The sequence below is a fragment of the Thiocapsa rosea genome (assembly GCF_003634315.1).
Classification (GTDB): domain Bacteria; phylum Pseudomonadota; class Gammaproteobacteria; order Chromatiales; family Chromatiaceae; genus Thiocapsa; species Thiocapsa rosea.
The window spans coordinates 4741432-5664177 of the sequence record NZ_RBXL01000001.1 but is presented as its reverse complement, the minus strand read 5'-3'; the positions used below and the strand labels follow the sequence as shown (position 1 = coordinate 5664177).

Sequence of the window (922746 nt, the reverse complement as noted above, 5' to 3'; positions counted from 1 at the left end):
GGCGTCGCTTGGCCCTGTCGCCGAAGAAGGAGGTCATGCTCTACGTTCACGGCTTTAACGAGACCTTCGCCACGGCGGCCTTTACGGCCGCGGAACTCTGTCACTTCTTCGGTCGCGAGCAGGTCTGCAGTTTCTTCACCTGGCCGGCATCCTCGACCGGGAACTTCCTGATCTCGTATACCACGACCACTGAATCCGCCGAGTACGCGGTCGACCATCTCAAAAAGAGCCTGCGCATGATCGCGGGGACGCCCGGTGTGGAGCGTATTCAACTGCTGGCGCACAGCCGCGGGACGGCTGTGCTCCTCAATGCCTTGAGGGAGTTGATGATCGAAGCGATCGCCTTGGGAGTGGACCCCGCCGATGCCTACCGAATCTATAACGTCGTCCTTCTCTCCCCCGATATCGACGTGGACATTGCCGGGCAGAAGATTACCGGATTCGTATCGGATCCGGACCTGACCCGCGCATGGCCGGACGATGCGTTGCCGCGCCTCCTGAATGGCCGGCTAAGCATCTATGCCTCGCCGGACGATCGTGCGCTGAGCGTCTCGCGGATCCTCTTTCGCAGTCGCAACCGAGTCGGCCAGCTTCGCCCGGAGGACATTGCTCCCGCGATGCAGACCTATTTCGGAACCTTCGGCCGGATCGATCTGATCACCTTCTCGGGTGAGCGCACCGATCTGTTCGGTCACTCTTACTTCACGACCAACCCCAAGGTCAGCTCGGATCTCGTGCAGTTGATTCGGTTCGGGAAAGGCCCCGGCGATCCTGGACGTGATCTTCTACGCACGGGACCGGCAACCTGGGAGTTCAGGGCCGAGGGCGATTCGCGGTGAACGCTGGAGGCTGCGAGCCGGAAAATCAGCCTGATCTCGCTAGCGCTAAACCGCGCCCAGAGCGAGATGCTGATTTCCGAGTGAGCTCGACGTTTGGCGCATCCACAACGCTGAGCGTGGGCGCGGCTTAAAATAGTATATTTTTTTGAATATCTTAAACCGCGCCTGCTCCAGCGCGCGTTAAGTCTGCCGGGGCCGACCCCATCCAAAAACATCGCATACTGCACTGGGCGCGGTTTAAGCGGGTGTCAGCTCTTCCATCGGCCAACGCGCCCTGGGCTTGAAGGCGAGGGGCTCGAGATGGCCTGCGCGCAGGCGCTGCCAGCCGGCGTAGGCGATCATGGCGCCGTTGTCGGTGCACAGGGAGGGTCTGGGGTAGAAGGTCTCGCCGCCCGCGGCAGCGATGGCGGTGTTCATACGTTCGCGCAGTCGGCGGTTGGCGCTGACGCCGCCGGCGAGGATCAGGCGCCGATGGCCGGTCTCCTGCAGGGCGCGACGACACTTGATCACCAGGGTGTCAACCACCGCCTCCTCGAAGGCACGGGCGATGTCGGCGCGGGTCTGGTCCGGGTCGAGCGCCTCGGGAACGGTCTCGCGAACGGTATTGAGTGCGAAGGTCTTGAGCCCGCTGAAACTGAAATCGAGCCCCGGTCGGTCGGTCATGGGGCGAGGGAAGCGGAAACGCTTGGGGTCACCGTGCTCGGCGAGCTTGGCGAGCTCCGGGCCGCCGGGGTAGGGGAGATCGAGGATCTTCGCGGTCTTGTCGAAGGCCTCCCCGGCGGCGTCGTCGAGCGATTCGCCCAAGATGCGGTAGCGGCCCACGCCGGTCACGTCGACCAGTTGAGTGTGTCCGCCCGAGACCAGGAGTGCCACGAAGGGGAAGGGGGGCGCCGGATCTTCGAGCAGGGGTGCGAGCAGATGTCCCTCCATATGATGCACGCCGACCGCCGGCACACCCCAGGACCAGGCGAGGCTACGACCCAAGGCGGCGCCGACTAGGAGTGCGCCGACCAGACCGGGACCGGCGGTGTAGGCCACGCCGTCGATCGATGCGGGATCGAGCCCCGATTCCTCGAGGACCTGTCGGATCAGCGGCAGTGTCTTGCGCACGTGATCGCGCGAGGCCAGCTCCGGGACGACGCCGCCGTACTGGGCGTGGATCTCGATTTGACTGTAGACAGCTTGGGCAACCAGACCGCGTTCGCCGTCGTAGACGGCCACTCCGGTCTCGTCGCAGGAGGTCTCGATCCCGAGGACACGTCTTACGATCCTTTTGGGCACATGATCACCGGTTTGTTGGTGCGTTGTGCCGGGCGGGAGCGAGGCACAACGAAGCTGAGATACCTATTGTGCTTCCTGCGCCAGCACAACCTACAGAGTAAGGAACGATTCAAAAACAACCGAATTACGCATACCGCACCGGGCGCGGTTTAAGCGGGTTAGCGCGCTGCATCGACCGCGTAAGGGGCAGGTTCCAGGATGGGTGTGCGCCCCAGCACAAGATCGGCCGCGAGCCGTGCAGAGGCCGGGCCGGTGACGAGACCGTTGCGGAAATGTCCTGCGTTGATGAACAGCCCGTCGACGCCCGGATAGGCGCCGATAAAGGGGATGCCGCTCGGCGAGCTGGGTCGCAGCCCCGCCCAGTGGTCTTCGATGGGCGTGCGCTTGAGGACGGGAAACATCTCGAAGGCCGCACGGTAGAGCGCCTCTTTGACCTCGGCGGTCGTCGTCTTGACGAATCCGCTGTGCTCGAGGGTGCTTCCGAACAACATCCGCCCGTCGCGCCGCGGAATGAGATACTGCTCGCGGTGCAGGGTGATGTGGTTGATCTGACCGGGCTTGCCGTAGAAAAGGATCATCTGACCGCGCACCGGCGCGATGTCGGGCGTTTCGCCAAGCTGCTCGAGCAGCTTGGCGGTCCATGCGCCGGCACAAATGACGACCCGGCGCGCCTCGATCGGCCCGTCCGGCGTCCGTACCCCGGTCACCTGACCGCCGTCGACCAGAAGCTCCAAGACCTCTTCGTTTTCGCGCAGCTGGATGCGGTCTTCCACCGAGCGGCGAACCGCCTTGCTCAAGCGCGGCGTGCGTACCTGCGCGATGCGCGGGAGCAGGAGTCCACGCGTGAGACCGGGTCCGAGCTGGGGCTCGATCTCGTGCAGATGTGCGCCTTCGACCGCCTCGATCGGGTGGCCATGGCGCTCGGCCCAGGACACGGCGACCGAGTGCTCGTCCATATCCAGCACCAGCATGCCGCTCAGGGTCAGCTCGGGATCGATCCCGGTCTCCTGCACGAGCGCCTCGGCCAGCTCCGGATAGGCGTGCTGGCTCCAGGTCGCGAGTGCGGTGACCGCCTCCGGATAACGCCAGGGGTAGATCGGCGAGATGATGCCGCCGCCGGCCCAGGATGATTCGCGGCCGGTCTCGCCCATCTCGATCAAGGTGACCTCGGCCCCGGACTCGACCAGCTCGCGTGCGGTCAGGAGACCGATGATGCCGCCGCCGACGACGAGGACATCGCTCATGATGCAGCCCTCTCCCCGAGCTCGCGCGGCAAGGGGAAGACGACCTGCTCGCGGATGCCGTCCTGCTCCTCGACCCCGGCGACGCCCCATGCTTCGAGCTGCGCGATGACCTGCTCGACCAACACCTCGGGGGCGGAGGCCCCGGCGGTGAGCCCGACCCGCGGCGAGGCGCCGAGCCAGTCCCGGCGGATGTCCTCGGGGCCGTCGATCAGATAGGCGGTGCAGCCCTGCTTCTCGGCCAGCTCGCGCAGCCGGTTGGAATTGGAACTGTTGGCCGAGCCGACCACCAGCAGCAGATCGCAGCGCGCGGCGAGATCACGGACCGCGTCCTGTCGGTTCTGGGTCGCATAGCAGATGTCGCTCTTTTTCGGCCCTTGGATCTCGGGGAAGCGCTCACGCAGTGCGTCGATGATCCCGCTCGTGTCGTCCACCGAGAGGGTGGTCTGGGTGACGTAGGCGACACGCGAGGGGTCCTTGATCCCAAGCCCGGCGACATCGGCGACCGACTCGACCAGGTGCATCGCCCCGCCGTCGCTTACACACTGACCCATGGTGCCCTCGACCTCGGGATGGCCGGCGTGCCCGATCAGGATGACTTCGACACCGTTCTTACAGTGCCGTGCGACCTCGAGATGGACCTTGGTCACCAATGGGCAGGTCGCGTCGAAGACGCGCAGGTTTCGCCCTTGCGCCGCGCGGCGGACCTCTTGGGCGACGCCGTGGGCGCTGAAGATCAGCGTGGCCCCGTCCGGGACCTCGTCGACCTCCTCCACGAAGACGGCGCCGCGCCGTTTGAGGCCGTCGACGACGAAGCGATTGTGCACCACCTCATGCCGGACATAGACGGGCGCGCCGTAGAGCTCGAGCACGCGCTCGACGATCTCGATCGCGCGGTCGACACCGGCGCAGAACCCACGGGGATTGGCAAGAAGGATGTTCATAGAGTCGAAGAATAGGGGATCGGTCGGGAAAATTCACGCCTCGGGGCCATGCTTGAACCGAGGCTCGGGTTCGGGACCGGCCACGGACAAGACGCGGACGCGGATCGTCAAGGAACGCCCGGCGAAGGGATGGTTGAAGTCGACCTGCACGCGATCGGGCTCCACCTCCAGGACGACCCCGCTGGTCTCGTGACCGCCGGGTGTCTCGAAGGCGACGACCAGACCGGGTATGGGCGCGATCTCGGGCGGGAAATCGCCGCGCTCCATCCAGTGGATGTTGGCCTCGTCATAGGGCGAGAAGAGTTCCGAGCCATGGGCGACGACATAGGTCTCGCTGCCGGGAACAAGGCCGAGGAGCGTGGACTCGAGCTCCGGCGTCAGGGTCCCGTCGCCGATGGTGCAGGCGATCGGCTCGGCGTCGAAGGTCGAGAGTGCGACGAAGCCGTCTTGAAAGCGGACCTCCAGATGCAGCTCGACGGCACGTCCGAGGGCGAGGAGTGCGGCCGTCTCGTTCGCGGTCTTGTTCGAAGGCTCGTTCGCAGGCGGCGTCTCGGGCGGGTCGGCGTCGGTCACGGCGTGGCTCATGCCTGCTCGGCGGCGATCGCGTGCAGGACCGGCAGGTCCAGACCATGCGCCTCGCCGTTGCGAATGGCGCGGGCGAGGCGGGCCGGTGCGCTCCGACCCATGCAGGCGTGCTCGGGGTCGCCCGCGAAGGCGATGCCGAGCGCGGCGAAGAGCGCATCGCGATCGAATCGACCCCCGGTCATGGCCTCCTGAAGATCGATCACCTCGTGGCCGACCTGCTCGGCAAAGGCACGATGCCGCGACCACAGGGTCTCGACCGTTCCGCCCGTGCGCAGCCCGGCGATATTGGTCGTCAGGATGAAGAGGTTCTTGAGCACCAGCTCGAAGACGAGCTCATCAGGACTGCTCAGGCGGTGTGTGGGGATCGCCAGGGTCGCCAGCGCATCGGCCAGCAGATCCGCCTGAGGCCCGTACACCGGGGAGGGGATGATGACCTTGTGGTCGCGCCCCGGTTTCTTCTCGAACCAGACCGAGATCACCGTCGGGTCGACACACTCGGCCCAGTCGCTCGGCAGCAGCTCGTTCTGCAGCAGGCCGAGACGCCCCCGCCATTGCGACGGAACAGCGGCGAGGGTCGCGGCCAGGTCGGCCTCTCCGACCGCGATCAACACCAATTGCGGCTCGGGCAGCTGGGCTGCTGCCGTGACCAAAGAGGCACCGCGCAGCACGGGGAAGACGGGATGGCCGAGCTTGAGAAGGCCGCGCGCGAAAACGCCGCCCATCTCGCCGACACCGACGAGCACGACAGGATGTTTCATCGTTCGGTAAAGCCTCCGGCCGCCAGCTTCCAGCCGCCGGCCTCAATCGCAGATAGGTGATGCCGGCACCCGTGATCGCGCGCCGTCACAATAGCTCTTGCGTCACGAACAGATAGCCGAGTGCGGTGACCACCACAAAGATGGTGGCATAGATGAGCAGGATGCAAACCCCCGGGAGATCATTGCAGACCTTGCTGTATCGACAGAGTTTACATCCTCTCATCCGGCTCCTGCTGCCTTGTTTCGGCGGGATGGCCTCGCGGGTGCGGGGCGGGGTCTGGTGAATGATCGGGTTTCTCAATCCTGAGTATCCTCACCCAGATCGAAGGCATGATCAAGAGATGTCGATCGGCGATGTAATGGGTCGGCGCTGCTCTCGGTCGAGTCGCCGGATCCGTGTCCGGGACCCTGTCGGGCGCGAACGCCCGAGGTCATCGATCGATCCGCGCCCTTGGAATCTTAAAAAATAGATCATACTAAACCGCGTCCCCGCTAAAGGCTGTGGAAGCACCAAACGTCGAACTCACTCGAAAGTGAGCATCTCGCACTGGACGCGGTTTAGAGCCTCCCGCTGAGGTCTCGGATCGAGAAGCCGCAAAGCGCCTCTTCGATCCCCTTCGTCAGGCCCATGACCTTGAACCGCTCCCCCATGATCGTCGGCAGGAGCAATTGTTTCGCGCCCTGGGTCAGCTCGAAGGCATCGGGCGCCTCGGACAGGATCCGGTCGATCCCGCAGCCGATCAGGAAGTTGGCCTGGGTGGTGAACCCGGCGAGATCGAAGCCCGCGGCGACACCGGCCTCGGCGACCGCGGTAAAATCCACATGCGCGGTGATGTCCTGCAGTCCGATATGGGTGTAGGGGTCGCCGTGGGCCTTGTGGCGCAAGTGGCACATGAGTGTCCCCATGGTGCGGTCGGGCTGGTAATAGGCGGGGCGCGGATAGCCGTAATCGACCAGCAGGACGAGGCCGGTATCCAGCGCGGGACTCAGCGCCTTCATCCAGGGCGGCAGGCGCAGGTTGATCTCCGAGCCGTAGCCCGGTGCTTGGGCCAAGCCCTCGGCGTGCAGCGCGCCGACGGCGTCGGCGAGTCCGGGCGAACGTGCCGGCGCGGTGACCTCGCGCAGATCGCCGGCGCGCTCGGTGACGAAGACCTCGTCGATTCCGCCGTCATCGCGGATGCTGAAGCGATGCACCGGCATGGCGTCCAGCACCTCGTTGGCGAGGATAACTCCGCGCAGGGCCGTCGGCAGACGGGTCAGCCATGCGCAGCGTTCCGCCAGATGCGGGGCCCGCTCCCGAATCAGTGTCTGTTGGCGCTCCTGAAGATCCGGGCTCGGCTCCAGGATCAGGTAACGGCCGGGCAGGGCGTCGAGGTGCTCCAGGGCTCCAAGCACCTCGACCGCGAGTGTGCCGGTGCCGGCGCCGAACTCAAGCAGATCGCCGCCGCCGAATCGCTCCAGCACCTCGGCACACTGGGCGGCAAGACAACGCCCGAAAAGCGGCGAGATCTCGGGCGCGGTCACGAAATCGCCGTCCCGTCCGAGCTTCACCGCACCGGCCACGTAGTAGCCGAGACCCGGCGCGTAGAGGGCCAGATCCATGAAGCGGTCGAAGGGCAGCAGGCCGTTGGCGGCCGCGATCTCCGTGCGGATGAGCTCGGCGAGTCGGGCCGAGATCTCGGTCGCGCCGGTTCCATCGGGTCCGCGGAGCTTGTCGGTCGTATCATCCATCGCGATATCCTCGTTCGTGCTTTTTCGCACGGCGACACTATATCGCCGGGAGGCCGTCGATCCTCGGACGGACGACGAAACAAGAGAGACAGACAGATGAGCAACGACGACAAAGGCGTGCTTCACCGCGGTGGTGCGCACAGTTCACCCTATCCGGTCAGCCGCTTGGCCCCGGCCTTCGATTCCGGCGAGCTGGCGAGCGAGGTCGCGCGGGCGGAGTCGATGTTGAGCGCCCGCACGGGTGCGAAGCTTCGCGTCATCGCCGACCAGATCAAGCTGCTTCAACAGGAGGCACGCAAGGTCCTCGCGGACGCCAAGGAGGAGCAGACGCTGACCCGTGCGCAGTGTGCCTTCAAACGCATTCCGGGGCGGACCTATCACCTCTATCGCAAGGCGGTCGGCGAGCCCTTTTTCTCGATGCTCGCGCCGGCCGAGTGGGGCGGCGAGGTCCCTTACACGTTTCTGGGATCCTACCGGCTCGAAACGGATTATTCCTGGACACCGGCCGACCGAGCCGATCAGCCGGACGACACCGGCGAGCTGGTGACGCAACTGCTGCGTATCGGCGGCTTGGCTTCGCGAGGCGAGGGATGAAGATACTCCTCTTGATCGTCGGCGCGGTGGCGGTGCTCGGCATCGTCGCCATGGCTGTCTTCGTCTTCGTGGTTCAGAACGTCGAGACCCCGGAGTATGTCGCGGTGGAGAGCGACGGCGCATTCGAGATCCGGGATTATCCCGCTTTGGTGGTCGCCGAGACGACGCGCACCGGTGCGCGGCGCGAGGCGCTCGGGGCCGGGTTCGGGCCGCTCGCGCGCTACATCTTTGCCAAGGAGCGTGGCGGGGAGAAGATCGCGATGACCGCACCCGTCATCCAACAGCGTCCCGATGCGCCTGCCGAGCGGATCGCCATGACCGCTCCGGTGATCCAGTCGCAGACGGGTGAGGACGCCTGGTCGGTGCGCTTCATCATGCCCTCCGGCTACAGCCTGGAGGCACTCCCCGCGCCGGGGAACTCCGAGGTGCGTCTGCGTGAAATCCCGGCACAGCGGCGAGCGGCGGTTCGCTTCAGCGGCTCGACAACGGACGACGCGCTTGCGGAGCAAGGGGCGGCGCTGCGCGCTTGGATGACCGCGCGTGGCCTAGCCGCCACGGGTCCTGCCGTGTTTGCCTATTACAACGACCCCTTCACGCCCGGTTTTCTGCGCCGCAACGAGGTCCTCATCGACATCGAGGCTCCCTGAACCGCGCGAGGCCGGCCGCGTTCGTCGGACCGAGAAGCCAAGCCTTTAGGGGCTCGTGAGGTCCTGTGAACGCGACCGGCCGGAAGGCTGGACGAGCGCCATATCGGCGCCATATCCGTAGGGTGGACGAGCGAGAGCAAAGTCCACCAAACCCCGCGCCGAGGCTGGTGGACTGCGCTGCGATTGTCCACCCTACGGCTACGACGGTGCGTCGCGCCATGCTGGACAGCACACGGGGCGCTCCATGGGCCATTCAACCCCGACTGCCGCGCTTGATCAACACGCCCACGTCCACGCCTTCGCCGACGGCGCCGGGCTTACTGAGCGTGAGGCGCACCCAGGGGATCCCGAACTCCTCGCGCAGGATGGCCGCGCAGCGCTCGGCAAGCGTCTCCACCAACTCGAACCGGCTCTCCGAGACGAATTGCTCCAGTCGGCGCGTGACGGCCTCGTAATCCAGCGCGTCTTCGATGCGATCCGTGGCGGCGCCGCGCGCGATGTCGCTGGCCATCTCCAGGTCCAGAACGACGGGGCGCCGGATGCGCTTCTCCCAGTCGTGGATGCCGATGGTGGTGTCGATCTTCAGGCCGCGAATGAATACGGTGTCCATGCTAGACCGCGTTCGCAGGGACATGTGATGGTGTCGTGTTGGCGGGCGGTCGGAGCAATCCGCTGTCGTTGTCGTGAACGCGGTTTAGGAGGTTGTATGTCTTCATATTGGCCCAGCTCTATCTGAATGTTTGGGTGATTTCCGGAAAAGGATCTACCGGAAGCGCCGCAACCAGGAAAAGTGGTCGAACGCTCTACTCGTTGTCGTTGTCGTCATCGGATTCCGGACGAGCACGACAACGACAAAAGCACGAGGCTGCGGCCGCGGCGTATCCGCCCGCTTGACCTGCACGGTCTTCCCATGTCCAATTGCGGCCCATGATTACAGCCTCGCTCCTCATCGTCGCCGCCTACCTGCTGGGCTCGGTCTCCAGCGCCATCATCGTTTGCCGTTTGATGGGGTTGCCGGATCCGCGCACGCAGGGGTCGAACAATCCCGGTGCGACCAATGTGCTGCGCATCGGCGGCAAGAAGGCCGCTGCGATCACGCTGGTCGGCGACAGTCTGAAGGGTTTGATCCCGATGGTGGTCGGTCATCTCCTCGGCGCTGCTCCGGCGGTGCTGGCGGGTATCGGTTTGGCTGCCTTCATCGGCCACCTCTTTCCGGTCTTTTTCGGGTTCCGAGGAGGCAAGGGCGTGGCCACCGCCTTGGGCGTGCAGATCGGGCTCTTCTGGCCGATCGGCCTCTCGGTGGCCGCGATTTGGCTCTTCGTCGCCAAGGTGCTCAAGATCTCCTCCCTGTCCGCCCTGATCTCCATGGCACTCGCCCCCGTCATCGTTTGGTTCTTCTGGCCCGACAACGCCTTGATCGGGATGCAGCTCATCATCACGGGCCTGCTGTTCTGGCGGCACCGCAGCAACATCCGAAATCTGATCACGGGCACCGAAGACCGCATCACCCGCTAAACCGCTGCTAAACCGCGTCCCGTGCCATATGAGTTCGCGTCGGGTTGTGTCGATGTCGGACGCTCTCTTCAAGGTTGGAGCCGACGCGGTTTAGGATAAAAAACAGAAAAATCAATTAAAAACCTAAACTGCGTCGGCGCCGACTTTTGTGGGGAGCGAGGCATTCCGATCGACCGGCAACGCTGCATGCCGCGGGGAGACGCAGTTTAGCTGACCAGGCTTGTGGTGGCGCCGACCCGCGGCTCGTCCGGCGGCCGGAACCAGCTCAGCTTCTCGCGCAGTTTTACGACCTCGCCGACGATGATCAGGGTCGGTGGTTGCGGAGGATCCGCCTTCACCAGTTCAACGATGGTCTCGAGCGTGCCCGAGTAGACGCGCTGCAGGTGCGTCGTCCCCTGCTGGATGAGCGCGATGGGCATCTGCGGCGAGACGCCGTGTGCGGTCAACCGGTCGACGATGATCGGCAGGCCTGCGAGTCCCATGTAGAAGACAACCGTTTGGCTTGGTTGCGCGAGTGCGCTCCAGTTGAGATTCATGGTGCCGTCCTTGAGATGGCCGGTCACGAAGGTCACGGATTGGGCGTAGTCGCGGTGGGTCAGCGGGATGCCGGTGTAGCTGGCACAGCCGGCCGCCGCAGTGATGCCGGGCACCACCTGGAAGGGCACGCCCTGCGCAGCGAGGGTGTCGATCTCTTCGCCGCCGCGTCCGAAGATAAAGGGATCGCCGCCCTTTAGGCGCAGCACGCGATGTCCGTCCTTGGCGAGATCGGCAAGGAGTTGGTTGATCTCCTCCTGCCGCATCGCATGGTGGTTGCGCTGTTTGCCGACGTAGATGCGGCGGGCATCGCGGCGCGTCATCTCGAGAATGGGCTCGGCGACCAAGCGGTCGTAAACGACGACATCGGCCTGTTGCATCAGGCGCAGGGCGCGGAAGGTCAGGAGGTCCGGATCACCCGGGCCGGCGCCGACGAGGTAGACCTCGCCCATATCGGATTCGAGCGCATCGTGGGCCAATTCGCGCTCGATGACCGCCTCGGCCTCGGCGAATTGCCCCGCGAAGATGCGCTCCGCAACCGCGCCTTCCAGCACCCGATCCCAGAATCGACGCCGATCGGGCAGGTCGCTGAAGCGCTCCTTCACCCGGTCGCGATACCGGGCGCAGAGTTCTCCGAGCCGGCCGTAGCCTGCCGGGATGATGGATTCGAGCCGGGTTCGAAGAAGCCGCGCCAGCACGGGCGACGCCTTGCCGGTGGAGATCGCCACCACAACGGGCGAGCGATCCACGATCGAGGGCAGCAAGAAGGTGCAGGCATCCGGGTCGTCGACGACATTGACCGGGATCTCGTGCTCGCCGGCGAGCTCGGCGATGCGTCGGTTCACTAGACGGTCGTTTGTTGCTGCGATCACGAGCCGGTTGCCGATTATATCGCGGGGCTCGAAGCGTCTCGCGAGGTGACGGATCTCGCCTGCATCCGCGCGTCGGCGCAGCGCGTCGAATAGATCGGGCGAGACGACGCTGACTGCGGCGCCCGCGCGGAGCAAGCTGCCGACCTTACGTGCCGCAGTCGCGCCGCCGCCTACCACCAGACAGGGTTTCGCCCTGACGTCTTGAAAGATCGGAAGGAAATCCATGGTCATGATCGGTATGGGTAACCCACGAGGGTCGTTGAGTTGCTCGTCAAAAGTCCTTAATATACTTAAATACTTAGGTTTGTGGTAGGACGATTGATGTGATCAACGAGATCGACTCCGAATCGCTGCACGGCCGCATCGCGGGCGGCGAGGATGTTTTGCTTGTGGATATTCGCACTCCGGCCGAGATCGCCCAAGGCGCAATACCCGGCGCCATGCAGGTCCCGATGCACCTAATTCCAATTCGAATCAGCGAATTGCCTAAAGATCGCGATGTCGTTTTGTACTGCCGCAGCGGCGCACGCTCCTACCAGGCGTGCGCCTACATGCTGCAGCAGGGGTACGACCGCGTCTTGAATCTGCGCGGGGGGATCATCGCCTGGGCGCGGCACGGCTACCCGATCGCATAAGTCGTGGCGACGCGCCTCGATCACGGCGGTCGCGACTGCCCGATCGGGGCTTTCAGGCACCTCTCGGCACCTTGCCTTTTCGGCCTGTTTCGCCTATAAAACCGAATTCTTGTGTCTACTGATATTCTAAAACAGCACCCGACCGGAGGTACTCCATGGCAGATTTTGACCAAGAGCTCGACGCCAGCGGCCTGAATTGCCCGCTCCCGATTTTACGTGCGAAGAAGACGCTGAACGCGATGGATTCCGGCCAAGTGCTGCACGTTGTCGCCACCGATCCTGGTTCCGTCAAGGACTTCGATGCCTTCGCCAAGCAGACCGGCAACGAGCTGATGGAGTCGAAGGAAGACGGCGGCAAATTCCATTTTTTGATCAAAAAGGGCTGACGGCCCGAGCCGTCTCGCCGAACCGAAACAACCCGCGAGCCGATCGACCCGCGAGGAGGACACACGATGGAAGAAAAGAAACTCGCCATTATCGCCACTAAGGGCTCTCTGGATTGGGCCTACCCGCCCTTTATCCTGGCCTCGACCGCATCCGCGCTCGGCTACGAGACGCAGATCTTCTTCACCTTCTACGGGCTCCAGCTCCTGAAGAAGAAGCTCGCCCTCGAGGTGACCCCGCTGGGCAATCCCGGAATGCCGATGCCGATGGGCATGGACAAGTGGTTCCCGGTCCTGGGTCTGACCTTGCCCGGTATGCAGGGCATGATGACCTCGATGATGAAGAAGAAGATGAAGGACAAGGGAGTGGCCAGCGTCGAAGAGCTGCGGGATCTCTGCCAAGAGGCAGAGGTCAAGCTGATCGCCTGTCAGATGACGGTCGATCTGTTCGATATGAATCCGGGCGAGTTCATCGACGGTGTGGAATACGCGGGTGCGGCAGCCTTCTTCGAGTTTGCGGGACAAAGCGACATCTGTCTCTACATCTAAACCGCGCCCGGTGCGGTATGCGTCATTTGCTGGAATGGCTTGGCCGCGCCAGCTCCGACGCGTGTCGGAGCTGGCGCGGTTTAGAGCATTAAAAACGCTTAAATTTTGAAGCGCGCCCCGCGCCACACGCGCGGGTCTCGCTCGACGCGTGTCCGGGACGCAGTTGCCTCGCTCCGGGTTGGTCACGAAGAACGCCGCCCTCTGGGCGGCGTTCTTCGTCGGATCTCTCCCTGAAATCCCTCTCGGCGTCGCGGGGCCTTGATGGTGCTGCGACTTAAGTTCTTATTTTTATGATTTTTAATCTTTAATATTTTAAACCGCGCCAGCTCCGACGGTCGTCGGAGCTGGCGCGGCCAATCCATCCCGGCAAATGACGCATATCGCGCCGGGCGCGGTTTAAAATGCCTTGACGATCCCGAGTCCGATGAGATGCGCGTCCATCTCGTAATCACCGTTGATCGCATCGGTCCCGTTGATGTCTCCTCCGCGATACGGGGTGTCGCTGCGGATCCTGCGATCGTTGGCCTTGACGTACATGTAGCCGGCTTCGATGGACAACCCGTCGCCGAGGAGATATGCGACCCCGATGCCGAAGAGGTGGCGGTCGCTGTCCGGAACGCGCGCACTGAAATGGGTGTCTTCTTGCCCTGTCTCGTCGTAGGAGTAGCCGAAGCGAAGCTGGGTGTCCGGCAGAACCTCATAGGTGACGCCGACCCGGTAGGCGTTGCTGTCTTTCCAGTCATTCGTGTCGGTAAAGATCGTCTCCCCTGTGCGGGTGCCATCGACCTTGAGCGTGCTGAACGCGCTCCAGCCCGTGCGCGACCAGTCGAACTCGACGGCTAAGGCGTCCGTGAACGCATAGCGCGCGCCGAGCTGCAGGCGCCAGGGTAGGTCGACATCCACCTTCGCGTTTTGTCCGGGCGGGAGCCGGCCGATGGCCACCAGGGTTGGGCTCAAGGGCTGGTACTTCCCCGAGAGCCCGACGGTTGCGCCGGAGCGAAAGGCGGCGCCGAAGCTCCATGCCTCGTAACGATACAGCGCGCTCAGGTTAAAGCCGAGATCGGCGCCATCGCCGCTGAGCCGTCCCGCGGTCGAGTCGAGCTGGGCGTTCTTCACCCAGTAGATATCCAGGCCCCCGGACAGGCTGAGATTCTCATTGACGCGATAGGCGACCGTCGGAGAGAAGTCGAGGATCTCGAGCTTGCTTGCCGTGGGTTGTCCGAGCGGCACGTTCGGATCCAGTGGCGGCGGAACCGGTATGCGTGCGGTGCCGCTCAGGGCGGGGAAGGTTCCGTCTTTCCAGCGGGTCTCGAGCCCGAAAGGGGCCGTGATCCCCAGTCCGATGCGCCAATCCTCGTTGATCCGCAGCGCGGCCTGGATCATCGGGGCTACTGTCCAGTCGGCGCCTTGGCTGTCGTGTTGCCCCGAGGCGGTCCGGACACTGAAGTTGGGATTGATCAGGAGCGCGCCAAGCGAGACGCTCGAGGTGTCGTGAAATCCCATGGCCGCCGGATTGTAGGCAAAGGCGCCGATCTCGTCGGGATTCGCGACCAAGGCGTTCGCGAGTCCGATGCCTGTGGTCGATGCCTCCGGAAGTGAAAAGCCCGCGGCGAGCGATTGGCCGGCGGCGACGAAACCACCGGCGGCAATGGCGGTCGCAATCGTGCGAGCGATGTGTCGTTTCATGCGCGAGGCTCCTCGTCGTGTCGTGTCCGTTGTTTTTCTGCGGCGCACTTTAGGCGAAGGTGCCACGTTTATCCAGAAATTGTTGCGAAAAAAATCGGTCTCCGAGATCACCCTCGATGGTCGCGTTTTCGGCTTCTTTTCGATCGGTATCCATTGTCCCCGCGGCGCTACCCCCACGTCCCGTGATTGTGATATAAGTCCGGTTTATTTCGCTGTCGTCATCTCGACGTGGTCTCCGGATGGCAGATCGCAGGCTTCAGGTTTTTCATACGGTCGCTCGGCTGCTGAGCTTCACGAAGGCGGCCGAAGTGCTGCACATGACGCAACCGGCCGTCACCTTTCAGGTTCGTCAGCTGGAGGAACACTTCAACACGCGCCTGTTCGACCGGACGCACAACCGGATCAGCCTGACGGAAGCGGGGAAAACGGTATTCGGCTCGGCGGATCGCATCTTCGAGCTCTATGCCGAAATGGAGAACGCGGTTCGCGAGATTACAGGCGAGATCAGCGGGGCGCTCGCGATCGGTGCGAGCACGACCATCGCCGAGTATATGCTCCCGACCCTTCTGGGTGATTTCAAGGAGCGCTATCCGGATGTGATCATCCACCTGAAGGTCTCCAACAGCGACGGGATCGTCTCGATGGTGGAGAACAACGCCATTGATCTGGGAGTGGTCGAGGCGCCGGTCGGGAACAAGAACTTGGTCGTGGAACATTGCAAGCGCGATCAACTCTTTGCGATCGTTCCGCCCGGTCATCCGCTTGCCGGCTCCGAGATGGTCACCTTCGAGCGCCTCCTTGAGTATCCTTTCATCTGCCGTGAAGAGGGTTCGGGAACGCGCGAGGTGATCAACGATTACCTGAACCTGCAACACGACTGTCATTCGGTGCTTAAGGTCTCCATGGAGTTGGGAAGTCCCGAGGCCGTGAAAGGCGCCGTCGAGGCTGGAATGGGCGTGTCGGTGGTCTCGGGGGCGACGATTCAAAAAGAGCTCAAGCTGGGAACGCTCGTTGCGCTCAATCTGGATCCGCCTCTGGACCGCCCTTTCTCCTTCGTCCATCAGAAACAGAAATTTCGGTTGCGCGTCATGGAAGAGCTGCTGGAGTTTGCGCGGGCCTACTGCCGTGAGCACGACGACTGACGCCGAAACGCGATGGACCCCTTAACCACTCCTCTGCGAGCGACTGCGAAGCCGCCGATGCGCTGCGGCTATCCCCGGACCCGACCCTCGAATCTCCACTGAGCCATTTCCCGTGATGAGTCGAATTCAAGGACCGGAGTCGGAGCGCCGTCTCGTGCGGTCGTTTCGTGCACTCGCTGCCGAGGAGCGTGAAACGCTGCTCGCATTCGCCGAGTTTCTCGTGCAGCGCGGGGCCGAGGCGCCTTCGCCGCATCGCGGGCCACGCGAGCCGATTCCGATGCCGCGTCCGGCCGCGGAAAGCGTGGTCGCCGCGATCAAGCGTCTATCGAAGACCTACGAGATGCTCGATCGCGGACCCATGCTCAACGAAACCTCGGCGCTCATGTCCGCGCACGTCCTGCAGGGTCGTCCCGCAAACGAGGTCATCGACGATCTCGAAGCGCTGTTCGCCCGTCACTACCGCGATTACCGAGCCAAACACCTCTCGGAAGGCTGATCCAGTCCACATGAACATCGTCGCGAACTGGTTTCGGCGTTATTTCTCCGACCCCCAGATCATTTTCCTGGCCGTCCTGCTGCTGATCCTGTTTGCCGTGGTGATTACCATGGGCCGCATGCTCATGCCGGTCTTGGCCAGCATCGTCATTGCCTATTTGCTCGAGGGCCTGGTCGGGCCGCTCGAGCGTCGCGGTTTGCCGCGGTTTGCGAGCGTCATGGTGGTATATGTCGCCTTCTTGGCGTTCGTTGCCTTGGTGTTGGTGGGCGTTTTGCCCTCGGTGTCGCTTCAGGTCACCGAGCTGGTGCAGCAGTTACCCTCGATGATCTCGGTCGCCACGACGGCGCTCCTGGATCTGCCGGAGCACTACCCGGAGTTGGTGACCGAGGCCCAGGTCGCCGAGTTGATCGGGGTGATCAGGGCCGAGACCGTCATGTTCGGGCAACGTGTGCTCTCCTGGTCGCTTGCGAGCGTCGTCGGGGTCATCACCATCCTGGTTTATCTCATCCTCATGCCGCTGCTCGTGTTCTTCTTCATGAAGGACAAGAAGTTGATTGTTGGCTGGTTTCACCGGTTCCTGCCGAAGCATCGTACGATCGTCACCGAGATCTGGAGGGACGTCGATCGCCAAATCTCCAATTATGTCAGGGGCAAGGCATGGGAGATCCTGGTCGTCTGGCTGGTCAGCTACGCCACATTCCTCGGCTTCGGGCTCAAATATGCGATGCTCTTGTCGTTGCTGGTCGGCTTTTCGGTCATCATTCCCTACATCGGTGCTGCCGTGGTCACGGTGCCGGTGTTGTTGGTGGCCTGGTTCCAATGGGGCTGGACTCCGGCCTTCATTTGGCTTGCAGTCGCCTACTTCATCATTCAGGCGCTCGACGGCAATGTCTTGGTGCCCCTTCTGTTCTCCGAGGTGGTAAATCTGCATCCGGTCGCGATCATCGTGGCTATTCTGGTGTTCGGCGGAATTTGGGGTTTTTGGGGTGTGTTTTTTGCGATTCCGCTCGCGACCCTGGTCCAAGCCATTCTCACGGCCTGGCCGATTCCGCCCGACGAGCAGGGCGAAGCGGCCGCTTGAGTCCGGTGCGTCGAACGCAGCGGTCTCGGGTCAATCCTCGCGTCAACCATTAGAATCCAAGCGGTTTTTCGCCACAGCGCATCCATGCACGCCTTCGCCCTCAGTCGCTTCCTCTTTTGGTTCGTCATCTTCTTCCTGATCGCATTGGCGAGCCGGCCCTGGATCGAGGATCTCTTCATTCGGTATCAAGCCGAACCCCGCGAGATCATGGCGCGGGGTGAGTTGGCTGCCGACGAGCAGACGACCATCGCGATCTTCGAGTCGGTCAGTCCGTCGGTCGTCTATATCACCACCTCCGGGCGCGTCATGGATCTGCTGTCGCGCAATCTCCTGGAGGTCCCGCGCGGCACGGGCTCCGGGTTCATGTGGGACCGACATGGTCATGTCGTGACGAATTATCATGTGGTTGCCGACGTGCAGGCGGCCTATGTCAGGCTGTCCAATCAGCGCGTCTACGAGGCGGCGTTGGTCGGCGTCAGCCCGGAGCACGACATTGCGGTGTTGCGGATCGACAGCGGCGCGGGCGGGCCGCCGCCGGTGGCGATCGGCTCGAGTCACGATCTGAAGGTCGGGCAGAAGGTCTTGGCGATCGGCAACCCTTTCGGGTTGGACTATTCGCTGACCGGCGGGGTGATCTCGGCGCTCGATCGGACGATTCCGTCGGATGAGGGGCGCAAGATCGAGCATCTGATTCAGACGGATGCGGCGATCAACCCCGGAAACTCGGGCGGCCCCTTGATCGACAGCGCGGGGCGCGTGATCGGTATGAATACGGCGATCTTCAGCCCGTCGGGAAATTTTGCGGGTATCGGCTTTGCCGTGCCGGTCGATACCATCAATCGCGTCGTGCCGCGCCTGATTGCCTACGGTCGTTACGTGAGGCCGACGCTCGGCATCGTGACCGATCGGGATCTGAGCAGGAGCTTACTCGAGCGCGTCGGGGTTGCCGGTGTATTGGTCCTTCGGGTCCAAGACGGATCGCCTGCTGCGCGAGCGGGGTTGAGGGCTGCAGTCATCGGCAGCGACGGTGAGCTCGCCGCAGCGGACATCATCGTTGGGGTGGACGGACGCGAGGTCGATTCGGTCGAGAGGTTGGTGGAACTGCTCGACGCCTATCGGGTCGGGGATAAGGTCATCCTGCGGGTTTATCGCGACGGACAGCCGATCGAGGTCGATGTGGTGCTCGGTTAAACCGCGCCCGGTGCGATATGCGATGTTCTTGGATGGGATCGGCCCCGGCGGATTTGACGACCGCTGGAGACGGCGCGGTTTAAAGTATTAAAAAATATATAATTCTAAACCGCGTCCCCGCGAAGGGCCGTGAATTCACCAAACGTCGACCTCACTCGAAAGCGAGAATCTCGCTCTGGACGCGGTTTAGCTCCGGACGCGGTTTAGTTGAGGCCGCACATCCCGCCCGGGCAGCAGGCCCCGGTAGAGCAAGCGGGGGCGTTGCCGCTGCCGAGACTTCTGCTTGAGATGACGTTTCCGCCGGTCGCGAGACGATGCACGGGCGCATCGGCCGGCGTATCGCCGAGTGCGGTGCCCGTGCGTGCGCACAACTCGCCCCAGCTCGCGAGGCTCTCGCTCATGCGGTGATTGACTTCGAGGACGCGGTCGTTGGCTTCGCAGCGGTAGTCATAGGTCGGCATCGTGCTTCTCCAGAGAATATCGATGAATGCTTATGGACATGATTATATCCAGGCGCCGAGTTCAGGCAAGATCTCTCTTAAACCGCGCCCCCCGCTAAGGGTCGTGGATGCACCAAACGTCGAACTCACTCGACGATAAGCCTCTCGCTCTGGACGCGGTTTAAACCGCTTCGCGAGGCGATCCGCGAGGACGCACCTCAGCCGGCGTCCGAGAGTGCGCGCTCGGCACGCTTTCGAAACACCCTCATCTCTTTTGCGGCCTGGATGTCGCCTTTGGCCTCGGCGACCGCGATGCCGCGATCGAGCGCATCGATGGCCTCGGCATGGCGCCCGAGTGCCGAGAGCGCTTTGCCGAAGAGCTTCCAGGCGGCGGAATAGCCGGGGTCGAGGCGCACGGCCTCGCCGAGATGTTCGAGTGCCTGCTCGGTCTCGTCCGCCTTGAGATATTCGGCACCCAGGCTGTAACGCAGCAGGGCCGAATCCTGGCCGCGCTTCAGCATGGCTTCGAGGTTGTCGACGATGCTCATGGCGTCGCTCCGCTGTGTCTGTCGGTGAATACAGGCCGATCCGTGCCGAACCCTTGAGTCGATGCTCGGCGCGCCGGGCATCCGCTCGGAGGTTCTGCCGCGTCTGCTCAGCGCTGCCAGAAGGCGGGCGTCAAGATGACCAGAAGTGTAAAAATCTCCAAGCGTCCCAGCAGCATGGCGACACAGAGGATCCACTTCGCCGGGTCGTGCAGGTTCGCGTAGTGGGGTCCGACCTGGGCCAGCCCCGGTCCGAGGTTGTTGATGCAGGCCGCGACCGCGGAGAAGGACGTGAGCAAATCCAGGCCGGTTCCGGCGAGCAGAAGGTACATGATGACGAAGCTCGCGACATAGAGCGAGAAGAATCCCCAGACGGCATCGACGACGCGGTGGTTGACGCTTTTGCCGCCGACGCGCACGGGGATCTGGGCGCTGGGGTGGATGAGGCGCTCGATCTCGCGGATCCCCTGCTTGATGAGCAGGAGAAAGCGGATGACCTTGATGCCGCCGGCGGTCGAGCCGGCACAGCCGCCGACGAAGCTTGCAAACAGTAGCAGAATCTCGATGAACGGCGGCCAGTAAAAGAACTCCGCCGTGGTGAACCCGGCCGTCGTTCCGATCGAGACCGCCTGGAACAGACCATGGGTGAAGGCGTCGTCCCAGGTAATGTAGGTGTCGGTATAGAAGAGGGCCAGCGTCGTGATTGCGGTCACGGTCGCCATGATGAAGAGAAAAAACCGTAGCTCGCTGTCGCGCCGATAGACACCGAGATCGAGTCGATGAAAGGCGACGAAATGCAAGGCGAAGCTCATGGCTGCGATGAGCATGAAGAGCACGGCGATCATCTCGATCAGGGGGCTGTTGAAATAGCCCATACTGGCGTCGTGGGTCGAGAAGCCGCCGATGGCCACGGTGGAGAAGGCGTGGCCGATCGCATCGAAGAAGGTCATGCCGGCACCCCAATAGGCGAGCGTGCAGGCGACGGTCATGGCGACATAGATGTACCAGAGCGCCTTGGCGGTCTCGGTAATCCTGGGCGTGAGCTTGGCGTCCTTCACCGGGCCCGGCATCTCGGCACGAAACAGCTGCATGCCGCCGATTCCGAGCATCGGCAACACCGCCACCGCGAGCACGATGATCCCCATGCCGCCCAGCCATTGGAGTTGCTGACGGTAGAAGAGGATGGCCTTGGGCATGTCGTCGAGCCCGACGATCACGGTCGCGCCGGTCGTGGTCAGACCGGACATGGATTCGAAGATCGCGTCCGTCACCGAGAGTCGGGGCAGCTCGGCCAACACGAAAGGCAATGAACCGGCCAGCCCGAGCCCGGTCCAAAACAGCACCACGACAAGGAATCCGTCCCGGATGCGCAGCTCTTGTCGGAGCCGCATCACCGGGAGAAAGGTCAGCAAGCCGACGCCGAGGATCAGCAGAAAGGCGGCCAGGAACGGCCAAACCTCGCCGTCGCGGTAGATCAATCCGACCACGACGGGCGGAAGCATCGTGAAGCTGAACAGCGTCAAGAGCAGGCCGACGACCTTCTGAACGGCGAAGAGTTTCATCGCGCTCTCGGATGCATCGCCCGGCCGCGGTCGGACATCACGGCGCGAACCCCTGTCGAGCGGGGCGCTCCGATACCGGAGGAAAGACACCTACAATGGATCTCGCGGGCAGCCTCATCGCAATCTCCCTTCTGCTACTGATCGCAATCGGCGTCGCGGCACTTTTTCTTGCCGGAAGGGACAGTCGCTCGTCCAACGAAGACGATCCGCCGCCGCCGGGCTGAACGCCGGCCCGGCGTGCGCAATGCGCCGAAAAACCCACGTGCGCTCGGTGGATCGTCATCGGCGGGTGGTGCAGTCGCCCAGGCGGCAATGCACCTGCAGCGAACGGCCGTCTCGGCACTTGACCCGATGTTGCTCCCACTCCGGCCCCGAGGCTTCAAGGACGGTTTCCGCGTCCGTCAGCACGCAGCCGCGGCTCTCGGCGTAGCGCTCCGCATAGTAGGCCCAGGTGCCGACCGGTCCAGCGCCCGTCTGCGCTGCCCTGTCGACCGATTTGTCGTGCGTAGCCGGTGCTCGGGCGGACTCCCGAGTCCTGCTCGCACCGGTGTCGCGGTGTTCGTCCCACTTGCTCCTGAGCGAGCTCAAGGCGTTGCCGAGATTCTCGGCATAGCGTTCGGTGACATCCGTCGACCACTCCTCGCCCGTCGCCGATGTTTGGACCTCTCGCGCGCGCAACAAGACGCGTGTTCCGGAGTCTTCGGGGACGAAGACGGCCGAGATGCGGATCAGTCGCCGCGGGGCAAGGGGATCGTCGGGATCGCTCTCCTCAAGGATTTGCTCGATCTCGACCGTCGTCTCGCCGACCGCGGGGATTCCCCATCCGCGCCTGTATGCCGAGGCGACCGCGAAGTCTCTAGCCTGCTCCGGGGTTGCCCCGTACAAGAGGACGCCGGGCGCAGGCGCTGCGGCGACGAACTCGAACGCGAGCACCCCGAGCGCGACCGGAACGATTCGGACCATCCGTGCGGGGAGCGATCGCCGTGTCGTGCAAGGTGGCATTCGCCTGCGGGTGCCGAATCCGGTCGGTCGTCCGGGCGATGGGCAAAGATCATCCATGGTGACGCCGTCAGCTGGAACCCTGCGGACACGCGATCCCCATTGCGGTGGCTACAGAAGACCGCGGCAGTCGCCGTTTTGGCATTGCACCAAGACGCTGTCGGCACCCGCGCACGGGACCTTGTGGATCTCGCCGTCGCTGCGCGAGTCGATGAGGATCGACCCGCTCGGCTCGACATTGCATCCCCGAAGCCGCGCATATTGTTCCGCGTAGTAGGCCCAGCTGACGCTCCCGGGCAGCGGCGAGAGCGCCATCATGTTCTCGCTGTTCGGAATCGTCTCGGCGGCGGGCTGCGGGAGCGGCTCGGGGAGCGACATGGGTTGCGTTGCGGAACCGGGCTGCGTCCGCGTGAGGACCGGTCTGGTGTCGACGATGGGGGCAGGGCCGCTTGAGGGCCTGCGCGGCTCCGGGGTCGGCCTCGCGGGCGTGGCGGCGACAGGGGTCGGTGCCGGCGGAGATGCCCGCTCGGATAGACTCGGCGCGGGAGTCGCTGCAGCGGGCGTTTGGCTGGACATCAACGGGGCTGTCGGCGCGGTTGGCGTCGTCTCGTCGCTCCAGGCTGCCGGAGGGCTTGTACCGCTGTCGGCGAGCGCCGCGCCATCTGCGTTGCCCGAGTCACGCGTTTCGCCGGCCCGTGCAGGTCCCGAGGGCGGTGCTGCACGTGCAACCCTGGCGCGATCGCGTGACCAGGTGGAGTGGAGCGAGCGAAGGGATTCGTCCAATGACGGGCGAAATGCCTCGGTCACGTCGGTGCGCGTCGGCTGGCCGTCCGGCAGCTTCGAGACCAGCGCCGCGTCCAACGCAACCTTGACGCTGCCGCGGTCATCGAGGAAGTAGGAGGTGACCTCGACGAGACTGCCTGGCGCGGCCGTAGCCGCTGCCTGACCAAGTTCGCGCGCGAGAGGTGAGCCCGGATCGAGCGGCCGCCGAGCGACGACACGATCGTCCGTCGTCTCGGCAATGACCCAAGCCCGGCTCCTCGCCGAACCCATCGCCAGCGCCTTCACCTCCGCGCGGGATGCGCCGGGAAACACCATCTGCGGACGGTCCCCGACCTGGAAGGTTTCGACTTGAGGGTCGAACGTGCCCGTTCTCGGGCTACTGGCGCAACCGACCTGCAGGACGCCGACGGCGCTCAGCGAAACAATCAAAGTGACGGAATGCAGGTTCACGGCAAACCCCTCGGGATGAGAACAGGGACAACTCGGGCGATAGACTTTGGGACTCCGAGCAACGCCCGTCGGCACCAGGCTTGAGGCCAAGCGTGCCACACCCCGGAACCCGAGGCCAGCCTCGGCGCGCGGGGCCTGTGTCGAGGACGGCAAGCCAGCGCCGCACCGGTGCGATGCTTCGGAAACGACGCTTGGCCGACGCAGAAACAGCAAAAGCCGGCATCGTGCCGGCTTTTGCTGTTGTCGTAGAGTTTTTGGAGCCGATGCGCGGATTCGAACCGCGGACCTACGCATTACGAATGCGTTGCTCTACCGACTGAGCTACATCGGCGCCGAGCCGCGAAGTATAGGGCGATCGCCGGATCGTTTCCAGCCCCGCTCGAGCGATTTCGAGCGCCACGCGGAAATCTTTGCAATCACCGGATGGATTCCGCTAAAATCCCAGCGCTTAACTTCGACCATCCGCCCTTGTCCGGAGCCAACCTTAGGGATTATCCATGCCCAGCGTGCGTGTCAAAGAGAACGAGCCTTTCGAAGTCGCAATGCGGCGTTTCAAGCGGTCCTGCGAAAAAGCAGGTGTGCTCGCCGAGGTCCGTCGTCGCGAGTTTTACGAAAAGCCGACGTCCGAGCGCAAGCGCAAAAAGGCGGCTGCTGTGAAGCGGCACCAGAAGAAGCTGCAGCGCGAGTCGCGTCGCTGGGAGCGTCCGTACTAAGGTCGTACCCTTAAGATGCCGGTCCCGCGTTCGTCGGGGCCGCCGCGCGCATTGCGACGCCGTCGCAAGTCTTCCTTTCCGTTTCGCTGCGGTTTCAACGCCTCACCATGCTCAAGCTTCAAATCCAAAGTGATATGAAGACCGCCATGAAGGCGGGCGACAAGACCAGGCTCGGGGTAATCCGCCTGATGCTCGCGGCCATCAAGCAGCGCGAGATCGACGAGCGCATCGAACTTGACGACGCTCAAGTGTTGGCCGTCCTCGACAAGATGGTCAAGCAGCGTCGCGACTCGATCAGTCAGTACAGCGGTGCCGGCCGTGAAGATCTCGCCGAGATCGAGCGTTTCGAGGTCGAGGTCATCCAGTCGTATCTCCCGCGCGCCCTCACCGATGAGGAGCTCGCGTCCCTGATCGATGCGGCGATGGCGTCCACACAGGCGAGCGCGATGAGCGATATGGGCAAGGTGATGAACCTGCTGAAGCCCCAGATTCAAGGCCGGGCCGACGTGGGCAGCGTCAGTGCCCGCGTCAAACAGCGCCTCGGAGGCTGACTCCGGCATCGTCGCTCAACGGTTTGCCGAGGCACATGGCCGGTCGCATCCCCCCCGAGTTCATCGACGAGCTTCTCACGCGAACCGATATCGTCGACCTCGTCGGCACGCGGATTCAGCTGCGCAAGGCCGGTAAAGACTACCAAGCCCGCTGCCCCTTCCACGACGAGAAAACCCCGTCCTTTACCGTCAGCCAGGATAAGCAGTTTTATCACTGTTTCGGCTGCGGTGCGCACGGCACGGCGATCGGCTTCCTGATGGAATATGACCGCCTCGACTTTCGCGAGGCCATCGACGAGCTGGCGCAGCGTGCTGGATTGGCGGTGCCCGACGGGGTCGACGCGGGTCGGCCCGGCCCCGATCACGGACCACTGTACGCCCTTCACGAGCAAGTGGCCGAACTCTATCGCGAGCAGTTGCGGGTCCATCCCGAGGCCCGGCGTGCCGTCGACTATCTCAAGGCCCGCGGCCTCACCGGCGAGGTGGCGGCGCAGTACGGGCTTGGTTTCGCCCCGCCCGACGGTCGCCTGCTCCTGTCGCGCCTCGGCGAGAGCCCTTCGGGACGCGAGCGTCTGCTCGGCTGCGGGCTGATCTACGACGAGGAGGGGCGGCGACGCGACCGCTTCCGTGATCGGATCATCTTCCCGATTCGAGATCGACGCGGCCGGGTGATCGGTTTCGGCGGGCGCCTACTCGGCGAGGGCAAGCCGAAATATCTGAACTCGCCCGAGACCCCGATCTTCCACAAGGGCCGCGAGCTGTACGGCCTGTTCGAGGCGCAAAAGGCCAAGCGCAAGCTCGATGCCGTCCTCGTCGTCGAAGGGTACATGGATGTCATCGCCCTGGCGCAGTTCGGGGTGACGAACGTCGTCGCGACCCTCGGCACGGCGACAACCGCCGAGCATCTCCAGCTGCTTTCGCGCACGGCCCCCGAGGTCGTATTCTGCTTCGACGGCGATCGTGCAGGGCGCGCCGCGGCCTGGAAGGCATTGGAGGTCACGCTGCCCTCGGCGACCGGCCGTCAGTCGATTCGCTTTTTGTTCTTGCCCGACGGGGAGGATCCGGACAGCCTGATCCGTGCCGAGGGCGCCGATGCCTTCCGTGCGCGCATGACGCAAGCGCAGCCTCTGTCTGAGTTTCTGTTCGAGCAGCTCTGCGATCAGGTCGACATGAACAGCATCGACGGGCGGGCGCGGTTCTCCCTCTTGGCGCAGCCGTTGATTCAGGCGGTACCGCCCGGGATCTACCGCGACATGCTCGCTGGCCGCATGGCCGCGCTGGCGGGGTTGCCGACGCCGGCGCAGCGGCCGCCCGTCCGCGCGCGTGGACGCGCGCGGACGGCGTATCCCACTCGGCCGAGCCTGATCGCACAGGCGATCGCCTTGTTGCTCGATCATCCGGAACTCGCGGGCGAGGTTGAGGAAGCCCCTGACGACTGGCGGCGCTCGGCCAATCCAGGTGCTGCGATTTTGGTGCAACTGCTTGAAACGATTGCGGCACACCCAACTATCAGCAAAGGTGCGTTAGTGGAGCGTTGGCGCGATCGGGAGCACTTCGCCTACCTCCAGCGACTCAGCGTCGACCCTTTCCTCCGCGGAATTCCGCCCGACGGGGTTGCGGCTGAGTTTATCGGTGCCTTGACGCGCATCGGCGACGAGGTTCTCAAGGAGGAGCGTCAACGGCCCTTGACCGAAGCACGTGCCGGCGTCTCGGGCGAGGAGGTCCGGGCACAGCTTGAACAGGATGCCGCTCCCACGCATCCGCGCGCAGACATTGACTGGAGTTAACGCCACTTGACGTGCTAAACTGCGTAGTTCGCCTTTTAGTGGCCATCCGCCGTAGCAACCAGGGTATCCCATGGATCAAGAACAGCAACAGTCCCAGCTGAAGCAACTGATCGCCAAGGGCAAAGAACAAGGTTACTTGACCTACAGCGAGGTCAACGATCATCTGCCTCCCGGGATCGTGGAGACCGATCAGATCGAAGACATCGTTCGCATGATCAATGACATGGGGATCATGGTCCACGAGTCCGCTCCGGATGTCGTCGATCACACCCTGAGCGACTCCGCCGTCTCCGACGACGAGGCGGCCGAGGCCGCCGCGGCTGCCTTGGCGACGGTCGACAGCGAGTTCGGCCGCACCACGGATCCCGTGCGCATGTACATGCGCGAGATGGGGACCGTCGAGCTGCTTACGCGCGAAGGCGAACTCGTGATCGCGAAGCGGATCGAAGACGGACTCAACCAGGTCCTCAACGCGCTTTCGGTCTATCCGCGCTCGGTCGAGAAACTGATCGAGATCTTCGATCGCGTCGAGCGCGAGGAGACGCGTCTGACCGACGTCATCTCGGGTTTCAACGACGGCGACGAAGAGCCGGTTGCCACTCCCGCACAGGTGACCAGCGAGAAGGCGAAGGACGATGCCGACGCGGAGACGGACGTCGATGACGACGACGATGCGGCCCCCGTCGTGGACACCGGACCCGATCCCGAGGACGCGGCGCGGCGCGCACAACTGCTGCGCGAGCACTTCGCCGTGCTTCGCTCCGCGCTGGAACAGTACGGGCGTGACGACGAGCGCTCGCGCGCCGCCATGGCGAGCGTCTCCGAGGTGTTTCTCCAGTTCAAGCTGGTCGCGCCGGTCTTTCAGGAGCTTGCCGAGATCCTGCGTCGCACCATCGAGCGGATTCGCGGGCAAGAGCGCGTGATCATGAGCCTGTGCGTCGAGCAGTCCGGCATGCCGCGCAAGGTCTTCATCGATACCTTCCCGGAGAACGAGACCAATCCGCAGTGGCTCGAACAGCAGCTGGCGAGCGGCAAGCCCTATGCCGCACGGCTTGCCGAGGTCTCCCAGGACATCCGCCGTGCCCAGCGCAAGCTCCAGGAGATGGAAAAGGAAAACATCCTGACCATCAGCGAGGTCAAGGACGTCAACCGCAAGATGTCCATCGGCGAGGCCAAGGCGCGCCGGGCCAAGAAGGAGATGGTCGAGGCGAACCTCCGCCTCGTCATCTCGATCGCCAAGAAATATACCAACCGCGGCCTGCAATTCCTGGATCTGATCCAGGAGGGCAACATCGGTCTCATGAAGGCCGTGGACAAGTTCGAGTACCGTCGCGGCTACAAATTCTCGACCTATGCGACCTGGTGGATTCGCCAAGCGATCACGCGCTCCATCGCCGATCAAGCGCGCACCATCCGCATCCCGGTCCACATGATCGAGACCATCAACAAGCTCAACCGGATCTCTCGGCAGATGATCCAGGAGATGGGGCGCGAGGCGACGCCCGAAGAACTCGCGCAGCGGATGGACATGCCGGAAGACAAGGTCCGCAAGGTCCTGAAGATCGCCAAAGAACCGATCTCCATGGAAACCCCGATCGGCGACGACGAAGACTCGCATCTCGGCGACTTCATCGAAGACTCCGGCGTCATCTCCCCGGTCGACTCCGCCACCGCCGAGGGCCTGCGCGAAGCGACCCAGAACATGCTCGCCAGCCTGACCTCGCGCGAGGCCAAGGTGCTGCGCATGCGCTTCGGCATCGACATGAACACAGACCACACCCTCGAGGAGGTCGGCAAGCAGTTCGACGTAACACGCGAGCGCATCCGCCAGATCGAGGCCAAGGCCCTGCGCAAGCTCCGGCATCCCACGCGTTCGGACAAGCTCCGCAGCTTCCTCGACGCCGACTAGTCCTGGACTTCAGTCGCCATGGATGGCGCCGTTTCCGCAACAACCATCTCAGAGAAAAACGGGCCGTTAGCTCAGCGGTTAGAGCAGGGGACTCATAATCCCTTGGTCCTAGGTTCAAATCCTAGACGGCCCACCAACAAATCTATGATTTAAAAGTAATTTTAGGATCGTTTCCGGGGTGGTTTCTGGCGGGGTTTCGGCGGTTCTATGCCGGTGCTATGTGGCGAATCCATCGGGGCGTTTTCGGTGCCCGCTCCGGGGTAACGCCGTGGGCAACAATCGCCGGGCATTAGGGTGCTCCGGGGGATCGCCAACAGCGAAACCCTCGCGCTACGCCGACAGCGTATCGACGGCTTGGGTGTAGCGGCCGTCGCGCTTGATGGTTGCGGGACTGACGTTGTACTCGTTGGCGGTTTTGTCGGCAGTGCGTTCAATGGTCTCATTTTGATCCCGTTGAATCGCGCGATTCTGGTTTCCTTCTGGCGCGCCTTGCGCCTTTTTCTCCAGGTTGTACCGCTTGCCCCGCAGGTAGCTTGCCTGATCCGGGTGCAGATTTCGGCGTGCTCGACGACGGCATTGGCTTGGCCGTAGGTCTCGCGGTTGCCGAAAACGGCTTCTTCTGCGGTGATGACGTCCGATCGTTGGCGTGAGAGTCCGCCGATTGCTGGCGAGTCTCAGGCGCAGCTCAGATTTGCGCGCTGATCGCGCATTACGCGCTCTTGCTGCTTGGTCGTATCATCGGCATTGGTTGCACACGTCAGCGCCTCACAAAGCAGGCTGGGCGGGAGCATCATCACGGGTCGTATGGTTCCGCTGGCGACGTCCTCCGCAAAAGCAAGGTAGTCGTAGTCATCTTGCCGCCGCAGGTCGAGCCAGCTATCGGTGGTTAAGGCGCCGCCCAAGTGGCCTAAATAGAAGCCTGGATATGGATCCCCGTGATAGCAAGGCGGAGCTTTGGGCCGGCTATGCTGGCGACTGGTGAGTAACCGGAAGACGATGTCTCCGTCTCCCGTGCGTGCCAGCGTCAGAAGGAACTTGGTCTGCCAAGCTCCGTCGGCATCGCGGTAGAAACGGCGGTGACGGTAGATCTGTCCCAGGGTCGCCGCGGTAACCACTCCCGTCATCGCGACGCGGCAGACTCGGCGATAGCTTGGTACTCATAAGCCGCCTCCATGATGGCCGGACGGATCGGGTCGTCATCCGCCAAGGACAGCTTGTAGTCGATTGTCCGATCATTTCCAGCGCCATCTTTCCAAACCTTGCCCCAAGCGCCATTCTCCGCATGGGTGACGTCAATCATCTTTGGCGACAACTCATCACGATAAATGCTCGCCAACTCTTCCATGATCCGCAATTCTCGTTTCGAGAAATGGCTGTCGTCGAATTCGGCCTGCGGAATCACGGTTTCGCGCACGAAGTCGTAGACTCTCTTCGGTTCAATCGCAATCGCTGCCCTCAAGTCTGGCTCAAGGTCCTCCCATTCCTGCATCAGCCTGATGGGGACCGGCCCAAATTTCCACGCCCGATATTCCAGGCCCGTGACGCTGCGCCCAGTTTGCCGAAAGTGCTCGAAGTCAAGCAGGTATAGCAGCTTAAACAGTTTGATCTTGCCTGGGGCGCGCGTGTTCTTCGCGAAGTAAATGATCGCGTTGATGAGCTTTTCACGCTCGTGCGTAATCAACATAGTGTGTCGTCGGATCGGCTGTGGCGCCGAATCGGGAGATTGCGATTGGGTGACTCGGCGGAACTATAGACCATCCAGCCGAAAAATAGTGCTGGATCCGGCTCATTTTCCGCGCACTAGGTCGAATCCCGCTTCCGGCCTCTGGCTGAAGAATCCGCATGTGGGGTTAGTTTGTCACAAGGGGGTCGCGTCTGGCGACCCCTCTAAATCCAGGCCCCGCCCGAATCTTCACATGCAGTCGCCCGGTAAAGGGATCGCTTCGGCCTAAGGCCGGATTTTGTGCCTACTGCCAATCATCAGGTTGCGCGAGTCAAGCAAACGTTGCGCCCGATAGGCTGTGACGATGCGACACGGTGCGTCGGATGCGTGCGAGCGGGTCGGCGACGATGGCGGGCCAGAAAACCCGGCCGGCTTGGGGGTCACCATTTAGCTGACCCCGATCAATGGCACGACCTCTTTTCTCGCACCCAGGCACGCTTGTGTCGGTCGGGAAGTGCGACATCGGTACCGCCAACGCGCCCGCGGTTCTCATTGAAAGGTCGCGGATTCACTCCGATCCGCGCCAGTCACCCTTCTGGATCAAGGCGGTGGGGCTGCTCCGTTGGGAGTAGACACCCGGCCCCTGGCTCTTGCGAGCCCCAGAAAATCGTCGGTGCCCCACCAAGGTCCAAGTGGACCACGGAGGTGGGTGCGGGGCGGGGGCGCGGATCCCTAAAAATCCAGGCGTCCCCGCCCCGCACCCACCGGGCCGCGGGATCACAGATCGCTGGCTCGGTGCCATGTCGGCACCGTCCAACCCCGTGCTGGCTCGATGGCAGAGGCGTCTCGGTCACGCTCGTTGCTCCCTGACGGATGTGGGCGGGAGATGTGCCGGCGGCCAATCAGATCTGAAGGTTGTCCGCCAACCCCGTGTTCTGGCTCGTCGGCGCATCGCCCATCACCTTTCAGGCAAAGGCCCGATCGACATCGAAATCGGTGCCCTCGCGCAGCATGTAGTAACAGGCCCGTGCCAGCTTGTGCGCCACCGTCTTGATGGCGACCACGCCATTGGTCTTGGCGCGCTTGCGCTGGTAGTAGCGCTTGATCGCGGGGTTGTAGCGCACCGCGAAGTTGGCCGCCTCCAGATAGGCCCAGGCCAGATACTTGTTGCCGCTCTTGGTGTTGCCCCGGCCCTTGCGTTTGCCGTTGGAGAGCCGCTCGCTGCCGACGAGCCGGCTGTAGGACGCGTAGTTGCCGACCCGGGCAAAGCGCTCGATGGGTCCGGTCTCCAACAGGATGGTCAAGGCCCGGCCCGGTACCTGCACCCTCCTCGGAGGAGCGTTTCGCTCGTGGTCGCTGGGACGTCAGGAAACTGGCCATCCGAGTCACTCAAGACCGATATCGACCAAAACGTATTCAAGGAGGCAATATGAAACCGACGCTGGTTGAATGGGATGAAGAATCCGAGGACTGGAAGGAGGTCTGGACGCCTGAATCGGAGGCCGAGTTCTGGGCCGACGAATTGGAGCGATGCGAGGAAAAGTTGCGGGCGCCCGAAAAATCTGTTGCGTTCGGGGCGTCGACACTGCTCGACGAGATGAGCGAGGACAGGCAACAGCAGTGGGACGGCGGAAACGCACCAGACGGATTGGTGGGGGCGCTTGGCAACAACTCGCTCGGTAACGCCACGGTGGTTGCTGATTTGGTCGGGAAATTCGTTTCCGACATTCACGCACTCTGCGGAGAAGTGGTTAGCGGCGAGGCCGCCGAAGACGACATCGACGCAGTCATGCGGGAAGAAAGCCTGAAGATGGCCGATATCTTCACCGGTAAGGTCGCAGGCTATCAGGCGACGACCTGGCTCACGGCGGGTATGGGCGGGCTGAAAACCAAGGCCCGCGGCTTTGTTTCGGCGCACGAAATCCATTACGACGTGGATTTCGACGTCGACGGCAACCCAGTGGCGGGGTTGTTCTATTCACTGGCGAACGAGGCTGCAAACGCCTATGTGGCCGCGCATAGCGGAGAAGGCGACCATTCGCTTCCTAAGGCGATGCAGAACGTTATCGGCATGCTGCTCGGCTACCCGGACAAAAAGTCATGATTGCCCTACTCAAGGCCGTCGCCACGGTGGCGAAGACCCTCGAGAATGAGCCTAAGGAATCGCTTCATACCTACATCGATCAGCGCGTGTTCAAGGAGGCAAGGGCATGAGCGATAAACCGACACTTGCTGAGTGGGACGAAGACGCCGAGGACTGGGAGCCGGTCTCCACGGGCGATGACGACGAAGAGTTTTGGGAGGACGCTCGCGAGAAGATTTTCAGCAAGAAGGATGAAGAAACCGAATAACCCGTGCAACTGAAGATCCGCCTGCCGACGGCTGGGCAGTCGATCGCTTCAACGACGCTGAAAAGGCACGCGCGTGGTCGTCGCCCAAGCCTTCGGGACCGGCGTATTGCTCGCTCGCGGTTCCCCGAATACCCGACCAGATCAGAAAGCCTCTGCCGTTAGGGCTTGCTGAACATCAACGAAAGGACTACTACAATGCCCAGGAAAATGATGGAAGACGCCAAGAAGGCGCTGAAGGAAGTGCAGGAGAACCGGGAGGCTTTGCTCTCGCGGGCGAAGGCGAAGAAAAAACCGGAGCCGAAGCCAACGGACGATAAGACTTCTTCGAGCTAGCAAAGGTTTTCAAGCGAGTCCGACCATCCGCTCGGCGTTGTCCTGCAGGATCTCGCCCAGCTCTTGGCCCACTTCCTCGTCGGTCATCTCCTTGGTCGCCATCGCCTGCGCCGCGAGAGACCTGAAATAGCCTTCACCGGGATCGTCTTCCTGATTGATTTCCTCCTGATACCAGGCGCGCAGCCGCGCCCCGAGGCGGTGCGGAGATTGCCACGGGGCGAGACGATAATGGGCTTTGCGCCCCATCAGGATATCCCCGTACTCGCGCGCCATTGCTTCGATCTTCGGAATGACGACGTCGCCGTCTTCGCGCCCCTGCAGGAAGGGGTCGTAAGCCGTCATCACGCGCCGCACGTACTCTTCGAGCAGTCCGCGCATGGCGGGCACGCTCCCGAGATAGTGCTTGTCGTCCTCCGGGAAGTCGACCGTCAAGTTCCCTTCGCTACTGGTCATGCGTGCCATGTCATTGCTCCTGAAGACAGGGGAAAAGGACCGGACCAAATGCTACGGCTGGTAAACTGTCAGATTATTTGTCGGTTGTCAGGCGTCATTTTCGTCCTTGAGGCTGCGGCGGGGGAGGTGAATCATCGACACCTTCGTGTTTCTGTCCCGCCGAACTCGAACGCCTCACACGTAAACCGCTTCCCTCCGAGCATTCCCGTCGTGGTCGTGGTACCGCCGAATGTCGTGCTCTCGGAACGGAACCGCTCGCCGTCAATTTCGCCCGTTGTGGTCGTCGTCCCTCCAAATTCCGTCGTCTCAAGCCGCGCGCCTTGGCCGATGCCGGGAGCGCCGGGGTACCACGGCTCGGATGCGGTAGCGGGACCGACGGCTAGTACTCCTGCCAGTGCGAGATAGTGATGGTGCATTTGCATCTCCTGTCATTGAGGATGTCGTTGGAACCGAATCTCGGCCTTCAATTCCTCGCGGTCGTCGTCAAAACGACAGCTCATTGCCGTGTTGCACTCACGAAATCGGCATTCGACCGCGCAATCAATCGCCGAGTGCCGGCATGGATCGGGGCCAAGTCTTCAAGTTCGGTAACGCTCTCGGTGGTCTTGGCGAGGCTGCGCCACTCGGCCAAAGTCTCGCGAAGATCCGCGACGGTTTCCTTGATCCATGCCGCGTCGGCGCTGGATTGTCCGCTTGCGAGTCGGGCAGCGCATTCGGCGCCGGCGGGTTCGTGTTGGGCTTGGGCGATGATTTCGTTTAGGTCGGCGGTACTGATGGTCATGTCTCGGTTCTTTAGAGGTGAGGTGCGGTGCGGTGTTCGCGAACATCGATCAGACGCTCGGGTCCGAACCGCAGGGTTAAGGCGTGCCGTGCCTCGTCCAGATCGCATCCGGGCGCGAGCACGATGAGCCAGCGGTTGGGCTTATCCGCTAGCCGGTACTGAAAGACGCGCATCCCGGCCGCGACCTCGCGTTCGGCGACCTCGCGCGGTTCGCCGGCCTCCTGCTCTCGGATCGCCTCGTGGCCGGCGTCGGACAGCGGCGGCGGTGCGTGCGGGTTGGCCTTGCGCAGCAGCGCCAACAGTTCGGGCTTGTTGGCGCGGATCGCCTCACGAAGTTGTTCCGTCAGTCGAGAGACCGGCCGCACGGTGAGATTTTCGCCGACGATCCCGAGCGCGAATCCGCCGTTGACAAGGAGGTGGAAGGTGGTTGATGCGTCGATCAAAACACCTCCGTTTCTTCGTCTTGTTCTGCGGGGAAAACAAAATCGAATACCGGCGCAGATCCAGCACATTCAGCACTTCCAGCATTGGCGAGGGTTTGCGGGCGATCCGATCCTACATCGGTGTAGGATGATCCAGCACTTCCTACACTTGGCCCGCTAGTGCGCCATGCCGATGGGGCCTCGTCCGGAAGTTTCAGGCGCAATCCCTGGACGCCTTGCCCAGGGCCTCGGCGGGCGAGCAGAACATCCGCTCCGAGCGTCTTTGCCATGTCCACGACAACGGCGCTGAAGCGACGGACCGAAAGCGATTCCCTGCCGTTGCGCAGGCACCAGTCCAGATAGTTCGGGTAGAGCTTCGTTTCGGAGTCCAGAAAATAGACGGCGCCGTCGTCGCGCTCCCGACGTTGTTTTTTGTCGCCGACTTGGGTCCATGCGCCCGACTCCGGTACGCAGCATTGCATCAACCAATCCAATGCAGGATTGCCCGCGCGCATGGCTTCGTGGTTGGCTTCGATGGTCCTTACCGGAGGATGCGAGATCCAATGCTCCATCTCTGCGACGGACATCTTGAGCACCCAATTCACGACGCCCGGTAGCTCGGAGTGTAGGACGGCATCCTCGCCGCCTGCCTCGCGCCACGCGGCTTTGTCTGCTTCGGTTGCTCGGCTCTCGAACGGTACGGTGACACGGCGGCGCTCCAGACCGGAGGTGTAATCCGTTTGCGCCAGGCAAAGCCTGGGAAAGGGGGAAGAATCTCATGAAGGATCGTGAGCCTCGGAAACCTTTCGTAGTGACCCGCTGGGCGAAAGTCCCGGACCGGTAAGGGCTAGCGACCCACCGGAATCGAGTGTTGCGTGGACCGGGAGCGATCCCGGCTGCGAAGCGTACACAGAGGGCGTGTAGGCCGTGTGATTGAGCCTCGAAAGATTCAGATGCGGAGCCGACGCTGTACGGATGGCGGAAGGCAACATCAGCTGCATCGTATCGCTTGATGCAGGTGATCCGCCGGGGTCGGTGAGCAGGGCATGCACGCAAGGGTCACCCGGGAACCTGGGAGGGCTCAGCCGTTCCTTGTCGCAGACGCGGTGCGGGCGCCGCGCAAGAAGCCGCCCGGATCGCCGTCGGAAGGGTCCGACCGACGGTTGCGAACAGGACCACAGACAAGGTAGCGCCAAGCGAAGGCAACGAAGTGCGGTGCGATGGCGGCTGAGTCGTCGGAGTCGGCTGATAGTACCGAGGACGGTGGGGAACTCACCCGAGAGGACCCATCCGAGGGAAGCGGCCGACCGGTCTAAACACACGTCTGGAGGGACAGATGACGCGGGCATTGGATCGCGAGATCATCTCAACGCGACGACAGGCGATCGCGGAATTGGCGAGCGAGGCACCGCAGATGGTGCTGTTGACGCTGGCACACCACATCGACCTGGTGTGGATGGAAGAGGCGTACCGGCGCACGCGCAAGGATGGTGCGGTGGGTGTGGACGGCGTCACGGCCGAGGCGTATGAGCAGAGGCTGCACGAGAACCTGAGCGACCTGCTCGAGCGGTTCAAGAGCGGTCGCTATCGTGCGCCGCCGGTCAGGCGCGTGCATATTCCCAAGGCAGGGGCGAAGAACACAACCCGGCCCATCGGCATTCCCACCCTGGAGGACAAAGTGCTTCAGCGGGCGGTGCTCATGGTGCTGGAGCCGGTGTACGAGCAGGACTTTTTGGACTGTTCCTACGGTTTCCGCCCGGGGCGCAGCGCGCATCAAGCGCTCGAAGCGCTCTGGAAGGGGCTGATGGACATCGGCGGAGGCTGGGTGATCGATCTCGACATCCGCTCCTTCTTTGACAGCATGGACAGGACCCATCTCAATGCCTTTCTCGACCAACGGGTGCGTGACGGCGTGATCCGCCGCGCGCTGGGCAAGTGGATGCAAGCCGGGGTCATGGAGGACGGGGTGATCAGCTATCCCGAGCGGGGCAGCCCGCAAGGGGGCGTGATCAGCCCGCTGGTGTCGAATCTCTACCTGCACGAAGTGCTCGACCGCTGGTTCGAACACGAGGTCAAACCCCGCCTGCGTGGACGGGCTTTCATGGTCCGCTTCGCCGATGACGGGTTGCTGGCCTTCGAGCGGGAGGACGACGCCCGGCGGGTGATGGACGTGCTGCCCAAGCGCTTCGAGCGCTTTGGGCTGACGCTCCACCCCGAGAAGACCCGACTGGTGGACTTTCGTCGTCCATCACGGACAGGCACGCAGTGTGGCTCCCGACGGGAGCGCAGTTTCGACCTGCTCGGCTTCACCCACGACTGGGGGCGCTCCCGGAAGGGGCGTTGGGTGGTGCAACGCAAGACGGCCAAGTCCCGTTTCAGCCGTGCGTTACGGCAGATCGGACAATGGTGCCGGAACAACCGTCACCGACCGGTGCCGGAGCAACAGCAGGCGCTGAGCCGCAAGCTCAAGGGCCACAATGCCTACTACGGCATCACGGGCAACTCACGAGCGCTGTCGCGATTCCGCTTCGAGGTCCAGAGACGCTGGCATCAGTGGCTCAACCGCCGCTCGCATGCGACGCGCCTCGATTGGCCGGCGTTCAACCGTCTGCTCAAGCGTCATCCCCTCCCGCCCGCGCGTGCGGTCCATAGCCTCTATGCCACGTAGCGAATGTTTAGGCCGAGGAGCCGGATGCCCGAATTGGGCACGTCCGGATCTGTGGGAACCGCGGGTGAGCAATCACCCGCGGTCACCCGGCCGTCGCCAGCGCTTCATTCGACGCCATAAACACCAGACCCTCGAACGTGAAGGTTCCGGCCTGCTGAACGTGTTTGCGCTCAAGGCGGATCGGATCTTGTCCGGTGATCCCCTTCAAGACGTTGATTGATCCACCGTACTTATCCGAGTCGCCGATCGTCGCAAGCCGCTTGCCGTAGAGCGTCGCCGCCTCGAATCGGTTTTGCTCCAACTGCTTCAGGTCCGTCGAGACGGTATTGCAGGCGCCGACCAATGCCGTAGCCAGCCGGAAGAACGTCCCTTTACCGGACCCTCCGGGGCCGATCAGGTGCAGGAAGCGTTGCAGATGCGCGCCTCCGCGGATCAGTGCCGCCAGGAATGCCCGCAACAGCTCGACGGTATCGGCGTCGCCACCGACAGCTCCGAGCAACCACGTTTTCACGCGCGGACAGTCGCCGTCTTCGTCGTAGTCATAGGGCAGTCGCCACGTTGCCGCGTTGTCGGGTGTGATCGCCCTCAGTTTCCCCGTAGTCAGATCGAGCATGCCGTTTCTGAACGGGGTAACGCCGGTGCGCGGCTGCGGGAGCGCCAACATGTTGGCACGCTGGATCAGCGTCAGAATCGAATCCTGATACCGCGGCGTGAACCCCGCGCCATCTGTCGCCGGGTATAGCCAGCGAGTCAGGGCCTCGTGCAGTTGAGACGGTTGCAGCAGCGGCTCCCAATGCGCGTCGCGGAAGGCGTGCCACATCTCCGCCATCGGGCAGTAGCTGTACCTGCCCCGCATGACGCCCGAGACGGTCAATGCTGCGTCGGATGCGATTACCAGGCGAGGGCCGTGGTCGGTCTCGCGCACCAAGGCGCAAGGGGCATCAGGTAGGGCCTCAGTGCTGGAAGTGCTGGATTGAAAGGTCTCCGTGTAGGATGAAACCGCCTCCGAAGCCGCGTCAGTGTTGGAAGTGTTGGAAGTGTTGGATTGAGAATTTAGTTTGGTTTTTTTCTTCCCGGAGACACGTTTGTTCCGTGCGTTGACCGCTACGTCAATCTCCGTCTTGGTCGCCCCGGCCTTCTTGGCGAGATCCCGCAACCGGAGGTATTCCGCCTGACTGGCGTCACGCACCACATTCCATGCCTCGATCGCCTCCTCCTCGAAGACTGCGCCGGCATCGTCCGGTTGGCGCTCAATCGCAGCCATGATGACGGCTTTGGCGCCGGCGAGTCGTTCGGCCGCGGGGTCGGTCGCCTTGCTCAGCAGATCGTTGCCGATGTCGTCGGTAGAATCCGGGATGGCCTCGTCGGAGATCGCTTCGGGCAGCGCGGCGAGCTGGATCCCGCGTCTCGACTTCTTTGCTGCGGCAGTCATACCTTTACCCTCCCGGCCGCCCGCGCGAGCCGATACCAGTCGTTCCAATCGGTTGGCTTAGAGTCGAGATCCATGTCGGCGAAGTCAGGGAACAGCACCTTGGCGCCGATCTCCAACGCGGCGGATCTAGCCTTGGCGCGTCCGGGATTGCCCTCGGTCCATCGGTCGTCGTCACCGAGGATGATGATGTCGGCGTGCGGATTCAGGCGCCGAATCGTCTTGGAGACCGGGAGCAGATTGCCCGCGTTGAAGGCGACTACGCCGGGTGATCCCGTGACCTCTGCCATCGTCGCGACGGTAGCGAAGCCCTCGCCGATCAGGATCGGACTCTCGGGTCCATCGCCCTCGATCGGGCACCAGCAACCCGCGATCCGGCCGCCCGTGAGGAACCGCTTCGAACCGTCGGCGGCGATGAATTGCAAGCTGGTGAGCGCCGATCCATCGCCGATCGGTAGGGCGATGCGGTTATCGGAGGCGAGGCGCGCGACGTGTGGACCGATTTCCTTCTTGAGCAGATATGGATGGTCGGCAGGTGCTGGCGGACACGTCGGCCATACCGACGCAGCGGTATAGGCGGCTCGCGTCCACGTCGCCTGTTGCTCGGCATCGCGCTGTCGGCGTGCCGTCTTGATCATGGCACGGAAGTCGATCAAGGGCGCTGTGCCGGCCTCCGTCTTCGCGCTCCACGTTTGGGTGAAGCTGAGCTTCCAGCTCCCGAAGACGCCTGCGGGATGGCGATCAAGGTGAAGCAGATACCAGCCCGAGCGTGACCCGGCCTTGTCGTCGTCGGTTCGGAAACGATGGATACGCCCATCGGCGATGATGTCGGGCGTACCGAGTCCGGCCACGGCGATCGCTGCGGCGAACTCGTCGATAGCGCGCCATGTGGGTTGGGTAGTTGCGTTCATGACAGGCCCCCAACAACCTCGGCGATGTCGAGACACCATGTGGAAAGCGCGACGGCTGCGAGACAGGCGGCGAAGGCGACAGCGGGCGCTAGCCGGGCAAGGTAATTAGATGGTGCAGTGTTAATCATGTGTCGGTCTCCGAAGTGCTGGAAACCGACCGGATAGCCGGGCAGCAGCAATTCTAAATTTGCCGCCGTTGTCCGGGCGATCGACGCTTGGGCGGCGGCCTCGCGGGCTGCAGGGCCTCCAGCATGAAGTCGAAGAGGTGATCCCAGGAGGTAAAGGGCATGTACAAGGTGAGCGCGCGCAGATGTTCGAAGAAGGTGCGCCGCGAGGGTAGGTTCCGGCGGATTGCGCGATAGCGTTGGTCGAGCAGATCGAGCACGCTGTGGGTGAGGAAGGCCAGCAGCATCAGGCTTGCCAGCAGCGAGGACAGGTGCTGTTTGCCGTGGCTGTAGTTGTGCTCGAAGTTGTAGCCCTTGGTCTTGAGGGTATTGTTGTTCTCGTTCTCGATCTTCCAGCGGCTGCGCCCGTCGGCGACGAGTTCGACGACGTTCTCCCGGGTGACCGGCACGGAGCTGGCCCAGGCGTTGCGGTAGAGCACATTGCCCGCGGCATCGGTGGTCGTCAGCTCGCACCAACCGACCTTCAGGGCATCATCACCGTCGCGCAGCGGCAGATCATTGAGCCAGCGATAGGTCTCGGTGAGGCGCTGCTTGCCCGTCCAGCATGTGTTCACCAGGGTCGGCACCGCGCCGATGCGCTCGAAGTCCGCAACCCATTCATACAGCAGCGTGTGCGACGGTGGCAGGCAGACGAACAAAAACGCACAGCCCAGCGCGAGCACCTGCTCGCAGAACGGCTGATGACAGTACAGATCGTCGCCCAGCATTGTGGTGCGCCACGGCGCGATACGTGCACCCCACTGCAGCAGCCACCGCGTTGCAGCATTGAGCTCGCAGTCCTGCTTGGCCTGCCCGTCTTGCGGGCGCACGAATGCCGGTGGCAAGGCAAAGACCTGCGCTTGCCCCGGGGCGACGATCACCGGTGTGACGGCAACATGGTAATACTGAGTCTTGCCGTTACTCAGCGTGCGCGTAGAGCAGTGCTCGCAGTGGATCGACTCGGAACAGTGGTACTGAGTCCCGTCGAGCGCAATCAGCAGGCGTGCGTCGACGCCGCGGTGCGATGCCAAGGCGCCGTGCCGATGCAGCGCCTCGATGAGTTCGAAGAACACCGGCGCGAGATGATCCGCCGAGACCGGGTCGAGCAGATTGCCGATCTGCTGCGTGCTCGGGATCTGATGCACGCCGAACAGCGAGCTGGCGTTGTTCTCCCCGTGCTCTTTCTGCATGCGCCGCTGGTAATCCAGAAACGACGGACTCTGCAGGAAAAACGCCGAGAAGGCACTCAGCGCAGCGTCGCCGATGGCATAAGACTGGTTGTTGCCGCCCTTACGGTGATCGGGCAAATCAAACAAGGCCTCGCGAATCCGCTTCACCAAGCCGGTGACCGAGAACACGTCCGGCGCAGGATCACTCTGGGCAACGGCAGGCTTGAGGACCAAAGGACTCTCCAGTAGCTTCTTAGGAGTCCCTCATAACATAATGGTCTTAAATTTAGAACTGCTGGCCGGGCAGGGCGATAGACGACAGGCGCACGTCTGGTGCTGTATCATCGTATCGTCTGCGCTCGGACTCTAGCCAGTCGGAGCTTCTCACGGGTTGGTCGCCCATCTCAGCGCCTCGCGGGCGGTCACTCGCGGAGCGTTTTCGTTGTGCTGCGATTTCATTTCTGCTTCTTGATGGTGTGCGGGCTAGGCTGCGGAGGGGCTGCGCTTGGCGATCCATGCATCCAGATCGGATTTCCGATACTTCACGCGACGGCCGATCCGAAGGAACGGGAGGTTGTAACGGCCCGTCGACGCCCAGCATTCCAGCGTGCCTGGCACGACTCCGAGATAGAGCGCGGCGTCTTTGCGGTCGTAGAGCGGATCGGCGGCGCGGACTTCTGCGGCGGTTTGCGCGGTTGGGCGGCGTGTTGCGGTCTGTTGCATCGGTGATCTCCATCGTGGGGTGTTCGATGGCGAAAGGATGCGGCTAGCCTGGATGTCGGGGGGTACAAACGAATCGGGATTCGTTTGCTCTGCGGGGTCTACTCCGGGAGGAGTGCGCGGACGTGCTCGTCATACGCCAGATCCGCGAAAAACTCGATGCTCGGGGCCTCGGTCGCGTCGGCCCACGTCAGGATTTCGGCTGTCCAGTCGGGGTTGAGGCGTTGCACCTCTGCCCCGAAACGCTTCCACGCCTCCTGAATTGTCCGCTCGCGATCTTGGGCGCGCGACCACGCCCCGGCCGTCAACCATGCCGCGCTCTTGTCCTTGAGGTTTTCGGCGACGTTGGTCGCTGCCTGCTTCAATGACCCGGTGCGCTCCTTCTCGCGCAGCACCAGGGCGGCGAGGAGCATGTCGCGGTTGCGGATCTGCGGCGCGTCCCGGTCGATCTGGCTGCCACGCTGCCGCTTGAGGTTGAGCGCGTCCTCGGGCGTCTCGCCTTCCAGGATCTCGGTGAAGGCGGTCGCGACGTAGACCACGATCTCCCGAACCGGGGTGAAACCAAGCTCGACGGCTCGGGTGTACTCGCACATCAACCAGCGTGCCGACTCCCGATCTCCCGAGCGTGCGGCTCCGATCCGGTCCAGGACGACGCGCCTCCAGCGTAGGGCGCGCTCCTCGGGGGTCATGCCGACTCGGCCCGTAACGTAACGATTTCCGCGCTCGGGACGACGCCCGCGGCCTTCAAAATGTAGTCGGTGATCCGCTGCATCGGATCGCGTAACCGCTCGGTGTCGATGACCAGATAGCCCCCGGTCACGTCTGCCCCGGACTTGTGATTCAACAGCCGCTTCAAGGCATATGCCGGGATGTCGAGAGATTCCGCGATCGTGATAAAAGTTCGACGCAGATCGTGAGGCGTGAAACTGACTCCGCTCGCTTCGGCGACCGCGGCCATGCTGTGACGCGCGTCGTTGAGGTGTCCGTCCTCGTCCTTGTTGGCGCGACGCGGCCCGACCGGAAAGACGAAGCGCGAGCCTTCCGAAGACTTGGAGCGACGACGGAACAGCTCGACTAGGTAGGTTGAAAGGGGCAGGGTGTGCGGGCTGCGGTTCTTGGTGTCGGGGGCGGTCAGGGTCCGGCCTTCAAGGTCGATGTCCTTCCATTCCAGCCGGGCGCATTCCCCGCGTCTGAGCCCGGTCAGAATTAGCACCCGCAGATAATCGCGGATGGTCTCCGACTCCAGGGCATCGACGGCGCTCCACCATGCCGGGAGCTGCGCGGGTCGGATAAGCGTTTGCCGGCGCTCGACGCGGTACCAGCGGCGCGTTGCCGAAAGCCTCTTGGTCGGGATGTCCAGGATGATCGGCTGTCCGTTGGCGTTTTCGTATTTCCCCGCGGCGAAGTTCAGGATTGCCCGGAGTACCCGCATAGCCCCGTTGGCGCGGGCCTCGCTGCGCTCCCCGAGCTTGGCATGCTTGCGCTCGACCATATCGCGCGTGATCTCGGTCAGGCGGCGATCCTGCCAGTCGGGGAACGACTCGACCATGTGCCGCTTGTAGTCGTGGACGGTGCCGGGCTTCAGATCCCGTGAAGCAAGGTATTCGGCGAAGGCTTCCTTCAACGTCACTGACTCGGCTTTGATCGCTCGCTTCTCCGCGGCGGGGCTCTTCCCCTCCGCGATCGTCCCGAGCACCTTTCTCCTGAAGTTTCCCGTCTTCCTCAGGCGACCAGCCGCATGACTGCAACGATGAGGGGATTTCGGGTGCCTTGGCCGGGATCGTCGCAGTCGACCCCGAAACCCACGTCGGCGAGATCATGTGCAAGCGCTCGGCGCACATCGGCGAAGGCATATTCGGTCCGACGCGCAGCGGCGTAGCGCCGTGCGGGGGCTTGCTCCAAGCTGGCCGCGTAGATCCAGGTAATGGTGGTGGCCACCATACAGAAGTGCAGATGGTTGGTGACCGCATCGGGATTGCGGGTCTGCGTCTGGGCACTGCCGATCTCCTGCTTGATTTCCCTGAATCCGGCTTCTATTTTCCAGCGCGCGCCATAGATTTCAATCATTTGTTCAACGGATAGGGTCAGGTCGGTGGTCACCAGCGCGATCCATTGGGTACGCCGGTAGACCCACACCACGCGCACCTGGCAGCGCAGGGACTTGAGCATCACCACCTGCTCGGCGGCCACGACGTCGCGAACCCGCCCGTAGAGGTTGAGTGAATAAGTCCGCGCGGTGGCCCGCAGTGCGGTCTGCATCGCCTTGACACTGCCCAGACGCTCCCCGTACTTGCGGGGTCGTCCGGCGCGTCCCGGCACGGCCACCGGCAGGTCATGGAGCACCGCGTTCACGCGCAGACGCGAGAGCAGATGGGCACGGGAGCCGAGCGCCCGGCGCAAGGGTTTGAGCAAGCCGTTGTTGCCGAACCAGCTGTCGGTGACCACCAGGATCGGCGCCCGCGGAAAGACCCCGGCGAAGCTCTGGATCAGGCGCACGGCTTGGGTGAACTTGGTCTCGAAGGTGAGCACCCGACCGCGGATGCGCACGCTGCGCAGCGCCAGGGTCGCCCTGCGCAGGTAAAAGGCGAAGGCCAACGGCAGGCAACACCAGCGCCCGTGAATGACCTTCAGCAGTCCGAGCGTGACGATGGTCTGCGCCCACGGAAACGAGCTCTGATTGGTCTTGGCGGCATGGTCGAAGCTGCGCTGGCAGGCAAACACCTTGGTGCCGGTCTTCGGATTGATCGAGTCGTCCAGCACCACCAGCAGGCGCCCGTCGGTGAGGGGGTCGGGGATCGCCCGCCAGAGCACCGCCCAGATCCGCGTCCACGGCAGCTTCACCGAGGCCATGAAGGTGTAGTACCTGGCCTCGCCGATCACCACGCCGAAGAGCGTGGCGATGGTGCGCAGCAGGTTGGAGGTACGCGAGGCGGTGATCGGCAACAGGATCGCCTGCAGCGTGAGAATGAACCAGCGGGCGCGTTCTCGGCCGTGATCGGAGCTGGGGAAAAGACTCTGGAATTGGGTGGCGAGTACGGGTAGGATCGGCATCGAATGCGGCTCGTATATGGTTTCTAATCATGGACTTAAGCACCTTTGATTATACGCCGAAGCGAGCCTGCATTCATCTTCAACTGCTTGTTTATTCACCGAATCGTCCGCGTTTTTCACACGCGTTCGGTCATCGTGGCAGCCTGGATTTCATCAATAAGCTTTCACTAATATGCGCGCATATTCGTGGTTGCTTATATTATGATATGGCTGTATGAAACTGAGAAACTTCAGCTTTCTCGTCTCGCGCTGCGCCTGTTCGACGGTCATCGCCGGGAACGTGCCGAGGCGGATCTTCTCCGGCTTGCCTCCGACCCATCGATAGACATAGAACGTCTTGGTGCCGGATCCTGTGACCTGCACGGATAACCCCGGCGTGTCGGCATCGTAGTAGAATTTGCGCTTTCCGGCCTCTGCGGGGCCTAGTGCATCGATGCGGGTCTTGGTGAACCTGAGCTTGTCGGACATTGGCGCCCCCGGTGCTATGTCGGCGTGTTGCCGATCCGGTATCGCTCCGCGTCTCTGCTGGGTTGGCGACACGATGCCGGTGCTATGCCGGTGCTATGCGGGGGGTTGAAAATCGTCTAGTTCCGCATAGCACCGTCAAGCCCAGTATGCTGCTAGGTGCTTGTTCTGTAAAGCTCTATCAAGCTCGGTTAGTCCCGAGGGGGTCGTTATTTTTGGAACTCATAATCCCTTGGTCCTAGGTTCAAATCCTAGACGGCCCACCAACGACTGCTCATGATGGCGTACAGGCTCACCTGTGGCGTTTTCTCGTAACACCGCGTCGACGTGCCTTCGGTGATGGCCTGCCACTAAGCGTCGGAATCGATCCTGAGAATGCCGTTTTTTGTCATCGCGGTTGACAGATGGATTTGTGATCGAGTTTTGTTTCGGCTCTTACTTGACGGTCCTAGGCTCGGCATAACCGTTTCGAGCATTCACCTGTTTCTCCCTAATTTCGTTAGGCATCTAAACCGCGTCCAGAGCGAGAATGCTTATTTCCGAGTGATTTCAACGTTTCGTGCATCTACAGCCATTAACAGGGGACTCGGTTTAAAAAGATATATTTTTTAATATTTTAAACCGCCCCGGCTCCAGCGATAGTCAAGTCGGCCGGGGCCGATCCCAGCCAGAACATCGCGTACCGCGCTGGGCGCGGTTTAATTGCTGTTTCTGCGGAACATGCAAAGATCGCTGACGTTGGTCACAATGCATCATCGGCACGGCGAGCGCCTGCTGCCCAGTCTAAAATCCCGTTGGTGCGGCATTTGCAAGATCTGAGTCGTACTTCACCGCGACCTCGAACGGTTGTCCCGGCTGTAGCTCTCGGTCCTGATATCAGACAAATGTGTGTAGGCGATCCATCGGGTTGAAGGCGGGCGCCTGAACTTTTTACCGCACGTGGAGATCGTAAATGTCGACAGTTGGTGTTTCGCCGAAGACCGGTTTGACATGTCGAGACCTCGACGGGGAACTCATCGTTCTTGATGCGTCCGGGGGCTTTGTACACCAACTTAACCCAACAGGTGCGCTCATTTGGGCCCTTTTGGATCAAGGCGTTTCGGTTCCAGCAATCGCAGATCGTCTTGCCGAGACGTTCGAACTCGACGCGACGAATGTCGATCAGGATGTGAAGCGTTTCATCGCTGATCTAGAGCGCGTCGGACTCCTTGAGAACAGCACGAGTGGAGAATCAGTCAATGGCCCAGGATGAATCACGTCGGCATTTCCTAAAAAAGGCAATTTATGTACCACCGATTCTCTTGAGCTTCAAGGCCGTGCCCGCATTCGCGCGTCCGGGCTCAGTGGTCGAGCAAGCTAAAGGTAGAGTGGCGATGACCGACGATCTGCTCGGCGGCCGGCTTAGTCGCGATTCCGAGAAGCCAGGCCAGAGAGCGTTCAGTCAAGACGGTGCGTCACATGAGCCTGTCAAGCCCGGCCATGCGGAACGACGTGACATTGTGGAAACCGGAGAGAAACTCCGCGAGCAGAGGACTGGATTGAGCCTGTCCGACGACCAACCTATCAGAGCCGCCGACGTCATGAGTGGTCCGATTCCGGCTCGCGAGGGACCCAGTTCGTAGGCTTTGCCGATGTATCTCTGGCCTTCTATCGGCTCCACTAAGGCGATTTACGGGAACGAGTATTCCGATTGCGCATGCCCGGCAAAACTTTAGTGTTTGTTTGGGCCGTAGTGTAGGGGCGAATTCATTCGCCCCTACACGCAGCTAGATCTTTTGCCGTGAAACACTTTAGAGCAAGGGGAAATATGCTGTCGGTTTGCGGGAGTCACTTCGGATGAGGCATTCTTCCCGCCAGCAAGCTACGACATTGCCCGGCAGATTGTGCTTCAACGTTCTCGGTTGCAGCGTTGAGGTTCGATGGTATCGGCATGACTTCGGCGATGCAGCCGATGCGGCCTTCAGGGGGTTCGCGCCCTTTTGCTCAAAGGGCCGGGCGGAACTATGCTATAGCGTCGACACCGACAACCTCGGCGGGGACCAGTCGGTCGTGCTGCGCGATCACGAGCCGATTGCAACGGCGCGGGACGTCGGGCTGCTTTTGTTTGAGGTGCAGCGGGACTTAGTTGTCACGCTTCAGCGCCTACGCCCTGACCTCTTGTTCTTTCACAGCGCGGTCCTGCAGCGCGATGGCGTAGCGATTCTCCTAGCGGCACCATCGGGTAGCGGAAAGTCCACGACCTGCTGGGGGTTGCTTCACCACGGCTTCGATTACATGAGCGACGAGTTGGCTCCGATCGACCCTCAAACAAATTTGGTATATCCATACCCTGTTGCGCTTACCCTTAAATCGGCACCCGCGAAACCATACTGCCTTCCCGTCGACGCATTTCAGACAGCGCGAGCAGCCTACGTTCCGGCGGATGTTTTGCCGGCTGTGCAGAGTCAGGAGCCAATACCAATCGGCGCAGTTCTCTTCGTGAGGTACTCGCCCCTAGAACAGAAGCCTCACCTCCGATCGTTGACCGCCGCGGAAGCAACAGTGTTCCTTTATCCAAACTTACTGAATGCGTTAGCGCACGAGTCTATGGGACTTGACCAGGTAATCCGACTGACAAGCTCAGTACCTTGCTATGAGCTGGTATCCGCGGGGTTGAAAAGCACGGCTTCCTACGTAGCCTCGTATTTTACAACGGGACTATCTTAAAGTGCTTTGCGTCCGAAAGTCCCGCTGCTCAGTCGCGGCCTCGCTCATTGTGCCGTTGCGCCAGGCAAAGCCTGGAAGGAGAGGAAGATAGCGAACGGATAAGCCAATCGGAAACTCCTTTTTGCGACCCACCGGGTGCAAGTCCCGAGCCGGTAAGGAGTGGCCATCCACCGGAACCGAGTGTTGTGTGGTGCGGGAGCGATCCCGCCTGCGAAGCGTACACAGGGGGCGTGCAGGCCGTGTGATGGAGCCCCGTTACTGAGTTCAGCGGAGCCGACGTATTCGGAACACCGGAAGGCAACAGTTTCGGCATCGTAACGGCCTGATGTCGAGACTCCGCCGGGGTCTAAGAGCAGGGCATGTACGCACGGGTCGTCCAGGAACCTGGGAGCGCTCAGTTGCTCCTTGCCCGAGACGCGGCGCGGGCACCGCGTAAGAAGCCGCCCCGGCCCGACGGCGCTGGTCCGGCCGACGGGAGCGAACAGGACCGACGGCAAGGTAGCGCCAAGCGAAGGCAACGAAGTGCGGCGCGATGGCGACTGAGCAGTCAGAGTCGGCTGATAGTACCGTTGAGCGTGGGGAACGCACCCGAGCGGACCCATGGGAGGGAAGCGGCCGATCGGTTGAGACACCTTCTGAAGGGACGATGGCGTGAACATCGAGTCACCTGACCATCTGAACAGAACGACAGGAGATCGCGACATGGGCTGAATGGTCCATCGGGTGTGCGACAGTTGTCGTGCAGCGAGCGCTCAACCGAGGAGCCGGATGCGGTAGTCCCGCACGTCCGGATCTGTGGGAGCCGCGGGTGGGTAACCACCCGCGGCCACCCGGTGCCACCCAAGACGACAGTCGCTCGTGACACCCGCTCTGTGCCAGCACGATGAGCGCAGTTACGAACAAGGCATCATTCGCGGAATGGGTTCGCGTCCGGTCTCGGCCGCGGGATGCGCGATAGGCAACGTCCAAGTAACCAGAAAGGACGGCGGAGTCGCCAAAGAGGGTATTGTTGCTGGGCAAGACCGAACATCACTTCATCTTCCGGTCTCGGTAGCGTCAAGGCTCGGCAGAGGTACCGCATTCTTAAAGACCAACCTCCGCAGAGCCTTAGATAGATCGGGTTGATTCCAAGACAGCCGAGGGCGCGCGGTCTAGGTGTCCCCGGGCGAAATAGAACCTCTAGGATTGCCGAGAGATCCGCTTCGGACGATCTTCCCTTTGCAGAAGCGAATCTGCTGGTTGGGATTGGTGTGTCAAGAAGTAGTTGGCTGAGGTGTAAGCCGAATGTGAGAATTCTGTCGGAACGTGAGGCGCTCGCAAGCTCTTTCAATTGGACCCAATCAAGATCTCCCTCGGAGCGAACAAGTCGATCAATATCCACGACCCACTTTAAGGTGCGCCATCTGTCTTTGGCTGCATGAATACAAATATTGAGTAGCTGGTGCTCCTGAGAGAGGGTGAGCACAGTATGACCGTTCAGCGAGGCTGTACGGATACCACCCCAAATGCCTGCCAGATCCGGAGCCGAAGGGTAAAGCCGAGGAGATAATGCCCAGTGTAGGTCGATCTGCATCAGATCGTCACGACTTTGCAGCGTGAGTTCGTGATAATACCGGTCGTAAATCCGAGTTTGGTTAAAGCTAAGTTCCTGAACCCGCGGATCGGTCAGCATTCCGGGAGGATATACCGGACGATAGTCATGTTGTTGAAGAAGGCTTCGTGCTTTGGGGAGTTGGTGCTGCTGGATAAGAATATCGATGTCGCCGAATTGCCTGAGTGCGGGGTGTTCGTAAATCGCGTAGGCAAGCACGATGCCCTTAAAAGCAATGGCGGGTATCCTCTCCGCCTTGAACATCTGTTCGCATTGCGATAAGGTGTGCGCCGCTAACAGGTTTCTCAGGTGGCTAGCTCGAAAATTGTCGCGAAGGAAGGTCAATACTTCCGGAGGCGCTTCCGTGTCCCCCATCCTCTTTATTCCCCAATGCAATATTGGTAGAAGGCTGTGGTACTCCGAAAATGAAAACAAATAGTTCCAGTCGATATCCCTGATAAGTTCCGACTTTTGATCGCAAAGCTGGGCCTCACTGGCATGCTGCATGCATGAGAGAAGCAGTGCCCATTCTTTCGTCTTTAGGAGTTCATCCTTCAGGTTCATGAAAATAGCCTAACACTTTAGCTTGTGATCTTGTGAGCGAGCGGCGCGGATCCTGATGCAGCGCGGACGCGCAGACGACGTTCCCGAACCATAGGGTATAGGGGGAATCTAGGATGTTCAATTTGCCTGCTCGAGCCCATGTTCCGCTCACGCACTTCTTGTCCGACTCTAACAAGAGGTATTTGCTAGCACGGTCCAAATCTTGCTTAACTCAAAGACAGCGTTTCTCCGGCAGGGGGGCCGCGGAACCGAAAAGTGCGTGAAAACCGTCAGATTGAACTCTCTAGGGTGAATTTGGTCGCGAACACGGGGGGATCTCCTTTTTTGATCAGGATCTATATGCTTAGGGCGCCAGGTAGATCACCTCAAGGAGATCTTCCGCGCTTTGCTCTCTTGCTATTCATGAGCGATGCGAGAGGTTGCCCCTTATCGCGCGCCTCGTTACACTGCACGATATGTGAGGCAGTTCCGCGACACAAAGTTTGATCGCGCTCGCGCAGACTGGCGAGGATGGTCCGAACGAAACGCGGTTTTAGCGCTCGACCCAAGCGTTCCGGTTCTGTCTACCACGAGTCAGTGACGTAGCGACAACCAATCTACCCTTGCCAAACAGGTTGATCAGAAGTTCAACGTGGTTCCGTAAAATCGCCGTCGGATGAGGCTCGGACGGAGAGGGGCAAACGACATCTTGCCGCCTTCTGAACGGAATTGTAGGATGATTCTTTTTTTCGGGATTGGCTTGTGCGTCGACGGGCGATGCAGAGGCAGCTTTAGGCACTGACTCGACCCACAGACTCTCATTAGGTAACCGTGTCATGAATAGAAGGCCAGAGGAGTTTCGTCGGTTTGTCGGTCGTCTGGCGACAGCTGTGGTGTTCGTGAGTATGTTCGCTGCTTCGGCGCCGGGCATAGCAGGCTCCTTGATACCTCATGATGGATACCGACTTGCTCCGGGCGATGTCGTCGCGGTGTCGGTTTGGCAGGAGCCCGGACTTGAGCAACTCGTCCTAGTCAGGCCCGACGGAGGAATTTCGTTCCCGCTCGCTGGCGATCTTACGGCTCAGGGTTTGACTGTTCAAGAGTTGGCTGACGCTCTAAAGAATCGACTCCTCAAGTTTATCCCGGATCCTGTCGTGACGGTGACTCTCCAAGAGATCCCCGGGAATCGAATCTATGTCATCGGACAGGTCAATAAACCGGGAGATTTCGCCATCATAGCGAGGGATGTTACGGTAGTGCAGGCACTGGCAATGGCGGGAGGTCTTACGCCTTTTGCAAAGGAGAAGAACATTCAAATTCTTAGGAAGGAGGGTGGCAGTCAGCGATCAATTCCATTCGACTATCGCGAAATCAAGCGAGGCGGCTCCCTGACCCAAAATGTCACTCTTCAAGCCGGTGACGTGATCCTTGTACCTTGAAATGAGCCATTGCAGTGCATTCAATAAGGATGGCACGGAATGATTACGGGCCATGAAATTAGATCGCGTAATCGCAGCGCTACAAGAGCGAGCCGCTTAGTAGCCGCCGGCTTGTCGTTTTTATGGTCCTCGATAGCTTTCGCGGAGCAATGGTATTTTCTCCCATCCTTCAACTTGAAAACGTTTTACGACGACAATGTCCGACTTTTGATCAATAATCCGCAGGGGTCGTTCGGGACAGAGGCAGTTGCAAGACTTGCTGCTGGTCGGGCAACCGACATTTCCGACGTGTCGCTTCGAGCGGAGATCAATCCGAAATGGTATTCGGAAATCTCAAGTTTCGACCGTACCGACGCACGTTTTAATCTCGCGAGTTTCCGACAGCTTGAGCGTAATCGTATCGGTTTTGATGCACGCCTCGAATATGAATCAACAGATACAAGTGAAGAGCAGACAACCGGAATCGTTCAAGTCAATAAAATGCGAACGAGAGGATTTCTTAATCCCAAATGGCGCTACACGATCACCGAGCGGTTCTACTTGAATTTGAGTGCAAGTTATACCGACGTTTCATATGAAGATGTTGGTCTCGTACCTTTATACAACTACACGCTATCTCGCGGCGACGGCGGCGTCCTTTACCGTTTTAACGAACGTCTCAACCTCTTTACCAACATTTCCTATGAGCATTACGAGGCGAAGTCAATCGACAACTCTTCGGACACTTACGGGGTTGCAGTCGGTGCCGATTACGAACTTACTCAGACCACGAAGGTTCGTGCGTCCGGCGGTTTCTGGAGTTCTCGCGCCGACTTTCCAGTACGCGGAGGCATCGAAAGTAGCGACACGACCGGGATGTCAGGCCAGATTCGCCTGACCAAAGAATTCGACGTCGGTAAGCTGATATTGCAAGCCGACCAAGGTCTCATTCCAAGCGGCAGCGGTTCGCTTTTGAATAACACGGCGTTGATGTTCCGTCTAGACTATCCGCTCACGCCCCGGTGGAGCCTGAATCTGGCAGCGCGCGTCTACCGTAACGAGGACCCTGGCGGGGGAACAAATTCTTTTGGGCGTGATTTCGTTCGGGCGAGCCCAACGCTGGTCTATCAGTTGACTCGAAGTCTCGATGTTGACCTAGGGTATCAGTATCGGTACCAGGATCGCGAGAATGTTGCGGGTTCCGCAACATCCGACACGGTTTTTCTAACTCTTCGATATAACGGACGCAGGTTGCCTGCTGAAGATTTTGTGCCGTTTTGACCGCGATGGTATCTGCCATCCCTTCGGAGTCTTGGCGAGTTCACGCGTCAATTGGATTTTGATCAAAAGCCTAGGGCCGATCAGAATAGGGCTATTGTACGTCGGTTGCGGATGTCTGGCCGGAGTCCGCGGGTGAGCGCAAACATATCGTTTGGCGTTTTAGATTCCGCTTGAACGTTTTTCAATCCGTCCCCGGCGACCGATGTCCATCAGGTTTCAGGTGGCTTCCCTGCCTGCTCTCAAACACCACGATGCGGCGTGCACAAGAATGTCTGATCAAGCCTTATCCTTAGATGACTATATAGCAATTATAAACCGCCGAAAGTGGCAGTTTATCCTGCCTGCTTTTCTAGTGATGCTTGCGGCTGCGACGATAGCAATGACCTTGCCGGCTGTCTACCGTTCAACGGCGACGATTCTCATCGAGCAACAAGAGATTCCTGCGGATTTGGTTAGATCCACAGTTACCAGCTATGCCGGAGAACGTATTCAAGTCATTAGTCAGCGGGTAATGACAACTGAGAATTTAGGTCGGATCATCGAAGCATACGACCTCTATCCGGATTTGAGGCGTGACCTGGATCTTGGGGCCGCGGTCGCGAGGATGAGGAGTGATATTGTCCGTGAGATGATCAACGCTCAATTTGCGGATCCGAGGAGCGGACGGCCTACATCAGCGACGATAGCGTTTTCCGTGTCTTTTGATTCACCGTCTCCACTGCTCGCACAGCAAGTCGCACAAGAGATTGCTTCATTGTATCTTGAGAAGAATCTCCGAGAGCGAACGCGAACAGCGCAGGAGTCGACGAGTTTCCTTGAACAAGAGTCGCGGAAGCTCGCCGACGAGGTTGCCGAGATCGAAGAGCGTCTAGCGCTTTTCAAAGAGGAGCACGGAGATCGGCTACCGGAGTTGATGAAATTGAATCTTGATCTTATGCAGCGAACCGAGGATCGGCTGCGGAGTACCGCGCATGAGATGACGTCTCTGGACGAGCAAGCGATCTACCTTGCCTCCGAACTTGCTCTGATGGATCCATACTCGGCCGTTTATAGCTCAAGCGGCCAACGGGTTATGAAGCCAGCTGACCGACTGAAAGCCTTGGAAGCAGAGTATGTCGGAATCGCATCGAAATATTCCGCCGCCCATCCCGATCGGATCAAGATCGAACGGGAGATGGCGTCGCTGCGTGGAATCGTCGGCAGCACGGACTCACGGGACCTACGCCGCCGCCTAAACGAGCAGCAGTCCGAACTCAGTTCGCTATTGGATCGCTACTCGCCGGGGCACCCCGATGTGAGCCGACTTGAGCGCGAAATTGGGCTAACGCGACAACGATTGTCGTCCTATGGTGCCGGATCTGGAGATACGCGGGTACCCGACGCGGATAACCCTGCCTATATACAGTTGCAAGCGCGTTTGTCGGCGACGGAGTCTAAGCTGGCCTCACTCCGGCGCGTTCAATCCGAACTTGAGTCGAACCTGCGGGATTACGAACAGCGTATCCTTCAGAGTCCTCAGATCGAGCGCGCGTATAGTTCTCTTGTCCGCGATCATGAGCAAGCAGTCAACTCATACAAAGACATCAACGCCAAACTGAACGCGGCACGACTTGCGGAGACATTGGAGACGGAGAGCCGAGGTGAGCGCTTCTCCTTGATTGACCCGGCTAGTTTGCCCGGACAACCGTACAGCCCGGACCGCATTGCAATATTCTTTTTTGGGTTTGTTCTGGCGATCGGAAGTGGGGTCGGAAACATCGCCTTTCGAGAGGCTACCGATCAACGCCTTTACGGGCCGCGAAGCGTTCAGGCGATTACCGGATCCAGTCCTCTAGCGCTTATACCGCTAATCATAACGCATGAAGATCGCGCTGCTCGTTCCAAAAAGATTCGGGCCATCGTGGCTTCTGCAATCGTCGCTGTTGTCATGTCATTGCTCATCGTTCACGTTTTTGTGGTACCACTGAACTCGCTATGGTTGAATTCCAGCGGCGATACTGAGGCTCGGGAATCTTCAGGCACGGGGTGAATCGATACACTTCTACGGGGACCAGCAGCTTGACCCGAAAAATGCGAAAGGTAAGCCTTAGGGGCACGTCGTCCGTCAGCATTGGGATTGGCATGCGATTCAGTTTTGTGACCTTCATCGGTGAGCAAAATTACCACATTTTCCATGGGGCGTTCCCTGAGTTCCAATGCTCGTCGAGAATGTTTCGATCGCGCAGTGTATCCATGGCGTACCAGAATCCTTCGTGCCGGTAGGCTGTCAATTCACCATCTTCGGAAAGTTGGGCAAGGGGTTCGATTTCCCAGTAAGTTTCATCGCCGGAGATGTAGTCCAATACCTTTGGTTCAAGAACGAAGAATCCGCCGTTTACCCAAGCACCATCGCCTTTTGGTTTCTCCCGAAAACGAGATATTCTGGTGCTGTTAGGCGATAGTTTGAATGCGCCGAATCTGCCAGGTGGTTGCACAGCGGTCAGTGTGGCTAGTGTTCCTTCGTTTTTGTGAAATTCGATCAATTGATCGATTGCGATATTTCCCACCCCATCCCCATATGTCATACAAAATGTGTCACTTCCGATATGATCGGCAACGCGCTTGAGACGACCTCCAGTCCCGGTCAACGCACCTGTGTCGACAAGAGTGACCTTCCACGGTTCAGCTGCATTCGAATGAAAGTTTACTTGGTTCTTGTTGATATCTATAGTTACATCGGCTGCATGAAGAACATAGTTCGCAAAATATTCTTTGATCATATATCCACGGTAGCCGCAACAAATGACAAACTCATTAATGCCATGTGCGGAGAATATCTTCATGATATGCCAAAGAATAGGTCTCCCGCCAATCTCGACCATCGGTTTCGGTCGACTTACGGTTTCTTCGGATAGGCGAGTTCCCAAACCACCGGCTAGAATCACGGCTTTCATCGGTTATATTTTCTCGTCAATTATGTAAAAAGCGGATGATGAACCTGATCTGCTCTTTGTCATCTGAGCAATGCATGGCGAAGACGCTTATCTCAGGTCACTTGGTCTGTTCTTACTCTGTTTAGATTACTACGCTCGGCGATCATAGGCGCAAGCACAGTATCTATAAAAAGCCCGTATGTATCGGAAAAGCGTTCACGGGTATGATACGCGCGCGCTTGCTTCCACGTCGCGAGTGATAAAGCTCGTAGCTCTTCTTCGGGTTTCGCTGATAGGTCCTCAACTGCAGCACGGATCGCGTCTACGTTACACTGATCCAACTCGATTCCTGATCCGTTTAGATCTACGCTGCTAGACGGCGTCAAAATTGGGATAACTCCGGCATGCATGCACGATAACACGCTTCCGCCACCACCTTCGGCGCACGATGGATATACAAGACTAATAGCGTTGTTCATCTGATCCCGAAACGACGCAGATTCAACATCGATCCAGCCATACGCATGAATGTTCTCGGTTTCATAGAGCTCGCGATGAAACGCTCGGCAAAAATCCGGCTCACTCTCAAGCGGGCCGAAAACAGTTAATTTGTGCTTGGGGAGGCCAGCGAATGCTTCTAGGACTAGATCGAGTCCTTTATGTACGAAACCCGCGCTTCCGAACCAGATAAAATTCAAACGACAGTTTGAGAAACTCTTGGTTACGGGCCAGTCGTAAATGGCGGGCGTCGAAATGGGGATCCGATAGATCGGCTTCTTTGCATAGCGATACGTTGCAATAGTATATTCATTGCCAAGAGCGGTCGCGATATCCGCGTGCTCAATGGCCCAGCTTTGTTCGAAGAGCTTGGGATCATGAAGAACTATTCCCCTGCGATGCTTAAGATCATTTAGGCGTCCGTACGCAGCTCTGTTATTCTCGATCCAGTGAGCGGTATCGAGATGTGCGACCTTGATGCAGTTCGAATTCAGGCGTTCGGCGATTTGCTGTAGATTCGTGCGCGCGGAAACGAAAACGTCATAAGTCCGATTAGGCATAAATGACGTGTTCCGGTAGCTGATGACGTCAATTGCGTAATCGCGTTCTAAAAAAAGTCGGCCGATTTCTGCCGATTCCCAATGGTGGGTATGGCCGTTGGCAATTTCCTCTCCTGGCCGGAGTAGAAATGGATCAATAATATAAGATAACAGAACTCTGCCGCGAGGATTGTTTCTTGGTGCGAGCGATACGGATCTCCGGTGTTGATCCCGAGCTCTTATAATGCCTAACGCGCGGAAGAGGCGTTGAACCGCAAGTCGTGACGAATGTGAAATGCTGCGTGTGATCATCAATGCGCTCGTGTGCCATGTGGTGAAGCCTGATGTCGACACGGTGGGGCTAAATGGGATGTGTCTTTATAAAGATACAACGCGAAGAATCTTAAAGATTTGATACGGAGTTCAAAACCGTGCATAAGCTGCGGACCGTATGGACGCCTTAAAATCGAGCTATCCATTTCGGAGTCGTTTAACAATTCGGGACAGTATGTGCGGCCGCGCTGGGCGCGGTCGTAAACCGAGTCGTAAGACATTAACGGGAAAATTACCGCCGACTGTGGTTGACGTCGTAGCCGAAACAAGATCGGAGTCAAGGAAGAACGTTTCATGCGTCGGCCACACATAATCGTCGTACCATGTCCAGCAGTCGTAGTCGCGATATAGCGCAGCCAAGTCATATGCCAGGGTGAGGTTAGTATTCATGGTTGTGTAGGTGTGAGAAAACCCCAGAACGGATTTCTGCATTAGCTGCCAGGATCGGTCGCTGACGTATCCGGGATACCAAATTTGGAACCCATGCTTGTGTTGAGCCGCCGCTACGGCGGCATAGACCTGGACATGGTCCTCGTGGCCGTAATCCCCCCAAGGGCTGTGTGTCAAAACGACTTGAGCGTTTTTAAGGGCTTCGTCGAGCAGCGTGGCAAGGCGTTCGTAGTTATGCCGATAGGCGTCGCGGACAGTCAAGGGGGCAATGAGTTCAAGCCCGTACGCGGAGCGCCGAGCGTTTGGCCAGCCTGCCGTGTTAAATGAGCGGCACTCGGCAAGGCCAATTAGCTCTGCCGTATCAAGAGGATACGCCGCGAAAAGCTCGTCTCGCTTTTGACCGAGACCTGGATCGTTAGGGTTTTCGGAGTAAACGACGATGACCTTGCTAACCTCGCCTACGACTGAACTGAACCAGAGAATCTCGTCGTCAGGATGGGCGACCACGAGTATCGCATCCGCCAGCCGCAGCGTGTCTTCCGCATCGTTGGCGCCGCTTGGATCGTCTCCAGGGAGGGCCGACCTAAACGGGCCCGCGTTCATTGGGTGGGATTCACTTCGCGGACTTTGGGAGGAAACGTCCACGAGCGAATCTACCAATCCTCCCCTTCAAATAAGCGATTTTATGGGCCATGTTCTTCTCCTGCAAAAGGAAATATAATTCTGCCCTGAGGTGGTCGCGAGTTGACCAGGTCGATTTTGGCTTGATCGCCAGCGACCAGGGAAAAACAGATAGAGCAGATGGACCCGAGTGGCTCACCTCGTCGGTGGCCGCAATCAAGGGGTAAGAGTAACCCAGAGCATTCAGGGTGTCGGATCCGAGGTCATTCAGATAGGACTGCGCAAAGTGATTTGCCTGTGGATCGTGAAGCATCCATTTCCATTTGTCTATGCCATCGGAGTTCGGAGAGCTGTGGCGGTGTATCCCAATGGGGTCGTTCATCCGTCCAATTGGAGCGGGGGTGAGAGAGTAATCAAGCATAGTCGGGTAAAATTCAATCCCTAACCGATCGCACAGACTTCGCAGCTGAGTCTCGGGATCACGCACGAACTCTTCATAGGTCACTCGAATAGCGTCTTCACCTAATAGTTTCAAGCCATCGATGATCAGTCCCGGCGCCCGCCGTAAGTCCGGCTCGAAGCGTTCGATTATTCCCCAATTGCCTCGAACGTACGTTTGTAATTCCGAGGCGAGTACCGCTAGTGGGTTTCTAATCAGGAAAATAAATTTAGCTTCGGGAAATACTCGCCAAAGTTCTGGAATAATAAAAAAATATCTTGGGGTTTTGTCGAGAAAGACGATCTTGTTGGAACGCGCCATCGCATTGCTATAGACAATGCGAGCCATCTCGCGTAGCCCTTTGATGTAAATCTCGGCGCCGTCAGTATAATTCTCAAGGAACTCTTCTACTCCGCAACGCGCCCAGCGATGGTTAAATTCGGTAGTTATACCGTCAGCCTTAAGAGCGTAAAGCGGATGGAGAAGAAGCCACGTTTCGGCCGAAGTTTGAATGTCGGGGTGTCCGGCAAGAACGCGTTGAAGTAGAGTCGAGCCGGAGCGCGGCTGCGAGATGATGAAGATCAATCCTTGCCCGCGAAATTCGGCCTCGATCATCGTTTGGTCCGCCCAGCCGACGGGAGCATGGTATCTCGGCGTAAGGCGCTGATTAGCAAGCAAAGATCGGCCCTATCTCTACGTTTGCACTGGGTTTTGGACCAAGCGATGATCAAGGCCCGAAATTCCTCTTTCATAACTAGGCTCGTCCCGTTCAGACAACTATCCAGTCACCTGTTGATGCGATAAGACTTGGCGGCGATTTCATTTCGACAGCAGTTCTGGGTAGGAACGTAGATATGGTGTGCTCCGGGCAAAGCTGGATCACTGAATGTTTTACTGGGAAAATCTATTCAACGGCGACCATCCGAGTTGATGTGCCGCAGTCATCAATGAGTAGGCATACGCTCTAAGAAAGGCCGGCCGGCCCATCCGCCGACGAATATCTAAAACTCCTCAGTTCGAACGTGAGTATTTTAACCCCAAGTATCGGCTTACCACAACTACTGAGACAGGCTTGTCCCTTTGCGAGCAAGCACAGGGAGCATGCCCAGAACACGAGCAACAGCGGGTAGCTTCGCGGGTGTCGTATGCGCATCGGCCCGTTGAAGCCCGCAAGGACATGTGCGGCGAGCGTTTTTTGCGGCAGGTCAATCAGGTTAGAAATTTCCGTCTTGTTGTGCCCCTTCGGAACGAGGATCGCAACTTGCTTCACGACAAGTGTTGGTGGAGATCGGATTTAACGGATACACTTTGCCGAAGAGGTATCGAGTATCGTCTTGACTTGTGCGCCATGGCATAGTTGTATTTTACGTGACGGGAATCAGTCACTGGATTCTTTCGTTGTTTCAAAATGTTACGTAGGTCCGTAGCCTTTGGTGACGTCGTTCCGCAGGTTTCCAATTCGCGAGGGGAGCGGAGGGGCATTGCCGAGTTGCCGACCGAGAAAGGGTCCTGGGACCGAGTATCTGGGCCTGTGCGAATGCCGGCGGCTATGCTTTGGTGTCGGTTTGTAACGCCAGTCACCTGAAGGCAGCTATTGCTTGTATAGTGTACTGTATATAGTGTCGACAACACATCGGCTCAGTGAAAAGCGTGACTGTGCCGGGCCATTCGATGAGACTCGGTTTTTTTGAACGTGAGTTAGGTGGAGGTTTCAATGAGATCCGCTCAAGATGTTATCGCTGCCGATCTGGACTATATTTGCCGGGGCCTAGACGACGAGTTGACCACGATGGCCGGTAAAGATCTGCTCATCGTGGGTGGCGCGGGGTTTCTGGGATACTACTTAGTTCAGGCGATATTGCATTGGAATAAAGTTGGGGGCTTTACTCCGATTCGGCTGACAGTATACGACAACTATGTTCGCGGAATGCCTGACTGGCTGATTAGCCTCAAAGATGACCCCAATCTAAGGATTAGAAAGCATGATGTAACTGAGCCCCTTCCAAAGGACTTCGGAGATGTCCAGTTTATTGTACATGCAGCCTCGATTGCATCCCCGATGTTTTATAGAAAGTATCCCATCGAGACAATGGATGCTAACGTCAACGGATTACGCATACTGTTGGAGTATTGTAAATCCCGGCTGCAGAGTGATCGACAGGTAGAGGGGTTTCTTTTTTTCTCGACCAGCGAGATTTACGGCGATCCACCACCTGAGAGTATTCCAACACCGGAGACTTATCGGGGTAACGTATCCTGTGTTGGACCAAGGGCATGCTATGACGAATCGAAGCGCTACGGAGAAACCCTTTGCGTGAATTTTGCGCAACAGTATGGAATCCCAATCAAAGTTGCTCGCCCGTTCAACAATTACGGACCGGGCCTGAAGATAAGTGATCGCCGCGTAATTCCCGATTTCGCGCGAGACGTGCTCTCGGGTCGAGACATTGTAATGCTCTCCGATGGTTCACCGACCCGGACCTTCTGCTATATCGCAGACGCGATCATCGGATACTATAAGATTCTGGTTAAGGGGCGGGCCGGAGAAGCTTACAATATCGGCATTGAAGAACCTGAAATTTCAATGGCCACGATCGCCGATAAGATCGTTGCGATTTCCAGTGAGTTGTTTTCTTATAAAGGAAAGGTTGTGCGCAAGCAGAGCGAAGATCTTGCATACCTTACCGACAATCCGAACAGAAGATGTCCGATAATCGAGAAGGCGCGTGCGGAGCTCGGGTATCACCCGAGGGTTTCGATTGATGATGGGCTGCTCAGATCCCTCGTTTGGTACCAGGCCAACGCGGTCGGGGAGGATGCGTGATGAACGTTTCGGTAGTGGGAACCGGTTATGTCGGATTGGTATCCGCCGTGTGTCTCGCGGAGAAGGGCCACCAAGTTATTTGCGTCGACGTGGACGAAGCGAAGGTAGATCAAATTAATCAAGGTATTTCCCCGATCTATGAGGACGGTCTTGATTCGCTTTTGGAGAAGAACGTTGGCGTAAGGGTTTTGGCTACCACAGATCTCCGTCGAGCTGTGCTCGACTCGGATCTCTCGCTGATCGCGGTCGGAACACCGTTCGACGGGAACGAAATTGATTTAAAGTATGTCCGTATTGTGAGTGAACAGGTCGGGTTGATTCTCAAAGAAAAGAGCTCCTACCATGTTGTTGTTATGAAAAGTACGGTGGTTCCGGGTACAACCGAGGAGGTTATGGTGCCGATTCTGGAAAAGGCATCGGGTAAGCTGGTGGGGCGGGATTTCGGTGTCGGTATGAACCCGGAGTTTCTTCGGGAAGGAGAGGCGATTCAGGATTTCTTGTATCCGGATAGAATTGTGCTCGGGGGGGTAGACAAGAGGAGTGTCGATGCGTTAGCTGCGCTTTACGAAGGTTTTCCAGGGGTCGATTTGATTCGGACGAACACCAAGACCGCTGAGATGATCAAGTACAGCTCGAACTCCCTGCTGGCGACGCTGATCTCGTTCTCGAATGAAATCGGAAATCTATGCGCTAAGGTGGGCGTAGATGTGGTCGATGCGATGCACGGGGTGCATTTGGATCGGCGATTGTCACCGATTCTTGCGACTGGAGAGAGAGTTTACCCGTCTTCGCTTACATATCTTGCAGCGGGTTGCGGCTTTGGGGGTAGCTGCTTTCCGAAGGATGTAAAGGCACTGATCGCGTACGGAAAGCAGGTGGGAAGCCCAATGGAACTGCTGCAGGCTGTCATCGATATAAATTCGGCGCAGCCGCAGCGAATGTTGGATCTTGTCAAAGAGCAGTACCCTAATCTCGATGGGGTGAAAGTGGCGGTCCTCGGGATGGCGTTCAAGCCGGGTACTGACGACATTCGAGAGTCTCCCTCGTTGCCTGTGACAGACATCTTGGTGTCCGAAGGCGCGTTAGTCAGCGCGTTCGATCCGATTGCCCGGCATGAAGCAGAAGGGCGTTTCGGAAGCGCTGTACGGTTCTCCGATGACCTGGAGGGTGCGATCGAGGGCGCAGATGCCATTCTGGTGATGACGCGCTGGAAGCAATTTGAGCGACTGCCGGAGTTAGTTGCGGGGATGGCAAAGGCGCCTCTAGTTGTTGACGGTCGGCGAATGTTGGCGAAAGACAGCGTTCCGAGATATCGTGGAATCGGGCTCGCGCCGGATGCAAGCCTATCGGTGATCGATCGATGATCGAAGTACTTTGTGCAATGCGGCGAGTGGCGGGGGTTTCGGCGACTGTTAAAAGCATCTGGTCTCGACGAGGGAGAAAAGAGGCTTTTTAGGTCGATGGTGGATTGCGGAGACCTGAAGGCGCGGCGCCTTTTGGGTGTGACAGACGCCGCGCTCGTTTAAACGACTTTTGGCGCCGGGATCGGGATCAAGAACCGGCCGCCTCTGGAGCGGTATTCTGCATTTTGCTTTAGGACTTCATCAAGTAGATTCCACACGAATAGCACCATGACGTCTGGTTGCTCCTCAAGGATACGATCCGGACTCACGACCGGGACTCGAACGCCGGGGATGCATCGACCTTGTTTGTGCGGATTAGCATCGGCCACCCATATTGGGAGTCGACCGGATACTCCTAATGAGTTGAGTAGGACTGTGCATTTTGCGGCCGCGCCGTAGCCGGCTATAGTCGCCCCGTCGCGTTTAAGATCCTGAAGCGTCGCAATGATGGATGTGCGTATCGCGTCGGTATTCTTTCCGAATGTTCGGTAAGTCTCGGGATCCCCGAGGCCAGAATCTAATTCGGAAGTGAGTTGGGCAGCTACGCGTGAGGTCGGCTCCTGGCGACCTGGATGCGCCGCGGTGATTCTCAAGCTCGTCCCATGCACTGGAATGAGCTCCACGTCGATTACCTCAAGTCCCACCTTGCTTAGCAGCGAACTGAAATTCGTGAGCGAGTGCACGAACACATGCTCGTGGTAAATGGTGTCGAACGCCAGCGTCTCAAACATCGTTTGAAGAGATGGTGTTTCAACCACAAAGATTCCGTTTGGTCGAAGGATTTGCGTGACGCCGGCCAAGACATCAAGGATATCGGGGACATGAGCGATAACGTTATTCGCGTGCACGACCGATGCCTTGAAACCTTCTGAAGCTAGGTTTGCCGCCGTGTCACTTCCGAAAAACGCGACATGCGTTCGGACGCCGGCCTGTTCGGCGACGGCGGCTACATTTCTTGCCGGATCCACGCCGAGTACGGGGACACCGCGGTCGACGTAGTGCCTTAGCAGGTAACCGTCGTTCGATCCAATTTCCATGGCGAGATCGTCTGGTCCGAATCCACGCTCGCTAACGATTCGTTCGACCAATCCTCGAGCGTTCTCGACGAGCGCGCCAGCAAAAGACGAGAAATAGAGGTACTCGCTGAACATCGCGTCGGGTGGAATGGTGACGGACAGCTGGACGAGACCACAGTGACCGCAGCGAACGAGTTCAAGGGGAAAGTGCGCGTCGGGCTGATCAAGCGCCTCTCGCGATGTCAGGTGATTCGCCAGCGGCTGCTTTCCGAGTGAGACGAACATCTCCAGATCGGTGGCTCCGCAGCCTCGACACTCCATAAGCGGGGTTGCAATGGTTGTCACGCCTGTTCCTCTTGGTCGATTTCTTCGACCAGTTGATGTTGTTCCAAAAGACTGGCCACGGATTCGAGCTCTGCGACCGGAATGCCTGAGCGTTCCGCAATCTCCAACAGTCCCCGTTTCCCGTCGCTCTGGTTGAGCAGCCAGAGCATGGCCATCTGCGCCTCTCCAGGATGTGGAAGCGCCCCGAGCGAGTTGTAGAGTCCGCGTCGACCCAACTGGGGTTCGCCGTAGGGCGCAAGATTCTTCCATCGCCTATCTTTGTCTATTTCGAGCAATATCCGCTCGGCGACCAATAGGGCTTCTGCGAGCGCGTTCGGCTGCACGAAATCCGGAGTGTCCAAGCTTGTATGATACTCGGCATAAGTGCCGTGAATTCCTCGTGATAGCCTGCCGATCGCCAGGTCAAATCCGGGGGAGCAGTACTGGCGCTCGTCGTATCCGTAAGGCGAGAAGTCGAGCACCTTGTTGTCTGCGCCCAGCTCTCGAAGTATACGGGAGGCGGTGCGGTCGATCGCCGTGTCGCCACGACGTGAACGCTTCCAGCTGAGTGGTGCCGGATCGCCGAGACCCGCAAGGACCATTCCGTGATGGATCGTGCCGACCCGTTCAAGGTTCAAGGCAAGCCAGGTGATTGCACCGATAGTGGCGGGGCAGAAAACGATACGGTAGGTGTAGCGTGGCCTTGGACCGGAGAGCAGACGATGAGCTAATTCCACCGCGATCGCGATACCCGAGCAGTTGTCGTTTGCCATGGCCGGATGGCAGGTGTGCGTTGAAATCAGCACAGTGTCGTCAGTCTCGCCTGGAATTTCTATCTCACCTAGGGTGAGACTACCCTGCGAAAGGGTGGCATCGAGCAAGACCCTATAAATGCCGTCTGGAAGTTGTTTCCTGACGGAGTCTGCGATGCAGAAGCCCCAATTGTCCGCCCAGTAGGTCGTGCGGTACGGAATAACGTCCGGTTGATGGGGCAAGCTATGTAGATGCTTATCCAACTCGCCGCGGCTTAGTGCAAGATCTACTGGGCGACTGTAGCCGACAAGATGAAGAGGATGACGAGCGAGGTCGACGATTCGCTTTCCCAGGGGGTCCGCGATCCATGCTTCACGAACCGTCCACTCCAAGGGCACGGTCCAATCGAGCACTTTCGTTCCGGATGGAATCTCGGTTACGGTCAGAGGAAGCTCTTCGGCGATAATTTGCAGCGTCTCGCGTAAGCCTTGGCCCGTCAAACTCCGAGCCAAGGGAAAAAGCCGCCTGACTCGACTGTGTAGGCGAAGACCGAGTTCTTCATTCACCGTGCAAGTTCCTCTCTCCAATAAGCTACCGTCAGGCGTAAGCCCTCTTCGAGTTGAGTGCTCGCTTGCCATCCGAGGCTCTCGATTGCAGCGTTTGTGTCCACGATCCTTGGCTCCTCGGCCACGCGGTCATCGATCGCTCCGATCTCGACACGGCCGGAGCCTTCAAGCTCCGCCTCCAGGAAACGGGCGATCTCGGCAACACTGACGCCACGCCCTTGGCCGATATCAATGCTTGCGCCCTCTATTCCGTCTCTGACCAGTGCTGCAACGATAGCATCAACACAATCTTCGACGTAAAGCCAATCCGTGATGCGGGATCCCGAACCAATCCGGGCGACCTTTCCCGCAAGCAGATGACTGATCAAGTAAGGGATGATACGGTTGGGATCGGATGGCCCAGGCCCGTAAACGTATGACGGATTGAGGTAGACGACCCGAAGTTCGTAGAGTAAGGAGCAGGTATGCAGGTATGCCTCTGCCGCTTGTTTAGCCGATCCATATGGGCATGGCGCGACATTGTCGGGGCCCGGGCGCATGATGAAAGACCCGATATGTATGAATCGCCTGAGGGTTGTCAGCCGACATGCCTCGGTGACCAAATTGACGGAGGGCAGAAGCGTGCCTAGGAAAATGTCTCTTGCCTTATCGAGTTTTTGGCTTCCTTCGACCGCAGCGGCTAGATCGACGACGTAGTCTGGCCTTACCTCGGCGAAGATACGTCGAGCGATGGTGTCATCCGTAAGATCGCCACAGTGGAGCCTAAGCCCGGGTTCGGACACCTTGCGCGCTCGCCGTGCAACAGCGTGCACATCGGCGCCGGCGGCAACCAGTCTTCGGCACAATGGAACTCCAATCATGCCTGTGCCGCCCGTCACTAGAACACGGGATCCTGAAAGCTGCGTGGGCATCGATATTCTCGGCGATAAATTGAGATGACGAAAAAATCCGAAAGCGGTTCTAAGATAGGCATAACTGACGACGGATCGCCTTTAGAATCTGCTCGAACCCATCGTCACGCTGCCGGTGCCGACCGGGTCTGTCACGATATCGGCATTTCAGTACCTTCGGTAAGGGCTGCCAAAAGTGTTGCACGAGGCCGATCCGTACCTTGGCACCGCGGAATTCTAACACGCCAGGACGATTCCCTCGGCAGTGCAGACACACGCTACGCGAGGTGCCTACTCCAGTCAATGGCCATCCGCCGAGGACGGCAAGATGCTTAACGTCTAAGCTAGGCCCAGATCAGCGGCTTCATCTTATCGACCGTCGCTTCCATCAAATATCTGGCTTCGGATTGCCTTAATCAAATTCTCTGGTGTTCCGATATCGATATAATGACCTTCCGAGAAAATTTCGGCTTCGACACGCATTCCGTCATGAATAGCAGAGTGCATAACATCCCCGATAGATAGTTCTTTGTAAACCGGTAAGTGTAAGAGGTTGTGAGAAGGTTGGACGCCGATAAGTAGCTTCAATTGACGCTCCACGAATTCATGAAGGAATCTCGTGAAGCTCGGGCGCCAAACGGCAATCGCCCACATGTAACGAAGTTGGATATGATTTGATTTTTCATAGATCCCGACGACTTGCCCGTCAGAGCCAAGATCTACAACACCGACTTTGTGCGGCTCGTCCGTTGGAAACAATCCCAGCACGATATCCGCGTTCCCTTCAATGAGGCGTTTCAGCAAGGTTCGATGCGCCCCTTCAGGCGATATCAAGATGTCCGGAAACCCAAGCGCCACGATGTTTTGCTGTATGAACGGATAGGCTTGATCCAGGGAGAAAGGGACACCGAATGGAACATGTACAGTCAAATATGCAAGGCGCATGCCGAAAGCGGAGCCATCTCCGAAATAATTTGGAATATCCCACTTCGATGGTCGGAGTATAAAGAATCCCTCGGTGATACCCGCGGCGCGAAGCCCATCCAAAAGATAATGGCAGGCGACTTTAGGGTAAACGGACCTCTCAGAACCTGTGATCTTTTCCGCAAAGCCGATGGGAAATAGCTCCTTGCTCATTGGCAAAGGGGAAAGACGTGTGCCGTGGCCGGCGGCGGGAATAAGCGCGACGGCTTTGAAGGAGTTCGTCATGTTTGCTCGCAATCAAAACCCGCGGATCCGGCGGGTCACGGCATTTTCGCTACTAGGTGGGAGCCTTGGTTCAGGTTTTGCGCCGGTGGGTCCGTTCTCTAGAGTCCAAGGCATTGCGTGCGGATTTCGTAGAATAAGTTGTTGGTCTAGTCACGGGCAGTAACCGAGGCGCTGCCGTACCTGAACAGCGTGTCGACTTGCGATGCAGATAAGGCTCGATCGTAGACTCGCACCTCGTCGATCAAACCAGCGAAGGTTCCGACGACGTCGTAAAGCACGCTGCCGTTTTCTTCTGCGCCGATCGTGATCGGATTATCGTCGACGCGTATCGTCCCTGTCATCGGGACGGATCCGATTTCGACCCCATCGACGTAGAGTCTCATAGTTGAGCCGTTATAAGTTCCCGCAAGATGAATCCAGCGATTTGAGTCGGGGCTCCCGCGATAGATGTTGCCCTCGCCGGAGGTTGTGCCGATCTCCCATTTGTATCGCATGATTCCATTCTGCGGTCCAAAACCCAAATAGAACTGATCCGGATGCGCGATTGTACCGATTTGTCGGTTCACGACCGCGACGAAACCGGAGATGGGTTGTGTCGGAAACGCCCATGCAGAGATCGTAATCTGATCCGTGAATGCGTTAAGGGTCGAAGAACCTGGAACGCTGACATGCGAATCGTTGTTGCCGCTGAGTGCGACCGCCTGACCGTACCTACCGGTACCCCAGGTAGAGTTGATTAAGATCCCGTCATTTCCGTTTCCCGATGAATCCTGTGCAGCGGACCCAGCGCCTTCATCGAACGTCCAGTGTCCAACCAGTCCGATCGGCTCAGGCGGCGGCGGACTTGTCGCCCCCTGCAGGGCGGCGGCCTGGAAGGTGACGTTGCCGCCGCTGCGGTCCTGGAGGTAGCGCAGGGTCAAGGTCTGCCCGGGGCCGGCGGCACGGTAGGTGACGGCGAGACGGCGATCGAACGCGGTGGCGAGATCCTCCACGGTCTGGACGTAAGGCGCGACACTGCCGTCGCTGAGCGTCACCTCGATGCGCCCGCGGGTCTTGTAGCCGCCGAGATAGACGACCAGGGTGCGCGCGTCGGTGTCGGCGGGAACGGTGAGCGTGTAGCCCTTGCCCAGTCCGCCGATGTAGAGACCGGCACCGGTGGTGGCGCTCGCGGTCGGGGTTCCGTCGGTCCAGGCATAGCGCAGGCGCGGGCCGGTATCGTTGAAGCGCAGCGCACTGCCTCCGATGACGCCGAGGGTGCGCGGGATCTGAGCGGTGACCCCGGCCTTGGCGGTGACGCTGGCGGCGCTGATCAGCCCCCAATGCACCCAATCGCCGCTGCCCTCGGTGCTGAGGTTGGCGGTGCCGCTCGGGACGGTGAGGAGCGGATCGAGCTGCGCATCGCCCGGATCGGCGGGCAGTACGGTGACGGAGAAGCTTGCGCTGCCAGTCCTGCCGCCCCCGTCGGTCGCTCTGACGGTGATGTTGTAGGGACTGCCCGCGACATCGCTTGCCGTCGGGGTCCATCGCAAGGTTCCGCTGCCGCTGCCGTTGTCGGTGAAGGTGGCGGTGCCGGGCAGTGGTGCTGCGGCGAGCGCCAAGGGTACGGGACCGTCCGGATCGCTCGCGTTCACGCCGACGCTCAAGGCGGTGCCGACCTGCACCGTCCGATCGGCGATCGATGCCACCACAGGCGCTTGATTCACCGGCGGCGGACTTGTCGCCCCCTGCAGGGCGGCGGCCTGGAAGGTGACGTTGCCGCCGCTGCGGTCCTGGAGGTAGCGCAGGGTCAAGGTCTGCCCGGGGCCGGCGGCACGGTAGGTGACGGCGAGACGGCGATCGAACGCGGTGGCGAGATCCTCCACGGTCTGGACGTAAGGCGCGACACTGCCGTCGCTGAGCGTCACCTCGATGCGCCCGCGGGTCTTGTAGCCGCCGAGATAGACGACCAGGGTGCGCGCGTCGGTGTCGGCGGGAACGGTGAGCGTGTAGCCCTTGCCCAGTCCGCCGATGTAGAGACCGGCACCGGTGGTGGCGCTCGCGGTCGGGGTTCCGTCGGTCCAGGCATAGCGCAGGCGCGGGCCGGTATCGTTGAAGCGCAGCGCACTGCCTCCGATGACGCCGAGGGTGCGCGGGATCTGAGCGGTGACCCCGGCCTTGGCGGTGACGCTGGCGGCGCTGATCAGCCCCCAATGCACCCAATCGCCGCTGCCCTCGGTGCTGAGGTTGGCGGTGCCGCTCGGGACGGTGAGGAGCGGATCGAGCTGCGCATCGCCCGGATCGGCGGGCAGTACGGTGACGGAGAAGCTTGCGCTGCCAGTCCTGCCGCCCCCGTCGGTCGCTCTGACGGTGATGTTGTAGGGACTGCCCGCGACATCGCTTGCCGTCGGGGTCCATCGCAAGGTTCCGCTGCCGCTGCCGTTGTCGGTGAAGGTGGCGGTGCCGGGCAGTGGTGCTGCGGCGAGCGCCAAGGGTACGGGACCGTCCGGATCGCTCGCGTTCACGCCGACGCTCAAGGCGGTGCCGACCTGCACCGTCCGATCGGCGATCGATGCCACCACAGGCGCTTGATTCACCGGCGGCGGACTTGTCGCCCCCTGCAGGGCGGCGGCCTGGAAGGTGACGTTGCCGCCGCTGCGGTCCTGGAGGTAGCGCAGGGTCAAGGTCTGCCCGGGGCCGGCGGCACGGTAGGTGACGGCGAGACGGCGATCGAACGCGGTGGCGAGATCCTCCACGGTCTGGACGTAAGGCGCGACACTGCCGTCGCTGAGCGTCACCTCGATGCGCCCGCGGGTCTTGTAGCCGCCGAGATAGACGACCAGGGTGCGCGCGTCGGTGTCGGCGGGAACGGTGAGCGTGTAGCCCTTGCCCAGTCCGCCGATGTAGAGACCGGCACCGGTGGTGGCGCTCGCGGTCGGGGTTCCGTCGGTCCAGGCATAGCGCAGGCGCGGGCCGGTATCGTTGAAGCGCAGCGCGCTGCCTCCGATGACGCCGAGGGTTCGCGGGATTTGAGCGGTGACCCCGGATTTGGCGGTGACGCTGGCGGCGCTGGTCAGCCGCCCCCAATGCACCCAATCGCCGCTGCCCTCGGTGCTGAGGTTGGCGGTGCCGCTCTGGCTGGTTAGGGTGGGCGCGAGTTGCCCCGAGCCGGCATCGATCGTTTGAATCCAGTCCTCGAGGACAGCAAGTCCGGCCGAATCGGGTAGATCCTTGGCGAGCGGTGGCATAGCGTAGGCTGTGCCGACCTCCCGAGCCCGGACGTGGGCGATCGATCCCTCGGGATCGCCGGGATGGATCAGGTAGGCCCCGGAGATCCCGAGATCGTCGCTGACTCCACCCCAAATCAAGCCACTCTGCGCCAACGGAGTTGTGAGGCGCGTATCGAATGTGGCTCGGTTGCCGGTCTCTGGGCGATGACAATAAGAGTAGTTGGTATCCAACCAAGAGCGGGCCCGATGCTCCACGGATGCAGTCAATTCGTCTAGCCGCGCCCCAGCGAGATATCCACGGATGTCAGACTCCTTAAGGGCCGGGGTGAAGATTCCCAGGTGATTCCAGGTGCGCAGCTGGTTGTCCGTTCGACCGGTCGATGGATACAGAAGGTCGCGATTAAGTTGGTGCGTGCGCAATCCCAAAGCGCCGCCTGCGCCGGGATTGTGGCAAAGCAAACAGGCGTCTCTCGAGGGATAGAGCCAAGTCTGGTCACGAACTCCATCCGGTGTGAGGACCGAAAACTCCCGAGTCTCGGCATTTAGTAGGAGATCCGCATCGGAGAGATCCTCGCGCCAACTATATGTGATCCCGTACCATTCGTTGTCCTCTCCGAGCACCAGGAAACGTGTCTCGATCGGTATTGCCGAATCCGCGTCTCCCTCTTCGAGCGGGAGCTCGAAGTGCTTGACGAGCACTGTTCCGATCGGAAAGCCCCAGTTACCGGTTTCCGAAAACTCAATCCGCTCCCCCGCAACGTCGAAGAGACCATTTCCGTTCTCGTCCGGGAGGAACACCCAGCGCTGCTTCATCGCGCCGTCGGACCAAAACGGAACCAGATCATATGGAATTCCGGCCGGATGAATCTCTCGCGACGTCAGATCGACGAACGCTCCCGTGTCGGACAGATACGGAGGAGGCTCGGGACGCCCGGGATCCGCGCGGGTCAATTGCTGCAAAGGAATGTTCGACGCGACGCTCCCTAGGAATACTTCTCCCTGATTATCCTGGCCGAAGGTACTGAGCGCCCCCGGATCGAATGTCCCGATGGGTGCTTTAGTGGCAGTCATTCGATTCCGGTCTAGGGTGATGGCCCAGAGATTCCTCGTGATGTAATCCCCGGCAATGAATTTGCCAGCGAGTTCCGGGAATCTAGTCCCGCGGTATACATAGCCACCGATAACGGCCTTGGCCTCGGTGCGGTTGAAGTCGATGACCGGATCCGTCAACTGACCGAGATAGGACGCAGGCTGAGCCCTCGGGCCTGCGACCATGCCCTCACGGAATGGCCAGCCATAATTTCCTCCGCGACGGATGACGTTGATCTCCTCGCGCGTGCTCTCACCTACCTCGCCGGACCAAAGATCGCCGGTCACCGGGTCAAGCGCCAAGCGATGTGGCGAACGGTGACCGATAGAAAAATACTCTTCGAAGATAGCCCCTTGCTCGCTTAACCAAGGATTGTCATCGGGAATGCAGTAAAAACGGCCCGACATCTCGTCCGAGTTGGAGAAAGCATCCTGGAAACGCCGTCGCGGAGTGTGGCTCTGAGGAGGGCATGTCCAGGATTGCGGTCCGGTTTGGACGATGTCTACAGCAAGACGCAGGACCCCCCCTTCAAGGGTATTCACGATGTCCTGTGCCGTTTCCCAGCGTCGTTGATCTCCGATCGTGAGATAGAGGTAGCCATCGTTTCCAAACGTGAGCCCGCCGCCGCGATGCGTGAAGTTGTAGAGACGAATATTCAACATCGGCGACTCGCTGTCTTTCAGGCCGCGCCAAGTGCCGCTGGTACTATCCCATTCCGCCTGAAAGCGCGACAAACGCAACCATGTGTTGAAAAAGCCACGTGCATCCGAGCCTTGAGGATATGCGGGATTGCATCGACTAAAGTCGATGGTGTCACCGAGGGCCGTCGGCGGGCAGTAGGCCGAATAGTAGGCATAGAATGTTTTCTCGTAAGGCGAGCTTGGGTTCCCGAACTCCGGATGAAAGACCATTCCGAGGAAACCACCGTCCCATACCGTAGCGACGCGGTCGGTTAGATCCAGGAAAGGCTTAACCTCTTGAGGAGTCGCATTTGAACGGTTTGGAAATGAGGTGACGATGCCGGCACGGGAGCCCACATAGAGGCGATCCAGGCCTGGGGTCCGGTCTGCTGGGTTGGGCGCGACAACCAGCGTGTTCGGTTGCGAGATGTTCGGAAATGCAGGGGCGACGCGGTATGTGGATCCAGATCCGGGTGTCAGGGGTGGGAACACGCCGTCAATAAAAGGACCCACGCTTCGCGTCAGCGACGGATCCAAGCCGTAGGGCTGAGCTTCGGCGACATTTATAGGGAAAAACGTTAGGACCCAAGAGGTCAGAACGGCGATACCGAGACCCAATAAGGCCCTTGAGGCGCAAAAATGATTTATTAAAACGCGTGTCGCTGAACTCGTGTCCATAGCGCCCCAATGTCAAGATGTGGAATTTTCTCTTCTGCCCGAAGGCATCCGGTGAATTGCCTCTGTTGACGCTAGAGCACCAAGGCTCTGACAAACGCAAGAGCAACAATTCGCGGGCGAGAATACGCGGATCAGGACCGGTCGTAAACAGCGACAACTACGTAGGACCTGCCTTTTAAACCGCATCTCGGAATGAGGAGGAAAGGTTATGCGTTCGATCGAGAAACGGATAGGGTTGAACGCTTCGTCACGCCAAAACGGTAATGGGGCATGAGCGTTCGGAGGATCGGCGGTCCAACCTCTAATGAGCGTTTCCCTGATGCGCACGCTTTGAGCCCTCGAAAATGCGCAAACCTCACCACTAGCGAGGCTTCGCCTCAGACCGACGAGTCATGGGGTGAGCCCCGGCGTTGGGCGGCCCCGGTTGAGCAACGGAAGGCTAAACTTCCGATAGTAGCCGCACGTAGCGGCGTGTGGCGCGTGGCCAAGATGTCAACCGGGGCCTGCCATCATGTTAGACCAAACCGTCGGTGAGTTGCTGAACGATCGGGTCACGCTGGATCTCGAAGGAATCGACCGGCTGTATCTCAACCTGTATCAACCGCGGCTGCAGACCGGCGGCGGGGTAGCCAACTTCTTCAAGGTCCATCGTGGTGCCAAGGTCGCCTCCACGGTGTTGATGGCCCCGATCAGTCACGCCTTCGTCAAGGCGATCGAGGGGTTTGCGCAACGCGAGGGCGTGGAGATCGTGACCTTCGCCAAGGGACAGCGCAAAGACGACATGACCCGCGAGCGGCTCCGCGACTTCGCTCAACCCGAGGGTGTCCTGTACATCGGCAAGGCTCAGGAACGGTTTGCCAGCTTCCGCATGATCAAGAAAATCAGCACCCACACCGGCCAGCCGTACCCCTGGTTCACGCGCGGGACGGTGATGTGCAACCATTTCTACTTCTATCTGGTGGATGCGGACTTCGGCCCCCTGTTCATCAAGTTCTGCTCCTACTTTCCCTACACCGCGCGGGTCTGCCTCAACGGTCATGAGTACGTCAAACGCCAGTTGGCCAAGGCGGGCATTGCCTTCGAGGCGCTGGACAACGGGTTGCTCAGCTGCGCCGAACCGGCCCGTGCGCAACGCATCCTCGATGACCTGAACGAGGCGACGATCGCCGCACTGGTGGCCAAGTGGTTGGGACGGCTCCCGGATCCCTTCACGGCGGAAGACCATGCCGCCGGCTACAATTTCCAACTCTCCATCCTGCAGGCGGAGTTCGCCCGCACGCAGGTGTTCGACCGACCGCTGTCCGGACGCCATCTGTTCGAGGAGGTCATCCGCGAGAACCTCGACTTGGGACGGCCCGAGAAGGTCAGCCTGATCTTCAACCGGAGGATCACCAAACGCACGCCGGGGAGCTTTCATACCCGCGTCATCACCCAAGGGGTTATCCCTTCGCTGCATGTCGGCTACAAGTCCTCCAAGATCAAGCAGTACTTCAAGGAAGGTCGGGCCCTGCGCACCGAGACCACGATCAACAACACCCACGACTTCGGCATCGGACGGAATTTGAACAACCTGCCCGCCCTGCGGGCCATCGGCTTTGCCGCCAACCGTCGCTTGCTCGAGGTCGAGACGCTCAGCCAGGACTGTCTGCTGGCCGAGGGGGTGTTCGATCAGGTCACCCAACCGCAGGTGGTCGGCGGGCAACGCGCCCCGGGGCTGCACCTGGACGATCCGCGGGTCTTGGCGCTGTTCACCGCCCTGTGCCTGTTCCTCACCCTGCCCGAGGGCTTCCGACACGCGGGGATGCGCACCTGGATGGCCCAAGCCTTGGGGGTGCCCGAGGACGCCTACTCACCCGGACGCATGACCTACGATCTGCGCCGACTGCGCCTGCATGGCCTCATCGAACGGATCCCGCAGAGCCATCGCTACCGGGTCACCGATGCCGGACTGCGGGTCGCCCTGTTCTTCACCAAGGTCCACAGCCGCATCCTGCGACCGGGGTTGTCCCAATTGTTCGACGGCTGCCCGAAGGCGCCCAACCGGCCCATCGCCACCGCCATGAGCCGGCTGCAACAGGCGTTCGCGGACCTGTTCGAGCAGGCCAAACTTGCGCCGGCTTAAACTTGACTCACGCGCGCAGAAAGTTGTTCGTCAAGGCTTCCTAGAGCGTTCGCGGGAAACAACCGCCCTCTGATCGCAATTGGAAAAACCTTACGGGACGACTTCAGAGTCGACGATTCTCATCTGGCTGGATTCACCAAGTCGCTCCAAGGTGAGGCGTTGGCGAATCTTTTCCGTATTGTCGAGCCAGATATCGACATTCACCGCGATGCCGCCGGATTCCAGCATTTCGTAGTCGGTCACGACAAAATCCGCGTTGCCGTAGGTCTGAACGAGGGTGAAGCGATACTCGGGGTTACGAAGGAGGCGGGCTCTCTTGGAGCGGAGCTCGCCGCCGAGTAGGTTCCCCATGTGGCTGAGGTTGCCGACCCTCAGGGCCGAAAAATAGCTGTTCAGCACGACGTCGGCCTCCTCGACGGAGACCGGTTGCGCAGGAGCGGCACAACTGCCGATCGCGAGGACGAACACAACGAGCACTGTCCGCGCGCGTTCTCGAACGCGGCCTCTGCTGTGGGCGCGGCTCATAGTCCCTTACCTCTCACGGACGATAACAACATAGTTGGCCTTTGCCCCGAGTGCGGAGCCATTCAGATTACCACCCAGCACGACCTCGCCGGCCGAATAAAATTTACGGTAGATGCGCAAACTCGGGGCGTTTGCGTTTGTTGTCGTTACGTTCTGCCCGGTGTTCTCGAAGTTGGACAACCAACCCGGCAACGCTGATGCGCCGGCATCGTAGGCGACAAAGACGTCTGCATCGCGATCGATCGAGAAACTCATGTACGTCGAGCCGGTACTGTTTCGGTCGGCAGTCGCGTTGGAGGTCATGATCCACCGACCCTCGTCGAGGAACACAGGAGCGCTGAGCAACGTAAACGCAGCGTCGATGTATAGCCTGTTGCCGGGCTCAAGCAGGTTCTGTTGCGCTTGTTTGCCGGTGGAGAGGGAAATCCCGTCGACGACGAACGGCAAAGCGACTTGCGCTGTCGGGCTCAAGGCGTTGTGCCACAGGCTCGACATCACGCGGTAGCCAAGTCCGTTGGGGTGGAGGGTATCGGCAAACAGGCTGCGATAGTTGCTGGTCGGGCTCGGGAGGAAGTAGTCGAAGAAATCCGGTCCGACAACGATGCCGGCGATCTCGGACACAATCACCTCGATATACTCACGAATGAGATTGTTCGTGGACGACTGATAGGGAGTGGTCGAATTCCATGTCGGTGGAGGTAGCGCCACGATTGGTGTGACGCCGGACGCCACCGAGTTGGTCGGATAGTTTGCCCATCGAATCTTGTCGACCAAGGTTTGGAGGTTTGCCTTGAAGGTGCCGCCGCAAGCCGAGGTGCCGACGCAACCCAAGCCCGACGGAATCGGGACGTTCGCGTCGTTCGTACCGACCATGATGAGTGCCGTATCCATGGCGCCGTGCCGGGCTTTTATGGAATCAACTCGCCAAAACGCGGCTTCGAAGCTCTCGTCTCCGCCGATGCCTTCGTTGAAGACCAGGTTCGCCGGAGCGGTATTCAGTGCCGGCGCGGAGGCATCGAGGAGGTCGGTCAATACGGCCTGGTAGCCCTGAAAACCGACGACTCGGCCCCGTTCTGATCGGTTGTCGAGCGCGTAGTTGTCGCCGATGCCGTTGGTGATGCTGTCGCCGATGCCGACCAGATACTCTCCGCCGAGGCCCACGACAACGTTGGTGTCCCTCGCAATTTCCGCTCCGGACGCATTGCGCAGAATCGCCGTGACGGTGTGATTGCCGGGGCTCACGGATGGAATCTCGATTTGAAATGGCGCGCTCGCATCGACCGCCGCTAGATTGCCGTTCAACAAAAATGCGACCGCGGCGCCCGTGGGTGCGTTTGCGGCGATGGCGGCGGCCTGAATCGTCGTCCCGGAGGTTGTCAGATAGGCCAAGGGCTGTCGCAGCACGACAGCTGGCGAGCTCGCGGGTGTTTCGATTCGAACGTTGTCGAATCGCGCTTGATCCTGGGTGTAGAGTCCAATTGTCCCGAAGCTATGGCTAGTGTCCGTCACGGCGAACAGTGGGTCTGCGTTGCGCAGGATCAGAATCTGCGATCCTCTCACCTCGACCTCTAAATTAAGCAATTCATCTCTCGAGTAGCCGCGCGAATCCGTCGCCAGAGCGCTGAAGACCCCGTTGACGCGTTTCTCCAGGCGGGTGAAGCCATACCGCGAGTTGATGCTGAGTCTGTAGTAGTTCTCGGGGTCGCGGAAGCGAAACAGGATCCCGATATCCTCCGCCAAGCCTGTCGCAAGATACTGAGCATCCACGCTGAAACGATAGTCGGTCAGCGCAAGCCCCGCGCCGAGGTAGGCGTAGGAGCCGAGGTGATAGGTCTGGTCGAACGCCTGTTTTGACTCGATACGCCAATTCTGGCGGAGCCATCCGCCGGACACCGACCAGTCGGAGGGTTGGTTCGTCTCGTCGACGATCGACCAACCATTCATGTTCCCGTCGGAGAAATCATCCAGGAAAGGCAACGTGAACCCCGGGTCGGCAGCACCACCCACGAGGGTCGCGGCCTGGAAGGTGACGTTGCCGGTGCTGACGTCTTGGAGATAGCGCACGGTGAGGGTCTGTCCGGCACCGGCGGCGCGGTAGGTGAGGGCGAGGCGCCGGTCGAAGGCGGCGTCGAGGTTCTCCACCGTCTGGGAGTAGACCGGGGCACTGTTGTCGCTGAGACTGACCTCGATGCGCCCGCGGGTCTTGAAGCCGCCCAGATAGACCACGAGGGTGCGTTCGGTGGTATCGGCCGGAGCGGTGAGGGCATAGCCCTTGTTCACGCCCGCGATGAAGAGGCCCGCACGGGTGCTGGCGGTTGCCGTCGGCGTGCCGTCGCTCCAGGCATAGGCGAGGCGCACGCCGCTGTCGAGGAAACGCGATGCGCTGCCCCCGATCGCGGTCAGGGCGCCGATCCGCGGCGTGACGCCGGCCTTGCGGTTGACACTGGAGGCGGTGGTCAAGCCCCAATGCACCCAATCGGTACTGCCCTCGGAGCTGAGGTCGGCGGTGCCGCCGGGCGTGGTGAGGGTCGGTGTGAGCAGCCCGGTGCTCGCGGCCGTCACCGTCACGGCGATGGTCTCGCTCGTCGACAGCCCGGCCCCGCCGGCGTCGGTGGCCGTGAAGGTGATGCTGTAGGGGCTGCCCGCGAGGGCACCCGAGGCGGGCGTCCAGCTGAACTGGCCGGTCCCGTTGCCGTTGTCGACAAAGCTGGCCGCGGCGGGCAGCGGTGCGGCGGCGAGCACCAAGGGCGCCGGCCCGTCGGGGTCTGTGGCGCTGACCGCAATGCTCAGGGTGTTCCCGACCTGCACCGAGCGGTTGCCGATGGGGGCGAGCACCGGGGGCTGATTCACCGGCGGCGTGCCGCCACCCTGCAGCGTGGCGGCCTGGAAGGTGACGTTGCCGCCGCTGCGATCCTGGATGTAGCGTACGGTGAGGGTCTGCCCGGCACCGGCGGCGCGGTAGGTGAGGGCGAGGCGCCGGTCGAAGGCGGCGTCGAGGTTCTCCACGGTCTGGGAGTAGACCGGGGCACTGTTGTCGCTGAGACTGACCTCGATGCGCCCGCGGGTCTTGAAGCCGCCCAGATAGACCACGAGGGTGCGTTCGACGGTATCGGCCGGGGCGGTGAGGGCATAGCCCTTGTTCAAGCCCGCAATGTAGAGTCCCGCACGGGTGCTGGCGGTTGCCGTCGGCGTGCCGTCGCTCCAGGCATAGGCGAGGCGCACGCCGCTGTCGAGGAAGCGCGATGCGCTGCCCCCGATCGCGGTCAGGGCGCCGATCCGCGGCGTGACGCCGGCCTTGCGGTTGACACTGGAGGCGGTGGTCAAGCCCCAATGCACCCAATCGGTACTGCCCTCGGTGCTGAGGTCGGCGGTGCCGCCGGGCGTGGTGAGGGTCGGTGTGAGCAGCCCGTCGCTCGCGGCCGTCACCGTCACGGCGATGGTCTCGCTCGTCGACAGCCCGGCCCCGCCGGCGTCGGTGGCCGTGAAGGTGATGCTGTAGGGGCTGCCCGCGAGGGCGCCCGAGGCGGGCGTCCAGCTGAACTGGCCGGTCCCGTTGCCGTTGTCGACAAAGCTGGCCGCGGCGGGCAGAGGTGCGGCGGCGAGCACCAAGGGCGCCGGCCCGTCGGGGTCTGTGGCGCTGACCGTAATGCTCAGGGTGTTCCCGACCTGCACCGAGCGGTTGCCGATGGGGGCGAGCACCGGGGGCTGATTCACCGGCGGCGGCGTGTCGCTACCCTGCAGCGTGGCGGCCTGGAAGGTGACGTTGCCGGTGCTGACGTCTTGGAGATAGCGCACGGTGAGGGTCTGTCCGGCACCGGCGGCGCGGTAGGTGAGGGCGAGGCGCCGGTCGAAGGCGGCGTCGAGGTTCTCCACGGTCTGGGAGTAGACCGGGGCACTGTTGTCGCTGAGACTGACCTCGATGCGCCCGCGGGTCTTGAAGCCGCCCAGATAGACCACGAGGGTGCGTTCGGCGGTATCGGCCGGAGCGGTGAGGGCATAGCCCTTGTTCACGCCCGCGATGAAGAGGCCCGCACGGGTGCTGGCGGTTGCCGTCGGCGTGCCGTCGCTCCAGGCATAGGCGAGGCGCACGCCGCTGTCGAGGAAACGCGATGCGCTGCCCCCGATCGCGGCCAGGGCGCCGATCCGCGGCGTGACGCCGGCCTTGCGGTTGACACTGGAGGCGGTGGTCAAGCCCCAATGCACCCAATCGGTACTGCCCTCGGAGCTGAGGTCGGCGGTGCCGCCGGGCGTGGTGAGGGTCGGTGTGAGCAGCCCGGTGCTCGCGGCCGTCACCGTCACGGCGATGGTCTCGCTCGTCGACAGCCCGGCCCCGCCGGCGTCGGTGGCCGTGAAGGTGATGCTGTAGGGGCTGCCCGCGAGGGCACCCGAGGCGGGCGTCCAGCTGAACTGGCCGGTCCCGTTGCCGTTGTCGACAAAGCTGGCCGCGGCGGGCAGCGGTGCGGCGGCGAGCACCAAGGGCGCCGGCCCGTCGGGGTCTGTGGCGCTGACCGCAATGCTCAGGGTGTTCCCGACCTGCACCGAGCGGTTGCCGATGGGGGCGAGCACCGGGGGCTGATTCACCGGCGGCGTGCCGCCACCCTGCAGCGTGGCGGCCTGGAAGGTGACGTTGCCGCCGCTGCGATCCTGGATGTAGCGTACGGTGAGGGTCTGCCCGGCACCGGCGGCGCGGTAGGTGAGGGCGAGGCGCCGGTCGAAGGCGGCGTCGAGGTTCTCCACGGTCTGGGAGTAGACCGGGGCACTGTTGTCGCTGAGACTGACCTCGATGCGCCCGCGGGTCTTGAAGCCGCCCAGATAGACCACGAGGGTGCGTTCGACGGTATCGGCCGGGGCGGTGAGGGCATAGCCCTTGTTCAAGCCCGCAATGTAGAGTCCTGCACGGGTGCTGGCGGTTGCCGTCGGCGTGCCGTCGCTCCAGGCATAGGCGAGGCGCACGCCGCTGTCGAGGAAGCGCGATGCGCTGCCCCCGATCGCGGTCAGGGCGCCGATCCGCGGCGTGACGCCGGCCTTGCGGTTGATACTGGAGGCGGTGGTCAAGCCCCAATGCACCCAATCGGTACTGCCCTCGGTGCTGAGGTCGGCGGTGCCGCCGGGCGTGGTGAGGGTCGGTGTGAGCAGCCCGTCGCTCGCGGCATAAGCGGGCATAGCGACGATTCCCGACAAGCTTACCAGGATGATGCCGAAAATCGTCGAAAACCGTCCGCACGGAAATAGTCGGATCCTACCGAAACAGCTCGCTGTATTGACGCCCATAATCCTATAACCCTGCTAAGTGAATCGGCTTTGCTATCTCCCGGAGCCGCCTTGCGACGTACTGCGGTTTCTTTGCATGCAGTCGTTTTTATTGTGCGAGATTACAGCCGATTACGAAAACTACCAAGCGGCCGAGTCCCCTGGTTACCATATCGAAGCCTGCACAAAGACGAGCGGACCGGCGACGCATCTGTGGTTTGAAGGAACGAAAAAACGTTACGGGACGACTTCAGAGTCGACGATTCTCATCTGGCTGGATTCACCAAGTCGCTCCAAAGTAAGGCGTTGGCGGATCTTCTCGGTGTCGTCGAGCCAGATATCGACATTCACCGCGATGCCGCCGGATTCCAGCATTTCGTAGTCGGTCACGACGAATTCCGCGTTCCCGTAGGTCTGAACGAGGGTTAAACGATACTCGGGGTTACGAAGGAGGCGGACTCTCTTGGAGCGGAGCTCGCCGCCGAGCAGGTTCCCGATGTGGCTGAGGTTGCCGACCCTCAGGGCCGAAAAATAGCTGTTCAGCACGGCGTCGGCTTCTTCGACGGAGGCCGTTTGCGCAGGAACGCCACAACTGCCGATTGCGAGGATGAACGCAAAGAGCACTATCCACGCGCGTTCTCGAGCGCGAACTCTGCGGTGGGCGCTGTTCATAGTCCTTTACCTCTCACGGACGATAACCACATAGTTTGCCTTTGCTCCGAATGCCGTGCCGTTCATATTACCACCCAACACGTCCTCCCGAAGCCGTCCTGCGACGTACTGCAATTTCTCTTATGCAATCGCTTATATTATGCGGGAATTCAGCTGCTATGGAAATCTACCAAGCGGCAAGATCTCCGCGTTACCGTAACAAGGACATCCGTGTCGACATCGTGAGTTTGGCTCTTGCTGTACCCTTTCGATCAGCCCGCGGTCATCACGAAGCACCGTTCCCTTTGATGACGTGCGGATGAGGCCGGTTGGTGTCGCATTCAATCATTAAGTTCTCTCCGCCCATGATTTCTTCAGGTAAATTACCAAAGGATACGAGCCCCATGTTTAGGGGTTTCGATTTTCAATGGGATTAGGCTGCATCAAAGGCGCTCAGGTCGACGACGCATGCGGAATGGGTCAAGAATAGGCCGTTCTTTGGGCAGTCGGTATCGGCAACCGGGCGGTCGGAACTTCTGATTCTCGAACCGCCGATGTTGTGCCTCGTGTTTCAGCTCTCCGTGTTGAAAGGTGCGATTGTTCCGACCGCCCTGGGAACGACCTCGCTGTTGACAATGAACATCTGCACGTAAGCTTGCGCCTCTTTGTTAGCGGGGTCGGCTCCGTTGATGGCGTCCGCCATGTGGTTGGACATCGGTGCGAGCATCGTCGGCATGCTGACGGTCGAGCCTCCGCCATCTAGGACGGCGGCCTGGAAGGTGACGTTGCCGCCGCTGCGATCCTGGATGTAGCGTACGGTGAGGGTCTGCCCGGCACCGGCGGCGCGGTAGGTGAGGGCGAGGCGCCGGTCGAAGGCGGCGTCGAGGTTCTCCACGGTCTGGGAGTAGACCGGGGCACTGTTGTCGCTGAGACTGACCTCGATGCGCCCGCGGGTCTTGAAGCCGCCCAGATAGACCACGAGTGTGCGCTCGACGGTATCGGCCGGAGCGGTGATTTCGAAACCTTTGCCGAGGCCGCCGATGTAGAGTCCCGCGCCGGTATTTGCACTCGCTACGGGGGTGCCGTTGCTCCAAGCGTAGGCCACGCGTGCCGAATTCTCAAAGCGCAGCGCACTGCCCCCGAGGGAGTTCAGGGTGCCGATTTGCGGCGCGACGCCGTTCTTGCGATTGACGCTCGCAGCGGTGTCGAGACCCCAATGCGCCCAGTCGGCGTCACCTTCGGAGCTGAGGTCGGCGGTGCCGCCGGGCGTGGTGAGGGTCGGTGTGAGCAGCCCGTCGCTCGCGGCCGTCACCGTGACGTCGACGGTCTCGCTCGTCGACAGCCCGGCCCCGCCGGCGTCGGTGGCCGTGAAGGTGATGCTGTAGGGGCTGCCCGCGAGGGCGCCCGAGGTGGGCGTCCAGCTGAGCTGCCCGGTCCCGTTGCCGTTGTCGACGAAGCTGGCCGCGGCGGGCAGAGGTGCGGCGGCGAGCACCAAGGGCGCCGGCCCGTCGGCGTCGGTGGCGCTGACCGCAATGCTCAGGGTGTTCCCGACCTGTACCGAGCGATTGCCGATGGGGGCGAGCACCGGCGGCTGATTCACCGGCGGCGTGTCGCTACCCTGCAGCGTGGCGGCCTGGAAGGTGACGTTGCCGCCGCTGCGATCCTGAATATAGCGCACGGTGAGGGTCTGTCCGGCACCGGCGGCGCGGTAGGTGAGGGCGAGGCGCCGGTCGAAGGCGGTGCTGAGATTTTCCACCGTCTGGGTGTAGACCGGCGCACTGTTGTCGCTGAGACCGACCTCGATGCGCCCGCGGGTCTTGAAGCCGCCCAGATAGACCACGAGGGTGCGCTCGACGGTATCGGCCGGAGCGGTGATTTCGAAACCTTTGCCGAGGCCGCCGATGTAGAGTCCCGCGCCGGTATTTGCACTCGCTACGGGGGTGCCGTTGCTCCAAGCGTAGGCCAAGCGTGCCGAATTCTCAAAGCGCAGCGCACTGCCCCCGAGGGAGTTCAGGGTGCCGATTTGCGGCGCGACGCCGTTCTTGCGATTGACGCTCGCAGCGGTGTCGAGACCCCAATGCGCCCAGTCGGCGTCACCTTCGGAGCTGAGGTCGGCGGTGCCGCTGGGCGTGGTGAGGGTCGGTGTGAGCAGCCCGTCGCTCGCGGCCGTCACCGTGACGTCGACGGTCTCGCTTGTCGACAGCCCGGCCCCGCCGGCGTCGGTGGCCGTGAAGGTGATGCTGTAGGGGCTGCCCGCGAGGGCGCCCGAGGTGGGCGTCCAGCTGAGCTGCCCGGTCCCGTTGCCGTTGTCGACGAAGCTGGCCGCGGCGGGCAGCGGTGCGGCGGCGAGCACCAATGGCGCCGGCCCGTCGGCGTCGGTGGCGCTGACCGCAATGCTCAGGGTGTTCCCGACCTGTACCGAGCGATTGCCGATGGGGGCGAGCACCGGCGGCTGATTCACCGGCGGCGTGCCGCTGCCCTGCAGCGTGGCGGCCTGGAAGGTGACGTTGCCGCCGCTGCGATCCTGGATGTAGCGTACGGTGAGGGTCTGCCCGGCACCGGCGGCGCGGTAGGTGAGCGCGAGACGCCGGTCGAAGGCGGTGCTGAGATTTTCCACCGTCTGGGTGTAAACCGGCGCACTGCCGTCGCTGAGACCGACCTCGATGCGCCCGCGGGTCTTGAAGCCGCCCAGATAGACCACGAGGGTGCGCTCGACGGTATCGGCCGGAGCGGTGATTTCGAACCCCTTGCCGAGGCCGCCGATGTAGAGTCCCGCGCCGGTATTTGCACTCGCTACGGGGGTGCCGTTGCTCCAAGCGTAGGCCAAGCGTGCCGAATTCTCAAAGCGCAGCGCACTGCCCCCGAGGGTGCTCAGGGTGCCGATTTGCGGCGCGACGCCGTTCTTGCGATTGACGCTCGCGGCGGTGTCGAGACCCCAATGCGCCCAGTCGGCGCCACCTTCGGTGCTGAGGTCGGCGGTGCCGCCGGGCGTGGTGAGGGTCGGTGTGAGCAGCCCGGTGCTCGCGGCCGTCACCGTCACGGCGATGGTCTCGCTCGTCGACAGCCCGGCCCCGCCGGCGTCGGTGGCCGTGAAGGTGATGCTGTAGGGGCTGCCCGCGAGGGCGCCCGAGGCGGGCGCCCAGCTGAGCTGCCCGGTCCCGTTGCCGTTGTCGACGAAGCTGGCCGCGGCGGGCAGAGGTGCGGCGGCGAGCACCAAAGGCGCCGGCCCGTCGGCGTCGGTGGCGCTGACCGCAATGCTCAGGGTGTTCCCGACCTGCACCGAGCGATTGCCGATGGGGGCGAGCACCGGGGGCTGATTCACCGGCGGCGTGCCGCTGCCCTGCAGCGTCGCGGCTTGGATGCTGATGTTGCCGCCGCTGCGGTCCTGGATATAACGGAAGGTCAGCGATTGTCCAGGGCCGGCAGCCCGATAGGTCACGGCCACGCGCCGGTCGAAGGCGGCGCCGAGGTGCTCGACGGTGACGGCATAAGCCGGAGAGCTCCCGTCACTGAGATCAACCTCGATGCGTCCGCGTGTCTTGTAACCGCCGAGATAGACCACGAGGGTACGCTCTTCGGCGCCGGCCGGGGCGGTGATCTCGAACCCCTTGCCGAGGCCGCCGATGTAGAGTCCCGCGCTGATATTCGCGCTTGCCGTCGGGGCCCCGTCGCTCCACTGGTAGCGTAACCTCTCTCCGCTGCCTTGGAATCGCAGCGCGCTTCCGCCGATTGTAATCAGCTCGCTGATTTGATGCCCTACGCCGCTTTTCCGATTCACATCCGTTGCCGTGGAGCGGCCCCAGTGGACCCAGTCCGAGGTCCCTTCCTCGGTCAGATCCGCTGTTCCGGTCGGTGCGGTAACGATCGGTACGCCATCAACAAATCCAATCGCGCGGGTGTTCGCTCTTAGGTCGTCGTTGCGAGCCTGCGCTTCCGCCCGCAAGTCAGCAACCACTGCCGGGTAGAGCGCGCTGACGTCCGTCGATTCGCCGACATCCGCCGACAGATCGAACAGCGCCCCTGCGACCACCGTCGTGCCGGACATGGTGACATGCAGTTTCCACGGACCTTGACGGAGTGCGCGCAGATTCAGGGTTTGATCGGAACCGAAGACGTCGCGCGCGTTGCCCGATCGATAAAATAGCAACGAATCATGCGGCGATGTTGCTCCAGGCTGCTGTGTCATCAGCGCACGGATGTCTTTGCCGTCAATAGGATTATCCGGCAGGGTGGCACCCGCTAGCGCCGCGAGTGTCGGATAAAGGTCCATATGGGTCGCCGGCTCGGCCGACACCGATCCCGGGGGAATCATGCCTCCCCACCGCATGAGGGTCGGGACCCGGATGCCGCCTTCGAAGACCGTGTGCTTTCCGCCGCGAAGCGCCCCCGCCGAACCGCCGTCGATACCGTACGCAAGCCAAGGGCCGTTGTCCGAGGTAAAGATCAAAAGGGTGTTTTCAGCAAGGCCCAGCTGGTGGAGCCGGTCGTCGATCTCGCCCACAAGCGAGTCAAGCTCTTCTACCACATCTCCATATAGATCAGCATCCGAGGACCCTAGGAACTCCGGCGACGGGAACAGCGGAACATGCGGCGCGTGAGGCACGAGATAAAGGAAGAACGGCTCATTCTGCTTGGATTCGATAAAGGCAATTGCCTCGTCCTTGAATCGGCTCAGAAGTGTCGTTTGGTCCGAGTTGACCTCGACGACGGTGCCGTTTCGATAAAGCGGGAGATCGGGAAAGGTCCCCACCGGGATGCATGTGCCTCGATCGTATCCGGTCAGCGCAGCGCGTGCTCGCGCCTCGGTTAGGCGCGGGTCCTCGTCTTCATGCGGGCAAATCTTCGGGTTGAAGGGCCACATGTCGTTCGAATACGGGATCCCGAAGAACTCGTCGAACCCGTGGTTGAGCGGAAGGAACTCGGGGGCATCGCCCAGATGCCACTTCCCGATGATCTTGGTCGCATAACCGGCCGATTTCATGAGCTCGGCGAGGGTCGTCTCGTCTTGGCTAAGTCCCGACGGGGCATTCGGAATGTGACTGAAGTTCAGAGATACCCGCGGCGCCAGGCTCCCCGTCATCAGCTGCGCGCGATCCGGACCGCACGCGGGCGCGGCGTAAAAATCCGTAAAACGCAGGCCTTCCGATGCGATCTGGTCGATATTCGGCGTTTGAATTGTGGCCGAGCCGAAGCTGCTCAGGTCACCGAATCCGAGGTCATCCGCCAAGATGACGATGATGTTCGGTTTTGGCGCTGGACCAGGCGGAACGGCACCGACAACCATTGTGGGCAAGCACAAGGGAATCGCTAACCACGCCAGTGCCAGGAGTAACCGCGACCGAAAATTAACCGGGGGTGTAGTTGCAGTTAGGAATCCCGGCATGTCCGTTTCCCCATGAAAGTACGTCATCTTCGACCCCGAAGGCTCTTGTTTATTAGCCACAACGATAGATTTTCACGTCGACCTGCGCAAATGCCGTTCGTCGGCTTCTCCCCCTTCCATCGGGCCGATATCCGCCCTGACCGACAACGCCGATGAAATCGAGCGGCTCAAGGAGGTGTCGCGGGCATCATCGAGGTGCGTGCGGGCGAGGAGTCGACCGCTAAAGCGCAGCGTTGTTGCGATCTCTACCATGAGCTTTTCCGCGCTCCTGGCGTGTTACTGCGAAAATCTGGTCGGAATGTGCGATTTCTGACCGATCGTGAAGGACTGCGGTCCCGAAATCCCTGCACTCACCACCCTTGCCACAAAGAATAAGCACATAATGTGCCAACACTGCGTTATTCGGCGCTCCCGTCCAGGTGGCATCGACAATTCAGACGACATTGATCCCGGAACTCCAATGGGACGATCGTGAATCCGCGATTCGAGACTTGCATCACGATCTGCTTGATTCATTCGTGATAGCTCTTGCAAGCGCACTCCCGAATCGACGCCTTACCGCAGAGATATCATCGTTTCCAATTTAGAATCGACCCTCGCCGTTCGCAAAGCTGTTTGACTCGGCTGCAGAGCTTCTCATTCTGTGACCCACCGCACATTCTCCGGCCTTCACCCCCCACTCTAGCCGCGTTTTGATGCGTGCATCGCAAATTCTTCTCGCCGTACCTGGTTAAGTAACCGCAAAGGATCTGGAGCCGGTTAAGTGCCCGTTTGTAGATGGGCTGCCCGATCCAGTTTTCAGGCTCTCAAAGCCCCTGCAGACGTTCCGATAGGCGAAGGGATTTTGAGCCCAGGTGTCGGCGATTAATTAAGAAACGGTGAATGCCATGTTACGTACGCGGACTCTCCCTGATCATCTTGGAACAGATGCTCGGTTCGGATTAATTCTGTTGCTCCAGATCGTGACCTTCTTTATTCTCTCATGGAGCAGCGGTGTCTCGCAGGCATCCACCGGCCAAATCCAATTGGCGTGGAATCCGGTGGAAGACAGCCGGGTCGCGCGTTATGAGCTGCATTACGGATCCGCCAGCAAGAGTTATCAGTCGCAGGTCCAGAGCACAACTGCGGCGGTCGTGGTTGCGGGCTTGGAGAGCGGATCGACTTACTTCTTCGCGGCACGCGCATGCACGAGTGATGGAAGCCTGTGCAGTGCCTTTTCGAACGAAGTCGTTGCCTCCGTCCCCTACGCACCGCCGGTCGCGGGATTCAGCGCTACCAATCTTTCCGGCGTCGCACCGCTTACGGTGATCTTCTCCGACACATCAAGCGGCGCGATTTCGGGCTGGACATGGGACTTCGGCGACGGCAGCTCAAGCACTGCAGCCTCGCCGACGCACGTGTACGGCGTTCCGGGCAAGTACAACGTTAGCCTGATCGTTACAGGTCCGGGCGGCCAGGACACCGAAACACGAAGTGGTTACGTCAGCGTGGCACATCCTGCCCCGATCGCGGATTTCAACTCCGACGTGGTCTCCGGGGTTGCGCCGCTCACCGTGCGTTTCTCCGATTCGTCCAGCGGAGCCGTCTCCGGCTGGGCCTGGGACTTCGGTGACGGCAACTCCAGCTCCGAGGCTTCTCCGACCCATACTTACACTATCCCCGGGACCTACTCGGTGAGCTTGGTTGTCGCAGGTCCCGGCGGGCAGGGAACGGAGACACGCAGCGGCTATATCCAGGTCGGATCCGAACCGATCGTCGATGTCGGTGAACCGAAGCTTGACTCCGAGCTTCTCGTCCCGGCCGGCGTCGCCGATCTGACGTCCGAAGGCGTGACGGACTGGGTGCATTGGGGTCTCGACAACGCAACCAGCGTGAACCGTAAATCCGGCGCATCGCCGCAGATCGGGGATCTGCTCATGATCGGCGGAACGCCGAAAACCTTCGCCTCGACGTCGCGGCTCAACTACGCCTGGACCGACGGTATGCCGAAGGCGAGCGTGACGACGGGAGCGGGCCTGTACATTGCCGGTCTGAACAATGGTTATGAGATGAGAGTGCCGGCCGACACCAACGAGCGGAACCTCGTCGTTTATCTCGGCGGCTACAAGACCCGCGGTCAACTCGAAGTGCGTCTGAGCGACGATAGTGCACCGGCTTATACCGTCGCGGTCGAGGACCTCAAGACTGCCTTCGATCGGCGCCTCGCACTCTCATACCGTGCAGCGAAACCCGGTCAGGAGCTGATCGTGCGCTACACCCAAACCCTCAGCAGCGGCAACATCACCATGCAGGCCGCGACGCTCAAGGGGAACCTAGTCAACCAAGCCCCCGTGCTGGCGGCGATTGGCGACCGCACCCTTCAGGTCGGCGAGCCCCTTACGATTGATGTCAATGCCACGGACGAAGATCCCTCATCCCTGGTCATGGCTGCCTCGCCGCTGCCGGGCACCGCGACTTTCGAGGACATGGGCAACGGCTCCGGCCGCTTCATTTGGACTCCGAGCGCTTCGGACGTCTCCACCAATGCCTACAGCATCACCTTTACGGCCACCGACACGGGCGGCAAGGGGCTGTCGACGAGCGAAACGATCGCCGTCACCGTCAGTTCTGCGCCAATCGTTCCGGAGCTCACGCCGTCCTTGACCACTCCGACGGGCACCGCGGATCTCACCGCTGAGGGCACAGCCGACTGGACGCATTGGGGCATCGACACCGCCTCGAGCATCAGCCGCAAGGCCGGTGTGGCCACCCAGATCGGTCCCTTGGGCACGGTCGGCGGAACGCCGCTGCGCTTCAACGACTCCGGTGCCCGGTTGGCTTACAGCTGGAATGACGGGACACCCAACGCCAGCACCACCACGCGTGCCGGTCTGTATATCAGCGGCCTGAACAAAGGTTACGAGCTGAAAGTGCCGGCCGACACCAGTGCACGGACCTTGACGCTCTACCTCGGCGGCTTCAAGACGCGCGGTCAACTCGAGGTTCGTCTGAGCGACAACAGCGCCCCGGCCTATACCGTGGCGGTCGAGGATCTCGGGACTGCCTTCGATCGGCGCGTCGCCCTGACGTACCGGGCGGCAAGCGAGGGTCAGCAGCTGATCGTTCGCTACATGCAGGTCCGCAGCGGCGGCAACATCACCTTGCAGGCCGCGACGCTCAAGGGGAACCTAGCCAACCAAGCCCCGGTTCTCGCGGCGATCGGCGATCGCACCCTAGAGGTCGGCGAGTCCCTGACCATTGATGTCAACGCCACGGACGAAGATGTTTCATCCCTGGTGATGGCGGCATCCCCGCTGCCCGGCACCTCAACCTTCAAAGACTTGGGCAACGGCATCGGCCGCTTGACCTGGACTCCGACTGCCTCGGATGTGTCGATCAACGCCTACAACATCACCTTCACGGCCACCGACACCGGCGGGAAGGGGCTATCGACGAGTGAAACGATCGCTGTCACCGTCAAGCCGGCCCCGATCGTTCCGGAGCTGACACCGTCCCTGACCACCCCGACGGGTACCGCCAATCTGACTGCTGAAGGCGCGACCGACTGGACACATTGGGGCATCGACACCGCCTTGAGCATCAGCCGCAAGGCCGGTGTGTCCTCCCAGATCGGTACCTTGAGCACGGTCGGCGGATCGGCGCTGCGATTCAACGACACCGGCGGTGCCCGGCTGGCTTACAGCTGGAATGACGGGGCACCCACGGCCAGTGCCACCACGCGAGCCGGTCTGTACATCAGTGGTCTCAACAAGGGGTACGAGCTAAGCGTCCCGGCCGACACCAGCGCCCGGACCTTGACGCTCTACCTCGGTGGCTACAAGACGCGCGGTCAACTCGAGGTGCGTCTGAGCGACAACAGCGCCCCGGCCTATACCGTGGCTGTCGAGGATCTCGGGACTGCATTCGATCGGCGCATCGCCCTCACCTACCGGGCGGCAAGCGCGGGTCAGCAGCTGATCGTTCGCTACATCCAGGTCCGCAGCGGCGGCAACATCACCCTGCAGGCGGCGACCCTGCAGAGTATCTCGGCCGAGACAGCCTTGGCAACGGCCGAAGCGCCGGTCAACGCGAACCTGGCGGGCAGCACCCAATCCGCTACCGCCACGGGTGCCGAAACCACTGGGCCGGCGATCGAGATCGGTGAAGTGGAGATCAACCAGGAATGGCAACGGATCGAGTTCCAGCGCGAGTTCAACGACCCGATCGTCGTCGTCAAGGCCCTAAGCGCCTACGACACCGAGCCGGCCGTGGTCCGGGTCGATGCGATCGACTCCAAGGGCTTCTGGATCCGCGTGCAGAGGTGGGATTACCTCGATGACGCGCATGAACTGGAGCTGGTCTCTTACCTGGTGGTGGAACGCGGGCTGCATGAGCTGTCCGACGGCACCTTGATCGAGGCGGGTTCTTTGGAGACGGGCGTGACCCAGGCGTTCCAACGTCAGTCCTTCGGTGCGCCGTTCGAAGAAGCCCCCGTGGTCTTCGCCGCAGTCACGAGCTTCAACGAAAGCGACGCCGTGACGGCAAGGCTCCACAATATCGACAGCGATGGCTTCGACGTCGGGATGCGCGAACAGGAGGCGAACGCGCAGCAGCATCTGCCCGAGCGTATCGACTACATCGCCTGGGAAGTCTCCTCGGGCGTGGTCGACGGAATGAGATACGAGGTCGGCCGCACCGGCACCAACGTAAGTCATAACGTCTACAACCATGTCTACGGAACGACCTTCCAACGGCCCCCGGTGCTGGTCGCCGACATGCAGACGGCCCATGAAGACGACACGGCAGCCCTGCGGTGGCAGAACCTGAACGTCGAGTCGGTTGACCTTTGGGTCCAGGAAGAACAGTCGCGTGATCTGGAGATGACGCACGTCCCCGAGGATGTAGGCTACTTCGTGGCCGACGTCGAATAGGCCCAAACCGGACTGAAGTCCGAGCCCGAAGCCGCGGTGCCCCGAGGTAGGCACCGCGGCTTTTTTTCTCACAGAATCCCCCCACCAAAAAACCCGCACCTGAGATCGACAACACGCTAGCGAGGCTTCGCCTCAGACCGACGAGTCATGGGGTGAGCCCCGGCGTTGGGCGGCCCCGGTTGAGCAACGGAAGGCTAAACTTCCGATAGTAGCCGCACGTAGCGGCGTGTGGCGCGTGGCCAAGATGTCAACCGGGGCCTGCCATCATGTTAGACCAAACCGTCGGTGAGTTGCTGAACGATCGGGTCACGCTGGATCTCGAAGGAATCGACCGGCTGTATCTCAACCTGTATCAACCGCGGCTGCAGACCGGCGGCGGGGTAGCCAACTTCTTCAAGGTCCATCGTGGTGCCAAGGTCGCCTCCACGGTGTTGATGGCCCCGATCAGTCACGCCTTCGTCAAGGCGATCGAGGGGTTTGCGCAACGCGAGGGCGTGGAGATCGTGACCTTCGCCAAGGGACAGCGCAAAGACGACATGACCCGCGAGCGGCTCCGCGACTTCGCTCAACCCGAGGGTGTCCTGTACATCGGCAAGGCTCAGGAACGGTTTGCCAGCTTCCGCATGATCAAGAAAATCAGCACCCACACCGGCCAGCCGTACCCCTGGTTCACGCGCGGGACGGTGATGTGCAACCATTTCTACTTCTATCTGGTGGATGCGGACTTCGGCCCCCTGTTCATCAAGTTCTGCTCCTACTTTCCCTACACCGCGCGGGTCTGCCTCAACGGTCATGAGTACGTCAAACGCCAGTTGGCCAAGGCGGGCATTGCCTTCGAGGCGCTGGACAACGGGTTGCTCAGCTGCGCCGAACCGGCCCGTGCGCAACGCATCCTCGATGACCTGAACGAGGCGACGATCGCCGCACTGGTGGCCAAGTGGTTGGGACGGCTCCCGGATCCCTTCACGGCGGAAGACCATGCCGCCGGCTACAATTTCCAACTCTCCATCCTGCAGGCGGAGTTCGCCCGCACGCAGGTGTTCGACCGACCGCTGTCCGGACGCCATCTGTTCGAGGAGGTCATCCGCGAGAACCTCGACTTGGGACGGCCCGAGAAGGTCAGCCTGATCTTCAACCGGAGGATCACCAAACGCACGCCGGGGAGCTTTCATACCCGCGTCATCACCCAAGGGGTTATCCCTTCGCTGCATGTCGGCTACAAGTCCTCCAAGATCAAGCAGTACTTCAAGGAAGGTCGGGCCCTGCGCACCGAGACCACGATCAACAACACCCACGACTTCGGCATCGGACGGAATTTGAACAACCTGCCCGCCCTGCGGGCCATCGGCTTTGCCGCCAACCGTCGCTTGCTCGAGGTCGAGACGCTCAGCCAGGACTGTCTGCTGGCCGAGGGGGTGTTCGATCAGGTCACCCAACCGCAGGTGGTCGGCGGGCAACGCGCCCCGGGGCTGCACCTGGACGATCCGCGGGTCTTGGCGCTGTTCACCGCCCTGTGCCTGTTCCTCACCCTGCCCGAGGGCTTCCGACACGCGGGGATGCGCACCTGGATGGCCCAAGCCTTGGGGGTGCCCGAGGACGCCTACTCACCCGGACGCATGACCTACGATCTGCGCCGACTGCGCCTGCATGGCCTCATCGAACGGATCCCGCAGAGCCATCGCTACCGGGTCACCGATGCCGGACTGCGGGTCGCCCTGTTCTTCACCAAGGTCCACAGCCGCATCCTGCGACCGGGGTTGTCCCAATTGTTCGACGGCTGCCCGAAGGCGCCCAACCGGCCCATCGCCACCGCCATGAGCCGGCTGCAACAGGCGTTCGCGGACCTGTTCGAGCAGGCCAAACTTGCGCCGGCTTAAACTTGACTCACGCGCGCAGAAAGTTGTTCGTCAAGGAACCCTAGAACCGCGTAGGATGGGTAGAGCGAAGCGAAACCCATCCTCCAAACCACCAAGGCCGCAGCAAGTAGCGCGTAGGATGGTTCGAGCGCAGCGAAACCCATCCTCCAAACCACCGACCGCATCTGCCAAACAAACGCATCCTCGACAGCCCCAACCCAAATTGAAAGCCCTCGCCCGTAAGAGTAGCATCGCGCGCTCACCCACTGGCCTCCAGGCAACGGCACACGGCTCTGCTCTCGCGACCACGGACCTCCCTCAGACCGATCCCGGCGCAACGGGCCACAATCGGGGATGTTGCCGAGCAACGCGTTGACCTTCGACCCAACCCGACGCGAAGGCTTGAGAGCAATCTAGGCAGGCTGATCACACGTAGGCTGGGATGAGCTCGCGACCCCCGGCCTTCCGGGCCCGCCCATGCCGGGGTTCGCAAGCCACCTCAGCCCGTTCAGGTCGTTGTGAGTTGCGCCCAACACCCAGCAGTCTTCCACACCCATCCTCCGGGTATGTACTGCCGATTCAGCACGAGAAATCGCCGTCATGACGCTCAAGGACAAAGCCGTTAAAGGGGTCTTCTGGTCCGCCGCTGAACGCTGGAGTGCCCAGCTTCTGTCCACCATCGTTTTTTTGATACTGGCGCGTTTACTCGGTCCCGAGGATTTTGGCCTCGTGGCGCTCGCCATGATCTTCATCGCGTTCGCGGGGATCTTTGTCGAAGCGGGCTTCTCGCAATCCATCGTTCAACGCGAGGATTTGCGGAAGAGCCATCTCGACACGGCCTTCTGGTCGACAATCGTTCTCGCGCTGCTGCTCGGCACCGTCATGTTCGCGCTTGCACCGATCATCGCCGCACTTCTGAAGGAGCCGCAGCTCGAAGACGTTATCCGCGCCCTCTCGCCGGTCTTTCTGTTCTCTGCACTATCGTCCACCCAAGGTGCGATCCTACGCCGGGACTTCCGATTCAAGTCGCTCGGTGTGCGCACGGTGGTCGCGAACCTCTGCGGCGGCGTCACGGGGATCAGTTGTGCCTTTGCCGGTTTGGGCGTCTGGAGCCTCGTCGCCCAGACCTTGGTCGGCTCGGTGGTCGGTGTCCTGATTCTCTGGTGGACAAGCACCTGGCGTCCGGGCCTCGAGGTGTCGTCGCGATCGTTCAAGGAGCTCTTCTCCTTCGGCGTCAACATCACAGCGATCTCAATCCTGAACTTTTTCAACAAAAAGGTCGATCGATTGCTGATCGGAACCTTCCTGGGCACGGCTGCACTCGGGTACTACACGATCGCGCGACGCTTCACCGAAATGGCTGCCGACCTCCTGCTGAGCCCCATTGGGAAAGTCGCGATGCCGACTTTCGCGCGTATGCAGACCGACCGCCCGCGGCTACGGGATGCCTTCTATCGCATCACGAAGGTCACCTCGGCCATCTCGTCCCCGGTTTTCGTGGGCATGATCTTGGTTGCGCCGGATTTCATCCCGGTCGTGGTCGGTCCCCAATGGGAGGTCAGCGTGCCCGTCCTGCAACTCCTGGCGGGTGTCGGACTCACCTGGGGGCTCACCTTCCTTACAATGCCGTCCATGCTGGCGGCTGGATACAGCCGAGCTGCCGCCGGATTTCACCTCATCAACACGACGGCGAACGTGATCGGATTTGCCATCGCCGTCCAATGGGGCATCGTTGCCGTTGCGGCCGCCTTCCTCGTCCGCGGGATTCTGCTTGCGCCGCTTCCGTTCTGGTTCATGCACCGGCATCTCGGCATCGAGTATGGTCGCATCCTCAGAGATGCGCTCGGTGTTGCTCTGTCGTTGCTCCTGATGACGGCTGCTTGTCTCACGACGGCCTTTCTCCTCGCAGAGAGCGCTGACTGGATTCGGCTGATCGCGACCGTGGCCGCCGGCGCCTTGGCTTACCTGACGGGCCTCGTGTTGTTCGACCGGGGTCTGCTTGCCGAGGCTCGCTCGATCCTGAAGATTCGATAGCTCGTTTCGCTAACTCGGGTCATGGCGCAGCCGAAGGCAAGCGTGGCCTCGTCGAGGCATGTTGGGGTTTTGCTGAACCTCGCTGTCCGAGAGCCCTTTGCGCTGTCAGTAAGTTACTGAAGCAACAGGCTGCACCGGGTCGAGACATTTTCGTTTACCCCGGTTCCGGCCTCGGCATCGACGATCGATCAGTAACTTACGTGCGCGGGGCCGGGCGGTGAGCGAAAAGTCACCCCGGCCTCGCGGGGCGTGCAAAGAGGCGGCCGCCAAGGGATCATAATCGTTGTCGAGACGATCCTTTGCAGGAGGACCCCATGGCGACCATTGAACCGAGTTTGTTTGACTGGCGGGACGTGGAAGCGCGCAGCGACTTGGATCGCTTCTGTTTGGCACGGGATCATCTCCCGGATGCGCGGTTGCTGCAATACCTGGAGGTCATGCGCGGGTCGGGGCGCGACGACTATCCGGTGGCGGCGATGTGGAACGCGCTGATCGCCGGGGTGGTCTTCCAGCACCCCTCGGTGGAAGCGCTGCTGCGCGAACTGGCGCGCAACCCCGCGTTGCTGAAGGCGTGCGGCTTTGCGGTCTTGCCGATCCAGCGCAAGCCTGTGACACGGTTGGTACGCGATGCGGCAAGCGGACGCCTGCAGGCGGTGCGCGAGGCGCCGGCCGATCCACGGGCGGCGGTGCCCACCAGCTGGAGCTTCTCGCGTTTTCTGGCCAACGTCATTGAATTGGAGGAGACGTTGGGGATGGTGACGGAGATGATCGGGATCCTGCGCGAGCAGTTGATGGCGGCGTTGCCGGATTTCGGCTGTCATCTCGGCTATGACGGCAAGGCCATCGAGAGCCACAGCACCGGGCGGGCCAGTCGCGCCACCGGGACGACCTCCGATCCGGATGCCGATTGGGGCAAGCACGAGAGCAGCGGGATCGATGCGCGCACCGGCAAGGCCTGGAACAAGGTCAAGAGCTGGTTCGGCTACGGTCTGCACCTGATCGCCGACACCCGTTACGAGATCCCCGTGGCGATGCACCTCACCCCGGCCTCCCACGCCGAGCAGCCCGAACTGCGGGCAATGATCAAGGAGCTGTTTGCCGAGACCCCCGCGTTGGCGCAGCGCTGCGGCGACTTCAGCGCCGATCGCGGTCTGGACAGCGCCGAGACCAAGGCGCTGTTGTGGGATGACTACGCCATCCGCCCCTTGATCGACACCCGCGAGCTGTGGCGCGAGGAGAAGCAACACCCCGACTACGATCCGTCCAAGCCGATCACGCGACCCCTCTTCCCCGAGCGGGCCGACACCATCGTGCATACCGAAAAGGGCAGCGTCCACTGCGTCTGCCCGCACACCGGCGTGCAGCGCGACTTGGCCTTCCAGGGTTTCGAGGCCGATCGCAACGCCCTGAAATACCGCTGCCCGGCCGCCGCCTACGGGCTGGACTGCCAGGGCCGCGACGCCTGCCACCAGGCCGGCGGCGTCTCACCCGGCGACTACGGGCGCATCGTGCGGATCAGCCTCGACGACCACGATCGGCGCATCTTCGTGCCCACGCCTCACGGCAGCCCGAGTTGGCAGCGCGGCTACAACCGGCGCAGCGCACTGGAGCGCATCAACAATCGCATCGACAACAGCTTCGGCTTCGAGCGGCACTTCATTCGGGGTCGGGCGAAGATGACCACACGCGTCGGCTTGGCCCTGGCGGTCATGATGGCGATGGCCTTGGGGCATGTCCGGCAGGGGCGTCTTGAACAGATGCGCTCGTTGGTGCAACCGATCCCCGCTACCGGCTAGCCGATCCTACCCCGGTCCTCCCGGTCCTCCCGGTCCTCCCGGTCCTCCCGGTCAGGCCGCCGATGCGTCGCCTGCGGGCGCGGCTGTCCGTCGTCCGACGTTACTGCGAGTGAGTCTTGTTTAGAGGCGTCGACGCGCCGCCGTGCGTCCGCGACGGCGTGGAAAACCCGCTGCGCCGGCCGGCTCGACCGTTGGCGACACTCGACGGGTTCCGGAAAAACGCTGCAGCGCAAATGGCTCTCCGAGAACGGCGTTGCTCATTTGGCTCCTCTAAGCCACGCTTCCCTATTTTCCCTATGCTCTCCTCCGCCATAGCTCGCGGCAAGTCCGATTCGCATCGGCCTGGGGCCGCCACGGAGTCGGCGGCAGAGCAGGTGCGGAACCACCCATCTTCGGCGTAAACTGTCGCGGTGGAAGACAATTGGCTTTAGGGTTGGCTAGGGATTATGGAACGCATCAAGCAGGCGATCGATCGCGCGCGCGCGGAGCGGGGCAACGCCCCAACACCTCCCGTGAAACCAGAACATGCGGAACGCCACCGTGACTCGCCGCCACAGACAAGCGCAAAGCCCGTGGCGAGCGACGTCGTCTACTGGAGCACAAAGACCATCGCCACGGATCCGGAGTACCTGCGAACTCGACGCGTCCTCACAGACGTAGTGGATGATCCGGCGGCCGGTGCTTACAAGGTGTTGCGCACCCACATCCTACAACGGATGCGGGCCAACAGTTGGACCACACTCGGCATCACGGGCACGCGAGAGGGTAACGGAAAAACTCTCACCACCATCAACCTCGGCATCAGCTTGGCGCGAGAGGTCAATCAGACCGTCCTCCTGGTGGATTTCGATCTGAGGCGCCCGCGTTTGGCCAGTTACCTGGTTGAGGAAAAGCTTCCCGGGATCAGCGATTATCTTCTGGGTCGGGTGGAAGTTTCCGACATCCTATTTCACCCCGGCTTCGACCGCCTGGTGGTGCTCCCTGGGCATGAGTCCGTGTTGAACTCGTCCGAAGCGCTTTCCAGCCCGACCGTGGTGAAGCTCGTCGAGGAGCTGCGGACACGCTACCCGGATCGCATCATCCTATTCGACCTACCCCCCTTGCTGGTGGGGGACGATGTGATCGCCTTCGCACCTATCATCGATGCTGTTATGCTAATTGTGGAGGAAGGCCAGACAACCCGAGCGGACCTCCGTCGAGCTTATGAATTGTTGAGCGGTCAAAGGATAATCGGAACTGTGCTTAATAAGGCTGATCCGCTCTCTGTTTCACATGTGCATGGCTATTATTGATTGCAAGGCGAAACGTCTATTCGACTAAGCCCAATTTCGCGATGGGAGCAGGCTGTGGTAGCGATGCATGAAAAGTCATTTGAGACGTCGACTCGTCAGCTAAAGGCTTGTTTGGCAGATCGATTCCCTATAAGAAAGGCAAGATCGGCCCGTTTCCGATGTTGGAAGGCAACCATCGTGGTTCACGTGTTCCTGGGATGACCGATGTCCGAGAGCAATAAGCTTGGAATTGAGTACGGTGACACGCCCAACCCGAGTCGGCTTTCAATTGCCTTATGCGCTCCATCACTAGGTCAGGGTGGCGCTGAACGTGTAGTGTGTTGGCTCTGTGACGGCTTAGCTAACCGTGGCCATGACGTTTTGCTCGTGACGAGGGCCAGTCGGTCGGAGGATTTCTATCCGGCCCCGGAGCGGGCCCGACGTATAAGCTTGATAGATGACTTCAGGGTCAAGTCCGGACCTTTACAGCTTCTTGCGCTATACCGGGTATTGAAGTCGCTGCGACCGGACATCACTATTTCTTTTCTGCCTCGCACCAATGTGGCTTGCGCACTGACCGCCTCAGTTCTAAAATGCCCTGTTGTCGTATGCGAGCGCGCCGATCCGCGGAGCGAACCTTTACACTGGACTACGAGCGCGGCCCGAGTATTGGCCTATCCGCTCGCTGCGGGTATCGTGCTTCAAGCCGACACAGCGCGCACATGGGCCGCCAGGCGCGTGCGCGGTGGTGTCGTCGGTGTGATTCCGAATCCGGTCAGACCTTTGCTGCGTCCTCCGCACGTCGTGGGCGGCCCCATTCTCTTGGGCGTAGGTCGACTCTGCCCGCAAAAACGCTTCGATCGTTTGATACGCGCTTTCGCATCCGTTGCACCCGATTTTCCGGACTTGAATCTCCGAATCATCGGCGATGGTCCGCTGAGGAACGAGTTGCGCGATTTAGCGGATGCGAGCGGGTTTGGAGCTCGGATAGCCCTACCTGGGGCAACGCTAGATATCGAGGCCGAGTATGCGAGGGCTCGGCTTTTTGTCCTGACGTCGGATTTCGAAGGATTTCCGAACGTTCTCGTGGAGGCGATGAGCTTGGGCCTGCCGGTCATCGCATTGGACTGCCCCACGGGTCCCGCTGAAATCATCCGAGATGGCGTGGACGGCATCCTCGTCCCAAAAGGGGATGAAATGGCTTTAACACGTACGCTAAGGATGGTCTTGAGCGATGATCAGTTGGCGGCTCGTCTTGGCCGTAAGGCTGTGGAGATTCAATTGCGGTTTGCGCCGGAAGGGGTCCTGGATCAATGGGAGTCCTTCCTCTGGAATCTCTCCACGGTCTAGATTGATAGCGGAGAGAGCACGTCACTGGATATGCAGCCCATCAGCTTCGTCCGCCACGCCAGACATGGCCGCTAAGGACCAATCCCGCAATGTGGGCAGACATAACATCTTCGGTTGCAGATCGCGATGCGCCTTGACGGATTCAATGTGACCGAAGTGCGGCAGAAGGTAGAGGCCGTGGGTGTCCCGGAGCGTTGCAAGCCTCGAGAGTGATTCCTGAATTGCAACTGGGGCCAGCGAAGCCACCGCTAATTGACAGCAGATTGTTGCGGCATCGAACCTGAGTAGGGGGCAAGCTTGAATCGCTACGAGCCTAACCGTTCTCGGGTTTGCGCTGATGGGGACTTCTCTCGTAGGGTTGTCACCATCTAAGCCGGACGCCCCGTCCGGTTGTCGCCTGAGGGGATGCGTCCTTATCGACGGCAATGCTGGCCGGTCGATTCAACCCTGTCCCTCCCGAAATCGTGGGCGGCGGTGGACTGCATTGTTTGTAGTGACTCACGACCTCAAGGCCGTGCATCCTGCCCGATACGACAGTTTGTGGCCAAAATTATAGGACCACGACCTACTGGGCCCGGCTAGCAGTCTGTCGGACTTTCCCTGTGTCGGGCGGTGGAGCCGCCCTGTAGAATAAGTGCAGCACACTTGGGGGCCTGAGCCGATGAGCCACTTCCGTCCGATCCTTCGTGATGTTGACTTTCTGCGACCGCTCTCGGTGCAGAATTGGCTGCCGGAAGGGCACTTGGCGCGCTATGTGGTCGAGGTCGTCGCGGGGCTGGATCTCGGCGCGCTGGAACCGGCCTACCCCGGGCGGGGCAGCCTGCCCTACCACCCCGCGATGTTGCTCTCGCTGCTGATCTACGGGTACGCCACCGGCAGCTATTCCGGCCGCACGATCGACCATGAGGCCCAGCTCGCCGCCCGCGCGGCCGAGGCGGCTGCCACAGGACGCAAGCCGGGCGGTAAACCGCCCAATGCGCCTACCCCCGGCCCGAGTCCCGAAGACCAGATGAGCCTCACCGACGAAAAATCCCGCATCATGCCGGTCGCCGGTGGTGGCTTGGAGCCGTGCTGCAACGCCCAAGCGGTGGTCGATTCCGAGACCATGCCGGTGCTCCTCCCGCAGGTCATGCAAGCGGCCAACGACAGGAAACAACTCGCCCCGATGCTCGAACAGCTGCAGGCTCTGCCGAAAGAGATCACCCGGGCGGAAGAGGCGTTGGCCGATGCCGGCTACTTCAGCAAGGCCAATGTGACGGCCTGCGAAAGCGCCGGCATCGAGCCGGCGGTCGCGATCAAGCGGGACGCGCACCACCCCCATTGGTCGGAACGCTTCGAGAGCCCGCAGGCCCCGCCCGCCGAGGCGACCCCGGTCTACCGCATGGCCCACCGACTGAAGAGCGCCAAAGGCCGGGCGACCTCCGCCTTGCGCAAACAAACCGTCGAACCGGTGTTCGGCATCATCAAATCCGTGATGGGGTTTTCGTCAGGCCCTCACCCGCGGTCTGGGAAACGTCCAAGAAGAGTAGACCCTGGTGTGCCTGGCGTGGAACTTAAAGCGCACGGCCGCATTGCGTCGCGGTAAGGGGGATGATGGGAAAACCTCGCCCTTCATCCAAAAAAAGCCTCTCTTTTACGCAACAAACGACCCTTCTAGGCTCCGATACAGGTTATCGCGAGAGTCAAGTCCGACAGGTTGCTCGAAACATTGGGAAGGTGTTCGCAAGGGGTCGTAACGAGCCGGCCGGATCTCTCCGCTCCGATGACGCGTTTCATGCGGTCCGTGATGTCGCGCCAAGGCTCACTTAGATTGGTAGATTGGTAGCTAGGAAGCCGTTTTGTACGGCCGAGCGGCATTAGCTGTCGGGGCAAAAAATTTCCGTATCGCCTTCCTATTTAACCGGCAACTTCAAAGATTCACGCGGTGAATATCTTTGCATTGGACATCACTGCGCACGCCTTTGATCGTGCATCGTCCCAATCGTAGAAAGAGACCTATTGGACAGAACCGGATACGGCTAGAAAAATGGTCTTCCCAGTACTGAACAGTCGAAAATGTTGGGATTCCCGAGCATGATAAGGAATAAATTGACATCGTCACTTTTATTTTTTGTTCTCGTTATTACGGCGAGCGCCGCTTCCGCACAGGAAACTCCCGTTTCGTCGTCTGTTTTTATGGCTTCTTTGGGGCTTGGCGCGCTTGCTGCGTTCGTCCTCAGTCTCAACCCTATCGTGTTGCTATGGTTTGCGACCATAATGACCCTTCTTGTGGCCGGAACGGTTGGTTACTTTGTACCTAGTCTCTCGCAAATTTGGTGGGTCAGCTACGGTGCTGCCGCGCTTCTCTTTGTGCCGCCACTACTCGGCTTTATCGCAAGATCGAATCGTCCGGTCAATGAGAAAGCCCCGCTGATCTATTGGTCTTTGCTGGTATTTGTTTTCAGTGCCCTATTGTCTACTGCGTGGGCGAATCCGTCATTAAAGCAGGTAATTGGAGCGTTTAAGGACTGGATCATGTTCGGTGGACTTTGGTTCTTCTTGGCCAACACCTTTGTTTCCGTTCAGCAGATCCGGTTATGGCTCCGCCTCCTTCTTGGAATTGGCCTGTTTCAGGTGATCCCGGTCCTTTATCAGTTTATCGTTATCGCGGGCGGCCGGGTGAGTGCCTCACCGGATAATCCTGTTAGTGGGATATTCGCGGCGGATTCGGTAGTAGGTACCTTCGGGGGCAATCCGGCTGGTGGCGGGCTTTCTGCGGTGATGGCCTTGTATTTGATCTGCGTCATCGTGCTGACCATCTCCTACCGCAGGCATGGTTTAATGGATCAGAAGTTTGCGTATACGGTCTTGTTCGTCGCTGTGATCCCTTTGGCCTTATCGGAAGTAAAGGCGATCTTTATCTATTTGCCAATCGCCCTGATCCTACTTTTCGGCGAGGAGCTAAGCCGGCGGCCTCTGATCTTCGTCGGCATGATGGCGCTTGGCGGTGTGACATTGTTCAGTGTTCTTTATGCGAATTATCTCTTTTATTGGTCTCATGATCACGGTTCGCTGGGCGAGAGCTTGGGCATGTTCACATACAGTTTCCGAGGTAACGAAGTCATCGAGACTTCGCGCTGGAACGTTCTCACGCACTGGTGGGAGAATAACATGAGAACGTTTGCTTTTGAGACTTTGTTCGGCCATGGCGCTGGAGCATCCCGTGTGTCGGGCGGTCTTACTGGTTCACTTTCGGAAGTATACCAAGATAGGGTGATCGATTACACAGGTGCCTCCACGATCCTTTGGGACTATGGTCTAATCGGCCTGACGAGCCTCGCAGGTATTTTATTCGGTACTTACCGTCTGCTCACGCGGGTTAAGAGGAACAACGAAAGATATGATGCCGAAACAAGAGCCACGGCAGCGGGTATGGCATCTTTGATCCCCGTTATTGCGCTGTCGCTGTTCTACAGGAGCGATATTCCCTATATTGCGCCGATGATGTTTATGGTTATGATTTCTTTAGGGCTAGCTCTCGTGCTCGCTAGGCGAAACGCCCATGCTACGGCCGATCGGCTGAAACCTGTCGGTTTGGGGCCAGGGACGGTCGCGGGCCCTTGAAGTGGGATCCCGGCCGATTGCATTGCGTGGATTAGTCCAACTAAGGATGTTGCGGGGAACGCGGATCGTTTTCAAATTTCTGAAAGAGGTTGCTCGCCAGGGATTTCTTGCAGCGATGCGCGAATAAGAATGGGAGGTCTCCTCGTATTATGATGTCAAATTCCGTCTCGATCCGGCCGGATTTCCCATGATTGTATTATTTGGTATCCGGTTCCCATGATTTGGTGGCAGGTCAAATGGCCGAGCACGCTCTTCGGATTCTGGCCTTCTCAATAGACTCTATAGACTAGGATACTACGCCGATTTTTTCTTTTGCCGATGTCCGCTCGTGGATTTAGCCGATATCTGTTAAATGATGCCCTCCCCGGATCAAAATATGCGAATCGTACTCCTCCACTTCTATTCGAGAACTCCTAACCCAATATATGACCAAATTTCTGCGTCTCTTCGGCGCCGCGGTCATTGCGTATGGGTTGGGCAACCTGGGTTCGAGGACGACTTTGTGTTTCGGGACGCTTCCGGAATTGTGGCGAGCATCAAAGGATTTTCTCGCCCCCTCACCTACAATATTCCGCCGGCCTTTCTTCGGCTGTTAAATGGTGCCAGAAAGCGTTTCATTGGCGCTAGGATGTTACTGCGAATCGCGCGATTTCTCAGAACAGAACGCTTTGATATCATCCAAGTAAACCTAACTTCAATGGCTTGGATTTTGCGCGCGTTTTCTGGAGGTTCGGCACATTATGTTTATGACGTACGCCAAATCAACGAAAAGGTGCGACCATATAACTGGTGGCAGAACATTCATGAAAGACTCGTTGGCACGGAGATGACTATAAACGCGGGGTTTGTTTTTGACCACGCATGTTTCTGTCATGCCGATGCGGCCCGGCGTGTTCTAGGAGAAAAGTGGGAAAGCCGCGGGACCGTGGTGCCCGTTGGCGTTGACGGAAGATTTCTAGGGTACCCTTTAAGGCGACTTAACGGTGACGCGTCTTTGAATGTCGTGCGGTTTGTATATATTGGGGGGCTCGACAGAGATCGAACCCTCGAGCAGCTTTTGGAAGCCGCTGATGCGCTACGCAGAACCACTGAACGCTTTCATCTAGACCTGGTAGGACCTGATCTATCTTCCGGGTACTATGCCCAACTGATACAGAGTCTTGGTCTTGGTGCCTATGTTGGGACCAAAGACGCAGTCAAATATGGTGAGATACCTGAGCTCCTTGCTCACTATGACGTAGGTGTTGCATATGTTCCGGATCGCCCTACTTGGCACTATCAGCCTGCGACAAAGGTGATCGAGTATCGTGCGTTTGGACTTCCAATCATATCGACGGACGTGTCGTCGCATCGGGAGTATGTTCAGGACAATGTGAATGGGTTTTTGGTGGCGGATTCACCTGAGGCAATCTCACGCGCAATGGAACGCCTTGTTGTGGAGCCTAGCACTCTTCCGCGATTGAAGAAAAATGCCAGTGCAATGCGCAGCGGTGTAACCTGGGATGACATAGGCGCCATGTACGATGAGGATGTCTATCGGAGACTTGCTCGCGGAAAACTTTCTTGCGACGAGTGAATAAAACGGGTAATACCCCTAGCTTTGCCGGGGTGACAGTAGTTTGACATTTCCGGGAGTCCATCGGGGACACTCCGCAGCGTGAACCGCCAAGCACACGCTTGTGGAGAGTCCCGATGGACGATTTCGAGAGCCTAAGTCACTCCAAATGGAAGTGCAAATAACATGTTGGTTTCATCCCGAAATATCGCCGCCGCGTGCTCTACGGGCGACTGCGGTCGCACCTCGGGGAAGTCTTTCACCGGTCGGCCCGGCAAAAGGAAAGCCGGATCGACGAGGTGCATCTGATGTCGGACCATGTTCACATGCTCATTTCGATTCCGCCGAAGTATGCCGTGTACCAGGTGACCGGCTTAATCAAGGGCAGAAGCGCGATCCATCTGGCGCGCGTCTACGGCGAGCGCTAGCGCGACTTTACGGGGCAGCACTTCTGGGCTTGGGGATACTTCATCTCGACCGTCGGTCGGGATGAAGCGACGATCCGAGAGTATATCCAGCACCAAGAGAGCGAAGACCAGCGCCTGGATCAGCTCAAACTGTGGCGCTGATTTGCCGCCTTTAGGCGGCCCAAGAACCGTTGGGCCGCGTTAGCGACGCCTTGCCGCTTTGAGCGGCTCACGACTTCAAAGCCCCCGGCTTTGCCGGGGGATGGTTACTGGGAGACGATGAAATGCCAAGGCGAAAGAATGACTTGGACAGCCAAAATGTCAAATTCACCGTTTTTACCCCGACCTACAACCGGGCACACACGATTCATAGAGTGTACGATAGCTTGAAACAACAAACCTATCGAGATTTCGAATGGTTGGTCATCGATGACGGCTCGACCGATAAGACATCCTCTTTGTTGCGGGAGTGGGAAGGACGGGGCGACTTTCCGATTAGGTATGTTTGGCAGGAAAACGCGGGAAAGCACCAAGCGTTTCGTCGGGCGGTGGAACTAGCACGCGGTGAGTTATTTTTGCCGATCGATTCGGATGACGCTTTTACGAGCGACGCTCTGCAAACGATGCTAGCTCATTGGAACGGGATTCCGGTGTCAGTCCGCAATGGTTTTACAGGCATTGTCACCCGAAGCCAGGACTCCAATGGTAAAGCTTATGGACGATCTTTTCCGAAAAGCCCGCTGGATACTAATGCGCTGGATTTGCGGCACAGGATTAAGGTGCGTGCTAATCTTTGGGGTTTTCATCGCACGTCAGTGTTGCGCGAGTTCCCGTTCCCGGATGACCGAGATGTACGGTACGTTCCAGAGAACATTGTATGGGATGAGATTGCTCGGAAGTATCAGGTTCGTTGCATAAACGAGTATCCGAGAATTTATTATCAAGACTCTGGTAACCAGCTAACAAAGGCAAGCCCGCGAGAGACGGCGAAGATTTCGAAGTACATATTGCAAATGGTCGATCAAAATTTCGACTATTTTCGTTACGATCCCCCAACATTTGCTTGGAGGGCTGCGTTATATGTGCGTTATAGCTTACATCGCGGCGATCGGGATTTCTTAAACTACGCTCTTTTCTCAAACCTCGGCGCGTATTTCCTGTGCGCGTTGGCCGTAGGTCCTGGGCTTTTACTCTATGGGTTGGACCGCTTACGAGAGGTGGCTAATAGCAGTTCAAGAACAAACTAAACATCTTTATGAGTCACCCACTGCTGGCAACAGAACTCCGAAAGATCGTCAGGATGAATTCGGAGGTTCCCTCGAGAGCGGTTCTGAGCCCCGCTTCACCGTCGCACAGTGGGGTCAGGATAGAGTGTTGTCGAATCTATTTGGGTTTAGTGCCGTCCGGCAGAGGTCCTATTTTCCAATCGGCCTCGTATCCGAACGCAACAGTCGTGCATAAACGTCCGCGGTTTCGGCTGCCAGCTTCTTGTAATCATGTGAGTTTACGACATAGTTACGGCCCCTCTCAGCCATTTCCTTAAGAGCGACCTTATCACTCAGCATCGAGACCAGTGCACCGCCAAGGTTAGCACCACTCAGTTCTACGCATAATCCGGCCCCGCTTTCCCGAATGATATCTTCAACAGCAGGGCTGTCGTTAGCCAATACTGGTACACCGAGCGCCATATACTCAAACACCTTTGTAGGTGAAGAGGAATCAAGGAGGAAGCCTCTTGGAACTGGTGAAACACCAACCTCCGCAGCCCTCACATATCGCCAACCTAAGTCTGGTGAAACCCACCCTACCCACACGACGATGTCGGACACTCCGAGTTCTTGCGCCAGGCGGTGTAATGAGTCGCGCCGGCTTTGATGATAAGAGTCCCCAACCAGAACGAGAGCAAGTTCCGGTATGCTTCGCCGCGCTACTGCGGCCATTTCCAATAAAACCTCGATTGGGCGTTCATCAAACGTGCCGAGATACAAAACAACACGTTTTCTTATGAGTCGATCATCATGGATTCCCGTAATCTTCTCTGGATCTGCCAGCGTCGTATCTACACCCATAGGAACCGCCGTCATCTTTGCGATTGGGACGCCTCGTTCCGCAAGGTCGGACGCCATACGGGCACTCTGAACAAAAACGTGATCAGCTCTCTTCAAGATCACCTTGTAAAGTAGGAACTTACCCAGGTGTCCCTGCATCATTGGTAGAAAATAACGGAACCCGGCGGTCCAACCACGTCGGGCGGCTCTAAAAATCTGGCCCTCCGAGTGCGGAAACGAAATCCAATAGTAGAACTGTGCACCTGTCAGTCGACAGAACCAAAGAGCGAACATAGCGTGAACCGGCATGTTCCGCACTTGCACGGCATCGTACTTTTGTGTCCTAACCCTCAGAAGTACGGTCAGCGTGTGAAAAAACCTCCACGGTGTATCAGGCACTGCTCCGGCCGGGGCTCGAAAGAAAAGCGTACGGCCAGCGTTCCAGCTTGCACCGGAATCATCTCCGTCCGTCGCAAGGTCAACCGTTAACCCGTACTCCGCTAAATACTTACCAAACAGGACGGCAATGTCAGGACGAAATGTCGGCCAGCTTTCTGGAATGAAATATAGGATGCGCATCTTCGGGTTCTCCAGGTTTTCCGGAGCTATGCTCGATTCTGGTGTATGAGCGGGGACTGATAGAGCTTGAGCAGGCGGCGCACCGTTGCCGACAATGTGGTTGTCAAGACCCAAAGCAGCAACGAGAGAGGTGCGCCATGAGCGACGATACGAGTACGGGGGCCCGCAGTGCAAGAGGGGATCGGGGCGAGGTGCTGGCCGAGCTGGGCCTGCCGCTGGAGGAGCTGGTGCGCCGCGGGGCGCGCGACATCCTGCAGCGAGCCATCGAGGCGGAGGTGGAGCAGCTGCTCGAGGAGTTTGCCGCGGTGTCGCTGACGGACGGGCGCCGGGCGGTGGTGCGCAACGGGTATCTGCCGGCGCGCGAGATTCTCACCACGGTGGGTCCGGTGGAGGTGCAGGTGCCCAAGGTGCGCGATCGCTCCGGGGCCGGGGTGAAGTTCAACTCGGCGCTGGCCCCGCCGTACGTGCGCCGCAGCGCGCGGGTCGCCGCGGCGCTGCCGTGGCTCTATCTGAAGGGGATCTCCAGCGGCGATCTCGGGGAGGCGTTGGAGGTGCTGGTGTGAGAGGACGCCAAGGGGCTCTCCGCGGCGGCGCTGTGCCGGCTCAAGGCCGCGTGGGCCGAGGAGTACAAGGATTGGACCCGGCGCAGCCTCGAAGGCCGCCAGTACGCCTACTGGTGGGTCGACGGCATCTACACGACGCTGCGCGAGAGCGACGATCCCAAGCTCTGCCTGCTGGTGATCATCGGGGTAAGGCCCGACGGCACCAAGGAGTGGGTCGCCATCAGCGACGGGTTGCGTGAATCCACCGAATCTTGGCTCGACGTGCTGCGCGATCTGAAGGCACGTGGTCTGCAGGCGGGTCCGCGCCTGGCCGTCGGCGACGGGGCGCTGGGGTTTTGGGGTGCGCTCGATCAGGTCTACCCCGAGACCGTGCATCAGCGCTGCTGGTTCCACAAGATGGGCAACGTGCTCAATGCCTTGCCCAAGTCGTTGCACGGCAAGGCGAAGGCGGATCTGCAGGCGATCTGGATGGCGCCGACCCGCAAGCAGGCCGACCAAGCCTTCAAGCGCTTCATCAACCGCTATGGGGCCAAATACCCCAAGGCGACCGAGAAGCTCGAGAAGGACCGCGAGGCCCTGCTCGCCTTCTTCGCCTTCCCGGCCGAGCACTGGGTGCACCTACGCACCACCAACCCGATCGAGTCGACCTTCGCCACCGTGCGCCATCGCACCAGCCGGACCAAGAACTGCGTCACCCGCGCGACCTTCCTCGGCCTGGCCTTCAAGATGAGCGAAGAGGCCGCCAAGACCTGGCGGCGCATCCGTGCCCCCGAGAAAGTGTAACTTCTCAAAAACTCAGGGCGTCGCCGAAGCGGCGAGTGCACGTTCGCGGATGACGTCGGGCAACAGCGGAACCGTCCCGAGCTGTTTGATGCGATCGCCCAGGTAGTCCCAAAACGAGATCCCCAGCTTGCGGCAGGTTTTCTTCAAGCTGGCGAAGCCGTCGCGACAGTCCTTGCCGAGGTCGCTGCGGGTGCCGCCGCTGATTTTTCGCCATTTCACGTAGCCGCGGATATCGCTTTCGCTGCCGTTGGTGTGCAGAACCAGATCGGGGCGTTCGAGGACCAACAGCAGCTCGCTCTTGTGGGTATGCAGGCGGTTGAGGGTGCGGTCGAGGGTGATATAGGAGGTGCGCTGGGTGAAGATCGTATCGAAGCGCTCCTCCAGGCCGGGGCGCAGGGCCGGATCGGGGTTGCGGCGATAGGCCTTGAGGTCGGCGTAGAGATCCCAAATCTCGCCGCGCACCCGCGCTTGATCGGCACGCTGGCGGTCGTTGAGGGGGATGAGCTTATGCACCAGCCGTTCCGCGTGCACCCAACACAAGGCATGCAGCAGGATCGCGAACTGTCCGGCGCCGTCGCTGATGATCGCCAGATCCAGGGAGAACCCCATCTGGATCAGTCCACCCAGCAAGGCCCCTTCGGTGGCGATGCGCCGATGGCGCTCGCGCGTGATCCCGAGGGCGTCCAGATGCGCCTCCCAAGCCGGCACGGCAAATCTGTTCTAGCCCGCCGGCGCCAGCCGGACCGGCGGGCGCCGGCGGGAGTTCTCGGTCATGCGCAGATAGTCGAATACCAGGCGGAGGTTGCGCGCCAGACGCGGGATGGTGGCGGAGACGGTGTCGCGGGACTTCGCCTTGATGACGCCGATGGCGAAGCGGCGTAGCGCGGTGATGTTCGCGGGGCCATGGCCGGTGCGAATGGTGCAGCGGTCCTCGTCCCAGTTCCAGTCCAGGGAGTAGTGACAGCCGTTTTCGATCGTCCAGTGGCCGCGATTCAAGCCCAGTACCCGTGCGGCATCGGCGGTGTCGCGGGTATGACTGGTCACCCCGTAGACGGTCTCGGTGGAGGTCTTGCCGGTCTTCTTCTCCACGGTGTGGCGCTCGATGAGGAAGGCCTGTCCGACACCGGGAAAATCCAGGTATTCATTGAGGCGCTCGGAGGTCCAGATCGCGCGGCTCTCGATGCGGCCATGGCCCGGGGTGGGCGGCTCGCGGAAATCGGGTTGACCGCGGTCCTTCTCGAAGAACAGGCGAAGATCGGCGTGCAGGTTCGGCTGATTGTCTTTGACGGTGAAGACGTCGTGGGCGTCGCGCGCACGCAGGTACTCGGCGAGCTTGCGCTGGGTGAGCAAGGCGTCGGCGGTGATGGTCTTCCCGGTGATGTCCAGGGTCTCGAGGACCGGGATGACCATCCCGATCTCGTTGGTTTGCTTGGCCTCGTCGCGACCCTCTACGGGCAGGGTGCCGACTTTTTTTGGGTGTAGCAGGTCTGACTGCGGTGGCCGACGACGCCGAGGATGTGGGTCTGACGGCCATCGGCGTCGATGGCATTGCGCATCGTCTTGCCGTCGACGGCCAAGTCCTCGTCCTCGGCATGCTGGAGGTTCCAGCGTTGCAGGGCGCTGTTCAACGCGTCGGGGTCGACGCGCACGAGCACCTCGCGGATGACGGTGCGGCTGGGAACCTCGTAGCGGCGGTTGCGCCAGCGGCAGCGAAAGCGCGCCCGCGCTTGCTGGCTTAAGTCCTGCGCCCATAGGCTGATGGCCTTGTAGCCGCGCATCCCGCACAGGGTGGCTGCGGCGGCGATGGCCAGCACCGTGGGCAGGGGATGGCGCCGGCCCTGACCGCGACGCGGATCGGGAATGCCGGCGAAGAACTCGGGCAAAGACAGCATCTGATCGGCGCTCAACATGATGTGCGGGGCTCCGTGACGGTAACGGGGATCGAGGACGGGATGAGACAGGCAGGCACGGGCGCGGGCGTGCAGGGGGCGGACAAAGACACGCTTGGCGGGGCCCGTCGCGGCGCTGTAGCCGGTGCGGGTGCGCCGATAGCCGCGGGTCTCGCCCACCTCGTGCCAGTTGGCGGCGCGGTAGATCGTGCCGTGAAACCGCTGCGGGTCGACAAAGGTCTCCAGCAACAGCAACGGGTAACCGAAACGCGCCGGCCAGTCGGTGGCCAGACGCCGTTCGCTCAGCGCCAGCACCCGCGAGGCGAGGTTCGCCACATGGTGCTCGGGCAGGATCAGAAACCGGCTGTTGTTGGCGATCAGGTGCAGACGATCGTATTGATGGCGAAAGTCCCAGCCGATCCAGGCATCGCGCGCGGCACACTTCCAGGCCGCGGCCGAGAAGCTCAACAGCGCCAGCCACTGTCCCTGCCAGGTGGCGACATACCACAGCGTGTCGCCGATCTTCGGCAACGCGCCCAGATAGTGATGGGCCGCCATGAGGCTCCGGAAGCGAGCCTCCTCGGATGCGGCGACCGGTTGTAGGACGACCTCGCGCAGGTTCACGCTCGGGTTCTCGGGTGGCGGCTATTCCGGCGCTTTATACCCGTGCTGCCGGGAGTTGTTCAGAGTCGAGGACAACCGCACGGCAAAACAGTGAATCTGGGCTAGAACGGTTCCGCCCTGCCCAAGCCGGCGTTCCCGTGATCGTGGTCAGGCTCTGCAGTTGCCGGCGCGCTGCCGCGGGCAGGCCCTCCTCGCACCAGTACTCCAAGGCATGGGCATTGAGGGTGTAGCACCGCTCGCCGGCCTGCAGCAGCTGCAGGAAGTTGATCCGGCTCTTGCTGTACGTGCTGGAGAACCAGGCAAACCAGTCGTTGCCGATCTGCGTCACGTCGCCGTTGCGGCCCTGATGCCGGGCACCGGAATCATCCACGCTGATCCAGCGACTGACCTCCAGTGCGGTGGTGAGCAACTGGTCCTTCTCGGCCAGAAACGCACCGGTGTGACCGGTGAGCAGGGCGTCGATCTGCCCCACCGAGATGTCGATGCCCCACTCGCGCAATTGCTCGTGCAGCAACGGCTGGGTGACCTGACAGTGATGGTGTTGGTAGAGCACATAGCGGCGCAGATCGGCACCGAAGTGACCGCCGTACAGATCGCTCGGCAACGTCCCGACCAGGCACTCCCCGTCCGGGGTCTGCCAGACTTCCAGGCGATAGCGGGTGTTGTGCGCGGCGATGCGCAGATCCTGAACGACGAAGTCGCGGTAGCCTTTGAAGCGCGATCCCGCCGGCAGTTCCACGCCGGGGGGGACCCCGACGCTCGCGTGGATGGTGAGCTGCGCGGTTTTAGGCCGCTTCGCCGAGCCCGGTCGCTTGCGCGATCCACCGGTGCCGTCACCGGCTCCGGTGTCACCGTCGGCGTTACCCTCGGGGCTCTCGGGCTCGGTCTGCTGCTCCATCCCGCTCGGCTTGAACTTCGGTCTCGCCTTCTCGCCCTTGAGGAGCGCGATCTCGTCGCGCAGCTGCCCGATGAGTTCGGCCTGCCGGCGCTGTTCTTCAAGCAGCTGCTCGATGCGCGCCAGCAAAGACTCGACCAGCGGCGTGCGCTCCGCTTCGGGAATCTCCGGCAGTGGATTCGGGTCGGTCATGCTCGACAGGTGAGGACGTCAGGAGTCGGATTGCGTGCTGAACGGGAGCTGATTGTCGTAGCTCACTGGTATCGTTGCCACTACTTTTTGAGAAGTTACGAGAAAGTGGCCGAGCTGCTTGGTGGAGCACGTTACGAAGACGGGATTCCGGTGTCCGACGACCCGCCGGAGACCCAAGAGGAGCAACGGGAAGCCGCCTGATCAAACTCTGGCCCTATGGTCATACCAGCAGTTCTAAATTTAAGACCATTATGTTATGAGGGACTCCTAAGAAGCTACTGGAGAGTCCTTTGGTCCTCAAGCCTGCCGTTGCCCAGAGTGATCCTGCGCCGGACGTGTTCTCGGTCACCGGCTTGGTGAAGCGGATTCGCGAGGCCTTGTTTGATTTGCCTGATCACCGTAAGGGCGGCAACAACCAGTCTTATTCCATCGGCGACGCTGCGCTGAGTGCCTTCTCGGCGTTTTTCCTGCAGAGTCCGTCGTTTCTGGATTACCAGCGGCGCATGCAGAAAGAGCACGGGGAGAACAACGCCAGCTCGCTGTTCGGCGTGCATCAGATCCCGAGCACGCAGCAGATCGGCAATCTGCTCGACCCGGTCTCGGCGGATCATCTCGCGCCGGTGTTCTTCGAACTCATCGAGGCGCTGCATCGGCACGGCGCCTTGGCATCGCACCGCGGCGTCGACGCACGCCTGCTGATTGCGCTCGACGGGACTCAGTACCACTGTTCCGAGTCGATCCACTGCGAGCACTGCTCGACGCGCACGCTGAGTAACGGCAAGACTCAGTATTACCATGTTGCCGTCACACCGGTGATCGTCGCCCCGGGGCAAGCGCAGGTCTTTACCTTGCCACCGGCATTCGTGCGCCCGCAAGACGGGCAGGCCAAGCAGGACTGCGAGCTCAATGCTGCAACGCGGTGGCTGCTGCAGTGGGGTGCACGTATCGCGCCGTGGCGCACCACAATGCTGGGCGACGATCTGTACTGTCATCAGCCGTTCTGCGAGCAGGTGCTCGCGCTGGGCTGTGCGTTTTTGTTCGTCTGCCTGCCACCGTCGCACACGCTGCTGTATGAATGGGTTGCGGACTTCGAGCGCATCGGCGCGGTGCCGACCCTGGTGAACACATGCTGGACGGGCAAGCAGCGCCTCACCGAGACCTATCGCTGGCTCAATGATCTGCCGCTGCGCGACGGTGATGATGCCCTGAAGGTCGGTTGGTGCGAGCTGACGACCACCGATGCCGCGGGCAATGTGCTCTACCGCAACGCCTGGGCCAGCTCCGTGCCGGTCACCCGGGAGAACGTCGTCGAACTCGTCGCCGACGGGCGCAGCCGCTGGAAGATCGAGAACGAGAACAACAATACCCTCAAGACCAAGGGCTACAACTTCGAGCACAACTACAGCCACGGCAAACAGCACCTGTCCTCGCTGCTGGCAAGCCTGATGCTGCTGGCCTTCCTCACCCACAGCGTGCTCGATCTGCTCGACCAACGCTATCGCGCAATCCGCCGGAACCTGCCCTCGCGGCGCACCTTCTTCGAACATCTGCGCGCGCTCACCTTGTACATGCCCTTTACCTCCTGGGATCACCTCTTCGACTTCATGCTGGAGGCCCTGCAGCCCGCGAGGCCGCCGCCCAAGCGTCGATCGCCCGGACAACGGCGGCAAATTTAGAATTGCTGTGGTCATACACCAGATTTGACAATAACTCGTTTTCCGCAGCAGCGGGCCATTCAACTGGTCCACGGTCAATCCGTGGTCTTGCTGGATCATAGTACTCGGCGGAACGCTTCGAAACCTTTGTATCACCCAATTTCAGTAAGTCTCGTGATATTCGTGCAGGCGGTAGGTATGGGTTGTTTCCGCACCGCCGGTACGAAGCTGCATTGCGGTCAGGGCCGTTCCGAGGGTCGATGCCGCGGAAGGAGGCGAGCCTTTCGGTGACAACGATGCTGCTGGTGTGGATCGACTTGGCGGCCGAAGCCGCCCGCTCCGCCTAGAACAAACAGTGCGCGAAAGCGCCGGCATGTTCCAGGGACTCCTGGACAGCTACCCACAACGAACCCAAAGGCCCTCCAACGGACGCTGCATCATTGCGGGAGTAATCGGTTGGCCAATCGCAAGCTCGCCGCGGCCAGGGCCGTGCACGAAATTCATTTAGGTCGCGTGAAGGACGGGGCCACCGCCGAGAGCCCCTTCGGGCGGGCGAGCCCCGCGCTTAGCGAGCAACCTCCTCCTGCGCATGCCCTTACCGTCATACCATTACCCACAACTCGCCCCGGCGCTCCTCACCGCCTCGATCGCGAGCACGAAATCGGGGATGCGTTGCAGCCCGATCCAGAGCGTTTTCGGGCCGGGAAAGCCATCGCCCTTGCGGTTGAGGAAGCCGCCGAGGGTGGCGATCATGCGCACCATGGTGTCGAGTGACGGCGGCGCCTCGGGCGGCGGCATGCGCTGGGTCACCAAGTAGACGGCCTTCCATTCCTCCTCGGCGAACACCGCATCGCAGGGCATTTCGGGGCAGTCGCGCCCGAGCATGGTGAGGTACAACACGCGCCAGGCGATGATCATGTAGAAGGCGAGTGCCGGCTCCAAGCGGGCGCGTGTCTCCAGTTGGAGCTCCTCGATCCGACAGCCGCTCTTCAAGACCTTGAAATAGACCTCGATACCCCATCACGAAAACCGCCGTAGATGCGTTTTTGACAACCCCCGAAACGTCACCAATACTGGATTGTAGGGCGTTGTTGGAACTTGCGAAATGGCTGGATCACCGGCATGACGCGCAAGGCTCCGATCGATTGGAGCACACTGCCGCCGCGGCAGCGAGAGCGCCTGATTGTCCTGCTGAGCCGCTTGGTCGAACATCGGCTGAGCGCAGCCGGGATGGCAGAGGAGAACGCCGATGAGCGCCGTCCTCTCGCCCGTGTACCGTGCGCCGGCCAACTCGACGTACGGGAAGATCCAGTCCTCGCATCTGCAGCGCCAAGCCGTGGTCTACGTGCGCCAATCCACGCTGCAGCAAGTGGAGCGCCACCAAGAGTCGACCCGGCTGCAGTACGCCCTGGTGGATCGGGCGGTCGAGCTGGGCTGGTCGCCCTCGCAGATCCTCCTGATCGATGAGGACCTGGGCCGTTCCGGGGCGAGCGCCGAGGGCCGGCCCGGCTTTCAGCGGCTGATGGCCGAAGTCGGCCTGGATCATGTCGGCATCGTCCTCGGCATCGAGATCTCGCGCTTGGCGCGCAGCTCGCGGGACTGGTATCAATTGCTGGAGGTCTGCGGACTGTTTGCGACCCTGATCGGGGATGCCGACGGGATCTATGATCCGCAGACCTACAACGACCGGTTGCTGTTGGGACTGAAGGGGACGATGTCGGAAGCGGAGCTGCACATCCTCAAGCAGCGCATGCTCGAGGGCAAGCGCGCGAAGGCACGCCGCGGAGAGCTGCACGCGCTGCTGCCGCGCGGCTATGTCCGCGCGCCCTCCGGAGAGGTGATCAAGGATCCCGACGCGCAGGTTCGGGGCGTGATCGAGACGGTGTTTCGGCAGTTCCAACGGTGCGGCACGATCAACGGGGTTCTGCGTTATCTGGTGGATCAGCACATCCAATTGCCCGATCGGGTGCGCAGCGGTCCGCGCACCGGCGAGCTCGACTGGCGTCGCCCCAACCGCGTGACGCTGAGCAACCTGCTGCACAACCCCATCTACGCCGGTGCCTACGCCTACGGGCGTCGCCCCACGGATCCACGCCGTCGCCAGCCGGGACGTCCGTCGAGCGGGCGCACGGTCGCGCCGCCGCAGCAGTGGGAGGTGCTGATCAAAGATCACCTGCCGGCCTACATCGACTGGGACCAATACGAGCGGAACCTGCGCCAGCTCGCGGCCAATACCGCCCAAGCCGGCGGCGTGGTCCGTGCGGGCCCCTCGTTGCTGTCGGGTCGCCTGATCTGCGGTCGCTGCGGTCTGGCCATGGCCACGCAATACACCAACAGCGGATCCGGATTGCGCTACAGCTGCAGCCGCGAGGCGGTCGACTACGGGGCGCCGCTGTGTCAATCGCTCAGCGGTGGGCCGCTTGACGCGTTGATCGGCCGGTTGGTCCTGGAGGCGCTGCAGCCGGCGGCGTTGGAGATCAGCCTGCAGGTCGCCGAGGACCTCCAAGCCGAGCGCGCGCGCCGGCACGCCCACTGGCAACAGCGTCTGGAGCGCGCCCGTTATGACGCCGAGCGTGCCGCGCGGCAGTATCGCGCGGTCGAGCCGGAGAATCGGCTGGTGGCGCGCACCCTGGAGCAGGATTGGGAGGCGGCCCTGGCCGCGGAGGATCAGCTCAAGGCCGAGTATGCGCGTTGCATGGCGAGCGAGCCGACCGCGTTGTCGGCCGAGGAGCGCGCGCGGATCCGCCGACTCGCCGGCGACCTTCCGGCCCTCTGGAACGCCGAGACCACCGGCAACGACGAACGCCAAGCCATCGTGCGACTGCTCGTGGAGCGGGTCATCGTCACGGTCATCGACGACAGCGAGCAGGTCGCCGTGGAGGTGCACTGGATCGGCGGTCACCGCACCCGGGAACGCCTGACCCGTCCGGTGGCGCGTCTGGAGCAGCTCAGCACCTATCCCGAACTGGCGGCGCGTGTTCTATGCTTACATCAAGAGGGGCAGACCTGTGCGCAGATCGCGCGGCAACTCAATAACGAGCGGTGGCATCCGGCGAAACGGCGGCAGACCTTCAATGCCGCGATGGTGGCAACCTTGCTCGCCCGTCAGGGCGTTTCGGCGGGTTCGTCGACGCGCCGACAAGCGCCTTGGGTCGATCGGCAGGCCGACGAATGGAGCATCAGCGAGTTGGCGCTGGAACTGGAGATGCCGTCGGTCACCCTGTTCAGCTGGCTACGCAAAGGCGTGCTGCAGGCCCGCCGGGTCGAGCGGGGCGGTCACCGCCAATGGTTGATTCGCGCCGACGCCGCCGAGATCGAGCGCCTGCGTGCCCTGCGCAGCGTCCCCCGCCGCTGGGCGCGGCATGTCCGCGTCGGGAGCGACGATCCCTCCGTCGACCCTGCCTGAGTGATTTATGGAGGCACCATGTCTGGTCAATCTCGATCTGCCATCGGCACAGGTACCAAGAGAGCTTCTCGATAGCCTGCTCGGGGGTCTCCACCGGGAGGTTGGTCAACAGCATCCAGTCGAGGGGATCCTCGTCGGCGGGCGGATGCAGCTCGATGGCGAGCAGCGCGGTGACGGTGACGTCGGGCAAGGTGCGATCGGGGCGCGCGGGCGCCTTGAGGGTGACGCGCACGACCTTGATCTGTTGATGGACCGTGCGCGCACGCCGGCCCTTGGCGGGCGGTCGCTCGAAGGTGATCTCGGTGAGGACGGGGGCGGCGTCGAGGACCGCGCGCAGCTTGCGTCCGTCGGCAAGCAGGCGCTCGCGGTGCTGAACGCGCACCAGCCAATCGGCGCCGTGCTCGGGACACGGGGCTTCCACGAAGAGATCGTAGAGGTCGCCTTCCCGATCGGCGATGTAGGTGAGGCGCGTCTCGGTGAGGCGCTCGGCCAATTCATTGACCCGCGCAAAGCCGTCGACCCAACGCACGCTCTCTTTGTCTTCGAGCGCGCGCTGGGCATCCTTCTCCTGACCCAAGCTGCCGGGCTCGCGTGCCCAACTGTATAGATCGAGCAACCCGAGCGGAACGCGCTCGGGGGTGACGGCCAGGGTCGGATGCAGATACAGGCCCCAACGGCTCTCGTAGTTGAGCGGACCGAGGTCGGCGATGCCCTTCTTGGTGGTGTAGTCCAGTTCGGTGGTGTCTTGGATGCACAGCACCCGGGGATGCGCACGCAGGCGCGTCTCGGTACAGGCGATGTGCGGGGCGAGCACGCGCTCGGCGCTGACCTGCGGATGGTCGAACAGGCGGTAGGCGGCGCGTGTTTCGCCCCAACCTCCACACGCGGCCGGAATACTCACTGTCGGCTTGTCTCCGAGTTTGGCCAAGAGCCGGCGCGCGCGCCGGTTCAGACGTTGGTCCCCGAGGTGAATGCCGTCGAGTTCCGCGGCCAGCGCGCTCATGCCCTCACCCCCAGCACGGCGCGGAAGTCCGCCGTCAGCGGGTAGACATAGACCGCCTTGCGCGGCAGGGCCGCGCGATGGGCGCGATCGCATTTGCCGCGACCGGCTGTCTCTCCCACGTACCGCCAGTTCGCGGCACGGTAGCAGGTGCCGGCGAAGCGCGGCGTCTGTACGTACGTCTCGAGCAACACCACCGGCTCGCCGTAGCGCGCGGGAAAATCCTCCGCCACCCGCGCGGCCGCCAGCGACAACACCTTCGAGGCGAGGTTCTTCACCCCCACCCAAGGCAGGATCAGGAACCGGGCATTGTTGAGCACCCGACCCAGTCGGGCCTCGCGACAGGGGGCATCCCAACCGATCCAGCAGTCGCGTGCCGCCACTTTCCAGGCCGCCGCGCCGAAGCCGATGGCGCCCAACACCCCGCCGTCGTGGTGGATCAGATACCGCAGCTGCGCCCCCGGCAACGGGGTGTAGCCCAGATAGTGATGGCGCGCGATCAGGCCGTTCCACAGGCGCGAGGCGTGCGGGTCGCGCACCTCCTCCAGCCGCAGCCCGCCGAGCTGTCCCACCGTCCCCGCGACGGGTCGCGGCTCGGGCCAGACCTCCGGGCCATGGATCAACCCCCGACCATTGCCGTTGCCGCGGCTCGGCGGCGGCAGCGCGATGAGCCCGGCCCGATGCAGCCGCAGCAGACCCACCCGGGCGCTCATCAGCTTGGGACGGCCCAGGACGTCCGTCCAGTCCAGCGCCCGACACACCCGTCGCGCAATTTCCGAGCGCTGCGGGGGATCCGCCGCCACAATGGCGCGGCGAATCCGCTCCAGGTCCGCCTCCGTGAAGGGCCGTCCGCACAGCTTGCTCGGAATCCGCTCGTCCATCTCCCCGCACCCCATCGGTTGTGATGGCGCCGGATTTCAACAGATGCGGCTCAGCGTGTCCAGCCCAGGCCATCTCTCACCACGCCGAAATATGGGTAATGCTATGCCTTACCGTCCCGGGCCGATGTCCGCCCACCTCGAGACCGGCTGTCCATGCCTGTCGCGGCGTCCGAGTGGTGACCGGGATAATGAACGAGGTGTTCGCGATGTTTCCAAGTTCCCTTCCTCTAAGGAGAAGACTCGGCAGACGCGCTATTCCGCGGAAATGTTATCTTTGCGATACCTCGACATTCGGTTGCGATAATTAAACGGGGAAAATGATCTTTCCACTCCCGCAAAACACGTTGTTCGCTCGGTCGGTTGATATCGTCGACGTACACACGCGCGCCGTCCTTCAGGAACGGTATGACCTCAGGAAGGGCTCCGTTTCGTCCCACAATCGTGCTGATGGGTCCGTCGACGAAAACTAGATCGAAAGGGTCGCCCTGCGACGATAAGTCAGCCGCATACCACCAATACGAATCACCGTTATCATATTCTCTTCGGCGGAAGTTACATATTTGAAGTGTGACTCTGTCGCTGAAAGGAGTCCCATCCAGCAAGTGCCTAACGTACTGTACTGAGGCCTTGTGGTTCTCCAAAGAAACAATCTCGAAGCCGTATCGGTGTGCCAAAGCTGCGAACAGAAGTGTACTGCTTCCGGCACCTACCTCGAGCATCCGTTTTGGAGGGCGCGTTTCTATTTGGCCGATCAGATACTCTGCCCGATAAGGTAGGAATGTCATTGCCCCTCGCCATCCGATCTTTCCCATATCGACACCGAGCGATCTCATTTTGTCCTTGAAATTCTGGCTGTACGGCTGGCGATGAGGCTTGCGGAGGCGATCGATGTGCTGGATGACGTGCGTTTGCAGAACGCGGATGCCGGAGGTGAAGATGTGATCCGCAGCTGTGATTTTGACGTTAGGTTCAATAACCTGCATTCTGTGTTGCTCCGTCGTGGATACTCTGGGTCCGGAATAATGACGACACTGCAAGCGGCCTAACTCATACGACATCCTCCTCGCGATGACCGCCCTATAATCCAGTATTGGCTTGCTTGGAGAATTGTCGAAACCACATCTATGGAGGTTGTCGTGCTTGGGTACCGTGAGGTTTCCTTCGACACGCGGAAAATTGACTTGGTCAACCACAGATTGGGACAAAAAACCGGCGACCACCGAGAATCGAGAGCGACTGGCGATTGGAGGGTAATCCTGGCGGCCTTGACTCTGCGATCGGTCTCCAGTCGCAAGGGCTTGAGGGACGATGTGGCGACAGGTCAAGCGCTAGCGTGAATCCGTCGACCCGTCCGCCAAGCACTGTCGCGGTTGTTCGCTACATCCCCCGGGCCAGCCAGCATCTCTTGCTTTATCAAACACTGTTTTCTCAGTCCAGATTAGCCGGCACTCTATAAGCGGGAAACGACGTCCATGGTGATGGCGTGTCTGCATCGAGCGGGCACCTTTGGGGGGTGGGCATTGCTTATCAAACTCAAAGCGTGCTGAGTAACTAGAACGCCGCGTGAGACGGTCCTCGATACGGGGTCGGCTCTACTTGCTTGTTTGAAGCGCACGTGATCAGCAACCCCTGCTAACTTGGAAAATAGTTAAAGCGCATTGACACCTCGATCATAAGCAGCTCGTCTAACCTGCTCTCGTCGCGCAGACCATAATAGACAAGTATTCCATTTGATTCTTCTTGTCCGAAAACATCTTGCTCATCCCGGAATAGCAGTCTTCGGTATTATGAAGATTGCCAACTGGCGTTATCGTGAGATTCGTCCAGCCTAATTTTTCAAATATTTCTTTGTATTGAAACGGGCGAAGCCGATTTGGAATTCCGCGAAATCGGAATCTATCGTAAATCCATTGTGGATACCTATAGATATTATTTGGGTCTTTTTTGCGAATCCATCGAGAGTGGGTTTTCAGGTCTATTTCGGCTACCAATATTGCACTAGGTTTACAAACTGTGCTTAGGATGGAGATAGTTGTTTTAACGTCGTCAAAATGCTCGAACGCCGCGTGGCTAAAGACGAGATCGACTGTAGATTCTCCAAATGCGGATGCGATATCGAAATCGTCGCGGACGACATAGTTAAGGCGTGAATGGCCTTCCGTATTGGCATTGTTTAATTGTTCTCTTAGAAAGGCTATGTCCGCGGAAGCGTTCATTGCCTCTAATCTTAGGAAAAGCTTTTCATAAAATTCATTAGGGGTAGAACTCATGAGATTGTTTACGTCACAAGCGTTATATTGGGAACATCCCTTCGCAAGAAGGTAAATTCCAATGCCTAAATCAGATCCCGGCCCGAGTTCAAGAACATTCTTTCCGGCAAGGGAGTAGGCGCCTTGCGTATACCCTTCAAGGTAAGTTAACCATTGTTCGACAATCTGAATATCATAGTCAATGCAGCGATCCGACTCTGAAAAGTCAAATGGTTTTGGCGAGGAATAGCCTTTCAGTAGAAATTTCGCTTTTGCCAATGCCAAGAAGCCGATTCCGGCTAGGTAGAAAAACATATGCTTCATACGCATTCTGGTTTCTCGATTAAAGTCTCGGAGCAACTTTCCATGAGCTGGCCGGGCACGTCGGCTACATCAAGGCAAGGGTGCGAGCCGCATCGCGCTGAAGTTCGCGAGTGGGCAAAGGAAACCTTACCGGCGAGAACTTCTGGGCTCGCGGCTAGTTCGTTTCGACGGTCGGTCTGGACGAGAGTATGGTTCGAGCCTACATCCGAGAAAAAGCAAGAAGACGATCGCTGCCCAGATGAAGCTCGGAGTCGAGCCAGCCGCCTTGGGCGGCTCCCGGTGTTGTTCCGCCTTCGAGGCGGTCACCAAATTCGCTCGCGGCTCTGCGGCAGGGTAAGGCAATTTTAGACCAAGCGCGGGCGCGGTTCTACCCTGAAGTTCGAGGCCCGGCCGGAGCATCGTTCATGGCGCGGCGCACACGCTTGGTCACATCCCGCCAGTCGAATAAGCATGGTTCAATGGCCACCATGGGTCGGGCGCCTCTTCGCACGCCCCGCAAGGCGGGCGCGACTTTTCAATTACCGCCCGGCCCCGCGGTAACTTCTCAGAAAGTCGTCGAGCTGTGCCGCGGTGTGCTCTACCAACACCATCACTGTCATGTCAGCCGCTGCTGCACGCGCAAATGCGCGAGTGGGGCATCGACATCTCCGTGGCAGACTGGGCTTCGGGCCCTCCGACCGTATCCGATTGGTCGGAGCGCTTTACCGAAACATCTGCCCCGGCGGCCGACGCGACCCCTGCACAGCGCATGAATCACAGCCTGACGACCCGCAGCGTGGGCCCTACGCAAACAAACCGTCGAGCCGGTGCTCTCAGCGATGGTCGAGACGGAGACCGTATCCCGCCAACGGCTCCTTTGGGCGGGCACGCTATGCCTTGTCCGAGCAACTCCGCTTGCGCGTGCCCGTGCCGCATCGACCGCGCGGACCGAAACCGACCTGTCTGATGCCGGTCGCGGCCTGAGAGCGGTGCCCGGAAAATGAACAAGAGCCTGAATGCGATCGTTTCACTGCGGCCGCCGACGGCTAATTGGTGATCCGTAACTCCCCAGGCGCAGGTAGGCTCTGACCTGAGCTGTCACGAATGTTCTGCGGGACGTTGGTGTTAATGCGACCTTTCTGCCTTGTGATTTCGTTGAGGACGTCGAACACGTTGTATTTTCCGGTCGTGTCGGTGCGATGAGCCCACATTACAAAATTCGAGTGTGCCACATCAACTGCATAGTTCAACGAGGTTTCAGGGTCAACCCCAAGATCATAGCTCATCCACTGATGGTGGGGTGCGATCGGAGCAACATTCTGATACTTATCATACATAAAACCAAAAGGCTCACGAAGTGTCATAGGAGTCTTGGCGAGAATAACATCGGGAGTTCCTATTCCACCGTTATTCTTTTCTGCGATTTTCTCGATGAACTCTTCGGCAAGGGCGCGACGCTGTTCTGAAGTATTGCCCCCCGAAAAGGCATAGTTTGCGAGCTGAATAGATACTCCCTTCTCGAATGCAGAAGCCAGACCGGCGAAAATTCGGACCATCCCGTCTAAATACGACTGGTGGGTGTAGTCCGGCAAATCTTCTATACCAGCTACGGATGTCTCCTCCGTCATCACGCCCGCTAAGGCAGGGTGATCGTCGATTGCCGAAGCCAACTGTTGGTAAAGTGCGATCATATAATTTTGAAAACAGACATTATAGGGCTTCGACTTCCACCCCATTGGCACTCCATTTAGGGTGTTGTACATCGCTTTGCACTCATTGACGATATACTGCGGCACGGGCAAGGGATGATTCGCGTTGAACTTCCGGTCCATCACCATGACCCAAAGTTTCTTGCCGTCCCTTTGCGCAGTATTAAGGTCGGCGATAACTTTTGAGAAATCATAATTGCCTTTTGTAGGCTCTAAGACTACCCAATCATACTGAACGAAGTAACCTCGAACGTAAGGGTTCGATTTTGCAGCTTGATATAGTGTTCCAGTAGGGACAAGTCCGGTATATGTCCCATCGATTAGAAAGATGTAATGCCCAGGAAACCAGTTCTTAGCCGTCTCTTCGGCCGCCGTCGCACGTGGTGAAGTCGCGAGCGCCCCCGCAAAGAATACCACTGCTGGAATCAAAAGCACTCCGATAAGTCGTTTCATTGTAGACATAACGTGTCGCCTCTTCGTAGAACCTGTCAAATGATGATGTCAACTAAAGAGCTCTTATTGGGGAGGTGGACGTCGAACAAGACCTAGGCATGGACTCACCTGGTGTACCTCGCACGAGATCCAAAGTTGCCACCACGCGCTTGGTCGAAACTGGCCCAGTTGGCCTTGATCATCGTTTGGTCCAAGATCCAGCGCAAGAGCAAGGATAGCTGCGACCTTGGCCTGCAAATCAGAACCTTACGCTTGGGTGCCGTACTCTCGCCGGCTAGGTGGACCAAACGATGATCGAGGCCGCCCAGTTGATCAATCATCTAGACACAACTTTCAAAAAAAGCCAGCGTGAGCCGCTCGACATGCTGATATTACACCAACGACGCCTAAAGAATTGAGATGAGCCTCACAACTGCTGGACGGCATTTAGATCCGCAGTTTGGCAACGAGGTACCCGCCGCGTTGCCGCACCTTGCCCGTTGTGTGTCCCATTGCGAACGGCACTGCGCAGCACTCTAAAGTGCAGGGTTATCGACGTTACTAGGGTTCCTTGACGAACAACTTTCTGCGCGCGTGAGTCAAGTTTAAGCCGGCGCAAGTTTGGCCTGCTCGAACAGGTTGCGTATTCCGGCCCAATCCGGCCACCCATTCTGATTGAAAGCGGCCACCCATTCTGGTTCAAACCGGCCACCGATTCCGGCTGAATCCGGCCACCGATTCCGGTTGATCCGGCCACCCCGGCCGGGGTCTCGCCACACGGGATAACCCTGCGTAGGGTGCCTCCTCTTTTCAGGAGGTGCTCAGATGCCAAGACAGAGGTTATCCATGCGAAAAGTCGAAGAGGTGTTGCGGTTGAAATGGGGTTCCGGGCGGTCGGTGCGGGAGATCGCCCGTGCGCTCGGTATCGGGCGAACAACGGTGTCGGAGTACTTGGATCGGGCCGAGGCGGCAGGGCTGTCCTGGCCGTTGCCCGAGGGTCTGAGTGCGGGCGAGTTGGAGCGGCGGCTGTTCAAGCCGGGCGGGCGCCCCGCCGAGCGCGGGCTGGTCGAGCCCGACTTCGATGTCGTTCACCGGGAGCTGCGGCGCAAAGGCGTCACGCTGTTCCTGCTCTGGCAGGAGTACCGCGAGCGCCATCCCGAGGGCTATTCCTACAGCCAATTCTGCGCCCGCTACAGCGTCTGGAAGGGTCGGGTGGATGTGGTCATGCGCCAAACCCATCGGGCCGGGGAGAAGCTCTTCGTCGACTACGCCGGGCAGACGGCGGCGGTGATCGACCCCGACAGCGGGGAGATCCGCACCGCGCAGATCTTCGTGGCGGTGCTCGGGGCCTCCAACTACACCTATGCCGAGGCGACCTGGACGCAGACGCTCCCCGACTGGATCGGCGCGCAGGTGCGCGCGCTGAACTTTCTCGGCGGTTGCCCGGACATCATCGTTCCCGACAATCTGAAAAGCGCCGTCAGCAAGGCCCACCGTTACGAGCCGGATCTGAATCCGACCTACCAGGATTTCGCCGCCCATTACGGGCTGGCGGTGATCCCGGCACGGGTGCGCAAACCTCGGGATAAGGCCAAGGCCGAGGGCGGCGTGCTGTTGGTCGAACGTTGGATCCTGGCGCGCCTGCGCCATCAGGAGTTCTTCTCCCTTGCCGAGCTCAACGGGGTCATTGCCACCCACCTGCAGGCGCTCAATACCCGTCCCTTCAAAAAGCTCGACGGCTCGCGCCTGAGCCAATTCGAGGCGATCGATCGCCCGGCCCTGCGCGCGCTGCCGGCAACTCCCTACGAGTACGCCGAATGGCGCAAGGCACGGGTGGCGCCGAACATTCACATCGAGGTCGACGGGCACCACTATTCGGTCCCGCACGCCCTGGTCAAGCGCCAGGTCGACGTGCGCATGACCACCACCACAGTGGAGGTCATGCACCAAGGCCAGCGGGTCGCCAGCCATGTCCGCAGCGCCCGTCGGGGCGGCTATACCACGGTGACCGACCACATGCCGGAGCGCCATCAACGCGCCCTGGAGTGGACCCCGGAACGCCTGCAGCGCTGGGCGCACACCATCGGCCCGGCCACCGCTGCCGTCACCACGCAACTGCTCGGCGCGCGGCGCCATCCACAACAGGCCTTCAATGCCTGTTTCGGGGTGCTGCGCCTGAGCACGGCCTACAGCGAGGCCCGCCTGGAGGCGGCCTGTGCACGCGCGCTCACCCTCGGCACCGTCAGCTACAAAAGCCTCGCCACGATCCTGGAGAAAGGGCTTGATCAGCGGCCCTTGCCGACCCCCGATCAGCAGAGTTTGCCGCTGGATCACGCCAATCTGCGCGGCGCCGACTACTACCACTAACCGTCACCATGACCCCGTCGAACGACGGGGTCCTCACCCGTTACGGAGACCAGCGCCATGTTGCTTCACCCCACCCTGGAGACCCTCGCGCAACTGCGCCTCGACGGCATGCTCAAGGCTCTGCAGGAACAACTCGAGATGCCGGAGATTCAAACCCTGAGCTTCGAGGAGCGCCTCGGCCTGCTGCTCGATCGCGAGCTGAGCACGCGCGAGAATCGACGCCTCAAGACCCGGCTGAAACAGGCCAAGCTGCGTGAGCCGGCCGCCATCGAAGATCTCGACTACCGCACGCACCGCGGCCTGGACAAAGCCCTGATGAGCCGCCTGGCGACCGGTCAGTGGATCGGCGAGCACCTCAACGTCATCCTCACCGGGCCGACCGGCGTCGGAAAAACGTGGATCGCGTGCGCACTGGCCCACAAGGCCTGCCGCGACGGCTTCACCGTGCGCTATCTGCGCCTGCCCCGGCTGCTGCAGGATCTGGCGATGGCCCGCGCCGAGGGCCGCTACACCAAGCTGCTCGCCGAACTGGCGCGCACTGAGCTGCTGGTCCTGGATGACTGGGGATTGGCCCCTTTGAACGACGAGCAGCGGCGCGATCTGCTCGAAATCCTCGACGACCGCTTCAAGACGCGCGCCACCCTGGTCACCAGCCAACTCCCGGTCGCCCTTTGGCATGACTACCTCGGCGATCCGACCCTCGCCGACGCCATCCTCGATCGCCTCGTGCACTGCGCCTACAAGATCAATTTGACCGGAGACTCGATGCGCAAACACTCCACCGGGTTGACAGACGATCCCGCCCTCGCGTAACTACACCCATCCCGTGTCGCGGGGCCGCTTCGGACCGGCCGCTTTCCTTCGGACTGACTGGCTGGATTGAATCAGAACCAGTGGCCACTTTCCTTCGGACCGGGTGGCCACTTTCGCCGGAATACGCAAACAGGTCCGCGAACGCCTGTTGCAGCCGGCTCATGGCGGTGGCGATGGGCCGGTTGGGCGCCTTCGGGCAGCCGTCGAACAATTGGGACAACCCCGGTCGCAGGATGCGGCTGTGGACCTTGGTGAAGAACAGGGCGACCCGCAGTCCGGCATCGGTGACCCGGTAGCGATGGCTCTGCGGGATCCGTTCGATGAGGCCATGCAGGCGCAGTCGGCGCAGATCGTAGGTCATGCGTCCGGGTGAGTAGGCGTCCTCGGGCACCCCCAAGGCTTGGGCCATCCAGGTGCGCATCCCCGCGTGTCGGAAGCCCTCGGGCAGGGTGAGGAACAGGCACAGGGCGGTGAACAGCGCCAAGACCCGCGGATCGTCCAGGTGCAGCCCCGGGGCGCGTTGCCCGCCGACCACCTGCGGTTGGGTGACCTGATCGAACACCCCCTCGGCCAGCAGACAGTCCTGGCTGAGCGTCTCGACCTCGAGCAAGCGACGGTTGGCGGCAAAGCCGATGGCCCGCAGGGCGGGCAGGTTGTTCAAATTCCGTCCGATGCCGAAGTCGTGGGTGTTGTTGATCGTGGTCTCGGTGCGCAGGGCCCGACCTTCCTTGAAGTACTGCTTGATCTTGGAGGACTTGTAGCCGACATGCAGCGAAGGGATAACCCCTTGGGTGATGACGCGGGTATGAAAGCTCCCCGGCGTGCGTTTGGTGATCCTCCGGTTGAAGATCAGGCTGACCTTCTCGGGCCGTCCCAAGTCGAGGTTCTCGCGGATGACCTCCTCGAACAGATGGCGTCCGGACAGCGGTCGGTCGAACACCTGCGTGCGGGCGAACTCCGCCTGCAGGATGGAGAGTTGGAAATTGTAGCCGGCGGCATGGTCTTCCGCCGTGAAGGGATCCGGGAGCCGTCCCAACCACTTGGCCACCAGTGCGGCGATCGTCGCCTCGTTCAGGTCATCGAGGATGCGTTGCGCACGGGCCGGTTCGGCGCAGCTGAGCAACCCGTTGTCCAGCGCCTCGAAGGCAATGCCCGCCTTGGCCAACTGGCGTTTGACGTACTCATGACCGTTGAGGCAGACCCGCGCGGTGTAGGGAAAGTAGGAGCAGAACTTGATGAACAGGGGGCCGAAGTCCGCATCCACCAGATAGAAGTAGAAATGGTTGCACATCACCGTCCCGCGCGTGAACCAGGGGTACGGCTGGCCGGTGTGGGTGCTGATTTTCTTGATCATGCGGAAGCTGGCAAACCGTTCCTGAGCCTTGCCGATGTACAGGACACCCTCGGGTTGAGCGAAGTCGCGGAGCCGCTCGCGGGTCATGTCGTCTTTGCGCTGTCCCTTGGCGAAGGTCACGATCTCCACGCCCTCGCGTTGCGCAAACCCCTCGATCGCCTTGACGAAGGCGTGACTGATCGGGGCCATCAACACCGTGGAGGCGACCTTGGCACCACGATGGACCTTGAAGAAGTTGGCTACCCCGCCGCCGGTCTGCAGCCGCGGTTGATACAGGTTGAGATACAGCCGGTCGATTCCTTCGAGATCCAGCGTGACCCGATCGTTCAGCAACTCACCGACGGTTTGGTCTAACATGATGGCAGGCCCCGGTTGACATCTTGGCCACGCGCCACACGCCGCTACGTGCGGCTACTATCGGAAGTTTAGCCTTCCGTTGCTCAACCGGGGCCGCCCAACGCCGGGGCTCACCCCATGACTCGTCGGTCTGAGGCGAAGCCTCGCTAGTGATCCGCTGTAGAAATCCCGAGACCGTTTGAGCGCCTAGGCCGCCAAGGGCTTGCCCTGATAGGTCCATCGGAAGGGCTTGGCCATGGTCTTGTTGAAGAAGTCGATGAAGCTGGAGATTTTCGCATTCAGGTCCTCAACCGAGGTGAAATTGCCGCGACGGATGACTTTGCGCGCGAGGATCGAGAACCACATCTCGATCTGGTTGAGCCAAGAGGCATGCTTGGGGGTGAAGTGGAAGACGATGCGGTGGCTGGGGTCGCGGAGGAACTTCTCACGCGTCGCCATCGATTGGAGAATGCCGCACTTGCCTTTGAGGCCGAGGTCACCGTTGAAGCCGATGGCCTCGGCAACCAAGCGCACGACCGCTTCGGAGCAATGGATGTTGAGGTTGTCCATCACGAGATGCCAGTGGGTTTCGGGCGAGCGCGTGGCCAACAGCTTGGCGAGGTACTGTGCGTAGTCTTCCTCGGTCCGGGTCTGGCCAAGGTGGTGACCGACCGTACCGGTGGCTGCGGGCTCGTAGGTCGGCGGGGTCCCCGGACGCGGCGCATCGCACAACCGTTCGGCGAACGCCCGCCCCTCGCCGGCAAGCCAGCGTTTGCGCCAGCGCTGCACGGTTGCGCGCCCAATGTTCAACTCCCGAGCCGTCTCGTGCACACCGACACCCGCGTCGGCAAGAAGGATGATGCGCGCACGCATCACCAAGCTCTGCGCCGCATGGTGTTGTCGCACGATGGCTTCAAGACGGTGGCGGTGTTTCGTAGACAAATCGACGGGGACAGCAGCGCAGCGGGCCATGGTGAACAGGTGAAAGCACAGGAAAGTGAAACTGTTCCGCATCATGCCGCATTGACCTGAGAAACGGTATCAGGATTTCCACTCTGGACCACTAGCGTCAGCGAACGATCCATGCGAATCTTCGGATCGATGTTCTGCTAAATCAGCGCGGGTAACAGTGGCTTTCGGATCTAATTGTGCCGTAGATCCTGGGCCGTGCGCGTCAAAGAAACCGAAGGCCAATTGACTTTGGGACTCGAACAGTTCACCATCCGAGTGGATACACAGCGGCCTCAGATTTCCGTCTTGCGACCAGGTAAACCTCGAGTCTTTGCATCTAACGAAAATCGATTCCTAATGTTGCTGAGCCGACTGAGCATCTGTTCTTGACGCTGCCCACGAATTCCTTCTGAACTCAGGCGAGGTTCGGCTCTAAGGGCATTTTTAAGATCCCGCACAAGCATTCGTTCGAACAAATATGAATGCATTTCAATCCGTCTTTTCAACTTAGCGACGTCCTCTTTCTGGACTCGTCGGAGTGTAAGATTCTCGTCACTGTGGTTGCTGCCGCTCACCCGACTACGTGACGTCTTAGTAGTCGTGAGAAACCGAGAAAGCATCCGCCTCTGCTTCAGGAGGAACAAGTAGATCTGCTTCAGCTCATCGAGCGCGATGAAGGGGTCAATTCTGACGTTCATGCTCGACCCCCAATCACGCCACTTGAAGTGATTGAACTGCTGGCCGATCGCGATTGGGATCCACGGGACTCCGAAAGCATCCGCGACGATTGCTCCATGCATAGATTCTGATACGACGAGCTCGGCATGGCGAATTCGCTCTATGACATATTTTGAGTCGTCGCAAGGTGAAAGATAAGTGAGGCCGATTCTTTCCGAAAGCGCAGCCCAGTCTATATTCAGTTTTGAAGTACTATGATGAGGGATCAATAATCTCGATGTTTGCTTTCTTGTGGCACCCTTGAACTCCTCAAGCTCGGATAACAGGTACGCGGGATCGGTTAAAGCATCTTGCTCTTGGAGGCCAAGTAAACTCGCTGTCAAAGGACCCCGAACCCAGCCAATATCGAATCTTGATCGGTCGAGCGGTGTTGTTGGTCGATACCCGGTACTACCGCTTCCCATGATGAGTAGCTTCCTCTTCCCTCGGAAGCAATTTTCGTCTAATAGCGTACCAATCCCAAGCATCGTGTACGTCTCATCCCATCCTGGGAACTCTGGGATGATCTGATGCCAAAACCACTCGTTCATATCATCGCCGAAATTGCCTTCTTCGGCTTGAAAATATAAGAGCTGCATGGTTCGTCCTATATTTAGCGCATTTTAGTTTTGCATTCGATTTAATCGCCGAGCATCACGAAGTGCTTGGTGATTGATGAACGCATTTAATCAAGATGCAGATGGAAATCTCGATGGGTAATTAGCCAGAAGTAAGTATCGCCATTATACAGCGTCGTCTTCTTGATTAGCTCCCGTGACTGCTCGATAGGGTTCAACTTCGGGGCGTACGGAATATCACGCCAAGTCGGTGTGCGGATCCATGTTGTGCTTCGGCGTTCCTTTCATGCATCAATAGCAATGTTTGATGAAAAAGGTACGTGCGCATGAGCATGAGCATAAAGAACGCGGGTGTCTCCGGGCGAACGAGAACCATCGGCATGCAGGTCGGACTCAAGTGGTCTGCCTGGGGTCGATCGGTCCTGAGTGGTCAAACGCAATGACGGACCCCCTCTGCCAGTGCCCGAATTGCTTCGGATTCAGGACGAGTTGCCATAAAACTGGCACCCAGGGTGCTGCATCCGGCAACTCGCGGTCATTTGGAGACCGCCTTACCGGGGATCATAAAGCAACGCTGCCGGTGATTGGCCGACAGGCACAAAGTGCCGACTCGGTGTTCCGGCTGTTCCGGCTGTTCCGGGTGCGCCTGCGCGCGCCATCTCGCAACTCGGCACGGCCTTCGCGTTCCCTTTAGGTCACTGACAACTGGTTTAGAACATTCGCGCCGGCATTCTCGAACGGATCTTTGTACGTTTGGCACTTTCCCAAGTCACGCCGTAAAAGAAAGAATCGGCAAGATTCCGCCTCCTCAGTGCCTGCGATTCCAAGCTAAGCAAAGGCAGCGTCGAGGTGGCGGACGCTGAGAGCCCAGCCCGCAAGGCCAAGGCCTGCGGCACCGTACGCAGCCTCATCACCACAGCCTATTTTGTCGCAGGCAACTGCCCGCAACTTTCGGCCTGCTCATTATAATGGCAAAAAGCGTGAAGGGTATCGGCATGACCTGGGGTACCTGGACGTCGGGTAGCAGGGTGACCTTACGGTCACCCGCCCCGGCCTTGATCATCGGTTGGTCCAAAACCGCGTGTTTCGGTAGGCGATCAAGCACCCTGAAGGAGTGGCAGGAGCGCCGGGGAGGCGTACCCTTGGAAGTGCAAACTGACCGAGGGAAACGCCGTTGTCCGATGCTCCTGCCTGTGTCGACTCTAGTGCAGATCGACGCCCCACGCCAATCCACGATCGCTTGGATCGCGCCAAGCATCGGCATGCGGTGGCGCAAGCCCGGCAGGATGGGCAGAGTCAACGCGCGGCGGTCAGCGGCGCCGGCGTGGCGCGCAGCACCCTGCGTCACTGGAGCGCGCCCCCTGCGCCATCGGCGCCGTCGGCGCTGTCGGCCTTCGTCGAGACGCCCGAAGGCGTGGTGTGGCTGCGCCGGATCCTGGTTGCCGCGCACTGGAGCATCGGCGAGCAGGGCGGCGCGGGCGTGCGCGTGGTCTGCGATTTTCTCGAGCGCAGTGGGCTGTCGGCATTCATCGGCGCCTCCTACGGTGCGCAGCAGGCGTTCCATGCCGGCTTGGAGGAGCAGATCGTCACCGCCGCCACCGAACTGCGCGGGACGCTGGCCCAAGCCATGCCCCATCGCACACTGAGCATCGCCGAAGATGAGACGTGGAAAGACGGCATGCGTTTGGTGGGCATCGATGCGGTCTCGAACTTCATCCTGCTCGAGCACAGGAGCGATGAGCGCTCGGCGGCGGCCTGGACACGGGCGCTCGAGGGTGGACTCGAGGGGCTGAATGTCACGGTGGTGCAAGGCACCAGCGATGAGGCCAAGGGGCTGTTGGCGCATGTCGAGCGTGATCTGGGCGCGCATCATTCCACAGACCTGTTTCATCTGCAGCATGCGGTCAGCCAGGCGATGAGTCTGTCGCTGAAGCGCGCCGAGCAACAGGCCGAGACGGCGGAGGCCGAGGCGAAGGCGCGCTGGCAAGACGAATGCGCCGCCGAGCAGGCCTATCATCGGCGCCGCCACGGCCCCGGGCGCCCGCCGGCGTTCGCCGCGCGCATCGACGAGGCGCTGAGCGCTTACGTCCAAGCCAGCCTTGCGCGCGAGCAGGCCCACGCGCACCGCGCCGAGGCCAAAGCCCTGATCGGTGCGTTCAGCGAGGTCGACCATCCCTACGAGATCCAACAGGGACAGGCGCAAACCCCCGAGCAGTTGGAGGCGCGTCTGGGAACGCTGTTTGCTCGCCTGGAGGCGATCGCCGAGGAAGCGGATCTTTCCGAGCGTCTCTGCGCACATCTGGCCAAGGCGAAGCGCCTGACTCAAAGCCTCGTCGCCACGCTGACCTTCTTCTTCATGATGGTCAACACCCGGGTGCAGGCGCTGGACTTGGCACCGGCCATCGAGCAGGCGATGCTCGACGACCTGATCCCGGCGCTTTATCTGGAGCGCGTCGCCGCACGCAGCACCCGCGCCGAGCCCCGTCATCGACTCCGGGCACTGAGTGCGCAGCGTCTCGCCCCGCTGAGGCAGCCCTCGCACCCGATCCAGTCGCTGGATCCGCAGACCCGTCACCATCTCGAGCAGGTCGCCGGGGAGTGTGCCGATCTGTTCCAGCGCAGCAGCTCCTGTGTCGAGGGACGCAACGGCTTCCTCGCGCTCTATCAGCATGGGCATCACCGACTCAGCCCGCGCAAGCAGCAGGTCTTGACCGCCCTGCACAACTTTGCGATCAAGCGGCCCGACGGCACCACGGCCGCCGAGCGCTTCTTCGCTCAACCCCACCCATCCTTGTTCGAGCAGGTGCTCGAGCGCATGCCCTGGCCCGCCCGACCGGCCCGACGACGACCGCGCCCGGCAAGGCAGCCTTACCTCGTTCCTGTGGCGGCTTAGCAACAGTGGACCAATCGATGATCAAGGCCCCCGCCCCCTAAGGTAGGGTCGAGAACTGGCGCGCCGAGGTTAGGGTCCGGTGGATCCTCCAGCGCTTTCGCGCTGGCCCTCAGTCCGGCTCCCATGATCACGTTTCCAGCCCCCGCCACGTCAAACCCGGCGTGCCGTTTTCCGGCACCGGGCTTTCCTGCCGACTTCACATCCAGGGTTATGAGACCGCTTGCACTGGGAGCGCTTTCGGCTTACGCAGCCCGATTCGGTACCCGTCGTAGAGCCCGAGCACCTCGTATAGCCACGTCCTACTCCACCTCTTCCAGCCAAAGCCCTGACGCTGCCGCGCGCGCATCAGATGGCGCCGAATCTTCTTCTCCACCCAATCTTGGACATACCCGAAACAGCGACTGGAGTGCCCCACCCGAAAGTAGCCTACCCACCCCCTGAGGATCGGATTGATCAAGGCGATCACCCGATCGATCGGCTGCGAGCGGTAGCGGCGGAACACGTCCTTGAGGCGTTGTAGGATCGCGGTACGCGCCTTCATCCGTGGCGTGTAACGCGCGCCCCAGACCCCGCGCCGAGTCTTGGCCCGGCGGAAGTCAAAGCCCAGGAAGCTGAATGCCCCTCCCCGGCTCAGGTCCAGCCGTCGTGTCTTGTCTTGATTGAGTTGCACATCGAGCTTGGCCAACTCCTCGACCAAGCGTCGCCAGGCCGCGTCCTTGAGCCAGTTCCACCGGCGATACCCATCGACCAAGATCACCAGGTCATCGGCATAACGGGCATACTCGATATAGGTATAGCGTCCGTTGCGGGTGACCTCCTTGGCCCGCTCCAGCATCCGGTCGACCTCGTTGAGGTAGAGGTTACTGAGCAGGGGTGAGATCACACCGCCTTGCGGAACGCCCCGCTTGCCACTGGCCTTGAGGATACGCTTGAGCAAGCCCAAGACCTGATCATCGCGGACCCGCTCCGCCACCTTCCCCAAGAGGAGATCGTGACGAACCGTGTCGAAGTAAGACGCCAGGTCCACATCAATCACATAGGTCTTGTTGCTCACAATGGCCTCGGCCACGCGCTGCACGGCTTGATGCGCCGTGCGCTTGGGTCGGTATCCATAGCTTCCATCCTGGAAGTCAGCCTCGAAGATCGGCTCCAGAATCAGCTTGAGCGCCCCCTGGACCACGCGATCGCGAATGCAGGGAATCCCCAGGACGCGCATGCGCCCGTCTCCCTTGGGAATCTCCCGGCGGCGATTCGGTTGCGGTCGGTAGGTTCCGATGACCAGCTCATCCCGGATGCCTTTCAGAAACGCCTCCACGCCAGCCGCCTCGATGGCCGCGAACGTCACCCCGTCACTGCCGGGGGCACCGTTGTTCGCTTTCGCCATCGCATAGGCCGCGTGCAGGGTCTCCTCTTTGCACACGTGGACGTAGAGTCCCCAGAAGCGCCAGGCCGGTTCAGCCTTCGCCTTGATGTAGATCCTCTTCCTCAGGTCTTGCAGATCGATGGGCGTCGTTGTCATCTCGCCCCTGCCTCCCATCTTGTTCAAGGATTGCCAACAGTAGGGCGCCTTCGCTCCACGGACATTACCCCGCTTCAGCGCTACTACGCGCCCATCCGCCACCCGCTCGCCTTCGGTCCACTTCCCGGTGTCGCCGGTTATAAGACCTACCTTGCTCCGGGGATTTCGCCCCGGGGCGAGACGGGCTTCTCCAGTTGCTTAGCGTGCCCTTGCCACCATGCCGTCGCTACTCACCCCGCCGAAGTGGTCGGATCGTCTCGGTCAGATTTCGACCCGCCATGCTGCCTTCGCCCCACGGTTGCAGGCTCGGCCTTCGGAGCTACGCATTGTCGAGGCCATCATTGCGTTCACTGTTGTTACGGCCTGGTGACTCGCCACCTCCCCAAGGAAGGTGCTGTCGATCGGCTTCAGAGTCTTGGTCTCCCGCCACCCTGCGATCCAAGCTACGGGGCTCCTGACTGTTACCCCGGCAGGACTGTCTCCTGCTGAACACGCCAGCCTTCGCTGGACACACAACCGTGCTTGCGACTTTCACCGCACACGGCTCAAGCCTTGAAAAGGCACCGTGAAGCACCCGGCGATCAACGGGGGTTCGGCTAAGACGCGTCACGCGACGAGCCATGCAGGAGCCTGCACGGGTAGCCGTCCCCGCTGACGCCCGCGACGCTCGACGAAATAGTCGGCCTGTTGCGGGTCGTAGGGGTTGGCGTCGCCGCGGATCTTCACATGGCGTCGAATCGGGATACTCGCCATCCGAAAGAGCGTGACCGATCCGTCCGTGAACACCCAGTCTCGGCCGTCCTTGTGGGCATAATAGCGATCCTTGAGCCACTTGCGGCCTTTTTGGGGATGTCGTCGTTTGGCCCAATTCCATGTCATGCACCAGATCGCGTGATCGATGTCGCTGAAGGTCTCCTTGCTCACGACATGGCGGTAGTAGAAACCCCATCCCCGAATGACGGGATTGAGGCGCCGGATCAACACATCCTGCGACAGGCTGCCGCCCGCTTCGAGGAGGGTCCGGACCTTTTCCTTAACCGCGGCGATACTGGGTTTGGCCGGTGTGATGAGCAGTTTTCCATGATACTTGCGCAGATTGAAGCCGAGGAAGTCGAACCCGTCGTCGATATGCACGATCCGGGTTTTCGCTTCGGACAGCTCCAGGCCTCGCTCCATGAGGAACTGCTGCACCAGGGGTTTGACCTCATCGGCCAGCAGCGCCAAGGACGCGCCGGTGATGATGAAGTCATCCGCATAGCGGACCAGGTTGACCTTGTCACGGGGGTGGAACCGCGCACGCAGGCGCTGCTCCAGCCCGTCGAGGGCCATATTGGCCGCCGTCGGGGAGAGGATCCCCCCTTGCGGAGTGCCTTGCGTCGTAGGACGGAAGACCCCGCGTTCCATGAAACCGGCCTTGAGCCAGCCCCGCAGCTTCCCTTGGTTCGTCGGGACATGTTCGAGGAGCCACGGATGTGACAATTCATCGAAACAGGCCCGGATATCCCCTTCCAGAATCCATTCGGCGCAGTTGCGTCGACACAGTGCGAGAAAACACCCGGCGATCGCATCATGCGCCCCGCGCGCCTTGCGAAAGCCATAGGAGCACGGGTCGGCCAGGGTTTCCGACACCGGATCCAGCGCCAGCAACTCCAGGGCCTGTTCGGCCCTGTCGGCGTGCACCGGAATGCCGAGCGGGCGGCGTTTTCCGTTTTTCTTGGGGATGTAGATCCGTCTAAGCGGTTTTGGCCGGTAGTCCCTTGCATTCAACCGATGGGCTTGTCGCCACTTGCGCGCGGGGGTATTCAACAGCGCACCATCGACCCCCGGCGTGTTCTTGCCCCGATTGGAACTCACCCGCTGCACCGCCAAGAGTTTGGCGGCGAGCGAGTTGGCGAGCAGGCGTTGCAGCGACCGCACGCGGTGCCACTTGCCGGCTCTGACCGCCTTCACGATTCGCGCTTGGAGTCGGCCGACGAGACGACGTATCCTGGACCAGTCGATGGCAAACCAGGGCGCCGTCCCATCCCGAGGGCCTTCAATGATGCCGAGGGCAATCATCGTCTAAAGAAACCCGTCGGGTTGAGCCTGTCGCAGGCGTGTTTCGTGAGTCAAGACCCGCCGGAAGTCTGCCCCCTTTCGGGGTAGGGCAAAGCTTGAACCCCTATCCGACCCATTACGGATCGGCATTCGCTTTCTCCGGCATCCTTTACCCGCTCGCCCGCGGGTCGACCCTTGCGGGCCGCTGTCCACCGTCCTTGTGGGAGCGATCGGGCTTACCACGTTTCGCATGTGTACCATTCCCGAAGGGGTTAGGCTCCGCCTCTCCGCCGGCAGCGCGACATCTGCGCGGGGCCAACATTGGAAGCCCCGACCTGACTGCCCACCTTTTGGTCCATGCCTGGTCAGCCTCTTTGGCATGTTCTTAGTAACGACGGCTCAACAGCGATTCACCTGAGTTAGCCTTGCCCTTCAACCCCGGCTCCCGACCGCCTCGAGGCTGGCAGTCGCGACCTCCCCTCGCGGTTTGGTCGCCCGTCTGATCGACGGAGGCTACCGTGTCCCGGACGCTTCGCACCTCGGGGTTACCCCCGACGCACGGCCCGGTAGGGTACCGGCGGCAGAACGCCGGATCTCTTTGATCTCCTTGATAAATACACATGCGACCTCGTGTCGCACCAATGCCATTAAGTTAAGCCCTAGCGGCAGCGCTTGTAGTTGGGATGGAAGCGTTTTGGCTTCGTGGACTTGATGTTACGCGGGAACGACCGATCGGGCCGGATCGCCTCCACCTCCAGTGCCATGGCACAGAGGAGCCGTTCAAGGAGGCCGGGCGGTGGCTCCAAAGAGAGCAGGCGCACGACGTTGTCCTTCATTTTCGACAGTGCATTGGCGAAGTTGACCTGATAGCCGCGTCGGCGCTCCTGATACAGGCGCGTGGTCATCCATTGCGCCACCCACACCAGGATCGCCGTGAGGTTGAGCGTCAAGATCTTGGCGAGGACGTCCTGCTTGAGTGCGTGCACCGTGCGCCCGGAGAAGTTCTCCACCTCGACCCGGGATTTTTCCGTTTTGTACCCCTCCTCGATACCCCATCACGAAAACCGCCGTAGATGCGTTTTTGACAACCCCCGAAACGTCACCAATACTGGATTGTAGGGCGTTGTTGGAACTTGCGAAATGGCTGGATCACCGGCATGACGCGCAAGGCTCCGATCGATTGGAGCACACTGCCGCCGCGGCAGCGAGAGCGCCTGATTGTCCTGCTGAGCCGCTTGGTCGAACATCGGCTGAGCGCAGCCGGGATGGCAGAGGAGAACGCCGATGAGCGCCGTCCTCTCGCCCGTGTACCGTGCGCCGGCCAACTCGACGTACGGGAAGATCCAGTCCTCGCATCTGCAGCGCCAAGCCGTGGTCTACGTGCGCCAATCCACGCTGCAGCAAGTGGAGCGCCACCAAGAGTCGACCCGGCTGCAGTACGCCCTGGTGGATCGGGCGGTCGAGCTGGGCTGGTCGCCCTCGCAGATCCTCCTGATCGATGAGGACCTGGGCCGTTCCGGGGCGAGCGCCGAGGGCCGGCCCGGCTTTCAGCGGCTGATGGCCGAAGTCGGCCTGGATCATGTCGGCATCGTCCTCGGCATCGAGATCTCGCGCTTGGCGCGCAGCTCGCGGGACTGGTATCAATTGCTGGAGGTCTGCGGACTGTTTGCGACCCTGATCGGGGATGCCGACGGGATCTATGATCCGCAGACCTACAACGACCGGTTGCTGTTGGGACTGAAGGGGACGATGTCGGAAGCGGAGCTGCACATCCTCAAGCAGCGCATGCTCGAGGGCAAGCGCGCGAAGGCACGCCGCGGAGAGCTGCACGCGCTGCTGCCGCGCGGCTATGTCCGCGCGCCCTCCGGAGAGGTGATCAAGGATCCCGACGCGCAGGTTCGGGGCGTGATCGAGACGGTGTTTCGGCAGTTCCAACGGTGCGGCACGATCAACGGGGTTCTGCGTTATCTGGTGGATCAGCACATCCAATTGCCCGATCGGGTGCGCAGCGGTCCGCGCACCGGCGAGCTCGACTGGCGTCGCCCCAACCGCGTGACGCTGAGCAACCTGCTGCACAACCCCATCTACGCCGGTGCCTACGCCTACGGGCGTCGCCCCACGGATCCACGCCGTCGCCAGCCGGGACGTCCGTCGAGCGGGCGCACGGTCGCGCCGCCGCAGCAGTGGGAGGTGCTGATCAAAGATCACCTGCCGGCCTACATCGACTGGGACCAATACGAGCGGAACCTGCGCCAGCTCGCGGCCAATACCGCCCAAGCCGGCGGCGTGGTCCGTGCGGGCCCCTCGTTGCTGTCGGGTCGCCTGATCTGCGGTCGCTGCGGTCTGGCCATGGCCACGCAATACACCAACAGCGGATCCGGATTGCGCTACAGCTGCAGCCGCGAGGCGGTCGACTACGGGGCGCCGCTGTGTCAATCGCTCAGCGGTGGGCCGCTTGACGCGTTGATCGGCCGGTTGGTCCTGGAGGCGCTGCAGCCGGCGGCGTTGGAGATCAGCCTGCAGGTCGCCGAGGACCTCCAAGCCGAGCGCGCGCGCCGGCACGCCCACTGGCAACAGCGTCTGGAGCGCGCCCGTTATGACGCCGAGCGTGCCGCGCGGCAGTATCGCGCGGTCGAGCCGGAGAATCGGCTGGTGGCGCGCACCCTGGAGCAGGATTGGGAGGCGGCCCTGGCCGCGGAGGATCAGCTCAAGGCCGAGTATGCGCGTTGCATGGCGAGCGAGCCGACCGCGTTGTCGGCCGAGGAGCGCGCGCGGATCCGCCGACTCGCCGGCGACCTTCCGGCCCTCTGGAACGCCGAGACCACCGGCAACGACGAACGCCAAGCCATCGTGCGACTGCTCGTGGAGCGGGTCATCGTCACGGTCATCGACGACAGCGAGCAGGTCGCCGTGGAGGTGCACTGGATCGGCGGTCACCGCACCCGGGAACGCCTGACCCGTCCGGTGGCGCGTCTGGAGCAGCTCAGCACCTATCCCGAACTGGCGGCGCGTGTTCTATGCTTACATCAAGAGGGGCAGACCTGTGCGCAGATCGCGCGGCAACTCAATAACGAGCGGTGGCATCCGGCGAAACGGCGGCAGACCTTCAATGCCGCGATGGTGGCAACCTTGCTCGCCCGTCAGGGCGTTTCGGCGGGTTCGTCGACGCGCCGACAAGCGCCTTGGGTCGATCGGCAGGCCGACGAATGGAGCATCAGCGAGTTGGCGCTGGAACTGGAGATGCCGTCGGTCACCCTGTTCAGCTGGCTACGCAAAGGCGTGCTGCAGGCCCGCCGGGTCGAGCGGGGCGGTCACCGCCAATGGTTGATTCGCGCCGACGCCGCCGAGATCGAGCGCCTGCGTGCCCTGCGCAGCGTCCCCCGCCGCTGGGCGCGGCATGTCCGCGTCGGGAGCGACGATCCCTCCGTCGACCCTGCCTGAGTGATTTATGGAGGCACCATGTCTGGTCAATCTCGATGCCCCAGCGCAGATGGTACAAGTGCTTGAACAGCGGCGTGGGGAATGCCTCCTCGTCGAGCAGCGAGGTGATCAGGAACTCCTCCTCCCCGCTCTTCAGGTGCACCCGAATCAGGCGCAGCCGCAGCGCCTCGGTCGGCAAGCCAAAGGCTTGGCATTGGCGACGCGCTTCATCGCAGGGCGTCAGCTCAATCACGGCGCTGCGCGCGCCACCGGCGGCAAACGCCTCCACCTCGGTGCAGAAGGCGCGCGGCACACGGACACAGAAGTGGCGTTGCTCGACGGCGTGGGAGGCAAACAGCCAGAACGCCGGATAGCCGCGATCGTAGAGCAGCAGATCATCGACCCGGGTCGCCGGCAGATACTCGCCGGCCAGAATGCGCTCGCCGACGCTCAACGGCTCGATGTCCGCCGCCACGATGACACGATTGAGGACGTCGTAGAGCCGCGAGAAACGCGCCTGCGGCGTGACCTCTCCGGTTTGCCCGAACGCCTCCACGATCGCCGGTTCCTTGGGCAACAGAAACGTCGACCCGTCCACCGCCAGCAGCCGAAAACCATGCCAGCGGCGCATCGGCAGCGTACGCATCGCCTCGTTCACCAGCACATCACTGAGTTCGCTGAACGCCTCGGGACGCAGCTTGGCGCGGGCTTGGGTCAGAGCCGACTTGGAGACACTGTCGGCCAGCGGTTGCTCGCACACGACCTCGAAGAAGCGATCCAATTCGTCCTGGTTGGCACCTTTGCGTAAGTTCAGCAAAAACCTCACCAGTTGCGGCAGCGGCAGCTTACGATCGCGCGTGAACGCTTTCTCCCCGACCCGGTGGCGCTCCATGAAGTCCGACGATGCCAAAGTATTGCTTATAGCCCTATAGATAGAAGAAAATCCCCGTTATGTGTGCGATTTCAGTGGGGGTGAAGTCAGTCGCCTTGGGTTTGAGTACCATTTGGGTGCCCTCGCATCGGGTTGTGAATACAGAACTATTCTAACATTGTCAGAGGGTTATGATTCAAAAAACGCTAACTTAACGACATTCGTGCGACACGATGTCGCATGTGTATTTATCAAGGAGATCAAAGAGATCCGGCGTTCTGCCGCCGGTACCCTACCGGGCCGTGCGTCGGGGGTAACCCCGAGGTGCGAAGCGTCCGGGACACGGTAGCCTCCGTCGATCAGACGGGCGACCAAACCGCGAGGGGAGGTCGCGACTGCCAGCCTCGAGGCGGTCGGGAGCCGGGGTTGAAGGGCAAGGCTAACTCAGGTGAATCGCTGTTGAGCCGTCGTTACTAAGAACATGCCAAAGAGGCTGACCAGGCATGGACCAAAAGGTGGGCAGTCAGGTCGGGGCTTCCAATGTTGGCCCCGCGCAGATGTCGCGCTGCCGGCGGAGAGGCGGAGCCTAACCCCTTCGGGAATGGTACACATGCGAAACGTGGTAAGCCCGATCGCTCCCACAAGGACGGTGGACAGCGGCCCGCAAGGGTCGACCCGCGGGCGAGCGGGTAAAGGATGCCGGAGAAAGCGAATGCCGATCCGTAATGGGTCGGATAGGGGTTCAAGCTTTGCCCTACCCCGAAAGGGGGCAGACTTCCGGCGGGTCTTGACTCACGAAACACGCCTGCGACAGGCTCAACCCGACGGGTTTCTTTAGACGATGATTGCCCTCGGCATCATTGAAGGCCCTCGGGATGGGACGGCGCCCTGGTTTGCCATCGACTGGTCCAGGATACGTCGTCTCGTCGGCCGACTCCAAGCGCGAATCGTGAAGGCGGTCAGAGCCGGCAAGTGGCACCGCGTGCGGTCGCTGCAACGCCTGCTCGCCAACTCGCTCGCCGCCAAACTCTTGGCGGTGCAGCGGGTGAGTTCCAATCGGGGCAAGAACACGCCGGGGGTCGATGGTGCGCTGTTGAATACCCCCGCGCGCAAGTGGCGACAAGCCCATCGGTTGAATGCAAGGGACTACCGGCCAAAACCGCTTAGACGGATCTACATCCCCAAGAAAAACGGAAAACGCCGCCCGCTCGGCATTCCGGTGCACGCCGACAGGGCCGAACAGGCCCTGGAGTTGCTGGCGCTGGATCCGGTGTCGGAAACCCTGGCCGACCCGTGCTCCTATGGCTTTCGCAAGGCGCGCGGGGCGCATGATGCGATCGCCGGGTGTTTTCTCGCACTGTGTCGACGCAACTGCGCCGAATGGATTCTGGAAGGGGATATCCGGGCCTGTTTCGATGAATTGTCACATCCGTGGCTCCTCGAACATGTCCCGACGAACCAAGGGAAGCTGCGGGGCTGGCTCAAGGCCGGTTTCATGGAACGCGGGGTCTTCCGTCCTACGACGCAAGGCACTCCGCAAGGGGGGATCCTCTCCCCGACGGCGGCCAATATGGCCCTCGACGGGCTGGAGCAGCGCCTGCGTGCGCGGTTCCACCCCCGTGACAAGGTCAACCTGGTCCGCTATGCGGATGACTTCATCATCACCGGCGCGTCCTTGGCGCTGCTGGCCGATGAGGTCAAACCCCTGGTGCAGCAGTTCCTCATGGAGCGAGGCCTGGAGCTGTCCGAAGCGAAAACCCGGATCGTGCATATCGACGACGGGTTCGACTTCCTCGGCTTCAATCTGCGCAAGTATCATGGAAAACTGCTCATCACACCGGCCAAACCCAGTATCGCCGCGGTTAAGGAAAAGGTCCGGACCCTCCTCGAAGCGGGCGGCAGCCTGTCGCAGGATGTGTTGATCCGGCGCCTCAATCCCGTCATTCGGGGATGGGGTTTCTACTACCGCCATGTCGTGAGCAAGGAGACCTTCAGCGACATCGATCACGCGATCTGGTGCATGACATGGAATTGGGCCAAACGACGACATCCCCAAAAAGGCCGCAAGTGGCTCAAGGATCGCTATTATGCCCACAAGGACGGCCGAGACTGGGTGTTCACGGACGGATCGGTCACGCTCTTTCGGATGGCGAGTATCCCGATTCGACGCCATGTGAAGATCCGCGGCGACGCCAACCCCTACGACCCGCAACAGGCCGACTATTTCGTCGAGCGTCGCGGGCGTCAGCGGGGACGGCTACCCGTGCAGGCTCCTGCATGGCTCGTCGCGTGACGCGTCTTAGCCGAACCCCCGTTGATCGCCGGGTGCTTCACGGTGCCTTTTCAAGGCTTGAGCCGTGTGCGGTGAAAGTCGCAAGCACGGTTGTGTGTCCAGCGAAGGCTGGCGTGTTCAGCAGGAGACAGTCCTGCCGGGGTAACAGTCAGGAGCCCCGTAGCTTGGATCGCAGGGTGGCGGGAGACCAAGACTCTGAAGCCGATCGACAGCACCTTCCTTGGGGAGGTGGCGAGTCACCAGGCCGTAACAACAGTGAACGCAATGATGGCCTCGACAATGCGTAGCTCCGAAGGCCGAGCCTGCAACCGTGGGGCGAAGGCAGCATGGCGGGTCGAAATCTGACCGAGACGATCCGACCACTTCGGCGGGGTGAGTAGCGACGGCATGGTGGCAAGGGCACGCTAAGCAACTGGAGAAGCCCGTCTCGCCCCGGGGCGAAATCCCCGGAGCAAGGTAGGTCTTATAACCGGCGACACCGGGAAGTGGACCGAAGGCGAGCGGGTGGCGGATGGGCGCGTAGTAGCGCTGAAGCGGGGTAATGTCCGTGGAGCGAAGGCGCCCTACTGTTGGCAATCCTTGAACAAGATGGGAGGCAGGGGCGAGATGACAACGACGCCCATCGATCTGCAAGACCTGAGGAAGAGGATCTACATCAAGGCGAAGGCTGAACCGGCCTGGCGCTTCTGGGGACTCTACGTCCACGTGTGCAAAGAGGAGACCCTGCACGCGGCCTATGCGATGGCGAAAGCGAACAACGGTGCCCCCGGCAGTGACGGGGTGACGTTCGCGGCCATCGAGGCGGCTGGCGTGGAGGCGTTTCTGAAAGGCATCCGGGATGAGCTGGTCATCGGAACCTACCGACCGCAACCGAATCGCCGCCGGGAGATTCCCAAGGGAGACGGGCGCATGCGCGTCCTGGGGATTCCCTGCATTCGCGATCGCGTGGTCCAGGGGGCGCTCAAGCTGATTCTGGAGCCGATCTTCGAGGCTGACTTCCAGGATGGAAGCTATGGATACCGACCCAAGCGCACGGCGCATCAAGCCGTGCAGCGCGTGGCCGAGGCCATTGTGAGCAACAAGACCTATGTGATTGATGTGGACCTGGCGTCTTACTTCGACACGGTTCGTCACGATCTCCTCTTGGGGAAGGTGGCGGAGCGGGTCCGCGATGATCAGGTCTTGGGCTTGCTCAAGCGTATCCTCAAGGCCAGTGGCAAGCGGGGCGTTCCGCAAGGCGGTGTGATCTCACCCCTGCTCAGTAACCTCTACCTCAACGAGGTCGACCGGATGCTGGAGCGGGCCAAGGAGGTCACCCGCAACGGACGCTATACCTATATCGAGTATGCCCGTTATGCCGATGACCTGGTGATCTTGGTCGATGGGTATCGCCGGTGGAACTGGCTCAAGGACGCGGCCTGGCGACGCTTGGTCGAGGAGTTGGCCAAGCTCGATGTGCAACTCAATCAAGACAAGACACGACGGCTGGACCTGAGCCGGGGAGGGGCATTCAGCTTCCTGGGCTTTGACTTCCGCCGGGCCAAGACTCGGCGCGGGGTCTGGGGCGCGCGTTACACGCCACGGATGAAGGCGCGTACCGCGATCCTACAACGCCTCAAGGACGTGTTCCGCCGCTACCGCTCGCAGCCGATCGATCGGGTGATCGCCTTGATCAATCCGATCCTCAGGGGGTGGGTAGGCTACTTTCGGGTGGGGCACTCCAGTCGCTGTTTCGGGTATGTCCAAGATTGGGTGGAGAAGAAGATTCGGCGCCATCTGATGCGCGCGCGGCAGCGTCAGGGCTTTGGCTGGAAGAGGTGGAGTAGGACGTGGCTATACGAGGTGCTCGGGCTCTACGACGGGTACCGAATCGGGCTGCGTAAGCCGAAAGCGCTCCCAGTGCAAGCGGTCTCATAACCCTGGATGTGAAGTCGGCAGGAAAGCCCGGTGCCGGAAAACGGCACGCCGGGTTTGACGTGGCGGGGGCTGGAAACGTGATCATGGGAGCCGGACTGAGGGCCAGCGCGAAAGCGCTGGAGGATCCACCGGACCCTAACCTCGGCGCGCCAGTTCTCGACCCTACCTTAGGGGGCGGGGTGACCGTAAGGTCACCCTGCTACCCGACGTACCTGGACAGGTTACGCAAAATGAACCTACGAGCGTCAAATCATCGCTTGTATATAGGCTTCGAGTGTTAGTTGTGCGACCTTGTCCCAGTTGTAACGTTGCAAGACCCATTTTCGGATGGAAGTGCGTTCCTCAAGTGATAGTGGGCGAGCAGTTAGTCTAATCATAGCATTTGCCAGTTCTCCTACATCATGTACTGGAAAATAGCGCTCTGCGCTGAGGCGAAGCTCAAGATGCGGAGGAATGTCGCTCGACAGTACGGAGAGCCCATAGCTTAACGCTTCCAGTAGCGCAATTGGGAGCCCTTCATGCGAAGAAGGAAGCACGAACAAGCCGGCGTGGGCATAAAGTTGCCGCAGCGCCTCCCCGGTCTGAAAGCCTGTCATGACGACATTGGGATTGGTGTTGGCGGCTCGCGCAACTTTGTCTGAATGGAGTCCAGGATGATCGGCACATCCAACGATTGCTAGCTTCCAACCGGGGAGTTTTGCAATGCCGAAGGCTTCGATAAGATCCTCGTGTCTCTTTTCCGGTACAATACGACTTACAATCAGGATGTATCGAGCTGGTTCCAAGCCAAAAGTCGCTAGGTGAGACGTCGACGTGGGCATCTCCGGGAGGTCCACGCCGTTAGGGATAAGTGATGGCGTACAACCGTACTCTCTTTCAACGGCCGTTTGAATGGTACGAGAGATCGCAATCGCGCAATTGGCATAACGCATCCCGAATGCCTCACCCTTTTTGAGTATAAGGCTTGCAAAACGGCCCCATTTTTCGCGGACGTAGTCAGGGCCATGGTTGGTTACTACGACTTTGAGCCCGAAGAGTCGGGCGAGCGGGGTCAGGAGGGCAGGCCCGACTGCCTGGATGTGTAGAATATCCGGTCGCTTAAAAATTGCGTAAAAAACCGCCAGGACCGTGTGAGTAATGGCTTCGAGGTTTTTTGAGCGGGGCGCCCAAAGAGTGACTAGATTGACCCCACGCCAATGTTTGTTATTGTGCGCCGTAGAGTATGTCGAGCGGCAGACAACGGTAACCTCGCATCCCAGCGCTGCGAGTCGCGGGCAGATGTGCTCGGCATGACTTTCGACGCCCCCCATGATGTCGGGTATTCCGCGTAACCCGATCCAAACTGTCGACAGCTTCCGTTTTCCTGCAGGCTTTGGCATCACGCTGGACTTCCGTTGGATTGAGGCTCTTTGGCGCAGGTGAGAGTCTATCGCAGTAGCACCCGTGTGTCCCTAAGGGGCATTGCAAATCTGATGGTTGCCTCGGTCTTTCGTCTTTCATGGGCAGGGGATCGTGCTACCTGTTCTCTCCCTGAAGTTTCTCGTTTTTCTCAGGCGACCAGCACCATGACAGCAGCGATGAGGGCATTTCGGGTGCCGTGGCTGGGATCTCCGCAGTTGACCCCGAAACCCGAGTTGGCGAGATTATGTGCGAGCGGTGGTTCGGTACGAAGCGCGGGGAATTTTTTTTAAGCGGGCCCGTAGATCCAGGTAACGGTGGTGGCCACCATGCAGAACCGGAGATGGTTGGTGACGTCATCGGGGTTGAGCGTTTGCGTCTGGGCACTGCCGATCCTCTGCTTGATTTCGCTGAATCCACGCTGCAGCGAGTGGAGCGCCACCAGGAGTCGACCCGGCTGCAGTACGCCTTGCTGGATCGGGCGGTCAAGCCGGGCTGGTCTCCCTCGCAGATCCTCCTGATCGATGAGGACCTGTGCCGTTCCGGGGCGAGCGTCGAGGGTCGGCCCGGCTTTCAGCGGCTGATGGCCGAAGTCGGTCTGGATCATGTCGGCATCGTCCTCGGCATCGAGATCTCGCGCTTGGCGCGCAGCTAGCGGGACTGGTATCAAATGCTCAAGGTCTGCGGACTGTTTTCTTCCAGCGTGCGCGGGCTCCTTGCATAAGGGGCATCAGGTTGCTGTTGTCCACGGGGATATCGGTCACCCAGAAGAAGTGGACGATATTAACGTCGGGGGCGTGCTCGGAATACTCGAGGACGTTCACCTCGAGGTCGAAGTTGGCGTCGTTCAACGGGACGCCGTTGAGGTAGCGTAAGGGGTGGCGGAATCCGTTCTCCTCGCTGCGCCTCGCTTCGGTGGTCGGCGCGCTGCTGGCCGCCACCCGGTCGAACAGATAACGTATGGTCACTCTGTTTGGCGCCGAGAATAAAAAGTAGATCAAGCGCTTGTAGATGGCGAATCTGCGGACCATTGGAAGCCAACGCGTCTTCCATGACGATCAGCTTCGGATGCGGGTGTTCGCGGCGCAGATCCGTGAGCAGGCGCTTGGCGGCCTTGCGCTCGCAGTCGTTTTTCTACGCCCCGTCGGGCTTGAGGATCGGCTCGGGGGCGAGCGGGGAAACCTCCGCGCCGTCCGGATGCACCAGCATCGCCCCGAGCAGCTGGTGATAGGAGGCGCCGTTGCGATGGTGTTTCTCGGCGCACTGCGCACAGTGGATCGTCTGCGAGGAGAAGTAGCCCGTGCCTACGAGCGAGAGCAGATAACTGTCATCGAGGCAGGCAAACCCCTCCAGCCCCTTTCGCGCTGCAACTCGGCGAACAGTGTCCTGTACAGCGGACGCAGGTGGTTCGGATCCACCGCATCAAGGCGGTCGCGAAAGGGCGTGTCGCTCGGGGCGCGCTCCACGCCGGAGAGTGCTTGGAGATTCGCCCTCGTCGTCTCTTCCCGGCAGTCGTGCTCGAACTGCAACAGCGAGGGATACTTCACCCGAACAACGCAAGCCCCAACGTCAGCTGATCGACCAGCGCAATCGCGTTGCCGGGCGTATCTGGGATCGTCCCGAACACCCGCCGCGCTGTCTGTAGCAGGCCTACGGCGCTCAGTTGTTTACGGACGAAAGGCGCACTCATCGGAATCCGCCTCGCAACCTTAGATTTGCGCGGCAGTATACTGATTCTTTTCTGAAAGTTTATGAAGACTTTTTTCGAGACTGCGCTAACCTACTGTTGCCTATAGGGGACGTTTTTCGGCGGGAATTGCTGCCGAAGTTCCTTCTGAAACGGCCCGTTGCAGGTCAGAACATATCAGCTCTAGAACTTGTGAGGTTGCCATGATGTTTATTGAAAGAGTCAAATGCCCAACTTGCGGAAACAGTTCAAAAATCACGTTGCTCTCTATTCCATTTTCCAACCCAGAATTGCTTCGGTGGTTAAATAGCTATTACCGGAACCGCATTCCAAAAGGGTCTCTTGATGGCATGGATTATATCCTCGATCAATGCGCAGCTTGTGGGCTCATCTGGCAGCGGCAGGTCGGTGACGACGATCTACTTAATAGCCTTTACGAGATTTGGATCGAGCCTAAAGATTCGCAAATATACAATGAAGGACGAAGATCCGTCCAGCAGGCTCTTGCCTACGTTTCAGAAGTTGTTACGGTACTTAGCTACCTCGCGATAAATCCAAAAGATGCGAACTTTCTCGATTTCGGAATGGGGTGGGGACACTGGTGCCAAGTGGCTAAGTCGTTTGGTTGCCAGGTCTATGGTGCCGATCTTTCTGAATCCAAGATGGCCCAAGCACACGCAAATGGCATTCCCATGATTGACCCATTTTTTTTAGATTCGGAAACTTACTTTGATTTAATCAACACCGAACAGGTATTTGAGCATCTTGCCAATCCACATCGGATTTTAACTGGCCTAGTACGCAAGTTGAAACCCAATGGCCTTCTGAAAATAAGCGTGCCAAATGGCACTGGCATGGAAAAACGAGTGCATCGTATCAGCTGGGACGTAACTCCATCATCAAGACCTCTATTAATGCCTGTTCAGCCGCTTGAGCACATAAATTGCTTTCATCGAAAATCACTTGACATATTTGCAGCGTCAGTAGGGCTAGTGCCGGCAAAGATTCCACTTAAATATGAGTTCCGGTATGCTGCCAACATGAGCAGTTTAAAGAACGCCGCTAGAGGGCTGTTAGGCATTACATACAAGAACAGGTTATACCCAACGTACCGTTTTTATCGACGTGGAGGTGTCGATCATCCTTTCGGCCACCCCCAACGCGGCGACGGGTAGGGGCGATGGTGTCATAGGGGCGACGGGTTTACCATTTGTTGGACGAAGGCGCTTCGAGGAGAAAGCCCATGCGGCGTCTTCGGCTGTAAAGTGTAACCTCACGCCCTCGCTTACCCTGTCTATTGCCCACACCGAACACAGCTCCTAAGGTCTGGCCGGGATCGGCGGATGAAAGATCGAAAATGTTTCGGTGATATCGGACAGTCGCGCGAGGCCGCGCCAGAGTGCGGTGGCGCCAGGTCGGCCGTCGCACTTACGCCCAAGAAAACCGCCGAGCTTCGCCACCTTGTGCATGGCCTCGCCGAGTGTTGGCGGTATGTCAGGCGTGTTGGGTGCGCAGTGCCGGGTGCAGACCTCGCTGACGTCCGAAACCCTGCGTGAGAGCTCAAAGCTGCGGGTGACCAAGTGCTTGCAAGCCATGTATACCTCATATAGGCACAAGCTCGCATTTCTTGAATGCCTGGAATTTCAGCGTGAGTAAAGAGTCCAGCTCCTTCTTGTGCGTGGTGTGCGTTTGTTTTAGGCAGTCGGTGATTGCATCTCGGAACTCGGCGAAATTGGGATAGTATTTCGAGTAAAGGACTTGGTGATTAGCGTCGTGCCTCAGCCAGAGCATTTCACGCCGTGCGGACGGCGCCCTGGCGCAGCCATTTCTCGGGGCTGGGCGGGGTGCGGACGCTGGCATGGAGGAGTCGCCCGACCAGCGAGGGCAGATCGAACCGGCGGTTCAGGCGATACTGCGCCTCGGCGAGGTAGCGCGCCAAGTACTTGTGGACGTTGACGTGGTGATAGGTGCCCCGGATCGCGGTCTTGAGGTTGGAGATGACGGTATTGACCCAGCGGAACGCATCGATCTCGCTGGATTTGCGCGGGCTGACCACGATCGCCCCGTAGGCGGCGACTTCTGCCCCGGCGCAGCCGAGGCTCGCGAAGGCGTCGGTGACGAGGTGTGCGTCGGGATCCAGCGCCTTGCGCACCCACGCGCGCAGCGTGTCGCCCTTCAGATCGGGGAGCGGGTCGAAGCGCACGTGTCGGGGATGACCGTCGTCGCCGACTTCCACCGCGGCGATGAACACGGCCTTGCCTTCGGAGCCGCGTCCGCGTTTGCCGCCGCGGCGCTTGCCCCCGACGACGGCGTCGTCGGCAACAACCACGCCGGTGAGGAGGCGACCGGACTCGCGCTCGGCCATGGCTTCGAGGAGTTTGTGCTTGAGCCGCCAGGCGGTGCGATAACACACGCCGAGATGGCGTTTGAGCGACAGTGCCGAGAGGTTGTTCTTGTTCTGCGTCACCAGGTACATGGCTTGAAACCATTTGGTCAGCGGCAGCTTGGAACTCTCGAACAGGGTCCCGCACGTCAGCGAGGTCTGCACCCGGCACTGCGCGCACTGCCAGTAGGTGCGCCCGTCGGCGTGGAAGCGACTGTGCGAGGTGGCTCCGCAGTGCGGACAAACGAACCCCTGCGGCCACCGCGACGCCTCCAGGGCCGCGGCGCACTGGGCTTCGGTGCCGTAGCGTGCGAAGAAATCGTCCAGGGACATGCCCGGCTGGAATTGAATCGGGTTCTGCGGCATCGCCGTCGGCCTCGCTGCGGGTGGAGATGTCCGACAGTATGCGCCCGGGGGTGGCTCACTCCGTGAGCCTGCCGGCTCGAAAATCGCTGGCTGAGGGACGACGCTAATCACCAAGGACTTTTTTCTTGACGAACTTCCACAGCCGCTCGATCAGGTTTAAATTCGGTGAATAGGCGGGAAGATAAAGCAATTCGATATTCAGTTGCGAAGCCAGCGCTATAACGATATTGCACTTCTGGTAGCGCGCATTATCCATAACCAGCGTGATAGGCACGTCGAGATTCAGCATGGCAATGCGTCGCAACAGGTCGCAGACGCTGTCCGCGGTGATATAGGTATCGTTCGTAACCATCACCAGTTCATGTGTGATCGCGTTCAACGCACCGAGCACGTTGAAACGTTTTCTCCCGGCGGAAGTCTTTACAAAGAGACGGGAGAATGACCACAGAATACCGAGAAAGGCACCCAATACAAAGTGAGCAGCATCGACAAAAAAATAGCGCGTTTACCCTGTCTGGCTTCTTCGGGGCGCGGCTCTAACTTATTGATACGAAAATGTTCTTGCTCCTCAGGGTCGGCTTTCGAGGGTATGGTTCCGACTCTTCTCGGAGCCATGCCGAGCGAATTGAGAAACCGCCCCACGGCGCTCGGACTGCGCTTGATTCCCGTCAGCTCCTCGATCATGGTCGCCGCCTCGTTGATGGTCGCAGGCGGATGCTTGCGAAAATAGACGGCTTCGAGTCGATAGCGATGCTGCTCCAACTCGCTCGTCGGGGCGTAGAAGTTGAGCTCCATCAGCTTCTTGATACCACCGGACTGAAACATCCCGAGGTACTGCCGTAGGGTGTTGCTGGAAATTCCCGCGAGCCGACAAATCTCCCGGTGCGCAAGGCCCTGGCTCTTCAGCCACAGCACCTCCATTCGCCTGCGCACCCTTGGGTGTGGATGCGCGTAACGGGCCTTGATCATCGTTTGGTCCAACTGCTGGCGATCCTTGCGTCGTCAGGGCTTCCAGCCCTGATTCCGTCAGGCCAGGATGGCCTGACGACGCATTCGGTGGCCGCTGTGGGCGAAGGGATGATCGAGGCCGCGTAACGCAACTGCTGTATTTTCTTCAAATCCTGCTCGGAGAACTCGATTCTGATCATCGTCGCAAAAAAACTACAAGACGGCCCATCGGTAGTGTCAAGTCTAACTCGAAGTCAGAATGTTATCGAGCATTGCTGAGAGTCGACATGAGGAAAGTTGAGTTTATGCCTATAAGAGGTATAGATCACGAGAGGCGGTCGTCCGGGTAGTCCCTGTGCCAGTGTCCGGAGGCGCAACCGCTTGGTCAGACCATAGTGTCTTCGGAAAATGCGTTCGATCTGTTTCTCGATGAATGCCATGCGCTGATTCCGGTAAAGGTTGGGGCTTGACGAAGGAGCGTTTTCGAAGACATCGATGCGGATGCCAATGCGTTTCGATATCCGGTAGGTTTTCTTCCGGAACAGTTGGAGAGTCCGGACGGCTTCGGGTCGATTTGACGGGTGGCAGTTGGACCGATGTGGCCGCGAGTCCCCTAGGAGCCGAGAGTTCCGGATGCTCCCCAAGATCATAGTTCGGCTGTCGAGCGATTCACGTTGCGCCCGGCCTTCCGGCGACGCCACGTCTGCGGCTCTGGAAGTCTGGGGAAGAGACCAGCGCACCGTAGAACGCTGAAGCTTGGAAAATATACCGGTGATCCGCTCGGAAGCAAGCTTCGGGGTCGTTTCCAACTTGAGCTGACAGGGAATCGGGCACTGGCGCAGGTGTAGGAACGCGGTGTAGGTGAGTCTCGCGTTCGGACGCCGGATCCATAGTGCGCCCGGCGTTACAATGAGGCATGAGGTGCGAAGATCGCGACAGGTCGGCAAAGGTTAGCTTCGTTTCGCAATGCGGCTTTTGGATGTTGCGTTTTCACGACCGCGACCGTCAGGCAGGACGAGACGCGGATCCTAGTACCTCATTCCTCCTTAAGTTGCGGATATAGGCGCTTGAGCTTTATGCGTGCATTGTCGGTCGTGAACTGCCAGTCGACAACGGCCCCGGAAGCATTGCGGCGATCCGCCCAGGCCTTGGCCTCGCTGCGCAGGGTGTCGATGTCGTCGATGCGCCGATCCAGACACTGCTTGGTGAAGACGCTGAGTTCGATCTCGGCGATGTCGAGCCAGCTGCTGTGTTTGGGGGTGTCGTGAATCTCCAAGCGGTCCAGGAGTCGACGCGCTTCCTGCGGTGGGAATGCCTTGTACAGCGACGCCGGTGCATGGGTGTTGAGATTGTCCCAAATCAGAACGACCTTTTCGGCCTTGGGGTAATCGACGTCCAAGGACGCCACGACACAATACCCACCACCACTTCGACGGCACCCCCGAGCGGGTGACCGTCCGGCGTAGGCTCTCCCGGATCTCAGGGAACGCCAAGTTTAGTAAAATCAGTGTTCTACGCAGCCAATCTTGGTAAACTTCCATTCGAACGCTTTTAACTCAATGGAAAACCGATGATTGACCAGAGCCAACTCCTGCGCCTGCTCGGACTGCCGCAGATCGCCATCGACCGCGTCGAGATCACGGACGCCGCTGTGCTGGAAATTCATGTGCACAGCACCGAGGAGGGCACGCAGTGCCGGAGCTGCGGCCGACGCATCACTGAGCCGCATGGACTCGGTGAAGAACGGCGGTTGCGCCATCTGTCGATCTTCGAGCATCGCACCGAAATTCTCATTCGTCCCAAACGGTATCGCTGCCCCGATTGCCGGGATCATCCCACCACCACCCAACGGGTGGACTGGTACGACCCGCGCAGCGGCTTCACCCGTGCGTTCGAACACAGCCTGATGCGCGCCCTGATCAACAGCACCCTGGAAGACGTCGCGCACAAGGAGGCCGTCACCCCGGAGCACCTCGACGGTATTCTCGATCGGTGCGTCCCGAGCCAGATCGACTGGACGACGCTCACGGCGCTGCCCGTGCTCGGGCTCGACGAGATCGCCTTGACCAAAGGCCACGGCAATTTCGTGGTGATCGTCAGCGCCAGGGTCGAGGACACCCTGAGCATCCTCGCCGTGCTCAAGGACCGTAAGCGCGCGACCATCGAGGCGTTTTTGCGCACGATCCCAAAATCCTTGCGGCGCACCGTTCGCGTCGTGTGCACCGACCTGTACAGCGGCTTCATCGGTGCGGCCAAGGCCGTCTTCGGCACGCACGTCGCCATCTGCGCCGATCGCTTCCATGTCGCGCGTTTGTATCGCGACGCCGTGGAGACGTTGCGCAAGACAGAACTGCGCCGGCTCAAGCGCGACCTGTCGAAAACCGAGTACGGCGGGCTCAAGAACGTCCAGTGGATCCTGCGCAAGCGCGAATCCGACTTGAGCGCCGAGGAACGGCGGATCCGCGCCCGGTTGTTCGCCTATTCCCCGCAACTCGCGCAAGCTCATGCCCTCAGCCAAGCCCTCACCGAGGTCTACGACATGCCCCTGTCCAAAGGTCAGGCCAAGCGCAAACTCAGTGGCTGGATGCGACGGGTCAAGAACGCCGAGATGACGTGTTTTCAATCCTTCCTGAAAACGTTGCGCCGTCATTGGGACGAGATCACCAATTATTTTACCGAACGACACACGAGCGGTTTCGTCGAAGGTCTCAACAACAAGATCAAAGTATTAAAACGGCGGTGCTATGGCTTGAGCAACCTGCGCCGGCTCTACCAGAGGGTGTACCTCGATCTGTGCGGTTATCGGGTTTTCGCGCGCTGATCAATGAAAAACAACCGCTTAAAAATGGCTTGGACGGGGTGCGTCCAGCGATATTTTCAACCAACGTGTTCGGTCAAAATGACTACAACGTCATGTTTTTAAATATTTTAGCGCTTTCCCTGAATTCCGGGAGAGCCCCGGCGTACCCGCCATCCCTTTGACGGCCAGTCACTTGAAGTCTTCAGCGCCGTCACCCTCCAAGGTGAACTCAAGCTCGTCCTGGTGCTCCCGGACGGGACGCGCTTGCGCGTTCCGGCCACCTGGACCGATCTCGACGGCCCGCCCGCGCCGCGTCCGGCGGTGCTGGCCTCGGTGACGCAGTTGCGTCAGCTCCGCAGCGTTGTTAATGGGCTCCTTCGCCGTGCGCAGGCCGCCGAGTCGGCCGCGCCAACCTCACCGAAGGAGCCGAGCGATGCCCGAGCAGTTGACCTTCCTGCAGCCACCACCGCCTGCCGGGGCCGTACCGGCGTGGGAGACCCTCCGACCCGAGCAGCAACAGAGCGTTCGCGCACTGCTGGCGCGTCTGATGCGCCGGATCGTGCTGGCCCGGCGTGCTCCACAGCCGCAGGAGCATCCCGATGACTGAGCTCGGCAAAATCACGCCCTCGCATCGCGCGCGTCTCGCGGTGGTCTACATCCGCCAGTCCACCAGCGCACAGGTCGAATCCAACCGCGAGTCCACCGCGCGGCAATATCAGTTGCAGGCCTTCGCCGCAGAACTCGGGTGGCCGGCGGCGCAGATCCGGGTGATCGATCAGGATCTCGGCCTCTCCGGGTCGGGCCTGAACACCCGCTCGGGCTTCGCCGAGCTTGCCGCCGAGGTGGCGCTCGGTCATGTCGGGATCGTGCTCGCCTTGGAGGTCTCGCGACTCGCCCGCAACAATGCCGATTGGTACCGCCTGCTGGATCTGTGCGGGACGACCGATACGCTGATCGGCGATGCCGACGGCCTCTACCACCCGGGGCTGTTCAACGATCGACTCGTGCTCGGCCTCAAGGGCACCATGTCCGAGGCGGAATTGCATGTCCTGCGTGCCCGCCTCAATGGCGGTATCCGCAACAAGGCGGCGCGCGGGGAGCTGCGCCGGGGTCTGCCCATCGGGCTGGTGTGGGGCGAGGCCGACGGGGAGGTCCGTTTTCACCCCGACGCGGCGGTCACCGGGGCGATCCGCGCCGTCTTCGAGCGCTTCGCCGAGATGGGCTCGGCACGGCGGGTCTGGCTGTGGTTTCGCAGCGAGGCGCTGCCCTTCCCCACGCAAGCGAGCGGGTGCCGCGACATTCAATGGGGTACGCCGAGCTACACGAAAATCCACCAGGTGCTCACCAATCCGGTCTATGCCGGCGCCTACGTCTACGGTAAAACCCGCCAGGAGCGCTATATTGACGAGCATGGCGAGGTGCGTAAACGCCTCAAGCGCTTACCACGCGCGGATTGGAGTGTCGTGCTGCATGATCATCACCAGGGCTTCATCGACTGGGCGACCTTCGAGGACAATCAGGTGCGCCTAGCCGCCAATACCCGCCCGATCCGCCACGACGGCGGCGGCGCCCTGCGCGAAGGGGCGGCCCTGCTGCAGGGCCTCGCCCTCTGCGGTCATTGCGGGCGCAAGCTGGTGGTGGCCTACAGCGGTCGCAACGCCGCCCCGACCTATGACTGCCCCGGCGACAACCTCGCCAACGGGCGCGGCGAGGCGTGCCTGCGCGTTGGCGGGCAGCGCCTCCACCAGGCAGTGGCCGCCGCCGTCCTCGCGGCGGTCCAGCCCGCCGCCCTAGTGTGCCCGACATGGGCATGTACTTGTTACCTGAAAGGAGGTAACCGCGAAGAGTGACGAGAAGCGTAGCGAAACCCAAGGTGGACGCCGCGAGGCCAAGCTGAAAGCAGGGTGTAGCCAAGACACGACCGTAGGAACACGAACAGGCAGCGAGGCCGGATGCGGGCGATGAGCGTGCTAGGGAACGCGAAATCCAACCGTCACCGAAAGACGTCTCCGGTAGAGCCTGGCGGCACGGGTCGAAAGTACATGTTCTTACTCGGGGAGATCTGGCCCGTGAGAGCGGTCCAGAAGTCAGCAGAGGCCGTAGTAGCGTTGAGGCCCGGTGAAAGTCGGGAGGAGTGAAGGGCCGAAGAGTCACGAAAGAACCACAGTCTGCATCCGATCCGGAAGGCGGGCAGATGGGCGACACGCACTCGGCGTTGCAACTGCGGCAGCTACCGGGACGGCGAGCCGAACCGAACGGGTGGATTCCCGCATGGGGGAGGTCCGCGCTCATCAAGTCAACCGTGATCGCGAGCACAGACGCAAGAAGGGGTTCAATGAGCAACACGGTTGAGATCAGTCTGGAGGCGGTGCTCGACACCGTCAACATGGAACGGGCCTGGGCGGGGGTGAAAGCCAACGCCGGGTCCGGCGGGGTCGACGGCAAAGGGATCGCCGAGACCGAGGCCCACCTCAAGTGCCACTGGCCGGTGATTCGGGAGAAGCTCCTTCGGGGCGATTACCGCCCGGCGGCGGTGCGCGCGGTGGACATTGCCAAGCCGGGCGGCGGGACACGCCGCCTGGGCATTCCCACGGTGCAGGACCGGCTGATCCAGCAGGCCCTGCACCAAGTGCTGAGCGCGGCTTTCGATGGCGACATGAGCGAGCACAGCTGGGGCTTTCGCCCCGGACGCTCGGCCCATGACGCCGTCACGGCCGCACGCGGGTACGTGGCCGACGGCAAGGAATGGGTGGCGGATATTGATCTGGCGCGCTTTTTCGACCAGGTCAACCACGACCGCCTGATGCACCTGCTGGGACAGCGGATCAGCGACAAGCGGATCATGACGCTGATCGGGCGCTACCTGCGCGCACCGATGGACGAGGGCGATGGACGGCACATTCGGCGCAGCCGCGGCACGCCGCAAGGCGGGCCGCTGTCGCCGCTGTTGGCCAACCTCTACCTCGACGTGCTGGACCGGGAGCTGGAGCAGCGGGGCCTGTCGTTCGTACGCTACGCCGACGACATCGCCGTGTTCGTGGCCAGCGAACGGGCCGCCGAGCGGGTGCTGGAGCGCCTGACGCGGTGGCTGCACACGCACCTGGACTTGGACGTCAACGCCACCAAGAGTGGCGCACGCCGTACCGAGGAGAGCGCGCTGCTGGGCTTTCGCATCCACCCCGGTGGACAGGTGAGTCCGGCGCCGAAGGCCATCGAGCGGTTTAAGGATCGGGTGCGCGAACTCTGGGACGCCCGGCAAAGCCTCACCAGCGAGCAACTGCGTGAACAGTGGCAACGCTATGTCACCGGATGGTGGAACTATTTCGGCTACGCCAACTGGCGCCGCGAGGTCCACGCCCTGTCGGGTTGGGTCAGGCGGCATATGCGCAAATGCTTCTGGCTGCGCTGGCACGATCGCCACGGACGGTTCAACGCGCTGCGGCGCCTCGGCGTGCGCGGACGTGCGCTCGGGGTGGCCGGCTGTCGGCGCGGTGCCTGGTTCATGGCGCGTCATATCGTCGTCAACCAAGCATTGAAAACCGCAACACTGAATCGACACGGATTCACTCTACCGTGGACGCTTGCGGGCTAAGCCCGCTGGGCTCAACCGCCGGATGCGGAAAACCGCATGTCCGGTGGTGTGGGAGGGCTGACGGGCGCAATCCCGTCAGCCCGACCCGATCAAGCAGCCTTGGATGCGGCCGAGGCCGGCGACAGCGCCGCGCAGGCCGCCCGCGTGCAATGGCAGCATCAGCTCGAGCAGGCGCGCTATCAGGCACAGCTGGCGCAGCGCCGCTATCAGAACGTCGACCCCGACAATCGCCTGGTCGCCCGCGGCTTGGAAGCGGCTTGGGAGAGCGCCCTACACGCCGTGCAGGCCGCCGAGCAGCAGTTGCAGCGCGCCGAGCAGCAACATCCAGAGGCGCTCTGCGCGGCCGAGCGCGAGGCCCTGCTCGACTTGGCCGAGGATTTGGAAGCGGTTTGGTCAGCGCCTTCCACCAGCGATCGCGACCGCAAGGAGCTGTTGCGTGCCCTCCTCGAAGAGGTTCTGGTCACGCACGACAAGGACGCGCACGCGGTGCACGTCACCCTGCGGTGGCATGGCGGCTTGATCAGCGATCTCAGCATCGCGTTGCCGCGCACCCGCGCGGCCACGGTCCGCACCGACGAGGACACCGTGGCGCTCATTCGCCGCTTGGCCGCGTATTATCCGGACGCCGTCATCGCCGGCGTACTCAATCGCCAGCAGCGCACCACGGCCACCGGCTTACCCTTCACCGTCAACCGCGTCGGCAGCCTGCGCACCCACTGGGGCATTCCCTGCTTCGTGCCGCCGGCACAGCCCGTCTGCGGCGAGCCCCTGACCATCCGGGACGCCGCCGCCGTCCTCGGGGTCGCGCCCTCGACCCTGCACCGTCAGCTCAACGACGGGCTCATCGCCGGAGAGCAGGTCACGCCGGGCGCGCCCTGGCGCATCGTGATCACCGCGGCCTTGCGCGCGCACTTCGCCGGCGAGGCGCCCGAAGGCTTTGTCCCCATCGTCGAGGCCATGCGCCGGCTCGGCGTGTCGCGCCAAACCGTGTTGCAGCGTGTCAAGCGTGGCGAGCTCGAGGCCATCCATGTCTCGCAAGGCAACCGTAAGGGATTGAGAATCAAGGTTTCAGAACCGACTCCGGATCTTTTCGACGACCGCAAAACAGCCAGGGGGTAGTATGAACAGCGATCCAACAATTCCTTGATCTCATGCGCGAGATCGAGTGCGGTTTTGGTGGCGCGGACGCTGACCTTGCGCCAGCCGGCCAAGGGTTCGACGATCATGAAGTTGTTGGCGGTGCCGATGCGTTCGTATTCGTAGTCGTAGCGTTGCGGCTGCCCGGGTTGCAGCGGAATCGGCATGCGGGTTTCGCCGATCAGCTGGGTCGGCTGCTCGTCGAGGCAGATCACCGGGCGCTGTGGATCGTAAGGACGGTGATAGACCTCCAGCACGTCTTCCATGCAGGCCACAAACTCGGCGTTGTGCTCGGGCGGAATCACCCAGCAGGTGCGCAGGTGCGGTTTCAGAGCGTTTTTTTAAGCGTGCGCATGACGGTTTGCGGCGAGATGGCCTCCACGACCTTCAACTCGACGAGGCTGTCGGCCAACAGCGCGAGGGTCCAGCGTGCCTGTCCTTCGGGAGGCGCCGAGCAGGCGATGCGCAGCAGCTGCGCCTCGCCCGCGCCGTCCAGAATCCGTTCACGCGGCGGGTGTTCTCGCTCCTTGCGTTCCAGTGCCGCCTCCAAGCCGGCCTCGACAAAGCGTTGTCGGATGCTGAAGACCGTGCGCAGGCTGCAGTCGAAGGCGTCCGCGGCTTGCACATCGCTCCAACCCGGCCCATCGGCATCGAGCTTGAGCAGCACGTTTGCATGTTTGATCTTCCGGGCCGCCGCCTTGCCTTTACCGATCACCTCCGTGAGCGCCGTCCGTTCCTCTTCGGTGAGCCGTACAACATACTTGATCATAGGGAGTCTCTCCTGATAGCCAGCCTTAAGAAATACTCCTACGATCATGCTTACGCAAGATTAGGCGGAACGGGGTACTAGAAGGCTGTCGGACTTTCCCTGTGTCGGGCGGCGGAGCCGCCCTGTAGAATCAGCGCAGCACACTTGGGGGCCTGAGCCGATGAGCCACTTCCGTCCGATCCTTTGTGATGTTGCCTTTATGCGACCGCCCTCGGTGCACGCTTTGCTGCCCGAAGGGCACTTGGCGAGCAACGTGGTCGAGGTGGTGGAGGGGCTGGATCTCGGCACGCTGGAACCGGCCTACGCCGGGCGGGGCAGCGTGCCCTACCAGCCCGCACTGTTTCTCTCGCTTCTGATCTACGGTTACGCCACCGGCAGCTATTCCGGCCGCAATATCGACCATGAATCCAAGCTCGTCGCCCGCGCGACCGAGGCGGCTGCCACGGGACGCCAACCGGGCGGTAAGCCACCCACGGCGCCCACCCCCGACCCGCGTCCCGTAGACCAGATCAACCTCACCGACGAAGAAGCCCGCATCGTGCCCGTCGCCGGTGGTGGCTTGGAGCCGTGCTGCAACGCCCAAGCGGTGGTCGATTCCGAGACCATGCCGGTGCTCCTCCCGCAGGTCATGCAAGCGGCCAACGACAAGCAACAACTCGCCCCGCTGCTCGAACAGCTGCAGGCCCTGCCGGAGGAGATCGTCCGGGCGGAACAGCTGTTGGCCGATGCCGGCTAATTCAGCGAAGGCAATGTGGCGGCCTGCGAACGCGCCGGCATCGAGCTTTCGATCGCGATCAAGTGGGACGAGCAACACCCCCATTGGTCGGAGCGCTTCGAGAGCCCGCAGGCCCCGCCCGCCGAGGCGACCCCGGTCGAACGCATGGCCCAACGGCTCAAGACCCAAAGGCCGGGCGACCAGCCCTTTTAAGGTGCTAGCAACATACTGTAATATCTAGCAACATACTGTAATATCTAAAGATCTTCAACATTGCACACGTGCCCGATTGACCATGTTTGGTGAAATCCTCCAGAAGTTTGTCGAGAAGAGTCCGACCACCGTCATGGTGCGCGTCCTGCTGGAGCGGTTGCTGAACCCCGAGAAACTGGACCGCTGGTTCGAAGCGACACGCCAAACTCAGTACACACGCAATATTCTGTTCTCGTCGCTCGTCGGGCTGATGCTGCAAGTCGTGTGCAGGACCCAAGCAAGCGTTCACGCAGCGTATCGACAGGCCAACATCGCGGCCTCCATCGTCGCCGTCTATGCAAAATTGCAAGGGGTCGAACTGACCACCTCCCAAGCACTGGTCGGCGAGATCGCGCTGGAGGCGCGGGACATGATCCTCGCGATGAACGGAGCGCGTCCTTCGTTACTGCCCGGATATCGACTGAAGTACCTGGATGGCAACTGCCTGGCTGCCAGCGAACATCGCCTGAAACCGCTGCGCGCGACGACCGCCGGCCCCTTGCCGGGGAAATCGTTGGTTGTCTTCGATCCACAACTGGACATTGCCGTAACGGTCGTTCTCTGTGCCGATGGCCATACCCAGGAGCGCGCGTTGCTGGATGCGGTGATCCCCACGGTCGAAGCGAATGATGTCTGGCTGGCAGACCGGAATTTTTGCGTTTCGCAATTTCTGTTCGAGATCCACCGTAAGCAAGCCTTCTTCATTATTCGCCAGCATAGCAACCTCGTCGCCAAGCCATTGGAAAAATTTAGATTTATTGGCGCTTCGGCGAGTGGCGACGTGTACGACCAAGCCGTTCAATTGACGTCCACGAGCGGCGAGACCCGGGCGCTGCGCCGCATCACCGTCAATCTGAAGACGCCGACCCGCAATGGCGATACGAAGCTCGTCCTGTTGACCAATTTACCGTCTGCGGTCGCTGACGCCCCGACGATTGCGGCCTTGTATCGGATGCGCTGGGGTATCGAGACGGCCTTTCAAAAACTCGAGAAACACCTCCATTCCGAGATCGCCGCGTTGGGCTATCCGCAGGCCGCGCTCTTCGGCTTTTGCTTGGCACTGGTCGCGTTCAATCTCTATGCCGTCGTGATGGCCGCGTTGCGCGCGGCCCACCCGACCCGGGACATCGATCAGACCGTGTCGCAGTTCTATCTCGCGGGTGAGATTGCGACCACGATGACGGGTCTGACGATCGCCGTGCCGGAACACGAATGGGCGCCATTTGTACACGCGACTACGGAGCAGCTGACCGAGTGTTTGCTGCGCTTGGCGCAATTCGTGGATTTACACAAACTCCGGAAGAGTCCGCGCGGCCCGAAAAAACCGCCCATCCCGCGCACGAAATACAAAGGTCACACACATGTCTCAACCGCTAGATTACTCGCCGGCATAGAGCCGAACACAAAATGACACCTTAAAAGGGCTGGCCGGGCGACCTATGCCCTGTGCAAACAAACCGTCGAACCGGTGTTCGGCATCATCAAACCCGTGAGGGGGTTTCGTCAGTTCCTCATTAACGGTCTGGACAACGTCCAAAACAGATGGACCCTAGTGTGCCTGACGTGGAACTTGCGGCCCATGGCCGCGTTGGACCCGCAGCAAGGGGAAAGGTCAGGAAGACCTCACCTTTCATCCAAAAAGCGTCTCTTATGCGCAACACGCGACCCTCGAGACTCCGATTCAGGTCATCGCGAAGGTCAAGTCCGACAGGCTGCTAGTGATGGACCTCTGATTTGTGCATCCTTGAGCAATGAGGAACCGAGGTAGGACTTTCGTCGCGGTTTTATTGCGAGCAGGAGAGTGTTATGGAAGCTCTGGCATTGTACCTTGGCCGCACGGATGCGTTCTGCGGACTAACCGACCGCCGACGATCACGGCTTCGAGCGTCTGATGGACACCCGTGATCGGAGCTGGTGGGGATGGGAATCGAATCAGTATGCGTTCTGCAATCTGGAGAGTATTGCGGTTTGGTTAGGGCTCGCGGCTACGGCGGTCATCTCGACTTTCTCGGCAGTGTAGGAGCGTTCCGCCTACGCCTATGGCTCGCTGAAGGTGTACGTTTGGGGAGGCCTGCACGCCGCAAGCCGAAGCTCAAAGGCTGTCGATCGGACGAACTTCGGGTTACGCTGCGCTAACCGGCTTCCGCAACTTTGCCTGCCTTCTCGATTCGTATCTTGAGAGGTAAGTGTCGCTCGGAGGGGCCGGGAGCTTTTAGCTGGACGAATTTACGCGGAGGTAACTTCAATCGTCCTCGGATAGCGAGCACGTGTTTTGATGGTTTAGGGAGGCAATATGGCGTTACGAGTACGGGAACCTTGGGGACGTTTCTGGATGAGGCTTGCGGGTCGGAGTTTTTTCGGACGGTTGGCCTCCGGGATTGCTGGATGGGCTTACCCGGGTTATAAGGGGCGGCATCGCCTCGCGCGTTTGGGAGTAGCCGGCTATATCGCCCCGTCGGCGCTCCTTTCGCATTCCACTCTCATCTTGGGCCAGCACGTTTTCATCGGGGATGGCGTCATTCTTTTTTCGAGAGGGCGTGATACGAAGGTTCGGATTAGCGACGAAGTCTACATCAACCGGGGATGTATCATCGAGACGGGTGACGGTGGTTCACTGAGCATCGGAAGCCGAACGACGATACAGCCTGGATGTCAGTTCTCCTGTTATAAGGGATCACTCACGATAGGTCAGGACGTTCAGATTGCTCCGAGGTGCGCCTTCTACCCTTACAACCATGAAATGGCGGCCGGTGAATCGATCAAGAGTCAGCCACTTGTAACAAAGGGTGGGATCATGATCGAAGACGACGTTTGGCTGGGATATGGTTCCGTCGTGCTCGACGGGGTTACGATCGGACGGGGGGCTGTTATCGGCGCGGGCTCGGTCGTAACAAAAGACATCCCTTCCGGCGCCATCGCGGCAGGCGCACCAGCCAAAGAGTTAGGGCGACGTGTCGACCGGGCTAAGGCTTCGCGGTGTTCGTCCCGCGGGTCGAAACCGACGTGAGACACACGGCCCCATTTCAACAGGTGTTGGCCAAGTTTGACGGACCGCGTGACGAACGGTCGGCCTCGCTCGTGACTCAGGACAAACCTGCACGTGGCGCATAGCGCCACGGGGTATGCGTGACACCGCAGAGCGGGTGTTACGAGCCCTTTCAAGGTTCGGGTGGTTGGTCTAACGAGCGAGACGGTGCCTCGTGGTCATGTCTGTGCGGCAGTCTTGGAACAGTTCTTAAGGATTCATCATATGTCGTATCAACCTCTGGTCAGCGTCTGCACGCCGGTATACAACGGAGAGAAGTTTCTTGCCGAATGCATCTCGGGTGTGTTGGCGCAGCGCTACGAGAATTTCGAGTACATCATCGTCGACAATGCGTCTACGGACGCAACCCCTGACATTATCGAGGAGTTCCGTAAGAAAGATCCTAGGATCAAGGTCTTTCGCAATCCGGAGACGGCTTTTGTTATCGATAATCTGATGGCGTGCGCGACTCGCTGCTCCAGTGAAAGCGCCTGGGTCAAATATGCGCTCGCGGACGATTATCTTTTCCCGAATACCTTGGAGGAGATGGTTCGCGTCGGGGAGATGTCGCCGGATATCGGTCTCGTGTCTGCTTACAGGATGTACGGTATGCAGTGGACGAATGTCGGGCTACCGATGGACCAGTCTGTCTTCAAGGGTTCGGAGATCCTTAAGCGGCAGCTTTTGAGAAAGCTTCATGTCTGTAGCAGCTCGCCGAATACGATTCTATATCGTAAATCGGCGTTCGACGCGGTGGGCGGCTTGGACCGCCGTTACCTGCACGCGGACACTGAGCTCGCCCTGAGGCTACTCGATCGACACGATCTGGGTTTCGCCCATTGTGTGTTTACAAAGACCGGGCTCCATGACGCACGTCAGGAAAAGGGATCCGTATACAGCGGGCTGGTCATTCGGGAGTATCTGGATTTCGGATTTCGTAGGTTGGGGGAGTACCGCAGCGTGAGCTTTACAGCTAAGGAGCGCGAAGAGCTTGCAGACTACTACACGAGGAGCATCTGGGAGTTTTTTGGAAAGAAGACGGCTCATTTCGACATAAAGAACATCAAACTAATGCTCGACAGCTGTCCGGAGGAGGTGCGATCGAAGCTAGTTCGGGCCTTGTTTAAACGGCCTGGGCCGGTACTAAAAGGGTTTGTTCGGGAGCTTTTTAGGGTGAAGAAGGGACGCGTTTGATGGGTTTGATCTGGTTTCCCGCCACGGCTTGCTTGGGGGGCGAGACTGGCGGTGCTCCTGTGAAACGGGCACCTCGCTGATGGGATCAGTGGGGTTGACAAGCACAGACCAACTCCGGTGGACTTCGCTCTTGGTCGTCCAGACTGCTAAGCCGCGCCAGCTCCAAAACTCGTCGGAACTGGCGTGGCCAATCCACTTCCGTAAATTACGCATACCCGCACCGGGCGCGGTTTAAGTTATTGACACGAGTTTTCAGAAGTCCGTACTTTTTCATTGTCTGACACGCATCCCAGGGGTAATCGAGTGACGGTTTTCGAGCTGATGGAGCGAGGGGCGAGGGGCTTCCTGGACCGCCAGTTGCCGGACGGGTCCTTTCCTCCGGGACACAATGGCCCTTACTACGATCAAGAATTGCCGGTGAGGAACACGGCGCACGTCATGATTCTTCTGCTGCGCGTGCACGAGATCACCGGTGAGCAGAGGTTTCGTGACGCTGCGTTGCGTGCGCTAGGCTACGTAACCGCCGCTGAGCGGCGTCCGATGGGTGCTGCGTACTGGATGCGAGAGAATCCGCAGAAGGACTTTTCCAATGGACTCATCGGTCCGGCTTGGATCATCGAGGCGCTGGTTTTCGCCGGCAGGGCGTTGGAGGATTCCCGATTAACGGATCTTGCAGGGACGCTTTTTCTGCTGCACCCGTTCGACCCCTCGACGGCGCGATGGGAAACCGTGAATGTGGACGGGAGCTACGCGGGTGTCGATCGGACCTTCAACCATCAACTTTGGTTTGCCGCGGCAGGGGGCCTGCTCAAGAGCAACGGCCTTGTTGCCGAGCGCGTCGAGCGATTTCTGGATGCCTTAGGGGATAATCTGAAGGTGTACCCCAATGGGTTGATCATGCATCCGCTCGGAGGGATTTCCCGTCTCTGGGTGCGAGGCGAGATCAAGCGCTTCGCGAAACGGCTCGCGAAGCGGTCGAACAGAAATGCCGTTGACCCGGTTGTCAACAAGGCAATCGGCTATCATGCCTTCAATACCTACGCCTTCGGCCTTTTGTCCAAGTCTTTTCCGGGTAATGGTTTTTGGTCATCCGAGCGGTTTGGGCGTTTGGTCGGTTTCCTGAAGGACCCCACATACTTGGATGGCTTGGAGGTCTTCTGCTGTGCTGGCGGGGGGAATGGAAAGACGCTTCCGTTCAATCGATTCGGGTACCCCTACAACCCGCCGGGAATCGAGGTCGCTTTCACGATACAGTCCTTCGGTAGCCTATTCGGGGAGGAGGGACCTAGGCTGATCTCCGAGTGGATCGGTCGGCAGTTGGAACGGACATACGACTCGCAGGTCGGTCTCATGGTCAGAAACACGGATGATCCGGCGACGCTTTCCGCGCGGGTCTACGAGGCCGTGCGGTTGGAGGATCACGCTGTCCTCGGGGGTGGAGCCCGATGATCTCGGTTGTCGTTCCTGTCTACAACGCGGAGCCCTATATCGAGCGAGCGTTGCGCTCCGTCCTGCCGTTCGACGCGGTCACGGAAATTCTGCTGGTCGAGGATGGGTCGACCGATCGGAGCCTCGCTCTCTGCGAGGATTTGGCTAAGGCCGATGCGCGGATCAGGCTCGTTCAACACGAGGGCGGTGTGAATCGCGGCGCAGGTGCGACACGGAACCTTGGCCTTCGCAAGGCCGCCGGGTATCTGATTGCCTTTCTCGACGCGGATGATTACTACCTCGAGAACCGGTTTGAGGCCGACCTCCGGATTCTGACGGAGGTTCCGACATGCACCGGCGTCTATAACGCGATCGGAGTCCATTTCTACAGCGATGCAGCCCGGGAGAGCTTCAGATCCAAAGGGTTCGAGTCGGATCTCACGAGCATCAGTGAGCCGGTGCCGGGATCAGAACTCCCCTTGGTGCTTCTCAATCGACACCCCACGGCGAGGGGGCATTTCCACCTCGACGGTCTGACGATTCGCCGGCAAGTCATCGAGCGCGTCGGGTATTTCGATGAGAGACTGCGTTTGCACCAGGATTCCGAGTGGATGTTTCGTCTTGCGTACCTGGGTGACCTCTTGCCGGGTAGCCTTGAGACGCCCGTGGCGGTTCGGGGGGTCCACGACCAAAATCGGATTACCTCCGATGATAACGGTTTGCGCTCCCGTAAGAAGCAGTTTGAGGTGATGGCTGACTTCGTCCGAGCCCAGGGTGAACCCGGAGTGATCCGCGATGCCATCTTGATGCGTGATGCCTACTATCGATGGAAGACGGCGAGCGGGCCTGGACGGTATCTCGCGCTGGCGCGCTATCGGTTTTTGAAGGCCAAGGTCGGAAGGCTTCCCCGCGGGTAGTTGCTCGGTTAACCGCATGGCCGAGGCGACCGATGCTTGTGGCGCCGAGCTGAGGCATGGCGAAGCCGCCGGGACCTGTGTCGGGGGCGGGGTTGTACGACATGGCCGGGGGCTGGCCGCCTACTGCGTTCGCGCGAGGGATCGCGTTTCTGTCCGGAAAGGGATGTCCGGCGAGGTCGTCGGAGTTGTCGCGCTTTTGGAGGGGCGTTTGTCATTATGATCATTCACCCGGTCGAGATCATATTCCATAATGGTCGGGTTCGGATTACCGCTTCGGTCAGTTGTCAGGCACAGGGCATTTCATGGCCCGAACAGCTTTGGTATGAGCTCCCTCGAGAGCTGGAAGACCGCTTAAGTCTGCGTGCGGACGGCTTTTTGGTCGCCCTGCTTCTTCAGGCGATGAGTCTGGGGGAGGATATCCATGTCGAGGGCGCGGTGTCGGGGCGGCTGTTGAGAAATCTGGAAATCTACCAGTCTGTCTTCAGTTCTTGGTTTCCCGCGGCATTGCGTCCCGTTGGGTTCATCCCGCGGGACATCATCGCTCCTCCGGCGATTGTCGGTCCTCCGGCGGTTGCCGCGGCATTTTCAGGGGGCGTGGATTCCACCTTGACTCTTTTGGACCATTCGGGGTTGGCCGAGACGGACGCGGCCTATCGGATCACCCATGTGCTTTTCGTCCACGGCTTCGATATCCCGCTCGCCGCTCCGGAGATCTACGACGCGTGGGCGGGACGGTTTCGCGCGTCCCTGCTGCCCTTGGGTGTCGAGCTGATCGAGGTGCAGACCAACGTTCGGCAGTTCGTCGATCGTCTGCCTTGGATTTGGACGCACGGGTCGGCCTTGGGGAGTGTGGCTTTGATGCTCGAGGCTATGTTGACGAGGTTCTATATCCCCGCCTCGTCGCCCTATTCGGACCTGGAACCATGGGGTTCTCATCCGATCACGGATCCTCTGATGTCGACGGAGACGATGGAGATTCACCACGATGGCTGTCTCCCGCGAGTCGACAAGATACTGCGGATCGCCGATTGGCCCGGCTCCAAATCAGGGCTGCGCGTCTGCTGGGAGCATCCGGATAGCTCTCGCAATTGTTGCCGCTGTCACAACTGCGTTATGACTATGATCGGGTTGGAGCTCGCAGGCACTTTATCGCACTCTACGACCTTTCCTGAGTCATTGGATTATCAAAGGGTATCTGAGCTCATCATCCCGATAGGGGAGATCCAGGAGTGCGAATCCACGATCGCTCGGGCGGTTAACTTGAATCGCGGTGATCTTGCGTCGCCTCTCGGGGCGGCGCTTCGGCGGAGCCGTCGGGAGGCTCGTATCGGGCGGGCGGCACGACATTTGAAGCAAATGAGAGAGGGTTTATGGCGTCGGCTTTTCAGATCGTCCGGAAACAGTTGAAAGGAGCAAGGATCATGCGGGAAGTGTCGGTCTCAGTGCTGGTGGATCGAGTGAAAGGACGCCTCCGGCGGTTGCTCAAGCGTCCGCATAGACGCGTGGATCTCGGCGACCTTCGGCGCACGGAGCCTTTTTGTCGTCGTTACGGTTTCAGCCGAGGGTTAGCGGTCGATCGTCGCTACATCGAGGATTTCATCGAGACGCAGCAGGCTTCCATCACCGGGCGGGTGCTGGAGGTGCTGAACAACAACTACACGCTTCGTTTCGGGGGCGATCGGGTTACTCGCTCGGACGTACTCGACATCAATCCGGCGAATCCCTCGGCGACTATTCGGGACGATCTGAGAAGTCTATCGACGATTCCGGATGAGGTGTTCGATTGCGTGATCTTGACACAGACCCTGCACCTGATCGACGACGACAATGCTGCTATTCGACAGGTTTATCGGATCCTCAAGCCCGGCGGAGCTTTACTGTTGACGGTGCCGTGCATCTCGAAGGTCGGCATGCATCCGGATGACTGTACTTGGTATCGGTTCTACACGGATGCCGGGATTCGGTATCTCTTGGAGCGGACGTTTCAGCCGTCGATGTTGTCCGTGGAAAGTCATGGGAACGTTTTGACGGCCGCAGCATACCTTTACGGCTTGGCTGTTCGAGATCTTGAGTCCGAATACTTTGAGGTGAATGATCCGGAATATTCTTTAATCGTTGCCGTGGCTGCTCGTAAGCAGTCGAGTTGAGATCAATGCTTGAGAAACACTGACAAGATGTCCCCGTCGAACTCGCATTGGCGCATTTCCGGGAACTGTGAGAAGAGACTTAATCAGGAATGCTTGCTAGGAAAAAACCGCAAAGCATCTCTGCGTGCACAGTTGGTGTTGTTTTTTACAGCACCAAAATTGCGGCCCGTCAGGGTGTACAGCGATTGCAGTGCGGGTCTTTTGTAGGGTCGCTTCGATCAAAAATCCGAAGCTCGTCTCGTTGGTTCGACGGTTCACCCACCTGGTCGGCCTTTTAGGTTCCTGGTAACTGTTCAGGTCGCTTGCCAAACAATCCCCTGGGGCGGTAAGTTAGCAACATGCCTCAGCCGCCATCGACAACCGACAGGCTCGACAGCAGTAAGCGTCCAGCGAACTACATCTATCCCGCGCACTGCGCGATCTGCAAGATGCCGCCATGTTCCACGCACCGAGGGGAAGAGCATGGCAGAGAAGCGGCGCAGTCGCGAGCAGTGGCGGGAGTTGGTCGGGGGCTGGCCGGGCAGTGGTCTGACGCAGGCGCAGTACTGCGAACGCTACGGTATTTCGACCGGGAGTCTATCGCGGTGGCGGGCCGTCTTCGGCCGGGAGCACCAAGCCGGCGGCGGGCGGGCGCGATCCCGCGCCGAGGCGCCGGTACGCTTGCTGCCGGTGGCGTTCAGCCAAGCCCTCGAGCCGCCGCGCAGTGATCGGGTGCTGACCGTGGTCTTCGGTGGCGGCGTGCGCCTGGAGGTCCCGCCCGGATTCGATGGCGCAACACTCGCGCGGGTGGTGGATGTGCTCGCGCAGCGTACGGCGGCATGATCGGCTTCGGCTTCGGCGCACGGACGCAGGTGTATCTGGCTGCAGGGGCCACGGACATGCGCAAACAGATCGACGGTCTTGCGGCCTTGGTGGTCGATGTGCTTCAGGCCGACCCGTTCTCGGATCATCTGTTCGTATTCTGTAATCGGGGCCGCGACAAGCTCAAGATTCTCTATTGGCACAACAACGGCTTTTGGCTGTGGTATCGGCGTTTGGAGCGCGAGCGGTTCTGGTGGCCGGCGCCGCAGAGCGTCGCACCGGTGATCCTCTCGATCCGCGAATTGGGCTGGTTGCTCGAAGGGCTCGATCCGCGCCGTGTCAAAGCCCATCGGCGGGCTGAATTCGATCTGCTTTAAACGCGATCACGCTCGAATCAAGGTCGGTATTCCGGTATCATTCACGCCATGGACGGCCCGCTTCAAACGCTTCCGAATGACCCCGAGATGCTCCACGGGATCATTGGCCGGTTGAGCGATCAACTGGCGCAATCCGAGCGCGAGCGGGCCGAACAGTCGCTGCGGTTGGAACAGCAATCCAATACCCTGCAGCAGCAGACCCGGCGCATTGATCAGTTGCTCGAAACCATCGAGCTGCTGCGACGCAAGCGCTTCGGCCGCAGTGCCGATCGCATTCCCGACAGTCAGCTCGGGCTGTTTGACGAGACCGAGCTCGAGGCGCTGATCGCCGAGCTGGAAGCCGAGCTACCGGCCGACACCCCGGCGCCGGCGACCACCGCCGCAGACACCGTCGCGCCGCCCAAGGGCAAGCCGGTGCGCCGGCCCCTACCGAGTCATCTGCCGCGGGTCGAGCGTCTCCTGGATCTGCCCGAGGCGGAGAAAGCCGCCATGGGCGAGGACTGGGTCTTGATCGGCTACGACAGCTCCGAGCAACTGGCGGTCATCCCCCGTCAGACCTACGTCATCCAATACAAGCGCGCCAAGTATGTCGCCCGTGACGAGGACGTGCCGGGCGCCGAGGCGGGGGTGAAGATCGCCCCGCGTCCGGCGCAGATCATCCCCAAATCCATCGCCCACAGCTCGCTGCTGGCCTCCATCGTGACGGCCAAGTTCGTCGATGCCCTGCCGCTGTATCGTCAGGAGAAGATCTTCGCACGCGAGGGCATCGCGCTCGGGCGCCAGACCATGGCGGGCTTGCTCATCCAACTGCAGGCCCCGCTGCAACCCGTCGCCGCGGCACTGCAGGATCTGCTGCGCCGGGGAGCGGTGGTGCATGTGGACGAGACGCCGGTGCAGGTCCTGCGCGAGCCCGGTCGCGAGAACACCCAAGACTCCTACATGTGGGTGTTCTGCGGCGGGCCGCCGGAGCAACCGGTGCGCTGGTTCGAGTATGCCCCGAGCCGAGCGGCGGAGGTTCCCCGTCGGGTGCTGTTCCCCGCCGACGTCGATCCGCCGCCGCTGCCCTTTTATCTGCAATCCGACGGCTACAGCGCCTATGGTGTCCTCGCCGGTGCGCCCGGGATCATCGGCCACGCCGGATGTTGGGCGCACGTGCGGCGCAAGTTCGTCGATGCCGCCAACGGACGCAACGCCGGTGCCGCGCAGCAGATGGTGGCCCTGATCGGCGAGCTCTATGCGGTGGAGCGGCGCGTTCGCGACGCCGATCCCGAGACCCGGCTGCGCGGGCGTGCCGAGTACAGCCGCCCGATCCTCATGCGCATCCGCCGGTGGCTGGATCGCACCGCCACCCGCGTCCTTCCCAAGAGTTTGCTCGGCGAAGCCATCGGCTATGCCCTCGGCCAATGGCCGATCCTCATCACCTTCCTCGAGGACGGACACCTGGACATCGACAACAACACCGCCGAGAACGCCATCCGGCCCTTTGTGCTCGGACGAAAAAACTGGCTCTTCGCCGGCAGTCCGAAGGGTGCCGAAACCAGCGCGCTGCTCTACAGCCTGATCGAAACCGCCAAGGCCAATGGCCTGGAGCCTTGGGCCTACCTCAATCACCTCTTCGAGCACCTGCCCGGTGCCAAGTCCCCGGAGGCGGTCGCGGCGCTGCTGCCTACAACCTGAAAATGGACGACCTCAAAAGGGAAGGGTCAATCCGGTAGTTCGCCGGACGCTTACCGACAGCAAAGATGTCGAACTGGTCCGGTTGCGCGCGCAGAACGCCGAGCAGGCGAAACAGATCGCCGAGCTGCTCCAACGTATCCGCGAGCTGGAAGCGCGCTTGGGCAAGGATAGCCACAACTCCAGCAAGCCCCCATCCTCGGATCCGCCGTTCAAGAAACCGCCGCCGCGCTCGCGCCGCGTGCGCAGCGGCAAGAAGCCCGGTGGTCAGAAGGATCATCCCGGCGCCACCCGAGCGCTGGTCGAGGATCCCGAGCACCGCATCGTTGTGCCCCTGGAGGGGCTGTGCAGCTGCGGGCGCGACTGCGCCGAGGTGGCTGTCGAGGTCTTGCCCGAGCGCCGTCAGGTCATCGATCTGGTGGTGCACCGCGAGGTCACCGAGTATCGCACCGCGACCGGCGTGTGTGCCTGCGGCCAGGTGCATCGCAGTGTCTTCCCGGACGCGGTCGGCGCCCCGGTGCAATACGGCCCCGGGCTGTCGGTCTTGGCGGTGTATTTGACCGACTACCAAAACCTGCCCTATCGGCGCAGCGCCGAGCTGATCGGTGTCTTGGCGGGCATCACGCTCTCCCCGGCCACTTTGGTCAGCATGGGTCGCAAAGCGGCGGCGCGCCTGGCGGCACCCGTGGCGGCGATCGGTCAATCCATCGTGCGCAGCGCCGTGGCCCATGCCGATGAAACGGGGATGCGCGTCGCCGGCGCCCTGCAGTGGCTGCATGTGCTGAGCACCTCGGTGCTGACGTTTTACGCCGTGCACGCCAAGCGCGGCGCCGCGGCGTTGACCGGCATCGGCCTGCTCGACGGCTTTCGCGGCATCCTGGTCCACGACCACTGGCGGGCGTACTTGAGCACCCCGGCACAGCATGCCTTCTGCAATGCCCATCACCTGCGCGAGCTTATCGCCCTGGCCGAAGCCGACCCCGTGCTGTCCTGGCCCAAGCGGCTGATCACCCTGCTGTGCGAGGCCAACGACGCCACCATCGCCGCCCGCGCGGCCGGGCTCGACGCCCTTCCCGATGGGGTGGTCGCCGACGTCTTCACCCGTTACGACACCATCCTCGCCGAGGGGGCCTTCTTTCATCCCCAGCGCCTGCCGCCACCGGGCAGTCGACGACGGGTCAAACAGACGCCGGCCTACAACCTGGTCGCGCGCCTGCGCACCCACCGCGACGAGGTCATGCGGTTTGTCACGGACCTGCGCGTCCCCTTCGACAATAACCAAGCCGAACGCGACCTGCGCATGCCCAAGCTCAAGCAGAAGGTCTCGGGCTGTTTCCGCGCGCCCGAAGGTGCCGCGGCCTTCGCCACGGTACGCTCCTATCTGTCCACCCTGCGCAAGCAGTCGATCGATCTCTATCCCGCCCTGGTGATGACCTTCCGGGGTCAGCCTCCAATGCCCCGCCTGCCGTAAGGCAGTTGGCTACCTGAACAGTTACAACGATTCAAGATCAACCTGAACAGATTGGATGGGCAAAGCGCGTCGGCGCAACTGCTCGCTTTGATGCCGGCGCGGGGTTGGGCGCGCTATGCAATCTCACAACCGGCTTAAGGCGTCAAGCATCTGTATGCTTTGTTTCTGAATCACTTACCTTGGACGGTCGAACTCTGCTACGAAGCTCTCTCCTCGCCAACCCCGCCAAGGCGACTCCTATGATTATCCCCATCGCGGGACCGATGGTTGGAATTGGAGTAGATGTCGGGGGCGGCGGACAACTATCCCCGTCGCGAACCGCCCAAGCGTAGCTCAAAAATTGACTCGTCTTAAGACCATAGCCTTGACGGCCGCCAAACGACTCCTGCGGCGGTTGATCAAAGAATCTTCCCGTGTTGAATCCATACGCCCGGTTCTCATCGAACTCTGTACCTAACCAATAGTTATCGTTCTGCATGTTTATAAAAAAAACATTCAACTCGTCACTCAAGTTGATATACATCCCGGAAGCATCGTCGCAAGTTTGACGTGGGGTGCAAGTAGCGGGCACGTTTTGGAGGTTTGGGCCTCCGAGCGCGTACCATAGGTGCCCCATTTCGCTTTGATTACAGCTGTAACTTTTATTCGGACAAATGACGCTAGCGTCTCTGTTTGTCGCCGACGGTAGCCGCCAGTCGCTGAAGCCAGCAAACTCCAGCTGATCGGCCCACGCTGCAGCCTCGCCCCAGGTCATCAAGCCGTCGGAGTCGTATCCCGACGTTTGAGCATAGTTGGCATCTTGGAGCCAAGTCAGGTCGAACTCCTCGTCGTAGATCATGCCGGACCCGCAGCTTCTGAGAGCCGCGTCGGCCGAACCGAAGGCGATTGCGAAGATAATGCTAGTGGCGATTGTGGCCGAGGCCCGATAAGATCTGAACTTAGTATTCAATGAGAAACTCCTTGTCGCTGTCGATGCCATAGTTATGCAGGGTTGTTGCTCAGGTCACTAAGTGCGCCGCCTCCTAGCCGCGACTAGGTTGAAGCCGGCACCCATTCGGACGTGTACGGTCCGCTGCAGTCGTTACGAGGATCGAGGCTATCGAAAATTTGGGTATTATTCAAGTCTCTTGATTCCAATCTCGCGCACATTTTGCATACCGAGAAATATTCCGTTTGAGCTAGGTTAGGCGCCGATGATGCTCGGCTTCGCGTATGCTCACGCCCGTACGAGATCGAAATAACGGCTTCGCATTGACTAAGCCGGATGAGAACCGCTCGGCGCGGCATTTCCTCTTCGCAGGCCGGTGGAAAATGCGAGGTCAGCCGGGGCGCTGTTCTCGGGGCGTCCCCGGGTACATGGCACTAAGAGCCGAACTGGATCGCGCCCAGCGCGTTATGCGGCGTTTTGGGATGGGATCGGCTCCGGCAGGCATGACCGCTAAAGTTGGCGCGGTTTAAGGTGTGGAAAAATATATTATTTGAAGCCGCAATTACGATAAGGGTTTTGGATGCACCGAACGTCGAACTCACTCGAAAATGAGCATCTCACTCTGGAAGCGTTCTAAACGTGTCGCCTGTTTGCCGTGGTCAGGGATCTCGGAGATGATTGTTCACCTTACAACCGTCGAGGTGGCAGATCAGAAAGCGGTGTCCGGCATGAGAGTCCGTCTCTTCTTCACACGCGATCTGAGAGCATCCACAAGCACAGCAGGCGCGGTACAAGAGTCGAAGAGGGTCCTGTGCGCTTCGAAGATCGGCAAGCCCTTCGGATGAAGCAACTGCTACAGGTTTTATACGGATGCCGGGATTCGGTATCCTTTGAATGCGACGTTCCGGCCGTCGATCTTTTCTGTGGAAACGAGCCGACGAAGATCCTGACGTTAGACATTCTTCTCCTTTTGCTCTCGTTCCGTTTCTTCCGGTACCCTCGACTTCGCCGATGATTTTGGTTTTCTGCACGTCAAATGCTCACTCTTCGCGGCGTTGGCTCTGAGTCACGCATCGGCAACAATAGTCGCAGCTATTTATGCGAACAGCTCTTTTGGAGATATTTTGTTTCCGGTTTCGATCGTCTTTTATGCTTCTACGGCTCTTTTTTGTATGCTCTGGATGCGCCGGTTTCTGTTCGGTCCGATGGAGTGAATTTGGAGGACGCTTCTGTACGGACGACATCAAACTATGTTGCGGGACCATCGGTAGTATCACGCAAGCCAAGTCGTCGTTATTATGTATTTTTAGCCAGCCTGCCATCGGCGGAAGTTGGGCTTTCGATGATCAGCCCAGCGTACGGGTATCGACGTTCCCGGTAATCGCCTTAGGAGATTTCCGGGAATAAGCATCCCGACTGCGAATGCCTGGGCGACCTGAAGGGCTGAGCGTGCGAATAAATTCGCACTTACACGGCGTTAGCCCATTTCCGGAAATCATCTTAAGACCATGGTCGACGGCGCGCCCATTTGACGGGGGCCAAGAGTGCGTTTCCGATTCGGCAGGGTAGGGAGCGCATTGCGATCCGGCTGGCTTGCTCGGTGATGACGGCGTCGCGCCCCAGCTCCATCCGAAAGATGACATCAGCAACCCGACTACGATAGGTTTCCAGGTGATTCTCGACGATCTTTTTCATAAGGTCAGGGCGATGCCGCTTCGCTGTTTTCAGTAGCGAGCCGGGTGTATCGCGATAGTCGAAGAGGACCTCGGGGATGGCGTGGATTCGCCAGCCATGCTCGGTTACGCCGATCCAGAAATCCCAGTCTTCGAAGCCACGTAGTTCCTCGTCGTAACCGCCGGCATCCTCCCAACATCGATAGCGGAAGAGGGCATTCCCGCAGCAGTTATTCTCGATCAGAAAATCGCTGACGGTCCCGCCCTTCGGTCGCCAAATATGGCCGTCGAGTCCGGTTTTGGAGCCGAACCGAATGACGTGACAGGTGACAACGCCGACGTCCGGATTGTTCTCGAGGATAGGCACTGCCTTTTCGAGAAAGGTGGAATGGAAGCGATCGTCGGCGTCAAGGGTCAGGATGAGCTCGCCGCGACTGCGTTGAATCCCGTAGTTGCGTGCTGAAGCTAGGTGGCCGTTGCTCTTGCGATGGATACTGACCTGCGGTATCCGGATGGCCTCGAGCACGGCGAGGCTTTGCGGGTCGTCGGACCCGTCGTCGACGACAATGACCTCGAAGTCCCGATAGGTTTGGGCCAAGATGCTGTCGATCGCCTCCATCAGAAAACGGCCGTGGTTGTAGAAGGGGATAACCACGCTTACGAGTCCCGGCTTTCTATTCATCCGTCACCTATCATGTTTCAAGACGGCGGCTACTCCGGACGCTGTGTGCCGTTTTCCGAGATGCGCGTTCGGGTCGTCGGGAAGATGCGGTTTAACGGGGCCGCAAGCCGTAGAAGGCGTCGTCGCAATGCAGCATACCGCGGCCTTTGTAGTGTTAGGAAACGCTCGCGCGTCAACCGACGGATCCTCGGGTCGGTCTTTGTCGAGGTTGCGAGGTAATGGTCGAGCCACCGCAGGAAGGCGATGCGTGATTTCTTGTCTTCGCCGCTGTACATGGATCGGTGCCAGCAGGAGTCCTCGCGCTGCCGATAGCGCTCGAGATAGCCAGACTGGACCCAGACCGTTCCGATGCAGAACAATTTCGCCAGCAATACCTGGTCCTCGTAGAGGCGTCCGATGGCGTGGTCGAAGCCGCCGATACGGTCCATGAGTGAACGCTTGGCCACGAAGCTGCAGATGCATGGAACGGCCCCCGCACCGCCGAGGAGGATCGGGACGAGCGTCGGCGGGCGAACGAGTGTATCGGTTTGGATTCGAAAGGTGGGTAGGTGATCTTTCTCGGTATTTTCCGGCTTTCCGGTCCAGCTATGCCAATATAGGGTATTCCCGAAAACCATGTCGGCTTCTGGATGACCTTCCAGGACAGCGAGCTGCGTCGCCAGCTTATGCGGAAGGAAGACGTCGTCGGCGTCGATGAAGGCAACGAAGTCGCCTGTCGCTGCGGCGAGGCCGAGGTTCCGCGATGCCCCCTGACCCCGATTGGCATGATTCGGGTGAGCCAGGTAACGGATCTGTTCCGGATGTTGCTCTGCGTAAGCCTTGGCGATTTGAGTGCTGCCGTCGTCCGAGCCGTCATCGATCAAAAGAAGCTCCCAATCACAATAGGATTGGGCGAGCACGCTTTCGATTGTTTCCGCGATGAATGGCGCTGCGTTGAAGAAGGGCGTGATGACGGACACTCGGGCGCGCCTCGCGATCCCGTTGACGCCAAGGCGTTCCCTGGTCTCCGTCGAACTCCTCCTCGCGATCCCCAGGGCGACGGGGACGCGGTCGGTAAAAAAGCGCTGCCATCTTGCGGCGTCTTGGCCGGCTTGGGTGGCCAACCTGGCGCGCAGTGCGACGTCGTCGAAAATGGCGACCATGTCCTGGATCTGTCTCGGCTGCGATAAAGGCCAGGCGAGTCGTTGGTCATCCCAGTAGGCGGCAAGCCCCAGTGCCTTTTGGCGGTAGTAGTCACCGTCGTAGAGCGCGATAGCGGGCACGCCGTGCTGAAGCGCGAAGGTGCAGAAATGATAGGAGACGCCGAGCGCGCCGAAAGCCTGTCCGAGGAGGGCCTTCGCGAGAGAGGGAGTCCACGAGACGTCGTGGAGGATCTGAATGCCCCCTTTCGGAGCGTACTCGGCGAGTCTTTGCCCGCTGGCGAGGTCGCTGTCGCCCGGATCGAGAGCGATGGGGACAACGAGGACGGGCATTGCGTAGTGTCTGCCGAGCGCGCTCGCCTGGCTGGCGAGCGTGCGGAGCGATTGCTCGGCGACCGGAGAGTAGAGGCTGACGCGGATGTTGACGGCGATGAAGCGTCCCGACTCGATACCCTGTGCGTCGAGGAGGGCGCGGACCTCATTCGACTCGGCGTCCGGAAGCCCAAAGGTGTCGTCGCCTACGACCGGATAACGTCCCGGATCCAACTGTGCCATGCGACAAATGCGCACCGATTCGGTCGGCTCGCGAATCCCGATCAGGCGGACCTTGCGCAGGGCGCGCGCCAGTGCTTGCCGACTCGCCCGGTGCCGGATCGGACCGATCTGCTGCCCGCTGAGGACGATGGGTTTGCCGAGGGCGGAAAAGCTATGAATAAGGCAGGCTCGTTGCCAGATCTCGTTGTCGAAGACATCGTTGAGATCGCCGCCCCCGGCGACGAAGAGCGCATCGAATCGGGCAACCCAATCGATCGCCGCCATCCGCGTTCCATCGACATCCACGCGTGCTTGCTCCGGGTCGGTCAGACCTTGAGCGAGCAGGAACAGATAAAGCAGGCGTCGATTCTTGGGGGAGAGGGCGCGGAGGAGACGTGCACGGATGCCTCCGCCGCGACGTGGAATTTTGTAGGGTGGCGGCAAGTGATAGTCGACTCGCTCGATGCCGGGCAGGTTCCAGATCCTGTCATCGAGCGGACAGTCCTTGACGAAGAGCTGGATCTCCGTGCCATACGCGCGAAGCTGGTGTAAAGCGGCCTCGAGCATGCCCAGGTCGCCGAGATTATCATAGGCGCCGTGATCGACGAGTAGCTTCATCGTATCCTCTGGGTTGATCCCTCACTCATTCCGCGCCTCGGGTCGGTGGCTCTTCTGGGGATCGAGGATGCGTCAACCGATTAAAAGCGACGCGCATTCGTTTGCGTGCGCCCCGGATCCAATGACGTGGGCCTTTGCGTAACTGCGCAATCCAAGGGTAGCGATAGGGCACGAGTTCGCGGAGCAGTGCAAGCCGGAGCCAAGGGTCCCGAATGCCTTCCGATGCGAAATAGCCGTCTGCCCAGTCGAGGAGCGGCAGTCGGAGCGCTCTGGAAACGCCGCTTCGTTCGGCGACGGCGCAGCAACTTTCCTCATGCTGGCGATACCAGGCCCAGCATGCGTCGGCGACATAGACTGGGTGCGAAAGACAGAGTTTGATGAAGAATGCTTGGTCCTCGAACATGCCACGAAAGGCTTCCTGGAAGCCTCCGACCTCTTCATAGACTTGCCGACGAATCAGCGCATTGCAGGTGGTCGGTGTTTGGACGCGGTTCTCGAGCATGAGGAACACCAGGCGTGGCGGCTCGATCAGGCGATCGGGTTCGACGCCTAAGTCGTAGACATGATCCGCCGACACGTCCGGGTTTTCAGTCCAGCTATACCAAATGAGGCTGCGCCCATAGAGCATTGCGGCCCGCGGATGTGCCTCTAGCAATGGGACCTGCTCTGTGAGCTTTTCGGGAACCCAGACATCGTCGGCATCCAGGAAGGCTAGATAGTCGCCGCGAGAGGCTCGAGCCCCGAGATTTCGCGAAGCACTCATGCCGCGATTGACGTGGTCGGGGTGCTCGAGATAGCGGATTCGGTCCGGGTGCTTGGATGCGACTTCCCGCGCGATCGCCGTCGAGCCGTCGGAGGAGCCGTCATCCACAAGGAGGAGCTCCCAGGTGTCGTATGTCTGCGCGAGGATACTGTCGATCGCCTCGCGCAGAAACCGCTCGGCGTCGAGAAAGATGATGATGCAGCTCACCAGCGGGCGTGTGTCCATGGCGGGCCTCTCGGTCTCGACTCAGTGACGGGCGGGTTTACCGCGCCGGAGTTCGGCAAGGTGTCGGGCGAAGATCTCGCCGTTCCAATCCAGGACGCCGGCGCGGGGCAGGCGGAAGGGGTCGCTGCGATTGGTGACGAGGTCGCGGCGCGTGCTGCACGCCCCCAGAAATCCGGCCTCCCGGACTAGGCCGGCGGTTTGGGAATCGAAGTCGCCGTGTGGATATGCAAAGCTTCCGATGCGATGCCCGGTGATCTCGGCGAGGCGATCGCGACTCTGAAAAATCTCGAGTCGCTGCGTCTCCGGCGTGCAAATCGGCAGGGAAGGATGTGTGACGGAATGGGCACCGAGCTCGACCACGCCGCCTGCATCGAGTCTTCCGAGCTCCTCGGCCGTCATCGGGCGGACGCCGGGCCTCGCCTGCTTGGTTGTTCCCGCCCAAGCTGCCAAGTTGCGGAGGGCGGTGGTGCGGCTCTCCTGCGGACTCCGATAAAGGCATCCCCAGATATCGTGGAAGAAGGCGTGGCGCGGTGTCGGATACGGCTCCGGAATCCTCCATGCCCGACTGGATGCCACCTGCTCGGGAGTGAGCGTTCTGGCCTCCCCGAGCTCCCAACTCCTCTTGAACTCCCCGAGGTCGAGATCGAGCCTATCCGGCAGTGTGCCGGGCTGGAGAAGGAGACGTTCGATGTCGTCCCACCAATACTCGCGTGAGCTGCCGATGTATCCGGTGGCGACGAAGATGGTTGCGGGTATGCCGTATCGCTCGAGCAGCGGAGCGGCCTGCTCCAGGTTGTCGATGTATCCGTCGTCGAAGGTCACGGCCACGGCGTTGCGGGGCACACGTCCGGATTGGACCGCTGTCGCCAGTTGGGTCAAGTTCAGGACAGGCCCATGACTGGACAGGACGTCGAGTTGTTCTGCGAAATGCTGCGGTGAAACACAGAGGCCCCACGGGTCCGAGTCACTCTCGGCGATGCGGTGATACATGAGGACCAGTGCCTTGGGGGCGATGCGATCCCTGACTCGTCGAGCCCAGGAGCGTGCCTTACGCAGTGCGGTGCTCATGTTCCAGTACTGTCCGTTTTCAGTAGGGAAGAACTCGTCGCGGATCCATGCGGTGTGGGCATGCTGACGAAGCCGGAGGCGGTCGAGACCGGATGCTCGGCGACAATTTGCCGAATGATAGACGTAAAGACAGCCTTGTAGTTTTCCGGGGAGTAGGTTGATCGCGCAATCCTCCATGACTCGACCGCCATGTCTTTCAAGGCGTCGGCGGGTTGGCCGGCGATCCGACGTGTCGCTTCCATCAAAGATTCGACCGTGACCGACCCGTGCATAAACGACCCGAGCATGAGACCTAAGCTCTCGTCGATGTCAATGCCGGATTCGCGACTGATGATGGGAATCAGTCCGGCCTGCATGCAGGTGACCACGGCGCCGGCCGCACCCTCTGCGCAGGAGGGGTAAATCAGTCCGATACATTCGTTTGCGAGCTGCTGAAACTCGTGCCCGCCGACATCGATCCAACCGTGCGTCCTGATGTTCGGTGTTTCGTAAAGCTCTTTGTGAAATGCCTTCGCAAAGTCGGGCTCCTGGCTGATCGGTCCGCAGACCGTGAGTCGATATTCGGGCATCCTCGCGAAAGCGGCGAGAACCAGATCCAGGCCTTTCTGGATAAACCCCCGGCTTCCCAGCCAAATAAAATGATGACGGACTCTCCCTAGATCCTTGTTTATCGGGCATGGATAAAGGCGAACGGCCGGGTTGGGCAACTGGAAGACCGGTGTATTGCCAAATCGGTAGGTTTCGTAGGTCACCTCATTACCGAGCAGGGTGGCATAGTCCGCAGAATCTATCGCCCAAGTCGGCTCCAACAGCTTGTAGCTGGCGAGTGCTACGTGGCGTTCACGGCGCACCTCGAGGCAGCGGTTCAACGCCGCCGCGTTGTTGTGCAGCCAATGCGCGGTGTCGAGATGAACGATCTTGATGGTCTCGCGCGGAAGACGCTTGGCGATGAGCTCGAAATTGACGCGTGAGGAGATGAAGAGGTCGTAGCGGATGTGCGGGTGAAAGGTTGTATTCCGATAGCTGATGACGTCGACGGCGTAACCGAGCTCCAGCAATGCGTCGACGATCGCGACGGCTTCGGCGAAGTGGTTGTGGCTCGTGCGCAGGGAGTCTGGCGTTCCGCGAATAAATGCTTGAACGATGTGGGCTAGCAGTACACGACCTTGCTGCGGACCGGGCGGACGAAACGAGATGAATGCGGTTTCATGAGGCAAGACATGCCTTTGAAGACGTGCACAGATCCGTCTGATCAGGTTGCGCATAATATCCGGTTCGGTGTTCCCGATTGCCTAGTCGATTAGTGCCATCTTTCTGAAGATCTCGTTTCGGAATGCTAGCTCTTCGAAGCGACCCTGGTCGACGATGCGCCCGTCTTGCATGAAATAGATAATGTCGCAATCCTGCACTGTCGTCAGCCGATGAGCAATGATGACGATCGTCTTGGTTCCGGAGAAATCGTGGATCGCGTCCATGATGAGCTGCTCGGTGATGCCGTCGAGTGCGGCCGTCGCTTCGTCTAAGACAAGCAAATCAGCGTCGTGGTAGAGCGCGCGGGCAATACCGACACGCTGGCTTTGGCCTCCGCTCAATTGGACGCCCCGCTCTCCGACCTGAGTCTCCAACCCGAGTGGCAAGGAGGCGAGCAGCTCGTCGAGATGGGCCATTCGCGCGGCGTTTCGCACCCGCTGATCGTCGATCCGCTCGGCCGGCACGCCGAAGGCGATATTCTCGCGAATGCTCGAGTCGGCAAGAAAGATGCGTTGCGGGACGAAACCGAGGCCGCGCTGCCAAGCAGGCAAATTCGATGCCTGTAGCGCTTGTCCGTCGATTTTGATCTGTCCCGCGTTCGGGGAGACGAGGCCAAGCAACAAGTCTACGGTGGTTGATTTGCCGGAGCCGGACGGTCCAACGAGTCCGACCACCTTCCTTGCAGGTATACGCAAATCGACACAATCGAGCGCAAATGTCGTTTTGTTCGGATAACGAAAGCTGACCTGCTCGAAAAGGATCTCGGATTGAGCCGTCAGGCGTTCATCGGATGAAACCGGTTTGTCGGTGGGGGCTGCGCGGACTGCTTTGTCTGCGAGGCAACGGCGCAGATCCTCTTCGATGGAACGAAAGGCCGGCAGTCCTCCTTGGAGCGTCGCGAGACCCCGATAGATCTGCTGGAAGGCAGGCAACAGCTTGTAGGCTGCGAAGGCATATACGGCGAGGGTCGGCAAGACCCGGCCCATGTCTCCGTCCTTCGCCGACAAGAGGTAAAGAACCAGCGCGATCAAAGAGCCGAAGGCGGCCAGCTCGATGGCATACTTCGGCGCATCACTCAAGGTGGCGTTCTGAACCTGCACTCGCGCGAGCGAATGGCTGGATTCACGAAAAGCGTCGACAAACGTCTGTTGGCGACCCAGCAGCATCAGCTCCTTGACTCCGCCGAGCGCCTCCGTAATCAGCTTGTAACGGAATTGATTCGTTCGACTGAGCTCAATGCCGCCGCGCTTGAGGCGCGCGCGAACCCAATAGAACAGAAGCCAATAGCAGCCCCCGAAGACGGCAACACCCACAAGGGCGATAACCGCGTCGTAGATCACAAGACCGCCGACCATCAACACGGCGAATACCGCCGCAGCGTTGGTATACAGTAAGGAGGAGACGACATTGCCGGTAAAGCGCGGTAACTCCCCGGCGAGCTTGTGGATGAGGACGCTGCTCGGGACGGAGGCGTGGTAGAGCCAAGGACGATTCAGATAATAGGAGAAAAGCTGGGTACTGAGCTCCGCGCCGAGTTTGTGGGAGTACTTGGATATCGTCCAGGTACCGTACATAGAGATGAGACTGCTCACGACAAGGATCAGAAGGATCGCGATGCCGAGGTACAGGAGAAACTGGTTCGGTGTTTGGAAGCCGGTAAGCTCGTATAGCCGCGCGAGCATCCCTTCGCCCTCCAAGCGGGACATATCGGCTACGACGCTCATAAATGGGGCGATGGCGACGACACTTGCGATCTCCACAAAGGCCATCAGAAGGACAAGAGCCTGGATACCGAGCACCTGCCGGACTTGTGCAGGCGAGAGGACTCGGTTGATGTCTCGAAGCAGTCGAAGCATGTTTTGCGGCTCACTCATCGTTCGTTGCTCGACCGCAGCCCAGACCTTTGCCCGGGCGTAGGATGCTGTCAGAAACGCGCGTATTGCGACCCTGCATTGCCTATTCGGCGTCGAGGGGTGCTGCGGAGACCTCGAGCTCGATTCGGCGATTCACCCAGGGTCCTTGAATCCGTTCCTGATCCGCATCGATCTTAGGCTCGGCGTGTCCACGCCCCTCGTGGTCGAGACGCTCGTCCGGTATGCCTTGGTCGGCCAGGTATCCGGCGACCACACCGGCGCGTCTGCCCGACAACCACTGATTCACGGATTCGGTCCCGGAGCTGTCGGTATGGCCGACGACCCTGATCTGAATTCCACCGGCATCTTTGAGCGCATCCGCGACCTGCCTTAGGTTCCGCCTTGCTGCGGCGTCGAGCTCGGAGCTTCCGTCCGCGAACTGGACCGATCGCCCGAGATTCGCAATCAAACGATCGCCGTTCCGCTCGGTTTCGAATGAGAGTTGCTCGAATCGGCGTTCTAGCGACGCGAACTGTTCGTTCTCGTTTTCGCCGGGCTGAAGTGTGTCGGCTGCGGTCGATTCCGGTGCGGCGTCCAACGCCTGATCCGGAAGCGGGTAGGTGGCCGGAACTGCGGGTCGGGTTGTGGTGCCCTCGAAATCACTCGACTGGTTGACCGGTTGGTCATTTGCGATCGGTGCCGCCGATGCGGGTACCGCTTCGCCCGGCAGCTCCGCCTCGGGCAAAGCATTCTCTGCGTCTTTGGCCGGACTATCGCTGCCAGCGGAGCGCGCCTCACCTTCTAGACGATCCGGCGAGTCGTCGATCGAACCAGGCGGGCGCTCGACGCTGGATGCGGGCTCCGAGGGTTGCTCCGGCCGGGCTGCCGGCACCGCCGGTGTGTCGGACGCCGGGCTGACCGGGCTTCCCGTCAGGGGATCCGCCTGATCTGTCGTCGGTGCGGTGGTGACCTTTGCCTCATCCGGCGGCTGTTGGGTCGGTTCAAGCCATTCGATTATTGTGGTTCGCACTTGCTCGCTCACGCTGGAGCCCCCGAACCAGACCGCAGCAGCGACGATGGAGAGCAGGATTGCCGTTGCGGCTAGGACTCCGGGCCATCGACTGCGTTTTTTGTCCAGTGATGAGGGCGGCGGCTCGCCTACGATGAATAGCCGATTGGGCGATCCGCCAGGTGATTTTGCTGCCGATGTCTCTGCCGGATACGGCTTACTCGAACCGGCTCCATGTGCTCCGGCGATCCCCGTTTGCATCGTCGGCGCAGGAACGTCGGGGATCTGCAGGGCGCTCGCGGTCGAGGGGAGTAACTCCTCGTTAGCCGAAGCCCTTGGGTGAAGTGGCGTCGGCAGGGGTCGATCAGGCTGTTCGGTGCTCGAAAGCCTCGATAGCGCGTCGGTCTGCATTGGCGAATGCCTTGCGGCTTCCACATCGGCGGAAGCCGGAGTCTGCGATACCGAAACCGGGTTGATCTCGCCTCCTTGCGCCGTCGTTCCCGCATCCGCTAGGACAGCAGACTTCCTGCCCGCATCGATGTCTTCCTCGTTTGCGTCCTCATCCGGGTCATCGAGCCGTTGGCGGGGTACCGGGTGTTCAGACGCATCCCGGTCGATCGGTATCAAAAGGTGATTGGCATGGGACGCGATGAATTCATCGATCGCGGTTCCGGTGATCTTTTTTTCGCCTGCGCCGTAAGCGTAGACCAAGGCGGTATCGCAAATCAGGTTGATGATGCGGGGGATGCCGCCGCTGTAGTGCTGAACGGCGTGACACGCATCATTGCTGAAGATGGGATATCTACCGCCAGCGATAAAGATGCGATGCTGGATGTAGTTTTTTGTCTCTTCAGCGTCAAGTCGGCCTAAATGGTAGGAGGCGGAGATGCGTTGGACGAACTGCTCGAGGTCGGAATGCCTCAGAAGGTCTCGCAGCTGCGGTTGGCCCAAGAGCATGAGCTGGAGAATGAGGTCTTTGCCTGAGTTGATGTTGGAAAGAAGGCGAAGCTCCTCAAGTTTCTCGACGCCGAGGTTTTGAGCCTCGTCGACGATGAGAAGAACGCGCTTGCCGTTTGCATAGCGATCAATAAGAAAGTCGACGAATGCCTGGTGCAGGTCGAGCTTGGTGCCGCCGGAAACACGAATGTCAAATGCCAAACATATCCAATGGATCAGGTCGCCGAGCGATTGATGGGTGTTGGAGATGAGCCCTACGGTGACGTCCGTGTCCAGCCGATCCAGCAAATAGCGCATCAGTGTGGTCTTACCGGATCCAATCTCGCCGGTAAGGACAATAAAGCCGGCTTGGTTCAGCAAGCCGTATTCGAGGAGAGTGAGCGCCTCTTGGTGCTTATGGCTTAGAAATAGAAAACCGGGATCCGGGAGAAGCGAGAACGGCTTCTCGTGAAGGTCGAAAAAGGCTTCGTACATCCTCGGGCTCCAACTGGATTCGAACGGCTTCCATATTGCGGCGCGCGCTGCGGGTCTGCAGGCGCGCCGCACCGTCACCAGTTTAGCAAAACGCGAGGCGGTCTGGCGTGCATCGATTGTGGATCCCGGAAGTGTCTCTCGCGCTCGACCATGTCGGTGCCCGAGTTCAGGCCACTCGGGCCGGGCGCGGCATGCCGTTCAGCGCTCGATCATGATGTAGCCGCCCACTTCGAGCGTGTGTCGGGTCTCGGCGTCCAGCGACTGCTCTTCGACGACGCGAAGCTCGACTTCGCTCGAGGTCTTGTATCTCCAACGCAAGGTCGAAGGATCGGGACCGTTGAAGGTTTGCATGTCCGCGATCAGCACCGGGGGTTCCGAGAAGTGTCCTCGGTAAGTGATCCGATAGGGTCGATCCGTGAGCACGTTGCCGGTTCGATTCACGACGTAACGAGCCCCGCCGACTTCGCCCGAGGAGGGCTCCCAGGCGACGTAATCGATGGTCTCGGCGCCGTGCTTTCGAGTGCTCGACTCTTGCTCGGTCATCCCGATCTTGAAGCCGCTGCGGGAAACGTCAGCCGTCCTGGTCGTCACTGCCATGTGATCGCGATAACTGGAGACTGATGCCGCGACGACGGGGGGCGTCGTGAAGTCTGACGTAAACGATGTCATCCGTTGGGTGCCTGTGACGTCGGTCACAATCCGGCCTGCCTCGACTTGGGCGCCTCCTGGCAATCGGTGGCGTCCGCGCTCGACTACGATGTAACCTACGCGCTCCGGTTGCGCCGGTCGCGGAAGATAGTCCCAAGCTTGGAGTCGGATCCAGAAACCGCTCGGCTCGACACCGTCGATTCGGATCACGGACGGATCCCTGCCGTCTTCGCTGCTTGTGGTCGAAACAACAATGGGATCCGAGAAGCGCTGGTTAAAACTGACCCATTGCCAGGCGTCGCCGACCATCGCCTCGCCTGACTCAACGATTGATTCGACGGTCTGTCCGCCTCCGGAGATGCTGACCTCCGTGGAAAAGGCGCTGACTAAGGACCGATCTGCATTTCGCGAGCGCACCACGAAGTAGTAGGTTGTCCCGGTGTCCGGGGCGTCCAGCGTCAGGCGATTGGTCGATGCACCATTGGAGGTTGCGTCCCTGCGCCATTGGTAGCGGCCGCTGGAGGTTCCGAAGTGGACCTCGTAGCCGACGATACGCGGGTCGTCTCGCACCGGCGTCCATTCAAGGGTCACGCTTGAAGACGCGAAACTTGTTGGAGGTGCCCAAAGACAAAGGGTGAGAGTGAGCGTGAGAGTGAGAGTGAGGGCTGAGCGTAATCGCTGTCGGCTATCGCGTTTCGTGGACTCGGACAAATGCGTCGGAGTGCTGGTTCGTCGCCAAACAATCATGTACTTCCCCAATACGGCTCGCGCTTCCGCTTCGCGATTTCGGTCATTAGTTCGCGCGCTCATCGTGAGCGGTTCAGGAGGCGCAGCCGCAATCCTCGGCAACAGTTCCGCCGCAGGTGTTTCCCTGCTGTTAGATGGCGACCCGGCCAGGATCAGGACTTGCGAATGGACGAAAAATCTGATGAGAGCACTCGTGTGATGATTGAGTGCCGTGCTTCGGGCCAGTCTGTCGGATTGCTTTATCCGCGAAGATTGCGGATTGTAAAGCTCAGTATTGATTCGTATGCCGTAGTGATCAGAAGTATCAGGTCTCCAGCTCAATGGTCTCCAGCTCAATCTCAGGTTAAAGTCTACAGAAGCTTTGCTTTCGGGTAAACCCTTGGTTGCTGAGTGATGGTGGTGGGCTTGAATTAACGTCGGGGTTCGGAACCTGTTACGCTCGGTCCAGGATCAATTTCACGGAGGTATAACGAATGAGGGCTCGTCGATCAATAGGGCTAGGATGCAAGATTATTGCGTTCGCTGTGATGGTGGGGCCAGCGCTTGCACTTGAGCCGGAACCTGTCGGAAGCGGAGGTGGCGGAGTCGGGCCAGCGCCGTTAGGGGCCGATGCCGAGGCGTCTGCCTCGGCCCTCGCGGGTCTAGCGCGAGGCTCGGTTGCCGAACTGAGTGTTGAAACTGTGGAAAACGGTCTGCCGAAACCGCCGGGCGGTGCTCCCCCTTCGCGCACGGAAATCCTGGCGATGGTCGAGCGGATGGCAGGCCGCCATGGCCTGGATCTCGATCTTGTTCATGCGTTGATCCGGGCCGAGTCGGCATACGACGCCCATGCCGTGTCCCCCGCCGGGGCGGTTGGTCTCATGCAGGTGATGCCGGCTACGGCCGCCGACTACGGCGTCTTTTCGGTCGAAGCGCTCTTTGATCCGCCAACCAACCTCGATACCGGGATGCGGCATTTGAAGCGGTTACTCGAACGTTACGGCAGCATCGGCCCCGCAGTCATGGCCTACAACGCCGGCGAGGGGGCCTTGGAGCGAAGCGCAGGATTCGTAACCTATCCGGAGACGCAGCGGTATACCCATGCCGTTCTTGTCGCCTATCTTCGAAAGAAGGGCGTCCAGCCCTACACAGCGCAGGCGAAGCAGTTGGTCGGAATGGCCGTGACGCCGGCAATGGCCAATGCGGCTGTCGCTAGCGGCGGGCGCTCGGCTGATGTCAATACAGAGGCGGTCTCGTTGATCGACTCTCAAGAGCGCGCACCTTTGACCCGGCTTAGCTCGCGCTTATCCCCGGCCCTGTCACGTCGTTCCGAAGCGGAGTCCGCCGCGCGCGCAGCCAGTCCCGCGGTGGCTCAAGGTGTGCTGGAGCGGAATCGAATGCGGTTTGCGCGTGAGTCCAGGTGAGCCGTGACGGCTGTTGATGCAGATCATTCGGAGAATGCAGCCGCGGCTAGGATAATGACCGGCTACCTCATGACAATCCTCTTGGTACGAGAACCCGCCATGCCCGCTGCTCAACGTTTGCTATTTCCCCTGACCTTACCCCTGCGCCTGATCCCAAGTGTTCTGCACAGCCAAACGCTGGCGACCGTGTTGAACCAGGTCATGAAGGAATCCCTCGCTGAAGGCGAGCTGGATTTTCTGGACGGCCGTCGGGTCGGTATCGAGATCGACGATATCGGGGTCCGCTACTGCCTGGGTGTGAGCGGCGGCCATATTCGCGGATACGGCAAGGATCAGCCGCCGGACGCGAGCGTTGCCGGCGGTTTGCGCGAGTTCATGTTGTTGGCTGCGCGGCGCGAGGACGCGGATACACTGTTTTTTCAGCGCCGCTTGCGGATGTCCGGGGATACCGAACTGGGGCTCTATCTGAAGAACTTTTTGGATGCATTCGAGCCGCCGGAGCGCTGGGCGCCGCTCACCCGAGCGCTTGATCGTGTGGCGGGGTTGCGCTTTCCGGGACGTTAATGGTTGCTGCCGGGCGTTTTCACAGGCGTAGGTTGTGCTGACGTTGGGAAGCACAACGTCCGCCGACGGTTGGTTGTACCCCGCACGGCTCGGCACACCCCAAACCCCAAGGAACTCGTGACACCCGCTCCGCGGTGTCACGCGTGGCGCTCTGAGCCACGATGGCCGGAATTAAAACGAGTGAAACGACGAGGCTAAACCCGTCGCTCCATCGGGCTGTTCGCGATCCCGGCCTGCCCCGTCCAATACCCGTCGCAAAGGCCCGAGGGGGTCCAGTCGCGAAGCTTCGACATCCCGGACGCGAGATCCATGTCGCCGGTCAGACAGGCGGCGAAGACCTCGATAATGCCCGCGGTGTGTTGAGACTGCGGGCTGATGCGCAGCAGATCCACACCCATGCGCGTGACCTCCTGCAGTGAGGGGAGCAGATTGTGGGTGCCGGCCGATTGGGTCTGGATCCCGTTGAGCGCCAGGAAGGGCTCACCGTCCTGGGTCGCGACCAGCAGGCCATCCGGGTAGTCGGCGCAGCAGAACCGGCAGTCGTCCTTGGGCAGATCGCGATTGTAGGCGGTGAAACAGCGCGCCGAATAGGCGAGCGGCAGGCGCCCGAAGGCGAACAGCTCGCATTCCACCCCGTCCGCGCGCGCGGCCAGCAGGTCGGCGGCGGTCTCGCGGCCGAGTTCCACCGGCAAGACCCAGCGTTTAAGGCCGCGGGCGACAAGGAAGGATAGGGTGCGTTGGTTGTAGAGGTTGATCGAGTGACCGGCCACGAACGGACGCCCTTCGAGAAACTCCAGTGCGGCCAGATCGTTGGCCTCGACGAGAAAGCGCTCGTCGGCACAGATGCGTTTGAGGGTCTTGAGCTCGCCGTCGGATTCGATCAGGGCCAGTGTCGAGATCACCGCCTCTTTGCCGGCGGCAACGATCCGCTCTGCCAGCTCCCAGTAATCCTCCGGGCGCAGCAGGCGACGCTTCGAGCAGATGGTCTCTCCGAGATAGATGACGTCGACCGGGGTCTCGAGCATCTCGGCATAAAAGTCGAGAACCTGCTCGCGCGACCAGTGATAGAGGATCGGGCCGAGTGAGAGGCGCGGGCGTGGCGTTTGGCTCTGCATGGAATCCATTGTCATCGTCGTTCCGGATCAAAACGCATCGAAGGTTCAGGTGTGTTCAAGGAATCGACCGGCGTTCATGGGCGAATCAATTCGCCCCTACAGGTCGCGGGCTCGGTCTAGGGGAGCAGTTCAGAGATCCGAGACCATCCGAGATCATTTCCGTTGTCGTTGTCGTTGTCGTTGTCGTTGTCGTTGTCGTTGTCGTTGTCGTAATCGTGGTCGTTCTTCGATGGTCGATTACGACAACGATAACGACAACGAACGTACTTGACACATTGGCCGTGCTGCACTAGTGCCAAGGCCGGTGATAAGGGCCGATGGTTGTCTGCGCACCTTCCGAGACCTGAGCAAGGGTTTGATGCCAGCTCTCTTTCGCGCGGAACGCCTGCGGATTGCGTTTGCAGGCATCGATCGCCTCGCGCCACACCCCGGTGACCTGCGAGACATAGCGAGTGCTGCGCTGACGCCCTTCGAGCTTGATGGCGCTCACGCCGGCTGCGAGGATGCCCGGCAGGATGTCGAGCGTGTTCAGGCTGGTCGGCTCCTCGATGGCGTGACGGATCTCGCCTTCGACCGTAAAGCGTCCCTTGCAGAGCGTCGGATAACCGGCAGGCTCGCCGTGGCCGCGCCGCTCGATGAGGACGCCGCCGAGCCGGGTCTCCTGGCCCTGCGGGGTATCGCGCCATTCGACATGCGCGGCCGGCGAGCAGGCGCCGAAGGTGTTGGGCGACTGACCGCTGGCGTAGGACGACAGCAGGCAGCGCCCCTCCACCATGACGCAGAGGCTGCCGAAGCCGAAGATCTCGACCGGGACCTCGACGTTCTCGATCAGGTTTGCGACCTGGGCCAGCGAGAGCACGCGCGGCACCACGACGCGACGGATCCCGAAATGGCGATGCATGAAGCCGATCGCGGCCGGATTGGTCGCCGAGCCCTGCACCGAGAGATGCAGATTGAGGTTCGGATGACGCTCGGCGGCATAGTCGAGCACGCCCATGTCGGCGAGGATCAGGGCATCGACACCCAGGTCCGCGGCCCGATCGACCGCGGCGGTCCAGCGCGACCAGCCGCTCGGCTGGGCGTAGGTGTTCACGGCGACGAAGACCTTGACCTTACGGTCGCGGGCGTACTTCAGACCCTCGCGGATCTGTTTTTCGCCGAAGTTCAGGCCGGCGAAGTGACGGGCATTGGTGTCGTCGCGAAACCCGATATAAACGGCATCGGCGCCGTTGTCGACGGCGGCCTTGAGCGACGGCAGATTGCCGGCAGGACAGACGAGCTCCATACAGGGTGGTCTCCGAGGGTCAGGCTGTACTTGCGAGTTGTTGATGGGAAGCGGGCGCGGCGTGATCGCCTTGATGCGAGCCGCGTCGGTACAGCTCCGCTTCGATGGCGTTCAGGACCGCCCATTTGCGGTTGCACCACGCAGGTGCGAGCAGGACATCACGCGAGGCGGTGCCGGTGAGGCGATGGAAGGTCACCTCGGGCGGCGTGCGCTCGACCATGTCGGCGCAGATGTTCACGTAGTCGTCGAGCGCGAGCGGTGTGTAGTCGCCGCGTCGCCAGTCGATCGCCAAACGGGTGTGGCGCACGACATGCAGCGGATGGATCTTCAATCCCGCGACGCCGGGCTCGAGCACCCGCTCCAGGCTCGACAAGGCCGCCTCGCGCCCCTCGCCCGGGAGTCCGACGATCAGGTGTGCACAGACCGGGATTCCGCGACGGCGTGCGGCCGCAACCGCGGCTCGGAAGTCCGCGAAGTCGTGCCCGCGATTGACCCGTTCGAGCGTGCGGTCGTCCGCCGACTGAAGGCCCAGCTCGAGCCAGATCTCCTTGCCGCGTGCGCGATAGCGGGCGAGCAGGTCCAAGACGGCTTCCGGGACGCAGTCCGGACGTGTGCCGACCGAGAGCCCGATCACGTCCGGATGGACGAGTGCGGCGTCGTAGCGCTCGCGCAGCGTCTCGATCGGGTCGTAGGTGTTGGTATAGGCCTGAAAGTAGGCCATGAAGCGGCGCGCCCCGGTGCGTTTGGCGATGACCGCGCGTCCGGCATCGAGCTGCTCGGCGATCGGTGCCGGTTCCGTCGCGTTGGGGCTGAAGGAGACATTGTTGCAGAAGGTGCAGCCGCCGATCCCTTTTTGACCGTCGCGATTGGGGCAGGTGAAGCCCGCGTTCAGCGCGAGCTTGTGCACCCGCTGACCATAACGGCTCAGCAGGTACTGACCGAAGGTGTTCACGCGAGCGCTGAGGGTGCGGTGCTGGGTCGGGGGGGCAGACATCCGCGCAAACCTAACCGGGATCGAGTTTCGGCCGTTTGACCCAAGTCAATGGAAGGTCAATCGGCGTTTCCGACGACCCTTAAACCGCGTCCAGAGCGACTCGGCCACATCGGCAGTGTCCAGGTCGCCGACCGCGACCGCCCGGGTACGCCGACTTCAGTCGGCCTCCCCGAGCACACCCGCACGGCGGACTGAAGTCCGCCTCCCCGGGGGCCGACTGAAGTCGGCGTACCCGGGTGTGGGGCCGAAGTTTTGCGTCCGGCTTGGGGGACCTAAGAGGCATGGACGAGAGGATGACCAAAGCATCGTTGTCGTTGTCGTAATCGTGGTCGTGGTCGTATCGCTGGTCGGTCACGACAACGACAACGACAACGACAACGACAACGACAACGACAACGAACGATCTCGAACCGCATCCTCGACACGCCGAAACAGCTCGACCCTGCGGGCAGCCTCGTCAACCGCATGGCCATGATGAGTGGCCTTTGCTGTACCATTTTGTGCAGTGCAAGAAACTACCGCCGATGACCGAATCGATATGACCGCCGCCGCCCAGCAACGGATCCGCGAGATCCCCTATAACTACACCTCTTTCTCCGACCGGGAGATCGTGATCCGCTTCTTGGGCGAGCCCATGTGGCGCCTGATCGAAGAGCTGCGCGGGAGCCGCCGGACCGGGCGTTCGGCGCGGATGCTCTTCGAGGTGCTCGGGGACATGTGGGTGGTCACGCGCAACCCTTATCTTCAGGACGACCTGATCGACAACCCGGAGCGTCGCAGTCTGCTGCTGCAGGCGCTGACGCATCGGCTCGATCAGTTCGAGCTGCGGCTCAACGACAATCGCCAGGCCGGCGAGCTTCTCGCTGCGGCGCGTGCGGCCGTGCAGCGCTTTGCGGATTGGTTCGAGGAGGAGAAGGCGCAGCGCGCGCGGTTGCGCAAGGCGCTTGCCGGGATCACGCACAAGGACAACCTGGACTTCGGTGGTCTGGCGCGGGTCTCGCACGCGACGGATGCCACCGACTGGCGCGTGGAGATGCCCTTCGTGGTCATCTCGCCCGACACCGAGGCTGAGATCGCGCCGATCGTGCGGGCCTGTATCGAATCCGGTCTGACGCTGATCCCGCGCGGCGGCGGCACGGGCTATACCGGGTCGGCGGTGCCGCTCAAGGCGATGACGGCCGTCATCAACACCGAGAAGCTCGAAGATCTCTCGGGCGTGGAGCGTATCGCGCTGCCCGGCGTCGAGGGCGCGGTGCCGACGGTGCGCTGCGGCGCCGGGGTGGTGACGCGTCGGGTCTCTGACCTCGCCGATCGGTCCGGTCTGGCCTTCGCCGTCGACCCGACCTCACAGGATGCCTCCTGCATCGGCGGCAACGTGGCGATGAACGCGGGCGGCAAGAAGGCCGTCCTCTGGGGCACGGCGCTGGACAATCTGGCCTCTTGGCGGATGGTGACGCCCGATGCGGATTGGCTGGAGGTCGAGCGTCTGGATCACAACCTCGGTAAGATCCACGAGCAACCGCTGGTGCGGTTTCGCATCCGTCGTTTCTTGGCCGACGGGGTCACGCCCAAGGGCGAACCCGAGATCCTCCAGATGCCCGGCTCGGCCTTGCGCAAGGCGGGACTCGGCAAGGACGTGACGGACAAGTTCCTCTCCGGCCTTCCCGGGGTCCAAAAGGAAGGCTGCGACGGGATCATCACCTCGGCGCGCTTCGTCCTGCATCGGATGCCGGATCATGTGCGCACCGTCTGTTTGGAGTTCTTCGGGACGGATCTGGATCTGGCCGTGCCGGCCATCGTCGAGATCAAGGACTATCTCGAAGCCCTGCCGGGCTTACAGATGGCCGGGCTCGAGCATCTCGACGAGCGCTATGTCCGCGCGGTGGATTACACCACCAAGGCCGCACGGCGCGAGCTGCCCAAGATGGTGCTGATCGCGGATCTGGTGAGCGACGACGAGGCGTTGGTCGACATGGCCGCCGCTCAGGTCGTGACACTCGCCCGGGCGCGCGACGGGGAGGGTTTCATCGCCGTCAGCCCGGAGGCGCGCAAGCGCTTCTGGCTCGACCGCGCCCGTACCGCCGCCATCTCGCGCCACACCAACGCGTTTAAGATCAACGAGGACGTGGTCATCCCGCTGGATCGCCTTGCGGACTACAGTCGCGGCATCGAACGGATAAATATCGAGCAGTCGATCCGCAACAAGGACGCCATCATGGCGGCCGTGCTCGAGTATCTCGCCGGGGATCTTGGCAGGGATCTCGCCAGGGATCTTGGGTGCGCGCGCGGGGAGGGCGACTATCAAGACTCGGTCGAGGCCGTCGCCATCCTGAGTGCCAAGCGCGACGCGGCACGCGAGGCGGTACAAGCGGCGCGGCAACGCTGGCAGACCATCTTGAGCGGCTTGGACGAGGCCGCCGAAGAGCATCTGGATCGACTCGGCGACACGGAGAGGGCCCGTATTCGCGAAGGCGATACGCTGCTGTCCATGATGCTCCGTCGAGACCTCTGCCAGTCTTACCGCAAAGAGATCGCAGAGCGTCTGGACGAGATCTTCGGCGGCAAGGATCTGGCGCGCGTGCGCGAACGCTTGACCGAGATCCACGCCCAAGTCCGCGACTCGCGCCTCTTCGTCGCCCTGCACATGCACGCCGGCGACGGCAATGTGCACACCAACATTCCGGTGCATTCATCGGACTACCTCATGCTCCAGGAGGCCGACCGCCTGGTCGCCCGCATCATGGCGCTGGCAACCGATCTGGGCGGGGTCATCTCGGGCGAACACGGCATCGGCATCACCAAGCTGCAGTTCCTGGAGCGCGAGAAGCTCGACGCCTTCGTCGTCTACAAGCAGCGTGTCGACCCGCACGGGCGCTTCAACCCAGGCAAGCTGATGCCGGGCTCCGGGCTTGAAGGCGCCTACACGCCGTCGCTGCGATTGGTCCAGCAGGAGGCCATCATCCTGGAGGAGACCGAGCTCGGCGCACTCAACGACGACGTCAAGCACTGTCTGCGGTGCGGCAAGTGCAAGCCCAAGTGCATGACGCACGTGCCGCGGGCGAATCTCAACTATTCGCCGCGCAACAAGATCCTGGGCACGGGGCTCATCATCGAAGCCTTCCTCTACGAGGAGCAGACACGTCGCGGTCTCTCGCTGCGTCACTTCGAGGCGATGAACGACGTGGCGGATCACTGCACCATCTGCCACAAGTGTCTGAATCCCTGCCCGGTGAACATCGATTTCGGCGATGTCACCATGCGGATGCGGCGCATCCTGATCGATCGCGGGAAAAAGCGGTTCAACGTCGGCTCCTGGGCGGCGATGCAGTTCCTGAACGTCACGGACCCGCGCGCGGTGCGACTGCTCCGCAAGGGGTTGGCGCAGTGGGGCTTTGCGGGGATGAACCTCGGTCATCGCGTCGCCAAGGCGTTGCGATTGACCGCGAAGCGCACCGCCAAGCCGGGCGCGACGAGTCATCGTCCGGCGCTGGCGAGCCAGGTGGTGGATCTGGTGAGTCGTCCGATCCGGGTCGAGCTGCCCAAGCGGACCTTTCGCCAGATCCTGGGGCTGGAGGACAAGACGCAGGTGCCGATCCTGCGCGATCCTCGGGTGGCTGCGGAGGACGCCGAGGCGGTCTTCTACTTCCCGGGCTGCGGCTCGGAGCGACTCTTCTCCGATGTCGGGCTGGCCACACTCGCGATGCTCTATGAGCAGGGTGCCCAAACCGTGCTGCCGCCCGGGTATCTGTGCTGCGGCTATCCGCAGCGCTCAGCCGGGCTCGAGGAGCGTGGACGCCAGATCACGATGGAGAACCGCGTGCTTTTCCATCGGGTTGCCAATACGCTGAATTACATGGATATCCGGACGGTCGTGGTCTCCTGCGGGACCTGCATGGATCAACTGCTCAAATACGAGTTCGAGCGCATCTTCCCCGGCTGCCGCCTGCTCGACATCCATGAGTGGCTGATGGAGAAGGGCATGAGTCTGGACGGTGTCGAAGGGGTTCAGTATCTCTATCACGACCCCTGTCACTCGCCCATGAAGACCCATGCGCCGCTCAAGGTCGCGGCGAGTCTGATCGGCCAGACGGTCATGCTCTCGGATCGCTGCTGCGGCGAGGCAGGCACGCTCGGGACCGCGCGGCCGGATATCGCCAATCAGGTGCGGTTTCGCAAGCAAGAGGAGTTGACCGCCGGGATTCATGCGCTTACCGGACTGGATGTTGTTCGGGCCGGCGAGGTCAAGCTCTTGACCTCCTGCCCGGCCTGCCAGCAGGGTTTGGCCAAGTACACCGACGACACGGGTCTGAAGACCGACTATATCGTCGTCGAGATGGCCGGTCGGATGCTGGGCGAGGGCTGGCAGCAGCGGTTCTTGGATCGGGTGCAGGACGGGGGGATCGAGCGGGTTTTGTTGTAAGGCTGAACCGCGTCCGGTGCCTCCTGAGGTGGCCACTGCATTTGGCCTGCGTTGGAGCTAATCTCTAACTCGGCGAGACGCGGTTCAGGATGTCTGAAAAGACGATTCAGAGACAAGGCGAACATTTTAGTTGGACGCGTAGGATGGGTAGAGCGTCAGCGAAACCCATCCTCCAAACCGCCGCGTTGCCGGGTTTCTGTCTGTAGAGCGTCAGCGAAACCCATCCTCCAAACTTTCCTTGGCGAGGGCTGTGACCGGGATGTCGTGTAATCTTTTTCAGGACCTTCCCCAGATCGATCATGGCGAGGCGTTCGAGGAGCTGTTGCGCTGCTCCAACGTCCGGATCGAGCGCATCCTGAGCAGCGATCGACCCGAGTCCGTCCTCTACGATCAGGTCCAGGACGAATGGGTCTGCCTGCTGCAGGGCGAGGCGGAGCTTTGGGTCGACGGAGAGACGCTCACCTTGCGGCCCGGCGATTATTGCTTCATCCCGGCGGGGACCCCCCATCGCGTCCTCAAAACCTCGACCGAGCCCCGTTGCCTTTGGTTGGCGATCCATATTCACGGTCAGGCGACCGAAGCTTGAAGGCGGTTTGATGGACTCGGCAATCAACTTGATCCCGGATCACGCACTGCGACCGCTCGTGGATCGTCTGCTGCTCGAGCAGGGGCGGCTCGATCCGCTCGAACTTCTGCTTGCGGCTGATCTGCTTGCTTACGAGGATTACGCCGCCTGGCGGACCGGTCGTCGCTCCGAGCTGCAGGGCACGCTCCGGGCGGCACCGGAGGTGGTTGCGGACTTTCTGGAAGAGGCAGGTGCCTATGCCCGCCGACAAAAGCTTGTGGCCGTCGCGCTTGAGCACACGGCTTGGGGCGATCGGGAGCGCCCCTTGTGCATCGGTCCGGATGCGGAGCTGACCCGCGCCTGCGCGTTGTCCTATGCGCCGCCCCCGGAGCGTTGCCAACTGGACCTGTTCCAGGACAGCACGGCGGTCCTGCTCGAGGAGGATGTTCGCACGGCCCTGGTCGAGCACCGCATCGATCGCGCACGCGATCAGGTCGCCCGGTTGATGCATCGCGAGCCAGGGCATCCGCGACTCGGCGGCTTTCTCCGATTGATCCAGGCCCTCGACGATGCCGATGCGAGCGTGCACGGCGGGCGCGTCGAGGAGCGATGGCACGAACTCGAAGAGATCGGTCCCTTGGCCGGACAGCTTCTGGGCCATCGGGCGCGCGATTTCCTCGGAACTCTGTGGGCGGGCTTGGCGGAGCGGCTGGCCGGGCGTTCTTTCGGCCGGGGTTCGGGCGAATGTCACGCGGCGATCGCCTGGACCCGGGCAGGGCGGTGGGAGCGCGCACGCGAGGCGATCGAGGCGGAGCGCGATTGGCGCGACCAGCCAGCTCTTGTCCTCGTGCATGCGGAGGCTTGTTGGCGAGTTCATGATCCGTTCGGTGCGCGTCGAGACTGGTTGTGGCTCTGTCGCGAGTCTCCGTCGGCGGCCGAGCGCGCCTTGCGTGACCCGGCGTTTCCGGATCGTCGCCTGGCCGACCTTTGGGCCGTGTTCGGCGATCTCGATCTCGACGATGACTTGGTGACGGAGGATTTTCCGGCGTGGCTCCTGCTGCAGGATCCCGGCGCCTTTGCGGCGATCCCGCCGACCGAGACGTCGACTGACGATCGCGACACGGCGTATCGGCTCCTGCATGGGTTGGTGACCGGGGAAGACACGATCGACCGGCGTCGCGCGCTGGGCGAGATCCATCCGGATCTGCTGCGGCAGTTTCTGGTGTCTCGACGCTGCAGGTGAGGCGGGAGGTCTTCGCCTGCTCCGAGGGGCGTCTCGACGGGGAGGATGGGTTTTGCTTTGCTCTAGCGGTGCCGGGACCGAGGTGTTGGAGCCTGGAGGATGGGTTTCGCTTTGCTCTAGGGGTGCCGGGACCGAGGTGTTGGAGTCTGGAGGATGGGTTTCGCTTTGCTCTACCCATCCTACGCTGCGTTTGTTGTGGGGGTGATTAGGGGCATGGGGCGAAGAAGGCGTTGTTGATGGCTTCTTCGCATTGTTTTCCGCTCTCGGTGACGAGGCTCGGGTCGGCGCCTTTGAGCCATTCTTCCTGTTCCATCTCCCGCAGTTGGCGTGCGGCTTCGCAGGCGGGTTCGCGCCAGCAGGTGCGGGCGGCGCCGCACACTTGGAGCACCAATTGCTCGCAGGGTGAGGCGCCGGTGAAGCGGTCTCCGGTCAGTGGCTCGGTCGTGCCTTCGGTCGCTTCGGCAGCTTTGGCCGGGTCGGCATCGGGGGTTGCCGACTCGCTCGGCGCGCCGCTCGGGGCCAGCATGTCCGTCGTCGGCACCACCCGGCCGCCCTCGATGCGGATGACCGAGCCGTCTTCGAGTCGGTGCACGCCGTCCCAGAGTTGGGTCCGGCGACCGTCCTGATCGAGGACCGGGCGGTTGGTGCGCGGATCGACCTCGACCTGACCGCCCCGTTGCAGCGGCGCGGTCCAGGTCGCGTCGGCGTGGGCGTGGACGGCACAGAGCAGCAGGATCGCTGGAACTGCGCCGAGGCATGCCGACCAGGGCAGTCTTTCGGTGTTGTGCATGGTTACCTCCGATCAGAGCCGATTCTCCATCACCAGAAACCAAGGCCGGCGCGGTACAGGCTTGAGCCGTCCTTGGGCGTCGAGCTCGAGGATGCTTTTGGAGACCGAGTTGCGGACGTTCCCGCCGATGACCTCGAGTGTTTGGCCGCTTTTGCCGACGACCAGATCGCAGTGGGTCTCCGCGCCCTGGAGCATCCCGGCGCTGATGTAGCCGTCGATCGGACGCACCGGGGTGCGGCCTCGCGGTGCGCAGACCAGGTCGCCCGGCCGGGGACTGTAGTCCTGAATCCGCCGGGGAACGAAATAGCGACCCGGATAGCTTGCCTCCTCGACCATGGCGGAGAGATAGACCCAGTGGGCGATCGCCGGGCGGAACTGGCTCGTGGGCACGCCCGCGCTCTGCATGACCCAGCTGATGAAGGCGGCCGACCAGGGCTGGCGGCAGTCCAGGCCATCGAGCGCGGGCTTGTTGACCGCGCGCCAATAGACGTTGACCCGACTGAAATGGGTGTAATCGTCCTCCCAGGCGCCGACGTGGGGGATGCTTTCCTCGGCGCCCTTGAAGACCACGACCTGCCGATCAAAGTACTCCCACTCGCGGGTCGCGCGTTGGATCATCGCCTGTTTGAGCCCCGGGTTGGGCGAGGGCGCCTGCCCGATGGGGCGTCCGGCCCAGGTTCCCGGCGCCTCGCCGGGGCGCGGGGCAGGGGCTCCGCAGGCGACCAGGGTCAGGCAGAGCGCGACAAAGGCGATTCGGAGCAGGACCTGCTCGGCCGGATGCGGCACGGAGGAACAACTCGGCATGGGACGGACTCCGTTTGGGTGCAGCCGGGCGTTGGTGTTGGGTGCCTATCATCGGGCGTCGAGGTGTCTTGTGCTACCGCGGAGGGCGGACCGTATCGCGGAACCAGGGGCGATACTCTTCCATGCGCGCACGCTGGTCAGCCGGCGCCGTCCGGCGACAGGTGGTTTCATCCGGGGTGCCGGGGGATGCGCCCCAGCGTCGCTCCACGCAATCGTTCGGGTTATAGGCGATCTCGAATTCGGCGCGGCGGTTGTAGATCTCCCCGAGACTCAGCCGCCAGGGTGTGCCGTCGCTGCGGGTGTAGGTCACGAAGCGCTCGTCCATCCGTTGCGCGTTCAGGCGTTCGATGTGGGCGGCGGCATCGCTCGGCGAGCGGCCTTGCAGAACGAAGAGCTCCGGGTAGCGACGGATGCGCTCCGGCAGCTCCGCGAGCACATTCATGGCGATCAGTAGACGCATGTCGCGCGACGGGGTGGCGTAATCTTCCCAAGGACCTGTGGTTTCGAAGATCGCCGGTCCGCTCGGCATCGGGACAAGGGTCCCGGGTCGGTTGCGCATGTAGGCCTCGCCGTTGTCGACCGAGGTCACGCGTGTTTCGAGCTGCTCCATCAGGGCGTCCAGCGTTGCGGCGTAGGCGACCTCTGGCTCCAGGCCCCGCGGGTTGATGAGCTGATGCATGCGTGCGTAGAAGTCGGCCGGCGAGAGTGCGGCTTGCTCGAGCGAGAAGGGCGGCAGACCGGATCGCCCGTCGAGTGCGCTGTTGGGCAACTGGCGCACGCCGCCGCTGGTGTGCACCACCGGTCGGAACGCCTTGAAGCCCGGCCCCGCGCTCGGGGTTTGCGCGAACAGGAAGGTGCCCTCCCAGAAGCGCTTGCGGGTCACCGAGTTGTCGGGTTGGGCGTCGACCGCGAGCAGGAGACCGCTCTCCCGGCCCCGTTGGGGAAGCCATTTCACGATCACCATGATGTGACCGTAAGGGTCGGCGAAGATGGTCCCGGGCCAGAGTGTCGCGCGATCGAGCGCGACGGGATAGACATCGGTCGCCTCGTCGCGCAGCGCGGTGCGTGCGCTGCCCGAATGCACCGTGTTCATCATCGTTCGGCTGGCCTCGCGAAAGGTCTCGGCGGAGGCCCTGCTGCCGATGAATCGCGTCTCGGCAACGGGTGACTGACAGGTCGGGGGGCTGCTTCGACTCCCGCGCGTGCAGGGTCGGTAGGCGATCGGCAGGCCGAGCTTCCAGGCGAAATAGGTCCGCAGGAAATAGGGCAGGTCCGCGCAGTCCGGCTCGGCGGGGAGCCGGCTGTCCTCGCCGTCGCCGAGATAGTTGAAGAGCAGGTTGCGCTCGGGGTCGCGCAGCACCGGGCCGAGCGAGTCGAAGCTCAGCGATTGCTCGGGTGGCGCCTCGAAGAGGTGCTCGATCCAGGCCGCGTAGAAGGCCTCCGTCGCCAGATCCCACTCGCCGCTCCCGCGGTCGCCGCCACCTCCGCCGACCGTCACCTCGGTGCAGCCCGCGACCCGCCCGGCGCGTGTGGTCTCGATGCGATAGGTCCCGGCGACCGGGCGAAACTGCGTCCCGTAGAGACTCCAGGGCGGTCCGCCGGCGCGGGCGGTGCGCAGGCTGGTCTGGCGGCCGGCGGGATCCGTGATCAGTACGTCATCGAGATCGGCGTCGGTGGCGACCGCGATGATCTCCAGTGGTGCGCCCGGGCTCGGTTGCAGCGGTGCGGTCCAGATTCGCACCTCATCGCCTTGTCGGCACGCCTCCGCAGCTTGCGCTGTATCGGCGAACACGACCCCGACCAGCGAGAGGCCGACGATGGTCGACGAGGCGATCAGCGATCCGATGGAGCGAGGAGTCGACATGGACACGTATCCGGCCCGGCCCGAGGTGTGTTGAGTCTATCCCGAGCGGGCCGCCGATGGGAGTAGTCGCGGGCATGCCCGAGATTTTGTGCGGCTGTCGGCACCACCGCGCGCGAAATGCCTCCGGTCACCCCTCGCAAGACCTGCGCTCGGTATACTGTGACGCCGCGCCGACCCGGGCGCCCACAAGCCACTCTCCCGACAGCGGTGACGTTGATTCGGCGCCGAGAGGCATCGATCGACGCTGATGGGGAAAGAGAAAAGATGTGCGGAATCGCCGGCATAATCCTGCGTCGCGGTAGCCCGGATATCGCGTCACTGACGCTCGCGGCCGCCAGGCTCGGCCATCGCGGTCCGGACGACAGCGGGGTCCATTGCGTCGACTCGGTCGGTCTGGCCCACACCCGTCTCTCGATCATCGATCTCGGCGGCGGGCATCAGCCGATCCTGGATACCGACGGTCACTATGCCCTCGTGGCCAACGGAGAGATCTACAACTTCGTCGAGCTGCGGGCCGAGTTGGAAGCGGACGGGTGCCGTTTCCGCACGCACTCGGACTCCGAGACGATCCTGCACGCCTACGACCGCTTCGGGGTGGCGGGTCTGCAGCGCCTCAACGGGATGTTCGCGTTCGCCCTGTACTCGACGCGTGATCGCACGTTGATCCTCGGGCGCGATCGGCTGGGGATCAAGCCGCTCTACTATGCCGTCTTGCCCGATCGCGTGGCCTTCGCCTCCGAGATCAAGGGGCTGCTGCCCTTGCTTCCGCGGGTGCCCGAGATCTCGCCCGAAGCACTCGCGCGCTTCTTCGAGATCGGCTTCAACAGCGGGGCCGAGACCATCTTGCAAGGCATCCGCAAGCTGGAGCCGGGCACCGCGCTGGTGATCGACGAGGGCCTGACGCCTCGACAGATCACCTACTGGTCGGCGCTCGACATCCCGCAGCGGGAGCTCGCTCTGGAGGAGGCGTGCGAGGAGCTCGATCCGCTGTTCGATCAGGTGCTGCGCGAACACATGCGCTCGGACGTGCCCTACGGCCTCTTCCTCTCGGGCGGACTCGACTCCGGAATCCTGATGGCCCGCCTGTCCCGGTGGGGCAACGCGCCGCTGCGCACCTTTTCGGTCGGCTATGCAGGCACCGACGAGGGGAACGAGCTTGCGGATGCGCTGCGCGTGGCGGAGCGTTTCGGCAGCGACCACACCGAGCTGCGGCTCGACATGATGGATGTCTTTCGCGCGCTTCCGCTGTGCGTCCGTGCGGCGGACGATCTCATGTACGACCCGGCCTGTCTGCCCTCGGCCCTGATGGCACAGGCCGCCGCCCGCGAGCTGAAGGTGGTCTTCACCGGCGAGGGCGGCGACGAGGTCTTCGCGGGTTACGGCCGCTATCGCCGCTCGCCTTTGCAGCAGATCATGAAGCAGATCCTGCATCCGCGCACCGGCAACTACCGCCGCGGCAGCCGTTGGCCGGAATCGCTGCGCCGGTCCGGCTTCGGCGATACCTTGGAAGCCGGGCGCAAGTGGCTCTACGGTCCCGTCGAGTCCGCTTGGGCAGAGACCCCGCGCGGCTGGGGTTTCCTGCGTCGCGCCCAGTACACGGATATTCGCACGGAGCTTGCCGACAACCTGCTGGTCAAGGTGGATCGCACCCTGATGGCCTTCGGGCTGGAAGGGCGGGTCCCCTATCTGGACCACCGCATCGTCGAGTTGGGTCTCTCGCTTCCGGACCGGCTCAAGGTTCAGGGTCGAGTCGGTAAGCGGATCCTCCGGCACTGGGCGGAGCCGCTCTTGCCCCAAGGGCAGTCGGAGGGCAAGAAACGCGGCTTCGGTGTGCCGATCGGCGAGGTGCTTCGCGGGGATCTGCTCGAGCGCCTCGGGGGGAAGCTCGCCGCAAGCCCTTTGATTCGCGAATGGCTCAGACCCGAGCTCGTCCCCGCCCTCGTCGCGTTGCAGCGTCGCACCGGCACGGGGGCGACCGGCCCTTTGCTGCAGCTCATGCAGCTCGCACTCTGGGGCCGATTCATCCTCGACGACCCCGACGCATGCCCGAGCGCGGAGGAGGATCCGCTCGATTGGATTGGTTGACGGCCTCGCTGGTCACGGCTCTCAGCGACGATTCAGAAACCTGAACAAGGTGAACACCTTGATCAATGCGTAGGATGGGTAGAGCGCAGCGAAACCCATCCTCCAAACCACCGCGTTGCCGCATTGCCGGGTTTTGGTCTGATGCCCTTGGCGCGGGCTGGATGGGTTTCGCTTCGCTCTTCCCATCCTACGTCTTTCGGTTGTTTTTGAACCGTTCCTTAGCCTCGACGCAGATCGCGGTCGACCAGGGCCGCGACGACCAGGTCGCCCCAGACGTTGACGGCGGTGATGGGGTAATCGAAGAACCGGTCGACGACGAGATAGAGCGCCAGATAGGTCTGCGGCAGGCCGAGCAGGTCGAGCATGAAGGCCATCAGGGCGATGCCGCCGCCGGGAATGCCTGCCGTGCCGGCGGAGGAGGCCATGGTGAGCAGGACGATGAAGAGTGCTTGCGCGGGACTGAGATCGACCCCGGCGAGCTGGGACATGAAGATCAGCAGAATCGATTGGTAGAGGGCGGAGCCGTCCATGTTGAGCGTGGCGCCCAGGGGTAGGCTGAAGGCGGTGACCCGCTCGCTGACACCGTTGGCTTCCAGGGCCTGCTTCGAGACCGGATAGGTCGCGGCGCTCGAGGCGGTCGAGAGGGCGGTCAGAAGCGGTGCGCGGCAGGCAACGACGAAGCGCCAAGGTGAAAGCCCCGTACGCACACGAAACAGGGTCGGCAGGAAGACCCCGGCGTGCAGCACCGCGGCCAGGGCAACCGCCCACACGAAGGCGTGCAACTGGAAGACCTCGGCCCAGTCCATCCCGGCGAGCCCGTCGTAGATCAGCGCCGCGATCCCGACCGGCGCAAGTGCGAGCACCCCGCGCAGGACCTGCATCAGCAGGGCGTCCATGGCGCGGGCTCCGCCGAGCAGGGTCTCGCGATAGTCGCCGGCGATCCGCCGCGAGGCAATCGCCAGGACGATGGCGACGAAGACGATGTGCAGGATGTTCCCGTCCGCGAGCGAGGCGAAGAGATTGCTCGGGATGAGATTCGCGACCAGGTGCTCGACACTGAAGCGCGCCGCGCCCGGCTCGACCTGCTCGAGTTGGAGCAGCCCCGCGGGGAGATCGCGCGAGAGCGCGAGTCCGATCAGCGTTCCCAGCCCCGCGGCGACCGCGGAGGTGGTCAGGTAGTAGAGCAGGGTCCGCCCGCCGATCCGTCGCAGCTCGCGCCCGCCCGAGAGCGAGGCATAGATGGAGACCAGGATCAGCGGCAGGATGAGAAGTTTGAGGATGGAGATGAAGATCTGCCCGATCCAGGCCACGTAGGGCGCACCGTCGGGAACCAGCAACGCGAGCGCGATGCCCAGCAGCAGACCCACGGGGACCGAGTAGAGTCGGCGCAAGGGCACAGTGATCGGCATGTCGATGCTCGTCGACCTGCGTCAGGCCCAGCCGAGACGGATCAGGTTGCGCTCGATCTCGTCCTGATCGCTGTAGGGCGTCTTGCGGCCTTTGGCGTCGAGATAGCGCTCGTGACCCTTGCCGGCGACGAGTGCGACCCAGGGCTCGTCCTCCGGGCGTTCGGCCAGGAAGTCGAACAGACGGGCGATCGCGCGTGGTCGCTCGACCACCACCTCGCGACCCGCCTCGGGCATGCCCGTGAGGATATCCGCGATGATGCGCTCGGGGTCCTCGAAACGCGGGTTGTCCGAGGTCACGATCGTGTGGTCCGAATGACGGGCCACCGACGCACCCATCAGCGGGCGCTTGAAGCGATCGCGATCGCCCCCGCAGCCGAAGAGTGTTGCGACACGCGCTTGGGGGAAGGCATCGCGAATCGCGGTTAGGATGGTTTCGAGTGCGTCCGGGGTGTGGGCGAAGTCGACCACTAGGGTGCGATTGCCGACGACGCGACACTCGAAGCGCCCGTCCACCGCGCTCAGGTGACGCCAGTCCTCGCGCGCTTCCGGTCCCAAGACCCCGTCCGCCAAGGCGATGGCGAGGGCATAGTTCCGACGGTTGTGGGCCAATGCAAGGAAGGGCTTGGCGGCGAGCGCCTCGGCGCCGAGCGTCGCGGCAGGCAGGACCTGGACGGGGACCCGCGGCTGGCCATTCTCCGACAGACGCTCGGCGACATCCGAACTGGTCGTGTAAAGACGGCCCCCGTCCGCGATCATGTCCAGGATGCGCGCCTTGGCTGCGAAATAGGCCGCCTCGCCGCCGTGATAGTCCAGGTGGTCCTGCGTGAAGTTGGTCCAGGCGGCGTTCTGCAGCGGGATGCCGTGCGCACGCCCTTGATCCAGGGCGTGACTGCTGACCTCCATCGCGACCACCGCATATTGGTCGCGATGGGCGTGCAGCAGACGGCGCAGCTCGATCAGGGGCGGGGAGGTGAATCCGGTCGTGGCCAGCGGCTCGCCCGCCAAAGAGAGGCCGAGCGTCCCGACCGAGAGGACGGGCCGGCCATGCGCAGAGAGGATCGCCTCCAGATACTTGACCGTCGTGGTCTTGCCGTTGGTGCCGGTGACGCCCAGAAAGGTCGTGCCGTCGGTGTCCAGCGGATAGACGCGATCGCAGAAGCGGCCGACGACCTCGGCCCAATCGCCGGGGTGCGTGACATAGATCCCCTTGCCCTGCAGTCGCTCGATGCCCTCGATCATGCGGTTGGTGACCAGCACGGAACAGGGGCTGTCGGCGAGATAGCGCTCGATGATCTCCGCATCGGTGCGCCCGTCGTCGAAGCGCTGGAAGAAAAGGATCGAGCCGGCATCGCAGGCGTTTGCACGCCATTGGATGTTGTCCAAGGTGCAGGGCTTGGCCGGCTCGCGCCGCCAGGCGAAATCGAGCGTGGACAGCAGATCGGAAAGGGCGTGATTCGGCATGGCGTTCGGGTCGGATGCAGAGAGGATCGGAATGATACTTTACCCCCAACCCCTGTGGCCGCTCGTGTGGATAAGCTGTTCGCGCGTGCCTTAACCCGCGGGTGGCTCACGGCGGATTCGTAGCCGGTCAAGGATTGCCCGGCTGTGGCTATTCGGCTTCGATCGCCCGGTCGCGCCTGCTCCTCCGAGCCCCGGCCTCGGATCGCAAGTATACCGGGCGCACGTGGGTTTTTCGGTCAGCAGGGTGCGTCCCGCGCGCGTTGGGACAAGGCGCGCCGACGAGGCGTAGCGGCCCCTACGGCGAGGAGGCGCAACGCCGGCCCGGCGTGCGCGGGGCGTGCAATGCGGCGAAAAATCCGCGTGCGCTCGGTATATCATGTCGGTTCAAGAGCCCGAACACAGAGTCATCTCCCATGCTCGTCCTCCGTGGTGCCCCCGCCCTTTCCGAGTTCCGTCTTCAGAAGCTTGCTGGCAGGCTGCGCGAGCAGATCGGCGTGCCGATCGAGGTCTATGCGGAGTATGTCCACTTCGCGGATCTCGCGGGTGACTTGACCGAGGATCAGCGCGGGATCCTGGAGCGGCTCCTGCGCTACGGCCCCGCCTTGCCGAGCCATGCGCCGGTCGGCCGGCTCGTGCTGGTGGTGCCGCGGCCGGGCACCCTCTCGCCCTGGTCGTCCAAGGCGACCGACATCGCGCACAACTGCGGACTCGCGGGCATCCAACGACTTGAGCGCGGCACGGCCTACTACCTTTCGGGCGAGTTCGGCGCGAGCGACGCGGCGACCGTCGAGCAGGCCGCAGCCATCCTGCACGACCGCATGACCCAGGTCGCGCTCTTCGACCTGGCCGATGTGCAGCGGCTGTTCGCACACGCCGAACCGCGTCCGGTGCGCCGTGTCGCGCTCGGCGCTGACCCGGAGGCGGCGCTGGCGCAAGCGAACCGCGAGCTGGGCCTTGCGCTCTCCTCCGACGAGATCGCCTATCTGGCCGGCAGCTTCGAGGCGCTTGAGCGCGATCCCACCGATGTCGAGCTGATGATGTTCGCCCAGGCCAACTCGGAACATTGTCGGCACAAGATCTTCAACGCCCGCTGGGACATCGACGGCGAGCCGCAGGCGCACTCGCTCTTCCAGATGATCCGACACACCACGGACATCTCGCCCGAGGGCGTGCTGTCCGCCTACAAGGACAACGCCGCCGTCATCGAGGGCTGGGACGGGCGCCGCTTCCTCGCCGACCCCGTGACCGGGATCTACGGCGAGCATGAGGAGCCGATCGCGATCCTTATGAAGGTGGAGACCCACAACCACCCGACCGCGATCGCCCCGGATCCGGGTGCGGCGACCGGCTCGGGAGGAGAGATCCGCGACGAAGGCGCGACCGGACGAGGTGCGAAGCCCAAGGCCGGTCTCTGCGGCTTCTCGGTCTCGGACCTGCGCATTCCTGGGTTCCGCCAGCCCTGGGAGCCGCTGGAGGCCGATTACCACGGCAAGCCGGGGCGTATCGTCTCCGCGCTCGACATCATGCTCGAAGGGCCGATCGGCGCCGCCGCCTTCAACAACGAGTTCGGCAGGCCCAACCTGACGGGTTATTTCCGCACCTTCGAGCAGGCCATCCCCGGACCGAACGGCTCGACCGAGCTGCGCGGCTATCACAAGCCCATCATGCTCGCCGGCGGTCTCGGCAACATCCGCTCCGAGCATGTCGCCAAAGACAGCTTCCCGGTCGGTACGCCGCTGATCGTGCTCGGCGGTCCGGCGATGCTGATCGGGCTCGGCGGCGGGGCGGCCTCGAGCATGGCCTCGGGCGCCTCGGCCGAGGACCTCGATTTTGCGTCGGTGCAGCGCGCCAACCCCGAGATGCAGCGTCGCTGCCAAGAGGTCATCGACCGTTGTTGGGCGCTCGGCGAGGACAATCCCATCCTCTTCATCCACGACGTCGGCGCCGGCGGGCTGGCCAATGCCCTGCCCGAGCTGGTCCATGATGCCGGGCGCGGCGGACGTTTCGAGCTGCGCGCAGTGCCCAACGCCGATCCGGGCATGTCGCCGATGGAGATCTGGTGCAACGAGGCGCAGGAGCGCTATGTCCTGGCGGTCGCGGCGGAGCGGTTGGAGCAGTTCGAGGCAATCTGTGTGCGCGAGCGGTGTCCGCACGCCGTCGTCGGGACCGCGACCGAGGATCAGCACCTCCTTCTCGGTGACGCGCACTTCGGCGACACCCCGATCGACATGCCCATGTCGCTGCTCTTCGGCAAGCCGCCCAAGATGGAGCGCGATGCCGTCTCTGGGCACCCGCCGCGCCCGGCCTTGCGTACCGCCGACATCGACCTGCACGAGGCCCTCGATCGCGTGCTGCGTCTGCCGACGGTCGCCGACAAGTCCTTCCTGATTACCATCGGCGATCGCAGCATCACGGGGCAGGTCGCGCGCGATCAGATGGTCGGACCCTGGCAGATCCCGGTCGCCGACTGCGCCGTGACCATCAGCGACTATCGCGGCGTCACCGGCGAGGCGATGGCGATCGGCGAGCGCACGCCGCTCGCCCTGCTCGATGCCCCGGCCACCGGACGCATGGCCGTCGGCGAGGCGATTACCAACCTCGCTGCGGCGCGGATCGAGGCGATCGGCGACATCAAGCTCTCCGCGAACTGGATGGCCGCCGCCGGCGATCCGCGCGAGGATGCTCGGCTCTACGCCACCGTCCGCGCCGTCGGTCTGGAGCTCTGCCCGGCACTCGGGATTGCCATCCCGGTCGGTAAGGACTCGATGAGCATGAAGACGGTCTGGGAGGGTGCGGCAGGTGTGCGTCACGAGATGTCCGCGCCGCTCTCGTTGATCGTCTCCGCCTTTGCCCCGGTGCTCGACGTGCGCGCGACGCTCACACCGCAACTGCGGACCGATCAGGGCGATACCGACCTCATCCTGATCGATCTGGGCCAGGGTCGGAACCGTCTCGGCGGGTCGGCGCTCGCGCAGGTCTACGGCCAGCTCGGGGATGTCGGGCCGGACCTGGATTCGCCGGACCTGCTCAAGCGCTTCTTCGCCGCCATCCAGGAGCTTCAGGAGGAGGAGCTGATCCTCGCCTACCATGACCGCTCAGACGGTGGACTCATCGCCACGCTCTGCGAGATGGCCTTTGCCGGGCGTTGCGGGATCGACGTGGATCTGGCCGCGGTCGGCCCCGATGACCTCTCGGCCCTCTTCAGCGAGGAGCTGGGCGCCGTGATTCAGGTGCGTCACACCGAGACGGACGACGTGCTGCAGATCCTCGAGTATCACGGTCTGGCCGAGTACAGCCCGGTGATCGGCATGCTCGACGATAGCGACCAGATCCGCGTCTGTCGCCGCTGTTGTCCGCTCTTCGCGGCCAGTCGGGCGGAGCTGCAGCAGGTCTGGTCTGAGACGAGCTTCCGGATGCAATCGCTGCGCGACAACCCCGCGTGCGCGGCCGAGGCCTATGCGCGCATCGCCGAACCGGATCCCGGTCTGCATGCCGAGCTGACCTTCGATCCGGACGACGACCTGACCGCGCCCTATGTCGAGCGCGGCGCCCGTCCGCCGATCGCCATCCTGCGCGAGCAGGGCGTGAACGGACAGGTCGAGATGGCCGCGGCATTCCATGCGGCGGGCTTCGAGTGCGTGGACGTGCACCTATCGGACATCATGGCCGGGCGCGTCGACCTCTCGCGCTTCCGCGGTCTCGCCGCCTGCGGTGGCTTCTCCTACGGCGACGTGCTCGGGGCAGGGGAGGGATGGGCCAAATCGATCCTCTTCAACCCGCGCGCACGCGATCAATTCCAAGCCTTCTTCGCGCGGCGCGACACCTTCACGCTCGGCATCTGCAACGGCTGCCAGATGCTCTCCAACCTGCGCGAGCTGATACCGGGCGCGGACCACTGGCCGCATTTCGTGCGCAACCGCTCCGAGCAGTTCGAGGCCCGCACCCTGATGCTTGAGGTTCGGGAGACGCCGTCGCTCCTGCTTGCCGGGATGGCCGGCTCACGCATGCCGATCGCGGTGGCGCATGGTGAAGGTCGGGCCGAGTTCCGCGATGCCGAGCATCTCGCCGCGGCGCGGTCCTGCGTGGCGACGCGCTACATCGAAAACGACGGCCGGGTCGCCGAGCGTTATCCCGCCAACCCCAACGGCTCGCCCGAGGGCATCGCCGGCCTGACCACGCTCGACGGGCGCGTCACCATCATGATGCCCCACCCGGAGCGCGTCTTCCGGTCCGTTCAGAATTCGTGGCACCCGGATGAGTGGGGCACGGACGGCCCCTGGATGCGTCTATTCCGCAATGCGCGTGTTTGGGTGGATTAAACCGCGCCCCGAGCGGTATGCGTCTTTTGTTGGATTGGCTTGGCCGTGCCAGCTCCGACAACTGTCGGCGCTGGCACGGTTTAAGGCCCACCGCGGAGGCACCCTCGTCCGACTTCCGGTTCGTGACGCAGCTCCCGCGGGGCAGGGTCTCATGAGACCGACCACAGAACCCACTGGCGCGCTCGTGACACCGCTCCTGCGGTGTCACGCATCTCCTGGCGCTCCGCGCCACGTACGCTCGGTATAGAATCGCATCATGTTGCAGATCTCCAACCGTATCCGCATCGACGAGACCGAGCTGAGCGAACGGTTCATCCGTTCGCCCGGACCCGGCGGTCAAAACGTCAACAAGGTCGAGACGGCCGTCCAGTTGCGGTTCGATGTCGCGCGCTCGCCGTCGCTACCCGATGACGTGCGCGAGCGTCTGACGCGCCTCGGCGGACGGCGGATCGATTCCGACGGCGTCTTGATGATCGAGGCACACCGCTACCGCACCCGCGAGCGCAATCGAGCCGATGCCCGAGCGCGTCTCGCCGCCCTCATCGCACAGGCGGCCGTGCGGCCGAAAGCGCGCATCGCGACCCGACCCACGCGGACTTCGACCGAGCGACGCCTGGAGACCAAGCGCAAGCAATCCAGCAGCAAGCGTATGCGGCGTGCTCCGTCGGATCACGATTAAGCTCGGGTTGCGCCGAGCGATGCACATCGACAGCAGGTTTACGCCGCGCTTCGCTGATTCGACCCGCCCGATCCAGCATGCAGCACCCTCAACGCCTTCGACGGAAGACACCGGTATGCCCATCGCGCCACTATTCCTCGCCCTGCTGCTGCGGGCCTTCGCCGTCGAGGCGGACAGCGACGCGCGACAGCTCGTGGAGCTCCCGCCCCCGATGAGCGAGCACATGCTGGCGAACATGCGCGACCATCTGCTCGCCATCGAGCAGATCACCCGATCGCTCGCCGACGGCCGCTACGAGGAGGCGGCCGAGATGGCAGAGGAGCGACTCGGGATGACGGCCATGCGCATCCACGGTGCGCACCACATGGCCCCGCATATGCCGGAAGGCATGCGGGCGATCGGCAGCGCCATGCATCGAGCCGCGAGCCGCTTCGCGCTCGCGGCCCGCGACGCCGAAGTCAGCGACGATCTGGCCTCGGCCTTCGCCGGACTCTCGGAGGTGATGGGACAGTGCGTGGCCTGTCATAGCGCCTATCGCGTGCATTGAGCGCGAGCAGGCATTAGCTCGCCGGGCGTTGCAGTCGGCGTCAGGGCGGGGGAAACAGAAAGAAAGTGAAAGTGGCGAGGCTCGATCACGCGCTCCCGCTTCAAGCCAACCCGGTTTCACAAGCTCGGTTGTTTGTCGTTTCCGGTTTTCTCGAGACGGGGAACCTTTACGGGCTGGTCCGGCGGCCTATCCATGGATTTGCGCCACTGAACGACGTTTGCGCGAATCTCTTCCACGGTCTGGGCAAGCTCGGGCCCCATCCGCTTGAAGTCGTCTGCTCTGGATTCGCCGAGTTCCGCGAGGAGGGCGAAATAATGAGGTTTGAATCGATCCTTGAAACGGTACGCGGCGAACGCTTCGTCTTCGAACAGCCGACGGACGTAGGCGGTTTGCTCGGCGGCGAGAAGAAGTGTCAGAAGAAGGGTGATGACGGATGCTTCTGCGTCTAGATCCAAGCTCGCAAGCCTCGATTCCAGCATTTCGAATGCCTCGGTGAATTCCTGACCCCAGACGCGCAACATGGCTAGTGCGAGCACCGTATCCCTGATCGAGAACTTTCTCAGCATCGAGTTCAGCTCAAGGATCGAGTTCCGAATATCCGCTGTTCGTCTAACCATCCACTTCCGGAACTCAACAATGCCTGGATATATGTCGTACCTCTCAGGTGCTACTAGATCTTCAAGCATTTCCAAGTGAGCCGACTCTGCGTCAAGATCCCCGCGCTCAAGGTGACCTAACATCGGAGTTACAATGGCTGTCATAGTCGATACGATTTCGTCAAGCAGCTTGCTTGCATTCGTGACGTATTCGATTAGCTCGGGCCGGTCCATCGCTGCCATACGTTCTCTGTCAAAGAGCGGGCGAAAGTCCGAGGGAAGATCGCTTTCTCGTTCTTCGACCAACTCAGCGATGGATGGCCCGAGGTGACCCCGTAGGTCTTCGGGTAGGTACTCCCGAGTCGCCTTCACCAACCGATCCTCGGTATCCAGGTCCAAACCCGCCCCACGTAGTGCCTCGGTCATGAACCAGGCGTGCTCCGGGGCGAGGAGCGCGTCGGCGAGCATGGCGAGGTGTCCAAAAGCACGCTCGCGCAGGTCATCCGGTGAGCACCAGATCTCCAGAAACCGCACAAGCCACAGCGCCCGGCGTCGATCGCCGGGCCGCCCGTGGCGCATCAGGTACCAGATGTTGAAGAAACGCTCGGCGAGCCGGTAGAGGTTGTTCTTGGTGCTGGTGGGTTCGCGGTGGATGACGTTGGAACGCTCCAACTGTTTGAGCTGGGCCGCGACCTGCTTGCTGGGGAGGCGCGTGGCGCGAGCGATCTCCCCGGTGGACAGCGCATCCCATCCCAGGGCAACCGCGTCGACGATGGCCTGCTGCTGCGTCGGCAGGTCGTCCATCCGATGCTTGTACAGCGGTGTGACTCGGTCGAGCAGGAGTTCAAGGTCGCGGAATGCGTTTCCATCCCGGTCGAGCAGGATCTCGAACAGCAGCACGAGGGTGCGCGGGACGCCGGCGGTAAGCCGTCTCAGGGTCTCGATCCGCTCCGGGGTTTGCGAAATGACCTCTTCCATTCGCGCCTGCTGCTCCGGGGTGCCCAGGTGCCTCAGCAGGGTCAGAGCCTCCTCCCCGGAGAGGCCGGGGAGATTGATCTCGCGGAAGAATTGGTAGAAGGGCGCGCCGTGGTCGTAGTGCTGCTCCAGCATCGCGGTCGATGCGCCGACGATCTGGATACGTTTGGTGGTGTGTAGGATCTCCCGCAGGCGCTGCTGCTCCGGGCGTTTGAGTTTGCCGAACAGGTCGCCGATATTGTCGATCAACAGGACCAGTCGCACGCCTTGGTCGGCTAGGGCGCGGTCCAGCATGAGGTAACAGTCCTTCTCGTAGTGGGGCGTTTCCCAGACGGACTCGATCGCATCCGGAAGTCCTTCGAAGCCCGGTCTGCCGCAGAGCAGGGTTGCCGCCTCCTCCCAGAGTCGGCAGAGGCTGGTGACACCGTAGAGCTCCTCCCTGAACAACAGCGGGATCAGCCAGTCGCACGTTTCTTGGTTGTCCCGGAGCGCGATCTGGATGCGGCGCAACAGGCTGCTCTTGCCCTGTCCTCGTTGGCCTTGGACGATCGTGTGCTCCGGGTCGTCCTCCGCTCCGCTGGCCAGAATCATGCGCAGGAGCTTATCCGTCAGCTCCAGACGGACGGAATAGCGGCCCAGAAATTCGTTTTCCGGGATCGCCTGTGGGTTGTAGATCCCACCCAGTGTCTCGTTCATCGCACTTACCCGCCTGCCGTCAATTGGCGACGTTGCGCCACCACCATTCCCGGATCACAGGCGAGTTGAAGCGATAACGTGCCGGATCTTCCTGGTTGTTGAGATAGCCGTCGTGCTTGAGGATGCCGACGAGATCGACCTGATGCTCCAGGAGCCCATGCTCCACCGCGAGGTTGGTCAAGGATCGGCTGTGAATACCGTTGTTGCGCGGGTCTGCGGCGTAGCCGAGCATTGCTTTGACGAGCTGAAGCTCCCCGGGATCCAGGGTCATTCGCAGCCGGCCGTACCAGTGCTCGAACAGGTTCTGGTGGGTCAGCAGCGTCGTGAATGCCTGATCCACCGCATCCGGAGTTGAGGCATCGGGAGGCAGCTCCTCGGCGAGGCGCTTGATGAAGATGGGTATCAGCCAATCCCACCCGATCCGCCCGAGCAGGTGCTCGCGTACTTGCTGTGGGATGTGCGCGAGGCCGAGGCGAGTCAGCTCCGCGTTTAGGAAGGCGCGACCCTCGTCCGGGGTGAGCGGAGGGATCCGGACCGTCGTCAGATCGTTGATGTGCTTGGTTGCACCGAGGGACGCCGCGACGTTCTCCAGTCCGATGGAGCCGGCGAAGACAAACTGGATGCGCTCCGTGAGTGCGGGATCGTGGCGGCAGTCGCGAAGTGTCTGGAGCATTCGAATGGCTTCGCGTCGCTCTTGCTCCGATTTGCTGCCCAGTGTGTTCTCCACTGCCTGAGGGAGCTCGTCGACCATCAGGAGGATGCGCCCGTCCAGCTCCAGAGTTCGGCAGAACCGGATGAACTCATCGAGGTGATCCAACGGCCCGACGGCCCCGAACCGCACCTTGGAACCGATCTCCTCGATGCGAATCTGTCCGACCCAGGTGGAGAAGCGCCTGGATGCGCGGCTGAGTCTACCCACAAATTCCTGATCCAGGAGTGAGGACAGGAGCTTTCGATACAGTTCATCGACGGAATCGATAGACTCCACGAAGACATAGACGGGAAAGAAGTCGGTGCGGGGCTGAGCGAGCGCCTGCTTCAAGAGCGTTGTCTTGCCGATGCGCCTGGGTCCCGGGAGCAGCAGGTGGCTGCCGGACTCCAGGGCTCTCCAAAAGGCGTCTTCGAGGTTCGGACGTGGGAAGGTCGACATGGCGCGAGCAGAAACTTGGCAACGAAAATGTTGCCAAAGTAGATGACAAAAGATTCGTTGTCAAACGGCATAAGCGCAGCCTCCCATCCGCCGCAACGGATGAAGAAGCAGTTCGACGTTCCGGCCGGACTGATGCTGTCTTCGCAGGGATGCGACGAGCGTGCCCTGTCCGGATCCAGCCGCTTGCCCTTGATGGCGCTGGTCGCGAGGTCGCACGGGCCGGAATGGTCGCCACCGATTCAAGGGCGAGGTCTGCATCGAGAAGCCGAGCCGCCCCCCGGATACTTCGCTCCGCGCCAGCCGAACGCTGGCCCCTACGCCTCCCTCGCTCTACTCGTCCGCCTCGACCACCGCACCCGTACCGTCCGGCCCGATGACGATCACCAGTTTGCCCAGCGTCGGGTGGCGCGCAGTCACCACGGTGAATGCGGGCAGGCGCATCTCGCCGATCAACTCGCTTTCATCCTTCAGATCTGAGATCAACGCCGCTTCGGCTTCCACTAGACGCATCTGTCACCCCCGATCCTGTTGTAGGCGCTAAACCGCGTCGGGCGCGATGTGCCATGTCTTCAGCGGGGTCGAAAGCCTCTGAAGATCCCTGGCACGCCGTGCACGACGCGGTTCGGAATTTCCCGGATGATTCCCCATCCTGAACCGCGTCGCGCCGAGATCCTTTGTCGAACCGAGGCCAATAGCACCTCGGTCCAACCCAAATCCGACCGGACGCGGTTCAGCCCTACATCGCCATATCCAGATCGTCCTGGATCTTGGCGATCCCGGCCAGGGCGCACTCCTCGTCGGTGTCGCCTCCGGGTGCGCCGCTGACACCCACCCCGGCCACCAGCGACGAGCCGCCGACCAGCACGGGGACCCCGCCTGCGGACATCACCAGTCCCTCGACACGCCCGATCGGCGTATCGGCGCGATCGACCATGGCCGAGGTCGCGGCGTTGAAGTTCACCGCTGTGAACGCCTTCATCTTGCTGATCGGCACCGTGATGGGCGCGGCGATGGTGTCGCGGAGGGTCACCTGCACCGTGCCTTCACGGTCGACCACGGTGACCGCGATCTGGATGCCCTTCTCGCGACATTCCTCGATCGCCCCTTGGGCGATCTTCACGGCCGCATCCATTGATAGACGCTGTAACGGTACGACCATCGGACCGTCGGCGATGGCCGGTCCGCAGATCAATGCAGCGGCGATGACAGCAGGAATCGTTTTTTTCATATCTCCTCCTTATTTATTTTAGGGCAATGGTTTACCGAGCATCTTCATTCGGCGTCGCGCCGGGGTTTTTCTCCCGAAATCACCGAAGCCGACTCGCCCGTCACGGCGCCCGATAATGGGTCTCGATATAGTCGTCGACCATGCGCTTGAACTGCTCGGCGATCCCGTCGCCCTTGAGGGTTGCGACCTTCTCGCCATCGACATAAACGGGTGCGGACGGGCGCTCGTCGTTTCCGGGCAGGCTGATCCCGATATTGGCGTGCTTGCTCTCGCCGGGTCCGTTCACCACACAGCCCATGACCGCGACCTGCATGGTCTCCACGCCCGGGAAACGGGTGCGCCACTCCGGCATCTGCTCCCGTAGATAGGCCTGAATATCTTGTGCCAGGTGCTGGAATGTGTCGCTGGTGGTGCGTCCGCAGCCCGGGCAGGCGGTGACCATGGGTGCGAAGGAGCGCATCCCCATGGTCTGCAGGATCTCCTGCGCGACCACGACCTCGCGGGTGCGTGCCTCGCCGGGTGCCGGGGTGAGCGAGATGCGGATGGTGTCGCCGATGCCCTCCTGCAGCAGCACGGACAAGGCGGCGGTGGAGGCAACGATCCCCTTCGAGCCCATGCCGGCCTCGGTGAGGCCCAGATGCAGGGCATAGTCGCCGCGGTCGGCCAGCATGCGATAAACGGCGATCAGATCCTGCACGCCGCTCATCTTGCAGGACAGGATGATGCGATCGCGCGGCAGGCCGACCTGCTCGGCGCGTTCGGCGCTCGAGATGGCGGATTCCACCATCGCCTCGCGCATCACCTGCTCGGCATCCCGCGGCTCGGGCGAGCGCGCGTTCTCGTCCATCATCCGCACGATCAGGTCCGGATCCAGGCTGCCCCAGTTGACCCCGATGCGCACCGGGCGGTCGTAGCGGCAGGCGATCTCGATCATGGTCGCGAACTGGCTGTCCTTCTTCTCTCCACGCCCGACGTTGCCCGGGTTGATGCGGTATTTCGCGAGTGCCTCGGCGCACTCCGGATAGTCCGTGAGCAGGCGGTGACCGTTGAAATGAAAGTCGCCGACCAAGGGCACACTGCACCCCTGGGCGTCCAGTGCCTCGCGGATCACCGGGACCGCGCGGGCCGCGGACTCGTGATTGACCGTGATCCGCACCAGCTCCGAGCCCGTGCGTGCCAGCTCCGCGACCTGCCGGACCGTAGACTCGATGTCCGCGGTGTCGGTGTTCGTCATGGACTGGATGACGATCGGGGCTTGGCCGCCGACCGTCACCGGGCCGATGCGTACGGGGACGGTTCGGCGTCTTTGAATCGGGAATCGAATTGAGCTCATAGTGCCTTTGCCGCCGCAGCGGCCCTGTCAGTTGGTCGGAGTCGGGCGTTGATCCGACGAGGGCAATGGGGAACGCAGCCCCTGGACGATCGCGACATACTGCGGGTCGTCCTGTGGGATCAGTCCGTGGCGGATCAGAAAATCGATGATGACCAGGTTGCAGTTGAGTTTGAAGTCATCGGTTTCGCGGACGATCTGCGCGACCTCCTTCACCGGAAGGCGATAGAAGGTTTCCACCTCCCCGTCGGTGCAGCGCGGCTCGAAGTCCTCCGGAAGCTCCAGATCGTAGCAGAACATGACATCCGGCTTTAGCCCGCGCTCCGAGTCGCGACAGTAGGTCACTGCGCCGACAGCCACGGCGAGGTCGGCAAGGGCAGGGGGCATGCCCGCCTCTTCCGCGCACTCCTTGCGCAGATTCTCGACCAGAGCGATACCGTGGGGCAACCCACCCGCAACAAGGTTATCGAGCCGCCCGGGGTAGAGACGGCGATCGGCGGAGCGTTGACCGATCCACATCTCGATCCCGCGCGCGGTCCGCACGTAGCCATTTAGATGTTGGCCGAAGGCGCGCATCCCGAAGAAAGGCGCGCAGGCCCGGTCGACCAAGCAGCGTGCCGCCTCACGCCCGCCGGCGGTCACGGGGTACTGCTCGCCGTGCAGATAGGGAATGACGCCCTCGTCGACGAGTCCACGAGCGACCTCGGCCAGCGCCAAGGTGCAGCCTTCGAAATCATCCGGCGTCTCGATCCACTCGACCGCCGTCTGCGAGACACGAAACCGCGTCGGCCAGCGCCGCAGCTCTTCGGCTGCGCTGCGCCGCAGGCTCCCGAGACGCTCGCCCCGTCGGATGAAGGAAACAAACGCAGAGGGCTCCCAGGCATTGCAGGCATAGATCTTATCGAGATAGCTCATTGATAAACCGCGTCTTGGAGTTTCATGCGACCGATGCGGGTCACGCCTGCCGCCCCTCCCTCCAGTACCTCGGCAGGACGCGGTTTAGTTGATAAAAAATCTTAAAACCGCGCCCGCTGCAGCGCCCGTTGGTGACTCCAGTCGCAGATCCCGATGACGACCGAGTCTATCGCCAAGAGGCGCGGTTTTAACGCTCCTCGGATTTGATGAGATTCCACAGCCGCTCCATCTCCGCGCGTGCCGCAACGCTCGGCGCCTGCCCGCCTGCACGCAGGCAGACCTCGACCCGCCCGAAGCGTCGCTCGAAACGGTGGTTCGCCGCACGCAGCGCCTGCTCCGCATCCACGCCCATGTGCCGGGCCAGATTGACGCAGGAGAACAGCAGGTCGCCGATCTCGTGCACCCGCTCGGTCGGCTCGGCGTGCGCACGCAACGTCTCGCGACACTCCTGCAACTCTTCGAGCACCTTGTCGAAGACCTCTTCCATTCTGTCCCAATCGAAGCCGACGACCGCTGCGCGTTTCTGCAGCTTCTCGGCCCGAACCAAGGCGGGGAGGGCTTGGGCGACCCCTTCGAGCACGCTCCCGATGGGCCGCTGGCGCTTACTCGCCCGCTCGGCGGCCTTCTCGCGCTCCCAATTCGCCCGCACCGCCTCCTCGTCTTCGAGCTCCGCGTCGCCGAAGACATGCGGATGCCGGCGGATCATCTTCTCGCTGATCGACTGAACCACGTCGGGAAAGGCAAAGCTCCCTTGCTCCTCGGCGATCTGCGCGTGATAGACCACCTGAAGCAGCAGGTCGCCCAGCTCTTCGCGCAGCTCCTTCATGTCCTCGTTCTCGATCGCTTCGGCGACCTCGTAGGCCTCCTCCAAGGTGAAGGGCAAGATGCTGCGGAAGGTCTGCTCCTGATCCCAGGGGCAGCCGTCCTGCGGGTCGCGCAGGCGCGCGACGATGGCGATGAGATCGGCAATCGAGTCGTGTCGGTTCATGGTTCCGGGTCGTCGAATGTTGGACGGAGGAAATGGCCGAGGCGACCCGCGGCCGAGCGTGGTGCGCCGTAGGACGGATTCTCAGACGAATCCATCGAATGCCAGACCGAGCAGAATCGAGCCGATTCCGCCCCATTTCCAATAAGCGCGTGGAATGCCGATGATCTCGTCGGGTCTGGAGCGGCTCGGATCCCGCACGATCGCGTAGAGATGCGGACCGGCCAGGAACCAGGGCAAAAACCCGAACAAGGTCGGCACGGCGAGCCAAAGGGGCACAGGCTCGTTCAGGAAGAGCGCAATCGCTATGACCGGCCAAGCGAGCAGGTAAGCCGCGGTCAACTTAGCGTCGAGCGATTTGCTGGAAGTCGTCGCGAAGGTCAGGAGCGCGATGATGCCCCAAGCGGCGACGATCAGGATGAGGATGATACGCATGGTCTGACGCCGAAGGATGATGGTCGCTGCAAAACGCCGGCACGACAATCCGAACTCGGGGTCGTCTGCCCTTCGATTCAGGGATCCGGACCGCGCCCCGGACTCAAAGAAAGCGCGGCCCGGCTCCGAAGCGTTTCCCCGGGGCCGATGGTAGCGGATGCCCGGGGCAGCGGTCCAGCAACCGCGTCGACCCGGACTCGGCCGAGGCCGAGTCTGCCGTTCTTCCGCCCGCACGCGCGCCGAGCCGGCTTTGTGTCGAAAGAGCGCCGGAGGCGCTTGACAATGACCCTCCGTATCCGGAAGATACGCGGCTCGGTGGTGACGGCGACAATCGTCCCGCCAACACTCAATCAGTCCGCAGGCATGCCGGACTGGATAGAGCCTCCACGGATGGAGCGCCATACTTAAAGCGCCCGTAGCTCAGCTGGATAGAGTACCTGGCTACGAACCAGGTGGTCGGAGGTTCGAATCCTTCCGGGCGCGCCAACAAGAACAAAGGCTTAGCATCTATCAATGCTAAGCCTTTTTTCGTAAAAGCCGTTTGAGCAGAGTTTACCCCTACCTTTGTCCCCACTTCCGGGATGGCTTGACTGCGGTCTCCGAGGACGAGTGGTCGTTTCGCGGGTTCACGTCCATTTCGCGAAACAAATCACCCCTCGACATCCAGATCGTCCAATAGCCCAGCCCGCCCGTTCTAGATCAGTCGCAGCTGCCCGACCATTCCGACGAACGACGAACGACGAACGATGAACAGAACAGGGCCTTGCTGACTCTTCAGCCGCTCGAAGGTTTGTCGGTTGAGTTCCTTCGAGCGACTGCCGGCAGGTCGAGGATGCCGGGCTTCTGGTCCAATCGCCGTCCGCAGCCAGCCGCCGGAAAGAGGAGTCAAGGACGTGATCCGGCACAGGTGCAGGCGGTACGATCCAAGCGGGACCGCGTACCCAATCGGCGGCCACCCACCGTCCGCGCGTCGGTGCCTGCAGCTTTAGGTCAGCTTCTCGGCTGCCGTCCGGCTGAAGGCGATCTCTCGCCATGTTGTCGGTGGCTGAAAGCGAGCTTGACGGACGCGTTGCCGTTCTTCCGAATGGGAGAATGGGACCGGGGTTTTGATCGCGAGAGCCTTTACCGGTAATCTACTCAGACTTCTGCCAAGCCGTATACCGGATCGACCGGGCGCTCTTGGACTTGTGTAATCCCATTGGCGGGGGCCTCGGTTGCAGTCTTTCAGCTATTGGATCGGCATCGCGGGAATCACCGCCTTTGCCGTCACGGCGGTGCTCGTTTTGGCACCGAAAGGGATCGATCTCTTCAGCGCCGTCGTGCTTGGCATTATCACGGCGGTCGGCGGCGGTACCATCAGGGATCTGATCTTGGATGTTCCGGTCTTCTGGGCTTCCGATCTAAACTACCTATGGGTCGCCATCGGTGCGAGCCTGGTCACCTTCTTTGCCGAGTCGTTGTTCACGCGCAGAGAGATCTACCAACTCATGCTGTATATCGACGGCCTCGGTGCCGCCTTGTTCGCGATTCAGACCGTCGACAAGGCATGGGCTATGGACTTCGGTCGCCCGCTCGCCCCGATCATTCTGGGTATCGTCACGGCTATCGGCGGAGGCCTGCTCCGAGATGTACTGTCAGGTCGCCAGACGCTCTTGATGACGCGCGAGCTCTATGCCACGCCGGTACTGATCGGTTGCACGCTCTACGTCGCGCTGCTGACCTGGGCCCCGGAACATCAAGCTGCCGGTGCGCTCTGCTGTGTCGCAATTATCTTCGCGCTGCGCGCGGCAGCGATTCGCTGGGATTTAACCGTACCTCATTGGTTAATCACGAAGGCGAAGGCGGACTGAGGTCCACACCTTGGGAGAACGGTGCATGCAGACAAGCGATGTGTCATCGGGCCGGTACGCCCCGCTTGATCCGCTCCCCCGGTCATCTCCCTCGGGAAAAAAGATTACATCCCAGCTCTCTGGCGATCGTCGCCACCGCCACCTGCCCACGCACGCTATTGCCTGCCTCATCCAGCGGTGGGGAGAACGCGGCGATGGCCATCTGCCCCGGCACCACCGCGACGATGCCTCCGCCCACCCCGCTCTTGCCTGGAAGGCCGACGGTGTAGGCCCAGTCGCCGGAGGCAGTGTAAAGACCCTCCATCATCATCTCGGCGAGAATGGGCGCCGTATGGACGTCCGCGACCACACGCTCGCCGGTGAGCGGATTCACACCACCCGCGGCCAAGGTTGCGCCCATCACGGCAAGATCCACGGTGGTGATGAGGGTAGAGCACTGGCGGGTATAGATATCCACGGCACAGAGGGGATCGCAGAAGCATGATCCTGCGCTGTAGAGCAGCCAACCGATGGCGCGGTTGTGGAAATTCGTGGCTTGCTCGGAGTCGTTCACCTCGGGGCTGAGCGCGATCGGATGGCCGGCGAACCGCCTTTGACACTCAAGGATCGCCGCCCAGCGTGCCTCCGAGTCGCTGCCCGGCACCAGGCTCGCGGTGGCGATCGCGCCGGCGTTCACCAGGGGAGATAATGGCTTACCCTGATGAAGCTCAAGCGCCAGCACCGAATTGAAGGGTAGTCCCGTGGGGTCGGCCCCGATCTTCTCGCGGACAGCCTCGACGCCGATGGTCTCCATCACCAGGGCGAGCGTGAAGACCTTGGAGATCGATTCGATGGCGAAGGCATGGTCGGAGTCGCCGGATTTGAAGATGCATCCGTCGGTGGTGACGACGCAGACACCCAAGAGATCCGACGGGACCGAGGCCAGAAAAGGGATGTAGTCGGCGTTCTTTCCGCCCTTTGCACCTTTCGCGGCCGCGTATCCGGCGGCAACGGCTGCTTGGATCCGTGGTTTCGACACGGCTGTCCTCCCGAGATGCGCGGGCGGGGAGAAAGCCAAGGACTGGCATCTCTCCGCCCGAGTTGGTGTGAAGCCCCTAAAGCACGTCCAGAGCGACATGCGTCGTTTTCATTGTGTGTCGGGCTCAAGGATGTGTCCGACCTTTGCGGAGACGCGGTTTAGACTTTGAAATTATTTAAGATTTCAAACCGCGCCAGCTCCGACAGTCGTCGGGGCTGGCGCGGCCAAGCCATTCCAACAAATCACGCATACCGCACCGGGCGCGGTTTAAGCGGTGTCCTCGCGCGCGTCGAGCGGCACCAGGATATGGGTACCACGGGCCCGCGGATGAATCGCAAAGTGGCCGACCGGTGCGTTGTGGTGGTTGATGTGCACCAACCGTCCCGGCCGGTTACCCTGCAACGCGTAGACGAGGAAGGGGATCATGACGACCACCAGGAAGCTCACCAGCAATAGCCCCACGTAGATGTCGGTGCTCTCCCCGCCCGGCAGACCGCTCGGCGGAAAAAACGACACCACGAAGGCGAGCAACGAGACCAGGAAGCCGGAACTGGCGACCAATAGCTTCACCACCTTGCCGCCGGGAATGTTGAAGCCGCGCTTCTTCTCGGGGTGCTTGAGCACCAGCGTCATATAGCCGAGAAACAGCATGAAATAGGTCATGAGATAGAGCACGACCGTGAGCGCCAACGCGATCAAGAACGACATGTTGTTGCCGCCGCCGGTATTGGTGAGCACGACGATGGCGACAGTGGTCAGCAAGAGCTGGAAGACAACCAGCGGCACGGGAACGCCGTTTTTGTTCACCTTGGCCATGGCGGCCGGCAGGATCCCCTTCTCGGCCGTCACATACATGCCCCGCGAGGGTCCCACGATCCAGGCCGCGATCTCAGCCAGCACACCGAGCAGCAGCAGCGCGGCGATGATCCGGACCACCCATCCGAGACCGGTCCCGCCATGGGTGAGGATGAGCTGATGGAACGTCTGGACAACACCTGAGCTCAAGTTGATCTGGTCATGCGGGATCACGGCCGCGACCGACAGACCACCAATCGAGCTGAGCGTGATCGCCGCGAGCATCAGCAAGAAGATCGCAAGCGGATAATCCCGCCCGGGGTTGCGCATCTCATTGACATGGGTGGCCGACGCCTCGACCCCCATGTAGCTGAGGATAAAGGCCACGAACACCACCATCGTTCCGATCTGCGTGAAATTGGGGAAAAAGGTCGACGCGTCCATGGTGATTTCCAGCTTCGCCCCGCTCGCCAGATGCAGGATCGCGAGACACACCAGAATGAGGGCGGGCAGCAGAATACCGCCGAAAAAGCCGGCCTTGGAGATCTTTGCGGTGTATTTCGTGCCGCCGAGCTGGGTCGCGGCGAGCGCCCACAAGATGACGAGGGCGGCGATGGTCTTCACGACCGGGTCCGTGTTCAATTCCGGCCAGGCCAGGATATAGGACAAGGCCCCGAGTACGAAGTAGAGCATGGGGACAAAGCCGACCGCGATCTGCAGGTAGGTGAAGGAGATCGCCGCGAACCCCCAGCGCTCGCCGAGGGTGTTGGACACCCAGGCGAAGACACCACCCTCTTGCCAGCCTTCCACGGTGGCCATCTCGGCCGCGCACAGGCCGACCGGGATGAACCAGAGCAGGCCGCCCAGAAGCAGGAAGAACACCAGGCTGAAGCCGGAGGTGGCGAACGCCGGATATTCATAGACCGCCATCACCATGGAGGCCGTGATGGCGAAGAACCCCAGTAACGAGAGCTGTTTCGATTGTGTGTTTGCGGTATTGGCAGCCATGTCGAAAGTCTTCTCCAGATCATCGAGTCCAAAAGCCGATTCCGGGCAGTGCCCTGTGTCCGCCGGCTCCGCTCTTGAGGATTGCAGCCCCCTCCCGCCATGCCGGCGCCGAAGGGTCTGCACGCCAGTGGAGACCTCGGGCGTTGCACGTCCTAGTGATGGAACCCCGATGCCTCTTTGCTCGTGAGCGACTCCTGAATCGGATGCGCGTCGATATGGCTCAGGGCCGCCTTCATGTGATCGACGAGCAGCGTGCACAGGTCGCGACTCACGCCGTTGCGCACCAACACCCTCTGGATCGCCTGGTCTTGACAATTCGCCGGCAAGGTATAGGCCGGCACCTGCCAGCCGCGGACCCGGAGCCGATCGGCCAGATCGAACAGGGTGAAACCCGGATCGGTGCCGTCGATGAGCTTCCAGGACACCGCCGGGATGCCGCGCGCCATGTCCCCGCCGAAGACGATCTCGAACGGCCCCATCTTCGCGATCTCCTCGGCCAGGTATTCCGCGCTGCGATAGCAGGCGGTATGGACCTTTCGGTAGCCCTCGCGCCCGAGGCGCAGGAAGTTGTAGTACTGACACACGATCTGCCCGGCAGGCCGCGAGAAGTTCAGCGCGATATCGCGCATGTTGCCGCCGAGATAATTCACCCAGAACACCATGCTCTCGGGCAGATCCTGTTCTTCGCGCCACAGCACCCAACCTACACCGAGCGGGGCGAGGCCGAACTTATGGCCCGAGGCGTTGATCGAGCGCACCCTCGGCAGGCGGAAGTCCCACTCCAACTCGGGTGCGCAGAAGGGGGCGAGGAAGCCGCCGCTGGCGCCGTCGACGTGGATCGGAATATCGAGACCTGTGTCGGCCTGGAGTGTATCCAGCGCATCGCTGATCGCCTTCACCGGCTCGAACTCTCCGGTGAAGGTCACGCCCAGCGTCGGCACGACGCCGATGGTGTTCTCGTCGCAGCGGCTCAGGACCTCTTCGGGCGTCATCAGGAGCCGGCCCTTATCCATCGGGATTTCGCGGTGCTCGATATCCCAGTAGCGGGTAAATTTGTGCCAGCAGACCTGGACCGGCCCGGTGATCAGATTGGGCTTGTCGGTGGGCTTGCCCTCGGCACGGCGACGCGTCTCCCAGCGGCGCTTCATGGCCAGCCCGCCCAACATGGCGGCCTCGCTGGAGCCGGTGGTGGAGCAACCGACCGCCTGCTCGCCGGCAGGTGCGTTCCACAGACCGGCGAGCATCTGCACACAACGTGATTCGATCTCGGCCGTTTGCGGATACTCGTCCTTGTCGATCATGTTCTTGTCGATGCAGTCATCCATCAGTCGATGGATCTCGGGCTCCTCCCAGGTCTGGCAGAAGGTCGCGAGGTTTTGACGCGAATTCCCGTCGAGCATCAGCTCGTCGCGGACCGCGGCATAGATGCGTCGCGGATCGCGTTCGCCATCGGGGAAGGTCGACTTCGGGAGCCCCGTGGCGAGCTCGGTCGAACCGTAGGTCTCGTCGTTGGCATTCTCGACCTCGTCGTTCAGAGGATCCCGATCGCTGCGACCCGTTGGCGTCTTGACGTCCTGCTTCGGCATCGTTGAATACTCCTCGGCAATGGAAAAGGGGAAAATCGAACCCCCGACGATATCGGCCGCTCGGCCGAACAATCGACCGAGCGGAACGACAATCTACTGCTTCAGTGCGGAAATTCCGTTGAGTGGGAGATAACGTGTATGCATGGCCGTTTGGTGAACCGGTGAATCAGAACATCAGCGTTGCGCGCAGCGACAACGCCCAGACGCTGTCGCGTCCGGTGTCGGTGGCCGGATTGCGGATGTACTGCACGTCCGGCGTCAGGAGCAATCCACCAAAGAACTCCCAGTTCCAGTACGCTTCCACAACCTGTTCGTCCCGAGTACCCGGTGGATTCACAGGTGAGCCTGCCGCTTCGGCATATCCGATCGCCAAGCCGATCTGGTCCAACCTGCTGCGACCGAGCGGATTGTTCATGGCCCCGCCAATCGCGTAGGAGGCCCGTATCGGTGTCTGGTAGCCCCAAGCGCCGTTGGCGCGACCGAAGATCGCCCAAGTGTCGTTTAGGTTTTGGCTGGCGTTGACCGACCATCCGGTGCTGCTGTTGGGCTGCGCCGGTACCTCGGGCACATCGTAGTAGGTGAATGCATATTGTGCGGTGCCTAGACCATGAAACGTTGGCGTCCATTGTGCGTATCCGAACCACGCGAGGTTGTCTTCGCCAAAACCAGTGGTTGTGATGTCCGCACCGGTGATGTCGGTCGCATTCTGGAAGCCACCGGCAAGCTGGACCGTACTGGTCAGGTTGACTTGCGTGTAGGCGCCAAGACCGGCGGTCGGGTAGGTCGAGCTGCCGTTCTGAGCGAACACGTAATTGTTGAAGTTCTGCTGCTGATCGGCCAGATACGGGTTGCCATCGAAGTTGTAGAACGGATACTGACCGATCGACAGCAGCAGCCTGTTGCCGGGCAACGCATGGGTATAGGTCAGTTGCGGGAAGGAATCCTCCCCGTTTCCAGGGAAGTCATTGATCGGCGTAATGATCCCGAGAGTGTCGGCGATGTCTGCCGCAGTCTGGCGCCAAGGGTATTGCACCCAGGTGTAGGCCACCTGCAAGGAGCCCGCACCAAATGTCTCGCTGTGGAACATCGCCCAATCCAGTCCGGGCGTTGCCAGGATCTGCCCGGCCGTCGAGCCGCCGTCAGGCGTGCCCCATTGCTGCAAATAGCTCACCGGCATGCTCCACGACAGGCCGGTGTCCTTCTTGACCCGGTTCTTGAAGCCTGAGTAGGCGCCATAGGCGCCGGTGAGGTCGCGGTTCAGCGCTTCCCACCAGGTTGCTCGCTCGATGCGATCGTGCAGACGGCCGATCTTTCGGACCTCGGAGACGTCGGTCGTTCCCAACAGGGGGGGTTGCCGGTCATTGGCCTGCGCGAGTGCAGGTGTCCCGACGACGATCAGCAGAATTCCGGCGACGTGCCTTAGCATCACGAGACTCCTTACTCTATGATCGAGACGCCCCCGCAGCTCGATGGTCGCGATGCCGATCTCGGAGGACGGAATCGTTGCCGCAATCGCGAGGTCGTGTTGACGTCAAGTCAGCGAGATCGACAATGCGTGGACGGCAACGGACGCTTCGTAGGGGCTGTCGCGTGACCTGCAACAGGTTGCGATCCAAGCTAAACCGCGTCCAGAGCGAGATGCTCACGTTCGAGTGAGTTCAACGTCTTGTGCGTCCACCGCCCCTTAGCGGAGACGCGGTTTAAAATTGTATATTTTTTGATACCTTAAACCGCGCCGGCTCCGGCAATGATCGGAGCCGGCGCGGCCAAGCCAATCGGACACACTACGCATACCGCGCTGGGCGCAGTTCAAGCGATTGATAAAATAGAAGCGATCAAAAAAGTGGCTGTTTCCGTCGATGTGCAGATCAAAGGTGCGCGCATCGGTCCGAATGGTTTGCGATCCCGACCGACCGTAGAATCGACGCAAAACACGTGTACCCTGCGGCATCAGCCACGCAAGCGGTCACGTCGATCATCAATGGGTCCATAGCCTTGCCTCTCCCGCACATTTTCCAGCGGGCGGAAACGCGCGTCAATGTCCTAAATTGGATAAAAATTGCCTCCAGTCCCCCAGTCGCGCTGCTCCATTCATGAGTGATGTCCAAAGGCATGTTCCGAGATAGTGTCGATTTACCGAGGAGGTTGGATCCCGATGAAAGCGCAGACGCAGGTCCTAAGCGAAACCATCGAGGCGATTTACGCGGCAGGTCTGAACCCTGAGCGATGGCCTCATGCGTTGGAATGTATCGGAGACTATTTCAATGGGGAAGGCAGCATCATCCTGTTCTACGAAACCCAGTCGACGTCGACCTTTATCTATCCGGAAAAGCTGCGCTCGGCAGTGAACATCTACTTGGATGAGCAGTGGTGGAAGCGTGATTTACACGCGCAGCGCGCGATCGCCTTGAACATGCGCGGCTTCGAGGTGATGAGCGATCAAACCGTCGCAAGCGAATCGGAGATACGGAGTCATCCGATCTACACGGACTTTTTTCGGCGCGTGGGCTTCGGGTGGCTGATGTCCTGCATCATCCTCCCGGATCGTCACGATCTGGTCGTGGTGTCGGTGCCGAGAGCCAAAGCCAAGGGACCCTTTACCTCCGAAGAAATGCAAACCTTGGGGCTTCTCGGGCGACACGTCGAGCAGTCTTTGCGGATCTCGTTGCGCCTGTCGAACATGGGAAGCATGGAGACAGCCCTGAAACAGGCACTCGACGCCATTGATGCAGGCATGCATACGCTGAGCGCGGACTGCCGCATCCTATTCAGCAACCGAGCGGGCCAATCCCAATTCGAGGACTATTTCTATAATGACGACGGATACTTGATAGCGAGGGTTGCCGGCGAGCGAGAGAAGCTCGAGAACTACCTCGCCAAAGCCCACCTCGCCATATCGGAGTGCAAGGCACCGAAGCCCTGCGTGCTGATCGGCACGAACGGAGCCCAGCTTGTCGTGTGGGCAACTCCTGTCGGCAATGATGCGCGCGCGAGCTTCGGGCGCTGGTCCGCCCCAGCGACTATCGTGTTTGCGACGCCGCTCATGCGTGATACGCAGGTTGATCCGGTGGTGCTTCGAGACTGCATGGATTTGACCATTAGCGAGGCCAGGCTCGCATCCCTCATCGGTTGCGGCATGCCAATTGAAAAGGCTGCCGAGAAACTGGGGATTACGGTTGGAACAGCTCGGAATGTACTCAAGACCGTATTTCGCAAAGCCGGGGTGAATCGTCAAGTGCATCTTGCCCTAAAGATTTACAATCTAGGACGAATATCGTTGGATTGAAACCCGCGAGGTGAGCGGACGAGCCGCATGCGTGGCAGGCCGGAGATATTGGCAGGTCGCAGAAGGGTCAACGTGTGCTCAGTCATTGATCGCCTCCGGTGATACCTTGCCACGAAAGATCCAGTAGACAACCGCGGTGTAGACCATGATGACCGGCAGCACCACCAGGCCGATGCCGTAGAACAGGAAGCTCAGCGAGGAGGTTGGAGCCGCGGCCTGCTCGACAGTCAGGTGATAGGGGACGATCCAGGGCCAGAAGCTGCCGGCGAGCATCGCGAACGCGGTGACGAACAGCGCCGAGGCCATCAGCCAGGGCTGCCAGTCACGCCGCGCCTGGACACCGCGCCAGAGACCCCAGGCGGCGGCGCTGGCGAGCAGCGGAAACGCAAACAGCCAGGGCTGCGCGAGCCAGCGTCGGACGACCTCGAAGTCCCCGACGAGCGTTGCGGTCAGGGCCAGGACGACGACACCGATTACCCCCGCCAGGAGCCGCGGCAGCCAAGCATAGGCCCAATCGCGCAGGCCGCCCTCGGTCTTCAGCACCAGCCAACCGGCGCCGAGCAGCGCGTATCCGACGACTAACCCAAGACCGCAGAGGACTGAAAAGGGACTGAGCCAATCGAAGGGGCCGCCGATGAAGCGTCCGTCCTGGACCGCGATCCCGGCCACCATGGCGCCAATCGCCGCGCCCTGTATAAACGCGGCGATCACCGAGCCGAGGACGAAGCCCAGGTCCCAGAGCCAGCGGTGGCGCTTGTCTTTATAGCGGAACTCAAAGGCGACGCCTCGCAGGATCAGGGCCACGAGCAGAAGCGCGACCGGCAGGTAAAAGGCCGCGAGGAAGATCGCATAGACCACCGGGAAGGCGCCGAAGAGGGTGGTGCCGATGAGCACCAGCCAGGTCTCGTTGCCATCCCAGACCGGCGCAATGGAGCCCATCATCTGCTGGCGGTGCGTCTCGTCTCTGTCGAGTGCGAAGAGGATGCCGACCCCCAGGTCGAAGCCATCGAGCAGCACATAGACCAAGATCGCAAAGGCCAGCACCACGCTCCAGAATAACGGCAGCGAGAAAGAGATGTGCTCGATCACGTTACGCCTCCGTCGAGGCCGGGTCTGTGGTGAGGTTGCGCGGCCCCGGGTTCGGCGCTGTTGCCTTCCGTATCGCCCGCCGCTTGGCTGCTGGAATGGGGCCGCCTACCGCGAGTGGTCGACCTGGATTGAGGTCACCGAGCGCTGCCGGCCGAGCGCGAGACGATGGGCCGCCTTCCGACTCAGGCCCATCCTCGAGCGGCCCCTCGCGCAGGAGTCGATACAGGTAGAGGGTGCCCGCCGAGAAGATCAGTGCGTAGACCAGGAAATAGGCGGTCAACGAGGCCAGCGCGGCGCCGCTCGACAGACTCGGGGTAACGGCCTCGGCGGTGCGCATGACCCCATAGATGACCCAGGGCTGCCGGCCGACCTCGGCGGTGAGCCAACCGGTGAGCACGGCGATGAATCCGCTTGGCCAGGCAAGAAAGGTCGCCCGGAGGAACCAGCGCGGCCCCGGTGTCGGCCCGCGAAAACGACCACGGAGCGTCAGCCAGAGGCCGACCCAGGATAACGCCAGCATTACCAAGCCCAACCCGACCATGATGCGGAACCCATAGAAGGGGATCAGAAAGGGCGGGCGATCATCCGCCGGCACCGTCACGATGCCGGGCTCTTTTGCGGTGAAGTTACCCTGATCGACGAAGCTGCCGAGAGCGGGCAACGCGATCTCGAAGCGGTTGCGCTCTTCGGCAATGTCCGGCCAGGCGAACAAAATCAGTCGCGCCGGCTGTTCGGTCTGCCAGCGCCCCTCGATGGTGGTGAACTTGCCGAGTTGGTGCTCGGCCGTGTATTCGCCGTTGAGATGGCCGAAGAGGATCTGGGCGGGGATCAGCACTGCGGCGATGCCAAGCCCCATGCCGAGCATGACGCGCGCCTCGCCAAGGTGTCGGTCGCGCAAGAGATACCAGGCCCCGGTGGCCGCAACGCAGAAGGCCGTGGTCAGGTAGGCGCCGAGCAGCATGTGCGGGAATCGGACCCAGAGCACCGGGTCCAGCAGGATCTCTGCCCAGTCCCGCGGCGTGAAGATGCCGTCAACCAGATCGTAACCCACCGGCACCTGCATCCAGCTGTTGTTGGCCATGATCCAGAACGCCGAGAAGGTTGTGCCGAGTGCGACCATGAGGGTCGAGAGGAAGTAGGCCCACCTGGGCACCCGGCCGCGACCGAACAGCAAGACGCCGAAAAAGGTCGCCTCCAGCAGGAAGGCGGTGAAGGATTCGTAGGCCAGCAACGGCCCCTGAATCGGGCCTGCGCGGGTCGAAAGCTCGCCCCAGTTGGTGCCGAACTGGAAGGCCATCACCAGCCCCGAGACGACGCCGAGGCCGAAGGCAACAGCGAAGACCTTGAGCCAGAAGTCGAAAAGGCGCCGGTAGAGAGTACGACCGGTGACGAGCGACAGCCCTTCCAGCGTCGCCAACCAGGCCGCGAGGCCGATGGTGAAGGCTGGAAAGATGATGTGAAAGGAGGCGGTAAAGGCGAACTGCAGCCGCGAGACCGAAACGGGATCGATATCCATGATGGCGCCTTGCGAAGTCGATTAGCTGAAGCTGTCCGCTCATCTGAATTGTCCAGTCGGCGAACGCGACTGGACGGGCATGGTTAGATTTTGACTGTCTCGGCAGACCATTCGGCCAGCGGCAGTCCCCAGTTCGGCATGCGGCCATGGTTGGCGAAGAACATTTCCTTATAGGCCAACTTCTGCGCATAGGGCAGATGTCCCATCCGCAACTCTTGGATATCGCCACCGAACCATGAGGTCGCGTGGATGTAGAAGGCCTTGCCGCCTCCCATATCCCCGATGCAGACAACCGCCGGCATCCATGGCTTATCGGCCTCCTCGGGCGTCATCTTGCCGACCCGCTTGGCGATCTGTCGACCGACGACCTCCGTCTCCTGATGGCCGATTGCGCCGAGCTTCGGGACCGTGAGCGCGGCGGCATCGCCACAGGCAAAGACCTCCGGGTAATCGGGATTGGACATCTGCATGTCGGTGACGATGAAGCCGACCTCATCGGCAATCGGCAGGCACTTCAGGAATGCGTGGGGCTTCCAATTCGGAAAGACGATCTTCAACTCGGCCGGCAATTGGCGGCCGTCACGGAACTCGATCCCATCCGCGGTGAGTCGCTGGATGCCTTCGGTCTTGTTGACGTACCCGAAGCCCATCTTGCCGGCGACGTCGAGAAGTTGCCCGACGACCTTCTCGCCGGCATCTTCCGCGATCAGTCCAGCCGGCGTAAACATGGTGATGTTTTTGGCGCTGCCCTTGCCGTGCTGGGTCAGCCAATGGGCCAGCGCCAACGAGACCTCGACCGGTGGCCCCTCGCAGGCCGCCAGGGCAGTCTTGAGCCAAGCGGGCCGCCCCCGCTTGCCCTGCTCGAAGCGATCGGAGCCGACCACGATTGGTCCGCCCTGATAAGCGTTCCTAAGGTAGCTGATCAGCCGGTTCGCATGGAAGGCATCGGTGACGGTATGCCCATATTCGGCGAACCCCTCGATCTCGTCGAATGCGAGTCGAGCGCCAAGGGCGATCACCAGAAAATCGTAAGTCAGATCATAGGCCGGCGCGCCGGGCCGTTCACTCGGACGCACCTCGACCCTCCGGCTCTCGAGATCGATCCCCAGAACCTCGGCCTGCTGGAAGCCGATCGCATCCCGGGCGAGGGTCTCGACGAGAGGCATGTTCATCGTCACCGCCGGATCGCGGCCCTCGAAGATCTCGAGCGGAATATTCGGGATATAATCCAGATAGGCTTTACGATCGATGACCGTCATCGCGACCGAGTCGCCGGCGCAGTCCCTGATCTTCTGGGCTGCGCCGAGGCCTGCGAAGTTGCCGCCGAGGATTAACACGTGAGGTTTATTTGCCATCGTTATTCGCTCCGGTCATGGTCGCTGATCGAAATTTCTATCGTTGGCCGTAACACACGCGACGATTGATTGATGCCTGAACCTGCGCGAGGGCATGTCGCCACGGCGCTCATCAACGCCCGCTTTAGCGCATCATATCAACAGTGCCCGACCGTCCAGTAAGCGAAGCCTCTCGACGCCGAAGAGATCACCAATCAGCATGACCAGATGGTCGACCGAGATCGGCTCCTCGTTTCACGATCATCGTTCAGCATGGGAGAGCGCGCGTCAATGTCCTATTTTGGATAAAGATCGCCCCTGGATACCCACTCGCGCTGCTCCATGCTCGAAGAGCCGGAGACACGTGTGGGCGTAACGTGACTGACGACCCGAGCGCGCCGACGATCGTTACCGCACCATCTGTCGCGCCGGCCCGGAACACTCACTCTTCGGCCCGTTGTCGCCGGGCGATGCTGCCTGGCGAGCGCAGGCCGCTGAGATCAGGCCGCAGCTGTTCGAATCTCTGCCGCGGATTCCGAACCTTGACCTCACCCAGCACCACAGCTATCGTATTCATTCAGCGTATACCTAACGATCAGCGGCGCTTGGCGTTCCCGCTCGTTACAGAGAAATCGGAGCCGCCGTGCGATGACGGAATGGTTGTTATCGACAGTTCGCGACAATGTTGAAATCCCGCTCTTTCTGTCGCTACTTATCGGCTATTCGGTTGGCCGGGTTCAGATCGCCGGCATCTCTCTGGGAGACGTGACCGCCACGCTGCTCGCCGCGCTGTTGATCGGTCAAATCGGCATCACGATCTCTGCCGATGTGAAGACCATCTTCTTCGCGTTCTACCTCTTTGCGGTTGGCTACAGCGCTGGACCGCAATTCGTGCGCGGCCTGTTTTCGGGCGGGTTTCAGCAGGCGCTTTTCGCCGCTTTGGTTTGCGTCTTGAGCCTTGGCTCCGTCTATCTGGTGGTCAAGCTTGCTGGCTATGATGTCGGTATCGCGGCAGGCCTTTATGCCGGATCCACAACGACGTCGTCGGCGCTTGGGCTGTCACAGACCGCAATTGAGCATTCCGCGCTTGCAGATTCCGTCAAAGCCGATAGCATCCACATGCTGCCCGCCGCCTTTTCAATCAGCTATGTCATCGGCACATTCGGCTCTGTCATCGTTCTTGGCCTTCTCGGTCCAAAGCTGCTTCGGATCGACCTCCCCGCGGCCTGTCGTCACTATATAAAACGTGTCGGTGGAGAAACGGATCGAAGCGGTCGAGGCACAGCATGGCACCAATTTGTCGCACGCGCCTATCGTATTGATGCTGATTCAGCAATGGTCGGGCTCACAATCGTGCAGGCCGAACACTTCTTTGAAAATCACCGCCTATTTATCGCACGTCTTCGTCGCAAAGACGCGATCATCGAAGCAACGACGGCCACTGTGCTCGAGGCAGGCGATGTCATCGCCATTTCAGGCTCGCGCAGCATCCTTCTGGAGAATGTCGGTCAAGTTCTCGCGGAAGTGGATGACCCGGAGCTTCTTGGTGTTCATGTCGAGGGCACTGACATCCTGATCACGGCGAAAAATATCCACAACCAGACGCTCGCTGAGCTCGCTCAACTGCCGGATACGCGCGGCATCTTCTTAACCGCGATCCGCAGAGGCGCGATGTCGGTGTCGATCCCGATTCTTCCAGACACAAGACTCTATCGCGGAGACGTGGTTTCGGTGATTGGCCGCCCGGCGGATATTTCGGCTATTGCCGGAAAACTCGGTTATCTCGACCGCGAGACCGAGCGTGCCGATATTGCCTTCATCGGTGCAGCGATCACCCTTGGTGCGCTGATTGGCGCGCTGACACTGAACGTTGGCTCGATACCGCTGACACTGTCCACGGCGGGCGGCGTGCTTCTGGTCGGCCTGCTCTTTGGCTGGCTGCGCTCTGTCCGGCCTGCTTTTGGTCGGGTGCCGCGGGCGACGACCTGGTTTATGAGCTCAATCGGCCTAAACATGTTTATTGCCGTTGTTGGTCTTAGCGCTGGCCCCGGCGTCATTGACGGGCTGAAAGAACTGGGGTATGTGTTTGTGCTGTGGAGCATCGCTGCAGCAGCCGTGCCCATGCTGCTATCAATCTATATCGGAAAGTATCTATTCCGCTTCGATGACGCGATCCTGTTCGGTTGTTGTGCGGGTTCACGCACCGCCGCCGCCGCGCTCAGCATGATTACAGACAAGTCGCAAAGCGACGTGCCAGCCATTGGCTATTCCGTCGCCTATGCGACCTCAAGCATCATCCTGACGCTGTTCGGCATTGTGATCGTGTTGCTCAGTTGAGCGCGGGTTGCGAGAGGGGTGCCGATGGCCCTCGCCCCGCATCTGTCCGACATGCCCCCACCCCGATCCATTGCTCCGCAACGCGCGCGAAGAGCAGAGGACAGTGCGCGCGGCTGGTCCGCCCTTTTTTCGGGCCTTGACCTCTCACCCCACCCAAGCAGCGCACCTTGGGGACTGGGTGACTGGGTGACCGTGGGACTAGGGGCGATCTTTATCCCATATAGGACATTGACGCGCACTCCCGCACGTTGGACGATGATTAAGAAACTGGTTCAGCATCAACCTGTGAAGACGATCAGGGCGACTCAGATTTCCCATCTGTCGTAATTGACAAGTAGGAAACTCTTCACATTAAATATTCCGGACTGGAACCTTCCGCAGAAGCGATTCTTCGGATCAATGTCCCTGATGCCTGGAGGGAGAAATGCACCTTACGCCCCGTGAGTTCGACAAGCTCATGATCCACATGCTCGCCGATGTCGCGCTGAAGCGGCAGGCGAGAGGCATAAAGCTAAACCATCCGGAGACCGTGGCGGTGCTCTGCCACTATGTTCTCGAGGGCGCGCGCGAGGGCAAGACCGTGGAAGAGGTCATGGATGGCGCGCGCTCTGTACTGACCTCGGACGAGGTGATGCCGGGGGTGCCCGATCTCCTGCCGCTGATCCAGGTGGAGGCGGTGTTCAGCGACGGCAGCCGTCTCGTCAGCCTCCACAACCCGATCACATAATGCCTTCCCGACCGGTTCGGAACTGCGTCCTACCAGACATGTGAGGAACGAGATGGCGACTGACTCCGATAAGCACCAGCATCCACAGCCCAACCATGAAAAGACGCAGCATAAGGCTGTTCATCCACTCGGCGGGTATGTGTTGAAGCGCGAGCCGATCGAGATCAATCCGGGCCGCCCGCGCACCGCGATAAAGGTCCGGAACACCGGAGACCGCCCGATCCAGGTCGGGTCGCATTTCCACTTCTTCGAGGTCAACCGCTACCTTCAGTTCGACCGCGAAGCCGCGTTCGGCCAGCGGCTCGACATTCCGGCCAACACCGCCGTCCGCTTCGAACCCGGCGACGAGAAGGAAGTCTCGTTGGTCCCCTTCGGCGGTAAGCGTTTCATCCTTGGCTTCAACAACCTTGTCGACGGTTGGACGGGAGACGGGCCGCACCCGGATTATCGCCCCAACCTCGACGCCGCGCTCGAACGGGCGTCGAAGCTCGGATTCAAGTCGATGGCGTCCGACGCCGACTCGGCGAAATCCAAACCGAAATCCAAGTAGATCGAGGGCGCTCCGATGACACAAATGTCCCGCCGCCAGTATGCGGATCTTTATGGCCCGACGAGCGGAGACAAGATCCGGCTCGGCAATACCGACCTCTACGTCGAGATCGAAAAGGACTACCGCGCGGTCTATGGCGATGAGTTGCAGTACGGCGGCGGCAAGACGCTGCGCGATGGCCTCGGGTCGGACAACCAGTTGACTTGGGAGGCCGGCTGCCTCGACCTGGTGATCACGAACGTGACGATCATCGACGCAATCCAGGGCGTGGTGAAGGCCGACGTCGGCATCCGGGATGGCAAGATCGTCGGCATCGGCAAGGCGGGCAACCCGTCGACCATGGATGGCGTCACGCCCGGCCTTACCACCGGAACGTCGACGGACGCGATCTCAGGCGAGCATCTGATCCTGACCGCGGGCGGGATGGACACCCACGTTCACTACATCTCGCCACAGCAGGTCTATGCTGCACTCTCGAACGGCATCACCACGCTCTGGGGCGGCGGTATCGGTCCTGTCGACGGCTCCAACGGGGTGACGACGACGAACGGCCCCTGGAACCTTGCCATGATGCTGCGCGCGGTCGAGGGCCTGCCGGTAAACTTCGGGCTTTACGGCAAAGGCAACTGCACTGGCCGCGCCCCTCTGGTCGAGCAGCTCAAGGCCGGGGCGGCGGGCTTCAAGGTCCACGAAGACTATGGTTCGACCGCGTCGGCCATCCGCTCGGCTCTAACGGTCGCCGACGATTTCGACGTTTCGGTCGCAGTCCACACCGACACGCTGAACGAAGGCGGCTACGTCGAGGATACCATCGCCGCCTTCGACGGACGGACGATCCACACCTATCACTCCGAAGGTGCGGGCGGCGGACATGCACCCGACCTCTTGAAGGTCGTCTCTCAGTCGAACGTGCTGCCAAGCTCGACCAACCCCACGCTGCCCTGCGGTCAGAACTCGGTGGCCGAGCTGTTCGACATGATCATGGTCTGCCACAACCTGAACCCGAAGATCCCGTCAGACGTCGCCTTCGCCGAAAGCCGTGTGCGCGCCGAGACCATCGTGGCCGAAAGCGTGCTGCACGACATGGGCGCGATATCAATGATCGGGTCGGACAGCCAGGCGATGGGGCGGATCGGCGAGAACTATCTGCGCGCGGTCCAGACCGCCGACGCGATGAAGCAGGCGCGCGGCAAGCTGCCGGAGGATGCGTCGGACAACGACAACTTCCGCGTGCTGCGCTACATGGCCAAGGTCACGATCAACCCGGCGATCGCTGCAGGCGTGTCGACCTACATCGGCTCGATCGAGCCCGGCAAGATCGCCGACCTCGTGCTTTGGGAGCCCGCCTTTTTCGGCGCAAAGCCAAAGCTCGTGGTGAAGGCCGGCGCTGTCGTCTGGGCGAACATGGGCGATCCCAACGCATCGCTGCCGACACCACAGCCGATGTACTATCGTCCGATGTTTGGCGCCTTTGGCGGCATGCTCGCCAGAAGCGGGTTCAGCTTTGTATCCCGCGCGGCAATCGACGAGAACATCGGCAAGAAGTACGGGCTTGAGCGTCCACTCCTACCGGTCACGCAGACCCGGGTTGTCGGTAAGCCGCACATGGTCCGGAACAGCTACATGCCGGAAATCGAGGTAAACCCGCAGACCTTCGCGGTCACGGTGGACGGCGAGCACGCGACCGTGCAGCCGCCCAAAGACATCTCGCTCAACCACCTCTATTTTTTTAGCTGATGCCCATGATCCTCGTCGAAACAATTGTCGGAAACTTGAAAGACCCCGAATGGAAAGGCGCCATCGACGGCGCCGAGATCGACATTTTTCCGCTGGACCAGTGGGAAGCGCAGAAAAGCAGGCTTCGGAAGAGCACGGTCGGCGGCGTGGAACTAGCGATGTCTCTCGACCGGACAAGTCACCTGCGTGACGGAGACATCCTGGTTTGGGATGAAGCCGCACGGAGAGCCATCGTCGCCCGCATTGACCTGAACGACGTCATGGTCGTGGAGATCGAAGGCGAAGCGTCGGCTGATCTCGAAACCGCGTCGCGTACCTTGTTCGAGCTGGGCCACGCGCTGGGCAACCAGCACTGGCCGGCAGTTGTGAACGGAACCCGTATCTTTGTGCCGGTTACGGTCGACCGCAAGATCATGGCGTCGGTCATGAAGACCCACGCCTTCCCGATGATCCGGTATGACTTTCGCCCCGGCCTGGAGGTCATTCCCTACATGACGCCGCACGAAGCCCGGCGGCTGTTCGGGGGCGCCAGCGCGCCGTCGCACGCCCACGGGCAAGGGCACGGGCACGGGCACGGGCACGATCATGGCCATAACCGCACTCACCACGGGCATGACCATTCGCATGACCACGATCACACGAAGGAGTCGGGCCAGGCCCATGAAGGCAATCGTGTCGCCTGACGGCAACCCGATCGAGCATCTGAGGGCTCGGCGGTCGATGGCCGATCTGCTGCGTCTGCTGCAGTTCGGCGACTCGGCGCTGCCCATCGGGGGGTTCTCGTTCTCAAGCGGTCTGGAAACGGCGACCGAAATCGGTCTCGTCCACAACGTCGAGACGCTGGAAGCCTTCCTCGATGCGGCCTTGCGGATCTCGGCTTCCGGCGATGGGGTGGGGCTGGTCTGTGCCTTCCGCGCCTTAGAGGCGCAGGACCTCGACGCGCTGTCCGCTGTGGACGAAGAGATCAACGCCCGGAAGCTGAACGAGGAGACTCGGCTCATGTCGGTGCGTATGGGGCGCAAGCTGGTCGAATTGTCGGCCCACGTGGTCGGTGACCCGATCAACGTGGAATGGCTGGGGCGCATCCGCGACGGCCGGACGCCGGGAACCCACCCCGCAAGCCTTGCGGCGACAAGCGCCGGTGTCGGAATTCGCTCCGACGAGGAGGCCTTCGCCCTTCTGAATTACAGCCTCGCCACGGCGATCCTCGGCGCGGCGCTTCGCCTGATGCGCGTCTCCTTCGTCGAGACGCAGAGCATCCTCTGGCGCAGCATGGAGAAGGTCCCCGAGGCCTATGCCGCCATCGAAGGCGCAACGCTCGACGACATGGCCGGTTTCGCGCCGGTGACCGATATCCTCGCGGCCTTGCACGTGAAGGGCCATCTACGAATGTTCATGAACTGACGGGAACGCGAAATGAAAAGGATACCTCGCATCGGTATCGGGGGGCCGGTCGGCTCCGGGAAGACCGCGATCATCGAAGCCATCACTCCCATTCTCGTGGATCTCGGGAAGCGCGTGCTTGTTGTGACGAACGACGTCGTCACGACCGAAGACGCGAAGCATGTCCAGCGCACGCTCAAGGGCATCCTTATCGAGGATCGCATCCTCGGTGTTGAAACGGGTGGCTGCCCGCATACCGCCGTACGGGAAGACCCCAGCATGAACCTCGCGGCTGTCGAAGAGATGGAGGCCAAGTTTCCCGACTCGGACATATTGCTGCTCGAGAGCGGCGGCGACAACCTGACCCTGACTTTCAGCCCCGCGCTGATCGACTTCTTCATCTACGTGATCGACGTTGCCGCCGGCGACAAGATCCCGCGCAAAAATGGCCCCGGCATCACGAAGTCGGATATCCTCGTGATCAACAAGACCGATATCGCCCCCTATGTGCACGCAAGCCTCGAGGTCATGGATCGCGATGCGAAGCTCATGCGGGGAACAAAGCCCTTCGTCTTCACCAACTGCATGAAGGGCGAAGGTATTGAAGATCTTGTGCGCCTAATCCGCCAGAACGTGCTTTTCGACGAGTTCGATCCGCAGGCCTGACATGCGCAGTGCGGCGCGCGAACTTTCGCGTTTCCAGGACGAGCCAAGGCAACTCCCGTCGGGCTCGTTCGGAAAGTCGGCCTTCCTGCGGCTCGGGTTCGAGCCGCGGGCTGATCGCACGGTCCTGTCGACGCTGCATCGGCGAGCGCCGTTTATCGTCCAGCAAGCCCTCTATTGGGACGAGGAGATGCCGGGCCTGCCGTGCGTCTGCATGATCTCGAATGCGGGCGGGGTGCTCCAGGGCGACCGCAACCGCATTGAGATCGACCTTGCGCCCCAGTCGCAGGCCCATGTCACGACGCAGTCAGCGACCCGTATCCAGGAGATGGACACCAACCACGCCACCCAGACCCAGACAATCCGCTTGGGAGCAAATTCCTACCTCGAATACATCCCGCATCCTGTCATTCCGCACCGAAACTCGCGTTTCGCCCAAGAGACACTGATCGAGATCGACCCGACCGCGACGCTTGTCTACTCCGAAGTGCTGATGGCCGGACGCAAATACTATGGCGAGCGCGGCGAAGTCTTCGCCTATGACCTCTTCTCGTCTTTCGTCCGCGCGGTACGGCCGGGCGGACGTCTGCTCTTCGCGGAAAAATTCGTGGTCGAACCCGGCCGCGGGCCAGTTGACGTGCTGGGGATAATGGGTCCGTTCCACATGTTCGGAAACCTGATCGTTCTTGCGCCGAAGCCGGTCGTCGACACCCTTTTCGACGCCGCCGCGCCGACCTACGACGAGGCGCTTGGAGTCGCCTTCGGCGCAAGCCGGTTGCCAAACGATGCCGGGGTCATCGTCAAGGCGCTGGGCATGGAGGCGGCTCCGGTGGTCGCCGTTCTGCGTGAGTTCTGGCGCCAGGCGCGCCTCGCGGCTACCGGCTGCGCATTGCCCGACCGTTTTCTTTGGGCGTGAGGTCGAAATACATGGACAATACCGTGCGATGGATGAGGATCGTCGAAGGCAATGCCTTCGTCCGATTCATCGATGTCAACCTACGTGGCGCGGGTCAGGTCATTTTCCAGAACAACCCGCTGACCGGCCTGTTCTTTCTTGCCGCGATCACCTGGGGCGCCATTTCAGGCGGCGCGCCGCAGATCGCTATCGGTGCCTTCGTCGCCCTGGTCGTCGCCACCGTCACCGCGATGCTCCTCGACGCCGACGAGGACTCGCTGCGACAGGGGCTCTTCGGCTTCAATGGAATGCTCGTCGGCTGCGCCGTTCCGACGTTCATCGAACCCTCGCTGGCCATGTGGGCGCTTCTCGTGATTGGCGCAGCGACCTCGACCGTGGCGATGCTTGCCATCGCCAATGTGATGAAGACCTGGGGTACCCCGGCGCTGACCTTCCCCTTCGTCCTGACGACCTGGTTCTTGATGTTGGGAGCGTATTCGTTCGGCGCTGTCACCATTGATGGAATGGGGCCGCCAGCCCTGCCAAACAGTATGTCGACTTCTCCGTTCTCGACTGCCGAGGCGGCAAGCCAAGCCCTGCCGCTGCTCGAGGCCTGGCTGAAAGGCCCGGCGCAGGTCTTCCTGATCGACGACTGGCTTAGTGGCATCCTGGTCGTGATCGGCCTTGCGGTCTCGTCGCTTTGGGCTGCCGGCCTCGCGCTTGCAGGCGCGGCCATCGCACTCGTCACTTCGCTCGCCCTCGGCGCCAGCCTGTCGGACATCTCCGGGGGCCTCTACGGTTTCAGCGCCGTACTGACGGCGGTCGCACTGGGCTGCGTCTTCTATGCGCCGTCGTGGCGCGTGGCTCTTTTCACGCTCCTTGGGACGATCTTCACGGTGATCGTTCAGGGGGCGATGGATGCCGCTTTCGCACCGATCGGTATCCCCACCTTCACGGCCCCCTTCGTGTTCGTGACCTGGCTGTTTCTTCTGCCTAAGGCAAATCTCAAGCCGCATCCGCACGACAAGATCGCCAATGGTGTCGTCGGAGGCGATGCGGCCAAGTGAAATCGGATCGCAGAATCAGAGGGTTGAGCATGCTACAGGTATTTCACAAATGACCCCGGTTGATGTTCTTCTTGTCGGAGTCGGCGGCGGGCTGGGGTCGCTGTTACGCTGGGCTGTCGGCAAGGCAGTCGGCGAGCATTGGCACAAAGACCGCTTCCCCCTTGGCACGTTCCTGGTCAACGTCAGCGGGGCCTTCGTAATCGGCTTCCTCGCGACGCTCTTCGGGCTCGATTTCACCGTCCGATATGGTGATGTGCTCACTTCGGGCGTGCTGACCGGATTTCTGGGGGGCTACACAACGTTCAGCAGCATGCAACTCGATGCGGCGACACTGGCGACGAAGTCGGGCGCGCGCTACGCCGCGCTCTATCTGCTCGCGTCGGTCGTGGTCGGCGGGATCGCGGCCGCGCTGGGCATCCTTCTGGGCAATCTCGTGGGGGCGGCATGATCAACACCGTGATGTTTGTCATGATCGGTGGCGCCGTCGGCGCGCTTCTGCGCGAGTTCCTGATGCTGACCGTGGGCACGGGACCTGACGGGTTCCCGCTGGATATCTTCACCGCCAATGTGGTGGCGTCGTTCCTGCTTGGTCTCGGCTTCTCCCTCCATCGGCGCAAGCTGCTGAATGACGGCCTCTATGTCCTCATCGGTACGGGCGTGATGGGAGGATTGTCAACCTTCTCGAGTTTCGTTCTTGCCGCCGTGCAACTCATGGACAGAACGGGGCCTGGACCGCTTAGCTCGGTCCTCTATGTCGGGCTAAGTCTTGCCGTTGGCTTCGGCGCGGTAATTCTTGGCTTACGCGCCGGCAACCTCGGAGCAGCACCCGCAGATCGCGAGCCTTAATGTAACGAGAGGAACAGGACAACAATGGAAACGATTAACTCCGGCGATACCGCCTTCGTGCTCATGTGCACCGCACTAGTCTGTTTGATGACGCCGGCGCTTGCGCTGTTTTACGGCGGCCTGGTGAAACAGCGCGACGTCCTGTCGATCATGATCCAGAACTTCGTCTGCATGGGCGTGGTCGGGATGATCTGGGTCTTCGGTGGGTTCAGCCTGGCCTTCGGACCAAGCATCGGCGGTGTCATCGGCGACATCCGCACCTACTTCGGGATGTACCACGTCGGTGTCGAACCGAACCCGGAGTTCGCCGCGAACGTGCCGTTCATGCTGATCTTCGGCTACCAGATGATGTTCGCCATCATTACCCCGGCGCTCATTACCGGCGCCTTCGTGGGCCGGTTCCGCTTCGGTGCCTATCTGTTTTTCATCGCGATCTGGACGATCCTGGTCTACCTGCCGGCGGCGCACTGGATCTGGGGCGGCGGTTTCCTGTCGAAGCTTGGCGTGGTCGACTTCGCGGGGGGCATTGTCATTCACACCGCGGCCGGGTTCTCGGCGCTGGTGACCGCGGCCTACCTCGGCAAGCGAAAGACCGCCCCGGGCGACGGGCCGGGCCACCCGGTCAGCCTTGGAATGGTCGCTCTGGGGGCGGGCCTTCTGTGGTTCGGCTGGTTCGGCTTCAACGCCGGCGGCGCCTATGCCGCGAACGCGCTGGCGACCTACGCCTTCACCAACACAATGCTTGCAGGCTCGGTTGCTATGCTGGTGTGGATGTTCTGGGAGTGGCGGAAAGATGGCCGGACTAGCTTTTCGGGCGTTCTCGTTGGCGCCGTCGCAGGCCTTGCGACGATCACCCCGGCATCCGGCTACGTCGAACCCAGCGCTGCGGTTGTGATCGGCGCGGTCGGGGCTACGATCTGCTATCACGCGAAAGCGGTGCAGAGCTGGCTCAAGATCGACGATACGCTTGAGGTCTGGCGGGCACACGGCGTCGGCGGCATGACCGGCGCGCTGATGATCGGCTTCATGGCGAGCTCCGCCATCAACGAAGTCGAGGCCAGCTTCCGCCAGCTCGGTGTGCAAGCCTTCGCCGTCTTCGTAGTTGCCGCCTATGCCTCGATCGTGACGTTCATCATCCTCAAGGCGATCGACATGACGGGCACATTGCGAGTGGCGGAGAAAATCCAGCGCGAGGGGCTTGACCAGGCAATGTTCGGTGAAGATGCCTTTGATCTCTGGGGCATTGACCGCACCCCCCGGAGCTGACGGACGAGCCGCGGCAGGCCGGTCGGCCTGCCGCAAACTTCCTGTATGCTTTTTCGCAACCGGACCCGCCCGTAGCCGAGCGACCCCTTGCCGCTTTGAGCGGCTCACGAATTCCACCCCCGCTTTGCCGGGGGATGGTTACTCGGGTTCTGCGGCATCGCCGTCGCCTCGCTGCGGGTGGAGATGCCCGTAGTGTGCGCCGGGGGGTGGCTCAATCCGTGAGCCCGCCAGCTCGAAAATCACCGGCTGAGGCACGACGCTCATCACCTTTTTTAATACTTTTCACTGCGCCAGCTCCAACGGTCGTCACGTCTGCCGGTGCCGATCCCATCCAAAAACATCGCATAACGCGCTGGGCGCGCTTTAGTGGCTTGAGGTCCGGACTCCAACCAAGCGTGCGAGAAACACCGCGACGAACATCGGGCCGACAACGGCCTCGATCATCGCGAACGACTTGGCCGGCGGCGTCAATGGAGTGATGTCGCCGAAGCCCACGGTGGTCAAGGTCGAGAAGCTGAAATAGATCAGCTGACTCTCGATCTGCGGGATGCCGACCGGGGCATCATGCGCGAAATAAAACGAACCCGGTACAAGTATCTCCAGGAGCATGAACACGAGCGCAAAGCAGTAGCCGAGCAGGATGTAGACGCAGATGCCGCCGTAAACCGTGTCGTTGGTTGGTGATCCGCGACGCTGGATGTAGAGGAAGAGTGCGCCTGCATTGAATCCGGTAAACAGCAGCGAGAACAGGATCGAGATCGGCGCCAGCGCCGAGGCTTGGAGCCAGAAAAAGGTCCAGCGGGCGGCGAGTGCCGGCACCAAAAGCACGCAGCCGACAACGAGTAGTATCCGGTTGTGGTACATCGAGGCCAGTCCGGCGAGCAGGACCGCTGATGCAGCGATGTTGCCCAGTACTTCCCCAATGCCGATGGTCGCAAAGCCGCTGCTGGCGCCGAGAACGAGCAGACTGAAGAGCAGGATGGCGAAGCGGACCGGGCGCTCTTCGGGTGCGGAGTCGCGCATGAAACTGCTCGTTGCTTGATTCCCGCGATGTATATTGAACATGCGATGGACCTTGCGCAGAACGCTTAGGCAGTTATTTGCGTTTCGGCGGTCATGAAGGCGCCTTCCAGGGGTCCGCAAGCAACTTAACCCAGCATTAAAAATCTTAAATCCTAAACCGCGTCTCACCGGGATCGAGGATATCTCGGAGGCCAAACGCACACTAAAAACGACGCATGTCGCTCTGGGCGCGGTTTAGGGCAGACTCTCGCGCGAGGTCAGCGAGCCGACCGCAAAGGCGAGGTTCACCGCGCTGATCAGTGCAGCCGCATGCGCCTCTGCCTGAGCCTCGCGTGCATCGAGCAGCGCAGTGTCGGCCGCTGTCGCCGCATCGACCGTACCGACGCCATTGCGGTAGGCCGCGAAGGCGGCATCATAAGTGGTCGAGGCGGCACCGACGAGCGCCGTGGCGGCACGGTGCGATTCGAGCGCGGTCCGCAGCGCGTTGCGGGCCGCAACGATTTCGGTTACTGCTGCGGTCTGCACCCGTTGAAACTCATCCTCGGCCATCTCGGCCCGGGATTCAGCCTCTTTAACCTGAGCCGTCCGCAGACCGGAGTCGTAGAGTGGTACGGTCACCCCCACGAGCAGGCCCGTACCCGAGCCTTGCTGGCCAATCGAGGGCAAACCGGACACATCGAAGTTGCCCGAGCCCGAAGCGATGTTGCCGCCGGCATAGACCTTGGGAAGATAGTTCGCCTGCGCGGCTTTGACACCGGCCTTGCTGGCTTGCATCGCCGCGTAGCTTGCCGCAACGTCGGGCCGCTGCGAAAGCGCCAGTTGGATCGTCGCCTCGAGCGATGCAGAGGCCGGCGCCGGGAGCGGCCGGCGGGCGGCACTCACCGCATCGACCCTCACATCGGCGTTCACGCCCACGGCGGCGAGCAGGTTCTGATACGCATCGCGCTCTCCCCCGTCGGCTTGGACCCGACGTAACTCGGCCTGTGCCACGGCTTGGCGCGCCTGTGCCGTCTCCACGCTGGTGGCGAGCCCCTGCGCCTCGCGCGCCTCGACAGCGGTCCGGACCGCTTCGGCGTTGCGCAAGGCCGTTTCGGCAAAGCCGCGTCGCTGGATCGCGGCGCCATAGACGTAGTAAGCCTGCGAGACGTCGAAGATCAGTTTTTGATGGGTGCCGTTGAAGAGGACGTTCGCCGCGATCGCCGCATGCTTAGCCGCAGCCGCGAGTGCCTGGCGCTGCCCGAAGTCGAAAATCAGCCACTGCAGCGCGAGAATCTGCGCCGTACCTTCTTCGGTAGTTTCGAAACTGAGACTTTCGCCGAGCACCTCCGGCAGCGGCGTCGTCAGGTCCTGATACCCGCCGATCACACTCGCGGTGATGACGGGCAGGTAGGTCGCCTCCACCATGCCGACGGCCAGCGCCGCCTGCCGAGCCTGCTGCCAGGCGGCTCGGGTCGCCGGGTTCGCCCGCTGTGCCAGATCGATGAGCTCGGGCAGGCTATAGACGCGTGCCGGATCGATCCCCTCGGGCTGCGCGAGTTGTGCGCGTGCCGAATCCGCGGGGATTCTGAAGTTTGGAGCCCCATCCTCCGGCGCAGGTTGCGCAGCGGGCGCGAGACTCCACAAGCCTGTCTCCTCGTCGCCGCGAGGCGTCCAAGGCTGATCGGCCGACGCGGAGGTCATGTTCGCCGCGTTGGAGGCGCAGCCAGCCAGCGCCAGCGTAAGCACTGCAGCCCCGGCGACGCGCGCTAAGGAATGGCGGACCCTCATCCTGCGGCTCCCTGGAGTTGGTCGAGTGGGCGGGTAAAGGGGCCGGCGATCGGCGCTGGAGCGGCAGGCCGAGCCGGCGATGCCGAAGGACCGAAGCCGGCGTGGGGTTCGGCTTCTCCGACAGGTCCGCGAAACCGCTCAGCGAGACGCTCGAGCTGCCTGGCGGTGTGCTCGAGGTCAGCATCGCGACTCAACCAGATGGTGCGATTGAGCGCCTCGATCTGCGTGACCGCGCCATAGAGCGCCGTCTCGCGCGCGGGTGTGGGCCGCAACCCACGGGGCTCGAAGGGCAGCACGCGCAGCGCTTCCTCGGCCTTGCCGGCGAACGCTTCAACCGCAGCGGCACTGCTCACGGCATTCGCTCGACGCTCGGGTGCAAGCCGCGCCATCCGCGTCAGCTCCGAGAGCGCTTCGGCAAAGAAGGTACGGACCTCGCCCTCGACGGGCGCCGGCCAGATGCGTGTAAAGATGAGATAGACCACGAGATTGCCGAGCAGAATGCCGAAGATCCTGCCCTGTGCGGTGTCGAGACTGACACTCGGCCCAAAGCCCTGCAGCACCGTCAACAGGAACGCGAGCGCAATCTGTACACCGGCGTAGGCGATGCGCTCGGGGCCGGTCGAGACCCATGCGCCGACGAGGCAGCCGAGGAACACGAGGGCCATCAACCCGCCGATCCCGTCGATGTGGGGAATGACCCAGAAGATCGCAGCGACCCCGATCGCCGCACCGATCAGGCACCCGGTGATGCGCAACGCGAGCTTATGCACGGTCTCGCCGGTGGTGGCGAGCGCGGCGACATAGCAGGTGATCATCGCCGTATGGATCCCCTGCCAGTCGATCGCCGTATAGATGAGAAAGCAGATCACCGCCGCCGCCGTGGTCTTGAGTGCGAAGCGGGTGTAGGCGGGATTGGTCAGCGCATCGGGGGCGATGAAGGGCGTCTTGGGTGCCGGCACGACCTCGGGCTCGGGTGCTCCGGCGAGCACGCCCAGTGCGTCCCATGCCGCGCGCTCGGCCGGATCGGCGTTTGCAGGCGGATCAGGCGGCATCGGCGGGGTCTCGCCCTCGCCGAGCGCGGTGTGGGCCGCACGGATGTGGTCTGCGAGCGCGACGCGACGGCTCGACTCGAGATCCTTGGGAAGCGCCGACACCGCGAGCATCAGTGCAAAGCCCGCCCGGACATCCGCCGCGATTTGCCGTGCGGCCGCGTGCGGAACGAACCGCAGCACCCGCGCCGCCAGCGCCTGCGGGTCGAAGGGCGCGTTCCCTTCGCGCAGCAGCTCACGCAACCGTGCCGGATCGCCCGTCTCCAGCGCCTGCGCGGCGGCGGCCAGCCGGGCTCGGAGCGTGTCGCGCAACAGCGTCACGGGCGAAAAGCCGAGGACGAGATTGAAGCCGATCATCAGGATCATCGGCAGTGCGGCCATCGCCCAGGCCTCGCGCAAGGCGAAGGTTGCCGCGTCGCCGAACGGCGCCTGGACGATCAAGGTCAGCACGAAGGCGATGATCAGCGCCGCAACACTGCCCTGCTCGCCCAATTGCGTCGCCGCGCCGAGGTAGAGCAACAGGCAGGAGGTGATGACGATCGCCGCCATGATGTGCAGGGTCGAGCCGCTGGTCAGGTTCACGACCCAGACGAGGAAGGCGATGAGTCCCGGCAGCAGCACCAGAAAACCGATGCCGGTGCCGATGTTCACCACCGCGTCGGGTTTCATCAAAAAGATGATCAGGTAGCAACTGATCGCCGCCTCGGGGATCTCGAACATCATTGCCGCACCGGTCACCAGCGCGCACAGCAACGCGACCCGCCACGTCATCCCGGCCCGGCCCGGAAACGGCTGCAGGTCCTCCAGCGCCTGGCGCCAGAGCGACGGCGGCGCTTCGACAGCGTCACTCGGGTGCGACGACGCCACAGTCTTCGCCATGCCGCACCACCGCAACGGCCGACCCGCCCAATCGCATCAGCGGCGCGGGTGGGTTGTCGAGCCTGATCCGCACCGGGAAGCGCTGGACGATGCGCACCCAGTTGAGCGACTTCGGAACATAGGGCACGCCGCGGGGCAGATTCACCAGATCTTCGGAGATGACCCCCCAGCCGATGCTTTCGACCCTCCCGAGGACGGGACGCGAACGATCGGCCAGCACATAGACGGTCGCGCAGTCGCCGATCGCGATGCGGGAAAGCTCGGTCTCGGGGAAGGTTGCCGAGGCATACCAATGTTCGGTGTCGATCAGCGTGAAGAGCGACTGACCGGGTGCGACGATCTCGCCGGTCGAGACGGTCAGGCCGACCACCAGTCCATCATGGGGGGCACGTACATGCGTCGCAGCCAGGTCTCGCTCTGCGATCGCCAGCGCCGCCCGCCGGGCGGCGACCAGCGCATCCGAAGCCTCGAGCGTGGTCACCAGCGCATCCGCGGCGTCGGCCTGGCGCAGTGCTTGATCGAGGCTGGATTGTGCGTCGTCGCGCGCGGTACGGGCATCGTCGACCTGCTGGGCAGTGACATAAGCCTTCGGCGCCAGGGGCAAGAGCCGGGCGAGCGTCGCCTCGGCGAGCGCGAGGTTGGTGCGGGCGCGCCGAACCTGCTCGGCGGCGACGGCCGCGTTCGACTGCTCGGCCGAGATCGTCCGACGCTGAGCGTCGCGTGTCGCCTCGGCGAGTCGCAGGTCCGCCGTGACCTGCGCCACGGCGAGTTTGTAAGGCTCGGGATCGATCGCAAACAGCAGATCGCCCGCGGCGACACGCTGGTTGTCCACCACGGCGATGGTCACGACCCGTCCCGCGATGGTGGCGGCGACGTTCACCACACTCGCCGTCAGTACGGCGTCCTCGGACATGGGATTGTTCGCGGCGCGTTGAAAGTACAACCATCCCGAGAACACCGTTCCGATGACGATCACCAGCGCAACGATGATGCCGCCAACCGTGTATTTTCGCGCATAGGCGGACTTGGCCATGCATTAGCGCCCGAAGACGGTTGCTGCGACAGCAAAGGCAATCAGACAGGCGAGCGCGATATACACGAGCGTCCGGAACGGCATTCCTTCGTCGATTCCCAACCGTATCAGGAGAGTGCGCACGAGCACGGAGCCCAACACGCCAAGGGCGGCGCAGAACAGCCAGTAGGGGAAATAGGCACCGTAGAACGGCAGCGATGGGCTCGCAGTGTATCCGCAGCCTTGCAGCCCGAGCAACAGGGGCGCAGGGAGAGCGAGTCGCCGCGCGGCTGTGCCTCCAAGGATGAGGCGCGAAGCGAGTTCTTGACGACGCATCGCGTTCTCCCCGATCAACCCGGGCTTCACGCCGCCTTCAGCGTCGCCGTGCCGTCTGCCGCATCACCGCCAAACCGCTGAAACGGCAACACCAGTAGCTTGTCTGCTCCGGCGAGCGCCGTGAGGTCGAAGCGCGTGTAGTTGCAGGCGTCGTAAGACCGCAGAAAGAAGAGCTTGCGGTCCAGGTCGGAGAGGCTCGTCCAGCAGGTGAACTCGGTGGCCGCACCACCGCCCGGCCCATCGAGACCCTTCACCTCCAGATGACTGATCCCGGCCTCGGGAAGATCGATCGTCACCCCCCGCGGCCGGTCGAAATTGTTCATCACATGGGCGAGTGTCGTCACGGCCCTGTCCGGCGTATCGGCCTTCTCGGTGTACTGGGCGTAGAACGCGGCGCGCACGAAGCGCCCGACCGATGTGTTGGACGCCGGCAAGCCCGTGGTGGCGACACCCGAATCCGGCTGAGTCGCCGCATAGTCACCGAAGGTCGCGGTCGGCCGATCCACGTTGCTGAGGAACGTGTAGTTGTCGAGATTCGTCAAATGCCAGTCGAAGCGAGGCCCATTGGTCATCACCCGCACGGGATTGTCGTAGACCGACATCTCACCCTTGTGGAACTCGATCACGAAGGAAGCGCCGGTGGCGTCGTTCACCAGATAATGGAAAGGAGACACCACGCCGCCCAGCATGGCGAGGGCCTCGAGCTTCACTGGCTGCGTGGCGAGCGCCGCTTTGACCTCGGCAACGGAGCCGAACTGCCCCAGCGCCCAGAGCCCGAGATCAGACGCCGAAAGGACCGCAGTCTGGCTCGGAACCTGCGCCTCGGCCCCGGCAGCCATCGGATAGGACAGCAGACTGAAGGTCAGACCTTGATCGTTCAGCCCTTCAAGAACCTTGAGGTCCGCCGGACCGATGGGGTCGTCCTTGGTCGGGATCCGCGCCGGCATGGTGATGGCGAGCACGCCGTAGCGGGTCGTGAAGCTGACGGGCGGATGATCCGCGACGTGCGAACTCATGGCGTAGCCCACAGGAAACCAGGCGACCCGATAGGGCAGATCGACCGTGAGCTCGAGCGTCCGCCCGAAATACGACCTGCCGGCCGCGTCACGATAGACGAGCGATGTACACATAACGATCTCCTGACTGTTTCGGCGCTGGTGTCGTTACCGATTCCGCGCTCCACATCCGGCCGATACACCGACGCAACCGAAAGCATCGGAAGCCCGTTTTCGCTTCATTCATGGGGTACGAGACCGGATACGGCGCAAAAGACCTTGAAGGTGCGTTTCATGTCCACGATCAATGGGGGGATGATAGCCGATGCCGAACAGAACGGGAACAACAAGCACATCCGGAATACCGATAACCGCAATCGGGCCACCTATCGCGATACAATCAATACGGTAGACCCAGACTCAAACAGCTTCGCTTTGGCACGATGCTCTCGCACGAAAGGCCACTTCTCGAGCACGAATCGGAAGCGTCGCGCATGTAGCGGGCGAATGGATCAGGCATGAACAACCCTTTTTTCCGCACGGCCGTGTCGCCGTCGGCATCCGTCGTCCGGCTACTGTTGATCTGGATGCTGTGCTGGACACCGGGCATGGCGTTCGCCGACGCGACCGGCATGCTCGGCCCGCCCGACACCACCTCGCCGCGCGCCACCTTCAGCGGCTTTCTCGCGCTCACCGACACGATCGCCGAGCGCTATGCCGACTACCGAACGGCGCCGAGTGCCGAGACCCAGCGGGCGTTCCTGCGGGCAGTGGAGCAAGGCATGCACTTGATGGATCTCAGTGGTGTCGCGCCGGCCGCGCAGCATGAGATTGCCACCGCGACGATCATCTGGCTCTGGGAGGTGATCGCGCGGGTCGAGCTCCCGCCCGTCGAGGCGATCCCGGATGCTGCAACCGATACGAGCACGGTTGCACCGGCCGACCCATCCCCGCGATGGCACCTGCCAGGTACGGGCATTGTCATCCAACGCGTCGAGCAAGGGGAGCGCGCCGGGGCGTTCCTGTTCAGCCCCGAGACAATCGCCTCGGCACGAACCTATGCCGAGCGGGCGCGCGAGCTGCCCTATCTGCGCCCCTCGCGCATTGAGGATGTCCAAGACCTGACCGGAACCGCACTCGGGTTCTCGGGCTGGATGCTGCCGCCGCGCACGATCGAGCGACTGCCGGAGTGGGCGCGGCGCCCCATCGCCGGTCAAGTCGCCTGGAAATGGGGCATGCTGCTGGCGAGCCTGGCCTCGACGCTGGCCCTGATCGTCGTGGTGGTTCGCTGGTCGCGGCGCCGCGCTTGGGATGCCCGTGTCGGGACCTTGCTGAGACGCTTGGTTGCCCCGCTCGCGATGCTGGTGTCGATGCAACTCTTGCGCGCCTTTCTCGACGACCAGGTGCAGGTCACCGGAATGGTAACCGCTTGGCCGGATTACCTCGCCGAGTTGGCCTCCGGACTGGCCCTGATTTGGACGATCCTGCTGTTCGCGCGCTGGATTCCCGATGCTCTCAACGCCATGCCCCCGAGCGGTCACAAGCACCTGGATCCGAGTCTGGTGCGCTGGAGCGCGCGCGTCGTCACCCTGCTCGCCATCCTGGTGCTGTTGTTCTCCGCGGCACAGGATCTCGGCATCCCGGTGTACGGCCTGGTGGCCGGCGCCGGTGTCGGTGGCCTGGCCGTCGCGCTCGCCGCCCGCCCGACGTTGGAGAACTTCATCGGTGCGCTGAACCTGTTTGCCGATCGGCCCATCCGCGTCGGCGACCTGATCCGCTTCGACGAGCGTCACGGCGAGGGCTGGAACCCGGTCGGCAGGGTCGAGGCCATCGGCCTGCGCTCCACCAAGATCCGCCAGCTCGACCGCACCCTGATCACCATCCCCAACGCCGACCTGGCCGAGCGCAACATCGTCAATCTCAGTGCCTGCGATCGGTTCTTGTTGCAGCAGCGTTTCGCGGTGCGCCACGAGACCGGCGACGATCAACTGCGTTACCTGCTCGCCGAACTGCGCGAGCTGCTGCATGCCCACCCCAAGACCATCCATACCGCAGAGGAGCCGATCCGGGTGCGCTTTGTCGGCTTTCGCGACCATGCGCTCACCGTCGAGCTGCGCGCCTACATCCGCACCACCGGCTATTCGGAATTCCTCGCCATTCAGGAGGACATCATGTTGCGTGTGATGAAACAGGTCACGCAGGCGGGAACGGGCTTCGGACTTCCCGCGCAGGTGGTCTACATGGCGCGCGACGCGGGACTCGACACGAACGCGCGCGCAGCGGCGGAGCAGCAGGTGCGCGAATGGGCCGCCGCCCACGAACTGCCCTTCCCGGACCTGGACGAGACGCAACGCAAGCGTATCAGCGACACGCTCGACTATCCGCCCGAAGGCTCGCCCGGCGCAGATCGGGGTTGAGGCGACGCCCCCATTCACAGCCGACCGTTGCCGACAAGCCATTGCAGACCGTAGGGTGGTAGCTGGATGCGACCGCTCGCATCGGTCGACGGATTCCCGTCGATGAGGTCGGTGAGCTCTCCGGTGAGGCCCGCGTGACGCGGTAGATCGCCTTGCACGCTTTGTGGGTCTTCGCTGAAGTTGGCGAGCACCAAGAGATGGCCATCATTGCGGTGGCGGGCGAAGGCGAGCACGTGGACGTTGTCGCTCCATAGGGGATGTAACAGACCGAAATTGTGCGTGTGTGGATGGGAGCGCCGCGCCTCGATCAATCGCTTGATGCCCTCGAACAACCGCCCTTCGAGCGAGCGCGGATCATGACGTCGTTCGGCCTTTGTCCAGTCCATTCTCGGGCGATGGAGCCAGCGACTGTCGTGGGCCTGCTCCGGATCGTCCCGATAGCTCGGATCGTTGAGCATGCCGATCTCATCGCCCATATAGATCAGCGGAATCCCGGCTCGCCCCAGGATCAGACCATACAGCAGCAGGATCCGGCTGACGGCCAAGTCGATTTCGGCCGGGTCGCCGATCTCGATCGCCCGCTCCAGCCCTGCGAGCGACGCCGTGGTTCCGCTGATACGCGCGTCTCCGGAGGCTGGGTCGAACTGAAAATAGGCCCCGCGCGCGAACGAGCCGGGAAAACGCCCGGTGTAGAAATCATTGAGAAAATGACGGTGCGCTGTCGGATCCTCGCCGATCTCGCGAAGGGTCTCGTCGCTCATTCCCCAGCCGATGTCGTCGTGGCAGCGCACATAGTGGATGGCCGTCGCACCAAGCAGCAGCCGCGGTGCCATGTGCATGGCCGCGGTGGCCAGGGTTGCCTTGCGGGTTGCGAGACCGCTCCACAAATTCACCATGAACTGGTTGTTGTAGGCCAGCTCGCAGCGCTTGCCGGCATTGGCGTCGACCCCGATGTAGCGCAGCAGGTCGTCGGGAGGCACGATCGCTTCGGCCTTGAAGATCACGCCGGGCGCAACCACGCGCATCAAGGCTCGGTAGGCCTCGATCAGGAGTTGGACCTCCGGCTGATTTTGGCAGTCGGTGCCCATCCGCTTCCACAGGAAGGGTGCGGCATCGAGTCGAAGCACATCGACGCCTTGATTCACCAGGAAGCACATGATGGCCAGCATCTCGCGAAAGACCGCCGGATTGCTGTAGTTCAGGTCCCACTGAAAGCGGTTGAAGGTCGTCCAGACCCAGCGCCCGTGATCGGCCATGTCCGGAACAAAGGTAAAGTTGCCGGGTGCCTCGTCGGGGAAAACCTCCGGCAAGCTTCGCTCGAAGGCATCCGGGAGCTCGCGGTCACTGAACGTGTGGTAGTACGCAAGATACTTCGGGTCGCCGCTGCGCGCCCGCTCCGCCCAGTCGTGCTCTGCGGCCGTGTGATTGAGCACCAAGTCCGCACAGAGTGCGATGCCGCGCCCGTGCAGCGCAGAGGTTAGCGCCCGGAGATCCTCGAGCGTTCCGAGCTCCGGGGCGATGGACCGATAATCCATGATGGCGTAGCCGCCATCGTTCTCGCCGGGTCGCGGCTTGAGCAGCGACATGATGTGCAGGTAGCTGATGTGCAGCTCCTGCAGGTAATCGAGTCGGTCTTGTACATCGCGCAGGGCTCCGGCAAAGCGCTGCGGATACAGCACATAACCGATCATATCCGGCCGCTCGAACCAATCGGGTGTGAGCTGCCGCTCGAGGTCCAAGAGGCGCAACGACTCAGGTCGTGCCAAGTAACCGTCGACCACGCAATCGAAGATGGCATCGGCTTGTGCTACGGCGTCGTCACGGTCGCCGTAGAGGGCGAGAATGGGCCGGCGTGCATCCTCGAACCAGCGCTCGATCCTCAGCCAAAACATGTCGGCATCGCGTGGCTCGAAGCGATCGGCGAGCTTCTCGGCATGCCGACCCCGGAGCCGCACGAATGCCGCGCGACTCTCTGGGCTCATCCGCAGCAGATTCTGCATCGCTCGTCCTACCTCGGGGGATATGGCTTGGTGACGTAGGGCTTATTCACGGGCAAACGTCAGACCGTCTAAACCGCGTCTCACCGAGATCGAGGACATCCCCGAAGCCACACGCAAAGTGAAAATGTCGCATTTCGCTCTGGGTGCGGTTTAAACCGCACCCAGCGCGGTATGCGTAGTGTGTTGGATTGGCTTGGCCGCGTCGGCTCCGATCGTTGTCGGAGCCGGCGCGGTTTAAAGTATTAAGAAATATAAATTTCTAAACCGCGTCCCCGCTAAGAGCCGTGGATGCACCCAACGGCGAACTCACGCGAAAGCGAGCATCTCGCTCTGGACGCGGTTTAGATTCCAAGCGTTTAAGAAATCGAGTTTTATGCCGATATGGAGAATAAACGGTCACGCTGGCATACTCAACCCATGGATGCTATGAGTGCTCGGCTTTCAGCAGTCCAAGTCACATGCGACCGGCTTTGGCAATTCGAGCTTGAAGAGCGCCGCCGAGCGGTGCCTCACTCCCCACGGCGCAATACGACCAACACCACAGCAAACTCGACGCGGAGAATCGTCCATGGCGCTATACACACCGATCATCGAAGCGATGCTCCTGCTGGTGCTCTTGATCATCGCTGCCCTCGTACTGCGGCGCGCGGGCGCCCTCACCGAGGATCACGCTGGGGTGTTCTCTCGGGTGATCACGCTGCTGATTCTGCCCGCGCTCGTCTTCAATCACCTCTCGGCGCATCCGATCAGCGCGGACATGCTCAAGGCGCCGACGATGCTTTTCCTGAGCGGGCTCATGCTGATGGCGCTCGCTTGGTACGTCGGTACGCGGGTGCTCCACCTGGGGCGGTTACAACTTGGTGCGTTGATCCTATGCACCGGCTTCGGTTCGGCGACCTTGGTCGGGATCCCGCTCGTGGAGATCGCCCATCCGGAACTGGACCTGCAGGAGAGTATCTTGATCGGGGTCTTGGGCGTTGAGCTGCCGCTCTTTATTCTCGGCCCGTTGATCGCGTCCTACTACGGCCGGCGCGACGGATTGTCGCTCGGTGCCGGGGCCCGGGTCGTCCTGGGTTCGCCGATCGTGCCTGCCGTGATCGCCGGAATACTGTGGGGCCAATTTGAGCTTCCGCGCGGCGGAAACCTAGCGCTGGATACCCTGTTTCTGACGCTCGATCATCTGGAGGCGGCTTTGCTGCCCCTCGTCGGCCTTGCGATCGGTCTGATGCTGAAGCCGATCACCATCGCCAACCTGTTGCCGCTGTTCGCGTTCGTGGCTGCCGTTCAGCTCGTGCTGCAGCCGACGTTGTTGGCCGTCGGCTCCTGGCTCTGGTCGTTGCCGGAGTCGATCACCGCAACCCTGATCTTGCAAGGCGCGGCACCGGTGACCGCGTTGTCGGCGATCTTCGTGCGGCAGTCCGGATGTGACGGGACACTTGCCGCATCACTGATTCTGTTCACGACACTGCTGTCGCTGCTCACGATTCCGTTGATGGTGATCGCGTTCGGGTGATCCGGCCGTGCCGCAAGATACGCTTGCCCGGTTCTCCGACATCCTGCTGGTTGCGACGGCGATACAGATGTTGGCCAAGTGGCTTGCGTAATTCGTCGTCGTCGGCGCGCCGTCGGGAGCCGCCGTTCTCGCCGTGGGGGTTGCATGACTGCATCGAATACCATCAATGTACGCCGGCCGACGGATCCTTCGGCGCTTTCCATGGCTCTGTTGGTCGCAGTGCCCGGCCTGTTCTACCTGATGTCGATGATGCTGCGCAATTCGATGGCGGTGGTCGAAGTGGAACTGGAGCGCGCATTCGCGCTTTCAGCCACCGAGGCGGGTATGCTCGCCGCTGCGCTGTTCGTCGCTTTTGCCATCGCTCAGATCCCGCTGGGGATTGCGATGGACCGCGTTGGTCCGCTTAGGGTACTGGGGTTTTCGATTCTGATGCTGGTGGGTGGGGCTCTGGCATTCGCGGCCGCCGAGGGGTTCGCTGCCCTGTTGGGCGCACGGATCGCAATCGGCATCGGCGCCGCGCCGATCTATGTCGCGATCATGGGCCTGATTTCTGCCCGTGTCAGCGCAGATCGCTTCTCGACCTATTCCGGCGTCGAATCCGGTATCGGGCGGCTGGGCTTTTTGGTCGCCGCAGCACCCTTTGCTTGGCTCGTGGCTGCGGTTGGGTGGCGCACCGGCTACGGCCTGTCGGCGCTACTGACCGTCAGCCTCGGGGTGGCGATGTTGATCTCGCTGAGGCATGCGGCTTGGACGCCTGGCGAAGCGACCAACTCCTGGCAGGCCATGCGGACCGGTGTGCGGCGGGTTGCACGCGCGCCGGGTGTTGCAGGGTTGGTCGCATTCCAGATCGGCATGACCGGTGCCTCCGTCGTGCTCTTTGCCGGCTGGGGTGCGTCTTGGCTGCGGTCCGTCTATGCATTCACCGGGGTCGAAGCGGCGCAGTTCCTGACGCTGGCAGCCTGCGCGTTTGCCGCAGGCTCCCTGGCCTGGGGTGCCGCGCCGAGACTTGCGATCAGTGCCGTGACTCTGTCCCTGGTCGGCGGTCTGGTGCTGGCCGGGCTGCTTGCGCTGCCGGCGGCTGGCCTGCTCGGGCGGCCGTGGCTTCCGATGTGGCTCATCCTGTTTGGTCTCGTCAGCGCCGGCTATCCGCTAGCCGTGGCCCAGATGCGCGAGTGGGTGCCGAAGGAGTTGCTGGTGAGGGGGATAACGCTGCTCAGCTTTAGTGCCATCGGCGGCGCGGGCGTCCTGCTGGCGGCCTCCGGCGCCTTGATCGACGTGTTTGCCGATGCTCCCGGGGAGCATCCGCCGGAGTCTTTCAATGCGATGTTTGCATTGTTGGCCGGGGTCAATCTCGTCACCACGCTTTCTTATGGCATCGCGACACGTCGACGCTCCGTCACGCGCTGATCCCGGCGAGCTTCTCGGTCGCCCTATAACATCGGAAAGGTCCGAGCGTTGACCCGGTGCAGTCGGCCCAACGCTGCGTTGCCTGGGGCTGCACTCGTCCGCCTCTTCAGCCTTGCTTGATCGTGCGATAGAAGGGTTCGACCGGCCCACTGACCACAGACGCCCCGACCGGGCCTGCAGCCTGCTGAAAACGCGGGTCGATATGGGAGTTTTCGTGATCGTAAACGCTCTCCCACACGCCGTGCATCAGGTAGGCGCGCAGATCGCCGTCGGGATAGGCATTTTGCAGGATCTCGGTGGTGACCGCCTTGCGGTAGTGGTGGTTGTCCTTCGATCCTTCCCGACCGTCGGGATACGCATCGTCATAATCCGCATCGTTCACGTCCGGGCGGCACGTCTCCTGCGCAATGCTCAGTAGGACCTTGACCTTCTCATTGAACTGCGCGACCTGTCGGTCGTTGATCATGACGTGATTCTCGACCGTGACAGAGGCATTGCCCACCTCGTCGGACGGATGCGCGAGAAAATGGCGAATCTCGTGCGGGGTCGTGTAAATGGCGCTGCGGTCACCGGCGGCAACGGTGATGAAAACGCCCTTGAAGACCTCCAGAGCGATCCCTGTCTTGGTCGGCGGTTTCGTTGTCCCGCTGTAAGCGAAGAGCGACGGGGCGATGTTCTCTTCGAACCACGACTGGATACCGGATGATTCGAGTGCCTCAAGATCCGCGAAGCGCACGAGAAGCGAGTAAACACCGGGGACCTTCGGGTTGTCGATATACCCTTCAGCGAGCACGCCTTTGAGATGTTCAGGATAGTTCTTGACCATCGTCGACTCACCTGTCATCTGCTTCAGCGAGAGGCTCAGATAACCGGTTTTGCCTTGCATGAAGGCAATCAGCGCATCGATCTTATCGATGACCTTCGCTTGTTCCGGATTCGGAACGCGGATTTCATAATAGAGTGTGACCGGCCCTTCGGGGTTTGGGTGGGTCTTCGGCAGCCTGGTCGTAGTGGATTCGGTCATGGTGTTTTCCTCCGCTTGAAACTTGACCCGGCGAATGCGCGCATCGCCTCATGAACTCGGCTTTCACCCAGACTGCGACACTTCGGGCGAGTCTGACGAAAGGCGCACTTTGCGGCCCACGATGTTTGCGGCGATCAATGCCGTCCACCCGCACTGGTGCGAAGCACCCAGGCCTTCGCCGGTCTCGCCATGGAAGTATTCGTAGAAGAGGATCCGATCGTTCCACTGCGGATCACCGCGAAACGGCTTTCTGGCCCCGAAGACCGGTCGTTCACCATTGGTGTCGCGCACGAAAATACCGAGCAGACGGCGCTCGATCTCGTCGGCCACCTCGCCGAGATGCGCCAGCCGACCCGAGCCGGTCGGCAGCTCGACCCGGACGCGCTCCCCGAGGCATCGGTGCAGATGCCGCAGCGATTCGATGGCGAGAAAGTTCAGTGGAAACCAGATCGGCCCTCGCCAATTGGAGTTGCCGCCGAACAACGCCGTTTGGGATTCACCGGGCTCGTAATCCAGACGCAGCTCGGCCCCATCCATCTGCAGGACGAGCGGATGCTCGCGGTGAAAGCGCGAGAGCGAGCGAAGCCCATAAGGCGAGAGAAACTCGGCCTCGTCAAGCATCGGCGCCAGCACGCGCTTAAGCCGATCCTCGTCGACCAGACAGATCAGCTCGGGGAAGCGCCCCGTCCTGAAATAACGCAGGAAAGCGGTCAGCTCGGGTTTGTTGTCGATGAACCAGCGTGCCCGCTTGCGGAAGGTGGGAAGACGCTTCCAGAGCGAAGCCGGGAGCTCGACGGCGGCGAAGATCGGCAGCAGACCGACCATCGAGCGTGAACGGATGGTCGCAACCGTGCCGTCCGGCTTGCGCAGGCGGTCATAGAAGAACCCGTCCTGCTCGTCCCACAGCTCCCCCATCGCCACGGCGATCGCTGCGAAATGCTCGAAGAACTTGAGCGCGATATCCTCGTAGGACGCGTCGTGATTGGCGAGACGCAATGCCATCTCGAGCATATTGAGGGAGTATTTTGCCATCCAGGCCGTGCCGTCGGATTGCTCCAGCAGGCCGCCGCCCGGCAGGGTCGCGGAGCGGTCGAATGGCTCGATGTTGTCGAGACCCAGGAACCCGCCCTCGAACACATTATCGCCGATCGCGTCTTTGCGATTGACCCACCAGGTGAAGTTCAACAGGAGCTTATGGAACATGCGCCCGAGGAAGTTGAAATCGGTGCCGCCGTCGATGCGAAACACCGCCAGCGCCGCCCAAGCCTGAACCGGGGGGTTGACGTCCCCGAAGGCCCATTCGTAGGCGGGGAGTTGTCCGTTGGGATGCATGTACCAGGCGCGGCCGAGGAGCAGGAGCTGGTGCTTGGCCGCGGCCGGATCGATGTGGGCGAGAACGACGCAGTGAAACGCCAAATCCCAGGCCGCAAACCAGGGGTACTCCCATTTGTCGGGCATGGCGATGACATCGTGGGCGTCCAGATGCTGCCAACCCGCGTTGCGACCGGTGTGTCGCGTCTCCGGCGGCGCCGGTTGCGAGGGATCGCCGGCGAGCCAGCGTGCGACGTCGAAGTGGTAGAACTGCTGGCTCCAGATCATTCCGGCGAAGGCCTGGCGCATGACTGCGGCCTCCTCCTCGGTGGCGTCCTGCGGCCGTAGCATGTCGTAATAGGCGTCCGCCTCGCGACGGCGCGCCGTCATGGTGTCCGTGAACCCGGTGCCGAGATCCAGGGCATCCTCTGCCGCGTCGCGCGAGAGTCGTAGGCGCAGCTCGACCGACTCCCCGGCACCGACGTGAAGCGGGTAGCGAAAGGCCATCTTGGTCCCGCGCCGGTCCGGATTGACGGTTGCGGCGCCCGCGACGATATGATCGTTGATGCCGTCCTTGGGGTAGGGCGGACTGTCGGCACTGCCGAAGAGACGCGCGGTATTGGTCTCGTTCTCGCAGAAGAGCGGCTCGGGGAGGTTGCCGTCGGGGCCGGCGCCGGCGGCCAGGTTCCATCGCCCGATGACCGGATCGTCAGCCGTCACGCCGGCAAGGCCCGCGGCGGCGGCCCCGGCGGCGAGCAAGGGTCGCTCATCGCCCTGACCCCATGACCAGCGGTTGCGAAACCAGAGCGTCGGCAGGATGTCGATCTCAGCCGGATCGGGCCCGGCATTGCGGACCTTGATGCGAATGCACAGATCGAACGGGGTCGCCTTCGCGTATTCGACGACGATCTGCCAATAGCGTCCATCGTCGAAGACCCCGGTGTCGCCGAGCTCGAACTCGGGGTCATGGCGACCGCGGCGCGCGGCTTCGTCCCTTAGCTGCTCGTAGGGAAACGCGGACTGCGGATAGTGGTAGCGCCAGGCGAGCCAGGAGGCCGTCGGCGCCCCGTCCAGGTACCACCAATACTCCTTCACGTCCTCGCCATGGTTGCCTTCGGGTCCACTCAGCCCGAACAGGCGTTCCTTGAGGAAGGCGTCCCGACGGTTCCAGAAGGCCAGCGCAAAGCACAGGTGCTGGTCACGATCGCAGATCCCGGCGAGCCCGTCCTCGCTCCAGCGATAGGCCCGGGAGCGGGCGTGGTCGTGGGGGAAGTAGGCCCAGGCGTTGCCGTCCGCGCTATAGTCCTCGCGCACCGTCCCCCACGCGCGTTCGCTGAGGTAAGGACCGAGCACCTTCCAGTCGCTCGGATGATCCGGGGTCTCGTCGGCAAGTCGATCGCGCTCCGCGTTGTTCATCTTGGCTCCAAATGCGCGGTCTGCGGCGCTCGGGCCGTCCGCGCAGCGAGTATGACGACGGAGCGTGGCTGGATTGACCTGCGCCTATTCCTCGCCAAATCCCTCTCGCAACTTTGCCTCTTGCTCGTTGGTCAGGTTGGATTTGATGAGCGTGCCGATGTGGCCCTTGAGCTCGTCCTCGACCTTGTCCAGCGTCACGTGTCCGGTGAGCAAAAACAGGCCCGATGTCCCTTCCGTGATCTGATCACGAACTGACTTGATGAAATCATCGTCGATGCCGTAATCGCTAAAATGGCCAGCCAAAGCCCCCATCGCTGCACCGACCGCTAAACCAAAGAACGGAACGAAAAACAGCAACCCGAACAGCATGCCCCAGAAGGCGCCGTTGAGTGCTCCTGCCCCGGTCAGGTTCGTCACTTGCCTGGTCTTCGGCCTTTTCTTGCCTTGCGGCCATTCAACAATGGCGGCATCGGAGACCTCGATCAGGTGCTGCTTTTGCAGGCTCTGCAGCTTGGTCAAAGCATCATTCGCACCAGTAACGGAATCGAATTTCCAAACGGTTAGAGTTGCCATAAGATTGCCTCATAACAGTGGATCGTTAATGCCAGAGTCTTGCAGGTCAACACTTCTTCTTGCCGTTCTTGAACGTTGCGCGCGCCTCAGCGAAGGCCGAGACCCGGGTATTCCAGGCTTGCGCGGTGCCTTTGGCCATCGAGTCCCAGACGCCAGCCGTCGCCTCCTGCAGCTCCCCATAGCGGGCCATGGCCTCATGGCGCGTGCTGCGCATCTGCTTCAGTGACTTGCTGTACGGCAGCTTGATGTCTGCGTGTGCCTCGCGGGCCTTGGCCTCCAGTCTGTCGATGTCCGCTCCCATTCGGAGATAACGGATACGGATAGATCACCGCAATCTGTTACAGCTACAGCCAAAGATGAAGGTCGTGCGTCTCCTTGATTCAGCTGCAAGCACAGTCGGTTTATTGAGTTGCGGCGGTCTCGAATGCCGAGGCGGGATGAGTTGGGCAGGCATTCACTTTGCGCCACTTTTGTACCATGAGCCTCATCTTCCATCTATGTCCCATTTTGGACATCCGGGGTCTCGTCGGCGAGTCGGTCGAGTTCGGCGTTTTTCATCTTGGCTCCAAATGCGCTGTCTGCGGCGCAGCGTGCCGTCGGCCGCCGAGAGGGGCTGGCACTGTCGTTCGGGCCGACCTGGGGCAGTGACGCGAGCAGGCGTGGCCTGCAATCTCCTCCCAAGCCGTGCCGAAGCGCGTTCCGGCAGATCGTCGTGCGCGCCGTAGCCCTGCGCCAGCGCGACGAAATCCAGGCCGGGGGTATCAGTCGTCAGCCAGGGCTCCATCAGCAGCATGTCGCGCGTCTGATTGCCGGCGGTGACGATCAGCGGCGTGCGGTTCTGGTAGGCGGTCAGGATGTTGCTCATCGCGTTGGCGAGGCCGGCTGAAGTGTGTACGTTGACGAGCGCCGGCCGGCGGGTGGCCTGCGCGTCGCCGTCGGCCGCGCCGACGGCGGCGGCTTCGTGCAGCGTCAGCACGTAGCGGAAATCCGCCGGGAAATCCTTGAGGAAGGTTTCCTCGGTCGAGCCCGGATTGCCGAAGATCGTCGTCAAGCCCAACTCGCGCAGCAGTTGGTAAGTCACATCGCGGATCGTCGGTGTGGACATGCATGCACCTGAAGATCATTAATCTCAGCGGAAGAGGTTGGATCGGCCGAGTTGCAGCAGTTCGTCGCCCCGACCGTTCAGGATCGCGTCCAGGCTGTAGAGGGCGAAGCCCTTCGCTTGCTCGATCCCGATCGCGGGCGGCATCGACAACTCCTGGCGGTTTGAGACGACGTCCACCAGTGCCGGGCCGTCATGGGCGAAGGCCTGTCGCAGCGCGCCCTCCAGATCCTCCGAGCTTTCGACCCGGATCCCCATCAAGCCGATGGCCGTGGCGACTCGGGCGAAGTCCGGGTTCTCGAGGCCGACGTTTTCAGGCAGGTAGCCCGCGGCCTTCTGCTCCATCTCCACGAAGCCCAGCGTGCCGTTGTTCAGCACCAGGATCTTGATCGGCAGTTTCAGCTGCACCGCCGTGATGAGATCACCGAACAGCATCGACAGCCCGCCGTCACCGGACATGGAAATCACCTGCCGGCCGGGATAGGCCGCCTGGGCGCCGAGGGCCTGGGGCATGGCATTGGCCATGGAGCCGTGGTTGAACGACCCCAGCAGCCGCCGCTTGCCGTTGGTCTTCAGATAGCGTGCGGCCCAGATCGTGGGGGTGCCCACATCGACGGTGAAGATGGCATCGTCGTCGGCGATCGCGTCGACCATGCGCGAGACGAACTGCGGGTGCAGCGGCTCGCCGTGTTTGCGCGGTGTGGCCAGCTCATCCAGATCGCGGCGGGCATGGGTGTAGTGCTTGCGCGCCTTTTCGAGAAACGCGGCGTCTCGCCCGGGACGCAGAAGCGGCGGGATGGCGTCGGCGAACTCGGCCACATCGGCCTGGATGCCCAGCGTCAGGTTGATCCGCTTGCCGAGCTGCCCGCCGATCCGGTCCACCTGGATGACCTGCGCATGCTCGGGGTAGAAATGCCGATAGGGGAAATCGGTTCCCAGCATCAGCAGCGTGTCGCAGTCCCTGATCGCGTGATAGCCCGAGGAGAACCCGATCAGCCCGGTCATGCCGACATCGAAAGGATTGTCCCATTCCATGTGTTCCTTGCCGCGCAGCGCATGCACGATGGGCGCCTTGAGCACATCGGCGAGCGCGACGACCGCATCATGCGCCCCGGCCGTGCCGGAGCCGGCCAGGATCGTGATCCGGTCGGACGCATTGAGGAGACGGGCGGCCTGGTCCAGCTGGTCCTGCGCGGGCACAATCCGCGGCTGGGCCGGCGGCGCGAAAGGCGGGATCGCTCCTTCGAAGGGCAGAAGCGACACATCGCCCGGCAACACGACCACGGAAACCGTGTTGCCGCTGATGGCCGTACGCAGCGCGCGGTGCAGAACGCCCGGCATCTGTTCGGGCTTGGTGACAAGCTCGCAGAAATCGCTGCACTCGGCGAAGAGCTGGGTGGGATGGGTTTCCTGGAAATAGCCCAGCCCGATCTCGGTCGAGGGGATGTGCGAGGCAATCGCCAGCACCGGCACGCGGTTGCGGTAGCAGTCATAAAGACCGTTGATCAGGTGCAGGTTGCCCGGCCCGCAACTGCCGGCACAGACCGCGAGCCGCCCGGTGACGGCGGCGTCCGCACCCGCGGCAAAGGCGCCGGCTTCTTCGTGCCGGACATGCATGAAGGCGATCTTTCCGTTGTGGCGCAGCGCATCGCCGAAACTGTTCAGGCTGTCGCCCGTCACCCCCCAGATCCGCTCGACTCCGGCCGCCGCCAGCGTCTCCACGATCAGCCTTGAGATAGTCGTCACAACGCGTCTCCTCTCCAAACACTGTCTATGCGCAGGCCAGACGACCGTACGCATCCCACCACCACACCCGTTTCCGACCGATCCACAGACGACACAACGCCTCTTCCTGGTTTGGCATGCGCCTCGGTTCCACTCCTCGCGGGTCGGCCCCGCGTTTCTCCCTGCGCCCTATCCACTTGCCAGAACGACTGTCAGCGAGCGCACGCCCTGCGCACCGTGGATCAGCACACCTTCGATGTCGGCCGTGGCCGAGAGGCCGGTGTGAAACGCCAGGTAGGCGTGGGCGGCCATCTCGGGGCGGCGATAGGCGTCCTGCACCGTCAGCAGGATCTCGGCGGGGTCGACCAGGACGACGAGATGCTGTGCCAGATAGGCCACCGCATTCACGCCGAGCACCGCATCGGGCAGCGCCACCGTGCCGGTCTCGGCAATCGCAAACCGGGCGCGGGTGACGGCGACATCGATATCGGCGAGGTCGCGCGGATGGCCGACCGCAGCCAGATCGCGATTGCCCGCCACCTCGGGCACGGTGGAGGCGATCTGCTTTGCATCGGGAAACCGCGCGCCCAGCACCTCATCGGGCCGCCCGTCGAAGACTTTCCCGCCCATGGATTTCAGCGCCGCCAGGAAATAGCCGGTGCGGTCGCCCCCGTCGTCGAGCGGGAAATTCGGTAGTTCGGGCAGGGGATGCGCGCCCACGGGTCGGTTGCTGCGCAACGCGCCCAGGATGGGCTCTCGCGCCGACATCGCCGCGTCTGTCATCATTCCACCCCCGTCTTGCCATGGGTACGCTGATACCAGCTGTGGAAGGTCTCGGGCGGGGCATCCGGCAGGTCGCGACCCTCTTTCGTCCAGGTCATGCCCCATCTTGACCGAGACCGCGGGCTCGAACACCGAAAAGGTGCCGCCGAAGCCGCAGCATTCGTCGGGACGCGCCTTTTCGACGATCTCGATTCCCTTCACCTTGCGCAGGAGGTCGAGCGGCTTGGAAAAGGGCGCCTCGCGCAACTCGGAAGCCGCGCCGTGGCAATGCCCCGCAGGGCGTTGCAGTTGTTGTGATAGCTGACCTTGTGGGGAAATTCGGCCCAGGGGAAGGCCTCGACCTTGAGGATATCGTGCAGGAATTCCACCAGCTCATAGGTGCGCGCGCGAACCGCGCGGACCTCCTCGGTCTGTTCTACCGAGGTCATGTGATAGCGCACCTGATGCGCGCAGGAGCCCGAGGGGACGACGATATAGTCGCAATCCGCGAAGGTGCGGGCAAAATGCGCCTCGGTCGCGGCGGCCTCGGCATGGCAGCCGGCGTTCACCATGGGCTGACCGCAACAGGTCTGGTCGAGCGGATAGGTGGGGTCGATGCCGAAGCGGCGCAGCAACTCCAGCGTGGCGATGCCGACCTGCGGCTCGAAGACGTCGATATAGCAGGGGACGAAGAGAGAGACGCGCACCGCAGGGGTCTCCTAATTCTGGCGGGGGGCCGCTGATGGCGCCGTAGCGGAAAGACGCAGCGGGATGCGCAGGCCTTCAGGGCCTGCGCATTTGGGTTCCGTGCCGGACGCCTTGCCTTGGGTCAGATCGCTTCAACGGGGCAGTAGACCGGCCACCATTCTGCGGTTCGCACCGCTTCGGTGATGTCGTCGATGTCGACGCTCGAGAGCCCCTGCTCGACGGCCGTGCGTGCGACATTGATGGCGACCACGCTCGACGTCACCCGCAGATCGGCGTTCGAGGGCAACAGCGAGGCACCGGGCGAGACGTCTGTGGCCTGACCGGCCACTGCCTCGGCCGCCGCGAGCAGCATCTCGTCGCTCACCATCGAGGCCCGCGAGACGATCACGCCGAATCCCAGCCCGGGATACAGGGCTGCGTTGTTGGCCTGGCCGATCTTGTAGGTCACGCCGCCCTGAACCACGTCATCGAAGGGCGCGCCGGTGGCGACCAAGACCTTTCCGTCCGTCCATTCCAACAACTGCGCAGGCGTCGCCTCGTGCAGCACGGTGGGGTTCGACAGCGGAAAGATGATCGGCCGCGCGACATGGGAGGCCATGTCGCGCACGATCGACTCGGTGAACATCTGTGGCTGGGTCGAGGTGCCGATCAAGATCGTCGGCTTCACCGCCGCCACCACCGTCGCGAGATCGATGATGCCGCCCTTCGCGGCTTCGGCCCTGCGCAGGGCCGCCATTTCCGGCCAGCGCGCCGCGGCACTGGCCGAGACCTCGCAGGGCGTGCGGGCCAGGCCTGCGACCTCGTCCATCGGCCGTGCATAGGGGCGCTGGAAATCCAGCAGGCCGTCGGTCATCTCGGCGGTCAGCAGGCCGGGCAGATCGACAAGCCAGACCCGGCGCGTGGCCTCGTCCTGCGAAAGGCCCTTGCGCACCATCTGGTCACGGATCTGATCGGCGATCCCGACCCCGGCCGTGCCCGCACCCAGCACCACCACGCGCTGCTCCGTCCAGGGGGTGCCCGCGCGCGCCACGGCATTCAGGGCCGCCGACATCACGATGGCCCCGGTGCCCTGCATGTCGTCGTTGAAGGTGGGCAGGTGGGTGCGATGCCGATTCAGGATGCGCCGCGCATTCGTCGAGCCGAAATCCTCCCAATGCAGCATGGCCTTCGGAAAGAGCTTCCGTGCCGCCGCCACGTAGGCATCGACGAAATCGTCATAGGCCTGACCGCGGACGCGGCCGTGACGATAACCCACGTAAAGCGGGTCGTTCAGCAGCTTTTCGTTGTCCGTGCCGACATCGAGAATGACCGGGACCACCCGATGCGGGTCCACACCGGCCGCCGCCGTATAGACCGCAAGCTTGCCGATCGAGATGTCGATCCCGTTCGACCCCCAGTCGCCGATGCCCAGGATCGCCTCGGCATCGCTGGCGACCAGTAGATCGATGTCGTCGGGCCCCGCGCCGAAGGCCGCCAGCCGCGCCTCGATCTCTTCGGGGGCGTCGATGCTCAGGAACACGCCGCGCGGGCGGGTCATCACCTCGCTGTACTTCTCGATCGACTCGCCCACCACGGGGTCGTAGACGACGGGCAGCATCTCGATCATGTGCCGCTGCAGCAGCGCGTAGAAGAGCGTCGCGTTGTTGTCGTGCAGCCGCCACATGTAGATGTGCTTGTCCAAATCCGTAGGCTCGGCGCGATAGGCCATCAGCGCGCGCTCCAGTTGCGGCTCCATGTCGGTCGTCACGACCGGGGGCAATAGCCCGTTCAGGCCCAGCGCCTGTCGCTCCGCCGCCGTGAAGGCCGTGCCCTTGTTGAGCGCGGGGTCGCGAAGAACCTCATAACCGCGCGCCTTGGTGCGGATCCGGCGCCCAACGGAATCCTGGACCACTTCTGCCAGTCTGCTGAACATGATGCTGTCCTCATTAAACCGCGCCCGGTGCGGTATGCGTCGTGTGTGGAATTGGCTTGGCCGCGCCGGCTCCGACGACTGTCGGAGCCGGCGCGGTTTAAGGTTGCTGCGTTGGCCGATTGCCGCTCAAGCGAGCTGCTGCGTGATACGTGTTGTCCTGGCCGGTCCGGACCCGCTCAGGCGCCGCCCACTCCGGCCCCCACCATGTTGGCCGGGTTGACGATCTCGTCGAATTTCGCCGCGTCGATGAAGCCGGACTTGATCGCGGCCTCGCGCAGGGTGGTCCCTTCGTCGTTGGCCATGTGTGCGATCTTTGACGCCTTGTCATAGCCGATCACCGGCGACAGTGCCGTGACCAGCATCAGCGACTGGCTGACCATCGCATCGATCTTCGCCCGGTTCAGCTCGGTGCCTTCGACCGAGAAGGTGCGGAATTTCTCGCAGGCGTCACCGAGGATGCGCATCGAATGCAGCATGTTGTTGATGAGGATCGGGCGCATGGCGTTGAGTTCGAAATTGCCCTGGCTGCCGGCGATGGCCACGGCCGTGTCCTCGGCGATCACCTGGATGCAGACCATCACCATGGCCTCGCATTGGGTTGGGTTGACCTTGCCGGGCATGATCGAGGAGCCGGGCTCGTTGGCCGGCAGGATCAACTCGCCCAGCCCGCAGCGCGGCCCCGAGGCCAGCCAGCGCATGTCGTTGGCGATCTTCATCAGCGCCACCGCCAGCAGCCGGACCGCACCCATGGCGGCCACGATCGCATCGAGCGAGCCCTGGGCGGCAAACTTGTTGGGGGCGGTCACGAAGGGCAGGCCGGTGAGCTGGGCGATCTCGGCCGCGATGTCGGCGCTGAAGCCCTTCGGTGCGTTCAGCCCCGTCCCCACCGCCGTGCCTCCGGCCGCGAGCCGGTAGAGCCCCCCCTTCGATGCCTCCAGCCCCGCCAGGGCATCCTCTAGCTGCACCACGTATCCCGACCACTCCTGACCGACGGTCAGGGGCGTGGCGTCCTGCAGATGCGTGCGCCCGGTCTTGACCACATCCATCCAGGACTGCGCCTTGGCGTCCAGCGCGTCCTTCAGCGCCGCCACCCGCGGGATCAGCACCCGGTTCATCTCCAGCACCGCGGCGATATGCATGGCGGTGGGGAAGGTGTCGTTGGACGACTGGCCCATGTTGACGTCGTCATTGGGGTGCACGGGCGTCTTGCTGCCCAGCTCGCCCCCCAGCAACTGGATCGCCCGGTTCGAGATCACCTCGTTGACGTTCATGTTCGATTGCGTGCCCGATCCGGTCTGCCAGACATAGAGTGGGAAGTGATCGTCCAGATCGCCGCCGATGACCTCGTCGGCGGCGGCGACGATGGCCGCGCGCTTCCACTCCGGCAGCCGGCCCGCCGACGCATTCACTTGCGCCGCCGCCTTCTTCACATAGCCATAGGCGTGATAGACCGGCTTGGGCATCCGATCGTCCCCGATCGAGAAATGGATCAGCGACCGCTGGGTCTGTGCGCCCCAGTAGCGATCCGCGGGCACGTCGATTCCGCCCATCGAGTCGGTTTCATGGCGCACCCCGCCGGCAGCGATGCCGATTGGAATGGGCCTCATCTGCGGGGTGTTGTCTCTATCTGGCATGGCGCAAATCCGATTGTGGAATGTCGCGGCGACGAACTGATGAGTCGCTCGGCCTTAGGATTAAAAATGGTCAAGAAAACGGAGTCGAGCGTCTATGTCCAATATAGGACAAAGATTGCCCCGGATCCCGAGTGAGATTCCCCTGAAATCCCCAAGGTCATCGCTCTCGCGCTGGTGATTGAGACCATTGGCAACGAGGCTGACGCATAGGAAATCCAAGCCATCCTGAGCGTCCAGGTTGGCCCAAGACAGAAGGCTAGCCGGGGTGGGATGCGCCGTTAAACCGCGTCCAGAGCGACATGCGTCATTTTCATGTTGCGTTTGGCTTCGGAGATGCCCTCGATCTCGGTGAGACGCGGTTTAAAATTTGTTATTTTTTTAATATCTTAAACCGCGCCGACTCCAACGCTCGTCAAGTCCGCCGGGGCCGATCCCATCCAAAAGCATGGCATACCGCGCGAGGTGCGGTTTAACCGGCCACCACCGGGTTGACCCAGCCCTCCGGTGGCGCGACCTGCTCGGTCTCTGGCGGACCCCAGGTGCCGGGCGCGTAGTCGTGCACCGGCGTCCCCGCCGTGAGCACCGGATCGACGATGCGCCAGGCTTCCTCCACATAGTCCTCCCGCGCGAAGAGGGTCCGGTCGCCGCTCATCGCGTCGGTCAGCACACGCTCGTAGGCATCCATTTCGTTCGCCTCCGCGTGCCGGCTTGCCAGCAGCTCGGTGGCTTGTCCCAAACCCTTCTCCTCGGCGTCCATGACCGTGAGTCCGAACGCCATCTCGTTGGCCGGGGAGATCCGGAACCGGAAGTAGTTGCGGTGAGGCCGGCAGTCCGGGAAGACCCGCGGTGCCCGCTTCAGATGGGCAACGACCTCGGTGCAAGTGACCGGGAGCGATTTGCCGGCGCGGATGAAGAAGGGCACACCTTCCCAGCGCCAGTTTTCGATCTTGAGACGCAGCGCCGCGAAGGTCTCCGTGGTGGACTCGGGGGCGACACCCGGTTCGTCGAGGTAGCCGCGGAACCGACCGCGCACCAGATCGGCCGCCGTCAGGGGTGGGATCGCCTTCAGTACCTTGACCTTCTCGTCGCGCATGGACTCGCTGTCGGTGCGCGCCGGCGGCTCCATGGCCAGATTCGCGAGCACCTGGAACAGGTGATTCTGCACCACGTCGCGGATCGTGCCGGTCTGGTCGTAGAAGGCGCCGCGGCCCTGCACGCCGAAGTCTTCCGCCATGGTGATCTGCACGCTTTTGACGTGCTCGCGGCTCCACAGCGACTCGAGCAGCGGGTTGGTGAACCGAAAGAACACCATATTGTGGACCGGTCGCTTCCCCAGGTAATGATCGATGCGGAAGATGTGGTCCTCGTCGAACGTGGCCAGCAGGATCGTGTTCAGTGCGCGCGCCGAGTCCAGATCGTGGCCGAAGGGCTTCTCGACCACGACGCGGGTGCCCGGGGTCGTGCACCCGGCCTTCGCCAATTGCTCCACCACAGCCCCGAACAGCACCGGGGGGATCGCGAGGTAGTGTGCGGGGCGCCGGGCGTCGCCGAGCCGTTGGCGTAAGGTCTGAAAGGTCGCGGCGTCGGCGTAGTCGCCATCCACGTATCCGAGCAGATCCATCAGTCGGGGAAAGGCCTGCGGATCGGCCCCGCCGCCGTGCTCCTCGAGACTCGCCTTGGCGCGCGCCTTAAGCTGTTCGAGGTCCCAGCCGGCCTTCGCCACGCCGATCACCGGAACCGTCAGCGTGCCGCGCTTCACCATCGCCTGCAGCGCCGGGAAGATCTTCTTGTACGCGAGATCTCCGGTGGCGCCGAAGAAGACCAGTGCATCGGATTGCAGCTCGCTCATGGTTGCCTCGCTTAGGTAACGGTTATGCCGACGGTTTCTCGTTGTGTCCGCCGAACTCGTAGCGCATGGCCGACAGCAGCTTGTTCTGGAGTTCGGCGTTGCCGCGGGAGCTGAAACGCTCGTACAGCGCTGCGGACAGCACCGGGGTGGGCACGCCCTCGTCAACGCCCGCCTTGATCGTCCAGCGCCCTTCGCCGGAATCGGACACGCGCCCCGCGAACTTGCCGAGCGTGGGGTCCTCGCTCAGCGCGCCTGCGGTGAGATCGAGCAGCCAGGACGCAATCACGCTGCCGCGGCGCCACACCTCTGCAATGTCCGCCAGGTCGAGGTCGTACCGGTAATGCTCGGGGTCGCGCAGCGGTGTCGTCTCGGCATCGATCTCATGCGTCTGCTTGCCGACGTTCGCGGCGGCGAGCACGTTGAGCCCCTCGGCGTAAGCGGCCATGATCCCATACTCGATGCCGTTGTGGACCATCTTCACGAAGTGGCCAGCGCCGTTCTGCCCGCAGTGCAGGTATCCCTGCTCGGCGGTGCCCTTGGCCGGGTCGCGGTGCGGCGTGCGGTCGATGTTGCCGATCCCCGGCGCAAGCCGGGCGAAGATCGGGTCGAGGTGCTTCACCGTCGCCGGCTCACCACCGATCATCATGCAGTAGCCGCGCTCCAGGCCCCAGACGCCGCCGCTCGTTCCGACATCGACGTAGTGGATGCCCCGGGCCGAGAGCGCCTTAGCGCGACGGATGTCGTCCACGTAATAGGAGTTGCCGCCATCGATCAAGATATCCTCCGGCGCAAGGTGCGGCAGCAGCGCATCGATCGTCTCGTCCACCACCGCGGCGGGGACCATCAGCCACAGGGCCCGGGGCTGTTCCAGTTTCTGCACCAGATCTTCGAGTGAGCTTGCCCCGGTCGCACGCTCGGCGACCAACTGATTCACCGCATCCGGCGAGCGGTCGAACACCACACAGTCGTGTCCCCCTGCGATGAGCCGCCGCACCATGTTGGCGCCCATTCGGCCGAGGCCGATCATTCCGAGCTGCATCGTTTTACCCCTCTGATTGATCAAATGAGACGTTGATGTGTCGGGTCACTGACCCGGTTGGAAACGCTGAAATCTTCAGCGCGACCGGCGTTGCGATGGATTGCGATCCGTGGGTGGCTCGATGCGAGGAAAGCGTTGGATGCATCGCCTCGATCCGGACCGCCCGCCACTCGCCCTCATGTCATGGACGCCTCGAAGATCGCCTGGATAGACTCATCCAGGGTCGCATCGAAGTCTGCATCGGACTGCCGAGCTGAAAGACCCTCGACCAAGGCGCGGGAGAAACTCGCCACCACCCCGGGGTTGCGGCACAGGCGCAGGTTGCCTTCCGATCGGGCGTAGCCGCCGGAGAGTGCGACGACCTTTAGGACCTGCGAATGCGCAACCAGGTCGGCGTAGAGGCCGTTCTGTTCCGGTAGGGTCAGCTTGAGCATCAGCTGCTGGTCGGCCGGCAGCCGTTCGAGCGCGGCGAGCAGGGCCGCCCGGAGCAGCGTCTCGGCGGAGCCCTTCTCGGGGCAATGGATGTCGACCTCGGGCTCGACGATCGGCATTAGGCCCGCGTCGAGGATCCGGACCGCCAGATCGAGCTGCTGATCCACGATGGCCGCGATTCCGACGGGGTCGGCTTGGAGGATCACCGAGCGCATCTTGGTGCCGAAAATGCCCTTGGCATTGGCCTTATCGAGCAGGTCATCCAAGCCCGGTATCGGCTTCATCAGCCGAGCCCCGTCCCGCTGATCCGCAAGACCCTTGTCCACCTTGAGGAACGGCACGACGCGTTTTCGGCCCCAGAGATAGTCCGCGGCGAGCTGCCCTTCGATCTGTCGATCCATGGTGCCCTCGAACAGGATGGCCCCGAAGACGCGGTCGCCGTTGAAACAGGGGCTGGTCACGATGCGGGTGCGCATGCGATGCACCAGAGCGAACATCTCCTCCTCGGTGGACCAGGCCCCGTCATCGATCCCATAGGCGTGCAACGCCGTGGGTGTACTGCCGCCGCTTTGATCCAAGGCGGCAATGAAACCGCACTGGGTCGCGATCTTGCGGCGCTGCTGCTCGTTCACGGTCAAGGTGCTCATCGCGGACCTCGCAACTGTCGGTAGCGACGGATCAGGGCGTTGGTGGAGCTGTCATGCGCAAGCTCGGGCTCGGCGTGTCCCAGCTCCGGCAGGATGCGTTTGGCCAGCACCTTCCCGAGCTCCACTCCCCATTGGTCGAAGGAGTCGATGTCCCAGATGGCCCCTTGCGTGAAGACACTGTGCTCGTAGAGCGCGACCAGCTTGCCGAGCGCGGCCGGTGTCAGCCGTTCAAGCAAGAGCGTATTGGAGGGCCGGTTGCCTTCGAATGTGCGGTGCGGCACCAGCCACGCCGGCGAACCCTCGGCCGCGACCTCCTCGGGTGTCTTGCCGAAGGCCAGGGCCTCGCCTTGGGCGAAGACGTTGGCGAGCAGCATGTCGTGATGCGGCCCAAGCGGATTGAGCGACTGCCCGAAGGCGATGAAGTCGCAGGGGATGAGTCGGGTGCCCTGATGAATGAGCTGGTAGAACGAATGCTGGCCGTTGGTTCCCGGCTCGCCCCAATAGACCGGACCGGTATCCGCGGCGACCGGTACGCCGGCGAGGGTCACGTGCTTGCCGTTGCTCTCCATCGTGAGCTGCTGCAGGTAGGCCGGGAAGCGCTTGAGGTATTGCTCATAGGGCAGTACCGCGATGGTCTGGGCACCGAAGAAGTTGTTGTACCAGAGCGCGAGCAGTCCCATCAGGACGGGCATGTTCCGCGCGAAGGGCGCCGTTCGGAAATGCTCGTCCATCGTGTGGAAGCCGTCGAGCATGGCCCGGAAGTGCTCCGGTCCGATCGCCAGCATGGTCGAGAGCCCAATGGCGGAATCCATCGAGTAGCGCCCGCCGACCCAATCCCAGAAGCCATACATGTTGGCGGTATCGATGCCGAACTTCGACACCTCTGCCGCATTGGTCGAGACCGCGACGAAATGCTTCGCAACCGCCGCCGAGTCCCCGCCCAGGCCCTGCAACACCCACTCGCGTGCCGCGTGCGCATTGGTCATGGTCTCCAAGGTCGTGAAGGTCTTGGAGGCGACGATGAAGAGGGTCTCCGCCGGATCCAGGTCGCGGGTTGCCTCCACGAAGTCCGTGCCGTCGATATTGGACACGAAGCGGAAGGTCATGGAGCGGTCGCTGTACGACTTCAGCGCTTCGTAAGCCATCACGGGACCGAGGTCGGAGCCGCCGATGCCGATGTTCACGACGTTCAGGATTCGCTGACCGGTATGTCCCTTCCATGCGCCGCTGCGGACCTGCTCGGCGAATTCGGCCATGCGATCGAGCACCTGGTGCACCTCATCGACGACGTTCACGCCATCGACGAGGATCGACGCGCTGCGCGGGGCGCGCAGGGCCACATGCAGAACGGCGCGGTCCTCCGAGACGTTGATGCGCTCGCCGCGGAACATCGCCTCGATGCGCTCGCGCAGTCCCGACTCTTCCGCGAGCTGCACCAGGAGCGCGAGGGTCTCGTCCGTGGCGCGATTCTTCGAGTAGTCGAGATAGACTCCCGCGGCCTCGAGCGAGAGGCGCTCGCCGCGTCCCGGGTCGTCTGCGAACAGTCCGCGCAGCGTCAGCGGGGCGATGACATCCCGGTGGGCGCGGAGCGCTTCCCAAGCGGGGCGCTCGGTTAGATGTGGCTGAGTGGGTTTCATGCGCACGGCTCCTCTGGGCATTCAACCGCGCCTAACGCGGTATGCGATGTTTTTTGGATAGGATCGGCACCGGCAGACGTGACGACCGCTAGAGCCGGCGCGGTTTAAGATTATAAAATATATAGCATTTTAAACCGCGTCTCCGCTAAGGGCTGCGGATGCGCCGAACGTCGCGCCCACCCGAAAATTTAGCATCTCGCTCTGGACGCGGTTTAGGGCCTCGGGCTTTGTAATTCTGACGTCGACGGCGATTCATCGGCGAGCGTGGCGAGCGCTGCTTGCGGGCCGGTCTTCGGCTCCCAGACCCGGAACCCGCCGACAAAGGCGTTGGCGTTGTCTCCCAATCGACAGCCTGCGGGCAGCTCGGTCAGGCGTTTCGCGTTGCCGCCGCCGAGCACCACATCGTCGGGCTCGAGAGCGGCCACCAGACGCTCGACCACGTCCGCCACAAAGGCCCGCCATTTTTTCTTGCCATGTCGCTGGAGGCCGCGCAGCCCGACATAATCCTCGTAAGTCCCCTTGCGGTAGGGCAGGTGGCCCAGCTCCATCGGCTCGATCTGACCCGCCACGATCATCGTGGACCCGAGCCCGGTCCCGAGGCCGAGAAACAGCATCTTCCCGCCCCGATAGCTCCCGAGTGCCTGCATGGCCGCGTCGTTCATCACCTTGACCGGCTGACCGAAGGCGTCGGCGAAATCAAACGCGACCCACCCCGAGGAAAGGTTATGGGGCTCCGCCACCGGGCGGTTGTGCAGCACCGGACCGGGGTAGCCGACGGTGACCCTGTCGTACGCCCAGTCTGCAGCCAATGCCTTGACCTGCTCGACCATCGCGGCAGCGGTCAGGGTGGGTCCGGATTCGAACTCCCGGCGCTCGCTCTGCCCGCTCGCGAGAATCTTGACGTGGGTTCCACCCACATCGACAGCGAGGATTTTCAACTTGGACCCCTCCGCACCATCATCTCGACCTCACCGGGCGGCTCACAGCTCACCCGGGCCGGTTCATCGCACCACCTTTTGCGGCGATGACGGCCATCAGCTCGCTCCAGGAGGCGACGAAGGAGGCCGCACCCTCGTCCTGTAGTCGCTGTGCCAAGGCATCGATGTCGACCCCTGCCTCGGCGAAGTCCGCGAGCACCGTCTCCGCGTCGTCCGCCTCCGCACCGCGGCCGGCATCGGACACGCCGTGATCGGCGAACGCCTTGAGTGTCGCCTCGGGCATGGTGTTGACCGTCAGGGGTGCCGCCAAGCCCTCCACATACAGCACATCCGGTGCCTTGGGATCCTTGGTTCCGGTGCTCGCAAAGAGCAGTCGCTGGGGCCGGGCGCCCGCGTTGAATGCACGCTGCCAGCGGGGCGTTGCAAGCAGATCCCGATATGCTCGATCGGTACGCCGGCCGATGGCGAGCCCGAGCCTGTTGGCCATCGCCGCGGGGACCGTGTCGGCCACCGCCACGTCCCACCGGCTGATGAACAGCGATGCCACCGAGCCTACGTTCGGGCACAGCCCGGCGGCAATGCGCCGCTCGACGCCGCGCAGATAGGCCTCTGCGGCCGCCAGGTACTGTTCGCGCGAGAAGAGTAGGGTCACGTTGACCGGGATTCCGGCGTAGATCGCGTCCTCGATGGCGGGCAATCCCTCGGGGGTGCCGGGGATCTTGATCAACAGGTTCGGCCGGTCGGCCCGGCGATGGAGATCCCGGGCCATGGCGAGTGTCGTCTCGGTGTCGTGGGCCAGGGTCGGCGAGACCTCCAGCGAGACCCATCCGTCCACTCCGGACGTCCGCTCGTGGATCGGGCGAAAGAGATCCGCGGCCTGACCGATGTCCTCCAAGGCGATCTCGAAGAACAGCTCCTCGGTCGGCAGGCCGGTCACGAGACGCTCGCGGATGGCATCGTCATAGGCGGAGCTGTTTTTGATCGCATGATCGAAGATGGTCGGATTGGACGTGAGACCCGTCACCGCCAGTTCGTCGATGTAGCGTTGCAGCGTCCCTTTGGTGAGAAGGTCGCGGGTGATGTTGTCGAGCCACAGGCTTTGGCCTGAGTCATGGAGCCGCTGAGTCGGGTTCATCGCTTCTTCTCTTAAATTGTCTGAAAAGTTGCTTGGGTGAAGGGCCGTGGAAGAAATGCGTTCTCGACACCTGCGATCGCGAGAGCAGCAGCGAATTGTTTGGCGCTGGACGTCATCTTCCGCTGCCGGACGACTGTTGCTCGAATACTGAGAGTGGCACTGAACGCTGTTGGCACTCGTGATGGACGTCGACCCACCGAAGCATCGACGGCAAGCGCATGCGGGCCAGTCGTGATTGCCACGCATGTTCCAATGTGCTGGCGCGCGCGTCCATGGCCAAAATGGGACAAAGACGCATGTCGCTCCGGACGCGGCTTAGGTCTCTGGCGTTGTATTCTCACGCTGAAGGCGATTCATCGGCGAACGTGGGTAACCCGGCTTGCGGGCCGGTTTGCGGGTCCCGGGCACGGAGCCCGCCGACACAGGCGTAGGAGTTGTCCCCCGATCGACAGCCTGCGGGCAGCTCGGTCAGACGTTTCGCGTTGCCGCCGCCGAGCACCACATCGTCGGGCTCGAGAGCAGCCAACGGACCCTCAACCTCCCGGGGCGGCTCACAGCTCACCCGACCCGTTTCATTGCACCACCTTGTGCGGCGTTGATGGACATCGGTTCGTGTCATCCCAGAAACGGATGACAGGCTCGTCGAGGTCGTGCTCGTAACCCAACGCGCTCAAGCTCGCGGTGAGGAGCATAAAGAATCGGCCGGCATCGGGCGCCAACCCGAGCCAGCGCGCAGCGAAGACACGCAGAAAATGGCCACTCGAGAACAGGAGCACGTTTCCCTCGGTCGCCCGAACCCTGGCGATGACCCGATCCGCCCGCTCACCGACCTGATCCAACGACTCGCCCCCGGGGCAGCCGTCGCGAAACAGCCGCCAGTCGGGGCGTCCGGCTCGAATCTGTTGCGTGGTCTGCCCTTCGTAGTCGCCGTAGTCCCATTCGACCAGGTCTCGATCGATCTCGGCCACCGCACCGAAGCCTGCCAGCTCGCAGGTGCGGACGGCGCGGATCAGGGGGCTCGCCAAGACCTTTCGAAAGGGAATGTGCTCGAGCCGGTCCGCGAGCAACGCTGCATTGCGCTCGCCCTCGGTGCTCAACGGGATGTCGGTCAGACCCGTATGCTGGCCGGATCGGCTCCACGCCGTCTCGCCGTGGCGAGCGAGATAGACCATCGGGAGCTCCATACTCGTGTGCCCTCCAGTCCTGCCGGGCTTGCAGACGCGCCCCGCACGGGTTAACGTTCGACGCGCACAAGCATACACGGGGTTCTCCTCAGGCGTCACCTGGCTTCAGAGGCAGAGCCCTAACGATGTCGCATCGGCGCAGGTCTCCAACACCGCTTGCTCGACCTCGCGATGGGCTTGCTGACGGCGCACCCTTCCCGGTGCGTATGAACCAAACGCTAACCAGGACACAGCGACATGGCGACAATCGAAGAGATCGAAATCGGCCGTTATGCCAAAGAACTCGAAGAGGACGTGCGTCACCTCCTGAAAAAGTACAGCCGCATCATGGGCTGGGATGTTCCTGATCTGGACGAGCAAGCCGCGCGGAAGCTTATCCTCGATGCACTCCAGGCGTCGGTCGTACGCGTGGGGTCCGAGACCTAAAGACCAAACTCCTCGGGGCCGGCCTTGCCGAGCCCCCCTCGGGCGATGACACCTTGCCCGGGATCTGTCGTGTGCGCCATCACGTTCGGTCCGTTCACCTTGGTCGGCGCATCCTGCCGGACCGATGCGGCCGGCCGGTCGCCGCTGACCTTCAACCTGTATCAACCTGCCGTGCGACTTCAAAGCGGGAATGACCTCTGATGCCGATGCCCGAAACAGATCTGCAGCGTCTCGGTGGGCGCTTCGTTTGGATCGTCCTGGTGTTCTTGCTGACAGTCGCAGTCGCTGTTGCGGCTTTCGGCGTCGGCCGCTCTGCGTATGCGCAACCGGCCGACGCATCGGCGCAGCAGCCGGCGGAGCTGCATCGCAGTGGCGAGCGAAAGCTCGATGAGCAAGCGCACCGGCTTGCAGAAGCGATTACGCACGATATCGAGCGTGTCGAGCCCTACCTGGAACGCTACGGCTACTGGGCGGTATTCGCGGCGGTCGGGATCGAGGGCATCGGGATTCCGGCACCCGGCCAGACACTCTTGGAGGCCGGCGCCTTGGTCTCCGCGGCTCCCGGCAGCAAGCTCAACATCTACCTGCTGCTGTTCGTTACCATCGTGGCGACCTCTCTCGGTCAGACCCTCGGCTATCTGATCGGGCGTTCGGGCGGGCGCGCGGTACTCGATCGGTTGCCGATCTCCAATCACGGCATCGAGAAGATCGAGCGCGCATTCAATCGCTATGGCGGCTGGCTCGTTGTTTTCGGTCGCTTCGTCGATGGGCCGCGCCAGCTCATCGGGCTCTTTTCCGGGGTCCTCAAGATGCCTTGGGGCCGTTTCATGCTCCTCAATCTTGTCGGCGCGGTCCTTTGGGCAAGCTTCTGGGCGCTCGGGGTCTATTATCTCGACTTGCATTTCGATGTGATGGTCACTGCGCTGCGTCAGCTCAACCCGTGGATCGCCGGTCTCACCATCCTTGGCGTCGTCCTTCTGCTGTTGTCCATGCTGATCGCCCTGATACGACGGCGGGGCCGGAATCACCCGAAGTAGGTCGGTCGGCGCCCGGTGATGAAGTTTCCTTGGCGGCTTTACGTTGCAGCGACCCTCGTCGGCGTCCTCACCGGATTGATCGGCGCGGCCTTCCATGCGCTGCTGGATCAAGCCGCCGCCAGCCGCGGTGATTTGAAGGCGTTTCTCGATGCGGCACCCGTACCCGGTTGGCTGCTGCTGATGCTGCTCGGTGCCTTGGTGCTGGTCACGGCGATGTGGCTGGTGCGACGTTTCGCCCCGGAGACCGCGGGCAGCGGCGTGCAAGAGGTCGAGGCCATCCTCGCCGGCGAGCGCCAATTGCGCTGGAAGCGCGTGCTGCCGGTGAAGTTCGTTGCCGGTGCCTTGGCGGTCGGCTCCGGTTTGGTGCTTGGGCGCGAAGGACCGACCATCCACATGGGTGCGGCGCTTGGTCAAATGGCCGGCGAGCGCATCGAGCCGCGACCCGGCGCCAATCGCGCCCTCATCGCAGCCGGAGCGGCGGCCGGCTTGGCAACCGCCTTCAACGCGCCGCTCGCCTCGATCGTCTTCGTCACCGAGGAGCTGCGCGAGCACTTCGAGTATCGCTTCGCGACGATTCAGTCCGTCATCCTCGCCTGCTGCGCCGCCGTCATCGTGAGCGGCTGGATGCTCGGACAGGGTCCCGATATGGCGATGCCGGACCTGAACATGGCACCGCTGGAGGCGCTGCCGCTGTTTCTGGTCCTGGGGATCCTCATCGGCGCTCTCGGCGTGCTGTTCAACGGCCTGGTGCTCGGCTCGGTGGCGTCGTTCCGCGCGCTCGGGACCCCCGGGGCCTATACCGCCGCGGCCGTCGCAGGTCTGATGCTCGGTGCGCTGCTGTGGTTCGCGCCCAACACCGTCGGCGGCGGGGAAGGTTTGGTCGAGAGCCTGGTGCACGGCCAACCGGCGTTGCTCTTTTTGGTCGTGCTGCTCGCGGTGCGGCTGCTGACGTCCATCGGCTCCTACGGTCTGGGTCTCCCGGGCGGCATCTTCGCGCCGATGCTCGCGCTCGGCACCATCTGCGGCGCGGCCTTCGCGGCCCTGATCACGCTCGTGGCGCCGACACTGGCGCTCGCCCCGGAGATGTTCGCGGTCGCGGCCATGGGCGCGCTCTTCGCGGCCACCGTGCGCGCACCGCTCACCGGCATCATCCTGGTGATCGAGCTCACCGGCGCTCAGGCCCTGGCCCTGCCGATCATCATCACCTGCCTGGCCGCCACCTTCACGGCCGAGGGCATGGGCGGACGGCCGATCTACAGCGCTCTGCTCGGACTCCAACAGCAGTCACCACCGCGCGCACCGGCTCGGCGCATCCTGGCCGCCGCGATGCTCTTGGTCGCGTTCATCGCCATCGAGCGACTCGACGTCGCGTTTCAGGGGACGGGGATGGAACCGGGCAAGACCCTGGCCGAGGTCAAGCCGCCGAGTCCGGACGTGGCGGACCAACCGGCCGCAGTGTCCGGGACGAGTGCTGATCAGCCTCTGGTTGCGTCGAGCGCCCCGGCAGCGCCTGCCTTGGTCACGTCACCGCCAACCGCCGTTGAATCCGCCCCGTCACCCGAAGTCGCCGGTTCCGATTTGACCCTCAGCCCAACAGGCGAGCGCCGGCCGGTGACCGAGGAGCGGCTGGCTTCAGCAGAGCTGCCGGCGCCGCCGATATCCACCGAGTCCGCGACGGCGCGCGCTGCTGACCCGGCTCCGGCGGACGACCGGGCGACGTTGGACCTCGTCGCGACGACGTCGGCGCCAAGCGATCAAGGGTCCACCATCGAGGCAGACGCCCGTTTCAGCATTCAGTTGATCAGCTTCCGTAATGCCCGCAGCCTTGTGCGTTTCGCCGAGGACGAGGGGCTGCTCGGTGAGGCATTTAAGCTGCAGACGAACGGACAAGGTGCGCGTTGGCATCCAGTGTTGCTCGGCGCCTATGCCGACCGCACCGCGGCCGAGACAGCACTGGCGAACCTGCCAGCCCGCTTGCAGCGCCTCGCCCCGATGATCCGCCCCCTGGCACCCGACGAGCGCCTGGTCCCGATTGAGTCACGCTAAACCGCGTCCAGAGCGAAATGCTCACTTTCGAGTCAGTTCGACGTTTGGTGTATCCATAGAGTCCTTAGGAGCGACGCGGTTTAAAATGATAAATTTTTTAATACCTTAAACCGCGCCAGCTCCAGCGGCTGTCAAGTCTGCCGGGGCCCATCTCATCCAAAAACATCGCATACCGCCCCGGGCGCGGTTTAAGGCGATTTCCGGGAATCGACATCCCAACTGCGCAGAGGATCGGCCGGCGGTGATGCCGACGTTGCTTCCGGCCGATCGGATGTGCAAGGAAGGATCGGTTCGTCCGGAATCCGATGACGACAACGACAACGAGCAGGATAGAAGGCGGACAGGAAGATCGCATAGACCACCGGAAAGGCGCCGAAGAGGACGGTGCCGATGATGACCAGCCAGGTCTCGTTGCCGTCCCAGACCGGAGCGATCGCGCCCATCATCTGCCGGCGGTGCGCCTCGTTGCGGTTGAGCGCGAAGAGGACGCCGCCCCCGAGGTCGAAGCCGTCAAGCAGCACTTAGATCAGGATCGCGAAGGCGAGGACCCCGGCCCAGAACAACGGCAGCGAAAACGGGAGCGACTCGATCATGTCGCGCCTCCATCCAACAAACGACACAGATCGCATCGGGCGCGATTTCGATTGCTGCGGGTGCCGCCGTTGATCAGGCGGGGGTCGCCGTGAAGGTGGTCAGGCTCAACGCAAAGCCTTGACCTCGGCGCTCTGCACGGGCGCAGCGTCATTGCCCCAGGCCGCACGAATGTAACTTGCCAGAGTCGCGATCTGTTCGTCTGTCAGGGTCGATCCGAAGGCGGGCATTACGACATACGGCGAGAAGGCATCGGACGGGTCGGCTGGTGCTCCGAGCAAGAGGGTCTTGACGACGTCGTTGGGCTCCTCGATCGTCACGGCGGGATTGCCGCGCAGTGCCGGAAAGTAGGGTGCGAGGCCCTGCCCGTGGTCCTGATGGCACGCACTGCAGTGGGTCGTGTAGAGATCTCGGCCGCTCTCGAAATCCGCTTGGCTCAGCAGCGGCGGCACCTGCGGTTGATGGGTCGGTGCGGTCTTTGCGGGCAAGTCAATGAGATAGATCGCCATCGCGTAGAGGTCTGCTTCAGTGAGCTTGGATAGGCTGTCATGCACCACTTCGGCCATCGGGCCCAGCGCCTCGGTCACGGGTGCGTCACCGGCGTCGATCGCGTCCGAATCGTGGGCGGTCTTGGCAATCCCGGTGCCGAGAAATGCTGCGAGCTCATCGACGCTCCAGCGTCCGAGCCCAGCGTCCAGAGCGTCGGTCAGATTGGGGGCGTACCAGCCGTCGATGACGGCGCCCGTCATGGCTTTGGACGGTTCGGTTGCGCCGGCGAGGTTGCGCGGGGTGTGGCACTCCCCGCAGTGTCCCAGACCTTCGACGAGATAGGCCCCCCGGTTCCAGTCGTCGCTGCGATTCGGGTCCGATTGGAACCGCCCTGCTTTGAAATAGACTTCCTGCCAACCGAACATCAGGTCCCGAATCGAGAAGGGCCAGCGCAAGTGGGTTTTGGGTGGCTGGTAGCTCGACGGCTCCACGGTCATCAGATACGCCTTGATGGCCAGCAGATCCTCGTCCGCGACCTTGGTGTATGAGGTATAGGGAAATGCGGGGTAGTAGGGCGAACCGCTCGGCGAGATGCCGTGCTGCAGTGCCCGCAGGAAATCCCGGTCGCTGAAGGCGCCGATACCATAGTCTTCCGACGGCGTGATGTTCGGCGTATAGATGGTTCCGAACGGCGTGTCGATAGCAAGGCCACCCTCGAATGGCTTTCCATCCGGTCGGGTATGGCAGGCCGCGCAATCGCCGGCGGCCGACAAGTACTGCCCCGGATTTACTTGGTCGTCCAGGGATGCGCTGGGTCCCGGTGTGCCCGAGCTAGGCACCCGGGCGGGTAAGGCCGAGGTTGCGGGCGCACCTTCGATCGCCGGGAGCGGGGTAGTCAGGGGTACCGTCGCGCGCTCGGGCCCGTGATCACGATCGCGGGACATGAATCCGAGACCGACCGCTCCTGCGGCGAGCAGTGCGATCATCACCGATTGGGAGGGCATGCGCATATTGTATTGCTCATTTTCGATGGACCGGGCAACAGTCTAGTCGGGCGATACACTGAAAGCACGCTGTTCGCATCTCTCGCTCGGCATGGTTCAACGCGTGCAGATTCCGAGCAGGTTCCTCACACGTTTCCAGGGATGCAGGGTCACCGGAGCCTGGCCGGCGCTGCGGTCGAAGTAGAATCCCGTCGAGGATCCGCCGTCGAGGTTGATGGCGCGATCGACCCGCCAAGGTGTCATGGCGTCCGGGGAGGCAAGGATTGCCCCGAGCTCGGCGAGGGTGAGACTGCTCATGCTCGCGCCGATGACCCAGTGTCCGCGCCAATCCGTGGCGATGAAGGTACGCCGCCGCGGATCGGAGGCGGACAGGCCCCGCACCGGGCGTCCGTCTTCCACGAGATAGGGTCCGGTCTGCAACAAGGCGTTGATGCCCTTGTGATCTTGGAACCGGCCGCGCCGGACGAGGTGGATGCCGCGGTCATCGTTGTAGATGACGCCGCTCAGGAGTTTCGCGGTCTCGAAGCGGTTGATCCGCCGTCCTTTGGAGATCACCAGCCCGGATGGCTGCCAATCCGGGTGGAAGAATCCGCCGTTGACCCCGGCCACGCAACCCACGGCGCGAAAGGCCGCCTCCAGTGTCGGGTAAGCCGGTTCGGGGTCGGCCCCGAGATCGATCACCTCCAGGCGGAATGCCCGCGAGGTGAAGAAGGCGAGATGTGCGGTGATCCGTTTGCCGTCGGACGGACGCACCGCGGTGCGCTTGGCATAGGCGAGGTCGGCGCTGATGTCCTGACGCTCCGGCTCCCCGGCGGGCGTCCATTCCGCGGCGAGCGCGCTCGTGGCAGGCAGCAGAAGCGCCCAGAGCAACAAGCCGGAAGACGCCTGACGAGGGCTCCAGGACCTCCGCACGCGACCGGTCTGTCCTTGTCGGATCGGCGTCCTCATCGGTCTGGCTGCCGGAAGTCTTTCAATGGTGCTGCATCATGGCGTCGAGCGGCTTCCAACTCTGGTAAAGGCGTTGCCGATGGAGGGTCGGCCGGGATCGGCGGATGCCGCGGGCAGCGAAACATGCTCGGTCATGCCCGCGCGAGACGGCGCTTGGTCGCAGGCGGAAGCTCGTTTGTCGTTATCATAATCGTAATCGGATTCCGGACGAACACAACGACACCGAGTAGATCCTTCGACCACTTTTCCTGTTTGCTGGTCACCGATGGGTCCATGAACAGGGGCCGCAAGCGGTCCATCAGGCGATCGACGCGGGTGTGAACGATCGCGCCAGTATGAACCCGCTCGACGGTCAGGCCGAGCGCGGTTCCGGCAAGGGTCGCGATCCTCCGCGCCGATCAGCTCCCCGGGGCCGACTCCTCCAGCACCACGTCGAACAGCTCCAGTACAGGATGGCCCGCATAGGTTCCCTGAGGCGCCTTTGCCTGCGCATGGGCCTTGTGGAACGCCTCGGACTCGCGCCAAGCATCGAAGTGGCCGCGCGATGCCCAGGTCGTGTGGGAGGCGTATAGCGTGGTCTCCCCGTCGTCAGGCCCCTTGAGGAGCCGAAAGGTCACGAAGCCCGGTACCTGCGCGAGCCGGGATTGACGCTCCCGCCAGAGGCGCTCGAAATCGGCCTCGAAACCCCGGTTGATGTGAAAGCGATTCATAGCGATGAACATCGATTCGATACCTCGTGCGGTGAGAGTGAACGAGCAGTCGATCCGGCCTGGCCGGTCGATTGATCGCGCCGGGGCAAACCAGCCCGGCTGACTGTACCCCCGGATAGGCCGCCGATGCCACGCGCAGCGCTGCCGAACCTGCCGGTTGGTCCGGTCCGGCAGCATGCCTGTGGTGGATCGACCCGAGACGGTCGTCGCCGCACTCGAAGGGGTCTTCGCTGAACGGGGCCGGAGTGCCTGCCCCCTGTCTTGCTCGGCGAACGGACCTTGCCTCATGATGAGCCATCGACCTTGCCCGGCGTCACCATGGCGTTTATTCTCGGGTTTGGCACGGCGCATACCGACGACGTCCGAATGCCCCGTTGTCGGGCCGGGCGCCGAAGCCACGAACGCGGTACGGCAAAGGCATTCGAGAGAGGATCGACCATCAACCGGATCGGATCGACCGGATCCATCCACCGATTGCCCCGCCCGTACGAGGGGGCGTCAAAGCCCGGAACCGAGGCAAAACAATGGCTGAGATCATCACTGCGGTTTATCAATCGCACACCAGTGTCACCAACGTCGTCGATGACCTCGTCGCGACAGGCATCCCGCAAGAAGAGATCCGCACCCGAGAGCACGAGGGGAAGCATGAGGTCCAAGTCTTGACTCCGAACGTAACCCAATCGGAGATCACGGAGATCCTGCAACGGCATCAGCCCCTGGACTTGCGTGTCACGGAGCGCGCCGATTAGGCATCGGGCGTCGATCGTTCGATCGACTGCGCAGTCGATCGATTCGAGTCGTCCCCCGCTCGGCCCTGTCGCGGCCGAGCGGAGTTCGATCGAGTCGTTGCCCAAGGTCCGGCGCCGGCCCGCCAAAGCGATCGGCTGATGCATGCCGGCATCGGCGGTGTCGATCTTCTCGTGGTCGCGCGCGATGTCGCGCTCCAGTGCCGCCGGCTCGCACTCCCGCTGGTGTTTGTTTCTGATGCCGGTGTCGCATCCGCAGGACCGATCCGTGCGACGTCTCCCCAATCCTGTGTCTGCCCTTAAACGCCTAAACCGCGTCCAGAGCGAGATGCTAAATTCTGGTGAACGACGCCAGCGGCGGCTTCCTCGCCCCCTACTGCGCACCCGAGCTGGAGTGGGACTTCCGCCTGCCGAGGGTGCGCTCGATCAACGCCTCGGGCCATAAGTTCGGCCGTTGCCGTGGCGCGAGGCTTCAACATTCCCGGCGGTCAGGTGACGATGCTGCCGGCGGCCCGTTCCGGTTTCCTCGTCTCGGCCTCACGCTCGCCCCGGTGATGGCGGCCATAGGCATGGAGGCGGTGCGTGTGAAGCTCGGCGCCCCCGAACCAGGTCCAGCACCCGTCGTATGAAAATGACCGATATTCGGCGTTCTATCCGCAGTCCGTTTGTTTCGCGCGTTGTTCAAAGACTCGACGACGGGCATGAACTGGTTTTCCTGTCGAGGCGTCACCGAAAGCAACTGCAGCCGTTCCACCTGAGTCCGGATGGCGTGCGGCTGCGCCTGTCGCTTTCGCAAGCGTCCTGGTTCCGGTTCTGGGCGCCTCGGCGCTTGGCCTGGTGGATTGCGCTGATGTTTCTCATCGGGTCCGCCTGCTTCGCCTATGGCAGCTTTGCCGCCAACTGGTCCGCGTTGCTGAAGCCGGACATGGCCACGGCATCCTTCATCGGTGTCGTGTTCTTCGTCGGTTCGTTGTTCTTTACCGCGGCCGCCGGTCTGCAACTGCTCGAGGCGATCAACGGGGATATCGCCGATCTGGGAACGGGTCCGTCCGGTCAGCGCCGGGCTTGGCGCTGGTGGGCGTGGAAACCTCGCAACGCAGGGTATCTGTCCAGCCTGATCCAGTTTGCGGGCACCTTGCTGTTCAATCTCAATACCGGAAACGCGCTGCTCAGGGGGCTCGGTTGGGTGCAGGAGGATGTGCTGATCTGGACCCCCGATATGATCGGGAGCATCTGTTTTCTGGGCGCCAGCTACTTGGCATTGATGGAGATCTCGCACGGTTGGTGGTCGTTCGAGCCGCGCCAAGTCGCCTGGTGGGTGGTCATGATCAACGTGGCCGGCTCGATCGCCTTCCAGGTCTCGGCCCTGTACGGATTCTTCCCGCCGCCGCCGGATGCAAGCTGGAGTTGGAATGCAAATCTATGGACCTTCGTCGGTGCCCTGTGCTTCTTTGTTGCGAGCTACCTGATGATCCCGGAGCTGTTCGATGCCGATGCCGACAAGGCGGTATCCTTGTCTCCGGACGAGCGACTCAGCGCATAAGCGTCGTGCGCGAGCAGGCGCAGATGTTGTTCGGCCAGTCCCGCGGTTCGGCTGAGTCGATTGACAGGCGGGCGCCCCGTGCGGCCCAATGCGACGCGTGCGAAAGCGGAGTCGAGGAACCTTCGGAACCGGCGGGGACTCTACCCTGCGGCCGTTCCTTTTTTGAGCCCAACCCTTTGACCGGAAGGAGAATGTTCAGTGGATCCCAATGAGCAGAGCATGATCGGCGACCTCTTCGCCAAGCTGAAGCAGGCCGAGCAACAGGCCGGCCCGCGCGACCCGGCTGCGGAGCAGGAGATCGCCGCTGCCGTGAGCCGCCAGCCGGCCGCTCCTTACTACATGTCTCAGGTCATCTTGGTTCAAGAGCAGACGGTGCAGGCGCAGAACCAACGGATTCAGGAGTTGGAGAGGCAGCTTGCCGAGCGTCCTGCCGCGGGTGGTGGCTTCCTCGGCGGTCTGTTCGGGGGCGGGGCGGTTCCGGGTGCAAGCGCTGCGCGGCCCGCGGCCACGCGCACGCCGGCCATGACTCCGGGCAGCACGCCGGGCACGGCCCCCGGCATGGGATTCGGCAAATCAACGGCCCCCGCAGCACCGAGTCGAGGGTGGTCGCAGCCGACACAGCCCGCCGGGGGCGGTTTCATGGCATCGGCCCTGACGACCGCCGCCGGTGTCGCGGGCGGCATCATGATGGCCAATGCCTTGACCGGCCTGTTCGGCGGCAACGAGGCCGAGGCGTCGGAGACACCGGCGGAGCCCGAGGAGGCGCCGTTCGAATCCGAAGAGACCTTCCTGGACGATGGCGGCGACTTCGAGTCCTTCGAGGAGTTCTGATCCGCGCCGGGCGATGATGGTCTCTGCTCCGAGCGCTGATGGATGATGGTATGACGATTCGACGTTTCGGACAGCTCCCAACCGCGCTTGTCTGTGCCCTGTTGGGTACCCTATTCAGTGCCCTGGCAGATGCGGCCTGTCTGGATATCGACGCCGCATCCAGTCCCTGTCGATATCCGGCGGGTGATGCCTGGTGCGCCCGCAACGATGGCGTCAATCTTTACGCCTACTTGGACGGTTGCGTCGACGAAGGTCAGCTGACGCAATCGGAAACACCTGCACGCGCGCGGGTCAGGTCCGCCCCGGGGGATCCCGTTGCCGTCTGGGACTGCGCCAAGGCCAGAACCCCCGTGGAGCGCTTGATCTGCGCCAACCCCGATATTCGAGCCCAGGACGCGAGAATGGGCGTCCTCTACACCGAGTTGCAGGCACTCGGCCTATCACCCGAGCGGATGCAGAAAGCCTGGCTCAGAAACGAGCGCGCCGCCTGCGGTGACGCGGACTGTCTGCGCGCACTCTATTCCGAACGCCTGCGCTACTTCGAATCGCTTGTGCGGCCGAGTGATGCTGCGCGCGAGACGGTCCAGGTCGCGTCCGAACCGGATCCCGTTGCGTCGATCGCCGGTGCGCCAACGCCCGAGACCGAGGTCGATCCGAATCCGGAACTGCCGCTCGCAGGCGAGCCGGCATCGACAGACGCGTGGGCAACGAGCCCCGAAGCGACAGCGCTGACGGATGACTTCGTGGCCTTCCTCCCCGAGCTGCCGCAACCGGAGTTACCCTCCGCATTCTCGGGGTACGACCCGGCGGTCGGGGGTGTGCCCGTCTCCTCAAACGGTGATCCGGGCCACCCCGACCATCGGTCGTCGCCCTCATGGATGGGCGCCGGACTTCTCGTGTGGGGCGCAGCCGCGCTGATCCTGGCGAGCGCTCTGTTCGCTTGGCTGAGACGCTCCCGGATCCGCAGCGCCGTTGTTGTCTCCCGCGATCGCATCGCCATGCTGATCCGGGGTTTGCGGACGGTGTCGGCGGGCAGGCTCGCGCAGATGCGGCGACGCCGTGCCCCCGTCCGGGTCCGCACCCCGCGTCCCGCTTCCGCGAGGGTCGCGGAGGAGGCATCGCGCCCGGCTGATTGTCGTCTGCCGGAGGAGATCCTCGCGCGCTTGCACGCGCTGGCACGGCCCCGGGAACCGCTGTCGTCCGTTGTCGCACGCGCGGTTGCCGCGCTGGAAACCGCCTCGGATCCGTCTCGGGAGACGGGCGTCGTCTCACGCATGGAGGCACTGGAGGCCCGTTTGGCAGACTTGGAAGGCCGTCGTTCGACGCCGAAACACCCCTGAGCGACTGCGGTTGGATCGGTCGCGGGTTAAAGTACCGGCCCGCACTCCAATCGGGATCCTCCCTCCGCAATGCCGCGTCGCCCGTCTCGCAAATCGCCTCCGCCCCGAGCGGCAACCCGGCTCTCGGGGCTTTCACGCCTGCTTCCGGTCTTGCGCCGGAGCTTGATTGCGCTCCGGGATCTCGGGATCGGGCTGATCGTGATCTGCGTCGTCTCATTTCTGCCGACGACACTGACGCAAAGTTGGCCGGAACCTGCGCGGCGAGCGCTCGAGATCACACGCGACATTCGCACCCTGTTGTTCGACGTGGTGCGCGAGACGGCCGTCGGCTTGGGATCCGGGTTTTCGTCCGGCGATGCGGGTGACGCAGCACCGGCTCGTCCGAAGGCCGAATCTGCGGCTGGGTGGTGGCCGCTCGATCTGCGGGTGTTCGGTGCTTCGGCTGTGTCGGATCGTCCCCGGCCCGGGATTGCCGGCAGCTTCGACGAGGCCCGAGCGCTATTGCTCGACACCGTCTACGAGGATCGGCGGCGCACCTTCTTCTGCAGCTGTCGCTACGACCCTCGGGGTCGGGTCGACCTCGAAGGCTGCGGATTGGGCAAACTCGTCGGTAGCCGCCGGGCGGAGCGTGTCGAGGCGGCGCATGTCGTGCCGGTGTCGCAGCTCGGCGGGTCGCGACGCTGTTGGCGCGATCCGGCGGCGTTTCCCGTGTGTATGGGCGAGGCGGGGACGCGCCTCGCGAGGTCGGCCTGCTGCGAGCGGGTGGATCCCGACTTCGCCGCCGCCTATAAGGATCTGCACAATCTCGTCCCGGCGGTGGGCGCGATCACGGCCGCGCGCTCGGATCATGCCTGGGGTGAGCTGAGCTCCGGACAACGCCTGGGCGACTGTCCGATCCGTTTCGATCCCATTCTGCGTCGGGTCCAACCCCCGGAGGGCGTGCGCGGGGACATCGCCCGGACGTTCTTCTATATGCGCGACACCTACGGCGTTCGCCTCAGCCGGCAGGACGTGCAGCTCTTCAAAGGCTGGAACAACGCCGATCCGCCCGATGCGCGGGAGATCGAGCGCAATCGACGGATCAGGCGCGTGCAGGGTAGGGGAAACCACTATGTGGAAGACGAGCGGCGGTTGTGAATGACGTCGCGATCGCGCGGAGCGCGGTGCCTAGTACCCCGTTCCACCCTATTTTGCGAGCATGCAAAATAGGGTGGAACGGGGTACTAGGGTTGAGTCGGTTTCCGCAAAGAGTCATTTTTGGAAACGTGGTTCGGCCGTCAATCGTGCCAGCTCCGACAGTTGTCGAAGCTGGCGCGGCCAATCCCATCCAACACACGACGCATACCGCATCGGGCGCGGTTTATTTGAGATTCTTCTCCCGCAACCGCCACTGGAAATGGCTCAGAAGCTTGGAGCGCACCTTCTTTTCCTTGTGCTTGGCCGCCGCGGCGAGACGCTTCTCGGCGACACCGATCAGGGTCTCCTGAGCACCCTTGGCGTTTTCGTCTTCCGGGATGCGTTGGGTGTAGTTGCCGTCCGAATCCATGTCCCAGGCGGAACGGGTGTCGGCGAACTGCACGTCCAGGATGAGGCGCAACTCTTGGCGTAGCTCGGGGTTCTCGACCGGCGCGTGGACCTCGACGCGGCTGTCGAGGTTACGGCCCATCATGTCGGCCGAGCCGATGTAGTACTCTTCGGCGCCGCCGTTCTTGAAATAGATGATGCGTGCGTGCTCGAGGAAGCGTCCGACGATGCTGACGACGCGCCCGGTCTCGCTGATCCCGGGCAGTCCGGGTCGGTAGCGGCAGGTGTCGCGGATGATGAGGTCGACCTTCACGCCGGCGCGGCTGGCCTTGTAGAGCGCGCGCGTGATCTCGGCGTCTTCCAGCGCGTTCATCTTCATCTGGATGAGTCCGCCGCCGTCACGCTTGTGATGCTCGATCTCGCGGTTGATCTTCTCGATGATCCCGCGCTTGAGCGTATAGGGCGCGGCGAGGATCTTGCGATAGCTCGGGGGCGGGGAATAGCCGGTGAGATAATTAAAAAGCTCGGTGAGGTCCTGGCCGATATCCTCGTCGCAGCCGAGCATGCCCAGATCCGTATAAAGCTTGGCCGTGCCGGAGTGATAGTTGCCGGTGCCGATGTGGTAGTAACGGCGCAGTTGCGAGTAGTCGCGCCGCACGACGAAGATGAGCTTGCTGTGGGTTTTGAGGCCCATCACGCCGTAGTTGACGTGGATGCCTTCGGCCTCAAGACGCCGTGCCCAGACGATGTTGGCGGCCTCGTCGAAGCGCGCCTTGAGCTCGACCAGCACCGCGACCTGTTTGCCGTTGCGTGCGGCCTGCATGAGCGAATCGAGGATCGGGCCGGCCGAGGTGCGATAGAGCGTCATCTTGATGGCGAGCACCTTGGGGTCTTCCGCTGCGGTGCGCAGAAAACGCTCGACCGAGGTGCTGAATGCCTGATAAGGGTGCTGGAGCAGGAGCGGCCCGTTCTCGCGGATGATGTGGAAGATGTTGCGTCGATCATTGGCCAGGAGCGGATGGTCGACCGCGCGATGGGTCTTGTCGTGCAGCTCGGGCTTCTCGATCCCGGCGACCTCGAAGAGGTCGCGCAGGGCCATCATGCCCTCGACCTCGAAGACGTCCTCGTCCTCGTTCAGACCCAGCTCCGCGGCGAGCATGCCGCGATGGATCCGTTCCATGCCGGGCTGCACCTCCAGACGGACGATGGGCGCGAAGTGGCGCTCGCGCAGCTCGGTTTCGATCATCTCCAGCAGATCGTTCGCCGCCTCGGCATCCGGCTCGACGATGGCGTTGCGGGTGATCCGGAAGAGGGCACAGGAGTCGATCTCCATGCCCGGGAAGAGCATGTCGAGGTTCTTCACCATCAGGTCTTCGAGGGTGACGAAGGTGGTGGTGCCGTCGATGGCGATCAGACGCCGCGAGACGTCCTTGCTCACCGGCACCTTCACACGGGCCATATAGACCTCGCTGCCGCCTGGGAAACGCAGGGTGACGAGCAGGTTCAGCGTCAGATTGGAGATGAAGGGGAAGGGATGCGCCGGATCCATCGCCAACGGGGTGAGCATCGGAAAGATGTTGGCGCGGAAATAGTCGCGCAGCCGCTCGCGTGCATCGGACGGCAGATCGTCATGCAGGACGATGCGGATGTCGTGTTGCGCGAGTTCGGAGATCAGAATCGAGTAGATTCGCTGCATCTCGGTCTGAAACTCGCGGACCGCGGCCTGGCATTCCTTGAGCTGCTGCGAGGGTGTTCGGCCGTCCACGCTCGGGGTATGCACGCCGGCGGCGATCTGCTGCTTGAGCCCGCCGATGCGTTTCATGAAGAACTCATCGAGGTTGTTGCTGACGATCGCCAGGAACTTCACCCGCTCGAGCAACGGGGTGCGGCTGTCGTTCGCCTCGTTGAGGACGCGACGGTTGAACGCGAGCCAGGTCAGCTCGCGATTCAGATAGAGTGACGGGTCGCCTAAGTCGATCTCGTCCGGGATGCTCGGGGCAACACCCGGGGCCGGGTCGACGTCCTGCACGAAATCGGAATCCTCGTCGATGGCTTGTTGGATCTCGTTTTTATTCATCATGTTGCGTTCCCTTGGACGGCAGGTCGGCATTTGAATGGGCGGGGCGGGTATTCTAGCAACCGCGCATCGGTCGACGATGGCGGTTTCATGGCGTGACTCTGCCTTGCCTTGGGTGTCGCTGCAAGCCTATTAAACCGCGCCCACTGCGGTATGCGATGTTCTTGGATGGGATCGGCGCCGGCGGATTTGACGACCGCTGGAGACGGCGCGGTTTAAGATATTAAAAATGATAAAATTTTAAACCGCGCCCCCCGCTAAGGGCCGTGGATGCACCAAACGTCGAGCTCAATCGAAAGCGAGCATCTCGCTCTGGGCGCGGTTTAGAACAGTGATCGAGGATGCGAAGTTTGACGATGAACGAGCCCGATGACCTTTTCGACCAACCGAGCGCGCCGGTCAAGCCGTTCGAGTTCGATGCCGATGTCGCCCGGGTCTTCCCGGATATGGTGCGTCGTTCGGTTCCGGGATATGCCGAGCTGGTGGGCCTCACCGGACTCATCGCACGGCGCGTGGTGCAGCCGGGAACGCGCTGTTACGACTTGGGGTGCTCCATGGGGGCGGTCACCCGCGAGCTGCTGCTGCAGACCCCGGCGGATGTGTCCGTGATCGCCGTCGATGCCTCGGAGGCGATGATCGAGGGCATGGGTGCGCGGCTTGCCGGTGTTCCAGGGATCGACCGACTCGTGCCGCTCTGTGCCGATCTGGAAGCCGTCGAGATCGGCGGTGCCGGATTGATCGTCTTGAATCTGACGCTCCAGTTCATCCCGCCCGAGCGGCGCGACGCGCTTATGGCTCGTCTGCGTGCCGGTCTGGTCCCGGGCGGCATGCTGGTGCTGGCCGAGAAGGTCGAGATCCCGGATGCGCAGGGCGGACGCCTGATGCGCACCCTCCACGAGGACTTCAAGCGTGCGAACGGCTACAGTGAGCTTGCGATCAGCCGCAAGCGAGCCGCGCTCGAGCGCGTACTCGTCCCGGAAACCGTTGAAACCCATGAGCGGCGTCTCCGGGATGCCGGTTTCGCCGGCTCCGTGCGCTGGTTTCAGAATCTCAACTTCGTGGCCTGGGTCGCATGGACCTGACGCCCTTCGAACCCTTCCTCGATCGGCTCTCGCAGACCGGTTTGGGCGCCTGGCGCGATGCGCTGGCCGAAGGCACCGCGCGCCGGCTGGGTGGACGGGCACATGGGGATCTGCCGACATGGGAAGCGGCGTTGGCGCGGCTGCCGGACCTACCGAACGGTCGGCCCCGCCTGGACCGTCCCTGTGTCGGAATCGAAGGTGCCCGGCCGCTCGACGCCGATCTCGAGCGGTCTCTGACCGAGGTGCTGATGGCCTTGCACCCCTGGCGAAAAGGTCCGTTCTGTATTCAGGGCGTGCATATCGACACCGAGTGGCGCTCGGATCTCAAATGGGAGCGCGTGGCCGGAGCCATCGCGCCGCTCGCCGATCGGCTTGTGCTCGACGTGGGATGCGGCAACGGCTATCACGGCTGGCGGATGCTCGGGGCCGGCGCCCGGCTCGTTCTGGGGATCGATCCGACGCTGTTGTTTGTGCTGCAGTGGTTGGCGATCAACCGCTATTTGGTGCGCGACGATCTCGCGGTTCTACCGCTCGGCATCGAGGACCTGCGGGGCGATCTGACCGGCTTCGATACGGTCTTCTCGATGGGCGTGCTCTACCACCGGCGCTCCCCGATCGACCATCTGATGGACCTGTATCGACTGCTGCGCCCCGGCGGCGAGCTGGTCCTGGAAACACTGGTCCTGGAAGGCGAGGGCGAGCGCCTGCTGGTCCCGCCGGGACGCTATGCCGCCATGCGCAATGTCTGGTTTATTCCGAGCGTGGATGCGCTCGCGATCTGGTTCGGTCGCTGCGGATTCACCGGGATTCGGGTGATCGACGTGACCCGCACCGGCCCGGAAGAACAACGCTCGACCGATTGGATGCGCTTCCAGTCGTTGCACGATCATCTGGATCCGGCCGATTCGAGCCGCACTGTCGAGGGACACCCGGCGCCCGTGCGCGCCGTCCTGATCGCGAACCGACCGGAGCCCAGCCCATGACCGGATTCGTCGATAAGCTCAAACTCAAGGAAAAGGCGGAGGAGGATCTCTACTTCGCCCGGCGGGACGCGGAACTCCTGGCGGCACGCAGGTCCGTCGAGGGGGGTGATATGCCGGTGCCCGAGGCGGGCATTCGGGTGGTCTCGGGAGGTCAGACCGGGGTCGATCGCGCGGCGCTGGATGCCGCCATCGCACTGGGTTTGCCGATCGGCGGCTGGTGCCCGCGCGGGCGTCGCGGCGAGGACGGTTCCATCCCGGAGCGCTATGCCCTTCGCGAGACCCCGAGCGCAGACTACGCGGAACGTACCGAGTGGAACGTCCGCGACAGCGACGCGACCCTGATCCTGCATCGCGGCCCCCTGAGCGGCGGCACGCGTCTGACCGCGGACCTGGCGCGCCGGCTCGGCAAACCCCTGCTGGCGCGCGACCTCGCGGCGCCGATCGATGTTCGGGCGATCACCGACTGGCTGGTCGCGAACCACGTCCGGGTCCTCAACTGCGCCGGGCCCCGCGAATCCGGCGCGCCGGGGATCGGCGAGGAGTCGCAGCGGCTCTTCGCGGCGGTCTTTCGCGTTTGGCCTCGGCTTAGCGAGGATCCGCGTCCCGTCGCCGCGTCAGGAGACGCGACAGTTTCAGGATAAGCAGGACCCAAGGGGTTAAATGCAGCAGCAGGTCGAAAATGTCGATCGGCTTCACCAGGGTTCCGTCGGCCAGCATCTTGAGCTTTTCCCAAAGATGCGGCTCCGGGAAGAAGGGTGATAGACCCAGGGTCAAGGCGGCGACAACAAAGAGGTAAAGCGGAAAGCGGTCGGTCCAGCTCAGCATCGGATCAATCCTGTGTGTGCCCGGAGGGCGGGTAGACAAATGCGGTAGGGTCATGGACAAGCGCAAGGGTGGACAAGCGAAGCGCAGTCCACCAGCGTCGGCGCGGGGTTCGGTGGACTTCGCTCTCGCTCGTCCACCCTACCGGCCAGCTCTAATGGTTCGCAAGCAGGATGCGTAAGCTCACCCCAGCCAGTGAATGAAGGCGTTCGCCTTGCTTTTGATTCGTCTCCTATCGTGGCGCGTCCTCTGCCCAGATCGGATGATGCCAGCCGAAGTAGCTCCCGAAGAGTCGATTCTCCTCGCGGCGCTCGTAGGGTTTGAGCTCCTCCGAATACAGCACCTTCATGCGCGTGCGCAGAGGCGGAAGACCCAGCGCAGTGAGTCCGCGCGCTTGCGCCTCATGGATCAGCGCGTAGCGGGCGAGCTTCTCGGCATGAAACGTCTGCAGCCGCGGGATGTCGCGCGCGATCTTGGGGACATTGGAGACCGCGAGCAGCGCGGTCAGACTGACGGCCGAGACCAGGCGGCGAATCGACATCCTGTTCGGGTAAAGGCGATCTCCGAACGCCGATCGCAGCGCCGCCATCGTCGGAATCAGGACCAGCGTGCCGAGCAAGACGCTGATGCTCTGCACCCGTCCGGGCGCCTCCGCCCCTTTCGCCCAGGCAGCCGGGAAGAAGAGCAGGACGAGCAACCCGATAAACGCCAGTGTGAGCAGGATCCGGTCCGTTGCGGAGAGACGCCCGAGGATGCCGTCGAAGCGCGCGAGACCCTCGGCAAGGAGCGTACGAACGCTTCCGATCTGAAGAAAGACCAGGGCAAACAAGACCAGCTTCAGCGCGGTTACGAGCGCGTGGGACACCGAGATCAGCAGGCTGCGCCCCGGGGATTCGTTACCGACCTCGCCGATAATCTCCATGCGCACCTCATGGCCGGGAGCGAATGCGGCGATCGCGCCCAGCACGGAGATGACGATCAACGCAGGCAGCCACACCCCGACCCGAGGCCCTCGCAGACGCAGTACGACCATGGCCATCAATGCCGATAACCCTGCCGTCACCAACATGATCGTCTCGTTCATCCCGGCGATCAGCGCCGCGAGTGCGGCCAAGATCAGGCCGAAACGCAGATCGCGGGTCTGCGTCGACGGACCGCCGAAGTAATCGGCCCAGACCCCGACGAAGACGAGAAACAAGGCGTTGCCCGCTTGGTAGGTTGCGGCCCCGGCCAGCCAGTAAAAGGCAGTGTCGAGTCTCGGGATGAACAGCACGTAGAACAGGAAGGCAAGATGACCGAGCATGAGTGGACGGCCGATCCCGACCAGCCGACAGAGTGCGCGAACTGCGTAGAGAAAGGCCGCATAGAGGGTCAAGAGGCTCGCGGCAGTGACCGTCCAATAGGACTGCGCGAGATCGACCCAGCGGCCGAATGCGAGCGTGATGGCCGCGCTCCCATAGCGACCGCTCCAGTTCTGATAGAAATGGATGACCCCGCCAAGGACGCCATGCTCGCGGGCGACATAGGCATAATCGAAATCGTCGCTTGTCGGATGGGCGTAAAGCCCCAGGGCAAGCAACAGGGACAGCAGTGCGAGACAGGCGAGGACGACGCCGATCCCGACCCGTCGGGCCTGAACATCGGATGGCGCGCTCAAAGCGCGACCGCCGAACGGTCGCCGAGCCGATGACTGCGGATCGGGCCGACGCAACAAACGGAGCGTTCGGTGTCGTGGGTTCTCGGCGGGCTGGGCAAGGAGGAATACCGGCGTCTGAGTGTACGGATGAGGTTCCGGCAAGATGCCGGCGCCGCAGTATACTCGTCGGGTCGCAAAACACCCGAGCCCGGTGTGCTCCGGCCGCCACGGCTCTTGTCGATTCTTCGAGGTCACGATCATGAGCAACGCAAAGATGATTGCCGTTTTCGGCGCGACGGGGGCACAGGGCGGCGGTTTGGCACGCGCCATTCTCGACGACCCGGACGGGGGTTTTGCCGTGCGTGCCGTGACGCGTCATGTCGACTCGGACAAGGCCCAAGCGTTGACCGAGATGGGCGCGCAGGTCGTCGCGGCCGATCTCGACGACGAGGCCAGCGTACGCCGCGCCCTGGACGGGGCCTACGGGGCCTATTTCGTCACCTTCTTCTGGGAGCATTTTTCTCCCGCGAAAGAGAAGGACGAGGCCCGGAACATGGCCGCTGCAGCGAAGGCCGCCGGTCTGCGCCACGCCATCTGGTCGACCCTCGAGGACACCCGCCTGTGGGTGCCGCTCGAGGACGCGCGGATGCCGACCCTCATGGAGCACTACAAGGTCCCGCACTTCGATGCCAAGGGCGACTCCAACCGCATCTTCACCGAGCTGGGCGTGCCGACGACCTTCCTGCTGACCTCCTTCTACTGGGACAACCTCATCCACTTCGGCATGGGGCCACGGCGCGAGGCCGACGGTCGTCTCGTCTTCACGCTGCCGATGGACGACAAGAAGCTGCCGGGCATTGCCGCCGACGACATCGGGCGGTGCGCGTACGGCATCTTCAAGCAGGGCGAGAAGTACATCGGTCAGACGGTCGGTATCGCAGGCGAGCACCTGACCGGCGAGCAGATGGCTGCCGCCCTCGCCGACGCGTTCGGGGAGGCGGTGGACTATCGAGCCATCCCGCCGGAGGTCTACCGCGGCTTGGGTTTTCCCGGCGCGGAAGACCTGGGAAACATGTTCCAGTTCAAGTGCGACTTCGAAGCCGATTTTTGCGGTGCGCGCGATCCGGCAGTCGCCCGCGCACTGAATCCCGCATTGAAGTCGTTCCGAAAGTGGTTGGAGATCAACAAGGATCGCATCCCGCGGGGCGGCGAGCCGTCGCCGGATCAATGACCGTCGCCGGGACCGGTGAGCCGTTTGACGAGGTAGTAACCCCCGATCAGCGTGCCCAGGAGCGCAGCCAGACCGAACATGTACATGGCCGGATCACCTTTGCTTTCCAGATCCAAGACGACCACCTTGCGGGTCAGCGCGGTGATGGCGATCAACAGCATGATCTCGACGTGGACGGACTTGTCCATCATGTACATGTAGACGCTCGCCATCAGCTCGATCGCGATCAACACCATCAGGAACATGCCGAAGACTTCAAACAGCTCGTTTAAGTCCAGAAGAAACAGACCCTTCTGGCTGACGATGTCTTTGTATAGTACGAAGCAAAGCTCGATGACGGCGATCACGGCGACAACCGAGATCAACACCAGCAGGACCGCGGCCAGCGCCTTCTCGAAATGGTGAAACAACCGGTCGAACATGGATTTCGGCCGAGTCCGGGTCTGATTCCGGTTCGCACCCTGTCCCGACCACCCGAACGGATCGAGGGAGAGAGGAGCCGGCGCACGTTCGTTCGAGGCAGGGACGATCCGAATCAGCGCGCCGGCTTCACGGAAGGCGCTCTGGTAGCGCGCCGCGGTCTCGCTGTCGACACCCCGCCTGACCGTGACCGGCGTGCCGCCGAAGAGGTGACCGACAGCCGCGTCGGAGAGGTTGAACGTGTGCTGGATCCGCTGCCGAGCCGCGAGCACGTCGGTCCCGGGAACGAGGTCTCCACTGAATTGGATGTCGAATCGGTTTCTGTCCATGCCGTGCATCTCTCCGAGGCATCTACCGAGCACGCAAGGATAGGCGATCAGGTTATCGGCGAGTAGATCCCGTCCTGGTTTCCGGCCATGGGTTCGGCAGAATCCCTTCCCGAACGCTATCGCCAGGCGCGATCCGCCGCGATACCCGTGAGTGCAGAGGGTGTGTGCGAGGCCGGGTGGATGCCTCGTTTATACTGGGACACACGGGTTGGAGTGGAGCGCACGATGACGACCATCAACTATGACGCAGACGTTGTTGCCTGGGCGAACGAGCAAGCGCGCCTGATCCGCGCGGGTCGGTTGGATCAGCTGGATCTGGAACACATCGCCGAGGAAATCGAAGACGTGGGCAAGAGCGAACAACGCGAGCTGGCGAGCCGCATGGCTGTGCTGATGGCGCATCTCATCAAATGGCAGTACCAGCCCGAGCGCCAAAGCACGAGTTGGCGGCGAACGATCAAGGAGCAACGCAAGGCCCTGGCATTTCATCTCAAACAGGTGCCGAGCTTGAAGCCGAGACTGGCCGACGCCGAACGGCAGGGGGCGATTTGGGCCGATGCAGTCACGCTCGCGATCAACGAAACGGGAATGGGTGCTTTCCCGGACGACTGCCCGTGGACAATCGAGCAGATCCTCGCGGATGATTTCTTGCCGGCTTAAACCGCGCCCAGCGCGGGATTAGGATGTTTATGGATGGGATCGGCCCCGGCAGACTTGACGACGGTTGGAGCCGGCGCGGTTCAAGTAACGGTCGGGTGGACGAGCGCGAGCGAAGTCCACCGAGGCATGCACCGGCGCTGGTGGACTGCGCTACGCTAGTCCACCCTACGACGCTTGTCCAGCTTACGACGATTGTCCACCTTATGGGCGCTTGTCCACGCGTCCGATCTCGTGAACAAGGCATTCCCCGACACAGGCGCCCCTGATGACCTTGTCTGCCGAACGTCAATCATCAACCACGGAACGTTTGCACTCCAATGACACCGAATCTGTCCACCGCCGAGCAGGCATTGCGCGACGCCGCTCGGGAGTACCACCGCAGCCCGACTCGCGGCAAGATCGCCGTCACGCCCTCCAAGCCGCTGTCGAACCAGCGCGATCTCTCCCTGGCCTACTCGCCGGGTGTCGCCTATCCCTGTCTCGATATCCAGGCCGACCCGGCGCTTGCGGCGGAGTACACCTCGCGCGGAAATCTGGTGGGGGTGGTGACCAACGGCACGGCCGTGCTCGGCTTGGGCGACATCGGCCCCTTGGCTGCAAAACCCGTGATGGAGGGCAAGGGTTGTCTGTTCAAGAAATTCGCGGGCATCGATGTGTTCGACATCGAGCTGGCCGAGCGTGATCCGGACAAGCTGGTGGAGATCATCGCCGCGCTCGAACCGACGCTGGGCGGCATCAACCTGGAAGACATCAAGGCCCCGGAATGCTTCTACATCGAGCGCCAGCTCAGCGAGCGTATGAACATCCCGGTGTTCCATGACGATCAGCACGGCACGGCCATCATCTCCGGCGCCGCGCTGCTGAACGCCTTGGAACTGGTCGGCAAGACCATCGATACCGTGAAGATGGCTGTTTCGGGTGCCGGTGCGGCAGCGATCGCCTGCGTCGACGTGATGGTCGGTCTGGGGATCCGGCGCGAGCATGTCTTCATGGTCGATTCCAAGGGCGTGATCTACGAGGGCCGTCCCGGCGGGTTCGACGCCTCCAAGGCCCGCTATGCGCAGCAGACCGACGCGCGCACCCTGGCCGATGTGGTCGACGGCGCCGATGTCTTTTTGGGTTGCTCCGCACCCGGCGTGCTGACCGTGGAGATGGTCAAGACCATGGCCGATCGGCCCATCATTCTGGCCCTGGCCAACCCCGAGCCGGAGATCCGTCCGGAGCTGGCCAAGCTCGCGCGGCCCGATTGCATCATCGCCACCGGACGCTCTGACTACCCCAATCAGGTCAACAATGTCCTGTGCTTCCCCTATATCTTTCGGGGTGCACTCGACAGCGGCGCCACCAAGATCACGGAGGAGATGAAGCTCGCCTGTGTTCGCGAGATCGCCGATCTGGCCAAGAGCGAGAGCAGTGCCGAGGTGGCGACGGCATACGCCGGTCAGGACCTGGTCTTCGGCCCCGATTATCTGATCCCCAAGCCCTTCGACACGCGTCTGATCCTGCGCATTGCGCCCGCCGTGGCTCAAGCCGCGGCCGACTCGGGGGTGGCCATGCGCCCCATTCCCGACATGCAGGCTTACCGAGAGAGCCTGATGCTCTTCGTCTCCCAAACCGGCATCCTGATGCGTCCGGTCATCAATGCCGCCAGGGCCTTGCCCGATACGCGGAAGCGCGTGGCCTTTGCCGACGGCGAGGACGAGCGCGCCCTGCGGGCCGCCCAGATCGCGCTCGACGATCGCCTGGCTCGGCCCATCCTGATCGGACGTCCTGCCGTGATCCAGGCCCACATCGAGAAGGCCGGCTTGCGCATGCGTCTCGGGGACGATGTCGAGAACGTCAACCCCGAGCAAGATCCGCGTCTCAACCAGTACCGGGAACATTACCAACGACTCATGGGCCGCAACGGCGTCACGCCCGAGGTGGCCGCGGCGGCGGTGCGTCGCTCCAACACCATCATTGCCTCGCTGATGGTCGCCCTGGGCGACGCCGACGCCATGATCTGCGGCCTTGCCGGCAGCTACGAGACCCATCTCGAGCGCATCCACAGCATCATCGGCCTGCAGCCCGGCGTGAGCAATTACGCGGCCCTCAATGCGCTGATGACGGAGCGCGGCGGGCCGCTCTTCATTGCCGATACCTACGTGAACGAAGACCCCGGCGCGGAACAGCTCGCCGAGATCGCCTGGATGGCCGTGCAGGAAATTCAACGCTTCGGCCTGCCGCCGAAGGTGGCCTTTCTGTCGCACTCGAGCTTCGGCTCATCCAAGCGTGCTTCGGCCAAGAAGATGCGTCTGGCGCGTGACCTCTTCGTGGCCAGCCACCCCGAGATCGAATGCGACGGGGAATTGCACGGCGATGCCGCGCTGGAAGAAGACATCCGCAGCCGATACCTGGCCGAGACCACCCTCGGCGGCTCGGCAAACCTGCTGATCTGCCCGAACCTCGATGCCGCCAACATCCTCTACACCGTGCTCAAGACCACCACCAGCGGCGGTGTGACCGTGGGTCCGATCCTGATGGGGGCGGCCGCGACGGCCTGCATCCTTACCCCCGCCGCCACCGTGCGACGCACCCTGAACATGACCACCCTGGCTGTGGCGAGCGCGGCCGCCGCGCGTGATTTGCCGGACTCCCGTCACGTGCAGGTGGCCGAGGGTCCGTCGGCCGCATCCATCGAGGGTGCCCCGCGCGTCTTGGGATAAGCGTTCGCCTTGGATCCGGCCCGCCTTCCAGTGCGTGCGGCCATCGACGCCCTGACTCGCGCCGACGAGGCGGCTTGTGTTCGGGCGTGTCTCGCGGATCTGGACCTCGCTGCCGACGCCTTGGAGCGGATCGACACGACGGCCCGTCGGCTCGTGGAGTCGGTTCGTCTGAGCGGCGGGCGGCTCGGCGGGCTCGACGCCTTTCTTCAGGAGTACGGCCTCTCCACGCCGGAAGGCGTGACGCTGATGTGTATCGCCGAGGCCCTTCTGCGCATCCCGGACACCGGCACGCGGGACCGCCTGATCCTGGACAAGCTGGCCCCGGCCGACTGGGACCGCCACCTCGGCCAGTCGCAGTCGCTCTTGGTGAATGCCTCGACGCTTGCCTTGATGCTGACGGGGCGTGTGGTGAAACTCGGTCGCACGCAAGACGACAGCGCGGGGACCTTGATCGGCCGACTGGTGGGTCGGCTCGGCGAGCCGGTGGTGCGCGAGGCGCTTGCTCAAGCGATGCGGAACTTGGCGCTGCAGTTCGTGATGGGCTCCAGCATCGACGAGGCATTGGATCGGGCGCGGACGGGCGAGGCCAAGGGCTACACCTATTCCTACGACATGCTCGGCGAGGCCGCCTGCACCGCCGCGGATGCCGAGCGCTACTTCGGGACCTACCGAGACGCGATCCGCACGATCGGCACCGCCGCCAAAGGGCGCGGACCGGTGGCCGGACCGGGGATCTCGGTCAAGCTCTCGGCGCTGCACCCGCGCTACGAAGCCGCCCAGCGAGGGCGCGTGATGGCCGAGCTTCTCCCGCGCCTGCTCGCATTGGCGCAGGCTGCGGCCGAGCTCGACATCGGCCTGACGATCGACGCGGAGGAGGCCGATCGGCTCGATCTCTCGCTGGATCTCGTCGCCGCCCTGGCGGGCGATCCCGCGCTCGGCGATTGGCGGGGCCTCGGGGTCGCGGTCCAGGCGTATCAGAAGCGCGCCCCGGCGGTGATTGACTGGCTCGGCGCGCTTGCGGGACGGCATCGGCGCCGACTGATGGTCCGACTGGTGAAGGGTGCCTATTGGGACACCGAGATCAAGCGGGCGCAGGAGGGTGGCCAGTCGGGCTATCCGGTCTTCACCCGCAAGGCCGCCACCGATGTGTCCTATCTCGCCTGCGCGCGTCGGCTGCTCGCGCGCGCGGATCGGCTCTACCCGCAGTTCGCGACCCACAACGCCCACACGATCGCGGCCGTGCTCGAGTTGGCCGGGAGGACCCGCGGTTTCGAGTTTCAGCGTCTGCACGGCATGGGCGAGGCGCTCTATCAAAGGGTCGTCGAGGACGGTGATCTCGGGGTCGGTTGCCGCATCTATGCCCCGGTCGGGCGCCATGAGGATCTCCTGCCCTATCTGGTGCGCCGGCTGCTGGAGAACGGGGCCAACAGCTCTTTCGTCAATCGTCTTCGCGACGAGCGCCTGCCGATCGAGGCGATCGTGCGGGACCCCGTTGCGCAGATGCGCACGCACGCCGGCCAGCCGCACCCGCGGATCCCGCTACCTCGGGCGATCCTGCTGCCCGAGCGGACGATCGCGCGAGGTCTGGATCTCGCCTCGCCGGGCGAGCTGATGCTGTTGCGCGATGCCATGTGCGCCGCGGACGGACCCTGGACCGCGGCCCCGATCATCGACGGCACGATTGCGGAGGCGGGATTGCGGCCGGTGGTCTCGCCCGCCGATCGCACACGCGAGATCGGCGGGGTACGCGAAGCCGACCCGGCCGAGATCGAGCGGGCGCTCGACCTTGCCGCGAAGGCCGCGCCCGCGTGGGCGGCGCGTGACCTCGAGGAGCGCGCCACCTGTCTCGAACGCGCGGCCGACGCACTGGAGGCCGATCTGCCTGCCTTCATGGCGCTGGCGGTGCGCGAGGCCGGCAAGACCCTGCCCGATGCCCTCGCCGAGGTGCGCGAGGCGGTCGACTTCTGTCGTTACTACGCCGCCCGGGCGCGGGCCGGAGGCGGTCCCGAGCCGGCGTTGCAGGGATCGATGTCCGGGCGTGCCGCGAGAGTCGAGGGCGGCGTCTTTGTCTGCATCAGCCCCTGGAACTTCCCGCTCGCCATTTTCATCGGGCAGGTGAGTGCGGCCCTGGTGGCGGGCAACGCGGTTCTGGCCAAACCCGCCGAGCAGACCCCGTTGATCGCCGCGCGTGCGGTCAGGCTTCTGCATAGGGCCGGTGTGCCGGGTGCCGTCCTGCATCTCTTGCCGGGGGAGGGGGCCCGCGTCGGGGCGGCGCTGGTCGCCGACCCGAGGATCGCCGGGGTCTGCTTCACCGGATCGACCGAGGTCGCGCATTCCATCAATCGGCAGCTCGCTGGCCAGTCCGACCGCCGCCGCGTGCTGATCGCCGAGACCGGCGGGATCAACGCCATGATTGTCGACAGCACCGCCCTGACGGAGCAAGTCATTCGCGACGTCCTGGCCGGTGCCTTCCGCAGCGCGGGCCAGCGTTGCTCGGCCCTGCGTTTGCTCTTTCTCCAAGAGGACATCGCCGAGCACACGCTCGACATGCTCGCCGGGGCGATGGACGAGCTCAGACTGGGCGATCCGGGCCTGCTCGACACCGACGTCGGCCCGGTGATCGACGGCGCGGCGGCGGCGATGCTGGAGGCGCACGCGCAACGGATGGAGCGCGAGGCTCGACTCATCCAACGCGTCGCGCCTGGCCCCGGGACCGAACAGGGCTGGTTCGTCGCCCCCGCGGCCTACGAGCTGGAGCATGCCGGCCAGCTTGAGCGCGAGGTCTTCGGGCCGCTCCTGCATGTGGTGCGCTTCGCCCCGGATGCGCTCGATGCGGTAGTCGACAGCATCAATGCCAAGGGCTACGGGCTCACACTCGGTGTGCATACCCGTATCGACGCGACCTGGCGCCGGATCGCGGCGCGCGCCCGAATCGGCAACATCTATATCAATCGCAACCAGATCGGCGCCCTGGTCGGCATCCAGCCCTTCGGCGGGCGCGGGCTCTCGGGCACCGGACCCAAGGCGGGTGGACCCTATTATCTGGAGCGATTGGTCGCCGCCAGACCCGCCGCCTGCGTCTTGGGCGATGTGAGCCGGGGCGGCACCGAGGTCGGCCGAACGGATCGCCTGCAGGAGGCCGGCACCCCTGGGCCCCGGGCGCCGACGGGTCCGCTGACGGGTCTGTCGCGCCGGGATCTGGAGGAAGCCTTGCGCCGAGCCGATGATGCCCTGCCGCCGGATCTCAAGACGCGTGCGACGATTCTCGATCGGGTGGCAACGCGGGTCGAAAGTGCGGCCGGCCCGGCCCTCATCGCCCTCGCGGCCCGGGCGCGTGCCATGCTTGCCGCCCCGCTGACACTCGCGGGCCCGACGGGCGAGGAGAACCAGCTCCTTCTCGAACCGCGCGGGCGGATCGCCTGCGTCGCCGAGGATCCGGCCGTGCTCGCCGTTCAGATCGGCGCAGCCCTGGTCACCGGCAATCGCGTCATCGCCGTCGGATCGGATGCCGATCGGACCGCGCAGCATTTCATCGACGCCGGGGCGCCGATCGCGTTGTTTGCCCTGATCCCGCCGGGAACGGATGCGGACCTGGATGACCTCGCCGCTGACCCGCGTCTGGACGGGCTTGCGTTTCACGGGACGGATGCCCTTGCCGCCCGGCTCGACGCCGCACTCGCCCGCAGCGAGGGACCGATCCGTCCCTTGATTCTCTGGGCCGACGTCGGCGCCGGCATCGGCATCCCGCCGGCCGGCAGCCCTGGTTGGATGCGCCGATTCTTGACCGAGAAGACCCTGTCCCGCGACACCACCGCCTCGGGCGGGAATGCCTTGCTGCTTGCGGCCGCCGAGGACGAGGGCGGTAGAAGGCCGCCGCCGATTCGTCCTTCGCGTCCTCCACTAGACTGAACGCGGCAATTTCCGAGCGGGCGGTACGTTCGAGCGCGTCGGCCAGAAGCACGCCGCCGAGACCCTGCCCGTGGAAGCTCCGATGAACCGCTAAACGCCCCATGCGAACGGCCGGCACGGAGGGGTAACGCGGCAGTTTTTTGGCGGCGGCCGGGAGGTCGGCAAGCAGGATGCTCGCCGAGGCCAGGGTGTAGTACCCCGCTATGCGCGTCTCATGGGTAACGGCGACGAAGCAGGCGGTCACCCTGCGGCGAATATCCTGCGTGACCTGGTGGCGGAAGTAGCCGTCCAGCGGTGCAGAGCCGCTTTCAAAGGTCGTGCGGTCATGCGCGGTTTCAAGCGGTACGATGCGAAATGGCGCGCCGCTCACTCGGCCACCAGCCTACGGCGGCGCTCAAAGGCACGCTCCAAGGCAGGGGTTGGCCGGGGCGGCGACAATAGGGCCTCCGCAAAGCGTTGCGAGTCGGCCTGAGACAGCCGGATGACTTCGGCTTGCTCGATGGCGCGCTGGGCGGCCTCCTGGACGGCCGAGACCACGAAGTCGGTCATGGTGCGACCCTGGATCTCCGCGGCACGCTTGAGCAAGGCGTGCAGCTCGGTGCTGATTCGGGCCTCTAGGCGAGCGGTCGAAGTAGCTGATGGCATAGAAGGTTCTTCTTTGTCTTAAGGTACGGCAGATTGCCGTAAAATTCCATTCATCAAACCCGCACGAGATCCGCGGGAAAAAGGAGCCGGCCGTGGCTCGCTCTGCTCGTACGATCCCATTTGTTAGGCATCGCGTTTCGCCTGTTCGTACGCAGCGTTTTTTAAACCGCGCCAGCTCCGACAGTCATTGAAGCTGTCGCAGCTAAGCCATTCCAACAAATTACGCATACCGCACCGGGCGCGGTTTAACCACTTTTCCTCTTCTCTGCGGCCTGCGGGCCCAGCGCGGCCCGGAGGGCCCATGCAGATTCGCCTCTCGACGCTCCTCACACTTGGTCTGCTCTCCGGCCTGACGCCCTTTGCCATCGACATGTATCTGCCGAGCCTGCCCGCGATCGCGCAGGACTTGGACTCGACGATCGAGCTGGCTCAGCTGAGCGTGACCGCGTATCTGGGCGTCTTTGCTCTGGCCCAATTGGTTTTGGGACCGGCCTCGGACGTGCTCGGACGGCGGGCGACCATCGGTGGTGGGTTGGCGCTCTTTTGCGTGGGGGCGCTGATGTGTGTCTTGTCCGAGCGGATGGAGACACTGCTGTTGGGGCGCGCCGTTCAGGGGCTTGGCGGCGCGGCGGTGGCGGTGACGGTGCCGGCCTTGGTGCGGGATCTCTTCGAGCGCGATCACTATGCGCGGGTGATGAGTCTGGTGATGCTGACAACGGCGCTCGCACCCCTGCTGGCACCGTCCATCGGCGGGGCCATCGTGTCCTATCTGGAGTGGCACTGGGTCTTCGGCGCGCTCTTGTTTCTGGGCTTGACGGCGAGCGGGCTCTTCTTTCGGCTGATCCCGGAGACCCTTCTGCACGCGGATCGCCACCCGCCCGAGCTGGCTCGGGTCTTACGCAATTATCTGACCTTGCTTCGACATCGGGTCGGCCTGGGGTATCTGCTGACCGGGGCCTTCTCTTTCGGCGGCATGATGACCTATATCGTGACCTCGCCCTTCGTCTATATCGAGCTGCACGGGGTGCCGGTAGGTTGGTTCGGGGTCTTCTTCGGGGCGAACGTGGCCCTGGCGATGGTGGTGACCGGCCAGAATGCCCGGTTGGTCGTCCGGTTGGGGGCGGAGCGTCTGCTGCGTTTGGGTCTCGGAGTGCAGGTCGTGTCGGCGCTGATTCTGCTGGGGCTGGCCATCTGGGGGACGCCGCCGCTGTGGGCCATCGTCGGCGCGACCTTGCTCTATCTCGGGATGGCGGGGGTGGTGCTCGGCAACTCCATGGCGGGGTTTATGGCGCACTTCGCACGGATGGCGGGCACGGCATCGGCCTTCTCCGGGGCGTCGCGCTTCGGGCTCGGTGCTGTGATGGGATCGCTGGTCAGCCTGCTGCATACGGGGGATGCGAGGCCGATGCTCTTCGGTATGGCGATCTGCGGTTTGGCGGCGGGCGGGAGCTATTGGCTGCTGTGCTGCTCGTCTGTGAGTGATGGTTCGGAGGTTGGGTGAGCGGGGTGGTTCATGGGGTCGGGGTGCGTGTGCGAGCTTCGGTTGGGGGTGATGCGGGAGAGAATGGGGTTCGCTGCGCTCTGCCCGGTCGGAATTGAGACGATGGGGCGGGGAGGATGGGTTTCGCTTTGCTCTACCGGGCCGGAATTGAGACGATGGGGCGGGGAGGATGGGTTTCGCTTTGCTCTACCCATCCTACGTTTTGGTTGGGGTTTTGGGGGTGGGTCAGAGGTGGACGGGGTCGGCGGTGAAGACGATGGTGAGCCATCGGTCGGGTCCGGCACTGCCGATGGCGGTGCCGATTTCGGCGCGCAGGGCGTCGATCTGGGCCACGGGTAGACTGAGGTCGGGCGGGACCAGGACGGAGATCTCGATAAATCGGGCGCGGCCGGCCTTGGAGAGATAGCTGCGATAGTCCGAAAAGCCGTGACGGGCGACGAAATCCGTCATGACCGAACGGACGTGTGCATCCATGTCGGGCGGGCTGATCATCAGGATCTCGCCGAATGACTCGCGCGCTTCGCGGAAGGGCAATGGCAGGAGAAAGAGTGCGACGATGGCCAACACGACGGGGTCGACGTAGCGGATGAAACCCTCCACGTCGGTGCCTTTCATCGCCAGCGCCGCGCCGAAGGCAATCAAGAGCGCGGTGGTGATCAGGGCCGACATCAGCCATGCCTTCACATCCAAGCGCACGAGCCCCGAGTCGATCCGCTCGGCTTGGCGGCCCATCCACCACCACATCCCGTAGCAGATGAGTGCGACCGCACCGGCGTACAGGAGCGCGGTGCCGAATTCGGGCTCGTAGCCGCCCTTGAGGATGCTGTTCACCGCACTCAGGAAGGCGTAGGCGACCAAGACGATGAGCACCGATGCCTTCAAGGCGATGACCATCGGCTCGAGATGCCAGAAGCCGTACTGGAAGCGGCGATCGCCTTGGCTGGCGACCAACCGCGCAACGACAAGGGTCAACCAGGTGACGGCGACATCGACGAACGAGAAGACTCCGTCGAAGAGAATGGCGGTCGACCGGGCCAAGAGACCGAAGAGGATGCCGAGCCCGGCGATCACGAGGGTTGCGCCCAACGAGATCCACAACAAGCGCGCTTCCAGCTCGCTCCGCAACCGCATGACGCGCTCGATCGATGCCACGGATACTCTTCTCCATTGTCGTCGGTCACCCGCCGCGCCGTCGGGGTCGCGGATTTGGTTGGTGTCCCGGCTGTTGCGTTCGCCGGGGTCGGGCGATTATAGGCGAGCGTCGCGGAGCAGGGCAGGCTGTTTGAGTCAACGTCGACACCGATGCGATACAGGGGAATCAGGATGCATCAACAGCGGTTCTCAGGTTCGATCCGGCCGGCCGATCTCGATCGATCCGACGACGCGCACGCCGTCGTGACCCTGCTGAACGCCTACGCCCGGGACGCCATGGGTGCCGGCGAGTCCCTGCCGGAGGACGTCACACAACGGCTGGTGCCGGCCCTGCGGCGCGTGCAGGATCATCTGGTGCTTTTGGCCCGCGACGGCGAAGACGCTGTCGGGCTGGCGATCTGCTTCCAGGGTTTCTCGACCTTCCGCGCCCGGCCGCTGCTCAACATCCACGATCTGGCCGTACTCCCGAGCCATCGAGGCCGGGGTATCGCCACCGCGCTGCTGGCGGCGATCGAGGCGGAGGCGAGGCGTCGCGGTTGCTGCAAGCTCACGCTCGAGGTGCGAGAGGACAATCCACGTGCCGAGGCGCTCTATCGCGCACTTGGTTTCGGCGCCGGGAGTGCGGGCGAGTGCTCCGTCCAATATCGCTTCATCGAGAAGCGCCTCGGGTCGAGCGCTTGAGAATGTGCGAAGCGTGAGAGACTGTCCGGAGTTCTCGACCACTTGACCCGGGAGTCACCATGTCCGCTCTGTTCCAACCCTTCAGTTTGAAGGACGTGACGCTGCGTAACCGCATCGCCGTGCCGCCCATGTGCCAATACTCGGCGATCGAGGGAGTCGTCAACGACTGGCATCTGGTGCATCTCGCCGGTCTGGCACGCGGCGGCGCCGGTCTGGTCATCGTCGAGGCGACCGCCGTGTCACCGGAAGGGCGCATTACGCCCAACTGCACGGGTCTGTGGAACGATGAGCAGGCGCAGGCGCTCGTGCCCGCCGTCGAGGCCATCAAAGCGGCCGGCGCCGTGCCGGGCATTCAGATCGGTCACGCCGGCCGCAAGGCGAGCGCGAACCGCCCGTGGGAAGGCGATGACCATATCCCGGAGGGCGACGCGCGCGGCTGGCAGCCCATCGCGCCCTCGGCGATCCCCTACGGCGCGAATCTCCCGAAGGTGCCGCAGGCGATGACGCCGGAGGACATCGCGCGGGTGCGTTCAGACTTTACGGCCGCGGCACGGCGCGCGCGGGACGCCGGGTTCCGGTGGCTCGAGCTGCATTTCGCGCACGGCTATCTGGGCCAGAGCTTCTTCTCCACGCATTCCAATCAGCGCGACGATGCCTATGGCGGGAGTCTGGAGAACCGTTGCCGTTTCCTGCTGGAAACCCTCGATGCCGTGCGCGAGGTCTGGCCCGAGAATCTCCCCCTGACCGCGCGTTTCGGCGTGATCGAATACGACGGGCGGGATGAAGAGACCCTGGCCGAGTCGATCGAGCTGGCCCGGCAGCTCAAGAGCCATGGCCTCGATCTCCTGAACGTCAGCATCGGTTTCTCCGCGCCGACCGCCCGGATCCCTTGGGCGCCGGGTTTCCTCGCGCCCATCGCCGAGCGGGTGCGGCGCGAGTCGGGTTTGCCTGTTGCGTCCGCCTGGGGGTTCGACGTCCCGGAGATCGCGCAAGGGGCCGTGGCAAACGAGCAATTGGATCTGGTGATGATCGGGCGCGCGCACCTGGCGAACCCGCATTGGCCTTACGAGGCTGCCCGTAAACTCGGTGTCGAGCGTCCCGCTTGGATACTCCCGGCGCCCTATGCGCACTGGCTGCAGAGTTACGAGGGTGGGAGCTGATTTCGGGGTCGCGGGCAGCGATCGGCCGCAATTGACCGAGCTACCACAATCGCGCAACGCCGAAGGTATCGAACAGGATCTCGTTGCTGACCAGGGTCAGCCCCTCGATCTGCGCCTGGGCAATCAGCATCCGGTCAAACGGGTCCCGGTGTGTGCCGGGCATCAGGCCGGCACGCCGGGCGTGGTCGACGCCGACAGGAAGATGGAGGAAGTCTTGGGAATCGAGGATCTCGGGAAGGTGCTCGATGACGTGAATGGCTCCCGGCAGCTTACCGATCCGCACCTTGGTGGCGATTTCCCACGCCGAAGCAGCACTGACCAGGACGACGGTTTGTTGGTTTGCGATGGCTTCGCGCGCCGGCAACGACAGCTGCACATCGCCGTCCAGCCACCACAGGAGGGCGTGGGTGTCGAGCAGGAGTCGCATCTTGCTCATTCCCAAGCGCGCAGCTCTTCCTCCGGCAGTGGATCGAAGAATCGTTCATCCACCTTTGCCTTTCCGCGCAGCGCGCCGAAGCGCCGACCGCTCGGCTGTCGCTCGATCGGGGTCAACCGCACCAGCGGTTGACCGGCCTTGGCGATCACGACCTCCTCTCCGCGACAGGCCCGGGCAATGATCTTGGAGAGTTGAGTTTTCGCCTCGTGGATGTTGACTTGGAGAGCCATCGCTGTGCCTCCGTTAGCTAAGGTTTAGTGACCGAGTCTAGTCTGCGGGGACTCCGGGCTGCAATGCACTCCCTCCAGCCCCCGGCTCGGGTTTGTTCCGAGCCGCTTCTTGCCGCATCATGCGCGACCGCGGATTCAGTGAGCGCAAGACGACGGCATGACCGAAACCACGACCTACAACGCGGAGGGCCTCGAGCGCCTGCCGCTGAAGGATTTCACCGAAAAGGCGTATCTGGACTATTCCATGTACGTCATCCTCGACCGCGCTCTGCCCCATGTGGGCGACGGGCTCAAGCCCGTGCAGCGGCGCATCCTCTACGCCATGTCGGAGCTCGGGCTCTCGGCGGCGGCCAAGTTCAAGAAATCCGCGCGCACCGTCGGCGACGTGCTGGGCAAATTCCATCCGCACGGCGACTCGGCCTGTTACGAGGCGATGGTGCTGATGGCGCAGCCCTTCAGCTATCGCTATACGCTGGTGGACGGACAAGGCAACTGGGGCTCGCCGGACGATCCCAAGTCGTTCGCCGCCATGCGCTATACCGAGTCGCGCCTCACGCCCTATGCGAGTCTGCTGCTCGACGAGGTCGATCAGGGTACGGTCGACTGGCAGTCCAACTTCGACGGGACGCTCGAGGAGCCGAAGCTGCTGCCGGCGCGTCTGCCGAATCTGCTGCTCAACGGTGCGACCGGGATCGCCGTCGGCATGGCGACCGATATTCCCTCGCACAACCTGCGCGAGGTGGCGCGGGCCTGCATCCATCTGCTCGATCATCCGGATGCGACACTCGATGAGCTGATGCGATTCGTTCCGGGGCCGGACTTCCCGACCGCGGGCGAGATCGTCACCCCGCGCGAGGATCTCGCGAAGATCTACCAGACCGGCGGCGGGAGCCTGAAACAGCGCGCCGTCTACGAGGTCGAGCGCGGCGAGATCGTGATCACCGCCTTGCCGTATCAGGTCTCCGGCAGCCGTGTGCTCGAGCAGATCGCGCAGCAGTTCAACGCCAAGAAGCTGCCGATGATCGAGGACTTCCGCGACGAGTCAGATCATGAGTTTCCGACCCGATTGGTGATCGTGCCGCGTTCCAATCGCGTCGATGTCGACCGGGTCATGTCGCACCTCTTCGCCACGACCGACCTGGAACGCAGCTACCGGGTCAACATGAACGTGATCGCGCTGAACGGTCGGCCGCGCGTCATGACGCTGCGCGACATCCTCGTCGAGTGGCTGATGTACCGCACCGAGACGGTCCGGCGACGCTCGCAACATCGGTTGGACAAGGTCCTCGAGCGTCTGCACCTCTTGGACGGCTTGCTGATCGCCTTTCTCAACATCGACGAGGTGATCCGCATCGTCCGTACCGAGGACGAGCCCAAGCCGGTGCTCATGGAGCGGTTCGCGCTCTCCGAGGCTCAGGCGGACTATGTGCTGAACACCCGGCTGCGCCAGCTCGCGCGTCTGGAAGAGATGAAGATCCGCACCGAGCAGGCGGAGTTGGCCGAGGAGCGCGACGGGCTGCAAGCCATCCTGGGTGACGAGTCGGCGCTCAAGCGGCTGATCTCCGAAGAGATCACGGCCGATGCCGAGAAGCACGGCGACCCGAGGCGCTCGCCGCTGGTTGCAAGGGCCAGCGCGGCGGCCATCGACGAGATCGATCTGACCCCGAGCGAGCCGGTGACCGTGGTGCTGTCCGAGAAGGGCTGGGTGCGTGCGGCCAAGGGCCACGAGGTCGATCCGGCCGGGCTGAGCTACCGGTCCGGGGACCGGTACCTCATGGCGGTGCGGGTGCGCAGCAGTCAGGCCGTCGTCTTTCTCGATTCGACCGGGCGCAGCTATTCCTTGCCGGCACATAGCCTGCCCTCGGCGCGCGGGCAGGGCGAGCCTTTGACCGGGCGACTGGATCCGCCCGCCGGTGCGCGTTTCGTGGCGGTGCTGGGCGAGGCGCCCGAGAGTCGCGTGCTGATGGCGTCCGATGCCGGATATGGGTTCATCGCCCGGATCGAGGACCTCTATGCCAAGGCCAAGGCCGGCAAGGCGGTGCTCAGCCTGCCCAAGGGCGCCGAGGTCTTGGCGCCACTTGCGCTGACCGGGGAGGAAGGTGGTCTGGAAGGCGCCCGGCTTGCGGCCGTCACCACCGCGGGCCATCTGCTGCTGTTTCCAGTCTCGGAGCTTCCCGAAATGCCGCGGGGTAAGGGCAACAAGATCATCGGCATCCCCTCGGCCCGCGTCGCGGCGCGGGAAGAGTTGGTGATTGCGCTCGCCGTGGTCCCTCAGGGCGGGAGTCTGCTGCTGCTTTCGGGCAAACGGACCTTGACCCTGAAGCCGGCGGATCTGGATGTCTATCAAGGGGAGCGTGGTCGCCGCGGGCGGTTGCTGCCGCGCGGATTTCAGCGGGTGGACGGTCTATCGGTGGCGTAGGTCGAAGCGGCGAGGTCTAAAACAGAAGCCCCGATTGAGTCCCTTACGCCGCACGTTCTGAACAAACCGACGTAGAACTCTTCGTTGTCGTTGTCGTTAGTCGTAATCGGATTCCGGACGACAACGACAACGACAACGACAACGACAACGACAACGACAACGACAACGACAACGACAACGACAACGACAACGATCACGGATTTCGAGCAAGTGTCTTGGTGCCGTAGCCGTTCCATGCCAAGACCGACGCATACCTTTCCGGACGCGGTTTAGCTCATATAGCTCAAGGCTTCATCCCCGGGATGCGGCAACCCCGCGATGCGCCACGCCTGGCGGCAGGAGCCGAAGAGCCGACGCACCGCGTCACGCTCCATGCCGTGTGTGCGGCAGATCTGCGACACGGGCGGGATGGCGCCGTAGGTCATGCGGTGCTCGCGCAGATAGTAGATGATCGACCAATGGTCGCGGCCCAGGGGGCCGATCTCGTCGAGTTCCGCCATGACACGGGCCATGCCGGCGTTCCAATCCGTCGGGTCGATCAGGAATCCGTCCTCGTCGACGGGAAGAGGACGGTGATTGGGAGAGGTTTGGTTGCGGACGGCGGTTTGGGTCATCGTGATTATCCCTGGTCTTTGGTGGATCAGTATTTTTTATAATGATATTAGTAACGCTCACACTGACGTATATAGTCGGAATTATCGGCGCGTCAACCCCCTGATTCGCGAATCGATTCTTTGAGGCCATCCAGGTGTCCGAGCTAACCTTACCGCTTGCGCTCTTCAACCTCTTGCCGGTGATCTTCACCGGGTTCGCCTTATGGTTTCTCACCCGTCTGGTCGGGGACCTCGTCCCGCCATGCCGGACCATGGCCCGGGCGGGTGGTGTGTTGATCGTGCTGGGTGGACTCTCGAAGGCTGTCTGGAAGCTGATACTCGTCACCACCGGTCAGGATCTGGCCTGGCTCGCGAGTGCGCTCTTTCCGTTGATGGCACCTGGATTCGCGCTGCTGGCGGGGGCGGCGCTGGGTGTCTCGCAACGGCTTCGGGGGCGGGGCGAGGTTGCTTGGATCCAGCATGCGGTTGCTGCCGCCATTTTGGTCGTTGTCGGTGCCGTGGTTGTGCGTACGCTTGGAATGGGGATCCAGCGGGGCTGGTTCTTGCCGTTGCTGGGGCTCACGAGCGTCGCCAATCTGGTGCTGAGTCTTGTCTTGATTGCGAGCGCGCTGCGACTCGGCCGCAAGGATGCGGCGCTGCTCTTCGGGGTGAATTTGGCGATGGTCTTCGCGCTGCCGCCGATTGCCATGGCCTCCCCGGATACGCTCTTCATGCACTGGTTGGAGCAGATTCTGACGGCGATCGGGACGGCGGCGTTTGCGCTCGGGGCCTATTGGCTTTGGAGATCCGCTTGCGCCTCCGCGGTTCTTGATCTGCGTCGGGCTCGGTGAGGTCGAGAGGATGGGTTTCGCTTCGCTCTACCCATCCTACGCCGTTTGACACTGGGTTGAGGGGATTGGGAGGGGTGGGTTAAACCGCGTCCAGAGCGACATGCGTCATTTTCACGTTGCATTCGGCGTCGGGGGCTTCCTCGATCCTGGCGAGACGCGGTTTATAGCTGAATCTGGTGATGTTTTAGGGGGTAGCCTCGATCGCGGTAGTAGCGGAAGCGTTCGCGGCCGGCGAGGCGGGCGGCTGGGTCGTGGTCGATGGGCTCGCAGAGACGCTCGAAGCGGCCGAAGAACTCGGGGACTTCGCTCGAGAGGTTGATCAAGACTTGATCTTCGCTGTCGGGCGAGCCGTCGCTGCTGATGAGAATGGGGGTCAACTCAGGATCGGTTTGACCGACGCGTCCGTGGGGCAGGAAGCTGTCCTCGCGGAAGGTCCAGAGCAGACGATCCAGATGTTGGGCTTGCCCGGGGTCGGGACAGTGGATCAGCACGCGTGCGCCGGTCGCGCGGATGCGCTCGACGAGGCGACAGACGAGGAGGAAGCGATCGCCGCCGCTGCTGCCGTCCAGGCTGTAGAAGTCGATTCGGGTCATGGGTTAAGGCGCGTCTGATTTGCCATGCGTTATTGTCGTTGGTGTCCGGCTTTGCGGGAGTCCGCACGCATCGGCGCCGACGCGCCTTAAGTGTGAAGTCGTGATGTCATTGCTCTCGGGCGTGCTTCGGCACGGGATACCGCTGCGGTCTTGCCCGAGCTGCCGCGAAACGGCCTTTTTGCGGTCGGATTGGGGTTAGTATACCGGCAGCATGTCGCTTCTTCGCGGGGTTGTGTGACCCGCGCGCCGGAGGCAACCGAACCAGCCTCGATTTGCACGGACCACCGAACAGACGACCGAGCACCCATGGCCCACGATTCGCTTACCGCCTGTCTGGAATGCGGTCTGCTCCAGCGCATCCCGGAGGTGCCGCCGGGCGGATCGGCGCAGTGCGTGCGCTGCGGCGGCACGATGCACCGCAATCGACCGGATAGCCTCAACCGAACTCTGGCACTCACGATCGCCGGACTCGTCCTCTTCATCGTCGCCAACAGCTTCCCCTTTCTGTCGTTCGAGATGCAGGGCAGGGGGACCCAGACGACATTGATCACGGGCGTGGTCGATCTTTATCAAGCGGGCGATTGGCCGATTGCCGCGGTGGTGCTCTTTACCAGCATCCTTGCGCCCGGCCTGCAGTTGGCACTCTTGCTGATTGTCCTGGTCCCGCTGACCTTGAACCGGATGCCGACCTGGTTGCCGACGCTTTTTCGATGGATTCGGACCCTGGTGCCTTGGGGAATGATGGACGTTTTCATGGTCGGAATCCTGGTGGCGGTGGTGAAGCTCGCCGACATGGCGTCGATCGTGCCGGGGGCCTCGCTCTTCGCACTCGTCGCGCTCATCTTTGTCCTGGCGGCGGCGCAGGCGGCCCTGGATCCGGATCTCGTGTGGTCGCGCGTGCGCATCAACGGTGCTCGCACACGCCCGCTGCGCCATGGCGAGGATCATGTCTCCTGCGACGTCTGCGAGCTGGTGGTTCGTCCCTCCGAGGCCATGCGCGACGGCGAGCAGCTGCGCTGTCCGCGTTGCACCGACGTCCTGCACCGGCGCAAACCTCAAAGTCTGCAACGGACGTGGGCGCTTTTGATTGCGGCGATCGTGTGCTACATCCCGGCCAATGTCTTGCCGATCATGTCGGTGACGTCGCTCGGACGCAGCCAATCGGATACCATCTTTTCCGGCGTGTCGTTCATGCTGGATCACGGGATGTGGCCTCTGGCCCTTGTGATCTTTATTGCAAGCATCTTCGTTCCGCTCCTGAAGCTGTTGATCTTGATCTTCCTTCTCGTGTCGGTTCAACTGCGCTCCGCGTGGCGGCCGCGTGAGCGGACCCGCCTCTATCGTGTCGTCGAGACGATCGGACGCTGGTCCATGGTGGATGTCTATGTGGTCACCATCCTGGTTGCCTTGGTGCGGCTCGGGAATCTTGCGAGCGTCCAAGCGGAGCTTGGTGCCATCTTTTTCTGCGCAGTCGTGGTCTTGACCATGCTCGCAGCTATGTCGTTCGATCCCAGGTTGATCTGGGATGCACTGGAGCCGGGACATGTCGGAGATCGAGAACGCCGGTTCGGGGCCTCCCTTACCGGATCCCCTTGAGGGCGCGCACGCGGCGGTCGTCAAGCGCCGCAGCGGTGTTTCGCTCGTCTGGTTGATCCCGATCGTGGCCCTGTTGATCGGCGGTTGGCTCGCCGCCAAGACCTATGCCGAGCGCGGGCCGACGGTCAAGATCGAGTTCAGGACGGCGTCGGGGCTCGCCGCCGGGAAGACCAAGGTCAAGTTCAAGGATGTCGACATCGGCCAGGTCACCTCGATCGACGTGAGTGCGGATCTGAAGAGCGTCATTGTCACCGCCGAGCTCAAGCACGGATCGGAGCAGTTTCTGACCGAGAAGACGCGTTTCTGGGTCGAGCGCCCGCGGGTGACCGCCAGCGGTATCTCGGGTCTGGAGACCCTGCTGTCGGGCTCCTTTATCGCGATCGATCCGGTGCGCGGCGGAAAAGAGGTTTTTCAGTTCAAAGGTCTCGAAGAGCCGCCGCTGTTTACGACCTCGGAGGCGGGGACGCGATTCGCGTTGCGCTCGCAGACCTTGGGGTCGTTGAACGTCGGTGCCCCGGTCTATTACCGCAAGATTCAGGTCGGCCAGGTTGCGGGCTTCTCGCTGGACGACGACGGGGAGGCGGTCAGCATCGACGTCTTTATCTTCGCGCCGCATGATCGGTTGGTGTCCACGAGCACCCGGTTCTGGAACGCCAGCGGGATCGATTTTTCGTTGAGCGCCGCCGGTGTGACGGTGGATACCGAGTCGTTGATGTCGGTCTTGATCGGCGGCTTGGCCTTCGATACGCCGGACACCATCGATGCGCCGGGCGAGCCTCCGAGCGCGGATCATGTGTTTCCTCTGTATCCGAGCCGCGACAACGCCCACGAGAAGATTTACCTGCACAAAGAGCGCTATCTCCTTTTCTTCGAGGGCTCGGTGCGCGGCTTGAGCGTCGGCGCACCCGTCATGCTGCGCGGGATCACCATCGGAAAGGTCCTCGATATCCAGCTTCAGCTCAGTGTCGATGACCTGCAGTTTCACATCCCGGTTCTCATCGAGGTCGAGCCCGAGCGTGTGGCGGTTCGCGGTGACCGCCGGGCGCTCGACGAGACGGGCATGATCAGGCAATTGGTCGCCAAGGGTCTGCGGGCTCAGCTCAAGACCGGCAGCCTGATTACGGGTCAGCTCTATGTCGAGCTTGATTTCTACCCGGACGCGGCACCCGAGGTGCTCGCGAAAGAGGGTGACTACGATGTCCTACCGACGATCCCCGGCTCGCTCGAGGCCCTGACCAACAAGGTCACGGAGATCCTCGATCGTCTCCATGCCTTTCCGTTCGATCGGATCGGCAAGGATCTGACCGACACGCTCGCCGGGGCGAGCGAGATCGTGAACTCCGCGGCGCTGAAACAGGGTATCGTGGAGCTAGAAGAGTCGCTGGCCCAGATCCGTGCGCTGGCCGAGCAGCTCAATACGGGCATCGCGCCCGAGCTGGCCGAGACCCTGCGTCAGACCACCGCGACCTTGCGGGGTGTGCGTCAAATGATCGAGGAGGGCTCGCCCATTTCCGTGGAGCTGCGTCGTTCGCTCAACGAGGTCTCGGGTGCGGCGCGATCGCTGCGCGTGCTGACGGACTATCTCGAGCGTCACCCGGAAGCCCTGTTGAGGGGCAAAGGAGGAGGTCGATGAAGGTGAGAGCATTCGGGTTGGCCGTCGCGGTCGCCGTCCTGGTCACAACGGGCTGTGCGACCTCGCCGCCGTCGAGCTTCTATACCCTGACGCCGATGCGTGCGCTGCCCGACTCGGGTGGTCCGCCGAGCACGGCGTTGGGCGTCGGGCTTGGTCCGGTCAACTTTCCGCAGTTTCTCGATCGACCTCAGATCGTGACGCGCGATGCCGGCAATCGCTTGGCCATCGACGAGTTCCATCGCTGGGGCGGGACCATCCAGGACGATTTTCTGCGGGTCTGGATTGAGAACATGTCCGCCTTGTTGGGTACGAGCAGCGTCTTCGGCTTTCCCAACGAGGTCCGCTATCCATTGGACTTCCGGGTGACGGCCGACGTGCTTGCCTTCGAGGGGACCTCAGATGGATACGCCGTGCTGCGGGTGCGTTGGATCGTGCTCGAGCACCGTACAGATCAGGTCCTGCGCGTGGAGGACACGCGCTACCGTCGTCCGCTGGCCGAGCCGAAGGACGAGGGCGCACTCATTGCTGCGATGAGCGAGACCTTGGGGGATTTCAGTCGGGATGTGGCGGTGACCTTAAGGCAGCTCCCCAAGCCGAAGCCGCCGGCACCTGAGCGTCCGGAGGATCGGGACGGTTTGCTGCGTATTCCTTGATTGCTGCTCGGCATGTTGGTTGTCTGCACTGATTGACCTCGACTGTGATGTGGAGCAGGTCGTCCATGCCGGAGAGTAGGCTGCGGTAGTGCTCCACCGGGTGCGGATTGTGGGTGACGAGCGACAGGATGCAGGCGCGTCCGGCGGGTGCGATCCTCCAGACGTGCAGATCCGCGACCTGGTTGTCTGCGTCGGACTCGATACGTCGGCATATCTCCTGCTCGATTGCGCCGTTGTCGCCTGCGTCCAACAGGACCTGTGCGCTCTCGCGCGCGAGTCCCCACGCCCATCGGCCGATCAAGACGGCGCCGACGATGCCCATCAGCGGGTCCATAAAGGCCCAGCCATAGAGCAGGCCCATCGCCAATGCGACCAGCGCCAGGACGGAGGTCAGGGCGTCGGCGATCACATGCAGATAGGCCGCCTTGAGGTTGTGATCCTGGATGTCGGCAAGCCCGCGATGATGGCCGTGCCGATGATGCTCGTGTGCATGGTCGTCGTGTGCATGATGGCGATCGTGATCATCATCATGCCCATGATGATGGTGCCCGTGTCCGGAGTGACCCAGCAACCAGGCGCTGAGCAGGTTCACGGCCAGACCGAAGGCCGCGACGATCATCGCCTCCTCGTAGCGGATCTCGACCGGATCGACGAGGCGGCTCAATGATTCGAACAACATCCAGAGGGCGCCCGCGGCCAGCAGGAGTGCACTCGTATAGCCCGCGAGCGAGGACACCTTGCCGGTTCCGAAGGTGAATCGCCGATCCGACCCGCGCTGCCGCGCGAAGGCATAGGCATAGGCGGCAATCCCGAGTGCTGCGGCGTGACTGCCCATGTGCCAGCCGTCCGCCAGCAGGGCCATCGAGCCGGTGATCCAGCCGGCGACCAATTCCACGCACATGGCTGCGAGGGTAAGACCGACGACCCAGCGCGTCCGACGCTCTGCATCCCCTTGGTCGGCGGTGGCGAAGTCGTGGCTGTGACCCCAGTCGCTGATGTCGTGTGTGTGCATAGGCATCCCGTCTGTGAACGAAGTCTCGCCGCCGAATCCGAGCTGTTGGCTGTTAAACCGCGTCCAGGGCGACATGCTTCATTTTCATTTTGCGTTTAGCTTCGGAGTTGGTTGTGTCTCGTACGGCTCGACGCCTACACCGAGAGAGATGGGGTCGAGGGCATCGATCGCGATGGCTCGACCGGCAGGCGTTCTGTTTGGTGGAAACGCTAGTATCGCCCGGCCACAATTGCAAATGATTCTCAGGTTTGAGTCCCTTGGCTGTAAAGATGTGGCGTCATCGGGTCGGTCGGCGGCCGCCAATGGTTTATCCTATCTCGACTAAGGTGCTCGCACGCGTGAAGGGAGGGCAGGAACATGGATCTCGGGTGGCGATCTCGGCGTTTTTTCAAGGTCCCATCGTTGGATACACTGCGGCTGCGTCCTTACGGCGACAGCCTTGCCACGCCGGCCGTTGCGGTCTGGCTCGGTTTCGCTTGGACCATCATCCTCCTGATGGCCACCATCGAGGGCATCGTCTGGGGTTTCGTCGGTGCCTCGATCGTCCCGCAGGCTGCGGCCTGGCTCCGGCCGGTCGCCGGTCTCTTCATGTTCGTGCTCATGTTCGCGGTCATCTGGATCGTCGACGCCTCCCTGATCATGTCCGAGCGCCCGACCCGTGCCCGAGGTGCGCCAGGGGGCGGCCTTCGGGACGCTCGGCTTGCGGAACGCGGCGCGGGTACACGCTGGTTCTTCGGTCTGCTGGTGCGGGTCCTGATCGTGGCGGTTTCGCTCTATGTGACCGCGCCTTTTCTGGCTAAGCTGATCCGCGCCGACGACATCGAGAGTTACCACCAGCGTCTGGTCGAACACTACTACGCCGGGCGCGATGCGGAATTCCAGGCGCAGGTCGCCGTGCGTGCCCAAGAGATCGAGGCGCGCTACGGGGGTCTCATCGCCCCCTTGGAGGAGGAGGTCGAGCGTCTGAATCGATCGCTCGACGCCGAGCGGCAACGTCGGGATCAAATCGCGGCCGAATACGGACCGGAGGTCACGGTGCTGCGCACCGAGCTGGCCGCTGCACAGGAGCGCCTCGGCGACGAAATCCACGGACGCGGCGACCGTCCCGAGGGCTATGGGCCGGAGGCGCGCAGATGGGAGGCCCGGGCCAATACGCTCGTCGCCGCGCTGGCCGACAAACAGGCCGAGATCGATCGGCGCATCGCCGAGGTTGCGCAGACGATCGCGGATCAGGAGGAGCGCCTGCGCGCGCGCACCGACGAACTCCAACGCATCCGCCTGGAGCAGCAGGAGCGCATGGACCGTATCCGTGCCGAGGTGGCCGCTGCGCAGCCCGAGGAGCTGCCGCCGCGGTTGACCTTTGCTGCACGCTCCAAGGCCTTGCAGGCGCTGCGGATGAGTCCGGACGAGGCGGGCGTGCCGCATTTCGAGACGGTCGACGGCTTTGCGCAGGCGGCGCTGGCGATCCTCTTCTTCTCGCTGATCGCCCTGAAGTTGTTCGAGCCGGCCGCGGTGCGGGCCTACTACAACGAAGCCTTGCAGTTCCAGTACCGCAAATATCTCGACGGTGCATTGGCCGGGATCCCCGGTTTCGCCTGCCCGGAGGATGTCGCACAGCGCCTGAGTCCGGTGGAGTTCGCGCGCCTGTGGGAAGGCTACGAGCGCGATCCGGAGGGTCATTTCGCCGAGCAGCAGGCCCGGCTGGCGGCCGCCGAGCCGATGCGGACGCGTTTGGCGGACGAGTCGTTCGCCGAGACCCTGATCGAGCGTCGTCGCGAGAACCTCGATCGGGAGCTGGATCTGGTCAGCCGCCGCCGCGAGATCGAGGTCGCGGCCTACGAGAACGAGCAGCGTTTGCGCGCCGGCGAGCTGCGGGCTCAGTTGGCCGACGAGACGCGCGCCAAGCATCATCATCGACGCGAGGAGCTCGAGCACGAGCTGCAGCAGGCGCGCGAGTCCTGGGCGTTGCAGAAGGCCCACGACGAGGAGGATCTACGCGAGCGCATGGCCGCCTTCGAGCGCTCCGTCGAGCTGGCGCGCGAGGACCGGCGTTTGCGCGAGAAGGAGATGGAGATCCGCCGTACCCAGCGCGAGGAGGAGCTGCGTCAGGCCGATGTGCAGCGCCTGCACCGTCATCGGGTCGAGATCGCCGAACTGGAGGCCCGGCGGCGTCGCGAGGAGCGTCTGGAGCGTCTCGCCGGGATGCGCGACGAGCTGAGCCGTCTGCGTGAGCTGGAGACGCGCGACACGGCCGAGGCCGCAGCACTGCGCGAGGCCGGCTATCGTTTGAAGGACGCGATCGAGACATTGAGCGGGAAGATTGCGTCGAGCGAGCGTGAGCTGGCATCGGCCGGCGCACGGATGACCGAGCTGAAGCGGATCGCGGACGGCCGGGACGCGGATCTCGGTGAGGGCGCACGGTCCTCCGTCGGCGGCTTCTGGTCGCGCTCGGGGCGGCCCGAGGACGGCAAGAGTGCTCGCGAGGCGAAGCGGGAGATGAAGGCGCTCGAGAAGTGGCTCCGCGAGGAGGGAGAGCGCCTCGTCGCCTTGCGCGACGAGCGACGCGCCTTGGAGGTGCGCCGGATCACGCACGAGGATCAACTGCGCGCCATCGAGGAGCGGCTCTCCGGCGTCCGCTCACGCATCCTCTTCCACGAAGATGCGATCGGTACTCTGTTGGCTTCGGAGCGAGCGACGACCGACGACGCCGAGGTCTAAACCGCGTCCCGAGCGAGATGCTCACTTTCGAGTGAGTTCGACGTTTGGTGCATCCACAGCCCTAGATCAACAGCGCTTTGCCGGTTCGACATCCATGACGACGCTCGACAGCTACGATCAAATCCCCTACGAGAGCTTTGCGATCCCGGAGACACATCCGGACTTTCTCGCGACGCTCGGCCGGCTGCTCGGTCTGACCACGGCGGATCCGGAGCGCTGCCGGGTGTTGGAGCTGGGCGCGGCGAGCGGCGGGAATCTGATTCCCATGGCCTTTCATCTGCCGTGGAGCGAATTCGTCGGGGTCGAGCTCTCCGCCGAGCAGGCTCGGCGCGGTCAGGCCATGATCGCCGAGCTGGGTTTGACCAATCTGCGCCTGCTCCATCAGGACATCCTCGATGTCGACGAGACGCAGGCCCCGTTCGACTTTATCCTGGTCCACGGTGTCTATTCCTGGGTCCCGGACGCGGTGAAGGAGCACATCCTGCACCTCTGCGGTCGGCTCCTGAGCGAGCGCGGGATCGCCTATGTCAGCTACAACGTCCTGCCGGGCTGGCGTCAGCGCGGTATGTTGCGCGACATGCTTCTGTTCCACTGCCGCGGCGCGACGGCGCCCGGCGAGCGTTTGAGCCGCGCGCACGATCTGCTCGATCGGCTCGCCCGAGGGGTTTCGGCCAAGCATCCGGACGGTCAGCCGCGACCCGAGGCCGAGACGCTGCGACGCGAGGTCGAGTATCTGCGCACCGCCCGCCCGAGCTATCTCTATCACGAGTATCTGGAGGAGACGAACAGCCCCGAGCTGTTCAGTGATGTCATGGCACGGGCGCGCCGTCACGGGCTCGCCTTCCTTGCCGAGTCCAAGCTGCACACCATGTTCGCCTCCACACTCGGGGCGGCGGCCGAGGCCGCGCTCGACGGGCTCGGCGATCAGGTCGTGCAGGAGCAGTACATGGACTTCCTGCGCCTGCGGGCCTTCCGACAGACCCTCTTCGTGCGCGCAGACGCGCAGCCCTGTCTGGAGATCGATCTGGAGCGACTCTACGACTTTTCGATCCATGCCGATCTGACCCCCTTGCAACGGGTCCATCTGAACCGCGTGAAGCGCCAGGACTACGCCACGGCGGACGGCGGTCGTCTGCAGGTGGAGCATCCCCTCACCAAGGCCGTTCTGGAAGGTCTCGCGCTGGTCTATCCGAATGCGATGCCGTTGGGACCTCTCATGGACGCGGCCTCAACAGAGGTCGCCGGGGCCGGCGGTCGGCGCTACGCGAACGACCGGGACGCCTGCTTGGGCGAGCTCTTCAACCTCTATATCTCGCAGGGGATCGGTCTGACCCGGCGCACCGCCCGTTGGCCGCACCAGGTCGGCGCATGGCCTCGGGCCACGCCCTTGGCACGCGCGCAGGCGGCCTCCGGTGAGGGGCATGTCGCGAGCGTGCGCCACCGCAGTCTCGGGCTTGATGCTTTGTCCGCCCGACTGCTTATGCTGCTCGACGGCACGCGTGATCTGAACGCCTTGTTGACGGACCTCGCAGCCGAGATTCGGACTGGCCCGGACTTGGCCGCGGCGTTGGGGTCGGCGGGCGAGGGCGAGGGCGAGGGCGAGGGCCGTTCGGAGCAGATTGCACCGGCCAGTCTCGAGCGTCTGCTCGGCATCTTTGCGCGCGCCGGGCTGCTTGTTGCGGACGCGCAGCCGCGCGGGTCCGAGCCCGTGGCGCAAGGCGGAAACGACGCGACGGACGGCTGAAAAAGGAGGTTTCGCCGTGACAAGGCATGCGAGGTCTCGGTGAACGGCGCACTGATCAAGACGCTTGTGGCCCTCGGTGCCGTTTTGCTTCTGTTGACGGGCGGCCGAGCGGGGTTGGACGCGCTGATCGAGACCTCGACGCCGCCGAGCCTGGCGCCGGGGCTGGTGGACGGCGCTGCGCTTGTCCACCTTGCCGATCCGATCGGCGATGTGGACGGGTTGACGCGCCTCGCGGACATGCGGACGGCGACCTCGACCCTGATGCTGGATCGCGACGGGCGTCTGCTGCGCGCCTTCACGGTCGCCGACGGACGCTGGCGTCTGCCGGTCGACCTGGATGCGGTCGATCCGACCTATATGGCGATGCTCTTGGCCTACGAGGATCGCCGGTTCGCGTCGCACCCGGGTGTCGATGCACTCGCCCTCGTGCGCGCCGGCTGGCAGCTCCTGAGCCAGGGACGTATCGGTTCCGGCGGATCGACGCTGACCATGCAACTGGCTCGGCTTTTGGGTGCGCGCTCGACACGGGATGCAGGCGGCAAGCTCCGGCAGATTCGCACCGCACTCTGGCTGGAGCGACGCTTCGACAAAGGCGCCATCCTGCAGACCTATCTGACACTCGCCCCCTACGGCGGCAACCTCGAAGGTGTGCGTTCGGCCTCGCTCGCGTGGCTCGGCAAGGAGCCGCGACGCCTGACACCGGCCGAGGCCGCGTTGCTCGTCGCATTGCCCCAGTCGCCCGAGACGCGCCGGCCGGATCGGCACCCCGAGGCCGCCCGTCGGGCGCGCGATCGGGTGCTCGAGCATGTGCGCCTTGCCGGCGTCATCGACGCGGACGAGGCGGCCGCGGCCCGCGCCGAGCCCGTCCCGAGGGCACGCATGGATGCCCCGATGCTGGCGGCGCATCTCACCGATCGACTCAGACGCGCGCAGCCCGAGCGCGCGGTCCATCGCCTGACGCTGGATGCGGGTCTGCAGGGACGCCTCGAGCAGCTCGCGAACGCGCGTGCCGCCGCACTCGGTCCGAGGGTCTCGATGGCGATCCTGGTCGCCGATCACGGGCGCGGCGAGATCCTGTCCAGCGTGGGTTCGGCCGGCCTTTTCGAGACCGCTCGGCAAGGTCATGTCGACATGACCCGCGCGGTCCGATCGCCGGGCTCGGCGCTCAAGCCGCTCATCTACGGGCTGGCCTTCGAGGACGGTCGCGCCCATCCGGAGAGCCTGATCGAGGATCGCCCGAGCGCCTTCGGCGGCTATGTCCCGGCCAATTTCGACCTGGGTTTTCAGGGGACGGTCACGGTGCGTCGGGCGCTGCAGCTCTCGCTCAACATCCCGGCGGTGAAGCTGCTGGACGCGGTCGGACCGGCGCGGCTGGTCGCTCGGATGCGCCGCGCCGGTGCACAGCCGGTGCTTCCCGATATGACGCCGCCCGGGCTCGCCGTCGGCCTAGGCGGGGTCGGTGTGTCCTTGACCGACCTCGTCGGCATCTATGCCGCCATCGCGCGCGGCGGGCGCCCGGTGATCTTGCGGGACATCCTCGACGAGAAGGGCGTGGACCCCGGATCGTCTGGCATCGCCGAAGATTCCGGGGCGCCCGTGCTCGAGGCGCGTGCGGCCTGGTATGTCGCCTCGATCCTTGCCGGTGCCCCGGCACCGACCAACAGCGCGCCAGGTGTGCTCGCCTACAAGACCGGGACATCCTACGGCTATCGCGATGCCTGGGCGATCGGGTTCGACGGGCGCCATGTGGCAGGCGTTTGGGTCGGTCGTCCCGATGGCGCTCCCGTGCCGGGACTCGCCGGCATCGATGCCGCGGCGCCCGTGCTGGTCGAGGTCTTCGCGCGTCTCGGTCAGACGACCCCGCTCCCGCCGTCACCACCGGGGATCCTGAGCACGACCTCGGCGGAGCTGCCTCCGCCGTTACGTCGCGTTCAGGATTCGCGTGCCGCCTCGCGCGGCGGCACCCACGCCCCGCAGATCGCCTATCCGCCCGAGGGCGCACGCGTCGAGCTGGGTCTCGGGCGAGGTCGGGCCGCCGATCTGGTCCTGCGGGTTCGCGACGGTGTCCCGCCCTTCACCTGGTTTGTCGACGGTGCGCCGGTCGTGCGCGAACCCTATGCCCGAACCGCCCGTTGGACACCCGACGGCCCCGGATATGTCGCCATCTCGGTCGTCGATGCCCGCGGCGCAGCAGCCCGAGTCAATGTCTTTCTTGAATGATCTGGCGTTCGGGAGGATTCACCCTCACACTTCAACTGATTCCAGGTTGGCGCCCGCTCCGGAGCCCGTCATCATGTCGCAATCGCTTTACGACCAGGATCTGTACGACTGGACCATGCAGACCGCTCGCCTGCTGCGCGAAGGGCGCTATGGCGAGATCGACACGCTCGATGCAACCGGCCATGACTGAGACCTCCTCGCCCCGGCGCACCACGGCCCTGCTCTGGGCCGTTGCCGGCCTGCTGCTCGTCGCGGTTGTCGCGGTCGCGCTCTACAAGGCGTGGCCGCTGCTGAACCCGACGCTGGTCGAGGTCGCGCCGCTTGATCCGGGCTGCGATCTGCGCGCCGGACCCTGCGATGCTCGGTTTGCAGGCGGCGGGAGCCTGCGCTTTGCGATCGAGCCGCAGACCATCCCGGTCGTCACGCCGCTGCGGCTTGCGGTGCAGACGAGCGGCTTGGACGTCCGCGCGGTGGAGATCGATTTCGCCGGTGTCGACATGAATATGGGCTACAACCGAGCAGCGCTGGAGTCGGCTGGTCCGGGCGTTTACGAAGGGCAGGGCACCTTGCCGGTGTGCGTGCGTGCGCGCATGGAGTGGGAGGCGAGGGTGTTGGTCCACACGGCAGAGGGGATCTTGGCTGCGCCGTTTCGATTCGAGACACGGAGGGATTGAATCGCGTTCGGGGTTCCCGGGTCGGCAAGATGTTTCAGCCACACCCGTTTGGTCGTCGAAAGGTCGGCGCATCTGTCCTTTCTCGGTTCCCGAGAACACCATTCCGGTCGTTGGTCTCGGCGGACTGAAGTCCGCCTCCCCGGGGCCGGTTGAAACCGGCGAACCTGAAGCCCGGCACGCCGACGTCAGTCGGCTCCCGGGTACGCCGACTTCAGTCGGCTCCCCGGTACGCCGACTTCAGTCGGCTCTTCGCCGGGCCGGTCATCGGTCCCGATAGCGACGAGTCAGGTCGCCGTAAGCGTCGATGCGGCGGTCGCGCAGGAAGGGCCAGAGTCGGCGGACGTTCTCGGTGCGAGCCGGGTCGATCTCGGCAAGCAGGATCTGCGGGGTTTGATCGCCGGCTTGCGCGATGATCTCGCCTTGTGGACCACAGACGAAGGAATGCCCCCAAAATCGCGCTCCGGCCGTCGCGCCGCTCGGATCCGCCTCGAACCCAACACGATTGCAGGCCGCGACGGGCAGGGCGTTCGCGATCGCATGGCTGCGCTGAATCCCGATCCATGCCTCGCGCTGGCGGGCTTGCTCTTGCGGCGCGTCGTTGGGATCCCAGCCGATCGCGGTCGGGTAGAGCAGGATCTCTGCACCGGCCAACGCCATCAGACGGGCGGCCTCCGGATACCACTGATCCCAACACACCAGCACGCCCAGGCGCCCGACCGAGGTGTCGATCGGCTCGAAGCCGATGTCGCCGGGCGTGAAATAGAATTTCTCGTAGTAGCCTGGATCGTCCGGGATGTGCATCTTGCGATAGACGCCGGCGAGCCGTCCGTCGCTGTCCAAGACCACCGCGGTGTTGTGATAGAGCCCGGGGGCGCGGCGCTCGAACAGCGAGGCGACGATGACCACACCCAGCTCGCCGGCCAAAGCGCCGAGTCGCTCGGTGCTGGGACCCGGGATCGACTCGGCGAGATCGAAGTTGGCGGGATCTTCGGTCTGGCAAAAATAGGTGCCGTTGTGCAGCTCCTGAAGCAGAACCAGACGCGCACCGCCCTCGACGGCCTCGAGGATTCCCCGCTCGCAGGCATCGAGATTGGCCGCGACGCTTCCCTGATCGGTTTCCTGCACAAGTGCGATGGTGAAAGGGGTCCCCGACATGACGCCAACCTCCGAAACAGTGGATCCAGGTGTGTGTGACTGCTTGTGATCGCGGGGCCGTGATCGACCCGGCCACGTCGTTGATCGAAGCGCGGCTCGGATCAACCGAGCGGTTGCCAGTGTTCAAAGGTCGCCGCTTGCCCGAGTTGCCGTCCCTCTTGATCGATCAGGTTCCAGACGACCGCGCTCTCGATCCGAAACCGCCGACCGCTCGAAGATACCCGCACCCCACTGTAATGGTCGATGAAGCCGTTGGCCGTCACCTGCGCGAGCAGGCGCGCGCGCGCCTCCCGGTCCGGTGCCTCGGCGGTCAAGCGCGAGGGCATCCGCGTCAGCGTCTCCCAATCAAGCTCGAACAGATCCAGGACTATTCGGTTGCCGTAAGTCAGGATCGGGTCCGGGTCGGCCGTGTGCGACAGGAGCGCGAAGGGCGCTGCAAACAGTCGCCGGGCGGCCTCGCGGTCGTCCACGCCGGGATCGATCAGATCGCGCCCGGTCAGGTGTCGATGGCTCGTGCGCAGGAGTCGGGCATGGTCGCACAGGAAGTCATTGGACGGGTCGGGGTAGGGTAAGGGCATCGGCTCATGATCCAGTCATAAATCGAAGGGGCAGGCTCACCGTTTGAGCCTCCGCCCTGTTAGTCTCTGCCGGATTCAGGGCGGCAATCAGGCCCCTCTGTTCCCGGACCCACGATCGCGCATGGCCAATTTCCAGACTCATCTCAACGGCGGCATCTTCGTGAGCGTTGCCACGGTGCTCGGTTTGCACGGCGCCGGACTGGTCGAGCAGGGCGCGACACTCGGCTATTTTGCACTGGGTGTCGCCGGGAGTCTCCTTCCGGACATCGATGCCGACGCCTCCAAACCGGTGCGTGCCTTCTTCAATGTGCTCGGGGTTGCGGTCGCCTTCGCGATGACCCTACCGCTGATCGGGCGGTTTCTGCCGCTGGAGGTCGCGCTCATCTGGATCGGCGTCTTTCTCTGCGTGCGCTATCTGATCTTCGAGCTTTTTGCCCGGGCGACGGTCCACCGCGGCATCTGGCATTCCTGGCTCGGGATCGCGGCGGCGGCGTTGGCGACCGTCAACATCGCCTACTGGATGATGGATCGGTCCGCGGAATCGGCCTGGATCGCCGGCCTCATGGTCGGGATCGGCTACCTGACGCACCTCGTCCTGGACGAACTCTACAGCGTCGACCTCCTGAACAGTCGGGTCAAACGCTCGTTCGGGACCGCGCTCAAGCCCTTCAGTCTCGCCGATCCTCGGAGCAGTCTCGCGATGCTGGCCGTTGTTGTTGCGTTGGCGTGGTTCGCGCCGGCGCTCGATGGGGGTTTGCTGCCGGCGGAGGATCTGTCTCGGACGATCGTCGTCGCCGCCGAGCGTCTCGTGGAGACGTTCGAGGGCCTGGTCGACGGGGCCGGTGTGCTGGTGCAGTCCCTGGTCGACTGGATCCGCACGGGGGCGGCCAACCTTTGAGCGCCGGGCGGGCACATCGGACGAAGCCTCGGCCAACGCGTCGGCTTGTTGGCGTCGACGCTCGCGAGTAGCATCGCGTTCGGCTCGGCGATGCGCCGAGCCCTCTGTCGTTGAGCTAAACCGCGTCCAGAGCGAGATGCTCGTTTTCGAGTGAATTCGACGTTTGGTGCATGCACGGGCCTTAGCGGGGACGCGGTTTAAAATCATATTTTTTTTAATCTCTTAAACCGCGCCGTCTCCAGCGGTCGTCAAAACGGCCGGGGCCGATCCCATCCAACAACATCGCATACCGCACTGGGCGCGGTTTAAGATCGAGGTAACCACGCAATGAAATATTATCTCGGAGCAGTCTGCCTTCTGATGGGTGCCTGGTTGGTCTATCAAGCGTTGGCCCATCGACGCGCCGTGCTCGGGGCTCGCGAGCGCGCCGCTGCGCAGAACCGCGAGCAGAAGATCCATCAGCATCTGGAAGGTATGCGGCTTGGCCTTGCACCTCTTTATGTGATGGGGATCCTCTTCACGGGGACGGTTCTGGCTGCGATCTGGTTCGTCGTCGACCGTGAGCGGGTTTTCTCCGTCCTCGACATCCTCGGGTTCCTGATGGTCCTTGCGGCCTACGCCTTTTGGATGGCCGTGCGGATCCAGTACAGCCCGATCGGGCTGGACGTGAAGCAGACCGAATGACGCGATGATTGCACGTCGCTTGCATACCGCTGAATCGAGCGTCCGGACGCCACCTCCGCTGGAGCACGGCGGGCGTCTGCGCGAGGCCGCGGCGCGTTACCGCATTCCGGTGCCGGATTGGTTGGATCTCTCGACCGGCATCAATCCCGACGGCTGGCCCGTGCCCGAGGTGCCCGGTACCGCATGGGCGCGGCTGCCCGAAGAGGACGACGGTCTGGAAGAAACGGCCGCGCTGTGTTACGGCGCACCCGGTCTCCTCCCCGTCGCCGGTTCGCAGGCCGCGATCCAGGCGTTGCCCGATTTGCGGATGCCCGGACGCGTCGGGGTGCCGACGGTCGGTTATCAGGAGCATGCGCAAGCATGGCAGCGCGCCGGTCACACCCTGGTCCGCCTGGCCGACGGAGCGCCGGGCGGTGACCATGGCGCGGGTCTGGACGACCTCGATGTCCTGGTCGTGATCAATCCGAACAATCCGACGGGTAGACGGTGGTCGGTGAGCACCTTGCTCGATTGGCACGCACGGCTCGCCGCACGCGGCGGCTGGCTTCTCGTGGACGAGGCATTCATGGACACGACCCCGCGGGACAGCCTCGCCCCCTACACCGATCGACCGGGTTTAATCGTCCTGCGGTCGTTGGGCAAATTTTATGGACTTGCCGGGGTGCGCGTCGGGTTCGTGCTCGCGACGGCCGATCTGCGCGTGGCGCTGCATGCGCGGCTCGGACCTTGGGCGCTGAGCGGTCCGGCCCGCCATGTCGCCCGGCTCGCCTTGACCGATTCACCCTGGCAGGAGGCGACCCGCGCGTCGCTGCGCCGGGCCTCCGCCCGGCTTGCCGGGCTGCTGTCCGACGATGGTCTCGTGCCGACGGGCGGTACCGAGCTGTTTCAATGGGTCTGCACGTTGGAGGCCCCCGCCATCCAGGATCGACTGGCACGGCAGGGGATCTTGGTACGACGATTCGACGCACCCTCGAGTCTTCGTTTCGGACTGCCGGGTGACGAGGCCGGCTGGGCGCGGCTCAAATCCGGGCTGTGCTGTCCGGCGCTGTACCCGCCCGCAGATGCATTCCGGCAAGCAGTGGGCGAGACCCCCGATAGGTATTTTTCATCGGCTGCTCCGACGCTCGCCTCCGCCTCCGCCCCCGTTCCAGGCACCCTCACCGGAGTTTCAAGATGACCGCGGTGACCCTCATGGTCCAGGGCACGACCTCGGATGCGGGCAAGAGTGTCCTGGTGGCCGGTCTGTGCCGCTGTTTCAGCAGACGCGGCGTCAAGGTCGCACCCTTCAAGCCCCAAAACATGGCCCTGAACAGCGCCGTCACCGCCGACGGCGGCGAGATCGGCCGGGCCCAGGCGGTGCAGGCGCAGGCCTGCGGGATCGCGCCTAGCGTCGACATGAACCCGGTCCTGCTCAAGCCCAATTCGGACCGCGGTGCCCAGGTCATCATTCAGGGTCGGGCCGTCGGCAATATGGACGCCGTCGCCTATCACGACTACAAGCGCATCGCGCGCGCAGCGGTACTGGAGTCCCATGCCCGGCTCGGCGCGTCCTACGATCGCATCGTCGTGGAGGGTGCCGGCAGTCCCGCCGAGATCAATCTGCGCGAGCACGACATCGCCAACATGGGGTTCGCCGAGGCGGTGGACTGTCCGGTGATCCTGATCGCGGATATCGATCGCGGCGGGGTCTTTGCCCATTTGGTCGGCACGCTGGCATTGCTCGCGCCGAGCGAGCGGGCGCGCGTGGTCGGATTCGTCATCAATCGCTTCCGAGGCGATCTCGCGCTCCTGAAGCCCGGTCTGGACTGGCTCGAGCGCGAGACCGGCAAGCCGGTGCTCGGCGTCTTGCCCTATCTGCACGGCCTGCATCTGGAGGCCGAGGACGCCGTCGCCGTGCGCCAGTCCGACAAGCCGAGCGACGCCCTGCGGGTGATCGTCCCGCGGCTGCCGCGCATCAGCAACCACACCGACCTCGATCCACTGCGTCTGCATCCTCAGGTCGACCTGCGCTATGTCTTGGCCGGAGAGGTTCCGCCGCCTGCGGATCTCATCATCCTCCCGGGGTCCAAGTCGGTGCGCTCGGATCTGGATTGGTTGCGTCGCGAGGGCTGGGAGCCGGTGATCGCGCGGCATCTGCGCTACGGCGGCCGGCTGATCGGGATCTGCGGCGGTTTCCAGATGCTCGGCACCCGGATCCTGGATCCATTGGGTCTGGAAGGCGATCCGGGCGACGGGCCTGGACTTGGTTTGCTGGATCTGGAAACCCGGCTCGCGCCCGAGAAGACCCTGGCCAACGTCTCAGGCCGGCTTAGGCTGGAGGACGCCGCGGTTACGGGATACGAGATCCATGCCGGCCGGTCGAGCGGTCCGGCACTCGATCATCCGGCCGTGCTCCTGAACGATGCACCGGGCGAGCGGCCGGACGGTGCGGTTTCGGAGGATGGACAGATCCTGGGGACCTATCTGCACGGACTCTTCGAGTCGCCCGCCGCTGCGTCGGCCCTGCTGCGTTGGGCCGGTCTGGCGGTGCACGAGACCCCGGACTATCGTGCTCTGCGCGAGTCGGCCCTGGAGCGGTTGGCCGACAGCATCGAGCAGCATCTCGATCTCGGACAGATCGAGCGGATTCTGTGCGGCGCTATGCCGAGCAGCGGGACCGAAGCCTCTTGAGACCGGGCTGGTTGAGCGTCCCGGCGGCGCATCGCGATCGCCTCGGGGGGGCGCATGCATCCGATGACGGTTGCAGTCGTGGCGGGCGATCAGGCTCGGTCGGCAGCAGCGGGTCGAATGATCTCGGTGCAACTCGAATGGACGCTCCGGTGTGCGTCGATTCCACGCTGTGGCGCGCGAGCGGTTCGCGGGTTTTGCTTGTCGAGCTCGATTCCGAGGCCGGCGCGTTTTTCTTCTCGGGCGAGGATCAGATGCGGGTCGCGGTCTGCAGCCGGTCCACCGTCGCGGATCACCTGAACTGTCCCGAAGACGACACGGACCTCGAGATCGAGATCCTTCGGCTTCGGGTCGACCTCGAGATGTGTTCAAACGGACGCGCCCGGGTTCATCCATGGATCTGTGGCGAGCATCCTCGGTGTCGGCTGACCCGCCCACTCGACAAACACCGTTTGGATGTCGCCTTGAGCGCCGGCCGCCACGCGGCCGAGCGCGCCAAGCTCGCAGGGGTCGCGCACCTGATCGGTGTGGCCCCGTCGGTGCGCCCTGTGCCCCGGTGGTGGCTGCGCGCGACAGATGCGTTTGCACCCTGTGCGGGGTATGAGTTCCCCTGTCTCGATCGATGTCTTGGGGAGCCCCCCTTTTGCTTCGACCCCTATGATGCTCTGCGCTGCCGCGGACGTCCCGAGATCGCCGCATTGGTCGGCGTTGCCATTGCGGCGGCACAGATGGGAATCCCGTTCTGCCTACCGGATCCTGCGGGCGAGATCGCGGTCGACGCGGCGGTCGGATTGAACCCCGGCGTGCGCGCCTGGCTCGACCCGATATCCGCCGACCGTCCTGGTTCGGTACCGGCCCCGATGCGTCCGCGCAGCCTCTGCGCCCTTTAAGGAGGTTGCGCCGCGCGATGCGGCCCCCGCTTCATCCCCGCGATGATGGCGGCGACGGACGCGTCGCACGCGAGCGCGCCGCGACAAGATCCCCGATCAGGAACGGCAGGTAATAGATGACACTCGACACCAGCGCCAATCCGGCCAGGCTCAAGATGTACCAAGGCCAGGGGCCGAGATAATCCATCAAGGACGCCTGCTCGGGTTTGCTGCAGAGGAAGAGATAGTTCGTCCCCAACCAGAGGTTGAGGGGAGCAACGACGGCGACCACGAGCAGCAAAACACCGATGGATTTGAAGATGGATGCGAGTCTCGGTCTGAAACGATAGACCAAGGTGGCATAGAGGACGCCGACGATGACGAGCCCATGCCCGAGAAAAAAGGCGATAAAGGCCGGGTCAGGAAATCCCCTGTCCAGATCCGGTGTGATGAGTGCCTGAAGGGTCCCGCCCCACGCCCAAAAATAGACGATCTCATAAGCGGAATAGGATCGCGCCGCAAGAACCCAGGCGGTCAGCAGCACCGACAGTCCGCACAGATGCAGAGGCAGCAGGCTGCTCAAGAGCTGGTCGTAACGGTTTGCCAGCAGCCAGATATGAAAACCCTCCTGCCCGATCAAAAGGGCCGCGATCAAGAGCCCCACTCGGTATTGCGCCGCGATACTCAGCGTTCGGCGCGCCAGCAGGGGTAACCCGACACCGATCGCTGCGATGACGAGCACGCTGCTCAGATGTGCCGTACCGAAAAGGATGAGTGGACCCGCCGTGCTCATTGATCGACTCCGTCTTCGTGTGTGGGTGTGCGCGTCTGCGCCTCGACCGACGCTTTGATTTCGAGGCGTCGCTCTTCGTTCATCATCCCGATGGATCGACATGATAACGCAGTCACCGGGTCTGTCTGACGCTTTTGATCGGCAGAGACTTCGGGGAGAATAGGTTGCGCACTCCGCGCGACTGCATATTCACCTTGGCCATTCGAACGGCTCTTTCAATCCAGCCTTTTCGAATAACCACACCTCATTCATTGAATTCGCGTACTCGGATTGAGAGCAATGTCCATCTCAATAGCTCCACCGTATTCGATTTTACTAATATGATGGAATAGTCTTTATGAAGTTCGCCGATAAAATTATTTTGGTCGGACGCTTGACACCATTCCTGTCAACACTACATCCTTGTTACGTCAATAATGACGATAGGTGATAACGACTAAAGCGATAGAAATTTCCGCTCGGATGATCGCAGGTTGGAATCCTGTGAAATCGCTTCGCTCGGTCAGACGCAGCTCATTGCCCTGTCGATGCGTTGAATGGATCTTGGACACGTGACAACACTATCGGCGCTGTTCAGAAGACGCCAACAACGAGGTGGAGACAACAATGTCTGACATTGTAGATCACAGCAGAAGGCAGTTTCTGTCGTTTGCCGGCAAGGCCGGCTTGACGACTTTGGTCGCGCAGGCGGTCGGAATCAATCTCGGCGTTGTCGATATCGTCCGCGCGCAAACGGGTAAGCGGGGCGTCGAGCCATTCCGATTCGCCATCATCAGCGACGCGCATCTCTACAGCATGCCCGACCACAAGTTCGACCAACAGCTCGCAGAGGCGGTAGCCCAGGTCAATGCGATGACGCCGCTTCCCGACTTTGTGCTGTTCGGCGGCGACGTCGCACAAAACGGAACGGAAGACCAGTTGGTGAAAGGGAGCAAGATCCTCGCGGATCTGAAGATGCCGATGAAGATCATCCCCGGCGAGCACGATTGGTATCTCGATATGGGTGATGCGTGGCGGGGGCTTTTCGGCGACGAGACCTGGTCGTTCAATCACAAGGGGGTGCATTTCATCGGCCTCAACTCCATTTTGGTTCGGGACTTTTGGACCGGAGCCGGAATGACCCCGCTCGAGCGCATGACGGTCATGGAAATGCTCGAGAGCCCGATCCCCGGTCCATGGGGCGTGCACGAGAAGCAGCTCGAATGGCTCGCCAACGACGTCAAGGACCTGGCGCCGGACACGCCTGTTGTGATCTTCACGCATTCGCCGCTGTGGGATTACTACCCGCGCTGGAACTTCCAAACCTCGGACGCGCCCGAAATTCGCGAGATCCTGTCGAAGTTCGACAACGTCATGTCCTATCACGGTCATGTCCATCAGACGCTATACAACCGGATCGGAAACATGAGTTCCGTTGCGGCCCTCGGAACGGCCTGGCCTTGGCCTTATCCCCCTGTGGAACTTGCTTTCCCCGAGACTCGGATGAATCGGGCGGATCCGTCGATCTCGACTGACGGGATGGGTACACAGGTCATCGATCTGAGCGAATCTTTCGAGGGTCTGGTCCAGTACCAACCGTTCGAAGACTCGCTGACACCATTTATGAGAGACGGGTTCAAGGTCTAAGGGGAGCGATCATGACGAATAAGATGCTGAAGATCGACCGGATCTTGGCGGTGTCGGCGGTCGCCGCGGTTCTTGCGGCAGGGACCAGTTTGGCACGTGCGCCCTTTACGGATGAAGAGCTTGCAGAGCAGAAGGCGGCTTTGGTCGAATCGATCGCCTTGGGGTATGACCTTTGGCACGGCAGCCGTGCGGATATGACGACCAATGGTCTCGCCTGTGGAAACTGTCATCCCGATACGGCTGCGTCCAATCCGCAAACCTTTCCGAAGTACATGACGATGTACGGCAAGGTCATTCCCTTTCGTGAGATGGTGAATTGGTGCATCGAGAACCCCCAGGCAGGGGCGAGGCTCGACGTCGATGGAGACGACATGACCGCCATGGAAGCCTACGCCTTCTATCTGCATCGCGGCAAGGAGATCACCCCCGGTCTGGCAAGCGAGCAGACGACACCGATTGTCGTCGAATACGGCACCGGTTTCGCACGAACACCGACCGGCATCGGCGTCGACACCAAGCCCTGACCCGACTTGAAATGACGGGCCATCGGCAGGTCTCTCTTTGAGGTTAGCCTGCCGATGGATGATGTGCGGTGTCGACAATGTCGTGTCGACAGTCGCGTGTCGTGATTCTTCAGTCTTCGAGGCTGTATCCGATGATGCCGGGCAGAGCTGCATTCGTTTTGATGATCGTTCAAGGCGTCCTCGTCGCCCCGAGCTTCGCCGAACAAACCTGCGACACCAGCCGCTATCCGTTGTCGTCGCCGACGGAACGGTTCAGCGACAACGGGGACGGCACCGTGACGGATGAGGTCGCCCAGCTGATGTGGATGCGCTGCTCCACAGGACAGAGCTGGTCCGGCAGTACGTGTGTCGGGGAAGCAGCCGTTTATGACTGGCCGGGGGCTCAGGAGCTTGCGGCAACGACGAACGCGAGCGGAGTACGTTTCTTCAACGACTGGCGCGTGCCGCAACTGCGCGATCTCGCAATGATTGCCGAGAGGCAATGCGAGAACCCGCGAATCAACCTTGCTGTGTTTCCGAGCACCCCGCCGAGCCTCTTCTGGACTGCTTCGTTGCGACCGGGCGAAGGCTTCGAGGACCACGCATACGCCCTGAGCTTCGGACCGGAGGGCGTGCAGCATGTGGCGAAAACCGAGCGACATGCGGTCCGCCTCGTGCGCACGGCACCATGATCTCCCGGCTCGGACACAAACACGCTGTCGATGCGGCGCGGCCTCACGCCACGGCTGTTTCGATCGGGACGGACGGGACCGAGGACGAGGCCGACGTCGATCGTGATCGGCGCGGTTTGATCGTGACCGGTGGCCTGTTTTGGGTGTTGTTGCAAAGCGGTCTGCTCGGCTCCGTTCACGCGCAGACACCGCAATGCGCCGACCTCTTCTCAGCCACGACGATGGACGAGGCGCTCGCCATTCTCGGGAGCACCTCGGCGAATGACACAGTTGTCGATGTGACCTTGCCCGGCGTCGTCGAGGACGGGGCCGTCGTGCCCGTGACGGTGTCGAGCACACTCGATGGAGTCTCGGAGATTTACGTCCTGGTCGCGAGCAATCCGTATCCGGCCGCGGTTTGCTTCGAGATTCCGAGCGGGACCGATCCATTCGTCTCGGTACGCCTGAAGCTGGCGCAAAGCGGTCCGGTATACGCGGTGGTGAGGGCGAGTGGTCGTCTCTACTCACGGGTCGCGCAGACGCGTGTCACGGTTGGCGGATGCGTTTGAGCATCCGAGCCCCGAGGAGGGGCCTCTTTCGGGGGCGAACGAGAGTGAAACAGGATGGCTGATCCGATACGAATCCGCGCAAGAAGCAACGACGGCATCACCGAGGTGATGGTCTTGATGCCGCATCCAATGGAGACAGGACTGGGGTTGGATGCATCGGGGAAGGGGCGCCGCGCCCACTACATCAGCGATGTCGAGGTCAAGCTCGGCGATCGCACGGTGCTACAGGCGCGTTTGAGCATCGCCGTTTCGAAGGATCCCTTGATCGCGTTTCGATTCAAGGGCGGCGAGCCGGGTGATCGCCTCAACGTCACCTGGACGGACAACGTGGGTGACCTGGGAACCGGTTCGGCCTCGATCCTGTGACGTCGATACCGGACGGCAGCGGCGCTGGAACATCCGATCGTGTCTCCAGTCGGGGCAGCGATCGGGGAAAGCCGGCCTAACGGGTTTCGTTTCCATGACGGAGCCCGTTGCAACGTGACACACACCACCAAACGAACGAGGGCAAACACCATGAGCGAATGCAATCGCCGGACCTTCATGCTTCAACTCGTGGCGGGAGGGTCCGCACTCGCCCTGAGTCGCTGGAGCCTTGCCGAGGAAGCGAAGACGGCTGTCTTGACCGAAGACGACGCCTACGCGAAGTCAATGGGTTTCCGCTTGGATACCACGCAGGTCGACCAGGCCAAATACCCCAAGCACACGGTCGAGCAGAAATGCAGCGAGTGTCAGTTGTTCTCCGGGGAGCCGGGCGAGCCGCTCGGACCCTGTTCCTTCTTCGGTAAACGTTTGGTGCCGGTCGACGGCTGGTGCCGAAACTTCAAGCCCAATGCCGCAGCTTAGACCGATGCGCCGACCGACAAGAACAGTGACGGGTCGGCGCAAAGATACCGGTTCAGCCGGAGCGGGCTCGATCGACGCGACAGGGCTGCACGCTGCACTCGGGCCAAAAGATCGATGGACCCGGAGACACGGGCCGGAGACCGGGGCATTGGTCTCGCCATCACGCCACTAAAACAGAGCCGATCGTCCGGTGCAGCCGGACGCAGGGCATCGAGCATTGGAGGTCACAGCGATGAGGTGTCCCGCAGGCACTTCGGAGCACGCGTGGGTGCACGTTGCGCACCGGCGCATGCAGCGGATCGACCGGCAAACGGCCATTGGCGCTGTGCCGTCGTCAACCCTAGACAGTTCCATTCATTCGCATCGCGCATCGACTCGCAGAGGCTCGACCCGGGTGGTGACCGGTCTGATGGTGTGCAGTCTTTTGAGCCTGGTCGGTTGCGATCGCACGGAGAGCGTCCAGTGGGGAGAGCGCGGCACGTCGATGATCCACATCGATAAACCCGGTCGATTGATGGCAGCGGCCGATATCCACAGCATTCCCGAACCCGAGCCTCGCGATCCGCCGGACCCCGCGATACCCCTCGCGACGGAGGTCAATGAAAACATCCAGGTGCTCACTGACCTGGATGCACTCGAACTCGCACGCCTGATGCAGGCGATGTCGACTTGGGTCGCTCCCAAAGAGGGCTGCGAATACTGCCACAACACCGAGAACTTGGCCTCGGACGAGAAATACACCAAGGTTGTCTCGCGGCAAATGCTGCAGATGACACGGGACATCAATTCGAATTGGAAGTCTCATGTCGCGGGGACCGGTGTCACCTGTTGGACCTGCCACCGCGGCCAGGCGGTCCCCTCCGGTACCTGGTTCACCAACCTCGGACCTACGACCCCGTCGGCCGGGATAACCGGCGTCAAGGCGGGCCAAAACACGTCGGGCATGCGGACCGTCGGTAACTCGTCGCTTCCGTTTGATCCCTTGACGCCGTTTTTCGACGGCGACGCTCAGGTCTCCGTTCAGGGATTGACGGCACTGCCCTCGGATAACCGAAACTCGATCAAGAAGGCGGAATGGACCTACGCCTTGATGATGTATATGTCTAATTCGCTGGGCGTGAACTGCACCTACTGTCACCAAACCCGGGCGATGGGTGTTTGGGAACAGAGCACGCCGCAACGCGTCACCGCGTGGCACGGCATTCGGATGGTGCGCGAGCTCAACGGCGACTATCTCAATCCCCTTAAGACCTTGTATCCCACGGAGCGACTGGGGCCCACCGGCGATGCACCTAAGGTGGCTTGCGACACCTGCCACAAAGGTGCCTTCAAACCGCTGCTCGGGGTCAGTATGCTAGGCGACTACCCCGAGCTGGCTGGATATCGCACGGAACGACCGGGGGTCGTGCCGGAGGAGCCGGCGGTGCTTGCGCTTGCGGAGCCGGGTGCGGAAAGCGCGCTGATTGCGGCACTGGATGACACGCAGGCGCCGATGCAGGAGGACGTGGCGGAGGTCGCGCTCGAACCAGCGCTTGAGCCTGCTGTCGCGTCGGACGCCGGACTAGCCGAAACCGAGCGCACTGCACTGCTTCAAGAACTGGAGAGCGTTCGCTCGCAGCGCGACGCCGCGATCGCCGAAGCCGAGACCGAGATCGCCGAACGCGATCGCCGGCATGCAGCGACACTGAGTCAAGGCGAGGGGGATCGCGCGGCTGCGGATGCCAGGTTGCAGCAGGAGCGGATTGCTCTGCAGCAACAGCTTGCGGTGGTTCGCGGGCAGCGCGATGCGGTCGCGGCCGATTCGCAGATGCAGGCCGCCAAATTGACCGCAGAGCGAGCGGCGGCTCTGAGGGCTGCCGGGGCGAGGCTCGATCAGGAGCGTACCGCGCTGCAGCAACAGCTTGCGGTGGTTCGCGCTCAGCGTCATGCGGTTGCGGCCGAGGCCGAGTTGCAGATCGCGAAGCTGGGCGAAGAGCGGGCTGCGGCTCTTCGGGCTGCAGGCGCGAGGCTCGATCAGGAGCGCACCGCCCTGCAGCAGCAGCTTGCGGTGGTTCGTGGGCAGCGCGATTCGGTTTCGGCCGAGGCGCAGGGGCAGCTCGCCAAGCTGTCGGATGAACGGGCCGCGGTCCTGCGGGCTGCCGGGGCGAGGCTCGATCAAGAGCGCACCGCCCTGCAGCAACAGCTTGCCGTAGTTCGTGGGCAGCGCGATGCCGTTGCGGCCGAAGCCGAGAGGCAGATCGCCAAGCTGGACGAAGAGCGCGCAGCGGCGCTCCGGGCCGCCGGAGCAAGACTCGATCAGGAGCGCGTCGCCCTGCAGCAGCAGCTTGGCGTGGTCCGCGCGCAGCGCGACGCCGCCTTAGCGGACACCGAGTCCGAGTCGCAGATCGCTGCCTTGACGGAGGAAATGGATGCCTTGCGGGCAATGCTCGCCGAGTCGGACGCCGCCGCCGCGGATCTGCGGGCACGCAAGCAGGCTGCGGCAACGGAGCATGCGCACGAGCTGGCCGAAGCCAAGGAGTCGATCACACGGTTACGCACGCTTTATGAAGGTGCGGCCGAGGTCGGCGGACGAATCACCCCGGAGGGCATTGTGGTCAACCTCGGCGGGGAGGAGCTTCGGTTCCCGAGCGGCAGCGCCGTTCTGCCGGCAGGCGCGCTGCCGATGCTCGACCGTATCGCCGAGATGCTTGCAGCAAGATCCGACCTGAAGGCGAAGATCGCCGGGCACACGGACAGCCTGGGCAACCCGGAGATCAATCAGGCCCTGTCTCGGCAGCGTGCGGAATCGGTCATGCAGGCTCTGATCGAGCGCGGGGTGGATCCCGGCCGACTCAGCACCGAGGGCTATGGTGCCGAACGGCCGATCGCCGACAACGCGACCGATCGGGGGCGACGCGAGAATCGGCGCGTCGAGATCGTCATGATCGAGCAGACCGGCAACGACGCGGTGAGCAACCTCACCGACAGCTGAGCGGATCGGTCGGCGGGAACGGCGACCTAGGCTTGGTGATGCGCCAACATTGGTGGATCCGCGGGTTGCGGGCAAAGTCGCGAGGGATGGTCTCGCGGCTGATATCCTGGATCTCGAGATCCGCCAGATCCTCCGCGTACAGCCGAAACCGGCGCAGATTGTTCGAAAACACCAGCAGACCGCCCGGCTTGAGCAGCCGGGTGGTGGCTCGAATCAGGCCGACATGGTCGCGCTGGATGTCGAGCGTCTCCGTCATCCGCTTGGAGGTCGAGAAGCTGGGAGGATCCAAAAAAATGAGGTCGTATTGGCGTTTGCCGGCGGCCTCTTCCAGCCACTGCAGACAGTCCGCCTGAACCAGTTCATGGCGCTGCATCGGGATCGCGTTCAGCGCGAGATTATCGCGCGCCCAGTCCAGATAGGTCCGGGACATGTCCACCGTCGTGGTGCGGGCCGCGCCGCCGTTGGCGGCATAGACCGTCGCTGTTCCCGTGTAGGCGAAGAGATTGAGGACGCTCTTGCCCTCGGCCAGTTCGCCGATCATGCGGCGAATGTCGCGATGATCCAGGAAGAGCCCGGTGTCCAGATAGTCCTCGAAGTTGACCAGGAATTTGAGTCCGCCCTCCTTGACCGCGTGAAAGCGGCGCGTCTCGGCGAGCCGCTCGTACTGGGCGTTGCCCTTCTGCGGTCGGCGGACCTTGAAGAACATCCGTGATTCCGGGATCTCCAGCACCTCCGGAATGACGCTCAATGCCTCGCGCAGCCGGTGGCGGGCGCGTTTGGGGTCGACGCTCGTCGGCGCGGCGTACTCCTGCACATGCACCCAACGCTGCGGCGTATCGCCTTCAGGCTCCCCTTCGTAGACATCCACGGCCACCGCGTACTCGGGGAGATCCGCGTCGTAGGCCCGAAAGCAGTCGATCTGCTCCTTGCGGCGCCATTTGCCGAGCGCCTTGAGATTCTTCGCGAGCCGGTTGGCGAACATGGTCGCGCCGTCGCTGCGCTCGGTCGGCTCGAGCGTGCGCGGCCGATTGGTCACGAAATCGCTCGACTCGATCCGAAAGTGCAGCAGCTGGCATTCGATCGGGCCGTTGTAGAGGTGGTGAATCCGGTGTGCGCGCAGGCCCATGTGCTTGCCGAGGTCCGGGCTGCCGGTGAAGAGTGCGGCGCGCCAGCCTTCGAAGCGTTCCTTGAGTACCGATCCCAGGCGCGCGTGAAGCGCAGGCAGCTCGGCATCGGAGCCGAGCCGCTCGCCGTAGGGTGGGTTCACCACCACGAGACCGCGGTCGTCGTCTCGACCCGGCCGGCAGTCGGCCAGCTCGCGTCGCTCGAAGTGCGCGAGACCGGCCAGTCCGGCCCGCGCCAGGTCTTCGATCGCGATGCGGATGGCGCGCGGGTCCTGATCGTAGCCGCGCAGCGAGCCGAGACGTTGCAGCCCGGCGCTGCGCCGGATTTCGGCCTCGTCGAGCAGCCGCTGCCAGGCCGCCGGGTCGTGCTGCAGCCAGCCCATGAACCCGAAACGCTCGCGCAACAGACCCGGTGCGATGTCCGCCGCGATCAGAGCCCCTTCGATGACGAGTGTCCCGGAGCCGCACATGGGATCGAGCAAGGCGCCTCCCTCGGCCGCGATAGCGGGCCAACCCGCGCGCAGCAGGATGGCGGCGGCGAGATTCTCCTTCAGCGGCGCCGAGGTGCCCTCGCTGCGGTAGCCGCGTCGGTGCAGGGATGTACCGGACAGATCGATGCTGACCGATGCCTGATCCTGATGGACATAGACATGGATCTGAAGGTCCGGCGACTGGGCATCCACATTCGGCCGGTAACCCAGGAGACGGGTGAAACGATCGGCGATCGCATCCTTGACCCGCAGGGCGGCATACTGCCCGTGCGTGACGCCCTTCACGATGCCGTCGAGCTGAATGGCGAAGGTGCTCTCGGGCGAGAGATGCTCTTCCCAGTGGATCTCCTCCGCCCCGGCGTAGAGCTCGTCCGGTCCCGCCGCCGGAAACTGTGCGAGCGGCAGCAGGATGCGGTTGGCGACCCGCGACCAGAGACACGCCCGATAGGCGTCTTGCACCTCGCCGACGAACCGTGCCCCGCCGCGCGCCTCGACCGCCCCCTGAAGGCCGAGTCGAGCCAGCTCCTCCGCGAGTAGACTTCCCATATGCTTGGGTGCGGAGGCGAAGAAGGTGTGCTGGGGCATCTTGGGCGGCAGGTCGTCGGGGGATCGGGTCACGCAGTATATACCGGCCGCGCAGCGGTCTTTCGCCGCCCAAGGTGTTTGAACCTAGATCCGGCAGTTGACCGCTTCGTGCTTCATGCAAGGTCTTGACGGCCTTGACGATCGTGCTCGTTAGTCCCCTACGCCGTAAGTCTTGAGCAAACCGTCGCAGAATTCTTCGTTGTCGTTGTCGTTGTCGTAATCGGATTCCGGACGACGAACACGACAACGACAACGACAACGACAACGAGTAGATCCTTCGACCACTTTTCCTGGTTCCGGCTCTGCCGGTAGATCCTTTTCCGGAAAAAGGCTCGTTGTGTCTCCCGTCAGCCTTCGGCCCGGCGCGGGCGACGGACACCCGCGACGGGTGTCGCCCGTGTCGGATCCTCGGGCCAGGCGTGTTTGGGGTAGCGCCCGCGCAGCTCCTTGCGGACCTCCGCGTAACCCCGCGCCCAAAAACCGGCGAGATCTTGGGTGACCTGGATCGGGCGACGCGCGGGCGAGAGCAGGTGCAGGAGCAGTGGGACGCGCCCGCGACCGATTCGCGGGGTCTCGGCGAGGCCGAAGAGCTCCTGCAGTTGGACTGCGAGGATCGGGGTCTCGCCGACGCAATAGTCGATCGCGCGCTCGCGGCCTGCCGGGGTCTCGATCCGGGTCGGTGCCTCGCTGTCGAGGCGCTGTCGCTGACCCCAGTCGAGTCGCGCGGCCAGGATCGGCATGAGGTCGAGCTTTTGGGTCTGCACGAGCCGCGACATCCCGCTCAGATAGGGCGCCAGCCAGACATGGAGATCCGCACGCAGGGCCTCGGGCGAGAGATCCGGCCAGTCGCCCTCGGGCTCGAGTCGGCGCATCAGGGCGACACGGTCGATGAATTGGAGCGCGGCATCGCTCCAAGCGAACGCCTGGTCGAATCGGGTCGCGATCTGTTCGAGCAGGATGCCAGCGACATCGTCCATCGCCTCCAAAGGCACCGGCTGCGCCCGCAGGGTGATGGCCTCCAGACGCTCGACGGCACGGGCGGCCACCGCCTCGCGCTGAGTGTCCCAGGACAGGCGGCGGCTCACCTCGATCCGCTCGGCGAAGCACGCGCGGATCTCGGACTCGGCAATGGGGAGCGCCGACTGGATCCGGCCGTCCGCGCCCCCTGCGTCGAGGCTGGCGATGACCAGATAGGGATGGATCCCCAAGGCGTCGTCCTGAGGCAAGAGCGCACCGGAGCCTCCGGCCAGACGATAACGCCCGTCGGTGCCCTCGCGGCGCTGTGCGATGCGCTCCGGGTAGGCGAGTGCGAGCAGCTCGGCAGTCGACCGAGCCGATCCCGGCCCAGCGGATCCGGTTTGGGCCTTTCGCGTCAGCCCCTGCAACTGTTGCGAGACCCGATCCGCGGCGGCGAGCCGACGTGGATCGGCCCCCGGCACCGAGCGCCGTTCACGCCAGGCGTGCAGGGCTTGCAGACGCAGACCCAAATCGGCTGGGCGGCGTCGTCTGGGCGTATCGAGCAACGGGTCGCGCTCGGTGATCAGCGCGCAGAGATCGGCGGCGTCGCCGCGGGCCGACTCGGCGGCGCCGAGCAGCATCACGGCTAGTCGCGGATGGACCGGCAGCTCCGCCATCCGCCGGCCGAGCGGGGCGATGGCGCCGCGTGAATCCAGTGCGCGGAGGCGCGTCAGGAGTACGACGGCGGCCTCCCATGTCGGGCCGGGCGGCGGATCGACCCAACGCAGTCCGCTCGGATCCGCCACGCCCCAGAGGCGCAGCTCCAAGACGAGCGATGTCAGATCGGCCTGAAGGATCTCGGGCGTTCGATGCTCGGGCCGACCTTGCTCCTGCGCGCGGGTCCAGAGCCGATAGCAGACACCCGGCCCCAACCGCCCGGCGCGCCCGGCGCGTTGCTCGGCGGAAGCGCGCGCGATGGGCTCGGTCACCAAGCGTGTGAGCCCGGAGCCCGGATCGAAGCGCGGCTTGCGGCTCAGGCCGCTGTCGATTACGACCTGGATACCCGGGATCGTCAGGCTGGTCTCGGCAATATCGGTCGAGACGAGCACGCGGCGCTCTGGCCCCGTGTTCTGGACCAGGGCCTTTTCCTGCTCCTCCGTCGGGAGACTGCCGTGCAGCGGCAGGATCCGGGTTCGCTCGTCCAGCAACTCACGCAGCCGCGCAACACAGCGATTGATCTCGCCCGTGCCGGGAAGGAATGCCAGAATGTCGCCCGGATGGCTCGCAAGCGCCGAACGCACGCCCGAGATCACCGCAGCGACCGTATCGGGGCCGGATGCGCGCTCGGCATAATGGACCTCGACGGGAAAGCTCCGTCCCTCGCCGCGGATGACGGCCGCATTGCCCAAGAGCCCGGCCAGCGGCTTGGTGTCGAGGGTCGCGGACATCAGCAGCAGCCGCAGATCCGGGCGAAGACCGGCGACCAGGTCCAACGCGAGTGCGAGCCCCAGGTCCGATTGCAGACTGCGTTCGTGGAACTCGTCGAACACCAGGAGTCCGACCCCTTCGAGCGTCGGATCGGACTGGATGCGTCGGGTCAGGATGCCCTCTGTGATGACCTCGATGCGGCTGCGCGGGCCGATCCGGCGCTCGAAGCGGATCTGGTAGCCGACGCGTTCCCCGAGCGGCTCGCCCAGCAGCGCGGCCATCCGCGCGGCGATCATGCGTGCCGCCGGCCGGCGAGGTTGCAGCATGAGAATGCGGCCGGCACCGAGCCAGTCTTCGTCGAGCAAGGCGAGCGGAACCCGCGTGGATTTGCCCGAGCCGGTCGGCGCTTGGAGCACGGCGTGACCGCGACGCAGCGCGGCGCGCAGGTCGTCGAGAACGGGCTCGATCGGCAGTTGTTCCATCAGAGAGGATCCATCAGGGTCGAGTAGGCACAGCCTTTGCTGTGCTTTGCTCCAGCGTTGCTCGAGTTCAGCCCGACCATGCGACCAACACTCGGACGTATTGCCGCCGTTCGGTCATCCATGGCCCGGAGCGATCGCCGACGCCACTGCGCCGCGCCGATAGCCGAGTGACATTCCTGACCATATCGGACCTTGCCCGACACGACACCGGAGTCGATCGACGTGCCGATCACATGCCTGCTTGAATCGGCCTTCAAATGGCTCTTCCTCGCCAGTCTCGTGCTGCTCGCGGTGACCTATTGGCAGAAGGATGCTCTCCCGGCGCCCGAGACCTTCGATCGCAGCAGGCTCGAAGCGCCGCTTCAGACGCCGACGGATCGCGAGCCCTTCACGGTGCGGGTGCGCGATCAAGAGTACCGGATCGAGCCGAAGGCCGAGTACGCGCTCGACGGGGTCGTGGTTAGCTACAGCAATGCCGATGCGATGAAGAACATCTGGCACCACAAGAGCTGGCAGGATTTTCTCAACCTGCGGGATCTCTGCGTCGTCTGGGGCGAGAACGTGGCGTCGGGCGTCTATCGCGACATGCGGTTCCGCAACGACAGCTGGACCTGCTGGGCCTCGTGGTCGGATCCCGCGGTCACCGCCAGGTTCAAAATGAACGCACTCTCCAACAACCATCTCCTGACCGACGATCGGGCCATCAAGAATGCCCTGATGTCCGCCGAGCCGGGGGATCAGATCCGGTTCAAGGGGGTGCTGGCCGAGTATGTCAACGTGGGCAACGGCTATGCGCGCGGCACCAGCCTGACACGCGACGACACGGGCAACGGTGCCTGCGAAACCGTTTATCTCGACGAGTTCGAGGTGCTCCACAAGGCCAATCTGAGTGTGCGTCGGCTTTTCGGGTTTGCGACCTGGATGGCCCTGGTCACGGGCCTCGGATTCTTGATCATGTTGCCGATCGCACCCGTGCGCATCCGGCGACGGATCTAAGCCGAATCGGTGTGGTACGCAAGCGCCGTAGGGTGGACAAGCGCAGCGCAGTCCACCAGCGCCGTGCGGGGTTCGGTGGACTTCGCTCTCGCTCGTCCCCTACGGTGACGGTGCCGTTTGGGTTACTCGGCGGCTGCGGTCTCTTCGGCCGCTTCGGGTGCCGGCGGCGCCTTGGGCCGAAGGCGCGTGATCAACTGCTCGTCGAGCAGGACCTTTTCCTTCTCTTCGCCGTGGAGCCATTGCTTGCCCTTGGCCTGCACGGCATAACGACCGGATTTCTTTTGATAGATTCGATACTCGGCGGTCTTCTTGACTTCGTTCATCGTGGTTCTCTTCTGTTGTCTGGCGGTTGTTTTCGAATCATTTTTAACACTTTAAACCGCGCCAGCTCCGACAGTCGTCGGAGCTGGCGCGGCCAAGACACTCCCACAAACGGCGCATACAGCGCCGGGCGCGGTTTAATCGTCCTGGTCGATGTCGCGCGGGTTGCGGAATCGCTCCGGGGGATCGCGCAGGATCTCGACGCGGAACTGAGCGATCAACGCGGCCATGGCGGCAAGTGCAGCCAATACGGGCGCGAGGAAGGTCAAGAGGGCGGCAACGCCGACCCCCGCCGTCAGCGGGATCTCCACCAACGCCTCCCCGCTCGGGCGACGGATGATCAGCCGGCGAACGTTGCCCTCTTGGATCAGCTCTTTAACCTTCTCGACCAGCGCACTGCCCATCACGGTGATCTCCTCGGTCGTGCCGCGTCCGCTTCGGTTGCCGGTCTTGTCGTTTCGCATGGTCGGGATCCGCGGTCTTGTTTGGCCGGGCATCCTAGCGGGTTCGAACCGATTCGTCACTCGTTTCGGGCGGTTGGGACGGCCCGAGCGAGCCGATGAAGGCCGCAAGGCTGCGTTCGTAATCGGGTTGGCTGGCAAAAAAACCGCTGTTGTGGTCGCCTCGCAGATCGACGAATCGCTTCGGCTCGCGCGCGGCATCGAACAGCTTCCGGCCTAAGGCGTAGGGCACGATCTCGTCGTCCGGGCTGTGCAGGACCAAGACCGGAGCGCGCACGCGCGACAGCCGCTCGGCGGCATCGAAGTCGAAGCGCAGGTACAAGACGTGGTGGAGTCCGGGATAGAGATGCCGTGCCATGTCGCGTGCCGAGCTGAAACCGGATTCCAGGATGACCCCGCCCGACGGGGCGCGCGCGGCCAGATCGGCGGCGACGTTTGCACCGAGCGAGCGTCCGAAGATGAGAATCGACGCGGGGTCGACCCCGCGTACCTCGACCAAATAATCCCGGGCGGCGCGTGCATCGAGATACAGCCCTGCCTCGCTCGGGCGTCCGGCGCTGCGCCCGTAACCGCGATAATCGATGATCAGGACCGACAGCCCCAGCCGGTTGAAGATGGCGATCGACTCGCCCCGATGGCTGATGTTGCCGGCGTTGCCGTGGAAGAAGAGCAGGGTATGGGTCGCGTCAGGGTGCGGGATGTACCAGCCGTGGAGCCGGGTGCCGTCGTCGGCCGTCAGCTCGACGTCCTCGAACGCGAGACCCCAATCGGCCGGTGTCGCCGCGAGCGTAGGGGTCGGATAGAAGACCATACCGGGTTGGAGCAGCCACATCGCGGCGTTGAGCAGCAGGATCGCCGATGCAATCCAACCGAGACCGGAGACGGGACCGGAAACGGATGTCGGGAGCTCGAGCATACTTAGGGCGCCTCGGCGGTCGATCGGGATTCCGGACGTATCAGGGCGGACTCGCCCACAAAGGCCCTTCCTCCATCGCCGCGATCTGCTCGCGCAACTGCAGGATGTGATCCTCCCAGAAACGCGGGGCGCCGAACCACGGGAAGGCGGCGGGGAACGCCGGGTCTTCCCAGCGCCGGGCGAGCCAGGCGGCGTAGTGGATGATGCGCAGGGTGCGCAGCGCCTCGATCAGATGAAGCTCGCGGTAGTCGAGCTCGAAGAAGTCCTCGTAGCCGGCCAGGACGTCGGCGAGCTGTCCGCTCATCTCCTCGCGATCACCCGAGAGCAGCATCCAGAGATCCTGGATGGCCGGACCCATGCGCGCGTCGTCGAAGTCGACGAAGTGCGGCCCGGCGTCCGTCCAGAGCATGTTGCCGCGATGACAGTCCCCGTGCAGCCGAATCAAGGCCGGTGAGCCGGCGCGTTCGTAGCAGGCGCGCACGCCGACGAGTGCCTGCTCGACGACGCTCTCGTAGGCGGGAAGCAGGTCCTTCGGGATCCAATCGTGCGCCAACAGAAAGGCCCGAGGCTCTTCGCCGAACGTGTCGATGTCGAGCGTCGGGCGGTGCGCGAAGGGCTCGAGTGCACCGATCGCATGGATGCGCCCGAGCAGACGCCCCAGCCACTCGAGGACGCTCGGGTCGTCGAGCTCCGGCGTGCGGCCGCCGCGCCGAGGCGTAAGCGAGAAGCGGTGGCCGGCATAGGCGTGCAGGGTACGGCCGTCGATGACCGACGGCGGCACCGCCGGGATCTCATGTTCGGCCAGTCTTTGGGTGAAGCCGTGCTCCTCGAGGATCGCCGCGTCGCTCCAGCGTCCGGGCCGGTAGAACTTGGCGATGAGCGGCTGCGCATCCTCGATCCCGATCTGATAGACGCGATTCTCGTAACTGTTGAGTGCGAGCATGCGACCGTCGGTGGCTAGCCCGACGCTCTCGATCGCGGTGAGCACGAGGTCCGGGCTGAGATCGGCGTAAGGGGTGGGATTGGGCGTTATCATGACTCGATTCTAAACCGCGTCCAGAGCGAGATGCTCACTTTCGAGTGAGTTCGGCATTTGGTGCATCCACGGCCCTTCGCGGGGACGCGGTTTAGAATACGATATATTTTTTAATATTTTAAACCGCGCCGTCTCCAGCCGTCGTCACATCTGCCGGGGCCGATCCCATCCAAACACATCGCATACCGCGATGGGCGCGGTTTGGGTTCAAGGGAACCGCTGGAGCACTTAAAGTCATGTATCGACATCCGAAAGGGCTTGGCGTTTGGCCGGCCGCTCTGCTCATCCTCCTGAGCGTATCGTCCGCCCGGGCCGAGACGCTGCGCTTCTTCGCGGCGGGCGATCTGCCCTATTTCTCCGCCGAGACCGAACAGCTTCGCGATCTCTTCGACACCGCCGAGACCGAAGGGACGTCCTTCCTGATCCATGTCGGCGACATCAAGTCCGGCAGCAGCCCCTGCACGGACGCCAACCTCAAGACGATCGCGGATCTCTTTCGGGTGCGGGCCGTGCCTGTCGTCTTCACGCCCGGCGACAACGAATGGACCGATTGTCACCGCGAGCGCGCCGGTGCCAAGGACCCGCGGGAGCGTCTCGCGCGGGTGCGCGAGGTCTTCTACGGGGATCCGGGCGTGCTGCGGCTCGATCGCCTCGGTATCGTCCGGGGCGAGGGTGCCGACGCGACCGACTATCCGGAGAACTACATCTTCATCCGCGAGGGGGTCCTCTTCGTCACGGTCCATGTCGTCGGCAGCAACAACGGCTATGCACCCGATGACCCGGCCGCGGTCGCCGAGTTCGAGGCGCGCGATGCCGCGAACGTGCGCTTTCTACATCAGGCGACTGCGCTGGCCTCCGAGCGCGACGCGGCCGCGATGGTCATCATCTTTCACGCGAATCCGCAATTCGAGAAGGCCCGGCCGGCGCGCGGGTTTGTTCGCTTTCGGCGCGCACTCGTCGAGCTGATGGGCGCCTATCCCGGGCCGGTGCTCGTGATCCACGGCGACACGCATCGCTTCAAGCACGATCGTCCGCTGATCGACCCGGCGACGGGCGAGCCCTTCAAGCGCTTCGTGCGCACCGAGGTCCCGGGCTCGCCCGTGGTCGGCGGGGTTTGGATCAGTGTCGATCCGCGGGCGGAGGAGCCGTTCGGGGTCAGCGCGATGTATCCGATCTCGCGGGATCGGTTGATGCAGTGAGGCATGCTGCGCCGCCGCAATTGAGTTTGACTGCCACGGCGTTTATGCTTCGCGATTCGTTTTTGTTTCGAGGCCGGAGCCATGGGTGCCAAGACCCTCTACGCTAAACTTTGGGACGAGCATGTCGTCCATCTCGACGAGAACGGCACGGCCCTGCTCTATATCGACCGCCAGCTCGTTCATGAGGTGACCTCGCCGCAGGCCTTCGAGGGGCTGCGTCTGGCCGGTCGGCGTCCGTGGCGGGTCGCGGCGAATCTGGCCGTGCCGGATCACAATGTCCCGACGCGCGATCTCGCGGCCGGCATCACGGATCCGGTCTCCAAGATTCAGGTCGAGACGCTCGACAGCAACTGTGCTGAGTTCGGGATCACCGAGTTTCGGATGTCCGATCCTCGCCAAGGTGTTGTGCACGTGATCGGCCCGGAGCAGGGCTTTACCCTGCCGGGCACGACCGTTGTCTGCGGCGACTCCCACACCTCGACCCACGGCGCCTTCGGTGCGCTCGCGTTCGGGATCGGCACCTCCGAGGTCGAGCATGTGCTCGCGACCCAGTGCCTGATCCAGCGCAAGTCCAAGACGCTTTTGATCAGCATCGACGGGCAGGTCGGGCCGGGCGTCACCGCCAAGGACATCGTGCTCGCCATCATCGGGGAGATCGGCACGGCCGGCGGGACCGGCTCGGTGATCGAGTTTGCGGGCGACGCCATCCGCGCGCTCTCGATGGAAGGGCGCATGACCGTCTGCAACATGGCCATCGAGGCCGGCGCGCGCGCGGGTCTGATCGGAGTCGACGAGAAGACGATCGAGTACCTGCGCGGCCGTCCCTATGCCCCGACCGGTGAGCTCTTCGAGCAGGGCGCCGCCCATTGGCGCACCCTGGTGAGCGACCCCGATGCGCACTTCGATCGTGTGGTCCGGATGGACGCGGCTGCGATCCAGCCGCAGGTCACCTGGGGCACATCCCCCGAGATGGTGGTCCCGATCGACGGCGCTGTCCCGGATCCGCGCGACGAACAGGATCCGGTGCGGGCCGAGGGCATCCGCCGCGCGCTCGATTACATGGGTCTCGAACCCGGCACCGCGATTCGGGACATCCGTCCGGACAAGGTCTTCATCGGATCCTGCACCAATTCGCGGATCGAGGACCTGCGCGCCGCCGCCGAGGTCGTCAAGGGCCGCAAGGTCGCCGACGGCATTCAATTGGCGCTGGTCGTTCCGGGCTCGGGCCTGGTCAAGGCGCAGGCCGAGGCCGAGGGCCTGGACCGGATCTTCACCGATGCCGGTTTCGAGTGGCGCGAGCCCGGCTGTTCCATGTGTCTGGCCATGAACGCCGATCGGCTCGAGCCGGGCGAGCGCTGCGCATCCACATCCAACCGCAACTTCGAGGGCCGGCAGGGTCAAGGGGGTCGGACCCATCTGGTCAGTCCCGCGATGGCCGCCGCCGCTGCGGTGACCGGTCACTTCGTCGACGTGAGGGAGCTCTGATGGAACCCTTCCAAAATTTCACCGGCATCGTCGCGCCGCTCGATCGCTCGAACGTCGATACCGATGCCATCATCCCGAAACAGTTCCTGAAGAGCATCGCGCGCACCGGGTTCGGGCCCTATCTCTTCGACGAGCTGCGCTATCTGGATCGCGGCGAGCCGGGGATGGACTGCACGCACCGGCCGCTGAACCCGACCTTCGTGCTGAACGACCCGAGATACGCAGACGCGCAGATCCTGCTGGCCCGCGAGAACTTCGGCTGCGGCTCCTCGCGTGAGCATGCACCCTGGGCGATCGCCGATTTCGGGCTGCGTGTCGTCATCGCCCCGAGCTTTGCCGACATCTTCCACAACAACTGCTTCAAGAACGGTCTTCTGCCGATCGTTCTGGCCTCCAAGATCGTCGATGACCTCTTTGCCCTGGCGAACGGGGCCCAAGCACTGCGGATCAGCGTCGATCTTCCCGAGCAGGTGCTCATGCTGGACGACGGCACCCGCATTGCGTTCGAGGTCGACGCAGGCAACAAGGAACGTCTGCTCAAGGGGTTGGACGACATCGGCGTGACCTTGGAGCAGGCGGATGTCATCCGTGCCTACGAGGAGCGCCGTCGGCGCGAGGCGCCCTGGCTCTTTTCCGTGCCGCGGCCAAGCCTCTCCAACACATGACGCATACCGCACCGGGCGCGGTGGAAGAGCAGTACACCACGAGACTTGATTGAGCGAGAAACCATTGAGCAAGAAGATATTGGTGTTGGCGGGTGACGGGATCGGCACGGAGATCGTGGCCGAGGCCGTTAAGGTCCTGAATGTCCTGCAAGCGGAAGGGGCCATCGATGTCTCCATGCAGGATGGATTGGTCGGCGGTGCGGCCTACGATGCCGCGGGCGACCCGCTGCCCGAGGAGACGCTGGAGGCCGCGCGTGCATCGGACGCCGTCCTGCTCGGCGCGGTGGGTGGACCCAAATGGGAGCCGCTGCATATCTCCAAGCGTCCCGAGAAGGGTCTGCTCGGCTTGCGTTCGGGGCTCGGTCTCTTCGCGAATCTGCGCCCGGCGATCCTCTATCCGCAGTTGGCCGATGCCTCCACACTCAAGCCCGAGGTGGTCTCCGGGCTCGACATCATGATCGTGCGCGAGCTGACCGGCGACATCTATTTCGGCCAACCGCGCGGGGTCGAGACCCTGCCGTCGGGCGAGCGTCGCGGCTTCAACACCATGGTCTACACCGAGTCCGAGGTGGAGCGCATCTGTCGCGTCGCCTTCGACATCGCGATGAAGCGCGGCAAGAAGGTGTGCTCGGTGGATAAGGCAAACGTGCTCGAATGTACCGAGATGTGGCGCGAGGTTGCGATCCAGACCGCGCGCGACTATCCGGAGATCGCGCTGTCCCATATGTATGTCGATAATGCCGCCATGCAGCTTGTGCGTGCGCCCAAGCAGTTCGACGTGATGGTCACGGGCAATATCTTCGGCGACATCCTTTCGGACTGTGCGGCCATGCTGACCGGCTCCATCGGGATGTTGCCATCGGCCTCCCTGAACGAGAAAGGGCAGGGCATGTACGAGCCGATCCATGGCTCCGCACCGGATATCGCCGGCAAGGGCGTGGCCAATCCGCTCGCCACCATCCTTTCGGTCGCGATGATGCTGCGCTATTCGCTCGACGCCGCACCCGCCGCCGAGCGCATCGAGGCCGCAGTCTCCAAGGTCCTCGACCAGGGGCTGCGCACCGCCGACATCATGTCGAGCGGCATGCGTCAAGTCGGCACCGCCGAGATGGGCGACGCAGTGGTGGCGGAGCTTTAGGGGCCGCCGGCCGTCTCAGCCGCCGGCCGTCTCAGCCGCCAGCCACCAGCCACCAGCTTCGGTTTAGCTAGTGCAGCACGGCAGATGTATCGAGACCGTTCGTTGTCGTTGTCGTAATCGTGGACGTAGTCCTATCGATGGTCGATTACGACAACGACAACGACAACGAACATGATCTCGGGCGGTCTCGGAATCTCTGCAGCGATACACGAGCGGCAGGCCGCCGCCAGCCTTGAAACACATACACCAACGACTACGGAGTACATCCCATGAAGCGTGTTGGATTCATCGGCTGGCGTGGCATGGTCGGCTCGGTCTTGATGGACCGCATGCGGGCGGAGGGCGATTTCGATCTGATCCCGGAGGCGGTCTTCTTCACCACCTCGCAGGTCGGTCAGCCGGGTCCGGACGTCGGGCGCGGCGCACGCCGGCTGCAGGATGCCGAGTCCATCGATGCCCTGCGCGAGATGGACCTCATCCTGACCTGTCAGGGCGGGGACTACACCAAGGCGATCTACCCTAAGCTGCGTGCCACCGGGTGGGACGGCTATTGGATCGACGCGGCCTCGGCGCTGCGCATGGATCCGAATGCGACCATCATCCTGGATCCGGTCAACCAGCCCGTGATCGATGTCGCACTGGAGCAGGGCAAGCGCGACTTCATCGGCGGCAACTGCACCGTGAGCCTCATGCTGATGGCGATCGGCGGGCTGTTCCGCGAGGGTCTGGTCGACTGGGTCAGTGCCATGACCTATCAGGCGGCCTCCGGTGCGGGTGCGAAGAACATGCGCGAGCTGCTCTCGCAGATGGGCGCGCTGCACGGTGCCGTGTCGCCGCTCCTCGATGATGCTGCATCCGCCATCCTGGAGATCGACCGGCGCGTCACCGAGACCATGCGCGACACCGCCTTTCCGACCGAGAACTTCGGAGCCCCTCTGGCCGGTGGTCTGATCCCCTGGATCGACACCGCCCTGCCGAACGGTCAGAGCCGCGAGGAATGGAAGGGCATGGCCGAGACCAACAAGATCCTCGGTCGCGAGGGTGATCCCGTGCCGATCGACGGTCTGTGCGTGCGTGTCGGTGCCATGCGCTGCCATAGCCAGGGGCTGACGATCAAGCTGACGCGTGATTGCTCGATCCCGCAGATCGAGGAGATCATCGCGGCTTCCAACGACTGGGTGCGGCTCATCCCCAACGATCGGCAAGAGACCGTGCAGGGCCTGTCTCCGGCTGCGGTGACCGGCACCCTGACGGTCCCGGTCGGTCGACTGCGCAAGATGAACCTGGGCGAGCGCTATCTCACGGCCTTCACGGTCGGCGATCAGCTGCTCTGGGGCGCGGCCGAACCCCTGCGACGCATGCTGCGGATCTTGCTCGCGCGCTGATCCGGTCGCGCTCGATCTCGGGCGGATAGCCGGATACAGCGTTCTTGGTGTGCACGGACGCGTTCGGATATAGTCCGGTTGCTTCAGGGGTAATACGAGCCGGACGAGCCATCGGTCGCCGGCTCTCCCGATTCCGGCGGTCCGATGCCGCCAGCGCACGAGGGAGGCGGATGTCTCGTCAGGTCATTCAGGCGTCGCTCATTGTCTTGGCCCTGATGGGCTCCGACGCTTTTGCCCTCGGCCTCGGAGGATTACGCACCGACTCCGCCCTCAACCAGCCTTTCGTCGGCGAGATCGATCTCTTCGACGTCAAATCCGACGAGCTCGACACCGTCAAGGCATCACTCGCGGGCCCCGATGCCTTTGCGAAATCGGGGATCGAGCGATATCACTTTTTGACCGGGCTCGCCTTCAAGCCCGAGGTGTCCGCACGCGGCGGTGCGGTGATTCGTGTCACGAGTCGCGAGCCGATCCGTGAGCCCTTCATGGACTTCCTCGTCGAGGTCGTCTGGCCGGCCGGCCAACTGACCAAGGAATTCACCGTCCTCTTGGACCCGCCGTCGATGTCCGAGCGGCGTGCCTCCGCCGAGGTGCGCCCGCCCGCCATCACGGATCGCCGACCGGCGACGCCCCCTTCGCCACCGCGATCGGCCGCGCGCTCCGACCCGGCACCGCCGCGCAGCGATGCTGTGGATCGGCCCCCGTCGCAGCCGGTCCGCCGGATCCCGAGCGGGCCGGATGGATTCCCCGCCTACTTCGGTCCCGTGCGTTCCGGCACTGGGCTATTGCGACTGGCGCGCGGGGCTCAACCCGCGGGCGCGACGACGGCCCAGACCGCTCTGGCGCTGTACCGAAACAATCAGGACGCCTTCATCAACGGCGATATCGACCGTTTGATCGCCGGCAAGACCCTCGTTATCCCCACGCGCGCTGAATTGTTTGCGCTCGACGAGGCCGCCGCGGCGGCGGAGCTTCAGGCGGCACTGCAGGGCGGTACGGTGCGGCGCTCGCCCATCACCGAGGTTGCGCGGATCGACGACGCGGCAGCTGCGGAGAGCGCGCGTCTGCGCATCGCGGGCGCAGCCGCCGGTGCGGTCCCCGGCACCGTCGAGGCGGCGCCGGCGCCAGCCGACGATGACCCCGACCGTGACCCCTTGAGCACGCCGCCGTCGCCGGCGACCGATCTGGAGCAGGAGCTCCTGCTGGTGATCGAGGCGAGCGAATCGGCCCGTCAGGAGACCGAGGAGCTTCGCGAGAGGGTCCGTGAGCTGGAGACGCAGCTCGCCGACATCCAGACCCTGCTGCAACTGAGAAACGCCGAGGTGGCGCGACTTCAGGGGGGAACGCCGGAGGAATCGGTCGCAATCGAGATCGATTCGGAACCTTCCGGGGAGACGCCCGATCAGGTGGTCGCGGAGACCGAGATCGCCGCAGCCGACGGTGAGGAATCGATCTCCGAGGAGGTCGCGACGGCCCCGAGCGAAGAGGCACCGGACGTCGATGCGGGCGCCGACCCGAGTCTCGCCGAGGTCGAAACCGAAACAGAGGCATCCCCGGAGGTCGTGGGCGAGGAGCTCGAGACTGCGGTGGATGCCGCTCCCGCGCCCACCTCCGCCTGGCATGCCTATCTTCTCCCGCTGGCTGGTTTCGCAGGGGTGACCGCCTTGGGGGTACTCGCGTTTTCATTGGTCTCGGCGCGTCGTCGTCGCGAGCAAGAGGAGAATGAAGACGAGTGGAGTATCGACTCCGCTGTCGTCACCCTCCAGGAGCCGGAGTCCGAGTCGGAGTCCGAGCCGGTTGCGCCCGAACCCACGCCGGCCGGGGTTGCGGACCGGACGCCGGCCGACGCCGCCCGCGTGCCGCCGAGCGAGCCGGAGCCGGCAGCGCCCGAGCCGACGGATCAAGAGCCGCAGAGCGACTCCGGGTTGCTGGCGCCGTCCTCCCAGCTCACCGCGTTCGGACATTTCGAGGCGGAGACCGACGAGGCCGATGCGCTCTCCGAGGCCGACATCTATATCGCCTACGGTCGTTACAAGGAGGCCGAGGAGCTGCTCAAGCGCGAGCTAAAACGCTTCCCCGAACGTCTCGATGTGAGATTCAAGCTGGCGGAGGTCTATGCCGGATCCGAGAATCCGGAGGCGTTGCGCAAGCTTATGCAGCACCTCAAGGCCACCGGAGCGGACACCGCCGAGCCGGCGCGCTGGCAACGCCTGAGCGCCATCGCCGCGGTGGTCGAGCAAGGCGGTACCTGGGACCCGGGCGCCACCATGCCGATTACGGAGGCGACCGGTATCCCTGCGAAGGAAACCGATCCGGATCTTCCGGCGTTGGATGATGCCTCCGATGCGTCCTTCGGCGAGCCTCGCGAGGACGAAAACGACTTCTTCACGCTCGATCTCGACGAGTTTGAGTCCAAACCTCGTCCCGGATCGACTCCCGCTCCCGTTCACGGTCCCGCTCGCGGAACGGCGGCACCGTCCCCGGTGGCCGAGACGTTGTCCCCGCCGTCTCAGGACGAGGATCTTCCTTTGTTGTTCGACGATTCCGCATTGGACAGTCCGCTTGAGCTGCCCGAGTTGTCGGCTCTGCAGGATCCGGCGGCTCCGTCGGGCACCGAGGATCTGAATCCTCGGGACGGGCTTCCCGAAGAGTCCGACTTAGTCCTGACGCTGGACGATCTTCGCGACTCGCGCGATTTGGATCTCGATGCCTTCCTGGACGCCGGACCACCGCCCGTGGTCGGGTCGAGGGCGCAGCCCGAGGAGTCGCTGCCGAGCCTGACGCTCCCGAGGAACGCGGTGGCTCCTTCTGCGGGCGATGCGCCCGGCGGCGACCCCTTGCCGGATGTGCTCGAGCCCCCGGACGAGGGACTCGCCGAGCAATGGGCGATGGACTCCGGGATCTGGGACGAGAATGCCACCAAGCTCGATCTCGCGCGGGCCTACATCGACATGGACGACGTCTCCTCCGCGCGGGAGATCCTCCAAGAAGTCATCGCGGACGGTCGCGAGGAGCAGCGCGGCGAGGCGCGGGACATGCTGAGGACACTCGCCTGAATGCCGAGATGGAGCCTGTGCCGATAAGGGCGCCGATCAGGGTGCCGACAGCGACGCCGACATCCGAGCCGAGGCCGGATTCCGCGCCGGATTCCGCGCCCGAGCCCGACGCATCGGGGCCGATCGTTGCGGGGAACCCGCAACGGATCGCCATGGGGATCGAGTACGACGGCTCGGCGTTTCGCGGGTGGCAGATCCAGGTCGGCGTGCGCAGCGTACAGGCGACGCTCGAAGAGGCGATCGGCCGCGTCGCCGACCACAGGATCCGCGTCCAGTGTGCCGGGCGCACCGATGCCGGCGTGCATGCCGACGAGCAGGTGGTGCATTTCGACACCGCGGCGCGGCGCAGCGAGCGCGCCTGGGTGCTCGGAACCAATGTCAATCTTCCGCCCGATGTCGCCGTGCGCTGGGCCTGTCCGGTCGACCCGCAGTTTCATGCCCGTTTCGACGCGCAGGCCCGCCACTATCGCTACCTCATCATGGTGCGCGCGACGCGCTCGCCCCTGCAGCGCGATCGCGCGGTCTGGAGCCACCGGCCCTTGGACATCGAGCGCATGCACGAGGCCGGACAGGCACTCGTCGGCGTGCACGACTTTTCCAGCTTCCGCGCGGTCGCCTGTCAGGCGAAGAGCCCGATCCGCCATCTGCACTATCTGGAGTTGAGCGCGATCGATGGCCTCGTTCAGTTGCGGGTTGGCGCCAACGGGTTTTTGCACCATATGGTGCGCAACATCGCGGGTGTGCTGATGACGATCGGCCGCGGCGAGGCGCCGGTCGACTGGACGCGAGAGCTTCTGGAGCTGCGCGACCGCCGCCTCGGCGGTGTGACCGCACCGCCCCAAGGGCTCTACTTCGTGCGCGCCGAATACCCGGAAGGCTTTCGACTCCCGCCCGGTCGGGAACCCGCACCATCGACGGATCAGCACAATGTCCCACGTTCTTGTTTGTAATCACCTGAACCGCGTCGACTTGACGCTGGCATGTCGCCCCGACGCGCGATGCTCCAACCCCCGTCGTTCTGTTGCTCAGAGACGCGGTTCAGCCGGCATTCGCCAATCATGAGAACCCGCGTTAAGATTTGCGGTTTGACGCGTCGGGCCGACGTGGATGCGGCGGTTGCCGCGGGGGTCGACGCGGTCGGCTTTGTCTTTCATCCGCCGAGTCCGCGCGCGGTGTCGCCACAGGACGCGCGCGACCTCTGCGCCGGGTTGCCGCCCTTCGTGACGGCGGTCGGGCTCTTTGTCGATGCCTCCCCCGAGCAGATCCGCGCGACCCTGGACCAGGTTCCGCTCGAGCTGCTGCAATTCCATGGCGAGGAAGCCCCGGAATTCTGCGCATCCTTCGGGCGGCGATGGATCAAGGCGATTCGGATGCGTCCGGGCTTGGATCTCGCCGAGGAGCAGGGACGCTACGGACAGGCCGCCGGGCTTCTGCTCGACACCTTCGATCCGGCTCGCCCGGGCGGGACCGGACAGCGCTTCGATTGGGAGCGGATCCCGACGGCCCTTGCGCCCTCGATCGTCCTCGCGGGCGGTCTGGATGCCGAGAATGTGGGGGAGGCGATCCGCCGGGTCCGCCCGTTCGGTGTCGACGTGAGCGGCGGTGTGGAGGCGTCCAAGGGCGTCAAGGACCATGACAAGATTCGTGATTTCATGCAGAGGGTGAACGATGTCGACATCTCCCGATAACTTCGACTGGGATTTTGCCGGTGCCGCGAGTGCGCGGCGCTCGCATCCCGGGGCCTATGACTTTCCGGACGCCGGCGGTCATTTTGGACCCTACGGCGGGATGTTCGTCCCCGAGACCCTCATGCACCCGCTCGAAGAGTTGCGCACCGCCTACGAGCGCTACCTGGCCGATCCGCAGTTCCAGGCCGAGCTCGATGCCGACCTGCAGGACTATGTCGGCCGGCCCTCGCCCCTCTATCACGCCGAGCGCTGGAGCCGCGAACTCGGCGGCGCTCAGATCTTTCTCAAGCGCGAGGATCTGAATCACACCGGCGCGCACAAGGTCAACAACACCATCGGTCAGGCCCTTCTGGCGCGACGGATGGGCAAGACCCGCATCATCGCCGAGACCGGCGCCGGTCAACACGGGGTGGCGAGTGCGACCGTGGCGGCACGGCTCGGGCTGGAATGCGTCGTGTATATGGGCGAGGTCGATATCGCCCGCCAGGAGGCGAACGTCTATCGCATGCGCCTGCTCGGCGCGCGCGTGGTCTCGGTCACCTCCGGCTCGCGCACGCTCAAGGATGCGCTCAACGAGGCGATGCGCGACTGGGTCACCAACATCGACAACACCTTCTATATCATCGGCACCGTTGCCGGTCCGCATCCCTATCCGGCGATGGTTCGGGATTTCCAGGCGGTCATCGGTCGCGAGGCCCGTGCACAGATCCTTGCGCGCAGCGGGCGTTTGCCCGATGCCTTGGTCGCCTGCGTGGGGGGCGGCTCCAACGCCATCGGCCTCTTTTACCCCTTCATCGGGGACGAGGATGTGGCTATCTACGGTGTTGAGGCCGCGGGCGACGGCCTGCAGACCGGTCGCCATGCCGCGCCGCTCTGTGCGGGCCGACCCGGCGTGCTGCACGGCAACCGCACCTATCTGATGGAAGACAACCACGGCCAGATCGTCGAGACCCATTCCATCTCGGCCGGGCTCGACTACCCGGGTGTCGGCCCGGAGCACGCCTGGCTCAAGGACAGCGGACGCGCCCTTTACGACTCGGTCACCGACGACGAGGCTCTGCGCGCCTTTCATCACCTGACCCGAACCGAAGGGATCATCCCCGCGCTCGAGTCCAGTCACGCCTTGGCCTACGTGCACAAGCTCGCCCCGACCATGCGCAAGGATCAGACGATCATCGTCAATCTCTCGGGGCGCGGGGACAAGGATATGCACACGGTCGCCAGTCACGACGGGTTGGTCTTATGAGTCGAATCGCCGCACGTTTCGAGCAGCTTCGCGAGCGTGGTCGCACCGCGCTCATTCCCTTCGTGACCGCAGGCGATCCGTCGCCCGCCGTGACCGTCCCTCTGATGCATGCCATGGTTGCTGCGGGCGTGGATCTGATCGAGCTGGGCGTGCCCTTCTCCGATCCGATCGCCGACGGTCCGGTCATTCAGCGTGCAACCGAGCGGGCCTTGGCCGCAGGCGTCTCGCTCGACGACGTGCTCGATATGGTTCGGCAGTTCCGCGAGCGCGACACCGAGACGCCCGTCATCCTCATGGGTTATCTCAATCCGATCGAGGTCATGGGGTACGAGACCTTCGCGGTTGCGGCGCACGGGGCCGGACTGGACGGCGCACTGATCGTGGACGTGCCGCCGGAGGAGGGCCACGCGTTGGTCGAGATGCTGAAGTCGCAGGGGCTCGACTTGGTCTATCTCCTGGCTCCGACCTCGACCGAGGCGCGCATCGTGCGGATCGGCGAGGTCGCATCCGGGTTCGTCTATTACGTCTCGGTCAAGGGCGTGACCGGGGCCGGGAACCTGGACACCGCCGCGGTGGCGGAGAAGGTCGGTTTGATCAAGTCGCTGATCGGGCTCCCTGTCGGGGTCGGGTTCGGAATCAACAACGCCGAGACTGCAGCTTCGGTCGCCCGGGTCGCCGATGCGGTCATCGTCGGCAGCGCGATCGTGAGTCGAATCGAGGCGCTCGCCGCGACCCCGGAGCGGATCCCGGAGGCTGTCGCCGAATTTCTCACCGGTCTACGTCAGGCCATCGACGAGGTGGATGCCCATGTCGCCTAAGCCCCCCAGCCGGGTTCGCCACGCGCTGACGCGTTTGGATAAACCATCCACGCCCGCCGCGAGCCCACCCGGGAAATCCGCGCCCGGCCAAACCAAGCCGGGCCAAACCGCAGACGAGCTCAAGGGCGACCGCACGGCCACCATCAAACAGGCCATGGACAAGAGTATGAGCTGGTTCGAGAAGCTGATCCCGAGCCGCATCCGTACCGACGCCAGCACCAAACGGGCAGTCCCCGAGGGCGTCTGGGCCAAATGCCCGGGCTGTCAGGCCATCCTCTATCGGGCGGAGCTCGAGCGTAATCTGGAGGTCTGCCCCAAATGCAGCCATCACAACCGTTTGAGCGGGAGACGCCGACTCGAGACTTTTCTCGATCCGGAGGGCCGCGAGGAGATCGGGCTCGACCTCGAGTCTCTGGACCCGCTCAAGTTCAAAGATCTAAAGAAATACAAAGACCGACTCGTTCAGGCTCAGAAGCAGTCCTCCGAGAAAGATGCCTTAATCGTGATGCGTGGTCGGCTCAAAGGCCAGCCGATCGTTGCCTCGGCCTTCGAATTCAGTTTCATGGGCGGGTCCATGGGCTCGGTGGTCGGCGAGCGCTTCGTGCGGGGTGTCGAGGCGGCGCTCGAGCAACACTCGCCCTACATCTGTTTTTCGGCGAGCGGCGGCGCACGCATGCAGGAGAGCCTTTTCTCGCTGATGCAGATGGCCAAGACCAGCGCGGCCTTGGGACGCTTGCGCGAGCATTCGCTGCCCTTCGTCTCCGTGATGACGGATCCGACCATGGGAGGCGTCTCGGCGAGTCTCGCGATGCTCGGTGATCTCAACATCGCCGAGCCCAACGCCCTGATCGGCTTTGCCGGCCCGCGCGTCATCGAGCAGACCGTTCACGAAAAACTGCCCGAGGGCTTCCAGCGCAGCGAGTTCCTGATCGAAAAAGGCGCGCTCGATATGATCATCGACCGACGTGATCTACGCGAGCGTATCGCCGATCTGCTCGCGATTTTGACGCATCGGCCGCGGTATGTCCGCACCGTCGTGCCGGTCTGAATCGCGTCTCGTGCAGTTTGGACGGATTCTGTTTGGGGGCCGGATCGTGTGTGCCTGCGAGCCTTGGAGTGGACGCGATTCAGGATGTGGGATGCGTGTAAGAAGGTCGGTGTGTCTGGCCCTGAGAGGTCCGGGATGCCGGTCGGCGCGGCTGTGTGATCCGGCAGCGGGACTGCCGACATGACTCGTTTCGACACCCTCGATGCCTGGTTGAGCTGGCAGATGCAGTTGCATCCGAAGGCCATTGAACTCGGGCTCGAGCGGGTGGGTGCCGTTTGGGCACGGCTGGGACCGGCGTCCTTGCCGTTTCCGCTCGTCACGGTGGGCGGGACCAACGGCAAGGGGTCCTGTGTCGCGATGGCGGAGGCGATCTGTCGTGCTGCCGGATATCGCACCGGGGTCTTCAGCTCGCCGCATCTGCTGCGTTACAACGAGCGGGTGCGAATCGACGGGGAGGACGTCTCCGATGCGCTCCTCTGCGAGTCGTTCGAGCGGATCGACCGGGCGCGCGGCGAGACGGCGCTGACCTATTTCGAGTTCGGCACACTCGCGGCGCTCGATCTCTTCGTGCGCAGCGTGCCCGATGTGGTGATCCTCGAGGTCGGTCTCGGCGGGCGTCTCGACGCGGTGAATCTGTGGGACGCGGATGTCTCGGTGGTCACCTCGATCGGGCTGGATCACATGGCCTGGTTGGGCGATTCCTTGGATGAGATCGCCTACGAGAAGGCCGGGATCTTTCGTCCCGGCCGTGCGGCCGTGATCGGGCAACGCGACGCCCCGGCGCGGCTGCGGGCCGAAGCGGAGCAGCGCGGGAGTCTGCCCCTACAGCTCGGTCGGGAGATCGACTGGACCCTCGGCGATGGCGGAGGCTGGATCTGGAGCGCGCCCTCGGGCCAGCGTTTGGCCTTGTCCGAGCCGGCGATGCGCGGCCCGTTCCAATACGACAACGCCTCGGCGGCGATCGCAGCGCTTCGCGCCTTGCATACGCGCTTGCCGATCTCGGTCAACGCGATCCGGGCGGGGTTGCAGCGGGCGCGCTTGCCGGGCCGGTTTCAGGTCTTCCCCGGAACGCTGACCTGGATCCTGGATGTCGCCCACAACGGCGAGGCGGCGCAGGCATTGGCCGCGAATCTGCGGGCCTTTGCCTGTCGCGGTCGGCTTCGCGCAGTCCTCGCAGTCCTCGAGGACAAGTCGCCCGAGTCGATCGTCGGGCCGCTCCTGCCGTTCGTAAGCCATTGGTATCTCGCGCAGAGCACGGATCCGCGCGCCATGCCCGTGGAGGTGCTGAGCAGGCGCTTGGATGTGATCTTGCCTGCACCTGCAGCGGTGTTGCTTCCGGATCTGGATGCCGCGCTCGATGCCGCGCAGTCCGCATCCGAGCCGGGGGACGCGCTGTTGGTCGTCGGCTCGTTCACGACCGTCGGGGTGGCGCTGCGTCGGCTCGATCCCGGGCGCGGCGATCGGGGCTGAGCCTCGGCTCCAGGTCTCCGAAGCCCCTGCGCGGCGTTTGCCGTGGTCCGGCGTGCGTATATTATCCGATTGAAATCAATAGCGATATTTCAGGCGTGCCGGTATGGTTTCGGCTCGGCCATGCTATACTGCCGGCCTTTCGAGGCCGATCGATAATCATGATCTCACGGGTGCCGGCGATTCGCGCGGTGTCCGACATTCGGGTGGCGATTTATGCAAGAAGGCGCAAAGAAGCGGTTGGTGGGGGCGATTGTAATCGTCACGCTGGCGGTCATCTTCGTCCCGATGCTGTTCGAGGATGAAGTGGTGACGGATCTTCCTCCGTTGCCGACGGTGATTCCCGAGCAGCCGATCGTCGACGATCGCTTTCGGTCGGAGTCCTTTCTGACGCCGGCCGATTCGGGCGTCGGCGGGCTTCCCGAAGAGTTCTGGATCGATCCGGCGACCTTGGCGCTCCCCGCCGTCGAGGAGACCGAGCCCGTGTATGAGGCTGGGTACGATGAGCCGGCGGGAGACCCGGCGGCGGCCCCGCCGGTCGCAGCGCCCCGCACGGCGTCGGACGCGACCGCTCGGGTGCCCGAGGCACCGCCGCCGATGGCGCGCGACGACGGGATGCCGTCCTATGTCACCCAAGTCGCGAGTTTGGGGACTTCGGCAAGCGCGCAGGAGTTGGCGGCAAAGCTTCAAAACGAGGGCTATTCCGCCTTCGTCGAGTCGGCCGTGGTCGGCGGACGCACCTATTTTCGCGTCCGTGTCGGACCCGAAGCGGACCGATCGAGCGCCGAGAAGACGGCCGCCAAGCTCCGCCAGAAATACAAGGATCCCTTTGTTCAGCGTTATCCCTGAGCAGATCCCGGTGCGCGCTGCGTTTTCCTCTAGTCCGGTGCGTCGGAGCTGATGATGAATTGGGTCGATTTCGCCATCCTCGGGGTTGTCCTGCTGTCCGCTTTGGTCGGGCTCGGACGCGGTCTGATCCGCGAGGTGTTGTCCCTGGGGGTCTGGATCGCCGCGATCCTGATCGCTTGGCTGTTCCACCGCGAGGTCGCCGAGCTGCTGGTGCCTTACCTGTCGCAGCCCTCGGTGCGTCTGGCCGCGGCTTTCATCGGCCTGATCCTGGGCACTCTCGTCCTCGGCGCCCTCTTGGGCGCCCTGCTGTCGGCCCTGATCGAGAAGACGGGTCTCGGTGTCGTCGATCGGATGCTCGGATTGGTCTTCGGCGCGGCTCGCGGTGTGGTGATCGTGGCGATGGCGGTCTTCCTGGGGGCCCTCACACCCATGCCGGAGGATTCCTGGTGGCAGGAATCACGGCTCATCGGCCAGTTCCAAGCGGTGGCCGGCTGGCTCATCGATCTGGTTCCCGAAGAGGTGCAGGCCAGGGTCAAGAGCCTCTGAAGGATTGCGTTGATCGGGTTTTTTCGGCCTCCTGCCTCCTGCCTCCTGCCTCCTGCGATTGGTTAGTTTCGGTGGTGCGCATCGGGAGATGTGGCCGGCGCGGGTTGCGCGGCTGAACCTTGGATCGGGCGATCGGTCGTTCGATGTTGTCCCGGATCAACCTCGCGGGGTATAGTCCGCTGTTCCCAATCAGCAGCATCCGTCTCGGACTCCGGGGCTGGAGGCGGGCGAGGAAGTCATGTGCGGCATCGTCGGCATTGTCGGTAAAAGTCCGGTCAACCAAGCGCTTTACGACTCGCTGCTGGTGCTCCAACACCGGGGACAGGATGCCGCCGGCATCGTGACCTGTCAGGGCGACAAGCTCCATTTGCGCAAGGACAACGGTCTTGCGCGCGATGTCTTCCGAACCCGACACATGATCCAATTAGGCGGCAACATGGGTGTCGGACATGTCCGCTACCCGACCGCCGGCGCGGCCAGCTCGGCCGAGGCCCAGCCCTTCTACGTCAATTCGCCCTACGGCATCGTGCTTGCCCATAACGGCAATCTCACCAATGCCGATGACCTCAAGCGCGACCTCTTCGTCGAGGATCTTCGCCACCTCAACACCGCGTCGGATTCCGAGATCCTGCTGAACGTCTTTGCCCACGAGCTGCAGCTCCAGGGCAAACTGCGGATCGACGAGCACGATGTCTTTCGCGCGGTGTCGGGCGTACACCGACGCTGTCGAGGCGGCTATGCCGCGGTCGCGATGATCCCGGGCTTCGGCGTCTTCGGCTTCCGCGACCCGCACGGGATCAGGCCCCTGGTCTACGGACGTCGCGAGACCGATCTGGGCACCGAGTACATGATCGCCTCCGAGAGCGTGGCGCTCGACACCATCGGCTTCACCCTGATCGCGGATGTCGCGCCGGGCGAGGCGGTCTGCATTACCGTCGACGGCCAGATCAACACGCACCAGTGTGCCGCCCAACCGATCCTGTCGCCCTGCATCTTCGAGTTCGTCTACTTCGCCCGCCCCGATTCCATCATCGACAACATCTCGGTGCACAAGGCGCGTTCCCGAATGGGCAAAAAGCTCGCGGCCAAGATCAAGCGCGAGTGGTCGAATCACGACATCGACGTCGTGATCCCCATCCCGGACACCAGCCGGACGGCCGCACTCCAGCTGGCCAATCAGCTCGGCGTGCCTTACTCGGAAGGCTTCATCAAGAACCGCTACATCGGGCGCACCTTTATCATGCCGGGCCAGCAGGTCCGCAAGAAGTCGGTTCGGCAGAAGCTCAATGCCATCGATCTGGAGTTCCGCAAGAAGAACGTCCTGCTGGTCGACGACTCCATCGTGCGCGGCACCACCTCCCAGCAGATCATTCAGATGGCGCGCGAGGCCGGGGCGCACCGGGTCTACTTCGCCTCGGCAGCACCGCCGGTGCGCTTTCCCAACGTCTACGGGATCGACATGCCCGCGGCCAGCGAACTCATCGCCCACGGCCGGACCGAGGAGGAAGTCGCGCGCGAGCTGGGTGCCGACCGACTCATCTTTCAAGAGCTCGATGATCTGATCGACGCGGTCCAGAAGAAGGGCAAAAGCCACGTGGACCGCTTCGATACCTCGGTTTTCGACGGTCTTTACGTGACCGGGGACGTGACCCCCGAGTATCTTCAGGCGCTCGAGGCGAATCGCAACGACGTCGCCAAGACCGCCTACGGCTCATTCAGCGAGAACGTCATTGACCTCTACAACTCCGCCTGACGCGCGATCGAGCGCGGACGAGCCGACCGCGTCCCAGTCTTCGGCCGCACCGGGATTCGCGACCCGTGCCGTGCGGGTCGGTCACCACCGGACCCCGGAAGGCGAGCACGGCGAGCCGATCTTCACGACCTCCAGTTTTGTCTTTCAAAGCGCTGCCGAGGCCGCCGCACGTTTTTCGGGCGATCAAGCGGGCAACATCTATTCGCGTTTCACGAACCCGACGGTCTCGGCCTTCGAGGAGCGTCTGGCCAGTCTCGAAGGCGGCGAGCGCTGTGTCGCGACCGCCTCCGGCATGTCAGCCATTCTGGCCGTCTGCATGGGGGTTCTGGAGTCCGGCGACCACATCGTCGCCTCTCGGAGCCTGTTCGGCAGCACCACGCTCCTCTTCAACAAATACCTCTCCCGGTTCGGCATCGCGACCAGCTATGTGACGCTCGGCGACCTGGAGGCATGGGACGCGGCGATTCGCCCCGAGACCCGGCTTTTGTTCTGCGAGACGCCGTCCAATCCCTTGACCGAGATGGTCGACATCCGAGGGCTCGCGGAGCTTGCGCATCGCCGGGGCTGTCTCCTGGCGGTCGACAACTGTTTCTGCACCCCGGCCCTGCAACGCCCGCTCGAGTTCGGCGCGGATCTGGTGATCCATTCCGCCACCAAGTACCTGGACGGGCAGGGGCGTTGTGTCGGCGGCGCCGTCGTCGGCGATCGCAAGTCGGTCGGCGAGGCGGTCTTCGGCGTGTTGAGAACGGCCGGCCCGACCATGAGCCCCTTCAACGCCTGGGTCTTTCTCAAAGGACTCGAAACGCTGAAGCTGCGGATGCTCGCCCATGCGCAATCCGCGGCGGCACTTGCACAATGGCTGCTCGTGCAGCCGGGGATCGAGCGTGTTTATTATCCCGGACTCCCGGACCACCCCCAGCACCATCTGGTCGGCTCCCAGCAGCGCACCGGCGGAGGCATCGTCGCCTTCGACGTGCGCGGCGGTCGCGCCGGTGCCTGGCACCTGATCGACTCGACCCGTCTTCTGTCCATCACGGCCAATCTCGGCGACGTGAAGACCACCATCACCCATCCGGCGACGACCACCCACGGTCGGCTCACGCCGGAAGAGCGCGCCGCCGTCGGCATCGGTGAAGGTCTCGTTCGGGTGGCGGTCGGGTTGGAAGAGATCGAGGACATTCAGGCGGATTTGGCGCTCGGTCTGGAGATGCTTCGCTCCCGGGGGTGATGCCGGGGAGGCACGTTAAGGTAAGGTAATTTCAGGGAAAGGAGCTGCCGAAGCGTAGGTGCGCATCAATTCGCACCATAAAACCCTTCAATACCCAGAGTTGGTTGTACCTCGCACGGCTCGGCATCACCCACGGCCGCAATGCCGTTCGGATGCGGCAACCGCCGGGATGTCTGCGTCAGCCCATCGACCGGATGGCGACTGGATGGCGACCAGATGACGATCAGATGGCGAAGGTCGCGGGCTTTGCACATTCATCCACAACAGGCATGTTGCAGTTCGGCGTGTATCAGGTTGTGAAATACAGCGTGACCGTTGTGTTGTTGACTCCATCGTCCGCACGCATGATGACGCTGAAGGTCTTCTTGTTGCCGTTTGGCGTGAGAATGTCTTGGGTTGCTTCAGCGGAACTGGTGTTGAACGTCATCGAGCCGGACGTTGCCGCTCCGTTTCCCGATGCGGTGATAGTGAGGTTTCTGGCCGATAGTGCCGTGTCGTCGGTCACGATAAAGCTCGGACGGATGGTTGTATTCTTTTCGACCTCGCAAGGATTCGAGCTGCTCACGCACTGCGTGTAGGGGCTGTTGACGCTGATCGTCGGCGGGAGTCCGCCGCCTTTGGGTGGGGGCGGTAGTTCGGGATCCTGGCCGATCGTCTCCAAAGCCATTGCTGCCGACTGCGCAATGAATGTAGTGAGGGTGACGGAGGAGGAGTCCTGATCTTCGGAGCCCTCGCCCGGACGGGTCCAGCGGGTCGTCACCGAGACCTCTCTGTAGGGAGGGTCTATCTTTGGTTTGACGGTCCAGGTCCGCGTGAAACCGGCCGTGCCGCCAGATTCAGCTTGAACGGTATCTTTTCCGCTCACAACAGCAGCATAGCTCTCGCTGCGAAGCTCCTCTATTTTCTCTTGAGCGATGTTTACTGCCGCCGTTCGCGTCTTGCTGTCGGCGGTTTCCGCCATGACGCGGGTTTGCATCTGCATCAGCCCAAAGAGTCCGAGCGAAAGCACGACAAGTGCGATCAATGACTCGATGAGAGTGAATCCGTGTGTGCGTGAAGGTCGGTTTTGTGAGCGCATCGGTTGACTCTCTAATCCCAATCGCGCCAACTACCCGGGATGCGACTGGTCCAGGTTTTCTGAGGGGCTGCAGGACCACCGCCCTCGCTCGTCGGCTGCGTATTCCAGTTGTATAAGTCGCTATTCGCGGTGAATTTGTCTAAGCTGCCTTCGAAGACGACTGATCCATAGATGGTCGCGCCACCCCATCCCTGACTGCGACACGCTGTCGGGCTTTCGAAATAGACAACGCCATAGATATCGCCGCCGAGCTTCGGGCAGCCGGCCGTAGAGTCGAATACGAGATAAACGGGCTTTTTGGCGCTTCCAAAATTCTTTGCCTTCTTTGCGTCGTATGCCCAGATGAATTGAGGATCATTCGGGTCATCGGCCTCCGCTAATGCCTTGAACCTGTCCTTGCTGATGCCGAACACATATTCCCAAGCACTGCTCGCGAAGGCCTTCGCCCTGATCTGGTCATCATCAAGCGGATCCTTTTTATTAAAATGACCCTCTTCTATGTCGCTCCTTTCGGCCGACGAGACAATGGCAATGGATTCACAGTCTTTCGCGGAAATCTCGTCGTTGCAGTCGGCCGGGTAGATGTCCGGGTTTCCTGTAACCTTTTGGATTCCTCCGTTGACGACCAGTGGCGGCATGCTTTTTCCAAAGCCCTTGTGATTAAAAAGACTCTGCCGCTGAAAGCACTCTGTGGCAACTGCCTCGATGCTGTCGTCCCCGCGTGCACCGGCTCGGGATGAAACACAGATCTCATTGTCGCGTTCGCTTTCGGTCAAGACGATGTCGTAGGTGATGTTGCTGGTCGCAGTGACCGGTGGCGGGGTATCGATATTGTTACCCTGGCCGATTCGGGCGAGCGCATAATCAAGTCCTGCCTGTGCCGCCTGCTGCGCCTCTTTTGCACGCAACTCATTGTTCGCGATCCGCTGTTCCATAACGCCAACGCGAACGGAGCTGAGCGTGAGCATGGTCGAGCCCATAAGCAGCAATAAACCCATCATGAGCGTCAGCGCGCCGCGCTGACGCTCGATCTTTCGCGAGGTCGTTTTCCGCGAGGTCATTGGTCTCCTTCATCGGCGGATGCCGATCACTCCTTGACGAAATAGCGGTCATTCCGCACGGCGACGGTCGCTTGTAGCCTTTGGCGTACGGCCTTGTCGTTACGAATCTGACCTTCCATTAGGATCGCGACCCTTCGCGTTTCTCGGCAAAGCTCGTTTCTTTCGCAGCCGGAGTCTTCCTTTCCGGGTGCCAGGCTCGTCTGCGCGGGTGTGATGGTGAATTGCAGGGTCGTGATGCGCACATCCTCACTGGTGATCCTCTCCCAGCTGCCGCTGTTGCAGGTGAATGCATCGTCCGCTGCGTTCCTGCGGCCGGTGCGCATCCGCACGGCTTGACCTTGGAGTTGAAAGCCGAACATCTCCATGGTCTCCTGGTCATAGTGTTCCGAGGCGAACTTCGACCCCGTCCCGACACAATCCTCATCTTTTCTTTTCGCGCACACTCCAATGAGGCTTGTTCCGTCCACGTCATAGCTGTAGAGCAGGCAGCTCTCTTCGGGCTCTCCCGAGAGGTTGCCGGTGCGAAGTGCATGGTCAATGCCGCCAATTTCCCTCTGGAATGGGTTCTCGTCGATCTTCGGGTCTTCGGCCGCCGAGTAGTCCCAGTAACCGGCGCGACGGATATCCTGTTGCATCATCTCGAGCACGGCGCGCATCTCTTGGTTCAGACGGGCCTGCTCGACGTTCTGCCCGGTGGCGCGAGCACCGAGGACATAGGTGGTGGAGATCCCGATGAGGACCAGCGCACCGACGGTCGTGCCGACCAGGAGGTCGGTCAGGGTTACACCGGCCTGCCGACGGAGCGATCCCTCGGCGATGTTGATCGATGCAGCAGGCAGGCTCAGACGCATTTGCGGAATCCCGGGACGGACTGATCCGGAGAGCACATCCGCACACGCCCGATCACGCTCAGGACGACCCGAAGCTGTCCCCCGTGCGCGTTGCTGAAGGTGACACTCCCGTTGCCGTGCCGCTTCGAGCCTGCCGACCCCGAGCCCATGCGCATCGTGGTGCCGCGTCTTCTCTCGAAGCCGGTTACCCCTTGATCGAAGGTGGCCGTCGCGCTCACCCCGGCATAATTCGCGGCATCGAGGTGCTTGAGCACCTTCGTGTCGTTGAACAACAGGGTGCAGGCATTTGGGTCGTTCGGATCAGTGATCCGACAGTTGCAGGCGCTCGCCTCGCTGATGCCCCAACACCACGGCGAACCGGCATCGAAGATCAGATGCAGATCCCGATTTCGCCGAATGGCCTCGCCGCGAACCCATTGCAGGTCCTCTGCAAGGGCTTGGGCTGCGCCCTTTAGCCGGTTGCGTTCGAACATCTCCTGCATCGCAGGAACGCCCAAAGACGCCAGGATGGCGAGCACCGACAGCGTGATCATGAGCTCGAGCAGGGTGAACCCGGGCGCGTTTTTCGGCGGAGCAGTGCGTCGGGAGCTGGCGGTGCTCGGTCGTCCTTGCGTGCCTGCTCTGCGGATGCGTGTGACGGCGTCCATTAGGTTGCGTCTCAGCGCCAGCATTCACGCGGCGTCTTCGCGCCGTCTTGGTCGATCGTCAAGACCGTGCAGGCGACGCCGCCTGCGCGATCGGCGGCTTGGGCCTTTTGGGCCGTGGCGACGGCGGAGAAACCGGCGGCAGTGGCCTGGTCCAGACTCAGTGTGTACCAGCCCTCGGGGCTTTCATCCGCAAGCGGCAGGCTGTAAACGGGAGCGTCGCAGACCATGCCGGGTTTGGCAGCGTTCAGGGTCAGTGCGTAGCGGCTACAATTGGCGCGAAAGCGCTCCTGAGCCATCGCCATGCCGAGGAGGGCTGTTTGTCCGTCCGAGCGTCGTGCCTTTCGGATCTGGTCCTGATAGGCGGGGAAGGCTACGGTGGCCAGGATGGCGATCACCGCGATGACGATCAGGAGTTCGATGAGCGTGAAGCCGGTTCGGTGTTCTACGAGTGTCCTTGCCAATTGTGCGTCCTTGCCGTCGAGGCGGGTGGTGCGAGTGACCGCGCCGAGGGTGTCGGGAGGTCGGTTGCGGTGTCATCGTGTGTACGATGAAGTATGAAGGCGTTTCGTGGAATTTTCCAGTGCCGGCGAGCGTTGTCGACCGTCCGCTCGGCATGATCCCGGCGTGAACTCGGCGGCGCTCGCCACTATATTGCCCCTAAGAAGGCAACGAACCGGGACCAGACTCATGACTGCGAACACCCTGATTCGATCAACCGTCCTCGGCGCGTTGGTCGTTCTGATCGGGGGTTGCCAAACCCTCGTGCGTGAATCCGTGGAGACCGGCTGGGTGGAGATCCCTGCGGGCAGCACCCTGACGCTGAACCGACCGGTGTCCATCTCGCCCGGGCGGGCGCGGGTCTTTCTCATGGATCGCGGCACGCGAGGTGCGGGTGGCGGCGGGACGAGCTGTGTCCTCGAGGTCCGACGGATCGATGACGAGGGCACTCAGACCATCCCGGCCGGGGAGATCTCGATCACGCGTGTGCAGAACTATCTCGCCTTGGTGTCCAGCCGTGTCCCGACACCGACCCTGGATCGGGGCGTTCGCTTCCAACTTGCCGGTCACGGCGACAGCGGCGGGTCGCAGATGATCCGTCCCGGTTATCACTTTTGGCTCGACGACAGTCATGACCCGAACCTCATGCGCATGACTTGTCTGGGGCGGCTTGATGATCCGGCCTATACGCGGGCTCCGACGCTTGCCGAGATCCGAGCCGTGCTTGGTGATCTGGCGACCTTGGAGGTCGCGCTGCCGACGGCGCCTTGAATGCCGGAGGTTAAACCGCGTCCAGAGCGGAATGCGTCATTTTCATGTTGTGTTTAGCGTCGGAGACTTCCTTGATCTCAGCGAGACGCGGTTTAGCCGCTCTTTCCTGACTGGCAGGCCGGGCACCAGTAGGTTGATCTTGCATGTTGCCCGAGACGTTCCCGCAACAGGCTCGTCCCGCAGCGAAAGCAAGGCTTTTCGGCCCGGCCGTAGACCCAGAGGATGCCGCGACCGTCGTCGGCGGTGCGCGTGATCCGGGGACCGCCGCCGAGGTTGCTCAGGAGAAGGCGTTCCGCGGTCCGGTAGAGCGCGGCGAAGGTCTCGTCCGAGATGTCGCCGAATCGAGTCTTCGGTGCGCAGCGCTCGAGGAAGAGGACCTCGGATTTATAGACGTTGCCGATGCCGCTGGCGATGCGCTGATCAAGCAGTAGATCGACGAGTTCGGTCTCGGGGCTCGAGAGTGTACGGGCGCGATGCAGCAACGACTCGGCGCTCGGTGCATCGCGGCTCAGATCCGGTCCCAGGCGGTCTGTCCGATCGCGTCTGCGCAACCCGTTGGTGTCGAGGATCTCGACCTCTTTTGCGTTGAAACAGACGTAATCCTGTCCCGGGATACTCAAGACGAGCGTTGCCCGGCGCGCGGGCTTCTGCCATGCCTGTCCGACCGGGTAACGGTGCCAGGAGCCGTACATCCCGAGGTGAACCCGAAGCGAGGCTCCGCCCTCGACGTCGATGAAGAGATGCTTGCCCTTGCTGGTCACTCGCAGGATGCGACCCTGCTCGAACGCGGCGATGGTGCGACCCTGCAGTCGGGCACCGTCGAGACGCCGGCCGACCAAAGCGCCGGACAGAAAGGTCGCGAGCTTGTGGATGGTGTCGCCTTCTGGCATGCGTCGAACCTGCATCCGGCAGACAAAAAGATGCCCCGCGATGCGGGGCGAGCGAACTAAGGAGAACTCATCGTTGCAATCCCTTCGAGTCTGAAGGCGTCGAAGGGTTCCCGAATGCATCGGCCGGACCCGGGCCCGGATCGGCAAGGTTGGACGGATGCTCCGTCACGTCAAACCGCGTCCAGAGCGACATGCGTACTGCTCATTTTGTGTTGGGCGCTAAGGATTTGTCCGACCCATGTGGAAACCCGGTTTAAGGCGGTTGTAAAGCCCTGGTGGGGCACAAAAAAACCCCGCCGACGGCGGGGAACACGACAAGGAGTCAGAGAGCCTCCGAGGAGGCTCGCCAGCTTCGAGGCGACGGCGGTTGAAAAGTTCGACAGAACCTGGTCGGAATTTCCATGGAGTTGGTGGTCATACTTTTGTGAGCCGCCAGCCGCCAGCCTTGAGCGTCACGGCAATCCCTGGTTGCGCCGTTCCCGAGATCGGACGCTCAGGGCTGCATGCAATACGGCCGAACGCGTCTGGGCTCCTTCGTTGCCTTGCTTTTCGGGGCGCCGAACGCCATGATCCCCCGCGAGCGAAAGCATCGCGTTGTGTCCCCTCCGATTCGGAGCCCCATCCGACAGACGTTCTTCCGCACCGCTCGCCCTCACAGACCGACCCGGACCGAACGAGGCAGCCTCGATTGCCCGCTTGGGCAGGGTCTTCGGAGATTCGAAGAGTATGCTGATCAAAATCGGCGGGGATACCCTCGCCTTGGACGGAGATATCCGCCGTCAAATCGAGACGGAAGCGGCCAAACTTGCGGCACGCTTCCCCGGCGAAGACTTGGAGGCTCACGCCAAGATCCAAGAGGAGTTCGACCCGCTCCACGGACATCGCGTTCGGTGCGAGCTCTCCGCCAAAATCGCCCACGGGCGCCAAATCGTCGTCCGAGACGCACGCAAGACAGCGAAAGAAGCGATCGACGAGGTCTTCGGGCTCGCGCGCCGCAACCTGCGGCGGATGCGCCGCCAAATCAGTCTCCCCCGCACCCCCCCGCACGGCGCCCTTAGCACGGGAACGCACGCGGTCGGCGGTTGATTCCCGACTTTTAAACCGCGACCAGTGCGGTATGTGATGGTTGTGGATGGGATCGGCCCCGGCAGTTTTGACGACGGGTGGAGACGGCGCGGTTTAAGTTATTAAAAAATGCATTATTCTTAAACCTCGTCCACGCTAAGGGCCTTGGATGCACCAATCGTTGAGCCCACTCGAAAGGGAGCATCTCACTCTGGACGCGGTTTAAGCAGGCGAGGCTCCGAAGCGGTTCCTTCTCTGACCGGCCCGCTTCGGATCGCATCAGCCGGTTCTTAAGGTGGCCAATCCGGCATCGACTCGGATCACTTGGCCCGTTGTCATGCGGGCGTCTTCCAGCAGCCATAGCGCGGCACCCGCAACGTCTTCGGGCTCGCCGATCGTTCGCAAGGGGTGTCGGTCGGCCGCCGCGGTGCGCTTTGACTCGTTTCCGATCAAACGTTCCGCAAGCGGCGTCGCCGTCAGTGTCGGCGCGACGGCGTTGACCCGGATGCGCGGGGCGAGCTCGGCGGCAAGGGATCGCGTCAGGCCCTCCACCGCGCCCTTGGCACTCGCGATCGAGGCGTGAAACGGCAGCCCGGTTCCCACGGCGACCGTGCTGAACAGCACAATGCCGGCAGACTCCGCCGCCTTCAGAGCCTTCATTGCACCCTGCAGCGCCCGCACCGCACCGAGTAGATTGATCTCGAGGTCTTCCATCCACTCCTTTTCGCCAAGCCGCTCGAAGGGACGAAGCCGGATGGTGCCGGGGCAATAGACGAGCCCGTCGAGTGTCGTCGGCAGCGCATCCGCGGGGAAGTCGTTGGTTCGGACGTCCCAGTGCAGGCTGGTGACGGCCGGGTGATCCGGCGCCGCTTCCGGGTGACGCGACAGTTGGATCACCTGATGTCCGCGCGCGAGAAGCTTTCCGAGCAGCGCGGCGCCGATGCCGGACGTGCCGCCGACGATCAAATAGGTTTTTGACATTTCGAGCCCCTATGAAGCGGGTTGAGGTGTACGAGGGCAGGTTCAGGCGGGACGAAAGTTTTACAAGACCTGGACAGTATGCCTTGCGATCCTAGACAAAATACGCACCTTTCGAAGGAAGGCGTCGAAGGGACTCGTCTCGGTTCGGATCGCCCCGATATTCTCGATCTAAACCGCGCCGGCTCCGACGATTGTCGGAGCCGGCGCGGCCAAGCGAATCCAACATACGACGCATACCGCACCCGGCGCGGTTTAGGCCGGATGACGGCCGGTTGTTCGCTACACCCATCAACGCGAAAGGAGGCTCATATGAAGGTTGCCATCATCGGCGGTACCGGTTTTGTCGGCACCAACATCTCTCGGCACTTGATCGACGCCGGTCATCGGCCTCGGCTTCTAGTCCGGCCGGGCAGCGAGCAGAAGGTCGCTCAGCCGGAGCATTGCGATATCGTCCTGGGCGACGTGGCCGATCCGGTTGCGCTCGAGCGTTGCCTGGAGGGTTCGGATGCCGTGATCTATCTGATCGGCATCCTGCGCGAGTTTCCCAGCCGAGGCATCACCTTCGATGCGCTGCAGCGCGTCGGTGTCGAGGACACCATCGCGGCGGCGAAACGGCAAGGAGTCGATCGGTTCGTCCTGATGAGCGCCAACGGGGTCCATGTCGAGGGCACGCCCTATCAGCGCAGCAAGGCGCTTGCCGAGGCGGCGCTCAAGGCATCCGGGCTGCGCTGGACCATCTTCCGCCCCTCGGTCATCTTCGGTGACCCGGACGGTCGCATGGAGTTTTGCTCCCAGCTCAAGAAGGACATCATCGACAGCCCGATGCCGGCGCCGCTCTTCTACAGCGGGCTGATTCCCAAGGATGCCGGTGGTTTCGAGCTGGCCCCGGTCCATATCGACGATGTCGCCGCGGCCTTCGTGCTGGCCGTAAACGAGTCGCGTACCGAGTCCCAGACCTACAGCCTGTGCGGCCCTCAGCGCATGAGCTGGAAGGCGATCCTCACGACCATTGCCGCGGCATCCGGCAAGACCAAGCTGATGCTGCCGGCACCGGCCATGGCCATCAAGGCGACTGCGAGTCTGCTCGACCGCTATCCATGGTTTCCCATCTCGCGCGATCAGATCCAGATGTTGATGGAGGGAAACGTCTGCTTCGAGAACGACAGCTTCGCGCGACTTGGTCTGACCCCGACTCCCTTCGGTGTCGATCAGCTGGGGTACTTGAATCGGTAGGTCGGCACGTTCACGCGTCGGTTGTGCCGAGCGAGAGCGAGGTCCAACGTTTGCCGCCACGCGAACCGCCGAGTGTTGTGCTTCCTATCGTCAGCACAACCTACGTGGCGGGCGCGCTCAGAGCTTCTTGAGATAGGACACGCCGCCGAGCTGCGCCATCTGACGCTGGATCCAGGTGGCGCGGCGCTTCACGGTCGATGAGGGTGTTTCGAGTCGATAGATGTTTGGATTCGGCAGCACGGCGGCGATGAGGGCCGCATCCGAGGCGCTCAGCGCCATCACCGGGCGGTCGAAATAGCGCCAGCTCGCAGCCCCGACGCCGAAGGTGTTCGGGCTGAGCTGGGCGATGTTGAGATAGACCTCCAGGATCCGTTCCTTGGGCCAAAGCGTCTCGATCAAGAAGGTAAACCAGACCTCCAGTGCCTTGCGAATCGGATCCCGGCCGGACCAAAGGAAGAGGTTCTTCGCCGTCTGCTGGCTGATGGTGCTCGCCCCGCGCAACCGTTCTCCGGCACGATAGCGCTGCCACGCGCGTTCGATCTCGATGGTGTCGAAGCCGCGATGGCCCGGGAAGCGCTGGTCCTCCGCGGCGATGACGGCGAGCTTCACGGCCCCCGGAATGGCGTCCCAGTCGACCCACTCATGATAGACATAAGGCGGCTCGCCGGGCTCTGAATGGGCGGCGATCCAGCGTTGAATCATGAAGGCAGAGGTGGGCGGGTCGACCCAGCGCAGGACCAAGACCAGCACGACCGACAGCGCCATCAGGCCAGCCAGAACGAGCGCGATCCGGCGCAACAGGACTTTCCGAGAGCGTTTTTTTCGAGCGGCCATGATGGTCGGTAACGTCAGCGGGCGATGCGAGCGGGTGAAGGGACCGCCGTCGAGCGATCCGTCCAAATCGTGTCGCCGAAGTATCCGGACCCTGATTCGGCGGGTCAAACCCGACCTAAACCGCGCCCGGCGCGGTCTGTGTTGTTTTTGGATGGGATCGGCCTCGGCAGACTCGATAATCGTCGGAGCCGGCGCGGTTTAGAGTTTTAAAAAATATACAATTTTAAACCGCGTATCCAACAAAGTCGGTGACATCCCCAAGGCGAGTACACCATGAAAACGACGCATGTCGCTCTGGACGCGGTTTGACGTTAATCCGGCCTAAGATTCCCGGGCGCGCCGCCCAGCGCCGCTTCGAGCATGTCGATAAAGGTGCGCGTCTTTGCCGGCATCAGGCGGCGGCCGGGGAACACCGCCCACGCCGTCTGTGCCGGGAGTGACCACGCGGGGAGAACCCGACGCAGTCTGCCTCGTTCGACATCGCGCGCCGCGTAACAGTCCGGGACGGCGGCGATCCCGGCCCCGGTGCCGGCCAGGCGGATCAGGATGTCGGGCGAGTTCGCGGCGATGCGGCCCTCGGGCAGACCCTCCCAGTGTGCCGTCGCGGCGGTCAGGGTCCAAGGCGCGGTTTCCCCGTCGCGCCCGACGAGGCAGAGGACTCGGTGACGGAGCAGATCTTCCGGGATCGCCGGATCTCCCTGCTCGGCCAAATAGCGCGGGGCCGCATAGAGGCCGATCGGGAAGAGCGCGAGACGGCGCGCGGCCAGCAGTGCATCGTCCGGCAGCGCACCGGTGCGCACCGCAATGTCGAATCCCTCGCCGAGGAGATCCACGCGTCGCGGGGACAGATCCAGCTCCAGCATGACCGCCGGGTGGCGTGCGATGTAGGCCGCCAGCATCTCGCTCAACAGCAGGGTTGCGAAGTCGCCCGGCATGGAGACGCGCAACCGTCCCGTGGGGCGGGCTTGGCGATGCTCGGCGAGCGCCCGCACCGCGTCGACCTCGTCGGCGACCTGGCGGGCGTGCGCGAGCAGATGCTCGCCCAGCTCAGTCAAGGTGAGGCGCCGCGTCGTGCGCAGCATCAGTCGCTCGCCCAGCCGGTCCTCCAGCACGGAGATACGCCGCGAGACCGTCGATTTGGGCAGGCCGATCCGTTCGGCGGCACGGCTGAAGCTGCCCGCCTCGGCGACATGGGCGAAAATCAGGAGGTCGTTGGGTTCAAATTGTTCCATAGGCGGGACAATGTTATCCGATTCGACGACTACTCTAACCGTTTCGGCATCAATATATCGGCTATCAGATGAAACCCGATGCCGAGAGCGACACCATGAACATCCTGCAGATCAATGCCAGCGCCCGCCGCGAGGGCGCCAACTCCACCCGAATCGCCGATGCCGTCGTCGAGCGCCTGCGCGCCGAGAACCCGGCGGCGCGCGTGCAGGTCCGCGATCTGGCGAGCCAACCCCACCCGGTGCTGGACGAAGCGGGCCTCGCCGCACTCTCGACGCCGCCCGAGCAACGCACGCCCGAGCAGGCCGCCCGCGTCGCGCTCGACGATGCCCTGATCGCCGAGGTGCAGGCGGCCGACGCGATCGTGCTCGGCGTGCCCATGTACAACTTCGGCGTACCGGCGCAACTGAAGCACTGGATCGACGCGATTGCTCGCGCCGGCGTGACCTTCCGCTACACAGAGCAGGGGCCGGTCGGTCTGCTCGCGGGTCGGCGCGTCTATGTCGCGCTGGCGCGCGGCGGTCGGTACCGCGATACCCCCGCCGACAGCCAGGTGCCCTATCTGAAGACGCTGCTCGGGTTTCTCGGCATGACCGATGTGCGGTTCATCTATGCGGAAGGTCTCAACATGGGTCCGGAGTCGGCCGAGCGGGGTTTCGCCGAGGCCGAGGCGGATCTCGAGGCGGCTTTTGCCTGAGCCGGAGTTGTTCACAAGCCCGACCTGTAGGGTGGACGAGCGAGAGCGAAGTCCACCGACCCCGGCGCCGGCGTTGGTGGACTGCGCTGCGCATGTCCACCCTAAACCGCGCCAGATCCAGCGGTCGTCAAGTCTGCCGAGGCTGATCCCATCGAAAAATCCTCGCATACCGCACTGGGCGCGGTTTAATTCAGGAGTGATCCAGATGACAGAAACCACTTTTCAAACCGATTCCGTGCGGCAGTCCCGCACCATCGAGCGTCTGGTCGCCGGCCAGGCAACCACCGACGGTGCCGGCGTGAACCTGATCCGGGTGCTGACCCAGCCGCTGCAGCAGCGACTTGACCCTTTCCTGATGCTCGACGCCTTCGGAAGCGACGATCCGGACGACTATATCGCGGGCTTTCCGAATCATCCGCACCGCGGCTTCGAGACCGTGACCTATATGATTGCCGGGCGCATGCTGCATCGCGACAGCGCGGGCCACGAAGGGTTGATCGAGACCGGCGGCGTTCAGTGGATGACCGCGGGCAGCGGTCTGGTCCATTCCGAGATCCCGCAACAAGCGCAAGGGCGGATGGAAGGCTTCCAGCTCTGGCTCAACCTGCCGGCGCGCGAGAAGATGATTCCGCCCTGGTATCGAAACTTCACCGCGAGCGAGCTGCCGCGCTTCCAGACCGAGGCGGGCGTGGCCGTCACGGTGATCGCCGGTCTGACCCACGGCGTGACCGGCGCGGTGACGCGCGAGACGACGGCGCCGCTGTTTCTGGATCTGCATCTGCCGGCCGGCACGCGCTTCGAGCAGGCGCTTCCGATCGAGCAGAATGCCTTCATTTACGTCTATCGAGGAGAGGTCGCTGTTGCCGGACAGTCAGTCCCGACGCAGCGTATGGCGATCCTCGCCAACGCTGCGGACGCCGACGGCGTGGTCGTCGAGGCTATGAGCGAGCTAGCGGGAGAGGCACGGGTCCTGCTGATCGCGGGGCATCCTCTGCGCGAGCCGATCGCCCAGCATGGTCCCTTCGTCATGAATACGATGCAGGAAATTCAACAAGCGGTACGTGACTACAGTGCCGGCCGTCTGGCCTGAGCGACAAGCACGCGCCACAACGGAGCCTACGCATGCAGAACTTTGTCTTCCACAATCCCACCCGAATCCTCTTCGGCGAAGGTCAGATCGCAGCAATCGGCCCGGAGATCCCGAGCGGCGCCCGCGTGCTGATCACCTATGGCGGCGGCAGCGTCGTGAAGACGGGCACCTTAGCCGAGGTCAAGGCGGCGCTGGGCGAGACCGACTATCTGGAATTCGGCGGCATCGAGCCGAACCCGACCTACGAGACCCTGATGCAGGCGGTCGAGCTCGCCCGCTGCGAGAAGGTCGACTTCCTGCTCGCCGTCGGCGGCGGCTCGGTGATCGACGGGACCAAGTTCATCGCCGCGGCCATCCCCTTCGAGGGCGATCCTTGGGACATCCTCGCCAAGCAGGCGCCGATCACCTCCGCGGTGCCCTTCGGCAGCGTGCTGACATTGCCGGCGACCGGCTCCGAGATGAACGCGGGCTCCGTCGTCACGCGGCGCGCCACGCACGACAAGCTCGCCTTCATCCACCCGCTGGTCTTCCCGCGCTTCTCGGTGCTGGATCCGACCAAGACCTATACGCTCCCGCCGCGTCAGGTCGCCAACGGTGTGGTCGATGCCTTCGTGCACATCGCCGAGCAATACCTGACCTATCCGGCCGATGCCAAGGTGCAGGACCGCTTTGCCGAAGGGTTGCTGCTGACCCTGATCGAGGAAGGCCCCAAGGCGTTGTCCGAGCCCGAGAACTACGCGGTGCGCGCCAACCTCATGTGGACGGCGACCCTCGCGCTGAACGGGCTCATCGGTGCAGGCGTGCCGCAGGACTGGGCGACCCACATGGTCGGCCACGAGATCACCGCGCTGCACGGGCTGGATCATGCCCAGACCCTGGCCGTCGTCTTGCCGGCGATGTTGCAGGTCAGGCGGTTCGACAAGCGCGCGAAGCTTCTGCAATACGCCGAACGGGTCTGGGGTCTGCGTGACGGCGACGAAGATGCGCGCATCGACGCGGCCATCGAGCGCACCCGCGACTTCTTCGAGTCGCTCCAGGTCCCGACACGCCTCTCCGGCTACGGGATCGGCGCCGAGGCGATCGCGCCGCTGGTCGGTCAGCTCGAGCGTCACGGCATGACCGCGCTCGGCGAGCGGCAGGATGTGGATCTCGCACGCTCGCGACAGGTGCTTGAGTTGGCGCTCTAAACCGCGTCCAGAGCGAGATGCTCACTTGCGTGTGAGCTCGACGTTTGGTGCATCCACAGCCCTTAGCGGGGACGCGGTTTAGAATGATATATTTTTTAATATCTTAAACCGCGCCGACTCCGGCGGCCGTCAAGTCTGCCGGGGCCGACCCCATCCGACAACATCGCAGACCGCGCTGGGCGCGGCTTAGCCTCGCTCGCCAGTTCCCGGGAGCGTCGACGTGCAGTCGACCCGCTGGCCTGAAGGCCGGCGAAAGAGGTCGACTGCACGTCGACGCTCCCGGGGTCGGTGCTTTGCCGCACATGCCCATCGCCCCCCGTGTCTGCTATGATTCGCCCTCATTTCAGACACCCGCTCGCGCGCCCGGCCGACCGAATCGGCTTGCGTGCACGCCTGCCGCGCGCTCTTCACCCTATCCCCGGGCGACCTTCAGCTTCATGACAGACCTCAGTCATATCCGAAATTTCTCGATCATCGCTCACATCGATCACGGCAAGTCGACCATCGCCGACCGCTTTATCCAGTTCAGCGGCGCCTTGACCGATCGCGAGATGTCGAGCCAGGTGCTCGATTCGATGGATCTGGAGCGCGAGCGCGGGATTACGATCAAGGCGCAGAGCGTCACGCTTGACTTCAAGGCGCGCAACGGCGAGATCTATCAGCTGAACTTCATCGACACGCCCGGGCATGTCGACTTCTCCTACGAGGTCTCGCGCTCCCTGGCCGCCTGCGAGGGCGCACTGCTGGTCGTGGACGCAGCCCAAGGGGTCGAGGCGCAGAGCGTCGCCAATTGCTACACCGCCATTGAGCAGGGGCTCGAGGTCCTGCCGGTGCTCAACAAGATCGATCTGCCCTCGGCCGAGCCCGAACGCGTCATCAAGGAGATCGAGGAGATCATCGGTCTCGATGCCGAGGATGCGCTTCGGGTCAGTGCCAAGACGGGGGAAGGGATCCCGGAGCTGCTTGAAGCCCTGGTTCAGCGCATCCCGCCGCCGCGCGGAGACGTGAACGCACCTCTGCAGGCGCTGATCATCGATTCTTGGTTCGACCCCTATGTCGGGGTGGTCTCGCTGGTGCGTGTGGTCAACGGCGAGATGCGCCGTCGCGACAAGATCCTGATCATGTCGACCGGGCGCACCCAACAGGTCGACTCGGTCGGCGTCTTTACACCGAAGAAGACCGAGCGCGATCGCCTTGGCGCGGGCGAGGTCGGGTATATGATCGCGGGCATCAAGGAGATCGACGGCGCGCCGGTCGGCGACACCATCACCCGTCCCGACGCCCCGGCGCCCAAGCTGCCGGGCTTCAAGGAGGTGCGCCCGCGGGTCTTCGCGGGTCTCTACACCGTCATCTCGGACGACTACGAGGACCTGCGCGAGGCACTGGGCAAGCTGCGGCTCAACGATGCGGCGCTGAACTACGAGCCCGAGGTGTCCCAAGCGCTGGGCTTCGGCTTTCGCTGCGGTTTCCTCGGGATGCTGCACATGGAGATCATCCAGGAGCGACTCGAGCGCGAATATGACCTGGATCTGATCACGACTGCGCCGACGGTGGTCTACGAGGTGCTGCGCTCGGACGGGGAGTTGATCAAGATCGACAATCCCGCCAATCTGCCGGACCCCGGTCAGATCCGCGAGGTCCGCGAGCCCATCATCGAGGCGCATATCCTGGTGCCGCAGGATTATCTCGGCTCGGTGATCACGCTGTGTATCGAGAAGCGCGGGGTTCAAAAGCAGATCCAGTATCTCGGCGGTCAGGTGCAGGTGAGCTACGAGCTGCCGTTGAGTGAGGTGGTGCTGGATTTCTTCGATCGACTGAAATCGGTCAGTCGCGGCTATGCATCGTTTGAATACGAATTCAAGCGCTTCCAGGCCGCCGACTTGGTCAAGCTGGATGTGTTGATCAACGGCGACAAGGTGGACTCGCTTTCCTCGATCGTGCATCGCGCACTCTCGCAGAGCCGAGGTCACGATATCACCGTGCGCATGAAGGATCTGATCCCGCGCCAGATGTTCGAGGTGGCGATTCAGGCCGCGATCGGCACCAAGGTCATTGCACGCACCACGGTCAAGCCGCTGCGCAAGAACGTCACGGCCAAGTGTTACGGCGGCGACGTGAGCCGTAAGCGCAAGCTGTTGGAAAAGCAAAAGGCGGGCAAGAAGCGCATGAAGCAGGTCGGCCGTGTGGAGATCCCGCAGGAAGCGTTTCTTGCGGTGCTCCAAGTCGGCAAAGATAATTGAACCGCGTCTGGAGTGATAGGCGCTGGTTTGTGTTGGGTCGGCCTTGCAGGGCGAATGAACGTTTGAGTGGACGCGGTTCAAGTGATTAGGGGATTTTTTAAGGCGTCGGATCGGAGGCGGTCGGTATTCTCGAATCCGAGATGCCTATAACCGGTAGGGTGGACGAGCGAGAGCGAAGTCCACCGAACCCAGCTCCGGCGCTGGTGGACTGCGCTGCACTTGTCCACCCTACGGCTCTGAGAACGAAGAACCGAGAACCGATCGCAGCGTCATCTATGGATCACCGAGAGACCTTATAAACCTACCCATGAATTTCGATTTCCCTGCCTTTTTGGTGTTGGCGTCCGCCGTGACCGGCGGGATCTGGCTGGTCGATGCGGTGATGTTCGCGCCGCGTCGGCGTCGGCTCGCTGCCGTCGGTAGCGGCACGGTCTCCGACCCGGCGAAGCCGGTCTACAAGGAGCCTGTACTGGTCGAGTATGCGCGCTCGTTTTTTCCGGTGATCTTCGCCGTTTTGGTATTGCGCTCCTTTTTGGTCGAGCCCTTTCGGATCCCGTCGAACTCCATGATGCCGACGCTGCTGACCGGGGACTTTATCCTGGTCAACAAATTTGCGTATGGGCTGCGCTGGCCTGTACTCAACTCCAAATTCCTCGAAATCGGCGACCCTCAGGTCGGCGACGTGGTGGTCTTCAAGTTTCCGCAGGACATCTCGGTCGACTACATCAAGCGTGTGATCGGTGTTCCGGGCGACGAGATCGCTTATCAGAATAAAACGCTCTATCGCAACGGCGAGCCGGTCGCGCAGTTGCCGATCGGTCGCTATACGGGTGTCGGATCGGGTGCGGAGATGACCGGCGCGCGCGAGGCGCTCGAGCAACTCGGCGAGGTGGAGCACCGGATCCTGACCCGACAAAACGCGCCCGATTTGCCGCCGGGGTGTCGGGTGTTGGCCTATGGTCCGATCCAGGTGCCCGAGGGCCAGTACTTCGTGATGGGCGACAACCGCGACAACAGCAACGATAGCCGCTGCTGGGGTTTCGTGCCGGAGGAGAACCTGGTCGGCAAGGCATTCGGAATCTGGATGCATTGGGACGGGCGTCGCGACGGTTCCCCGATCGCTTGGGGTCGTCTCGGCAACGGGATCGATTGAACGGATCGCAATGGGTCCCCGGATCATGGCATCCGGTTCCCGCGGAGGTGCTTGTGAGATCGCGATTGCACGGCCGTCAAGGCGGAGCGGGGATGTTGTCGATCCTCGTCATCCTCTCGCTGGTCATCTTTTTCGTGACCCTGCTCTTCAAGCTGGGTCCGGCCTATATGGGATTCTGGACGATCAAATCCGTCATGGACAATGTCGCGGAGCAATCGACACCGATCAGCGGCGGCGCGCGCGAGATCGCCAATCAGATCGGCAAGCGGCTCGACATCAATAACGTGGACCAGGTCAGCGCCAAGGATTTCAAGATTCGGCGTACCGGCGAGAACCTCTACGAGGTGACCCTCGATTACGAACAACGTCAGCACGTCTTTTTCAATATCGATACGGTCTTGACCTTCGCCTATCAGGTGGAGGTGAAGGGCCAATGACGGATGATCTTACGAAGGTCGATCCGTGAACGCCGATCCCCTCAGGCTCGCCCGGCTCATCGGACACAAGTTCGCGCGCGAGGAGCTCCTGCTTCAGGCGTTGACCCACCGCAGCGCAGCATCCGCCAACAACGAGCGCTTGGAGTTTCTCGGCGATGCCTTGATTGGTTTCGTGATCGCCGAGGCGCTGTGGCAGCGCTTCCCCGAGGCCGATGAAGGGACCTTGAGTCGCATGCGCGCCTCGCTGGTCAAGCGCGAGACCCTGGCTGCATTGGCGCGCGGACTCGATCTCGGCGACTACCTGCATCTGGGCGCCGGGGAGCTGCGCACCGGAGGCTATGCCCGCGACTCGATCCTCGCGGATGCCTTCGAGGCGCTCTGGGGCGCCGTTTACCTGGACGCGGGATTTACGTCCACACGCGAGCTGGTCCTGCGACTGTTTGCCACACGCCTGGCGCAGACCAGCGCGACGCATGCCGGGAAGGATCCCAAAACACAACTCCAGGAATGGCTCCAGGCGCAGCGCCGGCCACTCCCCGAATATGCGGTCGTGGCCACCGGCGGCGATCAACATGCCCAAACCTTTGTCGTCAGTTGCGCGCTCGCCGATGCGGATCTCAGTACCCGCGCCGAGGGCGGCACCCGACGCGGTGCCGAGCAAGCGGCGGCACATGCCATGCTGGAGCAGCTCAAGAATGTCTGAACTCATCGCCGGTCGTTGCGGGACCGTGGCCATCATCGGACGGCCGAACGTCGGCAAGTCGACCTTGCTCAATCGGCTGATGGGGCAGAAGCTCGCCATCACCTCGCACAAGGCGCAGACCACGCGCCACTCCATCCTGGGTATCAAGACGCGTCCCGAGGGCCAGATCCTCTTCGTCGACACCCCGGGCATTCATCAGCGCGGGGCGAACGCACTCAATCGCTATCTGAATCGCGCAGCCCGCACGGCGATCAGCGATACCGACTTGGCGCTTTTCGTGGTCGAGGCGCTGCGCTGGACCGATGAAGATGCAGCGGCGCTCGAAGCCATCGCAACCGCGGGCGTGCCCGTCATCGCGGCCGTCAACAAGGTCGACCGCATCGCGAACAAGGAGGATCTGCTGCCCTATCTGCAGGATCTCGGTCAGCGTCACGCCTTCGTGGACCTGATCCCGGTCTCCGCGGCGAACGGGGATCAGGTCGAGGTGCTCGAGCTCGCCTTGCTGCGCGGTTTGCCCGAGGGCGAGCCGGTCTTCCCCGAGGACCAGGTCACCGATCGCTCCGAGCGCTTCTTTGCCGCCGAGCTGGTGCGCGAACAACTGGTGCAGCGTTACGGCGAAGAGCTGCCGTACCGCACGACCGTGGAGATCGAGCGCTTCGAAGAGGTCGGCGGGCGCTACAAGATCAACGCGTTGATCTGGGTCGAGCGCCAGAGCCAGAAGGCGATCATCATCGGCAGGCAGGGCGAGGCCCTGAAGGCCGCCGCCACGCAGGCACGCCTGGAGATGCAGAAGGTCTTCGGCTGCCCCGTGCACCTGGAGGTCTGGGTGAAGGTGAAGAAGAGCTGGTCGAGCGACGAGGCCGCCTTGGGGCGTCTCGGCTACGGAGACGGACCCTTGGACGGGCGCGGGGGTAGTTGAGCCTTGCCGTGAACGCTCACGGGTCTTTGTTTCAGGCCTTCGTGCTGCATCGGCGCGATTACGGCAACACCAGTCTTCTGCTCGAGGTCTTCGCCGCCGGGCGAGGGCGATTCCCCGCGATCGCCAAGGGTGCCCGCCGAGCGCGCCATTCGACCAGTGCCTTGCTCCAGCCGTTCCAACCCCTGTGGTTGGATGCGGTCGGTCGCGGCGAGGTCTTGACCCTGACCCGGATTGAGGCTGCCGGGCCGGCGATCGGTCTGCTCGGGCGCCCGCTGCTGTGCGGCTTCTATCTCAACGAGCTGTTGGTTCGTCTGCTCGGTCGCGATGATCCGCACGACCCGCTGTTCGTCTTTTATCATGCCGCGCTGACGGGCTTGGCGAGTGGCGAGGACGTTGAAAGCCTGCTCCGGCAGTTCGAGATTCGGCTGCTCGACGAGCTGGGCTATGCGCTCGCTCTGGATGTCGAGGCCGACGGCGATCGGCCCGTCGTACCCGACCGAGCCTATGTGCTCGTCCCCGGGCATGGCATGCGGCATGCGCCCGCGGATGATTGTGCCGATCGCATCTCCGGCGCGACCTTGCTTGCCTTGGCGCAGGGCGAGCGGTTGGCCCCGCATCAGCTGCGCGAGGCGCGGGCACTTCTGCGACACCTTCTGGAGCCCCATCTCGGTGGACGTCCGCTGAAAAGCCGTGAGCTCTTTCGGCGCTTTGTCGTCGCGTCCGCCCCAGTCTCGGGATCGGGATCGGGGCTGGCGCCGTGCATGTCTCGCGACTCGACGCATGTCGAAATCACGAATCGGAGTCTTGAATCTTGACCAGTCAAACCGCTGCCGGGGTCCTGCTCGGCGTCAATATCGATCATGTCGCGACCATTCGCCGAGCGCGCGGGACCCGTTACCCGGAGCCGATCCAGGCCGCCCTGGTGTCCGAGCAGGCGGGCGCCGACTCGATCACGCTGCATCTGCGCGAGGATCGTCGCCACATCCAGGAGCGCGATGTCGAGCTGCTGTGCGGCATCCTGCAAACCCGCATGAATCTCGAAATGGCGGCGACCGCCGAGATGGGAGAGATCGCCTGTCGTCTGAAACCGGCCGATTGCTGCCTCGTGCCGGAGCGTCGCGAGGAGCTCACTACGGAAGGCGGCTTGGACGTTCGTGCGAATCGGTCGCACCTTCGGGAGTTTTGCGCACGCCTGGCCGAGTCCGGTATCCGTGTTTCGCTGTTCATCGACGCCGATCCGGACCAGATCCAGGCAGCGCACGCCGTCGGTGCACCCGTGATCGAGATCCACACCGGTCATTATGCCGACGCCGAGACCGCTGCTTCACGTGCCGACGAGCTGGCCCGCATTCGGCGTGCGGTGAACCTCGGGATTTCGCTCGGCTTGCAGGTCAACGCCGGACACGGTCTCGACTACCACAACGTGAAGGCGATTGCGGCCATTCCCGGCGTGCGCGAGCTCAACATCGGACATGCCATCGTCGCCCGCGCCATCTTCTCGGGCCTCGATCAAGCCGTGCGGGACATGAAGGGCGTGATCGATGCGGCGGTCGCTGCGGGACCCTGATGCGCGTGCGTCCACCGTCTCGATCAATCCATTCGGGGCAACATGAATGGGTTGGTCGGGCAAAGCGAAGCGTGCCCAACTCGCGCCAGGCATCTCAGGGAGCCGCGGCACGCTTGAGATCCCGAACGGTCGCGGTCATCACGCCGGCCACGCCTGTGCATTTAGCCGCGGCCCTTCGCGGGAACGCAGTTGAAATGTTATAATTTTTAATCTCTTAATCTCTTAAACCGCGTCCAGAGCGACATACGTCATTTTCATGTTGCTTCTGGCTTCGGAGATGTTCTCGACATCGGTGAGACGCGGTTTGAGATTTAATTTTTCAATACTTTAAACCGCGCCGACTCCAGCGGCCATCAAGTCCGCCGGGGCCGATCCCATCCAAAAACATCGCATACCGCACTCGGCGCGGTTTAGACTGTGCGGCGGGACGAGGGGTCCCGTCGGTGATTCCGCTGCGCTATGCCTACCGAGACGCTTATCCTTGTCCTTGCCATCGATCGCGGCGCGGGTCCTGCTCCGCTGACGGAGCACCGCACGAAGGCGGCAGTGCCCTTCGGGGGCAAGTTCCGTGTGATCGACTTCACCTTGGCCAACTGTCTGCACTCCGGCTTGCGACAGGTCTTGGTGCTGACCCAGTACAAGAGTCATTCGCTGCATAAACATCTGCGCGATGGCTGGTCGATCTTCAATCCGGAGCTGCGCGAGTTCATCACCCCGGTCCCGCCGCAGATGCGCGAGAGTCAGGAGTGGTACGCCGGTCCCTTCGACGCCATCCGTCAGAATCGCTATCTGATCGAGCGCAGCCGTGCCGGGCAGATCCTGGTCTTGGACGGGGGTGCGGTCTACCGCATGGATTACGCCGAGCTGGTGCGCGCGCATGCGGAGTCCAAGGCCGAGATCACGGTCGCGGTTCGCGCGGTCAACGGGCGTGGCTCCGGTACACAGGCGCGCGTCGAGCTGAACGAAGGCGAGCGTATCGCCGGGTTCAGTCGACCGGCGCCGACGCCGGTCGAGGATACGCTCGCCGCGCCGACGCCGGACGAGACCGAGCGCTTGGAAACCATGGGTGTCTATCTCTTCGACCGCGATTTTCTGCTCGAGGAGATGGCGCGTCTGGATCAGGTGCGCCGTCATGAAGGTGCGGTTGCCGATACGGATCTGGCCCTGGATATCGTCGCCCCGGTCGTCGCCGATCACCGTGTCGTGGCCTATCGATTCGGCCAAGACCGCGGGCGCGTGACCCCGGATCGCTACTGGTGCGATCTGGCCTCGATCGACGCCTATTACCAAGCGAATATGGCCCTTTTGCGGGCCGAGCCGCCTCTGGATCTCTATCAGGCCGACTGGAACATCCACACCTATCAGGGCCAGTATCCGCCGGCCCGCACGGTTCCGGGTGCGACGAGCGGGAACGAGGGCATTTTCGTCAACTCCATGTTGGCCGCGGGCACCGTGATCAGCGGCGGCGGGGTCAATCATTCTGTCCTCTTTCCGAAGGTGCGGGTGCATGACGGGGCCATCGTGGAGGCATCCATCCTCTTTACCGGCGTGACGGTCGGGCAGGGCGCGCACCTGCGCAACTGCATCGTCGAGAAGGACGTGGAGATCCCGCCTCGGATGCAGATCGGTCACGATCCGAAGGCCGACCGCGAACGCTTCACCGTCTCCGAGAAGGGTGTGGTGGTGGTCACCAAGATTCCCTGAGTGGACGCGGAGACGCTGCGAGCTGTCTATGCGCGGCTGCTCGACGCCTTCGGCGAGCAGGACTGGTGGCCTGCGCAGACGGCGTTCGAGGTGATGATCGGGGCGATCCTGACGCAAAATACGGCCTGGACGAACGTCGAGCGCGCATTGGAGCGCCTGCGCTCGCGCATCCCGCTCGACGCCGAGTCGATCCTCGCCCTGGATCCGCCGGAGCTCGCCGATGCGCTGCGACCCTCCGGGTATTTCAACGTCAAGTCGCAGCGGGTCCGGGGCTTGTGCGAGGCGTATCTGCAGGCCGGCGGCCATCGGGGGCTGGATGCGCTGACGACGCCTGAGCTGCGCGCTCGGCTCCTGGCGATCAAAGGGATCGGCCCGGAGACGGCGGACGACATCCTCCTCTACGCCTTCGATCGCCCCGTCTTCGTCGTCGATGCCTACACCCGACGGATCTTCGAGCGACTGGGTCTACTCGCCGGCGGGGAGACCTACGAAGGCATTCGTCGCGCCTTCGAGCAGGCACTCGGTCCTGACGTGCCGATGCTCAAGGAGTACCATGGGCTCATCGTGTCGCAGGGCAAAGAGGTCTGTCGGACGCGTCCCGCATGCGAGCGTTGCGCACTGCGCCGGACCTGCGCCGCGGCAGCGGCGAGTCCCTCGGATTCATCCACTCCATCGCGCCCGTCGCAGCAGCGTCGGCGCGGGACAACAGCATCAGAAGAGACCCCATGATCGAGCTTCGGACCTACGTCTTCATCGATTCGCTTCAGCCGCAGCTCGCCGAGTATTTAGGCACCGTCTCGCAAGGCTTCCTGCCGGTGCCGGGTGATGCCTGTCTCTGGATCGAGGTCGCGCCCGGGATGGCGGTGCACCGTCTGACGGACATCGCGCTGAAGGCGACGCGGGTGCATCTGGGGCAGCAGGTGGTCGAGCGCGCCTTCGGATCCATGGTCATCCACCACCGCGATCAGAGCGACGTCATGGACGCCGGTCGCGCGGTCTTGAATGCGCTCGACACGACCGAGGGCGCGCGCAAGACCTGCCGGATCGCCTGGAAGGAGACGATCCGTTCGATCACGCCGGACCACGCGGTCCTGATCAATCGGCAGGATCGACGCGGGTCCATGATCCTGCCCGGCCAAAGCATGTTCTTTCTGGAGACCGAGCCCGCCGGCTATGTCGTGTATGCAGCCAACGAGGCGGAGAAGGCGTCGAACGTGACGCTCATCGACGTGCGCGCGGTCGGCGCTTTCGGGCGTCTGACCTTAGCCGGACGCGAGGCCGATATCGATGCCGCCGGGAAAGCGGCCGTCGCGGCCATTCATAACCTTTCGAGGGTTTGACGCCGCCGATCCCATGGCGTGGCAAGGTCGTCGCCCAATCGGTTTCCGGCGGGCTGCGATGATCAACTCGTTGCGCGGGTTGACATTGATTCGAAAAGGTTTCCTCTTCAAGCGGCGTCGGCCACCACACGCTCGATCTGCAGCGGATAGATGCCGCTCTTCTTGGCGTCCAGGACCGTGATCTCACCGATCCCGCTCGCCGTATACCCGATGTTGACGTTCCAGTCCACAGACTCATCGCGAACGATGTCGCCTTTCCCGAACTCGATGAACAGGATGTCGTCGTCTTCGTAGTACACAATCTTCATGGAATACTCCTCACTGTCCAGTTGACCATGACAGTCTTTACAATGACCGCATCACCGTTGAAGATCGCAGCGCATATCAAGTTGTCGTCGCGCGCGTCGCATTGATGGCTGATCCAGCCGTGACGATCCGTTTTCGGCAGGTAGGTGCCTTGCTCGATCAATGTTTTGACCTCGTCCAGCGTAACACGGCGTTTCGCCATCGATTCGATGGCGTGGTTGGTGAGCCAGACCTTCTTACCGAATCGGTCGCTGTGGAATGTGTCGCTCATCGTTACCGCTCCAATCGAGTCACGGACCGACTGCATCTGCGCAGCTGCCTGTCAGGGGCAGCGTTCGTGGCGTGGCAGAGCGATCCCTCGATCGGCATATCCTTCGGCCCCTTGGCCATTAGGTCTTGCCTCGGATCTCAGACACAAGAGGCGCGAGCGCGGCGTACAACCTCTCCATGCCATCAACGGCCTGTTCAATGGCTTGAGGCCAGGTTGTTTCGTCGACCCAACCGCCCCGGACGGACGTACTGATTCGGCAAGCGCGTTTGTCGTCCAACCGTTGCCAGAGCAAAGGGCCTCAGAAGGCGCTCTCGATGCCGGCCTTTCGGGTGATGAGCGTGTCGTACAGCGCCCTGTTCCGTGATGGCTCAGGGGAGTCGATATAGAACTCTGCGCGGGTCTCGTCCTGCACGACGGTATCGTTCCACCACATTCCTTCGCGGCATCTGCCTATCCTGCCAGGCGTACTCGCGCTGGTAGAAATCGATCGCGTACTTGGCTTTGTCCAGCAGCTCCCGGACGGTGCGGGCGCGACCGTCGATGGACTTGACGGGTTCCTTGGGGTAGCTGCTCATGCACGGACCTGGTTGGAATAAGGCCCCGAACTTTCGCGATGACCCACCCGTCGGATCCAGCATGGCTTCGGGAGTTTACCGTCCGAGAGCGCTTCTGTCCCGGATGTGGGCCATGGGCGGCGCTTGTGCCGCCAGCAGATCTCTGCCTCTGGCCGACTTCAGGTGGTACTGGGTAAGGTTTGGCAATAAAGAAAAGGGGCTAGGCTTTTAACCTAGCCCCTTGTTTTTTGGTACCGAGGGCCGGACTCGAACCGGCATGGGATCGCTCCCGTCAGATTTTGAGTCTGATGCGTCTACCAATTTCGCCACCCCGGCAACGCAGCTGCGCAGTATACCCGCTGTCCGTGTTGATGGGTACCCCGTCGGGCGAAGGGCGTGGATGTGGCCCGATCGGACTTGGTCGCGTCGGCGTTCAGCAGTGCGGGTCCCTCGGCCTGCATCAACGTTCGTCGAAACCGGCAAGCCGATAGAGCCGGTTGGCCTCGTCGAGATCCTTCTCCACGCCGTGGCCTTGCTCGTACATCATGGCGAGCGTGGTCAGGGAGCCGACGAGACCCTGCTCGGCCGCCTTCTTGAACCAAAGCACGGCCTTCTCCGGATTCTTGTCGGTGCATTCGCCTTCCATGTACATGAAGGCGAGCCCGTGCTGGGCGAGGGCGAGGCCGGCCTCGGCCGCGCGCTTCATGGAGGTGTAGGCGAGCAGCGGGTTGGGCAGCATGCCGAGGCCGTTTTGGGCCATGATGGCGACCCGATACTGGGCGTCCGGTATGCCTTGCTCGGCGAGCGGGGAGAGAAGACCCGCCGCGCGCGAGAATTGTTTGTATTCGAACGCGGTAATCCCGCTCGACAGGGCCATGTCAAGGTCGCTGATCTCTTCAGACATCGAGGGTTCCTCGTCGTGATGTGATGGGTGGATGCGGGCGTGGCCGCGGCCGCGCGATGCTGTGTTCCGCTCAGGCCGCTTGCATCGGCAGGTCGATGAAGTCGAGCCAGCGCTGCAGCAGTGCGTCGTCTGACGCCGCGACGGCGAGTCTCGGGGACAGGTCGAGATGGGTGGCCTGCGTTGCGCCTCCATCGGCGTAAAGCCGTGATGCGGCGCCGGCCTCGGAGGCGATCAGGTGCCCCGCGGCATAGTCCCAGAGCTTCTGGCCGCCATGCAGATAGAGTTGGTAGCGACCCGCGGCCAACCAGCACCAGTCCAGCGCGACCGATCCCAGGTTTCTTTGAGAGCGGAATCCGCCGCGCCGAAACAGCGCTGGAATGCGCTCGGGCGGGAGACGTTTCATGTCGATCATCGCCAGGCAGTCGCCGAGATTCGGGCCGGGGGCGAAGGGGCGGATGGGATCGCCGTTGAGCGTCGCACCGCCTCCGCGCACGGCGGAGAAACACTCGTCGCGCACCGGGTCGAAGATGACGCCAAGCGTTGCCTGTCCGCGCTCGACGAAGGCCAAGGAGATTGAAAAGCCGGGGAAGCCGCTGGCGTAGTTGCCTGTGCCGTCGAGTGGATCCAGGATCCAGACACCGGTGTCGGCCTCGGCGAGGAGGCGGCGTTGATCCTCCGCGGTCATCTCCTCTCCCAATAGCGGCGTGCTCGGGAACTCCCGTGCGATGGCCTCGACGATCCGTGCCTGGGTCGCGAAATCCGCCTCGGTGACCAAGCTTCCGTCGGCCTTCCGCTCGGCGAGGATGCTGTGAAAGCGCGGCATGATCTCGGTCGCTGCGGCGTCGCGCAGGATGTCGCCGATCAGATTCGGGTCGGGTGTCATCTTGGATCTCTGGTTGGCTCGGTGTTCATTCGTATGTCCGAGGGCAGTTGCCCAAGACACGCCTTGGTGGCTCAGGTGAGGTGGTCGCGGGGAAGATGCAACCGCGCGGGATCCGTCCACCGGGGAGAGCGATGCGCTTGGCGGACTTGGCGAGCGTACGCCGCTGCGACGCGCCGGCCCGACGACGATCGAGGTCGAGCACACGTCTTCGGAGGTCGAGGCAGCCGAATTGAGGTAATCTTGGCTTCTCTAAACCGCTTCCAGAGCGAGATACTGACTCTCGTGTGAGTTCGACGTTTGGTGCATCCACTGCCCTTAGCGGAGACTCGGTTTAAAATTTTCTATTTTTTAGTAGTTTAAACCGCGCCGGCTCCAACGGTCGTCAAGTCTGCCGGGGCCAACCCCATCCAAAAACATCGCATACCGTGCTGGGCGCGGTTTAGACGATCCGGAATTCTTGACCAGGAGTGCGTCGATGCCATTACAACCCGTCATCCTCTCCGGCGGCTCGGGAACGCGGCTTTGGCCGCTCTCGCGCGAGGCCTACCCGAAGCAGTTTCTGGCGCTCACCAGCGAGCACACCATGCTGCAGGAGACGGTGCGCCGGCTCGACGGTCTCGACGAGGAGCATCCCCGCCAAGCCGTCGGCCAGATCGATCCCATCGTGGTCTGCAACGAGGCCCATCGGTTTCTGGTCGCGGAGCAATTCCGGGTAATGGGACGCCGTCCGGCCGAGATCATCCTCGAGCCCAAGGGCCGCAATACCGCGCCGGCGCTGACCCTGGCGGCCCTGTCGGCGATCCGAGGCGGGAGCGATCCGGTCCTGCTGGTGATGCCGGCCGACCATACCATCCGCAACGAGGTCGGTTTCCGAGCCGCCGTGGCCGATGCCTGCGTGATCGCGCGCGATGGCGCGGTGGTGACCTTCGGAATCGTTCCGAGCAAGCCCGAGACGGGTTATGGCTATATCCGGCAGGGTCGGGCCTATGAGGTCGAGGGGCTGTCCGGGAGCGCCTATCTGCTCAACGGCTTTGTCGAGAAACCGGATGTCGAGACGGCCGCGGACTATCTGGAATCCGGTCAGTACCTCTGGAACAGCGGCATCTTCGTCCTGCGTGCGTCGCTCTGGATGGCCTTGATCGAGCGGTTCCGCCCGGATATCGCCCAAGCCGTGGCGAACGCCTTCGAGGCGGCCACGCACGACGGAGACTTTCTCCGTCTTGATGCCGATCACTTCGGCGCCTGTCCGGGCGACTCCATCGACTACGCCGTGATGGAGCCCCTTGCCCGCGACACCGGGGGTGCCGGTCCGCCCGCGGTCGTCGTGCCCTTGGATGTCGGCTGGTCCGACGTCGGCGCTTGGTCGGCACTCTGGGAGGTTCGCGAGCAGGACGCGGCCGGCAATGTGCTCGACGGCGATGCCTTCGTCCACGACGCCCGCAACAACCTCCTGATCGCCCATCACCGCATGATCGCCGCCGTCGGGGTCGAGGACCTGATCGTGGTCGAGACCCCGGATGCGGTCCTGGTCGTGTCCAAAGAGCACGCGCAGGACGTCAAGGCGGTGACCCAGTTCCTGCAGCACGAGCAGCGCAACGAGTATCGCCACCACCAGCGGGTCCATCGTCCCTGGGGCTCCTACGAGGCGATCGGGCAGGGGCCGCGCTATCAGGTGAAGCGACTGATCGTGAAGCCAGGCGAATCACTATCGCTGCAGATGCACCACCATCGCGCCGAGCATTGGATCGTCGTTTCCGGGACCGCGCGCGTGACCTGCGACGAGAAGTCGTTTCTCCTGACCGAGAATCAGTCGACCTACATCCCGGTCGGCTCCTCGCACCGTCTGGAGAACCCGGGCACCATCATGCTCGAGCTGATCGAGGTCCAATCCGGTGGCTATCTTGGCGAAGACGACATCGTGCGCTTCGAGGATCGCTACAACCGCGGGGCGAAGGAGACGCACTGACCGGCCGCGCTCAGACCGTTGCGTCAGGCAAAGTGAAATGACGCATTTCGCTCTGGACGCGGTTTAGCTCGTGACACGCGCTCTGCGGTGTCACGCATGCCCCGTGGCGCTCTGCGCCACGTGCCACGATGGTCGGGGTTTCGAGCAAGGCCACTCATCCTGAAAACCGCGGCGAGGACGCCCCGGCTCCTGTAGAATCGTGGGTTTTTCCGAGCGGACCTTCACAGCCATGGGATTCAAATGCGGGATCGTCGGCCTGCCCAACGTCGGTAAGTCGACCCTCTTCAACGCCCTCACCAAGGCGACGATCGCGGCGGAGAACTATCCCTTCTGCACCATCGATCCGAACGTGGGTGTCGTCCCGCTGCCGGATCCGCGTCTCGACGTCATCGCCGCGATCGTCAAGCCCCAGAAGATCCTGCCGACTACGATGCAATTCGTCGACATTGCGGGTCTGGTCGCGGGCGCGTCCAAGGGTGAAGGTCTCGGGAACAAGTTCCTCGCCAACATCCGCGAGACCGATGCCATCGCCCACGTTGTGCGCTGTTTCGAGAACGACGACGTGGTGCATGTCGCCGGGCGCGTGGATCCGCTCGACGACATCGAGGTCATCAACACCGAGCTGGCCCTCGCGGATCTGGACTCGGTGACCAAGGCCCTCGATCGGGCCGAGCGCATGGTCAAGACCGGAGACAAGAAGATCCTCGCGCGCAAGGCCCTGCTCGAGCAGATCCGAGATCAACTCGACACCGGCAAGCCGGTGCGCGCGATGGGTTTGGATGCGGAGGTGCTGCGCGAGGTCCGCGATCTCTTCCTGCTGACGGCCAAGCCGACCCTCTACATTGCCAACGTCGCCGAAGACGGATTCGTCGACAATCCGATCCTGGATAAGGTCGTCGCGCTCGCTGCCGCGGAAGGCGCCGAGGTCGTGCCCGTGTGTGCGGCCATCGAGGCCGAGATCTTCGATTTGGAGGATCAGGAGCGCGACGAGTTCTTGGCCGAGCTGGGACTGACGGAGCCGGGCCTGAACCGCGTGGTGCGGGCCGGGTACCGACTGTTGGGCCTCGAGACCTATTTCACGGCCGGCCCGAAAGAGGTCCGTGCCTGGACCATCCCGGCCGGCGTGCGCGCCCCGCAGGCGGCTGCCGTCATCCATACCGATTTCGAGCGCGGCTTCATCCGCGCCGAGGTCATCGCCTACGACGACTTCGTCGCCTGCAAGGGCGAGCAGGGCGCCAAAGAGGCCGGCAAGCTGAGGTCCGAGGGCAAGGAGTACGTCGTCAAGGACGGCGACGTGGTCCACTTCAGGTTCAACGTTTAAACCGCGCCCATCGCCCCCTATGCGCTGTTCTTGGATGGGATCGGCCCGGCAGACGTGTCGACCGCTGGAGCTGGCGCGGTTTAAAGTATTAAAAAATATAAAATTCTAAACCGCGTCCCCGCCAAGGGCCGTAGATGCACCCAACGTCGAACTCACGCGAAAGTGAGCATCTCGCTCTGGACGCGGTTTATGTCAAACTTCATGGCTCGATCAGATAGATCTCGATCCGACGGTTGCGCTCCCGCGCAGCGATGGTCCGATTGTCGGTAACAGGTCGGATTCCGCCGAGACCTGCGGCCTGAATGCGGTCGGGATCGATGCCGTCGTCCAATAATGCCTCTCGCACCGATTCCGCTCGGTCTTGAGTCAGCTGTTGGTTGCGCTGCGTATCTCCCTTGCTGTCGGAGTGTCCCTCGATCCGCGCGAGCATGTGCTCGTAGCGCATGAGCACCTTGGCGATCTCCTCGAGGACGCCGGGTGGCTCGGAGGCGAATTCGGCCTGGTCGGCCTTGAACGAAAGCTCGGGTTCTCCGAGCGTGATCAGGTGACCCTGCTCGGTCGCAAGGGCGCCAAGGTGCGCGAGTGCCGCGTCCAATCCGGCGCGATCAACCGCCGGAACCGCGTCGACGGGTGCGGAAGACGTCGTCGCCGACAACGGCTCCTGTGGGCTGCGATTCGCCTGCCGGATCAGGGCATCGTCGATCCGCTTGCGTTGCTCCTGCAGGGTCGCGACGTCGTCTTCGAGCTGCTGGATCTTGTTCTGCATGTCGGTCAGCACGGCGTCCATCGCCGCTCGATCCGCCTGTTTGTCGATCACGTCAGGAGGTGTCTCGATCGCGCTCGTGACGGGGATGTCGGCTGTCTCGTTGGTTTGCTCGGAAACCACGTCGATCGCGCTTGCGACAGGAATCTCGGCTGACTCGTTTGTCTCCTCGGAAACCACGTCGACCGAACGCGTCACGGGGATGTCGGCTGTCTCGTCGGCCTCCTCGGAAATGACGTCGACCGAACGCGTCACGGGGAGGTCGGCTCTCTCGTTGGTTTCCTCGGAAACGACGGGGATTGCCGGTGTGTCCGTCTCTCGGCCGACGTTCAGCAGGAGACCGGCAAAAACTGCGACACCGAGAACGATCGATGCGAGCACCCATGCCGATCGCCTTAATGGGGTTCTATCGGACATGCTGGCTCCTCGGGAGGTGGGTCGGTGCGCAACGCGGCATCGAGTGCGGCTTGGGGCGCGTTGGCCCTCGACCCGCGAAGAATAACAAAAGACTCGGCCGACGCGAATGTCTTCGCCGAGGCATGCCTTGATGCCGGGGCCGAACGCCCACCGGAGTCATCGTGCCAACGGGGATTCGGTCACGGTCACGCCAAGGCGCGCGCATGTCCGACGAGCGCGCGGAACAGTGTGCGCTGATGCGACACATAGATCAGAAACTCCGGATGCCATTGCACGCCGACCAAAAAGTCGGCTCGCGGATCTTCGATGGCCTGGACGATGCCGTCGAGATCTCGACCGCTGACGCGCAAACCCTCACCGAGTCGGTCGATGGCCTGGTTGTGCAGGCTGTTGATGCGCCGGCGACCGGTCCCCAGAAGGCGTCCGATCACCGAGGCCGCGTCGTCCACGCAGAGGGTCTTCAGCGGAAGCACCGTCCAGCGATGAGAGGTCTTGCACCGATGCGAGTGCAGGTCCTGGAACAAGGAACCGCCACGGCAGACATTGAGCAATTGCGCGCCCCGGCAGATCCCGAGCAACGGCAAACCGCGGTCGAGTGCATCCCGGATCACTTCGGTTTCGAGCGCGTCGCGTGCCCTGTCGTAATTCGGCTCGACCTCGGGCTCCGCGGCATAGAGTACGGGCTCGACATCGTGACCGCCCGTCACCACCACGCCCTGATAGGTCAATGTCTTCGGTGCGTCGCCCGGGCGAACCTGCAGGGGCCGACCGCCGTAGAGGCGCACCGCGAGTGCGACCAGCAGGCGCGGGCCGAAGGCGCCGCGCGCGGGGCCGGTGATGGCGATTAGGGGCGCTCGAGCCACTCGGCCTCCAGAACGTCCTTCCACGCGTCGAGCCAGCGCTCGAGCGGGCGATCGAGAAAGGCGCGATAGGCCGCGCAGCAGCCGTTCAGACGTTCCGAGTCCGCAGCCAATCGCTCCACCTCCACCCAGTCGTTCCAGGCGAGATACAAACCCCAGTCCGGTTTGTGGATCTCGCAATCGGGCAGACGGTAATGAAAGGTAGGCCGCGCCTTCACGAGCGGATCCTGCGTGACCTTGCGCACACGCTCCTCGTCGAGAAAGAGAAACAGCGGCAGCATGTCGAGCATGCGATTGCGGGTCGGGTTGTCGGCAAGGTAGTCGTCGATCAGGACCGACAGATCGGGACGGTAATCAGGTGCGATCACCTTGCGGATGTAGTCCGCCGGGAAGGGATCGACATAGCACGTGACCCTTCGTGCGAGATCGATGTCCGCACGCGCGACCAGCCAGTCGGACAGACACAGGAACGCCTTCAAACAGGCCGTGATGGTGTCCGGATCGGTGCCGGGCACCTCCGGGTTGAACTGCATGCCGAAGGCGTTGACGAGACTGTCGGAGGTGCCTTTCGCGCCCGCCTCGCGCAGGCAAACGATGAGCCCTTCGACCTCCCCGAGCCGCTCCAGCGGCAGCGGCGGGCCGACCACCTCGACGGGAACGATCGCCCCGGCGACCCGGGCGAGGGCACCTTCGGCCGCCTGAGCGATCTCTCCCTCCAAGGTGTCCTCGGCGTAGGTCTCGCGGCCGAGCCGTTTGAGCAGGTCGTAGTCCAGCTCGACGACCCAGTCGCCCGCCGGATCGCCCTTGAGCACGCGCTCGTAACGCCCGCGCGATTCAATCTCGAGGGCGAAGAAGCCGGCCACACCCGCGGCCAGCGCATCGAGCCCGAGCCCGCTCATTTCCAGCTCGACGCCGACCCGCCGCATCTTGCCCTCGGTGTTTTGCAGCCACGGCGGCTGCTTCAACTGGCTCATCGCTTCACCTGTATCTGTGCCGGAGCGCATTGCCGATCTGTCCTGCGGCCAATCGCGCCCGGACCAATCGCGTGCGAACTGCCAGGCCGTGCGACCGCTGCGCGAGCCGCGGCGCAAGGCCCACTGGAGTGCGGCCCGCTCGAGCGTTTCGTGTGCCTCGGGTGCAGCCACTTCGGATGCGCGGCCGAAGCGGGCGAGCCAGTGGCGGACGAGGGTCAGGTACTGGATCTGGCTGAAGGGGTGAAAGGCGACCCAGAGCCCGAACCGATCCGAGAGCGAGATCTTCTCCTCGACCGCCTCACCGTGATGTAGCTCGCCGTCGACGAAACGGGCCTCCCGGTTTTCGGAGTGGAGTTCCGGCAACAGATGGCGGCGGTTCGAGGTGGCGTAGATGAGCAGGTTCTCCGGTGTTGCCGTGATGGAGCCGTCCAAGGCGGCCTTGAGCGCCTTGTAACCGGATTCGCTGGCCTCGAAGGAGAGGTCGTCGCAGAAGAGGATGAAGCGCTCCGGGCGATCGCCAATCAGCTCCAGGATCTCGGGGAGTTGAATCAGGTCGTCCTTGTCGACCTCGATCAGGCGCAGTCCCCGGTCGCGCATCGCATTGAAGACCGCTTTGATCAGCGAGGACTTACCGGTCCCGCGCGAGCCCCACAGCAGGACGTTGTTGGCCCCGCGGCCGGCGAGGAACGCAGCGGTGTTGCGCTCGATCTCGGCCTTCTGCCGATCCAGACAGAGCAGATCGTCGAGAGCGATCCGATGCGGAGCGGGCACCGCCTGCAACCAACCGTGATCGCCCCGGCGGCGCCACCGAAAGGCGTGGGCGGTCCAGTCCGGAGGCTCGGTGCCGGCCGGCAGCACGTCCGCAAGACGCTCCAAAAGGGTCTCTGCACGTCGGAGGAGTCGTTTCTTGGCACCCATCTCGCTCTTCGTCCTGTTTGTTAAAGGTCCTGTTCGGTGAAACTCGGTGCTCGGCGGATCGCACCGTTGCGCCCCACGCCGAAACCGCGACCAGAGCGAGATGCTCACTTTCGAGTGAGATCGGCGTTTGGTGCATCCACGGCCCTTCGCGGGGGCGCGGTTTAAAGCGCGACCGAGCGAGGCAGGACATCCGCCGCAGCCTGCGCGGATGCATCCTGTCGCAAGGCGCGATGCAGCCGAAGATCCTCGAGCCGCAACGGCCGTCCGACCGCGAAGCCTTGGGCATAGTCCACGCCCATCGTGCGAAGGCGCTCGACAAGCTCCGGGGTCTCGGCCCATTCGGCGATCGTCTTCATGCCCAACACATGTCCGATATGGTTGATGGAGGAGACGAGCGCGCGATCGACGGGGTCGGTCTCCAGATTGCGCACGAAGCTCCCGTCGATCTTGAGATAGTCCACCGGCAGGAACTTCAGATAGGCATAGGAGGCGAAGCCCGTTCCGAAATCGTCGACCGCGAAGGATGTCCCGAGTGCGCGCATCTCCTGCATAAAGGTCCGGGCGCGGCGCAGATCCGCCACGGCGGCGGTCTCCGTGATCTCGAAGCAAATGCTGGCGTAGGGGATCGCGTACTCGGCGAACTGACGTTTGAGATACGCGGTGAACCCGTCGTCCATCAGCGTGGTCCCGGACAGATTGATCGCAAGCATGAAGCGATCCGGAACCGCCTCGTGCCAAGCGGCAAGTTGCTCGGATTGGCGGGAGAAGACATGCGTGACGATCCAGCGGTCGATCGTCGGCATGAGGATGTGACGCTCGGCCGCCGCGATGAAGGTGTCCGGCACCACGGCGTTGCCCTTCTCGTCCTGCATCCGCGCCAGGATCTCGTAGTGAATCGGCTCATTGGTGCCGTTGAGCGCTCGGATCGGCTGAGCCATGATCCGGAATCGCCCGTCGTTCAGGGCGCGCCCGATCGCGGGCACCAAGGCCAGATCTCCGCGGTGCCGGATGCTCTCGGCATCGCGATGGCGGTAGACATGCATTCGATCCCGACCCTGTGTTTTGGCGGCACGGCAGGCGATATCGGCCTGTCCGAGCGCATCGACGGCTCCGACCTTCGCGGGATCGAACACGACCAGCCCGATGCTGAGCGTGATGTCGAACGAGCGCTCCTGCCAGGTGAAGAGAAAGTTGCGCGTCGTTCGAATCAGATCTTCGCAGAGCGCCTTCGCCTGGTTTGCCGCGTCGCCGACGAAAAGGGCGACGATCTCGTCGCCGCTCAAGCGGGCCAAGGCGGTCGAGGCCGCCAGCTTGGTCTTGACGATTTGCCCGAGCTGCTCGAGGACCTTGTTGCCGGCGGCGTGACCGAAGGTGTCGTTGATGACCTTGAAGCGGTCGATATCGATCAAGCAGAGCGCATGCTCGGGGCGTACGTCGCCGCGCAGCGGCGTGACGGCAGCGAGGATACGCTCGAAGGTCGGTCGGTTTTGAAGCCCCGTCAGCGGGTCGCGCTGCTCGAGGAATTCCAGACGTTGCTCGCTGCGCTCGGACTCGGTCATGTCTTCGGCGATCAGCAGCCGGAACTCCTCGCCGTCGAGCGTCAAGGGACGGGTCAACAAGCGCATCGGGAACTGCCGCTCGTCCGCGCGCACGCCGTAGAGGTGAAGCACGCGCGGCCCGAGTCCGGGGTTTGCCCGGGAGCTCTCGGCGACATCCGACAGCCGCAGATCCGGGATCAGGATCCCGATCGGCAAGGCCAGGGTCTCTTCGCCGAGGCGTCCGAAGAGGATCTCGGCGGCTGGATTGAACAAGCGAATCCGGCCGTCGATGTCGGTCAGGATCACCCCGTGCGAGACGGTGCCGAGCAGGGCGCGCAAGGTCTCGCCGGCGGCGTCCAGATCGGCGAGGTCGTTCAGCTCGGCGCGAGCGAGCGTGCGGAAACGCAGATAGAAGAGCAGCGCGAGCGTTGCCGTTGCCGTCGCGACGATCAGCGCCAGTGCCAGCGTGACCCCGAGTTCGGTGTGTGGTCTGCTCGAATCGTCCGCGATCGCGGACATTCGCTCGCGATAATCCCAGGCCACCAAGCCCAAGGTCATAAGGCTGCCGCTCAGGGCGACCAGATAACCTCGTGTCGCCGAGCGCGTGGAGGCGGGAACAACCCGCCAGGGTTTCCAGTGATGCCGAATCAATCGGTTCAGACGCAGACTCATGGTCGGGCGCAGACGGCCCCGTGGCCGTCTAGGCGGTAAGCCTCCGATATTTGAGCCGGTGCGGCTGATCCGCCTCGGTGCCCAAGCGGCGATGCCGGTCGGCCTCGTAGTCGGCGTAGTTGCCTTCGAACCAGGTCACCTGCGAGTCGCCCTCGAAGGCGAGGATATGGGTCGCGATGCGATCCAGGAACCAGCGATCATGGCTGATCACCACCGCGCAGCCCGGGAAGGTCAGCAGTGCCTCTTCGAGTGCGCGCAGGGTCTCCACATCCAGGTCGTTGGTGGGCTCGTCGAGCAGCAGGAGGTTGCCGCCGCTCTTCAAGAGCTTGGACAGATGCACCCGGTTGCGTTCCCCGCCGGAGAGATCGCCGATGCGTTTCTGCTGATCGGTGCTCTTGAAGTTGAAGCGGCTGCAATAGGCGCGCGAGGACATCTCGTAGCGACCGACCACGATGTTGTCGGCCCCGTCGGAGATCTCCTCCCAGACGGTCTTGCTGTCGTCGAGCGAATCACGGCTCTGATCGACATAGGCGATCTGAACCGTCTCGCCGATGCGCAGGTTGCCTGCGTCGGGCGTCTCCTGACCGGTCAGGATGCGGAAGAGCGTGGTCTTGCCCGCGCCGTTCGGGCCGATGATACCGACGATGCCGCCCTTGGGCAGGGTGAAGGAGAGGTTGTCGTAGAGCAGATTGTCGCCGTACGCCTTTTTCAGCCCCTCGGCCTCGATCACCATGTCGCCCAGACGCGGGCCCGGCGGGATGTAGATCTCGTTGGTCTCGTTGCGGGACTGGAATTCCTGTGACTGCAGCTCGTCGAACCGGGCCATGCGCGCCTTGCTCTTGGCGTGGCGGCCCTTCGGGTTGGAGCGCACCCACTCCAGCTCGTGTTTCATGGACTTGATACGCGCCTGCTCCTGCTTCTGCTCCAGCTCCAGGCGCTGCTCCTTCTGCTCCAACCAGGAGGAATAATTGCCCTCCCAGGGGATGCCGTGTCCGCGGTCGAGCTCCAGGATCCAGCCGGCGACATTGTCCAGGAAGTAGCGGTCATGGGTGACCGCCACGACGGTGCCGGGATACTCGTGCAGGAAGCGTTCGAGCCAGGCGACGGATTCGGCGTCCAGATGGTTGGTCGGCTCGTCGAGCAGCAGCATGTCCGGTTTGGACAGCAGCAGACGGCAGAGCGCGACCCGGCGGCGCTCGCCGCCCGAGAGCTTGGTGACGTCCGCGTCCCAGGGCGGGAGGCGCAGCGCGTCCGCGGCGACCTCCAGCGTGCGCTCCAGGTTGTGTCCGTCGGTGGCCTCGATGAGGTTCTCGAGATCGGCCTGCTCCTTCGCCAAGGCGTCGAAGTCCGCATCCGGCTCCGCGTAGGCGGCATAGACCGCGTCGAGCCGTTCCAAGGCCGCCGTGATGTGGCCGAGCGCCTCCTCGACATTGCCGCGCACGTCCTTGGTCGCGTCGAGACCCGGCTCTTGCGAGAGGAAGCCGATCTTGATGCCGGGCTGCGGACGCGCCTCGCCCTCGATCTCGGTGTCGAGACCGGCCATGATCTTCAGTAGGGTCGATTTACCCGAGCCGTTCAGACCGAGCACGCCGATCTTGGCACCCGGGAAGAAGGATAAGGAGATGTCGCGCAGGATCACGCGCTTGGGCGGCACGATCTTGCCGACCCGATTCATTGTAAAGATGTATTGAGCCATGGATTCGGGGGTCTTTTCTTCGGGACGATGTCGTCGAGGAACAGGAATTCGCGAGGAATGCGCGGTGGTGCGCTGCGTCGGTCGTGACCCGGATAGTGGCCGACCGCTTCTGCGCGACATTCTGCGCCGCCCTTCGAAAAATGTCCAAGGCGTGGGCGCGGTTCACGCCTTTAAACCGCGCTCAGCGCGGTATGCGTCGTATGTCGGATTGGCTTGGCCGCGCAGGATCCGATCATTGTGGAGCCGGCGCGGTTTAAAGGATTAAAAACTATAAAATTCTAAACCGCGTCCCCGCTAATGGCCGTGGATGCACCCAACGTTGAACTCACGCGAAAGCGAGCATCTGGCTCTGGACGCGGTTTAGACCGAGCGCGCGGGGTTTTTCGGACAGCGGGGTGCGTTCTGCACGCGTCGAGACACGGCGCGCCGACGCGGCGTCGAGGCGTGCAACGCGGCGAAAAATCCGCGTGTGCTCGGTATAAAATGCCGACGAACAGGCGCGCGTCGAAGCGGCGATGCCGTCTCCCATGCGCACCGAGGATCAAACCGATGGGCGAGACAATCATCCCCGTGGTCGGCTTCGTTGCCCCGAGTGGGTCGGGCAAGACCACCTTGGTTCGGCAAGTCGTCGCCGTTCTCAGCGGTCGAGGTCTGCGTGTCGGCTACCTCAAACATGCACACCATCGCTTCGACCTGGACGTGCCCGGCAAGGACAGCTACGAGGTGCGCGAGGCCGGTGCGCATCAGACCCTGCTCGCCTCCAAGGCGCGCTGGGCGTTGCAGGTCCAGAATCCGGTGCAGGACGAGGACCCGGATCTCCATCGGATGCTCGCGCGGTTCGAGCTCGACAGACTCGATCTCGTCCTCGTGGAAGGCTTCAAGCATGCGGACTATCCGAAGATCGAGGTCCATCGCCCGACCACCGGGGAGGCCCCGCTCTACCCGGGTGATCCGGGAATCATCGCCGTCGCCACCGACGCGCCCCTCGCGGTCGAGCCGCCGCTCGTCGTCCTCCCCCTCAACACCTCCGAGGCCGTCGCCGATTTCATCCTGTCCCGCCTCCAAGACATCCGCTTACGCATCCCCCCGGCCCCAAAAACGGATGGGTAGAGCGAAGCGAAACCCATCCTTTATTTTTTAATCTCTTAAGCCGCGCCTGCTCCAGCGGTCGTCGAATCTGCCGGGGCCGATCCCATCCAAAAACATCGCATACCGCGCTGGGCGCGGTTTAACCCGCGAGATGCCTACTTCTCCGCCGTCAGATAAGCGATCCACCCGGCGTCCGGCTCCCCGCTCTCGACCGGCACGAAGACACCGTCCGGTTTTCCGTCCGGATCCCATCCCTGCCAATAGACCATCACACGCGAGAAACCGGCCGTCGCCAACAGTTCGCGGATCTCAGGCAAGGTCCACAGCCGCCAATCGTAGCTGAAGGCACGCGGCCATTCCGATCCGTCGTCGAACCGAAAATGAATATGACAGACCAGCCTGCCGGTGACGGGCTCGTACAGGGCCTGCTCCCAGATGTAGGTGAAGCTGCCGCCCTGCGGATCCTCGACGCGTCGCTCCTCGGTCAACAGGCGAAAGGTGTCGTAACCCCCGAAGGCGTCGAGAAAGAAGATACCGCCCACGGCCAAGGCGTCACGCACCCGCTCGAAATAGCGCAGCAGATGGCAGCGGTCGCGGAGCAGCCAATAGCTGCAATTCATCGCCAACACGATGTCGGGGGAGGGCGTCTCGATCTCGCGGACATCGCCCTCGATCAAAGCGATCCGCCCCCGTTCCGCCGCGTCCAGCGCAGGGAGATTATGACGCCGCCCCCAGGCCAGGACATCGGGATCAAGGTCGACACCGCAAGCCCGATTGCGTTTGCGTCGACCGACCCACTCGCAGCACACCGCCGCCGTTCCGCAGAAATCCTCCCGCAGCACGCGGGCGCTTCGTCCGCGTAATTGCCGAAAGGTGCGGTCGACAAAATCGATCTCCGTTCGCGGGTTCTGGACGGCAAGCTGATAAAGGCGGTAACGATCGGCAACATCGGACATCGCCGGACGCCCCGGATCCTTTCGGGAAATCATGTTTCGGTGGGTTTCTCGCTGAGTGGCTTTCGGGGGGAGGTGGATTTCGGACAGGACATTTCCCGTCGCCGAGGCATCGTCGATCCCGTTTTTTCAAGCCTGATTTGAACGCAATCATACCTTCCTGTATTCTTCGCGGCTCGCAGATCGGGGCCATGGCGACCGGAGAGCAAGTCTCCCGCGGCTCGATCGCGATTTCCCGCGGAGAGGTGTCCGAGTGGCTTAAGGAGCACGCCTGGAAAGTGTGTATAGGTTAACAGCCTATCGAGGGTTCGAATCCCTCCCTCTCCGCCACTAATCTCGTTCAAGATGTTGTTTTAGAAAGAAAAACAATAACAGTTTAGTTGGCATACCCACAAACGTACCCACAAAATGCTCCGGGCTTTCACAAGCCGTCCTTGGACAACGTAGCCGATCCCGAACGGCCGCAGTCGAGAATACATCCTCTCTTCGTTCACTGGGTGATCTTCCATGTGAGATCGCCGCACCTCGTCGAGACCGCCTCGACGTCTGCTTCCCGTGTGTGTCGCAATTGTCCCGGCTGATGGTTACCCCCCAATGTCGATGCCGATTGCATACCGACCAAGCGACCCCGCGGGCTGAGCGACACGCGCATCATGTTGGTCGCGACGGCCCACTTCTCCGATCGCGCCTTGTTGTTGTCGCGGGTGTTGGATGAGGGTTTGCACGAGACAGCGCCATGTCGACGCGGACGTGCGCGATCCGCCGCTTGCAGCCGTCGGTCGACCTCGCAGATGGCGATAGGTGCCGGTGCCCGAAGGTGCATCACGGCGTCGGAGCGTCCTCGGCCACGTTCGTTCCGGTAGCCCGGTTTAGGCTATACCCGGCGCGTCGCCGATCGCGCCGGCGGCTCGACCACCCAAAGGCGCATCCCGTACTCTCAGAAGACCCACTAGCGCCATCGCGTCTTAGGCGACACCGCGGGCGGTCGAGTCGAATGCGCCGTCGAGGAAGATCACACGGGCCGCCTCCGCTCGCCGTCACGGGAGGGCAGTGTGTGCGCGATCCGCACCGGTCCGCCGTTGCTTCGCACCGAATCGGAAAGACGCCGCCTGTTTCAGCCTGCTCTGCGCACCGCGTGCGACTTTGGACGGGGCGAAGACGCGACGGTCGCGCCACCGACGGCGCCGGAATCGCCGCCGAGTCCGAAGGTCGATCGCTGTGTATGAAGACCGTCGACCAGGGTGCGCAGGTCCTCATCGTCGATCGTACGGATCAGCGCGGCGATCACCGCGTCGATCTCATGCTCGGGCCAAGCGGACGCGCGCGCACCGAGCGCGATCGGTCGCGGAAACAACCCGGCGGCGATGCGGGCATAGAGTCCGGAGCGACTGTAGCCGGTACGCTCCAAGACAGTTCGTAAACGCAGGACGCAGGTTGGCATGCGGGATCTCCATGATGTGATCGGTTCGTTGCGCGTCAGCGAGCACCCGCAGTGTCGCGAGTCCGAATAGCGTTCGGCTGAATCTAATTGCGCCCGTCGAGAAAAGCGGTTCGTGGTCAAGAGTGTGTTTTCGCGTCTCGATTCGGTTTGCCTTGCTTGGCCGCCGAGGAGGCGAGGGGCTCCGTCGGTGCGTCGTCCTTGCGGTCACGCCCCGTCCGAGACACCTTCAACGCGCAGATCGGGCAATCCACGGACCGGCGCGAGAACGCCCCGGCCACGTAGGGGATCGCGCAGCGCTCGCAGGTGCGGAAGAGCACGAGCCCCGTGGTGAGGTCGCGAGCGATCACCCAGCCATGATTGATGTCGAGGGGTGGGCCGAGCGTGTCGGATCCCGTCAACCCCGCCATCTGTTCCAGATAGAGGCGGTGCCCCGTGAGCAGCGCCTCGACGTCGATGCTCCGCTGAACCGCCGTGCCGCCGAAGGCCCGATACAAGCCCGCGAACAGCGATGCGTTGGCCTGCCGTCGCGCCGTGCCGAGCAGACTGCCGGTGCTCGGCAGCTGACCGGGCAAAGGCTTGCAGCCGTGGATCTCGTGGTGCAGTTCGCGCAGCACGGCCGGCCGCAGACCGCTGATCCTCCCCACAAGCGAGGTGCGCATGCCGCGCCGGATCAGGGCGATCGCCAGCTGCGTTCTGGCGTGATGCCGAAGTCTCATGGCTGCGCGACCTCCTCGGCGGCGAGCAGAATCACCTGCAGCCCCAACCCGAGTGCGGACGGCCCGGTCGTGCGAAGACGGTCCTGCAGCCAGCACACGCGAAAGCGCGGTCGAAACAACAGTACGCCCGAAGCGGCCAGTTCGCGCAGCATCGCGAGCGAGGCGTGCCGCAGGATGTCCAGCACTTCCGGGTCGAGACCATAGACCAAGACGGCCTTTTCGGCGTCCGAACGGGCAAGTTCGCGGGCACCGAGCAGCCACATCAGATTCAGGGTATCGACCTCGCAATCGAGATGGGGCGAAGGGTCCGGTCGGTCCGGTCGCACGCCGGGGTCTGAGGGTATGTCCGTCATCTTCGTTCTCACGGCAGAAAAACAGGTTGACGGTGCTATAATCGTGCGTATAAAACGAACTTGTCAAACAAAAACGCTCAATAAGCGACTTTGATCGTCTTATCACGCGTTTTCTCGGCGCTCGACTTGAGTGATATGACCATGACGATGGACAAGCAAGATTCTGATTTAGATTGCGAAGTCTTCTGGGATGCCGCCGGATTCGCGACGCGCCTGGCGCGGGCCAAGGGTGTGCTGTCCACGAATGCATTCGCGCAAAAGTGCGGAATTTCCGAGAGCATCTTCCGCAAGTACCTCGCGGGCGCGAGCGTTCCCGGGGCGGACAAGCTGGTCGATATCGCCCGCGTAGCCGGTGTGTCCCTGCTCTGGCTGGCAACCGGGCAGGGGCGCGCCGAGGACGGCACGGACGCGATGGTCCGGGGTCCGGTCGACGTGGATCTGCTGGAAACCCTGCTCGAGTCGGTCGAAGGCGGACTCGACGAGATCGGCGCGACCTTGACGCCTGCGAAGAAGGCCAAGCTGGTCGCGGCGCTCTACAGCCTCTATCGCAGCAGCGAAGACGTCCGCAAGGCGCCGGTGTTGGAGCTCGTCAGGCTGGCGAGCTGAGCGTGACCGAGTTCACGGTTCGGCGAATCCGCCCCGGAATGACGATCGCAAGACGCGTTTTTGCGTTGACGCGGTCGATGCGCCGGGCGACGATCCGATGCGTTTGATATCAGGTGGATACTTCGGATCACGGAACAGCGGAGGTTGTTCGATGCTCGACAAGAGTGATGAAATCCGTTCGACAATTCGCGGGATCATGGGCGACAGCGTGCCCAAGCCGAGGCCGTCGGACGTGGCGATGCCGTCGTTGAGCATCGATATCGGCGGCATCAATCTCAAGAATCACAACGCGTTCGAACACCCGCATCCCGATCATCGAATCGATCTTCCCGCGATGGCCGCTGCGCCGCCGGCGGTCCAGCGCTGCCACCGCCAGCAACGTAGCCTGTTGCGGGTGCTCGGCTCGGTGCTGATGTTCGCCGCCATCGCCCCGCTCTACCTGGTGGAGTTCCTGTCGGAGATGCCCGACAACATCCTTTTGACCATCGGATTCGTCATGCTGATCTTGAGCCTGATCAGTTTTACGATCGCGACGATGCTCGAATCCTCCTGATTCGAGGGCGGCCGCTCGTGCGCGAGCGTCCACGTCTCTGCGGAAACACACCGACCGCTGCCGATGCAGCGCGATCGTGACGGGGTACACGCACGGCCCCGCGCGCCCTCGGCAGGGCCCACCTGCCGGGGATTGCGAGGACGATCGGGCCTTCCGTCCAAGCAGCGACGATGGACCGGCAGAAATCGCCAAGCCCGCGCCGGCCATCCTCCCGCTGTCCGTCTCCGACTGCTCAGGTGTCGGGCCGCTCCGGCCCGGCGCTGCGCCACCTCGCTCCCGATTGCCGACAACAAAGCGCAAAACACGCGAAAGACGTCGAAAAGCGTCATCTTGAGCGGCTTCGCTGCGCTCGCGATCGGCCTATCATCTGTCCAGCGTTCGAGGACGCTTTCCGCACCGGCCAACGCTTCGGCCACGCTGCCTGCGGGACGGTCTCGAGCGCGTTCCATGTCGGCGGCGGCAGCGTCACGGTTTGCCCGGCGCGCCGGCCCGGATATGACAGACAGCGATTCGGAGCCCCGAATGAACAGCACCATCGGAGGAAACCTCCGTCACCTGCGCAGGCGATCGGGTCGGACCCAAGCCGAAGTGGCCAAGCGCGCCGGGGCCTCGCAAGCCTGGATCTGCCGCATCGAGACCGGCGACGCCAACCCGACCCTCGCCAGTTTGCGCCGCATCGCCCGCGCTCTGGATGTCGAGGTCGTGGATCTGCTGCAACGTCGCCCCGACCATGGGCGGCCGATATGAGCCGAGCGGCACGCGATTGGGCTTGGGACTGCCGTGGACTGACGCCGGCACAGCGCTTGGTCCTGTTGGCGTTGGCCGAACATGCCGACGAGGCGGGCGGCTGCTGGCCGTCGTTGTCGCGCCTGGCCGCGCGCGCCGAGGTCGATCGGCGCACCGTCACGCGCTCTCTGGCGGCACTCGAGGCGCGCGGTCTGCTCCAGCGCGCGCGCAGCCGGCCGCAGCGCACCCTCTATAGCCTTGCGGTCGGCACATCCCCCGCGCAGGTGCCGACCCGCGATGGGGAGACGGCGTGGGTGAGTGAACCCATGCCCCTCGACGACGGACCTGCGATCGTCTTGGATCCGCTCGACCCGACGGTGCCGAATCCCCGAACCGGAGGCGTCACGCCCCTGCACCGGGGGCAACAGACCCCGAAACGCAGACCCGATCCGGCGCGCCCGATTCCGCCCGACTGGGGTCCCGGTGCGCGGGTCCTGAGTTGGGCCGCCAAGCAGGGCATCGCACGCGACTGGGTCCAGGACCAGGTCGCGGAGTTCGTCGCCTACTGGTCCGACACCGGGTCGCGCCGCACGAGTTGGGACGCCATTTTCATCCAGCGCCTGCAGACCCTGCAGGCCCGCACGACGCAGAGGCCACCGCATGAGCCGACCGGACGACTCGCCGACAAAGACTACGCCCGCGGAGCGACCCCGCTCGATCGCATCCCCTGGCTGCTGCCGGCTGATGTCGCTTGAGGAGCTGGCGGAGCATGGACGCCGCGAGATCCGACAACTCCTGGCCGCACGCCGGGACGAGGCGCAACGGCGGCTCGAATCGGCCGTCGGACGCTGCGGAATCCCCCCGCGCTTTCGCGCGAAGACCTTCGATAGCTATCGGGCCACGACGCCGCAGCAGGAGTTGGCCTCGAGGGTCTGTCGCAGCTACGCGGCGCGCTTTGCGGCCGGCGCCCGTCACGGCGACAGCCTGCTCCTGCTTGGCGGTCCCGGTACCGGCAAGACCCATCTCGCCTGCGCCATCCTCGCGAATGTGATCCGGGCCGGCCACACGGGGCTGTTCATGTCCGTCCCGGCCGCGCTGCGCACGGTGCGCGACACCTATGCGACGCGGGCGGCGTGCTCGGAGAGCGAAGCGCTGGCCATGCTGACCGACCCCGACCTGCTGGTGCTCGACGAGGTCGGACTGACGATCGGCAGCGACGACAAACGCCGCGCGATGCTGTTCGACGTGCTCGATACGCGTTATGCGAACCTGCGTGCCACGATCCTGATCGGCAACCTGACCGACGAGGAGATGGAGGGTTACCTCGGCGAGCGGATCATGGACCGGCTCTGCGAAGGCGACTCCGCCGTGGTGTCCTTCACCTGGCCGAGTTATCGGCGCAGCGGGGGCGGCGTTTGATGCGGTCCGGGATCGGGTGCGTGCGGATCTTCTCCGGGGAGGTGACTCACGCTGTTGCGCGGAGGGCCCTTCGGGAGACGCCGCGCATGCAACGCGGTCAACGGGCGCATGATGCACGTCGCCCGCGTGCTCCGACCGTCTGTCGCGGCGGAACGCGTGGCTTCGATCGCTGCCGCGGTGATACCGATGGCGATGCCGCCCGGTCGATCGCCCGGGTCCGGTCAGCTTGAAAGCCGACCTCGACCGCTACGCCGCGCTGCAGGTGCGGATCGATGGCGAGCCGGTCGATACAATGACGCTGATCTCGCACATGCCGGAAGCGTTCAGCGCACGGGAGGAGTCCGGAGAGGCAAGGGGGGAGGGTAGCCGGGGGCATCTCATGCTGGATGACACAACGGGTGATTGGGGTTGCTTGAATAAATTGTCGTTGTCGTAGTCTGGCTACGACTGGGAGTATCAGATCAACTCGACTTGAGCCAATCTTAGGATCGCCTGCTGGAGCAACTCGCGGCGACCGGCGCTTGGACGAAATTAGGACCATCTCCTCCTCGGGCCTTGAGTTGACGTACTTCTCCTCGGCCCAAATCGTGCTCTGCACGAGGGCCAGGCAATCGGAGAAGATGGCGTGGGCTTTGAGGCACCTGCGCCGGCAACATCCCGAGCAACAGCCCCAGCAGAATCCGCGCCCCTTGGCGCGACGACCAGCGCGCCCGATTCAGCACCCGATGCTAACGCTCGAAGCGCCGCTCCGCGCTCAGCCCCTCGCCCGCAGCACCGCAATCACCGTGCGCGGCCCTAGCGCCAGCAGCGTTCCCATCAGCAAGACGTGCAGATGCGCCAGGGTCGGCGCGGTGAACAGGCCGGCAAAGGGCTGCAGAACAGGGACAATCGAGGCTGGCAGAGGGAACATCCGCGGGCATGTCCGAGGTTTTGGTCGACATCGGACGATACCACCCGCAGCCCTCCCGCCGAGGCTCGGAAATGGCCAAAGTCGAGACTAGGTAAGGTGGCGGAATTCGCCACCACCAACGCGGCTTCATGAGCCGGTAGGTCCCGTGCGGCAGGAGTCCCCCCGGACCCGACGACTCCCTGGCTTCGAGCTGTGCACTCGGCTCGATCAGAATTCGGTCGTAGGCTGTGTTCAGCTTGCGCCCGCGCTTGGCCCCCGTTTTCTGCCCCAGGCCCCGCAGGCGCTTCTCCAGGTCCCTGCGCTCGGTCACGCGCGGCTCCCTCGCCATCGGGCTTGGCTGCCCCGATGGGCGCTGTTTGCGGTCGGACGGATGTCGGTCGCGGCACTCCCGATCTATACGCGACGGCAGCGTCGGTGATGTTATCCACCTGAGCCTAATCCTGAAACCGGTATCTCCTCCGCAAGAGGACCGTCTCGGCGCCGACCCCTAAAGTATCCTATTCCGTCGCCCGACGGCTGGCCGAAATCCGCTTGATCCGGATCGCGGGAGTGCTGTTTCGCCAAGAGGAACTGCGGTTCGTCCAAAAAGGTTCTTTAACATCCTCTCAATTGACTTCGTCGGTAGACGAGTAACATACTCCCCGCCGATAATAGGGTATTGGCTGAAGCTGGCTGAAGCGCTCATTGAATATTGCGTCATCGTTGTGCAGTACAGTCAGGATTGATTCAATGCAGCTATGGTTATTAAAAAAGAACTTAAGCAATTAATGAAATAGTCGCCATCGAATCCAAGTCCGGTTCCGGTCCGTATCCACGTCAGGCGAGGCTCGGTGAACAGGACTGGAAAGTGACGACCCGCACCAAAGGAGATCCCGATCCATGCAACTATCCCGTCGAGGTTTTTTTCGCGTCTGCGCGGCAGGGGCCGGAGCCTCCAGCCTGGCGGCGCTCGGGTTTTCGCCCGCGCCCGCACTGGCGTCGGCCCGTGCCTTCAAGCTCGACCGTACCATGGAGACACGGAATACCTGTCCCTACTGCTCGGTGAGTTGCGGCGTCATCATCTACACCCTCGGCAGCGGTGGGAAGAACGCCAAGGCGGACATCGTGCACATCGAGGGCGATCCGGATCATCCGGTCAACCGCGGCACACTCTGCCCGAAGGGCGCGGGCCTGCTCGATTTCGTCCGCAGCGAGAACCGTCTCCGCTATCCGGAGTACCGGGCCGCCGGCTCGAGCGAGTGGCAGCGCATCTCTTGGGACGATGCCTTCGAGCGAATCGCGCGCCTGATGAAGAATGACCGCGACGCGCACTTCGCCATGACCAACGCCGATGGCGAGACCGTCAACCGCTGGCCCACCATGGGTCTGCTGGCCAGCAGCGCGGTCAGCAACGAGGCGGGCTACCTGACCGCCAAGATGACACGCGGACTCGGCATCGTTTCCGTCGATACCCAAGCACGCATTTGACATGCCCCGACGGTGGCCAGTCTGGCTCCGACGTTTGGGCGTGGCGCGATGACCAACCATTGGGTCGACATCAAGAATGCCGATCTGGTGCTCGTCATGGGCGGCAATGCAGCCGAGGCACATCCGTGCGGCTTCAAGTGGGTCATCGAGGCCCAGACACGCCGTAAGGCCAAGCTCGTGGTCGTGGACCCGCGTTTCACGCGTTCCGCGGCTGTCTCCGATTTTTATGCACCGCTGCGCAGCGGCTCGGACATCGCGTTCCTGGGCGGGGTGATCAACTACCTGCTCGACAACGACAAGATCCATCACGAGTACGTTCGCCGGTACACGAACGTGTCCTACCTCGTGCGGGAGGATTTCGCCTTCGAGGACGGGATCTTCTCGGGCTACGACGCGGCACAGCGCAAGTACGACCGCGAGTCCTGGGACTACGAGATCGGGGAGGACGGCTTCGTGATCTCCGATCCGACCCTGACTCACCCGCGGTCGGTCTACCGGCTCATGAAGCAGCATTACGCCCGCTATACACCGGCCTTGGTCAAGGACGTGTGCGGCACCTCGGAGGAGGACTTCATCACGGTCTGCGAAGCGATCGCCGCGACCGCGACGCCGGACAAGACCATGACCATCCTCTATGCCTTGGGCTGGACGCAGCACACCACCGGATCTCAGACGATCCGGGCGATGGCCATGATCCAACTGCTGCTCGGCAACATGGGCCGAGTCGGCGGCGGCATCAATGCCTTGCGCGGTCATGCCAACGTCCAGGGCATCACGGACATGAACCTGATCACCAACATGCTGCCGGGTTACCTGCGGCTGGCCTCCGACGGGGAGCAGGATTGGCAAGCGTATCTCGACGCCCGCTCGCCCAAACCACTGCGTCCCAACCAGATGAGCTTTTGGCAGAATTTCCCGAAGTTTCGGGTCTCGCTGGCCAAGGCGCTTTACGGCGGGGCGGCCACCGCCGAGAACAACTTCCGCTATGACTGGTTCCCGAAGCTCGACAAACCCTACGACGTGTTGCAGATGTTCGAGAACATGCATCAGGGGAAGATGAACGGCTTCATTTGCCAGGGCTTCAATCCCTTGGCGGCGGTGCCCTGCGTTCAGAAGGTCGGCGAGGGCCTGGCGAAGCTCAAGTTCATGGTGGTCGTCGATCCGCTCGTGACCGAGACCTCCGAGTTCTGGGCCAACTACGGCGTCTACAACAATGTCGAGCCGAGCGGCATCGAGACCGAGGTGTTCCGCCTCCCCTCGACCTGCTTCGTCGAAGAGAACGGCTCCTTCACCAACTCGAGTCGGGTGTTGCAGTGGCACTGGAAGGCTGCGGATCCGCCGGGGGAGGCCAAGAGCGATCTGCAGATCATCGCGGGCATCTTCTACCGGCTGCGGCGTCTCTACGAGCAGGAGGGCGGCACCTTTGCCGATCCGGTGACGAACCTGACTTGGGACTACGGGCAGCCTTTGGCCCCCAGCCCCGAGGAGCTCGCCAAGGAGTTCTCGGGACGCGCCTTGGCTGATCTGCCGGACCCCAAGGATCCGACCAAGATCCTGGTCAAGGCCGGGGATCAGCTTGCGGGCTTCGCCCAGTTGCGAGACGACGGCACCACCGCCTCCGGCAACTGGCTCTATTGCGGGAGCTGGAGCCAGGACGGCAACCTGATGGCACGTCGCGATACCGCGGATCCGTCCGGTCTCGGCTTCTATCCGCAGTGGGGGTTCGCTTGGCCGGCCAACCGCCGCGTGCTCTACAACCGAGCCAACTGCGATACCGCCGGCAAGCCTTGGGATGCGACCCGCCAGACCATCGCCTGGAACGGGACCCGGTGGGCCGGCAACGACGTGCCGGACATGCGACCCGACGCGGCCCCGGAGCTGGACGTCGGTCCCTTTATCATGCTGCCGGACGGCGTGGGCCATCTGTTCGCGCTCAAGGGCATGGCCGAAGGACCGCTTCCGGAACACTACGAGCCTTTCGAGACGCCGCTCGGCATCAACCCGCTGCATCCGGAGAACCCGCTCGCGACCAGCAACCCGGGCGCGCGCCTGTTCGAGTACGACGCCAAGCAACTGGGGAGCGCGGAGGACTTCCCCTATGTCGGCACCACCTATCGCGTGACCGAGCATCAGCACTTCTGGACCAAGAACGTTCGCTCCAGCGCGGTCCTGCAGCCGTCGCAGTTCGTCGAGGTCGACGAGGAGCTCGCGGCGGAGAAAGGCATCGCTGCCGGTGACTTGGTGAAGGTGACCTCGAAGCGCGGTCGGATCCTGGCGGTGGCCGTGGTGACCAAGCGGCTGCGACCCTTGGATGTCCACGGCCGGCGGGTACATACCGTCGGAATCCCGATCCATTGGGGGTTCGTGGGGGTTGCCAAGCCGGGCTTCCTGGCCAACCGGCTGACGCCCTTCGTCGGCGACGCCAACTCGCAGACGCCGGAGTTCAAGGCGTTCCTCGTCAACGTGGAAAAGGTCTGAGGAGGCGGTCATGACCATGCAATCCCTCGCCGTCGAGGCCCGCTCGGCCACGACGACACCGCCCCCCGGGGTTCGCCAACCGCTCGAGGTGGCCAAGCTGATCGATGTGACCAAGTGCATCGGCTGCAAGGCATGCCAGGTGGCCTGCGCGCAATGGAACGACCTGCATCCGGCCATCGGCAACAACGTCGGTGTCTACGACAACCCGGCGGACCTGGGCGACGCCTCCTGGACGGTGATGCGCTTTGCGGAGGTGGAAGTTCAGCCCGGTCGGTTGGAGTGGCTGATCCGCAAGGACGGCTGCATGCACTGTGCCGATCCGGGCTGCCTGAAGGCGTGTCCGGCACCCGGTGCCGTCGTGCGCTATGCCAACGGTATCGTTGACTTCAATCAGGAGCACTGTATCGGCTGCGGTTACTGCATCACCGGTTGTCCGTTCGACATTCCCCGGCTCTCCCCGGTCGATCAGAAGGCGTACAAGTGCACGCTCTGCTCGGATCGGGTGGCCGTGGGTCTGGAGCCGGCTTGCGTCAAGACCTGTCCGACCGGGGCGATCGTCTTCGGGTCGAAGGACGACATGGCCCATTACGCCGAGGCACGCGTCGGGCAGCTCCAGGAGCGGGGATACATGAACGCCGGGCTCTACGACGCTCCGGGGGTCGGCGGAACCAACGTCATGTATGTCCTGCAGCATGCCGATGAGCCGGGACTCTACTCGGGTCTTCCGAAGAATCCGACCATCGATCCGCTGGTCGAGCTCTGGAAAGGCTTCGCCAAGCCGCTGGCCATCGGCGCGCTGGCGGCCGTCACTCTGGCGAGCCTCTTCCACTATATCGCCAAGGGCCCGAACGAGGTCTCGAAAGAGACCGAGAAGGAGTTCGAGAAATGAAACGCGACCCGAACGACCTCATCCGCTACACCACGGGAGAGCGCGTCAACCATTGGGTGGTTGGCATCACCTTCATCCTGCTCGCACTCTCCGGTCTGGCCCTGTTCCATCCGGCCTTCTGGCCGCTGACCCAACTGTTCGGAGGGGGGGTGTGGACACGCATCCTGCACCCCTATGTGGGCGTGCTGATGTCCGTTGCCTTCCTGTTTATGATGATTCGCTTCTGGACTCTGAATCTCATGGGTGCGAAGGATTGGGCATGGCTGCGTCGTATCGGCGAGATGGCCGAGGGCGACGACCACAAGATGCCGGCACAGGGCAAATACAACGGCGGACAGAAGCTGCTGTTCTGGTTGTTGGTGATCTGCATGATCCTACTCACCCTCTCCGGCATCGGGCTGTGGCGCAGTTGGTTCAGCTTCTCGGTCGAGCTGGTCCGACTCGCGGCCGTGGTGCATGCCGCGACCTCGGTGGTTATGATCGCGCTCATCATGATGCATATCTATGCCGCCATCTGGACGAAAGGGACGATTCGGGCCATGTGGTACGGGACCGTGACGCGCCCCTGGGCGAAACAGCATCACCGAGATTGGTTCAACGAGGCGACCAAGGAGCCATGAGTAGCCGCCGATAGCGGAGGGGCCGATCCGTTCGGTGTCTCCGGCAGGGTCCGATGCGCGGCGAGCGGGCTCACCTCGAGATCCTGAAACCAGCCCCTGTGCCGCAACGGCACAACGGGCGCAACGACAGGGTGGCCGAGGTCCTTCTCGCGCCGCGTTAGCGATACCAGACAGGGGTCATCCTCGATGCCGAGTGCCTTACTGCAACCTGAATTGATCGGCGCCGTTCGCGAGATTCCCGCGCTGCGTCTCCCGTCGCCGGACCTGTTCGCCCGGCGGGCAGGGCGTGCGAGGGCCTTGGCCGAGGGCCACGACCTGGGGGCTTTCCTCCGCTTTGCCGCAGTCCTCGCCGAGGCGCAGCAAGATGTTTTGGACCGGTCGACGGCCTCGGGTCGTGACTTGCGCGCACTCCTGGATCAATGTCGGATCGGCGGGATGCCGCCCTTGGCGCATCCGGGCTGGCAACCCGATCCGCACTGGGCCGCACTTGCTCGGAGTCTTGCCGAACACCTGACCGCGGCGTCGCCCGATCTATTGCCCGATCAGGCGAAGGCCGCCTGCGCGCGCATCCTAGCCTCCGGGGATGTCTGGCTGGCGGAGCAGGGTCACCTGCTGCTGGATCCGGACGCCACCGAGCTGCCCGATCTCGCCTGCGCACCCTTGATCGGCGCTGCAATGCAGGTCGCCTGGACCTCGCAGGCCGCGCGCCTGAACCCGGATGATGTCGGACCGCCCGCCGGTGCCGGTCTTTGCCCGGTTTGCGCTAGTCCGCCGGTTGCCTCCATCGTGCGCGTCGGCGGTGCCGAGGACGGTGCTCGCTATCTGCATTGCGGACTCTGCGCCAGCGAGTGGCGTTTGGTGCGCAGTCAATGCAGCCAATGCAACAACAGCCGGGGCATCACCTATTTGGGCCTCGAGTCCCGGGGCGAGGCGGTCAAGGCCGAAGCCTGTCCCGAGTGTCGCAGCTACCTGAAGATCTGCAGGATGGACAAGGATCTCGGGGTCGATCCGTGGGCCGACGATCTGGCAACCATGGCCCTGGATTGGCTGGTGGATCAGGAGGGGTTTACCCGGGCGGGCATCAACTTCATGATGATCCAACCCGAGGCCCCGGCGACTTCCGCCTAGTCCGGCCGGCCCCAGCCTCTCGTCCCTCTAAGGATCGTCTTTCTTGGATAGCCTACCCGCGCACCAGCGTCCCCCGTCCGTCGATCGTATCCTGGGCTGGCCCGCGCTCGTCCCGCTGTTGGCCGAGTACGGCCGGCCGGCCGTGCTCGCGGAGGTGCGTACGCAGCTCGCCGAATGGCGTGGCGGCCCCGGCGATGGTTGGCCGGCCGACGATGTCTTTGCCCAGCATCCGTTCGCGGCCGGGTTGGCGGCAGCTCTGGCACGCAGCCATGCCCCGCGGCTGCGTCGGGTCTTCAATCTCACGGGGACCGTGCTGCATACCAATCTCGGGCGGGCTAATCTGCCGGAGGAGGCAATCGAGGCCCTGACGTCGGCGGCACGCGAGCCCTGCGCACTGGAGTACGACCTGGACGACGGACGCCGCGGCGACCGGGACCGGGTCGTCGAGGGCTGGCTCCGGGAGCTGACCGGGGCCGAGGCGGCTACCGTCGTCAACAACAATGCTGCGGCGGTGTTTCTGTTGCTCAACAGCCTGGCGTCGCGCAAAGAGGTGATCGTCTCGCGCGGCGAGCTGGTGGAGATCGGCGGCGCCTTCCGTATCCCGGACATCATGACGCGCGCCGGTGCGCGTCTCAAAGAGGTCGGCACCACCAACCGTACCCACACTCACGACTATGCGGATGCCCTGGGTCCCCGCACGGGCTTGCTGATGCGGGTGCACACCAGCAATTTCGCGATCCAAGGGTTCACTGCCCGGGTGTCCGAGGTCGAGCTGGCCCGCATCGCCCGGGGGCACGGCGTCCCCTTCGCCGTGGATCTGGGCAGCGGGACACTGGTGGACCTGGCGCGCTTCGGCCTGCCCGCGGAACCGACGCCGCAGGCTGCTTTGCGCCAGGGTGCAGATCTGGTCACCTTCAGCGGCGACAAGCTTCTCGGCGGTCCGCAGGCCGGGATCCTGGTCGGGCGTGCCGACCTGATCGCCCGGATCAAGAAAAACCCGCTCAAGCGGGTCCTGCGGGTGGGCAAGATTACTCTTGCGGCCCTCGAGGCCGTCCTGCGGCTTTATCGAGATCCCGAGCGTTTGCCCGAGCGGTTGCCGACGCTGCGACTGCTGACCCGTACGGCCGAGGAGATCGCGGCGCAGGTGGAGCGGCTGCTGCCCTCCATGCAGCAGGCCCTGAGTGGTTGGCCGTTGGCCTTGAGCAGCGAGCCGACCGGGAGTCAGATCGGCAGCGGTGCGCTGCCCCTGGAGCGGCTCCCGAGCCGGGCGATCGCCGTACGTGCGCCTCGCCGGCAGTCTGCGGTGCTGCGCGAGCTGGAGGCGGCTCTGCGCGGCCTGCCGACCCCGGTCATCGGGAGGCTCGAGGGCGGTGTCCTCTTCCTCGACCTGCGCTGCCTGGACGACGAAGCGGGCTTTTGCGCCCAGCTCGCCGGGTTGTGCCGGCCATGATCGTCGGAACGGCCGGACATATCGACCACGGCAAGACCGCACTGGTGCGGGCGCTGACCGGCGTGGACACGGACCGGCTGCCCGAGGAAAAGGCCCGCGGCATCACGCTGGAGCTGGGCTACGCGTATCAGTCGCGCGAGACCGGCGGGATTCTGGGCTTCATCGACGTCCCCGGTCACGAGCGACTGGTGCACACCATGGTCGCCGGTGCGACCGGGATCGACTTCGTCCTTTTGGTGGTCGCCGCAGACGACGGGCCGATGCCGCAGACGCGCGAGCACTTGCAGGTCTTGGATTTGCTGGGCCTGGAATGCGGTGCGGTCGCCCTGACCAAGACCGACCGAGTCTCGGCGCAGCGTCTCGCCGAGGTCGAAGTCGATGTGCGGGGTCTCTTGAGCCGGACCGGTCTGGCCGCCGCTCCTCTGTTCCCGGTCAGCGTTGTCACGGGAGAGGGAGTCGCCGACCTGCGCACCCATCTGCATGCCGCCGTCCCGCCGCGCTCGGACCGCATCGACGACCGGCGGTTTCGCCTCGCGGTGGATCGTGCCTTTACCCTGTCCGGTACCGGAATCGTCGTCACCGGTACCGTCCATAGCGGCCATGTGCGACCGGGCGACCTGCTGCGACTGACCCCGTCGGGCCGCGAGGCACGAATCCGGGGTCTGCATGCGCAGAACGAACCCGCCGAGATCGGAGTCGCCGGTCAACGCTGTGCTCTGAACCTGGCCGGCTCCGAGCTCCATCACACCGAGATCCGGCGCGGGGAGTGGGTCGTCGCGCCGGATCTGCATCTCCCGACTCGGCGTTTCGACGCGCGCCTCCGCGTTCTGCCCGATGCCGCCCGGGCCCTGCGTCACTGGACGCCGGTGCACTGTCACCTCGGTGCCGCGCACCTGACCGGCCGGGTCGCCGTCCTGGAGGGCGATGTCATCGAGCCAGGCGGTATCGGGTTGGTCCAGCTGGTGCTCGACGAACCGGTCGGCGCCTTGCGCGGGGATCGTTTTATCCTGCGGGATCAATCCGCCCGGCAGACCTTGGGCGGCGGGCGCGTCCTGGATCCCGAGCCGCCGACCCGCGGGCGACGCCGGCCGCAGCGGCTCGCCTTGCTCGGTGCCTTCGCCGAACCCGAGGTGACGACGGCCGTCGCGCGTGCCCTGCCGCTGGCCAACGAGGGCCTCGGCCTTGACCGACTGGCCCGACACTGGAACCTGGATCCCGCGACCTTGGCCGACCTCGCCGCTTTGCCCGAGACGGTCGCCGTCGGTGCGTCCGCCGGCGGCATGCTCTTCTCGGTCGACGTCTGGCAGGCGTGGCAAGCGCGGATCCTGCAGACACTGGCCGAGGAGCACGAGAAGGCCCCGGAACGACTCGGGCCGGATCGCGAACGCCTGCGCCGGATGGCGGCACCCCGCTTGGCACGTCCGGAGTTTGCTGCCCTGTCGGACGCCTTGATCCGTTCCGGGCGGCTCATGCGCAGCGGCCCCTACATGCATCTGCCGGATCACGCCGTGCGCCTGTCTCCGGAGGCGGAGCGTCTGTGGCGCGAGCGGATCTTCCCGCAGCTCGACGCACAGCCCTTCAACCCGCCGCGCGTGCGGGATCTTGCCGGTGCGCTCGGCAGCGACGAAAATGCGATCCGTCGATTGCTCAAGCAGCTCGCCGGCATGGGCGAGGTCTTTCAGGTGGCGCACGACCATTTCTTCACGCGCTCGGCGGTCGCGCACATGTCGACGCTGGCGCGCGACCTGCAGGAGCGCGAGGGTGCCGCCCGGGCTGCGGCCTTCCGCGATGCCCTGGGTATCGGGCGCAAGGTCGCGATCCAGATCCTCGAGTTCTTCGACCGCATCGGCTACTGTCGCCGCATCGGCGACGAGCATCGGGTGTTTCGCGACAGCCTGTTGGATCTGGATGCGCCTTCGAGCAGCAGGCCGACGACCGATCACGCTCGATAGATATCGATTTTGGAAGGGCTTCGCTATCCGGTGAGGCGGCCGGACTTCAAATCCGGTTGGGGCCGTCAGGCGGTCCCGGGTGGGTTCGACTCCCACGCCCTTCCGCCATTTGTCCTGGCTGCCGCCTTGGGAGGTGAGCGGTCGGCTCTGTCGCCGGTCCGGCGCGGAACCCTGATCCTCGCCATTGTCCCATGGAGGCCAGCGCGCCATGTCGCCGTCCGCAACCGCCCATTCCGATTCCATTGATCCCGGCCCCGCCGAGCCGATTCGCCTGACAACCCTGTCGCACGGCGGCGGCTGCGGCTGCAAGATCTCGCCCAAGATTCTGGCGGAGGCCCTGCGTGGGGTCTCCACCGGCTTTGCGCATCCCGACCTCCTCGTCGGCAGCGCCACCGCGGACGATGCCGCCGTGCTGCGCCTGACCGACGACCTGGCCCTGGTCGCGACGACCGATTTCTTCATGCCGATCGTCGACGACCCGTACGATTTCGGGCGCATCGCTGCCACCAACGCCATCTCGGACATCTATGCGATGGGCGCCACGCCCGTCTTGGCCCTGTCGATCGTCGGGATGCCGATCGATCGCCTGCCGCTGTCGGTGATCCGACGTATCCTGGATGGCGGGGCGTCGGTCTGCGCCGAGGCCGGGATCGCACTCGCCGGCGGGCACTCGATCGACGCACCCGAGCCCATCTACGGTCTGGCCGTGATGGGCACCGTCCATCCCGATCGGCTGAAATCCAATGCGACCGCCCGGGAAGGCGACTGCCTGGTGCTCGGCAAACCGCTCGGTATCGGCATATTGAGCGCGGTGCTGAAGAAGGGGCTCCTCGACGCCGCCGGCTATCGGCGCATGCTCGATCTGACCACCCGCCTGAACCGGCCCGGCACCACCTTCGCCGCCTGGCCCGAGGTGCACGCCATGACCGACGTCACCGGCTTCGGACTCCTGGGCCATCTGCTCGAGGTCTGTCGTGCATCGCGGACCGGGGCACGGCTGCACTTCGCCGACATCCCCATGATCGAGCAGTCGGTCGCCTTCGCTCGCGAGGGTCATGGTCCGGGCGCCATCGAGCGCAATTGGGACAGCTACGGCGCGGAGGTGACCCTCGCCCCCGACCTGCCGCACTGGGCATTGCGGCTGCTCTGCGATGCCCAGACCAGTGGCGGACTCCTGGTCGCCTGCGCACCCGATGCCGTCGAGGCGGTGATCGCACGGTTCCGCCGCGACGGATTCGAGGAGGCCGCCAAGATCGGCGAGCTGATCGACGGCGCAGGCGGTGTAACCGTCTCCTGATGCACGTCGGCCGAGCCGCATTCCCTGGGTCTGAATGATCTCCGCGTGTCCGATATGCAGCCTTCGGAGGTTGCCGCGTGTTCCGTCACCGGTCCGGTGCAGTCCATGCCGTTCAACCATCAACAGATAGAATTCGAAGGAGTGACCATGACGATCGATCGACGCGATTTCTTGAAAGGCGGCATCGGTGCCGCTGCAGCTGCGGTCCTACCGGTCCCGCTCGCCCATGCGGTGGCACCTGTCGCGCCAACCCTGATTACAGGCCGGATGTCGGCACTGCTGCCGAGGTCGCAGGCAACGCGGGTCGTGGTCTGCGGGGGTGGTTGGGGAGGACTGACCGCAGCGAAGTACCTGAAACAGGAAGCCCCGACGCTCGACGTCGTGCTGTTGGAGCGCAATCCGATCTTCTTTTCCTGTCCGATGAGCAACAAGTGGCTGGTCGACCTGCTCGACACCTCCTTCTTGACGCACGATTACCTGACCCCGGCGGCCCGGCACGGGTATCGATTCATCCAGACCGAGATCATGGGCATCGAGCGCGACCGCAAACGGGTCGCTACCTCCCACGGTTATCTGGATTACGACTATCTGATCCTGTCGCCCGGCATCCGCAACAATTATGGGGCCTGGTTCGGAGATGACCTGGATGCCGCCTATCATACTCGGATCCACTTTCCGTCCGCCTACATCCCGAGCGCGGAGCATCTGACGCTCAAACAGAAGATCAAGTCATTCAAGGGGGGAACCCTGGTGATGACGTTGCCGCCTCCGCCGCATCGTTGTCCGCCCTCGCCGTACGAGCGGGCCTGCCTTCTCGCTTGGTACTTCAAGCGCAACAAGGTGCCGGCCCGGATCGTCATTCTCGACCCGAAGGATGGGATCCGCCCCATCGGTCCAGGCTTCAAGGCGGCTTTCGACGAGTTGTATCCTGACATCATCACCCATGTACCGAATGCGCGGGTCGAGTCGATGGACCCCTATGCGAAGCGCATCAAGACCACCGCCGGTGAATGGGAGTTCGAGGACGCGATCCTGATGGTCCCGCACCAAGCCGGCGAGCTGGTCTGGATGGCGGACCTGATCGCGCGGGGCGAAGATGGCCGGCCGCTCGGCTGGGCCGACGTGGATCCACTCCAACTCGTGGCCCGCAATGACCCGGACGTCTATGTCGTTGGCGATGCCGTCGGGGTCGTGTCCCCGCTGTTCCAGCACTATCCCAAGAGCGGCCACGTCGCGAATCGACTGGCACGCATCGTCGCCAAATCGATCGCTGCCCGGGCCGTCGGCCGGGAGCCAGACCCTGGTCTGCCGGACAACCTCTGCTTCATGTGGGTCAAGGGTGATCCGCAAGAGGCGATTGCCGTCGAGTTCGAGTATTCGATGGAGGCGGACCTGATCGTCCAGAAACAGATCGACCTCAATGACCGGAGCCCGGATCTGGTGGCCCGCGACTTCGAGTGGGTCGGCGGCATGTATCAAGATCTGTTCGGCTAGGTGCCCTTTAGAGCCGCGTCCGACGACCGGCGGCGGGAGTGCGAGCGACCCGCGATCGACTCAAATATCGAACGCGCTGCCCCCGCCGGCCAGGGTCCGCTCCACCACCGCGCGCGTGAGATGTGGAGCGAACCGCTCGATGAAGGCGTACACATAACCCCTAAGCCAGGCGTTCTTGCGGATGCCGATGCGGGTGGTGCTCGAATCGAAGAGATGTGCGGCGTCCAGCATGCCTAAGCCGGTATCCAGGCTCGCATCGTAGGCCATGCGGGCCAGGATCCCGATGCCGAGTCCCATGCGGACGTAGGTCTTGATGACGTCGGCGTCGGACGCGCTCAGCACCACCCGGGGCTTGAGGCCGCGGGCCAGGAAGGCGCGGTTGATTTGGCCGCGGCCGGTGAAGGCGCTGTCGTAGGTCACGATCGGCCAACGCGCGACCTGCTCCAGGGTCAGCGCCTGCGTCTGCAGAATCGGATGGCCCAAGGGTGCGACGATGCAGCGATTCCACTGATAGCAGGGGAGCATCAGCAGCGTCTCGTAGTCCGCGATCGCCTCGGTGGCGATGGCGAGATCGGCGTCGCCTGCCAAGACCATCTCGCAGATCTGTCTCGGTGTGCCCTGGTGGAGCGAGAGTCGGACCCCGGGGTAATCCTCGATGAAGCGGCGAATCGCCTCGGGCAAGACATAGCGGGCTTGGGTGTGCGTGGTGGCGATGGCCAATCGACCGGCGGTCTCGTCGCTGAATTCCTTGCCGACCCGGCGCAGATTGTCCAGATCCCCCAGCATGCGTGCCGCGATCGCCAAGACTTGGCGACCCGGCTCGGTTACCTCCACGAGGCGCTTGCCGTGGCGGACGAAGATGTCCACCCCGAGCTCGGTTTCGAGCTGTCGGATCTGTTTGGAGACGCCTGGTTGGGAGGTGAAGAGCGCTTCGGCGGCCTCCGAGACGTTGAGCCCGTGGCGGACGACCTCCTGAATGTAGCGCAGCTGCTGCAGGTTCATCTGGATTTTCGAATAACAAATAACCGATCGCTATATCAATCTAACTTTAAATTCCTTCTGTGGCAAAAAACGACTCGCTAGGATGTCGTCGATACGCCGCTCGGGCCGGCTAAAGTCAGACGGCCCGCGGCATCCCGACAATCAGACCATCGAGACAGCGAGTGCCGCTATGGACCGAGACGACGACGAGCAACGGAGGATGAACGATCGGGTGGCCGAGTTTGTCGCCCAGATCCGGCGTTTTCGCGCCGGGGAGCTGACGGAGGACGCGTTTCGTCCGCTGCGCCTGCAGAACGGACTCTATGTCATGCGGGAAGCGCCCATGCTGCGGATCGGCATTCCCTACGGCGTGCTGTCGAGCGTCCAGCTGCGTCGTCTCGCCCGGATCGCCCGCACCTACGACCGTGGTTACGGCCACTTCACGACACGCCAGAACTTTCAGCTCAATTGGGTCGCGTTCGAGGATGTTCCCGAAATTTTGGTCGAGTTGGCCGCGGTGCGGTTGTACAGCGTACGCACCTCCGGCAACTGCATCCGCAACATTACCTCCGACCCCTTCGCCGGGGTCGCCGCCGACGAGCGGATCGATCCGCGCCCCTGGTGCGAGATCCTTCGCCGCTGGAGCCGGCTCCACCCGGATTTCGGTCGACTCCCGCGCAAGCTGAAGATCGCGGTCACGGGTGCGCAGCAGGACCGGGCGCTGATCCGGGTGCACGACATCGGACTCGAGATCCTGACGAACGATCTCGGGGAGACGGGTTTCCGAGTCTTGGTCGGTGGCGGCCTGGGCCGTAACCCTGCGCTCGCCCAGGAGCTGGAGCCTTTCCTGCCTTGGCGTCATCTGGTGAGCTTCTGCGAGGCCATCGTGCGCGTCTACGATCGTCACGGGCGCCGCGACGACCCCTATAAGGCCCGTCTTAAAACCCTGGTCGGCGCGCTCGGAATGGCCGAGCTCAGGCACTTGGTGATGCAGGAGTGGGCGCGGCTCGCGGATGGCCCCTTGACCCTGACCGATGCCGATCTCGAGCGGGTCGGATCGCGGTTCCCCGAGCCCCCCTATCAGGACCGGCCCGAGGACGATGTCGCGCACCGACGCCGGCTCTCGGGCAACCCCGCGTTCGCGACCTGGGTGCGCCGGAACACCCATCCGCACCGGCGTCCCGGATATGCGATCGTGACCCTCTCGACGAAGCACGCGGAGACGGCCTCGGGCGATCTGTCCGCAGACCAGATGGAGCAGGTAGCCGACTGGGCCGATGACTACAGCTTCGGCGAGGTGCGCGTCACGCACGAGCAGAATCTGGTCTTGCCGCATGTGCGCAAGCGCGATCTCTATACCTTATGGGAGGCCGCCCGTGCGGCAGGCTTGGCGTCGCCCAATCGCGGCCTGCTCACGGACATCATCGCCTGCCCGGGCGGGCGATATTGCGACCTGGCCAAGGCCGATTCGATCGGCCTCGCACAAGCCATCCAGGCCCGCTTTGCCGACCCAGGCGTCGCGCAGGACATCGGCGAGCTTGCACTCAATGTCTCGGGGTGCGTGAACGGCTGCGCGCATCATGCCGTCGCCCACATCGGCATCCGCGGCGTGGAGAAGAACGATCGTGCTTGCTATCAGATCAGCATCGGCGGGGATGCGGGTTACGCGGCAGGTTTCGGCACGGTCATCGGCCCGGGCTTGGCCGGCGAGGAGGTCCCGGCGGCCGTCGAGCGGTTGATCGGGACCTATCTGAGCCACCGTCGCGGCGGCGAGCGCTTCGTCGAGACCCGGGAGCGCCTCGGCACCGAGCCTTTTCGTAACTCCGTTTACGGCGAGGAGCAACCGATCGCCAAGGTCGCCAACGGTTGAGCTCTGGACGGAAGGTTGGAATGCCCGCGGGCGCGGTCCGAGCCGGACCTGATAGACTCGAAGCCCTGTATCCCCCACCCCGAGCATCCCGTCCCGTCGATCGGACATGCCCGGAGGACCCATCCGCGATCCTCTTTGCCACCGGCCTTGGTTAGGACTCGATGACGACTCTCACACACCTGCAACGTCTGGAATCCGAAAGCATCCACATCATGCGCGAGGTGGTCGCCGAGGTGGAGCGCCCCGTGATGCTCTACTCGGTCGGCAAGGATTCCGCCGTCATGCTCCACCTGGCCAAGAAGGCCTTCTATCCGTCCACACCGCCCTTTCCGCTCCTGCATGTGGATACCACCTGGAAATTCCAGGACATGTACCGGCTGCGCGAGAAGGCGGCGCGCGATGCGGGGATGGAGCTGCTCGTCCATCAAAACCCGGAGGCGCTCGCGCGCGGCATCAACCCCTTCGATCACGGCTCCCTGCACACCGATCTCTGGAAGACCGAAGGGCTGAAGCAGGCGCTCGACCAATACGGCTTCGATGCGGCCTTCGGCGGCGCGCGGCGCGACGAAGAAAAGAGCCGTGCCAAGGAGCGCGTCTTCTCGTTCCGCTCGGCCAATCACCGCTGGGATCCGAAGAATCAGCGCCCCGAGCTCTGGAAGCTCTACAACGCCCGCAAGGCCAAGGGCGAGAGCATCCGTGTCTTCCCGCTTTCCAACTGGACCGAGCTCGATATCTGGCAATACATCCATCTCGAGCAGATCGAGATCGTCCCGCTCTATCTCAGTGCCCCGCGTCCGAGCGTGATCCGCGATGGCTTGATTTTGATGGTCGATGACCATCGCTTCCCCTTGGCGGACGGCGAAGAGGTCCGCATGCGCTCGATCCGCTTCCGCACGCTCGGCTGCTATCCGCTGACGGGCGCGGTCGAGAGCCAGGCCACGACCCTGACCGAGGTCATCCAGGAGATGCTGCTCACCACGACCTCCGAGCGCCAAGGCCGCGCCATCGATCACGACCAGTCCGCCAGCATGGAAAAGAAAAAGCAGGAGGGGTACTTCTGATGGCCAGCGACATCTACAAGACCGACGAGCTGATTGCGCGCGATATCGATGCCTATCTGGAGAAGCATCAGCACAAGACGATGCTGCGCTTCATCACTTGCGGCAGCGTGGACGACGGCAAATCGACACTCATCGGCCGACTCCTCTACGACAGCAAGATGATCTTCGAGGACCAGCTCGCCGTGCTCGAAGCGGATTCCAAGCGCGTCGGGACCCAGGGTCAGGAGATCGATTTCGCCTTGCTGGTCGACGGCCTGGCCGCCGAGCGCGAGCAGGGCATCACCATCGATGTCGCTTATCGCTTCTTTGCGACCGACCGGCGCAAATTCATCGTCGCGGACACGCCCGGCCACGAGCAGTACACACGCAACATGGTGACCGGCGCCTCGACTGCGGACCTTGCGGTCATCCTGATCGACGCGCGCAAGGGCGTGCTGACCCAGACACGGCGCCACAGCTATCTGGCCCATTTGGTCGGGATCCGCAACATCGTGCTCGCGATCAACAAGATGGATCTGGTCGACTACGACCGGGCCAGATACGGCGCCATCATCGGCGACTACCGTGCCTTCGCGGACCAGATCGGGATCGACGGCTTTCAGGCGATCCCGATCTCGGGTCTGAAGGGCGACAACATCACGTCCAAGAGCGACGCCACGCCCTGGTATGAAGGCCCGACCCTGCTCGAGTATCTGGAGACGGTCGAGATCGACCAGACCCGGATGATCGAGCGGCCGTTTCGCATGGCGGTGCAATGGGTCAACCGTCCGAACCTGGACTTCCGCGGCTTCTCGGGCCAGATCGCGAGCGGGCGCGTCAAGCCGGGCGACGCCGTGCGCATCCTGCCCGGCAGCACCACATCCACCGTCGCGCGCATCGTCACCCTGGACGGCGATCTGAGCGAGGCCGGCGCAGGCCAATCGGTCACCCTGACGCTGGCCGACGAGATCGACTGCTCGCGCGGCCAAGTCATCACCCCGGCCGACCAGCCGCTCGAGGTGGCCGATCAGTTCGAGGCGACCATCGTCTGGATGGCGCAAGAGCCGATGATCCCGGGTCGCGCCTACATCATGAAGATCGGCACGACGCAGGCGACGGTCACGGTGACCGACGAGAAGTACCAGGTCAACGTCAACACCATGGCCCACGAGCCGGGCAAGACCTTGGCGCTGAACGGCATCGCCGTGTGCAACATCGCCACGAGCAAGGCGATCCCGTTCGAGCCCTACGCCGAGAATCCGGACCTGGGCGGCTTCATCCTGATCGACCGGCTGAACAACGCGACCGTCGGCGCCGGCATGATCCATTTTGCCCTGCGACGCAGCCACAATCTGCCCTGGCAGACGATCGACGTGGACCGCACCGCCCATGCCGCCATCAAGAATCAGGAGCCACGACTGCTCTGGCTCACCGGGCTGTCGGGCTCGGGCAAGACGACCATCGCCAACCTGGTGGAGAAGAAGCTGCACGCCATGGGGCGCCACACCTTTCTGCTGGACGGCACCAACGTCCGTCAGGGGCTGAACAAGGATCTGGGGTTCACCGATGCCGACCGGGTCGAGAACATCCGACGCATCGGCGAGGTGGCCAAGCTGATGACCGACGCCGGGCTGATCGTCTTGACGGCCTTCATCTCGCCCTTTCGCAGCGAACGGCGCATGGTCCGGCAGCTCTTCCCGAAAGGCGAGTTCGTGGAGATCTTCATCGATACGCCGATCGAGGTGGCCGAGCGCCGCGATCAAAAGGGTCTCTACGAGCAGGCGCGTCGCGGCGATCTGAAGAACTTCACCGGCATCGACAGCGCCTACGAGCCGCCCGAGGCACCCGAGATCCACATCGATACGACCCGGCTCTCGGCCGAGGAGGCGGCGGAGGCGATTATCGAGTCCTTGTCGATGTCGCTGCAATCGGGGAGTGCGCCCATCCGTTGAGGCCGCGTAGGTTTGGCCGAGCCGAAGCGCGGCCCAACCTCCGGCACTCCGGATCGCTGCGAACGCCGGGCCTCGCTCGCGCTCGGCCCGACACGCCATCGATCAGCGAACGCTATAGATTTGGTCGAAGATTCCGCCGTCGGCGAAGTGTTTCTCCTGCGCGGCCTTCCAGCCGCCCAGGTCTTCGATCGTCACCAGATCGACCTCCACGAACTGATCCTTGTATTGTGCGGCGACCTCGGGGTCGGTGGGACGATAGAAGTGTTTGCCGGCTAACTCCTGTCCTTCCGGCGAGTAGAGGAATTCCAGATAGGCCGTCGCCACGGCGCGGGTCCCCTTCTTGTCCACGGTGCGATCCACCACCGTGACCGGCGGTTCGGCGAGGATCGACAGGGATGGGACGACGATCTCGAACTTGTCCTCGCCGAACTCCTTCAATGCGAGGAATGCCTCGTTTTCCCAGGAGAGGAAGACATCGCCGAGCTCGCGCTGCACGAAGGTGGTGGTCGAGCCGCGGGCACCCGAATCGAGCACCGGGACATTCTTGTAGAGTCGTGCGATGTAGTCCTTCACCCGGGCCTCGTCGCCGCCGTATTCCTTCTCGGCCCAGGCCCAGCCCGCCAGATAGTTCCATCGCGCGCCGCCCGAGGTCTTGGGATTGGGCGTAATCACGGCGACTCCCTCGTTGACCAGATCTCCCCAGTCCTTGATCCCTTTCGGATTGCCCTTGCGGACCAAGAAGACGATGGTCGAAGTGTAGGGCGAGCTGTTCAGCGGCAGTCGCGACTGCCAGTCCTCGGCCAGGAAACCGGTCTCGGCGATGGCATCGATGTCGTAGGCCAGCGCCAGGGTCACGACATCGGCTTCCAATCCGTCGATCACCGCGCGCGCCTGCTTGCCGGCCCCGCCGTGCGACTGTTGAATCGTGACCTTCTCGCCGGTCTTCTCCTCCCAGTGTTTGCTGAAGGCCGGGTTGAATTCCTGGTAAAGCTCGCGCGTCGGATCGTAGGAGACATTCAGCAGGATGGTCTCGGCGTGTGCCATCCCGAGGGTCGACAGGCCGAGCACGGCGGCGGCGAGTATGGATTTCGGGGTCAATGTGACGATCATGGTCTGGTCCTTTTGGCTGTCGAAAGGGAATCGAGACCGGGATTGAATCACCATCGTCGAGCCGCGCCTAACAACGAAATCCGCAAACCTTATCGACGAAATCGCGTTCTGTGGTGGCGCGAGCGCGTTGGCTCGGCCGTGCGGGTATCACGGGCGGTGCAGCAGCCGTGGTTCGGCGCGATCCTGCGACAACAGTCCTTATCGCGAAACCTGATAACCAAAGCATGATTCGACGGTTCCGGCGAGGTGCGTCTTGCACTAGCCTGGTTGTTCTCCGAATCTCGAGACAAGCCGCCATGACACTGGATTCCAAGCCTGTTGCCGATGTCGGCACCCTCGGCCCCACCCCGGTAAAGCCATAATGGGCGTTGCGACCTTCTTTAACCCCACGCGTCAGACCCGCGTGCTGCCCGGCTTCGGCCTCGCACTCGGCTACACCTTGGTCTATCTGTCTCTCATCGTGCTGATTCCGCTGTCGGCGGTCTTCATCAAGACGGCGACCCTGTCATGGGGCGAATTCTGGGCCATTGTCTCCGCCCCGCGGGTGGTGGCCACCTACAAGCTCTCGTTCGGTGCGTCGCTGCTGGCGGCGGCGATCAACGCGGTCTTCGGTCTGATGTTGGCTTGGTCGCTGGTTCGGTACAGCTTCCCGGGCAAGAAGCTGATCGACGCGCTGGTGGATCTGCCCTTCGCGTTGCCCACCGCGGTGGCCGGCATCGCCCTCACCGCGCTCTATGCCGGCAACGGCTGGATCGGCAGCCTCCTCGCACCGCTCGGCATCAAGGTCGCCTTCACGCCGCTCGGTGTGCTGGTGGCTCTGGTATTCATCGGCGTTCCCTTCGTGGTGCGCACCGTTCAACCCATCCTCGAGGACCTGGAGACCGAGCTGGAAGAGGCTGCGGCGAGCCTGGGCGCCAACCGCTGGCAGACCTTCACCAAGGTGCTCCTGCCCATCCTGCTGCCGGCGCTCCTGACGGGCTTCGCGCTGGCCTTTGCTCGGGCCGTCGGGGAGTACGGGTCGGTCATCTTCATCGCCGGGAATATCCCGATGGTGTCCGAGATCACGCCGCTCATCATCATGACCAAGCTCGAGCAGTACGACTACACCGGCGCGACCGCCGTCGCCCTGGTCATGTTGGTCTTTTCCTTTCTCATGCTGCTGGCCATCAATCTGTTGCAGGCCTGGAGTGCGAAGCGGACCGGGAGGAATCGCTGATGGGTGTCGCTGTCGTCCATGCCCGCACGGATGCTCGCCGCTATGAGGCCAGCGCGGCCACCCGCGAGGTTCTCTGGGTGAAGTGGCTGATCCTGTTTGCGGCACTGTCCTTCTTTGTGCTGTTCCTGCTGTTGCCGCTCCTCGCGGTCTTCACGGAGGCGCTGCGCAAGGGTTGGGGCACCTATCTTACGGCAGTGACCGAGCCGGACGCCTTGGCGGCGGTTCGCCTGACCTTGCTCGTTGCCGCCATCTCGGTGCCTCTCAATCTGGTGTTCGGGGTCGCAGCGGCCTGGGCGATCGCGAAGTTCGAGTTCCGCGGCAAGCGTTTTCTCACCACCCTGATCGATCTGCCATTCTCGGTTTCGCCGGTGATCGCGGGCCTGATCTTCGTCCTGCTGTTCGGCGCCCATGGCTGGTTCGGCGCCTGGCTGTTCGAGCATGACATCAAGATCATCTTCGCCGTCCCCGGGATCGTTCTGGCGACCGTGTTCATCACCGTTCCCTTCGTCGCCCGCGAGCTGATCCCCTTGATGGAGGCGCAGGGTCGCGAGGAAGAAGAGGCCGCCGTCGTGCTCGGCGCCAACGGTCTTCAAACCTTGTGGCGCGTGACGCTCCCCAACATCAAATGGGGCCTGCTCTACGGGGTGATCCTGTGCAACGCCCGCGCGATGGGCGAGTTCGGCGCGGTGAGCGTCGTCTCCGGCCATATCCGCGGTCACACCAACACCATGCCGCTGCATGTCGAGATCCTCTACAACGAATACAATTTCGCTGCGGCCTTCGCGGTAGCCTCGCTGTTGGCGCTGCTGGCGCTGGTGACCTTGGGGCTGAAGACCTTCATCGAGTGGAAGGTCGAGCGAGGCCTTCGGGACACCGTCTAAGGACCAATCCATGAGCATCCAAGTCAAAGAGATTCATAAGCAATTCGGCGCGTTCGTCGCGCTGGATCAGGTGTCGCTCGATTTCCCGACCGGTGCCTTGACGGCGCTGCTGGGACCTTCGGGGTGCGGCAAGACCACGCTCTTGCGCGTCATCGCGGGCTTGGAAACAGCCGACTCCGGTCGCGTCATCCTGGAGGGCGAGGATGCCTCCGACACCCATGTGCGCCAACGACGGGTCGGGTTCGTCTTCCAGCACTATGCGCTCTTTCGTCACATGACCGTGCTCGAGAACGTCGCCTTCGGGCTGCGCGTGAAGCCACGACGCGAACGTCCCGACGACGCCGAGATTCGCCGGCGGGTCCATCGCCTGCTCGATCTGGTCCAGCTCGACGCGCTGGCCGAGCGCTTCCCGGCGCAGTTGTCCGGCGGTCAGCGCCAGCGCGTCGCGCTGGCCCGTGCCTTGGCCGTCGAGCCGCGCGTTCTGCTGCTCGACGAGCCGTTCGGTGCACTCGATGCCCAGGTGCGCAAGGAGCTGCGCCGCTGGATGAGGCGATTGCACGACGAGCTTAAGGTGACCTCGATCTTCGTCACGCACGACCAGGAAGAGGCCCTCGAGGTGTCGGATCGGGTGGTCCTGATGAACCGTGGCCGCGTCGAGCAGGTCGACACCCCGACCGAGGTCTACGAGCACCCGGCCACCCCCTTCGTCTACGGGTTTCTCGGCGCGGTCAATGTCTTTCACGGACGTATCGAGGGGCCGCATCTGCGCGTCGGCGAGGCGACCCTGCCGCACCAGCAGACACAGGTGATCCACGGCGCCGAAGCAGTGGCGTTCTCGCGCCCCCACGAGCTGAGGATCGAGACCGATCCGGACACGCCGCACGGGGTCGCGGCCGTCGTGGAGCGCGTCCTGATCTTCGGCGCCGACGTCCGGGTGGAACTCGACAGTCTACCGGGTGCCGCGGTGCGCGGAGAGCCGGCCCATTACGAGGTCGTTATGCCGCGTGCGCAGGTCGACGCCTTGGCGCTGACCCGCGGGCAAATGGTGCGGCTGGTCCCGGCCCGGATTCGCGTCTTCCCGAGTCAGGCGGCCTGAGATGAACCTCCAACAACTGCGGATCGTCCGCGAGACGGTCCGGCGCAACTTCAACCTGACCGAGGTCGCGAACGCGCTCTATACCGCTCAATCCGGTGTCTCCAAACACATCAAGGATCTGGAGGACGAGCTCGGCATGGAGCTGTTCGTGCGCCGCGGCAAGCGGCTGCTCGGATTGACCGAGCCCGGCAAAGAGCTGCTGCCGATCGTCGAGCGCATCTTGATCGACACCCAGAACATGAAACATCTCGGCGAGCAATTCGCGCAGCAGGATACGGGTCACCTGGCCATCGCGACGACCCACACCCAGGCACGTTATGCCTTGCCTGCGGTGGTGACCCGATTCAAGCAGGCGTTTCCGAAGGTCTATCTGGAGCTCCACGAGTGCGGACCGGGGGAGATCGTCAGCCTGCTGCGCGACGGTCGGGTGGACATCGGGATCGCCACCGAGGCGCTCGGGAGCGAAGAGGATCTGGTCAGCTTCCCCTATTACCGGTGGCGGCATGCGGTGATCGTCCCGATCACCCATCCGCTGGCCGGGGTCGCGCCCCTGACCCTCAGCGCGATTGCAGACTATCCGATCATCACCTACTACCCGGGCCACACGGGCCGTGCGCGTATCGACGCCGCCTTCGCCCGCGCCGGACTGGCCCCCGATGTGGTCATGTCCGCGCTCGACGCCGATGTCATCAAGGCTTACGTGGAGCTGGGGCTGGGCGTCGGCATCATCGCGGCCATGGCCTTCGACCCCGCTCGCGATGCGGGCTTGTGCCTGCTCGACACCCCGGACATGTTCGACGTCAATACCGCCCGCCTGGGCCTGCGGCGCGGTCACTATCTGCGTGACTATGCGGTACGCTTCATTTTGGAATGCGCCCCGGCACTGACCGCGGAGCAGGTCAAGGAGGCGGTGTTCCCCAAGGCAGCGCTGCCCTGATCCCGGACGCGAAGATCAGGCGCCGCTGCGATAGAGCTGCGGGGGCTGATCCGCCAGGTAGCGGGCGATTGCGTCCTCGATCGACACCGTCGGCTCGACCGCGCGGCGTAAGACGAACGTCGGCCGCTGCCGGACGGGTGGGGTACGGACACTCCTGGCCGCGAGACCTCTGCGTGTCCGCATGATGCCGAGCACGCTCGTCTGTGCGGGATGCTGGATTGAAGAGGTGTTCACGGTTCGCGCTCCGGCTGTTGCCTTGAAGTGGTTGGTCGCGAGGAGTCGCGACCTTGGGTGCAAGGTAACGCAGGAGTGCTGACCAAAGGCTGACTGCGCCTGTCAGCAAGCTGGCAGGTGGGCAGTCAGTGCTCGGCAAACACCTGCGTTTTCCCCTCGGCATCGAAACTTATTACCTGATAGGACTCGGCGGGGTAGGCGCCTTCCATGCCCGGCGAGCCGAGCGGCATGCCGGGGGCCGAGATCCCGATCGCCGACGGGCGCTCGGCGAGCAGACGCCGGATATCGTCAGCCGGGACATGACCCTCGACGACATAACCGCCGACCCGGGCGGTATGACAGGAGGCCAGAGCCGGGGGCACCCCGGCGTCGCGCTTGATCGAATCCATCTCACGGGTCGCGATCTCTTTCACGCTGAAGCCGTTCGCGCGCAGATGCTCGGCCCACTGGCCGCAACAGCCGCAGTTCGGATCCTTGTGCATCAAGACATCCTCCTCGGCGGCCAAGGCGGCGTTGAAGGTCAAGGTTGCCGCGCAAACCAAGCCGGAGAGCAGGTTTCGAGGAAACAGTGTGGCGGTATCGGGCAGCATGGGCGCTCCTGTCGATGTCAGGTGGAAGACAAGAATTGCGAATGATCGCATAGCGAGGCCAAACCGACCTGACTGAGCGCTGTCCTCGGTCAGCCATCCTTCGACCGCGACGAACCGCGAAAAACTCAGCAGAAAAAATTGGTTTGGATGGCTGCGGGTCTCTTGCACGCTTGCGCCCCATCAAGGCCATTCGGATTCAACGCATGTCGACACCGCTCCTCTCCGCGCGCGGGCTCGCCCTGAGCTACCATTGCGGCGCCCCACCCGTCTTCACGGGCGTGGATTTAGCCGTGCGTCCGCGTGAGATCGTCGCCCTGGTCGGCGAGTCAGGCTGCGGCAAGTCCTCGCTGCTCGGTCTGCTGGGCGGACTGGCCAGCCCCTCGGCGGGCGCGATCCATTTTCGCGGCACACCGGTCCAACGCACGCCGGGCGAGGTTGCGGTGGTGTTCCAGGATCCCTGTCTGCTGCCCTGGCTGTCGGTCGAGGGCAATGCCGGCTTTGGCCTGGGATTCCGCCGTCTCGGGCTGCCGCGCGCCGCGCGTCGGGCGCGGGTCGCTGCGGCCCTGGCCGATGTTGGACTGGCCGAGCACGCCCGACGCTACCCGCATCAGCTTTCCGGGGGCATGGCCCAGCGTCTGGCGCTGGCCCGTGCACTGGGACGCCAGCCGGCCCTGATCCTGCTCGACGAGCCTTTTTCCGCGTTGGACGCCATTACCCGCGAGGCGATGCAGGCCCTGCTGACCGAGCTGGTCCATCGGCGCGCGAGCGCGGCCCTGTTGGTCACCCACGACATCGACGAGGCCCTGCGGGTGTCGGATCGGGTGCTGCTGATGGGCGGACGCCCCGCCGGAATCGTCGGCGAATGGGGCCTGCTCGGCGTGTTGGGACCGGCCCCGCGGGCGCGGCATACCCCCCGGATCCTCGATCTGCGGGGTGAGATCCTCGACGCACTGACCCGGCACAGGACATCGCAGGTCCCCGTTCATAGCGTGTCGGCACGCCCCGCCTCATACCGTTTACCCCTCGACCCCCTGGCGATATCGGAGACTCCATGAGCACGACACTCGATCTCTCCCGGCGCGAGTTCCTGCGCCTGTCCGCGCTGCTCACCGCCGGCGCGACCCTGCCGACCTGGGCCGCGCCCGCGGACGACACGGTGCGCATCGGCTACCTGCCGATCACCGACAGCTCGCCGTTGTTGATCGCCCATGCCCGCCAACTTTTCGAGGCCGAGGGTCTCACGGCCGAGTCGCCACGGCTGTTCCGATCCTGGGCGCAGATCGTTGAGGCATTTATGGCCGGGCAGGTGAATGTGGTCCATCTGCTGTCGCCGATCACTGTTTGGGCACGCTATGGATCGCATTTCCCGGCCAAGGTGACGGCCTGGAATCACATGGCCGGATCGGCACTGACCGTCGCGCCGTCGATCGAGTCGGTCAAGGATCTCGGTGGCCAACAGGTCGCCATCCCCTTCTGGTACTCGATCCACAACGTGGTGCTGCAACAACTGCTGCGCGAGGCCGAGCTGACCCTGGTTACCCGCCCCAAGGGGAAGCTGGCACCGAACGAGGTCGCCCTCACGGTCATGGCCCCTGCCGACATGGGATCGGCGCTGGCGAACGGCTCCATTGCCGGCTTCATCGTTGCCGAACCCTTCAATGCCGCGGCCGAGATCCAGGGGATCGGCAAGATCCTGCGCTTCACCGGCGATTTCTGGAACAACCACGCCTGCTGCGTCGTGTTTCAGCATGAGAAGGACCTTCAGGAGCGACCCGAGTGGTCGCAGAAGGTCGTCAACGCCGTCGTCAAGGCCCAGCACTGGATGCGCGGCCACCGGGAGGAAACCGCCGCGTTGCTCGCCCGCGACGGGCCCGGTCAATACACCCCGTTCCCGCAACCCGTCCTGGAAAGGGTGCTGGTACCCAACGCCGAACGCGACCGCGAATATCTGGCCAGCGGCGCCAATCGCCATACCGACTGGAACCGCGAGCGGATCGACTTCCAACCCTGGCCCTTCCCCTCCTACACGGAGGCCTTGGTGCGGGCGCTGAAGGAGACGCAGGTCGAGGGCGACAACGCCTTTCTGGCCGATCTGGATCCGGCCTTCGTTGCCGGGGATCTGGTCGACGACCGCTTCGTGCGGAACGCGGTCGAGTCCCTCGGCGGGCTGACGGCCTTCGGCGTGGTCGGTGGTTGGGAGCGCACGGAGAGGATCGCGGTGTGAGCGAGGCCAAGGAGATCACGGAGGCCCAATCCCTGGCGTCGTCCACCCCGCCCGCATGGCCTGGTCGGCTCCACGCCCAGTTCCTGCTGCCGGCCAGCGGACTTGTCGTGACCCTTCTGCTCTGGTGGCTGGCGACCCAGCCTGGCCTTGGCGCTTCGGCGATGGCTGCGCGCTTCTCGCCGGCAGCCACATGGGAGGCGATTGCAACGCTCGCGAACACCCGCGAGCTTTGGCCGCACACGGTCGACAGCTTGCGCCGTGTCATTGTCGGGCTCGCCTTGGCACTGGGCGTCGGCGTGCCGATCGGGCTGCTGGTCGGCGTCTCGTGCGCCTTCGAACGCTCCACCACGGCGACCTTTCAGTTCCTGCGGATGATCTCGCCGCTGTCCTGGATGCCGCTGGCGGTAATGGCGCTGGGTATCGGCGACGCGCCTGTCTATTTCCTGCTCGCTTTCGCTGCCGTCTGGCCCATCGCGCTGAACGTCGCCGCCGGGGTGCAGGCCATCGACCCGCGCTGGCTGCGCCTCGCCCGCAGCCTGGCCGCCCGGCGTCTGGAGGTGCTGATCGGCATCATCATCCCGGCCATCGTCAGCCACCTGCTGACCGGCGTGCGTTTGGCCATCGGGCTGATCTGGGTGGTGCTGGTCCCGGCCGAGATGCTCGGCGTCCACGCCGGACTCGGCTATTTCATTCTGGATACCCGCGATCGCATGGCCTACGGCGAGCTGATGGCCGTGATCCTCTTCATAGGCATGCTCGGCTATCTGCTCGATCTCGCTGCGCGCCTGGCTCATCGTGCCTGGGATCGGCGGGATTGAGCTGACTCATCCATAGGCCCGATGGGCCATCTACTGGAGCGAACACTCATGTGCCAAACGCCACCCAGCGAACCGATCGACGCGCGATCGGCGCGTCCCGATGTCCAGCATCCGTTGTCGCACCACCACCGCTCCGGTGCGAGTCGTCGTGGCTCGAAGGCCACCATGCCAGCCGCGAGCGCCCATCCGCTACGCATCGCGATCGTCGGCAAGGGCGGCGCTGGTAAGACGACCGTGGCTGGTGCGCTGGCGCGGACATTGGTAGAACAGGGTCGGCGCGTGCTGGCGCTGGATGCCGATCCGGATGCCAATCTGGCCTCGGTCCTGCCGCTCGATGGCGCGGAACCTCCGCAACCGCTCGCCCGTCAGCACGATCTGATTCGCACCGCTGCCGGCGTGGGCGCCTTGCCGCTCGGGTTCTTCCAGTTCAATCCCGACACCGGCGATCTCCTGCTGCGGGGAACCGTGACCTGGGGCTGCGGCAATCCGCTGGTGGCGCTCGGCTGGGGCAAGGCGGGCGGCGAGGGTTGTTATTGCGCCGAACATGCCGTTCTGCAGCGTCTGCTGTCCGATGCCTCGGCGCTGCCCGCCGATATTACGCTGATCGACAGCGAGGCCGGGCTGGAGCATCTGAGCCGGGGCACCATTGCCGGGGTCGATCTGGTGCTGGTGGTGGTGGAGCCGGGACAGCGCAGCCTGGAGACCGCCGCAGCGGTGCGGCGGCTCGCCGCCGATCTCGGAATCGCGCGCGTCCATGCCGTGGTGTGCGGCTATCGGAATCACGGGGAATTGCTGAAACTGCGCTGCTCGCTCGGCGACTGGCCGCCGGTTGCCGCCTTTCCCTACGATGAACAGGTGCGCGAGGCCGATCTGGCCGGCACCCCGCCACCTCTGACGGGCGAGTTCCTGCTTGCCGCGGAAACCCTAACGGCCAACATCCTGCAGCTGGCCGGCGATCTCGAGGCGGCGGTGAGTGCATGAGCTCACGGACTTCCAAGGATGCGCGCAAGGGATTCCCCACCAAGGCCGATGTCATGGCGCAGACCCCCGATCCGGCGGTGCGCCAGATGCTGGTGCAGATGGAGACGCTCGGCATCGAGACCGCCTTCGACCGCTTCGATGCGCAGAAGGCCCACTGCGGATTCGGGCTCGACGGCACCTGCTGCCGCATCTGCAACATGGGCCCATGCAAAGTAACGGCACGCAGCCCGCGCGGGGTATGCGGAGCGGATGCCGACCTGATCGTGGCACGCAACATCCTGCGCTGGGTCGCCGCCGGCGTCGCCTCGCACGGCGCGCGCGGACGCGAGGTCATGCTGACGCTCAAGGCCGCCGCCGAGGGACGCGTGGCCCTGCCGATCCGGGGCGAGGCCAAGGCGCGCGCCATCGCCCGCGCCTTCGGCATTGACGATCCGGCCAAGGGTCTGCCCGAACTCGCGGGCGAGATCGCCGACATCCTGCTGGAAGATCTGTCGCGCACCGTCCCCGGCGCGCACCGCACCCTCCAGGCGCTCGCGCCGCCGGAACGTCTCGCCGTCTGGAAGGCGCTCGATATCCTGCCGATCGGTGCCTATCACGAGGTCTTCGAGGCGCTACACCGCACCGGGACAGGCACCGACGGCGACTGGGAAAACGTCATGCGCCAACTGCTGCGCTGCGGACTTGCCTTCGCCTGGAGCAGCGTGCTCGGCTCCTCGATCGCCATGGACATCCTCTATGGCCCGCCGCGCCGCGACCGCATCGCCGCCAATCTCGGCGCACTCGACCCGGACACGGTCAATATCGCCATCCACGGTCATTCGCCGGTGCTGCCGATGGCGATCGTCACGGCGGCCGACGACCCGGATCTGCGCGCGCTTGCCGCCGAACGCGGTGCGACCGGTATCCGCTTCTACGGCATCTGCTGCTCGGGCCTCTCGTCGCTGTATCGTCACGGCGGCGTCAGTCCGCTGGCCAACGCCATCGGCGCCGAGCTGGTGCTGGGCACAGGCGCGCTCGATCTCTGGATCGCCGATGTCCAGGATGTCTATCCCGGCATCATGGACGTGGCGCGCTGCTTCCACACCCGCGTCGTGACCACCAGCGACTCCTGCCGCCTGCCGGGGGCCGAGCACATCGGCTTCGACCATCATCACGCGAACCTCGCCGAGGTCCATGCGCTGGCCCGCCGAATCGTGCGGATGGGCGTCGATCAATTCCCGCTGCGGCGTGCCGCCAACGTCTTCGTGCCGCGTCAGGTGATGGAGGCCGAGATCGGCTTCTCGGTCGAAAGCATCACAGAATCCTTCGACGGGCTGCCGAATCTGCTGGAGGCGCTGGCCGATGGCCGGATTCACGGCATCGTCAATCTGGTGGGCTGCAACAATCCCAAGGTGCTCTACGAAAAGACCCTGTGTGAGGTCGCCGATGCGTTGTTGGCAGCGGATTGTCTGATCCTCACCAACGGCTGCGCCTCCTTCCCGTTGCTCAAGCTCGGCTACTGCACCGAGACGGCGCTGGAGCGCACCGGCCCCGGTCTACGCACGCTGCTCGCGGAGCGCGGGCTGCCGCCGGTGTGGCACATGGGCGAGTGTCTCGACAACGCGCGCGCCTCGGGACTCTTTCGGGCGCTGGCCGATCTGGCCGGGCGACCGATCAGGGACATGCCCTTCGCCTTCGCCAGCCCGGAATGGAGTAATGAGAAAGGCGTGGGCGCGGCGCTTGGTTTCCGGCTGCTCGGTGTGCCCTCCTATCACTGCGTGCCCGCACCCATCGGCGGCTCGGCGGCGGTCTCGCGGTTCTTCCACGAGGACACGGCGGAGATGTTCGGCGCCGCGATGGTCGTGGAGCCCCGGCCGCACCTGCTCGCGGAACGTATCCTGGATGACCTGGGGCGCAGGCGATCGATGGGGTCTTGGTCCGCGGTGCGGACAGGCAATGAGGGGGGCGCGAGATCCGGACGATGAAACGCCAGCGTGATTTCCTTATCGGCAATTCTTGGTTCCCATGCGCCGGTTGGCTTGCCACCCTTTGCTGCGGGCATGCGCTTCGTTTCGCTTGGTTGTGCGAAGACGAAGAGCCCCACACTCAAACCAACCAGTCTGTCCGGAGAACCCATGAGATCCATTATTAAAGCTGCCATGCTCGGCGTGACCTTGACGCTGCCTGCGGCAGTGACTCAAACCGCATCCTCCGATGATCGGGTAGATGGCCAGGTCCGTGCCTGGGCCGCGTCCTGCGCCGCCTGCCATGGGACCGATGGCCGCGCACAGAAGGGCATGATCGCACTGGCCGGTCGTGATCACGAGGAACTCTACGTGGCGTTGCTCGAATTCAAGTCGGGAGATCGGCCGGCCACGGTCATGGACCAGCACGCCAAAGGTTATACGGACGACGAGCTGGCGGCCCTTGCTGCCTGGTTTGCGGCCCAACCGAAGGACTGAGGCACGAGACATGAACATGAATCGACGCACCTTTCTTAAAACCTCGGCCGCTCTCGCCACGACGCTGGCTGCCGGCCCCGCTGCATTCGCCGCCGGTAATGTACAAGGACGCGTAGTCGTCATCGGCGGCGGATTCGGTGGCGCGACTGCGGCGAAGTATCTCAAGAAATGGGCGCCCGGCCTCGATGTCACCCTGGTCGAGCGCAATTCCAATTTCGTCTCCTGCCCCATCAGCAACCTGGTCCTGGCCGGAGTCAAGGACATCGAGGACATCACCCTCGCTTATGACGGACTGGAGAAGTATGACATCCGACTGGTCCACGACGAGGCCGTCGCCATCGATCCGGACAAGCGTGAGGTGCGCCTGGCCAACGGTGACCCGCTGCCGTGGGACAGGCTGATCGTCGCGCCCGGTATCGACTTTCTTTACGACCGCATTCCGGGTCTCGACTCCCCCGAGGCCCAGTCACGCGTGCTGCATGCATGGAAGGCCGGTCCGCAGACGGTGGAGTTGCGTAAGCAACTCGAAGCGCTGCCCGACGGCGACACCTTCGCCATCTCCATTCCCGCGCCGCCTTACCGTTGCCCACCCGGACCCTACGAGCGCATCAGCTTGATCGCCAATTATTTCAAGCAGCACAAGCCGCGCAGCAAGGTGATCGTGCTCGATGCCAACCCGGAGATTACCTCGAAGAAGGGCCTGTTTCTCGATGCCTGGGATAGCCTCTACAAGGACATTATCGAGTACCGACCCAATAACCAGGTGGTCGATTTCGAGCTTGCGGAGAATCGGGCGATCCTGGAATTCGAAAGTGTCAAGGCCGATCTCTTCAATGTCATCCCGCCGCAACGCTCCGGGCTCATCGCGACACCGCTCGTGACCGCCGACGATCGTTGGTGCGGGGTCGAGTATCTTGGTTTCGAGTCGCTGGCCATCCCCGGCATCCATGTCATCGGCGATGCCATTGTTGCGTCACCCGGCATGCCGAAATCGGGCTTCATGGCCAACAACCACGTGAAGGTGGCTGCCGATGCGATCATTGCCCGGCTCGCCGGCGCCGAGCCAAATACCGCGCCGATCATCGCCAATACCTGCTACAGCTTCGTGTCCGACACGCAGGCCGTCCATGTCGCAGGCGTCTACACGTTCGACGCCGAGAAGAGCACGCTACTGCCCGTGGAAGGGGCCGGCGGTCTCTCGCCGGAGCGTAACCGACTCGAGGCGGATTACGCGTTGGCATGGGCGCGCAACATCTGGGCCGATGTATTGACCTGAGCCCGAGACGCCGGGCTCGATGTCCGGTGTCCAAGGGCGGTGGGATTGAGGTTTTGCCTCGGGGAAGTTGTGTACGACATCTCCGTCGGCGGGCGGGTCGCGATCGTCGATCGGGCGCTCGTCGGCGGGGGTTTCCCGTGGGTTGCACCCTCGATGGGCCTGACCGGTTTGTGCTCGCTCGTATTGTCGGCCTTGATGGCGTTCCCGGCCATCGTCGTCGGTGGTATCCGGTCATAAAGCACCCTGGGCATCAAGCACCTGGAAAATGTTGGGCTGACCTAACCCCCATCGGGTCGACCTTCGCGTGACCGTCTTGCTCCATGCTCGATAGCGGATTGCTGGGACGCTTTATTTCTGTCAGGTATAAATAAATCGTTTCATATTCTTTTTGTTTCTCCCCGTTCGGCGCTATCGTCGATCTCAGTTGTTTTCCCGGCGTTCCGAGGGCCTCCGCAAGGCCACGACGCTGAGCTGCTCTGTTCCTTGACTCGACGAGAGAGAAACCACCGCCATGCCGCTGACTCAGGTCGTCGAATATCTCAACGAGCGCCTGCACCAACTGCATCCCGCAGCACGTTTGCGCAAGCAGGCGGGTTTCCGGTATCGCAACGGCGTCCTCACCGCAGGTGTCGCGAGCTTTCGACTCCGGCCCGACCAAGTCCCGGTGGTCCGAGCGATCGACGGGGAGCGGGTCGCCTACAGCGCTCGGTGTGTCGTGGAGACCGGCCGCGGCCTTCCCGTCCGCGCAGAGGCACTCTATGTCCAAGCCTGGGATCCCGAGGACGTCGTGTTCCTCGACCGCTTCCTGCGGGTCTTTCACGCGCTGCACCATCTCGGGTGCGGGCATGAGCCCGGGGCCAGTTTGGCTCTGGATGTGCACCTGCGCCATGTGAGCGCGGTCCCCGAGCAGCACGGTCAGGTGTTCGAGGATCTGCTGGCTCGGCTCGGCCTGATTCCGAGCCAGATCCTGCTGCGCCTCGACGGCCGGGCGCTGCAACGCGATCCGCACGTCCAGGATGCGGCCCACAGCTTTGCACGTCGGGGCTACCGACTGGTGGCGACGCGACCGGATTTCGGCGAGACCGATTGGGATCTCCTGCACCGCATCGGCGTGCGCTGGGTGCTGCAGGATGTCGCCGCGCTTCGATGCCTCCGGGACCAGGACGTCCTGAACGACTGGCTCGCCCGGGCAGCGGCGCAGGGCCTCGGCATCTGGCTCGACAAGATCGCCCACCCCGGCGATCTCACCGAGGCGACCGCCTTGGGGGCCGAGCTGGTCGAGGGGGATTGGTTCCGAGACCCGGTGTCCGTGCCGACACGGGCGCCGACACGGGCGGCGTCCTGAGATGGAGACGACCACCCTCATCATCCCCGGCTTCCGCGGCAGCGGCCCGGACCACTGGCAAACCTGGATGGAGCCGCTTGTATCGGGTGCCCGCCGGGTCGAGCAGATCGATTGGGACGCACCCATGCTCATGACCTGGGCCGACGCCGTGGCCGTGGCCATTCGCGGGTCGTCCCGGCCGGTTTGGCTGGTGGCCCACAGCTTCGGCTGTCTCGCCGCGATCACCGCAGCCGCGGGTCTCTCCTCGCGGATCGCCGGCGCCTTGCTGGTGGCGCCCGCCGACCCGGAGCGCTTCTCGCTTCTCGGGTCGAAAGAGGCGGGGCGGGACGACGATCTTCCCTCCATCGCAGCCCATCTGCCGCGCGAAGCGCTGAGCTTTCCGAGCCTGGTGGTGGCGAGCGCCAACGACCCCTGGATGAGCTCGGCCAAGGTCGCCGAGTGGGCGCGGTGCTGGGAGAGCGTGGTCGTCGACATCGGCCGGGCCGGGCACATCAATACCGAGTCCGGTTTCGGACCCTGGCCGGAGGGGTTGGACCTGCTCCGCATGCTCCAGAGTACCTGGCTGCCCGGCAGTACGGCGTCGGCCGACCGGATACGGCAGCGCCCGCGACGCGTTGCCGCGCGGGACCGCATACCCACGGCACAGCCCTATCCCGCCAACAAACGTTAAGGAGTCAGACCGTGACCGAACCGAAGTCCAACTATCGCTTTGAAACGCTCCAGGTCCACGCCGGGCAATCGCCTGCTCCCGGCACCAACGCGCGGGCGGTGCCCATCTACCAGACCACCTCCTATACCTTCGACGATGCGGGCCATGGTGCACGTCTGTTTGCGCTGAAGGAGTTCGGGAACATCTACACGCGGATCATGAATCCGACCACGGATGTGTTCGAGCAGCGGATTGCCGCCCTCGAAGGCGGCGTGGCCGCGGTGGCGACCAGCTCGGGACAGGCCGCCCAGTTTTTGGCGCTGACCACACTTGCCCAAGCGGGCGACAACATCGTCTCGACCAGCTATCTCTACGGCGGAACCTACAATCAGTTCAAGGTAACCCTGCCGCGCCTCGGGATCGGCGTGAAGCTGGTCGAAGGTGATGATCCGGAGGTCTTTCGCCGCGCGATCGATGCCGACACCAAGGCACTGTACGTCGAGACCATCGGTAACCCTCGCTTCAACGTGCCCGATTTCGAGGCGCTGGCCAAGCTCGCCCACGATCATGGAATCCCGCTGATCGTGGACAACACCTTCGGGGCGGCGGGTTTCATCGTCCGCCCGATCGACTTGGGAGCCGACATCGTCGTGGCCTCCGCCACCAAGTGGATCGGCGGTCATGGCACCTCCATCGGCGGCATCATCGTGGATTCGGGCAAGTTCAACTGGGGCAATGGTAAGTTCCCCCTCTTCACCGACCCGGCGCCCGGCTATCACGGCCTTAACTTCTGGGAGGTGTTCGGCAGCGGCGGCTCCTTCGGGAATATCGCCTTTGCCGTCCGCGCCCGGGTCGAAGGCTTGCGCGACATCGGTCCGTCACTCTCGCCCTTCAACGCCTTCCAACTCCTCCAAGGTGTCGAGACCCTCTCGCTGCGCGTGCAGCGTCATGGCGACAATGCGTTGGAGCTGGCACATTGGCTGCGCGCCCATCCCGAGGTGGCGTGGGTCGAGTATCTCGGTCTGCCGGACAACCGTTATCACGCGAACGCCAAGCGCTACCTGCGCAACGGGTTCGGTTCGGTGCTCAATTTCGGGGTCGCCGGCGGTGCCGCGGCGGCCCGACGCTTCATCGACTCCGTCCGGTTGGCCAGCCACTTGGCCAACGTAGGCGACGCCAAGACTTTGGTCATCCATCCGGCCTCGACGACGCATCAGCAGTTGTCCGACGAGGAGCAGCGACAGGCCGGGGTCCGCCCGGATCTGATCCGGGTCTCGGTCGGGATCGAGCATATCGAGGACATCAAGGCCGATTTCGACCAAGCCTTGCAGTCTGCCGCATTCGAGGATGCCGCGTGACGCGATTCGCGCTCGATGACCGGACCCGGCGACTGACCCTCGATCGACCGTTTCCGCTGGAAAGCGGGGCGGTTCTGCCGCAGGTCACGGTCGCCTACCGGACTTGGGGCACCTTGGCTCCGGCCGGCGACAACGCAATCGTCGTCTGCCACGCCCTCACCGGATCGGCCGACGTCGATGTCTGGTGGTCGCCGCTGCTCGGCCGCGGACGTGTCCTGGATCCGGATCGGGATTTCATCCTCTGCAGCAACGTCCTGGGCGGTTGTTACGGCACCACCGGGCCGACCAGTCCGGATCCCGGGGGGCGACCCTGGGCACGGCGCTTCCCGGTCGTAACCATCCGGGATCAGGTGCGTCTGCAGGTCGTGTTGGCCGACGCCTTGGGGATCCGGCGGATCCGCTTGGTGCTCGGTGGCTCGATGGGCGGGATGCAGGCACTGGAATGGGCTTTGCTCGACCCCGTGCGAACCGCTGCCGTCGTCAGCATTGCCGCGTGCGCTCGTCACTCGCCCTGGTGTATGGCCTGGAGCGAAGCCCAGCGTCTGGCGCTGGCCGCCGATCCGAGGTACCGCAACGGCGACTACGACCCGCGGGATCCCCCGCAGGCAGGCTTGGCCGCCGCGCGTGCCATCGCGATGGCGACCTACCGCAGTTCCGGATCGCTGACCGGTCGCTTCGGGCGACGGCGCGGGGCCGATGTTCCCGGTCAAGGTTGCGAGGCCCAAGGGGATTTCGCAGTGAAAACCTGGTTGCGCCATCACGCTCGGATGCTCGTGGAGCGTTTCGATGCAAACAGTTATTGCGTGCTGCTCGACGCCATGGATACCCATGACCTGGCGCGCCGGCGCGGCGACGACGAGGAGGTCCTGCGCCGCATCCGCCAGCCTGTCCTGGTCGGTTCGATCGACACCGATGCCCTCTATGTCCCGGCGGATCAGCATGAGTTGGCCCGTCTGCTCCCCGACGCCACACTCCTGGCGATCGACTCCCCCCACGGGCACGATGGGTTTCTCATCGATGCCGCCCGTTTTCAGGCGGACCTGCTGGCCTTCAAGCATCAGAGCGCCGACGCATCCGCACCGGACCCTGTCGACTCGGTCCCCAGCGAACGCCTTCATGCGCGCGGGGTTTGCCCGGAGGCAGGTCTTTGTTCCGGGGTCTGAGCTCCCGAGTCGTTTGCAGTCTCGCTGCATAGCATCGGACTTTTTCTTGGTTCGGATCCGTGCGGGCGATCGTTAGAGTGCACAAGCAATTTGAAGTGTGGCGCGGCGCTGCACCATTGGCCAGGCCGACACGGCTTGAGGAGGATTCGATGTCCAGTTGGTTTGCAGACAATGCGCAATCGATCGGTCACACGCCGTTGGTGGCGCTCAACCGCGTCACCGATGGGGCTCCGGCGCGGGTGCTGGCCAAGATCGAGGGCCGCAATCCGGCTTACTCGGTGAAGTGCCGCATCGGAGCGGCCATGGTATGGGATGCCGAGCGGCGGGGATTGCTCGGGCCGGGCAAGGAGCTCATCGAGCCGACGAGCGGCAACACCGGCATCGCGCTGGCCTTCGTCGCCGCAGCGCGGGGGATCCCGCTGACGTTGACCATGCCCGAGACCATGAGCCTCGAACGGCGCAAGCTCCTGGTCGCCTTCGGTGCCAACCTGGTGTTGACCGAAGGGGCCAAGGGGATGGGCGGCGCCATCGCCAGGGCCGAGGAGATCGCCGCCTCCGATCCCGAGCGCTATGTCCTTTTGCAGCAGTTCAAGAATCCGGCCAATCCGGCGATCCACGAGACCACGACCGGCCCGGAGCTCTGGAAAGACACCGACGGGAAGCTCGACATCTTCGTCTCGGGTGTCGGCACGGGTGGAACCATCACGGGGGTCTCGCGCTATTTCAAGCAGACCCAAGGCAGACCGATCCTTTCGGTTGCGGTCGAGCCCGAGGCAAGCCCGGTATTGACCCAGGCCCGCGCCGGCGAACCCATCAAGCCCGGCCCGCACAAGATCCAGGGCATCGGCGCCGGTTTCGTCCCCGATGTGCTCGACCTCGAGCTGGTCGATGCGATCGAAACCGTCAGCAACGAGGACGCCGTCCGCTACGCGCTGCGCTTGGCACGCGAAGAAGGCATCCTTGCCGGAATCTCCTGCGGGGCCGCCGTGGCCGTGGCGGTGCGCCTGGCGCAGCGGCCGGAGCATGCCGACAAGACCATCGTGGTGATCCTGCCGGACTCCGGTGAGCGTTACCTGAGTTCGATTCTGTTCGAGGGGCTCTTCGACGCCACGGGTCTGGCGCTGTGAGCCGGCCGGACAACATTACCCCCCTCAACAACAGCGTCCAGGCGACGTGGAATCCTGACCCCGTGGCGGTCCCGACGGGGACCTAATCCCCGCCGAGGTGGGGCAGTGGGCGCGAGCCGGAGCTCGACGCCGCTCCGGGGGCATAGTTCGGCCGCCGTTGCCGCGGAGGCCGAGTCCCTGACTCCGGGGTTCGGTGCGCCGGCGACCGAGGGGATTGTCCCGGTCATCCGTCCGGTTTCGGCCAATGGTCTGCCAGGGATGCCCGCACCCGGTCTGCCGACCAAGCTCCCCGACGCCTTGACGCTAAGTCGCTGAGGCTGCCTGGGGACGACGATCTTCAACGCCTGTTGGTCGGCTTCGACAGGCGCCCGTACCGTTTTAACGATGGGTTGCCCGGCCGCTCAGTCCCACGGTTCTACTTCCTGGACCGACCGGCGGTCTGCTGGTGGTCCAGGAGGCCATGGGAAGGATCAGGCACACCTCCCACGACCGGGTCACCCGTTCGGCCGATGCTCCGCGCCCGCAGCCAGGGGCGGGGCAGGCGGAAGATGACCGGTCAGGTACATATTTGCCCCCAGCCGGGGGTAACGACATGTCGGCCCGGTGCCTGTGCCGGCCCGCATCACTTCAAGAGGTCATGATGGCTCAGCAGATAAATCACCACGCACTCGGCGACACCGCCGCCCGACAACTGGCCAATGCCACCAAGACGGTTCCGCAACTCGTCACCATCACTCCGCGCTGGCTGCTTCACCTGCTGCCTTGGGTGCCGTTGGAAGCGGGCATTCTGCGCCTGAATAAGGTCAAGAATCCGCAACAGGTCGAGGTCGCGCTCTCGCACCGCGACGAGGCCGAGCTGCCGGAGACCTTCGTCGATTTCGAAGAGAATCCGCGCGAGTACGTCCTCAATGCACTGACTACGGTCGTCGATATTCATACCCGGGTCTCCGACCTCTACCGCAGCCCGCACGAGCAGATCAAGGAGCAGCTGCGCCTGACCATCGAGACCGTCAAGGAGCGCCAGGAGCACGAGCTGATCAACAATCCGGATTACGGTCTGCTCGCCAGCGTCGATCCCGGCCAGAAGATCACCACACTTGCGGGTGCGCCCACTCCGGACGACCTCGACAACCTTCTGGTGAAGCTGTGGAAGGAGCCCGCCTTCTTCCTCGCCCATCCGCTGGCGATCGCCGCGTTCGGCCGCGAGGCGACCCGCCGCGGGGTGCCGCCGCCGACGGTCAGCCTGTTCGGCTCCCAGTTCATCACCTGGCGCGGGGTCCCGCTGATCCCCTCGGATAAGCTGCCCGTGGTCGACGACAAGACGCAGATTCTGGTCCTGCGCGTGGGCGAGGCCCGGCAGGGCGTGGTCGGGCTCTTCCAGCCCGGCCTGGTCGGCGAGCAGGGGCTCGGGCTGTCGGTGCGTTTCATGGGGATCAACCGTCAGGCCATCGCCTCCTATCTGGTCTCCCTGTACTTCTCGCTTGCGGTCCTCACCGAGGACGCCCTGGCGGTGCTCGATGGCGTGGAGGTAAGCAAGTTCCATGACTACGCACATACCTACAAGTGATCGGTTAGCCGGGCTGACGGGGCTCATCGCGGGCGCTCTGCCGCCCCAAGGTCTGGATGAAGGCTTGCTGGACCGCCTGGCCGCCATGGCCACGAGCGCCTTGGGCGCCACCGCCGAGGCGACATTCGCGCTCCCCGCCCGGGTCTCGGGCGGGCCGACGGCCGCGCAAACCGCGATTCCCGCGGGGGGCGGGGCCGAGGTTCCAGGGTTCGAGACCGTCCCGGTACCGAGCACGGCCGGCGCGATCGCGCCCGCGGATCTGACCACCGGCTTCGTCGCTGATACATTGTACCAATTGCCTCCAGGGGCATTCACGGCACAGCTTCCGGGTCGTGACCAAACCGGTCGGTCGGGCACCCTTCCCGGTCTCCTCATCCCACGCACCTACGGGCTGCCGGAGGAGGATGAGCTCAGGGACCGGCTGGCCGGGGTCGGGAGGTCGCCGCCGCGGTCGACGGAGGCGCCGCAGGGACGGCAGCAGCCCTCGCTCTTCTACTTCGTGGACCCCCACGCAGCCGCCCCGGACGAGCGCGCCTTGGGGACCCTCGTCGGCGAGGCGCATCCCGGGTTCGATATCCGGGCGGTCCGCCGCGACTTCCCCATCCTGAACGAGCGGGTCCACGGCCGACCGCTGATCTGGTTCGATAATGCCGCCACGACCCAGAAGCCCAACGCGGTGATCGAGCGCCTGGCCGAGTTCTACCGCCACGAGAACTCCAACATCCACCGCGCCGCGCACGAGCTGGCGGCGCGGGCGACCGAGGCCTACGAGGACGCCCGCCGGACGGTCGCGCGCTTCCTGGGGGCCTCATCGGTGGACGAGATCGTCTTCGTGCGGGGGACCACCGAGGCCATCAATCTGGTCGCCAAGGCCTGGGGACCCCGCCACGTCGGTCAGGGGGACGAGATCGTCGTCTCGCTCCTGGAGCACCACGCCAACATCGTGCCCTGGCAGCAGTTGGCCGCTCAGGTCGACGCGCGTTTGAGGGTCATCCCGGTGGATTCGAGCGGTCAAATCCGGCTCGACGAGTACCGGAAGCTGCTGAACGACCGCACCAAGCTGGTGGCCATCAGCCAAGTCTCCAACGCGCTCGGGACCATCACACCGGTGCCCGAGATCATCGAGCTGGCCCATCGGGTCGGGGCGCGGGTCTTGGTGGACGGTGCCCAGTCGGTCGCCCATCTGGCCGTCGACGTGCAGGCCCTGGACGCGGATTTCTTCGTCTTCTCCGGTCACAAGATCTTCGCTCCGACCGGCATCGGTGCCCTCTACGGAAAACCGGAGGTCCTCGAGGCGATGGAGCCCTGGCAGGGCGGCGGCAACATGATCGCGGACGTGACCTTCGAGCGCACCCTCTACCAGCGCCCGCCGGCCCGCTTCGAGGCCGGTACGCCCAACATCGCCGATGCGGTCGGACTGGCCGAGGCCCTGAGGTACGTGGAGCGGCTGGGACTGGCCAACATCGCCCGCTACGAGCACGATCTCCTGCAGTACGGCACCCAGCTCCTGCAGGCGGTGCCGGGGCTGCACCTGATCGGCACCGCGCGGGAGAAGGCGAGCGTGCTCGCCTTCGTGCTGGACGGCTACAGCCCGGCGGAGGTGGGGGAGGAGCTCAACCGCGAGGGGATCGCGGTGCGTGCCGGTCACCACTGTGCTCAGCCGATCGTGCGCCACTTCGGGCACGAGGCGACGGTGCGGCCCTCCCTTGCCTTGTACAACACGGTGGATGAGCTCGACAGCCTGTCGCGGGTGCTCCACCGGCTGGCCAAGGGCCGGCGGACTCTGGTCACGCCGGGACCCGAACGGGTCCAGGAGTTCCCCAAGCGCCGGCTCTTCGGGGAGTAAGCCGGCCCCGTGTTCACTCGCCTGGATGCCGATTGGCCTGACGGCGGGTCAGCCAAGATGAAGGAGCCAGCGCCTCCCGGCCGGGGGCGTGGCCTTGGAGGGCCGAGATACGACCTGCGCGGCGCGGTCCCTCTCCCTGCAGCGGGAGAGGGATCGAAAGGGAACCGGTCTCGGGCCGCGTTCGCCTTCTCTCGATCAAGGGTATTCAGCGATTCGGCCGGTTGATCGCACCGGCCACGGAAATCACCCTTTTCGAGCCCGTGATGACACCGACTTGAGGTTTAAGAATCCGTGACACATTCAAGGTTGGCCCGTCTGGCGCTTGTTCCGCTGGATCAGCCGGAGCAATTTTCCGACGCACTCTGGAGCCGGCTGCGGCGCGAGGCCCAGGAGGCCTATGTCGCGTCGCCTATGCTGGCGCCGCTGTTCTTCGATTCGATCCTCAACCAACCGAACTTCGAGGCGGCGGTGTTCCACCGCATCGCCGCCCGGCTGAAGAACGACGTCATCCCGCTGTCGCTGATCGTGCGGGCCTTCCACCGGGCGCGGATCGCAGAGCCAGCGATCGCCGAGGCGCTCAAGGCCGACATCTCCGCCGTCTTCGAGCGCGACCCCGCCTGCGAGCGGTTGATCGAGCCCTTTCTGTATTTCAAGGGATTCCATGCCATCCAGGCGCACCGGCTCAATCACTGGCTGTGGTATCGCCACGAGCGGGATTTCGCGCTCTTTCTGCAAAGCCGATCCTCCGAGATCTTTCAGACAGACATCCACCCGGCCGCGCACATCGGGCAGGGGGTCTTCCTCGACCATGCGACCGGCCTGGTGGTGGGAGAGACGGCGGTCATCGAGGACGACGTCTCGCTCCTGCAGGACGTCACGCTGGGCGGCACCGGCAAGGAGGCGGGCGATCGGCACCCCAAGGTGAGGCGTGGCGCCATGATCGGCGCGGGGGCCAAGATTCTCGGCAACATCGAGGTGGGTGAAAACGCCCGCGTGGCCGCGGGCTCGGTGGTCCTGCGCGACGTGCCTGCTTACTCCACGGTCGCCGGGGTTCCCGCCAAGGTCGTGAGAACCGCAACGCCCGACGAGCCATCCCGCGGCATGGACCAGGAGCTCAGCGACCTGTTCTACACGTCTTTTTCATGGACGATCTGAGACGGATCAAAGCGTCGGGCGCCAATAGGCGAACGGAGTCTCTTCATATCCCCGCTCGGTGACATAGCGACCCATCCGGATCCAAAAATCCGGTTTGGCCTTTCCGCCGATCTTGCGTACGAGCGGGATGCCATCGAGGCCAAAGAGCACCATCGTCGGCAACGCAAACACCCGTTGTCCGCGCGCGAGCTCCGCTGAGGTGGTTGTGGTGCCGTCGAAAGTCCGCAGTGGTCGAGACTCATCGGCATACACGCCGATGGTAACGAAATGTCGCTGGTAATAACCGCGCAACGCGGGATCGGTCAGGACACCGGCACGCAATCTGGCGCAGTCGCCGCAGCCGTTCATTTCGAACAGCACGGCAACGCCGGAACGGCCCTCGCGATGCGCCCTCGCGACGGCTTCGGCGAGATCGTCGCCGACTGGAAAAAGTGCGTTCCCGGGGACCGGCGTCGTGGCTTCGGCATGTGCTGCGTGACCATCCCCTTGCGCCGCAGCGCCTCGAGTTAAGGCGACTGTAAGCAGCGGCGGGAGGATCAGCCCAATCAGGACCATCAGGATCATCAGGGTCAATGCTTCGCTTCCAAGCGAGCCGAATGTCTTTCTCCTGCGGGGTCTCATCGTGGTCTCCTCAAGGTAGCCAGAATAGTGCGCGGTGGCGCAGGCGTTCGAGCAGGGTCATGGCACCCGGGTCACGACGCCGGTATATAAGGATGCCGGCGACCATGCGGGATAGTGGGCGTCGTCGGCGCAGTACCGGACAAAGCGGCCCAGTCCCGCGTCGGAGCCCCATCCGCATGCCGAACGAGATGCGGTGCAGACGCGCCGGAAAGCCCGGCCCTACGCGGCGTGCAATGCTGCCGCGGCTTCGCACGTTCCAATCCGCGTACCCATGGAGACCGCTTCTCGCTTTCGTCCATCAAGGCGTAATGGCGCAATGATGGATGGCAGTGCGTCCGCGAACCAACCAATCGGTTGCGATAATCAAATCAAGAAAAAGGCATTAGACATTCCGCTGCGCACGCAGATCGGGCGTCATCATGAATCCGGAACTGGAGAGGGTATTGCAGGTACTTGCCGACCACCGGGAGGTGATGGATGTCCGGAGCGCCGGGAGCGGCCAGAGGCCGGGCGTCGCCGATCCCGAAGAGCTCAAGGGTCCGGGGACTCTGGATCGGCTCGGCGAAGGACAGCTATAGCCCGGCGGAGGTGGGGGATGAACCTAATCGTGAAGGAATCGCGGTCCGTGCCGGCCATCACTGCGCACCGCTCCTCCAGCGCATCGTTCACGAGGCGACGGAGGCCCTCGCTCGCTTTCAACAACACCCACGAGGAGATCGACACCCTGGTCCGGGCGCTTCGACAGCTTTCCCGCCTGACCTTGTCGATCAGAGGGCGTTGAGCCTCGGTTGGTGACGCCGGGTTAACGCGGCTTCCAAAGGGCTCGCGCGGTTCGGGCAGAGATGCCCGGGATCGCGTGCGCGTGCGTAGAGCGACTGCGCGATCACATGCAAGCGACGGCACAGCCGCGCTAATGCATCACTTCCGATAAGCATTTCGCTATATGAGAAAAGGCGGATGCGGCCGGGTTGTTAGACTTTGTTGCGTTGCAGCATGACGCCGTAACCGGGTTCGACCTAGGCAATCCGTCTCACATCTCGAGAGTACATTTATGTCCGCAGACCCATTCTCCCTTCACGGCAAGACCGGCATCGTGACCGGTCTTGCCAACGCCGACAGCATCGCCTACGGATGCGCGCGCGCCCTGCACCAGGCCGGTGCCGAGTTGTTGCTCACCTACGGAAGTCCCAAAGCCGACAAGCATGTGCTGCCGCTGGCAGCCGAGCTCGGCGACGCCGAGGCGCTGCTGTGCGATGTGCAGGAGGATGCCGGGGTCGATGCACTGTTCGCGCGCGCCGCCGCACGCTGGGACAAGCTGGACTTTCTCATCCATTCGATGGCTTTTGCCCTCAAGGACGACCTGCACGGGCGGGTCGTGGACTGCTCGCGCGAGGGCTTCGCGCTGGCCATGGATATCTCCTGCCATTCCTTCATCCGGCTGGCGAAGCGCGCCGAGCCGCTGCTGAAGGAGGGCGGAACCCTCATCACCCTGTCCTACTACGGGGCCGAGAAGGTCGTGGACAACTACAACCTGATGGGGCCGATCAAGGCCGCCTTGGAGGCATCGGTGCGCTATATGGCGGCCGAGCTGGGTCCGCGGGGAATCCGCGTCCATGCCATCTCGCCCGGTCCGATCAAGACCCGTGCCGCCTCGGGCATCGCACATTTCGATCAGCTGCTCGAGAGCGCCGAGTCCCGCGCCCCGCTGCGCCGCTTGGCGACTAGCGAGGACGTCGGTCGCACGGCCGTCTACCTCGCCTCGCAGGCCGGCAGCGGTCTGACCGGGAGCACCACCTATGTCGACGCCGGCGTCAACGTGAGGGCCTGAGCCATGGATACCGGAGCCGAAAAGACCTTCATCGAGAACCGGACCTTCGACGAGCTGCAGATCGGCGACAACGCCAGCATCGAGCGTCGTCTCACCATGGACGACATCAAGCTGTTCGCCGTGATGTCGGGCGACGTGAACCCGGCCCATGTGGACGAGGATTTCGCCAAGAGCAGCCGCTTTCAGGAGGTGATCGCCCACGGCATGTGGGGCGGCGCGCTCATCTCCACCGTGCTCGGCACCGAGATGCCCGGCCCCGGCACCATCTATCTGGGTCAGACGCTGCGTTTTCGTGCCCCGGTTGGGCTCGGGGATGTCATCAAGGTCACGGTCCGCGTCTTGGAGAAGGACGCCGAGAAGAAGCGTGTCACCTTCGATTGCCGCTGCACCAACCAGAACGGTCGCGATGTGGTCGAGGGTGTCGCCGAGGTGTTGGCGCCCGTCGAGAAGATCCGCCGAGCACGCACGATCATGCCGCGGGTGCGGATGGCCGAGCGAGCGAAGCTGCATGAGCTGCTCGATGCCGCGACCCAGCCCGAGCCGGTGGCGATGGCGGTCGTGCATCCGGTGGACGCCCAGTCGCTGCTCGGTGCCTACGAATCCGCCCGGGCGGGACTCATTGTTCCGGTTCTGGTGGGTCCGGAGGCGCGCATCCGTCAGGCTGCCGACGAGGCGGAGGTGGATATCGCCGGCTTCCGGATTCTCGACGTCCCCCACAGCCACGCGGCCGCCGAGCAGGCTGTGGCGCTCGCCCGCAGCGGTGCGGTGCATGCCATCATGAAAGGCTCGCTGCATTCCGACGAGCTGCTGCGCGAAGTGGTGCGGCGCAACTCGGGTCTGCGCACCGAGCGACGCATCAGTCATGTCAGCGCCTTCGATGTGCCGACCTACCCTCGACCGCTGTTCATCACCGACGCCGGCATCAACATCGCCCCGACCCTGGAAGAGAAGATCGACATCGTGCAGAACGCCATCGATCTGGCGCATGCGGTCGGTATCGCCTTACCCAAGGTCGCGATCCTCTCGGCAGTGGAGACCGTCAACCCCAAAATCCGCTCGACCGTCGAAGCGGCGGCACTCTGCAAAATGGCGGAGCGCGGCCAGATCTGCGGCGCGCTGCTCGATGGTCCGCTGGGCTTCGACAACGCCGTGTCCGAAGCGGCGGCGGCGACCAAGGGCATCGTTTCGCAGGTCGCCGGGCAGGCCGACATCCTGGTGGCCCCGGACCTCGAATCGGCCAACATGCTCGTCAAGCAGCTCACCTATCTGGCGGACGCCACCGGCGCCGGCCTGGTGGTCGGGGCACGCGTGCCCATCGTGCTCACCAGCCGCGCGGACGACGCCATCACCCGCCTGGCATCCTGCGCCCTGGCCCTGCTGCTGGCGCAGTACCAGTTGAAGAAGGCTCCATGAGCGGCGATCTGCTGGTCATCAACAGCGGTTCGTCGAGCATCAAGTTCGCCGTCTTCGGTCAGGACGAAGGGGAGGGCATGGATGCCTTGGCGCCCCGCTACCGCGGGCATTTCTCCGGGCTTGGCGACCGGCCTCGTCTGCTCATCAAGGACGGCGCCGGCAGCACCCTGACCGATGAGGCACCGGCGGCGGAGTCGGCCGAGTCGGGGCGCTTCGGTCATGCGGCCGCAGTGCAGCGCTTGCTGGCCTGGTTGGACGGGCAGCCCGGTTTCGAGCGGATACTGGCCATCGGTCATCGGGTGGTGCACGGCGGACGGGAGCATCGCGAGCCGGTGGTCCTGGACGCCCCGACCCTTGCCCGGCTCGAGGCACTGACCCCGCTTGCGCCCCTGCATCAACCCCGGAGTCTGGCTCCGGTGCGTTTGTTCAACGCGCTCTGTCCCTCGGTGCCCCAGGTCGCTTGCTTCGATACCGGCTTCCATACCAGCCAGTCCTGGGTTGCTCAAGCCTATGCGCTGCCGCGACGTCTGAGCGAGGCCGGCATTATTCGCTATGGCTTCCACGGGCTGTCTTACGAGTATGTCAGCCGCCGATTGGCGCAGCATCTCGGCGGGCCGCAGACCGGACGTGCGGTGATGGCCCATCTGGGCAACGGGGCGAGTCTCTGCGCGGTGCACGACGGTGTGAGTGTCGCCTCCAGCATGGGCTTCACGACCCTGGATGGCCTCCCGATGGGCAGCCGTTGCGGTTACCTGGATCCCGGCGTGGTGCTTCACCTGCTGCAGCAGGAAGGTTTGACGCCGGAGCAGGTCGGCAAGCTGCTCTATCGGGAATCCGGTCTGCTCGGGGTCTCCGGCATCAGTGCCGACATGAGCGTCCTGCTCGCGAGCGGCGAGCCTGGCGCTCGCGAGGCCATCGAGTTGTTCGTGCATCGCATCGTGCGCGAGGTGGGGGCACTGACCGCGGTGCTCGGGGGCTTGGATCACCTGGTCTTCACCGCCGGTATCGGCGAGCACGCCGCGCCGGTGCGTGAGGCGATCGGCAAGGGTTGCGGCTGGTTGGGGTTGACGCTCGACGCGGCCGCGAACGCCGCCGGGATAGACCGCATCAGCAGCGCCGACAGCCGCGTGGGAGCCTGGATCATCCCGACCGACGAAGAGTGGATGATCGCCCACCACACCCGGCGTCTGTGCGCCGGGAGGCCCGGCTAAGCCGAAGGGCGCAAAGACTGAAACCCGGAGGGGGTCGGATGACCGACCAGATTTCCCTGCACGGCGTCCGCCCCCGTATCGCGTGCCAGGGCCAGCTGCTCGAATGTCTCGATTCCCTCGAAGACCGTCAGTGCGCCGGCATCGTGAATGATGCTGAACAACCCTGGGAGAAGCCGGCGCATGCCGGCGTTCTCGCTTGCGGCCGCGATCAGGTTTCTGTCCAACTTGACATGGTCGGGCTGGAAGCGCCACAGACGATCCAGTTTGGAATATTGCCGACCGAAATCGACGATCGCGATGCGGTATCCCCGTTCTCGATAGTTGTTCATGGCCTGCTCAAGATGCGGCACATCGTCGAGACCGCTTTCCAGGATTTCGAGAACGACCCGCGTCGGCGATAGCCCGCAGTGTTCGAGGATGGAATCGAAGAATGCCCCGTGACCTTCGGAGACGGTCCGAAGGTGTTGTGGATAGAGGTTGAGATAGAGGTCGCCTTCATTGCTCGGTCGCCGGCGGCTGAAGTTGACCGCATGCAAGGTGCGGCACAAGCGGTCGAGCCGAACCATTTGCTCGGGATCGTCGGTCAAGGCAAAAACCGCTTCGGGCGCCAGAGACCACCGATCGTCGGCGCGGGCGCGCAGGAGTGCCTCATACCCGATCACGCAGCCGGAGTCGGCATCGGCGATCGGTTGGAAGGCGCTGGTGAGGCGCACCCCCATGAAGTGCGCCTCCAAGTGTCCACCGACCTCTCGGAATGGCTCCTCCAGAGCGATCCCTGCGCGCTCCAGCAGATCGTGGAGCGAGTCGTCCTGCGTGTTCGGCTTGGCTGCCGACATGGCACTCTCCTCATTCAGGGTTTAGGCCGCAGTCTGCCAAGCCGCACGCGCTGCGCCAACGAACAAAATCTTCGAAGGTTATTCATTCCGCCAACCGTCGACCGGGTGCTGTAGCCGGGTCGACGCCTTTTATGAAAAAGGGTCATATGTAAATAATTGCATATGCATTCCATTTCTTATCCTTCGGCTGCAGACTCCTGCAACGGGTCGGATCCCTAAAATGAGATTCCGGCCCCGAGCCCTCGCGACATTCGAGGGGATTGCAAATGGGACTGCCCGGATTCTCCCTATGACTGATCAGCCGATCCTTTTCCATCGCGACGACGACGCCCATGGTGCCTTCGTATGCGTGCAGTCGAGCAACGCCCACCTCGAGTCGCTCGATGCGCAGGCGCGCGTCGCCTGGGCCCTGGGGCATCTACCGAGCGCGCATGTGCTCTCGTCCAGCTTCGGCGTGCAGGCTGCGGTCATGCTGCATCTGGTCACCCGGGTGATCCCGCGGATCCCGGTGATCCTGATCGATACCGGCTATCTCTTCCCGGAGACCTACCGCTTCGTCGATGCGCTTGCCGAACGGCTGGATCTCGACCTGAGAGTCTACCGCCCCGACATCTCCGCGGCTTGGCTGGAAACACGGCACGGTCGACTCTGGGAGGGAGGCCGTGAGGGCATCGAGCACTACAATCGGGTCAATAAGGTCGAGCCCATGCAGCGTGCCCTGAACGAGTTGGGCGTCTCAACCTGGTTCGCCGGACTGAGACGGGTGCAGGCCAGCACGCGCAGCGCGTTGCCTGTGCTCCAGGTCAAGGACGGACGCTACAAGGTCCATCCGATCGCCGACTGGACCGACCGCGACGTCTACCGTTACCTGAAGCGCCACGATCTGCCCTATCATCCCTTGTGGGAGCGTGGCTATGTCTCGGTCGGGGATTGGCACTCGACCGATCCGCTGCGCCCCGGCATGTCGGCCGAGCAGACCCGCTTCTTCGGACTCAAGCGCGAGTGCGGTCTGCATGAGTAAGCCACAGCCCCTCAACGCTCCCGCCACACCGTCTAATAGAGATCGTGCCGGCGGTCCTTTAGATTCTAGTTGCGCGCGGCACGCAGCGCCTCAAGGCGTAGATCGGCGAAGGCGACGGTCTCGACATTCGGCGTGGTGTCGGCCGCGATCCCGTCGCGCGCGAAGTGAAGTCGCAGGGCGTGAGGATGCAGCTCTAGGCGTACTGAATGTCCATGTTGTGGACCTTCGGCAGGTTGCCGACGTTGCCGGACATGACGACATAGCATTGGTTCTCGATGGCGCGGGCTTGGGCGCAGTAGCGCACCCGCAGATAGGACTGGCGCTCGTCGGTGCAGAAGGGCACGAAGACGATGTTGGCGCCCTGATCGACCAGGTGACGGCCGAACTCGGGGAACTCGGCGTCGTAGCAGATCAGGACGCGGATGGGACCGCAGTCGGTGTCGATCGCGTTCAGGGAGTGGCCGCCCTCGATGTTCCATCAGTTGACCTCGTTCGGGGTCGGGTGGATCTTGTGCACCTCACCGCTAGACAGACAGACGCAGACGTTTTCGACCCGACCGTTGGGCATTCGCGTAGGGGTAAGTGCCCTTCATGGCGATCTTCACGTTGCCGAGGATGGTGTTGCCCCACTTGCGCTCGGGCAACTCGACGCCGCCCGCGCCGCTGCCGGTCACCATTGCCTGGTGCTCGATGCCTGGCATCGGCGATGCCGCGGAAGCAGGCGAGGCCATCGCTGACGGCGATACTGTAAGGGTGGACGAGTTTGGCGGACCATGCCGCCTGCTCTGTCGTGCTGAACCCCTCGACCACGTTCATGCGCAGCGCGATCGGATGCCCGTCGTGGTTCTTGGCCACCTGCAGACTCCGGGCGTTGTTGGACAAGACCCAAGTATATGCGCCCGCCGTTGACTCAAAAGCTGAGCCTGCTCTACCCGGATGACCTCCCGACCGACCGTAACGTGACGCATCAGCTATCGCACCAGCGTCGCCGCCCAATGATGAGGACCGGCAGCAGCATGGGAGCCAGCGTCGGAATTGCCCACCAGGACATCAGCGCGCTGTCCTCGACCCCGAAAGCCTCGATATCCCAGGGCAGCGAAACCATGAACAGGAGAGACGGCGCCACCATCAGCCGCCAATATCGGGGCCGGGGATAACGCCGCGGACGGACGAATCTCTGTGCTCGGTCGCTGGGGGAGATCGCGCACGCCGAACTCCGCCTCGGTCTCGATGCCGATCGCGGTGACCCTGATCTGCAAGGCGTGGCCGAGACGCACGCTGGTCTCGACGAGGGCCGGCGCTCGCACCACGCAGCCCAAGCCATGCACCAGGGTCCGGTTGATCTCCTGAGCTTCCAACCGCAGGTCTTCGTCGTTGAAGCGCTGGAGGATGAGCGCACGGCCGGGCTCAAACACGGCTCTGCCAGGGTCGGCACCGAAAGCGCGAGTAGCAAGAGGCAATGCCCAAGGAAAACGGCTCCCCGCGACTGCTTCGGGCGCTCCGCCAAGCGAACGGCGACATCGAGATCTCGGGTCATCGCGTCGGCTATGGAGCCTGTGTGCGGTGTCGTCGGGGGCGGATCGCTTTGCTTAGTCTCAGCTGTTGAAGAGGTAACGTCCCCCCGGAGCCGTGTCCAGGCCGGTCGATGCCTGAGCCGATAGCTTATGTCGAAAGAGCGCGAGACGTCCGATGGGCTCGCCTGAGCTGCGCTGGAGTGGTCACTCTGCCGAGCCTTGTCAACGCAATCGGTAGGCGATCGGGACCACAATCTCAAGCCTGGACTGGCCCATGCTTGCCGGGATAGCAGGCATCGGGGACGCGCGTCTGAGCAGCTCCGATGCGGCATGATCGAGCGCGGTATGGCCCGAACTCGTTTCGATCTGATGCGAGATGACCTTCCCACTGCGATCGATCACGAAGCGGACCCTGACGATGCCTTCCTGACGCAGTTTCCGGGCTTGGGAGGGGTAGCGTTTGTGACGTTCCAGCCAAGCCGCGAGCTCTGCGTAGTAACGGTCTTTGGACGTGCCCCCGTCGCCCTTTCCGGCCGTTCCGCCGCCGCCTGCTCCGGTCGCGGACGGGGCACCTGCGCCGGCCGCGCCCTGTTTGCCGCTGGCTTTACCGGTTGCGTTCGCATCCACGGATGCTGTCTTGGCGGAGGTCGGTCGGGGGTTTATCGCTTGTGGTCCCGACTCGGTTTTGGGCTTGGGCGCGGCCCGAGCGCGAGCGATCGGTGGTGGCGGGGTCTCGCGGCTGCGGACCGCCTTGGCCTTCGGCTTCGGACTCGATGGCTCCACGGCGGTGATTGGGGGAGGCGGTGCGGGCTCGGCAGCCCGGACGGTTTCGTTGGCCGTGGCGAGTGTCGGGGCGAGCGTCGGGGAGAGGGCGGGGGCGCTGACGGCCCGGATCGCGGTCGCATCCACAGTCGCGGTCGGTAGGGCGTCCATCTCGATGGTTTCCACCGCGTCGGCTGCGCCGTCGCCTCCGGCAGGTCCGGCCCCTCCGAGCGAGATGCGGATGCCGGGATCGTGCAACTCGATCGGCGCCGACGGCTCGAGCAGCTTCGCGAGGGCGAGATGGGCTGCGAGGGCGAAGAGGAGCGCGAGGACCCACTGATAGCTTCGCGGCTCAATCATTCATCTCGCGCCAAGGTCAGGAGGTCGATGTCTTCGGCTCCGGCTGCGCGCAAATGCTCGAGCAAATCGACCAAACGAAGCGCTTCGAGGGTCGCGTCTGCCTTGATCTGCAGGTGCGGAGGGACGTCTGCGACGATTTCGGCAACCCGCTCAGCGAGAGTCGTGTCGTCGACCATCTCGCCGTTGAATCTGATCTGCCCCGTTCGGTCGATCAATATGACCAGCGGCGTCGCTCGAGCGCTCTGCGGGCTGACGGAGCGCGGGGGTTCCAAGACGATCGACTCGGTCGGTGCAAGCCGACCTGCCAACATGAAGAAGATCAGCAGCAGAAAGACGATATTGATTAGCGGAATCAAATTGGCCTCGCTGTCGGCTGCTGGCTTGGGACGTTTCAATCGCATGAGGATTCAGAGGCGTAAGAGGGTCAGGTGCCTTGCCCCGGCGTCGCGCAAGAGGTCTAACACGTCGACCAGCTGCTGCAGGCTGACGCCGGGCGCCGGCTGGATCAGGATACGCTGCGATGGGTCTTCGCCGATCCGTGTCGCGACCCGTTCGGCAAGATTTGCTGCGGCGATCGCCTCGGCGTTGAGGTCGATGCCTTCGGGCTGCACGCGCACCAACCAAGACCCAACCACCGGCGTCCCGGCGGTCGCGGAGGCCGGCGCGCCCATCTCGACGGCATGCCATCGAATCAGGCTGGAGGCGAGCATGAAGAAGACCAACAGGATGAACACCACGTCGATCAACGGGGTCAAGCTGATCAGTCGGCGATGCTGCGCGGGCGAATCAAAGCGCATCGGGAATCCTCGGCGTGGCCAACGGCCTTGGTGGTGCGACGACCGGTTCTTCGAGCCGAAGTCCCCCGGTGAAGACGCGGGTGACCTGATCCTCCAAGCGACGGGTCACACCTTCGAGGAGTCGCTCGAGCCAATTCAGTGCAACGACGGTCGGGATGGCGACCGCCAGCCCCGCGGCCGTGGTCAGCAAAGCGACCCAGATCCCGCCGGAGAGCACCGATGGATCGACCTGATTGCCGGCCGCCTCGAGTGCACGAAAGGCGTCGATCATCCCGATCACGGTTCCCAGAAGACCCAGCAGCGGACCAAGGCTCGCGATCACCTCTAGCCCGCGTAGATGGCTGCGCAAGGCCGTCAGCAGGTGTGCAGCCCGGCGCTCGATCTCTTCGCGCAGCGCCGCCGGATCATTTGGGTGGAGACTCCCGAGCATGGCGGACCGAACCACCTCGGCGAGCGGATTACGTGCCTGCGCGAGCCGCTCGACTGCCTCGTGACGTCGACCGGCCCGCCAGTCGCGCAGCGCGGGCTCGACGGATTCGGCACCGCCGTTGCGCAAGCGGGCAAACTGCCAGAGCTTGATCAGGACGATGGTCAGGGCGAAGACCGACATCGCCGCCAGGATCAGCATCACCGGACCCCCGGCGTCGAACAGGGCGCGCAGCGGCTCGGGGATCGCGGCCGCGATCGGGGACGGCACGATCATGCCGAACCAGGATTGCGTTGCCGTCACTGGATCCGGCATGTCGGCCGCCGCGGCGGTCATCGGAGCAAGTGCGGCGGCATACGCGGTTTCAGACATGGGGTCTCTCCTAGGCGCGGTGCGGCGTCATCGGTCACTTCACCAGCTGCATCTCGGCGCACGTCGAGAATGCCAAGCGCTCGATGCAAACCGCCTGCGGACTCGGACTCGGCGTCGCGACACTCGAGAACCTCGTTGATCAGGATTCGGCGGATGTCGACGCTGGCCTAGTTCATCCGACCGATCTTGCGATACAGGGTGTTGCGGTTGATCCCCAGGCGCCGAGCCGCAGCCGATACATTCCCGCCGAGTTCGCGCATCACCGCGCCGATCGCTTCGAGCTCGATCTCGTCCAGGCTGCGACCACGCCGATCGAAGCGATCAAATTTTCAGGAATAGCTGCGCAGTTCAGGGCCACGAAGGGACCATCCTGGCGCGGTCCGGAAAAGTGGAAGGCCCGCGCGAACAGTTCCTTGCCCGCGGCGGATTCGCGCGCAATGCCGGTGTGCCGCGCAGCCGCGCGTAGACCGGCTCGCCGCCGCGGGTCTCAGCGACTGCAGGGCGAAGGGGGCGCGGGTGCTGCGATCCATGAATTGCCCTCGTTCGAAGAACTGCTGCCGCGCCTTGAAGAGGCGTAGCTCATGCGGCTCGCGGCCCATCGTCGAATCGTTCATTACTCCTCCGGCTCTCGTCTCGGGGAGTTGTTCTTCTTCTTCAAGTCTGTTTCGAAAATTAACACCTGCTGGGAATCGAGACAATGGCCGTGACCGAGCAGGGTTTTAAATCGAGGCAAACGACTTGCCATACCACGAAGTGGAGGTGGATGCGCTGGCGCACTGTTTGCTTTCGGAGTCCCCGATACGGGTGCGGGAACACTGCGACCGGAATGCATCAACCATCAGCGACGAGGTGACGAGAACGTGGAGCACAGGCACAACGAGGAGACCCGCGGCACTCGGAGAGTCGACAGGGGCGTCTGCGCCTTTCCGGGGCCGGCGGTGCTCGGCTGCCAGCGGCCGCTATCGGCCGGACGGAGCGGCAGCGGTGGTCCGCACTTGCTCCACACCTGAACACCCTGTTTCATTTAGGATCAGATCCATCTTGTGTACTCACGCGCGACAGGGCGGAGTTCAACACAGATTCGGAGGGAAGCGAAGCAATGGAAACTTCACCGGAGAATCGAGGGCGCCTGGCCTTTGCGTTTGCGGCTGTTTTTTTGGGGAGCGCCTCGGCGCAGGAGGTCCAGACGCTTGACCCGGAGGATGAGATCGTTCAACTCGGGCCCCTGGTGGTCACGGCCACGCGCGTGGGCGAAAGCACCTTCGATCTGCCGGTCGCCATCGACGTCCTGGACAAGGCGATCATCCAGGATCAAAAGCCCATGGTGCTGATCTCCGAGGATCTGCCGCGTGTCCCCGGAACGGTCGTGACCAACCGCGGGACCTATGCGCAGGAAGAGCAGATCATGATCCGCGGCTTTGGCGGACGCTCCCAGTTCGGGACACGCGGGATCAAGCTGATCGCGGACGGCATCCCCGCCAGCACGCCCGACGGACAAGGCGGACCCGGACTCTTCGATCTCGGCTCGGCGCGGTCCATCGAGGTGATGCGCGGCGGGTTCTCCGCCCTCTACGGCAACCACTCGGGCGGCGTCGTGCAGGTCTTCACCGAGGACGGCCCACCCGAGCCGACCCTGTCGGTGCGTCTGATGGGTGGCAGCGACGGCACCTGGATCGCCGGATCCAAGCTGGGTGGCGAGGCCGGGCGCCTGAACTATGTCGTCGATCTGTCCCGCGCGCAGACCGACGGCTACCGCGATTGGAGTCGCGCCACCAAGGAGCAGGGCAACACCAAGCTCAAGGTCGCGCTCGACGGCGGCGGTACCCTCAGCCTGATCGCGAACGCCTTGAATCTGCCGGAGGCCCGAGATCCGCTCGGCCTGACCGCGGAAGAGCTCAAGCGCAATCGCCGTCAGGCGTCGCCGGCCGCGCTGACCTTTCAAACCCGGCGCACGCTCGACAACCTCCAGGGCGGGGTCGTCCTGGATCAGCCGCTGAGCGCTGCGGACGACCTGCGCGTCATGGCCTACACCGGGACACGCAGCAACGAGCAGTACCTCGCCATCCCGCTCGCCAACCAGAACGCCATCACGGCCTCGGGCGGCGTGAGCGCGTTCGATCGGCGTTTTGCCGGCGGAAACCTCCTGTGGACCCATTCGACGACACTCGCCGACGGCCCCCTGACCTTGATCCTGGGCGGGGAATACGATCGGTCTTCGGAGGAGCGCAAAGGTTATCTCAACGTCTTGGGCGAGCGTGCCGCGCTCAAGCGCGACGAAGACAATACCGTGGCGAGTTGGGGAACCTTCGTTCAGGGCACCTGGGGGTTCGCACCCCGCTGGAGTCTGGATCTGGGGTTACGCTACACCGAGGTCCGCTTCGACTCCGACGACGGCTTCATCTGCACCCCCGATCGCGTGACCGCACCCGGCACCCGGCCGGGCACCTGCAGCGGCTCGACCGTTCCGATCACGGCCGCCAACCTCAACCCCGACGACAGCGGCAGTCGGACCTACGGCGCATGGACGCCCGCGCTCGGCCTCCTCTACAGCCTGACGCCCTCGATCAATCTCTACGCCAACCTCGGCAAGACCTTCGAGACGCCGACCTTCACCGAGCTGGCCTATCGCCCCGACGGCGGTGCCGGCCTGAACCTGGGTCTGGATCCCGCCGTGAGCCGGCATTACGAGATCGGCGCCAAATTTCTGCTCGGCGCGGACGCCCGGCTGAATCTCGCACTCTTCCAGATCGACACCGACGACGAGCTGACCGTGGCGACCAACGGGGGCGGACGGGCGACCTACCGGAACGCGCCCGCGTCGCGTCGCCGAGGTGTGGAGCTGCTGCTGGAGTCACCTCTCGGCCGGGGTTTTGCCGGCTATCTGGCGGCGACCTACCTGGACAGCGCATTCACCGAGAGCTTCCCGGCCTGCGCGGGCATTCCGTGCCGCACCGTCGCGCCGACCCTCAATGTGACAACCGTCGAGTCGGGCAACCGCATCCCGGGCGTCCCCGCGTTCACGCTCTTCGGTGAGCTCTCCTACGCCTACGAGCCCCTGGGCTTCGACGCGGCGGTCAGCCTCTACGGTCAGGACAAGGTCTACGTGAACGATCGCAACAGCGAGACGGCGCCCGGATACTGGCTCGCCAACCTCCGCGCGGGCTTTACGCAGGACCTGGGCGGACTCCGGCTCTCGGAGTTCGTGCGCATCGACAATGTACTGGACGAGTCCTACATCTCCGCGGTGAGCGTCAACGACGCGAACGGCCGGTTTTACGCGCCCGGCCCCGGCACCAGTGTCCTGATCGGCATCACGGCGAGCTACAGCTTCTGAGTCGTTTCGCGGGAACCGGGCGGCTCCGTCAGTCGCCTCTGTGCTCGACCTGATCCAGGCTCGTCGCACGTGCTGTCGTTCTCCTGAGAACCCTAAACCCGGCAAGGCCCGATTACGCCACGAAGAAAGTCGGGTGGCCGAAGCCACCCGCAACTCACTTCCATGAGGACGGAGGAAACGAAGGTCGCCCCGAGCCGTGCTGCTTGGTATCCGATCAGAAGAAACACATTGCGTTCTAGCTATATGAAGGCCTTCGACGCGACCAACGGCACGGAGCTTGGGAAATTCCAGACCGGCTCGGGCATCGTCTCCATACCCTGGTTTGTCGGTGCCAAGCTGATCAGCGCCAACCCTCAGGAGGCCAAGTTCAATACGGTGAACTTCACCGACGCCGTGATGGAAGGGTCCGTGAAGCGATTCACCATCTTCCCGACGCGACCTTCGACAACTGCCGCGGCTGTCCGACGGATTGGTAGCCCGACATCCTATGGACACGGGACTCGTCGACGGAATTCCGGTCTTCCATATCGAGACCCTCGAGATCACCGACAGCGACGGTCGGCTACTGATGGCCATCCACCCGGGCGAGCCGGCCGCCGAGAATCCGCTTTTCTCCCTTGATGTCCCGGACGGTGTACTCGGCAACGGACCGAGCTGGACTAGTCGAGATGCTCGGCGATGCGCCGTGCCAGGAATCCCAATCGCTGCTCGACGGCGACCGGGCGCATGCAGAGGTATTCGATTGAACGTTCCCGCTCGTCGAAGACGCGTTGCTCGATCTCCATCCGCTCGGTGAGCTCGGCGAGCCGGGCGGCGGCGGCATCGGAAGGATCCTTCTCGAGACGGACCATCGCGTCGAGCTCGGCCCCGATGGCCTCGGCGCGCCTCGACTGATCGCGGGAATAGCGCTTGATGCCTTCAACCAGTTTTGCCCGATCGCGATTCAAGGTCTCGAGGACTCCGGCGAACGCGAGGGTGAGGACCCGATCCTTTTCCTCCGCGCTCAACCCGGCCGCGAAGGCCGCGATGGCCGAGGCTGCCGTCTCCTCGTTGGAGAGGGGCGTTGTGATCGCGGCGACGAGCGTTGCCACCCGCGGGTCGTCGTGCCAGTCCGAAGTTTCGGTGCCGACCGGCGGGCCATCCCAGACCACCGCTGCTGAGACCTGCGGGACCAAAATCTGCTGACAGGGCCAGTCATTGCTCTCGGCGGATGCCGACTGGAACACGATGACGGCAACCATGGAACAGATGACCTGGTAAAACGATCGCGACGATCTCATGAAACCGGCTCTCCGGATGACTCTGTTGGGTTGGGCGGGGTTGGACGGTGCGCATCAGCCTCCGCCTTGTTTGAATTGCATCATGCCTCGGGCCGGGTCATATCCGTAGATGGCCGCCATGAGAAAGAGGGCGAGCGTGACGACGACCGCCCCCAAGGCGACCCAGTCGATCTGCGCGTAGAGCGAGAACCGAATCAGCTCCACCGCAGCGGTGAAGGGATTGAAGCGGCAGATTTCGTATAGGATCGGACTGGATTCGCGGATGCGCCACAGGGGGTAGAGGGCAGACGAGGCGAAGAACATGGGGAAGATGACGAAGTTCATGACACCGGCGAAGTTCTCGAGCTGGCGGATGACCGAGGACAGAAACAGGCCGAGGGCTCCGAGCATGAGCGCCGAGAGGACCAAGGCGGGAAAGACCAGGACGAAGCCCAACGGAGGCGGCTTCACGTCCCAGAACCAGGCGATGGCGAGGAACAAGTAGACCTGGATGACCGCGATCAGGGCGCCCGCAAGCAGCTTGCACAGCAGCAGATACCAGCGAGGGAAGGGGCTCACCATGAGCAGGCGCATGCTGCCCATTTCGCGATCGTAGACCATCGAGAGCGAGCTCTGCATGCCGCTGAAGAGCAGGATCATCGCCGCGAGACCGGGGACGATGTACTCCTCGTAAAGGATGTAGGTCTCGTAGGGCGGGATAATGGACACCCCGAGGATTGAACGGAACCCGGCGGCGAAGATGAAGAGCCAGACCAGGGGCCGAACCAGGGCACCGAAGAAGCGTTCGCGCTGGTGCAGGAACCTCAGTCCCTCGCGCGCCAGGATTCCGAGCAGACACACCAGATACTGACGACGACTCATGATTTTGGGCCGCCGCCCGTCAGCAGGCTATAGGCCTGGTGAACGGTCTTGCTGCCGGTCTCCGCCAGGATGGCCGAGGCGATGCCTTGTCGGACCACCCGGCCCTGGTGGAGAACCACCAGTTGGTCGTGCGGCTCGACCTCGTCGACCAGGTGCGTCGCCCAGAGCACGCCGACGCCGCGGCTGCCGCAGCCCTCGCGTACCCGCACGATGATGTCGCGACGGCTCTGGATGTCCAGACCGACGGTCGGCTCGTCGGCCAGCAGCAGGCGCGGGTCGTTGAGAAGGGCGCGTGCCAGCTCCAGTCGCCGTCGTTGGCCGCCGCTGAGGTGCCGCACTTTTTCGCCGGCACGCTCGGCCAGATCCGCATCGCACAGGGCCTCGCGGATCCGCGTCCCCATGATGCGATCCGGATGTCCTTGGAGGGCGCCGTAATAGCGCAGATTCTGGTCGACGCTGAGATCCAGATCCAGGGTCGGCTGCTGAAACACCACGCCGAGTCGGCCCAGTGCCTCGCGCCCCTCCCGTCCCAGATCGTGCCCGAAGATCCGGATGCTGCCAGAACGACAGAGAAAGAGGCGCGTGATCAAGGAGAAGAGCGTGGTCTTGCCGGCGCCGTTGGGGCCCAGCAGCACGCAGAAGGCGCCCGCGGCGACCGTGAAGGACACCTCCTGCAGGACCGGCCGACGGGGATAGGCGAACGAGACCGAATCCAGCTCCAGTGCCATGCCCTCCGGAGTCGCGACCTGGCTCATGGACCCGTCACGACCCCCCAGGGCAGACGTCCGACCGCCACCGTCTTGCGGACACGCAGGGGATCCAGATCGATCACGGACATATCATTGCTGACCCCGTTGGTCGTGAACAGGCGTGTCTCGTCGGGGGAGAAGGCGAGGTTCCAGACGCGCTGCCCGACCAAAAGGTACTTCTCGACCTCGAGACTGGCGGTGTCGATGACCGCGACACGTGCCGACGGTCCCAAGGCGACGAAGGCGCGTCGCCCATCGCGCGTAATGGCGATGCCGACGGGTTGAATGGCCTCTTTCTGCATCCCGGGGATCTCGAAGCCGATGACCTTGACCTTCTCCTTGGTCGCGGCATCGATCACGCTGACGGTGCCGCCGATCTCGGAGGAGACCCAGACTTGCCGTCCGTCCGGGGTGAACTGCGCGACCCGCGGGCGCTGATCCACCAGGACGTTGGCCTCGATCTCATAGGTCTCGAGGTTGATGAAATGCGCCATGTTGCTGGTCTCCGAGGTATTCACCAGCCACTTGCCGTCCGGGCTGACCCCCATGCCCTCGGGTTCCACTCCGACCTGGATCTCGGTGACCTTGGATCGCTTCTCCTTATCGATCACGGTGACCATGTTGTCGTCTTCGTTGGCGACGTAAATAAAGCGCCCCTCTGGCCCCAAGGCCAGCAGCTCCGGATCAGGTCCGGAGGGTAGGGTATGGGTGACCTTGCGGGTCTCCAGATCCATGACTTCGATCTGATCGGCATCGCTGGCGCAGATATAGAGTGTCTTGAGGTCCGGATCGAGCGCGATCCCGCGGGGCCGTTCGCCGACCTTCACGACCTCCCGGATCTCCAGGGTTTCGCCATCCACGATCGTGATGGTGTTGTCCTGCTCGCTGGAGACATAGACCGAATAGGCGTGAACGGCGCTGGCGGGGACCAGGAGCGCCAGGCCGGTCGCCAGCGCAACCCCGAAGAGGCTCCGAGCCGGTCCGGTCGGGGCCGTGCCGGGGGACGACTTTCCAATGGGATCGGGCATCGTATCGTTACCTCTTGCAGCGGGACTCGGGGCGATCGTAGCCCAGTGTGTCCAGGGTTGAGTGTTCGTGCAGGAATCCTTCCTGCGGCGAGACCGATACCAACAGACGTGGCGAGGTGATCAGGATCGGTTGTCGAAGCTGGCCGTTCCAGTCGCGATACGAGACCGGGACACCCTTGAAGGCGGCGAGCGCAAAATCCGGTCCGAGCAGGTAGTCCCGCAAGCGGCGCGGGTCGTGCGAATCGGTGCGGGTGACGGCCTCGCCGATGCTGCGCACCGCAAGCCATGCCGCGTAGTCGCGCGGCGTCATCCAACGGCCGGTCTCTTGATGGAAGCGGCGTTGGAACTGGGTACCGCCCCACTGCTCGTTGACCCCGCTCCAGGCCGTTGCCGTCAGGCCCTGGGTGCCGCCCAAGGGACGAGGACGAAAGGTTCGGTAATTCAGATACTCGCCGAACACATCGGACTCGTCGGCGACCACCAGGATGTCGTAGTCGGCGACTTGGGTAAAGAGGTTCGCCGCCGCCTTCTCGTTGAAATGGCCCGAGTCGGTGCGCCTCGCCCCTGCCTCGAAGGTCCAGGTCTTCTCCACCTCGATCTTGGCTCCGAACCGCTTGGCCGCGCGCTTCAGGGCGGCGGCGAAGGCCTGATCTTCTGGTGACTGGCCCGCGACGAGAAACCACCGAGTCCAACGCTTCCAAGCGAGGTACTGTGCCAGCGCGTCCGCCAACATGGCGCGACTGGGCGCGGTATGGAGTAGATTCTCCCGGCACTCGGAGACCCGCAGCGCGTCGTCCGGTGCGCCGATGTTGAACAGGATCGATTCGGCGGCCTCGGGCAAGTCGGCCAGGGCCAGGAGATCCGCTGCGGGTAGGTCGACCAGGACCAGTCGGATGCCTTGCCCCGCCAGCTCGCGCAGGGCCGCCACCGGCGATTCGTCGGCCTTGACCTGGATCTGGACGAACTCGAAGTTGTGGCCGGTGAAGCGCCCCGTCGTGTTGTTGTCCCGAATCCCCTGGCGCGCACCTTCGGCCCCATCGTCCTGGATTGCCGGCTCGAGCGCCGACAGCGGAACATGTACCTCGGAGACTTGCCCGATGAGGCCGATGCTGATTCGGGTCTCCTCGGCCGGGACCGACATTGTCCAGGTCAGAGCCAGAAGGACACCGGCGAACCGGCGAAGAGCCAAACCGCCTTGGTCCGAATTCGATCGGCCTTCCGGGCGATCAAAGGGGACGGCAAACGAGTGGAGCGAAGTCACAATTGAACCAGGCATACGTCTGTTCCTGTCGGCGATCGGTACGGACGGTCGAGGCGGACGCGAGGGCGGGACCGAGTGTCCGTGCGGGCAAGCCGGAGGGAGTGGCCATCTGCCGCAGAGAAGACGGTCGTCGGAGTCGCGTTGATGGACCCGGAAGTCGAATCCGAGTTCGGTCTGTACGCTATGTTCGACCCACCCCGAGTCGGCATGTCCAGGTGGTCTATCAACAACCATGCCGGTGTGACTCATCTGCAGGCCTCGCGTCGTGCTGTGGTCCGAGATATCCAGACTGACTCCGGCCTCCGCAATGACCCCCGCAATGGAGGTGGCCCATGCTGCACGGCCCATCCCGTCCGACCTCTGCAACACTGCGTGTCACTTCTGACACGCCCGCTTGTTTGTGCCGCCGACTCCAGCCGCCCGTTGGCGCCTGACCGCCCGAAGCAGGGCGCGCGCCGCAGCGGCATGTCGATTGCATTAGTGCTCGGCGCGCAGCCATCCGGTGGACTCCGATCGTATTCAAACCTGCAGACCCATCCCGTACGGCGGGCGCCGGGCCGCGCGAGGAGACGCAGATCCTCCGTTTTCGACTCCGACAACGAATCAACGAGCCACTTAACCAAGGAGCCGCTTGTGGTGAACAGAATGCCCAACGGACGACGTCCCCTCTTGTCGTTTCTCGGCTTGCTGCTGTGGGGAAACATGGTGGCCGCCTCCGATTGTCCGGCGCCGCCGGGCGTGGCGCCGGCGCCCTATCCGACCGCCGTCATCGCCGACTATGTCCTCGGTTGCATGGTCGCCAACGGACAGAGCCTCGAGACGATCAGACGCTGCTCCTGCAGCTTCGACTTCATCGCCGCTGCCATCCCGTACGACGACTACGAGACGATCGAGACCCTCATGCGGATGCAGCAGATTGAGGGTTCAGGAAGGAACACGGCGTTCAAGGGTGCGCCCTGGGCCAAGCAGGCGATTGCCCGTTTCAAGGAGGTCCAGGCCGAATCCACGTTGCGCTGTTTTTGAGCGGCGTCGGGAGCGAGTCTTGACGTTTTTGTCGGCCCGATCGCCTCGGCGAAACCAAGATCCCGAGGCTGGACGCGGGTTGAATCGTTTGAAATCCGAGGAGGCAATGATGAACAACAAGAAGACACGCGGCGGGATATCGACCACCACGGCCCTTGTGGCCGCTCTCTCCGTCGGTTCTGCCGACGCCGTTCAGGCCGCCGATGGCGCGACTCTCTACCAGGAAAAGGTCTGTCACAGTTGCCATGGCGCAAACCCCGACGAGCCGACGATCCCCGCCTATCCCAAACTCGCGGGTCAGAATGCCGTCTACTCCCTGCAACAGATGAAGGATATTCGTGACGGCAGACGCACCAACGGGCTGTCGATCGCGATGAAAGCCGTTGTCGGAAGCGTGACCGACGAAGAATTCCAGATCATTGCGGAGTGGTTGCAAACCCAGTAGTGGCAAACATGCACGAGGGCTCGGATTCCGCCGATCTGCGTTGTCGTCGGATGAGTTCGGCCTGCTCCGACGGCCTGCGGCATGACATAACCTGTGCGGTGCCGACCCGCGATCGCCGCCGCATGCTCAGTTGCCGATCCGTCTTCGGTGCCGGGATATCAAGGGGCTGATTCGGGCGGCTGCGCGGAATCGCGGATACTCTCGGGCGGCTCGAGCTGACGGATCGCCTGGGTGACAATCTCGCTCAACCCCGCCCCGTCGGTTTCCTCGACATGGGCGATCATCCGGGCGCGCATCCGCGGGTCCCAGAATCGCTTCAGGTGGCTGGCGATCTCGTCGCATGCTTCCTGTTGATCAGGCCAGGCGCCGAAGAAGTCGCCGATCTGATTCGCCATCTTTACGAGATTGTGGATATCCATGCTGAACCCCTGGACAGAGAGCAAGATCGACCGCGGATGGGTGTAGACCGACATCCGTTCGCCACGGGCGAACCCGACGAGTGTCATTCCAGCCGCCTCGGCCAGCCGCACGGCGGCGCCGGTCGGGGCCGAGACGGCGACCAAGAGACCGACGCCGGCGCTCATGGCCTTTTGGACCATTTCGTAGCTTGCGCGGCTGGTGCAGATGATGAAACCCGCGTGCGGGGTGAAACCGCGGCGCGTGAGAGCCCCGATCAGCTTGTCGAGGGCATTGTGCCGGCCGACATCCTCGCGCACCAGCTGGACATCTCCATCGGCATCGATCCAGGCCGCCGCGTGGCCACCGCCGGTCTCGCGAAAAAGACGCTGGTAGACCGGTAGCACAGCGACGGCCCGTGCGACGGCGCCGGCGCGGGGCACGCAGGTCCGGGACACGGGAACGACGGGTCGGGACAATGCTTTCAGACTCTCCACGCCGCAGAGCCCGCAGCCGGTCCGTCCGGCCAGGGTCCGTCGACGCTCCTTGAGCTCGGCGAAGCGCCATCCGACCACGGTCATTCGGATCTCGATGCCCTCCGGGACACCGACGGGCTCGCAGTCCAACAGCTCTCCCGGCGACCTCAGGATGCCCTCGCCGAGACTGAAGCCGAGGGCGAAGTCTTCCAGGTCCGTCGGGGTGGCCAGCATCACCGCGTGGGAGATGCAATTGAAGACCAGCGCGATCGGCACCTCCTCGATGACGCGATCGCGACGCCGGGTCGATCGCACTCTGTCGAGTGCGACGACCTCGAGCGCGTATTGGTCCGGCCATTCGATGATCGGGGCTCGCTCGTCCGGGGCGTCCTCCGTGCTCGCAAAGGGCAGTGGACATTCCATAGGACGTTATCCCGATGCGATCTCGGCGCTCGCCTGCTCGCCCTCCTTCGGCAGGAGATCCAGTTGCCTCTTCGAGAACCGCTGGAAGCGCTCCTGCCATTCGGAGGGGTGGTCGACGCGCACCGCCTGAACGGCCGTGACCTTGTATTCCGGGCAGTTGGTCGCCCAGTCGGAGTTGTCCGTCGTGATGACGTTGGCGCCGGACTCCGGGAAGTGGAAGGTGGTGTAGACCACGCCCGGCTGCACCCGCTCGGTGATGGTCGCTCGCAGGACAGTCTCCCCGGCGCGGCTCCCGACACCGACCCAGTCGTCCTCGCGGATGCCGCGCTCCTCGGCGTCGTGGGGATGGATCTCGAGGCGGTCCTCGTCGTGCCAGAGCACGTTTGCGGTCCGCCGGGTCTGCGCCCCGACGTTGTACTGCGACAGGATCCGTCCGGTGGTCAGCAGCAACGGGAACCGCTGGTTTACGCGCTCGTCCGTCGGGACATAGCGGGTGATGATGAAGCGTCCCTTGCCGCGGACGAATGCGTCGAGATGCATGATCGGCGTGCCCTCGGGACTTGCGTCGTTGCAGGGCCATTGGATGCTTCCGAGTGTGTCGAGTCGCGCGTAGCTCACGCCTTGGAACGTCGGGGTGAGGCGGGCGATCTCGTCCATGATCTCGGACGGATGGGCATAGTCCATCGGATAGCCGAGTGCCTGCGAGAGGGCGAGGGTGGCTTCCCAGTCGGCGAGACCGGACAGCGGGGCCATCACCTTGCGCACCCGAGAGATCCGCCGTTCCGCATTGGTGAAGGTGCCGTCCTTTTCGAGAAAACTGGCTCCGGGCAGGAACACATGGGCGAACTTGGCCGTCTCGTTCAGGAAGATGTCCTGCACCACCAGGCATTCCAGCGCGGACATGGCGGCCTGGACATGCTGGGTGTTGGGGTCGGATTGGACGATATCCTCGCCCTGGCAGTAGAGCCCCTTGAAGCTCCCGTCGAGGGCGGCCTCGAACATGTTCGGAATGCGCAGACCGGGCTCCGGGTCGATCGCCACGCCCCAGGCGTCATCGAAGAGGGCGCGGGTCGCGGCGTCCGAAACATGCCGGTATCCGGGGAGTTCATGCGGGAAGGATCCCATGTCGCAGGAGCCCTGGACATTGTTCTGGCCCCGCAAGGGATTGACCCCGACGCCCAGCCGGCCGACGTTGCCGGTGGCCATCGCCAGGTTGGCGATGCCCATGACCATGGTCGAGCCTTGACTGTGCTCGGTCACGCCAAGGCCGTAGTAGATGGCCCCGTTGCCGGCCTTGGCGAACAGCCGGGCAGCCCCTCGCATCTCCTCGGCGGGGATTCCGGTCACCTCGGCCGATGCCTCGGGTGACTGCTCGGGCAGGGCCATGAAGTCTCGCCAAGCCTTGAAGGACGACTCTTCGCAGCGCTCGGCGATGAAGGCATCGTCGACCAGACCTTCCGTCACCACGACATGGGCCAAGGCATTGATGACCGAGACGTTGGTGCCCGGACGCAGCTTGAGGTGAAAGTCCGCTGCGACGTGGGGACTCTTGACCAGGTCGATGCGGCGCGGATCCACCACGATCAGCCGGGCGCCCTGACGCAAGCGGCGCTTGAGCCTGGATGCGAATACCGGGTGTCCATCGGTCGGGTTGGCGCCGATGACCATGACGACATCCGCCGCCATCACCGAGTCGAAGGTCTGGGTGCCTGCGGACTCCCCCAGGGTTTGCTTCAGGCCGTAACCGGTCGGCGAGTGACAGACCCGCGCGCAGGTGTCGACGTTGTTGTTGCCGAAGGCGGCCCGCACCAGCTTCTGAACCAGGTAGGTCTCCTCGTTGGTGCAGCGCGAGGAGGTGATGCCGCCGATGGCGCCACGCCCATAGCGCGCCTGGATGCGACGAAATTCCGACGCAGCATGTCCGATCGCCTCGTCCCAGCTCACGGGCTCCCAGGGATCCTCGATCCGGCGGCGAATCATCGGCGTGGTGATGCGATCGGCGTGGGTTGCATAAGCCCAGGCGAAACGGCCCTTGACACAGGCGTGACCGTCGTTGGCCCGACCCTCCTTCCAAGGCATCATGCGCACCACGTCGGTGCCCTTGACCTCGGCCTTGAAGCCGCAACCGACGCCACAGTAGGCACAGGTGGTGATCACGGAACGCTCCGCCTGACCGCGTTCGATCAGACTCTTCTCCATCAGGGTGGCGGTCGGACAGGCTTGCACGCAGGCCCCGCAGGAGACGCACTCCGAGTCCATGAAGGACTGATCCGCTCCGGCCATGACCCGGGATTCGAAGCCACGGCCGGAGATGGTGAGGGCATAGGTACCCTGGACCTCCTCGCAGGCGCGCACGCAGCGGCTGCAGAGGATGCACTTGGCGCCGTCGAAGACGAAATAAGGATTCGACACGTCCTGCGGCCGGGCGCTTTCCGCATCGAAATGGTTGGCCCCGTCCATGCCGTAGCGGACCTCTCGCAGGCCCACGACACCGGCCATATCCTGCAGCTCGCAATTGCCGTTGGCCGAGCAGGTCAGGCAATCGAGGGGGTGATCCGAGATATAGAGCTCCATGACCCCGCGACGCAGCTCGGCGAGGCGTGCGGACTCGGTGCGGACCACCAAACCGTCCTCCACCAGGCTGGTGCAGGAGGCGGGGTAACCGCGCCGTCCCTCGATCTCGACCAGACAGAGTCGACAGGATCCGAAGGCCTCCAGGCTGTCGGTCGCGCAGAGCTTGGGAATCGCGATGCCGATCTCCTGAGCGGCCCGCATGATCGAGGTCCCCTCGGGGACGCGGACCGCCAAACCGTCGATGGTCAGGGTCACGTTGCGCTCCCCGGTGCGTGCGGGGGTGCCGTAGTCGATGTCGCGAGGAAGGGACATGCAATTGCCTCCGGAGATCTTAAATGCGTCTGGAAGGAACCGTCTCGGTGCGCTCGCGCTCCGCAATCCCCGAGGTGTCGATTCCGAAGTCCGCCGGGAAATGTTGCAGGGCGGAGCGCACCGGATAGGGCGCCATCCCGCCGAGGGCACAGAGCGAGCCGTTCACCATGGTGTCGCAGAGCGAGTCAAGAAGAATCAAATTCTTCGACCGCTCCCGACCGGCGACGATCCGGTCGATGATCTCGACCCCGCGTTGCGAGCCGATGCGACAGGGCGTGCACTTGCCGCAGGATTCGATGGCGCAGAACTCCATCGCGTAGCGCGCCATCTTCGCCATGTCGACCCGGTCGTCGAACGCAACGATCCCGCCGTGACCGATCATCGCGTCGATCCGGCTGTAAGCCTCGTAGTCGAGCGGGACGTCGAACCGGGACTCGGGCAGATAGGCCCCCAGCGGCCCACCGACCTGCACCGCGCGGATCGGCCGACCGCTGGCGGATCCGCCGCCGTAGTCGTAGAGGAGCTCGTTCAGGGTCAGCCCGAAGGCCTTCTCGACCAGCCCGCCATGGCGGATATTGCCAGCCAACTGGAAGGGTAGGGTGCCCTGCGATCGACCGACGCCGTAGTCACGATAGAAGGCGCTGCCCTTGGCGAGGATGACGGGCACCGAGGCGAGGCTCATGACGTTGTTGATCACGGTGGGTTGGCCGAACAAACCGCTGATTGCGGGCAACGGCGGTTTGAAGCGCACCAGACCGCGCCGCCCCTCGAGGCTCTCCAGCATCGACGTCTCCTCGCCGCAGATATAGGCCCCGGCGCCGAGCCGAACCTCCAGATCGAAGGCCTGGCCCGTGCCCAGGATGTCCGGCCCCAGATAGCCCGCTTCCCGAGCCCGTTGGATCGCGCTCGCGAGGATGGCGAAGGCATGGGGGTATTCCGAGCGCGAATAGATGTAACCCTCCTGTGCACCGACCGCGCGTGCCGCGATGATCATGCCCTCGATCAGGCAGTAGGGGTCGCCCTCCATCAACATGCGATCGGAAAAGGTCCCCGAGTCACCCTCGTCGGCGTTGCAGACGACATACTTGGTGGCCGCGACGGCCTTGCCGACGGTGCTCCATTTGACGCCGGTGGGGAATCCGGCCCCGCCCCGCCCGCGCAGGCCCGAGTCGGTGACCTCTCGGATGAGCGCGTCGGGCGGCATCTCCAGGGCCCGTCTCAGGCCGACGAAACCGCCCTGCTCGCAATAGTCGGCGAGGTTCAAGGGTTCGCTCAGACCGACCCGGGCGAAGGTCAGCCGTTCCTGACCGGCGAGATACGGGATGTGGTCCGTCAGGCCGTGGCCGAGCCGATGGGAGTGTCCCGAGAGGAAGCCGGCCGCGAAGAGATCCGGAACGTCCTCCGCTCGGACGGGGCCGTAGGCAATCCGCCCCGCCCGGGTTTCCACCTCGACCATCGGCTCGAGCCAGTAGAGACCACGCGATCCGTTGCGCACCAACGTGACGGGCTCGCGACGCTGTTCGGCCTCGGCAAGGATCGCGCGCGCTACCTGCTCGGCGCCCACCGACAGCGCGCCGGAATCCGCCGGGACGAAGACCCGCGCGCTCATGCGGTCACCGTCTCGGCTCGCAGCTCCTCGACGAGCTTCTCGAACCGGATCGGGTCCATCCGTCCGTGGATCTCGCCATCCACCCGCACGGCCGGGGAGCAGGCGCAGTTGCCCAGGCAGTAGACCGGTTCCAGGGTCAGGGCACCGTCGGCGGTGGTCTCGTGGTATGCCAAACCGAGGTGATTGCGCGCGTGGGTCTCGATCGCCTCCGCGCCCATCGCCTGGCAGGACTCCGCTCGGCAGATCCAGACGAGATGGCGGCCGGGCGGGGCCCGGCGGAAGTCGTGATAGAAATCGAGCACGCCCTGAACCTCGGCGCGCGACACGTTGAGCGCCTGCGCGACCAGTGGCACGACCTCGGAGGGTATATGGCCGAGGTGACCCTGAACGGCATGAAGCACGGGAAGCATCGCGCCCGGAACGGACGCCGCAGCACGAATCACCTCCCGCACGGCGTCCGTATTGAAGGGTGTGGGATCATCCGGCGGTGCTGAAGCGTGGGGCATGATGGCGTCTCCTGAAGTTGGCCGTATCCGAAGGGCAGAGGGGCTCAGGACCGAGGCCCGCCGCTCGTCGGGACCTCGAAGTGCTGCTCGAAGGTGCGTCCGTGCGAGTCCTTGGCCTGCACGGTCAGGGTGCCGGCGTCGTTCGGGATGAAGGTGAAGTGAATGCTGGGGTCCTCGCTGATCGAGATGTTGGATTCGACGCTGAAGAGCAGCTCGCCCTCGTAGCTCGCCTCGATGGTCGTCACGAAATCCGCCGGGATATAGTGACGGGACACCTGATCGAACTGCAGCCCCGAGCTGTTTGGATGTTTGATCAGGATCTGGGCTGCGATTCGCTCGCCCGGGGAGACCTGCTCGGGCAGCAGGAGCTTCATCCTGCCGAGTTCCGATGCTGCGGCGCCGGGATCCTTCAGCGACGGCGCGGAGCAACCCCCGGATGCCTTGAGATAGTTCGCCGCCATGAACAGCTCGCCCCTGTTGGTCTCCGCAACGGCCCTGATCGTGGTGTAGCTGTCGACACGGACCCGCGTCGACAGCGTTGTCCAGGGACGTCCGCCCCGGAAGTGAAAGACCGCCGCGACCGGGGCCGGGTTGTTGTCGACGATCAAGGTCAGCGTCTCGATGAAGTGTTCCGGCGTCTGCTCGAGGACGGCCGTCATGTCCACCGGGACGACGGCCGCGTCCAGCGCGCGATAAGGCGTCTCCATGGCAATCAGACCCCCGGCCTCTTGAATGGGACGATCGCCGTACAGCGCCGAGCGGATCTCCGACCAACGCGCCGCATCCGAGGCATCGTCCCGGGGAGGATCGGACCCGATGCCCGCCGGGATGTCCGTCTGCGAATCCGCCGAGACTCGGGCGGGTGCCGACGCGGCACCGCACACCAAAGCCGCAACGCAAAGCAGGCGGATCCAGCCCGAGGCTCGAGATCCGAGGCGTTGTACCGATTCTGAAACAGATGCCATATCCTTCACTCATGGTTGAAACAGTCACCGATGTATCCCGTTGCCGCCGAATCCGACTTCTCGGACCCGCCGCGGCGAGCGACGACCGCCCGCGCGCCTCCACGAAAGCGCCAGTCATCCGCAATCCTTCCAAACGCGATGCCATCAATCCGCCGATACCTTTGGGGTTGTGCCTTGAGGTCTCAGGTCACTCCCATTCCAGCTCGACGAAAGCCGCCGTGACATTGCGGCCGTGGTAATGCTCGAACAGGAGCCAGCGGCGAGCCTCCTCGGGCGCGACCGTCGCCACCGCATCGGCGATGGTTCCGCGCCGACGGATCACCTCCCGCACGTCGGCAGCGACCTGCTCCAGATAGCGGCGTTGCGCGCCGAGTGCCTCGCGTCGGTCCGCCGGAATCGGACCGTGTCCGGGGACGACGCGCTCCGCATCCAGGGCGTCCAGGTCATCCATTAGGCGTAGCCAGCCGAGCAGACTGCCGTCGAGAGAGGGGATGCGCTCCACGAAGAGCAAATCGGACAGCCAGAGCGTCCCGGTGGCGGGGTCGAAGATACTGAGGTCGGTGTTGGTGTGTGCCGTCGGGTGTGCGCGCAACAACAGGCGCCGCTCCCCGAGATCCAGCTCCCGGCGATCCCCGACAAGCGTCTGGGGAACGACCAGGCGCGTTCCGTCGGCAAGATCGCCCAGGGACGCGCGTGCGCGTTCGAGGTCGTGCTCGCCCCGGCGCGCCAAGGCATCGGGAAGGTTGGCGTGGCCGATAAACTCGGGCGTGTCCGCCTCGAAGGCGGCAGCCCCGAGGGTGTGATCCGGATGCACATGGGTCAGGACGACATAGGCGATGGGTCGATCCGTGACCCGGCGGATCGCTTCGCGCAGGGCGAGGCCCTCCCGCAAGCTTCCGCCGGTGTCGATCACCGCCACCCGATCCCGCCCGACGATGAAGCCGATGTTGGCGATATGGCCGCTGTTGGCGGGAGAGGTCTCCTCCTGAGTACCCTCGCGAAGATAGATCCCGGGAGCGATCTCCGCGATGTGAAGTCCCGCGATGGATCCATCGGCGGCCATCGCGGCGGGACAGGGCAGGGAGAAGAGCAATGCGGCGAGCGCGGTCGGCAAAGAGACGCGGACGCCCGCCGCACACCGGTCGCTTGCGCTCGGAATTGTGCTTGTGAAGGCCCACATTTTGCATTCGCCTTGAGGGTCGTTGACCTGGGACAGAATCGGAAACAGCAAAGGATGGGCCAAGCCCATCCCGACCGCGATGGAGGCGTCGCCATGTCGTTGGGCCATTTGCTTGAAGGAAACCCCGTCGCTCGCGCGACACGCGCGAGCGGATTGGTCTTTGGGGTGTCGATCTGCCTGTGCCTTTCCCTCTGGTGCGCGAGTGGTCTCGCAGCCGCCGAGCCCGTACGGGTCGCCGTCCTCAAATACGGGACCGTCAGTTGGGCGCTCGAGGTCGTCAAGCGGCGGCACCTGGACGAGGCGAACGGGTTCGTGCTGGATGTAAAGGAGTTCGCCGGGACGCAGGCAACGCTCGTCGCCTTGCAGGGCGGCGAAGCCGACGTCGCCGTCACCGATTGGATCTGGGTCGCGCGCCAACGCGATCAGGGTCGGCCCTATACCTTCGTCCCCTATTCGACCGCCATCGGGTCCCTGATGGCGCCGCCGCAGAGCGAGATCCGCGCCCTGGCGGACCTGAACGGCAAGCGAGTCGGCGTCGCGGGCGGTCCGCTCGACAAGAACTGGTTGCTGCTGCGCGCCCTGTCGCTGAAGGAGACGGGTGTCGATCTGGAGTCCCGTGTCGAGCCCGTCTTCGGCGCGCCGCCGCTCCTCAACGAGCAGATCCGGCAAGGGCGCATCGATGCCGTCGTCAATCACTGGCCCTTCGCGGCTCGCCTGAGCGCCCTTGGCTATGTCACCGTCGAGGATGTTAGGGATGCGGGCAAGGCGTTGGGGATCGACGTGGAAGTCGCGATGATCGGCTATGTCTTCGACCAGCCTTGGGCCGAAACCCACCCGGACGCCATTCAAGGTTTCTTACGCGCAACCGAGCAGGCCAATACGCTTCTTAAGGAGTCCGATGCGGAATGGGAGCAGGTCCTGCCTTTGATGGCCGCGCCCGACGAGCCGACCTTCATCGCCCTGCGGGATGGCTACCGGGCCGGGATTCCGGATCGCCGCAGCGAGCAAGAGCGGGCCGGCGCCGCGCAGCTCTTCGAGATCCTCGGCCGAATCGGCGGCGAGCGACTGGTGGGTGGACTCCGAGAGATCCCCGAGGGAACCTTCTGGTCCGGCGTCGAGGACTGATCCGCGGGCATGACCAAGGTCAGCCCCGCGGCCCTGCGGTTCGGCTCGGCACTCTGTCTCCTTCTCGGGTGGCAGGTCGCCGCCTGGTGGTCCCAGAGCAGTCTGCTCCCCGGGCCCCTGCCGGTTCTGCAGCTGATCCTGCGGGAGACCATCGACGGGCAGTTGATCCATCACCTCGGCGCGACCCTGCGCCGGGTGATCTTGGCCTTCCTGATCGCGATGCTGATCGGAAGCCTCGTCGGCATCCTCATGGGTCGCTGGCGGACGATCGATCTGGTGCTCGATCCTTGGCTGATCCTGTTCCTGAACATCCCGGCGTTGGTGATCATTATCCTCGCCTACGTCTGGTTCGGTCTTGCCGAGGCGACCGCCATTTTCGCCATCGCCCTGAACAAGATCCCCAACGTCGTGGTCATCCTACGCGAGGGGGCACGCACCCTCGACCGAGATTACCTGGAGATGGCTCGGAGCTACGACCTGGGGCGGGCCAAGACACTGATCTATGTCGTTCTACCTCAGTTGCTGCCCTACTTCGCGGTGGCGGCCCGCTCCGGCCTGTCGCTCATCTGGAAGATCGTCCTGGTGGTCGAGCTGCTGGGGCGCAACGACGGCGTGGGGTTCGTGCTCCACGTGTATTTTCAGCTCTTCGACGTGACCGGGATCCTGGCCTACAGCCTCTCCTTCATCCTGGTGATGCTGGTGATCGAATATGCCTTGCTGCAGCCGCTCGAACGCAATGCGAATCGATGGCGCCGGTGAAGTGTCCGACCGGCGGTCGGTCCCGATGCCGTCGGAGGACGAGCCTCGAGCTCGACAGGGGACTTCCGACGAGATGCCGTCGCCCCCCGACGTCGGTGCGCCGGTGGTGGAAATTCGAATCGATCGCAAGAGCTTCGTCGATGCCGGCTCGGGGCGGGAGCGTCTGGTGCTGGACCGGGTCGAACTCTCGCTGCGCCGGGCCGAGCTCGTCGCCCTCATCGGTCCGTCGGGCTGCGGCAAGAGCACCCTCCTGCACATCGTCGCCGGGCTCGATCCGGATTTCTCGGGGCGTATCCATTGGCTGGCGACCGAGTATGGGCGGCGTCCGAGGCTCGGCTATGTCTTCCAGAACCCCCGCCTGCTGCCCTGGCTGACCCTGCGCGGCAACATCGCCCTGGTCCTGCATGCTCGGGCCCGGAAGGACGGTCGGATCGAGGAGCTGCTCGCGGCCACGGACTTGACGGAATCCGCCGACGTGCATGCGAACCGACTCTCGGTCGGCATGCAACGGCGCGCGGCCCTGGCCCGAGCTTTCGTCGTGGACCCGCTGCTGCTCCTGATGGACGAGCCGTTCGTCTCCCTGGATGCCCCGACCGCCGAGCAACTGCGCCATCTGCTCCTGGATGTCTGGGATATGCGCCGACCGACGGTGATCTTCGTCACCCACGACCTGCGCGAGGCGACCCTGCTGGCCGATCGAATTGTGTTCTTATCTCGCGACCCGGCTCGGGTGATCGGGGAGGTGCAGGTCGGAATCCCACGCGATTTGCGCCGTGACGAGGTCTTGGTCGGCGCCCGCCACGGCGAGCTGATGCGACTCTTCAAGGGATTCTACGGCGAGGATCGCGACGGGGTGGCGAATCCTCGGCATGCCGCCGGGTCGGAGTAATCGGCGTGTCGGCGCGACCGATATCCGCGTGGATCCATCCACCTATCCATTCACCTACGAGCGCGAGGTCGACGATGATGGCGACAACCGCAATTCGATCCGCGACGATCGGCGGTTTCTGGCTCCTCTGGGCCCTGCCGGTCTTGGCCGACACGACGATCGCCGTGTTGGATTTCGAGCTGAACGACTTGACGGGTCTGGACGGCGGCGCGCAGGAGCGTGAACGGACCGCGTCCGTGCGGCCCCTGCTGGAGCGCGCTCTCGCCGAGACCCGCCGGTATCGCCCGATCGCCATCGAGGCGGCCCGAGTCGAGGAGGCCAACGCGGGTTTCGGCTACCTCTTCGACCACCCCGAAGCCGCGGCGGAGCTGGGCCGAGCACAGGGGGCGGACTTCATCCTGGTGGGGCGTCTCCACAAGCCGAGCTTCCTGTTTGCCTATCTGATGGCAAACCTGATCGATGCCGGGACCGGGAAGGTCAGGGAGAACCTCATCGTGGAGATCAAGGGGCAAACCGTTTCGGTGACCGCTCGCGGGGCCGCCCGGCTTGCCGAACGGATCGACGCGGCACTTCGGCAAAGCGGGGCCGATCGATGACTGCGGAGGCTGCAGTTGAGCGCGGATGGGTCATCGAGGTCTTGATTGGTCGGAGCCGATCGTCCGGCACGATCCAGCGCTGACGCAGGAGAGCGAGCCTCTGTAATGATTCGGGTATCGCCACCACCATCGGGCAATATGCCTGAGCACACGCATGGGTGGTCGAGAGCTTGTGCATTGCCGGGTGCCTGGATTATGGTGACGAGGATCGCGGATGGATCGCTGCGTCACCGGCGAAGGTATCGAGTCGGGTCCTCGCCGATGATCACCCAGTTTCGTTATCGCGTCGGCGCTGAGAATGGCTGCGGTGTCCAGTGGCGCAGACGCCTCTGGAGCGGACGCGACAAATGCCTGCAGAGCATTACGTGCCGGCCGATCGAGATCATCGAATCAATATAACGAAGATCATCGAATCAATATAAGAAAAGCGTCCGGCGCTTCGCGCGGCTCGCACTGCCGCGCGGGCGGCGAATCGCTCGCCACCGGAGGAGGATCGGGATCATGGCAAACGCAATCCTGGAGTTCGGCGCGAACGAGCACGCCGCCTTCGTGCGATCGGCACTCGCCGGCGACGAGCGGATTCGCGCGTCGATGGACGACGTCACCATCGCCTCGTGGCAACGCTGCCATGTGCGCTATGGGCTCGATCCGGACAAGGCGCCGGAACCGGTCGTGGTGGCCCGCGGGGATCTGCTCGAACGTCAAGAACGGTCTCGGCGTCTCCTCGAGATCGCCCGTCACGAGATGACCAACCTCTATCAGCAGCTCGCGGGCTCCGGTCACGCGATCATGTTGACCGACAGCGACGGTATCCTGCTCAACTATATCGGAGACCCGCTCTTTACCGACACGGCGGCCAGGGTCGGTTTTCAGACGGGCGCCGTCTGGAACGAGGCCGTGCAGGGTACCAACGCGATGGGGACCTGTCTGGTCGAGCAGAAGCCCCTCGTGATTCACAAGTCGGCGCACTACTTCAAGCGCAACGCCTTGCTGACCTGCGCGGCGGCGCCGATTCTCGATCCCCACGGCAATGTCTTGGCGATCCTGGATGCCTCGAGCGAGGCACAGCTCGCCCAGCAACACACCATGGTGCTTCTGAACATGTCCGCGCAGATGATCGAGAACCGGGTGTTCTTCTGTGCGTTGAAGGATGCCTACGTGTTTCGGTGTCACAGCCGGGCCGAATTCATCGGCACACTCGGCGAAGGGCTCATCGCCTTCACGCCGGATGGCCTTATCCTGGCCGCCAATCGCAGCGCAATCTTCCAGATGGCGCTGGAAACCCCGCAGCAGTTGGTCGGGCAGCGTATCGACGAGCTCTTTACGATCGCGCTCCCGATGTTGCTCAAACGCGCTCATTCGCAGGGCCATCCGGCCTTCCCGATCCACGAAACCCAGTCGGAGCGGCGCTTTTTCGCCAAGGTGCAGCCGCCGGAGAATGTCTCTCCGCCAGCCCGCGCGCCGATGCCCAGACCCGCGGCCAATCCGACGGTGGCCGCCTGCACGGACCGCTATAGTCCGTTCGCCGCGCTCCACTTCGGCGACCCCAAGATGCGCCGGAACCTGGAGATTATCGAGAAGGTGCTGGATCGCGACATCCCCTGCATGCTCTTCGGCGAGACCGGTGTGGGGAAAGACGTATTCGCCCGGGCGATGCATCAGGCCAGCGCCCGGCGGGACAAGCCATTCGTCGCGCTCAATTGCGCGTCCTTGCCGGAGTCGCTGATCGAGAGCGAGCTTTTCGGTTACAAGGCAGGGGCTTTCACGGGGGCGAGCCGCGAAGGCAGCCGCGGCAAGATCGTTCAGGCCGACGGCGGCACGCTTTTTCTCGACGAGATCGGGGATATGCCGATCCACCTTCAAGCGCGCCTGTTGCGCGTCCTGGAGGATCGAACCGTCGTTCCGCTCGGCGGCGACAAGGCCATTCCGGTCTCGATTCAGCTCATCAGTGCAACACATCGGGACGTGCGTGCCCTGATCGCGGAAGGCAAGTTCCGGGAGGACCTCTACTATCGGATCCACGGAATCTCGCTGGTCATCCCGCCGCTGCGCGAGCGGGCCGACCGGCGCGAGCTGATCCTCAAAGTTGCCCAAGAGGAGGCCCGCTCGGACGTGCCGCTCGAGTGGGCGCCCGCAGCACTCGACCGCCTCGTGAATTACACCTGGCCCGGTAATCTTCGTCAGTTGCGCAACGTGCTGCGCGCGGTCACGGCCTTGTGCGAGGACAATCGCATCAGCCTACGGGACATTCCGGAAGAGCTGCGGTATGCGGCGCGCGTTCAGGAACCCTCTGAATTCGCTGCTTCGGCGACATTCAATGTACTGGATTTCGCCGAGCGAGACGCCCTCTTGCGGGCACTCGAGGGTACGCATTGGAACGTGAGTCTCGTCGCCAAGAACCTCAGGCTGAGTCGAAATACGCTTTACCGGCGGATGAAGCGCTATGGCATCAGCCCCGCGCGTTGACGCTCCGAGATGAAGTCGGCGAAGACGCCGAGGTTGGCTTGGGCCATCACGGGCTCCGGACATTACCTCAAGGAGTGTCTGGAGTTGCTGGAGAGCTACGAGGACGTGGACCTCTTTCTGAGCCGTGCCGCCGCGGAAGTGCTGTCGATGTACGGGTGCGACGTGCGGCGCCTGCGCGAGCGTATGACCTGCTTCCGCGACACCACCGCGAGCGCCGGCCCGGTCGGCCTATTCTACAAAGGACATTATGATCGCCTGGTGATCGCGCCGGCGACCTCCAACAGCGTTGCCAAGATGGTCTGGGGGATCTCGGATTCACTGGTCACGAACATCTATGCCCAGGCGGGAAAGTGCCGTATCCCCAGCATCGTCTTTGCCTGCGACACCGCGCCGGCGATGGAAACCGAGGCCCCCGGCGGGCAGGTCATGGTCTATCCGCGACGCATCGACCTGGAGAACGTCGAGCGGTTGCGGCACTTTGAGTATACCCGAGTCGTCGAGCGTTTCGAGGATCTGGTGACGGCCCTGCAGGAGTCGCCCGCGCCGGGGCCGTCTGCGTCGGTCGTTGCAGGGTAAGACCCGCCCGCATGTGCGAGCACATCCTCTTTCTCACCGGCCAGCTCGCCGAAAAGCCGCTGCTGCGCGTGCTCGAGCGGATGGATCTGCCCGGTCGTACCTGGTCCGTTCGGCAACTGGGAGTCAAGGTCGCTGCCCTGATGACGGTCGACATGATCCGCAGACGGCTCACCGATCCCGGCGGGGTCGACCGCATCATCATCCCGGGGCGCTGCCGAGGCGACCTGGATGAGCTCAGCCGCCATTTCGGCATACCGGTCGAGCGCGGACCCGAGGAGTTGAAGGATCTGCCCCGCTATTTCGGGCTCGAAGGCCCGGTGCCGGACCTCAGTCACTACGATGTGCGCATCTTCGCCGAGATCGTGGATGCGCCGTGTCGCTCGGTCGAGGGCATCCTCGAAGAGGCTGCCGCCATGCGCTCCGAGGGCGCGGATGTGATCGACCTCGGCTGCCTGCCGGACTCCCGGTTCCCCCACCTCGACGCGAGCGTTCGCGCTCTGAAGGATGCAGGGTATCGGGTCAGTGTCGACTCGATGCAGCCGGAGGAGCTCCTCGCGGGGGGGCGTGCCGGTGCGGATTTTCTGTTGAGCCTGGACGAGGAAAATCTCTGGATCGCCGCAGAGGTGACGTCGATCCCGGTCCTGGTGCCGCACCGCCCCGGAGATCTGGCGTCACTCGAGCGTGCGATGGCACGGATGGATGCCGAAGGACGGCCCTATATCGCCGACCCGATCCTGGACCCCATTCACTTCGGCTTTGCCGACTCCTTGGTGCGTTACCACCGCCTGCGCGAGACGCATCCGCAGGCATCCATCATGATGGGTGTCGGCAATCTCACCGAGTTGACCGAGGCGGATACGGCCGGCATCAATGCACTGCTGATGGGGCTGATCTCGGAGCTCGGCATCACCAACATCCTCACGACCCGGGTCAGCCCGCATTGCCGCAGCGCGATTCGGGAGGCCGACCTTGCCAGGCGCATCATGTCATGGGCGCGCCGAGAAGGCAGTCTACCCAAGCTCATCGACCCCGGCCTCACGGCGCTCCACGAACGCCGTCCCTTTCCCTACGACGCCGAGGAGATCCGTGAGCTGGCTGCGGCCGTGCGGGATCCGAACTTCCGCATCCAGGTCAGCGCTGAGGGGATCCACCTCTACAATCGCGACGGTCTCATGACCTTCGACGACCCCTTCGACTTCTATCTCCATCTGGGTGTGGAACAGGACGGCGGGCATGCCTTTTATCTCGGCGTCGAGTTGGCGCGCGCGCAGATCGCACTTCAACTCGGCAAGGGCTACGTCCAGGACCAGCCGTTGCGTTGGGGTTGCGTCCTTCCTCCTCCGGCGCCCATGTCGTCGGCCGGCACCGAGGCCGTCGGCCCCACCCGACAACCGAAGAGGACGCGCTCGTGATTCACGAAGTCATCGTCACCACCCTCGACCCCGGCGGCCGGGCCCACATCGCTCCGATGGGAATCCGGCATCGCGAGGGACGGATCCTCGTCGCCCCCTTCAGGCCCTCCAGCACCCTCGATAATGTGCTTCGAACCCGGTGCGCCGTCATCAACTATACCGATGACGTGCGCATCTTCGCCGGCTGCCTGACCGGCCGAACCGACTGGCCGCTGACACGATCCGAGCGGGTCGAGGTCCCGCGCCTCGCGGATGGCTTGGCCCACGTCGAGGTGGAGCTTGCCGAGGTCGAGGATGATCCTCTGCGCCCTCGGTTGTTCTGCCGACCACTGCACGAGGCCAACCATCTCCCTTTCCGGGGCTTCAATCGCGCCCGGGCGGCGATCTTGGAGTTGGCGATTCTGGTGAGCCGACTGGATCTGCTGCCGGCCGAGAAGATCGCACGCGAGATCGACTATCTGCAGATCGCCGTCGAGAAGACCGCCGGTCCGCGCGAGCAGGAGGCCTGGGCATGGCTGATGGAGCGGGTCGAGGCACACCGCGCGGGCGAGAGCTCGGGGCCATGATCCGAATGCTCGCAAGCGTCACCGACAGCGCCGAAGCCGAGATGGCAATCGGCGCCGGCGCCGGGATCATCGATCTGAAGAATCCAGCGCTCGGCGCCTTGGGCGCGCTTCCCCTCGAGCGTATCCGCGACATCCTGGCGCAGGTTGCCGGGCGTCGACCGGTGAGCGCGACCATCGGCGATCTGCCCCCCGATGCCCGGTTGACCGATAGGGCCATCCGAGCAACCGCGGCGACCGGCGTTGATTACGTCAAGGTGGGATTCTTCACTGACGCGCATGTCAGAGACTGTCTGCCGAGCATCGCCGCTGCGGCGTCGAGTTGTTCCATCGTGGCGGTTATGTTCGCCGATCGTGGACCCGACCCGACACGCCTGGCCGACTTCGCCGCGGCCGGCTGCGTCGGCATCATGCTGGACACGGCGGAAAAATCCGGCAAAGGTCTGCTCCACCACATGACGATCGCGGTGTTGCAGGACTTCGTCTCAGGCGCACGGGATCTCGGACTCCTGACCGGGCTGGCGGGATCGCTGCGGCTCGAAGATATTCCGCAATTGCGCACGCTGAGGCCCGATTATCTGGGATTCCGAGGTGCCCTCTGTCAGGCGGATCGGCGCGTCGCCGGATTGGATACGGAGCGACTGCGCGCCGTGCACGCGGCGGTGCAAGCAAACGAGGCGTGACAGACTGTTCCGAAAGTGGAGCAGGGAGCTGCGCGCCGCGCGCTTGGAGCCACACCGAAGAATCACGATCAGCCCGCCACCCGGTTGTGGCGGTCTCTCTAGTCTCCGGTGCAGCGTCCGGCAGATCGGATGCCTCGAACGGCGGATTGAGTCGATGATGGCAAGCCTCGTGCTTATCCGTCACGACCGAGCTTCCCGCTCGAAACACCCGTCAACCACCAGCGTCGTGACGAAGGAGAGCAAACCATGATCTATGCCAAGCCTGGCGAGGCCGATTCCAAGCTCAGCTTCAAGCCGCGTTACGGAAACTTCATCGGGGGCGAATGGGTCGCGCCCGTCGAGGGTCGGTATTTCGAGAACGTCTCGCCCGTCGATGGTCGAGCCTTCTGCGAGATCCCGCGATCGTCCGCTGCCGACATCGAGCTGGCCCTGGATGCGGCTCATCGTGCCAAAGACGCCTGGGGAAAAGCCTCCCCGGCCGAGCGCTCGAACGTTCTTCTCAAGATCGCCGACCGCATCGAGCAAAACCTGGAAATCATCGCGCTCGCGGAGGCTTGGGACAACGGCAAGCCCATCCGCGAGACGATGGCGGCGGATCTTCCGCTCGCCGTGGACCACTTCCGCTACTTTGCCGGTTGCATTCGCGCCCAAGAGGGGTCGATCTGCGAGATCGACCACGACACGGTCGCCTACCATTTCCACGAGCCTCTGGGTGTTGTCGGTCAGATCATCCCCTGGAATTTCCCCATCCTGATGGCCGTCTGGAAGCTGGCCCCCGCTCTGGCGGCCGGCAACTGCGTCGTGCTCAAACCGGCCGAACAGACCCCGGTCGGGATCCTGGTGGTGGCCGAGCTGATCCAGGATCTGTTGCCGCCGGGTGTGCTCAACATCGTCAACGGCTTCGGCGTCGAGGCCGGCAAACCGCTCGCGACCAACAAGCGCATCGCCAAGATCGCCTTCACCGGCGAGACCAGTACCGGCCGGCTGATCATGCAGTATGCGGCGGAGAACATCATCCCGGTTACGCTCGAGCTGGGCGGCAAGTCGCCGAACATCTTTTTCGCGGATATCATGGATCAGGAAGACGCCTTCTTCGACAAAACGCTCGAAGGGTTTGCGATGTTCGCCCTGAACCAGGGTGAGGTCTGCACCTGTCCCTCGCGGGTTCTGGTCCAGGAGTCCATTGCCGATGCGTTCATCGCCCGCGCGGTAGAACGAGTCAAGCAGGTCAAGCAAGGAAACCCGCTGGACACCGAGACCATGATCGGCGCCCAGGCGTCCTCCGAGCAGCTCGACAAAATCCTCGCCTATATCGACATCGGGCGCCAGGAAGGCGCCGAGTGTCTGGTGGGCGGGGAGCGCGCCGTCCTGGAGGGTGACCTCGCCGGGGGCTACTACGTCAAGCCGACCGTCTTCAAGGGTCACAACAAGATGCGCATCTTCCAGGAGGAGATCTTCGGCCCGGTGGTCTCGGTGACCACCTTCAAGGACGAGGCCGAGGCTCTGGCGATCGCCAACGACTCGCTGTATGGACTCGGGGCCGGCGTTTGGAGCCGCGACGGTCGTCGCGCCATCGTCATGGGGCGCGCCATCAAGGCCGGACGCGTCTGGACCAATTGCTATCACCTCTACCCGGCGCATGCCGCCTTCGGCGGCTACAAACAATCGGGCATCGGTCGCGAGAACCACAAGATGGCCCTCGAGCACTACCAGCAGACGAAGAACCTACTGGTCAGCTACAGCCCGCATGCCTTGGGCTTCTTCTGAGGATGGCGCCCGGGAGATGCGCGCCGCAAGGTGTGCGCTCCCGGTCGATGCGGTGGTCGGGCCGGCGGGCCCGCCACCACACCCCGAATTCCGGAGCGAGACACCATGAGCGACCCCAGCCCGCGCGTCGTGGCAACCGAGGCCGCGCTCGCGCTGATCGAGCGACTGAAGGCACAGCACGGTCCCTTGATGTTTCACCAGTCCGGCGGCTGCTGCGACGGCAGTGCGCCCATGTGCTGGCCTGCCGGTGAGCTGCGCACGGGCGGGAGCGACGTGAAACTCGGCGAGATCGGCGGCTGCCCCTTCTGGATGAGCGAGGCCCAATTCGACTACTGGCGGCACACCCAACTGATCATCGACGTGGTGCCCGGGCGTGGCGGCATGTTCTCGCTGGAGGGTCCCGAGGGTGTGCGCTTCTTGACCCGCTCGCGGTTGTTCACGGACGAAGAATCCGCCGCGCTCTCGCCCGTGGAGCGCGGTCGCGACTGATCTGCGCACACCGACTCTGTGCCGGTCGAGGTCCACATCCGACGACGACACTGGAGGATATTCATGAGCTGCGGGACCGCCCTCGACGACAAGTGCACCCCCGACCCTCGTCGGCTCCCCCTCGCCGTCGTGCTGGTCTGCATCGCTTTGGATGTGGCCGCACAGGATGACGAGGGTGATTCGGAAGGCGTCACGTCCCTGCCGACCCTGACCATTACCAGTGCCGTGCCCGATCGGCTCGAGGCCGTGCCGGGCTCTACCAACCTGATCGAGCGGGCACAAATCGAGGCCGAACGCCCCTTTTCGATCCGCGAGCTGCTGCAAGGGGTGCCGGGCGTGCATGTTGTCGGCGAGGATGCCTTTGGCTTGAACCTCAACATCGGTGTCCGCGGGCTCGACCCGCGGCGCACCGTACGCACCCTGCTTCTCGAAGACGGCATGCCGATCCAATTGGCGCCCTACAGCGATCCAAGCGCCCATTACAGCACCCCGCTGACACGCATCGAGCGTATCGAGGTGATGAAGGGCTCGGGCCAGATCGTCCATGGGCCTCAGACGGTTGGCGGTGTGATCAACTTCGTGACTCGACCCGTCCCGCGGGAATTCGTCGGCGAGGCCGACCTCTCGATCGGCAACAATCGCTTCAACCAGATCAGCGCCGGCGTCGGCAGCGGCGGCGACTGGGGCGGCTGGCTGGTGGAGGCGCTGCAGCGTCAGGGCGACGGTGTGCGCGAGAGCCACCGCCATCGGCTGCGCGACTTCTCCTTGAAGGCGGCCTTGGAGATCTCGAGCCGTCAGTCGGTGCTCGCCAAGGTCGGCTATTACGAAGAGGATTCCAAGATCGGCGAGGCCGGCTTGGACCAGGCCCGCTTCGACCGGGATCCGTTCGCCAACCCCTTCCCGGACGACAAGTTCGAATTGGAGCGCTGGGCGGCCCAACTGGTCCATCGCATCGAGCTTCGCGAGAACGCGCAGTTGTCGACGCAGATCTACTACCAGAAGGTCGACCGCGCCTCCTATCGGCAGCTCGATGCAATCGCGGAGGCCGGCGAGAACGAAACCCTGCGCAGCCGTGCTCCGGACACTGGACCTCGCAATCCGGCCTGCCGTCTCGACGGTGAAGGTATCGATTTTACGGTGCCGAACGGCTTCGAGATCTTCGCGCCCTTTTGCGGCAACCAGATGCGCCCCCGCGAGTATGAGTTCTACGGGATCGAGCCGCGCCTAGAGATGGTCCATCAGGCCTTCGGCATACCCGGCGAGCTCGTGGCCGGGTTGCGGCTGCATGAGGAGCGGATCAGCCGAAAGCGATTCAGCGGCACGACCCCGAGATCCCGCGAGGAGTCGGAAGGGACCTACTTCCGAGACCAGAACGATATCGATACCGATGCCTTTTCCGCCTATCTCCAGAACACGACCTTCCTAGGCGACTGGTCGATCACGCCGGGCCTGCGCCTGGAAGACTACTCGCTGAAGAACACGGCGGTCCTCTCCCGCACCGATCGTGAGATCAACAACGGCAAATCGGTGACCATCGACAACACCGAGTGGCTACCCGGATTGGGCGTGACCTATTTCGGCCTGCCGCAAACCACCCTCTTTGCTGGCATCCATCGCGGCATCGCCCCGCCGCGACCGGACGCTAACCTGAACCCAACCGACGACGCGCTTCAACGCGTCGACCCCGAGCTCAGCACCAACTACGAGATCGGGGCGCGCAGCTCGGCGCTGACAGGCCTACAGTGGGAGGCGACCCTGTTTCAGACGGACTTCGACAACCAAATCGTCGAAGGCGAGGCCCTTGGCCTGGCCCAGACCTACGCGAATGCGGGCGAGACCCTGTTTCAGGGGCTCGAGGTCGCCGCCAGAGTCGATTTCGGGCAACTGAGGTCGGGCATCCACAATCCGTACGCAACGCTGAGCTACACCAATCTTTTCACGGCGAAGTTCGAGAACGACGCCGCCGGTGCCCGCGGCAACCGGCTGCCCTACGCCCCCCGACAGATGCTCTCGGTGGGCCTCGGCTTCGAGCACGCCGCAGGCTGGGACGCACGGATGGGGGTGACCTACATCGACGAGCAGTACACCGACGCCGCGAACTCCAGGGCGGCATCGGCCGACGGTCAGTCCGGTCTGATCCCGAGCTACACCACGCTCGACGCCGCAGTCAACTTCCGGCTTCCGCAGCACGGCGCGACCCTCTACCTCAGCGCCACCAATCTCACCGACGAGACTTACCTGGTCAGCCGCGTCAACGGTGCCTTCGCCGGCGCGTCGCGGCAGATCATCGCCGGGGTGAGCCTCATGTTCTGATCGCGTCCGGTCGGACACGCGCAATGCCGCCGGCTCAGTACAGGCCGACGGTTACGCGGGTGTGATCTGCGTGCGCCAGGAGACCAGGCAGTGCCTCCAGGTCCGTGCTCGACAGGAGATAGACGGGCACGCCGGCGGCTCGCGCATAGGCGGGAAGGCGTGTGTCGACCAGTCCCTGCAGGGCCAGGGTCTCCAGCGGCACCCGACCGCCGGGCAGGGGGGCGGATTTGATCAGGAGCAGGGCCTCGGCGCCGAGTCGGGCGCCGAGCCAGGCGGCAAGCGCATCCGAGGTCAGGTCCCAGTCGCGCGGCAGCGTCGGATCGGCCAGGGCCATGGCGACCGGCATCCACACCGGAGTCGTGCCGGAAGACGCTATGCCGAGCAGCGCCGCGGGTGTCGCTGCGGGTGCGAGACCGGGTTGCAGCGCGCAGAGCATCCGACCGTGCTGCTCCATGGCGAGGAGCGCCAAGTGGTGGGCCGTGGCATCGTCGAAGCCCCAGCGCACCTGGGCGGCACGCACCTGATCGGCGAAGGGTCCACCGCCCGGCACCAGGACCAGATCCGGGCGCCCGGACAGTGCGGCGAGCCAGGGTCGCAAGGGCTCCGACCCGGCCAGCAGGCTGCCGCCGAGCTTGGCTATCCACATGGGCCGATCCCGGCCGCGCCGAGCGGTCCGAAAGGCTCAGCTACCCACATGGTCCAACCGCAGTCGCTCCAGGAGGTCCAGCAGGGGCGCGGCCTTGTCGTAGGTCTCGCGGTACTCGGCTTCGGGGTCGGAGTCGGCGACGATGCCGCCACCGGCCCAAAGGCGCGTGACCCCGGCCGAGTGGACGAGGGTGCGGATGGCGATGTTGGTGTCCATGGTGCCGTCGTAGCCCAGATAGCCGATCGACCCGCAGTAGACGCCGCGACGCTGTGGCTCGAGCTCCTCGATGATCTCCATGGCGCGCAGCTTGGGCGCCCCGGTGATGGAGCCGCCGGGGAAACAGGCCCGCAACAGGTCCAGGGCGGTGCGACCCTTGGCCAGGCGACCGCGGACCGTGCTGACCAGGTGATGGACGCGTGCGTAGCTCTCGATCGCGAAGAGTGTCGGGACATGCACGCTGCCGATAGCGCAGACCTTGCCGAGGTCGTTGCGCAGGAGGTCGACGATCATCAGGTTCTCGGCGCGGTCCTTGACGCTGTTGCGCAGGGCCTGCGCGAGCATCCGGTCCTCGACGGGGTCGCCCCCGCGCGGCCGGGTCCCTTTGATGGGTTTGGTCTCCACCCGGTCCCCGCATACGCTCAGGAAGCGCTCGGGCGAGGAGCACAGGATGTGACAGTCGGGCGTCGCAAGATAGGCCCCGAAGGGAGCGGCATTCGCGATGCGTAGTCCCTTGTAGGCATGCCAGGGGTCGCCCTCCGCGGGGACGGCGAAACGCTGGGCAAGGTTGACCTGGTAGCAGTCGCCCTCGCGCAGGTAGTGTTTGATGCGGGCGACGGCCGTCAGATACTCCCCGTGGCCGAGGTTGGAGCGCACGCGATCAAGTACGCGAAAGGCGCTCGGCGCGCGCGTCGAGCGCCGTCCGGACAGGGCAGGGGCCAAGCGTGCGAGCCACTCGTCGAGGCACGCCTCGTCGTGCGCCACCAGCCGGGAGCGTCGCCTCGCATGATCCACGACCAGCGCCCAGTCATAAATCCCGACGGCCATGTCCGGGATACCCTCCGCGTCCTCCGCGAGGCTGGGGAGGCGTTCCAGACGACGGGCGAGATCATAGGCGAAGTAGCCGATCGCCCCCCCGCGGAACGGCATGCCCGGGATGCGGGGTCGACGCGCACCGAGGGTCTCGCCCAGAAGGGCGAAGGGGTCCGCCAGGGAGGCACGCATCCCGTGCGCATCGCGCAGCTCGGTCCTGAGTCCGCGGGTGACCAGCGTCGCGTTCGGCTCGGCGGTCAAGATGTCATAGCGCCCTTGCGTGCACGTCGGCCGCCCGCTATCGAGGAAGACGGGCCAGGCGCGGCTCGCCAAGGCCTCGAACAGGACGCTGCTGTCGGGGCGGTAGGGAACGTCGCGGATCAAGGGGGTGGTCATCGGGCGTCCATCTCCGCCGCCAGGAAGGCCACGGCGGCTGCAGGGGCACAATCGGCGACATCCGGGCTTGCGCTCTCGGTCGTGGTTTCGAGCAACCCGCGGAAATCGACGTAAGGGCGATTCAAGCGTTTCGCCAGCTTGCGCACGAGGAAACGCCCGACGCCGCACCCGACGATGGGGTCATCCTCGGCGAGGTCGCCTCGGGACAACAGGCATTCGCAGGTATCCGCCAGGATGCGCAGCTGCCGCTCCCCGAAATGAGCGGCGAGTCCGCGCCAGGTCGCCGGATCCGCTTGCGCGGCATCCAGTCCCAACATGCGGGCCAAACGCGCCGCACTGGCCTTCCGGCTCTTCTCGCGACCGTCCGCGCTGGGCAGGAGATCGGCATGCTCGGGCAGGTCTCCCGTGAGTCGGTAGACATCGGCGGTGGTGGCGAAATGCTCGGCCATCAACGGAATCCATTGCCCGCCGAATGGTGCGCGCCGCGCCAGGGCCATCAGGGGCGTGCGCGCGACGCCGCTGTAGATCAATTCGCCGTGGGCGAGGCGTTCGCTGTCGGAGTATCCGCGTGCGACGACGCGACCCTCCTTGATGGGGATCAGGTCGGTGGTCGTACTGCCGATATCGACGAGCAGCCCCGCCGGTCGACGCGCGGCCACCATGGATGCGCTCGCGAGCCAGTTGGCGGAGGCGACCCGGGAGGCCGCGCGCAGGGCGTCTTCGGGGTCGAGTAGCCCGTCCGTGCCGGCATAGACCTTGATGGTCTCCCCGGCCAAGCGACCTTGCATACAGGCGATCAAGGCCGCGACCCCCTCGGTGCGGCCGTCGAACAGGTCGGCCAGCTCGCCGGTCATGGTGATCGCGTGCCGCCTCGCGCGGATGGCAAGGCACTCCAGGACCCGGTCGATACCGGCCTCCAGGCGGTCCAGGCCTTGCCATAGCGGGCAGGGGATCAGCAACACCGCCTCCACTCTGCCCCGGGCATCGAGCTGAACGGCCTTCAGGTGTGCACCGCCCAGATCCCAGCCCAACCAACGCTCATGCGGCACCGGCATACTCCAAACAGACATCGACTGCGCGACCTGCACCGATTGCCTCTTCAGGGCGTCCGCCGACATAAAGCTCGAGCACCTGCCCCGCGGTGTTGAGGCCGAGGGATTCGCTCAATCCCGCATAGGAGCTGGTGAGACGTGGATTGATCTCGAGCACCGGCAGCCCGTCCTGCGTGATGACCAGATCCAGGCCGACATAGCCCCAGAGCCCGGGCAGCGCGGCAGCCACGTCCTCGGCCAAGCGGCGGAAACGGGGGTCTCCGGCCCCGAGGCCATTGACCACACACCCCAAGAGGACCAGCCGGTCATCCATGATCGCCACACGCTGTCGGTTGATGCTCAACAGCGTCGCTTCACCGGCCTTCGCGAGAAAGCTCAGGCTCGCGGACGTGCCGTGGATGAAGGGCTGCGCAACCTGATTGCGCCAATCCGCCAAGCTGTCCCAATCTCGGCATAGGCTGTCGCGGTCATGATAGAGTCGGATGCCTTCGCACCCGGCTCCGTCGTCCGGCTTGAGGACCCAGCGTCCCTTGATATCGGGAATGACCTCCCCGGGGCCGAACGTCGGGACCACGGCAATGCCTTGTGACTCGAGCAGCCGGGCCGTCCGCAGCTTGCTGGCGGCGATATTCACCGCCGCAGGCGAGCTGTTGAGCAGGCCCTTTCCCGCCGCGAGGATCGCTGCGCTGACCCGCTCGAGCGTGCGCCGATGCTCGGGTGCGACGGGCCAGACCGCGTCGGACTCGGCGAGTGCGGCGGCCCAGACGTCGGGAAACCGAGCCTGCGACCGCACGAATCGACAGTCGACCGGCATGGGGACGACGGGCAGACGAGCATCCCGGGTGACGAGACACTCGACATCGCCCAACATGCAGAGGTCGGCCAGCAGCGCCTGCAACATCATATCGCCTTCCCGCGCCAACGATGATGTAGGACACGCATCCAGCATACCTCCGCCGGTGACGTATTCGAAGACGAAGATCCGCATGGCGATCACGCGATGGAGTTGATTCCTGTCATCGACCTCAAGGCCGGTCTGGCGGTCGCCGCCAGGATGGGACATCGTCGAGACTACGCACCCTTGCGTTCACCGCTGTGCCGCTCTGCAGCGCCCGAGGACGTCGCCGAGGCGCTCCTCGGCCTTTACCCGTTTCGCACGCTGTACATTGCCGACCTCGACGCGATCGACGGGGAAGGCGGGCATGCTGCGGCGATTGCGCGCCTGCGTCGGAGGCATCCCGGAGTGACTCTTTGGGTCGACAACGGCTTGAACGTCCTGGACCGCCTCGAGCGCCTGGCTCGGCCTGTGGTCGGCAGTGAATCCCTCGTCGACCTTGCCCACTGGGAGGCACTGAGTACGCGACTCGCCTCGCCGATCCTGTCGCTCGACTTCCGCGGCGGTTGCTTGGTCGGTCCCGTCGGCCTCGATACCCGACCCGATCTCTGGCCGCGAGACGTCATTGTCATGACTCTGGATCGCGTCGGCAGCGGGAGCGGCCCTGACTTCGGGTTGCTCCGGGCGTTGCAGCGGATGCCGCCGGCGCATCGCGTCTATGCCGCCGGCGGTGTGCGTCACACGCGCGACCTGCTGCGCCTGCGCGACCTCGGGCTTGCCGGGGTCCTGCTCTCCACGGCCCTCCATCGGAGCCGGATCCCGCCATCCGTCATCGCCGATTTGAGCGCGTCCCGAGCCCCGTAGGCGGCCTGCGTTCGGATCAGCGTTCAAGCCCGGAGTCCCGGACAGGCAGCGGCTGAATCTGTCGTCTCAGCGGCGAGCTGCCGAGATCCTGCTGGAAATAGGTCAGGACGGGGTCGGGTCCGTGGCGCTGGAGATGCTCCAGAGTGGGGCCGCGATACCGGCACCAGGACTGCGGGGTTTCGTAGAGCTCGAGCTCGTCCAAACCCGGCAGGTAGTCGATGAGCTGCTCCCAGATATAGACACACAGAAGCTCGGTGCTGGAACGCCAGGCCAGCTCCGGCGCACAGTAGTTCAGTGTGTGATGGTCGAAGCGCTCGACGACGCGGCGCGAGACCACGCGTTTGAGGTATCCGTAGTCCACCACGCAGCCGGTGACCGGGTCGATCCGTCCGGTGACCTTCACATGGAGGCGGTAGCGGCCGCCGTGCAAATTGGAGCACTTGGCGGGATGATCCGTGATGAAGTGGGCGGCATCGAAGACCAGCTCTTTGGAGACGGTGACCTCCGGCGTGGTCTGCTCGAAACGCTCCAGGGCGCCGGGCATGGGTTGCAGCCGATCCCGCAATAGGTCGAGCAGGCAGCGAGCGTCCGCCAAGGTCGCGCTGCGCAGCAGTAAACCCTGCGGCTCGTCGGCCGCGTCCAGCTCCTGAAAGCCGATGCCGTGCCGGGTGAGCTCCACGGCGACCGCGCGCCCCTGATCCGCCCGCTGGAACGGCAGGAAGAGATAGCCTGCGTGCAACTCCCCGACATGCGCGAGGAAAACCGCCAAACTCGCCAGGAAATCCGGCGGTGCGATCGGACAGACACCGAGCGACCGGAAGTGCTCCACGTTGGCCTTCGGGGCCTTCAGGCCATTCAGCGCGACGACCCGATGGGTCGATCCGGCATAGACATAGTCCTGACGGAATCGAAAGCCATAGTCCTGCAGGGACGACAGGTCCCACAGCAAGAGCTCGAGCCGACGGATCTCGCCCGGTATCCACACGAAATCGGCATCCTCGCGGAGCAATCCCGCCCACCGCAGTCCGAGAAGGACCGCCCGCGCGGCCTCGGACGGGAATCCGCCGGGTGATGGATAGTCCCCGAGCCGATCCCGGTGAGTCAGGGCCGACCGGTCCACGAGGAGCTCGAGCGGCAGGTGACGGCGGATTGCCTGCTCCTGGAGCGTGAGCCCTAGAGGCTCCGGCGGATGCCGGGGGGACGACTGTGCCGGATCCGCACGAGAATCGGGAAGCGACATACAAGAGACTCCTCGGGGAGCGGGCGCGGGCGCGCCGGGTGGCGGACACCTGGGTCCTCGGGGGCCGGGCACCATCGGGTGCCGCGGCCCCGATGCATCACACGTGGGCTGCGAACGGGTGGGCTTCGCTCCCCTTGCGGGCCACGACGTCCTTCGCCGTGGGCTCGCCCGCCACCGCGCGCTGGATGGACTCCTTGGTGGCCTGGTAGTTGTAGTCCTGGATCTTGGTGTCGTCCTCGGCATCCCAGTGGATGAAGACGCCGACACAAATGAAGGTGTCGTCGGCCTCGCTCGCCGGGATCGTACCGTCTTCGACACAATCGGCAACGGCCATGGCGACACCGCGCTGGGCCGGACCGAACATCTGCACGGCCTGTTTGGCGCCCTTGATGGTCACCTTGTTGAACAGCACGGTGTTCGGCTTGACAGCCAAGTTGGGTGCGACGACCGCGAGCAGGCTGGTGAAGCCGTCCTTGTTGTTGACGAGGGCGTTGCAGAAGGCCGCTTCGGCCGCGGAGCCGCGCGGTCCCATGATGAGGTCGATATGCGCGACTTCGTTGCCTTCGCCGACCAGCGATTCACCGACCAGGGTCTTATTGATAACGGACATAGCAGGTTCTCCTTCGCTCTTCAGGGGCTCTCGATGGAAATTCCCGATGCCGGCAGAGCGGAACCGGGGTGACGGAAGCGGCGTTCGGTCGCCGTCTGAACGGACATCGAGCACAGGGGTTCCAGACGACGGATCAGCAGGCAGGCGACCGTGAGATCGGCGCAGGTGCCGGGGTTGATGCCGGCTTGCTTGAACTCCCGGTCCAGCCGCGACATGGTCTTGCGAAAAGCCTCGGGTCGACCCGCACGACACAGCGCGTCGGCAATGGGGGCGCTTCGCCGACGTACTTCGTCCGCGACCGCCGGGCCCAGCTTACGCACGACATGGGAATCGGGATAGCGCTGTAGGGTATCCATGTAGACGGCCGCGGCGGCCCAAGCCGGGTCGCCCCAGCGCCCTTCGCACTCGACCAGCAGCGGCACGGCCCGTTCGAAGAGATCGGCGTAACCGGTCACATACTGGCGGGCGATCAGGTCTTTTGAATCCGCGCAGGCCATGACCTCGAGGGGCGGGGCTGTCGCGGGACCCGCAACGTCGTGCAGCTCGGCGACCCCGAGGCCCGCCGGTGCCGCCAAGCGGATGGCGCGAAAGAGTCCGTCGGTGTCCCGAGCATCGGCGCGCCGCAAGGTGCGGCGGAGCCGTTCACGCAGACCCGAATCGCCGGGATCCAATGCCGCCTGGACCAGCGGTGCGCAAAGCAGGACAATGCCGAGATTGGTGTTGCAGCCAACCGCCTCCCGGGTGGCCGCGACCGCGCGGAATGCGCGCTCGCCCAAGCCAAGGCCCGGCTCGGTCAACGGGCCGGCGCTGACCTCGGCACTGCGCATGAAGTCGGTCAGGGTCATGCCGTGCCCGTCGGCGGCGCGATGGACGTTCCCGGGCTTGAGCGCAGCCAGCTCGAGCTCGCAGGCCTCGCGATAGGCCCGAGCGATGCGGCTGCGTCCGGGCATGGCGTGCGTCATGTTCGCCTTAAGACGGGCAGCCATCAGCCGGCGATCTCCATGAGCGGCGCGCATTCCTTCACCCGGCGCATGACATCCGCAACCAATGCCTCCGCGATCTCCATCCCGCAGACCTGCTGAAGCCCCTTCCAGGCCGGGATGCCGTTGACCTCGATGACCCGGGCGCGGCCGTCGGGATCGCGCAGGATATCGACACCGGCATAGTCCAACTCGAGGGTTTCCGCAGCCGCCTCCGCCAAGTCCTTCAGCTCCGGGTCGAGGACGGCGGGATGGCAGGTCGCGCCTTGGGCGACATTGGTGATCCAGCCTTGCGCCATACGGCACATGGCCGTCACGGCGCGACCGCCGATGACGAAGACGCGCCAATCGTGTGACTGAGCCGTGCCGGTCGGAATGTAGCGTTGCAGGTAATAGACGCCGTTGCAGGCAGGCGGATCGGGTAGGGTTGCGGAGCCGCCGCCAAGTCGCATCAGCCCCTCTCCCTGCGAGCCGAACAGGGGCTTGAGGACCAGCTCATGACCGGCTCCCGACTCCCGCGCGATCAGTCGGCGCGCCTCCGCCGGGTCCCGGATGACCCATGCCGGCGGGGTCGGGATCCCTGCCGCGCTCAGCAGGAAACTGGTCATCCCCTTGTCGACACTGCGTTCGATCGCGCGCGCATCGTTGTAGACACGGACGCCGAGGTGCCGCAACGCATGCAGGATGTCGAGGTAGAAGACGACCTCTTCGAGCGTCCCGCCCGGGATGCCCCGCACGAAAGCGGCCGCCGGCAGGGTCTCGAAACCCGGCAATCGAACGGCGCATGTCCCCTCGGCCAGATCGAAATGACACCTCTGCAGCGACACAAACCCGACCTCTCGGCCACGCCCCGCAAAGGCCCGTCGCAGACGCTCCCCATGCCAGCCGGGATCGTCCGTAAAGACGGCGATGCGAGCGTCGTCCAAGGGACAGTGCACGACATCCCGATGGGGCAGGCGCAGCGCGCTCATGGAGCCAGCCCGAAGGATGCGGCCAAGAGGTTCGCGTCGATCCCGCCTGCGGCAAAGGTCCGACCGCTGTCCAAGGCGGTGACCAGAATGCGTGCAGGGCTGAACAAGAGAGGATCGATCTTGAAGAAGTCGTGACCGTAGGCGGCGAAGATCTCGGCAAAGGGTCGCCCGTAGTCGCGCGAGGCGCTGCTCGGAAGCCGCATCGCCAAGTCCTCTGCCGCATCGTCCGCGCCGGTGACGAAGAGATGGACCTGCCCCGCGAAGAGGATGGCGTCATTGGTCCGGCCCATGGCGGTCACGAAGTCCGGCGCGGGCGGTGGCAAAGGGGCGCTGCCCATCCCGTCTCGGATGGCTGCGAGATCGAAACCGAGCGCATGGGCCTTGTGCAGTGCGACCTCGAGGACGCGGGCCACGATCTGGACGGTCCCGGCCAGGGTTCGGGTGGGCGTGAGGATCAACGTCAGACCGGACGGCTCGATGCCGCAGTCGCGCGCGATCTTCTCGACCAAGGGTTCGGGCGGGATGCGGTCGACCTCCAGCACCAGGCTGGTCTGCTCGGCGCGATCCCGATACCCGAGCTCCGCGAACAAGGGTTCCTTGAGGGCTAGCGACCGACCGGGTCCGGACCCCAGGGCATGGAAGCTGCCCTTGCCCTCGCCGTGGCTCAGGCTCCAGCCCGCATATTGCGAGCCGAGGCATGCCAGCACGGGGTTGGTCGTGATCACCTCCACGCCGATCGCCCAACCGCCCGGCGCCCCGCCGGTGCGCAGCCCGACCTGTCCCAAGCCGCCGAGACAAATCTCGGCGATGCGGCGTCCGGCCTCCAGCCCGCCCGCGGCGGAGGTGCCGGCATCGATCAACCGGCAACCGTTGTCGAGTCGATGCACAAGGAGTCGCAAGCGATCGGCGTCCGCGACGAGGTCGTCGACAAGGGGCGCACTCAGCCTGTTGATGCTGGGTTGGTCCGGGTTCATGTCGCAAGCTCGCTCCCTGTGTCGGCCTCTTGCGTGTTACCGATGCGGGCCAGGATGTCGCATGAACGCAGGGACAGTTGGACCTCGACCTCCGCGTCGCTCGGGCCGGAGGCCATGACGGTGCAGAGCGGGGCGCCTCGGTCCACCTGGCTGCCGGCGACCGGACGGTCCCGGCACCAGTCCGGCCAGCAGAGCCCTGAAGGTATCCGAAGGTCATGGGGCGCGTAGATGACCTGTTGCCCGCTCACGTCGATGCCGGAGCCAGGCGCCACGTCGGGGAGCGTTCCCAGGCAGGCGCGAATATGGTGTCCGATCCAGCCCCCCTCGCATGACCCTTCGTAGAGCGCGAGGGTCGCGGAAGGGCGCGGGTTGAGCTCGAGGAGAAAGGGCCGTCCGTCATGCAGAATAAAATCCAGGTTGTTCACCCCGCGCAGCCCGAGGGCGCCGACCAGCGTCGCGGCGGCACGTTCGATCGATGACCGCGCGGCCTCGTCCGGGGCGGTTTGGGTGATCGCGCCGCCATAGAGGAAGGGCAGGTCCGGATCGCTGCTTTCCACCAGCAGGCGGTTGTAACCGATAACCGCCAGGATCTCGCCGTCGGCGATGAAGAGGAGCGACATCAGGCGACCCGCGAGGAAGCGTTGGAAGTAGTGCGGATCCCCCGGAGGTCGGTCTCCGACGCGCCAGGGACGCACCCCGAGACCGCCACAGCCGCCTGGCATCTTGATCAACCAGGGCATCGGGTCGTCCGCGTCAGGCGGATCCCAACGAGACTCCGGGTAGTCGACCTCCAAATCGTCAAGTAGCGCGAAGAAGGCTTTCGGCGTACCCACTAGCGCCAGGACCTCCGGGTCGTTTCCGAACAGCCGCAGTGTTCCGGTCAGTCCGGACAACACCGAAGGCGATGCCTCCAGGCCGGCCCCGAAAACGATCCCGGCGCCCTGATCCAGCAAGGGCAGACGCGCGATCTCGGCCGTCAAGTGCTCGGGGTCCAGGCCCTGACCGAGCATCCCGATCCGGATGCAGGGTGCAAGCGCTCGGGTATCCTCGTCACAGAAGGCATCCAGCACCCGCACACCATAGCCGCCGCGCACCGCCGATTCGGCCAGCGCGCGGGCGCTGTTGGCGATCAACACGAGCTCCGTGGGCTCAGCCCGCATGTCGGCGCGCCGCCTCGAAGGCCTCGTCGAGACCGAGGTACTGGGGTGAGCCGGAGTCGTGCATCCGTCGGAGCAGACCTTGCTGAACCTTGTATTTGATGTTGCCGACCGCGAGTGCGCCGATGCCGACCGCGCCCCCGGGGGAGGCCGCCAGCACAACGGCCTCGTCATTCACCCCGACGCCCTCGATGCCCGCGGGGGGGACTGCGTTGACATCGCAGGCGACCTTCAAGCGCCCGGCCGCCGAGATGTGCGGCTTGCCGAGCACCTGCACGCCGGCCGCTGCGGCATTGAAGATCACGTTGGCCTGCGTCATCAGATCCATCAGGTGTTCATCGTTGCTGCCATCGGCGGCGAACAAGGTCACGCCGTAGCGCTCCTCACAAGTCTGGACCGCAGCCTCGGCTCGCGCCAAGCCCTGGTGGCTGACAATCAGTGCGTCGGCGCCGGCGCGTGCGGCCAGGATCGCTGCCGCGGAGCCGACCGGCCCGGTGCCGCCGAAGACCAGGATACGTCGCCCGCTCAGTCCGCCCGGCGGGTCTCGGAGCAGCTGTGCCTCGACACTTGCGACCATGGCTGCGGCGGTCGTAAAGGCGCCGCTGGGGTCGGCGAAGACCGAGACCTCGAACGGCGGCACCATGGCCGCGCGCGCCGCCGTGAGCATGTCCATCGCCAGATGGATATCGCGTCCGCCCAGAAAGATGCCGGTACGCGCAACGCCCTTGGGTCCGCGCGAGAAGATGGCGTCCTGGACCAATGCGGAGACATCGTCCAGGGTCACCCCTGTGTAAGGGATACAGGCGTCCCAGCCGGCATCGTAGGCCATGTTGACGTCGAAAGGGCTGAGGTTACGGGCCGGCGTGAACATGTGTAAGAGATAGGGTTTATCCATCGGTTGCTCCGACCTTTTCGGTCCGCCGTCGGGTCATCATCTGTGGGTGCGCCTCAATTGCAGGGGTGTATGCACCGGATTCAGAGCGGCACCCAGGTTGCGTCCGGTGACGATCCGGAAACGCAGTGGAGCCAGCTCGCCGAAGTGCTGATTCAATCCCTGCTCCAACCATCGGGCTTGATACTCGTCCGGCGCCAGGATGAAGCCGGTAGGCCCCCATGAACTCTGGCCGATCCCGGCGAAGCCTTTGGCGGCAGCCCATTGCAGCGCCGCCGCGACCCGAGGCGACGCGAAGCGACCGCCTTGGGCCGGCGCAAAGTGTTCGCCGATTACTCGCTGGATTTCCCCGATGCCTTCGGCGACGGGATCCAGGTGTCGCTCGATCAGGCCCGGTACGACCTGCATCAAAAGGACTCGACACAGACGCCCAGCCGCATCGTCGGGGAACAGCGGGAGTGCCTTGAAGGCGCGGACCTCCCGGTCGCCGTGCAAGCCTTGACCGCGTTGATCCAGCACCAACAGGATTCTCCAATCCTCCGGGAACGGGAGACGCAGAGCCACGGGGGGAACCTCCCCTCGCTCGGCGCGGCCGCAGTCGACGATGAACCCGCCCTTTTCGAATGCACCGATCCCGATTCCGGAACGTTGGCCGCGGCCGAGCGTTCGTGCAAGAACCCTACAATCCGTGCCCTCCGCGTGGATCTCGGGATAGAGTCGCTCCAATGCGGTTCCTACGGCCAACGCGATCTGGGTGCCGGATCCCATTCCGGTGTGCTGCGGGGTGATTTCCTCGATGTCGATCCGGACACCGCCGCTGAAGCCTCGCGCCTGTATGAGCGCTGTTGCGAACGCGATGGCGCGATCGGCGCCCGGACCATCGGCGCTGATGCCTTCCCCACGTTGCGCACGCAGGCGAGTTGCGAAACCATCGATCGTCAGTCCGAGACTACCGAAGCGCCGGCCCAGCCCTCCGTTCAGATCCAGGAATCCGAGGTGAAGTCGGGCCGGCGCCTCCACGTCGATGGCGTCGAATCGGCGGTTGGGCATGTGGCGTCGCGACTCCTGTAGATTCCAATGTTAAGGAGGCTGAAAGCAAATTCCATACCTATCCCGCTTGATTTGACACTCGCTCGGCGGGGCCTGCGCTTCTTCGGGCCACTGCCCGCCGCATGCGGAGCGTGGCGCACCCGGTCTCGATCTGGTCTTGGTTATGGTGTCCCGCCCTTGACTCACTGTGTCACGACCGCGGTGCCACATCGGCTGCATCGCGGATTCGAGAAGACGCGGCGGTCCGTGTCGTCATTGCCTGCCCGCTGCGGGAGGAATGGCTCAAGGGGTGACGTCGCTGGCGGCCCCGCAGGTTTCGGTCATCTGGCGTGATTGGTGCTATGACCCGTAGCGGGTCGACCGGTTGCCCGCTCGACCGCCTTGCAGTTGGTCTTGCCGACAATTCGGATCGGATTTGTTATTCACGACCCCGATGCGACCGTGGATTTGGTCGGCTCGACTACCCGGCCCGCGCAGGGCATCGAACCTTCAGCGCAGAGAACACCATGTGGAATGCCGAACCGGCCGGTCGCCGCGATAACCTGACGTGCCCTTTCTGCGGTCTGGCCTGCGACAATCTGCGAGGCGCCGGCGACGGTCATCTTGTCGAGCCGACCGGATGCCGTTCGGCCGATGATGCCTTCTCGAGTATCGCGCATCTGCCCCCATCGACACCCGCGATTCGGGGCCGACCGGTACCCCTCGTCGAGGCACTCCAGCATGCGGCCGGGCTGGTTCATGCGGCCCATGCTCCGCTGTTCGCAGGGTTGGTGACGGATGTGAACGGCATGCGGGCCGTATTGGACCTCGCCGATCGTTGCGGTGCCGTGCTGGATCACCACAACGGCGATGCGCTCTTCCGCAACCTCCTCGTCCTCCAGGACGGCGGTTGGATGACGACCACCCTGACCGAGGCGAGAAACCGTGCCGATCTCATCCTGATGGTCGGCAACCAGTGCCTCCGAGAGTTTCCGCGTCTCATCGAACGGGTGCTGGTCCCGACTGAAGCCTTGTTCTCGTCCCCGGAGGACCGGCGTCTCGTATGGCTCGCCCCCCCGGACGCGTCGCCGGTTCCGACAGCACTTCAAGCACTGCAACCCATCCGAATCCCGGTCGCGCTCGAGGATTTGGCGGGCGTTGCGGGCATTCTGCGAGGCATGCTCTCGGGCCGCCCGGTGCGTAGCGATGCTGTTTCCGGGATCCCGGGCGGTTCGCTGGTGGATCTGGCTGAGCGACTGCGCGTCGCTCGTTATGCCTTGGTCATCTGGGCGGCCGCGGAGCTCGATTTTCCCCATGCCGAGTTGACGGTCCAGGCGCTGGTCGAGCTAGTTCGGGATCTGAACGAAACCACCCGCGCCGCCGCGTTGCCCTTGTCCGGGACGCTCGGAGATCTGACGGCCAGCCAGGTCTGCACCTGGCAGATCGGCTATCCCTTGCGGGTAGGCCTGCAACAGGGTCGTGCGACCTACGATCCCATGCTCAACCGATATCAGGATCTGATCGCCCGCGACGAGTGCGACCTGCTGGTGTGGGTTGCTGCGCTCCCGACGCCGTCTGGACCTCCCCCGAGCGTTCGACCCACCATCCTGTTGGGCTACCCGGGGATGAGTCTGGACTGGACGCCGGAAGTTTCCATCCCGGTGGGCCTGCCCGGTATCGACCATCCCGGACATTGGTATCGCACGGATGCGTCTTGCCCGCTGCCTCTGGGACGAATGCGGGACCTGGGCCTGCCGTCGGTGGCCGAGGTCATCGCAGGTTTGAAGGAGCGGCTGCCGTGCTGACCAAGCTCGCCGGCGGCCGCCTGTTCGATCCGGCAAACGGGGTCGACGGCGAGGTCCGCGATCTCTACATCCGCGACGGCCGCATCCTGTCCGAGGCGCCATCGGGGGAAGTCCCGCAGCGGACCTACGCGCTCGACGGAAAACTCGTCATGGCCGGCGCCATCGACCTTCACACCCATATCGGCGGGGGGAAGGTCAACATCGCCCGTACCATGTTGCCGGAGGATCAGCGGGCCCATGTGCGTCCACGCACGGCCCTGACCCGCTCGGGCGGCGGGCATGCCGCGCCCGCGAGCCTGGCCGCGGGCTATCGCTATTCCGAGATGGGCTACACCACCTGCTTCGAGCCGGCGGTGCTGCCCATCAATGCGCGGCAGGCCCATATGGAGATGGCCGACACCCCGATGCTCGATACCGGCGGATACGCCTTGCTCGGCAATGACGATCTGCTGCTGCAACTCATGAGCGAGGGCGCGAGCCAGGAGACGATCAACGACTATGTCGCTTGGACCCTGCGGGCGACTCAATGTATCGGAATCAAGGTCGTCAATCCGGGCGGTATCAGTGCTTTCAAGTTCAACGCCCGGTCGCTGGACGTCGACGAGCGGCACCCGCACTACCCACTGCGTCCTCGCGACATTCTGCGCACCTTGAGCCGGGCGATCGCGGAGCTCGGGGTTCCGCATCCGCTCCATGTGCATGCGAGCAACCTCGGGGTGCCCGGAAACTACAGCGCCACCTTGGCCACCATGGACGCGGCGGAAGGTTTGCCGATCCACTTAACCCATATCCAATTCCACAGCTACGGGACGCAGGGCGATCTCCATTTTTCCTCGGCTGCCGCCGAGATCGCCGAAGCTGTGAATCGGCGCCGCAACGTCAGCATCGACGTGGGTCAGGTCATGTTCGGCCAGACCGTGACCATCTCGGGCGATACGATGCACCAGCATGCCAATCATCGCCATGCCCATCCCGGCAAGTGGACCTGCATGGACATCGAGTGCGAGGCGGGCTGCGGGGTCGTGCCCTTCCGTTATCGCGACAAGAACTTCGTCAATGCACTCCAATGGGCGATCGGCCTCGAGCTCTTCCTCATGGTGGACGACCCCTGGCGGGTCTTCCTCACGACCGACCACCCCAACGGCGCCCCCTTTACCAGCTACCCCAGGCTGATTCGCCTCCTGATGGATCGGGGCTTCCGCAACGAGCAGCTCGCCCGGATCCACCCGGAGGCCGCTGCCATGAGCTGTCTGGGATCCCTGCAACGGGAGTACAGTCTCGACGAAATCGCCATCATGACCCGGGCCGGTCCTGCCCGCCTCCTCGGACTGACCGACCGGGGACATCTGGGCGGCGGCGCACGTGCCGACATCACGGTCTATCATCCGCTGGCGGACCCCGAGCAGACCTTCGCGCGGCCCATGCTGGTCTTCAAGGCTGGTGAGGTCGTGGTGGAGGAGGGGGCCATCGTCCGTGTGGTGCGAGGGGCGACCCAGGTCGTGCGCCCCGAGTACGACCGGGCTATCGAACAGCGCGTCTCGGACTGGTTCGACCGCTATCACACGATGAGCTTCGACAACTTCGCCATCTCCGACGACGAGATGGCGGAAGGTATCGGCAGCCCGATCGAGGTCCATGCCTGCCGGCCGCGAGGTGGCGTATGAGGCTCAACGGCATCCCGATCGACGACACCTTCGCCGAGGCATTCGGGATGACGGCCACGCGCCTGATCATCACCGCGCTGAACCCCCATTGGGCACGTGTGGCGGGTGAGACCATGACCGGCTTTGCGACCTCGGTCATCGGCTGCGGGGTCGAGGCCGGGATCGAGTCCGAGATCCCCCAAGCAGAGACGCCGGACGGCCGCCCGGGGATCAGCGTGCTGCTGTTCGCCATGTCGGGGTCGGACCTGGCCAAGCAGGTCGAGCGGCGTGTCGGGCAGTGCGTCCTCACCTGCCCGACTACAGCTGTGTTCTCGGGCATGGCGAGCGAAAAGCCGGTCCCGCTCGGCAAGAGCTTGCGTTTCTTCGGCGATGGTCATCAGATTTCCAAACAGATCGGAGGTCGGCGTTTCTGGCGCGTCCCGGTCATGGACGGCGAGTTCCTCTGCGAAGAGATGACCGCGCGGACCAGCGCCGTCGGCGGCGGCAACTTCCTGGTGTTGGCGCGCACGCTACCCGGGGCGCTGGCGGCCTGCGAGCGGGCGGTCGAGGCGATCCGACGGCTGCCCGACGTCCTCTTGCCTTTCCCCGGCGGTATTGCCCGCTCCGGCTCCAAGGTCGGCTCCAAGTACAAGGCACTGATGGCCTCCACGAACGATGCCTATTGCCCGACCCTGCGTGGACTGGTGCGATCCCGACTCGAAGCCGAGACCGGCGCCGTGCTCGAAATCGTCATCAACGGGCTGACCGAGGCGGACGTGCGCGAGGCCACACGCGTCGGCGTGCGTGCCGTCTGCGACCTCGGGCCGGACGCCGGGGTGCTGCGCATCTCGGCCGGTAACTATGGCGGCAAGCTGGGTCCGTTTCATTTTCACCTGCGGGAGATCCTCACATGAGCCCGCTGACGCTGACCCTGCGGGAGGCGCCGCGCCAGCGCATCGAGATGTCGGCCTTCACGCCCGGTCGGCTTGCCGAGTCGTCCGCGGAGGCGATCCGACGTCTGCCGCTCTGGGTCGGGAATCGACAGGTCCCGACCGGTGATCTCTTTACTGTCGACGAGGGCACGCGCGAGGATCTCGTGATCCGTTCCGACAGCGATCGCCTGGACGGCATCGGAGCGGGATCGACCCGAGGGACCATTCGAGTCGAGGGCCGCGCCGGGGCCTATCTGGGGCGGGATCTGCGGGGCGGGAGCATCCGGGTGAGCGGAGATGTCGGCATCTTCGCCGGCACCGGGATGACCGGCGGGACACTGCACATCGGGGGGAACGCCGGGGACTTTCTCGGCGCCGCCATCCCCGGCGAGCGTCGGGGGCTGCGCGGGGGACGGATCGAGGTTTACGGCAACGCCGGCGATCGCGTCGGAGACCATCAGCGGCGCGGTCTGATCCTGATCGCCGGGGATGCCGGCGACTATTGCGCATCCCGGATGACCGCGGGCACCATCCTCGTCCTGGGTCGGACCGGCGCACAGACCGGGTTCGCGATGCGTCGCGGCACGATCCTCCTGACCGCGCAGCCGCGCCTACCGCCGACCTTCAACCACAACGGCCCCCATGCGCTCGGGTTCCTGAGACTCTTCGCCGACGCGTTGGCCACCCGCGACGGTCCCTTCTCCCGATTGGATGCCCGCGGCATCACTGTCGACCGCTGGCTCGGCGACCTCGCCAACGGCGGGCAGGGAGAAGTCCTGGTGTGGGCGCCTTGAGCATCCGGCGGATGCGGGATCATCGTCCCCCCGCCTCGCCGATCGGCGCCGCGAAGGCATCCAGGACCAGGGTCCGGTACTCGCCCGTCAATGATTCGAGGAAGGCGACCAGATCGGACCGTGCCTCGGGCGTCAGCCCGAGGGGGCGGAGACGTGGATCCTGCAGCGGATTGGGCTCGCCGCCCCGGTCATAGAAATCCACCACCTCGGCCAAGGTGCGCAGCGAGCCGTCGTGCATATAGGGCGCCGTGAGGGTGACATTGCGTAGGCTCGGTGTGCGGAATCGCCAGCGGTCGGCAGGATCGCCGGTGATGTGATAGCGCCCGAGATCGTGACTTCGGCCCGGCCGCGACACCGAGGCCAGGGCCGCCGGCGACAGGGTTCCGAAGACGCCGGGGGCCAGGGTCACCGGACGGGGCGCCGAGGCATGCGTCGGCGCCATGTCACGGGCATACCCCGTCCCCGTGTTGTGCAGACCGTCATCGGTGAAGAGTGCATGATCCTCGCCGACGATATGACAGGCGTGGCAGCCGGCGTCGCCCGTAAAAAGGGCGAAGCCACGCTGTGCGCTCTTGCTCAGGGCGTCCGCGTCGCCGCCGAAATACCAGCGATCGAAGGGCGAATCGGCGGAGACCAAGGTCCGTTGGTAACTCGCGAGCGCCATGCCGACACCGTCCATGGTGGCCGGACGGCCATCCAAGGCGAGCTCGAAGAGCCCTGCATAGTCGGGAAGGTCGCGCAGGCGCGCGAGGACGTGACCGATCGATGGATTCGCCATCTCCAGCGGGTTGATCATGGGCTGCCAGGCCTGGTGCTCCAGGGTGCGCTCGCGCCCGTCGTGGAAGAGGACGCGCCGATAGGCGACGTTGTAGAGCGTGGGGGTATTGCGGCCGACGTCGCGTCCCTCGAGACCCACCGCGGTTGCCAGCTCGTTGCTCGTGAATCCCTGCTCCGGGATATGGCAGATGGCGCAGGATTGGGTCCCGTTCAGCGAGAGCCGGCGGTCGAAGAAGAGCTTGCGGCCCAATGCGATCTTCTGCGCGGTGAGTGGGTTGTCGGCCGGCTCGGGCACGGGGGGCAGGCCCAATGGAGGGGTTCGGACCCGTGCCGAGAGATCCGCCTCCACGCCGACCCGCGCCGCGAGTGCGCGCGAGCGGGTTTGGTAATCGGGCCGTTCGTAGCCGGTCCGGTCATCGCCGGGGCCATCGACGACTGCGATGGCCCCGGGCGCGCAGAGGAGAGCGGCCGCGAGCACGGCTGATCGGCAGATCGATGGCCGGGGGTTCCGAGTCCTTCCCATCACGCTAGCCCCTGAAACCGGATCCGAAAAGGCGTCGATGGGGCACGGAACAACAACGGGTCGAAGGCATTTTTTGGTTCACTCTGCCCGCAAGTAGTGAGTCGGATTCCAACCCTTGAGAACCTTGGCGCTCAAGTGGAGCCTTTGAGCTTTTTCAAGGCGTTCTGCGATGGCCCGATGCGCCCGGCTCAATCGCTTCTGCGACCGGCGGGCATCCCGATCGGCGCGACAGCGGCGTCGGCCTCGATCAGGGCGAGATTGTCGCCTTCCAGGGCATGCAGAAAGGCCACCAGATCCGCCCGGTCCTGCGCCGAGAGACCGAGCGGTCGGATCCGCTCGTCCAACTCGGGGTGGGGATGGCCGCCGCGGTCGTAGTAGGCCACGACCGCGTCGAGGTCCGTCAGGCTGCCGTCGTGCATATAGGGGGCGGTCACCGAGACATTGCGCAGGCTCGGGGTGCGGAATCGCCAGCGATCGACGGGGTCCTGCGTCACCTCGTAGTGTCCTAGGTCGTTGTAAGGGCGCTCCTCGGTCCCGGCGACGGCCTGCAGGTCCACCTCGATCCGCACGCCGGGCACGATCTCCAGGGTCCGTCGGCGTGGCTGCGGCTGCATCGAGTGAGCCCAGCCGATCCCCGTATTGTGGAGACGCTGGTCCGTGAAGAGCGCATGGTCATCGCCGAGCCGATGGCAGTCGGCACATCCGGCCCGGCCCGTGAAGAGTTCGAAGCCGCGCTCGGCCGACGCATCCAGGGCGCCGAGCTCCCCGCCGTAGTACCAACGATCGAACGGTGATTGACCGGAGACCAGCGTGCGCAGATAGGTCGCCATCGCTTCGCCGAGGGTCTCGAGCCCCGCGGGCCGACCGTCGAAGGCCGCCTCGAAGAGCCCGCGATAGTCCGACGCGGATTGGATCTCGTCCAAGACCATGGCGACGGACCGATTCCCCATGCGGTTCAGGTCGAGCAGCTCCTGCCAGGTCAGACTCTCGAGGAAGCGCTCGCGACCGTCGGGGAAGAGCGGGTCGACATGACCGACGTTGTAGAGGCTCGAGGCGTTGCGCCGCAGCGAGCGTCCGCCGATGCCGACGGCCCGCGACATGGCGTGGTTGGTGTACCCCTGTGTCGGGATGTGACACATGGCACAGGAGAGTGTGCCGTTGGCGGACAGTCGGCGATCGAAGAACAGACGACGCCCCAGATCGATCTTGGCCGCGGTGAGCCCCGTGTTTCCGGAGGTCTGCGGCGGCGCGGGTAAGGGGGGTAGACCAAGGGGTGGATGGCGGGTCTGCATCAGCAGCTCACGGGTCCGCGGGGACTCGACGGCGGGGTCTTGCGGTCGAGGGGCTGTGCCCTCGCGGGCTTCGAGAACGAGGGTCTGCAGGTCCGCCAGGACCAGATCCGGATGCAGAAACGATGTGCTGTAGATGTTGCGCACTCGTTTCTCCCGATCGATCAGAAAGACGCGCAGCACGTGCGAGATGACCTCGCCGGATCCGCCCCCGGGCATCCGGGTCACGGACTGCCCATAGCTCGCGAGGATCGGGTCGAGCGCGGCCTCGGATTCGGCCGTGAGGAAGACCCACTCCGCGCCCTGTCCGATGAAGCCCGCGCCGTAGAGCCGCATCACCTCGGGGGTGTCGTGCACGGGGTCGAAGCTCAAGGTCAGCAGTCGCACCTGCTCGGCCAGCGCGGGATCCCGCGCGATCCTCTGGAACAGCCGATAGAGGACGTAAGTCGCCAAGGGGCAGCCGTTGACATCGCTGCAGGAGCTGTAGATGAAGCTCAGGATGACGTAACGGCCGTCGTAGATGTCGTGTAGACGAACCGGCTCGCCTTCGGTGTCGAGCAGGCCGCCGTCCGCCGCTCGGCTGATCACGGGCAGCCGATAGGCGCCCGGCTCCGGTGGTGCGAATCGCAGGTTGGCGTAGCCCGGCGCCAAGACCTGGGGCCTGGGCGGTGCACTCGGCACCCTCTCGGTGTCGAGGGTCGCCGGAGACCCGGCGGAGCCATCGAGGCAGACGAGGCCCGACAGCACCGCCAAGGTCAGGGCGCGGAGGCATCGCGAGCTCATGGAGTTGCCCGGCCCCGGTCGACGGCGCCCGCTCGGCGGGCGCCGACGCGATGCCCGGCCCGGCACGCTCGACTCAATCGTCGGACCTTGTCGCCGCGAGGGCGCCGGTCATGGCCGGGACAGAGGCCATATTGCCGTCGAACAGCGCGCGTGCATTCAAGGTGATCAGGTGTGCGCGGCCGAGTTTCTGCTCGTAGAAATCGATCTCGAAGCCCTTGCTCAGCTTCTCGCCGTCCCATCGGTACATCTTCAGGAACTGCTCGTCTTGGTCGTCCTTCTTGTCCCAGTTGCCCAGCAGCGAGGAGCTGAAGTACAGCCGCGTGCCGTCCCAACTCTGCGAGACCATGTTGACCTGAGAGCCGATCTTGAAGGTCTCGACGAGCTTGGCCTCGAAGGGATTGGACACGTCGAACAGGCGAGTCGAGCCATCCATGAACGTATTGACCCAGAGGAAACGGTCATCGGAGCTGATGGAGAAGGCCACAGGCAAGGGTATCTGCGAGGGGTCCCCGATGGTGCCGACCTCCTTGGCGGTCCAGCCCTGCTCTCGATGCTCGTAAATCAGCCAGATCTTGGAGGTCAAGGCAGTGGTCGTGAAGCAGTAGTTGTTGCCCCAGGCACAACGAATCTCCAACGGCGCCCCCGGGACATCGAAGACCTTGAGGGGCTGGCGCTTGTGCAGGTCCCACACCACGGCCGTGTTGCCGAAGCGTTTCATCGCCTCCTCGTCGGTCAGCATCTTGCCGAAATCCATCATGTAGTTCGACCACCCCGTGAAGGAGGTCGTCACCATGATGTTCTTGGCCGGTAGGAAGCGCACGTCGTAGCCGTAGCCGTCGGCATAGTTGCCGGTCTTCTCGGCGCCTTGCAGATTGTCGTCGGTCGGCAGCCAATAGGTCTCCACGTACTCTCCATCGTTGGTGTACTCCACCAGTGCGGTGCGTCCGCCATGGTCGGCGTTGTTGGAGAGGCCGGAGATCATCATGCGTCCGGGCAAGGCGAAGAAGCTGTGCGGACCCACGACACCGCCGCTGGCCTTCACGAAATCCTCGACAACCTTTTCGAGCTTCGGGGCTGCCGGATCGGAGTGGACGTCGAAGATGAAGATCTTGCTGGTGTCGAGCCCGCCGGCCCAGAGGTGGCGTCGATCATCCGTGTAGCCGGAGTGGTGCGCCTCGTTGCGCCCGCCCACCGACACCGTATGGATGACCTGACCGAAGTTCGTGGAATCGGGGTTGGTATCGACCGTGACCAGCTTGTCCTGCTCATCGCCGATTCCTTCGACCCCGAGGGTCCAGACATAGGCGACGTCTTCCTGGCCGAGGATCTTCGGCGAGTAGGGCGAGACACACGTCTCGTCGGCCTGAGCCAGGCCGACGAGTCCTGCGCTTAAGATGCCGAGGATAATCAGGGTGCTCGTGCCGCGGTATCGGAGAGTGGTGTACGACATCGTTCTTACCTCCAGACGTTTCTTCTAGTTCTTTGTCGGGGTCGTTTCGCGAGGCCGCGATCCGATCGATCGCCATTCGGCGCTGGACGATCCCGTTATAAAGAACCGCCGCGCAACTATCGCGCCATGCCTGAGTGCCGAAGCGGCCCGAACTCTGCTCGCGCGAATTCGTGATCCGTCGGTTCAATTGAATGCGTTGGGTCCGTAGCCTGTTCCGTTTCCGAGACACCGGTGTCCGGCAGTCGCGCGCCGGACGTGCTACCCCGTCGATCTCAAGGCGCCCGGAGGCGCGCATCGGCGACTGTATGCTGCAATCGGTATGGAGGCGTCATGCCTGCCGGCACGAGGTTTGCCTCGATCCATTGGCTGGAGGAACCAACGATGTCCCTATCACGAACGCTTGCGGCCTTGGTCGTCCTGCTCATGATCGACGCAGAGGATGTATCGGCGGGACCTCTGGGCGGGGACTTTACCTTGATCGATCAGCATGAGGCGCCTTTCGCTTTGGCCGACGCGCGCGGCAGGGTCGTGATCTTGACTTTCGGCTACGCCTTCTGCCCGGATATCTGTCCTACGACACTGGCCATGATCGCAGAGGCGCTGCGTCGACTCGGCGACCAGTCCGAGCGTGTGCAGCCACTTTTCGTCTCGCTCGATCCGGGGCGCGACACCTCGTCGCGGCTGCGCGATTACGCGGGCTTCTTCCACCCACGATTGATCGCCCTCACCGGATCTGCCGAGCGACTCCGAGAGGTCGCCGAGCTTTTCGGTGTGCGCTACGCCTTCGTGGACGAGGGGGCGGGGGGGCATTACACGCTGGATCATTCCGCTTCTATCTATGTTTTGAATCCCGAGGGCCGTCTCGCTCGCATCCTCCCCTACGGTCTGCCGGTCGAGGAGATCGTCAGAGCGGTGCGGGATCTGCTGGTGTCCGCAGAGCCCGCGGACTGAGGCCGAGGCTTCGCCCGATGTCAACGGAGGCATCATTCATGTCCGACGAGAAGACTTATCGCGAGGAAGAGATTCGCGAGCGCATCGCGACCGAGCTCCCCCACTGGTATTTGGAGGACGGCTGGCTGCGGCGCAAATACCGTACCGCCGGGTGGAAAAGCACGCTGATGGTCGTTAATGCCGTCGGCCACTTGGCGGAGGCGGCTTGGCACCACCCGGACCTGACCGTGTCCTATGCCTTCGTCATCGTCAAACTGGTCACCCACTCGGCGAAGGGCGTGACCGACAAAGACTTCGAGCTGGCCCGTAAGATCGAGGAAATAATCACTTGGCGGCCGGAGGCCGGCAGTGCGTTGGAGGGCACACCGGACGATCCTCGCTTCAAGTATCTGAAATACGACTAGCCTCCCAATGCCGGGTCGGGCCGCTCGAGTCAAACGCCCCTGCGGACGAACGAAACATGGGAGGCCTGCGGCCTAAAGTTGGCTTCGCGAAGACTGTTTCCCTCCGGGGTGCCCGGGTCAATCAAGTCGGCTTCTCCCGATGGCGCAGACATTGAGCAGACTGTTTCAACGATGACACAGAGCGACCTGTCGGCGAGGCGGTGCCCGAGCTTGTGCGGGCGGGGTCGCGCGGAGCTGTACGGAGAGCGGTCCGTGCGATGAGTTCGCCAAGACTGGCTCGTTTTTTGCGTAGTTCCTTGTCGCGACCTCCGACGCCTGAGGCGCGCGTGACCGGCAGACCGACGAGGTCGAGGCCAGTCGAACCGACATTCACCCGACCCAACAGCGACGAGGAGCAATTCGCGATGATCTGGACAACCCCTGCTTACGAAGACTTACGTCTGGGCTTCGAAATCAACCTCTACATCAACAATCGGTAGGCCCTCGGGTCGGATCGCCCTCGGCAGCGGTTGCCGCCGAGGGGGCGGATCTTCAATCGCCACGGATCCGCTGCCCCTTGAGTCGACTACGCTAAATGAAAATTCGCGTCTTGGGTTCCGGGGCGGGGGGCGGTTTCCCGCAGTGGAACTGCAACTGTCGCAACTGTGCCGGGGTGCGCAGCGGCCGGATCGCGGCACACGCCCGGACCCAGTCGTCCATCGCCGTCAGTGCGAACGGGCACGACTGGATCCTCCTCAATGCCTCCCCCGATATCCGATCCCAGCTCGAGTCATTTCCGGCCCTGCAGCCTGCGCGCCGGGTCCGGGACACGGCCATCCGTGCCATCCTACTGGTCGACGCCCAAATCGATCACACCACGGGCCTCCTGATGCTCCGCGAGCACACCGCGCCCTGGGATGTCTACTGCACCGAGGCGGTTTATGAGGACCTGACGACGGGCTTCCCGGTCTTCACCGTCCTGTCGCATTTCCGCGGGGTCATTTGGCATGAGATCGTTCCGCATGGAGGGGATTTCGTCATCCCCGGGTCCGAGGGGCTTGTTTTCGGTGCAGTGCCCCTGAAGAGCGAGGCACCGCCCTTCTCGCCGCATCGCCACAACACCGTCCCTGGCGACAACATCGGGGTGCGGATCCGCGACTCGGCAACCGGCGGGAGACTCTTCTACGCGCCGGGTCTCGGCAGCATCGACCCGCAGATCCTCAGGGAGATGGAAGCCGCGGATTGTCTCTTGATCGACGGGACGCTCTGGACCGACGACGAGATGATCCGGGGCGGCATCGGTGACAAACGCGGTCTCGACATGGGCCACCTCGCGCAGGCGAGCAGCGGCGGTCTGATCGAACATCTGAGCCGCCTGGACTGCACGCGCAAGATCCTCATCCATATCAACAACACCAATCCGATCCTCGATGAGACATCGCCCGAGCGCCGCACCCTCGAACAAGCAGGGATCGAAGTGGCCTACGACGGAATGGACATCGAGCTCTAGCGATCGAGGAGCGCCTATGAGCAATGCGACTGACATCCCCTGGTCACGGCAGGAGTTCGAGCAACGCTTGCGCGACAAGGAGCGCTACTACCATATCCATCATGAGCTCCACGTCCTGATGAACAGCGGGCAGGTCGAGCAGTCGGTGATCCAAGGCTGGGTCGCCAATCGCTTCTACTACCAAACCGCCATTCCGATGAAGGATGCCGCTATCCTCGCCAACTGTCCCGATCGCGAGATCCGTCGCCACTGGGTCCAGCGCATCATCGACCACGACGGAACCGCGGGTGACGAGGGCGGTATCGAAGCCTGGCTGGAACTCGGCGAGGCGGTGGGTTTGAGCCGCGCGGAGCTGGTGTCTCACACGCATCTGCTGCCGGGGGTGAAGTTCGCCGTCGATGCCTACGTGGACTTTGCACGCCGCCAACCCTGGCAGGTCGCCGCCAGCTCTTCGCTGACCGAAATGTTCGCGCCCACGATCCATCAGGCGCGGCTGGACGCCTGGCCGACGCATTACCCCTGGATCGAGCCCCGAGGTTACGCCTATTTCCGCAAGCGCTTGACTGAGGCGCGTCGCGATGTCGAGCAAGGCCTCGCCATCACGCTGGACTATTACCGCACCCGCGCCGATCAGGAACGGGCGCTCGAGGTGCTCCAATTCAAGCTCGACGTCCTCTGGACCATGCTCGACGTCATGTGGATCGCCTATATCGCCAAGCGCCCGCCGTATCACAACGTCGGTGAGCGTCCATGAGCACGGCGCTCGACGCCGACGCTGTCCCGCGCATCATGCCGATGTTCAGGCTCCAGTGGGAGGAGGCCCAGGGTTGTCACGTACTTCTTTATCCGGAAGGCATGGTCAGGCTCAACGGCCCGGCCGGCGAGATCCTCAAGCGCTGCGACGGCACGCGAACGGTCGCGCAGATCATCGATGACCTCTGCGTGTGGTTCCCCGGCGTCGAGAGCCTTCCCGACGACGTCTACACCTTTTTGAGGGTCGCTCATGAGAACCAGTGGATCAAGCCTCGCTCCGCCTAGGCCGCTGTGGTTGCTGGCCGAGCTGACCTACCGCTGTCCGCTACAGTGTCCCTACTGCTCCAACCCGGTAGACATCGCCCGCTATCGCGACGAGCTGACCACGGAGGAGTGGGTTCGGGTCTTTAGCGAGGCACGCGCGCTCGGGGCGGTTCAGCTTGGTTTCTCGGGCGTGGAGGCGTTGGTCCGCAAGGATCTGGAGATCCTGATCGCCGAGGCCCACGCGCTGGGCTTCTACACCAACCTGCTGACCTCCGGGATCGGTATGGACGAACGGCGCATCCGTGCGTTCAAGGATGCCGGCCTCGATCATATCCAGATCAGCTTCCAGGCGAGCAACGCGGAGCTCAACGATTTCATCGCCGGAAACGATTCCTTCCATCACAAGAGGGAGATGGCCCGGCTCGTCAAGGCCTACGACTATCCGATGGTGCTTTGTTTCGTGCTGCACCGGCACAACACCGACCAGGTGGCGGAGATCCTCGACATGGCCTACGCCCTCAAGGCCGATTACGTCGAATTGGCGACGACCCAGTACTATGGATGGGCACTGCTGAACCGTGACCAGTTGCTGCCGACCCGGGAGCAGGTGGAGCGCGCCGAGGCCGTTGCGCATCGTTACCAGCAAGAGTTCGCGGGCCGCATCAAGATTCTTTACGTCGTCCCCGACTATTACGAGGATCGACCCAAGGCATGTATGAAGGGTTGGGGATCCATCTTTTTGACGATCGCCCCGGACGGGACCGCGCTGCCTTGCCACGCGGCGGGAAGCCTTCCGGGACTCAGCTTTCCGAATGTTCGCGAGCATGGCATCGAATGGATCTGGAACGCGTCGCCCGACTTCAATCGGTTCCGAGGATTCGATTGGATGAAGGAGCCATGCAGGAGCTGCCCGGAGCAGACCAAGGACTTCGGCGGCTGCCGCTGCCAGGCCTATCTCTTGACCGGCGATGCCGCCAACGCAGACCCGGTCTGCGCCAAATCACCCCATCATGCCGAACTTGGGCGTCGGGTTCAGGCGATCGCCGATGCCCCGTCGGGGAATACCGTGCCGCTGGTCTTCCGCAACATGCGCAACTCCAAGCGACGGATCGAGAGCCACCCCTAGGTTCGGCCGGAGTGATGCGCGAGTCCATTCACGCCGACGCGGGACGTGTGTGAAATCGGTCGGTCTCGGAGACCAAGGCGTCGATGATTGCAGGGTCCGAGGCCGGGTGACCGGCCTCCTCGACCACTCGGAGTCGTGAGCCGGGAACGGCCCGATGTAAAGCCCAAGCCCCTTCGAGGGGACAAACCAAATCCCGAGCGCCGTGCACGATGACGAGGGGCACGGCCGGCAACCGCGCAGCCGCTTCCAAAACGGCGTTGTCGGCTAGAAAGTAAAGATGCCGGGCGTAGCGTGACTCGATGCGTGCCTGCGCCAGGATGCGGGCGGTGTCCGTGCCCGCCGACACAGCGGACCGGTTCCAGGTGACGACACGATCGCCCCAGGCTGCCCAGGCCAGTGCATACTCGATCGCGACGGCATTGTCCGGTCCGTGCAGGCGTCGAGCATAGGCCCCGATCGGATCTTGCTGCTCCCCGGCCGGGATCCGAGCGAGAAACGCTTGCCAGGCATCCGGCAACAGGCGAGCGACGCCGTCCGGTCCGAAGAACCAGTCCAGATCGCGTTGTCTGGCCAGGAAAGTGCCCCGCAGGACGAGCCCCAAGACCTCGGTGGGGTAGGTCTGCGCGTAGAGGAGCGCCAAGGCCGCGCCCCATGACCCGCCGAACAGCAACCAGCGATCGACCTTCAGCCCCGTCCGAATCCGCTCCATGTCCTCGATCAGGTGGGCGGTCTCGTTGTGGTCGCTTGAGCCGGCCGGGGTCGAGCGCCCGCTGCCGCGCTGATCGAAAAGCAGGATGCGATAGTGCCCGGGGTCGAAATAGCGGCGGTGATCCGCTCGACACCCCGAACCAGGCCCTCCATGCAGAAAGATCACCGGGATGCCCTCGGGGCAGCCGCACTCCTCCACATGCAGGCGATGCCCCGCACCGACATCTAGATGATGGATCGCGTAGGGCTCGATCGGTAGATAAAGCGGATTCATGGCCGAGACTCCCGTGACCGAGACCGACAGTGTGCTCCATCGGTGATACAGGTATGACACGCCACGTGAGCACATCGGCGCACCGCGAGAGATCTCGGTTCTGCCCGAAGAAGGCACCTCTAGCGAACGCCCATGGCCATCCTTGACGATTCGCTCTCGAATACGCGTTGCGATGCCTTGCCCCGCCAAGTGCTCTGGGCTGCTCTGCGAGACATGCACTCATCGCCCGGATCCGAAACCGTGCCGAGCCTCTCGGCGCTGTTCAGCTCAATCTATTATGGCATAACAGTTGCTGATATGGCATCGGATGTCAGCCAACCAAGGGCAAACCGACGATTGCAGCTCGCCCGATTCGGTATATCGAACCGTCGGACCGTGGTGCATCAGCAGGCGGCCGGAATTGAGTCGAGCGATCCGTATATCGACAGTGCCGATCCTTAGCTCGCACGGATACATTGGAGATAAATTCGTGAGGTTGCGCCGGAAAGGTATTTGCAATCCATAACACATCCCGATCGAGGAGGTCTTGAGGCTCATGACACTCATGAAGAATCAAATTGTTTTGGTGGTCGTCGCTGCAGGACTCGTCTATTACGTCGGGGACAGGGCTGGTCAGCAACGTACGGATGCAGCCGCACCGCCCGCTGCGGCTGTTGCGGCGACCGCGCCAACCCCGGCCGGAGATGGCTCGGCGGCTGCGCCGACTGCCAAACCGCAGCTGGCCGTCGCCAGTGATTTCGCTCAGGCGAGTTTAACCGAGCTTCAGAACGACCCGAATATCTGGGTGATGCAAAACGGCAACTACGCAAGCACGCGTTACAGTGCGCTTGACCAGATCAATGCGGTGAACGCGAAGGACCTTCAGGTCGCCTGGACCTTCTCCACCGGTGTGTTGAGAGGCCACGAGGGCGGTCCTTTAGTGTTGGGCGATGTAATGTACGTGCACACGCCGTTCCCCAACAAGGTCTTTGCACTCGATCTCAACAACGACGGCAAGATTCTCTGGAAGTACGAGCCGCGCCAGGACACCAGTGTGATCCCGGTCATGTGCTGCGATACGGTCAATCGCGGATTGGCCTATGCGGAGGGCAAGATCTTTCTCTATCAGGCAGACACGACCCTGGTAGCCCTGGATGCGAAGACCGGCACCAAGCTCTGGTCGGTGGTGAACGGGGATCCGACCAAGGGGGCAACCGGTACCGCAGCCCCGATGGTGGTAAAGGACAAGGTCTACGTCGGCATCAGCGGGGGCGAGTTCGGTGTGCGCGGCTATCTCACCGCCTACAACACGGCCGACGGAGCGCAAGTGTGGCGCGGCTACTCGATGGGTCCGGACTCGGATACGCTGATGGATCCCGAGAAGACGACGCATCTGGGTAAGCCGGTCGGCAAGGACTCGGGTACCGCGACCTGGGAAGGTGACCAGTGGAAAATCGGCGGGGGCACGACCTGGGGCTGGTACTCGTACGATCCGGAGCTGAATCTCGTCTATTACGGCACGGGCAACCCGAGCACCTGGAATCCCAATCAGCGACCGGGTGACAATCGCTGGTCGATGACCATTTTCGCGCGTGATGCCGACACCGGGATGGCCAAATGGGTCTATCAGATGACACCGCACGACGAATGGGACTACGACGGTGTCAACGAGATGCTGCTGGTCGAGAAAGAGATCGACGGCGTAATGCGCAAATTGCTGGTGCACTTCGACCGCAACGGCTTCGCCTATACGATGGATCGCTTGACCGGCGAGTTGCTGGTCGCGGAGAAGTTCGACCCGGTCGTAAACTGGGCTACCCATATCGATATGGACACCGGTCGCCCGCAAGTGGTCGCGGAATTCTCCCCGGCCGCGAACGGCGAGGACGTCAACACCAAGGGCATTTGCCCCGCAGCCTTGGGCACCAAGGATCAGCAGCCGGCATCCTACTCGCCGCGGACCGGGATGTTCTATGTCCCTACCAACCATGTCTGCATGGACTACGAGCCATTCCAGGTCTCCTACGTAGCGGGGCAGCCCTATGTCGGGGCGACGCTGTCGATGTTCCCGCCCGAGGGGAAGGATCACCTGGGTAACTTCATCGCTTGGGATGCGGTGAAGGGCGAGATCAAGTGGACGATTCCGGAGAAGTTCTCGGTGTGGAGCGGGGCGCTCGCGACGGCCGGGGACGTCGTCTTCTACGGCACGCTGGAGGGGTATCTCAAAGCCGTCGATGCCAAGACCGGCGAGGAGCTGTATCGCTTCAAGACGCCCTCCGGCATCATCGGCAACGTCAATACCTACACGCACAACGGCAAGCAGTACATCGCCGTTCTCTCCGGTCTCGGCGGTTGGGCGGGAATCGGGATGGCCGCTGGGCTGACCGAACCCACCGAGGGCCTCGGGGCGGTCGGGGCCTACTCCAGCCTGAGCGACTACACCCAGTTGGGCGGGCAACTGACGGTTTTCGCCATCCCGAATTGAGGTCGCCCCGACCTCGCACCCCTGCCGCCCCGGCTGGCTTCAGCCGCGCGGGGCGGCAATTCCCACGCGGATGACCATTGAGTTTCAAAGATCATGAACCTGACGAGCTTTCCGGGACATCGCAGGGCCACGGCGGCGCAGCATCTGGCCGCCGCGTTGCTTGGCGGCGCTTTATTTTCACCGGCGATTTCGGCGGACTATTCGAGCTTCAAGTTCTCCCCCGAGACTCCGTATTACGTCGAAGACAACAAAGTCGATTTCGGCACGTACAACGGCTTTCGCCGGTACCATTCCGAATGCCACACATGTCATGGCCCTGCCGGTATGGGTAGCGCCTATGCCCCGGCGCTCATGAAATCCATGGAGGTCTTAACCTTTGACCAGTTTGTTGAGGTCGTGATCAACGGCCGCACAGGTATGGATCAGCGGGTGATGCCGGGATTCGCGAGTAATCTCAATGTCCTGCCTTATATCAGTGATCTATATGCTTACTTGAAGGCGCGCTCCGACGGCGTGGTGGGCACCGCAAGACCTCCCAACTTCCCGAAAGTCAAACCGTGAACAATCTCGACCGTCCCCGGTGTCGGCGACGCGGTCGGCTCCTTGCCGGGGCAGTGTGCCTCTTGGCGCTTGCGGCTAGCGCTGCGGCTCAAGCTACTGGTGCTGATCGCGAGGCGCGCAGCAGCGAGTTCTTGACGGTTTGCGGAGATTCCAATCACTTGCCGTTCTCAAATGATCGGTACGAGGGCTTCGAGAACAAGATAGCGCAGTTGATCGCGGACGAATTGGGACGCCCGTTGTACTACCGGTGGTGGCCGCAGACCGTCGGATTCGTGCGCAACACGATCCGGATGCGACTTTGCGATCTGATCATGGGAATCACCTCCGTGAATGAGTTGGTGCAGAACACCAACCCTTATTATCGTTCGGTTTATACTCTGGTCTATCGCAGCGACTCGGGGCTCACCCTGACTGCGCTCGATGATCCTCAGTTGAAGTTGAACCAACTTCGGATCGGCGTTGTCGCCGGGACTGCACCGGCGACCCTTCTAACGCGCTATGGTCTCTGGGATCAGACGCGTTCCTACGAGCGGGCCGTGGACCCTCGTCTCTATGCGCCGGCCCGTGACGCCGTGACGGACGTCGCCGCCGGGGATCTGGATGTTGCACTGGTCTGGGGCCCGATCGCCGGGTATTATGCTGCCCGTCAGGCGGTCCCTATGACCGTTGTGCCTTTACCCGGAGAAATCGAGTCGGTCCAGCTTGCCTTCAACGTCTCGATGGGTATTCGCGATCGCGAGACCGAGTGGAAGCACGAGCTCAACACTCTGTTGAATCGTTTGGCTCCGCGGATCCAAGCGATCCTGCTCGACTATCATGTGCCTCTACTCGACCAGGCGAATCATCCGATTCTTCCCGAGTGATCGCCCCGTCATTCCAGGGCGTGCGGCTCGGGAAGTAGGCTACCTTCACTTCAGCCCCCTTGGGCAAGGCGCGCAGACGTCCATTTCATGCCGGTGGCGTCGCTCCGTGTTGTGGCTTTGGGGAATGATGGCCCTGAACCTCGCAGCCGCAGCGGACCTCATGCAGGAGTCCTTGTTTGATTCGGATGGCTACCGGATCGCTGCATTTCTGGCTCCGGTACCGGCAAGCTGCCCTGGCGCCGAAACCCTCTTCCGAGCGAATCAACTCCAGGCGCTCATGATTGAAGGCGCGATCGTCCTGATCGATGTCTTGCCGATGCCGGCGCGGCCGGAGGGGCTTCCGCCCGCGACACTGTGGCTGCCGCCATCGCATGAAAATATCCCCGGCTCCGTCTGGCTGCCCAACGTCGGCTATGGCCGACTGTCCGAGGAATTGGACGCCTATTTCAAAAGGCATCTCGGCCGACTCGTTGACGACAAACCGGATACACGCCTAGTCATTTACTGCAAGGCAGACTGTTGGATGTCCTGGAACGCGGCCCGGCGTGCCGCAGGGTATGGCTATCGGGCGGTCTATTGGTACCCTGGGGGTACGACCGATTGGGCCGCCGCCGGACTGCCCCTTGCGAAGGCCATCCCGGTACCCTTGGAATGACCAAGGATGCCTTGCGACGAGACCTCCCCGGCCGGGATAGCCTCTGATATGCCGAAAAAAACCCGCAGCCTGTCCAGCAGCATCGGGGCGTGGAAGGGCCGCACGGAAGGCGCCAAAAAGGGTGCGACCGAAACGGATAAGTTGTCTTAAGATACCGCTACAACTAGCCATAGCGGAATAGGAAGACACCCATGTGATGATGCCCTCGTCCGATGATGCCGAGCTGCTTGCGTTGCTCAACCGCCATCCCGGCCTGAAACGTCGTGTCCAGTCGCTCGCGGACATTGTCGCCGACAGCGATGGTGATCTGGCGCGCGCCGACAACAGGAATACACAGCGCTCTTTGGGGGTGCCGCACACCCGCAGCCGGGTCAGGCCGCGCTCGTGCGCCCGGGCGTTTACGCATTTGGCGGTAGCCGCGCGCTCTTTGTCGATCACCTTGACCGCGTCCGGGCCCATGCGTTCGCGCCCCGCGCCAGGCGCCGCTGTCGCCGTCCTTGGCGACACCTGTTTAGCAAGGAGCTTCCGCCACGCGCCGGATCCACGATTCGGGGCGGGGGCCGCAAGCGGTCGCCGCCACCAACAGGCGGGTCGGCAGCGCCTGCAGATCGAAGCGGCGGTTGAAGCGATACGCGATCGCGCCCAGGTAAAGCGCGGCGTATTTTCCGAAATCGACTCTGTGGTAAGCCCCGCTGAAGCCGGTCTTGAGATTGCCTAGAACGGTGTTGACCCAGCGAAACATCGTCAAGTCCTTGGGTTTGAGCGTCCCGACGACGGTCGGCTGGTGGGTGCAGCCGATGTCGGTGACGCCGGCGAAGCAGGCCAGGCCATCGGAGACGACGGTTCTGGTGGGGGCGAGGTTCGCGCCAGCCCACGCGGCGATGGCGGTCCGCATGAAGCCGGGCAGTCTCGGGTGAACTTCGCGCGCAGCGGATGACCGTGATCGTTGAGCGAGACCGCGCCGATGAAGGGCACCTTGTTCTCCGAGCCCCGTCCCGCGGTGCCGCCGACGAGCTCACCTCCGAGATAGGCGTCGTCGACCTGCACGGTTCCGCAAAGCACCGTGGCGGCTTCGCGCTCGACCATCGCCTGCATCAGCTTGTGGTGGATCAGCCAGGCGGTGGGGTAACTGACCCCGAGGTCGCGCTTCAGCGCCAAGGGCGAGAGCCCGGTCTTGGCTTCGCCGATGAGATAGATCGCCAGGAACCTGACGGTCAGTCCCAGTTTGGTGCCTTCGAACAGGGTCCCGGCGATCAGCGAGGTCTGATGATGGCAGGCGTTGCATTGGAAGGTCTTGCTCCAGTAGCGGTGCTCTTTGCCGTCTTTCTTGCGAAGTTTGGAGCGTAGGAACATGCCGAGAGTGTCCTCGGCTCCGCGCGCTCACTCAAGGACCAAGGTCGGCACTACAGCCGTTTTTGAATGAACCGCTTCAGCGTCATCAGATACTTAACCGACTAACCAGGGTCAAAATGGACCGAAAATCGCGAAATCCAGGGTCGAATAGTCGAAGTCGGGCTAACCGCCGAATGTCCGCTTCTGGCCTGTCGGGGCGGCTCAGACCTCCAGACGCGGGTGACCGCTCCTGGGGCCCAACCTTCGCCGATCCCGGCGACGCTACAGACAGCAAGACGCGCGTTGCGGACTCCCAGGGCTGCTCACGCCAGCGATCCCTTCACTTGGGAGTCTGCCAGATTGGCCATTGCATTTGATGCCGCAAGAATCCCGCATAGCCGACACACCGGAGCTGGTTGATCCCATTCGAAGTTTCGAGCGGATACCCGCAGTTAAGGAAAGCGTCGATGGAACGCGGCCTGCCTGGGAGCTGGATGAAATGGCGCTGCGGCGGCGACGTGTCGCGATGTTCAACTCCTACGCCCGGACTGCTTTGCAGTGGAAGTGCCAGGAACTCGCGGCAAAAGGGCCAGGGGTTGCTCAGCGAATCGATGCGGCGCTGAAGCGGCCTGCGCTTCGGCATCTGGACTGCCCAGACGACGCCCGCGTTCTCCAAATTCGTGGCACTCTTCAGGGGAGCACGCCCGACTTGAGCGCGCGAAGCGCATCCCAAATAGCGGACTCCCAGCGGAACAACCGCACCAAATAGAGGGCCAGTGTGATGGCCAGGGTGCCCAGCACGCTGGCGGTGGTAATGGCTAAATAGGCACGTACCCGCCGCCGGCGTCGATTCAACGCAGCGCGGATGCGGTCGATGCCCTCCTGCTGTTCCGGGAATTTCAGGCGCTCGCGCCAACGGGCGAACAAAGATGTGTATTCCTCGCTCGTCGCGGTCAGCGTGTGCTGCTGGCTATTGATCAGCATCAGCATGTAGACACTGACGGTAATGACGGCGAGGGTTACGACGCTGTTCAGAACCACTGCCTCGAAGCCACTACCCGTAGCCGGCAAGAGTTCCATTTTGGTGACGGCAAGGTAGAAGGCTGCCGGGATGCTCAGCAGCTTGGCGCCAAGGTCCGTGAAAGCGCCGTTCAGGCGCCCCAAGTAATCTCGCTGCTTCTCTTCCAGCTCTTCGCGGACCTCCTCGAAATCGAACTCGCAGACGAAGAGCTGGTAGCGCTCGCGGAAGGTCTGTGACAGCTCCTTTAGGTGCCTCAACAGACGGTGAAACCGATTGGCCTCTTTCTCTCCCACCAGAAGGTCGTGGAGCACGGCCTTGAGGATGCTGCGCTTCTGCTCGCGGTGCTCGCTCGACGTCAGCAGTTCCCGCAAGGTCTTCAATCCCTCGATGGGCTCTGCGAGAGCTTCCGTGCCATAGACGATAGGGAGGGCCAAGGAGACCTTGTGCAGGAAGATAAGTCGCAATCTTCCACCGGCATGATCCTCATGATCGGCCTGCTCGGTCAGCAAGGCCGCCAGCGCGACCACTTGCAGGTAGTTGCTTACGCGGAAATCGGGTGCGTCGGGTGGGACGATGACGTCCTCGTCGATCAGGTAGAAGGTTTTCGGCGCTGCGGTTAAGAACTGACCGCGGTCGATCAGCGCACCGAGGTTGCGGTAGACGACGTGGTCGCCGACTCCCCAGTCAACCAGCGGAAGTGTTAGATGAATCACTTCTGCGCTATCGCGCGACAGCGCTGCCCAGTCTCGCTGCGCGCGGCCAACCTGCACCGTGTCATCCAGAGCGCCGCCGCGGATCAAGAGATCGAGCGCGTCGTGGAGGTCTGGAGAGAGCGCGAGGTCGCCTTCCAACCCGCCGTCCCAAGAGTCGGTTCGGTCGCTCAAAGCTCGGCAGACCTCGTGCAAGGCATCGAGGTGTTGACGATATAGGGCCATGTGCCGGGGCCTCAGCCAGTAGTCTTCTCAAGATCGTCGATCAAGTTATCTGGCAGATCCATAATGGTCAGCGATTTCGTATTACGGTCGTAACGGACGGCGCTCCCCAAGAGGTCCGCGTCGAAGCTGATCGCTAGCTTCTTGGTGTTTCCGCTGAACCGGACGAGCGCGCGGAGTGCGGTCTTGTCGATTGCCGGCGAATTGGTGAGGCCGTAGTCCTCCTGAGCAATCGTAAGGAATAGGCCGCCATCCTCCTCGGTCTGTGGTGGGTATCGCGCATCGAGAAGGTTGGAGATGTCTTCCAAGAGCACAGGGGCGCCAGCGGCCAGGCGCTCCCGGCACAACTCCTCGACGTGCCGCCTCACGCCGAGAGTCTCCGACTCGCTTAGGTTACGTCGTACGCAGAAATCGCGGGTTACCGAGACCAGGCTCCTGGTGTCCGCCTTGGCCGCCGTGTAATCGCGACAGCCGATGAAGTTCGAGAAATAGTGCGTGACGTCTTTGGCTTGGCGGCCGATCTTGAAAGCGATGTACCGCTCGCTCGCTTCAGTCCGCCAATCCGTCAGATTGATCCGAGCCGCCATATGCAGGGTGTCGAGGTTCAGCTCGTCGACCTCCGTGAAACTTAGGTCGTCTGCCAGGGTGATGCCTTGACGCATGCGGAGCAGAACCACAGAAAGGAAGAGCTTCTCCTGGTGCGTGGAGTGATTGAGCAACAGATACCCGCCCTTCGCCTGCTGGGCCTGCGGGGAGTTGAGTTCGTCCGAGAGGAGCTCCGATGCGGCGTGAGAGAACCCCACGAAATCCGAGAAGTCGCGCCCGTCGAAAGCACCGTCCAGGAGCAGCTCGAATCGCGTTCCCGGAAGGCCGGGGCTCTCTGGCCGATGGAAGCCGCCGATGTTGACCGCCTTGAACAGTCCTGCCAATTCCGAGCTGACGCGCTCGGCATGCTCGTTGACCGGGTTCTCCTGCTGTCTCAGAGTCATGGTGGCAGCTCCAGACGGCTCTTTGCTGATTTCGTGAATGATGATGTGCTTGATCGGCATAGGATCCCTGTTTTTAGCCTAGCTGGTGGTGCTTCGTGATTTCTCGCCTCCGGAATCTCGACATCCGGCGGTGCGCCGGCTCATGACACGATTCGTGAGTCCGCGCAGGATACTCGGACAGATGCGATCTGACCGCAAATCGAGATTCTCAGTCAGGGCTGGCTCCGACGAAGAGTCAGTTCTTCCCAGTTCGGGGACAATGTGCATGACTCGTGAACCGGGCGAGCGTCAGCTATCAACTCGACTGCAGACTCCGACTGACAAAGCTCCACTGTCCGGACATGGGGCCATGCGACCTCCGAGCAGTCAACCAGGAGTGACAGCTTCTCGGGTCAAGCCGATGACCTGACTTCAGACCATGCTTCTGTTTCCCCCTTCCTACGACGAGGAAACAGACCATGGAGACCGCCAGTTATTCGTCGCGGACCGCCCATGAGCCCTGGAACAAAGGCAAGCTGATTGGCCAGAAGCCGCCGCTGAAGTTGCACGAGATCTGGACTGTTCGCACACAGCTGCGCATGACAGGGAAGACGCGGGAGTTGGCGCTGTTCAATTTGGCGATCGACAGCAAGCTGCGCGGCTGCGACGTGGTGGCCCTGCGGGTCCGCGATATCGCTCACGGCAACCACGTGATCGCGCGGGCCAGCGTTGTCCAGCACAAGACACGCGAGCCGGTGCGATTCGAACTGACCGACCAGACGCGCGAGGCCCACTCAGACCTTGTTCATTATTATTCCGACCATCGCCATCATGCCGCGACCGGCATCAGATAGGGCAGTTTCGCCGGACGCAGTCGGCGGCGTCGCGGTCGCGGCGGCAAGGGCACGCGTAGGAGGAGCTGCTCGAACAGCGCGGGGTGTGTTCGCCCGAAGAAGCGCTCGGCGGCGGTGGTGCCGTCGGCGCGACGGATGTGGAAGTTGTGCACGCCCGTGAGCGCGGCGAGCCTGCGGTCGCTCAAACGATGACGCCCGTGATGATGCAGCGACAGTTGGCCGTTGCGTCCTTCTACGCAGGAACTGCTGCGTTGGAACAGATCGGCGCAAGCGCCGGCGACCTGCTCGACCCGAGCGCTGTCCTCGGGCGCGAGACGCTGCAGCGGATGATCGGCGCGCCGCAGCGCGTCGAGCAACGCGGTACTTGCCGCCTGTACGCGGTGTCGGGTCTCGGCCGCGGTGCTGCGGGAGGCGACGCGCTCGAGGTCGATGGCGGGGATGAGCTGCTCGAGGACTGCCGCTTCCAGCTCCGGGGACAGCGCGAGGGCCTCGACCCTGGCGGTCACGGTGGCGAAGAAGAACGCGAGCGTGGCGAGCCACTGCACGGTCAGGCGCTCGGCCTTCATGATGCGTTCGCGGGCGCGCTCGGGCAGGTCGGCGGCCTCGGCCAATCCCTTCAGCCGCGTCCAGACCGCGGTGAAGCGCGCCGCCACGCGCTCCACCGGCTGCGTCTGTCCATCCGCCGGATCATACGGGTGATACAGCACACCGAGTTCACGGATCAATGCGCGCGCCTCGCTCTGGCGCTCCCGTGCGCGGTCGCGTTCGGCCTCGCACGCGACCAGCGCGCTCAGGGCGGCGTCAATGCGCGTCTCGAAGGCCGGTGGACGCCCGAGCGGGCGCGGCACGCGCGCCTCGAACGCCTGCTGCGCCGCGCACTCGGCCTCCCATCGTATCTGCGCGGCGGCGACGCCGGCTTCAGCCTGGCGCAGATCGCGCGCCAACGCCAAGGACGTGGCTTTGGAGACCTCGTGTTGGCCGTGAAAGAGGTCCGGGGAGTGGTGAGCACCGAAATCCGTCTCGGCATGCCGACGCAGCGCCTTGGCCTCGTCGGCGGTGCTCTGGATGACCTCCACGGCGAGCCCCGTGCAGGCGCCTTGCAGCGCGGCGGTCCAGGTCGCCGCGGTGCGATCCGCGGCGTACTGCTCCAGGACAATGAAGTTCGACACCGGCTCGATGGTGACCAAGCAGATCCCCGGATGAAAGGTTTCGTCCTCGCACACCGTCACCGCACGCGCCGGCATGCCCTCGGCAAGCGCCGTGCGCTGCTCCGCGGCCACCGTGACCACGGCCGTCTCCAAGGCGACATTGAGCGCGTGCTGCGCGCCGTCACTGACCCCGACGAAGGCCGACAGTCCGCTCAGCTCCAGGAACTCACTCACCAGTCGGGTGCCGCCCGCCGCCCGCAAGGTGATGCTGAACTGCGCCGCCACGACCATCCGATGCAACCAAGCGATCCCCTCCGGGGAGCGCGCGAAAGCCGTCAAGCCCGCCGGCGGATCCCCGCGCGGAACCTCCCCGCACCACCCCCGCAAGGTGCTGCGCGCAAGACCCGCAGCGGCCGCCACGCCGCGTTGCGTCTCCCCCGCCGACAGCCGTGCTTCGGCTGCCGCGATGTGCTCGGCTTGCTCCAAGCGTGTGCGCCGCGTCATGCGCCGATGCTCCGACCGGGGCTCGAACGTCCGGGTAGCGCAGCAGCCGCGCTTGGTCTAAAGTCAATCTCGGCAGGATCTTCGAACATCTTTCCGAACCCTCGGTGAGTTTGCACTTCCAAGGGTATGAAATTTCGAGGGTCCTGCCAAATTCCCGCACATCCATCACCGAGCCTTGGACTCGGACTTGGCCGCGCTTATGAACAAAGCCGCTTGATGCCATGCGTCTGCAATGATAAATCGCAATCCGCCATCGCCATCTCTGTGACACCACGCAATCACCCCGCGAGATATTGCATTCTTCGCGGCCTATATTGATACAGCCGCAGACGAGATTTCTGTGGTACTGCCCCCTAGATGCCCGGAGTTGGGGCGGGGGATAAGTCCCGTCGAGGGCCAGAAGTCCGACCACGAGCGAACAGGTGGTTCAGGTGCTTGCTCCCGCCGCTTGAATTGCTAGAGGCGACGCCGGGGGTCGCCAACACGAAGGTACGTCGCAGCACGTGGCGGGTCATCGTGCTGACGAATGGCATATTTCGAGTACCAGCCCTTGTTACCCGAAATATCGGGACCGTTCCTTCGGGGAGTTCTAGTCTGAAATACGGGGGTGATTACAGTGGCTTAATTTGTGGCTTTTATCGTTGTTGATCTGAAGTTTCCGGGTTCTGGCGCGGTCAGGCGTCAGTGGTACTCGAGGAGTCGCTTGCGTGTGCAAGCGTTGCGACCGCTCGACGCGCATGGCGGACTCCCAGAGGCGCTTACGCCAGCGATCACTTGACGCGGGAAGCGGATTATAATCGCCACCAGCCCCCTGACGCGGGGATTTTGGTATTCCCCCGAGGGCGCTTTCCCTATTCGAACAGTAACTCGCGAGGATAGATTCAATGTTTCACGGGATCATGTTTGCGACGGGCTTACTGGTATCAGGCATCGGTATGAGTGCTGCGGCGGCCGACCCAACCTGGGGCGGTTTCTACGTGGATGGCGCGATCGGCGCTCGCAGCACGACGACCGATGTAAAGAGCAGCGCGACATATAGCACATATTCCGAAAACCGCTTCAATAGAATCCCGTTTACGGAATTGAGAACCGACACGTACAACACGACAAACGACGGAGGCGGCACCAACTTTCTTGGCCAGATTTCCGGCGGATGGCGTTGGGACAACGGTCAGATCGTGGCCGGGATCGGACTCTTTTTCGACTTGTCGGGCGACGATGCCGGTCAGACGAAGGACAACGGTACCAGCTCTACCACCTACTCGCCCGCTGGCCCGGATGAACGCAGCACCTTTTTCTCCGACAGCGGGGAGCTGAAACAGACCAGCCGCTATGGAATCGGCTTGGACATTGCCCCGAGCTGGCGGACTCAACCTTATCTAAAGGTGGTCTACGCGTGGTCGGACATCGAGCTGAAGATGCGCACGTCCGAGTGTGGCACCTCACACGGGTACGGGCCCACGGCGCTGTCCTACGACGAGACCTATTCGGGCCTCGGCATCGGCGGCGGCGTACGCCATCTCTTCGACGATCACCTGTACTTCTTCGCCGAGGCAATGTGGCAAGACCTGGGGTCGAAGTCGTTTAATAGCGTCGCGCTGTGCGGGGACTTCGGGTCGCTCTACAAGGCCGAGTACGGCGAGTACGCTTCCGGCACCCAAACGGTCAAGCTCGAGCCGACCAACCTGACCGGCGTCGTCGGGATCGGGTGGAAGTTCTGACGAGTCAAGCCCGATCCGTCCGATCGGGTGGCGCCGCTTGCACCAGCCGCGCGGGGGAGATAGGAATTCCGGCGAACCCCGGGGCTTTCGGGGGACCGTTTATGTGACGCGTGAGTAGGACGAGCATCGGTTGTCCGCCCGACTGCCGACTCCTAAACGATGAAACTCCAGTGTCCGGAACTGGGGCCAACCGTCGCCGATCCGGGCGACGCGACAGACAGCAAGACGCGCCTTGTGAACTCCCGTGGCTACTTGCGTCACCGATCACTTCACGCGGATTCCGGACACTGACGGGTTCGAGAGCGAAGGGTGTGGTCCATCCCAAGCCACGCGCCGGGTTTGCTGCGGTCGGCAGGGGTGGATCGGGACGAGAAACCAAACATCCGGACCGACGTTATCGCCGGAACGAAGCGTCGGCGAGTAGGTTCGGACAGCGCGATACAATTCCGGACCTCCGTCGGATTCGGAGATGCTCACCGGACCGCCAAGCGGAGGCAGTTGAAGACTTGGTCCCAAACTGAAGCCGTCCGATCGTGAATGGCAAAGGCGGCGGTGGACAAGCCCACACCGGACACTTCCCGTGGTATGTTGGACCCGATAAACGATGCGCCGGTCGAATGCAAACATTGGGTGTGATGGATGACAGACACGGATGATCGCCCCGAACAAACCATCCCCCCGACAGACCTTCCAGAGGACTCGGAACCGGGTCCGGGACTGACCCTGCGGCAGCGGGCCGAGCAGATCGCGCGCGACACCCCGATCCGGGCGCCGGCAGCAATCGCGGCACTGTCACCGGGCGACCTCCAGCGGACCTTCCATGAACTGCGGATCCGGCAGATTGAGCTGGAGCTGCAGATCGAGGAGCTTCGACGCGCACGGGCGGAGACGAAGGCCACTCAGACTGGTGACCTTGACCTCGACGGGCGGCCGCCTGTCGGCTATTGCACGGTCTCCGCATCGGGGGAGATTCAGGAAGCCAATCTCGCCGCCGTCAACCCATTGGGCCTGACCCAAGGCGAACTGATCGGTCAGCCGCTCTCCCGCTTCATCGTCGGTGAGGATCGGGATGTCTTCGACCTGTTTCGCCGATCGCTCTTTGAAGCGCCGACGCAATCCGCGACGGACTCAGGGCCGGCCGGCAGACCAGTTGGCTGCACACTGCGGATGCGTAATCACGACGGGGCGGTCGCCTGGGCGCGGCTCGAAGCCATCGCCGCCATGGATGCCGACCGGGCGTCCATCTGCCGAGTCACGCTTAACGACCTCACACTGAGACAGCAGGTCGAGGCATTGCAGGGCCGTTTGCAACGCGCCGCGATCATCATCGAGGACACCCTGGACTGGCAGTCATGGTTTGGACTCGACGGGCGCTACCTCTGGGTCAACCCGGCGGTGGAGCAGCTCACCGGGTATTCGCCGGAGGAGATCCTGGCGATGCCCGACTGGGTCTCGGTGCTGATCGCGGAGGAAGACTGGCCCATCTTCGGCGAGACCTTCCGGGATGCCATTCGCGGAAGCCGTGGCACGGGTTTCGAGACTCGCTATGTGCGCAAGGACGGTGTGAAACGCTGGATCAGCGTCGACTGGAAGCCGGTGGTCGACACCCAAGGCAAGCTGCTCGGCACCCGGGCCAGCGGACGGGACATCACCGATCTCAAGCTGACGGAAGAGGCGCTGCGGCGCAGTCAGTCCATGCTCGCGCGCACGGAGGCCATCGCGCACGTCGGTAGCTGGGAATGGGATGCAGGGACGGACTCCGTGACCTGGTCGGACGAGTTGTACCGAATCCTGCAGCGCGATCCGGCCGAAGGGGCGCCCTCCTTTGCGGACCATTTGAAACTCTATTTGCCCGAAGACATGAAACGACTCCGTGATGCGGAGCAGACCGCTCTCGCTCACGGCACGCCCTACGAGCTGGAGCTGCGCGCCGTTCGCAAGGATGGCGCGACCCGGGTCTTGATGGCCGCCGGCCACGCGGACATCGACACGGAACAGCGTGTCGCGCGCCTGTTTGGATTCGTTCAGGATGTCACCGAACGCCGCGCGGCCGGCCGCGCCCTACGGGACAGCGAGGAGCGGTTCCGTGCGATGTTCATGAATGCGCCGCTCTGCATCCTGATCCTCGACGCGGACACCGGCGAAATGCTCGATGCCAACCCAACCGCCTGCGCACAATACGGATATGGCTCGGTTGAGGCGCTCAAGGCCGACTTCGATCGGATGTGGCTCGCAGAGCCCTACTCCCGGGAAGACGCGGTGCAGTGGGCTGCCAAGACGATCCGGGAAGGCCCGCAGCAATTCGAATGGTGCTATCGCCACGGCGGAGGTCAATTACGGTGGGAATGGGTCCATTCGAACACGATCGTGATGCAGGGCAAGACTAGGCTGTTCAATTTCCCATCGGAAGGCCGAGAAATGTTCATGCAGTTTTCATGGCCGGTCTCAGGGCGCGCCGACGGCGTGCGAGCATGGAGGGTCCGAGGTGCATGTGTACCCACTGCTCGACATCAATGGTGCGCACCGATGCCATCGCCTCGCGGATGACCGGGGCGGTGAGCTCGCAGAGGAAGGCCGGAATCAGCAGCACGAGCCTGCCGACTTCTTTGAGCGGGCCGCGGGCGGTGAAGGCTTTGTAATGGCCGAAGACCGATTCGATGATATCGGAGGACGCCAGCCAGGTCGCCCCGGCGGGAAGCTTGGTCGCTTCATGTTCGACGTGCTGGAGTACCCGCGTCTGGAAGTCGGCCACCGGGGCCGCCAGCGGTCCCTGCGCCGCCAACTGCTCCAGCACCAGCGCCGGTGTGGCGCGCGAGAGTCCCCGGGTTTTCAGGATCGTCTGGATGGTCTTGGACACGGCGATCGTCTGTGTCCACTCGGGCAAGCGCGCGCGATACGGCAAGACCCAGGCAAACGCCTGGAGAAAACGCGCATAGCCCCGATCGGCCAAGCGCCAGAAGGTGTCATCCAGGTCGTCCAGCGCCGTGGCGCCGGCCGCCTGCAGCGCCTCGCACAACGCCGCACGCGTGTCGTAGTGTGTTCCGATCAGGGCACGCAAGGGTTCGACACGCCGCTTGCCCCACGCCATGCGCAACTGCGCCCAGGCATTGGCGGTGAAGACGCACGGCAGCCCAATGGCGCTGAAGTCGCCCTGATCGTGATAACCGATCAGGCGCTGCGCCCAGTCGACATGGGCATCCATCGCCATATAACGCGCTTTGGTGCGCTGGCGCGGCGGGAGCAGAAACGCCAGGTCGGTTTGTTGAAAGTGGCTCAAGGTCGCACCGGCCTGCTTCAAAAACGCCTGCCAGTGCGCGTCATCGCGCCAGTGCGCCTTCAGGTGCGTGGCGATGGCATGGGAGATGTCATACGTCTCCACACAGCTCGGCGCCTGTTGGCGAAACAAGGCGATGCCCTTGCGCACGTCGCTACCGTGATCGGCGACGATCTGCACCGGTACACCCGTCCGCGCGCTCACCTGTTCCAGCACCGCCGCCACCCAAATACCGGTACTCTTGAGCGTCATCTCGACGGCCAGCACCGTCATGTCGCCATGCCGTGGCGAATAGCCGGTCTCGGCCAACCGGGCGACGGGAATGCCGAGCACGACCAAGCACTTCAGCGCGCCCAGGCCCACCGTCTCATCGATGACGAAAATCCAATCGTCGCGCCGCGGCAGGGGGCGCTGCAAGCGGGCCAAACCCAACCGACAGCACCAATTCAGCACGGTGGTGGAAGCGGGGACACCCAGCGGCAGATAGCCTGCCAACAGGCGCAGCACCCAACTGACCCCGCGACAACCGAAGCTGGCGTGCAGGTACAACTGCAGACTGAGCTGAATCACCTCCAGGGAATAATGGTGGTTGGCAAGACGCGTCGGGACCAGCGCCATGGGCGGCTCCTCGCCACGTTCCTTGTCGGTTTCATCCCCGGATGCGGCGCTCGCAGGTGCTTGGCCCTCAGCCACCAAGGCCCGCGCTTTCCAGTAGGCACGGCTGTCCTCCAAGTCGCGAATGCGCACCTGCGCCGCACGCAAGCGCTTCTGCCGCTCCAGCGCCTTGGCTCTCCAGCGGTCGCGCGCGTCGCGAAACAGACGGAGCAGCCGGGACATGGGAGTCTTCAGATCGTTCATGCGCGTCGAACCTCGGATCGGATGCCCGTCACGTTGGGGGCAGCGGTGTGCTCGCAGATCCAAGAATTGTGTAGAGTTCGGCGTGCTTCTTCAAGCCGACTATCCGCTCTGTTGGCTAAACACCAATTTTGCATGAGCGACCGAAGGCGGTTTTGGCACAAATTGAACTACCTAGGGCAAGACCCACATCTTGGCCATGACGGTCGACATCACGAACGAAAAGCAGATCACGTCGAAATTGCACGCCAGCGAGGCACGCGCCCGCGCCATCATCGACACGGCGCCGGCTCCCTTTATGATTCGGGATGAGGAGAACGTCCTCTATTTGAATCCGGCATTCACCGAGCTGTTTGGCTATACCCTGGAGGATATTCCCACCGTGGCCGATTATTGGTCACGCGCCTATCCAGACCCTGAAGCTCGCCGGCAACGCGAAAGCTTCGCGCGCCGCTTTTTGGAGAGCGCGCCTCGCGGTGGGGCGATCCGCGCGCCGGCGGAAGCGACAGTTCGCTGCAAGGATGGTCAGATCCGTACCGTTCAGACCGGCGCATCAAGGCTGGATCAGCCCTTCGATGGCTGTTACTTGCTCAGCTTCCACGATGTCACCGACATCAGGGCCGCGCAGGTGCAGGCCGAGCAGGCGGCGCGGGCGAAATCCGAATTCCTGGCCAACATGAGCCATGAGATCCGCACCCCGCTCAATGCCATGCTGGGCCTGGCGCAATTGCTGGAAGGCGAGGTGTTGTCCGCGGAGCAACGCCACCTGGTCCAACGGTTACGCACGGCCGGGCAATCCCTGCTCGCGCTCGTCAACGATATCCTCGATCTCTCCAAGCTCGCGGCCGGTCAACTACGCCTGGAGGTGCGGACCTTCTCGCCGGCGGCCGTGCTGGCGCAGGTCGCGAGCCTCCTGGGTCAGCAGGCCCGCAGCAAGGGGCTCGCCTTTCGGATCGATACGTCGGCGGATCTCCCCGCCTGGCTGCGCGGCGACGCGTTGCGACTGGAACAAATCCTCGTCAACCTGGTCGGCAACGCGGTGAAATTCACCGAGCACGGCGAGGTACGCATCCAGGTCAGCCAACAGGACATCGACACCACGGCGATGCGGCTGCGCTTGGAGGTCCGCGACACCGGGATCGGGATTAGCCCGGAGAAACTGGCCATCCTGGGCACCGCCTTTACACAGGCCGACGGGAGCATCACGCGGCGTTTCGGCGGCACCGGGCTGGGTCTGGCCATCAGCAAACAGTTGACGGGGCGGATGGGCGGCACACTCGGGATCGAAAGCACCCTCGGGGTCGGCAGTACCTTCCGGTGCGAGCTGCCCTTCGAGCGGGCCAGCGTCTACGACGCGCCGCCGGACCAGGCCGAGCCAGTCGAGCGGCCGGCCGGACCGCGCCTGAGCGGGGTGCACTGCCTGGTGGTGGATGACAGTCCGGTGAATCGGGAGGTGGTCGAACTCGCACTGAGGCGCGAGGGCGCCCGCGCGACGCTGGTCGCCGATGGCCGGCAGGCGCTGGATCGTCTTCGTGTTCAATCCCGGGAAATCGCCGCCGTACTGATGGACATCCAGATGCCGGTGATGGATGGACTCTCCGCGACCCGCGCGATCCGCCGGGAACTTGGCCTGACCGAGCTGCCAGTGATCGCCTTTTCCGCCGGCGTGCTGGTGGAGCAGCGACAACAGGCGCGTGAGGCCGGCGTCAACGATTTCCTGGCGAAACCGGTGGACCTCGAGGAACTGGTCGCGGTTCTGGCCCGCTGGACCGATCCTCAACCGGCGATTGCGCCGGTCGCCGAGCGTCCGGTCCGCACGCCGCCGCCAACTCCGTCGGGGTTTCCCGACATCCCCGGGATCGATCGCCACCGGGCGGCGCGTCTGCTCGACCAGGACGGGTCGTTCTTCCTGCGTCTGGCGCGTCGGTTTGTCGGCGATTTCGCCGACGCAACCGAGCAGACACGACAGGATCTGGCGCGCGGCGAGGTTATTGCCGCCACCCGGCGGCTGCATACCCTGCGCGGCCTCGCCGGGAATATCGGCGCACTCGAACTGGCGCAGACTGCACTGGCCCTGGAGACCGCGCTCGCGGACCCGCTTGCGGATCCGGCGCCCGCTCTGGCGATCTTCGAGGCGCGATTGAACGCGCTGCTCACCGCCCTCGCTCCTTGGCTGGAGGGCGTAGAACCCGTGCCGGTCGAACACCCGGATGTGCCCCTCGACGCTGCCGGGCTCACTGCACTCTGCGACGCCTTGTCCGCGCATGATTTGGCGGCCATGGATCTGTTCGAGGCTTTGCAACCGGCCCTGACGCGGCGCGACGGTGAGGCCGCGACCCGGGCGCTGGCCGAGATGATCCAGTCGCTGCGCTTCACCGATGCCTTGACGCGTCTGGCGGCCAAGCGCCCATCAGAGCGATCGGGCTGAACGGCGTCCCTCATGACGGACGTCCTGGCGAGTGGTCGACCCGGTTGTCGTCATCCGGGTGCTTCCGAGCTGACGCCGTGTAAACTCATCAGTCGACTCGCCGATCCTCAATGAGGTTGGAGTGATACCCGCGAACCCCGCCATCCGGATCCTGATCGTCGATGACGATCCCGTCAGCGTTCAGGTGATGGCGCGGGCGCTGAAGTCCGTGTGCCGGTGCGAGTTCGCCTTATCCGGACCGCAGGCGCTGGAGCGCCTGGCTAAGGAGAGGTTGCCGGCGCTGATTCTGCTCGATGTCTTGATGCCGGAGATGGACGGTTACACCCTGTGCCGGACGCTTCAGTCCGACCCGCGCCTGAAGGACATTCCAGTGATCTACGTGACCGCCAGCCAGGATCCGGACAGTGAGACCCGCGCCCTGGAGGCCGGCGCGGCGGATTTCATCGCCAAACCGATCAATCCACCGGTGCTGCATCTACGCGTTGGGCTGCAGCTGCAGTTGCGCGAGCGCGATCAGGCACGACGCGACAGCGAAGCGCGCTTTGAACGCCTCGCCCATTATGACGCGCTGACCGGTCTGCCCAACCGCCTGCTGCTGGCCGACCGTCTGCACCAGGCCATGGCGCAGACCAAGCGACGGGGAAAACGCCTGGCGGTAGCCTATCTCGACCTTGATGGCTTCAAGGCGATCAATGACCGCCACGGACACGCCGTCGGCGACCGGGTATTGGTCACCGCAGCCGAGCGCATGAAGCAAGCCCTGCGCGAAGGCGACACCGTAGCGCGTCTTGCCGGCGACGAGTTTGTTGCCGCACTGATCGATCTGGAATCCAGCGACGCCGGTGCGCTGTTGCTCGACCGTCTGCTCGCCGCCCTATCCGCACCGATGCCCCTCGGCGATCTCGTCGTGCAGATCTCGGCCAGTCTCGGCGTCACCTTCTATCCGCAGCCGGTCGAGGTGGACGCGGATCAACTGCTGCGTCAAGCCGACCACGCCATGTATCAGGCCAAGCTGACCGGTAAGAATTGCTATCGCGTCTTCAATGTCGATCAGGATCATCGCAACCGGGGTGTGCAGGAAAATCCGGAGCGCATCCGCAGCGCCCTGGTCGCACGCGAATTCGTGCTCTATTATCAACCCAAGGTCAGCCTGCGCAGCGGGGATGTCATCGGCGCCGAGGCATTGATCCGCTGGCAACATCCGAAACGCGGACTGCTGCTGCCGCAGGAGTTCCTGCCGGTGATCGAGGATGACCCGCTGGCGGCCGAGCTCGGCGAATGGGTCATCGAAACGGCGCTGACCCAGATGGAGGTCTGGGAGGCGAACGGAGTCGATCTCCCGATCAGCGTCAATGTTGGCGCTTGCCAGTTACGGCAGTCGGATTTCGTCGCGCGTCTGCGCGCCCTTATGGCCGCGCATCCTGGGGTCAAGCCGGCGAGCCTCGCGCTGGAAATCCGGGAGATCAGTGCGATGCGAGACCTGGCGCATGTCGCCCGGGTCGTCGCGGACTGCCGCGAGCTCGGGGTGAGCTGCGCCCTGGACAACTTTGGTATCGGCTATTCTTCGTTGACCTATCTGAAACAACTGGCGGTCACCGCGTTGAAGATCGACCGGAGTTTTGTGGGCGATATGCTCGATAACCCGGATGACCTGGCGATCATCGAAGGCATTTTGGGCCTGGCCACCGCTTTCCGCCTCCAGACCATCGCCGAAGGGGCGGAGACTCCGGAGCAGGGAGAGCGGCTACTGCAACTCGGCTGCGAGCTGGCTCAGGGTTACGGCATCGCCCACCCGATGTCGGCCGACGCGGTCATCGGGTGGCTGGCCGACTGGCCGCCATCACCTCATTGGATCCATCTTTTCTTGGACCGCAGACGCGCCTTGTTGTCCGACCTGGCCAAATAGGGCCGACCTGCAAGTCCCCGTGTTGCACCCTGGCCAAGTCACCCGCGAGCAGGCGTCGGGCTTAGACTCCCAAGGACAACCCATGTCGGTCCGGGCCGACCGGATCAGCATGATCTTGGCGAGTCGAGAGCCGGCTCGAAACAACATTGCGGTCAGCGCCCATCAAGAAACCAATGACAGCTCAAGGACGAGTCGATGCCGTAGCCTCATCCGAGCCCGGTGACTGCTCCTGGGGCCGTGCTGCCCATGAGCAGTCAAATGGCGGTGTCTGCTTTCAGGCCATGCCACTGACCGGATCTCCGCCCATGCTTCTGTTTCCCCTTCCTTCGACGAGGAAACAGACCATGAAGACCACCAGTGTTGCGTCCCAAACCGCCCATGAGCCGTGGAACAAAGGTAAGCTGATTGGCCAGAAGCCGCCGCTGAAGTTGCAAGAGATCTGGACCGTTCGCACACAGCTGCGCATGGCCGGGAACACGCGGGAGTTGGCGTTGTTCAATCTGGCGATCGACAGCAAGCTGCGCGGCTGCGACCTGGTCGCCCTGCGGGTCCGCGATATCGCTCATGGCAACCACGTGGTCGCGCGGGCCAGCGTTGTCCAGCAAAAGACACGCGAGCCGGTTCGATTCGAACTGACCGACCAGACGCGCGAGGCCGTACAGGCCTGGATCAAAGAGGCCGCGCTCTCCACTGGGGATTATCTCTTCCCCAGTCGGCAGAGCGGCTCACCGCACTTGTCCGCCCGTCAGTACGCGCGCATCGTCAAGCGATGGATCGGACTCATGGGCGCTGATCCGCAGGAGTACGGGACGCACTCGCTGCGTCGGACCAAGGCGACGTTGATCTACCGTCAAACCAAGAACTTGCGTGCCGTCCAGCTGCTGCTGGGGCATCGCAAGATTGAAAGCACCGTACGCTACTTGGGAGTGGAGGTTGACGACGCTCTCGACATTGCCGAGCACATCGAGTGCTGAGGTAAACGTGGGCGCTCAGTCACGGCTGAGCGCCGCTCAGGAATTCTCAGATCGGCTCCTTGAGAACCTCTTCCAGGGTCGTGCCATCCAGGACGCGATCGGCCCAGACCTCAAGATCGTCCTCGCCCGCCTGCTCGAGGCGTGCCTCGGCCCAGGCCGGCAGGGGCCCGAAGCGCCGCACCAGCTGACGGCGCAGCAGCTTGGTTTCGCCCTCGGAGATACCCTGCTGCTTCCACTCCTCGGTCCAGGTCTTCACACGTTCGGCCAACATGGCGCGCATCTCCTGAAGATTGTTGACGTTCGGTAGCTCGGCGCCCGGCACGCGCGCCGGCAACAGCACGCGCTTGAGCCAGACGACGAAGGCACGGCGCAGACTGTCCTGCTCGGGTGCGGCGAGCCAATCAATCAGACTCGCCAGGACCCGCTCGATATCCTCGGGCCGGCGACTGTTCTCGAGCCGGAACAAGGCCGCGGCGACATTGCGCTGTCCCGCCAGCTCGGTATCGGCAAGCCGCTGCTCGTCGAGCAGCAGATAGCGGATCTGCGGCTGCCATCGGCGCAGCTGCTCGGGTAAGTCCGGCTCGATCAAGTCGTCGAGACTGGTCTTGGCCCACCAGGATTTCTCACCATTGTAGAGGACGATCGGCAGCACCGGAGGCAGCGGGCTTCCCGAGGGGATCTCGCCGGCGGCGGCGAGGTCCTGATACAGCAGTCCGATATAGGTCAACAGCCGCACCGCCATGAGGCGATCGACGCTCGATTGAAACTCCAGCAGCAAATAGACATAGACCCAGCGCTCGCCCCAGCGCAGCCGCCAGATCATGTCGTCCTCGCGCTCGCGAAGGTCGTGGCTGACGGTGATCTCGCTCACGCGCTGTAGGGTGGTGAAGTCCAATTGCGCGACCCAGTCCTCGTGCACGAAGCCTCGGATTAAGTCCGCGACCAGATCGCGATGCGAGAACAGGAGCTTATAGGAAGGATCGTGGTCGGCCATCCGGGAGAGCGGGATAATTCCGTTGTTTCCGAACAATACCCCAAACCGATCCGCATGACAGCGTGCGCGCAAGCCAGACGCCTCAAGAGCGTCGGCAAGCCGCCGCTCAGGACTGACCGCTGCCGGACAGGTAAATCCTGACAGCGGAAAGTCGATCGCGCCTCAACGAGCGACAAGTCACGACCCAGAACGGGTGGTCACCGGGGCAGATTGGGGACTGTTCCAGAGCCGATAGCCGACATTCATGACGGAGCGTCGGCAACGACATCGCGACCTGTCGCACCTGTGGCGGGCGGAACGCATCGAGGGACCGACGTCATTATCCGCAAACGGAAGGCAGCGACAGAGCCCATAGCGGACAGGGGTGCAACCAACCGCGGTGGCCTGATGCCGGCGGAACCGGGAGACGCAACTTGGACGATACCGGACGTCAAACGCCCTATCGCTGGGTGGGCATTCGTCCCGACGACTACCCGGAGATCGACAAGAAAACCCTCGTCGGCGCAAGGCTGACAGTTGAACAGCTTTCCGTGTAGAATTCGCGGGCAATTTCCAGACACCCATGCTCGCCCGCCGGAGTCCCCTGCCGATGTAGGTATCACGCGCAAACCGAGTCCCCGGACTCTCGCCGTTGTTCAACGCGATGCCGCGCGCCTGATGCTTGCGTCTTCTCCACGACCTTTACGGTCGACCGACCGCATTACCCTACCGGGTAGCCAAGCGGCCTTCGCGATTCGTTACTCCGCCGACCTTTCGGCCTGCATCAGCTGCGGAAACGCTTAGGCATGAATTCACTTCGCAAGGACTGGCTGTCCAATGTCCGTAACGATCTGCTCGCGGGCTTGGTCGTCGCGCTGGCGTTGATCCCCGAGGCCATCGCCTTTTCGATCATCGCCGGGGTCGATCCCAAGGTCGGTCTTTACGCCTCGTTTGCGATCGCCACCATCACCGCCTTTGTCGGCGGGCGCCCCGGCATGATTTCGGGTGCCACAGCGGCGATGGCGCTGCTGATGGTGGTGCTGGTCAAAGAGCATGGTCTGCAATATCTGCTGGCAGCGACCATCCTGACCGGCATCCTGCAGATCATCGCCGGCGCGTTGCGCCTCGGGAACCTGATGCGCTTCGTGTCGCGCTCGGTCATCACCGGCTTCGTCAACGCCCTGGCCATTCTGATCTTCATGGCGCAGCTGCCCGAGTTGATCGGGGTGACCTGGGAGGTCTATGCCATGGTTGTCGCCGGACTGGCCATCATCTATCTCTTCCCCTATCTCACCAAGCTCATCCCCTCGCCGCTGGTCACCATCGTGGTGCTGACCTCGGTGTCGGTGGCGCTCGATCTGGACATCCGCACCGTCGGCGACATGGGCGCACTACCCGACACACTGCCGGTGTTCCTGTTCCCGGATATCCCGCTGAACTGGGAGACGCTCGCGATCATCTTCCCGGTGTCGGCCACGCTCGCCGTGGTGGGTCTGCTGGAGTCATTGATGACGGCCTCGATCGTGGATGATCTGACCGATTCGAACAGCAACAAGAACCGCGAGTGCGTCGGTCAGGGTGTGGCCAACATCGGCGCGGGTTGCCTCGGCGGCATGGCGGGCTGCGCCATGATCGGTCAAGCGGTCATCAACATTAAGTCCGGCGGGCGCGGCCGGCTCTCGACGCTCGCCGCGGGTGTCTTCCTGATCCTGATGGTGGTCTTTGCCGGCGATCTCGTGGCGATGATTCCGATGGCCGCGCTGGTGGCCGTGATGATCATGGTCTCGATCGGCACCTTCAACTGGGCCTCGATCCGCAACCTGCGCGAGCATCCGCTCGCCGCCAACGTCGTCATGATCTCGACGGTGGTCGTGGTGGTCTTCACGCATGATCTGGCGATGGGCGTCCTGGTGGGCGTGCTCTTGTCCGGATTCTTCTTCGCCAACAAGGTCGGACAGGTGCTGCACATCGGCTCGGTGTCCGTGCATGAAGGGCGCACGCGCGTCTACGTGGTCACGGGCCAGGTGTTCTTCGCCTCGGCTGATCGTTTCGTGGCCTCGTTCGACTACAAAGAGGTCATCGAGAAGGTCCGCATCGATGTCAGCCGCGCCCATTTCTGGGACATCACCGCGGTCAGCGCGCTCGACAAGGTGGTCATCAAGTTCCGTCGCGAAGGCACCGACGTGGAGATCGTTGGCCTCAACCAGGCCAGTGCGACCCTGGTGGACCGCTTCGCGGTGCACGACAAACCCGATGCCGTCGAACAACTGATGGGGCACTAAACCGCGTCCGGCGCGGCACGCGTCGCGTCGTGGCGCGCTCGGCCTCGGCTCGCGCGCGTGGCGTTGGCGAGACGCGGTTTGGATCGATCAACAGATTCGGAAACTCGCGCCGCGTCTTGGACGAAGGCGGCGAGTTCTCGGGGAAGCCGAGGTCCGCGCGAGTGACACCGTCTTTCGTCGCAGACGCGGTCTGAAAAGGGGAACTCAACATGCAAGAAGACGAAGACAAGATCCTGGCCTGCGTCGACCGCTCGCACTTCGCCGATTACGTCACCGATGCCGCTGCCTGGGCTGCGCGCCGCATGAGTGCGCCGCTGGAGTTGATGCACATCATCACCCGTCACACCGAAACCGCTTCGGGCGGCGACCGTAGCGGCGCCATCGGCTTCAACGCGCAGCAACACCTGCTGACCAAGCTCTCCGAGCAGGACGAGGCGCGCAGCAAGGCCACCCGCGAGGAGGGCCGGCTGTTTCTGAATCGGCTGCGCGAGCGCGCGATCGCCGTCGGGGTGCCGGCGCCGGATGTGCGCCAGCGCTACGGCGATCTGGAGGAGGTGCTGGTCGAGCAGCAGCCGGGAGTGCGTCTGTTCGTGCTCGGTCGACGAGGGGAATCGGCCGAGACGACGCAACGCGATCTCGGCCGCAACGTCGAGCGCATGGTGCGCGCGCTGAAGAAGCCGATCATCGCCGTCACCCAGGGGTTCCAGGAGCCCAGTCGCGTGATGATCGCCTATGACGGCGGCAGCATGACCCGGCACGGCGTGGCGATGGTCGCGTCCAGCCCCCTCTTTCGGGGTTTGCCGATCCATCTGCTGATGTCCGGTGAGCCTCGCAAGGACGGCCCGCGGCAGCTGGAGTGGGCGAAGACGACGCTGGAAGAGGGCGGGCTCGAGGTCGAGGCCGCCCTGATCCCGGGCGACGCCGAGAGCATCATCGCCCGCAATATCCAGGAGCAGGCGATCGACATGCTGATCATGGGCGCCTACAGCCACTCGCCGTTGCGCAGCTTGGTCTTCGGCAGCAAGACCTCCGATCTGCTGCGCTCGGCACGCATCCCGACGCTCCTATTGCGTTGAACGTGTCACGTTGAACGAGGCCGACCGATGACATCCGATCCGCGCACCTACGGGGAACGACTCCAATCGGAGCTGGATGCTTTGATCATCGACATCGCCGAATCCAACGACGCGGGCGGCACCGTGGAGCTGGACCAGACACGCGTCGGCCGCCTCTCGCGGATGGACGCCATGCAGCAACAGGCGATGGCGAAGAACACACACGAACGCTACGGCATCCGACGGCGCCAAATCGAGGCCGCACTCGCACGGATCGAGGCGGGGACCTTCGGCCTCTGCTGCTTGTGTCGTGAGCCATTGGACAGCGAGCGACTCGATTCGGATCCGGCCGTGGTCTTTTGCGCGGACTGTGCGGAAGCGCGCGAGCAGGAACGCGGGCAGCGCTGATTCCCCGTTGACCAAACCGGTCGGGGACAACGGACACCACCGGCAGCTCGGGAGGACGCATTCCGGATGGTCGAGTCTCATCCCTATCGCGCCGACATCGACGGCTTGCGCGCCCTGGCCATCGTGCCGGTGGTGCTCTTTCATGCCGCGATCCCGGGGTTCGGAGGCGGCTTCGTCGGCGTGGATGTCTTCTTCGTGATCTCCGGCTACCTGATCACCTCGATCATCGCGCGCGAGCTGCAGACGGGCCATTTCTCGATTGCGCGTTTCTACGAGCGACGGGTGCGACGCATCCTGCCGGCCTTGTTCGCGGTCCTGCTGGCCAGTGCACTGGCCGCCGCCTTGATCCTCTATCCCGCCGAGGCACGCGGTTTCGCCCGATCGTTGATCGCCGCGACCCTGTTCGTCTCGAGCATCTTCTTCAACCGCGAAAGCGGCTATTTCGATCAGGAGGCCGAGCTCAAGCCCCTGCTGCACACCTGGTCGCTCTCGGTCGAGGAGATCTTCTATATCCTCTATCCGGTCCTGCTCTGGCTGGTCTGGGGCCGCGGACTGAGGACTCGAATCGCGCTCGTCGGCGGGATCGCAGCGCTCTCGTTTGCGGCCTCGGTGATCGCGCTCCGGCTCGACCCCGCTTCGACGGCCGCCTTCTTTCTGCCGCATCTTCGGGCCTGGGAGCTGCTGATCGGCGCGCTCGTGGCCTTGGCCCCGCTGCGTCTGCCGCGCGGGAGGCTCTTCTCCGACCTGATCTCGATCCTGGGACTGGTGCTGATCGCCTGGCCCGTCCATGCCTATTCGCAGGAGACCGTCTTCCCGGGGCTTGCCGCCCTGTCGCCCTGTCTCGGCGCGGCACTGCTGATCCTTGCGGGCCAGCGGCGGCCGTCGCTGATCGGGCGGGGCCTGTCCTGGCGGCCGATCGTCCTGATCGGCCTGATCTCCTACTCGCTCTACCTCTGGCATTGGCCGATCTTCGTCTTCGCGCGCCACTTGATGGGTCCGAACCTACCGCTCGGGGTATCGCTGCTCCTGGTCGCGGCGAGCCTGATCCTGGCGATCCTCTCCTGGCGATTCATCGAGCGCCCGTTCCGGGGCCGCTCCGGCGTGCTGCCGCGGCCGCTGCTCTTCGGTGCAGCCGCCCTCGCGGCCGCGCTCCTCGTCGGCATCGGCGTGCACGCCGAGCGCACGGCCGGATGGCTCGGCCGCTATCCTCCCGAGCTTGCCGTTATCCTCGCTGCCGCGGATGACCGCGATCCGCGTCAACTCACGTGCGAGAGTGTGCGCGCCGATACCCCCGGATGCCTCTACGGCGATCCGGAGGCCGCGCCGATCATCGCGCTCTTCGGAGACAGCCACGCCGCCACCTACGCGACCCTGCTCGGCGAGCTGGCGCGCGAACGCGGAACCTCCGTGCTGAGCCTGGCGATGCCGATCTGCCCGCCGGCCCTCGGCTGGCAAGGGGAGCTCTTGTCCTGGCGGGAGGATTGCGAGCGCTTTCAGCGGCTCGCGCTGGATCGGATCATCGCAACGCCGAGCATTCATACGGTGGTGCTCTCGGCCCGCTATCGGATCTACCCCTTCGATGATCCCGACTCCGGACTCGTCGATGCCATCGACGCCGCCATCGGCGCCCTGGCCGCGGCCGGCAGGCGGGTCGTGCTCGTCTATCCCGTGCCCGAGCCTGGCGGGGATGTCCCGACGGTTCTGGCAGAAGCCGTGTTGAAGGGGCATGACCCGGAAGGGATCGGTCAGCCGCTCGCGCAGCTCGCGGAGGACGCTCGGTGGGTCACCGACGCCCTGAATGACCTTGGCGCGCAGACGCCGCTGATCCGGCTCCATCCGCATCGGATCCTGTGCCGGGACGGCCAGTGTCACTTCTACCGCGACGGGCAGGTGCTCTACTACGACGACAATCATTTGAGCGTGAGCGGGGTGCGCTTGTTGCGACCGCTCTTCGCGCCTCTGTTCGATCGCCCGGAGGAACACGGACGCGCTTGGCTGGATGGAGCTCGATGACGAGAACGACACTCGAGCGACAACAGGTCTGGATAGATCCGGCCGCTATCCTCGCGGGGCTGATGTGGGGGAGTCTGTCTCCCGATCGCTCGGGTCTTCGAGGTCTGGCTTTGACCGCTCCCGGATCTGCTGCTCTTTACGACCTTGGTGCAGGTGTCCTTTTGCATGCGCGAGACGCCTTCCGTGATCGGTGTTTCGTACTGGCCGTCGGGGTCGGCAACGTCGTGCTGGTTCCCCTGTTGGTCCGGGCCATGCTGCGATGGCTGCCGGCGGAGAATCTCAGGGCGACCGTCTTGGCCGAGGGCCTGTTGCCCGCGGCGGTACTCCTGATCGGTATTCCCGTTTCGCCTGCGGCGGTTTCGGAGCGCTGGATCCAAGCCGATGCCGGACGGGCGGTTTGGCGTGAACGGCTTGGCCTGGTAGGTGGTGCCTGTGATTGCCCTGGTGGTGCTCCTGATCGCGGGCGCGCAGGTGAACTCGGTGTGCACCGCGGGGCCGGTGCTGCCGACGGTCCTGCCGGTGTTCATCGCTTGCCTGCTGCTGGCTGCACTCCTTGCTTGGTTGCTCGCACCTCTCATGCGGCTGCGCTTCGATGCGGGTTGCGCCTCGGCCTTCAGTCTCGGAGCCCGAAACTCGTTCGTCGTCCTGCCCTTTGCGTTGGCCTTGCCGACGGGATGGAAGAAATCTTAACGGTCGGGGTTTGATTGAAAGACAGCAGCAGCTCTTCGAATCGGTGGCCGCTCCTCGACGGAATTCGGTCACCCCGAATCAACGCCGACCTGGCAGCAGAAAGAATGGAGTGGACGCCGAGGACGGCGGGATTGGGTGACCGCTGATGGGGCGGAGTGGCCACGAATGCCGGCGACTCGACTGGCAGCAAACCGCGTCCACCAAGTCGAACAGACGCATGGCAACCGTCGGCTTACCGCCGGACGCCGGTGATGGCATCGCCGGCGCCTGCTCTTTGGCGGCTCCGAGTGCCGATGCCGATGTCGCTTTCCGGAATCCGCCTTCACAGGGGGGTGCTGACCGATCGGTTTCGGCTCCCACGGCACGATTCAACGCGGGCAAATTCCGAGCAGGTTCCTTACGCGTTTCCAGGGTTGCAGGGTCACCGGAGCCCGGTCGGCGCCGCGGTCGAAGAAGAATCCGCTTGAGGATCCGCCGTCGAGGTTGATGGCGCGATCGACCCGCCAAGGCGTCAGGACGTCCGGGAAAGCGAGAATTTCCCCGAGCTCGGCGAGGGTGAGACTGCTTGTGATCGCACCGATGACCCAGTGTCCGCGCCAATCCGTAGCGATGAAGGTACGCCGCCGCGGATCGGTGGCCGACAGGCCCCGCACCGGGCGTCCGTCTTCCACGAGATAGGGTCCGGTCTGCAACAAGGCGGTGATGCTCGGGTGATCTTGGAACCGGCCACGCCGGACGAGGTGGATGCCGCGCTCGTCGCTGTAGATCACGCCGCTCAGGAGTTTTGCGGTCTCGAAGCGATTGATCCGTCGTCCTTTGGAGATCACGAGCCCGGACGGCTGTCGATCCGGATGAAAGAAGCCGCCGTTGACCCCGGCAACACAGCCCTCGGCGCGGAAGGCCGCCTCCAGCGTCGGATGAGCCGGTTCGGAGCCGGCCCCCAGATCGATCACCTCCAAGCGGAATGTCCGCGAGGCGAAGAAGGCGAGGTGTGCGGTGACCTGTTTGCCGTCGGACGGGCGCACCGCGGTGCGATTGGCGTAGGCGAGGTCCACGCTGATGTCCTGCCGCTGCGACTCCCCGGCAGGCGTCCAGTCCACGGCGAGCGTGGTCGAAGCTTGCAGCAGAAGGGCCAGGAGAAAAACGCCCGGCCACGCTGGACGGGCGTTGAACGACCTGCGCATGCGACCGGCTCGCGCTTGTCGGATCGGCCTCATCATCGACCCGGCTGCCGGAATCCGTTCAATGGTCCTGCATCATGGCGGCGAGCTGCTTCCAACTCAGGTAGCGGCGTTGCCGATGGAGGGTCGACCGGGACCGGCGGATGCCGCGATCAGCGAAACACGCTTGGTCATGGCATTCTCATTCGGTTCGCGGCACAAGACCGACGCGGCAGGCCTCAAGTGCTCGCAGCAATTTGGTCTTGATCTCCTTGAACAGAACCCCGGGCAACTCGCCATAGGCCACGCTCGCCAAGTCGCCGGGACGCGCGAAGCGCAAATCCGGGCCCGGCCACGTAAATCGGTTGGCCTCGGTTAAGATCACCCAGGATCGCTCGTTGTCCAGTGTGAGACGGCGCTTGGTCGCAGGCGGAAGCTCGACGGCCAGGGACGGGTCTGCCGGCGGACTGTGGGTAACCGGCAGAACCGTGACGATTCGCTCTCCCTCCTGGTTTGTCGTGACCAAAATCACGGCGCAGGGGCGGTCCTTGAGTCCTTCCTCTTGGCCGCGTCGGTGTGCATCTCCCCATAAGTAGTGCCTGAACAGAAACCAACTTTCCTTCGCGAGAACAGTCGGTTATAATATGACCCCATGATCGAAGATCTCGCCGGTTTTCGATCGAGAGGGTCAGAGAAAATTCTAACCTATTGATTTAAGCAGGGCTCGGCAGCGATCTCGGCCTACTTTCGCCGGGGCGCGCCATGAGCCTTCATCAACTTCGTTATTCGAACCGCTATGCGCACCGTCATCGATCCGCAATTGAAACTCGGCGAAGAGGATATCGCCGCCATCGCGCTGGATCTGCGCTCGCGCGACGACATCCCGCAATTGCTGCGCGGACTGCAGCACCTCTACACCCTCCCGCAACTGCGCGAACCCGTGTTCGCGATCCTCGCCGAGGTGCGCCCGCCGGGCGGCGGCGAGGACGGCAAGGCGCGCCCCGAGACCGGCCGACCCGGTCTGTCGCAGTGGGCGATCCTGGTGCTCGGGGTGCTGCGCTTGGGGCTAAATACCGACTACGATCGGATTCTCGAGCTGGCCAACCAGCACACCACCCTGCGCAAGATGCTCGGCCATGCCGACTGGGCCGACGACACGACCTACAGCCTGCAGACGCTCAAGGACAACCTGAGCCTGTTCACGCCCGAGCTGCTCGACCGCATCAACCAAGCGGTCGTGGATGCCGGCCATGCCCTGGTCGAAACCAGTCCGGACGAGCCCCTCGCGGTGCGGTGTGACTCCTTCGTGGTCGAGACCCATGTCCATTACCCGACCGACATCAACCTACTCTACGACGCCGTGCGCAAGGCCATCGAGACCAGTGCCGGGCTGTGCGAGGACGCCGGCCTGAGCGATTGGCGGCAAAGCGCCTACAACGTGCGTTGCCTGAAGAAAGCCTATCGGCGGGCGCAAACCCTCAAGCGCTCCACCGCGCAGGATCCGGACAAACGGGCCGCACGGCGTGTCGAGATCGAAGCGGCCCATGCCGCCTACCTGGAGTTGGCCGAGGGCTTTCTGCGGCGGGCGCGCGAGACGCGCATCCGCCTGCACCTGATCGCGGCGCTGCCGAACGTCCGGCTCGCGCCGCTCGATGCATTCATCGCCCACGGCGAGCGGCAGATCGACCAGATCCGCCGCAGGGTGCTGTGCGCTCAGACCATCCCGCATGCCGAGAAGGTCTTCTCGATCTTCCAGCCCCACACCGAGTGGATCAGCAAAGGCAAGGCCGGCGTGCCGGTGGAGCTGGGCCTGCGCGTGGCGATCGTCGAAGACCAGCACGGCTTCATCCTGCACCATCGGGTCATGGAGCGCATCACCGACGATCAGGTCGCCGTTCCCTTGGTGGAGGAGACCGTGGAGCGCTTCCCGACGGTCGCCAGCGCGAGCATGGACAAGGGCTTCCACAGCCCCGCCAACCAACGCGGGTTGGCCGAGGTGATCGACTTTCCGGTGCTGCCGAAGAAGGGCAAGTGCTCGGCCGCGGAGCGCGCACGCGAAGGCGATCCGCGCTTCATCCAGCTGCGCCGCAAACACTCCGCCGTGGAGTCCGCCATCAATGCGCTGGAGGTCCACGGGCTCAGCCGGTGTCGCGATCACGGGATCGACGGCTTCAAGCGCTACGTCGCCTTGGCGGTGGTGGCGCGCAACCTCCAGCGCATCGGCGCGCTGCTGTTGGCGCGGGAGGCCGAGGAGGCGCGCCGCGAGCGGGAACGACAGCGCCGCCGACGCGCGGCTTGACCCTGTCGATCGGGCCGGACGCCTCCTCCGACGGGAGTGGTGCGCCTGCCGCATGGTGGCGATGCGAGTCGTTCTCATTTGAGTGGCTTGATTGCGCGAATGGGCATCGAATGAGGCTCGATTGAATACGTCGGCCCACGGCCGCCATTCAGAGCAGAGCGCGGGGGAGAGAAAAAACGGAGTTTTCGGTCGAGCACTAAGTAGGCGTAGCGAATCACCAGACCCGGGATTGGCTCCGGCAATGTCACTGTTCTAGCCGGTCACTTCAGCGTCAAAGGTGGCGGCGTGCGGTGATGCCTCGACGGCGCGGATGGCCTGGAGGTCGGCCTCGGTGAAATCCGCCAGCTGCATGACCTGCCGGTCACGTTTCTTCAGCCGTTGGTATTCATCCACCGACAAGACCACCAGCCGCTCGCGTCCGTTGCGCGTGACCGCGACCGGCTCCGTGAGGGCAACATCCTGATAACGGCCGAAGTGTCTCTGAAATTCGGCGGAACTAATGGTGACCATAACCTTGCGTCCTCGAGATCTGTCGTTTCGATATGATACGTAAGATCCGGATGATGCGGAAGATGGCAAGCCGTTCGTTGACCTGGTTCGAATCCGTGAACGATCGACCGGTGTGGCTTTTCCGGACGGCATCAAGATGCCGAAGCGCTCGCGCGAAGGCGCGCAGCGGGCGCATTCACGGCTCCGCGGCGAAGGACCTCGGGGGTTAACAATCCCGACCCGTGCCTACTCGGCAGGCAGAGCCGGAAGCGTCTCGCGCCAGAGTTCGGACTCGGCCTCCTTGCGGACCTCTTCGCTGTCGAGTCCGTCGCTGCGTTGCGTGGTGCGCGTCGCCGCATCCGCCCGGCCCTCGCTGTGGACGGTCAGCGCGCTGCCCGCGCCGGTCAAGTCCTCGACGGTGAGGGTCTCGAGGGTCGGGAAGTGCCCGGTCTCGTAGAGGATCGCCAGCCACTCGTCGAGATTCACCCGGGTCCAGTCGACCCGCGCGAAGTCCCGGATGTCGATCCCGGAGCACTCGGGCGATTCGGCCTCGCCCCAGTCGCGCCCGAGTTGCGGTCGGATCTGCTGGTTCAAGATCCGCGCGAGCGGGGTGTTGAAGCAGCAGTAGCTCTCGCGCTTTTCCACGCACCAGGTGAGCACCTCCTTCTTGCAGTAGGAGCCGACGCGATGGCAGGCGCGCAGCTCGCGTTTGGCGCCCAGCTCGAACTCGCTCTGCTCGCAGGTCCAGATGATGCGGATCAGGATCATCACGACCGTGTAGATCATGTAGGCATACATCGCCCAGGCCATGGCCGTGCCGAGCCAGGCCGTGCCGCCGCCGAGCTGCAGCACCGAGCCTTCCGCCACCACGCCGCCGGTGACCGCCACCCCGCCGCTCGTGGTCGAGAAGAGCGCATTGACCGCGGCATCGCCGAAGAGCTGTGCGGCCCATTCCGCGGTCTGCTTCAGAAGTGCTTGTTTGACCGCATTCACTCCAAACTCTGCCGCGGCGTCGCTGGCGGCCGCCGCGGTCTTGCCGGTGAAGCTGTTGGCCACGCTGGTGAACGATTCCTTGACCGCGCTCCAGGTCGCGGTGACCGGCTGGCGCAGCGTCTCCCAGGAACCGCGGATCATGGCCCCTTTGTCGAGCCCCATGATCGCGGCATCGATCTTCCCGAGCGCGAAGATCAGACTGACGTAATCCGCCAGCGACACGCCTTGGGGTCGCGTGCAGCAGTTGACGATTCCCCCGACCGCGCGTTTGCACTGATGGGCGCTCCCCGAGAACACCCGGCAGCTCCCGCCCGGCGTGCACTGCATGTCGGAGACCGCCATCTGCACCGTCTGCAAGGCCCCGACCGCCTTGGCGAAGTCCGCGGATTGCTCCTCGGGAAGTTCGGCGCAATCCGCGCCGAGGCAGCGCACCGGACCGGCACAGTCGAGCGTGCGGTTGCGCTCCAGAGACGGGATGGTGCGCGCGGTGCCGCAGTCCCAGGTCTCTTCGAACAGAAAACAGATCCCGCGGTTGTCGACGGCCCCCTCGACGCATTCGGATTTGATGAAGCCGCAGGCGGGATCGGCTTCCAAGGCAATGCAGTCGGAGGGTTGATCGCCGTCGTTGTAGGGACACTGCAGCTGTCCCTGCGGATCGGTCCAGCATTGCATCGGCCCTTGGTTGAACCCCGAGCAGCTCGCGGTGACCTTGATCTGCGTGCAGAAGGGGTTCTGACCGGCCACGGGCGGGGCCGCCATGGCGTCCGGGCAGATCCGCACGTCGGCATTCTCGTAACAACCGTCCGCGGCGAGCGGGGGCGAGCCCAAGCATTCGACCGTGCCGCTGCAGAAGTCGCTGCCGAGGGTCTCGAGCAGGTCATGGCAGCCGTCGTTCGCCCCCCAGAGACTGCGCAGCGGCCGGGAGACGTAGTGGATCTCCACCTCGAGCCGGATCCCGCCGGTCCAGGCGGCGTCGTAGACCTGCGCAATGCACCAGGCGCAGCCCGGCTCGGGCAGCGTGCCGTCGGTGAATGTCCAGGCATGGCCGTGGCGCAGACTGAACTGCCCGCCGTTGCGCAGCGCTTGGGTCATCGACTGGGCGGTATAGCCGAACGCGGTGGTCCGGGCGCGGTTCACGCCCGGAAAGCTTGCCGTATACCACCCTTGGTAGCGCTCGAAGAAGAATCCCTCCTCGGGCTCGGGTTGCGCCGGGCGCTCCTCGAAGGCAAGGGTCACCCGAATATCCGTCACGCGCGACGGATCGCTCACGCCGAAGCCGCCTTCCAACGGCGTCTGCAGGGCCAGCACCGCGGATCCATGCCAGGCCCCGGCGCGGTCAAGCACGACCCGCTTGCAGCCGGGTCCGCAGTCTTCGAGTGCAGCACTGCCCGTCACGGTGACGAGGCTGTCCGGCGCGGGCAGTTCGTAGTCGTGATACCAGGAGCAGGAGCCGCCTTGCGGGGTCAGCCGATCGCAGGTGCGCAGGTCCGGGACATGGACCTCGCGGGTCCCGTTGTCGAAGGTCGTCTCGGTCTCGCAATGGCCGAAGGTCTCGGCGATGGCCTCGAAGTCGTCGAGCACGTCGTCGGTCTGCCCCCACAGCGGGTCGATGCGCATGTCGGCACGGGAGCGCTCGACCGAGCCGCGCAGGGTGCGGTACGCCTCGCCGGTCGCCGAGCCCTCGGAGATCAGCGCACCTTGTGCCTGTTGGCCGTGGATCAGGGTGCCGTGGTGATTGCCGTAGAGCCCCGAGAAGCGCGCCGGGTCGCCCCCGGCGGCGCCGGGAAAGAGCGCGTCGAGACGCAGATCCCCGCCCGGCATCGTCAGCGTGTCCCCGGAGAGCGCCGGCAGCGCCAGTGCGCCGGCCGCCGCGCGTCCCGTTTCCTTGCCGGCATCGATGGCGTCGGCAAAGTCGTCGCCCCAGACCAACGCCCACGGCGTCCAGGCCAGAGCGATGCAGAGGAGGCCGGCCAGGGCCCGGACCGGGAGGGCATATCGCTCAGAAGGTCGCACAGCAGTCGTTCCAGCGCCACAGCAGATAGAGATGGTCCTCCCCGACCGCGGGGATGTTGCGCCACTCCCCCCAGGTCAGCGGGCTTTCGCCGATCACGTGGGCGCGCTGCGTTTCGGGCAGGGGATAAAACATCGAGAGCTTGTACTGGCTCTTCGGGAGGAAGGGCGCCATCGGGGAGCCGCACAGCGCGTCGTTGCCCATGGTGCGACGCGCGAGACCGCGGCGATGCAGGGCCGCCAGCGACCGCGCCGAGGCCAGACTGGTCTCGCGCGCACGCGAACCGAGTGTCGGCCCGCGCCCGGTGAAGGGATAGAGGTTGCCCCAGGTCCCGGCACACCAGAAGAGCGCATCGATCGGGGTGCCCGCGGTGGCCGCGGCGGCATCGGCCAGACAGGCGGCCAGGGCGACCGGATTGGCGAGCCAGGCGGCCTCGGGATTGGTGAAGAAGGCCAGCTCGTCGTGGTTCCAGGTCGGATCCAGCTCGGAGAGATAGAGCAGGTCCAGATCGACATAGCCGTCCGGGTTGCAGCGGTCGTCCCAGAACAGATCCAGCAGGATCAGCAGCGGGAAGGCGTACCAGTGGAAGTTGTAGAAGGAGGTATCGCTCGCGTCGTACTCGGCTTGACCGGCGGTCCCGAGCAGACGGCGACTGCCGAGCGGCAGGCGGATCCCGCCCAGAGCGGGTGCGCAGCGCGGGGCATGGACCAGCTCGATCAGCCGTGCGGGCTCCCACATCCCGACGGTGAAGCCCGGATGCGGCACGCCGAGGCCGTCGTTGCAGGCACAGAAGGGGGCCGTGGCGGCACCCGCCGGAGCGGTGCCGCCGAACAGGGGCATGCCGGCGATGCGGATCGGAAACAGACAGGCCCAGCAGACATCGGTGATCAGCTTGCCCGAGAACAGCTCGGCGTCCGGGCAGGCAGGGTCGGCGGCATCGGTCACGCCGAGGGGTGCCGTCAGAAGGGCCACGCAGAGCAGGATCGGGCCGGCGAGGCGGGGCAGGGTGGGTGCCTTCATCGGGGTTCCTCCGGGGGATGCTCGCGCACCAGGAAGACACGACCGGCGGACTCGACGCTCGCCGGCACGCGCTCCAGGGCGAAGCGTTCGCGCACGTCCGGGGTGAGCAGATAGACCGTCTCCTCCAGGGCATCCTCGATGCCGCGAAAGCCCTCCCAGCCGGCCTCGCGATCCAAACGGGTCGCCAGATAGACCGGGCGCAGCGCCCCGGCACTGTCTCCCAGAGCACGGGCCGTGCGGATTTGGGCCGGCTCGGTCGGATCGAACACCACCAGACGCAACCCGAAGGCCAGGCGATCGAGCGGGTTGAGCCGCTCGCCGGCCCGCACCAACAGGGTCCCGTCCGGCAGGGTGATGTCGGCCTTCGCCTCGATCACGGGATCGATCACCCGCGTGCGGGGCTCCCGCGCGGCCGGCAGATGCTCGAAGACCGCGCGTGTCCAATAGCGCGCGAGCGCCTGCTTGCGTAGTGCGGCGAGATCCAAGGCAGCGACCCGGCGCGCGATCTCCTCGAGCATGTCCGGTTCGGAGATCCCCTCGACCGGACCGCGCACCCCCAGATCCCCGGTCCGACCGGCCGCCACCTGGGCATGCAGCCAGGCCGGATCCGACAGGCCGGCGACCCGTGCAATCTCTCCGTCGGGTCCGGACAGGATCATCAGCGGGACGGCCTCGGCGCCGGCCTCGCGAAAGGGTGTCGGGTCGAGCTCGACCGCGGGCATCGGATCGAGCCCTTCAAGCTCCGCGTGGATCCCGCGCATGAAATCCACCAACGGCTCGCCTTCGGCCACACCGCGAAAGACGATCCGTACGTCGGGTCGGGCCGCGCTGGCGAAGATGTCGCGCAGGGCGGCCGCGCCCAAGGCGCGCGAGACCAGGAGGGTGATCGTCTGCGGCGGGGTTGAGGTCGCGTCCGGGACGCCGGGAACTTGGGCGATGGTCTGCCGATGCATCCGTTCAAGCTCGGCCGCGCCGAGCGTCTCGCCCGCGCGCGCCGACGCTCCGGAGCCCGCCCGCAGCCAGTCCGGGAGCGTCGTGCCGGAGACCGCCTCTTGGATGGCACCGGCCTGATCGCGCAGCGCGCGCAGGTCGGCACGCTCGCTTGACTGAGCAGCAGCCGTCGGGGCGATCTGGAGCAACACGAGAAAGAGAACAGGGTAGGGAAGCTCAGAGTAGCGCATAGGCCCGCCCGATGATCTGATGGCGCGGCAGCGGTCCCCAGTAGCGCGAGTCGAAGCTGTCGCGGGTGGCACCCATGAACCAGAGCGCATCGGCGGGGACCACGACCTCGCGGACGAACGTCGCTGCGGGCGTGCCGAGCGTGCCGGCCAGATCCAGTCCTTCGCCGACCGTTCGCTCTTCCACCCGAGTGGTCTGTTCAGTGACCGAGACCCTGTCGCCGGGCAGACCGACGACCCGCTTGATGACCTGCATCTGCATCGGGAAGAACGGCGCCATACGCTCGCCGGCGGGGAAGGCGTAGAGGCCGTCGCGCGCGATCGCGTCGTCGTGGCGATCCACCAGAAAGACCGTGTAGGGCGGCAAGCACTTGTCGATCTGATCGTCGATCGCGATGCGATAGCGCGTCCCCAGATACAGCAGCAACGCCAGGACGAGGAGCAGCACCGGCAGACCGTGCCGGATGGTGCGCGCCAGGCGGGCCGCGGGCGAGTCGGCGATGTGGGTGCCTGCGCTCACGGCTGCCCCCTCGGCGGCACATCCCGCGGCCGCACATAGACATCCTCCGGCGCGGCGAGCACGGCTTGGGCGTCCAAGACCAGAACACCCCCGTCGGCGAGACGGACAGCGGTCGTCTCGAGGTCCGCGATCGCCTCGCCGACATCCTCCGGCGCGATCCCGTCCAGGGCGGCGGCAACATCGACGATCAGCACCGGCGGGCGGGTGGCGATGGCTTCGCGCAGCGGACGGGCCGCGATCTCGGCGCCGAGGTAACCGCCGGCGAGGGCCACAATGGGGATTGCCGCGAGCAGCAGGATGCCGCCGGACCTGCGAGCCGGAGCGGAGCGATTCTCAGGCGGCATCGGACGCCTCCGTCTCGGCCCCCGCCAGCAACCGGTTGATCGCCTGCTCGACACTCATCCCGCGCTCGCGCAGACGCCGAATCGCCGCGACATCCGCGGGCTTGGTGGAGTAGAGGAGCTGCCGAAAGGGGTCGACCATCAGCCGGCCGATCCCCGCGCCGTTGTCGGTCAGGGTCATGATCTCGGAGTAGGCACCGGGAACGGTGTGCACGGTTTTGAGCATTTCCGCGCCCGCGGCGGTCATCGGCAGACGGTGGTCGGCCTTGAGCCGATCGATGGCATGGCCGGGCTGGGCGAGCAGCAGGGTGTGGGCGCTGTTGTCGGCGATCGCCCGCCCGGTGGGGTTGGCGTAGAGGTCGGCGAGGGACTGCGTGACGGTGATCGCGGCCCCGTTGTACTTGCGAAAGCGCCGGTAGCCGTGCTCGATGAAGGTCGCGACATCGCCTTGGGTGAGCAGATCCCAGGCCTCGTCGATCAGCACCAGCTTCTGGCGAGAACGCTCGCCCAGGTACATCGCCTGCTGGATCTGGAAGATCAGCTGAAGCAGGATGACCTGCTGGAGGTGTTTGCGCCCTTTGAGCTCTTCAAGCTCCAGGACCACCAGATCCGCGCTGAAGTCCATCGTGTTGCGCCCGTGGAACCAGCGCCCGTATTCGCCGTGCGACGTGAAGGGGTAGAGCTGCACGCCGACGTCCTGCAGGCGCTCGTCCGCGCAGGCGAGCATGGCCGCGGCGATCAGGTCGACATTCATCGCCGTGCCGTGGGTGTCCCACAGCTCGCGCAGGGCGCGCTTGAGGCCGGCGGTGCGGTAGTCGCCGAGCGGCTCGGTCGGGGCGGCCATCGCGGTCACCATGGCGGCGATCACGTCGGCTTCCTCCTCCCACGTGTGCAGCAGCTCGAAGGGATTCAGCACGATGTCCGAGTCGGCGGTGAAGGCGACGAACTGCCCGCCGAGGGATTCGCAGAGGTTGGCGTAGCTGCGCCCGACGTCGATCACCCAGCAGCGCCCGCCGACACTCAGGTTGGTCGAGAGCAGCTCGTTGGCGAGGAACGACTTGCCCGAGCCCGAGGAGGCGGCGATGACGGCGTTGTAGTTGGTCGCCGAGTCGAAGAGGCTCAGATCCACGAGCTGACCGGTGCGCCCGATCAGGTTCAGGACCGGAGTGCCGGTGCCCTTCCAGTCGCCGAAGACCGGCATCAGCGCGACGGCGTGGGCGGCGGAGAGGGTGCGGTAGCGGAAACTGGTGCGGATCGCCCCGCGATCCGCGCCGAACGGCAGACAGTTGAGGAAGAGCGGCAGCACGAAGAAGCGGTCGGTCAAGACCTGAAAGCCGAGCTCGCGCCAATAGGTTCGCAGATTCGAGGCCGCGCCCGCGGCCTCCTCCGGGGCGGTGAAGAGCACGATCCCCAGATAGGCCTGCAGCGGGCGATCGCCGTGATCCAGCCGGGCGAACAAGGCGTCGAAATCGCGCTTGTTGTGTGCCAGACGCGGCATGTAGTGGGAGAGGTTGCCGCTCACCTGATGGGCCGCCCATTGCGCACGCGAGGTCAGATTCACCCGCGTCGCCTCGGGGTCCGGGAAATGCAGGTTCAGGGTGATCAGCGCGTTGTGGCGCACCCCGCGCGAGCCCGAGAAGGGATCCCCGAGGAAGCGCGCGGCCAGCCCGAAGCCGGCCCGGTCGGGAAAGCGCTTGACCGAGAAGGTCTGGATGCGCTGCTCCCCGAGCGTGATCCCCTTGGCGTCGACATCGATGCCGACGTCGTAGTCCAGATACTGATCGCGCACCGGGCGCCGGGCATCGCACTCGGGCGTGATGCGGTCGCGCCACCCCGCCTGCGGACCCCAGTTGAGCAGGGTCGTCATGATCCGCACATGACGGTCGGCGGTGAGGCTCGCCGGGCGCATCCCGGCGGTCGCCAGCACCTGCAGGGCGGTCGCCTGCAGCTCGCGGGCATCGCGCAACTCGTGCGCGCTCGGCTGCGGGGCGGCCAGCGGCAGCTTGGCGGTGACCAACACCTGCAGCTCGCGCAGGCGTAGATCCCCGGACGGAGAGATCGGCGCGCTGCTGCCGGCGCGCAGATAGGCGGCGGTGCGGCGCGTGGATTCGCGCAAGAGTGCGGTGGCGGTCTCGATGCGCAGCCCTTCCATGCGCGCGACGGTCTCCTCGACATCCGGCGAGGTCCAGAGCGCGACCTGCAGCAGGGTCTCGGGCGGCCAGTCGAGATTGCCGAGCACCAGCAGGCGGTCGGCGTTGGACTGATCGGCGGCGGACAAGGGCTCGCACAGATAGCCGAAGGCGAGCGATTGATCGTCGAGCAGAAACAGATGGCTGTCCGGATCGTAGGCGAGGGTCGGGAAGAGCGCGTTGGCGCGCGAGCCGGTCAATCGACGTTGGTTCGTCATGAAGGCTTCTCGGTCAGGCGGATGATCGGGGGCGTGGTGGAGATCCAGGTCGCGCGGCCGCGCCGGACCATCTCCCGGGCGCGGCGGCGGGCGCAGTCGCTCAAGGGCGTGCCGGAGGGCGAGCGCACCTGGACCGGGGCGGTGCGGGATCGGCTCATGGTCGTGGCCCGTGCGTACTGTCGAACAGGCGGGTCTCCGCGAGTCGAACCATCGGGGAGCGGTCGCTCGGGTCGGCAGGCAGGGAGCCGAGCGACACCAGGGTCGCGCCGTCGACGGCGGCGACTTCGCGCGTGACGATCAACGCATCGTCGATGGCGGACGGATGGAGCCGGAAGACGGCGCCGCGCGCGTCGAGACCCTGCTCGGTGGCCGAGATCGGCTCGAACACCGGCTGGGGGTGGCGTCGGATGTGCGCCGCGCTCCAGGCGAGCGGGTCGACCGCTTCGGCCGTGAACAGCGCGCCACCGTCGGGGAGCAGGATGGCCAGGCCATGTTCAGTACTGGCGACGGCGAGGCGTCCGCCACCGTCGCGTGCGTGCGCCGCCTGCGCTTCGCCGTTCGGTTCAACGGAATAGTCCGCTTCGCTGCAGAGCGCCGTCGGCCGGGGTCCCGCGGAGGATCCGAGGTCGGACTTTCGGTTCGGGGCACAGCGGGTGACGACGAGCGTTCGGGACCGGGACGGAGCGCCGTCGGCGTGGTGCCGTGCCAGTCGATAGGCGACGATGAAGAGACCGTCCGCGCCGTCCGCGGCGAGGGTGATCGCGCGATCGAGCACCGCGATGTCCGGATCCATCGGATAGAGGAGATCGGCGGTACGGGTGAGCCAGGCGTCGTGGTTGGCGAGCGCGCCGTCGAGAACCTGTCGCGCGCTCGCGCAGCCCGCCGAAGCGCGCGCGGGGATGCGCCAACAGACGTGGACCTCGCCCGAACGCGGATAGACGACGAGATCGCCGACACCGGGCAGCACGCCGATCAGGGATTCGGGAAGCCGCGGGGCGACCTCGGCATGCGCGACCGCAATTGCCATGACGAGGGCCGCGCCGGCGACGGCGCGCCTGTCGAATCCGACCATGAAGACCTCGCGTGAAAGGGGGGTCCCGTGGTCGGGACCCGGACATGGACCCGATGGTCGGGGTCCGGGCGATCGGAAGGCTCCGATCAGAGGACGGGCAGGGTGGCGGTGACGACGCCGTCGACGATCGCCGGGGCCAGGAACATGCCCACACCGGCGGCGATGCCCAGGACGAAGCCCATGATCGACTGGCGTGCGGCACCGGCGATGACGCCGATGATGATGAAAATCACGGCCACGACACGACCCAGAAAACCGGTCATCCAGCCGGTGAGCAGGGTGTAGAGGGCCGAGAACTCGGTGCCGGTGGTGCCGGCCGTGGCGGTCGCGGAGATCGCCACGACAACGAGCGTCGCGGCGATACCCGCGAACAGGAGGGTCCGGCGGTCGCGGCCGGACAACGGGGGCGGGGACAACATGAGCATCTTCTCCGAAAGGTTGAGGACCACGCGTCGCACGCGGGTTCGAGTGGGCCGATCGCCCGGCCTGCGCCGGACCACGGTGTTCAGGCGCCGCGCTTTTGCTCCCGCGGCAGGTGCACCGGTGCGTGTGCCGGATCCGTCGCGAGCGTATCCGGGAGCATGACCGGACGCGCGGCATCGCTCGGCGCGGCCGATCGCGGCTGCACCTGCAACGGGCGCAGCACGGTCAAGCGCCCGTGCGCCGCGCCGTCGTAGTGCCAGTGCTCGCGCAGCACCTCGATGTACACCGTGGAAGGCGGATACAGATCGCCGGTCGCATCCTCCCAGGGGGCGATCCAGGCCTGCATCGCCGAGGCGGCGGCGCGTTTGGGTTGATACTCGGCGGGGCGTTGGTCTTGGGCCGCCGTCGGTTCCGGGACGGGTGCTCGGGTGGCACATCCGCTCAGGGCGGCGAGCGCCGAGAGCATGAGCGGCAGCGTGAGGCGTGAAGTCATGGCGGTCTCCTAATCGCGAAGTCGGGTGGTCCAAGCCCAACCGGACCCGGCGGCAAACCCGCTGTCGGTCTCCATCGGGAGCGGGCGCGCGATGGACGCGGGCGGCGGTCCGACACCGTCGCTGAGGCTGTAGACGGCACTCGGCGGCAGACAGAGCGGTTTGCCCGGATAGCCGGGGCAGGCGTATTCGGGGTTGCCCGAAGCGCAGCCGCCGAGCAGGGCCGCGCACAGCAGAAGGGGTGTGGCGTGGATCATTCGGCATGCTCCTCGCTGGCTGCGAGCCAGGCATCGAGGTCGTCCGGGCGACCCTGACGCAGGCGCCCGTCCGGTGCGATCAGGAAGGGCGTGCCGCGAATCCCGAGGATTTGGGCCGCGATCAGGGTGCGTTGCGCAACGACCTCGCCGCAGCCCGCCGCGGGCTCCGGGAGGTCCGCCGTCAGCCCGCCGAGCAGCGCCTCGCGCGCCTGTTCGGGATCGGTTCCGGCCAGACACGCCAGCGCGAGCACGGCGCGCTGCGAGGGCTCGCCCAGCACCGGAAGCGGGACCAGCCGGAAGCGATAGGTCGCGCGCAGCGGCGCCAGATCGGCGTAGAGTGCGGTGCAATGGGGGCAGAAGGGATCGATGAACACGACCACCTCGGGGCCTTCGCCGACGTCGATCGCCCCCAGATCGGCCACGTCGAGCTTCAGTCGCGCCAGATCGATGCGCCCGGCGAGGCGTTGGGTCTGATCGAACGCGGTAAGCTTGGCCCCGTGCCAGAGATCCACGGCACTGCCGCGCAGCACGTAGCGTCCGTTCTCGGAGAAGAACAGCAACTCCCCGTCGGTGGTCTCCACCGCCTGCAGACCGCCGGACGGCAGCTGGGCCATCCGGGCAATCGACGCGCTCGGCAACGGCTCGGCCAGGCCGGGGTTCGCGAGCGACGCCGCCGCCAACCCGAGGGCGGCCAGCGAGGCGACGAGGTGCCGGGCCAGACGCTCGGGCGTCTCGTCGAAGGGTGAATCGAGGTTCTGTCGCATGCCGCTGCCCGGTCGGTGAAGGTGCGGACAGAGTGCCGGCCGACGGGCGTGACGGCGATGGCGCTAAGCGCTCGAAAATGCGGCTTTACTCGCAGGTCTGTCGGCCGCTGCGCAGACGGCGCAGCGGGGAGGCCATCCTGTTCCCGACGGGCTTTTTGTTCACAATCCCTGTGGTCGGTCTTGTGGATAACCTGTGCTCGAGGGGGTTAAGCGCCGGGCAGGGCAGGGCGGAATGCCGGCCGGTCGAAGAATGCCCGGGTCCGGACTGTCCCGGCGAGATCGTGTGTGCAGTGGATCCGGGGAGGGTGGCGTGTTCGTTGTGCAGGTGGCGGATGCTGACGGACCGAATCGCGATCTTGTCCTCGTGACGAAGCGTTTGGTGGCGCTGGATGACGGTGGCGTCTCGACGCTTACGGTTGTTGGTCCAGTCGGCGACGAACTCGCCGACCCGGGCCTTGGCCTGTGCCGCGACCCTGCCCTGCGATGCCCTACGTGGCGGTCCGGGTCAGGACCCGTACGCCGGGTCCCCGGCGGGCGTAATCGGGCGCACCGGATCGGGTCTGCGTTTCGATTTGTCATTCGACACGCGGGGGTCACGCGCGACGACGTCGATTCACTGACGGTTCAATGACGGTTCATATGACGGTTCGGGGGGCATGACGCCCCTATTTCCCGAGGCGTGACGCCCCTAGTCCGCGGGCATGACGCCCCTAGTCCGGAGGCATGGTGCCCCTACCTCCAAGGGTATGACACCCCTACTTTCGGAGGCGTGACGCCCCTGGTCGGGAGGGCATGACGCCTCTACCTCCGGAGGCGTGATGCCCCCGGTTCGGGGATCCGACACCGGTGAAAGAGGAACGACCCCAGCCTGACGTGGCCTTCCCACCGCGCCAAAGTCATCACGCCCGACGAGCGCTGCGATGCGGCACTGGTAGGCCACGCGTCGTGAGGCGCCCGGATCTCGCGCATGCCGGCCCGCCGGTCTGTCTTCGACGCGCGATTCCGGGCCGTGATGTCACTCGGCGACGCAGTGTCGAAACGCCTCTCCGGAACCGACCCCGCGGCAAGGAGCTCCCCGATGCGCCTGCCGAAGCGAGCGGCTTACTGAATCGGTATTCGGAGGCGGTCGGCATCCGCACGCTATGTCGTGCCGAAGGCGCAACCCACGGCGTCGAACGGGGAGGGGAGGGGAGGGGAGGACTCGCCGAGGTGGGCGGTCAACGATCGGATCCGGCATCGGGTGCTCGGCGAGGGCCGCATCGTCGGCGTGCGCGAGAAGGACGTCCTCGACATCGACGGCCGGCGTCGCTCGATCGAACTCGGCCCATCGCCGCTCCGGAGCGCATCGGATGGGGAACCCTTGCGGTGGGCCGCGACGTGAGTGCGGCCGGCGCCGGCTCTCGGGAGCGACGATGACTCGAGGTTCAGTTGGCTATCGAGGATCCCGCCGCCGCGGATGGCGGTGATCGGTCGTCGGCGCGCCATCGCTCGGTGCGATCAGCCGTCGGTCCTGCTCGTAGTCCAGGCCGAGCCGCAGAGCCGTCTCGGCCTTGGCGAGCTCGGCGCCGAGATAGCCGGCATGGCCGAGCTGCGAGACCAGCTCCGCACGCAGCAGCCCCAGCAGGATGCGCTCGCCCGAGCGAGAGCGAATCTCATGCGCCGGGGTGTTGTCCTTCAGGTAGTGTCGACAGAGGATCTCCCCGGCCGGGCGATCGAGCGTGATGAGGAAAAACCCCTTGGGGTCGTATCCGATCGGTTCGCGATGACCGCCCGAGGAGATGCGCTTGAAGGCCGGTTCGGCGCGCTCGCCATCGGATTCGCTCGCGGCCGCGAGCGGCGGGAGCGCCGCCGCGCGTACGACCGCATCCGCAACCGACCGAACAAGCGCCGCGATGTCGGTGACGCCGGTCGCATCGACCAGGACCACCTGACGACGAAAACGCTCGATCCGCTCCACGGGGAGATTGCCGAGCACCGGCAGGTGCCCGCGGGCGGCGATGATGCGCCGATCGGGCCCGACGCCGTTCTCCAGGAGTGCTCGGACCCCTTGGGCGGTGTGAAAGACCGGTGAGTCGGCTCCGCACAGGACCAGGACGCGAATCGCGGGGTTGCCCGCGATATTCGTCACCATCCGCTCGATCCCCAAATTGACCGTCATCAAGCGTCCGGCGATCGCCACACCTGGCAGTGCGGCCAACGGCCGGATCAACTCGCGGCTGGACAGGGTGCAGACGGCGACGGCGCCCGCGGGGTCGCCGATACGATAGTCCCCCGGCGCGAGCGGCCAGCGGGTTTGACCCGAACGGCGGACGAGCCGGCGTCGCAATGGACCGGCCTTGAGCAGATCGAGCGTCGCATCGAGCGTGCGAAACAGCCGCACCGCGACGGCATTCTCGCCGCTCGGATCCTGATTCAGCCCTGTCGCCAGGAGCCGCATCAGGCGCACCATCGGGCGCGCCGAGCGATGCTCCCCTCCGGGCGACGGCCCCGCGGCCTGCGGATCGTCGGGCCTGTTCGGAGTCCGTGTCGGATCGGAACGACAGGGGCCGCCGGTCGCCGGATCGTCGGTCGATCCCGTCATCCGAGATCGGCGGGCATTCGGACCGGCGTCGGTCGCGGGTCGCGCACCGCCGGATCAGTGCTGTCCGAGCCAGGCGTCGAGGTCATCCACGGAGGTGAAGTCTAGGAGCGCCTCGCCGAGCGCCTCCAGACGTTCCAGCGACAACGCGGTGACACGCGCGTCGATCTGTCCGGGCAAGGCACCGAGGCGGCGCTGCAGGAGCTTGCGCACTAGGGTCTCTGCCTCGGCGCGCCGGCCTTCTTCACGGCCTTCCGAATGACCGCGCGTGTAGCCGAGTCGTTCGACGGATGTCACGTAGGGCATGGTCTTGTTTCTCTCCAGAGTCGTGAGGTTCTGCCACAGCTTCGCTTCCAAAGCGACGGGCAGGGTCATCATCCAGTCGATGACGGCGAACAGATCGATGATGCGTTGGCGATCCCAATTGCGTTCGTAGAGGAGTCGCGCAAGCCGCCATTTTGCCGCATAGCGTTGCTCGGCGTCGCCGCGGGTTTGGCAGGTCAGCACATGCGCGGCGGTGGGAAGCGATGCTCGACGGCGTCCTTCCACGGGGTGTCGAGGTCGTCGGCGGGTGTCGGCTGAACGGGGATTTCGGTCATGGGCCCATCCCGTCATTGGCAGCAACGGTGCCGATGCACCGAATCGAAGACGCAGTCGACACGGAAGTGCGCGACCGTTCAGGTGCGCCGACCGCGCAGGTCTCCGGCTCGGCATCGGTGACGCCGCTCCCGGCACACCAGTCCGCCCATTGCTGCATCATGGCGCGGCGCTTGTCGAACAGATCGCCGCGTCGATAGGCTTTTTCAGCCTTGTTGCCGATCACATGGGCCAGGGCCATCTCGCAGACGTGGTTCGGGAAGCTGCTGACTTCACCGGCCCAGTCTCGAAACGACGAGCGGAATCCATGCGGGACCGCGTCGCCCCGCGTGCCGCCGACGCCGTAACCCAGACCGCGCATGACCTGCAGCAGGGCCATATTGGAGAGCGGTCGACCGTGCTTGGCGCCGGGAAACACGTAGGGGTGATTGACAATGCGCGGAAGGGTCTCGATGACGGCCATCGCGGCGTCGCTCAACGGGACGCGGTGCTCGCGATTTCCCTTCATGCGCACGGCCGGTATCGTCCACACGCGGGCCGCGAGGTCGATCTCGGTCCATTGTGCACCCAAGACTTCCCCGGTGCGGCATGCGGTCAAGATCAGGATCTCGAGCGCGCGTGCCGAGACGCTGGTCAATCTGCGCAATTGCACCAAAAACGCAGCGACGTCCTGATAGGGTAGAGCGGGCTGCTGCCGGACGGTTTTGACCTTGGTCGGTTTCGGCAGCAATTTGTCGAGATGGCCGCGCCAGCGCGCCGGATTCGCCGGATCGCGCCACTGCCGGGCAGCGGCAAAGTCGAGGATGTTCTCGATTCGCCCTTGGACGCGTTTGGCGGTCTCGGTCTTCGTGGTCCAGATGGGTTTGAGCACCGTCAGAATGTGCTCGGTGGTCACCTTGTCGACGGGTCTGTTGCCGAGGATCGGGCGGGCGTAGGTCTTGAGCGTGGCCGTCCACTGTCGTGCGTGTTTGCGATTGTTCCAGCCATGCCGGTTCAGCCGGATGAAGGCCGCGGCGGCTTGGGTGAACGTCGGAACAACCTCGGGTGCGGTTTCGGGGGCGAGCGCTTGCGCGCGGTGCTCGAGCGGGTCGATACCTTGGCGGCGAAGCTCTCGCGCTTCTGCAGCCCTTTGGCGCGCTTCCGCCAGCGTGACGGCGGGATATCCGCCCAGCCCCATCTCGCGCTGCTTGCCGGCGCTGCTGTAGCGAAAGACCCACAGGCGGGCCTGGCCTTCCGGGTAGAGCCACAGATTGCCGCCGTCGCCGATCGGCTGAGTGGCGTTCTTCACCTGTCGATCCGTCAGACGATGGATGTTGCGTGCCATGAGCCGATCTCCCAAGTCATACCCACAAACGTACCCACAAAATGGTCTGTGCTTATGGTAGACGCTTTCGGATCTTGCGGCACGTAAAACTCATCAAGCTATTGTTTTTAAGTTTACTTCAGGACCCTTGAGGATATCTTTGATCGTCGTTTTAGCGGACTCCCTCTCCGCCACAAACCCAGCAATGACGCGCCTTGGAGCGCGTTTTTTCTTTCTACCCGCCATACAACCCGCCATCCTCGCTGCGATTGGCCGCGACGATCCGAGACTGCATTTCCGCTCTCGACACTCGGTTTCACCGATCCCGGTTTAGGGCCTTGCCAGCCTCAACGCCGTTCCGCTGATCGTGCATACTACGGTCTGCACCAACGAACGGACCTATCTGCCGCGCCCGAGCTATGTTCAAGTTTCCGCCCACTTTCACCGTAGAGGCTTTGGGGCGGCCAGGCCAACCTGTGCCACTTCGCTTTGCCTGGCTTGTCACCCGAATGCCTTTCGAGATCTTCTTGACCATGCTCGCCCGAGGACCGGAAACCCGTCGAGCCTACCTGAACGTGTATGACAAATCACCAACAGCGCGAGGGGCCCAGGATGATCCGAAAGCTCTGGAACCTTTGAACAGGCTGGTTGCTACGGAGTATTTCCAGACGATGCTGGCGTCGTTCGCGGGTGGGGGCGCGACCGACGAAACGGCTGAGGCGCAACTGAAACGACTCCCGACTTGGATGATTGTCTTCACCGACGAGCTTGTCGATGCGGTTACTCAGTTCGACGTCGACACCTTCGGTCGCGAAGCGGCGCAAGCCCGACCCAGGACGCTTTGGTGGCAGCGGCCCGACAGCTCCGAGCTCAACGGTTTGATCGACGAGTGTATAGATTCGGGCAAGCCAGCTCGCGCAAAAAAGACGACGCCAGGGAAAACCCCGCGCGAACACCAGAAATCGACCACGCACAAACGGTATCGGCGATGGCAAGATGATTACGTAAAGCTGAAGAAAGAAAATCCCGAACAAACAGATTCCTGGATATCCGAGCAGATACATAAATTGGAGCGGAAGCGCTTCGACGATGATCCCCACAAGATTGGGCGGGTACGCAGCGTCGGCACGATCGTGAAAAATATGAAGCCGGGCAGAAAATAGTCTGGCGAAAAGAAATCGCCGGATGTGGGACATCTAACCCCTAGATATAAAACATATTTCTGTCGGACCGCAGCTAAATCAAGAATCGCCCCAACTGACCGCGGATTCATAAGAGACTGGTTTTTATGGTTTTTCACGCCATCTCGGCAGTCAGTGCTTAGTCTTTTTTCGCATAATTCGCCACACCAAGATCAACGCCGAAGCCAAGCGCACAGGGCGCCTGGCACAAGCGAGACCTCTACCGATGGCAACCGCACCTACTTTGCTCTCTCACGAAACGCCCGATGATCTGCACGAGGAGGAAACCCAGTCGCATCGCAAGTCGCCGAACCTTAGCCTTGCGGGAAAGACGGATTCTCGCTCCGGCGACGGTCTCGAAACGAGCGATTTGACGTCAAATCGGCTGGCCGAGATTACCCCAGAGGCAACCGCGCCGGTCTCTGCGACGTCCGATGTTTCGACCAGCGGACGCGCAGGAGCCGATGTTGCCGAGTGGGTATCTCAAATCGAGGGGGCCTGGCATAAGACGATTCAGGACATCATCGAGGTTGGAAAGCTCCTCAAACGGGCCAAGGATGAGCTGGGAACGACCTACGAGCAACTCGTGCGTCAGCTCCCGTTCAGCTCCAGTCAAGCCGGCAATTTCGTCAGGATTTCCGAGCATCGCGTTCTCAGTGATCGCGCCTGCTGGAACAGCTTACCGAAGGCACTGAACACGCTTTATTATCTGTCCAGGCTGGACGATTCGCATGTTCGGGAGGCAATCGACAGCGGAGATATTTCACCCGACACCACGTTGAGCCAGGCTAAGGCGCTGGTATCAGGCCAGACCAAGACGGTTGGAGGACGACAAGCGAAGTCCGAAAGTGCGGACTATATGGACGTGACCGTGTCGATTCCGCGAACAAGCGATGTATCGGCGGTGCTTCAGGCTACACGGGCGATGGCAGGGAGTTTCGGGGGAACCATTGACTATCGCAAGAACGAAACGTCCGTCGGCGAGTTCTTGTTGAAGGACACGAAAGAGTTTATTGAGCGGAGCCTAGTTGAGACACAAGCTGACCTCACGAATGCCACTCTTGATGAGGTGCGGATGCTGGAGCGGGCTGCGGAAACATTGTCAAAGGGCAAAACCAAGAAGGGTGATCCCGAACCGAAACTCCCCGGTGAAGATCCTGATGCCACGGCACTGACGGCGCTACTCGGGGTGCAGGAAATTACCTGCACAAGCATTAAGGAGTGGTGCTCTGCTAATGGCGTTCCCACACGTTTAGCGCTCGATGAAGTTGCTCAACCCTTCTATCCCTGGGAGCAGGCAAGACTTGTCGTCGAGAATCCGGATGATAAGGCCGCGAGAAAGCGTCTGGAACAGCTTTCGAGGGGCGGAAATCGCGCGATTCGCAGGCTGGCCTTAGACATCATGGATGGGTTGGACAATATGGCGGATTTCGAGAGTCAGTTTCCCAACGCCAACGGCCCGCTCAAGTAAAGGCCCCGTGCCCCTGGAGGTGTCTACAACGCCTCCAGGGGCTTGTTTCTTGGGAATCCGCATGACCAGGGACGCCCGGAATCCGCGGATAAGCCACCTTCGAGATGGGCGACAACCTGTTGAAAGCTATTGCATGCCCCCTGTTTTATGGTATGATACCTCAATGCTTCGCAGCCTGCGCCGAAGCCTCTCTTCCAGCAGCAGGGTTCCGGGTAACGACGAACCGAGAACGAGGGCAACCCCCTCCCCAGAGTCCCCAGCATCGTAGCTCCTCACACCTCCAGCTCTCCAGCTCTCCAGCTCTCCAGCTCTCCAGCTCTCCAGCTCTCCAGCTCTCCAGCTCTCCAGCTCTCCAGCTCTCCAGCTCTCCAGCTCTCCAGCTCTCCAGCTCTCCAGCTCTCCAGCTCTCCAGCTCTCCAGCTCTCCAGCTCTCCAGCTCTCCAGCTCTCCAGCTCTCCAGCTCTCCAGCTCTCCAGCTCTCCAGTTTCGTCAAATCGCTTTCATGCATATGGGACATTGATCCGAGCTTGATCACTCGGGGAGTCCGCAAGAGGCTGATCTATCCTCCGGACCGTTCGCTAGCGGCCGAAGCACCTCACGCAGTTTGGCCACTGCACTGTATGCCCTGACAAGGCACCGTCGAAACTTTTATCGAAGGTGTCAAATGACCCAACAACAATCCGCGCTAACCATCGCAGACTTCTGTACGAAGTACTGCATCAACCGCGCCACCTATTACCGCAACACGAAAGTCGGTCGCATGCCGCCGGCCATCAAGGTCGGTGGCTCGACGCGCATTCTCGTCGAAGATGAACAAGCCTGGCTCGCAAAACAGCGAGCGGCAGGGTTGGTTTGTCGGGAGGGCGTGTGATGCCCAGGAGACGCCAACCCAAAGTCATCACCGATGAAGTCGAGTTGCAAGACCGGCTCTGGTTCAAACAGAACCCGAGAGTCAGAGAGCGCATACGTCCACCGTATCCTCGCGAGATCGAGGCATACGGAGACACCCCCGTTTGCGTCCACAAGGATCCGGACTGGGGAGTAATCCGCTATCCGCTCATCTCCGGTTTGAAGGTGGACTGATGAGCACAATCGACACAATGAAAGGGGAAACCCAACAAAATGAGGTCGCCGGGGAGGCGACCAGGAGAAAAGCAAATGTTCACAGCCAATTATACCACGATCAGGAAGGTGGGACGATGAGCGCCCGCTCGTCAACCTCCTTAGATACCGAGCACAAAGAATCCAATTTCCACGATCACGATCAACAACGGGATACCCACGCGGAGCCGAACAGGAATGAGGCCGAATCGTTTCTGACCACGCTGGATGAAGATGCGGAAGCCTTCACGTTCCAGATCTTCGACGATGATAAGAAACGCCGCGATCCGGCGATGGCGAGCGTTCTCCATGGCACGCTGGACGAGCACTGGGAGACGCTCGCCCGGAGTAACCTGCGGGGCGCAGGCATCTTCGTCACCGTCAACGAGACTGACCTCAAGGGTCGCAAGAAGGACAATATCATCCGCGTTCGTACACTTTGGCAGGAAGCGGACCACGGCGATGAACCGGCGCTTCCAGTCGAGCCTCATATCACCGTGGAGTCGAGTCCAGGCAAGTACCACCGTTACATTCTGGTGGACGAGGCACCGCTCGATGAGTTCGATGCTGTACAACAGCGTCTCGTCGATGACTACGGTTCGGACCCGAACGCCAAAGACGTCAGTCGTGTGCTCCGCCTACCGGGCTTCTACCATATGAAGGACCGCGCCCGTCCGCACCTCGTCAAGGTCGTTGCCACATCGGGGGCACCGCCGAGTGCGTGGTCGGAGATCAAGAGGCATCTCCCGCCCGCCGAACGCAGGACCGAGACGAATCTGGGGACGCTACCGGCGCCGGGAACGCCGCTCTTGAACCCGGCTGAAATTGCATCGGCACTCGCCGCGCTGAGCCCGGACATGCCGTACGGGGAATGGCTCAAAGTCGGCATGGCCCTGCACAGCACGGGCTCCGGAGCTGAGGCATTTGAGATCTGGGATACCTGGAGCGAGAAAGGTCGTGACTATCGCAACGGAGAGTGTCGCTATCGCTGGGACACCTTCGCCCAAGGCGGCGGGGTGACACTCGGAACCCTGTTCCACATGGCACGAGAAGCCGGCTGGCAAGGCGAGATCGGCCAGCATCCGGATCTGCGCCCGCTGGTCAAGCAGCAGGAGCAGCGCATGGTCGAGGACTTCGGGAAGCGGTACGCGGTCGTCATGGTGATGGGTCAGGCGCTCGTCGTCTATCGGGAGTTGGACGAGAACACCGGACGGATGACCACCCAGTTCAGCCGGCCCGGCGATATCAAGCTCAAGCACCAGCCGGAGACGCTGCCTGTCGTGACCAAAAAAGGGGAGAGTGAGCATGTCGAGTACAAGCCGCTGGTCGACACATGGCTGAAGTCGCCCCTGCGACGCACCTATGACCAGTTGGTGTTCAAGCCGGTAGCGGGGCTCGTTGCCGGAAAGGTGGCTCTACCCGACGCTAAAACGCTCAACCTCTACCAGGGGTTGGCGTTGGTGCCGCAACCGGGTGAGTGTCAGCTGATCCTGGATCACATTCGGGAGGTCTGGTGCAGCAATAACGAGGTGGCGTATCAATACGTGATGTTCTGGCTGGCGCGGATGTTCCAGAAACCGCAGGAGCGCGGCCATACGGTCATCGTTCTGAAGTCCGGAGAAGGGACAGGGAAGAACATCATCATCGACATCCTTGTCCGCGCGTTCGGTAATCATGCCACTGTCGCGGTCAAATCCGAGGATCTCGTCGGCAAATTCAACGACCACCTTGGGACCTCGGTCCTGGTGTTCGCCAACGAGGCTGTCTGGGGCGGCAGCAAGGACCAGGAGGGCGTCCTCAAGAGCCTCATCACCGATGAGGAGCTGCCGGTTGAGCGGAAGTACGTCCCGAAATACCGCGTCCCGAGCTGTGTGCACCTGATCATGGCTTCCAACAACGATTGGGTCGCGCCGGTTGGTTTCGATGACAGGCGCTTCTTGATCTTGGACGCAAGCGAGCGCCGCAAGGACGACATGGCCTATTTCAAGAGACTGGCCGAGTACATCGACAACGGAGGACAGGAAGCGTTTATCGATTATCTGCTGAAACTCGACATCGGCGATTTCAACCCGAGAGTCCTTCCGGACATGGGCCTTGATCAACGGACCAAGCGGGACGCGAAGGTACGCGGTTTCGAATCGGTTACTCAGTGGTGGCTCCACTGTCTGCAAACCGGGGAGATCCTACTGACCGGAGTCTCGCCCGCAGTCGATGGAGCCTGGGTGGCCGGCAGTCACAACCTTCCGATGGACCTCGCCAGAAACTGGAACAATGGACAGGTCCTTTTGCCCAAGCAAACGCTGCATGACGCGTACCTGCAATGGTGCCGCCAGAACAGCAAGCGACATTCCGAGAACTTGTCCAGCCTGATCCAGAAGCTGAAGAAACTGGGTGATGTCGGCGAGACACGCCTAAGCGCATCGGTAAATCCAAACCGTCCACGGGTCTTGACCATTCCGGCTCTCGGCGCGTGCCGAGCCGCGTTCGAGAGTGCGACGAAGATGCCTTGGCCCTGGGATGGCGACGAGGATGAGACCCCGGCCGATGAGAGTTTGGTCCAGGACTTATGGCCCAAAGCTGGACCGGATTGGACCAGGTCCATGTTTTCACGGCAGGAGCAGGTCCGGCAGGGGGCGGAAGCGCGAGTACACTAGCCTTTTGATGGATCGGTCCACCTTTTCGGTGGACCAGTCCAACTTTCGGGTTGGTTGGTCCACGGAAAATAGATCGTAACCCATTGTAAATAAAGGCCGGTCCAGTTAGTCCACCTAGTCCACTCTTTTTGAAAAAGTTTTTTATAGAGTTCAGTAGAGTAGCGCTAAGCACTGAACGCTCTCTGAAATACTTTTTTGGATTTTGCCTGGACCGGCTGGACCAACTGGACCAGACTCGTTCCCGCCATCAATCACATAAGAAAACCCCTGCGCCTCACGAGGCGCATGGGCTCATGTGCTGCTCCAGGGCTTCCATGCCCCAGGCCGCAGCGCGTAGCTCCTTATCCTCCTCGACCTTCTTCCCCTTCGCCCAGCCGGAGGGTAACCCCCAGGGTGGATTAGGGTGGATTCTGAATCCACCCTGCTAACCCAGATTTCCAGAAAACTCTTTTTTCCTTCAGTCTCGAAAATATCGTCTCTTCCGGCGGCGTGGGTGGGAGGGTGGCTTGTACAATCCACCACAATCCACCCCGCATCCGCCCCGGCACTCCGGGGATGCTCAAGTCACTTGGCTCCAAGAGTCCCGTTCCGGCCACCCGGATAGGGCGAAGCGACGTCAGACGCCCCCTCGGGCGCCCAATTTGGGTGACTTTCATCGCCGACCCCAGCATCGGATACTCTCTCATCACCGCCCAGACCATGATTTGACGTCAAATTCTCGGTTCCAGGCGCTGGGTCCCAGGTTCCAGGCTCCGGGCGCTAGGCGGCGGGACCCTTCGCTCCGACCTGACGTCAGAACCCCTTGGGATCCCGTGCTATGTTATCCGCACACGGTATGGCAGAATCTTGCCTTGCTGCATCATGCCGAGGGTGTCGCGAGTTGGCATGCCCTGCATGAGATCTTGCACGCGAAACGATGCGTATGACCCAGATCACGTTGCCTCATAATCATTACGAACATATCGACATTTGAAGATGATCTCCTAGATTTGCGCGATTTCTCCCAGCGGCTTGGAAAATTCATAGATACAGAGCATAATTTTGTAGAAGGCGGCTTAGTTATTGCTTTGAGTTCAAAGTTCGGATCTGGGAAATCTACATTTCTAAAGATGTGGAGTTCCTATCTAGAAGAGGTGGAAGACAAGCCTCTCGTCGTTTCGTTGAATGCTTGGGAGAGCGATTACAACGGTGATCCTTTGTTTGCTGTAGTTTCTGCTTTAGCTAAAGCTGTTCAGATGAAAGGGGAGGCCCCAGATGACTTAATAGAAGCAGCGAGAGATTCTGGATGGTTTGCAACCGCAATCGGTTCTCAGCTTGTACACAAATTTATCGGGATAGACCCTGCCGCAGCAGGGGAGGTAGCGGAGAAAAAAAAAGTTGAGCGTCTTGAAAACGAACGAGTCCCGATGGATGCTTTTTCCATCTATGAAGGAAGAAGAGCGGCAATGAAATCCCTTAAGGAAGCCATCCGTGGACTAGTTGCTTCCTCAAGCCCAAGAGCTTTGTTTATTGTAGATGAATTAGATAGGTGTAGACCGGACTACGCCATATCTTATTTAGAAACAATAAAGCATATTTTCGACATAAAAGGAGCGATTTTTATACTTTCCGCTGATCGCCAGCAACTTGAAAATTCCGCAAAGACGGCATTTGGTAATGATTTGGATTTTGAAGAATATTACAGAAAATTCGTGCATAGAGAAGTAACGTTGCCACCAATATCTACCAGGGGGTACGTGAAGTTAGCGGAAGAATACGTTACATATTATCTGGTGCGTGAGGGGTCAAGGATCTGTTTCATGGGCCTTGATAAGGAACGTTTTGAAGACTTGGTGGAACTTTTCGGTGCGTTAAGACTAACACCTCGGCAGTTACAGGAAGTATTTCGAACGCTTGGTCATATGTTTGAGACATCCGAAGATAATAAAGGCCGGTTACTTTGGTGTCTCGGAGTGGGATCAGTCACAATGGCCGCATTTAGGGTAGGCGCACCTGACGTATTTCACTCGTTGGGCAAAAAGCAACTGGAACCAGTCGATGCAGTTGGTTTTCTAAAACGTACTATGGGCGACTCACACCTCGATTGGTGGTTCTCTCTTTTCTTTACTGGTGGAGGTCTGAGAACGAAAGAAGGGGAGTCTGCCGAGGATGTATATAAACGTGCCGGGCTGGTTGACGCAAATGAAAGTATGGTCCCTAGAGATTTAGGCCATTGGCGAAGTGGTTGGGGGCACCATAGCTCCAATAGATTCGGGCAAATATACGACAAGATTGAGCAAATATCACAATGGGGTTAATGCAGCCAACAAGAAGCCCCAGCCGATCACAAAAAGCGCCGCTTCGCTCTGCTTTTTCCGACGGCTGAGCATGACGTTAGGTCGCATGACCAAACTCCTCCTCACTGCCTGCGCTGATATTGGTTCAGTCACTGCCGGTAACTTCGGCTGGTGGTCATCAGATGGACAGTCAGGACTGGAGCCGTCCACGCTTGCGGCTTCTGTAGCAGCCGCACTGAACAGCAACCGACCTGTAGCGCTTGGCTTCGAGTGCCCGTTGTTCGTTCCGTTAACCGAAGGTGAGCTTGAACTGACCCGCGCACGTCCCGGCGAGGGAAGTCGTCCCTGGAGCGCAGGCGCTGGGTGCGGCGCTCTGACGACCGGCCTCGTTCAGGTTGCGTGGGTATTGCGCGCTATTCGTGCCTCGCTCAAGTCACCCCAAGTCGGGTATCTGGGCTGGGAGGCTTTCAGGAACGCTCAGTCTGGTCTGTTTATATGGGAGGCGTTCGTATCCGGAAAGAGTAAGGCGTCCACGCACGTCGCCGATGCGCAGGCTGCAGGGGAAGCCTTCATCCAAGCGCTACCGAATCCTTCTTTAATCAATGCAGTAGTGTGTAGCACACAGGTATATTCACTCGTCGGCGCTGCCATGCTGCGTACTGGCTGGTCGCAATCGCCAGAGGTTCTGGCGGAGGCTTGCCTTGTCATCAAGGTCAACACGGATGCGGCCTAACCCCTTCCTCAACCGAAGCGCCAGCGGCGAGGCTCCAGGACTCGGCTCGATGCTCAGAAAGAGCCAGATTCCTAGAACCTAGTGCCTTGACGCCACTAGCGGCGCAGGCACCCTCTCGGTCTTGAGTCCCAGCACTTTGGGTCTTAGGCACCAAATAACGTGATCGGACCGTGTTGACTTGGGTCATCCGTGCGCTAAGCTCGGTCTCGATTGTGGGCTGTCTCGTGTGTGAGCTGGCGGACGCAATCTGGCAAAGTGACGTTACAACTGACCAGCCGACTTTATATGGCCGTTGACTTCCTCCGGTACTATGACCTGGAAACTTATCTTTTCGTGGACGTCCACGATCGGTTTCATCGACAGGGCTATCTTTCTGCTTTCGATTTTTTCGCAATCGTTGTCTGGAAAGCTAACCGGGCCAAAGGATTGATAGCACGAAGGCTCCTTGCGAAAACGAAGACAGACAGCCTCGACAACATTGTTGGCTCACTTTCGAGTTCGTTGTTCAGCGCTCAGCTTCCAAGAGAGCGGCTTCGCATTTTGATGGAAGACTGGGGCTTTCAATTGCCCATGGCCTCAGCCATCTTGACGGTACTCTGGCCAGCTACATTCACCGTTTATGACATAAGAGCTTGCGATCAACTCGGCGACTTCCATCGATTGATTAACTGGAGCAAGTTTGAAAAGGTTTGGCAGCACTATGAACTATTTCGCGATGCCGTGAGCGCCGCTGGTCCAGAAGGTCTTTCTCTCCGCGATAAAGATCGTTTTCTTTGGGGACGGTCAAGCGCATTACAGCTTGAAGAGGATATTGCAAGATGCTTTCAAGGCCCGGAGAAGCCAACCTAGCCATGCGTGCTGGCGTTCGTCTACAACGCGTCGAGAAGCGGGTATGAAGCTCGAATCGCAGATAACTGGAAACATAGGCTTGTACTTCGCTTGCTATAAGCTATCGCGCTTGGGGTGGAATGTTATGCCCACCGCTCGAAATGCGCGAGGCATAGACGTGGTGGCCTACAATAAGGACGGCACTCGTTTTATCGGTGTCCAAGTAAAAGCGTTGTCGAAACGAAATCCTGTGCCTATTGGGGGCAGCCTTGAGAAAGTTATGGGGGATTTTTGGATTGTTGTCAACAATGTCGCCAAAGAGCCCGGTGCATTCATTCTACTTCCCGAAGAGGTAAGGGCATTAGCTCATCGCGGCGACAAAGATGGTCGGGTGTCGTATTGGCTTCAACCGAATGCATATGACAGACCTGAGTTTCGAGATGCTTGGCAGCGCATTGGTCATGGCAACGATATCGCCTTAACGATTCCTCTAGATCCGGAGTAGCGGCTAGTTGAACATCCATCCTGCATACTTTCGCATGAGCTAATCGACAAGTCGTCTTTGGCCCGCCGCATTCTGGGGGTCAGGCGCTAGGCGCTAGGCGCTAGGGGCTAGGGGCTAGGGGCTAGGGGCTAGGCACTCGGCTCCAGGCTCCAAGCACTGGGCACAAGGCTCCAGGCACTCAGCACCCGAATAGCCTCGGAGGTCTGCGGCTCGCCCTGACGCCCGAGACCCTCGGAAGCCTGTCCTAGTCCCACACGGCGAGGACAGGACCCTGCCTTGTGCATCATCCAGATCTCGCGTGTAGGCTCCCTGTGTACTAGACTGCTTGCCGTCTAGCACGCGAGGCGATGCGAGCACTCCAGAACACGTTAAGTGCGAAAGACAGCAAATATAATTCCTCACCCCTGAAGATTGGACAAGGATATAAACATGGCAATATTGAAAGAAATCGAATATGAAGAGATTGACTTTGAAGTTCATTCAAGCCAGCAATTCGCGACTGTAGTCTTTGATCGTGGTGAAGATGATGAGCAAGCCTTAATTACTGTTATCAAAGATAGAAAGATCAATCAGTTCGAAGGCAACAATAAATACAACCCCTCAGCACGAAGAAGGTCTACTTGCATTTACGCCAAGGAAGAATGGGAAGGCGGTAGGGTAATAAAAATCTGCACCATTCAACATAAAGGAACAACACTAATAGAGGTTCATAGCGTTGCGCAGGCTGAATTAGATTATCTATTCAAAAACGCCTAACAAGTCAAATCCAGCCGACGCGCGAAAGGAGCGCGCGGCCGATTTGCAGCGTTGGGCCTCATGACTCACGGTCCGCCGTCCGGAGAAGATGCATGACCGAGACGACCGCAACGCCTCCAAGCAATACCCCTGCATCTGCGGAGCCGAAGCCCACGACGAAGCTGCGCGAGCGTGTCGAGAACCATCCCGCAGTCTTCTTTCTTGGCGCATTGCTTGTGGGGTTTACGGCAGGACTCGCCACCTATCAGGGTGCGCTGAGGCTAATCGACTACACCGCGGTTCCTGCCAGTGAGTACAAGCGCCTGCAGACCATCGCCGCAGCCCCACCGCAGCCCACACAAAGATGGCTTAGGCTCACCGGAATCGAGGGCCTTGATGGTTCAAACGCGCGCGTGGTACTGCGCATCAACGGGCGGGCTATCTCGTACCCTAGCCGCACCGTTTGGACACAAGCTCGTTCGAACTTACCCGTCGAGGAATTCGCTCTGCCATTCTCTACATCTCCCTACGAGATTTCGTTCGAGATTCTGACGGTCGACTCAGCCTCCAGCGCTTATCGTGAGTACAAGAGTCAGGAAGTCGTCAGCGTGAGCCAGTTCCCGTACAGCTCCACCTATCGCATCTTTGCCATCGCCGCTGGTCCATCCGGAGCCACGAATTGTTCTCCCCAGTTCGGCTCGGTCAAATGTCCTCCTGCGCAAGTAAACCAGCAGGTCTCCGTCTCTTTCGAGGTCCGATAAGTATGAAGCCCCACCCTTCGTTCCAGCCGACCGCCTTCGGCGGCGGATAAACTCAAACGTTAGGCGCATCCCACCCTTATCCGATTCGATGTCAAAAAGACAACATACCGAGGGCCCGAAAAATGATTGAGTCCGAGAAGACGTCCGAGCTTGATCGGCTTTTCCGGGGGTTCAAGGAAGAACTAACCAAGCGAGCAGCAACATGGTTAGTCGGCTTCATCGTTTTTGCCTTGGTATTTGCGGCTACTGGGTGGTGGCGGCCTTGATCATCGATTGGTCCACTGTTGCTAAGCCGCCACAGGAACGAGGTAAGGCTGCCTTGCCGGGCGCGGTCGTCGTCGGGCCGGTCGGGCGGGCCAGGGCATGCGCTCGAGCACCTGCTCGAACAAGGATGGGTGGGGTTGAGCGAAGAAGCGCTCGGCGGCCGTGGTGCCGTCGGGCCGCTTGATCGCAAAGTTGTGCAGGGCGGTCAAGACCTGCTGCTTGCGCGGACTGAGTCGGTGATGCCCGTGCTGATAGAGCGCGAGGAAGCCGTTGCGTCCCTCGACACAGGAGCTGCTGCGCTGGAACAGATCGGCACACTCCCCGGCGACCTGCTCGAGATGGTGACGGGTCTGCGGATCCAGCGACTGGATCGGGTGCGAGGGCTGCCTCAGCGGGGCGAGACGCTGCGCACTCAGTGCTCGGAGTCGATGACGGGGCTCGGCGCGGGTGCTGCGTGCGGCGACGCGCTCCAGATAAAGCGCCGGGATCAGATCGTCGAGCATCGCCTGCTCGATGGCCGGTGCCAGGTCCAGCGCCTGCACCCGGGTGTTGACCATCATGAAGAAGAAGGTCAGCGTGGCGACGAGGCTTTGAGTCAGGCGCTTCGCCTTGGCCAGATGTGCGCAGAGACGCTCGGAAAGATCCGCTTCCTCGGCGATCGCCTCCAGGCGCGCAAACAGCGTTCCCAGACGCGCCTCCAACTGCTCGGGGGTTTGCGCCTGTCCCTGTTGGATCTCGTAGGGATGATCGACCTCGCTGAACGCACCGATCAGGGCTTTGGCCTCGGCGCGGTGCGCGTGGGCCTGCTCGCGCGCAAGGCTGGCTTGGACGTAAGCGCTCAGCGCCTCGTCGATGCGCGCGGCGAACGCCGGCGGGCGCCCGGGGCCGTGGCGGCGCCGATGATAGGCCTGCTCGGCGGCGCATTCGTCTTGCCAGCGCGCCTTCGCCTCGGTCTCCGCCGTCTCGGCCTGTTGCTCGGCGCGCTTCAGCGACAGACTCATCGCCTGGCTGACCTCATGCTGCAGATGAAACAGGTCCGTGGCATGGTGTGCGCCCAGATCACGCTCGACATGCGCCAACAGCCCCTTGGCCTCATCGCTGGTGCCTTGCACCACCGTGACATTCAGCCCCTCGAGTCCACCCTCGAGCGCCCGTGTCCAGGCCGCCGCCGAGCGCTCATCGCTCCTGTGCTCGAGCAGGATGAAGTTCGAGACCGCATCGATGCCCACCAAACGCATGCCGTCTTTCCACGTCTCATCTTCGGCGATGCTCAGTGTGCGATGGGGCATGGCTTGGGCCAGCGTCCCGCGCAGTTCGGTGGCGGCGGTGACGATCTGCTCCTCCAAGCCGGCATGGAACGCCTGCTGCGCACCGTAGGAGGCGCCGATGAATGCCGACAGCCCACTGCGCTCGAGAAAATCGCAGACCACGCGCACGCCCGCGCCGCCCTGCTCGCCGATGCTCCAGTGCGCGGCAACCAGGATCCGGCGCAGCCACACCACGCCCTCGGGCGTCTCGACGAAGGCCGACAGCGCCGCCGGCGCCGATGGCGCAGGGGACGCGTTCCAGTGACGCAGGGTGCTGCGCGCCACGCCGGCGCCGCTGACCGCCGCGCGTTGACTCTGCCCATCCTGCTGGGCTTGCGCCACCGCATGCAGGTGCTTGGCGCGATCCAAGCGATCGTGGATTGGCGTGGGGCGTCGATCTGCACTAGAGTCGACACAGGCAGGAGCATCGGACAACGGCGTTTCCCTCGGTCAGTTTGCACTTCCAAGGGTACGCCTCCCCGGCGCTCCTGCCACTCCTTCAGGATGCTTGATCGCCTACCGAAACACGCGGTTTTGGACCAACCGATGATCAAGGCCGTGGTGGCTATATCTTAAGCCACGCTTCCAGGAATTAGCAGGCGGGGTCCCTGCGGGAGCCGTTATTGCCTTTAACGAAGAAGAATGCCCTGGCGGGTGGGCACCATTCATGCCTGCAGCCGGGCGCGTAATATTTGGAATGGGACAGGCGACCCTGGAAAGCGGAACAAAGACAAGGGATCTTAAATTTCGTGAGTTAAGAGGCTTAGATAGCTTTGCGCTGAAACCGCAGAATTTGCCGTCTCATACACACACCATTGTTTTCCCCAAGGAAATCGCTGGCCCCGCCACTGGATGGGCACAAGCGAGTAATAGGGATACCGTCGGTCCATTGGGAAAGAATTTCCAAACCGAGAGTACGGTTGAGGCGCGGTCTGATCCAATACCGTTATACCCACCGTACTTAACGATGCTGTATTGCATGAAGAAACAAAACGACATACGAACGGAGACGAGGGGCTGACGTGTGTTTGGCGTCAAATGACGAGAGGCACCTAACACACGCCAAGAGCAAACGCGCCAAAGGCGCCGCTTTAGGCCGGTCGTCAGCAGCAAGAAACCAACGCGACGCAAGGAGAAACGACGTGGGTGAATGGTCGGATTATTTTGAAGATTTCCCGGAAGAAAATCCGGCAAATTGGGTTAATGGCCGTTTTGATCCCGCACTTCGGGCAAAGATCAATCAACAAGAAGGAGAGTACGCTGTAGCGGATGCGAAAGCCAACGCAGAACTGCGGCGCATGATCGAAAAAGCAAAAAGAGAAACAAAAGCGCGTTCTTTGTTAGTGATCGAAGATTGTCCCCAATGCGGCTTGAGGGAACTCAATACTTAGTAACCGTTCAAAAACAAGTTAAACATCTTAACAAGCGAACCCATTCGGATCGACGAGGTAGTTCCATTGTCCGTTCACGCAGTCATGGCGAATGAACCGATCCTTGACGTCGCGGAACGTGTCGGAGCACGTGCGCCCGATCTCGTAAGTTGCATCGAGGATCCGCGCGGTCACGCTCAGACCGGTCTGGGTGCGTGTCTGTTCGACGGTGCGCAGTGCCGTCTCCGGGCTGTCGAGCATGACCCCGCGCCAGGCGCGCTCGACCTGGCTGAACAGGCGGTGCTCGATGGGGTTCCACTTGGAGGTATAGGGCGGATAGTGGGCGATGCGCAGACGCACGCCCAAGCGCCGGGCCAGGTCGATCAGGTCCTCCTTGAAGCGCAGCGAGCGCGCGGCATTGGCCCCGCCGCAGTCCAACAGCAACAGCAGTTCGGTCGCGTTGGGATACATCGCCCGGAACAGCACCGTCCAGGCCAAGGCGATGGCGTCGCAGACGAAGGCGCTGGTCTCGCGCGAGGTGCCGAGCGTGATGAAGCCGACGTTGGCGCGCACGTCGTAGACGCCATGCGGCACCAGCACGCCGTCGGCGAGGTGGCGAAAGTCGTGATCGAAGACCGTTTGCGGTGCGGTGCTGTAGGACTGTCCCGGCCGATGCAGGGTGCCGAGCAACTCCTTCTTCTTGGTGTCGATACTGAACACGGGAATACCGCGCCGACGCGCCAGACGGCGCAGCGCGGCGATGTGGCGGAACTGCTCGTCGCGCGCCTTCGGGTCGACCACGCCGGTGATCAACTCCTTGCGCAGGGCGCGGCGACGAAAGCCGGCCCGATCCAGCAACGCGGCGGCCGTATTGCGACTGATCTCGAACCCGTGCTCGAGCAGGCGATGGGCCAACTGCAGCGGTTTGAGATCGGTCCAGCGCACCCGCTCGTCGGTCGGACTGCCGGCGCTGTGGGCATCGAGCACCTCGTGCAGCGTCGACTCCAGTTGCGGTTTGCGTTCGGTGATCGGCGGACGGCCGCCGCCGGGGCGGCGCACCCGCTTGGCATCGCCGCTCGGGCGCCGCGGGTGGTTCGGGTCGCCTTCGCGCAACTGCTCCAACTCGCGAATCCCGGTGTAGAGCGTGCGTCGACTCATGCCCAGCACGCGCGCCACATAGGTGATGCCGCCGAAACCGATCTTCAGCGCCTCGATCGCCGCGTAGCGGCGGCGATGGTCCTCGTCCAGAGTGCGCGAGAACATCCGCATCGTCTCCTCGTGCGCTGCGCCGTAACCCGGAAATGCGTTCATGGTGCGATCGCTCCCGTTCGGATCATCGCCAGCGATGCTCGCAGCAGGTCGATTGTTTTTCAAGTGGGTGACGCTCTTCGTATACAAATGGCCCGAGATGAAATGCGTTACTTGTTAGTGAATCGTTCCTTATAAAATCAGGGCCTTGATCATCGGTTGGTCCAAAACCGCGTGTTTCGGTAGGCGATCAAGCATCCTGAAGGAGTGGCAGGAGCGCCGGGGAGGCGTACCCTTGGAAGTGCAAACTGACCGAGGGAAACGCCGTTGTCCGATGCTCCTGCCTGTGTCGACTCTAGTGCAGATCGACGCCCCACGCCAATCCACGATCGCTTGGATCGCGCCAAGCACCTGCATGCGGTGGCGCAAGCCCAGCAGGATGGGCAGAGTCAACGCGCGGCGGTCAGCGGCGCCGGCGTGGCGCGCAGCACCCTGCGTCACTGGAACGCGTCCCCTGCGCCATCGGCGCCGGCGGCGCTGTCGGCCTTCGTCGAGACGCCCGAGGGCGTGGTGTGGCTGCGCCGGATCCTGGTTGCCGCGCACTGGAGCATCGGCGAGCAGGGCGGCGCGGGCGTGCGCGTGGTCTGCGATTTTCTCGAGCGCAGTGGGCTGTCGGCATTCATCGGCGCCTCCTACGGTGCGCAGCAGGCGTTCCATGCCGGCTTGGAGGAGCAGATCGTCACCGCCGCCACCGAACTGCGCGGGACGCTGGCCCAAGCCATGCCCCATCGCACACTGAGCATCGCCGAAGATGAGACGTGGAAAGACGGCATGCGTTTGGTGGGCATCGATGCGGTCTCGAACTTCATCCTGCTCGAGCACAGGAGCGATGAGCGCTCGGCGGCGGCCTGGACACGGGCGCTCGAGGGTGGACTCGAGGGGCTGAATGTCACGGTGGTGCAAGGCACCAGCGATGAGGCCAAGGGGCTGTTGGCGCATGTCGAGCGTGATCTGGGCGCACACCATGCCACGGACCTGTTTCATCTGCAGCATGAGGTCAGCCAGGCGATGAGTCTGTCGCTGAAGCGCGCCGAGCAACAGGCCGAGACGGCGGAGACCGAGGCGAAGGCGCGCTGGCAAGACGAATGCGCCGCCGAGCAGGCCTATCATCGGCGCCGCCACGGCCCCGGGCGCCCGCCGGCGTTCGCCGCGCGCATCGACGAGGCGCTGAGCGCTTACGTCCAAGCCAGCCTTGCGCGCGAGCAGGCCCACGCGCACCGCGCCGAGGCCAAAGCCCTGATCGGTGCGTTCAGCGAGGTCGATCATCCCTACGAGATCCAACAGGGACAGGCGCAAACCCCCGAGCAGTTGGAGGCGCGTCTGGGAACGCTGTTTGCGCGCCTGGAGGCGATCGCCGAGGAAGCGGATCTTTCCGAGCGTCTCTGCGCACATCTGGCCAAGGCGAAGCGCCTGACTCAAAGCCTCGTCGCCACGCTGACCTTCTTCTTCATGATGGTCAACACCCGGGTGCAGGCGCTGGACCTGGCACCGGCCATCGAGCAGGCGATGCTCGACGATCTGATCCCGGCGCTTTATCTGGAGCGCGTCGCCGCACGCAGCACCCGCGCCGAGCCCCGTCATCGACTCCGAGCACTGAGTGCGCAGCGTCTCGCCCCGCTGAGGCAGCCCTCGCACCCGATCCAGTCGCTGGATCCGCAGACCCGTCACCATCTCGAGCAGGTCGCCGGGGAGTGTGCCGATCTGTTCCAGCGCAGCAGCTCCTGTGTCGAGGGACGCAACGGCTTCCTCGCGCTCTATCAGCATGGGCATCACCGACTCAGCCCGCGCAAGCAGCAGGTCTTGACCGCCCTGCACAACTTTGCGATCAAGCGGCCCGACGGCACCACGGCCGCCGAGCGCTTCTTCGCTCAACCCCACCCATCCTTGTTCGAGCAGGTGCTCGAGCGCATGCCCTGGCCCGCCCGACCGGCCCGACGACGACCGCGCCCGGCAAGGCAGCCTTACCTCGTTCCTGTGGCGGCTTAGCAACAGTGGACCAATCGATGATCAAGGCCAAAATCAGCGAGCGTTTCTATCTGTGCGAGTGTCAGGAGTGCGGTACTTTCGGAAATGGCGTTACCCATGAAGAGGCACTCGAAAGAACAACAGCCGCTTTAGGCGAGGGGCTGAACTGGCGCGACGGCTCTCTATTCTAGATTTCCAGGAGAGCTAACAAGCCGCCCAAAGCGACGCCCGCCGAAAGCGTCGTACCTGGCCTCAGCCTCGCAGTGGGCGGGTGCTCTTTGCTTTGTCGTTAGAGCCCACCAATTAAAGGTAAGAGAATATGGAAGATTGGGATGTTGCGATAACCGAAGTAGTCAACTCACTGAATACGCCATTTGATTCCCACTTAGTGATTAGGCAGCTGGCGCATAAAAACCAGCGCCGCTACATTGATGCGTTGGCTGCGATTAATACTGACACGCCATTTCATCAGCTTCATTCGGCTTTAGGGCGAAGAATCAAAGTAGTGTGTGAAAGTCTCGGCCTCAAGGGGAAAGATAGTCGGAGCCCCGATATGTTTGGGCAGCAAAGCAAATGCCAAGAATGGTCGCGTTGGTTGCTAATATTGCGTTCTAATAGGACGGGCCGACAGCAGCGCGCCCGTCAACTTTAAGCTAGTTGAAGGAACCTAGATATTACCGTGAAGCTTCCAAAGCTTTTTGTAGCAGCCATCGTTGCAGCGACCATCTGTAACCCAGTACTTGCGGGCAACTATACCGATGGATCTGGAGTGGCATATTCTTCAACAGCAAATAAGGACGGTGTTGTACTCAAATCGAAAGATGTAACAATTTTCCTTGGCAATTCATGCGATGCCTTTTCTCCGCAGTACGGAAAAGGACAATGGGGTTGGGCAAATGGCGGAGTACTTGTCGAGCTCAAGAAGGGCAACATCGGATTTCCGCGCCAGGAAAGTCCCTTCGATGACTCAAGGTGTGGACTATGACTCTTGGCTTGAAAATGCACAAATACTCCGGGTCTGAAACGAGGCGCTCCACTTGATCGCTCCTGATGTCGCGGCGGCTGAGCTTTGCGGTTGGCTACATAGACGAGGAGACTGCCGAGGACGTATGAACCACAAAAGTTTTTCCGCATTCATGGAACAGGTAGTCCTGCCAAAACTGGCCGCAGACCCAGCGCAAACCCGTTTAGATGGTCAAACCTCGGGGGGTAATCGCGAGCCGGCGGGCTTCTTTTGGCATCAGAACAAGCTCTGGCGAGTTCATGCGGATTCGCATTTCGAGCCACTGATAATGGCCTACGGCGCACTCACGGCAAAGCCGGCAGAAGACCCGTTCATCGCCAGCGCAACCGGCTCAGGAAAAAGGCACTGTTTGGTGCTAATCGAGAAGTTGCAGCAGCAATTGTGTAAGCCACGATTTAAGCATCTCTACATCTATGAGGTGTGATTCTCGCGACGCGGTGAATTTTCTAGGAAGCGGTAACGTTGTAATTCTAACCACAAGCGAGTTGCGCCCCCTGGGGAAATCGGGAGGTATCTATGGCATTCCACGTTGGTGATCGCCTGAAGCATCCGAAGAAGCCTGATTGGGGGCTCGGTGAGGTAGCGGCATCCGCTGGCGGATATGTCACCGTATATTTTGCCGACGCAGGCGAGAAGAAGCTCTCGCTGAACTTTGTCGAGCTCCAGTTGGTAACGGGTGACGACGCAGTGAGTCCGCAACTCGATCAGATACGCGAGCGACCGAGCGCATCGAAGCTGGTGAAGTATCGCATCGGTCGGGTAGGGAAAATCACGGCGCCGCAAAATGTCCAAACTTGGAGCATTCTTGAGCGTCATTTAGCTGACGTCGTGTCGGCGAGCTACGAGCAACTTGTGCTCTGTGCCAAGGGCCATGAGCATGAGCGCGGCGGCAAAGGTTTTATCGACTACTGCATTGGCAACGGGTGGCTAGAGGTCGACGTCCAGGAGCAGTCGGTACCACGCGTCACTGCGGATCAGCCAGCACCCGAGAATCGGGACTCTGGCATCATGCTGGATCAAGAGGAACGTCCAATGCCGGCGGAGGAGGGAACGCCAGCGGTAACCCCTGACGGGCTGCTGCAAGGTTACATTCAGGACTTCTTCGGCTACGGCTCGCTGTCCGCGCCGCTCTGGTTCATCGGGATGGAGGAGGGAACGGGACAGGAGACACTCGAAGAGCGTCTTCAAGCCTGGCAGGACTTGGGTCGGTCCGCCACGCTGGATATTCGCCTGTTTCATGAACGCATTCATGAAACACGCTGGTTCTGGGCATTTCCGACCATCCAGAGAACCTGGCGCCGACTCATCATCATGGCGCTGCGCTATGTTGATGAGCCGGTCGATAGGGAGCGCATTCGCCATTATCAGGCCAGTCGGCTGGCTACGGAAACCGAAGCCTTGCTCGAACTGATGCCGCTGCCGCACAAGAGCCTCCGCGAGTGGGACCACCAGGGCCTGTTCGCAAGCCGCGACGATTACCTGTCCGCGATCGCGCCACGACGTCTAGCCGAACTCCAAAGAGCCATCGCAAACCATGGCCCGAAGGCCGTTGTCATGTACGGTACGACGCCGCCTTACCCCGAGTATTGGAAAAACCTCGCCGGAGGACCGCTGACAGGCGCGGAGCAGGGCTGGTCCTATCGCCGCTCCGGTCAGACGCTGTATGTGGTCTGCCAGCATCCTGTCGCCCATGGCGTCACGGACGATACGTACATCAGCATTGGCGACTTCCTTAGAGGCGCGCGCGACAACGAAGCTGTCGAGAATGGGTAAAAAAAAAGGGGCGGGCTTGAGTTAGGTCCTGTACGGGTGCTAATCGGGTTCATGGCCCAACGGGTGTATCAGCCGACCGCGCATGCACCGTCCAGCTCTCGTGAAACGAACCTGGGTCACTTCTGTTCTATATCTCTGAAGGCACTCTGAGCCATGCTCCAAGCCCTCTGAGCGGAGGATCCTCGGCCTTATCATCTGGTATCGCGGTTTCATGACTTCACGCTCAAGGTTCCTGACGCCTACTACGCGCCGGTCGACGCGCCTCCACGGGTGAGTTTTGAAAGCTCACCTGAGCGTCTTTTTTCCGACCAGCAAAGGGCTACGATTCCGTGTACAGCCGGCTGATATGGTGCTTCCCAGGTGTTCGTCAGGCATCTGGTTCGGGATCGGCCCAATCGATGTGAACGCGGTCCATGGCGCGCGCTACGGTTTCCTCGACGACTTCGGATAACGATTGCGTGCTCTCCAACATGGGGCGGCCGCGGAACGGTGGCCGTTCCATGACATTGAGAAACCGTACGGCGCCGCGGGCGTAGCCGCCAGCTTCATCGCCGGTCGCGTAAAGCCCGACAAAACCGATGTCGCAGCGCGGGGCATGGTGCGCCAACGCAGGATCCAATCGCCCGGTACGCTCACGAAGTTTAACGACGGTGTGGGCGAACGAGGATCTCCCTTTTTGTTTGTCCGCAGCCGCTTCGATCGGCAGGAAGAAGATCCCCGCCATGAAGGCGTGGGGTAGATGTTCATGAATGAGCCTGACCTCGTCTCCGAGTTCATACAGTCGACCGGTCAAGTTCTTGTCAAAATTCCCGTTCCCAACATCTCGAAAATTCAGCCCTTTCAAGGATACGCCGATCTCAAGTCCGAGAAGAACATCGGCAACAGTCACGTCGATTCGTTTCGACGTTCCGGCGCCGAGTGGCGTCAGTGGCTCAGTACCTGTCTTGAGGTCGCGCGGTAGGATCCGCTTTTTTTGAAGCACCGGGAGCCGACGCAACTCGTTGGCAATCGTTACCGCGCAGGCGTTTGCGAAGCGTTCGCTCCATCCGCGTTTCTCGTTTTGATTCCCGTCCGCAGGGCGCGGGCCGGCATGCTCCAATGCATCCACGATTCCCGGCTCCGGTTCGAGGTCGGACCAGCGCATCTGTTGGCTGGTCACGGTCAGGCTGCGGCTTGCGATCCGCGTTGGCCAAACGCTCGGTCCGCTTCTGCGCGTTTGACCGCGACATGGGCTTCCAAGTCGACTAGAAAGTCCGGGTGAAAGGTTAGCGTCGAGCGTTTGGTTCGGGCCAGAAAACCGGCCGCCGCGCGATGAGATAGCGGTGCCAGTGCATCCGGGTTCAGGACGTCGAGAAGATGCTGATAGGTACGACGAACCGGCCAAGCACTGGCGTCGAAGAGCCAGCGACGGCCAGCCCGCCCGAACGCAGCATTGGGCCAGCGTTCGAGGTCGGTCAACTCCCGCCCTGGTATCACCACGGAGCCGGGTTGATATAGCCGGTCGATTAGCCATTCTGCTACACCGACCGTGACGGCATTGCCGACCAACTTCCATCGTGGGCCTTTCTTCTTCCCGCTCATGGCCGGTTCGGTCCAACCGCGATCGAAACCCTGCAGAGCCTCGGCATCGTTGATGTCCGGTGTGACCAGTTTATGTCCGACTGCGGCGCCGGGAATCCATACTCCCGGCGGGGACGGGATTCCGATGGTCGAGCCGCCTTTCAACGGCGGTACGGCGTCCTGGGCCCAACCCAAGCCGCTGAGACCCTCTGTCCAGTAGAAACCGAAGGCGTCCTCGCGAAAAGTCTGCGCGGGCGGCTCACCCGCTTCGTCGGCGAACAACACCTCCCGCGGATCGTGGTGACGGGATGCGGCAAACAACACGCGATGCCGACGTTGCGGCACGCCGGAAAAGCGCGAATCGACCAAGCGATAAGCCCACTGAAAACCCAATGCCTCCAGCTCGCTAACCAAATAGGCCATGGCGCGGCCTCGGTCCAAGACCAGCATGTTCCTGACGTTCTCAAGTACAAGCCATTCAATGTCACGGCCGTGCAGTAACCGAAACACGTGGGAGACGAGTCCGGACGCGTCGCCCGAGATGCCCGCCGTTCGACCGGCCTGCGAAAGATCCGTACATGGAAACCCGGCAGTGACGACTTGTACGCCGGCAGGGAGGGTGTCGAGGTTGCGAATGTCGTCGACCAGCGGAACGCCCGGAAAATGTTCCTCTAGTACACAGCGGGAGGCATCCCAGATGTCGCAAAGCAGCGCTGCCTCCGCACCGCGGGCATGAAAGGGCAGCTCAAGCCCCCCGATTCCGCTGAACAATCCTGCGATCTTCATTCTTGCGCCCCTGTCGGTTCAGTCCGATTTGTTCCCATGGGACCGCATTATCGACTGAAAAGCCGGGAGATAACAGGCAGGGTGTGGCTCGCGGGGGCGGGAACTGCTTAGACCCCAAGGGTCGAGGCTCTTGTTTGCCAGTGAGGATTAACGAACCGAAAGTGCTGGAGGTCAGTGGAGAAATCGATGGTCTAGCGGCGACCGGGGGATTCCTCGGAGAGCGAGCCTGTGACGTACTAGACTCTTCTTGGATAATCCAGTGCTATAGTTAATAGGGCATGTCACAGAGGAAGGGAGCGCCATGGAGTCAACGACGGTAGAGAAACCATAACCGCCTGGAGCGACTGCAGCTCGCTCAATCGGTTCGGTATTTTTTCGGCTTGATCCGAGCATCCGCGCTTGCGATCTCATGGAGGGCTAGAAATAAGTCTATCCCATTAACTGTAACTGAAGCTTCTTCATGAGTTGGTCTAATTCCCGAATCTTCTTTTCGCTTTCGGCTTGTTTAAAGAGGCGACGCTAATGACTGATGATGGCGTACAAACAGCTTTTGTGCTTATCCTGGAAGAACTCGGCAGTGTCGCGAATGATTACATGAGGGAGGCTAAGCGTATTGCTGAGACGGGTACCTTTAAAGAATTGAAAGCTTTATCGTCAAAAGGAGAGGCATTAGAGGATTTTCAGTTGAAGGTGTGCGCACTGAGGGACGAGTGGGTAGGAAGTTTCGATGAAGTCACTCGAGGAAAGACTTACTATGATGTGCCGATTCTGGAGACTCCAGACATCAATGTCGTCGCTTTACATGTAGTTTACGGTGACGCGTCCGCCAAAGCTGAGTATATCAAAGGCAAGGTGCGTTTGCTTCCAGGTTCGACGATACGGAAAGAATCGAAAGGCTCTCTGAATGAGGCAACCCGGAAGCGGAAAACTAACGCTCTATATACCGGCGACCTTAAGGAGTCATCCAATCCAGAATTACTAGTAGTTAACACGCCTATTGTCTTCGATAGCCCATCGGGAGCAGCATATTTTGTAGCCGGATGCTCCGTTAGCGGTCCTCGGGACTGGGAAGTTGTCGGGCATAATTTGTCCCTGAACGGTTGGATATTGCAGCAAAGGGTGCAGAATACGCACTAATCGTCATGGTAAACGCAACGATGCAGCGGTTAGCTTAGGTAATCACTGATCGTGTGTATGTTTCCCCTTTTGAGGCTTTCTATTTACTGGCTCGGCGCAGGGCGCATCATGGAGGGGCACAGCTTAGATTCGGTCTACCCCGATCACGTCACGAACCCCGCTATCAGTCGAGCCGTCAGCCGGTCCGGGTTCGCAGACGCCAGCTCGGAAGCACTGGAGACGAGCCGCGGTATCTGACTTCCAAACCTGTCCTCACCGCGACCTGCTGCCGGCTTGAGCGGGGCGGGAGTGGGAATGTCTTGGGTGGTCTGCAACCTCGGACACCGTCCGATAGCTTCGGTCCCGTGCGCATCGACCTGAGGTGACGGTCATGAGGTAGCGCCCTCGGAGTCGTAGGCTATGCTTGCCAAATACGTCAGGGAGGAATCGCACGTCATGGACTCGACGACGACCGACTAAGCCGAACTGCCTGGAGCGATTCTCGATCGTTCTTGGGGGGTCGGCTTTTTTGTGGCCCGCTGCGACGAGTTACTCTTGGGAGCACATGAGGGCCTGGAAGTAAATCCGGTTGGAGAATAGATCGGCCAACTTCTTACGAGCATGGCCGGGACATTGGAACGCGCGCGTGGCATGTAGTTTCGACCCTCAACATTGCCTCAAGAAAGTGACCGAACTCTCTATCGAGCATCGCTGAGACAGCTATGCTTATAGGTCGTGAACCGTCGACAGGAATAAGGAGTTCGGGATATGAAAGCAGGAATGTTGATGATTTGCTTGATGATAGCATCGTGGACCTCTCAAGCCGCCGGAATCTACAGGTGCTTCGATGAAATGGGGCACGTTACATTTTCTCAGTCACGCTGCTCGACTGACGCGAAGGCTGTTGATGTCCAGACTCGGGAGCCAACAGCCGCCGAGCTTCAAGCGGCTCAGGAACGAAACGAAGCCGCGAACAGGTTCGTGGATGAGCGTGTCAGCGAAAGACAGGCCGCCAGACTAGCCGCCGAGCAACGGAAGCTAGAAGACGCAATCACGCTCCGGGCCGAGCTTTATGCGAGGGAGGCTCAAGACCGCAGTGCGGCGCAAGAACGCAGCCGTAGAGCGGAGCAAAACAGCAGACGTATGGCCGAGCAAGAAAGCACACGCAGGGCGGAGCAAAAACACAAGCGCAAGGTTGAGAACACGCTCCACCGAGAAACGGCTCTTCAAAACGCTGGCGTCATGGGGAGAGACGTACGCTACGACAGAGCCGCCGAAGCGTGCCGAAGAACGCCTGGAGCTAACTGCCAATAGTTCAGAGTGAAAAGTCGCGAAGTTCGTTTCTGGAAACGTGTCGGTTGGTGCGCACGCACGACGACCCGTTGAAAGGTCCTGGGTAGAGTAGGTAGCAAGACTCTCGCAACCAGTAGCGGCTAACTTGAGAAGGGCTCAGCAATCGCCCCAACCATGAAACTCGCGTGTCTCAGTCGGTTCTTTCGATTTCGCCTCGAACACGAAACGCAGTAGCGTAATCGTACACATGATTACAGGACTAGCGACCATGGAAAAGACCCGCAGTCATGAAATCGGCTCCCGCATTCGCGAGGCTCGCACCCGCCACGGATGGACTCTAGACGAGCTGTCGCTGTGCACAGACCGAGCCATCACGCCGTCCCGACTCGCCAACTACGAACACGGCATCAGACGCCCCGGTATCGAGGAGGCGGAGGCACTGGCGGACGCCTTCGGTGATGTCTCGGCTGCTTGGATTTTGACCCTCGATGAGGAGAGACGGTCTGATGCCGGATCCTGCCTGACGTCGATTTGACGTCAAATCGGCTGATTTCACTAGCCGTAGGGAACCGCGTTCGAGAATCCGATGTCCCGGATGGTGCAGCAGGCGATTAGTAACACGAAACCATCTGCCGAAGGCCATTTCTGCTACAGAAGTCGGGAGTTAGTTTCGTTCACCTGAACCTAAGCGCTTTATTCTATGTCCTCATCGCCAGTCCGGACGCGAAATAAACTTTTGAAGAAATACGGGCTGAGAGCATGGTTGGCCTTTTCCCGGATAACATTCAATTCCACGCGCCTGCGGATCTGCCGCTCGTGGGCGACGGGCGCGAGTGCACCTCGATTCCTGACGGTCCGGTCAATATTCAGTAGAAACCGCTCGGGAATGGGTGTGCCCGTGTAAACACTGACGCGACCTGTTTCCCTGACGTGCTCACGCGGCGCAAAGATAAGTTGTTCGCCTTCGATGGATCGAGGAGTAAAGAATGCAATAAGGTCTTCGGGAACGTCTTCGATACGAAGCCGCTCCGGGGTGGACGAGGCTTCGGCTCGGCCCCGCTTTCCTTTTATAGAGTATAGGAAGTCGTCCGCGCGTGGTTCAAGCTTCTCCAGCAGAATGGCGGCCTGCGTCACGGGCGTCGTCGTCGAGTTGCCGGGATTGATTAGGACAGGGACGGCACCGAAGTCAAGCCAATGTGTCGCCATCCTCATAATACTTGCTGAGCCGCCCCTAGGGTGATTCTCGGTGCGATTGTCTTCAATAATGCGCCCAATAAAACGTCGAACCGTTGGCATGATGACGGTCGCGGACGCGAGCGTCCCTCGCTGATGCAGAAAAAGGTGCACCATAGTGTCGGTCTTAGTCAGCGAGTCAAACTCCACCGTCGGAAGACGAACGTGGATCACGGCAGGCAGTTGATTAAGCTGAGTGTGCTCCTCCGCGTGGAGGACGAGGACAGTGTCTTGGATGCCGATAATGCCCGCCTTGCGGGCTTGGAGCTGTTTGTACTCGTCAAGGCGGTTTGGATCAAAGAGTTCAGCGGAATCCCGGCCTTGATCATCGATTGGTCCACTGTTGCTAAGCCGCCACAGGAACGAGGTAAGGCTGCCTTGCCGGGCGCGGTCGTCGTCGGGCCGGTCGGGCGGGCCAGGGCATGCGCTCGAGCACCTGCTCGAACAAGGATGGGTGGGGTTGAGCGAAGAAGCGCTCGGCGGCCGTGGTGCCGTCGGGCCGCTTGATCGCAAAGTTGTGCAGGGCGGTCAAGACCTGCTGCTTGCGCGGACTGAGTCGGTGATGCCCGTGCTGATAGAGCGCGAGGAAGCCGTTGCGTCCCTCGACACAGGAGCTGCTGCGCTGGAACAGATCGGCACACTCCCCGGCGACCTGCTCGAGATGGTGACGGGTCTGCGGATCCAGCGACTGGATCGGGTGCGAGGGCTGCCTCAGCGGGGCGAGACGCTGCGCACTCAGTGCTCGGAGTCGATGACGGGGCTCGGCGCGGGTGCTGCGTGCGGCGACGCGCTCCAGATAAAGCGCCGGGATCAGATCGTCGAGCATCGCCTGCTCGATGGCCGGTGCCAGGTCCAGCGCCTGCACCCGGGTGTTGACCATCATGAAGAAGAAGGTCAGCGTGGCGACGAGGCTTTGAGTCAGGCGCTTCGCCTTGGCCAGATGTGCGCAGAGACGCTCGGAAAGATCCGCTTCCTCGGCGATCGCCTCCAGGCGCGCAAACAGCGTTCCCAGACGCGCCTCCAACTGCTCGGGGGTTTGCGCCTGTCCCTGTTGGATCTCGTAGGGATGATCGACCTCGCTGAACGCACCGATCAGGGCTTTGGCCTCGGCGCGGTGCGCGTGGGCCTGCTCGCGCGCAAGGCTGGCTTGGACGTAAGCGCTCAGCGCCTCGTCGATGCGCGCGGCGAACGCCGGCGGGCGCCCGGGGCCGTGGCGGCGCCGATGATAGGCCTGCTCGGCGGCGCATTCGTCTTGCCAGCGCGCCTTCGCCTCGGTCTCCGCCGTCTCGGCCTGTTGCTCGGCGCGCTTCAGCGACAGACTCATCGCCTGGCTGACCTCATGCTGCAGATGAAACAGGTCCGTGGCATGGTGTGCGCCCAGATCACGCTCGACATGCGCCAACAGCCCCTTGGCCTCATCGCTGGTGCCTTGCACCACCGTGACATTCAGCCCCTCGAGTCCACCCTCGAGCGCCCGTGTCCAGGCCGCCGCCGAGCGCTCATCGCTCCTGTGCTCGAGCAGGATGAAGTTCGAGACCGCATCGATGCCCACCAAACGCATGCCGTCTTTCCACGTCTCATCTTCGGCGATGCTCAGTGTGCGATGGGGCATGGCTTGGGCCAGCGTCCCGCGCAGTTCGGTGGCGGCGGTGACGATCTGCTCCTCCAAGCCGGCATGGAACGCCTGCTGCGCACCGTAGGAGGCGCCGATGAATGCCGACAGCCCACTGCGCTCGAGAAAATCGCAGACCACGCGCACGCCCGCGCCGCCCTGCTCGCCGATGCTCCAGTGCGCGGCAACCAGGATCCGGCGCAGCCACACCACGCCCTCGGGCGTCTCGACGAAGGCCGACAGCGCCGCCGGCGCCGATGGCGCAGGGGACGCGTTCCAGTGACGCAGGGTGCTGCGCGCCACGCCGGCGCCGCTGACCGCCGCGCGTTGACTCTGCCCATCCTGCTGGGCTTGCGCCACCGCATGCAGGTGCTTGGCGCGATCCAAGCGATCGTGGATTGGCGTGGGGCGTCGATCTGCACTAGAGTCGACACAGGCAGGAGCATCGGACAACGGCGTTTCCCTCGGTCAGTTTGCACTTCCAAGGGTACGCCTCCCCGGCGCTCCTGCCACTCCTTCAGGATGCTTGATCGCCTACCGAAACACGCGGTTTTGGACCAACCGATGATCAAGGCCGGAATCCCGACACTCGCGAAGGTGCTGCTCAGCGTCATAGATGACCGTATCTTCGCTCGACGCCTCATAGAGTAATGCTGCTTCGATATTGGCGCCGCCCATTGCACTCGCGGTGAGGTTGTGGCTACCAACCCAGAGACGCCTTACGTTAGAGGCGCGCGTGAGGCATACCTTCGAATGCATCAGCGCGGGGCCGCTTGCTTTCTTCTCTTCGGGTGTTACCCAGCCAAGATGAATAAAGACGCGACCAGGAATCAAGCGGAAGAGATCGTGAAGTGCATCTAGATCGGTCGGAAAATCGAGGCTTACAACGACAAAGCTCTCGGGATGGTGGAGCGCCACAACGTGATGTTGCAGAATATGATACCCGGCTCTTAGGAAGAAGCACATTGCTAGTCGGATTCCGTCGACACCATGCCCGAGATGTGCATCGAATTCGGGTTTGGCCGGGGTATGTGCTCCGCCGTGAATAAATTGAAGTCCCACAAAAACCTCCGTTACCCAATCGCTTGCGAATATGTCGGTCGAGGGAGTTCGCCACGACGCCTTTTCACTAACGTGTTCGAAATTGCCCGGCAGGTGACACTATCGGAATGCCGATAACGCGGCCCGGCGAACTCGACCCGCAAGGGTCTGGGCATCCACGAAGTTTCATCCGCACTGACGTCGGAGATTAGAGTGCCTGCTCTGGCGCCGTAGGTCCAGCTTATCGGTTTCCGCCACCCGTTACTCCGTGGTGCGTGTCACCGAGCCATGCTCACGCAAGCGAGCCCTGTGCCGTCATACTCTGTCCGCCTCGACGCGGTCCACAGTGAGCGGGGTGGACTTCAGAACCCACCCTCGTTCGAGGTAAGGGTCAGTGCACTTTCACGGCAACCTTGGGTTGGATGCGTGACAGCATCGTGTTGGGTGATCCGCGATCGTCCGACCGAAGACCGACAGCTAAATCGAGGGACTGGCTCGACCTGGTCGTCTGCCGAAGGCAATTCTGTGACCTACTTCACGCTTGCCTTAGGGTCCTGTGCTACATTTCCCGCACACGTCACGGAGGATAGCGGGTGTCCTGGACTCGACGAAGACTGACTAAGCCGAACTGCCTGAAGCGATTCTTGATCGCTTGAGGGGTTCGGCTTTTTTGTGGCTAGTTTTGGGGATGCGTTCACAGGATCGCATGAATGGTTAGAAGGTAATCCGTTCACATTTCTTTTTGTGCTGGCAATACACGGGCATGTCAGAAACGCGCGGCCAAACTTTAACTACTTCTGAACTTTAAGGGTCTTCATGGCGACACCAGGTCTGTATATCGTTACGCTCCGAAACCGAACGCCGATCTCGGTGAACGCGCAGGATCCACGCGTCGCTAGTCGTGCAATATGCGTAACCTACAAGAACTGCAAATTTGGGAAGGCGAAGTCTCTAGAGGGTCGAAGAGCGAGCTATGAAAGAACTTTCGGGACGAAAAATGTAGATTTCCATCCTATCGCAGTGCTGGCCGAAATTGATTTTGCCGAAAAAGCCGTTTTGAAGCGCCTCGATGACTATAGAATTCGTGGGCGAACTGGACGGAAGAATGAATGGTTGGAAGGCATTAGACCAGAAGCCGTGCATTCGATTGTGTTGCAGACACTCGGCGATCTAGGGCTGGATTGTGTGATATTGGGCAGAACGCTCAGAAAATGCAAGTTAAGAGGCATTCCCGCGATAGAATCGAGTCGAGCCAATAAATTGAGTGGGCCGGCTGGTGGGAAAAAGAGATCAACTCGAAGTGGTTCTAGAGATAATAGGGGCTTCGCTGCAGCGTTATTCTTTGGAGTTATATCAGGTTTAATCTTCGGTCTGGTTCCGGGCGTTGTAGTATTTTCCGTATCGCTTGGCCTTTTTTTCATTTCCGCTAAAATCAACGCGTCGAAGCGCGCGAAGCTCTGTTGAAGCAAGGCTCACTAATGCAAAACTGGGTGCCGTGCGGCCTGGCGAGACCGCGTGTTTTAGCGGGTGGAACGCCTGCCTGTGTAATCGCTAGCCACGATCCCAGTGCTGAGCCATACGACGCCCCTGTGATCAGACGCGTCGATGCGTAGGCACGAGATTGGGGCATTAGGTAGAGTAGAGAGCGGGTGTCCCGCGACTTTAGGTCCGGACCATCTGTTGCCACCCTTTACGTCTGGCGGTGCCTGAATCGCGGAGCCAAGTTCACGGTGCCCAACCCTCCATCCTCATCATTCCGCATACGACTTTCCGCTGTGCGTCACGCCGAAGCATCTGCCGATATTTCTTGGTCGACTTGGGCGTATTTGGCAGAACCCGCTATGCTCTTCATTTATTTAGCTAGCTGCACGCAGTTAGAGGGTAGGTATTTGAAAGCGATTGCATCTGAATTCTTATTCACTCCGCACTGCCAGCTATGAATATGTTTGCCGAAATCGGTTGGAAAGCTCATCGGGTCGCCATTGGAATCCATCGCCCTGAGGAAAAAGTCCTTGTTATCGGCATCTGCTGCGCCAGTCCCCGTAATTGTAATGTTCACACCGGATCCAGCGCTGAGGTTTATGCTTTTCACGTATTTTGAGACATTGCGGCTCGGGTCAGTAAAACAATCGTTCCAGTTGGCCTTGATCATCGATTGGTCCACTGTTGCTAAGCCGCCACAGGAACGAGGTAAGGCTGCCTTGCCGGGCGCGGTCGTCGTCGGGCCGGTCGGGCGGGCCAGGGCATGCGCTCGAGCACCTGCTCGAACAAGGATGGGTGGGGTTGAGCGAAGAAGCGCTCGGCGGCCGTGGTGCCGTCGGGCCGCTTGATCGCAAAGTTGTGCAGGGCGGTCAAGACCTGCTGCTTGCGCGGACTGAGTCGGTGATGCCCGTGCTGATAGAGCGCGAGGAAGCCGTTGCGTCCCTCGACACAGGAGCTGCTGCGCTGGAACAGATCGGCACACTCCCCGGCGACCTGCTCGAGATGGTGACGGGTCTGCGGATCCAGCGACTGGATCGGGTGCGAGGGCTGCCTCAGCGGGGCGAGACGCTGCGCACTCAGTGCTCGGAGTCGATGACGGGGCTCGGCGCGGGTGCTGCGTGCGGCGACGCGCTCCAGATAAAGCGCCGGGATCAGATCGTCGAGCATCGCCTGCTCGATGGCCGGTGCCAGGTCCAGCGCCTGCACCCGGGTGTTGACCATCATGAAGAAGAAGGTCAGCGTGGCGACGAGGCTTTGAGTCAGGCGCTTCGCCTTGGCCAGATGTGCGCAGAGACGCTCGGAAAGATCCGCTTCCTCGGCGATCGCCTCCAGGCGCGCAAACAGCGTTCCCAGACGCGCCTCCAACTGCTCGGGGGTTTGCGCCTGTCCCTGTTGGATCTCGTAGGGATGATCGACCTCGCTGAACGCACCGATCAGGGCTTTGGCCTCGGCGCGGTGCGCGTGGGCCTGCTCGCGCGCAAGGCTGGCTTGGACGTAAGCGCTCAGCGCCTCGTCGATGCGCGCGGCGAACGCCGGCGGGCGCCCGGGGCCGTGGCGGCGCCGATGATAGGCCTGCTCGGCGGCGCATTCGTCTTGCCAGCGCGCCTTCGCCTCGGTCTCCGCCGTCTCGGCCTGTTGCTCGGCGCGCTTCAGCGACAGACTCATCGCCTGGCTGACCTCATGCTGCAGATGAAACAGGTCCGTGGCATGGTGTGCGCCCAGATCACGCTCGACATGCGCCAACAGCCCCTTGGCCTCATCGCTGGTGCCTTGCACCACCGTGACATTCAGCCCCTCGAGTCCACCCTCGAGCGCCCGTGTCCAGGCCGCCGCCGAGCGCTCATCGCTCCTGTGCTCGAGCAGGATGAAGTTCGAGACCGCATCGATGCCCACCAAACGCATGCCGTCTTTCCACGTCTCATCTTCGGCGATGCTCAGTGTGCGATGGGGCATGGCTTGGGCCAGCGTCCCGCGCAGTTCGGTGGCGGCGGTGACGATCTGCTCCTCCAAGCCGGCATGGAACGCCTGCTGCGCACCGTAGGAGGCGCCGATGAATGCCGACAGCCCACTGCGCTCGAGAAAATCGCAGACCACGCGCACGCCCGCGCCGCCCTGCTCGCCGATGCTCCAGTGCGCGGCAACCAGGATCCGGCGCAGCCACACCACGCCCTCGGGCGTCTCGACGAAGGCCGACAGCGCCGCCGGCGCCGATGGCGCAGGGGACGCGTTCCAGTGACGCAGGGTGCTGCGCGCCACGCCGGCGCCGCTGACCGCCGCGCGTTGACTCTGCCCATCCTGCTGGGCTTGCGCCACCGCATGCAGGTGCTTGGCGCGATCCAAGCGATCGTGGATTGGCGTGGGGCGTCGATCTGCACTAGAGTCGACACAGGCAGGAGCATCGGACAACGGCGTTTCCCTCGGTCAGTTTGCACTTCCAAGGGTACGCCTCCCCGGCGCTCCTGCCACTCCTTCAGGATGCTTGATCGCCTACCGAAACACGCGGTTTTGGACCAACCGATGATCAAGGCCTTCCAGTTATTTAGATCTGGCAGTACGCTCATCGAAACGCTTTCAGTAATATAGGTCTTGCATTTGCCTGCGACCATCATCGCTTCGGTTACTTTGGCTTTCACCGTATAGGTGGAGTATGCGGGCAGTGCTATCGCCGCCAGAATCCCAATAACGGCAACAACGATCATGAGTTCGATCAATGTGAATCCTGCATTTGTGCCTTTCATCGTAACTTCTCCTTAAGTGTTCCCTGATTTCGGCGAAATCGCCGCGGCTGGCGCCGCAACGCTGGAATTCGATCAGATGCTCCACGCTCTGTCAACGAGCTTTCTCGATGAGATTGCGCGAACTTGGGCGTCCGCGCGACATCGGTAACCGGTTTTTTTCCAGATCCTTCAATGGGGGCGGGTGGCTTTCAAAACCCACCCTCGTCCTCGTCGAAAAGTCTCAAAAAATCCTGCAAATTTTTTTTCGTTGACCGAGCACTTTCCTCCTTAGAGTAAGCACTCTCCGCTACCCCGGTTCGTTTTCACTTATAAGGTTCATTCAAAAAAGGGACCCAACGCCGCTCCACGTCCCAGGCGCTAGCCGCCGACCTCTAGCCTTTTTCTCCGACGTCTCGTCCCGCCACGCGGGCGATTTGACGTCAAATCCGAAGGTTTATCGAACCCCCTGAACGTCCAGGCGGGCGCTGCTGCGCGCGTCTTATGCCATCGGCCTCGGCGGGTCTGCGTCGCTTTAAAAGCCGCTTCGCGGGAGGTGAGTTGTTCCTTTCACCAAAGCGGAGACCTGCCATGCCTGTCGACGACCAACGCAACACCCGCACCCTCTGTGCGCGCTACACGATCCAGCGCTTCCTCGGCGCCTCCCCGAGCTACGTCGTCTTCCTCGACGGACGGCTCATCAACTACCGAGGGCCGTGCCGATGAACGCGCCCTTCAGCCCCGAACGCCGCATCCACGACGACGCGCTCAACCGCCGACATCTCGCGGCCCTGAGTACCGTCTCGTGGTTCATGGGCAGCCGCCACGACGACTACGCCGAGTTCCTCTACGGCCGGCTGGTCAGCGGCTGGACCGTTCCGTTCTAAACCATCCACCCCCTTCAGGAGCATCACCATGTCCCACGGCATCAACAAGGCCATCCTCATCGGCAATCTGGGCGCGGATCCCGACGTGCGCACGCTCCCCAGCGGCGATGCGGTCGCCAACATCAGCTTGGCGACCAGTGAAAGCTGGACCGATCGCAGCACCGGCGAGTTGATCGAACGCACCGAATGGCATCGGATTGCGTTGTTCGGCAAGGTCGCCGAGATCGCGGGCGACTACCTCCACAAGGGCTCGCGGGTCTACGTGGAAGGCAAGCTGCGCACCCGCAAGTGGACAACCGCCGAGGGGCACGAGCGCTACACCACCGAGGTCATCGTCGATGCGCGCGGCTCCATGCAGATGCTCGACGGTCGCGCGGTGCAGGAGCCCGCACCGCCACCCAAGCCCGAGCCGCCGAAGCCGGTCCGCAAGGCGCGCAAGCCCAAGGCACGGCCCGAGCCGGCAATGACCGAGGACGACGACATTCCGTTCTGAGAATGGGGGGTTTGGGGGTTTGCGGGGGTTGATTCCAGCTCACTGAAAAACCCAATCGCCAGATCCCGTTCTGACAATGGGGGGTTTGGGGGTTTCCGGGGGTTAAATCCTGCTCACTGAAAATCTATTTCGGTGAGCAGGCTCTCCCCAATCCCAGCCTCTCACGTCACCGATGCTGTGGTCTCGGCTCCAGTCTCTGCGTAACGTCATGAAGGTACTTATGCCACTAGCGTAGAGCTTGTGCCACAGCGCTTCTTGTACTTCTTTCCACTTCCACACGAAGGCCTTGATCATCGATTGGTCCACTGTTGCTAAGCCGCCACAGGAACGAGGTAAGGCTGCCTTGCCGGGCGCGGTCGTCGTCGGGCCGGTCGGGCGGGCCAGGGCATGCGCTCGAGCACCTGCTCGAACAAGGATGGGTGGGGTTGAGCGAAGAAGCGCTCGGCGGCCGTGGTGCCGTCGGGCCGCTTGATCGCAAAGTTGTGCAGGGCGGTCAAGACCTGCTGCTTGCGCGGACTGAGTCGGTGATGCCCGTGCTGATAGAGCGCGAGGAAGCCGTTGCGTCCCTCGACACAGGAGCTGCTGCGCTGGAACAGATCGGCACACTCCCCGGCGACCTGCTCGAGATGGTGACGGGTCTGCGGATCCAGCGACTGGATCGGGTGCGAGGGCTGCCTCAGCGGGGCGAGACGCTGCGCACTCAGTGCTCGGAGTCGATGACGGGGCTCGGCGCGGGTGCTGCGTGCGGCGACGCGCTCCAGATAAAGCGCCGGGATCAGATCGTCGAGCATCGCCTGCTCGATGGCCGATGCCAGGTCCAGCGCCTGCACCCGGGTGTTGACCATCATGAAGAAGAAGGTCAGCGTGGCGACGAGGCTTTGAGTCAGGCGCTTCGCCTTGGCCAGATGTGCGCAGAGACGCTCGGAAAGATCCGCTTCCTCGGCGATCGCCTCCAGGCGCGCAAACAGCGTTCCCAGACGCGCCTCCAACTGCTCGGGGGTTTGCGCCTGTCCCTGTTGGATCTCGTAGGGATGATCGACCTCGCTGAACGCACCGATCAGGGCTTTGGCCTCGGCGCGGTGCGCGTGGGCCTGCTCGCGCGCAAGGCTGGCTTGGACGTAAGCGCTCAGCGCCTCGTCGATGCGCGCGGCGAACGCCGGCGGGCGCCCGGGGCCGTGGCGGCGCCGATGATAGGCCTGCTCGGCGGCGCATTCGTCTTGCCAGCGCGCCTTCGCCTCGGTCTCCGCCGTCTCGGCCTGTTGCTCGGCGCGCTTCAGCGACAGACTCATCGCCTGGCTGACCTCATGCTGCAGATGAAACAGGTCCGTGGCATGGTGTGCGCCCAGATCACGCTCGACATGCGCCAACAGCCCCTTGGCCTCATCGCTGGTGCCTTGCACCACCGTGACATTCAGCCCCTCGAGTCCACCCTCGAGCGCCCGTGTCCAGGCCGCCGCCGAGCGCTCATCGCTCCTGTGCTCGAGCAGGATGAAGTTCGAGACCGCATCGATGCCCACCAAACGCATGCCGTCTTTCCACGTCTCATCTTCGGCGATGCTCAGTGTGCGATGGGGCATGGCTTGGGCCAGCGTCCCGCGCAGTTCGGTGGCGGCGGTGACGATCTGCTCCTCCAAGCCGGCATGGAACGCCTGCTGCGCACCGTAGGAGGCGCCGATGAATGCCGACAGCCCACTGCGCTCGAGAAAATCGCAGACCACGCGCACGCCCGCGCCGCCCTGCTCGCCGATGCTCCAGTGCGCGGCAACCAGGATCCGGCGCAGCCACACCACGCCCTCGGGCGTCTCGACGAAGGCCGACAGCGCCGCCGGCGCCGATGGCGCAGGGGACGCGTTCCAGTGACGCAGGGTGCTGCGCGCCACGCCGGCGCCGCTGACCGCCGCGCGTTGACTCTGCCCATCCTGCTGGGCTTGCGCCACCGCATGCAGGTGCTTGGCGCGATCCAAGCGATCGTGGATTGGCGTGGGGCGTCGATCTGCACTAGAGTCGACACAGGCAGGAGCATCGGACAACGGCGTTTCCCTCGGTCAGTTTGCACTTCCAAGGGTACGCCTCCCCGGCGCTCCTGCCACTCCTTCAGGATGCTTGATCGCCTACCGAAACACGCGGTTTTGGACCAACCGATGATCAAGGCCCACACGAACAAGGATCATTGCGTCCGACTTTATCGGTATGAACTTGCTTGATTGGATTCAGCATTCGCTCTAAGTCTGAAATATCTTCGGGCTTATCTTGCTCAAATCCAATGATGTAACGCCATCCATGTTCTGCGCAGATCTCTGCCACGTACTGCGCTCTCTCATCGCTGTGAACCCGACAAATAATCGGGCGTTTCTCTGTGCCTAACTTTGCCATTTAAGCCTCAAGGACCTGCGTCCTACGTTCAAGTGCACGGACTCGCAGCATCCAGCCAGCGACCACCACGCGTTACGCCATTTCCCATGGATCGGAAACAACCCCCGGAAACCCCCAAACCCCCCGGCACCATCTCGCCAGCTACCACCATGCGCTAAGACATTTTCCATGGATCGGAAACAACCCCCGAAAACCCCCAAACCCCCCGGCTTCATCTACATCCGAGCTGACATGTCGTCCCAAGGCGCTTGCGCACGGACGGCTGTGGCTGGCTCTCGATTCATCTATCCGCCGACCCGGAGCATCATCATGGCAACCAAACCCCGCACGCAACCGACACCCGCAGTCCCGCAATCCTCTGCACGCCTGGCCATCTCCGATACCACGCTCGCCGAGCTGAACCTCGACCACGGCACCTGGCGCGTGCTCACCGAGAGCATCTTTCCGAGTGCCAAGACCGCCGAAGGCATCCTCTTGGCGGTCCGCTACTGCCAAGCCCGTGGACTCGATGTCCTCAAGCGCCCGGTGCATGTGGTTCCGATGTACAGCCGCGCCCTCGGCCACGAGGTCGAAACGGTCTGGCCCGGCATCAACGAGATCCAGATCACCGCAGCACGCACCGGACAATGGGCCGGTCTGGATCCGGCACGCTACGGCCCCGAGACCACACGGCTCTTTCAGGGACGGGCCAAGACCGAGCACGGCTGGCAGGATGCCCGTATCGAGGTGACCTTCCCCGAATGGGCCGAGGTCACCGTCTACCGTCTGGTCAACGGCGTGCGCTGCGCCTTTACCGAAACGGTCTTCTGGGAGGAGACCTACGCGCGCCTGGCCGGCGGGGAGGTCCCGACCGCCATGTGGATCAAGCGACCACGCGGGCAACTGCTCAAGTGCGCCAAGGCCGCCAGTCTCAGAGCCGCGTTCCCGGAAGAGGCAAGCTACACGGCCGAGGAGATGGCCGGCAAGACCATCGAACCCGATGAAGTCGTTCCGATCCGCGAGAGCACTCCCGAGCCTGAAGGTCGGGCGTCCGAGCCGGAGCCGGAACCCGAACCGGCACCATCGACGACGGGGCTGGATGCCGCCTTCAAACACAAGCTCGCCAAGCTCATCGAACGGGCCGCGGGTGCAGGCGCCTGGGCACAGGCCGAGGACTATCTGCACGAGCGCTTCACCGGAGAACAGCTCGGCTTCGCGCTCGATGAACTGGGCAAGGCCGCAGCCGCGTCCGTTCAGGCGCAAGCCGCTTAAGCGCCATCACACCAACCCCGACGGGCGACCGTGCCCCGTCGATTCAGGAGCACGGCATGAAACTGATTCCCCTGAAACAACGCACACCGGCGTGGGAGGCGTGGCGCACCCAAGGCGTCACTGCCTCCGAAGCGCCGGTCATTCTCGGGCGCTCGCCCTACAAGACACCCTGGCGCCTTTGGGCGGAACGCACCGGGGTGGTCGCGCCCGAGGATCTTTCTAATAAGCCCTGCGTGCAGCGCGGCATTGCCCTGGAGGATCAGGTTCGCCGGGGCTTCGAGGACCGCCACAGGACCCTGCTGCTGCCGCTCTGCGCCGAGTCCATCGAGCATCCCGCCCTGCGCTGTTCGCTCGATGGCCTGAACGACGACGGCGAGCCGGTCGAGCTGAAGGTCCCCACCGAAAGGACCTACCGACGGCTGCATCGTGAGCGCGAACAGGCGACCGCCTACCGGCTCGCCTGGGTGCAGCTTCAGTTCCAGCTCTATGTCACAGGAGCATCGCAGGGCTGGTTGGTCTTCGACCCGTGTCTTGCGGGATCACCACCGCTGGAGTTCGCCGTCGCACGCGACGAGCCATTCCTGGAGAACGCACTGATCCCCGCGTGTCTGGCCTTTTGGGACTGCATCACCGGCGGCCAAGCGCCGGAATCCGATCGGGAACGGGATCCCGATGTTCCCGCCGTTGCGGACCTGGCACAGTGGCAGGATGCCGCCCGCACCTACCGAGCACTGCTGGAGGACCGCGGGCAACTGGACGCCCGGCTCAAGTCCATCAAGGACCGGCTCGCGCACGCCGAAGCCGTGTTCGTCCGGCTCATGGGCGACCACCTGCTGGCCGAAGCCGAAGGGGTCCGGGTCACCCGCTATCAGCAGAACGGCACCATCGATTATCCCGCCCTGTTGAACGCGATCGCGCCGGATCTGGACGACGCCACCCTGGATCGCTATCGACGTCCGCCGACGCAGCGGATCAAGGTGACCCTTCAAGGCGAGACCGTCCCGACCGCAACCATATCGCCACCCGCCGCAACGGCCAGCTCGTTCTACTTCTGATCACCCGCAACCGGGGAGACCGCCGCTCCCCGTCACGGGGAAGGTGCGTCTCCTCCAATCAACCCGGAGAACGCCATGACAACCACCCAACGCTTCGATGTCGCCACGACCTTCGGTGTCAAAGCCCGCCCCGGACTGGAGGTCCAGGGCTTTGCCGACGACACCCATCCGCAGATCCCCGTACACAAGCCCTATGTGTTTCGGCCCGAGCTGCTGCGCGACGTGCTGGCTTTCCTGCATGAGGCCGGCGGCGACGGCCTGTTTCTGACCGGCCCGACCGGCTCGGGCAAGACCAGCCTGGTGACCCAGGTCGCCAGCCGTCTGAACTGGCCCGTCCAGGGCGTGACCTGTCACGGCCGCATGGAGATCGGGGCGCTGCTCGGTCAGTTCGTCCTGACCAACGGCAGCACCCGCTTCGTGCATGGTCCGCTGTCCGTGGCAGCCCGAGACGGACATCTGCTGATCCTCAACGAGAGCGACCTGATGGACCCCTCGGAGCTGGCCGGGCTCAACGACATCATCGAGGGCCAGCCCTTGGTGATTGCCGAGAACGGCGGCGAGGTCATTCGTCCGCATCCGCAGTTCCGTGTGTTCGCCACCGGCAACTCGGCCGGCGCAGGCGACGGCTCCGGGCTCTACCAAGGCGTGCTGCGGCAGAACCTCGCCTTCATGGATCGCTTTCGCGTCGTGCAGGTCGGCTATCCCGAGGCCGAGCTGGAGAAGCAGGTGATTCTCGGCGCCGTACCGAAGATGCCCGAAACGATCGTCGAGAAGATGATCCGCGTCGCCGAGGAGGTCCGACGGCTCTTTCTGGGCTCCGACCAGGAGGCCGGCGAGCTGACCGTGACCATGAGCACAAGGACCCTGGTGCGCTGGGCGGCGCTCAGTTTGACGTTCAAGGGTGCGCCGAACGTCTTTCACTACGCGCTTCAACAGGCGCTGACCGCCAGAGCCGAGCCCGAGCAACGCGAGGCCATACACCGCATTGCCGCCGATGTGTTCGGCGACTACTGGGAGAGCACACCGTGAAGCGCTTCGAGCTGTATCGGTTCACTCATCCGGACGGAACCGCCAAGGAGTGGGCCTACAGCGATCTCGGCACCGGACAGGCCGAGATCCGCTGGGGACCGGAGAACCAGCTTCGCAACTCGCAGATCAAGCCACTGCGCGAGGCGTGGGATCGCGCCTTGCAGAAAGTCCGCAAGGGCTATGTGAAGGTCGGTCTCGTCATGCTCGACGACCAGGGGTCGCGCGTCATTCCTCGTCGTCGGCAGTTCCCACCCAAGCCCGCCGCCGATCTCGCAACCCTGCTCGGCCCCGCGGACGACGGCTTCTACTTCTAACCCACCAACAAGACCGACACCGCGTTCGTGCCAGCCGCGAGGCTTGTGCGTGCGCGCTCGGTCAGGAGCACATCATGTACACCATCACCCGCATTACCGACCGGCTCACCCTGGTCATGCTCGACATCGCCATCTGGTCGGGACGCAAGAAGCTGCGCGCCGAGGACCTGCATCTCTCCGACGGCGAGATTCCCCCCGAGGAGCTGGTCTCGCTCGGCTCCAAGCGGGTCTGTGGCCCCGAACCGCTCAAAGCCTTCCACCGCATCAAACAGAGCGCCGAGCGGGCCTGTCTGCGCGTCGGTACCCGCTTTCTCGGCGGCTTCGCCGTGCCGCACGCCCATGCCGAGGCCCTCGCCGACGCCCTGGCGCTTCTGAAAACCGAGTTCGACGGCGAGACTGGATCCTTCCTCGCCGACTACGACCAGGCACTGGAGGCATGGATCTCCAGCCTGCCGGACTGGGAGGAACCCATCCGCCGTGCGATCGAGCCGGCGAACGTCGTCGGCGGGCGTCTGCGCTTCGGCTACCAGCTCGTGCAGATCGCACCGGCCGAACAGCCCGGAACCCTGGAGCAGGAGATTCAGGGACTCGGCGACGGGATCTTTGCCGAAGTCGAGCAGATGGCTCGCGACCTGGAAGGCAGCTTCGAGGGCAAGGACAAGCTGCATCGCCGTGCGCTCGGCACCTTCGCGCGCATCCGCGAGAAGCTCGCCTGTCTGTCGTTCATCGATCCCAGGATTCAGCCGGTCGTGGACACCATCGACGATTGGGCACTGCGCTTGCCCAAGACCGGCCCGATCGCCGGGGCCATCTTCAACGAGGGTATGGGCCTGGCCCTCCTGCTCTCGGATGCCGAGCGGATGGCACGCCACGGGGCGGGACAGCTTGCGTCTCGGCAGGGCCAACCACCTGAAGAACCCGAGCCGGAACCCACGCCGGCCGTGGATTTCGAGGCCGAGTTCGCGGACCTGTTCGGGACCGGTCCAACCTGGTCCACCCCGGTCCAGCCTGAAGGCCCGCCGCGAGAGGCCAGAGCGGAGCACGAGGACGCGGGATTCTTCTTCTGAGCGGCTTGGTCCAGGTTGGTCCTGGACCGGTCCAATTTGAGAGGGCGATTTATCGATCCTAAGTCATTGATAGTAAAAGCTGGTCCACCTAGTCCATCTAGTCCACCCTTCTTGAAAAGTTTTTGAGAATGTACTGAGTAGGAGAAAAAACAGCCAAGAAGCTGCTGAGAACTTTTTCTCAAAAAAGCCTGGACCAGGTGGACCAACTGGACCAAACCCATCAACCCCCAGGGGGCGCTCTCCCCCCGTGGGGAGACGTGTCCCTTTTTCTTCTTGAACACGTTATGAAAACCCTGACCAACGCACTGCCCATCGTTGCCGCTGCCTACGGGCGCACCTTCAACATCCCGGTCCAAGTCGGCGGGGACGAAGCCATGACCGACGGAAAGGTCATTCGGATCCCCGCCGTGCCCGACCATGCCAACAGCCTCGCCTATGGCTACCTCGCCCACGAGGCCGGTCATGTGCGCTTCACGGACTTCGAGCTGGCGCGCCACGAGAACCCGCTCGGGCGTTTCGTCGAAGGCATCCTGGAGGATGTCCGCATCGAGAACGCCATGATCCGGGCCTATCCCGGCACGCGGTCAACCCTGGACAGCGTGGTCGACGCGCTCATCGCCGAGGGCAAGCTGGTTCCGGTCACGGACCAAGCCGGCCCCGTGGAAATCCTCGGCAACGGGCTCCTGCATCTGGCCCGCCACCGTTACCGCAAACAACCGGCACTGGCGAACCATGCCAAGCATGCGGATCAGGTGATGCGCCGAGTTCTCGGTGCAAGGTTCGTCCACCGCCTGCACGGACTGCTGACCGAGATCCCGACGCTCAAGAGCACCGCCGAGTCCATGGCGCTGGCCCGCAAGATCATCGCCTTGGTCGAGCAGGAGTCCCAGGACGCATCACCTCAACCGACAGCCGAAGAGGAAGACGACACTCCGTCCGAAGACGACGAGCACCAAGCTCAAGGGTCCGGGCGCCAAGACCCCGGCACTCAGAACCCTGACGATGAGGACGCCGACCAAGCCGAGAGCGAAGAGCGAGGCGCCCAGAACCCGGACGAGGAGGGTACGGATGATGGTTCCGAGCACCCGGAACCCAGCGCCCGGAACCAAGGGCAAGAGATCTGCAACGCTCTTCGCGAGGCGCTGACCGCAGGCGAAGAGGAACTACCCGAGGATCTCTTCGCGACCGTTGCCGACGCACTCGGCGCCGAGAGCTTACCCTCGCCGACCCTGCTTCCGACCAAGGAGCCGTACGAGGGCAATCGCCACTATGGAGGCTTGGCGCTGCATCGCGTCAAGGTCCATTCCGCCAAGCTCACGGCGCGTCTTCAAGGGCTGGTCCAAGCCCACACGCTGACCCGACACCGCACCGTGCAACGCGGTCGCAGCCTGAGTCCGGCGCATCTGCACCGCGCAGGCGTGGGTGACCCGCGCATCTTTCGGATCAAGGAGCACAAGGTCGCACCCGATACGGCGCTGCACCTGCTGGTGGACCTCTCCGGCTCCATGGCCGGCGGGCAAGACGGCATCGCGCTGGACGCCGCAATGGCGCTGGCACTCGCCCTGGAGCCGATCAAAGGCGTCTCGCGTGCCGTCTCGGCGTTCCCCGGTCTTCGGGGTCAGGACCAGAACGTGACGGCGATTCTCGCCCATGGCGAGCGGGTCGCCACCCGTGCCGGTGCCTTCGTGCAGTGCGCACGGGGAGGTACGCCCATGACCGGAGCCCTCTGGTTCGCGGCAGCGGATCTCTTGTCTCGGTCTGAAACACGCAAGGTCTTGCTCACCTTGACCGATGGCGAGCCGAACGACGTGCGCAGTGCCAAGGATCTCATCACCCGCGCCACCCAAGCCGGGGTCGAGTGCATCGGGATCGGCATTCGCCACGACGTCGGCCGTCTGTTCCCCGTTGCCGTGCGCATCGACGACATCGCCGATCTGAAGACCGCGCTGTTCGGGATCGCCGAACGGCTGCTGCTCGCTTAACCGCCAGTCATCAACCCCCAAGGGGAGGCCACCTCCCCACGGGAGAGGTGCGCCTCCCGTTTCCATGGAGACCGCACCATGAAGAAGACACCTCAACTCGCGCTGCCGCTGGAGCCCGACGCCATGCGACGGGGCAACCTCCCCGAGAGTGACCAAGCCTTGGTGGCCGAGGCCATCAAGTGTCTGGAACAGAAATACCTGGTCAAGCAGGACGTTCTCACCAGCCCGGAAGCCACCCGTGATTACCTGAAGCTGCGCCTCTACGGCATTCACTACGAGGTGTTCGCCTGCTTGTATCTGGACAACCGCCATCGCGTGATCCGTTACGAGGAGCTGTTCCGCGGCACCGTGGACGGCGCCAGCGTTCACCCGCGAGAGGTCGTCCGCAAGGTCATGGAGACCGGAGCGGCGGCCGTGATCCTGGCCCACAACCATCCATCAGGCGTGGCCGAGCCCAGTCAGGCGGATCTGCGCATCACGCAACGACTCAAGGATGCCCTCGCCCTGGTTGACGTGCGCGTCCTGGATCACGTCATCGTCGGGGACGGACAGGGCACCTCGCTGGCCGAGCGCGGCTTGCTCTAACCCACCCCGCGGAGGACCGGCGCCAGCGCGCTGGTCTTCCGCCTTCATCAAGGAGCACCTCATGATCCTCATCATCATCCTCCGGCTGGAGGACGCTCGGGACTGGTGCGTCCGCGACGCGGCGGGCTGGACGGATGTCCACGCCGTCCGTCGGCACGCCCGAGGACACTGGATCCACGTCCTCGCAGAGCTGGCTCCGGCCTTGGAACAGGCGCTTGAGCGTCTCGGTCGGCATGTCGCGTGCCCCGTTCACGGCGGTCGGGATGGCTTCAGACTCTTCCGCGATGCGAGAGAAACCGGCGGCGGCATCTGCAACACCTGCGGAGCCTTCTCGGATGGCTTCGCGCTGCTTATGTGGATGAACGGCTGGCGCTTCAGCGATGCACTTCGGGCCGTCGCCGCAACACTGCCGCGTTCCAACCTCGACTGCGGACCTTCTCTGCCGGTCCCGAGGCGCTCCAAGCCTGACCGCATGGCTTCAAGCGCTTGGCGCCGCGCTGCCATCGAGAAGGTCTGGGTAGAGACCCTGGACCCGGACGATCCAAGCGCTGAGCCCTTGCGGCGGTATCTGGCCGGCCGGAGCCTGCACCGCGAGGGGCTCGCCGTTCGTACGTTACGATTCCATCCGGGCTTACCCTACTGGGAGAGCGGACGCCGGATCGGGCGCTATCCGGCCATGATTGCGCCGGTGACGAGCCCGACCGGCGAGCTGATCACGCTCCACCGTACCTATCTGACCGAGGACGGCAGAAAGGCCCCGGTCGCCGCACCACGCAAACTGATGGCGTACCCGGAGGATCTGCGTCTGGCGGGGAGTGCCATCCGCTTGGAGAAAGCGGGCGCAGAGCTCGGTATCACCGAAGGTATCGAGACCGCACTGGCGGTTATCCTGATGACAGGCGAGCCCACCTGGGCCGCGACCAGCGCGGGCATGCTGGAGCGCTTCGAGCCTCCCCCGGACGTCGAGGCCCTGACCGTCTGGGCAGACCGCGACCGTTCCGGAACGGGCGAGCGTTCCGCACGGATCCTGGCCGACCGAATGTCGGCACACGGTCTCGCCGCCGAGGTGCGCCTACCCGAGATAGCGATCCCGGAGAGCGCGAGGGGAGTGGATTGGGGCGATGTGCTGAGAGCGGGAAGCTACGCTTGAAGGTCGGAGGGCGAGGCGTTCTCGCCCCGAGGCGCGCCGACCGTCCCGCAATAGGTCGCCCAATCGTTCATCAGACCTCGCCGCTTATTGAACAGGGTACCTCGGGCGTAAGCGGCTTCAGCCTTGTCCTTGAGTTGATGCGCCAGAGCATGCTCGAGGACTTCTTGCGGATACGCTGTCGTTTCACCGGCCCAATCCCGAAACGTACTGCGGAAACCGTGCGCGGTGACATCAGCGCGACCCATCCGCTTCAACACCGCACCCAAGGTCATATCGGAGAGAACGCCCCCGCGCGGGGCCGGAAACACCAAGTCGTTGCCGACCACGCGCGGAAGGGCCTTGAGGATCTCGATCACGCGATCGGAGAGCGGAATCCGATGTTCCTTCTTCGCCTTCATCCTGGTATCGGGAATCGTCCAGAGTTTGTTCTGTAAGTCGACCTCGGACCAGGTCGCGCCTCTGACCTCGTTGCTGCGACACGCGGTCAATATCAGGACTTCGAGAGCCCGCGCCGCGTTGCCCTTACGTTTCCGTAGGTCCGCGATGAATGTGCCGACCTCCCTAAAGGGAAGGGCGGAATGGTGCTTGACCTTCTTGACGTTGCCGGGTTTGGCCAAGATCTTGTCCAAGTGGCCTTTCCAGCGGGCTGGATTCTCGCCCTCCCGGTACCCGTGAACGGTGGCCCAATCCAAAACACTCTCGATGCGGCCTCGGAGGCGGCTCGCCGTTTCCGTTTTCGTGGTCCAGATGGGCTCCAGAATCTTGGTGATGTGTCCGAGCGACACATCGCGCACCTGAAGGCTGCCGATGAACGGGCTGGCGTACTTCTGCAACGTTGCCTGCCACTGCGCCGCGTGCTTGGGGTTTCTCCACTCCGAGGACTTCGATGCGATGAACTTGCGTGCCGCCTCGTCGAAGGTTGTTTCAAGACCCCTGGCTGCGATGAGTGCGCTGCGTGCCGCTGCTTTCTCTGCAACAGGGTCTCGGCCTTCGGCAATGGCTTGCCGAGCCTCTCGGGCTTTTTCACGCGCTTGAGCGAGCGTCACATCCGGAAAGGCGCCAAGCCCGATCTCACGACGCTTCTCGCCGACCTTCGTACGCAAGATCCAGGACCGTGCACCAGTCGGCACAACCTGAAGGAGGAGACCCGCTACTCCACCGACCGCATGGGTCCCCGGTGTCTTGAGTCGTCCAACTTCGAGCGCCGACATTTCCTTCGCCTTCTTGGGCATGGACTGTTCTCCGTTGTGTCCAAACGCCAGCGAGCACGGGGATGTTGCGAGGTGTACCGGCACAGGCCAAGACTTGAGCAGCGCCTTGCTACCCGCCAATGTACCCACCATCCTACCCGCCATAAGTGATGCGATTGGATGATACGCGGGGCGACAAAATGAGGCAAGAGGAACGGGAAAAAACTGCCAAGATACCGATAATAAAGGAAAAATAGTGCAAGGAGCGACGAGGTGCGACGGCGTGATACACGTTTCAGGCAGACTCCCTCTCCGCCACATTAAAAGAAAGATCTAAATAAAAACAATACATTAAAAATCTAAGAGCCCCTCAAAAAGCGTTTTGCCCCCAAAATTGCCCCCAACCGAAACTTCCGATCTGTAGATCCTTTCATAGGGCGCTCGGAACACGGACACGTCTCATCTTCGCCTGACGCCTGCATGATGGCAATATTTGCCCCATCGCTCGGGACACTGCCGTAACGGGTCTCGTGTTCCCGCGGTCGCTGTGCCCCGGCCTCGACCCTAATGTCTGGGGCGGCCGCGAACCGTTTCCGTGCGCCGGTCTCGGGATTTGCTGTTCCAACGTCCGGGGTGCCGCTTTGGGACCCTCTGGGTCTGCAGCGGCGGTATTGCTACTCTCGCAGTTGTATGCCCGAAATCAACCGGCGCCGCCGTGTCGGCGCTTGGCTCGGTCAAGTCGGCGAGCGCGTCCGCGAGGGGCATTCCGCGTGTTCGGTTCAAGTATCTGGGTTGCGGTCCGGGAATGGCGTCGAGCTGTGCCTTTGCCTCCCTGGGCATGCTCTCGGGCTGCCGTGGATGCTGGCTGGGAGAAAGGCGAGCGGAGCGAAACCGAGCGGCCTCGGTAGGCGTCGCCGCGAGCCCTTTGCCTGTCCCAGAGGGCACAGCAGAGGGGGCGGCGAACCTAACCTACGAAGCGCATCCGTCACGGCGTCGAGCCATTTGCGGATCTTGTCGAACCCGGCAGATCGCCCCGTCGAGTCGCGTCCGGCGGGGCCGATGGAGTGGACCGGGTTTGTGTCAGGTTATAATTCAGTAGCGCGTCCGTCCGGCGGCCGGATGCCCCCGGACGCAATCGCGAGCGGCACGCGAAACTCCGGATGAAACGTGCAGCGTTTCAGCCCCGGTTGCTCTCGTTCCTCCTTCGATGACGGATCCGAAGGCGGCGCCGAAACCCTATCCCCGGCCTGTGTGCCGGTCTCGACGGATCCTTCGGCGAGTGCCGTCGGTTTCGCTGCCGTAAAGTCGGGCAAGAGCGGAGAGCGGCGCCGAGCCTGACCTGTTCCTGGGCCTCTCGTCTTCATTACACCACTTGCTTCTGCAGCATCATTCCGAAAGCTTTCATCGCGCGGTCCCAGTGCTGCTCCGCTCCGGGATCGCCGGGCCTGCAAAGGTCAGCCTGCTCGACGTGACGCAGGAGCCGGCATCGCGCCTGCGGCCTGCGTGACGGCGGTCGCGCGCTCATCCGCACCGAGACCGAAGGTCGATCGTTGCGCATGGATGCCCGAGACCAGGGTGCGCAGCTCGTCCTCGGTGGCGGCGCGGATCAGCGCGGCGAGTACCGCTTCGATGTCATGCTCGGGCCAGGCGGCCGCGCGTGCGCCGAGCGCGATCGGACGTGGAAACAGTCCGGCGGCGATGCGGGCATACACTACGGAACGGCTGTAGCCGGTGCGCTCGAGCACGGTTCGCAAGCGCAGCACAGAGGTTGGCATGTAACGTCTCCAAATGAAGTAAGCGGTTCAATTGGCGCTTCGGCGCGCCGGGATTGGACTTGGCGCCAAGATGGATCTAAGGATGATCGCTCGGGCCGCAGGGTGGGCGGGGCGGCCGACGTCAGGGATCTGTGGTCTTGATGTTCTCTCTGTGATTACCGGCTAGCGAGGCTTCGCCTCAGACCGACGAGTCATGGGGTGACATGCGGTGTCGGGCGGCCCCGGTTGATCCACGGAAGGCTAAACTTCCGGTAGTAGCCGCACGGAGCGGCGTGTGGCGCGTGGCCAAGATGCCAACCGGGGCCTGCCATCATGTTAGTCCAAACCGTCGGTGAGTTGCTGAACGATCGGGTCACGCTGGATCTCGAAGGAATCGACCGGCTGTATCTCAACCTGTATCAACCGCGGCTGCAGACCGGCGGCGGGGTGGCCAACTTCTTCAAGGTCCATCGCGGTGCCAAGGTCGCTTCCACGGTGCTGATGGCCCCGATCAGCCGCGCCTTCGTCAACGCGATCGAAGGGTTTGCGCAACGCGAGGGCGTGGAGATCGTGACCTTCGCCAGGGGACAGCGCAAAGACGACGTCACCCGCGAGCGTCTCGGCGACTTCGCTCAAGCGGAGGGTGTCCTGTACATCGGCAAAGCTCAAGAACGGTTTGCCAGTTTCCGCATGATCAAGAAGATCAGCACCCACACCGGCCAGCCCTACCCCTGGTTCACGCGCGGGACGGTGATGTGCAACCATTTCTACTTCTATCTGGTGGATGCGAACTTCGGCCCCCTGTTCATCACGTTCTGCTCCTACTTTCCCTACACCGCACGGATCTGCCTCAACGGTCATGAGTACGTCAAACGCCAGTTGGCCAAGGAGGGCATTGCCTTCGAGGCCCTGGACAACGGGCTGCTCGCCTGCGCCGATCCGGCCCGTGCGCAACGCATCCTCGATGACCTGAACGAGGAGACGATCGCCGCACTGGTGGCCAAGTGGTTGGGACGGCTGCCGGATCCCTTCACGGCGGAAGACCATGCCGCCGGCTACACGTTTCAACTCTCCATCCTGCAGGCGGAGTTCGCCCGCACGCAGGTGTTCGACCGGCCGCTGTCCGGACGCCATCTGTTCGAGGAGGTCATCCGCGAGAACCTCGACTTGGGACGGCCCGAGAAGGTCAGCCTGATCTTCAGTCGGAGGATCACCAAACGCACGCCGGGGAGCTTTCACACCCGCGTCATCACCCAAGGGGTCACCCCTTCGCTGCATGTCAGCTATAAAGCCTCCAAGATCAAGCAGTACTTCAAGGAACCGCAGGTGGTCGGCGGGCAACGCGCCCCGAGGCTGCACCTGGACGATCCGCGGGTGTTGGCCCTGTTCACCGCCCTATGTCTGTTTCTCACCCTGCCCGAGGGCTTCCGCCATGCGCGGATGCGCACCTGGATGGCCGAGGCATTGGGGTTGCCGCTCGCGGCCTACTCGCCCGGACGCATGACCTATGATCTGCGCCGACTGCGCCTGCATGGCCTCATCGAACGAATCCCGCACAGCCACAGCTACCGGGTCACCGATGCGGGACTGCGCGTGGCCCTGTTCTTCACCAAGGTCCACAGCCGCATCCTGCGACCGGGGTTGTCCCAATTGTTCGACGGATGCCCGAAGGCGCCCAACCGGCCCATCGCCACTGCCATGGGCCGGTTGCAACTGGCCCTTGATGACCTTTTCGAGCAGGCCAAACTTGAACCGACCTAAATTTGACTCACGCGCGCAGAAAGTTGTTCGTCAAGGAACCCTAGCTTGGCTCTCCCGGATCTCAGGGAACGCCAAGTTTAGTAAAATCAGTGTTCTACGCAGCCAATCTTGGTAAACTTCCATTCGAACGCTTTTAACTCAATGGAAAACCGATGATTGACCAGAGCCAACTCCTGCGCCTGCTCGGACTGCCGCAGATCGCCATCGACCGCGTCGAGATCACGGACGCCGCTGTGCTGGAAATTCATGTGCACAGCACCGAGGAGGGCACGCAGTGCCGGAGCTGCGGCCGACGCATCACTGAGCCGCATGGACTCGGTGAAGAACGGCGGTTGCGCCATCTGTCGATCTTCGAGCATCGCACCGAAATTCTCATTCGTCCCAAACGGTATCGCTGCCCCGATTGCCGGGATCATCCCACCACCACCCAACGGGTGGACTGGTACGACCCGCGCAGCGGCTTCACCCGTGCGTTCGAACACAGCCTGATGCGCGCCCTGATCAACAGCACCCTGGAAGACGTCGCGCACAAGGAGGCCGTCACCCCGGAGCACCTCGACGGTATTCTCGATCGGTGCGTCCCGAGCCAGATCGACTGGACGACGCTCACGGCGCTGCCCGTGCTCGGGCTCGACGAGATCGCCTTGACCAAAGGCCACGGCAATTTCGTGGTGATCGTCAGCGCCAGGGTCGAGGACACCCTGAGCATCCTCGCCGTGCTCAAGGACCGTAAGCGCGCGACCATCGAGGCGTTTTTGCGCACGATCCCAAAATCCTTGCGGCGCACCGTTCGCGTCGTGTGCACCGACCTGTACAGCGGCTTCATCGGTGCGGCCAAGGCCGTCTTCGGCACGCACGTCGCCATCTGCGCCGATCGCTTCCATGTCGCGCGTTTGTATCGCGACGCCGTGGAGACGTTGCGCAAGACAGAACTGCGCCGGCTCAAGCGCGACCTGTCGAAAACCGAGTACGGCGGGCTCAAGAACGTCCATTGGATCCTGCGCAAGCGCGAATCCGACTTGAGCGCCGAGGAACGGCGGATCCGCGCCCGGTTGTTCGCCTATTCCCCGCAACTCGCGCAAGCTCATGCCCTCAGCCAAGCCCTCACCGAGGTCTACGACATGCCCCTGTCCAAAGGTCAGGCCAAGCGCAAACTCAGTGGCTGGATGCGACGGGTCAAGAACGCCGAGATGACGTGTTTTCAATCCTTCCTGAAAACGTTGCGCCGTCATTGGGACGAGATCACCAATTATTTTACCGAACGACACACGAGCGGTTTCGTCGAAGGTCTCAACAACAAGATCAAAGTATTAAAACGGCGGTGCTATGGCTTGAGCAACCTGCGCCGGCTCTACCAGAGGGTGTACCTCGATCTGTGCGGTTATCGGGTTTTCGCGCGCTGATCAATGAAAAACAACCGCTTAAAAATGGCTTGGACGGGGTGCGTCCAGCGATATTTTCAACCAACGTGTTCGGTCAAAATGACTACAACGTCATGTTTTTAAATATTTTAGCGCTTTCCCTGAATTCCGGGAGAGCCCCTAGCTTGATGGAAAACTCACGACGGATTTGGGGGCGCCACGGTCCAGCGGGACCCACTCGCCGGGCTCTGCCGGACCGCGGGCGAACCCGAGATGCCTGTTGATGTCCTTCAGCCACAATAAACCGAGCGGCCGTTGAAGTTGGAATAACTGACACCGCGAATCGATGTCGCTTAGAACCTTTTTGTTGGGCGTTTCCCTCTTCAGCATAGCAAATGCTGTGTCCGCAAACAGGATCGAAGAGTCACTCGCTTCCGGTTGATGGGAGACGGCTCCTCCCCTCGACCAATCGCTCCAGCGATCAGCTCAGCCGTTCGGCCCCGATCGACCTTGCCGCAATGGCGAGTGCCGGCGGCCGGGCGGTCCGCGCCCCGGCAATCTACAGAATCACGGTGGTGCAGAAGAGCGTGAGCCGCAAAGGATGCCATCCCGAATCGACAACCCAAGACCGTGACCGGATACTGCGAGACTTAGGCATTCCCCCCGCCGACCACATCCACCAAAGCGACGCCACCGAACGCGTAAGCCAGATCGCGGGCGCTGGCGTAGGACGAAGTCCGGTGGGTTCCGAGCAGCGGAGAACGCGATCATGACGTCGGACATCGAGATCAGGAACGAGGCAAGCGACGATATCGCCGCGATCGCCGAGGTGACGATCGCGGCGTTTCGCGACCTGGAGATCAGCAACCAGACCGAACACCTCATCATCGACGCGCTCCGCGCCGCCGAGACCCTCGCCCTCTCGCTCGTCGCGGTGGTCGATGGCCGTGTCGTCGGCCACATCGCGTTCTCGCCCGTCACCCTGTCTGACGGCACAGGGGATTGGTACGGACTCGGCCCGGTGTCGGTCTTGCCGCAGGTTCAGCGACGGGGCATCGGCCAAGCCCTGGTGCGTTGAAGGCTTGTCGCGGCTCAAGGGCATGCAGGCGCGCGGCTGCTGCCTGGTGGGGCATCCGGAGTACTACCGAAGGTTCGGGTTCGAGAACTGCCCGCAGCTCGTCCTCGAGGGCGTTCCGCCCGAGGTCTTCTTCGCACTGTCCTTCGACGGGACGCTGCCCCAGGCCACTGTCGCGTTCCACGAGGGCTTCGCCGCGGTCGGCCCGTCGTCGTCCGCGAAAGCGGTGTGACGGGGCAGGCGAGTCGTACAGGGCACCGGGCGACGCGAAACCGCCGGCCGCAAGCCCGCCCGCGTCGTGAACATTGCCAACCCCGAGGTCGTCATGCGTCTCGCCCACCGTCTGGTTCTGGCCCTGCTCATCGTCGTCGTAGACACCGCGGCCTTCGCAGTCCCGCTTGCAGCACTGCTGCTCGCGTACGTTCTGCTCGCGCGTCCGCCGTGGTTCCGGGACTGGGTGGATCGGCTGCATCGCGGGGTGCCGCGTTAGGTGGCGTGAGCTTTCGTGGTGCAGTGCGGGGGTGTCGCCGACACCTCAATCCAACCGCTTCTTGAATCGCAGCGAAGCGATGAGCAGCCCAACCAACATAAGGCCGAGCAGCCAGAGGGTATCACCGGCGATCTGCATCAGACCGGCATCGCGCAGCATCACTGCGCGTATCGCGCGCATGAAGTGGGTCGCCGGCAGTACCTCGGCGATGTATTGGGCCGGTACCGGCATGCCCTCGTAAGGGAACATGAAGCCCGACAGCAGGATCGACGGCAACAGGATGAAGACGGTCATCTGCATCGCCTGCAGTTGATTACTTGCGATGGTCGACAACACCAGCCCGAGAGCGAGACTGGCGCCGATAAAGGCGAGCGTCGCGGCCGCCAGTGCGAAGAGCGAGCCATGCAACGGCACGCCGAAGATCAGGTGGCCAAGAAGCAGGATGATCGTGGTCTGCACCAGACCGATCCCGATGTAAGGAATGATCTTGCCCAGCATCAGCTCGAGCGGACGCACCGGGGTGTTGATCAGCATCTCCATATTGCCGCGCTCGCGCTCCCGCACGATCGCCGCCGAGGTAAACATCACCATGGTCATGGTCAGAATCACGGCGACCAGGCCGGGCACGATATTGATCGCGGTGCGCTGCTCGGGGTTGAAGAAGAGTGCCACAGCGAATGTCGGCGTCGTGCGGTTGGCGGGCTTCCGCAGCAGCTCGGTGAGAGGCATCGCTCCCAGGCCCTTGATGGCACCCGCGATCATGGTGTCCGAGCCGTCGACGACCCATTGCGCAACCGGCCGGCTGGTCTGCTCATCGGTCGAGGGCGGGGTCGCCAACCCGGCGCCGACGCTGCCGCTGCGGGCCACGCGCTGGCTCAGATCCGGCGGGATGATGAATGCGGCGCGCACCCGGCCCTCGACGATCGCGTCTTGCGCAGCGGTGATGTCGAGCGTGCGTTCGGTGAAACGCACCACCCGGGTCGCCTCGATCGTCTGCGACAGTACCCGGCTGAGGCCAGTGTTGGCCTGATCCACCAGCACGGCGGGGATGTTGCGGACATTGGTGTTGATTGCATAGCCGAACAGCATCAGCTGAATCAGCGGGATCATAATCACCATGCCCAGGGTGCTGCGGTCCCGTCGCAGCTGGGCGAGCTCCTTGGACAGAATCGCGAGGATGCGCCGGGCCGATTGCAGCACTGCGCTCATGCTGGATGGCTCTCGACATGGCTCCCGGTGCTGATGACGAAGACGTCTTCCAGACTTGGACGCACCGGCTCCAGCATCGTGGGCGTCGGCTGCAAGGGTTGGGTCCGGAGCCAAGCGACCGGGTCAGTGACGTGATCCGACACCAACACGCGCAGTCGGCTGCCGAGCTGCGCGGCCGAGATGACCTCCGGTAGTGCCGACAGTTGCTGCTTGAGTGCGCGCAGGTTGGGCGCTTGGACCTCGACCACCAGGGCACCCATGCCGGCCATCAGCTCAGCGGGCGAGCCATCGGCGCGTTTGTGGCCGGACTCCATGATCGCGAGCCGATGACAGCGTTCGGCCTCGTCCATGTAGTGGGTCGAGACCAGGATGGTGGCGCCGGCGTCGACCAGGTCGAACAGCCGTTCCCAGAAATCGCGACGGTTCTGCGGGTCGACGGCCGAGGTCGGCTCGTCGAGGAAGAGCAACGCGGGTTCATGAATGGTCGCTGCGGCCAGTGCCAGGCGCTGCCGCTGGCCGCCGCTCATGCGCCCGGCGCGCCGGCTGCGCATCGGCTCCAGCGCATAGGTCGAGATCAATGCGGAGATCCGCCGGCGTGCCGCGCGATGCCCGAGCCCATAGATCTCGGCGACGAAACCGAGGTTCTCCACGACCGTGAGGTCATCGTAGAGCGAGAACTTCTGGGTCATGTAGCCGATCCGGCGCTTGAGCCGCTCGGCGTCACGCGGGAGCTGATGGCCGAGTACCGTCACCGTGCCGGCGGAAGGCGTCAGCAGTCCGGTCAGCATGCGCACGGTGGTGGTCTTGCCGCAGCCGTTGGGGCCGAGGAAGCCATAGATGGTGCGTGGATCGACCGTCAGATCCAGTGCGTCGACGGCAATCAGGTCGCCGAACCGGCGTGTCAGACCGCACGCCTCGATGACCGGCTCGATCACGGCATCTCGACCTGTGCAGGCACGCCGTTCGGAAGCTCCGCGGCGCTGTCCGGAAGCTCCACCTGCGCCAGGTACATAAGCCGGGCGCGGTCGCTGGCATTCAGGGCGTAGTAGGGGGTGAAGGCCGGGTCGGAGCTGATCCAGCGCACGGTGCCGTCAAAGGTGCGATCGAGTCCGTCGACGTGCACCTTGAGCGTATCGCCCTTGTTGATCTTGACGCGATAGGGCTCGGGGACGTACACCCGGGCATAGGGCGCCTTGCCGGCGAGGATGATCGCCACGGGGCTGCCGGCGGTGACGCGTTCGCCGAGGTTCCAGGGCAGGCTGTCGAGCACACCGTCGCGGGTGGCGACGATGCTCAGATCCGCCAGCAATGCTTCTTGATAGGACAACGCGGCTTCGTCCGCACTCAGCTCGGCCTCGGCTTGGGCGATCAGCTCGGGGCGCGTGCCCGCGAGCAATTCGTCGAGGTTCTGCTTGGCCTCGTCCAGCCGCGCGCGGGCGGCATCGCGCAGCGCCAGTGTCCGATCGACCTCGGCTTGGCTGACTGCCTTTCGGACGATCAGCTCCTGATTGCGCTCGGCGGTGATCTCGGCCTCGCGCAGATCCGCCTCGCGCCCGGCCACCTGCGCCCTGGCCGCCGCGATGTGCTGGGGGCGAGGGCCGTTGCGCAATTGCTGCAGGTGCGACTTGCTCCGGGCGACCTGCGCCTTGGCGCGTTCGACCTCCGCGCGCTGCTGGCGGTCCGAGAGCTGGACCAAGAGGGTGCCTTTGGTCACCGGCGAGCCCTCGGCTACAGGCAAATCGACGACCAGTTGCGCGACGGTGGCGGTGAGTGCGACGCGATCCCGTTCCAGGGTCCCGAGCGCGAGCGGTCGGTCAGTGTCCAAGCAGCCCGTGATCAGGGCGGCGGCCATGATGGCGAATAGGATCCTGAGCCTGCACATGCTTCGGACGCCTCTTGAGCACGCGGATCCTGTCGTTGCGACGTGGCGGGTCAAACCGCTCCGGTGGACCGCACATGCGAGGCTAGAGTGGCGCTGAGTTCCGGTCAAGCACAGGCAGGGCGAAGCCGGCTCACGGCAGCGCGCACGCGGGCGTACGCCCGGCGGCGCGGGCTTGTCGGTAGACCACGACGGCCTGGTCCATGCCCTCGGCCAGCTCGTTCATGCGCGTGTCGTGGGTGGGATGGGTCGAGAGGAAGGCCAACGGCTGGCCCCCGCCGGCGGCGGCCATGTTGCGCCAGAGCATGACACTGGCACGCGGATTGAATCCGGCCTGCGCCATTAGATCGCGGCCGATGCGGTCGGCCTCGCGCTCGTGGGTGCGGCTGTAGGGCAGCAGCAGCCCGTACTCGGCGCCGATGCCCAGCGCTCCGCGCAGCACCTCGTGCTTGAGACTTCCCGGCTCCTCGGCGAAGAGATCCACCAGCATCAGCCCGCCCTGGACAGCGAGCTCCTGGGTCAAGCGCTCGTTGGAGTGGTCCGCCAGCACGTGCGCGATCTCGTGGGCGATGACGGCGGCGAGCTGGTCGGGCGTGCGGGCGACCTGCAGCATGCCGATATGCACGCCGATCTTCCCGCCGGGCAGCGCGAAGGCATTGGGCGTCGGGTCGTCGAAGACGGCGATGGACCAACGCCCGTGCGGCTGCGGCAGGGCATCCACCAACGCCTCGGCGACGCAGCCGACATAGGCGCGCACGTCGGGATCGTCGTTCAGCGGCAGGCTCCGCAGCAGCTCTGCAAAGCCTTGCTCGCCGAGCGCGGTCATCTGCGCATCCGGCACCAGCGCGATCTGTTTGCGGCCCGTGGGGGACTCCTCGCACCCTGTGCCGAGCAGGGCGGCCGAGAGCAGGAGCGGTACGAGGAGGACGCGCAACGGATGGGGGCGGCGGGTCGGCATGGCGTGACGTCGGCGATATGGGGCTTGAGGGGTATGGTCGCAGATCGAGCGCCGCGGAACAGTGCTGTCGGACGACTGCGCGGCAGTGCCTGACTCTCGTCAGGGACGACGCTCGCCGCCTCGATGAGCGTCAGCAGTTCTAAATTTAAGACCATTATGTTATGAGGGACTCCTAAGAAGCTACTGGAGAGTCCTTTGGTCCTCAAGCCTGCCGTTGCCCAGAGTGATCCTGCGCCGGACGTGTTCTCGGTCACCGGCTTGGTGAAGCGGATTCGCGAGGCCTTGTTTGATTTGCCTGATCACCGTAAGGGCGGCAACAACCAGTCTTATTCCATCGGCGACGCTGCGCTGAGTGCCTTCTCGGCGTTTTTCCTGCAGAGTCCGTCGTTTCTGGATTACCAGCGGCGCATGCAGAAAGAGCACGGGGAGAACAACGCCAGCTCGCTGTTCGGCGTGCATCAGATCCCGAGCACGCAGCAGATCGGCAATCTGCTCGACCCGGTCTCGGCGGATCATCTCGCGCCGGTGTTCTTCGAACTCATCGAGGCGCTGCATCGGCACGGCGCCTTGGCATCGCACCGCGGCGTCGACGCACGCCTGCTGATTGCGCTCGACGGGACTCAGTACCACTGTTCCGAGTCGATCCACTGCGAGCACTGCTCGACGCGCACGCTGAGTAACGGCAAGACTCAGTATTACCATGTTGCCGTCACACCGGTGATCGTCGCCCCGGGGCAAGCGCAGGTCTTTACCTTGCCACCGGCATTCGTGCGCCCGCAAGACGGGCAGGCCAAGCAGGACTGCGAGCTCAATGCTGCAACGCGGTGGCTGCTGCAGTGGGGTGCACGTATCGCGCCGTGGCGCACCACAATGCTGGGCGACGATCTGTACTGTCATCAGCCGTTCTGCGAGCAGGTGCTCGCGCTGGGCTGTGCGTTTTTGTTCGTCTGCCTGCCACCGTCGCACACGCTGCTGTATGAATGGGTTGCGGACTTCGAGCGCATCGGCGCGGTGCCGACCCTGGTGAACACATGCTGGACGGGCAAGCAGCGCCTCACCGAGACCTATCGCTGGCTCAATGATCTGCCGCTGCGCGACGGTGATGATGCCCTGAAGGTCGGTTGGTGCGAGCTGACGACCACCGATGCCGCGGGCAATGTGCTCTACCGCAACGCCTGGGCCAGCTCCGTGCCGGTCACCCGGGAGAACGTCGTCGAACTCGTCGCCGACGGGCGCAGCCGCTGGAAGATCGAGAACGAGAACAACAATACCCTCAAGACCAAGGGCTACAACTTCGAGCACAACTACAGCCACGGCAAACAGCACCTGTCCTCGCTGCTGGCAAGCCTGATGCTGCTGGCCTTCCTCACCCACAGCGTGCTCGATCTGCTCGACCAACGCTATCGCGCAATCCGCCGGAACCTGCCCTCGCGGCGCACCTTCTTCGAACATCTGCGCGCGCTCACCTTGTACATGCCCTTTACCTCCTGGGATCACCTCTTCGACTTCATGCTGGAGGCCCTGCAGCCCGCGAGGCCGCCGCCCAAGCGTCGATCGCCCGGACAACGGCGGCAAATTTAGAATTGCTGGATGAGCGTCGTGTGCCTTGCTTTTCCGTGAAAAGGCGATGCGTCGGGACCTGCCGCAACAGATCGGCTATCGCGAAGTCGGGATCTCGACCTGGGAACCCCGACGGCTTCTGCACGCGCATTTCGGACTGTCGCGTTAGGTCCGGCGAGGGGCACCAAAGGGCCAAGGGACGGACGCCTACGTCGCCGATCCCGAAGCCGTTGTAGTCTCAGAGATTGCCGGATGCGGCCGGGCAGCTTACGCCAGATCGTGTATGTCTCAAAAGCGGTCGTTTTTGGAATGGTTTCCGACTCGACGCGCTAAACACCCGAGAAACGCATCACCAAGGGCAATGCCCTGGTGGGCATGACCTCCCGCCTGACGCTACGGCGTGGAGCACGCCTCGAGCGACACGCGCTTTCGCGAGCGCCTCGATGAGCTGGATCCGAGCCACCTGCGCCCGCTGTGCAAGACCTTGTTCGCTCAGCTGCAGCGCGCCAAGGGGCTGGAGGGGTTTGCCTACCTCGACGGCCACGACCTGATCTCGATCGACGGTACGGGCTACTTCTCCTCGCAGACGATCCACTGCGCGCAGTGCGCCGAGAAGCACCATCGCAACGGCACCACCACCTACTATCACCAGATGCTCGGCGCGGTGCTGGTGCATCCGGACTGCGCGGAGGTCTTCCCGCTCGTCCCCGAGCCGATCCTCAAGCCCGACGGGGCGAGGAAAAACGACTGGGAGAGCAACGCCGCCAAGCGCCTGCTCACGGATCTGCGCCGCGAGCACCCGCACCTGAAGCTGATCGTCGTGGAAGATGCGCTGGCCTCCAACGGTCCGCACATTCGCCATCTGCAAGCGCTTGATCTACCGTTTATTCTCGGCGCCAAGCCGAGCGATCATGCGTTCTTGTTCGATTGGGTAGCGGCCAGCGCGCACACCGCCGAGGCGAGCTTCGACGAGGAGAAGGGGTTCCGCCACCGCTTCCGTGACCTCAACGGCGTGCCGTTGAACCACGCCAACTTCGACCTCGAGATGAATTTCCTCGAGTACCGGGAACACGCCCCCGACGGCAGCATCACCCACTTCTCTTGGGTGACCGATCTCCTCGTCGAGGACAGCAACCTGATGACCCTGATGCGAGGAGCCCGCGCACGCTGGAAGATCGAAAACGAGACCTTCAATACCCTCGAGACCAAGGCGATCACTTCGAGCACAACTTCGGTCACGGCAAACAGCATCTCAGCACCGTGCTCATGCACCTGATGATGCTGGCGTTTCTGATCGATCAGATCCAATAGCGCCGCCCGGCGGCGAGAGGCGCGCTATGCCTGAATGCTCTCCTCTCGCGTGCACGCCGGCCTCGATCGATTCCGGGTGTACACGGCGGAAATTGCTGGCGGACGAGCAGGGGAATTGCGTGTCTGCTCAAGCTGCGTATGATCTCCAGGGCCAAGCACACCGTCGAGCGCCTGATTGCGCGATGCCGATTGGTGGCGAAGCCGGTCAAGGCTGGCAAGAGGCCCAGACGACGTTGCGTCTACCCTCACAAAACCGATGCGGGCACACGGAGGCGGATGGCCATGAGTTGCGGGTCAAACGAACACCTCCAAAGCGATCCCGATCGTCGGTCACTCTCCCCACAGAATCAGACCGGTCAGCGAGACCGAAGCCCGCCCGGCGTCGACCACCGCTTCGCCAGTGCCGCGGCACCCATGGGTCTATCGAAGAGGTAACCCTGCGCCTCCTGACAGCCTTCACGGCCGAGGAACGCCGCCTGCTTGCGGGTTTCGACACCCTCGGCAAGCACGGCGATTCCGAAACTGCGGCCTAGCCCGATGATGGCACGGACGATCGACTCGTCGTTGAGGTCACGGCCCAGATCCTTGACGAAGCTTCGGTCGATCTTGAGACGCTGAACGGGCAAGCGCTTGAGATAGGCGAGCGAGGAATAGCCTGTGCCGAAGTCGTCGATCGCGAGGCGCAGCCCCATGTCTCTGAGGGCATTCAGTGCCGCAAGCGCATCGCCGGTCTGCGACATGAGAACAGACTCGGTGACCTCGAGCTCGATGCGGGACGGATCGATGCCGGTGCGATCGAGCACGCGTCCGATCCTCTCGACGAGTCCGCCCTGCTCCAGCTCGTGGATGGAGAGATTCACGGACATCCGGGGCACGCGGAAGCCCACCCGATCCCATTCCGAGAGCTGATTGCAGGCGAGCCGAAACGCCAGCTCGCCGAGCTCGCCGATCAGGCCGATCTCCTCGGCGAGCGGGATGAAGCGCTCCGGAGATACCGAGCCGAGCTCCGGGCTCTCCCAACGCAGGAGCGCCTCGATCCCGCAGAGAGCCTCGTCGGCAAGGGTCACTTGCACCTGATACGCGACGCTGATCTCACGCCGATCCAGCGCCGAGCGCAGCGCCGTCTCAAGGGTCTGACGCTCGATCATCCGCCGATCCATGTCATCGGTGTAGAAGGCGTACTGGTTGACGCCCTGCAACTCCGCTTGATTCAAGGCCATGTCCGCATGCCTTAGAAGCCCATCGCCGTCGTCGCCGTCGCGGGGAAAGACCGCGATGCCGATACAGGCCGTGACGTAGATCGCATGCGCGTCCACCGACAAGGGCTTTGTAAAGGTCCCGAGGAGCTTTCGCGCCCCGGCTGCGGCATCCTGCGGATCGGCGAGATCTTCCATGATGATCACGAACTCGTCGCCGCCCAACCGTGCAATCGTGTCCGAGGCCCGTACCTGCGCGCTCAAGCTGTTGGCAACACCGATGAGAACGGCGTCGCCCACCTGATGACCAAGCGAATCGTTGATCTGCTTGAAGCGCTGAAGATCGAGGAACAAAATGGCGAGCTGACGACGGTCCCGTCGGGCGCGCTGCAGGCCATGCTCCAAGCGCGAGCGAAATAGGTTGCGGTTCGAGAGATGCGTCAGCGGATCATGGTGCGCAAGATAGTCGAGGTCCTCCTCGACCTTCTTCATGTCGCTGATGTCGCTGAAGACCCCGACATAGTGCGAAACGGCTCCTCCGGTTTCGCGAATCGCGGTGATCGTCAGAAGCTCGGGATAGATGGCGCCGCTCTTGCGGCGGTTCCAAATCTCGCCGCGCCAGTGTCCGGTCTCCTTCAGCCGCGTCGACAGCGCGTCATAGAAGTCGGCGCCGTGACGCCCGGAGTGCAGGAGTGCCGGTGTTCGACCGAGCGCCTCCTCCGAGGTGTAACCGGTGATCTCGGTGAAGGCTCGGTTCACCGACCGGATGCGCAGATCCGCATCGGTCAACATCACGCCTTCGGCCGTACTCTCGAGGATCTGTGCCGCAAGACGCAGTTGTCGCTCGCGCTCGCGCCGCTGCGTGATGTCCCGCACCACGGCAAGGATGCGTGGAGTGCCGCCGATGCTGGTACGCCTCAGCGACACCTCCACCCAAAAGTGCTCCCCGCCCAGCTTCATCGCCAACCATTCGAACCGCTGAGGCGTTCCGGCGTAGGCCTTGCTCAGATACTCGAGTGCAACGGCCACGTCGAAAGGGGGCTCGTTCGGAATCAGCTCATCGAACTGCCGATCAAGGAACTCGGAGCGCGTCCGGTAGCCGTACAGGGCGACGAAGGCATCATTCGCATCCAAAAAGCGCGCGGTCACCGGATCCTGAATGGCGACTCCGTCGTCCGTCGCGTTGAAGATCTCCCGATAGTTGCGCTCGCCCTCGCGCAAGGCGATCACCGCCCGTTTGTGGTGATCGACATCGGTGTGCGTCCCCACGACTCGACACGGGTTTCCGTCCGGATCCCGCTCTACGACCTTGCCGCGGGTGAGGATCCAGAGCCAGGCACCGGATCGCGTGCGCATGCGGTACTGGAAGGCGAAGGCATCGTCCTTGGCGATCTCGGCGAGGACACGCTCGCGCGTGTGCTTGAGGTCATCCGGATGGATTCGCTTGAGCCATGCGGCATACCCGGGCTCGAAGGCATCCGGAGGGTATCCCAGCATGCGGAAATACCGACCGTTGACCGTCATGCGTCCGCTCGGCACGTCCCAATCCCAGAGGCCGTCGTTGGTCGCCTCGAGGGTTAGGCGAAGCCGCTCCTCGTTGTCGCGAAGATGCTGGTCCAACGCCTTGCGCTCGGTCACATCCCATGCCACGCCGCGAACCCGCGTCGGCAATCCGGCCGCGTCGCGCTGCAACTCACCGCGAGCCAGCACCCAGCGAACGCCGCCGTCGGCGCGGACGATGCGATGCTCGATCTCGTAATCCCCGAGACCGGCGAGTACGCGTTCCATGGCACGGCTGATCTTCGGGATATCCTCCTGGTACGCGCAGGACGCGACCAGCTCGTCGACGGTCGGCGTCGGGTTGACGGTCCCGTGGATCCGCATCCAATGCTCGGAGACGCTCAAGCGCCCCGCGGCAAGGTCCCAGTCCCACGCACCCAGATTAGCCAAGCGCTCGGCGTTCTCGAGGATTCGGCGTGTCGACTCCAGCGCCGCGCCGGCCAGCACATGATCCGTATCGCAGTGGACGATTCCGACCAACGCGCTCGTTGCTGCCTGCTCCGTTACCGGCAACGCAAGGATTCTGATGGATTCGACGCGACCGACAGGCGCGTGGAGTCGACCCGACACATCGAAGCCCTCGCCGCACTCGATTGCGGTTCGAAAGGCAGCAACGATGCGCGAGCGTGCATCCGGCCGATAAACGTTGACCCAGTCCGCCAGGCTGATGCGGTGCGCGGCGGGAAGCCCCAAGAGCTGTCTCGCGCCGGTCCCCAAGCACAATTGCCGAGCGGCGAGATCGATAACCCAAACGGCAAGGCGAGAATGCTCGGGAAGAGCATCGAGTAAGCCTGCGCCGATCCTCGCCTGGACATCAATTCGACTGAGGTTCCGGCAACTCGGATCGGGTTCGCGGATGTCCGCGAACCGTTCGAGGATCTGGGTTTCGTCGTTCCATGTCATATCGATCATCTTAGCCTACGCACCTTGGTTCGTGTATGTCCCCCGAGTCATCCGGGCGGACAAGGGCGGTGCACGATCGACCCCAACCCTCGGCCGTCCAGATCCGCGAATGGGACCGGACACGCTGGCGATACGCCGAGGCGCCCGAGCACGCCCATCGCGACCGGCGATCGTCGTGGCTGGCTCTCGGGATGTTCACGCCATCCGCGCAGCCGTCGCACCTCCCTGGTCCGAGACCGCGTTCATATCGGCGCCAATGGGGCCGTTCCAGACTTCTGCCAGACATCGAGCAAGGCGCCGAGGCTTTTCTCTCGATGGTCTGCCGCGCGACGTCGCAGGTGATGAAGACAATCTTGGAAAGCCGGTCGTCGTCGGGCCAGGCCGGCAACTCCACAGACGGATGGAAGAGGTGCTGAACGCACCGGATCACGACAGGTGCCGCGCGTGTAAGCATTCGGTCACGCCTTCCGGGACGCAGAGAAAGTAAGGGACACAGACGTAGAAATCACGTACAACGTGTGCCATGGAAGGCGCGAGACGTCTCGATCCATCTGCGGAGCGACCGCATCCAGGCCTCGGCACGGCTGACGGCAAGGGGCCGCGTTTCGCTCGGGAATGGGTGACGATCAGCAAGCAGGAGCAGATCGAGCTGCGGGCGTGGGCCAGCTACTGGGAAACGCAGCATGCTCGCGCAAAGACCCAAATCGAGGAGCTGAAGCAGGAACTCGCGCTCAAGGACGCCACCATCAAAGACCTCCGGCAGCGGCTGTTCGGCAAGAAGAGCGAGAAGCACGCTCCGCTGCCCTCGGAGAAGGACCGAGGCGACGGCGACGACGCGCCCCAGCGCAAGCGCGGCCAGCAGCCGGGCTGTGCGGGGCATGGCTGGACCCCGCGCCCGACGCTGCCCGTGGTCGCCGAACAGCACGCTCCGGCCGATGGGCAGAGCGCGTATCCGCAATGCGGTTTGCCCTATCGGCGCACGCCGGCGCTGGACGAGCAAAGCGTGGTGATCGAGGTGCAGGTGCGCGCCTATACGCGGCGCATCACCCGGTGTGCCTACACCCGCGATCCCGGTTGCTGCTGTCTGTGAGAACACCCCGGCCGTGATCAGCGCACCGCCGCCACAGCGTCTGATCGCACGCAGCCCTTTCGGCGTGAGCTTTTGGGTCGAGATGCTGCTGGGCAAATACCGCTACGGCCAACCGAGCAACCGGTTGCTCCAAGACCTCGCCGATCAAGGCTTGCCGGTCTCCCCCGGCACGCTCGCCGGTGGCCTGCAGCGTCTCACCGGGTTGTTCGAGCCGGTGCTCGAGGCGCTGTACTGCAAGCAGATGAGCGAGACGCTATTCAACAACGACGAGACGCGCCGGGAGGTGTTCGTCGATCTGGAGGGCAAGGTCGGAACGCGCTGGTCTCCGTGGCTGACGCGCTCGGCCTCGGTGGTGTTCTACTGCATCGATCCGAGCCGCAGCGCAGCGGTGCCCGGCGCGCATTTCGCCGGCTTGCAGGGCGAGCGCGCCATCATCGTCTGCGATCGCTACAGCGCCTACAAAAAGCTCGCGCGCCTGGCCGAGAACATCGTGCTGGCGTTCTGCTGGGCGCACGTGCGCCGCGACGTCCTGGAGGCGGGGCGCGCGCTGCCCGCGTTGGAACCTTGGGCGCTGGACTTCAAAGCGCGTATCGGCATGCTCTACCATCTCAACCAACAGCGTCTGGCGCACCGGGATCCCGATCGCCCCTTGGCGCAGCAATGCGCGGCGTTCGAGCACGCGCAGGCGGCCTTGCAGGCGGCGCTGGCGGACCTGCACGCCGAGGCCGAACGGCTGTTGGCGCAGGACGACACCGACGCGACCCTGCCGAAGGTCGCCCGCGCCAGGTGCCAGCAGGTGCTCACCAGTCTGCTTAACCATTGGTCGGGGCTGACGGTCTTTGTCGCGCATCCCGAGGTGCCGATGGATAATAACCGTGCCGAGGAGACGATCCGCACGCCGGTCATCGGGCGCAAGAATTATTACGGTTCGGGTAGTCTGTGGAGCGCGCAGCTCGCCGCGACGCTGTTCTCCATCCTGCAGACCCTGGCGCTGTGGGGGATTAATCCCCGTGCCTGGCTTACCGCTTATCTCAACGCCTGCGCCGAGGCCGGCGGACAAGCTCCGAGCGCGCTGGCGGAGTTCCTGCCCTGGTCGATGGATGCCGCGCGCCGTGCCGAACTGTGCCGACCCGCCGCACCACCGACCGGCATCGACAGCTCATGAGTCATCGCTACTGCGGGCGCGACTTCCAACCCGAGGAGATCGCGCTGATTCGCGCACTCATCGCCGAGGACCCGACCCGCAGCCGCGCAGCGCTGTCGCGCTTCACCTGCCAAGCGCTCGCCTGGCACACCGCCAACGGCGGCTTGAAGGACATGTCCGCCCGGGTGGCCATGCTGCGGATGCACAACGACGGGCTCATCACGCTGCCGCCGCCGCGCAACCGCCGGCCCGATGCCCGCGTGCGCCTCAGCGCGCTCAGCGATCTGCAACCGCGCCTCGAGCAACCGGCCGCCGAGCTCAAACCACTGACCTGGTCGCGCGTGCAGCACAAAGCCCAATCACGGCTGTGGAACGAACTCATCGAGCGCTACCATTATCTCGGTCACACCCTCCTGCCGGGGGCGCAGCTGCGCTATCTGGTCTACGCCGCCGAGCAGCCCGTCGCCGCGCTCGGCTTCGGTGCCGCAGCTTGGATGTGCGCTCCGCGCGATCGCGACATCGGTTGGCTTCCGCGGCACCTGCTACAAGGCCGCCAACTGGACCTGCTTGGGACAAACCAAAGGCCGCGGAAAACTCGGCCAGGCCGGAAAACAAAGCGAACCCATCAAGGACATATGGATTTACCCGCTGGACCGACGCTTCCGCGAAGTGCTTACCCGTTGATTCTGATGGGTAGGGGTAGACCGAATATTTACAAAACATCGTATACCGCGCCGGGCGCGGTTTAGGCCGCGATACTCGCCGACTTGAACATCTCCACGCCGGTTGTCTTGGTCGCCCGTTCTCTCGGCGCACTCTATGCCCTGACGTTCGCCCGACTGTTCCCGGAAAAGACCGCAGGCGTGGTTCTGGTCGACGTATCGAGCCAGCTCAAACCGGAGTGCGCCTTTATCTCGACGCAGCCACCAATGCCGGGGACCCCGTCCGCATGGGAAGAGGCCGGAATTGCCGAGAGCGCCGCCGCACCGAAGCGGGGTCCGGACTTTCCTGCATCCTGGAAGATCAACCCAAGACGGTCTTCGCCGCGATCGAAGCGGTCTCGTTCGCGACGGAACCCGACCTCGGGGTCTGCACAGGGACGAGCACCGCGGGCGGGGAGACATCGGGCAGGTCATGATCGTTCCGTTGGCCACACTGGTGAAGGACTCCTCGCTCTGGAAGAACGCGTAGGCCGCGAGGTCGATCGCGGTCCATCGCGCACCCGAGACTTCGTCGGTGCGTTATGCGGTCAAGGGCAGGCATTCGCCAGTGGTCACCCCTGGTGTTCATGCGCTCGCGATTAAATACCCGGCCGCGACCAGCAGCAAGACACCGCAAGCGGCCCGTCCATAGCCGAAGCCGCGGACCCGCCCCAGGGTATCGAGCCAGCGTTGGACGCCGTGCAGAGAACCGGCCGCGAGCAGCACGCCGCCGCAGTGCCCCAAGGCGAAGAGGGCGAGCAGGAGGATTGGCAAGGCCACCAAACCCTCCGCGGACTGCATCCAGACCACGCCCAAAAGGGGTGCGATCCAGGCAAAAGCACAGGGACCCAGGGCCAGGCCGAAGATCAGTCCGAGCAGCAGGGCCGTGGTCGGCCCCCTTGACTTGGGTTGGGGCAGGCTGCCGCGCCAGGGGATCGGCAGCCAGTCAAGCAGATAGAGCCCGGCCAGAAGACAGAGGCCGGCGACCAAATAATTGCTTGAGACCCCGACATCGCCGGCGATGCGTCCGAGCAAGAGGGTTGCGGCGCCGAGCGGGACCAGGCTGATCAGCACACCCAGCGCAAAGGCAAGGATGATGAGCGATTCGCGACGCGCGCGCTCCCGGCTCGGCTCAGGCGTGCCCGCCAGATAGCCGACCAGCAGCGGGATCCCGGCGAGATGGCAAGGGCTGAGCCAGATGCTGGCAAAGCCCCAGGCAAGGGCCGCCAGCGCGGCCAACCAGGCGGCACCGGACAGCGCCTGCGACAGCGGTGCGAGCCACTCCATCAGGAGTCGTCGCCAGCTGCCGCGTCAAGCGGCAGCCCTGCCGCCGCAAAGCGCTCACGGATGGCGTCCGCCGAGAGAAACCCGATGTGTCGCCCGAACTCGCGTCCACTCCCGTCGAGGAAGACCTGGGTCGGGATGGCCATCACCTTCCACTGACGCACCAGCTCTGGCTGCTCGAGAATGTTGATGGACACCAGTTGCAGGTGATCGCCGTGGCTGGCCTCAAGCTCGTCGAGCACACGATGCATGGCTACGCAGCTCGCGCAGGAGCCGGAGCCCAGCTCGACCAGCACGGGCCGACCGTCGGCCGTGATCTCGGTCGCCCGTGGTGCCGGGGGGAGCGCCGTCGGGGCTCCCGAGCCAGCGATAGAGTCCGGCACCGGCGAGCACCAGGACCAAAGCGACGAGAGCGGGAAGAAGGCGTGTGAAGGTCTCCATCGAGGCCCCCTCAACCGGCCGATCCGGCGCAGACCGGGCGCCAGCACTCGGTCACGCCATTAAGCGCCTTCAGATCGATCTTCGGCAGCATGGCGATGATCATCAGCCAGATGATCATCGCCGCCGGCAGGTTGATCTGCGCGATCTCGATCGCGGCGACCGCATGAAAGGCATCGGGTACCCGGTGGCGGAGAGCGATGCCGATGCCGATCAGGATGCAGAGGAAGACCCAAACGGTGAGATAGCGTTCGAAAAACCCCATGGGTGCGCCGCCGGCCTGCTTGCCCGCGGTTTCGCATTGGCTGCTCATGATGCCCTCGCAGTTGGACTCGAGATGGGCGCGCCGGGCCGGAATCTGGATCGGCACGCGTGCTGTCGAGGATCATATCCGGTTATTCGCATATATGGGAAACCGAATGTCCATGCGTTTGATCCGGTACAAGGGTGAGACCGTCGATTGGGCATCGTTCAAAGATTCGGCCTCAGTTGCACGGGGCATGCGTGACACCTCGGAGCGGATGTCACGAGCTGATTAAGGTTCGTGTGGCCGGTCCAATCAACGAGGCACATCAAGGGTGCCGCCGGCTACTCGGCCTCCAACTGAAGGTACGTCTGGTTGACGTTGCGCCGATGCCAGCCTTCGAAATGTTCCAGATGCTCGAAATCCGGTGCGTCGGCCAGTCGCTCGACCGTCTCGTCGATCGGCTCCCAGTTGGCGAGTGCGCTCTCGACCTCCCGGACCAACCAGTCCAGATAGTCCCCGGTGTCGCGCTTGGCCTTGTCGAGATCAGCCGGGTTGCCGTGGCCGGGGACGACGACCTTTGGCTGCAACGCATCCATCGCGTGGAAGGTGTCGCGCCAGGCGCGAATCCGGCTGTGCGGCCAGACCCCGACGATGCGATCCATGTACACCAGGTCGCCCGCGAAGAGCACGCCGAATTCGGGCAGCCAGAGGAGTGCGTCGCCGACGTAATGGGCATCGCCGAGCCAGAGCAGGTCCATCCGCACGCCGCCGAGATCCAGTGCTGCGCGGTCCGTCTCGATCGGCTCGGGTGCGGTGAGGGGTACCGTCCCTTCGAGTCGATCGCCCAGCGTCTCGCGCAGCCGCACGAGATGCGAGTCGGCATAGGCGCCCTGGGTCTCGACCGTTCGCGCGAGCGCGATGATCCGGGCGCCGCGCTCGGCGAAATAGGCGTTGCCGAGCCAGCGGTGATCCTGAATGCCGAGGTTCACGACCCAGCGGATCGGCTGTTCGGTGACCGCTGCAATGGCTTGCTCGATCAGCGGTGCGGGACGGATTCGGCGTGCGTTGTGTTGGCTCGATCAGTGACGTCAAGGTCGTGTCTCCGGATGGGTCTAAACCGCGCCCAGCGCAGGTATGCGATGTTTTTGGATGGGATCGGTCTCGGCAGACGCGACGATCGCTGGAGCCGGCGCGGTTTAAGATCTGTCGGAATTACAGGTCAAAGTCGCCGCTGTAAGGCTCGGGTCCTTCCACGACCGGCAGGGTCAGCTCGTTGCCCCAGTGCGACCAGCCGCCGTTGTAGAGCCGCACGTCCTCGTAGCCAAGATGCTTGAGCTGCAGATAGGCCAGGCCCATCCGGAAGCCGTCGTGGCAGTAAACGTAGATCCGCTTGTCTTTGGGGATCGCTGCATAGAGTGCGGCGATGCTCTCGTCGCTCCGCCATTTGCCGGTTTGACCGTCTACTCCGTCGAGACTTACGACATTGATGGCCCCCGGAATGTGCCCGCCCATGATCGAGTGTCGGATCACCTCGCCGGTGTACATGTCGTTCGGACGCGCATCAATCAGAACCACGGACGGGTCGCGCCGCGAGACGACATCGTCGTAGACGCCGGCCCATTCGGCGAAGAGCGCCGGGTCGGCGTCCTTCAGGGTCACCGTGCCGGGCGCTCTCGGCGGCGTGGGCTCCTTCTCCAACTCGTTGAGGCCGGTCCACTCGATCGTCCCGCCGTTGAGGATCTTCACCCCGTCCATGTCGAAGCCGTAGAGGTCGAGCAGGAAATAGAGTCGCGCCGCCAGCGCCGTGCTGGAATCGTCATAGATCACGAGTGTCGAGTCGTCGTTCACGCCCCAACCGCGCAGCGTGTTCTGGAAGGTCTCGCGAGAGGGAAAGCGCATGATCGGGCTGGCGTCGTTGTCGCCGAGATCTTTGAAGCGCTGCACTTGGATCGCGCCGGGGATGTGGCCCACGGTGAAGTAACGATGGGGGTGATAACGCACCTCGAGGACGATCGTGTTCTCGTCGTCCATCGCGTCCGTCAGCCAGTCGGCATCGACCAGGAAATCCGGATTGGCGAGCGCCTGGATGGGCGCGAACATCAACGCAAGCAGCGCGGCGAACCCGATCGGCAGAAGTGCTCGATAAAGCCTGTGCGACATGAAGGTCTCCTCTGATGGCGTGTTGAGTGGTTGGTGGTGCTGCAGGCCGGGCACATCCCGTGCGCCGACCAGGGTAGGGGATCGGTCAATACCCGAACGTTGCATTCAGACCGACGGTGAAGGTGTTGAAGTCTTGGTTTTCGGTGTTGTCGAGACGATGGCGGGGCAGGTCAGGGGCTCGCCCGGGCTTCATCCGCCTGTCATCGACATGAATCGGATGACCTTCTCCGGGCGCTCGTTGAATTCGTGACGCTCGGGTTTCAGGGCGATGGCCTGTTTCAGGTGGTCGAGCAAGGCGTCGTCACTGATCCCGTCGCGCAGGAGCGGTCGCAGCGCGTAGCTGCTCTCCTGGCCGAGACACAGATAGAGGGTGCCGTCGACCGTAAACCGTACCCGATTGCAGGTTTCGCAAAAATGCTGCGAGATCGGTGTGATGAAGCCGATTCGGGTGTCGGTCGCGCCGAGCCGGAAGTAGCGCGCCGGGCCGCCGCCGGGCAGGATGTCCGGGATCAGCGTGAAACGCCGCTCCAAGCGGCGCCGCACCGTCTGGAGATCGAGATACTGATCCCGCGCGGCTTGACCGGTCGCGCCCATCGGCATGGTCTCGATCAGGCGCAGCGTGAAGCCGTTGTCCGCGCAGTAGCCGAGGATGTCTTCGATCTCTTCGTCGTTCACCCCGCGCATGACGACGGTATTGACGCGAATCGGGACGAAGCCGACCGCGCGTGCCGCCGCGATGCCGCGCAGCACCTTGTCGAGATCACCCCCGGTCACCTGCTTGAAGACTTCGGGGCGCAGGCTGTCGAGGCTGACATTGAGCCGGCGCACGCCGGCACGATAGAGCGGCTCGGCGAGCGACTCCATGCGGGTGCAGTTGCTGGAGATGGAGAGATCATCGAGGCCGGGCAGCGCCGATAGCCCGGCGGCCAGCTCGGGCAGGTTGCGTCGCACCAGCGGCTCTCCGCCGGTGATGCGCACACGGCTCACCCCCAAGGCGGTGAAGGCGCCGACGACGCGGTAGATCTCGTCGAAGGTGAGCCAATGCTCGGGCTCCTCGAACCCCTTGAAGCCTTTCGGCAGACAGTAGCCGCAGCGCAGGTCGCAGCGGTCGGTGACGGACAGGCGCAGGTATGCGATGTGTCGGCCGAAGGGGTCTGTGAGGGTTTGAGCGTTCATGCGGGTAGCACCTATCAGTTTCAAAATCTCTCACGGAGACGCGGAGGACACGGAGCATACGCAGGAAAGGTCTCGGATTCTCCGTGTCCTCCGCGTCTGCCTGAGAGACATGTCGAGCTGGAATCAGGTTGCCGACGGTCACCGATCAATGGCAACGGCGGCTCAGCTTCCGTCGCACAGTCCGAGCGAAGGGGTTTCGCCTCGGCGCTGGTCCGATCGGGACGGATCCGCCGACTCCGATTCCGGCTCCGGCGCTTGACCGTTGCCGTTTGCGGATTCCGCCTGCCCGAGACCGGGAGCGGGATCATCGCGACCCCGATTCGGTTGATCTCGGGTCGCGGTCTCGGTGTCGAGCACACCGGGGCTCGTCGATTCACTGTCCGCAAGCAGCGGAATCAGACTCCAGGTCAGGACGAACGCGACAGCGGTGGGCTTCATCGGGATCATGGCACCTGTCGCTCCGTTTGGCGATCTCGATAGAACGGTCTCATGCGCGAGGCTTGCCTGGGATCCGGTCGGTCGCTTTGAATCGACGCGACCACCGCCGAGATCGTCCTCGCCGGACAGCTCGGCGCGCAGCCCGGTGCTGGTCAGGCACGCGACGAGGATCATCGGCAGCATCCGCGACCACATGATCCCGACGCGCGCTCGATGGGGATCCGTGCTCTTCGGCGCTCAACCAAGCGACGCCATCCGATGCGACGGCGCTGCCGGCGGCACCATGGTCGAGAGCCCCATGATGCGGTCGCGGTCGTCGAGCGGGATCGCGACATGATCGCTGGGCAGACCGTCGGCCGCCAGACGTGCCCGGATGATGGCCAGATCCTCCTCGGTGATGGGTTTGCCGGAGAGCTGGCTGCGCAGACGCGCGATCTCGGGATCGACCGCAGGCGCGGGCGCGGCCTCGATCGGATTCAGCGCAAACTCGCTCCGAACGGCGCTCTCCAGGATCCGCGCAAGATGCCGATAGGGGTTGTCGCCCAGCTTGAAGCGACGACCCGCTTCTTCGAGATCGGCACGGAAGGGGCCGATCCAGCGGGCGACGAAGGTCGCGAGAAAGTCTCCGGCCGTGATCGGCGGAGGGCTCGTGCCGGTGATGCTCGCCTGCGACTCGGCGGCGAGCAGACGGGCGACGAACTCCAGTTGGATCGCGAGATGATCCGGCAGATCCTGGACGGCCGCGTCCTTCCCCAGACCGCAACGCCGATAGCAGGTCTCCATCGCCGTGACGCTGCCGCCGGCGACCGTGCCGTCGAGATAGGCGCCCGTGTTCAGGCTCGGGTGCCGGTCGCCCGGCACCAGAAAGAGCCGTGAGTAGATGACCAGCAGACGATCCCCGTCGGGGATCTCGGTCACGGCCGTGCGGTAATCGGCCAGGGCTTCGCCGATGTCGTAGCTGCAGTCCGCCGCAAGCTCGGCCAGATCCTCCGGCAGGGCATCGCGAAGCAGAGATAAGGCATCCGGGCCGCTCGGAATCGCGAAGGCCCGCGCCAGACAGAGGAAAAGCTCGGATTTGCTCACAAGCAGCGTATCGGTCGTCATCGCTCAACCTCGAAAACCTTGTCGTTGTCCGTGGCGCGGAGCGCCGGGAGATGCGCGACACCGCCGGAGCGGTGTCGCGAGAGTCGGTGTGTTGTGGCGTCGTCCCGTCGTAGGTCGGATGAGCGTCGCAGGTCGGATGAGCGAAGCGTCATCGGACAGCGACATGGCAGTCGGCCACCGAGGTCGGGTCGGCCGGATGCGCGATGGTCTCGACCCCCGCACCGAGCCCGACCACCCCGAATCACCCCTCGCGCCCGAGACGCAGGGTCACCTCCCCGAGGGCATTGACCGCATTCGACAGGAAAATGGCGACCAACAACAGCAGCCACTCGGTGGGCGAGGGCGCATAGCTCAGCAGCTCCGGTGCCCAGGATCCCTTGAACAGCGGCACCAGCTGACCGCCGATGATGTACTCGTAGCGCGAGATCAGCAGTGCGTTCATCACCAGCAGGGACGCAAGGATCTGCGCCCACGGGCGGATGCGCGTGCCTGGATACATCAGCAACACGAGCGGCAGCAGCAGACCGATGAGGATCTCGGCGAAGAACAGCGGCGAGGCGGCGATGTGCTGCCACACCTGCAGCCCCTCGACATTGCCGTAGAGCCCGCTGCTCATGCGCGCGAGCACGAACAGGAGATGGATGAAGATCGCCAGAGCCAGCAGAGTGGACAAGCGGTCGTTGAAGAGTCGCTTCACGCTCGCCGGAACCGCGGCCGCGTTGAAGGCGTAGGCGAGATAGGTAAAAAAGATGATGAAGGCGAGGCCGCCCAGCAGCGACTCGAAGATGAAGGCGACCGGGATATCGCCCGAGGCCCAAAAGGGCCGGAAGCTCTGGGAGCCGTAGACGACACCCGCGATGGCCGTCACGCCGAGCGCCAGCGCCAGGGTGACCATCGCGTTGATCCGCAGATCCTGCATGCGCCAATCGGGCTTCATCATCCGCACCTGCAGGATCAGGAGCGACAGGACATAGAAGCTCACCGCCATCACCTTCCAGTACAGCGGCGAGCTGAAGGCGAAGCTGAAGGGGATCGCCCAGAGTGCGCGCAGCGGATGGCCGAGCTCCAGCATCAGCACCGCGACCCCGCCGAGCAGGCCGGCCAGGGCGAGCCAGAGCGAGCGCCGGATGATGGGGCGATACTCCTCCCCGCCGAAGATCAGGGCCATCGAGGCGACCATCGCCAGCCCCGTGGAGGTCAACAGAAAATAGTCGTAGATCACGATCGGAAAGCCCCAGAAGAGGCCGAGGTTGTTGGTGTTGTAGGCGGCGTGGCCCTCGGCCATCAGGTTGCTGATGGCAATCCCGCCGGCAATGCCGAGCCCGATCAGGGCAAGCAGCATGATCCCGAGCTGTTTGCTCGTGATCTCTTTGTTGGAAACGGTGACGCTGGTCATGGTGATCTCCTCCCCTTAAACCGCGCCCGGCGCGGTATTTGACGTTTTTTAGATGGGATCGGCCTCGGCAGACTCGACGATTGTCGGAGCCGGCGCGGTTTAAGGTTCTAAAAAATTTAAAATTCTAAACCGCGTCTCCACGAAGTTCGGAAAAATCCCTAATCCCGACACAACGTGAAAATGACGCATGTCGCTCTGGACGCGGTTTAGGCCTTGTCCGAATCGCTCATGCTGCGCAACGACGGCACCGAGGCCGTTGCTCCGCCCGAGAGGTAATAGACCTGCGGCTTGTTGCCGGTCTCGTCCTTCAGGCGCACGCCGCGCTTGTCCGCGATCATCTTGTTGACGTTGCTGTTGGGCTGGTCCAGATCGCCGAAGAACCGGGCCTTCGGGGCGCACACCCGCACGCAGGCCGGCACGTACTCCTTGAGTTCCGGGATGTCCTCGTCCAGATCGGCCACGCCCTTCGGCGCCTTGCTGACCTTGTGGTAGCAGAAGGTGCACTTGGAGACGACGCCGTGCGGCTGGATGCCGATCCCGCGCGAGGGATCGTCCTGCGGACCCTTGTAGGGCGGATCCCACTGGCGGCCCGCCTCGCTCGGGAAGACCCCGCGGATATCCGGCTGCACCACCGCCTTCTCGTCGACATAGAAACGCACGCCGTACGGGCAGGCGACCTGACAGTATTTGCAGCCGATGCACTTGTTGTAGTCCATCAGCACGAAGCCGCCGTCCGGGTCCTTGTAGGTCGCCTTGGTCGGACAGACCGACACGCATGAAGGGTTCTCGCAATGCATGCAGGGCCGCGGGAACCACATCAGCTTCACGTTCGGATAGGTGCCCTCGTGATAGAAAAGCACGTCCTGCCAGTTCTCGCCGGGCAGGCGGTTGTTCTCCATCGCACAGGCCGTCGTGCAGGCTTGGCAGCCGGTGCACGTGTCCAGATCGATGACCATTCCCCATTTCGCCATGACTGATTCCTCATGTGTTGAATCGCGTTCGGTGCGACGGGAAAGCATCGAGATTTTGGTCGGTCTCGCATGCACTCCGAGGCGTCGGCGCGACGCGATTCAAGTGTTTTCTTTTAAAAATTCTTGAGCCGCGCCCGGCAGAGGTCTTTGATATCCGCCGAACAGTGCTCGACTCTCAAACGCTGCGGTTGCGCTCAGGCGCGGCTCAATACGGCTCAAGCGGGGGCGATGCTCACCTTGGTGGTGTAGTAGCTGCACTGACCCGTGATGCGGTCGGACTGATTAACCGTGATCTCCCCGCAATGCCCCGGCAGGCGATCCTTGGCCCAGCGTCCCATCGCCCAATGCCCGTGCTCCATCGGGAAGACGATGGTGTCGGGTCGGCAGCCCTCGTAATACTTGCAGTAGCCCTCGATGCTGCCGAGGTCGGAGCTCAGCCGGACCTTCGTGCCGTCGGCGATCCCGCGCTCTCGGGCGGTCGCAGGGTTGATCTCGATGTAGACGGTCTTGCGCCCGCCCAGCACAGGTTGCAGGTTGGCGATGGCGACCGGGAGATTCGCACCGCGGCCCTCGGCATGCATGGCGACCTTGGGCGTGACCATATAGAGATCGCCGCCGCCCGGATGGACCGGCTCTTCCCAGTGCGGAAACATCAGCTTTCTCGGGTCGCGACCGGTCTTCTGCGCGATCCAGTCGGCATTGGACTCGAGCCAGCCGGAGCGCAGCTCGAACTTGCCAGAGTCGGTCTTAAAGAGGTCGGCCTTCACCTCGTCCTCGCTCATCACGATCGTGTAATCCGCACCGTCCCATTTCCGGAACTCGCCGTCGACGAAGCGATAGATGTAGGGCTTCTTGTACCAGACGCCTTTCTCCTTCCAGCTCTCGAAGTCGTTGACCCCGTTGTCGCCAGGATCCGTCGCGAAGCCCTTCGCCAGATGGCGGATGACGTTCTCGGTGTTGTCCAGCGCCTTGTAGTACTCCCCCATCGGCCCCTTGATGCGCTTGCCGATCTCGATCAGGGTGTCGCCGTAATACTGGGTGTCGTAGAGCGGCTTGACGGCCGGCACCCGAAGCTGCGTCATCGGCCAGCCCTTGAAGGGATAGGTCGGCGCGTCCTGGAGGCGCTCCAGATAGGTGTGATCGGGCAGGATCAGATCCGCGAACATGGCGCTCTCGCCCGGGAAGGGCGAGGTGTCGACGACGAACAGCTCTTTGAGCGCCTCTTCCCAGACCTGACCGTTCGGCGCCGTCCAGATCGGGTTGGTCAGATAGAACATGACGGTGTCGAGCTTGTAGGGCTTGCCCGCGAGCGAGTTCGGCCCGAGCTCCTGGAGCATGTTGTTGGCGAGCAGATAGCCGTCCTTGTCGCCCTTCAGATCGATACGTGGCTGAGCCTTCCAGGGACCGTTCGCGGCGTAGTCGTCCGTGAAGTCCTTCGCATCGACCGGCATGGGTCCGTAGGACGGCCCCATCTGATACATGAGCCCGCCCTTGGCATAGAAGGAGCCGACCAAGGCGTTGAGCGCATGGATCGCCATGCCGTTCAGCACGCCGTTGGAATGGGCATGGGCGCCGCGCTCGAACAGCGCGATGCTGGGCCGGGTCGTGCCGAATTCGCGCGCGGTGGCCAGGATGTCGCGTTCGTAGAGGCTGGTGACCTCGGCGGCCCAGGCCGGGGTGCGGTCCTTGAGTTCCGTGTTCCACCAGTCGACCAGGCCCTTGACCCATTTCTCCTCGAACAGGGACGGGTCGACCCGCTCGCCGGTCTTGAAGCGATTCACACCGTCGGTGAAGTCGCCGACGAAGGGGCGCTCCCAGAGCCCCTCGGTCAGGATGACGTGGGCGATCGCCAGCGCCAGCGCCCCGTCGGTGCCTGGCTTGATCATGAGCGCCCGATCCGAGCCGGCGAGCGTGGTGTTGATGTGGATGTCGACCGCGGTGATCCGGGTCTTGGGGACCTTCACGCCGCGCATGTAGCCCCAGACCTGCATGTTGTTGTTGTAGGGCCGGAAGGCTTCCAGGAAGCCGACGCCGAACATCAGGAGCATGTTGGCGTTGGCATAGTCGTAGGCGTTGTAGCTGCCGATCCCGTCCAGTGCCTTCTTGGAGATGATGCTGCCGTCCGAGCACATGGACGAGTGCCCGATGGCGACGTTGGGCGAGCCGTAGAGCGACCCGAAGGTGCCCTGTAGTCCGGCGCAGGAGGCGCCCCAGCCGCGGCCGTAGCAGAGTGCGAAGCGATGCGACTCGCCTTTGTCGCGTAGCGTGTTCAAACGCTCGGCAACGGTATCCAGGGCTTCTTCCCAGGAGATCGGCACGAAGCCCGGATCCTCGTCGCGCCCCTTGTTCGGATTGGTGCGCTTCATCGGCCCCTTGAAGCGGTCGGGGTCGTAGAGGATGTAGGTCCCGAGCGGCCCCTTCGGACAAAGCTTGCCGTTGGAGATGGGATGATCGGCGCTGCCGTAGATGGCATGCACGCGCCCGTCGGTGGTGTAGACATCGATGCCGCAGCGCGCCGGACACTGATGGCAGATGTTCTTGGTGATCTTGGTCTCGGACGGCGCCGTGGCCGCTTGTGCCTCGGCCTCGTGCAGCGTGGTCAGGGCGCCTCCGCCGAGTCCGACCGCGCCCAAGGCGCCTGCCGTGCCGCTGGCCTGCAGGAAGCGGCGGCGCGAGAGGCCCGTGTTCAGGATGTCCATCGGTGGTCTCCTCCGGTGTTGTTGTTGGATGGGATTGTTGAGCTGCCAGGCTCCAGCCTCCAGCCTCCTGCCTCCTGCCTCCTGCCTCCTGCCGCCAGCGGTAAGCTCTCAGCTTTCAGCTCTCAGCTTTCAGCTCTCAGCTTTCAGCTTTCAGCTTCCCCTGCGTCGGGCTGGAGGCTGGAGGCCGGGGGCCGGCGGCTGAACGCTAAAAAGGCACTGCGGGCGAAGTCTCGATCGCGTCGGCATGCCGGGCAGACGGGTTCGGGGTTGCTGTGCTCCGCACCGCACTCCGGGCAAGTCTGCGTGGCGTGTCGGGTCAGGCGTTGCGGTGTCCGCTCGGTCGTCGTCTCGTCCGAGCCGTCGAGCGTCAGTGCCTGCTCCGGGCAGAGTCGGGTGCAGAGATCGCAGGCGATGCAGGCGGCGGCATCGAAACGGAGACCTCGCGCAGCGTCCTCGGTGTAGGCCGTGAGCGCGCCGGTGGGGCAGGCGCTGGCGCAGACGCGGTGGTCGGCGCAGTTGTGGTTTGCCGTCAGGCTCGGGAAGAGCCGTGCGGGCAGGGGGCGCTCGGCTGCCGAGAGGCGTTGCAGGGCGGCGAGCAGGCGTTGACGGCCGAGGCCCGCGGTTTGGGCCGGCGGAGTGGCGCGCGGCGCCGGCGCCGGTTGGCTTGTCCGAAGCGCCTGGCCGGTGAAGAGCGCGCGTCGGCTGATCCGAGACTCCAGCAGCGGCTCGCCTATGCCCTCGACCATGCGGGCGGCGGGCAGCGGCATCGCGATCAGGCGCGGCCCATCGGTCGGGGCCACACCGCAGTCGTCGAGCAGTCGGCGGACCTCGTCGATGACGAGCGCGGCGGGGTGGGTGTCGGGATGCTCGCGCACCCCGGCCGGACATCGGGCGCAGAAGCCGCGATCGAGCAGCGCGACGGGGCGTTCGTCGGCCTCGGCCGTCAGCTCGGCGAGTCTGGTCGTGGAGAGTCCGCCGAGACATGGAACCCGCACGGCACCGCTCGGCGAGTCTTTCGCCGGGACGCGCCAGCAATCCATCGCGATCATCCCGCTCGTCGTCGGCGTGATCTCGAATCCGGGCACGGACAGCGCCTCGGTCGGACACGCCACCACGCAGCGCCCGCAGTCCACGCAGCCCGAGGCCAACTCCGGTCCTTCCGACGTCGCGACCAGCGCGCCGGTTGGACAAGCATCCGCGCACCGTCGGCAAGACATCTCCGGGAACCGCGCGGGGATGCAGGCGTCTGCGTGAATGGCGAGGCGGGTGGTCGGACCGAGTGCTCGCGAAGGCTGGCGGTCGGGACGATGCACGTTGACTGTTGTCATGCCTTTAGGTGGTGCTCGATGTGGTCGAGGGTGGGCGATTCGGGTTTACGCGAGTCTGGAATTGCATTCGACATACCATAGCGAGTCGGTGTGTTTTATAGGGCGCTGAAATAAAGAGTAAAAATGCTGATGAGTCGGACGAGCGCGATCCCGCCGGTGCGACGCTCGGTTACCTAAAGGTAACGCGACTCCCCGCGTCTAGCCTGAAAAGCTCGGCAAAACAGATCGGTGGGATGGCCGTAACGCGTTTCCGCAGGTGTTACCGAAAGTAAACGCAGTGGCGAGCGCGATGGATGGCCGGGACGACGAGCCGTGGCGCTGCAGCCGAGTTGGTGTGTACGCGCCGCCTGCGCCATACTGACTGTGTCGAAATCAGAGCGACTGATCGAGGGTTTGCCCCATGTCTGCCGTGTTGGAACATCGCGTCGATCGATTGGAGGATGCGCTCGAAGCCTTCACCCGAAGTGTCGGTGTCGAGTTCAACAAGGCCTACAACGGCCAGGTGCGTTTGCAGCAGGAGATGCTCGCATTCAAGGAGGAAATGCGCGCCTTCAAAGGGGAAATGGGTGTCTTCAAGGACGAGATGGGCGCCTTCAAGGATGAGATGAGCGCCTTCAAGGACGAAATGGGTTCCTTCAAGGACGAGATGAGCGCCTTCAAGGAAGAAATGAAGGACTTCAAAGACGAGATGCTGGACTTCAAGAACGAGTCCTTGCGTTACCGGGAAGAGGCGGAGCGCGACCGCAAGTCGATGAATCGGCAATGGGGCGAGCTGGCGAATCGACTCGGGACCCTGGTCGAGGATATCGTCGCGCCGAGCCTCCCGCGGGTTGCGCGAGATCTTCTGGGTTGTCCGCAGCCCGATCTGTTCGGTGTCCGTCTGCGCCGTCGTTTCAACGGCGATAGTCGGGAGTACGACGCACTTCTCGTTTGTCCAGGCTTCGTCCTGATCAACCAAACGAAGAGTCGTCTGATCAGTGCAAACGTCGATGAGGTGTTGCGGGTCTTGGCGGAGTTTCCGGAGGTCTTCCCGGAGTTCGCGGATCGGCGTTTGATCGGTGTGTTGGCCAGTCTTTACCCGGACCAGAGCATCGTCACCTATGCCACATCAAAAGGCGTGCTCGTCATGGGCATGGGCGACGAGACCATGGATGTACTCAACCCCTCTGCTCTTGGCACCGCCGACTGATTCAACGCGAGGCCGTCGTCACACCTTCCGAGAAATGCCCGATGTCGTCCCCGAGCTCACGTCGCGCCTTTCTCTCCGGTCTGCTGGCGACCGGCGTCGGCCTCGCCGGCGGCCGAGCGGAGCCCGTACTCGCATCAAGTCAGCCGTTGCAATTCGGTTTGACGCCGGTCGTGCTCGATGATCGGATCGCCTTCCTCGAAGCCTGGGCCGATTGGATCGAGCGTCAGTTCGGGCGGCCGGTAGTCTTTGTCCAGCGCTCGCGCTATCGCGAGATCCTGGATCTTTTGCTCCAAGGGCGCCTCGATCTGGCCTGGATCTGCGGCTATCCCTATGTCCGGAACCGGTCTCGTCTGGAGCTGATTGCGGTGCCGCGTTTTCGTGGTCGCCCGCTGTATCAATCCTATTTCATCGTCCGCGCCGATTCGCAGATCCAGCGCCTACATGACCTCGAGGGCCGACTCTTTGCGTGGGCCGATCCGGATTCCAATTCGGGATATCTTTATCCGCGTTTTCGACTCACCGGCGACGGTCGGGATCCGGACCGTTTCTTTCGGCGAACCTTCTTCACCTGGGGACACCCGCGCAGCGTCGAGGCGGTGGCCGAAGGCCTGGCCGACGGCGCGGCCGTCGACAGCTATGTCTGGGAAACCCTCGCGCTCGGTCATCCGGAATTAACGGCGCAGACCCGCGTGCTGGAGCGCTCGCCTGAATTCGGTTTCCCGCCGATCGTCGCCGGTCCGGCGTTGTCCGAGCCCGATCGGCATGCCATCCGGCGCGTGCTCTTGAGCCAAGTTCAGGATGCAGCCGGTCGGGCACTCTTGAACGAGCTCAATCTCGACAGCTTTGGTCTCGAAACGACCGATCTCTATGACGACATCGCGCGGATGGCCGGTCGTTTGGCTGGAGGGGACGGCGCGTGACGCTTCCGCTGTCGAGCTATCGGCTGCGCCTGCCGCTGAGTCTGAGTATTGCCGCCGTGATAACCGCATTCTCGATGGCCGTGGCGTTGGGATTGCAGACGCTGGCCAATCTGCGCGAGGACCAAGGCCGCAACGCCATGAGCCTCGGGTACGCGATGGCCGGTGTTCAGATCCAGGCCTTGCGAAACGACGATGTCTGGTTGGCCTATTCGCTGCTGCGCGGTCCCGACGGCGGCGGCGATGCGGTCTGGATCCTGGTCGACCAATCCGGCCGCATCTTCGCGAGCAACCGCCCGCGCCGCTTTCGCCTAGATCAGCCGATCGAGAGTGCCTTGCCCTGGCTCCCGAAAGCACAGCCGCAGGTGATCGACGAGACGCCCGGACGCGTATCTGCGGTCGATCGCGACGATGTCCGTCGCGTGCTGCGCCTGCCGCTCTACAGCGACGGCTCCCAGGTCGGCGAGCTCATTGCCCTGCTCTCCGATGCGCCATACCTACCCCGGTTTCGCGAGATCCTCCTCGGCGGCGTCCTGGTGACCGGCGCGATCCTGTTGATCCTGTTGCCGATCGGCTGGCTCTGGGGGCGACGCATGGTCGGGCCGCTGGTGCAGTTGGCCGACTGCATGGGGCGTGTCGGACGGGAGGATCCGCGCCGGATGCAGTGCACCCTGCCCGACGGCGACAGCGAGATCGGGCGCCTCGGGCGACAGTTCGCGGCGATGCTCTCGGCGCTCGCTCAGAAGGAGTCCCTGGAGCAGCAGATGATTCAGGCCGAGCGTCTGGCCGCGGTCGGGCGGGTCGCCGCCGGGGTCGCCCACGAGGTCAATAACCCGCTCGGCGGTATGCTGATGGCCATCGATACCTATCGGCGTTCCCATCAGGTCGATGCGCAGACCGAACGTCTCTTGGACCTGTTGGAGCGCGCGTTGCGACAGATCCAGGGCTCGGTGTCTGCGCTCTTGGTCGAGGCACGGGCGGATCTTCGAACCCTGACGCGAGAAGACTTGGAGGATGTGAAGACCTTGATCCAGCCGAACAGCGTCAAGGCGCGGGTCTCGCTGAGTTGGGAGAACGCCTGCGACACCGCGATCGATCTCCCGGCGTCCCCGGTCCGCCAGCTGCTATTGAATCTTGTGTTGAATGCCGTCCAGGCCGCGCAAGGCGGTGGTCGTGTCGAGGTTCGGATGAGGGTGCAGGAGAACCGACTCATCCTGTGGATCGAGAACAGCGGTCGCGCCATCCCGCCCGAGCAGCTTCAGCATCTGTTCGAGCCCTATCCAGCGAGTCGACCGCACACGCAGGGCCTCGGGCTTTGGGTCTGCTACCAGATCGTCTCGCAGCTCGGCGGCACCATTCGGGTCGAAACCGAGGGCGAGATCACTCGGTTTCGAGTTGCTCTGCCGATGGCCCCGGAGTCCCCGGCATGATCCGCGTCTGTCTGATCGAAGATGATCCCATCATGGGCGAGGCGCTGGTGCAGCGCCTCGAGCTGGAGGGCTTTGCCGTGGTTTGGCATTGCACCGGCGGCGACGGGATGCGCGCCCTGGCGGCAGGCACGGCCGACCTCGCCGTCATCGACGTCAACCTGCCGGATCTCTCCGGCGCGGACCTCTTCGCGCGGCTGCTCGACGAACGGGTGCGCATCCCGCCCAGTCTCTTCATCACCGGCTACGGGACCATCGAGGATGCCGTGCGGCTCCTCAAGCTCGGTGCCGCGGACTATCTCACCAAGCCGCTCGATCCGACGGCCTTGATCGCGAAGCTCCGGGCGCTCGCCGGGGTGCATGATGGCGGAAGAGACAGGCCGGGCGACGAACCGCTCGGGATCTCCGCGTCGATGCGACACCTCGCCGGCGAGCTTACGAGGATGGCACGCCATGCCCAGACCCCACTCCTGATCGGCGGAGAATCCGGCGTCGGCAAAGAGGTGGTCGCACGCTACCTGCATCGACTTCAGTGTCCGGACGCCCCCTTCGTCGCCGTCAACTGTGCGGCCCTGCCCGAGACCCTGATCGAGGCCGAGCTCTTCGGTCACGAGAAGGGTGCCTTCACGGGTGCCGACCGCCGCCGTGCCGGTGTTTTCGAGCAGGCTGGCAGCGGCATCCTCTTCCTCGACGAGATCGGCGACATGCCCCTCGCGCTTCAGTCCCGGCTGCTGCGCGTGGTCCAGGGTCGTCAGCTGACGCGCATCGGGGGCAGCGAGTCGGTCGCGGTTCCGGCGCGTCTGGTCTGCGCGACCCACCAGGATCTGGCGGCACTGGTCAGGGAGGGGCGCTTTCGCGAAGATCTGTATTATCGGGTCCGTGTCCTCGAGATCCGGATTCCGCCCTTGCGCGAGCGTCCGGAAGACATTCTCTGGCTTGCCGAGCGGTTCGTTGCCGATTACGGGCGACGTGTGCCGCAGGAGCGGCGGGTACTGACATCCGAGGACCGCGAACGCCTTTTGATGCACACCTGGCCGGGGAACGTGCGCGAGCTGCAGCACACGCTCGAACGCGCCTGCATCCTGGGTCGGGGTGAACGGCTCGCCTTGGACGACGCCCGGGACGCGCCGGCACAGACGGGTCTGAAGGCACAGGCGCAAGCCAGCGAGCGTGCGGCCATCGAAGCCGCGCTGGCTGAGCAGGACTTCAGCATGACCGCAACCGCCGCCCGGCTCGGCATCAGCCGCAAGACACTCTGGCAAAAGATGAAGCGCTACGGCGTTACGCGGCTGCGGTGACAACGCAGCCGGACAGGATGATCGGTGCTGAGAAGCCGAACGACCGGAGCTTGTCTAGACCCGCTCGGCCAGGTCGCGCAATGCCTGTCCATGGCGGCTTCCGAGTGCGCGAAACGCCGCACTGATCCGCGCGTCCGCGGCCATCCGCTCCCAGAAGGTCAAGGCTGCCTCGCAGGCGGCGAGCCAAGTCTCACGCTCGCGGGGGAGCGGGAGCGGTGGCGTCCACTCGGACGCGGGCAGCTCACCGCCCGTCAGCGGCGCATAGCGCATCGGCAGCATGTCGTAGGCGGGCGCCGGGTGCAGGCGCCCGGAAAGGGGCTGGAAGCTGAGATTCCCCGGGTGCATGTCGGTGTTGGCGATCAACCGGCCGAACCACCAGAGGCGGTGGATCCTTGCGGAATCCTCCGTCTCCAGCAGGCTCGCCGCGACCAGGCCATCGGCCAGGCGGGTCCAGTCGTGCGCATCCAGGCCGAGCAACGCTGCGTTGACCGTCTCCAGGCTGATGAGGGGGCTGCGGCCGAAGGGGCCGTGGCGGTCGAAGCGCTCGACCTCCAAGAAGGTTCGCCCGGCGTGCGATAGGACACGACTGTGCGCGCCGGCGACGCCCGGCAAGGCGCGAACAGCCTCCAGTGCCAGATGCTCGCAGACCAGCAGGTCGGCCCAGCGGCGGACCGCGGGCGAGTCGTCCGCGCCGGAGAACTTGACCAGAACATGCGGAGTAGGTCGACCGGGGAGGTCGCGCCGCGCCGGGAACTTGGGAAACTCGCCCGCCGCGCTCGATCCCGCCACCCCCGCCGCAAGCGCCTGCTCGGCCAAATCCGCGTAGGCGGCGGCCGTGCTCGCTTCGCGCAAAGGCTCGAGGGTGGAGAGCCCTTCTCGCTGCCAGCGCTCGCAGGCGGTGTCGCCGAGGATGAGGTTGCCGACCGTATCCGTCCCGACCCGGCTCAGCGCGAAGAGGATGTCGTCGTCGTTCCAGACATCGGGATGGTCCGGCACCGCCAGCTCCCGCTGGATCGCCCGCGCGAGTTGGCGGCCGAGATAACCCTGCGGGCGCATATCGTAGAGCGGGTAGGGCAGGCCATCCCACCATCCCTCGCGCGTCTCCTCGATCAGCGGCCAGTCCGTCCCCGTGAGTGCCATCCAGGATCCAGACGGGGCGACGGCGGACAGGGTTGCGAGCTGAGTCGCGCGGCCGGACGCATCGACGGCATAGAGTGGGTACTCGCCCGAGTCGCCCCGCACGGTTCGGCGCAAGGCATAGCGGGTCCGGCGCGCCTTGCCCGCGACCAGGACGGGCAGGGGGCTCGCGGCCAGAAGCCGGTGCAGCGTGGGGACGCTGATCTCCAGCTCCCGGGCCAGATCCGCCGCCCGGACTGCGGCCCGACGCCCGAGCACGCTGGCGAGGCGCTCCTGCGCGAGCTGCTGTTTCGTCCTCAAGACCTGGCGCTCTCCCGGATCGCGGCGGTGAGAAGATTTATGAGAAGATTTTACCAGTGAAATCTATATTATAAATAAGTGAGTTGTCGATCCTGTTCGGGCGTCCGTCGCAATGAATCTCGCCGATCGGATCGCCTCTTGAAAATGGCTGTCCGCAGTTGGGCGGTCAATCGCTCGGATCGCTTCTTGGCTGCGCCGAAACGCAGCTCGGCGACGACGATAAATGATGTCGTTCTCCTCGGTGATTGATACATCAGGCCACGACAATGCGGACCTGTGCCGAGAGGCCGACGACCGGGTTCAGATCGGCGGGCAGCCGCGCCTCGAAGCGGCGGGTGCGGGTGTCCGGATCGAGCTCGGGCCAGGCGCGCTCGATCTGCAGCTCGATCCCGGACGTCTCTCCTGATGCGTCCACCGATGCGCCGCCGGTGCCGAAGTGGACCTGCACCCGATCACCCGGCCGCAGCGCCATGGCGTCGCCTTCCTCGACGGCGAAGCGCAGCGCGATCCCATCCGTCGCGATGAGCTCGATGAGCGGTTCGTCGGGCTCGACGAGACGTCCTTCGATGGGCGTGTGGACACGCCGCACCAGGGCTTCCCATGGCGCTCGCAACACCAGGGCGTCGGTGGCAAGGGTGTTGTCGATGGTGTCGATAGCCTCGGGCCGACCCTTCAGGCCGCGATCTCCGCTCGCCGCGGCCGTCGCGCCAGCCGTTGGCGCGATTCGGAGCAGCTCCTGATCCGCTGCGACGGCATCGCCCTCGTACACGCAACAGGCGAGCAACCGCCCGCCGACGGGCGCGGTCAGCTCGGCAATGCGGTTCGCGACGACCTGGCCGTGCACCCAGCGCACGGCGCCATCGGACGCGCGCGGTAAGAGGACCATCCCGGATGCGCTCTCCGCGGGGGCCTGCGCACCGGCGAAGGGGACCAAGTCGGTACTCGGCGGGATCCCTCGGCCACGCTCATACCAGCGGCGCGTGCGCATCACCACGCGCACCAAGAGCAACATCACCGGGACCTCGATCAGCACCCCGACCACGGTCGCCAGCGCGGCGCCGGACGTGAAGCCGAACAGCGCGATGGCGGTGGCCACCGCCAGCTCGAAGAAGTTGCTGGTGCCGATCATCGCCGAGGGGCCGGCGATGCAATGCGGCGAGCGCACCCAGCGGTTCGCGAGATAGGCGATGACGAAGATCAGCACCGATTGGATCAGCAAAGGGACGGCCAGAAGGCCGATGATCAACGGCTGCCGGATGATCTGCTCGCCCTGGAAGCCGAACAACATCACCAGCGTCGCCAACAGCGCGATGAGCGAGACCGGATGCAGTCGCTCCAGCACGCGCGCGAGCGCGCCACCCCGCGGGTCCGCGCGCAGCAACAGACGCCGCCAGATGGTCGCGATCACCAACGGCACCACGATGTAGAGCAACACCGACAGCAGGAGCGTTTCCCAAGGCACGAAGATGGCAGTGAGCCCCAGCAGCAGGGCGACGATGGGCCCAAACGCGACGACCATGATCAGGTCGTTCAAGGCGACTTGGGCGAGGGTGAAGTTCGGCTCGCCGCGCGAGAGATTGCTCCAGACGAACACCATCGCCGTGCAGGGCGCGGCGCCGAGGATGATCATGCCGGCGATGTAGCTGTCGATCTGCTCTGCCGGCAGATAGGGCGCGAACCACCAGCCGATGAACAGCCAGGCCAGCAGCGCCATGGAGAAGGGCTTGATCGCCCAGTTGACCACCAGGGTGACCACCGAGCCGCGCCAGTGCGCGGTCACGCCCGACAAGGCGGTGAGATCCACCTTGAGCAGCATCGGTATGATCATCAGCCAGATCAGCACCGCGACCGGCAGGTTGATCTGCGCCACCTCGAGTTCGCCGATGGTTTGGAAGGCACCGGACGCGAAATGCCCGAGGCCGATACCGGCCAGGATGCACAGCGCCACCCAGAGGCTCAGATAGCGCTCGAACAGACCGATGTCAGCGCCGGCGGCCTGCTTGCCGGCGACCTCGCATTGGCTGGTCATGATGAGAAGTCCTCGTTGAATAATGCGATCGATGGGAGACTAATTTGTCGTTCCAAGCCCCATGGCTAAAGCGACTGGCTGCAGCTGTTGCGCTCACCTCAGGGTTTGCTTGGTGGCATCGAGGTCGACTTCATCTTCGGCGGCCAACTCATGCGCACGGGGCGGCGACAGGATCACCGGCAGGCTTTGTTTCGCGCTCGAAAACCGGTGGATCATTCTTGCCTCGGCTGTGGACGATAGCCGGGGGCCAACAGGGTCTTGGCGATCTCGATCGGACGGGTCGCGTGGCGCTCCGCGATTTCCTTGAGCGTTTCGCCGCCGTGGGCTGCGATTCCCATTTCGGCGAGGCGTTGGCCGGCGCTTTCGGGGGTGATGCCCTGCTGTTCGGCAAACGCGTCGAGGGTCTTGCCGCCGACTCCGGTGCCGGTCAGACGGTCCTCGATCGCCATCGGATCTTGGATTGCGCTCCGCGCCGGAGGTGACTGCGGGATCAAGGCGAAGAGCGCGGCGGGCGTCGTCGCATTGTCGCGTGCGATGCTCTCGAGACTCGCGCTCGGCGTGACGCGTCCTTGCGGGGTATCGACGCGAATCCCGGTCCCGCGCAACGCCGTCAGGGCGGCGTCGAGATCGAAATCGAGACGCTGAGCCAATACCGGTAGCGGGGTTACTTCAGCACGCGCATAGGGCGGCTCCTGCCCTGGCGCGCGGCTCCAGGCCGACTTGGCCCAGTGATTGAGATCGAACAGCCAACTTACCGGGGGAACGGCAAACAGCGCCCCGAGGGTGAGCAGAAGCGTCGCGACGAGCGAGGTCACCAACTCGCGTTTGACCGCGAGATGGCCACGCACCCGCTCGGCCAGGTATTTCTTGAAGGGTTTCCAGTTGAAGTAAAGGTGCAGTGCACCGGTCACGATGAAGACCGCCCCGAACAGGATGTGCACATCGGCCCAGCCGTCCTTGCCGAGTCCGCCGAGCGTCCAGAAGGTCCAGTTGCCGACCCGTCCGTGGGGAACGATGTACAGCACGATGCCGGTTACGGTGAGGATGGCGAACGACCAGGTCACCAGAAAGGCGACGAAGGCGCGCGTCGAATGGGCATTCTTGATCATCGGGCGTCCCTCCGCTGCGTCGATTCGGGATGCGGCCATCGCCAAGCTCGCCACAGAGCCCAAGCCCCGGCGACCAGGATGGCGAGGAAGAAGACAAAGGCCCAGTTCGCGAGCGAAAGACCAAGAATCACCAGCTCGCGGTCCTCGCAGAATCCGCTGGCCATGAAGAGCGATGGCACCTGTTGGCCGAGCCATTCCACGACGCGCTCGATCGGGCCGGGCGGTCCGCCGATGCAGGAGATGCCGTCTAGGGGCTGCCATTGCAGCCAGCTTTGATGGGCGGCGACACCGACGCCCAGCGCTGCGATCGGCAGGAGCGTCAACCCGGCCAGCCGTGCGGGCAGCGGCGATCGACCCGGATGCGGCCAGGCCGCCGCCAAGCCGGCCAACGCGGCGAGGATCATGAACAGTAGCCGTTGGAAGATGCAGAGATGACAGGGGTCTAGATCCAGCAAAGGGGTCAGTACCAGGCTCGCCAGGGCGATCACGGTGGAGGTCAAGGCGATCACGACCCAAATGGGGCGTGGTTCGATGTTAGGCATGATGATTGGCCCTCCGGCTTATCCGAGCCGACTGCGCCGATCGCATGATCGGCCTGTTGAGAAGTATCGTTCGCCCGACGCGCGTCCCGGTCATGCCGCTGAACCCGTCGAACGATCGGCTCGGGTTGCAGGGTGACAGGAGCGCTGCCGAAGCGATCCTTGACCGTCGCATGTGCGTGATGACGATCATGAGGCGTGGGTTGGTCTCTCGCTCAGAGCAGATCCCACATTGTCTTGGCCGCGACAAGCATCAAGACCATGGCGATGGCGTGTTTCAATTGGCCCGGACTCAGACGCTCGGTCGCCAGCCAGGCGCCGAGCGCCGCTCCGGCAATGGTTGCGACCGCGGTCACCGCGAGCAGGGCGGGGTCGATCCGGGCGACTTGGACATGCGCCAAAAAGCCGCTCAGCGAGGCGAAGATCACGACGAAGGATGCGCTGGCCGAGGCGCGCTTGGGTTCCAGGCCCGCCGTGACCAAGGCCGGAACGATAATGTTGCCGCCGCCGACGCCGAGCAGACCGCCGATGAACCCGGCCGTGCCGCCCACCGGCAGACCTAGTGCCAGTGTTGCCGCCGCCGAGGCCCGCGTCGTGCGCGGCTTGGGGCGATAGAGCAGCATCATCAGTGCGGCGAACACCAGAAAGCCCACGAACAGCCAGAGCAGCAGATCCCGTTCAAGTCCATGTGCAGCCCAGACGCCGACCGGGGAAAGACCGACCGCCAACACCACCATCGGCACCACCAAACGCCATTCCACCAGGCCTTTTCGCACGAAGGTCGTGGAGGCGACCGACATGCCGACGGCGTTGAGCAGGAGCGCGACGGCCATCGCCGTTTGCAACTCGATGCCGAAGGCCAGAAAGACCGGGATCAAGATCAGCGCCGCACCCAGCCCGGCCATGCTGAACACCGCGGTCAGCACAAAGGTCAAAACCGCGGCCATCACGAGTAGGGTCAAAAGCAATTCCTCGGCTCGGCGAGCCGCGTGCGTGCAAGGACGGGGTCGGATCAAACGCGATCAGGACAGGCTCGGCCCCGATCCGGCGGGGCTTCCAGTCGCCGTGGTCAGGCGCCGGAGCCGATCCGCGCCGATCGGCTCGGCTTCTTGGAGCGCGACGACCGCATAGCGCCGCGCATGTTGCTCGGCGACCGCGTCGATCTGCTCGCGCTCGTTCGCCGCACGGCGGCGCAGCAGAGGCGAGCGCGTCCGTGCGGCCGCGAGGCTCTGGTTGACGACCCAGGCCCAAGGCGTAATGCCGGCACGCTCGAGATCCGCCTGCAGGCCGGCCGCTTCGAGGACCGGCGTGGTTTCCGCCAAGGTGACCAAGAGCACCTTGGTCTGCTTGGGATCCTGCAACTGCATCATGGGCGTGCGCAGCTGCATGCCACTGTTGCCGAGCTGTCGGGTCGTTTCGCGGTGGTAGGCGCCGGTGGCGTCGAGCAACAGCAGCGTGTGACCGGTCGGTGCCGTGTCCATGATGACGAACTTCTTGCCGGCCTCGCGGATGATCCGCGAGAAGGCCTGGAACACCGCGATCTCCTCGGTACAGGGCGAGCGCAGATCCTCCTCCAGGAGTGCTCGGCCGGCGTCGTCGAGCTGCGCGCCTTTGGTGCTCAGCACATGCTCGCGATAGCGCTCGGTCTCGACCCGAGGATCGATGCGGCTGATCTCGAGCGTGGCGCCCGTGCCCTCCAGGCTTTCGGTCAAGGTCTCGGCCAAGTGTGCCGCGGGGTCGGATGTCGTGAGATGCACGGGGAATCCGCGGTCCGCCAGCTCGACGGCAATGGCTGCGGCCAGTGTGGTCTTGCCGACGCCGCCTTTACCCATGAGCATGACGAGCCCGTGGCCATCCGCGGCAATCTCCTCGACGAGGCTTGCCAGATCGGGGGCCTCCAGCGGCTGCGACGCGATCTCCTCGGGGGCATCGATCGGTGCGGTGTCTGTCAACAAGCCGCGCAAGGCGTCGAGTCCGACCAGATTGAAGGGTTTTAGCGCGATGCGGTCCATCGGCAGGGTCTTGAGCACGTCCGGAATCGTCGCCAGCGCGGCTTGTTCACGCCGACCGATGGCGGCCGCCAGGACGTCGGCCGCGGCCCCGCTGTCGTTCGCGGCTGCGGCGTCCGCAAGTACGCCGTTGACGACGAGGTACTGTTGCCGCAGGCCGATGGCCGCGAGCTCTTCATGCGTCCGAGCGACCTCGCGCAGCGTCGCCTGCTGGGCGCGGGCGACCAAGACCAGGCGGGTCCGCTCGGGATCGGCCAAGGCATCGACCGCGGCGCTGTACTGTGCGCGTTGCTTTTCCAGCCCGGCCAAGGGGCCGAGGCAGGAGGCGTCGCCCTTGCCGGCTTCGAGAAATCCGCTCCAGGCACCGGGCAGTTGAAGCAATCGGATCGTGTGGCCGGTCGGTGCGGTATCGAAGACGATGTGGTCGTAGCCGGCGGTCAAGGCCGAGTCGAGCAAGAGCGCGGTGAACTCGTCGAAGGCTGCAATCTCGGTGGTGCAGGCCCCCGAGAGCTGCTCTTCGATGCCTTTGACGACAGACTCGGGCAACAGGTTGCGGACCGGGCCGACGATGCGGTCCCGATAGACTTGGGCCGCAGCCTGCGGGTCGATCTCCAGCGCGGAGAGGCCGGGGACGGCGTCGATGGACGTGATCCGGTTGCCGATCGCGACGCCGAAGACCTGGCCGACGTTTGAGGCCGGATCGGTGCTGACGAGCAAGACCTGCTTGCCTGTAGCGGCGAACTCGAGCGCGGTCGCGCAGGCGATCGAGGTCTTGCCCACACCCCCTTTGCCGGTGAAAAAGAGAAAGCGCGGGGGGTGATCGAGAAAGTGCATGCGGTGTTCTCCGTGGCTCAGCAGCACGAGTTGCCGGTGCAACAAGGGATGACGGGTAGCGGGTCGGCCACGGCGAGGATGCCGGCCCAGCGGGCGATCTCGGCGCGTTTGGGGTAACGCCCGGCCAGCGCGACCTCGCCGTCGACCAGGATCAGCGGCAAGGCATCTTGACCGGAGCGTTCCAGGAAGCCCCGCACCGCCGCGTTCTCCACGAAGGCCAGCGGTTCCTGCGCGAGGTTGTAACGCTCGATCTGCGCCCCGTTCTGCTTCGCCCATTCGACATCGGCCGAGAAGCTGACGAGTGCCTGATCGACATCGACGCCGCAGACGCCGGTGCTGCAGCAGAGTGCGGGGTCGAAGACTTGGATGTGTGTCATGGTGTGCCTCCAGGGGGTCTTTTAAATCGTTCCCGGGCGAGTCCGGAAACGACGCAGAACAGTCACGATTCAGGATTTCGCGGGTTCGGAGGATATCGGCGGCAGGACGCTCTCCGAGCAGATCGAGGCGGCGCGCAAGTCTGCGCATTGCCCCGGTTGATCCGCGCAACATTCATCCGTGAGGTACGCGATCAGATCGAGCATCAAGGGGATGTTCGCGCGGTAGCGTTGATAGCGTCCCTCTTGCTCTACCTTCAGCAGGCCGGCCTGCGTCAATGCCTTGAGGTGAAACGATAAGTTTGTCGGCGGGATCTCCAGCGTCGAGGCGATCTCACCGGCGACCATGCCCTCCATGCCCTTTTTCACGAGAAGCCGATACACATCCAGCCGGATGCCGGAGGCGAGGGCTTCAAAGACGGATGTGGCTGTTTCGCGTTGCATGTTTCAACTATACAAGAAATCTTGAAATGATGACAAGCTCCAAAATCGGGATGATCCGTTGAATCCCGTCATCGTTGAATGTGGGATGACTCGGGGCGTCAGTGCGGGGCTCGCATGCAAAGGGTCGATTCCGTCATGCGCTCGCCGATCAGCCGCCTCGCTTATCCGATGCGGCTGGCGGCCGGCTCGTCATCGAGATCCGTTCTGCCAAGCGCGTTCATCTCGGTGATCGAACAAGGGAGCGAAGAGCGGTCGCAACAGGCGCACCCCGCTCACGCTCAAATGATTGTCGTCGTAGTAAAGCACTTGCCCATCGCGGTAGAAGAGACACTGGCCGTCCGGGCACAGGATCCGATGCGGATGGAGCCGGATCAGCGGCACCTGCGCGCCGAGGCCGTCCAGGGCGGCCGTGACCCACCGAGAGTCCTTCGCGAGCGGTTCGAGCGGCTGACCCACCCCCTCCGGATCCTGTCCCTGCAACACCGCTTCGGCCAGCACCGTCGGGACATCCGCGCCGGGCTCCGGCACCGGATAGACGAGTGCGACCCGCTTGCCGGCCGCGAACAGGGCGTCGATGGCGGCGTCCATGGCATGGATGAGTCCCGAGTCGGGATCGTCGAACGGATAGATCCGATAGCGGCCCGACAACACCACGGTATGAATGCTCGGCGTTGCGATGATGCGTTCCAGCGCGAGCTGCTGAAAGCGCTCGCAATCCTCCCGCCACGACAAGGGCTCGCCTTGCCAGCCGAGGGCCGGCGGGCAGATCGGCATCGCCAGACTCAGCACGGAGGTTTCCCGTTCGCGCGCCAGCTCGCCGAGCAGGGTCGCATAGGTCGCGGCGTGGCTGTCGCCGAAGAGCGCGATGACCGGCGGCGCCTGCGGATCGCCGTAGAGGCAGCCGGGTGTATCGGCGCGCACACTCTCGCAGGTGGGTTGACGCGGATCGCGGTCATCCGCGGCGGCGAGGATAACCGCAAGCTCGGGAGGATAGCGGCCGAGCCAGCCGGCCGTGCGGTCGCCGTGCACGCCGATGCCGACGAGGATCAAGGCGGCGAGGGTCGCCGCGCCGAAGAGCAGGGGCCGAGGCAGCACGCCCGAGCGGCCCCGGAACGGGCGTTCGATGAACCGCCAGGAGAGGATCGCCAGGATCAGGCTCGCCGACACCAGCAGCAGCGACACGCCGAGCGATAGATCCGGACCCATCTGGTGGCGCGCGAAGACGAAGATCGGCCAATGCCAGAGATAGAGCGAGTAGGAGATCAGGCCGATTAGGACGATCGGCCGCCAGGACAGGCCCCGCCCGACCAGGGAGGTCCGCCGCTGACCCGCGACGATCAGCAGCGCCGCGCCCAGACAGGGCGACAGGGCAGCGAGCCCCGGGAAGACGGTGTCCTGCGAATAGGCGTGGACAGGCCAGGCGATCAGAACCAAGCCCAGGACCGAGATCAGGTCGGAGGCGAGCCTCCCGCGCGGCAGGCGCAGCGGGGCCAGGGCCACGAGCGCGCCGATCAGCAGCTCCCATGCCCGAAGATGGGGCAAAAAGAAGGCGGCCGACGAGGCAGGGTCGAGCCGGAGTGCGATCGCGGAGGCCGCGAAGGAGAGCGCGGCAATCCCGCCGACGAGCGCGATCCGAGTCCTCTGACCGCGACTCCAGATCAGCCAGAGCAGGACCGGATAGAGGATATAGAAGATCTCCTCGACCGAGAGCGACCAGGTATGCAGCAGCGGCTTGAGCTCGGCCTCCTGATCGAAATAGCCGCTTTCGCGATGGAAGAAGATGCTCGAGACGAACAGGGTCGCGGCGATCAGCGATCGGGCGAAACCGCGTGCCTCGCCGGGATAGAGGATCAGGGCGGCCGCCAGCGCACTGGCCAGTAGAACCGCGAAGAGGGCCGGCAGGATGCGCCGCACGCGCCGCTCGTAGAAACGCGCAAGCGAAAAACGGCCCGTCTGCAACTCGCGCGCAATGATCGAGGTAATCAGGTAGCCGGAGATCACGAAGAAGACATCGACGCCGACAAAGCCGCCCCCGAACCCCGGAATGTCGGCATGGAAGAGCACCACGGGCACGATGGCCAGTGCCCGTAAGCCGTCGATGTCGGCGCGATAGGGGTGTGACTCGATCATTCGGAATGGATCCGCCCGAGCCGCCGGTGGTGTCGGCCTTCCTTGACCGGCTGGGATCTCGGCACGATCGCTTCGATGGGGTTGTCCTCGCACTTGCCTGTAAGTCGCGGGCGCGCCGCGTCGGTCGACAAGGAATCAGCGCTGCCCGCGTCCCTGCTCACGCGCTTCCGCGCAGTCCGCGCAAAAGACCACGGCCGGATCCGAGTCGAGTCGCTCGGTATCCAATGGGTTGCGACACAAGCAACAGCGGCCGAAAGTCCCCGCCTCGATCCGCGCCAGTGCGGCCTCGACCTGGAGTCGCCGGATGCCGTAGCGCTCCCGGGTATTCTTCGCCATCGCCTGTTGCTGCATGGCGTCCATCCGCGAGAGTCGGCCGACACGTGTCTGGTCCAGCTCGACGCTGCCGCCCGCGTCGTTGGATTCGGCGATGTCGATGATCAACGCATCCAGCTCGGCTTGGAGTCGTTCCCCGTAGGTGCGCGGATCGGGTGTCATCGGTTGGCCTCGTCTCAGCGTAGAAGCAGGGTTGGGATGCGAGCCGAGCGCAGCAGATCCGAGGTCTTGCTGCCGAACAACAGGCTGCGCAGCGGCGAGTGGCTGTAGGCGCCCATGATCAACATGTCGATCGCCTGCTCCTGGATACTGCGGGCGATGATGTTCTCGGCGTCGCCCGGGATCAGCGCGGCCTCGACCTCGAACCCACCCTCTTCCAACGTCGTCTTCGCCCACTCCAGCTGGCGCGGGCCGTCCTTGCGAGGCTCGCCGGACATCAACAGATGGATCGGCACCCCCCGGAAGAGAGGTCCGGCCGCGACCATCTCCACACCGCGCCGGGTCATGCTGCCGCCGTCATAGGCGATCATCACCCGACTCGGCTCCTGAAACCCCTGGGTGACGGCGAGGATGGGCTTCTTCAACGCGCGCACCATGCGCTCGACGTTGCGTCCGAGATCACGTTGCGTCGTCTCGGCCGATTCCCCGCGTCGCCCGAGCACGAATAAGCGCACGCTCGGTTGTTGCTCGACCAGAACCTCCTCCAGATCACCGTAACGCTGACGTGCATCCGGCGCCGGGACGCCGACGGCGATCGCGCGCTCGCGCAGCCGATTCAGAAACACCCGGCCCTCCTCGCGTGTCGCCTTGCTGCGCGCCTCGTCCTGCTCGGAGAGCTTGGTCAGCAGGTGTTGCTGCGCGTTGAAGCCGATGGCACCGCTACGGTCGCTGCCCGAAGCGGTTTCGGTGTGACGGGTGATGATGTGCATCAGCTCCATCGGCGCGCCCGTGCGGCGCGCGGCCCAAGCGGCGGCATCCGTGACATGGTCGGCGAAATGCGAGCGATCGACGCAGGCCAGGATCTTGTCTTCGTCTTCTTGCATGCTGAACTCCCCTTTATGATCCTAAATCGCGTCAGATCCGGCGTTCAAGGATCTGGCCGAGGCCGATTCAAGCCAAAAACGATGCCGATCGCTCCGGACGCGATTTAGTGCCCCATCAGTTGCTCGACGGCATCGGGTTTGTCGTGCACCGCGAAGCGGTCCACCAGGGTCGCGCTCGCCTGGTTCAGCCCGGCGATCTCGACCTCGGTGCCCTCGCGACGGAACTTGATGACCACCTTATCGAGCGCGCTGACTGCGGTGATGTCCCAGAAGTGGGCGCGGCTGACATCGATGCGGACCCTTTCGATGACTTCCTTGTAGTCGAACGAGGCGATGAAACGATCGGCCGAGGCGAAGAACACCTGGCCCGTGACCATGTAGACCCGCATCCGGCCTTCGTTCACGCAGACCGAGCCGATATGCAGCACCTGTCCGACCTTGTTGGCGAAGAAGAACCCGGACAGCAGGACGCCGACCAGCACCCCCATGGCCAGATCGTGCGTGAAGACCACGACCACCACCGTCGAGAGCATGACCACGTTGGCGGCGAGTGGATGCTCGCGCAGATTCCGAACGGAGGCCCAGTTGAAGGTGCCGATCGAGACCATGATCATGACGGCCACCAGCGCGGCCATGGGGATCATCGCCACCCACTCGCCGGCGAACACCACCATCAAGAGCAGGAAGACACCGGCGGCGAGCGTCGAAAGGCGCCCGCGCCCGCCTGATTTGATGTTGATGACGGCTTGGCCGATCATCGCGCAGCCCGCCATGCCGCCGAGGAAACCCGAACCGATGTTGGCCACGCCTTGGCCCACGCACTCGCGGTTCTTGTTGCTGGTCGAATCGGTCAGATCATCGACGATCGAGGCCGTCATCAGTGATTCCAGCAGACCCACCACGGCCAGCGTGGCGGAGATCGGGAAGATGATGGCCAGCGTCTCCCAATTGAGCGGGATGTCGGGGAAGAGGAAGACCGGCAGGGTGTCGGGAAGCTCGCCCATATCGCCGACGGTGCGAATGTCCAGATCCAACAAGATGGCTGCCCCGGTGAGCACCACGATGGTGACCAGCGGCGAGGGGATCAGCTTGGTGAGATAGGGGAAGAGATAGATGATGGCCAGACCGGCGGCGACCATCGCATAGACCTCCCAGGTCACCCCGATCAACTCGGGCAGCTGCGCCATGAAGATGAGAATGGCCAGGGCGTTGACGAAGCCGGTGATGACCGAGCGCGACACGAAGCGCATCAGGTTGCCCAAGCGCAGCGTGCCGGCGATGATCTGCAGGATGCCGGTCAGGATGGTCGCGGCCAGCAGATACTCCAGGCCGTGGTCCTTGACCAGGGTCACCATCAGGAGCGCCATCGCCGCGGTGGCACCCGAGATCATGCCCGGCCGGCCGCCGACGAAGGCGGTGATGGTCGCGATCGCGAAGGAGGCGTAGAGCCCCACCTTGGGGTCGACCCCGGCGATGATGGAGAAGGCGATCGCCTCGGGGATCAGGGCCAGAGCCACCACCAAGCCGGCAAGCAGATCGTTGCGAATGTTGGACAGCCAGTCTTTGCGAAGCGATTTCATGCCTGAGCATTTCCGGGGCTGATGCAGACCGAAAGGTCGGCGAAGTAACGAATCGCGAAGGCCGCTCGGTTACCCGGGGGTAAGGCGATCGGATGACCCAAAGGGTCGTGGGGAAGACGCAAGCATCAGGCGCGCGGCATCGCGTTGAACAACGGCGAGAGTCCGGGGACTCGGTTTGCGCGTGATACCTACATCGGCGGAGGACTCCGGCAGGGCGAGCATGGGTGTCTTGAAACGCCCAGGTATTCTACACACAAAGCTAAGCGTGCGTCAGCCTTGCGCGCAGTAAACGTGGGCGCGCCGTGCGGGGTAGGGCACAACGAAACCCGTCTTCCCGGCGTTGGCCGACTTGATCTGCGAGGCCATCCTGCAAGTCGCGGCCTGATCGGCAAGGAGCTTCAGCTAAACCGCGTCCAGAGCGAGATGCGTCATATTGACGTTGCGTTTGACTCTGGAGATATCCTCGATCTCGCGCCAGCTCCGACAGTCTTTGGAGCCGGCGCGGCCAAGCCAATGCAACACATGACGCATACGGCACCGGGCGCGGTTTAAGTGCGGAATCCGGGCTTCGTGGCGGAGGGCCGCAAGCTGCCGGATGGTGAATTTTCGGAGGTTGACGGCAGCGAGCCCGAAACGTATCATTCCGCGTCTTGTTTGGCTACGTAGCTCAGTTGGTTAGAGCATCGCACTCATAATGCGAGGGTCCCCTGTTCGAGTCAGGGCGTAGCCACCATTTCCCTCGACATTTCCCTCGGCGGCGCTCCTAAGCTTCGCGATCAATCATCCCGGTACAGCAAATCTCACGCGATCGCTCCTTCCGATGCGAGCGACAACCTGATCTCACGCCGACCGGCCTGCATCGTGCGCCGGACCCCGATTCGAAGTTGATCCATCGCGACTCGGAGGACCGCATGACGAACCTCTACGACACCGACTTTCATGCCTGGGCTTTTCAGCAGGCGGGTCTGTTGCGCGCAGGGAAACTGGCCGAGGCCGATCTTTCCCACCTCATCGAGGAGATCGAGAGCAACCGACTGAGGGTCGCTTGAAGAACGCTTGGTGACCCTAGGCTGTGCCGAGTTGTGGGAGGCACAACCAACCGACGTCGCACGTTGCGCCTCCTCTCGTCAGCACAAGCTACCGGAATCGCCATTTCCGCGCATCGCCTCAACGCAGCACATACCAGCCAATCGCCCCGCACGCCAGGATCAGGATGGCGGGGTTGATGCGCTTCCAGAACAACAGCAGAACGATCGCCAGACCGAAACCCAGGGTCACGCCGTTGAACCAGAGCGGTCGATCCAGGTTGAAGCTGGCTGTCTTACCCACGGCGTAGACGCCTGCCAGCATCAAACCGATCGTGATGGGTGCCAGGCCGCGCTGGACCGCGTCGCGCCAGGGGTTGTCGCGATAACTGTCCCAGATGTGGCTGACCACGTAGGTGAGCATGCATGCGGGGAAATAGAAGGCGAAGAGCACCAGGAAGAACCCGGCTGCACCGGCGGCATGATAGCCGATGATTCCGACCATACTCATGTTGGGGCCGGGTGCGAGCTGACCTAGGCTGTAGATGGACGCAAACTGGGTGGAGGTCACCCAGTGATGGACGGCCACCGTCTGGTGCTCCATCTCCGGGATCACGGCCGTGCCCCCGCCGACCGCCATCAGCGAGAGCATGGCGAAGACGTTCAGCAACTCGATGAGCTCTTTTAGGGTGTCGGACATGGTTTCAGGGCTCCGGGTCGGTGGAAGGCGCCGGGGTCTTCTTCTTCAAAGACTCCGGGCGATTCAGCCAGATCGCGATCGGCGCCAACAAGAACAGCGTCGCGGCGAGCGAGACATGAAAGACGCCGACCATGAGAAAGGTCGGGATGATGAACATCAGGTCTTTGGGCCTGAGAAAACTGCGCCCGCCGATCTTGAGCGTCACCTGCAGCAGCAGTCCGACGGCCGCGGCCGCGACGCCGGCCAAGGCCGCCGCGACATCCGGGTTGTTGTGGAACCGGACATAGAGAAGCCCGAGGACGATCAAGATCGCCACACCCGGCAGGATCAGTCCGAGTGCTGCCGCAGCGGCCCCCCGCGGTCCCCGCAGCTTGCGCCCGACGATGACCGCGACATTGGTGGAGTTCAGACCGGGCAGTGTCTGGCCGATCTCGAGCGCACCGAGAAACTCGTCGTCCGAGAGCCATTTCTCGCGATCGACGACCACGTCGCGCAGGTAGGCGACCAGCCCCCCGCCGAAGCTGGAGATCCCGATCAGGGCGAAGGCGGTGAAGATCTTGCCGATCGAAGGTGGCGCGGCGACCGCGCTCGGTTCATTCGCGATTGGTCGAGGCATTGTTCCCGAGTCCGTAGACGATGCCGGTTTTTGTAGTCCCAAGGGTCACCCATTCGTAGGCGTCCATTTGGAGTGTTTTATAGAACTCGATGGCCCGATCGATGCTCTCCCGTTTTAGATCCTCACGACGATCGAATTTGTATTGGAAGGCGAACTCCCCGCAGAGGGGGCGCTCATGTTGGCGATTGCGCCAGACCGCGATGGTCGTCTTCGCATTGATGCCGTGCCCGAACTGAAGCTCCCCGACATTCACCTGCACCTCCTCGACCGCGAGGTCCTTGACCAAAGAGATTCGCTCGTCGGATTTTGCCCCTGCTTGAAGCAACGCGGGGAAGGCGCGTGTGAGATCCTCGACGGCCATGTCGATCTGTTCGCGCGGCGTCGCTAGAACACAGTTATGCGAATAGATCGACCGAAAGCCGCCGAGTCCCTCGCGCAAGGGCAGCAGCTCTTGCTTAAACTTGATTCGGATATGTGCACCCGGCGTGGCCGGCCGGACGTCGACGGCAGCGGCAGTCTCGAAATCCGGGTGCCTGAACTTGACCGTGAGCTCGGGTAGACCGTCCGGCCAACCGTTTTTGTAGAAGCTCCGCAGCCGGACGATGAAATGGTTGTTGTAGAGATCGCACCCCGGCGTATCGAAGAAAAGCACCTCGCGCACATGATTGTCGAATGCGCCATCGGCCTCCTTGACTTTTACGCCGCACTTCTTGGCCGAATGACGCACGATCGACCAAAAGTCCTTGAAGGCTTTTGCAGTGATGAAATGATGGGCCTGCAGGATGATCTTGCACTCGTAATAGTGCACGTCCGAGTAGGGGGTATTGAGCACTTCAACGGCGTTGTCGTTCATCGTGATACCCGGCTGATTAAGGGGTGCGGTCCGTCTCGGTCTCCGAGACGCCTGGTCAGAGGACTGGCGACTTACTCGAACACCACCCGCGCGTTCAGCGGCTGGATCGGTCGATTGTTCGGGTGTCCCATCGCCCGTGCGAATTTCACGAGCTGTCCGTGCGAGGCGCTCACCGGATGCTTCATCACCAGCCAGGTCACGCCCTCGGTGCACGGAGGCGTCGTCAGCGAGCCTTCGAAACGGTAGTAGGCGCGATCGGCGGGCAGCAGCGCTTCGGCCGATGCCTTCGTTCCAAGATGCGCGGTGCGGCCCTGCAGCCGCGGCATCGCCGCCCACGGGGTGGACAGGGCGAGGTTCTCCGGACCTTCCTCGAACATCACCGCGATGACCGCGAGATGGCCCTCGGTGTCGGCATGCACCAGATGTGCCTCCATCGGGAATGTCTTGCCGTCGACATGGTTCTCGCTGGGCGTGTGGAAGTGGAACTGCTTGAGGCTGTAATCGCGGCCGTCCAGCGTGATGGTGCTGCCGGCGTCGTAGTCGACCTGAATGGTGTGACCGTTATGCACCTCGTCATGGCCGCCCGGCCTGTAGTGGAAGCCGATACGCGGCAGATCGGCGTCGATCCGGCTTGCGATGTCGATCGGTGTTTGAGCTTGGCCGGACCTGCAGGCGATAAAATGCGGGTCGATTTCGCCCCAGTGTTCCGGACCCCGGGCGCCGGAGTAGTCCCAGTGTGTTCCTTCGTCTGCTTCGGCCAACCCGGCTCCGATGAGCCCGGTGCCGATCGGCACGGTGCCGAGAATCAAGGTTAAGGTCGCGATCGCCCTGCGCTTCATCGTCTGTCTCGTCATGCAAAGGGTAAATCGGGCTCCGGCCAGGTTGCTGATGGCCGGCTTGGATGGCGTCGGGTTCATTCGGCTCGACGATGCTGCAAAGCATAACGGTCTTTCCGCTCGAAAAGCGATGCTCGGCTGAGGCTTGGAGCGGGGAACAGCCGGACTTGCGGCCTCTGGACTCCGCTCGCCTTGATCTAAGTCAAGGATACAGCGGTGCGCCCTCGCCAGACTGAGCGCCCCTCATCGACCCCAACGATCAACAGAACCGATCCGCGGGAGCGACAAGGGCACCTTGATCCCGATTCGATTCAGAGGCACCCATGCACTGCAACCAATGCGAACAGACCTACCGTAAGACCGGCTGCGTCACCTCCCCCGGGATGTGCGGCAAGGACGCCGATGTCCAGTCCCTTCAAGAGATGTTGCTCTACGGTCTGAAAGGGATGGCCGCTTATGCGCATCACGCGCGGCGTTTGGGCAAGTCCGACGAGACGGTGTCGGCCTTCATCGAGGAGGCGCTCTTTGCGACCATGACCAACGTCAACTTCGACGTGAAGAGTCTGCTTGAATACTGTCTGGAATGCGGACGGATGAATCTGCGCGTGATGCAGATGCTCGACGAAGGTCATGTCGAGGCCTTCGGCAAGCCAGCACCCTTCAAGGTGAAGGAGGGGACGCAAGCGGGCCGGGGCATCCTGGTGACCGGTCATGATCTGGCTGACCTGCGGGATCTGCTCGTGCAGCTCGAAGGGACCGACATCAAGGTCTATACGCACGGCGAGATGCTGCCCGCGCACATGTATCCCTTCTTTCAGAACCATCCGAACCTGGCCGGGCATTACGGCGGTGCTTGGCAAAACCAGAAGCGCGAGTTTGCGGCCTTCCCGGGTCCGGTGGTGGCGACGACCAACTGCGTCCTGATCCCGCCTCAGAGCTACAAGGGTCGGCTCTTCACGACCCGCGGGACAGCGGTTCCCGATGGTCAGCGGGTGCTCGACGGGGATTATTCCGAGGTGATCGGCGAGGCCATGCGTTGCGAGCCCTGCGAGGAGCTGCTGACGGGCGAGTCGACCGTCGGTTTTCATCGCACGGTACTCTTGGATCACGCACAAACGATCGTCGATGCGGTGAAGGCGGGGCAGATCAGCCGCTTCTTCGTGATCGGCGGATGCGACGGGGCGGATCCGGGCCGCAACTATTTCAGCGACTATGCGCAGGGCACGCCGGATGATTCGTTCATTCTGACCTTGGGTTGCGGCAAGTACCGAATCCGCGATCACGAGTACGGCGAGCACCTGGGCTTCCCGCGCCTCATGGACATGGGGCAGTGCAACGACGCCTACGGCGCCATCGCGGTCGCATCCGCCTTGGCCGAGGCATTCGAGTGCAGCGTCAACGAGCTGCCTCTGACCCTGGTTATCAGTTGGTTCGAGCAGAAGGCGGTTGCTGTTCTGTTGACCTTGCTGAGCCTCGGGGTCAAGGGGATTACCCTGGGCCCGAACGCACCGGCCTTCGTCTCGCCGAACGTCTTTGCGATCCTGCAGGAGCGATTCGATCTGCGTTTGAGCGGAAATGATGCCGAAGGGGATCTGCGGCTTGCCATGACGGCTTAAACCGCGCCCGGTGCGATATGCGTCGTTTGTTGGATGAGCTTGACCGCGCCGGCTCCGATGACCGTCGGAGTCGGGGCGGTTTAAGGTATTGAAAAATATTAAATTTTAAACCGCGTCGCACCGAGATCGAGGATATCTCCAACGCCAAACGCAAAGTGAAAATGACGCATATTGCTCTGGACGCGGTTTAGGTGATTTCCGGGAAAAGGTCTAACGGAAGCGCCGCAACCAGGAAAAGTGGTCGAACGCTCTTCTCCTTGTCGTTGAAATATGCGCTTTAAACGCACCCGGTCGGCTTCGGCAACCCACCCCACTTGCAGATCAGCTTCATCGGCCCTTTCCTGAAGATGTCGTAGAGGTCTTTGGTCGAGACCTTTTGCTTCTTGGCGAAGATGCGGATCGGCGGGACGACGCCGTCGGACTCGTACATGGCTCGTGCCTCGCGGATGAAGTTCATGACCTGATCGGTCATCTCGAAGTCGTCCGCCTTGGCTAGCTCGACGGCGACCTCTTCGCTCCAGTCGTCGCGGTTGAGGAGAAAACCTTCATTGTCCAAGGGAACGCTCAGTGCTTCGGTCATGGGTACAACTCCGAGAGGCTGTGTGGTCAGGATTGAGAACTCCAATAGAGTGTGGTGGCGACACCGATCGATACAAGACGTTCGTTACCCGTCTGTCCATCCGCTCATCATCCCCCGCGGCCGCTCTGGATCGCCTCCAGCACGCCGTCCCAGAACCTGATACGGGCGCAGATTGCCTCTTCAGCGGCGGTCTCGGCCTCGTCGAGCCGTTGCGGGTCGTCGCCGCACAGCTGCTCGAGGAGTTTCATCGACAGGGGACCGTGGAAGTCTTCGTCGAGGTGGATATGCCGGTTCAGGTAGTGATGGAAGACGGGTGCCTGCGTCTCGGTAATCCGCATCTGCTCGAGGAACTGCCGAAACATGCCGGGGATCAGTTTCTCGCGTCCGAGGGCCAGGGCGGCCGCGACCAGATGCGGCTTGTCCTCGCGGATAAAGCAGAAGGTGGTCTCGGAGAAATAGCGCGACGGCAGCGGGACCATCGATGCGTAGAGTGCCTTGTCGACACCCTGCTCGGCGACCAGATCGAGGAAACGTCTCGGCATCTCGCCGTCGGCGCCGACCTCGGTCATGGCGCGACAGTACAGCTCGAAATGGCTTGCGTACTCCACGCCGCCGCCCGGAAGCGGCAGGCTGTCGGATTCTTCTTCGAGGACCAGTTGGTTGATGAAATAGCGCACACCGGCATCACCATGCGGCATCCAAGGTACCGCGACGGGAGCGACCCGGGCCTGGAGGTACTTGATCAAGGACATGAAGTCCCAGACCGAGAAGATATGGTGACTCATGAAGACCTGGAGGTCTTCGATGCGCTCGATGGCGCCGTAGATCGGATGTGCGTTGAGCTGTTCCTGCAGGGGCCGGATGTGGTCCAGGTTCAGTGATGCCATGAGTCCCGTCCTCGTTATTTCAGTATTTCAGTCGACACTGAATCGACAATATAAGGCGTTCGGGCGCTAAATCTCCAGTACGAGACGATGGGTGCCTGATCGATGTCATCGCGGGCGCTGAATCTTCCGATTAGCCTGGTCTCGGGCCGGGGAGCGATCCCGGCGAGAGGTGTCGCGATGGAGTCGGGCAGGATGACGGGCGATCGGGTCGGACGGTTTTCCGCGGGATGACGGGCTCCGCTTACGCGCTCGCGTTCGTTGTCGGGCTGCTCAGTGCCCTGCACTGTATCGGCATGTGCGGGGGGATCAGCGGTGCCTTGAGCTACTCGCTGCCGCCCGAGACGCGCAACGATCGCAAACGGCTCGGTCTGTTCGTGCTGGCCTTCAACGTGGGCCGCATCGCCAGCTATGCCGTGGCCGGGGCCGTTTCGGGTGCATTCGGGGCGATGCTGCTCGGCTCGGGTGGCTCACCTTGGCTCTTCGAAGGCGTGCGTTGGCTGGCCGCCGGCATCATGATCGGCATCGGACTCTATATCGGGGGTTGGTTTCCCCGGTTCGCGACAATCGAGCGCCTGGGCATACCCCTGTGGCGCCGGCTCGAGCCGCTCGGGCGACGCCTGTTGCCGGTGACCACGCTGCCGCGCTCGGTCTTGTTCGGCATGGTCTGGGGGTGGTTGCCTTGCGGGCTGGTCTACAGCATGCTTCTGAGCACGCCCGCGCAAGGCGGCGTTCTGGCCGGGGCGCTCTACATGGCCCTGTTCGGTGCGGGGACCTTGCCGATATTGGTCCTGGGGGGGCTCTTTGCCGGACAGCTCTTTCGGCTCGGGCAGGACCGACGCTTTCAGGCCATGGCCGGTCTCGGCGTGATCCTGCTTGGGCTCTTGACCTTCATCGTCAACGGATAGCGCCGGACATGCCAGAGAGGGCGTCGCGAGCGCAGTCGAACCTACACGAGCACAATGCAAACGATTTCGGATGGGTGTCATGACGACTCTGATTGGCCGGTCTCCCGCCTTTAATCGACTCCGCAATGCCCTGTCGATGGTTGCCGCGACGGACGTGGGTGTCTTGCTGCTGGGTGAACCCGGCACCGGAAAAGAGACCCTGGCGCGCGAGATCCATGCGTGCAGCGCCCGTCGGGATGGCCGGTTCGGCGTGCTCGCCTGCACCGGGGCACCGCCCGACGCGCTCGACCGCTGCGTGTCGACGCTCGTGCAGGAGGGTCCCGCAACCCTCTATCTTGACGAGGTCGGTGAGCTGAATGCGGCGGATCAGGCGCGACTCCTTCACCAGATCCTCGTGCAGGATTCCGCCAGCGACGGCACGTGCTCCGGCTCCGGTCTGAGGATCATCGCGGCATCGGCCTTGGACCTCGATCGGCAGGTCCAGCAAGGGGCGTTTCGGCGCGATCTGTATCTGCGACTCTGTGTCGTTCCGCTGGAGGTGCCGCCCTTGCGTGAACGCGCACTCGATATCCCGGCGCTGACGGAGCATTTCATCGCGACGGCGACGGCGCGACACGGGCTCGATCCGCCGTGGCTGACGCCCGGTGCGCAGCGCCTGCTGCGCCGTTACACCTGGCCGGGCAATCTGCGCGAGCTTGCCAATCTGTGCGAGCGTCTCGTGATTCTCCTGCCCGGTACGGCGGTGGGACCCGAGAACCTACCGGGGGAGCTGGTACGGGGGGCGCCTCTGTCGGAGAACGACATCGCCTTCTCGCTCCCGCCGCACGGGATCGATCTCAACGACCTGGAGGCGGAGCTGATCCGCCAAGCCCTCTCGCTGGCCGGCGGAAACAAGAGTCGGGCCGCGCGTCTGCTCGGGTTGACTCGGGATACGTTGTTGTATCGCCTTCAAAAACACCTCATCACCAGCTAAACCGCGCCCCGGAGTTGTCCGGCGATGTTGCCATGTGGCGATAGGTCGGAGGGGTTCCCGACAGTCGGCACTGGACGCGGTTTAGGAAATAGGAAATAGGAAATAGGAAATAGGAAATAGGAAATAGGAAATAGGAAATAGGAAATAGGAAATAGGAAAGTAGGAAATAGATATTTTCTGAACCGCGTCTCCACCGGCGGCGCTGGAATGCGTTACGCCGGGAGTTTGCTCGAAAGGATGCATGGACCGCCGACGCGGTTCAGTCGGGTTCAGTGTAGGCGCTGACCACTGCACCATGTGTCGAAGTAACGCTGCATCACCTCGCGGACCTGCGCGGGGTAGTGCAGCGACTCCATTTCTCCCATGCCCTCGCGGAAAAAGTGGGGGGCATGATCGGGCAGTTGCTCGCCGATCGCGTCGAACGCCTCGATCATTAGGGCAGGCTGGTGGCTGCGCGTGGCGACGATTCCGCGATTGATCAGGAGCAACAGCCAAGGATCGGTCGGGTCGGTCGGGTCCATCCCTTGGATGCGGTCCGCGCCGATGCCCTCCGCGATCTCGCGCATCAGGCCGTAGAGCTCGGCGAGCTCTTCGGGTCGTTCCAAGCGATTTGCGAGCGTTGACAGGGCATTGACGACGTCTTCCGGGTGCTGCAGCTCGCCGCCGCGTCGCAACATCCAACAGGCGAAAGGAACCGCGAGAACCTCGACGGATTGCGCCTGCGATTCGAGATTCAGGCGACGCGCGAGATCGCCGAGTTGACGCAGGAGGCCGAGGCCATGCTCGAGCAGGGCGTCGGGTACCACGCCGGTGGCTGAGCGCAGCACCTGTACCGACTCTCCTCGCGCCTCGGCCTCACCGGTCCGCACGGTGTCGAGCAGTTGCGCGAGTCCGCTCAACAACACCTGTGGTGTGGGTTCGACGGCTTGCTCCGAGTCGTCGAAGGCGCGCTGGATCTCGTCGCCGAGTCGGGTGAGTTCGTCCGCGATATCGATGAGGTCGACCTTCGGGAGCATGGGCTGATCATCCTGGCAACAATAAAGAAACTGAGGTCGGATCGACCGATCCGGCCTGCATCCCGGAGCGCTGCGGCATCGGCCGTTGCAAGGAGACTCCGACCCCCATACCTGGAAATATAGCAAGCGTGACCATCCCCGTCTCGCATCCGGCCTCTCGCCGGCCCGAGGCACGCATCCGAGGGATCAGTTAGACTAGAACAATGACCAAAAGCCCCGATCTTCACAGCCATTCAACAGCCTCCGACGGCACCTTGACCCCCGATGCCTTGATGCAGCGCGCGTTCGCGTCAGGTGTGCGGGTCATTGCTCTCACCGATCACGATACCACCGAGGGTCTGGCCGAGGCACGAGCAACGGCCGACGTGCTCGGTCTGCGGCTCATCCCCGGGGTGGAGATCTCGGTGACCTGGGGCGGTCGCACCGTTCATATCGTGGGTCTCAATGTCGATCCCGAGAATCTCGCGCTTCAGACCGGACTGAGCCGTCTGCTCGCCTATCGTGGCTGGCGTGCCGAGGAGATCGGGCGCCGTCTGGCCAAAAAGGGTATCGAGGGCGCTTACGAGGGCGCGAAGGCCTTCTCGAACGGTCGTCTTATCGGACGCACCCATTTCGCCCGCTTCCTGGTCGCGAAGAGCCATGCGCTTGACCTGCGGGATGTCTTCAACCGCTATCTGGTCAACGGCAAGCCCGGCCATGTGAGCGGCGAATGGGCGACACTCGAGGAGGCAACCGGTTGGATCACGGGCGCGGGCGGTCAAGCCGTCATCGCACATCCGGCGCGCTACAAGCTCACGCGCACCCGTCTGCTGAAGCTGCTCGGCGAGTTCCGCGAGTGCGGCGGAGTGGGCCTGGAGGTGGTTTCCGGGAGCCACAGCCGGGACGAGGTCTTCAACTTTGGTTGCCTTGCACGCGACCAGCGCATGCTCGCTTCCGCTGGTTCCGACTACCACGGACCTGAAAATCCTTGGATCGATCTGGGGCGTTTGCCCGCCCTGCCGCCCGCCTGTACGCCGATCTGGCACGACTGGCCCGAGCTTGACGAGGAACCGAGTCCCCGTCGAGCCGCTGTCGGTTGATCTCGAGCCATGGCGCAGTTTTTTCAGATCCATCCAGCGAATCCGCAGACGCGTCTGATTCGCCGCACGGTCGAGATCCTGTTGGAGGGCGGCGTCATCCTTTATCCAACGGACTCCTCCTACGCGCTCGGCTGTCAGATCGGCGAGAAGTCTGCGATGGAGCGGATCCGCCGGATTCGCAAGCTCGACGACAAGCACAACTTCACCCTGGTCTGTCGCGATCTGTCCGAGATCACGACTTATGCGAAGATCGACAACCAGGCGTTTCGGTTGCTCAAGAGCCTGACGCCCGGCCCTTACACCTTTATCCACGAAGCGACCAAGCAGGTCCCGCGGCGGCTGCTTCATCCCAAGCGCAAGGCGATCGGCATCCGGGTGCCGGACAACGAGATCTGTCGTGCACTGCTCGGCGAGCTTGACCAACCGATTCTCAGCACCACGCTGATCTTGCCGGGCGACGATCGACCCCTGACCGATCCCGAGGAGATGCGGGAACTGCTCGACAAGCAGGTCGATCTCATCATCGACGGCGGGTTTTGCGGTTTGGAGCCCACCACCGTCGTGGACATGACGGCGGAACCGCCGAGCCTCATGCGGCGCGGCAAGGGCGATGCGAGCATGTTCGAGGAATGACCCCAGTTAAACCGCGTCTAGAGCGAAATGCGTCATTTTCACGTTGTGTTCAGCGTCGGGGGGTTCCTCGATCTTGGCGAGACGCGGTTCAAAATTTAAATTTTTCAATCCTTTTCACCGCGCCAGCTCCGACAGTCGTCGGAGCTGGCGCGGCCAAGCCATTCCAACGAATGACGCATACCGCACCGGGCGCGGTCTAGCGGTGCGCGGGGCGTGCAATGCGGCGAAGAACCGGCGCGCGCTCGGTATATAATGCCGCGATGGAAGCCCTAAACCCTTACCAACTGCTCGCCGTCCTCGTCATCCCGGTGCTGTTCGCGATTACGGTCCACGAGGCCGCGCACGGCTGGGTGGCGAGTCGGCTCGGTGATCGGACCGCGCTAATGCTCGGTCGCGTGACCTTCAACCCGATCAAGCATATCGACCCGATCGGAACCATCGTTGTCCCGCTCGCCACCTTCTTCCTGGTCGGGTTTCTCTTCGGCTGGGCGAAACCCGTCCCGGTCAACTGGCGCAACCTGCACCATCCGCGCCGCGACATGGCCTTGGTGGCGGTCGCAGGTCCGGGTGCAAACCTGCTGATGGCGCTCTTTTGGGGGGGCATGATCAAGCTGGGTGTGCTGCTGTTGCCTGCCAACCAATGGATCGCCCTTCCTCTGATCTACATGGGCGCCGCCGGGATCCTGATCAACGTCTTCCTGATGGTCCTGAATCTGATCCCTCTGCTGCCGCTCGACGGCGGGCGCGTGCTCAACGCCGTGCTGCCGCCGAAGGTGGCCCTGCAGTTCTCGCGACTGGAACCCTTCGGGTTGATCATCCTGCTGGCGTTGCTGATCACCGGGCTCCTGGGTGCCGTCCTGCTTCCGATCGTGATCGGCACCGTGGGCCTGCTCCCCGGCTCGGCGATCGTAAGAGAGCTCTTCTTCGTCTGATTACGAGGCTGCCAAACCTTGACTTCCGTCTCCGCACATCACTCGCGCGTCCTCTCCGGGATGCGTCCTACGGGCCGTCTCCACCTGGGCCACTATCACGGCGTCCTGAAGAACTGGCTGGAGCTTCAGCACGAATACGAGTGTTTCTTCTTCGTCGCCGATTGGCATGCCCTGACGACGCACTACGAGGATCCCTCGATCATCCCGACGAGCACCCGCGAGATGGTGATCGACTGGTTGGCCGCCGGGATCAATCCGGGCTCGGCGACGCTCTTCATCCAGTCGCGGGTCCCTGAGCATGCCGAGCTGCATCTGCTGCTCTCCATGATCACGCCCTTGGGTTGGCTCGAGCGCGTGCCGAGCTACAAGGACCAGCAAGAAAAGCTCAAGGAGCGCGATCTCGCGACCTACGGCTTTCTTGGCTATCCGCTGCTCCAGAGTGCGGACATCCTCATGTACAAGGCCGGGCAGGTCCCGGTCGGCGAGGATCAGGTTGCGCATGTCGAGCTGACGCGCGAGGTCGCGCGGCGTTTCAACCACATCTACGGTCGCGAGTCCGGCTTCGAGGAGAAGGCGGAAGAGGCCAAGCGCAAGATGGGCAAGAAGAACGCCAAGCTTTTCGATGGGCTGAGACGACGTTATCAGGAGCAGGGCGATCAAGAGGCGTTGAGCGTCGCCCATGCGCTGCTGGAAGGGCAGGCCAACATCACCCTGGCCGACCGCGAGCGTCTGCTCGGCTATCTGGAAGGCGGCGGGCGCGTCATCCTGCCCGAGCCGATGCCGCTGCTGACCAAGGCGTCCAAGATGCCGGGTCTAGACGGGCAGAAGATGTCCAAGTCCTACGGCAACACCATAGCCCTGCGCGACGAACCCGCCGTTGTCGAGAAGGCCCTGCGGACCATGCCGACCGACCCGGCGCGGGTGCGCCGGACCGATCCGGGCGATCCGGAGAAGTGTCCGGTCTGGCAGTTCCATCTGGTCTATTCGAACGATCAGGTCCGCGACTGGGTGCAGCAGGGCTGCCGCTCGGCCGGCATCGGTTGTCTCGAATGCAAGCAGCCGGTGATCGACGGGGTGCTCGCCGAGCTGATGCCGATGCAGCAACGCGCGCAGGAGTATGCCTCCCAGCCCGATCTCATTCGCAACGTCATCAACGACGGCTGCGAGCGTGCACGCGATGTCGCCCACGAGACACTTGAAGAGGTTCGGCACGCCATGTCCCTGGTCATGACCTAAACCGCGCCCGGTGTTTCGGTGCTGTCTTGGAGGTGCTGCGGGCCTCGAAGCACAGATCGGCGTCGGTGGGGCGCGGTTTAGAATCTTTACTTTTTTTGGGACTTGAGTATGGCGGACGAGGGGACCGACCGTCAGCCGCCGCCGGGGCAACAGGTGGAGATGCCGCTCGAGGTGGCGCCCTTCGCCATGGTGCGGGGCCTGCCGTTCCTGACCTTGCCCGTGGACCTCTACATCCCGCCGGATGCGCTCGAGATCTTTCTGGATGCCTTCGAGGGACCGTTGGATTTGTTGCTCTATCTGATCAAGCGACAGAATCTCGACATCCTGGATATCCCGATTGCAGCCATAACCGCCCAGTACATCGAATACGTCGACCTCATGACCGAGCTGCGCCTGGAGTTGGCGGCGGAGTATCTGGTCATGGCCGCGATGCTGGCCGAGATCAAATCCCGGATGCTCCTGCCGCGTGTGCAGGCCGCGGAGGATGAGGGCGAGGATCCGCGTGCCGAGCTGGTGCGTCGGCTCCAGGAGTACGAGCGGTTCAAGCAGGCGGCGCAGGATCTGGACGCATTGCCCAGGCTCGAGCGGGATGTCTTTGCCGTCCGCGTCGAGGTGCCGCCGGGCCATGTTCAGCGCGTCCCGCCGGATGTGGATTTCCGCGAGCTGCTTCTCGCCATGCGCGAGGTCATGGCACGCGCCGATCTCTTCACACGCCACCGCGTCGAGCGCGAATCCTTGTCGTTGCGCGAGCGCATGTCGTGGGTGCTCGAGCGCCTGAGTGATGGCGGATTCCTCGCCTTCACGGATCTGTTCGATGTCACCGAGGGGCGTGCAGGCGTCGTCGTGAGTTTTCTCGCACTCTTGGAGCTGATCAAGGCGGCGACTCTGGAGTTGGTCCAGGCCGAGCCGTTCGCGCCCATCCATGTGCGTCTGCGCGAGACCGCAGCAGGTGTCGTCCTCGACGAGGCGGAACTTGCTTAAACAGATCGTCGAGGCCGCGCTGGTCGCCGCGGGTGGGCCACTGACCCTGGATCAGCTTCTTGCGCTCTTCCTGGACGACGAGCGTCCGTCGCGTGCGGAGCTGCTTGCGGTGATCGCTGCGCTTCAGGAAGACTATGCCGGGCGCGGTCTAGAGATCGTCGAGGTCGCCGGCGGTTGGCGTACTCAGGTGCGCGCGACCATCGCCCCCTGGGTCGCACGTCTCTGGGACGAGCGCCCGCCGCGCTACTCGCGCGCCCTGCTCGAAACACTCTCGCTGATCGCCTATCGTCAGCCGATCACGCGCGGCGAGATCGAAGACATCCGCGGGGTTGCCGTGAGCACCCAGATCGTCAAGACCCTGACCGAGCGCGAGTGGATCCGCGTGGTCGGTCATCGCGACGTCCCCGGGCGGCCCGCACTCTTCGCCACCACGCGCAAGTTCCTGGATTATTTCGGTCTGCGCTCTCTCAACGAGCTGCCGACACTCGCCGAGATCCGCTCCCCGGATTTCCTGATCGACGAGGAGTTGAGGCTCGAGGAGCCGACCCGCGATGCCGTGGATGAAAAGCCCCGAGACGACGCTGGTGTATGATCGCCGCGAGGCACCCACACCCAGTCGTAGGATGGGTAGAGCACAGCGAAACCCATCCTCCAACCCGAGAACCTTCATGAAAACCGACCGACGCTTGCCCCCATCGCCCCCGCCGCCTCCCGCCGAGGAGCCCGTGCGCCTGCAAAAAGCCCTCGCCGATGCGGGCCTGGGCTCGCGGCGCACCATCGAGGGCTGGATCAGCGAGGGGCGGATCCGGGTCAACGGCGATCTCGCCAAGCTCGGGGATCGAGTCACCAGCCGCGATCGGATCCGCGTGGACGGGCAAGACGTCAAGCTCAGGGGGCGGCGAGAGAAGCTTCCCCAAGTCATCGCCTACCACAAGCCCGAAGGCGAGCTGGTCACGCGGCGTGATCCCGAGGAGCGCCCGACGGTGTTTCGTCGTCTGCCCAAACCCAAAGAGGGCCGCTGGATCGCGGTCGGCCGGCTCGACATCAACACCTCCGGTCTGATCCTCTTCACCACCGACGGCGAGCTGGCAAACCGGCTTATGCATCCCTCGCGCGAGGTCGAGCGCGAGTATGCCGTGCGCATCCTCGGCGATGTCCCCGAGGGAACGCTCGAGCGACTCGCGACCGGCATCGAGCTGGAAGACGGGCTCGCCAAGTTCGATGCGGTCACCGAACGCGGCGGCACGGGTGCGAATCGCTGGTTTCATGTCGTCCTGCGCGAGGGCCGCAATCGCGAGGTGCGTCGGCTTTGGGAGGCCGCCGGCTGCCAGGTGAGTCGCCTGATCCGCATCCGCTACGGCAACATCGAGCTTGGTCGGCGTCTCTATACCGGGAACTGGCGACCCCTGTCCGAGGACGAGCAAAAGACCTTGATGGCGCAGGCCGGTCTGACACCGCCGGTGCCCAAGCGCCGGCAGGTCCGCCCCGGGGCAAAACCTTGGCAGTCCAAACAACCGAGCGGCGAGTCCCCCTTCGCACGCGGTCCCAAGTGGGGTCGACCGCGGGGCGATCGCTGAGTGATCCATCTTAGCCCTTCACCCCCTCGCGGGAGAGGGGTTGGGGAGAGGGGGGAATGAACCGGAATGGCTTAAACCGCGTCCAGAGCGAGATACTCACTTTCGAGTGGGTTCGACGTTTGGTCCATCCACGGTAACTTCTCAATAACCCGTGGCAAACAGCCGATGCGGTTCCGCAAGTTGTTGATTTGCTCTAGTGATCACGCGAGTTCGCCCCGACTTATTGAGAAGCTACCATCCACGACCCTTAGCGGGGACGCGGTTTATAATTTTATATTTTTTAATACTTTAAATCGCGCCAGCTCCGACAGTCGTCGGGGCTGGCACGGCCAAGCCATTCCAACACATTTACGCATACCGCACCGGGCGCGGTTTAAAGGGCACTCAGGATCGATCGGATTCGGACATCTTTTACGAGGAGTAAGTCATGGTCACGGCAATCATTCTCATCAATGTCGCGCGCGACAAGATCAACGACATCGCCGACGAGCTGGCCGGTATGAGCGCAATCTCAGAGGTCTTCTCGGTCAGCGGCAACTACGATCTGATCGCCATCGTGCGTGTCGTCCACAACGACGATCTCGCCGAGCTGGTCACGAACCATCTGCTCAAGATCGAAGGGATCGAGAAGACGAACACCCTGCTGGCCTTCAAGGCGTATTCGCGGCATGACCTCGAGGCGATGTTCTCCGTATAAAACGCGCTCGGGGGGATGTGGGGTCTTGGTGGGTGGTGTTGGCGTTGTGGATCTCTGTGGGGTTGGAGCGGCGCGTTTTATGTGATTTTTTTGGGAGTTTGCAGGGAGGTGGCGTTTGTAGTTTTTGGTGACCGTCCGCGTTGCGGTGGGCGGGTCGGTCGATTCGGCTGGGATCGTCGCGTTGCGCTCAGGCCGGGGAAGGGTGAGTGGTTGCGCGATTTCCATTTGGGTGTACTCTAAATGCCATATCGCATTTGGAGGGTTTCCTGATGACAGCGCACGCGGGTCTCTTCCGGATTCCGGTTTTTTCCGGGGTCGCCGACGCCGATATCGCTCCCGGAGCCGGGGCGACGGTCTTCCTGCGGCTCGGGCTCCCGACCGATCGGGCGGAGCTGGTCGCGGAGAGCCGCCGCGGCTTTCCGGTGGCGGTTATCGAGCGTCTGGCCGAGGTCCTCGGCCGGCCGCAGCAAACCCTGCTACGGATCGCCAAGATCGCGCCATCGACGCTGACCCGGCGTCGGCGCAGCCCCGACGGACGTCTGTCTCCGGAAGAGAGCGATCGTGTCTACCGGATTGCGGCCGCGTTCAGCGATGCGGTGGATCTCTTCGAGGGCGACACCTCCGCCGCGTCCGGGTGGCTCGGCGAGCCGGCGAAGGCGCTGGGCGGGACGGCGCCGATCGAGCATCTGGATACCGAGGCCGGTGCCACGCAGGTGCATGACCTCATCGGACGTCTGGAGCACGGCGTCTACAGCTGATGCGGGTCTATCGGCTCGTCAAGGAACGATTCGCCGATACGGCGTTGGACGGCTCGGGCGCGAAGATCTACGGTGGACGCTGGAACCGCAAGGGTCATGCGGCGGTGTACGCCTCGGACAGCATCGCGCTGGCGGCGCTTGAGCTGCTGGTGCATCTGCATCGAAGCGAGGTGCTCAATCGGTATCGTCTGGTCACCCTCGATCTTCCCGATGACCAGGTCTTGCTCTTGGATGACACCGGGCTGCCTGCGGACCGGCGCGAGGATCCCGCACCCGACTCGACCGCAGCGATCGGTACCGCTTGGTTGACCGGCGGCCAATCGCTCGCACTCTCGGTCCCGAGTGTGTTGATCCCGCAGCAACGCAACCTGCTGTTGAATCCCGCTCATGGGGCAGCCGGCACGGTGTTCGCGACGGCGACCCTGCAACCCTTCGATCTCGATCCGCGGCTTGTCGTGTGATTCGCTTGCAATCGGCGCGACGTCGATCGGGACACGACCTCGGATGTCGGCACTATGAACAGACCGCGCTTCATCGACCAACGCACCGCGATCCTCATCGTGGTCGCCAACATGATCGGCACGGGCGTGTTCACGACACTCGGCCTCCAAGCGGCCGGAATCCCGGACGGCGCGGCCTTGCTCTTGCTCTGGCTGATCGGCGGTCTGATCGCGCTCTGCGGCGCACTCTCCTATGCGGAGCTGGCCGCTGCCCTGCCGCGCTCGGGCGGGGAGTACCACTTTCTGTCGCGGATCTTCCATCCCCTGTTGGGTCAGTTGGCCGGCTGGGTCTCGGTGACGGTTGGCTTCGCGGCGCCCGTGGCTTTGGCGGCGATGGCGATGGGGTACTATGCGGCGACCGTCCTCCCGGCGCCGCCCACGGCGATCGCGGTGACGGCCTTGCTCATGGTCACCGCCGTGCATGCCTTCGACCTGGATCTAGGGCGGCGGGTGCAGGTGGTCGCGACCTGGTTGAAGATCGCCGTGATCCTGCTGTTCTGCGCCGCGGGGCTCGCTTTGCCGGCGACCTCGGGCAGCCTCTCGGTCTTGCCGTCGGCATCGACGCTCGACGCGGTCTGGAGCGCACCCTTTGCGGTGTCTTTGATCTATGTCGCCTATGCCTACTCGGGGTGGAACGCCGCCGCCTATGTGGTGGACGAGGTCCAGGATCCGCGTCGCGCCGTCCCGCGTGCGCTGCTGCTCGGCACGCTGATCGTCGCGCTGCTGTATCTGTTGCTGAATCTGACCTTCCTGCGCACCGTCGAATACGACGCCTTGGTCGGTCGCGTCGAGGTCGGTGCGCTCTCCGCCGAGACCATCTTCGGCGCCGTCGGCGGGCATCTCATGAGCCTGGTGCTGACCCTCTTGTTGGTCTCGACCGTCAGTGCCATGGTGCTCGCCGGACCGCGCGTCTTGGAGCGTATCGGCGAGGACCTGCCGTTCTTCCGACCGCTCAGTGTCCGCAATCGGCGAGGGGCGCCGACCCGTGCGGTACTGCTGCAACAGGGTCTGGCGCTCGTGATGATCCTGACGGGCTCGTTCGAGGGCGTCTTGAGCTTTGCGGGCTTCACGCTCACACTCTTCGCGGTCATCACCGTCGCCGGTGTCATCCGTCTGCGTCGGCGCGAGCCGGATCTTCCGCGACCCTTTCGGGTGCCCTGGTATCCGCTGCCGCCGCTGGTGTTTGTCCTGGTCAGCCTGGCGAGTCTGGTGTTTCTCGCGCTGGAGCGACCGCTTCCGGTGTTGCTGGCCGTCCTTCTGCTCGGTCTGGGCTGGGTGTCGGTGAGGCTCTCGGAGCGTCCCTGAGGGGCACGCCATCACCGTCTCCGCCGTTCCGGAACCATTATGCTGACCCTCATCTGCCCCGGCCTGCTCGGCCCGATCCCGACGGCTCCGGAGACACTCCCGAAGGTCCCGGCCATCGATCGGCTGCTCGCGCGTGCGGAGCGCATCCCGACCGGTGGGCACGACGCTGCGACGGCCCTTCTGAGGCACGTCGGCGTCTCGACCGACCCCGAACGCGATGCCCCGACGGCCGCGATCAGCCTCTTGGGCGAGGCGCCCGATGAACGGCCGGACGGCTACTGGATGCATGCCGATCCGGTCCATCTGCGCCCGGATCGCGACCGTCTGCTGCTCTTCGCCGGCACCGGTGTCGCGCCCGACCGGGCGGAGGCGGATGCCTTGGTCGCGCTCTTCAACAGCCACTTCGCCGCGGACGGGTTGAGGCTTACGGCGCCGCACCCGAACCGCTGGTATCTGGGAGCGGATCGGGCCTTGGACCTGCGCACGGAACCGCTCGAGCGCGTCATCGGGGGGCCTGTCCCGCTCGAGGTCCCGAGCGGTGCGGATGCCCGGCGCTGGCGCGGCCTGATGAACGAGGTGCAGATGCTCTTCTACGCCAGCGAGGTCAATCGTCTTCGCGAGCAGGCCCGGCGTCCGGCAATCAACGGCATCTGGACCTGGGGAGGCGGTGTGCTGCCGGATCGCTCGGGGGCACCGCCGGATGCGGTGGTCGGGGATGATCCGCTGGCCGCGGGTTTGGCGCGATGGTGCGGGGTTGCGCATCGCGCGCTCGAAGGGTGGTCGCCGCTGGAGTCGCTCCCCGGACGCCGTCATCTCGTGCTCTGGGACCGGCTCGGTGCGGCGCTGCTTGAGCGGGATCTCGATGGCTGGTCGACGGCGTTGCTCGCCTTGGACACGACGATCGCCGTGCTCGAAGCGCAGATCAAGCGGGGGGGGCTCGCCGCGGTCCTGCTCGATCCCTGCGAAGACATCGCCTATCGGTTGACGCGATCGACGGTTCGTCGCTTCTGGCGTCGCGATGGATTGGCGCAGAGGTTGGTTCGGCGCTCTTGAGTCCGGCTCCGGCGGTTGGACGTCGGGGCTCGATTCGGCCGGAACGCTGTTCGGACCAGTCGGCATTGCAGGCGCGACCAGGCACGGCGGATCTCGTCGAAGACGCGCACGGCGTCGTTCGGATCGGCGGCGTCGTAAACGTAGGCCCGGGTCCCGGCAATCTCCGCGACCAGCGTGTCGAGTACGTCCCGACTGCGCGCGAGCAGGGCCACGAGATAGCCGGCACGGCTGAACTGTCGGGCGAAGGCCGCGCCGTTGCCCGGCCCGGTTCCGACGATGACGCAGACTGGAACGCTCATGAGGGGACTCCGTTCAGGTCGCCATCTCGACCAGTGTGGGCTTGAGGAGGGCGAGGGTATCGGCGGTCGCAAGCGAGATGATGTAGCCGCGCTTGCCCCCGTTGATGTAGATCCGCGGCAGCGCGGCGATCCCGCTTTCGCAGTAGACCGGCATGACGCGCCGTGTGCCGAAAGGCGAGGTTCCGCCGACCTGATAGCCTGAATGCTTGTCCGCGATCGCCGGCGCGCAGGGCTGGACGCGTTTCACCCCGATCGCGCGCGCCAGCGCCTGGGTAGAGACCTGCCGGTCGCCGTGCATCAGGACGATCATGGGGTTGCCCCGATCGTCCTCCATGATCAGGGTCTTGACGACCAGATGCTCGTCGACGCCGTGCTCGCGCGCGAATTGCGCGGTTCCGCCCCCGTCGATGTAGGTATAGGGGTGGTCTTCGAAGGCCACCTTGGCGGCGCGCAGTGCGCGGATGGCTTGCGTGACGGGTGCTTTCGAGGCTTTCATGCTGAACCGCGTTCAGAGTGACGATCGGTCTCTAAGGTAGCCCAGTCTGTCGAGCGTACCAAGCCTCTCGGCGTGAACGCGGTTCAGACGTTTGATTCAGACGGTGGGGTCATTTCCGGGAAGGCATCTGCCGACGTGTCTGGGCGAATGAATTCGCCCCTACAGGGTTCAGGTGCCGGGATACCGAATGCCTCGACGCCGGTTTCGTTACCAGTGGGATGTGCCGTGCTCGCCCTTGAATGGACCGACGACATCGGCGGTGATCCAGCCGCCGTAGTAGCCGCCGGGCTGCGCGATGACGCGCTCCCCGTCGAGAAAACAGGCGACGCGTCCGGGGTAGAAGCAGATCCAGCCGGCATGGGGCTCGAAGCCCGGGAGCGGGTCCGGATAGCACCAGGCGATGTCGGTTGTGGAACCGGCGGCACCCTTGAGCCGGAAATAGCGTGCCTGACCTTTCCATTCGCAGAAGCTGCGTGTCGGCGAGACCGTCATGAGGTCCATCGCGACGTCCTGCGGCGGAACATAGAGTGTCGGCGGGCTTCCGGTCTCGCAGACACGAACCGCGTGGATCGAATCGGCGAGGGTCACCGCCCCGGAGATGACCCGGACGGGGCGCGGCTCGGGGCGGATCGCGGGCGGGCGCGGGTAGTCCCACACGGACTCTTGATCGGGACCGGGCTCGACGGCGAAGTCGGGTCGTTTCTGACCGCGAAACTGCCATGCCGCGCGGGCGCGTGCGATCCGGGGGTCGTCTTTCGGTGTCTCGGGCATAGATGCTCCTGAGGAACGATTCACAAATACAGAGTGAAACGCGTCATTCTCATTCTGTGTTTGAATTTGAAGGTTTCCTCGGTCTCGCTGGAGAGGCTGTTAGAAGTTTTTATTATTCAATACTTTAAGCCGAGCAGACTCCGACTCTCGCCGAATCTGCCGAGGCTGATCCAATCCAAAAGCACCGCATACCCCGTCAGGCGCGGTTTAAGGGATGCGCTGCCAGACCAGAGTGCGGTTGTTGACCGGCATCGGGTGATCCGCGATCAACTCCATGCCGTTGTCGCGGGCCATCCGGATCAAGCGGTCGAGGTCGCGGATGCCCATCGCGGGGTCGCGCGAGCGCAGCATGGCGTCGAAGCGTGCGTTGCTCTCGCTGGTGTAGCGACCGCCGATGTTGAAGGGGCCATAGAGCGCAAAACAACCGCCGTCGACCAAGACGCGCCCGACTCCGTCGAACATGGCCTCGACCTCCGGCTCGGACATGATGTGGGCGGTGTTGGCACTGAACACGCCGTCGAAGCGTTCGTCGGGCCAGGTGCCGGTGACGTCGAGCACGCGCGTGGGTGGCAGGTTGGGTAGGTCGGCATCGTCCAGCCAGGCCCGGATCCCGGGGAGATAGTGGGCGCAGTCGCTGGTTTGCCACACGAGATGGGGTAGGGCGGCGGCGAAGAAGACCGCGTGCTGACCGGTGCCGCTCCCGATCTCGAGCAGATGTCGGACCTCTTGAAAGAGCGGGCCGATCACGTCGAGAATCGGTTGCTTGTTTTCTTCGCAGGCTTCCGAGTAGGGTTTATCGATCGGATACATGGTCTTCGCTGTTGGGGATGAATCGGGTCGTGGATGAATCGGGCCGCAGTGCTCGCATGTTCGGGTTGTGCGCGATGCTCGGTCCCCGGTTGCGTTTTCCGGGATGTCGGGGCGTGCGGGTCGATCGGCAACCGGCTCGGCGGTGCAACGGATCGAAATGGCGTCGGATCGGTCTGCGCGATCCGTTATGCTGCACACCGCGCCGAGTCCGCAACGCAGACGCCGGTCAGGGTGCCGCCAGTGCAGCGGTCGGCGCCGAATCGACTTTTACTGACCCGATACCGGGAGACGGTTACATCGTGGAGACACCTTTGCACCACACCCTTGCCGCTGCCGTGCGGCGGTTTCGCCGTTTTCGCGCGGATGGGCGGGTGCGATCCGTCGCTGCTTGTGGTGTGCTCGGGCTCGCCGTCTCGCTCGCCGGGTGTGCCGGTACGCGTCCGGATCTTCCGGTCGGCGCCGCGTCGGAACGGGTTCCACCAGTTGCGCGGGCGACGGAGCCCCCGCCATGGCAGGGCATCGACGAGACCCTTGCGGAGGACGCGCGGCCATCGACCTTGCTACCGTCCGATTCGCTTCCGGGAGCGGCGCGTCCGACCGAGGGTATTCTGTTCAACGATCCCGGCGCGCCCCCGGTGCTGTTCAGTCAGGATCCCGAAATCTTGCGTGCCGAGGTGGCGGCCGAGTGTCTGTCTGCGCGATCCATGTCGATCTCGACGCGGGACGGGCTCGATGCCTTGGTGTCCAGTCTCTATTCGTCCGTGATCGATCCGGCCGAAGGCACCGAGGCGCTGATCCTCGGCAACTGTGCACCGCTGGCGGACATTGTGCGCGAGATGGTGGCCAAAGGGGGCGAGCAGGTCCAGGGCTCCGTCGCGGAGCGGGCGCTCGTACTGAGTGCGCCTCGGGCACGACGCGCGATCGAGACGGCGGCGGCGGACGGGCTCACGCGGCATCGCGAGTTGAGCGGCTCGGGCAGCGGTCCGACGCGTCTTGCACGCGACCATGCCATGGCGTATTTCCCGTCGGCGGGGTCGGCGGTGCGTATCGAGAGCTCGGGTGGCCTCGATCGCCTTTATCGTCGTGCGGTGTCTGGTTTCGGGGTCTATACATTCGTCATGGTCGGCCCGAATGTCGAGCGGCTTGCGCAGACGGATCAGGCGCGTCACCAGGAGCTGTTTCGACTCGTCGAGACCTATGCGGCGGTCGGCGGCGATGCCGCGCCCCGCCCCGACGCCCACGTCTTTCTGATCCCGGTCGATGCGGAGCTCGGCGGGATGCCCCTGTTCAACCAGGTCGCCGCGGATCTTTCCGACCGGATGCGCAGGCAGTTGATCGAGGATCTGCGCGGGCAGGGCGAGGCGGGCCTCGCGGCGCGACTGCAAAAGGGGGCCGGTCCCTTCCTCGTTGCCGCTCTCGAGCCGGATCTCCTGCCCGGACGGGTCGGCGCACACCGGCTTGTTGCGGATCTCTCTGAACTCGGAATCGAGCACCTGTACGCGGTTGTCGATGCCTTCGATCGCGATATCGGCCTGGATCTCGCCGGCCGTCCCGAGAGCCTGGAGGCAATCCGCGATCGACTCGGCGACGTGCGCGCGCCACAATCGAGCGATGCGGGGACAGTTGCGACCTCGGAGTCGGTCTGGTTGTTCCTGTTGGGCGACCCGGGCGAATCCGGAGCCGGAGCCGGAGCCGCGATCGGTCGTTTGATGCTCGGCGTTGCAGACCTCTTGAAGAACGAGCCGCCGAGTGCCTGACTCGCTCGACGCCAGGGAGTGCAGACTTAGACTATGAATATTATTCCAACCGGTTTGGGCAGCTTGGTCCGCTTCCTGATCGGGATCTTTCTACTCCAGGGTGTCACGGGACTCCTGGTCTACACGGCCTTGAGCACCGATTGGCAAACGACCTGGCCGCTCTTCCTGCTGTTGGGTGGCTCGATCGGCACGCTGGTCGCATTCTGGTTCAACACCATCGTCGCAGCGGATCGCCATCGCACCGTCTCGCGCGTGAGCGAGCGCTTCTCCAAGGAGCGCGAGAAGATCCGGGTCAAGGCCGAGCAGATCCGTGCCAAGGTCGGTCGCGACAACGCCGTTCTTCAGGCCAAGGTCCGGCATCGGGGCTCGATGGGTGCCAACCTCAAGACCGGCGTCGTCGTCGGCGGCGCGGTGGGTCTCGGAGTGGCCATGATGCTGGCCCAGTTCGTCACCTTGGGGCTGCTCACCGTGACAACGGCCGCAGGTGCGGCGCTCGGCTACACAGCCCGGGTGCGACAGGAGAAGCATCTCGCGGCCAAGCGTCTCGCCGAGGAGGAGCGCATGCTGATGATGATGGACGGCGACCCGCCGCCGCGCCGTTTGACGGGTCGCAAAGGCCGGCGCGCCGATGCGGATCTCGATTGAGCCGATCGCTTTCAACCTGAAGGATCCGAATCAAGGATCCGAACCGAGGAACGCCCCATGGCGGAGATGACAAGCTACCCAGCCGGGACCTTCTGCTGGGTCGATCTGGCGACCAATGCGCCCGAGGCCGCAAAGACCTTCTACGGAGAGATCTTCGGCTGGACCTCCGAGGACCTCGCGACCGATTACGAGGTGCCTTACAGCATCCTCGAGCGCGACGGCAAGCGCGCCGCCGCGCTCTACGAGATGGCGCCCGAACAAGGCGCCTTCCCCTACTGGGCGAGCTATGTCCGGGTGATGGACGTTCAGGCGAGTGTCGAGCAGGCCGTCGAGCTGGGCGGACGTCTGGTGATGCCTGCGGTCGATGTGATGCAGCTCGGACGCATGGCCTTCATTCAGGATCCCACCGGCGCCGTGCTCGGACTTTGGGAGCCGGGCTCACTGTTCGGTGCGGAGCTCGACAACACTTACGGCGCGCGCAGTTGGAGCGAGCTGCAGACCCGCAACACCAAGGCCGCGGCACGCTTCTACCAAGACCTCTTCGGCTGGAGCGCACGCACCAGCGCGAGCCTGATGGACGGGCGTTACACGCTGTTCGAGCTCGACGGCAAGGAGGTCGGCGGAATGATCGAGCTCGATGCGTCTTGGGGCTCGATGCCGCCGAACTGGTCGATCTATTTCGGCGTCGAAGACTGCGACAGCGTCGTCGCCACGACCAAGCGTCTGGGCGGCAGCATCGTGATGGACCCGATGGAGGTCGAGAATGTCGGCCGATTCGCCTTCCTCGGCGACCCGCAGGGCGCCATCTTCGCCGTCATCCAGTTCGGGCACCCTTGACGCGTGTCGGCTTTCTTTGAATGTTGTAGATCCCGGTTGACCCTATGTCGATGACGCAAGCCCCCAAGGTCGGATTCATCAGCCTCGGCTGTCCCAAGGCGACCGTGGATTCGGAGCGGATCCTCACGCAGTTGCGTGCCGAGGGCTACGGCATCCCGCCGAGCTACGAGGATGCCGATCTGGTCATCGTCAACACCTGCGGCTTTATCGACGACGCGGTCGAGGAGTCGCTCGATGCGATCGGCGAGGCGATGCACGCCAACGGTCGCGTCATCGTGACCGGCTGCCTAGGTGCGCGTGCAGAGATCGTTCGCAAGGCCCATCCCGAGGTTCTTGCGGTGACGGGTCCGCATGCACTCGACGAGGTGATGGCGGCCGTGCATGCGCAGCTTCCGGCGCCGCATGATCCCTTCGTCAGTCTGGTACCGCCGCAGGGCGTGAAGCTCACGCCGCGGCACTTTGCCTATCTCAAGATCTCGGAGGGATGCAATCATCGGTGCAGCTTCTGCATCATCCCGAGTCTACGCGGCGATCTGGCGAGCCGCCCGATCGGCGAGGTGCTCGCGGAGGCGGAGCGGCTGGTGGAGTCGGGCGTGCGCGAGCTCTTGATCATCTCGCAGGACACCAGCGCCTACGGGCTGGATCTGCGCTACCGTCCCGATTTCTGGAAGGGTCGCCCGCTCAAGACGGATACGGTGAATCTCGCACGCGCACTCGGCGAGCTGCCGGCCTGGGTCCGGCTGCACTATGTCTATCCCTATCCGCATGTCGACGAGCTGATCCCGCTGATGGCGGAGGGGCTGATCCTGCCTTATCTCGACATGCCGCTGCAGCACGGCAGCGAGCCTATCCTGCGGGCGATGCGTCGTCCCGCGGCGACCGAGAAGGTGCTCGATCGGCTCACGCGCTGGCGCGAGCAGTGCCCGGAGCTGGTCATGCGCAGCACCTTCATCGTCGGATTTCCGGGCGAGACCGAGACCGAGTTCGAGGCGCTGCTCGACTTCCTGCGCGCAGCCCAATTGGACCGCGTCGGCTGTTTTCCCTATTCGCCGGTCGAGGGTGCGAGCGCGAACGCGCTGCCCGATCCTGTCCCGGAGCAGGTCAAGCACGAGCGGGTCGAGCGCTTCATGGCCGTGCAGTCCGAGATCAGCCGCGCGAAGCTCGCCGGGCGCATCGGTCAGCGCATGACGGTGCTGGTCGACGAGGTCGGTGAGGACGAGGTGATCGCCCGCAGCTACGCCGACGCACCCGAGATCGACGGCGAGGTGATCATCGCCGGTGCCTGGGAGCTGGATCCCGGAGATTTCATCGAGGTCGAGGTTATGGATGCGGGCGACCATGATCTGTGGGCGCAGCCGATCGCCGATTAAATCGCGTCCCTTGCGATCTATGAACTCGGAGCGTTGGGCGGGACCCTCACATCCATGCGAGGCCGGCGCCGACGCGATTTAAACCGCGCCCAGTGCGGTATGCGACGTTTTTGGATGGGATCGGCCTCGGCGGATTTCACAACCGCTGGAGCCGGCGCGGTTTAAAATATTAAACATATCAAATTTTAAACCGCGTCTCACCGAGATCGAGGACATCTCCGAAGCTAAATGCAAAATGAAAATGACGCATGTCGCTCTGGACGCGGTTTAAGTCATTAATAAATTTTAAATTTTCCTAAACCGCGTTGCGCCGAGGTTGTTAGGTAAGACGAGGTCGAGACAAAGGACGAAGCGACTTGGGTCGCTCCGAACGCGGTTTAGGCTCCGGACGCGGTTCAGTAGGGCGTCAGAACGCGGGGCCGGCCTTTTTGCCCATCTTCTTCAGGATCACGGCCAAGGGGCAGAATCCGGTGAAGGCGGACTGCAGGAGGTTCAGGCCGACGAAGGCCGTGAACCACATCCAGTAGGGGCTGACGTAGTGCGCAAGCAGGAGCGAGATCAGGATGAAGGCGCCGGCGACGGCGAACACGATGCGCTCGATAGACATGGACTTCTCCAAAGGTTGTGAACACTTGAGTATCCTACCGGATATTAAAGAACGCTTATACTCAGTTCAAGGTCGATTGACGTAAGGTTATTGCCGGACGGATGAGGGTAGCTGCTCCGTGGACGTCGACGCCTTTCCGCGCTTGATCGAAGCCCTGATGCGACCGGATGCCTATCCGCATCCCGCCGAGCCGGTCGAGCACATCGAAACGCACATCTCGCATGTGTTCCTTGCGGGCGCGTTCGCCTACAAGCTCAAGAAGCCGATCGACCTGGGGTTTCTCGATTTCTCCACGCTGGAGCGCCGTCGCCGCTGTTGCGAGGAGGAGCTGCGGCTGAATCGGCGTCTTGCACCGGATCTCTATCTCGGTGTGGTCGCCGTCACCGGTACCCCGGGCACGCCGCGCATCGGCGGGTCCGGCCCCGTGCAGGAGTATGCCGTGCAGATGCATCGTTTCCGGCAAGAGGCCCTGCTCGATCGTCAGGAGCTGTCCGGTGAGCTGATCGACCGCTTGGCGGAGGAAATCGAGGAGTTTCACGCCCGGATCCCCGTCGCCGACACTGAGAGCCCTTTCGGCACGCCCGAGGCCGTGCTTGCACCCATGGTCGAGAATCTGGTGCAGATTCGCGCCTGTGCGTTGGAGCCGGATCCGCGCGACTGCCTCGAGCGTCTCGAAACCTGGACACGCGGACGTTGGCATGCCCTGATACCGACGATCGAGCGTCGGCGCCGCAACGGCTATGTCCGCGAGTGTCACGGCGACATGCATCGCGGCAACATCGCCTTGGTCGAAGGGGAGATCCGCATCTTCGATGCGATCGAGTTCAACGCATCCCTGCGCTGGATCGACACGGCGAGCGAGATCGCGTTCCTGATCATGGATCTGGAGGAATCCGGCGCCACCCCGTTGGCGCGGCGTTTCCTGAACCGCTATCTGGAGCGCAGCGGAGACTTCGAACTGTTGGCTCTGCTGGACCTCTACAAGGTCTATCGCGCGCTTGTTCGGGCGAAGGTCATGGCGATCCGTCTCGGGCAGGCCGACCTGGATCCGGCACAAGTGGCCCGCGATCGCTCGACCTGCATGCGCTATCTGGAGCTTGCCGAGTCCTACATCCGTCCCCGTTCGCCCCGCCTCTTGATTGCGTGCGGGCTGTCCGGATCCGGAAAGAGCCACATGGCGCGTCTGCTTCGCGAGGCACTCCCCTTGATCCACCTGCGCTCGGACATCGAGCGCAAGCGGCTCTTCGGTATCTCCGAGACCGCGTCGACCCGCGCCTCGCTCGACGCCGGTATCTATTTCCCGACCGCGACCGCGTGGACCTACGCACGGCTGTTGCGTCTGGCCGAGGCGATCCTCGGCTATGGCTACGACGTGTTGGTGGATGCGACCTTCATCTGCGCGGGGCGGCGCGCACCGTTTTGGGACTTGGCTCGGCGATATCGCATCCAGGCTGCGATCCTGGCGCTTGATGCACCCGTGGAGGTTCTGCGAGACCGCATCAGGTGTCGCCGTGCCGAAAACAAGGATGCCTCGGATGCCGATGTGCGGGTTCTGGAGCGTCAACGCTTAGCCCTCGAACCCTTGGCGGGCGAGGAACGCGCCCGTGCGGTCTTTATCGATACCGGTCGAACGCCGCCGTTGACGGAGATCCTCGCGCTCATCGAGTCGGCCTTCGTCTCGGTGCACGCACCTACCGAGCAATGAGCGCCACGCCGGCGAGCATCAGCAGGCCGCCCGGCAGACGGGTCGAGAGCCCGGTCTCGCGGAAGATCAGCACCCCGTAGAGGATGCCGAACAGCAGACTGGTGCGTTTGACGGCGATCATGTAGGCCACCTCGACCTGTTGCAGGGCGAGGAAGTGCGTATAGACCATCAGGCCCATCAAGACGCCGACCAGCAGCACGGGTGCGGGACGACGCGCCAGCTTGATCAGAATCCGAGGCCGCGGCAGGACGATCAGCAGGCAGACGGCCGCGCCGAGCAGTGCAAAGTAGAAGGCCCCGAAGAACTCCGGATCCATGTGACGCATGGCCCCCTTGCCCAGGGTCGCGGTCACGGCATAGATGGCGGCCACCGCCAGCATCATCCGCGAGCCGGGCTCCTCGACGATGGCCGTAAAGGGTCGTGTCCAGCTTCGCCAGTTGCCTCGTTTGGCGTGTCGGCTGTTGAGCAGCCAGGCGCCGGCTACCACCAACCCGACCCCTGCCGCGCCGAGCGGACTGACCTTCTCGCCGAGCAGCACCCAAGCCACTGCGATGACGAACACCGGAGTAAAGGCCAGGTAGGGCAGGGTGAGCGAGAGCGGATGGTCGCGGATCGCCGCCATGTAGACCAGCATCGCGGCGATCTCAAGCGGGATCAGAGCGGCGATCCACACCCAAAAGGCCGGCGGCAGATCCAGGAGCGGCGGCATGCCGACCAGCAGCGGTGTCATGAGGAGTCCGACGACGCCGAAGCGCACCACGACCAGCTCGCGGGCCGAGAAACCTTGCAGCCACGCCTTGGTTGCGGCATCCGCACTCGCCAGCGAGAAGGCGCAGAGCAGGGAGAGGCTGACCCAGTCCATGGCGCCTCGCGCGGATCCCGCCGTCTAAGGCCGCGGCTCGGGCGGCAGCTTGGCGGTCAGGACCTCGACGCCTGCGCCCGCACGATGCGCCTGCTCGCTCAGGTGGCGTCGCCACGCGCGCGCGCCGGGTTGGCCTTGGAAGAGACCGAGGATGTGCCGGCTCATGGCACTCAGCGGCGTGCCCTTCGCAAGCTCGCGCTCCACGTAGGGCAGGAAGGCGTCGAGAACCTCGTTGCGTGTCGGCGCGCGACGGTCATCCCCGAAGATCACCCGGTCCGCCTCGGCCAGGATCCAGGGGTTGTGATAGGCCTCGCGACCGATCATGACCCCGTCGAGCGTCTTCAGAAACCCTAGAGTCTCCTCCAGGGTCTTGATGCCCCCGTTGATCGTAATGGTCCGGTGCGGCAGATCGCGCTTGAGCTGCTCGACCACGTCGTAGCGCAACGGCGGAATGTCGCGGTTCTCCTTCGGGCTCAGCCCGGCGAGCCAGGCCTTGCGCGCATGTACGACGAGCGCGTCGCAGCCGGCCTCGGTCACGGTGCCGGCAAAGTCCAGAAGCTCGCCGTAGCTGTCGCGATCGTCGATCCCGATCCGTGTCTTGACCGTCACCGGCACCGCGACGGTATCCTTCATCGCCGCCACGCAGTCCGCGACCAGTCTCGGCTCGGCCATTAAACAGGCCCCGAACCGCCCGTTTTGCACCCGGTCCGACGGACAACCGACGTTGATGTTGATCTCGTCATAGCCCCGATCGGCGCCCATCCGTGCGCAGTGCGCCATGTCCTGCGGGTCCGATCCGCCGAGTTGAAGCGCGATCGGGTGCTCGGCCGGATCGAAGCCGAGAAAGCGCTCGCGCTCGCCCCTTTTGGAGCCATGGATCAGCGCACCCGTCGTGACCATCTCGCTATAGAGCAGGGTGTGCCGGCTGACGAGACGCAGGAAATAGCGACAGTGTCGATCCGTCCAGTCCAACATCGGGGCGACAGACAGGCGGCGATCCAGCGAAGGTGCGGGGAGGGGAGACAAAGACGTGCCTTGCAACGGGTGGTTAAACGAACAGCTGGATGGGTTTCGCTGGCGCTCTGCCCATCCCACCGTCGGTCGATTGCAGCCTTGGCGATCAGGCGCCCTCACCCGGACGTCTGACCGGTTCCTTGAGGGTGACCAGCTCCTCGGCGCTGCTCGGGTGGATCGCCACGGTCGAATCCAGGTCGGCCTTGGTTGCACCCATCTTCACCGCGACGCCGAAACCCTGCATCATCTCGTCGACACCGTCGCCGATCGCGTGGATGCCGACGACCCGCTCCTCCGGACCGACGCAGACCAGCTTCATGGCGGTCTTGGGGCCGTGCGCGTTCAGCGCATAGCGCATCGGGGTGAAGCTGGTCTCGTAGACCGTCAGGGTGTCGCCGTAGCGCTCGCGCGCCTCGGGCTCGGTCAGGCCCACCTTGCCGATCGGCGGATGAGCAAAGACCACGGTCGGAACGTTGTCGTAGTCGAGTTTCAGGTCCGGTTTCCCGCCGAACAGACGCTCGGCCAAGCGGCGTCCGGCAGCGATGGCGACCGGGGTCAAGGGCTCGCGCCCGATCACGTCGCCGATGGCATAGATGCCCGGCACGTCGGTGTTCTGGTACGCGTCGACCGGGATGATGCCGTTCGGTTGCATCGTGACGCCCGCGGCCTCCAGATTCAGCTCGCGCGTGTTCGGCGTGCGCCCGACGGCCCAGAGGAGGGTGTCGAAGCCGCCCAGGCGTTCGCCGTCGCGTGCGACCAGTGCGAGTCCATCGGCATTCTGTTCGAGCGCCGCGACCTCGAATTCGAGCCGCATCGCGATGCCGTCGGCCGCCATGTTCTCGGCCAGCGTCTCGCTGATCATAGGGTCGAAGAGAAACAGTACTCGGTCTTCGAGCGCCACGACGGTGACCTCGGTACCCAGTGCGCGCAAGACCCCGGCGAGCTCCACGCCGATGTAGCCGCCACCGATGATGGCGACGCGCTTGGGTTGCGTTTCCAGCGCGAAGAAGCCGTCGGAGGTAATGCCCAGCTCCGCACCCGGCATCCGCGGCACGATCGGCCGCCCGCCGGTGGCGATGACGATATGGTCGGCGCTGTAGTGATCGTCTCCGACCGCGATGGTCTTGGCGTCGACGAAGCGCGCCTGACCTTGAATACGTGTAATGCCTTGGCGTTCGACGTAGCCGTCCCAGTAGCCATTGATATCGGCAACATAACGGTTACGTCCCGCGACGAGCGTCGACCAGTCGATGCCCTCGGACTGCACCTTCACGCCATAGCCGGGTGCGTCGGCAACAGCCGCTGCCAGGTTGGCGCCGTACCACATGACCTTCTTGGGGACACAGCCGGCGTTCACGCAGGTGCCGCCGAGCTTTCCCGTCTCGACCACGGCGACGCGGCGTCCGAGCTGCGCGGCTTTCTCGGCCACTGCAAGGCCGCCACTCCCGCCTCCAATGGCGATCAGGTCGAAATGCTGACTCATGTTCTTGACTCCCGGTCCTGTCTTTCGGATCCCTCTCGGATCGGGCGATCCGGCCGTAACCGGATCGCCCGTCGATCTTGCCGAGTCGGTTTTACGCGGCGCGGTGGTCCTTCAACCAAGCCTCGACGGCGTCGGATCCACCGATCAGCTTGCCGTTGACGAAGACCTGCGGCACGCTGGCCGCATTCGCGACGGCCCGCAGGGTCTGCTCGGTGTAGTCACGGTTCAGGACCAGCTCTTCGTAGGCAATATTGGCGTTGCGCAGGGCCTCTTTCGCCTTCACGCAGAAGGGGCAGCCGTCGCGGGTCATGATGGTCACGTCGAGCGGCTTGGCCGCTTCCGGCGCCAGGTAGGCGAGCATGGTGTCGGCGTCGGAGACACCATAGGGGTCGCCTTCGACCTCCGGCTCGATGAACATCTGCTCGACGACGCCGTCGCGCACTAGCATGGAGTAGCGCCAGGACCGCTTGCCGAAGCCCAGATCGTCCTTGTCGACCAAGAGACCCATGCCGTCGGTGAACTCGCCGTTGCCGTCCGGGATGAAGGTGACGTTGTCGGCGTGCTGCGACTTCTTCCATTCGTTCATCACGAAGGTGTCGTTGACCGACATACACACGACCTCGTCGACGCCATGCTGTTTGAAGGTCGGAACCAACTGATTGTAACGCGGCACATGCGAGGAGGAGCAGGTCGGCGTGAAAGCGCCCGGCAAGGAGAAGACGACGACCGTCTTGCCCTTGAAGATGTCGTCGGTGGTCACGTCGACCCACTCGTGGCCCTGACGGGTATGAAAGGTCACCTGCGGGACATGGCTTCCGGTACGATTCTCGAACATGGGGTCATTCTCCAAGTTGACGTGAAAGGTTGAGGGTAACTGGTCTGCGTCGATGGGATGCAGAATAGCGATGCCTCGGTGATAAGGAAAGTGGATTGTTTTTATCGCGACGATCGTTATTAACGATTCAGGGTCCTTCCTCGCGAGGCGTGGGGTCCGGGGTCGTGCGCCGGATGGTTTGGTCCCGGACCAACTGTTGGCGTCACTTTGATGAGGTCAAGGGGTCTCGATTCAAGCGGCACGGGGTCGATGTCCGGGCGCAGCAGCATCGACGACGTCGAGCGGCACTCCAAGTGCGTTAGGTTCCCGAGCGGCCCCGAGCCGGATTCTAGCCCCGATATCGAAATCAAGCACGCTGGTGAATGGCGTATCATCGGCCGATTCCGCGCGCAATCGCTCCTCGCCCCGGCACCGAGGCTCGAATTGTCGCGCACAGCTTCTTGCCCAGTCTACGAGAGAGGCATTCGCGATGCATGGCTTCAGCGCAGGGCCTTCGATCAGGATCGACCACGCCGGCGTCACTTTGTCCCTTTGGGATCCGCTCGCCCCGCCGCGATCGGCAGCCCGTCCCGAGGTCTCGATCTTCGTCGGCAATGCGCGCAATCGGCGTGCCGTGGTATCCGACGACCGGTCGGTGCAAGCCGATGAGTGAGCACATGAAATCGCCCCTGGACCGCGATGCGGCGGCGTCGCTCGGGACGCCCGCCGACACGTCGCTGCTTGATCTCGCGGTGCTTTCTCGGCTGAACGACGATTTGGGGCGGGAGTCGGTCGTGGACCTCATGGACCTCTTCCGAACGGAGTCGGAGCGGCGCCGACATCGGATCGAAGCCGCGGTCACCGCCCGCGACGCACCCGCGGCCTGCCACGAGGCACACGCACTCAAGGGCAGCGCCTTGACCTTCGGCGCCTGCCGTCTCGGGGCGTTGGCGTTGAGAATGGAACAGGCCGGGCGGAGCGGCGATCTGGAGGGGCTGACCTCCGACCTACCCGAGCTCGCGCGCCTGACGGCGGAGACGCAAGCGGCCTTGTCGAGGCTCTTCTCGGAGAGCGGGGATCACGGCGATCCGGAATCATCCTGATTCTACGTGATTCTACGGCAGCCCGAAGGCCGCACGGCGCTGGATTTCCGTCGTCGACAACGCCGTGCCGCCCGAGCACAACTCGGCCTCGGTGGTCTCCGCCCCGCCATCAGCGGTGAAGGCATCGGCGAACGGCGCCTCACTCGGGACCTCGAGCCCGCGCGTTTTCAGGCAGAAAGGCAAAACCCAGAGCCGCAGTCCCTCTAACTTGGGGAACTCGAACACCGGTAGCGGTCGGTCGAAATCGGCCGTTTTCGGATAGATCAGGACGACATCCCCCCGGCCGTCCAGGTAGCTCTGGCCGTAAGCCTGCAACTGGTAGATGTCACTCTGCGAGAGGCCGTACTTGTCCGTGCCGTTCGCCTTCAAAGCGTCCAGTAGCTTCCACTTCGTGTCGAGCACGAGTGAGTCGTGGTCGGCATGACGAACCACCAGGTCGGGCTTCAACCGAAACCAGTTCTGTTCACGATGGCGAACCAAGTGATGACTCAGGGCTTGGGTTTTCAGGATCAGCGGCCGTGCCAGTTGTCTTGCCAGATGCTTGGCGACAAATGCCTCGAACAGCGCCTCCATCGGGAACAGCAACGACGGCGCTCGATGTGCCCCCGTGCACGCCAAGGGTGACTCCTCCTCGAGGATGAGACGGGCCCAGGCCAACGCATCCGCGTAATACCCCATCCCCCTGTCCAACCGCACCCGCTGAAAATCGACACCGGGCTGCGCCGATACGGGCACGTCCTCAAACACGAATCGCAGCTCTCGGGCCAGTTGCTGATTCGCCTGCGAAGCAGACAGCATCAACACGCGCCTCAGCGCGGTGTGGATCAAGCGGTTCTCCGGCCGGTCGATCGAAAAGGCGTCGTGCTCGGTGAAGAAGCGATCCGCCCGATACAGGTTCTCCCGCAGATGTGGCGCCGTCAGGAGCTTGCCTCTCAAGGCGAAGAGGTTGCTTTGGCGGCTGACATAATCGCTGCGCAGCCCGCGCTTCACGATTCCTTCAACCGTGCGCAGAAACTCTGCGATAAAAACTTCCAGCAGCGGCATGCGGGCCGCCGATAGCTTGGCGCTTTCGGTCTGAACGTGGCGGAAGCCTTGGAGGCAGCGGAGCATCTCGATCAGAAGCTGGCGTGCCTCAACGGCACCGCCACCGATCGCCTTGCCGACCTTAGGCAGCACCTCGATCTGGAAGCCGTCCGGTGCGCGGATCACGCCGACGAAGCTGGTGACCTGCACGACGCGTCGTCCGCGGCGTTGGGTCAAGCGCAGCCACGCCGCCTCTCCTGTCCCGGAGTTCCGCAGACTCTGCTCCTCGAGCCACCCGAAAATTTTGTCTGGAACGGGATACAAGCCCTCGGCGCACGAGACGCCCGAACTCGCCGTCATCAGTGCGTCGAATTCGTAAATCGTGACGCCGTTCACCCTGGCTCCGGCGCTCAGGCCGACAAGGTCTGATAGATGCCGATGTAGGCATCCGGATTGGAGAACGCAGAATCCTGAGCTTTATAGCGGGGCTTGGTGGCGTAGCTGTCCAGGCCGTGGTCGCTGCCGAACAGGCGAGCGAGGTCGTCCTCGTGATGAGCACTCTCCCGGACAAACTGCGCGGAGGATGGTTTCTGGTTGTCTGCCAGGACGAGACGAATCTTCTGCCAGTCCTCGAAGAAATATTCTTCCAGCAGAGGCAGGATTCGGGTACTGAAAACCTGCTGCAAGGCGACCAATCGTTCGTCCCCATCGTGGACGTTGGCCAGCGGCGTGAAGTAGGCGTGGCCGATGCAATGGTCCCGATCGAAAAGCATCTCGACACGCTGGTTGATCGCGTCGAGCATGCGGGGAACGTCGATCAGCTGCTCGCCCGAATTCACCCGCAACCCCGCCAGGGGTGCGCCCGGCTCATCGCGTGCATCCGGCATGACCGGTACGAATTCAAACCGACGGCGCAGCGCCGTGTCCAGCAGCGCCAGGGAGCGATCCGCCGTGTTCATAGTGCCGATGATGTCGACATTGGCCGGTACCGAAAAGCTCTCGCCGGAGTAGGGCAGCATCACCGACACGGCGTTCTCGGCACCCTCGCGCTTGTCGGGTTCGATCAGGGTGATCAGCTCGCCGAAGATCTTGCTGATGTTGCCCCTGTTGATCTCGTCGATCACCATCGCAAATCGCTGCTCCGGTGCGGACCGCGCCCGGCGGCACAACTCTTTGAAAGCGCCAGACCGGATCTCGTAGTGGATTTCGTTGGCCTGCGCGTCGCCATCGAGGACCGGCCGAAGCCCCTCGACGAATTCCTCATAGCCGTAAGACTGATGGAAGGTGACGAAGCTGTAGCGCTGAATGCTGTCAGTCGACGGTGGGCCAGCCTTGTAATCAGTGACCATCTGCTTCAGGTCACCACCAACCTCTTCCCAGTCTCCCGCGAAAATCCACGATGAATCCGCACGTTTGTCGAAAACTGCCGGCGCCATTCGTTTACTCATCTTGACAGTCTTGGATCCCTCGATCGTGTGGTATTGAAGGGCGCCCCAAACGGTATTGCGAACGTTCTTGTTGCCACTCTTGACAGCAGCAATGGCCTTCGTAAATGCATGATCGAGAATCGCATCGACGTTGGCGATACCACCGAGATCGAAGAGAGCCGCTGCCGTCCCTTCCCACCAAGTGAGGTCCGCAATTTTCTCTGCGATGAACTGACTGCGCCATTCCTCGTCGGAAACCGACGTCATTGCCTGCTCGTACTCCCGCTTGAGCAACTTCGACAACTCGTAGGACTTACCCGTGCCGGGAGGGCCGTAGTAGATGCGGTTGATGGGTTGCCTTGCGACCTCGGCATCGCCCGTTTCGTCTTCATCCGACCCTTCGCCCGGATCGACCGGGTCGTCCCGCAGTTGGTCGGGCCACAGACCCGGCCGCTCGATGTCGAGCGCCAACCACTCGTCCAGTGACTCTCGCCCGGTCGAGAGCGCTGACTCGACTTGCGCCACCAGTTCCTGCGTCAATGGTTCCCGCTTGAGCTCGGGCACCGCGCCGACCTGTCGGGACCAGGACAGCGTGCGCGTGCGGGTGCCCCGTATCACGCCGAGCACCCCGACCGCGCGCTCGCTGCCGGGGTTCTTGCGACCGAAGCGGACCTGGATGCCTTTGCCCATGTGCCACCAGTCCAGACCGGCCGAGTGCACGGCCCTCGCCAGTCGACAAAACAGTGCCTTGTCCTGCGGCGACCACGAAGCGCGGAAGGTCTGGAACGCGGGCTTGCCGTCGAAATGCTTGAGCAGATCCTCGTCGCTCGGTGTTTGTCCAAGGTTCAGGCTGGCAAGCACCTCGTCGTAACGCAGCTTGAAGTTGCGGATCGCCTCGACGCTCCACGCGACCAGTTGTTCCAGGGTCCTTTCCAGTCCATCGGCCGCGGGTAGTTTGGCAACAAAGGGGGCCGAATCCTCATAGGGACCGCGCAGCGTCAGATAGGCCCGCCGTGTTGCATTCGAATCATCGAGTCCGACCGTGTCGATCTTGACCACGAAGCCGGCATCTGCATCGATCCCGACGGTATAGGCCAGCTCCTTTGGCGCCTCGGCGGATGGGTAGATTCTGGCCCAGTTGTAGCCGGCAAAGTTGTTCCCCTGGTTGGTCGGTCGCTTGCGGATCTCGACGCGACCGACCGGGAACATTTCGCCCTTCACCTTGTTTGCCCACGTCTCCGTCACGTCGTAGGCCTTCTTCAGGACTTCGTAGGCGCGGTTTTGTTCGGGGTTCGACGCGTCCCGCTTCTGTCCCTTCCACTTGTTCAGCAGTTTGAAGTGGTCGCTCGTGAAATAGTCCGCCATCGTTCTCAGATCCCTTCGACATCGATTCCGTGCTCGGCCAGCCAGGCCTTGCGCTGGGCGTAGTCAGGCATGGCGCGCTCCACGCGCAGCCAGAACCCCGGGGTGTGGTGCGGCTCGTGCAGATGGGCGATCTCGTGCACCACCACGTACTCGGCGATGCGCGCCGGCAGCAGGATCGCCTTCCAGTGAAAATACAGCCAATCACCCTTACCGCATGAGCCCCAGCGATAACCCAGGTCCTGCACCTTGACGCCCGCAGGCGCAACCTCCATGCGCGATCGGTAGTCGGCGACCCGGCTCGACAGCCACGCCTTGGCATGCGTGCTGTACCAGCGGATGAAGTGGTCTCGCGCGGCGGGCAAGGCGTCGGTTGCCAGACAGAAGCGTCCTCCGGTCAGCTTCAAAGGTACGTCCTGCTCCTCGACCAGCTTCAGCCGATGGCTGCGCCCGAGGTAGAGGAAGCCTTCGCCGCCGACGAACTCCTTGCGCGGCACCAGGCGCTGGAGGCGGTCTTTCTCGGCCAGCTTGGTGTAGATCCAGAAGCGCTTTTCCAGCGCGAAGGTCCGCAGCGTGGCCTCGTCCACCTCCGGCGGTGCGCACAACACCAGGTCGCCACCGCGCTCGACGGTGATCTGCATCGTCTTGCGGCGGGCACTGCGCTGAATGGTGAAGCGCAGGTCATCCACCTGGAGGCTGGGCGATTTCACAGGTGCCGGCATCGGAATCTTGTTCGATCCCCTCGCCGCCGTGCGGCAGCCTTCAGCGGAGGCGAGCAACGGCCTCGGGTGGCCCGACGCGCGTTGCTCATGCCTGCACCAGCTTCTCGTGATTGGCGCGGGCCTGCTCCATCAGCCTGTCGGCCAGCGCGCCGGCCTTAGCCGCATCCACCAGCGGCGGGCGCAGAAGCATCAGCAGATTGAACAACCGGCCATTCAGCTCGTCCTGGGCCGCGCGCTTGTATGGGCTCCAGATGTTGCGGTTGCTCTGCAACTCCTGAACCAGCAGGTCCACCAGCTCGACCGTCACATCCTTCAGACGCAGCAGCTCGGCAGGCGGCGGCGTTTGCCCGGCACACACCACGTCCAGCACCGTGCGCAGGAAAGGCGCGCAGTGCTCGGGCAGGTCGCCGGGCGCATCGGCGGTGCCCGCCTTGCCGCTGCGCAGCTCGTCGATGATCGTCCGCAGTTGGTCGATGACCTCCTTCCACTGCTCGCCCAAGCTCTCGAGGATGTCGTTCAGCCGCTCGGAGAGCTTGCGGTACAGCACCGGGTCCTCGTCCAGATGCTTGCGGATATGCGAGCGGATCGCGTGCTCCATCTCGGAAGCCTTGGCCCGATCGCCGGCCATATGCGCGACTTGCATGTCGAACTCGACATCGGTCAGCTGGATCGGCGGAATCCTGGGGTCGATGCCCAGCGAGATCACATGGTCGTCGATCAGCTTGCGCACCTTGGCGCCGACGTCCTTGCCGAGAACCGGAGTGTCCTTGTAACGGTTGCGCGCCCGCGCGTAGATGTAGGCCAGCCGCTTCGCGTCACCTGAGTACGGCAGCCCCTCGGGGCGCGGCAGCACCGTGTCCATCGACGCCAGAAACGCCTTGAGCTTCACCGCAAGCTCGGCGCGCAACCGCTCGCCGGCGAGCAGCTCGACGCAGGCCTCCGTATCGTCCAGCGATTCGATGCCCCGTCGGCGGAACAGGTCCACCACGCGCAGATGTCGGTCGCGCAGCACCGGCACCTCGTCCTTCAGGCTCGCCAGCGCGCCTTCCACGTCGTCGTCGGCGTAGGCGGCAAGCGCCTCCTTCAGGTGCTGCGCCACACCGTAGTAGTCCACCACGATGCCGCAGCGTTTGCCGAAGCCGGTGCGATTCACGCGGGCGATGGCCTGCAGCAGCTCCGCCTCGCGAATCGGCCGGTCCAGGTACATCACGCCCTCGATGGGTGCGTCGAAGCCGGTGAGCAGCATCGACTTCACCACCAAGAAGGCGAGCGGATCGGTCTTTTCCGGGTTGGACCCTTTGGAATCCGGCAACAGCGGCTTCTTGAAGCGTTTGATCAGTTGCTCATGCGCCGTGCCGTCGGTCCAGACCTTCCAGGCCGGATCGTCGTTGTTGCTGCCTGAGATGATTGGCGCAAACGCGATGCGGGCCAACGTGTCGCGATAGCGCCAGGCTTGAACGACGGCCTGCACCTGCGGCGGGCGCCGGCACAATGCGTCGTCGTCCAGCGCCTTGTCTTCTGGGCGCAGTGCCCGGGCTTCGGCCAGCAACTCGTCGCGGGCCTGCTGCAGGGCTTCAAAATAGCGGATCGCGGCCAGCCGGCTGTAGGCCACCACCTGCGCCTTGTAGCCGTTGGGCAGGATGTTGGTGACGTAGTGGCGGATGATGTCGCGCGCCTTGTCGGCGATCAGCGCCGGTGCGTCGAAGATGTGGCCCTTGGTGGCGTACTTCTGCTTGATTGCCTCCAGCTCATGCGGCGTGTGCTGGCGGAACAGATCCTCGAACAGCTCATCCAGGCTGGCACCGTCCTTGATCGCGCCGTTGGCCGTCCGGCCTTCATAGAGCACCGGCACCGTGGCGCCGTCGGCGACGGCTTCCTGGATCGTGTAGCGGTCGATGAACTCGCCGAAGATCTCATGGGTGCGCTTCTTCTCGCCCATGATGATGGGCGTGCCGGTGAAACCGATCCTTGCACAATTGGGCAGCCCGGCCAGTAGATTGGCGCGCAGGTCGCCCGCCTGGGTGCGGTGTGCCTCGTCCACCAAGACCAGGATGCTCTCGTCCTCGTTCAGGACCTCGAAGGTCTCACCGGACCTGTAGTACCCCTTCGGCTCACGGATCTTGGGCAGGTCCTCGGCCGTCAGCGGCGCGTCGCCTGCCGTGTCGGTGTCGCGGTACTTCTGGATGGTGGCGAAGATCAGCCCCGGCCCTTTCCGGCGGGCCAACGCCTTGATGCCCGAGGTGCTGTCGGCCACCTCCACCGTCTCGCCGGTGAGCGTGGCGGTGACCGACAACTGTCTCTGCAGATCTTTGCGGTCGGTGACGACGATGACCTTGAAGCGCCGCAGTTGGGGGTCTGCGCGCATCTTGCGCACGAGGAACACCATGGTCAGGCTCTTGCCCGAGCCCTGGGTGTGCCAGATGATGCCGCCTCGCTGATCACTCTCGCCGTGCTGCAGCCGGGTCTGGCCGGTCTTGAGCCGGGCGATGGCGCGGTTCACCGCGCGGTACTGCTGGTAGCGGCACACCGACTTGATGGTCTGACCGCCCACTTGCAGGAACAGCAGAAAGTGCCTCACCACATCCAGCAGGTGCGCGGGTGCAAGCAGTCCGGCGATCAGGCGTTCCTGCTCCGAAAGGCTGGACTTGCCCAGCCCCTGCGCCGCCTCGGTTTCCGACCCGCTGCCATCGGGTCCCACCAGGGTCTTCCACTGCGCAAAATGCGCGAAGGCCGCGCCGATGCAGCCCACCCGCGCGGCGTCGTTGCAGGTGGCCACCAGGAGCTGATTGGTGGCAAACAGCGCCTCAACGCCCTCGTTGTCGTCCACCTCGAAGGTGGCCTTGCGCTGGTTGCTGTAGCGGCGCAGTTGGTCGACCGCCTCGGCCAGCGGCTCCGGGATCGACGGGCTCTTGCACTCCACCACCACCAGCGGGATACCGTTCACCAGCAGCACCAGATCCGGCACGATGAACGCCTTGCCGCCGGTGTAGCCGGGCGGGCAGCCCACGCGGTACTGGTTGACAACCGTGAAACGGTTGTTGGCGGGCGTATCCCAATCGATGTAGCGGATCGTCTGGCCGCGCCCGCCGTCCCAGCCCGGAAGGCCCTCGACCGTCAGGCCCTTGATCAACAGCTCGGTGGCCTTCTGGTTGGCCTCCATCAGCTTGTGCGTGCCTAGACGGGTGATCGCGGCCACCGCTTCGGACAGACGTGCGTCGTCCAGCCAGGGCTGGCCATCGGGGCCGGGGTTGATGGCGCGCAGTTGCTCGCGCAGCACCTCCTCTTGGATGACGTCGGCGAAGTTTGTGCGGCCAGTGACGGCCGGGTCGTCCAAACTGCCTTCGACGTGGGTCCAACCCAGCCCCTGCAACTGGGCGACGAAGGGCTTTTCGACGTCTTCGCGCTCCCAGTCCATCAACGGACCTCCCCCACATGGCGCGTCGTCATGCGCTTCATCCTCGGACTTCGGGATGCCCAACAGGCTGTTGGACGTGTTGTGCAAGCGGCGCTTGCACCAATGGTGCAGTGTCGGTCAACCCGACAGTGCATTGAAGGATTCCACTGCCACCGGCTTGACGGCTTGCGGCGTCTTGCAGTGCCGGACAATCGCCGAGTGCTCCGCCTCGATCGCCTTCAACACGGCAGCATCGAAATACTGCTCCCCGCAGTAGTCGCACGCCAGGCAGGGGACATCATCGACGATGAGCAGCTCGTCGGCCTGCTGATGGATGTAACGCGTGGTCTTGGCGGTCAGATGCTTGTGGCCGCAGAAGGCGCAATGCTGACTCATGGCTCTAAGCTCGCTCGTAGGGATTCTTGAACTTCGGCGGCATGGGCGGCCCGTGTCCGGATACTGCTCGAGGATGCGGCCGGAGACCAGCGCCTGTTCGATCTCGGCGAGTGTGAGGTCATCGTTCTGGCGTTCCCGATCGGCGTGGCGGGAATAGCGGTCGTGGTCGGTGGTCGCGCACTGCTTGATCCAGTCTTCCGTGATCATGGCGCCGCCTCCAGCAGGGGTGTGACGCGGACGCGGCCGGTGAGGAGGTCGTCCATGAGGCCGATCTTGGAGTCGAGCAGTTTCTTGAGATCCTTCTCCTCGTACACCAAACGATCGCTCACCGCCCGCGCCTTGCTCAGGATCTGGTCTTGCTCGGTCGGCGACGGCCATGGGAAGCACAGACCCATCAGTACTGCGCTGTTGGCTACATCCCTGCCGGCTGAGTTCACCGTGGTTCTCAACTGTTTCCGGACCATGACCGAACTCGACAGAAGCATCTGAAGAAAGTGCGGTTGTGCCTTCGCCGATTCGCAGGAGATTCGCATGAGGTTTGAGGACATGATCCAACCACGCTCGCTCTCTAAAACGACGACCGACCTTCCGACGTCAGCAACTCTTGAAAAGACAATGTCGCCAGGGATCAACGCGAATTCGGCCAAGCGGGCAGCGGTTGAGTCATCGACAAACAGGAGTTCTGAAGCGATAAACGCTGCATCACCCAATGATCCTATGGTGACGACGGGCCTGCCGCTTTCTCGCCAATGCTCCCCTTTGAGTGACGATCCGAAGGGGCCGGTTCGGATCACAGAACGATCTCTTGGGGCTACGGCAGCAAGCCCGCTGGCTTCCCAGTCGTTTGGAATCCACCCCAGCGGCGAAGCCTTGTAGAGATGCGGCGCCTCAGCCTGGGGCGGGCGCAGTTCGCCGTTGGCGTCGATGCCGCGTGTCAGCAGGTCGTGCAGCAGGCCCTGCTTGACGGCCTTGAGCTTGGCGATGATCGCTTCGGTATCATGGATGGCGGTGTCGAGGGTGTTGAGGACTTGTGCGATCTTGTGCCTCTCGCCCGCTCTCGGGCGATTAACCGTCAGCGCGTAGACGTCATTTCGATTAAGGCCGGGAACGCCCGTTGAGCTATCGAGTCGAGCCAACGGCAGCCAGGTCAACACGGCTCTCCCGGATCTCAGGGAACGCCAAGTTTAGTAAAATCAGTGTTCTACGCAGCCAATCTTGGTAAACTTCCATTCGAACGCTTTTAACTCAATGGAAAACCGATGATTGACCAGAGCCAACTCCTGCGCCTGCTCGGACTGCCGCAGATCGCCATCGACCGCGTCGAGATCACGGACGCCGCTGTGCTGGAAATTCATGTGCACAGCACCGAGGAGGGCACGCAGTGCCGGAGCTGCGGCCGACGCATCACCGAGCCGCATGGACTCGGTGAAGAACGGCGGTTGCGCCATCTGTCGATCTTCGAGCATCGCACCGAAATTCTCATTCGTCCCAAACGGTATCGCTGCCCCGATTGCCGGGATCATCCCACCACCACCCAACGGGTGGACTGGTACGACCCGCGCAGCGGCTTCACCCGTGCGTTCGAACACAGCCTGATGCGCGCCCTGATCAACAGCACCCTGGAAGACGTCGCGCACAAGGAGGCCGTCACCCCGGAGCACCTCGACGGTATTCTCGATCGGTGCGTCCCGAGCCAGATCGACTGGACGACGCTCACGGCGCTGCCCGTGCTCGGGCTCGACGAGATCGCCTTGACCAAAGGCCACGGCAATTTCGTGGTGATCGTCAGCGCCAGGGTCGAGGACACCCTGAGCATCCTCGCCGTGCTCAAGGACCGTAAGCGCGCGACCGTCGAGGCGTTTTTGCGCACGATCCCAAAATCCTTGCGGCGCACCGTTCGCGTCGTGTGCACCGACCTGTACAGCGGCTTCATCGGTGCGGCCAAGGCCGTCTTCGGCACGCACGTCGCCATCTGCGCCGATCGCTTCCATGTCGCGCGTTTGTATCGCGACGCCGTGGAGACGTTGCGCAAGACAGAACTGCGCCGGCTCAAGCGCGACCTGTCGAAAACCGAGTACGGCGGGCTCAAGAACGTCCATTGGATCCTGCGCAAGCGCGAATCCGACTTGAGCGCCGAGGAACGGCGGATCCGCGCCCGGTTGTTCGCCTATTCCCCGCAACTCGCGCAAGCTCATGCCCTCAGCCAAGCCCTCACCGAGGTCTACGACATGCCCCTGTCCAAAGGTCAGGCCAAGCGCAAACTCAGTGGCTGGATGCGACGGGTCAAGAACGCCGAGATGACGTGTTTTCAATCCTTCCTGAAAACGTTGCGCCGTCATTGGGACGAGATCACCAATTATTTTACCGAACGACACACGAGCGGTTTCGTCGAAGGTCTCAACAACAAGATCAAAGTATTAAAACGGCGGTGCTATGGCTTGAGCAACCTGCGCCGGCTCTACCAGAGGGTGTACCTCGATCTGTGCGGTTATCGGGTTTTCGCGCGCTGATCAATGAAAAACAACCGCTTAAAAATGGCTTGGACGGGGTGCGTCCAGCGATATTTTCAACCAACGTGTTCGGTCAAAATGACTACAACGTCATGTTTTTAAATATTTTAGCGCTTTCCCTGAATTCCGGGAGAGCCGTCAACACCCAGTAAATCCATCGCCGATCCTCTGACGCGCATTTCACCCAGTAAGTCGTGTCGATCGGCCAGAACGATTCATCTGACCAAGTGACTTTTCCAACACTGCCTTTGCGCCCAACGATGATTCCTGGTTCTGCCACCAAGAACTTGCCGTGGCGGCCGACCTCACCATTCGATCCAAAGACCGGAAAACCATGACCGGAGCGCGCCTCTGCAGGCATTGCTTCGCCGTACTCAAGGGTCAGTAGCGAACCCAAATCAGGCATACCCCAACCCCTTTAACCCCCCGCAATGCCTGCGCCGCCGCATCCTGCTTGCCCTGGATCTCGGTCGATGTCTCGCGGTGCTCGTTCCACCGGCTTTCGAACGACGCTCCACTGTTTTTATGCGGCGACATAATGACGCACATCCACTTCGACCCCCGCCGCCACGGCTCGCTCGGCCAAGGCAAGCAGATCGCGGGTCACGGCTTCATCCATATCGGCCTCGCCGCAGGTCTCGCAGACGTGCGCAGGCACCTGCTTGAAGGCCAGCACGACGCCATCGCACTCCAAGGTCATGGTGGTGTGGCCGTCCGTCAGGATCCCCTGCTTGCAGATGCAGCAGTTCATAGGTATTGCCTCGCCGTTGCGATGAGCTCAACGCGCCATCTGAATCAGTTCAATATCCTTCCTGAGCAGATCGTTAACCAACACGGACAGTTCTATGCCCTTTGCATTGGCGATAGCTGCGAGCGTGCTCTGAACCTCGGCTTCCAGATGGATCGGCAGTCGTACCTGTGCGCCAGGGTGAAAGAACGTACCGCGAGTACCGCCGGAGAAGTCGATTTCAACGGGCATGCCGTCATGATCGGGAGTCGTGTTCATGTCTCACCTTGGGTCTTGGCCCGAAACCGAACCCCCGGGATGCCGTCGAAATCCGCGTCCTGGGTCCAAAGTGTCGCCTCGAAACGGCGAGCGGTGGCGAGCATCAGGCTGTCGGCCATGGGCAGCCGGTGCTTGACGCTGAGTCGGGCAGCCGACAAGGCAAGCGCCTCGGATAGGTCAACAACCCGGCCTTGTCGCATGAGCGCCACTGCTTGGAGCGCGGCCCCCTCGTCGCGTTGCTGGAGAATCCGCTTGAAAACCTCGTAGAGGCTGATGACGGGCACGATCAGATCGGCCACCGCCTCGATGGGCTCGGCGAAAAATCCCGCGTTGGGACCATCGGCGAAGTATTCGAGCCACCCCGATGAATCGACAACGTTCATGCCCGGTCTTCGTCACGGGGTACGTCGGTCTCGATCCCTTTGAGGAAACCACGCATGGCGGGCAATGGGCGCACGGGGATCAGTTCGATGCGGTCATCGTAGGCGATAGCCTGAACTTTTTGCCCGGCGGTCAGGTGCAGATCGTCGCGAATGGTTTTTGGGATAACGATCTGGAACTTGGGGGAGACGGTCAGTGTTTCCATGATATCGGCCTGTCGATGGGTCAATTCTCCGACGCCAAGTCTATCGACCGGACACTTCGGACGCCACGGCCTGCAGATCGTCTCTTACACATATCCGAGGGTTTGGAGGTACTCCCGCAACGCCTGCGCCGCGGCATCACGCTTGCCCTCGATCTCCGTCAGCGTCACGCTGTACTTATCCCACCAGGTCTCGAACGCGGCGACGATGTCTTTTCGCTGCGCGGCGATGTAGCGCTCGACGATGGCGCGCATGTCGTCGTGCAGGATGGTCAGCAGAAGGTCGGCGGCGGCCTCGGCGGTCAGTCCATCGACGGCCCTGTTGATGTGAGCGGCGAAGGTGTCCTTTTTGGTCTTGAGCTGTTTCTTGACGACGGCGAGCTCTTTCTTCCATGCCTGGATCTGCGCCTCGTCGATCGGATTGTCATCGCCGGTGTCGACATCCGCCGCGGCGTCCACCGCCCCGTCGGGTTCTTCGTTGCTCGGCGGCGCGGCGGCCTTGATCAGGCCGTCCAGCTCGGCCTTCTTCGCCTCCAACTCGGTGATGGACTCGACGAAATCGCTCATCAGGAACTTCACGAGCTTATGCTCCAGGGGGCTTTCCTTGCTGGCCTTGTCCTCCAGCGCGGTCACGATGCTGGTGCGCCAGGCGTCGGCCACGCCCTTGGAGCCGCGAGCCATCAGGGTGAGAAAGTCGTACTTGGTCTGGTACCAGAAGCCGGCGACGATGCCGCGGACCTGGAAGGGGTCGAGCAGGCCGATGGCTTCGAGCGATTCGCTGAAGCTGGCCAGCAGGTCGTGGCGCAGGGCGACGAGGCTGGCGGTGTTGTCCATCTGCCCGGCCAGGGCGGTGATGCGCGCGCTGTGTTGCTGCCACCAGTCCTCGAAGGCGGCGCGGATGGCGGCCTCCTTGGCGACCAGGCCGGGGTTGGCTTCGATGGCGGGCTTGATGTCCCGGCGCTTGCTCAGCTCAGGCCGGAAGTCCAGATACTTGGCATCGCGCTCGACGAACAGCGCCAGCGGGTCCAGACCATGCGCGCTGAACAGCACTGCCTTGGCCGCCACCTCGGCCTTGGGCACGCCGCCCACCAGATGGGCGCGCACGTCGTGCGGCTCAGGCGGCGGGGCGTTGTCGGCGTAGCGGCGGATGTTCAGGTTGTACTGGTTGGCCTTGAGCGTGGCGTTGTCGACGATGGCCGAGAATCCGTCGATGGCGCGGAAGTCGTCGAAGGTGGTCACGATCTTCTCGATGTGCTCGGGCAGCAGATGGTTCTGCGCCCGACCCTCGAAGAACTCACGGTCGGCATTGATGAACAGAACCTTGCCCCGCCGCTCGGCAGGCTTGCCGCTGACGCGATTTGCCCCGTTTTGTACCCGCTGGCGCAGCACCAGGATGCAGGCGGGGATACCGGTGCCGTAGAAGAGATTTGGGGCGACGCCGATCACGGCTTCGAGCAGATCGTCGTCGATGATGCCGGCGCGGATGGTCTTCTCCTCGCCGCCCCGGAACAGCACGCCGTGCGGCATGACGGTGGCGACCATGCCGCCGTCGCGGGTGACGGCCAGCATATGCTGGAGGAACATGAGATCCGCCTTCTTGGCGCCGAGCGGCACCTGGCCGTAGCGGAAGCGCTCGGGGAACTTCGGCGCCCAGGCGGGCGTGCCGTCGGCGTTCTTCTCGGTATTGCCCCAGTTGATGGAGAACGGCGGATTGGTGAGCACCCGGTCGAAGTGCTTCAGTTCCCCGTCTTCGACGTGCTGCGGGTCGGCCAGGGTGTCGTCGTTCTGCAGGTCGGCCGTGCTGATGCCGTGCAGCAGCATGTTCATCTTGGCGATGGACCACACCGTGCCGTTGAACTCCTGCCCGAACAGGTTGGCCTTGCGTCCTTCTTCGCCTTGCTCGTCGATGTACTCTTTGGAGGCGATCAGCATGCCGCCGGAGCCGCAGCAGGGGTCGTAGATGTCGTGGCACAGCCGCGGCTTGATCAGCCGCACCATCATCCGCACCACCGAGCGCGGGGTGTAGAACTCGCCGCCCTTCTTGCCGGCGGAATCGGCGAATTCGCCGATCAGGTATTCGTAGGCGGCGCCGAGCAGGTCGGGGAACTCGAAATCTTCGTTGCGCAGGCGGTGGATGCCGAAGTGGGTGATCAACTGGCGCAGCTTGATGTCGGGGATCTTGCTCTGACCGACCTTACGGGTGAAGTCGATGTGTTCCAGCACATCATAGAGCTTGGTATTGGCTGTCTCGATCCCCGTCAGGGCCTTGTTCAGGGAATCGCCGACGTTGTGATGCGCCTCGTTCAACAGGTAGTCGTATCGCGAGTGGCGCGGCACCCAGAAGGCACTCGTGTACCAGCGATCCAACTCCGCCGACGTCTCGGCCTGCGCCCGCGATTCGCCGGCGTCCATCCGCTCGGCGATCACCTCCTCCCGGCGCTGCTCGAACACGTCGGAGCAGCGTTTGAGGAACAGCATCCCGAAGATGTATTCCTTGAACTCGGAGGCGTCCATCTTGCCGCGCAGGATGTCGGCGGCCTTGAACAGGTGGCGCTCCAGTTGGGGCAGGGTCAGGGGCATCGGTGGCGTTCCGGATTCGTCATTGCGCGTCTTCCCTGTGCTGCAGTTCCAGGTAGGCGGTGTCTTCGTGTATGCGCTCGCGCTTCATGCCTCGCACCAGACCCAGCTCGGTCGGAGCGGTGATCCTCTTGTCGACGGTGCGCGGGCTCTGGCCGGTGAGCCGTGTAAAAGGTCTGTCGGCGGTGGCGATAAAGGCAAAAAAAAGCCAGGCCGGAGCCTGGCTTTCGTGTCGGTGGTGGAGCCGAGGGGGATCGAACCCCTGACCTCCGCATTGCGAACGCGGCGCTCTCCCAGCTGAGCTACGGCCCCGTGTGTCTGATTGTTTCGGCGAAGATCTGCCCCGACTCTGTTCAGGGGCTAAGCGTTGCCGACGGCGCATTGTGCACCGTGGCAGCGTCTCGAAACAAGTCCTGCAAACCTTCCCCACGATCACCCCGGAGTGCGCATGCTGGATTCCCTGCCGTTGCTCTTCCCGTCCGACTTTCCCGCGATCGACCGGCGTCGCCTACAGACCCTTCAGATCAATCTGGGCTATCGCTGTAATCAGAGCTGTATTCACTGTCACGTCGATGCGGGGCCTAAGCGCTCCGAGTCGATGAGCGAGGAGACGGTCGAGGCGGTGCTTGCATTCCTGGATCGGCAGCCGGTGCGCACGCTCGATATCACCGGTGGCGCGCCCGAGATGCACCCGGAGTTTCGTCGTCTGGCGCGCGAGGGGCGTCGTCGTGGCGCGGAGGTGATCGATCGCTGCAACCTGACGATCCTCTCGGAGCCGGGCCATGAGGATCTCGGTGCTTTCTTGGCGGAGCAGGGCGTTCGCATTATCGCGTCCTTGCCCTGTTATTTGGAGGAGAACGTCGACACTCAACGCGGCAGCGGCGTGTTTGCGGCCAGTATTGCAGGTCTGCGGCAGCTCAATCGGCTGGGCTACGGCGTCGAGGGCAGCGGTCTCGAGCTGGACCTGGTGTACAACCCGCAGGGTCCGACCTTGCCGCCCGCACAATGCGCTTTGGAGGCCGATTACCGGGCCGCTCTCGGCGAGCGTTACGGCATCGTCTTCAGTCGGTTGTTGACGATCACGAACATGCCGATCAAGCGCTTCGGCAGTCTGCTCCAGTCGACCGGACAGTTCGCCGACTATATGACCCTTCTGAAGGGCGCCTATCGCGCGGAGAATCTCGACGCCGTCATGTGTCGCGATCTGATCAGCGTGGATTGGCAGGGCTTTGTCTTTGATTGCGACTTCAATCAGATGCTTGGTTTAGCGCTCGAGCGGGACGCGCGGCGGCTCCATATCTCCTCCCTCGGTCACGATGTGCTCGAGGGTTCGCGCATCCGCACCGCCGAGCACTGCTATGGTTGTACGGCGGGGCAGGGCAGTAGCTGCGGCGGGGCCTTGGCCTGAGGTGAGCGGTCCGGGTCGGATCGAGGGCGGGTCGGTGCGCTATCCGAATGCCCGAATCCTGATCTTCGCCAAGGCGCCGATCCCGGGGCTGGTGAAGACCCGCCTGATTCCGACGCTGGGGCCTGCGGGCGCTGCCGAGCTTGCGTGCGATCTTCTCGAGCGCCTGGTTCGGAGGCTCTCGGACGCTCGACTCGCCCCGGTGGAGCTCTGGTGCTCCCCCGACCCCGAGCATTCACTCTTTCGAGCCCTCGCCGAATCGGTCGGCGTTGCGCTGCGCACGCAGCGGGGCGATGACCTCGGAGAGCGCCTGAGCAGGGCGGCGGAGGATGCGCTGGGTCGTGCAGAGACGGTGCTGCTGGTCGGTGCGGATATCCCGGAACTCGATGCCGCCTACTGCGCCTCGGCGTTGGCGGCCCTTGCGGAATCCGACGCGGTTCTGGGTCCGGCCGAGGACGGCGGCTACGTGTTGCTCGGGCTCAATGCCTCGGCGCCGGAGTTGTTCACGGATATGCCGTGGGGCGGGGAGCGCGTCGCCGCGATCACACGGCGACGCATCGCATCGCTGGGGTGGCGATGTCCGGAGCTTCCGGTTCTGTGGGATCTGGATCGTCCCGAGGATCTGATGCGCTATCGTGCCTTGCGGCCTAAGTGAGGATTCGGAAACAAGGTGAGCACCTTGTGGAATGCGTAGGATGGGTAGAGCGTCGGCGAAACCCATCCTCCAAACCACCGCGTTGAGGGGTTTCGCTTCGCTCTACCCATCCGACGTGTTTCGATTGTTTCTGAACCGTTCCTAACCGGCGCGTTGCAGCACCAACTCCAGGACGGCCTTGCTGCCGAAGTAGGCCAGGATCAGGACGACGAATCCCCCGAGCGTCCAGCCGATGGCGGTGCGGCCGCGCCAGCCCTTGCGGAAGCGTCCGATCAGAAGTCCGCCGAACATCAGCCACGCGAGGACCGAAAGCACCGTCTTATGCACCAGGTGCTGTGCCAGCATGTTTTCGAGGAAGGCGAAACCGCTCAGCAGGGCCAGCGTGAGCAGCACGAATCCCGCCGTGATCATCTCGAAGAGCAGGCTTTCCATCGTCTGAAGGGGTGGCAGGGTTCGCACGAAACCGCCCGGATGGCGGCTGCGCAGATGGCTGTCCTGCACGGCCAGCAGAACCGCCTGCACCGCGGCGAGGGTCAGGAGGCTGTAGGCGAGCATCGAGAGCAGGACATGGATCTTCAGGGGCCAATCCGCAGTCGGGCGCATGAAGTCGACATCGGCGAACGACGCCTCCAACGCCAGGCTCAGTGCTGCGGCCGGCAGCAGCAGCAGACCGAGATTCTCGACCGGTTTGGTCAAGCTCGACACCAGCAGCAGTGTGATGATGGTCCAGGTGGTCAGCGCCAGCGCGTTGTAGAACCCGAGATTCAGGCCGGCGTGGCTGAAGATGCTGTCCCAGAGCAGCCAGCTGTGCAGCATCAGGCCGACGAACATCAGCCCGAGCATCAGCGGGCGCTGCGGTGTCCAGCCATCGGTCTTGCGGAACAAGCGTATGCCGATCAAAGCGGCGGCAGCCGAGTAGCAGAGGATGGCGACGATGGCGATGAGGGTATGGGTCATAGATGGAAACCGATCGGCCTAAACCGCGCCCGGCGCGGTATGCGTTGTTTTCGGATGGGATCGGCCCCGGCAGACTTGACGACCGTTGGAGCCGGCGCGGTTTAAACTATTAAAAATAGCATGTTAAACCGCGTCCCCGCTAAATGTTGTGGATGCACCAAACGTCGAACTCACTCGAAAGTCAGCATCTCGCTCTGGACGCGGTTGAAGTGGGGTCGCCCACGGGGCTAGCGCAAACCTGACGTCGTCGAGACGGGGCCTTGTCGTATCGCCTGCCGGTGGCGGGCATTATACTCGGAACTTTCGCGACAGGCCGGGCCGACGCCGGCCTAATTCAGATCGAATATCCGTGCGGGCATCGTGGCCCGACGAGGATCGAGGTCCATCCTATGTTTGAGAATCTCCAGGATCGTTTCGGCGATGTCCTGAACAATCTGCGCGGTCAGGGTCGACTGACCGAAGAGAACATCAAGGAAACCGTCCGTCAGGTGCGCATGGCGCTCCTGGAGGCCGACGTTGCACTCCCGGTGGTGCGACAGTTCGTCGAGGATGTGCGCGAGAAGGCGCTCGGCGAGACCGTGACCCGGAGTCTGACGCCGGGTCAGGTGATGATCAAGATCGTCAACGACGAGCTGGTCAAGCTGATGGGGCAGGCCAACGAGCAATTGGATCTGACCGCCCAGCCGCCGGCCGTGGTGCTGATGGCGGGCCTGCAGGGCTCGGGCAAGACGACCAGTGTTGCCAAGCTCGCGCGCTGGCTGCAGGAGAAGCAGGGTAAGACGGTGATGGTCGTGAGCTGCGACGTCTACCGCCCCGCCGCCATCGAGCAGTTGAAGACGGTCGCGACCGAGGTCGGAGCCGAATTCTATCCGAGCACGCCCGATCAAAACCCGATCGATATCGCCAAGCGCGCACTCGATGCGGCGCGCAAGCACTTCAAGGATGTCCTGATCGTCGACACCGCCGGCCGGCTGCATGTCGACTCGGCCATGATGGACGAGATCAAGGCGGTCCATGCTGCGTTGAAGCCGATCGAGACCCTCTTCGTCGTGGATGCCATGACGGGTCAGGATGCAGCCAATACGGCAAAGGCCTTCGACGAGGCACTGCCGCTCACCGGCGTGGTGCTCACCAAGACCGACGGCGATGCCCGCGGCGGTGCGGCCCTCTCGATCCGCCACATCACCGGCAAGCCGATCAAGTTCCTCGGCACCGGCGAGAAGACCACGGCACTCGAGCCCTTTTATCCGGATCGTGTTGCCTCGCGCATCTTGGGGATGGGCGACGTGGTGTCCTTGGTCGAGGAGGTCCAGTCCAAGGTCGACAAGGACAAGGCCGAGAAGCTGGTCAAAAAGCTCAAGAAGGGCAAGGAGTTCGACCTCGCCGATTTCAAGGAGCAGCTCGATCAGATGGCGAACATGGGCGGCATGATGAGCCTCATGGACAAGCTCCCGGGCATGGGGCAGATCCCCGAGCATGTCAAGAACAAGGCCAGCGACAAGGAGATGGGCAAGCTGATCGCCATCATCAACTCGATGACGCCGCAGGAGCGCCGTTTTCCGGCCGTGATCAAGGGTTCGCGAAAGCGTCGCATTGCTGCGGGATCAGGCACCGAGGTGCAGGACGTGAACCGGCTGCTCAAGCAGTTCGCTCAGATGCAGAAGGTGTTCAAGAAGATGAAGGGTGGCGGCATGGCCAAGATGATGCGCTCCATGCAGGGGCGCATGCCCGGCGGTTTTCCGCCGGGCGGGGGCTTCCCGCCGGGCGGCATGCCTCCGGGTGGGTTTCCGATGTAGTTGGCCGGCGTCGGCGGTTCTGCAATGCCGGAACGGCCCGGCATTGCACGCCGAAGGTGGCGGCTCGCGGATGTTCGAGCGGAAGGCTGTCGCTCTCCGGGAGCCTGCAGCCGGTCCCGTCGTCCGGGATGGAAGAGCCGAGCCTGACCGGATGCACTTCCCCCGCCAGCGTTCGACGAGTCGACGGGCGACTGCCATCGGCGCGAGCGTGACGAGGACCGTGCAGAAATACGGTAAAGATGCTTTTGCACCCGAGGCGGGCGCCATGATCGAGTCAGAATGGGCTTTTAGATCATTGGCTTGCGATTGGCGCTCCCTAGGGGGTTCGAACCCCTGTTACCGGCGTGAGAGGCCAGCGTCCTAACCGCTAGACGAAGGGAGCAGGTACTGCGGCGTGGAAACGCGTATTATACGCGCATCACGGCGCTCTACAAGCCGGCTGTGACCTTTCTCTTACCAACGGCTCTTACCAACGGCCGCATTCCCGCGCCCCGTCGTGCTCGGCACCGGGTGTCGCCTTTGTGGGTGCGGCCCTCAGCGATCAGGAATTCCTCCGAAAAGGTGATGCAGGAACCTTTCCAAAACACGAGCTCGGACGCGATCGCGGCGACCCCTTTGATCGTGCCTCGGCCCGAGCACGGGATCTCGCGCGCGAACATCAGCGAGAACGCACTCAAGGTGCTCTACCGTCTAAAACAAGAGAATTTCCAAGCCCATTTGGTCGGCGGCGGCGTGCGTGACCTTTTGCTCGGCCACGAGCCGAAGGATTTCGACGTGGCGACCGATGCGACGCCCGAAGAGGTCCGGCAGGTCTTTCGCAACTGTCGTCTGATCGGGCGGCGTTTTCGCCTGGCCCATGTCCATTTCGGGCGTGAAATCATCGAGGTGGCGACCTTCCGAGGGACCACGACCTCGGAGGGCGACGAAAACGACCGGCAGATGGAGAACGGTCGGATCCTCCGAGACAACACCTACGGCACCATTGCCGAGGACGCCTTGCGCCGGGATTTCACGGTCAATGCACTCTATTACAACATCGCCGATTTTTCGCTCATCGATTACGCCGACGGGCTCGAGGACATCAAGGCCGGTCGGCTGCGTCTGATCGGGGATCCGGAGCAGCGCTATCGCGAGGATCCGGTGCGGATGCTCCGGGCGGTGCGCTTTGCCTGCAAGCTGGGGTTTACGATCGAACAGCAGACCGAGCAGCCGTTGTTCGAGCTCGCCCATCTGCTTGCCGACATCGCCCCGGCGCGACTCTTCGACGAGCTGATCAAGCTCTTTCATTCGGGGTATGGCCTCGGCGTCTTCGAGAAGCTGCGCCAGTACGGGCTCTTCGGGGAGTTGTTCCCGGCAACCGAGGACTGCTTGGCGCGGGAAGACCATGGGTTTCCGCTCACCTTCGTCAGTCGCGGTTTGGCCAATACCGACAAGCGACTGCACGAGGACAAGTCCGTCACGCCGGCCTTCCTGTTCGGCGTGCTTCTCTGGGAGCCGGTCCGCCGACGTTTCGAGGAGTATCTGGCCGGCGGGGAGGCCGCCAACGAGGCGATGTTCCTGGCGGCGAGCGAGATCTGTTCGCAGCAGCAATCCCTCGTTGCGATCCCGAAGCGATTCTCGCTGCCGATGCGCGAGATCTGGTCGATGCAGCCTCGCCTCGAGCAGCGTGACGGCAAGCGTCCGCAGCGCCTGGTGACGCATCCGCGGTTCCGGGCTGCGTATGACTTCCTAGTCCTGCGAGCGGAGGCCGGCGAGGCGGACCCGGAGCTGGCGGCCTGGTGGACGCGCTTCCAAGAGGCGAGCGGGCAGGAGCGCGCGACCATGACCGAAGGGGGTGCCAAACGGCGGCGGCGTCGTCCGCGGCGGCGCAAGACGGGAGATGGCGCAGGTCCGGGGACGGGGGCGACGGGCGTTGTGGACAGCGGTGGCTGATTCGCCAACCTAGACCTGATCGAGCGCGGGGTAGCGTTGCTCGATCTCGGCCACTATCCTCGCTCATATCGAGCCTGACCCTCGGAGTCAACCATGTCTCTCGCGCCGATCTCGGTCGCCACCCTCGCCGGTATGAAGGCGAAGGGCGAGCGTATCGCTTCTCTTACCTGTTACGACGCCAGCTTCGCACGCCTGCTCGAGACGGCAGGTGTCGATCTGATGCTGGTCGGGGATTCTCTCGGGATGGTCCTTCAGGGGCACCGCACGACCGTGCCGGTCACCCTCGAGCAGATGGTCTATCACGCGGCCTGTGTCTCGCGCGGACGGGGGCGGGCACTGCTTGTCGTGGATCTGCCCTTTCTCGCCTACGCGACGCCCGAGCGCGCGATCGACGCGGCCGGGCGGCTGATGCAGGAGGGCGGGGCGGAGGTCGTCAAGCTCGAGGGCGGGGCGCCGATGCTGGAAACGGTCCGGCGCCTCACCGAGCAAGGTGTCCCCGTGTGCGCCCATTTGGGACTTCTGCCGCAGTCTGTGCACCGCATCGGCGGGTATCGTTTCCAGGGCCGGGACCATGCCTCGGCGGAGGCGATCCGGCACGATGCCATCACCATGCAGGAGGCCGGTGCGAGCCTCTTGGTCTTGGAGTGCGTTCCTGCGGCTTTGGCCTCCGAGATCGCCTTGACCCTGGCCATTCCGGTCATCGGGATCGGCGCCGGGGCAGGATGCGATGGCCAGGTGCTCGTGCTCTACGACATGCTGGGGCTCAATCCGGGTCGTCCGCCGAGCTTCAGTCGAAATTTCATGACCGGGCAGGGTTCGATCGGGGATGCCGTCGCGGCCTATGTCCGAGCGGTCAAGGCGCATGAGTTCCCCGGTCGTGACGAGACACCGTATTGACGCCGGAGCGATGCCGAATTCAAGCCGAACAGGCACTGTTGGCCGCGGTAGCGGAAAAGGGCAATGAAAACAATCGAAACGCTGGAAGACCTCCGTGAGCAGGTCAGGGCCTGGCGTGGGGCGGGCGAGCGCGTCGCCTTCGTCCCGACCATGGGCAATCTACATGCCGGGCATCTGACCTTGATCGCGGAGGCCCGCGCGCGCGCGCCGCGCGTGGTCGCAAGCATCTTCGTCAACCCCATGCAGTTCGGTCCTGCCGAGGATTTGGACGCCTATCCGCGGACCTTGGCACGCGATCGGGAGCTGCTCGAGGCGGCGGGTTGCGACCTCGTGTTTGCCCCGAATGTTGCGACCGTCTACCCGCGCGGCAGCGAGGCGCAGACGCGCGTGGAGGTGCCGGGGCTCTCCGATGTCCTCTGCGGCGAGAGCCGCCCCGGACATTTTCGCGGCGTGGCGACCGTGGTGTGCAAGCTCTTCAATATGGTACAGCCCGATGTCGCACTGTTCGGCGAGAAGGATTTTCAGCAGCTCTTGGTGATCCGGCGGATGGTCGAGGATCTGGCCATGCCGGTGGAGATCGTCGGCGTGCCGACGGTACGCGAGCCCGACGGTCTCGCCATGAGCTCGCGCAACGGCTACCTTTCCCCGTCGGAGCGGGCGCGCGCCCCGGCACTGCGGCGGGTGTTGACGGCGGCTCGGCAATCCTTGCTGGCAGGGACTGCTGCCGCGTCGGTTGAGCGCGAGGCCGAGGACGCTTTGCGCGAGGCCGGTTTAGCCCCAGACTATGTCCGAGTCCGCGCGACGCACGACCTGCGCCCGGCCACGCAGGCCGACCGAGATCTGGTGATCCTCGCCGCCGCCTATCTTGGCCAAGCGCGTCTGATCGACAATCTCAGGGTGCAGCCCGACGCGAATGCTGCGCTGCAACAAACGCTGCGGTAAACTACGCCGATTCTTAGATCGAGAGCGCTTCGTTCAGGGCACGAAGACGCGGCCATCCCGGCCTTTCGGAGGATTCAAGACATGCATCTGACCTTGTTGAAGTGCAAATTGCATCGGGCGCGCGTGACCCATGCGGAAGTCGATTACGAAGGCTCCTGTGCCATCGACGAGGAGCTGTTGACCCTCGCAGGCATTCGCGAGTACGAGCAGATTCAGATCTACAACGTCACCAACGGCGAGCGGTTCACGACCTACGCCATCCGTGCCGAGCCCGGCTCGCGTGTGATCTCGGTCAATGGGGCCGCAGCGCACAAGGCCGCGCCGGGCGATCGCGTGATCATCTGCGCCTACGCCGCCATGACGGAGGCCGAGGCCGATGCCCACAAGCCGGCGCTCGTCTATCTCAACGAGCACAACCGTGTGACCCGCACCGGGGATTTCATCCCGGCTCAGGTGGCCTAACCCCGCGCGAAGGGGCGCCCCGCCAACGACGCCGGCACCGGGCAGCTGTCCGCACACGCGATCCGCAGACGCCAACCCATAGACTCCCCACTGGACTCCGCCCGACCGGGCGGTTACGCCACCGCGGCACTCGCCTGGCCGCTCGCCTGATCCGTCTCCGCCGTGATCGCCCGCTCGGCGATCGCCTCGGCATAAAGCCGCACATAGCCGCGTGCGCTTGCCTCCCAACTGAAGTCCTGCTGCATCCCCGTCGTTGCGAGCCTCTGCCACGTCTGCGGGTCGTCGCGATACAGCTGCAGCGCCTGTCGGACGGCGTCGAGCAGGGCGTCGGCACGTGGTTCCTCGAACAGAAAGCCGGTCGCGGTGCCGTCGGCGAGCGTGGCCGGGGTCGCGTGGACCACGGTGTCGGCCAGCCCGCCGGTGCGGTGGGCGATGGGCGGAGTCCCGTACCGCAGGCTGTAGATCTGGTTGAGCCCGCAAGGCTCGAAGCGCGACGGCATCAAGAAGGCGTCCGAGCCGGCCTCGATACGATGCGCCCGCGCCTCCTCGTACTCGATGAAAACGCCCACCTGACGCGGATACAGGGCCGCGATGGCCAAAAGCGCCTGTTCCGTGCCGCGGTCTCCGGTGCCCTGGAAGACGACTTGGATGCGCGGGTCTTCGAGAAGCCGCGGGAGCATGGCAAGGATCAGGTCCACACCCTTCTGCTCGACGAGGCGTCCGATATAGCCCAGCAGTAAGGCGTCCTCGTTGCGCGGCAGTCCGACCTCGCGTTGGATGTCGAGCTTGTTCTCCGCCTTGAGTCCGAAGGTCTCCGGGTCATAGCATTGGAGGATGAAAGGATCTGTCAGCGGGTCCCAGACCCGATAATCCACCCCGTTGAGGATGCCGCTGAAGCGGCTGCCGATCTGGCGCAGCAGTCCGTCGAGGCCAAATCCAAACCGTGCCGTGCGCACCTCCATGGCATAGCATGGGCTGACGGTGTTGACCCGGTCGGAGAAGATGATCCCGCCCTTGATGAAGGACATCCTCTGATGGAACTCCAAGCCCGAGACACTCCAGAGCGCAGGCGGCAGGCCGAGGCGGTCGAAGGTCGCACGATCGAACAGACCCTGGTAGGCGAGATTATGGATCGTAAACACGCTTGCGGGAGGTCTGGGCAGATCCTGAAAGAGCGCCGGAGCCAGCCCGGTTTGCCAGTCGTTCCCGTGCAGCACATCCGGTTGCCAGCCGACTGCCGGAAGCCCACGGGCGATCAGGGCGATGACCCGACAGAACAGCAGGAAGCGCTCGGCGTTGTCGCCCCAATCGCGTCCGCTGAGGTCGGTATAGGGGTTGCCTTCGCGACAGAAGTGCTCGGGTGCGTCGACCAGATAGATCGGCAGGTCGTGATCCGGATGCTTGCCCTCGAGGATGCGCACCTGGGTGCGGCTCGTCGGGATCTTCATCTCGCAGAGGATCTTGGTCTCGCGCAACTGGCGTGCCGCGCGAGGATAGGCCGGGAGGATCAGCCGCGCGTCGTGACCCAGGTCGCGCAATGCCGCCGGCAGGCTGGCGGCGACATCGGCGAGCCCGCCGGTTTTGATCAGCGGATGAGCCTCGCTGCTCGCCACGAGGATATGCAGCGGCCGCTCCGGCGCGGTAATGTCCGGGGATAGAAGAAGCGATGGCTCCATGGAGGGTCCCTAATTTCGAGCGAAGCGGTTGCCGGCGCGGCACGCCTGGCTTGGCAACAGTATGACAGGGCTCACGTTATCACATTTGTCCGCGACCGAGGCACCAAGTCCATGCTGGATCCCTGCACCATCCTGATCTTCGGCTCGACGGGTAACCTGGTGAGCATCAAGCTGCTCCCGGCGCTCTATCACATCGAGGCGGCGGAACGTCTCCATCCCGAGACTCGGATCATCGGATTCGGCCGACGCCCCTGGTCGGACGAGGACTGGCGCGAGGAGGTCCGGGCGAGGCTCGCCGAACGCCTGCCCGGCGCCACCCACGCGCCTGTCTTGGAGCGTCTTCTCGGTCGGATGCGCTTCGTCGAAGGCGACCTGGAGGAGTCCGCCGGTTACGTGCGCCTGTCCGAACGACTGCGCGGGGAGACGGACTTCCCGGCCAACCTCATGACCTATCTGGCGGTGGCGCCGAAGCATTACGGCGGTATCGTCGACAACCTGGCCGCTCAGGGCCTGAACGCCGAGGACGGACGTTGGTCGCGCCTGGTGGTCGAGAAACCCTTCGGTTTCGACCTCGAGAGCGCGGCCATCCTCGATCGCCGCATCCAGCGTTGTTTCGGCGAGTCGCAGATCTTTCGCATCGATCACTATCTGGGCAAGAGCACGGTTCAGAACATCTTGGTGTTCCGCTTCGCCAATCTGATGCTCGAGCCCCTTTGGAATCGCAACTACATCGATCACGTCCAGATCTCGCACGCCGAGTCAGCCGGAATCGGGGAGCGTGCCGGCTTCTACGACGGTGTGGGCGCCATGCGCGACATGATCCAGAGTCATCTCCTGCAGATGCTGACCCTGGTGGCGATGGAGCCGCCGCCCTGTCTGGATGCCGAGGCGCTGCGCGACGAGAAGGTCAAGGTCCTGCGCTCCATCCGCCCGATCCCGCGCGAGGCGGTGCATGCCCAAGCCTTTCGCGCACAATACGGACCAGGCGCTTCCGGCGGAAGCAAGGTTGCGGGCTATCGCGACGAGCCCGGCGTCGGACACAACAGCACCACCGAGACCTATGCCTCGCTGAAGCTCTACATCGACAACTGGCGCTGGCGCAACGTACCCTTTTATCTGCGCACGGGTAAGCGGCTTGCCCGCAGCAACTCCCTGATCGCCATCCGGTTCAAGCATCCGCCGCAGCAGTTGTTCCGCTATACGGCCATCGAACAGCTCAAGCCCAACTGGCTGCTGCTCAATATCCAGCCCAACGAGTGCATCCGCATGGAGATCCAGGTCAAGCAACCCGGACTCGAGATGCGCACCCAGACCGAGCGGTTGGACGCGAGCCGGTGCACCATCCCCTCCGAGCAGATCGACGCCTACGAGGCGCTCATCCTGGACGTGATCGAGGGCGACCATACCCATTTTCTGCGCTTCGACGAGGTCGATTGGGCTTGGCGGGTGGTCGATCCGGTGCTGAAGCTGTGGTCCACAGAGCGTGACTTCATCCAGACCTATCCGGCCGGGTCCTGCGGTCCGCCCGAGGCCAACCGCTTGTTTGACCGGGACGATCAGTCTTGGCGCGAGGGGATGGACGCGTGAGTTGCGAGATCGTCGCGCCGGGAAGCCGCAAAATTTGTCGATGCCTTATCAGGAGAACTTCATGACGTCGCTCATCAGTCAAACACCTGCATGGCAGGCATTGGAGCAGCACAGGCAAGAGATGCAGGATGTCGCGATGCGCGATCTCTTTGCGTCCGATCCCGGCCGTGCCGACAGGATGCGCCTGTCTGTCGCGGGGCTGCGTCTGGATTACTCCAAGAACCTAGCCACCCCGCAGACCCTTGCGCTGCTGCTCGATCTGTCCGACACCGCGGATTTGAGTGGTTGGATCGCGCGAATGTTCGCAGGCGAACCGATCAACAACACCGAGGAGCGCGCGGTGTTGCACGTCGCCTTGCGTAATCGCTCCAACCGGCCGATCCAGGTGGACGGCCAAGACGTGATGCCCGGGGTCAATCGCGTGCTCGAGCGTCTCGAGTCGTTCGTCGGGTTGGTCCGCTCGGGCGCCTGGAAAGGCTTTCAGGGCCAGTCTATCCGCGATGTCGTGAACATCGGTATCGGCGGCTCCAACCTCGGGCCCAAGATGGTCTGCACGGCGCTCGGCGCTTACGGCAGCAACGACCTGCGGGTCCACTTCGTCTCGAACGTCGACGGGACCCATCTCCTCGAAACGCTCAACGACCTGGATCCGGCACGCACACTCTTCATCGTGGCCTCCAAGACCTTCACGACCCAGGAGACCATGACCAACGCCACGAGTGCGCGCGACTGGCTGCTGGCGGCGGCGCGCGACCCGGCGGCGGTCGCCAAGCACTTCGTCGCAGTCTCGACCAATGCCGAGAAGGTGTCCGCGTTCGGGATCGACACCCGGAACATGTTCGGGTTCTGGGATTGGGTCGGCGGTCGCTACTCGCTGTGGTCGGCCATCGGTCTGCCGATCGCGTTGGCTGTCGGCTACGAGCGCTTCGTGGAGCTGCTCGAGGGCGCCTTCGCGATGGACGAGCATTTCCGGACCGCCCCGCCGGCCGAAAACATGCCCGTCGTGCTGGGTCTGCTCGGGGTCTGGTATGCCAATTTTTGGGGTGCGCGAACGCATGCGGTCTTGCCCTACGATCAGTATCTGAGGCTCTTGCCGGCGTACCTTCAGCAAGGCGATATGGAGAGCAACGGCAAAGGCGTGACCCGCGACGGTGTCGTCGTGGACTACACCACCGGCCCGGTCGTCTGGGGCGAGCCGGGCACCGACGGCCAACACGCCTTCTACCAGCTCATTCATCAGGGCACGCAACTGATCCCGGCGGATTTCATCGGCGCGATCAAGAGCCACAACGAGCTCGGCGATCACCACTTAAAGCTCATGGCCAACTTCTTCGCGCAAACCGAGGCCCTGATGCGCGGGCGCACCACGGAGGAGGCGCTCGCCGAGATGCTGAGCGCCGGGGTGCCCAAGGAGCGGGCGCAGTTCCTCGCACATCATCGGACCTTCCCCGGAAACCGACCCACCAACAGCATCCTGATGGAGCGCCTGACGCCTTTTACGCTGGGGGCCTTGATTGCGCTCTACGAACATCGGATCTTCGTACAAGGCGTACTCTGGGGGATCAACTCGTTCGACCAGTGGGGCGTGGAGCTCGGCAAACAGCTTGCGGGGGTGATTCTCGAAGAGCTCCGCGTCGGGCGTGTCGGCGGGGATCACGATGCATCGACGCGCACCTTGCTGAACGACTTCATCCAGGGCCGCCGCGCCTGAGGTCGACGCAGCGCACCCCGTAGGATCGCAAGACCGAGCGTCGTTCGGGCGTAGTTCGTCTGTTGATCGAGGCCCGGCGCCGGCGGGACCGGAAACCCGCAAGCGCCTCTCGGCGATGTTGCTCGCGGGATGAACCCCGGCGCCGGTGCGCTGTCTTTTAAACCGGCGTGGCATCTTGGTGCTAGTCTCTATGCATCGGTGTGGGGCGAGGGTTGCCCACCGCCGAAGCGTGCAGAACGGAGTGTCCGGCTGAGCCTTCGCTGAACGCGGCTGAATGCGTTCGACAAAGACGCTTCTATGCCGCTTGTGCAGCGGCGCCGGCGGGGGCGTAAGCCTCCATCGGCGGGTTCGGTGGACGCGGTCGATTTCCCGGCACGTACTTGCACTTTCTTGGTGCGCAATCCGGCCGCACCGGTGCGCTGGTGCGCCGAGCGCGATCCGGACCGGTACCGGCGCGGTGCAGAGGCAGCATTGCATCCCATGGCGCGCATATTGCTAATCTTCGAATCCAAACCTTGTCTTTCCCACAGTTCGCCCCGAGCACTGTATTGAGGTGAGATGCGGTCGACACTGGGTCGGGCGAGCAACAACAGCTTCCGAGCGAGGTAACTTTTATGTCGATCTTCGAACGCTACCAGGCACGCTACGAGTCATCCCGCGAGGAGGTGATGAGCCTCGACGAGTACTTGCAGCTGTGCAAGTCCGACCCGAGCACCTACGCAGGGGCTGCGCAGCGCTTGCTGACGGCGATCGGCGAGCCGGAGCTCGTCAATACCCGCGACGATCCGAGACTGAGTCGGATCTTTCAGAACAAGATGATTCGGCGCTATCCCGCATTCTCCGAGTTCTACGGGATGGAAGAGGCAATCGAGCATCTGGTCTCCTACCTCAAGCACGCGGCTCAAGGGCTCGAGGAGAAGAAGCAAATCCTCTATTTGCTCGGGCCGGTCGGCGGCGGCAAATCGTCTCTTGCCGAAAAGCTTAAAGAGTTGATGGAGCTGCGGCCCTTCTACGCGATTCACGGGTCTCCCGTATTCGAATCCCCGCTCGGCTTGTTTTCGCCCGAAGAAGACGGCCCCATCCTCGAGGAGGATTACGGGATTCCGTCCCGCTATCTGCGCACGATTATGTCGCCATGGGCGGTCAAGCGTCTGCAGGAATACCGCGGCGACATCACGCAGTTCAAGGTCGTGAAACTCTATCCGTCGGTGCTTGAGCAGGTCGCCATCGCGAAGACCGAGCCCGGTGACGAGAACAACCAGGACATCTCCTCGCTGGTCGGCAAGGTGGACATTCGCCAGTTGGAGCGATTTGCTCAACACGACGCGGACGCCTACAGCTATTCCGGTGCACTGTGTCGCGCGAACCAAGGCGTGATGGAGTTCGTCGAGATGTTCAAAGCACCGATCAAGGTGCTGCATCCGCTTCTCACCGCGACCCAGGAAGGCAATTACAACGGTACAGAAGGGCTGTCCGCGCTGCCGTTCCAAGGCATCATCCTTGCGCACTCCAACGAGTCGGAATGGCAGAGCTTTCGCAACAACAAGAACAACGAGGCGTTTCTCGACCGCGTCTTTATCGTCAAGGTTCCCTATTGCCTGCGCGTCAACGAAGAGACTCAGATCTACGAGAAGCTGCTCTTCAACAGCTCGCTCTCCGATGCGCCGTGTGCGCCCGGGACCCTGTCGATGATGGCCCAGTTCTCCGTGCTGACGCGTCTGAAAGAGCCTGAGAATTCGAGCATTTTCTCAAAGATGCGTGTCTACAACGGTGAAAACCTCAAAGACACCGATCCGAAAGCCAAGTCCATGCAGGAGTATCGGGACTATGCCGGGGTCGACGAAGGGATGTCGGGAATCTCGACGCGTTTCGCGTTCAAGATCCTCTCGCAGGTCTTCAACTTCGATCACAGCGAGGTTGCGGCCAATCCCGTTCACCTCTTGTACGTCCTCGAGCGTCAGATCACGCGTGAGCAGTTGCCCCCGGAAACCCATGAGCGTTATCTGAGCTTCCTGAAGCAATATCTCGCCCCTCGGTATGCGGAGTTCATCGGCAAGGAGCTTCAAACAGCCTATTTGGAGTCCTATGCGGAATACGGCCAAAACATCTTCGATCGCTATGTGACCTACGCGGATTACTGGATTCAGGATCAGGAGTATCGCGACCCGGATACGGGCGAGATGATGAATCGCAGCGGTCTGAACGAGGAGCTGGAGAAGATCGAGAAGCCTGCGGGGATCTCCAACCCGAAGGATTTCAGAAACGAGATCGTGAACTTCGTTCTGCGGGCACGCGCGAACAACGGCGGCGCCAATCCGAAATGGACCAGCTACGAGAAGCTGCGGGTCGTCATCGAGAAGAAGATGTTCTCCAACACCGAGGAGCTTCTGCCTGTCATTTCGTTCAATGCCAAGGCGTCCGTCGACGAGCAGAAGAAGCACGATCAGTTTGTCGATCGCATGACCGAAAAGGGCTACACGCCGAAGCAGGTCAGGCTTCTTTCGGAATGGTATCTGCGGGTTCGCAAATCGCAGTAGATGTGAGGGAGAGAGACCGGTCGGAGCGGTGTCTCTCCCGACGGACGGGTGACTCTCGCGGCGAGGGCAGTCCGCCTCGGCCTCGCCGGCCGGCGGTCGATCGCTTGATCGGCCGTCGGGTCCGGCGGCATCATGGCGGTGTCGAGCGCAGCACGGGAAGAGGGCGATCAGGGAGTCGAACGCAGGTGCGGGAACCGACTTGCGCGATTCGTCGTTGTTTCACCCAGCCGAGAAGGCAAGAGTCCTATGTCACACTTTATCGACCGTCGACTGAACGGCAAGAACAAGAGCACGGTCAATAGACAGCGTTTCTTGAAGCGATATAAATCGCAGCTCAAGCGCTCGGTGGCCGATGCCGTGAACAAACGCAGCATTACGGATATCGACTCGGGCGAGCGTGTGGGTATCCCGTCCAAAGATATCTCCGAGCCGGTGTTTCATCACGGCAAAGGGGGTGTCCGCGACATGGTGCATCCCGGCAACAAGGACTTCGTCACCGGGGATCGGATCCGGCGTCCGGAAGGCGGCGGCGGGGATGGTTCGGGTCAAGGCAAGGCCGGCAAGGGCGGGAAAGGCGACGACGACTTCGTCTTCGAGCTCTCGCGCGAAGAGTTCATGGACCTCTTGTTCGACGACCTCGAGCTTCCCAATCTGGTTCGGAACCAGTTGATGGGGACAACCGAGTTCAAAACGGTGAGGGCGGGTTATTCGACCGACGGATCACCTTCCAATATCGACGTCGTGCGCTCCCTCAAGGGGGCCATTGCACGCCGGACGGCAATCGGGGCGCCGCTGCGTGCGCGTGCGCGCGAGCTCGAGGAGGAGGTTCAAACGCTGCTCGACAGCGGCATCGAGGAAACCGATCCTCGCGTGCGCGAGATTCGCGAGGAGATCGATCGGCTGCGCACCCGGATCGCGGCCTTGCCCTTCATCGACACCTTCGACCTTCGCTATCAGAGCTTCACGAAGCTACCCGAGCCGACGAGCAAAGCGGTGATGGTCTGCATCATGGATGTTTCGGGCTCGATGGATCAGGTACGCAAGAATCTCGCCAAGCGGTTCTTTATCCTGCTGTATCTATTCCTCCAGCGAAATTACGACAAGATCGACGTCGTCTTCATTCGCCATCATACGATTGCCCAAGAGGTCGACGAGCAGGAGTTTTTCTATTCGCGCGAGACCGGCGGCACGGTCGTGTCCAGTGCGTTGAATCTTGCCTACGACGTTCTCAAGGAGCGTTACGATTCATCGGTGTGGAATATCTACGCCGCGCAGGCCTCGGACGGAGACAACTGGGATTCCGATTCGACGGTCTGCCGTGATCTGCTGGTCGAGAAGCTGATGCCTTTGATGCGCTACTTTGCCTATGTCGAAATCACCCCGCGTCAGCATCAGAGCCTTTGGTATGCCTACCAAGAGGTCAGGGCCACGCACCGGCACTTTGCGATGCAGGAAATCGACGGTGCCGAGGATATCTTTCCCGTGTTCCGGGAGCTGTTCAGGAGGCAGGAGGCATGACCAAGAACCTCATCTCGGACTCCTCCGAGTGGTCGTTTCCATTGCTCGAGAGGTTCGATCGTGAGATCGGCCGCCTGGCCCGCGATGTCTATGGCTTGGATACCTATGCCAATCAGATCGAGGTCATCAGCTCCGAGCAGATGATCGACGCCTACTCATCGGTCGGTCTGCCCATCAATTATCCGCATTGGTCGTTCGGCAAGCAGTTCGTTGCGACCGAACAGACGTATCGGCGCGGTCAAATGGGGTTGGCCTACGAGATCGTGATCAATTCCGATCCCTGTATCGCCTACCTCATGGAGGAGAACACGCTCCCGATGCAGGCGCTCGTCATCGCGCATGCCTGCTACGGCCACAACAGCTTCTTCAAGGGCAATTATCTCTTCCGCACCTGGACGAGCGCCGATGCGATCATCGACTACCTGGTTTTCGCCCGCCGATTCATCGCCGAGTGCGAGGAACGCTACGGCGAGGCCGAGGTCGAGATCTTGCTTGATTCCTGTCACGCACTGATGAATCACGGCGTGGATCGCTACAAGCGACCGACGCCCTTGACGCTCGCCGAGGAACAACGCCGCCAAAAAGAGCGCGCCGCATATCTGCAATCGATGGTCAATGATTTGTGGCGAACCTTGCCGACCTTCGATGCCGAGGACGGCGCAGAGCAGGACGTGCGCTGGCCCGACGAGCCGCAGGAAAACCTGCTTTATTTCATCGAGAAGAATGCCCCGTTGCTTGAGCCGTGGCAGCGCGAGATCGTTCGAATCGTGCGCAAGCTGGGTCAATATTTTTACCCGCAGCGCCAGACGCAGGTCATGAACGAGGGCTGGGCGACATTCTGGCACTACACGCTCATGAATCATCTCTACGACGAAGGTTTCGTCAACGATGGCTTCATGATGGAGTTCCTGCAGTCGCATACCGGGGTGGTTTTCCAGCCCACGTTCGATGTGCCCTACTACAACGGGATCAATCCATACGCGCTCGGGTTTGCGATGATGCGCGACATCCGCAGGATCTGCGAGCAGCCGACCGACGAGGATCGTCACTGGTTCCCGGATATCGCGGGCGGTGACTGGCTGAAGGTCTTGGACTTCGCCATGCGCAACTTCAAGGACGAGAGTTTTGTTGCACAGTATCTTTCGCCGACGGTCATGCGCGATCTGCGATTGTTTGCAATCTCGGACGACGACCGCGAGGAGCACCTGGAGGTCACAGCGATTCACGAGGAGCTGGGCTACCGGGCGTTGCGACAGTCACTGGCCGAGCAGTACAACCTCGGCTCCCGCGAGCCGAATATTCAGGTCTTCAATGTCGATCGTCGCGGCGACCGCTCCATGACCTTGCGGCACTATCGACACAATCGCCGGCCTCTGGGTGATTCGGTCGAAGAGATGCTGCGACATATCAGGCGCCTGTGGGGATTTACCGTCCGGTTGGAGACCTTGGACGAGAACGGCAGAACACAGTTGATCGGCGAGTGTTGATCCGCCCGCGAGGGGTCGGGCCTGAGGGATAATTCGGTATGCGTTTTCGTTTGGTTGGTCTAATGTGGTTCTCGGTGGTCGTCTCTGGTCCGGCGTTCGCGGATGGGTTGCTGCGCCCGACGCTCGATTCGATCCGGGACGCGAGAACCGTCGCCGTCGAGGGCGTGCCGCTCCTGTCCGGTCGGCTGCTGGCGGAGTTCTACGCGCAGCGCGGCGATGTCTTGGTTTGGGTTGAACCGGCACCGGTTTCGGATCTCTTGGACCTCGCGCAGCGCAGCGTGTCCGAGGGCTTCCGGGCGGAGGATTTCCATGTCGAGTATCTGCGTCGACTCGCGGCGCCGGGTGCGCTCGAATCCCTGACCGGCAACGCACGTCTCGCAGCCGATCTCGTCCTCAGCGATGCCTTGGCGCGCTACGTTCACCACCATCGCTACGGCAAGCTCGATCCGGTCGCGGTCGATTCGAAATGGCACGACCGATCTCCGGCGTCCAGCGAGGTCATCCTGGCCGACATGACTCGGGCGCTCGACGGCAATGATCTCGCAGGCAGCCTGAGCGAGCATTTCTCGCGACCCTTCTGGTATGAGGACCTGAAGAAGGCGCTGCAGCGCTATACCGCTCAGACCTCCCTCGTGGGACTGGCGCCCCTTCCGGCCGGGTCGAACCTGGCCCGAGGAAGCCGGCACGCGCGCGTCGCGATGCTGCGTGAGCGTCTCGCGCGGATCGAAGGCGCGGCGGTCTCGGAGGCATCCGATATCGATCTCTTCGATACGGCACTTCACGAGGCGGTGGTGTCTTTCCAGCGGCGATCGGGTTTGGCCGCCGATGGCGTCGTGGGGCCCGCGACCCTCGCGGCGCTCAACGGGCATGGCGACGAGACGAAGGCCGAGCAGATCCGGATCAATCTAGAGCGGATGCGCTGGCTCTATCATGACCTGCCGGAGGACTACGTTTTCGTCGATGTGGCTGCGTTCAAGGCTCACCTGGCACGCGGCGGGAGCTTCGTGTGGTCGACGCGCGTCATCGTCGGGACGCCCGAGACCCAAACCCTGATGTTTCGCGACACCATGGACCACTTGGTCTTCAATCCGACCTGGACGGTGCCTGTGTCCATCCAGAAGAAGATGGGGCGTGTCTCCAGCGACTATCGGTTGGTCGATCGACGAACCGGGAGGCAGGTCGGCAGCGGGAATGCCGGTGATTACGCGCGTTATCGGCTTGTCCAGGCGCCGGGTCCGAAAAACGCCCTCGGCCGCGTCAAGTTTATGTTTCCGAACCGTCATGCGATCTATCTCCACGACACGCCCGGAAAGGCAGCGTTCGCGCGCCAAGCACGGGCCTTGAGCAACGGCTGCGTCCGGGTGCAAGACCCGCTGGACCTCGCCGAGGCGCTCCTCGACCAACCCAACTGGGATCGGTCCGGGATCGAGCGGGTGGTCGAGCGTGGGCGGACGCGCTACGTCGATCTCGCGGACACCCTGCCGGTGCTGCTCTACTATTTGACGGCCTTCGCCGACGGGCAAGGCCAGGTGGGCTTTCGCCAGGATATCTACGGACGCGACGAGGCGTTGCGCACCGCCTTCTCCAATCCGGTCCTGCGCACGCGCATCAGCTTCCCCGAGCCTGCGGATGAAAGCCCGAACCCGAGCCCAAACCCGAACCTGAGTCCGACGATGAGCCCGGAGACACCCGAGCGGGCGCCGGACAGCGATCCTCCGGATCCCTCCGACAACGACAAAGACACATCGGTTCGCCTCACCGGCCGGGGTTCCACCGAAGGCCACGGCGACGAGCCCGGATCCGGCACCGATGGTTCCGAGCCTGCCGTCTCGACCCTCGATCGTCCCGATGCGCGCCCCACAGGTCGGCTCTGAGGACTGCGATCCTCGGTCTTTCGTTCTCCCGATTGCCTGGTGCAGCACGGCAAACGTGTCGAGACCATTCGTTGTCGTTGTCGTTATCGTTGTCGTCGACCATCGATACGATTACGACAACGACAACGGAAATGATCTCGGACGGTCTTGGAATCTCTGCACCGCTCTGAAATGGACCCCTTCGTCAAAACAGTCCCCGCACGTCGTGCCAAGGACTGCCCCGTGCGTTTCGTGTCTGCCCCGGGGTAGATTGAAATCCTCTCTCCCGTTAGACTCCGGCTTCGTGGCGATTCGCATGGTTTGCGCATCCAGCCTAAAACACCAAACGTTACGAACGGAGAACTCTGTTTTGATTCGACGGTACATCTGGTTGACCCCAGCGCTCGCAATGTTGGCGTTTCTTCCCACGGCAACCCTTCAGGCCAATGTCACGGATGGCGTGGCTTCTTACTACGGAGATCGTTTCGACGGGCGGCGCACCGCCAGCGGTGTCCGGTTCGACAAAAATGCCTTGACCGCGGCGCATCGGACCCTCGAGTTCGGTACCCGGGTGACGGTGACGAATAAGGCGAACGGACGTTCGGTCGACGTCGTCATCAACGATCGAGGCCCCTTCTCACGTGGCCGTACGATCGACCTCTCGAAGGCGGCCGCCAAGGAGATCGGGATGTTGGCCAGAGGCGTTGCCCCGGTGAGTCTGGAGGTCGTCGACTCGGGCAGTCCCTCCCGGCTTACCGGGAAGACCATCGCCCTCGCCGATGCCGAACGCGTTCTCATGGATCTCTTCTAAACCGCGTCTGCCGCGGCGCCCAAGGGTTGGTCGAAGGCGGAGTCTGCTCGAAACGGATCCAGGTCGTTCGGACGCGGTTTAGCGACCGAGACGCTCGCCCCAGGTCTGTGCCGCAGCGATGATCCGAGCGTTGTCCAGCCCGGTCGGTAGAGCGTCGCGGATCAAGTGGCGACCCCGCACCCAAACCTGACGCACCTGTTGCTGACTGGCCGCGTAGACCAGTTGCGAGACGGGGTGATAAAGGGGCTGGGTGTGGGAGTCGCGCAGATCGAGCGCGACCAAGTCTGCTGATTTCCCAGGCTCCAGCGAGCCGATCTCATCCTCCAATCCCAGCGCTCTGGCGCCGTTGATCGTCGCCATCCGCAGTGCGGTCGCGGCCGGCAGCGCGGAGGCCGAGCCTGCCACCCCCTTGCCGAGCAGGGCGGTCGTGCGCATCTCTCCAAGCATGTTCAGATCATTGTTGCTTGCTGCACCGTCGGTGCCGATCGCGACATTGACCCCTGCCTCCAAGAGTTTTGCGACCGGGCAAAACCCGCTCGCGAGCTTCAGATTCGATTCCGGACAATGCACCACATGGGCACCGGTGTCGGCCAAGAGGGCGATCTCGTCCTCCTCGAGCTGGGTCATGTGGACACACACCAGTCCGGGGCCGAGCAATCCGAGGCGATTCAGTCGCGAGATAGGCCGCTCGCCGTGGTCGCGCAGCGACTGGAGGATCTCGTCGCGTGTCTCGTGGAGATGGATATGGATCGGAACCTCCAGCTCGTCGGCAAGCGCGCGCACGCGTTGCAACGGTGCATCCGATACCGCGTAGGGTGAGTGCGGCGCAAAGGCCACTCGGATCAACGGATGGTCCCGATAGTGCTCGTGCAGGGCGAGCCCCTTGGCGATGTATTCGTCGGCACTCGCGGCATAGCCGGTGGGGAAATCCACGACGATCATGCCGATCACGGCCCGCATCCCGGCCTCGGCGCTCACCTGTGCGGTGACCTCCGGATAGAAATACATGTCGTTGTAGCAGGTGATGCCGCCGCGCAGCATCTCGAGCACGGCCAGCCGGGTCCCGTCGGCGACGAACGCGGGATCCACCCAACGCTGCTCGGCCGGCCAGATATGCTCATGCAGCCAGGTCATGAGGGGCAGGTCGTCGGCCAGCCCCCGCATCAGCACCATGGCCGCGTGGGTGTGCGCATTGATCAGGCCCGGGATGAGCAGGTGCCCCGGCAGATCGATCACCCGTTGGGCGTCGATACTGCTGCGCGCCTCCTCGGACGGCAGCACGGCGAGGATACGCCCGTCCGCGATCGCAACCGCATGATCGGTGAGCTGGCGATCCCGGGGATCGACGGGTAATACCCACTGGGCATGGATCAGAAGCTCGGCTTGCATCGGTCGGTCCTTTCAGTCGGGGCGGGGGATGGGTGACAATGGCGAGAACATGCCACAAGGAGCCCCCGATGAAAACAACGACCCCGACCGTGCCGACCCCGGACGACGCGGCACTCTGGCACGAGGGTGCCCTCTATCTCGCGGATCAGCGTCTGCTGCCCGACCGCGCGGAGTTTTTGCGACTGACCGATGCGGGCGCGGTGGCCGATGCGATTCGTGCGATGGTGGTGCGCGGCGCGCCGGCCATCGGTGTCGCCGCGGCCTACGGGGTTGCACTGGCGGGGCGGGACGCCTACGCGGCCGCCGGTGCCGGCTGGAAGGCCGCGATCGAATCCGACCTCGATCGCCTGGCCGCCTCCCGGCCGACCGCGGTCAATCTCTTCTGGGCGATCGATCGGATGCGCCGCCTGATCGCGCGTCTGGATGAACGCGATCCCTTCCCGGCCTTGGTGGACGAGGCGCTGGCCATCCATGCCGAGGACCGTGCGGCCAATCACGTGATCGGCGACCTTGGCGCGGCGCTGATCGAGGGTCCGACCGACATCATCACCCATTGCAATGCCGGGGCGATCGCCACCGGCGGCTATGGCACCGCGCTCGGTGTGATCCGCAGCGCCTACGCGGCCGGTAAGGTCGGGCGCGTCTTCGCCGACGAAACGCGGCCTTGGATGCAAGGGGCGAGGCTGACCGCCTGGGAGCTGATGCACGACGGCATCCCGGTGACCCTGCAGGCGGACGGCGCGGCGGCAAGCCTAATGGCCGGGCGCTCGGTCGGCTGGGTGATCGTCGGTTCGGATCGCATCGCGGCCAACGGCGATGTCGCCAACAAGATCGGCACCTACGGCCTTGCGATCCTCGCGAGATACCACGGCATCAAATTCATGGTCGCGGCACCCACATCCACCATCGATTTGGAGATCGCCCGCGGCGAGGACATCCCGATCGAGGAGCGTGATCCGGAAGAGCTGCTGAGCTGCGGGGATCGTCGTCTCGCGCCCGCCGGGTGCGTTGCCCGCAATCCGGTGTTCGACGTCACACCTGCGGACCTGGTCGACGCCATCGTGACCGAGCGCGGCGTGGTGCTTCACCCGACCAAAGAGAAGGTCCGGGCCTTGATGGGCGGCTGGGGGCTCTAAACCGCGTCCGGAGCGATCGGCATCGGTTTTGGGTTGGAGCTGCCTTGGCCGGATCCTTAGAACGTCGGAGTTGACGCGGTTTAGGTTAATCGTTGATTTAAACCCAGCGGAGCGACAGCGATGGAAGCATTCAAACTCAAGACCCTGGCCGATCTGTTCGATGCCGCCGATGAGCGCGTCGAGCTGATCGATGGCGAGATCGTCCAGCGCCCGATGGCGCGCATGGAGCACGGTTTGGCACAGCATCGTGCCTCTGTTGAACTTGGCCCGTTCGATCATCCTTCCGGCCCTGGCGGTTGGTGGATCGCCAGCGAGGTCAGCGTCCACTATTCCGACCACCAGTGCCCGACCCACGATCTCGCGGGCTGGCGCAAGGAACGGCTGCCAGAGCGCCCGAGCGGGGTGGTCGAGATCGTCCCGGACTGGGTGTGCGAGATCGTTTCGCCTGGACATGAGCGTAAGGACACGCTGACCCTGTTTCTGCTGCTGCAGCGCCAACAGGTGCCCTACTACTGGCTGATCTGGCCCGAGGAACGCTCACTGGTCGCCTGGCAACTCGACGGGGGCAGCTACCGGGTCATCGCCAGCGTTGCAGCGCCCGGCGTCGATGAGCGGAAGATGCGCATCCCGCCGTTCGACGCCGTCGAGATCGACTTGGGTTACATTCTGGGCGATGAAACCTAAACCGCGTCCAGAGCGATATGCGTTGTTTTCAGTGTGCGTTTGGCTTCGGAAATATCCTTGATTCCCGTGAGACGCGGTTTAGAATTTAAGCTTTTTTAAGACTTTAAGCCGCGCCAGCTCCGAAAGTCGTCGGAGCTGGCGCGGCCAATCCACTCCCGCAAATGACGCATACCGCACCGGGCGTGGCTTACTCTCGGCGGCGCCGCAGCGTCACGCTCTCCCCGCCGATGCCCCAGTTGTCGGTCTCCACCTCGTCGATGACGACCATCGTCGTCTGCGGATTCTTCCCGAGCACGTCGACCAGCAGCTGTGTGACGCCCTGGATGAGTGCCGCCTTCTGCTCCGCGGTCGCACCCTCGCGGGTGATCTTGATGTTGACGTAGGGCATGTCGATCTCCGTTAAACCGCGCCTGACGCGGTATGCGATGGTTTTGGGTTGGATCAGCCTCGGCACATTCGGTGAGAGTCGGAGTCTGCGCGGTTTAAGGTATTGAAGAATAAAAATTCTGAACCGCGTCTACCGCCGGCGTTGTTGACCCCCGCAGGGTCGAGCCAAACTGATACATTCCATGTCGCCCCGGACGCGGTTCACTCCGGAGCCAAGAGACGTTCGAGGATGCCGTGGTAGATCCGGGAGAGGTCGTCGAGCTCCGCGACCCCGACGCACTCGTTGACCTGATGGATGGTGGCGTTGACCGGACCCAGCTCGACCACCTGAGCGCCGGTGGGTCCGATGAAGCGCCCGTCGGAGGTGCCGCCGCTCGTGGAGAGCTGGGTCTGGACGCCGGTGACCGCTGCGATCGATTCGCGGGAGGCGGCAACCAGCGCGCCTGCCGGTGTCAGGAAGGGGTTTCCCGAGAGCCGCCAGTCGAGCGCGTAGTCGAAGTCACCGGCGTCCAGGATCGCCCGCACGCGTGCCTGGATGGCTTCCGGGTCCAACTCGGTGGAGAAGCGCAGATTGAACTGGGCCTCGAGTCGGCCCGGGATCACGTTCTCGGCGCCTGTGCCCATGTTCAGATTGGCGATCTGAAAGCTGGTGGGCGGGAAGTGATCGTTGCCCTGATCCCAGACCTCGGCGCAGAGTGCGGCCAAGGCGCCGACGCTGGCATGGAAGGGGTTCTTCGCCAGATGTGGATAGGCGACGTGTCCCTGTTTGCCCTGTACCCGCAAGACACCGTTCAGACTCCCGCGCCGACCGTTCTTGATGGTGTCGCCGAGGCGCTCGCGCGCCGAGGGCTCGCCCACCAAGGCATAGTCGATCTTTTCGCCACGTTGCTCCAATCGCTCCACCACACGGCGGGTCCCGTCGACCGATGGGCCTTCCTCGTCGCTCGTGATCAGGAAGGCGATGGATCCGCGATGGTCGGGATGATCGCCGACGAACGCCTCCACCGCGGTGATCATGGCCGCGAGCGAGCCCTTCATGTCGCAGGCGCCGCGCCCGAAGAGACGGCCGTCGCGGATGGTCGGCTCGAAGGGGGCCGAGTCCCACTGCTCGATCGGGCCGGTCGGGACCACGTCGGTGTGACCGGCGAAGCAGAAGAGCGGGCCGTCATCGCCTCGTCTGGCCCAGAGGTTCGCGACCTCCCCGAAGGGCATGTCCTCGATCCGAAAACCGATCGCGGCCAGTCGCTCGGACATGAGGGCCTGGCAGCCCGCGTCGTCGGGTGTGACGGAAGGGCGGCGGATCAGCTCGCACGCCAGCTCCAGGGTCGGGGACATCGCCATCAGCCGAGCAGCCTCTCGTAATCGGTTTCCGAAAAGCCCGCGTGCCGGACCTCGCCCGTGTCGAGCAGCGGCCGACGAATGATCGACGGGGTCTCCAGCATGACCCGGATCGCGGCCTCCGCGTCCATGCCCTCGCGCACCTCCTCGGGCAGCTTTCGCCACGTGGTGCCCCGACGATTCACGAGCGTCTCCCAGCCCAGCTCATCCACCCAGGCGCGCAAGCGGGTCTCGTCGACCCCGTCGCGTTTGTAGTCATGGAACCGATAGTCGACACCATGCGCGTCCAGCCAGGCGCGGGCCTTCTTCATGGTGTCGCAGTTGGGAATGCCGTAGAGCGCGACCACGTCTTTAAACCGCGCCCGGTGCGGTATGCGTCATTTGGTGGATGGCTTGGCCGCGCCGGCTCCGACGACTGTCGGAGCCGGCGCGGTTTAAAGTATTAAAAATCTTAGATTCTAAACCGCGTCTCACTGGGATCAAGGATATCTCCGAAGCTAAACGAACAATGAAAACGACGCATCTCGCTCTGGACGCGGTTTAGATATCCCGAAGCAGCTCGTTGATGCCGACCTTTCCGCGGGTCTTCTCGTCGACCTGCTTGATGATGACGGCGCAGTAGAGGCTGTGGCTTCCGTCCTTGGCCGGGAGACTGCCGGGCACGACGACGGCGCCGGGCGGGACGCGGCCGTAGAGGATCTCGCCGGTCTCGCGGTTGTAGATCTTGGTGCTCTGACCGATGTAGACGCCCATCGACAGCACGGCACCCTCGCCGACGATCACACCTTCGACGACTTCCGAGCGTGCGCCGATGAAGCAGTTGTCCTCGATGATGGTCGGCGCGGCCTGCACCGGCTCGAGCACACCGCCGATCCCGACACCGCCCGAGAGATGCACGTTCTTGCCGATCTGCGCACAGGAGCCGACGGTCGCCCAGGTGTCGACCATGGTGCCGGAGTCGACATAGGCACCGATGTTGACGTAGGAGGGCATGAGCACGCAGCTCGGTGCGATGTAGGCGCCTTTGCGCGCGGTCGCCGGAGGCACGACCCGCACGCCGCCGTCGCGGAACTCGCGCGAGTTGGTGTCGGCGAACTTGGACGCGACCTTGTCGTAGTAGTTGGTGAAACCGCCCTTGATGAAGGCGTTGTCCTCGATCCGGAACGACAGCAGGACCGCCTTCTTGAGCCATTCGTGGACGACCCAATCGCCGTCGCGCTTCTCGGCGACGCGCAGCTCCCCGCGATCGAGCCGCTCGATGGTGTCCTGCACGGCGTCGCGCACGCGGGTCTCGACCGTGCGCGGGGTGATCTCGGCGCGTCGCTCGAAGGCCTCTTCAATGATGGATTGCTGGTCGCTCATGAGGTGTTCTCTGCTGTCGTGTTGAAGACCTCGGGAAACGCAGGTCTCGGGAATGTGAATCGCAAAGGCGCGAAAGGCTCAAGTGAAAACAAGGCTATTGGATCCGCTCCAGGCAGCGTCGGATCCGATGCGCAGCGTCCACGCACTCATCGAGCGGCGGGACCAGGGCAAGCCGGATGCGGTTCATCCCCGGGTCGGCTCCGTCGACCACACGGGACAGGAAGCGGCCGGGAAGCACCGTCAGATTTTCCTCGGCGAAGAGGCGCGCGGCGAAGTCGGTGTCCGGGATCGGTGTCTCGGGCCACAGATAGAAGCCGGCCTTCGGCGGCGCAAGAGCAAGCGCGTCCCCGAGAATCTCCAGGACCGCGTCGAACTTCTCGCGATACAGCCGTCGATTCTCCCGCACATGGGCCTCGTCGCTCCAGGCTGCGATGCTCGCCTGCTGATGGGGTAGGGGCATGGCGCAGCCGTGATAGGTCCGGTAGGCAAAGAAGTCGCGGATCAGCTCGGCATCGCCCGCAACGAACCCCGAGCGCAGGCCCGGCGCATTGGAGCGCTTCGAGAGGCTATGGAAGACGATGCAGCGACTGAATGCGGCGTTGCCGATGGCAGCCGAGACCTGGAGCAACCCGAGCGGCGGGTCGGCCTCGTCCAGGTAGAGCTCGGAGTAGCATTCATCCGAGGCGATGACGAAGTCGTGGCGGTGCGCAAGAGCGATGAGGCGGGCATAGGTTGCATGATCGAGCAGAGCCCCGGTCGGGTTGCCAGGCGAGCAGATATAGAGCAGGCGGCAGTCCCGCCAGGTCGCATCGTCGACCGCCTCGAAATCCGGGACGAAACCGTTCGTCGCGTCGCAGGCGAGATAGCGCGGCTGTGCACCGGCCAGAAAGGCAGCGCCCTCGTAGATCTGATAAAAGGGATTGGGCATCAAGACCAGCGCGTCCCGCGAGCGATCGATCACCGCTTGGGCGAAGGCAAAGAGTGCCTCGCGTGTGCCGTTCACCGGCAGGATCTGCGTGTCCGGGTCGATGCCGAGCGCGCCTGTCCCCGTCGAGTCGACCGACCCGAGCTTGAATCGCTTCGAGAGCCAGGCCGCGATCGTTTCGCGCAGGGCCGGGATGCCGCGCGTCGTCGGGTAGACGGAGAGCTGATGCAGGTGCGCGATCAGCGCATCCGTGACGAGCGCCGGGGTCGGATGTTTCGGCTCGCCGATGGAGAGCGCGATGTGGTCACGATCGGCCGGCGGGATCAGTCCGCTCTTCAGCGCGGCGAGTCGTTCAAAAGGGTAGGGCTGCAAGCGCCCGATATCCGGGTTCATCGGGTCATCCTGAGTTGGCGGTATAGTATAGGCGAACGTCCAAGCCGGCTCCATGCCGAGGGGGATCCGATGCCGCTGGTCCGCTCCATCCATCATGTCAGTTTGATTGTCTCCGATACCGCTCGGGCGCTTGCGTTCTATCAAGGGATTTTGGAGCTTGAGCTTGCTCCCGAGCGTCCGGATCTGTCCTTTCCGGGGGCGTGGCTTTGGGTCGGCGATCGGCAGATCCACCTGCTCGAGCTGCCGAACCCGGATCCGGTTGCGGGCCGTCCCGAGCACGGCGGCCGCGACCGCCATCTCGCGATGCGGGTGAGCAGCCTGGACGCGATCACCGGGCGGCTCGAGGCTGCAGGTCTCCCATATACCCTCAGCCGCTCGGGTCGGCGCGCGCTCTTTTGTCGCGATCCGGACGGCAATGCGCTCGAGCTGATCGACGCGGAGTAAGCTGTCGATCCGCGCCATCGTCCGACCTTAAACAGCGCCCAGCGCGGTATGCGATGTTTTTGGATGGGATCGGCCCCGGCAGACTTGACGAAGGTTGGAATTGGCGCTGTTTAAGATATTAAAAAATCTGTTTTTTAAACCGCGTCCCCGCTAAGGGTTGTGGGTGCACCAAACGTCGAGCACACTCGGAAATGAGCATCTCGCTCTTGGACGCGGTTTAAAATCCTCTGAAATACCAATGGTTGTCCCAGCCGGGCGGCGCGTAGATCGGCGTGTCGCCCGGAGTGCCCGATGTCGCCGGGCCGCTGCCGAACTCCGGCAGGGTTGGCATCCCGGTAACCCACGGCCAGGGTAGCGGCGGCTGCCCTGGACCGAGGCTGCGAAAGATCTCCAGCTCCTGCTCCATGCGTTCGAGACGTGCGGCGCGCCGTCGGCGTACATCCTCTTCCCACGCCTCCTGCTGGGCGGCCGCCCTTGGGTTGTTGGCCCACCGACGCGCCTCGTAGGCGTTTCGCGTCGCGTCCCGTCTGGCCTCCCAGGCTTGTCGCTGGGCGCGCACCTCGTCGAGCCAGGGCGTCGGCGCGCTCCCGGGAGGAGGGTCGCCGAGGGTCTGGCTGACCGACTGGATGGGCGCGAAGAAGCTCTCGTCGGCTGGGATGGCGGCGGTGATCGACAGGAGTCCGAGGAGCAACGCTGCGGCGCCGACCTTCGCGACCTTTCCGTGTGTCGGCACGCCGAGTCCGTCGGCAGTGCGAGGGTCAGCGCGTCCCATGGCCTTCCAACCGATCGTGGATCTCGCGTCGCAAGCAGGATAGTGCGGTCTCGCAGGTGATGGGGGTTTCATCGCCGTTGGTGATGAAGAAGACATCGTCGACCTCGGCGCCGACCGTGGCGATCTTGGCGTTCTGAAGACGGATGCCGCAATCCTGGAAGACCGCGCCGACCTCTGCGAGCAGGCCGGGGCGATCCAGGGTGGCGAGCCGCATGATGGTGCGGCGGTTCGGCTCGTCGGTGGAAAAGGTCACGCGCGTCTCCGTGGGAAAATACCGGTGGCGCCTCGGCATCGAACGTGCGACTTGGATCTCCTCCCCGGCGTCCTCGGCGAGATCCTCGACCAGGCAGGATCGAATCTCTTCCATCCGCAAGGTGTCGTGGATCGGACTGCCGTCCTGGTCCAGCACCTGGTAGGTGTTGACCGCCATTCCGCCATCGGTGGTCATGATGCGTGCGTCCATGATGTTGAGGCCGACCTGATCCAGGAGCGCGGTGATGCGTCCGAAGAGGTTCGCGCGATCGGTCGTATAGATGAAGATCTCGGTCCCTCCGCGCGCAGTGACCGGGCGAATGACCACGAGCGGCAGCTGCTCGGGCTCGCAGGCGAGGATCTGGCGCGTCTGCCAGGCGATCTCGTCGGGTGAGTTGTGCAGGAACAGATCCTGGCTGAACTTGTTCCAGAGCCGATTGCAGGCGGCGGGGTCTCCGCCGTAGCGCGCGACCAGGCGCCGAGCCTCGGTCTGTTTTTGCTGGATCAGCTCGTCCTGGGCTTGAGGATTCTCGAGTCCGCGCAGCAGCGCACGGCGTGTTCCGTGATACAGCTCGCGCAGCAGCGCGTCCTTCCAGCTGTTCCAGCGCTCGGGATTGGTCGCCCGGGCATCCGCCACCGTCAACAGATAGAGATAATCCAAGCGTGTCGTGTCGCCGACGACGGCGGCGAAGGCCTGGATGACCTCCGGATCGCTGATGTCCTTGCGCTGGGCCGTCATCGACATCAGCAGGTGTTTCTCCACCAGCCAACCGACGAGACGGCTGTCGAACTCGGGCAGCTCGTGGAGCCGACAGAAGACGCGGGCGTCGTCGGCACCGAGCAGTGAATGGTCTCCGCCGCGCCCCTTGGCGATGTCGTGGAAGAGACCGGCGAGATACAGGAGCTCGAGCTTGGGGATTCGGCGAGCGATCGCGCTGCAGAGCGGGAACTCGTCGTCGTGCTTGGTGACGGTGAAGCGGCGCAGATTGCGCAGGAGCGACAGCGTGTGCTCGTCGACCGTGTAGACGTGCAGGAGATCGTACTGCATGCGTCCGACGATGTTGGCGAATGCCGGGATGTAGGCGGCCAGCACGCCGTAACGGTTCATGCGGCGTATCGCATGGGTGAGCCCGCTGGGGTGACGCAGGATCTCCATGAAGAGACTGCGCGCGCGCAGATCGGCGCGGAAGTCGTCGTCGATCCGGTGGCGGTTCTCGCGGATCAGCCGGATGGTACTGGCGCGTACGCCCTCGAGCTGTGGGTGGACCTGAAGGACGTGAAAGATCTCGAGGAGGGCGATCGGGTAGCGCTGGAAGACGCTCGCCGAGGTCACCTCGAGATAGCCGCTGCGTGACTGGAAGCGTTTGTTGACCGGGACCGGGGGGCCGATGTCGTCATGCAGAAGAATCGCCTCGCGAAACAACTGCAGCAGCATCTCGTTGAGCCGATTGAGCTCCTGGACGGTGCGATAGTATTGCTGCATGAACTGCTCGACGGCGAGGTTGTTCGCCCCGTCTTCGAAGCCGAACTGGGTGGCGAGGGTCCGCTGATACTCGAACAGGAGGCGGTCCTCGCGTCGGCCGGCGATGCGGTGCAGCGCGAAGCGGATTCGCCACAGCAGTGTTTGCCCTTCGATCAGGGTGCCGTATTCCGATTCGGTCAGGAACCCGTGACCGACCAGCTCGTGCAGGGTCTCCGCGTCGAAGTGGCGCTTGGCGACCCAGCCGATCATCTGAATATCGCGCAAGCCGCCCGGGTTTTCCTTGATGTTGGGCTCGAGGTTGTAGGCGGTGCCGCCGTACTTCTGCCAACGCGTGCGTTGCTCCCGGGTCTTGGCGGCGAAGAACTGCTCGCTGTCCCACATGCGCTCGGGGCTGACGACCTCGCGCATCCGATAGCACAGCGCACTGCTGCCGCGGATCAGGCGCGCCTCCATCATGTTGGTCATGACGGTCACGTCGTCCGCGGCCTCGCGCGCGCACTCCTCGGAGGTTCGCACGCTGTGCCCGACCTCCAGGCCGATGTCCCACAGACAGGTCACCAGCCCTTCCAGGGGCGCGGCAAGACGCGCGTCGGCATGGGCCTCGACGATGACCAGGATGTCGACGTCGGAGGCGGGCTGGAGCTCCTGCCGACCGTATCCGCCGACGGCGACCAAGGCGGCGTCTTCGGTCTCGCCGAGGTGATGGTCCCAGACCTCGCGCAGGACCTCGTCGATGAGAAGACTGCGTTGCAGGACCAGGCTCCCGACCGGTACGCCTTGGTCGAAGTCTGCGAAGAGTCGGTCGCGCCCGGCTCTGAGGCGCCCCTTCCAATCGGCGATCAGCGCCATTGGATCGGCCGCCGTCCTCGCCTCCACGGCCTCCTTCGGCGAGGCGTGCGGGCGCGGTGCGGTGTTCATGGGCGGGCGACGATGTTGCGCGTCGGATCGGCCTCGTCGACGGGGAGCTCGTCGGTGCGCTCCTCGGCGCGCAAGGTCAGGATTTCATGCCCTTGATCGGTGACGAGAACCGTGTGCTCCCACTGTGCCGACAGACTGCGATCTTTGGTCACGACCGTCCATCCGTCCGGGAGCAGCTTGATGAAACGTTTGCCGGCATTGACCATCGGCTCCACGGTGAAGCACATCCCCGCCTTCAGGACCAAGCCTTCGCCGGGCTTGCCGTAGTGCAGCACTTGCGGCTCTTCGTGAAACGCCTGACCGATCCCGTGCCCGCAATATTCGCGCACCACCGAGCAGCCCTGTGCCTCGACGAACTGCTGGATCGCGTGGCCGATGTCCCCCAGGGTCGCACCGGGGCGCACCTTCGCGATGCCGAGCCGCATCGCCTGTTGCGTGACCGTCACGAGCCGACGCGCCAGGATGCTGGGCTCGCCCACGAAGAACATCTTGCTCGTATCGCCGTGATAGCCGTCCTTGATGACGGTGATGTCGATGTTGACGATATCGCCTTTCTTGAGGCGCTTGTTGCCCGGAATCCCGTGGCAGACCTGATGGTTCACGGAGGTGCAGATGGATCTGGGAAAGCCGCGGTAGTTCAAGGGTGCCGGGATGGCCCGCTGGACGCGCGTCATATAGTCGTGGCAAATGCGGTCGAGCTCGTCCGTCGTCGCGCCCGGGACGACATGGGGGGCGATCATGTCGAGAACGTCGGCCGCCAGCCGGCCCGCCACGCGCATCTTTTCGATCGCCTCAGGGGTCTTGATTGGCACACTCATGGCGTGCGTCGCTGAATCGACATCAGGTCCGGATCTCACAGAAAACCTTGAGGTAATTGCTCATAATGAACGCGCTATGGTATAAAACCCGGCGCGCTGCGGCAAATCGGCTGCTGTCGGGCTTTCGACCCGTCGAAGAGCTGCCGAGATCCTGCGCGCAATCGGCTCCACGCCCGGCCCCAAATCTGGCCTAAGTCCCGGAGGATCCGGGCCGGGCAGCGCCGAATCGAGACCGGCCCCGATCCACGGGCGCCGGAAAATGTCCGCACACGCATCGACACAACCGGCCGGGTGCCTGCCGAACAGGTTGCCGTTTGGGATGCGTGGAGGCCCAACCCAGACTTACAGGAAGCAAGACCTTGAGCGACGTGACCATGCGCCAGATGTTGGAAGCGGGCGTCCACTTCGGACACCAGACCCGCTACTGGAACCCCAAGATGGGGGCCTTCATCTTCGGACAACGCAACAAGATTCATATCGTCAACCTGGAAAAGACGCTGCCGCTCTACCAAGAGGCCGTCAACTTCATGGGTTCCTTGACGGCCAACGGCGGCCGTATTCTCTTTGTCGGCACCAAGCGTGCGGCACGCGAGGCGATTCAGGAAGAGGCCCTGCGCTGCGGGATGCCCTTCGTGAATCATCGCTGGCTCGGCGGCATGCTGACCAACTTCAAGACCATCCGGCATTCGGTCAAGCGCCTCAAGGAACTCGAGACGATGTTCGCCGAAGGGACGATCGAGCGCTTCAATAAGAAGGAGGCGCTGGGTCTCGCGCGTGAGCGCGCGAAGCTCGAGCAGAGCATCGGCGGCATCAAGGACATGGAAGGCCTCCCGGACGCCATGTTCGTGATCGATGTGGGCCACGAGAAGATCGCCGTCACCGAAGCCAACAAGCTCGGTATCCCGGTGGTGGGCGTGGTCGATACCAACAATGATCCGAGCAAGGTCGACTACGTGATCCCGGGCAACGACGACGCGATCCGTGCAGTGCGCCTCTACATCAGCGGCGCGGCGGACGCGATCCTCGACGGCCGCAATACGGCAGCCGCCATGGTCGGCCGTGGCGACACCTTCATCGACGCACCTGTCGAGAGCGAGTCGGCGCCGAGCGCTGTTGCCGAAGCCCAGTAGAGCGGTTTCGCGACCCGAGCGCGCTCCGGATCCGATCCGGGCGCGCCTCCATTCTCCGTTCGCACCCGAGCACTCGGGTGCGAACGCATCCAGTACAACCCGAAGTCGTCCCGCGAGGGACCGAGGAAGCAAACGATGGCGATTACAGCGGCATTGGTGAAAGAGCTCCGGGAGCGCACCGGCGCCGGCATGATGGAGTGCAAGAAGGCGCTGGTGGAGTCCGACGGCGATATCGAGGCGGCCATCGAGGCGATGCGCAAAGCCGGTCAGGCGAAGGCCGCGAAAAAGTCCGGTCGCACGGCAGCCGAAGGCGTCGTCATGATCGAGACCGCGCACGACGGCAAGCGCGGCGTCTTGGTCGAGATCAACTGCGAAACCGATTTCGTGGCGAAGGACACCAATTTTCTCGGCTTTGCCCAGTCAACCGCCGCGACGGCGCTCGCCGGGGACATGGCCGATGCCGAGTCCCTGTCGGCGACGGCCCTTTGCGACGACCCGGCGAGCACCGTCGATCAGGCTCGCGAAGCCCTGATCACGAAGATCGGCGAGAATGTCCAGGTGCGTCGTTTGGTGCGCTTCGACGCTGTCGAGGGCAGTCTCTACAGCTATCGGCACGGTGTGCGTATCGGCGTCGTGGTCGACATGAGCGGCGGCGACGAGGCGCTCGGGCGCGACATCGCGATGCATATCGCAGCGACCAACCCGCTGTGTCTCGGCGCCGACGAGGTTCCGCCCGAGACGCTTGCCAAAGAGCGCGAGATCTTCAAGGCGCAAGCGCTCGACAGCGGCAAACCCGAGGCGATCGTCGACAAGATCATCGACGGGCGCGTGCGCAAGTATCTCGAAGAGGTGACCCTGCTCGGTCAGCCGTTCGTGAAGGATCCGGACACCTCCGTGGAGAAGCTCCTGAAGCAGGCGGGTGCGAAGGTCCACCGTTTCGCGCGCGTCGAGGTCGGCGAGGGCATCGAGAAGAAGGTCGAGAACTTCGCCGAAGAGGTCATGGCGCAGGTTCGCTCGACCTAAACCGCGCCCAGCGCGGTATGCGACGTTTTTGGATGGGGTCGGCCCGAGAGACTTGACGGACGCTGGAGCTGGCGCGGTTTAAAGTTTTTTAAAAGCAGTTCATTTTAAACCGCGTCCGCGCGAAGGGTTGTGGATGCACCAAACGTCGAACCCACTCGAAAAGAGCATCTCGCTCCGGACGCGGTTTAGGCTGCACGATTCGATCGGCGCGACGCGACCCGACGCCATCCAAACGACCCCATCCGGATGACCGGGCCCCGAAGGCTGCGCGACTCTCGCGCGGCCTTCTCCGACCAAAACCATGACGAGGTCCTCCTGCCATGACGGCGCCACTTTATCGACGCATCCTGCTCAAGCTCAGCGGCGAGGCATTGGTCGGCTCCGAGCCTTACGGCATTGATCCGGAGGTTCTGGACCGCTTTGCCGGTGAAATCCGCGATCTCGCGGCGGTCGGTGTTCAGGTGGCGCTGGTGATCGGTGGCGGGAACATCTTTCGCGGAGCGGGTCTTGCGGCCAAAGGTATGGACCGCGTGACCGGCGATCAGATGGGGATGCTCGCGACCGTCATGAACGGGCTGGCGATGCAGGATGCGCTCGAGCGTCTGGGTGTCCCGGCGCGCGTGATGTCGGCGCTGAAGATCAATCAGGTGTGCGAGGACTACATCCGGCGGCGCGCGATGCGGCATCTCGATAAGGGTCGCGTGGTCGTCTTTGCCGCCGGGACCGGCAACCCGTTTTTTACGACCGACTCGGCCGCCAGCCTGCGTGCGATCGAGGTCGGTGCGGATGTGCTGATCAAGGCCACCAAGGTCGACGGCATCTACTCGGCCGACCCGATGATCGATCCGGGGGCGACCTTCTACCCTCGCATCAGTTATGATCGTGCGCTTCGTGAAGGACTGCAGGTCATGGACACGACGGCCATCGTGCTGTGTCGTGATCACGGCATGCCACTACGTGTAATGAATATCAACGAGCCCGGTGCGCTCTTGCGGTTGATCCGCGGTGAAGACGTCGGCTCTTTGGTCGTAAGCGGGAACTGACATGATCGACGACATCAAGAAGGACGCTGCGGAGCGCATGGCCAAGAGCGTCGATGCACTGAGCCACGAGCTGGCCAAGATCCGAACAGGCCGGGCGCATCCCTCGCTTTTGGACCATGTGATGGTCTCCTACTACGGTTCGGAAATGCCGATCCGGCAGGTCGCCAACGTGAGCGCCGAGGACGCGCGAACGCTCGCCGTGACGCCGTGGGAGCGAAACATGGTGCAGGCCGTTGAGAAGGCCATCATGCAATCGGACCTCGGGCTCAACCCCAATACCGCCGGGACCGTCATTCGTGTCCCCATGCCGGCGCTGACCGAAGAGCGGCGACGCGATCTCATCAAGGTCGCCCGCAACGAGGCCGAGCAGGCGCGAGTGGCCGTGCGCAACATTCGCCGCGATGCCAACCATGATCTCAAGGAGCTTCTAAAGGACAAGATGATCTCCGAGGACGACGAGCGCCGCGGTCAAGAGCTGGTTCAGAAGCTGACCGATCAGTACATCAAGGATGTGGATGCGGTCTTGGCGGAGAAAGAAGCGGACTTGATGTCGATCTGAGGCGGGCGGGCGATCCCGACAACGACACCGTGGATATTGCAACGCCCGCAGTCGCAATGAGTGATCCGGATCCATCCGTACCTCGGCACGTCGCCATCATCATGGACGGCAACGGCCGCTGGGCTAAGCAGCGTGATCGCCCCCGCACGGCCGGTCATCGGGAGGGCGTGAAAAGCGTCCGCGCCGTCGTGGAGGAGAGTGTGCGCCGCGGCGTCGGAACCCTCACCCTCTTCGCCTTCAGCAGCGAGAATTGGCAGCGACCGCGCTCGGAGGTCAACATCCTCATGGAGCTGTTCATGAGCGCCTTGCGAGGAGAGGTGCGCCGCCTGAACGAGAACAATGTTCGGCTGCGCATCATCGGCGAGCGCGGGGCCTTTCCCGACAAGCTGCAACGGCGGATCGCCGAGGCTGAAGAATTGACTGCGAGCAACGTGGCCCTGAATCTCCAAGTGGCAGCGAACTACGGCGGGCGCTGGGACATTACGAGCGCCACCCGGCGGCTCGTGGCGGATGCGCTGAGCGGGGCGCTCGATCCGGATGCGATCGACGAGCAGGCCATCGCGAGCCGCCTGTCGTTTCCCGATCTCCCGGAACCGGACTTCTTCATTCGCACCGGCGGGGAGCAGCGTCTGAGCAATTTCGTGCTGTGGCAGTCCGCGTATGCCGAACTGTATTTCACCGACCTGCTCTGGCCCGACTTCGACGCGGCCGCGTATGGTCGAGCGCTTGAGAATTACGCGCGTCGGCAACGGCGTTTCGGGCGCACAGGCGAGCAGGTCGAGACGCAGGCCCCGATGAGTGCTTATGGGCGGGGTTGACGTCTTGCCCGCATCCAACGCACTGAAGCGGCGGACCATCACGGCACTCTCGTTGGTGCCGCTCGTGATCGGTGCCGTCCTTTGGCTGCCGACGCCTGCCTTCGCGCTCGTCTTGGCCGGGGTCATGATGCTGGCGGCCGTCGAATGGTGCACGTTGGCCGGATTGACGCGGCCTATCCCGCGCATCCTTTATTCGACGGCAATCCTATCCGCGATGGCGATCCTCTGGATCTGGCCGCAAGGTCAGCCTTGGTTCTTCGGTCTGAGTGCCGTTTGGTGGGCGGGTCAGGCGGTTGTCCTGCCGCGCATCAGGGAGATTCCGAGGGTCGAGGGCGTTCAGTGGTCGCTCCTTGCCGCCGGTTTTCTCGTTCTGGTCGGCCCTTGGGCGGCTCTGATCTACCTGCATCGGCTTCCGAGCACGGGGCCGGCCCTTGTTCTCTTCCTGCTCTTTCTGATGTGGACGGCCGATTCCATGGCCTATTTCGTCGGTCGTGCCTGGGGCGGCGGCCGCGCAAAGCTCGCGCCGGCGTTGAGTCCGGGCAAGACGCGGGTGGGCGTCTACGGGGCGATGGTCGGGGCCGTCGTCTGCGGTCTGACCTTCGCGTGGATCCTGTCCGCAACTGCAACGTCAACCCTCTTGATCCTGCTGGTCTGCGGTGTGTCGGTCGTGATCTCGATCGTCGGCGATCTCTACGAAAGCCTCCTCAAGCGTCGCCGCGGTCTGAAGGACTCGAGTCATCTTTTGCCCGGGCACGGCGGTATGCTCGACCGGATCGACAGCCTGACGGCAGCCGCACCTGTATTTGCACTGGGTATCACCTTGATTGGAGTGACGACGTGATCGGCGTAACTGTCCTTGGCTCGACCGGCTCGGTCGGCGTAAGCACCCTCGATGTCGTTGCGCGTCATCCCGAGCAGTTTCGCGCGGTCGCCTTGACGGCGCATCGCGGCAGCGAGCGGATGGCCGAGCAGTGCCGGCGCCACCGCCCGCAGATCGCGGTCATGGTCGAAGAGGAGGCGGCGCGGCGTTTACGTGAGCTGCTCTCGGACATGCCGGGCCGCCCGGAGATCCTCTCGGGTGCCGAGAGTCTGGAGCAGGTCGCGACCATGCCCGAGACTCAGTACGTCATGGCCGCGATCGTCGGTGCGGCGGGTCTGCCGCCGACACTGGCCGCCGCTCGTGCGGGCAAGCGTTTGCTGCTCGCCAACAAGGAGTCCCTGGTGGTGGCCGGCGCCTTGCTCATGCGCGCCGTGGAAGAGAGCGGTGCGGAGCTGCTGCCTATCGACAGCGAGCACAACGCCATCTTCCAATGTCTGCCGCCGAACTTCTGCGAGGGTCTGCCCTCGGTCGGGGTGGAGCGCATCCTCTTGACCGCCTCCGGCGGTCCTCTGCGCGATTGGCCGATCGAGCGGCTCGCGTCCGTGACCCCCGAGCAGGCCTGTGCGCACCCCACCTGGGCGATGGGCCGCAAGATCTCGGTCGACTCGGCCACCATGATGAACAAGGGCCTGGAGGTCATCGAGGCTTGCTGGTTGTTCGGGACAGACACCGATCGCATCCAGGTCGTCGTCCACCCGCAGAGCGTGATCCACTCCTTGGTCCAATACCAAGACGGCTCCGTGCTCGCCCAGCTCGGCAATCCCGATATGCGCACCCCGATCGCCCATGCGCTGGGCTGGCCGGTGCGCCTGGATGCCGGCGTTGCGCCCTTGGATCTCTTCAAGATCGGCCAGCTGAATTTCGAAGAGCCGGATCTTGCACGCTTCCCCTGCCTGGGTCTGGCCTTCACGGCCGCGCGACAAGGCGGCACCGCGCCGGCTGTCCTGAACGCGGCCAATGAGATCGCGGTCGCCGCCTTTCTCGACCGACGTATCGATCTTCCCGGGATTGCCGCCGTCGTGGAGGACACGCTCGGGTCCCTTCCCAACGAAGATGTCGCGGGCCAGGATCTCGCGTTCCTCCTGGACGTGGATCGGCGTGCACGCGAGCGCGCCGACCACCTGGTCCGATCGCGCCTGATTTAAACCGCGTCCGGACCGGAATTCCGTGGCCGTGAAAAGGGGGCTGTCCCTGCTCCCCGCCGACACGGTTTAAGAAAGAAAAAATAAAGACTTGAATCGCGTTACTCCGATTGCCGTTGATGGCCGTCGTCATTGGCCGCAACTTCAACCTCAACGACCACTCCGGACGCGATTCAAGATGGACATCCTCTTTACGATCGGTTCTTTCGTCGTCGCACTCGCGATCCTCATCGCCGTGCACGAGTTCGGGCACTTTTGGGTCGCCAGACGCTTGGGCGTGAAGGTGCTTCGTTTCTCCATCGGTTTCGGCAGGCCCCTGCTTCGCGTTCAGCGACATCCCGATGCAACAGAGTATGTCCTCGCGCTCGTCCCGCTCGGCGGGTACGTCAAGATGCTCGACGAGCGCGAAGAGGAGGTTCCGGCGGCGCAGGCGCATCTTGCCTTCAACCGCCAAGCGCTCTGGAAGCGCTCGGCGATCGTCGTGGCCGGTCCGCTGTTCAATTTCCTCTTCGCGATCTTCGCCTATTGGGCCATCTTCATGTCCGGGGATTCCGGCCTGAGGCCGATCGTCGGCGACGTCGAGCCCCAATCGATCGCGGCCGCGGCCGGTTTCCAGTCCGGCGACGAGCTGGTTCGAGTCGGCGACCGCGAGGCGGGGAGTTGGGAGACGGCCCTGATCGCGTTCGTCGGTAAATCGCTCGACGGGCGAGAGCTGGCGGTTCAGGTGCGCGACGCCTCGGGTCTCGAGACGACGCGATGGATTCCCTCCGACGCGGTCCGGAGTCTCGCCGAAGAGCCGGACCTCCTCGGGCGCTTGGGTCTTTCTCCGAAACGTCCGACCCTGCCCGCCGTCATCGGCGAGCTGGTCCCGGGCGAAGCGGCCGAAGGCGCCGGTCTGAAGAGCGGAGACCGTATCCTGACGGCCGATGGGCGCCCGATCGAAGGCTGGCAGGACTGGGTCGGCGTGGTGCGTGATCATCCGGACAAGACCTTGGCGATCGAGATCGAGCGCGCCGACGGCGAGCGCCTTGCCTTGAACATGACACCGCGATCGACGCAGGCCGACGGGGACACCATCGGTCGGATCGGGGCCGGTGTGCTGGTTCCTGAGGGTCTGATGGACGATTACAGCGTCGAGGTCCGCTACGGTCCGGTCGAGTCGCTCGATCGGGCCGTTTCCAAGACCGTCGAGATGAGCGTCATGACGTTGCGGGTCGTGGGGCGCATGTTGATCGGCCAAGCCTCGGTGGAGAATCTCAGCGGTCCGATTACGATCGCCGAGACGGCCGGTCGAACCGCAAGCTACGGATTGGAATCCTTCGTGAAATTCCTCGCCGTCGTCAGTATCAGCCTCGGAATCCTGAACCTCCTGCCGGTGCCCATCCTCGACGGCGGGCATCTATTGTATTTTTTCATCGAGTGGGTCAAAGGCAGTCCGCTCTCGGAGGAGGCACAGATGCAGGGCCAAAAGATCGGCCTTGTGCTCTTGGCCGGCCTGATGTCGCTGGCCTTTTACTTGGATTTCGCTCGGCTATTGGGCTAGACGTGGGGAATCCCTTATACTTGCCACCCTGAAACGCCGACTGCGCCGCAGACTTCGGCTTGATCGAGGGGACCCTGTCTTGCGCGCGATACCTCTGATGCTCCGTTGCTGCGCACGTCGGCAGCTCGCTCTGATGACCCTCCTGCTGGCCATCAACATGCCGGTCGCGGCCGAGGTGTTCCAGATTGCCGACATCCGCGTGGAGGGTCTGCAGCGGATCGCACCCGGTACCGTCTTCAACTATCTGCCGGTACAGGTCGGGGACACGGTCGGTGACGGCGTGACCGGCGGCATTATTCGCTCGCTCTACCAAACCGGTTTCTTCGACGATGTACGCGTCGAGCGCGAGGGTAACGTCCTCGTTCTGTGGGTCCGCGAGCGACCGGCGATCGCCTCGATCGACATCACCGGCAATCGGGATATCGACACCAAGGCGTTGACGGCTGCCTTGTCCGATATCGGGCTCAGGGAGGGCCGCGTCTTCGATCGTTCGGTCCTCGATCGGATCGAGCAGGAGCTTGAGCGGCAGTATTTCTCCCGCGGCAAATACGGCGTGCTGATTCAGTCAACGGTCTCGCCGCTCGAGCGAAACCGCGTCGCCGTCCGCATCGAGATCACCGAGGGGCTGACGGCGCGGATCAAGCAGATCACCATCATCGGCAACGAGGCGTTTCCCGAAAAGGAGCTGCTCAAGCGCTTCGAGCTCGGCTCGACGGGCTGGACCTCCTTCTATTCGAAGAACGATCAGTACTCCAAGCAGAAGCTCGCCGGTGATCTGGAGGCGCTGCGCTCCTTCTATCTGGATCGCGGTTTCATTCGTTTCGACATCAAGTCGACGCAAGTCTCCATCAGCGCCGACAAGAAAGAGATCTATATCACCGTCGTCATCGACGAGGGTGAACCCTACCGGATCGGCGACATCAAGCTTGCAGGCGAGCCATCGATCCCGGCCGAGGAGCTGTTCCCTCTGATCCAGCTCGCGCGCGGCGACTATTTCTCGCGTCGTGCGACCACCGAGAGTGCGGAGCGGATCTCGAACCTGCTCGGCGATCGCGGTTATGCCTTCGCGAACGTCAACACCATTCCCGAGATCGACGAGGAGGCGCGCACGGTGACGGTGACCTTCTTCGTCGACCCGGGACAGCGCGTCTATGTGCGTCGCGTCAACATGAAGGGGAATACCCGAACGCGCGACGAGGTCCTGCGCAGGGAGATGCGCCAGCTCGAGTCGGCTTGGTTCTCGGCCGAGCTGGTCCGCAAGTCGCGCGAGCGGCTGCAGCGACTGGGTTACTTCGAGAACGTCACCATCGAGACGCCCGCCGTACCCGGTTCCGCCGACCAAGTCGATGTCGATGTGACGGTGACCGAGAAGCCCGCGGGAAATCTTTCGGCAGGTGTCGGTTACTCCCAGTCGCAGGGTATTTTGTTCAACGCCAGCGTGACGCAGAACAATTTCCTGGGTACCGGTAAGCGTGTCTCGTTCGGCGTCAACACGAGTCAAGCAACCCAGCTCTATCAGATCGCCTATACCAACCCCTTCTATACCGTGGACGGTATCAGTCGAGGGTTCAACATCTCCTATCGCGAAACGGATTTCGATGAGCTGATCGGTGCGGATTACTCGACCGACGTCGGCGTGTTGGGCATGAACTTCGGTCTGCCCATCTCCGAGACCAGCCGCGCCGGTCTCGGTGTCCGCTATCAGTATACGAACTTCATCGCCGGCAATTTTTCCGAGCTGGCGCAACAGTTCGTTGAAGAAAACGGCAATGTCTTCAATGACTTTATCCTGTCGGCAAGCTATACGAACGACAGCCGAGATACCGCGATCTTCCCGACCAAGGGCGGCTTGCGCGTGCTCAGGGCAGACCTCGCCGTTCCCGGAAGCGATCTTCAATACTATAAGCTGACGTACCAGGAGCAGCTCTACGTCCCTCTGACCTCCCGGTTTGTGGTGTCCCTCAGTGGCGATGTCGGATACGGCGAGGGTTACGGCGAGACCGACTCGCTGCCCTTCTTCGAAAACTATTACGCCGGCGGTCCGCGGTCCGTGCGCGGTTTCGTCGCCAACTCGCTCGGCCCGCGCGAGGTCGGCGACGACGATCCGGTCGGCGGTAACTTCAGGATGGCCGGTAGCCTCGAACTCTTTGCGCCGGCGCCGGGTGGACCACAGCTGAGCAAGACGCTGCGGCTCGGGGCCTTCCTGGACTTCGGCAACGTGTGGGAGACCAACGGCTCGAATCTCATCGAGCCCACCGGTTTCGATATCGGCGCTCTACGCTATTCGGCGGGCGTTTCGGCAACCTGGCTGTCGCCGATCGGTGCCCTTTCGATCAGTCTGGCGGCTCCGCTCAACGAAGAAGAGGGCGACGAAACCCAAGTCTTCCAGTTCGGTTTCGGACAAACCTTCTAAACCGCGTCCAGAGCGACATGCGTCATTTTCATGTTGCGTTTGGCTTCGGAGATGTCCTCGACCTCGGCGAGACGCGGTTTGAAAATTAATATTTTTCAGAATCTAACACTGCGCCGGCTCCGGCGGTCGTCGGAGCCCGCGCGGCCAAGCCAATCCAACACACTACGCATACCGCACCGGGCGCGGTTTAAGGGAGTCCAAGCTTGAGGTTAGCTGTTCTTTGGTTGTCGACGACGATCTTGCTCGTGTTGTCGGGTTTTGTGCTCGCATCCGACTACAGGATCTCCGTGGTCGATCCGAATCGGGTCGTCGAGCAGTCGCCGCAATACGAGGCCGCCCGCGCGGCGCTTCAGCGTGAGGTCGAGGATCGGGAGCGGATCCTGCGCGAGCAGCAGGATCAGATCTCCGCGCTTCAAGGCCGCCTGGAGCGAGAAGGTGCCTTGATGAGCGAAAGCGAGATTCAGCGCCTGCAGAACGATATCCGAAGTCGGACCCGTAAGCTCAAGTATGCAAGGGATGAGTTTCAGGAAGACTTTGCGTTGCGGCAGAACGAGCTTCGGACCAAGCTGGCGCTTCAGGTCCGCGAGGTGATCGTCGAGGTTGCCAAGGAGGAGAAGATCGATCTGGTCATCAGCGAAGGGTTGGTGTACTTCAGTCCGCGTATCGATATCTCGGCACAAGTCATCGAGCGACTCAAACAGGAGTTTGGCGATAAGTGATGATTCCGTCGGCAACGATTCGGCGCGGTTGGTGACGCCTTGGAGATCTCGCTCGGCGAATTGGCGGACCGTTTGGCCGTTCCGTTGCGGGGCGACCCCGATGCGCGCGTCTGCCGTATCGCGTCGCTGACGTGCGCCGACGCAACCGGGCTCAGCTTCCTCGGCGACGTGCGGTTGCGGCGCCATCTCGAGCAGACTCGGGCGGGCTGCGTGATTCTCTCGGAGGCCGACGCCGATGTCTGTCGGGTGCCGGTTCTGCTGAGCGATAACCCGTACCTGACGTTTGCGAAGGCGGCGGGGATTCTCTATCCGGAACCGGCGATCGTCGGCGGCATCCACCGCAGTGCTGTCGTGGACCCGACGGCACAGGTCGATCCGACGGCATGGGTCGGTCCGACCTGTGTTCTGGAGGCCGGCGTGGTTGTCGGGCCTCGCGTGTTTCTCGGACCCGGTTGTATCCTTGGTGAAGGGGTCCGAGTCGGTGAGGAGAGTCGGCTGGTGGCGCGCGTGACGCTCTGCTCGGGAACCCATGTCGGCAAACGTGCGCTGCTGCACCCCGGCAGCGTCATCGGGCGGGACGGCTTCGGTTTTGCGCGCGACGGGGATCGGTGGGTGCGTATTCCGCAGGTCGGGCGCGCCATCTTGGGCGACGATGTCGAGATCGGGGCGAACACGACGGTCGATCGCGGTGCGATCGGCGATACCCTGATCGGCGACGGGGTGAAGCTGGACAACCATATCCAGATCGGCCACAACGTCGAGATCGGCGAGAATACCGCCATGGCGGCCAACACCGGGATCTCCGGCTCGACCCGAATCGGTCGGAACTGCACGATCGCGGGGGCCGTCGGGATGGCGGGTCATTTGGAAATCGGCGATCGGGTTCACTTTACGGGGATGGCCATGGTGACGCGATCGGTAACGGAGCCCGGTGCCTACAGCAGCGGGATTCCGGCCATGCCAAGCGCGGATTGGCGACGCAACGTGGCTCGCTTCAGACATCTGGACGAGCTGGCGCGACGCATCAAACAACTTGAGATACGTATCGATACGATGAATGAAACAACTGGGCGGGAGGCTACCTAGCATGGAGGGATCGCATCCCATGCCGACGGATTCTGATTTGCGTCTTGATCGATCGGAGGACGTCGTGAGCACGATGGACATCCATAAGGTGCTGAGCCTCTTGCCGCACCGGTATCCTTTTCTATTGGTCGACAAGGTCATCGACTACAAGGTGAACGACTATCTGATCGCCTTGAAGAACGTCTCCTACAACGAGCCCTTCTTTATGGGCCATTTTCCGGTGCGCCCGGTGATGCCCGGCGTCCTGATCATCGAGGCGCTGGCGCAGGCGACCGGATTGTTGGCGATGGCCTCCCGACCGGACGAGGTCGGCAACAAGCTGTATTACTTCGTCGGTATCGATAAGGCGCGCTTCAAGCGTCCAGTCGAGCCGGGCGATCAGTTGATCCTGGATGTGAAGCTCGGACCCGTGCGTCGCGGGATCTGGAAGTTCGACGGCGAGGCGCGCGTCGACGATCGCCTGGTGGCCAGCGCCGAGATCATGTGTACGGCTCGAGACTTTACCGCTTGATTCACCCGACCGCCTTGGTCGATCCGGGGGCGGCGCTGGATTGCGATGTCGAGGTCGGCCCCTTCGCCGTCATCGGCCCGGATGTCGAGATCGGCGCGGGGAGCCGGATCGGCCCCCATGCCGTCATCAAGGGGCCGACCCGGATCGGGCGCGACAATCGAATCTTTCAGTTTGCGAGCGTCGGCGAAGATCCCCAGGACAAGAAATACGGCGGCGAGACGACGCGTCTCGAGATCGGCGATCGCAATCAGATCCGGGAGTTCACGACGCTGCATCGCGGCACCGTCCAAGACCAGGGTGTGACCCGGATCGGCAACGACAACCTTTTCATGGCCTATGTCCACGTTGCACACGACTGCCGCATCGGCGACAACGTCATCATGGCCAACGCCGCCTCACTGGGCGGCCATGTCGAGATCCAGGACTGGGCCATCCTCGGCGGTTTCACCATCGTCCACCAGTTCTGCAGGATCGGTGCTCACGGTTTCTGTGCCATGGGATCGGTTCTAAGCAAGGATGTCCCCCCCTACGTGACCGTCGGCGGGCACCCGGCCGAGCCCCGCGGGATCAACGCCGAGGGATTGCGGCGCCGCGGGTTTTCCGAGGTTGCCATTCAAGCGATCAAGCGGGCCTATCGCACGCTCTATCTGGGAAACCTGAAACTGGCCGAGGCGATCGCCGAGCTGAATCGGATGTCCGCGGAGATTCCCGAGATCGGCGCCATGGCGGACTTCATCGGCGACAGCAGCCGCAGCATCGTGCGTTGATGTTGCGGATCGGGATCGTCGCAAACGAGGCGTCGGGCGACATCTTGGGTGCTGCGTTGGCGCGCGAGATCCGCAAACGGGTCCCCGAGGTCCGCTTCGTCGGTGTTGCCGGGCCGCGGATGCAGGAGGAGGGTTGCGAGACCCTCTTCGCCATGGAACGGCTCTCCGTGATGGGGCTGATGGAGGTCCTCGGTCAGCTCCGCGAGCTTCTCGGGCTCAGACGCGAGCTGGTGCGCTACTTCGTCGAGAATCCCCCGGATGTCTTCATCGGCGTGGACGCGCCCGACTTCAATCTCGGTCTGGAGCGCCGACTGCGCGAGGCAGGGATCCGCACGGTCCACATGGTCAGTCCGACCGTCTGGGCTTGGCGTCCGGGTCGGGTCAAGTCGATTCGTCGCTCGGTGGATCTCATGCTGAGCGTCTTCCCGTTCGAGGAGACCTTCCTGCGCGAGCACGGCGTGCCGGCACGCTATGTCGGGCACCCGCTCGCCGACGAGATCCCGATCGAGATCGATCGAATGGGCGCGCGACGTGCCCTCGGTCTGACGCAGGCCGGATCCATCCTCGCCCTGCTGCCGGGCAGTCGGATGAGCGAGGTCGAGCGCCTCGCCGAACCTTTCATCGAGACCGCCGCCCGTTGTCTCGCCGCCCGCCCTGACCTGCGGTTTGTGGTCCCGCTGGTCAACGCCCGGCTGCGCGAATACTTCAGCCAAGTCTTGGCGCGGCTTGCCCCCGATCTCCCGATCACCTTGGTCGACGGGCGCAGCCGCGAGGTCCTCGCCGCCGCCGATGTCGTGCTGACCGCCTCGGGCACGGCCACCCTGGAAACCCTGTTGTCCAAACGCCCGATGGTCGTCGCCTATCGGGTCCACCCGATCTCCTATCACTTGGTCAAACAGCTCCGTCTGGTCAAGGTGCCCTATATCGCGATGGCCAATCTTCTGGCCGAGAAGGAGCTTGCGCCCGAGTTTATCCAAGAGCGTTGTCGCGCTGACTTGCTTGCGCCGGCCGTTCTTGCGTTCTTGGACGATGCGGAGCGCGTGGCCGAGATTCAGGCCGAGTATCGGCGCATTCATCTTTGGTTGCGCAAGGATGCTGCAGCGAGCGCGGCACAGGCCGTCCTCGATCTCCTGGCGTATTGAATCGCGTCCGGTGTGATCGGTGGCGTCTCGCCTTGGATTGTCGCTTGGATGTGCAAACGGCCCCGGTGGGGACGCGATTCAAGAATTTTTTCGTTTTTTACTAAAACCGCGTCGGGGACGAGTCATTTGATGGCCTCGACGATGCGGATATGAGGCAGACAGTGTTGGTCACTCCGGACGCGGTTTTATGGGTCGCGGGCGTCGACGAGGCGGGGAGGGGTCCGCTTGCCGGTCCGGTCAGTGCCGCGGCGGTCATCCTGGATCCGACCCGCCCGATCTCGGGCCTCGACGATTCCAAGAAACTGACTCCGGCTCGGCGCGACGCCTTCGATCTCGAGATCCGCGAACGCGCACTGGCGTGGTCCATCGCGTGGGCCAGCGCGGAGGAGATCGACCGGATCAATATCCTCCAGGCGTCCATGCTGGCGATGCAGCGTGCGGTTGCCGCCCTGACGGTGCAGCCGACACGGGTGCTCGTCGACGGAAATCGTTGTCCCGACGTGGGGTGTGAGGCCGAAGCCATTGTTGGCGGAGACGGTTTGGTGCCATCGATCGGCGCTGCCTCGATCCTCGCCAAGGTTGCGCGCGATCGGCTCATGTGCGAACTGGACCGGACCTTTCCCGGCTACGGTTTTGCCGGACACAAAGGCTATCCCACACGGACTCACATCGAGGCACTGCGCCGACTCGGACCCTGTCCGGAGCACAGACGCAGCTTTGGCCCGGTCAGGGCATTGATCGAGGTTGCCGGCTGAGCCGGCCTATTTCAGTCCTTTTCGGCGCGCCGGCATCCTGTTGCCGATGCGCACATTCGGCCCGGCGGCTTGCTCGGTCTCATGTCTCATGAAGCCTCCATTTCGCGCTCCAGCCGTCGTTTCACGTCACTCGGGGACCCGGTGTGGCGAGCGAGCAGGTCGTAGGCGACCGGGACGACGAAGAGTGTAAAGAGCGTGGCCGCGATGACACCCGCAAGGATGACGGTGCCGATGACGGTGCGGGTCTCGGCGCCGGCACCGCTCGAGAGCAGTAGCGGAAGCGAGCCGGCCGCCGTGGTGATGCCGGTCATGACGATCGGACGCAGACGCACGTCTGCCGCTTCGAGCAGCGCCTCGCGGAACGCCTTGCCCTGGTCGCGCAGTTGGTTGGCGAACTCCACGATCAGGATGCCGTTCTTGGCGGCGAGTCCGACCAGCATGATCAGCCCGATCTGACTGTAGATGTTGAGCGTTTGTCCGGTCAGCCAGAGGGCAAGCAGTGCACCTGCCATGGCCAGCGGGACCGTCAGCATGATGACGAGCGGATGGATCCAGCTCTCGAACTGCGCCGCCAGGACCAGGAACACCACGAGCAAGCCCAGAACGAAGACGAAGAGGATGTCCTGATTGCTCGATCGGAAATCGCGGCTCTGTCCCTTGAAATCGATCTGGGCCTGTTCGGGCAGGTGTTCGGCGACCTTGGCCTCCAGATAGCTCAACGCATCTCCGAGGGCCAGTCCGGACTCCAGGTTTGCCTCGATGGTGATGGCGCGCAGCCGGTTGTAGCGGTTCAGGCTTTGTGAGTCGGCCGACTCGATCACGCTCACCAGGTTGGACAGCGGGATCAGCTCGCCGCTGCGGTCCGAGCGCACATAGAGGTTTTCCAGGCTCCCCGGCGTGCGCTGCGCGTCGCGCTCGCCCTCGAGGATGACGTCGTATTCTTCCCCGGCGTCCAAATAGGTCGTCACCTTGCGCGAGCCGAGCATGGTCTCGAGCGTGCGCCCGATGTTGCCGACGGTCACCCCGAGATCGGCGGCTCGATCGTAGTCGATCTCGACCTTGAGTTGAGGTTTGGTTTCCTTGTAGTCCCAATCGATGCCGGTCAGGCCGGGGTTGTCCTTTTCGATCGCCTCGAGCAGCAGGTCCCGCCACTGCGCGAGCTCCTCGTAAGTCCCGCCGCCGATCACGAACTGCACCGGTTTCTGGATGCGCGCGCCGAACCCCTGACGCATCACCGGGAAGGCGGTCACGCCGGGCAGGTCGGCGAGCTTCGCACGCACCTCGTCCATAATGACCCAGCCGGAGCGTCGCTTGCCGAAGTCGTTCAGCACCATCACCGCCATGCCGGTGTTGAAGAGCGCGGTATTGGAGAAGGTGCGTGGCGCACGCACCAGCAGTCGGATCGCCTCGCCGGATTCGGTATAGGGCATGAGGCGCCGTTCGATCTCGTCCATGTAGTCGCTCATGTACTGATAAGACGCGCCTTCGGGACCGTTGATCAGGACAAAAAAGGCACCGCGATCCTCCTTCGGCGCGTACTCCTGCGGGATCTGCTCGAACAGCCAAACGGCGGCGCCGAGTGTGCCGATGAAGGCCAGCACGACGATCCAGGGCTGACGCAGCAGAAACCGCAGCATGGTGCCGTAGCCGCGCCGCACCCATTGAAACACCCAGTCGACCCCGTGGGTGAGGGATGCGCGCCGGTGCGACTGGGGCAGGATCTGCGAGGCGAGCATCGGCGACAGCGACAAGGCCACGAAGGACGAGAAGGCCACGGCTGCGGCCATGGTGAGTGCGAACTCCGCGAAGAGTCGCCCGACATCGCCCTGCAGAAAGGCGATGGGTACGAAGACCGAGATCAAGACGATGGTGGTGGCCACAACGGCGAAGGCGACCTGACGGGTTCCGCGATAGGCGGCGGCGAGCCGGGTCTCGCCGTACTGCTCCATCCGGCGATGGATGTTCTCGAGCACCACGATGGCGTCGTCCACGACCAGCCCGATCGCCAGGACCAGCGCCAGCAGGGTCAGGATGTTGACGGAGAAACCGAGTCCGAGCAGGACCGTGAAGGTCGCCACGATCGAGACCGGGACGGTCACGGCCGGCACCAGCATCGCGCGCACGCTGCCCAGGAACAGAAAGATGATCAGGATGACCAAGCCGATGGCGATCGCGAGCGTCTTGTAGACCTCCTTGATGGCGTCCTTGACGAAGACCGAGGAGTCGAAGCTTTGTTTGATCTCCATACCTTCGGGCAGGTTGGCGTTGATCAGGGCGGCCTCCGCCTTGGCCGCGTCTGCCACGGCGACGGTATTCGCGGTCGATTGCTTGACCACACCGATCCCGACCATGGGCACGCCGTTGCCGCGGAAGAAGGTGCGGTTCTCCTCGGTGCCGCGCTCCACCCGTGCCACATCGCCGAGGCGCACCAGATGGCCGTCGCTCCCGCGCGCAAGCACGAGACGGGCAAAGTCATCCGGGCCATTGAAGGTGCGGTTCATGCGCACGCTGAACTGGCGGTCGACCGATTCGATGCTGCCGGCCGGGAGCTCCAGGTTCTCGGCGCGCAGCGCGGCCTCGACATCCGAGACCGTCAAGCCGCGCGCGGCAAGCTCGTTGCGGTCCAGCCAGACGCGCATCGCATACACCTGACTGCCGCCGACCTGGATGCGCGCCACGCCGTCGATCACCGAGAACCGATCGACCAGATAGCGCGAGGCATAGTCGGTCAGCTCCGGGACGCTCATGCGGTCGCTGACCAGATTCAGCCACATGATGACGTCTTCGTTGCTGTCGACCTTGCGGATGTTGGGCGGATCCGCCTCTGCCGGGAGCTGATCGAGCACGGCCGAGACGCGGTCGCGGATATCGTTGGCAGCCCCGTCGATGTCGCGGTCGATGTTGAACTGGATCGTGATCGCCGAGCGTCCGTCCTCGCTGACGGATTCGACCGTGCGGATACCCTCGACTCCGGCGATGCGGTCCTCGATGAGCTGCGTGATCCGCGTCTCGACGACGTTGGCCGCGGCGCCCGGATAGATGGTCTCGATCGAGACGACCGGCGGGTCGATGTCCGGATACTCGCGCAGCGGCAATCGATCGAAGGCGACCAGCCCGAAGGCGACCAGCAGGAGCGACAGGACGGTGGCGAGAACAGGCCGGGTAACCGAGATGTCAGACAGGATCATGCGGCGGGCTCCTTCGCCGCCGGCGGATCGATCGGGTCGTCATGCGTGCTCAGGATTTCGACAGGCTGTCCCGGTCGGACCTTGAGGTGACCGTGCACGATGACGCGATCTCCTTGCGCGAGCCCTTCGCGCACCTCGACCAGCCCCGGCTTGCGCGTCCCGATTCGGATCTGACGGCGCTCGGAGGTCAGGCCCTCCTCGCCCTCCACGACGACCTGAACGAAGTGATCCTGGCCTTGGTGAAGGATCGCGGCCTCCGGGACGACCAATCCGTCGCGCGGATCCACCAGCAGCTCCACTTGCATCAGCAGCCCGGGCTTGAGTGTGCGCTCCGGGTTGGGGATGAGTGCGCGGACCTGAATGGATCGGGTGACCGGGTCGACGCGACTGTCGACCCCGCGCACCACTCCCTCGAAAACCCGATCGCCGTAAGCGCGGGCGCGTGCCTCGATGCGAAGTCCCGGCTGAAGGTCGTTCATAAAGACGCTCGGGACCGTGAAGTCCAGCTTCATGAAGCTGTCGTCGTCAAGTGTCGTGATGGTATCGCCGGGCTCGACCAGGGTACCGCGGCTGACGTTGCGCAGACCCAGCACGCCGTCGAAGGGTGCTTTGATGAGGCGGTCGGACAGGCGCGATTCGATGGCCACCAAAACGGCACGGGCCGTGTCGAGGTCACGCTTGCGCTCGTCGAGGAGCGACTCCGATGCTGCGCCTTGCGCCACGAGTGACTTCACCCGCGCGTACTGCCGATCTGCCTCGCCAACCCGCACCTGTGCCTCGTCGAGCAGGGCATGCTGCTCGACGCTCGTGAGCTCGACCAGGATGTCGCCCTCTCCGACCCGTTGGCCGTCGTCGAAATGGATCGCCGAGATCGTCTCGGTGACGTTCGCGGTGATATTGACCGACTCGTTTGCCTTCAGTGTCCCGAGTGCTTCCACCCGTTCGCTCAACGGCATCGATCGGACGTCTGCGACCAAGACGGCGACGGCCGAGGCAGGACCCGGAGACATGAGGGTCGCGGTGAAGACGAGGGGCAGAAAGGCGAGCGGACGGGCAAGACGTTGTAAGGATGGCATGCATCGAATCCATAGTGTCGGGCGGGCGCGTGCCAGCAGCACCGTGCCTCATGCCGACGCGCCGCGCGACGGCCTTTCGCGGGCTCCGACGTCGAACATGGGGTCAGGTGCCGCCGAGACGCGACGAACTCCGGCGGCGTATCGACAGAGCACGTCGGCGAAAGGCGCTCGGGGTCTCAGCAGGTCACCGATCTGGCCTGGCCCTTCATCTTGTTGACGATGGCGTAAACACCGACGTGCCGGTTAGGGCTCAGGTGCTCTTGGAGTCGGAGCGCCTCGAACAGTTCCTCGACATCCAGCGCCTCGATCTCCTCGGGACGCTTTCCTGAGAAGAGCCCGACCAGCAGGGCGACCACGCCCTTGATGATCGCGGTGTCGCAATCGCCCCGGAAGACCAGGTGCCCGGGCTGGTCCGGCATCGGGTGAGCAGCCGTGTGAACCAGGCTCATGCACTCGATGACACGGTTACGGTCGGTCTTGTCCGCGGGCGGCATCGGTGCCATGCGCTCGCCGATCTCGACCAGATACTGATAACGCTCGTCCCAATCGCCGAGAAGCTCGAAGTTCTCAAGGATCTCGGTCATTTCTTCGTTCAGCATGAAGGCGGACCACCGCAAGTGTAGACTGAAAGATTCAAACCAAGCACCGAGCGCGAAAGGCATCAACGCGTCGGTCGTCCGTATCGCATCGACCGCACGGCACCGTTGATATTCCTGATCTCATAACCCTCAAAATCCTGAATCGCGTCGACGCCGCCGCAGTTTGAAGATTCTGATCCGAAGCGACGCGCGAACGTGCCATGTCGCTCGGGAAGCGATTCAGACGCTGAAGGACTCTCCGCAGCCGCAGGTATCCTTGACCCTGGGGTTACGGAATTCAAAGCCCTGGTTGAGCAGGCTGGAGCGCACGAAATCGATCTCCATCCCGTCGATGCGACCGAGACTCTCCTCGTCGACGACGACCTTCACGCCATGGCTCTCGAAGATTTGATCGGCCGCATCGACCGCATCCGCATAGTCGACATCGTAAGCGAATCCGGTACAGCCACTCTTGCGTGTGCCGACGCGCAGTCCGACACCGTGTCCCCGCTTGCTGAGCATGCCGGCAACGTGTTTCGCCGCGGCTTCGGTCAGTGTTACAGCCATTGGTTTTGCCCCTTCATTAATGAACCGCGCCCGGTGCGGTATGCGTAGTGTGCTGGTTTGGATAGGCCGCGCCGGCTCCGACGACCGTCGGAGCCGGCGCGTTTTAAAGGATTGGAAAAGTTTAAACTTTAAACCGCGTCTCGCCGAGATCGAGGACATCTCCGAAGCCAAACGCAACATAAAAATGACGCATGTCGCTCTGGACGCGGTTTAACAACTCGACAACCATGCGAACTAAGCTCCGATCAGGGTTTTTCAACCCCGCTCCCGATCTCTCGTTGGCGGCACCGACACAGGAAACGGCCCCGGTTCGGGCACAACCGTAGATCAACGGTTGTGGCATCGACATCCGACACTCTGAGCCGCCACACCAAAGGGTCGTTTGCGAAGGCGTGGCCGGGCCGAAACCCGACGGCGTATATCCCAGACGGGGCGCGGTTCAGTGGCGGTGCTCGGCGGTATCCATGCTCGCTGCCGCGGCCATATCGAGAAGTCCGCGCATCAGAGCGGCACGGTCGCCCGTCGGGAGGGTCTCGATCAAGGCCTGTTTGTCCTCCGGGCTCAGCGGGAGATGGGCACATAATAGGTTTGTCAGGTCCTTGTCGGCCATCTGCTCGACATCGTCCCAGGGAACCTCGACGCCCCGCAGTGCGCAGTAAGCCTTCAGCGAGGTCAAGAAGCCTTTGCGATCCGCGATCGGAGAGTCGCTCTCCTGATAATCCGCCGCGAACCGCTCCCAGTCCGCACGAACCCGCCGATAGCCATGCTCCTCGGCGATCTCGCTGATGACTTGGAACCGGCACACCCCGGTGAGCACCAAGACGATTCTGCCGTCCGTCGTCTCGCTGTAGGAGGTGATGCGGCCGGCGCAGCCGATCCGGTGGATCTCCGGAACCTCGTCCGACATGGTCTCGCTGGTGGGCTGAATCATGCCGATGAGGTGATTCGATGCCAACGCATCCGTCACCATCCTGACATAACGCGGCTCGAAGATGTTCAGCGGTAACTGCACTCCCGGCATGACCACGGCACCGGGCAACGGGAAGATCGGGATCTCGGCGGGTAAGTCGGAGAATTTCGGAAAAAACGGGGTGCGGGTCATGGGATGCTCCAGCGCCCGAACCCACGAGAGGCTCCGGCGGTGCGGTTGATCGATTGCGTCGTCAACGGGATAGATGGGGTGTCGGCCGCGCTTCCCTAGACGGTTGCGCGATCAGCCCGGAAAATCCTTGCCGCCGGGATCGTGCGGAGCGGTCCGATCGTCAAGGCCGGAGCCGAGCCGATTGCAACCACGATCGGAGGCTTAAACCGCGGCCGGAGCGATATGCGTCATTTTCACGTTGCGTTTGGTTTTGGAGATATCCTCGATCTCGGTGAGACGCGGTTTAAAATTTAATTTTTTTCAATACTTTAAACCGCGCCAGCTCCGGCAGTCGTCGGAGCTGACGCGGCCAAGCCATTTCAAAACATGACGCATACCGCACCGGGCGCGGTTTACCTCCCCCCTGCCCTCGGCATGATATACCGAGCGCCTGCGGGTTTTTCGGAAAGCGGCGCCACGATGCGCTTTTTCAACACCGACTCAGGAATCGGCATCCGCCGATCTTCGTCCCGATGCTGGAAATCCGCCGACCTGGACGCACCATTGCGAGCGAGCCGGTGATCGATGGTCGACGAGGGTTGCGTGTCGGCCGAAGGTGCGCGACGCGTCCACGATCTCCAGGGCTCGGCGGTGAGGCATCGAGCGGTTCGGGTGACCCCCCGAATCCCGAGGAGTCGCCGTTTCGGCTGAACGTGTCTACGGAACCCGATCCGTCAACAACCGAGAGCGAGACTCAGATGTCCCTTCAACCAGCTGGTGCCTACCAGGACGATGCCGTGCGCGCGGATCTGTCGGGCGACTTCCGGCGCGTCCGCGCGTTGACCGAGCAGCTGTGCAAGCCGCTCGCGATCGAAGACTACATGCTCCAGACCCGAATCGAGACGAGCCCGCCGAAGTGGCACCTGGCCCACGTCTCCTGGTTCTACGAGACCTTCCTGCTGACGCCCTTCCTGCCCGGTTACCGGGTCTTCCACCCGCGTTTCGAGTACCTCTTCAACAGCTACTACGAGCAGACCGGAAGCGGCTTCTGGCCGCGACCCGAACGTGGACTCCTGTCCCGGCCGACGGTCGCCGAGGTCTACGACTACCGGCACCATGTCGACGAGGCGATGCTCCGGCTCATCGACGGGTGTGCGTCGGCCGATTGGCCGACGGTCGCCCAACGACTGCACATCGGCCTGCATCACGAGCAGCAGCATCAAGAGCTCCTGGTGACCGACATCAAGCAAAACTTTGCCTACAACCCTTTGCGGCCCGCCTACCGGGAGGACCTGCCGCACGCCCCGTCGGGTGATCCGGATCCGCTGCATTGGGTTGGTTTCGAGGGGGGGGGGGTCGAGATCGGCGCGGGTTCGCCGGGTTTCGCCTACGACAACGAAGGCCCTCGCCATCGGACCTTTCTCGCGCCCTATGCCCTTGCCGATCGCCCCGTGACCAACGGCGAATTTCGACAGTTCATCGACGACGGAGGCTATCGCGATCCGGCCCTTTGGTTATCCGACGGCTGGGCGACCGTCCGCAAGGAGGGCTGGCCATCCCCGCTCTACTGGGAGGAGATCGACGGGGACTGGCAGATCATGACACTCGGCGGGATGCGCCCGCTGAATCCGGCCGAGCCGGTCTGTCACGTCAGTTATTACGAGGCCGACGCCTTCGCAACCTGGGCCGGCAAGCGGCTGCCGACCGAGGCCGAGTGGGAGCATGCCGCGGACGGTATCCTCATTCAAGGCAATTTCGTCGGCGAGGGAAATTTCCATCCACGTCCCGCCGTGCGCAGCGCCACGGATCAACCGGCCGGGCTCAGGCAGCTCTTCGGCGATGTCTGGGAATGGACGGCGTCCGCCTATCTGCCCTATCCGGGGTATCGGGCGGCGGCCGGTGCGCTCGGTGAATACAACGGCAAGTTCATGTGCAACCAGATGGTGCTCCGAGGCGGATCCTGTGCCAGCTCGCAGGATCACCTCCGGTCGACCTATCGCAACTTTTTCTATCCCCAAGAGCGCTGGCAGTTCAAGGGATTCCGACTCGCGGAGACGACACCATGACCCAACTCAGCGCCTTGCAACGCTCCGAGGCCGAGCTTTTCCCCCACGAGGCAACGGGCCTGGAGGCGGCCAGCACACGTCGCTCGCTGCAGACCCCGGGCTCGATTCGGTTCTTCGACTACCGCCCGACCCCGGCGGATGTCCGCGCCGAGGTCTTGGACGGGCTGGGGCGTCCGGCCAAGTGTTTGTCGCCGAAGCTTTTCTACGACCAGCGTGGCTCGCAGCTCTTCGACGCCATCACCGAGCTGCCCGAGTATTATCCGACACGCACGGAGATCCGGATCCTGCGCGAATACGGCTCCGAAATGGCCGATCTGCTTGGCCGGGACAATGTCCTGATCGAGCTCGGAAGCGGGAGCAGTCTCAAGATCCAAACCCTGCTCGCGGCGCTGCAGCCCAGCGTCTATATGCCCGTGGATATTTCCAAAGAGCATCTGCTGGAGTCTGCCCATGCCCTGGCCGAGCGCTTCCCTAACCTGTCGATTCGTGCCGCCTGTGCGGACTACTCTGCCCCCTTTCGGCTCCCCTTGGAGCCGGACTGGACCGATTTGGCCGCCTTTTTTCCGGGGTCGAGTATCGGCAACTTCGATCCCGACCAAGCGCGCCTTCTCCTCGGGCGTGTCGCGAGCCTACTCGGCCCCGGCGGACGCCTCCTCATCGGGGTCGACCTTCCAAAGGATCCGGCGATCCTCAACGCGGCCTACGATGATGCCCAAGGCGTGACCGCAGCCTTCAACCTCAACCTCTTGAGCCGGATCAATCGCGAGCTGGAGGCCGACTTCGACCTGGATGCCTTCAGCCATCGGGCCTTTTTCAACACCGAGCGCAGTCGCGTGGAGATGCACTTGGTCAGCCGGATCGAGCAGCAGGTCGAGGTTGCGGGGGTGCGCTTCGGTTTCCGTGCGGGGGAGACGATTCATACGGAGAATTCGTACAAGTACGGGATCGACGCCTTCCATCGGCTCGCAGAAGACGCCGGCTTTGTCGCCGAGCAGGTCTGGACCGACAACCAGGGGCTCTTCAGCGTGCACTGTCTGCGTGTCCTGGACGCCTGCTCGATGAGTTGATGGCTCCGCAAGCCCGGCGAGACCTCCGACGAAGGCCGCGGCCAAGGCAGAGTACTTGGATCCGGCAAGCAACCGTTCAAAAACAAGTGATCCATCTTAGCCCCTCTCCCCTCGCGGGAGAGGGGTTGGGGAGAGGGGGAGAATGGACCGGAATGGCTAAGTTGTTTCTGAACCGTTACCAAGGCTCGGCGCAGTGACTGCGCCGAGCGGTAGTCTCTCCGCCGGGGAACCTATTGCGAGCCCGGCCGTGTGTGTCGCGGCGCGCTCGCCCGCTCGATGCTGGCCGCAACGGCGCTGATATAGGTCACGGTGACGCTGTCCCCGACGTTGACATCCGCGAGCAGCGCCGGATCGCGCACCTTGACCGACACCGTGTTCTCGGGACCCCGGATCGTCACCTTGGATGCGGCCGTGTTGACCCCTTCCACGATTCCGACGAGCGTCATGGTCTCCTGGATGCTGCCTGCCGGCAGCCGTCCGCCGTCGCGATCGACCTCGCGGGTCGCGACAGCGCCGGGCGCTGCGGCTGCGGCGTCGCCCTTCTGCAGATCGATCGCCATCGCCTCGACGAAGTCGATCGTGAGCGTGTCGTCGATGCGGACCTCGTCGAGCCGCTGTACCTCGGTCGGAACATGAATGACCTCGAAGACACCGTCGGGCTGACGAATGGTCAGCATGCGGGTCTGCGGATTGACGACCACCACGGTGCCCGTGATCTCCTTCGTCGCGGCGCCCGCAGCGACCGTGATGTCGGCGTTTTGGGCTTGGGCGGAGAGCATGATCGGGCCGAGAATCAAGGTGCCGGCCAACGTGATCAGCATCATCTGTTTCATGTGGATCTCCTCCTCATTGTCTATGGTTGGGATTTTCGGTGGGGTCACGCATCCTTCTTGCCCGACATCGGGCAGGGTGAACCTAAGCCAAAAACGGGTTCCAGACAAGCAAGGGGTCTCGGCTCCGGGGGCCGGGGGGAATCCTCTGACGGACGTTGTCCGGCGGAAGCTCTCGGGCGCGCGGTCGCGAGGCTGCGGGGATACTTCGGCACCATACCCGCAACAGCAACCCGGGCTTTTGTCGGTCGGGCTCCGGCAAGGTAGTATCCGGCTCTCGACTCGTCCCTTCTTCGTGACGGCCCCTATGGTGGTTGTCTGCACAGAGTAACGCCCGATGAACGATGTTCCGCGAAACGAACCCCTGGAGCGCGACGTTCAGCTCTTCACAGCCCTGCTCGGGGAGGTGCTGCGCGAGCACAGTCGCAAACGCGTGCTGGTGATCGTCGAGCGTTTGCGCGACGGCTTTATGCAGCTGCGCGAAGGCGACGACCCGGATCTGCGCGAGAAGTTGATGAAGCGTATCGAGGGATTGGACGCACAGACCCTTTCGGAGGTCATCCGTGCCTTCAACATCTATTTCGGACTGGTCAATACCGCCGAGGAGTTGAACGCCTATCTGGCCCGCATGGATCTGATCTCGGCCGGGCAGCGGCTTTGGGTCGGCTCCTTCGACGATATGGCGCGGGGGCTCAAAGACGACGGTGTGAGCCCGGAAAACTTCCAGAGCCTCCTCGAGCATCTGATCTATCTTCCGGTCTTCACCGCCCATCCCACCGAGGCGAAGCGACGGACGACCTTGGAGACCTTCCGGCGGATCTTTTTGGTCGGTCAGGATCTGCACCGCAGCAAGCTCAACGACGAGGAGCTCGAGGACCGACTCCAGGAGATCCTGACCCAGATCCAGATCCTGTGGAAGACCGACGAGGTCCGGATCCACAAGCCGCAGGTCACCGACGAGGTGCGCCAAGGGCTCTATTTCTTCCGCGAGTCGCTCTTCGAGGCCGTGCCCCAGGTCTATCGCTTCCTGGAGAAGGCGGTTCGCCGGGTCTACGGCTCGCAGTGCGGGATCAAGGTCCCGAGCTTCATCCGGTTCGGCTCCTGGATCGGCGGTGACCGCGACGGCAACCCCTTTGTGAAGCCCGAGACCACCGAGCTTGCCGTTCGCATGCACGGCGAGCTGGTCCTGGAGCTGTATCTCGAGCGTATCCGCAAGCTGCACCGCATGCTCAGTCATGCCAGCTCCATCTGCCAGCCATCGCCGGCCTTCATGGATAGCCTCGATTCCGACGAGGACTATTGGGTCGACACCATGGGACAAAGCCTGCGCCGCTATGTGCATGAGCCCTATCGGCGCAAGCTGGCGATGATGGAGCATCGTCTCGACGCCAATCTGGAGCGGATTCGCGCACGCATGTCCGGAAGGCACGATCCGACACAACCGGCCGGGTATGCAAGCGAGCGCGACTTTCTTGCCGACCTCTATCTGATACGCGACTCGCTGCACCACCACGGCGATGCCAACGCCGCCGCCGGCCCCTTGCAGGATCTCATCCGGCTCGCCGAGACCTTCGGCTTTCACCTGGTTCATCTCGATATTCGTCAGGAATCGATTCGCCACACCGAGGCCGTGACCGAGCTGTTCGCGCGTCAGGCCGGTGCTCCTTACTACCAGGCATTCGACGAGGAGCAGCGCCTGATGGCCCTGGCGGAGGCGATCGCCCATCCGCATCCCTTCGTCATCGACAAGGCGACCTTGACCCCGGAGACCCGCGAGACCCTGGAGGTCTTCGAGGTGATGGCGCGCATGCGCGCCGAGATCAGCGAGAGTCTGTTCGGTCAGTACGTCATCTCCATGACCCATTACGCCAGTCATGTGATGGAGGTCATGCTGTTGGCGCGGCTTGCCGGACTCGCCGGAAAGGACCGCCAGGGCTGGTTCTGCAAGATCCAGATCTCGCCCCTGTTCGAGACCATCGACGACCTGAATCGCATCGGCGAGGTGATGGGGCGGTTGTTCCGCGATCCGGCCTACAGCGCGATGCTGAAGGCGTCGGGTAACCAGCAGGAGGTGATGCTCGGGTATTCGGATTCCTGTAAAGACGGCGGAATCCTGGCCTCGAGCTGGCGTCTCTACGAGGCGCAGCGTCGCGTGATCCAGCTCGCCGACGACGAGGGCGTTTCCTGTCGGCTCTTCCACGGACGCGGCGGCACGGTCGGGCGCGGCGGCGGGCCGACCCACGAGGCCATCCTCGCCCAGCCCACCGATACGGTGCACGGTCAGATCAAGCTGACCGAGCAGGGCGAGGTGCTGTCGTATCGCTATGCGAATCCGGAGACCGCACGCTACGAGCTGACGCTGGGCATCAGCGGGCTCATCAAGGCCAGTCGCTGTCTGATCGAGCCGCCGCCGGAGGATCGCAAGGACTATCTTGCGGTGATGGATGAGCTTGCCCGCCATGGGGAGGAGGCCTATCGGAAGCTCACCCAGGAGACCGAGGGCTTTCTCGATTATTTCTACGAATGCACCCCGCTCGACGGCATCGCCCTGCTGAACATCGGCTCGCGCCCGTCGCACCGCAAAAAGGCGGATCGTTCCTTGAAGTCCATCCGCGCCATCCCCTGGGTCTTCGGCTGGGCACAGTCGCGTCAGACCTTGCCGGCCTGGTTCGGCATCGGCTATGCCATCGAGCGGTATCGCGGCAGCGAGCTGGATCGCCTCGTGAAGCTCCAGAAGATGTATCAGGAGTGGCCCTATTTCCGCGCGCTCCTGTCCAACACCCAGATGTCGCTCTTCAAGGCCGAGATGCATATCGCGCGGGCCTACGCCCGCTTGGCCGAGAACCAAGAGGCGGCACAGGCGATCTACGGTGTCATCGAGGCCGAGTATGAACGCACCCTCGTACAGGTCATGAACGTGGCCGGTTTGCGCGGTCTCATGGAGGAGACCCCGGATCTCCAGCACTCGCTGGCGCGTCGCAACATCTATTTGGACCCCTTGAATCACATCCAGGTCGCCCTGCTGGAACGCTACCGCGCCGAGCAGGACGAGGCCAAACGCGAGGAGTGGCTGGACCCGCTGCTGCGCTCGATCAATGCAATCGCGGCGGGGATGCGCAACACGGGCTGAGGCAGGCCCTGCCCTCGATCCCGGATCAACCGGGACGTTGGATGTAAACCGCGCCCGGTACGGTATGCGCTGCTTTTCGATGGGATCGGCCCCGGCGGATTTGACGACCGCTGGAGACGGCGCGGTTTAAAAGATTAAAAAATAAATCATTTTAAACCGCGCCCCCGCTAAGAGCCGTGGATGGACCAACGTCGAACTCACTCGAAAGTGAGCATCTCGCTCTGGACGCGGTTTAAGATAGACTGTGGTCAACTTATCCGAGCACGGACGTCCGAGCGATGCCCGAAACAATACCAATCGCACCCCAAACACCGACGCGACCACCGTTGGGCATACGTCTGCTCGGCGCAGTCTTGCTGACCTTCAGCATCGGCTTGGTCTCTTGTCAGGCCATGTGGACCCTCTAATGGCCCGACCTACGGGCACACCCCCCGAGCAACGCCGTACCCTTGGTCTGACCGAACTCATCCTCGGAGTGAAGCCCGGTCGGGGGGGCGGTGCGGAGCAGGGCGCGGGCGGTCCGAGGCGGCCCCGTGCGAAAGGGACGTTGCTGTACCTGCTCCCGATCCCGCTCCTGATCGGTGCCCTGATCGGGCTCGGGGCAGGGCGGTTGGACGTGGTGCTCGCCGACGGCGGGATCTTTGCGCTCTTCATGGCTGCCGCGGATCTGACACGACGTGGATTGAAGGCCGAGCTTGCCCAGCAGACGCTGCGCTTCACCCGTCTGCAGCGGGTGCCTTTGAAGACCATCGGGGGGCTGCTCACGGGTCTGGCAACCGGGCTTGCCGCGGTCGTCTCGGTTCATCAAGGCATCGGGCTCGGCCTTGCGTATGCCGCGGTCGCCATGCTCGGATTCCATCTTGTTTACGGATTCGAGCCGCTGGGCCGCCCGCGCGCATTCGCCACGACCGACGAGCGGGCGCACAAGGTCGCGGCGGCCTTGGCGGAGGCCGAGCGCAAGCTGATCGATCTGGACCGCGCGGCGAAGACCATCGCCAATCCGGAGCTGAAGATCCGCCTGCAGCACATCGGGTCGCAGGGTCGTTTGATCCTGAATCAGATCGCGGATCGGCCCACCGACCTCTTTCGGGCACGCAAGTTTTTGAGCGTCTATCTCGACGGGGTCCAGCAGGTCGCGGACGGTTACGCACGGACCCACCGCCTGGCGGATTCGCGTGAGTTGGAGCAGAATTTTCGCAATGTCCTGGTGACGGTCGAGCAGGTGTTCGACGAGCAGCATCAGCGGCTGTTGAAGACCGACGTGATGGACCTCGATATCCAGATCGAGGTGCTGAAGAAGCAGCTCGAGCGCGAAGGCATTCAGTAGCGAAACCGCGCAGTGGGTGACATTCGAGGTTTCCGCGTCGGTCTCTCGTCGCGGCGAACAATGGCCTCGGTGGGGCGCGGTTTAAACCGATTGGGAGAGATTGAGTGAGCGAGCGAGAGCAAGTCGATGCGGCAGTGATGGATCCTCACGCACAGGGGCAAGGGGCGGGCGTCCGGCCTGCGCCGACAGCCGACCCCGTCGCGCAGACCACACTCGCCGGCTCGCCGCGTGCGGCGGAGCGGCCGCTCATGGTTGCCGAGGAGACGCAGGTACCGCAGATCGACGAGGCGCAGCTCGGGCGCCTGCTGCAGGAGCTGGATCTGAACGACACCCACTCGATCCTCTTCTTCGGCTCCAAGGCCCAAGAGCGCCTCACCGAGGTCTCGGACCAAATGCTCGAAGGGGTGCGGGCCAAAGACATTGGCCCTGCCGGGGCCGCGCTGAGCGAGATGGTCACCACGCTCAAGGGGTTTCGTGTCGATGATCTCAATCCGAACCGCAAGCCTGGTCTATTGGCGCGTCTGACCGGTAAAGGTCGTCCTGTCGTGAAGTTTCTGCAGGAATACGAGGCAGTCCGCGATCAGATCGAGACCATCTCAGGACAGTTGGAGCGCCACAAAACCAAGCTCCTGACCGACGTCACGTCGCTCGACCGGCTCTACGCGGCCAACCTGGATTATTTTCGCACCCTGGAGCAGTACATCGCGGCAGGCGAGGCGAAGCTCGCCGAGTTGGATGAATCGACCATCCCCGCGCTCGCGGCGCAGGTCGCGACCAGCACCGACATGGTCGAGGTGCAGCGCCTGAAGGATCTGCGCGGCGTCCGCGATGAGCTGGACCGGCGCGTCTATGACCTGAAGCTCACGCGACAGGTGACCATGCAGGGCCTACCCAGCATCCGTATGGTCCAGGAAAACGACAAGGGTCTCATCAACAAGATCAACTCGACCCTGGTCAACACCGTGCCGCTATGGCGCCAACAACTGGCCCAGGCCGTCACCATCTACCGGTCGGGCGAGGCGGCGGAGACCATCAGGGCCGCCACCGATCTCACCAACGATCTGCTGCGCGCCAATGCGGATAATCTCAAGTCGGCCAACGCCGAGTCGCGCCGCCAGATCGAGCGCGGCGTCTTCGACATCGAGGTGGTCAAGCACGCCAATCAGACCCTGATCGAGACGATCGAGGAAAGTCTGGCGATCGCCGACGAGGGCAAGCGCGCACGCGCCATCGCCAGCCAGGAACTCGAACGCCTCGAGGCCGATCTGCGTCGAACCCTGACCTCGGCGAGCGCTCGGCGAACCGATCAATAGCACGCGCGTTCGCTATACCACTTCCATTTTTCCGCAGATTCTGTATATTTGCGCGTTTACCTGCGGGGCGATTCCCGCAACGTCCAATCGTCTGGGTCCAGGACAGCACATGGTTACGATTCGTTTGTCTCGGGGTGGCTCCAAGAAGAACCCTTTTTATCAGATCGTTGTCGCCGACATCCGCGCCAAGCGTGATGGGCGTTATATCGAGCGCCTCGGCTTCTTCAACCCGCTCGCCAAGGGCGGCGAGATCGAGTTGCGCGTCGATCGTCAGCGTGCCGACTATTGGCTCGAGCGCGGTGCTCAGCCGACCGACCGCGTGAAGCAGCTTCTCAAGCAGGCCGCTCGCGAAGAGTCGGCAACCGCCGTCGCTGCCTAGTCCGAACGATCGCAACACGCGAAGCCGACGCGAATCGCCCTGTTCGATGGCCGGACAACCGGATTCGACGCGAATCGTCGTCGGACACATCGCCGGTGTGTACGGGGTGCGCGGCTGGTTGAAGGTGATGTCTGAGACGGATCCTCCGGAAGGCATCCTGGGATACTCGCCCTGGCTGCTCGGCGCAGACGCGACAGCTTGGACGGTGAACGAAGGAAAGCGGCACGGCAAGGGTATTGTCGTCAGCCTTCGCGGCTGCGACGACCGCGACCGAGCGGCTGCACTCGTCGGGCAGGATATCGCAGTCGTTCGTGATCAGCTGCCGCCGGCCTCGCACGATGAATTTTACTGGGTCGATCTCGAAGGGCTCGCGGTCGAGACGACCGAGGGTGTCGCGCTCGGCTCGATTGATCATCTCTTCGCGACCGGCGCAAACGACGTCATCGTCGTCAAGGGTGATCGAGAGCGGCTCTTGCCCTTTGTTTGGGGCGACGTGGTCAAGGACGTCGATTTCGAGCAACGCCGGATGCTGGTGGATTGGGATCCGTCGTTCTAGCGCTTCGGTTCGGACATCCTCGACGGCGCGTCATGACCGAGATGCTCCGATGTGATCGGGGCCTGGATCCATGATGCGCTTCGATGTCGTCACCCTGTTCCCGGAGCTGTTCGGGGTCCTGCTCGACCAAGGCGTCACGGGCCGAGCCCTGATCCGCGGTGTCGCCGAGCTGCATCTCTGGAACCCGCGTGACTTCACGCACGATCGGCATCGCACCGTCGACGATCGTCCCTATGGGGGCGGCCCCGGGATGTTGATGAAGGTCGAGCCGTTGCGCGATGCCATCGCCGCGGCGCGCGCGGAGGCTCCGGACAGTCGGGTCGCTTACCTCTCGCCGCAGGGTAGGGTATTGGACCAGGCTGCGATGGCGGCCTTGTCGAGTCGGCCCGGCTTGATCCTGGTCGCCGGGCGTTACGAAGGTGTCGACGAGCGCTTGATCGAGGGCCATATCGACGAGGAATGGTCGATCGGCGATTACGTCCTGAGCGGCGGAGAGTTGGCGGCCATGGTGGTGATGGATGCGGTCATTCGACTGCTGCCCGGTGCCCTCGGGCATGTCGACTCGGCCAGCCAGGATTCGCACACCGACGGGTTGCTGGATTGCCCGCATTACACCCGACCGCCCGAGATCGAAGGGCGCCGGGTGCCCGAAGTCTTGATCGGCGGCGATCACGCCGCGATCGCGCGCTGGAGGTTGCAGCAGGCCCTCGGGCGAACCTACCGGCGTCGCCCCGATCTGCTGGAGCGGCGCGGTTTGAATCCGCACGAGCAGGCGCTGCTCGATGAATTTGTCCGGTCCCGTCACGACGATGAGGCCGGTTGAGAACAGGAGCCGAAGGAAACCATGAGCAACATCATTCTCCAGCTCGAAGCAGAGCAAATGAAGGCCGAAGTCCCTGAGTTTTCCCCGGGCGACACCGTCGTCGTCCAGGTCCGCGTGAAGGAAGGTGCCCGCGAGCGTCTTCAGGCCTTCGAGGGCGTCGTGATCGCCATCCGCAACCGCGGTCTGAACTCGGCCTTCACGGTCCGCAAGATGTCCCACGGCGAAGGGGTCGAACGCGTCTTCCAGACCCATAGCCCGGTGATCGCCGGCATCGAGGTCAAGCGCAAGGGCGACGTGCGTCGCGCCAAGCTCTACTACCTTCGAGGCCGTACCGGCAAGAGCGCCCGTATCCGCGAGAAGATTTAAACCGCGCCCCACGCGGTATGCGATGTTTTTGGATGGGATCGGCCCCGGCAGATTTGACGGCCGCTGGAGCCGGCGCGGTTTAAAAGATTAAAAATAGATGATTTTAAACCGCGTCTGCACAAAGGTCGGAACAATCCGCGAGCCCGACACAACATGAAAATAACGCATTTCACTCTGGACGCGGTTTAAGACGAGTGGCCGGTCGTCCGAACGCACCGACCTTTCTCTGGCACGACTACGAGACCTGGGGCTCGGATCCGCGTCGCGACCGGCCGTGCCAGTTCGCGGCTGTCCGCACGGACGTCGATCTCAACGAGATCGGCGATCCTTGCATGTTCTTTTGTCGTCCCTCGACCGATCTTCTCCCGCACCCCGAAGCCTGTCTCATCACCGGCATCACGCCCGGGATCGCCGAGCGCGAAGGGTTGATCGAGGCCGAGTTCGCCGCCGCCGTCAACGCCGAGCTGAGTGTCCCCGGAACCTGCGGGGTCGGGTACAACAGCATGCGCTTCGACGACGAGGTCACGCGCAACCTGCTCTACCGCAACCTCCTCGATCCCTACGCGCGCGAGTGGCGCAACGGCAATTCCCGCTGGGATCTGATCGACGCCCTGCGGCTCGCCCACGCCCTGCGCCCGGGCGGTTTGGAATGGCCGACCCGCGAAGACGGCACCACGTCCTTCAAGCTCGAGCATCTCACCGCCGCCAACGGGATCGACCACGGTCAGGCCCATGACGCGCTCGCCGACGTGCGCGCGACCATCGCCTTGGCGCGCCGTCTGCGGCACGCCCAGCCCAAGCTGTTCGACTATGCCCTCACCCTGCGCGAGAAGCAGCGCGTTCGCGATCTGCTCGATCGCGGCGTGGCGCTCCTGCATGTCTCGGCGCGCTATCCGGCCGCCCAAGGCTGTATCGCGCCGATCCTGCCGCTCTGTGCCCATCCCGCCAACGGCAACGGCGTGATCTGTGTCGATCTGCGCGCGCCGCCGGAGCTGTTGCTCGATCTTTCCGCCGACGAGCTGCGGACCAGACTCTTCACGCCCGCAAGCGCGCTTCCCGACGGCGTCGAGCGCGTCCCGCTGAAGACGATCCACGTCAATCGCGCGCCGGTTCTGGCCCCGATGAAGACCCTTGAGCCCGAGGCCGCGGCGCGCTGGTCGATCGATCCGGACGCGGTCGCCGATCACGCGCGCAGGTTACGCGAGGCCGCGGCGGCAATCGAAGAGAAGGTCCGCGCGGTCCATGGCACCCCCGATGGACCGACCGAGACCGACCCCGATCTCATGATCTACTCGGGCGGCTTCTTCTCGGACGCCGATCGCCGCGCCATGGACGCGATCCACGGACTCGATCCCGCCGCGCTGAGCGAGCATGCGCCGCGCTTTCAAGACCCGCGTCTCGGTGAGATGCTGCTGCGTTATCGCGCCCGGAACTGGCCCGAGACCCTCACCCCCGAAGAGCGCGAGGACTGGGATCTGTTCCGTCTCGCCCGCCTCACCGATCCCGACGCAGGCGGCAGTATCGTCATCGAGCAGTTCGAGCAGTGCCTGAGTGCGCTGACCGAGCAGTACGCCCGTGATCCGGACAAGCTTGCGATCCTCGAAGACCTCGCCGAGTGGGCCGAACGGGTGCTCGACGCGGAGGCTTGAGGGCAGGGGAGGTCGTTGCCGAGAAGACGCTGGCGCTGCCAAGGATCGCCCAACCATCCCTCGACCATCCGCCGACCTCCCGCCGATCTCCCGACCGACCCGCCATCGAGACAGGCTGCGCCGAAGGCATGCCGAAACGCCGAATCGTCTGGCGTGGGGGATGCGTCATGAGGGCCTCCGGTCGAGGTCATTCCGTGAATCAGCCCGGCAGGCCATCCTCGCCGATGAGAAGCGTCGTCTCGTCGAGGTAAGTATGTTTCGGGATGACCAGATTGGTCGGTGCCGGGACGTTCTTGAACACCCGGGCTGCCAGATCGAAGCGCGAGCCGTGGCAGGGGCAGAAAAAGCCGCCCGTCCAATCCGAACCCATATCCTCGGGGGCGACCTCGGGCCGGTAGATCGGCGAGCAGCCGAGATGCGTGCAGATCCCGATCGCAACCAAGTAGGCCGGCTTGATGGCGCGTGTGGCGTTTCGACAATACTCCGGCTGTTGGGCCACCTCGGAGGTCGGATCGACCAGATTCGGGTCGTTGCGCGACAAGGATGCGAGCATCTCGGGCGTCCGATGAACGATCCACACCGGTTTGCCGCGCCATTTGACGCGCAACAGACCGCCCGGCTCCAGGTTCGCGATATCCGCCTCGACCGGCGCACCGGCGGCGCGGGCGCGGGCGCTCGGATTCATCGAGGCGACGAACGGGACCAGCGCAAAGCCCGCGCCGCCGGCGCCCACCACACTGGCGGCTGCGACGAGGACGCGTCGTCTCGTCGTGTTCACTTCTTGCTTGCTCATGGATGTCAGTCTCCGGACGGATGCGAGCCGTGCCGAGCCCATGCCGGGCGAGGCTCCACGCCGCTGGGATGAAAGTCGTATTCCGACTTGAGTGCTCGGCATTCTCCCGCGTTCTTCCGACGGATGGCCCTGATATACGTCAATGTGAAACGAACACATGTGCGTTTCACTGAGTTTGAGAATCGGAACACGTCATCCTGCGGAGGCAGGATGCCGGGGTCGAAAACGACGCGCCTGCTGTATCGGAATCGATCCGGGCTTTCTCTGATTCAAACCCTGCGATTGACCGGGACGGGGCCGTCAGCCCGGTATCCCTCCGACGAACGGCTAATCACCGCTGCTACGCGCTGCTACGCGCCGCGAGGCGCCGCCTGCTCGACGGAGGTGGGCTAAAAACCAACCAAAACGATTGGAAATTGTCCCCGCAACGCTATAGTTAACCTTACGAGCTGCCTGTCGTTGCGGCGGCCGGAGGAGGCGATAGATGTTTGCGCACCATGCCGATCTCTGGGATGCCGATCTCCCCGATGCACTCATGTTGCTCGACGGAGCGGGCAGGGTGTGTCGTTGGGGCGCCGGGGCGCAGCGGATGTTCGGTTGCACGAGTGCCGAAGCCGTGGGCGTGCCGCTCGAGACACTCATCGTCATCCCCGACGGTGGCGAAGAGCAGCGCAACTTCGTGGCCGAGACGCTCCGGCGCGGGAGCGGTACCTTCGAGACGTTGCGCCGCAGGAAGGACGGCACGCTGATCTATGTCGACATCTCCGCACGGCTCCTGCAGGCGTCCGGCGACGGCGTCGATGCGCTGTTGCTGTTTTCCGAGAAGGACGTCACCTCACTGAAGGTCCGGCGCGACAGCAAGGCATTGGAGCTGCGGTATCGCGAGCTGCTCGAGTCGACCCCGGACGGCATCGTCATCGTCAATCCGACCGGCCACATCCTCATCGCCAATACGCAGGCGGAGCGCCTGTTCGGGTATAGAGCGGGCGAACTGCGCGCATCGCTGGTCGAAATGCTGCTTCCGGAGCGGTTCCGGGATTCTCACAAGGGGCACCGCTCGCACTATTTCGCCCGGCCGAGGCCACGGGCGATGGGCGCCGGTTTGGAGCTTTACGGCTTGCGCAAGGACGGGTCCGAGTTTCCGGTCGAAATCAGCTTGAGCCCCTTGACGACCGAAGACACCCCGCTGGTGATGAGTGCGATTCGCGACGTCAGCGAGCGTCGACGCTTCTCGCAGGCCCTCCAGGAGAAGAACCTCGAGCTGGAACAGGCCAATCGTGCCAAGGATCGCTTCCTTGCGAGCATGAGTCATGAGCTTCGTACCCCGCTGAATGCCGTCCTCGGGTTTACCGGTACCCTGTTGATGGGGCTGCCGGGCGCGCTGAATGTCGAGCAGACCCGCCAGCTTGAGATCGTGCGCAATAGTGCAAGGCATTTGCTTTCCCTGATCAACGACTTGCTCAGTCTCGCCAAGATCGAGGCCGACCGGGTAAAGCTCGACCCCGAATCGACCGAGTGCGGTCGCCTGGTGCGTGAAACCGCCGCGTCCTTGCAGCCACTCGCGCTTGCCAAGGGTCTGGAGCTGCTTGTCGATGTCCCCGAAGAGGCCGTGATGCTCCGGACCGATCGGCGCACCCTGACCCAGATCCTGCTCAACCTGACAAACAATGCGATCAAATTTACCGACGTCGGCCAAGTGCGCCTCACGCTGAGGGTGGATGAGGTCGACGCGGAGCGCGCGGTCGAGATCCTTGTCGAGGATACTGGCCCGGGCATCGACGAGGACGAGCAAGCGGCCCTGTTCGGTGCATTCGTGCAGGGACAGGCGGCCCGTATTGCGGGCCGGGAAGGCACCGGATTGGGGCTGCATCTGAGCCGCAAGCTGGCCGAGCTCTTGGGCGGAGAGCTGCAGTGTCACAGTCGGCTCGGCGCGGGCAGCCGCTTCGTCCTGCGGCTCAAGTGGCCCTAGGTGATGGCCGCCCTGATCCTGATCGCGGAGGATCACGCGGACAGCCTCGCGTTGATGGGCTACCTGCTGCAAGCCCACGGCTACCGGGTGCTGAGCGCCCAAGACGGCGAGGTTGCACTCGCGCTGGCGTTCCGAGCCCATCCGGATCTGATCCTGTGCGACCTGAAGATGCCGAAGCTCAACGGCTACGAGGTCGCTCGGCAGCTCAAAGAGGATGTGCTGCTGCGTCGCGCGCCTTTGATCGCGGTGACGGCCTTTTCGATGCCGGGCGACCGCGAGAAGGTCATCGCGGCGGGTTTCGATGGGTATTTTTCAAAACCGATCGACGTCGAGCGCTTTGTCGCCGAGCTCGAGCACTACCTCCCCATCGAGCTACGCGCTCCGCCGGGCAGCGGGGTGGGCGACAGGGTCTAAACAATGGCACACATCACCGTTGTCGACGATATCGCGGTCAATCGAGAGTTCCTCGTTGCGCTGCTCACGCCGTTCGGTCATCGGGTCACCGAGGCTGCCGACGGTGCCAGCGCCCTCAAGCTGGTGCTCGACGAACAGCCGGACCTGATGATCTGCGATATCCTGATGCCGCAGATGGATGGCTACGAACTCGTGCGCTGCCTACGCGCCGATCCTCGGATCGCAGCCACCCCGGTGATCTTCTGTTCCGCCCATTTTCTGGAGCAGGAGGCGCAGCAGTTGGCCGAGCTGTGCGGCGTGAGCAAGGTGGTCACCAAACCTGTCGACCCGCAGGACATGATCGACGTCGTGGACTCCGTGCTTGCGCAGAGCGGTGGTGGCTCGGAGCCTCGGCTCCCCTTGCGCGGCAGAGAGTTCGACCGCGAACATCTGCGCTTGGTCACCGACAAGCTGTCGGAGAAGGTTGCCGAGCTGCAAGGCACCAACGACAAGCTGGCGTCTCTGATCGAGCTCAATCTGCAGCTCGCCTCCGAGCGCGATAAGGAGCGTCTCCTCGATCATGTCTGCCGGGGAGCGTGCGCCCTGATCGGCGCCGAGCACGGTGCCGTGGCGGTGCGCAGGACCGACGGTTCGGTACTCGCTCATCTCAACCATTGCGGCATCGATGCGGCGAGCGTTCCAAGCATGGACACATGGCAGCTCGATGCCGGCGCGCTTGGGCGAGTCTATCGCGACGGGGTGGTTGTGCGCCTCGCCCTGTCGCAGGACGGCATCATGAGCCTTGGTCTGCCTGCCGGTTATCCCGTGGCGAGAAATCTGCTCGCCGCGCCGATCAAATCACTGTCGGCAAACTATGGCTGGATCTGTCTCCTCGACAAGGCGGGTGTCGATGGATTCTCCACGGACGATGCGGAGCTGCTCGGTATCCTCGCCGCCGAGGCAGGGCGAATCTACGAGAATGGAAGTCTGTACGCCACGCTGAAGGACTACGCCAACGAGCTCGAGGCCGAGATCGACGAGCGCAAACGCACCCGAGGCCATCTGGCGGCGTTGTACGGCGTCGCGAAGATCCTGAATGCGGCGTCGAGGCTGGAGGACGCAGCGGAGAAGCTTCTCGGGGTTGCATGTCTTGAGTTGGGGTTTTGCGCCGCGACCCTGTGGCGGGTGGACGAGGCCGAAGGCACGCTGCAGTGCGTCGAGGTTTGGTCTCGGTCGGCGGAAGGCGGCGCCGGTTTCCTTGATCAGATACGTTCGCTCTCGCTGACGTCGGACATGGGTCGTGCAGGGGATGCGTCGCCGAAGGACACTTTGTTGTGGCTCGACGATCTACGGGGCAGCTCGGATGCCCTCAGACGGCAGGCGGCCGAGCAGTTGAGGATAGGCTCCGGCGGTGCCGTTGCGATCATGGTGGGCGGTCGCCTCATCGGCGCTCTCGAGGTCTTCCGCCCCGAGCGCGGCGCGCTGGATGGCGCGCTCGCGGCAACGCTTGCGGCATTGGCCGGGCAGATCGGTGCGTTTTTCGAGCGCATGGCGCAACAGCAGCGCATCGTGCGATTGACCCGCTTGTACGCCGTCTTGAGCAGCATCAACTCGGCCATCGTCCGAATTCACGATTCGCGCCTGCTCTTCCAAGAAGCCTGCCGTGTCGCGGTTCACGAAGGTGGGCTCGCCATGGCTTGGATCGGCGAGGTGGGATCGGAGGGAGAGGGGATCGTCCCGCTTGCCCGGGAGCGCCTCGATGACGGGATCGGCCCGGACCGACCCGAGCCGGACGGCGACGGCGTGCTCGGGGCGGATGCGGCGTGGCGGGCCGTGCACGGCGCAAGGCTGGTTGTCGTCAACGCCCCGGCCGACGCCGAACCCGACCCGGATCCGACCCCGCTTGACCTGCCCCGCCGGACGTTGGCGTACCGAGGCTATCGTTCGTTGGCGGCGCTGCCGCTGACGGTCCAGACCAAGGTCGTGAACGTCATGGTCATCTACGCGCACGAGCCCGAGTTCTTCACCGGCGAGGAGCAGGGGCTTCTGAATGAGTTGGCGAACGATATCTCGTTCGCGCTCGAATTCATCGCCAATCAGGACAGGCTGGCCTATCTGGTCCATCACGACGAGCTCACCGGATTACCCAACCGGGCACACCTGCTCGAGCATCTCTGCGCAGCGTTGCAGGCCGCGCGGCATCATCCGTCCGACCGGGTCGGGGTGGTGGTATGGGACGTCAGCCGCTTTCGCAACATCAACGACACCTTTGGCAGACAGGTCGGAGACAAGGTGATCCGGGAGCTGGCACGTCGCCTCAAGGGCGCGTGGCCCGAGACGAGCGATGTGTCGCGCATCGGTGTCGATCAGTTTGCGGGGGTGATCAGTGGTGACTATGAGCTCAGCGAGATCGCGCATCTGATCGAGGACACGGGGGGCCGTATCCTCGACGCGCCGGTCGTGGTCGGAGATCACGAGCTGCGCATCACCGTCTCGGCCGGCATCGCTCTGGGTAACGGCCGCGACGACGTTGCCGATACCCTCATCAGCAATGCCGAGGCTGCTTTGCGCAAGGCCAAGGACTCCGGTTTCCGCTATCGGTTCTACGGACCGGAAATGAATGCGCTGATCGCCGAGACTCTGTTGCGCGAGAATCGGCTGCGCCAGGCGCTCGAACGCGACGAGTTCGTGCTCCATTATCAACCCAAGATCTGTGCCCTCAGCGGGGAGGTGACCGGCCTTGAGGCGCTGCTGCGCTGGAACGATCCTACGGACGGCTTGGTCTACCCCGGCACCTTTATCCCCATCCTCGAAGAAACCGGGATGATCATTCAAGTCGGGCTGTGGGCAATCCGCACGGCGCTGGCGGATGTCCGGCTTTGGCAAGCGGCCGGGCTCGACGGGTTGCGCGTCGCGGTCAATGTCTCCGCCCTCCAGTTGCAGCATCCGGGCTTTGTCGATTCACTGAGGCGAGTGACGGACGAGTTCGGCGATATCGCCCGCCGGCTGGATTTGGAAATCACCGAGAGCATGATCATGACCGATATCGAAGCCAACGTTTCGCATCTGGCCGAGGTCCGCCGCATGGGTATCGAAATCGCCATCGACGACTTCGGGACCGGGTATTCCTCGCTCAGCTACTTGGCCAAACTGCCGGTCCATGCGCTGAAGATCGATCGTTCATTTGTCGCAACCATGGACACGACGCCGGAGAGCATGACGATTCCCACCACGATTATCTCGCTTGCCCATGCACTGGGTCTCAGGGTCACCGCCGAAGGCGTGGAGGAGGAGAGCCAGGCAACATCCTTGCGGCGGTTCAAGTGCGATGAGTTGCAGGGCTACCTAATCAGCAGACCGCTGCCGTTCGCGCAGATCGAGGATTTCGTGCGCGGGCGGGTGTCCTGACCCCGTCCGCTCGAACGTCCGAGACGCGGCTCAATCCGCGCGCGGAGCGGCCGGAGCTTGAGCGACGGTCTCGGGGCCTTCGACCAATTGGCGGACGATGTCGCGGCATTCGGCGGCATTGCTGATCCATTGCAGTCCGGCGTCGGCCGGTACAGCGCCGCTTTTATCGCGGATCTTCGCGATCGTGGTGGCGATCAGCGCGTCGATCTGCACGGGATCGGTGACCAGACCGCTCTCTTCCGCCGTCTCGACCGCCAGGCAGGCACCGGCCTGGGATCCGATCACCAGTCCGCTCGCGGCACCCAGTCCGGCACCGAATCCCAATGCGAGGAACCCCCCGACAGCGCTTCCGATCAAGAGAAAGATCAGGGCAAGGATGAGTGTCTTCATCGAATTCTCTCTATAAAAATCTGAATATCGGAAGCTGCGGATCACACCGGCAAATCAACGCCCGCTCGCGCCCCATTGCCAGATGCTCTCCCCGCGCGGTAAGGAAACCTCGCCCAGGGCGTCGAAGCGTCCGGAAAGCCCTTCCATGTCGATGCTCCCCTTGAATCGGATTTCCCCTTCGATGGGGTGGACAGCCGAGAAGGAGATGCCGTCATCCTGAATCGCCAGGTCGACGAGCTGAGGGCGCGTCGGCAGGCCATCGGAGAACTGGACCAAGGCCACGTAGGCGACCTCGTCATCCCGGATGTGCGGCAGAATGAAGACCTCGATGCCGATCAGCTCCCCTTGCTCGACCGACGGCTCCATGTTGGAGTAGATGCCTTGGAGCTTGGGCGGGTCGGCGGCCGCGCAGATGAGCGCAGATCCCAAGAGGGCAATGGTCGCGCCCACGAGGGTCAGGTAAGGGTGTCGAAGGTACATCGGCGTTATCCTATCCACTGGGCCGGCTCCACCGGGCCGGCGGCGACCGCGATCAAAATGGGTCCGGACTCGAAGTGTCGCCGACTCGGCGAGTGCCGACAAGAGTATCAGGATCTTTCCATCAGGATTTACCCCACGTCCATGTTCGCCTGTCCATCGTCTGTCCGTGCCGTGTCGGCTGTGTTTCGAGGCCGAGCGTCGACGGCGCTATGCTTCCTCTTGTGCGTCGTGTTCGGTCAACCCTGTGCATACGATCGTCCCGCATTTACGGCTGCCGAGCGCGCGCTCGCGGCCAATGACCTGGAGACCTTCGATCGTCTCGCCGCAGGTCTCGCCGATCATCCGCTCTATCCTTACCTTCGCTTCGCCGTCGTGACGCGGGATCTCGCGGCGACGCCGGATGAAGAGATCGAGCGCTTTCTGAGCGATTTCCCGCAGACCCAGCTCGCCACCCGGCTGCGCCTGGCCTATCTGGCGCGCCTCGCCGCTGCCGAGCGTTGGTCGGATTATGCACGGGTCTATCGGCCGGACAGCGCGCCCGAGCGGCGCTGTCTCTATCTTCGGTCGCTCCTCGAGACCGGGCGCGGCGACGAGGCGCTGGCCCGTGTCGAGCCTCTCTGGTTGTCTGCAGGATCGCAGCCGGACGCCTGCGATCCCGTCTTCGCAGCCTGGCGCGATGCCGGCGGCCTCACGACCGAGCGCATCCTGCAGCGCATCCGCTTGGCGATGGAGGCGGGCGAGCGCGGTGTCGCCGGCTATCTGGGCGGGCTTCTCCCGGACTCGGAGAAGCCCCTCTATGCGGCCTGGCGCGCGGTCGACGCGGATCCGGCGCTGGTCCTGGATCCGACGTCCATCGCGGAAGGCCATCCGCAACGCGCTGCGATCTTGGCCCATGGCCTGGCCGGTCTGGCACGTCGATCGCCCGAGAGGGCCGCCGAGGTGTTGGCGTCTCACCAGGAGGTTCTGAGCGCGGATGGGGCTGCCTCCGACCGCGCCCATGCGGCGATCGGACAGGCGTTGACGCGCGCGGGGGATCCGCGCGGACTCGCGGTTTGGGACGGCCTGCGCGCGCTCGAGGGGACGACGACCGAGCAAGAGGCCCGCCTGCGTGCGGCGGTCGCCCTGCGTGCCTGGGAGCCGGTAGCGCAGTGGGTGGCCCGGATGCCGGAGGGTGCCGTCAAGCGCGACCGCTGGATCTACTGGCAAGGGCGTGCCGAGGCCGAGCTCGGTCGCGACGAGGCGGCGCGCGCCACCCTCACGCGCGCCGCCGAGGGGCGCAGTCTCTGGGCCTTCCTGGCGGCGGATCGATTGGGGCTGCCCTATCGACTCGACCATGCCTGGACGCCGGCTGAACCGGAACGGATCCGCGCCATGGTGGCCAGCCCCACCTTCGCACGCATGCGCGAGCTGAGCCGACTCGGCCGCGAGACCGATATGCGCCGCGAGTGGCGCGAATTGATGGCGCATCTCGACGGTCCCGATCTGATGGCGGCCGCCTATGTGGCCGACGTCATGCGCTGGCACGACCAAGCGGTCCAGGCCCTGGCGCGATCCGGCTTCTGGGACGACATGGAGTTGCGCTTCCCCGTGCAGCATCGCGCCCTGGTCGAGGAGCAGGCCTGGCAGCGGGGCGTGGGGCCGGACTGGATCCTCGCCGTCATTCGACAAGAGAGCGTCTTTGCCCGCACCCTGGCGTCTCACGCGGGGGCGATCGGTCTGATGCAGCTCTTGCCCGGGACGGCGCGGGAGGTCGCGCAGTCGCTTGACCTGGATCCGCCGTCGCGTTGGGATCTGCTGGTCCCCTCGGTCAATATCACGCTGGGCAGCGCCTACCTCACGCGCATGCGCGATCGTTTTGGTCACGTCGCCTTAGCCACGGCGGCCTATAATGCCGGTCCGGCACGCGTGGCGCGCTGGCTGCCGGACGCCTGTCTCGAGGCCGACCTCTGGATCCTGTCGATCCCCTTCCTCGAGACGCGTCGCTATGTCGAGCGTGTTCTCGCCTATCGGGTGATCTACGGCGAGCGCTTGGGCCTTCCGCCGACACGCGTATCCGATTGGCTCCCTCCCGTGCCCGGCGCGGACTTCTTCAGGTCCTGAACGAAACACTGATGTCGAACGTCGTCCGTCCTTCTCTTGCGCTCATCGCGATCTGCCTTTGCGTGTCGGTCGTGCCCCCGGTCGTCGCCGACACGCGCTCGGCCATGGCCGACGCCATGGTGCGCATGATGGAGGCGATGGGCCTCTTCGGCGCGGCCGGGGGTGCCATGTCCGGAGGTTCTCCCGGCGTGCCCAATCCAATGGGCATGTCCGGATGGCCCTCCGGGTTCGGGGGCATGCCCGGTGTTCCAGGCGCGGGCACCATGCCATTCCCCGGCGGGTCGCAGATGGATCCGACAGGGCAAATGGGTCAAATGGGCCAAATGCTGGAGCGCTTCAATCCGGGCAGCGCCATGACAGGTGCGATGCCTTGGACAGCGGGTCCGTTGGAGGGTGTTTGGGAGGGCAGCGACGACGGACTCCTGATCGTGCAGGGCGGACGCTATCGCATCTACGCGCCCTTCAGCGGCTACATCGACGGGGACATTCGCATCTCGGGAGACCGTGTCGCGCTGACCAACCGGCGCGAGAGCTTCAGTCAGGAGTTCGAGTATGCGTTGGATCAGGGCCGCTTGGTCCTGCGTGATCGTCAGGGCCAGATCTATCTCTATCGCCGCCTCGTCCTTGAGGGCGGCTGAACCGCGTCCGGAGCAATTCACCACGTCGTCGTGATGCGCGACATCGAGGATCCCATAGGCATCGGCAAGACGCGGTTCAGAAAAAATCAAAAAATTCTTAAACCGCGTCGACTCCGACATTTCCGGATCGCTCCGACGTAAACTCAGCCTCCGGACCTTGCATATCGGACACCGGGACGCGGTTTAAAAGGCCAAGCGCAGGGCGACGAGCAACAGAAACACCCCGAACAGCCGCTTCAAGAGGGCAACCGGCAACCGGTGCGCCAGAGATGCACCGAGTGGCGCGGTGGGCATGCTTGCGAGCAGGATCGCCCCGACGGCCGGCCAATAGACGAAGCCCGTACTCGCGTCGGGCAATCCCTCGCGGCCCCAGCCGACGACCATGAAGCCGACGGCGCCGGCGAGTGCGATCGGCAGACCGCAGGCGGCCGAGGTCCCCACGGCCTTGCGCATGTCGATCCCCCGGTTGCTCAGAAAGGGCACCGTCAAGGTGCCGCCGCCGATCCCGACCAGCGCGGAGAGCGTCCCGATGCCGCCGCCCGCGGCCCACATCCCCGCGGAGCCGGGCAGGGTGCGCTCGTGATGGATCTTCCGAGGAACCAGCATGCGGATGCCGACATAGGTCAGAAAGACGGCAAAGAGACGGGTCAGCCAGAGCTCGGGGATGATCCCCGCCAAGGCAGCGCCGAACCAGGCCCCAAGGACGATTCCGGGCGCCAGTCGGGCGACCAGATCCCAGCGCACCGCGCCGCGCCCCTGGTGCGCATAGGTCGAGGCGGCACCCGTCCCGACGATGGCTGCAAGCGAGGTTCCTACGGCGAGGTGCGGGATCCACGCCGACCCCATCCCGATCTGCGCGAACAGCAGGATCAGCGCCGGCACGACGATCACGCCGCCGCCAACCCCGAACAGACCGGCGAGCATCCCGGACGCGGCGCCGATGAAAAGATAGGCCGAGAGTTCAAGCACTGGATAGGATCCTGGACGATCGCGAGCCCCCGCGGCCGCGTGCGGCCGTGGCGAGTTTTGAAATCAGTCCGCAATTGATGATTGAATAGGGATGCCCGGGTTGGGTTTAAGCAACGTTTCAGAGATATGTTGAGCACCGGGGCAAAGGCGCGTTGCTCATTCGCTCGGCCGGTAGGGTGGACGAGGGAGAGCGAAGTCCACCTATCCCCGTGCCGACGCTGGTGGACTGCGCTACGCTTGTCCACTCGACAGGGCGTGTCCACCCGGGCGGGCGCTGCCCGAGGGCGAATCTCCAGAGCATATAAGCCGCTCGACGTCGCCATCGTCGATGCGCCGTCAAACCCGAAGAGGCATCGATTTCATTGATTTTTAAGTGCCCTAAACCGCGTCTCGCCAAGGTTTGTACGTTGAGGCGAGGCCGAGCGTGCCTCGGAGCGACACATGACACGCCGGGACGCGGTTTAGCCCGACCACGGGCGCCGAGCCGCCCCAGACGAGTCAAGACGACATCATGAGACATCCGTGCATTTGTGTCATCGGGGGGACCGGTTTCGTCGGTCGACATCTTTTGAATCGCCTCTCGGGCGCCGGGTATCGCACCCGTGTGCCGACGCGCCATCCCCATCGCTGTCGACACCTTCGGCTCGTTCCGGGCTGCGAGGTGGTGCAGCTCGAGCAGTGGGACGAGAACGGGTTGTGCGACGCGATGGCCGGCTGCGATGCCGTGGTGAATCTTGTCGGGATCCTCAACGAGTGGGGCGGTCGCACCTTCGAGCAGGCCCATGTCGGGATGGTCGAGTCGACGACACGCGCGGCGTTCACCGCCGGTGTCGGCGCTTACCTGCACATGAGTGCGCTGAATGCGGACCCGGCAGGTCCCAGCGACTATCTGCGCAGCAAGGGCAGGGGCGAGGCGGTGGCCTTGGCGGCGGCCGAGCAGGGATTGGCGGTGACGGTGTTCCGCCCGTCCGTTATTTTCGGGCCGGGCGACGGACTCTTCAATCGCTTCGCCTCGCTGCTGCAGGTGCTGCCGGGACCCTTTCCGCTGGCCTGTGCCGACGCGCGATTCGCGCCGGTCTATGTCGGCGATGTCGCGACCGCCATGCTGCGCGCCATTGAGGACCCGGCAAGCCGAGGACAGATCTATGCGCTGTGCGGTCCACGGACCTTCGCACTGCGCGATATCCTGACCTACACGGGCAGCTGCATCGGGCGCAAGGTCCGAGTGATCGCTCTGAGCGATCGTCTCGCACAGCTTCAGGCGCGCGTCTTCGAGAAGCTTCCGGGCAAACCCTTCAGCACGGATAACTATCTGTCCCTTCAGATCGACAGCCTCTGTGGCGAGGACGGACTCGCTCGGCTCGGCATCGCGGCGACCGATGTGGACGCCGTCGTTCCCGGTTATCTGGTTTAAACCGCGCCCAACACGGTATGCGTAGTGTGTTGGATTGGCTTGGCCGCGTCGGCTCCGATCATTGTCGGAGCCGGCGCGGTTTAAAGTATTAAAAATATAAATATCTGAGCCGCGTCCCCGCTAAGAGCCGTGGCTGCACCCAACGGCGAACTCACGCGACAGTAAGCATCTCGCTCTGGACGCGGTTTAGTTGCCCGAGTAGGGTTCCGGGTCGGCCGTGGGACCCGCAGGATCCGAGCCATCAATCCCGATGCTTTACCTCGATAAGCTGCTCAGTCAACTCGCCTATCCGCTCGGACTCTCCATTGTCCTGGCGGTACTGGCGCTTGCGCTCCTGATTGCGGGCTGGCGTCGATCCGGACTCCTGGCCTTGACGGTCGGGATCCTTTGGCTCGGTTTCTGGTCGATACCGATCGTCTCGGACGGGTTGCGCCTGTCTCTGGAAGGTCGGTTCGCGCATGAGCCGATCGGCGCCTTGCCGGCGGCGGATGCCGTCGTCGTCCTCGGCGGTGGCATCCGTGGAGGCCCGCCCGATTGGCCGGATCCGGATCTCGGGCGGGCCTCGGACCGGGTGTGGCACGCGGCGCGGATCCATCATGCGGGGAAGGCTGCGCGCGTCATCGTTTCGGGCGGCTCCATGCCCTGGGTCGGCCAACGCCTCAGCGAGGCCGACGCGATGTTGCGCTTCCTGGCCGATCTGGGCGTTCCGAGCGATGCGATCCTGCTGGAGGGGCGCAGCCGAAACACCCGCGAGAACGCGCTCTATACCGCCGAGATCCTGAGCGCGGAGGGCATCGCGTCCGTCCTGCTGGTGACCTCGGCGTTGCACATGCCGCGTGCCTTGGCGACCTTTCGCGCGGTCGGGATCGATGCCGTGCCGGCGCCGACCGATTTCGAGGTGATGCCCGAGCCGGCGCATCTCATCCGGTGGCTCCCGGACGCGGAAGCCTTGTCCGACAGTACGCGCGCCCTGAAGGAGTATGTTGGATGGTGGGTCTACCGGTGGCGCGGCTGGGCCGAGTCTTGAGTTCGCCGATCATCGAGCGTTGCGCAGCGACCGATCCACCGTCGCTGGATCCGAGGCGAGCGAGGCCGGGACGAGTGTGCTCGGCCGGCATATTCGAGTGATCAGGTCCATTCATTGGAGACAACGATGAAAAGGCATATTTTGATTGTGATGAGCCTGGCGGTCGCGGTGCTCGCCACCCCCGCGCAGGCGTTGGACGAAGGTGTCGAAAGCCTGCGCGAGACCGGCAAGGCGTTCGCGTCGGTCGGGCGTGCGGTGTCCCCGTCCGTGGTCTTTATTCGCGTCGAAGGCCAGCGTGCGACGACCGCACAAGCCCCCCTCTCGACACCCTTCGGCGAGGAGCTGCCCTTCGGCGACGAGTTCTTCAGACGCTTCTTCGGCGATCGCTTTCCGGGCCTCCCGCGTGGCCAAGCGCCCCAGGCACCGCGCAGCGAGCCGCGCACTATGGGGCAAGGCTCGGGCTTCGTGTTTGCCGCGCAGACGGGTCTGCTCGCCGACAAGACCTACATCATGACCAACAACCACGTCGTCGAGGGCGCCGAGCGGATCCGCGTCACCTTTCAGGACGGACGTGAGTTCGATGCCGAGGTGACCGGCCGCGACCCTCAGTCCGACGTGGCCGTCATCGAGATCGCGACCGGCGGCCTGCCGGCCCTCGCCATGGCCGACTCGGCGAAGCTCGAGGTCGGCGAGTGGGTGGTCGCGATCGGCAATCCCTTCGGGCTGAGTCATACCCTGACGGTCGGCGTGGTCAGTGCCACCGGGCGCACCAGTCTGGGCATCAACGACTACGAGGACTTTATCCAGACCGACGCCGCCATCAATCCGGGGAACTCGGGCGGACCGCTCGTCAATCTCGACGGTGCCGTCGTGGGCATGAACACCGCCATCTTCAGTCGCAGCGGCGGCTACATGGGCGTGGGCTTCGCCATCCCGATCAACCTCGCCAACGCCATCGCCAATCAGTTGATCGAGCAAGGCGAGGTGACGCGCGGCTTCCTCGGGATCGTGATCCAGCCGCTGACCGCGGATCTGGCCGAATCCTTCGGGATGCAGCAGGGCGAGGGGATTCTGATCGCTCAGGTCACGGAAGACAGTCCCGCCGGGAAGGCCGGCCTGCGCCAGGGTGACGTCATCGTTGCCTATCGCGGGGAGCCCGTGACCGATGTCGGCAACTTCCGTAACCGGGTCGCACTGACCCCGCCGGGGAGCAGCCAGGAGCTCACCATCGTGCGCGAGGGGCAGCGCCAAACCCTCGGCGTCACCATCGGGACGCTGAACGCCGAGGCGCTGGCATCCTCCGCGCCGACCCAAACCAGCGCGGAGCTGGGGCTCACCCTCCAGACCCTGACGCCGCAGCTTGCCGAGCAGTTCGGCGGTCAGCCCGGCGAGGGTGTTCTGGTCACCGAGGTCAAACCAGGATCGATCGCCGCCGCGGCCGGCATCGAGCCGGGCACGCTGATCCTGCAGGTCAATCGCGAGTGGGTGAAGAGCGTCGCGGACTTTCAGCAAGCCGTGAAGGCCGGTCGCGAGACCGGGCGCGTCCTGTTGCTGGTCCGTAAGGACGATATGCAGCGATTCGTGGTTCTGAGCTGGTAGCCGCGTACGGCGGGGAGGGACTCCCCGCCCGGCGTTCCGGTTCCATCAGCTTGTTCATCGAGCCGGTAGGGTGGACGAGCGAGAGCGAAGTCCACCGAGACTTGCACCGGAGCCGGTGGTCTGCGCTGCGCCCGCTCGGCGGTTCGGCCCGGCGGGCCGCATGGTGGCGGGTCGAGTCCGTTGTGCTTCCACCATTGGACCTCATCCCCGTTCTGCCTTAGATTGCGGTTTTGCCCGGCGGAACCCAGATGGTCGATCCCGAGGTCTTCAAACAGCGCGCCGCCGAGCTGATCGGCGTCGGGCATTTTTGTTTTTCACGCGGCTGGTTGCCGGCGACCTCCGGCAACCTCTCCGCGCGTCTGGATGCAAGCCGCATCGCCATCACCGTATCGGGGCGTCACAAGGGCGAACTCGACGCGAGCGGGATCATGGCGATGGATGTCGAGGGCCGCATCCTGACCGCCGGCTGCCGCCCGTCCGCGGAGACCGAGCTGCATCTGATGTTGTATCGCCGTGATCCGGCGATCGGTGCCGTGCTGCACACCCATTCGGTCAACGCGACCGTGCTGTCTCGGTTGGCGGATGATGCCTTGACCCTGTCCGACTACGAGGTCTTGAAGGCGTTGCCGGGCATCGAGACGCACGAGACTCGCCTTGCGCTGCCTGTTTTCGCCAACGACCAGGACATCGGGCGTCTCGCGCTCGAGGTGGAGCGGGCGCTGGAGCGCACGCCGAATCTGCCCGGTTACTTGATTGCCGGTCACGGCCTCTATACCTGGGGCAGCAACGTCGCCGACGCGCGTCGGCGGATCGAGGCGTTCGAGTTTCTGCTCGAATGCGAAACCCTCACGAGGAGCATGACCCGATGAGCGAGCTGCGCGTTCACGCCGAAGACCAACCTGTACCCGAGGCGGTCTTCACCGATTTTGCCGACATCCGGCGCGAACTCGGCGCCCTCGGGGTCAATTTCGAGCGTTGGCAGGCGGACCGCGTCCTGGCGGCGGATGCAACGCCGGAGGACGTCATCGCCGCCTATCGCAGCGACATCGACCGTCTGATGACCGACTACGGCTTCGGCGCGGTCGACGTGCTGCGCATGACGCCGGACCATCCCGACCGTGAGGCCCTTCGCGCGAAGTTCCTCAACGAGCACACCCACACCGAGTTCGAGGTGCGCTTCTTCGTCGAGGGCAGCGGTCTGTTCTATCTGCACACCAACGGCCGGGTCTACGCCGTGATCTGCGAGCAGGGCGATCTCATCAGCGTCCCCGACGGCACGACCCACTGGTTCGACATGGGTCCGCGTCCGCACTTCACCGCGATCCGCCTCTTCACCAACCCCGAGGGCTGGGTCGCCAACTTCACCGGCAGCGACATCGCGTCGCGCTTTCCCCGCTTCGAGTAATCAGTCCCCATGGTCAAGGCGATCCTCACCGACATCGAGGGCACCACCTCGAGCCTCTCGTTCGTCAAGGACGTGCTCTTTCCTTACGCCGCGGAGCATCTGCCCGACTTCGTGAGGGCGCATCGCGAGGATCCGCAAGTGGCGGCGCTGCTCGAGGATGCGCATGCCGTCGCGGGCGGAGCGATGGACGAGGACGCGTTGATCGCCGCGATGCTCGACTGGATCGCGACCGACCGCAAGATCACGCCGCTCAAGGCGTTGCAGGGTCTCATCTGGGAGGAGGGTTACGCACGCGGCGACTTCCTGGGCCACATCTACGCGGATGCGGCCCGCCGCCTGCGCGATTGGCACGGCGCCGGTCTGAGGCTCTATGTCTATTCCTCCGGCTCGGTGCATGCCCAGAAGCTGCTGTTCGGACACACCGAGTACGGCGACCTCACGCCGCTCTTCTCCGGCTTCTTCGATACCCGCATCGGCGGAAAACGCGAGCGTGAATCCTACTGCGCCATCGCCTCCGAGATCGGTCTGCCGCCCGGAGAGATGCTCTTCCTCTCGGACATCCGAGAAGAGCTTGATGCCGCGCACGATGCCGGGATGGCGACGATCGCCTTGCGCCGCGAAGGCGTCACCGGCCCTTTCGGCGAGCACCCGGTCGTCGATGATTTCGATGGGATTCGGCCGAACGAGGATTGATCGGCGGCCTCAACTCCCGACTCAACCGCGTCCAGAGCGACATGCGCCATTTTCATTTTGTGTTGGGCTTAAGTATTTTTCCGACCTTCACGGAGACGCGGTTGAGAATTCTACATTTTTTAATCTCTTAAACCGCGCCGACTCCAACGGTCGTCAAGTCTGCCGGGGCCGATCCCATCCAAAAACATCACATACCGCGCTGGGCGCGGTTAAGGCGTCTCGCATCTGCATAAAGGCGATCAGATACTCGAACATGATGCGCCACATCAGCTCCATGAAGAGAAACGCGGCGACGAACAGCAGGATTCCGAGCACGCGCCAACGCAGTCGCACCGTCGCGGTCAGAAGACCCATCCCGGCGCGATAAGCATCGCCTACCGGCTCAAAGCGGCGCATCAGGTACAGCGCCATGAGCCAGGCCGCGACGGGCATGACGACGGCGCCCAGATAGTAGAACACCAGCAGCGCATGGCGGCTGATCATGGTTTCGAAGGTGAGGAAGTCGGTCATCCGAAAGCACCAATGTGTCTCGCCGCCGCGTCCGGGGAATGCGGAAGGCGGAGCGCCGGCTTTGCGGCGATCGATTCAGATGCGGGTGCTGGCTCGGTCTCCCGTCATTCGGGGTGAGCCTGGTTCGAACTTCGGAATGTAATGGTGCCGAGGAGAGGACTCGAACCTCCACGAGCTTTCGCCCACATGGACCTGAACCATGCGCGTCTACCAGTTCCGCCACCTCGGCATGAGGATCCGGGGATGTCTTGAAGAAGGCCATCCCCGTGGCAAGGCGCGAATATTAGTGAGACAACCGAAGGGTGTCAAGGCTACACTAACCTTTTACGAATCAGAACGAGCCCAAGTGACAAGACGCCGAAATTCGACAGCCGCCAAAGAAGCGGACCCCCATCGCCAGCGCGAGGCGAAAAAGTACGCCAACCCCATCCCCAGTCGCGAATTCATCCTCGAAACACTCACCAACCTCGGCGCACCGGCCGGTGCCGACGAGGTCGCCCGCGAGCTCAAACTCACCGACGAGCAGGATCTGATCGCCCTGGAGCGCCGACTCGGTGCCATGGTGCGCGACGGTCAACTGGTGCGGAATCGCAACCAGGCGTTCTGTTTGGTCAACCGGCGCGATCTGATCGCCGGTCGTGTCATCGGACACGCGGACGGTTTCGGTTTCGTGCGCCCGGATGAGGGTGGCGACGACCTCTACCTCTATCCCAAGGAGATGCGCGCGCTGTTTCACGGCGATCGCGTTGTCGTGCGTGTCGCGGGGCGCGATCGACGGGGTCGTCTCGAGGGTGCGGTCGTCGAGATCCTGGAGCGTAAGACCCGCACCGTGGTCGGGCGGCTCTACAAAGAGAGTGGTGTCGGCTTCGTCGCGCCGGACAACAAGCGCCTGACCCATGACATCATCATCCCGAGCGACCGGATCTCGGGGGCGGAGCAGGGTCAGATCGTCGTCGCCGAGATCACGGATCAGCCGACCCAGCGCACCCAGCCGATCGGCCGGATCCTGGAGGTCCTCGGCGACCACATGGCGCCTGGGATGGAGACGGACATCGCGATCCGCGCCCATGATCTGCCGATCGAGTGGCCGGAGGCCGTCGAGACCGAGATCGCCGGGCTCGGCAGCGAGGTCCCGGAGGCGGCGAAGGAGGGCCGGACCGATCTGCGCAAGATTCCCTTGGTCACGATCGACGGGGCCGATGCACGCGACTTCGACGACGCCGTCTATTGCGAGCGCAAGCCCAAGGGCTGGAAGCTGCTGGTCAGCATCGCCGACGTCTCGAGCTATGTGGTGCCTGGTACGGCATTGGACACCGAGGGCTATTCGCGCGGCAACTCGGTTTACTTCCCGGACCGGGTCGTCCCGATGCTGCCGGAGGTGCTCTCCAACGGACTCTGCTCGCTCAACCCGCAGGTCGATCGGCTCTGCATGACCGCCGAGCTTTACATCAACGCGGAAGGCAAGGTCACGCGGACCCGCTTCTTCGAGGGCGTCATGCGCTCGCATGCGCGGCTGACCTACGATCAGGTCGCCGCCATGATCATCGACGGCGATGCCGATCTGTGCGAGAAGCACGCGGACCTGCTGCCGCACCTGCACGAGCTCTACGCCCTTTACCAGACACTGCACCAGGCGCGTGCCGAGCGCGGTGCCATCGACTTCGACACCGTCGAGACCAAGTTCGTCTTCAACGAGCAGGGTCGCATCGCCGCCGTGGTGCCCCTGGTGCGCAACGAGGCGCACAAGATCATCGAAGAATGCATGCTGGCCGCGAACGTGGCTGCGGCGCGTCTCTTCGAGCGCAAGAAGATGCCCGCACTCTTCCGCATCCATGACCTGCCGAACGCCGAGAAGTTGAGTGATCTGCGCGAGTTCCTGGGGCAGCTGGCGCTCAAGCTCCCGGGCGGCGAGAAACCGACCGCCAAGGACTATGCCACGCTGCTCGAGATGGTCAAGGAACGCCCGGATCGTGGATTGATCCAGACCGTCTTGCTGCGCTCCATGCAGCAGGCGATGTACAGCTCCGACAACGTCGGCCACTTCGGCTTGGCCTACGATGCTTACACCCATTTTACCTCGCCCATCCGTCGCTATCCGGATCTGGTCGTCCATCGGATCATCAAGCACATCCTGCGCGGCGGGACCGCTGCCGACCTGGACTACTCCAAGATGGAACTCCAGCAGATCGGCGAATACTGCTCGGGCACCGAGCGGCGCGCCGACGAGGCGACCCGCGACGCCGACGACTGGCTCAAGTGCGAGTTCATGCAGGGCAAGCTCGGCGAGAAATTCGACGGCATCATCACCAGTGTCAACTCCTTCGGTATCTTCGTCGAACTCGACGAGGTTCACGTCGATGGCCTGGTGCACATCACCGCGCTCGACAACGACTTCTACCATTTCGACCCCATCGGTCATCGTCTGCACGGCGAGCGCACCGGCACTGTCTACCGTCTCGGCGATCCGCTGCGGGTGCAGGTTGCGGCCGTGAATCTCGACGATCGCAAGATCGACTTCGTGCTGGCCGAGCCGAGCGGGAAGGGTGGCAAAGCCGGACAAGGCGGGAAGGGCGGACAAGGCGGACCGAGTCCGCGCAAGTCCAAGCCAAAGCCGAAGGCCACGCCGACCGCTCAGGCGTCGGATCAGGCCACGACTCCGGCGCAGACTCCGGCGCCGGCCCAAGCCCAGGCGGACAAGCCTGCCGAGGGCGCCAAGAAGCCCCGCTCGCGCAACCGACGCAAGCGCAAACCGGCCGGTACGGCGCCGACCTCCTGACCGTGAAGGCATCGAGACGCCCTGTCGCGAGCCGTGACGAGGTGCGGCACCCCACGGCGGGGCTGCACCCGGTCGGCGGAATTCACAGCGCGCGCGCCGCGATCAAGTTCGGGAGCGAAGGGGTCGGTGAGCTTTGGCTCGACCGCAGCCGGCGCGACCGACGCTTATCGGAGCTGGCCGATCTTGCGAGCCAGGCGGGCGTGAAGGTCCGCCAGGTCGAGCGCGACGAGCTCGAGCGTGCCGCCGAAGGCACCAATCACCAGGGCGCATTGGCTTGGGTGCGGGTCCCCGCGGCACGCTCCGAGCAGGATCTCGATGGGCTCTTGGAGCGGATCGAAGGCCCGCCCTTCCTGCTCCTACTCGACGAGGTGCAGGATCCGCACAATCTCGGGGCCTGTTTGCGGACCGCGGAGGGTGCCGGCGTCCATGCCGTGATTGCCCCCAAGGACAACGCGGTGGGCCTAACCCCGGTCGTCTGCAAGGTCGCCAGCGGCGCCGCCGAGACCTTGCCCTATGTCCAGGTCACCAACCTGGCCCGGACCATGGGCTACCTCAAGGAGCGAGGAATCTGGCTCACCGGAACGAGCGGCGATGCCGACACCGAGCTCTATGCCGCCGATCTCACCGGGCCGCTCGGCCTGGTCATGGGCAGCGAGGGTACCGGCCTGCGCCGCCTCACGCGCGAGCATTGCGACCGCCTGGTCCGTCTGCCCATGTGCGGGACGGTCGAGAGTCTCAACGTCTCGGTCGCCGCGGGTGTTTGTCTTTACGAGGCGCTGCGTCAGCGTCGGTGAGCGTCCTAACCTGAGGCCGCGTCGTTTCGGCCTCATACTCGGTAGCCCGAATCGCCTGGTTCAAAAAACGCCAATTGAATCAGGGATGACCATCTTCGTGACTCCCCTTTATCATATCAGTCGCTATTCGTGCGTCTCCTACGCCAGCGACGCCGCGTTTCCGCTTCGCCGCAGTGGCGACGGAGAATGAGGCATCATGTTCGGTCAGCCCTTCTGGATTTAATATCTGCGATAATCTCCTTGACCGTTGTCCCTTCGAACAGGCTCTCGCGCTCAGCGGTATAGTTCCCGCTCCCGATGCGAAACTGGTTCAGGAAACGAATGCTGTCGACGACTCCGATTTCTCTGATCAGAGCATCTTTGGCGCGCTGATTGACCTCGGAGATGGTATGAATAGGTGCCGTCAATTAAAGCCTCCATGACGATCCGAACTCCAGACCGCGTCGCCTTGATCTGGCTCTCGGCGATTTCGCTGTTCGCCGTGTCCGCGTACTCCGGGCTGATTCGCTACGAGAAGCGTTCAAGGATAGTTTGTAGGTCCGCCGGTGGCTGTAGCTTACGGAGGATTTTCTTGCGCCGTTCGCCCTCGTCCATTTGGCCGAGTATTCGGTTCATCGCAGGATTGACGACCTTTTTCCAGTAGTGCTTCCCGTGAACCCAATGCGAATACTGGTCGTCGGTGCTTGCAGCTTCCGCGGCGCCACATTGGCTCTGAAACTGGGCGAAGATTCGTGCGGGATCGAGCAGCGCGTCCCACTTGCCCAAGACGCGCTGAATCTCTGCATCGTTCTGGGCAGTCACCAGACTCTCCTCCGAGGCCAGCGCCTCTTTGAATCCCAATGCGCGCAGGCCAGACCAAAGGGGTGTGACAACCTTCCAGAGTGCAGCGTGGCGCCGATAGTCGGGCAGGTGCGTTTCCATTTCGGCGCAGAAGGCCCTCTCGCCGCCGGCGACCGCCGCTTGACGCGTGGGCGGGATCGCTTGCCAGAGCTCGGATGGGTGGATCAGGAAGTTTTCCAAGCAGAAACGAGGTAGCACCAACAGGTTTGGCTGTTCAGCAACGCGGGCGTCGATGGCAGCCTGATCCCATTCGTCGCGGTCCACGAGTCCAATCCATTCGGGCTCCAGCATGAGAAGCTCCAGGAGTTGACGCTTATTGCCGACCGCGGCAATCGCCCACCGCTGCTCCCATCCGGGCGCGAAACGCTCCAGCAGGATACGAAACGCCTCCTTGTCGTCCGCCCCCTCGACCAGAAACGCCTGCTTGGGCTGACTCCCGATCAACTCCTGCCGGATACGGTCTCGCCTGGACCGAATCGTCACGGAGCCGCCTCCAGCAAGATCCGTTTTCCAAGTGCGTCGTAACGGCTCCAGACCTCGGGCACATGCGAAGTGATGATGAGCTGGCCGCCTCGGTCGGCGACCATCCTCTCCAAACGGGCGAGAAAACCCGAGACCAATGAGGGGTGCAGATAGAGATCCGGCTCGTCGATCAGCACGACGCCACCCGTCTCCATCCATCGGTTCACGAGGTAGAGCTGGATCAAGACCTGATGTTCGCCCGCACTAAGGTCGTCGAGGCTGTGCGTCGTGCCGGTTCCGTTCTTGAGCTTTACCCGTAGCCGATTCTCTCCGAGTTTTACCTCGGTCAGGATCTCTTTGCCGCTCAGAAAGGCGTTCATGTCGCGGATCAAGTCATGAAAGCGGTGCAGCGCCGCCGACTTCATGGCGAGCAGCGAGGCTTCCAGCTGGCCCTCCCATTGCTCCGAGACACGATAGCTGGTTAGCCAGCGCTGCTGCGGATCCTCCTGCCGGATCTCACCCACACCGCGCCGCGGGGGAACCCATCGGCGCTCCTCAGCATCCAGAAAGATCATGTTGGGGGAATCGCTCTTGTCCGCGGACACCAGCATCGTCTGCCGTGACTCGGTCCACCGATCGAGCCAGCTCGCGTCCTTGGGCCAGAGCATCTTGCGTGCCGGGGCGCCGGGTCTGCCGGTTCGAGCCACCCACTCACCCACGAATGAACATTCGGGATACTGCTGTTCCAGCGCTTCGACAAACTCCTGTCGACCGAACAAGAGCGCCATCGAGGGTCCGTCGAAGGGCAGATCCTCCAGGAACAGGGCCACACCGCCCCAGCCCTGGAGCCACTCCCGTTCCGCGCTGCTTTTGGGTAGGGGCTTGCGGTGTTGCAGCCAATGGCCAAAGGCGCCCCAGAGCATGGCCACAGCCCGCAGCGCCGACGACTTGCCGCAGCCGTTCGGTCCGCTGAAGAGGATGTTGGTGGCAATCTCGCCGGACCAGTCATCTTTGAAATCGAAGACCCGGGAGCCGAGAGGGCCGGCCTCGAAGACATGGATCGCGCGGATTTTCATCAGCTCTTCCTGGGTTGGACCTTATCCAGCTCGCCCCAGACGCGCGAGCGAGGGTTCTCTCGATTCTGATCTTGACGCATTTAGTGAGTTACCGGCTAGACGTCGGATCCAGGCAATAGATTCGCGATGGTAGCGTGGGTTGCCGTCGCGGCAATCAATTCATTAACGTCGCGAACTATGCGCTCACTCAAATCAATAACACAGTTGTCGCGAGTCGCTTGGCGCGGCGACGCAGCTATCTCAGCTAAATCGGTAGCTTTGGTAAAGATAAGGTGCGATTCAATGATCTCATCCTGTATTGCCGGTTCTGGAATTGGTATAAGCACGTCAGCAAGCTGAGAGCTGTCCATAGTCACATTCGTAGCGCCGAACATTAGCGGTACGATCAACTCCTCGATTACGGCGCTCAAGAAGAGGTGAAGAAACCGGGGTCGGATTCTATCTTCATCTTTAACAAAGATGGCACACATTGTACTTGCGAGCGCGAACTTTCCTTCTTGGTAGTGGATCCGCTTAATGTCGGCCTTTCCTTGCCCTGATGAAGATACAAGAGGGACACAAACCGCCTTACCTTCAAAATCCCAGTGAGCTGCTGATTTCCGCTCTTCTGCTGGTACGCCTAACACAAACGCGCCAGGGGTTGTGGCCATGTTGGGAGACTGACCTTCCAGGATTTCACATACGTCACCCAATCGCCAGAGCGGGATGTCCTCCCGGTGAATAACCCGATTCGGTAGGTCGGGCCAACGTCCGATTAAATGTACTGTGCGTCTAGAAAGGAGAGACTTCTTCGACACCGTGAATGATCTTGGCCTATTTGTTTGCTCAGCCCATATCGTCCCGTTCTCGACCGCGTACTTGAAGTCGGATATGATCCGTTGAGCAGTATTAAGCTGCGATCCCGGAACTCGCTCTCGCGTATCGGTTTGCGTAAATCCGTCATTCTCAATCTCAATGAAGAGGACGGAATCGGAGCGTCTGGCAAGCAGGCGATCGATAATGAGAATATGCGTCTTCACACTAGCATAAGGCTTGAATACACCACGTGGGAGCGTGATGTCTGCCAATAAATATCCTCCTTCGACTAAAAGACGCCTCAATTGCACGTGCCCGGCGTGAGCTACAAAGTGAATGCCTTCGGGTACGATGACACCAGCCCTGCCAGCAGGTGTTAGATGCTCCAGAAAGTAGTCTAGAAACAAAACCTCCGAGCGTTTGGACTTCACTGAGAATCGCTCATGCGGCTTGATCCCGCCCTTCGGCGACATGAATGGCGGGTTGGCCAGGATGACGTCGGCGTAGTCGTTCCAGCGGTCCTGGCTGGTGATGTGTCGTGCTTCTTCGGGTCGATAACGGCGACAATGAAATCGATGATGTGGCGCGGGGTGCGGAACTGTCCGGCATCGCCCTCTGGCTGCCGAGCACGGAGAGCAGATATTCAAAGGCGTCACCCAAGCGTTCGGAATGGTCGTACTCGAACTCGTCGATGATCTTCAGGAAGGCCCGCAGTGTCTCCGGATCGCGGTAGGGCAGAAAGGCGTTCTTGAAGATGTCGCGGAAGAGGGGCGGGATGCCGGGGTTCTCCGGCATCTTGGCGATGGCCTCTGCGTAGAGGTTCAGCGTCTCATGTCCGCCCAGGCCGGAGCGCATCAGCTTGGCCCAACCGTACCCGGCGTATGCGCCGGCGAAGAACTTGCGGTGGCCGCCCAGCTCTTCGGCATCGGCGTCCATGTCGTCCATGAACTTGTAGATCAGGGCAATCGTGATCTGCTCGACCTGACTCTTGGGGTCGGGCACCTTGCCTACGAGGATGTCACGGGCGGTGTCGATGCGCCGTTTGGTATCAGTGTCGAGCATGTGGATCCAGATGAGTGTGCAATCAGACGGCGACGATGAAGTCGCCATAGGGAACGAGTAACGGGTCGTGCGTCAGCAGGCGCATCGGCTCGACTTGGGCCTGTGCAGCCAAGATCCGGTCGAAGGGATCCTGATGGTGGGGCGGTAGGGTTTCGGTGGCGGCGGCATGTTCCGGTTCGACGGGGAGAAACTGGTAGCCCGCCGTGCGGAAAAAGCCGATTGCGTCTGAGCCCGAAATCGGCATGTTGCCGCGCCCGAGGCGATACTGGATCGCGATCTCCCAGATGCTGGCCACGCTGATCCAGACCCTGGCGCGGGGGTTGAGGATGAGGTCGCGTGCCATCGTCGACAGCCGCGGGCTGTCGACGATGGCCCAGAGTGCAACGTGGGTGTCGAGCAAGAGGTTCATCGTCTACGGCTATCCCTGCTCGGCCTTCGCATCCTCCCCGGGGCGCCCACCCAGGAAGAGCCGCGCGACCTCGTGGTTATGCGCGTCAATGTTGTCGGGTACGACGAACAGGCCCTTGGCGACGCCGATCCGGCGCTCGAGGGGCACGTCGGAGACGGGCACCAGCTTGGCGACGGGGTGACCGTTGCGGGCGATGACGATCTCCCGCTCCGTGCCCTGCTCGATCGCCTCCACCAGCCGGGAGAGATTGGTTTTGGCCTGCAGCATGTTGATGGCTTGCACGGGGTCTCCGGTCGGATTTCGGGCAGATGGTTGGTCTAGTCTAGCTAAACCGCGTCCAGAGCGAAATATTGATTCTCGAGTGAGCTCGACGTTTGCTGCATCCACAGCCCTTCGCGGAGGCGCGGTTTAAAAACATATATTTTTTAATGTCTTAAATCGCGCCGGCTCCAACGGTCGTCAAGTCTGACGGGGCCGATCCCCAGGGCGGAACCGTTCTAGCCCAGATTCACTGTTTTGCCGTGCGGTTGTCCTCGACTCTGAACAACTCCCGGCAGCACGGGTATAAAGCGCCGGAATAGCCGCCACCCGAGAACCCGAGCGTGAACCTGCGCGAGGTCGTCCTACAACCGGTCGCCGCATCCGAGGAGGCTCGCTTCCGGAGCCTCATGGCGGCCCATCACTATCTGGGCGCGTTGCCGAAGATCGGCGACACGCTGTGGTATGTCGCCACCTGGCAGGGACAGTGGCTGGCGCTGTTGAGCTTCTCGGCCGCGGCCTGGAAGTGTGCCGCGCGCGATGCCTGGATCGGCTGGGACTTTCGCCATCAATACGATCGTCTGCACCTGATCGCCAACAACAGCCGGTTTCTGATCCTGCCCGAGCACCATGTGGCGAACCTCGCCTCGCGGGTGCTGGCGCTGAGCGAACGGCGTCTGGCCACCGACTGGCCGGCGCGTTTCGGTTACCCGTTGCTGTTGCTGGAGACCTTTGTCGACCCGCAGCGGTTTCACGGCACGATCTACCGCGCCGCCAACTGGCACGAGGTGGGCGAGACCCGCGGCTATCGGCGCACCCGCACCGGCTACAGCGCCGCGACGGGCCCCGCCAAGCGTGTCTTTGTCCGCCCCCTGCACGCCCGCGCCCGCGCCTGCCTGTCTCATCCCGTCCTCGATCCCCGTTACCGTCACGGAGCCCCGCACATCATGTTGAGCGCCGATCAGATGCTGTCTTTGCCCGAGTTCTTCGCCGACATTCCCGATCCGCGTCGCGGTCAGGGCCGGCGCCATCCCCTGCCCACGGTGCTGGCCATCGCCGCCGCAGCCACCCTGTGCGGGATGCGCGGCTACAAGGCCATCAGCCTATGGGCGCAGGACTTAAGCCAGCAAGCGCGGGCGCGCTTTCGCTGCCGCTGGCGCAACCGCCGCTACGAGGTTCCCAGCCGCACCGTCATCCGCGAGGTGCTCGTGCGCGTCGACCCCGACGCGTTGAACAGCGCCCTGCAACGCTGGAACCTCCAGCATGCCGAGGACGAGGACTTGGCCGTCGACGGCAAGACGATGCGCAATGCCATCGACGCCGATGGCCGTCAGACCCACATCCTCGGCGTCGTCGGCCACCGCAGTCAGACCTGCTACACCCAAAAAAAGTCGGCACCCTGCCCGTAGAGGGTCGCGACGAGGCCAAGCAAACCAACGAGATCGGGATGGTCATCCCGGTCCTCGAGACCCTGGACATCACCGGGAAGACCATCACCGCCGACGCCTTGCTCACCCAGCGCAAGCTCGCCGAGTACCTGCGTGCGCGCGACGCCCACTACGTCTTCACCGTCAAAGACAATCAGCCGAACCTGCACGCCGATCTTCGCCTGTTCTTCGAGAAGGACCGCGGTCAACCCGATTTCCGCGAGCCGCCCACCCCGGGCCATGGCCGCATCGAGAGCCGCGCGATCTGGACCTCCGAGCGCCTCAATGAATACCTGGATTTTCCCGGTGTCGGACAGGCCTTCCTCATCGAGCGCCACACCGTGGAGAAGAAGACCGGCAAGACCTCCACCGAGACCGTCTACGGGGTGACCAGTCATACCCGCGACACCGCCGATGCCGCACGGGTACTGGGCTTGAATCGCGGCCACTGGACGATCGAAAACGGCTGTCACTACTCCCTGGACTGGAACTGGGACGAGGACCGCTGCACCATTCGCACCGGCCATGGCCCCGCGAACATCACCGCGCTACGCCGCTTCGCCATCGGCGTCATCAAGGCGAAGTCCCGCGACACCGTCTCCGCCACCATCCCGCGTCTGGCGCGCAACCTCCGCCTGGTATTCGACTATCTGCGCATGACCGAGAACTCCCGCCGGCGCCCGCCGGTCCGGCTGGCGCCGGCGGGCTAGAACAGATTTGCCGTGGGCCGATCCCATCCAAAAACATCAAATACCGCGCTGGACGCGGTTTAAGTTGGCCGCACGTCACCCGTCGAGCTGCACTTCGGCCTACATAAACTGGTTTAGAGGCACGTAGTCCTTGACGTAGGCCGGGACCAGACTGCGGGATTTCGGCGGCACGGCCTTGAAGTCGCGAGTGCTGAACATGGGGTTGGTCGCCAGATCCGTGAGCTGACCGCTGTCGATGATGTCGCGCACCCGACCGCTGGTGGCGTATGCCTTGAAGTAGGTCTTGATTGCCGGAATCGGGGTGGATGCTTCGGGCTTGCAGTCGGCAACGAACTTGGCGAACTCCTCTTCAAGCAGCTCGTCCTTGGATTTGAAGCGCGGGATCAGCCCGAAGACCTTCTCCCGGATCTCGCGCAGGGTCAAGCGGCGGTCCACCGCGGCCGCTTTGCGGAGTTTATCGAGGTTGTAATATTCCTCGGGTTTGTCGAAGACCTCGCGGTTGATGTAGTCGATGACCCGGTCCCACTGACCGGCCTCGACGGCGGCCGCGATCTCGGGGTCCTCGCGAACGCTGTCCTCGAATCGTTCGAAGAACATGACGGTGAATTGCTGGGCATCGGGAATCTGCGAGGTCACCTGTACGGCGAAGTCCGACTGGTACTTGCCGGGGAAGAGGCGATCCGCCATTTGATTGAGGATCTGGGTCAGTTTGGCGGCATGATTCTGACTGACGCCGAAGATGATCGATTTGCCGATCTCGCCGCTGACGGGGTCGCGCAGTGCATTTTCGAGGAAGGTCTTGCAGAAGAGCTGGTTGGTGGCATCCGAGAAAAATCGCTTCTCGAGCTCGCGCTGCTTGTACGCCTCTTGCCGATCACCGCCGGTGTCGTCCGCCACGGGCACGATGAACCCTGCCTCGGAGAGCAGCGCGGTGGTCACATCGGTGCGGGCGTCGACGACGATCGGATTGATCAGGAAGCCGTCTTTCACGCCGTCGAGCAGGGAGTAGCGATAGGTCGGCTGGCTGTTCTCGCAGCCGAGGGTGCGATACGTATCGAGCAACAGCCGGTGCTCGGCCTCGCGCGGGTCGCGTGTCGTCGGTTTGGCGCTGTCGAACCGCTTAAGGTAATCGCGGGGGGTCGCGGTCAGGCCCAGCTTGTAGCCAATGAAGTAGTCGAAGACGGCGCGGGCATAGCCGCCGATGGAGCGGTGCGCCTCGTCCGAGATCACCACATCGAAGTCGGTGGGCGAGAAGAGCCGCTGGTATTTGTTGTTGAAGAGCAGCGACTGCACCGTCGTGACTACGATCTCCGAGCGCCGCCAGTCGTCGCGGTTCTCCTTCCCTGACGCAAGTCTCCTGCGATGGCAGAGGCGATGCAAGGCGTTCAGCTCGCGTCTCAGATAGGCTCGACGGCGACCACGTACATCGCGCTCTCATCGATCCGCCATCGGATATTGCGGTCATACAGCCGGAGACCAAACTCCCGACGCTCGGGATAGCGATCCATATACCCCGGCCGCGGATCCTGGGCGAGGACTTGCTCGATCAGTGCGCGCAGTCGGAGCGTCCCGGTCGGATCGGCTTCGGCAATGCCCTGTAATGCCTCCACGGAGAAGGTAACATCGGCGGCGACGATCTCGGGCGCCGTGGCAAAGCCGCTTCGGGCCTTGGGGATGCTGTCCGCGTACGGCACATAAGGCTTGATGTCCAGGACCGGGGTGCCATCCAAGAGATCGACACCCCGAACCTCGAGCGCGAGTCCGCGTGCGTCTCTGATGAGTCCAAGCTGCTCGACCGCGGAGATCCCGATGGGGTTCGGGCGATAGGGCGCGCGGCTCGCGAAGACGCCGACGCTCTCGCGGCCGCCGAGACGCGGCGGTCGCACGGTCGGGCTCCAGCCCGCGGTCAGACAGTCCGCGTGAAAGACGAAGAGGATCCAGACATGCGAGAAGCCTTCGAGCCCCTTGAATGCCTCCTCCCGCGCAAATTCGGGCAGAAGCTCGATACGCGCCTCGGCGGCGGTCACCAGTCCGGGTTGGCGCGGGATCCCGAACTTGTCGGTGTAGGGGGAGCGGATGTGGCCGATGGGGGCGAAGGCGAAGGACATGCGTTGGCCTGCGGTGTTTGGATGGGTGCCATTATGCTGGAGAATGGCGCCGGGCTCCCACCACCGGTCTCCGGCGGCTATTTGCGGGATCGCCCTGGCGTGGGCCTGATCACCCTGCGCTGGGATCCATGTTCGGCCCCGAAGCGACGCCTCGCGCTGACGCGATCCCTGCTTGAGGTGTTGCATGACTGTCGTCACCCGGTCGCCATCACCACCAAGTCGGCCCTGGTCCTGCGCGATCTGGATCTGCTGCTCCCGATGGCCGAGCTTGGACTCGTCGCGGTGCAGATCTCGGTGACGACGCTCGATCCGCACCTGGCCCGTCGGCTCGAACCGAGGGCAGCCTCCCCGGAGCGGCGCTTGGATGTCGTGCGGACGCTTGCGCAAGCCGGCGTGCCCGTCGGCGTCCTGGTCTCGCCGCTGATCCCCGGCCTGACGGATGCGGACCTGGAACGCATCCTCGAGCGCGCCGCTGCAGCGGGTGCTTCCCGAGCCGGCTGCCTGCTCATCCGTCTGCCGCGCGAGGTCGCGGAGCTGTTCGATGCCTGGCTTCGAGCGCATGTCCCGGATCGGGCCGAGCGCGTGTTGAGCCTGATCCGACAATGCCGAGGCGGACGTCTGAACGACCCGGATTTCGGCTCGCGCATGACCGGGCGAGGTCCGGTCGCGGAGCTGCTTTCTCAGCGTTTTCGCCTGGCCGCGCGTCGCTTGGGTTTGCACCGACACGACAGCGGATGGGATCTCGCCACGTCCCGCTTCCGCCGGCCGCAGCTCCCGGGGAGTCAACTGGATCTTTTCAATTAGGTTTCGTCCTCATGTCATCGCGGATTCCATGTCTCGGCTTGCGCGTCTCCCCGTTGCTCGGTCAAGCCCCGACGCGAGGATTCAAGACATCGCCTCAAATGACTCACCACTCACCACTCACCACTCACCACTCGCCCCCGTGCTGTCACCGCTTTGTCACGTCCCACGCATTCCCTTATCCTTCACGCGCTTTTAGGGCGCGAGGAGGGTCGCGCCTCGTCTCCAAACTCAAAAAATCAGGGGCGCGACGATGACGAAAAAAGGTGCAAGACTGTTGGCGGGAGCGGTTGGGCTCGGGATGGCATCGCTGACACAGGCGTACGACTTGCCCGCCGTGAATCTCGGCTTTACCAGTTTTCTCGACGGTGCGCCGCCGGCAGGGCCGGGTTGGTATGCCCAGCAGTATGTGCAGTTTTATCGCAAGGGGCGCCTCAAGGACGCAAACGGCGGCGACCTGCGCCTGCCGACCGCGCGCGGACTCGAGAAGGCCGAGGTCGAGGCGAATATCGGTCTGACCCAGCTCCTCTATCAATCCGATCAGCCCATCCTGCTCGGCGGCAAATGGGGCATGAATCTGATGTTGCCCTACGCCGGCTTCGATCTGGATCCCAAGGACAATTTCGCGCTCTCGGCGAACGGCGGCAATCTGGGTGACCTCTTGATCGGGCCCTATCTTCAGTGGGACCCGATCATGGGTTCCAACGGACCCAAATTCGTGCAGCGCGTCGAGCTTCAGCTGATCTTCCCGACCGGCTCCTACGACGCCAACGATGCGCTGAACGTCGGCAGCAACTATTTCTCCTTCAACCCCTATTGGGCCGCGACGGCCTTCCTGGCGCCGAAATGGACGGCGTCATGGCGTCTGCACTATCTGTGGAACGCTGAGAACAACGACCCCTACAAGCCGCTCGGCGCCAACGATACCCAAGCCGGTCAGGCTATCCATGCCAACTTCGCGAGTGCCTACGAGGTGCTGCCGAATCGTCTGCGTCTCGGCATCAACGGCTATTTTCTCAAGCAGTTCACCGAGAGCAAGATCGACGGCAGAGGCGTGCGCAACAGCGAGGAGCAGGTCGTCGGCATCGGGCCCGGGCTGGTCTACCACTTCTCCAAGCACGACCATCTCTTCGTGAACGCCTATTGGGAGACTGAGGCGGAGAATCGTCCCGAGGGCTCCAGGTTCAATCTGAGGTTCGTGCATCATTTTCATTGAGGCTGAACCGCGCCTCGTACCGTGTGCGCCGGTCGGAGCGGATCGGCGCTGCCGGTTCCTCGCGATGTCGGATTCGACGCGGTTCAGGTGGGTGTTCGCCGAATCTTTTTTGTGAAGTGCTGACCCTTTCTTGCTAAAGTAACGCATGTGTAACTATACGTCGTGATTGAGATCGTCCAGTACGAAACGGAAACCGGGGAGTGTCCTTTCGCCGCGTGGTTCGGGGATCTCGATGCGCGGTCAGCGGCGAAAATCCGAGCCGCGATTGCCCGCATCGAAGGGTGAGACGAATGGCACTTACCAGAGATTTTAAGGAAACCGTCAAGGCGCGTGCCGAGCGCGATCCGGAGTTTCGCGTCGCCCTGCTGGAAGAAGCGCTCGATGCGTTTCTGAATGCCGATCTCAACACGGGGAAGGTTCTGTTGCGCGACTACGTCAACGCGACCGTCGGGTTCGAGCAGCTCGGCGCACAGCTTCAAAAGAGCCCGAAGAGCCTGATGCGGATGCTCGGCGAGCGAGGCAATCCGCGAGCGGACAACCTCTTTGCGGTGGTTGCTCACTTGAAGGCCCACGAGGGCGTCTCGTTCAGTGTTCGGCGTTCTGGGCGTCCATAACGCCTCGTTCCGCGAGAGCTATATGAGAACCCGTGTCAACGGGTCCACTTCGGATTGACGCGCGCCAAAAGGATGGCGCGGATTGATCTTTCGCTGCAGGACCGTCTGTAGGTTAGTTTAAAGGTCGCCACGACTACGTTTGTTCGGACACGAAGCGGGCGACATCCGCGGCGAGGTCTCGGAGCAGCGCGTCCGGGATCGTCTCAGCGCCTTGCGACAGGGCGAGCGCGCGCATGAGCAGGCCGGCGTCTTCTTGGGTCAGGATGCCCTTCGGCAGGGCCTCGCTGTAGAGCCAGATCCCGGCCTGTTGGGGTGTCGGCGGGGTCTCCTGCTCGGCGCGCATGGCGGCACAGGCGAGGAGGGCGCCGAGCAGCAGATCCATGGCCGGGGCGGGGCAGGCCTGTTGGATCAGGACCTCGGCACCGCGGAGCTTCTCCCGTGCCTGCGACAATAGCCGCGGCTCTTGCGGCCTGCGCGGCTCGTCCGCGGGCTCGACGAGCGGGCGCGCCCGCGCGATCGGAGAGGCGTCCCCGAGCCGCCGCAGTCCGCTCAGCGTGTGCGGGTCAATCAGTGCCACCGGGATTCGATCGGAGATCGACGCGGCGAGCCGATCGGCCTCGGCGTCGACCCGATCCAGGACCACCAGCAGTCCACCGCCGGAGCCGAGGATGCGCTCGATGCGGGCGCCGAATGCGTCCTGGACCGCCTCGATGGCATGACGAATGGCCTCCTCCATCTCGGCATCTCGCGTCGCATCGGCGAGCGGGATGGGCTCTGATCGCTCGACCGGCGTGTCGTCGGACTCTGCGTCGTCGATTGGCGTCGTCACGTCGGCGCCAAAGTCGATGTCCGGACTCGCAGCCAGGTCCGTGGCTGCTTGTTCGGCTGTCGCCACTTCGGACGACACGTCATCAACCTGCTCGCCCGGCACCTCGGTGGCTGTCTTGGGTACGCCAGGCAACCCGGCGAGATCCTCCGCAAGCACCTCCACCAGCTTGCGCGAGACCCCGACGACGTCCTCGGTGGCGTCTTGATCGACCACGTTCTCGAAGAGGTTGCGCTTGCCCTGGACCAGCTCCAGGACTCGGCACTCGTAGGACTCGGCGGCGACCAGCAGGATGATCTGAACCTTGCGGGTTTGCCCCAGACGGTGCACCCGGGCGATGCGCTGATCCAGCACCGCCGGGTTCCAGGGGATATCCAGATTGACCAGGACCGAGGCCGTCTGCAGATTCAGCCCGACCCCGCCCGCATCGGTCGAGATGAAGACCTGGCAGGCGTCGTCCTCATTGAAGCGATCGATCAGCTCGCCGCGCTTGGCCGTCGGCACACCACCGTGCAGGCGGATGCAACCGAGTCCCAACGCACGCACGCGCTCCTCCACCATCCGGGTCATCTGCTCCCATTGGGAGAAGACCACGGCCTTGAGCCCGGATTGCAGACAGAGCTCGTCGAGCAGATTTGCCAGCTCGTCGAGCTTGGGCGACCCCTCGGTCTCTTTGTCGACCAGACCGGCGGCGTCGCAGGCCATGCGCGCTTGCTGCAGATTGGCCATCAGCCGGTTCGACTCGCCCGGTGTGAGGGGGCGACGCTTGGCGATCTGCGCCAGGATGCCCGCGGCCTGGATGCCGGCATCGTGCAGCTCTTGCTGACAGGCGTCGAGCGGGATGTCCAGGCGGCTCTCGATGCGATCCGGGAGCTGGTCGCGCACCAGTTGGCGGTCGCGGCGCAGCATGACGGGCGCGAGCCGACGCCGCAGCTCGGAGAGGTTGCGGTAGCCCAGTACCTTGCCGCGCTCGTCCGTGATGTGGAAGTCCACCAGATAGCGCCAAAGCGGGCCAAGCACCTTCTGGTCGACCACCTGCATCAGGCTGTAGAGGTCTTCGAGCCGGTTCTCGAGCGGCGTGCCGCTCAGCACGAAGGCATAGCGCGAGGGGATGCGTTTGACCGCCGCGGCGATCTTGGTGCGCCAGTTCTTGATGCGCTGCGCCTCGTCCAGGATCACCAGATCCGGACGCAAGGTCTCCGCGATGACACTGCCGTCGCGCAGGATCAGCTCGTAGTTGACGATCAGGAAGCCGCTGCTGCCTCGGTACTGGGCGGCTCGCGTGGCGGCCGGTCCCTGAATCACCCGCGCCTCCTGTCCAGTGAACTTGCGGATCTCGCGTGCCCACTGTTGCTTGAGCGAGGCAGGGCAGATGACCAGGATCCGCTCGACCTCGGCATGGCGATGCAGCCAGGCCGCTGCCGCGATGGCCTGGAGCGTCTTGCCGAGACCCATGTCGTCTGCCAGCAGCGCGCGCCCGTTGGCGGCCAGAAAGGCCACGCCCTCGACCTGGTAGGGATAGAGCCGTGCGGTGACACCGGGCAGGCGCCCGCCCGAGGCGCGGATCGCCTCGCCGATGTCGCGTGCGCGCTGCCGTTGGGCCGCCTGCTCGGCCAGGCGGCGGGCGAAGCCGAGTGCGTCTTCGCCCAGATCGATATCCGCGCGCCCGGCCAAGGCATCGGCCAGACGCAGGAAGTCCTCGGGCAGACGCCGACGGTAGGCGCCGGCGTCGTCGAAATGCGCGTCCAGCAGCGCGACCAGTTCGGGATCGAGCGGATCCTCCGGACGTTGCATCGCACGGTGGAGACGGATCTGGGGTGCGGGGTCGCCCTCCCAGTCCAGATACACGAAGGGGGAGGGCGGCCCGAGTGACTGCAAGCGCTTGGCGTCGCGGCGTTTGGCAATGCGGTGCAGCACCGCCTCGATGTGCTTGCAGGTCCCCAACTGGTTGGTCGCGAAATCCGGGCAGGTGCAGTAGTTGGCGCGCCGCTCCAGCGATCGGATATGCACCCGGTAGCTGACCGGGACATGGGTGGAGGAGACCAGCGAGCGCGCGGTCCAGGCCCCATAGGCCGGATCGCCCGAGAGGTGCTCGACCCGGACCTCGGTCCGTCCGCGCTTGACGCGCTCGTCGATCGCACCTTCCACCGCGCCGAGCAGCTCGCCCTCGGCCGCCCCGCGTGCCGATCGCGCAAAGAGCGCGGCGAGTGCATGGACGCAGGGTTGGTCCGGGGGTGTCCCGCAGTCGCACAGACAGATCAGATTGCCGTCGCCGTCATAGGACAGCTCGAGCGCGACGATCTCTTCCTCCTCTTCGTCCTCGACGTCGGCACGCAGGCAGACGCCGTCCAGTTGCAACTCGGCGACGCGGTTGTCCTTGTAATGGCGCAAGCCGTCGCGCACCAGATCGGCGGTGGCCAAGGCGTGGAGCTGATCGTGATCGAGCGTGAAGGGATCGAGGTCGTGCGTCTGGTCTCGGCCGGCGTGCATGGGGGCTGTGCTTCCCGGTTTTTGGTCGGTCGCCCATGTTAAACCGCGGTTGAGGCGAAAGTCAGAGAAAGAACAGGATCGTTAGATAGTGACTGATGCTGCCCGCGAGCACGAAGAGGTGCCATACGCCGTGCGACCAGGAGAAGCGGCTGTCGAGTGCGTAGAAGATGACGCCGAAGGTGTAGAAGAGACCGCCCGCGACGAGTCCCCATAAACCTGCCGGGGGTAGGCTTGCCACCAAGGGCTCGAGGGCGACGACGATGAGCCAACCCATCGTGAGATAGATGATCATCGGCAGGATCCGTCGCCCGCGATGCGGAATGCTGTCGATCAGGATGCCGATGCCGGCCAGGGTCCAGATGGCGCCGAACATCCACCACCCCGTCGCCCCCTTGAGCACCAGCAGGCTGAAAGGGGTATAGGTGCCGGCGATCAGCAAATAGATGGCATCATGGTCCAGAACCTTGAAGATCCGTTTTGCGCGGCCCCGCAGGCTGTGATACAGCGTCGAGAAGAGGTAGAGCAGAAACAGCGTCGCCCCGTAGACGCTGAAGCTGACGATGCGCAGTGCACCGCCCTGCATCCCGGCAAAGGTCACGAGCACGACGACCCCGATCAGCGCGAGGGCCGCGCCGACCAGATGCGAGATGCTGTTGAAGCGTTCGCCTGCGTACATCGGATGCGATTCCTCGCGCGATCAATTCCCGGCGATGCGTTGTCCGCCGGCGAGCCAGGTGCGCAGTCGGTTCGAATCACCGACGGGCGTGAGCTTGCCGACCGCGTCCAGAAAGACGACATAGAGTCGGCGCCCGTCGATCCGGGTCTGCATCACCAGGCAATGGCCGGACTCGTTGATGAACCCGGTCTTGCTCACCTCGACATGCCATTCCGGGTTGCGCACCAAGGGATTGGTGTTGCGGTACTCCAGGGTGCTCTTGTCGACGAAGGGGTGGACCGTCATCTCCCCACGCGAGCTGGCCTCGCGGATCAAGGGGTATCGGGCGGACGCGCGGACCATCTTCACCAAGTCCTCGGCCGTTGAGCGGTTGCGGTTGTCCAGACCGCTGCTGTCGGCAAAGGTGGTGTCGTGCATCCCGAGTGCTTGGGCCTTGCGGTTCATGGCCGCGACGAACTGCGGGGTCCCGCCCGGCGAGGTCCGGGCCAGGGCGGCGGCGGCGCGGTTGTCCGAGGACATGAGCGAGACCATCAACATCTCTCGGCGCGTTAAGGTCGCCTGGCCGATGCGCAGGCGCGAGCGGCTGTGGCGCATGGTGTCGCGATCGGCCTCGATGATGGTGATGGGCGCATCCAGAGAAACGCCGGAGTCCAAGACCACCATCGCCGTCATCAGCTTTGTGACGGAGGCGATGGGTTTCACCTCGCGGGTGTTTTTGCCGTAGATCCGGCGGCCCTGCTCGTCCACGATCAGGGCGCTCGCGGAATTGATCGTCGGGCCGGAGGTCCCCGAGCCCTGGTTTTGGCTCGCCGCGAAGGCGTCGCTGCAGAGGATCAGGCCGGCGAGCATGAGCGCCGACAATAGGATCCGGCCGATGTCTTTGAACGCGTCACCCTGCCGGGGCAGCAGATAGAGCGTGTTGAGTGGATTGATCGGCGACAACGGCGATGGGGGCATGAGAAGGGCATCTCGGCGATAATGAGTGGTATGTGAAACCTGTCCGCGAGGACATGCGCCGTTCCCGCCGGGGGATAGGCCCCGGCATCAGTCCGAGGCAGCAGCAGTGGCGGACGCGGTTCGATTGCGTCGACGTCGGGCTACGGGTGGCTGGAGACCCGGCGTCGGCGATAATTATTGCACAGGATCGGGTCAGCGCCCGGGGTCGAGAGGGCCGGGCTCGGCTCGGCTCGGATCGGGCTGCCGGAAGCTCGGGCTCGCGGGTGCTGCTGTTTCATCGGAGAGTCGGGATCAAGATGCTTATGCGAAATCCCTGGACACAGTGGTCGGATCGCTGGCGCGGCTTGCGCGAGGCGCTGCTCGAGCCACGGGTCGACGACGCGAGCCTCCGTGCGGCCTTGCGCGAGGCGCGTGCGCGCCATCCCCTTCCCGTGGTCTGGCTGATCGGCAAGACCCAATCCGGCAAGACCTCCATCATCCGAGCGCTGACCGGGAGCGGCCTGGCCGAGATCGGCAACGGTTTCCAGCCCTGTACGGCGACCACGCGCCTCTATGACTTTCCTGCGGAGGCGCCCTTGGTGCGCTTTCTCGATACCCGCGGACTCGGCGAGGTTGCCTATGACGCGAGTGCCGACATCCGCTACTGCGAGTCGCAGGCGCATCTGCTGTTGGCCGTGATGAAGGCGACCGACATCCGCCAGGATGATGTCTTGGAGGTGCTGCGCCAAGTGCGCGGACGCCACCCGGAATGGCCCTTGGTCATCGCACAGACCGGACTGCACGACGCCTATCCGCCGGGCGGCGAGCATCCTTTGCCGTATCCCTTCGAGGATGAGCGCTGGCCGGACGCCGTCCCGCTCGACCTCGTGCGTGCACTGCGGGCGCAACGCGATCGCTTCGGCGCGTTGCCGGGCGAGATCCCGGTGCGCTGGGTGCCGATCGATCTTACCCTTCCGGAGGACGGATTCGATCCGCCGGACTACGGCCTGGATGCCTTGTGGCAGGCGATCGACGGGGTCTCGTCGCTGCGTCTCCAAGCCCTGCTGCGCAGCGATGCCGGTGTGCGCGACGCCTATGCCCGATCCGCCCATCCGCACATCGTCGGCTATGCGATTGCGGCGGCCGGCGTCGGCGCGCTTCCATTGGTGGATCTGGTCGGCGTGCCGGCGATCCAGGCGAAGATGCTGCAAAGCCTCGCCGCGCTCTACGGTCAGGATTGGGATCGTCGCGCCATCCTCGAGTTTCTGGGGCTGCTCGGGACCGGCATCGGTGTGGCCTATGCCGCGCGCAGCGCCGGCCGTGCGGTGGTCAAGCTGATTCCGGTGTGGGGACAGACGGCCGGAGCCATCTGGGGCGCGACCGCCAGCGGTGCGACGACCTATGCGCTCGGCAAGGCCGCCGGGTTTCACTTCAATCGCCGACGCCGCGGTCTGCCGGCTGACCCCGACGGGTTGCGCCGTACCTTCGCCGAAGGATTCGACACCGGCTCGGCCCTCCTGAAAGACCTGGTGAGATCGGACCGACCATGAAGAAACTCCTCGGCCGCATCGATCGCCTGCGCCTTCTTGCCCTGCTGCTGTGGGCGGTTCCCGTCGTCGCGCTCTTGCCGTTGGGTCTCTTCTGGTTGTGGCAGGTCGAGGCGCTGCGCTACTGGTTGGGTGCGCTCGTTCTCTTCAGCGCGGCCGGGTACGGTCTTCAGGCGTGGCTCCATCGTCACGAGCGCCGGTTGCTCCTCGACGCGGAGACCGAACCGGATCCCGATTGGCCGCCGGCGGCCGACGTCGCCTGGGCGCTGGTCGAGGACCTGGCCGCACAGACCAAACCCGAGGACTGGCCGATCGGGGAGGGCGACCGGCTCGGGGTCTTGGGCCAACAGACGCTCGAGCGTGTCGCACGGCATTTTCATCCGGATGTGGATGAGCCCTTGTTGGAGCTGACGGTGCCGCACACGCTCCTGATCGTCGAGCGCGCGAGCCGCGATCTGCGCGAGACCATCACGGATCACATCCCCTTCAGCCACCGGCTTACCGTGGGTTCGCTGATGCGCGCCTATCGCTGGAAGCCCTTTGCGGATCGCTTGTTGGGGCTGTATCGCGCCGGACAGTGGGTCGTGAATCCGGCCCATGCCTTTTTGACCGAGGCATTGGCGCAGCTGCGCGGGCGCGGTTACGCCTTGGCGCAGGATGAGCTCTATGGTTGGATCCTGAAGGAGTACGTGCGCAAGGTCGGCTCCTATGCAATCGAGCTCTACAGCGGACGGCTCCTGCTCTCGGATGCTGCGCCCGATGCCCGGCCCACCACGACATCCGAGCGCGATCTGCGTGCGTCCGACGCGTCCGACGAGCCGGCCGGCGAGCCCCTAAGGATCCTCGTGTTGGGACGTTCCAACGCCGGCAAGTCCAGTCTGATCAACGCCCTGTTCGGCCAACTGCGTGTGGCGACCGATCTGCTGCCCGACACCACCAAGATGCTCACGCCCTATCGTCTGGCGCGCGAAGGTCTCGATCTCGCGTTGATCTACGACACCCCGGGATCCGACGCGATCGACGATCAGACCCTGCGCACGGCGGCGGGCGACGCCGATATGATCCTCTGGGTCAGTGCCGCCGATCGTCCCGACCGTCACGCCGATCGCGAGACCCTGGACAGCTTGCGGGCGGCCTTCGCCGAGCGGATGACCCGGCGTCCTCCGCCCGTGCTCGTCGCGCTCAGTCATATCGATCGGCTGCGCCCGGTGCGCGAGTGGCTGCCGCCCTATGATCTGGCCGAGCCCAAGAGTCTGAAGGCCGAGAGCATTCTCGCCGCCGTCGAGGTGGTCGCGTCCGATCTCGCGATCCCCATCGCGAGCGTCATCCCGGTCTGTCTCGCCGGCGGGCGGGTCTACAACGTCGAGGATGTCCTCTGGGCGGCCATCCTCGATCGGCTGGACGCCGCGCAACGCTCGCGACTGCTGCGCTGCCAAGACGCGCGCAAACGCGAGGAAAACTGGTCGCTGGTGCGCAGACAACTGGCCAACGCCGGGCGCTTCCTGCTCGAGCTGCCCAATCGAAGCACGGGCGGGCGCAACCGACGGTAGTCAGACGGCGGACTGCGCGAGTATGGCCTGGAGAGAGGAGAGAGGAGAGAGGAGAGAGGAGAGAGGAGAGAGGAGAGCTTAGGCGATTACCGGGAATCAACACTCCAACTGCGCAGAGGATCGGCTGGCAGTGACGCCAACGGTCGTCGCGAAGCGCCGACACTCCCCGGGATAGACGACTTGCAGTCGTCCTCTTCAGCCGGCCCGACGGCCCGCGACGTCCTGGTCAACGCGACGCACTTGAGAACCGCGCCGAACGCGCCTTGGCACCGGTGTCCGTTTTGCTCATCCGTTCGCGATCTTCCTCTCCTTTCAGGTGTTGCCCGACGCGACGGTCGTGCGAGCGAGGCCCGTGGAAGAGGACGACTGCAAGTCGTCTATCCCGGGGGCGCGCCGTTTCGCGACGTTGCTTCCGGCCGATCGGATGTGCAAGGAAGGATCGGTTCGTCCGGAATCCGATGACGACAACGACAACGACAACGACAACGACAACGAGTAGAACTTTCGACGACTGACCTTGGTTCCGGCTCTGTCGCTAGATCCTTTCCCGGAAATCACCAGATCGTTGAACGCCGGAGGCAGGAGGCAGGAAGCCCTAAACCGCCGACGGCGCCTGCTTCACCCCCGCACGACCGCTGAACACCGCAAGATCGGAGCGAATCAGGCTCCAACAGGGCTCACCGAGCTGCTCGCGCGGGCCGCTGATCTCGACCTTCAGGAAGAGGTCGGGCTCCTCGAGATAGACACAGAGCCGCAGCTCGATCGGCCGATCATTCGCGGTATTTGCGGCGAACAGCTCCAAGGTCAGATCGAAGGCGTTGCTCGACAGGCGCGGCCGTCCGGTCTCGACACGGACCAGGCCGCAATTCGGCTCGGCGCAGCGGCGACGCAAGGCATATCCCAGCTCGCGATCGCAGAAGACGCAGAGGGCACGATTCACCTCGGCGAGTCGACGCTGTGCGTCTCGAAGGCGATGGGGGTAGGGGACCTCGTCGCGGATCTCATCGCGCAGCACCCGTCTGAGCCGGTCAAACGCCTTGGGCAATGTTCCGCTGTGAAAACCCCGGCGGAGCATCCCGCGCATGGTCTCGCCGTGGCTGCCGATGACGGCCGCCTCGATCGGCGTGCTCTCCAGATCGGATCGGCGCACCGCCTCGATCCGACTTGAATCGTATCCAACCGAGTGCGCGCTCGCATGGTTGGCCGCATAGATCCGCCGATTCTCCTTCAGCTCCCACACCAGGAAACCGGCGAGTCCCGGCAACAAGAGGATGGTGACGGTCACGAAGGGATAGGCGATCAACTTCGGCAGAAAGGGCTCCGTGAGTGCAACCAGCAGCCCGGTGAGTGCAGGCAAGAAGGGCAGCATCAGCTTGTGCGCGATGGTGACCAAAGGGAAATGCTTGATCGGATTGACCTGGGGCTCCACCAAAACGGTCACGTAAAACTGGATGAACGCCTCCGTGAATTTCCAGACCGGCGCAAACAGCGCCTTGATGGCAAGCGCGAGCCGCGACTCTCCGAGCTGATGGCTCAGCAGCTCCTCGATCCGATGCAGCCCCTGCTCGAAGCGGCGCGTCACCTCCTTGAAGAAATGGAGCAGCTCTCGAACCAACCCGATCACCAGGGTCTGGTTCAGTCGACGCAGCATCTGCCAGGCCGTGCTCGCGAGATTGTCGAGCAAACGTCGACCCGCCGGCGTGTTGCGCGCGAGCGTGCCGATCGCAAAGGCCGGGATCAGCAAGGATAGACCGTAATCGATCTCCACCTCTTCGATCAGCAGACCGATTCCCACGAACGGGAGCACGACCAGCAAGCCGATGAACAGCGGCTGGACGAGGTTACGATCCAGTCCGCGGATGATGCTCGTCGACAGGAGTCTCGCGACAGGCGCCCAGCGCAGCAGTCTGCGCACCCCGTCGAACAGCAGCAGACGGACCGTCCAAGAGAGGACGCGCCAGATCGTTTTGGCGATCGCACGCCCGACGCGGGTGTAGGCGAACGCATTGATCAGCAGGGCGAGCAGCATCACGAGCCAGAGGGGCGCCAAATGGACGGAGCTCTCCTCGTGCGTGATCAGGCCGACCAGAATATCGATCGTCTTGAGCCCCAGGAAGGCGAGGCCGGTCGGCAGGATGAGATGACGCAGGATCAACCGCCCTCGCGGCGTGCCGAACAGAGGTGCGCCGAGCTGCTGCAACCCCTTGACATAGAATTCGCCCGGCTTGTAAACGCCGGGCAGGTTCTTGGCGGCGATCCGGTCGAAATGCGCCAAGCGGTCGCCGTGGCGAATCTCCTCGAGGGTCGGGTCGGGCAAGCGCAGGATGTTGCGTGCGACGATATCGCGCACGTCGGTGAACTTCAGATGCCGACGGTGCTGGATGACGTCGAGCAGCTCCTCGCGCATCTTGTGCGCCGCGACCTTCTCGCGATGATTGCGCGGGTTGAAGCCGGCTTCCTCGAGAGAAACGCGAAGGTGGGGTCTGAGCTGGCCGGCAAGTCGCGTGGAAAGCTGCTCGGAGAGTCGCTTCAAGGGGACCGAGAACCGCTCGACTTCGCGGGTCGGCCACTCGATCTGTTCAAGCCGGATCGATGCGATCTCGAGCGCACGCAGCGCCTTGAGCTGGGCCTGAAAGGGCAGGATCTGTCGCAGCTGGACCTTGCCGCCGCTCGCTGCCCATTGGAAGGGACGGAGACGGTAGTAAGTCGTGCGGCTCTCCAGCAGAGCGCGCTCCAGGTTGCGAAGGATCATGTAAGCCGAGCGTGCCGACCCGGAGCGCATCACCTCCTCGCCCAAGAGCGCGGTCAAGGCAGCCAACTCGCGTGCCGTGCCCGGGCTGAGCTTCGAGTTCACGGCGATGAGGTCCGCCAAGGTGCTCTCGGCGGCCGCGGCCCGCTGGGCGAGGATCACGCGGACGGCGTCGCGCGCATTCGGGCAGGGTACGTCCATCGCGTCGAAGCGTCGCCGGGCCAAGGACAGGTTGACGAGTGCGGCGGCATAGTGATTGTCGAGCTCGGCGCGCTGAGCCTTGCGCACCGCATCGGCGAACAGGGCCAGATGCAGGTCCAGCAGGAACCCGCGGGGTCCTGCGGTGGATCCGCGACGGCTCAGCCGCGTCGGGATGGCCAGCAATCCGTCCAGAAGCGGGCCGAGCGGTGTGATGACGATGTCCCGAAGCGTCGTTCGCCAGTCCCGACGCATCAATTGAGAGGCTCCGTGCAGGACCGCGAGACAACGTGCCTCGATCTCGTCGACGGGGGACGCGAGCGTCGCACCGGCGGCGTCCGGCGTTGCGGGCTCATCCGGGAAGAGCGGCGCTTCGTGGCTCTCCTGGGCCGCGATCACGCGCGCGAAATCCGGATCCGACTCGCCGTAGGGCAGGTTGGACGGGAGAAGCGGCAGATACGCGGGCACGCCGCAGCGGTGATCCGGGCGGGTATGCTCCAGCAAACGCGGCAGCCGCCCGCCCTGCATCGATCCGGGGAGATCGAGCCCGCTCTCGAGGAGCCACAGATCGAGCGCGTGCCAGTCGCGGATCGTCGGAAAGAAGAAACCGCGTGCGCCCGGTGAGAAATAGCGCAATCGGGCAATCAGGGCGACGAAGCTGCGGCAAACGAAGGCGTCGCCGATACCCGCGGGGACGACCCCGTCGCGCGTCATGATGTCGCGCACCTCGGCCAAGGCCAGCGGGCCGATCCGGCGTGCCAGACCGACCGGGCCGAACGGATCCCCGTCGCGATTATCGTCGCGAGCCATCTGCCAGGCGCGCGCGATCTCCGCCTCGAAACGCCGTGCCCAGTAGTCGCGCAACAGTCGCGTGAAGCCGACCCGGTCGAGTCGCTGTTCCGGCGGGATCGGCAAGAGGATCACGTAGTCGGGCAGGTTGAGCCCCTCGATGACCGCCAGTGCCTCCGGATTTTCCAATTCGAGGCCCGTCAGAAAGGCCGTGGAGGGCATCAGGTAATAGGCGAGCTCGGGGATCGAGATGTCACGGGCTTCGGCCGCCAGATGGTCCGTGATCAGGCGCTCCATGGCCCTGGGGTGGAACAGGAAGACGCCTTCAGCGGGTTTAAGGACGCGCCCGCGGAAGAGCTTCGCGGTGGTCTCGGCGCTGGCGGATGGGGTAAGGTCAGACACGGGGCTCGCGATGCTGATTCGGAGGGGCCGGCATGAGCAGGGCGCGAGCGAGCGGTCGCCGCGTCGGTGAACCGGATCGTGCCCCGCGCCCTATCGTAATTCCATTGGCCCCGGTAAGGAAACCGATCGACCGCTCGACCCGGGGCCGCGAGCGTCCTCGCGGCTCGGGGCTGCGGGGGCGACTAGGCCCTGGCCGGCGTTGGCACATCGTTCTCGAGAATGCCGGTTTCCCCTTCGCTCTTGGCGATGATGACGGCACCGCACGAGTCGCTGAAGACGTTGACCGAGGTGCGCATCATATCGAGGAGTCGATCGACCGCCAGGATCAGCCCGATCCCTTCCAGCGGCAGGCCGACGGCGGTCAGGATGATGGCGATGGCCACGAGGCTTGCGGCCGGGATGCCGGCCACGCCGATCGAGGTCAGAAGCGCGAGGATCACGATCAGGATCTGGGTCGCGAATCCCAACTCGATCCCGTACGCCTGGGCGATGAACATGACGGCGACGCACTCATAGAGCGCAGTTCCGTCCATGTTCACCGTCGCACCCAAGGGCAGCACGAAGCTCGAGGTCCGATTGGAGACCCCTGCATTCTTCTCGACACATTCCATGGTGAGCGGGAGCGTGGCCGAGGAGGATGCGGTCGAGAAGGCCGTGAGCAGCGCAGCTCCCATGGCGCGGTAGTGGCGGCTTGGCTTGACCCCGCCGATGAACATGAGCAGCAGGGGCAGGGTCACGAAAAAATGGATGCCCAGCGCGATCACGACGCTGAAGAAGAAGAGCGCAAGCGGCCCGAATGCCTCCAGCCCGGTGTCCGTGACCGTCTTGGCGACCAGTGCGAAGACCCCGATGGGTGCGAAGCGCATCACCAGCTCGGTGATCTTCATCATCACCTCGAAGACGCCGTTCCAGAAGTCGAGCTGTGTTTGCGCATAGTTGCCGTTCAGGCGCGTGATGAAGAAACCGTAGAGCAGACTGAAGAAGATCAGCCCGAGCATCTGTCCCGCCGCCGCCGCCGCGACGACGTTGGTCGGCACCATGCGCAGGAAGATCTCGACGATGTCGGTGGCGCCCTTGTCGGCGAATTGGGCCTCCAGATCGCTCTTGCTGGCCGTGAGCCCGAACACCTCCTCGGCCGTGCCTTCCACCACACCGGGCTGAATGATGTTGACGACAAGCAGCCCTACGATGATGGCGAGCAGGCTCGTCATCGCGTAGTAGCCGATGGTCTTGCCTCCGAGACGCCCGAGATTGCTCGAGCTGCCGATTCCGGCGACCCCGACGATGATCGAAGACACGATCAGGGGTACAATCAACATCTTCAGGGCGTTGAGGAAAAGCTCGCCCAGAAAGGCAAAGATCCCGTATAGGGTGACCCCGAAGAGTCCGGTGTCGCGCTCGATGAGCAGCCCGATGACGATCGCCAACACAAGCGCGATCAGGATCTGCCAGTGGAGCTTCATTTTGAGAACCGACATCGACGTCTCCGAATGGCTCTGAGGTGGTCCGGCACGGGTCGCCGCGCGTGTGATTGCCGGATCCCGCATCCGTGCGGAAGGGCTCGGCGATCTCGACTCGCCGAAGGTCGAGCCGGCTCGGCGTGCTCGAGGGGGTTTTCGGTCGGACGCGGATACGGGCGCATCTTATGCCGTACGCCGTGTCGAGACCAGAGCGTTACAGCACACACAGAGCGAACATCGTCAGCCATGCACTATCGCGTCTATTACTTGTTCGAGCGTTCGGGGGAGTCGGTCTCGTCTTCGAGCGGGCTGGAGGTGAGCAGCCGTGAAATTCGCGAGCAACTGCTGCCTCGCCTGCAACATGCGGACGACTATCTCGGGATCATCGATCACGCCGACAACACCCTGCAGATCCTTCGCGAGCCGGGGTCCATCCGGTATTGGGTCGAGCTGCCGATCGATGCGGCCAAAGCCTCCTACGGTCGGCACATGGATTTCGACGAGGTGGATCAACTCATTCGGGAACTACCGTCGGTCTTCGATCGCGAAGCCATTCCCGGACTTGAATACCGCCCTTGGTGAGCACCGATGGATGACTCGACCCGCAACCTTCAACCCGTTTCGGCTCGTCCGGAAACGACCGATCCACTCAAGAGCACGACCGGCTTCGTCTATCTTCTGCAGGCCCTGTCGTTCATCTTCGGCGTCACATCCGTCCTCGGCGTCGTCGTCAACTACCTGCGCCTCGCCGAGGTGCGAGGCACTTGGCTCGAATCCCATTTCGTCTGGCAGATCAGAACCTTTTGGTTCCAGGTGTTGTGGGGCCTCGTCGGTCTGGTCACCCTCGTGTTCTTGGTCGGCTTCCTGATCTGGGGTGCGGTGTACTTCTGGACTCTGTATCGCGTGGTGAAGGGGTGGCTCAATCTTGCGGAGGAGCGGCCGATGTATGCCGACTGAACCGCGTCTCGGGTGAACCTTGCAGCCTTGGCGCGTGCAGTCGGCTCCGCATGGTCCACTGGAGGTTGGAGCGGACGCGGTTCAGAGGATTCGAGAATCGAAGACCGCCGGGGCAAAACAACCAAAACGTAGGATGGGTAGAGCGCAGCGAAACCCATCCTCACAACTCAAACGCTCAACAAGCCGCGCGGCGTAGATCGCTCGCCACAGGTGTGACATGGCCAGGTCAGGTCGGGCCAAACGCAGGCAGGCCGGGGTAGGGTGGACAAGCGAGAGCGCAGTCCACCGAACCCCACGCCGGCGCCGGTGGACTGCGCTGCGCTTGTCCACCCTACGGATCCCTACCGATCTCGGCGCGGCCCGGCTTACGATCGAGGCCCGTCGCGTTGGTTCAGCGCACCGCCATGATCAGCAGCACGACAAGCGCGACGACCGCGCCGAGCGGCAGGATGGCCGCCTGCCAGTCCCCCTTTTCCGCCTTCGGTCCATTCTCCTGCCAGTGCTTGTAGGCTGGCCAGAGATAGAACAGCATCAAGACGAGAACCGCGCCAGCGGCGATCTTTAGTGCAAGCTCCATCGAATCGTCTCCTCGCCCCGAGCGGGGTCGTGTCGAGGGCTCAAACAAAAACCCCGGCACTCGGCCGGGGTTTGTGCCCGAAGGGGAGGCTGATCAGTCGTCGCCCATGATCCCGAGGATCTGTAGCAGACTGATGAAAATGTTGAAGATGGCGAGGTAGATCCCGTAGGTCGCCATGATGTAGTTGGTTTCTTCGCCCCGCGCGATCCGGCTGGTATCGAACAGGATGAAGCCGCTCATCAGCAGGATGATGGCCGAGGAGATCGCCAGCGAGAGCGCCGGCATCTGAAGGAACAGATTCGCCACGATCGCCAGGATCACGACCATCATGCCGGCGAAGATGAATCCGCCCATGAAGCTGAAGTCACGCTTGCTGGTCAGGGCATAGCCAGACAGGCCCAGGAAGATCGCCGCGGTTCCGCCGAACGCCAAGCCGACGGTTTGCGCGCCGTTGGGAAGAGCCAGATACATCGACAGGATCGAACCCAGCCCGAATCCGAGCAGACCGGTGATCAGGAAGATGACGCCGATACCCTTCGAAGAGTTGGCCGCGCGCGGAAGTACGAAGATACCCATCAGCATCGCGACGATCACCGAGACCAGATACATCCAGCTCGGCACGGCGAGGGCGATCGACACCATCGCCGTGAAGGCGCTGAAGCCGAGTGTTGCGGCGAGCAGCAAATAGGTGTTCTTGAGCACCTTGTTGGCCGAGATGACCGACTGTGCGCTGCGGGGAATGGAAAAATCAGTGTTGGCCATGGGTGTGGTCACTCCGGTTTCGTAAAGATTCAAGCTGCCGAGTCAGACTCGGCGGGAAGATCCGAGTTCCTGAAGCATACCTGATGGAGTCGCGCACGCAAGCGTCAAGACGTTTGGGTCCGCCGTGGACATGCGGTATCCTTATGGGACGGCCTTCGGGAGCGCGATATTCAGCGATGCTGCGAGATCGCGCCCGGCGGTCGATTCGGAGAGGTGGCTGAGCGGTCGAAAGCGGCGGTCTTGAAAACCGTTGACCCTCGCGGGTCCGTGGGTTCGAATCCCACTCTCTCCGCCAAATAAATCAAGGTCTTGGCGTTGTTCTCCTTCTACCCTACCGCATTACCGGCTCGGATCTGAGCCAAATCTGAGCCAACAACTTCTAAAACCCGGTCTATAATGGTGCCGTGTGGTGTCGTCTCGACAAGGCACGACGAGACGATTTCGAACCCGGAGGGCGACCCCCCCCCCCCCCCCCCCCCCCCCACCGGAAATTTCGAAGCTTCCACCGGAAAAAACGAAGCCCCGCGACGCTCGCAACGCCGGGGGCTTCTGACCACAACCAACCTGGTTAGGAGGTTCGGCTATGGCTGCATACGAGTGTAGCGCGGTCGGGCTCCGGGAGTTCAGACCGTGGCATCTATCCGCAAGCTGACGGACGGTAGAAACAAACCCTGGCAGGTCCGTATCACCCGAAAGGGTCAAACCCTCCCACCCGAATACTTCCGCACCAAACGCGAGGCATCAGCGTTCGCCGCGAAGGTAGAGGCTGATTTCGATCTGTGGTCCAAGGTGCTCGGCGGCGAGCTGCGACGCCACACCTTCGCGGATCTGGTGGACCGCTACATGAGCGCCTACCGAGGCAAGGACGACAGCCTGCCCGCGCGCATGGCTTGGTGGAAGGATGAGTATGGCGACCGCTCGATCTCCGACTTCACCGACGACACCCTGCGCGACGGTCTTGCCCGGCTCGCCGAGGGCACCGCCAAGCAAGGGGGGCACAAGGTCACGGAGACCGAGCGCAAGCTCTCGCCCGCTACCCTGAACCGCTACAAGACGGCTGTCGGGACGCTCTACAAGACCGCGATCGACGCGGGTTGGTACGGCATCAAGATCAATCCTGCTGCGGGGATCCGCAAGCGCAAGGAGAACAACTCCCGCTTCGGGCGCTGCCTGGAAGACGGCGAGCGTGAGCGGCTGCTCGATGCGTGCGATCGGTCCACCACCTGGCCGGATCTCGGGCTCTTTGTTCGGCTGGCCCTGGCCACCGGGGCACGCCGCGGGGAGCTGCTGAAGCTCGAATGGAAGGACGCGGACCTTAAAGGCGGTTCGATCCTGTTGCGCGCAACCAAGAACGGAGACGATCGGCGCGTCCCCCTGCTCGGGGAGGTCCGCTCGCTGCTGAAGGAACGCGCCAAGGTTCGGCGCCTGGACGACCCGCGCGTCTTCGCCTGGAGTACCCGCAAGCAAGAGAAGATGCAGCCGGCCGAGCGCGAACTGAGCGCGCAACCTGTCGATGAAGCATGGGCCAGCGCCAAGGCTGCCGCGGGGGTCGAGAACCTTCGCATCCATGACCTTCGCCACTCGTGCGGCTCCTACCTCGCCAAAGCCGGCGCGTCGGCCTTCCAGATCGCCGCGATACTTGGGCATCGGTCCGGCCCCGGATTGACCGCCCGCTATGTCCACCTGGTCGCGGAGGATTCACGCGACCTGATGGAGTCGGCGCTCGGAGGGATCACGGGAGGGAAGGGTAATGGTTGACGCCGATGTCTTGGAGCATGCCCCCCGCTGGGGGCTGGGCACCCTCAGCAAGCCCGATCAAGACCTGATGATGCTTAAGCGTCTTGGGCTGACCCTAGCACAGGAAATTTGTGCCGACCTTGACGCCTATCTCCAGAACGAGCTTGAGCGGGAGGGTACGTTCGAGGATTTCCTTCGATCGCGACGAACCTTTCCTGCCTTATACCGGGCGGCAGGTAGCGGTCATTCTCGATCCAGGCTGCTCGCCGCCGCAATGGCAAGCTCGCACACTCGCCTTGCAATCAAGCATTTCGAGGACGGCGACATCTTAGGCGGTTGGAACATCCTCGCTGACGCGCGCGAGGACATGGGGCGTTTTCGTCCGGTCGATCCGAAAGAAGAGAAACGCGACGCCGCGCGGTTCATGGCTAGCCAGAGGGCGGACCGCCGCGAAGAGGCCGACTGCAAGCGACTCGTTCTTGAGCATTGGAGACAGAACCAATCGCTCTATTTGTCCAAGGGCAAGCCCAGTAGGAATAAAGCCGCGGAAGAAATGGCAAAGAGCTTGGTCCCGTTCCCGTTTACGGGCCTTGATCATCGATTGGTCCACTGTTGCTAAGCCGCCACAGGAACGAGGTAAGGCTGCCTTGCCGGGCGCGGTCGTCGTCGGGCCGGTCGGGCGGGCCAGGGCATGCGCTCGAGCACCTGCTCGAACAAGGATGGGTGGGGTTGAGCGAAGAAGCGCTCGGCGGCCGTGGTGCCGTCGGGCCGCTTGATCGCAAAGTTGTGCAGGGCGGTCAAGACCTGCTGCTTGCGCGGACTGAGTCGGTGATGCCCGTGCTGATAGAGCGCGAGGAAGCCGTTGCGTCCCTCGACACAGGAGCTGCTGCGCTGGAACAGATCGGCACACTCCCCGGCGACCTGCTCGAGATGGTGACGGGTCTGCGGATCCAGCGACTGGATCGGGTGCGAGGGCTGCCTCAGCGGGGCGAGACGCTGCGCACTCAGTGCTCGGAGTCGATGACGGGGCTCGGCGCGGGTGCTGCGTGCGGCGACGCGCTCCAGATAAAGCGCCGGGATCAGATCGTCGAGCATCGCCTGCTCGATGGCCGGTGCCAGGTCCAGCGCCTGCACCCGGGTGTTGACCATCATGAAGAAGAAGGTCAGCGTGGCGACGAGGCTTTGAGTCAGGCGCTTCGCCTTGGCCAGATGTGCGCAGAGACGCTCGGAAAGATCCGCTTCCTCGGCGATCGCCTCCAGGCGCGCAAACAGCGTTCCCAGACGCGCCTCCAACTGCTCGGGGGTTTGCGCCTGTCCCTGTTGGATCTCGTAGGGATGATCGACCTCGCTGAACGCACCGATCAGGGCTTTGGCCTCGGCGCGGTGCGCGTGGGCCTGCTCGCGCGCAAGGCTGGCTTGGACGTAAGCGCTCAGCGCCTCGTCGATGCGCGCGGCGAACGCCGGCGGGCGCCCGGGGCCGTGGCGGCGCCGATGATAGGCCTGCTCGGCGGCGCATTCGTCTTGCCAGCGCGCCTTCGCCTCGGTCTCCGCCGTCTCGGCCTGTTGCTCGGCGCGCTTCAGCGACAGACTCATCGCCTGGCTGACCTCATGCTGCAGATGAAACAGGTCCGTGGCATGGTGTGCGCCCAGATCACGCTCGACATGCGCCAACAGCCCCTTGGCCTCATCGCTGGTGCCTTGCACCACCGTGACATTCAGCCCCTCGAGTCCACCCTCGAGCGCCCGTGTCCAGGCCGCCGCCGAGCGCTCATCGCTCCTGTGCTCGAGCAGGATGAAGTTCGAGACCGCATCGATGCCCACCAAACGCATGCCGTCTTTCCACGTCTCATCTTCGGCGATGCTCAGTGTGCGATGGGGCATGGCTTGGGCCAGCGTCCCGCGCAGTTCGGTGGCGGCGGTGACGATCTGCTCCTCCAAGCCGGCATGGAACGCCTGCTGCGCACCGTAGGAGGCGCCGATGAATGCCGACAGCCCACTGCGCTCGAGAAAATCGCAGACCACGCGCACGCCCGCGCCGCCCTGCTCGCCGATGCTCCAGTGCGCGGCAACCAGGATCCGGCGCAGCCACACCACGCCCTCGGGCGTCTCGACGAAGGCCGACAGCGCCGCCGGCGCCGATGGCGCAGGGGACGCGTTCCAGTGACGCAGGGTGCTGCGCGCCACGCCGGCGCCGCTGACCGCCGCGCGTTGACTCTGCCCATCCTGCTGGGCTTGCGCCACCGCATGCAGGTGCTTGGCGCGATCCAAGCGATCGTGGATTGGCGTGGGGCGTCGATCTGCACTAGAGTCGACACAGGCAGGAGCATCGGACAACGGCGTTTCCCTCGGTCAGTTTGCACTTCCAAGGGTACGCCTCCCCGGCGCTCCTGCCACTCCTTCAGGATGCTTGATCGCCTACCGAAACACGCGGTTTTGGACCAACCGATGATCAAGGCCCGTTTACGACCGTCCGCAACTGGTTGAAAAACGCATGACCCCTTGAGTATGGCGTGTGCGTAGACCGCATAGTCTGCGCATGGCTCTATCTGGCGGCGAGCCGCATTCCTACTCTATCCCTCACCAGCAAACGTGAGGGATAGAGACATGACCCCGCAACCCACCCCACAGGCCGGCGCAACGCTGGACCTGTCCGACATCACCCCCTTCGCCGAATTCTGCCGCGAGTGCGAAAAGCGCAAGCTCGCAACGCGCGCCCAACTGCAATGGTGGATGCGCTATCGCCGACAGAATGGCTTGCTGTCGTCCGGCGCTGTGGTTGAGCGGAAGGTCAACCCGAGCGCGAAAAAGGCGATGCTGTTCGTCGTTCGCCCGCGCTTCGTCGCATGGCTGGCCGCGTCCTCCGAGACGCTGGCCGCGGCATAGGGATGTGCCAACCATGAAACCCAACGAACGCACCCCCGAACGCTGCGGGCAAATCATCCTCGCCCATTCCGACGAATTGACCGACACGGCCGCCGCAATCGGCACGACCACGGCAATGCTTCGCGATGTCATGACCGAGCAATCGCTCGACCACAACGGCAATTGGCCGGCGACGTGGCATCCGGGACGCATTGATGCGGTGCTCGCATTGATTGACGCATCCGCGTCGAAGCTCCGGGAGTCGATCGAGTTTGCGACCGAAGACGGCGACGAATGACCCGCACCACTGACCGGACCCGCAACCCATGAACCAACCCACCGCCCCAGGCGCAAGAGTGCCCCCGGCATCGACATCCCCGAGGATCTACCGATGGCACTGTCCACAAATGAAAACGCCTCGACCGTGAGGAGCGGCCAAGGCGCAAAACAGCAAGACAAACAACCGATTGGCGAGACGAAGTATAGCACGGCGGTTAGCTCGCCGTGCCATGCTACGGAGGTGTCCGCATGAGCTCCGCCGCAATCGACCTGAATCAATTCCCGCCCGAAGTCGCTGCATCCATGCGGGTGCAGATGCCGAGCGCGGCGAACGAGGCCGAGCCGGCGCCCCCGCGCGGTAACCTGGAGGGCTTCGAGGTCCGGGCGCCCGAGCCCCCGCGCATCGACATCAAGGACACCGCCGCACGCGCGCTGTCTTCGGCCGAGGCGATCTGTCGCCGATGGCTACCGGACGGCAAGCGGAAGGGCTCGGAATGGGTCTCGCGCAATCCGACTCGGGCCGACAAGAATCCCGGCTCGTTCTCCGTGAGCCTGACAACCGGCCTTTGGTCCGACTTCGCCACCGGCGACAAGGGCGACCTGGTTGCGCTCGTCGCCTACCTGGATGGCACTAGTCAGGCCGAGGCCGCGCGCACCCTGGCCGAATGGATTGGCACGGCGCCGATTCCGCAAGGCCCGACCCCGGCGCCGAAGCGCACGCAGCGCCCGATGGCGACCCGCCCGACGATTCATCCGACGCTCGGAGCAGTGTCGAAGTCATGGGACTACATGGACGCATCCGGCAGCGTGCTCTGTGCCGTGCTGCGTTTCGAGACGACGGATAAGGAGGGCAACCCCGACAAGGAGTTTCGCCCGATCACCCGCACCGCGGAGGGTTGGTTCTGGAAGGCCCCTGCCCAGCCGCGACCGCTCTACGGGCTGGACCGGCTCGCGGCTCGCCCCGACGCACCGGTCATTCTGGCTGAGGGCGAGAAGGCCGCGGACGCTGCGGGCGCCCTGCTGCCTGAGTCCGTCCACATCGCTTCGATGATGGGAGCGAAGTCGCCAACGAAAACCAACTGGACGCCGCTGTCCGGTCGCGTGCTGCGGATCTGGCCCGACGCCGACGAGCCGGGTAGCGCCTTCGCACGCGAGGCCGCCACTCTCGCCTTGGCTGCCGGCGCGCTGTCGGTCGAGGTCTTGGACCTGTCGAGCCTGGCCGAGTCGCTGGACGAAGGATGGGACGCGGCTGATGCCTTGGCCGAAGGCTGGACGCCCGAGCGCATCGCCGAGCGGGCGCGGTTCGTCGGCGTGTCCAGCGAGAGGAAGGCGCCTGCCGAGCCCGAGCACACCTCGCGCAAGCTCACCCAGGTCGAAGCCGAGCAACTGATCGCCTGGAGCTGGCGGACCGGCAAGGCGCTCCCACCGGCACGCGAGCAATTCGAGAGCGATCGGACCAACCCAAAGACCGGCAAGCCGTTCGATCGGCTCCGCGTGCGGATCGGTATCGGCGATAACTCGGGTCCGTGGTGCTCGCTCGGCTGGCAATCGCAGACGGCCGCGGAGTTCATCGAGCGTGCCGACGCTCAGATCGACACCCGATTCAGCAAGGACACCGGCGACAAGGAGACGGCCGGCCCGGATGACTTTGGGCGCCATGCGCGGCAGTGGGCAGAGAGCGTTGCGGCACTCAAGGTTTCGGGCGAGGCCGCGCGCGAACTGTTGGAGCGGATCACGCCACCTTGGCCGGAACCTCAGCCGATCACCGTCAAAGTGGACTCGGAGCCGTACCCGCTGGACGCGCTGCCTGCTACGGTTCTGGCTGCCGTCAACGAGGTTCACGGATTCGTGAAGGCGCCGCTGCCGATGGTTGCATCGAGCTCGCTGTCGGCGCTGTCGTTGGCGATGCAGGCCCACTATGACGTTCGCCGAGCCGAGAAGCTGTCCGGCCCCGTGTCGCTCTATCAGATGACCATCGCTGATTCCGGCGAACGAAAGACCACCGTCGATGCGTTCTTCGGCCTTGATCATCGGTTGGTCCAAAACCGCGTGTTTCGGTAGGCGATCAAGCACCCTGAAGGAGTGGCAGGAGCGCCGGGGAGGCGTACCCTTGGAAGTGCAAACTGACCGAGGGAAACGCCGTTGTCCGATGCTCCTGCCTGTGTCGACTCTAGTGCAGATCGACGCCCCACGCCAATCCACGATCGCTTGGATCGCGCCAAGCATCGGCATGCGGTGGCGCAAGCCCGGCAGGATGGGCAGAGTCAACGCGCGGCGGTCAGCGGCGCCGGCGTGGCGCGCAGCACCCTGCGTCACTGGAGCGCGCCCCCTGCGCCATCGGCGCCGTCGGCGCTGTCGGCCTTCGTCGAGACGCCCGAAGGCGTGGTGTGGCTGCGCCGGATCCTGGTTGCCGCGCACTGGAGCATCGGCGAGCAGGGCGGCGCGGGCGTGCGCGTGGTCTGCGATTTTCTCGAGCGCAGTGGGCTGTCGGCATTCATCGGCGCCTCCTACGGTGCGCAGCAGGCGTTCCATGCCGGCTTGGAGGAGCAGATCGTCACCGCCGCCACCGAACTGCGCGGGACGCTGGCCCAAGCCATGCCCCATCGCACACTGAGCATCGCCGAAGATGAGACGTGGAAAGACGGCATGCGTTTGGTGGGCATCGATGCGGTCTCGAACTTCATCCTGCTCGAGCACAGGAGCGATGAGCGCTCGGCGGCGGCCTGGACACGGGCGCTCGAGGGTGGACTCGAGGGGCTGAATGTCACGGTGGTGCAAGGCACCAGCGATGAGGCCAAGGGGCTGTTGGCGCATGTCGAGCGTGATCTGGGCGCGCATCATTCCACAGACCTGTTTCATCTGCAGCATGCGGTCAGCCAGGCGATGAGTCTGTCGCTGAAGCGCGCCGAGCAACAGGCCGAGACGGCGGAGGCCGAGGCGAAGGCGCGCTGGCAAGACGAATGCGCCGCCGAGCAGGCCTATCATCGGCGCCGCCACGGCCCCGGGCGCCCGCCGGCGTTCGCCGCGCGCATCGACGAGGCGCTGAGCGCTTACGTCCAAGCCAGCCTTGCGCGCGAGCAGGCCCACGCGCACCGCGCCGAGGCCAAAGCCCTGATCGGTGCGTTCAGCGAGGTCGACCATCCCTACGAGATCCAACAGGGACAGGCGCAAACCCCCGAGCAGTTGGAGGCGCGTCTGGGAACGCTGTTTGCTCGCCTGGAGGCGATCGCCGAGGAAGCGGATCTTTCCGAGCGTCTCTGCGCACATCTGGCCAAGGCGAAGCGCCTGACTCAAAGCCTCGTCGCCACGCTGACCTTCTTCTTCATGATGGTCAACACCCGGGTGCAGGCGCTGGACTTGGCACCGGCCATCGAGCAGGCGATGCTCGACGACCTGATCCCGGCGCTTTATCTGGAGCGCGTCGCCGCACGCAGCACCCGCGCCGAGCCCCGTCATCGACTCCGGGCACTGAGTGCGCAGCGTCTCGCCCCGCTGAGGCAGCCCTCGCACCCGATCCAGTCGCTGGATCCGCAGACCCGTCACCATCTCGAGCAGGTCGCCGGGGAGTGTGCCGATCTGTTCCAGCGCAGCAGCTCCTGTGTCGAGGGACGCAACGGCTTCCTCGCGCTCTATCAGCATGGGCATCACCGACTCAGCCCGCGCAAGCAGCAGGTCTTGACCGCCCTGCACAACTTTGCGATCAAGCGGCCCGACGGCACCACGGCCGCCGAGCGCTTCTTCGCTCAACCCCACCCATCCTTGTTCGAGCAGGTGCTCGAGCGCATGCCCTGGCCCGCCCGACCGGCCCGACGACGACCGCGCCCGGCAAGGCAGCCTTACCTCGTTCCTGTGGCGGCTTAGCAACAGTGGACCAATCGATGATCAAGGCCCGTTCTTCACATCCGCGCTTCGCGAGTTCCAGGCCCGCGCATCCGAGACCGCGAAACCCGAGCTGAAACGCTACAACGCGAACATGGCGTCATGGAAGGCCAAGCAGGAAGGCGTTCTAGCCGCTACTCGGGACGCAGCCAAGAAGGCCAAGCCTACCGATGAACTGGACGCCGAGATGGAGCGGCTGGAAGAGAGCATACCGGAGCCCCCGCGTATCCCGAGGCTGCTGTTGGGCGACGAGACCCCCGAGAGCCTGGCGTGGAGTCTGGCGAAGCTCTGGCCATCATCCGGCGTGATTTCGAGCGAGGCCGGCGTAATCTTCGGGGCGCACGGCATGGGCAAGGACAGCATCATGCGCAACCTCGCACTGCTGAACATCGCGTGGGACGGCGGCGAGCTGCCCGTAGGCCGGAAGACAACCGAGTCGTTCGTCATGCGTGGCGTCAGGCTCACGGTCGCGCTTCAGATCCAAGAGCCGACGCTCCGCAGCTTCTTCGAGCGATCGGGCGGGCTAGCCCGCGGTACAGGGTTCCTCGCACGGTTCTTGTTCTCTTGGCCGGAATCAACTCAGGGCTACCGCCTGTTCACCGAGGCCCCGGATCAATGGCCGCACCTGGAGGCATTCAATCGGCGCCTGACCGACATCCTTGAGCAACCTGTTTCGATCACCGAGGACGGGACGCTTGAGCCCGTCATGCTCACGCTGGCACCCGACGCAAAGGCCGCATGGGTCGAGTTCACCGATGCGATCGAGGCCGAACTGCGCCCAAGCGGCGAGCTGTACGACGTGCGGGACGTGGCCAGTAAGTGCGCGGACAACGCGGTTCGGATCGCCGCACTGTTCCATGTCTTCGAGGGCGGTATCGGCCCCATCAGTCTGGACGCCTTCGAGGGAGCAAGCCGAATCGCGGCATGGCACCTGACCGAGGCCCGGCGCTTCTTCGGCGAGCTGGCCCTACCGTCCGAGCTGGTGGACGCGGCGAAGCTGGACGCATGGCTGATCGAGCATTGCCGGCGCCACCGCAGCAACACGGTCGGTAAGCGGCACGTCCGGCAACATGGCCCACTGAGAGACGGGGCGCGCCTGGATACCGCAATCGGCGAACTGGTCGAGATGGATCGACTCCGGGTCGAGAAGGACGGCAGGAAGATTGCCCTGACGCTCAATCCGGCGCTTTGCGAGGCCGAATCATGAGCATCGCGGCCCTGATCCAAAAACCGAGCTTTCGGCGAGTTGCTACGGCTACAGTTGCTACACCTGCTACACATGGAGCGAATGCAAGGGCTCAACCGCGCGTTGAGGTCCGAAGCGTAGCAAACGTAGCAAGTGTAGCCGTAGCAAACCCACCGAACGCCGAAAGCACGCCACCCCGCGCCTGGCTCGTCACCACACCCGAGGGCGAGGTCTTCAGCCTGTCGCGCACGCCACCGGCAACCCTCGCCGAGATCCGGGCCGACTACCCCGGCGCCCTGGTGGAGCCCGAGCCCGCGCCCGGCGCTGCCCTGCGCCCCGATGACATGGCCCTCGCCTATGCCCTGCTGCGCCAATGGGGCGAGACGGACACCGGCATCGGCCAAGAGTGGATTGACGGGCTCGCAGCGAAGCCCGAGCGACTGAAGCAGATCTACGCCGAGGCCGTGCGGCTCGGGATCGCGACCTACGACCCGGCGCCAGAGGCGATTGCTACGGCTACGGTTGCTACATCTGCTACGGGCGCCGTGTGTGCTCGCTGCGGGCATTGGGCACCGAGCCCGATCAATCCCGAGGGCGGGATGGGCCAATGTCTCACGGCATCGCCTACGAGTCGCAGACCCGGTGCCTGTTGGCCTTGGCCAGATGCCGATGTTCGCTGCGAGCACTTCGAGCCGAAATCAACCGAGATCCCGACGCTATGACCATGACCCCCGACACCACAACCCCGCGCCCGTGGGACACACAAGAGGTCGCGGCCCTGCGTCGGGAGATCGCCGAGCTTCAGGCTCAGGTCCGACAGCTCGAGCGCACCTTGCAGGCGAAAGCCGAATGGCTGGAGATCGTCCGCGGCTCGGCTTCGCTGCCGACGTGGCATTGAGGTGAGTGCAATGTTCGACGAGACCTACATCGACCCCGGTTATCAGGCCCGCAAGGCTGCGGGCTACCTGACATTCCTGTAAGGGTTCCCATCATCGCCGACGTCAAAAAACTCTTCGGACTGCTTGTTGCTTTGCCCGCTTCCTGAATGAGCAGGCTCTCCTCGCCCGCTTGATCCATCCCTTTCGTTGCCGGGATGAAGCAACATAAAGAAGCCCAGAAAAACAAGCGTCGAGCCGACCATCTGAACAAACAGCAGGTTGGCGTCTATATTCGCGATATAGTGGTCGTTACTTCGGTCATACCTGTCCGATGGCGTCATCGAACTCGCCAAGAACTTGTAACCCAAAAGAGTATCTTTGCCGTCGCTTATTCGGTGAAACGGCGGATACGCCATCTGAAACATCAAAAAACAGACCCATCCCAAGATAACAAATTTCTGGCCTCGTGACATATTTCACCCCAATAAGTCTCGGCGTCGGCATGCAATAGCTGATTACAAGAATCCCTCTTCGGTTAAGGGATAAGTGTCCATATTGCCATCTTCCACCTTGTAAATCGTTATCGTCAGAACGGCATAGTGCACGCTTCCGTCCGCACTGTACTCTTGAACCGTAAAGTCTTCGGAGCGATATAAACCGCCATTGCTGAGATCGCGATAGCGTATGTGGCCTTGATCATCGATTGGTCCACTGTTGCTAAGCCGCCACAGGAACGAGGTAAGGCTGCCTTGCCGGGCGCGGTCGTCGTCGGGCCGGTCGGGCGGGCCAGGGCATGCGCTCGAGCACCTGCTCGAACAAGGATGGGTGGGGTTGAGCGAAGAAGCGCTCGGCGGCCGTGGTGCCGTCGGGCCGCTTGATCGCAAAGTTGTGCAGGGCGGTCAAGACCTGCTGCTTGCGCGGACTGAGTCGGTGATGCCCGTGCTGATAGAGCGCGAGGAAGCCGTTGCGTCCCTCGACACAGGAGCTGCTGCGCTGGAACAGATCGGCACACTCCCCGGCGACCTGCTCGAGATGGTGACGGGTCTGCGGATCCAGCGACTGGATCGGGTGCGAGGGCTGCCTCAGCGGGGCGAGACGCTGCGCACTCAGTGCTCGGAGTCGATGACGGGGCTCGGCGCGGGTGCTGCGTGCGGCGACGCGCTCCAGATAAAGCGCCGGGATCAGATCGTCGAGCATCGCCTGCTCGATGGCCGATGCCAGGTCCAGCGCCTGCACCCGGGTGTTGACCATCATGAAGAAGAAGGTCAGCGTGGCGACGAGGCTTTGAGTCAGGCGCTTCGCCTTGGCCAGATGTGCGCAGAGACGCTCGGAAAGATCCGCTTCCTCGGCGATCGCCTCCAGGCGCGCAAACAGCGTTCCCAGACGCGCCTCCAACTGCTCGGGGGTTTGCGCCTGTCCCTGTTGGATCTCGTAGGGATGATCGACCTCGCTGAACGCACCGATCAGGGCTTTGGCCTCGGCGCGGTGCGCGTGGGCCTGCTCGCGCGCAAGGCTGGCTTGGACGTAAGCGCTCAGCGCCTCGTCGATGCGCGCGGCGAACGCCGGCGGGCGCCCGGGGCCGTGGCGGCGCCGATGATAGGCCTGCTCGGCGGCGCATTCGTCTTGCCAGCGCGCCTTCGCCTCGGTCTCCGCCGTCTCGGCCTGTTGCTCGGCGCGCTTCAGCGACAGACTCATCGCCTGGCTGACCTCATGCTGCAGATGAAACAGGTCCGTGGCATGGTGTGCGCCCAGATCACGCTCGACATGCGCCAACAGCCCCTTGGCCTCATCGCTGGTGCCTTGCACCACCGTGACATTCAGCCCCTCGAGTCCACCCTCGAGCGCCCGTGTCCAGGCCGCCGCCGAGCGCTCATCGCTCCTGTGCTCGAGCAGGATGAAGTTCGAGACCGCATCGATGCCCACCAAACGCATGCCGTCTTTCCACGTCTCATCTTCGGCGATGCTCAGTGTGCGATGGGGCATGGCTTGGGCCAGCGTCCCGCGCAGTTCGGTGGCGGCGGTGACGATCTGCTCCTCCAAGCCGGCATGGAACGCCTGCTGCGCACCGTAGGAGGCGCCGATGAATGCCGACAGCCCACTGCGCTCGAGAAAATCGCAGACCACGCGCACGCCCGCGCCGCCCTGCTCGCCGATGCTCCAGTGCGCGGCAACCAGGATCCGGCGCAGCCACACCACGCCCTCGGGCGTCTCGACGAAGGCCGACAGCGCCGCCGGCGCCGATGGCGCAGGGGACGCGTTCCAGTGACGCAGGGTGCTGCGCGCCACGCCGGCGCCGCTGACCGCCGCGCGTTGACTCTGCCCATCCTGCTGGGCTTGCGCCACCGCATGCAGGTGCTTGGCGCGATCCAAGCGATCGTGGATTGGCGTGGGGCGTCGATCTGCACTAGAGTCGACACAGGCAGGAGCATCGGACAACGGCGTTTCCCTCGGTCAGTTTGCACTTCCAAGGGTACGCCTCCCCGGCGCTCCTGCCACTCCTTCAGGATGCTTGATCGCCTACCGAAACACGCGGTTTTGGACCAACCGATGATCAAGGCCGCGTATGTCATATGCTCCCGCGGTCACGCGGTCCAGAGTAAAGACTCCATAAGCCGGGATAAATAACTGCCGCGCCACTTTAAGTTTTCTGTCATCGCAAACAACGAGTTTCACGAATACATCGGCGCCATTCCTGCTGTTGTCGATTGTGATGCTTGATAGCCCTGCTCTATTGAGAATTTCATAACCCTCTAAGTATCCTGCCTTGGCTGGCCAAGGAAATCCGTTCGGCGCCAGCCGGAAATCCGGTTCCGTCGTTGCCGTAGCTTGAGGAGATGGCGCAGGTGCGCACCAAACCCCATTATTGATCGATCCCTCAGAAGAAGATTCTGCGGCATCGATCTCTCGCACAGGGGATTCGTCAGGAGCTATTAGCCAAGTGATTGAATAATTAATGATACCCGCAAACACAGCAATAATAATTATGAGCTTAAACGTGAAAGCCAGAACTCGGAGGATATCCCATAAACTTGATCCAATGCTCTTGATTATGCGCTCCAGGTATCGCGGCCCGCTCTTTTTTCTTCGTGTTCCTTCGGATTCTATTCCCATTTGCAGGTTCGCCACTTCCACGCGCTCCATCCGCTCAATCCAGATATCATGTTGCCTTCGCTTTACTGGATCCGAAAGGACTTCATAAGCCCGATTAACCAATTTCATGATCCGCTCTGCCGTCGGATTCCCTGGGTTCTTGTCCGGGTGATACTTAGACGACAAAGCTTTATATGCCGAGCGAATAACCTCTGGTGGAGCATTACGCGCCACTTTGAGGTTATCGTAGTGTGTTTTGATTCCCGACATCTGAGTAGTCTCGCTCCCTCGTTCTCCGTCACCTTATTCCAGGGCGCTGCCCATCAGCGGGGGCAGGTCGGTTGCACGCCGCGGGTTAGCCTGAGCTTTAGCGCAAGGGAAACCACACTTCGACGGCCAAGCGGCTGCGGTGTCCTTGCGGAACCTCAGGCGTTAGTGTTGTTTGCGTGGACTAGCGGGAACGTCAGGTAAGGCCCTGGCTGATCCCGCACGATTATGTTTCGGCTGCTCGCACGGACACGGACACGGACACGGACACGGACACGGACACGGACACGGACACGGATTATGACCTCACACCTCCCGTTTTTGATTGATCTCGCGCACGCTCCAACCTCGCCGATTGCTTCCACTTAGGGCGGTACGATGTTAGGAATGCTGGAATCTACAGGAGCCCCGCTATGCAGCAGCAGACCCCCCTCCGTCGCGAGGACGTGCTTGATCTGGTTCGGCGTCGATTCCCGGTCGGGGCCTTCACAACACACGACATCGCGCGCGGGCTCGGGGTCTCCGAGATGCGGGCCCGGGGCGCGGTGGCTTGGCTCGTGGCTGCGTCGATCCTTCGCCCTGCCGGGAAAGTCGCGCGTCGAGACAGATGCGGTTTGCCCTACCAAGCTGCGTTGTATTTATGGAGCGGGAAGACCGAGATCCGGCGTTGCCCGCAAGATCGCGAGGCACGCCGACATGCTCTTGAGCGCCCCTCCGTGAGCGCCTTCGATTGGTTGGCGCGGCGCTGGTGAGAAGGGTGCGCAGCATGATGTTTCCGAGCGTGCAGGCGATTCTGAGCGAGCACCTGGCGGAGCTGGAGCTAGAACACGCCGAGATGATGCGGCGCGTGGCAAAGCTCCGCGCGAACGCGCCGACGAATGAGTTTTGCGGAGCCAAGACCCGCGCGGGGACACCCTGCAAGCGCCGAGACATTTACCCGTCCGGGCGCTGTCGGCTCCACGGTGGGCTGAGCACAGGCCCCAAGACCGAGGCCGGCCGGGAGCAATCCAGGATCAACGGGAGGAAGGGCGGACGCCCCAAACGAAACCCGAGCCCTTGAGAGGTAGGGAAAAGCTACATTTTTGCGCCGGGATTTCAGGCGACGCCCTCCAACCGCACCCGCCGACCGCCATACTCCGCGCCACCTCGCCCGAGACCTTGCATTTTCCCGTCACTGACGAATACTCTTACTTATCGTCACTGACAGGAAACGAACCATGCCCGAAACGAAGAAGCGAGGCCGACCCGCAACGGGTTCTGCCATGACCGGCGCCGAGCGCCAGCGTCAGTACATGGAACGCCTCAAGGCACGCACCGCACCGGCACCTGCCCAGGGTGAGCCCGAGGCCCTTCGTCGGAAGCTGGCGGATGCCTTGGATGAGGTCGCGCGACTGAACAAGGAGAACGACCGGCTCACGGTCGAGAACGACGCCTTGAAGCGCAGGCTGAAGGCAAAGGAGACCCGCGAGTCGGATCTCTGCAAGCGTCTCGATGCCGCGACCGCCGAACGGGACCAAGCACGCGCGGCGAAGGTGCAGGCCGATGCGGATCTCGCCCTATCTCGTCACTGACGCAAACCCGCCCCGAGACCGCACGGCGAGCGTCGGGTGAAGGATCGGACCACCGGCCCGAGAGCAGTCTCCGCGCGCGCGAGCGCACCCGTGACAAACCGTCACGGCTTGGCCTGCGTTCTCGTCGCTGACGCATATCCCGAGCGTCACTGTAAAGCCGACAAACTCGCCGAGATTTATGCCGCACTGCCCTACGCCAAGAGATCCCCGAGTTTGACGCGCGCGTGGAGAAGGAGCGGGCTCGGGCGAGTGTGAAGGCGAAGGCGGCGAAGGAGCGCGGGGCGCCCGAGGGCAACCGGAATGCTGCGAACGGGGAGGAAAACAAAGGTAGCGTCTCTACCTTTGATTCTAGCAGCCAAGGCAAGAAGCCGAAGCGCGACGCCGAATACTGGATAGCCCGCCTCAAGCGCGACGCGGCGACCGATCCGAAGGCGGGGGCGCTGCTCGGGAGTATCGAGGCGGGGGAGATCTCCGCGCGACAGGCTGCAATCGACATTGGCCACGTCAAGCCGCCAGACCGCGGGCTACTTTTCGAGAACCAGCGCGAGACCCGAGACGATGGAGCCGATCCAACAGCGGCTCGCCGATTCTATCTTGTGCGGGCGCAACTCGGTTCGGCATACTGCAGATTAGCTGAGGAGCCACACGCGAGACCATCCGCGTTGGATGCCGCTCTGGCACGGGCACTTCAAACCACTCGCTTGTCCCAGATCCCGGTGAGGGCATTGGCATTGGTGTTGGTGGACTTTTGGTGGGACAACCCGAGAGACAGAGGCAAGATGGACCGCAAAGAGCTTCTTCGGCATAAGCGCGAACCAAAAGTGCTGCGGGGCGTCAAGTTCAAGCCGCTTAAGAAAAACACCCTGCCCAAGCCGTTCGACAAGATGGGCGGCGCCCGGATGACCCATTCCGGCTTGATTGAGGTTGCTGACGATTCCAAGGTCTTGTTTCTTGCGCGTGCCGGTGAAACCTTAGAACGACGGGCGTTCTTCGCCTACTGGCTGCGGCACACCACCGCCGGCCTGTTACCTCTCGTCATCCTGCACTATCATCCAAGTCACAAAGGAGTGCATGCTCAGGCGAACTGCCGTTCTGATCGCGACTACACTGAGCGCCAACTTCCCGGAGCTCCAGAGTTGGCACTGCGAACCCCGGCGGGCATCGATCCTGCCGACCAGAATGGTCGCTTTCACCTAATCCATATTTTTTGCGAGCGATGCGGCATCCAAATTGCGCCAAATGATGATCAACTGTTATGAGCCACTTTAATTTTTGCAAAGATTTCCAGTGGTTTGCCAGCAAAGATGGAGGGCGTCTGGTAACCCCGCTTCGGTATGACGATGGGGATCAAGTCGTGGTTTTTGCGAAGCGACGGGGATCTGGCTGGCGGTTGGATGACAACGGAGAAGGGCTATTTCGGCTTTCGGCGGCCGGCGTCGACCCGGAGTCCGAACGGGTCCAAGCCCGACTGTCTGCGTTCCCCCTCTTGCTCGGAGTTTCCGTGGACGAGGACGGAGAATGTCTTTACGCGGAGGCCGATCACTCAGAATTTGAACGTACGGCATCGGCCGTTGCTGAAGCGTCGTCCCAAGTCCAAGCATTGTCCGTCCTTCGTCGGGAGCGACAGACATCCGATTTTCGTGACCGCGTGATTCGCGTGGTTCAAGACGCGGCAACCTCTGCCGGGGTTGAGTCGCGCTGCAATGTGCCGGCCGATGAGAGTAAAACTCTGTACGTTGATGTTTATGTGTGCTCACGCACACCACTGCTCGTCATCGCCGCCACCACACCAAAACGTCTCATGGAAGCCGAGATCATCTGGTTGGATGCGGCGCGCAGGAAGTCGCCGGTTTACGTTCTGGCTGCCGTAGAGAGCGCGCGGGAGATTGGCCTCTCTCAATACACCCGAGCCAATTACTACACCGACAAGACCGTAGAGTTTACCGCGCCCACTGCTCTTGGAGAGTTAGTGGCTGCTCGACTGCACCACTAGCGACTCCTTGACTCTCTCGGCCCACACAATCCGCTTCGGCGGATTTTTTGTGCGCACGCAATCTGTGGAAAAAGTGTGGCACAAGGACGAACGCTTAGATAGGAGAGCACCTAAGCATTTGTTTTATAAGACTCTCCACGCAGCGCTCGACATCATCAACCGACTGCATAATCGTCTCGGCGCTGCTGCTGCCGCGCGTGAAGACCTGAAAGCGGTCTACCGGATCGAGTTCGACAACCTCACGGAGCATGCGACATGAGCGACATATTGGACGCCCGAGACCAGCTCGACCATGCCCGCGCGAGGGTTTCCAGTCTCGCCGCGATGATCGACCAGTGCAGCATGTTGGACAGCAAGGCGCTGGCTGGTCTGGCGGACATCTTGAGCGAGACCGCCGCCGAGCTCGACGTTATTGCTGCGACACTGACACGAGTGTCCGCGCCGAGCGAGACCGAGTAAACCAACCCGCCCGGCATCGGCCGGGCTCAACCTCAAGGAGCAAGGAGCATGAGCACGCGATTCGCCAGCGCAGCGCAGCGCAGTACCCCGACATCGATGCCGTGCGAGCGGCTTATCCGGGAGCGGCCGAGATCCTGGAGGTCGAGGAAGGATGGATGGTGTTTGCCACCGAGGCGCAGTTTACGACCTGGAGGCGAAAGCAGTAAGCGACGTTACAGTCACGCGACCACACCCGGCTCAGGCCGGGTTTTTTGTGGGCGGTGCAGGCCCCCCGGTCGAGATGGGCCCCGAGACCGCACAGTCAGCTCGTAGAGCCCGCGGCGCGCGTCGGGCGAAGATCGCACCAGCAGCAGCCGCAACCGGAGCAGGCGAGCGACTGGGAAAAGCTAGGACCGGCGACGGCGCCGAGCCGCTACAGAAAACCACAGTTCGCGCGGCTGGTCCGGGGCAAGCTCGGGGATACCCCGACGATGGGCGATTGGGCGCGATTAGGTCTGAGCCAAATCTGAGCCAACGACTACCCAAGACACGCCAATTTTTCACGCTACGCCACACCGCGATCACGATCGTAAGCAGTTGATTCTGAAGCGAACGGAGGTGTGGGAAAAGGTGAGGCACATCAGGCGTGTGTGACTTGAAAACCGTTGAGGGTTCATCCCCTCCGTGGGTTCGAATCCCACCCTCTCCGCCAGTCCATTCAGTATCTTAGCGGCTCTTCTTCGGAATATTTTCCGACCGATCTCGACATCGTCAGTCCTTCCCCGTCGCTCTGCGAATCCTCTTTCCTCCATGTCTGCGTGGCCCATTCCCGGTCGATGCTTGGCACGGCGGTGTCCAAAGCCTCGATATATTCGAACAATTGAGCCCAAAAAACCGAAAAATACACGCGGCGTGCAAAGGTTGGCGAGGCTGCTCGCCAAGATGCCGCTTCGCCGATTCGCGTCCCCGATCAGCGCTGATCCTCAAGCCCCGTCAGGGACCAAAGCCTGTCGATCTGAGCACGCAGCTCCGCGACCTCGGCCTCCAGCGCTTCAATGCGAGCACTGCGGGTCGGCTCGCCGCTCGACGCGTGAGCGGACTCCGGGATGTCCTCGATCTTGGGTCGGCCGCAGAGCAGGTGGGCAAACCGCTCCTCGCGCTTGCCGGGCTGGCGCGGCAGCTCGACGACGAGCGGGCGGTCGCGCTCGGCCATGCCGTGCAGCGTCCGGGTGACCTGCTCGAGATCCTTGAAGTCGGCCAGACGTGCGGTGTTGGTGCGTAGCTCGCCGGTCGTCTGGGGGCCGCGCAGCATCAGGGCACAGAGCAGGGCGTGTTCTTCTCGGCTCAGCAGGAAGGTGCCGACGATCTTGTGGTCGTAGCGCTCGGTGCGCCCCGAGAGACTGGCGTAGATGAGGCCGCGGTCGCGCAGTTGGTTGACGACGTGACCGACCTCGCCGGGGGTCATGTTCATGACGGGATGGCGGGCGCTCTTCTGGTTGCAGGCGCTGACGAGGCTGTTCAGGGTCAAGGGGTATTGGTCGGGGGTGGTGCGCTGCTTTTCCATGAGGCAGCCGAGGACGCGTGCTTCCGTCGGGGTCAGCATGGCATCGGAGGTGTCGGATTCGTGCTCGATCGTCATGGTTGGCGGTTCTCTAGTGGTCGGTTGATGGACCTGGTGCCGGGGCTTCGGGCAACTCGCCGATGCGTCGCACGGCCCAGTCCAGGACGGCGCGCACGCGATCGTTCAAGAGCGCATGAGCCTCGGCTTCGGTGGCCCAGCGAAACTCCTGGTGCTCGGGAAACCCCAGCTGCGGGTTGATCCCGAGCGTCACGTCGCCGCGCGGTGACTCCGCAAGATAATACCGCGCGACCTTGCCGCGACCGTAGGGCGGCGTTTCGACGAAAGACGTTCCCCATCGGAAGTCCAGATCGAGCAGCCCCGTCTCCTCGGTGACCTCGCGTCTTGCCGTGTTCAACGGATCTTCGCCGGGCTCGGTCTCGCCCTTGGGGAAATCCCAGTAGCTGAAGCAGCGCAGAATCAAGAAACGCATCTCGGGTCCGAAGCGACGGACCGGTACGACGCCGGCGGAGAGGATCTGTGGACGTTTCATTCTGCGCGCTCCCGCATTGCAGGTTTGTACGGGAGTGATAGAGGCGCCGCGTCTTGCATGACTGTCACGCGAGGCACGGTTTCGAGGAGGTCGGACCGCAGCATCTCGGCTGCGTGTCGGATGCGGGTCAGGATCGCGTCGTGACCGCTCGCACCGAAGCGGCTCGCCAACGCGGCCGGGCCTTGGAGCTGGCGGGTGGCTGCGATCAAAAGTGCGGCGTCTTCGATCGCGATGCGGGCGGCCCGGAGACATGGTCCGAGTCGCCGCCGGGTGAGATCGGCCAGGAGCGGGAGGGTGGCGTCCAGGGAGCGATGGCCATCAATGAAACCGCTCAGCTCATGATCGTCGATCGCGTCTCGGCATGCGGCCGACGGCGGCTCGGGCTCGGGCTCGGCGCGGAGCGCGGCGACGAGCGCGACGACGGTGACGGGGTCGAGCGTGCGCAGAGGACCGGCCAGCAGCACAGGTAGCCGGGCTTCCAGGCGTGCCTCGGCCTCTGCGGCAAAGCGCCAACCGCGCGTGCCGAGACGGCGCAGCACGACGAGCGCATGCTCGCCGCTTGCGGCATTCCGGCTGGTGCCCATCTGTGCCGGACGAAAACCGCAGCGGTCCCAAAAGCGGATCAATTCGGGCGTCGCGCCGAAGCTGGCGCCGAGGAGATCGACGCCCTCGGCGCGAGCGTCGTGCGCGAGCCGGCGCAGCAGTCTGCGGCCGAGACCGCAGCGTGCGAGCGCCGGATGGACGGCGATGCGGATCACGCGCAGATAGCGCAGGGCAGGGGCCTCGGCGAGCCCGGCATGCGTCGACAGGGTCTGCGGGAGGAGGTGGCCGCGCGGACGGCGTCGCCCCGTGAAGATCGCTTCGCGCAAGTCCGGGTCGGTGAAGCTGCCTTCCTCCGCGGCGAGGAGCGTGGCGACGACATGATCGCGCCATCGCAGCACATAGACCCGAACATTCGGGCCGTCCAACAGCATGCGCAGGTCCATCGGTCGGGTCTGGTAATGGGCCAGGACGAGCAGACCGAAGAGTTCGCGCAGGGTCTTCTCATCTTGGCCCAAGGCGTCGCGGTCGAGGCGCTCGCAGCGGATCTCTGCGGCGTCTGCGTCGCTCAGCACCTCGGCCGTGGCGGGGGCGGCGTCGAGCAGCAGGGCGCGGAAGGTCAGGGCTTCGAGTGGATCCCCGTCCGCCCAGCGGATCGGTGTGTCGAGCGCGATCTCGCGCCAATTCGGCGTGAGCCGATCCAGTGTGTCGCGAAAGCGCACGTCGAAGCCGCGTCCCGTGCCCTCGTAGCCGTGGACCGTGGTCGCGAAGACGACGCGCGGGTAACGGGCGAGCAGGGTTTCTAGCATGGGCGCGGGGATGCCGGCGGCCTCGTCGATCAGGAGCAGATCGGCCGCCGGTGTTTGCGCGGCGAGGTCGGCGGGGGAGACGAATTCGAGGGATCCCGGTGCCTCGCCGTACCCGGATCGGTTTGCCGCAGCTGCGGTCGTCTTGTCCGTTCTCGACCCGCTTTCGGCATCCGGGGCGCGGGTCTGAGCATCACCGGCCAGCACGGCAGCGGCGTGCTTGAAGAGCGCATCGGTCGCCGAGCGTCTCGGTGCGGTCACCAGGATACGCAGCGGCCGCTCGCCTAGGAGTTTGCCGGCGGCGAGGCCCAGGGCAGCACTCTTGCCGCGTCCGCGGTGGGCTCGGATGACGAGCGGGCGGCGTGCACGGCCATGCGCCACCGCGAGGATGGCCGCGATGGCGTGATCCTGGTCCGATGTGGCAGGTTCGGTGAGGTCCGGGTCGTTCTCTGCGGCCGTCCGTCCGGGGTCGCTCGACTCCGGCATGTTGCGCGCGGCGTCCGAGACGACCCTCTGCGCGGTCGAGAGACTCACTGCATCGGCTTGCGCAAGGTGAATGAGCCCCGGCTCGGAGCCGAGAAGCCGCGCGAGCCTCCTGAGGAAGCGTCCGCCGACCGATGCGGCCGTATTCGGCCAAACGGCGATGCGCTCGGCCTGCGGATCGGTCAGGTCCGGCCATGCCTCTAAATGCGGGGTCAGCAACAGCAGGAGACCGCCTCCGCGAATCGCCCCGGTCGCTGCGCCGAAACCATCCGGGTCGAAACCGCGATGGGCGTCGTAGACCAAGAGGTCGAGATCGCTGCCGAGCAGCCGGTCTGCGGCCCGCAGTGGCAGGGCGCCGTCGGCCAGGGGTCGCTCGGTCAGCCATGTCGGAACCTGATCCGGGAGGGCGGCGACGCAACGCCATGCATGGGTTGCGGTCCAGTCCGCATCGCCGCTCAGCAGCAGGGTCGCGCGATGTCCGGTGGCTTGCGCCTGTCGCTGCAGTGTGCGGGCGAGGGCTTCGAGTGTGTCGTCATGGAGCGGCACGCGTGCGTCTTCAGCCATAGCGAGACAGATGCAGGAAGGGGTGAGGTCTTTCGACGGCATCGAGATCGCCCCCGCGCATGATGCAGTCGCCTGCCGGCGGATCGCGTCGAAACGGCTGGCCTGCCAGCCGGATGCCGCCCCTTCTTTGCCCTTTGACCTTTCGCCTTTGACCTAAGCCGATGTCCGGCGCCCGCATCGGTCAGTCGCCCAGGGGGCCGGTCACCGGGACGAAGCGCACCGGCAGGATGTCGCGTCGGCGCAGGCTGCCGTCATCGTCCTTAGCGAAGATTGCAAGTTGCTGAACGGCTAGCGTCTCGCCGATGGGCATCACCAAACGGCCACCGGGTTTGAGCTGAGCGATCAGATGGTCCGGAATCACGGGCGCGGCGGCGGTCAGGATGATGCCGTCGAACGGAGCGGCCTCGGGCCAGCCGAGCCAACCGTCTCCGGCCCGAACCTGCACTTGAGCGGAGCCGGGCGGATAGCCGGCGGCCTCCAAGTTTGCGACGGCGCGCTCGGCCAGCTCCGGGACGATCTCGACCGAATAGACCTCGACCCCCATTGCAGCCAGCACGGCCGCCTGATAACCGGATCCGGTGCCCAGCTCGAAGACCCGGTCGCCCGGACCGACATCGAGCAGCTGGCTCATGATGGCGACGATGTAGGGCTGAGAGATGGTCTGCCCGCCGCCGATCGGCAGGGGGTGATTGGCATAGGCCAAGGCCCGTTGGGCGCTCGGCACGAAGGCGTGGCGAGGCACCCGAAGCATGGCCTCGGCGACCCGAAGATCGAGCCGCGCGAAACCCAGCTCCGGCGCCGTCATACGGACCTCGGCCTCGATCTTCTCGACGAGTCGTTGACGTTCCGCGGTCATGTCCTGTTCCGATGCGCAGGCGTTGACCGTCGCGACCAGACAGAGTCCGACGGCGAGGAGTAACCCGTGGAGTGAACGGAAAAGGCTTCGGCGCTCGGTCATTTGAACAGATCCTCCGCGGCACGTTTCAGCGCGTCCGGGTCGGTCGTCGCGCTCGGCGTCTCGCCGGCTTGCGGCGAGGGCGATCGCAGCAGAGGCTGGAACCAGTCGCAGAAGTTGGCCCGATCCTTTGCAATGACGCGATCCACCATCGGCTCCCGACACTCGTTGGGTCGTCCGGGCGCATAGTGCCGACAGTTGCGACAGCAATGGGTCGGTTTGTCGCAACCGGGACAGCGCAGCTCGCGACCGTAATCGAGCTTAGTCAGTCCCCGCCCGCAATTCCAGCAATGTCCTCTGATCTCCTCGCCCATGGGTCGCCTCGGTCAAGCCCGGTGATCGTGCCATTGTCCGCCGTCTTTCCGGATGCGGCCAGGTCCGCGTCGGTCGGAATCCCGGTCGCGACTCATGCTTACGGGGCAGTATCAGTCCCCCATGTTGCGCGGCCAAGGCGGGATCCGCCAATCCAGACTCAGCGCCAAGAGGCGCAGCCCGGTCGTGGTGCCGGCACCCGCCAGCAAGGTCAGCCAGGGCTCGGCGCCGAGGGCATCGACGCCGATGAAGACCCAGCAGCCCACGAAGGCGCAGAGCGCATAGGGGCTGTGATCCTGGAACACGACCGGGATCTCGTTGCAGAACACATCGCGCAGCACCCCGCCGAAGACGCCCGTCACGACCCCCATCATCACCACGACGATGAGCGGCATCTCAGCCGCCATCGCCAGCGCGGCGCCCGAGACGGCGAACAGCCCGAGCCCAATGGCATCCGTGACGTTCATAACCCGCTCCGCCCAACGATGCCGCATCAAGCCGAGCAAGGGCGAGCCGATCAAGGTCAGCACCAAGACCAGCCAGACATACTCCTGATGCTGCACCCAGAAGAGCGGGCGGCGGTCGAGCAGCACGTCACGCAGCGTCCCGCCGCCGAATGCGGTCACGAAGGCAACGGTGAAGACCCCGACGATATCCATCCGCCGGCGCGCCGCCTCGATAAGCCCCGAAACGGCAAAGGCGATGATGGCGCCGATTTCGATGATGGTCAGCATGAGCCTTCGATTCCGCCCGGCGCACCGTGCTGCCCGCCAGGATCGAGGCACCATTCGGTTCGGATCCTTCCTCGCGGTTCGACGGCTCTCGGATCCATTATGCTATGGTCACAACACATCATCTTCGTCGGTCGGGAGTTGCGGGCATGGCCACCACCTCCTTCGATACATTGAAATTTGTCGAGAAGCTCAAATCAGGGGGAATTTCTGAGGATCGGGCGAAGGTCATCTCCGAAGCGTTCCGGGATGCGTCCGGAGAAGCAGAGCTGATCACAAAGAAAGACCTGCAGATCGAACTTGCGCCCGTCCGGTCGGACATCAGCCTCATCAAGTGGATGATGGGGATCCTGCTCGGAGGCGTGATGGCCCTTTTGCTCAAGTCATTCTTCCCCGCGTAGCCGACACCGCCGACGGCAAACCCACCGCGCTCGGCACGGTCTAGCGGATGCGTAGGATGGGTAGAGCGCAGCGAAACCCATCCTTCCGGCACCACGCCCAAAACGAGGAACCTCGCCCGAGCGCAGCGAAACCCATCCTTTCCGTGCCGCCACCCGGATTAGGCGGTTGAGCTGTGAGGATGGGTTTCGCTGCGCTCTACCCATCCTACATACTTCGGTTGTTCTTGAATCGTTCCCTTGGTTATCCGAGGCGCGACACATCCCGCACGGCGCCGTGGGCGGCGCTGGTCGTCAACAAGGCGTAGGCCTTGAGTGCCGTCGAGACCTGACGCTGGCGGTCGAGCGGCTTCCAGGCCGCCGAGCCGCGTGCCTCCATGGCGGCCCGGCGGGCGGCGAGGGTTTGGTCGTCGACGGCAAGATGAATCCGCCGGCTCGCGATCTCGATCTCGATCGTATCGCCTTCCTCCACGAGTGCGATCAAGCCCCCTTCGGCCGCCTCGGGCGAGACGTGGCCGATGGACAGCCCCGAAGTGCCGCCGGAGAAGCGCCCGTCCGTGATGAGTGCGCAGTGTTTCCCGAGCCCCTTCGATTTGAGATAACTGGTCGGGTAGAGCATCTCCTGCATGCCGGGTCCGCCCTTGGGTCCTTCGTAGCGGATGACCACCACGTCGCCTGCCTTGACCTGCTCGGTAAGGATGGCGGTCACCGCATCCTCCTGGCTCTCGTAGACACGGGCCGGCCCGACGAAGGCGCGCAGAACCGAGGTCGGCACGCTGGTGGTATAGCGCAGCTCGTCCTTCTCGATCGCGTCGGATTCGAACATGCTCGGGTCGACCCCGGCGGTCTTCACGATACAGCCGTCCTCTGCCAGGTTGCCGAAGAGCACCGCGAGGCCGCCGTCGCGGCTGTAGGCATGCTCGAGATCACGGATACAGCCCTCGGCGCGATCCAGGTCCAGATCCGGCCAGAGCTGCGCCTGGCTGAAGGCGACCTGGGTCGGGATTCCGCCCGGCGCGGCCAGATAGCGACGGCGCGCCTCCGGATCTTCCGTGTAGCGCACGTCCCAGCGCGCGAGCGCCTCGCCGAGGGTGGCGCTGTGCACGGTCGGCAGATCGCGATGGATGAGCCCGGCACGGTCCAACTCGGCGAGGATGCCGATCACGCCGCCGGCGCGATGCACATCCTCCATATGATATTTCTGGGTCGAGGGCGCGACCTTGCAGAGATTGGGCACGCGACGGCTGAGCCGATCGATGTCCTCCATGCTGAAGGGCACGCCGCCCTCGTAGGCCGCCGCCAGCAGATGCAGCACCGTGTTGGTGGATCCGCCCATCGCGATGTCCAGGCTCATGGCGTTCTCGAACGCCTCGAAGGTCGCGATCGAGCGCGGCAGCGCGCTGGCGTCGTCCTGCTCGTACCAACGGCGCGCGAGCGAGACGATCAGACGGCCGGCCTCCAGGAAGAGATCCTTGCGCGCGGAATGGGTAGCGAGCAGCGAGCCGTTGCCGGGCAGGCTGAGCCCGAGCGCCTCGGTCAGGCAGTTCATGGAATTGGCGGTGAACATGCCGGAGCAGGAGCCGCAGGTCGGACAGGCGGAGCGCTCGAGCTCGGCAACCGATGCGTCACTCTGCTTCTCGTCACCCGCGGCGACCATGGCGTCGACCAGGTCCAGATGCAGCTCTTCGCCGTTGCGCAACACCTTGCCGGCCTCCATCGGCCCGCCCGAGACGAAGACCGCCGGGATGTTCAGACGCAATGCGGCCATCAGCATGCCGGGCGTGATCTTGTCGCAGTTGGAGATGCAGACCAAGGCGTCCGCGCAGTGGGCGTTGGCCATGTACTCGACCGAGTCCGCGATCACCTCGCGCGAGGGCAGCGAATAGAGCATCCCGCCGTGACCCATGGCGATCCCGTCGTCGACGGCGATGGTGTTGAACTCCTTCGCCACGCCGCCGGCCGCCTCGATCTCGCGCGCGACCAGCTGGCCCATGTCCTTGAGATGGACATGCCCGGGGACGAACTGGGTGAAGGAGTTGACGACGGCGATGATCGGCTTGTCGAAATCCCCGTCCGTCATGCCGGTGGCGCGCCAGAGCGCGCGTGCGCCGGCCATGTTGCGGCCATGGGTGGTGGTGCGGGAGCGGTACTGGGGCATGAGAGGCTACCTGGCGGGGGGATAGGATCCCGCCAAGTATACCCGGCTAAAACGCGCTCGGTAGGGCATGGCGGGTTTGGTGTTCGGATTCGGCCTCGCGCGGTAAACAACCTCGGCAAGGGCGCGTTTTAGAATCTTAAAATCATGTCTTGAACCGCGTCCGCGCCGAGCTCGAGTGACGGGTCGAGGTCGCGCCCGACCACAACCCGCACCCGGGGCACGAGACGCGGTTCAACAACACTCCGTCTCGAGGACGTCGAGCTCGGCGATCAGCTCAGGCGCGTCGAGACGGTCGAGCAGATCGCGGATGTCGTTGAGATGACAGTGGATGTGATAGAGCTCGTCGTGCGCCGGCCCTTTCTCGCCGTCGAGCTTGGCCGCGAGGTAGGTCCAGAAGGGGTCTTGGCGATCGGGGTCGAGCATCAGGTCGCGTAGTCCGGAGACGAAACGCTGCGCCCGTGCGTCGCAGTCGAGTCCGAGGAAAGAGATGTAGCGGTCGCTGAAAGCAGGTGTGTTTGCGGTCGTCATCGTGGCTCATGAAGCGGGTGATCGGGAACATTTCGATCATGCTAAACCGGGCCCGGTGCGGTATGCGATCTTTTTTGTCTGTGTCGGAACCGAGACGCTGGAGCGGTTAGGATGGGTTTCGCTGCGCTTTGCCGGTGCCGGAACCGAGATGCTGGAGCGTGTAGGATGGGTTTCGCTTCGCTCTACCCATCCTACGGCCGGTTCGGGTGCTTGGGGGTATAATCGCGTGAGCTGTTTGGCTTCAAAGCGGCCCGGGGTTGGCTCCTGTCGAGCGGCCTGACCGAAAACGGCCGTCCACCATCGACGATTCCAAGGCGGGAGAGTATCTATGACCGGAGAGACCCTGGCAGCAGGCGAGCATAAGGGCGATCGAAAGGGGCGGGGGATCCCGCTCGGCGAGGCGGTCGATGCACCGCGTTCGCAGTTTACGAGTGCAGACGGCTGGCGGATCGCCTATTACGCCGACACCTCGGCGAGCGGGCGCCCGCTGGTGCTCGTTCACAGCGTCAACGCCGCGCCGAGCAGCTTCGAGGTGAAGCCGCTGTTCGAGCACTATCGATCGCAACGCCCCGTCTACAGCCTGGATCTTCCCGGGTTCGGCCACTCCGAGCGTCGCCCCGCGGGTTACACCCCGCAGCTCTTTGCCGACGTGCTCGGACAGTTCCTGGATCAGGTCGTCGGGCAGCCCGCGGATGTCGTCGCCTTGTCGCTGAGTGCCGAATTCGCGGCACGCATGATTGGCTCCAAGCCCGGCTCGGTCGCCTCGCTGGCCCTGATCGCACCGACCGGATTCAGCAAACGCGTCCCGCCGGGGCCGGGGTTCGGTCGGATCGTCCACCCGATCCTGAAGACGCCCGGACTGAGCCAAGCCCTCTTCGATCTCGTCGCATCCAAGCGCAGCATCCGCCACTACCTCGGACAGTCCTTTGTCGGCGAGCCGACACAGGAGATCCTCGACTACGCCTACGCCACGTCACATCAGCCGGGAGCACGACACGCCCCACTGGTCTTTCTCTCGATGCAGCTCTTCACGCCCGAAGCGGGCGACCGGCTCTACGCCAAGCTGACCGATCTGCCTGTGCTCGCCATCGCCGACCGCGACCCCTACATCGACTTCGAGCGGCTCGACGACTTCATCGCCCGTCACCCGAATTGGTCCCGCCAGCGATTGGCGCCGAACATGGGCCTGCCGCAATGGGAGCGCTTGCCCGAGACCGTGGCAGCTCTCGACGGCTTTTGGGCGAAGTCGGGCGGTTAAACCGCGCCCCACGCGGTATGCGATCTTTTTGGATGGGATCGGCCCCGGCAGTTTTGACGACCGCTGGAGCCGGCGCGGTTTAGGTGATTTCGGGGAAAGGATCGACCGGCGTGATCACCCCCGTCTTTCGGTTCGCCGCTAAACTGTTTCGACCTCGAACCCCACCAGGGCACGCCGCTCGCGACTGAATTCGATGCCGATCAGATGGATGGGCTGGCCGGCGGCGCGGTACTTGTCCGCGTAACCACGATCCTTGATCTGCTGAAGTGCCCGTCCCTCGGGCGCCAGCTCCACCACCTTGAATTCAAACAGCCAGATCCGGCTGTTGAACTTGAGGGTCAGGTCGATCCGGCCTTGATTGGCGGAATCCTCCGGTGTCAGGTCCAGCCCCAGCGCGGCAAGGTGGCTGTAGAAGACGCTGGCGTAAAAGCCCTCGTATCGGGCGATCGGGTGGCCGTCGTGCCACTGATGCGGGATGGCTGCGAAGAGCGCCTCCACATGGGCGCGCAGGGCGCTGAAATCGCCACTCACCAGCACGTCGTAGAGCCGGCTGACGGCGCGATCGGCCTGCATGGGGTCGCCCATCAATCCCTTGAGCAGGGCGTCGTTCAATGCCGACTCGACCTCCAGGTTCGGGTACCCCAGGCTGTATTCGATGCGTGCGCCGATGCGTCGCGAGCCGGTCAAGGTGAGATAACCGCTCTGCCACAGCAATGCCTCGGCCGACATGCTGTCCACGTCGAAGGTCGACAGCAGTGCCTCCGAGGCACGCACGCCGGCCAGATCGGGCGTGAAATAGCCGCGCGTGGTGAGCAGATCGACCAGAAAGGTCGGCGTGCCGGTCTCGAACCACCAGGAGCGAAATTCGCGTTTCTGAAACAGCAACAACAGATCGAAGGGGTTGTAGACGGGCGCCCCCGTCCAGTTGTAGCCGTTGTACCAGTCGCGCATCCGATCCCGGTCCAGGTTCTCGAGCTCCGGCGCAAAGATCGTATCCACATCCTGCTCGGTATAGCCGCAGATCGCGGAATAGGTTGTGTCCACCGTGATGTCGTTCAGGTTGTTCAGCCCGGAAAAGATGCTGACCTTGCTGAATTTGCTCACCCCGGTGAGGAAGGCGAAGCGGATATGGGCGTCCGACCCTTTGATCACCGAGTAGAGGTTGCGCAGCCCGTCGCGCATGGCGCGCGCCATGCCGGGGTCGCTGAGATTATCCAGGATCGGCTTGTCGTACTCGTCCACCAGGACCACGACCCGCTGCCCGTAGTGCGCGTGGGTCTTGCGAATCAGCTCGCCGAAGGCCCCGGCGATGTCGAGACCCGGATGCACCTCGACCGCCAAGGCCTCGCGGTTGATGCGGATCAGATCAGCGATGCGCGCCTCCAGTGCATCGCGACTCTGCAGCACACCCTCGGCAAAGCTGATCCGGATCACCGGATAGCGAGTGGACCAGTCCCAGTGCGGATGGATCGCCAGACCCCGGAACAGCGGCTCGTTGCCGGCGAACAGCTCGGCCAGGGTGTCGATGAGCAGCGATTTTCCGAAGCGCCGCGGACGCGAGAGGAAATACTGACTGCCTTCGTCGATCAATTGCCGGATGAAGTCGGTCTTGTCGACATAGTAATAGTCTTCTTCTCGGATCTTGGCGAAGGTCTGAATCCCGATCGGCAGTTTGCGGCGGTGCATGGGGAACCTCGGCAGGCTGGTGCGTGACGGGCGTAGCAGCGATTGAGCGACCCGATCTCAGCGTAACGGCTCGGCGATGGCCTGTCATGTACGCGAAGAACAACGCCGGCAAACGGCTTGCGGCCATCACCATCTCTTTGAGGTCGATCGAATATTGCTGCCGGGTCCAGATCAGGCCGTTAGGGTTCTTCAAGGTTGGGCGTTGGATCGCGCGCCATCCATTGGCGCAAGGGGCTGGCGTGTCCGTTAAACGGCCTCGCCGACCAGATCGCGATAGGCATACCAGCTCGCGTAGCCAAGCAACGGGAAGATCACGACCATGCCGACGAAAGCCGTCAGCGCGCCGACCAGCATCAGGCCGAGGATCAATCCCGCCCAACGCAACATCGGCCCGGGATTGAGGGTGACGGCCCGCCAGCTCGCCTGCACACCGGCAACCGGGCCGGCATCACGATCGACGATCAGCGGAACCGCGATCACACTGGCCGCGAACACCGCCGCGCCAAGCAAGGCGCTGCTCACCAGCGTGAAAAGCATCATCAATGGGTCCATCCCGCCTCCCAACAGGGTCACATAGCCACTGGAGGTCGGCGCCAGAGTCGTCACTTTGATGGCAAAGATCACCGCCGTGGCCAACGCCCAGAAGGCGACAACGAACATCAGAAACAGCCCGAACAATGCCAGGCTTGAGCGCCGCTGACCATACAGAGCGAAGCTGGCGCGAATCCCGATCTCTTCACCGCCCAACTGGCGACGCGCGGTGACGTAGAGCCCAGCGGCCAGAAAGGGGCCCACCAGCAGGAGCACAATCAGAAACTTCAACGCCAAACCCGGCATCGCCTGGCTCATGGTCAGTGCCCCGAAACCGGCTAGGGCGCAGAGCGAACCGTAAAATAGACTGACGAAGGGCGTTTTCTTCAGTGTGCTCCAGCCTTGCCCGAGCCACTTCAGGGGTGCATTCGAGGCCACTCGCCGGATCGATAATGTATCGGCCTGGACGACATCCTGATGCGTATCGGTTGAGGGAAAGGGGATTGATTCTGTGGTCATTGCGAAGACTCCCGGGGTAGATGACGGCCAAGTCGGGCGCTCGTTTGAACCGAGTGTCGACTCGCCGGCCCTGGACAGGTTTAAGAAAATAGGAAAGTAAGAATATAAGGATTTACTAACATTAAAGCAAGTCCCTGATCACTGACTGCAGGAGAGGGATCTCAACGGCGCAGACGATCGGCCGGAAGTGACGCCGACGTTCATCGCGAAGCGCCGACATCCCCGGGATAGACGACTTGCAGTCGTCCTCTTCCGCCGGCCCGCAAGGTCGCTTTCAACGCGACGCACTCGGGTCTTCTCGATGCTCGCGGGAAACCTTGGTCCGTCCCTGGTTTCCCCCTGGTTTCCGCCAGGCCGGACTCTCTGGAATGTCACAAGGAAAGACCTGACCCCGATGTGAGTGTCGGCCAGTCGCCAGCGCCCGTTCCAAGCGAGCAACAGCGGGTGCCTGGGTTCCCATGCGCTCTGCAACCTGAGCCTGGGAAAGCCCAGCCTCGTGACGCGCCTTCAGCAGCAGATCGAGCAGGGCGAATTCTTCCCGTTCCAAACGCTCCACCTCGGTCCGTACACCGGGACGGCGCATCAGCGTCTCGATCAAGTCATCGTGGGTCTGCATGTTTAATCTCCTGCATGCGCGCCTCGGCGACACGCCGTTCACGTACGGGTGTCTTGGTGGTTTTCTTCACAAAGCAGTGCAGGTGAGCATTCCGTCGCGATCCGGTTGGCGCTACGGTGATCGAACAGGCCGACTGGAGATCCTACAATGGGATTAGCGAATGACGACCCTAGCGCTTGAGCGCAATAGCGGGCGGTAACGGCGGACGCTCATGGCAATCCGGCCCCCAGAAGGAATCCTCGTCGGCTTGGAATGTTTCGTCCGCTTCCTTGAGGGAGAAACGATCGATCTTGCCTTCAGCGATCAGATCCATCAGCCGATTCGCTTGATTGCGATCATATTCGGCCTGCATGGCGGTCTTATCCGGGTGGTCTTCCAGCTCGACGAGCAGATCACCGCCATGCTCATTACAGAGTTCGACCGCGAGCCGGGAGATTTTGAAGGGTGTCCTCGAATCGATCCAGATGAAGAACCGATAGCGGTAGCTGATATCCCAGACCGGCGCCTGAAGATCCCCGGCAATCGAGCCCATCTCCTCCTTCAAGGTCACCTGGGTCAGATACTGCAGCCACTTCAACACCGACCAGGTCAGACCGTAATCGCGCCAGGGGCGCACGAAGTGGCCGGCCCCAATGAAGCCAAGCACCCTGTTGAGTAGCGCGTCGGGGTGCTCTTGGGGTTGGAAGCCGGCCAGAGCCATGGCCTTACCGATCGCGAAGCCGAGGCGATAGTCCGGACGCTCTTCCTTGGGGAGATTCCGGAACTCCCAGTTGCGGAATGGACTGTGCTCTTCTTCAGCACGCTGGATGAGAAACAGAAAAGCCGCCACGGAGAAGTGGGTCGGGAGTCGCGCATACAGCTCGCCGAGTTGTTGACGCAGCAGATCATCCAACCACACCACGGGCAGCAAACCGTCGGCGTTTTCGATTTGGTCGCTGAACACCCGCCATTCCTCCAGCGCATGCTCGGGGACTGCATCGCCCCATTTGTAGAACTGCATCGCCAACGTCCGGCGGTTCGTCGTTGGGTCTAACACGTAGTATTCATACCATCCGCGCGTCGACATGAGAGGCACCTCCAGATTCCCAGACGATTTTCGGCCCTTCGACACCCCTGCTCAGTGTTCCCCATTGATGTGGGGGCCGGATGCAAAAACCTCCTCGCGATACCCAGGGCTTGCCCCGGGCTAACATCGATCGCACCGTTGGCGCTCGACACAAACTGCCGCAACGCGGCTCTCCAAGCTCGCCCTCGCTGGTTTTGCTGACTTGATCACTTTGTGATTGGCGTAAGCGCTGATGCGGGTCGTGTAGGATACTGGTGGCCGGTGATCGTCGCGCTGGCCTGTTGCAACGCGGGCACATCGAACGCACGCGGATCGTCACGCCCGCTGTGTTCTGCGCCGAGGTGCTGTGATCAATGCCGGTTGGTTCTCTGACATCGGAACAGCGCGACGGCTTTGGTCGCTGGTTTGCCCGCGATTTTGCTCGGTTCTCGTCGTTGTCGTCATCGACCGCGATCACGACAACGACTGGATTCGGTGCTCGACTTCGGTGATTTCCGAGAAAGCCCGTCTCTGGCGAGACCGACAGAAGCCACCCCGCCGTAGGCGCGTGGCTTGCCCGCGCAAATGATGGCATGAAGCCCGCCGATGGCGGGATCGGCGAGGGTTTAGCGCCGGGTACGCCGACTTCAGTCGGCACCTGAGGGAGAGACCTGGGGGAGAGACCTGGGGGGAGGCGGACTTTGAGGTTCACAGTGAAGTTCATCTTACGTTGCACGTCCCCTACTTCTCCCCTGGAATGTCACAAGGAAAGACTTGACCCCGATGTCGTGCAGCGTTGCGCGGTCTCGCCGTGAAGATCGTCCATATCGCAGTCGAGTGCGCGCGCAAGGCGCGCCAGCAGATCGGCGGAGGGATTCGCTTTGCCGTTTTCCGCCATCGACAGCATCTGCCGGGTCGTGCCGGAGGCTTCGGCCAAGGCTTGGAGTGTCAATCCGCGATATTCGCGCCAGACCTTCAGCGGGGCCTCCCCCGCCAGCAAACGATCGACGAATGCCGCCGGGAAGGTCTCCTCGCTCGCGGCCGCCTTGGCATCCGCGATGTCTTGGAGCGTTTCCAGTCGCTCCAGCAATGTTTCCCATTCATCGATCGGCAACACGGCCAAGGCAGGGACGCCGTTCAGCTCGATAATTTGGACGCTCATTGATAGACATCTCCCCGTGGTCCGATCTTGACGACCAATAAGACCAGCTCGCCGTTTTGCAGTTCGCATATCGCGCGCCAGTTGCCGACTCGCAGCCGCCAAAGATCCGAGCCCGCGAGCGGTGTCCAGTCGCCGCGGTAAGCGCCTGGGTTCATCGCAATGGCGTCGAGTTCGGCTCGAATCCGCGTGGCGATCCCGGACGGCATCTTGCGCAGGGCCTTCTGGGATTGTTTGCTGAAGCGCAAGGCGAACATGACCACATGTTAAAGGCGCGCACGGAGTCTGTAAAGTATTGCTTAACATGCGGTGCGGGATTCGGGCTGGGTTTGGTGGTCTGGCCCGGTTTCTATCGGTTCTCCGATAGTCGCGGGAAACCGTGGTCCGTCCCTGGTTTCGCTTTCTGGTTTCGCTTTCTTGTGTCGCACGGTATCGTTTACTGCGGACACTCGCGCGGTGCGTTGCCTGTTTCAGGGTCTCATGGTATGAATAAGTCATACCATGCAGACGCCGCCAAAACATCGCCAGAGCTTCCTTACCCCTAAAGTACTCGTCATGCCTACCGTCGAAAAGATCACCATCGCACTCACCAAAGAGATCGCCGACAATGTCCGCGCTGCGGTCGACGCCGGCGATTACGCCTCCACGAGCGAGGTCATTCGCGAGGCCCTGCGCGACTGGCAACTCAAACGCACGTCGCAACAGGAGCAGGTCGAACACCTGCGCCGTTTGTGGCAGGCGGGGCTCGCTAGCGGTTCGGCCGGCCGGCTCGATATGGCCGAAATCAAACGCGAGGCACGCACGGTCAAAGCCTCGCGCTGAACCGCTCGCAAGATTGCACAGCCATGCACGATGTCACCATCAGCAACCAGGCACGAGAGGATCTCATCGCTATTTGGGAGTACGTCGCCGACAACAACCCGTCCGCCGCCGATCGCCTGCTCGACATGCTCGATGCGCGGATCGACCGCCTTGCCGATCATCCCTTCCTCGGCCCTGCGCGACCGGAGATCGCCCGCGACTTCCGCTATCTCGTCTGCGACGACTACCTCATCCTCTACCGAGTTCTCGCCGATGCGGTCGAGATCGTCCGTGTCCTCCACGGCGCGCGAAACCTAACGGCGATTTTCACGGACATCGACCCCCTGCCCTGACCACGCCATCAGAATCCCTCGCCGGCGAAGACTCGGACGCACCTTTCGCGCCACCTGATTAGCAAGGAACGTCCGCCACACGCCGGCGCAACCGTCGTCCGTTCGACAAAAAAAGCGTTTTCTATCGGTTCTCCGATGGTCGCGGGAAACCGTGGTCCGTCCCTGGTTTCGTGGCCACCCCAAGAAACAGCGTTGAGCGCCGGTTCCGCGTGCTGGATTACGGCCAGAACCCGCTCTTTTTGCCGCAGTTTTTGCTTAAGTTAGTGCCATTCTGGTCCGTCCCCGGTTTGCTCTGACCCCGATGTCGGGCTCTCGTCAGTCGATGTCGAGTTCATCTCCTGTCCGTGGCGATTCCCGACCAAGGCGTTCCAGCACATCCAGGAAGCGCGCTCGGTCGGCCCGAGCGGCGCGGTGCGTGAATACCTCTTCGGTCGCCAGCGCGGCCACCTTCTCAGCTAAGGCGGTGTTGATGAACTGGTTCAAGCTCACGCCGTCACGCTTGGCGGCGCGGCGTGCCGCCGCCAGAATGCTCTCCGGCGTACTCAAGGCGTAGTTACTCTTGCTCATGGCGCAAATTCCTCGCGATCTCGGCTGGGCGGCAAAGCGTGATCCCAAATCGGCTCGGTGCGGTCCCGAAGGCCCGGCACGTCCGGCCGACCGTGGGAAGAGTTGGCCGACACTGATCAGCTCGATCTGCCGATATAGCCCAGAAACCGTGGTCTGTCCCTGGTTTTCCCCTGCTGCGCGAGCTGCTCGACAGCCTCCAAAGCGGGGAGATCCTTCTCGGCGACGCCTTCTACGCGACCTATTTTCTGCTCTGCGAGCTGGTGCGCGGCGGCGTGGACGGGCTGTTCGAGCAGCACGGGGCGCGCAAGCGCAGCACCGATTTCCGCCTCGGCGAGCGGCTCGGCACGCGCGATCACCTGATCGTGCTGAGCAAGCCGACGAAGCGACCCGACTGGATGAGCCCCGAGGAATACGCGCAAGCCCCGGCGACTCTGAAGGTGCGCGAGTTTCAGGCCGGCGGCAAGATCATGGTCACCACGCTGCTCTGCCCCAAGGCGACCCCCAAGTCCATGCTCAAGGTGCTGTACCGGCAGCGCTGGCACGTCGAGCTGGATCTGAGAAACCTCAAGACCACGCTCGGCATGGAGCATCTGCGCTGCAAAACCCCGGCGATGGCGCTCAAGGAACTGTGGGTCTACCTCTTGGCCTACAATCTGATCCGGCTCTTGATGGCGCAGGCCGCTCTGCTGGCGGACCAGATCCCGCGCCAGCTCAGCTTCAAGCATGTCGTGCAGATTTGGATCTGCGTGCAGCAGTGCGGCGGCACACACGACAGCGTCTGCATCCATGCCCTGTTGGTGCTGATGGCCCAACCCCGCGTGGGTCGACGAGGCGGTCGGATCGAGCCGCGCGCCTTGAAGCGACGCCTGAAAAGCTACCCGCTGTTGACCAAGCCGCGGAAGATCGCGCAGGAGGAGGTCCGCGAACATGGCCACCCCAAGAAACAGCGTTGAGCGCCGCTCGCGCGTTGCGGATGACGCTCAGGACGGACTGTTTTTACAGCGGTTTTGGCTTAAGTTAGTGCCATTCGTGCGACACGAGGTCGCATGTGTATTTATCAAGGAGATCAAAGAGATCCGGCGTTCTGCCGCCGGTACCCTACCGGGCCGTGCGTCGGGGGTAACCCCGAGGTGCGAAGCGTCCGGGACACGGTAGCCTCCGTCGATAAGACGGGTGACCAAACCGCGAGGGGAGGTCGCGACTGCCAGCCTCGAGGCGGTCGGGAGCCGGGGTTGAAGGGCAAGGCTAACTCAGGTGAACCGCTGTCGAGCCGTCGTTACTAAGAACATGCCAAAGAGGCTGACCAGGCATGGACCAAAAGGTGGGCAGTCAGGTCGGGGCTTCCAATGTTGGCCCCGCGCAGATGTCGCGCTGCCGGCGGAGAGGCGGAGCCTAACCCCTTCGGGAATGGTACACATGCGAAACGTGGTAAGCCCGATCGCTCCCACAAGGACGGTGGACAGCGGCCCGCAAGGGTCGACCCGCGGGCGAGCGGGTAAAGGATGCCGGAGCAAGCGAAGGCCGATCCGTAATGGGTCGGATAGGGGTTCAAACTTTGCCCTACCCCGAAAGGGGGCAGACTTCCGGCGGGTCTTGACTCACGAAACACGCCCACGACAGGCTCAACCCGACGGGTTTCTTTAGACGATGATCGCCCTCGGCATCATTGAAGGCCCTCGGGATGGGACGGCGCCCTGGTTTGCCATCGACTGGACCAGGATACGTCGTCTCGTCGGCCGACTCCAAGCGCGAATCGTGAAGGCGGTCAGAGCCGGCAAGTGGCACCGCGTACGGTCGCTGCAACGCCTGCTCGCCAACTCGCTCGCCGCCAAACTCTTGGCGGTGCAGCGGGTGAGCTCCAATCGGGGCAAGAACACGCCGGGGGTCGATGGTGTGCTGTTGAATACCCCCGCGCGCAAGTGGCGACAAGCCCATCGGTTGAATGCAAGGGACTACCGGCCAAAACCGCTTAGACGGATCTACATCCCCAAGAAAAACGGAAAACGCCGCCCGCTCGGCATTCCGGTGCACGCCGACAGGGCCGAACAGGCCCTGGAGTTGCTGGCGCTGGATCCGGTGTCGGAAACCCTGGCCGACCCGTGCTCCTATGGCTTTCGCAAGGCGCGCGGGGCGCATGATGCGATCGCCGGGTGTTTTCTCGCCCTGTGTCGACGGCACAGCGCCGAATGGATTCTGGAAGGGGATATCCGGGCCTGTTTCGATGAAGTGTCACATCCGTGGCTCCTCGAACATGTCCCGACGAACCAAGGGAAGCTGCGGGGTTGGCTCAAGGCCGGTTTCATGGAACGCGGGGTCTTCCGTCCTACGACGCAAGGCACTCCGCAAGGGGGGATCCTCTCCCCGACGGCGGCCAATATGGCCCTCGACGGGCTAGAGCAGCGCCTGCGCGCGCGGTTCCACCCCCGTCACAAGGTCAACCTGGTCCGCTACGCGGACGACTTCATCATCACCGGCGCGTCCTCGACGCTGCTGGCCGACGAGGTCAAACCGCAGGTGCAGCAGTTCCTCATGGAGCGAGGCCTGGAGCTGTCCGAAGCGAAAACCCGGATCGTGCATATCGACGACGGGTTCGATTTCCTCGGCTTCAATCTACGCAAGTATCATGGAAAACTGCTCATCACACCGGCCAAACCCAGTATCGCGGCGGTCAAGGAAAAGGTTCGGGACATTCTGAAAGCAGGTGCGAGCCTGACGCAAGACGTCCTGATCCGGCGCCTCAACCCGGTCATCCGGGGCTGGGGACACTACTACCGCCATGTCGTGAGCAAGGAGGTCTTCAGCGACATCGATCACGCGATCTGGTGCATGACATGGAACTGGGCCAAACGACGACATCCCCAAAAAGGCCATAAGTGGCTCAAGGATCGCTATTATGCCCACAGGGACGGCCGAGACTGGGTGTTCACGGACGGATCGGTCACGCTCTTTCGGATGGCGAGTATCCCGATTCGACGCCATGTGAAGATCCGCGGCGACGCCAACCCCTACGACCCGCAACAGGCCGACTATTTCGTCGAGCGTCGCGGGCGTCAGCGGGGACGGCGACCCGTCGCGACTCCTGCATGGCTCGTGACGTGACGCGTCTCAGCCACCACCCCGTTGATCGCCGGGTGCTTCACGGTGCCTTTTCAAGGCTTGAGCCGTGTGCGGTGAAAGTCGCAAGCACGGTTGTGTGTCCAGCGAAGGCTGGCGTGTTCAGCAGGAGACAGTCCTGCCGGGGTAACAGTCAGGAGCCCCGTAGCTTGGATCGCAGGGTGGCGGGAGACCAAGACTCTGAAGCCGATCGACAGCACCTTCCTTGGGGAGGTGGCGAGTCACCAGGCCGTAACAACAGTGAACGCAATGATGGCCTCGACAATGCGTAGCTCCGAAGGCCGAGCCTGCAACCGTGGGGCGAAGGCAGCATGGCGGGTCGAAATCTGACCGAGACGATCCGACCACTTCGGCGGGGTGAGTAGCGACGGCATGGTGGCAAGGGCACGCTAAGCAACTGGAGAAGCCCGTCTCGCCCCGGGGCGAAATCCCCGGAGCAAGGTAGGTCTTATAACCGGCGACACCGGGAAGTGGACCGAAGGCGAGCGGGTGGCGGATGGGCGCGTAGTAGCGCTGAAGCGGGGTAATGTCCGTGGAGCGAAGGCGCCCTACTGTTGGCAATCCTTGAACAAGATGGGAGGCAGGGGCGAGATGACAACGACGCCCATCGATCTGCAAGACCTGAGGAAGAGGATCTACATCAAGGCGAAGGCTGAACCGGCCTGGCGCTTCTGGGGACTCTACGTCCACGTGTGCAAAGAGGAGACCCTGCACGCGGCCTATGCGATGGCGAAAGCGAACAACGGTGCCCCCGGCAGTGACGGGGTGACGTTCGCGGCCATCGAGGCGGCTGGCGTGGAGGCGTTTCTGAAAGGCATCCGGGATGAGCTGGTCATCGGAACCTACCGACCGCAACCGAATCGCCGCCGGGAGATTCCCAAGGGAGACGGGCGCATGCGCGTCCTGGGGATTCCCTGCATTCGCGATCGCGTGGTCCAGGGGGCGCTCAAGCTGATTCTGGAGCCGATCTTCGAGGCTGACTTCCAGGATGGAAGCTATGGATACCGACCCAAGCGCACGGCGCATCAAGCCGTGCAGCGCGTGGCCGAGGCCATTGTGAGCAACAAGACCTATGTGATTGATGTGGACCTGGCGTCTTACTTCGACACGGTTCGTCACGATCTCCTCTTGGGGAAGGTGGCGGAGCGGGTCCGCGATGATCAGGTCTTGGGCTTGCTCAAGCGTATCCTCAAGGCCAGTGGCAAGCGGGGCGTTCCGCAAGGCGGTGTGATCTCACCCCTGCTCAGTAACCTCTACCTCAACGAGGTCGACCGGATGCTGGAGCGGGCCAAGGAGGTCACCCGCAACGGACGCTATACCTATATCGAGTATGCCCGTTATGCCGATGACCTGGTGATCTTGGTCGATGGGTATCGCCGGTGGAACTGGCTCAAGGACGCGGCCTGGCGACGCTTGGTCGAGGAGTTGGCCAAGCTCGATGTGCAACTCAATCAAGACAAGACACGACGGCTGGACCTGAGCCGGGGAGGGGCATTCAGCTTCCTGGGCTTTGACTTCCGCCGGGCCAAGACTCGGCGCGGGGTCTGGGGCGCGCGTTACACGCCACGGATGAAGGCGCGTACCGCGATCCTACAACGCCTCAAGGACGTGTTCCGCCGCTACCGCTCGCAGCCGATCGATCGGGTGATCGCCTTGATCAATCCGATCCTCAGGGGGTGGGTAGGCTACTTTCGGGTGGGGCACTCCAGTCGCTGTTTCGGGTATGTCCAAGATTGGGTGGAGAAGAAGATTCGGCGCCATCTGATGCGCGCGCGGCAGCGTCAGGGCTTTGGCTGGAAGAGGTGGAGTAGGACGTGGCTATACGAGGTGCTCGGGCTCTACGACGGGTACCGAATCGGGCTGCGTAAGCCGAAAGCGCTCCCAGTGCAAGCGGTCTCATAACCCTGGATGTGAAGTCGGCAGGAAAGCCCGGTGCCGGAAAACGGCACGCCGGGTTTGACGTGGCGGGGGCTGGAAACGTGATCATGGGAGCCGGACTGAGGGCCAGCGCGAAAGCGCTGGAGGATCCACCGGACCCTAACCTCGGCGCGCCAGTTCTCGACCCTACCTTAGGGGGCGGGGTGACCGTAAGGTCACCCTGCTACCCGACTGGTCCGTCCCCGGTTTGCTCTCTGGTTTTCCCGTAGACGAGACTGCGCCTTAGGCGTACCGTTCCGTAATGCTTACCGTGATCGAGACCGCGTTGTTTCAGAAGCAGTGGCCTCTGTACTGAACCGAGGAAGAGCGTGGCAGCTTTTGTGCCTACGTTGCCGAGCATCCGAACACCGGTGATGTCGTTCCAGAATCCGGCGGCCTGCGAAAAGTACGCTGGCGACGAGAAGGCTCCGGCAAGTCCGGAGGCGTCAGAGTGATCTATTACACCCGCACAGTCGAGGGCGCGTTGATTCTTCTGACTTTGTATGCCAAATCGAAGACCGACAACCTCACTGGCCCGAAACTTAAAGAGATTCGCCGTGCACTCGAAGACTGAGCCCCTGAACGATGCAGAACTGGATGCCTACGAGGCCGAGCGCGATCTTGCAGCCGACCTACTTCAGGCCATCGGTGAAATGAAGGCTGGAGACGGACGCGTGGTATGGCCACCGGCACTGGCCGCGAGACAGGAAGTCAGGCTCTCTCAAGCGCAATTCGCCAAGCTTCTCGGGGTCTCGATTCGAACCCTGCAGGGTTGGGAGCAGGGGCGCAAGCAACCCAGCGGTGCCGCACGAACCCTACTCGCCATCGCTCGGCGTCATCCGGAGGTCCTGCGGGATGTCGCGGAAGACTTGCGCACCGCCGACTGATCTTTGGATGACGTTTGGCGGTCCGGTCCGGTTTCCTTCGTTTATCCGATGATCGCGGGAAACCGTGGTCCGTCCCTGGTTCGCCGCTCGCTCCGACTCGGCACAACCCCTGGTGCTATCTCCAACCGGTCACGAGCGGAATGGCATTTCCTTCATCCCCGGGGTCTGCCGATCCGCTGCTGCCCCAGTCCCTGATATCGCCATCAAACGTGATCCCAGCACCGCCAGCAACCTCAACCGTTTTACCTCTGGCAGAACCATATAGCCCCCCCCCCGCAGCTACCGAGACGTTCGCAAATGGGGCGTAAACATTTGCAACAAGCCTTGAATCGCCGTTAATAACTACTCCTTTACTGAACTCACTCGTGTCGGCATAGCTAGAGAACAGTGCGAATGTCGGTCGTCCGTCAGTTAGAGCACTCGTTGAAGGCATCTTTATCGCGCTTCCAATAACGGTTTTGCCCGTGGTAAATACAGTCAGCGTGCTACCGGATTCAATGACTATCCCTGGCCCGCCTCCAGTCCCAAGTGTTAGGTCGCCATTAACATATAACACCACATCTCCGCCCTTAACCGTTAGGGAACCGTTCGTCAGATCGAGCTTATTTGTTCTGATGACGGTCTCTTGGTTCCCGATTAGCTCGGTAGGATACCCGGTGCCTTTGTCGACCCACTTCTTTACGTTCCAGGTTTCATCATACGCCTTCAGACCTTGCGGTGATGCTTCCCAGTTAACAAGAGGATAGTTGCCAATCGCGACATTTCCGTTGCTAGGGATGGTATTAAGGCTTCCCATAACCTCGGAAATATCCAACGGATCACACTTGGGTGGGCTCACTGGTGCGTTTGGTGTAAGGGGGGCGATTGTAACGTTCCCCGCGACAAAATCGTCTGGGCTCATGTGCGACTTATTGGTTGTAACAGCATGCCCCGCGGCTGTGTTCCCTCCAACCCTAACATCGGTATGGTTGAACCGGACGTCATTACCTGCAGCTACGCTGCCGTCAACCCGAGCGCCATTGGTGAACGTTACATTCTGATTTGCCGAAAGACTGCCGGCAAAGGTCGCTGTGTTACTCACCGAAATACTTCCGGTGGTAAAAATGCCTCCGCCGTATGGTGCGTTTGCTTTGATAAGTACGTCGCCGCTCGCATGGATATCACCTGTCACCCAGGAGCTTCCATCCGTAGTGACCGCGCCTGTTGCAAATACATCTCCTGTAATCGGCGAATGTCCCGTTAGTTCAAGTGGGGCTCCGGGTTTGACCGTCATCACATTCGCTTTGCCGGTGGTTGAAGAAATGTTTCCGCTACCTTTAAGCTTGACACTTTCACACCCAATAATAGCGGCTTCGAACGGACCTGGGTTGCGTTCCTGTTCAATAACGCCCTTCTTATAATCAACAAATGTAAATGCAGACGCAACGGAAACTCCTGATGTTACGGAGTTTCCGAGAATCGCGACACGGATCGAGTCCGCCGAAAGGACGGCACTCCTTGTCGGGTCTAGCGCCCAGCGTCCCCATGGGTCTTCGCCTACAGGCTGTAATTCAAGCCCGTGCTCTCCGAGCAACGATGTGAGAGCGTCTTCTGTCGAAGGCCATGTCTTGCTCGGATTTGTTTGGTATTGCGCCGATATCCAATTGGAAAACTCAGCGCCACCGGCTTCGGCGGATAGTGCCGCAATCAATTGGTTTCGCTGGTTCGAAACCATCATTTCTTGAACATGGGTACCCCGCATAGCGGTCACGGTTACTAAACTCGCGACTGCGATAAGGATTAGTCCGATAATCAGGGCAGCACCGCGCTGCTGAGAGAAAGCTTGTGAAGGTTTCAACATTGTGAATCTCCTGAGCCATCAGCGCTGTGAAGCGCATCCTGCGAACGAACGCAAGATGAAGCCGGGGAACGAAGCGGATATTGCGACTATAATCCCCGACAACCTTGGGTGCAGATTTCAAGGTGGCGAATTCGGTCAAGGAACGACGCATTGAGCAGTAAAAACACAATTATTATTCGAGCAGGGCTTCGGGGAAGCCGAATCCCACTTAGTCTGACAGCATGCATTAGTGCAGGCTGCCGGATTGGCTCCCGTCAAAGCCACGGAGTTGGAATTCCCAGTCCTCTTACATCCGCAGTCCACAAAAGTTGGTTCTGGATCCGGACCCGGATCTGGATCTGGTCCCGGATCTGGGTCTGGGTCTGGGTCTGGGTCTGGATCTGGGTCTGGATCTGTTGGGTCGTCGCCTCTTAACTGCCGGAAAACGGCTGACCTCAGCGTTGCCACAAATTCGACGGGCCTTTCTGCTCCAAGCTCTATCCGAACACTTCTAACCGAGTCAATATTGGACACGTTTGAACGCACGGTATATTCGTCATCACTAATCCATCCGTTCGAGTTCGAATCAACTCCATAGGCAATTCCAAGAGATGAGGTTCCCTCGATGACCGAGGACGTTCCTTGTGGGGTTGTGCACAAAAGAACGCCGTTCGATTCGGAGAATGTATTGATCACCTGCGCAGACGCGACGGTCTGGCCCTGGCAATCCCGCACGTTCGGTCCGGCTGAAAGACGGATTACCAACTCGGAATCCGTTGCCAATGGATCTAGTTCTCCTTGGCGAACGACTCGCGACATCGTAAACGCAGCGAATCGATGCGCATCTTGTGCATTGTCGAGAGTCGTTTTCTCGCGATTCACGCTTTGATTTGAAACGAAAACACTTATAGCGCCTGCTATTATAAAAATTCCAATTGCCATTGAGATGAGGAGCTCAACGATGGTGAAACCTTTGCAAAATGATTTCTTAAGCGAAACGCCACTTGTCAAGATCATGGTTGCGCGCATCCACTCAGTTCCGGGAGAATCGCTGAATATTCAAAAGAAAGACGTTCGTTTCCGATCCTTTCGTCCCATGAGACGGTTACCGAGTAGACATTTCCGGAAACGTCGAGATCGCCTGCCCAGCCGGGGAGGCTAGATGAATGAACGGATCGCCAATCGTCCCTTATCGCATTCGCTTCCCCGGGAATAACACAAATGCCCGCCCAGAGACGCTCCACGAGGTCGGCTGATTGAATGGTTGCCTCAGATCGGTGATAGCTAGTCGATGAATATTGCAGTGACTTGAGTTGCAGCCCGGCTATTGATAGAAGTCCAATGGATACAACTACCATCGTTACTAGCGATTCAATCAGAGTGACACCTCGCTCATGGCGAGGCCCCGCGGTCGAGGGCAGTATGTTTCTCATGGTTGGCACAACTCGTAACTAAAACTTGTCTTGCCGCTTAAGGGTACTGTGAGACATCGGAATTCGCTGTCGCCGGAAAAGGTGAAATCCACCGAACCGCCGCTGACGATTTGGCCGGCATTGCCGTAGCTAATCGCGGCTCCTGCATCGAGGTTTGAAGTTAAAGTGACTGATGGCGCCAACGCGCTGTTTTGCCTTATGATCGATGCGTTGGATGGTTCCGTAACCGATGCCTCTCCTATGAAGACCATCCAGCCGGAAGACCAGCTACCACCGCAGGTATTGGCGTCTACAAGTGGGCATATGGAAACGACTTCGTTTCGGCGAATGGCCGTACTGCGCGCAAGTTGCAAGGTGGTGATAAGTTCATTGGTCGCGGATGTTACACGATTGCGTTCGATGAGACCCTGAAAGCTTGGAATGCCGAGTCCGAGCAAGATCGCAAGTATGCTGATGGAGAACAACAATTCGATCAGCGAGAAACCGTCGGCCTTCCTGTGCCGGTGTAGGCGTTTGTTCATTGCCAGCATCCGGCCGGAGTCGATTCTCCAATATGGGTTATTGCAAGCTGAGCGCAAGTTCTCCACTGCTGGCCGCTTTTGGGTGTCGCGGAAATCGTGAATGCTTGCTCGCCGCTGTTGGCTTCATCGACGGCGATGTCATAATAGTCTGTTACGCTCCGGGGTTGAAGCTCAAGAAATTCATCCAGTTCGCTGGGATAGGCGTTGTCCTTCGTGTACTCCCGCTCCATCCACTGCGCAGCTTCCAGGAGCACCATCTGTGCATCGGTCATCCTCGCCCGACGCACATGATCCTGATAGGACGGGTAGGCGACAGCCGCAAGGATCCCGATAATCGCGACAACAACCAGAAGCTCGATGAGCGTGAAACCCCGGCGGCAAGTCAATGGATCAGTCACGGCGGGCTCCGGAGCTTAGTGCATGGGGGAAATCGCGCAAGATATACGCCATGCCGGGCTTGTTTGTCGAATGTTCGAACCGCCGTGATGCTGCGGGGCCGGAGTAGACGTTCGGATGCGTCTGCTTGGGCGCCGGGCCGGGTCAGGCTGATGATTGCATCTTAAAGCGCCCACTTCGGACAAATTGGTCAGGATGCGACGTAACGCGTATTCGGGATTTCCGGCTCTCGGGTCACGTTGGTTTTAGGTGGGCAGCCGCCTCCGACGCAGAACGCAAGGCAGCTCAGTATGACCACTTCGCCCTGACCTGTTGTGATCGACGACACAGTTTCGGCTTCGGGCGCGTGGTCATCTTTCTTTTTGATCTGTGCAGTCCCTCGCGGATGCCGGAATCACCCGCTGCCATACTTCGAGTCGAGATTGGGGATCGCATCGGTTCCCTAGACGATCCCCCGGCAGGGGAGACCCCACGGCGTGAGGTTCTCCTCGGTCGGCAGGTTCCGCGGTCATCGGCCGCCGGACGACGATCGAACAGCGAGCGACCGCCATGATCAGATACTCACATCAACCGCCCCACCATGATCTCGGCGGCGAGCAGTTTCGGGAGGGAATCCCTTCTCCGACGGTTCCCGACGCTGCATCCGTTCATGGGCAGCACTCGCCCGGTACACCAAAACCCATCAGCCCTCGTCACTGGACCGAAGACAAGTGTCGGTGTCTCGATCCTGATGCCTGCGACTCGTGGGCATCCGAACCCCCCGGTCCCGGCGGCCGGAATCGGGCAGCCCGTAAACGCGGCTTCACCCTGATCGAGCTGATGATTACGGTCGCCATCATCGGGATCCTGGCCTCGATCGCCTATCCGAGCTACCAAGAGCATGTCCGCAAGGCCAATCGCGCCGATGCACAGTCCTTTCTGATGGATCTGGCGCAGCGCCAGCAACAGTTTTTGATGGACGCGCGTCGGTATGCGTCTTCGGTCGAGGAGTTGAGTGCTGCAGTGCCTGATCGGGTTGCGCAGTTCTACACCGTTGCGATCTCCGCACCTGCGGGTTCTCGGCCGACCTTTACGCTGACGGCGACGCCGAAAGCGGGTTCGATGCAGGTTCTGGACCTGGGCGGGGCGGTCTTGTCGCTGAATGAGGCGGGCGCCAAGGGTCCGAGCGGCAAGTGGTGATTCTAAGGGGTTTGAGATGAGAACACGATCGTCGCCGTTCGCCGCTCGCGGGATGCGCACCCATCCGGCACGTACTTCGGGCTTTACCTTGCTCGAGCTGATGCTGGTCATCACCATCGTCGCGATCCTGGCCGGGATCGGGGTTCCCTCCTTTACGCGCTTCATCGCCGACCAGCGTGTTCATGCCGCGGCGAGCGATCTGCAGGCGGCATTTTGGCGGGCGCGGTCGGAGGCGATCCGGCTCAATCGGGATGTCGTCCTCGTGCCGTTGATTGCCGATGACGGCTGGGAGTCCGGCTGGAAGGCCACCAGCGCGGCGGTGCCTGGTGTCGAGCTGATCCGGCGCGATCCGGTGACGGCGGTGACGCTGAGCACACGACAGGCGGACGTGACCTATCGTTCGTCGGGGCGTTTGCGCGGGCAGACCGTCAGCGCAGCCTTCGAGGTCGCGTCCAAGAGCGACGCCGGGGCGAAGAAGCGCTGTGTTCGGATCGAGCCGAGCGGTCAGCCGACGATCAGGGACGGAGGCTGTTGACCATGCGCGGGGTGCGGCACATCGGCGGCGCGGAATGCGGATTTACCTTGCTCGAGGTCTTGGTGACGGCGGTGATCATCGCGGTCGGTTTGCTCGGCCTCGCGGGACTTCAGGCGAAGATGGCCGCAACCCAGATGGAAGCCTATCAGCGTGCGCATGCCTTGGTCCTGCTCGAGGACATGGCGGCGCGGATCAACAGTCGGCGCAGCGCTGCCAAGAAGGGGGGCTATGCGGCCTTGGGGACGATGACGGTCGTGGGCTCGGGCGACGGGTTTGATCCGGCGCAAGGGTGCGAGCAGGTTGATCTGACCGCGCGTGATCTCTGTGAGTGGAGCCGTGCGCTCAAGGGTGCGGGAACGACCGACGACTCCGAGGCGTTTCTCGGCGCCATGATCGGCGCCCGCGGGTGTATCGAACGGCTCCCGGACGACCCGGTGACCTTCCGCGTGAGCGTCGCCTGGCAGGGTCTGAGCGACACGCTCGCCCCGAAACTGACCTGCGGGCAAGGCGCCGACTATGGGTCCGCGGGCAGGCGTCGGGTGCTTGCGGTGCTGGTCACCTTGGCCGATCTAAACTGAGGCCGGTAGACATGTCCGCCACGCCAAGCCGTCGAGACGAGATCAAGCGCCGAATCGGCGTTCCCGACCACCCCGGGTTGAAACCTGCCGGAATGCCGATCCGTGCGCGCCGATCTTCTCGATCCCACGATGGCGAGTATCGTAGGCGCGGAACGGGCTCGCCTGGGTTCACCCTGATCGAGCTGATGATCGCGATGACGATCGGTGTATTCCTGCTCGGTACGCTCGCCTTGGTGCTCTCCAACAACAGTCGAACCCGTTACGAGATCGAGAAATCCATCGGCCAGATCCAGAACGCGCGCCACGCGATGCAGATGATCACGGACGATATAAGCAACGCGGGGTTCTATGGCGAAGCGCTCATACCCGCAGGCGCGGCGCTGCCGAGCCTCTGTCCGACGGCGGCGAATCTCGACGCGGCGCGTGCTTATCCGGTTCAAGGTGCGGACAACATCGCCGGGCTGCCGCAGGCCTGTGCCGACATCGGCGTGGTCTTGACCGGCAACGATCTGGTCGCGGTGCGACGCACCAGCACCTGTGCCGTCGGCGACCTCGATTGCGACGCCTTTGTGGACGGTCTGCCGCATCTTCAGCAGCCGGCGTGCTCGGCCGACTGTTTGGATCCGCCTCATTGTTCTCCCTGGATCAGAACCACCCAGGCGGCACTGACAGCCCGAGTACGTTCCTGCACGGCAGGCGCTTATGCCCCGATCTACCGACTCTACAGCCGGCTCTATTATCTGGCGCCGAGCAACCGGCCGAACGACGGTATTCCGACGCTGAAACGGGCCGACCTGACGGCGAACGGCTATGCCGTCACCCCGATTGCGGAAGGGATCGAGCATTTGCATTTCGAGTACGGAATCGACAGGGACGACAACGGCGAGCCGGACGAATATCTGGACGGCATCGTCGATGCGGGCGACTGGCAGGACGTGGTGGCCGTCAGGGTGCATCTCTTGGCGCGCAATGCATCGCCGACGCACGGGCACCTGGACGATCGGATCTATCACCTCGGTGACGAGGTCATCGAGGCGCCGGGCGATGCCTATAAGCGCCAAGCCTATAGCACCACCGTTCGCTTGAACAATATTGCGGGCAGACGGGAGGACGTGCGATGAATGCTCATTCCGTGTTTGTCGGTCAACAGCGCGGCGCGGTTCTGGTGATCGCGTTGATCATGCTCCTGCTGACGACCCTGATCGCCGTCTCCGTCTTCGATATGGGCAGCAGCAATCTTGCCGTGGTCTCCAATCTCGAGAACAAGCGACAGGTCGAGAAGGCTGCCGAGGCGACCCTGGAGGAGGCCGTCAACGACTTGCCGCTCCTGATCGAAAGTCTCTCGCCCGAAAGCCCAAAGGCCGTCTTCTTCTGCGAGGGCAAGAAGAATCACAAATGCTTCGATATCAACGGGGACGGCTCCGACGATATCGAGGTCGATCTCGCGAATCCCGTACCGAGCTGTATCGGGATGACGCCCATCACGAACAACCAACTCGACGCGACGGACATCAATGACCAGGGGTGCTTCATCGGTACACAGCAGGTCGGTGTGGTGGGCGGTTCGGGGTCAGGCGGTCAGTCGTTGTGCTCCGGGTCTGTTTGGGATCTGAGGGCACGCGCGATCGACCTCTCATCCGGCGCGCAGGCCCGTATCCGGCAGGGCATCAGTATCCGCGTCTCGAACAACGATATTGCCACCGCGTGTCCATGATGGCTGTCGTGGAGATTAACCATGTTTAATTCCGTGCGTTTAGGTCATGTCACAGGACTCGCGATCGCCATGCTTCTGGCGTGTCCAGCGATCTTTGCAGAGGATATCGATATCTTCGTCGGCGGGACGGGGGCCCAGACGGCCAAGCCGAATATCCTGTTTGTTTTGGATAACTCGGCCAACTGGAGCCGCAACGATCAGCACTGGTTGCCGAAAGGGACAAAGCAGGGACAGGCCGAAGTACGCGCGATCAAAAAAGCGCTCGGCGGACTGACCGGAAAAGTGAACGTCGGGCTCATGATGTACGCGACACTGGGAAGCGCGAATGACAATGCCTATGTGCGGCATGCCATCAAAGAGTTGAACTCCACGAACCAGGGTGTTCTGAATTCCAAGCTAATCCATATCGACGACAATATTCTAACCAAGGAGGAAAGGCGGCAATCGGGCCCGAAGTATGGCTATATGATGCATGACGTTTACAATTACCTCGCGGGGGAAAGGGCTCTCGACAACGGAGTTGGGACTCCGACTGGCGTCGACTTCGCCGACCCCAGTGGATACCAAACCGCGTACTCGCGGTTTCGCTCCCCGCTCACGACCGCGGACCTCTGTACCGACACCTATCTGGTCTTTATCGGGAATCCGCAGAGTAGTGGTCCGTCTACCGACGATTCAAGTAATTCAAATGCGTTGTCCGCGCTGGTGACCGCCGCGGGTGGAACGCCGGACCGTTTGGCCGGCTCCGGCAGCGGAACACCGCTTCCGATCCCGAAATTCACGCTCAACAGCCAAACGGAGCTTGAGAGCCTGGGTTTTAGTGAAGCCTGTTACAATAACCAGAATAGCTGCACATCCGCAGTGAGTGCGGCCGGCAGTGATTGTTTGAACGCGGGATATTCGAGCTGCGTCTGTCTTTCGGAAAAGAAAGTACCGTCGGATGTGAAGTGCGGCAACCAAGACCAATACATGGTCCAGGGTACGATCCTCAACGAGACCATGGTGCCGACCGGGGACTTTGATACGATCAAGGGCGCGGCTTGGAACCTGGATGATTGGTCCAAGTTTTTCTATACGCAGGGTGTGCCTATTCCGGGTGCGGCGGAGTCCGATCCGCGCGCCCGCATCATTACCTATACGATTGATGTCTTCAACAAGAAACAGAACAACGATCATACCGGGCTTTTGATGAGCGCAGCGAAGGTCGGCGGCGGAGGCTATTTCTTCGCGCGTAACCAGGATACGCTCGAGGCGGTACTGGAGACTATTATCTCCGAAATCATTTCGGTCAACTCGACCTTCGCGTCGGCATCCTTGCCGATCAGCGCGACCAACCGAGCACAGAACGAGAACCAGGTCTTTATCGGAATGTTTCGCCCCGAGCCTTATGCGAAGCCGCGCTGGTACGGCAATGTCAAGCGTTATCAACTGGCGCGTTTCGACACGGGGATCGACCTTGCCGACGTCGATAAAAAGCGTGCGGTGAATTTGCTCTCCGGGTTCGTCGCCGAGTGTGCGTCGAGCTTTTGGACGACGGAATCGGTCGACTATTGGGCAGACTTGGGCGTTGTCCCGGATCCAAGGGGGCAGTGCGCAACGGCGGGCGGTCCTTATTCGGATCGACCGGATGGACCCTTTGTCGAGAAGGGTGCCGCCGGGCAGATGCTGCGCCGCTCCAATATCGCGAATCGCAAGGTGCTGACCCTATCGGGCTCGGCGCTGGTCGCCTTCAATGCCTCGAACAGCGGGCTTGAGCCGGATCTTGTCGACTATTCCCGCGGCATGGATGTCGATCTGATGGATAAGACCAACAAGCAGACGGATCCGCGCCCGACGATCCACGGCGATATCGTGCATGCGCGGCCGTTGCCGATCAATTACGGCGGCAGCGCCGGTGTCGTGGTCTATTACGGAACGAACGACGGGATGCTGCGGGCTGTCGGTGCAGAGAACGGCGCTGAACGCTGGTCGTTCATCGCGCCCGAGCATTTCGACAAACTGGCGCGTCTGCGGGCGAATGCACCGATCGTGGCTTACCCGAACCAGGACCAAGCGGCCAATCCTTTGCCGAAGGATTATTTCTTTGACGGCTCGATCGGACAGGTCGTGCATTACGACGACGCGGATCTTCTCGACAGGGCTTGGATCTTTCCGACGATGCGACGCGGTGGGCGGATGGTCTATGCGTTCAACGTCACCACGCCGGACGCGCCGTCCCTGATGTGGCGTGCCGGGTGTCCGAATGTCGGCGACGATAAGGATTGTGCGGGCAGCTTGACCGGTATCGGTCAGACGTGGTCGATCCCGAACGCCGGCTTTGTTGAGGGGTATGCCGGCGGCGCGAAACCGGTGCTGGTGATGGGCGGCGGTTACGATGCGTGTGAAGATGCGGACGTGACGACCCCGAGCTGCGCCAGCAGCAAGGGGCGCGCCGTCTTTATCCTGGATGCCGAGACCGGAGGGGTGTTGGCGACCTTCCCCACCGAGCGGCCCGTTCCCGCGGATGTCAGTCTAGTGGACCTGGATTACGACGGCTTTATGGATGTCGCCTATGCCGCGGACACGGGCGGCAACCTGTATCGCATCAACTTTATCGACCCGGTCACGGGCGGCGCGCTGGCGCCGGACGCTTGGCAGATCCTCAAGGTGGCACGGACTCAAGGCGGCTCGCGAAAGTTTCTCTACGGACCTGCGGTCATGGCGTATCGCAACATGGTCTATCTGGCCTTGGGATCGGGTAACCGAGAGCGGCCGTTGGAGACCAATTACCCCTATACGTCTCGTGTTCAGGATCGCTTTTACGTGTTTCTCGACAGGCCAAGGGAGGATCCGGCCGATGTGGCAACGGGAACCTATCCGTTCAATCTGGATGACGTGAACCTCATGCTCAATCAAACGGTGAATCCCGGATGCGACGCGGCCGGCGTGGTTACGGATACGGTGCAACGGGGCTGGTTCATGGATTTCCCGAACCGCGGTGAGCAGACGGTGACGAATGCGATCATCGTTGCCGGCATGGCGACCTTCAGCACCTCCCGACCCGGCGGAGCGGCTGTCGGGGTCTGCGCACGGCCGATTGGCATCGCCGCCGGCTACTGGGTGAACCTCTTCAACGGTTCAGGCGCAATCGGGGTGGCCGAGACCTGCGGCGGGACGCGCTCTCGCGAACTGGTCGGCGGCGGCCTGCCCCCGGCACCCGTGCTCGCAACCGTGCCGATCGACGGCAAACCCACCATGGTCGTCATCGGCGCGCCCCCACGAGACGGCTCCACCGGCACACCCATCAGCCCCCAGGAGATCAAGCCCGCCATCACACACAAACGCACCCGCCTCTTCTGGAGCAGCGACGTCGATCGCTAAGCACCCCGAAACGTAGGATGGGTAGAGCGAAGCGAAACCCATCCTTCAAGCTCCAACATTGCCGGTCAGGAATCGCTAGAGCTCAGCGAAACCCATCCTTACAAACTCCAACATCGCCGGACAGGAATCGGTAGAGCGCAGCGAAACCCAACCCGCGCAGCCCACCGGATCGAATCCGCTCAGGCTCAACTCTCCTCCAAATCCAGATCCTCCAGATCACCACCGCCCCAATCCTCCGAATACACGCCCAACCGAACACAACGATGGAACGACGAATAAGGCCAATCCTTAACCCTGTCGACAAAACCGTGTTTCACCGGATTGTAATGAATATAGTCAAACCTTGTGGCATAACCTCGATCGTCGCGGACCGTATGCTCCCAGAAACGTCTTTGCCAAACGCCTCGCTCGTTCTTTCTGCGCCGGCTCGCGGTGATTATTTCATCTGCCGGAATTGCCGTTGAAAAGGCTGATTTGATCTGTCGCCAACGGAGACTGTAATCGCTGTCTCCTTCCGGCAGGGACCAGAGACAATGGAGATGCGAGGGCAGGATCACGATCGCATCGATCTCGAATGGGTGGCGGGTGCGGACAGTGCGAAAGGCGGAGCGTAGAGGGTCGATGTGATCGGTGAGGAGGGTTCCTGCGTGATCTGCGAGGCGGAGGGTGAAGAAGTAGACGACTCCGGGGACTCGGCAGCGGCGATAGTTGGTCATTCGGGGTGTTTCGTGTTGAGCGGGGCGGGGAGTGCTGGGGTTGGGTAAGTATACACGAGGTGGTGTTTTTTGTGGTGGGGTTGCTGGGTTTCGCTGTGTTTTAGTTGTTTGTGCGTTGGCGCGGGGAGGATGGGTTTCGCTTCGCTCTACCCATCCTACGGTTTGTGTTGTTATTGGGCGCGTTTGGCGGCGCGTTTTTCGTCCCATTCGGTGAGGAGGTCCCAGGCGACGGGGACGATGAAGAGGGTGAGGAAGGTTGCGGTGGCGAGGCCGGTGACGAAGGTGGATGCCATGGAGCCCCAGATGACGGAGTAGCTGGGGATGCCGAGTGCCATCGGCATGAGCCCCAATGTCGTGGTCAGGGTGGTGAGGACGATGGGGCGCAGGCGCAGGCGCACGCCTTCTCGAATGGCGGCGTGGCGGTCGAGTCCGTCGCGGTAGCGTTGGTTGATGAAGGCGAGCAGGACCAGCGAGTCGTTGACGACCACGCCGGTGACGCCGACGATGGCGATGAAGCTGTTGATGGTGAAGAGCGATTGGGTGACGACCTTGCCGAAGACGATTCCGATGATGGAGAACATGACCGCTGAGAGGATGATCAGCGGCTGGGTGTATGACTTGAACTGGGTTGCGAGGATGAGGTAGATCAGCAAGACGGCGAGGCCGAAGGCGCGCGCGAGACTGTCGAAGGAGCGTTGTGTTTCTTCGAATTCGCCGCCGAACACCAGTGTAGCCCCGGGGTAAAGGGCGCGCAGCTCCGGATACTGAGCACGCACCCAGGCGGTGACCTGAGCGGAGGAGATGGCTGCGCCGGAACGGATATTGGCCGTGACGGTGAGGCTGCGTTGGCGTTGATAGCGTTTGAGCTCGCCGGGCTGGACCTCGGCGATGGGCTGGACGATGTCGCGCAGCAGGACCGGTCCGGAGGGGTGCTCGAGGACCGGGATATCGAGCGCGGCTTCGGGTGCATCCAGGTAGGCGGGGTCGACGCGGAGTTTGAGGTCGACCTCTTCGTCGCTCAGACGGTACTTGCCGATGTAGCGCCCGTCCAGGACCGACGCGGCCATGCGTGCCGCATCACCCGCAGTGAGGCCGAGCTCACGCGCACGCGACTCGTCGACGGCAAGCCGAAAGACACGCGAGGGGACGCCGCGATCGTCCTGAAGATCGACCAGATCGGGGCCGAATTCGGGATGATCGCGCAGACGCTGCAACAGGTCCGCACTCAGGCCCCGCACGGACGTTTCGCTCGATCCTGCGATCTGGATGTTGACGTCCTTGCCGGTCGGCGGGCCGTCCTTCTCGGCGCGGACCCGGATCTTGACCCCGGGCTCGGCGAACTGCTCGATCAGGCGTTCGCGCATCCGGTCGAGATGCGCGAGCGGGTCGTCGAAGGCTTGATCGGACTTGCTCGGCAGCGCGACCATGACGGTGCCCAGATGACGGCCGGGCTCGTCCTCGTAGTCCTCGCTGACGGTGAAGCCGGCGAAGCCTGCGGCTGAGCGTGCGTAGCCGGGGCCGTCGGCCATGATGAAGCTGGCGATCGCCTTGACGCGCTCGTGGGTCTGCGCGATCGGTGTCTCGGGCGGGCCTTCGACGAAGGCGTAGTAGGTGGTGTAGTCGTCCGGGAAGAACTGAATCCGCACCAGGGGTGCAATGCCGGCGATCGAGACGCCGAGGACGGCGATGGCTGTGATGAAGGCTACGAGCACCACGGAGAGGCTCAGCACCCGAAAGCGCATGGTGACCCCGATCAGGCGCTCGGTCATGCGCCGCAGAAGGCGCATCAAGCGGTTCTCCCGCTCGATCTGTTTCGCGCTTTGACCGGCTGCATGTGCCTTCGGACGCGGTCCGAAATCAAGGTAATGCAGGGGTAGGATCAACAAACACTCGAACAGCGAAGCGACGATGGCGAAGCTTACGGCCTTGGGGATGAGCGCGAAGAACTCGCCGGTGGAGCCGGTCATGATGAGCATCGGCAGGAAGGCCGCAACGGTCGTTGCGGTCGCGGAGATCACCGGCCAGGCGACCTCCGCGGTGCCCTCGATGATCGCTTGCTCGATGGGTTCGCCGTCCTGGACATGCCGGTAGATGTTCTCCACGACCACGATGGCGTCGTCGACGATGATCCCGGAGACCAGCACGAAGCTGAAGAGGGTGATCTCGTTGAGCGAGTTGCCGGTCAACTGCATCAGAACGGCGGTGACCATGAAGGAGAAGGGAATCCCGACGGTGACCAGGCCGGCGTTGCGTATCCCCATGAAGTACCAAAGGATCAAACTGACCAGCAGGATCCCGATGATCATGTTCCAGCCGAGGGTCTGGATCGACTCCTTGATGTAGGTCGTTGAATCCTGGGTGAGGACGACCTCGATCCCTTCCTGCTCCAAAAGGGGCGCGACCTCTTCGAGGATCGCCTCGGCCGCGGCGTAGATCTCCATGGCGTTGCCGCCCTTGGCCTTGAGCAGACGCAGGGCGACACCGTCCTTGCCGTCGGCGGAGGTGATGACGCCCGGGGTGCGATAGCCGAGGGCGGCGTCCGAGATCAGGTCGTCGACGGTGACGAAGGAGCCGTCGGCGTCGCTGCGCACCACGGTGGACACGACCTGATCACGCGTGCGGAAGCGCTCGTCCACACGCACCATGTACTCGCCGGTGCCGTCGCTGAAGTCGCCGGCCGGGAGGGTGACGTTGGCGTCCTGCAGGGCCGCGGCGACCTGATCCAGGCTCACGCCGTGTGATTTGAGCTTCCAGGGATCGAGAAAGAGGTGGAACTCGCGACGCTGCTCCCCGTCGAGCTTCACCTCGGTGACCCCGGGGATCTGGGCCATGCGGATCTGCAGCTCTTTGGCGATCAGCGACAGGGCGCGGTTGGAGCGATCGCCTACCAGGTTGACCGCGACGACCGGGAGCCAGAAGGAGGTGCGGATCAGGTCGAAGCGCGGCGGATCGACGCCCTCGGGAAAACGTTCGAGGATGCTGAGGACCCGAAAGCGCAGCTCGTCGTAGAGCGCGCCGTAATCGGTATCGTCGCGAAACTTCACGACCAGGGTCGAGCGCTCGCGAACCGAGTTGGCGCGGATGAACTCGACATGCTCCAGCCCGTCGAGCGCCAGCTCGATCTCACGTGTCACCAAGGCTTCGACATCGCGCGGGGAGGCACCCGGATAGACCGTGGTGATGATGACCTTGCCGAAGTTGACCTCGGGATAACGCTCGGTGGGCAGGGCATCGAGCGCGAAGACGCCCGCGACGATCATGAAGACGAACAGCAGGTTGAAGAGAACCCGCTGCCGTAGGGTGAAGCGAACGACGGCGCGCACGGCTCAGCGACTCCCGACCATGCGAACCCGATCGCCGGGCTTCAGCCCCCGGGCCGTGACCCTGACTAGATCCGGGTTCAGCGCGTCGGGTCCGAGCGGCAGCGCCGAGACCCGCTCCCCGCTCTCGCGAATGATCCAGGATTCCTCGTAGCTGGAGTCGATCGCGGAGGGCGGGAGACTGACGGCGCCCGTGGCCTCGGGCAGGCGCAGGCGCAGACGCATGCGCAGTCCGCCGCGGGCAAGTTCGACCCTATCGGTCAGGGCGAGCTCCACGGCGATCTTGCGGGTCTCGGGGTCGAAACCGGGGTTGACGCGGTGGATCCGCGCCGGGATGGCACGATCGGCTGTGTTGCCGACATCGATGGCCTCGAGGGCGAGATCCGAGCGCGTCTGCTCAAGGGCAACGAATTGCTCCGGGGTCAGCGCAAAGGGGACTAAGAGGGTCGAAAAATCCGCGGCACGTCCGACCGTTTCGCCGCCGCGCACCCATTGTCCGAGCTCGACATTGCGAGCGGTGACCGACCAGCCGACGGGGGCCGAGATGGTCGCGCGCACGAGCCGCTCTTGGAGCATGCGCCGTTTGACGTCCAGCGCTCGCGAGGCATGGCTGTTGTCGCGCAGGGACTGCTCGAGCGTATCCAATTGGGAGGCCGAAGCGCTGTTTTGACGCACCAGCTCCCGAAAACGGGTGACCTCGCGTTGATCGTAGTCGACCTGCGAGCGCAGACGCTCCTCTTGGACGGCGATCTCTTCGAGATCGAGCTGCAGGAACGTGGTGTCCAGTTGAGCGAAGCGGCCGCTGTCGTCGATCCGGTCGCCGACATCGGCGAAGAGCACTTGGACCCGTCCGTCCGTTTCCGCGACTAAGGGTGCTTCGGCGAGGGCGCGGGTGAATCCCACGAGTGCGATCTCGCGCATCGCGGGGACCGCGGTGACCAGGGTCGGCTCGGAGATGTCGGCGGCGACACCCTCGAGTGCGGCCATCAACAGAAAAGCCGCGGACGCGGCGAGTCGACGAACGCTCATGAGACGTGCGATTTCCGCAGACAGTATCGCGTCGGCCCCCGGCCCGAAAGGGCACCGCGGGGGGTCGAATCCGGTTCGCGCTTCACAAACTCTCTCCTGCCGTGTTCGTCACTGCGGCCATAAAACGGAATGTGGCGCAGAGCGCCGCGGGGCATGCGTGACACCGCGGAGCGGGTGTCACGCGCTTTTGCTAGGTTTTGGGTGGCCGGTCGAAATAACGAGGCCCTCCAGCCCCTGTTTGCCCTCTCGGGTTCCCCAACCAGACGCGAAACTCCGGCCGCACGCCCAGGTACGCCGACTTCAGTCGGCACCCAGGGTACGCCGACTTGAGTCGGCACCCAGGGGGCGGACTTCAGTCCGCCGCGGTGGCGCGCTCGGGCGACTGAAGTCGCCCGTCCCCGGGAGCCGGATGAATCCGGCGTACCCGGGCAGCCGCGGGCGTCGAGCTGAACACTGCCGATGTGGCCGAAACGATGATCGAGGCCAATGCCCCGACGCCATCGGACTCGCCGACGACGCTCTGATGAGCGGATCGGGTGCAGCGCCCGGTCGAGCGCGGCAGGCTCGGAGAGCCCTAGTGTATACCGAGCGCACGTGGGTTTTTCGCCGCATCGCAGGCCCCGCGCACGCCGGGCCTGCGTTGCGCCACCTCGCCGAGGATGGGCTACGCCTCGTCGGTGGGTCTTGGCCCCGATCCGCGCGGAACTCACCCTGCTTTCCGAAAAACTCACGGGCGCACGGTATACAATCGCGTTCGACAACAATGATGAAGAGACTTGCAGCGCCCGGGAGACATCCGCGTCGACCGGGCGAGGCGGGCGGAGGGGCACTTGAACCGAAAGTCCGATAGCGCGATGCCGGGATCCGGCGGAGGTGTTGTGCAGCCCGGGAACCGCTCGACGGTCCGAAGGCCCTCGGCGCGTGTCGCACGCAACAAGCATCGCGGCGATCGGCGTTCGTCACGGCGCAGCCGCTCCGTTTTCGGTTGGTTTTTCGGATTTCTCGGCGTCTTGGGCGCGCCCCTGCAACTGCTTGCATTGGGTCTGCTCGGCGCCGGTATCTTCGTGTCGGTCCATGCCCCGGAGCTTCCGAGTGTGGAGAGTCTCCGCCAGGTCAAGTTCGAAGAGCCGCTGCGGGTTTTCAGCAGCGACGGGGGGCTGATCGCCGAGTTCGGCATCGAGCGCCGCCGGCCGGTGGCCTACGAAGACATCCCGCCGCTCGTGGTCAACGCCTTTCTCGCGACCGAGGATGCGCGCTTCTTCGAGCACGGCGGGGTGGATGCGATCGGCATCGGCCGCGCCTTGCTGAGCTTCGCCTCCACCGGCACCAAGGCCCAAGGCGGCAGCACCATCACCATGCAGGTGACCCGCAACTTCCTACTCAGCTCGGAGAAGACCTTTCAGCGCAAGCTCGCCGAGGTCTTGCTCACGCTGCAGGTCGAGCGGACCTTGACGAAGGATCAGATCCTGGATCTCTATCTGAATCAGATCTTTTTCGGCCATCGCGCCTACGGCATCTCAGCCGCGGCCGCGCTCTATTACGACAAAGAGCTTGACGAGCTCACCCCTGCCGAGGCGGCCATGTTGGCGGGCATCCCGAAGGCGCCGTCCAGCAATAACCCCGTCACCAATCCCGAGCGCGCTCTGGAGCGACGCGACTACATCCTCTCGCGCATGCTCGAGCTCGGTCAGATCGACCGGGAGGAGTACGAGATCGCGGTCTTGACGCCCGATATGGCCCGATTGCATCGCCGCCAGCCGGATCTCGATGCAGGTTACGTCGCGGAGATGGCCCGACAGACGGTTGTTCAGCATTACGGCGAGGAGGCCCTCAGCCAAGGCTTTCGGGTGACGACCACGGTCGATGCGCGGTTGCAGCGTGCCGCGCAGGCAGCGGTGCGCCGGGCGTTGCGCGATTACGACCGACGCCACGGCTATCGCGGCGCCGAGGCCAAGATCGACCTCGACGGCGCGACGGATGCCGACATGGACGCCTATCTCGAGACCGTCACGCGGATCCCGGACCTCACGCCCGGGTTGGTGACGCGCGCCTCCAGCGGCGAGGCGGAGATCTACATCGGGTCCGGGCGTCGCGTCGCGCTGGGCCTCAAACAGATGGCCTGGGCACAGGAGTTCCGCAACGCGAATTGGCGCGGCCCCCGGCCGAGACGGGTGACGGATGTCCTCGCGGTCGGCGATCTCGTTCGACTCCTGAATGACGGGGCAGGGCAAGACGGGACGAGGCAGGACGGGACGGGGCAGGACGGCGAGGGACTTTGGGAGCTCGGGCAGACGCCGGGCGTCTCCGGGGCCTTGGTCTCGATCGCGCCGCAGGACGGTGCGGTGCGTGCCTTGGTGGGGGGCTATTCCTTCAATGCGAGCAAGTTCAACCGAGCGGTCGACATGCGCCGTCAGCCGGGGTCGAGCTTTAAGCCCTTCGTCTTCGCCGCGGCGCTTCACGAGGGCTGGACACCGGCGAGTCTGATCAAGGACGAGGCGGTGCAGCTGACCGGTCGGCAGGACTGGAACCCGCGCAACTCCGATCGCAAGGAGTTGGGGCCGATCCGGATGCGGCGTGCCTTGGCGCTCTCGCGCAACCTGGCCGCCATCAATCTGCTGCAGAGTGTCGGTTTGGAGGATGCCCAGACCTACATCCGGGCATTCGGATTCGATCTGGATGCCATGCCCTTGGGTCTTTCGATGGCGCTGGGGACCGGCGAGATGTCGCCGATGAAACTCGCCGAAGGCTATGCCGTGTTCGCCAACGGCGGTTTCCACGTGACACCTTATTTCATCCAGCGCATCGAGAGCGGCGACGGGCAGGTCCTGTTCGAGTCGCGCGCACCGCGATCCTGCTCGGACTGTTGGTACCGCTACGGCGATGCGTCCGCACGGGTGCAGGGCCTGGAGGCCGGTCCTGCGGCCTCGCAGGTGATCGACCCGCGGATCGCCTATCAGATGACGTCGTTGCTGCGCGAGGTGATCGAGACGGGCACGGGAACACGTGCTAAAAACATGAATCGCAAGGATATCGTCGGCAAGACGGGCACGACGAACGACGTGCGCGACTCTTGGTTTGCAGGCTATCAAGCCGACTTCGTCACCGTTGCCTGGATGGGCTTCGACGACTTCGAGAAGCTCGGCCGAGGCGAGGAGGGCGGCCGGGCGGCGCTCGGGATGTGGGTCGATTTCATGGGCGCCGCACTCGAGGATCTCCCGATCGCGAAGCTGGATCCGCCTCCCGGCATGGTGCAGGTGCGTGTCGACCCGACCCGCGGGACCGAAACCAAGGCCAAGAGCGGTATTCTCGAGATGGTGAACGAGGAATTCAGCAAGGCCCTGCTCGGCCCCGAGCCGGTCAGGATCGCCGGCCCGACCAGACCGGCCGATACCTCCGTGCGCCGATCCGCGCCCCGGGTGATGGACGACCTGTTCTAAGCCTAAACCGCGTCCCGAACCATATTCGATGTTTGGTGTGGACCTCAACGGTTTTGGAATTCAAGAGGTTGGATCTGGACGCGGTTTAGAAGATGAAAGAAATACAAATTCACGAACTGCCTCCGCACGCGCCGTAGGGTAAGCGCAGTAGGGTGGACAAGCGCAGCGCAGTCCACCAGCGCCGCCGCGGGCTTTGGTGGACTTCGCTCTCGCTCGTCCACCCGACCGAATGATCAGCTTGGGAGGGTGGGTTTCGCTGCGCTCTACCCATCCTCGTGTTTCGGTTTTTGAATCTTTTGATTCTTGAACCGCGTCAACCGCCGAGGTTGTTGGATCCGAGACGGCCGGAGTTCATGTCACCCAAGCACATCGCTCCAGACGCGGTTCAGTGCCGGTTCAACAGGTCATCTGTGCCATCCTCGGTTGTCTCTGCAGCTTCATGAAATCATCGCGAAGGCTGCGTAAACGCTTGTTCAAGCGATCCTGTTGGCTGGCGTCGAGGGTCTTGCCGAGGCTGACGAAGAGCTCGCCGATCCGCTCGCCCAGGACTTGTCCCCCTTGCTCGAGATCCGGCGGCAGATCGCTGAAGTCGACGAGCCAATCTGTGAGGAAGCGCTTGATCTCGGGCTCTGGGGCCTTGCCCCGGATCAGCGCCATCAAGCGCTCTCGTTTGGCGGTGCGATACTCGACCAGGCTTGCCTGGGTGTCGGGCATGCGTCCGGTCACGTCCATGACGATCGCCTGTTGCTCCGCATTCAGCCGGCCGGTCCAGTCCTCGATGGATTTGACGTAGCGTCGGGCGCGTTTCTCTTTCTCGCGCGTGGTGCTG

At 63.3% G+C, this 922746-nt stretch carries 777 protein-coding genes, 11 tRNA genes and 26 pseudogenes (2 of these 814 cut by a window edge); 429 read left to right on the top strand and 385 right to left on the bottom strand.

All coding sequences use genetic code 11. From position 1 onward, the window contains the following. Window positions 1–839, top strand: partial view of an alpha/beta hydrolase gene (locus BDD21_RS25090; RefSeq protein WP_120799485.1) — the 3' portion only. Its footprint begins 493 nt before the window's first position; 839 of the gene's 1332 nt are visible here — the last part of the coding sequence; its start codon lies beyond the left edge, outside the window; its stop codon occupies window positions 837–839. 237 nt (window positions 840–1076) lie between these two features. Here BDD21_RS25090 and tsaD read toward each other — a convergent pair whose 3' ends face one another. From tsaD to BDD21_RS25060, 7 genes are all read right to left on the bottom strand, one after another. Next, the gene (tsaD, locus tag BDD21_RS25085; RefSeq protein ID WP_245969817.1) at window positions 1077–2120 is read right to left on the bottom strand and encodes a tRNA (adenosine(37)-N6)-threonylcarbamoyltransferase complex transferase subunit TsaD; all 1044 of its coding nucleotides are present in this window, start codon (window positions 2118–2120) and stop codon (window positions 1077–1079) included. Between the two features lie 158 nt (window positions 2121–2278). Beyond that, complete coding sequence (thiO, locus tag BDD21_RS25080; RefSeq protein ID WP_120799484.1) at window positions 2279–3364, bottom strand: glycine oxidase ThiO; 1086 nt, start codon at window positions 3362–3364, stop codon at window positions 2279–2281. Beyond that, entirely contained in the window at window positions 3361–4305 is a 945-nt protein-coding gene (ispH, locus tag BDD21_RS25075) for a 4-hydroxy-3-methylbut-2-enyl diphosphate reductase (RefSeq protein ID WP_120799483.1), read from the bottom strand. The genes thiO and ispH overlap by 4 nt, the downstream gene beginning before the upstream one ends. A gap of 33 nt (window positions 4306–4338) precedes the next feature. Then, window positions 4339–4890, bottom strand: a complete 552-nt coding sequence (locus BDD21_RS25070; protein ID WP_120799482.1) for an FKBP-type peptidyl-prolyl cis-trans isomerase — start codon at window positions 4888–4890, stop codon at window positions 4339–4341. Next, window positions 4887–5648: a ketopantoate reductase family protein gene (locus tag BDD21_RS25065; protein WP_120799481.1), complete on the bottom strand. Its 762-nt coding sequence runs from the start codon at window positions 5646–5648 to the stop codon at window positions 4887–4889. Before BDD21_RS25065 ends, BDD21_RS25070 begins: the two co-directional genes overlap by 4 nt. Window positions 5649–5733: 85 nt before the next feature. Then, complete coding sequence (locus tag BDD21_RS27615; protein WP_147431222.1) at window positions 5734–5949, bottom strand: hypothetical protein; 216 nt, start codon at window positions 5947–5949, stop codon at window positions 5734–5736. Between the two features lie 257 nt (window positions 5950–6206). Continuing rightward, window positions 6207–7379, bottom strand: a complete 1173-nt coding sequence (locus tag BDD21_RS25060) for a class I SAM-dependent methyltransferase (protein WP_120799480.1) — start codon at window positions 7377–7379, stop codon at window positions 6207–6209. 96 nt (window positions 7380–7475) lie between these two features. Here BDD21_RS25060 and BDD21_RS25055 point away from each other — a divergent pair, with 96 nt between their 5' ends. Further along, complete coding sequence (locus BDD21_RS25055) at window positions 7476–7973, top strand: DUF2452 domain-containing protein (protein ID WP_120799479.1); 498 nt, start codon at window positions 7476–7478, stop codon at window positions 7971–7973. After that, a complete protein-coding gene (locus BDD21_RS25050; protein WP_120799478.1) occupies window positions 7970–8620 on the top strand; it encodes an SOUL family heme-binding protein in 651 nt (216 codons plus the stop codon). The genes BDD21_RS25055 and BDD21_RS25050 overlap by 4 nt, the downstream gene beginning before the upstream one ends. 253 nt (window positions 8621–8873) lie before the next feature. On the opposite strand, the gene folB is transcribed toward BDD21_RS25050, so the two are convergent. After that, the gene (gene folB, locus BDD21_RS25045; protein ID WP_120799477.1) at window positions 8874–9230 is read right to left on the bottom strand and encodes a dihydroneopterin aldolase; all 357 of its coding nucleotides are present in this window, start codon (window positions 9228–9230) and stop codon (window positions 8874–8876) included. Between the two features lie 317 nt (window positions 9231–9547). Between folB and plsY the strand changes: the two genes are divergently transcribed. Continuing rightward, entirely contained in the window at window positions 9548–10135 is a 588-nt protein-coding gene (plsY, locus tag BDD21_RS25040; protein ID WP_120799476.1) for a glycerol-3-phosphate 1-O-acyltransferase PlsY, read from the top strand. A gap of 206 nt (window positions 10136–10341) precedes the next feature. Here the strand turns inward: plsY and cysG are convergent, their stop codons facing one another. Then, window positions 10342–11766 (bottom strand): siroheme synthase CysG, encoded by a 1425-nt coding sequence (gene cysG, locus BDD21_RS25035; RefSeq protein ID WP_120799475.1) that lies wholly within the window; start codon window positions 11764–11766, stop codon window positions 10342–10344. Window positions 11767–11864: 98 nt separating this feature from the next. Between cysG and BDD21_RS25030 the strand changes: the two genes are divergently transcribed. From BDD21_RS25030 to dsrE2, 3 genes are all read left to right on the top strand, one after another. Continuing rightward, complete coding sequence (locus BDD21_RS25030) at window positions 11865–12176, top strand: rhd_2599 family sulfurtransferase (RefSeq protein ID WP_120799474.1); 312 nt, start codon at window positions 11865–11867, stop codon at window positions 12174–12176. A gap of 155 nt (window positions 12177–12331) precedes the next feature. After that, on the top strand, window positions 12332–12562 hold the full coding sequence (locus BDD21_RS25025) for a sulfurtransferase TusA family protein (protein WP_120799473.1): 231 nt from the start codon (window positions 12332–12334) through the stop codon (window positions 12560–12562). A 66-nt stretch (window positions 12563–12628) separates the two neighbouring features. Beyond that, entirely contained in the window at window positions 12629–13108 is a 480-nt protein-coding gene (gene dsrE2, locus BDD21_RS25020) for a sulfur carrier protein DsrE2 (protein ID WP_120799472.1), read from the top strand. A 396-nt stretch (window positions 13109–13504) separates the two neighbouring features. Here the strand turns inward: dsrE2 and BDD21_RS25015 are convergent, their stop codons facing one another. Then, window positions 13505–14794: an OmpP1/FadL family transporter gene (locus tag BDD21_RS25015; RefSeq protein ID WP_120799471.1), complete on the bottom strand. Its 1290-nt coding sequence runs from the start codon at window positions 14792–14794 to the stop codon at window positions 13505–13507. 239 nt (window positions 14795–15033) lie between these two features. Between BDD21_RS25015 and BDD21_RS25010 the strand changes: the two genes are divergently transcribed. From BDD21_RS25010 to BDD21_RS24995, 4 genes are all read left to right on the top strand, one after another. Continuing rightward, window positions 15034–15936, top strand: a complete 903-nt coding sequence (locus BDD21_RS25010; RefSeq protein WP_120799470.1) for a LysR family transcriptional regulator — start codon at window positions 15034–15036, stop codon at window positions 15934–15936. Between the two features lie 115 nt (window positions 15937–16051). Beyond that, window positions 16052–16432, top strand: a complete 381-nt coding sequence (locus BDD21_RS25005) for a hypothetical protein (protein ID WP_170164902.1) — start codon at window positions 16052–16054, stop codon at window positions 16430–16432. Between the two features lie 10 nt (window positions 16433–16442). After that, a complete protein-coding gene (locus BDD21_RS25000; protein WP_120799469.1) occupies window positions 16443–17513 on the top strand; it encodes an AI-2E family transporter in 1071 nt (356 codons plus the stop codon). A gap of 84 nt (window positions 17514–17597) precedes the next feature. After that, window positions 17598–18704 (top strand): S1C family serine protease, encoded by a 1107-nt coding sequence (locus BDD21_RS24995; protein ID WP_120799468.1) that lies wholly within the window; start codon window positions 17598–17600, stop codon window positions 18702–18704. A 203-nt stretch (window positions 18705–18907) separates the two neighbouring features. Here the strand turns inward: BDD21_RS24995 and BDD21_RS24990 are convergent, their stop codons facing one another. The 6 genes from BDD21_RS24990 to BDD21_RS24965 all read right to left on the bottom strand — a co-directional run bounded on the left by BDD21_RS24990 (window position 18908) and on the right by BDD21_RS24965 (window position 23814). Continuing rightward, a complete protein-coding gene (locus BDD21_RS24990; RefSeq protein ID WP_120799467.1) occupies window positions 18908–19165 on the bottom strand; it encodes an FmdB family zinc ribbon protein in 258 nt (85 codons plus the stop codon). Window positions 19166–19362: 197 nt separating this feature from the next. After that, window positions 19363–19692 (bottom strand): tetratricopeptide repeat protein, encoded by a 330-nt coding sequence (locus tag BDD21_RS24985; protein ID WP_120799466.1) that lies wholly within the window; start codon window positions 19690–19692, stop codon window positions 19363–19365. Window positions 19693–19799: 107 nt separating this feature from the next. Beyond that, a complete protein-coding gene (locus BDD21_RS24980) occupies window positions 19800–21251 on the bottom strand; it encodes a TrkH family potassium uptake protein (protein ID WP_120799465.1) in 1452 nt (483 codons plus the stop codon). 279 nt (window positions 21252–21530) lie between these two features. Next, window positions 21531–22214 (bottom strand): hypothetical protein, encoded by a 684-nt coding sequence (locus BDD21_RS24975; RefSeq protein WP_120799464.1) that lies wholly within the window; start codon window positions 22212–22214, stop codon window positions 21531–21533. A gap of 147 nt (window positions 22215–22361) precedes the next feature. Continuing rightward, on the bottom strand, window positions 22362–23483 hold the full coding sequence (locus BDD21_RS24970) for a hypothetical protein (RefSeq protein WP_120799463.1): 1122 nt from the start codon (window positions 23481–23483) through the stop codon (window positions 22362–22364). Window positions 23484–23738: 255 nt separating this feature from the next. Continuing rightward, window positions 23739–23814: transfer RNA gene (locus tag BDD21_RS24965), tRNA-Thr, on the bottom strand. Window positions 23815–23980: 166 nt separating this feature from the next. On the opposite strand from BDD21_RS24965, the gene rpsU reads away from it, so the two are divergent. The 5 genes from rpsU to BDD21_RS24940 all read left to right on the top strand — a co-directional run bounded on the left by rpsU (window position 23981) and on the right by BDD21_RS24940 (window position 28579). Continuing rightward, on the top strand, window positions 23981–24196 hold the full coding sequence (gene rpsU / locus BDD21_RS24960; RefSeq protein ID WP_007041206.1) for a 30S ribosomal protein S21: 216 nt from the start codon (window positions 23981–23983) through the stop codon (window positions 24194–24196). Window positions 24197–24303: 107 nt separating this feature from the next. Beyond that, the gene (locus tag BDD21_RS24955) at window positions 24304–24747 is read left to right on the top strand and encodes a GatB/YqeY domain-containing protein (RefSeq protein WP_120799462.1); all 444 of its coding nucleotides are present in this window, start codon (window positions 24304–24306) and stop codon (window positions 24745–24747) included. 35 nt (window positions 24748–24782) lie between these two features. Then, window positions 24783–26534 (top strand): DNA primase, encoded by a 1752-nt coding sequence (gene dnaG / locus BDD21_RS24950; protein WP_120799461.1) that lies wholly within the window; start codon window positions 24783–24785, stop codon window positions 26532–26534. 70 nt (window positions 26535–26604) lie between these two features. Continuing rightward, window positions 26605–28443 (top strand): RNA polymerase sigma factor RpoD, encoded by a 1839-nt coding sequence (gene rpoD / locus BDD21_RS24945; RefSeq protein WP_120799460.1) that lies wholly within the window; start codon window positions 26605–26607, stop codon window positions 28441–28443. A gap of 60 nt (window positions 28444–28503) precedes the next feature. After that, window positions 28504–28579, top strand: a tRNA-Ile gene (locus BDD21_RS24940). Window positions 28580–29117: 538 nt separating this feature from the next. Here BDD21_RS24940 and BDD21_RS24935 read toward each other — a convergent pair. The 3 genes and pseudogenes from BDD21_RS24935 to BDD21_RS24925 form a co-directional block, all read right to left on the bottom strand. Beyond that, a complete protein-coding gene (locus BDD21_RS24935; protein WP_120799459.1) occupies window positions 29118–29567 on the bottom strand; it encodes a hypothetical protein in 450 nt (149 codons plus the stop codon). Continuing rightward, window positions 29564–30127, bottom strand: a complete 564-nt coding sequence (locus BDD21_RS24930; RefSeq protein WP_211335165.1) for a Panacea domain-containing protein — start codon at window positions 30125–30127, stop codon at window positions 29564–29566. The genes BDD21_RS24935 and BDD21_RS24930 overlap by 4 nt, the downstream gene beginning before the upstream one ends. A gap of 944 nt (window positions 30128–31071) precedes the next feature. Next, window positions 31072–31410 (bottom strand): annotated as a pseudogene (locus BDD21_RS24925) (transposase); the annotation flags it as partial. Window positions 31411–31535: 125 nt separating this feature from the next. Here BDD21_RS24925 and BDD21_RS24920 point away from each other — a divergent pair. From BDD21_RS24920 to BDD21_RS28410, 3 genes are all read left to right on the top strand, one after another. Then, window positions 31536–32210 carry a hypothetical protein gene (locus BDD21_RS24920; RefSeq protein WP_120799458.1) on the top strand — a complete coding sequence of 225 codons (675 nt, stop codon included), beginning with the start codon at window positions 31536–31538 and terminating at the stop codon, window positions 32208–32210. Window positions 32211–32316: 106 nt separating this feature from the next. Continuing rightward, window positions 32317–32457, top strand: coding sequence for a hypothetical protein (locus BDD21_RS28115; RefSeq protein ID WP_170164901.1), 141 nt, complete (start codon window positions 32317–32319; stop codon window positions 32455–32457). Window positions 32458–32652: 195 nt separating this feature from the next. Beyond that, window positions 32653–32790 carry a hypothetical protein gene (locus BDD21_RS28410; protein WP_211335164.1) on the top strand — a complete coding sequence of 46 codons (138 nt, stop codon included), beginning with the start codon at window positions 32653–32655 and terminating at the stop codon, window positions 32788–32790. Between the two features lie 9 nt (window positions 32791–32799). Here the strand turns inward: BDD21_RS28410 and BDD21_RS24915 are convergent, their stop codons facing one another. From BDD21_RS24915 to BDD21_RS24900, 4 genes are all read right to left on the bottom strand, one after another. Then, window positions 32800–33252 (bottom strand): hypothetical protein, encoded by a 453-nt coding sequence (locus BDD21_RS24915; protein ID WP_120799457.1) that lies wholly within the window; start codon window positions 33250–33252, stop codon window positions 32800–32802. A 487-nt stretch (window positions 33253–33739) separates the two neighbouring features. Further along, window positions 33740–34024: a hypothetical protein gene (locus BDD21_RS24910; protein WP_120799456.1), complete on the bottom strand. Its 285-nt coding sequence runs from the start codon at window positions 34022–34024 to the stop codon at window positions 33740–33742. Between the two features lie 11 nt (window positions 34025–34035). Beyond that, complete coding sequence (locus BDD21_RS24905) at window positions 34036–34467, bottom strand: hypothetical protein (RefSeq protein ID WP_120799455.1); 432 nt, start codon at window positions 34465–34467, stop codon at window positions 34036–34038. Next, a complete protein-coding gene (locus tag BDD21_RS24900) occupies window positions 34464–35051 on the bottom strand; it encodes a hypothetical protein (protein ID WP_120799454.1) in 588 nt (195 codons plus the stop codon). The genes BDD21_RS24905 and BDD21_RS24900 overlap by 4 nt, the downstream gene beginning before the upstream one ends. A 731-nt stretch (window positions 35052–35782) precedes the next feature. Between BDD21_RS24900 and ltrA (BDD21_RS24895) the strand changes: the two genes are divergently transcribed. Then, window positions 35783–37114, top strand: coding sequence for a group II intron reverse transcriptase/maturase (ltrA, locus tag BDD21_RS24895; protein WP_120796160.1), 1332 nt, complete (start codon window positions 35783–35785; stop codon window positions 37112–37114). A gap of 82 nt (window positions 37115–37196) precedes the next feature. On the opposite strand, the gene BDD21_RS24890 is transcribed toward ltrA (BDD21_RS24895), so the two are convergent. The 8 genes and pseudogenes from BDD21_RS24890 to BDD21_RS24855 form a co-directional block, all read right to left on the bottom strand. Continuing rightward, window positions 37197–38594 carry a DNA primase family protein gene (locus BDD21_RS24890; RefSeq protein WP_147431221.1) on the bottom strand — a complete coding sequence of 466 codons (1398 nt, stop codon included), beginning with the start codon at window positions 38592–38594 and terminating at the stop codon, window positions 37197–37199. After that, window positions 38543–39454, bottom strand: a complete 912-nt coding sequence (locus BDD21_RS24885) for a toprim domain-containing protein (RefSeq protein ID WP_170164900.1) — start codon at window positions 39452–39454, stop codon at window positions 38543–38545. Before BDD21_RS24885 ends, BDD21_RS24890 begins: the two co-directional genes overlap by 52 nt. 295 nt (window positions 39455–39749) lie before the next feature. Beyond that, window positions 39750–40958: pseudogene (locus BDD21_RS24880) on the bottom strand (ISNCY family transposase); the annotation flags it as partial. Window positions 40959–41270: 312 nt separating this feature from the next. Next, a complete protein-coding gene (locus BDD21_RS24875) occupies window positions 41271–41510 on the bottom strand; it encodes a helix-turn-helix domain-containing protein (RefSeq protein WP_120799451.1) in 240 nt (79 codons plus the stop codon). A 98-nt stretch (window positions 41511–41608) separates the two neighbouring features. Beyond that, window positions 41609–42196, bottom strand: a complete 588-nt coding sequence (locus BDD21_RS24870) for a hypothetical protein (RefSeq protein WP_120799450.1) — start codon at window positions 42194–42196, stop codon at window positions 41609–41611. After that, window positions 42193–43131, bottom strand: a complete 939-nt coding sequence (locus BDD21_RS24865) for a tyrosine-type recombinase/integrase (protein ID WP_147431220.1) — start codon at window positions 43129–43131, stop codon at window positions 42193–42195. The genes BDD21_RS24870 and BDD21_RS24865 overlap by 4 nt, the downstream gene beginning before the upstream one ends. Before the next feature lie 98 nt (window positions 43132–43229). After that, entirely contained in the window at window positions 43230–44558 is a 1329-nt protein-coding gene (locus BDD21_RS24860) for an IS701 family transposase (RefSeq protein ID WP_120799448.1), read from the bottom strand. Between the two features lie 153 nt (window positions 44559–44711). Then, window positions 44712–45026, bottom strand: a complete 315-nt coding sequence (locus BDD21_RS24855) for an Arm DNA-binding domain-containing protein (protein WP_120799447.1) — start codon at window positions 45024–45026, stop codon at window positions 44712–44714. Window positions 45027–45975: 949 nt separating this feature from the next. Here BDD21_RS24855 and BDD21_RS24850 point away from each other — a divergent pair. Then, window positions 45976–46275: an HPr-rel-A system PqqD family peptide chaperone gene (locus tag BDD21_RS24850; RefSeq protein ID WP_120799446.1), complete on the top strand. Its 300-nt coding sequence runs from the start codon at window positions 45976–45978 to the stop codon at window positions 46273–46275. A gap of 2361 nt (window positions 46276–48636) precedes the next feature. Here the strand turns inward: BDD21_RS24850 and BDD21_RS24840 are convergent. Next, window positions 48637–49884: a nucleotidyltransferase domain-containing protein gene (locus BDD21_RS24840; RefSeq protein ID WP_120799444.1), complete on the bottom strand. Its 1248-nt coding sequence runs from the start codon at window positions 49882–49884 to the stop codon at window positions 48637–48639. Window positions 49885–50699: 815 nt separating this feature from the next. Here BDD21_RS24840 and BDD21_RS24835 point away from each other — a divergent pair. The 3 genes from BDD21_RS24835 to BDD21_RS24825 all read left to right on the top strand — a co-directional run bounded on the left by BDD21_RS24835 (window position 50700) and on the right by BDD21_RS24825 (window position 54591). Beyond that, window positions 50700–51302 (top strand): polysaccharide biosynthesis/export family protein, encoded by a 603-nt coding sequence (locus tag BDD21_RS24835; protein WP_120799443.1) that lies wholly within the window; start codon window positions 50700–50702, stop codon window positions 51300–51302. Window positions 51303–51341: 39 nt separating this feature from the next. Further along, window positions 51342–52562 (top strand): porin family protein, encoded by a 1221-nt coding sequence (locus BDD21_RS24830; protein ID WP_120799442.1) that lies wholly within the window; start codon window positions 51342–51344, stop codon window positions 52560–52562. 268 nt (window positions 52563–52830) lie between these two features. Next, entirely contained in the window at window positions 52831–54591 is a 1761-nt protein-coding gene (locus BDD21_RS24825) for a GumC family protein (protein WP_120799441.1), read from the top strand. Window positions 54592–54721: 130 nt separating this feature from the next. Here the strand turns inward: BDD21_RS24825 and rfbF are convergent, their stop codons facing one another. The 4 genes from rfbF to BDD21_RS24805 all read right to left on the bottom strand — a co-directional run bounded on the left by rfbF (window position 54722) and on the right by BDD21_RS24805 (window position 58909). Beyond that, window positions 54722–55495 (bottom strand): glucose-1-phosphate cytidylyltransferase, encoded by a 774-nt coding sequence (gene rfbF / locus BDD21_RS24820; RefSeq protein WP_120799440.1) that lies wholly within the window; start codon window positions 55493–55495, stop codon window positions 54722–54724. 92 nt (window positions 55496–55587) lie between these two features. After that, a complete protein-coding gene (locus BDD21_RS24815) occupies window positions 55588–56823 on the bottom strand; it encodes a glycosyltransferase (protein WP_120799439.1) in 1236 nt (411 codons plus the stop codon). A gap of 159 nt (window positions 56824–56982) precedes the next feature. Beyond that, window positions 56983–57837 carry a PIG-L family deacetylase gene (locus BDD21_RS24810; protein ID WP_120799438.1) on the bottom strand — a complete coding sequence of 285 codons (855 nt, stop codon included), beginning with the start codon at window positions 57835–57837 and terminating at the stop codon, window positions 56983–56985. A 10-nt stretch (window positions 57838–57847) separates the two neighbouring features. Further along, window positions 57848–58909 carry a sulfotransferase family protein gene (locus tag BDD21_RS24805; RefSeq protein WP_120799437.1) on the bottom strand — a complete coding sequence of 354 codons (1062 nt, stop codon included), beginning with the start codon at window positions 58907–58909 and terminating at the stop codon, window positions 57848–57850. A gap of 1099 nt (window positions 58910–60008) precedes the next feature. Here BDD21_RS24805 and BDD21_RS24800 point away from each other — a divergent pair. Together BDD21_RS24800 and BDD21_RS24795 are read left to right on the top strand one after the other, a co-directional pair. Further along, window positions 60009–61118 (top strand): NAD-dependent epimerase/dehydratase family protein, encoded by a 1110-nt coding sequence (locus tag BDD21_RS24800; RefSeq protein ID WP_120799436.1) that lies wholly within the window; start codon window positions 60009–60011, stop codon window positions 61116–61118. Then, window positions 61118–62482 (top strand): UDP-glucose dehydrogenase family protein, encoded by a 1365-nt coding sequence (locus tag BDD21_RS24795; protein WP_120799435.1) that lies wholly within the window; start codon window positions 61118–61120, stop codon window positions 62480–62482. Before BDD21_RS24800 ends, BDD21_RS24795 begins: the two co-directional genes overlap by 1 nt. A gap of 158 nt (window positions 62483–62640) precedes the next feature. Here BDD21_RS24795 and BDD21_RS24790 read toward each other — a convergent pair whose 3' ends face one another. The 5 genes from BDD21_RS24790 to BDD21_RS24770 all read right to left on the bottom strand — a co-directional run bounded on the left by BDD21_RS24790 (window position 62641) and on the right by BDD21_RS24770 (window position 72933). Then, complete coding sequence (locus BDD21_RS24790) at window positions 62641–63882, bottom strand: class I SAM-dependent methyltransferase (protein ID WP_147431219.1); 1242 nt, start codon at window positions 63880–63882, stop codon at window positions 62641–62643. Then, window positions 63879–65180 (bottom strand): DUF4910 domain-containing protein, encoded by a 1302-nt coding sequence (locus tag BDD21_RS24785; protein ID WP_211335163.1) that lies wholly within the window; start codon window positions 65178–65180, stop codon window positions 63879–63881. The genes BDD21_RS24790 and BDD21_RS24785 overlap by 4 nt, the downstream gene beginning before the upstream one ends. Further along, a complete protein-coding gene (locus BDD21_RS24780; protein WP_120800117.1) occupies window positions 65177–66091 on the bottom strand; it encodes an NAD-dependent epimerase/dehydratase family protein in 915 nt (304 codons plus the stop codon). Before BDD21_RS24780 ends, BDD21_RS24785 begins: the two co-directional genes overlap by 4 nt. Before the next feature lie 348 nt (window positions 66092–66439). Then, a complete protein-coding gene (locus BDD21_RS24775) occupies window positions 66440–67279 on the bottom strand; it encodes a nucleotidyltransferase family protein (protein ID WP_120799432.1) in 840 nt (279 codons plus the stop codon). A 146-nt stretch (window positions 67280–67425) separates the two neighbouring features. Next, window positions 67426–72933, bottom strand: a complete 5508-nt coding sequence (locus BDD21_RS24770) for a PQQ-dependent sugar dehydrogenase (RefSeq protein WP_120799431.1) — start codon at window positions 72931–72933, stop codon at window positions 67426–67428. Between the two features lie 511 nt (window positions 72934–73444). Here BDD21_RS24770 and BDD21_RS28940 point away from each other — a divergent pair. Continuing rightward, window positions 73445–75055, top strand: coding sequence for a hypothetical protein (locus BDD21_RS28940; protein WP_245969410.1), 1611 nt, complete (start codon window positions 73445–73447; stop codon window positions 75053–75055). A 90-nt stretch (window positions 75056–75145) separates the two neighbouring features. Here the strand turns inward: BDD21_RS28940 and BDD21_RS24760 are convergent, their stop codons facing one another. The 5 genes from BDD21_RS24760 to BDD21_RS24740 all read right to left on the bottom strand — a co-directional run bounded on the left by BDD21_RS24760 (window position 75146) and on the right by BDD21_RS24740 (window position 87116). Then, entirely contained in the window at window positions 75146–75580 is a 435-nt protein-coding gene (locus BDD21_RS24760) for a hypothetical protein (RefSeq protein WP_147431218.1), read from the bottom strand. Window positions 75581–75586: 6 nt separating this feature from the next. Further along, complete coding sequence (locus BDD21_RS24755) at window positions 75587–80743, bottom strand: SGNH/GDSL hydrolase family protein (protein ID WP_120799429.1); 5157 nt, start codon at window positions 80741–80743, stop codon at window positions 75587–75589. A 324-nt stretch (window positions 80744–81067) separates the two neighbouring features. Next, entirely contained in the window at window positions 81068–81502 is a 435-nt protein-coding gene (locus BDD21_RS24750; RefSeq protein ID WP_147431217.1) for a hypothetical protein, read from the bottom strand. 550 nt (window positions 81503–82052) lie between these two features. After that, window positions 82053–86765, bottom strand: coding sequence for a sulfatase family protein (locus tag BDD21_RS24745; protein WP_245969983.1), 4713 nt, complete (start codon window positions 86763–86765; stop codon window positions 82053–82055). 171 nt (window positions 86766–86936) lie between these two features. Beyond that, a complete protein-coding gene (locus BDD21_RS24740; RefSeq protein WP_120799426.1) occupies window positions 86937–87116 on the bottom strand; it encodes a hypothetical protein in 180 nt (59 codons plus the stop codon). 698 nt (window positions 87117–87814) lie between these two features. Between BDD21_RS24740 and BDD21_RS24735 the strand changes: the two genes are divergently transcribed. From BDD21_RS24735 to BDD21_RS24680, 11 genes and pseudogenes are all read left to right on the top strand, one after another. Further along, the gene (locus tag BDD21_RS24735) at window positions 87815–91774 is read left to right on the top strand and encodes a PKD domain-containing protein (RefSeq protein ID WP_170164897.1); all 3960 of its coding nucleotides are present in this window, start codon (window positions 87815–87817) and stop codon (window positions 91772–91774) included. 266 nt (window positions 91775–92040) lie between these two features. Then, window positions 92041–93651 carry a hypothetical protein gene (locus tag BDD21_RS28935; RefSeq protein ID WP_245969410.1) on the top strand — a complete coding sequence of 537 codons (1611 nt, stop codon included), beginning with the start codon at window positions 92041–92043 and terminating at the stop codon, window positions 93649–93651. 579 nt (window positions 93652–94230) lie between these two features. After that, window positions 94231–95664, top strand: a complete 1434-nt coding sequence (locus BDD21_RS24725) for an MOP flippase family protein (RefSeq protein ID WP_120799424.1) — start codon at window positions 94231–94233, stop codon at window positions 95662–95664. Window positions 95665–95978: 314 nt separating this feature from the next. After that, the gene (locus tag BDD21_RS24720; protein ID WP_120799423.1) at window positions 95979–97460 is read left to right on the top strand and encodes a transposase; all 1482 of its coding nucleotides are present in this window, start codon (window positions 95979–95981) and stop codon (window positions 97458–97460) included. A gap of 446 nt (window positions 97461–97906) precedes the next feature. After that, window positions 97907–98752 (top strand): CpsD/CapB family tyrosine-protein kinase, encoded by an 846-nt coding sequence (locus tag BDD21_RS24715; RefSeq protein WP_120799422.1) that lies wholly within the window; start codon window positions 97907–97909, stop codon window positions 98750–98752. A gap of 204 nt (window positions 98753–98956) precedes the next feature. Further along, window positions 98957–100081 (top strand): glycosyltransferase family 4 protein, encoded by a 1125-nt coding sequence (locus BDD21_RS24710; RefSeq protein ID WP_120799421.1) that lies wholly within the window; start codon window positions 98957–98959, stop codon window positions 100079–100081. A 661-nt stretch (window positions 100082–100742) separates the two neighbouring features. Continuing rightward, a pseudogene (locus BDD21_RS24700) lies at window positions 100743–101610 on the top strand (transposase). A gap of 544 nt (window positions 101611–102154) precedes the next feature. Then, window positions 102155–103684, top strand: a complete 1530-nt coding sequence (locus BDD21_RS24695) for a hypothetical protein (RefSeq protein ID WP_147431216.1) — start codon at window positions 102155–102157, stop codon at window positions 103682–103684. 502 nt (window positions 103685–104186) lie between these two features. Beyond that, complete coding sequence (locus tag BDD21_RS24690; protein WP_170164896.1) at window positions 104187–105260, top strand: glycosyltransferase family 4 protein; 1074 nt, start codon at window positions 104187–104189, stop codon at window positions 105258–105260. A 176-nt stretch (window positions 105261–105436) separates the two neighbouring features. After that, window positions 105437–105808 (top strand): annotated as a pseudogene (gene tnpA / locus BDD21_RS24685) (IS200/IS605 family transposase). 143 nt (window positions 105809–105951) lie between these two features. Then, window positions 105952–106893: a glycosyltransferase family 2 protein gene (locus BDD21_RS24680; RefSeq protein WP_211335162.1), complete on the top strand. Its 942-nt coding sequence runs from the start codon at window positions 105952–105954 to the stop codon at window positions 106891–106893. Between the two features lie 168 nt (window positions 106894–107061). On the opposite strand, the gene BDD21_RS24675 is transcribed toward BDD21_RS24680, so the two are convergent. Beyond that, on the bottom strand, window positions 107062–108273 hold the full coding sequence (locus BDD21_RS24675) for a glycosyltransferase (protein ID WP_120799416.1): 1212 nt from the start codon (window positions 108271–108273) through the stop codon (window positions 107062–107064). A gap of 137 nt (window positions 108274–108410) precedes the next feature. Here BDD21_RS24675 and BDD21_RS24670 point away from each other — a divergent pair. Further along, window positions 108411–109619: pseudogene (locus BDD21_RS24670) on the top strand (IS256 family transposase). Between the two features lie 12 nt (window positions 109620–109631). Here the strand turns inward: BDD21_RS24670 and BDD21_RS24665 are convergent. The 4 genes from BDD21_RS24665 to BDD21_RS24650 are packed head-to-tail and all read right to left on the bottom strand — an operon-like array spanning window position 109632 to window position 113219. Next, window positions 109632–110327: an IS66 family transposase gene (locus BDD21_RS24665; RefSeq protein WP_245969813.1), complete on the bottom strand. Its 696-nt coding sequence runs from the start codon at window positions 110325–110327 to the stop codon at window positions 109632–109634. A gap of 12 nt (window positions 110328–110339) precedes the next feature. Beyond that, complete coding sequence (locus BDD21_RS24660) at window positions 110340–111029, bottom strand: ISAs1 family transposase (RefSeq protein WP_170164895.1); 690 nt, start codon at window positions 111027–111029, stop codon at window positions 110340–110342. Between the two features lie 38 nt (window positions 111030–111067). Beyond that, window positions 111068–112132 carry a Druantia anti-phage system protein DruA gene (locus BDD21_RS28930; protein ID WP_120799414.1) on the bottom strand — a complete coding sequence of 355 codons (1065 nt, stop codon included), beginning with the start codon at window positions 112130–112132 and terminating at the stop codon, window positions 111068–111070. Window positions 112133–112166: 34 nt separating this feature from the next. Further along, window positions 112167–113219, bottom strand: coding sequence for a hypothetical protein (locus tag BDD21_RS24650; protein WP_245969812.1), 1053 nt, complete (start codon window positions 113217–113219; stop codon window positions 112167–112169). Between the two features lie 353 nt (window positions 113220–113572). Between BDD21_RS24650 and BDD21_RS24645 the strand changes: the two are divergent. Beyond that, a pseudogene (locus tag BDD21_RS24645) lies at window positions 113573–114781 on the top strand (ISNCY family transposase); the annotation flags it as partial. 702 nt (window positions 114782–115483) lie between these two features. Here the strand turns inward: BDD21_RS24645 and BDD21_RS24640 are convergent. Then, a pseudogene (locus BDD21_RS24640) lies at window positions 115484–115876 on the bottom strand (IS4 family transposase); the annotation flags it as partial. A 247-nt stretch (window positions 115877–116123) separates the two neighbouring features. Between BDD21_RS24640 and BDD21_RS28925 the strand changes: the two are divergent. Continuing rightward, a pseudogene (locus BDD21_RS28925) lies at window positions 116124–117278 on the top strand (recombinase family protein); the annotation flags it as partial. A gap of 820 nt (window positions 117279–118098) precedes the next feature. On the opposite strand, the gene BDD21_RS24630 reads toward BDD21_RS28925, so the two are convergent. The 5 genes from BDD21_RS24630 to BDD21_RS24605 form a co-directional block, all read right to left on the bottom strand. Continuing rightward, window positions 118099–119283, bottom strand: coding sequence for an IS4 family transposase (locus BDD21_RS24630; RefSeq protein ID WP_245969807.1), 1185 nt, complete (start codon window positions 119281–119283; stop codon window positions 118099–118101). Beyond that, the gene (locus tag BDD21_RS24625) at window positions 119280–120161 is read right to left on the bottom strand and encodes a DUF4338 domain-containing protein (protein ID WP_120799413.1); all 882 of its coding nucleotides are present in this window, start codon (window positions 120159–120161) and stop codon (window positions 119280–119282) included. The genes BDD21_RS24630 and BDD21_RS24625 overlap by 4 nt, the downstream gene beginning before the upstream one ends. Before the next feature lie 227 nt (window positions 120162–120388). Continuing rightward, the gene (locus BDD21_RS24620) at window positions 120389–121144 is read right to left on the bottom strand and encodes a methyltransferase domain-containing protein (RefSeq protein ID WP_170164894.1); all 756 of its coding nucleotides are present in this window, start codon (window positions 121142–121144) and stop codon (window positions 120389–120391) included. Window positions 121145–121846: 702 nt separating this feature from the next. Next, entirely contained in the window at window positions 121847–122740 is an 894-nt protein-coding gene (locus BDD21_RS24610; protein WP_120799410.1) for a methyltransferase domain-containing protein, read from the bottom strand. A 1019-nt stretch (window positions 122741–123759) separates the two neighbouring features. Beyond that, complete coding sequence (locus BDD21_RS24605) at window positions 123760–124875, bottom strand: hypothetical protein (protein ID WP_147431215.1); 1116 nt, start codon at window positions 124873–124875, stop codon at window positions 123760–123762. 804 nt (window positions 124876–125679) lie between these two features. On the opposite strand from BDD21_RS24605, the gene istA reads away from it, so the two are divergent. Next, on the top strand, window positions 125680–127221 hold the full coding sequence (gene istA / locus BDD21_RS24600; protein ID WP_120795811.1) for an IS21 family transposase: 1542 nt from the start codon (window positions 125680–125682) through the stop codon (window positions 127219–127221). Between the two features lie 57 nt (window positions 127222–127278). Next, window positions 127279–128034: an IS21-like element helper ATPase IstB gene (istB, locus tag BDD21_RS24595; protein ID WP_120795810.1), complete on the top strand. Its 756-nt coding sequence runs from the start codon at window positions 127279–127281 to the stop codon at window positions 128032–128034. Here the strand turns inward: istB and BDD21_RS28920 are convergent. From BDD21_RS28920 to BDD21_RS28910, 3 genes and pseudogenes are all read right to left on the bottom strand, one after another. Continuing rightward, window positions 127967–129745: a hypothetical protein gene (locus tag BDD21_RS28920; RefSeq protein ID WP_245969806.1), complete on the bottom strand. Its 1779-nt coding sequence runs from the start codon at window positions 129743–129745 to the stop codon at window positions 127967–127969. The genes istB and BDD21_RS28920 overlap by 68 nt on opposite strands. A gap of 305 nt (window positions 129746–130050) precedes the next feature. After that, window positions 130051–130456: pseudogene (locus tag BDD21_RS28915) on the bottom strand (transposase); the annotation flags it as partial. A gap of 27 nt (window positions 130457–130483) precedes the next feature. Further along, window positions 130484–130597: pseudogene (locus BDD21_RS28910) on the bottom strand (helix-turn-helix domain-containing protein); the annotation flags it as partial. Between BDD21_RS28910 and BDD21_RS28400 the strand changes: the two are divergent. Further along, window positions 130550–130756 (top strand): hypothetical protein, encoded by a 207-nt coding sequence (locus BDD21_RS28400; protein WP_211335160.1) that lies wholly within the window; start codon window positions 130550–130552, stop codon window positions 130754–130756. The pseudogene BDD21_RS28910 and the gene BDD21_RS28400 sit on opposite strands and share 48 nt — an antisense overlap. 212 nt (window positions 130757–130968) lie before the next feature. Here BDD21_RS28400 and BDD21_RS24580 read toward each other — a convergent pair whose 3' ends face one another. Continuing rightward, window positions 130969–131991 (bottom strand): polysaccharide pyruvyl transferase family protein, encoded by a 1023-nt coding sequence (locus BDD21_RS24580; RefSeq protein WP_120799408.1) that lies wholly within the window; start codon window positions 131989–131991, stop codon window positions 130969–130971. 1219 nt (window positions 131992–133210) lie between these two features. Between BDD21_RS24580 and BDD21_RS24575 the strand changes: the two genes are divergently transcribed. Continuing rightward, window positions 133211–134863, top strand: coding sequence for a DUF6399 domain-containing protein (locus BDD21_RS24575; protein ID WP_120797101.1), 1653 nt, complete (start codon window positions 133211–133213; stop codon window positions 134861–134863). Between the two features lie 208 nt (window positions 134864–135071). Here the strand turns inward: BDD21_RS24575 and ltrA (BDD21_RS24570) are convergent, their stop codons facing one another. From ltrA (BDD21_RS24570) to BDD21_RS24560, 3 genes are all read right to left on the bottom strand, one after another. Continuing rightward, window positions 135072–136382 carry a group II intron reverse transcriptase/maturase gene (gene ltrA, locus BDD21_RS24570; protein WP_170164696.1) on the bottom strand — a complete coding sequence of 437 codons (1311 nt, stop codon included), beginning with the start codon at window positions 136380–136382 and terminating at the stop codon, window positions 135072–135074. 606 nt (window positions 136383–136988) lie between these two features. Beyond that, complete coding sequence (ltrA, locus tag BDD21_RS24565; RefSeq protein WP_120796487.1) at window positions 136989–138440, bottom strand: group II intron reverse transcriptase/maturase; 1452 nt, start codon at window positions 138438–138440, stop codon at window positions 136989–136991. A gap of 638 nt (window positions 138441–139078) precedes the next feature. Continuing rightward, complete coding sequence (locus tag BDD21_RS24560) at window positions 139079–139429, bottom strand: hypothetical protein (protein WP_245969805.1); 351 nt, start codon at window positions 139427–139429, stop codon at window positions 139079–139081. Window positions 139430–139703: 274 nt separating this feature from the next. Between BDD21_RS24560 and BDD21_RS28905 the strand changes: the two are divergent. Beyond that, window positions 139704–140858: pseudogene (locus BDD21_RS28905) on the top strand (recombinase family protein); the annotation flags it as partial. Window positions 140859–141678: 820 nt separating this feature from the next. Here BDD21_RS28905 and BDD21_RS24550 read toward each other — a convergent pair. Further along, window positions 141679–142749, bottom strand: a complete 1071-nt coding sequence (locus BDD21_RS24550; RefSeq protein WP_281269167.1) for an IS4 family transposase — start codon at window positions 142747–142749, stop codon at window positions 141679–141681. Window positions 142750–143551: 802 nt separating this feature from the next. Between BDD21_RS24550 and ltrA (BDD21_RS24545) the strand changes: the two genes are divergently transcribed. Next, entirely contained in the window at window positions 143552–145003 is a 1452-nt protein-coding gene (ltrA, locus tag BDD21_RS24545) for a group II intron reverse transcriptase/maturase (protein WP_120796487.1), read from the top strand. A gap of 606 nt (window positions 145004–145609) precedes the next feature. Next, window positions 145610–146920 (top strand): group II intron reverse transcriptase/maturase, encoded by a 1311-nt coding sequence (gene ltrA / locus BDD21_RS24540; RefSeq protein WP_170164696.1) that lies wholly within the window; start codon window positions 145610–145612, stop codon window positions 146918–146920. 245 nt (window positions 146921–147165) lie between these two features. Here ltrA (BDD21_RS24540) and BDD21_RS24535 read toward each other — a convergent pair whose 3' ends face one another. After that, window positions 147166–148299: a glycosyltransferase family 4 protein gene (locus BDD21_RS24535; protein ID WP_120799406.1), complete on the bottom strand. Its 1134-nt coding sequence runs from the start codon at window positions 148297–148299 to the stop codon at window positions 147166–147168. Between the two features lie 362 nt (window positions 148300–148661). Here BDD21_RS24535 and BDD21_RS24530 point away from each other — a divergent pair, with 362 nt between their 5' ends. Then, complete coding sequence (locus BDD21_RS24530; RefSeq protein WP_120799405.1) at window positions 148662–148973, top strand: recombinase family protein; 312 nt, start codon at window positions 148662–148664, stop codon at window positions 148971–148973. A 19-nt stretch (window positions 148974–148992) separates the two neighbouring features. Here BDD21_RS24530 and BDD21_RS24525 read toward each other — a convergent pair whose 3' ends face one another. Beyond that, a complete protein-coding gene (locus BDD21_RS24525; protein WP_147431214.1) occupies window positions 148993–149286 on the bottom strand; it encodes a hypothetical protein in 294 nt (97 codons plus the stop codon). A gap of 922 nt (window positions 149287–150208) precedes the next feature. Between BDD21_RS24525 and BDD21_RS24515 the strand changes: the two genes are divergently transcribed. Then, a complete protein-coding gene (locus tag BDD21_RS24515) occupies window positions 150209–151180 on the top strand; it encodes a class I SAM-dependent methyltransferase (RefSeq protein WP_120799402.1) in 972 nt (323 codons plus the stop codon). Between the two features lie 144 nt (window positions 151181–151324). Here BDD21_RS24515 and BDD21_RS29325 read toward each other — a convergent pair whose 3' ends face one another. From BDD21_RS29325 to BDD21_RS24485, 4 genes and pseudogenes are all read right to left on the bottom strand, one after another. Next, the gene (locus tag BDD21_RS29325; protein ID WP_120799401.1) at window positions 151325–151600 is read right to left on the bottom strand and encodes an IS4 family transposase; all 276 of its coding nucleotides are present in this window, start codon (window positions 151598–151600) and stop codon (window positions 151325–151327) included. 197 nt (window positions 151601–151797) lie between these two features. Continuing rightward, window positions 151798–152754 (bottom strand): IS1595 family transposase, encoded by a 957-nt coding sequence (locus BDD21_RS24500; protein ID WP_120799399.1) that lies wholly within the window; start codon window positions 152752–152754, stop codon window positions 151798–151800. Window positions 152755–152866: 112 nt separating this feature from the next. Beyond that, window positions 152867–153723, bottom strand: a pseudogene (locus BDD21_RS28900) (IS630 family transposase); the annotation flags it as partial. Between the two features lie 1015 nt (window positions 153724–154738). Beyond that, window positions 154739–155101: pseudogene (locus BDD21_RS24485) on the bottom strand (transposase); the annotation flags it as partial. Between the two features lie 171 nt (window positions 155102–155272). On the opposite strand from BDD21_RS24485, the gene BDD21_RS24480 reads away from it, so the two are divergent. From BDD21_RS24480 to BDD21_RS24465, 6 genes and pseudogenes are all read left to right on the top strand, one after another. After that, a complete protein-coding gene (locus BDD21_RS24480) occupies window positions 155273–156523 on the top strand; it encodes an ISL3 family transposase (RefSeq protein ID WP_120796167.1) in 1251 nt (416 codons plus the stop codon). Window positions 156524–156646: 123 nt separating this feature from the next. Beyond that, window positions 156647–156829 (top strand): annotated as a pseudogene (locus BDD21_RS29320) (DUF5372 family protein); the annotation flags it as partial. A 106-nt stretch (window positions 156830–156935) separates the two neighbouring features. Beyond that, a complete protein-coding gene (locus BDD21_RS28095) occupies window positions 156936–157109 on the top strand; it encodes a hypothetical protein (RefSeq protein ID WP_170164891.1) in 174 nt (57 codons plus the stop codon). Further along, complete coding sequence (locus BDD21_RS24475) at window positions 157102–158352, top strand: recombinase family protein (RefSeq protein ID WP_245969803.1); 1251 nt, start codon at window positions 157102–157104, stop codon at window positions 158350–158352. The genes BDD21_RS28095 and BDD21_RS24475 overlap by 8 nt, the downstream gene beginning before the upstream one ends. Window positions 158353–158837: 485 nt before the next feature. Next, a complete protein-coding gene (gene ltrA / locus BDD21_RS24470) occupies window positions 158838–160094 on the top strand; it encodes a group II intron reverse transcriptase/maturase (protein ID WP_120796384.1) in 1257 nt (418 codons plus the stop codon). A gap of 36 nt (window positions 160095–160130) precedes the next feature. Beyond that, entirely contained in the window at window positions 160131–161213 is a 1083-nt protein-coding gene (locus BDD21_RS24465; RefSeq protein WP_211335157.1) for a hypothetical protein, read from the top strand. Window positions 161214–161559: 346 nt separating this feature from the next. Here BDD21_RS24465 and BDD21_RS24460 read toward each other — a convergent pair whose 3' ends face one another. Further along, window positions 161560–162000 carry a helix-turn-helix domain-containing protein gene (locus BDD21_RS24460; protein ID WP_170164890.1) on the bottom strand — a complete coding sequence of 147 codons (441 nt, stop codon included), beginning with the start codon at window positions 161998–162000 and terminating at the stop codon, window positions 161560–161562. A gap of 199 nt (window positions 162001–162199) precedes the next feature. Between BDD21_RS24460 and BDD21_RS24455 the strand changes: the two genes are divergently transcribed. The 14 genes and pseudogenes from BDD21_RS24455 (at window position 162200) to tnpC (BDD21_RS24395) (ending at window position 176001) form a co-directional block, all read left to right on the top strand. Then, window positions 162200–162736 carry a transposase gene (locus BDD21_RS24455; RefSeq protein ID WP_120799394.1) on the top strand — a complete coding sequence of 179 codons (537 nt, stop codon included), beginning with the start codon at window positions 162200–162202 and terminating at the stop codon, window positions 162734–162736. Between the two features lie 15 nt (window positions 162737–162751). Continuing rightward, complete coding sequence (locus BDD21_RS28090) at window positions 162752–162928, top strand: hypothetical protein (RefSeq protein WP_170164889.1); 177 nt, start codon at window positions 162752–162754, stop codon at window positions 162926–162928. A gap of 82 nt (window positions 162929–163010) precedes the next feature. Further along, complete coding sequence (locus BDD21_RS24450; RefSeq protein ID WP_120799393.1) at window positions 163011–164378, top strand: transposase; 1368 nt, start codon at window positions 163011–163013, stop codon at window positions 164376–164378. A gap of 9 nt (window positions 164379–164387) precedes the next feature. After that, window positions 164388–164567, top strand: a pseudogene (locus BDD21_RS24445) (transposase); the annotation flags it as partial. 693 nt (window positions 164568–165260) lie between these two features. Continuing rightward, window positions 165261–165974, top strand: a complete 714-nt coding sequence (locus tag BDD21_RS29315; protein WP_120799392.1) for an acyltransferase — start codon at window positions 165261–165263, stop codon at window positions 165972–165974. A 243-nt stretch (window positions 165975–166217) separates the two neighbouring features. Further along, window positions 166218–167186: a glycosyltransferase family 2 protein gene (locus tag BDD21_RS24435; protein ID WP_120799391.1), complete on the top strand. Its 969-nt coding sequence runs from the start codon at window positions 166218–166220 to the stop codon at window positions 167184–167186. A 438-nt stretch (window positions 167187–167624) separates the two neighbouring features. Further along, window positions 167625–168635: a hypothetical protein gene (locus BDD21_RS24430; RefSeq protein ID WP_147431211.1), complete on the top strand. Its 1011-nt coding sequence runs from the start codon at window positions 167625–167627 to the stop codon at window positions 168633–168635. Then, the gene (locus BDD21_RS24425) at window positions 168632–169531 is read left to right on the top strand and encodes a glycosyltransferase family 2 protein (protein ID WP_120799389.1); all 900 of its coding nucleotides are present in this window, start codon (window positions 168632–168634) and stop codon (window positions 169529–169531) included. The genes BDD21_RS24430 and BDD21_RS24425 overlap by 4 nt, the downstream gene beginning before the upstream one ends. Window positions 169532–169747: 216 nt before the next feature. Beyond that, a complete protein-coding gene (locus BDD21_RS24420) occupies window positions 169748–170938 on the top strand; it encodes a hypothetical protein (RefSeq protein WP_120799388.1) in 1191 nt (396 codons plus the stop codon). 14 nt (window positions 170939–170952) lie between these two features. Further along, on the top strand, window positions 170953–171678 hold the full coding sequence (locus tag BDD21_RS24415; RefSeq protein WP_170164888.1) for a class I SAM-dependent methyltransferase: 726 nt from the start codon (window positions 170953–170955) through the stop codon (window positions 171676–171678). Between the two features lie 462 nt (window positions 171679–172140). Further along, the gene (tnpA, locus tag BDD21_RS24410; RefSeq protein ID WP_120799386.1) at window positions 172141–172500 is read left to right on the top strand and encodes an IS66 family insertion sequence element accessory protein TnpA; all 360 of its coding nucleotides are present in this window, start codon (window positions 172141–172143) and stop codon (window positions 172498–172500) included. Next, on the top strand, window positions 172497–172856 hold the full coding sequence (gene tnpB / locus BDD21_RS24405; RefSeq protein WP_120799385.1) for an IS66 family insertion sequence element accessory protein TnpB: 360 nt from the start codon (window positions 172497–172499) through the stop codon (window positions 172854–172856). The genes tnpA (BDD21_RS24410) and tnpB overlap by 4 nt, the downstream gene beginning before the upstream one ends. 111 nt (window positions 172857–172967) lie before the next feature. Further along, on the top strand, window positions 172968–174533 hold the full coding sequence (gene tnpC / locus BDD21_RS24400) for an IS66 family transposase (protein ID WP_245969801.1): 1566 nt from the start codon (window positions 172968–172970) through the stop codon (window positions 174531–174533). An 82-nt stretch (window positions 174534–174615) separates the two neighbouring features. Then, entirely contained in the window at window positions 174616–176001 is a 1386-nt protein-coding gene (gene tnpC, locus BDD21_RS24395; protein WP_170164887.1) for an IS66 family transposase, read from the top strand. A 142-nt stretch (window positions 176002–176143) separates the two neighbouring features. On the opposite strand, the gene BDD21_RS29310 is transcribed toward tnpC (BDD21_RS24395), so the two are convergent. The 9 genes from BDD21_RS29310 to BDD21_RS24355 all read right to left on the bottom strand — a co-directional run bounded on the left by BDD21_RS29310 (window position 176144) and on the right by BDD21_RS24355 (window position 190414). Further along, window positions 176144–176839: an Lcl domain-containing protein gene (locus tag BDD21_RS29310; protein ID WP_211335156.1), complete on the bottom strand. Its 696-nt coding sequence runs from the start codon at window positions 176837–176839 to the stop codon at window positions 176144–176146. Window positions 176840–178429: 1590 nt separating this feature from the next. Beyond that, window positions 178430–179284: a glycosyltransferase family 2 protein gene (locus BDD21_RS24385; RefSeq protein ID WP_120799381.1), complete on the bottom strand. Its 855-nt coding sequence runs from the start codon at window positions 179282–179284 to the stop codon at window positions 178430–178432. Window positions 179285–179313: 29 nt separating this feature from the next. Beyond that, window positions 179314–181575 (bottom strand): glycosyltransferase, encoded by a 2262-nt coding sequence (locus BDD21_RS24380; RefSeq protein ID WP_120799380.1) that lies wholly within the window; start codon window positions 181573–181575, stop codon window positions 179314–179316. A gap of 25 nt (window positions 181576–181600) precedes the next feature. Beyond that, window positions 181601–182563, bottom strand: coding sequence for a glycosyltransferase family 2 protein (locus BDD21_RS24375; RefSeq protein ID WP_120799379.1), 963 nt, complete (start codon window positions 182561–182563; stop codon window positions 181601–181603). A 21-nt stretch (window positions 182564–182584) separates the two neighbouring features. Beyond that, window positions 182585–183631 carry a polysaccharide deacetylase family protein gene (locus tag BDD21_RS24370; RefSeq protein WP_170164885.1) on the bottom strand — a complete coding sequence of 349 codons (1047 nt, stop codon included), beginning with the start codon at window positions 183629–183631 and terminating at the stop codon, window positions 182585–182587. Then, entirely contained in the window at window positions 183628–184896 is a 1269-nt protein-coding gene (locus BDD21_RS28085) for a glycosyltransferase family protein (protein ID WP_170164884.1), read from the bottom strand. The genes BDD21_RS24370 and BDD21_RS28085 overlap by 4 nt, the downstream gene beginning before the upstream one ends. 27 nt (window positions 184897–184923) lie before the next feature. Then, window positions 184924–186756, bottom strand: coding sequence for an ABC transporter ATP-binding protein (locus BDD21_RS24365; protein ID WP_245969799.1), 1833 nt, complete (start codon window positions 186754–186756; stop codon window positions 184924–184926). Between the two features lie 82 nt (window positions 186757–186838). After that, entirely contained in the window at window positions 186839–188998 is a 2160-nt protein-coding gene (locus BDD21_RS29305) for an OmpA family protein (protein ID WP_425470285.1), read from the bottom strand. 375 nt (window positions 188999–189373) lie between these two features. Next, window positions 189374–190414, bottom strand: a complete 1041-nt coding sequence (locus tag BDD21_RS24355) for a fibronectin type III domain-containing protein (RefSeq protein ID WP_147431210.1) — start codon at window positions 190412–190414, stop codon at window positions 189374–189376. A gap of 899 nt (window positions 190415–191313) precedes the next feature. Here BDD21_RS24355 and BDD21_RS24350 point away from each other — a divergent pair. Both BDD21_RS24350 and ubiT read left to right on the top strand, forming a co-directional pair. Continuing rightward, window positions 191314–191973, top strand: coding sequence for a lytic transglycosylase domain-containing protein (locus BDD21_RS24350; protein ID WP_245969793.1), 660 nt, complete (start codon window positions 191314–191316; stop codon window positions 191971–191973). A 99-nt stretch (window positions 191974–192072) separates the two neighbouring features. Beyond that, complete coding sequence (ubiT, locus tag BDD21_RS24345; RefSeq protein ID WP_120800114.1) at window positions 192073–192537, top strand: ubiquinone anaerobic biosynthesis accessory factor UbiT; 465 nt, start codon at window positions 192073–192075, stop codon at window positions 192535–192537. A gap of 194 nt (window positions 192538–192731) precedes the next feature. Here the strand turns inward: ubiT and ubiV are convergent, their stop codons facing one another. The 3 genes from ubiV to mnmL form a co-directional block, all read right to left on the bottom strand. Further along, window positions 192732–193661: a ubiquinone anaerobic biosynthesis protein UbiV gene (ubiV, locus tag BDD21_RS24340; protein WP_120799374.1), complete on the bottom strand. Its 930-nt coding sequence runs from the start codon at window positions 193659–193661 to the stop codon at window positions 192732–192734. Between the two features lie 280 nt (window positions 193662–193941). Beyond that, entirely contained in the window at window positions 193942–194937 is a 996-nt protein-coding gene (gene ubiU, locus BDD21_RS24335; protein ID WP_120799373.1) for a ubiquinone anaerobic biosynthesis protein UbiU, read from the bottom strand. Window positions 194938–194956: 19 nt separating this feature from the next. Beyond that, window positions 194957–195931 carry a tRNA modification radical SAM protein MnmL/YtqA gene (gene mnmL / locus BDD21_RS24330; RefSeq protein WP_120799372.1) on the bottom strand — a complete coding sequence of 325 codons (975 nt, stop codon included), beginning with the start codon at window positions 195929–195931 and terminating at the stop codon, window positions 194957–194959. A 538-nt stretch (window positions 195932–196469) separates the two neighbouring features. Between mnmL and BDD21_RS24325 the strand changes: the two genes are divergently transcribed. From BDD21_RS24325 to BDD21_RS24315, 3 genes are all read left to right on the top strand, one after another. Further along, window positions 196470–200351: a DUF3683 domain-containing protein gene (locus BDD21_RS24325; protein WP_120799371.1), complete on the top strand. Its 3882-nt coding sequence runs from the start codon at window positions 196470–196472 to the stop codon at window positions 200349–200351. A gap of 259 nt (window positions 200352–200610) precedes the next feature. Further along, window positions 200611–200937 carry a cupin domain-containing protein gene (locus BDD21_RS24320; RefSeq protein ID WP_120799370.1) on the top strand — a complete coding sequence of 109 codons (327 nt, stop codon included), beginning with the start codon at window positions 200611–200613 and terminating at the stop codon, window positions 200935–200937. A gap of 10 nt (window positions 200938–200947) precedes the next feature. Beyond that, complete coding sequence (locus tag BDD21_RS24315; RefSeq protein ID WP_120799369.1) at window positions 200948–202159, top strand: hypothetical protein; 1212 nt, start codon at window positions 200948–200950, stop codon at window positions 202157–202159. A gap of 205 nt (window positions 202160–202364) precedes the next feature. Here the strand turns inward: BDD21_RS24315 and BDD21_RS24310 are convergent, their stop codons facing one another. The 3 genes from BDD21_RS24310 to BDD21_RS24300 all read right to left on the bottom strand — a co-directional run bounded on the left by BDD21_RS24310 (window position 202365) and on the right by BDD21_RS24300 (window position 205617). Then, window positions 202365–202949, bottom strand: a complete 585-nt coding sequence (locus BDD21_RS24310) for a hypothetical protein (RefSeq protein WP_120799368.1) — start codon at window positions 202947–202949, stop codon at window positions 202365–202367. A gap of 12 nt (window positions 202950–202961) precedes the next feature. Continuing rightward, the gene (locus tag BDD21_RS24305; protein WP_120799367.1) at window positions 202962–203753 is read right to left on the bottom strand and encodes a DUF2272 domain-containing protein; all 792 of its coding nucleotides are present in this window, start codon (window positions 203751–203753) and stop codon (window positions 202962–202964) included. 73 nt (window positions 203754–203826) lie between these two features. Beyond that, window positions 203827–205617: a hypothetical protein gene (locus tag BDD21_RS24300; RefSeq protein ID WP_120799366.1), complete on the bottom strand. Its 1791-nt coding sequence runs from the start codon at window positions 205615–205617 to the stop codon at window positions 203827–203829. Window positions 205618–205881: 264 nt separating this feature from the next. On the opposite strand from BDD21_RS24300, the gene asnB reads away from it, so the two are divergent. Further along, window positions 205882–207702: an asparagine synthase (glutamine-hydrolyzing) gene (gene asnB / locus BDD21_RS24295; RefSeq protein WP_120799365.1), complete on the top strand. Its 1821-nt coding sequence runs from the start codon at window positions 205882–205884 to the stop codon at window positions 207700–207702. 218 nt (window positions 207703–207920) lie between these two features. Here asnB and BDD21_RS24290 read toward each other — a convergent pair whose 3' ends face one another. Both BDD21_RS24290 and BDD21_RS24285 read right to left on the bottom strand, forming a co-directional pair. Next, entirely contained in the window at window positions 207921–209111 is a 1191-nt protein-coding gene (locus tag BDD21_RS24290; RefSeq protein WP_120799364.1) for a dicarboxylate/amino acid:cation symporter, read from the bottom strand. 21 nt (window positions 209112–209132) lie between these two features. After that, a complete protein-coding gene (locus tag BDD21_RS24285) occupies window positions 209133–210572 on the bottom strand; it encodes a Mur ligase family protein (RefSeq protein ID WP_120799363.1) in 1440 nt (479 codons plus the stop codon). A gap of 413 nt (window positions 210573–210985) precedes the next feature. On the opposite strand from BDD21_RS24285, the gene purL reads away from it, so the two are divergent. The 3 genes from purL to BDD21_RS24270 all read left to right on the top strand — a co-directional run bounded on the left by purL (window position 210986) and on the right by BDD21_RS24270 (window position 216117). Then, window positions 210986–214891 carry a phosphoribosylformylglycinamidine synthase gene (gene purL / locus BDD21_RS24280; protein WP_120799362.1) on the top strand — a complete coding sequence of 1302 codons (3906 nt, stop codon included), beginning with the start codon at window positions 210986–210988 and terminating at the stop codon, window positions 214889–214891. A gap of 256 nt (window positions 214892–215147) precedes the next feature. Beyond that, entirely contained in the window at window positions 215148–215570 is a 423-nt protein-coding gene (gene arfB, locus BDD21_RS24275) for an alternative ribosome rescue aminoacyl-tRNA hydrolase ArfB (RefSeq protein ID WP_211335155.1), read from the top strand. A gap of 115 nt (window positions 215571–215685) precedes the next feature. Further along, window positions 215686–216117: a cytochrome c gene (locus BDD21_RS24270; protein WP_120799360.1), complete on the top strand. Its 432-nt coding sequence runs from the start codon at window positions 215686–215688 to the stop codon at window positions 216115–216117. Between the two features lie 116 nt (window positions 216118–216233). Here BDD21_RS24270 and BDD21_RS24265 read toward each other — a convergent pair whose 3' ends face one another. The 8 genes from BDD21_RS24265 to BDD21_RS24230 all read right to left on the bottom strand — a co-directional run bounded on the left by BDD21_RS24265 (window position 216234) and on the right by BDD21_RS24230 (window position 224427). Further along, window positions 216234–218384: an ATP-binding protein gene (locus BDD21_RS24265; RefSeq protein ID WP_120799359.1), complete on the bottom strand. Its 2151-nt coding sequence runs from the start codon at window positions 218382–218384 to the stop codon at window positions 216234–216236. A 19-nt stretch (window positions 218385–218403) separates the two neighbouring features. After that, the gene (locus BDD21_RS24260; protein ID WP_120799358.1) at window positions 218404–219534 is read right to left on the bottom strand and encodes an AAA family ATPase; all 1131 of its coding nucleotides are present in this window, start codon (window positions 219532–219534) and stop codon (window positions 218404–218406) included. 330 nt (window positions 219535–219864) lie between these two features. Continuing rightward, window positions 219865–220044 carry a hypothetical protein gene (locus BDD21_RS24255; RefSeq protein WP_120799357.1) on the bottom strand — a complete coding sequence of 60 codons (180 nt, stop codon included), beginning with the start codon at window positions 220042–220044 and terminating at the stop codon, window positions 219865–219867. 226 nt (window positions 220045–220270) lie between these two features. Beyond that, window positions 220271–220762 (bottom strand): GlcG/HbpS family heme-binding protein, encoded by a 492-nt coding sequence (locus BDD21_RS24250; RefSeq protein WP_120799356.1) that lies wholly within the window; start codon window positions 220760–220762, stop codon window positions 220271–220273. A gap of 100 nt (window positions 220763–220862) precedes the next feature. Continuing rightward, window positions 220863–222095: a flavodoxin-dependent (E)-4-hydroxy-3-methylbut-2-enyl-diphosphate synthase gene (gene ispG, locus BDD21_RS24245; RefSeq protein ID WP_120799355.1), complete on the bottom strand. Its 1233-nt coding sequence runs from the start codon at window positions 222093–222095 to the stop codon at window positions 220863–220865. A gap of 27 nt (window positions 222096–222122) precedes the next feature. Next, window positions 222123–223007 (bottom strand): DUF4743 domain-containing protein, encoded by an 885-nt coding sequence (locus BDD21_RS24240; RefSeq protein WP_120799354.1) that lies wholly within the window; start codon window positions 223005–223007, stop codon window positions 222123–222125. A 187-nt stretch (window positions 223008–223194) separates the two neighbouring features. Then, the gene (gene mazG / locus BDD21_RS24235) at window positions 223195–223995 is read right to left on the bottom strand and encodes a nucleoside triphosphate pyrophosphohydrolase (protein WP_120799353.1); all 801 of its coding nucleotides are present in this window, start codon (window positions 223993–223995) and stop codon (window positions 223195–223197) included. 81 nt (window positions 223996–224076) lie between these two features. Next, window positions 224077–224427 (bottom strand): hypothetical protein, encoded by a 351-nt coding sequence (locus BDD21_RS24230; RefSeq protein ID WP_120800113.1) that lies wholly within the window; start codon window positions 224425–224427, stop codon window positions 224077–224079. Between the two features lie 409 nt (window positions 224428–224836). Here BDD21_RS24230 and BDD21_RS24225 point away from each other — a divergent pair. After that, window positions 224837–224913 (top strand) — tRNA-Arg (locus BDD21_RS24225). A 728-nt stretch (window positions 224914–225641) separates the two neighbouring features. Next, entirely contained in the window at window positions 225642–226277 is a 636-nt protein-coding gene (locus tag BDD21_RS24220; protein WP_120799352.1) for a trimeric intracellular cation channel family protein, read from the top strand. A gap of 82 nt (window positions 226278–226359) precedes the next feature. On the opposite strand, the gene glsA is transcribed toward BDD21_RS24220, so the two are convergent. The 4 genes from glsA to BDD21_RS24200 form a co-directional block, all read right to left on the bottom strand. Beyond that, complete coding sequence (gene glsA, locus BDD21_RS24215) at window positions 226360–227295, bottom strand: glutaminase A (protein WP_245969792.1); 936 nt, start codon at window positions 227293–227295, stop codon at window positions 226360–226362. Between the two features lie 267 nt (window positions 227296–227562). Continuing rightward, the gene (gene gadC, locus BDD21_RS24210) at window positions 227563–229098 is read right to left on the bottom strand and encodes a glutamate/gamma-aminobutyrate antiporter (protein WP_120799350.1); all 1536 of its coding nucleotides are present in this window, start codon (window positions 229096–229098) and stop codon (window positions 227563–227565) included. 152 nt (window positions 229099–229250) lie between these two features. Continuing rightward, window positions 229251–230684: a glutamate decarboxylase gene (gene gad / locus BDD21_RS24205; protein ID WP_211335154.1), complete on the bottom strand. Its 1434-nt coding sequence runs from the start codon at window positions 230682–230684 to the stop codon at window positions 229251–229253. A 166-nt stretch (window positions 230685–230850) separates the two neighbouring features. Then, window positions 230851–232110, bottom strand: a complete 1260-nt coding sequence (locus BDD21_RS24200; protein WP_120799349.1) for a carbohydrate porin — start codon at window positions 232108–232110, stop codon at window positions 230851–230853. A 729-nt stretch (window positions 232111–232839) separates the two neighbouring features. Here BDD21_RS24200 and BDD21_RS24195 point away from each other — a divergent pair. After that, the gene (locus tag BDD21_RS24195; RefSeq protein ID WP_120799348.1) at window positions 232840–233970 is read left to right on the top strand and encodes a helix-turn-helix transcriptional regulator; all 1131 of its coding nucleotides are present in this window, start codon (window positions 232840–232842) and stop codon (window positions 233968–233970) included. Between the two features lie 78 nt (window positions 233971–234048). Here the strand turns inward: BDD21_RS24195 and cydB are convergent, their stop codons facing one another. The 3 genes from cydB to BDD21_RS24180 all read right to left on the bottom strand — a co-directional run bounded on the left by cydB (window position 234049) and on the right by BDD21_RS24180 (window position 237930). Then, entirely contained in the window at window positions 234049–235059 is a 1011-nt protein-coding gene (gene cydB / locus BDD21_RS24190; protein WP_245969791.1) for a cytochrome d ubiquinol oxidase subunit II, read from the bottom strand. Between the two features lies 1 nt (window position 235060). Beyond that, the gene (locus BDD21_RS24185; protein ID WP_120799347.1) at window positions 235061–236575 is read right to left on the bottom strand and encodes a cytochrome ubiquinol oxidase subunit I; all 1515 of its coding nucleotides are present in this window, start codon (window positions 236573–236575) and stop codon (window positions 235061–235063) included. An 83-nt stretch (window positions 236576–236658) separates the two neighbouring features. Next, a complete protein-coding gene (locus BDD21_RS24180; protein ID WP_120799346.1) occupies window positions 236659–237930 on the bottom strand; it encodes an NAD(P)/FAD-dependent oxidoreductase in 1272 nt (423 codons plus the stop codon). A 627-nt stretch (window positions 237931–238557) separates the two neighbouring features. Here BDD21_RS24180 and aspT point away from each other — a divergent pair. From aspT to BDD21_RS24120, 12 genes and pseudogenes are all read left to right on the top strand, one after another. After that, window positions 238558–240246: an aspartate-alanine antiporter gene (gene aspT, locus BDD21_RS24175; RefSeq protein WP_120799345.1), complete on the top strand. Its 1689-nt coding sequence runs from the start codon at window positions 238558–238560 to the stop codon at window positions 240244–240246. 424 nt (window positions 240247–240670) lie between these two features. Continuing rightward, the gene (locus BDD21_RS24170; protein ID WP_120799344.1) at window positions 240671–240973 is read left to right on the top strand and encodes an urease subunit gamma; all 303 of its coding nucleotides are present in this window, start codon (window positions 240671–240673) and stop codon (window positions 240971–240973) included. A gap of 139 nt (window positions 240974–241112) precedes the next feature. After that, window positions 241113–241391: pseudogene (gene ureB, locus BDD21_RS29135) on the top strand (urease subunit beta); the annotation flags it as partial. 147 nt (window positions 241392–241538) lie between these two features. Continuing rightward, the gene (locus BDD21_RS24160) at window positions 241539–243260 is read left to right on the top strand and encodes an urease subunit alpha (RefSeq protein ID WP_120799342.1); all 1722 of its coding nucleotides are present in this window, start codon (window positions 241539–241541) and stop codon (window positions 243258–243260) included. Window positions 243261–243265: 5 nt separating this feature from the next. Continuing rightward, on the top strand, window positions 243266–243943 hold the full coding sequence (locus BDD21_RS24155; protein ID WP_120800110.1) for an urease accessory protein UreE: 678 nt from the start codon (window positions 243266–243268) through the stop codon (window positions 243941–243943). Further along, a complete protein-coding gene (locus BDD21_RS24150; RefSeq protein ID WP_120799341.1) occupies window positions 243921–244664 on the top strand; it encodes an urease accessory protein UreF in 744 nt (247 codons plus the stop codon). The genes BDD21_RS24155 and BDD21_RS24150 overlap by 23 nt, the downstream gene beginning before the upstream one ends. Window positions 244665–244676: 12 nt before the next feature. Then, window positions 244677–245309: an urease accessory protein UreG gene (gene ureG / locus BDD21_RS24145; protein WP_120799340.1), complete on the top strand. Its 633-nt coding sequence runs from the start codon at window positions 244677–244679 to the stop codon at window positions 245307–245309. A 1-nt stretch (window position 245310) separates the two neighbouring features. Further along, the gene (locus BDD21_RS24140) at window positions 245311–246222 is read left to right on the top strand and encodes an urease accessory protein UreD (RefSeq protein WP_120799339.1); all 912 of its coding nucleotides are present in this window, start codon (window positions 245311–245313) and stop codon (window positions 246220–246222) included. An 11-nt stretch (window positions 246223–246233) separates the two neighbouring features. Continuing rightward, window positions 246234–247268 carry an urea transporter gene (gene yut, locus BDD21_RS24135; protein WP_120799338.1) on the top strand — a complete coding sequence of 345 codons (1035 nt, stop codon included), beginning with the start codon at window positions 246234–246236 and terminating at the stop codon, window positions 247266–247268. Between the two features lie 49 nt (window positions 247269–247317). Then, window positions 247318–247716, top strand: coding sequence for a fluoride efflux transporter FluC (locus tag BDD21_RS24130; protein ID WP_120799337.1), 399 nt, complete (start codon window positions 247318–247320; stop codon window positions 247714–247716). Continuing rightward, on the top strand, window positions 247713–248114 hold the full coding sequence (locus tag BDD21_RS24125) for a CrcB family protein (RefSeq protein WP_120799336.1): 402 nt from the start codon (window positions 247713–247715) through the stop codon (window positions 248112–248114). The genes BDD21_RS24130 and BDD21_RS24125 overlap by 4 nt, the downstream gene beginning before the upstream one ends. Window positions 248115–248138: 24 nt before the next feature. Continuing rightward, a complete protein-coding gene (locus BDD21_RS24120; protein WP_120799335.1) occupies window positions 248139–249380 on the top strand; it encodes an ammonium transporter in 1242 nt (413 codons plus the stop codon). A 363-nt stretch (window positions 249381–249743) separates the two neighbouring features. Here the strand turns inward: BDD21_RS24120 and BDD21_RS24115 are convergent, their stop codons facing one another. The 6 genes from BDD21_RS24115 to BDD21_RS24090 all read right to left on the bottom strand — a co-directional run bounded on the left by BDD21_RS24115 (window position 249744) and on the right by BDD21_RS24090 (window position 256576). Then, on the bottom strand, window positions 249744–250403 hold the full coding sequence (locus BDD21_RS24115; protein ID WP_120799334.1) for a potassium channel family protein: 660 nt from the start codon (window positions 250401–250403) through the stop codon (window positions 249744–249746). Between the two features lie 234 nt (window positions 250404–250637). Then, on the bottom strand, window positions 250638–252170 hold the full coding sequence (locus tag BDD21_RS24110; RefSeq protein ID WP_120799333.1) for a TolC family protein: 1533 nt from the start codon (window positions 252168–252170) through the stop codon (window positions 250638–250640). Continuing rightward, window positions 252167–254098 carry an FUSC family protein gene (locus BDD21_RS24105; RefSeq protein ID WP_120799332.1) on the bottom strand — a complete coding sequence of 644 codons (1932 nt, stop codon included), beginning with the start codon at window positions 254096–254098 and terminating at the stop codon, window positions 252167–252169. Before BDD21_RS24105 ends, BDD21_RS24110 begins: the two co-directional genes overlap by 4 nt. Then, entirely contained in the window at window positions 254064–255131 is a 1068-nt protein-coding gene (gene mdtN, locus BDD21_RS24100; RefSeq protein ID WP_120799331.1) for a multidrug transporter subunit MdtN, read from the bottom strand. The genes BDD21_RS24105 and mdtN overlap by 35 nt, the downstream gene beginning before the upstream one ends. A 3-nt stretch (window positions 255132–255134) precedes the next feature. Next, the gene (locus tag BDD21_RS24095) at window positions 255135–255446 is read right to left on the bottom strand and encodes a YtcA family lipoprotein (protein WP_120800109.1); all 312 of its coding nucleotides are present in this window, start codon (window positions 255444–255446) and stop codon (window positions 255135–255137) included. Between the two features lie 26 nt (window positions 255447–255472). Next, on the bottom strand, window positions 255473–256576 hold the full coding sequence (locus BDD21_RS24090; protein WP_120799330.1) for a linear amide C-N hydrolase: 1104 nt from the start codon (window positions 256574–256576) through the stop codon (window positions 255473–255475). 383 nt (window positions 256577–256959) lie between these two features. On the opposite strand from BDD21_RS24090, the gene BDD21_RS24085 reads away from it, so the two are divergent. Beyond that, window positions 256960–258858 (top strand): mechanosensitive ion channel family protein, encoded by a 1899-nt coding sequence (locus BDD21_RS24085; RefSeq protein WP_120799329.1) that lies wholly within the window; start codon window positions 256960–256962, stop codon window positions 258856–258858. A 14-nt stretch (window positions 258859–258872) separates the two neighbouring features. Here the strand turns inward: BDD21_RS24085 and BDD21_RS24080 are convergent, their stop codons facing one another. Next, window positions 258873–260858: an alpha-amylase family glycosyl hydrolase gene (locus BDD21_RS24080; RefSeq protein ID WP_120799328.1), complete on the bottom strand. Its 1986-nt coding sequence runs from the start codon at window positions 260856–260858 to the stop codon at window positions 258873–258875. Between the two features lie 568 nt (window positions 260859–261426). Between BDD21_RS24080 and BDD21_RS24075 the strand changes: the two genes are divergently transcribed. Together BDD21_RS24075 and BDD21_RS24070 are read left to right on the top strand one after the other, a co-directional pair. After that, window positions 261427–262371 carry an AEC family transporter gene (locus BDD21_RS24075; RefSeq protein WP_120799327.1) on the top strand — a complete coding sequence of 315 codons (945 nt, stop codon included), beginning with the start codon at window positions 261427–261429 and terminating at the stop codon, window positions 262369–262371. A 144-nt stretch (window positions 262372–262515) separates the two neighbouring features. Next, on the top strand, window positions 262516–263778 hold the full coding sequence (locus tag BDD21_RS24070; RefSeq protein WP_120799326.1) for an MFS transporter: 1263 nt from the start codon (window positions 262516–262518) through the stop codon (window positions 263776–263778). Between the two features lie 106 nt (window positions 263779–263884). On the opposite strand, the gene BDD21_RS24065 is transcribed toward BDD21_RS24070, so the two are convergent. From BDD21_RS24065 to BDD21_RS23980, 17 genes are all read right to left on the bottom strand, one after another. Next, the gene (locus BDD21_RS24065) at window positions 263885–264802 is read right to left on the bottom strand and encodes a hypothetical protein (RefSeq protein ID WP_120799325.1); all 918 of its coding nucleotides are present in this window, start codon (window positions 264800–264802) and stop codon (window positions 263885–263887) included. A 63-nt stretch (window positions 264803–264865) separates the two neighbouring features. Next, window positions 264866–267529: an MGH1-like glycoside hydrolase domain-containing protein gene (locus BDD21_RS24060; RefSeq protein WP_120799324.1), complete on the bottom strand. Its 2664-nt coding sequence runs from the start codon at window positions 267527–267529 to the stop codon at window positions 264866–264868. Window positions 267530–267613: 84 nt separating this feature from the next. Beyond that, window positions 267614–268102 (bottom strand): DUF1269 domain-containing protein, encoded by a 489-nt coding sequence (locus BDD21_RS24055; RefSeq protein ID WP_120799323.1) that lies wholly within the window; start codon window positions 268100–268102, stop codon window positions 267614–267616. A 46-nt stretch (window positions 268103–268148) separates the two neighbouring features. Then, window positions 268149–268403, bottom strand: coding sequence for a sll1863 family stress response protein (locus BDD21_RS24050; RefSeq protein WP_120799322.1), 255 nt, complete (start codon window positions 268401–268403; stop codon window positions 268149–268151). A gap of 183 nt (window positions 268404–268586) precedes the next feature. Then, window positions 268587–269207: a thiamine pyrophosphate-binding protein gene (locus BDD21_RS28385; protein ID WP_211335153.1), complete on the bottom strand. Its 621-nt coding sequence runs from the start codon at window positions 269205–269207 to the stop codon at window positions 268587–268589. A gap of 24 nt (window positions 269208–269231) precedes the next feature. Then, window positions 269232–270950 (bottom strand): ubiquinone-dependent pyruvate dehydrogenase, encoded by a 1719-nt coding sequence (gene poxB / locus BDD21_RS24040; RefSeq protein ID WP_211335152.1) that lies wholly within the window; start codon window positions 270948–270950, stop codon window positions 269232–269234. Between the two features lie 168 nt (window positions 270951–271118). Beyond that, window positions 271119–271958 (bottom strand): LutC/YkgG family protein, encoded by an 840-nt coding sequence (locus tag BDD21_RS24035; protein WP_211335151.1) that lies wholly within the window; start codon window positions 271956–271958, stop codon window positions 271119–271121. Next, on the bottom strand, window positions 271910–272398 hold the full coding sequence (locus BDD21_RS24030) for a heterodisulfide reductase-related iron-sulfur binding cluster (protein ID WP_211335150.1): 489 nt from the start codon (window positions 272396–272398) through the stop codon (window positions 271910–271912). The genes BDD21_RS24035 and BDD21_RS24030 overlap by 49 nt, the downstream gene beginning before the upstream one ends. 122 nt (window positions 272399–272520) lie before the next feature. Then, window positions 272521–274311 (bottom strand): NAD-dependent malic enzyme, encoded by a 1791-nt coding sequence (locus tag BDD21_RS24025; RefSeq protein ID WP_120799320.1) that lies wholly within the window; start codon window positions 274309–274311, stop codon window positions 272521–272523. 176 nt (window positions 274312–274487) lie between these two features. Then, complete coding sequence (gene fumC, locus BDD21_RS24020; protein ID WP_120799319.1) at window positions 274488–275945, bottom strand: class II fumarate hydratase; 1458 nt, start codon at window positions 275943–275945, stop codon at window positions 274488–274490. Between the two features lie 469 nt (window positions 275946–276414). Further along, window positions 276415–277794, bottom strand: coding sequence for a glucose-6-phosphate dehydrogenase (gene zwf / locus BDD21_RS24015; RefSeq protein WP_120799318.1), 1380 nt, complete (start codon window positions 277792–277794; stop codon window positions 276415–276417). 22 nt (window positions 277795–277816) lie between these two features. Continuing rightward, window positions 277817–278833, bottom strand: coding sequence for a phosphogluconate dehydrogenase (NAD(+)-dependent, decarboxylating) (gnd, locus tag BDD21_RS24010; RefSeq protein WP_120799317.1), 1017 nt, complete (start codon window positions 278831–278833; stop codon window positions 277817–277819). A gap of 176 nt (window positions 278834–279009) precedes the next feature. Beyond that, a complete protein-coding gene (locus tag BDD21_RS24005) occupies window positions 279010–279912 on the bottom strand; it encodes a fructose bisphosphate aldolase (protein WP_120799316.1) in 903 nt (300 codons plus the stop codon). Further along, window positions 279909–281549 carry a glucose-6-phosphate isomerase gene (gene pgi, locus BDD21_RS24000; protein WP_120799315.1) on the bottom strand — a complete coding sequence of 547 codons (1641 nt, stop codon included), beginning with the start codon at window positions 281547–281549 and terminating at the stop codon, window positions 279909–279911. The genes BDD21_RS24005 and pgi (BDD21_RS24000) overlap by 4 nt, the downstream gene beginning before the upstream one ends. 212 nt (window positions 281550–281761) lie before the next feature. After that, complete coding sequence (locus tag BDD21_RS23995) at window positions 281762–282487, bottom strand: ROK family protein (protein ID WP_211335149.1); 726 nt, start codon at window positions 282485–282487, stop codon at window positions 281762–281764. Between the two features lie 49 nt (window positions 282488–282536). After that, on the bottom strand, window positions 282537–283622 hold the full coding sequence (tal, locus tag BDD21_RS23990) for a transaldolase (RefSeq protein WP_120799314.1): 1086 nt from the start codon (window positions 283620–283622) through the stop codon (window positions 282537–282539). A 572-nt stretch (window positions 283623–284194) separates the two neighbouring features. Continuing rightward, on the bottom strand, window positions 284195–284806 hold the full coding sequence (locus tag BDD21_RS23980; RefSeq protein WP_120799312.1) for a histidine phosphatase family protein: 612 nt from the start codon (window positions 284804–284806) through the stop codon (window positions 284195–284197). 237 nt (window positions 284807–285043) lie between these two features. Here BDD21_RS23980 and BDD21_RS23975 point away from each other — a divergent pair, with 237 nt between their 5' ends. From BDD21_RS23975 to clcA, 3 genes are all read left to right on the top strand, one after another. After that, a complete protein-coding gene (locus BDD21_RS23975) occupies window positions 285044–285232 on the top strand; it encodes a hypothetical protein (RefSeq protein ID WP_120799311.1) in 189 nt (62 codons plus the stop codon). Between the two features lie 200 nt (window positions 285233–285432). After that, the gene (locus BDD21_RS23970; protein ID WP_120799310.1) at window positions 285433–286269 is read left to right on the top strand and encodes a DedA family protein; all 837 of its coding nucleotides are present in this window, start codon (window positions 285433–285435) and stop codon (window positions 286267–286269) included. Window positions 286270–286287: 18 nt separating this feature from the next. Then, window positions 286288–288315, top strand: coding sequence for a H(+)/Cl(-) exchange transporter ClcA (gene clcA, locus BDD21_RS23965; RefSeq protein ID WP_120799309.1), 2028 nt, complete (start codon window positions 286288–286290; stop codon window positions 288313–288315). 188 nt (window positions 288316–288503) lie between these two features. On the opposite strand, the gene BDD21_RS23960 is transcribed toward clcA, so the two are convergent. The 4 genes from BDD21_RS23960 to BDD21_RS23945 all read right to left on the bottom strand — a co-directional run bounded on the left by BDD21_RS23960 (window position 288504) and on the right by BDD21_RS23945 (window position 292057). Further along, complete coding sequence (locus tag BDD21_RS23960) at window positions 288504–288836, bottom strand: cytochrome d ubiquinol oxidase subunit II (RefSeq protein WP_211335148.1); 333 nt, start codon at window positions 288834–288836, stop codon at window positions 288504–288506. A 177-nt stretch (window positions 288837–289013) separates the two neighbouring features. Then, on the bottom strand, window positions 289014–290399 hold the full coding sequence (locus BDD21_RS23955; protein WP_211335147.1) for a c-type cytochrome: 1386 nt from the start codon (window positions 290397–290399) through the stop codon (window positions 289014–289016). Window positions 290400–290495: 96 nt separating this feature from the next. Then, on the bottom strand, window positions 290496–291272 hold the full coding sequence (locus BDD21_RS23950) for a phosphodiester glycosidase family protein (RefSeq protein ID WP_245969790.1): 777 nt from the start codon (window positions 291270–291272) through the stop codon (window positions 290496–290498). Window positions 291273–291745: 473 nt separating this feature from the next. Then, window positions 291746–292057, bottom strand: coding sequence for an antibiotic biosynthesis monooxygenase family protein (locus BDD21_RS23945; protein ID WP_245969789.1), 312 nt, complete (start codon window positions 292055–292057; stop codon window positions 291746–291748). Window positions 292058–292581: 524 nt separating this feature from the next. Here BDD21_RS23945 and BDD21_RS23940 point away from each other — a divergent pair. From BDD21_RS23940 to BDD21_RS23915, 5 genes are all read left to right on the top strand, one after another. Continuing rightward, window positions 292582–292806, top strand: coding sequence for a hypothetical protein (locus tag BDD21_RS23940; RefSeq protein ID WP_120799306.1), 225 nt, complete (start codon window positions 292582–292584; stop codon window positions 292804–292806). 847 nt (window positions 292807–293653) lie between these two features. Continuing rightward, window positions 293654–294346, top strand: a complete 693-nt coding sequence (locus tag BDD21_RS23930; RefSeq protein WP_147431209.1) for a hypothetical protein — start codon at window positions 293654–293656, stop codon at window positions 294344–294346. 198 nt (window positions 294347–294544) lie between these two features. Next, entirely contained in the window at window positions 294545–295177 is a 633-nt protein-coding gene (locus BDD21_RS23925) for a DUF2076 domain-containing protein (protein ID WP_120799304.1), read from the top strand. A 50-nt stretch (window positions 295178–295227) separates the two neighbouring features. Further along, a complete protein-coding gene (locus BDD21_RS23920; protein WP_120799303.1) occupies window positions 295228–296517 on the top strand; it encodes a lysozyme inhibitor LprI family protein in 1290 nt (429 codons plus the stop codon). A 162-nt stretch (window positions 296518–296679) separates the two neighbouring features. Beyond that, window positions 296680–297654: an endonuclease gene (locus tag BDD21_RS23915; protein ID WP_245969787.1), complete on the top strand. Its 975-nt coding sequence runs from the start codon at window positions 296680–296682 to the stop codon at window positions 297652–297654. A 223-nt stretch (window positions 297655–297877) separates the two neighbouring features. Here the strand turns inward: BDD21_RS23915 and ppk1 are convergent, their stop codons facing one another. Further along, entirely contained in the window at window positions 297878–300121 is a 2244-nt protein-coding gene (ppk1, locus tag BDD21_RS23910; RefSeq protein ID WP_425470273.1) for a polyphosphate kinase 1, read from the bottom strand. A 353-nt stretch (window positions 300122–300474) separates the two neighbouring features. Between ppk1 and cmoA the strand changes: the two genes are divergently transcribed. The 3 genes from cmoA to BDD21_RS23895 are packed head-to-tail and all read left to right on the top strand — an operon-like array spanning window position 300475 to window position 302824. Further along, a complete protein-coding gene (cmoA, locus tag BDD21_RS23905) occupies window positions 300475–301200 on the top strand; it encodes a carboxy-S-adenosyl-L-methionine synthase CmoA (RefSeq protein WP_170164883.1) in 726 nt (241 codons plus the stop codon). Next, entirely contained in the window at window positions 301191–302183 is a 993-nt protein-coding gene (cmoB, locus tag BDD21_RS23900) for a tRNA 5-methoxyuridine(34)/uridine 5-oxyacetic acid(34) synthase CmoB (RefSeq protein ID WP_120799300.1), read from the top strand. Before cmoA ends, cmoB begins: the two co-directional genes overlap by 10 nt. After that, complete coding sequence (locus BDD21_RS23895; protein ID WP_120799299.1) at window positions 302180–302824, top strand: putative molybdenum carrier protein; 645 nt, start codon at window positions 302180–302182, stop codon at window positions 302822–302824. Before cmoB ends, BDD21_RS23895 begins: the two co-directional genes overlap by 4 nt. Here BDD21_RS23895 and BDD21_RS23890 read toward each other — a convergent pair. Beyond that, window positions 302769–303008: an RND transporter gene (locus BDD21_RS23890; RefSeq protein WP_120799298.1), complete on the bottom strand. Its 240-nt coding sequence runs from the start codon at window positions 303006–303008 to the stop codon at window positions 302769–302771. The two genes, BDD21_RS23895 and BDD21_RS23890, sit on opposite strands and share 56 nt — an antisense overlap. Before the next feature lie 229 nt (window positions 303009–303237). Further along, entirely contained in the window at window positions 303238–304662 is a 1425-nt protein-coding gene (locus BDD21_RS23885; RefSeq protein WP_147431208.1) for a DUF6056 family protein, read from the bottom strand. Between the two features lie 238 nt (window positions 304663–304900). On the opposite strand from BDD21_RS23885, the gene BDD21_RS23880 reads away from it, so the two are divergent. Beyond that, the gene (locus tag BDD21_RS23880; RefSeq protein ID WP_120799296.1) at window positions 304901–305872 is read left to right on the top strand and encodes an NmrA/HSCARG family protein; all 972 of its coding nucleotides are present in this window, start codon (window positions 304901–304903) and stop codon (window positions 305870–305872) included. Here the strand turns inward: BDD21_RS23880 and BDD21_RS23875 are convergent. Further along, window positions 305866–306621 (bottom strand): phosphate-starvation-inducible PsiE family protein, encoded by a 756-nt coding sequence (locus BDD21_RS23875; protein WP_170164882.1) that lies wholly within the window; start codon window positions 306619–306621, stop codon window positions 305866–305868. The two genes, BDD21_RS23880 and BDD21_RS23875, sit on opposite strands and share 7 nt — an antisense overlap. Before the next feature lie 225 nt (window positions 306622–306846). Here BDD21_RS23875 and BDD21_RS23870 point away from each other — a divergent pair, with 225 nt between their 5' ends. From BDD21_RS23870 to putA, 3 genes are all read left to right on the top strand, one after another. Beyond that, a complete protein-coding gene (locus BDD21_RS23870) occupies window positions 306847–307281 on the top strand; it encodes a DUF29 domain-containing protein (RefSeq protein WP_120799294.1) in 435 nt (144 codons plus the stop codon). Window positions 307282–307598: 317 nt separating this feature from the next. Beyond that, complete coding sequence (locus tag BDD21_RS23865) at window positions 307599–309986, top strand: NADP-dependent malic enzyme (RefSeq protein ID WP_245969785.1); 2388 nt, start codon at window positions 307599–307601, stop codon at window positions 309984–309986. Between the two features lie 9 nt (window positions 309987–309995). Beyond that, a complete protein-coding gene (putA, locus tag BDD21_RS23860) occupies window positions 309996–313895 on the top strand; it encodes a bifunctional proline dehydrogenase/L-glutamate gamma-semialdehyde dehydrogenase PutA (protein ID WP_120799293.1) in 3900 nt (1299 codons plus the stop codon). A gap of 10 nt (window positions 313896–313905) precedes the next feature. Here the strand turns inward: putA and BDD21_RS28875 are convergent. Together BDD21_RS28875 and BDD21_RS23850 are read right to left on the bottom strand one after the other, a co-directional pair. Beyond that, window positions 313906–314139 (bottom strand): annotated as a pseudogene (locus tag BDD21_RS28875) (GNAT family N-acetyltransferase); the annotation flags it as partial. Between the two features lie 122 nt (window positions 314140–314261). Further along, window positions 314262–314540, bottom strand: coding sequence for a type II toxin-antitoxin system TacA family antitoxin (locus BDD21_RS23850; protein ID WP_120799292.1), 279 nt, complete (start codon window positions 314538–314540; stop codon window positions 314262–314264). Between the two features lie 301 nt (window positions 314541–314841). Here BDD21_RS23850 and BDD21_RS23845 point away from each other — a divergent pair, with 301 nt between their 5' ends. Beyond that, entirely contained in the window at window positions 314842–316041 is a 1200-nt protein-coding gene (locus BDD21_RS23845) for a Bcr/CflA family multidrug efflux MFS transporter (RefSeq protein WP_120799291.1), read from the top strand. 225 nt (window positions 316042–316266) lie between these two features. Here the strand turns inward: BDD21_RS23845 and BDD21_RS23840 are convergent, their stop codons facing one another. Next, window positions 316267–317193, bottom strand: coding sequence for a cation diffusion facilitator family transporter (locus BDD21_RS23840; protein ID WP_120799290.1), 927 nt, complete (start codon window positions 317191–317193; stop codon window positions 316267–316269). A gap of 171 nt (window positions 317194–317364) precedes the next feature. Here BDD21_RS23840 and BDD21_RS23835 point away from each other — a divergent pair, with 171 nt between their 5' ends. Further along, the gene (locus tag BDD21_RS23835) at window positions 317365–317874 is read left to right on the top strand and encodes a GNAT family N-acetyltransferase (protein ID WP_120799289.1); all 510 of its coding nucleotides are present in this window, start codon (window positions 317365–317367) and stop codon (window positions 317872–317874) included. Between the two features lie 59 nt (window positions 317875–317933). Beyond that, window positions 317934–319034: an NADH:flavin oxidoreductase/NADH oxidase gene (locus BDD21_RS23830; RefSeq protein ID WP_120799288.1), complete on the top strand. Its 1101-nt coding sequence runs from the start codon at window positions 317934–317936 to the stop codon at window positions 319032–319034. A 40-nt stretch (window positions 319035–319074) separates the two neighbouring features. Here BDD21_RS23830 and BDD21_RS23825 read toward each other — a convergent pair whose 3' ends face one another. Continuing rightward, on the bottom strand, window positions 319075–319461 hold the full coding sequence (locus tag BDD21_RS23825; RefSeq protein WP_120800104.1) for a type II toxin-antitoxin system VapC family toxin: 387 nt from the start codon (window positions 319459–319461) through the stop codon (window positions 319075–319077). A gap of 5 nt (window positions 319462–319466) precedes the next feature. Continuing rightward, on the bottom strand, window positions 319467–319700 hold the full coding sequence (locus BDD21_RS23820) for a type II toxin-antitoxin system Phd/YefM family antitoxin (protein ID WP_120799287.1): 234 nt from the start codon (window positions 319698–319700) through the stop codon (window positions 319467–319469). Between the two features lie 157 nt (window positions 319701–319857). Here BDD21_RS23820 and parC point away from each other — a divergent pair, with 157 nt between their 5' ends. Then, entirely contained in the window at window positions 319858–322119 is a 2262-nt protein-coding gene (gene parC, locus BDD21_RS23815) for a DNA topoisomerase IV subunit A (protein ID WP_120799286.1), read from the top strand. A 269-nt stretch (window positions 322120–322388) separates the two neighbouring features. Here parC and BDD21_RS23805 read toward each other — a convergent pair whose 3' ends face one another. After that, window positions 322389–322733 carry a TusE/DsrC/DsvC family sulfur relay protein gene (locus tag BDD21_RS23805; RefSeq protein WP_120799285.1) on the bottom strand — a complete coding sequence of 115 codons (345 nt, stop codon included), beginning with the start codon at window positions 322731–322733 and terminating at the stop codon, window positions 322389–322391. 134 nt (window positions 322734–322867) lie between these two features. Between BDD21_RS23805 and BDD21_RS23800 the strand changes: the two genes are divergently transcribed. Continuing rightward, window positions 322868–323563 carry a hypothetical protein gene (locus BDD21_RS23800; protein ID WP_120799284.1) on the top strand — a complete coding sequence of 232 codons (696 nt, stop codon included), beginning with the start codon at window positions 322868–322870 and terminating at the stop codon, window positions 323561–323563. A 161-nt stretch (window positions 323564–323724) separates the two neighbouring features. Here the strand turns inward: BDD21_RS23800 and BDD21_RS23795 are convergent, their stop codons facing one another. Next, a complete protein-coding gene (locus BDD21_RS23795) occupies window positions 323725–324156 on the bottom strand; it encodes a DNA polymerase III subunit chi (protein ID WP_120799283.1) in 432 nt (143 codons plus the stop codon). Between the two features lie 306 nt (window positions 324157–324462). Between BDD21_RS23795 and BDD21_RS23790 the strand changes: the two genes are divergently transcribed. From BDD21_RS23790 to BDD21_RS23780, 3 genes are read left to right on the top strand one after another with little or no spacing between them, the layout of a single operon-like run. Beyond that, window positions 324463–325752, top strand: a complete 1290-nt coding sequence (locus BDD21_RS23790; RefSeq protein WP_120799282.1) for a paraquat-inducible protein A — start codon at window positions 324463–324465, stop codon at window positions 325750–325752. Next, a complete protein-coding gene (locus BDD21_RS23785) occupies window positions 325700–327385 on the top strand; it encodes a PqiB family protein (protein WP_120799281.1) in 1686 nt (561 codons plus the stop codon). The genes BDD21_RS23790 and BDD21_RS23785 overlap by 53 nt, the downstream gene beginning before the upstream one ends. Continuing rightward, complete coding sequence (locus tag BDD21_RS23780; RefSeq protein ID WP_120799280.1) at window positions 327382–328038, top strand: PqiC family protein; 657 nt, start codon at window positions 327382–327384, stop codon at window positions 328036–328038. Before BDD21_RS23785 ends, BDD21_RS23780 begins: the two co-directional genes overlap by 4 nt. Here BDD21_RS23780 and dmeF read toward each other — a convergent pair. After that, complete coding sequence (dmeF, locus tag BDD21_RS23775) at window positions 327938–329050, bottom strand: CDF family Co(II)/Ni(II) efflux transporter DmeF (RefSeq protein WP_245969784.1); 1113 nt, start codon at window positions 329048–329050, stop codon at window positions 327938–327940. The genes BDD21_RS23780 and dmeF overlap by 101 nt on opposite strands. 402 nt (window positions 329051–329452) lie before the next feature. Here dmeF and BDD21_RS23770 point away from each other — a divergent pair, with 402 nt between their 5' ends. The 5 genes from BDD21_RS23770 to BDD21_RS23750 all read left to right on the top strand — a co-directional run bounded on the left by BDD21_RS23770 (window position 329453) and on the right by BDD21_RS23750 (window position 336406). Next, on the top strand, window positions 329453–331768 hold the full coding sequence (locus BDD21_RS23770) for a DUF4407 domain-containing protein (protein ID WP_245969782.1): 2316 nt from the start codon (window positions 329453–329455) through the stop codon (window positions 331766–331768). A gap of 94 nt (window positions 331769–331862) precedes the next feature. Beyond that, window positions 331863–333512, top strand: coding sequence for a methyltransferase regulatory domain-containing protein (locus tag BDD21_RS23765; RefSeq protein ID WP_170164881.1), 1650 nt, complete (start codon window positions 331863–331865; stop codon window positions 333510–333512). Window positions 333513–333551: 39 nt separating this feature from the next. Next, window positions 333552–335732 carry a penicillin-binding protein 1C gene (pbpC, locus tag BDD21_RS23760; protein ID WP_245969780.1) on the top strand — a complete coding sequence of 727 codons (2181 nt, stop codon included), beginning with the start codon at window positions 333552–333554 and terminating at the stop codon, window positions 335730–335732. 73 nt (window positions 335733–335805) lie between these two features. Further along, complete coding sequence (locus BDD21_RS23755) at window positions 335806–335922, top strand: DUF29 family protein (protein ID WP_211335145.1); 117 nt, start codon at window positions 335806–335808, stop codon at window positions 335920–335922. Further along, entirely contained in the window at window positions 335915–336406 is a 492-nt protein-coding gene (locus BDD21_RS23750; protein ID WP_245969779.1) for a hypothetical protein, read from the top strand. Before BDD21_RS23755 ends, BDD21_RS23750 begins: the two co-directional genes overlap by 8 nt. 261 nt (window positions 336407–336667) lie before the next feature. On the opposite strand, the gene BDD21_RS23745 is transcribed toward BDD21_RS23750, so the two are convergent. Then, complete coding sequence (locus BDD21_RS23745; protein WP_120799276.1) at window positions 336668–337561, bottom strand: carbon-nitrogen hydrolase; 894 nt, start codon at window positions 337559–337561, stop codon at window positions 336668–336670. 101 nt (window positions 337562–337662) lie between these two features. Next, the gene (locus tag BDD21_RS23740) at window positions 337663–338139 is read right to left on the bottom strand and encodes an MEKHLA domain-containing protein (protein WP_120799275.1); all 477 of its coding nucleotides are present in this window, start codon (window positions 338137–338139) and stop codon (window positions 337663–337665) included. A 121-nt stretch (window positions 338140–338260) separates the two neighbouring features. Between BDD21_RS23740 and BDD21_RS23735 the strand changes: the two genes are divergently transcribed. The 5 genes from BDD21_RS23735 to BDD21_RS23715 all read left to right on the top strand — a co-directional run bounded on the left by BDD21_RS23735 (window position 338261) and on the right by BDD21_RS23715 (window position 343278). Next, on the top strand, window positions 338261–339037 hold the full coding sequence (locus BDD21_RS23735) for a metal-dependent hydrolase (protein ID WP_120799274.1): 777 nt from the start codon (window positions 338261–338263) through the stop codon (window positions 339035–339037). Window positions 339038–339364: 327 nt separating this feature from the next. Then, a complete protein-coding gene (locus BDD21_RS23730; protein WP_120799273.1) occupies window positions 339365–339721 on the top strand; it encodes a hypothetical protein in 357 nt (118 codons plus the stop codon). Between the two features lie 4 nt (window positions 339722–339725). Next, window positions 339726–340898: a threonine-phosphate decarboxylase CobD gene (cobD, locus tag BDD21_RS23725; protein ID WP_120799272.1), complete on the top strand. Its 1173-nt coding sequence runs from the start codon at window positions 339726–339728 to the stop codon at window positions 340896–340898. Continuing rightward, on the top strand, window positions 340895–342391 hold the full coding sequence (locus BDD21_RS23720; RefSeq protein WP_120799271.1) for a cobyric acid synthase: 1497 nt from the start codon (window positions 340895–340897) through the stop codon (window positions 342389–342391). Before cobD ends, BDD21_RS23720 begins: the two co-directional genes overlap by 4 nt. 149 nt (window positions 342392–342540) lie before the next feature. Next, entirely contained in the window at window positions 342541–343278 is a 738-nt protein-coding gene (locus tag BDD21_RS23715) for a nicotinate-nucleotide--dimethylbenzimidazole phosphoribosyltransferase (protein ID WP_147431207.1), read from the top strand. Between the two features lie 31 nt (window positions 343279–343309). Here the strand turns inward: BDD21_RS23715 and BDD21_RS23710 are convergent, their stop codons facing one another. Next, on the bottom strand, window positions 343310–344050 hold the full coding sequence (locus tag BDD21_RS23710) for a YwaF family protein (protein ID WP_120799269.1): 741 nt from the start codon (window positions 344048–344050) through the stop codon (window positions 343310–343312). Window positions 344051–344656: 606 nt separating this feature from the next. On the opposite strand from BDD21_RS23710, the gene BDD21_RS23705 reads away from it, so the two are divergent. The 7 genes from BDD21_RS23705 (at window position 344657) to pufC (ending at window position 351236) form a co-directional block, all read left to right on the top strand. Then, window positions 344657–345676: a metallophosphoesterase family protein gene (locus BDD21_RS23705; RefSeq protein WP_120799268.1), complete on the top strand. Its 1020-nt coding sequence runs from the start codon at window positions 344657–344659 to the stop codon at window positions 345674–345676. An 11-nt stretch (window positions 345677–345687) separates the two neighbouring features. Then, window positions 345688–346200 carry a c-type cytochrome gene (locus BDD21_RS23700; protein ID WP_147431206.1) on the top strand — a complete coding sequence of 171 codons (513 nt, stop codon included), beginning with the start codon at window positions 345688–345690 and terminating at the stop codon, window positions 346198–346200. A gap of 131 nt (window positions 346201–346331) precedes the next feature. Continuing rightward, entirely contained in the window at window positions 346332–346871 is a 540-nt protein-coding gene (locus tag BDD21_RS23695; protein WP_211335144.1) for an Lcl C-terminal domain-containing protein, read from the top strand. After that, a complete protein-coding gene (locus tag BDD21_RS23690) occupies window positions 346868–347419 on the top strand; it encodes a thiosulfate oxidation carrier protein SoxY (protein ID WP_120799265.1) in 552 nt (183 codons plus the stop codon). Before BDD21_RS23695 ends, BDD21_RS23690 begins: the two co-directional genes overlap by 4 nt. 54 nt (window positions 347420–347473) lie before the next feature. Further along, window positions 347474–347785: a thiosulfate oxidation carrier complex protein SoxZ gene (soxZ, locus tag BDD21_RS23685; RefSeq protein WP_120799264.1), complete on the top strand. Its 312-nt coding sequence runs from the start codon at window positions 347474–347476 to the stop codon at window positions 347783–347785. Between the two features lie 150 nt (window positions 347786–347935). Next, window positions 347936–348265: a high-potential iron-sulfur protein gene (locus tag BDD21_RS23680; RefSeq protein WP_120799263.1), complete on the top strand. Its 330-nt coding sequence runs from the start codon at window positions 347936–347938 to the stop codon at window positions 348263–348265. A 232-nt stretch (window positions 348266–348497) separates the two neighbouring features. Beyond that, complete coding sequence (pufC, locus tag BDD21_RS23675; protein WP_342769619.1) at window positions 348498–351236, top strand: photosynthetic reaction center cytochrome PufC; 2739 nt, start codon at window positions 348498–348500, stop codon at window positions 351234–351236. Here the strand turns inward: pufC and rlmKL are convergent. Together rlmKL and hrpB are read right to left on the bottom strand one after the other, a co-directional pair. Next, window positions 351223–353436 (bottom strand): bifunctional 23S rRNA (guanine(2069)-N(7))-methyltransferase RlmK/23S rRNA (guanine(2445)-N(2))-methyltransferase RlmL, encoded by a 2214-nt coding sequence (gene rlmKL / locus BDD21_RS23670; protein WP_120799261.1) that lies wholly within the window; start codon window positions 353434–353436, stop codon window positions 351223–351225. The genes pufC and rlmKL overlap by 14 nt on opposite strands. A gap of 347 nt (window positions 353437–353783) precedes the next feature. Then, window positions 353784–356303, bottom strand: a complete 2520-nt coding sequence (hrpB, locus tag BDD21_RS23665; protein ID WP_120799260.1) for an ATP-dependent helicase HrpB — start codon at window positions 356301–356303, stop codon at window positions 353784–353786. Window positions 356304–356525: 222 nt separating this feature from the next. Here hrpB and BDD21_RS23660 point away from each other — a divergent pair, with 222 nt between their 5' ends. Next, on the top strand, window positions 356526–357299 hold the full coding sequence (locus BDD21_RS23660) for a hypothetical protein (RefSeq protein ID WP_120800102.1): 774 nt from the start codon (window positions 356526–356528) through the stop codon (window positions 357297–357299). A 122-nt stretch (window positions 357300–357421) separates the two neighbouring features. On the opposite strand, the gene BDD21_RS23655 is transcribed toward BDD21_RS23660, so the two are convergent. The 4 genes from BDD21_RS23655 to BDD21_RS23640 form a co-directional block, all read right to left on the bottom strand. After that, entirely contained in the window at window positions 357422–357622 is a 201-nt protein-coding gene (locus BDD21_RS23655; protein ID WP_120799259.1) for a hypothetical protein, read from the bottom strand. 135 nt (window positions 357623–357757) lie between these two features. Further along, the gene (locus tag BDD21_RS23650) at window positions 357758–358084 is read right to left on the bottom strand and encodes a DUF4342 domain-containing protein (RefSeq protein ID WP_120800101.1); all 327 of its coding nucleotides are present in this window, start codon (window positions 358082–358084) and stop codon (window positions 357758–357760) included. A 34-nt stretch (window positions 358085–358118) separates the two neighbouring features. After that, window positions 358119–358997, bottom strand: coding sequence for an alpha/beta hydrolase (locus tag BDD21_RS23645; protein ID WP_120799258.1), 879 nt, complete (start codon window positions 358995–358997; stop codon window positions 358119–358121). A gap of 40 nt (window positions 358998–359037) precedes the next feature. Next, a complete protein-coding gene (locus tag BDD21_RS23640) occupies window positions 359038–360033 on the bottom strand; it encodes a serine/threonine protein kinase (protein ID WP_120799257.1) in 996 nt (331 codons plus the stop codon). Between the two features lie 236 nt (window positions 360034–360269). On the opposite strand from BDD21_RS23640, the gene BDD21_RS23635 reads away from it, so the two are divergent. The 16 genes from BDD21_RS23635 to BDD21_RS23560 all read left to right on the top strand — a co-directional run bounded on the left by BDD21_RS23635 (window position 360270) and on the right by BDD21_RS23560 (window position 379604). After that, window positions 360270–361232 (top strand): metallophosphoesterase, encoded by a 963-nt coding sequence (locus BDD21_RS23635; RefSeq protein WP_120799256.1) that lies wholly within the window; start codon window positions 360270–360272, stop codon window positions 361230–361232. A gap of 81 nt (window positions 361233–361313) precedes the next feature. Next, a complete protein-coding gene (gene leuC / locus BDD21_RS23630) occupies window positions 361314–362717 on the top strand; it encodes a 3-isopropylmalate dehydratase large subunit (RefSeq protein ID WP_120799255.1) in 1404 nt (467 codons plus the stop codon). Continuing rightward, window positions 362717–363382 (top strand): 3-isopropylmalate dehydratase small subunit, encoded by a 666-nt coding sequence (leuD, locus tag BDD21_RS23625; protein ID WP_120799254.1) that lies wholly within the window; start codon window positions 362717–362719, stop codon window positions 363380–363382. The genes leuC and leuD overlap by 1 nt, the downstream gene beginning before the upstream one ends. A gap of 64 nt (window positions 363383–363446) precedes the next feature. Beyond that, on the top strand, window positions 363447–364520 hold the full coding sequence (gene leuB, locus BDD21_RS23620; protein ID WP_120800100.1) for a 3-isopropylmalate dehydrogenase: 1074 nt from the start codon (window positions 363447–363449) through the stop codon (window positions 364518–364520). Between the two features lie 269 nt (window positions 364521–364789). After that, entirely contained in the window at window positions 364790–365905 is a 1116-nt protein-coding gene (gene asd / locus BDD21_RS23615) for an aspartate-semialdehyde dehydrogenase (protein ID WP_120799253.1), read from the top strand. A gap of 170 nt (window positions 365906–366075) precedes the next feature. Further along, complete coding sequence (locus tag BDD21_RS23610; RefSeq protein WP_120799252.1) at window positions 366076–368961, top strand: FimV/HubP family polar landmark protein; 2886 nt, start codon at window positions 366076–366078, stop codon at window positions 368959–368961. Between the two features lie 152 nt (window positions 368962–369113). Continuing rightward, window positions 369114–369911 (top strand): tRNA pseudouridine(38-40) synthase TruA, encoded by a 798-nt coding sequence (truA, locus tag BDD21_RS23605; RefSeq protein WP_120799251.1) that lies wholly within the window; start codon window positions 369114–369116, stop codon window positions 369909–369911. A 108-nt stretch (window positions 369912–370019) separates the two neighbouring features. After that, window positions 370020–370649 (top strand): phosphoribosylanthranilate isomerase, encoded by a 630-nt coding sequence (locus BDD21_RS23600; RefSeq protein ID WP_120799250.1) that lies wholly within the window; start codon window positions 370020–370022, stop codon window positions 370647–370649. Next, window positions 370630–371895, top strand: coding sequence for a tryptophan synthase subunit beta (gene trpB / locus BDD21_RS23595; RefSeq protein ID WP_120799249.1), 1266 nt, complete (start codon window positions 370630–370632; stop codon window positions 371893–371895). The genes BDD21_RS23600 and trpB overlap by 20 nt, the downstream gene beginning before the upstream one ends. Then, window positions 371892–372713 (top strand): tryptophan synthase subunit alpha, encoded by an 822-nt coding sequence (trpA, locus tag BDD21_RS23590; protein WP_120799248.1) that lies wholly within the window; start codon window positions 371892–371894, stop codon window positions 372711–372713. The genes trpB and trpA overlap by 4 nt, the downstream gene beginning before the upstream one ends. A 166-nt stretch (window positions 372714–372879) precedes the next feature. Further along, entirely contained in the window at window positions 372880–373761 is an 882-nt protein-coding gene (gene accD, locus BDD21_RS23585) for an acetyl-CoA carboxylase, carboxyltransferase subunit beta (RefSeq protein ID WP_170164957.1), read from the top strand. A 180-nt stretch (window positions 373762–373941) separates the two neighbouring features. Then, complete coding sequence (folC, locus tag BDD21_RS23580) at window positions 373942–375231, top strand: bifunctional tetrahydrofolate synthase/dihydrofolate synthase (protein ID WP_120799247.1); 1290 nt, start codon at window positions 373942–373944, stop codon at window positions 375229–375231. 213 nt (window positions 375232–375444) lie between these two features. Further along, window positions 375445–376077 carry an SPOR domain-containing protein gene (locus tag BDD21_RS23575; protein ID WP_120799246.1) on the top strand — a complete coding sequence of 211 codons (633 nt, stop codon included), beginning with the start codon at window positions 375445–375447 and terminating at the stop codon, window positions 376075–376077. A gap of 51 nt (window positions 376078–376128) precedes the next feature. Next, on the top strand, window positions 376129–376623 hold the full coding sequence (locus BDD21_RS23570; protein ID WP_342769618.1) for a CvpA family protein: 495 nt from the start codon (window positions 376129–376131) through the stop codon (window positions 376621–376623). Between the two features lie 238 nt (window positions 376624–376861). Further along, window positions 376862–378376, top strand: coding sequence for an amidophosphoribosyltransferase (gene purF, locus BDD21_RS23565; RefSeq protein ID WP_120799244.1), 1515 nt, complete (start codon window positions 376862–376864; stop codon window positions 378374–378376). After that, entirely contained in the window at window positions 378354–379604 is a 1251-nt protein-coding gene (locus BDD21_RS23560) for an O-succinylhomoserine sulfhydrylase (protein WP_120799243.1), read from the top strand. The genes purF and BDD21_RS23560 overlap by 23 nt, the downstream gene beginning before the upstream one ends. A gap of 289 nt (window positions 379605–379893) precedes the next feature. Here BDD21_RS23560 and BDD21_RS23555 read toward each other — a convergent pair whose 3' ends face one another. From BDD21_RS23555 to BDD21_RS23535, 5 genes are read right to left on the bottom strand one after another with little or no spacing between them, the layout of a single operon-like run. Beyond that, on the bottom strand, window positions 379894–380682 hold the full coding sequence (locus BDD21_RS23555) for a type IV pilus modification PilV family protein (protein WP_120799242.1): 789 nt from the start codon (window positions 380680–380682) through the stop codon (window positions 379894–379896). A gap of 11 nt (window positions 380683–380693) precedes the next feature. Continuing rightward, window positions 380694–381743 carry a PilX N-terminal domain-containing pilus assembly protein gene (locus BDD21_RS23550; RefSeq protein WP_120799241.1) on the bottom strand — a complete coding sequence of 350 codons (1050 nt, stop codon included), beginning with the start codon at window positions 381741–381743 and terminating at the stop codon, window positions 380694–380696. Window positions 381744–381769: 26 nt separating this feature from the next. Beyond that, window positions 381770–382594, bottom strand: coding sequence for a PilW family protein (locus BDD21_RS23545; protein WP_120799240.1), 825 nt, complete (start codon window positions 382592–382594; stop codon window positions 381770–381772). Then, window positions 382585–383265 carry a GspH/FimT family pseudopilin gene (locus tag BDD21_RS23540; protein WP_245969776.1) on the bottom strand — a complete coding sequence of 227 codons (681 nt, stop codon included), beginning with the start codon at window positions 383263–383265 and terminating at the stop codon, window positions 382585–382587. Before BDD21_RS23540 ends, BDD21_RS23545 begins: the two co-directional genes overlap by 10 nt. After that, complete coding sequence (locus tag BDD21_RS23535) at window positions 383253–383702, bottom strand: type IV pilin protein (protein ID WP_120799239.1); 450 nt, start codon at window positions 383700–383702, stop codon at window positions 383253–383255. Before BDD21_RS23535 ends, BDD21_RS23540 begins: the two co-directional genes overlap by 13 nt. 226 nt (window positions 383703–383928) lie before the next feature. Between BDD21_RS23535 and BDD21_RS23530 the strand changes: the two genes are divergently transcribed. Further along, window positions 383929–384510, top strand: coding sequence for a hypothetical protein (locus BDD21_RS23530; RefSeq protein WP_120799238.1), 582 nt, complete (start codon window positions 383929–383931; stop codon window positions 384508–384510). Window positions 384511–384602: 92 nt separating this feature from the next. On the opposite strand, the gene BDD21_RS23525 is transcribed toward BDD21_RS23530, so the two are convergent. Next, window positions 384603–385400 (bottom strand): DNA-formamidopyrimidine glycosylase family protein, encoded by a 798-nt coding sequence (locus BDD21_RS23525; protein ID WP_120799237.1) that lies wholly within the window; start codon window positions 385398–385400, stop codon window positions 384603–384605. Between the two features lie 726 nt (window positions 385401–386126). Between BDD21_RS23525 and BDD21_RS23520 the strand changes: the two genes are divergently transcribed. Next, window positions 386127–386486 (top strand): HPF/RaiA family ribosome-associated protein, encoded by a 360-nt coding sequence (locus BDD21_RS23520; RefSeq protein ID WP_120799236.1) that lies wholly within the window; start codon window positions 386127–386129, stop codon window positions 386484–386486. Between the two features lie 258 nt (window positions 386487–386744). Here BDD21_RS23520 and BDD21_RS23515 read toward each other — a convergent pair whose 3' ends face one another. Beyond that, complete coding sequence (locus BDD21_RS23515) at window positions 386745–387446, bottom strand: SDR family NAD(P)-dependent oxidoreductase (RefSeq protein WP_120799235.1); 702 nt, start codon at window positions 387444–387446, stop codon at window positions 386745–386747. Window positions 387447–387755: 309 nt separating this feature from the next. Between BDD21_RS23515 and BDD21_RS23510 the strand changes: the two genes are divergently transcribed. After that, the gene (locus tag BDD21_RS23510; RefSeq protein WP_120799234.1) at window positions 387756–388679 is read left to right on the top strand and encodes an SDR family oxidoreductase; all 924 of its coding nucleotides are present in this window, start codon (window positions 387756–387758) and stop codon (window positions 388677–388679) included. Between the two features lie 117 nt (window positions 388680–388796). Here the strand turns inward: BDD21_RS23510 and mtgA are convergent, their stop codons facing one another. Further along, complete coding sequence (gene mtgA / locus BDD21_RS23505; RefSeq protein ID WP_120800097.1) at window positions 388797–389513, bottom strand: monofunctional biosynthetic peptidoglycan transglycosylase; 717 nt, start codon at window positions 389511–389513, stop codon at window positions 388797–388799. Window positions 389514–389824: 311 nt separating this feature from the next. Beyond that, the gene (locus BDD21_RS23500; RefSeq protein ID WP_120799233.1) at window positions 389825–390745 is read right to left on the bottom strand and encodes a LysR family transcriptional regulator; all 921 of its coding nucleotides are present in this window, start codon (window positions 390743–390745) and stop codon (window positions 389825–389827) included. 68 nt (window positions 390746–390813) lie between these two features. On the opposite strand from BDD21_RS23500, the gene BDD21_RS23495 reads away from it, so the two are divergent. From BDD21_RS23495 to BDD21_RS23435, 13 genes are all read left to right on the top strand, one after another. Next, window positions 390814–391440 carry an FMN-dependent NADH-azoreductase gene (locus BDD21_RS23495; protein WP_245969774.1) on the top strand — a complete coding sequence of 209 codons (627 nt, stop codon included), beginning with the start codon at window positions 390814–390816 and terminating at the stop codon, window positions 391438–391440. Between the two features lie 205 nt (window positions 391441–391645). After that, a complete protein-coding gene (locus BDD21_RS23490; protein ID WP_120799232.1) occupies window positions 391646–392530 on the top strand; it encodes a pirin family protein in 885 nt (294 codons plus the stop codon). A 32-nt stretch (window positions 392531–392562) separates the two neighbouring features. Then, window positions 392563–393717 carry an alcohol dehydrogenase gene (yqhD, locus tag BDD21_RS23485; protein WP_120799231.1) on the top strand — a complete coding sequence of 385 codons (1155 nt, stop codon included), beginning with the start codon at window positions 392563–392565 and terminating at the stop codon, window positions 393715–393717. A 437-nt stretch (window positions 393718–394154) separates the two neighbouring features. Continuing rightward, window positions 394155–395957, top strand: a complete 1803-nt coding sequence (gene lepA / locus BDD21_RS23480; RefSeq protein WP_120799230.1) for a translation elongation factor 4 — start codon at window positions 394155–394157, stop codon at window positions 395955–395957. 307 nt (window positions 395958–396264) lie between these two features. Continuing rightward, complete coding sequence (gene lepB / locus BDD21_RS23475) at window positions 396265–397110, top strand: signal peptidase I (protein WP_120799229.1); 846 nt, start codon at window positions 396265–396267, stop codon at window positions 397108–397110. Between the two features lie 92 nt (window positions 397111–397202). Further along, window positions 397203–397547 carry a DUF4845 domain-containing protein gene (locus BDD21_RS23470; protein ID WP_245969773.1) on the top strand — a complete coding sequence of 115 codons (345 nt, stop codon included), beginning with the start codon at window positions 397203–397205 and terminating at the stop codon, window positions 397545–397547. Between the two features lie 25 nt (window positions 397548–397572). Further along, window positions 397573–398250 (top strand): ribonuclease III, encoded by a 678-nt coding sequence (rnc, locus tag BDD21_RS23465; RefSeq protein ID WP_120799228.1) that lies wholly within the window; start codon window positions 397573–397575, stop codon window positions 398248–398250. Beyond that, window positions 398243–399169, top strand: coding sequence for a GTPase Era (gene era / locus BDD21_RS23460; RefSeq protein ID WP_120799227.1), 927 nt, complete (start codon window positions 398243–398245; stop codon window positions 399167–399169). The genes rnc and era overlap by 8 nt, the downstream gene beginning before the upstream one ends. Window positions 399170–399177: 8 nt before the next feature. Further along, window positions 399178–399984, top strand: coding sequence for a DNA repair protein RecO (gene recO, locus BDD21_RS23455; protein ID WP_120800094.1), 807 nt, complete (start codon window positions 399178–399180; stop codon window positions 399982–399984). Beyond that, window positions 399981–400736 carry a pyridoxine 5'-phosphate synthase gene (gene pdxJ, locus BDD21_RS23450; RefSeq protein WP_120799226.1) on the top strand — a complete coding sequence of 252 codons (756 nt, stop codon included), beginning with the start codon at window positions 399981–399983 and terminating at the stop codon, window positions 400734–400736. Before recO ends, pdxJ begins: the two co-directional genes overlap by 4 nt. Window positions 400737–401195: 459 nt before the next feature. After that, the gene (locus BDD21_RS23445; RefSeq protein ID WP_120799225.1) at window positions 401196–402440 is read left to right on the top strand and encodes a GlgC family sugar phosphate nucleotidyltransferase; all 1245 of its coding nucleotides are present in this window, start codon (window positions 401196–401198) and stop codon (window positions 402438–402440) included. Continuing rightward, window positions 402441–403169 (top strand): endonuclease III domain-containing protein, encoded by a 729-nt coding sequence (locus BDD21_RS23440; protein WP_120799224.1) that lies wholly within the window; start codon window positions 402441–402443, stop codon window positions 403167–403169. After that, window positions 403166–403780: a BMC domain-containing protein gene (locus BDD21_RS23435; protein ID WP_120799223.1), complete on the top strand. Its 615-nt coding sequence runs from the start codon at window positions 403166–403168 to the stop codon at window positions 403778–403780. The genes BDD21_RS23440 and BDD21_RS23435 overlap by 4 nt, the downstream gene beginning before the upstream one ends. A 107-nt stretch (window positions 403781–403887) precedes the next feature. Here the strand turns inward: BDD21_RS23435 and BDD21_RS23430 are convergent, their stop codons facing one another. The 6 genes from BDD21_RS23430 to BDD21_RS23405 all read right to left on the bottom strand — a co-directional run bounded on the left by BDD21_RS23430 (window position 403888) and on the right by BDD21_RS23405 (window position 406698). Beyond that, the gene (locus BDD21_RS23430) at window positions 403888–404088 is read right to left on the bottom strand and encodes a DUF2283 domain-containing protein (protein WP_120799222.1); all 201 of its coding nucleotides are present in this window, start codon (window positions 404086–404088) and stop codon (window positions 403888–403890) included. Next, window positions 404085–404357, bottom strand: coding sequence for a DUF4258 domain-containing protein (locus BDD21_RS23425; protein WP_120799221.1), 273 nt, complete (start codon window positions 404355–404357; stop codon window positions 404085–404087). The genes BDD21_RS23430 and BDD21_RS23425 overlap by 4 nt, the downstream gene beginning before the upstream one ends. A gap of 298 nt (window positions 404358–404655) precedes the next feature. Continuing rightward, a complete protein-coding gene (locus BDD21_RS28865; protein WP_245969771.1) occupies window positions 404656–404790 on the bottom strand; it encodes a DUF4268 domain-containing protein in 135 nt (44 codons plus the stop codon). A 370-nt stretch (window positions 404791–405160) separates the two neighbouring features. Continuing rightward, a tRNA-Leu gene (locus BDD21_RS23415) sits at window positions 405161–405247 on the bottom strand. A gap of 124 nt (window positions 405248–405371) precedes the next feature. Continuing rightward, window positions 405372–405815, bottom strand: coding sequence for a tetratricopeptide repeat protein (locus BDD21_RS23410; protein WP_120799219.1), 444 nt, complete (start codon window positions 405813–405815; stop codon window positions 405372–405374). A gap of 70 nt (window positions 405816–405885) precedes the next feature. Next, on the bottom strand, window positions 405886–406698 hold the full coding sequence (locus BDD21_RS23405) for an inositol monophosphatase family protein (protein ID WP_120799218.1): 813 nt from the start codon (window positions 406696–406698) through the stop codon (window positions 405886–405888). A gap of 475 nt (window positions 406699–407173) precedes the next feature. Between BDD21_RS23405 and BDD21_RS23400 the strand changes: the two genes are divergently transcribed. Both BDD21_RS23400 and ychF read left to right on the top strand, forming a co-directional pair. Further along, window positions 407174–408664 carry a mannose-1-phosphate guanylyltransferase/mannose-6-phosphate isomerase gene (locus BDD21_RS23400; protein ID WP_120799217.1) on the top strand — a complete coding sequence of 497 codons (1491 nt, stop codon included), beginning with the start codon at window positions 407174–407176 and terminating at the stop codon, window positions 408662–408664. Between the two features lie 229 nt (window positions 408665–408893). Further along, the gene (gene ychF / locus BDD21_RS23395; protein ID WP_120799216.1) at window positions 408894–409985 is read left to right on the top strand and encodes a redox-regulated ATPase YchF; all 1092 of its coding nucleotides are present in this window, start codon (window positions 408894–408896) and stop codon (window positions 409983–409985) included. Between the two features lie 199 nt (window positions 409986–410184). On the opposite strand, the gene BDD21_RS23390 is transcribed toward ychF, so the two are convergent. The 7 genes and pseudogenes from BDD21_RS23390 to BDD21_RS28080 form a co-directional block, all read right to left on the bottom strand. Beyond that, window positions 410185–411165 carry an OmpA family protein gene (locus BDD21_RS23390; protein ID WP_120799215.1) on the bottom strand — a complete coding sequence of 327 codons (981 nt, stop codon included), beginning with the start codon at window positions 411163–411165 and terminating at the stop codon, window positions 410185–410187. A gap of 185 nt (window positions 411166–411350) precedes the next feature. After that, a complete protein-coding gene (locus tag BDD21_RS23385; RefSeq protein WP_120799214.1) occupies window positions 411351–412028 on the bottom strand; it encodes a gamma-glutamyl-gamma-aminobutyrate hydrolase family protein in 678 nt (225 codons plus the stop codon). After that, a pseudogene (locus tag BDD21_RS23380) lies at window positions 412010–412942 on the bottom strand (amidoligase family protein); the annotation flags it as partial. The pseudogene BDD21_RS23380 and the gene BDD21_RS23385, both read right to left, overlap by 19 nt. 111 nt (window positions 412943–413053) lie before the next feature. Then, window positions 413054–413917 (bottom strand): annotated as a pseudogene (locus BDD21_RS23375) (ATP-binding protein); the annotation flags it as partial. A gap of 161 nt (window positions 413918–414078) precedes the next feature. Further along, window positions 414079–416127, bottom strand: coding sequence for a putative bifunctional diguanylate cyclase/phosphodiesterase (locus BDD21_RS23370; RefSeq protein WP_120799213.1), 2049 nt, complete (start codon window positions 416125–416127; stop codon window positions 414079–414081). Between the two features lie 28 nt (window positions 416128–416155). Next, complete coding sequence (gene ettA / locus BDD21_RS23365) at window positions 416156–417823, bottom strand: energy-dependent translational throttle protein EttA (protein WP_120799212.1); 1668 nt, start codon at window positions 417821–417823, stop codon at window positions 416156–416158. Between the two features lie 325 nt (window positions 417824–418148). After that, window positions 418149–418352: a hypothetical protein gene (locus BDD21_RS28080; RefSeq protein ID WP_170164648.1), complete on the bottom strand. Its 204-nt coding sequence runs from the start codon at window positions 418350–418352 to the stop codon at window positions 418149–418151. Between the two features lie 20 nt (window positions 418353–418372). Between BDD21_RS28080 and mobB the strand changes: the two genes are divergently transcribed. Next, on the top strand, window positions 418373–418933 hold the full coding sequence (gene mobB, locus BDD21_RS23360) for a molybdopterin-guanine dinucleotide biosynthesis protein B (protein ID WP_425470270.1): 561 nt from the start codon (window positions 418373–418375) through the stop codon (window positions 418931–418933). 134 nt (window positions 418934–419067) lie between these two features. On the opposite strand, the gene BDD21_RS23355 is transcribed toward mobB, so the two are convergent. Beyond that, window positions 419068–419868, bottom strand: a complete 801-nt coding sequence (locus tag BDD21_RS23355; protein ID WP_245969769.1) for a class I SAM-dependent methyltransferase — start codon at window positions 419866–419868, stop codon at window positions 419068–419070. Window positions 419869–420104: 236 nt separating this feature from the next. Between BDD21_RS23355 and BDD21_RS23350 the strand changes: the two genes are divergently transcribed. Then, window positions 420105–420195: transfer RNA gene (locus BDD21_RS23350), tRNA-Ser, on the top strand. Window positions 420196–420979: 784 nt separating this feature from the next. On the opposite strand, the gene BDD21_RS23340 is transcribed toward BDD21_RS23350, so the two are convergent. The 3 genes from BDD21_RS23340 to BDD21_RS23330 form a co-directional block, all read right to left on the bottom strand. Further along, window positions 420980–421306: a helix-turn-helix transcriptional regulator gene (locus BDD21_RS23340; RefSeq protein WP_120799209.1), complete on the bottom strand. Its 327-nt coding sequence runs from the start codon at window positions 421304–421306 to the stop codon at window positions 420980–420982. Between the two features lie 116 nt (window positions 421307–421422). Further along, complete coding sequence (locus BDD21_RS23335; protein WP_120799208.1) at window positions 421423–422022, bottom strand: FlhC family transcriptional regulator; 600 nt, start codon at window positions 422020–422022, stop codon at window positions 421423–421425. After that, complete coding sequence (locus BDD21_RS23330) at window positions 422019–422375, bottom strand: flagellar transcriptional regulator FlhD (RefSeq protein WP_120799207.1); 357 nt, start codon at window positions 422373–422375, stop codon at window positions 422019–422021. The genes BDD21_RS23335 and BDD21_RS23330 overlap by 4 nt, the downstream gene beginning before the upstream one ends. A 147-nt stretch (window positions 422376–422522) precedes the next feature. On the opposite strand from BDD21_RS23330, the gene BDD21_RS23325 reads away from it, so the two are divergent. The 6 genes from BDD21_RS23325 to BDD21_RS28380 all read left to right on the top strand — a co-directional run bounded on the left by BDD21_RS23325 (window position 422523) and on the right by BDD21_RS28380 (window position 426115). Then, window positions 422523–422981 (top strand): helix-turn-helix domain-containing protein, encoded by a 459-nt coding sequence (locus BDD21_RS23325; RefSeq protein WP_245969768.1) that lies wholly within the window; start codon window positions 422523–422525, stop codon window positions 422979–422981. Window positions 422982–423132: 151 nt separating this feature from the next. Next, window positions 423133–423534, top strand: coding sequence for a hypothetical protein (locus BDD21_RS23320; protein WP_120799206.1), 402 nt, complete (start codon window positions 423133–423135; stop codon window positions 423532–423534). A 522-nt stretch (window positions 423535–424056) separates the two neighbouring features. Next, window positions 424057–424281 carry a helix-turn-helix domain-containing protein gene (locus tag BDD21_RS23315; RefSeq protein ID WP_120799205.1) on the top strand — a complete coding sequence of 75 codons (225 nt, stop codon included), beginning with the start codon at window positions 424057–424059 and terminating at the stop codon, window positions 424279–424281. After that, the gene (locus BDD21_RS23310; protein WP_120799204.1) at window positions 424278–425015 is read left to right on the top strand and encodes a helix-turn-helix domain-containing protein; all 738 of its coding nucleotides are present in this window, start codon (window positions 424278–424280) and stop codon (window positions 425013–425015) included. Before BDD21_RS23315 ends, BDD21_RS23310 begins: the two co-directional genes overlap by 4 nt. Then, a complete protein-coding gene (locus BDD21_RS23305; RefSeq protein WP_120799203.1) occupies window positions 425005–425679 on the top strand; it encodes an ATP-binding protein in 675 nt (224 codons plus the stop codon). The genes BDD21_RS23310 and BDD21_RS23305 overlap by 11 nt, the downstream gene beginning before the upstream one ends. 226 nt (window positions 425680–425905) lie before the next feature. Then, window positions 425906–426115 (top strand): hypothetical protein, encoded by a 210-nt coding sequence (locus BDD21_RS28380; protein ID WP_211335143.1) that lies wholly within the window; start codon window positions 425906–425908, stop codon window positions 426113–426115. 318 nt (window positions 426116–426433) lie between these two features. Here BDD21_RS28380 and BDD21_RS28075 read toward each other — a convergent pair whose 3' ends face one another. Continuing rightward, complete coding sequence (locus BDD21_RS28075; protein WP_170164878.1) at window positions 426434–426589, bottom strand: hypothetical protein; 156 nt, start codon at window positions 426587–426589, stop codon at window positions 426434–426436. Between the two features lie 879 nt (window positions 426590–427468). Here BDD21_RS28075 and BDD21_RS29385 point away from each other — a divergent pair. The 10 genes from BDD21_RS29385 (at window position 427469) to BDD21_RS23250 (ending at window position 439364) form a co-directional block, all read left to right on the top strand. After that, window positions 427469–428056 (top strand): molybdopterin-dependent oxidoreductase, encoded by a 588-nt coding sequence (locus BDD21_RS29385; RefSeq protein ID WP_120799202.1) that lies wholly within the window; start codon window positions 427469–427471, stop codon window positions 428054–428056. 12 nt (window positions 428057–428068) lie between these two features. Then, window positions 428069–430534: a formate dehydrogenase-N subunit alpha gene (gene fdnG, locus BDD21_RS23290; protein WP_211335142.1), complete on the top strand. Its 2466-nt coding sequence runs from the start codon at window positions 428069–428071 to the stop codon at window positions 430532–430534. 10 nt (window positions 430535–430544) lie between these two features. Beyond that, window positions 430545–431423 carry a formate dehydrogenase subunit beta gene (gene fdxH / locus BDD21_RS23285; protein WP_120799200.1) on the top strand — a complete coding sequence of 293 codons (879 nt, stop codon included), beginning with the start codon at window positions 430545–430547 and terminating at the stop codon, window positions 431421–431423. Further along, on the top strand, window positions 431420–432043 hold the full coding sequence (locus tag BDD21_RS23280) for a formate dehydrogenase subunit gamma (protein ID WP_120799199.1): 624 nt from the start codon (window positions 431420–431422) through the stop codon (window positions 432041–432043). The genes fdxH and BDD21_RS23280 overlap by 4 nt, the downstream gene beginning before the upstream one ends. A gap of 186 nt (window positions 432044–432229) precedes the next feature. Next, window positions 432230–433171 carry a formate dehydrogenase accessory protein FdhE gene (gene fdhE, locus BDD21_RS23275; protein WP_120799198.1) on the top strand — a complete coding sequence of 314 codons (942 nt, stop codon included), beginning with the start codon at window positions 432230–432232 and terminating at the stop codon, window positions 433169–433171. Between the two features lie 43 nt (window positions 433172–433214). Next, window positions 433215–434621 (top strand): L-seryl-tRNA(Sec) selenium transferase, encoded by a 1407-nt coding sequence (gene selA / locus BDD21_RS23270; RefSeq protein ID WP_120799197.1) that lies wholly within the window; start codon window positions 433215–433217, stop codon window positions 434619–434621. Beyond that, complete coding sequence (gene selB, locus BDD21_RS23265; protein ID WP_120800090.1) at window positions 434618–436573, top strand: selenocysteine-specific translation elongation factor; 1956 nt, start codon at window positions 434618–434620, stop codon at window positions 436571–436573. Before selA ends, selB begins: the two co-directional genes overlap by 4 nt. Window positions 436574–436584: 11 nt before the next feature. Continuing rightward, window positions 436585–436681 (top strand) — tRNA-Sec (locus BDD21_RS23260). A 100-nt stretch (window positions 436682–436781) separates the two neighbouring features. Next, window positions 436782–437870 (top strand): selenide, water dikinase SelD, encoded by a 1089-nt coding sequence (gene selD / locus BDD21_RS23255; protein WP_120799196.1) that lies wholly within the window; start codon window positions 436782–436784, stop codon window positions 437868–437870. Between the two features lie 147 nt (window positions 437871–438017). Beyond that, a complete protein-coding gene (locus BDD21_RS23250; protein WP_211335141.1) occupies window positions 438018–439364 on the top strand; it encodes an NAD(P)/FAD-dependent oxidoreductase in 1347 nt (448 codons plus the stop codon). A gap of 60 nt (window positions 439365–439424) precedes the next feature. Here the strand turns inward: BDD21_RS23250 and cysB are convergent, their stop codons facing one another. Then, window positions 439425–440366 carry an HTH-type transcriptional regulator CysB gene (gene cysB, locus BDD21_RS23245; RefSeq protein ID WP_120799195.1) on the bottom strand — a complete coding sequence of 314 codons (942 nt, stop codon included), beginning with the start codon at window positions 440364–440366 and terminating at the stop codon, window positions 439425–439427. Window positions 440367–440565: 199 nt separating this feature from the next. Here cysB and BDD21_RS23240 point away from each other — a divergent pair, with 199 nt between their 5' ends. From BDD21_RS23240 to cysN, 3 genes are all read left to right on the top strand, one after another. Next, a complete protein-coding gene (locus tag BDD21_RS23240; RefSeq protein ID WP_245969767.1) occupies window positions 440566–442215 on the top strand; it encodes a nitrite/sulfite reductase in 1650 nt (549 codons plus the stop codon). A gap of 161 nt (window positions 442216–442376) precedes the next feature. Beyond that, window positions 442377–443276, top strand: coding sequence for a sulfate adenylyltransferase subunit CysD (gene cysD / locus BDD21_RS23235; RefSeq protein WP_120799193.1), 900 nt, complete (start codon window positions 442377–442379; stop codon window positions 443274–443276). Then, the gene (gene cysN, locus BDD21_RS23230; protein ID WP_120799192.1) at window positions 443276–445207 is read left to right on the top strand and encodes a sulfate adenylyltransferase subunit CysN; all 1932 of its coding nucleotides are present in this window, start codon (window positions 443276–443278) and stop codon (window positions 445205–445207) included. Before cysD ends, cysN begins: the two co-directional genes overlap by 1 nt. Window positions 445208–445309: 102 nt before the next feature. Here cysN and BDD21_RS23225 read toward each other — a convergent pair whose 3' ends face one another. Beyond that, on the bottom strand, window positions 445310–446317 hold the full coding sequence (locus tag BDD21_RS23225) for a sulfate ABC transporter substrate-binding protein (protein ID WP_120799191.1): 1008 nt from the start codon (window positions 446315–446317) through the stop codon (window positions 445310–445312). A 361-nt stretch (window positions 446318–446678) separates the two neighbouring features. On the opposite strand from BDD21_RS23225, the gene cysT reads away from it, so the two are divergent. From cysT to BDD21_RS23205, 4 genes are read left to right on the top strand one after another with little or no spacing between them, the layout of a single operon-like run. Then, window positions 446679–447533: a sulfate ABC transporter permease subunit CysT gene (gene cysT / locus BDD21_RS23220; RefSeq protein ID WP_120799190.1), complete on the top strand. Its 855-nt coding sequence runs from the start codon at window positions 446679–446681 to the stop codon at window positions 447531–447533. Further along, entirely contained in the window at window positions 447533–448414 is an 882-nt protein-coding gene (gene cysW / locus BDD21_RS23215; RefSeq protein WP_120799189.1) for a sulfate ABC transporter permease subunit CysW, read from the top strand. The genes cysT and cysW overlap by 1 nt, the downstream gene beginning before the upstream one ends. A gap of 10 nt (window positions 448415–448424) precedes the next feature. After that, a complete protein-coding gene (locus BDD21_RS23210) occupies window positions 448425–449510 on the top strand; it encodes a sulfate/molybdate ABC transporter ATP-binding protein (protein ID WP_120799188.1) in 1086 nt (361 codons plus the stop codon). A gap of 1 nt (window position 449511) precedes the next feature. Next, window positions 449512–450447: a CysB family HTH-type transcriptional regulator gene (locus BDD21_RS23205; RefSeq protein ID WP_120799187.1), complete on the top strand. Its 936-nt coding sequence runs from the start codon at window positions 449512–449514 to the stop codon at window positions 450445–450447. Window positions 450448–450462: 15 nt separating this feature from the next. On the opposite strand, the gene BDD21_RS23200 is transcribed toward BDD21_RS23205, so the two are convergent. Both BDD21_RS23200 and BDD21_RS23195 read right to left on the bottom strand, forming a co-directional pair. Next, the gene (locus tag BDD21_RS23200; protein ID WP_120799186.1) at window positions 450463–450681 is read right to left on the bottom strand and encodes a hypothetical protein; all 219 of its coding nucleotides are present in this window, start codon (window positions 450679–450681) and stop codon (window positions 450463–450465) included. Between the two features lie 125 nt (window positions 450682–450806). Beyond that, a complete protein-coding gene (locus BDD21_RS23195) occupies window positions 450807–451271 on the bottom strand; it encodes a DUF411 domain-containing protein (RefSeq protein ID WP_120799185.1) in 465 nt (154 codons plus the stop codon). 203 nt (window positions 451272–451474) lie between these two features. Between BDD21_RS23195 and BDD21_RS23190 the strand changes: the two genes are divergently transcribed. The 15 genes from BDD21_RS23190 (at window position 451475) to cysE (ending at window position 469221) form a co-directional block, all read left to right on the top strand. Next, window positions 451475–452326 (top strand): ABC transporter ATP-binding protein, encoded by an 852-nt coding sequence (locus tag BDD21_RS23190; protein ID WP_120799184.1) that lies wholly within the window; start codon window positions 451475–451477, stop codon window positions 452324–452326. Continuing rightward, window positions 452323–453495 carry an ABC transporter substrate-binding protein gene (locus tag BDD21_RS23185; protein WP_120799183.1) on the top strand — a complete coding sequence of 391 codons (1173 nt, stop codon included), beginning with the start codon at window positions 452323–452325 and terminating at the stop codon, window positions 453493–453495. Before BDD21_RS23190 ends, BDD21_RS23185 begins: the two co-directional genes overlap by 4 nt. Continuing rightward, a complete protein-coding gene (locus BDD21_RS23180) occupies window positions 453492–454313 on the top strand; it encodes an ABC transporter permease (RefSeq protein ID WP_211335140.1) in 822 nt (273 codons plus the stop codon). The genes BDD21_RS23185 and BDD21_RS23180 overlap by 4 nt, the downstream gene beginning before the upstream one ends. A 165-nt stretch (window positions 454314–454478) precedes the next feature. Then, entirely contained in the window at window positions 454479–455294 is an 816-nt protein-coding gene (locus BDD21_RS23175; RefSeq protein ID WP_170164877.1) for an ATP-binding protein, read from the top strand. Continuing rightward, on the top strand, window positions 455291–457258 hold the full coding sequence (gene cooS / locus BDD21_RS23170; protein ID WP_120799181.1) for an anaerobic carbon-monoxide dehydrogenase catalytic subunit: 1968 nt from the start codon (window positions 455291–455293) through the stop codon (window positions 457256–457258). Before BDD21_RS23175 ends, cooS begins: the two co-directional genes overlap by 4 nt. Window positions 457259–457408: 150 nt before the next feature. Continuing rightward, a complete protein-coding gene (locus tag BDD21_RS23165; protein WP_120799180.1) occupies window positions 457409–457735 on the top strand; it encodes a c-type cytochrome in 327 nt (108 codons plus the stop codon). 16 nt (window positions 457736–457751) lie between these two features. After that, on the top strand, window positions 457752–459011 hold the full coding sequence (locus BDD21_RS23160; protein WP_245969766.1) for an NAD(P)/FAD-dependent oxidoreductase: 1260 nt from the start codon (window positions 457752–457754) through the stop codon (window positions 459009–459011). 511 nt (window positions 459012–459522) lie between these two features. Then, window positions 459523–460356: an EAL domain-containing protein gene (locus BDD21_RS23150; protein ID WP_120799177.1), complete on the top strand. Its 834-nt coding sequence runs from the start codon at window positions 459523–459525 to the stop codon at window positions 460354–460356. Between the two features lies 1 nt (window position 460357). Beyond that, a complete protein-coding gene (locus BDD21_RS23145) occupies window positions 460358–461026 on the top strand; it encodes an RBBP9/YdeN family alpha/beta hydrolase (RefSeq protein ID WP_120799176.1) in 669 nt (222 codons plus the stop codon). 11 nt (window positions 461027–461037) lie between these two features. After that, entirely contained in the window at window positions 461038–462363 is a 1326-nt protein-coding gene (locus BDD21_RS23140) for an O-acetylhomoserine aminocarboxypropyltransferase/cysteine synthase family protein (RefSeq protein ID WP_120799175.1), read from the top strand. Beyond that, entirely contained in the window at window positions 462360–463526 is a 1167-nt protein-coding gene (gene metX, locus BDD21_RS23135; RefSeq protein ID WP_211335139.1) for a homoserine O-acetyltransferase MetX, read from the top strand. The genes BDD21_RS23140 and metX overlap by 4 nt, the downstream gene beginning before the upstream one ends. Window positions 463527–463675: 149 nt before the next feature. Further along, on the top strand, window positions 463676–464653 hold the full coding sequence (gene cysK, locus BDD21_RS23130; RefSeq protein WP_120799174.1) for a cysteine synthase A: 978 nt from the start codon (window positions 463676–463678) through the stop codon (window positions 464651–464653). 640 nt (window positions 464654–465293) lie between these two features. Next, window positions 465294–466220 (top strand): family 2A encapsulin nanocompartment shell protein, encoded by a 927-nt coding sequence (locus BDD21_RS23125; protein ID WP_211335138.1) that lies wholly within the window; start codon window positions 465294–465296, stop codon window positions 466218–466220. Then, window positions 466195–468066 (top strand): family 2A encapsulin nanocompartment cargo protein cysteine desulfurase, encoded by a 1872-nt coding sequence (locus BDD21_RS23120; protein WP_245969765.1) that lies wholly within the window; start codon window positions 466195–466197, stop codon window positions 468064–468066. The genes BDD21_RS23125 and BDD21_RS23120 overlap by 26 nt, the downstream gene beginning before the upstream one ends. Window positions 468067–468357: 291 nt before the next feature. Next, window positions 468358–469221, top strand: a complete 864-nt coding sequence (cysE, locus tag BDD21_RS23115; RefSeq protein WP_170164876.1) for a serine O-acetyltransferase — start codon at window positions 468358–468360, stop codon at window positions 469219–469221. Between the two features lie 6 nt (window positions 469222–469227). Here the strand turns inward: cysE and BDD21_RS23110 are convergent, their stop codons facing one another. Beyond that, window positions 469228–469785 carry a thioredoxin family protein gene (locus BDD21_RS23110; protein WP_245969974.1) on the bottom strand — a complete coding sequence of 186 codons (558 nt, stop codon included), beginning with the start codon at window positions 469783–469785 and terminating at the stop codon, window positions 469228–469230. 476 nt (window positions 469786–470261) lie between these two features. Here BDD21_RS23110 and BDD21_RS28070 point away from each other — a divergent pair, with 476 nt between their 5' ends. From BDD21_RS28070 to BDD21_RS23090, 4 genes are all read left to right on the top strand, one after another. Next, entirely contained in the window at window positions 470262–470420 is a 159-nt protein-coding gene (locus BDD21_RS28070) for a hypothetical protein (protein ID WP_170164874.1), read from the top strand. Window positions 470421–470893: 473 nt separating this feature from the next. Further along, window positions 470894–471670 (top strand): enoyl-ACP reductase FabI, encoded by a 777-nt coding sequence (gene fabI / locus BDD21_RS23100; RefSeq protein WP_120799169.1) that lies wholly within the window; start codon window positions 470894–470896, stop codon window positions 471668–471670. Window positions 471671–471673: 3 nt separating this feature from the next. Further along, a complete protein-coding gene (locus BDD21_RS23095; RefSeq protein ID WP_120799168.1) occupies window positions 471674–473083 on the top strand; it encodes a bifunctional enoyl-CoA hydratase/phosphate acetyltransferase in 1410 nt (469 codons plus the stop codon). Further along, window positions 473080–474294, top strand: a complete 1215-nt coding sequence (locus BDD21_RS23090) for an acetate/propionate family kinase (RefSeq protein ID WP_120799167.1) — start codon at window positions 473080–473082, stop codon at window positions 474292–474294. Before BDD21_RS23095 ends, BDD21_RS23090 begins: the two co-directional genes overlap by 4 nt. On the opposite strand, the gene BDD21_RS23085 is transcribed toward BDD21_RS23090, so the two are convergent. Continuing rightward, complete coding sequence (locus tag BDD21_RS23085) at window positions 474291–475130, bottom strand: EAL domain-containing protein (protein ID WP_120799166.1); 840 nt, start codon at window positions 475128–475130, stop codon at window positions 474291–474293. The two genes, BDD21_RS23090 and BDD21_RS23085, sit on opposite strands and share 4 nt — an antisense overlap. Window positions 475131–475419: 289 nt before the next feature. On the opposite strand from BDD21_RS23085, the gene BDD21_RS23080 reads away from it, so the two are divergent. Next, window positions 475420–476151, top strand: coding sequence for a phosphoadenylyl-sulfate reductase (locus BDD21_RS23080; protein WP_120799165.1), 732 nt, complete (start codon window positions 475420–475422; stop codon window positions 476149–476151). A 193-nt stretch (window positions 476152–476344) separates the two neighbouring features. Here BDD21_RS23080 and BDD21_RS28860 read toward each other — a convergent pair whose 3' ends face one another. From BDD21_RS28860 to BDD21_RS23050, 7 genes are all read right to left on the bottom strand, one after another. Then, window positions 476345–476563 carry a nitrilase-related carbon-nitrogen hydrolase gene (locus BDD21_RS28860; protein WP_245969973.1) on the bottom strand — a complete coding sequence of 73 codons (219 nt, stop codon included), beginning with the start codon at window positions 476561–476563 and terminating at the stop codon, window positions 476345–476347. Between the two features lie 112 nt (window positions 476564–476675). Continuing rightward, window positions 476676–476852, bottom strand: a complete 177-nt coding sequence (locus tag BDD21_RS28065) for a hypothetical protein (protein ID WP_170164873.1) — start codon at window positions 476850–476852, stop codon at window positions 476676–476678. A 270-nt stretch (window positions 476853–477122) separates the two neighbouring features. Beyond that, window positions 477123–477566, bottom strand: coding sequence for a hypothetical protein (locus BDD21_RS23070; RefSeq protein WP_120799164.1), 444 nt, complete (start codon window positions 477564–477566; stop codon window positions 477123–477125). A 321-nt stretch (window positions 477567–477887) separates the two neighbouring features. Beyond that, complete coding sequence (locus BDD21_RS23065) at window positions 477888–478787, bottom strand: energy transducer TonB (RefSeq protein WP_120799163.1); 900 nt, start codon at window positions 478785–478787, stop codon at window positions 477888–477890. Then, a complete protein-coding gene (locus BDD21_RS23060) occupies window positions 478784–479188 on the bottom strand; it encodes an ExbD/TolR family protein (RefSeq protein ID WP_120799162.1) in 405 nt (134 codons plus the stop codon). Before BDD21_RS23060 ends, BDD21_RS23065 begins: the two co-directional genes overlap by 4 nt. Window positions 479189–479194: 6 nt before the next feature. Further along, window positions 479195–479584, bottom strand: a complete 390-nt coding sequence (locus tag BDD21_RS23055) for an ExbD/TolR family protein (RefSeq protein ID WP_120799161.1) — start codon at window positions 479582–479584, stop codon at window positions 479195–479197. Beyond that, window positions 479574–480383, bottom strand: coding sequence for a MotA/TolQ/ExbB proton channel family protein (locus BDD21_RS23050; protein ID WP_120799160.1), 810 nt, complete (start codon window positions 480381–480383; stop codon window positions 479574–479576). Before BDD21_RS23050 ends, BDD21_RS23055 begins: the two co-directional genes overlap by 11 nt. Before the next feature lie 83 nt (window positions 480384–480466). On the opposite strand from BDD21_RS23050, the gene BDD21_RS29300 reads away from it, so the two are divergent. After that, window positions 480467–480961: a hypothetical protein gene (locus tag BDD21_RS29300; protein ID WP_425470269.1), complete on the top strand. Its 495-nt coding sequence runs from the start codon at window positions 480467–480469 to the stop codon at window positions 480959–480961. A 521-nt stretch (window positions 480962–481482) separates the two neighbouring features. Continuing rightward, entirely contained in the window at window positions 481483–483717 is a 2235-nt protein-coding gene (locus BDD21_RS23035; protein WP_120799159.1) for a TonB-dependent receptor family protein, read from the top strand. 659 nt (window positions 483718–484376) lie between these two features. Here BDD21_RS23035 and BDD21_RS23030 read toward each other — a convergent pair. The 5 genes from BDD21_RS23030 to BDD21_RS23010 form a co-directional block, all read right to left on the bottom strand. After that, window positions 484377–484958: a hypothetical protein gene (locus BDD21_RS23030; protein WP_147431203.1), complete on the bottom strand. Its 582-nt coding sequence runs from the start codon at window positions 484956–484958 to the stop codon at window positions 484377–484379. A 93-nt stretch (window positions 484959–485051) separates the two neighbouring features. After that, window positions 485052–485858, bottom strand: a complete 807-nt coding sequence (locus BDD21_RS23025) for an ABC transporter permease (RefSeq protein ID WP_120799157.1) — start codon at window positions 485856–485858, stop codon at window positions 485052–485054. After that, window positions 485855–486613, bottom strand: coding sequence for an ABC transporter ATP-binding protein (locus tag BDD21_RS23020; RefSeq protein WP_120799156.1), 759 nt, complete (start codon window positions 486611–486613; stop codon window positions 485855–485857). The genes BDD21_RS23025 and BDD21_RS23020 overlap by 4 nt, the downstream gene beginning before the upstream one ends. Continuing rightward, window positions 486610–487635 carry a PQQ-dependent catabolism-associated beta-propeller protein gene (locus BDD21_RS23015; RefSeq protein ID WP_120799155.1) on the bottom strand — a complete coding sequence of 342 codons (1026 nt, stop codon included), beginning with the start codon at window positions 487633–487635 and terminating at the stop codon, window positions 486610–486612. The genes BDD21_RS23020 and BDD21_RS23015 overlap by 4 nt, the downstream gene beginning before the upstream one ends. 7 nt (window positions 487636–487642) lie before the next feature. Next, window positions 487643–488824: an ABC transporter substrate-binding protein gene (locus BDD21_RS23010; RefSeq protein ID WP_245969764.1), complete on the bottom strand. Its 1182-nt coding sequence runs from the start codon at window positions 488822–488824 to the stop codon at window positions 487643–487645. Window positions 488825–489532: 708 nt separating this feature from the next. Between BDD21_RS23010 and BDD21_RS23005 the strand changes: the two genes are divergently transcribed. Together BDD21_RS23005 and BDD21_RS23000 are read left to right on the top strand one after the other, a co-directional pair. Further along, window positions 489533–489919 carry a hypothetical protein gene (locus BDD21_RS23005; protein ID WP_147431202.1) on the top strand — a complete coding sequence of 129 codons (387 nt, stop codon included), beginning with the start codon at window positions 489533–489535 and terminating at the stop codon, window positions 489917–489919. A 109-nt stretch (window positions 489920–490028) separates the two neighbouring features. Continuing rightward, window positions 490029–490364, top strand: coding sequence for a c-type cytochrome (locus BDD21_RS23000; RefSeq protein ID WP_120800085.1), 336 nt, complete (start codon window positions 490029–490031; stop codon window positions 490362–490364). 158 nt (window positions 490365–490522) lie between these two features. Here the strand turns inward: BDD21_RS23000 and fdhD are convergent, their stop codons facing one another. The 6 genes from fdhD to BDD21_RS22970 all read right to left on the bottom strand — a co-directional run bounded on the left by fdhD (window position 490523) and on the right by BDD21_RS22970 (window position 498913). Then, the gene (fdhD, locus tag BDD21_RS22995) at window positions 490523–491659 is read right to left on the bottom strand and encodes a formate dehydrogenase accessory sulfurtransferase FdhD (protein ID WP_245969763.1); all 1137 of its coding nucleotides are present in this window, start codon (window positions 491657–491659) and stop codon (window positions 490523–490525) included. A gap of 6 nt (window positions 491660–491665) precedes the next feature. Beyond that, window positions 491666–494545 carry a formate dehydrogenase subunit alpha gene (fdhF, locus tag BDD21_RS22990; RefSeq protein ID WP_120799152.1) on the bottom strand — a complete coding sequence of 960 codons (2880 nt, stop codon included), beginning with the start codon at window positions 494543–494545 and terminating at the stop codon, window positions 491666–491668. A gap of 19 nt (window positions 494546–494564) precedes the next feature. Beyond that, a complete protein-coding gene (locus BDD21_RS22985) occupies window positions 494565–496154 on the bottom strand; it encodes a formate dehydrogenase beta subunit (protein WP_120799151.1) in 1590 nt (529 codons plus the stop codon). After that, window positions 496151–496660: a formate dehydrogenase subunit gamma gene (locus BDD21_RS22980; protein ID WP_120799150.1), complete on the bottom strand. Its 510-nt coding sequence runs from the start codon at window positions 496658–496660 to the stop codon at window positions 496151–496153. Before BDD21_RS22980 ends, BDD21_RS22985 begins: the two co-directional genes overlap by 4 nt. A gap of 44 nt (window positions 496661–496704) precedes the next feature. Next, window positions 496705–497625 carry a quinoprotein dehydrogenase-associated SoxYZ-like carrier gene (locus BDD21_RS22975; protein ID WP_120799149.1) on the bottom strand — a complete coding sequence of 307 codons (921 nt, stop codon included), beginning with the start codon at window positions 497623–497625 and terminating at the stop codon, window positions 496705–496707. A 187-nt stretch (window positions 497626–497812) separates the two neighbouring features. After that, a complete protein-coding gene (locus BDD21_RS22970; protein ID WP_245969761.1) occupies window positions 497813–498913 on the bottom strand; it encodes a quinoprotein relay system zinc metallohydrolase 2 in 1101 nt (366 codons plus the stop codon). A gap of 57 nt (window positions 498914–498970) precedes the next feature. On the opposite strand from BDD21_RS22970, the gene BDD21_RS22965 reads away from it, so the two are divergent. The 12 genes from BDD21_RS22965 to BDD21_RS22910 all read left to right on the top strand — a co-directional run bounded on the left by BDD21_RS22965 (window position 498971) and on the right by BDD21_RS22910 (window position 512443). Further along, a complete protein-coding gene (locus BDD21_RS22965) occupies window positions 498971–499930 on the top strand; it encodes an ABC transporter substrate-binding protein (RefSeq protein ID WP_245969760.1) in 960 nt (319 codons plus the stop codon). Between the two features lie 9 nt (window positions 499931–499939). Next, window positions 499940–500689: an ABC transporter permease gene (locus tag BDD21_RS22960; protein ID WP_120799147.1), complete on the top strand. Its 750-nt coding sequence runs from the start codon at window positions 499940–499942 to the stop codon at window positions 500687–500689. Window positions 500690–500762: 73 nt separating this feature from the next. Beyond that, window positions 500763–501578, top strand: a complete 816-nt coding sequence (locus BDD21_RS22955) for an ABC transporter ATP-binding protein (protein WP_120799146.1) — start codon at window positions 500763–500765, stop codon at window positions 501576–501578. Window positions 501579–501652: 74 nt separating this feature from the next. Continuing rightward, the gene (locus BDD21_RS22950) at window positions 501653–502174 is read left to right on the top strand and encodes a DUF2380 domain-containing protein (protein WP_211335136.1); all 522 of its coding nucleotides are present in this window, start codon (window positions 501653–501655) and stop codon (window positions 502172–502174) included. Between the two features lie 501 nt (window positions 502175–502675). Then, the gene (locus BDD21_RS22945; RefSeq protein WP_120799145.1) at window positions 502676–504640 is read left to right on the top strand and encodes a sigma-54-dependent Fis family transcriptional regulator; all 1965 of its coding nucleotides are present in this window, start codon (window positions 502676–502678) and stop codon (window positions 504638–504640) included. Window positions 504641–504649: 9 nt separating this feature from the next. Further along, window positions 504650–505216, top strand: coding sequence for a flavoprotein (locus tag BDD21_RS22940; RefSeq protein WP_120799144.1), 567 nt, complete (start codon window positions 504650–504652; stop codon window positions 505214–505216). Window positions 505217–505227: 11 nt separating this feature from the next. After that, entirely contained in the window at window positions 505228–506628 is a 1401-nt protein-coding gene (locus tag BDD21_RS22935; RefSeq protein WP_120799143.1) for a DUF6513 domain-containing protein, read from the top strand. After that, entirely contained in the window at window positions 506625–507194 is a 570-nt protein-coding gene (locus BDD21_RS22930; protein WP_120799142.1) for a DUF447 domain-containing protein, read from the top strand. Before BDD21_RS22935 ends, BDD21_RS22930 begins: the two co-directional genes overlap by 4 nt. After that, window positions 507191–507874 carry a (5-formylfuran-3-yl)methyl phosphate synthase gene (locus BDD21_RS22925; protein ID WP_120799141.1) on the top strand — a complete coding sequence of 228 codons (684 nt, stop codon included), beginning with the start codon at window positions 507191–507193 and terminating at the stop codon, window positions 507872–507874. Before BDD21_RS22930 ends, BDD21_RS22925 begins: the two co-directional genes overlap by 4 nt. Before the next feature lie 246 nt (window positions 507875–508120). Beyond that, the gene (gene adh / locus BDD21_RS22920) at window positions 508121–509641 is read left to right on the top strand and encodes an aldehyde dehydrogenase (RefSeq protein ID WP_120799140.1); all 1521 of its coding nucleotides are present in this window, start codon (window positions 508121–508123) and stop codon (window positions 509639–509641) included. A gap of 105 nt (window positions 509642–509746) precedes the next feature. Beyond that, window positions 509747–510130 carry a DUF779 domain-containing protein gene (locus tag BDD21_RS22915; protein WP_120799139.1) on the top strand — a complete coding sequence of 128 codons (384 nt, stop codon included), beginning with the start codon at window positions 509747–509749 and terminating at the stop codon, window positions 510128–510130. A 63-nt stretch (window positions 510131–510193) separates the two neighbouring features. Then, window positions 510194–512443, top strand: coding sequence for a TonB-dependent receptor family protein (locus BDD21_RS22910; protein WP_120799138.1), 2250 nt, complete (start codon window positions 510194–510196; stop codon window positions 512441–512443). Window positions 512444–512477: 34 nt separating this feature from the next. Here BDD21_RS22910 and BDD21_RS22905 read toward each other — a convergent pair whose 3' ends face one another. From BDD21_RS22905 to BDD21_RS22890, 4 genes are read right to left on the bottom strand one after another with little or no spacing between them, the layout of a single operon-like run. Beyond that, the gene (locus BDD21_RS22905) at window positions 512478–513089 is read right to left on the bottom strand and encodes an amino acid kinase family protein (protein WP_120799137.1); all 612 of its coding nucleotides are present in this window, start codon (window positions 513087–513089) and stop codon (window positions 512478–512480) included. Window positions 513090–513125: 36 nt separating this feature from the next. Beyond that, window positions 513126–514514 (bottom strand): aminodeoxychorismate synthase component I, encoded by a 1389-nt coding sequence (gene pabB / locus BDD21_RS22900; protein WP_120799136.1) that lies wholly within the window; start codon window positions 514512–514514, stop codon window positions 513126–513128. After that, window positions 514511–515563, bottom strand: a complete 1053-nt coding sequence (locus BDD21_RS22895; RefSeq protein WP_245969758.1) for a hydantoinase/oxoprolinase family protein — start codon at window positions 515561–515563, stop codon at window positions 514511–514513. The genes pabB and BDD21_RS22895 overlap by 4 nt, the downstream gene beginning before the upstream one ends. Continuing rightward, a complete protein-coding gene (locus tag BDD21_RS22890) occupies window positions 515553–516554 on the bottom strand; it encodes an ATP-grasp domain-containing protein (RefSeq protein ID WP_245969971.1) in 1002 nt (333 codons plus the stop codon). The genes BDD21_RS22895 and BDD21_RS22890 overlap by 11 nt, the downstream gene beginning before the upstream one ends. A 12-nt stretch (window positions 516555–516566) precedes the next feature. Between BDD21_RS22890 and BDD21_RS22885 the strand changes: the two genes are divergently transcribed. Next, on the top strand, window positions 516567–517265 hold the full coding sequence (locus BDD21_RS22885; RefSeq protein WP_120800082.1) for a HisA/HisF-related TIM barrel protein: 699 nt from the start codon (window positions 516567–516569) through the stop codon (window positions 517263–517265). A gap of 16 nt (window positions 517266–517281) precedes the next feature. Here the strand turns inward: BDD21_RS22885 and BDD21_RS22880 are convergent, their stop codons facing one another. The 8 genes from BDD21_RS22880 to BDD21_RS22845 form a co-directional block, all read right to left on the bottom strand. Further along, a complete protein-coding gene (locus BDD21_RS22880) occupies window positions 517282–518505 on the bottom strand; it encodes a 6-pyruvoyl trahydropterin synthase family protein (protein ID WP_120799133.1) in 1224 nt (407 codons plus the stop codon). Between the two features lie 97 nt (window positions 518506–518602). After that, complete coding sequence (fae, locus tag BDD21_RS22875; protein WP_120799132.1) at window positions 518603–519115, bottom strand: formaldehyde-activating enzyme; 513 nt, start codon at window positions 519113–519115, stop codon at window positions 518603–518605. Window positions 519116–519135: 20 nt separating this feature from the next. After that, the gene (locus tag BDD21_RS22870; RefSeq protein WP_245969756.1) at window positions 519136–520101 is read right to left on the bottom strand and encodes a triphosphoribosyl-dephospho-CoA synthase; all 966 of its coding nucleotides are present in this window, start codon (window positions 520099–520101) and stop codon (window positions 519136–519138) included. Beyond that, window positions 520101–521066, bottom strand: a complete 966-nt coding sequence (locus BDD21_RS22865; protein WP_120799131.1) for an ATP-grasp domain-containing protein — start codon at window positions 521064–521066, stop codon at window positions 520101–520103. Before BDD21_RS22865 ends, BDD21_RS22870 begins: the two co-directional genes overlap by 1 nt. Continuing rightward, complete coding sequence (gene mch / locus BDD21_RS22860; RefSeq protein WP_120799130.1) at window positions 521063–522040, bottom strand: methenyltetrahydromethanopterin cyclohydrolase; 978 nt, start codon at window positions 522038–522040, stop codon at window positions 521063–521065. The genes BDD21_RS22865 and mch overlap by 4 nt, the downstream gene beginning before the upstream one ends. Next, the gene (locus tag BDD21_RS22855) at window positions 522037–523173 is read right to left on the bottom strand and encodes an ATP-grasp domain-containing protein (protein ID WP_170164870.1); all 1137 of its coding nucleotides are present in this window, start codon (window positions 523171–523173) and stop codon (window positions 522037–522039) included. The genes mch and BDD21_RS22855 overlap by 4 nt, the downstream gene beginning before the upstream one ends. A gap of 16 nt (window positions 523174–523189) precedes the next feature. After that, entirely contained in the window at window positions 523190–524092 is a 903-nt protein-coding gene (locus BDD21_RS22850; RefSeq protein ID WP_120799128.1) for an NAD(P)-dependent methylenetetrahydromethanopterin dehydrogenase, read from the bottom strand. Window positions 524093–524128: 36 nt separating this feature from the next. Further along, window positions 524129–525139, bottom strand: a complete 1011-nt coding sequence (locus BDD21_RS22845; RefSeq protein WP_120799127.1) for a beta-ribofuranosylaminobenzene 5'-phosphate synthase family protein — start codon at window positions 525137–525139, stop codon at window positions 524129–524131. A gap of 506 nt (window positions 525140–525645) precedes the next feature. Between BDD21_RS22845 and BDD21_RS22840 the strand changes: the two genes are divergently transcribed. The 4 genes from BDD21_RS22840 to BDD21_RS22825 are packed head-to-tail and all read left to right on the top strand — an operon-like array spanning window position 525646 to window position 530292. Then, window positions 525646–526923 carry a formylmethanofuran dehydrogenase subunit B gene (locus BDD21_RS22840; protein WP_120799126.1) on the top strand — a complete coding sequence of 426 codons (1278 nt, stop codon included), beginning with the start codon at window positions 525646–525648 and terminating at the stop codon, window positions 526921–526923. Further along, a complete protein-coding gene (locus tag BDD21_RS22835) occupies window positions 526917–528587 on the top strand; it encodes a formylmethanofuran dehydrogenase subunit A (protein WP_120799125.1) in 1671 nt (556 codons plus the stop codon). Before BDD21_RS22840 ends, BDD21_RS22835 begins: the two co-directional genes overlap by 7 nt. Then, window positions 528584–529480: a formylmethanofuran--tetrahydromethanopterin N-formyltransferase gene (gene fhcD, locus BDD21_RS22830; RefSeq protein ID WP_120799124.1), complete on the top strand. Its 897-nt coding sequence runs from the start codon at window positions 528584–528586 to the stop codon at window positions 529478–529480. The genes BDD21_RS22835 and fhcD overlap by 4 nt, the downstream gene beginning before the upstream one ends. After that, on the top strand, window positions 529477–530292 hold the full coding sequence (locus tag BDD21_RS22825) for a formylmethanofuran dehydrogenase subunit C (RefSeq protein ID WP_120799123.1): 816 nt from the start codon (window positions 529477–529479) through the stop codon (window positions 530290–530292). Before fhcD ends, BDD21_RS22825 begins: the two co-directional genes overlap by 4 nt. A gap of 19 nt (window positions 530293–530311) precedes the next feature. Here BDD21_RS22825 and BDD21_RS22820 read toward each other — a convergent pair whose 3' ends face one another. From BDD21_RS22820 to mtoX, 3 genes are all read right to left on the bottom strand, one after another. After that, on the bottom strand, window positions 530312–531547 hold the full coding sequence (locus BDD21_RS22820) for a cytochrome-c peroxidase (protein WP_245969754.1): 1236 nt from the start codon (window positions 531545–531547) through the stop codon (window positions 530312–530314). 233 nt (window positions 531548–531780) lie between these two features. Next, window positions 531781–533664, bottom strand: coding sequence for a cytochrome c peroxidase (locus tag BDD21_RS22815; RefSeq protein ID WP_120799121.1), 1884 nt, complete (start codon window positions 533662–533664; stop codon window positions 531781–531783). Window positions 533665–533737: 73 nt separating this feature from the next. Continuing rightward, on the bottom strand, window positions 533738–535114 hold the full coding sequence (mtoX, locus tag BDD21_RS22810; protein WP_120799120.1) for a methanethiol oxidase: 1377 nt from the start codon (window positions 535112–535114) through the stop codon (window positions 533738–533740). Window positions 535115–535495: 381 nt separating this feature from the next. Here mtoX and BDD21_RS22805 point away from each other — a divergent pair, with 381 nt between their 5' ends. From BDD21_RS22805 to pqqE, 7 genes are all read left to right on the top strand, one after another. Beyond that, the gene (locus tag BDD21_RS22805; protein ID WP_170164869.1) at window positions 535496–536065 is read left to right on the top strand and encodes an SCO family protein; all 570 of its coding nucleotides are present in this window, start codon (window positions 535496–535498) and stop codon (window positions 536063–536065) included. Window positions 536066–536103: 38 nt separating this feature from the next. After that, window positions 536104–536469, top strand: a complete 366-nt coding sequence (locus tag BDD21_RS22800) for a 4a-hydroxytetrahydrobiopterin dehydratase (protein ID WP_120799118.1) — start codon at window positions 536104–536106, stop codon at window positions 536467–536469. A gap of 257 nt (window positions 536470–536726) precedes the next feature. Next, entirely contained in the window at window positions 536727–536948 is a 222-nt protein-coding gene (gene pqqA, locus BDD21_RS29295) for a pyrroloquinoline quinone precursor peptide PqqA (protein ID WP_425470268.1), read from the top strand. 95 nt (window positions 536949–537043) lie between these two features. Then, the gene (gene pqqB, locus BDD21_RS22790) at window positions 537044–537958 is read left to right on the top strand and encodes a pyrroloquinoline quinone biosynthesis protein PqqB (protein ID WP_120799117.1); all 915 of its coding nucleotides are present in this window, start codon (window positions 537044–537046) and stop codon (window positions 537956–537958) included. 16 nt (window positions 537959–537974) lie between these two features. Next, the gene (gene pqqC, locus BDD21_RS22785) at window positions 537975–538712 is read left to right on the top strand and encodes a pyrroloquinoline-quinone synthase PqqC (RefSeq protein ID WP_120799116.1); all 738 of its coding nucleotides are present in this window, start codon (window positions 537975–537977) and stop codon (window positions 538710–538712) included. Next, a complete protein-coding gene (gene pqqD, locus BDD21_RS22780; protein ID WP_120799115.1) occupies window positions 538709–538996 on the top strand; it encodes a pyrroloquinoline quinone biosynthesis peptide chaperone PqqD in 288 nt (95 codons plus the stop codon). The genes pqqC and pqqD overlap by 4 nt, the downstream gene beginning before the upstream one ends. After that, complete coding sequence (pqqE, locus tag BDD21_RS22775) at window positions 538962–540101, top strand: pyrroloquinoline quinone biosynthesis protein PqqE (RefSeq protein ID WP_120799114.1); 1140 nt, start codon at window positions 538962–538964, stop codon at window positions 540099–540101. Before pqqD ends, pqqE begins: the two co-directional genes overlap by 35 nt. A 28-nt stretch (window positions 540102–540129) precedes the next feature. Here pqqE and pip read toward each other — a convergent pair whose 3' ends face one another. Next, window positions 540130–541083 (bottom strand): prolyl aminopeptidase, encoded by a 954-nt coding sequence (pip, locus tag BDD21_RS22770; RefSeq protein WP_120799113.1) that lies wholly within the window; start codon window positions 541081–541083, stop codon window positions 540130–540132. A gap of 132 nt (window positions 541084–541215) precedes the next feature. Between pip and BDD21_RS27610 the strand changes: the two genes are divergently transcribed. The 5 genes from BDD21_RS27610 to BDD21_RS22750 all read left to right on the top strand — a co-directional run bounded on the left by BDD21_RS27610 (window position 541216) and on the right by BDD21_RS22750 (window position 545626). After that, the gene (locus tag BDD21_RS27610) at window positions 541216–541524 is read left to right on the top strand and encodes a hypothetical protein (protein WP_147431201.1); all 309 of its coding nucleotides are present in this window, start codon (window positions 541216–541218) and stop codon (window positions 541522–541524) included. Between the two features lie 94 nt (window positions 541525–541618). Further along, a complete protein-coding gene (locus tag BDD21_RS22765) occupies window positions 541619–543547 on the top strand; it encodes a methanol/ethanol family PQQ-dependent dehydrogenase (protein ID WP_281269165.1) in 1929 nt (642 codons plus the stop codon). Window positions 543548–543640: 93 nt separating this feature from the next. After that, window positions 543641–544108 (top strand): c-type cytochrome, encoded by a 468-nt coding sequence (locus tag BDD21_RS22760; protein ID WP_120799112.1) that lies wholly within the window; start codon window positions 543641–543643, stop codon window positions 544106–544108. After that, window positions 544105–544971 carry a substrate-binding domain-containing protein gene (locus BDD21_RS22755; protein ID WP_342769616.1) on the top strand — a complete coding sequence of 289 codons (867 nt, stop codon included), beginning with the start codon at window positions 544105–544107 and terminating at the stop codon, window positions 544969–544971. The genes BDD21_RS22760 and BDD21_RS22755 overlap by 4 nt, the downstream gene beginning before the upstream one ends. A gap of 124 nt (window positions 544972–545095) precedes the next feature. After that, a complete protein-coding gene (locus BDD21_RS22750; protein ID WP_120799110.1) occupies window positions 545096–545626 on the top strand; it encodes a rhodanese-like domain-containing protein in 531 nt (176 codons plus the stop codon). Window positions 545627–545929: 303 nt separating this feature from the next. Here BDD21_RS22750 and BDD21_RS22745 read toward each other — a convergent pair. The 4 genes and pseudogenes from BDD21_RS22745 to BDD21_RS22730 form a co-directional block, all read right to left on the bottom strand. Next, a pseudogene (locus BDD21_RS22745) lies at window positions 545930–546131 on the bottom strand (IS5/IS1182 family transposase); the annotation flags it as partial. Window positions 546132–546137: 6 nt separating this feature from the next. After that, window positions 546138–546979, bottom strand: a pseudogene (locus BDD21_RS22740) (IS1595 family transposase). 669 nt (window positions 546980–547648) lie between these two features. Continuing rightward, window positions 547649–548830, bottom strand: a complete 1182-nt coding sequence (locus BDD21_RS22735; protein WP_147431199.1) for a hypothetical protein — start codon at window positions 548828–548830, stop codon at window positions 547649–547651. Between the two features lie 95 nt (window positions 548831–548925). Further along, window positions 548926–549960 carry a nucleoid-associated protein gene (locus tag BDD21_RS22730; RefSeq protein ID WP_120799108.1) on the bottom strand — a complete coding sequence of 345 codons (1035 nt, stop codon included), beginning with the start codon at window positions 549958–549960 and terminating at the stop codon, window positions 548926–548928. A 398-nt stretch (window positions 549961–550358) separates the two neighbouring features. Here BDD21_RS22730 and BDD21_RS22725 point away from each other — a divergent pair, with 398 nt between their 5' ends. Beyond that, complete coding sequence (locus BDD21_RS22725) at window positions 550359–550733, top strand: site-specific integrase (protein WP_211335134.1); 375 nt, start codon at window positions 550359–550361, stop codon at window positions 550731–550733. Here BDD21_RS22725 and BDD21_RS22720 read toward each other — a convergent pair. Beyond that, window positions 550709–552385: a DUF6399 domain-containing protein gene (locus tag BDD21_RS22720; RefSeq protein ID WP_120799107.1), complete on the bottom strand. Its 1677-nt coding sequence runs from the start codon at window positions 552383–552385 to the stop codon at window positions 550709–550711. The genes BDD21_RS22725 and BDD21_RS22720 overlap by 25 nt on opposite strands. A gap of 884 nt (window positions 552386–553269) precedes the next feature. Between BDD21_RS22720 and BDD21_RS22715 the strand changes: the two genes are divergently transcribed. From BDD21_RS22715 to BDD21_RS22695, 5 genes and pseudogenes are all read left to right on the top strand, one after another. Then, entirely contained in the window at window positions 553270–554106 is an 837-nt protein-coding gene (locus tag BDD21_RS22715; RefSeq protein WP_120799106.1) for an outer membrane protein, read from the top strand. Between the two features lie 639 nt (window positions 554107–554745). Next, on the top strand, window positions 554746–556653 hold the full coding sequence (locus BDD21_RS22710; RefSeq protein WP_120799105.1) for a PAS domain S-box protein: 1908 nt from the start codon (window positions 554746–554748) through the stop codon (window positions 556651–556653). A 1781-nt stretch (window positions 556654–558434) separates the two neighbouring features. Then, complete coding sequence (locus BDD21_RS22705) at window positions 558435–560663, top strand: ATP-binding protein (RefSeq protein ID WP_120799104.1); 2229 nt, start codon at window positions 558435–558437, stop codon at window positions 560661–560663. A 142-nt stretch (window positions 560664–560805) separates the two neighbouring features. Beyond that, window positions 560806–562569 (top strand): annotated as a pseudogene (locus BDD21_RS22700) (two-component system response regulator); the annotation flags it as partial. A gap of 344 nt (window positions 562570–562913) precedes the next feature. Beyond that, window positions 562914–563543: a tyrosine-type recombinase/integrase gene (locus BDD21_RS22695; RefSeq protein WP_120799103.1), complete on the top strand. Its 630-nt coding sequence runs from the start codon at window positions 562914–562916 to the stop codon at window positions 563541–563543. A gap of 46 nt (window positions 563544–563589) precedes the next feature. Here BDD21_RS22695 and BDD21_RS22690 read toward each other — a convergent pair whose 3' ends face one another. Continuing rightward, window positions 563590–564537, bottom strand: coding sequence for an Rpn family recombination-promoting nuclease/putative transposase (locus tag BDD21_RS22690; RefSeq protein WP_120799102.1), 948 nt, complete (start codon window positions 564535–564537; stop codon window positions 563590–563592). Between the two features lie 413 nt (window positions 564538–564950). Between BDD21_RS22690 and BDD21_RS29090 the strand changes: the two genes are divergently transcribed. From BDD21_RS29090 to BDD21_RS22665, 6 genes are all read left to right on the top strand, one after another. Further along, window positions 564951–565073, top strand: a complete 123-nt coding sequence (locus tag BDD21_RS29090; protein ID WP_276569033.1) for a hypothetical protein — start codon at window positions 564951–564953, stop codon at window positions 565071–565073. A gap of 249 nt (window positions 565074–565322) precedes the next feature. After that, a complete protein-coding gene (locus BDD21_RS22685) occupies window positions 565323–566798 on the top strand; it encodes a SulP family inorganic anion transporter (RefSeq protein WP_120799101.1) in 1476 nt (491 codons plus the stop codon). Window positions 566799–567007: 209 nt separating this feature from the next. Further along, a complete protein-coding gene (locus BDD21_RS22680) occupies window positions 567008–567874 on the top strand; it encodes a universal stress protein (protein ID WP_120799100.1) in 867 nt (288 codons plus the stop codon). A gap of 27 nt (window positions 567875–567901) precedes the next feature. Next, entirely contained in the window at window positions 567902–568261 is a 360-nt protein-coding gene (locus BDD21_RS22675) for a TraR/DksA family transcriptional regulator (protein WP_120799099.1), read from the top strand. 66 nt (window positions 568262–568327) lie between these two features. Further along, the gene (locus BDD21_RS22670) at window positions 568328–570274 is read left to right on the top strand and encodes an acyltransferase family protein (RefSeq protein WP_120799098.1); all 1947 of its coding nucleotides are present in this window, start codon (window positions 568328–568330) and stop codon (window positions 570272–570274) included. A gap of 432 nt (window positions 570275–570706) precedes the next feature. Beyond that, window positions 570707–570964, top strand: a complete 258-nt coding sequence (locus tag BDD21_RS22665) for a hypothetical protein (RefSeq protein ID WP_147431198.1) — start codon at window positions 570707–570709, stop codon at window positions 570962–570964. A gap of 368 nt (window positions 570965–571332) precedes the next feature. On the opposite strand, the gene BDD21_RS22660 is transcribed toward BDD21_RS22665, so the two are convergent. Further along, complete coding sequence (locus BDD21_RS22660) at window positions 571333–572148, bottom strand: phosphodiester glycosidase family protein (RefSeq protein WP_120800077.1); 816 nt, start codon at window positions 572146–572148, stop codon at window positions 571333–571335. Here BDD21_RS22660 and BDD21_RS28055 point away from each other — a divergent pair. After that, window positions 572132–572503 (top strand): hypothetical protein, encoded by a 372-nt coding sequence (locus tag BDD21_RS28055; RefSeq protein WP_170164867.1) that lies wholly within the window; start codon window positions 572132–572134, stop codon window positions 572501–572503. The two genes, BDD21_RS22660 and BDD21_RS28055, sit on opposite strands and share 17 nt — an antisense overlap. A 417-nt stretch (window positions 572504–572920) precedes the next feature. Further along, complete coding sequence (locus BDD21_RS22650) at window positions 572921–574423, top strand: ISNCY family transposase (protein WP_170164866.1); 1503 nt, start codon at window positions 572921–572923, stop codon at window positions 574421–574423. Between the two features lie 252 nt (window positions 574424–574675). On the opposite strand, the gene BDD21_RS22645 is transcribed toward BDD21_RS22650, so the two are convergent. The 16 genes from BDD21_RS22645 to BDD21_RS22570 form a co-directional block, all read right to left on the bottom strand. Further along, window positions 574676–574933 carry a type II toxin-antitoxin system Phd/YefM family antitoxin gene (locus tag BDD21_RS22645; RefSeq protein ID WP_007191265.1) on the bottom strand — a complete coding sequence of 86 codons (258 nt, stop codon included), beginning with the start codon at window positions 574931–574933 and terminating at the stop codon, window positions 574676–574678. Between the two features lie 225 nt (window positions 574934–575158). After that, on the bottom strand, window positions 575159–577918 hold the full coding sequence (gene traN / locus BDD21_RS22635) for a conjugal transfer protein TraN (protein WP_120799093.1): 2760 nt from the start codon (window positions 577916–577918) through the stop codon (window positions 575159–575161). Further along, the gene (locus BDD21_RS22630) at window positions 577905–578936 is read right to left on the bottom strand and encodes a TraU family protein (protein WP_120799092.1); all 1032 of its coding nucleotides are present in this window, start codon (window positions 578934–578936) and stop codon (window positions 577905–577907) included. Before BDD21_RS22630 ends, traN begins: the two co-directional genes overlap by 14 nt. Then, window positions 578933–580117, bottom strand: a complete 1185-nt coding sequence (locus BDD21_RS22625; RefSeq protein ID WP_120799091.1) for a TrbC family F-type conjugative pilus assembly protein — start codon at window positions 580115–580117, stop codon at window positions 578933–578935. The genes BDD21_RS22630 and BDD21_RS22625 overlap by 4 nt, the downstream gene beginning before the upstream one ends. Continuing rightward, window positions 580104–580634, bottom strand: a complete 531-nt coding sequence (lepB, locus tag BDD21_RS22620) for a signal peptidase I (protein WP_120799090.1) — start codon at window positions 580632–580634, stop codon at window positions 580104–580106. The genes BDD21_RS22625 and lepB (BDD21_RS22620) overlap by 14 nt, the downstream gene beginning before the upstream one ends. Then, window positions 580631–580978, bottom strand: coding sequence for a hypothetical protein (locus BDD21_RS22615; protein ID WP_120799089.1), 348 nt, complete (start codon window positions 580976–580978; stop codon window positions 580631–580633). Before BDD21_RS22615 ends, lepB (BDD21_RS22620) begins: the two co-directional genes overlap by 4 nt. Then, window positions 580968–583382 (bottom strand): type IV secretion system protein TraC, encoded by a 2415-nt coding sequence (gene traC, locus BDD21_RS22610; RefSeq protein WP_120799088.1) that lies wholly within the window; start codon window positions 583380–583382, stop codon window positions 580968–580970. Before traC ends, BDD21_RS22615 begins: the two co-directional genes overlap by 11 nt. After that, window positions 583379–583540 (bottom strand): RRXRR domain-containing protein, encoded by a 162-nt coding sequence (locus BDD21_RS28050; RefSeq protein ID WP_170164865.1) that lies wholly within the window; start codon window positions 583538–583540, stop codon window positions 583379–583381. The genes traC and BDD21_RS28050 overlap by 4 nt, the downstream gene beginning before the upstream one ends. Further along, window positions 583537–584454: a hypothetical protein gene (locus BDD21_RS22605; protein WP_120799087.1), complete on the bottom strand. Its 918-nt coding sequence runs from the start codon at window positions 584452–584454 to the stop codon at window positions 583537–583539. Before BDD21_RS22605 ends, BDD21_RS28050 begins: the two co-directional genes overlap by 4 nt. Before the next feature lie 86 nt (window positions 584455–584540). After that, window positions 584541–584873, bottom strand: a complete 333-nt coding sequence (gene traA / locus BDD21_RS22600) for a TraA family conjugative transfer protein (protein WP_120800076.1) — start codon at window positions 584871–584873, stop codon at window positions 584541–584543. A gap of 86 nt (window positions 584874–584959) precedes the next feature. After that, the gene (locus BDD21_RS22595; RefSeq protein ID WP_120799086.1) at window positions 584960–585370 is read right to left on the bottom strand and encodes a TraV family lipoprotein; all 411 of its coding nucleotides are present in this window, start codon (window positions 585368–585370) and stop codon (window positions 584960–584962) included. A 9-nt stretch (window positions 585371–585379) separates the two neighbouring features. Next, on the bottom strand, window positions 585380–585625 hold the full coding sequence (locus tag BDD21_RS22590) for a conjugal transfer protein TraV (protein ID WP_120799085.1): 246 nt from the start codon (window positions 585623–585625) through the stop codon (window positions 585380–585382). Continuing rightward, on the bottom strand, window positions 585622–586389 hold the full coding sequence (locus tag BDD21_RS22585; protein WP_120799084.1) for a DsbC family protein: 768 nt from the start codon (window positions 586387–586389) through the stop codon (window positions 585622–585624). The genes BDD21_RS22590 and BDD21_RS22585 overlap by 4 nt, the downstream gene beginning before the upstream one ends. 1432 nt (window positions 586390–587821) lie before the next feature. Continuing rightward, window positions 587822–588970 (bottom strand): DUF4346 domain-containing protein, encoded by a 1149-nt coding sequence (locus tag BDD21_RS22580; RefSeq protein WP_120799083.1) that lies wholly within the window; start codon window positions 588968–588970, stop codon window positions 587822–587824. A gap of 54 nt (window positions 588971–589024) precedes the next feature. Then, a complete protein-coding gene (locus BDD21_RS22575) occupies window positions 589025–589474 on the bottom strand; it encodes a DUF4351 domain-containing protein (protein ID WP_211335133.1) in 450 nt (149 codons plus the stop codon). 88 nt (window positions 589475–589562) lie between these two features. After that, on the bottom strand, window positions 589563–590888 hold the full coding sequence (locus tag BDD21_RS22570) for a tyrosine-type recombinase/integrase (protein WP_245969752.1): 1326 nt from the start codon (window positions 590886–590888) through the stop codon (window positions 589563–589565). 506 nt (window positions 590889–591394) lie between these two features. On the opposite strand from BDD21_RS22570, the gene BDD21_RS22565 reads away from it, so the two are divergent. Together BDD21_RS22565 and BDD21_RS22560 are read left to right on the top strand one after the other, a co-directional pair. After that, complete coding sequence (locus BDD21_RS22565) at window positions 591395–592030, top strand: hypothetical protein (protein WP_147431197.1); 636 nt, start codon at window positions 591395–591397, stop codon at window positions 592028–592030. A gap of 244 nt (window positions 592031–592274) precedes the next feature. Then, window positions 592275–593519 carry a hypothetical protein gene (locus BDD21_RS22560; protein WP_120799080.1) on the top strand — a complete coding sequence of 415 codons (1245 nt, stop codon included), beginning with the start codon at window positions 592275–592277 and terminating at the stop codon, window positions 593517–593519. 160 nt (window positions 593520–593679) lie between these two features. Here the strand turns inward: BDD21_RS22560 and BDD21_RS22555 are convergent, their stop codons facing one another. Then, the gene (locus BDD21_RS22555) at window positions 593680–594054 is read right to left on the bottom strand and encodes a hypothetical protein (RefSeq protein WP_147431196.1); all 375 of its coding nucleotides are present in this window, start codon (window positions 594052–594054) and stop codon (window positions 593680–593682) included. Between the two features lie 129 nt (window positions 594055–594183). Here BDD21_RS22555 and BDD21_RS22550 point away from each other — a divergent pair, with 129 nt between their 5' ends. From BDD21_RS22550 to BDD21_RS22510, 8 genes are all read left to right on the top strand, one after another. Next, the gene (locus BDD21_RS22550) at window positions 594184–594390 is read left to right on the top strand and encodes a helix-turn-helix transcriptional regulator (protein ID WP_120799078.1); all 207 of its coding nucleotides are present in this window, start codon (window positions 594184–594186) and stop codon (window positions 594388–594390) included. Between the two features lie 211 nt (window positions 594391–594601). After that, window positions 594602–597274 carry a PriCT-2 domain-containing protein gene (locus BDD21_RS22540; protein ID WP_120799076.1) on the top strand — a complete coding sequence of 891 codons (2673 nt, stop codon included), beginning with the start codon at window positions 594602–594604 and terminating at the stop codon, window positions 597272–597274. 989 nt (window positions 597275–598263) lie between these two features. Continuing rightward, window positions 598264–599571, top strand: a complete 1308-nt coding sequence (locus BDD21_RS22535) for a KAP family P-loop NTPase fold protein (protein ID WP_170164864.1) — start codon at window positions 598264–598266, stop codon at window positions 599569–599571. Then, on the top strand, window positions 599546–600283 hold the full coding sequence (locus BDD21_RS27600) for a hypothetical protein (RefSeq protein ID WP_147431195.1): 738 nt from the start codon (window positions 599546–599548) through the stop codon (window positions 600281–600283). Before BDD21_RS22535 ends, BDD21_RS27600 begins: the two co-directional genes overlap by 26 nt. A gap of 285 nt (window positions 600284–600568) precedes the next feature. Next, entirely contained in the window at window positions 600569–601132 is a 564-nt protein-coding gene (locus BDD21_RS22525) for a hypothetical protein (RefSeq protein ID WP_211335132.1), read from the top strand. 43 nt (window positions 601133–601175) lie between these two features. After that, the gene (locus tag BDD21_RS22520; RefSeq protein ID WP_120799073.1) at window positions 601176–601616 is read left to right on the top strand and encodes a hypothetical protein; all 441 of its coding nucleotides are present in this window, start codon (window positions 601176–601178) and stop codon (window positions 601614–601616) included. A gap of 429 nt (window positions 601617–602045) precedes the next feature. Further along, a complete protein-coding gene (locus BDD21_RS22515; protein ID WP_120799072.1) occupies window positions 602046–602372 on the top strand; it encodes a short-chain dehydrogenase in 327 nt (108 codons plus the stop codon). 92 nt (window positions 602373–602464) lie between these two features. Further along, on the top strand, window positions 602465–603112 hold the full coding sequence (locus tag BDD21_RS22510; RefSeq protein ID WP_120799071.1) for a hypothetical protein: 648 nt from the start codon (window positions 602465–602467) through the stop codon (window positions 603110–603112). Window positions 603113–603399: 287 nt separating this feature from the next. Here BDD21_RS22510 and BDD21_RS22505 read toward each other — a convergent pair whose 3' ends face one another. Then, complete coding sequence (locus tag BDD21_RS22505) at window positions 603400–605052, bottom strand: DUF6399 domain-containing protein (protein WP_120795595.1); 1653 nt, start codon at window positions 605050–605052, stop codon at window positions 603400–603402. A 773-nt stretch (window positions 605053–605825) separates the two neighbouring features. Here BDD21_RS22505 and BDD21_RS22500 point away from each other — a divergent pair. Beyond that, entirely contained in the window at window positions 605826–606074 is a 249-nt protein-coding gene (locus tag BDD21_RS22500; protein ID WP_120799070.1) for a hypothetical protein, read from the top strand. A 27-nt stretch (window positions 606075–606101) separates the two neighbouring features. Here BDD21_RS22500 and BDD21_RS22495 read toward each other — a convergent pair whose 3' ends face one another. Continuing rightward, on the bottom strand, window positions 606102–607364 hold the full coding sequence (locus tag BDD21_RS22495; RefSeq protein ID WP_120799872.1) for an ISAzo13 family transposase: 1263 nt from the start codon (window positions 607362–607364) through the stop codon (window positions 606102–606104). Between the two features lie 330 nt (window positions 607365–607694). Here BDD21_RS22495 and BDD21_RS22490 point away from each other — a divergent pair, with 330 nt between their 5' ends. The 5 genes from BDD21_RS22490 (at window position 607695) to BDD21_RS22480 (ending at window position 612123) form a co-directional block, all read left to right on the top strand. After that, complete coding sequence (locus tag BDD21_RS22490; protein WP_120795595.1) at window positions 607695–609347, top strand: DUF6399 domain-containing protein; 1653 nt, start codon at window positions 607695–607697, stop codon at window positions 609345–609347. A 17-nt stretch (window positions 609348–609364) separates the two neighbouring features. Further along, on the top strand, window positions 609365–609517 hold the full coding sequence (locus tag BDD21_RS28045; RefSeq protein WP_170164863.1) for a hypothetical protein: 153 nt from the start codon (window positions 609365–609367) through the stop codon (window positions 609515–609517). 488 nt (window positions 609518–610005) lie between these two features. Continuing rightward, entirely contained in the window at window positions 610006–610311 is a 306-nt protein-coding gene (locus BDD21_RS27595) for a hypothetical protein (RefSeq protein WP_147431194.1), read from the top strand. Between the two features lie 124 nt (window positions 610312–610435). Continuing rightward, window positions 610436–610774 (top strand): hypothetical protein, encoded by a 339-nt coding sequence (locus BDD21_RS22485; protein ID WP_120799069.1) that lies wholly within the window; start codon window positions 610436–610438, stop codon window positions 610772–610774. A 92-nt stretch (window positions 610775–610866) separates the two neighbouring features. Continuing rightward, on the top strand, window positions 610867–612123 hold the full coding sequence (locus BDD21_RS22480) for a DUF3553 domain-containing protein (protein ID WP_120799068.1): 1257 nt from the start codon (window positions 610867–610869) through the stop codon (window positions 612121–612123). A 367-nt stretch (window positions 612124–612490) separates the two neighbouring features. On the opposite strand, the gene BDD21_RS22475 is transcribed toward BDD21_RS22480, so the two are convergent. Beyond that, window positions 612491–613282: a hypothetical protein gene (locus BDD21_RS22475; protein WP_147431193.1), complete on the bottom strand. Its 792-nt coding sequence runs from the start codon at window positions 613280–613282 to the stop codon at window positions 612491–612493. A 2-nt stretch (window positions 613283–613284) separates the two neighbouring features. Continuing rightward, the gene (locus BDD21_RS22470) at window positions 613285–614469 is read right to left on the bottom strand and encodes a DNA cytosine methyltransferase (RefSeq protein WP_120799066.1); all 1185 of its coding nucleotides are present in this window, start codon (window positions 614467–614469) and stop codon (window positions 613285–613287) included. A 522-nt stretch (window positions 614470–614991) separates the two neighbouring features. Here BDD21_RS22470 and BDD21_RS22465 point away from each other — a divergent pair. The 3 genes from BDD21_RS22465 (at window position 614992) to BDD21_RS22450 (ending at window position 617413) form a co-directional block, all read left to right on the top strand. Continuing rightward, window positions 614992–615606: a DUF4357 domain-containing protein gene (locus BDD21_RS22465; protein ID WP_147431192.1), complete on the top strand. Its 615-nt coding sequence runs from the start codon at window positions 614992–614994 to the stop codon at window positions 615604–615606. A gap of 747 nt (window positions 615607–616353) precedes the next feature. Further along, on the top strand, window positions 616354–616899 hold the full coding sequence (locus BDD21_RS29290) for a DUF4124 domain-containing protein (RefSeq protein ID WP_120799063.1): 546 nt from the start codon (window positions 616354–616356) through the stop codon (window positions 616897–616899). 247 nt (window positions 616900–617146) lie between these two features. Continuing rightward, entirely contained in the window at window positions 617147–617413 is a 267-nt protein-coding gene (locus BDD21_RS22450) for a helix-turn-helix domain-containing protein (RefSeq protein WP_170164862.1), read from the top strand. Between the two features lie 158 nt (window positions 617414–617571). Here BDD21_RS22450 and BDD21_RS22445 read toward each other — a convergent pair whose 3' ends face one another. The 6 genes and pseudogenes from BDD21_RS22445 to BDD21_RS28850 all read right to left on the bottom strand — a co-directional run. Next, entirely contained in the window at window positions 617572–618174 is a 603-nt protein-coding gene (locus tag BDD21_RS22445; RefSeq protein ID WP_147431191.1) for a hypothetical protein, read from the bottom strand. 283 nt (window positions 618175–618457) lie between these two features. Next, complete coding sequence (locus BDD21_RS22440) at window positions 618458–620110, bottom strand: DUF6399 domain-containing protein (RefSeq protein WP_120795595.1); 1653 nt, start codon at window positions 620108–620110, stop codon at window positions 618458–618460. Window positions 620111–620257: 147 nt separating this feature from the next. Further along, window positions 620258–620785 (bottom strand): phospholipase D-like domain-containing protein, encoded by a 528-nt coding sequence (locus BDD21_RS22435; RefSeq protein ID WP_147431190.1) that lies wholly within the window; start codon window positions 620783–620785, stop codon window positions 620258–620260. A gap of 1831 nt (window positions 620786–622616) precedes the next feature. Then, on the bottom strand, window positions 622617–622916 hold the full coding sequence (locus BDD21_RS27590; RefSeq protein ID WP_147431189.1) for a pilin: 300 nt from the start codon (window positions 622914–622916) through the stop codon (window positions 622617–622619). Window positions 622917–622933: 17 nt separating this feature from the next. Further along, window positions 622934–624586, bottom strand: a complete 1653-nt coding sequence (locus BDD21_RS28855) for a DUF6399 domain-containing protein (RefSeq protein ID WP_120795595.1) — start codon at window positions 624584–624586, stop codon at window positions 622934–622936. A 256-nt stretch (window positions 624587–624842) separates the two neighbouring features. After that, window positions 624843–624984, bottom strand: a pseudogene (locus BDD21_RS28850) (pilin); the annotation flags it as partial. Window positions 624985–625551: 567 nt separating this feature from the next. Between BDD21_RS28850 and BDD21_RS29085 the strand changes: the two are divergent. From BDD21_RS29085 to ssb, 3 genes are read left to right on the top strand one after another with little or no spacing between them, the layout of a single operon-like run. After that, entirely contained in the window at window positions 625552–625686 is a 135-nt protein-coding gene (locus BDD21_RS29085; protein WP_281269164.1) for a hypothetical protein, read from the top strand. Further along, window positions 625683–625847 (top strand): hypothetical protein, encoded by a 165-nt coding sequence (locus tag BDD21_RS28040; protein WP_170164861.1) that lies wholly within the window; start codon window positions 625683–625685, stop codon window positions 625845–625847. Before BDD21_RS29085 ends, BDD21_RS28040 begins: the two co-directional genes overlap by 4 nt. 28 nt (window positions 625848–625875) lie before the next feature. Then, window positions 625876–626340: a single-stranded DNA-binding protein gene (gene ssb, locus BDD21_RS22420; RefSeq protein WP_120799058.1), complete on the top strand. Its 465-nt coding sequence runs from the start codon at window positions 625876–625878 to the stop codon at window positions 626338–626340. A gap of 311 nt (window positions 626341–626651) precedes the next feature. Here the strand turns inward: ssb and BDD21_RS22415 are convergent, their stop codons facing one another. After that, window positions 626652–628304, bottom strand: coding sequence for a DUF6399 domain-containing protein (locus tag BDD21_RS22415; protein ID WP_120798871.1), 1653 nt, complete (start codon window positions 628302–628304; stop codon window positions 626652–626654). Between the two features lie 718 nt (window positions 628305–629022). Here BDD21_RS22415 and BDD21_RS22405 point away from each other — a divergent pair. The 8 genes from BDD21_RS22405 to BDD21_RS22370 all read left to right on the top strand — a co-directional run bounded on the left by BDD21_RS22405 (window position 629023) and on the right by BDD21_RS22370 (window position 637146). Continuing rightward, a complete protein-coding gene (locus BDD21_RS22405) occupies window positions 629023–629964 on the top strand; it encodes a recombinase RecT (protein ID WP_120799056.1) in 942 nt (313 codons plus the stop codon). A 56-nt stretch (window positions 629965–630020) separates the two neighbouring features. Then, the gene (locus BDD21_RS22400) at window positions 630021–631019 is read left to right on the top strand and encodes a YqaJ viral recombinase family nuclease (protein ID WP_120799055.1); all 999 of its coding nucleotides are present in this window, start codon (window positions 630021–630023) and stop codon (window positions 631017–631019) included. 75 nt (window positions 631020–631094) lie between these two features. Further along, window positions 631095–632048, top strand: a complete 954-nt coding sequence (locus tag BDD21_RS22395; protein WP_120799054.1) for an AAA family ATPase — start codon at window positions 631095–631097, stop codon at window positions 632046–632048. Beyond that, on the top strand, window positions 632045–632362 hold the full coding sequence (locus BDD21_RS22390; RefSeq protein ID WP_120799053.1) for a hypothetical protein: 318 nt from the start codon (window positions 632045–632047) through the stop codon (window positions 632360–632362). Before BDD21_RS22395 ends, BDD21_RS22390 begins: the two co-directional genes overlap by 4 nt. Before the next feature lie 74 nt (window positions 632363–632436). Beyond that, window positions 632437–633429 carry a DUF3150 domain-containing protein gene (locus BDD21_RS22385; protein ID WP_120799052.1) on the top strand — a complete coding sequence of 331 codons (993 nt, stop codon included), beginning with the start codon at window positions 632437–632439 and terminating at the stop codon, window positions 633427–633429. Window positions 633430–633713: 284 nt separating this feature from the next. Further along, window positions 633714–635411 carry a cobaltochelatase CobT-related protein gene (locus tag BDD21_RS22380; RefSeq protein ID WP_120799051.1) on the top strand — a complete coding sequence of 566 codons (1698 nt, stop codon included), beginning with the start codon at window positions 633714–633716 and terminating at the stop codon, window positions 635409–635411. A 78-nt stretch (window positions 635412–635489) separates the two neighbouring features. Continuing rightward, window positions 635490–635996 carry a RadC family protein gene (gene radC, locus BDD21_RS22375; RefSeq protein ID WP_120799050.1) on the top strand — a complete coding sequence of 169 codons (507 nt, stop codon included), beginning with the start codon at window positions 635490–635492 and terminating at the stop codon, window positions 635994–635996. Between the two features lie 61 nt (window positions 635997–636057). Further along, on the top strand, window positions 636058–637146 hold the full coding sequence (locus tag BDD21_RS22370) for a DUF7146 domain-containing protein (RefSeq protein WP_120799049.1): 1089 nt from the start codon (window positions 636058–636060) through the stop codon (window positions 637144–637146). Here BDD21_RS22370 and BDD21_RS22365 read toward each other — a convergent pair. Both BDD21_RS22365 and BDD21_RS22360 read right to left on the bottom strand, forming a co-directional pair. After that, window positions 637137–638378, bottom strand: coding sequence for a tyrosine-type recombinase/integrase (locus BDD21_RS22365; RefSeq protein WP_211335130.1), 1242 nt, complete (start codon window positions 638376–638378; stop codon window positions 637137–637139). The genes BDD21_RS22370 and BDD21_RS22365 overlap by 10 nt on opposite strands. Window positions 638379–639790: 1412 nt before the next feature. After that, entirely contained in the window at window positions 639791–640111 is a 321-nt protein-coding gene (locus tag BDD21_RS22360; protein WP_120799048.1) for a helix-turn-helix transcriptional regulator, read from the bottom strand. Window positions 640112–640423: 312 nt separating this feature from the next. Between BDD21_RS22360 and BDD21_RS22355 the strand changes: the two genes are divergently transcribed. The 5 genes from BDD21_RS22355 to BDD21_RS27585 all read left to right on the top strand — a co-directional run bounded on the left by BDD21_RS22355 (window position 640424) and on the right by BDD21_RS27585 (window position 644777). Further along, window positions 640424–641851, top strand: coding sequence for a hypothetical protein (locus BDD21_RS22355; protein ID WP_120799047.1), 1428 nt, complete (start codon window positions 640424–640426; stop codon window positions 641849–641851). Window positions 641852–642003: 152 nt separating this feature from the next. Next, a complete protein-coding gene (locus tag BDD21_RS22350; RefSeq protein ID WP_120795416.1) occupies window positions 642004–643254 on the top strand; it encodes an ISL3 family transposase in 1251 nt (416 codons plus the stop codon). A gap of 727 nt (window positions 643255–643981) precedes the next feature. Then, entirely contained in the window at window positions 643982–644290 is a 309-nt protein-coding gene (locus BDD21_RS28845; protein WP_245969749.1) for a GNAT family N-acetyltransferase, read from the top strand. 4 nt (window positions 644291–644294) lie between these two features. Next, on the top strand, window positions 644295–644519 hold the full coding sequence (locus tag BDD21_RS28840) for a hypothetical protein (RefSeq protein ID WP_245969748.1): 225 nt from the start codon (window positions 644295–644297) through the stop codon (window positions 644517–644519). A gap of 66 nt (window positions 644520–644585) precedes the next feature. Beyond that, entirely contained in the window at window positions 644586–644777 is a 192-nt protein-coding gene (locus tag BDD21_RS27585; RefSeq protein WP_147431187.1) for a hypothetical protein, read from the top strand. A gap of 45 nt (window positions 644778–644822) precedes the next feature. Here the strand turns inward: BDD21_RS27585 and BDD21_RS22340 are convergent, their stop codons facing one another. The 4 genes from BDD21_RS22340 to BDD21_RS22325 all read right to left on the bottom strand — a co-directional run bounded on the left by BDD21_RS22340 (window position 644823) and on the right by BDD21_RS22325 (window position 648823). After that, window positions 644823–645986: an ABC transporter permease gene (locus BDD21_RS22340; RefSeq protein WP_120799046.1), complete on the bottom strand. Its 1164-nt coding sequence runs from the start codon at window positions 645984–645986 to the stop codon at window positions 644823–644825. Continuing rightward, window positions 645983–646921, bottom strand: coding sequence for an ABC transporter ATP-binding protein (locus BDD21_RS22335; RefSeq protein WP_120799045.1), 939 nt, complete (start codon window positions 646919–646921; stop codon window positions 645983–645985). Before BDD21_RS22335 ends, BDD21_RS22340 begins: the two co-directional genes overlap by 4 nt. Further along, complete coding sequence (locus BDD21_RS22330) at window positions 646918–647868, bottom strand: HlyD family secretion protein (RefSeq protein WP_120799044.1); 951 nt, start codon at window positions 647866–647868, stop codon at window positions 646918–646920. The genes BDD21_RS22335 and BDD21_RS22330 overlap by 4 nt, the downstream gene beginning before the upstream one ends. A gap of 130 nt (window positions 647869–647998) precedes the next feature. Next, complete coding sequence (locus BDD21_RS22325; protein ID WP_120799043.1) at window positions 647999–648823, bottom strand: M48 family metallopeptidase; 825 nt, start codon at window positions 648821–648823, stop codon at window positions 647999–648001. A gap of 258 nt (window positions 648824–649081) precedes the next feature. On the opposite strand from BDD21_RS22325, the pseudogene BDD21_RS22320 reads away from it, so the two are divergent. Both BDD21_RS22320 and BDD21_RS22315 read left to right on the top strand, forming a co-directional pair. Beyond that, window positions 649082–650290: pseudogene (locus BDD21_RS22320) on the top strand (ISNCY family transposase); the annotation flags it as partial. A gap of 493 nt (window positions 650291–650783) precedes the next feature. After that, window positions 650784–651659: a hypothetical protein gene (locus tag BDD21_RS22315; RefSeq protein ID WP_120799042.1), complete on the top strand. Its 876-nt coding sequence runs from the start codon at window positions 650784–650786 to the stop codon at window positions 651657–651659. A gap of 391 nt (window positions 651660–652050) precedes the next feature. On the opposite strand, the gene BDD21_RS22310 is transcribed toward BDD21_RS22315, so the two are convergent. Then, window positions 652051–655362 (bottom strand): EAL domain-containing protein, encoded by a 3312-nt coding sequence (locus tag BDD21_RS22310; RefSeq protein WP_120799041.1) that lies wholly within the window; start codon window positions 655360–655362, stop codon window positions 652051–652053. A 1-nt stretch (window position 655363) separates the two neighbouring features. Next, complete coding sequence (locus tag BDD21_RS22305; RefSeq protein WP_120799040.1) at window positions 655364–655807, bottom strand: CobW C-terminal domain-containing protein; 444 nt, start codon at window positions 655805–655807, stop codon at window positions 655364–655366. 165 nt (window positions 655808–655972) lie between these two features. Here BDD21_RS22305 and BDD21_RS22300 point away from each other — a divergent pair, with 165 nt between their 5' ends. Genes BDD21_RS22300 through BDD21_RS22290 form a run of 3 tightly spaced genes read left to right on the top strand, consistent with a single transcriptional unit; the run spans window position 655973 to window position 658336 of the window. Further along, window positions 655973–656443, top strand: coding sequence for a hypothetical protein (locus tag BDD21_RS22300; RefSeq protein WP_147431186.1), 471 nt, complete (start codon window positions 655973–655975; stop codon window positions 656441–656443). 13 nt (window positions 656444–656456) lie between these two features. Then, a complete protein-coding gene (gene tnpC, locus BDD21_RS22295) occupies window positions 656457–657608 on the top strand; it encodes an IS66 family transposase (protein WP_170164860.1) in 1152 nt (383 codons plus the stop codon). Then, window positions 657605–658336 (top strand): Druantia anti-phage system protein DruA, encoded by a 732-nt coding sequence (locus BDD21_RS22290; RefSeq protein WP_211335129.1) that lies wholly within the window; start codon window positions 657605–657607, stop codon window positions 658334–658336. Before tnpC (BDD21_RS22295) ends, BDD21_RS22290 begins: the two co-directional genes overlap by 4 nt. A 537-nt stretch (window positions 658337–658873) precedes the next feature. On the opposite strand, the gene BDD21_RS22285 is transcribed toward BDD21_RS22290, so the two are convergent. From BDD21_RS22285 to BDD21_RS22230, 12 genes are all read right to left on the bottom strand, one after another. Next, window positions 658874–659575: a cytochrome c biogenesis CcdA family protein gene (locus BDD21_RS22285; RefSeq protein WP_120799037.1), complete on the bottom strand. Its 702-nt coding sequence runs from the start codon at window positions 659573–659575 to the stop codon at window positions 658874–658876. Next, the gene (locus tag BDD21_RS22280; protein ID WP_170164859.1) at window positions 659575–659955 is read right to left on the bottom strand and encodes a thioredoxin family protein; all 381 of its coding nucleotides are present in this window, start codon (window positions 659953–659955) and stop codon (window positions 659575–659577) included. Before BDD21_RS22280 ends, BDD21_RS22285 begins: the two co-directional genes overlap by 1 nt. 68 nt (window positions 659956–660023) lie before the next feature. Further along, window positions 660024–660380, bottom strand: coding sequence for an arsenic resistance protein (locus BDD21_RS22275; protein ID WP_211335128.1), 357 nt, complete (start codon window positions 660378–660380; stop codon window positions 660024–660026). 218 nt (window positions 660381–660598) lie between these two features. Then, window positions 660599–661246, bottom strand: a complete 648-nt coding sequence (locus BDD21_RS22270) for an MBL fold metallo-hydrolase (protein ID WP_170164858.1) — start codon at window positions 661244–661246, stop codon at window positions 660599–660601. A 223-nt stretch (window positions 661247–661469) separates the two neighbouring features. Beyond that, a complete protein-coding gene (locus tag BDD21_RS22265) occupies window positions 661470–662417 on the bottom strand; it encodes a sulfurtransferase (protein ID WP_120799034.1) in 948 nt (315 codons plus the stop codon). 189 nt (window positions 662418–662606) lie between these two features. Then, window positions 662607–663593 (bottom strand): GTP 3',8-cyclase MoaA, encoded by a 987-nt coding sequence (gene moaA / locus BDD21_RS22260; protein ID WP_120799033.1) that lies wholly within the window; start codon window positions 663591–663593, stop codon window positions 662607–662609. A 162-nt stretch (window positions 663594–663755) separates the two neighbouring features. Beyond that, on the bottom strand, window positions 663756–664205 hold the full coding sequence (locus tag BDD21_RS22255; protein ID WP_147431185.1) for a hypothetical protein: 450 nt from the start codon (window positions 664203–664205) through the stop codon (window positions 663756–663758). 63 nt (window positions 664206–664268) lie between these two features. Beyond that, window positions 664269–665135: a TorD/DmsD family molecular chaperone gene (locus tag BDD21_RS22250; RefSeq protein ID WP_120799031.1), complete on the bottom strand. Its 867-nt coding sequence runs from the start codon at window positions 665133–665135 to the stop codon at window positions 664269–664271. A gap of 241 nt (window positions 665136–665376) precedes the next feature. Then, entirely contained in the window at window positions 665377–666531 is a 1155-nt protein-coding gene (gene nrfD / locus BDD21_RS22245; RefSeq protein WP_120799030.1) for an NrfD/PsrC family molybdoenzyme membrane anchor subunit, read from the bottom strand. A gap of 206 nt (window positions 666532–666737) precedes the next feature. Further along, on the bottom strand, window positions 666738–667502 hold the full coding sequence (locus BDD21_RS22240; RefSeq protein WP_342769615.1) for a 4Fe-4S dicluster domain-containing protein: 765 nt from the start codon (window positions 667500–667502) through the stop codon (window positions 666738–666740). Window positions 667503–667717: 215 nt separating this feature from the next. Next, complete coding sequence (locus BDD21_RS22235) at window positions 667718–670201, bottom strand: molybdopterin-dependent oxidoreductase (protein WP_120799028.1); 2484 nt, start codon at window positions 670199–670201, stop codon at window positions 667718–667720. Between the two features lie 143 nt (window positions 670202–670344). Next, window positions 670345–671529 (bottom strand): 4Fe-4S binding protein, encoded by a 1185-nt coding sequence (locus BDD21_RS22230; RefSeq protein WP_120799027.1) that lies wholly within the window; start codon window positions 671527–671529, stop codon window positions 670345–670347. 400 nt (window positions 671530–671929) lie between these two features. Between BDD21_RS22230 and BDD21_RS22225 the strand changes: the two genes are divergently transcribed. The 4 genes from BDD21_RS22225 to BDD21_RS22210 are packed head-to-tail and all read left to right on the top strand — an operon-like array spanning window position 671930 to window position 676360. After that, a complete protein-coding gene (locus tag BDD21_RS22225) occupies window positions 671930–672718 on the top strand; it encodes a hypothetical protein (RefSeq protein ID WP_245969746.1) in 789 nt (262 codons plus the stop codon). 41 nt (window positions 672719–672759) lie between these two features. Continuing rightward, a complete protein-coding gene (locus tag BDD21_RS22220) occupies window positions 672760–673638 on the top strand; it encodes a substrate-binding domain-containing protein (RefSeq protein WP_120799026.1) in 879 nt (292 codons plus the stop codon). Further along, window positions 673635–675065 carry a sensor histidine kinase gene (locus BDD21_RS22215; protein ID WP_120799025.1) on the top strand — a complete coding sequence of 477 codons (1431 nt, stop codon included), beginning with the start codon at window positions 673635–673637 and terminating at the stop codon, window positions 675063–675065. Before BDD21_RS22220 ends, BDD21_RS22215 begins: the two co-directional genes overlap by 4 nt. Continuing rightward, on the top strand, window positions 675062–676360 hold the full coding sequence (locus BDD21_RS22210; RefSeq protein WP_120799024.1) for a sigma-54-dependent transcriptional regulator: 1299 nt from the start codon (window positions 675062–675064) through the stop codon (window positions 676358–676360). Before BDD21_RS22215 ends, BDD21_RS22210 begins: the two co-directional genes overlap by 4 nt. A gap of 54 nt (window positions 676361–676414) precedes the next feature. On the opposite strand, the gene yjjJ is transcribed toward BDD21_RS22210, so the two are convergent. The 13 genes from yjjJ to BDD21_RS22150 form a co-directional block, all read right to left on the bottom strand. Further along, on the bottom strand, window positions 676415–677797 hold the full coding sequence (gene yjjJ, locus BDD21_RS22205; RefSeq protein ID WP_120799023.1) for a type II toxin-antitoxin system HipA family toxin YjjJ: 1383 nt from the start codon (window positions 677795–677797) through the stop codon (window positions 676415–676417). A gap of 253 nt (window positions 677798–678050) precedes the next feature. After that, entirely contained in the window at window positions 678051–679826 is a 1776-nt protein-coding gene (arsB, locus tag BDD21_RS29285; protein ID WP_170164857.1) for an ACR3 family arsenite efflux transporter, read from the bottom strand. A 93-nt stretch (window positions 679827–679919) separates the two neighbouring features. Then, window positions 679920–680042, bottom strand: a complete 123-nt coding sequence (locus BDD21_RS29080) for a hypothetical protein (protein ID WP_281269163.1) — start codon at window positions 680040–680042, stop codon at window positions 679920–679922. Further along, entirely contained in the window at window positions 680039–680935 is an 897-nt protein-coding gene (locus BDD21_RS22195; RefSeq protein ID WP_120799022.1) for a DUF4405 domain-containing protein, read from the bottom strand. Before BDD21_RS22195 ends, BDD21_RS29080 begins: the two co-directional genes overlap by 4 nt. Continuing rightward, a complete protein-coding gene (locus BDD21_RS22190) occupies window positions 680932–681477 on the bottom strand; it encodes a disulfide bond formation protein B (RefSeq protein ID WP_120799021.1) in 546 nt (181 codons plus the stop codon). The genes BDD21_RS22195 and BDD21_RS22190 overlap by 4 nt, the downstream gene beginning before the upstream one ends. A 212-nt stretch (window positions 681478–681689) precedes the next feature. Beyond that, complete coding sequence (locus BDD21_RS22185) at window positions 681690–682436, bottom strand: sulfite exporter TauE/SafE family protein (protein ID WP_245969745.1); 747 nt, start codon at window positions 682434–682436, stop codon at window positions 681690–681692. Window positions 682437–682496: 60 nt separating this feature from the next. Continuing rightward, entirely contained in the window at window positions 682497–684317 is a 1821-nt protein-coding gene (gene arsA, locus BDD21_RS22180) for an arsenical pump-driving ATPase (RefSeq protein ID WP_120799019.1), read from the bottom strand. A 17-nt stretch (window positions 684318–684334) separates the two neighbouring features. After that, window positions 684335–684694, bottom strand: coding sequence for an arsenite efflux transporter metallochaperone ArsD (gene arsD, locus BDD21_RS22175; protein ID WP_120799018.1), 360 nt, complete (start codon window positions 684692–684694; stop codon window positions 684335–684337). Window positions 684695–684763: 69 nt separating this feature from the next. Beyond that, window positions 684764–685135 (bottom strand): ArsR/SmtB family transcription factor, encoded by a 372-nt coding sequence (locus tag BDD21_RS22170; RefSeq protein WP_120799017.1) that lies wholly within the window; start codon window positions 685133–685135, stop codon window positions 684764–684766. A gap of 189 nt (window positions 685136–685324) precedes the next feature. Next, window positions 685325–687265, bottom strand: a complete 1941-nt coding sequence (locus BDD21_RS22165; protein ID WP_120799016.1) for an acyltransferase family protein — start codon at window positions 687263–687265, stop codon at window positions 685325–685327. Between the two features lie 135 nt (window positions 687266–687400). Continuing rightward, window positions 687401–687760 carry a TraR/DksA family transcriptional regulator gene (locus BDD21_RS22160; RefSeq protein WP_120799015.1) on the bottom strand — a complete coding sequence of 120 codons (360 nt, stop codon included), beginning with the start codon at window positions 687758–687760 and terminating at the stop codon, window positions 687401–687403. A gap of 14 nt (window positions 687761–687774) precedes the next feature. Further along, window positions 687775–688641: a universal stress protein gene (locus BDD21_RS22155; RefSeq protein ID WP_120799014.1), complete on the bottom strand. Its 867-nt coding sequence runs from the start codon at window positions 688639–688641 to the stop codon at window positions 687775–687777. A 104-nt stretch (window positions 688642–688745) separates the two neighbouring features. Beyond that, window positions 688746–690221 carry a SulP family inorganic anion transporter gene (locus BDD21_RS22150; protein ID WP_120799013.1) on the bottom strand — a complete coding sequence of 492 codons (1476 nt, stop codon included), beginning with the start codon at window positions 690219–690221 and terminating at the stop codon, window positions 688746–688748. A gap of 656 nt (window positions 690222–690877) precedes the next feature. Between BDD21_RS22150 and BDD21_RS22145 the strand changes: the two genes are divergently transcribed. Beyond that, window positions 690878–690954: transfer RNA gene (locus tag BDD21_RS22145), tRNA-Met, on the top strand. A gap of 178 nt (window positions 690955–691132) precedes the next feature. After that, the gene (locus BDD21_RS22140) at window positions 691133–691270 is read left to right on the top strand and encodes a DUF29 family protein (protein ID WP_120800072.1); all 138 of its coding nucleotides are present in this window, start codon (window positions 691133–691135) and stop codon (window positions 691268–691270) included. 118 nt (window positions 691271–691388) lie between these two features. On the opposite strand, the gene BDD21_RS22135 is transcribed toward BDD21_RS22140, so the two are convergent. The 4 genes from BDD21_RS22135 to BDD21_RS22120 all read right to left on the bottom strand — a co-directional run bounded on the left by BDD21_RS22135 (window position 691389) and on the right by BDD21_RS22120 (window position 694254). Beyond that, window positions 691389–691946, bottom strand: a complete 558-nt coding sequence (locus BDD21_RS22135) for a chromate transporter (RefSeq protein WP_120799012.1) — start codon at window positions 691944–691946, stop codon at window positions 691389–691391. A 4-nt stretch (window positions 691947–691950) separates the two neighbouring features. Next, window positions 691951–692562: a chromate transporter gene (locus BDD21_RS22130; RefSeq protein WP_120799011.1), complete on the bottom strand. Its 612-nt coding sequence runs from the start codon at window positions 692560–692562 to the stop codon at window positions 691951–691953. Continuing rightward, a complete protein-coding gene (locus tag BDD21_RS22125; RefSeq protein WP_120799010.1) occupies window positions 692540–693415 on the bottom strand; it encodes a hypothetical protein in 876 nt (291 codons plus the stop codon). Before BDD21_RS22125 ends, BDD21_RS22130 begins: the two co-directional genes overlap by 23 nt. 71 nt (window positions 693416–693486) lie before the next feature. Continuing rightward, complete coding sequence (locus BDD21_RS22120) at window positions 693487–694254, bottom strand: carbonic anhydrase (protein WP_120800071.1); 768 nt, start codon at window positions 694252–694254, stop codon at window positions 693487–693489. Between the two features lie 320 nt (window positions 694255–694574). Here BDD21_RS22120 and hcp point away from each other — a divergent pair, with 320 nt between their 5' ends. Continuing rightward, on the top strand, window positions 694575–695867 hold the full coding sequence (hcp, locus tag BDD21_RS22115; protein WP_120799009.1) for a hydroxylamine reductase: 1293 nt from the start codon (window positions 694575–694577) through the stop codon (window positions 695865–695867). A gap of 277 nt (window positions 695868–696144) precedes the next feature. On the opposite strand, the gene BDD21_RS22110 is transcribed toward hcp, so the two are convergent. After that, a complete protein-coding gene (locus BDD21_RS22110) occupies window positions 696145–696447 on the bottom strand; it encodes a TusE/DsrC/DsvC family sulfur relay protein (protein WP_120799008.1) in 303 nt (100 codons plus the stop codon). A 107-nt stretch (window positions 696448–696554) separates the two neighbouring features. Further along, window positions 696555–697334: a DUF3050 domain-containing protein gene (locus tag BDD21_RS22105; protein ID WP_120799007.1), complete on the bottom strand. Its 780-nt coding sequence runs from the start codon at window positions 697332–697334 to the stop codon at window positions 696555–696557. Between the two features lie 227 nt (window positions 697335–697561). On the opposite strand from BDD21_RS22105, the gene BDD21_RS22100 reads away from it, so the two are divergent. Together BDD21_RS22100 and BDD21_RS22095 are read left to right on the top strand one after the other, a co-directional pair. Further along, window positions 697562–698239 (top strand): sulfite exporter TauE/SafE family protein, encoded by a 678-nt coding sequence (locus tag BDD21_RS22100; protein WP_120799006.1) that lies wholly within the window; start codon window positions 697562–697564, stop codon window positions 698237–698239. Between the two features lie 79 nt (window positions 698240–698318). Beyond that, a complete protein-coding gene (locus BDD21_RS22095; RefSeq protein WP_120800070.1) occupies window positions 698319–699212 on the top strand; it encodes a sigma 54-interacting transcriptional regulator in 894 nt (297 codons plus the stop codon). A 269-nt stretch (window positions 699213–699481) separates the two neighbouring features. Here BDD21_RS22095 and BDD21_RS22085 read toward each other — a convergent pair whose 3' ends face one another. Next, entirely contained in the window at window positions 699482–700228 is a 747-nt protein-coding gene (locus tag BDD21_RS22085; RefSeq protein ID WP_120799004.1) for a hypothetical protein, read from the bottom strand. A 203-nt stretch (window positions 700229–700431) separates the two neighbouring features. On the opposite strand from BDD21_RS22085, the gene BDD21_RS22080 reads away from it, so the two are divergent. The 12 genes from BDD21_RS22080 (at window position 700432) to BDD21_RS22025 (ending at window position 710979) form a co-directional block, all read left to right on the top strand. Next, complete coding sequence (locus BDD21_RS22080; RefSeq protein ID WP_120799003.1) at window positions 700432–701307, top strand: PHP domain-containing protein; 876 nt, start codon at window positions 700432–700434, stop codon at window positions 701305–701307. A gap of 9 nt (window positions 701308–701316) precedes the next feature. Then, window positions 701317–701940 (top strand): L-threonylcarbamoyladenylate synthase, encoded by a 624-nt coding sequence (locus BDD21_RS22075; protein WP_120799002.1) that lies wholly within the window; start codon window positions 701317–701319, stop codon window positions 701938–701940. 260 nt (window positions 701941–702200) lie between these two features. Further along, window positions 702201–702872, top strand: coding sequence for a site-2 protease family protein (locus BDD21_RS22070; protein WP_120799001.1), 672 nt, complete (start codon window positions 702201–702203; stop codon window positions 702870–702872). An 18-nt stretch (window positions 702873–702890) separates the two neighbouring features. Beyond that, the gene (locus tag BDD21_RS22065; protein ID WP_120799000.1) at window positions 702891–704108 is read left to right on the top strand and encodes a tryptophan--tRNA ligase; all 1218 of its coding nucleotides are present in this window, start codon (window positions 702891–702893) and stop codon (window positions 704106–704108) included. 108 nt (window positions 704109–704216) lie between these two features. Continuing rightward, window positions 704217–705089: a segregation and condensation protein A gene (locus BDD21_RS22060; protein WP_425470267.1), complete on the top strand. Its 873-nt coding sequence runs from the start codon at window positions 704217–704219 to the stop codon at window positions 705087–705089. Then, a complete protein-coding gene (gene scpB / locus BDD21_RS22055; RefSeq protein ID WP_425470266.1) occupies window positions 705082–705681 on the top strand; it encodes an SMC-Scp complex subunit ScpB in 600 nt (199 codons plus the stop codon). The genes BDD21_RS22060 and scpB overlap by 8 nt, the downstream gene beginning before the upstream one ends. A 76-nt stretch (window positions 705682–705757) precedes the next feature. Beyond that, window positions 705758–706666, top strand: coding sequence for a 23S rRNA pseudouridine(2605) synthase RluB (gene rluB, locus BDD21_RS22050; RefSeq protein WP_120798998.1), 909 nt, complete (start codon window positions 705758–705760; stop codon window positions 706664–706666). 427 nt (window positions 706667–707093) lie between these two features. After that, complete coding sequence (locus BDD21_RS22045) at window positions 707094–707363, top strand: Lrp/AsnC family transcriptional regulator (RefSeq protein ID WP_120798997.1); 270 nt, start codon at window positions 707094–707096, stop codon at window positions 707361–707363. 269 nt (window positions 707364–707632) lie between these two features. Beyond that, window positions 707633–708121 carry a type II RES/Xre toxin-antitoxin system antitoxin gene (parS, locus tag BDD21_RS22040; RefSeq protein ID WP_120798996.1) on the top strand — a complete coding sequence of 163 codons (489 nt, stop codon included), beginning with the start codon at window positions 707633–707635 and terminating at the stop codon, window positions 708119–708121. Beyond that, window positions 708121–708582: an RES family NAD+ phosphorylase gene (locus BDD21_RS22035; protein WP_120798995.1), complete on the top strand. Its 462-nt coding sequence runs from the start codon at window positions 708121–708123 to the stop codon at window positions 708580–708582. The genes parS and BDD21_RS22035 overlap by 1 nt, the downstream gene beginning before the upstream one ends. 54 nt (window positions 708583–708636) lie before the next feature. Then, complete coding sequence (locus tag BDD21_RS22030) at window positions 708637–709926, top strand: APC family permease (protein ID WP_120798994.1); 1290 nt, start codon at window positions 708637–708639, stop codon at window positions 709924–709926. Window positions 709927–709965: 39 nt separating this feature from the next. After that, entirely contained in the window at window positions 709966–710979 is a 1014-nt protein-coding gene (locus BDD21_RS22025; protein ID WP_120798993.1) for a phosphoglycerate mutase, read from the top strand. On the opposite strand, the gene BDD21_RS28360 is transcribed toward BDD21_RS22025, so the two are convergent. The 4 genes from BDD21_RS28360 to BDD21_RS22005 form a co-directional block, all read right to left on the bottom strand. Next, on the bottom strand, window positions 710901–711278 hold the full coding sequence (locus BDD21_RS28360; RefSeq protein ID WP_211335127.1) for an SDR family NAD(P)-dependent oxidoreductase: 378 nt from the start codon (window positions 711276–711278) through the stop codon (window positions 710901–710903). The genes BDD21_RS22025 and BDD21_RS28360 overlap by 79 nt on opposite strands. A gap of 13 nt (window positions 711279–711291) precedes the next feature. After that, window positions 711292–711774 (bottom strand): aminoacyl-tRNA deacylase, encoded by a 483-nt coding sequence (locus tag BDD21_RS22015; protein ID WP_120798992.1) that lies wholly within the window; start codon window positions 711772–711774, stop codon window positions 711292–711294. A 207-nt stretch (window positions 711775–711981) separates the two neighbouring features. Beyond that, window positions 711982–712545: a DUF427 domain-containing protein gene (locus BDD21_RS22010; RefSeq protein WP_120798991.1), complete on the bottom strand. Its 564-nt coding sequence runs from the start codon at window positions 712543–712545 to the stop codon at window positions 711982–711984. A 207-nt stretch (window positions 712546–712752) separates the two neighbouring features. After that, the gene (locus BDD21_RS22005; RefSeq protein ID WP_120798990.1) at window positions 712753–713355 is read right to left on the bottom strand and encodes a DUF938 domain-containing protein; all 603 of its coding nucleotides are present in this window, start codon (window positions 713353–713355) and stop codon (window positions 712753–712755) included. Between the two features lie 299 nt (window positions 713356–713654). Here BDD21_RS22005 and BDD21_RS22000 point away from each other — a divergent pair, with 299 nt between their 5' ends. From BDD21_RS22000 to rimO, 4 genes are read left to right on the top strand one after another with little or no spacing between them, the layout of a single operon-like run. Beyond that, entirely contained in the window at window positions 713655–715112 is a 1458-nt protein-coding gene (locus tag BDD21_RS22000) for a hypothetical protein (protein WP_147431184.1), read from the top strand. A 33-nt stretch (window positions 715113–715145) separates the two neighbouring features. After that, entirely contained in the window at window positions 715146–715757 is a 612-nt protein-coding gene (locus BDD21_RS21995) for a hypothetical protein (protein WP_120798988.1), read from the top strand. 57 nt (window positions 715758–715814) lie between these two features. Further along, window positions 715815–716594, top strand: coding sequence for a VOC family protein (locus tag BDD21_RS21990; protein WP_120798987.1), 780 nt, complete (start codon window positions 715815–715817; stop codon window positions 716592–716594). A 44-nt stretch (window positions 716595–716638) separates the two neighbouring features. After that, window positions 716639–717964 carry a 30S ribosomal protein S12 methylthiotransferase RimO gene (gene rimO / locus BDD21_RS21985; protein ID WP_211335126.1) on the top strand — a complete coding sequence of 442 codons (1326 nt, stop codon included), beginning with the start codon at window positions 716639–716641 and terminating at the stop codon, window positions 717962–717964. 406 nt (window positions 717965–718370) lie between these two features. Here the strand turns inward: rimO and BDD21_RS21980 are convergent, their stop codons facing one another. Then, window positions 718371–718571 (bottom strand): YgaP family membrane protein, encoded by a 201-nt coding sequence (locus BDD21_RS21980; protein WP_093029220.1) that lies wholly within the window; start codon window positions 718569–718571, stop codon window positions 718371–718373. A 118-nt stretch (window positions 718572–718689) separates the two neighbouring features. Here BDD21_RS21980 and BDD21_RS21975 point away from each other — a divergent pair, with 118 nt between their 5' ends. Then, complete coding sequence (locus tag BDD21_RS21975) at window positions 718690–720276, top strand: bifunctional aminoglycoside phosphotransferase/ATP-binding protein (protein ID WP_211335125.1); 1587 nt, start codon at window positions 718690–718692, stop codon at window positions 720274–720276. On the opposite strand, the gene BDD21_RS21970 is transcribed toward BDD21_RS21975, so the two are convergent. The 4 genes from BDD21_RS21970 to BDD21_RS21955 form a co-directional block, all read right to left on the bottom strand. Next, a complete protein-coding gene (locus BDD21_RS21970) occupies window positions 720263–721138 on the bottom strand; it encodes a DMT family transporter (protein ID WP_120798986.1) in 876 nt (291 codons plus the stop codon). The two genes, BDD21_RS21975 and BDD21_RS21970, sit on opposite strands and share 14 nt — an antisense overlap. A gap of 24 nt (window positions 721139–721162) precedes the next feature. Further along, window positions 721163–722113 carry a tRNA dihydrouridine(20/20a) synthase DusA gene (gene dusA / locus BDD21_RS21965; protein WP_245969743.1) on the bottom strand — a complete coding sequence of 317 codons (951 nt, stop codon included), beginning with the start codon at window positions 722111–722113 and terminating at the stop codon, window positions 721163–721165. A 145-nt stretch (window positions 722114–722258) separates the two neighbouring features. Further along, window positions 722259–723635, bottom strand: coding sequence for a glutathione-disulfide reductase (gene gorA / locus BDD21_RS21960; protein WP_120798985.1), 1377 nt, complete (start codon window positions 723633–723635; stop codon window positions 722259–722261). Window positions 723636–723726: 91 nt separating this feature from the next. After that, entirely contained in the window at window positions 723727–724470 is a 744-nt protein-coding gene (locus tag BDD21_RS21955) for a glutathione peroxidase (protein ID WP_120798984.1), read from the bottom strand. A 644-nt stretch (window positions 724471–725114) separates the two neighbouring features. Here BDD21_RS21955 and BDD21_RS28030 point away from each other — a divergent pair. After that, on the top strand, window positions 725115–725552 hold the full coding sequence (locus BDD21_RS28030) for an Hpt domain-containing protein (RefSeq protein ID WP_170164856.1): 438 nt from the start codon (window positions 725115–725117) through the stop codon (window positions 725550–725552). 12 nt (window positions 725553–725564) lie between these two features. Here the strand turns inward: BDD21_RS28030 and BDD21_RS21945 are convergent, their stop codons facing one another. From BDD21_RS21945 to BDD21_RS21920, 6 genes are all read right to left on the bottom strand, one after another. Beyond that, window positions 725565–726935, bottom strand: a complete 1371-nt coding sequence (locus tag BDD21_RS21945; RefSeq protein WP_281269190.1) for an McrC family protein — start codon at window positions 726933–726935, stop codon at window positions 725565–725567. Window positions 726936–726985: 50 nt separating this feature from the next. Next, window positions 726986–729367 carry an McrB family protein gene (locus tag BDD21_RS21940; RefSeq protein ID WP_120798981.1) on the bottom strand — a complete coding sequence of 794 codons (2382 nt, stop codon included), beginning with the start codon at window positions 729365–729367 and terminating at the stop codon, window positions 726986–726988. Between the two features lie 5 nt (window positions 729368–729372). Then, window positions 729373–730086, bottom strand: a complete 714-nt coding sequence (locus BDD21_RS21935; protein ID WP_120798980.1) for a M48 family metallopeptidase — start codon at window positions 730084–730086, stop codon at window positions 729373–729375. 85 nt (window positions 730087–730171) lie between these two features. Continuing rightward, window positions 730172–733501: a type I restriction endonuclease subunit R gene (locus BDD21_RS21930; RefSeq protein WP_120798979.1), complete on the bottom strand. Its 3330-nt coding sequence runs from the start codon at window positions 733499–733501 to the stop codon at window positions 730172–730174. Window positions 733502–733618: 117 nt separating this feature from the next. Continuing rightward, window positions 733619–734083 carry a YgiT-type zinc finger protein gene (locus BDD21_RS21925; protein ID WP_120798978.1) on the bottom strand — a complete coding sequence of 155 codons (465 nt, stop codon included), beginning with the start codon at window positions 734081–734083 and terminating at the stop codon, window positions 733619–733621. Further along, entirely contained in the window at window positions 734080–735027 is a 948-nt protein-coding gene (locus tag BDD21_RS21920; protein WP_120798977.1) for a restriction endonuclease subunit S domain-containing protein, read from the bottom strand. Before BDD21_RS21920 ends, BDD21_RS21925 begins: the two co-directional genes overlap by 4 nt. 108 nt (window positions 735028–735135) lie before the next feature. Between BDD21_RS21920 and BDD21_RS21915 the strand changes: the two genes are divergently transcribed. Further along, window positions 735136–736386, top strand: a complete 1251-nt coding sequence (locus tag BDD21_RS21915) for an ISL3 family transposase (RefSeq protein WP_120798496.1) — start codon at window positions 735136–735138, stop codon at window positions 736384–736386. Window positions 736387–736468: 82 nt separating this feature from the next. Here the strand turns inward: BDD21_RS21915 and BDD21_RS27580 are convergent, their stop codons facing one another. From BDD21_RS27580 to BDD21_RS21885, 7 genes are all read right to left on the bottom strand, one after another. Beyond that, entirely contained in the window at window positions 736469–736792 is a 324-nt protein-coding gene (locus tag BDD21_RS27580; protein WP_147431183.1) for a restriction endonuclease subunit S domain-containing protein, read from the bottom strand. Window positions 736793–736909: 117 nt separating this feature from the next. After that, a complete protein-coding gene (locus BDD21_RS21910; RefSeq protein WP_120798976.1) occupies window positions 736910–737137 on the bottom strand; it encodes a YgiT-type zinc finger protein in 228 nt (75 codons plus the stop codon). 27 nt (window positions 737138–737164) lie between these two features. Next, complete coding sequence (locus BDD21_RS21905; protein ID WP_211335123.1) at window positions 737165–737392, bottom strand: hypothetical protein; 228 nt, start codon at window positions 737390–737392, stop codon at window positions 737165–737167. Further along, window positions 737389–737775 (bottom strand): type II toxin-antitoxin system VapC family toxin, encoded by a 387-nt coding sequence (locus BDD21_RS21900; protein WP_120798974.1) that lies wholly within the window; start codon window positions 737773–737775, stop codon window positions 737389–737391. The genes BDD21_RS21905 and BDD21_RS21900 overlap by 4 nt, the downstream gene beginning before the upstream one ends. Further along, window positions 737772–737978, bottom strand: a complete 207-nt coding sequence (locus tag BDD21_RS21895) for an AbrB/MazE/SpoVT family DNA-binding domain-containing protein (RefSeq protein WP_120800065.1) — start codon at window positions 737976–737978, stop codon at window positions 737772–737774. Before BDD21_RS21895 ends, BDD21_RS21900 begins: the two co-directional genes overlap by 4 nt. 84 nt (window positions 737979–738062) lie before the next feature. Further along, the gene (locus BDD21_RS21890; RefSeq protein ID WP_120798973.1) at window positions 738063–740555 is read right to left on the bottom strand and encodes a type I restriction-modification system subunit M; all 2493 of its coding nucleotides are present in this window, start codon (window positions 740553–740555) and stop codon (window positions 738063–738065) included. Between the two features lie 233 nt (window positions 740556–740788). Further along, window positions 740789–740864, bottom strand: a tRNA-Ala gene (locus BDD21_RS21885). 136 nt (window positions 740865–741000) lie between these two features. Between BDD21_RS21885 and arsS the strand changes: the two genes are divergently transcribed. Further along, a complete protein-coding gene (gene arsS, locus BDD21_RS21880) occupies window positions 741001–741960 on the top strand; it encodes an arsenosugar biosynthesis radical SAM (seleno)protein ArsS (protein WP_120798972.1) in 960 nt (319 codons plus the stop codon). 1 nt (window position 741961) lies between these two features. Beyond that, window positions 741962–742612, top strand: a complete 651-nt coding sequence (locus BDD21_RS21875; RefSeq protein WP_245969742.1) for a TIGR04282 family arsenosugar biosynthesis glycosyltransferase — start codon at window positions 741962–741964, stop codon at window positions 742610–742612. Between the two features lie 141 nt (window positions 742613–742753). On the opposite strand, the gene BDD21_RS21870 is transcribed toward BDD21_RS21875, so the two are convergent. After that, window positions 742754–743569: a cytochrome C assembly family protein gene (locus tag BDD21_RS21870; protein ID WP_120798971.1), complete on the bottom strand. Its 816-nt coding sequence runs from the start codon at window positions 743567–743569 to the stop codon at window positions 742754–742756. 389 nt (window positions 743570–743958) lie between these two features. Here BDD21_RS21870 and ffh point away from each other — a divergent pair, with 389 nt between their 5' ends. Continuing rightward, window positions 743959–745365 (top strand): signal recognition particle protein, encoded by a 1407-nt coding sequence (gene ffh / locus BDD21_RS21865; protein WP_120798970.1) that lies wholly within the window; start codon window positions 743959–743961, stop codon window positions 745363–745365. Between the two features lie 307 nt (window positions 745366–745672). Here the strand turns inward: ffh and BDD21_RS21860 are convergent. Next, a tRNA-Glu gene (locus BDD21_RS21860) sits at window positions 745673–745747 on the bottom strand. Between the two features lie 182 nt (window positions 745748–745929). Between BDD21_RS21860 and pcnB the strand changes: the two genes are divergently transcribed. The 4 genes from pcnB (at window position 745930) to panD (ending at window position 749598) form a co-directional block, all read left to right on the top strand. After that, entirely contained in the window at window positions 745930–747297 is a 1368-nt protein-coding gene (pcnB, locus tag BDD21_RS21855; RefSeq protein ID WP_211335122.1) for a polynucleotide adenylyltransferase PcnB, read from the top strand. A 93-nt stretch (window positions 747298–747390) separates the two neighbouring features. Then, window positions 747391–748194 (top strand): 3-methyl-2-oxobutanoate hydroxymethyltransferase, encoded by an 804-nt coding sequence (gene panB / locus BDD21_RS21850; protein WP_120798969.1) that lies wholly within the window; start codon window positions 747391–747393, stop codon window positions 748192–748194. Between the two features lie 63 nt (window positions 748195–748257). Then, a complete protein-coding gene (gene panC, locus BDD21_RS21845; RefSeq protein ID WP_120798968.1) occupies window positions 748258–749136 on the top strand; it encodes a pantoate--beta-alanine ligase in 879 nt (292 codons plus the stop codon). Window positions 749137–749217: 81 nt separating this feature from the next. Then, window positions 749218–749598, top strand: a complete 381-nt coding sequence (gene panD, locus BDD21_RS21840; protein WP_120798967.1) for an aspartate 1-decarboxylase — start codon at window positions 749218–749220, stop codon at window positions 749596–749598. Between the two features lie 113 nt (window positions 749599–749711). On the opposite strand, the gene glgA is transcribed toward panD, so the two are convergent. Beyond that, the gene (glgA, locus tag BDD21_RS21835) at window positions 749712–751274 is read right to left on the bottom strand and encodes a glycogen synthase GlgA (RefSeq protein WP_120798966.1); all 1563 of its coding nucleotides are present in this window, start codon (window positions 751272–751274) and stop codon (window positions 749712–749714) included. 111 nt (window positions 751275–751385) lie between these two features. Between glgA and zwf (BDD21_RS21830) the strand changes: the two genes are divergently transcribed. From zwf (BDD21_RS21830) to BDD21_RS21800, 7 genes are all read left to right on the top strand, one after another. Beyond that, the gene (gene zwf / locus BDD21_RS21830) at window positions 751386–752861 is read left to right on the top strand and encodes a glucose-6-phosphate dehydrogenase (RefSeq protein WP_120798965.1); all 1476 of its coding nucleotides are present in this window, start codon (window positions 751386–751388) and stop codon (window positions 752859–752861) included. A 61-nt stretch (window positions 752862–752922) separates the two neighbouring features. After that, window positions 752923–754572, top strand: a complete 1650-nt coding sequence (pgi, locus tag BDD21_RS21825) for a glucose-6-phosphate isomerase (protein WP_120800062.1) — start codon at window positions 752923–752925, stop codon at window positions 754570–754572. A gap of 614 nt (window positions 754573–755186) precedes the next feature. Continuing rightward, window positions 755187–757109 carry a PrkA family serine protein kinase gene (locus BDD21_RS21820; RefSeq protein ID WP_120798964.1) on the top strand — a complete coding sequence of 641 codons (1923 nt, stop codon included), beginning with the start codon at window positions 755187–755189 and terminating at the stop codon, window positions 757107–757109. A gap of 246 nt (window positions 757110–757355) precedes the next feature. Further along, window positions 757356–758627 (top strand): YeaH/YhbH family protein, encoded by a 1272-nt coding sequence (locus BDD21_RS21815; protein ID WP_120798963.1) that lies wholly within the window; start codon window positions 757356–757358, stop codon window positions 758625–758627. Continuing rightward, window positions 758624–760114 (top strand): SpoVR family protein, encoded by a 1491-nt coding sequence (locus BDD21_RS21810; protein ID WP_120798962.1) that lies wholly within the window; start codon window positions 758624–758626, stop codon window positions 760112–760114. Before BDD21_RS21815 ends, BDD21_RS21810 begins: the two co-directional genes overlap by 4 nt. Before the next feature lie 38 nt (window positions 760115–760152). After that, a complete protein-coding gene (locus BDD21_RS21805; RefSeq protein WP_120798961.1) occupies window positions 760153–761988 on the top strand; it encodes a L,D-transpeptidase family protein in 1836 nt (611 codons plus the stop codon). A 349-nt stretch (window positions 761989–762337) separates the two neighbouring features. Continuing rightward, entirely contained in the window at window positions 762338–762778 is a 441-nt protein-coding gene (locus BDD21_RS21800) for a septal ring lytic transglycosylase RlpA family protein (RefSeq protein WP_245969741.1), read from the top strand. A 78-nt stretch (window positions 762779–762856) separates the two neighbouring features. Here the strand turns inward: BDD21_RS21800 and BDD21_RS21795 are convergent, their stop codons facing one another. Next, the gene (locus BDD21_RS21795) at window positions 762857–764167 is read right to left on the bottom strand and encodes a TRZ/ATZ family hydrolase (RefSeq protein ID WP_120798959.1); all 1311 of its coding nucleotides are present in this window, start codon (window positions 764165–764167) and stop codon (window positions 762857–762859) included. Between the two features lie 68 nt (window positions 764168–764235). Between BDD21_RS21795 and mtnA the strand changes: the two genes are divergently transcribed. Continuing rightward, window positions 764236–765303, top strand: coding sequence for an S-methyl-5-thioribose-1-phosphate isomerase (gene mtnA / locus BDD21_RS21790; RefSeq protein ID WP_120798958.1), 1068 nt, complete (start codon window positions 764236–764238; stop codon window positions 765301–765303). Window positions 765304–765423: 120 nt separating this feature from the next. Then, window positions 765424–765987 (top strand): Uma2 family endonuclease, encoded by a 564-nt coding sequence (locus BDD21_RS21785; RefSeq protein ID WP_120798957.1) that lies wholly within the window; start codon window positions 765424–765426, stop codon window positions 765985–765987. A gap of 187 nt (window positions 765988–766174) precedes the next feature. Here the strand turns inward: BDD21_RS21785 and BDD21_RS21780 are convergent, their stop codons facing one another. The 5 genes from BDD21_RS21780 to dapC form a co-directional block, all read right to left on the bottom strand. Next, on the bottom strand, window positions 766175–766375 hold the full coding sequence (locus BDD21_RS21780; RefSeq protein WP_120798956.1) for a tautomerase family protein: 201 nt from the start codon (window positions 766373–766375) through the stop codon (window positions 766175–766177). 200 nt (window positions 766376–766575) lie between these two features. Then, window positions 766576–767709 carry a succinyl-diaminopimelate desuccinylase gene (dapE, locus tag BDD21_RS21775; protein ID WP_120800061.1) on the bottom strand — a complete coding sequence of 378 codons (1134 nt, stop codon included), beginning with the start codon at window positions 767707–767709 and terminating at the stop codon, window positions 766576–766578. Window positions 767710–767714: 5 nt separating this feature from the next. Next, window positions 767715–768059 carry an ArsC family reductase gene (locus tag BDD21_RS21770; RefSeq protein WP_120798955.1) on the bottom strand — a complete coding sequence of 115 codons (345 nt, stop codon included), beginning with the start codon at window positions 768057–768059 and terminating at the stop codon, window positions 767715–767717. A gap of 193 nt (window positions 768060–768252) precedes the next feature. Then, window positions 768253–769074, bottom strand: coding sequence for a 2,3,4,5-tetrahydropyridine-2,6-dicarboxylate N-succinyltransferase (gene dapD, locus BDD21_RS21765; protein WP_120798954.1), 822 nt, complete (start codon window positions 769072–769074; stop codon window positions 768253–768255). Window positions 769075–769168: 94 nt separating this feature from the next. Next, a complete protein-coding gene (dapC, locus tag BDD21_RS21760; protein ID WP_120798953.1) occupies window positions 769169–770392 on the bottom strand; it encodes a succinyldiaminopimelate transaminase in 1224 nt (407 codons plus the stop codon). A gap of 69 nt (window positions 770393–770461) precedes the next feature. On the opposite strand from dapC, the gene BDD21_RS21755 reads away from it, so the two are divergent. Beyond that, window positions 770462–770836 (top strand): VOC family protein, encoded by a 375-nt coding sequence (locus BDD21_RS21755; RefSeq protein WP_120798952.1) that lies wholly within the window; start codon window positions 770462–770464, stop codon window positions 770834–770836. A gap of 217 nt (window positions 770837–771053) precedes the next feature. Here BDD21_RS21755 and BDD21_RS21750 read toward each other — a convergent pair whose 3' ends face one another. Genes BDD21_RS21750 through map form a run of 3 tightly spaced genes read right to left on the bottom strand, consistent with a single transcriptional unit; the run spans window position 771054 to window position 775079 of the window. Further along, complete coding sequence (locus BDD21_RS21750) at window positions 771054–771569, bottom strand: hypothetical protein (RefSeq protein ID WP_147431182.1); 516 nt, start codon at window positions 771567–771569, stop codon at window positions 771054–771056. Between the two features lie 25 nt (window positions 771570–771594). Further along, on the bottom strand, window positions 771595–774261 hold the full coding sequence (gene glnD, locus BDD21_RS21745) for a [protein-PII] uridylyltransferase (RefSeq protein ID WP_120798950.1): 2667 nt from the start codon (window positions 774259–774261) through the stop codon (window positions 771595–771597). Then, on the bottom strand, window positions 774258–775079 hold the full coding sequence (map, locus tag BDD21_RS21740; protein WP_120798949.1) for a type I methionyl aminopeptidase: 822 nt from the start codon (window positions 775077–775079) through the stop codon (window positions 774258–774260). Before map ends, glnD begins: the two co-directional genes overlap by 4 nt. A gap of 374 nt (window positions 775080–775453) precedes the next feature. Here map and rpsB point away from each other — a divergent pair, with 374 nt between their 5' ends. From rpsB to rnhB, 15 genes are all read left to right on the top strand, one after another. Beyond that, on the top strand, window positions 775454–776209 hold the full coding sequence (gene rpsB, locus BDD21_RS21735) for a 30S ribosomal protein S2 (protein ID WP_211335218.1): 756 nt from the start codon (window positions 775454–775456) through the stop codon (window positions 776207–776209). Between the two features lie 135 nt (window positions 776210–776344). Continuing rightward, window positions 776345–777232, top strand: coding sequence for a translation elongation factor Ts (gene tsf, locus BDD21_RS21730; RefSeq protein ID WP_120798947.1), 888 nt, complete (start codon window positions 776345–776347; stop codon window positions 777230–777232). Window positions 777233–777552: 320 nt separating this feature from the next. Then, entirely contained in the window at window positions 777553–778275 is a 723-nt protein-coding gene (pyrH, locus tag BDD21_RS21725; protein WP_120798946.1) for a UMP kinase, read from the top strand. A 1-nt stretch (window position 778276) separates the two neighbouring features. Then, window positions 778277–778834: a ribosome recycling factor gene (frr, locus tag BDD21_RS21720; RefSeq protein WP_120798945.1), complete on the top strand. Its 558-nt coding sequence runs from the start codon at window positions 778277–778279 to the stop codon at window positions 778832–778834. A gap of 56 nt (window positions 778835–778890) precedes the next feature. Continuing rightward, the gene (uppS, locus tag BDD21_RS21715; protein ID WP_120798944.1) at window positions 778891–779652 is read left to right on the top strand and encodes a polyprenyl diphosphate synthase; all 762 of its coding nucleotides are present in this window, start codon (window positions 778891–778893) and stop codon (window positions 779650–779652) included. Next, entirely contained in the window at window positions 779639–780493 is an 855-nt protein-coding gene (locus BDD21_RS21710; RefSeq protein WP_120798943.1) for a phosphatidate cytidylyltransferase, read from the top strand. The genes uppS and BDD21_RS21710 overlap by 14 nt, the downstream gene beginning before the upstream one ends. Continuing rightward, entirely contained in the window at window positions 780490–781677 is a 1188-nt protein-coding gene (gene ispC / locus BDD21_RS21705; protein WP_120798942.1) for a 1-deoxy-D-xylulose-5-phosphate reductoisomerase, read from the top strand. Before BDD21_RS21710 ends, ispC begins: the two co-directional genes overlap by 4 nt. 175 nt (window positions 781678–781852) lie before the next feature. Further along, the gene (rseP, locus tag BDD21_RS21700) at window positions 781853–783217 is read left to right on the top strand and encodes an RIP metalloprotease RseP (RefSeq protein ID WP_120798941.1); all 1365 of its coding nucleotides are present in this window, start codon (window positions 781853–781855) and stop codon (window positions 783215–783217) included. Between the two features lie 97 nt (window positions 783218–783314). After that, the gene (bamA, locus tag BDD21_RS21695) at window positions 783315–785630 is read left to right on the top strand and encodes an outer membrane protein assembly factor BamA (RefSeq protein WP_425470265.1); all 2316 of its coding nucleotides are present in this window, start codon (window positions 783315–783317) and stop codon (window positions 785628–785630) included. A 224-nt stretch (window positions 785631–785854) separates the two neighbouring features. Continuing rightward, window positions 785855–786349 (top strand): OmpH/Skp family outer membrane protein, encoded by a 495-nt coding sequence (locus tag BDD21_RS21690; protein ID WP_245969739.1) that lies wholly within the window; start codon window positions 785855–785857, stop codon window positions 786347–786349. 39 nt (window positions 786350–786388) lie between these two features. Further along, complete coding sequence (gene lpxD, locus BDD21_RS21685; protein WP_120798938.1) at window positions 786389–787435, top strand: UDP-3-O-(3-hydroxymyristoyl)glucosamine N-acyltransferase; 1047 nt, start codon at window positions 786389–786391, stop codon at window positions 787433–787435. A 1-nt stretch (window position 787436) separates the two neighbouring features. Further along, the gene (fabZ, locus tag BDD21_RS21680; RefSeq protein ID WP_120798937.1) at window positions 787437–787946 is read left to right on the top strand and encodes a 3-hydroxyacyl-ACP dehydratase FabZ; all 510 of its coding nucleotides are present in this window, start codon (window positions 787437–787439) and stop codon (window positions 787944–787946) included. After that, a complete protein-coding gene (gene lpxA, locus BDD21_RS21675; protein WP_120798936.1) occupies window positions 787943–788713 on the top strand; it encodes an acyl-ACP--UDP-N-acetylglucosamine O-acyltransferase in 771 nt (256 codons plus the stop codon). The genes fabZ and lpxA overlap by 4 nt, the downstream gene beginning before the upstream one ends. Beyond that, window positions 788713–789855, top strand: coding sequence for a lipid-A-disaccharide synthase (lpxB, locus tag BDD21_RS21670; protein WP_120798935.1), 1143 nt, complete (start codon window positions 788713–788715; stop codon window positions 789853–789855). Before lpxA ends, lpxB begins: the two co-directional genes overlap by 1 nt. A gap of 149 nt (window positions 789856–790004) precedes the next feature. Further along, window positions 790005–790610, top strand: coding sequence for a ribonuclease HII (gene rnhB / locus BDD21_RS21665; RefSeq protein ID WP_120798934.1), 606 nt, complete (start codon window positions 790005–790007; stop codon window positions 790608–790610). A gap of 86 nt (window positions 790611–790696) precedes the next feature. Here the strand turns inward: rnhB and BDD21_RS21660 are convergent, their stop codons facing one another. From BDD21_RS21660 to BDD21_RS21640, 5 genes are all read right to left on the bottom strand, one after another. Beyond that, window positions 790697–793798, bottom strand: a complete 3102-nt coding sequence (locus BDD21_RS21660) for an efflux RND transporter permease subunit (RefSeq protein ID WP_120798933.1) — start codon at window positions 793796–793798, stop codon at window positions 790697–790699. After that, window positions 793795–794874 carry an efflux RND transporter periplasmic adaptor subunit gene (locus BDD21_RS21655; protein ID WP_120798932.1) on the bottom strand — a complete coding sequence of 360 codons (1080 nt, stop codon included), beginning with the start codon at window positions 794872–794874 and terminating at the stop codon, window positions 793795–793797. Before BDD21_RS21655 ends, BDD21_RS21660 begins: the two co-directional genes overlap by 4 nt. A 176-nt stretch (window positions 794875–795050) precedes the next feature. Next, a complete protein-coding gene (locus BDD21_RS21650) occupies window positions 795051–795473 on the bottom strand; it encodes a SufE family protein (protein WP_120800060.1) in 423 nt (140 codons plus the stop codon). A 219-nt stretch (window positions 795474–795692) separates the two neighbouring features. Next, on the bottom strand, window positions 795693–796019 hold the full coding sequence (locus tag BDD21_RS21645) for a HesB/IscA family protein (protein WP_120798931.1): 327 nt from the start codon (window positions 796017–796019) through the stop codon (window positions 795693–795695). A 439-nt stretch (window positions 796020–796458) separates the two neighbouring features. Then, window positions 796459–797121, bottom strand: a complete 663-nt coding sequence (locus BDD21_RS21640) for an LON peptidase substrate-binding domain-containing protein (protein WP_120798930.1) — start codon at window positions 797119–797121, stop codon at window positions 796459–796461. A 737-nt stretch (window positions 797122–797858) separates the two neighbouring features. Here BDD21_RS21640 and egtB point away from each other — a divergent pair. Then, on the top strand, window positions 797859–799166 hold the full coding sequence (egtB, locus tag BDD21_RS21635) for an ergothioneine biosynthesis protein EgtB (protein ID WP_120798929.1): 1308 nt from the start codon (window positions 797859–797861) through the stop codon (window positions 799164–799166). After that, window positions 799163–800233, top strand: coding sequence for an L-histidine N(alpha)-methyltransferase (gene egtD, locus BDD21_RS21630; RefSeq protein WP_120798928.1), 1071 nt, complete (start codon window positions 799163–799165; stop codon window positions 800231–800233). Before egtB ends, egtD begins: the two co-directional genes overlap by 4 nt. A gap of 230 nt (window positions 800234–800463) precedes the next feature. On the opposite strand, the gene BDD21_RS21625 is transcribed toward egtD, so the two are convergent. Then, window positions 800464–801066 (bottom strand): hypothetical protein, encoded by a 603-nt coding sequence (locus BDD21_RS21625; RefSeq protein WP_120798927.1) that lies wholly within the window; start codon window positions 801064–801066, stop codon window positions 800464–800466. Between the two features lie 334 nt (window positions 801067–801400). Between BDD21_RS21625 and ppc the strand changes: the two genes are divergently transcribed. The 8 genes from ppc to sbcB all read left to right on the top strand — a co-directional run bounded on the left by ppc (window position 801401) and on the right by sbcB (window position 810606). After that, entirely contained in the window at window positions 801401–804193 is a 2793-nt protein-coding gene (gene ppc / locus BDD21_RS21620; RefSeq protein WP_120798926.1) for a phosphoenolpyruvate carboxylase, read from the top strand. Between the two features lie 406 nt (window positions 804194–804599). After that, the gene (locus BDD21_RS21615) at window positions 804600–805520 is read left to right on the top strand and encodes a 5-bromo-4-chloroindolyl phosphate hydrolysis family protein (RefSeq protein ID WP_120798925.1); all 921 of its coding nucleotides are present in this window, start codon (window positions 804600–804602) and stop codon (window positions 805518–805520) included. A 104-nt stretch (window positions 805521–805624) separates the two neighbouring features. Next, window positions 805625–806833, top strand: a complete 1209-nt coding sequence (locus tag BDD21_RS21610) for a toxic anion resistance protein (protein ID WP_245969737.1) — start codon at window positions 805625–805627, stop codon at window positions 806831–806833. A 109-nt stretch (window positions 806834–806942) separates the two neighbouring features. Further along, window positions 806943–807212 (top strand): 30S ribosomal protein S16, encoded by a 270-nt coding sequence (rpsP, locus tag BDD21_RS21605; protein ID WP_120798923.1) that lies wholly within the window; start codon window positions 806943–806945, stop codon window positions 807210–807212. 46 nt (window positions 807213–807258) lie between these two features. Continuing rightward, a complete protein-coding gene (gene rimM, locus BDD21_RS21600; protein WP_120798922.1) occupies window positions 807259–807768 on the top strand; it encodes a ribosome maturation factor RimM in 510 nt (169 codons plus the stop codon). 73 nt (window positions 807769–807841) lie between these two features. After that, on the top strand, window positions 807842–808591 hold the full coding sequence (trmD, locus tag BDD21_RS21595; protein ID WP_120800059.1) for a tRNA (guanosine(37)-N1)-methyltransferase TrmD: 750 nt from the start codon (window positions 807842–807844) through the stop codon (window positions 808589–808591). Between the two features lie 21 nt (window positions 808592–808612). Next, on the top strand, window positions 808613–808957 hold the full coding sequence (gene rplS / locus BDD21_RS21590) for a 50S ribosomal protein L19 (protein WP_093029092.1): 345 nt from the start codon (window positions 808613–808615) through the stop codon (window positions 808955–808957). 194 nt (window positions 808958–809151) lie between these two features. Beyond that, the gene (sbcB, locus tag BDD21_RS21585; protein WP_120798921.1) at window positions 809152–810606 is read left to right on the top strand and encodes an exodeoxyribonuclease I; all 1455 of its coding nucleotides are present in this window, start codon (window positions 809152–809154) and stop codon (window positions 810604–810606) included. A gap of 199 nt (window positions 810607–810805) precedes the next feature. Here the strand turns inward: sbcB and petA are convergent, their stop codons facing one another. Next, a complete protein-coding gene (gene petA / locus BDD21_RS21580) occupies window positions 810806–811399 on the bottom strand; it encodes a ubiquinol-cytochrome c reductase iron-sulfur subunit (protein WP_120798920.1) in 594 nt (197 codons plus the stop codon). A 484-nt stretch (window positions 811400–811883) separates the two neighbouring features. Between petA and BDD21_RS21575 the strand changes: the two genes are divergently transcribed. From BDD21_RS21575 to BDD21_RS21565, 3 genes are read left to right on the top strand one after another with little or no spacing between them, the layout of a single operon-like run. After that, on the top strand, window positions 811884–813368 hold the full coding sequence (locus BDD21_RS21575) for a PAS domain-containing sensor histidine kinase (RefSeq protein ID WP_120798919.1): 1485 nt from the start codon (window positions 811884–811886) through the stop codon (window positions 813366–813368). Window positions 813369–813371: 3 nt separating this feature from the next. Then, window positions 813372–813782, top strand: a complete 411-nt coding sequence (locus BDD21_RS21570) for a response regulator (RefSeq protein WP_120798918.1) — start codon at window positions 813372–813374, stop codon at window positions 813780–813782. 3 nt (window positions 813783–813785) lie between these two features. Continuing rightward, window positions 813786–817169 carry an EAL domain-containing protein gene (locus tag BDD21_RS21565; protein ID WP_120798917.1) on the top strand — a complete coding sequence of 1128 codons (3384 nt, stop codon included), beginning with the start codon at window positions 813786–813788 and terminating at the stop codon, window positions 817167–817169. Window positions 817170–817199: 30 nt separating this feature from the next. Here BDD21_RS21565 and BDD21_RS21560 read toward each other — a convergent pair whose 3' ends face one another. Next, entirely contained in the window at window positions 817200–817559 is a 360-nt protein-coding gene (locus BDD21_RS21560) for a hypothetical protein (RefSeq protein ID WP_120798916.1), read from the bottom strand. 54 nt (window positions 817560–817613) lie between these two features. After that, window positions 817614–818039 (bottom strand): hypothetical protein, encoded by a 426-nt coding sequence (locus BDD21_RS21555; RefSeq protein ID WP_120798915.1) that lies wholly within the window; start codon window positions 818037–818039, stop codon window positions 817614–817616. Window positions 818040–818267: 228 nt separating this feature from the next. Here BDD21_RS21555 and BDD21_RS21550 point away from each other — a divergent pair, with 228 nt between their 5' ends. Both BDD21_RS21550 and BDD21_RS27575 read left to right on the top strand, forming a co-directional pair. Continuing rightward, complete coding sequence (locus BDD21_RS21550) at window positions 818268–820139, top strand: transglycosylase SLT domain-containing protein (protein ID WP_245969960.1); 1872 nt, start codon at window positions 818268–818270, stop codon at window positions 820137–820139. An 11-nt stretch (window positions 820140–820150) separates the two neighbouring features. Next, window positions 820151–820777, top strand: a complete 627-nt coding sequence (locus BDD21_RS27575; protein WP_147431181.1) for a hypothetical protein — start codon at window positions 820151–820153, stop codon at window positions 820775–820777. Window positions 820778–820960: 183 nt separating this feature from the next. Here the strand turns inward: BDD21_RS27575 and BDD21_RS21535 are convergent, their stop codons facing one another. Then, the gene (locus BDD21_RS21535) at window positions 820961–821701 is read right to left on the bottom strand and encodes a sulfite exporter TauE/SafE family protein (RefSeq protein WP_245969958.1); all 741 of its coding nucleotides are present in this window, start codon (window positions 821699–821701) and stop codon (window positions 820961–820963) included. A gap of 556 nt (window positions 821702–822257) precedes the next feature. Between BDD21_RS21535 and BDD21_RS21525 the strand changes: the two genes are divergently transcribed. From BDD21_RS21525 to mtnC, 6 genes are all read left to right on the top strand, one after another. Next, window positions 822258–823160, top strand: coding sequence for a complex I NDUFA9 subunit family protein (locus BDD21_RS21525; protein WP_120798909.1), 903 nt, complete (start codon window positions 822258–822260; stop codon window positions 823158–823160). A gap of 250 nt (window positions 823161–823410) precedes the next feature. Then, a complete protein-coding gene (locus tag BDD21_RS21520; RefSeq protein WP_120798908.1) occupies window positions 823411–824187 on the top strand; it encodes a YdcF family protein in 777 nt (258 codons plus the stop codon). Between the two features lie 126 nt (window positions 824188–824313). Then, window positions 824314–825786: a DegQ family serine endoprotease gene (locus BDD21_RS21515; RefSeq protein ID WP_120798907.1), complete on the top strand. Its 1473-nt coding sequence runs from the start codon at window positions 824314–824316 to the stop codon at window positions 825784–825786. Window positions 825787–826034: 248 nt separating this feature from the next. Continuing rightward, entirely contained in the window at window positions 826035–826655 is a 621-nt protein-coding gene (locus BDD21_RS21510) for a methylthioribulose 1-phosphate dehydratase (protein ID WP_120798906.1), read from the top strand. Next, complete coding sequence (locus BDD21_RS21505; protein WP_120798905.1) at window positions 826652–827191, top strand: 1,2-dihydroxy-3-keto-5-methylthiopentene dioxygenase; 540 nt, start codon at window positions 826652–826654, stop codon at window positions 827189–827191. The genes BDD21_RS21510 and BDD21_RS21505 overlap by 4 nt, the downstream gene beginning before the upstream one ends. Before the next feature lie 9 nt (window positions 827192–827200). After that, window positions 827201–827884, top strand: a complete 684-nt coding sequence (gene mtnC, locus BDD21_RS21500; protein ID WP_120798904.1) for an acireductone synthase — start codon at window positions 827201–827203, stop codon at window positions 827882–827884. A gap of 153 nt (window positions 827885–828037) precedes the next feature. Here the strand turns inward: mtnC and BDD21_RS21495 are convergent, their stop codons facing one another. Both BDD21_RS21495 and BDD21_RS21490 read right to left on the bottom strand, forming a co-directional pair. Beyond that, a complete protein-coding gene (locus BDD21_RS21495; RefSeq protein ID WP_120798903.1) occupies window positions 828038–828394 on the bottom strand; it encodes a DUF4282 domain-containing protein in 357 nt (118 codons plus the stop codon). A gap of 142 nt (window positions 828395–828536) precedes the next feature. After that, window positions 828537–828623: transfer RNA gene (locus BDD21_RS21490), tRNA-Leu, on the bottom strand. 117 nt (window positions 828624–828740) lie between these two features. Here BDD21_RS21490 and rnr point away from each other — a divergent pair. Next, complete coding sequence (gene rnr, locus BDD21_RS21485) at window positions 828741–831170, top strand: ribonuclease R (protein ID WP_120798902.1); 2430 nt, start codon at window positions 828741–828743, stop codon at window positions 831168–831170. Between the two features lie 2 nt (window positions 831171–831172). Further along, window positions 831173–831964 carry a 23S rRNA (guanosine(2251)-2'-O)-methyltransferase RlmB gene (gene rlmB / locus BDD21_RS21480; protein ID WP_425470264.1) on the top strand — a complete coding sequence of 264 codons (792 nt, stop codon included), beginning with the start codon at window positions 831173–831175 and terminating at the stop codon, window positions 831962–831964. A gap of 194 nt (window positions 831965–832158) precedes the next feature. Here the strand turns inward: rlmB and BDD21_RS21475 are convergent, their stop codons facing one another. The 7 genes from BDD21_RS21475 to BDD21_RS21450 form a co-directional block, all read right to left on the bottom strand. Beyond that, the gene (locus tag BDD21_RS21475) at window positions 832159–832371 is read right to left on the bottom strand and encodes a hypothetical protein (RefSeq protein WP_120798901.1); all 213 of its coding nucleotides are present in this window, start codon (window positions 832369–832371) and stop codon (window positions 832159–832161) included. A gap of 100 nt (window positions 832372–832471) precedes the next feature. Beyond that, entirely contained in the window at window positions 832472–833287 is an 816-nt protein-coding gene (locus BDD21_RS21470; protein ID WP_170164855.1) for a DUF4435 domain-containing protein, read from the bottom strand. Continuing rightward, entirely contained in the window at window positions 833284–834342 is a 1059-nt protein-coding gene (locus BDD21_RS21465; RefSeq protein ID WP_120798899.1) for an AAA family ATPase, read from the bottom strand. The genes BDD21_RS21470 and BDD21_RS21465 overlap by 4 nt, the downstream gene beginning before the upstream one ends. A 95-nt stretch (window positions 834343–834437) precedes the next feature. Beyond that, window positions 834438–835610, bottom strand: coding sequence for an N-6 DNA methylase (locus BDD21_RS21460; protein ID WP_245969735.1), 1173 nt, complete (start codon window positions 835608–835610; stop codon window positions 834438–834440). Continuing rightward, window positions 835579–836199: a hypothetical protein gene (locus tag BDD21_RS28825; RefSeq protein ID WP_245969734.1), complete on the bottom strand. Its 621-nt coding sequence runs from the start codon at window positions 836197–836199 to the stop codon at window positions 835579–835581. Before BDD21_RS28825 ends, BDD21_RS21460 begins: the two co-directional genes overlap by 32 nt. A gap of 22 nt (window positions 836200–836221) precedes the next feature. Further along, complete coding sequence (locus tag BDD21_RS21455; protein ID WP_120798898.1) at window positions 836222–836608, bottom strand: type II toxin-antitoxin system VapC family toxin; 387 nt, start codon at window positions 836606–836608, stop codon at window positions 836222–836224. Window positions 836609–836617: 9 nt separating this feature from the next. Then, window positions 836618–836890, bottom strand: a complete 273-nt coding sequence (locus tag BDD21_RS21450) for a type II toxin-antitoxin system Phd/YefM family antitoxin (RefSeq protein WP_120798897.1) — start codon at window positions 836888–836890, stop codon at window positions 836618–836620. A gap of 320 nt (window positions 836891–837210) precedes the next feature. On the opposite strand from BDD21_RS21450, the gene BDD21_RS28820 reads away from it, so the two are divergent. Continuing rightward, window positions 837211–838275, top strand: coding sequence for a Druantia anti-phage system protein DruA (locus tag BDD21_RS28820; protein ID WP_120798896.1), 1065 nt, complete (start codon window positions 837211–837213; stop codon window positions 838273–838275). Window positions 838276–838313: 38 nt separating this feature from the next. After that, window positions 838314–839003, top strand: coding sequence for an ISAs1 family transposase (locus BDD21_RS21440; RefSeq protein WP_170164854.1), 690 nt, complete (start codon window positions 838314–838316; stop codon window positions 839001–839003). A gap of 99 nt (window positions 839004–839102) precedes the next feature. Here the strand turns inward: BDD21_RS21440 and BDD21_RS21435 are convergent, their stop codons facing one another. Together BDD21_RS21435 and tsaA are read right to left on the bottom strand one after the other, a co-directional pair. Next, entirely contained in the window at window positions 839103–840383 is a 1281-nt protein-coding gene (locus tag BDD21_RS21435; protein ID WP_211335120.1) for a DEAD/DEAH box helicase family protein, read from the bottom strand. A gap of 17 nt (window positions 840384–840400) precedes the next feature. After that, window positions 840401–841111: a tRNA (N6-threonylcarbamoyladenosine(37)-N6)-methyltransferase TrmO gene (gene tsaA / locus BDD21_RS21430; RefSeq protein WP_120798894.1), complete on the bottom strand. Its 711-nt coding sequence runs from the start codon at window positions 841109–841111 to the stop codon at window positions 840401–840403. Between the two features lie 21 nt (window positions 841112–841132). Between tsaA and BDD21_RS21425 the strand changes: the two genes are divergently transcribed. The 3 genes from BDD21_RS21425 (at window position 841133) to BDD21_RS21415 (ending at window position 843742) form a co-directional block, all read left to right on the top strand. Then, window positions 841133–841915, top strand: a complete 783-nt coding sequence (locus BDD21_RS21425; protein WP_120798893.1) for an SPL family radical SAM protein — start codon at window positions 841133–841135, stop codon at window positions 841913–841915. A 250-nt stretch (window positions 841916–842165) separates the two neighbouring features. Continuing rightward, a complete protein-coding gene (locus BDD21_RS21420; protein ID WP_120798892.1) occupies window positions 842166–843128 on the top strand; it encodes a SphA family protein in 963 nt (320 codons plus the stop codon). A 290-nt stretch (window positions 843129–843418) separates the two neighbouring features. Next, on the top strand, window positions 843419–843742 hold the full coding sequence (locus BDD21_RS21415) for a helix-turn-helix domain-containing transcriptional regulator (protein WP_120798891.1): 324 nt from the start codon (window positions 843419–843421) through the stop codon (window positions 843740–843742). Window positions 843743–843875: 133 nt separating this feature from the next. Here BDD21_RS21415 and BDD21_RS21410 read toward each other — a convergent pair whose 3' ends face one another. The 3 genes from BDD21_RS21410 to pbpG all read right to left on the bottom strand — a co-directional run bounded on the left by BDD21_RS21410 (window position 843876) and on the right by pbpG (window position 848691). Then, window positions 843876–847058 carry a DEAD/DEAH box helicase gene (locus BDD21_RS21410; protein WP_120798890.1) on the bottom strand — a complete coding sequence of 1061 codons (3183 nt, stop codon included), beginning with the start codon at window positions 847056–847058 and terminating at the stop codon, window positions 843876–843878. A 61-nt stretch (window positions 847059–847119) separates the two neighbouring features. After that, entirely contained in the window at window positions 847120–847734 is a 615-nt protein-coding gene (gene trhA / locus BDD21_RS21405) for a PAQR family membrane homeostasis protein TrhA (protein ID WP_120798889.1), read from the bottom strand. 21 nt (window positions 847735–847755) lie between these two features. Continuing rightward, window positions 847756–848691 carry a D-alanyl-D-alanine endopeptidase gene (gene pbpG / locus BDD21_RS21400; RefSeq protein ID WP_120798888.1) on the bottom strand — a complete coding sequence of 312 codons (936 nt, stop codon included), beginning with the start codon at window positions 848689–848691 and terminating at the stop codon, window positions 847756–847758. Between the two features lie 296 nt (window positions 848692–848987). Here pbpG and BDD21_RS21395 point away from each other — a divergent pair, with 296 nt between their 5' ends. Continuing rightward, window positions 848988–850220 carry a YcjF family protein gene (locus BDD21_RS21395; protein ID WP_342769614.1) on the top strand — a complete coding sequence of 411 codons (1233 nt, stop codon included), beginning with the start codon at window positions 848988–848990 and terminating at the stop codon, window positions 850218–850220. Next, entirely contained in the window at window positions 850217–851767 is a 1551-nt protein-coding gene (locus BDD21_RS21390; protein WP_120798887.1) for a GTPase family protein, read from the top strand. Before BDD21_RS21395 ends, BDD21_RS21390 begins: the two co-directional genes overlap by 4 nt. A gap of 595 nt (window positions 851768–852362) precedes the next feature. Here the strand turns inward: BDD21_RS21390 and BDD21_RS21385 are convergent. Both BDD21_RS21385 and BDD21_RS21380 read right to left on the bottom strand, forming a co-directional pair. After that, a complete protein-coding gene (locus BDD21_RS21385; protein ID WP_120798886.1) occupies window positions 852363–855905 on the bottom strand; it encodes a sulfite exporter TauE/SafE family protein in 3543 nt (1180 codons plus the stop codon). Between the two features lie 182 nt (window positions 855906–856087). Next, window positions 856088–857383, bottom strand: a complete 1296-nt coding sequence (locus BDD21_RS21380; protein ID WP_211335119.1) for a dicarboxylate/amino acid:cation symporter — start codon at window positions 857381–857383, stop codon at window positions 856088–856090. Window positions 857384–857611: 228 nt separating this feature from the next. Between BDD21_RS21380 and BDD21_RS21375 the strand changes: the two genes are divergently transcribed. Further along, the gene (locus BDD21_RS21375) at window positions 857612–857947 is read left to right on the top strand and encodes a hypothetical protein (RefSeq protein ID WP_120798885.1); all 336 of its coding nucleotides are present in this window, start codon (window positions 857612–857614) and stop codon (window positions 857945–857947) included. 6 nt (window positions 857948–857953) lie between these two features. Beyond that, window positions 857954–858322: a DUF4870 family protein gene (locus BDD21_RS21370; protein ID WP_120798884.1), complete on the top strand. Its 369-nt coding sequence runs from the start codon at window positions 857954–857956 to the stop codon at window positions 858320–858322. Between the two features lie 391 nt (window positions 858323–858713). Here BDD21_RS21370 and BDD21_RS21360 read toward each other — a convergent pair whose 3' ends face one another. Next, a complete protein-coding gene (locus BDD21_RS21360; protein ID WP_120798882.1) occupies window positions 858714–858899 on the bottom strand; it encodes a hypothetical protein in 186 nt (61 codons plus the stop codon). A gap of 93 nt (window positions 858900–858992) precedes the next feature. Further along, window positions 858993–859661, bottom strand: a complete 669-nt coding sequence (locus tag BDD21_RS21355; protein ID WP_120798881.1) for a Bax inhibitor-1/YccA family protein — start codon at window positions 859659–859661, stop codon at window positions 858993–858995. 207 nt (window positions 859662–859868) lie between these two features. On the opposite strand from BDD21_RS21355, the gene BDD21_RS21350 reads away from it, so the two are divergent. The 3 genes from BDD21_RS21350 to BDD21_RS21340 all read left to right on the top strand — a co-directional run bounded on the left by BDD21_RS21350 (window position 859869) and on the right by BDD21_RS21340 (window position 862017). Beyond that, window positions 859869–859956: transfer RNA gene (locus BDD21_RS21350), tRNA-Ser, on the top strand. 335 nt (window positions 859957–860291) lie between these two features. Beyond that, window positions 860292–861419, top strand: coding sequence for a tyrosine-type recombinase/integrase (locus BDD21_RS21345; protein WP_120798880.1), 1128 nt, complete (start codon window positions 860292–860294; stop codon window positions 861417–861419). Then, on the top strand, window positions 861412–862017 hold the full coding sequence (locus BDD21_RS21340; RefSeq protein WP_120798879.1) for a hypothetical protein: 606 nt from the start codon (window positions 861412–861414) through the stop codon (window positions 862015–862017). The genes BDD21_RS21345 and BDD21_RS21340 overlap by 8 nt, the downstream gene beginning before the upstream one ends. On the opposite strand, the gene BDD21_RS21335 is transcribed toward BDD21_RS21340, so the two are convergent. Further along, window positions 862014–863666, bottom strand: a complete 1653-nt coding sequence (locus tag BDD21_RS21335; protein WP_120795595.1) for a DUF6399 domain-containing protein — start codon at window positions 863664–863666, stop codon at window positions 862014–862016. The genes BDD21_RS21340 and BDD21_RS21335 overlap by 4 nt on opposite strands. A 336-nt stretch (window positions 863667–864002) precedes the next feature. Between BDD21_RS21335 and BDD21_RS21330 the strand changes: the two genes are divergently transcribed. The 7 genes from BDD21_RS21330 to BDD21_RS21305 all read left to right on the top strand — a co-directional run bounded on the left by BDD21_RS21330 (window position 864003) and on the right by BDD21_RS21305 (window position 870502). Further along, the gene (locus BDD21_RS21330; RefSeq protein WP_120798878.1) at window positions 864003–864281 is read left to right on the top strand and encodes a hypothetical protein; all 279 of its coding nucleotides are present in this window, start codon (window positions 864003–864005) and stop codon (window positions 864279–864281) included. A gap of 13 nt (window positions 864282–864294) precedes the next feature. Continuing rightward, complete coding sequence (locus tag BDD21_RS21325; protein ID WP_120798877.1) at window positions 864295–864558, top strand: hypothetical protein; 264 nt, start codon at window positions 864295–864297, stop codon at window positions 864556–864558. Between the two features lie 230 nt (window positions 864559–864788). Then, window positions 864789–866600, top strand: a complete 1812-nt coding sequence (locus BDD21_RS28355) for a DUF3987 domain-containing protein (protein ID WP_120798876.1) — start codon at window positions 864789–864791, stop codon at window positions 866598–866600. A 147-nt stretch (window positions 866601–866747) separates the two neighbouring features. Then, the gene (locus BDD21_RS28815; protein ID WP_120797101.1) at window positions 866748–868400 is read left to right on the top strand and encodes a DUF6399 domain-containing protein; all 1653 of its coding nucleotides are present in this window, start codon (window positions 866748–866750) and stop codon (window positions 868398–868400) included. Further along, entirely contained in the window at window positions 868387–869625 is a 1239-nt protein-coding gene (locus tag BDD21_RS21315) for a YfjI family protein (RefSeq protein WP_245969956.1), read from the top strand. Before BDD21_RS28815 ends, BDD21_RS21315 begins: the two co-directional genes overlap by 14 nt. After that, window positions 869622–870326 carry a hypothetical protein gene (locus tag BDD21_RS27570; protein WP_147431179.1) on the top strand — a complete coding sequence of 235 codons (705 nt, stop codon included), beginning with the start codon at window positions 869622–869624 and terminating at the stop codon, window positions 870324–870326. The genes BDD21_RS21315 and BDD21_RS27570 overlap by 4 nt, the downstream gene beginning before the upstream one ends. Beyond that, window positions 870323–870502: a hypothetical protein gene (locus BDD21_RS21305; protein ID WP_120798873.1), complete on the top strand. Its 180-nt coding sequence runs from the start codon at window positions 870323–870325 to the stop codon at window positions 870500–870502. The genes BDD21_RS27570 and BDD21_RS21305 overlap by 4 nt, the downstream gene beginning before the upstream one ends. A gap of 63 nt (window positions 870503–870565) precedes the next feature. On the opposite strand, the gene BDD21_RS21300 is transcribed toward BDD21_RS21305, so the two are convergent. From BDD21_RS21300 to BDD21_RS21290, 3 genes are all read right to left on the bottom strand, one after another. Further along, entirely contained in the window at window positions 870566–870898 is a 333-nt protein-coding gene (locus BDD21_RS21300; protein WP_147431178.1) for a hypothetical protein, read from the bottom strand. A gap of 301 nt (window positions 870899–871199) precedes the next feature. After that, on the bottom strand, window positions 871200–872852 hold the full coding sequence (locus tag BDD21_RS21295) for a DUF6399 domain-containing protein (protein ID WP_120798871.1): 1653 nt from the start codon (window positions 872850–872852) through the stop codon (window positions 871200–871202). A gap of 147 nt (window positions 872853–872999) precedes the next feature. Beyond that, window positions 873000–873842 (bottom strand): J domain-containing protein, encoded by an 843-nt coding sequence (locus BDD21_RS21290; RefSeq protein ID WP_120798870.1) that lies wholly within the window; start codon window positions 873840–873842, stop codon window positions 873000–873002. Between the two features lie 763 nt (window positions 873843–874605). On the opposite strand from BDD21_RS21290, the gene BDD21_RS29280 reads away from it, so the two are divergent. The 6 genes from BDD21_RS29280 to BDD21_RS21255 all read left to right on the top strand — a co-directional run bounded on the left by BDD21_RS29280 (window position 874606) and on the right by BDD21_RS21255 (window position 877862). Next, entirely contained in the window at window positions 874606–874899 is a 294-nt protein-coding gene (locus tag BDD21_RS29280) for an HGGxSTG domain-containing protein (RefSeq protein ID WP_425470263.1), read from the top strand. Window positions 874900–875056: 157 nt separating this feature from the next. Next, window positions 875057–875410: a hypothetical protein gene (locus tag BDD21_RS21270; RefSeq protein ID WP_147431177.1), complete on the top strand. Its 354-nt coding sequence runs from the start codon at window positions 875057–875059 to the stop codon at window positions 875408–875410. Window positions 875411–875661: 251 nt separating this feature from the next. Further along, window positions 875662–876669, top strand: coding sequence for a hypothetical protein (locus BDD21_RS21265; protein WP_147431176.1), 1008 nt, complete (start codon window positions 875662–875664; stop codon window positions 876667–876669). Beyond that, window positions 876666–877403, top strand: coding sequence for a DUF1828 domain-containing protein (locus BDD21_RS21260; protein ID WP_120798866.1), 738 nt, complete (start codon window positions 876666–876668; stop codon window positions 877401–877403). The genes BDD21_RS21265 and BDD21_RS21260 overlap by 4 nt, the downstream gene beginning before the upstream one ends. Before the next feature lie 49 nt (window positions 877404–877452). Beyond that, on the top strand, window positions 877453–877662 hold the full coding sequence (locus BDD21_RS27565; RefSeq protein WP_147431175.1) for a hypothetical protein: 210 nt from the start codon (window positions 877453–877455) through the stop codon (window positions 877660–877662). Then, entirely contained in the window at window positions 877659–877862 is a 204-nt protein-coding gene (locus tag BDD21_RS21255; protein ID WP_120798865.1) for a hypothetical protein, read from the top strand. The genes BDD21_RS27565 and BDD21_RS21255 overlap by 4 nt, the downstream gene beginning before the upstream one ends. Window positions 877863–878811: 949 nt before the next feature. On the opposite strand, the gene BDD21_RS21250 is transcribed toward BDD21_RS21255, so the two are convergent. The 6 genes from BDD21_RS21250 to BDD21_RS21225 all read right to left on the bottom strand — a co-directional run bounded on the left by BDD21_RS21250 (window position 878812) and on the right by BDD21_RS21225 (window position 884346). After that, on the bottom strand, window positions 878812–879480 hold the full coding sequence (locus tag BDD21_RS21250; RefSeq protein ID WP_120798864.1) for a YceH family protein: 669 nt from the start codon (window positions 879478–879480) through the stop codon (window positions 878812–878814). A gap of 13 nt (window positions 879481–879493) precedes the next feature. Then, window positions 879494–879952: a bis(5'-nucleosyl)-tetraphosphatase gene (locus BDD21_RS21245; protein ID WP_120798863.1), complete on the bottom strand. Its 459-nt coding sequence runs from the start codon at window positions 879950–879952 to the stop codon at window positions 879494–879496. After that, entirely contained in the window at window positions 879949–882387 is a 2439-nt protein-coding gene (locus tag BDD21_RS21240) for a tRNA(Met) cytidine acetyltransferase TmcA (protein ID WP_245969732.1), read from the bottom strand. Before BDD21_RS21240 ends, BDD21_RS21245 begins: the two co-directional genes overlap by 4 nt. Window positions 882388–882526: 139 nt before the next feature. Continuing rightward, window positions 882527–883303 carry a protein-L-isoaspartate(D-aspartate) O-methyltransferase gene (locus BDD21_RS21235; protein WP_120798861.1) on the bottom strand — a complete coding sequence of 259 codons (777 nt, stop codon included), beginning with the start codon at window positions 883301–883303 and terminating at the stop codon, window positions 882527–882529. Next, the gene (locus BDD21_RS21230; protein WP_120798860.1) at window positions 883300–883614 is read right to left on the bottom strand and encodes a hypothetical protein; all 315 of its coding nucleotides are present in this window, start codon (window positions 883612–883614) and stop codon (window positions 883300–883302) included. The genes BDD21_RS21235 and BDD21_RS21230 overlap by 4 nt, the downstream gene beginning before the upstream one ends. Before the next feature lie 111 nt (window positions 883615–883725). Beyond that, the gene (locus BDD21_RS21225) at window positions 883726–884346 is read right to left on the bottom strand and encodes a trimeric intracellular cation channel family protein (protein WP_120798859.1); all 621 of its coding nucleotides are present in this window, start codon (window positions 884344–884346) and stop codon (window positions 883726–883728) included. Between the two features lie 146 nt (window positions 884347–884492). Here BDD21_RS21225 and BDD21_RS21220 point away from each other — a divergent pair, with 146 nt between their 5' ends. Next, complete coding sequence (locus tag BDD21_RS21220; protein WP_120798858.1) at window positions 884493–884744, top strand: CCDC90 family protein; 252 nt, start codon at window positions 884493–884495, stop codon at window positions 884742–884744. 241 nt (window positions 884745–884985) lie between these two features. Here BDD21_RS21220 and ilvD read toward each other — a convergent pair whose 3' ends face one another. Then, on the bottom strand, window positions 884986–886899 hold the full coding sequence (ilvD, locus tag BDD21_RS21215; RefSeq protein ID WP_120798857.1) for a dihydroxy-acid dehydratase: 1914 nt from the start codon (window positions 886897–886899) through the stop codon (window positions 884986–884988). Between the two features lie 231 nt (window positions 886900–887130). Beyond that, entirely contained in the window at window positions 887131–887427 is a 297-nt protein-coding gene (gene cowN, locus BDD21_RS21210; RefSeq protein ID WP_120798856.1) for a N(2)-fixation sustaining protein CowN, read from the bottom strand. Window positions 887428–887755: 328 nt separating this feature from the next. Between cowN and BDD21_RS21205 the strand changes: the two genes are divergently transcribed. After that, the gene (locus BDD21_RS21205) at window positions 887756–888685 is read left to right on the top strand and encodes an alpha/beta fold hydrolase (RefSeq protein ID WP_120798855.1); all 930 of its coding nucleotides are present in this window, start codon (window positions 887756–887758) and stop codon (window positions 888683–888685) included. A gap of 138 nt (window positions 888686–888823) precedes the next feature. Here the strand turns inward: BDD21_RS21205 and BDD21_RS21200 are convergent, their stop codons facing one another. From BDD21_RS21200 to BDD21_RS21170, 6 genes are all read right to left on the bottom strand, one after another. After that, window positions 888824–890371: an ATP-binding protein gene (locus BDD21_RS21200; RefSeq protein WP_120798854.1), complete on the bottom strand. Its 1548-nt coding sequence runs from the start codon at window positions 890369–890371 to the stop codon at window positions 888824–888826. Between the two features lie 246 nt (window positions 890372–890617). After that, the gene (locus tag BDD21_RS21195; protein WP_170164853.1) at window positions 890618–891220 is read right to left on the bottom strand and encodes a DUF2189 domain-containing protein; all 603 of its coding nucleotides are present in this window, start codon (window positions 891218–891220) and stop codon (window positions 890618–890620) included. A 475-nt stretch (window positions 891221–891695) separates the two neighbouring features. After that, a complete protein-coding gene (locus BDD21_RS28810) occupies window positions 891696–892037 on the bottom strand; it encodes a helix-turn-helix domain-containing protein (protein ID WP_245969730.1) in 342 nt (113 codons plus the stop codon). A 169-nt stretch (window positions 892038–892206) separates the two neighbouring features. Next, a complete protein-coding gene (locus BDD21_RS21185; protein WP_120798852.1) occupies window positions 892207–893037 on the bottom strand; it encodes a hypothetical protein in 831 nt (276 codons plus the stop codon). An 805-nt stretch (window positions 893038–893842) separates the two neighbouring features. Then, window positions 893843–894244 (bottom strand): helix-turn-helix domain-containing protein, encoded by a 402-nt coding sequence (locus tag BDD21_RS21175; protein ID WP_120798851.1) that lies wholly within the window; start codon window positions 894242–894244, stop codon window positions 893843–893845. Further along, window positions 894241–894498 (bottom strand): type II toxin-antitoxin system RelE family toxin, encoded by a 258-nt coding sequence (locus tag BDD21_RS21170; protein WP_120798850.1) that lies wholly within the window; start codon window positions 894496–894498, stop codon window positions 894241–894243. The genes BDD21_RS21175 and BDD21_RS21170 overlap by 4 nt, the downstream gene beginning before the upstream one ends. Window positions 894499–894742: 244 nt before the next feature. On the opposite strand from BDD21_RS21170, the gene BDD21_RS21165 reads away from it, so the two are divergent. After that, a complete protein-coding gene (locus BDD21_RS21165; protein ID WP_245969729.1) occupies window positions 894743–895063 on the top strand; it encodes a type II toxin-antitoxin system ParD family antitoxin in 321 nt (106 codons plus the stop codon). A 23-nt stretch (window positions 895064–895086) separates the two neighbouring features. Beyond that, a complete protein-coding gene (locus tag BDD21_RS21160; RefSeq protein WP_120798848.1) occupies window positions 895087–895395 on the top strand; it encodes a type II toxin-antitoxin system RelE/ParE family toxin in 309 nt (102 codons plus the stop codon). Window positions 895396–895710: 315 nt separating this feature from the next. Here the strand turns inward: BDD21_RS21160 and BDD21_RS21155 are convergent, their stop codons facing one another. Next, a complete protein-coding gene (locus BDD21_RS21155) occupies window positions 895711–895962 on the bottom strand; it encodes a hypothetical protein (RefSeq protein WP_120798847.1) in 252 nt (83 codons plus the stop codon). Between the two features lie 170 nt (window positions 895963–896132). On the opposite strand from BDD21_RS21155, the pseudogene BDD21_RS21145 reads away from it, so the two are divergent. From BDD21_RS21145 to BDD21_RS21125, 5 genes and pseudogenes are all read left to right on the top strand, one after another. Continuing rightward, window positions 896133–896915, top strand: a pseudogene (locus BDD21_RS21145) (transposase); the annotation flags it as partial. 694 nt (window positions 896916–897609) lie between these two features. Next, window positions 897610–899061, top strand: a complete 1452-nt coding sequence (gene ltrA / locus BDD21_RS21140; RefSeq protein ID WP_120798846.1) for a group II intron reverse transcriptase/maturase — start codon at window positions 897610–897612, stop codon at window positions 899059–899061. Window positions 899062–899667: 606 nt separating this feature from the next. Then, window positions 899668–900978: a group II intron reverse transcriptase/maturase gene (gene ltrA, locus BDD21_RS21135; RefSeq protein WP_170164696.1), complete on the top strand. Its 1311-nt coding sequence runs from the start codon at window positions 899668–899670 to the stop codon at window positions 900976–900978. A 412-nt stretch (window positions 900979–901390) separates the two neighbouring features. After that, the gene (locus tag BDD21_RS28805; protein ID WP_281269189.1) at window positions 901391–901567 is read left to right on the top strand and encodes a type II toxin-antitoxin system RelE/ParE family toxin; all 177 of its coding nucleotides are present in this window, start codon (window positions 901391–901393) and stop codon (window positions 901565–901567) included. Beyond that, entirely contained in the window at window positions 901551–901880 is a 330-nt protein-coding gene (locus tag BDD21_RS21125; protein ID WP_120798845.1) for a helix-turn-helix domain-containing protein, read from the top strand. The genes BDD21_RS28805 and BDD21_RS21125 overlap by 17 nt, the downstream gene beginning before the upstream one ends. Before the next feature lie 115 nt (window positions 901881–901995). Here the strand turns inward: BDD21_RS21125 and BDD21_RS21120 are convergent, their stop codons facing one another. Next, window positions 901996–903720, bottom strand: a complete 1725-nt coding sequence (locus BDD21_RS21120) for a pilus assembly PilX N-terminal domain-containing protein (protein ID WP_120798844.1) — start codon at window positions 903718–903720, stop codon at window positions 901996–901998. Window positions 903721–904028: 308 nt separating this feature from the next. Here BDD21_RS21120 and BDD21_RS28800 point away from each other — a divergent pair, with 308 nt between their 5' ends. Continuing rightward, window positions 904029–904214: a hypothetical protein gene (locus BDD21_RS28800; protein ID WP_245969726.1), complete on the top strand. Its 186-nt coding sequence runs from the start codon at window positions 904029–904031 to the stop codon at window positions 904212–904214. A 400-nt stretch (window positions 904215–904614) separates the two neighbouring features. Here BDD21_RS28800 and BDD21_RS29275 read toward each other — a convergent pair. From BDD21_RS29275 to BDD21_RS21100, 4 genes and pseudogenes are all read right to left on the bottom strand, one after another. Beyond that, window positions 904615–904716 (bottom strand): annotated as a pseudogene (locus tag BDD21_RS29275) (prepilin-type N-terminal cleavage/methylation domain-containing protein); the annotation flags it as partial. Beyond that, a complete protein-coding gene (locus BDD21_RS29270) occupies window positions 904713–905132 on the bottom strand; it encodes a type IV pilus modification PilV family protein (protein WP_120798842.1) in 420 nt (139 codons plus the stop codon). The pseudogene BDD21_RS29275 and the gene BDD21_RS29270, both read right to left, overlap by 4 nt. After that, window positions 905129–905653, bottom strand: coding sequence for a GspH/FimT family pseudopilin (locus BDD21_RS21105; protein WP_170164852.1), 525 nt, complete (start codon window positions 905651–905653; stop codon window positions 905129–905131). The genes BDD21_RS29270 and BDD21_RS21105 overlap by 4 nt, the downstream gene beginning before the upstream one ends. Next, window positions 905650–906051, bottom strand: coding sequence for a type IV pilin protein (locus BDD21_RS21100; protein ID WP_120798841.1), 402 nt, complete (start codon window positions 906049–906051; stop codon window positions 905650–905652). The genes BDD21_RS21105 and BDD21_RS21100 overlap by 4 nt, the downstream gene beginning before the upstream one ends. Window positions 906052–906598: 547 nt before the next feature. Here BDD21_RS21100 and BDD21_RS29075 point away from each other — a divergent pair. The 6 genes from BDD21_RS29075 to BDD21_RS21070 are packed head-to-tail and all read left to right on the top strand — an operon-like array spanning window position 906599 to window position 913415. Beyond that, window positions 906599–907228, top strand: coding sequence for a type IV pilin protein (locus tag BDD21_RS29075; RefSeq protein ID WP_120798840.1), 630 nt, complete (start codon window positions 906599–906601; stop codon window positions 907226–907228). A gap of 16 nt (window positions 907229–907244) precedes the next feature. Beyond that, entirely contained in the window at window positions 907245–907763 is a 519-nt protein-coding gene (locus tag BDD21_RS21090) for a GspH/FimT family pseudopilin (protein ID WP_211335117.1), read from the top strand. A 2-nt stretch (window positions 907764–907765) separates the two neighbouring features. After that, complete coding sequence (gene pilV, locus BDD21_RS21085; protein ID WP_120798838.1) at window positions 907766–908341, top strand: type IV pilus modification protein PilV; 576 nt, start codon at window positions 907766–907768, stop codon at window positions 908339–908341. An 11-nt stretch (window positions 908342–908352) separates the two neighbouring features. Next, window positions 908353–909462, top strand: a complete 1110-nt coding sequence (locus tag BDD21_RS21080) for a PilW family protein (protein ID WP_120798837.1) — start codon at window positions 908353–908355, stop codon at window positions 909460–909462. After that, window positions 909459–910055 carry a PilX N-terminal domain-containing pilus assembly protein gene (locus BDD21_RS21075; RefSeq protein WP_120798836.1) on the top strand — a complete coding sequence of 199 codons (597 nt, stop codon included), beginning with the start codon at window positions 909459–909461 and terminating at the stop codon, window positions 910053–910055. Before BDD21_RS21080 ends, BDD21_RS21075 begins: the two co-directional genes overlap by 4 nt. Before the next feature lie 21 nt (window positions 910056–910076). Beyond that, window positions 910077–913415, top strand: a complete 3339-nt coding sequence (locus tag BDD21_RS21070) for a pilus assembly protein (RefSeq protein WP_120798835.1) — start codon at window positions 910077–910079, stop codon at window positions 913413–913415. A 185-nt stretch (window positions 913416–913600) separates the two neighbouring features. Here BDD21_RS21070 and BDD21_RS21065 read toward each other — a convergent pair whose 3' ends face one another. The 3 genes from BDD21_RS21065 to BDD21_RS21055 form a co-directional block, all read right to left on the bottom strand. Continuing rightward, complete coding sequence (locus BDD21_RS21065) at window positions 913601–914131, bottom strand: REP-associated tyrosine transposase (RefSeq protein WP_120798834.1); 531 nt, start codon at window positions 914129–914131, stop codon at window positions 913601–913603. Window positions 914132–914301: 170 nt separating this feature from the next. Next, on the bottom strand, window positions 914302–917454 hold the full coding sequence (locus BDD21_RS21060; RefSeq protein WP_120798833.1) for an efflux RND transporter permease subunit: 3153 nt from the start codon (window positions 917452–917454) through the stop codon (window positions 914302–914304). A gap of 3 nt (window positions 917455–917457) precedes the next feature. Beyond that, window positions 917458–918480 carry an efflux RND transporter periplasmic adaptor subunit gene (locus BDD21_RS21055; RefSeq protein WP_120798832.1) on the bottom strand — a complete coding sequence of 341 codons (1023 nt, stop codon included), beginning with the start codon at window positions 918478–918480 and terminating at the stop codon, window positions 917458–917460. A gap of 1010 nt (window positions 918481–919490) precedes the next feature. On the opposite strand from BDD21_RS21055, the gene BDD21_RS21050 reads away from it, so the two are divergent. Further along, window positions 919491–921917, top strand: coding sequence for a penicillin-binding protein 1A (locus tag BDD21_RS21050; protein WP_342769613.1), 2427 nt, complete (start codon window positions 919491–919493; stop codon window positions 921915–921917). Between the two features lie 396 nt (window positions 921918–922313). Here the strand turns inward: BDD21_RS21050 and BDD21_RS21045 are convergent, their stop codons facing one another. After that, on the bottom strand, window positions 922314–922746 hold the end of the coding sequence (locus BDD21_RS21045) for a DUF6279 family lipoprotein (protein ID WP_120798831.1). The gene runs 449 nt beyond the window's last position; 433 of the gene's 882 nt are visible here — the last part of the coding sequence; its start codon lies beyond the right edge, outside the window — the gene reads right to left on this strand; it ends in the stop codon at window positions 922314–922316.

Excerpts from the sequence above, each read along its gene's own strand:
- thiO (WP_120799484.1), bottom strand. The coding sequence starts at position 3,364 with ATGAGCGATGTCCTCGTCGTCGGCGGCGGCATCATCGGTCTCCTGACC.
- ispH (WP_120799483.1), bottom strand. The coding sequence starts at position 4,305 with ATGAACATCCTTCTTGCCAATCCCCGTGGGTTCTGCGCCGGTGTCGAC.
- BDD21_RS25070 (WP_120799482.1), bottom strand. The coding sequence starts at position 4,890 with ATGAGCCACGCCGTGACCGACGCCGACCCGCCCGAGACGCCGCCTGCG.
- BDD21_RS25065 (WP_120799481.1), bottom strand. The coding sequence starts at position 5,648 with ATGAAACATCCTGTCGTGCTCGTCGGTGTCGGCGAGATGGGCGGCGTT.
- BDD21_RS25060 (WP_120799480.1), bottom strand. The coding sequence starts at position 7,379 with ATGGATGATACGACCGACAAGCTCCGCGGACCCGATGGAACCGGCGCG.
- BDD21_RS25055 (WP_120799479.1), top strand. The coding sequence starts at position 7,476 with ATGAGCAACGACGACAAAGGCGTGCTTCACCGCGGTGGTGCGCACAGT.
- BDD21_RS25050 (WP_120799478.1), top strand. The coding sequence starts at position 7,970 with ATGAAGATACTCCTCTTGATCGTCGGCGCGGTGGCGGTGCTCGGCATC.
- folB (WP_120799477.1), bottom strand. The coding sequence starts at position 9,230 with ATGGACACCGTATTCATTCGCGGCCTGAAGATCGACACCACCATCGGC.
- plsY (WP_120799476.1), top strand. The coding sequence starts at position 9,548 with ATGATTACAGCCTCGCTCCTCATCGTCGCCGCCTACCTGCTGGGCTCG.
- cysG (WP_120799475.1), bottom strand. The coding sequence starts at position 11,766 with ATGGATTTCCTTCCGATCTTTCAAGACGTCAGGGCGAAACCCTGTCTG.
- BDD21_RS25025 (WP_120799473.1), top strand. The coding sequence starts at position 12,332 with ATGGCAGATTTTGACCAAGAGCTCGACGCCAGCGGCCTGAATTGCCCG.
- dsrE2 (WP_120799472.1), top strand. The coding sequence starts at position 12,629 with ATGGAAGAAAAGAAACTCGCCATTATCGCCACTAAGGGCTCTCTGGAT.
- BDD21_RS25015 (WP_120799471.1), bottom strand. The coding sequence starts at position 14,794 with ATGAAACGACACATCGCTCGCACGATTGCGACCGCCATTGCCGCCGGT.
- BDD21_RS25010 (WP_120799470.1), top strand. The coding sequence starts at position 15,034 with ATGGCAGATCGCAGGCTTCAGGTTTTTCATACGGTCGCTCGGCTGCTG.
- BDD21_RS25005 (WP_170164902.1), top strand. The coding sequence starts at position 16,052 with ATGAGTCGAATTCAAGGACCGGAGTCGGAGCGCCGTCTCGTGCGGTCG.
- BDD21_RS25000 (WP_120799469.1), top strand. The coding sequence starts at position 16,443 with ATGAACATCGTCGCGAACTGGTTTCGGCGTTATTTCTCCGACCCCCAG.
- BDD21_RS24995 (WP_120799468.1), top strand. The coding sequence starts at position 17,598 with ATGCACGCCTTCGCCCTCAGTCGCTTCCTCTTTTGGTTCGTCATCTTC.
- BDD21_RS24990 (WP_120799467.1), bottom strand. The coding sequence starts at position 19,165 with ATGCCGACCTATGACTACCGCTGCGAAGCCAACGACCGCGTCCTCGAA.
- BDD21_RS24985 (WP_120799466.1), bottom strand. The coding sequence starts at position 19,692 with ATGAGCATCGTCGACAACCTCGAAGCCATGCTGAAGCGCGGCCAGGAT.
- BDD21_RS24980 (WP_120799465.1), bottom strand. The coding sequence starts at position 21,251 with ATGAAACTCTTCGCCGTTCAGAAGGTCGTCGGCCTGCTCTTGACGCTG.
- BDD21_RS24975 (WP_120799464.1), bottom strand. The coding sequence starts at position 22,214 with ATGGTCCGAATCGTTCCGGTCGCGCTCGGGGTGCTCGCGTTCGAGTTC.
- rpsU (WP_007041206.1), top strand. The coding sequence starts at position 23,981 with ATGCCCAGCGTGCGTGTCAAAGAGAACGAGCCTTTCGAAGTCGCAATG.
- BDD21_RS24955 (WP_120799462.1), top strand. The coding sequence starts at position 24,304 with ATGCTCAAGCTTCAAATCCAAAGTGATATGAAGACCGCCATGAAGGCG.
- dnaG (WP_120799461.1), top strand. The coding sequence starts at position 24,783 with ATGGCCGGTCGCATCCCCCCCGAGTTCATCGACGAGCTTCTCACGCGA.
- rpoD (WP_120799460.1), top strand. The coding sequence starts at position 26,605 with ATGGATCAAGAACAGCAACAGTCCCAGCTGAAGCAACTGATCGCCAAG.
- BDD21_RS24935 (WP_120799459.1), bottom strand. The coding sequence starts at position 29,567 with ATGACGGGAGTGGTTACCGCGGCGACCCTGGGACAGATCTACCGTCAC.
- BDD21_RS24930 (WP_211335165.1), bottom strand. The coding sequence starts at position 30,127 with ATGTTGATTACGCACGAGCGTGAAAAGCTCATCAACGCGATCATTTAC.
- BDD21_RS24920 (WP_120799458.1), top strand. The coding sequence starts at position 31,536 with ATGAAACCGACGCTGGTTGAATGGGATGAAGAATCCGAGGACTGGAAG.
- BDD21_RS28115 (WP_170164901.1), top strand. The coding sequence starts at position 32,317 with ATGAGCGATAAACCGACACTTGCTGAGTGGGACGAAGACGCCGAGGAC.
- BDD21_RS28410 (WP_211335164.1), top strand. The coding sequence starts at position 32,653 with ATGCCCAGGAAAATGATGGAAGACGCCAAGAAGGCGCTGAAGGAAGTG.
- BDD21_RS24915 (WP_120799457.1), bottom strand. The coding sequence starts at position 33,252 with ATGGCACGCATGACCAGTAGCGAAGGGAACTTGACGGTCGACTTCCCG.
- BDD21_RS24910 (WP_120799456.1), bottom strand. The coding sequence starts at position 34,024 with ATGACCATCAGTACCGCCGACCTAAACGAAATCATCGCCCAAGCCCAA.
- ltrA (WP_120796160.1), top strand. The coding sequence starts at position 35,783 with ATGACGCGGGCATTGGATCGCGAGATCATCTCAACGCGACGACAGGCG.
- BDD21_RS24885 (WP_170164900.1), bottom strand. The coding sequence starts at position 39,454 with ATGAACGCAACTACCCAACCCACATGGCGCGCTATCGACGAGTTCGCC.
- BDD21_RS24875 (WP_120799451.1), bottom strand. The coding sequence starts at position 41,510 with ATGCAACAGACCGCAACACGCCGCCCAACCGCGCAAACCGCCGCAGAA.
- BDD21_RS24870 (WP_120799450.1), bottom strand. The coding sequence starts at position 42,196 with ATGACCCCCGAGGAGCGCGCCCTACGCTGGAGGCGCGTCGTCCTGGAC.
- BDD21_RS24860 (WP_120799448.1), bottom strand. The coding sequence starts at position 44,558 with ATGCCGATCCTACCCGTACTCGCCACCCAATTCCAGAGTCTTTTCCCC.
- BDD21_RS24855 (WP_120799447.1), bottom strand. The coding sequence starts at position 45,026 with ATGTCCGACAAGCTCAGGTTCACCAAGACCCGCATCGATGCACTAGGC.
- BDD21_RS24850 (WP_120799446.1), top strand. The coding sequence starts at position 45,976 with ATGTCGACAGTTGGTGTTTCGCCGAAGACCGGTTTGACATGTCGAGAC.
- BDD21_RS24840 (WP_120799444.1), bottom strand. The coding sequence starts at position 49,884 with ATGAACCTGAAGGATGAACTCCTAAAGACGAAAGAATGGGCACTGCTT.
- BDD21_RS24835 (WP_120799443.1), top strand. The coding sequence starts at position 50,700 with ATGAATAGAAGGCCAGAGGAGTTTCGTCGGTTTGTCGGTCGTCTGGCG.
- BDD21_RS24830 (WP_120799442.1), top strand. The coding sequence starts at position 51,342 with ATGATTACGGGCCATGAAATTAGATCGCGTAATCGCAGCGCTACAAGA.
- BDD21_RS24825 (WP_120799441.1), top strand. The coding sequence starts at position 52,831 with ATGTCTGATCAAGCCTTATCCTTAGATGACTATATAGCAATTATAAAC.
- rfbF (WP_120799440.1), bottom strand. The coding sequence starts at position 55,495 with ATGAAAGCCGTGATTCTAGCCGGTGGTTTGGGAACTCGCCTATCCGAA.
- BDD21_RS24815 (WP_120799439.1), bottom strand. The coding sequence starts at position 56,823 with ATGATCACACGCAGCATTTCACATTCGTCACGACTTGCGGTTCAACGC.
- BDD21_RS24810 (WP_120799438.1), bottom strand. The coding sequence starts at position 57,837 with ATGAACGCGGGCCCGTTTAGGTCGGCCCTCCCTGGAGACGATCCAAGC.
- BDD21_RS24805 (WP_120799437.1), bottom strand. The coding sequence starts at position 58,909 with ATGATCGAGGCCGAATTTCGCGGGCAAGGATTGATCTTCATCATCTCG.
- BDD21_RS24800 (WP_120799436.1), top strand. The coding sequence starts at position 60,009 with ATGAGATCCGCTCAAGATGTTATCGCTGCCGATCTGGACTATATTTGC.
- BDD21_RS24795 (WP_120799435.1), top strand. The coding sequence starts at position 61,118 with ATGAACGTTTCGGTAGTGGGAACCGGTTATGTCGGATTGGTATCCGCC.
- BDD21_RS24780 (WP_120800117.1), bottom strand. The coding sequence starts at position 66,091 with ATGCCCACGCAGCTTTCAGGATCCCGTGTTCTAGTGACGGGCGGCACA.
- BDD21_RS24775 (WP_120799432.1), bottom strand. The coding sequence starts at position 67,279 with ATGACGAACTCCTTCAAAGCCGTCGCGCTTATTCCCGCCGCCGGCCAC.
- BDD21_RS24770 (WP_120799431.1), bottom strand. The coding sequence starts at position 72,933 with ATGGACACGAGTTCAGCGACACGCGTTTTAATAAATCATTTTTGCGCC.
- BDD21_RS28940 (WP_245969410.1), top strand. The coding sequence starts at position 73,445 with ATGTTAGACCAAACCGTCGGTGAGTTGCTGAACGATCGGGTCACGCTG.
- BDD21_RS24760 (WP_147431218.1), bottom strand. The coding sequence starts at position 75,580 with ATGAGCCGCGCCCACAGCAGAGGCCGCGTTCGAGAACGCGCGCGGACA.
- BDD21_RS24755 (WP_120799429.1), bottom strand. The coding sequence starts at position 80,743 with ATGCCCGCTTATGCCGCGAGCGACGGGCTGCTCACACCGACCCTCACC.
- BDD21_RS24750 (WP_147431217.1), bottom strand. The coding sequence starts at position 81,502 with ATGAACAGCGCCCACCGCAGAGTTCGCGCTCGAGAACGCGCGTGGATA.
- BDD21_RS24745 (WP_245969983.1), bottom strand. The coding sequence starts at position 86,765 with ATGGTTGTCGGTGCCGTTCCGCCTGGTCCAGCGCCAAAACCGAACATC.
- BDD21_RS24740 (WP_120799426.1), bottom strand. The coding sequence starts at position 87,116 with ATGGTAGAGATCGCAACAACGCTGCGCTTTAGCGGTCGACTCCTCGCC.
- BDD21_RS28935 (WP_245969410.1), top strand. The coding sequence starts at position 92,041 with ATGTTAGACCAAACCGTCGGTGAGTTGCTGAACGATCGGGTCACGCTG.
- BDD21_RS24725 (WP_120799424.1), top strand. The coding sequence starts at position 94,231 with ATGACGCTCAAGGACAAAGCCGTTAAAGGGGTCTTCTGGTCCGCCGCT.
- BDD21_RS24720 (WP_120799423.1), top strand. The coding sequence starts at position 95,979 with ATGGCGACCATTGAACCGAGTTTGTTTGACTGGCGGGACGTGGAAGCG.
- BDD21_RS24715 (WP_120799422.1), top strand. The coding sequence starts at position 97,907 with ATGGAACGCATCAAGCAGGCGATCGATCGCGCGCGCGCGGAGCGGGGC.
- BDD21_RS24710 (WP_120799421.1), top strand. The coding sequence starts at position 98,957 with ATGTCCGAGAGCAATAAGCTTGGAATTGAGTACGGTGACACGCCCAAC.
- BDD21_RS24695 (WP_147431216.1), top strand. The coding sequence starts at position 102,155 with ATGATAAGGAATAAATTGACATCGTCACTTTTATTTTTTGTTCTCGTT.
- BDD21_RS24675 (WP_120799416.1), bottom strand. The coding sequence starts at position 108,273 with ATGCGCATCCTATATTTCATTCCAGAAAGCTGGCCGACATTTCGTCCT.
- BDD21_RS24660 (WP_170164895.1), bottom strand. The coding sequence starts at position 111,029 with ATGGTCATCCCGGTCCTCGAGACCCTGGACATCACCGGGAAGACCATC.
- BDD21_RS24650 (WP_245969812.1), bottom strand. The coding sequence starts at position 113,219 with ATGACCGACCCGAATCCACTGCCGGAGATTCCCGAAGCGGAGCGCACG.
- BDD21_RS24630 (WP_245969807.1), bottom strand. The coding sequence starts at position 119,283 with ATGAGCGCGCTGGCCGCGGAACTCGACGGCATTCACCTCGGGGACCAA.
- BDD21_RS24625 (WP_120799413.1), bottom strand. The coding sequence starts at position 120,161 with ATGGACGAGCGGATTCCGAGCAAGCTGTGCGGACGGCCCTTCACGGAG.
- BDD21_RS24620 (WP_170164894.1), bottom strand. The coding sequence starts at position 121,144 with ATGCAGGTTATTGAACCTAACGTCAAAATCACAGCTGCGGATCACATC.
- BDD21_RS24610 (WP_120799410.1), bottom strand. The coding sequence starts at position 122,740 with ATGCGTATGAAGCATATGTTTTTCTACCTAGCCGGAATCGGCTTCTTG.
- BDD21_RS24605 (WP_147431215.1), bottom strand. The coding sequence starts at position 124,875 with ATGAAACGACTTATCGGAGTGCTTTTGATTCCAGCAGTGGTATTCTTT.
- istA (WP_120795811.1), top strand. The coding sequence starts at position 125,680 with ATGCCAAGACAGAGGTTATCCATGCGAAAAGTCGAAGAGGTGTTGCGG.
- istB (WP_120795810.1), top strand. The coding sequence starts at position 127,279 with ATGTTGCTTCACCCCACCCTGGAGACCCTCGCGCAACTGCGCCTCGAC.
- BDD21_RS28920 (WP_245969806.1), bottom strand. The coding sequence starts at position 129,745 with ATGTTAGACCAAACCGTCGGTGAGTTGCTGAACGATCGGGTCACGCTG.
- BDD21_RS24580 (WP_120799408.1), bottom strand. The coding sequence starts at position 131,991 with ATGCAGCTCTTATATTTTCAAGCCGAAGAAGGCAATTTCGGCGATGAT.
- ltrA (WP_170164696.1), bottom strand. The coding sequence starts at position 136,382 with ATGACAACGACGCCCATCGATCTGCAAGACCTGAGGAAGAGGATCTAC.
- ltrA (WP_120796487.1), bottom strand. The coding sequence starts at position 138,440 with ATGATTGCCCTCGGCATCATTGAAGGCCCTCGGGATGGGACGGCGCCC.
- ltrA (WP_120796487.1), top strand. The coding sequence starts at position 143,552 with ATGATTGCCCTCGGCATCATTGAAGGCCCTCGGGATGGGACGGCGCCC.
- ltrA (WP_170164696.1), top strand. The coding sequence starts at position 145,610 with ATGACAACGACGCCCATCGATCTGCAAGACCTGAGGAAGAGGATCTAC.
- BDD21_RS24535 (WP_120799406.1), bottom strand. The coding sequence starts at position 148,299 with ATGCCAAAGCCTGCAGGAAAACGGAAGCTGTCGACAGTTTGGATCGGG.
- BDD21_RS24530 (WP_120799405.1), top strand. The coding sequence starts at position 148,662 with ATGGTTGGTGACGTCATCGGGGTTGAGCGTTTGCGTCTGGGCACTGCC.
- BDD21_RS24515 (WP_120799402.1), top strand. The coding sequence starts at position 150,209 with ATGATGTTTATTGAAAGAGTCAAATGCCCAACTTGCGGAAACAGTTCA.
- BDD21_RS29325 (WP_120799401.1), bottom strand. The coding sequence starts at position 151,600 with ATGGCTTGCAAGCACTTGGTCACCCGCAGCTTTGAGCTCTCACGCAGG.
- BDD21_RS24500 (WP_120799399.1), bottom strand. The coding sequence starts at position 152,754 with ATGCCGCAGAACCCGATTCAATTCCAGCCGGGCATGTCCCTGGACGAT.
- BDD21_RS24480 (WP_120796167.1), top strand. The coding sequence starts at position 155,273 with ATGATTGACCAGAGCCAACTCCTGCGCCTGCTCGGACTGCCGCAGATC.
- BDD21_RS28095 (WP_170164891.1), top strand. The coding sequence starts at position 156,936 with ATGCCCGAGCAGTTGACCTTCCTGCAGCCACCACCGCCTGCCGGGGCC.
- BDD21_RS24475 (WP_245969803.1), top strand. The coding sequence starts at position 157,102 with ATGACTGAGCTCGGCAAAATCACGCCCTCGCATCGCGCGCGTCTCGCG.
- ltrA (WP_120796384.1), top strand. The coding sequence starts at position 158,838 with ATGAGCAACACGGTTGAGATCAGTCTGGAGGCGGTGCTCGACACCGTC.
- BDD21_RS24465 (WP_211335157.1), top strand. The coding sequence starts at position 160,131 with ATGTCCGGTGGTGTGGGAGGGCTGACGGGCGCAATCCCGTCAGCCCGA.
- BDD21_RS24460 (WP_170164890.1), bottom strand. The coding sequence starts at position 162,000 with ATGATCAAGTATGTTGTACGGCTCACCGAAGAGGAACGGACGGCGCTC.
- BDD21_RS24455 (WP_120799394.1), top strand. The coding sequence starts at position 162,200 with ATGCGACCGCCCTCGGTGCACGCTTTGCTGCCCGAAGGGCACTTGGCG.
- BDD21_RS24450 (WP_120799393.1), top strand. The coding sequence starts at position 163,011 with ATGTTTGGTGAAATCCTCCAGAAGTTTGTCGAGAAGAGTCCGACCACC.
- BDD21_RS29315 (WP_120799392.1), top strand. The coding sequence starts at position 165,261 with ATGGCGTTACGAGTACGGGAACCTTGGGGACGTTTCTGGATGAGGCTT.
- BDD21_RS24435 (WP_120799391.1), top strand. The coding sequence starts at position 166,218 with ATGTCGTATCAACCTCTGGTCAGCGTCTGCACGCCGGTATACAACGGA.
- BDD21_RS24430 (WP_147431211.1), top strand. The coding sequence starts at position 167,625 with ATGATTCTTCTGCTGCGCGTGCACGAGATCACCGGTGAGCAGAGGTTT.
- BDD21_RS24425 (WP_120799389.1), top strand. The coding sequence starts at position 168,632 with ATGATCTCGGTTGTCGTTCCTGTCTACAACGCGGAGCCCTATATCGAG.
- BDD21_RS24420 (WP_120799388.1), top strand. The coding sequence starts at position 169,748 with ATGATCATTCACCCGGTCGAGATCATATTCCATAATGGTCGGGTTCGG.
- BDD21_RS24415 (WP_170164888.1), top strand. The coding sequence starts at position 170,953 with ATGCGGGAAGTGTCGGTCTCAGTGCTGGTGGATCGAGTGAAAGGACGC.
- tnpA (WP_120799386.1), top strand. The coding sequence starts at position 172,141 with ATGGCAGAGAAGCGGCGCAGTCGCGAGCAGTGGCGGGAGTTGGTCGGG.
- tnpB (WP_120799385.1), top strand. The coding sequence starts at position 172,497 with ATGATCGGCTTCGGCTTCGGCGCACGGACGCAGGTGTATCTGGCTGCA.
- BDD21_RS29310 (WP_211335156.1), bottom strand. The coding sequence starts at position 176,839 with ATGATCTACGACGAGGAGTTCGACCTGACTTGGCTCCAAGATGCCAAC.
- BDD21_RS24385 (WP_120799381.1), bottom strand. The coding sequence starts at position 179,284 with ATGAATAGAAAGCCGGGACTCGTAAGCGTGGTTATCCCCTTCTACAAC.
- BDD21_RS24380 (WP_120799380.1), bottom strand. The coding sequence starts at position 181,575 with ATGAAGCTACTCGTCGATCACGGCGCCTATGATAATCTCGGCGACCTG.
- BDD21_RS24375 (WP_120799379.1), bottom strand. The coding sequence starts at position 182,563 with ATGGACACACGCCCGCTGGTGAGCTGCATCATCATCTTTCTCGACGCC.
- BDD21_RS24370 (WP_170164885.1), bottom strand. The coding sequence starts at position 183,631 with ATGAGCACCGCACTGCGTAAGGCACGCTCCTGGGCTCGACGAGTCAGG.
- BDD21_RS28085 (WP_170164884.1), bottom strand. The coding sequence starts at position 184,896 with ATGCGCAACCTGATCAGACGGATCTGTGCACGTCTTCAAAGGCATGTC.
- BDD21_RS24365 (WP_245969799.1), bottom strand. The coding sequence starts at position 186,756 with ATGAGTGAGCCGCAAAACATGCTTCGACTGCTTCGAGACATCAACCGA.
- BDD21_RS29305 (WP_425470285.1), bottom strand. The coding sequence starts at position 188,998 with ATGCGCTATTTGCTGGATCGGCTGGACACGGACGTCACCGTAGGGCTC.
- BDD21_RS24350 (WP_245969793.1), top strand. The coding sequence starts at position 191,314 with ATGGTCGAGCGGATGGCAGGCCGCCATGGCCTGGATCTCGATCTTGTT.
- ubiT (WP_120800114.1), top strand. The coding sequence starts at position 192,073 with ATGCCCGCTGCTCAACGTTTGCTATTTCCCCTGACCTTACCCCTGCGC.
- ubiV (WP_120799374.1), bottom strand. The coding sequence starts at position 193,661 with ATGGATTCCATGCAGAGCCAAACGCCACGCCCGCGCCTCTCACTCGGC.
- ubiU (WP_120799373.1), bottom strand. The coding sequence starts at position 194,937 with ATGGAGCTCGTCTGTCCTGCCGGCAATCTGCCGTCGCTCAAGGCCGCC.
- mnmL (WP_120799372.1), bottom strand. The coding sequence starts at position 195,931 with ATGTCTGCCCCCCCGACCCAGCACCGCACCCTCAGCGCTCGCGTGAAC.
- BDD21_RS24325 (WP_120799371.1), top strand. The coding sequence starts at position 196,470 with ATGACCGCCGCCGCCCAGCAACGGATCCGCGAGATCCCCTATAACTAC.
- BDD21_RS24320 (WP_120799370.1), top strand. The coding sequence starts at position 200,611 with ATGTCGTGTAATCTTTTTCAGGACCTTCCCCAGATCGATCATGGCGAG.
- BDD21_RS24315 (WP_120799369.1), top strand. The coding sequence starts at position 200,948 with ATGGACTCGGCAATCAACTTGATCCCGGATCACGCACTGCGACCGCTC.
- BDD21_RS24310 (WP_120799368.1), bottom strand. The coding sequence starts at position 202,949 with ATGCACAACACCGAAAGACTGCCCTGGTCGGCATGCCTCGGCGCAGTT.
- BDD21_RS24305 (WP_120799367.1), bottom strand. The coding sequence starts at position 203,753 with ATGCCGAGTTGTTCCTCCGTGCCGCATCCGGCCGAGCAGGTCCTGCTC.
- BDD21_RS24300 (WP_120799366.1), bottom strand. The coding sequence starts at position 205,617 with ATGTCGACTCCTCGCTCCATCGGATCGCTGATCGCCTCGTCGACCATC.
- asnB (WP_120799365.1), top strand. The coding sequence starts at position 205,882 with ATGTGCGGAATCGCCGGCATAATCCTGCGTCGCGGTAGCCCGGATATC.
- BDD21_RS24290 (WP_120799364.1), bottom strand. The coding sequence starts at position 209,111 with ATGCCGATCACTGTGCCCTTGCGCCGACTCTACTCGGTCCCCGTGGGT.
- BDD21_RS24285 (WP_120799363.1), bottom strand. The coding sequence starts at position 210,572 with ATGCCGAATCACGCCCTTTCCGATCTGCTGTCCACGCTCGATTTCGCC.
- purL (WP_120799362.1), top strand. The coding sequence starts at position 210,986 with ATGCTCGTCCTCCGTGGTGCCCCCGCCCTTTCCGAGTTCCGTCTTCAG.
- arfB (WP_211335155.1), top strand. The coding sequence starts at position 215,148 with ATGTTGCAGATCTCCAACCGTATCCGCATCGACGAGACCGAGCTGAGC.
- BDD21_RS24270 (WP_120799360.1), top strand. The coding sequence starts at position 215,686 with ATGCCCATCGCGCCACTATTCCTCGCCCTGCTGCTGCGGGCCTTCGCC.
- BDD21_RS24265 (WP_120799359.1), bottom strand. The coding sequence starts at position 218,384 with ATGAACGAGACACTGGGTGGGATCTACAACCCACAGGCGATCCCGGAA.
- BDD21_RS24260 (WP_120799358.1), bottom strand. The coding sequence starts at position 219,534 with ATGTCGACCTTCCCACGTCCGAACCTCGAAGACGCCTTTTGGAGAGCC.
- BDD21_RS24255 (WP_120799357.1), bottom strand. The coding sequence starts at position 220,044 with ATGCGTCTAGTGGAAGCCGAAGCGGCGTTGATCTCAGATCTGAAGGAT.
- BDD21_RS24250 (WP_120799356.1), bottom strand. The coding sequence starts at position 220,762 with ATGAAAAAAACGATTCCTGCTGTCATCGCCGCTGCATTGATCTGCGGA.
- ispG (WP_120799355.1), bottom strand. The coding sequence starts at position 222,095 with ATGAGCTCAATTCGATTCCCGATTCAAAGACGCCGAACCGTCCCCGTA.
- BDD21_RS24240 (WP_120799354.1), bottom strand. The coding sequence starts at position 223,007 with ATGAGCTATCTCGATAAGATCTATGCCTGCAATGCCTGGGAGCCCTCT.
- mazG (WP_120799353.1), bottom strand. The coding sequence starts at position 223,995 with ATGAACCGACACGACTCGATTGCCGATCTCATCGCCATCGTCGCGCGC.
- BDD21_RS24230 (WP_120800113.1), bottom strand. The coding sequence starts at position 224,427 with ATGCGTATCATCCTCATCCTGATCGTCGCCGCTTGGGGCATCATCGCG.
- gadC (WP_120799350.1), bottom strand. The coding sequence starts at position 229,098 with ATGGCTGCCAATACCGCAAACACACAATCGAAACAGCTCTCGTTACTG.
- gad (WP_211335154.1), bottom strand. The coding sequence starts at position 230,684 with ATGCCGAAGCAGGACGTCAAGACGCCAACGGGTCGCAGCGATCGGGAT.
- BDD21_RS24200 (WP_120799349.1), bottom strand. The coding sequence starts at position 232,110 with ATGCTAAGGCACGTCGCCGGAATTCTGCTGATCGTCGTCGGGACACCT.
- BDD21_RS24195 (WP_120799348.1), top strand. The coding sequence starts at position 232,840 with ATGAAAGCGCAGACGCAGGTCCTAAGCGAAACCATCGAGGCGATTTAC.
- BDD21_RS24185 (WP_120799347.1), bottom strand. The coding sequence starts at position 236,575 with ATGGATATCGATCCCGTTTCGGTCTCGCGGCTGCAGTTCGCCTTTACC.
- BDD21_RS24180 (WP_120799346.1), bottom strand. The coding sequence starts at position 237,930 with ATGGCAAATAAACCTCACGTGTTAATCCTCGGCGGCAACTTCGCAGGC.
- aspT (WP_120799345.1), top strand. The coding sequence starts at position 238,558 with ATGACGGAATGGTTGTTATCGACAGTTCGCGACAATGTTGAAATCCCG.
- BDD21_RS24170 (WP_120799344.1), top strand. The coding sequence starts at position 240,671 with ATGCACCTTACGCCCCGTGAGTTCGACAAGCTCATGATCCACATGCTC.
- BDD21_RS24160 (WP_120799342.1), top strand. The coding sequence starts at position 241,539 with ATGACACAAATGTCCCGCCGCCAGTATGCGGATCTTTATGGCCCGACG.
- BDD21_RS24155 (WP_120800110.1), top strand. The coding sequence starts at position 243,266 with ATGATCCTCGTCGAAACAATTGTCGGAAACTTGAAAGACCCCGAATGG.
- BDD21_RS24150 (WP_120799341.1), top strand. The coding sequence starts at position 243,921 with ATGAAGGCAATCGTGTCGCCTGACGGCAACCCGATCGAGCATCTGAGG.
- ureG (WP_120799340.1), top strand. The coding sequence starts at position 244,677 with ATGAAAAGGATACCTCGCATCGGTATCGGGGGGCCGGTCGGCTCCGGG.
- BDD21_RS24140 (WP_120799339.1), top strand. The coding sequence starts at position 245,311 with ATGCGCAGTGCGGCGCGCGAACTTTCGCGTTTCCAGGACGAGCCAAGG.
- yut (WP_120799338.1), top strand. The coding sequence starts at position 246,234 with ATGGACAATACCGTGCGATGGATGAGGATCGTCGAAGGCAATGCCTTC.
- BDD21_RS24130 (WP_120799337.1), top strand. The coding sequence starts at position 247,318 with ATGACCCCGGTTGATGTTCTTCTTGTCGGAGTCGGCGGCGGGCTGGGG.
- BDD21_RS24125 (WP_120799336.1), top strand. The coding sequence starts at position 247,713 with ATGATCAACACCGTGATGTTTGTCATGATCGGTGGCGCCGTCGGCGCG.
- BDD21_RS24120 (WP_120799335.1), top strand. The coding sequence starts at position 248,139 with ATGGAAACGATTAACTCCGGCGATACCGCCTTCGTGCTCATGTGCACC.
- BDD21_RS24115 (WP_120799334.1), bottom strand. The coding sequence starts at position 250,403 with ATGCGCGACTCCGCACCCGAAGAGCGCCCGGTCCGCTTCGCCATCCTG.
- BDD21_RS24110 (WP_120799333.1), bottom strand. The coding sequence starts at position 252,170 with ATGAGGGTCCGCCATTCCTTAGCGCGCGTCGCCGGGGCTGCAGTGCTT.
- BDD21_RS24105 (WP_120799332.1), bottom strand. The coding sequence starts at position 254,098 with ATGGCGAAGACTGTGGCGTCGTCGCACCCGAGTGACGCTGTCGAAGCG.
- mdtN (WP_120799331.1), bottom strand. The coding sequence starts at position 255,131 with ATGGCCAAGTCCGCCTATGCGCGAAAATACACGGTTGGCGGCATCATC.
- BDD21_RS24095 (WP_120800109.1), bottom strand. The coding sequence starts at position 255,446 with ATGCGTCGTCAAGAACTCGCTTCGCGCCTCATCCTTGGAGGCACAGCC.
- BDD21_RS24090 (WP_120799330.1), bottom strand. The coding sequence starts at position 256,576 with ATGTGTACATCGCTCGTCTATCGTGACGCGGCCGGCAGGTCGTATTTC.
- BDD21_RS24085 (WP_120799329.1), top strand. The coding sequence starts at position 256,960 with ATGAACAACCCTTTTTTCCGCACGGCCGTGTCGCCGTCGGCATCCGTC.
- BDD21_RS24080 (WP_120799328.1), bottom strand. The coding sequence starts at position 260,858 with ATGCAGAATCTGCTGCGGATGAGCCCAGAGAGTCGCGCGGCATTCGTG.
- BDD21_RS24075 (WP_120799327.1), top strand. The coding sequence starts at position 261,427 with ATGGCGCTATACACACCGATCATCGAAGCGATGCTCCTGCTGGTGCTC.
- BDD21_RS24070 (WP_120799326.1), top strand. The coding sequence starts at position 262,516 with ATGACTGCATCGAATACCATCAATGTACGCCGGCCGACGGATCCTTCG.
- BDD21_RS24065 (WP_120799325.1), bottom strand. The coding sequence starts at position 264,802 with ATGACCGAATCCACTACGACCAGGCTGCCGAAGACCCACCCAAACCCC.
- BDD21_RS24060 (WP_120799324.1), bottom strand. The coding sequence starts at position 267,529 with ATGAACAACGCGGAGCGCGATCGACTTGCCGACGAGACCCCGGATCAT.
- BDD21_RS24055 (WP_120799323.1), bottom strand. The coding sequence starts at position 268,102 with ATGGCAACTCTAACCGTTTGGAAATTCGATTCCGTTACTGGTGCGAAT.
- BDD21_RS24050 (WP_120799322.1), bottom strand. The coding sequence starts at position 268,403 with ATGGGAGCGGACATCGACAGACTGGAGGCCAAGGCCCGCGAGGCACAC.
- BDD21_RS28385 (WP_211335153.1), bottom strand. The coding sequence starts at position 269,207 with ATGTCCACACCGACGATCCGCGATGTGACTTACCAACTGCTGCGCGAG.
- BDD21_RS24025 (WP_120799320.1), bottom strand. The coding sequence starts at position 274,311 with ATGTTCAGCAGACTGGCAGAAGTGGTCCAGGATTCCGTTGGGCGCCGG.
- fumC (WP_120799319.1), bottom strand. The coding sequence starts at position 275,945 with ATGCCAGATAGAGACAACACCCCGCAGATGAGGCCCATTCCAATCGGC.
- zwf (WP_120799318.1), bottom strand. The coding sequence starts at position 277,794 with ATGAGCGAGCTGCAATCCGATGCACTGGTCTTCTTCGGCGCCACCGGA.
- gnd (WP_120799317.1), bottom strand. The coding sequence starts at position 278,833 with ATGCAGCTCGGAATGATCGGCCTCGGCCGAATGGGCGCCAACATGGTG.
- BDD21_RS24005 (WP_120799316.1), bottom strand. The coding sequence starts at position 279,912 with ATGAGCACCTTGACCGTGAACGAGCAGCAGCGCCGCAAGATCGCGACC.
- pgi (WP_120799315.1), bottom strand. The coding sequence starts at position 281,549 with ATGAAACCCACTCAGCCACATCTAACCGAGCGCCCCGCTTGGGAAGCG.
- tal (WP_120799314.1), bottom strand. The coding sequence starts at position 283,622 with ATGAACCCGACTCAGCGGCTCCATGACTCAGGCCAAAGCCTGTGGCTC.
- BDD21_RS23980 (WP_120799312.1), bottom strand. The coding sequence starts at position 284,806 with ATGGAGCTCCCGATGGTCTATCTCGCTCGCCACGGCGAGACGGCGTGG.
- BDD21_RS23975 (WP_120799311.1), top strand. The coding sequence starts at position 285,044 with ATGGCGACAATCGAAGAGATCGAAATCGGCCGTTATGCCAAAGAACTC.
- BDD21_RS23970 (WP_120799310.1), top strand. The coding sequence starts at position 285,433 with ATGCCGATGCCCGAAACAGATCTGCAGCGTCTCGGTGGGCGCTTCGTT.
- clcA (WP_120799309.1), top strand. The coding sequence starts at position 286,288 with ATGAAGTTTCCTTGGCGGCTTTACGTTGCAGCGACCCTCGTCGGCGTC.
- BDD21_RS23955 (WP_211335147.1), bottom strand. The coding sequence starts at position 290,399 with ATGCCCTCCCAATCGGTGATGATCGCACTGCTCGCCGCAGGAGCGGTC.
- BDD21_RS23945 (WP_245969789.1), bottom strand. The coding sequence starts at position 292,057 with ATGAATCGCTTTCACATCAACCGGGGTTTCGAGGCCGATTTCGAGCGC.
- BDD21_RS23940 (WP_120799306.1), top strand. The coding sequence starts at position 292,582 with ATGGCTGAGATCATCACTGCGGTTTATCAATCGCACACCAGTGTCACC.
- BDD21_RS23930 (WP_147431209.1), top strand. The coding sequence starts at position 293,654 with ATGTTTCTCATCGGGTCCGCCTGCTTCGCCTATGGCAGCTTTGCCGCC.
- BDD21_RS23920 (WP_120799303.1), top strand. The coding sequence starts at position 295,228 with ATGACGATTCGACGTTTCGGACAGCTCCCAACCGCGCTTGTCTGTGCC.
- ppk1 (WP_425470273.1), bottom strand. The coding sequence starts at position 300,121 with ATGATGAATAAAAACGAGATCCAACAAGCCATCGACGAGGATTCCGAT.
- cmoA (WP_170164883.1), top strand. The coding sequence starts at position 300,475 with ATGAACGAGCCCGATGACCTTTTCGACCAACCGAGCGCGCCGGTCAAG.
- cmoB (WP_120799300.1), top strand. The coding sequence starts at position 301,191 with ATGGACCTGACGCCCTTCGAACCCTTCCTCGATCGGCTCTCGCAGACC.
- BDD21_RS23895 (WP_120799299.1), top strand. The coding sequence starts at position 302,180 with ATGACCGGATTCGTCGATAAGCTCAAACTCAAGGAAAAGGCGGAGGAG.
- BDD21_RS23890 (WP_120799298.1), bottom strand. The coding sequence starts at position 303,008 with ATGCTGAGCTGGACCGACCGCTTTCCGCTTTACCTCTTTGTTGTCGCC.
- BDD21_RS23880 (WP_120799296.1), top strand. The coding sequence starts at position 304,901 with ATGAGCAACGCAAAGATGATTGCCGTTTTCGGCGCGACGGGGGCACAG.
- BDD21_RS23875 (WP_170164882.1), bottom strand. The coding sequence starts at position 306,621 with ATGGACAGAAACCGATTCGACATCCAATTCAGTGGAGACCTCGTTCCC.
- BDD21_RS23870 (WP_120799294.1), top strand. The coding sequence starts at position 306,847 with ATGACGACCATCAACTATGACGCAGACGTTGTTGCCTGGGCGAACGAG.
- BDD21_RS23865 (WP_245969785.1), top strand. The coding sequence starts at position 307,599 with ATGACACCGAATCTGTCCACCGCCGAGCAGGCATTGCGCGACGCCGCT.
- BDD21_RS23850 (WP_120799292.1), bottom strand. The coding sequence starts at position 314,540 with ATGCCATCAGCTACTTCGACCGCTCGCCTAGAGGCCCGAATCAGCACC.
- BDD21_RS23845 (WP_120799291.1), top strand. The coding sequence starts at position 314,842 with ATGCAGATTCGCCTCTCGACGCTCCTCACACTTGGTCTGCTCTCCGGC.
- BDD21_RS23835 (WP_120799289.1), top strand. The coding sequence starts at position 317,365 with ATGCATCAACAGCGGTTCTCAGGTTCGATCCGGCCGGCCGATCTCGAT.
- BDD21_RS23830 (WP_120799288.1), top strand. The coding sequence starts at position 317,934 with ATGTCCGCTCTGTTCCAACCCTTCAGTTTGAAGGACGTGACGCTGCGT.
- BDD21_RS23825 (WP_120800104.1), bottom strand. The coding sequence starts at position 319,461 with ATGCGACTCCTGCTCGACACCCACGCCCTCCTGTGGTGGCTGGACGGC.
- BDD21_RS23820 (WP_120799287.1), bottom strand. The coding sequence starts at position 319,700 with ATGGCTCTCCAAGTCAACATCCACGAGGCGAAAACTCAACTCTCCAAG.
- parC (WP_120799286.1), top strand. The coding sequence starts at position 319,858 with ATGACCGAAACCACGACCTACAACGCGGAGGGCCTCGAGCGCCTGCCG.
- BDD21_RS23805 (WP_120799285.1), bottom strand. The coding sequence starts at position 322,733 with ATGACCCAAACCGCCGTCCGCAACCAAACCTCTCCCAATCACCGTCCT.
- BDD21_RS23795 (WP_120799283.1), bottom strand. The coding sequence starts at position 324,156 with ATGACCCGAATCGACTTCTACAGCCTGGACGGCAGCAGCGGCGGCGAT.
- BDD21_RS23790 (WP_120799282.1), top strand. The coding sequence starts at position 324,463 with ATGGCCCACGATTCGCTTACCGCCTGTCTGGAATGCGGTCTGCTCCAG.
- BDD21_RS23785 (WP_120799281.1), top strand. The coding sequence starts at position 325,700 with ATGTCGGAGATCGAGAACGCCGGTTCGGGGCCTCCCTTACCGGATCCC.
- BDD21_RS23780 (WP_120799280.1), top strand. The coding sequence starts at position 327,382 with ATGAAGGTGAGAGCATTCGGGTTGGCCGTCGCGGTCGCCGTCCTGGTC.
- dmeF (WP_245969784.1), bottom strand. The coding sequence starts at position 329,050 with ATGCACACACACGACATCAGCGACTGGGGTCACAGCCACGACTTCGCC.
- BDD21_RS23765 (WP_170164881.1), top strand. The coding sequence starts at position 331,863 with ATGACGACGCTCGACAGCTACGATCAAATCCCCTACGAGAGCTTTGCG.
- BDD21_RS23755 (WP_211335145.1), top strand. The coding sequence starts at position 335,806 with ATGTCGCAATCGCTTTACGACCAGGATCTGTACGACTGGACCATGCAG.
- BDD21_RS23750 (WP_245969779.1), top strand. The coding sequence starts at position 335,915 with ATGACTGAGACCTCCTCGCCCCGGCGCACCACGGCCCTGCTCTGGGCC.
- BDD21_RS23745 (WP_120799276.1), bottom strand. The coding sequence starts at position 337,561 with ATGTCGGGGACCCCTTTCACCATCGCACTTGTGCAGGAAACCGATCAG.
- BDD21_RS23740 (WP_120799275.1), bottom strand. The coding sequence starts at position 338,139 with ATGCCCTTACCCTACCCCGACCCGTCCAATGACTTCCTGTGCGACCAT.
- BDD21_RS23735 (WP_120799274.1), top strand. The coding sequence starts at position 338,261 with ATGGCCAATTTCCAGACTCATCTCAACGGCGGCATCTTCGTGAGCGTT.
- BDD21_RS23730 (WP_120799273.1), top strand. The coding sequence starts at position 339,365 with ATGAAATATTATCTCGGAGCAGTCTGCCTTCTGATGGGTGCCTGGTTG.
- cobD (WP_120799272.1), top strand. The coding sequence starts at position 339,726 with ATGATTGCACGTCGCTTGCATACCGCTGAATCGAGCGTCCGGACGCCA.
- BDD21_RS23720 (WP_120799271.1), top strand. The coding sequence starts at position 340,895 with ATGACCGCGGTGACCCTCATGGTCCAGGGCACGACCTCGGATGCGGGC.
- BDD21_RS23710 (WP_120799269.1), bottom strand. The coding sequence starts at position 344,050 with ATGAGCACGGCGGGTCCACTCATCCTTTTCGGTACGGCACATCTGAGC.
- BDD21_RS23705 (WP_120799268.1), top strand. The coding sequence starts at position 344,657 with ATGTCTGACATTGTAGATCACAGCAGAAGGCAGTTTCTGTCGTTTGCC.
- BDD21_RS23700 (WP_147431206.1), top strand. The coding sequence starts at position 345,688 with ATGACGAATAAGATGCTGAAGATCGACCGGATCTTGGCGGTGTCGGCG.
- BDD21_RS23695 (WP_211335144.1), top strand. The coding sequence starts at position 346,332 with ATGATGCCGGGCAGAGCTGCATTCGTTTTGATGATCGTTCAAGGCGTC.
- BDD21_RS23690 (WP_120799265.1), top strand. The coding sequence starts at position 346,868 with ATGATCTCCCGGCTCGGACACAAACACGCTGTCGATGCGGCGCGGCCT.
- soxZ (WP_120799264.1), top strand. The coding sequence starts at position 347,474 with ATGGCTGATCCGATACGAATCCGCGCAAGAAGCAACGACGGCATCACC.
- BDD21_RS23680 (WP_120799263.1), top strand. The coding sequence starts at position 347,936 with ATGAGCGAATGCAATCGCCGGACCTTCATGCTTCAACTCGTGGCGGGA.
- pufC (WP_342769619.1), top strand. The coding sequence starts at position 348,498 with ATGAGGTGTCCCGCAGGCACTTCGGAGCACGCGTGGGTGCACGTTGCG.
- rlmKL (WP_120799261.1), bottom strand. The coding sequence starts at position 353,436 with ATGCCCCAGCACACCTTCTTCGCCTCCGCACCCAAGCATATGGGAAGT.
- hrpB (WP_120799260.1), bottom strand. The coding sequence starts at position 356,303 with ATGGAACAACTGCCGATCGAGCCCGTTCTCGACGACCTGCGCGCCGCG.
- BDD21_RS23655 (WP_120799259.1), bottom strand. The coding sequence starts at position 357,622 with ATGAACGAAGTCAAGAAGACCGCCGAGTATCGAATCTATCAAAAGAAA.
- BDD21_RS23650 (WP_120800101.1), bottom strand. The coding sequence starts at position 358,084 with ATGCGAAACGACAAGACCGGCAACCGAAGCGGACGCGGCACGACCGAG.
- BDD21_RS23645 (WP_120799258.1), bottom strand. The coding sequence starts at position 358,997 with ATGCTCGAGCTCCCGACATCCGTTTCCGGTCCCGTCTCCGGTCTCGGT.
- BDD21_RS23640 (WP_120799257.1), bottom strand. The coding sequence starts at position 360,033 with ATGATAACGCCCAATCCCACCCCTTACGCCGATCTCAGCCCGGACCTC.
- BDD21_RS23635 (WP_120799256.1), top strand. The coding sequence starts at position 360,270 with ATGTATCGACATCCGAAAGGGCTTGGCGTTTGGCCGGCCGCTCTGCTC.
- leuC (WP_120799255.1), top strand. The coding sequence starts at position 361,314 with ATGGGTGCCAAGACCCTCTACGCTAAACTTTGGGACGAGCATGTCGTC.
- leuD (WP_120799254.1), top strand. The coding sequence starts at position 362,717 with ATGGAACCCTTCCAAAATTTCACCGGCATCGTCGCGCCGCTCGATCGC.
- asd (WP_120799253.1), top strand. The coding sequence starts at position 364,790 with ATGAAGCGTGTTGGATTCATCGGCTGGCGTGGCATGGTCGGCTCGGTC.
- BDD21_RS23610 (WP_120799252.1), top strand. The coding sequence starts at position 366,076 with ATGTCTCGTCAGGTCATTCAGGCGTCGCTCATTGTCTTGGCCCTGATG.
- truA (WP_120799251.1), top strand. The coding sequence starts at position 369,114 with ATGGGGATCGAGTACGACGGCTCGGCGTTTCGCGGGTGGCAGATCCAG.
- BDD21_RS23600 (WP_120799250.1), top strand. The coding sequence starts at position 370,020 with ATGAGAACCCGCGTTAAGATTTGCGGTTTGACGCGTCGGGCCGACGTG.
- trpB (WP_120799249.1), top strand. The coding sequence starts at position 370,630 with ATGTCGACATCTCCCGATAACTTCGACTGGGATTTTGCCGGTGCCGCG.
- trpA (WP_120799248.1), top strand. The coding sequence starts at position 371,892 with ATGAGTCGAATCGCCGCACGTTTCGAGCAGCTTCGCGAGCGTGGTCGC.
- accD (WP_170164957.1), top strand. The coding sequence starts at position 372,880 with ATGAGCTGGTTCGAGAAGCTGATCCCGAGCCGCATCCGTACCGACGCC.
- folC (WP_120799247.1), top strand. The coding sequence starts at position 373,942 with ATGACTCGTTTCGACACCCTCGATGCCTGGTTGAGCTGGCAGATGCAG.
- BDD21_RS23575 (WP_120799246.1), top strand. The coding sequence starts at position 375,445 with ATGCAAGAAGGCGCAAAGAAGCGGTTGGTGGGGGCGATTGTAATCGTC.
- BDD21_RS23570 (WP_342769618.1), top strand. The coding sequence starts at position 376,129 with ATGATGAATTGGGTCGATTTCGCCATCCTCGGGGTTGTCCTGCTGTCC.
- purF (WP_120799244.1), top strand. The coding sequence starts at position 376,862 with ATGTGCGGCATCGTCGGCATTGTCGGTAAAAGTCCGGTCAACCAAGCG.
- BDD21_RS23555 (WP_120799242.1), bottom strand. The coding sequence starts at position 380,682 with ATGCGCTCACAAAACCGACCTTCACGCACACACGGATTCACTCTCATC.
- BDD21_RS23550 (WP_120799241.1), bottom strand. The coding sequence starts at position 381,743 with ATGACCTCGCGGAAAACGACCTCGCGAAAGATCGAGCGTCAGCGCGGC.
- BDD21_RS23545 (WP_120799240.1), bottom strand. The coding sequence starts at position 382,594 with ATGCGTCTGAGCCTGCCTGCTGCATCGATCAACATCGCCGAGGGATCG.
- BDD21_RS23540 (WP_245969776.1), bottom strand. The coding sequence starts at position 383,265 with ATGCTGGCGCTGAGACGCAACCTAATGGACGCCGTCACACGCATCCGC.
- BDD21_RS23530 (WP_120799238.1), top strand. The coding sequence starts at position 383,929 with ATGACTGCGAACACCCTGATTCGATCAACCGTCCTCGGCGCGTTGGTC.
- BDD21_RS23525 (WP_120799237.1), bottom strand. The coding sequence starts at position 385,400 with ATGCCAGAAGGCGACACCATCCACAAGCTCGCGACCTTTCTGTCCGGC.
- BDD21_RS23520 (WP_120799236.1), top strand. The coding sequence starts at position 386,127 with ATGCTGATCAAAATCGGCGGGGATACCCTCGCCTTGGACGGAGATATC.
- BDD21_RS23515 (WP_120799235.1), bottom strand. The coding sequence starts at position 387,446 with ATGTCAAAAACCTATTTGATCGTCGGCGGCACGTCCGGCATCGGCGCC.
- BDD21_RS23510 (WP_120799234.1), top strand. The coding sequence starts at position 387,756 with ATGAAGGTTGCCATCATCGGCGGTACCGGTTTTGTCGGCACCAACATC.
- mtgA (WP_120800097.1), bottom strand. The coding sequence starts at position 389,513 with ATGGCCGCTCGAAAAAAACGCTCTCGGAAAGTCCTGTTGCGCCGGATC.
- BDD21_RS23500 (WP_120799233.1), bottom strand. The coding sequence starts at position 390,745 with ATGGAACAATTTGAACCCAACGACCTCCTGATTTTCGCCCATGTCGCC.
- BDD21_RS23495 (WP_245969774.1), top strand. The coding sequence starts at position 390,814 with ATGAAACCCGATGCCGAGAGCGACACCATGAACATCCTGCAGATCAAT.
- BDD21_RS23490 (WP_120799232.1), top strand. The coding sequence starts at position 391,646 with ATGACAGAAACCACTTTTCAAACCGATTCCGTGCGGCAGTCCCGCACC.
- yqhD (WP_120799231.1), top strand. The coding sequence starts at position 392,563 with ATGCAGAACTTTGTCTTCCACAATCCCACCCGAATCCTCTTCGGCGAA.
- lepA (WP_120799230.1), top strand. The coding sequence starts at position 394,155 with ATGACAGACCTCAGTCATATCCGAAATTTCTCGATCATCGCTCACATC.
- lepB (WP_120799229.1), top strand. The coding sequence starts at position 396,265 with ATGAATTTCGATTTCCCTGCCTTTTTGGTGTTGGCGTCCGCCGTGACC.
- BDD21_RS23470 (WP_245969773.1), top strand. The coding sequence starts at position 397,203 with ATGTTGTCGATCCTCGTCATCCTCTCGCTGGTCATCTTTTTCGTGACC.
- era (WP_120799227.1), top strand. The coding sequence starts at position 398,243 with ATGTCTGAACTCATCGCCGGTCGTTGCGGGACCGTGGCCATCATCGGA.
- BDD21_RS23445 (WP_120799225.1), top strand. The coding sequence starts at position 401,196 with ATGCCTACCGAGACGCTTATCCTTGTCCTTGCCATCGATCGCGGCGCG.
- BDD21_RS23435 (WP_120799223.1), top strand. The coding sequence starts at position 403,166 with ATGATCGAGCTTCGGACCTACGTCTTCATCGATTCGCTTCAGCCGCAG.
- BDD21_RS23430 (WP_120799222.1), bottom strand. The coding sequence starts at position 404,088 with ATGAAGATTGTGTACTACGAAGACGACGACATCCTGTTCATCGAGTTC.
- BDD21_RS23425 (WP_120799221.1), bottom strand. The coding sequence starts at position 404,357 with ATGAGCGACACATTCCACAGCGACCGATTCGGTAAGAAGGTCTGGCTC.
- BDD21_RS28865 (WP_245969771.1), bottom strand. The coding sequence starts at position 404,790 with ATGTGGTGGAACGATACCGTCGTGCAGGACGAGACCCGCGCAGAGTTC.
- BDD21_RS23410 (WP_120799219.1), bottom strand. The coding sequence starts at position 405,815 with ATGTCTGAAGAGATCAGCGACCTTGACATGGCCCTGTCGAGCGGGATT.
- BDD21_RS23405 (WP_120799218.1), bottom strand. The coding sequence starts at position 406,698 with ATGACACCCGACCCGAATCTGATCGGCGACATCCTGCGCGACGCCGCA.
- BDD21_RS23400 (WP_120799217.1), top strand. The coding sequence starts at position 407,174 with ATGCCATTACAACCCGTCATCCTCTCCGGCGGCTCGGGAACGCGGCTT.
- ychF (WP_120799216.1), top strand. The coding sequence starts at position 408,894 with ATGGGATTCAAATGCGGGATCGTCGGCCTGCCCAACGTCGGTAAGTCG.
- BDD21_RS23390 (WP_120799215.1), bottom strand. The coding sequence starts at position 411,165 with ATGTCCGATAGAACCCCATTAAGGCGATCGGCATGGGTGCTCGCATCG.
- BDD21_RS23370 (WP_120799213.1), bottom strand. The coding sequence starts at position 416,127 with ATGAGTCTGCGTCTGAACCGATTGATTCGGCATCACTGGAAACCCTGG.
- ettA (WP_120799212.1), bottom strand. The coding sequence starts at position 417,823 with ATGGCTCAATACATCTTTACAATGAATCGGGTCGGCAAGATCGTGCCG.
- BDD21_RS28080 (WP_170164648.1), bottom strand. The coding sequence starts at position 418,352 with ATGGGAGACGGCATCGCCGCTTCGACGCGCGCCTGTTCGTCGGCATTT.
- mobB (WP_425470270.1), top strand. The coding sequence starts at position 418,373 with ATGGGCGAGACAATCATCCCCGTGGTCGGCTTCGTTGCCCCGAGTGGG.
- BDD21_RS23355 (WP_245969769.1), bottom strand. The coding sequence starts at position 419,868 with ATGTCCGATGTTGCCGATCGTTACCGCCTTTATCAGCTTGCCGTCCAG.
- BDD21_RS23340 (WP_120799209.1), bottom strand. The coding sequence starts at position 421,306 with ATGCCAACCTGCGTCCTGCGTTTACGAACTGTCTTGGAGCGTACCGGC.
- BDD21_RS23335 (WP_120799208.1), bottom strand. The coding sequence starts at position 422,022 with ATGAGACTTCGGCATCACGCCAGAACGCAGCTGGCGATCGCCCTGATC.
- BDD21_RS23330 (WP_120799207.1), bottom strand. The coding sequence starts at position 422,375 with ATGACGGACATACCCTCAGACCCCGGCGTGCGACCGGACCGACCGGAC.
- BDD21_RS23325 (WP_245969768.1), top strand. The coding sequence starts at position 422,523 with ATGGACAAGCAAGATTCTGATTTAGATTGCGAAGTCTTCTGGGATGCC.
- BDD21_RS23320 (WP_120799206.1), top strand. The coding sequence starts at position 423,133 with ATGCTCGACAAGAGTGATGAAATCCGTTCGACAATTCGCGGGATCATG.
- BDD21_RS23315 (WP_120799205.1), top strand. The coding sequence starts at position 424,057 with ATGAACAGCACCATCGGAGGAAACCTCCGTCACCTGCGCAGGCGATCG.
- BDD21_RS23310 (WP_120799204.1), top strand. The coding sequence starts at position 424,278 with ATGAGCCGAGCGGCACGCGATTGGGCTTGGGACTGCCGTGGACTGACG.
- BDD21_RS23305 (WP_120799203.1), top strand. The coding sequence starts at position 425,005 with ATGTCGCTTGAGGAGCTGGCGGAGCATGGACGCCGCGAGATCCGACAA.
- BDD21_RS28075 (WP_170164878.1), bottom strand. The coding sequence starts at position 426,589 with ATGTTCCCTCTGCCAGCCTCGATTGTCCCTGTTCTGCAGCCCTTTGCC.
- BDD21_RS29385 (WP_120799202.1), top strand. The coding sequence starts at position 427,469 with ATGCAACTATCCCGTCGAGGTTTTTTTCGCGTCTGCGCGGCAGGGGCC.
- fdxH (WP_120799200.1), top strand. The coding sequence starts at position 430,545 with ATGACCATGCAATCCCTCGCCGTCGAGGCCCGCTCGGCCACGACGACA.
- BDD21_RS23280 (WP_120799199.1), top strand. The coding sequence starts at position 431,420 with ATGAAACGCGACCCGAACGACCTCATCCGCTACACCACGGGAGAGCGC.
- fdhE (WP_120799198.1), top strand. The coding sequence starts at position 432,230 with ATGCCGAGTGCCTTACTGCAACCTGAATTGATCGGCGCCGTTCGCGAG.
- selB (WP_120800090.1), top strand. The coding sequence starts at position 434,618 with ATGATCGTCGGAACGGCCGGACATATCGACCACGGCAAGACCGCACTG.
- selD (WP_120799196.1), top strand. The coding sequence starts at position 436,782 with ATGTCGCCGTCCGCAACCGCCCATTCCGATTCCATTGATCCCGGCCCC.
- BDD21_RS23250 (WP_211335141.1), top strand. The coding sequence starts at position 438,018 with ATGACGATCGATCGACGCGATTTCTTGAAAGGCGGCATCGGTGCCGCT.
- cysB (WP_120799195.1), bottom strand. The coding sequence starts at position 440,366 with ATGAACCTGCAGCAGCTGCGCTACATTCAGGAGGTCGTCCGCCACGGG.
- BDD21_RS23240 (WP_245969767.1), top strand. The coding sequence starts at position 440,566 with ATGAACGATCGGGTGGCCGAGTTTGTCGCCCAGATCCGGCGTTTTCGC.
- cysD (WP_120799193.1), top strand. The coding sequence starts at position 442,377 with ATGACGACTCTCACACACCTGCAACGTCTGGAATCCGAAAGCATCCAC.
- cysN (WP_120799192.1), top strand. The coding sequence starts at position 443,276 with ATGGCCAGCGACATCTACAAGACCGACGAGCTGATTGCGCGCGATATC.
- BDD21_RS23225 (WP_120799191.1), bottom strand. The coding sequence starts at position 446,317 with ATGATCGTCACATTGACCCCGAAATCCATACTCGCCGCCGCCGTGCTC.
- cysT (WP_120799190.1), top strand. The coding sequence starts at position 446,679 with ATGGGCGTTGCGACCTTCTTTAACCCCACGCGTCAGACCCGCGTGCTG.
- cysW (WP_120799189.1), top strand. The coding sequence starts at position 447,533 with ATGGGTGTCGCTGTCGTCCATGCCCGCACGGATGCTCGCCGCTATGAG.
- BDD21_RS23210 (WP_120799188.1), top strand. The coding sequence starts at position 448,425 with ATGAGCATCCAAGTCAAAGAGATTCATAAGCAATTCGGCGCGTTCGTC.
- BDD21_RS23205 (WP_120799187.1), top strand. The coding sequence starts at position 449,512 with ATGAACCTCCAACAACTGCGGATCGTCCGCGAGACGGTCCGGCGCAAC.
- BDD21_RS23195 (WP_120799185.1), bottom strand. The coding sequence starts at position 451,271 with ATGCTGCCCGATACCGCCACACTGTTTCCTCGAAACCTGCTCTCCGGC.
- BDD21_RS23190 (WP_120799184.1), top strand. The coding sequence starts at position 451,475 with ATGTCGACACCGCTCCTCTCCGCGCGCGGGCTCGCCCTGAGCTACCAT.
- BDD21_RS23185 (WP_120799183.1), top strand. The coding sequence starts at position 452,323 with ATGAGCACGACACTCGATCTCTCCCGGCGCGAGTTCCTGCGCCTGTCC.
- BDD21_RS23175 (WP_170164877.1), top strand. The coding sequence starts at position 454,479 with ATGCCAGCCGCGAGCGCCCATCCGCTACGCATCGCGATCGTCGGCAAG.
- cooS (WP_120799181.1), top strand. The coding sequence starts at position 455,291 with ATGAGCTCACGGACTTCCAAGGATGCGCGCAAGGGATTCCCCACCAAG.
- BDD21_RS23165 (WP_120799180.1), top strand. The coding sequence starts at position 457,409 with ATGAGATCCATTATTAAAGCTGCCATGCTCGGCGTGACCTTGACGCTG.
- BDD21_RS23160 (WP_245969766.1), top strand. The coding sequence starts at position 457,752 with ATGAATCGACGCACCTTTCTTAAAACCTCGGCCGCTCTCGCCACGACG.
- BDD21_RS23150 (WP_120799177.1), top strand. The coding sequence starts at position 459,523 with ATGCCGCTGACTCAGGTCGTCGAATATCTCAACGAGCGCCTGCACCAA.
- BDD21_RS23145 (WP_120799176.1), top strand. The coding sequence starts at position 460,358 with ATGGAGACGACCACCCTCATCATCCCCGGCTTCCGCGGCAGCGGCCCG.
- cysK (WP_120799174.1), top strand. The coding sequence starts at position 463,676 with ATGTCCAGTTGGTTTGCAGACAATGCGCAATCGATCGGTCACACGCCG.
- BDD21_RS23125 (WP_211335138.1), top strand. The coding sequence starts at position 465,294 with ATGGCTCAGCAGATAAATCACCACGCACTCGGCGACACCGCCGCCCGA.
- BDD21_RS23120 (WP_245969765.1), top strand. The coding sequence starts at position 466,195 with ATGACTACGCACATACCTACAAGTGATCGGTTAGCCGGGCTGACGGGG.
- BDD21_RS23110 (WP_245969974.1), bottom strand. The coding sequence starts at position 469,785 with ATGATCCTGATGGTCCTGATTGGGCTGATCCTCCCGCCGCTGCTTACA.
- BDD21_RS28070 (WP_170164874.1), top strand. The coding sequence starts at position 470,262 with ATGAATCCGGAACTGGAGAGGGTATTGCAGGTACTTGCCGACCACCGG.
- fabI (WP_120799169.1), top strand. The coding sequence starts at position 470,894 with ATGTCCGCAGACCCATTCTCCCTTCACGGCAAGACCGGCATCGTGACC.
- BDD21_RS23095 (WP_120799168.1), top strand. The coding sequence starts at position 471,674 with ATGGATACCGGAGCCGAAAAGACCTTCATCGAGAACCGGACCTTCGAC.
- BDD21_RS23090 (WP_120799167.1), top strand. The coding sequence starts at position 473,080 with ATGAGCGGCGATCTGCTGGTCATCAACAGCGGTTCGTCGAGCATCAAG.
- BDD21_RS23085 (WP_120799166.1), bottom strand. The coding sequence starts at position 475,130 with ATGTCGGCAGCCAAGCCGAACACGCAGGACGACTCGCTCCACGATCTG.
- BDD21_RS23080 (WP_120799165.1), top strand. The coding sequence starts at position 475,420 with ATGACTGATCAGCCGATCCTTTTCCATCGCGACGACGACGCCCATGGT.
- BDD21_RS28065 (WP_170164873.1), bottom strand. The coding sequence starts at position 476,852 with ATGCCAGGCATCGAGCACCAGGCAATGGTGACCGGCAGCGGCGCGGGC.
- BDD21_RS23065 (WP_120799163.1), bottom strand. The coding sequence starts at position 478,787 with ATGATTGAGCCGCGAAGCTATCAGTGGGTCCTCGCGCTCCTCTTCGCC.
- BDD21_RS23060 (WP_120799162.1), bottom strand. The coding sequence starts at position 479,188 with ATGCGATTGAAACGTCCCAAGCCAGCAGCCGACAGCGAGGCCAATTTG.
- BDD21_RS23055 (WP_120799161.1), bottom strand. The coding sequence starts at position 479,584 with ATGCGCTTTGATTCGCCCGCGCAGCATCGCCGACTGATCAGCTTGACC.
- BDD21_RS23050 (WP_120799160.1), bottom strand. The coding sequence starts at position 480,383 with ATGTCTGAAACCGCGTATGCCGCCGCACTTGCTCCGATGACCGCCGCG.
- BDD21_RS29300 (WP_425470269.1), top strand. The coding sequence starts at position 480,467 with ATGCAAACCGCCTGCGGACTCGGACTCGGCGTCGCGACACTCGAGAAC.
- BDD21_RS23035 (WP_120799159.1), top strand. The coding sequence starts at position 481,483 with ATGGAAACTTCACCGGAGAATCGAGGGCGCCTGGCCTTTGCGTTTGCG.
- BDD21_RS23030 (WP_147431203.1), bottom strand. The coding sequence starts at position 484,958 with ATGGTTGCCGTCATCGTGTTCCAGTCGGCATCCGCCGAGAGCAATGAC.
- BDD21_RS23025 (WP_120799157.1), bottom strand. The coding sequence starts at position 485,858 with ATGAGTCGTCGTCAGTATCTGGTGTGTCTGCTCGGAATCCTGGCGCGC.
- BDD21_RS23020 (WP_120799156.1), bottom strand. The coding sequence starts at position 486,613 with ATGAGCCAGGTCGCGACTCCGGAGGGCATGGCACTGGAGCTGGATTCG.
- BDD21_RS23015 (WP_120799155.1), bottom strand. The coding sequence starts at position 487,635 with ATGCCCGATCCCATTGGAAAGTCGTCCCCCGGCACGGCCCCGACCGGA.
- BDD21_RS23000 (WP_120800085.1), top strand. The coding sequence starts at position 490,029 with ATGAACAACAAGAAGACACGCGGCGGGATATCGACCACCACGGCCCTT.
- fdhD (WP_245969763.1), bottom strand. The coding sequence starts at position 491,659 with ATGGAATGTCCACTGCCCTTTGCGAGCACGGAGGACGCCCCGGACGAG.
- fdhF (WP_120799152.1), bottom strand. The coding sequence starts at position 494,545 with ATGTCCCTTCCTCGCGACATCGACTACGGCACCCCCGCACGCACCGGG.
- BDD21_RS22985 (WP_120799151.1), bottom strand. The coding sequence starts at position 496,154 with ATGAGCGCGCGGGTCTTCGTCCCGGCGGATTCCGGCGCGCTGTCGGTG.
- BDD21_RS22980 (WP_120799150.1), bottom strand. The coding sequence starts at position 496,660 with ATGCCCCACGCTTCAGCACCGCCGGATGATCCCACACCCTTCAATACG.
- BDD21_RS22975 (WP_120799149.1), bottom strand. The coding sequence starts at position 497,625 with ATGGCATCTGTTTCAGAATCGGTACAACGCCTCGGATCTCGAGCCTCG.
- BDD21_RS22970 (WP_245969761.1), bottom strand. The coding sequence starts at position 498,913 with ATGGCCCAACGACATGGCGACGCCTCCATCGCGGTCGGGATGGGCTTG.
- BDD21_RS22960 (WP_120799147.1), top strand. The coding sequence starts at position 499,940 with ATGACCAAGGTCAGCCCCGCGGCCCTGCGGTTCGGCTCGGCACTCTGT.
- BDD21_RS22955 (WP_120799146.1), top strand. The coding sequence starts at position 500,763 with ATGCCGTCGCCCCCCGACGTCGGTGCGCCGGTGGTGGAAATTCGAATC.
- BDD21_RS22950 (WP_211335136.1), top strand. The coding sequence starts at position 501,653 with ATGATGGCGACAACCGCAATTCGATCCGCGACGATCGGCGGTTTCTGG.
- BDD21_RS22945 (WP_120799145.1), top strand. The coding sequence starts at position 502,676 with ATGGCAAACGCAATCCTGGAGTTCGGCGCGAACGAGCACGCCGCCTTC.
- BDD21_RS22940 (WP_120799144.1), top strand. The coding sequence starts at position 504,650 with ATGAAGTCGGCGAAGACGCCGAGGTTGGCTTGGGCCATCACGGGCTCC.
- BDD21_RS22935 (WP_120799143.1), top strand. The coding sequence starts at position 505,228 with ATGTGCGAGCACATCCTCTTTCTCACCGGCCAGCTCGCCGAAAAGCCG.
- BDD21_RS22925 (WP_120799141.1), top strand. The coding sequence starts at position 507,191 with ATGATCCGAATGCTCGCAAGCGTCACCGACAGCGCCGAAGCCGAGATG.
- adh (WP_120799140.1), top strand. The coding sequence starts at position 508,121 with ATGATCTATGCCAAGCCTGGCGAGGCCGATTCCAAGCTCAGCTTCAAG.
- BDD21_RS22915 (WP_120799139.1), top strand. The coding sequence starts at position 509,747 with ATGAGCGACCCCAGCCCGCGCGTCGTGGCAACCGAGGCCGCGCTCGCG.
- BDD21_RS22910 (WP_120799138.1), top strand. The coding sequence starts at position 510,194 with ATGAGCTGCGGGACCGCCCTCGACGACAAGTGCACCCCCGACCCTCGT.
- BDD21_RS22905 (WP_120799137.1), bottom strand. The coding sequence starts at position 513,089 with ATGTGGATAGCCAAGCTCGGCGGCAGCCTGCTGGCCGGGTCGGAGCCC.
- pabB (WP_120799136.1), bottom strand. The coding sequence starts at position 514,514 with ATGACCACCCCCTTGATCCGCGACGTTCCCTACCGCCCCGACAGCAGC.
- BDD21_RS22890 (WP_245969971.1), bottom strand. The coding sequence starts at position 516,554 with ATGCGGATCTTCGTCTTCGAATACGTCACCGGCGGAGGTATGCTGGAT.
- BDD21_RS22885 (WP_120800082.1), top strand. The coding sequence starts at position 516,567 with ATGGAGTTGATTCCTGTCATCGACCTCAAGGCCGGTCTGGCGGTCGCC.
- BDD21_RS22880 (WP_120799133.1), bottom strand. The coding sequence starts at position 518,505 with ATGTCGCTTCCCGATTCTCGTGCGGATCCGGCACAGTCGTCCCCCCGG.
- fae (WP_120799132.1), bottom strand. The coding sequence starts at position 519,115 with ATGTCCGTTATCAATAAGACCCTGGTCGGTGAATCGCTGGTCGGCGAA.
- BDD21_RS22870 (WP_245969756.1), bottom strand. The coding sequence starts at position 520,101 with ATGGCTGCCCGTCTTAAGGCGAACATGACGCACGCCATGCCCGGACGC.
- BDD21_RS22865 (WP_120799131.1), bottom strand. The coding sequence starts at position 521,066 with ATGAGCGCGCTGCGCCTGCCCCATCGGGATGTCGTGCACTGTCCCTTG.
- mch (WP_120799130.1), bottom strand. The coding sequence starts at position 522,040 with ATGAACCCGGACCAACCCAGCATCAACAGGCTGAGTGCGCCCCTTGTC.
- BDD21_RS22850 (WP_120799128.1), bottom strand. The coding sequence starts at position 524,092 with ATGGATAAACCCTATCTCTTACACATGTTCACGCCGGCCCGTAACCTC.
- BDD21_RS22845 (WP_120799127.1), bottom strand. The coding sequence starts at position 525,139 with ATGCCCAACCGCCGATTCGACGCCATCGACGTGGAGGCGCCGGCCCGA.
- BDD21_RS22840 (WP_120799126.1), top strand. The coding sequence starts at position 525,646 with ATGTGGAATGCCGAACCGGCCGGTCGCCGCGATAACCTGACGTGCCCT.
- fhcD (WP_120799124.1), top strand. The coding sequence starts at position 528,584 with ATGAGGCTCAACGGCATCCCGATCGACGACACCTTCGCCGAGGCATTC.
- BDD21_RS22825 (WP_120799123.1), top strand. The coding sequence starts at position 529,477 with ATGAGCCCGCTGACGCTGACCCTGCGGGAGGCGCCGCGCCAGCGCATC.
- BDD21_RS22815 (WP_120799121.1), bottom strand. The coding sequence starts at position 533,664 with ATGAGCTCGCGATGCCTCCGCGCCCTGACCTTGGCGGTGCTGTCGGGC.
- mtoX (WP_120799120.1), bottom strand. The coding sequence starts at position 535,114 with ATGTCGTACACCACTCTCCGATACCGCGGCACGAGCACCCTGATTATC.
- BDD21_RS22805 (WP_170164869.1), top strand. The coding sequence starts at position 535,496 with ATGTCCCTATCACGAACGCTTGCGGCCTTGGTCGTCCTGCTCATGATC.
- BDD21_RS22800 (WP_120799118.1), top strand. The coding sequence starts at position 536,104 with ATGTCCGACGAGAAGACTTATCGCGAGGAAGAGATTCGCGAGCGCATC.
- pqqA (WP_425470268.1), top strand. The coding sequence starts at position 536,727 with ATGAGTTCGCCAAGACTGGCTCGTTTTTTGCGTAGTTCCTTGTCGCGA.
- pqqB (WP_120799117.1), top strand. The coding sequence starts at position 537,044 with ATGAAAATTCGCGTCTTGGGTTCCGGGGCGGGGGGCGGTTTCCCGCAG.
- pqqC (WP_120799116.1), top strand. The coding sequence starts at position 537,975 with ATGAGCAATGCGACTGACATCCCCTGGTCACGGCAGGAGTTCGAGCAA.
- pqqD (WP_120799115.1), top strand. The coding sequence starts at position 538,709 with ATGAGCACGGCGCTCGACGCCGACGCTGTCCCGCGCATCATGCCGATG.
- pqqE (WP_120799114.1), top strand. The coding sequence starts at position 538,962 with ATGAGAACCAGTGGATCAAGCCTCGCTCCGCCTAGGCCGCTGTGGTTG.
- pip (WP_120799113.1), bottom strand. The coding sequence starts at position 541,083 with ATGAATCCGCTTTATCTACCGATCGAGCCCTACGCGATCCATCATCTA.
- BDD21_RS27610 (WP_147431201.1), top strand. The coding sequence starts at position 541,216 with ATGGCCATCCTTGACGATTCGCTCTCGAATACGCGTTGCGATGCCTTG.
- BDD21_RS22765 (WP_281269165.1), top strand. The coding sequence starts at position 541,619 with ATGACACTCATGAAGAATCAAATTGTTTTGGTGGTCGTCGCTGCAGGA.
- BDD21_RS22760 (WP_120799112.1), top strand. The coding sequence starts at position 543,641 with ATGAACCTGACGAGCTTTCCGGGACATCGCAGGGCCACGGCGGCGCAG.
- BDD21_RS22750 (WP_120799110.1), top strand. The coding sequence starts at position 545,096 with ATGATGGCCCTGAACCTCGCAGCCGCAGCGGACCTCATGCAGGAGTCC.
- BDD21_RS22730 (WP_120799108.1), bottom strand. The coding sequence starts at position 549,960 with ATGCCGATCAAGCACATCATCATTCACGAAATCAGCAAAGAGCCGTCT.
- BDD21_RS22725 (WP_211335134.1), top strand. The coding sequence starts at position 550,359 with ATGGAGACCGCCAGTTATTCGTCGCGGACCGCCCATGAGCCCTGGAAC.
- BDD21_RS22720 (WP_120799107.1), bottom strand. The coding sequence starts at position 552,385 with ATGACGCGGCGCACACGCTTGGAGCAAGCCGAGCACATCGCGGCAGCC.
- BDD21_RS22715 (WP_120799106.1), top strand. The coding sequence starts at position 553,270 with ATGTTTCACGGGATCATGTTTGCGACGGGCTTACTGGTATCAGGCATC.
- BDD21_RS22710 (WP_120799105.1), top strand. The coding sequence starts at position 554,746 with ATGACAGACACGGATGATCGCCCCGAACAAACCATCCCCCCGACAGAC.
- BDD21_RS22705 (WP_120799104.1), top strand. The coding sequence starts at position 558,435 with ATGACGGTCGACATCACGAACGAAAAGCAGATCACGTCGAAATTGCAC.
- BDD21_RS22695 (WP_120799103.1), top strand. The coding sequence starts at position 562,914 with ATGAAGACCACCAGTGTTGCGTCCCAAACCGCCCATGAGCCGTGGAAC.
- BDD21_RS22690 (WP_120799102.1), bottom strand. The coding sequence starts at position 564,537 with ATGGCCGACCACGATCCTTCCTATAAGCTCCTGTTCTCGCATCGCGAT.
- BDD21_RS22685 (WP_120799101.1), top strand. The coding sequence starts at position 565,323 with ATGAATTCACTTCGCAAGGACTGGCTGTCCAATGTCCGTAACGATCTG.
- BDD21_RS22680 (WP_120799100.1), top strand. The coding sequence starts at position 567,008 with ATGCAAGAAGACGAAGACAAGATCCTGGCCTGCGTCGACCGCTCGCAC.
- BDD21_RS22675 (WP_120799099.1), top strand. The coding sequence starts at position 567,902 with ATGACATCCGATCCGCGCACCTACGGGGAACGACTCCAATCGGAGCTG.
- BDD21_RS22670 (WP_120799098.1), top strand. The coding sequence starts at position 568,328 with ATGGTCGAGTCTCATCCCTATCGCGCCGACATCGACGGCTTGCGCGCC.
- BDD21_RS22660 (WP_120800077.1), bottom strand. The coding sequence starts at position 572,148 with ATGCGCAGGTCGTTCAACGCCCGTCCAGCGTGGCCGGGCGTTTTTCTC.
- BDD21_RS22650 (WP_170164866.1), top strand. The coding sequence starts at position 572,921 with ATGCGCACCGTCATCGATCCGCAATTGAAACTCGGCGAAGAGGATATC.
- BDD21_RS22645 (WP_007191265.1), bottom strand. The coding sequence starts at position 574,933 with ATGGTCACCATTAGTTCCGCCGAATTTCAGAGACACTTCGGCCGTTAT.
- BDD21_RS22630 (WP_120799092.1), bottom strand. The coding sequence starts at position 578,936 with ATGAAGGCACCCACCCTGCCCCGCCTCGCCGGCCCGATCCTGCTCTGC.
- BDD21_RS22625 (WP_120799091.1), bottom strand. The coding sequence starts at position 580,117 with ATGCGCTACTCTGAGCTTCCCTACCCTGTTCTCTTTCTCGTGTTGCTC.
- BDD21_RS22615 (WP_120799089.1), bottom strand. The coding sequence starts at position 580,978 with ATGCCGCCTGAGAATCGCTCCGCTCCGGCTCGCAGGTCCGGCGGCATC.
- traC (WP_120799088.1), bottom strand. The coding sequence starts at position 583,382 with ATGACGAACCAACGTCGATTGACCGGCTCGCGCGCCAACGCGCTCTTC.
- BDD21_RS28050 (WP_170164865.1), bottom strand. The coding sequence starts at position 583,540 with ATGAGCCGATCCCGCACCGCCCCGGTCCAGGTGCGCTCGCCCTCCGGC.
- BDD21_RS22605 (WP_120799087.1), bottom strand. The coding sequence starts at position 584,454 with ATGGTCGGATTCGACAGGCGCGCCGTCGCCGGCGCGGCCCTCGTCATG.
- traA (WP_120800076.1), bottom strand. The coding sequence starts at position 584,873 with ATGTTGTCCCCGCCCCCGTTGTCCGGCCGCGACCGCCGGACCCTCCTG.
- BDD21_RS22595 (WP_120799086.1), bottom strand. The coding sequence starts at position 585,370 with ATGACTTCACGCCTCACGCTGCCGCTCATGCTCTCGGCGCTCGCCGCC.
- BDD21_RS22590 (WP_120799085.1), bottom strand. The coding sequence starts at position 585,625 with ATGATCCACGCCACACCCCTTCTGCTGTGCGCGGCCCTGCTCGGCGGC.
- BDD21_RS22585 (WP_120799084.1), bottom strand. The coding sequence starts at position 586,389 with ATGCGACAGAACCTCGATTCACCCTTCGACGAGACGCCCGAGCGTCTG.
- BDD21_RS22580 (WP_120799083.1), bottom strand. The coding sequence starts at position 588,970 with ATGACGGGATCGACCGACGATCCGGCGACCGGCGGCCCCTGTCGTTCC.
- BDD21_RS22570 (WP_245969752.1), bottom strand. The coding sequence starts at position 590,888 with ATGGCACGCAACATCCATCGTCTGACGGATCGACAGGTGAAGAACGCC.
- BDD21_RS22560 (WP_120799080.1), top strand. The coding sequence starts at position 592,275 with ATGGCAACCGCACCTACTTTGCTCTCTCACGAAACGCCCGATGATCTG.
- BDD21_RS22550 (WP_120799078.1), top strand. The coding sequence starts at position 594,184 with ATGACCCAACAACAATCCGCGCTAACCATCGCAGACTTCTGTACGAAG.
- BDD21_RS22540 (WP_120799076.1), top strand. The coding sequence starts at position 594,602 with ATGAGCACAATCGACACAATGAAAGGGGAAACCCAACAAAATGAGGTC.
- BDD21_RS22525 (WP_211335132.1), top strand. The coding sequence starts at position 600,569 with ATGGCCGTTGACTTCCTCCGGTACTATGACCTGGAAACTTATCTTTTC.
- BDD21_RS22520 (WP_120799073.1), top strand. The coding sequence starts at position 601,176 with ATGAAGCTCGAATCGCAGATAACTGGAAACATAGGCTTGTACTTCGCT.
- BDD21_RS22515 (WP_120799072.1), top strand. The coding sequence starts at position 602,046 with ATGGCAATATTGAAAGAAATCGAATATGAAGAGATTGACTTTGAAGTT.
- BDD21_RS22510 (WP_120799071.1), top strand. The coding sequence starts at position 602,465 with ATGACCGAGACGACCGCAACGCCTCCAAGCAATACCCCTGCATCTGCG.
- BDD21_RS22495 (WP_120799872.1), bottom strand. The coding sequence starts at position 607,364 with ATGAACGCATTTCCGGGTTACGGCGCAGCGCACGAGGAGACGATGCGG.
- BDD21_RS28045 (WP_170164863.1), top strand. The coding sequence starts at position 609,365 with ATGATCAAGGCCAAAATCAGCGAGCGTTTCTATCTGTGCGAGTGTCAG.
- BDD21_RS22485 (WP_120799069.1), top strand. The coding sequence starts at position 610,436 with ATGAACCACAAAAGTTTTTCCGCATTCATGGAACAGGTAGTCCTGCCA.
- BDD21_RS22480 (WP_120799068.1), top strand. The coding sequence starts at position 610,867 with ATGGCATTCCACGTTGGTGATCGCCTGAAGCATCCGAAGAAGCCTGAT.
- BDD21_RS22470 (WP_120799066.1), bottom strand. The coding sequence starts at position 614,469 with ATGAAGATCGCAGGATTGTTCAGCGGAATCGGGGGGCTTGAGCTGCCC.
- BDD21_RS22465 (WP_147431192.1), top strand. The coding sequence starts at position 614,992 with ATGACTGATGATGGCGTACAAACAGCTTTTGTGCTTATCCTGGAAGAA.
- BDD21_RS29290 (WP_120799063.1), top strand. The coding sequence starts at position 616,354 with ATGAAAGCAGGAATGTTGATGATTTGCTTGATGATAGCATCGTGGACC.
- BDD21_RS22450 (WP_170164862.1), top strand. The coding sequence starts at position 617,147 with ATGGAAAAGACCCGCAGTCATGAAATCGGCTCCCGCATTCGCGAGGCT.
- BDD21_RS22445 (WP_147431191.1), bottom strand. The coding sequence starts at position 618,174 with ATGCCAACGGTTCGACGTTTTATTGGGCGCATTATTGAAGACAATCGC.
- BDD21_RS27590 (WP_147431189.1), bottom strand. The coding sequence starts at position 622,916 with ATGATCAAGGCCAACTGGAACGATTGTTTTACTGACCCGAGCCGCAAT.
- BDD21_RS29085 (WP_281269164.1), top strand. The coding sequence starts at position 625,552 with ATGCCTGTCGACGACCAACGCAACACCCGCACCCTCTGTGCGCGCTAC.
- BDD21_RS28040 (WP_170164861.1), top strand. The coding sequence starts at position 625,683 with ATGAACGCGCCCTTCAGCCCCGAACGCCGCATCCACGACGACGCGCTC.
- ssb (WP_120799058.1), top strand. The coding sequence starts at position 625,876 with ATGTCCCACGGCATCAACAAGGCCATCCTCATCGGCAATCTGGGCGCG.
- BDD21_RS22405 (WP_120799056.1), top strand. The coding sequence starts at position 629,023 with ATGGCAACCAAACCCCGCACGCAACCGACACCCGCAGTCCCGCAATCC.
- BDD21_RS22400 (WP_120799055.1), top strand. The coding sequence starts at position 630,021 with ATGAAACTGATTCCCCTGAAACAACGCACACCGGCGTGGGAGGCGTGG.
- BDD21_RS22395 (WP_120799054.1), top strand. The coding sequence starts at position 631,095 with ATGACAACCACCCAACGCTTCGATGTCGCCACGACCTTCGGTGTCAAA.
- BDD21_RS22385 (WP_120799052.1), top strand. The coding sequence starts at position 632,437 with ATGTACACCATCACCCGCATTACCGACCGGCTCACCCTGGTCATGCTC.
- BDD21_RS22380 (WP_120799051.1), top strand. The coding sequence starts at position 633,714 with ATGAAAACCCTGACCAACGCACTGCCCATCGTTGCCGCTGCCTACGGG.
- radC (WP_120799050.1), top strand. The coding sequence starts at position 635,490 with ATGAAGAAGACACCTCAACTCGCGCTGCCGCTGGAGCCCGACGCCATG.
- BDD21_RS22370 (WP_120799049.1), top strand. The coding sequence starts at position 636,058 with ATGATCCTCATCATCATCCTCCGGCTGGAGGACGCTCGGGACTGGTGC.
- BDD21_RS22365 (WP_211335130.1), bottom strand. The coding sequence starts at position 638,378 with ATGCCCAAGAAGGCGAAGGAAATGTCGGCGCTCGAAGTTGGACGACTC.
- BDD21_RS22360 (WP_120799048.1), bottom strand. The coding sequence starts at position 640,111 with ATGCCAACCTCTGTGCTGCGCTTGCGAACCGTGCTCGAGCGCACCGGC.
- BDD21_RS22355 (WP_120799047.1), top strand. The coding sequence starts at position 640,424 with ATGTTAGTCCAAACCGTCGGTGAGTTGCTGAACGATCGGGTCACGCTG.
- BDD21_RS22350 (WP_120795416.1), top strand. The coding sequence starts at position 642,004 with ATGATTGACCAGAGCCAACTCCTGCGCCTGCTCGGACTGCCGCAGATC.
- BDD21_RS28845 (WP_245969749.1), top strand. The coding sequence starts at position 643,982 with ATGACGTCGGACATCGAGATCAGGAACGAGGCAAGCGACGATATCGCC.
- BDD21_RS22340 (WP_120799046.1), bottom strand. The coding sequence starts at position 645,986 with ATGAGCGCAGTGCTGCAATCGGCCCGGCGCATCCTCGCGATTCTGTCC.
- BDD21_RS22330 (WP_120799044.1), bottom strand. The coding sequence starts at position 647,868 with ATGTGCAGGCTCAGGATCCTATTCGCCATCATGGCCGCCGCCCTGATC.
- BDD21_RS22325 (WP_120799043.1), bottom strand. The coding sequence starts at position 648,823 with ATGCCGACCCGCCGCCCCCATCCGTTGCGCGTCCTCCTCGTACCGCTC.
- BDD21_RS22310 (WP_120799041.1), bottom strand. The coding sequence starts at position 655,362 with ATGATCGATATGACATGGAACGACGAAACCCAGATCCTCGAACGGTTC.
- BDD21_RS22305 (WP_120799040.1), bottom strand. The coding sequence starts at position 655,807 with ATGCTTACACGCGCGGCACCTGTCGTGATCCGGTGCGTTCAGCACCTC.
- BDD21_RS22290 (WP_211335129.1), top strand. The coding sequence starts at position 657,605 with ATGAGTCATCGCTACTGCGGGCGCGACTTCCAACCCGAGGAGATCGCG.
- BDD21_RS22285 (WP_120799037.1), bottom strand. The coding sequence starts at position 659,575 with ATGGAGTGGCTCGCACCGCTGTCGCAGGCGCTGTCCGGTGCCGCCTGG.
- BDD21_RS22265 (WP_120799034.1), bottom strand. The coding sequence starts at position 662,417 with ATGTCGCACAGGCTTTATCGAGCACTTCTGCCGATCGGGTTCGCCGCG.
- moaA (WP_120799033.1), bottom strand. The coding sequence starts at position 663,593 with ATGAACGCTCAAACCCTCACAGACCCCTTCGGCCGACACATCGCATAC.
- BDD21_RS22255 (WP_147431185.1), bottom strand. The coding sequence starts at position 664,205 with ATGATCCTCGTCGCGTGCCTGACCAGCACCGGGCTGCGCGCCGAGCTG.
- BDD21_RS22250 (WP_120799031.1), bottom strand. The coding sequence starts at position 665,135 with ATGACGACCGATACGCTGCTTGTGAGCAAATCCGAGCTTTTCCTCTGT.
- nrfD (WP_120799030.1), bottom strand. The coding sequence starts at position 666,531 with ATGACCAGCGTCACCGTTTCCAACAAAGAGATCACGAGCAAACAGCTC.
- BDD21_RS22240 (WP_342769615.1), bottom strand. The coding sequence starts at position 667,502 with ATGGCGAAATGGGGAATGGTCATCGATCTGGACACGTGCACCGGCTGC.
- BDD21_RS22235 (WP_120799028.1), bottom strand. The coding sequence starts at position 670,201 with ATGGACATCCTGAACACGGGCCTCTCGCGCCGCCGCTTCCTGCAGGCC.
- BDD21_RS22230 (WP_120799027.1), bottom strand. The coding sequence starts at position 671,529 with ATGACAACAGTCAACGTGCATCGTCCCGACCGCCAGCCTTCGCGAGCA.
- BDD21_RS22225 (WP_245969746.1), top strand. The coding sequence starts at position 671,930 with ATGTCTGCCGTGTTGGAACATCGCGTCGATCGATTGGAGGATGCGCTC.
- BDD21_RS22220 (WP_120799026.1), top strand. The coding sequence starts at position 672,760 with ATGTCGTCCCCGAGCTCACGTCGCGCCTTTCTCTCCGGTCTGCTGGCG.
- BDD21_RS22210 (WP_120799024.1), top strand. The coding sequence starts at position 675,062 with ATGATCCGCGTCTGTCTGATCGAAGATGATCCCATCATGGGCGAGGCG.
- arsB (WP_170164857.1), bottom strand. The coding sequence starts at position 679,826 with ATGACCAGCCAATGCGAGGTCGCCGGCAAGCAGGCCGCCGGCGCTGAC.
- BDD21_RS29080 (WP_281269163.1), bottom strand. The coding sequence starts at position 680,042 with ATGATCCACCGGTTTTCGAGCGCGAAACAAAGCCTGCCGGTGATCCTG.
- BDD21_RS22195 (WP_120799022.1), bottom strand. The coding sequence starts at position 680,935 with ATGATCAAGAATGCCCATTCGACGCGCGCCTTCGTCGCCTTTCTGGTG.
- BDD21_RS22190 (WP_120799021.1), bottom strand. The coding sequence starts at position 681,477 with ATGCCTAACATCGAACCACGCCCCATTTGGGTCGTGATCGCCTTGACC.
- arsA (WP_120799019.1), bottom strand. The coding sequence starts at position 684,317 with ATGCACTTTCTCGATCACCCCCCGCGCTTTCTCTTTTTCACCGGCAAA.
- arsD (WP_120799018.1), bottom strand. The coding sequence starts at position 684,694 with ATGACACACATCCAAGTCTTCGACCCCGCACTCTGCTGCAGCACCGGC.
- BDD21_RS22170 (WP_120799017.1), bottom strand. The coding sequence starts at position 685,135 with ATGCAACGCGAAACAGCCACATCCGTCTTTGAAGCCCTCGCCTCCGGC.
- BDD21_RS22165 (WP_120799016.1), bottom strand. The coding sequence starts at position 687,265 with ATGATCGAGTCACACCCCTATCGCGCCGACATCGACGGCTTACGGGCA.
- BDD21_RS22160 (WP_120799015.1), bottom strand. The coding sequence starts at position 687,760 with ATGACACCCGATCCGCGCACCTACGGGGAACGACTCCAAGCCGAGCTG.
- BDD21_RS22155 (WP_120799014.1), bottom strand. The coding sequence starts at position 688,641 with ATGCAAGAAGACGAAGACAAGATCCTGGCCTGCGTCGATCGCTCGCAT.
- BDD21_RS22150 (WP_120799013.1), bottom strand. The coding sequence starts at position 690,221 with ATGAAATCGCTTCGCAAAGACTGGCTGTCCAACATTCGCAACGATCTG.
- BDD21_RS22140 (WP_120800072.1), top strand. The coding sequence starts at position 691,133 with ATGACGAACCTCTACGACACCGACTTTCATGCCTGGGCTTTTCAGCAG.
- BDD21_RS22135 (WP_120799012.1), bottom strand. The coding sequence starts at position 691,946 with ATGTCCGACACCCTAAAAGAGCTCATCGAGTTGCTGAACGTCTTCGCC.
- BDD21_RS22130 (WP_120799011.1), bottom strand. The coding sequence starts at position 692,562 with ATGCCTCGACCAATCGCGAATGAACCGAGCGCGGTCGCCGCGCCACCT.
- BDD21_RS22125 (WP_120799010.1), bottom strand. The coding sequence starts at position 693,415 with ATGAACGACAACGCCGTTGAAGTGCTCAATACCCCCTACTCGGACGTG.
- BDD21_RS22120 (WP_120800071.1), bottom strand. The coding sequence starts at position 694,254 with ATGAAGCGCAGGGCGATCGCGACCTTAACCTTGATTCTCGGCACCGTG.
- hcp (WP_120799009.1), top strand. The coding sequence starts at position 694,575 with ATGCACTGCAACCAATGCGAACAGACCTACCGTAAGACCGGCTGCGTC.
- BDD21_RS22110 (WP_120799008.1), bottom strand. The coding sequence starts at position 696,447 with ATGACCGAAGCACTGAGCGTTCCCTTGGACAATGAAGGTTTTCTCCTC.
- BDD21_RS22105 (WP_120799007.1), bottom strand. The coding sequence starts at position 697,334 with ATGGCATCACTGAACCTGGACCACATCCGGCCCCTGCAGGAACAGCTC.
- BDD21_RS22100 (WP_120799006.1), top strand. The coding sequence starts at position 697,562 with ATGACGGGCTCCGCTTACGCGCTCGCGTTCGTTGTCGGGCTGCTCAGT.
- BDD21_RS22095 (WP_120800070.1), top strand. The coding sequence starts at position 698,319 with ATGACGACTCTGATTGGCCGGTCTCCCGCCTTTAATCGACTCCGCAAT.
- BDD21_RS22085 (WP_120799004.1), bottom strand. The coding sequence starts at position 700,228 with ATGCTCCCGAAGGTCGACCTCATCGATATCGCGGACGAACTCACCCGA.
- BDD21_RS22080 (WP_120799003.1), top strand. The coding sequence starts at position 700,432 with ATGACCAAAAGCCCCGATCTTCACAGCCATTCAACAGCCTCCGACGGC.
- BDD21_RS22075 (WP_120799002.1), top strand. The coding sequence starts at position 701,317 with ATGGCGCAGTTTTTTCAGATCCATCCAGCGAATCCGCAGACGCGTCTG.
- BDD21_RS22070 (WP_120799001.1), top strand. The coding sequence starts at position 702,201 with ATGGAAGCCCTAAACCCTTACCAACTGCTCGCCGTCCTCGTCATCCCG.
- BDD21_RS22060 (WP_425470267.1), top strand. The coding sequence starts at position 704,217 with ATGGCGGACGAGGGGACCGACCGTCAGCCGCCGCCGGGGCAACAGGTG.
- rluB (WP_120798998.1), top strand. The coding sequence starts at position 705,758 with ATGAAAACCGACCGACGCTTGCCCCCATCGCCCCCGCCGCCTCCCGCC.
- BDD21_RS22045 (WP_120798997.1), top strand. The coding sequence starts at position 707,094 with ATGGTCACGGCAATCATTCTCATCAATGTCGCGCGCGACAAGATCAAC.
- parS (WP_120798996.1), top strand. The coding sequence starts at position 707,633 with ATGACAGCGCACGCGGGTCTCTTCCGGATTCCGGTTTTTTCCGGGGTC.
- BDD21_RS22035 (WP_120798995.1), top strand. The coding sequence starts at position 708,121 with ATGCGGGTCTATCGGCTCGTCAAGGAACGATTCGCCGATACGGCGTTG.
- BDD21_RS22030 (WP_120798994.1), top strand. The coding sequence starts at position 708,637 with ATGAACAGACCGCGCTTCATCGACCAACGCACCGCGATCCTCATCGTG.
- BDD21_RS22025 (WP_120798993.1), top strand. The coding sequence starts at position 709,966 with ATGCTGACCCTCATCTGCCCCGGCCTGCTCGGCCCGATCCCGACGGCT.
- BDD21_RS28360 (WP_211335127.1), bottom strand. The coding sequence starts at position 711,278 with ATGAGCGTTCCAGTCTGCGTCATCGTCGGAACCGGGCCGGGCAACGGC.
- BDD21_RS22015 (WP_120798992.1), bottom strand. The coding sequence starts at position 711,774 with ATGAAAGCCTCGAAAGCACCCGTCACGCAAGCCATCCGCGCACTGCGC.
- BDD21_RS22010 (WP_120798991.1), bottom strand. The coding sequence starts at position 712,545 with ATGCCCGAGACACCGAAAGACGACCCCCGGATCGCACGCGCCCGCGCG.
- BDD21_RS22005 (WP_120798990.1), bottom strand. The coding sequence starts at position 713,355 with ATGTATCCGATCGATAAACCCTACTCGGAAGCCTGCGAAGAAAACAAG.
- BDD21_RS21995 (WP_120798988.1), top strand. The coding sequence starts at position 715,146 with ATGAATATTATTCCAACCGGTTTGGGCAGCTTGGTCCGCTTCCTGATC.
- BDD21_RS21990 (WP_120798987.1), top strand. The coding sequence starts at position 715,815 with ATGGCGGAGATGACAAGCTACCCAGCCGGGACCTTCTGCTGGGTCGAT.
- rimO (WP_211335126.1), top strand. The coding sequence starts at position 716,639 with ATGTCGATGACGCAAGCCCCCAAGGTCGGATTCATCAGCCTCGGCTGT.
- BDD21_RS21980 (WP_093029220.1), bottom strand. The coding sequence starts at position 718,571 with ATGTCTATCGAGCGCATCGTGTTCGCCGTCGCCGGCGCCTTCATCCTG.
- BDD21_RS21970 (WP_120798986.1), bottom strand. The coding sequence starts at position 721,138 with ATGGACTGGGTCAGCCTCTCCCTGCTCTGCGCCTTCTCGCTGGCGAGT.
- dusA (WP_245969743.1), bottom strand. The coding sequence starts at position 722,113 with ATGTTGGACTGGACGGATCGACACTGTCGCTATTTCCTGCGTCTCGTC.
- gorA (WP_120798985.1), bottom strand. The coding sequence starts at position 723,635 with ATGAGTCAGCATTTCGACCTGATCGCCATTGGAGGCGGGAGTGGCGGC.
- BDD21_RS21955 (WP_120798984.1), bottom strand. The coding sequence starts at position 724,470 with ATGTTCGAGAATCGTACCGGAAGCCATGTCCCGCAGGTGACCTTTCAT.
- BDD21_RS28030 (WP_170164856.1), top strand. The coding sequence starts at position 725,115 with ATGAGTGAGCACATGAAATCGCCCCTGGACCGCGATGCGGCGGCGTCG.
- BDD21_RS21945 (WP_281269190.1), bottom strand. The coding sequence starts at position 726,935 with ATGACGGCGAGTTCGGGCGTCTCGTGCGCCGAGGGCTTGTATCCCGTT.
- BDD21_RS21940 (WP_120798981.1), bottom strand. The coding sequence starts at position 729,367 with ATGGCGGACTATTTCACGAGCGACCACTTCAAACTGCTGAACAAGTGG.
- BDD21_RS21935 (WP_120798980.1), bottom strand. The coding sequence starts at position 730,086 with ATGCCGGCACCTGTGAAATCGCCCAGCCTCCAGGTGGATGACCTGCGC.
- BDD21_RS21930 (WP_120798979.1), bottom strand. The coding sequence starts at position 733,501 with ATGGACTGGGAGCGCGAAGACGTCGAAAAGCCCTTCGTCGCCCAGTTG.
- BDD21_RS21925 (WP_120798978.1), bottom strand. The coding sequence starts at position 734,083 with ATGATCACGGAAGACTGGATCAAGCAGTGCGCGACCACCGACCACGAC.
- BDD21_RS21915 (WP_120798496.1), top strand. The coding sequence starts at position 735,136 with ATGATTGACCAGAGCCAACTCCTGCGCCTGCTCGGACTGCCGCAGATC.
- BDD21_RS27580 (WP_147431183.1), bottom strand. The coding sequence starts at position 736,792 with ATGCCTGATTTGGGTTCGCTACTGACCCTTGAGTACGGCGAAGCAATG.
- BDD21_RS21910 (WP_120798976.1), bottom strand. The coding sequence starts at position 737,137 with ATGAACTGCTGCATCTGCAAGCAGGGGATCCTGACGGACGGCCACACC.
- BDD21_RS21905 (WP_211335123.1), bottom strand. The coding sequence starts at position 737,392 with ATGAACACGACTCCCGATCATGACGGCATGCCCGTTGAAATCGACTTC.
- BDD21_RS21900 (WP_120798974.1), bottom strand. The coding sequence starts at position 737,775 with ATGAACGTTGTCGATTCATCGGGGTGGCTCGAATACTTCGCCGATGGT.
- BDD21_RS21895 (WP_120800065.1), bottom strand. The coding sequence starts at position 737,978 with ATGGAAACACTGACCGTCTCCCCCAAGTTCCAGATCGTTATCCCAAAA.
- BDD21_RS21890 (WP_120798973.1), bottom strand. The coding sequence starts at position 740,555 with ATGCCCCTGACCCTGCCCCAACTGGAGCGCCACCTGTTCAAGGCCGCC.
- arsS (WP_120798972.1), top strand. The coding sequence starts at position 741,001 with ATGCTGGATTCCCTGCCGTTGCTCTTCCCGTCCGACTTTCCCGCGATC.
- BDD21_RS21870 (WP_120798971.1), bottom strand. The coding sequence starts at position 743,569 with ATGACCCATACCCTCATCGCCATCGTCGCCATCCTCTGCTACTCGGCT.
- ffh (WP_120798970.1), top strand. The coding sequence starts at position 743,959 with ATGTTTGAGAATCTCCAGGATCGTTTCGGCGATGTCCTGAACAATCTG.
- pcnB (WP_211335122.1), top strand. The coding sequence starts at position 745,930 with ATGCAGGAACCTTTCCAAAACACGAGCTCGGACGCGATCGCGGCGACC.
- panB (WP_120798969.1), top strand. The coding sequence starts at position 747,391 with ATGTCTCTCGCGCCGATCTCGGTCGCCACCCTCGCCGGTATGAAGGCG.
- panC (WP_120798968.1), top strand. The coding sequence starts at position 748,258 with ATGAAAACAATCGAAACGCTGGAAGACCTCCGTGAGCAGGTCAGGGCC.
- panD (WP_120798967.1), top strand. The coding sequence starts at position 749,218 with ATGCATCTGACCTTGTTGAAGTGCAAATTGCATCGGGCGCGCGTGACC.
- glgA (WP_120798966.1), bottom strand. The coding sequence starts at position 751,274 with ATGGAGCCATCGCTTCTTCTATCCCCGGACATTACCGCGCCGGAGCGG.
- zwf (WP_120798965.1), top strand. The coding sequence starts at position 751,386 with ATGCTGGATCCCTGCACCATCCTGATCTTCGGCTCGACGGGTAACCTG.
- pgi (WP_120800062.1), top strand. The coding sequence starts at position 752,923 with ATGACGTCGCTCATCAGTCAAACACCTGCATGGCAGGCATTGGAGCAG.
- BDD21_RS21820 (WP_120798964.1), top strand. The coding sequence starts at position 755,187 with ATGTCGATCTTCGAACGCTACCAGGCACGCTACGAGTCATCCCGCGAG.
- BDD21_RS21815 (WP_120798963.1), top strand. The coding sequence starts at position 757,356 with ATGTCACACTTTATCGACCGTCGACTGAACGGCAAGAACAAGAGCACG.
- BDD21_RS21810 (WP_120798962.1), top strand. The coding sequence starts at position 758,624 with ATGACCAAGAACCTCATCTCGGACTCCTCCGAGTGGTCGTTTCCATTG.
- BDD21_RS21805 (WP_120798961.1), top strand. The coding sequence starts at position 760,153 with ATGCGTTTTCGTTTGGTTGGTCTAATGTGGTTCTCGGTGGTCGTCTCT.
- BDD21_RS21795 (WP_120798959.1), bottom strand. The coding sequence starts at position 764,167 with ATGCAAGCCGAGCTTCTGATCCATGCCCAGTGGGTATTACCCGTCGAT.
- mtnA (WP_120798958.1), top strand. The coding sequence starts at position 764,236 with ATGAAAACAACGACCCCGACCGTGCCGACCCCGGACGACGCGGCACTC.
- BDD21_RS21785 (WP_120798957.1), top strand. The coding sequence starts at position 765,424 with ATGGAAGCATTCAAACTCAAGACCCTGGCCGATCTGTTCGATGCCGCC.
- BDD21_RS21780 (WP_120798956.1), bottom strand. The coding sequence starts at position 766,375 with ATGCCCTACGTCAACATCAAGATCACCCGCGAGGGTGCGACCGCGGAG.
- dapE (WP_120800061.1), bottom strand. The coding sequence starts at position 767,709 with ATGTCCCCGACCCTGGAGCTGGCGTGCGAGCTGATCCGCCGCCCTTCC.
- dapD (WP_120798954.1), bottom strand. The coding sequence starts at position 769,074 with ATGAGCGACCAGCAATCCATCATTGAAGAGGCCTTCGAGCGACGCGCC.
- dapC (WP_120798953.1), bottom strand. The coding sequence starts at position 770,392 with ATGAACCCGGATATCGGGCGCTTGCAGCCCTACCCTTTTGAACGACTC.
- BDD21_RS21755 (WP_120798952.1), top strand. The coding sequence starts at position 770,462 with ATGCCGCTGGTCCGCTCCATCCATCATGTCAGTTTGATTGTCTCCGAT.
- glnD (WP_120798950.1), bottom strand. The coding sequence starts at position 774,261 with ATGAACACCGCACCGCGCCCGCACGCCTCGCCGAAGGAGGCCGTGGAG.
- map (WP_120798949.1), bottom strand. The coding sequence starts at position 775,079 with ATGAGTGTGCCAATCAAGACCCCTGAGGCGATCGAAAAGATGCGCGTG.
- rpsB (WP_211335218.1), top strand. The coding sequence starts at position 775,454 with ATGCGCCAGATGTTGGAAGCGGGCGTCCACTTCGGACACCAGACCCGC.
- tsf (WP_120798947.1), top strand. The coding sequence starts at position 776,345 with ATGGCGATTACAGCGGCATTGGTGAAAGAGCTCCGGGAGCGCACCGGC.
- pyrH (WP_120798946.1), top strand. The coding sequence starts at position 777,553 with ATGACGGCGCCACTTTATCGACGCATCCTGCTCAAGCTCAGCGGCGAG.
- frr (WP_120798945.1), top strand. The coding sequence starts at position 778,277 with ATGATCGACGACATCAAGAAGGACGCTGCGGAGCGCATGGCCAAGAGC.
- uppS (WP_120798944.1), top strand. The coding sequence starts at position 778,891 with ATGAGTGATCCGGATCCATCCGTACCTCGGCACGTCGCCATCATCATG.
- BDD21_RS21710 (WP_120798943.1), top strand. The coding sequence starts at position 779,639 with ATGGGCGGGGTTGACGTCTTGCCCGCATCCAACGCACTGAAGCGGCGG.
- rseP (WP_120798941.1), top strand. The coding sequence starts at position 781,853 with ATGGACATCCTCTTTACGATCGGTTCTTTCGTCGTCGCACTCGCGATC.
- bamA (WP_425470265.1), top strand. The coding sequence starts at position 783,315 with ATGCTCCGTTGCTGCGCACGTCGGCAGCTCGCTCTGATGACCCTCCTG.
- fabZ (WP_120798937.1), top strand. The coding sequence starts at position 787,437 with ATGGAGGGATCGCATCCCATGCCGACGGATTCTGATTTGCGTCTTGAT.
- lpxB (WP_120798935.1), top strand. The coding sequence starts at position 788,713 with ATGTTGCGGATCGGGATCGTCGCAAACGAGGCGTCGGGCGACATCTTG.
- rnhB (WP_120798934.1), top strand. The coding sequence starts at position 790,005 with ATGAGGCAGACAGTGTTGGTCACTCCGGACGCGGTTTTATGGGTCGCG.
- BDD21_RS21660 (WP_120798933.1), bottom strand. The coding sequence starts at position 793,798 with ATGATCCTGTCTGACATCTCGGTTACCCGGCCTGTTCTCGCCACCGTC.
- BDD21_RS21655 (WP_120798932.1), bottom strand. The coding sequence starts at position 794,874 with ATGCCATCCTTACAACGTCTTGCCCGTCCGCTCGCCTTTCTGCCCCTC.
- BDD21_RS21650 (WP_120800060.1), bottom strand. The coding sequence starts at position 795,473 with ATGCTGAACGAAGAAATGACCGAGATCCTTGAGAACTTCGAGCTTCTC.
- BDD21_RS21645 (WP_120798931.1), bottom strand. The coding sequence starts at position 796,019 with ATGGCTGTAACACTGACCGAAGCCGCGGCGAAACACGTTGCCGGCATG.
- BDD21_RS21640 (WP_120798930.1), bottom strand. The coding sequence starts at position 797,121 with ATGACCCGCACCCCGTTTTTTCCGAAATTCTCCGACTTACCCGCCGAG.
- egtB (WP_120798929.1), top strand. The coding sequence starts at position 797,859 with ATGTCCCTTCAACCAGCTGGTGCCTACCAGGACGATGCCGTGCGCGCG.
- egtD (WP_120798928.1), top strand. The coding sequence starts at position 799,163 with ATGACCCAACTCAGCGCCTTGCAACGCTCCGAGGCCGAGCTTTTCCCC.
- BDD21_RS21625 (WP_120798927.1), bottom strand. The coding sequence starts at position 801,066 with ATGAAACAGATGATGCTGATCACGTTGGCCGGCACCTTGATTCTCGGC.
- ppc (WP_120798926.1), top strand. The coding sequence starts at position 801,401 with ATGAACGATGTTCCGCGAAACGAACCCCTGGAGCGCGACGTTCAGCTC.
- BDD21_RS21615 (WP_120798925.1), top strand. The coding sequence starts at position 804,600 with ATGGCCCGACCTACGGGCACACCCCCCGAGCAACGCCGTACCCTTGGT.
- rpsP (WP_120798923.1), top strand. The coding sequence starts at position 806,943 with ATGGTTACGATTCGTTTGTCTCGGGGTGGCTCCAAGAAGAACCCTTTT.
- rimM (WP_120798922.1), top strand. The coding sequence starts at position 807,259 with ATGGCCGGACAACCGGATTCGACGCGAATCGTCGTCGGACACATCGCC.
- trmD (WP_120800059.1), top strand. The coding sequence starts at position 807,842 with ATGCGCTTCGATGTCGTCACCCTGTTCCCGGAGCTGTTCGGGGTCCTG.
- rplS (WP_093029092.1), top strand. The coding sequence starts at position 808,613 with ATGAGCAACATCATTCTCCAGCTCGAAGCAGAGCAAATGAAGGCCGAA.
- petA (WP_120798920.1), bottom strand. The coding sequence starts at position 811,399 with ATGAGCAAGCAAGAAGTGAACACGACGAGACGACGCGTCCTCGTCGCA.
- BDD21_RS21575 (WP_120798919.1), top strand. The coding sequence starts at position 811,884 with ATGTTTGCGCACCATGCCGATCTCTGGGATGCCGATCTCCCCGATGCA.
- BDD21_RS21570 (WP_120798918.1), top strand. The coding sequence starts at position 813,372 with ATGGCCGCCCTGATCCTGATCGCGGAGGATCACGCGGACAGCCTCGCG.
- BDD21_RS21565 (WP_120798917.1), top strand. The coding sequence starts at position 813,786 with ATGGCACACATCACCGTTGTCGACGATATCGCGGTCAATCGAGAGTTC.
- BDD21_RS21560 (WP_120798916.1), bottom strand. The coding sequence starts at position 817,559 with ATGAAGACACTCATCCTTGCCCTGATCTTTCTCTTGATCGGAAGCGCT.
- BDD21_RS21555 (WP_120798915.1), bottom strand. The coding sequence starts at position 818,039 with ATGTACCTTCGACACCCTTACCTGACCCTCGTGGGCGCGACCATTGCC.
- BDD21_RS27575 (WP_147431181.1), top strand. The coding sequence starts at position 820,151 with ATGTCGAACGTCGTCCGTCCTTCTCTTGCGCTCATCGCGATCTGCCTT.
- BDD21_RS21535 (WP_245969958.1), bottom strand. The coding sequence starts at position 821,701 with ATGCTCGCCGGTCTGTTCGGGGTTGGCGGCGGCGTGATCGTCGTGCCG.
- BDD21_RS21525 (WP_120798909.1), top strand. The coding sequence starts at position 822,258 with ATGAGACATCCGTGCATTTGTGTCATCGGGGGGACCGGTTTCGTCGGT.
- BDD21_RS21520 (WP_120798908.1), top strand. The coding sequence starts at position 823,411 with ATGCTTTACCTCGATAAGCTGCTCAGTCAACTCGCCTATCCGCTCGGA.
- BDD21_RS21515 (WP_120798907.1), top strand. The coding sequence starts at position 824,314 with ATGAAAAGGCATATTTTGATTGTGATGAGCCTGGCGGTCGCGGTGCTC.
- BDD21_RS21510 (WP_120798906.1), top strand. The coding sequence starts at position 826,035 with ATGGTCGATCCCGAGGTCTTCAAACAGCGCGCCGCCGAGCTGATCGGC.
- BDD21_RS21505 (WP_120798905.1), top strand. The coding sequence starts at position 826,652 with ATGAGCGAGCTGCGCGTTCACGCCGAAGACCAACCTGTACCCGAGGCG.
- mtnC (WP_120798904.1), top strand. The coding sequence starts at position 827,201 with ATGGTCAAGGCGATCCTCACCGACATCGAGGGCACCACCTCGAGCCTC.
- BDD21_RS21495 (WP_120798903.1), bottom strand. The coding sequence starts at position 828,394 with ATGACCGACTTCCTCACCTTCGAAACCATGATCAGCCGCCATGCGCTG.
- BDD21_RS21465 (WP_120798899.1), bottom strand. The coding sequence starts at position 834,342 with ATGAAAATCCGCGCGATCCATGTCTTCGAGGCCGGCCCTCTCGGCTCC.
- BDD21_RS21460 (WP_245969735.1), bottom strand. The coding sequence starts at position 835,610 with ATGTCGCCGAAGGGCGGGATCAAGCCGCATGAGCGATTCTCAGTGAAG.
- BDD21_RS28825 (WP_245969734.1), bottom strand. The coding sequence starts at position 836,199 with ATGCTCGACACTGATACCAAACGGCGCATCGACACCGCCCGTGACATC.
- BDD21_RS21455 (WP_120798898.1), bottom strand. The coding sequence starts at position 836,608 with ATGAACCTCTTGCTCGACACCCACGTTGCACTCTGGGCCATCGTCGAC.
- BDD21_RS21440 (WP_170164854.1), top strand. The coding sequence starts at position 838,314 with ATGGTCATCCCGGTCCTCGAGACCCTGGACATCACCGGGAAGACCATC.
- tsaA (WP_120798894.1), bottom strand. The coding sequence starts at position 841,111 with ATGTCCTTCGCCTTCGCCCCCATCGGCCACATCCGCTCCCCCTACACC.
- BDD21_RS21425 (WP_120798893.1), top strand. The coding sequence starts at position 841,133 with ATGGGTGCCATTATGCTGGAGAATGGCGCCGGGCTCCCACCACCGGTC.
- BDD21_RS21420 (WP_120798892.1), top strand. The coding sequence starts at position 842,166 with ATGACGAAAAAAGGTGCAAGACTGTTGGCGGGAGCGGTTGGGCTCGGG.
- BDD21_RS21415 (WP_120798891.1), top strand. The coding sequence starts at position 843,419 with ATGGCACTTACCAGAGATTTTAAGGAAACCGTCAAGGCGCGTGCCGAG.
- BDD21_RS21410 (WP_120798890.1), bottom strand. The coding sequence starts at position 847,058 with ATGCACGCCGGCCGAGACCAGACGCACGACCTCGATCCCTTCACGCTC.
- trhA (WP_120798889.1), bottom strand. The coding sequence starts at position 847,734 with ATGTACGCAGGCGAACGCTTCAACAGCATCTCGCATCTGGTCGGCGCG.
- pbpG (WP_120798888.1), bottom strand. The coding sequence starts at position 848,691 with ATGCCCCCATCGCCGTTGTCGCCGATCAATCCACTCAACACGCTCTAT.
- BDD21_RS21395 (WP_342769614.1), top strand. The coding sequence starts at position 848,988 with ATGCTTATGCGAAATCCCTGGACACAGTGGTCGGATCGCTGGCGCGGC.
- BDD21_RS21390 (WP_120798887.1), top strand. The coding sequence starts at position 850,217 with ATGAAGAAACTCCTCGGCCGCATCGATCGCCTGCGCCTTCTTGCCCTG.
- BDD21_RS21380 (WP_211335119.1), bottom strand. The coding sequence starts at position 857,383 with ATGTCGGTTCTCAAAATGAAGCTCCACTGGCAGATCCTGATCGCGCTT.
- BDD21_RS21375 (WP_120798885.1), top strand. The coding sequence starts at position 857,612 with ATGCACTATCGCGTCTATTACTTGTTCGAGCGTTCGGGGGAGTCGGTC.
- BDD21_RS21370 (WP_120798884.1), top strand. The coding sequence starts at position 857,954 with ATGGATGACTCGACCCGCAACCTTCAACCCGTTTCGGCTCGTCCGGAA.
- BDD21_RS21360 (WP_120798882.1), bottom strand. The coding sequence starts at position 858,899 with ATGGAGCTTGCACTAAAGATCGCCGCTGGCGCGGTTCTCGTCTTGATG.
- BDD21_RS21355 (WP_120798881.1), bottom strand. The coding sequence starts at position 859,661 with ATGGCCAACACTGATTTTTCCATTCCCCGCAGCGCACAGTCGGTCATC.
- BDD21_RS21340 (WP_120798879.1), top strand. The coding sequence starts at position 861,412 with ATGGTTGACGCCGATGTCTTGGAGCATGCCCCCCGCTGGGGGCTGGGC.
- BDD21_RS21330 (WP_120798878.1), top strand. The coding sequence starts at position 864,003 with ATGACCCCGCAACCCACCCCACAGGCCGGCGCAACGCTGGACCTGTCC.
- BDD21_RS21325 (WP_120798877.1), top strand. The coding sequence starts at position 864,295 with ATGAAACCCAACGAACGCACCCCCGAACGCTGCGGGCAAATCATCCTC.
- BDD21_RS28355 (WP_120798876.1), top strand. The coding sequence starts at position 864,789 with ATGAGCTCCGCCGCAATCGACCTGAATCAATTCCCGCCCGAAGTCGCT.
- BDD21_RS27570 (WP_147431179.1), top strand. The coding sequence starts at position 869,622 with ATGAGCATCGCGGCCCTGATCCAAAAACCGAGCTTTCGGCGAGTTGCT.
- BDD21_RS21305 (WP_120798873.1), top strand. The coding sequence starts at position 870,323 with ATGACCATGACCCCCGACACCACAACCCCGCGCCCGTGGGACACACAA.
- BDD21_RS21300 (WP_147431178.1), bottom strand. The coding sequence starts at position 870,898 with ATGGCGTATCCGCCGTTTCACCGAATAAGCGACGGCAAAGATACTCTT.
- BDD21_RS21290 (WP_120798870.1), bottom strand. The coding sequence starts at position 873,842 with ATGTCGGGAATCAAAACACACTACGATAACCTCAAAGTGGCGCGTAAT.
- BDD21_RS29280 (WP_425470263.1), top strand. The coding sequence starts at position 874,606 with ATGATGTTTCCGAGCGTGCAGGCGATTCTGAGCGAGCACCTGGCGGAG.
- BDD21_RS21270 (WP_147431177.1), top strand. The coding sequence starts at position 875,057 with ATGCCCGAAACGAAGAAGCGAGGCCGACCCGCAACGGGTTCTGCCATG.
- BDD21_RS21260 (WP_120798866.1), top strand. The coding sequence starts at position 876,666 with ATGAGCCACTTTAATTTTTGCAAAGATTTCCAGTGGTTTGCCAGCAAA.
- BDD21_RS21255 (WP_120798865.1), top strand. The coding sequence starts at position 877,659 with ATGAGCGACATATTGGACGCCCGAGACCAGCTCGACCATGCCCGCGCG.
- BDD21_RS21250 (WP_120798864.1), bottom strand. The coding sequence starts at position 879,480 with ATGACGATCGAGCACGAATCCGACACCTCCGATGCCATGCTGACCCCG.
- BDD21_RS21245 (WP_120798863.1), bottom strand. The coding sequence starts at position 879,952 with ATGAAACGTCCACAGATCCTCTCCGCCGGCGTCGTACCGGTCCGTCGC.
- BDD21_RS21240 (WP_245969732.1), bottom strand. The coding sequence starts at position 882,387 with ATGCCGTCGAAAGACCTCACCCCTTCCTGCATCTGTCTCGCTATGGCT.
- BDD21_RS21235 (WP_120798861.1), bottom strand. The coding sequence starts at position 883,303 with ATGACCGAGCGCCGAAGCCTTTTCCGTTCACTCCACGGGTTACTCCTC.
- BDD21_RS21230 (WP_120798860.1), bottom strand. The coding sequence starts at position 883,614 with ATGGGCGAGGAGATCAGAGGACATTGCTGGAATTGCGGGCGGGGACTG.
- BDD21_RS21225 (WP_120798859.1), bottom strand. The coding sequence starts at position 884,346 with ATGCTGACCATCATCGAAATCGGCGCCATCATCGCCTTTGCCGTTTCG.
- BDD21_RS21220 (WP_120798858.1), top strand. The coding sequence starts at position 884,493 with ATGGCCACCACCTCCTTCGATACATTGAAATTTGTCGAGAAGCTCAAA.
- ilvD (WP_120798857.1), bottom strand. The coding sequence starts at position 886,899 with ATGCCCCAGTACCGCTCCCGCACCACCACCCATGGCCGCAACATGGCC.
- cowN (WP_120798856.1), bottom strand. The coding sequence starts at position 887,427 with ATGACGACCGCAAACACACCTGCTTTCAGCGACCGCTACATCTCTTTC.
- BDD21_RS21205 (WP_120798855.1), top strand. The coding sequence starts at position 887,756 with ATGACCGGAGAGACCCTGGCAGCAGGCGAGCATAAGGGCGATCGAAAG.
- BDD21_RS21200 (WP_120798854.1), bottom strand. The coding sequence starts at position 890,371 with ATGCACCGCCGCAAACTGCCGATCGGGATTCAGACCTTCGCCAAGATC.
- BDD21_RS21195 (WP_170164853.1), bottom strand. The coding sequence starts at position 891,220 with ATGAGCCAGGCGATGCCGGGTTTGGCGTTGAAGTTTCTGATTGTGCTC.
- BDD21_RS28810 (WP_245969730.1), bottom strand. The coding sequence starts at position 892,037 with ATGCAGACCCACGATGACTTGATCGAGACGCTGATGCGCCGTCCCGGT.
- BDD21_RS21185 (WP_120798852.1), bottom strand. The coding sequence starts at position 893,037 with ATGCAGTTCTACAAATGGGGCGATGCAGTCCCCGAGCATGCGCTGGAG.
- BDD21_RS21175 (WP_120798851.1), bottom strand. The coding sequence starts at position 894,244 with ATGAGCGTCCAAATTATCGAGCTGAACGGCGTCCCTGCCTTGGCCGTG.
- BDD21_RS21170 (WP_120798850.1), bottom strand. The coding sequence starts at position 894,498 with ATGTTCGCCTTGCGCTTCAGCAAACAATCCCAGAAGGCCCTGCGCAAG.
- BDD21_RS21165 (WP_245969729.1), top strand. The coding sequence starts at position 894,743 with ATGCAGACGCCGCCAAAACATCGCCAGAGCTTCCTTACCCCTAAAGTA.
- BDD21_RS21160 (WP_120798848.1), top strand. The coding sequence starts at position 895,087 with ATGCACGATGTCACCATCAGCAACCAGGCACGAGAGGATCTCATCGCT.
- BDD21_RS21155 (WP_120798847.1), bottom strand. The coding sequence starts at position 895,962 with ATGAGCAAGAGTAACTACGCCTTGAGTACGCCGGAGAGCATTCTGGCG.
- ltrA (WP_120798846.1), top strand. The coding sequence starts at position 897,610 with ATGATCGCCCTCGGCATCATTGAAGGCCCTCGGGATGGGACGGCGCCC.
- ltrA (WP_170164696.1), top strand. The coding sequence starts at position 899,668 with ATGACAACGACGCCCATCGATCTGCAAGACCTGAGGAAGAGGATCTAC.
- BDD21_RS21120 (WP_120798844.1), bottom strand. The coding sequence starts at position 903,720 with ATGTTGAAACCTTCACAAGCTTTCTCTCAGCAGCGCGGTGCTGCCCTG.
- BDD21_RS29270 (WP_120798842.1), bottom strand. The coding sequence starts at position 905,132 with ATGAGAAACATACTGCCCTCGACCGCGGGGCCTCGCCATGAGCGAGGT.
- BDD21_RS21105 (WP_170164852.1), bottom strand. The coding sequence starts at position 905,653 with ATGAACAAACGCCTACACCGGCACAGGAAGGCCGACGGTTTCTCGCTG.
- BDD21_RS29075 (WP_120798840.1), top strand. The coding sequence starts at position 906,599 with ATGATCAGATACTCACATCAACCGCCCCACCATGATCTCGGCGGCGAG.
- BDD21_RS21090 (WP_211335117.1), top strand. The coding sequence starts at position 907,245 with ATGAGAACACGATCGTCGCCGTTCGCCGCTCGCGGGATGCGCACCCAT.
- pilV (WP_120798838.1), top strand. The coding sequence starts at position 907,766 with ATGCGCGGGGTGCGGCACATCGGCGGCGCGGAATGCGGATTTACCTTG.
- BDD21_RS21080 (WP_120798837.1), top strand. The coding sequence starts at position 908,353 with ATGTCCGCCACGCCAAGCCGTCGAGACGAGATCAAGCGCCGAATCGGC.
- BDD21_RS21075 (WP_120798836.1), top strand. The coding sequence starts at position 909,459 with ATGAATGCTCATTCCGTGTTTGTCGGTCAACAGCGCGGCGCGGTTCTG.
- BDD21_RS21070 (WP_120798835.1), top strand. The coding sequence starts at position 910,077 with ATGTTTAATTCCGTGCGTTTAGGTCATGTCACAGGACTCGCGATCGCC.
- BDD21_RS21065 (WP_120798834.1), bottom strand. The coding sequence starts at position 914,131 with ATGACCAACTATCGCCGCTGCCGAGTCCCCGGAGTCGTCTACTTCTTC.
- BDD21_RS21055 (WP_120798832.1), bottom strand. The coding sequence starts at position 918,480 with ATGAGCGTTCGTCGACTCGCCGCGTCCGCGGCTTTTCTGTTGATGGCC.